The sequence below is a fragment of the Pseudomonas sp. TE50-2 genome (assembly GCF_040813665.1).
In the GTDB taxonomy this organism is placed as follows: domain Bacteria; phylum Pseudomonadota; class Gammaproteobacteria; order Pseudomonadales; family Pseudomonadaceae; genus Aquipseudomonas; species Aquipseudomonas soli.
The window spans coordinates 344,082-1,266,827 of the sequence record NZ_JBFNXN010000001.1; the positions used below are offsets into that span (position 1 = coordinate 344,082).

809 protein-coding genes, 8 tRNA genes, 1 other RNA gene, 18 pseudogenes and 1 riboswitch (1 of these 837 cut by a window edge) are annotated in these 922,746 nt (G+C 63.4%); of the genes and pseudogenes, 455 read left to right on the plus strand and 381 right to left on the minus strand.

The window, feature by feature from the left end; genetic code table 11:
* The 4 genes from AAHK21_RS01455 to AAHK21_RS01470 form a co-directional block, all read left to right on the plus strand.
* A protein-coding gene (locus AAHK21_RS01455; RefSeq protein ID WP_367856132.1) for a catalase family peroxidase crosses the window boundary here: on the plus strand, positions 1-316 show its 3' end. The gene continues 731 nt to the left of window position 1, outside the view; only the last 316 of its 1,047 coding nucleotides appear in the window; the start codon falls outside the window, past its left edge; it ends in the stop codon at positions 314-316.
* Entirely contained in the window at positions 313-846 is a 534-nt protein-coding gene (locus AAHK21_RS01460) for a cytochrome b (RefSeq protein WP_367856133.1), read from the plus strand. Before AAHK21_RS01455 ends, AAHK21_RS01460 begins: the two co-directional genes overlap by 4 nt.
* A gap of 79 nt (positions 847-925) precedes the next feature.
* Positions 926-2,143 (plus strand): MFS transporter, encoded by a 1,218-nt coding sequence (locus tag AAHK21_RS01465; RefSeq protein WP_110605079.1) that lies wholly within the window; start codon positions 926-928, stop codon positions 2,141-2,143.
* 79 nt (positions 2,144-2,222) lie between these two features.
* Positions 2,223-2,768 (plus strand): cupin domain-containing protein, encoded by a 546-nt coding sequence (locus AAHK21_RS01470; RefSeq protein ID WP_023631327.1) that lies wholly within the window; start codon positions 2,223-2,225, stop codon positions 2,766-2,768.
* Between the two features lie 377 nt (positions 2,769-3,145).
* On the opposite strand, the gene AAHK21_RS01475 is transcribed toward AAHK21_RS01470, so the two are convergent.
* On the minus strand, positions 3,146-3,745 hold the full coding sequence (locus tag AAHK21_RS01475; RefSeq protein WP_367856134.1) for a 2-hydroxychromene-2-carboxylate isomerase: 600 nt from the start codon (positions 3,743-3,745) through the stop codon (positions 3,146-3,148).
* A gap of 27 nt (positions 3,746-3,772) precedes the next feature.
* Positions 3,773-4,504 carry an SDR family oxidoreductase gene (locus tag AAHK21_RS01480; protein WP_046855892.1) on the minus strand — a complete coding sequence of 244 codons (732 nt, stop codon included), beginning with the start codon at positions 4,502-4,504 and terminating at the stop codon, positions 3,773-3,775.
* Positions 4,505-4,593: 89 nt separating this feature from the next.
* Between AAHK21_RS01480 and AAHK21_RS01485 the strand changes: the two genes are divergently transcribed.
* From AAHK21_RS01485 to AAHK21_RS01505, 5 genes are all read left to right on the plus strand, one after another.
* Positions 4,594-5,157 (plus strand): TetR/AcrR family transcriptional regulator, encoded by a 564-nt coding sequence (locus AAHK21_RS01485; RefSeq protein ID WP_367856135.1) that lies wholly within the window; start codon positions 4,594-4,596, stop codon positions 5,155-5,157.
* Positions 5,144-5,737, plus strand: coding sequence for a DUF4157 domain-containing protein (locus tag AAHK21_RS01490; RefSeq protein WP_367856136.1), 594 nt, complete (start codon positions 5,144-5,146; stop codon positions 5,735-5,737). Before AAHK21_RS01485 ends, AAHK21_RS01490 begins: the two co-directional genes overlap by 14 nt.
* Before the next feature lie 153 nt (positions 5,738-5,890).
* The gene (gene mexE, locus AAHK21_RS01495; RefSeq protein ID WP_038705949.1) at positions 5,891-7,132 is read left to right on the plus strand and encodes a multidrug efflux RND transporter periplasmic adaptor subunit MexE; all 1,242 of its coding nucleotides are present in this window, start codon (positions 5,891-5,893) and stop codon (positions 7,130-7,132) included.
* A gap of 12 nt (positions 7,133-7,144) precedes the next feature.
* On the plus strand, positions 7,145-10,324 hold the full coding sequence (locus tag AAHK21_RS01500) for an efflux RND transporter permease subunit (RefSeq protein ID WP_367856137.1): 3,180 nt from the start codon (positions 7,145-7,147) through the stop codon (positions 10,322-10,324).
* On the plus strand, positions 10,321-11,736 hold the full coding sequence (locus tag AAHK21_RS01505; RefSeq protein WP_367856138.1) for an efflux transporter outer membrane subunit: 1,416 nt from the start codon (positions 10,321-10,323) through the stop codon (positions 11,734-11,736). Before AAHK21_RS01500 ends, AAHK21_RS01505 begins: the two co-directional genes overlap by 4 nt.
* An 80-nt stretch (positions 11,737-11,816) precedes the next feature.
* Here the strand turns inward: AAHK21_RS01505 and AAHK21_RS01510 are convergent, their stop codons facing one another.
* A complete protein-coding gene (locus AAHK21_RS01510) occupies positions 11,817-12,083 on the minus strand; it encodes a Pathogenicity locus (RefSeq protein ID WP_046855896.1) in 267 nt (88 codons plus the stop codon).
* A 92-nt stretch (positions 12,084-12,175) separates the two neighbouring features.
* Here AAHK21_RS01510 and AAHK21_RS01515 point away from each other — a divergent pair, with 92 nt between their 5' ends.
* On the plus strand, positions 12,176-12,793 hold the full coding sequence (locus AAHK21_RS01515; protein ID WP_038705946.1) for a LysE family transporter: 618 nt from the start codon (positions 12,176-12,178) through the stop codon (positions 12,791-12,793).
* A gap of 3 nt (positions 12,794-12,796) precedes the next feature.
* Here the strand turns inward: AAHK21_RS01515 and AAHK21_RS01520 are convergent, their stop codons facing one another.
* Positions 12,797-13,192: a hypothetical protein gene (locus AAHK21_RS01520; RefSeq protein ID WP_046855898.1), complete on the minus strand. Its 396-nt coding sequence runs from the start codon at positions 13,190-13,192 to the stop codon at positions 12,797-12,799.
* Between the two features lie 68 nt (positions 13,193-13,260).
* Entirely contained in the window at positions 13,261-13,962 is a 702-nt protein-coding gene (locus AAHK21_RS01525) for an NUDIX hydrolase (RefSeq protein WP_046855899.1), read from the minus strand.
* A gap of 143 nt (positions 13,963-14,105) precedes the next feature.
* Between AAHK21_RS01525 and AAHK21_RS01530 the strand changes: the two genes are divergently transcribed.
* The 5 genes from AAHK21_RS01530 to AAHK21_RS01550 all read left to right on the plus strand — a co-directional run bounded on the left by AAHK21_RS01530 (position 14,106) and on the right by AAHK21_RS01550 (position 19,477).
* On the plus strand, positions 14,106-14,756 hold the full coding sequence (locus AAHK21_RS01530) for a nicotinamidase (protein ID WP_367856139.1): 651 nt from the start codon (positions 14,106-14,108) through the stop codon (positions 14,754-14,756).
* Positions 14,753-15,952, plus strand: coding sequence for a nicotinate phosphoribosyltransferase (pncB, locus tag AAHK21_RS01535; protein WP_367856140.1), 1,200 nt, complete (start codon positions 14,753-14,755; stop codon positions 15,950-15,952). The genes AAHK21_RS01530 and pncB overlap by 4 nt, the downstream gene beginning before the upstream one ends.
* A 155-nt stretch (positions 15,953-16,107) precedes the next feature.
* Positions 16,108-17,481, plus strand: coding sequence for a nucleotide 5'-monophosphate nucleosidase PpnN (ppnN, locus tag AAHK21_RS01540; RefSeq protein WP_367856141.1), 1,374 nt, complete (start codon positions 16,108-16,110; stop codon positions 17,479-17,481).
* Positions 17,482-17,697: 216 nt separating this feature from the next.
* Positions 17,698-18,348, plus strand: a complete 651-nt coding sequence (locus tag AAHK21_RS01545) for a TIGR04211 family SH3 domain-containing protein (RefSeq protein ID WP_367856142.1) — start codon at positions 17,698-17,700, stop codon at positions 18,346-18,348.
* A 118-nt stretch (positions 18,349-18,466) separates the two neighbouring features.
* A complete protein-coding gene (locus AAHK21_RS01550; RefSeq protein WP_367856143.1) occupies positions 18,467-19,477 on the plus strand; it encodes a zinc-binding alcohol dehydrogenase family protein in 1,011 nt (336 codons plus the stop codon).
* Between the two features lie 51 nt (positions 19,478-19,528).
* Here AAHK21_RS01550 and AAHK21_RS01555 read toward each other — a convergent pair whose 3' ends face one another.
* Positions 19,529-20,434, minus strand: a complete 906-nt coding sequence (locus AAHK21_RS01555; RefSeq protein ID WP_367856144.1) for a LysR family transcriptional regulator — start codon at positions 20,432-20,434, stop codon at positions 19,529-19,531.
* Positions 20,431-21,393, minus strand: coding sequence for a GlxA family transcriptional regulator (locus tag AAHK21_RS01560; protein WP_139670826.1), 963 nt, complete (start codon positions 21,391-21,393; stop codon positions 20,431-20,433). Before AAHK21_RS01560 ends, AAHK21_RS01555 begins: the two co-directional genes overlap by 4 nt.
* 103 nt (positions 21,394-21,496) lie before the next feature.
* Between AAHK21_RS01560 and AAHK21_RS01565 the strand changes: the two genes are divergently transcribed.
* The 7 genes from AAHK21_RS01565 to AAHK21_RS01595 all read left to right on the plus strand — a co-directional run bounded on the left by AAHK21_RS01565 (position 21,497) and on the right by AAHK21_RS01595 (position 29,558).
* Positions 21,497-22,285: an SDR family NAD(P)-dependent oxidoreductase gene (locus tag AAHK21_RS01565; protein ID WP_367856145.1), complete on the plus strand. Its 789-nt coding sequence runs from the start codon at positions 21,497-21,499 to the stop codon at positions 22,283-22,285.
* 72 nt (positions 22,286-22,357) lie between these two features.
* On the plus strand, positions 22,358-23,578 hold the full coding sequence (locus tag AAHK21_RS01570) for a M20/M25/M40 family metallo-hydrolase (protein ID WP_367856146.1): 1,221 nt from the start codon (positions 22,358-22,360) through the stop codon (positions 23,576-23,578).
* Between the two features lie 20 nt (positions 23,579-23,598).
* On the plus strand, positions 23,599-25,098 hold the full coding sequence (gene glcD, locus AAHK21_RS01575) for a glycolate oxidase subunit GlcD (RefSeq protein WP_367856147.1): 1,500 nt from the start codon (positions 23,599-23,601) through the stop codon (positions 25,096-25,098).
* Positions 25,098-26,144, plus strand: a complete 1,047-nt coding sequence (glcE, locus tag AAHK21_RS01580; protein ID WP_367856148.1) for a glycolate oxidase subunit GlcE — start codon at positions 25,098-25,100, stop codon at positions 26,142-26,144. The genes glcD and glcE overlap by 1 nt, the downstream gene beginning before the upstream one ends.
* A gap of 9 nt (positions 26,145-26,153) precedes the next feature.
* Positions 26,154-27,392, plus strand: a complete 1,239-nt coding sequence (gene glcF / locus AAHK21_RS01585) for a glycolate oxidase subunit GlcF (protein WP_367856149.1) — start codon at positions 26,154-26,156, stop codon at positions 27,390-27,392.
* A gap of 213 nt (positions 27,393-27,605) precedes the next feature.
* Positions 27,606-27,944, plus strand: a complete 339-nt coding sequence (locus tag AAHK21_RS01590; protein ID WP_046855914.1) for a hypothetical protein — start codon at positions 27,606-27,608, stop codon at positions 27,942-27,944.
* Positions 27,945-28,124: 180 nt separating this feature from the next.
* On the plus strand, positions 28,125-29,558 hold the full coding sequence (locus tag AAHK21_RS01595; protein ID WP_367856150.1) for a PLP-dependent aminotransferase family protein: 1,434 nt from the start codon (positions 28,125-28,127) through the stop codon (positions 29,556-29,558).
* Here AAHK21_RS01595 and AAHK21_RS01600 read toward each other — a convergent pair.
* A complete protein-coding gene (locus AAHK21_RS01600) occupies positions 29,551-30,744 on the minus strand; it encodes a cyanate transporter (RefSeq protein ID WP_367856151.1) in 1,194 nt (397 codons plus the stop codon). The two genes, AAHK21_RS01595 and AAHK21_RS01600, sit on opposite strands and share 8 nt — an antisense overlap.
* Positions 30,741-31,199: a nucleoside deaminase gene (locus AAHK21_RS01605; RefSeq protein WP_367856152.1), complete on the minus strand. Its 459-nt coding sequence runs from the start codon at positions 31,197-31,199 to the stop codon at positions 30,741-30,743. Before AAHK21_RS01605 ends, AAHK21_RS01600 begins: the two co-directional genes overlap by 4 nt.
* Before the next feature lie 198 nt (positions 31,200-31,397).
* On the opposite strand from AAHK21_RS01605, the gene AAHK21_RS01610 reads away from it, so the two are divergent.
* Positions 31,398-31,835: a carboxymuconolactone decarboxylase family protein gene (locus AAHK21_RS01610; protein WP_038705936.1), complete on the plus strand. Its 438-nt coding sequence runs from the start codon at positions 31,398-31,400 to the stop codon at positions 31,833-31,835.
* 50 nt (positions 31,836-31,885) lie between these two features.
* Here AAHK21_RS01610 and argE read toward each other — a convergent pair whose 3' ends face one another.
* Positions 31,886-33,046: an acetylornithine deacetylase gene (argE, locus tag AAHK21_RS01615; RefSeq protein ID WP_367856153.1), complete on the minus strand. Its 1,161-nt coding sequence runs from the start codon at positions 33,044-33,046 to the stop codon at positions 31,886-31,888.
* Positions 33,039-33,716 (minus strand): DUF1028 domain-containing protein, encoded by a 678-nt coding sequence (locus AAHK21_RS01620; RefSeq protein ID WP_046855919.1) that lies wholly within the window; start codon positions 33,714-33,716, stop codon positions 33,039-33,041. Before AAHK21_RS01620 ends, argE begins: the two co-directional genes overlap by 8 nt.
* 256 nt (positions 33,717-33,972) lie before the next feature.
* Here AAHK21_RS01620 and AAHK21_RS01625 point away from each other — a divergent pair, with 256 nt between their 5' ends.
* Together AAHK21_RS01625 and AAHK21_RS01630 are read left to right on the plus strand one after the other, a co-directional pair.
* On the plus strand, positions 33,973-35,289 hold the full coding sequence (locus tag AAHK21_RS01625) for a flavin-containing monooxygenase (protein WP_367856154.1): 1,317 nt from the start codon (positions 33,973-33,975) through the stop codon (positions 35,287-35,289).
* Positions 35,289-35,705 carry a RidA family protein gene (locus AAHK21_RS01630; protein WP_023632135.1) on the plus strand — a complete coding sequence of 139 codons (417 nt, stop codon included), beginning with the start codon at positions 35,289-35,291 and terminating at the stop codon, positions 35,703-35,705. The genes AAHK21_RS01625 and AAHK21_RS01630 overlap by 1 nt, the downstream gene beginning before the upstream one ends.
* 95 nt (positions 35,706-35,800) lie before the next feature.
* On the opposite strand, the gene AAHK21_RS01635 is transcribed toward AAHK21_RS01630, so the two are convergent.
* From AAHK21_RS01635 to AAHK21_RS01660, 6 genes are all read right to left on the minus strand, one after another.
* Complete coding sequence (locus AAHK21_RS01635) at positions 35,801-36,688, minus strand: pirin family protein (protein ID WP_367856155.1); 888 nt, start codon at positions 36,686-36,688, stop codon at positions 35,801-35,803.
* 183 nt (positions 36,689-36,871) lie between these two features.
* The gene (gene pgm, locus AAHK21_RS01640) at positions 36,872-38,509 is read right to left on the minus strand and encodes a phosphoglucomutase (alpha-D-glucose-1,6-bisphosphate-dependent) (RefSeq protein ID WP_367856156.1); all 1,638 of its coding nucleotides are present in this window, start codon (positions 38,507-38,509) and stop codon (positions 36,872-36,874) included.
* A 79-nt stretch (positions 38,510-38,588) separates the two neighbouring features.
* On the minus strand, positions 38,589-40,844 hold the full coding sequence (locus AAHK21_RS01645) for a helicase C-terminal domain-containing protein (protein WP_367856157.1): 2,256 nt from the start codon (positions 40,842-40,844) through the stop codon (positions 38,589-38,591).
* Complete coding sequence (locus tag AAHK21_RS01650) at positions 40,841-42,493, minus strand: VRR-NUC domain-containing protein (protein WP_367856158.1); 1,653 nt, start codon at positions 42,491-42,493, stop codon at positions 40,841-40,843. The genes AAHK21_RS01645 and AAHK21_RS01650 overlap by 4 nt, the downstream gene beginning before the upstream one ends.
* A 79-nt stretch (positions 42,494-42,572) precedes the next feature.
* Positions 42,573-43,952: a hypothetical protein gene (locus tag AAHK21_RS01655; protein ID WP_367856159.1), complete on the minus strand. Its 1,380-nt coding sequence runs from the start codon at positions 43,950-43,952 to the stop codon at positions 42,573-42,575.
* Positions 43,953-44,162: 210 nt separating this feature from the next.
* The gene (locus AAHK21_RS01660) at positions 44,163-45,188 is read right to left on the minus strand and encodes a zinc-dependent alcohol dehydrogenase family protein (RefSeq protein WP_367856160.1); all 1,026 of its coding nucleotides are present in this window, start codon (positions 45,186-45,188) and stop codon (positions 44,163-44,165) included.
* A 207-nt stretch (positions 45,189-45,395) separates the two neighbouring features.
* Here AAHK21_RS01660 and AAHK21_RS01665 point away from each other — a divergent pair, with 207 nt between their 5' ends.
* Together AAHK21_RS01665 and AAHK21_RS01670 are read left to right on the plus strand one after the other, a co-directional pair.
* Positions 45,396-46,310 (plus strand): LysR family transcriptional regulator, encoded by a 915-nt coding sequence (locus AAHK21_RS01665; protein ID WP_046855927.1) that lies wholly within the window; start codon positions 45,396-45,398, stop codon positions 46,308-46,310.
* Between the two features lie 154 nt (positions 46,311-46,464).
* On the plus strand, positions 46,465-47,748 hold the full coding sequence (locus AAHK21_RS01670; RefSeq protein WP_367856161.1) for a tyrosine-type recombinase/integrase: 1,284 nt from the start codon (positions 46,465-46,467) through the stop codon (positions 47,746-47,748).
* Between the two features lie 193 nt (positions 47,749-47,941).
* On the opposite strand, the gene AAHK21_RS01675 is transcribed toward AAHK21_RS01670, so the two are convergent.
* From AAHK21_RS01675 to AAHK21_RS01715, 9 genes are all read right to left on the minus strand, one after another.
* Positions 47,942-48,718: an APH(3') family aminoglycoside O-phosphotransferase gene (locus AAHK21_RS01675; protein ID WP_367856162.1), complete on the minus strand. Its 777-nt coding sequence runs from the start codon at positions 48,716-48,718 to the stop codon at positions 47,942-47,944.
* A 259-nt stretch (positions 48,719-48,977) separates the two neighbouring features.
* Positions 48,978-49,799: an aspartyl/asparaginyl beta-hydroxylase domain-containing protein gene (locus tag AAHK21_RS01680; RefSeq protein ID WP_367856163.1), complete on the minus strand. Its 822-nt coding sequence runs from the start codon at positions 49,797-49,799 to the stop codon at positions 48,978-48,980.
* 1,218 nt (positions 49,800-51,017) lie between these two features.
* Complete coding sequence (locus AAHK21_RS01685; RefSeq protein ID WP_367856164.1) at positions 51,018-51,467, minus strand: GNAT family N-acetyltransferase; 450 nt, start codon at positions 51,465-51,467, stop codon at positions 51,018-51,020.
* A gap of 134 nt (positions 51,468-51,601) precedes the next feature.
* Positions 51,602-52,117, minus strand: a complete 516-nt coding sequence (locus AAHK21_RS01690) for a hypothetical protein (protein WP_367856165.1) — start codon at positions 52,115-52,117, stop codon at positions 51,602-51,604.
* 214 nt (positions 52,118-52,331) lie between these two features.
* Positions 52,332-53,279 carry an alpha/beta hydrolase family protein gene (locus tag AAHK21_RS01695; protein WP_367856166.1) on the minus strand — a complete coding sequence of 316 codons (948 nt, stop codon included), beginning with the start codon at positions 53,277-53,279 and terminating at the stop codon, positions 52,332-52,334.
* Between the two features lie 644 nt (positions 53,280-53,923).
* Positions 53,924-55,117 carry an aromatic amino acid transport family protein gene (locus AAHK21_RS01700; RefSeq protein ID WP_367856167.1) on the minus strand — a complete coding sequence of 398 codons (1,194 nt, stop codon included), beginning with the start codon at positions 55,115-55,117 and terminating at the stop codon, positions 53,924-53,926.
* 272 nt (positions 55,118-55,389) lie between these two features.
* Positions 55,390-55,761, minus strand: a complete 372-nt coding sequence (locus AAHK21_RS01705) for a RidA family protein (protein ID WP_367856168.1) — start codon at positions 55,759-55,761, stop codon at positions 55,390-55,392.
* A gap of 103 nt (positions 55,762-55,864) precedes the next feature.
* Positions 55,865-56,803, minus strand: coding sequence for a DMT family transporter (locus AAHK21_RS01710; RefSeq protein ID WP_367856169.1), 939 nt, complete (start codon positions 56,801-56,803; stop codon positions 55,865-55,867).
* Between the two features lie 74 nt (positions 56,804-56,877).
* Entirely contained in the window at positions 56,878-58,029 is a 1,152-nt protein-coding gene (locus AAHK21_RS01715; RefSeq protein WP_367856170.1) for an aminotransferase class V-fold PLP-dependent enzyme, read from the minus strand.
* Between the two features lie 114 nt (positions 58,030-58,143).
* Between AAHK21_RS01715 and AAHK21_RS01720 the strand changes: the two genes are divergently transcribed.
* On the plus strand, positions 58,144-59,100 hold the full coding sequence (locus AAHK21_RS01720) for a LysR family transcriptional regulator (protein WP_367856171.1): 957 nt from the start codon (positions 58,144-58,146) through the stop codon (positions 59,098-59,100).
* A 91-nt stretch (positions 59,101-59,191) separates the two neighbouring features.
* Here the strand turns inward: AAHK21_RS01720 and AAHK21_RS01725 are convergent, their stop codons facing one another.
* Both AAHK21_RS01725 and AAHK21_RS01730 read right to left on the minus strand, forming a co-directional pair.
* Complete coding sequence (locus AAHK21_RS01725) at positions 59,192-59,608, minus strand: DUF2000 domain-containing protein (protein ID WP_367856172.1); 417 nt, start codon at positions 59,606-59,608, stop codon at positions 59,192-59,194.
* A gap of 122 nt (positions 59,609-59,730) precedes the next feature.
* Entirely contained in the window at positions 59,731-60,309 is a 579-nt protein-coding gene (locus AAHK21_RS01730) for a hypothetical protein (protein WP_367856173.1), read from the minus strand.
* A 1,172-nt stretch (positions 60,310-61,481) separates the two neighbouring features.
* Between AAHK21_RS01730 and AAHK21_RS01735 the strand changes: the two genes are divergently transcribed.
* Positions 61,482-62,273, plus strand: a complete 792-nt coding sequence (locus AAHK21_RS01735) for a MipA/OmpV family protein (protein WP_367856174.1) — start codon at positions 61,482-61,484, stop codon at positions 62,271-62,273.
* Positions 62,274-62,831: 558 nt separating this feature from the next.
* Positions 62,832-63,473 carry a TetR/AcrR family transcriptional regulator C-terminal domain-containing protein gene (locus AAHK21_RS01740; RefSeq protein ID WP_367856175.1) on the plus strand — a complete coding sequence of 214 codons (642 nt, stop codon included), beginning with the start codon at positions 62,832-62,834 and terminating at the stop codon, positions 63,471-63,473.
* Positions 63,474-63,615: 142 nt separating this feature from the next.
* On the opposite strand, the gene AAHK21_RS01745 is transcribed toward AAHK21_RS01740, so the two are convergent.
* On the minus strand, positions 63,616-64,452 hold the full coding sequence (locus tag AAHK21_RS01745) for an alpha/beta fold hydrolase (RefSeq protein ID WP_367856176.1): 837 nt from the start codon (positions 64,450-64,452) through the stop codon (positions 63,616-63,618).
* Between the two features lie 80 nt (positions 64,453-64,532).
* Complete coding sequence (locus AAHK21_RS01750) at positions 64,533-64,991, minus strand: N-acetyltransferase family protein (protein ID WP_367856177.1); 459 nt, start codon at positions 64,989-64,991, stop codon at positions 64,533-64,535.
* Positions 64,992-65,639: 648 nt separating this feature from the next.
* On the opposite strand from AAHK21_RS01750, the gene AAHK21_RS01755 reads away from it, so the two are divergent.
* The 21 genes from AAHK21_RS01755 (at position 65,640) to AAHK21_RS01855 (ending at position 84,472) form a co-directional block, all read left to right on the plus strand.
* Positions 65,640-66,143 (plus strand): hypothetical protein, encoded by a 504-nt coding sequence (locus AAHK21_RS01755; protein ID WP_367856178.1) that lies wholly within the window; start codon positions 65,640-65,642, stop codon positions 66,141-66,143.
* An 894-nt stretch (positions 66,144-67,037) separates the two neighbouring features.
* Complete coding sequence (locus tag AAHK21_RS01760) at positions 67,038-67,775, plus strand: hypothetical protein (RefSeq protein WP_367856179.1); 738 nt, start codon at positions 67,038-67,040, stop codon at positions 67,773-67,775.
* Between the two features lie 113 nt (positions 67,776-67,888).
* Positions 67,889-68,104 carry an AlpA family transcriptional regulator gene (locus tag AAHK21_RS01765; RefSeq protein ID WP_367856180.1) on the plus strand — a complete coding sequence of 72 codons (216 nt, stop codon included), beginning with the start codon at positions 67,889-67,891 and terminating at the stop codon, positions 68,102-68,104.
* A gap of 4 nt (positions 68,105-68,108) precedes the next feature.
* The gene (locus AAHK21_RS01770) at positions 68,109-68,987 is read left to right on the plus strand and encodes a ParA family protein (protein WP_367856181.1); all 879 of its coding nucleotides are present in this window, start codon (positions 68,109-68,111) and stop codon (positions 68,985-68,987) included.
* A 14-nt stretch (positions 68,988-69,001) separates the two neighbouring features.
* Complete coding sequence (locus AAHK21_RS01775; protein WP_367856182.1) at positions 69,002-70,537, plus strand: ParB family protein; 1,536 nt, start codon at positions 69,002-69,004, stop codon at positions 70,535-70,537.
* Between the two features lie 16 nt (positions 70,538-70,553).
* Positions 70,554-71,105: a DUF2857 domain-containing protein gene (locus AAHK21_RS01780; RefSeq protein WP_367856183.1), complete on the plus strand. Its 552-nt coding sequence runs from the start codon at positions 70,554-70,556 to the stop codon at positions 71,103-71,105.
* Entirely contained in the window at positions 71,099-72,319 is a 1,221-nt protein-coding gene (locus AAHK21_RS01785; protein ID WP_367856184.1) for an STY4528 family pathogenicity island replication protein, read from the plus strand. The genes AAHK21_RS01780 and AAHK21_RS01785 overlap by 7 nt, the downstream gene beginning before the upstream one ends.
* A gap of 151 nt (positions 72,320-72,470) precedes the next feature.
* On the plus strand, positions 72,471-73,226 hold the full coding sequence (locus AAHK21_RS01790) for a PFL_4669 family integrating conjugative element protein (protein WP_367856185.1): 756 nt from the start codon (positions 72,471-72,473) through the stop codon (positions 73,224-73,226).
* A complete protein-coding gene (locus tag AAHK21_RS01795) occupies positions 73,223-73,732 on the plus strand; it encodes a DUF3158 family protein (RefSeq protein ID WP_367856186.1) in 510 nt (169 codons plus the stop codon). The genes AAHK21_RS01790 and AAHK21_RS01795 overlap by 4 nt, the downstream gene beginning before the upstream one ends.
* Positions 73,729-74,166, plus strand: a complete 438-nt coding sequence (locus AAHK21_RS01800) for a single-stranded DNA-binding protein (RefSeq protein WP_367856187.1) — start codon at positions 73,729-73,731, stop codon at positions 74,164-74,166. Before AAHK21_RS01795 ends, AAHK21_RS01800 begins: the two co-directional genes overlap by 4 nt.
* 56 nt (positions 74,167-74,222) lie before the next feature.
* On the plus strand, positions 74,223-76,196 hold the full coding sequence (locus tag AAHK21_RS01805; protein ID WP_367856188.1) for a DNA topoisomerase III: 1,974 nt from the start codon (positions 74,223-74,225) through the stop codon (positions 76,194-76,196).
* 756 nt (positions 76,197-76,952) lie between these two features.
* On the plus strand, positions 76,953-77,480 hold the full coding sequence (locus tag AAHK21_RS01810) for an STY4534 family ICE replication protein (protein WP_367856189.1): 528 nt from the start codon (positions 76,953-76,955) through the stop codon (positions 77,478-77,480).
* Positions 77,481-77,547: 67 nt separating this feature from the next.
* The gene (locus AAHK21_RS01815; protein ID WP_367856190.1) at positions 77,548-77,805 is read left to right on the plus strand and encodes a hypothetical protein; all 258 of its coding nucleotides are present in this window, start codon (positions 77,548-77,550) and stop codon (positions 77,803-77,805) included.
* A 68-nt stretch (positions 77,806-77,873) separates the two neighbouring features.
* Positions 77,874-78,368, plus strand: coding sequence for a JAB domain-containing protein (locus tag AAHK21_RS01820; RefSeq protein ID WP_367856191.1), 495 nt, complete (start codon positions 77,874-77,876; stop codon positions 78,366-78,368).
* A gap of 344 nt (positions 78,369-78,712) precedes the next feature.
* Positions 78,713-79,222 carry a PilL N-terminal domain-containing protein gene (locus AAHK21_RS01825; RefSeq protein WP_367856192.1) on the plus strand — a complete coding sequence of 170 codons (510 nt, stop codon included), beginning with the start codon at positions 78,713-78,715 and terminating at the stop codon, positions 79,220-79,222.
* Positions 79,219-79,887, plus strand: coding sequence for a hypothetical protein (locus tag AAHK21_RS01830; protein WP_367856193.1), 669 nt, complete (start codon positions 79,219-79,221; stop codon positions 79,885-79,887). The genes AAHK21_RS01825 and AAHK21_RS01830 overlap by 4 nt, the downstream gene beginning before the upstream one ends.
* 10 nt (positions 79,888-79,897) lie before the next feature.
* Complete coding sequence (locus tag AAHK21_RS01835; RefSeq protein WP_367856194.1) at positions 79,898-80,617, plus strand: TIGR03759 family integrating conjugative element protein; 720 nt, start codon at positions 79,898-79,900, stop codon at positions 80,615-80,617.
* The gene (locus AAHK21_RS01840; RefSeq protein ID WP_367856195.1) at positions 80,599-81,153 is read left to right on the plus strand and encodes a transglycosylase; all 555 of its coding nucleotides are present in this window, start codon (positions 80,599-80,601) and stop codon (positions 81,151-81,153) included. Before AAHK21_RS01835 ends, AAHK21_RS01840 begins: the two co-directional genes overlap by 19 nt.
* Positions 81,150-81,569, plus strand: a complete 420-nt coding sequence (locus tag AAHK21_RS01845) for an integrating conjugative element protein (protein ID WP_367856196.1) — start codon at positions 81,150-81,152, stop codon at positions 81,567-81,569. Before AAHK21_RS01840 ends, AAHK21_RS01845 begins: the two co-directional genes overlap by 4 nt.
* A gap of 9 nt (positions 81,570-81,578) precedes the next feature.
* Positions 81,579-83,705, plus strand: a complete 2,127-nt coding sequence (traD, locus tag AAHK21_RS01850; RefSeq protein WP_367856197.1) for a type IV conjugative transfer system coupling protein TraD — start codon at positions 81,579-81,581, stop codon at positions 83,703-83,705.
* A gap of 38 nt (positions 83,706-83,743) precedes the next feature.
* On the plus strand, positions 83,744-84,472 hold the full coding sequence (locus AAHK21_RS01855; protein WP_367856198.1) for a TIGR03747 family integrating conjugative element membrane protein: 729 nt from the start codon (positions 83,744-83,746) through the stop codon (positions 84,470-84,472).
* A 77-nt stretch (positions 84,473-84,549) separates the two neighbouring features.
* On the opposite strand, the gene AAHK21_RS01860 is transcribed toward AAHK21_RS01855, so the two are convergent.
* On the minus strand, positions 84,550-85,620 hold the full coding sequence (locus AAHK21_RS01860) for an NAD(P)/FAD-dependent oxidoreductase (protein ID WP_367856199.1): 1,071 nt from the start codon (positions 85,618-85,620) through the stop codon (positions 84,550-84,552).
* A 204-nt stretch (positions 85,621-85,824) separates the two neighbouring features.
* Positions 85,825-86,034, minus strand: coding sequence for a hypothetical protein (locus AAHK21_RS01865; RefSeq protein ID WP_367858929.1), 210 nt, complete (start codon positions 86,032-86,034; stop codon positions 85,825-85,827).
* Positions 86,035-86,242: 208 nt separating this feature from the next.
* Here AAHK21_RS01865 and AAHK21_RS01870 point away from each other — a divergent pair, with 208 nt between their 5' ends.
* From AAHK21_RS01870 to AAHK21_RS01930, 13 genes are all read left to right on the plus strand, one after another.
* Positions 86,243-86,578, plus strand: coding sequence for an RAQPRD family integrative conjugative element protein (locus tag AAHK21_RS01870; protein ID WP_367856200.1), 336 nt, complete (start codon positions 86,243-86,245; stop codon positions 86,576-86,578).
* Entirely contained in the window at positions 86,565-86,804 is a 240-nt protein-coding gene (locus tag AAHK21_RS01875; RefSeq protein WP_367856201.1) for a TIGR03758 family integrating conjugative element protein, read from the plus strand. The genes AAHK21_RS01870 and AAHK21_RS01875 overlap by 14 nt, the downstream gene beginning before the upstream one ends.
* A gap of 14 nt (positions 86,805-86,818) precedes the next feature.
* Complete coding sequence (locus AAHK21_RS01880) at positions 86,819-87,196, plus strand: TIGR03745 family integrating conjugative element membrane protein (protein WP_367856202.1); 378 nt, start codon at positions 86,819-86,821, stop codon at positions 87,194-87,196.
* 7 nt (positions 87,197-87,203) lie between these two features.
* Positions 87,204-87,605, plus strand: a complete 402-nt coding sequence (locus AAHK21_RS01885; protein ID WP_367856203.1) for a TIGR03750 family conjugal transfer protein — start codon at positions 87,204-87,206, stop codon at positions 87,603-87,605.
* Positions 87,602-88,240, plus strand: coding sequence for a PFL_4703 family integrating conjugative element protein (locus AAHK21_RS01890; RefSeq protein ID WP_367856204.1), 639 nt, complete (start codon positions 87,602-87,604; stop codon positions 88,238-88,240). The genes AAHK21_RS01885 and AAHK21_RS01890 overlap by 4 nt, the downstream gene beginning before the upstream one ends.
* On the plus strand, positions 88,240-89,046 hold the full coding sequence (locus AAHK21_RS01895; protein ID WP_367856205.1) for a TIGR03749 family integrating conjugative element protein: 807 nt from the start codon (positions 88,240-88,242) through the stop codon (positions 89,044-89,046). The genes AAHK21_RS01890 and AAHK21_RS01895 overlap by 1 nt, the downstream gene beginning before the upstream one ends.
* Positions 89,036-90,544: a TIGR03752 family integrating conjugative element protein gene (locus AAHK21_RS01900; protein WP_367856206.1), complete on the plus strand. Its 1,509-nt coding sequence runs from the start codon at positions 89,036-89,038 to the stop codon at positions 90,542-90,544. The genes AAHK21_RS01895 and AAHK21_RS01900 overlap by 11 nt, the downstream gene beginning before the upstream one ends.
* Complete coding sequence (locus AAHK21_RS01905; protein ID WP_367856207.1) at positions 90,507-90,926, plus strand: TIGR03751 family conjugal transfer lipoprotein; 420 nt, start codon at positions 90,507-90,509, stop codon at positions 90,924-90,926. The genes AAHK21_RS01900 and AAHK21_RS01905 overlap by 38 nt, the downstream gene beginning before the upstream one ends.
* The gene (locus AAHK21_RS01910) at positions 90,926-93,667 is read left to right on the plus strand and encodes a conjugative transfer ATPase (RefSeq protein ID WP_367856208.1); all 2,742 of its coding nucleotides are present in this window, start codon (positions 90,926-90,928) and stop codon (positions 93,665-93,667) included. Before AAHK21_RS01905 ends, AAHK21_RS01910 begins: the two co-directional genes overlap by 1 nt.
* 222 nt (positions 93,668-93,889) lie before the next feature.
* A complete protein-coding gene (locus AAHK21_RS01915; RefSeq protein ID WP_367856209.1) occupies positions 93,890-94,867 on the plus strand; it encodes a TIGR03756 family integrating conjugative element protein in 978 nt (325 codons plus the stop codon).
* On the plus strand, positions 94,867-96,222 hold the full coding sequence (locus AAHK21_RS01920; protein WP_367858930.1) for an integrating conjugative element protein: 1,356 nt from the start codon (positions 94,867-94,869) through the stop codon (positions 96,220-96,222). The genes AAHK21_RS01915 and AAHK21_RS01920 overlap by 1 nt, the downstream gene beginning before the upstream one ends.
* On the plus strand, positions 96,219-96,524 hold the full coding sequence (locus AAHK21_RS01925) for a hypothetical protein (RefSeq protein ID WP_367856210.1): 306 nt from the start codon (positions 96,219-96,221) through the stop codon (positions 96,522-96,524). The genes AAHK21_RS01920 and AAHK21_RS01925 overlap by 4 nt, the downstream gene beginning before the upstream one ends.
* Positions 96,525-96,533: 9 nt before the next feature.
* Entirely contained in the window at positions 96,534-98,072 is a 1,539-nt protein-coding gene (locus AAHK21_RS01930; RefSeq protein WP_367856211.1) for a conjugal transfer protein TraG N-terminal domain-containing protein, read from the plus strand.
* 7 nt (positions 98,073-98,079) lie between these two features.
* Here AAHK21_RS01930 and AAHK21_RS01935 read toward each other — a convergent pair whose 3' ends face one another.
* Entirely contained in the window at positions 98,080-98,439 is a 360-nt protein-coding gene (locus AAHK21_RS01935) for a hypothetical protein (RefSeq protein WP_367856212.1), read from the minus strand.
* 452 nt (positions 98,440-98,891) lie between these two features.
* On the opposite strand from AAHK21_RS01935, the gene AAHK21_RS01940 reads away from it, so the two are divergent.
* The 3 genes from AAHK21_RS01940 (at position 98,892) to AAHK21_RS01950 (ending at position 100,899) form a co-directional block, all read left to right on the plus strand.
* On the plus strand, positions 98,892-99,257 hold the full coding sequence (locus tag AAHK21_RS01940; RefSeq protein ID WP_367856213.1) for a DUF3085 domain-containing protein: 366 nt from the start codon (positions 98,892-98,894) through the stop codon (positions 99,255-99,257).
* Positions 99,258-99,553: 296 nt separating this feature from the next.
* Complete coding sequence (locus tag AAHK21_RS01945; RefSeq protein ID WP_367856214.1) at positions 99,554-99,874, plus strand: hypothetical protein; 321 nt, start codon at positions 99,554-99,556, stop codon at positions 99,872-99,874.
* Between the two features lie 86 nt (positions 99,875-99,960).
* Positions 99,961-100,899 carry an ArdC family protein gene (locus tag AAHK21_RS01950; protein ID WP_367856215.1) on the plus strand — a complete coding sequence of 313 codons (939 nt, stop codon included), beginning with the start codon at positions 99,961-99,963 and terminating at the stop codon, positions 100,897-100,899.
* Between the two features lie 85 nt (positions 100,900-100,984).
* On the opposite strand, the gene AAHK21_RS01955 is transcribed toward AAHK21_RS01950, so the two are convergent.
* A complete protein-coding gene (locus tag AAHK21_RS01955; protein WP_367856216.1) occupies positions 100,985-101,350 on the minus strand; it encodes a histone-like nucleoid-structuring protein, MvaT/MvaU family in 366 nt (121 codons plus the stop codon).
* A 126-nt stretch (positions 101,351-101,476) separates the two neighbouring features.
* Positions 101,477-101,671, minus strand: a complete 195-nt coding sequence (locus AAHK21_RS01960; RefSeq protein WP_367858931.1) for a hypothetical protein — start codon at positions 101,669-101,671, stop codon at positions 101,477-101,479.
* 223 nt (positions 101,672-101,894) lie between these two features.
* Between AAHK21_RS01960 and mobH the strand changes: the two genes are divergently transcribed.
* Positions 101,895-103,628 carry a MobH family relaxase gene (gene mobH, locus AAHK21_RS01965; protein ID WP_367856217.1) on the plus strand — a complete coding sequence of 578 codons (1,734 nt, stop codon included), beginning with the start codon at positions 101,895-101,897 and terminating at the stop codon, positions 103,626-103,628.
* Between the two features lie 249 nt (positions 103,629-103,877).
* Here the strand turns inward: mobH and AAHK21_RS01970 are convergent, their stop codons facing one another.
* The 4 genes from AAHK21_RS01970 to AAHK21_RS01985 form a co-directional block, all read right to left on the minus strand.
* Positions 103,878-104,183 (minus strand): hypothetical protein, encoded by a 306-nt coding sequence (locus tag AAHK21_RS01970; RefSeq protein WP_367856218.1) that lies wholly within the window; start codon positions 104,181-104,183, stop codon positions 103,878-103,880.
* Positions 104,184-104,241: 58 nt separating this feature from the next.
* A complete protein-coding gene (locus tag AAHK21_RS01975; protein ID WP_367856219.1) occupies positions 104,242-106,083 on the minus strand; it encodes a right-handed parallel beta-helix repeat-containing protein in 1,842 nt (613 codons plus the stop codon).
* 38 nt (positions 106,084-106,121) lie between these two features.
* Entirely contained in the window at positions 106,122-107,069 is a 948-nt protein-coding gene (locus AAHK21_RS01980) for an alpha/beta hydrolase family protein (RefSeq protein ID WP_367856220.1), read from the minus strand.
* Positions 107,070-107,985: 916 nt separating this feature from the next.
* Positions 107,986-109,197 carry an MFS transporter gene (locus AAHK21_RS01985; RefSeq protein ID WP_367856221.1) on the minus strand — a complete coding sequence of 404 codons (1,212 nt, stop codon included), beginning with the start codon at positions 109,195-109,197 and terminating at the stop codon, positions 107,986-107,988.
* 133 nt (positions 109,198-109,330) lie between these two features.
* Here AAHK21_RS01985 and AAHK21_RS01990 point away from each other — a divergent pair, with 133 nt between their 5' ends.
* Entirely contained in the window at positions 109,331-110,218 is an 888-nt protein-coding gene (locus AAHK21_RS01990; protein ID WP_367856222.1) for a LysR family transcriptional regulator, read from the plus strand.
* A gap of 60 nt (positions 110,219-110,278) precedes the next feature.
* Here AAHK21_RS01990 and AAHK21_RS01995 read toward each other — a convergent pair whose 3' ends face one another.
* On the minus strand, positions 110,279-110,647 hold the full coding sequence (locus AAHK21_RS01995; protein ID WP_367856223.1) for a winged helix-turn-helix transcriptional regulator: 369 nt from the start codon (positions 110,645-110,647) through the stop codon (positions 110,279-110,281).
* 76 nt (positions 110,648-110,723) lie between these two features.
* On the opposite strand from AAHK21_RS01995, the gene AAHK21_RS02000 reads away from it, so the two are divergent.
* Complete coding sequence (locus AAHK21_RS02000) at positions 110,724-111,491, plus strand: NAD(P)H-dependent oxidoreductase (protein WP_367856224.1); 768 nt, start codon at positions 110,724-110,726, stop codon at positions 111,489-111,491.
* A 103-nt stretch (positions 111,492-111,594) separates the two neighbouring features.
* Here AAHK21_RS02000 and AAHK21_RS02005 read toward each other — a convergent pair.
* Positions 111,595-111,788: pseudogene (locus AAHK21_RS02005) on the minus strand (transposase); the annotation flags it as partial.
* A 500-nt stretch (positions 111,789-112,288) separates the two neighbouring features.
* Here AAHK21_RS02005 and AAHK21_RS02010 point away from each other — a divergent pair.
* Both AAHK21_RS02010 and AAHK21_RS02015 read left to right on the plus strand, forming a co-directional pair.
* A complete protein-coding gene (locus AAHK21_RS02010; RefSeq protein ID WP_367856225.1) occupies positions 112,289-113,512 on the plus strand; it encodes an MFS transporter in 1,224 nt (407 codons plus the stop codon).
* A 211-nt stretch (positions 113,513-113,723) separates the two neighbouring features.
* On the plus strand, positions 113,724-114,464 hold the full coding sequence (locus AAHK21_RS02015; RefSeq protein ID WP_367858932.1) for an aminoglycoside phosphotransferase family protein: 741 nt from the start codon (positions 113,724-113,726) through the stop codon (positions 114,462-114,464).
* A gap of 191 nt (positions 114,465-114,655) precedes the next feature.
* Here the strand turns inward: AAHK21_RS02015 and speB are convergent, their stop codons facing one another.
* Positions 114,656-115,615 (minus strand): agmatinase, encoded by a 960-nt coding sequence (gene speB, locus AAHK21_RS02020; protein WP_367858933.1) that lies wholly within the window; start codon positions 115,613-115,615, stop codon positions 114,656-114,658.
* A 463-nt stretch (positions 115,616-116,078) separates the two neighbouring features.
* Here speB and AAHK21_RS02025 point away from each other — a divergent pair, with 463 nt between their 5' ends.
* The gene (locus AAHK21_RS02025) at positions 116,079-117,005 is read left to right on the plus strand and encodes a LysR family transcriptional regulator (RefSeq protein ID WP_367856226.1); all 927 of its coding nucleotides are present in this window, start codon (positions 116,079-116,081) and stop codon (positions 117,003-117,005) included.
* A 204-nt stretch (positions 117,006-117,209) separates the two neighbouring features.
* On the opposite strand, the gene AAHK21_RS02030 is transcribed toward AAHK21_RS02025, so the two are convergent.
* The 4 genes from AAHK21_RS02030 to AAHK21_RS02045 all read right to left on the minus strand — a co-directional run bounded on the left by AAHK21_RS02030 (position 117,210) and on the right by AAHK21_RS02045 (position 120,002).
* Entirely contained in the window at positions 117,210-117,944 is a 735-nt protein-coding gene (locus tag AAHK21_RS02030) for a class I SAM-dependent methyltransferase (protein WP_367856227.1), read from the minus strand.
* Between the two features lie 289 nt (positions 117,945-118,233).
* The gene (locus AAHK21_RS02035; protein ID WP_367856228.1) at positions 118,234-118,635 is read right to left on the minus strand and encodes an NUDIX domain-containing protein; all 402 of its coding nucleotides are present in this window, start codon (positions 118,633-118,635) and stop codon (positions 118,234-118,236) included.
* A 61-nt stretch (positions 118,636-118,696) separates the two neighbouring features.
* Positions 118,697-119,314 (minus strand): TetR/AcrR family transcriptional regulator C-terminal ligand-binding domain-containing protein, encoded by a 618-nt coding sequence (locus tag AAHK21_RS02040; RefSeq protein ID WP_367856229.1) that lies wholly within the window; start codon positions 119,312-119,314, stop codon positions 118,697-118,699.
* Positions 119,315-119,573: 259 nt separating this feature from the next.
* Positions 119,574-120,002: a hypothetical protein gene (locus tag AAHK21_RS02045; protein ID WP_367856230.1), complete on the minus strand. Its 429-nt coding sequence runs from the start codon at positions 120,000-120,002 to the stop codon at positions 119,574-119,576.
* A 497-nt stretch (positions 120,003-120,499) separates the two neighbouring features.
* Between AAHK21_RS02045 and AAHK21_RS02050 the strand changes: the two genes are divergently transcribed.
* Together AAHK21_RS02050 and AAHK21_RS02055 are read left to right on the plus strand one after the other, a co-directional pair.
* A complete protein-coding gene (locus tag AAHK21_RS02050; RefSeq protein WP_367856231.1) occupies positions 120,500-122,872 on the plus strand; it encodes a hypothetical protein in 2,373 nt (790 codons plus the stop codon).
* Positions 122,873-122,961: 89 nt separating this feature from the next.
* Positions 122,962-123,093 carry a hypothetical protein gene (locus AAHK21_RS02055; protein WP_367856232.1) on the plus strand — a complete coding sequence of 44 codons (132 nt, stop codon included), beginning with the start codon at positions 122,962-122,964 and terminating at the stop codon, positions 123,091-123,093.
* A 78-nt stretch (positions 123,094-123,171) separates the two neighbouring features.
* On the opposite strand, the gene AAHK21_RS02060 is transcribed toward AAHK21_RS02055, so the two are convergent.
* The 3 genes from AAHK21_RS02060 to AAHK21_RS02070 all read right to left on the minus strand — a co-directional run bounded on the left by AAHK21_RS02060 (position 123,172) and on the right by AAHK21_RS02070 (position 125,118).
* A complete protein-coding gene (locus AAHK21_RS02060) occupies positions 123,172-123,672 on the minus strand; it encodes a hypothetical protein (protein ID WP_367856233.1) in 501 nt (166 codons plus the stop codon).
* 74 nt (positions 123,673-123,746) lie between these two features.
* Positions 123,747-124,454, minus strand: a complete 708-nt coding sequence (locus AAHK21_RS02065; RefSeq protein ID WP_367856234.1) for an RES family NAD+ phosphorylase — start codon at positions 124,452-124,454, stop codon at positions 123,747-123,749.
* Positions 124,447-125,118: a hypothetical protein gene (locus AAHK21_RS02070; protein ID WP_367856235.1), complete on the minus strand. Its 672-nt coding sequence runs from the start codon at positions 125,116-125,118 to the stop codon at positions 124,447-124,449. Before AAHK21_RS02070 ends, AAHK21_RS02065 begins: the two co-directional genes overlap by 8 nt.
* A gap of 350 nt (positions 125,119-125,468) precedes the next feature.
* Here AAHK21_RS02070 and AAHK21_RS02075 point away from each other — a divergent pair, with 350 nt between their 5' ends.
* The 9 genes from AAHK21_RS02075 to AAHK21_RS02115 are packed head-to-tail and all read left to right on the plus strand — an operon-like array spanning position 125,469 to position 139,649.
* Positions 125,469-127,301: an AAA family ATPase gene (locus tag AAHK21_RS02075; RefSeq protein WP_367856236.1), complete on the plus strand. Its 1,833-nt coding sequence runs from the start codon at positions 125,469-125,471 to the stop codon at positions 127,299-127,301.
* Positions 127,302-127,303: 2 nt separating this feature from the next.
* The gene (locus AAHK21_RS02080) at positions 127,304-127,948 is read left to right on the plus strand and encodes a 4Fe-4S single cluster domain-containing protein (protein WP_367856237.1); all 645 of its coding nucleotides are present in this window, start codon (positions 127,304-127,306) and stop codon (positions 127,946-127,948) included.
* A 14-nt stretch (positions 127,949-127,962) separates the two neighbouring features.
* Positions 127,963-134,271 carry an AAA domain-containing protein gene (locus tag AAHK21_RS02085; RefSeq protein ID WP_367856238.1) on the plus strand — a complete coding sequence of 2,103 codons (6,309 nt, stop codon included), beginning with the start codon at positions 127,963-127,965 and terminating at the stop codon, positions 134,269-134,271.
* A complete protein-coding gene (locus AAHK21_RS02090; RefSeq protein WP_367856239.1) occupies positions 134,268-135,626 on the plus strand; it encodes a hypothetical protein in 1,359 nt (452 codons plus the stop codon). The genes AAHK21_RS02085 and AAHK21_RS02090 overlap by 4 nt, the downstream gene beginning before the upstream one ends.
* Positions 135,627-135,662: 36 nt before the next feature.
* Positions 135,663-136,187: a hypothetical protein gene (locus AAHK21_RS02095; RefSeq protein ID WP_367856240.1), complete on the plus strand. Its 525-nt coding sequence runs from the start codon at positions 135,663-135,665 to the stop codon at positions 136,185-136,187.
* A gap of 51 nt (positions 136,188-136,238) precedes the next feature.
* Positions 136,239-137,672, plus strand: coding sequence for a hypothetical protein (locus AAHK21_RS02100; protein ID WP_367856241.1), 1,434 nt, complete (start codon positions 136,239-136,241; stop codon positions 137,670-137,672).
* Between the two features lie 9 nt (positions 137,673-137,681).
* The gene (locus tag AAHK21_RS02105; RefSeq protein WP_367856242.1) at positions 137,682-138,605 is read left to right on the plus strand and encodes a phage exclusion protein Lit family protein; all 924 of its coding nucleotides are present in this window, start codon (positions 137,682-137,684) and stop codon (positions 138,603-138,605) included.
* Positions 138,606-138,623: 18 nt separating this feature from the next.
* Entirely contained in the window at positions 138,624-139,127 is a 504-nt protein-coding gene (locus AAHK21_RS02110; RefSeq protein WP_226524857.1) for a GIY-YIG nuclease family protein, read from the plus strand.
* A 3-nt stretch (positions 139,128-139,130) separates the two neighbouring features.
* Positions 139,131-139,649 (plus strand): hypothetical protein, encoded by a 519-nt coding sequence (locus AAHK21_RS02115; RefSeq protein WP_367856243.1) that lies wholly within the window; start codon positions 139,131-139,133, stop codon positions 139,647-139,649.
* A 122-nt stretch (positions 139,650-139,771) separates the two neighbouring features.
* Here AAHK21_RS02115 and AAHK21_RS02120 read toward each other — a convergent pair whose 3' ends face one another.
* Both AAHK21_RS02120 and AAHK21_RS02125 read right to left on the minus strand, forming a co-directional pair.
* A complete protein-coding gene (locus tag AAHK21_RS02120) occupies positions 139,772-139,993 on the minus strand; it encodes a DUF2274 domain-containing protein (RefSeq protein WP_367858934.1) in 222 nt (73 codons plus the stop codon).
* A gap of 9 nt (positions 139,994-140,002) precedes the next feature.
* Positions 140,003-140,398 (minus strand): annotated as a pseudogene (locus AAHK21_RS02125) (TrbI/VirB10 family protein); the annotation flags it as partial.
* Positions 140,399-140,909: 511 nt separating this feature from the next.
* Between AAHK21_RS02125 and AAHK21_RS02130 the strand changes: the two are divergent.
* Positions 140,910-141,014 (plus strand): annotated as a pseudogene (locus AAHK21_RS02130) (LysR family transcriptional regulator); the annotation flags it as partial.
* Positions 141,015-141,067: 53 nt separating this feature from the next.
* Here the strand turns inward: AAHK21_RS02130 and AAHK21_RS02135 are convergent.
* From AAHK21_RS02135 to AAHK21_RS02150, 4 genes are read right to left on the minus strand one after another with little or no spacing between them, the layout of a single operon-like run.
* Positions 141,068-144,499, minus strand: a complete 3,432-nt coding sequence (locus AAHK21_RS02135) for an AAA domain-containing protein (RefSeq protein ID WP_367856244.1) — start codon at positions 144,497-144,499, stop codon at positions 141,068-141,070.
* Positions 144,500-144,511: 12 nt separating this feature from the next.
* Positions 144,512-144,952 carry a hypothetical protein gene (locus tag AAHK21_RS02140; RefSeq protein WP_367856245.1) on the minus strand — a complete coding sequence of 147 codons (441 nt, stop codon included), beginning with the start codon at positions 144,950-144,952 and terminating at the stop codon, positions 144,512-144,514.
* 9 nt (positions 144,953-144,961) lie between these two features.
* Positions 144,962-145,501 (minus strand): hypothetical protein, encoded by a 540-nt coding sequence (locus AAHK21_RS02145; RefSeq protein WP_367856246.1) that lies wholly within the window; start codon positions 145,499-145,501, stop codon positions 144,962-144,964.
* A complete protein-coding gene (locus tag AAHK21_RS02150; RefSeq protein ID WP_367856247.1) occupies positions 145,498-146,598 on the minus strand; it encodes a hypothetical protein in 1,101 nt (366 codons plus the stop codon). The genes AAHK21_RS02145 and AAHK21_RS02150 overlap by 4 nt, the downstream gene beginning before the upstream one ends.
* 241 nt (positions 146,599-146,839) lie before the next feature.
* On the opposite strand from AAHK21_RS02150, the gene AAHK21_RS02155 reads away from it, so the two are divergent.
* From AAHK21_RS02155 to AAHK21_RS02165, 3 genes are all read left to right on the plus strand, one after another.
* Positions 146,840-149,188, plus strand: a complete 2,349-nt coding sequence (locus AAHK21_RS02155) for an AAA family ATPase (RefSeq protein WP_367856248.1) — start codon at positions 146,840-146,842, stop codon at positions 149,186-149,188.
* 27 nt (positions 149,189-149,215) lie between these two features.
* Complete coding sequence (locus tag AAHK21_RS02160; protein WP_367856249.1) at positions 149,216-150,292, plus strand: endonuclease; 1,077 nt, start codon at positions 149,216-149,218, stop codon at positions 150,290-150,292.
* 117 nt (positions 150,293-150,409) lie between these two features.
* Positions 150,410-150,535, plus strand: a complete 126-nt coding sequence (locus tag AAHK21_RS02165) for an AAA family ATPase (protein WP_367858935.1) — start codon at positions 150,410-150,412, stop codon at positions 150,533-150,535.
* A 342-nt stretch (positions 150,536-150,877) separates the two neighbouring features.
* On the opposite strand, the pseudogene AAHK21_RS02170 reads toward AAHK21_RS02165, so the two are convergent.
* A pseudogene (locus tag AAHK21_RS02170) lies at positions 150,878-150,973 on the minus strand (DUF1329 domain-containing protein); the annotation flags it as partial.
* 89 nt (positions 150,974-151,062) lie between these two features.
* On the opposite strand from AAHK21_RS02170, the gene AAHK21_RS02175 reads away from it, so the two are divergent.
* Entirely contained in the window at positions 151,063-151,380 is a 318-nt protein-coding gene (locus tag AAHK21_RS02175; protein ID WP_367856250.1) for a type II toxin-antitoxin system PrlF family antitoxin, read from the plus strand.
* Entirely contained in the window at positions 151,380-151,841 is a 462-nt protein-coding gene (locus tag AAHK21_RS02180) for a type II toxin-antitoxin system YhaV family toxin (RefSeq protein ID WP_367856251.1), read from the plus strand. The genes AAHK21_RS02175 and AAHK21_RS02180 overlap by 1 nt, the downstream gene beginning before the upstream one ends.
* Positions 151,842-152,098: 257 nt before the next feature.
* On the opposite strand, the gene AAHK21_RS02185 is transcribed toward AAHK21_RS02180, so the two are convergent.
* Positions 152,099-153,157, minus strand: coding sequence for a sigma-54-dependent Fis family transcriptional regulator (locus AAHK21_RS02185; protein WP_102684954.1), 1,059 nt, complete (start codon positions 153,155-153,157; stop codon positions 152,099-152,101).
* Positions 153,158-153,450: 293 nt separating this feature from the next.
* On the opposite strand from AAHK21_RS02185, the gene AAHK21_RS02190 reads away from it, so the two are divergent.
* The 5 genes from AAHK21_RS02190 (at position 153,451) to AAHK21_RS02210 (ending at position 161,315) form a co-directional block, all read left to right on the plus strand.
* Entirely contained in the window at positions 153,451-154,524 is a 1,074-nt protein-coding gene (locus AAHK21_RS02190; RefSeq protein WP_367856252.1) for an ABC transporter substrate-binding protein, read from the plus strand.
* An 11-nt stretch (positions 154,525-154,535) separates the two neighbouring features.
* Positions 154,536-155,759 carry a lipase family protein gene (locus AAHK21_RS02195; RefSeq protein WP_367856253.1) on the plus strand — a complete coding sequence of 408 codons (1,224 nt, stop codon included), beginning with the start codon at positions 154,536-154,538 and terminating at the stop codon, positions 155,757-155,759.
* A gap of 12 nt (positions 155,760-155,771) precedes the next feature.
* On the plus strand, positions 155,772-156,971 hold the full coding sequence (locus AAHK21_RS02200; protein WP_367856254.1) for an LLM class flavin-dependent oxidoreductase: 1,200 nt from the start codon (positions 155,772-155,774) through the stop codon (positions 156,969-156,971).
* A gap of 4 nt (positions 156,972-156,975) precedes the next feature.
* The gene (locus AAHK21_RS02205) at positions 156,976-158,529 is read left to right on the plus strand and encodes an ABC transporter substrate-binding protein (RefSeq protein ID WP_367856255.1); all 1,554 of its coding nucleotides are present in this window, start codon (positions 156,976-156,978) and stop codon (positions 158,527-158,529) included.
* Between the two features lie 209 nt (positions 158,530-158,738).
* Positions 158,739-161,315 carry a TonB-dependent receptor plug domain-containing protein gene (locus tag AAHK21_RS02210; RefSeq protein ID WP_367856256.1) on the plus strand — a complete coding sequence of 859 codons (2,577 nt, stop codon included), beginning with the start codon at positions 158,739-158,741 and terminating at the stop codon, positions 161,313-161,315.
* Between the two features lie 6 nt (positions 161,316-161,321).
* Here the strand turns inward: AAHK21_RS02210 and AAHK21_RS02215 are convergent, their stop codons facing one another.
* The 7 genes from AAHK21_RS02215 to AAHK21_RS02245 are packed head-to-tail and all read right to left on the minus strand — an operon-like array spanning position 161,322 to position 169,615.
* Positions 161,322-163,100, minus strand: coding sequence for a dipeptide ABC transporter ATP-binding protein (locus tag AAHK21_RS02215; RefSeq protein ID WP_367856257.1), 1,779 nt, complete (start codon positions 163,098-163,100; stop codon positions 161,322-161,324).
* Positions 163,097-163,924, minus strand: a complete 828-nt coding sequence (locus AAHK21_RS02220) for an ABC transporter permease (protein WP_102683984.1) — start codon at positions 163,922-163,924, stop codon at positions 163,097-163,099. Before AAHK21_RS02220 ends, AAHK21_RS02215 begins: the two co-directional genes overlap by 4 nt.
* A complete protein-coding gene (locus AAHK21_RS02225) occupies positions 163,917-164,993 on the minus strand; it encodes an ABC transporter permease (protein WP_367856258.1) in 1,077 nt (358 codons plus the stop codon). The genes AAHK21_RS02220 and AAHK21_RS02225 overlap by 8 nt, the downstream gene beginning before the upstream one ends.
* The gene (locus tag AAHK21_RS02230; RefSeq protein WP_367856259.1) at positions 164,986-166,560 is read right to left on the minus strand and encodes an ABC transporter substrate-binding protein; all 1,575 of its coding nucleotides are present in this window, start codon (positions 166,558-166,560) and stop codon (positions 164,986-164,988) included. The genes AAHK21_RS02225 and AAHK21_RS02230 overlap by 8 nt, the downstream gene beginning before the upstream one ends.
* Positions 166,561-166,570: 10 nt before the next feature.
* Positions 166,571-167,758: an LLM class flavin-dependent oxidoreductase gene (locus AAHK21_RS02235; RefSeq protein ID WP_367856260.1), complete on the minus strand. Its 1,188-nt coding sequence runs from the start codon at positions 167,756-167,758 to the stop codon at positions 166,571-166,573.
* Positions 167,759-167,808: 50 nt separating this feature from the next.
* Positions 167,809-168,540 carry a class II aldolase/adducin family protein gene (locus AAHK21_RS02240; RefSeq protein WP_102683988.1) on the minus strand — a complete coding sequence of 244 codons (732 nt, stop codon included), beginning with the start codon at positions 168,538-168,540 and terminating at the stop codon, positions 167,809-167,811.
* Between the two features lie 13 nt (positions 168,541-168,553).
* A complete protein-coding gene (locus tag AAHK21_RS02245; protein WP_367856261.1) occupies positions 168,554-169,615 on the minus strand; it encodes an ABC transporter substrate-binding protein in 1,062 nt (353 codons plus the stop codon).
* 317 nt (positions 169,616-169,932) lie between these two features.
* Here AAHK21_RS02245 and AAHK21_RS02250 point away from each other — a divergent pair, with 317 nt between their 5' ends.
* The 11 genes from AAHK21_RS02250 (at position 169,933) to AAHK21_RS02300 (ending at position 185,826) form a co-directional block, all read left to right on the plus strand.
* The gene (locus AAHK21_RS02250; protein ID WP_367856262.1) at positions 169,933-171,165 is read left to right on the plus strand and encodes an acyl-CoA dehydrogenase family protein; all 1,233 of its coding nucleotides are present in this window, start codon (positions 169,933-169,935) and stop codon (positions 171,163-171,165) included.
* A 92-nt stretch (positions 171,166-171,257) separates the two neighbouring features.
* The gene (locus AAHK21_RS02255; RefSeq protein WP_367856263.1) at positions 171,258-173,033 is read left to right on the plus strand and encodes an ABC transporter ATP-binding protein; all 1,776 of its coding nucleotides are present in this window, start codon (positions 171,258-171,260) and stop codon (positions 173,031-173,033) included.
* Positions 173,026-174,876 carry an ABC transporter ATP-binding protein gene (locus AAHK21_RS02260; RefSeq protein ID WP_367856264.1) on the plus strand — a complete coding sequence of 617 codons (1,851 nt, stop codon included), beginning with the start codon at positions 173,026-173,028 and terminating at the stop codon, positions 174,874-174,876. Before AAHK21_RS02255 ends, AAHK21_RS02260 begins: the two co-directional genes overlap by 8 nt.
* 185 nt (positions 174,877-175,061) lie before the next feature.
* Positions 175,062-176,210, plus strand: a complete 1,149-nt coding sequence (locus AAHK21_RS02265) for an LLM class flavin-dependent oxidoreductase (protein WP_367856265.1) — start codon at positions 175,062-175,064, stop codon at positions 176,208-176,210.
* Between the two features lie 19 nt (positions 176,211-176,229).
* Positions 176,230-177,294: an ABC transporter substrate-binding protein gene (locus AAHK21_RS02270; protein ID WP_367856266.1), complete on the plus strand. Its 1,065-nt coding sequence runs from the start codon at positions 176,230-176,232 to the stop codon at positions 177,292-177,294.
* Positions 177,291-178,349 (plus strand): ABC transporter substrate-binding protein, encoded by a 1,059-nt coding sequence (locus tag AAHK21_RS02275; protein ID WP_102683995.1) that lies wholly within the window; start codon positions 177,291-177,293, stop codon positions 178,347-178,349. Before AAHK21_RS02270 ends, AAHK21_RS02275 begins: the two co-directional genes overlap by 4 nt.
* Before the next feature lie 207 nt (positions 178,350-178,556).
* Complete coding sequence (locus AAHK21_RS02280) at positions 178,557-180,800, plus strand: TonB-dependent receptor (protein WP_367856267.1); 2,244 nt, start codon at positions 178,557-178,559, stop codon at positions 180,798-180,800.
* Between the two features lie 65 nt (positions 180,801-180,865).
* The gene (locus AAHK21_RS02285; protein WP_367856268.1) at positions 180,866-183,313 is read left to right on the plus strand and encodes a TonB-dependent receptor plug domain-containing protein; all 2,448 of its coding nucleotides are present in this window, start codon (positions 180,866-180,868) and stop codon (positions 183,311-183,313) included.
* A 197-nt stretch (positions 183,314-183,510) separates the two neighbouring features.
* The gene (locus AAHK21_RS02290) at positions 183,511-184,263 is read left to right on the plus strand and encodes an ABC transporter permease (protein WP_102683998.1); all 753 of its coding nucleotides are present in this window, start codon (positions 183,511-183,513) and stop codon (positions 184,261-184,263) included.
* Between the two features lie 10 nt (positions 184,264-184,273).
* Positions 184,274-185,029, plus strand: coding sequence for an ABC transporter permease (locus AAHK21_RS02295; protein WP_110699582.1), 756 nt, complete (start codon positions 184,274-184,276; stop codon positions 185,027-185,029).
* Between the two features lie 11 nt (positions 185,030-185,040).
* Entirely contained in the window at positions 185,041-185,826 is a 786-nt protein-coding gene (locus AAHK21_RS02300) for an ABC transporter ATP-binding protein (protein WP_367856269.1), read from the plus strand.
* A gap of 136 nt (positions 185,827-185,962) precedes the next feature.
* On the opposite strand, the gene AAHK21_RS02305 is transcribed toward AAHK21_RS02300, so the two are convergent.
* Genes AAHK21_RS02305 through AAHK21_RS02315 form a run of 3 tightly spaced genes read right to left on the minus strand, consistent with a single transcriptional unit; the run spans position 185,963 to position 187,714 of the window.
* Entirely contained in the window at positions 185,963-186,517 is a 555-nt protein-coding gene (locus AAHK21_RS02305) for a hypothetical protein (RefSeq protein WP_367856270.1), read from the minus strand.
* Positions 186,514-187,038 carry a hypothetical protein gene (locus AAHK21_RS02310; protein ID WP_367856271.1) on the minus strand — a complete coding sequence of 175 codons (525 nt, stop codon included), beginning with the start codon at positions 187,036-187,038 and terminating at the stop codon, positions 186,514-186,516. The genes AAHK21_RS02305 and AAHK21_RS02310 overlap by 4 nt, the downstream gene beginning before the upstream one ends.
* A gap of 22 nt (positions 187,039-187,060) precedes the next feature.
* Positions 187,061-187,714: a hypothetical protein gene (locus AAHK21_RS02315; protein WP_104444015.1), complete on the minus strand. Its 654-nt coding sequence runs from the start codon at positions 187,712-187,714 to the stop codon at positions 187,061-187,063.
* Positions 187,715-187,987: 273 nt separating this feature from the next.
* Here AAHK21_RS02315 and AAHK21_RS02320 point away from each other — a divergent pair, with 273 nt between their 5' ends.
* Positions 187,988-188,710 carry a tellurite resistance TerB family protein gene (locus tag AAHK21_RS02320; protein ID WP_367856272.1) on the plus strand — a complete coding sequence of 241 codons (723 nt, stop codon included), beginning with the start codon at positions 187,988-187,990 and terminating at the stop codon, positions 188,708-188,710.
* 173 nt (positions 188,711-188,883) lie between these two features.
* Entirely contained in the window at positions 188,884-189,327 is a 444-nt protein-coding gene (locus tag AAHK21_RS02325) for a GFA family protein (protein ID WP_367856273.1), read from the plus strand.
* Between the two features lie 165 nt (positions 189,328-189,492).
* Here the strand turns inward: AAHK21_RS02325 and AAHK21_RS02330 are convergent.
* A pseudogene (locus AAHK21_RS02330) lies at positions 189,493-189,708 on the minus strand (cupin domain-containing protein); the annotation flags it as partial.
* Between the two features lie 176 nt (positions 189,709-189,884).
* Here AAHK21_RS02330 and dapF point away from each other — a divergent pair.
* Together dapF and AAHK21_RS02340 are read left to right on the plus strand one after the other, a co-directional pair.
* Positions 189,885-190,691 (plus strand): diaminopimelate epimerase, encoded by an 807-nt coding sequence (gene dapF / locus AAHK21_RS02335; protein WP_367856274.1) that lies wholly within the window; start codon positions 189,885-189,887, stop codon positions 190,689-190,691.
* A complete protein-coding gene (locus AAHK21_RS02340; RefSeq protein ID WP_367856275.1) occupies positions 190,670-190,909 on the plus strand; it encodes a VOC family protein in 240 nt (79 codons plus the stop codon). Before dapF ends, AAHK21_RS02340 begins: the two co-directional genes overlap by 22 nt.
* 9 nt (positions 190,910-190,918) lie before the next feature.
* Here AAHK21_RS02340 and arsH read toward each other — a convergent pair whose 3' ends face one another.
* The 4 genes from arsH to AAHK21_RS02360 are packed head-to-tail and all read right to left on the minus strand — an operon-like array spanning position 190,919 to position 193,783.
* Positions 190,919-191,620 (minus strand): arsenical resistance protein ArsH, encoded by a 702-nt coding sequence (arsH, locus tag AAHK21_RS02345; RefSeq protein WP_217866279.1) that lies wholly within the window; start codon positions 191,618-191,620, stop codon positions 190,919-190,921.
* A 12-nt stretch (positions 191,621-191,632) separates the two neighbouring features.
* Positions 191,633-192,103 carry an arsenate reductase ArsC gene (locus AAHK21_RS02350; RefSeq protein WP_367856276.1) on the minus strand — a complete coding sequence of 157 codons (471 nt, stop codon included), beginning with the start codon at positions 192,101-192,103 and terminating at the stop codon, positions 191,633-191,635.
* 27 nt (positions 192,104-192,130) lie between these two features.
* Positions 192,131-193,414, minus strand: coding sequence for an arsenic transporter (locus AAHK21_RS02355; RefSeq protein ID WP_313650926.1), 1,284 nt, complete (start codon positions 193,412-193,414; stop codon positions 192,131-192,133).
* A gap of 21 nt (positions 193,415-193,435) precedes the next feature.
* Complete coding sequence (locus tag AAHK21_RS02360) at positions 193,436-193,783, minus strand: metalloregulator ArsR/SmtB family transcription factor (protein WP_094011131.1); 348 nt, start codon at positions 193,781-193,783, stop codon at positions 193,436-193,438.
* Between the two features lie 232 nt (positions 193,784-194,015).
* On the opposite strand from AAHK21_RS02360, the gene AAHK21_RS02365 reads away from it, so the two are divergent.
* Positions 194,016-195,242: an MFS transporter gene (locus tag AAHK21_RS02365; protein WP_367858936.1), complete on the plus strand. Its 1,227-nt coding sequence runs from the start codon at positions 194,016-194,018 to the stop codon at positions 195,240-195,242.
* Positions 195,243-195,379: 137 nt separating this feature from the next.
* Positions 195,380-197,230, plus strand: a complete 1,851-nt coding sequence (locus AAHK21_RS02370) for an ABC transporter ATP-binding protein (RefSeq protein WP_367856277.1) — start codon at positions 195,380-195,382, stop codon at positions 197,228-197,230.
* 57 nt (positions 197,231-197,287) lie between these two features.
* Here the strand turns inward: AAHK21_RS02370 and AAHK21_RS02375 are convergent, their stop codons facing one another.
* Positions 197,288-198,175, minus strand: coding sequence for a LysR substrate-binding domain-containing protein (locus AAHK21_RS02375; RefSeq protein WP_367856278.1), 888 nt, complete (start codon positions 198,173-198,175; stop codon positions 197,288-197,290).
* Between the two features lie 126 nt (positions 198,176-198,301).
* On the opposite strand from AAHK21_RS02375, the gene AAHK21_RS02380 reads away from it, so the two are divergent.
* Both AAHK21_RS02380 and AAHK21_RS02385 read left to right on the plus strand, forming a co-directional pair.
* The gene (locus AAHK21_RS02380) at positions 198,302-198,937 is read left to right on the plus strand and encodes a glutathione S-transferase family protein (protein ID WP_367856279.1); all 636 of its coding nucleotides are present in this window, start codon (positions 198,302-198,304) and stop codon (positions 198,935-198,937) included.
* A 23-nt stretch (positions 198,938-198,960) separates the two neighbouring features.
* Positions 198,961-199,989: an LLM class oxidoreductase gene (locus AAHK21_RS02385; protein WP_367856280.1), complete on the plus strand. Its 1,029-nt coding sequence runs from the start codon at positions 198,961-198,963 to the stop codon at positions 199,987-199,989.
* An 82-nt stretch (positions 199,990-200,071) separates the two neighbouring features.
* Here the strand turns inward: AAHK21_RS02385 and AAHK21_RS02390 are convergent, their stop codons facing one another.
* From AAHK21_RS02390 to AAHK21_RS02400, 3 genes are all read right to left on the minus strand, one after another.
* Positions 200,072-202,483 (minus strand): TonB-dependent siderophore receptor, encoded by a 2,412-nt coding sequence (locus tag AAHK21_RS02390; RefSeq protein ID WP_367856281.1) that lies wholly within the window; start codon positions 202,481-202,483, stop codon positions 200,072-200,074.
* A gap of 171 nt (positions 202,484-202,654) precedes the next feature.
* On the minus strand, positions 202,655-203,575 hold the full coding sequence (locus tag AAHK21_RS02395) for a FecR domain-containing protein (RefSeq protein WP_367856282.1): 921 nt from the start codon (positions 203,573-203,575) through the stop codon (positions 202,655-202,657).
* The gene (locus AAHK21_RS02400; protein WP_367856283.1) at positions 203,572-204,087 is read right to left on the minus strand and encodes a sigma-70 family RNA polymerase sigma factor; all 516 of its coding nucleotides are present in this window, start codon (positions 204,085-204,087) and stop codon (positions 203,572-203,574) included. Before AAHK21_RS02400 ends, AAHK21_RS02395 begins: the two co-directional genes overlap by 4 nt.
* A 474-nt stretch (positions 204,088-204,561) precedes the next feature.
* Here AAHK21_RS02400 and AAHK21_RS02405 point away from each other — a divergent pair, with 474 nt between their 5' ends.
* Complete coding sequence (locus tag AAHK21_RS02405; protein ID WP_367858937.1) at positions 204,562-205,116, plus strand: EamA family transporter; 555 nt, start codon at positions 204,562-204,564, stop codon at positions 205,114-205,116.
* 390 nt (positions 205,117-205,506) lie between these two features.
* Here the strand turns inward: AAHK21_RS02405 and AAHK21_RS02410 are convergent, their stop codons facing one another.
* The 8 genes and pseudogenes from AAHK21_RS02410 to AAHK21_RS02445 all read right to left on the minus strand — a co-directional run bounded on the left by AAHK21_RS02410 (position 205,507) and on the right by AAHK21_RS02445 (position 215,208).
* Positions 205,507-207,930: a TonB-dependent siderophore receptor gene (locus AAHK21_RS02410; protein WP_367856284.1), complete on the minus strand. Its 2,424-nt coding sequence runs from the start codon at positions 207,928-207,930 to the stop codon at positions 205,507-205,509.
* 89 nt (positions 207,931-208,019) lie between these two features.
* Positions 208,020-208,853: a FecR family protein gene (locus AAHK21_RS02415; protein ID WP_046855965.1), complete on the minus strand. Its 834-nt coding sequence runs from the start codon at positions 208,851-208,853 to the stop codon at positions 208,020-208,022.
* A 3-nt stretch (positions 208,854-208,856) separates the two neighbouring features.
* Positions 208,857-209,366, minus strand: a complete 510-nt coding sequence (locus AAHK21_RS02420) for an RNA polymerase sigma factor (RefSeq protein WP_367856285.1) — start codon at positions 209,364-209,366, stop codon at positions 208,857-208,859.
* Between the two features lie 163 nt (positions 209,367-209,529).
* A complete protein-coding gene (locus tag AAHK21_RS02425) occupies positions 209,530-210,456 on the minus strand; it encodes a DNA-3-methyladenine glycosylase (RefSeq protein WP_367856286.1) in 927 nt (308 codons plus the stop codon).
* Positions 210,457-210,818: 362 nt separating this feature from the next.
* Positions 210,819-211,826: pseudogene (locus tag AAHK21_RS02430) on the minus strand (chitinase); the annotation flags it as partial.
* Between the two features lie 37 nt (positions 211,827-211,863).
* A complete protein-coding gene (locus AAHK21_RS02435; protein WP_046855967.1) occupies positions 211,864-212,499 on the minus strand; it encodes a lytic polysaccharide monooxygenase auxiliary activity family 9 protein in 636 nt (211 codons plus the stop codon).
* A gap of 227 nt (positions 212,500-212,726) precedes the next feature.
* Positions 212,727-214,415, minus strand: coding sequence for a phospholipase D-like domain-containing protein (locus AAHK21_RS02440; RefSeq protein WP_367856287.1), 1,689 nt, complete (start codon positions 214,413-214,415; stop codon positions 212,727-212,729).
* 22 nt (positions 214,416-214,437) lie between these two features.
* The gene (locus AAHK21_RS02445) at positions 214,438-215,208 is read right to left on the minus strand and encodes a ribonuclease (protein ID WP_367856288.1); all 771 of its coding nucleotides are present in this window, start codon (positions 215,206-215,208) and stop codon (positions 214,438-214,440) included.
* Between the two features lie 153 nt (positions 215,209-215,361).
* Between AAHK21_RS02445 and AAHK21_RS02450 the strand changes: the two genes are divergently transcribed.
* Positions 215,362-215,541, plus strand: coding sequence for a DUF2986 domain-containing protein (locus AAHK21_RS02450; protein ID WP_367856289.1), 180 nt, complete (start codon positions 215,362-215,364; stop codon positions 215,539-215,541).
* Between the two features lie 25 nt (positions 215,542-215,566).
* Positions 215,567-216,040, plus strand: a complete 474-nt coding sequence (locus AAHK21_RS02455; RefSeq protein ID WP_367856290.1) for a VOC family protein — start codon at positions 215,567-215,569, stop codon at positions 216,038-216,040.
* A 12-nt stretch (positions 216,041-216,052) separates the two neighbouring features.
* Here the strand turns inward: AAHK21_RS02455 and AAHK21_RS02460 are convergent, their stop codons facing one another.
* Positions 216,053-216,925, minus strand: coding sequence for a LysR family transcriptional regulator (locus tag AAHK21_RS02460; RefSeq protein WP_367856291.1), 873 nt, complete (start codon positions 216,923-216,925; stop codon positions 216,053-216,055).
* A gap of 175 nt (positions 216,926-217,100) precedes the next feature.
* Here AAHK21_RS02460 and AAHK21_RS02465 point away from each other — a divergent pair, with 175 nt between their 5' ends.
* Positions 217,101-218,093: an NAD(P)H-quinone oxidoreductase gene (locus AAHK21_RS02465; protein ID WP_367858938.1), complete on the plus strand. Its 993-nt coding sequence runs from the start codon at positions 217,101-217,103 to the stop codon at positions 218,091-218,093.
* A 1-nt stretch (position 218,094) separates the two neighbouring features.
* Here the strand turns inward: AAHK21_RS02465 and AAHK21_RS02470 are convergent, their stop codons facing one another.
* The 9 genes from AAHK21_RS02470 to AAHK21_RS02510 all read right to left on the minus strand — a co-directional run bounded on the left by AAHK21_RS02470 (position 218,095) and on the right by AAHK21_RS02510 (position 229,901).
* On the minus strand, positions 218,095-218,805 hold the full coding sequence (locus AAHK21_RS02470; protein WP_367856292.1) for a PA1136 family autoinducer-binding transcriptional regulator: 711 nt from the start codon (positions 218,803-218,805) through the stop codon (positions 218,095-218,097).
* Positions 218,802-219,656 carry a glyoxalase III HchA gene (hchA, locus tag AAHK21_RS02475; RefSeq protein WP_367856293.1) on the minus strand — a complete coding sequence of 285 codons (855 nt, stop codon included), beginning with the start codon at positions 219,654-219,656 and terminating at the stop codon, positions 218,802-218,804. Before hchA ends, AAHK21_RS02470 begins: the two co-directional genes overlap by 4 nt.
* A gap of 287 nt (positions 219,657-219,943) precedes the next feature.
* The gene (locus AAHK21_RS02480) at positions 219,944-222,598 is read right to left on the minus strand and encodes a hypothetical protein (protein ID WP_367856294.1); all 2,655 of its coding nucleotides are present in this window, start codon (positions 222,596-222,598) and stop codon (positions 219,944-219,946) included.
* 88 nt (positions 222,599-222,686) lie between these two features.
* Positions 222,687-223,277 (minus strand): NTP transferase domain-containing protein, encoded by a 591-nt coding sequence (locus AAHK21_RS02485; RefSeq protein ID WP_367856295.1) that lies wholly within the window; start codon positions 223,275-223,277, stop codon positions 222,687-222,689.
* The gene (locus tag AAHK21_RS02490) at positions 223,274-224,245 is read right to left on the minus strand and encodes an XdhC family protein (protein ID WP_367856296.1); all 972 of its coding nucleotides are present in this window, start codon (positions 224,243-224,245) and stop codon (positions 223,274-223,276) included. The genes AAHK21_RS02485 and AAHK21_RS02490 overlap by 4 nt, the downstream gene beginning before the upstream one ends.
* Positions 224,246-224,248: 3 nt before the next feature.
* On the minus strand, positions 224,249-225,460 hold the full coding sequence (locus tag AAHK21_RS02495; protein WP_367856297.1) for a c-type cytochrome: 1,212 nt from the start codon (positions 225,458-225,460) through the stop codon (positions 224,249-224,251).
* A 2-nt stretch (positions 225,461-225,462) separates the two neighbouring features.
* Positions 225,463-226,002, minus strand: coding sequence for a (2Fe-2S)-binding protein (locus AAHK21_RS02500; RefSeq protein ID WP_023632847.1), 540 nt, complete (start codon positions 226,000-226,002; stop codon positions 225,463-225,465).
* Positions 225,995-228,826 carry a xanthine dehydrogenase family protein molybdopterin-binding subunit gene (locus AAHK21_RS02505; RefSeq protein ID WP_367856298.1) on the minus strand — a complete coding sequence of 944 codons (2,832 nt, stop codon included), beginning with the start codon at positions 228,824-228,826 and terminating at the stop codon, positions 225,995-225,997. The genes AAHK21_RS02500 and AAHK21_RS02505 overlap by 8 nt, the downstream gene beginning before the upstream one ends.
* A gap of 163 nt (positions 228,827-228,989) precedes the next feature.
* The gene (locus AAHK21_RS02510) at positions 228,990-229,901 is read right to left on the minus strand and encodes a LysR substrate-binding domain-containing protein (protein ID WP_046855980.1); all 912 of its coding nucleotides are present in this window, start codon (positions 229,899-229,901) and stop codon (positions 228,990-228,992) included.
* A gap of 95 nt (positions 229,902-229,996) precedes the next feature.
* Here AAHK21_RS02510 and AAHK21_RS02515 point away from each other — a divergent pair, with 95 nt between their 5' ends.
* The 9 genes and pseudogenes from AAHK21_RS02515 to AAHK21_RS02555 all read left to right on the plus strand — a co-directional run bounded on the left by AAHK21_RS02515 (position 229,997) and on the right by AAHK21_RS02555 (position 241,199).
* Positions 229,997-231,088: a tartrate dehydrogenase gene (locus AAHK21_RS02515; RefSeq protein WP_367856299.1), complete on the plus strand. Its 1,092-nt coding sequence runs from the start codon at positions 229,997-229,999 to the stop codon at positions 231,086-231,088.
* A 234-nt stretch (positions 231,089-231,322) separates the two neighbouring features.
* Positions 231,323-232,921 carry a BCCT family transporter gene (locus tag AAHK21_RS02520; RefSeq protein WP_367856300.1) on the plus strand — a complete coding sequence of 533 codons (1,599 nt, stop codon included), beginning with the start codon at positions 231,323-231,325 and terminating at the stop codon, positions 232,919-232,921.
* Positions 232,922-233,025: 104 nt separating this feature from the next.
* Complete coding sequence (locus tag AAHK21_RS02525) at positions 233,026-234,147, plus strand: aromatic ring-hydroxylating dioxygenase subunit alpha (protein ID WP_367856301.1); 1,122 nt, start codon at positions 233,026-233,028, stop codon at positions 234,145-234,147.
* 63 nt (positions 234,148-234,210) lie between these two features.
* Positions 234,211-235,185 carry a 2Fe-2S iron-sulfur cluster-binding protein gene (locus AAHK21_RS02530; RefSeq protein WP_367856302.1) on the plus strand — a complete coding sequence of 325 codons (975 nt, stop codon included), beginning with the start codon at positions 234,211-234,213 and terminating at the stop codon, positions 235,183-235,185.
* A 447-nt stretch (positions 235,186-235,632) separates the two neighbouring features.
* Positions 235,633-236,370 (plus strand): annotated as a pseudogene (locus AAHK21_RS02535) (T6SS effector BTH_I2691 family protein); the annotation flags it as partial.
* A 516-nt stretch (positions 236,371-236,886) separates the two neighbouring features.
* Positions 236,887-238,056 (plus strand): DUF1624 domain-containing protein, encoded by a 1,170-nt coding sequence (locus AAHK21_RS02540; RefSeq protein ID WP_367856303.1) that lies wholly within the window; start codon positions 236,887-236,889, stop codon positions 238,054-238,056.
* 27 nt (positions 238,057-238,083) lie between these two features.
* Positions 238,084-238,282, plus strand: a riboswitch (cobalamin riboswitch).
* 108 nt (positions 238,283-238,390) lie between these two features.
* A complete protein-coding gene (locus AAHK21_RS02545) occupies positions 238,391-239,404 on the plus strand; it encodes an ABC transporter substrate-binding protein (protein ID WP_367856304.1) in 1,014 nt (337 codons plus the stop codon).
* The gene (locus tag AAHK21_RS02550) at positions 239,401-240,417 is read left to right on the plus strand and encodes an iron ABC transporter permease (RefSeq protein ID WP_046855986.1); all 1,017 of its coding nucleotides are present in this window, start codon (positions 239,401-239,403) and stop codon (positions 240,415-240,417) included. The genes AAHK21_RS02545 and AAHK21_RS02550 overlap by 4 nt, the downstream gene beginning before the upstream one ends.
* Complete coding sequence (locus tag AAHK21_RS02555; RefSeq protein WP_367856305.1) at positions 240,414-241,199, plus strand: ABC transporter ATP-binding protein; 786 nt, start codon at positions 240,414-240,416, stop codon at positions 241,197-241,199. The genes AAHK21_RS02550 and AAHK21_RS02555 overlap by 4 nt, the downstream gene beginning before the upstream one ends.
* Before the next feature lie 111 nt (positions 241,200-241,310).
* Here AAHK21_RS02555 and AAHK21_RS02560 read toward each other — a convergent pair whose 3' ends face one another.
* The 3 genes from AAHK21_RS02560 to AAHK21_RS02570 all read right to left on the minus strand — a co-directional run bounded on the left by AAHK21_RS02560 (position 241,311) and on the right by AAHK21_RS02570 (position 242,622).
* Positions 241,311-241,631 carry a hypothetical protein gene (locus AAHK21_RS02560; RefSeq protein ID WP_367856306.1) on the minus strand — a complete coding sequence of 107 codons (321 nt, stop codon included), beginning with the start codon at positions 241,629-241,631 and terminating at the stop codon, positions 241,311-241,313.
* Positions 241,632-241,768: 137 nt separating this feature from the next.
* A complete protein-coding gene (locus AAHK21_RS02565) occupies positions 241,769-242,203 on the minus strand; it encodes a bleomycin resistance protein (protein ID WP_367856307.1) in 435 nt (144 codons plus the stop codon).
* A 47-nt stretch (positions 242,204-242,250) separates the two neighbouring features.
* The gene (locus AAHK21_RS02570; RefSeq protein WP_023631227.1) at positions 242,251-242,622 is read right to left on the minus strand and encodes a GFA family protein; all 372 of its coding nucleotides are present in this window, start codon (positions 242,620-242,622) and stop codon (positions 242,251-242,253) included.
* Between the two features lie 166 nt (positions 242,623-242,788).
* Here AAHK21_RS02570 and AAHK21_RS02575 point away from each other — a divergent pair, with 166 nt between their 5' ends.
* From AAHK21_RS02575 to AAHK21_RS02595, 5 genes are all read left to right on the plus strand, one after another.
* The gene (locus AAHK21_RS02575) at positions 242,789-242,944 is read left to right on the plus strand and encodes a hypothetical protein (RefSeq protein WP_367856308.1); all 156 of its coding nucleotides are present in this window, start codon (positions 242,789-242,791) and stop codon (positions 242,942-242,944) included.
* A 56-nt stretch (positions 242,945-243,000) separates the two neighbouring features.
* Positions 243,001-243,480: a hypothetical protein gene (locus tag AAHK21_RS02580; RefSeq protein ID WP_367856309.1), complete on the plus strand. Its 480-nt coding sequence runs from the start codon at positions 243,001-243,003 to the stop codon at positions 243,478-243,480.
* Between the two features lie 168 nt (positions 243,481-243,648).
* The gene (locus tag AAHK21_RS02585) at positions 243,649-245,223 is read left to right on the plus strand and encodes a diguanylate cyclase (protein WP_367856310.1); all 1,575 of its coding nucleotides are present in this window, start codon (positions 243,649-243,651) and stop codon (positions 245,221-245,223) included.
* Between the two features lie 177 nt (positions 245,224-245,400).
* On the plus strand, positions 245,401-245,847 hold the full coding sequence (locus tag AAHK21_RS02590) for a hypothetical protein (RefSeq protein ID WP_367856311.1): 447 nt from the start codon (positions 245,401-245,403) through the stop codon (positions 245,845-245,847).
* A gap of 149 nt (positions 245,848-245,996) precedes the next feature.
* Complete coding sequence (locus AAHK21_RS02595) at positions 245,997-247,331, plus strand: MFS transporter (RefSeq protein ID WP_367856312.1); 1,335 nt, start codon at positions 245,997-245,999, stop codon at positions 247,329-247,331.
* 69 nt (positions 247,332-247,400) lie between these two features.
* Here the strand turns inward: AAHK21_RS02595 and katG are convergent, their stop codons facing one another.
* Entirely contained in the window at positions 247,401-249,635 is a 2,235-nt protein-coding gene (gene katG / locus AAHK21_RS02600; protein ID WP_367856313.1) for a catalase/peroxidase HPI, read from the minus strand.
* Between the two features lie 480 nt (positions 249,636-250,115).
* Here katG and AAHK21_RS02605 point away from each other — a divergent pair, with 480 nt between their 5' ends.
* Both AAHK21_RS02605 and AAHK21_RS02610 read left to right on the plus strand, forming a co-directional pair.
* Positions 250,116-251,213: a carboxynorspermidine decarboxylase gene (locus tag AAHK21_RS02605; protein WP_046855995.1), complete on the plus strand. Its 1,098-nt coding sequence runs from the start codon at positions 250,116-250,118 to the stop codon at positions 251,211-251,213.
* Positions 251,214-251,243: 30 nt separating this feature from the next.
* Entirely contained in the window at positions 251,244-252,488 is a 1,245-nt protein-coding gene (locus AAHK21_RS02610) for a saccharopine dehydrogenase family protein (protein WP_038705903.1), read from the plus strand.
* An 87-nt stretch (positions 252,489-252,575) separates the two neighbouring features.
* On the opposite strand, the gene AAHK21_RS02615 is transcribed toward AAHK21_RS02610, so the two are convergent.
* A complete protein-coding gene (locus tag AAHK21_RS02615) occupies positions 252,576-253,622 on the minus strand; it encodes a class I SAM-dependent methyltransferase (RefSeq protein WP_367856314.1) in 1,047 nt (348 codons plus the stop codon).
* A gap of 196 nt (positions 253,623-253,818) precedes the next feature.
* Between AAHK21_RS02615 and AAHK21_RS02620 the strand changes: the two genes are divergently transcribed.
* The 3 genes from AAHK21_RS02620 (at position 253,819) to AAHK21_RS02630 (ending at position 255,226) form a co-directional block, all read left to right on the plus strand.
* Complete coding sequence (locus tag AAHK21_RS02620) at positions 253,819-254,307, plus strand: signal peptidase II (protein ID WP_367856315.1); 489 nt, start codon at positions 253,819-253,821, stop codon at positions 254,305-254,307.
* 171 nt (positions 254,308-254,478) lie between these two features.
* The gene (locus AAHK21_RS02625; protein ID WP_367856316.1) at positions 254,479-255,045 is read left to right on the plus strand and encodes a hypothetical protein; all 567 of its coding nucleotides are present in this window, start codon (positions 254,479-254,481) and stop codon (positions 255,043-255,045) included.
* Entirely contained in the window at positions 255,029-255,226 is a 198-nt protein-coding gene (locus AAHK21_RS02630; RefSeq protein ID WP_367856317.1) for a hypothetical protein, read from the plus strand. Before AAHK21_RS02625 ends, AAHK21_RS02630 begins: the two co-directional genes overlap by 17 nt.
* 46 nt (positions 255,227-255,272) lie before the next feature.
* Here AAHK21_RS02630 and AAHK21_RS02635 read toward each other — a convergent pair whose 3' ends face one another.
* A complete protein-coding gene (locus tag AAHK21_RS02635) occupies positions 255,273-256,127 on the minus strand; it encodes a type 1 glutamine amidotransferase domain-containing protein (protein WP_367856318.1) in 855 nt (284 codons plus the stop codon).
* 13 nt (positions 256,128-256,140) lie between these two features.
* Complete coding sequence (locus tag AAHK21_RS02640; RefSeq protein WP_367856319.1) at positions 256,141-256,446, minus strand: putative quinol monooxygenase; 306 nt, start codon at positions 256,444-256,446, stop codon at positions 256,141-256,143.
* Between the two features lie 88 nt (positions 256,447-256,534).
* Between AAHK21_RS02640 and AAHK21_RS02645 the strand changes: the two genes are divergently transcribed.
* Positions 256,535-257,461, plus strand: a complete 927-nt coding sequence (locus tag AAHK21_RS02645) for a LysR family transcriptional regulator (RefSeq protein WP_367856320.1) — start codon at positions 256,535-256,537, stop codon at positions 257,459-257,461.
* Positions 257,462-257,587: 126 nt separating this feature from the next.
* The gene (locus AAHK21_RS02650; RefSeq protein ID WP_367856321.1) at positions 257,588-258,640 is read left to right on the plus strand and encodes a cytochrome D1 domain-containing protein; all 1,053 of its coding nucleotides are present in this window, start codon (positions 257,588-257,590) and stop codon (positions 258,638-258,640) included.
* 155 nt (positions 258,641-258,795) lie between these two features.
* Here the strand turns inward: AAHK21_RS02650 and gspF are convergent, their stop codons facing one another.
* Genes gspF through gspG form a run of 7 tightly spaced genes read right to left on the minus strand, consistent with a single transcriptional unit; the run spans position 258,796 to position 266,607 of the window.
* Positions 258,796-260,001, minus strand: coding sequence for a type II secretion system inner membrane protein GspF (gene gspF / locus AAHK21_RS02655; protein ID WP_367856322.1), 1,206 nt, complete (start codon positions 259,999-260,001; stop codon positions 258,796-258,798).
* The gene (gene gspE / locus AAHK21_RS02660; RefSeq protein ID WP_367856323.1) at positions 260,001-261,422 is read right to left on the minus strand and encodes a type II secretion system ATPase GspE; all 1,422 of its coding nucleotides are present in this window, start codon (positions 261,420-261,422) and stop codon (positions 260,001-260,003) included. Before gspE ends, gspF begins: the two co-directional genes overlap by 1 nt.
* Positions 261,419-263,782: a type II secretion system secretin GspD gene (gene gspD, locus AAHK21_RS02665; protein ID WP_367856324.1), complete on the minus strand. Its 2,364-nt coding sequence runs from the start codon at positions 263,780-263,782 to the stop codon at positions 261,419-261,421. Before gspD ends, gspE begins: the two co-directional genes overlap by 4 nt.
* The gene (gspM, locus tag AAHK21_RS02670; RefSeq protein ID WP_367856325.1) at positions 263,779-264,297 is read right to left on the minus strand and encodes a type II secretion system protein GspM; all 519 of its coding nucleotides are present in this window, start codon (positions 264,295-264,297) and stop codon (positions 263,779-263,781) included. The genes gspD and gspM overlap by 4 nt, the downstream gene beginning before the upstream one ends.
* Entirely contained in the window at positions 264,287-265,207 is a 921-nt protein-coding gene (gene gspL / locus AAHK21_RS02675) for a type II secretion system protein GspL (protein WP_367856326.1), read from the minus strand. The genes gspM and gspL overlap by 11 nt, the downstream gene beginning before the upstream one ends.
* Positions 265,204-266,154, minus strand: coding sequence for a type II secretion system minor pseudopilin GspK (gene gspK, locus AAHK21_RS02680; protein WP_367856327.1), 951 nt, complete (start codon positions 266,152-266,154; stop codon positions 265,204-265,206). Before gspK ends, gspL begins: the two co-directional genes overlap by 4 nt.
* Positions 266,155-266,160: 6 nt before the next feature.
* Entirely contained in the window at positions 266,161-266,607 is a 447-nt protein-coding gene (gene gspG / locus AAHK21_RS02685; protein ID WP_038705895.1) for a type II secretion system major pseudopilin GspG, read from the minus strand.
* A gap of 147 nt (positions 266,608-266,754) precedes the next feature.
* On the opposite strand from gspG, the gene gspI reads away from it, so the two are divergent.
* Positions 266,755-267,135, plus strand: coding sequence for a type II secretion system minor pseudopilin GspI (gene gspI, locus AAHK21_RS02690; protein WP_367856328.1), 381 nt, complete (start codon positions 266,755-266,757; stop codon positions 267,133-267,135).
* A gap of 36 nt (positions 267,136-267,171) precedes the next feature.
* Here gspI and AAHK21_RS02695 read toward each other — a convergent pair whose 3' ends face one another.
* Positions 267,172-269,406, minus strand: coding sequence for a TonB-dependent siderophore receptor (locus tag AAHK21_RS02695; RefSeq protein ID WP_367856329.1), 2,235 nt, complete (start codon positions 269,404-269,406; stop codon positions 267,172-267,174).
* Between the two features lie 303 nt (positions 269,407-269,709).
* Between AAHK21_RS02695 and AAHK21_RS02700 the strand changes: the two genes are divergently transcribed.
* A complete protein-coding gene (locus AAHK21_RS02700; RefSeq protein ID WP_367856330.1) occupies positions 269,710-270,798 on the plus strand; it encodes a TerC family protein in 1,089 nt (362 codons plus the stop codon).
* On the opposite strand, the gene AAHK21_RS02705 is transcribed toward AAHK21_RS02700, so the two are convergent.
* Complete coding sequence (locus AAHK21_RS02705) at positions 270,799-271,092, minus strand: DUF1330 domain-containing protein (protein WP_038705893.1); 294 nt, start codon at positions 271,090-271,092, stop codon at positions 270,799-270,801.
* A 78-nt stretch (positions 271,093-271,170) separates the two neighbouring features.
* On the opposite strand from AAHK21_RS02705, the gene ribBA reads away from it, so the two are divergent.
* The 5 genes from ribBA to AAHK21_RS02730 all read left to right on the plus strand — a co-directional run bounded on the left by ribBA (position 271,171) and on the right by AAHK21_RS02730 (position 276,531).
* Positions 271,171-272,283 carry a bifunctional 3,4-dihydroxy-2-butanone-4-phosphate synthase/GTP cyclohydrolase II gene (gene ribBA, locus AAHK21_RS02710; protein WP_367856331.1) on the plus strand — a complete coding sequence of 371 codons (1,113 nt, stop codon included), beginning with the start codon at positions 271,171-271,173 and terminating at the stop codon, positions 272,281-272,283.
* Between the two features lie 327 nt (positions 272,284-272,610).
* A complete protein-coding gene (locus AAHK21_RS02715) occupies positions 272,611-273,636 on the plus strand; it encodes a polyamine ABC transporter substrate-binding protein (protein ID WP_046856010.1) in 1,026 nt (341 codons plus the stop codon).
* Positions 273,633-274,550: an ABC transporter permease gene (locus tag AAHK21_RS02720; protein WP_367856332.1), complete on the plus strand. Its 918-nt coding sequence runs from the start codon at positions 273,633-273,635 to the stop codon at positions 274,548-274,550. Before AAHK21_RS02715 ends, AAHK21_RS02720 begins: the two co-directional genes overlap by 4 nt.
* A 6-nt stretch (positions 274,551-274,556) precedes the next feature.
* A complete protein-coding gene (locus tag AAHK21_RS02725; RefSeq protein WP_046856011.1) occupies positions 274,557-275,363 on the plus strand; it encodes an ABC transporter permease in 807 nt (268 codons plus the stop codon).
* Between the two features lie 19 nt (positions 275,364-275,382).
* A complete protein-coding gene (locus AAHK21_RS02730) occupies positions 275,383-276,531 on the plus strand; it encodes an ABC transporter ATP-binding protein (RefSeq protein ID WP_367856333.1) in 1,149 nt (382 codons plus the stop codon).
* A 27-nt stretch (positions 276,532-276,558) separates the two neighbouring features.
* On the opposite strand, the gene AAHK21_RS02735 is transcribed toward AAHK21_RS02730, so the two are convergent.
* From AAHK21_RS02735 to mqo (AAHK21_RS02745), 3 genes are all read right to left on the minus strand, one after another.
* Positions 276,559-289,047, minus strand: coding sequence for a filamentous haemagglutinin family protein (locus AAHK21_RS02735; RefSeq protein ID WP_367856334.1), 12,489 nt, complete (start codon positions 289,045-289,047; stop codon positions 276,559-276,561).
* A gap of 207 nt (positions 289,048-289,254) precedes the next feature.
* A complete protein-coding gene (locus AAHK21_RS02740; RefSeq protein WP_367856335.1) occupies positions 289,255-290,403 on the minus strand; it encodes a substrate-binding domain-containing protein in 1,149 nt (382 codons plus the stop codon).
* Positions 290,404-290,870: 467 nt separating this feature from the next.
* A complete protein-coding gene (mqo, locus tag AAHK21_RS02745) occupies positions 290,871-292,445 on the minus strand; it encodes a malate dehydrogenase (quinone) (RefSeq protein ID WP_367856336.1) in 1,575 nt (524 codons plus the stop codon).
* Positions 292,446-292,661: 216 nt separating this feature from the next.
* On the opposite strand from mqo (AAHK21_RS02745), the gene aroQ reads away from it, so the two are divergent.
* Positions 292,662-293,111, plus strand: coding sequence for a type II 3-dehydroquinate dehydratase (aroQ, locus tag AAHK21_RS02750; RefSeq protein WP_367856337.1), 450 nt, complete (start codon positions 292,662-292,664; stop codon positions 293,109-293,111).
* Positions 293,108-293,953 carry a shikimate dehydrogenase gene (locus AAHK21_RS02755; protein WP_367856338.1) on the plus strand — a complete coding sequence of 282 codons (846 nt, stop codon included), beginning with the start codon at positions 293,108-293,110 and terminating at the stop codon, positions 293,951-293,953. Before aroQ ends, AAHK21_RS02755 begins: the two co-directional genes overlap by 4 nt.
* Positions 293,954-294,024: 71 nt before the next feature.
* On the opposite strand, the gene AAHK21_RS02760 is transcribed toward AAHK21_RS02755, so the two are convergent.
* Entirely contained in the window at positions 294,025-294,687 is a 663-nt protein-coding gene (locus AAHK21_RS02760; RefSeq protein ID WP_038705885.1) for a TetR/AcrR family transcriptional regulator, read from the minus strand.
* A 126-nt stretch (positions 294,688-294,813) separates the two neighbouring features.
* Positions 294,814-296,721, minus strand: a complete 1,908-nt coding sequence (quiC, locus tag AAHK21_RS02765) for a 3-dehydroshikimate dehydratase QuiC (RefSeq protein WP_367856339.1) — start codon at positions 296,719-296,721, stop codon at positions 294,814-294,816.
* A gap of 393 nt (positions 296,722-297,114) precedes the next feature.
* On the opposite strand from quiC, the gene AAHK21_RS02770 reads away from it, so the two are divergent.
* Entirely contained in the window at positions 297,115-298,488 is a 1,374-nt protein-coding gene (locus tag AAHK21_RS02770) for an MFS transporter (protein WP_046856019.1), read from the plus strand.
* Between the two features lie 99 nt (positions 298,489-298,587).
* Here the strand turns inward: AAHK21_RS02770 and AAHK21_RS02775 are convergent, their stop codons facing one another.
* Positions 298,588-299,931: an OprD family porin gene (locus tag AAHK21_RS02775; protein WP_367856340.1), complete on the minus strand. Its 1,344-nt coding sequence runs from the start codon at positions 299,929-299,931 to the stop codon at positions 298,588-298,590.
* A gap of 278 nt (positions 299,932-300,209) precedes the next feature.
* Here AAHK21_RS02775 and AAHK21_RS02780 point away from each other — a divergent pair, with 278 nt between their 5' ends.
* Positions 300,210-300,533, plus strand: coding sequence for a DUF2790 domain-containing protein (locus tag AAHK21_RS02780; RefSeq protein ID WP_023631816.1), 324 nt, complete (start codon positions 300,210-300,212; stop codon positions 300,531-300,533).
* 1 nt (position 300,534) lies between these two features.
* Here AAHK21_RS02780 and AAHK21_RS02785 read toward each other — a convergent pair whose 3' ends face one another.
* A complete protein-coding gene (locus AAHK21_RS02785; protein ID WP_046856022.1) occupies positions 300,535-301,689 on the minus strand; it encodes a GGDEF domain-containing protein in 1,155 nt (384 codons plus the stop codon).
* A 144-nt stretch (positions 301,690-301,833) separates the two neighbouring features.
* Entirely contained in the window at positions 301,834-302,718 is an 885-nt protein-coding gene (locus tag AAHK21_RS02790; protein ID WP_367856341.1) for a LysR substrate-binding domain-containing protein, read from the minus strand.
* Between the two features lie 104 nt (positions 302,719-302,822).
* On the opposite strand from AAHK21_RS02790, the gene AAHK21_RS02795 reads away from it, so the two are divergent.
* The 9 genes from AAHK21_RS02795 (at position 302,823) to AAHK21_RS02835 (ending at position 311,204) form a co-directional block, all read left to right on the plus strand.
* A complete protein-coding gene (locus AAHK21_RS02795) occupies positions 302,823-303,788 on the plus strand; it encodes a DMT family transporter (RefSeq protein ID WP_094011070.1) in 966 nt (321 codons plus the stop codon).
* Between the two features lie 135 nt (positions 303,789-303,923).
* Positions 303,924-304,763 carry a glutathione-dependent disulfide-bond oxidoreductase gene (yghU, locus tag AAHK21_RS02800; RefSeq protein ID WP_367856342.1) on the plus strand — a complete coding sequence of 280 codons (840 nt, stop codon included), beginning with the start codon at positions 303,924-303,926 and terminating at the stop codon, positions 304,761-304,763.
* 165 nt (positions 304,764-304,928) lie between these two features.
* Positions 304,929-305,492 (plus strand): hypothetical protein, encoded by a 564-nt coding sequence (locus AAHK21_RS02805; RefSeq protein WP_367858939.1) that lies wholly within the window; start codon positions 304,929-304,931, stop codon positions 305,490-305,492.
* Between the two features lie 16 nt (positions 305,493-305,508).
* The gene (locus AAHK21_RS02810; protein WP_046856024.1) at positions 305,509-306,093 is read left to right on the plus strand and encodes a hypothetical protein; all 585 of its coding nucleotides are present in this window, start codon (positions 305,509-305,511) and stop codon (positions 306,091-306,093) included.
* A gap of 208 nt (positions 306,094-306,301) precedes the next feature.
* A complete protein-coding gene (locus AAHK21_RS02815) occupies positions 306,302-308,005 on the plus strand; it encodes an amidase (RefSeq protein WP_367856343.1) in 1,704 nt (567 codons plus the stop codon).
* A 140-nt stretch (positions 308,006-308,145) separates the two neighbouring features.
* Positions 308,146-308,841: a transcriptional regulator gene (locus AAHK21_RS02820; RefSeq protein WP_367856344.1), complete on the plus strand. Its 696-nt coding sequence runs from the start codon at positions 308,146-308,148 to the stop codon at positions 308,839-308,841.
* Between the two features lie 15 nt (positions 308,842-308,856).
* Positions 308,857-309,771, plus strand: coding sequence for a pyridoxal-phosphate dependent enzyme (locus AAHK21_RS02825; RefSeq protein ID WP_367856345.1), 915 nt, complete (start codon positions 308,857-308,859; stop codon positions 309,769-309,771).
* Between the two features lie 100 nt (positions 309,772-309,871).
* Positions 309,872-310,486 (plus strand): TetR family transcriptional regulator C-terminal domain-containing protein, encoded by a 615-nt coding sequence (locus AAHK21_RS02830; protein WP_367856346.1) that lies wholly within the window; start codon positions 309,872-309,874, stop codon positions 310,484-310,486.
* Between the two features lie 52 nt (positions 310,487-310,538).
* Entirely contained in the window at positions 310,539-311,204 is a 666-nt protein-coding gene (locus AAHK21_RS02835) for a M24 family metallopeptidase (RefSeq protein WP_367856347.1), read from the plus strand.
* An 8-nt stretch (positions 311,205-311,212) separates the two neighbouring features.
* On the opposite strand, the gene AAHK21_RS02840 is transcribed toward AAHK21_RS02835, so the two are convergent.
* The 5 genes and pseudogenes from AAHK21_RS02840 to AAHK21_RS02860 form a co-directional block, all read right to left on the minus strand.
* Entirely contained in the window at positions 311,213-312,625 is a 1,413-nt protein-coding gene (locus AAHK21_RS02840; protein WP_367856348.1) for a DOPA decarboxylase, read from the minus strand.
* Between the two features lie 79 nt (positions 312,626-312,704).
* On the minus strand, positions 312,705-313,649 hold the full coding sequence (locus tag AAHK21_RS02845; RefSeq protein ID WP_139670148.1) for a LysR family transcriptional regulator: 945 nt from the start codon (positions 313,647-313,649) through the stop codon (positions 312,705-312,707).
* 126 nt (positions 313,650-313,775) lie between these two features.
* Entirely contained in the window at positions 313,776-314,486 is a 711-nt protein-coding gene (locus AAHK21_RS02850; RefSeq protein ID WP_023631852.1) for a YebC/PmpR family DNA-binding transcriptional regulator, read from the minus strand.
* Between the two features lie 105 nt (positions 314,487-314,591).
* Complete coding sequence (locus AAHK21_RS02855) at positions 314,592-315,983, minus strand: FAD-dependent oxidoreductase (RefSeq protein ID WP_367856349.1); 1,392 nt, start codon at positions 315,981-315,983, stop codon at positions 314,592-314,594.
* An 83-nt stretch (positions 315,984-316,066) separates the two neighbouring features.
* Positions 316,067-317,314, minus strand: a pseudogene (locus AAHK21_RS02860) (MFS transporter); the annotation flags it as partial.
* Between the two features lie 246 nt (positions 317,315-317,560).
* On the opposite strand from AAHK21_RS02860, the gene AAHK21_RS02865 reads away from it, so the two are divergent.
* A complete protein-coding gene (locus tag AAHK21_RS02865; protein WP_367856350.1) occupies positions 317,561-318,424 on the plus strand; it encodes a LysR substrate-binding domain-containing protein in 864 nt (287 codons plus the stop codon).
* Between the two features lie 783 nt (positions 318,425-319,207).
* The gene (locus AAHK21_RS02870) at positions 319,208-319,582 is read left to right on the plus strand and encodes a DUF2784 domain-containing protein (RefSeq protein WP_367856351.1); all 375 of its coding nucleotides are present in this window, start codon (positions 319,208-319,210) and stop codon (positions 319,580-319,582) included.
* Here AAHK21_RS02870 and tam read toward each other — a convergent pair.
* Positions 319,559-320,335, minus strand: a complete 777-nt coding sequence (tam, locus tag AAHK21_RS02875; RefSeq protein ID WP_367856352.1) for a trans-aconitate 2-methyltransferase — start codon at positions 320,333-320,335, stop codon at positions 319,559-319,561. The genes AAHK21_RS02870 and tam overlap by 24 nt on opposite strands.
* A 144-nt stretch (positions 320,336-320,479) precedes the next feature.
* Entirely contained in the window at positions 320,480-321,889 is a 1,410-nt protein-coding gene (locus AAHK21_RS02880) for an amino acid permease (protein WP_046856038.1), read from the minus strand.
* Between the two features lie 438 nt (positions 321,890-322,327).
* Between AAHK21_RS02880 and AAHK21_RS02885 the strand changes: the two genes are divergently transcribed.
* Positions 322,328-323,749 carry a PLP-dependent aminotransferase family protein gene (locus AAHK21_RS02885; RefSeq protein WP_367856353.1) on the plus strand — a complete coding sequence of 474 codons (1,422 nt, stop codon included), beginning with the start codon at positions 322,328-322,330 and terminating at the stop codon, positions 323,747-323,749.
* 155 nt (positions 323,750-323,904) lie between these two features.
* Here AAHK21_RS02885 and AAHK21_RS02890 read toward each other — a convergent pair whose 3' ends face one another.
* From AAHK21_RS02890 to AAHK21_RS02905, 4 genes are all read right to left on the minus strand, one after another.
* The gene (locus AAHK21_RS02890) at positions 323,905-324,156 is read right to left on the minus strand and encodes a hypothetical protein (protein WP_367856354.1); all 252 of its coding nucleotides are present in this window, start codon (positions 324,154-324,156) and stop codon (positions 323,905-323,907) included.
* 194 nt (positions 324,157-324,350) lie between these two features.
* The gene (locus AAHK21_RS02895; protein WP_367856355.1) at positions 324,351-325,376 is read right to left on the minus strand and encodes a histone deacetylase family protein; all 1,026 of its coding nucleotides are present in this window, start codon (positions 325,374-325,376) and stop codon (positions 324,351-324,353) included.
* Positions 325,376-326,617 carry a Zn-dependent hydrolase gene (locus AAHK21_RS02900; RefSeq protein WP_367856356.1) on the minus strand — a complete coding sequence of 414 codons (1,242 nt, stop codon included), beginning with the start codon at positions 326,615-326,617 and terminating at the stop codon, positions 325,376-325,378. The genes AAHK21_RS02895 and AAHK21_RS02900 overlap by 1 nt, the downstream gene beginning before the upstream one ends.
* 16 nt (positions 326,618-326,633) lie before the next feature.
* The gene (locus AAHK21_RS02905; protein ID WP_367856357.1) at positions 326,634-327,938 is read right to left on the minus strand and encodes an MFS transporter; all 1,305 of its coding nucleotides are present in this window, start codon (positions 327,936-327,938) and stop codon (positions 326,634-326,636) included.
* A gap of 182 nt (positions 327,939-328,120) precedes the next feature.
* Here AAHK21_RS02905 and AAHK21_RS02910 point away from each other — a divergent pair, with 182 nt between their 5' ends.
* A complete protein-coding gene (locus tag AAHK21_RS02910) occupies positions 328,121-329,038 on the plus strand; it encodes a LysR family transcriptional regulator (RefSeq protein ID WP_367856358.1) in 918 nt (305 codons plus the stop codon).
* Positions 329,039-329,046: 8 nt separating this feature from the next.
* On the opposite strand, the gene AAHK21_RS02915 is transcribed toward AAHK21_RS02910, so the two are convergent.
* From AAHK21_RS02915 to AAHK21_RS02925, 3 genes are all read right to left on the minus strand, one after another.
* Complete coding sequence (locus tag AAHK21_RS02915) at positions 329,047-329,331, minus strand: type II toxin-antitoxin system RelE/ParE family toxin (protein ID WP_367856359.1); 285 nt, start codon at positions 329,329-329,331, stop codon at positions 329,047-329,049.
* On the minus strand, positions 329,321-329,566 hold the full coding sequence (locus AAHK21_RS02920; RefSeq protein WP_046857823.1) for a type II toxin-antitoxin system Phd/YefM family antitoxin: 246 nt from the start codon (positions 329,564-329,566) through the stop codon (positions 329,321-329,323). Before AAHK21_RS02920 ends, AAHK21_RS02915 begins: the two co-directional genes overlap by 11 nt.
* A gap of 79 nt (positions 329,567-329,645) precedes the next feature.
* Positions 329,646-330,386: a hypothetical protein gene (locus AAHK21_RS02925; protein ID WP_367856360.1), complete on the minus strand. Its 741-nt coding sequence runs from the start codon at positions 330,384-330,386 to the stop codon at positions 329,646-329,648.
* 364 nt (positions 330,387-330,750) lie between these two features.
* On the opposite strand from AAHK21_RS02925, the gene AAHK21_RS02930 reads away from it, so the two are divergent.
* From AAHK21_RS02930 to AAHK21_RS02960, 7 genes are all read left to right on the plus strand, one after another.
* Entirely contained in the window at positions 330,751-334,146 is a 3,396-nt protein-coding gene (locus tag AAHK21_RS02930; protein ID WP_367856361.1) for an Ig-like domain-containing protein, read from the plus strand.
* 170 nt (positions 334,147-334,316) lie between these two features.
* Positions 334,317-335,276 carry an SCO family protein gene (locus AAHK21_RS02935; RefSeq protein ID WP_367856362.1) on the plus strand — a complete coding sequence of 320 codons (960 nt, stop codon included), beginning with the start codon at positions 334,317-334,319 and terminating at the stop codon, positions 335,274-335,276.
* Positions 335,277-335,416: 140 nt separating this feature from the next.
* Positions 335,417-335,839, plus strand: a complete 423-nt coding sequence (locus AAHK21_RS02940; RefSeq protein WP_139671491.1) for a hypothetical protein — start codon at positions 335,417-335,419, stop codon at positions 335,837-335,839.
* A 107-nt stretch (positions 335,840-335,946) separates the two neighbouring features.
* Positions 335,947-339,168 carry an AAA domain-containing protein gene (locus AAHK21_RS02945; protein WP_367856363.1) on the plus strand — a complete coding sequence of 1,074 codons (3,222 nt, stop codon included), beginning with the start codon at positions 335,947-335,949 and terminating at the stop codon, positions 339,166-339,168.
* A 125-nt stretch (positions 339,169-339,293) separates the two neighbouring features.
* The gene (locus AAHK21_RS02950; protein ID WP_367856364.1) at positions 339,294-340,571 is read left to right on the plus strand and encodes a bifunctional O-acetylhomoserine aminocarboxypropyltransferase/cysteine synthase; all 1,278 of its coding nucleotides are present in this window, start codon (positions 339,294-339,296) and stop codon (positions 340,569-340,571) included.
* A 63-nt stretch (positions 340,572-340,634) separates the two neighbouring features.
* Complete coding sequence (locus AAHK21_RS02955; RefSeq protein ID WP_367856365.1) at positions 340,635-341,402, plus strand: hypothetical protein; 768 nt, start codon at positions 340,635-340,637, stop codon at positions 341,400-341,402.
* A gap of 75 nt (positions 341,403-341,477) precedes the next feature.
* A complete protein-coding gene (locus AAHK21_RS02960) occupies positions 341,478-342,539 on the plus strand; it encodes a PD-(D/E)XK nuclease family protein (RefSeq protein ID WP_367856366.1) in 1,062 nt (353 codons plus the stop codon).
* Between the two features lie 60 nt (positions 342,540-342,599).
* On the opposite strand, the gene AAHK21_RS02965 is transcribed toward AAHK21_RS02960, so the two are convergent.
* Positions 342,600-344,027: a hypothetical protein gene (locus AAHK21_RS02965; RefSeq protein WP_367856367.1), complete on the minus strand. Its 1,428-nt coding sequence runs from the start codon at positions 344,025-344,027 to the stop codon at positions 342,600-342,602.
* A gap of 257 nt (positions 344,028-344,284) precedes the next feature.
* Between AAHK21_RS02965 and AAHK21_RS02970 the strand changes: the two genes are divergently transcribed.
* Both AAHK21_RS02970 and AAHK21_RS02975 read left to right on the plus strand, forming a co-directional pair.
* Positions 344,285-346,039, plus strand: a complete 1,755-nt coding sequence (locus tag AAHK21_RS02970; protein WP_367856368.1) for a flavin monoamine oxidase family protein — start codon at positions 344,285-344,287, stop codon at positions 346,037-346,039.
* On the plus strand, positions 346,036-347,715 hold the full coding sequence (locus AAHK21_RS02975) for an alpha-keto acid decarboxylase family protein (RefSeq protein WP_367856369.1): 1,680 nt from the start codon (positions 346,036-346,038) through the stop codon (positions 347,713-347,715). Before AAHK21_RS02970 ends, AAHK21_RS02975 begins: the two co-directional genes overlap by 4 nt.
* Before the next feature lie 82 nt (positions 347,716-347,797).
* Here the strand turns inward: AAHK21_RS02975 and AAHK21_RS02980 are convergent, their stop codons facing one another.
* A complete protein-coding gene (locus AAHK21_RS02980) occupies positions 347,798-348,094 on the minus strand; it encodes a DUF3077 domain-containing protein (RefSeq protein ID WP_367856370.1) in 297 nt (98 codons plus the stop codon).
* 367 nt (positions 348,095-348,461) lie between these two features.
* On the opposite strand from AAHK21_RS02980, the gene AAHK21_RS02985 reads away from it, so the two are divergent.
* The 8 genes from AAHK21_RS02985 to AAHK21_RS03020 all read left to right on the plus strand — a co-directional run bounded on the left by AAHK21_RS02985 (position 348,462) and on the right by AAHK21_RS03020 (position 357,967).
* Positions 348,462-349,367 carry a helix-turn-helix domain-containing protein gene (locus tag AAHK21_RS02985; protein ID WP_367856371.1) on the plus strand — a complete coding sequence of 302 codons (906 nt, stop codon included), beginning with the start codon at positions 348,462-348,464 and terminating at the stop codon, positions 349,365-349,367.
* 236 nt (positions 349,368-349,603) lie between these two features.
* A complete protein-coding gene (locus AAHK21_RS02990; protein WP_367856372.1) occupies positions 349,604-350,914 on the plus strand; it encodes a sugar ABC transporter substrate-binding protein in 1,311 nt (436 codons plus the stop codon).
* A gap of 71 nt (positions 350,915-350,985) precedes the next feature.
* Positions 350,986-351,909: a carbohydrate ABC transporter permease gene (locus AAHK21_RS02995; protein WP_367856373.1), complete on the plus strand. Its 924-nt coding sequence runs from the start codon at positions 350,986-350,988 to the stop codon at positions 351,907-351,909.
* Positions 351,910-351,919: 10 nt separating this feature from the next.
* Entirely contained in the window at positions 351,920-352,753 is an 834-nt protein-coding gene (locus AAHK21_RS03000; protein ID WP_046856056.1) for a carbohydrate ABC transporter permease, read from the plus strand.
* Between the two features lie 127 nt (positions 352,754-352,880).
* Positions 352,881-353,993, plus strand: coding sequence for an ABC transporter ATP-binding protein (locus AAHK21_RS03005; protein WP_367856374.1), 1,113 nt, complete (start codon positions 352,881-352,883; stop codon positions 353,991-353,993).
* 11 nt (positions 353,994-354,004) lie between these two features.
* A complete protein-coding gene (locus AAHK21_RS03010) occupies positions 354,005-355,474 on the plus strand; it encodes a mannitol dehydrogenase family protein (RefSeq protein ID WP_367856375.1) in 1,470 nt (489 codons plus the stop codon).
* 16 nt (positions 355,475-355,490) lie between these two features.
* Positions 355,491-356,981 (plus strand): xylulokinase, encoded by a 1,491-nt coding sequence (gene xylB / locus AAHK21_RS03015; protein ID WP_367856376.1) that lies wholly within the window; start codon positions 355,491-355,493, stop codon positions 356,979-356,981.
* Positions 356,982-357,022: 41 nt separating this feature from the next.
* Positions 357,023-357,967, plus strand: coding sequence for a carbohydrate kinase (locus AAHK21_RS03020; protein ID WP_367856377.1), 945 nt, complete (start codon positions 357,023-357,025; stop codon positions 357,965-357,967).
* Positions 357,968-358,207: 240 nt separating this feature from the next.
* Here AAHK21_RS03020 and AAHK21_RS03025 read toward each other — a convergent pair whose 3' ends face one another.
* Positions 358,208-359,215 (minus strand): hypothetical protein, encoded by a 1,008-nt coding sequence (locus tag AAHK21_RS03025; protein ID WP_367856378.1) that lies wholly within the window; start codon positions 359,213-359,215, stop codon positions 358,208-358,210.
* Between the two features lie 563 nt (positions 359,216-359,778).
* On the opposite strand from AAHK21_RS03025, the gene AAHK21_RS03030 reads away from it, so the two are divergent.
* A complete protein-coding gene (locus tag AAHK21_RS03030; protein ID WP_367856379.1) occupies positions 359,779-360,342 on the plus strand; it encodes a hypothetical protein in 564 nt (187 codons plus the stop codon).
* A complete protein-coding gene (locus AAHK21_RS03035) occupies positions 360,339-360,728 on the plus strand; it encodes a hypothetical protein (protein ID WP_367856380.1) in 390 nt (129 codons plus the stop codon). Before AAHK21_RS03030 ends, AAHK21_RS03035 begins: the two co-directional genes overlap by 4 nt.
* A 122-nt stretch (positions 360,729-360,850) precedes the next feature.
* Here AAHK21_RS03035 and AAHK21_RS03040 read toward each other — a convergent pair whose 3' ends face one another.
* On the minus strand, positions 360,851-361,501 hold the full coding sequence (locus tag AAHK21_RS03040) for a BRCT domain-containing protein (RefSeq protein ID WP_367856381.1): 651 nt from the start codon (positions 361,499-361,501) through the stop codon (positions 360,851-360,853).
* A 191-nt stretch (positions 361,502-361,692) separates the two neighbouring features.
* Positions 361,693-362,049, minus strand: a complete 357-nt coding sequence (locus AAHK21_RS03045) for a very short patch repair endonuclease (RefSeq protein ID WP_367856382.1) — start codon at positions 362,047-362,049, stop codon at positions 361,693-361,695.
* A 105-nt stretch (positions 362,050-362,154) separates the two neighbouring features.
* Between AAHK21_RS03045 and AAHK21_RS03050 the strand changes: the two genes are divergently transcribed.
* The 5 genes and pseudogenes from AAHK21_RS03050 to AAHK21_RS03070 all read left to right on the plus strand — a co-directional run.
* Positions 362,155-363,360, plus strand: a complete 1,206-nt coding sequence (locus tag AAHK21_RS03050; RefSeq protein ID WP_367858940.1) for a DNA cytosine methyltransferase — start codon at positions 362,155-362,157, stop codon at positions 363,358-363,360.
* Positions 363,357-365,912, plus strand: a complete 2,556-nt coding sequence (locus AAHK21_RS03055) for a hypothetical protein (protein WP_367856383.1) — start codon at positions 363,357-363,359, stop codon at positions 365,910-365,912. The genes AAHK21_RS03050 and AAHK21_RS03055 overlap by 4 nt, the downstream gene beginning before the upstream one ends.
* 65 nt (positions 365,913-365,977) lie before the next feature.
* Positions 365,978-368,044, plus strand: a complete 2,067-nt coding sequence (locus AAHK21_RS03060) for a hypothetical protein (RefSeq protein ID WP_367856384.1) — start codon at positions 365,978-365,980, stop codon at positions 368,042-368,044.
* A gap of 12 nt (positions 368,045-368,056) precedes the next feature.
* Complete coding sequence (locus AAHK21_RS03065) at positions 368,057-373,897, plus strand: DEAD/DEAH box helicase (protein ID WP_367856385.1); 5,841 nt, start codon at positions 368,057-368,059, stop codon at positions 373,895-373,897.
* Between the two features lie 176 nt (positions 373,898-374,073).
* A pseudogene (locus AAHK21_RS03070) lies at positions 374,074-374,283 on the plus strand (transposase); the annotation flags it as partial.
* 238 nt (positions 374,284-374,521) lie between these two features.
* Here AAHK21_RS03070 and AAHK21_RS03075 read toward each other — a convergent pair.
* The 9 genes from AAHK21_RS03075 to thrS form a co-directional block, all read right to left on the minus strand.
* A tRNA-Pro gene (locus AAHK21_RS03075) sits at positions 374,522-374,598 on the minus strand.
* A gap of 102 nt (positions 374,599-374,700) precedes the next feature.
* Positions 374,701-375,057, minus strand: coding sequence for a MerR family transcriptional regulator (locus AAHK21_RS03080; RefSeq protein ID WP_023629031.1), 357 nt, complete (start codon positions 375,055-375,057; stop codon positions 374,701-374,703).
* A complete protein-coding gene (gene ihfA / locus AAHK21_RS03085) occupies positions 375,038-375,340 on the minus strand; it encodes an integration host factor subunit alpha (protein ID WP_009394049.1) in 303 nt (100 codons plus the stop codon). The genes AAHK21_RS03080 and ihfA overlap by 20 nt, the downstream gene beginning before the upstream one ends.
* Positions 375,341-375,344: 4 nt before the next feature.
* Positions 375,345-377,726 carry a phenylalanine--tRNA ligase subunit beta gene (pheT, locus tag AAHK21_RS03090; protein ID WP_367856386.1) on the minus strand — a complete coding sequence of 794 codons (2,382 nt, stop codon included), beginning with the start codon at positions 377,724-377,726 and terminating at the stop codon, positions 375,345-375,347.
* A 31-nt stretch (positions 377,727-377,757) separates the two neighbouring features.
* Positions 377,758-378,774: a phenylalanine--tRNA ligase subunit alpha gene (gene pheS, locus AAHK21_RS03095; protein ID WP_023629191.1), complete on the minus strand. Its 1,017-nt coding sequence runs from the start codon at positions 378,772-378,774 to the stop codon at positions 377,758-377,760.
* A 111-nt stretch (positions 378,775-378,885) separates the two neighbouring features.
* Positions 378,886-379,242, minus strand: coding sequence for a 50S ribosomal protein L20 (gene rplT / locus AAHK21_RS03100; protein WP_003250671.1), 357 nt, complete (start codon positions 379,240-379,242; stop codon positions 378,886-378,888).
* A 27-nt stretch (positions 379,243-379,269) separates the two neighbouring features.
* A complete protein-coding gene (rpmI, locus tag AAHK21_RS03105; protein ID WP_003250667.1) occupies positions 379,270-379,464 on the minus strand; it encodes a 50S ribosomal protein L35 in 195 nt (64 codons plus the stop codon).
* A 63-nt stretch (positions 379,465-379,527) separates the two neighbouring features.
* Positions 379,528-380,079 (minus strand): translation initiation factor IF-3, encoded by a 552-nt coding sequence (infC, locus tag AAHK21_RS03110; protein ID WP_172670897.1) that lies wholly within the window; start codon positions 380,077-380,079, stop codon positions 379,528-379,530.
* Positions 380,079-382,001: a threonine--tRNA ligase gene (gene thrS / locus AAHK21_RS03115; protein WP_046856069.1), complete on the minus strand. Its 1,923-nt coding sequence runs from the start codon at positions 381,999-382,001 to the stop codon at positions 380,079-380,081. The genes infC and thrS overlap by 1 nt, the downstream gene beginning before the upstream one ends.
* A gap of 336 nt (positions 382,002-382,337) precedes the next feature.
* Here thrS and AAHK21_RS03120 point away from each other — a divergent pair, with 336 nt between their 5' ends.
* From AAHK21_RS03120 to AAHK21_RS03130, 3 genes are all read left to right on the plus strand, one after another.
* Positions 382,338-382,640: a hypothetical protein gene (locus tag AAHK21_RS03120; RefSeq protein ID WP_046856070.1), complete on the plus strand. Its 303-nt coding sequence runs from the start codon at positions 382,338-382,340 to the stop codon at positions 382,638-382,640.
* A 163-nt stretch (positions 382,641-382,803) separates the two neighbouring features.
* Positions 382,804-383,016 (plus strand): cold-shock protein, encoded by a 213-nt coding sequence (locus tag AAHK21_RS03125; RefSeq protein WP_007956027.1) that lies wholly within the window; start codon positions 382,804-382,806, stop codon positions 383,014-383,016.
* Positions 383,017-383,140: 124 nt separating this feature from the next.
* Positions 383,141-384,568 carry an ATP-binding cassette domain-containing protein gene (locus AAHK21_RS03130; protein WP_367856387.1) on the plus strand — a complete coding sequence of 476 codons (1,428 nt, stop codon included), beginning with the start codon at positions 383,141-383,143 and terminating at the stop codon, positions 384,566-384,568.
* On the opposite strand, the gene thpR is transcribed toward AAHK21_RS03130, so the two are convergent.
* Positions 384,532-385,077: an RNA 2',3'-cyclic phosphodiesterase gene (gene thpR / locus AAHK21_RS03135; protein WP_367856388.1), complete on the minus strand. Its 546-nt coding sequence runs from the start codon at positions 385,075-385,077 to the stop codon at positions 384,532-384,534. The genes AAHK21_RS03130 and thpR overlap by 37 nt on opposite strands.
* A gap of 216 nt (positions 385,078-385,293) precedes the next feature.
* Here thpR and lpxO point away from each other — a divergent pair, with 216 nt between their 5' ends.
* The 5 genes from lpxO (at position 385,294) to AAHK21_RS03160 (ending at position 390,843) form a co-directional block, all read left to right on the plus strand.
* Positions 385,294-386,193 (plus strand): lipid A hydroxylase LpxO, encoded by a 900-nt coding sequence (gene lpxO, locus AAHK21_RS03140; protein WP_023632669.1) that lies wholly within the window; start codon positions 385,294-385,296, stop codon positions 386,191-386,193.
* 139 nt (positions 386,194-386,332) lie between these two features.
* Entirely contained in the window at positions 386,333-386,677 is a 345-nt protein-coding gene (locus AAHK21_RS03145) for a carboxymuconolactone decarboxylase family protein (RefSeq protein WP_046856072.1), read from the plus strand.
* Positions 386,678-386,755: 78 nt separating this feature from the next.
* Complete coding sequence (locus AAHK21_RS03150; protein WP_023633214.1) at positions 386,756-387,325, plus strand: GNAT family N-acetyltransferase; 570 nt, start codon at positions 386,756-386,758, stop codon at positions 387,323-387,325.
* Between the two features lie 154 nt (positions 387,326-387,479).
* Entirely contained in the window at positions 387,480-389,309 is a 1,830-nt protein-coding gene (locus AAHK21_RS03155) for an SLC13 family permease (protein ID WP_367856389.1), read from the plus strand.
* 115 nt (positions 389,310-389,424) lie between these two features.
* Complete coding sequence (locus AAHK21_RS03160) at positions 389,425-390,843, plus strand: diguanylate cyclase (RefSeq protein ID WP_367856390.1); 1,419 nt, start codon at positions 389,425-389,427, stop codon at positions 390,841-390,843.
* A 1-nt stretch (position 390,844) separates the two neighbouring features.
* Here AAHK21_RS03160 and AAHK21_RS03165 read toward each other — a convergent pair whose 3' ends face one another.
* On the minus strand, positions 390,845-391,606 hold the full coding sequence (locus AAHK21_RS03165; RefSeq protein WP_277503450.1) for a TSUP family transporter: 762 nt from the start codon (positions 391,604-391,606) through the stop codon (positions 390,845-390,847).
* A gap of 101 nt (positions 391,607-391,707) precedes the next feature.
* Between AAHK21_RS03165 and AAHK21_RS03170 the strand changes: the two genes are divergently transcribed.
* Positions 391,708-392,625, plus strand: a complete 918-nt coding sequence (locus AAHK21_RS03170) for a LysR substrate-binding domain-containing protein (RefSeq protein ID WP_367856391.1) — start codon at positions 391,708-391,710, stop codon at positions 392,623-392,625.
* Between the two features lie 121 nt (positions 392,626-392,746).
* Here AAHK21_RS03170 and AAHK21_RS03175 read toward each other — a convergent pair whose 3' ends face one another.
* The gene (locus tag AAHK21_RS03175; protein ID WP_031315428.1) at positions 392,747-392,938 is read right to left on the minus strand and encodes a hypothetical protein; all 192 of its coding nucleotides are present in this window, start codon (positions 392,936-392,938) and stop codon (positions 392,747-392,749) included.
* Between the two features lie 553 nt (positions 392,939-393,491).
* Here AAHK21_RS03175 and AAHK21_RS03180 point away from each other — a divergent pair.
* A complete protein-coding gene (locus tag AAHK21_RS03180; protein ID WP_367856392.1) occupies positions 393,492-394,052 on the plus strand; it encodes a cysteine hydrolase family protein in 561 nt (186 codons plus the stop codon).
* On the opposite strand, the gene AAHK21_RS03185 is transcribed toward AAHK21_RS03180, so the two are convergent.
* The 3 genes from AAHK21_RS03185 to AAHK21_RS03195 all read right to left on the minus strand — a co-directional run bounded on the left by AAHK21_RS03185 (position 394,053) and on the right by AAHK21_RS03195 (position 395,728).
* Positions 394,053-394,406 carry an SH3 domain-containing protein gene (locus tag AAHK21_RS03185; protein ID WP_367856393.1) on the minus strand — a complete coding sequence of 118 codons (354 nt, stop codon included), beginning with the start codon at positions 394,404-394,406 and terminating at the stop codon, positions 394,053-394,055.
* A 47-nt stretch (positions 394,407-394,453) separates the two neighbouring features.
* Positions 394,454-394,945 carry a GNAT family N-acetyltransferase gene (locus AAHK21_RS03190; RefSeq protein ID WP_367856394.1) on the minus strand — a complete coding sequence of 164 codons (492 nt, stop codon included), beginning with the start codon at positions 394,943-394,945 and terminating at the stop codon, positions 394,454-394,456.
* A 78-nt stretch (positions 394,946-395,023) separates the two neighbouring features.
* A complete protein-coding gene (locus AAHK21_RS03195) occupies positions 395,024-395,728 on the minus strand; it encodes an SDR family oxidoreductase (protein WP_367856395.1) in 705 nt (234 codons plus the stop codon).
* 103 nt (positions 395,729-395,831) lie between these two features.
* On the opposite strand from AAHK21_RS03195, the gene AAHK21_RS03200 reads away from it, so the two are divergent.
* The 3 genes from AAHK21_RS03200 to AAHK21_RS03210 all read left to right on the plus strand — a co-directional run bounded on the left by AAHK21_RS03200 (position 395,832) and on the right by AAHK21_RS03210 (position 398,584).
* Positions 395,832-396,743 carry a LysR substrate-binding domain-containing protein gene (locus AAHK21_RS03200; RefSeq protein WP_367856396.1) on the plus strand — a complete coding sequence of 304 codons (912 nt, stop codon included), beginning with the start codon at positions 395,832-395,834 and terminating at the stop codon, positions 396,741-396,743.
* A 329-nt stretch (positions 396,744-397,072) separates the two neighbouring features.
* Positions 397,073-398,101 carry an alpha/beta fold hydrolase gene (locus AAHK21_RS03205; RefSeq protein WP_367856397.1) on the plus strand — a complete coding sequence of 343 codons (1,029 nt, stop codon included), beginning with the start codon at positions 397,073-397,075 and terminating at the stop codon, positions 398,099-398,101.
* Between the two features lie 297 nt (positions 398,102-398,398).
* A complete protein-coding gene (locus tag AAHK21_RS03210; protein ID WP_046856083.1) occupies positions 398,399-398,584 on the plus strand; it encodes a hypothetical protein in 186 nt (61 codons plus the stop codon).
* Positions 398,585-398,654: 70 nt separating this feature from the next.
* Here the strand turns inward: AAHK21_RS03210 and AAHK21_RS03215 are convergent, their stop codons facing one another.
* On the minus strand, positions 398,655-400,274 hold the full coding sequence (locus tag AAHK21_RS03215; RefSeq protein WP_367856398.1) for a carboxylesterase/lipase family protein: 1,620 nt from the start codon (positions 400,272-400,274) through the stop codon (positions 398,655-398,657).
* Positions 400,275-400,775: 501 nt separating this feature from the next.
* Between AAHK21_RS03215 and AAHK21_RS03220 the strand changes: the two genes are divergently transcribed.
* The 5 genes from AAHK21_RS03220 (at position 400,776) to AAHK21_RS03240 (ending at position 404,019) form a co-directional block, all read left to right on the plus strand.
* Positions 400,776-401,732, plus strand: coding sequence for a nucleoside-specific channel-forming protein Tsx (locus tag AAHK21_RS03220; protein ID WP_367856399.1), 957 nt, complete (start codon positions 400,776-400,778; stop codon positions 401,730-401,732).
* Positions 401,733-401,831: 99 nt separating this feature from the next.
* Positions 401,832-402,647, plus strand: coding sequence for an alpha/beta fold hydrolase (locus AAHK21_RS03225; RefSeq protein WP_367856400.1), 816 nt, complete (start codon positions 401,832-401,834; stop codon positions 402,645-402,647).
* A gap of 108 nt (positions 402,648-402,755) precedes the next feature.
* Positions 402,756-403,085, plus strand: a complete 330-nt coding sequence (locus AAHK21_RS03230; protein WP_367856401.1) for a DHCW motif cupin fold protein — start codon at positions 402,756-402,758, stop codon at positions 403,083-403,085.
* A 4-nt stretch (positions 403,086-403,089) separates the two neighbouring features.
* Positions 403,090-403,524 (plus strand): HIT family protein, encoded by a 435-nt coding sequence (locus AAHK21_RS03235; protein WP_367856402.1) that lies wholly within the window; start codon positions 403,090-403,092, stop codon positions 403,522-403,524.
* Between the two features lie 297 nt (positions 403,525-403,821).
* Positions 403,822-404,019: a hypothetical protein gene (locus tag AAHK21_RS03240; protein WP_367856403.1), complete on the plus strand. Its 198-nt coding sequence runs from the start codon at positions 403,822-403,824 to the stop codon at positions 404,017-404,019.
* 303 nt (positions 404,020-404,322) lie between these two features.
* Here AAHK21_RS03240 and AAHK21_RS03245 read toward each other — a convergent pair.
* Positions 404,323-404,594, minus strand: a pseudogene (locus AAHK21_RS03245) (hypothetical protein); the annotation flags it as partial.
* Position 404,595: 1 nt separating this feature from the next.
* Positions 404,596-404,889, minus strand: coding sequence for a hypothetical protein (locus AAHK21_RS03250; protein ID WP_367856404.1), 294 nt, complete (start codon positions 404,887-404,889; stop codon positions 404,596-404,598).
* A 107-nt stretch (positions 404,890-404,996) separates the two neighbouring features.
* Here AAHK21_RS03250 and AAHK21_RS03255 point away from each other — a divergent pair, with 107 nt between their 5' ends.
* The gene (locus tag AAHK21_RS03255; RefSeq protein ID WP_367856405.1) at positions 404,997-405,662 is read left to right on the plus strand and encodes an SOS response-associated peptidase; all 666 of its coding nucleotides are present in this window, start codon (positions 404,997-404,999) and stop codon (positions 405,660-405,662) included.
* Here the strand turns inward: AAHK21_RS03255 and AAHK21_RS03260 are convergent.
* Genes AAHK21_RS03260 through AAHK21_RS03270 form a run of 3 tightly spaced genes read right to left on the minus strand, consistent with a single transcriptional unit; the run spans position 405,656 to position 406,804 of the window.
* Positions 405,656-405,868, minus strand: coding sequence for a hypothetical protein (locus AAHK21_RS03260; RefSeq protein ID WP_367858941.1), 213 nt, complete (start codon positions 405,866-405,868; stop codon positions 405,656-405,658). The genes AAHK21_RS03255 and AAHK21_RS03260 overlap by 7 nt on opposite strands.
* 1 nt (position 405,869) lies before the next feature.
* A complete protein-coding gene (locus AAHK21_RS03265) occupies positions 405,870-406,346 on the minus strand; it encodes a DUF2514 domain-containing protein (protein WP_367856406.1) in 477 nt (158 codons plus the stop codon).
* A 26-nt stretch (positions 406,347-406,372) separates the two neighbouring features.
* Positions 406,373-406,804 (minus strand): lysozyme, encoded by a 432-nt coding sequence (locus tag AAHK21_RS03270; protein ID WP_367856407.1) that lies wholly within the window; start codon positions 406,802-406,804, stop codon positions 406,373-406,375.
* Between the two features lie 375 nt (positions 406,805-407,179).
* Here AAHK21_RS03270 and AAHK21_RS03275 point away from each other — a divergent pair, with 375 nt between their 5' ends.
* Together AAHK21_RS03275 and AAHK21_RS03280 are read left to right on the plus strand one after the other, a co-directional pair.
* Positions 407,180-407,641 carry a hypothetical protein gene (locus AAHK21_RS03275; RefSeq protein WP_367856408.1) on the plus strand — a complete coding sequence of 154 codons (462 nt, stop codon included), beginning with the start codon at positions 407,180-407,182 and terminating at the stop codon, positions 407,639-407,641.
* Between the two features lie 110 nt (positions 407,642-407,751).
* A complete protein-coding gene (locus tag AAHK21_RS03280) occupies positions 407,752-408,129 on the plus strand; it encodes a hypothetical protein (protein WP_367856409.1) in 378 nt (125 codons plus the stop codon).
* 68 nt (positions 408,130-408,197) lie between these two features.
* Here AAHK21_RS03280 and AAHK21_RS03285 read toward each other — a convergent pair whose 3' ends face one another.
* The 33 genes from AAHK21_RS03285 to AAHK21_RS03445 form a co-directional block, all read right to left on the minus strand.
* A complete protein-coding gene (locus AAHK21_RS03285; RefSeq protein ID WP_367856410.1) occupies positions 408,198-408,593 on the minus strand; it encodes a hypothetical protein in 396 nt (131 codons plus the stop codon).
* Positions 408,590-410,278: a hypothetical protein gene (locus AAHK21_RS03290; protein WP_367856411.1), complete on the minus strand. Its 1,689-nt coding sequence runs from the start codon at positions 410,276-410,278 to the stop codon at positions 408,590-408,592. Before AAHK21_RS03290 ends, AAHK21_RS03285 begins: the two co-directional genes overlap by 4 nt.
* Before the next feature lie 6 nt (positions 410,279-410,284).
* Positions 410,285-410,881: a YmfQ family protein gene (locus AAHK21_RS03295; protein WP_367856412.1), complete on the minus strand. Its 597-nt coding sequence runs from the start codon at positions 410,879-410,881 to the stop codon at positions 410,285-410,287.
* On the minus strand, positions 410,872-411,912 hold the full coding sequence (locus AAHK21_RS03300; RefSeq protein ID WP_367856413.1) for a baseplate J/gp47 family protein: 1,041 nt from the start codon (positions 411,910-411,912) through the stop codon (positions 410,872-410,874). Before AAHK21_RS03300 ends, AAHK21_RS03295 begins: the two co-directional genes overlap by 10 nt.
* Positions 411,902-412,300 (minus strand): phage GP46 family protein, encoded by a 399-nt coding sequence (locus tag AAHK21_RS03305; protein WP_241412641.1) that lies wholly within the window; start codon positions 412,298-412,300, stop codon positions 411,902-411,904. Before AAHK21_RS03305 ends, AAHK21_RS03300 begins: the two co-directional genes overlap by 11 nt.
* The gene (locus tag AAHK21_RS03310) at positions 412,297-412,797 is read right to left on the minus strand and encodes a phage baseplate assembly protein V (protein ID WP_367856414.1); all 501 of its coding nucleotides are present in this window, start codon (positions 412,795-412,797) and stop codon (positions 412,297-412,299) included. The genes AAHK21_RS03305 and AAHK21_RS03310 overlap by 4 nt, the downstream gene beginning before the upstream one ends.
* A gap of 5 nt (positions 412,798-412,802) precedes the next feature.
* The gene (locus AAHK21_RS03315; protein ID WP_367856415.1) at positions 412,803-413,915 is read right to left on the minus strand and encodes a phage baseplate assembly protein; all 1,113 of its coding nucleotides are present in this window, start codon (positions 413,913-413,915) and stop codon (positions 412,803-412,805) included.
* A gap of 4 nt (positions 413,916-413,919) precedes the next feature.
* Complete coding sequence (locus AAHK21_RS03320; RefSeq protein ID WP_367856416.1) at positions 413,920-415,269, minus strand: DNA circularization protein; 1,350 nt, start codon at positions 415,267-415,269, stop codon at positions 413,920-413,922.
* Complete coding sequence (locus tag AAHK21_RS03325; protein WP_367856417.1) at positions 415,266-417,470, minus strand: phage tail tape measure protein; 2,205 nt, start codon at positions 417,468-417,470, stop codon at positions 415,266-415,268. The genes AAHK21_RS03320 and AAHK21_RS03325 overlap by 4 nt, the downstream gene beginning before the upstream one ends.
* 129 nt (positions 417,471-417,599) lie before the next feature.
* Entirely contained in the window at positions 417,600-417,899 is a 300-nt protein-coding gene (locus tag AAHK21_RS03330; protein ID WP_367856418.1) for a phage tail assembly protein, read from the minus strand.
* Complete coding sequence (locus AAHK21_RS03335) at positions 417,899-418,246, minus strand: phage tail tube protein (protein ID WP_186733650.1); 348 nt, start codon at positions 418,244-418,246, stop codon at positions 417,899-417,901. Before AAHK21_RS03335 ends, AAHK21_RS03330 begins: the two co-directional genes overlap by 1 nt.
* Before the next feature lie 57 nt (positions 418,247-418,303).
* Entirely contained in the window at positions 418,304-419,800 is a 1,497-nt protein-coding gene (locus AAHK21_RS03340) for a phage tail sheath subtilisin-like domain-containing protein (protein WP_367856419.1), read from the minus strand.
* Positions 419,797-419,976: a DUF2635 domain-containing protein gene (locus AAHK21_RS03345; protein ID WP_367856420.1), complete on the minus strand. Its 180-nt coding sequence runs from the start codon at positions 419,974-419,976 to the stop codon at positions 419,797-419,799. The genes AAHK21_RS03340 and AAHK21_RS03345 overlap by 4 nt, the downstream gene beginning before the upstream one ends.
* Positions 419,973-420,572: a hypothetical protein gene (locus tag AAHK21_RS03350; RefSeq protein ID WP_367856421.1), complete on the minus strand. Its 600-nt coding sequence runs from the start codon at positions 420,570-420,572 to the stop codon at positions 419,973-419,975. The genes AAHK21_RS03345 and AAHK21_RS03350 overlap by 4 nt, the downstream gene beginning before the upstream one ends.
* A 9-nt stretch (positions 420,573-420,581) precedes the next feature.
* Positions 420,582-421,016 carry a hypothetical protein gene (locus tag AAHK21_RS03355; protein WP_367856422.1) on the minus strand — a complete coding sequence of 145 codons (435 nt, stop codon included), beginning with the start codon at positions 421,014-421,016 and terminating at the stop codon, positions 420,582-420,584.
* Entirely contained in the window at positions 420,994-421,365 is a 372-nt protein-coding gene (locus tag AAHK21_RS03360; protein WP_181427686.1) for a head-tail adaptor protein, read from the minus strand. Before AAHK21_RS03360 ends, AAHK21_RS03355 begins: the two co-directional genes overlap by 23 nt.
* Positions 421,362-421,745: a head-tail connector protein gene (locus tag AAHK21_RS03365; protein ID WP_367856423.1), complete on the minus strand. Its 384-nt coding sequence runs from the start codon at positions 421,743-421,745 to the stop codon at positions 421,362-421,364. Before AAHK21_RS03365 ends, AAHK21_RS03360 begins: the two co-directional genes overlap by 4 nt.
* Before the next feature lie 14 nt (positions 421,746-421,759).
* The gene (locus AAHK21_RS03370; protein ID WP_367856424.1) at positions 421,760-422,983 is read right to left on the minus strand and encodes a phage major capsid protein; all 1,224 of its coding nucleotides are present in this window, start codon (positions 422,981-422,983) and stop codon (positions 421,760-421,762) included.
* A 15-nt stretch (positions 422,984-422,998) separates the two neighbouring features.
* Positions 422,999-423,616, minus strand: coding sequence for an HK97 family phage prohead protease (locus tag AAHK21_RS03375; protein ID WP_367856425.1), 618 nt, complete (start codon positions 423,614-423,616; stop codon positions 422,999-423,001).
* Between the two features lie 3 nt (positions 423,617-423,619).
* Positions 423,620-424,846: a phage portal protein gene (locus tag AAHK21_RS03380; RefSeq protein ID WP_104444110.1), complete on the minus strand. Its 1,227-nt coding sequence runs from the start codon at positions 424,844-424,846 to the stop codon at positions 423,620-423,622.
* Between the two features lie 149 nt (positions 424,847-424,995).
* Positions 424,996-426,732, minus strand: coding sequence for a terminase large subunit (locus AAHK21_RS03385; protein WP_367856426.1), 1,737 nt, complete (start codon positions 426,730-426,732; stop codon positions 424,996-424,998).
* A gap of 8 nt (positions 426,733-426,740) precedes the next feature.
* Positions 426,741-427,217, minus strand: coding sequence for a phage terminase small subunit P27 family (locus AAHK21_RS03390; protein ID WP_367856427.1), 477 nt, complete (start codon positions 427,215-427,217; stop codon positions 426,741-426,743).
* A 115-nt stretch (positions 427,218-427,332) separates the two neighbouring features.
* Positions 427,333-427,722 (minus strand): hypothetical protein, encoded by a 390-nt coding sequence (locus AAHK21_RS03395; protein WP_367859040.1) that lies wholly within the window; start codon positions 427,720-427,722, stop codon positions 427,333-427,335.
* Complete coding sequence (locus tag AAHK21_RS03400) at positions 427,622-428,002, minus strand: HNH endonuclease (RefSeq protein WP_367856428.1); 381 nt, start codon at positions 428,000-428,002, stop codon at positions 427,622-427,624. Before AAHK21_RS03400 ends, AAHK21_RS03395 begins: the two co-directional genes overlap by 101 nt.
* A gap of 3 nt (positions 428,003-428,005) precedes the next feature.
* Positions 428,006-428,329, minus strand: a complete 324-nt coding sequence (locus AAHK21_RS03405) for a phage holin, lambda family (protein ID WP_367856429.1) — start codon at positions 428,327-428,329, stop codon at positions 428,006-428,008.
* Positions 428,330-428,417: 88 nt separating this feature from the next.
* Positions 428,418-429,077, minus strand: a complete 660-nt coding sequence (locus AAHK21_RS03410; RefSeq protein WP_367856430.1) for a hypothetical protein — start codon at positions 429,075-429,077, stop codon at positions 428,418-428,420.
* On the minus strand, positions 429,074-429,652 hold the full coding sequence (locus tag AAHK21_RS03415) for a hypothetical protein (RefSeq protein WP_367856431.1): 579 nt from the start codon (positions 429,650-429,652) through the stop codon (positions 429,074-429,076). Before AAHK21_RS03415 ends, AAHK21_RS03410 begins: the two co-directional genes overlap by 4 nt.
* 10 nt (positions 429,653-429,662) lie before the next feature.
* Positions 429,663-429,980, minus strand: coding sequence for a hypothetical protein (locus tag AAHK21_RS03420; RefSeq protein WP_367856432.1), 318 nt, complete (start codon positions 429,978-429,980; stop codon positions 429,663-429,665).
* Positions 429,977-431,278 (minus strand): tyrosine-type recombinase/integrase, encoded by a 1,302-nt coding sequence (locus tag AAHK21_RS03425; protein WP_367856433.1) that lies wholly within the window; start codon positions 431,276-431,278, stop codon positions 429,977-429,979. Before AAHK21_RS03425 ends, AAHK21_RS03420 begins: the two co-directional genes overlap by 4 nt.
* Positions 431,275-431,571 carry a DUF1364 domain-containing protein gene (locus tag AAHK21_RS03430; RefSeq protein ID WP_367856434.1) on the minus strand — a complete coding sequence of 99 codons (297 nt, stop codon included), beginning with the start codon at positions 431,569-431,571 and terminating at the stop codon, positions 431,275-431,277. The genes AAHK21_RS03425 and AAHK21_RS03430 overlap by 4 nt, the downstream gene beginning before the upstream one ends.
* Complete coding sequence (locus AAHK21_RS03435) at positions 431,553-431,765, minus strand: hypothetical protein (RefSeq protein WP_367856435.1); 213 nt, start codon at positions 431,763-431,765, stop codon at positions 431,553-431,555. The genes AAHK21_RS03430 and AAHK21_RS03435 overlap by 19 nt, the downstream gene beginning before the upstream one ends.
* A complete protein-coding gene (locus AAHK21_RS03440) occupies positions 431,762-432,445 on the minus strand; it encodes a replication protein P (RefSeq protein WP_367856436.1) in 684 nt (227 codons plus the stop codon). Before AAHK21_RS03440 ends, AAHK21_RS03435 begins: the two co-directional genes overlap by 4 nt.
* Positions 432,442-433,170: a DnaT-like ssDNA-binding domain-containing protein gene (locus AAHK21_RS03445; protein ID WP_367858942.1), complete on the minus strand. Its 729-nt coding sequence runs from the start codon at positions 433,168-433,170 to the stop codon at positions 432,442-432,444. Before AAHK21_RS03445 ends, AAHK21_RS03440 begins: the two co-directional genes overlap by 4 nt.
* Before the next feature lie 97 nt (positions 433,171-433,267).
* Between AAHK21_RS03445 and AAHK21_RS03450 the strand changes: the two genes are divergently transcribed.
* Complete coding sequence (locus AAHK21_RS03450) at positions 433,268-433,912, plus strand: hypothetical protein (RefSeq protein WP_367856437.1); 645 nt, start codon at positions 433,268-433,270, stop codon at positions 433,910-433,912.
* Between the two features lie 238 nt (positions 433,913-434,150).
* Here AAHK21_RS03450 and AAHK21_RS03455 read toward each other — a convergent pair whose 3' ends face one another.
* Positions 434,151-434,390 (minus strand): hypothetical protein, encoded by a 240-nt coding sequence (locus AAHK21_RS03455; RefSeq protein WP_367856438.1) that lies wholly within the window; start codon positions 434,388-434,390, stop codon positions 434,151-434,153.
* 83 nt (positions 434,391-434,473) lie between these two features.
* On the opposite strand from AAHK21_RS03455, the gene AAHK21_RS03460 reads away from it, so the two are divergent.
* The 5 genes from AAHK21_RS03460 (at position 434,474) to AAHK21_RS03480 (ending at position 437,044) form a co-directional block, all read left to right on the plus strand.
* The gene (locus AAHK21_RS03460) at positions 434,474-435,175 is read left to right on the plus strand and encodes a S24 family peptidase (RefSeq protein WP_280092682.1); all 702 of its coding nucleotides are present in this window, start codon (positions 434,474-434,476) and stop codon (positions 435,173-435,175) included.
* A 317-nt stretch (positions 435,176-435,492) separates the two neighbouring features.
* A complete protein-coding gene (locus AAHK21_RS03465) occupies positions 435,493-435,675 on the plus strand; it encodes a hypothetical protein (protein WP_367856439.1) in 183 nt (60 codons plus the stop codon).
* 154 nt (positions 435,676-435,829) lie between these two features.
* Complete coding sequence (locus tag AAHK21_RS03470; RefSeq protein WP_367856440.1) at positions 435,830-436,213, plus strand: helix-turn-helix transcriptional regulator; 384 nt, start codon at positions 435,830-435,832, stop codon at positions 436,211-436,213.
* Positions 436,214-436,234: 21 nt separating this feature from the next.
* Positions 436,235-436,507 carry a hypothetical protein gene (locus AAHK21_RS03475; RefSeq protein WP_367856441.1) on the plus strand — a complete coding sequence of 91 codons (273 nt, stop codon included), beginning with the start codon at positions 436,235-436,237 and terminating at the stop codon, positions 436,505-436,507.
* Positions 436,508-436,519: 12 nt separating this feature from the next.
* Positions 436,520-437,044: a hypothetical protein gene (locus tag AAHK21_RS03480; RefSeq protein WP_367856442.1), complete on the plus strand. Its 525-nt coding sequence runs from the start codon at positions 436,520-436,522 to the stop codon at positions 437,042-437,044.
* Here AAHK21_RS03480 and AAHK21_RS03485 read toward each other — a convergent pair.
* Positions 437,029-437,343: a hypothetical protein gene (locus AAHK21_RS03485; RefSeq protein ID WP_367856443.1), complete on the minus strand. Its 315-nt coding sequence runs from the start codon at positions 437,341-437,343 to the stop codon at positions 437,029-437,031. The two genes, AAHK21_RS03480 and AAHK21_RS03485, sit on opposite strands and share 16 nt — an antisense overlap.
* Positions 437,344-437,457: 114 nt before the next feature.
* On the opposite strand from AAHK21_RS03485, the gene AAHK21_RS03490 reads away from it, so the two are divergent.
* On the plus strand, positions 437,458-438,003 hold the full coding sequence (locus AAHK21_RS03490; RefSeq protein WP_367856444.1) for a hypothetical protein: 546 nt from the start codon (positions 437,458-437,460) through the stop codon (positions 438,001-438,003).
* A gap of 25 nt (positions 438,004-438,028) precedes the next feature.
* On the opposite strand, the gene AAHK21_RS03495 is transcribed toward AAHK21_RS03490, so the two are convergent.
* Positions 438,029-438,226: a hypothetical protein gene (locus AAHK21_RS03495; protein WP_367856445.1), complete on the minus strand. Its 198-nt coding sequence runs from the start codon at positions 438,224-438,226 to the stop codon at positions 438,029-438,031.
* Positions 438,227-438,355: 129 nt separating this feature from the next.
* Positions 438,356-439,255 carry a hypothetical protein gene (locus AAHK21_RS03500; RefSeq protein WP_367856446.1) on the minus strand — a complete coding sequence of 300 codons (900 nt, stop codon included), beginning with the start codon at positions 439,253-439,255 and terminating at the stop codon, positions 438,356-438,358.
* A gap of 93 nt (positions 439,256-439,348) precedes the next feature.
* Here AAHK21_RS03500 and AAHK21_RS03505 point away from each other — a divergent pair, with 93 nt between their 5' ends.
* Entirely contained in the window at positions 439,349-440,128 is a 780-nt protein-coding gene (locus AAHK21_RS03505) for a DUF2786 domain-containing protein (protein ID WP_367856447.1), read from the plus strand.
* 40 nt (positions 440,129-440,168) lie between these two features.
* Here AAHK21_RS03505 and AAHK21_RS03510 read toward each other — a convergent pair whose 3' ends face one another.
* Positions 440,169-440,411, minus strand: coding sequence for a hypothetical protein (locus tag AAHK21_RS03510; RefSeq protein ID WP_367856448.1), 243 nt, complete (start codon positions 440,409-440,411; stop codon positions 440,169-440,171).
* A 99-nt stretch (positions 440,412-440,510) separates the two neighbouring features.
* Between AAHK21_RS03510 and AAHK21_RS03515 the strand changes: the two genes are divergently transcribed.
* Complete coding sequence (locus AAHK21_RS03515) at positions 440,511-440,975, plus strand: hypothetical protein (RefSeq protein ID WP_367856449.1); 465 nt, start codon at positions 440,511-440,513, stop codon at positions 440,973-440,975.
* 54 nt (positions 440,976-441,029) lie between these two features.
* Here AAHK21_RS03515 and AAHK21_RS03520 read toward each other — a convergent pair whose 3' ends face one another.
* On the minus strand, positions 441,030-441,329 hold the full coding sequence (locus AAHK21_RS03520; protein ID WP_367856450.1) for a hypothetical protein: 300 nt from the start codon (positions 441,327-441,329) through the stop codon (positions 441,030-441,032).
* A gap of 451 nt (positions 441,330-441,780) precedes the next feature.
* Between AAHK21_RS03520 and AAHK21_RS03525 the strand changes: the two genes are divergently transcribed.
* Positions 441,781-442,047: a hypothetical protein gene (locus tag AAHK21_RS03525; protein ID WP_367856451.1), complete on the plus strand. Its 267-nt coding sequence runs from the start codon at positions 441,781-441,783 to the stop codon at positions 442,045-442,047.
* Between the two features lie 115 nt (positions 442,048-442,162).
* Here the strand turns inward: AAHK21_RS03525 and AAHK21_RS03530 are convergent, their stop codons facing one another.
* Positions 442,163-442,345 carry a hypothetical protein gene (locus AAHK21_RS03530; RefSeq protein ID WP_258598438.1) on the minus strand — a complete coding sequence of 61 codons (183 nt, stop codon included), beginning with the start codon at positions 442,343-442,345 and terminating at the stop codon, positions 442,163-442,165.
* A 67-nt stretch (positions 442,346-442,412) separates the two neighbouring features.
* On the opposite strand from AAHK21_RS03530, the gene AAHK21_RS03535 reads away from it, so the two are divergent.
* Together AAHK21_RS03535 and AAHK21_RS03540 are read left to right on the plus strand one after the other, a co-directional pair.
* Positions 442,413-442,655, plus strand: a complete 243-nt coding sequence (locus AAHK21_RS03535; protein WP_217847475.1) for a DUF4224 domain-containing protein — start codon at positions 442,413-442,415, stop codon at positions 442,653-442,655.
* A gap of 1 nt (position 442,656) precedes the next feature.
* Positions 442,657-443,718 carry a tyrosine-type recombinase/integrase gene (locus tag AAHK21_RS03540; protein ID WP_367856452.1) on the plus strand — a complete coding sequence of 354 codons (1,062 nt, stop codon included), beginning with the start codon at positions 442,657-442,659 and terminating at the stop codon, positions 443,716-443,718.
* A gap of 111 nt (positions 443,719-443,829) precedes the next feature.
* Here the strand turns inward: AAHK21_RS03540 and AAHK21_RS03545 are convergent.
* Positions 443,830-443,917, minus strand: a tRNA-Ser gene (locus AAHK21_RS03545).
* Between the two features lie 146 nt (positions 443,918-444,063).
* Here AAHK21_RS03545 and AAHK21_RS03550 point away from each other — a divergent pair.
* From AAHK21_RS03550 to AAHK21_RS03585, 8 genes are all read left to right on the plus strand, one after another.
* Positions 444,064-444,735 (plus strand): Bax inhibitor-1/YccA family protein, encoded by a 672-nt coding sequence (locus tag AAHK21_RS03550; RefSeq protein ID WP_028692373.1) that lies wholly within the window; start codon positions 444,064-444,066, stop codon positions 444,733-444,735.
* A 212-nt stretch (positions 444,736-444,947) separates the two neighbouring features.
* Positions 444,948-446,327: a nucleobase:cation symporter-2 family protein gene (locus tag AAHK21_RS03555; protein WP_038705848.1), complete on the plus strand. Its 1,380-nt coding sequence runs from the start codon at positions 444,948-444,950 to the stop codon at positions 446,325-446,327.
* 85 nt (positions 446,328-446,412) lie between these two features.
* Positions 446,413-446,805: a sulfurtransferase complex subunit TusD gene (gene tusD, locus AAHK21_RS03560; RefSeq protein WP_028692375.1), complete on the plus strand. Its 393-nt coding sequence runs from the start codon at positions 446,413-446,415 to the stop codon at positions 446,803-446,805.
* A gap of 1 nt (position 446,806) precedes the next feature.
* Positions 446,807-447,166: a sulfurtransferase complex subunit TusC gene (gene tusC, locus AAHK21_RS03565; protein ID WP_367856453.1), complete on the plus strand. Its 360-nt coding sequence runs from the start codon at positions 446,807-446,809 to the stop codon at positions 447,164-447,166.
* A complete protein-coding gene (gene tusB / locus AAHK21_RS03570) occupies positions 447,166-447,462 on the plus strand; it encodes a sulfurtransferase complex subunit TusB (protein WP_102682636.1) in 297 nt (98 codons plus the stop codon). The genes tusC and tusB overlap by 1 nt, the downstream gene beginning before the upstream one ends.
* On the plus strand, positions 447,459-447,794 hold the full coding sequence (locus tag AAHK21_RS03575) for a TusE/DsrC/DsvC family sulfur relay protein (protein ID WP_330126498.1): 336 nt from the start codon (positions 447,459-447,461) through the stop codon (positions 447,792-447,794). Before tusB ends, AAHK21_RS03575 begins: the two co-directional genes overlap by 4 nt.
* A 29-nt stretch (positions 447,795-447,823) precedes the next feature.
* Positions 447,824-448,807, plus strand: a complete 984-nt coding sequence (locus AAHK21_RS03580; protein WP_367858943.1) for a glycosyl transferase family protein — start codon at positions 447,824-447,826, stop codon at positions 448,805-448,807.
* Positions 448,808-448,904: 97 nt separating this feature from the next.
* Positions 448,905-449,864 (plus strand): glutathione S-transferase family protein, encoded by a 960-nt coding sequence (locus AAHK21_RS03585; protein ID WP_367856454.1) that lies wholly within the window; start codon positions 448,905-448,907, stop codon positions 449,862-449,864.
* A 33-nt stretch (positions 449,865-449,897) separates the two neighbouring features.
* On the opposite strand, the gene cysG is transcribed toward AAHK21_RS03585, so the two are convergent.
* From cysG to AAHK21_RS03615, 6 genes are all read right to left on the minus strand, one after another.
* On the minus strand, positions 449,898-451,289 hold the full coding sequence (cysG, locus tag AAHK21_RS03590; protein WP_110698414.1) for a siroheme synthase CysG: 1,392 nt from the start codon (positions 451,287-451,289) through the stop codon (positions 449,898-449,900).
* Positions 451,290-452,570, minus strand: coding sequence for a serine--tRNA ligase (gene serS / locus AAHK21_RS03595; RefSeq protein WP_038705845.1), 1,281 nt, complete (start codon positions 452,568-452,570; stop codon positions 451,290-451,292).
* A gap of 30 nt (positions 452,571-452,600) precedes the next feature.
* Positions 452,601-452,975, minus strand: a complete 375-nt coding sequence (crcB, locus tag AAHK21_RS03600) for a fluoride efflux transporter CrcB (RefSeq protein ID WP_023630958.1) — start codon at positions 452,973-452,975, stop codon at positions 452,601-452,603.
* Positions 452,972-454,297 (minus strand): replication-associated recombination protein A, encoded by a 1,326-nt coding sequence (locus tag AAHK21_RS03605; protein ID WP_038705844.1) that lies wholly within the window; start codon positions 454,295-454,297, stop codon positions 452,972-452,974. The genes crcB and AAHK21_RS03605 overlap by 4 nt, the downstream gene beginning before the upstream one ends.
* A 12-nt stretch (positions 454,298-454,309) precedes the next feature.
* Complete coding sequence (lolA, locus tag AAHK21_RS03610; RefSeq protein WP_031315274.1) at positions 454,310-454,933, minus strand: outer membrane lipoprotein chaperone LolA; 624 nt, start codon at positions 454,931-454,933, stop codon at positions 454,310-454,312.
* A gap of 62 nt (positions 454,934-454,995) precedes the next feature.
* On the minus strand, positions 454,996-457,473 hold the full coding sequence (locus AAHK21_RS03615; RefSeq protein ID WP_367856455.1) for a DNA translocase FtsK: 2,478 nt from the start codon (positions 457,471-457,473) through the stop codon (positions 454,996-454,998).
* Between the two features lie 401 nt (positions 457,474-457,874).
* Between AAHK21_RS03615 and aat the strand changes: the two genes are divergently transcribed.
* From aat to infA, 3 genes are all read left to right on the plus strand, one after another.
* On the plus strand, positions 457,875-458,555 hold the full coding sequence (aat, locus tag AAHK21_RS03620) for a leucyl/phenylalanyl-tRNA--protein transferase (RefSeq protein ID WP_367856456.1): 681 nt from the start codon (positions 457,875-457,877) through the stop codon (positions 458,553-458,555).
* A gap of 57 nt (positions 458,556-458,612) precedes the next feature.
* The gene (locus AAHK21_RS03625; protein ID WP_023630955.1) at positions 458,613-459,320 is read left to right on the plus strand and encodes an arginyltransferase; all 708 of its coding nucleotides are present in this window, start codon (positions 458,613-458,615) and stop codon (positions 459,318-459,320) included.
* Positions 459,321-459,423: 103 nt separating this feature from the next.
* The gene (gene infA, locus AAHK21_RS03630; protein ID WP_002553999.1) at positions 459,424-459,642 is read left to right on the plus strand and encodes a translation initiation factor IF-1; all 219 of its coding nucleotides are present in this window, start codon (positions 459,424-459,426) and stop codon (positions 459,640-459,642) included.
* Between the two features lie 142 nt (positions 459,643-459,784).
* On the opposite strand, the gene clpA is transcribed toward infA, so the two are convergent.
* On the minus strand, positions 459,785-462,055 hold the full coding sequence (clpA, locus tag AAHK21_RS03635) for an ATP-dependent Clp protease ATP-binding subunit ClpA (protein ID WP_038705843.1): 2,271 nt from the start codon (positions 462,053-462,055) through the stop codon (positions 459,785-459,787).
* 30 nt (positions 462,056-462,085) lie between these two features.
* Positions 462,086-462,460: an ATP-dependent Clp protease adapter ClpS gene (gene clpS / locus AAHK21_RS03640; protein ID WP_046856171.1), complete on the minus strand. Its 375-nt coding sequence runs from the start codon at positions 462,458-462,460 to the stop codon at positions 462,086-462,088.
* A 231-nt stretch (positions 462,461-462,691) separates the two neighbouring features.
* Between clpS and cspD the strand changes: the two genes are divergently transcribed.
* Entirely contained in the window at positions 462,692-462,946 is a 255-nt protein-coding gene (gene cspD / locus AAHK21_RS03645; protein WP_217869270.1) for a cold shock domain-containing protein CspD, read from the plus strand.
* A 76-nt stretch (positions 462,947-463,022) separates the two neighbouring features.
* Here the strand turns inward: cspD and icd are convergent, their stop codons facing one another.
* A complete protein-coding gene (gene icd, locus AAHK21_RS03650) occupies positions 463,023-464,279 on the minus strand; it encodes an NADP-dependent isocitrate dehydrogenase (RefSeq protein WP_367856457.1) in 1,257 nt (418 codons plus the stop codon).
* A gap of 450 nt (positions 464,280-464,729) precedes the next feature.
* Between icd and AAHK21_RS03655 the strand changes: the two genes are divergently transcribed.
* The 7 genes from AAHK21_RS03655 (at position 464,730) to AAHK21_RS03685 (ending at position 472,497) form a co-directional block, all read left to right on the plus strand.
* Positions 464,730-466,955, plus strand: a complete 2,226-nt coding sequence (locus AAHK21_RS03655; RefSeq protein ID WP_046856175.1) for an NADP-dependent isocitrate dehydrogenase — start codon at positions 464,730-464,732, stop codon at positions 466,953-466,955.
* Between the two features lie 104 nt (positions 466,956-467,059).
* Complete coding sequence (locus tag AAHK21_RS03660; protein ID WP_367856458.1) at positions 467,060-467,500, plus strand: NUDIX hydrolase; 441 nt, start codon at positions 467,060-467,062, stop codon at positions 467,498-467,500.
* Positions 467,501-467,551: 51 nt separating this feature from the next.
* Positions 467,552-468,676 carry a tRNA 2-thiouridine(34) synthase MnmA gene (mnmA, locus tag AAHK21_RS03665; protein WP_046856177.1) on the plus strand — a complete coding sequence of 375 codons (1,125 nt, stop codon included), beginning with the start codon at positions 467,552-467,554 and terminating at the stop codon, positions 468,674-468,676.
* Positions 468,673-469,299 (plus strand): high frequency lysogenization protein HflD, encoded by a 627-nt coding sequence (gene hflD, locus AAHK21_RS03670; RefSeq protein WP_038705842.1) that lies wholly within the window; start codon positions 468,673-468,675, stop codon positions 469,297-469,299. Before mnmA ends, hflD begins: the two co-directional genes overlap by 4 nt.
* Before the next feature lie 152 nt (positions 469,300-469,451).
* Positions 469,452-470,822, plus strand: a complete 1,371-nt coding sequence (gene purB / locus AAHK21_RS03675) for an adenylosuccinate lyase (RefSeq protein ID WP_046856178.1) — start codon at positions 469,452-469,454, stop codon at positions 470,820-470,822.
* An 81-nt stretch (positions 470,823-470,903) separates the two neighbouring features.
* Positions 470,904-472,070 (plus strand): cupin domain-containing protein, encoded by a 1,167-nt coding sequence (locus AAHK21_RS03680; protein ID WP_046856179.1) that lies wholly within the window; start codon positions 470,904-470,906, stop codon positions 472,068-472,070.
* Positions 472,063-472,497 carry a GNAT family N-acetyltransferase gene (locus AAHK21_RS03685; protein ID WP_046856180.1) on the plus strand — a complete coding sequence of 145 codons (435 nt, stop codon included), beginning with the start codon at positions 472,063-472,065 and terminating at the stop codon, positions 472,495-472,497. Before AAHK21_RS03680 ends, AAHK21_RS03685 begins: the two co-directional genes overlap by 8 nt.
* 93 nt (positions 472,498-472,590) lie before the next feature.
* Here AAHK21_RS03685 and AAHK21_RS03690 read toward each other — a convergent pair whose 3' ends face one another.
* Together AAHK21_RS03690 and AAHK21_RS03695 are read right to left on the minus strand one after the other, a co-directional pair.
* Positions 472,591-473,553 (minus strand): IS110 family transposase, encoded by a 963-nt coding sequence (locus AAHK21_RS03690; RefSeq protein WP_367856008.1) that lies wholly within the window; start codon positions 473,551-473,553, stop codon positions 472,591-472,593.
* Positions 473,554-473,870: 317 nt separating this feature from the next.
* Entirely contained in the window at positions 473,871-475,721 is a 1,851-nt protein-coding gene (locus AAHK21_RS03695; RefSeq protein ID WP_367856459.1) for a polyurethanase, read from the minus strand.
* Positions 475,722-475,958: 237 nt separating this feature from the next.
* Between AAHK21_RS03695 and AAHK21_RS03700 the strand changes: the two genes are divergently transcribed.
* The 7 genes from AAHK21_RS03700 (at position 475,959) to AAHK21_RS03730 (ending at position 485,028) form a co-directional block, all read left to right on the plus strand.
* Positions 475,959-477,905: a DNA topoisomerase III gene (locus AAHK21_RS03700; protein WP_367856460.1), complete on the plus strand. Its 1,947-nt coding sequence runs from the start codon at positions 475,959-475,961 to the stop codon at positions 477,903-477,905.
* An 86-nt stretch (positions 477,906-477,991) separates the two neighbouring features.
* Positions 477,992-479,281, plus strand: a complete 1,290-nt coding sequence (locus tag AAHK21_RS03705; protein WP_367856461.1) for an NAD(P)/FAD-dependent oxidoreductase — start codon at positions 477,992-477,994, stop codon at positions 479,279-479,281.
* Positions 479,274-479,825, plus strand: a complete 552-nt coding sequence (locus AAHK21_RS03710; protein WP_046856183.1) for a helix-turn-helix domain-containing protein — start codon at positions 479,274-479,276, stop codon at positions 479,823-479,825. The genes AAHK21_RS03705 and AAHK21_RS03710 overlap by 8 nt, the downstream gene beginning before the upstream one ends.
* Positions 479,826-479,835: 10 nt before the next feature.
* On the plus strand, positions 479,836-481,188 hold the full coding sequence (locus AAHK21_RS03715; RefSeq protein ID WP_367856462.1) for a glutamine synthetase family protein: 1,353 nt from the start codon (positions 479,836-479,838) through the stop codon (positions 481,186-481,188).
* A 163-nt stretch (positions 481,189-481,351) separates the two neighbouring features.
* On the plus strand, positions 481,352-482,125 hold the full coding sequence (locus tag AAHK21_RS03720; RefSeq protein ID WP_046856185.1) for a TSUP family transporter: 774 nt from the start codon (positions 481,352-481,354) through the stop codon (positions 482,123-482,125).
* A 190-nt stretch (positions 482,126-482,315) separates the two neighbouring features.
* Positions 482,316-483,679 (plus strand): IS3 family transposase gene (locus tag AAHK21_RS03725; RefSeq protein WP_367856463.1). Its coding sequence is split into 2 segments (ribosomal slippage): positions 482,316-482,781 and positions 482,781-483,679, totalling 1,365 coding nucleotides; the frame shifts between segments, so codons are not numbered across the junction.
* Positions 483,680-483,849: 170 nt separating this feature from the next.
* On the plus strand, positions 483,850-485,028 hold the full coding sequence (locus AAHK21_RS03730) for an integrase core domain-containing protein (RefSeq protein WP_367856464.1): 1,179 nt from the start codon (positions 483,850-483,852) through the stop codon (positions 485,026-485,028).
* A 782-nt stretch (positions 485,029-485,810) separates the two neighbouring features.
* On the opposite strand, the gene nudC is transcribed toward AAHK21_RS03730, so the two are convergent.
* Positions 485,811-486,641, minus strand: a complete 831-nt coding sequence (gene nudC / locus AAHK21_RS03735) for an NAD(+) diphosphatase (protein ID WP_367856465.1) — start codon at positions 486,639-486,641, stop codon at positions 485,811-485,813.
* A gap of 35 nt (positions 486,642-486,676) precedes the next feature.
* Positions 486,677-487,489, minus strand: coding sequence for a crotonase/enoyl-CoA hydratase family protein (locus AAHK21_RS03740; protein WP_023630716.1), 813 nt, complete (start codon positions 487,487-487,489; stop codon positions 486,677-486,679).
* A 151-nt stretch (positions 487,490-487,640) separates the two neighbouring features.
* Here AAHK21_RS03740 and nhaB point away from each other — a divergent pair, with 151 nt between their 5' ends.
* Together nhaB and AAHK21_RS03750 are read left to right on the plus strand one after the other, a co-directional pair.
* Complete coding sequence (gene nhaB, locus AAHK21_RS03745) at positions 487,641-489,143, plus strand: sodium/proton antiporter NhaB (protein WP_367856466.1); 1,503 nt, start codon at positions 487,641-487,643, stop codon at positions 489,141-489,143.
* 232 nt (positions 489,144-489,375) lie between these two features.
* The gene (locus tag AAHK21_RS03750) at positions 489,376-489,990 is read left to right on the plus strand and encodes a dihydrofolate reductase family protein (RefSeq protein WP_367856467.1); all 615 of its coding nucleotides are present in this window, start codon (positions 489,376-489,378) and stop codon (positions 489,988-489,990) included.
* Positions 489,991-489,996: 6 nt separating this feature from the next.
* On the opposite strand, the gene AAHK21_RS03755 is transcribed toward AAHK21_RS03750, so the two are convergent.
* Complete coding sequence (locus tag AAHK21_RS03755; RefSeq protein WP_367858944.1) at positions 489,997-490,713, minus strand: alpha/beta fold hydrolase; 717 nt, start codon at positions 490,711-490,713, stop codon at positions 489,997-489,999.
* A gap of 162 nt (positions 490,714-490,875) precedes the next feature.
* Between AAHK21_RS03755 and AAHK21_RS03760 the strand changes: the two genes are divergently transcribed.
* From AAHK21_RS03760 to AAHK21_RS03770, 3 genes are all read left to right on the plus strand, one after another.
* Positions 490,876-491,349, plus strand: coding sequence for a GNAT family N-acetyltransferase (locus tag AAHK21_RS03760; protein ID WP_367856468.1), 474 nt, complete (start codon positions 490,876-490,878; stop codon positions 491,347-491,349).
* Positions 491,350-491,383: 34 nt separating this feature from the next.
* The gene (locus tag AAHK21_RS03765; protein WP_038705833.1) at positions 491,384-492,085 is read left to right on the plus strand and encodes a YoaK family protein; all 702 of its coding nucleotides are present in this window, start codon (positions 491,384-491,386) and stop codon (positions 492,083-492,085) included.
* Positions 492,086-492,216: 131 nt separating this feature from the next.
* Positions 492,217-492,459, plus strand: a complete 243-nt coding sequence (locus tag AAHK21_RS03770; RefSeq protein ID WP_367856469.1) for a hypothetical protein — start codon at positions 492,217-492,219, stop codon at positions 492,457-492,459.
* Here the strand turns inward: AAHK21_RS03770 and AAHK21_RS03775 are convergent.
* Together AAHK21_RS03775 and AAHK21_RS03780 are read right to left on the minus strand one after the other, a co-directional pair.
* Positions 492,449-493,333, minus strand: coding sequence for an alpha/beta fold hydrolase (locus AAHK21_RS03775; RefSeq protein ID WP_367856470.1), 885 nt, complete (start codon positions 493,331-493,333; stop codon positions 492,449-492,451). The genes AAHK21_RS03770 and AAHK21_RS03775 overlap by 11 nt on opposite strands.
* On the minus strand, positions 493,330-494,400 hold the full coding sequence (locus tag AAHK21_RS03780; protein ID WP_367856471.1) for a sugar phosphate isomerase/epimerase family protein: 1,071 nt from the start codon (positions 494,398-494,400) through the stop codon (positions 493,330-493,332). The genes AAHK21_RS03775 and AAHK21_RS03780 overlap by 4 nt, the downstream gene beginning before the upstream one ends.
* Before the next feature lie 108 nt (positions 494,401-494,508).
* Between AAHK21_RS03780 and AAHK21_RS03785 the strand changes: the two genes are divergently transcribed.
* Together AAHK21_RS03785 and AAHK21_RS03790 are read left to right on the plus strand one after the other, a co-directional pair.
* Positions 494,509-495,102, plus strand: a complete 594-nt coding sequence (locus tag AAHK21_RS03785; RefSeq protein ID WP_367856472.1) for a TetR/AcrR family transcriptional regulator — start codon at positions 494,509-494,511, stop codon at positions 495,100-495,102.
* A gap of 61 nt (positions 495,103-495,163) precedes the next feature.
* Positions 495,164-495,784: a TetR/AcrR family transcriptional regulator gene (locus AAHK21_RS03790; RefSeq protein WP_023631488.1), complete on the plus strand. Its 621-nt coding sequence runs from the start codon at positions 495,164-495,166 to the stop codon at positions 495,782-495,784.
* Between the two features lie 9 nt (positions 495,785-495,793).
* Here the strand turns inward: AAHK21_RS03790 and AAHK21_RS03795 are convergent, their stop codons facing one another.
* Positions 495,794-496,696, minus strand: a complete 903-nt coding sequence (locus AAHK21_RS03795; RefSeq protein ID WP_367856473.1) for a LysR family transcriptional regulator — start codon at positions 496,694-496,696, stop codon at positions 495,794-495,796.
* 89 nt (positions 496,697-496,785) lie between these two features.
* On the opposite strand from AAHK21_RS03795, the gene AAHK21_RS03800 reads away from it, so the two are divergent.
* Both AAHK21_RS03800 and AAHK21_RS03805 read left to right on the plus strand, forming a co-directional pair.
* Positions 496,786-498,141 (plus strand): MFS transporter, encoded by a 1,356-nt coding sequence (locus tag AAHK21_RS03800; protein ID WP_367856474.1) that lies wholly within the window; start codon positions 496,786-496,788, stop codon positions 498,139-498,141.
* Complete coding sequence (locus AAHK21_RS03805; RefSeq protein WP_046856198.1) at positions 498,134-498,535, plus strand: DUF4440 domain-containing protein; 402 nt, start codon at positions 498,134-498,136, stop codon at positions 498,533-498,535. Before AAHK21_RS03800 ends, AAHK21_RS03805 begins: the two co-directional genes overlap by 8 nt.
* 54 nt (positions 498,536-498,589) lie before the next feature.
* Here AAHK21_RS03805 and preA read toward each other — a convergent pair whose 3' ends face one another.
* The 3 genes from preA to hydA all read right to left on the minus strand — a co-directional run bounded on the left by preA (position 498,590) and on the right by hydA (position 502,893).
* On the minus strand, positions 498,590-499,864 hold the full coding sequence (gene preA / locus AAHK21_RS03810; RefSeq protein WP_367856475.1) for an NAD-dependent dihydropyrimidine dehydrogenase subunit PreA: 1,275 nt from the start codon (positions 499,862-499,864) through the stop codon (positions 498,590-498,592).
* Positions 499,865-501,232: an NAD(P)-dependent oxidoreductase gene (locus tag AAHK21_RS03815; RefSeq protein ID WP_367856476.1), complete on the minus strand. Its 1,368-nt coding sequence runs from the start codon at positions 501,230-501,232 to the stop codon at positions 499,865-499,867.
* 221 nt (positions 501,233-501,453) lie between these two features.
* On the minus strand, positions 501,454-502,893 hold the full coding sequence (hydA, locus tag AAHK21_RS03820) for a dihydropyrimidinase (RefSeq protein ID WP_367856477.1): 1,440 nt from the start codon (positions 502,891-502,893) through the stop codon (positions 501,454-501,456).
* 614 nt (positions 502,894-503,507) lie between these two features.
* Between hydA and AAHK21_RS03825 the strand changes: the two genes are divergently transcribed.
* The 7 genes from AAHK21_RS03825 (at position 503,508) to csrA (ending at position 510,590) form a co-directional block, all read left to right on the plus strand.
* Entirely contained in the window at positions 503,508-504,998 is a 1,491-nt protein-coding gene (locus tag AAHK21_RS03825) for an NCS1 family nucleobase:cation symporter-1 (protein WP_367856478.1), read from the plus strand.
* Between the two features lie 67 nt (positions 504,999-505,065).
* Complete coding sequence (locus tag AAHK21_RS03830; protein WP_367856479.1) at positions 505,066-506,352, plus strand: Zn-dependent hydrolase; 1,287 nt, start codon at positions 505,066-505,068, stop codon at positions 506,350-506,352.
* Between the two features lie 179 nt (positions 506,353-506,531).
* Entirely contained in the window at positions 506,532-507,290 is a 759-nt protein-coding gene (modA, locus tag AAHK21_RS03835) for a molybdate ABC transporter substrate-binding protein (RefSeq protein WP_367856480.1), read from the plus strand.
* Positions 507,290-507,970, plus strand: coding sequence for a molybdate ABC transporter permease subunit (gene modB, locus AAHK21_RS03840; protein ID WP_367856481.1), 681 nt, complete (start codon positions 507,290-507,292; stop codon positions 507,968-507,970). The genes modA and modB overlap by 1 nt, the downstream gene beginning before the upstream one ends.
* Before the next feature lies 1 nt (position 507,971).
* Positions 507,972-509,063: a molybdenum ABC transporter ATP-binding protein gene (gene modC, locus AAHK21_RS03845; RefSeq protein ID WP_367856482.1), complete on the plus strand. Its 1,092-nt coding sequence runs from the start codon at positions 507,972-507,974 to the stop codon at positions 509,061-509,063.
* Between the two features lie 58 nt (positions 509,064-509,121).
* Complete coding sequence (locus AAHK21_RS03850; protein WP_367856483.1) at positions 509,122-510,144, plus strand: DNA topoisomerase IB; 1,023 nt, start codon at positions 509,122-509,124, stop codon at positions 510,142-510,144.
* A gap of 251 nt (positions 510,145-510,395) precedes the next feature.
* The gene (gene csrA, locus AAHK21_RS03855) at positions 510,396-510,590 is read left to right on the plus strand and encodes a carbon storage regulator CsrA (protein WP_023628788.1); all 195 of its coding nucleotides are present in this window, start codon (positions 510,396-510,398) and stop codon (positions 510,588-510,590) included.
* Positions 510,591-510,667: 77 nt separating this feature from the next.
* Here the strand turns inward: csrA and AAHK21_RS03860 are convergent, their stop codons facing one another.
* From AAHK21_RS03860 to AAHK21_RS03875, 4 genes are all read right to left on the minus strand, one after another.
* The gene (locus AAHK21_RS03860) at positions 510,668-511,027 is read right to left on the minus strand and encodes a response regulator (RefSeq protein ID WP_046856207.1); all 360 of its coding nucleotides are present in this window, start codon (positions 511,025-511,027) and stop codon (positions 510,668-510,670) included.
* Positions 511,028-511,031: 4 nt separating this feature from the next.
* A complete protein-coding gene (locus AAHK21_RS03865; RefSeq protein WP_367856484.1) occupies positions 511,032-512,477 on the minus strand; it encodes an ATPase domain-containing protein in 1,446 nt (481 codons plus the stop codon).
* Between the two features lie 6 nt (positions 512,478-512,483).
* A complete protein-coding gene (locus AAHK21_RS03870; RefSeq protein ID WP_367856485.1) occupies positions 512,484-513,644 on the minus strand; it encodes a nitrogen regulation protein NR(II) in 1,161 nt (386 codons plus the stop codon).
* An 80-nt stretch (positions 513,645-513,724) separates the two neighbouring features.
* The gene (locus AAHK21_RS03875) at positions 513,725-514,009 is read right to left on the minus strand and encodes a hypothetical protein (RefSeq protein ID WP_367856486.1); all 285 of its coding nucleotides are present in this window, start codon (positions 514,007-514,009) and stop codon (positions 513,725-513,727) included.
* A 101-nt stretch (positions 514,010-514,110) separates the two neighbouring features.
* Between AAHK21_RS03875 and AAHK21_RS03880 the strand changes: the two genes are divergently transcribed.
* The 3 genes from AAHK21_RS03880 (at position 514,111) to AAHK21_RS03890 (ending at position 515,018) form a co-directional block, all read left to right on the plus strand.
* Entirely contained in the window at positions 514,111-514,323 is a 213-nt protein-coding gene (locus AAHK21_RS03880) for a hypothetical protein (protein ID WP_367856487.1), read from the plus strand.
* Positions 514,324-514,414: 91 nt separating this feature from the next.
* A tRNA-Leu gene (locus AAHK21_RS03885) sits at positions 514,415-514,499 on the plus strand.
* A gap of 105 nt (positions 514,500-514,604) precedes the next feature.
* Complete coding sequence (locus AAHK21_RS03890; RefSeq protein ID WP_102683315.1) at positions 514,605-515,018, plus strand: DoxX family protein; 414 nt, start codon at positions 514,605-514,607, stop codon at positions 515,016-515,018.
* Between the two features lie 15 nt (positions 515,019-515,033).
* On the opposite strand, the gene AAHK21_RS03895 is transcribed toward AAHK21_RS03890, so the two are convergent.
* The gene (locus AAHK21_RS03895; protein ID WP_046857840.1) at positions 515,034-515,222 is read right to left on the minus strand and encodes a hypothetical protein; all 189 of its coding nucleotides are present in this window, start codon (positions 515,220-515,222) and stop codon (positions 515,034-515,036) included.
* Between the two features lie 240 nt (positions 515,223-515,462).
* On the opposite strand from AAHK21_RS03895, the gene AAHK21_RS03900 reads away from it, so the two are divergent.
* Positions 515,463-516,137 carry a polysaccharide lyase family 7 protein gene (locus AAHK21_RS03900; protein ID WP_367856488.1) on the plus strand — a complete coding sequence of 225 codons (675 nt, stop codon included), beginning with the start codon at positions 515,463-515,465 and terminating at the stop codon, positions 516,135-516,137.
* Between the two features lie 298 nt (positions 516,138-516,435).
* Here AAHK21_RS03900 and AAHK21_RS03905 read toward each other — a convergent pair whose 3' ends face one another.
* On the minus strand, positions 516,436-516,873 hold the full coding sequence (locus AAHK21_RS03905) for an anti-virulence regulator CigR family protein (protein ID WP_046856214.1): 438 nt from the start codon (positions 516,871-516,873) through the stop codon (positions 516,436-516,438).
* A 184-nt stretch (positions 516,874-517,057) separates the two neighbouring features.
* Here AAHK21_RS03905 and AAHK21_RS03910 point away from each other — a divergent pair, with 184 nt between their 5' ends.
* Together AAHK21_RS03910 and AAHK21_RS03915 are read left to right on the plus strand one after the other, a co-directional pair.
* A complete protein-coding gene (locus AAHK21_RS03910) occupies positions 517,058-517,348 on the plus strand; it encodes a hypothetical protein (RefSeq protein WP_367856489.1) in 291 nt (96 codons plus the stop codon).
* 399 nt (positions 517,349-517,747) lie between these two features.
* Positions 517,748-518,467, plus strand: a complete 720-nt coding sequence (locus tag AAHK21_RS03915; RefSeq protein ID WP_367856490.1) for a DUF4377 domain-containing protein — start codon at positions 517,748-517,750, stop codon at positions 518,465-518,467.
* A gap of 66 nt (positions 518,468-518,533) precedes the next feature.
* Here AAHK21_RS03915 and AAHK21_RS03920 read toward each other — a convergent pair whose 3' ends face one another.
* A complete protein-coding gene (locus AAHK21_RS03920; protein WP_367856491.1) occupies positions 518,534-518,926 on the minus strand; it encodes a nuclear transport factor 2 family protein in 393 nt (130 codons plus the stop codon).
* Positions 518,923-519,573: a DsbA family protein gene (locus tag AAHK21_RS03925; protein WP_367856492.1), complete on the minus strand. Its 651-nt coding sequence runs from the start codon at positions 519,571-519,573 to the stop codon at positions 518,923-518,925. The genes AAHK21_RS03920 and AAHK21_RS03925 overlap by 4 nt, the downstream gene beginning before the upstream one ends.
* A gap of 111 nt (positions 519,574-519,684) precedes the next feature.
* On the opposite strand from AAHK21_RS03925, the gene AAHK21_RS03930 reads away from it, so the two are divergent.
* On the plus strand, positions 519,685-520,578 hold the full coding sequence (locus AAHK21_RS03930; RefSeq protein WP_367856493.1) for a LysR family transcriptional regulator: 894 nt from the start codon (positions 519,685-519,687) through the stop codon (positions 520,576-520,578).
* A gap of 328 nt (positions 520,579-520,906) precedes the next feature.
* Here the strand turns inward: AAHK21_RS03930 and AAHK21_RS03935 are convergent, their stop codons facing one another.
* The 4 genes and pseudogenes from AAHK21_RS03935 to AAHK21_RS03950 all read right to left on the minus strand — a co-directional run.
* Positions 520,907-521,344, minus strand: a complete 438-nt coding sequence (locus tag AAHK21_RS03935; RefSeq protein ID WP_156177633.1) for a hypothetical protein — start codon at positions 521,342-521,344, stop codon at positions 520,907-520,909.
* 196 nt (positions 521,345-521,540) lie between these two features.
* Positions 521,541-522,503 carry a hypothetical protein gene (locus AAHK21_RS03940; RefSeq protein WP_367856494.1) on the minus strand — a complete coding sequence of 321 codons (963 nt, stop codon included), beginning with the start codon at positions 522,501-522,503 and terminating at the stop codon, positions 521,541-521,543.
* 334 nt (positions 522,504-522,837) lie between these two features.
* Positions 522,838-523,446, minus strand: a pseudogene (locus AAHK21_RS03945) (IS3 family transposase); the annotation flags it as partial.
* Between the two features lie 135 nt (positions 523,447-523,581).
* Positions 523,582-523,758 (minus strand): annotated as a pseudogene (locus AAHK21_RS03950) (phage holin family protein); the annotation flags it as partial.
* A gap of 209 nt (positions 523,759-523,967) precedes the next feature.
* On the opposite strand from AAHK21_RS03950, the gene AAHK21_RS03955 reads away from it, so the two are divergent.
* Positions 523,968-524,654, plus strand: a complete 687-nt coding sequence (locus AAHK21_RS03955; protein ID WP_367856495.1) for a hypothetical protein — start codon at positions 523,968-523,970, stop codon at positions 524,652-524,654.
* Between the two features lie 55 nt (positions 524,655-524,709).
* Here AAHK21_RS03955 and AAHK21_RS03960 read toward each other — a convergent pair whose 3' ends face one another.
* Positions 524,710-525,051 carry an antitermination protein Q gene (locus AAHK21_RS03960; RefSeq protein WP_367858945.1) on the minus strand — a complete coding sequence of 114 codons (342 nt, stop codon included), beginning with the start codon at positions 525,049-525,051 and terminating at the stop codon, positions 524,710-524,712.
* Here AAHK21_RS03960 and AAHK21_RS03965 point away from each other — a divergent pair.
* Positions 525,019-525,531: pseudogene (locus AAHK21_RS03965) on the plus strand (tyrosine-type recombinase/integrase); the annotation flags it as partial. The gene AAHK21_RS03960 and the pseudogene AAHK21_RS03965 sit on opposite strands and share 33 nt — an antisense overlap.
* Positions 525,532-525,627: 96 nt before the next feature.
* Here the strand turns inward: AAHK21_RS03965 and AAHK21_RS03970 are convergent.
* Together AAHK21_RS03970 and sohB are read right to left on the minus strand one after the other, a co-directional pair.
* Positions 525,628-525,701, minus strand: a tRNA-Cys gene (locus AAHK21_RS03970).
* Between the two features lie 144 nt (positions 525,702-525,845).
* Positions 525,846-526,862 (minus strand): protease SohB, encoded by a 1,017-nt coding sequence (gene sohB / locus AAHK21_RS03975; protein WP_367856496.1) that lies wholly within the window; start codon positions 526,860-526,862, stop codon positions 525,846-525,848.
* Between the two features lie 199 nt (positions 526,863-527,061).
* On the opposite strand from sohB, the gene AAHK21_RS03980 reads away from it, so the two are divergent.
* The 4 genes from AAHK21_RS03980 to AAHK21_RS03995 all read left to right on the plus strand — a co-directional run bounded on the left by AAHK21_RS03980 (position 527,062) and on the right by AAHK21_RS03995 (position 530,206).
* A complete protein-coding gene (locus AAHK21_RS03980) occupies positions 527,062-527,775 on the plus strand; it encodes a histidine phosphatase family protein (protein ID WP_367856497.1) in 714 nt (237 codons plus the stop codon).
* Between the two features lie 54 nt (positions 527,776-527,829).
* Positions 527,830-528,147, plus strand: a complete 318-nt coding sequence (locus tag AAHK21_RS03985) for an SCP2 sterol-binding domain-containing protein (protein WP_023630010.1) — start codon at positions 527,830-527,832, stop codon at positions 528,145-528,147.
* Between the two features lie 197 nt (positions 528,148-528,344).
* Positions 528,345-529,412: a phosphotransferase family protein gene (locus tag AAHK21_RS03990; RefSeq protein ID WP_367856498.1), complete on the plus strand. Its 1,068-nt coding sequence runs from the start codon at positions 528,345-528,347 to the stop codon at positions 529,410-529,412.
* 26 nt (positions 529,413-529,438) lie between these two features.
* Complete coding sequence (locus AAHK21_RS03995; RefSeq protein WP_046856224.1) at positions 529,439-530,206, plus strand: SDR family oxidoreductase; 768 nt, start codon at positions 529,439-529,441, stop codon at positions 530,204-530,206.
* Positions 530,207-530,264: 58 nt separating this feature from the next.
* Here the strand turns inward: AAHK21_RS03995 and AAHK21_RS04000 are convergent, their stop codons facing one another.
* On the minus strand, positions 530,265-531,086 hold the full coding sequence (locus tag AAHK21_RS04000; protein WP_367856499.1) for a class I SAM-dependent methyltransferase: 822 nt from the start codon (positions 531,084-531,086) through the stop codon (positions 530,265-530,267).
* A 134-nt stretch (positions 531,087-531,220) separates the two neighbouring features.
* Here AAHK21_RS04000 and AAHK21_RS04005 point away from each other — a divergent pair, with 134 nt between their 5' ends.
* Complete coding sequence (locus AAHK21_RS04005; RefSeq protein ID WP_046856225.1) at positions 531,221-532,261, plus strand: helix-turn-helix transcriptional regulator; 1,041 nt, start codon at positions 531,221-531,223, stop codon at positions 532,259-532,261.
* Positions 532,262-532,300: 39 nt separating this feature from the next.
* Here the strand turns inward: AAHK21_RS04005 and AAHK21_RS04010 are convergent, their stop codons facing one another.
* From AAHK21_RS04010 to AAHK21_RS04020, 3 genes are all read right to left on the minus strand, one after another.
* The gene (locus AAHK21_RS04010) at positions 532,301-532,870 is read right to left on the minus strand and encodes an SPOR domain-containing protein (protein ID WP_367856500.1); all 570 of its coding nucleotides are present in this window, start codon (positions 532,868-532,870) and stop codon (positions 532,301-532,303) included.
* A gap of 155 nt (positions 532,871-533,025) precedes the next feature.
* Positions 533,026-533,102 (minus strand) — tRNA-Val (locus AAHK21_RS04015).
* Positions 533,103-533,304: 202 nt separating this feature from the next.
* Positions 533,305-533,381 (minus strand) — tRNA-Val (locus tag AAHK21_RS04020).
* A 202-nt stretch (positions 533,382-533,583) separates the two neighbouring features.
* On the opposite strand from AAHK21_RS04020, the gene AAHK21_RS04025 reads away from it, so the two are divergent.
* Positions 533,584-534,867, plus strand: a complete 1,284-nt coding sequence (locus tag AAHK21_RS04025) for an FAD-binding oxidoreductase (protein WP_046856227.1) — start codon at positions 533,584-533,586, stop codon at positions 534,865-534,867.
* 79 nt (positions 534,868-534,946) lie between these two features.
* On the opposite strand, the gene AAHK21_RS04030 is transcribed toward AAHK21_RS04025, so the two are convergent.
* Entirely contained in the window at positions 534,947-535,690 is a 744-nt protein-coding gene (locus AAHK21_RS04030) for a peptidase C39 family protein (protein WP_367856501.1), read from the minus strand.
* 154 nt (positions 535,691-535,844) lie between these two features.
* Here AAHK21_RS04030 and AAHK21_RS04035 point away from each other — a divergent pair, with 154 nt between their 5' ends.
* Entirely contained in the window at positions 535,845-536,024 is a 180-nt protein-coding gene (locus tag AAHK21_RS04035) for a hypothetical protein (RefSeq protein WP_081941225.1), read from the plus strand.
* A 96-nt stretch (positions 536,025-536,120) separates the two neighbouring features.
* Here the strand turns inward: AAHK21_RS04035 and AAHK21_RS04040 are convergent, their stop codons facing one another.
* Together AAHK21_RS04040 and AAHK21_RS04045 are read right to left on the minus strand one after the other, a co-directional pair.
* On the minus strand, positions 536,121-536,873 hold the full coding sequence (locus AAHK21_RS04040; protein ID WP_367856502.1) for a TerC family protein: 753 nt from the start codon (positions 536,871-536,873) through the stop codon (positions 536,121-536,123).
* 15 nt (positions 536,874-536,888) lie between these two features.
* The gene (locus tag AAHK21_RS04045; RefSeq protein ID WP_046856230.1) at positions 536,889-537,128 is read right to left on the minus strand and encodes a hypothetical protein; all 240 of its coding nucleotides are present in this window, start codon (positions 537,126-537,128) and stop codon (positions 536,889-536,891) included.
* 131 nt (positions 537,129-537,259) lie between these two features.
* Here AAHK21_RS04045 and nhaR point away from each other — a divergent pair, with 131 nt between their 5' ends.
* From nhaR to AAHK21_RS04060, 3 genes are all read left to right on the plus strand, one after another.
* On the plus strand, positions 537,260-538,153 hold the full coding sequence (gene nhaR / locus AAHK21_RS04050; protein ID WP_367856503.1) for a transcriptional activator NhaR: 894 nt from the start codon (positions 537,260-537,262) through the stop codon (positions 538,151-538,153).
* Positions 538,154-538,225: 72 nt separating this feature from the next.
* Positions 538,226-539,437 carry a serine/threonine transporter SstT gene (sstT, locus tag AAHK21_RS04055; protein ID WP_367856504.1) on the plus strand — a complete coding sequence of 404 codons (1,212 nt, stop codon included), beginning with the start codon at positions 538,226-538,228 and terminating at the stop codon, positions 539,435-539,437.
* A 124-nt stretch (positions 539,438-539,561) separates the two neighbouring features.
* Entirely contained in the window at positions 539,562-540,200 is a 639-nt protein-coding gene (locus tag AAHK21_RS04060) for a YceH family protein (protein ID WP_046856233.1), read from the plus strand.
* A gap of 1 nt (position 540,201) precedes the next feature.
* Here AAHK21_RS04060 and AAHK21_RS04065 read toward each other — a convergent pair whose 3' ends face one another.
* The gene (locus AAHK21_RS04065; RefSeq protein WP_023631521.1) at positions 540,202-540,393 is read right to left on the minus strand and encodes a hypothetical protein; all 192 of its coding nucleotides are present in this window, start codon (positions 540,391-540,393) and stop codon (positions 540,202-540,204) included.
* Positions 540,394-540,572: 179 nt separating this feature from the next.
* On the opposite strand from AAHK21_RS04065, the gene AAHK21_RS04070 reads away from it, so the two are divergent.
* The 3 genes from AAHK21_RS04070 (at position 540,573) to AAHK21_RS04080 (ending at position 542,268) form a co-directional block, all read left to right on the plus strand.
* Positions 540,573-541,037 carry a DUF1348 family protein gene (locus AAHK21_RS04070; RefSeq protein WP_046856235.1) on the plus strand — a complete coding sequence of 155 codons (465 nt, stop codon included), beginning with the start codon at positions 540,573-540,575 and terminating at the stop codon, positions 541,035-541,037.
* 222 nt (positions 541,038-541,259) lie between these two features.
* Positions 541,260-541,538 carry a hypothetical protein gene (locus tag AAHK21_RS04075; protein WP_046856236.1) on the plus strand — a complete coding sequence of 93 codons (279 nt, stop codon included), beginning with the start codon at positions 541,260-541,262 and terminating at the stop codon, positions 541,536-541,538.
* Entirely contained in the window at positions 541,510-542,268 is a 759-nt protein-coding gene (locus AAHK21_RS04080) for a zeta toxin family protein (protein ID WP_046856237.1), read from the plus strand. The genes AAHK21_RS04075 and AAHK21_RS04080 overlap by 29 nt, the downstream gene beginning before the upstream one ends.
* 175 nt (positions 542,269-542,443) lie before the next feature.
* On the opposite strand, the gene AAHK21_RS04085 is transcribed toward AAHK21_RS04080, so the two are convergent.
* The gene (locus AAHK21_RS04085; protein WP_367856505.1) at positions 542,444-553,270 is read right to left on the minus strand and encodes a peroxidase family protein; all 10,827 of its coding nucleotides are present in this window, start codon (positions 553,268-553,270) and stop codon (positions 542,444-542,446) included.
* A 653-nt stretch (positions 553,271-553,923) separates the two neighbouring features.
* Between AAHK21_RS04085 and AAHK21_RS04090 the strand changes: the two genes are divergently transcribed.
* The 8 genes from AAHK21_RS04090 (at position 553,924) to AAHK21_RS04125 (ending at position 562,620) form a co-directional block, all read left to right on the plus strand.
* Positions 553,924-555,660, plus strand: a complete 1,737-nt coding sequence (locus AAHK21_RS04090) for a type I secretion system permease/ATPase (RefSeq protein WP_367856506.1) — start codon at positions 553,924-553,926, stop codon at positions 555,658-555,660.
* 6 nt (positions 555,661-555,666) lie between these two features.
* On the plus strand, positions 555,667-557,004 hold the full coding sequence (locus AAHK21_RS04095; protein ID WP_367856507.1) for an HlyD family type I secretion periplasmic adaptor subunit: 1,338 nt from the start codon (positions 555,667-555,669) through the stop codon (positions 557,002-557,004).
* Between the two features lies 1 nt (position 557,005).
* On the plus strand, positions 557,006-558,334 hold the full coding sequence (locus AAHK21_RS04100) for a TolC family outer membrane protein (RefSeq protein WP_367856508.1): 1,329 nt from the start codon (positions 557,006-557,008) through the stop codon (positions 558,332-558,334).
* A 78-nt stretch (positions 558,335-558,412) separates the two neighbouring features.
* Positions 558,413-559,018: a hypothetical protein gene (locus AAHK21_RS04105; protein WP_367856509.1), complete on the plus strand. Its 606-nt coding sequence runs from the start codon at positions 558,413-558,415 to the stop codon at positions 559,016-559,018.
* A 180-nt stretch (positions 559,019-559,198) separates the two neighbouring features.
* The gene (locus tag AAHK21_RS04110) at positions 559,199-559,579 is read left to right on the plus strand and encodes a hypothetical protein (protein ID WP_367856510.1); all 381 of its coding nucleotides are present in this window, start codon (positions 559,199-559,201) and stop codon (positions 559,577-559,579) included.
* A gap of 167 nt (positions 559,580-559,746) precedes the next feature.
* Positions 559,747-560,562 (plus strand): isocitrate lyase/phosphoenolpyruvate mutase family protein, encoded by an 816-nt coding sequence (locus tag AAHK21_RS04115; protein ID WP_367856511.1) that lies wholly within the window; start codon positions 559,747-559,749, stop codon positions 560,560-560,562.
* A 115-nt stretch (positions 560,563-560,677) separates the two neighbouring features.
* Positions 560,678-561,595, plus strand: coding sequence for an arginase family protein (locus AAHK21_RS04120; RefSeq protein ID WP_367856512.1), 918 nt, complete (start codon positions 560,678-560,680; stop codon positions 561,593-561,595).
* 161 nt (positions 561,596-561,756) lie between these two features.
* Positions 561,757-562,620 (plus strand): diguanylate cyclase, encoded by an 864-nt coding sequence (locus AAHK21_RS04125; RefSeq protein WP_367856513.1) that lies wholly within the window; start codon positions 561,757-561,759, stop codon positions 562,618-562,620.
* Positions 562,621-562,681: 61 nt separating this feature from the next.
* On the opposite strand, the gene bla is transcribed toward AAHK21_RS04125, so the two are convergent.
* Positions 562,682-563,656 carry a class A beta-lactamase gene (gene bla / locus AAHK21_RS04130; protein ID WP_367856514.1) on the minus strand — a complete coding sequence of 325 codons (975 nt, stop codon included), beginning with the start codon at positions 563,654-563,656 and terminating at the stop codon, positions 562,682-562,684.
* Between the two features lie 127 nt (positions 563,657-563,783).
* Between bla and AAHK21_RS04135 the strand changes: the two genes are divergently transcribed.
* From AAHK21_RS04135 to AAHK21_RS04145, 3 genes are all read left to right on the plus strand, one after another.
* Complete coding sequence (locus AAHK21_RS04135; RefSeq protein WP_046856247.1) at positions 563,784-564,101, plus strand: hypothetical protein; 318 nt, start codon at positions 563,784-563,786, stop codon at positions 564,099-564,101.
* Between the two features lie 96 nt (positions 564,102-564,197).
* Positions 564,198-564,581: a tautomerase family protein gene (locus AAHK21_RS04140; RefSeq protein ID WP_367856515.1), complete on the plus strand. Its 384-nt coding sequence runs from the start codon at positions 564,198-564,200 to the stop codon at positions 564,579-564,581.
* 76 nt (positions 564,582-564,657) lie between these two features.
* Entirely contained in the window at positions 564,658-565,713 is a 1,056-nt protein-coding gene (locus tag AAHK21_RS04145; protein WP_367856516.1) for an alpha/beta hydrolase family protein, read from the plus strand.
* A 27-nt stretch (positions 565,714-565,740) separates the two neighbouring features.
* On the opposite strand, the gene AAHK21_RS04150 is transcribed toward AAHK21_RS04145, so the two are convergent.
* A complete protein-coding gene (locus AAHK21_RS04150) occupies positions 565,741-566,532 on the minus strand; it encodes a response regulator transcription factor (RefSeq protein ID WP_046856249.1) in 792 nt (263 codons plus the stop codon).
* A 138-nt stretch (positions 566,533-566,670) separates the two neighbouring features.
* On the opposite strand from AAHK21_RS04150, the gene AAHK21_RS04155 reads away from it, so the two are divergent.
* The 3 genes from AAHK21_RS04155 (at position 566,671) to AAHK21_RS04165 (ending at position 569,796) form a co-directional block, all read left to right on the plus strand.
* Positions 566,671-567,774, plus strand: coding sequence for a polyamine ABC transporter substrate-binding protein (locus AAHK21_RS04155; protein WP_367856517.1), 1,104 nt, complete (start codon positions 566,671-566,673; stop codon positions 567,772-567,774).
* Positions 567,775-567,895: 121 nt separating this feature from the next.
* Entirely contained in the window at positions 567,896-569,050 is a 1,155-nt protein-coding gene (gene tssI, locus AAHK21_RS04160) for a type VI secretion system tip protein TssI/VgrG (protein WP_367856518.1), read from the plus strand.
* 92 nt (positions 569,051-569,142) lie between these two features.
* Complete coding sequence (locus AAHK21_RS04165; protein WP_367856519.1) at positions 569,143-569,796, plus strand: HD domain-containing protein; 654 nt, start codon at positions 569,143-569,145, stop codon at positions 569,794-569,796.
* A 2-nt stretch (positions 569,797-569,798) separates the two neighbouring features.
* Here the strand turns inward: AAHK21_RS04165 and AAHK21_RS04170 are convergent, their stop codons facing one another.
* The gene (locus tag AAHK21_RS04170) at positions 569,799-570,260 is read right to left on the minus strand and encodes an Lrp/AsnC family transcriptional regulator (RefSeq protein ID WP_023632458.1); all 462 of its coding nucleotides are present in this window, start codon (positions 570,258-570,260) and stop codon (positions 569,799-569,801) included.
* Between the two features lie 131 nt (positions 570,261-570,391).
* Here AAHK21_RS04170 and AAHK21_RS04175 point away from each other — a divergent pair, with 131 nt between their 5' ends.
* The 6 genes and pseudogenes from AAHK21_RS04175 to glsB all read left to right on the plus strand — a co-directional run bounded on the left by AAHK21_RS04175 (position 570,392) and on the right by glsB (position 576,287).
* On the plus strand, positions 570,392-571,627 hold the full coding sequence (locus AAHK21_RS04175) for a Zn-dependent hydrolase (protein ID WP_367856520.1): 1,236 nt from the start codon (positions 570,392-570,394) through the stop codon (positions 571,625-571,627).
* Positions 571,628-571,661: 34 nt separating this feature from the next.
* Positions 571,662-572,867: a diaminopropionate ammonia-lyase gene (locus AAHK21_RS04180; protein ID WP_367856521.1), complete on the plus strand. Its 1,206-nt coding sequence runs from the start codon at positions 571,662-571,664 to the stop codon at positions 572,865-572,867.
* An 84-nt stretch (positions 572,868-572,951) separates the two neighbouring features.
* The gene (locus tag AAHK21_RS04185) at positions 572,952-574,121 is read left to right on the plus strand and encodes a MerR family transcriptional regulator (RefSeq protein WP_367856522.1); all 1,170 of its coding nucleotides are present in this window, start codon (positions 572,952-572,954) and stop codon (positions 574,119-574,121) included.
* Between the two features lie 25 nt (positions 574,122-574,146).
* Positions 574,147-574,707 (plus strand): annotated as a pseudogene (locus AAHK21_RS04190) (HD family hydrolase); the annotation flags it as partial.
* Positions 574,708-574,713: 6 nt separating this feature from the next.
* Positions 574,714-575,220, plus strand: a complete 507-nt coding sequence (locus tag AAHK21_RS04195) for a GNAT family N-acetyltransferase (RefSeq protein ID WP_367858946.1) — start codon at positions 574,714-574,716, stop codon at positions 575,218-575,220.
* Positions 575,221-575,369: 149 nt separating this feature from the next.
* A complete protein-coding gene (glsB, locus tag AAHK21_RS04200; RefSeq protein ID WP_038705799.1) occupies positions 575,370-576,287 on the plus strand; it encodes a glutaminase B in 918 nt (305 codons plus the stop codon).
* Between the two features lie 13 nt (positions 576,288-576,300).
* On the opposite strand, the gene AAHK21_RS04205 is transcribed toward glsB, so the two are convergent.
* Positions 576,301-577,332: an AraC family transcriptional regulator gene (locus AAHK21_RS04205; protein ID WP_367856523.1), complete on the minus strand. Its 1,032-nt coding sequence runs from the start codon at positions 577,330-577,332 to the stop codon at positions 576,301-576,303.
* A gap of 277 nt (positions 577,333-577,609) precedes the next feature.
* Between AAHK21_RS04205 and AAHK21_RS04210 the strand changes: the two genes are divergently transcribed.
* Positions 577,610-578,512 carry a transporter gene (locus AAHK21_RS04210; protein WP_367858947.1) on the plus strand — a complete coding sequence of 301 codons (903 nt, stop codon included), beginning with the start codon at positions 577,610-577,612 and terminating at the stop codon, positions 578,510-578,512.
* 173 nt (positions 578,513-578,685) lie between these two features.
* On the opposite strand, the gene AAHK21_RS04215 is transcribed toward AAHK21_RS04210, so the two are convergent.
* The 6 genes from AAHK21_RS04215 to AAHK21_RS04240 form a co-directional block, all read right to left on the minus strand.
* Positions 578,686-579,894 carry a DSD1 family PLP-dependent enzyme gene (locus AAHK21_RS04215; RefSeq protein WP_367858948.1) on the minus strand — a complete coding sequence of 403 codons (1,209 nt, stop codon included), beginning with the start codon at positions 579,892-579,894 and terminating at the stop codon, positions 578,686-578,688.
* A 78-nt stretch (positions 579,895-579,972) separates the two neighbouring features.
* Positions 579,973-581,304 carry a D-arabinono-1,4-lactone oxidase gene (locus tag AAHK21_RS04220; RefSeq protein ID WP_367858949.1) on the minus strand — a complete coding sequence of 444 codons (1,332 nt, stop codon included), beginning with the start codon at positions 581,302-581,304 and terminating at the stop codon, positions 579,973-579,975.
* Positions 581,305-581,385: 81 nt separating this feature from the next.
* Positions 581,386-581,742, minus strand: coding sequence for a cytochrome c5 family protein (locus AAHK21_RS04225; RefSeq protein ID WP_367856524.1), 357 nt, complete (start codon positions 581,740-581,742; stop codon positions 581,386-581,388).
* Positions 581,743-581,932: 190 nt separating this feature from the next.
* Positions 581,933-582,895, minus strand: coding sequence for an IS110 family transposase (locus tag AAHK21_RS04230; protein WP_367856008.1), 963 nt, complete (start codon positions 582,893-582,895; stop codon positions 581,933-581,935).
* A 265-nt stretch (positions 582,896-583,160) separates the two neighbouring features.
* Positions 583,161-587,396, minus strand: coding sequence for a hemagglutinin repeat-containing protein (locus AAHK21_RS04235; RefSeq protein WP_367856525.1), 4,236 nt, complete (start codon positions 587,394-587,396; stop codon positions 583,161-583,163).
* Positions 587,397-587,434: 38 nt separating this feature from the next.
* On the minus strand, positions 587,435-589,144 hold the full coding sequence (locus AAHK21_RS04240; protein WP_367856526.1) for a ShlB/FhaC/HecB family hemolysin secretion/activation protein: 1,710 nt from the start codon (positions 589,142-589,144) through the stop codon (positions 587,435-587,437).
* Positions 589,145-589,690: 546 nt separating this feature from the next.
* Between AAHK21_RS04240 and AAHK21_RS04245 the strand changes: the two genes are divergently transcribed.
* From AAHK21_RS04245 to glpT, 10 genes and pseudogenes are all read left to right on the plus strand, one after another.
* The gene (locus AAHK21_RS04245) at positions 589,691-590,149 is read left to right on the plus strand and encodes a GNAT family N-acetyltransferase (RefSeq protein ID WP_367856527.1); all 459 of its coding nucleotides are present in this window, start codon (positions 589,691-589,693) and stop codon (positions 590,147-590,149) included.
* A 168-nt stretch (positions 590,150-590,317) separates the two neighbouring features.
* Positions 590,318-591,820 carry a glycine betaine/L-proline transporter ProP gene (gene proP / locus AAHK21_RS04250; RefSeq protein WP_367856528.1) on the plus strand — a complete coding sequence of 501 codons (1,503 nt, stop codon included), beginning with the start codon at positions 590,318-590,320 and terminating at the stop codon, positions 591,818-591,820.
* A 148-nt stretch (positions 591,821-591,968) separates the two neighbouring features.
* The gene (locus tag AAHK21_RS04255; RefSeq protein WP_023631311.1) at positions 591,969-592,424 is read left to right on the plus strand and encodes a (2Fe-2S)-binding protein; all 456 of its coding nucleotides are present in this window, start codon (positions 591,969-591,971) and stop codon (positions 592,422-592,424) included.
* Positions 592,424-594,670, plus strand: a complete 2,247-nt coding sequence (locus AAHK21_RS04260; protein ID WP_367856529.1) for a molybdopterin cofactor-binding domain-containing protein — start codon at positions 592,424-592,426, stop codon at positions 594,668-594,670. The genes AAHK21_RS04255 and AAHK21_RS04260 overlap by 1 nt, the downstream gene beginning before the upstream one ends.
* Positions 594,671-594,687: 17 nt before the next feature.
* Entirely contained in the window at positions 594,688-596,022 is a 1,335-nt protein-coding gene (locus AAHK21_RS04265; protein ID WP_367856530.1) for a cytochrome c, read from the plus strand.
* A 41-nt stretch (positions 596,023-596,063) separates the two neighbouring features.
* Positions 596,064-597,076, plus strand: a pseudogene (locus tag AAHK21_RS04270) (XdhC family protein).
* An 83-nt stretch (positions 597,077-597,159) separates the two neighbouring features.
* A complete protein-coding gene (locus AAHK21_RS04275) occupies positions 597,160-597,741 on the plus strand; it encodes a hypothetical protein (protein WP_367856531.1) in 582 nt (193 codons plus the stop codon).
* 63 nt (positions 597,742-597,804) lie between these two features.
* Entirely contained in the window at positions 597,805-598,359 is a 555-nt protein-coding gene (locus tag AAHK21_RS04280) for a lipocalin family protein (protein ID WP_367856532.1), read from the plus strand.
* A 59-nt stretch (positions 598,360-598,418) separates the two neighbouring features.
* The gene (locus tag AAHK21_RS04285) at positions 598,419-598,724 is read left to right on the plus strand and encodes an NIPSNAP family protein (RefSeq protein ID WP_110698570.1); all 306 of its coding nucleotides are present in this window, start codon (positions 598,419-598,421) and stop codon (positions 598,722-598,724) included.
* A 316-nt stretch (positions 598,725-599,040) separates the two neighbouring features.
* Positions 599,041-600,393: a glycerol-3-phosphate transporter gene (gene glpT, locus AAHK21_RS04290; RefSeq protein WP_367856533.1), complete on the plus strand. Its 1,353-nt coding sequence runs from the start codon at positions 599,041-599,043 to the stop codon at positions 600,391-600,393.
* A 53-nt stretch (positions 600,394-600,446) separates the two neighbouring features.
* Here the strand turns inward: glpT and AAHK21_RS04295 are convergent, their stop codons facing one another.
* Both AAHK21_RS04295 and AAHK21_RS04300 read right to left on the minus strand, forming a co-directional pair.
* Positions 600,447-600,734 (minus strand): HigA family addiction module antitoxin, encoded by a 288-nt coding sequence (locus AAHK21_RS04295; RefSeq protein WP_046856273.1) that lies wholly within the window; start codon positions 600,732-600,734, stop codon positions 600,447-600,449.
* 507 nt (positions 600,735-601,241) lie between these two features.
* A complete protein-coding gene (locus tag AAHK21_RS04300) occupies positions 601,242-601,496 on the minus strand; it encodes a hypothetical protein (RefSeq protein ID WP_367856534.1) in 255 nt (84 codons plus the stop codon).
* Between the two features lie 492 nt (positions 601,497-601,988).
* Here AAHK21_RS04300 and AAHK21_RS04305 point away from each other — a divergent pair, with 492 nt between their 5' ends.
* Positions 601,989-603,065 carry a type I restriction endonuclease gene (locus AAHK21_RS04305; protein WP_367856535.1) on the plus strand — a complete coding sequence of 359 codons (1,077 nt, stop codon included), beginning with the start codon at positions 601,989-601,991 and terminating at the stop codon, positions 603,063-603,065.
* Positions 603,066-603,127: 62 nt separating this feature from the next.
* On the opposite strand, the gene AAHK21_RS04310 is transcribed toward AAHK21_RS04305, so the two are convergent.
* Positions 603,128-604,924 carry a glycoside hydrolase family 15 protein gene (locus AAHK21_RS04310; protein WP_367856536.1) on the minus strand — a complete coding sequence of 599 codons (1,797 nt, stop codon included), beginning with the start codon at positions 604,922-604,924 and terminating at the stop codon, positions 603,128-603,130.
* 243 nt (positions 604,925-605,167) lie between these two features.
* Between AAHK21_RS04310 and AAHK21_RS04315 the strand changes: the two genes are divergently transcribed.
* On the plus strand, positions 605,168-606,217 hold the full coding sequence (locus AAHK21_RS04315) for a 3-oxoacyl-[acyl-carrier-protein] synthase III C-terminal domain-containing protein (RefSeq protein ID WP_367856537.1): 1,050 nt from the start codon (positions 605,168-605,170) through the stop codon (positions 606,215-606,217).
* Positions 606,218-606,263: 46 nt separating this feature from the next.
* Here AAHK21_RS04315 and zwf read toward each other — a convergent pair whose 3' ends face one another.
* On the minus strand, positions 606,264-607,772 hold the full coding sequence (gene zwf, locus AAHK21_RS04320) for a glucose-6-phosphate dehydrogenase (protein ID WP_367856538.1): 1,509 nt from the start codon (positions 607,770-607,772) through the stop codon (positions 606,264-606,266).
* The gene (gene gnd / locus AAHK21_RS04325) at positions 607,773-608,792 is read right to left on the minus strand and encodes a phosphogluconate dehydrogenase (NAD(+)-dependent, decarboxylating) (RefSeq protein ID WP_256591471.1); all 1,020 of its coding nucleotides are present in this window, start codon (positions 608,790-608,792) and stop codon (positions 607,773-607,775) included. It lies immediately after the preceding gene.
* Between the two features lie 161 nt (positions 608,793-608,953).
* Here gnd and AAHK21_RS04330 point away from each other — a divergent pair, with 161 nt between their 5' ends.
* The 9 genes from AAHK21_RS04330 (at position 608,954) to AAHK21_RS04370 (ending at position 622,776) form a co-directional block, all read left to right on the plus strand.
* A complete protein-coding gene (locus tag AAHK21_RS04330; protein ID WP_220036851.1) occupies positions 608,954-609,121 on the plus strand; it encodes a DUF6026 family protein in 168 nt (55 codons plus the stop codon).
* A gap of 489 nt (positions 609,122-609,610) precedes the next feature.
* Positions 609,611-611,170: a glycogen synthase GlgA gene (glgA, locus tag AAHK21_RS04335; protein ID WP_367856539.1), complete on the plus strand. Its 1,560-nt coding sequence runs from the start codon at positions 609,611-609,613 to the stop codon at positions 611,168-611,170.
* 14 nt (positions 611,171-611,184) lie between these two features.
* Positions 611,185-612,927, plus strand: coding sequence for a malto-oligosyltrehalose trehalohydrolase (gene treZ, locus AAHK21_RS04340; protein WP_367856540.1), 1,743 nt, complete (start codon positions 611,185-611,187; stop codon positions 612,925-612,927).
* The gene (malQ, locus tag AAHK21_RS04345; protein WP_367856541.1) at positions 612,924-614,993 is read left to right on the plus strand and encodes a 4-alpha-glucanotransferase; all 2,070 of its coding nucleotides are present in this window, start codon (positions 612,924-612,926) and stop codon (positions 614,991-614,993) included. Before treZ ends, malQ begins: the two co-directional genes overlap by 4 nt.
* Positions 614,990-617,764 carry a malto-oligosyltrehalose synthase gene (locus AAHK21_RS04350; protein WP_367856542.1) on the plus strand — a complete coding sequence of 925 codons (2,775 nt, stop codon included), beginning with the start codon at positions 614,990-614,992 and terminating at the stop codon, positions 617,762-617,764. Before malQ ends, AAHK21_RS04350 begins: the two co-directional genes overlap by 4 nt.
* A 17-nt stretch (positions 617,765-617,781) precedes the next feature.
* The gene (locus tag AAHK21_RS04355) at positions 617,782-618,051 is read left to right on the plus strand and encodes a DUF2934 domain-containing protein (protein ID WP_038705784.1); all 270 of its coding nucleotides are present in this window, start codon (positions 617,782-617,784) and stop codon (positions 618,049-618,051) included.
* Positions 618,052-618,174: 123 nt separating this feature from the next.
* Positions 618,175-620,328, plus strand: coding sequence for a glycogen debranching protein GlgX (glgX, locus tag AAHK21_RS04360; RefSeq protein ID WP_367856543.1), 2,154 nt, complete (start codon positions 618,175-618,177; stop codon positions 620,326-620,328).
* A 256-nt stretch (positions 620,329-620,584) separates the two neighbouring features.
* A complete protein-coding gene (locus tag AAHK21_RS04365; protein WP_367856544.1) occupies positions 620,585-621,379 on the plus strand; it encodes an endonuclease/exonuclease/phosphatase family protein in 795 nt (264 codons plus the stop codon).
* Positions 621,380-621,699: 320 nt separating this feature from the next.
* Positions 621,700-622,776: an autotransporter outer membrane beta-barrel domain-containing protein gene (locus AAHK21_RS04370; protein WP_110698622.1), complete on the plus strand. Its 1,077-nt coding sequence runs from the start codon at positions 621,700-621,702 to the stop codon at positions 622,774-622,776.
* Between the two features lie 95 nt (positions 622,777-622,871).
* Here AAHK21_RS04370 and glgB read toward each other — a convergent pair whose 3' ends face one another.
* Genes glgB through AAHK21_RS04385 form a run of 3 tightly spaced genes read right to left on the minus strand, consistent with a single transcriptional unit; the run spans position 622,872 to position 630,467 of the window.
* On the minus strand, positions 622,872-625,082 hold the full coding sequence (glgB, locus tag AAHK21_RS04375; RefSeq protein WP_367856545.1) for a 1,4-alpha-glucan branching protein GlgB: 2,211 nt from the start codon (positions 625,080-625,082) through the stop codon (positions 622,872-622,874).
* Complete coding sequence (treS, locus tag AAHK21_RS04380) at positions 625,083-628,400, minus strand: maltose alpha-D-glucosyltransferase (protein ID WP_367856546.1); 3,318 nt, start codon at positions 628,398-628,400, stop codon at positions 625,083-625,085. It lies immediately after the preceding gene.
* A gap of 48 nt (positions 628,401-628,448) precedes the next feature.
* Entirely contained in the window at positions 628,449-630,467 is a 2,019-nt protein-coding gene (locus AAHK21_RS04385) for an alpha-1,4-glucan--maltose-1-phosphate maltosyltransferase (RefSeq protein ID WP_367856547.1), read from the minus strand.
* Positions 630,468-630,606: 139 nt separating this feature from the next.
* Between AAHK21_RS04385 and AAHK21_RS04390 the strand changes: the two genes are divergently transcribed.
* The 5 genes from AAHK21_RS04390 to AAHK21_RS04410 all read left to right on the plus strand — a co-directional run bounded on the left by AAHK21_RS04390 (position 630,607) and on the right by AAHK21_RS04410 (position 638,302).
* Complete coding sequence (locus AAHK21_RS04390) at positions 630,607-630,768, plus strand: hypothetical protein (RefSeq protein WP_167388392.1); 162 nt, start codon at positions 630,607-630,609, stop codon at positions 630,766-630,768.
* A 161-nt stretch (positions 630,769-630,929) separates the two neighbouring features.
* Complete coding sequence (locus AAHK21_RS04395) at positions 630,930-631,196, plus strand: acyl carrier protein (protein WP_367856548.1); 267 nt, start codon at positions 630,930-630,932, stop codon at positions 631,194-631,196.
* Entirely contained in the window at positions 631,193-635,293 is a 4,101-nt protein-coding gene (locus AAHK21_RS04400; protein WP_367856549.1) for a hypothetical protein, read from the plus strand. The genes AAHK21_RS04395 and AAHK21_RS04400 overlap by 4 nt, the downstream gene beginning before the upstream one ends.
* Positions 635,294-636,864: 1,571 nt before the next feature.
* Positions 636,865-638,001, plus strand: coding sequence for an RHS repeat-associated core domain-containing protein (locus AAHK21_RS04405; protein ID WP_367858950.1), 1,137 nt, complete (start codon positions 636,865-636,867; stop codon positions 637,999-638,001).
* Between the two features lie 97 nt (positions 638,002-638,098).
* On the plus strand, positions 638,099-638,302 hold the full coding sequence (locus AAHK21_RS04410; protein WP_367856550.1) for a hypothetical protein: 204 nt from the start codon (positions 638,099-638,101) through the stop codon (positions 638,300-638,302).
* 85 nt (positions 638,303-638,387) lie between these two features.
* Here the strand turns inward: AAHK21_RS04410 and AAHK21_RS04415 are convergent, their stop codons facing one another.
* Positions 638,388-640,061 (minus strand): AMP-binding protein, encoded by a 1,674-nt coding sequence (locus AAHK21_RS04415; protein WP_367856551.1) that lies wholly within the window; start codon positions 640,059-640,061, stop codon positions 638,388-638,390.
* A 279-nt stretch (positions 640,062-640,340) separates the two neighbouring features.
* On the opposite strand from AAHK21_RS04415, the gene AAHK21_RS04420 reads away from it, so the two are divergent.
* The 4 genes from AAHK21_RS04420 to AAHK21_RS04435 are packed head-to-tail and all read left to right on the plus strand — an operon-like array spanning position 640,341 to position 645,896.
* Complete coding sequence (locus tag AAHK21_RS04420) at positions 640,341-641,504, plus strand: isovaleryl-CoA dehydrogenase (RefSeq protein ID WP_367856552.1); 1,164 nt, start codon at positions 640,341-640,343, stop codon at positions 641,502-641,504.
* Between the two features lie 19 nt (positions 641,505-641,523).
* Complete coding sequence (locus tag AAHK21_RS04425) at positions 641,524-643,131, plus strand: carboxyl transferase domain-containing protein (RefSeq protein ID WP_367856553.1); 1,608 nt, start codon at positions 641,524-641,526, stop codon at positions 643,129-643,131.
* 3 nt (positions 643,132-643,134) lie between these two features.
* Positions 643,135-643,944 (plus strand): gamma-carboxygeranoyl-CoA hydratase, encoded by an 810-nt coding sequence (locus AAHK21_RS04430; protein WP_094010509.1) that lies wholly within the window; start codon positions 643,135-643,137, stop codon positions 643,942-643,944.
* Positions 643,941-645,896, plus strand: coding sequence for a biotin carboxylase N-terminal domain-containing protein (locus AAHK21_RS04435; RefSeq protein WP_367856554.1), 1,956 nt, complete (start codon positions 643,941-643,943; stop codon positions 645,894-645,896). Before AAHK21_RS04430 ends, AAHK21_RS04435 begins: the two co-directional genes overlap by 4 nt.
* A 133-nt stretch (positions 645,897-646,029) precedes the next feature.
* On the opposite strand, the gene AAHK21_RS04440 is transcribed toward AAHK21_RS04435, so the two are convergent.
* On the minus strand, positions 646,030-646,686 hold the full coding sequence (locus AAHK21_RS04440; protein WP_367858951.1) for a LexA family protein: 657 nt from the start codon (positions 646,684-646,686) through the stop codon (positions 646,030-646,032).
* Positions 646,687-646,815: 129 nt separating this feature from the next.
* Here AAHK21_RS04440 and AAHK21_RS04445 point away from each other — a divergent pair, with 129 nt between their 5' ends.
* The 3 genes from AAHK21_RS04445 (at position 646,816) to AAHK21_RS04455 (ending at position 649,329) form a co-directional block, all read left to right on the plus strand.
* Positions 646,816-647,130, plus strand: coding sequence for a hypothetical protein (locus tag AAHK21_RS04445; RefSeq protein ID WP_110698643.1), 315 nt, complete (start codon positions 646,816-646,818; stop codon positions 647,128-647,130).
* 431 nt (positions 647,131-647,561) lie between these two features.
* On the plus strand, positions 647,562-648,077 hold the full coding sequence (locus AAHK21_RS04450; RefSeq protein ID WP_367856555.1) for a DUF4880 domain-containing protein: 516 nt from the start codon (positions 647,562-647,564) through the stop codon (positions 648,075-648,077).
* 103 nt (positions 648,078-648,180) lie between these two features.
* Positions 648,181-649,329: a M14-type cytosolic carboxypeptidase gene (locus AAHK21_RS04455; protein ID WP_367856556.1), complete on the plus strand. Its 1,149-nt coding sequence runs from the start codon at positions 648,181-648,183 to the stop codon at positions 649,327-649,329.
* A 13-nt stretch (positions 649,330-649,342) separates the two neighbouring features.
* Here the strand turns inward: AAHK21_RS04455 and AAHK21_RS04460 are convergent, their stop codons facing one another.
* From AAHK21_RS04460 to AAHK21_RS04490, 7 genes are all read right to left on the minus strand, one after another.
* Positions 649,343-650,311, minus strand: a complete 969-nt coding sequence (locus AAHK21_RS04460; RefSeq protein ID WP_367856557.1) for a spore coat protein U domain-containing protein — start codon at positions 650,309-650,311, stop codon at positions 649,343-649,345.
* On the minus strand, positions 650,308-652,641 hold the full coding sequence (locus tag AAHK21_RS04465) for a fimbria/pilus outer membrane usher protein (RefSeq protein ID WP_367858952.1): 2,334 nt from the start codon (positions 652,639-652,641) through the stop codon (positions 650,308-650,310). The genes AAHK21_RS04460 and AAHK21_RS04465 overlap by 4 nt, the downstream gene beginning before the upstream one ends.
* A gap of 68 nt (positions 652,642-652,709) precedes the next feature.
* Positions 652,710-653,486, minus strand: coding sequence for a molecular chaperone (locus tag AAHK21_RS04470; protein ID WP_046856302.1), 777 nt, complete (start codon positions 653,484-653,486; stop codon positions 652,710-652,712).
* Between the two features lie 34 nt (positions 653,487-653,520).
* Complete coding sequence (locus AAHK21_RS04475; protein WP_082120453.1) at positions 653,521-654,024, minus strand: spore coat U domain-containing protein; 504 nt, start codon at positions 654,022-654,024, stop codon at positions 653,521-653,523.
* Positions 654,025-654,027: 3 nt separating this feature from the next.
* Positions 654,028-654,561 (minus strand): spore coat U domain-containing protein, encoded by a 534-nt coding sequence (locus AAHK21_RS04480; RefSeq protein ID WP_102684532.1) that lies wholly within the window; start codon positions 654,559-654,561, stop codon positions 654,028-654,030.
* A gap of 17 nt (positions 654,562-654,578) precedes the next feature.
* Positions 654,579-655,112 (minus strand): spore coat U domain-containing protein, encoded by a 534-nt coding sequence (locus AAHK21_RS04485; protein ID WP_046857848.1) that lies wholly within the window; start codon positions 655,110-655,112, stop codon positions 654,579-654,581.
* Between the two features lie 24 nt (positions 655,113-655,136).
* Positions 655,137-655,664 carry a spore coat U domain-containing protein gene (locus tag AAHK21_RS04490; protein ID WP_367856558.1) on the minus strand — a complete coding sequence of 176 codons (528 nt, stop codon included), beginning with the start codon at positions 655,662-655,664 and terminating at the stop codon, positions 655,137-655,139.
* 271 nt (positions 655,665-655,935) lie between these two features.
* Here AAHK21_RS04490 and AAHK21_RS04495 point away from each other — a divergent pair, with 271 nt between their 5' ends.
* From AAHK21_RS04495 to AAHK21_RS04505, 3 genes are read left to right on the plus strand one after another with little or no spacing between them, the layout of a single operon-like run.
* Positions 655,936-658,218 (plus strand): ATP-binding protein, encoded by a 2,283-nt coding sequence (locus AAHK21_RS04495; RefSeq protein ID WP_367856559.1) that lies wholly within the window; start codon positions 655,936-655,938, stop codon positions 658,216-658,218.
* Positions 658,219-658,229: 11 nt separating this feature from the next.
* Complete coding sequence (locus AAHK21_RS04500) at positions 658,230-658,691, plus strand: response regulator (protein ID WP_367856560.1); 462 nt, start codon at positions 658,230-658,232, stop codon at positions 658,689-658,691.
* A gap of 10 nt (positions 658,692-658,701) precedes the next feature.
* Complete coding sequence (locus AAHK21_RS04505) at positions 658,702-661,086, plus strand: response regulator (protein WP_367856561.1); 2,385 nt, start codon at positions 658,702-658,704, stop codon at positions 661,084-661,086.
* Between the two features lie 54 nt (positions 661,087-661,140).
* On the opposite strand, the gene AAHK21_RS04510 is transcribed toward AAHK21_RS04505, so the two are convergent.
* Positions 661,141-661,215: transfer RNA gene (locus AAHK21_RS04510), tRNA-Gln, on the minus strand.
* 292 nt (positions 661,216-661,507) lie between these two features.
* Between AAHK21_RS04510 and AAHK21_RS04515 the strand changes: the two genes are divergently transcribed.
* Positions 661,508-661,750 (plus strand): hypothetical protein, encoded by a 243-nt coding sequence (locus AAHK21_RS04515; protein WP_367856562.1) that lies wholly within the window; start codon positions 661,508-661,510, stop codon positions 661,748-661,750.
* Between the two features lie 180 nt (positions 661,751-661,930).
* The gene (locus tag AAHK21_RS04520; protein ID WP_367856563.1) at positions 661,931-663,127 is read left to right on the plus strand and encodes an MFS transporter; all 1,197 of its coding nucleotides are present in this window, start codon (positions 661,931-661,933) and stop codon (positions 663,125-663,127) included.
* 77 nt (positions 663,128-663,204) lie between these two features.
* Here AAHK21_RS04520 and AAHK21_RS04525 read toward each other — a convergent pair whose 3' ends face one another.
* Positions 663,205-665,019 carry an ABC transporter ATP-binding protein/permease gene (locus AAHK21_RS04525; protein WP_367856564.1) on the minus strand — a complete coding sequence of 605 codons (1,815 nt, stop codon included), beginning with the start codon at positions 665,017-665,019 and terminating at the stop codon, positions 663,205-663,207.
* A gap of 160 nt (positions 665,020-665,179) precedes the next feature.
* Here AAHK21_RS04525 and AAHK21_RS04530 point away from each other — a divergent pair, with 160 nt between their 5' ends.
* Entirely contained in the window at positions 665,180-665,635 is a 456-nt protein-coding gene (locus tag AAHK21_RS04530; RefSeq protein ID WP_367856565.1) for an N-acetyltransferase family protein, read from the plus strand.
* An 81-nt stretch (positions 665,636-665,716) separates the two neighbouring features.
* On the opposite strand, the gene AAHK21_RS04535 is transcribed toward AAHK21_RS04530, so the two are convergent.
* The 13 genes from AAHK21_RS04535 to AAHK21_RS04595 form a co-directional block, all read right to left on the minus strand.
* Complete coding sequence (locus AAHK21_RS04535) at positions 665,717-665,920, minus strand: formate dehydrogenase subunit delta (RefSeq protein ID WP_367856566.1); 204 nt, start codon at positions 665,918-665,920, stop codon at positions 665,717-665,719.
* Positions 665,917-668,793, minus strand: a complete 2,877-nt coding sequence (fdhF, locus tag AAHK21_RS04540; RefSeq protein WP_367856567.1) for a formate dehydrogenase subunit alpha — start codon at positions 668,791-668,793, stop codon at positions 665,917-665,919. Before fdhF ends, AAHK21_RS04535 begins: the two co-directional genes overlap by 4 nt.
* Positions 668,790-670,334, minus strand: a complete 1,545-nt coding sequence (locus tag AAHK21_RS04545; RefSeq protein ID WP_367856568.1) for a formate dehydrogenase beta subunit — start codon at positions 670,332-670,334, stop codon at positions 668,790-668,792. The genes fdhF and AAHK21_RS04545 overlap by 4 nt, the downstream gene beginning before the upstream one ends.
* Entirely contained in the window at positions 670,328-670,813 is a 486-nt protein-coding gene (locus AAHK21_RS04550) for a formate dehydrogenase subunit gamma (protein ID WP_046856314.1), read from the minus strand. Before AAHK21_RS04550 ends, AAHK21_RS04545 begins: the two co-directional genes overlap by 7 nt.
* A gap of 265 nt (positions 670,814-671,078) precedes the next feature.
* Positions 671,079-672,236 (minus strand): glutathionylspermidine synthase family protein, encoded by a 1,158-nt coding sequence (locus AAHK21_RS04555; RefSeq protein WP_367856569.1) that lies wholly within the window; start codon positions 672,234-672,236, stop codon positions 671,079-671,081.
* A gap of 2 nt (positions 672,237-672,238) precedes the next feature.
* The gene (locus AAHK21_RS04560; protein ID WP_367856570.1) at positions 672,239-672,991 is read right to left on the minus strand and encodes a DUF1190 domain-containing protein; all 753 of its coding nucleotides are present in this window, start codon (positions 672,989-672,991) and stop codon (positions 672,239-672,241) included.
* Between the two features lie 25 nt (positions 672,992-673,016).
* Positions 673,017-673,442 carry a DUF350 domain-containing protein gene (locus AAHK21_RS04565; protein ID WP_046856317.1) on the minus strand — a complete coding sequence of 142 codons (426 nt, stop codon included), beginning with the start codon at positions 673,440-673,442 and terminating at the stop codon, positions 673,017-673,019.
* Positions 673,443-673,454: 12 nt separating this feature from the next.
* Complete coding sequence (locus AAHK21_RS04570) at positions 673,455-674,111, minus strand: DUF2491 family protein (RefSeq protein ID WP_046856318.1); 657 nt, start codon at positions 674,109-674,111, stop codon at positions 673,455-673,457.
* Between the two features lie 256 nt (positions 674,112-674,367).
* Positions 674,368-675,069, minus strand: a complete 702-nt coding sequence (locus tag AAHK21_RS04575; RefSeq protein ID WP_277503353.1) for a PspA/IM30 family protein — start codon at positions 675,067-675,069, stop codon at positions 674,368-674,370.
* Between the two features lie 16 nt (positions 675,070-675,085).
* A complete protein-coding gene (locus AAHK21_RS04580) occupies positions 675,086-675,700 on the minus strand; it encodes a YjfI family protein (RefSeq protein WP_046856320.1) in 615 nt (204 codons plus the stop codon).
* Between the two features lie 107 nt (positions 675,701-675,807).
* Positions 675,808-676,440 (minus strand): hypothetical protein, encoded by a 633-nt coding sequence (locus AAHK21_RS04585; RefSeq protein ID WP_367856571.1) that lies wholly within the window; start codon positions 676,438-676,440, stop codon positions 675,808-675,810.
* An 11-nt stretch (positions 676,441-676,451) separates the two neighbouring features.
* Positions 676,452-676,742: a hypothetical protein gene (locus AAHK21_RS04590; RefSeq protein WP_277503351.1), complete on the minus strand. Its 291-nt coding sequence runs from the start codon at positions 676,740-676,742 to the stop codon at positions 676,452-676,454.
* Positions 676,743-677,013: 271 nt separating this feature from the next.
* The gene (locus AAHK21_RS04595) at positions 677,014-677,943 is read right to left on the minus strand and encodes a LysR substrate-binding domain-containing protein (RefSeq protein WP_367856572.1); all 930 of its coding nucleotides are present in this window, start codon (positions 677,941-677,943) and stop codon (positions 677,014-677,016) included.
* A gap of 176 nt (positions 677,944-678,119) precedes the next feature.
* Here AAHK21_RS04595 and AAHK21_RS04600 point away from each other — a divergent pair, with 176 nt between their 5' ends.
* From AAHK21_RS04600 to AAHK21_RS04610, 3 genes are all read left to right on the plus strand, one after another.
* Positions 678,120-679,103 carry a DUF1852 domain-containing protein gene (locus tag AAHK21_RS04600; protein ID WP_046856324.1) on the plus strand — a complete coding sequence of 328 codons (984 nt, stop codon included), beginning with the start codon at positions 678,120-678,122 and terminating at the stop codon, positions 679,101-679,103.
* 26 nt (positions 679,104-679,129) lie between these two features.
* Positions 679,130-680,164 carry a methionine synthase gene (locus AAHK21_RS04605; protein WP_046856325.1) on the plus strand — a complete coding sequence of 345 codons (1,035 nt, stop codon included), beginning with the start codon at positions 679,130-679,132 and terminating at the stop codon, positions 680,162-680,164.
* A gap of 85 nt (positions 680,165-680,249) precedes the next feature.
* Entirely contained in the window at positions 680,250-680,756 is a 507-nt protein-coding gene (locus AAHK21_RS04610) for a flavin reductase family protein (RefSeq protein ID WP_023630563.1), read from the plus strand.
* Between the two features lie 25 nt (positions 680,757-680,781).
* On the opposite strand, the gene AAHK21_RS04615 is transcribed toward AAHK21_RS04610, so the two are convergent.
* Positions 680,782-681,357 carry a hypothetical protein gene (locus tag AAHK21_RS04615; protein ID WP_367856573.1) on the minus strand — a complete coding sequence of 192 codons (576 nt, stop codon included), beginning with the start codon at positions 681,355-681,357 and terminating at the stop codon, positions 680,782-680,784.
* A 258-nt stretch (positions 681,358-681,615) separates the two neighbouring features.
* Between AAHK21_RS04615 and AAHK21_RS04620 the strand changes: the two genes are divergently transcribed.
* Both AAHK21_RS04620 and AAHK21_RS04625 read left to right on the plus strand, forming a co-directional pair.
* Entirely contained in the window at positions 681,616-682,653 is a 1,038-nt protein-coding gene (locus AAHK21_RS04620; protein WP_367856574.1) for a diguanylate cyclase, read from the plus strand.
* A gap of 151 nt (positions 682,654-682,804) precedes the next feature.
* On the plus strand, positions 682,805-683,341 hold the full coding sequence (locus AAHK21_RS04625) for a hypothetical protein (RefSeq protein WP_367856575.1): 537 nt from the start codon (positions 682,805-682,807) through the stop codon (positions 683,339-683,341).
* 281 nt (positions 683,342-683,622) lie between these two features.
* On the opposite strand, the gene AAHK21_RS04630 is transcribed toward AAHK21_RS04625, so the two are convergent.
* Entirely contained in the window at positions 683,623-684,435 is an 813-nt protein-coding gene (locus tag AAHK21_RS04630; RefSeq protein ID WP_367858953.1) for an aminoglycoside phosphotransferase family protein, read from the minus strand.
* 110 nt (positions 684,436-684,545) lie between these two features.
* Here AAHK21_RS04630 and AAHK21_RS04635 point away from each other — a divergent pair, with 110 nt between their 5' ends.
* Positions 684,546-685,610 (plus strand): NAD(P)/FAD-dependent oxidoreductase, encoded by a 1,065-nt coding sequence (locus tag AAHK21_RS04635; RefSeq protein ID WP_367856576.1) that lies wholly within the window; start codon positions 684,546-684,548, stop codon positions 685,608-685,610.
* Between the two features lie 19 nt (positions 685,611-685,629).
* Here the strand turns inward: AAHK21_RS04635 and AAHK21_RS04640 are convergent, their stop codons facing one another.
* Positions 685,630-686,706, minus strand: coding sequence for a hypothetical protein (locus AAHK21_RS04640; RefSeq protein ID WP_367856577.1), 1,077 nt, complete (start codon positions 686,704-686,706; stop codon positions 685,630-685,632).
* A 496-nt stretch (positions 686,707-687,202) separates the two neighbouring features.
* A complete protein-coding gene (locus AAHK21_RS04645) occupies positions 687,203-687,934 on the minus strand; it encodes a hypothetical protein (protein WP_367856578.1) in 732 nt (243 codons plus the stop codon).
* 873 nt (positions 687,935-688,807) lie between these two features.
* Between AAHK21_RS04645 and AAHK21_RS04650 the strand changes: the two are divergent.
* Both AAHK21_RS04650 and AAHK21_RS04655 read left to right on the plus strand, forming a co-directional pair.
* Positions 688,808-689,053: pseudogene (locus AAHK21_RS04650) on the plus strand (hypothetical protein).
* A 639-nt stretch (positions 689,054-689,692) separates the two neighbouring features.
* Positions 689,693-690,193 carry a transcriptional regulator gene (locus tag AAHK21_RS04655; protein WP_367856579.1) on the plus strand — a complete coding sequence of 167 codons (501 nt, stop codon included), beginning with the start codon at positions 689,693-689,695 and terminating at the stop codon, positions 690,191-690,193.
* Between the two features lie 343 nt (positions 690,194-690,536).
* Here the strand turns inward: AAHK21_RS04655 and AAHK21_RS04660 are convergent, their stop codons facing one another.
* Both AAHK21_RS04660 and AAHK21_RS04665 read right to left on the minus strand, forming a co-directional pair.
* Complete coding sequence (locus AAHK21_RS04660; protein WP_367856580.1) at positions 690,537-690,692, minus strand: hypothetical protein; 156 nt, start codon at positions 690,690-690,692, stop codon at positions 690,537-690,539.
* 55 nt (positions 690,693-690,747) lie between these two features.
* Positions 690,748-691,074: a hypothetical protein gene (locus tag AAHK21_RS04665; RefSeq protein ID WP_367856581.1), complete on the minus strand. Its 327-nt coding sequence runs from the start codon at positions 691,072-691,074 to the stop codon at positions 690,748-690,750.
* 54 nt (positions 691,075-691,128) lie between these two features.
* Here AAHK21_RS04665 and AAHK21_RS04670 point away from each other — a divergent pair, with 54 nt between their 5' ends.
* The 4 genes from AAHK21_RS04670 to AAHK21_RS04685 all read left to right on the plus strand — a co-directional run bounded on the left by AAHK21_RS04670 (position 691,129) and on the right by AAHK21_RS04685 (position 695,771).
* Positions 691,129-691,614, plus strand: coding sequence for a hypothetical protein (locus AAHK21_RS04670; RefSeq protein WP_367856582.1), 486 nt, complete (start codon positions 691,129-691,131; stop codon positions 691,612-691,614).
* A gap of 17 nt (positions 691,615-691,631) precedes the next feature.
* Entirely contained in the window at positions 691,632-692,639 is a 1,008-nt protein-coding gene (gene dusA / locus AAHK21_RS04675; RefSeq protein ID WP_367856583.1) for a tRNA dihydrouridine(20/20a) synthase DusA, read from the plus strand.
* 213 nt (positions 692,640-692,852) lie between these two features.
* Positions 692,853-693,773, plus strand: coding sequence for a transaldolase (tal, locus tag AAHK21_RS04680; protein ID WP_046856381.1), 921 nt, complete (start codon positions 692,853-692,855; stop codon positions 693,771-693,773).
* A 144-nt stretch (positions 693,774-693,917) separates the two neighbouring features.
* Positions 693,918-695,771 carry an alkaline phosphatase D family protein gene (locus AAHK21_RS04685; protein WP_367856584.1) on the plus strand — a complete coding sequence of 618 codons (1,854 nt, stop codon included), beginning with the start codon at positions 693,918-693,920 and terminating at the stop codon, positions 695,769-695,771.
* A gap of 43 nt (positions 695,772-695,814) precedes the next feature.
* Here AAHK21_RS04685 and rssC read toward each other — a convergent pair whose 3' ends face one another.
* Both rssC and rssB read right to left on the minus strand, forming a co-directional pair.
* A complete protein-coding gene (gene rssC / locus AAHK21_RS04690; RefSeq protein ID WP_023631332.1) occupies positions 695,815-696,297 on the minus strand; it encodes an anti-sigma factor antagonist RssC in 483 nt (160 codons plus the stop codon).
* Positions 696,294-697,478, minus strand: a complete 1,185-nt coding sequence (gene rssB, locus AAHK21_RS04695) for a two-component system response regulator RssB (RefSeq protein WP_367856585.1) — start codon at positions 697,476-697,478, stop codon at positions 696,294-696,296. The genes rssC and rssB overlap by 4 nt, the downstream gene beginning before the upstream one ends.
* A gap of 269 nt (positions 697,479-697,747) precedes the next feature.
* On the opposite strand from rssB, the gene AAHK21_RS04700 reads away from it, so the two are divergent.
* A complete protein-coding gene (locus AAHK21_RS04700; protein ID WP_102684498.1) occupies positions 697,748-698,047 on the plus strand; it encodes a PilZ domain-containing protein in 300 nt (99 codons plus the stop codon).
* A 51-nt stretch (positions 698,048-698,098) separates the two neighbouring features.
* Here the strand turns inward: AAHK21_RS04700 and AAHK21_RS04705 are convergent, their stop codons facing one another.
* Positions 698,099-698,806, minus strand: coding sequence for a VacJ family lipoprotein (locus AAHK21_RS04705; RefSeq protein WP_046856385.1), 708 nt, complete (start codon positions 698,804-698,806; stop codon positions 698,099-698,101).
* A 330-nt stretch (positions 698,807-699,136) separates the two neighbouring features.
* On the opposite strand from AAHK21_RS04705, the gene AAHK21_RS04710 reads away from it, so the two are divergent.
* Together AAHK21_RS04710 and AAHK21_RS04715 are read left to right on the plus strand one after the other, a co-directional pair.
* Complete coding sequence (locus AAHK21_RS04710; RefSeq protein ID WP_367856586.1) at positions 699,137-699,688, plus strand: phosphonoacetaldehyde phosphonohydrolase-related protein; 552 nt, start codon at positions 699,137-699,139, stop codon at positions 699,686-699,688.
* Positions 699,689-699,811: 123 nt separating this feature from the next.
* Positions 699,812-700,075, plus strand: a complete 264-nt coding sequence (locus tag AAHK21_RS04715; protein ID WP_031315272.1) for a DUF4404 family protein — start codon at positions 699,812-699,814, stop codon at positions 700,073-700,075.
* A 119-nt stretch (positions 700,076-700,194) separates the two neighbouring features.
* On the opposite strand, the gene queF is transcribed toward AAHK21_RS04715, so the two are convergent.
* Together queF and AAHK21_RS04725 are read right to left on the minus strand one after the other, a co-directional pair.
* Positions 700,195-701,025: an NADPH-dependent 7-cyano-7-deazaguanine reductase QueF gene (queF, locus tag AAHK21_RS04720; RefSeq protein ID WP_367856587.1), complete on the minus strand. Its 831-nt coding sequence runs from the start codon at positions 701,023-701,025 to the stop codon at positions 700,195-700,197.
* Positions 701,026-701,093: 68 nt separating this feature from the next.
* Positions 701,094-701,612, minus strand: coding sequence for a plastocyanin/azurin family copper-binding protein (locus AAHK21_RS04725; protein ID WP_367856588.1), 519 nt, complete (start codon positions 701,610-701,612; stop codon positions 701,094-701,096).
* Between the two features lie 158 nt (positions 701,613-701,770).
* Between AAHK21_RS04725 and AAHK21_RS04730 the strand changes: the two genes are divergently transcribed.
* Both AAHK21_RS04730 and AAHK21_RS04735 read left to right on the plus strand, forming a co-directional pair.
* Positions 701,771-702,451, plus strand: a complete 681-nt coding sequence (locus AAHK21_RS04730; RefSeq protein ID WP_038705756.1) for a heavy metal response regulator transcription factor — start codon at positions 701,771-701,773, stop codon at positions 702,449-702,451.
* Positions 702,448-703,794, plus strand: coding sequence for a heavy metal sensor histidine kinase (locus tag AAHK21_RS04735; protein WP_367858954.1), 1,347 nt, complete (start codon positions 702,448-702,450; stop codon positions 703,792-703,794). Before AAHK21_RS04730 ends, AAHK21_RS04735 begins: the two co-directional genes overlap by 4 nt.
* Before the next feature lie 32 nt (positions 703,795-703,826).
* On the opposite strand, the gene AAHK21_RS04740 is transcribed toward AAHK21_RS04735, so the two are convergent.
* The 3 genes from AAHK21_RS04740 to AAHK21_RS04750 form a co-directional block, all read right to left on the minus strand.
* On the minus strand, positions 703,827-705,071 hold the full coding sequence (locus tag AAHK21_RS04740) for a lipoprotein-releasing ABC transporter permease subunit (RefSeq protein ID WP_367856589.1): 1,245 nt from the start codon (positions 705,069-705,071) through the stop codon (positions 703,827-703,829).
* A gap of 62 nt (positions 705,072-705,133) precedes the next feature.
* The gene (lolD, locus tag AAHK21_RS04745; protein WP_367856590.1) at positions 705,134-705,817 is read right to left on the minus strand and encodes a lipoprotein-releasing ABC transporter ATP-binding protein LolD; all 684 of its coding nucleotides are present in this window, start codon (positions 705,815-705,817) and stop codon (positions 705,134-705,136) included.
* A 7-nt stretch (positions 705,818-705,824) separates the two neighbouring features.
* The gene (locus tag AAHK21_RS04750; protein ID WP_367856591.1) at positions 705,825-707,075 is read right to left on the minus strand and encodes a lipoprotein-releasing ABC transporter permease subunit; all 1,251 of its coding nucleotides are present in this window, start codon (positions 707,073-707,075) and stop codon (positions 705,825-705,827) included.
* A gap of 93 nt (positions 707,076-707,168) precedes the next feature.
* Between AAHK21_RS04750 and AAHK21_RS04755 the strand changes: the two genes are divergently transcribed.
* Entirely contained in the window at positions 707,169-707,753 is a 585-nt protein-coding gene (locus AAHK21_RS04755) for a PilZ domain-containing protein (protein ID WP_046856391.1), read from the plus strand.
* Between the two features lie 30 nt (positions 707,754-707,783).
* On the plus strand, positions 707,784-708,500 hold the full coding sequence (locus AAHK21_RS04760) for a glycerophosphodiester phosphodiesterase family protein (protein WP_038705752.1): 717 nt from the start codon (positions 707,784-707,786) through the stop codon (positions 708,498-708,500).
* 48 nt (positions 708,501-708,548) lie between these two features.
* Here AAHK21_RS04760 and sthA read toward each other — a convergent pair whose 3' ends face one another.
* From sthA to AAHK21_RS04775, 3 genes are all read right to left on the minus strand, one after another.
* Positions 708,549-709,943, minus strand: a complete 1,395-nt coding sequence (sthA, locus tag AAHK21_RS04765) for a Si-specific NAD(P)(+) transhydrogenase (protein WP_023631920.1) — start codon at positions 709,941-709,943, stop codon at positions 708,549-708,551.
* Positions 709,944-710,146: 203 nt separating this feature from the next.
* Positions 710,147-711,148: an FAD:protein FMN transferase gene (locus tag AAHK21_RS04770; protein ID WP_367856592.1), complete on the minus strand. Its 1,002-nt coding sequence runs from the start codon at positions 711,146-711,148 to the stop codon at positions 710,147-710,149.
* A gap of 184 nt (positions 711,149-711,332) precedes the next feature.
* Positions 711,333-712,796, minus strand: a complete 1,464-nt coding sequence (locus tag AAHK21_RS04775) for a glyceraldehyde-3-phosphate dehydrogenase (protein ID WP_046856393.1) — start codon at positions 712,794-712,796, stop codon at positions 711,333-711,335.
* Positions 712,797-712,963: 167 nt separating this feature from the next.
* Here AAHK21_RS04775 and mfd point away from each other — a divergent pair, with 167 nt between their 5' ends.
* Genes mfd through AAHK21_RS04790 form a run of 3 tightly spaced genes read left to right on the plus strand, consistent with a single transcriptional unit; the run spans position 712,964 to position 720,299 of the window.
* Positions 712,964-716,413, plus strand: coding sequence for a transcription-repair coupling factor (gene mfd, locus AAHK21_RS04780; protein ID WP_367856593.1), 3,450 nt, complete (start codon positions 712,964-712,966; stop codon positions 716,411-716,413).
* A 9-nt stretch (positions 716,414-716,422) separates the two neighbouring features.
* Positions 716,423-716,983, plus strand: coding sequence for a CsiV family protein (locus tag AAHK21_RS04785; protein WP_046856395.1), 561 nt, complete (start codon positions 716,423-716,425; stop codon positions 716,981-716,983).
* A 4-nt stretch (positions 716,984-716,987) separates the two neighbouring features.
* Positions 716,988-720,299, plus strand: coding sequence for an SNF2-related protein (locus AAHK21_RS04790; RefSeq protein WP_367856594.1), 3,312 nt, complete (start codon positions 716,988-716,990; stop codon positions 720,297-720,299).
* A gap of 65 nt (positions 720,300-720,364) precedes the next feature.
* On the opposite strand, the gene nagZ is transcribed toward AAHK21_RS04790, so the two are convergent.
* Both nagZ and AAHK21_RS04800 read right to left on the minus strand, forming a co-directional pair.
* A complete protein-coding gene (gene nagZ, locus AAHK21_RS04795; RefSeq protein ID WP_367858955.1) occupies positions 720,365-721,363 on the minus strand; it encodes a beta-N-acetylhexosaminidase in 999 nt (332 codons plus the stop codon).
* 180 nt (positions 721,364-721,543) lie between these two features.
* On the minus strand, positions 721,544-722,248 hold the full coding sequence (locus tag AAHK21_RS04800) for a TetR/AcrR family transcriptional regulator (RefSeq protein WP_046856397.1): 705 nt from the start codon (positions 722,246-722,248) through the stop codon (positions 721,544-721,546).
* Between the two features lie 209 nt (positions 722,249-722,457).
* On the opposite strand from AAHK21_RS04800, the gene lexA reads away from it, so the two are divergent.
* Positions 722,458-723,066 carry a transcriptional repressor LexA gene (gene lexA, locus AAHK21_RS04805; RefSeq protein ID WP_023632613.1) on the plus strand — a complete coding sequence of 203 codons (609 nt, stop codon included), beginning with the start codon at positions 722,458-722,460 and terminating at the stop codon, positions 723,064-723,066.
* Between the two features lie 13 nt (positions 723,067-723,079).
* Positions 723,080-723,556, plus strand: a complete 477-nt coding sequence (sulA, locus tag AAHK21_RS04810) for an SOS-induced cell division inhibitor SulA (RefSeq protein ID WP_038705746.1) — start codon at positions 723,080-723,082, stop codon at positions 723,554-723,556.
* 51 nt (positions 723,557-723,607) lie between these two features.
* Here the strand turns inward: sulA and AAHK21_RS04815 are convergent, their stop codons facing one another.
* From AAHK21_RS04815 to AAHK21_RS04845, 7 genes are all read right to left on the minus strand, one after another.
* The gene (locus tag AAHK21_RS04815; RefSeq protein ID WP_023630868.1) at positions 723,608-723,841 is read right to left on the minus strand and encodes a hypothetical protein; all 234 of its coding nucleotides are present in this window, start codon (positions 723,839-723,841) and stop codon (positions 723,608-723,610) included.
* A 51-nt stretch (positions 723,842-723,892) separates the two neighbouring features.
* Positions 723,893-724,414, minus strand: coding sequence for a DUF6586 family protein (locus AAHK21_RS04820; RefSeq protein ID WP_023630869.1), 522 nt, complete (start codon positions 724,412-724,414; stop codon positions 723,893-723,895).
* 109 nt (positions 724,415-724,523) lie between these two features.
* A complete protein-coding gene (topA, locus tag AAHK21_RS04825) occupies positions 724,524-727,133 on the minus strand; it encodes a type I DNA topoisomerase (protein ID WP_367856595.1) in 2,610 nt (869 codons plus the stop codon).
* Positions 727,134-727,233: 100 nt separating this feature from the next.
* Positions 727,234-727,485, minus strand: coding sequence for a DUF1653 domain-containing protein (locus tag AAHK21_RS04830; RefSeq protein WP_367856596.1), 252 nt, complete (start codon positions 727,483-727,485; stop codon positions 727,234-727,236).
* 78 nt (positions 727,486-727,563) lie between these two features.
* Positions 727,564-728,739 carry an acetyl-CoA C-acyltransferase FadA gene (fadA, locus tag AAHK21_RS04835; RefSeq protein WP_023629457.1) on the minus strand — a complete coding sequence of 392 codons (1,176 nt, stop codon included), beginning with the start codon at positions 728,737-728,739 and terminating at the stop codon, positions 727,564-727,566.
* A 30-nt stretch (positions 728,740-728,769) separates the two neighbouring features.
* Positions 728,770-730,917 carry a fatty acid oxidation complex subunit alpha FadB gene (gene fadB / locus AAHK21_RS04840; RefSeq protein WP_046856399.1) on the minus strand — a complete coding sequence of 716 codons (2,148 nt, stop codon included), beginning with the start codon at positions 730,915-730,917 and terminating at the stop codon, positions 728,770-728,772.
* 475 nt (positions 730,918-731,392) lie between these two features.
* Positions 731,393-731,830 carry a hypothetical protein gene (locus tag AAHK21_RS04845; protein ID WP_046856400.1) on the minus strand — a complete coding sequence of 146 codons (438 nt, stop codon included), beginning with the start codon at positions 731,828-731,830 and terminating at the stop codon, positions 731,393-731,395.
* A gap of 110 nt (positions 731,831-731,940) precedes the next feature.
* Between AAHK21_RS04845 and AAHK21_RS04850 the strand changes: the two genes are divergently transcribed.
* On the plus strand, positions 731,941-732,384 hold the full coding sequence (locus AAHK21_RS04850; RefSeq protein WP_367856597.1) for a universal stress protein: 444 nt from the start codon (positions 731,941-731,943) through the stop codon (positions 732,382-732,384).
* 81 nt (positions 732,385-732,465) lie between these two features.
* Here AAHK21_RS04850 and AAHK21_RS04855 read toward each other — a convergent pair whose 3' ends face one another.
* A complete protein-coding gene (locus tag AAHK21_RS04855) occupies positions 732,466-734,397 on the minus strand; it encodes an ATP-binding cassette domain-containing protein (protein WP_367856598.1) in 1,932 nt (643 codons plus the stop codon).
* A gap of 206 nt (positions 734,398-734,603) precedes the next feature.
* Here AAHK21_RS04855 and AAHK21_RS04860 point away from each other — a divergent pair, with 206 nt between their 5' ends.
* Positions 734,604-736,532, plus strand: a complete 1,929-nt coding sequence (locus AAHK21_RS04860) for a transglycosylase SLT domain-containing protein (protein ID WP_046856403.1) — start codon at positions 734,604-734,606, stop codon at positions 736,530-736,532.
* A gap of 75 nt (positions 736,533-736,607) precedes the next feature.
* On the opposite strand, the gene AAHK21_RS04865 is transcribed toward AAHK21_RS04860, so the two are convergent.
* The gene (locus AAHK21_RS04865; RefSeq protein WP_367856599.1) at positions 736,608-737,411 is read right to left on the minus strand and encodes an MOSC domain-containing protein; all 804 of its coding nucleotides are present in this window, start codon (positions 737,409-737,411) and stop codon (positions 736,608-736,610) included.
* A 55-nt stretch (positions 737,412-737,466) separates the two neighbouring features.
* Positions 737,467-738,402: a chemotaxis protein CheV gene (locus tag AAHK21_RS04870; RefSeq protein WP_367856600.1), complete on the minus strand. Its 936-nt coding sequence runs from the start codon at positions 738,400-738,402 to the stop codon at positions 737,467-737,469.
* A 338-nt stretch (positions 738,403-738,740) separates the two neighbouring features.
* Between AAHK21_RS04870 and AAHK21_RS04875 the strand changes: the two genes are divergently transcribed.
* The 3 genes from AAHK21_RS04875 to AAHK21_RS04885 all read left to right on the plus strand — a co-directional run bounded on the left by AAHK21_RS04875 (position 738,741) and on the right by AAHK21_RS04885 (position 741,177).
* Positions 738,741-739,253 carry a histidine kinase gene (locus tag AAHK21_RS04875; protein ID WP_367858956.1) on the plus strand — a complete coding sequence of 171 codons (513 nt, stop codon included), beginning with the start codon at positions 738,741-738,743 and terminating at the stop codon, positions 739,251-739,253.
* A 375-nt stretch (positions 739,254-739,628) separates the two neighbouring features.
* Entirely contained in the window at positions 739,629-740,525 is an 897-nt protein-coding gene (locus tag AAHK21_RS04880; RefSeq protein WP_367856601.1) for a sensor histidine kinase, read from the plus strand.
* Positions 740,515-741,177, plus strand: a complete 663-nt coding sequence (locus AAHK21_RS04885; protein WP_046856407.1) for a response regulator transcription factor — start codon at positions 740,515-740,517, stop codon at positions 741,175-741,177. Before AAHK21_RS04880 ends, AAHK21_RS04885 begins: the two co-directional genes overlap by 11 nt.
* On the opposite strand, the gene yegS is transcribed toward AAHK21_RS04885, so the two are convergent.
* Positions 741,161-742,048 (minus strand): lipid kinase YegS, encoded by an 888-nt coding sequence (yegS, locus tag AAHK21_RS04890; RefSeq protein WP_367856602.1) that lies wholly within the window; start codon positions 742,046-742,048, stop codon positions 741,161-741,163. The two genes, AAHK21_RS04885 and yegS, sit on opposite strands and share 17 nt — an antisense overlap.
* Positions 742,049-742,321: 273 nt before the next feature.
* Between yegS and AAHK21_RS04895 the strand changes: the two genes are divergently transcribed.
* Entirely contained in the window at positions 742,322-743,779 is a 1,458-nt protein-coding gene (locus AAHK21_RS04895) for a mannose-1-phosphate guanylyltransferase/mannose-6-phosphate isomerase (protein WP_367856603.1), read from the plus strand.
* 63 nt (positions 743,780-743,842) lie between these two features.
* Complete coding sequence (locus AAHK21_RS04900) at positions 743,843-745,078, plus strand: glycosyltransferase family 4 protein (RefSeq protein WP_046856410.1); 1,236 nt, start codon at positions 743,843-743,845, stop codon at positions 745,076-745,078.
* Here the strand turns inward: AAHK21_RS04900 and glp are convergent.
* Together glp and moaB are read right to left on the minus strand one after the other, a co-directional pair.
* Positions 745,067-746,287 (minus strand): gephyrin-like molybdotransferase Glp, encoded by a 1,221-nt coding sequence (glp, locus tag AAHK21_RS04905; RefSeq protein ID WP_367856604.1) that lies wholly within the window; start codon positions 746,285-746,287, stop codon positions 745,067-745,069. The two genes, AAHK21_RS04900 and glp, sit on opposite strands and share 12 nt — an antisense overlap.
* Entirely contained in the window at positions 746,271-746,810 is a 540-nt protein-coding gene (gene moaB / locus AAHK21_RS04910; RefSeq protein WP_046856412.1) for a molybdenum cofactor biosynthesis protein B, read from the minus strand. Before moaB ends, glp begins: the two co-directional genes overlap by 17 nt.
* Before the next feature lie 180 nt (positions 746,811-746,990).
* Between moaB and AAHK21_RS04915 the strand changes: the two genes are divergently transcribed.
* Both AAHK21_RS04915 and AAHK21_RS04920 read left to right on the plus strand, forming a co-directional pair.
* The gene (locus AAHK21_RS04915) at positions 746,991-747,212 is read left to right on the plus strand and encodes a YgdI/YgdR family lipoprotein (protein ID WP_023632528.1); all 222 of its coding nucleotides are present in this window, start codon (positions 746,991-746,993) and stop codon (positions 747,210-747,212) included.
* Positions 747,213-747,294: 82 nt separating this feature from the next.
* A tRNA-Pro gene (locus AAHK21_RS04920) sits at positions 747,295-747,371 on the plus strand.
* Between the two features lie 97 nt (positions 747,372-747,468).
* Here AAHK21_RS04920 and mqo (AAHK21_RS04925) read toward each other — a convergent pair.
* The 3 genes from mqo (AAHK21_RS04925) to AAHK21_RS04935 all read right to left on the minus strand — a co-directional run bounded on the left by mqo (AAHK21_RS04925) (position 747,469) and on the right by AAHK21_RS04935 (position 752,922).
* Complete coding sequence (gene mqo / locus AAHK21_RS04925; protein ID WP_367856605.1) at positions 747,469-749,034, minus strand: malate dehydrogenase (quinone); 1,566 nt, start codon at positions 749,032-749,034, stop codon at positions 747,469-747,471.
* 311 nt (positions 749,035-749,345) lie between these two features.
* Positions 749,346-750,962, minus strand: coding sequence for a methyl-accepting chemotaxis protein (locus tag AAHK21_RS04930; protein ID WP_367858957.1), 1,617 nt, complete (start codon positions 750,960-750,962; stop codon positions 749,346-749,348).
* Between the two features lie 196 nt (positions 750,963-751,158).
* A complete protein-coding gene (locus AAHK21_RS04935; RefSeq protein ID WP_367856606.1) occupies positions 751,159-752,922 on the minus strand; it encodes an ABC transporter transmembrane domain-containing protein in 1,764 nt (587 codons plus the stop codon).
* A gap of 246 nt (positions 752,923-753,168) precedes the next feature.
* Between AAHK21_RS04935 and AAHK21_RS04940 the strand changes: the two genes are divergently transcribed.
* Positions 753,169-753,339, plus strand: a complete 171-nt coding sequence (locus tag AAHK21_RS04940) for a PA1571 family protein (protein ID WP_367856607.1) — start codon at positions 753,169-753,171, stop codon at positions 753,337-753,339.
* A 63-nt stretch (positions 753,340-753,402) separates the two neighbouring features.
* Here AAHK21_RS04940 and pdxB read toward each other — a convergent pair whose 3' ends face one another.
* From pdxB to rlmM, 3 genes are all read right to left on the minus strand, one after another.
* Complete coding sequence (gene pdxB / locus AAHK21_RS04945) at positions 753,403-754,545, minus strand: 4-phosphoerythronate dehydrogenase PdxB (RefSeq protein ID WP_367856608.1); 1,143 nt, start codon at positions 754,543-754,545, stop codon at positions 753,403-753,405.
* Positions 754,546-754,592: 47 nt separating this feature from the next.
* Entirely contained in the window at positions 754,593-754,835 is a 243-nt protein-coding gene (tusA, locus tag AAHK21_RS04950; protein WP_023632607.1) for a sulfurtransferase TusA, read from the minus strand.
* A gap of 107 nt (positions 754,836-754,942) precedes the next feature.
* A complete protein-coding gene (rlmM, locus tag AAHK21_RS04955) occupies positions 754,943-756,007 on the minus strand; it encodes a 23S rRNA (cytidine(2498)-2'-O)-methyltransferase RlmM (protein WP_038705734.1) in 1,065 nt (354 codons plus the stop codon).
* Between the two features lie 219 nt (positions 756,008-756,226).
* Between rlmM and acnA the strand changes: the two genes are divergently transcribed.
* The 3 genes from acnA to AAHK21_RS04970 all read left to right on the plus strand — a co-directional run bounded on the left by acnA (position 756,227) and on the right by AAHK21_RS04970 (position 761,675).
* Positions 756,227-758,968, plus strand: a complete 2,742-nt coding sequence (gene acnA, locus AAHK21_RS04960; protein ID WP_367856609.1) for an aconitate hydratase AcnA — start codon at positions 756,227-756,229, stop codon at positions 758,966-758,968.
* A gap of 164 nt (positions 758,969-759,132) precedes the next feature.
* The gene (locus AAHK21_RS04965) at positions 759,133-759,909 is read left to right on the plus strand and encodes a CPBP family glutamic-type intramembrane protease (protein WP_367856610.1); all 777 of its coding nucleotides are present in this window, start codon (positions 759,133-759,135) and stop codon (positions 759,907-759,909) included.
* 200 nt (positions 759,910-760,109) lie between these two features.
* The gene (locus AAHK21_RS04970; protein WP_046856419.1) at positions 760,110-761,675 is read left to right on the plus strand and encodes a PAS domain-containing methyl-accepting chemotaxis protein; all 1,566 of its coding nucleotides are present in this window, start codon (positions 760,110-760,112) and stop codon (positions 761,673-761,675) included.
* A gap of 113 nt (positions 761,676-761,788) precedes the next feature.
* On the opposite strand, the gene AAHK21_RS04975 is transcribed toward AAHK21_RS04970, so the two are convergent.
* The 4 genes from AAHK21_RS04975 to AAHK21_RS04990 all read right to left on the minus strand — a co-directional run bounded on the left by AAHK21_RS04975 (position 761,789) and on the right by AAHK21_RS04990 (position 764,619).
* The gene (locus AAHK21_RS04975; RefSeq protein WP_046856420.1) at positions 761,789-762,673 is read right to left on the minus strand and encodes a pseudouridine synthase; all 885 of its coding nucleotides are present in this window, start codon (positions 762,671-762,673) and stop codon (positions 761,789-761,791) included.
* A 51-nt stretch (positions 762,674-762,724) separates the two neighbouring features.
* Positions 762,725-763,033 (minus strand): hypothetical protein, encoded by a 309-nt coding sequence (locus AAHK21_RS04980; RefSeq protein WP_046856421.1) that lies wholly within the window; start codon positions 763,031-763,033, stop codon positions 762,725-762,727.
* 67 nt (positions 763,034-763,100) lie between these two features.
* Entirely contained in the window at positions 763,101-763,337 is a 237-nt protein-coding gene (locus AAHK21_RS04985; protein WP_046856422.1) for a glutaredoxin family protein, read from the minus strand.
* 73 nt (positions 763,338-763,410) lie between these two features.
* On the minus strand, positions 763,411-764,619 hold the full coding sequence (locus AAHK21_RS04990; protein ID WP_367856611.1) for an ammonium transporter: 1,209 nt from the start codon (positions 764,617-764,619) through the stop codon (positions 763,411-763,413).
* 303 nt (positions 764,620-764,922) lie between these two features.
* Here AAHK21_RS04990 and AAHK21_RS04995 point away from each other — a divergent pair, with 303 nt between their 5' ends.
* The 6 genes from AAHK21_RS04995 (at position 764,923) to AAHK21_RS05020 (ending at position 771,885) form a co-directional block, all read left to right on the plus strand.
* Entirely contained in the window at positions 764,923-765,234 is a 312-nt protein-coding gene (locus tag AAHK21_RS04995; protein WP_367856612.1) for a YqjD family protein, read from the plus strand.
* 9 nt (positions 765,235-765,243) lie between these two features.
* The gene (locus AAHK21_RS05000; RefSeq protein WP_102683128.1) at positions 765,244-765,618 is read left to right on the plus strand and encodes a phage holin family protein; all 375 of its coding nucleotides are present in this window, start codon (positions 765,244-765,246) and stop codon (positions 765,616-765,618) included.
* The gene (locus AAHK21_RS05005) at positions 765,615-765,941 is read left to right on the plus strand and encodes a hypothetical protein (protein WP_102683127.1); all 327 of its coding nucleotides are present in this window, start codon (positions 765,615-765,617) and stop codon (positions 765,939-765,941) included. The genes AAHK21_RS05000 and AAHK21_RS05005 overlap by 4 nt, the downstream gene beginning before the upstream one ends.
* A 78-nt stretch (positions 765,942-766,019) precedes the next feature.
* On the plus strand, positions 766,020-767,351 hold the full coding sequence (locus AAHK21_RS05010; protein WP_367856613.1) for a deoxyguanosinetriphosphate triphosphohydrolase: 1,332 nt from the start codon (positions 766,020-766,022) through the stop codon (positions 767,349-767,351).
* Between the two features lie 279 nt (positions 767,352-767,630).
* Complete coding sequence (locus AAHK21_RS05015) at positions 767,631-768,251, plus strand: response regulator transcription factor (RefSeq protein ID WP_031315749.1); 621 nt, start codon at positions 767,631-767,633, stop codon at positions 768,249-768,251.
* A gap of 1 nt (position 768,252) precedes the next feature.
* Complete coding sequence (locus AAHK21_RS05020) at positions 768,253-771,885, plus strand: transporter substrate-binding domain-containing protein (protein ID WP_367856614.1); 3,633 nt, start codon at positions 768,253-768,255, stop codon at positions 771,883-771,885.
* 30 nt (positions 771,886-771,915) lie between these two features.
* Here AAHK21_RS05020 and AAHK21_RS05025 read toward each other — a convergent pair whose 3' ends face one another.
* Positions 771,916-772,260 carry a YggL family protein gene (locus AAHK21_RS05025; RefSeq protein WP_046856427.1) on the minus strand — a complete coding sequence of 115 codons (345 nt, stop codon included), beginning with the start codon at positions 772,258-772,260 and terminating at the stop codon, positions 771,916-771,918.
* Positions 772,261-772,445: 185 nt separating this feature from the next.
* Between AAHK21_RS05025 and dacB the strand changes: the two genes are divergently transcribed.
* Both dacB and AAHK21_RS05035 read left to right on the plus strand, forming a co-directional pair.
* On the plus strand, positions 772,446-773,909 hold the full coding sequence (dacB, locus tag AAHK21_RS05030) for a D-alanyl-D-alanine carboxypeptidase/D-alanyl-D-alanine-endopeptidase (protein WP_367856615.1): 1,464 nt from the start codon (positions 772,446-772,448) through the stop codon (positions 773,907-773,909).
* 203 nt (positions 773,910-774,112) lie between these two features.
* On the plus strand, positions 774,113-775,240 hold the full coding sequence (locus AAHK21_RS05035) for an IS481 family transposase (RefSeq protein ID WP_367856616.1): 1,128 nt from the start codon (positions 774,113-774,115) through the stop codon (positions 775,238-775,240).
* Positions 775,241-775,619: 379 nt separating this feature from the next.
* Here AAHK21_RS05035 and AAHK21_RS05040 read toward each other — a convergent pair whose 3' ends face one another.
* The 5 genes from AAHK21_RS05040 to AAHK21_RS05060 all read right to left on the minus strand — a co-directional run bounded on the left by AAHK21_RS05040 (position 775,620) and on the right by AAHK21_RS05060 (position 779,376).
* Positions 775,620-776,429, minus strand: coding sequence for an OmpA family protein (locus tag AAHK21_RS05040; protein WP_367856617.1), 810 nt, complete (start codon positions 776,427-776,429; stop codon positions 775,620-775,622).
* Complete coding sequence (locus tag AAHK21_RS05045; protein ID WP_367856618.1) at positions 776,426-776,779, minus strand: DUF4398 domain-containing protein; 354 nt, start codon at positions 776,777-776,779, stop codon at positions 776,426-776,428. The genes AAHK21_RS05040 and AAHK21_RS05045 overlap by 4 nt, the downstream gene beginning before the upstream one ends.
* A 9-nt stretch (positions 776,780-776,788) precedes the next feature.
* On the minus strand, positions 776,789-777,610 hold the full coding sequence (locus AAHK21_RS05050; RefSeq protein WP_023631442.1) for an ABC transporter substrate-binding protein: 822 nt from the start codon (positions 777,608-777,610) through the stop codon (positions 776,789-776,791).
* A gap of 86 nt (positions 777,611-777,696) precedes the next feature.
* On the minus strand, positions 777,697-778,626 hold the full coding sequence (locus tag AAHK21_RS05055) for an electron transfer flavoprotein subunit alpha/FixB family protein (protein WP_038705728.1): 930 nt from the start codon (positions 778,624-778,626) through the stop codon (positions 777,697-777,699).
* Positions 778,627-779,376 (minus strand): electron transfer flavoprotein subunit beta/FixA family protein, encoded by a 750-nt coding sequence (locus tag AAHK21_RS05060; protein WP_367856619.1) that lies wholly within the window; start codon positions 779,374-779,376, stop codon positions 778,627-778,629.
* Positions 779,377-779,919: 543 nt separating this feature from the next.
* On the opposite strand from AAHK21_RS05060, the gene AAHK21_RS05065 reads away from it, so the two are divergent.
* A complete protein-coding gene (locus AAHK21_RS05065) occupies positions 779,920-781,584 on the plus strand; it encodes an electron transfer flavoprotein-ubiquinone oxidoreductase (protein ID WP_367856620.1) in 1,665 nt (554 codons plus the stop codon).
* A gap of 60 nt (positions 781,585-781,644) precedes the next feature.
* Here the strand turns inward: AAHK21_RS05065 and AAHK21_RS05070 are convergent, their stop codons facing one another.
* The 5 genes from AAHK21_RS05070 to AAHK21_RS05090 form a co-directional block, all read right to left on the minus strand.
* Positions 781,645-782,046: a type II toxin-antitoxin system MqsA family antitoxin gene (locus tag AAHK21_RS05070; RefSeq protein WP_367856621.1), complete on the minus strand. Its 402-nt coding sequence runs from the start codon at positions 782,044-782,046 to the stop codon at positions 781,645-781,647.
* A gap of 1 nt (position 782,047) precedes the next feature.
* The gene (locus AAHK21_RS05075) at positions 782,048-782,344 is read right to left on the minus strand and encodes a type II toxin-antitoxin system MqsR family toxin (protein WP_367856622.1); all 297 of its coding nucleotides are present in this window, start codon (positions 782,342-782,344) and stop codon (positions 782,048-782,050) included.
* A 93-nt stretch (positions 782,345-782,437) separates the two neighbouring features.
* Complete coding sequence (locus tag AAHK21_RS05080) at positions 782,438-783,763, minus strand: MFS transporter (RefSeq protein ID WP_367856623.1); 1,326 nt, start codon at positions 783,761-783,763, stop codon at positions 782,438-782,440.
* A 69-nt stretch (positions 783,764-783,832) separates the two neighbouring features.
* A complete protein-coding gene (locus tag AAHK21_RS05085) occupies positions 783,833-784,318 on the minus strand; it encodes a response regulator (RefSeq protein ID WP_046856445.1) in 486 nt (161 codons plus the stop codon).
* Positions 784,319-784,489: 171 nt separating this feature from the next.
* Positions 784,490-785,029 (minus strand): sigma-70 family RNA polymerase sigma factor, encoded by a 540-nt coding sequence (locus AAHK21_RS05090; RefSeq protein ID WP_367858958.1) that lies wholly within the window; start codon positions 785,027-785,029, stop codon positions 784,490-784,492.
* 153 nt (positions 785,030-785,182) lie between these two features.
* Between AAHK21_RS05090 and AAHK21_RS05095 the strand changes: the two genes are divergently transcribed.
* Genes AAHK21_RS05095 through AAHK21_RS05105 form a run of 3 tightly spaced genes read left to right on the plus strand, consistent with a single transcriptional unit; the run spans position 785,183 to position 789,731 of the window.
* Positions 785,183-786,361, plus strand: coding sequence for an efflux RND transporter periplasmic adaptor subunit (locus AAHK21_RS05095; RefSeq protein WP_046856447.1), 1,179 nt, complete (start codon positions 785,183-785,185; stop codon positions 786,359-786,361).
* 1 nt (position 786,362) lies between these two features.
* Positions 786,363-788,321 carry a MacB family efflux pump subunit gene (locus tag AAHK21_RS05100; RefSeq protein WP_367856624.1) on the plus strand — a complete coding sequence of 653 codons (1,959 nt, stop codon included), beginning with the start codon at positions 786,363-786,365 and terminating at the stop codon, positions 788,319-788,321.
* Positions 788,322-788,324: 3 nt separating this feature from the next.
* Positions 788,325-789,731, plus strand: coding sequence for an efflux transporter outer membrane subunit (locus AAHK21_RS05105; RefSeq protein ID WP_367856625.1), 1,407 nt, complete (start codon positions 788,325-788,327; stop codon positions 789,729-789,731).
* Between the two features lie 60 nt (positions 789,732-789,791).
* On the opposite strand, the gene AAHK21_RS05110 is transcribed toward AAHK21_RS05105, so the two are convergent.
* Complete coding sequence (locus tag AAHK21_RS05110; protein WP_367856626.1) at positions 789,792-791,414, minus strand: twin-arginine translocation signal domain-containing protein; 1,623 nt, start codon at positions 791,412-791,414, stop codon at positions 789,792-789,794.
* Positions 791,415-791,561: 147 nt separating this feature from the next.
* Here AAHK21_RS05110 and AAHK21_RS05115 point away from each other — a divergent pair, with 147 nt between their 5' ends.
* Complete coding sequence (locus AAHK21_RS05115) at positions 791,562-792,494, plus strand: siderophore-interacting protein (RefSeq protein ID WP_367856627.1); 933 nt, start codon at positions 791,562-791,564, stop codon at positions 792,492-792,494.
* Positions 792,495-792,588: 94 nt separating this feature from the next.
* On the opposite strand, the gene AAHK21_RS05120 is transcribed toward AAHK21_RS05115, so the two are convergent.
* The 3 genes from AAHK21_RS05120 to AAHK21_RS05130 all read right to left on the minus strand — a co-directional run bounded on the left by AAHK21_RS05120 (position 792,589) and on the right by AAHK21_RS05130 (position 796,124).
* Entirely contained in the window at positions 792,589-793,989 is a 1,401-nt protein-coding gene (locus AAHK21_RS05120; RefSeq protein WP_102683108.1) for an aspartate aminotransferase family protein, read from the minus strand.
* A gap of 132 nt (positions 793,990-794,121) precedes the next feature.
* Positions 794,122-795,444 carry an ATP-binding protein gene (locus AAHK21_RS05125; protein WP_367856628.1) on the minus strand — a complete coding sequence of 441 codons (1,323 nt, stop codon included), beginning with the start codon at positions 795,442-795,444 and terminating at the stop codon, positions 794,122-794,124.
* Positions 795,441-796,124: a response regulator transcription factor gene (locus AAHK21_RS05130; protein WP_046856453.1), complete on the minus strand. Its 684-nt coding sequence runs from the start codon at positions 796,122-796,124 to the stop codon at positions 795,441-795,443. The genes AAHK21_RS05125 and AAHK21_RS05130 overlap by 4 nt, the downstream gene beginning before the upstream one ends.
* A gap of 200 nt (positions 796,125-796,324) precedes the next feature.
* On the opposite strand from AAHK21_RS05130, the gene dsbD reads away from it, so the two are divergent.
* Genes dsbD through dsbG form a run of 3 tightly spaced genes read left to right on the plus strand, consistent with a single transcriptional unit; the run spans position 796,325 to position 799,633 of the window.
* Positions 796,325-798,043, plus strand: a complete 1,719-nt coding sequence (gene dsbD, locus AAHK21_RS05135) for a protein-disulfide reductase DsbD (RefSeq protein WP_367856629.1) — start codon at positions 796,325-796,327, stop codon at positions 798,041-798,043.
* On the plus strand, positions 798,043-798,873 hold the full coding sequence (locus tag AAHK21_RS05140) for a TlpA disulfide reductase family protein (protein WP_094010582.1): 831 nt from the start codon (positions 798,043-798,045) through the stop codon (positions 798,871-798,873). Before dsbD ends, AAHK21_RS05140 begins: the two co-directional genes overlap by 1 nt.
* Position 798,874: 1 nt before the next feature.
* A complete protein-coding gene (gene dsbG, locus AAHK21_RS05145) occupies positions 798,875-799,633 on the plus strand; it encodes a thiol:disulfide interchange protein DsbG (protein ID WP_367856630.1) in 759 nt (252 codons plus the stop codon).
* A 55-nt stretch (positions 799,634-799,688) separates the two neighbouring features.
* Here dsbG and AAHK21_RS05150 read toward each other — a convergent pair whose 3' ends face one another.
* A complete protein-coding gene (locus AAHK21_RS05150) occupies positions 799,689-812,636 on the minus strand; it encodes a non-ribosomal peptide synthetase (protein ID WP_367856631.1) in 12,948 nt (4,315 codons plus the stop codon).
* Positions 812,637-812,955: 319 nt separating this feature from the next.
* On the opposite strand from AAHK21_RS05150, the gene AAHK21_RS05155 reads away from it, so the two are divergent.
* Entirely contained in the window at positions 812,956-813,483 is a 528-nt protein-coding gene (locus AAHK21_RS05155; protein ID WP_046856458.1) for an RNA polymerase factor sigma-70, read from the plus strand.
* A 126-nt stretch (positions 813,484-813,609) separates the two neighbouring features.
* Here the strand turns inward: AAHK21_RS05155 and AAHK21_RS05160 are convergent, their stop codons facing one another.
* Entirely contained in the window at positions 813,610-814,410 is an 801-nt protein-coding gene (locus AAHK21_RS05160) for a substrate-binding periplasmic protein (RefSeq protein ID WP_367856632.1), read from the minus strand.
* Positions 814,411-814,594: 184 nt separating this feature from the next.
* Between AAHK21_RS05160 and AAHK21_RS05165 the strand changes: the two genes are divergently transcribed.
* Positions 814,595-815,146, plus strand: coding sequence for an exonuclease domain-containing protein (locus tag AAHK21_RS05165; protein WP_046856460.1), 552 nt, complete (start codon positions 814,595-814,597; stop codon positions 815,144-815,146).
* A gap of 72 nt (positions 815,147-815,218) precedes the next feature.
* On the plus strand, positions 815,219-815,503 hold the full coding sequence (locus AAHK21_RS05170) for a pyrimidine/purine nucleoside phosphorylase (protein ID WP_038705716.1): 285 nt from the start codon (positions 815,219-815,221) through the stop codon (positions 815,501-815,503).
* A gap of 65 nt (positions 815,504-815,568) precedes the next feature.
* On the opposite strand, the gene AAHK21_RS05175 is transcribed toward AAHK21_RS05170, so the two are convergent.
* Positions 815,569-816,258, minus strand: a complete 690-nt coding sequence (locus tag AAHK21_RS05175) for an alpha/beta family hydrolase (protein ID WP_367856633.1) — start codon at positions 816,256-816,258, stop codon at positions 815,569-815,571.
* Between the two features lie 49 nt (positions 816,259-816,307).
* On the opposite strand from AAHK21_RS05175, the gene ccoN (AAHK21_RS05180) reads away from it, so the two are divergent.
* The 16 genes from ccoN (AAHK21_RS05180) (at position 816,308) to AAHK21_RS05255 (ending at position 831,843) form a co-directional block, all read left to right on the plus strand.
* Positions 816,308-817,732, plus strand: a complete 1,425-nt coding sequence (gene ccoN, locus AAHK21_RS05180; RefSeq protein ID WP_367856634.1) for a cytochrome-c oxidase, cbb3-type subunit I — start codon at positions 816,308-816,310, stop codon at positions 817,730-817,732.
* A 13-nt stretch (positions 817,733-817,745) separates the two neighbouring features.
* Positions 817,746-818,354 (plus strand): cytochrome-c oxidase, cbb3-type subunit II, encoded by a 609-nt coding sequence (gene ccoO / locus AAHK21_RS05185; RefSeq protein ID WP_046856462.1) that lies wholly within the window; start codon positions 817,746-817,748, stop codon positions 818,352-818,354.
* Positions 818,355-818,359: 5 nt separating this feature from the next.
* Positions 818,360-818,554, plus strand: coding sequence for a cbb3-type cytochrome c oxidase subunit 3 (locus tag AAHK21_RS05190; protein WP_046856463.1), 195 nt, complete (start codon positions 818,360-818,362; stop codon positions 818,552-818,554).
* Entirely contained in the window at positions 818,551-819,492 is a 942-nt protein-coding gene (gene ccoP / locus AAHK21_RS05195; RefSeq protein ID WP_038705713.1) for a cytochrome-c oxidase, cbb3-type subunit III, read from the plus strand. The genes AAHK21_RS05190 and ccoP (AAHK21_RS05195) overlap by 4 nt, the downstream gene beginning before the upstream one ends.
* Positions 819,493-819,925: 433 nt before the next feature.
* On the plus strand, positions 819,926-821,368 hold the full coding sequence (gene ccoN / locus AAHK21_RS05200; RefSeq protein WP_367856635.1) for a cytochrome-c oxidase, cbb3-type subunit I: 1,443 nt from the start codon (positions 819,926-819,928) through the stop codon (positions 821,366-821,368).
* Positions 821,368-821,976 carry a cytochrome-c oxidase, cbb3-type subunit II gene (ccoO, locus tag AAHK21_RS05205; RefSeq protein WP_023631369.1) on the plus strand — a complete coding sequence of 203 codons (609 nt, stop codon included), beginning with the start codon at positions 821,368-821,370 and terminating at the stop codon, positions 821,974-821,976. Before ccoN (AAHK21_RS05200) ends, ccoO (AAHK21_RS05205) begins: the two co-directional genes overlap by 1 nt.
* 5 nt (positions 821,977-821,981) lie before the next feature.
* On the plus strand, positions 821,982-822,173 hold the full coding sequence (locus tag AAHK21_RS05210) for a CcoQ/FixQ family Cbb3-type cytochrome c oxidase assembly chaperone (protein ID WP_031315534.1): 192 nt from the start codon (positions 821,982-821,984) through the stop codon (positions 822,171-822,173).
* Positions 822,170-823,147 (plus strand): cytochrome-c oxidase, cbb3-type subunit III, encoded by a 978-nt coding sequence (ccoP, locus tag AAHK21_RS05215; protein ID WP_367856636.1) that lies wholly within the window; start codon positions 822,170-822,172, stop codon positions 823,145-823,147. Before AAHK21_RS05210 ends, ccoP (AAHK21_RS05215) begins: the two co-directional genes overlap by 4 nt.
* Before the next feature lie 281 nt (positions 823,148-823,428).
* Entirely contained in the window at positions 823,429-824,844 is a 1,416-nt protein-coding gene (gene ccoG / locus AAHK21_RS05220; protein WP_367856637.1) for a cytochrome c oxidase accessory protein CcoG, read from the plus strand.
* Between the two features lie 15 nt (positions 824,845-824,859).
* Entirely contained in the window at positions 824,860-825,387 is a 528-nt protein-coding gene (locus AAHK21_RS05225) for a FixH family protein (protein WP_102684959.1), read from the plus strand.
* A 106-nt stretch (positions 825,388-825,493) separates the two neighbouring features.
* Positions 825,494-827,965, plus strand: a complete 2,472-nt coding sequence (locus AAHK21_RS05230) for a heavy metal translocating P-type ATPase (RefSeq protein ID WP_367856638.1) — start codon at positions 825,494-825,496, stop codon at positions 827,963-827,965.
* A complete protein-coding gene (gene ccoS / locus AAHK21_RS05235) occupies positions 827,947-828,159 on the plus strand; it encodes a cbb3-type cytochrome oxidase assembly protein CcoS (protein WP_046856470.1) in 213 nt (70 codons plus the stop codon). The genes AAHK21_RS05230 and ccoS overlap by 19 nt, the downstream gene beginning before the upstream one ends.
* Positions 828,152-828,835, plus strand: coding sequence for a sulfite exporter TauE/SafE family protein (locus AAHK21_RS05240; RefSeq protein ID WP_046856471.1), 684 nt, complete (start codon positions 828,152-828,154; stop codon positions 828,833-828,835). The genes ccoS and AAHK21_RS05240 overlap by 8 nt, the downstream gene beginning before the upstream one ends.
* Before the next feature lie 101 nt (positions 828,836-828,936).
* Positions 828,937-830,319, plus strand: a complete 1,383-nt coding sequence (gene hemN / locus AAHK21_RS05245; RefSeq protein WP_367856639.1) for an oxygen-independent coproporphyrinogen III oxidase — start codon at positions 828,937-828,939, stop codon at positions 830,317-830,319.
* 187 nt (positions 830,320-830,506) lie between these two features.
* The gene (fnrA, locus tag AAHK21_RS05250) at positions 830,507-831,241 is read left to right on the plus strand and encodes a Crp/Fnr family transcriptional regulator FnrA (protein WP_023630845.1); all 735 of its coding nucleotides are present in this window, start codon (positions 830,507-830,509) and stop codon (positions 831,239-831,241) included.
* Positions 831,242-831,294: 53 nt separating this feature from the next.
* Positions 831,295-831,843, plus strand: a complete 549-nt coding sequence (locus AAHK21_RS05255; RefSeq protein WP_038705708.1) for an adenine phosphoribosyltransferase — start codon at positions 831,295-831,297, stop codon at positions 831,841-831,843.
* A gap of 61 nt (positions 831,844-831,904) precedes the next feature.
* Here AAHK21_RS05255 and recR read toward each other — a convergent pair whose 3' ends face one another.
* The 8 genes from recR to dnaX form a co-directional block, all read right to left on the minus strand.
* Complete coding sequence (gene recR, locus AAHK21_RS05260; protein WP_023632784.1) at positions 831,905-832,507, minus strand: recombination mediator RecR; 603 nt, start codon at positions 832,505-832,507, stop codon at positions 831,905-831,907.
* A gap of 242 nt (positions 832,508-832,749) precedes the next feature.
* Positions 832,750-842,790 carry a calcium-binding protein gene (locus AAHK21_RS05265; RefSeq protein ID WP_367856640.1) on the minus strand — a complete coding sequence of 3,347 codons (10,041 nt, stop codon included), beginning with the start codon at positions 842,788-842,790 and terminating at the stop codon, positions 832,750-832,752.
* Between the two features lie 52 nt (positions 842,791-842,842).
* Positions 842,843-843,226, minus strand: a complete 384-nt coding sequence (locus AAHK21_RS05270; RefSeq protein WP_277503293.1) for a hypothetical protein — start codon at positions 843,224-843,226, stop codon at positions 842,843-842,845.
* Positions 843,227-843,273: 47 nt separating this feature from the next.
* Positions 843,274-844,698 carry an HlyD family type I secretion periplasmic adaptor subunit gene (locus tag AAHK21_RS05275; protein ID WP_367856641.1) on the minus strand — a complete coding sequence of 475 codons (1,425 nt, stop codon included), beginning with the start codon at positions 844,696-844,698 and terminating at the stop codon, positions 843,274-843,276.
* 5 nt (positions 844,699-844,703) lie between these two features.
* On the minus strand, positions 844,704-846,848 hold the full coding sequence (locus AAHK21_RS05280) for a type I secretion system permease/ATPase (RefSeq protein WP_367856642.1): 2,145 nt from the start codon (positions 846,846-846,848) through the stop codon (positions 844,704-844,706).
* Positions 846,849-846,973: 125 nt separating this feature from the next.
* Positions 846,974-848,398, minus strand: a complete 1,425-nt coding sequence (locus AAHK21_RS05285) for a TolC family outer membrane protein (protein ID WP_367856643.1) — start codon at positions 848,396-848,398, stop codon at positions 846,974-846,976.
* A 294-nt stretch (positions 848,399-848,692) separates the two neighbouring features.
* The gene (locus tag AAHK21_RS05290; RefSeq protein WP_023632783.1) at positions 848,693-849,028 is read right to left on the minus strand and encodes a YbaB/EbfC family nucleoid-associated protein; all 336 of its coding nucleotides are present in this window, start codon (positions 849,026-849,028) and stop codon (positions 848,693-848,695) included.
* A gap of 64 nt (positions 849,029-849,092) precedes the next feature.
* On the minus strand, positions 849,093-851,159 hold the full coding sequence (dnaX, locus tag AAHK21_RS05295) for a DNA polymerase III subunit gamma/tau (RefSeq protein ID WP_367856644.1): 2,067 nt from the start codon (positions 851,157-851,159) through the stop codon (positions 849,093-849,095).
* 131 nt (positions 851,160-851,290) lie between these two features.
* Between dnaX and AAHK21_RS05300 the strand changes: the two genes are divergently transcribed.
* Positions 851,291-852,100, plus strand: a complete 810-nt coding sequence (locus AAHK21_RS05300; RefSeq protein ID WP_367856645.1) for a substrate-binding periplasmic protein — start codon at positions 851,291-851,293, stop codon at positions 852,098-852,100.
* On the opposite strand, the gene AAHK21_RS05305 is transcribed toward AAHK21_RS05300, so the two are convergent.
* Positions 852,061-852,555, minus strand: a complete 495-nt coding sequence (locus AAHK21_RS05305) for a DUF2938 domain-containing protein (RefSeq protein ID WP_367856646.1) — start codon at positions 852,553-852,555, stop codon at positions 852,061-852,063. The genes AAHK21_RS05300 and AAHK21_RS05305 overlap by 40 nt on opposite strands.
* Before the next feature lie 85 nt (positions 852,556-852,640).
* Between AAHK21_RS05305 and AAHK21_RS05310 the strand changes: the two genes are divergently transcribed.
* The gene (locus AAHK21_RS05310; RefSeq protein ID WP_367858959.1) at positions 852,641-853,075 is read left to right on the plus strand and encodes a helix-turn-helix domain-containing protein; all 435 of its coding nucleotides are present in this window, start codon (positions 852,641-852,643) and stop codon (positions 853,073-853,075) included.
* Here the strand turns inward: AAHK21_RS05310 and AAHK21_RS05315 are convergent.
* From AAHK21_RS05315 to AAHK21_RS05345, 7 genes are all read right to left on the minus strand, one after another.
* A complete protein-coding gene (locus AAHK21_RS05315; protein WP_367858960.1) occupies positions 853,029-854,975 on the minus strand; it encodes a hypothetical protein in 1,947 nt (648 codons plus the stop codon). The two genes, AAHK21_RS05310 and AAHK21_RS05315, sit on opposite strands and share 47 nt — an antisense overlap.
* A gap of 23 nt (positions 854,976-854,998) precedes the next feature.
* Entirely contained in the window at positions 854,999-855,388 is a 390-nt protein-coding gene (locus AAHK21_RS05320) for a hypothetical protein (protein ID WP_367856647.1), read from the minus strand.
* 163 nt (positions 855,389-855,551) lie between these two features.
* Positions 855,552-855,648, minus strand: an RNA gene (gene ffs, locus AAHK21_RS05325) — signal recognition particle sRNA small type.
* Positions 855,649-855,836: 188 nt separating this feature from the next.
* The gene (ligA, locus tag AAHK21_RS05330; RefSeq protein WP_367856648.1) at positions 855,837-858,179 is read right to left on the minus strand and encodes an NAD-dependent DNA ligase LigA; all 2,343 of its coding nucleotides are present in this window, start codon (positions 858,177-858,179) and stop codon (positions 855,837-855,839) included.
* A gap of 100 nt (positions 858,180-858,279) precedes the next feature.
* Positions 858,280-859,170 carry a cell division protein ZipA gene (gene zipA, locus AAHK21_RS05335; protein WP_046856479.1) on the minus strand — a complete coding sequence of 297 codons (891 nt, stop codon included), beginning with the start codon at positions 859,168-859,170 and terminating at the stop codon, positions 858,280-858,282.
* Between the two features lie 205 nt (positions 859,171-859,375).
* On the minus strand, positions 859,376-862,864 hold the full coding sequence (smc, locus tag AAHK21_RS05340) for a chromosome segregation protein SMC (protein WP_367856649.1): 3,489 nt from the start codon (positions 862,862-862,864) through the stop codon (positions 859,376-859,378).
* A 3-nt stretch (positions 862,865-862,867) separates the two neighbouring features.
* Positions 862,868-863,527, minus strand: a complete 660-nt coding sequence (locus AAHK21_RS05345; RefSeq protein ID WP_023631392.1) for a GntR family transcriptional regulator — start codon at positions 863,525-863,527, stop codon at positions 862,868-862,870.
* A 272-nt stretch (positions 863,528-863,799) separates the two neighbouring features.
* Here AAHK21_RS05345 and xdhA point away from each other — a divergent pair, with 272 nt between their 5' ends.
* From xdhA to guaD, 4 genes are all read left to right on the plus strand, one after another.
* Positions 863,800-865,254: a xanthine dehydrogenase small subunit gene (xdhA, locus tag AAHK21_RS05350; protein WP_367856650.1), complete on the plus strand. Its 1,455-nt coding sequence runs from the start codon at positions 863,800-863,802 to the stop codon at positions 865,252-865,254.
* Positions 865,247-867,646 (plus strand): xanthine dehydrogenase molybdopterin binding subunit, encoded by a 2,400-nt coding sequence (gene xdhB, locus AAHK21_RS05355; RefSeq protein WP_367856651.1) that lies wholly within the window; start codon positions 865,247-865,249, stop codon positions 867,644-867,646. The genes xdhA and xdhB overlap by 8 nt, the downstream gene beginning before the upstream one ends.
* A 64-nt stretch (positions 867,647-867,710) precedes the next feature.
* Complete coding sequence (gene xdhC / locus AAHK21_RS05360) at positions 867,711-868,556, plus strand: xanthine dehydrogenase accessory protein XdhC (RefSeq protein WP_312659067.1); 846 nt, start codon at positions 867,711-867,713, stop codon at positions 868,554-868,556.
* A 10-nt stretch (positions 868,557-868,566) separates the two neighbouring features.
* Positions 868,567-869,871 carry a guanine deaminase gene (guaD, locus tag AAHK21_RS05365; RefSeq protein ID WP_367856652.1) on the plus strand — a complete coding sequence of 435 codons (1,305 nt, stop codon included), beginning with the start codon at positions 868,567-868,569 and terminating at the stop codon, positions 869,869-869,871.
* Here the strand turns inward: guaD and aqpZ are convergent.
* Complete coding sequence (gene aqpZ / locus AAHK21_RS05370; protein WP_046856484.1) at positions 869,868-870,566, minus strand: aquaporin Z; 699 nt, start codon at positions 870,564-870,566, stop codon at positions 869,868-869,870. The two genes, guaD and aqpZ, sit on opposite strands and share 4 nt — an antisense overlap.
* A gap of 145 nt (positions 870,567-870,711) precedes the next feature.
* Positions 870,712-871,467, minus strand: coding sequence for a GntR family transcriptional regulator (locus AAHK21_RS05375; RefSeq protein ID WP_038705701.1), 756 nt, complete (start codon positions 871,465-871,467; stop codon positions 870,712-870,714).
* A gap of 355 nt (positions 871,468-871,822) precedes the next feature.
* On the opposite strand from AAHK21_RS05375, the gene AAHK21_RS05380 reads away from it, so the two are divergent.
* Positions 871,823-873,172, plus strand: coding sequence for an NCS2 family permease (locus tag AAHK21_RS05380; protein ID WP_312659068.1), 1,350 nt, complete (start codon positions 871,823-871,825; stop codon positions 873,170-873,172).
* Positions 873,173-873,647: 475 nt separating this feature from the next.
* Here the strand turns inward: AAHK21_RS05380 and AAHK21_RS05385 are convergent.
* Positions 873,648-873,881 (minus strand): annotated as a pseudogene (locus tag AAHK21_RS05385) (RHS repeat-associated core domain-containing protein); the annotation flags it as partial.
* Between the two features lie 289 nt (positions 873,882-874,170).
* Here AAHK21_RS05385 and AAHK21_RS05390 point away from each other — a divergent pair.
* Positions 874,171-874,557: pseudogene (locus tag AAHK21_RS05390) on the plus strand (RHS repeat-associated core domain-containing protein); the annotation flags it as partial.
* Positions 874,558-874,599: 42 nt separating this feature from the next.
* Positions 874,600-874,950, plus strand: coding sequence for a hypothetical protein (locus AAHK21_RS05395; protein WP_367859041.1), 351 nt, complete (start codon positions 874,600-874,602; stop codon positions 874,948-874,950).
* Positions 874,951-875,072: 122 nt separating this feature from the next.
* Here AAHK21_RS05395 and uraH read toward each other — a convergent pair whose 3' ends face one another.
* Positions 875,073-875,426, minus strand: a complete 354-nt coding sequence (gene uraH / locus AAHK21_RS05400; protein WP_028692847.1) for a hydroxyisourate hydrolase — start codon at positions 875,424-875,426, stop codon at positions 875,073-875,075.
* A gap of 366 nt (positions 875,427-875,792) precedes the next feature.
* Between uraH and puuE the strand changes: the two genes are divergently transcribed.
* From puuE to AAHK21_RS05435, 7 genes are all read left to right on the plus strand, one after another.
* Positions 875,793-876,719, plus strand: a complete 927-nt coding sequence (gene puuE, locus AAHK21_RS05405; RefSeq protein WP_367856653.1) for an allantoinase PuuE — start codon at positions 875,793-875,795, stop codon at positions 876,717-876,719.
* Positions 876,719-877,234: a 2-oxo-4-hydroxy-4-carboxy-5-ureidoimidazoline decarboxylase gene (gene uraD / locus AAHK21_RS05410; protein WP_046856487.1), complete on the plus strand. Its 516-nt coding sequence runs from the start codon at positions 876,719-876,721 to the stop codon at positions 877,232-877,234. Before puuE ends, uraD begins: the two co-directional genes overlap by 1 nt.
* A 103-nt stretch (positions 877,235-877,337) precedes the next feature.
* The gene (locus AAHK21_RS05415; protein ID WP_046856488.1) at positions 877,338-877,841 is read left to right on the plus strand and encodes an ureidoglycolate lyase; all 504 of its coding nucleotides are present in this window, start codon (positions 877,338-877,340) and stop codon (positions 877,839-877,841) included.
* A 55-nt stretch (positions 877,842-877,896) separates the two neighbouring features.
* Positions 877,897-879,213, plus strand: coding sequence for a urate hydroxylase PuuD (locus AAHK21_RS05420; protein ID WP_367856654.1), 1,317 nt, complete (start codon positions 877,897-877,899; stop codon positions 879,211-879,213).
* A 195-nt stretch (positions 879,214-879,408) separates the two neighbouring features.
* Positions 879,409-880,764, plus strand: coding sequence for a nucleobase:cation symporter-2 family protein (locus AAHK21_RS05425; RefSeq protein WP_367856655.1), 1,356 nt, complete (start codon positions 879,409-879,411; stop codon positions 880,762-880,764).
* Between the two features lie 141 nt (positions 880,765-880,905).
* Positions 880,906-881,691, plus strand: coding sequence for an outer membrane protein OmpK (locus tag AAHK21_RS05430; protein WP_046856490.1), 786 nt, complete (start codon positions 880,906-880,908; stop codon positions 881,689-881,691).
* Between the two features lie 492 nt (positions 881,692-882,183).
* Entirely contained in the window at positions 882,184-882,966 is a 783-nt protein-coding gene (locus AAHK21_RS05435) for an outer membrane protein OmpK (RefSeq protein ID WP_046856491.1), read from the plus strand.
* Between the two features lie 67 nt (positions 882,967-883,033).
* Here the strand turns inward: AAHK21_RS05435 and AAHK21_RS05440 are convergent, their stop codons facing one another.
* The gene (locus AAHK21_RS05440; RefSeq protein ID WP_367856656.1) at positions 883,034-883,948 is read right to left on the minus strand and encodes a DUF808 domain-containing protein; all 915 of its coding nucleotides are present in this window, start codon (positions 883,946-883,948) and stop codon (positions 883,034-883,036) included.
* A 132-nt stretch (positions 883,949-884,080) separates the two neighbouring features.
* On the opposite strand from AAHK21_RS05440, the gene AAHK21_RS05445 reads away from it, so the two are divergent.
* Complete coding sequence (locus tag AAHK21_RS05445; protein ID WP_028692838.1) at positions 884,081-884,692, plus strand: TetR/AcrR family transcriptional regulator; 612 nt, start codon at positions 884,081-884,083, stop codon at positions 884,690-884,692.
* Positions 884,693-884,833: 141 nt separating this feature from the next.
* Here AAHK21_RS05445 and AAHK21_RS05450 read toward each other — a convergent pair whose 3' ends face one another.
* The gene (locus tag AAHK21_RS05450; protein ID WP_046856493.1) at positions 884,834-885,274 is read right to left on the minus strand and encodes a heme-binding protein; all 441 of its coding nucleotides are present in this window, start codon (positions 885,272-885,274) and stop codon (positions 884,834-884,836) included.
* A gap of 257 nt (positions 885,275-885,531) precedes the next feature.
* Here AAHK21_RS05450 and gcl point away from each other — a divergent pair, with 257 nt between their 5' ends.
* From gcl to AAHK21_RS05490, 8 genes are all read left to right on the plus strand, one after another.
* Positions 885,532-887,307 carry a glyoxylate carboligase gene (gene gcl, locus AAHK21_RS05455; RefSeq protein WP_023631170.1) on the plus strand — a complete coding sequence of 592 codons (1,776 nt, stop codon included), beginning with the start codon at positions 885,532-885,534 and terminating at the stop codon, positions 887,305-887,307.
* 54 nt (positions 887,308-887,361) lie between these two features.
* Positions 887,362-888,144, plus strand: a complete 783-nt coding sequence (gene hyi, locus AAHK21_RS05460) for a hydroxypyruvate isomerase (RefSeq protein WP_046856495.1) — start codon at positions 887,362-887,364, stop codon at positions 888,142-888,144.
* An 81-nt stretch (positions 888,145-888,225) separates the two neighbouring features.
* Positions 888,226-889,119 (plus strand): 2-hydroxy-3-oxopropionate reductase, encoded by an 894-nt coding sequence (locus tag AAHK21_RS05465; protein WP_023631172.1) that lies wholly within the window; start codon positions 888,226-888,228, stop codon positions 889,117-889,119.
* A gap of 247 nt (positions 889,120-889,366) precedes the next feature.
* Positions 889,367-890,647: a glycerate kinase gene (locus AAHK21_RS05470; protein WP_038705697.1), complete on the plus strand. Its 1,281-nt coding sequence runs from the start codon at positions 889,367-889,369 to the stop codon at positions 890,645-890,647.
* Entirely contained in the window at positions 890,637-892,052 is a 1,416-nt protein-coding gene (gene pyk / locus AAHK21_RS05475; protein ID WP_367856657.1) for a pyruvate kinase, read from the plus strand. Before AAHK21_RS05470 ends, pyk begins: the two co-directional genes overlap by 11 nt.
* Before the next feature lie 198 nt (positions 892,053-892,250).
* A complete protein-coding gene (locus AAHK21_RS05480; RefSeq protein ID WP_367856658.1) occupies positions 892,251-893,126 on the plus strand; it encodes an urea transporter in 876 nt (291 codons plus the stop codon).
* 45 nt (positions 893,127-893,171) lie between these two features.
* A complete protein-coding gene (locus tag AAHK21_RS05485; protein ID WP_102683547.1) occupies positions 893,172-893,993 on the plus strand; it encodes an ion transporter in 822 nt (273 codons plus the stop codon).
* Positions 893,994-894,117: 124 nt separating this feature from the next.
* Positions 894,118-895,116 (plus strand): sulfate ABC transporter substrate-binding protein, encoded by a 999-nt coding sequence (locus tag AAHK21_RS05490; RefSeq protein ID WP_102683548.1) that lies wholly within the window; start codon positions 894,118-894,120, stop codon positions 895,114-895,116.
* Positions 895,117-895,315: 199 nt separating this feature from the next.
* On the opposite strand, the gene AAHK21_RS05495 is transcribed toward AAHK21_RS05490, so the two are convergent.
* Positions 895,316-896,242, minus strand: coding sequence for a class I SAM-dependent methyltransferase (locus tag AAHK21_RS05495; RefSeq protein ID WP_102683602.1), 927 nt, complete (start codon positions 896,240-896,242; stop codon positions 895,316-895,318).
* A 161-nt stretch (positions 896,243-896,403) separates the two neighbouring features.
* Here AAHK21_RS05495 and AAHK21_RS05500 point away from each other — a divergent pair, with 161 nt between their 5' ends.
* The 4 genes from AAHK21_RS05500 (at position 896,404) to AAHK21_RS05515 (ending at position 902,717) form a co-directional block, all read left to right on the plus strand.
* The gene (locus tag AAHK21_RS05500) at positions 896,404-897,057 is read left to right on the plus strand and encodes a DsbA family protein (protein WP_367856659.1); all 654 of its coding nucleotides are present in this window, start codon (positions 896,404-896,406) and stop codon (positions 897,055-897,057) included.
* Positions 897,054-898,157: an efflux RND transporter periplasmic adaptor subunit gene (locus AAHK21_RS05505; protein ID WP_052752633.1), complete on the plus strand. Its 1,104-nt coding sequence runs from the start codon at positions 897,054-897,056 to the stop codon at positions 898,155-898,157. The genes AAHK21_RS05500 and AAHK21_RS05505 overlap by 4 nt, the downstream gene beginning before the upstream one ends.
* Before the next feature lie 36 nt (positions 898,158-898,193).
* Positions 898,194-901,271: a MexW/MexI family multidrug efflux RND transporter permease subunit gene (locus AAHK21_RS05510; RefSeq protein ID WP_367856660.1), complete on the plus strand. Its 3,078-nt coding sequence runs from the start codon at positions 898,194-898,196 to the stop codon at positions 901,269-901,271.
* Positions 901,272-901,349: 78 nt separating this feature from the next.
* Positions 901,350-902,717, plus strand: coding sequence for a TolC family outer membrane protein (locus AAHK21_RS05515; RefSeq protein WP_367856661.1), 1,368 nt, complete (start codon positions 901,350-901,352; stop codon positions 902,715-902,717).
* A gap of 480 nt (positions 902,718-903,197) precedes the next feature.
* Here AAHK21_RS05515 and AAHK21_RS05520 read toward each other — a convergent pair whose 3' ends face one another.
* From AAHK21_RS05520 to AAHK21_RS05530, 3 genes are all read right to left on the minus strand, one after another.
* Complete coding sequence (locus AAHK21_RS05520; protein WP_367856662.1) at positions 903,198-903,437, minus strand: DUF3077 domain-containing protein; 240 nt, start codon at positions 903,435-903,437, stop codon at positions 903,198-903,200.
* Complete coding sequence (locus AAHK21_RS05525) at positions 903,434-903,673, minus strand: hypothetical protein (RefSeq protein WP_139672580.1); 240 nt, start codon at positions 903,671-903,673, stop codon at positions 903,434-903,436. Before AAHK21_RS05525 ends, AAHK21_RS05520 begins: the two co-directional genes overlap by 4 nt.
* A 485-nt stretch (positions 903,674-904,158) precedes the next feature.
* Positions 904,159-905,055: a LysR family transcriptional regulator gene (locus tag AAHK21_RS05530; protein WP_046856506.1), complete on the minus strand. Its 897-nt coding sequence runs from the start codon at positions 905,053-905,055 to the stop codon at positions 904,159-904,161.
* 583 nt (positions 905,056-905,638) lie between these two features.
* Between AAHK21_RS05530 and AAHK21_RS05535 the strand changes: the two genes are divergently transcribed.
* From AAHK21_RS05535 to AAHK21_RS05570, 8 genes are all read left to right on the plus strand, one after another.
* The gene (locus AAHK21_RS05535; RefSeq protein ID WP_367856663.1) at positions 905,639-906,826 is read left to right on the plus strand and encodes a hydroxymethylglutaryl-CoA synthase; all 1,188 of its coding nucleotides are present in this window, start codon (positions 905,639-905,641) and stop codon (positions 906,824-906,826) included.
* A gap of 5 nt (positions 906,827-906,831) precedes the next feature.
* Entirely contained in the window at positions 906,832-907,614 is a 783-nt protein-coding gene (locus AAHK21_RS05540; RefSeq protein WP_367856664.1) for an enoyl-CoA hydratase-related protein, read from the plus strand.
* Between the two features lie 80 nt (positions 907,615-907,694).
* Positions 907,695-909,638, plus strand: a complete 1,944-nt coding sequence (gene asnB, locus AAHK21_RS05545; protein ID WP_367856665.1) for an asparagine synthase (glutamine-hydrolyzing) — start codon at positions 907,695-907,697, stop codon at positions 909,636-909,638.
* Entirely contained in the window at positions 909,635-910,759 is a 1,125-nt protein-coding gene (locus AAHK21_RS05550) for an FAD-dependent oxidoreductase (RefSeq protein ID WP_367856666.1), read from the plus strand. Before asnB ends, AAHK21_RS05550 begins: the two co-directional genes overlap by 4 nt.
* Before the next feature lie 10 nt (positions 910,760-910,769).
* The gene (locus tag AAHK21_RS05555) at positions 910,770-911,846 is read left to right on the plus strand and encodes an acyl-CoA dehydrogenase family protein (protein ID WP_367856667.1); all 1,077 of its coding nucleotides are present in this window, start codon (positions 910,770-910,772) and stop codon (positions 911,844-911,846) included.
* 11 nt (positions 911,847-911,857) lie between these two features.
* Positions 911,858-912,295 (plus strand): PaaI family thioesterase, encoded by a 438-nt coding sequence (locus tag AAHK21_RS05560; RefSeq protein ID WP_046856512.1) that lies wholly within the window; start codon positions 911,858-911,860, stop codon positions 912,293-912,295.
* A gap of 206 nt (positions 912,296-912,501) precedes the next feature.
* Entirely contained in the window at positions 912,502-913,149 is a 648-nt protein-coding gene (locus tag AAHK21_RS05565; RefSeq protein ID WP_023629104.1) for an FMN-dependent NADH-azoreductase, read from the plus strand.
* 1 nt (position 913,150) lies between these two features.
* Complete coding sequence (locus AAHK21_RS05570) at positions 913,151-914,011, plus strand: glutathione S-transferase C-terminal domain-containing protein (RefSeq protein WP_046856513.1); 861 nt, start codon at positions 913,151-913,153, stop codon at positions 914,009-914,011.
* A gap of 119 nt (positions 914,012-914,130) precedes the next feature.
* Here AAHK21_RS05570 and AAHK21_RS05575 read toward each other — a convergent pair whose 3' ends face one another.
* The 4 genes from AAHK21_RS05575 to AAHK21_RS05590 form a co-directional block, all read right to left on the minus strand.
* Positions 914,131-914,523 carry a DUF2846 domain-containing protein gene (locus AAHK21_RS05575; RefSeq protein ID WP_031314530.1) on the minus strand — a complete coding sequence of 131 codons (393 nt, stop codon included), beginning with the start codon at positions 914,521-914,523 and terminating at the stop codon, positions 914,131-914,133.
* 221 nt (positions 914,524-914,744) lie between these two features.
* The gene (locus AAHK21_RS05580) at positions 914,745-915,248 is read right to left on the minus strand and encodes a hypothetical protein (protein WP_102683563.1); all 504 of its coding nucleotides are present in this window, start codon (positions 915,246-915,248) and stop codon (positions 914,745-914,747) included.
* Between the two features lie 87 nt (positions 915,249-915,335).
* Positions 915,336-915,683, minus strand: coding sequence for a DUF3969 family protein (locus AAHK21_RS05585; RefSeq protein WP_367856668.1), 348 nt, complete (start codon positions 915,681-915,683; stop codon positions 915,336-915,338).
* A gap of 22 nt (positions 915,684-915,705) precedes the next feature.
* Entirely contained in the window at positions 915,706-916,266 is a 561-nt protein-coding gene (locus AAHK21_RS05590; protein ID WP_367856669.1) for a hypothetical protein, read from the minus strand.
* A gap of 138 nt (positions 916,267-916,404) precedes the next feature.
* Between AAHK21_RS05590 and AAHK21_RS05595 the strand changes: the two genes are divergently transcribed.
* The gene (locus tag AAHK21_RS05595) at positions 916,405-917,583 is read left to right on the plus strand and encodes an integrase core domain-containing protein (protein WP_367856670.1); all 1,179 of its coding nucleotides are present in this window, start codon (positions 916,405-916,407) and stop codon (positions 917,581-917,583) included.
* Between the two features lie 147 nt (positions 917,584-917,730).
* Here AAHK21_RS05595 and AAHK21_RS05600 read toward each other — a convergent pair whose 3' ends face one another.
* From AAHK21_RS05600 to AAHK21_RS05610, 3 genes are all read right to left on the minus strand, one after another.
* Positions 917,731-918,363 (minus strand): hypothetical protein, encoded by a 633-nt coding sequence (locus AAHK21_RS05600; protein WP_367856671.1) that lies wholly within the window; start codon positions 918,361-918,363, stop codon positions 917,731-917,733.
* Positions 918,364-918,651: 288 nt separating this feature from the next.
* Positions 918,652-919,146 (minus strand): SMI1/KNR4 family protein, encoded by a 495-nt coding sequence (locus tag AAHK21_RS05605; RefSeq protein WP_367856672.1) that lies wholly within the window; start codon positions 919,144-919,146, stop codon positions 918,652-918,654.
* A 98-nt stretch (positions 919,147-919,244) separates the two neighbouring features.
* Positions 919,245-919,679 carry a hypothetical protein gene (locus tag AAHK21_RS05610; protein WP_367856673.1) on the minus strand — a complete coding sequence of 145 codons (435 nt, stop codon included), beginning with the start codon at positions 919,677-919,679 and terminating at the stop codon, positions 919,245-919,247.
* A gap of 539 nt (positions 919,680-920,218) precedes the next feature.
* Here AAHK21_RS05610 and nfi point away from each other — a divergent pair.
* Positions 920,219-920,932 (plus strand): deoxyribonuclease V, encoded by a 714-nt coding sequence (nfi, locus tag AAHK21_RS05615; RefSeq protein WP_367856674.1) that lies wholly within the window; start codon positions 920,219-920,221, stop codon positions 920,930-920,932.
* Here the strand turns inward: nfi and AAHK21_RS05620 are convergent.
* From AAHK21_RS05620 to AAHK21_RS05630, 3 genes are all read right to left on the minus strand, one after another.
* Positions 920,901-921,767: a hypothetical protein gene (locus tag AAHK21_RS05620; protein ID WP_367856675.1), complete on the minus strand. Its 867-nt coding sequence runs from the start codon at positions 921,765-921,767 to the stop codon at positions 920,901-920,903. The genes nfi and AAHK21_RS05620 overlap by 32 nt on opposite strands.
* Before the next feature lie 265 nt (positions 921,768-922,032).
* Entirely contained in the window at positions 922,033-922,431 is a 399-nt protein-coding gene (locus AAHK21_RS05625; RefSeq protein ID WP_367856676.1) for a hypothetical protein, read from the minus strand.
* Positions 922,432-922,434: 3 nt separating this feature from the next.
* The gene (locus AAHK21_RS05630; protein ID WP_367858961.1) at positions 922,435-922,605 is read right to left on the minus strand and encodes a ParB N-terminal domain-containing protein; all 171 of its coding nucleotides are present in this window, start codon (positions 922,603-922,605) and stop codon (positions 922,435-922,437) included.
* Positions 922,606-922,746: the final 141 nt, after the last annotated feature.

Consider the following 922,746-nt stretch of genomic DNA (forward strand, 5'->3'; position numbering starts at 1 on the left):
CCTGCAGCAACGCCTGGCGCAGGGCCCGCTGCGCTGGACCCTGCGCCTGACCCTGGCCGAACCCGGCGACCCGGTGGACGACCCTGCCCGGCCCTGGCCCGCCGAACGCCGCAGCCTGGATGCCGGCACCCTGGTCCTGGAGCAGGTCGACGGCCCCGAGCAAGGCGCCTGCCGCGACCTGAACTTCGACCCGCTGATCCTGCCCCACGGCATCGAACCCTCCGCCGACCCGATCCTCGCCGCCCGCTCGGCCGCCTATTCGGTGTCGTTCAACCGCCGCAGCCACGAGTCGCTGACCGAAGGAGCCCGCCCATGAGCGCCACTGCCTTTCACCCCCTGGCCCGGCTGCTGCACTGGCTTATGGCCGTGCTGATCCTGGCCATGCTGTTCATCGGCGTGAGCATGGTCGCCGACCTGTCGCCCCGCCACCCTTGGCTGGTCGAGCTGCACAAGGCCACCGGCCTGGCCCTGCTGGTGCTGGTGATCCTGCGCATTATCCTGCGCCTGAGCCTGGCGCACCCGCCGCTGCCTCGCGACCTACCTGCCCTGCAGCGCCTGGCCGCCGGCGCCTCGCACCTGCTGTTGTATGGGCTGATGCTGGCCATGCCGCTGCTCGGCTGGGCGATGCTCTCGGCAGGCGGCTACCCCCGCCCGCTGCAACTGCCCGCCATCGCCCCTCACGACCTGCAGCTCTACGCCGTGCTGCGTCAGGCTCATGGCTGGGCCGGCTACCTGCTGTTCGCCACGGTGCTGGTGCACCTGGGCGCAGCCTTGGTGCATGGCCTGGTGCGTCGCGACGGCGTCTTGCGTAGCATGTGGCCAGGCCCGTTGCGTCGCGGTGAGTGAGCACTGCCAGGGCTCGACAAATGTAAATAATAATTACTAACATCGACGCTCATTTCGTCGAACTGCCCTGGACTGCCTTATGAACGTTGCAAAGGACCCTGCCACGCTTGCCCCGGTGAGCAGCCCGCCCAGCACCCTGGACCTGCGCCCGCTGATGCTGGCCAACATGGCCTGCACCATGTCGATGATGGCTTTCGTCGCCCTGATCGGCCCGATCGCCCGCTTGCTGGGCATGGCCACCTGGCAGGCCGGTGCGGCGGTGACGGTGGCCGGCGTGGTCTGGGTGCTGCTCGCCCGGCCCTGGGGGCGCCTGGCCGATCGGCTTGGCCGGCGCCGGGTACTGCTGCTGGGCAGCGGCGGCTTCACCCTGGCCTATTGGGTGCTGTGCCTGTTCATCGACGGTGCGTTGCGCTGGCTGCCGGGCGCGACCCTGGCCTTCTTCGGCCTGATGCTGGCGCGGGGCATGATCGGCGCCTTCTATGCCGCGCTGCCGGTGGGCGGCAACGCGCTGATCGCCGATCACGTCGAGCCGCAACGCCGGGCGCGGGCCATGGCCTCGCTGGGTGCGGCCAACGCGGTCGGCCTGGTGCTGGGCCCGGCCCTGGCCGCGCTGCTGTCGCGCTACAGCCTGAGCATGCCGTTCTATGTGCTCTCGCTGCTGCCGGCCACGGCGTTCGTCGTGCTGCTGTTCAAACTCAAGCCACAGCCGTTGGCCCAGACCCATGCGCCCAACCCGGTGCGACTGTCCGACCCGCGCCTGCGCAGGCCTCTGCTGGTGGCCTTCAGCGCCATGCTGAGCATCACCGTGTCGCAGATCGCCGTCGGTTTCTTCGCCCTCGACCGCCTGCAGCTCGAGGCCGGCGCCGCCGCCCAGGCCGCGGGCATCGCCTTGACCAGCGTGGGCGTGGCGCTGATGCTGGCCCAGGTGTTCCTGCGCCAGTTGGAATGGCCACCTCTGAAGATGATCAAGGTCGGCGCCTGCGTATCCGGGCTTGGTTTCGCCGCCGCGGCCCTGGCCACCAGCGCGCCGTGGCTGTGGGGCGCGTTCTTCGTCGCCGCGTTCGGCATGGGCTTCGTGTTCCCGGCCTTCTCGGCCCTGGCGGCCAATGCCATGCACGCCAGCGAACAGGGCGCGACGGCCGGCTCGATCGGCGCCGCCCAAGGCATGGGCGCGGTAATCGGACCGCTGGCCGGCGCCCTGGTCTACGCCCTTGATCCGCGCCTGCCGTTCCTGGCCGTGGGCGCCCTGCTGCTGCTGGTCGGGCTGTGGCCGGCAGCGTCTGACCAGCGCCACTGATGCGCACAGCGCGCAAGCGTGCAGAGTGTGTTTTAATGCCTCGCCCATTATTTTTGACACCTCTGCAAACAAGGCGGCTATGGACACGGGGACACGACTCAAACTGGTGCGTGAACGCAACAACCTCTCCCAACGGGAGCTGGCCCGCCGCAGCGGCCTGACCAACTCGACCATCTCGCAGATCGAGCAGAACCGGGTCAGCCCTTCGGTCAGCTCCCTGAAGAAACTGCTCGAAGGGATCCCCATGTCCCTGGCCGAGTTCTTCAGTTTCGATGAGCCTGTGCGCGAGGAGCGCTATGTGTTCCGTGGCGGCGAACAGCCCGACCTGGGCCGCAACGGCCTGCGCATGCTGCTGGTCGGCGCCAGCGTCGAAGGCCGGCAGATGCGCATGCTGCGTGAGCTGTACGCACCGGGCGCCGACTCCGGCGAGCCGATCGTGCATGCCGAAGGCGAAGAATGCGGCCTGGTCACCCGTGGCACCCTGGAACTGTGGGTCGATGGTCAGGTGAGCATTCTCAATGCCGGCGATGGCTACTACATCCCCACCACCCTGCCCCACAGCTTCAAGAACATCGGCCCCGACGAGGCCGAGATCATCAGCGCCAACACCCCGGCGAACTTCTGATTCGCCAAAAGGGTTTCAGCGCCTGTGAGATCGAGCGCCGCCCGCGCGGCGCATCGCTGGCAAGCCAGCTCCCACATCTGTTTCGGGCCAATCTGTCCTGTGAAGTCGTCGCTGTCCGCCTTGGTGCAGGTCTTGAGACTGGTAGAGCGGCAGTCATGCCCACGCTGAAACCGCGTCGTACCGACAAGGCGTACAGCCGCGGCGGCGCAGACATAACTGGCCCGAAATAAATGTGGGAGCTGGCTTGCCAGCGATGCGCCGCGCGGGCGGCGCTCGATCTCACAAGCGCTACAACCCTGACGACATACACCTGACAGCCATCAGTCAATAGCACCCAAGTCCTTTAAAAGCGCTGCCTGCAAGAACGTGGCTGTACTTCATGCCTGCCTGACCAAGGCCTGCTCGACGAAATCCAGGCGGTCCTGGCCGAAGAACATCTGCCCGTCGACAAAGCACGTCGGCGCCCCGAACAAACCGCGCTCGACCGCCTCCTCGGTGGCTTTGCGCAAGGCGTCCTTGACCTCGGGCCGGGCGGCCAGTTCATGGAACATCTCGGCCTCGAAGCCGCCGGCGGCCAGGGTTTCATCCAGTACCGCGGGATCTGCCAGATTAAGCCCGTGCACGAACAGCCCTTCGAACAACACCTTCAACAGCGCCTCGAAACGCTCTTCGGCAAACAACTGGACGCCGATCAGCCCGCGCATCAGGTTCAGGGTATTGACCGGGAACCCCGGCGGCAGGGTCAGCGGCACGCCATAGCGATCGGCATAGCGCTTGAGGTCGATGCGCATATAGCGCCCCTTGGCCGGTACCATCACCGGCGAGGCATTGCCGGTGGCCTGGAACACCCCACCCAATAGAATCGGCTTGTACACCAACCGCGCCCCATGACGGGCGCACAGGGCGGGTAGCTGGGTGAAAGCCAGGTAGGTGGCCGGGCTGCCCAGGTCCAGGAAGAACTCGACGGTCTTGCTCATGATTCAATCCTTGTATGAGGGTGGGATTTACCAGCGCTCCATCCACGGGCGCAGGTCCAGCTCGAAGGTCCAGGCATCACGCGGTTGCGCATGCAGGAACCAGTAACTGTCGGCGATGTGCGCAGGATCGAGGATGCCGTCCTGGTCCTTGAGCGCGTAGCGTTCAGGGAAGCTGTCGCGGATGAAGGCGGTGTCGATGGCACCATCGACCACCACATGGCCGACATGGATGTTCCTTGGCCCCAGTTCCCGCGCCATGCTCTGGGCCAGGGCGCGCAGGCCATGCTTGGCGCCGGCGAAGGCGGCGAAACCGGCCGCGCCGCGGGTGCCAGCGGTGGCACCGGTAAAGAGGATGGTGCCGCGCTCTCGGGTGACCATGCGCCGGGCGACCGCCTGGGCGGTGAGAAAGCCGGCGAAGCAGGCCATTTCCCAGATCTTGAAGTACTTGCGCGGGGTTTCCTCGAGGATGCTGCACGGCACATTGGCACCGATGTTGAAGACGAACGCCTCGATCGGGCCGATATCGCGCTCGATGGTCTCCACCAGCTCGGCGACCTCCTCTTCCTTGCGCGCATCCGAGCCAAAGCCATGGGCCTGGCCGCCCTCGGCGCGAATCTCGGCGAGCAGCGGCTGCAGCTTCTGCGCCTCGCGCCGGGTCACGCAGGCGATGTAGCCCTCGCGGGCGAAACGCTTGGCAATCTCGCCGCCGGTGGCATCACCCGCGCCGATCACCAACACGACCTTTTGTTGTTCTGCCATGGACCGCTCCATTGATGAATGATCGTTTAGTAAACGAACGCTATGCTACGATCAGCTCATCGTCAAGCCCACACCACGAGGTTGCGCGCATGCGCTACGCCACCGACCACAAGCAACAGACCCGCGAAAAACTGCTGTCCAGCAGCGGCGCCCTGGCCAAGCGCGGCGGTTTCGCCGCCACTGGCGTGGCCGGGCTGATGAAGGCCATCGGCCTGACCGGCGGCGCCTTCTACAACCACTTCCCGTCCAAGGACGACCTGTTCAGCGAGATCGTCCGCCGCGAGCTGGCCAACAGCCCGCTGGCGCGCCTGGTCGAACGTGGCACCGACCGTGCGCGGCTCAAGCGCCTGCTCGACCAGTACCTGAGCCTGGCGCACCTGCACAATGCCGAAGGCGGCTGCCCGTTGCCGCCACTGGGGGTGGAGATCGCCCGCGCCGAACGGCCGGTGCGCGAACAGGCCGAAAACTGGCTGCTGGAATTGCACCAGGCCTGGAGCGAAACCCTGGATGATCCCGATCTGGCCTGGGCCTTGCTCAGCCAGTGTGTCGGCGCGCTGGTGGTGGGTCGCATGCTGGCCAGCGAACCGGTACAGACACAGGTGCTGGACGCCAGCCGCAAGCTGGTCGAGCAGGTCTTCGATGAAGTTCGCTAGCACGCTGCTGGGGTTGCTGATGACCCTGCCCGCCTTCGCCCAGGACAGCTGCCCGACCGGGCAGTACCAGGTCTGCCTGGTGGTGTGCTTCTGCGCGCCCATCGACCCCAACCAAGGAGGCCAGGTGCTGCAGGATGTCGAGCGCATGGCCACCGGCAGCCTGGTGTTCGCCCTGCGCCAGGCCCGCGACGAAGCCACTGCCAACGGCACGCAGCCGATTCCCCTGCATATCCGCGCCCAGCTCGAACCCTGGTACGACTTCGCCGTGCTCGACGCGGCACGTTACCGGGTCGGCAACGAACAGCAGATCAGCGCCGCCAATGCGCTACTGCAGAACCCGGACGTCAACGCCGTGACCCTGATCGACACGGTCATCTTCCGCCGCCCCGGCGATGCCGAGGACAACGTGGCGTTGTGGGCCCATGAGCTCAAACACGTGCAGCAGTATCAGGAGCTGGGCGTCGAGGGCTTCGCCCAGCAGTACACCCGTGACTACCAGGCGCTGGAGGGCCCCGCCTACGAGATTGAGGCCAAGGTGGCCAAGGCATTGCGTGAAAAGGCCGCTGGCGGGCCGCGCTGACTGCGCAATTCTGATGGGTGCCCATGCGTCATGATTGATGATGGCACCCGACATATCATTGCCCGTGATAATAACCTTCGCTCCATTTGATTCGTGCGTCACGCGCAAGACACTCAAACTCCGCCCACTACTAATATCTCGGCGGAGTTCTCCATGGATCACTCACTCAAACCCTTGCGCTTCCCCCTCGCTGCCCTGGCAGTGGTGGTGCTCAGCGCTTGTGGTCGCACCCCCGACGCCGTGCAGGCTCCCGCCGCGCCCAAAGTCAGCGTAGCCAAGGTGATCGAACAGCCGATCAACGAATGGGACGAGTTCACCGGCCGCCTCGAAGCACCGGAAACCGTCGAGGTACGCCCACGGGTGTCCGGCCAGGTCGACCTGGTGGCCTTCACCGAAGGCGCCCAGGTGAAGAAAGGCGACCTGCTGTTCCAGATCGACCCGCGCCCGTTCCAGGCTGAAGTCCGCCGCCTCGAAGCCCAGCTGCAACAAGCCAAGGCCACCGCCATCCGCAGCGCCAACGAAGCCCGCCGTGGCGAGCGCCTGCGTGACAGCAACGCCATCTCCGCGGAACTGGCCGAGTCGCGCACCAGCGCCGCCGCCGAAGCCCGCGCCGGGGTCGACGCAATCCAGGCCCAGCTCGACCTGGCCCGCCTGAACCTGAGCTTCACCCGCGTCACCGCGCCGATCAGCGGCCGGGTCAGCCGCGCCCAGTTCACCGCCGGCAACATCGTCACGGCCGACGTCACCCCGCTGACCAGCGTGGTCTCCACCGACAAGGTCTACGCCTACTTCGACGCCGACGAGCGCGTGTACCTCAAGTACAGCCAGCTGGCCCGCGACGGCCAGCGCGGCCAGAGCACCCCGGTGTACCTGGGCCTGACCAACGAGACCGGCAACCCGCACCTGGGCCAGATGAACTTCGTCGACAACCAGGTCAACCCGCGCACCGGCACCATCCGTGGCCGCGCCGTGTTCGACAACCGTGACGGCCAGTTCACCCCCGGCCTGTACGCGCGCCTGAAGCTGGTCGGCAGCGCCCAGTACGACGCTGTGCTGATCAACGACGAAGCGGTCGGCACCGACCTTGGCAAGAAGTTCGTGCTGGTCATGGACAAGGACAACAAGGCCGCCTACCGCGCCGTGGAACTGGGGCCCAAGCTCGAAGGCCTGCGTATCGTGCGCAGCGGCCTGGGCAAGGACGACCGCATCGTGGTCAAGGGCCTGCAGCGCGTGCGCCCTGGCTCGCCGGTCACCCCGGAGGAAACGCCGATGGCCAGCGAGCAGACCCTCGCCGCCCTCGCCCAGCAGCGTCAGGCCCTGGAAGCCAGCAACCCGGCACCGAAGGTTGCCGGCGCCAATGTCAAAGTCGCCAGCGCCCAAGCGCCGCGCGGTTAAGGGACAATACCGATGAACTTTTCGAAATTCTTCATTACCCGGCCGATCTTCGCCGCGGTGCTGTCGCTGGTGCTGCTGATCGCGGGTTCGATCTCGCTGTTCCAGCTGCCGATCAGCGAATACCCCGAAGTGGTGCCGCCCACCGTGGTGGTGCGCGCCAACTTCCCCGGCGCCAACCCCAAGGTGATCGGCGAGACCGTCGCCGCGCCGCTTGAGCAAGCCATCACCGGTGTCGAGAACATGCTGTACATGTCCTCGCAATCCACCGCCGACGGCAAGCTGACCCTGACCATCACCTTCGCCCTGGGCACCGACCTGGACAACGCCCAGGTGCAGGTGCAGAACCGCGTCACCCGCACCCAGCCCAAGCTGCCGGAAGAAGTGACCCGTATCGGTATCACCGTCGACAAGGCCTCGCCCGACCTGACCATGGTCGTGCACCTGACCTCGCCGGACAACCGCTACGACATGCTCTACCTGTCCAACTACGCCATCCTCAACATCAAGGATGAGCTGGCGCGCCTGGGCGGCGTGGGCGACGTGCAGCTGTTCGGCATGGGCGACTACTCGCTGCGCGTGTGGCTCGATCCGAACAAGACCGCCTCGCGCAACCTGACCGCCAGCGACGTGGTGGCCGCCATTCGCGAGCAGAACCGCCAGGTCGCCGCCGGCCAGCTCGGCGCCCCGCCCGCCCCCGGTTCGACCAGCTTCCAGCTGTCGATCAACACCCAGGGCCGCTTGGTCAACGAGGAAGAGTTCGAGAACATCATCATCCGTGCCGGTGCCAACGGCGAGATCACCCGCCTGAAGGACATCGCCCGGGTCGAACTCGGCTCCAGCCAGTACGCCCTGCGCTCGCTGCTGAACAACCAGCCGGCCGTGGCCATCCCGATCTTCCAGCGCCCGGGCTCCAACGCCATCGAGATCTCCGACGAAGTGCGGGCAAAGATGGCCGAGCTGAAGAAGGACTTCCCCGAAGGCATGGACTACAGCATCGTCTATGACCCGACCGTGTTCGTCCGTGGTTCCATCGAGGCGGTGGTGCACACCCTGTTCGAAGCGCTGGTGCTGGTGGTGCTGGTCGTCATCCTGTTCCTGCAGACCTGGCGCGCCTCGATCATCCCGCTGCTGGCCGTGCCGGTGTCGCTGATCGGTACCTTTGCGGTCATGCACCTGTTCGGTTTCTCGCTCAACGCGCTATCGCTTTTCGGCCTGGTGCTGGCCATCGGTATCGTCGTGGACGACGCCATCGTCGTGGTGGAAAACGTCGAACGCAACATCGGGCTGGGCCTGAAACCGCTGGAAGCCACGCAAAAGGCCATGAGCGAAGTGACCGGGCCGATCATCGCCACGGCACTGGTGCTGTGCGCCGTGTTCGTGCCGGCGGCGTTCATCTCGGGCCTTACCGGGCAGTTCTACAAACAGTTCGCCCTGACCATCGCCATCTCCACCGTGATCTCGGCGTTCAACTCACTGACCCTGTCGCCGGCCCTGGCCGCCGTGCTGCTCAAGGACCACCACGCGCCCAAGGACCGTTTCTCGCGGTTCCTGGAAAAACTGCTGGGCAGCTGGCTGTTCGCACCGTTCAACCGCTTCTTCGACCGCGCCAGCCATGGCTACGTCGGTGGCGTGCGCCGGGTCATCCGTTCCAGTGGTATCGCCCTGTTCGTGTATGCCGGCCTGATGGGCCTGACCTACCTGGGCTTCTCGTCCACCCCGACCGGCTTCGTGCCGTCCCAGGACAAGCAGTATCTGGTGGCCTTCGCCCAGTTGCCTGACGCCGCCAGCCTCGACCGCACCGAGGCGGTGATCAAGAAGATGAGCGAGATCGCCCTCAAGCAGCCAGGCGTGGCCGACTCGGTGGCCTTCCCGGGCCTGTCGATCAACGGTTTCACCAACAGCCCGAACAGCGGCATCGTGTTCACCCCGCTCAAGCCGTTCGACGAGCGCAAGGACCCGAGCCAGTCGGCGGCAGCCATCGCGGCAGCCCTGAACGCCCAGTTCGCCGATATCCAGGACGCCTACATCGCGATCTTCCCGCCTCCGCCGGTACAAGGCCTGGGCACCATCGGCGGCTTCCGCCTGCAGATCGAGGACCGCGGCAACCTGGGCTACGAAGCGCTGTACAAGGAAACCCAGAACATCATCGCCAAGAGCCACAACGTGCCGGAACTGGCGGGCCTGTTCACCAGCTACCAGGTCAACGTGCCGCAGGTCGATGCCGCCATCGACCGGGAAAAGGCCAAGACCCATGGCGCGGCGATCAACGACATCTTCGACACCCTGCAGGTCTACCTGGGCTCGCTGTACACCAACGACTTCAACCGCTTTGGCCGTACCTACCAGGTCAACGTCCAGGCCGAGCAGCAGTTCCGCCTCGACGCCGAACAGATCGGCCAGCTGAAGGTGCGCAACAACCTGGGCGAGATGATCCCGCTGGCGACCTTCCTCAAGGTCAGCGACACCTCGGGGCCTGACCGCGTGATGCACTACAACGGCTTCATCACCGCCGAGATCAACGGTGCCGCAGCCCCCGGCTACAGCTCCGGCCAGGCCGAGGCTGCGATCGAGAAGCTGCTCAAGGAGGAGCTGCCCAACGGCATGACCTTCGAGTGGACCGACCTGACCTACCAGCAGATCCTCTCGGGCAATACCGCACTGTTCGTGTTCCCGCTGTGCGTGCTGCTGGCCTTCCTGGTGCTGGCCGCCCAGTACGAAAGCTGGAGCCTGCCGCTGGCGGTGATCCTGATCGTGCCGATGACTCTGCTGTCGGCCATCACCGGGGTGATCATCTCCGGTGGCGACAACAACATCTTCACCCAGATCGGCCTGATCGTACTGGTGGGCCTGGCGTGCAAGAACGCGATCCTGATCGTCGAGTTCGCCAAGGATGAACAGGCCAAGGGCCTCGACCCGCTGGCTGCGGTACTGGAAGCCTGCCGCCTGCGTCTGCGGCCGATCCTGATGACCTCGATCGCCTTCATCATGGGTGTGGTGCCGCTGGTGTTCTCCTCCGGCGCCGGTGCCGAGATGCGTCACGCCATGGGTGTGGCGGTGTTCTCGGGGATGATCGGGGTGACCGTGTTCGGCCTGTTCCTGACCCCGGTGTTCTTCTTCCTGATCCGCCGTTTCGTCGAGCGTCGCCAGGCCCGCAAGGCCGAGCACGCCGTGGCACTGGAGAACCATGCATGAAGTTGCTCAAACCCCTGACCCCGAGCCTGCTGGCACTAGCCCTGGCGGCCTGCGCGGTGGGCCCGGACTACCAGGCCCCGCTGACCGAACCGGCAAAGCTGGACGCCGGCCTTGAAGCCAAAGCCTATGACCGCAGCCGCTTCGAGAGCGTGTGGTGGAAACAGTTCGACGACCCGGTGCTGAACCAGCTGGTGCAGGCATCGCTGGACGGCAACCGCGACCTGCGCGTGGCCTTCGCCCGCCTGAAAGCGGCGCGGTCGATTCGCGAGGACGTGTCCAACGACCAGATCCCCGTGGTCACCAGCCGCGCCAGCAGCGACCTGGGCAAGGGCCAGGTCCCTGGCCAGACCGAGCGCCGGGTCAACAGCGAACGCTATGACCTGGGCCTGGACATGGCCTGGGAGCTTGACCTGTTCGGCCGCATCCAGCGCCAGATCGAGGCCAGCGAAGCCCAGGAAGCGGCGGCAGAGGCCGACCTGCAGCAACTGCAGGTCAGCCTGATCGCCGAGCTGGTCGACGCCTACGGTCAATTGCGTGGCGCGCAACTGCGCGAGCAGATCGCCGTGGCCAACCTGAAGACCCAGCAGCAGTCGCGGGACATCACCGTGACCCTGCGCGACACCGGGGTCGGCAACGAGCTCGACGTGGTCCGTGCCGACGCCCGCCTGGCGGGTGTCGAAGCCACCGTGCCGCAATTGCAGGCCGAACAGGTGCGGGCGAAGAACCGCATCGCCACCCTGCTCGGCCAGCGCCCTGACGCGATGACCGTGGACCTGTCGCCCAAGGCCCTGCCGGCCATCGCCAAGGCCTTGCCGGTGGGCGACCCCGGCGAGCTGCTGCGCCGCCGCCCGGACATCCGCAGCGCCGAGCGCCAGCTGGCCGCGGCCACGGCCAACGTCGGCGTGGCCACCGCCGACCTGTTCCCGCGGGTCAGCCTCAGTGGTTTCCTCGGCTTCACCGCCGCCCGCGGTTCGCAGATCGGCTCCTCGGCGGCCAATGCCTGGGCGCTGGGCCCGAGCATCACCTGGGCGGCGTTCGACCTGGGCAGCGTGCGCGCCCGCCTGCGCGGCGCAAAGGCCGATGCCGAAGGGGCGCTGGCCAACTACGAACAGCAAGTGCTGCTGGCCCTCGAAGAGTCCTCCAACGCCTTCAGCGACTACGGCAAGCGCCAGCAGCGCCTGCTGGCGCTGATGCGCCAGAGCGACGCCAGCCGCAAGGCGGCGGACCTGGCCTCGGTGCGCTACCGCGAAGGCACGGTGGATTACCTGGTGCTGCTCGACGCCGAGCGCGAGCGCCTGAGCGCCGAAGACGCCCAGGCCCAGGGCGAGGTCGAGCTGTACAGCGGCATCGTCGCGATCTACAAGGCGCTTGGCGGCGGCTGGCAACCCGAAGTGGTGGCCAGCTCGCGCTGACCGCCCCCTGATGTGAAGGCTCCTTTGGTTGGTTCCTCCCCCAACCGTTTGCCCCGAAGGCCTTGGTCTTCGGGGCTTTTTTATGCGCCGCTGGCGGGGCACGCGCCCTGCGGGACATGCTCCCTGGCCCGGGCAATCGCCGCCTGTATCGCCCCTCGTGCCTGGGGGCTGTTCTTCCAGCAACTGCTGCCCACCAACCCGGCAGCCTCGGTGACGATCTGCAAGGCATCGGCTTCGGCCAGCCGGGCCAACGAGCCATACCCCAGTTGTTCAAGGCGCTGCACCACGGTCGGGCCCACGCCCTTGACCGCCAGCAGCACCGCCCGCTCATCCGCACTGAACGCCATCTTCACCTCCCTGTAACGTCGTGGCTTTGCAAACGCGGCGAATGATGGCATATATCGAAGTCCGCCTGCCCACCCCCCCCAGGAGAATCCCCATGCTCGGCGTGACCGACTACGGCGCTTTCGTGATCGCGTTCCTCATCCTCCTGGCGATCCCCGGGCCCGGCAACTTCGCCCTGATCACCGCCACCGGCAAGGGCGGCATCAAGGGCGGGCTGGCCGCCACCTTCGGGGTGATCCTCGGCGACCAGGTGCTGATGTGGCTGGCGGTGGCCGGCGTGGCCACCTTGCTGGCCACCTACCCCACCGCCTTCCACGTGGTGCAGTGGGCCGGCGCCGCCTACCTGGCCTGGCTCGGCCTGCGCATGGTGCTGAGCAAGCCCGGCGGCGCCCCGCGCGAGAGCCGCATGGCCAGCGGCCGCTACCTGCGCCAGACCATGATGATCACCCTGCTCAACCCCAAGGCGATCATGTTCTACATGGCGTTCTTCCCGTTGTTCATCGACCCGGTGCGCCACCAGGGCGTGGTCACCTTCGCCTTCATGGCGCTGACCGTGGCCGGGCTTACCTTGCTCTACGGCCTGATCGCGGTGTTCCTTACCCACCGACTGGCCGAGCGCATGCGCGCCAGCCCGCGCATCGCCAACCTGCTCGAACGCCTGGCCGGCGCCTGCCTGGTCGGCTTCGGCATCAAGCTGGCGGCGATGCGCTGAGGCTCAGGCGTCGCGCAGCAGGTCGTGGGCGTCGAGCAGGCGGAAGGCTACTTGCGGGTTGCGCTCGAGGCCCCGGCGGATCGCCGCGGGGATGGCTTGACGCGTCTTGCGGCACAGGCCCAACTGCGCCTCCAGTTCGATGACGATACCGCGCATGGTGCGCACTTCGTTGAAGCCCGGGGCGATGTGCACGCGGATGCCGAGCTGCTCGTAGAGGCGTGACTGCAGGCGCTGCAGGTCTTCAAGATCCCTGAGGTTCTCCAGGCGCTCGACCAGGCGCTTTTCCTCCTCGCGGGTGAGCAGCAGGATGCGCCGCTCGGGGCCGTCGGCCAGGCGTTCGCGGCCGCAGTCGCAGGCGCCTGGCGGACATGGGTGGCGCAAGGGAGGCAGGTTGGTCATGGGGGCAAGGATAGTCGCTACTCGACAACAGCAGGAAGTGGCCGTGACGCGATTGCGGCCTGTCCTGACTATCCTCCCGCCAGCAGGCTCCGGTCGAACATGAACGCCCCGCTCCCCTGCGGGGTATGCCGGTACAGTTGCTGTGGCCGTCCCAACCTGGGCTGGTTCTTCTCTCCGGTGTCTTGCACCCAACCTTCGCTCCGCATGCGCTCCAGGCGTTTGCGCAGCGAGGTGTTGTTCACCGGTTGCCCCAGGCACGCCTGAACTGCTGCCAGGGCTTCCAGCACGGTGAACCGCTCGGGTGCCAGATACAACGGCAGGTTGGTGTACACGGTCTTGGCCGCCAGCCGCTCATACGCGCGCTCGACCAGCAGGCGATGGTCGAACGGCAATGGTGGCTCATTGTCCAGGACGCCTTGCAGATCGAAAAAGGCAATCTGCGGATCCGCCACCACGACCGCAGGATCGAGCAACGCCAGATAGTAGGTGCTCAAGGTCCACCCCCGAGGATCGCGGGTCCCATTGCCCTCGGTGCCGACCTGCTCCAGGTGGCGTGGGTACACCTTGGCCTTTTCCGCAAGGGCCCGGCAGGCGGCAGCATCCAGGTTGTTGTCCGCAGTACTGCCATTGACGATGACGCCCGGCAAGGCCCACTGGCCCTTGTAGGGCATGCGTTGGCGCTGGTGCAGCAAGACCTGCAGGCGCTGACTTTCAGGCGTCAGGCGCAGGGCGACGATATCCACGCTGGCCAGGACTTCTGCGCTGCTCAAGATGGCACTCCATTTTCAAATACGCAAATATTCCACCAGGTCAATTAAGTTGGTCAAGCATAAATTTTTGTGGAGGATATGGCTTGACATACTTAATTCACCAGATGAAATATATAGCCACCCAAGCGAGAGGAGGCCTCCAAATGAACATTGCCAGCTTCGACGTCGATGCGCAGAACGGCTTCACCCCCAATGCCCCGCATGAGCTGCCCGTTCCCGACGGCCACCTGATCGCCCCCGCGCTCAACGCCATGGCCCGACGCGCCTCACTGCGTCTGGGCAGCAAGGACGCCCACCCGGCAAACGCCGCCTGGGTGGTCGCCGAATCCGCAAAGATGCTGCAACCCCTGGCCCTGGCCAACGCCGACCTGACCTGGGTCAGCCACTGCGTCCCCGGCACGCCCGGCTTCGAACTGCTCCCCGGCCTGCCCGCTCCCATCGACTACGACTACTTTGTCTGGAAAGGTGTCGAACCCGACCTGCACCCCTACGGCGCTTGCTACCACGACCTGGCCGAACGCCGCTCCACCGGTGTCATCGAGTTCCTCAAGGTGCAACAGGTACAGGCGATCATCGTTGGCGGCCTGGCGCTGGACTACTGCGTGCGCACCACCGCCCTGCAACTGCGCCGCGCCGGTTTCGAGGTGTTGTTGTACCTGCCGGCCTGCCGCGCACTGAGCGCTGAGGGCGCACAGGCTGCCTGCACTGCAATGGCCAATGCCGGCATCCACTTGTGCGGCGACGAACAGGCTCTAGACGACCAGCTCACCGCCCTCAAGGAGGCTCGCCCATGAGCGACAGCGTTTTCGGCCCACGGATCATCCAGAACCTGCTGGACACCGACTTCTACAAGATCACCATGATGCAGGCGGTGCTGCACAACTACCCCAACGCCGAGGTGGAATGGGAGTTCCGCTGCCGCAACAACGAGGACCTGGCGCCCTACCTCGCCGAGATCCGCTACCAGGTCGAGCAGTTGGCCGACGTGTCGATCACCCACGACCAGTTGGCCTACCTGGAAAAGATTCCGTTCATCAAGCCAGACTTCATCCGCTTCCTCAGCCTGTTCCGCTTCAACCTGCGTTATGTGCAGATGGGCCTGGACGACGCCGGGCAGCTGGCGATCCGCCTGCGCGGCCCCTGGTTGCACGTGATCCTGTTCGAGATCCCGCTGCTGGCGATCATCAGTGAAGTACGCAACCGCTATCGCTACCGCGAGGTGGTGATCGAACAGGTCGGCGAGCGCCTCTACCAGAAGCTCGACTGGCTCAAGGCCGAAGCCAGCGGCGACGAGCTGGCCGGCCTGCAGCTGGCCGACTTCGGCACCCGCCGGCGTTTCTCCTACCGGGTGCAGGAAGAGGTGGTGCACATCCTCAAGCGCGACTTCCCCGGGCGCTTCGTCGGCACCAGCAACGTGCACCTGGCTCGCGAGTACCAGGTCAAACCCATCGGCACCATGGCCCACGAATGGTTCATGGCCCACCAGCAGCTCGGCCCGCGCCTGGTCGACAGCCAGGCCGCCGCCCTCGAGTGCTGGGTGCGCGAGTACCGTGGCCAGCTTGGCATCGCCCTGACCGATTGCATCGGCATGGACGCGTTCATGAAGGACTTCGACCTGTACTTCGCCAAGCTCTTCGATGGCCTGCGCCATGACTCGGGCGAACCGCTGGCCTGGGCCGAAAAAGCCATTGCCCACTACCAGCGGCTGGGCATCGACCCACAGGGCAAGACCCTGATTTTCTCCGACGGGCTGGACTTCGAGAAGATGCTGACGCTCTACCGCGCCCTGCACGGGCGAATCAACGTCAGCTTCGGTATCGGCACCAATCTGACCTGCGACATTCCCGGCGTCACGCCGATGAACATGGTGATCAAGATGACCGCCTGCAACGGCGCGCCAGTGGCGAAGATTTCCGACAGCCCGGGCAAGACCCAGTGCCGGGACGAGAACTTCGTGGCGTACCTGCGGCATGTGTTCAACGTCCAATAACCCCGGGGCTGCCATGCAGCCCTTTCGCCGGCAAGCCGGCTCCCACAGGCTAGGCACTGCGGTCCAAGGTTTTTCACCAAGGCCCTCGTTGCCACGCACATTTGCTTGTATGGTGTTGTCAAAGAAGGATGTTTTACCCGCACAGGAAAGACCAGATGCCCCAACGCAATGTCATCAACGCCTCCGTCAGCCCCAAGGGCAGCCTGGAGACGCTGTCGCAACGTGAAGTCCAGCAACTGAGCGAAGTCGGTACCGGCAGCCTCTACACCCTGTTCCGCCAGTGCGCCCTGGCCATCCTCAACACCGGCGCCCATGTCGACAATGCCAAGACCATCCTCGAGGCCTACAAGGACTTCGAGGTGCGCATCCACCAGCAGGACCGCGGCGTGCGCCTGGAGCTGCTCAACGCCCCGGCCGACGCCTTCGTCGATGGCGAGATGATCGCCAGTACCCGAGAGATGCTGTTCAGCGCCCTGCGCGACATCGTCTACACCGAGAGTGAACTGGCCAGCCAGCGCATCGACCTGGAAAGCTCGCAAGGCATCACCGACTACGTCTTCCACCTGCTGCGCAACGCCCGCACCCTGCGCCCCGGTGTCGAGCCGAAGATGGTGGTGTGCTGGGGCGGCCACTCGATCAGCACCGAGGAATACCAGTACACCAAGAAGGTCGGCCACGAGCTGGGCCTGCGCAAGCTGGACGTCTGCACCGGCTGCGGCCCGGGCGTGATGAAAGGGCCGATGAAGGGCGCCACCATCGCCCATGCCAAGCAGCGCATGCACGGCAGCCGCTACCTGGGCCTGACCGAGCCGGGCATCATCGCCGCCGAGGCGCCCAACCCGATCGTCAACGAGCTGGTGATCCTGCCGGACATCGAGAAGCGTCTTGAAGCCTTCGTGCGTGTCGGCCACGGCATCATCATCTTCCCCGGCGGCGCCGGTACCGCCGAGGAGTTCCTCTACCTGCTCGGCATCCTCATGCACCCAGACAACGAGGGCCTGCCGTTCCCGGTGGTGCTCACCGGGCCGCGCAGCGCCGAGCCGTTCCTGCTGCAGTTGCATGCCTTCGTCGGCGCCACCCTCGGCGAGGCGGCGCAGCGCCACTACCAGATCATCATCGACGACCCGGCCGAAGTGGCGCGGCAGATGGTCGAGGGGCTGAAGGCAGTCAAGCAGTTCCGCCGCGAGCGCAACGACGCCTTCCACTTCAACTGGCTGCTGAAGATCGACGAAGGCTTCCAGCGCCCGTTCGACCCGACCCACGAGAACATGGCCAACCTGGCCCTGCGCCGCGACTTGCCGCCCCATGAGCTGGCGGCCAACCTGCGCCGGGCGTTCTCGGGGGTGGTTGCCGGCAACGTCAAGGACAAGGGCATCCGCCTGATCGAGGAGCACGGGCCTTACCAGATCCGCGGCGATGCAGCGATCCTCGACCCGCTCGGGCGCCTGCTGCAGGCGTTCGTCGACCAGCACCGCATGAAGTTGCCCGGTGGGGCGGCGTATGTGCCGTGCTATGAAGTAGTGGCCTGAGGGCACTGGGGGCCGCTTTGCGGCCCTTTCGCCGGCGAACTGGCGCCCACAGCAGCCAATAACTCCTGGTTTTTCGCAATATTTTGCAGATATTTCCTGCGGCAGGTGGTGAACCTGCCCACAAAAAAACGGTCTTTCGCTGACGGTCAATCCACCCGACCGGATCGCCGGCCCAGTCATCGGGCCTTCATTCGTCCTGTTTCAGCGAAGACCAGCATGCCAGACATCCAGCCCGCTTCCCCTGCCCTCACCGCCCTGCGCGGTGGCCTGATCGCCGCCCTGATCGCCCTCGCCGCCCCGGCCCACGCCGAAGAGCCGGCCACTGATGCGCGTTGGGTCAGTGACAGCCTGGCCACTTACGTACGCAGCGGCCCCACCGATGGCCACCGCATCGTCGGCACGCTCAAGTCCGGGCAAAAGGTCACTTTGGTCACAAGCCAGGGCAACTACAGCCAGGTACGCGGGCAGAGCGGCGACCTGGTGTGGATCCTCACCAGCGACCTGCAGGCGGTGCCCGGCCAGAGCGAGCGCCTGCCGCAGCTCGACGCCCAGGTGGCCGAACTGTCCGGCCAGCTCAAGACCATCGACGACAGCTGGAAGAACCGCGTGCAGGGCATGCAGGAGACCCTCGACTCGCGCAAGGCGCTGATCGACGAGCTGGAAACCCGCAACAAGGCACTCAACGAGCAGCTCGAACAGAGCCAGTCGAGCCTGCGCGACACCCAGGCGCGCCTGGGTGACGAGAACAAGCAGGTGATGATGCGCTACATGGTGTATGGCGGCAGCATCGCCGGTGCCGGGCTGCTGGCGGGGCTGATCCTGCCGGCGCTGACCCGTGGGCGCAAACGCAACGATCGCTGGTTCTGACCAGCATGGCCGCTACATTTTCAAGAGAATGCTGAAACTGTTCCCGTGATTACGATGTTTTTGCGATAAATCTTGCAGGCTAAGGTTGCCCTACCTACCACTCAGGGACCCTGATGCCATGAAAGCCATCGTCTTCACCCAACACGGCCTGCCACTGACCGACCCGGCCTCGCTCTACGACAGCGACCTGCCCGCGCCTGTCCCCGGCCCACGCGATCTGCTGGTGGAAGTCCGCGCCATCGCGGTCAACCCGGTCGACACCAAGGTCCGCGCCGGCAGCGGCAGCACCGGCCAACCCAAGGTGCTGGGCTGGGACGCGGTCGGCGTGGTGCGCGCCATCGGTGAACAGGTGACCCTGTTCCAGCCCGGCGACGAGGTCTTCTATGCCGGCGCCATCGACCGCCCCGGCAGCTACAGCGAACTGCACCTGGTCGATGAACGTATCGTCGGCCACAAGCCACGCAGCCTGGACAATGCCAGCGCCGCTGCCCTGCCGCTGACCTCGATCACCGCCTGGGAGCTGCTGTTCGACCGCCTGGGCGTGCGCGAAGGCGGCGGCGAAGGGCAAAGCCTGCTGATCGTCGGCGCCGGCGGTGGCGTGGGTTCGATCCTCACCCAGCTGGCGCGCCGGCTCACCAACCTTACCGTGATCGGCACCGCCTCGCGCCCTGAAACCCAGGCCTGGGTACGCCAACTCGGCGCCCACCAGGTGATCGATCACAACCAGCCGCTGGCCCCCCAGCTGGAGGCCGTGGGCATTGGCCAGGTGGACCTGGTGATCAGCCTGACCCACACCGACCGCCACTTCGCGCAGTTGGTCGAGGTGCTGCGCCCACAAGGCCGCCTGGCACTGATCGACGACCCGGCCAGCCTCGATGTGGTGCCGCTCAAGCGCAAGTCGCTGTCGTTGCATTGGGAGCTGATGTTCACCCGTTCGCTGTACCAGACCGCCGACATGATCAAGCAGCACGAACTGCTGGAGCGAATCGCCGGGCTGGTCGATGAAGGCGTGATCAAGACCACGCTGGGCGAGCATTTCGGTGCGATCAACGCGGCCAACCTGCGCCGCGCCCACGAGCTGATCGAAAGCGGCAAGGCAAAGGGCAAGGTTGTACTGGAAGGTTTCTAGATTTCCGAGGGGCCAGGCAGCGGCACTACGCCGCTCCTGCAGATTACTCACCTAACCCAACTCGGCAAACCTCTCCCGCAGGAAGCCCCGCAACCGCTGGATCGCCGGCGACACTGCCTGGCGGTGCACGCACACCAGTTGCAGCGGCGCCGCCTGGCCGCATTCCGATGGGAACAGCTCCACCAGCCGCCCGGCCCGCACATCGGCCAGCACATCCAGCCGCGACTTGTAGACGATCCCCAGCCCCGCCACCGCCCAGCGGCGGACCACATCGGCATCGTCACTGGTGCGATCACCCGAAACGCTCACCGTCCTCATCCCTTCCGGCAGGTGGAAGCCCCAGCGTTCGTGGGTCTGCTCGCCCATCACGTAGCGCAGGCAGTTGTGCCCGGCCAGTTCCTCCGGGGTGCGCGGCGCGCCATGGCGGGCGATGTAGCTCGGCGCGGCGCACAGCGTGCGGCGGTTATCCGGGGCCAGGGGCAGCGCCACCAGACCCGAATCGGCCAACTGGCCATAGCGGATACTGGCATCCAGGCGATCCCCCACCATGTCCGCCACCTGATCGCTCAGGCGCAGTTGCAGGCTGATGCTTGGGTGCTGCAACTGGAACTCGTCGAGCCAGGGCAGCAGCACATTTCGCCCCAGGTCCGAGGGCATCGACAGACGCAGCACCCCGCCGATCTCTTCGCGCCCTTGCTCCAGGGCCATTTCGCCCTCCACCAGTGCCTCGAGCACCTGGCGCGCATGGGGCAGGTAGCGTTGGCCTTCATCCGACAGACGCAGGCGCCGGGTCGAACGCACCAGCAGGCGGAACCCCAGGCTGCGCTCCAGGCGTTGCACCGCACCGCTGGCCAGGGCCGGCGAGATGTCCAGCTGGCGCGCCGCCGCAGAGAAACTGCCGGTTGCCACGGTACTGACGAACACCTGCAGGTCGTCCATGCGCACGAGTTTCTTCATGCCGGCACCTCGCTGTCCAGGCGCCGCGCATCGCGGCGCACGGCCTGCGGCGGGATGCCGAAGCCGCGCAGGAACGCCTCGCGCAGATGCCGACGATCGCGAAAACCGGTCTCGCGAGCTACCACATCAAGGCTGTGGCGGCTCTGTTCGATCAGCAGCCGCGCCGCCTCCAGGCGCAGACGCTCGATGGCCTTGGCCGGCGATTCACCGGTCTCGGCGCTGAACACGCGACTGAACTGACGCGGGCTCAGGTGTGCCACCTCGGCCAGCGTTTCGACGGTCAGGGGCTGCCCCAGGTGCCCGCGCACATGCTCCAGCGCCGCCTGGATACGGTCCGAGCGCGGCGCCATGGCCAACAGCTGCGAATGTTGCGATTGCCCGCCCGAACGGCGCTGGTGCATCACCAGGCGATGGGCCACGCCCCGGGCGATCTCGGCGCCCAGGTCCTGCTCGACCATGCCCAGGGCCATGTCGATGCAGGCGGTCATGCCGGCCGAGGTCCACAGGTTGCCATCGGCGATGAAGATGCGGTCTTCCTCCAGCTGGATGCGCGGGAACATCTCGCGGAACTCACGGGCAAAGGCCCAGTGGGTGGTGGCGCGGCGCCCGTCGAGCAGGCCGGCCTGCGCCAGTATGAAAGCCCCGGTGCAGATGCCCGCCGTGCGCCGGGCCTGGCCGCCGAGGCGCCGCACCAGCGCAACCGACTCGGGTGTAGGCGGTAAGTCGACCGGCGACAAGGTGCCCGCCACCAGCCAGGTATCGGCATGGCTCGGCGACCCTACCGCCTGGGTGTCGAGCACCAGGCCCAGAGACGAACGCAGCGGGCCGCCAGCGACACTGAAGTTGCCCAAGGCGTAGACCGGCCGCCCGGCCAGCAGGTTGGCGAATTCGAACACCGACTGCGAAGCCAGCGCCATCACCTGGAAACCTTCGCACAACAGATAACCGACCCGATGCATGGGTACACTCCGGAGCATGTCTCGAATACGTACTATATGCGTCATTTGCGCCAACGGCAAAGCCTAGCATCATGGCCTCACCCCAACCCACGGAGTCACAACCATGAGCTCGAAAGGCACCGCACTCATCACTGGCGCATCCACCGGCATCGGTGCTGTGTACGCCGAACAGCTGGCCCGCCGTGGCCACGACCTGATCCTGGTGGCGCGCAACCGCGAACGCCTCAACGCGCAGGCTGAGCGCCTCACCACCCTGACCGGCCGCAGCGTCGAGGTACTGCCGGCGGACCTGGCCGATGCCCGGGACCTGGCATCCATCGAAGCGCGCCTGCGCGAGGATGCCAGCATCGACCTGCTGGTCAACAATGCCGGGGTCGGCACCCACACCCCGCTGCTGGACAGCGACGTGGAGCAGATGAGCCGGATGATCGCCCTCAACGTCACCGCCCTCACCCGCCTGACCTACGCGGCGGTACCCGGTTTCGTCACCCGCGGGCGCGGCGCGGTGATCAACATCTCGTCGGTGGTGAGCCTGGCGCCCGAACTGCTGAATGGCGTGTATGGCGCGAGCAAGGCCTATGTCACCGCCTTCAGCCAGTCGCTGCACAAGGAGCTGGCCGGCAGCGGCGTGCAGGTCCAGGCCGTGCTGCCCGGCGCCACCGCCACGGACTTCTGGGCCATCGGCGGGCTGCCGGTGGAAAACCTCGACCCGGCTATCGTGATGACGGCGCAGGACCTGGTCGAGGCAGCGCTGCAGGACTTCGATGCGCAGCGGTTGATCTCGATCCCGTCACTGCATGAGTTCGAGCGCTACGAAGCCTTTGAAAATGCCCGCCTGGGCCTGGCCGGGCAGTTGTCAAACCAGCGCCTGGCGCATCGTTACGGTCTGTAGACACCACGGCTCGGGCGGCCATTCATCGGGTAGGGTCTACGCTGAAGGGTTCATGACAACGAGACCCTGCCCATGCATCTGCGACTTTGCACTCTGGCCCTCGCCCTCACCTGCGCCACCGCCCAGGCCGCCGAGCCCACGCCCCAGGAGCTGTACAGCCAGGCCCAGGCCGAACAGCCGCACTACCTGGAAACCCTCAAGTCCCTGGTTTCGGTAGACACCGGCACCGGTACCGAGGCGGGCCTGAAACAGGTCGGCGCCGAGCTGGTGAAACGCCTTGAGGCCCTCGGCGCCAAGGTCACCACGCAACCGGCCACGCCGTCGGTGGGCGACAACATCGTCGGCACCTTCAAGGGCACCGGCGACAAGGACTTCCTGCTGATGGTCCACTACGACACGGTGTTCGGCCCCGGTACCGTGGCCAAGCGCCCGTTCCGTATCGAAGGCGAGCGCGCCTATGGCCCTGGCGTGGCCGATGCCAAGGGCGGCGTGGCGATGATCCTGCATGCGCTGAAGCTGCTGCAGGACCAACAGTACAAGGGCTATCGCACCCTCACCGTGCTGTTCAACCCGGATGAGGAAATGGGCTCGGCAGGCTCCAGGCAGCTTATCGCCGAGCTGGCGCGCAAGCATGACTTCGTCTTTTCCTACGAGCCACCGGACAAGGACGCGGTGACCGTGGCCACCAACGGCATCAACCGCCTGAAACTCACTGTGAACGGCCGCGCCTCCCACGCCGGCTCCGCGCCCGAGGCCGGGCGCAACGCGCTGATCGAGCTGGCGCACCAGTTGCTGCAATTGAATGCCCTCGGCGACAAGGACAAAGGCACCACCGTCAACTGGACCCTGGCCAAGGCCGGAGAGAAGGCCAACATCATCCCTGCCCTGGCCAGCGCCGAGGCCGACATGCGTTATTCCGACCTGAGCGAGACCGAGCGGGTGCAGGAGGATGCCTTGCGGATCATCAAGAAGCAGTTGGTCGCCGATACCCAGGTCGAGCTGGTCATGGAAAAAGGCCGTCCGCCTCTGGCGAAGAACGACGCCTCCACGCAGCTTGCACAAACTGCGCGGCAGCTCTACAGCAAGATCGACCGGCAACTGCAGCCCATCGCCATGCGCTTCGGCACCGACGCCGGCTATGCCTACGTGCCCGACAGCGACAAGCCTGCGGTGCTGGAGACCCTGGGCGTGGTCGGCGCCGGCCTGCATGGCGACGACGAGTACATGGAGATCGCCAGCGTGGCGCCGCGCCTGTACCTGACGGTGGCAATGATCAGGCAACTGGCGCAGTAGGCCACTGCGCAGGAGCGCCCATGAACATCCTCTACGACGAACGTGTCGACGGCCCGCTGCCGCTCGTGGACAAGCCGGCGCTGCTGGCCGCCCTGCGCGAGGCCCTCCCCGACCTGGATATCCTGCACCGCAGTGAAGACCTCAAGCCCTATGAATGCGACGGCCTCTCGGCCTACCGCACCCTGCCCCTGCTGGTGGCACTGCCCGAGCGGCTGGAGCAGGTGCAGGCGCTGCTGCGGCTCTGCCATCAGCGCGGCGTGCCGGTGGTAGCACGGGGCGCCGGCACCGGCCTGTCGGGCGGCGCGTTGCCGCTGAACCAGGGCATCCTGCTGGTGATGGCGCGCTTCAACCGCATCCTCGAAGTCAACCCGCAAGGCCGCTTCGCCAGGGTCCAGCCCGGCGTGCGCAACCTGGCGATTTCCCAGGCGGCGGCCCCCCACGGCTTGTACTACGCGCCGGACCCTTCCTCGCAGATCGCCTGCTCGATCGGCGGCAATGTCGCCGAGAACGCCGGCGGCGTGCATTGCCTGAAGTACGGGCTGACCGTGCACAACCTCCTGAAAGTGGAGATCCTCACCGTCGAGGGCGAGCGCCTGACCCTCGGAAGTGACGCCCTGGACAGCCCCGGCTTCGACCTGCTGGCGCTGTTCACCGGCTCCGAGGGTATGCTCGGCATCGTCACCGAGGTCACCGTCAAGCTGCTGCCCAGGCCACAGGTAGCGCGGGTGCTGCTTGCCAGCTTCGCCAGCGTCGAGGACGCCGGGCGCGCGGTGGCCGATATCATCGCCGCCGGGATCATCCCGGCAGGCCTCGAGATGATGGACAACCTGGCGATCCGCGCCGCCGAGGCCTTCATTCACGCCGGCTACCCGGTGGACGCGGCGGCGATCCTGCTGTGCGAACTGGACGGGGTCGAGGCCGATGTGCACGACGACTGCGCCCGCGTCGATGCCGTGTTGCGCCAGGCCGGTGCCCGCGAGGTGCGCCTGGCCTGCGACGAAGCCGAGCGCGTGCGCTTCTGGGCCGGGCGCAAGAACGCCTTCCCGGCGGTGGGGCGTATTTCGCCGGACTACTACTGCATGGACGGCACCATCCCGCGGCGCGAGCTGCCGCGGGTGCTCGCTGGCATCAGCCAACTGTCCGAGACATACGGCCTGCGGGTCGCCAACGTGTTCCATGCCGGCGACGGCAACATGCACCCGCTGATCCTGTTCGACGCCAACCTGCCCGGCGAGCTGGAACGCGCCGAAGCCCTCGGTGGCCGGATCCTCGAGCTGTGCGTGGCGGTGGGCGGCAGCATCACCGGCGAGCACGGCGTGGGCCGGGAGAAGATCAACCAGATGTGCGCCCAGTTCAACAGCGACGAGATCACCCTGTTCCACGCGGTCAAGGCCGCCTTCGACCCACGGGGTCTGCTCAACCCGGGCAAGAACATCCCCACCCTGCAGCGCTGCGCCGAGTTCGGCGCGCTGCATGTGCACCATGGGCAGTTGCCCTTCCCCGACCTGGAGCGCTTCTGATGGGCACGGATCTCAGCCAGCAGCTGCTGGAGCAGGTCAGCCAGGCGTTGCGCCAGGGCACCGCGCTGCGCATCCAGGGCGGCAACAGCAAGGCCATGCTTGGCCGCCCGGTGACCGGCGAGCTGGTCGATACCCGTGGGCACCGCGGTATCGTCAGCTATGACCCCACCGAACTGGTGCTCACCGCCCGCGCCGGCACGCCACTGCGCGAGATCGAGGCGACGCTGGGCGAGGCCGGGCAGATGCTGCCTTGCGAGCCGCCGCACCTGGGGCCCGAGGCGACGCTGGGCGGCATGGTCGCCGCCGGGCTTTCGGGGCCGCGCCGGCCCTGGGCAGGCGCGGTGCGCGACTATGTGCTGGGCACCCGACTGATCACCGGCCACGGCAAGCACCTGCGCTTTGGCGGCGAGGTGATGAAGAATGTCGCCGGCTTCGACGTATCGCGGCTGATGGCGGGCAGCTTCGGCTGCCTGGGGCTGCTCACCGAGGTTTCGTTGAAGGTGCTGCCCAGGCCGCGCCAGTGCCTGGGCCTGCGCCTGGAAATGGATGCCCGCCAGGCACTGGCCAGGTTGGCCGAATGGGGCCAGCAGCCATTGCCGATCAGCGCCGCCAGCCACGATGGCGAGGCGCTGCACCTGCGCCTGGAGGGCGGCGAAGGCTCGGTGCGCTCGGCCCGCGAGCGCCTGGGCGGCGAGGTATTCGACCCGCGCTACTGGAGCGACCTGCGCGAGCAACGCCTGGCGTTCTTCAGCGCGCCGGCCACGCTCTGGCGGCTGTCCCTGCCCATCACCTGCGGCGTGCTCGACCTGCCCGGGCAGCAACTGATCGACTGGGGCGGCGCCCAACGCTGGCTCAAGTCCGAGGCGCCGGCGGCCACCCTGCGCGCCCTGGTGGCCGAAGCCGGCGGCCATGCCACCGCCTACGCGCCCGGCGACGACAGCAGCGCGCCACTGGACCCGATGACGCTGCGCTACCACCAGGCGCTGAAGCGCCAACTCGACCCCCAGGGCATCTTCAACCCTGGCCGCCTGTACGTACACTTGTGAGGCCGCGGCATGCAAACCCGACTGAGTGACTCCGCCCGCCAGCTGGCCCGCGCCGACGAGGCCGAGCGTATCCTGCGGTCTTGCGTGCACTGCGGCTTCTGCACCGCCACCTGCCCAACTTACCAGTTGCTCGGCGACGAGCTGGACGGCCCACGCGGGCGCATCTACCTGATCAAGCAGGTACTCGAAGGCGAACCGGTCAGCGCCAGCACCCAGACGCATCTGGACCGTTGCCTGAGCTGTCGCAATTGCGAGACCAGCTGTCCCTCCGGGGTGCAGTACCATAACCTGCTCGACATCGGTCGCGCCGTGGTCGACCGCCAGGTGCCGCGGCCTTTGGCCCAGCGCCTGCTACGCAGTGGCTTGCGTGCGGTAGTGCCGAGGCCGGCGCTGTTCAGGGCCCTGCTGCACAGCGGCCTTGCCTTGCGCCCCCTGCTTGCGGCCAACCTCAAGGCCAAGCTGCCGCCGCGGATCGCCGCCGCCGGCCAGCGCCCGTCAGCGGGGCACGCTCGCCGCGTGTTGCTGCTTGAAGGTTGCGTGCAGCAGGCGCTCTCACCCAATACCAACGCCGCCACCGCACGCCTGCTCGACCGCCTCGGCATCAGTGTCGAACCGATAGCCGAGGCCGGTTGCTGCGGCGCCGTGGACTATCACCTGAATGCCCAGGCGCGCGGCCTGGAGCGTGCCCGACACAACATCGACGCCTGGTGGCCGGCCATCGAGGCCGGCGCCGAGGCCATCGTGCAGACCGCCAGCGGCTGCGGCGCATTCGTGCACGACTATGGCCACCTGCTCGAAGACGACCCGCGTTACGCCGCCAAGGCCGCCAAGGTCAGCGCACTGTCCCGTGACCTGGTGCAGGTGCTGCAGGCCGAGCCGCTCGAACACCTGGGGCTGTGCGCCGAGCAGCGCCTGGCCTTCCACTGCCCCTGCACCCTGCAGCACGCCCTCAAGCTCGGCGGCGCGGTGGAAGGCCTGCTGACGCGCCTGGGCTTTCACCTCACCCCGGTGCCCGATGGCCACCTGTGCTGCGGCTCGGCCGGCACCTACTCGCTGACCCAGCCGACGCTGGCGCGGCAACTGCGCGATGAGCGTATCCATGCCCTGGAAAGCGGCAGCCCACAGGTCATTGCCACGGCCAACATCGGTTGCCAGGTGCACCTTGCAAGCGCCGGGCGAACACCGGTGCGGCACTGGGTCGAGATCGTCGAGGCGGCGCTCGATGCCAAGCGCACCGCAACGCTGTAGCCCGTCTGACTGGGCATGAACGGCCTCGGCAACAGGTGCTGGAGCTGACGCGGATCAAAGCGATGTTCAACCTCCTGCCTGTATTTTCGGAACCCTCCTACCGAAAGCAAGGACGCTTCTTGATTGTTGCCACATCCGCGGCGAAACATCATCCGACCTGGAGACGTTACGGCCGCCCCGGCGCGGCCAACCCCATCCAGACGAGGCCATGCCATGCCCACACACGACCGCCCTACCCGCGAACTGCGCCATACCCTGCGCCAGTTGCTGGCCCATGAAGTCAGCAACCCCGACGACAACCCACACCTGTCCGGTGTGCGCTTCTTCTGCGCCACCGACGAGCACACCCGCCAACTGATCGAGCGCGTCGAACTGCTCGCCAGCGAGGCCTTCTTCGACGCCAAGGGCCGCGCCATCCCCGCCCGCATGCGCGAGGCCACGGTGGATGGCGTATGCATCAAGCAGAAACGCAAGGCCTGCGACGACGAAACGGTGATCCGCATCGCGCTGCCCGCAAAAGGCTACATCACCATCAGTACCGCCCGACTTTGATCGCCTGTATGCGCCTCATCGCTGGCAAGCCAGCTCCCACAAGGAAGGCACCGGGCTCGAGGTCGGCGCGGTCGGTGTGGGAGCCGGCTTGCCGGCGATGGGCCGCAAAGCGACCCTACTTGCAGCCACCGCAATAAACCCCGAAGCTTCTACATCCCTGCGCTTCGGACCCTTCCCACGATGGAACTGCACATCCGCCTCGAAGGCCGCAAAGGCCTTGCCGAGCAGCTCTACCGGCAACTGCGCGCCGGCATCGACAGCGGCCACCTCGCCGCCGGCACGCAACTGCCGCCCACCCGCCTGCTGGCCGAACAGCTGGGGGTCTCGCGCAAGACCGTGGCCGAAGCCTATTCACGCCTGACCTACGACAACCTGCTCAACGGCGTGGTTGGCCGCGGCACCTTCATCAGCCCACGCCACACCTTGCGCCAGGGCGACAGCGAGCACATCCCGCTGGCCGCCGCCGACACCCTCGAAGGCTGGCGCCAGCGCGCCACGGTACTGGCCCAGCGGGCGCTGGACGCGCCTTCGCGCTATGACTTCATCGGCGGCGCCTCGAACAAGTCGCAGTTTCCCTACGATCAGTGGCGCAGTTGCATGAACTACGCCCTGCGCCGCAGCCAGCGGCACCCCGAGCGGCAGTTTTCCGCCCAGGGGCTGCCCGAACTGCGCGAGGCCATCACCCATCACATCGCCTTCACCCGCGGCATCCAGTGCGCGCCCAGCGATGTGCTGGTGTGCAACGGCGCCCAGCAGGCCCTGGACCTGATCGCCCGGGTGCTGGTCGAGCCCGGCTGCAAGGTGGCCATGGAAGACCCGGGCTACCCACCGGCCCGGCAGTTGTTCCAGGCGTTGGGTGCGCGCCTGCAGTCAGTGCCAGTGGACAACCAGGGATTGTGCGTGGAGCAGATCGAGGATGGCACCCGGCTGATCTACGTGACCCCCTCGCACCAGTTCCCGCTGGGCATGCCCATGGCCGCGCCACGGCGCGAGGCGCTGCTGGCGCGGGCCGCCGAGCTTGGCGCGCTGATCATCGAGGATGACTACGACTGCGAGTTCCGCTACCAGGGGCCGGCCGCCGAGGCCCTGCAACGCATGGACCGGCATGGCCTGGTGGCGTATGTCGGGACGTTCTCCAAGACCCTGCTGTCCGAGCTGCGCCTGGGCTACGCGGTGCTGCCGCCCGCCGTGCTGCAGGCCGCCTGCGTGGCCAAGCACCTGAGCGACTGGCACAGCCCGACCCTGCAGCAATGGGCGCTGGCGCGGTTCCTCGCCGAAGGCCACCTGAACAAGCACATCCGCCGTTGCCACGAGGTGTACAGCGCACGCCGCGAGCGGATCCTGGCGCGGCTTGGCGGCGACCTGGCGCCGTGGTTCGACGCGGTACCGACCAGCGCCGGCTTCCACCTGAGCGCACTGGCCAAGCCGGGGGTGAATGTCGAATTGCTGATCAGCCTGGCGCGCAAGGTGGAGGTGGGCCTCTATTCCCTGGCGCCGTTCTTCAGCGAAGCCCCGGTGCGGCCGGGGCTGCTGCTGGGCTTCGGCGCCATCGAGCTGCTGGATATCGACCCGGCGCTGGACCGCGTCGCCGACACCCTGCAGCGCCTCAGTTGACCAGCGCTTCAGCGGGCTGCCGGCCACGCGCAATCGCCCTGGCGTAGCCCTGCGGCGCAAAGCACGCGGTCACCAGCAACATCGCCAGCACGGTGCAGGCCAGCAGGGTCCAGGAGGCCTGGAAGTCGCCGCTGACATCGCGCAGCCAGCCGGTGATGTACGGCACGATGCCGGTGACGATGAAGCCCACGCCTTGGACGAACGCCGCCAGGCTGCCGGCTTCGCCGGGGCTGCGCAGGTGCTCCAGGGTCAGCGTCAGGCTGAGGCTGAAACAGGCCCCCAGGCCCAGGCCGATCATCGCCACCCACAGGCCCATGGCGCTGGCCGGCGCCAGCAGCAGGCCGAGGAAGCCCCCGAGCTGGATCAGCAAGGCCAGCCACAGGCCGGGCCGGCGATCGACCAGGCGCCGCAGCAGCAATGGCAGGCCCAGGGCACCGCAGACCTGGAAGATGGTCATCAGGCCGACCAACTCGCCGCCCCCCTGGGCCGTGCCGCCGTGCTCCAGGTGATAGGCCGGCAGCCACGCCACCATGCTGGTATAGCCGCCATTGATCAGCCCGAAGTACAACGCCAGCAGCCAGGCCCGGCGGTTGCCGAACCAGTGCCCGCCACTGCCGGCGGCCAGGCTTGGCGTGTTCTGGCGCGGACGCAGCAGTACCCAGGCTGCCATTGCCAGCAGCGCCGGCAGCGCCCAGAGGCCCAGGCCGAACTGCCAATGGCCGAAGTGTGCGGCAATCCCAGGGCCGAGCACCGCGGCCAAACCACCACCGCTCATCAATGCCGCCGAATAAAGCCCCATGCTCGCCGCCAGGCGGCTGGGGAACCAGCGGTTGACCAGCCCCGGCATCATGCCCTGCACCACGGCAACGCCCAAGCCGGCGACCACGGCGCTGGCGATCAACGCCCAGGCGCTGTCCAGCTGCAGGCGCCACAGGCACGCCAGGGCAATGGCCGCAAGCCCCGCGAGCATGCCGCCATGCTCACTCAGCCAGCGGCGCAGCCAGGGTTGCAACAACGGGATCAGGCCCATGCACAGCACCGGCAGCGCGGTCAGCAACGCCGCCTGCTGGTAACCCAGGCCGGTGCCCTGGCGCATGGGTTCGAGCAAAGGGCCGATGCTGGTGAGGATCGGCCGCAGGTTCAGCGCCAGCAGCACCACCAGCAACAGGTTCAGCGCGCCCCTCATCCTTGGCTGGCCTGCTGCCATTCATGGTACAGGCCACTCTCACCCGTGGGTTTCAGCAGGCGCAGGGGCAGGCTCTGCTGCTGCGGCGGGCGGGCCATCTGCGCATACACCGCGGCGGTGGACAGGCCATAGGGCTCGCCTTCGTCGTTGTCGTAGGCGAACCAGGCACGCTCGATGCCACACAGGTGCATGGCTGCCAGGCACATCGGGCACGGGTGGCCGCTGGCGTAGATCTCGGCGCCCTCCAGGCGTGGCCGGCCAAGGACCTGGGCGGCCTGGCGGATGGCCTGCATCTCGGCGTGGCTGGTCGGGTCCTGGGTACTGTGGATCTCGTTGACGGCGCGGGCGATCACCTGCCCCTGGTAGACCAGCACGGCGCCGAACGGGCGGCCGCCGGCCTGGATATTGGCGCGGGCCAGCTCGAGGGCCTCGCGCATGTAGCGATCTGCGGACATGAAACGGTTCTCCGGTATTGACCCGGCCATTATCCCGGCTGCGACGTCCCGACAGAAATGAAGAGATTGGATGCCTGTCAGTGGCCATCCAAATGCGCGATTGGCCTCCTGGCAAAGCGCGGGATTGGCTATTCGGCACGACGCGGCCGGGCGCTAAGGTAGTGCCACTTGCCACCTGTACATCTTTGGAGCCTCACCATGCATGACCGTATCGAATGGGCCAAGCACTCGCCGGAAGCCTACAAGGCCATGATCGGCCTCGAACAGGCGCTGGTCGCCTCGGGCCTGGAACACTCGCTGCTGGAGCTGATCCGCCTGCGCGCCTCGCAGGTCAATGGCTGCGCCTACTGCGTCAACATGCACGCCAACGATGCGCGCAAGGCCGGTGAAACCGAGGCGCGCCTGCAGACCCTGAGCGTCTGGCGCGAGACCCGCTACTTCACCCCACGCGAACGTGCCGCCCTGGCCTGGGTCGAGAGCCTGACCCGCCTCCCGGAGCGCGGCGCGCCGCAAGACGAGTACCAGGCGTTGCTCGAGCACTTCAGCGCCAAGGAAATCGCCAACCTGACCCTGGCCATCGCCACCATCAATGCCTGGAACCGCTTCGGCGTGGGCTTTGCGATGGTGCCGGCGTAACCGTCAACAGGGTCCCCGCCCCGGCTGGGGCGGGTGTGCACCGCGATCCATCATGCCTGCGCCAGGTACTCGGCCAAGCGCCGCAGCATCGTGTCACAGCCACGCAACTGTTCGACGCTGACGAACTCGTCGGGCTTGTGCCCCTGCTCCATGCTCCCCGGGCCACAAACCACGGTGGGAATCCCCGCCTGGTCGAACAACCCGCCCTCGGTGCCGAACGCCACCGTGCCGAAGTCATCCGAGCCACTGAGCAACGCCACAAGTTGCGCGGCCTCGCTGGCGGCAGGCGTGGCCAGCCCCGGGTAAGCGCTCAATGGCCGCAAGCGAATCGCGCTGGCCGCATTGACGGCGCGCATGCGCGGCAGCAGCTCGGCCTCGGCGTAGGTCTGCAGCTGGTCTGCCACCACTTGGGCCTCGAAGCCCGGCAAGGCGCGTACTTCGAAATCGAATTCGCATTCCTCGGGGACGATGTTCAACGCCCTCCCGCCCTTGATCACCCCGGTCTGCACCGTGGAGAACGGTGGGTCGAAGCGCCCGTCGTGATGCTCGGGATGCGCCAGCTCATCACCGATCTCGCCCAGTTTGCCGATCAACCGCGCCGCGTACTCGATGGCATTGACGCCATAGGGGGCATAGGCCGAATGGCAGGCGGCACCGTGCACCTCGCAGCGCATGGCCAGCTTGCCCTTGTGCCCGAGCACCGGCTTGAGCTCGGTGGGCTCGCCGATCAGGCACAGGCGCGGCTTGTGCGGGCGCCGCGCCAACGCCGCCAACATCGAACGCACGCCCAGGCAGCCGACTTCCTCGTCGTAGGAGAACGCCAGGTGCACCGGCATCTTCAGGGGTTGGGCGAGAAACGCCGGTACCGCCGCCAGCACCGAGGCGATGAAGCCCTTCATGTCGGCCGTGCCGCGGCCATACAGGCGCCCGTCGCGCTCGCTCAGGCGAAACGGCTCGACGCTCCAGGCCTGGCCGTCGACCGGCACCACATCGGTGTGCCCGGACAGCACCACGCCGCCCCGGTCAAGCGGGCCTATCGTGGCGAACAGGTTGGCCTTGGTGCCTTCGTCGTTGTGGAACAGCTCGCTGTGAACGCCAAACCCGGCTAGATAATCGCGAATGAAGGCGATCAGCTCCAGGTTGGAATCACGGCTCACGGTGGCGAAACCGACCAGCCGCTCCAGCAGCTCGCGGCTGCTGGCCTCACTCATCCCCAGGCACTCCGTAGCTGGGCGCGGCAGTCGGATTCAGGGCGCGGGTCACATAGTCCTGCATCTGCGGGCGATAGGCTTGCCACAGGGTGTCCAGTTCAGCGATCGGATCCTGCTCGGTCCAGTCCACCCGCAGGTCCACCAGCGGCCAGGTCAGCTCGCCGGCGATCTTCAGCGCCGCCGAGTGCACCGGCCCCGCCTCGCCCCCAGCCGCCATCGCCGCGTGCATGGCCGCCAGCAGGCGGTCGGCCAGGTGGCCGCCGGCCTGCTCGAATGCCGTGACCATGGCCGCGATCACCGCCTGCGACGACAGCAGGTTGCCGGCCGCCGCGCATTGCTCACCGGCCACCGCATTGTGCGTGCCCAGCGCTTCCTTGCCGGTGAACAGCGCCACCTGCCCGTGACTGTCGATCACCGTGACCTGGCGGTACTCGCTCCAGCCATTGGCACTCAGCACCCGGTCCAGCGCCGCGGCAGGCGGCAGCTGGCCTTGTTCCAGGGCATCGAGGATCTGCGGGCCGAGGGCCGGCAGGGTGATGTTCTGCGTGGCCACGGCACCGACCCCGGCGCGCACCCACGGGCAACGGGCGCCGACGGCGATGCTCGATGAACTGATGGCGATGCCGACCTGGCCGGTTTCCTGGCAGCGGCCGATGATGGAGAAGGTCATGGTGCAGCTCCTGTGGTGAGTTACCGGCATTCTCGGCGGGCCAAGGCAGCGGCGAAACCAACATTTTCCTCGGCACAGGGCAGGAAAAAACTATGGCGGCTCGGCGCGCAGCGGTGCCCATCCACCCTTCGCCAATTTATCGGCAAGCCCCAGCTAAATACTATTTTCGCGATTGCCCCCCCATCCCTAGTCTGGCCCCAGGCAAAGGCGGTCCCCACCGACCTGAACAAGAACGCCGCTGAAGAAGGGCTGGGACATGACACTGAACAACATCGAAATCGACACCCTCGTAGTCGGCGCCGGCCAGGCCGGCGTGGCCATGAGCGAACACCTGAGCAAGCTCGGCGTGCCGCACCTGGTGCTGGAGCGCAAGCGCATCGCCGAGGCCTGGCGCACCGGCCGCTGGGATTCGCTGGTGGCCAACGGGCCGACCTGGCACGACCGCTTCCCGGGCCTGGAATTCGACCTCGACGCCGACGCCTTCGCCGGCAAGGACCAGGTCGCCGACTACTTCGAGCAGTACGTGCGCAAGTACAACCTCCCGGTGCGCACCGGCGTCGAGGTCAGGCAGGTGGTACGCAACGCCGACCGCCCGGGCTTCACCATCGAAACCAACCAGGGCGTGATTCGCGCCAACCGCGTGGTGGCCGCCACCGGCCCGTTCCAGCGCCCGGTGATCCCGGCCATCGCGCCAAAGGACGACGGTCTGCACCAGATCCACTCGGCCGCCTACTACAACCCCGAGCAACTGCCTGAAGGCGCGGTGCTGGTGGTGGGCGCCGGCTCCTCCGGCGTGCAGATCGCCGAGGAGCTGATGCGCGCCGGGCGCCAGGTGTACCTGTCGGTGGGCGCCCACGACCGCCCGCCACGCAGCTACCGCAACCGTGACTTCTGCTGGTGGCTGGGCGTGCTCGGCGAATGGGATGCCGAGATCGCCAAGCCTGGCCGCGAGCACGTGACCATCGCCGTGTCCGGTGCCCGTGGCGGCCATACCGTGGACTTCCGCGCCCTCGCCCACCAGGGCATGACCCTGGTCGGCCTGACCCAGTCGTTCGAGGGCGGCGTGGCGCGCTTCCAGGACAACCTGGCCGAGAACATCAACCGTGGCGACGAGAACTACCTGGCCCTGCTGGACGCCGCCGACGCCTATGTCGAACGCAACGGCCTGGACCTGCCACCAGAGCCTGAAGCGCGCAAGCGCCTGCCCGACCCGGCCTGCGTCAGCAACCCGCTGCGCGAGCTGGACCTGGCCCAGGCCAACGTCACCACCATCATCTGGGCCACCGGTTACGGTGTGGATTTCAGCTGGCTGCAGGTGGACGCCTTCGACGCCAACGGCAAGCCGCAGCACCAGCGTGGCGTGTCGAAAGAGCCAGGCGTGTATTTCCTCGGCCTGCCCTGGCTGTCACGCCGTGGCTCGTCGTTCATCTGGGGCGTTTGGCACGACGCCAAGCACGTCGCCGGTCACATCGCCACCCAGCGCACCTACCTGGCCTACCGCGACCGCGAACAGCGCACGGCGGATGAGCAGCAACCCTCGATCAGCAACGTCAGCACCTTCGGAGCCCACTGATGCCTACTCACACTCGCATCCGCATGTTCAACACCAAGGCCACCTACCCCAACCAGACCCTGGACAACGACCTGTGCCAGGCGGTGCGCGCCGGCAACACCATCTACGTACGTGGGCAGGTCGGCACTGATTTCGAAGGCCGCCTGGTCGGCCTGGGCGACCCGCAGGCGCAGGCCGAACAGGCGATGAAGAACGTCAAGCAGTTGCTTGAGGAGGCAGGCTCGGACCTGTCGCATATCGTCAAGACCACCACCTACATCACCGACCCGCGCTTCCGCGAGCCGGTGTACAAGGAAGTGGGCAAGTGGCTCAAGGGCGTGTTCCCGATTTCCACCGGGTTGGTGGTGGCAGGGTTGGCGCAGGCCGAGTGGCTGATGGAGATCGATGTGATCGCGGTGGTGCCGGATCAGCTGTGATCCTCTGAAAAAGCAATCGCCGGCAAGCCGGCTCCCACAGGGATAGCACAGATCCTGTGGGAGCCGGCTTGCCGGCGATTGGAGTCAACGCTTTGTCATTGTCGGACGTCGCGCTCGGTACCTCCCATCTGCCCAAACCGCCCGGCCTGGAAATCATCGAACGATTCGGCGATCTCGGCCTGGCTGTTCATCACGAACGGGCCATACCCGACGATGGGCTCGTCGATCGGCTCGCCGCTGAGCAGCAGCACGCTGACGTCCTCCAGTGCCTCGAGGCGCACACCGTCGCCGTCGCGCTCCAGCAATACCAGGCTGGCCGCACCGGCTTCGCGCTCATCGTTGACCCGCAACATGCCGCGCAGCACCACCAGCGCGGCATTGCGCCCGGCGGCCACCGGCAGTTGCAGCGTGGCGCCCGCCTTCAGGCGCAGGTCCCAGACGTCCATCTCGGTAAAGGTGCGCGCCGGCCCCTGCTGGTCAAGGTAACGCCCGGCGATCACCCGCAGGCTGCCCGCCTCGCCTTCCAGCGTTACCACGGGAATGTCGTTGGCCAACAGCGTCTGGTAGCCGGCGGCGGCGCGCTTGTCCCTGGCCGGCAGGTTGACCCACAGCTGCACCATCTCCAGCGTGCCGCCGCTACGGGCAAAGGCCGGGGAATGGAACTCCTCGTGGATGATGCCGCCCGCAGCGGTCATCCATTGCACATCGCCCGGGCCGATCAGGCCGCCCGCGCCGGTGGAGTCGCGGTGCTCCAGTTCGCCCTGGTAGACGATGGTGACGGTCTCGAAACCGCGGTGCGGGTGCTGGCCGACGCCACGCCGGGCAGTGGTCGGGGCGAAGTCATGCGGGCCGGCATAATCCAGCAGCAGGAACGGGCTGATATGCCGCGCCAGATGGTCGTAGGTGAACAGGCTGCGCACCGGGAAGCCGTCGCCCACCCAGTGGGCGTTGGGGCTGCGGTGGATACCCTGGATCTTTTTCATGAGAAGCCTCCTGTTGATGGGTTACACCTTACAGATGAGGCCAATACGGCGGTAGATAGCTGAAATGGCATGGATCGTTCCATCAGTGGAACAACCAAACGCATCGCGGGGCAAGCCCGCTACCACGCCTGAACGAAGCAGGCAGTGGCAGCAGGCTTGCCCCGCGATGCGTATCAGCGTCGATCAGGCGATCGCCGCGTCCACCAGCACTTGGGCTTCGGCCACCAGGCGCTTGAGGTGCGCCTCGTCGATGAAGCTTTCGGCGTAGATCTTGTAGATATCCTCGGTACCGGACGGCCGCGCGGCGAACCAGCCGTTCGCGGTCATCACCTTCAGGCCGCCGATAGCCTGGTTGTTACCCGGCGCATGGCTGAGGATCTGCTGGATCGGCTCGCCGGCAAGCTCGGTGGACTTGACCTGCTCCGGCGCCAGCTTGCTCAGCAGCGCCTTCTGCCGTGCGTCGGCCTTGGCCTCGACGCGGGTGGCGTACGGCTTGCCCAGCTTGGCGGTCAGGTCGGCGTAGATCTGGCTCGGGTTGCGCCCGGTGCGGGCGGTCATCTCGGCCGCCAGCAGCGCCGGAATCAGGCCGTCCTTGTCGGTGGCCCAGACCGAGCCGTCCTTGCGCAGGAACGAGGCGCCGGCGCTTTCTTCGCCACCGAAGCCCAGCGAACCGTCGAACAGGCCTTGGGCGAAGAACTTGAAGCCCACCGGCACTTCATACAGCTCACGGCCCAGGCCTGCGGTGACGCGGTCGATCAGGCCGCTGGAAACCACGGTCTTGCCCACGGCGGCATCACTGCGCCATTGCGGGCGGTTGCGGTACAGGTAGTCGATGGCCACGGCCAGGTAGTTGTTCGGCTGCAGCAGGCCGTCGGCGGTGACGATACCGTGACGGTCGTGGTCCGGGTCGCAGGCGAAGGCCACGTCGAACCGCTCGCGCAGGCCGATCAGGCCCTGCATGGCGTAAGGCGAGGACGGGTCCATGCGGATCTGCCCGTCCCAGTCGACGGTCATGAAACGGAAGGTCGGGTCGACCTCGGTGTTCACCACTTCCAGGTTCAGCTGGTAGTGCTCGGCGATGGCCGACCAGTAGCGCACGCCGGCACCGCCCAACGGGTCGACGCCCAGGCGCAGGTTGGCGCTGCGGATCACGTCGAAGTCGATGACGTTTTCCAGGTCGGCGACATAGCTGCTCACGTAGTCGTGGCGCTGGGTGGTCGGCGCCGCCAGCGCCTGCTGGTAGTCCATGCGCTTGACGCCAGCCAGGTTCGCCGCCAGCAGCTCGTTGGCCTTGGCCTCGATCCACTTGGTCACGTCGCTGTCGGCCGGGCCGCCGTTGGGCGGGTTGTACTTGAAGCCGCCGCTCTGCGGCGGGTTGTGCGACGGGGTGATGACGATGCCGTCGGCCAGGCCCTGCTGGCGGCCACGGTTGTAGCAGAGGATGGCATGGGACACCGCCGGGGTCGGGGTGTACTCGTCGTCCTTGCTCAACATCACCTGCACGCCATTGGCGGCCAGCATTTCCAGGGCGCTGGCGGCGGCCGGGGCGGACAACGCGTGGGTGTCGGCACCGATGAACAACGGGCCGTCGATGCCTTTCTCCTGGCGATACAGGCAGATGGCCTGGGTGATCGCCAGCACGTGGTATTCGTTGAAGCTCAGCTCGAACGAAGTGCCGCGGTGGCCCGAGGTGCCGAAGGCCACGCGCTGGGCCGCCACCGCGGCGTCGGGACGGCCGGTGTAGTAAGCGGTCAACAGGCGGGGGATATCGACCAGCACGCTGGCCGGAGCCGGCTTGCCTGCCAAAGGACTGAGCGTCATGCGGAACCTCGAAATCAACGGATGTTGGTGTTGGAACGCGCAGTGTACTGGGAGTTTCAGCGCCAGGCGATGGCGGCGTTCACGCCAGTTGCCACCAGCCGGGGAACATCTGCCGCACCCGCGGTTCGGCAAAGCGCTCGTCGATCAGTACCAGCACGCCGCGGTCGTGGTCGCCGCGGATGACCCGGCCGGCGGCCTGGATCACCTTGCGCACCCCCGGATAGAGATACGCATAGTCGAAACCGGCGCCGAACTGCCGGCCCAGGCGCTGTTTGAACTGCTCGTTGACAGGATTGACCTGGGGCAGGCCGAGGGTGGCGACGAAGGCGCCGATCAGGCGAGTGCCCGGCAGGTCGACGCCCTCGCCGAAGGCGCCACCGAGCACGGCGAAGCCCACCCCCTTTCCGTGCTCCACGAAGCGCGCCAGGAAGGCCTCGCGGCTGGCCTCGTCCATGCCGGGGGACTGGCGCCAGATGGGTAGCGCCGGGTAGCGTTCGGCCAGCAGCCGCGCCACCTGCTCGAGGTACTCGAAGCTGCTGAAGAAAGCCAGGTAGTTGCCCGGCTGGCCGGCGAACTGGGCGGCAATCAGTTCAACGATCGGCGCCAGTGAGGCCTGGCGCTGCTGGTAGCGGGTAGACACCTCGCTGACGATGCGCACCTGCAACTGCTCGGCGCGAAACGGCGCTGCGACCTCCAGCCAGGCAGTGTCGGCCGGCATACCCAGCAGGTCGCTGTAGAAGTGCCGGGGATTGAGCGTGGCGGAAAACAGCGTGACGCTGCGCGCCGCGCTCATGCGGGGGGCCAACAGCCGGGCAGGCACCACGTTGCGCAGGCACAACGTGGCCAGGCGCCGCCCACGGGGGCCGTTGCGCGGGCTGATATCGAACAGGAAGTGCTCGTCGAACAGCTCGGCGATACGGCTGAACTGCAAGGCCTGGAAGTAGAACTCCAGCACCTTGGGCTCGACCTCGACAGGGGCCTGGTTCATGCGTTCCTGGATCAGCCCGATACATTGCTGCAGGGCACGCAGGAAGGCGTCAGGTAACTGTTCGCTGGCCTGGTACGGTGCGACCTGCGCCTTGTACAACGCATTCCATTGTCGATTCAGCCGGTCGAGGGCGCTGCCCAGCCCGGCCGGCTTGCCTTGGCGCAGTGCCAGCAACTGGCCCTGGTCGAGGCTGGCGCTGTACATCTGCCGCCCGCGCTCGACCAGGTTGTGCGCCTCGTCCACCAGCACCGCCGTGCGCCACTGGTTGGCCTGAGCCAGGCCGAACAGCAATGCATGGGCGTCGAAGTAGTAGTTGTAGTCGGCCACCAGCAGGTCGACCCAGCGCGCCATCTCCTGCGCCAGGTAATAGGGGCAGACCTGGTGCGCCAGGGCCACCTCGCGCAGGCTGGGGCGGTCGAGCAGCGGCACCTGCGCGGCCGCTTCACGGGCGGCGGGCAGGCGGTCGTAGAAGCCCCGCGCCAAGGGGCAGGACTCGCCATGGCAGGCGTTTTGCGGAAACTCGCAAGCTTTGTCGCGGGCGATCAGCTCCAGGCTGCGCAGGGCCGGCTGCGGCGACGCCTGTGTAATCTGGCGCAGCGCATCGAGGGCCAGGGCCCGGCCCGGGGTCTTGGCCGTGAGGAAGTAGAGCTTGTCCAAGTGCTGCGGCACCACGGCCTTGAGCAGCGGAAACAGCGTGCCGAGGGTCTTGCCAATGCCGGTGCTGGCCTGGGCCATCAGGCACCGGCCGGTGCTCACCGCCTTGTACAGGGTCTCGGCCAGTTGCCGCTGGCCTTGACGGAACGCAGGGTAAGGAAAGCTCAGGGCCAGCAGGCCCCGGTCACGTTCAACCAGGCGTCGCTCCTGCGCCTGCGCCCAGGCCAGGAAGCGCTGGCATTGGGCCTCGAAAAAGCGCCTGAGGTCGTCGGCGCCGTAATGCTCGTTGATCACGGTCTGGCCATCGCTGTCGACGTCCAGGTAGACCAGCGCCACGTCGATCGCCGGCAATTGCCGCGCCTGGCACAGCAGCCAGGCGTAGACCTTGGCCTGGGCCCAGTGCAGTTGGCGATGATTGTCGGGCTGGCGGGCGAGGTCGCCGCGATGGGTCTTGATCTCTTCCAGTCGGTTGCGTGCCGGGTCGTAGCCATCGGCACGGCCGCGCACCCTCAAGCCTTGGTATTCGCCCTCCAGCGCCACCTCCGACTCATAGCCGGCGCCGCGCTTGGCCACCACCCGGCGATGCCCGGCGATACCTTCCTGGGCACTGGGCGACGGCGTGAAGCGCAGGTCGAGGTCGCCGACCTTGGCGCTGAATTCGCACAGGGCGCGCACGGCCACGGTGTAGCTCATGCCGGCGTGGCCTGCCAGCGCACATGGCAGACCGCCACCGGCAGCCCGTGGGTATGGCAGAACTCGAGCCAGCGCAGCTGGTTGTCCTGCAGGCGGTCGCCCGGCCCTTTGACCTCGACCATGCGATAGCCGCCCTGCCCCGGCCAGAACTGGATAAGGTCGGGCATGCCGGCGCGGTTGGCGCGGATGTCCTGCAGCAAACGCAGGAAGCAGGCTTTCAAATGCTCGGGCGGCAAGTGCTCGAGTGCCTGTTCGAGCAGGGGCTCGTCGAGCATCTGCCAGAACACGAACGGCGACTGCAGGCCTTGCTTGGCCGCATGGCATTCGCGGATGGCCTGACGGTAGCTGCCATCGTCCAGGCGCCCCAGGCAGGTGTCGAACAGTGCGCCGCGACGCTGCTGGAAATCGCTGTCGTGCAGGTCTTGCGGCCCGGCCTGGAATGGATTGAAGAAAGCGCCTGGTACGGGTGCGAAGATCGCCTCCCAGCACAGCAGGCCGAACAGGCTGTTGAACAGGGTGTTCTCGACATAGTGGGCAGCCCCGCCCTGCTGTTCCAGGTGCTGGCGCACCGCCTCCTCCACCCCCAGTGACGCCATCGCGACCGGCAGTTCCAGCTCGATGAGCGTGACCGCGCTCGTGCGCCGACGCGGTTGTGGCGGGCCGCCGAGTTTGCGCGCCAGGCGCGGCAGCATGCGCTCCAGTGCCTGGCGCTCCAAGGCGTTGGCAGGCGCCTGGGCCATGGCCTGGGCCAATGCGAGTGCCGGCAGCCACTGCTCGCTGCGCTCATAGACCCGGACCTGGCGGATGCGCGCCTCAGGGTGGGCGCAGTCGGCATAGACCTGCAACGCCAGCTCCCAGTCGCCAGCACGCTCGCATTGCTGGCCGATGCTGAACAGCAGCCGCGCCCGACGTCGGACCAGCCAGGGGTTGCTGTAGTCCAGGCCCGCGAGTGCCGCAAGCAGTTCGGCGGGCGCGACGCCCTGCTCCAGGCGCTCGGCGCACTGGTGCAGGGCCATGGCCAGGTCAACCTCGGTCCGCTGGCGCAAGGCTCGCGAATCGGCGCTGAACGCCACCTGTTCGTAACGGAACACGCCCAGGTCGGCGAGCACGAAATCGGACCAGCTCTGGTACAGGTTGCCAAAGAACAACAGCCGCAACCGGTCGCATAACGGCTGCCGGCTCCAGTGCAGGATCAGCGTCGGGAAATCGGGGCACCACTGTGCCAGGGGCCTGGGCGACAGCTCGAGTGCCTGCAGCTGTTCCAGCAATTCGGCCTTGCTCGCCCGAGGCCGGGGAATTTTCCCGGCAAAAAGCCCGGCCAGCTCGTCCTTGCGCAGCAAAGCCCACAATTGCTCGACGGCCAACGGTGCGTCGGTCGCTACCCAGCCCAACACCAGCAACGGCGCCAGGGCCATGTCGGCATCGCCGATCTCGGCGTAGTCGAGCTTGTCCCTGCGAAACCACTCGCCCTTGCGCATGACCATCCGTACCAGCAAGGCCTGCGCGGATACCGGCAGCTTGCCGAACGCCTCGATGAAAGCGTGCTCGTCGTGGTCCAGCAGGTCGGCGTAGCGTTGCCCCACCCAGCTCAGGACCTGACGGAAGTTATACAGGTAGTACAAGGGATCATCGACGGAATGGGCGATCACGGTGCAGGTCGGGCGCGGGGGAACAAGCACTGGTTATACATACAGATCGCCCTCTGAAGCAAGCGCGCTGGATCAACGGTCAGGCGCTGCTCCACGCACCGGCCGGCAGCGGCCGCAGCCACAGGTCACGCCGCCCCAGCAACTGGTACAGGCGCCGTGCCTGGCTGCCGAGCGTGCCGGCGTACAGCGCCCGCAACTGCGCAAGCTGCAGGCCGCTGGTGTCCACCAGCCACTGGCTGACAGGCTCCGGGCAAGTCCGGCCCTGCAAGGCACGGTGCAGGTACGGCAACGCCACGCGCATACCGGGATGGCAGCGCAGCACGAAGGCTTCAAGGTTGTGCCCCTGCGCGTCGAAGGGGGTGAACAGTTGACAGACCATCTGCGCTTCATTGACGCCGTATGCCGCAAGCAGCCGAGCCTTCGCCTCGTCGCGCAACGCCCGCCCCTGCGGCCAGGCCACCGACGGCTGGCGCAAGCGCTGGTAGAACGCCTGCGCGCCCTCACGATAGGTACGCTGCTCAAGGTACTGCGCCTTGAGGCCGTGCAGGTGGGCCAGCGGCAAGGGGTCGAACAACCCGGCCGGCCCCTGGGCATGCCAGGCCTGCGCCTCCTCCCGCCCAAGCATGCGGTCAAGGTGACCGCCGTCATCGGGATGGCGCAGCAGATCCTCCACCGTCATCAGGTGGGTATCGCTCCAGGGCTGATCATGCTTGGGCGCTGTTACCGGCTGCCAAGGGTCGGACAGCACCTGGTGCAACTGTTCGACACCGGCGGCCAGGACGCTGTGGGGTGTCACGGTGTGCGCGACCTCCCCGCTATGGCGCAGGCAACGCCGCCCACAGGCCAGCAGGCGGTGGCGCTGGGCAAGCGGCGCGGCGCTGACCAGGAGTTGCTCGCCGTCTTGCCCACCCAGCACCTGCCCAAGGCTGGCCCCCACATCCAGATACCCCCTGGCCCCGAGCAAAGCCCCGGGCTGCCCGCCGGCGAGGTGCCCGAACAGCAGCCAGGCGTTACCCGCGGCGGCCAACTGTTCGGCCGAACAGGCCTGTCGGGCACCAAACGGGCCGAGCTGCCCGCCATCGGCGCGCAACAGCTCCACCCGCGGATCATCGTGCAGGAACAGTGCGCTGAAGCAACGGTCGTGAAGGGCCAGGGCGGTGTCATCAAGGGTGGGCAGGCGGGCCGCCAGCACCCGCAGGCGGAAGGTCGCGGCGTGGCGAATGGCGATACTCAGTTGCGCGGCGCGCAGGCAGGCCAGCAGATGCGCGCTGCGTCGGTCCACGCCGTGCAGGGCCAGGACCTGCAGGTTGCCGATGCAGTCCTGGCCACCGGCGATGACCAGCAGGCGCTGGATCAGCAACTGCACCGAGGCGCGCTGGGCCTGGCTCATGTGCTCCAGCAGGCGCTGCAGGACCTGCTGGTAGATATAGTGCATGGCTTGGTCGTGGGTCTCGGTCATGCTATCGCTCCATCTCCCTGACGGCTTCGAATTGAAGTCCGATTCTGGCAGATGAATAGCTGACCGGGCTTGAAGGAAACTTCCCAAAACCGGGTAGGAAAATTAGCTATGTTTGCTGGCAAGGCCACAAGGCAAAGCCCGCCCCTGCAGGGCGGGCCTCATGTCACGGAGGGATATAAGCAGGCTTACCCGGCGCAGGCGTCGGCAGCGTCAGCCCTGCCCGCCCATGTCCAGCACCACCCGGCCACCGCAAGGGCAGGCGTCCATATGCCGGTGCGCCTCGACCACCTGCTCGAACGGGTACACCTTGATGATCTGCGGTGTCAGCAGCTGGTCGGCGGTGAACTGGTTGATGTCGCGCAAGGCCCGCTGCAACGCCACTTGGTCCTGGGTGATGCCCAGCTCCGGCTTGCCGGTGAAGTTGCCGATGCAATGCACATGGAACTGGATGTTCTTCTGGAACGCCGCGCAGGCCGGGAACGGCGTCTGGTTACCGCCCTGCAGACCATACAGCACCAGGTTGCCGCGCGGTGCCAGGACATCGCCGAGCAGCGACATCTGCGGGCCGCCCATGCCGTCGAGGACCATGTCCACGCCACGGCCATCGGTGTACTTGCCGATCTGCATCAGCAGGTCCTGCTCCTCGGTGACGATCACCTTGTCCGCGCCCAGGCCCAGCAGGTATTCACGCTGCTCGGGTTCCTTGGTGGCAGCGAACACCTTCAACCCCAGGGCCTTGCCCAGCTGCACGAAGGCCGGCCCGGCGCAGTGGCTGGCGTCGGTGACCAGCGCGGTCTGCCCGGCCTTGGCCCGGGCCAGGTCGACATAGGCGAAGTAGGCGATCAGCAGCGGGGTGTAGTGCACGCTGGCCTCGATCGGGGTCAGCACGTCAGGGTAACGGGTGATGGCGCTGCGCGGCAGCACGATCACGTCACCGTAGACCGGATGGTCGTTGGGGCTGGTGGCCGGAAAGCTGGCGACCCGGTCGCCCACCGCGATATCGTCCACGCCCTCGCCGACCGCGGTGACCACGCCGGCCATTTCATGGCCGATACCCGCCGGCAGCCGCGCCTGGGACGGCGCCAAGTTCTGCCGCCAGAGCACGTCGTACCAGCTGATGCCGATCGCCTCGACGCGGATCTGTACCTCGCCGGTGGTCGGGGACGGTTCGGCCTGCTCCTCGCAACGGAGCACATCGGCCTGGCCGAACTTGTGGAAACGGATCATGCGGGACATCGCATACCTCGCCTTTGTGAATCTCGTATTACCACGGACTTTATCCGGGCTTTCACGGTTGGACCATCAGTGGCTGTTAATAGTCGACATGCCTGTCATTGATTGGGCCCCTGACAAATCTGTGCATTGGCACCCGGAAATCGGTGCAGGGTACCAGCCTTTGGCCTTAAGATTCACCCCTGCCCCACTTCAGGCGAGCCGCATCGAATGAATCGTAACGACTTGCGTCGCGTAGACCTCAACCTGCTGATCGTGTTCGAGACGCTGATGCACGAACGCAGCGTGACCCGCGCCGCCGAGAAACTGTTCCTCGGCCAGCCGGCGATCAGCGCCGCGCTGTCGCGCCTGCGCAACCTGTTCGACGACCCGCTGTTCGTGCGTACCGGCCGCAGCATGGAGCCGTCGGCGCGCGCCCACGAGATCTTCGCCCTGCTGTCCCCGGCGCTGGACTCGATCTCCACCGCCGTCAGCCGCGCCGCCGAGTTCGACCCGGCCACCAGCAACGCGGTGTTCCGCATCGGCCTGTCGGACGACGCCGAATTCGCCCTGCTGCCCCAACTGCTCAAACGCATCCGCGCCGAGGCGCCCGGCATCGTGCTGGTGGTGCGCCGGGTCAACTACCTGCTGATGCCCACTCTGCTGGCCTCCGGCGAAATCTCGGTGGGCGTGAGCTACACCAGCGACCTGCCGGCCAACGCCAAGCGCAAGGTGCTACGCCGCAGCATGCCCAAGCTGCTGCGCGCCGACAGCATGCCCGGCAACATCACCCTGGACGACTTCTGCGCCCGACCCCACGCGTTGGTGTCGTTCGCCGGCGACCTGTCCGGGTTCATCGACGAGGCGCTGGAGGAGATCGGCCGCAAGCGCCACGTGGTGCTGGCCGTGCCGCAGTTCAACGGATTGGGGAGCTTGCTGGCGGGAACCGATATTGTTGCCACGGTGCCGGACTACACCGCCGATGCGCTCACCGCTGCAGGCGGCCTGCGGGCCGAGGACCTGCCGCTGGAGGTGCGCAGCTTCGAGCTGCACATGGCTTGGCGCGGGGCGCAGGACAATGATCCGGCGGAGCGGTGGTTGAGGTCGCGAATACAGATGTTCTTCGGGGATCCGGATAGCCTTTAAGCAAATTCCAGAGAAATCCAAAAAAACCCCTTAAATCATCGAGTTAAAGCCAATATCAATCCATTACCGTCCGTCTTGTTCCACTGGATTCCGCTACCATTGGGGGCATAATTGGGGGCAAATTACAAATTACTAAAAGCGATGCCCCCAATCGATGCCCCCTAATAATGCCCCTGCTGTCAGACGAAAACTCAGCGATGCCTTTATTCGCTCTCTGGCCGAACCAGGCAAGTACGCCGACGGCGAAGTGCCTGGCCTCTACCTTGAGGTGCGGCCGTCCCGCAGGGTCGGGAAGGCCTCCTCCAAGTGTTGGCGGTTGAAGTATCGGCTGCAAGGCAAGGAGAATCGATTTTCCATCGGCACTTACCCGGAAATCGGCTTGAAGGAGGCGCGTGACATTGCCCGCGGTGCACGGCGCGATGTGGCTAATCAGACCGCCCCTCTTAAAGCTAAGACTGCCAAGATCGAGGCACAGGTGCTCAACGACGCACGCACCTTCGAGTACGTGGCTGAGCAATGGCTGACGTTCAAATCCGCGGAGCTAGTGAGCAAGTCCATCTCAGGATTTCGAGGGGCGCTTACCAATCACATTCTCCCTGCTATTGGCAAGAAGCCAGTCAGCGATATCAAGCTGGACCACATCACCACAATCATTACCGAGCTGCGCCGTAAGCGCACTATGGCCATGGCGCGTCGCGTTCGCACTCTAATTCGCTCCATCCTGGGGTTCGCCGAGGGGCGTGGCTGGGTGGAGCGCAATGTGGCGCTGAGTAACATCGAAGAGCTCAAGATCAGGCATGTGGTGACCAGCAACCCTGCGATCGAAAAACCAGCTGATCTCGGCAGGTTTCTACTTCGCCTGGATAACTGCAGCACCGGGAGTGTTTCTACGGCAATGCGCCTGCTGGTCATGCTGCCAGTCCGTCCTGGCGAATTGGCGGCAATGCGCTGGGAGGACGTCGATCTGGTCGGTGCGGATTGGCGCTATGTAGTTGGCAAGACCAAGCATCTGGATAAGAGCAAGCATATAGTCCCCTTGCCTGAGCAAGCGCTAAGCCTGCTGCTCGAGCTTCGGAAAACAAGTGTGGTGAACAACCAAGGCGAGGGCTGGGTGTTCGCCTCTCCGGTCTACCCCAACCGGCCGATCAATCCGACTTCGATGCTCAAGTCATTTCAGCGTATTTGGCCGGAGTACGAAATCACCGCCCATGGATTTCGAGCTACATATCGGACCATAGCGCATGAACACTTGGGCATCGACCCGATCGTGCTGGAACTATCGTTATCGCACCGGATGCCAGGCTCATTGGGCGCTGTGTACGCGCGCGCCCAGCTCCTCAATCAGCGTCGGGAGGCTGCGCAATTGTGGGCAAACTACCTAGATAAATTGCGCAATAACGCGAGGAGTGATTTAGGTGCTTACGAATCACCTTTCTGACTGTTACCTGCAGCAGGACCTATTGACACACTCGTGCAGGTAGATATGGCGAAGAAATGGACAAGTGGACGGTGGGCTTAGAGCATACTCCGGTATGAATTGCTGAGGTTGTATAACAAAGCCATCAGTTGCTTCTGGCGCTGATGGCTGCAATCTTACCCGTTTCGACCTTTCAAAAGGTTTCGTTCAGAACCTAGAACAACTCATCCAACTGCTCAAAAAATACACGCTTTTCTGATTGGTCAGGCTCCCCAAGCCCCCGGAGAAAGCTGATTGCTGCATTGTCCGAAAAATCTTCGCTTAGATATCGATGAGTAAACGCAATGTCCAGCCAGCGATCCGCGATGCCGCCACGCCCCAGATCGATGAAATGTAACTGGTCATGGGCATCGACGAACACATTGGTGTCACAGAGATCGCCATGACTGAACGCCTTTTCTTCGGTCGGCCGAGTTGCGTGGAGGTGGGCTAATAACCTGTGCGGCGTGCCAAGGTTCGGCCATTGCTCCAGATCAACGTCATCAGCACACAGATCCTGCGAGATCAGATATTCCAGTTCAATCAGGCGCACCGAAATACTCGAGTCAAATGGGCAGTTGGTGATCGGAACAGCCTGCAGCAGCTGTAGTGCTTCGCGTAACAACGCCACCATTGCGTTCTCATCATCGCATCGTGTTTGTATCGGTTGACCGGGCACACAACGGGTGATCATGAACTCCCCGGCATTGCTTTGTGCAACGACTGCAACCTCGGGAACGTTCAGTCGACCATCCAACCATCGCAGCACGCGGGCTTCACGCAAGACGCTGTAGGTCGTGGGTGCGTAGACTGAGGCGCAAGCTTTAAGGAAGAAGCGCTCATTGCCTCGGGTGAAGCTATAAACGCTGGCAGGAGACTCTCCCACTTTGTCGACTACAAGTTGATTATCGCCAATAAACTGGGAAATGGCTCTAGGTAGTTCGAAACGCATCCGCAATAACATCCTTTGTGAAATTTATTATCTACCCAGTCGCGCATTTCCCGACGAATCATCTAATGAAATTAACTAGTTTCTCATCGCCTAAGCCGGCGGCTAAACTAGACACCGCTGAGACATCTCCGTCGAGGAGTTGTACTACCCCGGGCCATGCGACTGGGCCTTTGATACAGTCTTGGCTAGCAAAAAAACAGCCTACTATAATTTCAAATTCATACCATAATTGCAGAATCAAAAAACACAAAAACAAACTTTACTCGATGGACTTCCAGTTCTTGTAAAAAGCCCGGCGAAGACCATACACCAATCTCGAAAACCCCATTACTATTCCATTCAATATCCCGTACGCGTAAGTAGGACGGATAATATCCACAAAAAGACAGTAACGTTTACCCCCTCCTTTATTGAAAGAGGCGTGCAACAACGTATCATCAAAAATAAACAACGGGTGATCGTGCCAATAGTGCTTATGATCTTTTACCTGAATATAAACACCATCGTTATTCCGGGGCGGACTTATATTGTACAACACCCTCAGCATCATACGCAGCGGCCCAAAATGAAATGATGTCGACTGATTATCATTGAACACCGAAACACCAACTGTCTTGATGTACTTGAATCGCTGCCGTAACTCCGGGATATCGAGGCCATTGATAGTCTGACGACCATACCATTGAAAGAACAGCATGCCGCGCTTGTTACTGTGCAAGCGAGTTTCCAGGTAACTTATAATTTCACTTTTATATTTCATCGACAGATCGATCACCTGCCGAACTTCGCGACTGCATTCATCAGGCAGTTCGTGTAATTTATAGATGTGTTTATTTGGCTTAGAAATCAAGTCCATCAAGGTATTCAAAGGGGAAAGTATCCAGGTGTTACGCCCACCCCCAAGAAAATACTTCTTAATAATTGCGGCATCGTTAACTCCGCTCCGAGCAAAGTCATACAGTCCGCATACGGCATACAGCGCAACAACCACCCCTACTAGCGCGGTGTGAGAATAGGCAGCGAATACGACGACAACAAAAACTGCCAAAGAAGTAACGGTCTTACGAGTCTTTTTGCTCATACTGTTTACCTAAAATAGGTCATTTATGCCGTTATGTCGGCATAGGGGAGATGATTTCGTGTAGTCAATAATTACTGTCTGCCGGACACCATCCTTCCGTCCTTGAGGGTATGGATCCTCAATTCAGAATTTCTCTGCATTAATTTTTGGGAATCTATCCCAAAGCTCTAAGGCTGCTGGCACAGTCTAGGATTCTTAGTCGTCCAGCATTTTAGATCCAGCATTCCTCCTTACGCTCGGGCGCTGCTTCCGATAGGTGACGCAGCAACTGTGGGGTGGTGATAGGTGATCTGTAAATCACTAAACTAACACTGTTAGTCTGCTCCTGAAAAGACCCACACGCATTCCGCGGTCCGCTGGTGAGTCGCTGAAACGACTTGTTCGACAGCGCCGTCAGCACTCACCACTACCCTTGCCGTGCAGACCATGAAGAATGATTGCTACTGGTCACAGAAGATCAAAGCCTCGTCATGCGCGATGTGCCGCACAGCGAAGAGCCAGATTCAGGAGCCACTTCGGTCTGCTCTGACTTGACTGTTTTCACGACACGGTTATTGACGAACACTGCCTAAACTACCGGATCGGTTTTGTATTAGCTGCCAAGGGTGGGATCATATGGGTCTGGCATGAGCGATGGTCTATCGCGACTGTGGGAGCGTGTGACCAGGCAGCATGGGGGCCAGTGGCGGTTGGCTATAGTACGTCCAATCAGCTAAAGCCGATTAGGCACTACGATAAGAGCATGTACTCACGGATAACGTGAATCTTAACAACCTGGCTATTTCGACTCTTTGGGTTATCGCAGCATGGAACCGGAAGCAACGGGACCTGCAAAGACAGGAAATTCTTCAGCATCACCTGTCTGCTCCCCATCGCCCCTGTCCTTACTGACAAACGGTAATGGCAAGTAGCTAGTCAAGCACCGCCATCTTCACCGCTAGCAGCAGGAGGTTGTCTTGAAAGTGACCTTCGGCTAAGGAAATTCTCCAAAATAGCCGCTCGCGCTCCCTTCTTGGGAACACGAGCAATCGACAACATTAATTACTTCTATATTTTCGCGCTAAAAGCCCACCATAAAAATGCTATTACATTGCGACTTAAACGATACCTCTCACCTCCATCAACAGCACATTCCAATCCACGCAAAACATGGAGCAAACTAGTTCTTGCCTAGAAGTAGAAATTCGTCTTGCCGTCAGGACGCCCGAAAATAGCTAATTAGTTCAGTTCAAGCCGCATAATTGTCTCTTCAAATTCATGCTGATCTACCACTTTAAACCCGAACCTTTCAAAGAAGCCCCTCATTACATCATGCCCTTCTACATAGCATATGGAAACACTTTTAATGCATTCCATTTGCCTAATTTCATCAAGAACTAGCGCAACAGCTTTAGTGCCAACCCCTTTAACTTGGTGGTTAATATCAACCATAAGCTGATCAATGAATATTTCGTCGGGCCTACCATTCGCGTGATTAGAGTAGTACTGAATAAACCCTACTGCCTCACCCGCAAGATAGATGCCTCTATTAACGTAATATTCATAAAATTTGGAAGCAGCCAAGGATTCCGAATTGAGCGCAACATAATTCTCCTGCTCCTCAGTTATTTCGAGGCTAATAATATCCAGCCAATTATCCTTTGTTACATCCTTTAAAACGATTTCCATAAAAACCTCATAAAAGCTACGCACCCGCTACAGATACCTCGCACCAGACACCAACTAGCGCGCTACACTTCGACGATGGAAAATATTCGCCCTTCATCTCTGTCTATATCTTGAGTAACTAGACGCCAATTAGGCTAGAACGAAATATTGGCCATATCTTTGTATCTCTTAGGCAGTGTAGAATCAAAATCTATAATTTTCTCAAGAATTTCCGCTGCTGGGGTACCCGCATCTCTCCCCGCCCGAAGTATATCTAACCTACTCGTTACAGCATATTTGCTAACTGCTGTATAGTAAGCTTTCGATTCGTCCGTAACCAGTTCACCCGACACAGAATATGTAATAATCGGATCACGCGAAATATCGATAAGCCCTGAGTTAAATACAACCCCCTCATCAATATTATATCCAAGCAGCTCTTCTGCAACCGCATCGCTTTCTCGAGCTCTCTTAAGCAATAACTCCTTGTAACTCAACTTAGAATCACCTTCCTCTTTGCCATAACCAAAACCCGACTGACGAGCTTCCAGTGCAGAAATAGCTTTTTCAGCCTCCTGCATGAAATTACTATCGCCTGCCGCCCCTCCCGCTGGAGATCTCATCTTTGAAACAGATTGAGACCACTGATAACTATCGACGTCTACTTTCATACCGCCTCCAAATTATAAAATAACACCGCCGCAGTAACCGTATAATCCCCACACAAAATAATAAGCAACACAACCCTCAGCCTAGTTGAAAACTTTTTTTCAAAGCGCATAAAATCATCAATTTCAGCTCTGATTTAAATTGCCCCAATTTTTAAAATGGTTTTCTTGCACCACCTCCTTGTGGATCAGCTATCCTCACCTACAAATAGCAAAGTCAAGGGAGAAATTGCTTATAGTCCAATTCCAACCATTTTGCGATATCCGCAACTACAACAGCCATTCTACTGGTTGCATCTGGGGATTTAAGATTGTGATCTAGATTTGGATAGGCACGAAAATCGATACTCTCTTTACCTGATCTAACAAGTTGCTCGATCATGTGCAGAGCTTTGGTCGGCGACACCGACTTATCTTCCCCACTTTGGACAATAAGAAAAGGGATCGTGATGCGTTTAAGAACAGCTAGCTGGTCAAGTTCCAGCGTTTGTTTCCACCACCCATAACCATGGTTGCTATCTGTCACCTCCAGCGATGTTCCTATCTTGATATGCTCAGCGAACTCGCGCATGGCTTGAACAGATGCGGTCGTTTCCTCAATCGGCGCACTGGAAGTCTTAATGTTGTGCAGCACATCGTCGACAAACCAACGTCCTCCTCCATTGATTGCAACTGCGGAGTCTACGTATTGCCTGTCGCTGGCAAGTAATCCCACCACCACGGCACCTTCACTACCACCTAGTGCAACCACTCGCTGGTAACCATTTTGCTTTCGCAAGTGCGCAATAACCGAGCGGTAATCCTGCAATCGTTGATTCGGATTGTCCTTAAGCAGATAGATACCAGGACAATCCAAGCGGTCGGCATCCACGCTGTACGGTAACGAGGCATCAATGCCGTATTTTTCGACCGTCAGCAAGTCGGCGAACGGGAGAGCTTTGCTAAGGTGGTCAGAAATGGAGGGGATATTCCTCACACTATTGCAATCCGAGCCCTGTAAAATCACCAGCAATTGGGGGGCTGTTTTCCTTGAACCCCGTTGCTGTAGGTAGTAATCAATGGCTGATCCATCTGCACGAGCCAGCTGGTAAGTCGAGACTGGCTCCAGCGCCCAAGTTGATTGCGCCACAGAGAGTGCGGAAGCAGCCAGAACGAATCTGAGCATAACGTGGTCTCGTTGAATGGAAGGCGTGACCTATGTGTCAACCAACAGACTAACACTGTTAGTCTGTGCTTGGGAAGACTCCCGACCGGCAGCTAGGCCTTGATCCAGAGTGCAGAGAAGCAGCTCCATAGGTCGATGAGTGCACTCCCCTGGCTCTACTTGACCGCCTTGTAGACAACGAAACCCAGCTACTTTTTCGGTTCCGGGACCCGGGATCGAGCTTACGCTCGCCGGCATCGTCAAGCTAAGCGTGCATGCATTTTGGTCAAGCTAGACCTGCTCAGTCTGTAGACTTCGTGCTGGGCAGGTTCGTCAGAGGACTTTCTCGAGGTATCGCAACTCAGACAGACACTTATCACAGAATTTGCGAAACAAGACCATAAGTAGGATTTGATGATATTACCTGCTGTGCCTTCAACTCCAACACAAAACCTTAATTTTTGAAGGTCTTGCAAGCACGGCTCGACCGTCTTCACAGTCGTCCGCCTCTTTCACAGAGGCGGCTTTAACTACAGTGCAGGTCGCTCCTAGACGTATTGATGGGTTTCTACTTACACAACGTTTCTATTTGCATAGCAATCAAATTTTCGCACAAGCAAAATGTAGATTCGTCGTTCCGCACAGGCACCCGAGGTGCCTCAACTCTAGAGTTTTAATACAGCAACCACACCATTTATAAGCACAATCGTGCCCACAATCATAACGAACCAACCTGTAGCTTTACCGCGATACTGATGCAGCGCAGGAATTCTATAACATGCATACTGCGGTAAAAAATACGCCATAAACACGCTAGCCGGCACCATGATTATTTGTATAAGGTTCAACACATTCCAGTTCAAAATAGCAGGGAGCGTAGTGACCACAAATATAAACAGCGTTAGTACGCGCTGCAGCCCTTTGCCGTGAATCACTGCTGGCGAGCAATTGAGGCACGTAGATGCAAAACCCTTGGCACTTTCCTTAGTAGCAATGAAGTGCGCGAGAAATGCTTTAATAGTAGCCAAGAAAACAATAAGTTGAGAAGCGGTTGCCAGCAAAGGATTATCGAACTTTCGAGCCAGATAGGAAAGTGCGGTCAGGTTATTCGCCTTAGCCTCCGCCAACTCCTGCGGCGACAGTGCAAAAATGCAGCTCCACGCAAAGAACACTACAGTCACAAATATCAGGATAACTGCAACCAGCAGAATACTCGAGACTTTTTTACTCGCAACCTCGCCATACACACGCTTCTGAGCCACCACCATGCTTGATACAACAGTAGTAAAACCCATCGCATAAATCGCGACTGGCAGCGACACCCAAACCGAGCTCATCAGCCCTGTTACCCCTCCAAAATTACTGGCAGTTTGAAGCACTGACAGATTCCAGCTTGGAGCAGCCATGGCCCCGAAAAATACCAGCGAAGCAATGAAGGGGACTACAATAAATCCCATTACCTTAACGGTAACAGTTGTATTGAACTGAACCACCGCCAGCAACATCACAACAACCAATGGCGCCACAACAACTCGTGGCAGTATACCAAGATGCAACTGCGTATTAAAAAAATCAATAAGCGTATTGGTGATCGTAATGGTATAAACCATCATCGCTGGAAATACAGTGATAAAATAGACAAATGTCAACCACTTCGCCCAGCGAACTCCCAGATGCTCCTCGGCAGCATCAATTAAATTACCTTCCTTGCCAGTCGTCGCCGTTGCGGTTTGTACAAAGCGCGCGTAGGCTTGATGACTAAAAAAAGTGATAGGCAAGACCAATACGGTAAGGATCACCATAGCCCAAAAGCCTGCGAGCCCTAAGCTGATTGGCCAAAATAGTGCGCCGCTACTCACGGCACAACCATACAACCCGAACACCCACATGGTGTCTTGTCGACTCCACCTGTTGCTTCGCGTTGGAGCTTGTGTCAAAGGCATTGTTGTTTGCATCATTATCTCCGATAATTGTTATTAGACGGCGAATCGCTTAGCACTAAGAGCTATCAGGCCACCTGCGTTCGACTGGGCAGAGATCACTATCATATTGAGGGGGGGGGCCGTACGCCCACCCTGTTCACCAAGCACGCATCAAGGGAGCGGATAAGGCCCATTTTCGGGACATATTCTTATGCCCGGGCGATAACTTCTATTTCAATCAAGGCGTCTTTGGGCAAACGCGAAACTTCAACTGTGGACCGTGCCGGCCGAGCGCCTTGAAAATAGTCTGCATATACGGCATTAACTACGGGAAAGTTTTCCATGCTCGCCAGGAACAATGTGGTCTTGACTACCCGATCCAGGCTTGAGCCGGCCGCCAGCAAAACAGCTTTTACATTTTCAAGCGACTGTTGCACTTGTGATCGGATATCCTCAGGTATCTGGCCACTTATAGGATCAATTGGTAGTTGCCCGGATACGAATATCCATGAGTCTACCTGTATGCCTTGTGAATAAGGTCCGATGGCTTCCGGCGCATGAACCGTGTTCAAGTAACGCATAATCAAACTCCTCTCAAGGTGCTGGCTTCATAAGGCCGGCATATGGTGTTTACATTCTTGAGCACGGCGATTGCTTTTACCGCGCCCGTCATGGACTGCTCGTTCAGTCTTTGCTGCAGGCCAGGGGGCGTTCTGCGTCTGAGTCGCCGGACCTGCCTCCACCTGACAGTGGCCGTGATTGAACCAACCGTGTTCCCACAAGCACCAACACGAAGGCGAGAAGATCGGTTCGGTACACAGGTTCATTCAGGAACAATGCCCCTACCGCCAAGCCCACTACGGGGATCAGATAGTTGGCGGAGGAGACGAAACCGGCGCCCGCTCGCTCAGCAAGTTTCAGCATCACCAGCAACGCAATCGCGGTACATACAACCCCTAGCGCCACACTCGCAGTGATCGTTTGGGCGGACGCCGCCATGATATCGGGACCAATATCAATGAACGGCAATGCCAGAACCGTTGCCACCAACAAGCTGAGCGCTGAGGTCCCAATGGGAGACTGCGGTGACCACTTGCGCGAAAAAACTGTTTGCAGGGCGAAACATAGAGCTGCCGCAGTGAGTGCCAGCAGCCCAGGCAACATGGACTCATTAACCTGCGGGCCGCCACGCGCCATGACGATGGTGAGCACTCCGGAAAAACCTGTGGCCAAGCCAAGCAGCGCTTTGCCAGTGAGCTTCTCATCAGGCAGCAGCACATGTGCGAGCAGTGCGGTAAACAGTGGCGTCAACGCCATCAATACCGCCGCAAGCCCGCTCGGCACCGATTGCTGCCCCACAGTAATAAGGGCAATTGGCAGGAGATTTCCGATCAACGCATGAACCAACCCTCCGCGCCAGTCTGATGCGATCCAATCAATCCTCCTGAGGGTAATCACTGTCCAGATCGACAATAGAGCAGCGCCGAAGAACAAACGCAGAAGTACGATCTGACCAGGTGACAGCCCATGCAGAGCAAGCTTTGTGAAGCCATAGGCAGAGCCCCTGCACAAGGCCAACACTATCAACAATGCTCCAGCGCCTCGAAAAGCGTCGTTTATCATGAGTTGGCGTCCTGTTCACACCTAAGCAATGGCTGGCCGGATGCACAGCGATGACAACACCACTGCGCCCCAAATCATCCAGCCTTTACGGACTGGAGGGTGGCCACGATGTTTTCGATTTCTATGTGCGTATTGAAGTAATGCGGGGAGAGACGAATCGCGCCATTGCGCAGACTCGCGCAGATGCGCTGCGCTTCCAGAGCATCGAGAAGCGCCTCGGCGCTTACTCCAGGCTTACGGACCAGGCAGATGCCTGAACGTTCGTGCCGCGCAAAAGGGTGGACGACCTCTAATCCCGCGTCCTGGCATCGGAACAGCAATCTCTGATTGAGGTCGAGCACTCGATCCTCAATGCGTTGAGCGCCCAGTCCGTCGATCTGGCGCAAGCGCTCTGCCAGGCCTATTATTCCCGCTCCATTTTCCGTCCCCGCCTCGAACCTTCGGGCGTCCGGCAACAGTGTAAGTGTTCGCTTGAATGCGAAGGGCTCTTCGACACTCAACCAACCCACGATCCTCGGAGTGATTCGGGCGAAGGCACGCTCGGAGAAACTCATGAATCCGATGCCGCGTGGCCCCATCAACCACTTATGTGCACTCACCACCAGGACGTCCACGCCAGAAGCGGTAACGTCAAGGGTCATGGCGCCAATGGACTGGGTCCCATCCACCACCAGCAACGCATCGAAGGCGGCGCAGGTAACAGCGATACCGGCCAAGTCTACTTTGTAGCCGCTGTAGTACTGAACATGGCTAACCGCTACGAGACGCGTGCGACTGTCAATGTGACGGGCAAAGTCCTCTGCCTGCACCCGCCCTTCTACAGCGTCGACCTTGCGTATCTCGACGCCTTTTTCAGCAAGCTGCATCCAGCAGAGATAATTTGAAGGGAACTCCAGCGCCGCTACGACCAGATTGTCACCCTTGTTCCAGTCAATACCCAGGGCAACCAGCGACATGCCATGTGAGGTGTTCTGGATATAAGCAATACGCTCGGGTACTGATCCCACCAGCTTCGCAGCCAGCCTCCGCCCCTCTTCATAAGACTCCGCTGAACGCTCACCCGTCATTCGAACATCTTCGACGAGGCTGCCCAAATGTGCGTTCATAGCGTTCTGGATCGAGCGCGGGAGCGGGGTTACCGCTGCGCTGTCCACGTAGGTGGATTGTGTGAGACAAGGAAGATCCAGGCGATCCTTTTCTATTTTTAGCTCTGTCAATGACTGCATGTTTCCCTCGGCCTAATGAACCTTAAGCGTTTCGGGACAAGCCTAAAGACCGCATTGCCATGAATCAAACTCGCTGCTTAAATACAGATTATGAATGTGAATCATGGTGATGACATGAATTTCAACAACCTCGACCTGAACCTTTTGCGCGTATTTGATGTATTGATGCATGAACGGAATGTAACCCGCGCAGCAGAGCGGCTGGGCAAAACCCAATCGGCGATCAGCCATTCGCTTGGAAAGCTCAGGACGCTTTTCAATGATGAGCTATTCAGGCGCGATAACGGCGTGATGAACCCCTCGCCGCGTGCGATCGAGTTGGCAGCAGACATCTCGAATGCACTGAATGACATACGCAGCACGATTGATAGACACCAGAGCTTTACACCTGGGGACACCCATAGGAACTTTCGCATTGGCTTGACCGACTACCGCTCGATTGGCTTCATCCCGGCATTGATCAGGGACTTTTCAGAGCAGGCGCCCAATGCTCGCTTGAACATCATCCCTGCTACCAAAACCGAAATTGGGCCGCTGATTCATTCACGTCAGCTCGATTGCGCGATTATCGGAAACTTCGATAATGACCAACCCAATCTGCAGAGGATCGAACTGGCCCAGGACCGTCTCGTCTGCGCTCTGTGGAGTGGAAGCACCCTGCTTGACCAACCGTTAACGTTGGAACGCTACTTGGCAGCAACCCACTTGCAGGTTTCTGCTGACGGTCGTTCTGAAAGCCTTGCTGATCACGCCCTCAAGGCACAGGGCCTAAGTCGCAAGGTGGCGGCAACCATTCCAAACTATCTTGCCATTCCATGGGTGCTAAGACGGACCGACCTGATCACACATTGCGGGGACAGCATGGTGCTCATGCTCGATAGCAGCAGCGAAGTCATATTGACCCCTGCCCCGCTCCCCCTGCCCGATGTAGTCATCTCCTTGGTACTTCATCAGCAAATGATGAGCGACCCTGCGACTGTCTGGTTACGCTCGCTGATTGAACAAATATCTATTCAGTGGCAGAACAGAAAGGCGGAAGCGTGGAAGGTCAGCGAGTTCGTCCATCTGTGACGGCAGGGAGGATCATCATTGAATTTTGAGTGTTGAGCCTTGAGGCCCGTCTGGTTCAGGGAGTTTGTTTCAACGCCCCTCGGGTGCAGACTTATCGAAGAAGCTTGAGCGACCCGGTTAGCGACCTTACCCATTTCGAAGGTCCCGCCAGCCCCAGCCCATCAATCGATTCTGCAACCAAGTCGCAGTTCGGGAAGGCTGTTTCGTAATCTGCGAATACATGTAGCGAGCGTGCAAAGGCTGGAAACGGTACGACTGCTCGCCCTTCAGCATCTGACATTGCTTTAAGCATGAGAAGTCGAATTGTAGCCTCGTCAGCCTGAAGGACCGGTACCGGCCTATCAGCGCTGATATCAACTGTAAGACCCTGGCGATCAGTGAGCTGTCTGCCAGCGAGGCCTGGGAATTTTGCGCCAATTCCGATCGAGAGCGCGCCGACTGTGTTGGCCAGCACACCCAAGGGTAGGTTAGGGTTCACGACAATAGCGAGGCGAAGGTCTTGAATCATTGATGGCTCCGAGCTTGAATATTTTTGAGTGAATGAGCGTTTGCGGGGACGTGGCACGGTGACGCGATTTTCCGCTTCGTTACCACCGCACTACGAGGACTGACTCCATGAGTTCGCATTCATTATCCTTGTGCAACCGCACTCCAGTTCAAAACCACGGAGTGTGTAACGGCAGATCCATCGGACACACGGGCGGATGCGGTGAACCCAGATTTGGTGGCCTTACTGTATTGGGCAACGAGCGGCTGCCCGGTGTCTTCCGCTGTCACGATCACTATCGGCGCACTCGAAAAGGAATCATCCGGGAACGCGATGGATGCCGAGGCAAAATCGGACGAAGTAAGTTCCAGCTTGACGGAACCTGTAATGGATTCCGCCTGCCAGGCGTTGCGCGCAGCAAGGGTGCCTGAGTCGATCGATCCCGGCGCGCCGACGTCAATCATATTGTTCTGTAAACGGCATCCACAGTTTTCCTCAGAGTCAACCGAATACGTCGTTCGGGCAATGCTATTTCCGGCGATGTAAAGATCAATGCACCTGCGCCAGTGTATGCCGTAACCTTTTATCGCATCCCTAACGGTGTTATTGCGTATCGATCCATCTTGGACGCACTCGAATCGGATAAGCGAGTCGGTCACTACATCGACACAAACGTTGCTTACATAATTGGAGTACACGACCACGCCTTCAGCCTGCGCCACAGATATACCTATTCCAGTCCTCGCGACCCCGAAGCCGACCACACGATTTCCCTAGATCGAAATCCCACGACTTTTCCTCGTTTCGAGCAATTGTTGCCGCTCATAGTTAGCAGCTTTGGTGCGACTAAACCGCCGAACATGGATCGGCTTCCGCTTTATTGAACGAAGCTTCAATAGACCACCCCTGTACTGGATTCTTGGAGTCGTCCAAGACTAACACCGTTAGTCTTGGATTGAAAAGCCTGCTCTCCACCCTCGGCTAAAGGTAGTTGCACCGAGCTTGCTGAAGCCTGAGCGGCTCTTCAGAGCACCTGAAATAGACAGGGAGCCTGGCTCGCAACGCTGCAAATCGCTTTACAGATACGGGAACAGGACATGCATAACCAAGTTGAAAGGAGGCGCGAACTTCAATGCTGCGCGAGCTTTATGTGAAGAATTGTGAATATTTGTGAAAAATAGTGAAATCTGTGTCCGCTAAAACGGCACAGGAACTCTGTTTGAGTCAAGCCAGCCAGGATCCTGGCTGGCCATGTACACATCCAAGGGAGACTGACGAAGCCCGCCCTGGTAAACCCTGGGACGTTGACAGACTAACAGTGTTAGTCTTAGGCTAATCTTCTCAGCTTCTGCCTAGGTAAGCTTGAAGACCGCTATGAATCCGGAACCCACCAATCCGACAAAGCTCTACACCCACGGCCGAACCTGTATTTTCCTGTCGCATGGAGTACGGAAGATTAACATAAGCAATAAGTACACTTTACTATTAACTGTTTGTTTTAACAGGTGCGGGCACCGCGCTGACTGTAACCCTGGAAAGGGTGGCAGCTCAGCACCTCAAAAGACCGAAAACCACTGCGAGTCTATCCCTAAGCCTTACAGTGGGATGACCTTATGATTTCTGCAAGTTACACGCACCCGAAGGAACGATGCAAATCATGGACGTGCAATTCGACGCGTAATTCTTATAATTCGACATGGTAATTTCATGGACTCTGCACACCGTTTTCTTCACTACACGATTTACCAGCAACACACTCACGCCACATCCGTATTTATAGCCCCTATACAATCTTATTGCCGCCACATCTATCGATAAACCGCGACACCCCGCCCCCACTGCGCGTGCAACAACTGACTGGAAAAATTAGCGCAAAACTAAGGAAAAAACCACTATGCACTTAACGAAACTCTGTGTTGCTCTTGTTTCCTTGTCCGTACTCGCTAGCGCCAATAACGTGTTGGCAGAGGACTGGGAATACAGCCTAAGTGCCGGCATGGCAAACATGCCTCGCTACAGCGGTAGTAATGAGCGGGTTACCACCCCGGTACTGGGAGGCGAAATCATCAGTCCGTGGGGGATATTCCTCAACACCGAGCAAGGCCTAGGTTGGCGGCATGAGTGGGATAAGGCCAGCTTCAGCGCCTATGTCGGCCCCAGCGACGAACGCAAAGACAAGAAGAGCAGTAGTCATGCGGGCTCGAACAGGCTAAAAGGCATGGGTGATATCAAGTCCCGGGCTCAGTTCGGCATTACTGGCAGCTATGACCTGGGCCCACTTGTCCTAGGCGCCACCTTGGAACACGCACTAGAAGAAGACGATCACAACGACGCTGGAAAGGCGTTTACCTCCCTGGAGCTGAATGTGGGCACAAACCTGTATGAAGGTCACTATGGTACGCTCGACCTCAGCCTCAACACCTTATTTGGCGACAACAACTATATGCAGACTTGGTATGGCGTCACCCCAGGTCAGGCATCGCAAAGCCGCTTCCAGGCGTATGACACTAAGGGTGGATTGGTGAGTACTGGCTTAAACCTGACGTGGGCCGTGCCAATTAGCGAAAACACCAAATTCTCAACCCTGCTGGACGTACAGTACTTATCCAAGGAGGCGGGAGATAGCCCCATTGTCGAACGGCGCCTGCAAAGCGCCGTCGTAGGTAAACTAGAATATACCTTCTGAGCGCGCCCACTACTCACACATTAGCCAAACTCAGTAGCGTGAACGCATGGCACGCCCTGTTATCCCCCTTGCGCGAATTTGGCGTAACGGCCTTTTGAAGAAGGCATGGGAAAACGGCAAGGTCCTCTGTAGTGTCAGTACCGGCGCCGGCGCCGCTTGCTGGATTGCGTACGGGCACTCTGATTCAGGAACCCTGGCAGCCCGTCAGGCGTCGTGCGCCTGTGCTACTCCTGCAGACCGCACTTATTCGAACTTCAAAATAGCACCTCCCCCTTCCCCTCCAACGGCCGGTTTGGGTTTCAGCTCCGCATACGTAAATACCGTTAGCCCCCTCCCATGCAAAAGGTGCAACGCGCCCCTCAGAGGGCGGTTACACCTCTTCCAAGGCAGGCATTATCAGAAAGCAAGCATACCCATCCTCAACGCAGCCACCAAAGGCTGACCATCTGTTGCAGAGCGACGGCCGCCGCGATGACTGAATCGCGACCGGTGAACGGACCCGTGCCTCGCGCTAGGGAAGGCTGCTAGACTGCACCATTTGCTCAAGATCAACTTGCCATGCGTATTGTAAAGGAACACGTTATAGACACCGCGCTTTCGTTGCTCGATTCGGCGGGGATAGAGGGCTTGACCCTACGCAAGCTGGCGACTGCGCTGGGGATTCAAGTCCCTTCTCTTTATTGGCATTACAAGAACAAGGAAAGCCTCTTTGAGGACGTTGCAGATGCGCTTCTGCGTAACGTCGCCCTTCAGGTAACCGATGCCCCCTGGAATGTGAAGTTGCTGGGTATTGCTAAGGAAATACGCCTAGCCTTGCTTTCAAGGCGAGATGCAGCACGCTTTCTGTCAGTTACCTGCCCCGTGTCAGACAACGTACTGCGCGTTAGCTCAATGATGATCGAATGCCTGACTGGGGCTGGCCTGGATGATCGCACCGCCCAACGAGGAGCGTTCACCATCATGCACTATGTGCTCGGCTTTACGGTTGAGGAGCAGACCTTAAGTGGCAGACGCAACGATCAGTTGAAAATGGATGAACTCAAGGATCTTTTCGAGACCTATCCGATGGGGCGTTCATTATTCATGGATATTGCCGAAGGAAGCCCTGACGAGCGCTTCGAGTTTGGTGTCGAACTGACGCTTGAAGGATTACGACGCCATGTGGAACAGGTAAAAGGAAGGCCGTCAAACCGCCCGTGAGTTCTAACAGAAGGTGTCAGACCGTCACGAAGCCTTTGACTACTGCTTGGCTGGCCCCTTCTGCGCTTTAACCATACGAATTGGGGCCGCAACGCTGCCTACTCCACTCAAATACTTCGCATACAAAACCAGCCGTCAGCTTTCATCGCAATCGACTAAAATAATCAATTAACTCGCACTGCAGCGCTCGGTCCCTAAAAAAGCCGAAATGCCCTACAGCCCCCTCATGAACCCTCTTATATCTCACATCTATACTTGCAACCTTGTAAGCCTGGTGCATTATCTGCGCAGCACGCCAAGGTACATATGTATCGTCTTCAAATACAAAACTAATAATCGGAATCCCCAAAGAACCATACCTCTCTTTCCCTAGCAAACCGAACTTTTCGGAAAGCAAATATTTCTCATCGCACACCCAACGCGACCACTCGAGCAGAATAGAGCTAGGAATACTGAAGCTTCCCAGCCCGAACAGCCGAGCGGGAAAACTGCGAGACAAGCTTGAAATAAACGGGATAATAACTTTGAAGAACAAAAACATCTTTATTCTGTCCTTGCCTGACCACCTATTCCAGTGAGGGAATGAGCCGCCGACAAAAGCAGCGGCCTTCAGGTTTCCAGCTTCGGCCGAGAGCCCAAGCAGTTGAGCGCCAATGCTGTGTCCTACAAAATAAATTGGAAGTAACGGACGAGCTCTTTTACAGTATTGGATAGCCGAACCGATATCTTTTTCCCCCCAATCAGAAAGTCTATATCTCTCGCACCTCCCCGCCCTCCTTTCAATGCCACGATAACTATAGACCATGACGTCATAACCCGCGCCAGCAGCCATCGTAGCAAATTTACTATAAAAATTACGCCTCACCCCAAGCGCGCCAGAGACGACCACTACTCCTACAGCAGAAGTATCGGCCTCGAAGTATTCGCCCCTTAGCATTACTCCATCAGGGCAAGAGAACTCGATGTTTCTGATCACCATTTCTTACCTCTCTTGAGAACTCTCTGGCGAACTTAGCGAGACCGCGGAACACGATAAAGCTGGTTTCCAAGTGCGGTTAGCTATTTAGCAACCCAGCACTCGAGGATTTCGTCACCCGCATCATCGCATTCTCCTGTCCACGTCCAGCCCAAGTGCCGATAGAAGCCATACGAGCGCACCTTTGGATCGCTGGCGCAGGCCAAAAACAAACGCTCAAAGCCTGCGAGGCGTAGCTCTTCGGTGATTTGTTTAAGCAAGGATTTTCCTATGCCTTGCCCTTCGTACTCAGGCAGGAGGGCGAGCACTGTGATCTCGCCGGTCTCCCGATCACCAAAGCAGTACCCAACCATCCTGCCCCCTACGCAGGCGACAACTCCCGAAGAACTTCCTTCAACAATGCCAGCACTCCATGACTCGACAGTTATTCCCAGAGAGCGCAGATCTTCTTCTGAAAATGCATTCTCTCTTGTCAACCCCCGGATTCTGATGCACAGCGAAACGTCATCAGGTGTGGCCGAGCGATAGGTAATTTTTTCCATACGACGATTTCCTTTTAGTGGAAGTTATTCCGTAGCACAAAATCTGTGGGACCAGCTGCCAGGCCCATCCCATTTTGACGAGATATGAGCTGAAAAAGTAGTCTTCTCAAGCCAGACTAACAGTGTTAGTCTAGCGATTTTTACCCGGTCAGCCATTGCTGCTTGAACAGTCAAATGGCGTGGAGGTTGCGCCCATCACCGCTGACGGAGGTTGGATGAGCGAGGTAAGCAGCACCATTGACGGGCATGAAAACGGGAGTCTATTTGACGCATCCGGACACATAAATGTCATCCGCCGAACCTATCTGAGAGAAAACCAGCGGCTGGCCAACCAAGATACAAGAGTCCATACCGCTTCAGTCAAATATTGTATAAGCGAAAACTTGGTCTTAGAAATTTAGCGCAGGGTCACAGAGAACCACTATTCATGCACATCACTTAGCAAGTTAGCGCACGATACCGCAATCGCTGAAATAGTATTGCTTTAGGCGAGCAGTGCTTGTGATCATCTAAACCAAAAGACTTTGCTGGAAGATGAGTTGCGCTCTGTACGCCGCCATAAGTCTCATGCCTGCTGGCGAAAAATAAACCGTCAGTGTTGTTTAGTTATTCTGTACTTGAAAGCCTATAAAAGGAGACATTGCCAATATGAGCAACGAAACTTCAATTGTTATCAGCCGGAAGGTGATTTGTTTCAACGTGGTCGGGTTCGCTGGGTTGGTTCTGATCTTTGTTATGCTCGGCCGTATTTTCGGAAGTTCTGGCAGCGCCTCGTTGGCCTCGTGGATCGCAACAGTAATACTGGCGGTGCTTGCGGCAGTCCTAGGCTGGCAAATGGGATGGAATCGGGCAACGATCCACGAGGGCGAATTGTCACTGCGGGCAGGCTTCTATCATCATCGATGGCCGGCGAAAATACTTGAGATGCCGTGGAAGACGCATAAGCTCAGCGAGTTTCACAGGGATAACGGGGTACATATTTATGGCTATGCAGCCGGATACTATTCGCGCGGAGCCTCCAAGCGTCAGTTCATGTTAGTAATCAATACGGATCAGGTGCGCTGTCTTACGATGGAGGGATATTCTTCACTATGTTTGGATGCGGCCACCCATGATCGAATCCTTGCAAAGTGGCAAGCCTCTGTTCGCTGAGAACTTTTAGACTGCCAGCATTAGATATCATCAAAGGTGGCTCATATGGCAAAAAGCGAGCTTCAAGGTGAGAATGAATATTTTGAAGCAACCCTCGAGGCGGTGGGGTGGACGCAATCCCCACCTCACTAGTAAGCCCAAACTTTAATAGCTAATGTATTCTTTCAGGTACAACCGCCTCGGTATGGCGGAAGCAGGCCACTAAAAGCTTGCACGCTTAAACTCAAACCTATGACACTTAGACGCTACAGGCATTCAGAGCCACTCCATACCCCTTCCTCAAAACTGAGCTTACATAGTGTTGCGTCCACCCTGATGCGCAGTCGACTGGGAAATAGAAGCCTGTGACCTTCTGCCACCGCACAGCTGTACATCGCTGAGTTAACGCTGGCACCTAGCGACTCAATGTTTAAGCCAAGTAAGAATGGACAATCTTAAGATAATGATTCGCACAATTACGCAACGGAATGACCAATCTGTTCAGCGGGAAAAAGTGTAATCCAGTCTTAGGTTTACGCTCCCCTGGCACTTCAACCCGCAGCATTTACCTCGACAACGGCGCCTGGCTGTGAAGGACCACGAGCGTGCATCCGTTTGATGCCTACTAGGACGGGGGGGCAAAAGTCGAAACGAATTTTCAAAAAGCACCTAACAGTGCTAGGCTTTCCAGCCATGAGATCACTGCCGTTCCAAGTAACGAAGTACGTCCGGGGTAGCATGGAATTTCAGTGATTTCATTCACAACTTATCTTGCAGTCTTCTACCTAAACCTTTGTAAAAGCAAACAAACAAATCCTAAAAACCTTTTTTATTCTCCAACTATCCGCCAAGTAAGAAAGAACGTGTATTTCCCCTTAATGTGCGGATCATGGACGATATCGAGGAGGCTGTTACATGGTCTCGATTAGAAACTTCTACCACCCATTAGATGCTGCGATTTTGTGGTCTGGCCTGACCTCTTTCGAAGCTGAGATCAGACAGGTCGATGTGTCTAGCCCCGATAAACTCCTGCATTGTTTCCCTCAGTGGCCAATCCTCCATGCCTACACCGAACGCATCTATGACGCGATTGTATGTAGGGAACTACCAGCGACCTTCCTTGGGCAGCCCGTTGCTTCCGAGGGCAGCGTTGAATGGGCCTTTCTCACAATCCGCCATTCTGATCTACGCATGTGGATTGCCAGATACTACCCCGATGACAAACCGAGCTTCCTTTTTGGGTCAGCCAACGCCCACTCCCACTGCATTAGCCTCGGCGCCTACCTCGCCCAGAGCGCTGAGTTACAGGCCCAGCAACGTGAGCTCGAGAAACTTCGGCAAGAGCTCATCACCCTTTCCAGTGACTTGGAGGCTTTACTGAGTGAACGTCAGGCCCAGTCAAACCAGCTGGATGGTTATGATGTACCGTCGGAGCTTTCCAATATGGTGTTCCACATGATTATCGGCTCGCTTCTTGAGGTCACACTCGGCAAGTCAAGAGATGGGCAGGTACAGTCTATTTATAAGAACCAAGCAGCGATTGTTCAGGCCATTATCACTCGATGTCCCACTATACCTGGGTTAAGTAAACGCACCCTTGATCGGAAATTTGCCGAAGCCCGACGCCGTTTCGCCCAAGCCGAACAAGCATGAGCCGCGATTGCCAGGCAATTGGAGCAATTGCCTGGCAATGACTTTCAGGGATTCCAGTTGTTGACTGAGTGTCACATCCCACCACGCGCCATTCGGTGCTAAGGAGTGACATCATGCAACCGACAGCCCCTAGCTCCACTGCCGCCGACCGCCACATCATGCGACGAGATGAGGTAGAACAGAAAACCGGCTTCAAACGCTCACACATATACAACCTGATGAAAGCTGGCCAGTTCCCCCTGTGCCGTCGCATAGGCACGCGCGCTGTCGGGTGGGATTCGCTCGAGATCGAGCAGTGGGTCCAAGATCGCCTCTCCACCGGGGATTGAGATCATGAAAGTCTTCTCGTTGATCTCGACCAAGGGCGGCGCTGGCAAGACCACGGTCGCCGCCAACCTTAGCGGCCTGCTCGCCGATGCGGGGCTCCGGGTGTTGATGTTGGACCTCGACAGCCAGCCAACCCTGTCCAGCTACTACGCCTTGACCCTACCGTGTGAAGTCGGGTGCTACGAGCTGATCACCGAAGGGCTCACGGTCACAGAGCAGATCATCACGGCAACGGTCATTCCCCGCCTGTCGCTGATTGTTTCCAACGACCGGGCGGGCCACTTGAGCACCCTGTTGCTGCATGCCGCCGATGGCCGCCTGCGCCTGCGCAATCTGCTGCCGGCGTTCGCCGATCAGTTCGATGTGATGATCGTGGATACGCAAGGTGCCCGGAGTGTGGTGGTGGAAATGGCAGTCCTCGCCTCGGATTGCGCCCTGTGTCCTCTCCCCCCGGAGATGCTCGCCGCGCGCGAACTTCGTCGTGGCACGCTGGGGCTGCTCGAAGAGCTGGAGCCCTATCGGCATCTGGGGGTGGCGCTACCGTCGGTGAAGCTGCTGCTCAACCAAGTCAATGCCAACCGCCGCGACACTCGTCTGATCATGCAGAGCCTGCAGACGACCTTTGAAGGTGATCCGCATGTCAGCGTCTGCGACACCATAATCCCGGACCGGGTAGCGTACCTCAACGCAGCGTCGCAGGGCCTGCCGGTGCATCGTGTCGAAGCCACACCAGCACCTGGTAGCCGGGGCCGCTGCGCAGCGGCCGTAATGACTAGCCTGGCGGTCGAGTTGTTTCCAGAGTGGGCGGACAAGCTCTGCCTGGCGACCGTGAATGGTCGCCGGCTAGCGGATACCAATCGCAGTCGGCTGGCTGGGCAAAATTGATCGGAGGATGCGAGATGAAACCGCCAACCTCCGAAGAGGTCACCCGGCAACTGCAGCGAGCACACTTCCCGCAGAAGAGCCGAGAACAGCTGGCCAGTCCGGTCGGTGAAACGGCTATGGTCGTGACGCTGGAGCAATTGCGCCCCTACGAACTGAATCCTCGTGTGGTGCGTAACCCGCTGTACGACGAGCTCAAAGCCTCCATTCGTGAACGGGGTCTGGACCACCCACCTTCCATCACACGCCGGCCCAACGAGCACCACTTCATCATCCGCAATGGCGGCAACACTCGCCTGAGCATCCTCGGCGAGCTGTGGCAGGAAACCCGTGAGGAGCGATTCTTCCGTCTTAACTGCCTGTTCCGCCCCTGGCAATCCGAGTCGCATGCCTTGCTCGGGCACTTGGCAGAGAGTGATCTGCATGGGCAACTGACGTTCATCGAGCGGGCGCTGGCAGTCGCGAAACTGCTGGACATGCTCCAGGAGCCCGGCGAGGCCCTGAGTCAGCGTGAGCTCGCAACACGTTTGAGCAAGGGTGGGTATCCCGTCTCGCAATCGCACATCAGCCGCATGTTCGACGCACTCGAATTCCTGCTGCCCTCCATTCCCCAAGTGCTCTATGCAGGCCTCGGCAAACCCAACATCGAGCGCGTGATTACCCTGCGACGCCGAGCGGAATCGACCTGGAATAAGTATTTCGGTGATCCCCAGCAGTTCGCGCTGCTCTGGATGGAGGTGCTGTCCGTGTTCGATGACGAGAAACCCGTATTGGATGTCAGCGATCTGCAGGATGAGCTCATCGCCAAGATGGCTGTGTACCTGAACCAATCGCCGCGAGTCCTGGCGCTGGACATCCACCAGGATTGCCCCGCGCTGCCGAACCTGGCATCGCCAATGCCGAGCCTATCGCAATATGACGCACACCCCAGCCCAGGACCATCAGCGAATCAGGTTATCAACTCAGCGCAAATTCCTGAGACGCCGAATGTTGATCCGGGCGTGGCCAGTTTTGAAGACACTCCCCCCCCGGAACCTCGGCTACCGCATATCCTGCAAGCGCTCGGAAACGAATCGTCCGGGATCGGGCCATCTGAGGTCGATGATTCAGACCGAAGCACTACGGATTCGGCGAACTCCAGATTTGGAGCTACCGATGACATCGACGGCCTGCGGGAACTCTGTGCCGAGCTGGCGAAAGACCTCGCGGTTTACGCCGATGCCGACGACTTGGTGCTTCGGCAATCAGAGGGCCTCGGTTTCATCCTCGCTCTGGACCAGGACGCCACCCTCACCCCTCGACGCACGGGCATCCAACTGCTGCTCTCGGCGCTGTTGCGCCTGCAGGATGACGTGGCCTGGTCGCAACGCCAACAGTTGCCAGCCGCCCTGTTTGGGCAATTGCTGATTGGCGCTTACGACCTGCCGTTTGCCGAGCGCCCCGCCCTTACCATTGGCCTGGAGCGCTTGCCAGACGAGCAACTGGAGCAATTGTTTGCCCTGATTCGCCATGCACGGCAGCTGATCAATACCACGCTGTCGACCCTCCGTTAACGTGAGGAGCCACCTCATGACCACAACTTTCAACCTGCTGAACCATGCCATGTTGAACCAGGTTCTGCATGAGCTGCGCCACGGGCGTTTGCAACGCTGCAAAGCGCTCGGACTGGCAGATGAGGACATTGAGGTGCTGCAGTCGCTGCCGCCGACCACGCTGTCGCAGCTGGCGCATTCGACGATCAGCTGGGTGGAGATCAAGGTCGATACCACCGTACTGCGACGGCTCATTGCCCAGGCGGAGCGGGATGAGCTGAACGAGCGGTTGATCAATCGGGCACTGAAGCTCGGCGCCAGCTCGAGCATCATGTACCGCTGCTTCGGCATGGACCATTCAGAAACCGCCCTGCGCCGCCGGGTCCTAAAAATCGAAACTCACCGTGGTCGACCGGTACAGCTCACCGAGGCCCAGGAGCATGCGGTGTGGAACCGCTGGAGTCAGTTGCGTGAGGAAGACCCGGAGAATGATCCACTCGACGCGATGATGATGCTCGCCGAAGAGCAGCACATCAGCCTGACGCTGATCTGGCAACAGATCGAATTGTACGGAGGTGCCCCATGCTGAGCTTTTACGAGGTCGACTGGCAGGACGTGGTGCGACAGTGCTACGACGCACTTCGGCGGCGTTTGGAATGGCAGGCCGCCCAGGCAAAATTGGCAGAGGCCGCTGCTGCGGAAGCACCGGTACGCACGATCTACTATGGCGACAACGATCCACTGCCGATGAAGCTGTTGCTCGACCGTCGCCTCACGCCGCTGGAGCGCAACACCTGGCAGATCCTGCGCTGGTTGATCACCGAGCGCAAGGTGCAGACACCGCGGTATCAGGACCTTCAGCCCTACCTGGCCACCAGCCCCTGCGGCACCCAGGCCTCCCGTGAAACGATCGCCCGGGCGCTCAATGTCTTACGCACCACCCGCTGGCTCAGCCTGGTCGAGCGCTCGCGGGATGCACAGGGCTGTCTGCGCGGCTGCGTCTTTGTCCTCCACGGAGATCCGTTGACGGCGGCCGAGCAGCTGGAGCTCGACAGTGGCTACCGATCACTGCTGCTGCAGAATCTGACCCATGCCACCAAGGGTGTCAGGGATGTCGCCAAGCATGTGATCGCGGAAATTCAAGCCGACCCGAAGGTCGTTACCGCCGACAAAGCCCTGCTTGCAACACTCCCGGCCGTGGCGGAGCAACACTCGCTGCAACTGACCAACGACGAGGCGGCGGATTCCGAACGCGGCGAAGGTCACCCGGTTCAGAATCTCACGGCCCCGAGGCCGGATTCCGAATCCTGCGGCAGAACCCCTGTTTCCGCTGCCGTTCGGAATGCCGACGACGGCCGTACAGTACAGAAAGACAAAAACAAAAAAAGTACAGTACTGGCGCAAGTGGAGTTTGGACGAGCGCGCTGGCCAGAGGATCTCAAACTGAGCCCTGCCGAGCGGCGCATGGCCTTTCAGGCGATGCGCCCGCTTGAGCCGGAACAGCAACAAGCGGTAATCAACGAAGCGGCGGTGCGCTGCGCCCGTGGCGAGATCCGTAAACCGGTCGCCTATCTGATGGGGTTGATCAAGCGGGCGTGCAGCGGCGAGTTCAACCTGTGGGCCGCACGCAGCGATACGACTGCTCCAGAGCACAAACTTAGTCACACGCCGACTGCGGTGCCGAAACCTGAAACACCTTGCGAGCGTCGGCAGCCCGGCGAGCAGCGCACCGCCTCACCGCTTGCCCTCGCCTGCCTGGAAGAACTCAAACTGCGTTGCCGTGTCCCCAGTGCATCGACCTAGCACCGGAACACAGTGGATTTGATGCCTAGTGTGATCAAATCCAGGGACGTCCACTGTTTGAAAATGCGAGCCCAGCACCTTCGCGTTGATCCACGCCGAGGGCGATGACACAGCTCATCGTCTGACTCACTTCAATGGCGAGGATCCGGCGATGGTCGATCACTACCAGCTCAACCTGGGCTCATTGCGCAGCAGCATCACGCTCACCCTGCACACCCACCATGCCGCGCGACTGTGGCAAGGACGGGCCGCTCGCGAGGGCGTCCATGGCATCCTCGGCATGGCTGGCTACATCAGCGTGACCAACCTGCTCAAGCAAGCCTGCAGTCAGGACGATCCCTTCGCCGACTGGTTCATGCTGCAACTCGAAGACAAGCTGCTGCAGGCAAAGGCTGATCTGCAGACGTTGACCGAACAAGTCAGCTTGGTGGAACGCGACCTGCCCACTCAAGTTGATGTCGGCGAAAACCTCAATATCCATCCCGTAACCCTGCCGCTGTTCATCGGCAGTCAGCTCGGCTTTCTCGCCGTGTACCTGCTGACCGATTACGACACCTTAGTGCGGCGGGTACTGCTGGCGCATCACACCGCGCTGATTGGCCGGGGCGACATGGAGATCTGGATCGACCGCGGCGCGCACCTGCTGCGCAGCGTGTTCGGCCTGGCCCAGCGCTACCGCCTGGCCGGCGTCAGCCGCGACGACGTGGCGGCCAACAACGCCCGCGCGAGGGAGGCCGTGGACAAGTTCGGCTTACCCCCGCAGGACGTCCTCGAGGGCACGCGCCGCTCCCGCTTTGCTCCACCCATTCTGCGCCAAGCGATGGACGCAAGTCTGGCCACAGCGCCGGCTGAAATCGTCGACGAGCCCCTGATCCCGCCGCCCGCGGCGGAAGGCGGTGACGCATGACCCTGGCCGAAGCCATCGCACGGCGCGTTTCAACGGATGCTTATCGTCAGCTCGAACAGGGTGCCTCCCTAAAAGGCCTTTTAAAGCCTTTTAAGGGTAAGGGGGAGCTGCAGCAGTTCGCCGAATCGCTCCTGCGCCTGCGTACCCAGGTCGCGGGGCTGATGGCAGGCATGCTGGCGATGGTGGCGCAGCCGCCCTTCTCGCTGCTGGACCTGCGGTTGGTGGTGCAGCACAGCGCGGCTGGGACGGACTTTTTGCGCTGGCGCAGCCGGGATTTCAGCCGCATGGGTGCCGAGGTGTGGAAGCAGGCGATGGAGCAGCCGCGCCTGACACCTGCCGTGCGCGAGGCGCTGCACCAGCTGGAGGTCAACCGCGTGGTGCTGAACCTGCAAATGAGCAGCCTGCACTCACTGCACCGCCAGGCCTCGGCGTCCGCCAACCAGCTACTCGACGCCGAGGTCGCCCTCGGCAGTTCCGTTTCCCCCCACCCGGAGTCAATCCCATGAGCACGTTATTTGTTGGCGAAGGCAACATCGGCAGCGTCCCCGAGTTTCTGGAGTTCAACACCAACCCCGAAGAGCCGCGCCGCCTGCTGCGACTCAATGTGTATTTTGACAACCCGGTACCGCGTGACGGCAACTACGAGGATCGCGGTGGTTACTGGGCCCCGGTTGAACTCTGGCATCGCGATGCCGAGCACTGGTGCACGCTGTTCCAAAAGGGCATGCGCATCCTGGTCGAGGGCCGTACGGTCAAAGAGGAGTGGGAGGACAGCGAGGACAACGCGCGAGTGACGTTCAAGGTCGAGGCCCGGCGCATTGGCATTCTGCCCCACCGTCTGGCGTCGGTGACCATGCGCGAGAAGAACCAGGACGGCGGCAAAGGCGACGGCGCCAGCACTAGCCGTAAACCCGCGAGCAAGAAGACCCCGCGCAAGTAGGGTGATTTGTGGCACTCGGTGGACTGGCCGAGCGAACCGACTGGGAGTGTCTGCTCATGCGTCTGTTCATCTGTGAAAAGCCTTCGCAAGCCCGCGATGTCGCTCGCGTCCTCCAAGCCACGCGGCGCAGCGACGGCTGCCTGGCGGGGTCCGGAGTGTCGGTGACCTGGTGCGTGGGCCATATGCTGGAGACCGCACCACCGGAAAGCTATGGCGAGCGCTACAAGCGCTGGACCCTGGAGGATCTGCCCATCATCCCCGAACGGTGGCAGGTCGTAGTAAAGCCGAAGGTGGCCAAGCAGCTGAAGGTTATCCAAGGTCTGCTGCAGTCATGCTCCGAGGTGGTAATCGCCACCGACGCCGATCGCGAGGGCGAGATGATCGCTCGCGAAATCATTGAGCGTTGCCAGTACCGCGGTCCGATCCAGCGTCTGTGGTTGTCTGCCCTGGATGAGGCATCGATTCGCCGGGCTTTGGCCGCCCTGCGTCCGGGCGAGCAGACCCTGCCGCTGTATCACTGCGCACTGGCGCGATCGCGAGCCGACTGGCTGATCGGCATCAACCTCAGCCGCCTGTTTACACTGCTGGGCCGGCGTGCCGGTTTTGACGGGATACTACCGGTGGGAAGGGTGCAGACACCAACGTTGCGCTTGGTGGTCGAGCGCGATCGCGCCATCGCCAGCTTTGTCGCCACTCCGTTCTGGACCGTTGAAGCCACGTTGGAGGCCGACGGGACGTGCTTTCGCGCACGCTGGCAACCCCCGGTGCCAGCGTGCGATGACAGTGGAAGGTGTCTCACCGAGACCGCTGCGCAGGAGGCCGCTGCACGACTTGAGCGTCGAGCCTTGGTGCAGGTCGGCAGCGTCGAGATCGAAGCCGTTCGCGAAGGCCCGCCCCTTCTTTTTGACTTGGGTACCCTGCAGGAAGTCTGTTCCGCCATGCTGGGACTCGGCGTTCAAGAAACGCTGGCCGCTGCGCAGGCGTTGTACGAGAACCATAAGGCCACGACCTACCCGCGGACCGACTGCGGCTTCCTGCCCGAGAGCATGCTGGATGACGTGCCCAAGGTACTGCGAGCGCTCGCCGCCGCGTCGCCGTCCCTAGCACAGTGCTTGAAATTGGCTGACCCAGCGCGACGGTCGCGCGCCTGGAACACGGCCAAGATCACCGCGCACCACGGCATCATCCCCACCGCAGTGGTCATCGACCTGGCGAAGTTGTCCGAGCAGGAGCGCGCCGTCTACTCGCTGATCCGCGCCCGCTACCTGGCCCAATTCCTCCCTGATCATGAATATCTGAAGAGCCAGGTGCTGCTGCAGGAGGGTCAAGACCGCCTGATCGCCCGCGGCAAGCAGATCCAGGTGCGCGGCTGGAAAGCCGTGATCGACGAGCTCGGTGACAGCGACCGGCCAGAACCTAGCCAACCGCTGCCCACGTTGCGCGAAGGCGCTGACATCACGCTGCTGAACGCCATGGTCTCCGCTCAGCGGACCCAACCGCCGAAAGCCTTTACCGAAGGCACCCTGGTCAAAGCGATGAAGACCATTGCCAACCAGGTGGACGATCCGCGGCTCAAGCAAAAGCTCAAGGACAGTATCGGCATTGGTACCGAGGCCACCCGCGCGGCGATCATCCAGGGCTTGATTAATCACGGGTACTTGCAGAAAAAAAGGCGCAGCCTCGCGGCATCGGCCGCCGCGCACACGCTGATCGAAGCCGTACCACGGGAGGTCGCCGATCCTGTACTGACCGCTCTTTGGGAGCAGGCGCTGGACCGTATCGAGTCAGGCCAGCTCAGTGTCGATACCTTCCTCGCCAAGCAGGCGGCATGGCTGACTCAGCTGGTACAAAACCACCGCTCGCTCACGCTTCCGCTACCAGCCCCCAAGAGACCAAGTTGCCCGGTGTGTCGCAGTGCAATGCGCCAGCGCAAGGGCCGCACCGGAGACTTCTGGTCGTGTACGCGCTACCCGGAGTGCAAGGGCACGAAGCCCGTGAAGACGAGCAAGCGCCCGGTCAGATCCAAATAGCGGTGACGCCAACGCTTGACGTCGACCGGCGGCGCTGCTGTAGTGGGACGGCCCATCGCCCCTGGCGATCCCAGACCGATTCGCTCCGGGCAGCTCGGTCAGACTCAGTGAGTTCGGAGCCCTCTTCTCCACCGCTCCCAGCGACCACCTTATGTAATCAGCGTCTGACTGAGGCGGATGACCCGCGCGGCTTGTGTCAGGCCGCAGGGGTCATCCGCTTCGGCGGCCATGCTCAGCCCCGGTGCCCGCCGGCGAAAGACTGGGCACCTTTTGTGCGCGGATGCGTGCCAGTTGGTTCCGACCCAGGCCACGACAAGGGTCGGTTGATTGCGCTGAACGACAGCTTGAAGTTTGCGATGACTTGGCTGTCCGGATACGAGTCAAAGGTGGTCCCTCTCCTCCTAGCCTGATGACCGTCGGGCTATTTTTTCGCCGCCCTGAATCCACTGAAAGCCACCCGATTCCCCTCGCTCAGACCGCCTGCAATCCTTGGTTGACGCGCCTTTGGCGGCGTCTTATAGATGAGCTGCACACCGCTGTCGTTGACAGCACCCAGGCAGCCAGGACCTTCAAGGCTGTGCCCGCTTCGGGTGGTTCTACCCAAGTGCGACTCGCGCTCGGCAGCTCGCACGGTCATCGATCCCTCGGTGATGAGCGCCCTCCACACCGATCACGTTTTTGCACCTCTCCCTTGCGGACCTTACCAGCCGCCAGGGCCGGTGAATGTCCGCGTTTCTGCTGAACAGGAGCTTCACCATGACTACTGCAAGCAATAACGCCCCCACCACCTACTTCAACCTGCACACCCAAGGCATCGGTTACCTGAACCGTGTTCGCGAAGTCCCTGTCCGCCGTGGACAAGCGTTCATGGCCTGTGACATCGCGGCCTTGCACGGTGCCTCGGACGAGGTCGAGTACACCCGCTTCGATTGCAAGGTCGCCAGCGGCGAAGCCGACCGGCTGATCCGTGAGCACCTGGAAGACGTCCGCGCGGAACGCAAGGTACTCATCGCGTTTCGCATCGGCGACCTCTGGGTCGATCCGTTCCTGTACGAGAAAGGTGAGCGCAAGGGGCAACCCGGCGCCAGCCTCAAAGGCCGACTGATCTTCATCGAGTGGATCAAGGTCGATGGCCAGTTCAGCTACCGAGCACCTGCTCGCACCGAGTCTGCTGCGGCCCCTGAGGCTGAAGCGGAAGTGGACGAGACAGACACTGACGCCGAACAGCGTCAGCCTGCCCCGGCCGCTGCACGCAAATCCACCGCAGCTCGCCAGTCTGCCTAAGGCAGCTTGACCGGCAACCACAGGCGTTTTCACGAACGCCTGTGGTTCATCTACGTCGGAGGCCGCCATGGAAAGCTTCTGGCTATGCGAGGACTGCTTGCAGGCAGTCGCGTATGACGACTTCAGTGCACTGTCGCTGTACTACAGCGATGCTGAGGTCGACCAACGCATCGCCCATATGCGCAGCGAACTGCAAAACTTGTTGCCACTGAGTGCTGATTTCGATCCCTGGACTGGCACTGGCATCGAGGTCTTTTCCACCCGACCGTGCGAGGGCTGCCACAGCCCACTGCACGGTGTTCGACATCGCTTTACGCGCCTGTGACTCACCACTCTCTTACCAGCCTGGGGCACTCCCCCCGGGAGCGCTCCGTCTCCCACGAGGAATTGCCCTTGAACATTGCCCAGAACCGAGTCGAGCGTCTCGACCCTGCGTTGGCCCAGCGTGCCCGCGAGGATGCGCTGCTGACCGAAGCGTTGGAATTGCTGGATCAACGTTACTTTCAGCGCGGCGAACAACTGATCACGCCTTGCGATGCAGCGTCCTATCTGAAATTGCAGCTCGCACCCTATCACCATGAGGTGTTTGCCCTGCTCTGCCTAGACTCGCGCCACCGCGTGCTGAGCTTCGACATCCTCTTCACCGGCAGCATCGACGGTGCCTCCGTGTACCCGCGCCAAGTCGTCGTCAAGGCACTCGAGCACAACGCCGCCGCGGTGATCTTCAGCCACAACCACCCCTCTGGCTGCTCGGAACCGAGCGGTGCCGATCGGGTGCTCACCAACCGCCTGATCGAAGCCTTGGCCCTGGTTGAGGTACGTGTGCTGGACCACATCATCGTGGGTGAAGGCACGCCGCTGTCGCTGGCCGATTACGGCTGGATCTGACCATCCCGCCACTTGGAGGGTCACTGCCTGTACGGGGTGACCTTCGCCTTCTTGGAGCGCTCTCATGTCCACTCCCATTCATAATCCCTTCCTCCGCGGCGTTCAGGGTCTGAGCTACGAACGCGTGATGCAGATCACCTATGCCGACGATTGCTGATCTTCGACCCTGATGCGCGGCCCCTCCCCGAACTGCCGTTGTTCACCGAAGATTGACCTCAAGGCGCCCTCCGGGCGCCTTTTTCATGGTTACGCCAGCGTAATTCGGCCGGCGAGATTCGATTTTTCAGTGGGGGCGCACTCTGGCTTTTCGACAAGGTGTCGGCATCTTTTGTCGAGACCTGGTCATGCATACCCCCACCTTCTTCACGCTTGGACTGATGCTCACGTTGCTGGGCTGCAGAACGCCGCCACCGGCGCCCACCCCTGCACCACCTGCACCGGCCCCGACCGCAGCGGCCAAGCCAAAATCCCCGGTACCCGCCTGGGTCCGCCAGGACCGCTACACCTTGGCCAGCACCCGGCCAACGCTAGAACAGCGCCAACCGCTGTATCAGTTGGTCAACCTCCAGATCGCCCCCGCGCTGCACGCGACGGTCGGTGAAGCACTGCGCCACGTGCTGCAGCACTCGGGCTACTCCCTCTGTCCCGACAGCCCTGCCGTGGCGCGGTTGTTCGGCCGCCCCTTGCCCGCCGTCCATCACGACCTCGGACCGATCTCGCTACTGGATGCCTTGACCGTCATCGGCGGCCCCGCTTGGCGACTGGACATTGACCCGGTCGAGCGGACCGTGTGCCACGTCCTGCGTCTGCCCACGCCCGAACCACCCTTCTCGACACTGGAGACCGCGCCATGAAGGTTCACCATTTTCAGGCCTTGGTGATCGGCGCCCTGTGCCTGGGTGCCGCCGTCCTCGCTGCCGAAAGCTACAACCAGCACCAGCAACTGGCTGAACTGCAGACCGCCGCACGCAATACGCCGGCTGATCCCAGCCCGTCATTGCGCCGCGATATCGGTGAATTGCGCAGCACGCTCGCCACGCTGCCACCACAAGTCGCGGCACTGGAAGTCTCACAACACCAGCACACCAGTGCACAGGCAACGCTCGGCCAGCAACTCGACGAGTTGGCGGCGTCCGTCAGGGCCCTGCAAGCGGTACCGCCAGGACCGAGCGGCGCCGATCTGACCGCCTTGGCGCAACGCATGGGCGCGGCAGAAGTGCTACTCGAGAATCTCTCGACCGCCCCTAAAGTGCCGGCCGCCCCTTCCTCCCCAACATCCCCCATCAGCAATCAATCAAAAGCCAAAGCGCCGCAGCCGCCCTTCACCCTGCAGGGTATCGAGACGCGCGGCAGCCTCAGGTTCGTGGCCGCCCTGCCTGCCGGCGCCCAAGCACTGTCGACCGTGCACCTGCTCCAGCCCGGTGACAGCTTGAACGGCTGGCAACTACGGGCCATTCGCGAGGGCCAGGCCGTGTTCCACGTCCCGGGCCATGGTGATCGCACACTGCCCATCCCGTGAGGAGGTGAACGTGCATAGGTTTTCCGCGGTTGCGCTCCTCCTACTGCCGGCTTACGTGTTCGCCGATCAGGGCTTGAGCGTCGCCAAACATGTCGACGCTCAGGTGGAGTTCAGTGAGCAGTTGCCGCTGGCACGGCAGACGTCTGCAGCAGACCAGGCCAAGGCCTGGGGCCTGACGGATGACGAATGGGCCACCTTTGAGCGCCTGCAGACCGGCCCCCGCCATTTCTGGTCGCCGCAACTTGATCCGCTCACCACCCTGGGTGTCGAGGCCAACTCGGATCAGGAGCGGCAGCGCTACGCCGAGCTGCAGGTCCGCCTGGAAGCCAGGCGTGCCGAGCGCGAACTGGCCTACCAGAAAGCCTACACCGCTGCCTGGGCGCGGCTGTTTCCGGGTCTGCAGCCCGTGCAGGGAATGAACGACGAGGCCGGCCCCTCGAGCAGCAGCCGCACGGCCCTTTTCGTGGAGGACCACTGCGCCCTCTGCGTGACCAACCTCCAACAATGGCTGAAGGCCGGTGCGCGGCTGGATGTGTACCTGGTCGGCAGCCAAGGCAACGATGCGCAACTGCGCAAATGGGCGCAACGCGCAGGCATCACTGCCGCCCAAGTCCGCGGCGGCCAGGTCACCTTGAACCATGACCGCGGCCGCTGGTTTGCCCTGGGCGCCAGCCGGCCCCTGCCAGCCCGCTATCAGCAGGTGGACGGAAAATGGCAACACATCGACTGATTCTCACCCTGGCGATGGTCAGCGCCGCCGCCATTCATGCAGGTAATTTGCCGCCGCCGGCGTATCAATTGGCGGCCGCGCGCGCCGGTATCCCCGCCTCGGTGCTGTTCGCCATTGCCCTGCAGGAAAGTGGTACGCCGCTGCGCGGTCGCCTCATGCCCTGGCCCTGGACCTTGAATGTCGCCGGATCACCGCTGCGGTTTGCCCGGCGCGACGAGGCGTGTGTTGCGCTGAGGGGGGCCCTCAGCCATCACGACCCGAAGCGCATTGATGTGGGGCTGGGCCAAACCAACCTGGGTTATCACCCCAACCGCTATGCCAGCGCCTGCGATGCCCTCGATCCCCGCATGAACCTCGCCGTCACCGCCGAACTATTGCGTGCGCACTATGTCGACACCGGTGACTGGGTTGTCGCCGCCGGCCGCTATCACCGGCCTGCTGGTGGTCCCCCAGCGGCGCGCTATCGCCGTCAGTTCAACCGTCACTGGCAACGCGTCCAGCCAATCGCGACTGCACTAGGGCGGACCCTGCCATGAGCTGTTTGCGCTTGGTGGCCCTGGCCCTCTGCCCTTGGCTGTCGCTTGCCGTGAGCGCTGAGACCAACAGTCCACCCGCCCCCACCACGCTGAACTGGGTGCTACCGGTGCGCAGCGCTCGCCTCTCGCCAGGCGCCGTGCCATCTAGGGCGTTGAGCCTGCCCGGCATGACGCCGCTGTTCCTGGTTGGGCAGGACACTACTTCCCTGGAGTGGCTGTCGCGGCACGCCCAAGCACTACAAGAGTTGGGCGCCAACGGGTTGGCGGTCGAGGTCGACGACGCGCGGGCACTGCGGCGCATCCAGATGACAGCGCCCAAGCTGAGTATCTGGCCGGTCAGCGGTGACGACATCGCCGAGCGGTTGGAGCTGGAGCACTACCCGGTGCTGATCACGCCCACCGGTCTGGAACAGTGAGGGCACCTCATGGGCGAGCACGCGATGGAATCCCTGCTGCGCCCGGCGGTGGAACTGTACACCGTGGGCATCTGCGCTGGCGCCGGAGCCCTATGCCTGCACTCGCCCTGGGCCGTGGCACTGTCGCCTGAGGTAGGGACAGGCATGGCGCTGGCGTATACCGCGTTCGGCCTGAAGCGGCTCAACGAGGCGCGGATCGTCCTACGCTACCGGCGCAATATCCGCCGCCTGCCGCGCTATTCGCTGACCAGCCGGCAGATTCCGGTGAGTAGCAAGCGCCTGTTCATGGGCCGTGGCTTTCGCTGGACCCGCCTGCATACGCAGCGCCTGCTCGAAGCTCAGGACCCGGCGCTGGCCCACTATGTCAACCAGTCGGCTGCCCACCAGTGGGCGCGACGGATGGAACAGCTGCTGGAGAAAGCCCCGACGGGGCTTTCGCTGCTGCCTCGCCTGACCGCTTGGGACAGCCCGTTCAATCCGGTGCGTCCATTACCGCCGGTGGGTGGCTCGCCATTGCTGCACGGCGTCGAACCGAAGGAACAGGAAGCCAGCCTGCCGCTCGGCGAACGGGTCGGACATACCTTGGTGCTGGGCACCACCCGGGTAGGCAAAACGCGCCTGGCCGAGGTGTATATCACCCAGGACATCCACCGCCCAAGCCGGGAAGTGGTCATTGTCTTCGACCCCAAGGGCGACGCCGATCTGCTCAAGCGCATGTATGTCGAGGCGCGGCGCGCTGGCCGTGAACACGAGTTCTATGTGTTCCACCTGGGCTGGCCGGAGATCTCCGCACGCTACAACGCCATCGGCCGCTTCGGCCGCATTTCGGAAGTCGCCACCCGGATCGCCGGCCAGTTGAGTGGCGAGGGCAACTCGGCGGCATTCCGCGAGTTCGCCTGGCGCTTCGTCAACATCATCGCCCGAGCCCTGATTGAACTCGGCCGCCGCCCGGACTACCTCCAGATCCAGCGCCATGTGGTCAACATCGATGCGCTGTTCATCGAGTATGCCCAACACTTCTTCGCCCGCCATGATCCGCTGGCCTGGGAAGCGATTGTGCAGATTGAGGGCCGCTTGAACGAGAAGAACATCCCGCGTCACATGGTTGGCCGGGAAAAACGCGTGGTCGCCATCGAGCAATACCTGACCGCCAAGCGCATCTTCGACCCCGTCATGGACGGCCTGCGCTCGGCCGTGCGCTACGACCGCACTTACTTCGACAAGATTGTGGCTTCTCTGCTACCGCTGCTGGAAAAACTCACCAGCGGCAAGACCGCGCAACTGCTCGCGCCAAACTACACCGACCTCGACGACCCACGGCCGATCTTCGACTGGCTGCAGGTCATTCGCAAGCGCGGCATCGTCTACGTCGGCCTGGATGCGTTGTCCGATGCCGAAGTCGCCGGTGCCGTCGGTAACTCGATGTTTGCCGATCTGGTCTCCGTCGCCGGCCACATCTATAAGCACGGCATTGATCACGGTTTGCCAGGTTCCTCCAGCGCATCTGACAAGGTGCCCATCAACCTGCACGCAGACGAATTCAACGAATTGATGGGCGACGAGTTCATTCCGCTTATCAACAAGGGCGGCGGTGCCGGTATCCAAGTCACTGCCTATACCCAGACCTTGAGCGATATAGAGGCACGTATCGGCAGCCGAGCCAAGGCCGGCCAGGTCATCGGCAATTTCAACACTCTGCAGATGCTGCGTGTGCGGGAAACCGCGACCGCAGAACTGCTCACCAATCAATTGCCCAAGGTCAACGTGCAGACACGTACCCTAGTCTCAGGTGCGACGGACACCGCGGATCCGGATGCCCGCACGGATTTTACCTCCTCCTCGCAAGACCGGATCACTACCACGGGGGTAACGTTGATTGAGCCGGCACACATCATCGCTCTGCCCAAGGGGCAGATGTTCTCGTTCCAGGAAGGCGGGCAACTGTGGAAGGTGCGTATGCCGCTGCCGAAGCCGGCCAGCGACGATGTGATGCCGACGGATCTGCAGGCCCTGGCCGCGCGCATGCGCGAGTCCTACAACGCCAATGCGGAAAATTGGTGGAGCAGCGCCGGCGGTGCTCCGACGATCGATTTCGATCCCGAGATGCCTCTACCAGGGCGCAAGCTCTCCTCGTGAACGCACCGTGAGCAAATGAGCACTGTGTGGAGCTCTATATGCCTACCACCCCAGCCAGTCCACCTGCTGTGCAACGACGTTCCGGGCTCATCTTCGGTATGCTCGAACTTTGTCTGCGGCTCCTCGGTCTGCTGTTCGCTTCGCTGATCTTCTCCATCGTGCTGGAGTTCGTGGGCATTTCTTGGTTCTGGCCAGAACAGGGATGGCATCACAGCTATGCCATGTGGCTGAGTGAGCTGGGCTGGCTCAGTAGTCACTTCAAGAGTTCGCTGCTCGTGCAAGAACCGGAGCAAGCTACCGCTAAGGTGATCGAACACCTGCACGACTGGTTCGTAGTGCGCTCCGGATGGGCACAATCCGACACCCACCTAAAATTGCTAAGTCGAGAAGCTTCATTACCGGGGCAGATCGCACAGGCCTACATTGTGATTCAGGACTACCTGTTGGCAACCCTATTCACCGTTTTCACCTTTGTGGTACGCCTGACCGTCCTCGTGCTCGCTATGCCTCTGTTCCTGCTTGCTGTAGTTACCGGAACCGTCGATGGCTTGATGCGGCGTGACCTGCGCAAATTCGGAGCCGGCCGGGAAAGCAGCTTTATCTACCACCGAGCGAAGCGGACATTGTTGCCATTGATGTTGAGCCCCTGGGTAATTTACCTCTCCCTCCCCTTCTCGGTTAATCCTATTTGGGTGTTACTGCCATGCGCTGCATTGCTTGGATGGATGGTGGCAATCACCGCTGCAACGTTTAAAAAATATCTTTGACTGTCCGCTATTGAAAGCTGTTCGAGTGGGCTGCAGGAGTCTGCCATAGGTCCATGGTGGCATCACAACCAGAACCACTATCTTGGAAAGAAACGATCTGGTCGACATGGCCCCAGAGCACTGGATATTTCGCCATTGATGATTTCCTCGCTGGCGAGCCGCCCCACTAACGCCGCCAATGTGATACCAGGGTGCACTGCACATACATAGACACCGGCAACTTTGGGTAGGTAACCGATGATAGGAATGCCATCTGCAGGCATGGGTCTGAGCCCGACACCAACCCACTCCGGCTCTATTGAAGTAACTCCATGGAGCTCGTTTTGAATAGCCTTGGCTGTTCGTAGCGCAATCGCTTTCGGCTGATTTTCTACGGCGTCGTCCAGGTAATCTTCTGCTGCTAGCAAGACTCCATCCGCTGTTTGCCTCACTTCCATTGCCGGACTGGAGATGAGGGTACGCACCAGGTTGGGTTGTGTCTTATAGCGGATGAGAAGGGCAGGTGAGGCCTCTATTGGAAGCGATACTTCCAGCCTGTCCGTCAGCTTTTTTATACCTGTCCCGGCTGCCACGACGACGATATCAGCATCGATGATGCCCCTTTCAGTTTCAACGCCGCTCACCTTTGCGCGCTGGAATGCAAGACCTAGCGCAGGCGTTCGAGTGAGCACTTTCGCGCCATGAGCCTCGGCACCTGCGATGAACGCATGCGTAGCGGCCACGGGGTCCAGCGCACCTTCTGCCGGTGCATATGATGCAGACTCTGGTGGGTGCCTGAGATTGGGCTCAAGGTCTAGAATCTGTGATCGAGAGAGCCTGTCAGCCACAGGCGCGCTACTTTCACCCGTCGACGCCACGCTCGACATCTCGCTGTAGGACAAGGCGCCAGCCCATCGCACCGTCAAGCCCGGTAGTTCAGTTTCGAGTTGGTGGTAAGCTTCGATTGCGGCACCACGCAGTTGCGCGATGGGGTCGGATTCGGAGGGTGAGGTGTTGATCCATGCGAATGAACGACTAGTCACGCCCGACGCTATATCTTCAGCATCGACCACGGTGACATTCGCGCCTTTACGCGCCAGGTGATACGCCAGGGATGCGCCCATGATGCCCGCGCCAATGACAACGATCCGCTTGATCTGACTAGTCACCGATTAACCTCCGTTCTGTCGATGTGCCGATGGTACGACAGCGGTGAGCTTTGGTCACATGAGAACTCTTTTCGTGGCACATCACCGGCGCATGCGGCCGAAATAATCAACTGCGATACCATGCAACAGCTGATTTCCGCTGGTACCTAGTCGGCATCATCGTCGGGAACGTCCGTAACCGAGGGGGTAATCTGATTGAGCCTGTCAGTGAGAATGACCAGCATATCCGCCTGACGCTTTGAGCTGGTAATCATTAACCGCCTGAAACTGCGCCTCGGCGAACAGGCGCAGACGCTTAATTTGCTCCGCAGCCTTGCACATTGCCTGCACCTCGTGGAACAGCTTCATTGCATCTACCGCATCCATGTACATGGGATGACCAAAAATGGGGAACTGTGGCGTTTTTCTCATCATCTGCGTTTCGATCAAAGACTAGCAGTCATAACAGTGAACTGCCGGTGCTAATGGCGGCAGTCCGCTTGGAGCCCGAGCTACAGATGGTGCACGGTGCTCTCGCTGCATCCTTCTGTTTTAAAGCGAAAGCTCGCAGATCCCTTTAACCCATGCCAAATGCTCTCTAACCACTCAGGGTAAACGCCAGTTACTACGGCTGGATTTCGCCATGAAGAACACCTCGCCCTCCCTGCTGCTTGTCTGTCTGGTATCGCTCGGTGCTGCCGCTCATGACGTGCGCGAGCGCTTGGATCTGAGCCTGGTGCAGCGGCAGATCGCCGCCATCGAACAGTTGGCGAACCGCGCGAGCAGCGACTCAGTCGATATCGCTGGCGCCCGCTATCGCTTCGATTATCCGAGGTTCACTGCGGACCTAGAGCGTATGCGTCAAGGAGTCCACAAATACCTGTCCCCCTCACGCGCGCAGCCAACTGATTTGGTCGAGCTAACCGGTGATTACCGTGCTGAAGTCCCCCACTGGGTCCCCTCCGATGAGCATGACTGATGCCCAACTCAATGCGTTTTTGGTCGGGGCCGGATTTACACCTCAGCTCAGTTCGGTGCTGTGGCGCTCATCGGTACTGGCGCTCGCGTTGCTCTGGTGCGCCTGGGCGCTGTGGACCGGCTACCGCGGCTGGGCGGCCGGCAACATCACGTTCGGTGCGCTCGGCGGCAGCACGCTGCGCTTGGTCCTCGCCCTGATCGTGCTGATGTTTTTCATGCTGTCGTAACCAGGAGACCTGCCATGAACACTTCACGCCGTTGCCATCGCCCGCTTCTCAAACTGCGGGCTAGCTGTTCGAAAGCCCTGTTCGCCGGCCTGGTGCTGCTGAGTTCGACGCTCGCCTGGGCTGACCTGCCGACCATGGAAGCGCCCTCTCGCGGCGAAGGTTCAGGCCTGATCGACACCATCAAGAACTACGCTTACGACGGCGGCATTCTGCTCGGCCTGCTGATCGCCACCCTCGCGTTTCTCGGTGTGGCTTGGCATTCGCTGACGGTCTACGCCGACGTTCAGAACCAGCGCAAGACCTGGAAGGACCTCGGTGCCGTAGTAGGCGTGGGCGCACTGCTGGTGGTGGTGATCCTGTGGTTCCTCACCAAAGCCGCGACGATTCTGTGAGGTCACCATGTCCGACGTCCCCGCCACGCTGCCTGACGGCACGCTGACCTTCCTACCGGAGCGTCTCAACCGTGATCCGGCCGTCCTGCGCGGCCTCACCAATGACGAGATGTGGGTCGCCCTGATCGTCGGTGCCGCGCTGGGTGTGATCCTCGGTGCGCCGCTGGCGGTGGCCACCGCCTCCATCGCCACCCTCCCCACCTGCATGTTCGTGTGCATGGCGTTGGTGTTACTCGGCGGCGGCAAACTGCTGCGCCGGGCCAAGCGTGCCCGCCCCGAAACCTGGTTGTACCGGCGGCTGCAGTGGCACATGGCGGTGCACTGGGGCATCGGTTCGCACCAACTGATCCTGCATTCGGGACCGTGGACCGTGCGCCGGACTCGCCGGCATAGGAGGGCCAACCCATGAGCCGCTTCCGCAACAAGGTGGATGCCCAGCAGGCGCACATTTTTAGTCTGCGGCTGGCCGTGGCAATCCTGGCGCTGCTGTGCGGCGGTCTGTGGTACGGCTGGCAGGCCGCGCCCTCCGAACTCACCATCCACGTACCGCCTGATCTGCGCTCAGGCAGCACCCGTAAGTGGTGGGATGTGCCGCCGGAAAACATCTACGCCTTCGCCCTGTACATCTTCGGCCAACTCAACCGCTGGCCCACCGACGGTGAGGTCGACTATCACCGTGCCATCTTTGCCCTGCAGCCCTACCTGACGCCCGCGTGCAAGACGTTCTTCGACGGCGACTTCGAATATCGCAAGGCCGCCGGCGAGCTGCGTGGCCGGGTGCGCGGGGTATATGAGGTGCTGGGCCGCGGGTACAGCGACGACCCCGACCTGCGGGTGAAGCAGCTGGATAAGCACAGCTGGCTGGTCAAGCTCGACCTCAACGCCGACGAATACTACGCTGCCGAGCCGGTAAAGCGGGTAGTGGTGCGTTATCCGCTGCGAGTGGTGCGCTTTGACGTCGACCCTGAACGCAACAAGTGGGGCCTGGCCCTGGACTGCTACGAAGGCACACCGCAGAAGCTGACGCTGCCGGGAGGTGCGTAATGATGCGTGTCTTGATCCTGATTCTGGTGATGGCCAGCGGCTGGTGTTCAGCGGTCGGAGCCGTCGAGGTCAAATACTGGGACCGCTTGCCCTTGGCCGTTCCGCTTACGGTGGGACAGGAGCGGGTGCTAATGCTGGATGAAGATGTTCGCGTCGGACTGCCCAGCGCGATCGCCAGCAAGCTTCGCGTGCAGTCGGTCGGCGGGACGGTATACCTGCGAGCTGCGGAAGCGATTCCCCCTACTCGGTTGCAGCTGCAGTCCGTGAAGTCCGGCGACATCATCCTGATCGACATAGAAGCGCTTGATGGCAGCGAGTCTCTGGAGCCGGTCAAAATCGTGGCCCAGGCTCAGTCGCCGGACATGGAAGTCGCGAAGGATGCCGCACCCGCGGCGACGCCGGTGCCGGTGATGCTTACCCGCTATGCCGCACAGAACCTCTATGCACCTCTGCGTACTGTGGCGCCATTGCCCGGTGTGCGGCGGGTACCACTGAGCGACTCCGCCGCGCTCAGGACCTTGCTGCCGACCGCACGAGTGTCGATCAAGGCGCTTGCAGCGTGGCGGCTGGGCAACTACTGGGTAACGGCGGTAAAGATCGTGAATCGCGGGCCCGGCAAGGTCGCGCTGGACCCGCGTCACCTGCACGCGACGCTGTACGCCGCAACGTTTCAGCACGCAGACCTCGGCCTCGCCGGCACGCCTGAGGACACCACCGTGGCCTACCTCGTCACCCGCGGCGGTGACCTGAAGCACGCACTGCTGTTGCCCGCGCCCACACCGGAGGCTGCCGATCATGAAAGCTAACGGCCTGCTGAAGTGGCTGGTACCCGGGGTCCTGCTGGGCATCGTGCTGATCATCGGCAAGTCCTGGATTGCCACGCCGGAAGGCCAGACCGCGCACGATCCGGACAAAACCACACTTAGCGCAGAACAAGTCAAGGCCTTGGGCATCGCGGGTGACACTCCGCGCGATACGGTGGCCACCCTGATCGGCCAGGTCAAAGCGATGCGCAGCGAGATGCAGACGCTGAAGAAAGGCAACGATGCCCTGCAGACCGAGAACAAGCGGCTGCGCTCGCGCGAAGGCAATATCGACACGCGCATCCAGACCACCTTGAGCAGCGTCACCCAGCAGGTCACCGAGCAGCGCCAGCAGGCCAACGATGCCCGGCAGAAGGCTGAGCAGCAGCACCGCGAAACTCAGGGCCTGCTGTCCAGGCTCAAGGACCAACTCACCAGCAAGCCGGCCGCGACGTCGGATGTGCCCGCAGGCTTTGGTCTTGATCCCGGCGATGAACAACAGTTTTCTCGTGCGCAATCAGCGCCTGACGCAGTGCAGTGGATCGAGCCGTCAAATGCCCGCACCGGCCAGGACGACGCCAGCAAAGCTGACGGTCCGCTGTCATCGCTGACGTCGACGTTCAAAGACCTGCACGGCCTGGACAACAACGCCATTGATCGAGGGCAGGACCGTTTGCGGGCGGTCGCCAAAGACGAGCGTGACCTGGAGAACGCTCAGGACCGCGCCGAGGGCGCCAAGCCCGTTTACACCCTCCCTGAAAACTCGACCCTGATGGGCTCGATCGCCATGACCGCGCTGATTGGCCGTGTCCCGGTGGACGGCACCGTGAATGACCCCTATCCGTTCAAGGTGCTGGTGGGCCCGGACAACCTCACCGCCAACGGCATCGACCTACCGGACGTGGTCGGCGCGGTCATGAGCGGCACCGCTGCCGGCGACTGGACGTTGTCCTGCGTGCGCGGCCAGGTTGAGTCCATCACCTTTACCTTCAGCGACGGGACCGTTCGCACGGTGCCACAGCCGCAGAAGGTCGTCAGCCGCAATCGCAGCAGCGCCCAGACCTCGGACACCGAGAAGATCCGTGGCGGGCTGGGGTACATCTCCGATCCCTACGGCATTCCCTGCATTTCTGGGGAGCGCCGCTCCAACGCCCAGCAATACCTGGGTAGCCAGAGCCTGATCACGGCGGCCGGCGCGGGCTTCGCCGCGGCCCTGGGCAGCGAGCAGACCAACACCTCATTCATCAACTCGGCCGGCGGCAGCCTGGGCTTGACCCAGAACAGTGGCAACAGCGCGCTGAACTCGGTGATCAGCGGTGGAATCGGCGACATCCGTGAGTGGATCAACAAGCTCTATGGTGAAGCCTTTGCCGCCATCTACGTACCGCCGGGGGCCAAGGTGGCGCTTCACCTAGATCACGAGATCAGCATCGACTACGAGCCGAAAGGCCGGAGAGTGAACCATGAAAGCCCATCCGTTTCGGTACTGGATCTGGATTAGTCTGCTGCTCGCCCTGCACCTGGGCGGCTGCTCCACCAGCAAGGAGGAAATGCTGCCCCATGGCGATCAAACCATGCTGGACATCTGGAACGGCGGTGGCTCCGTCGGATCCCAGCAACAGCTGCAGGAAGCGCGTGGCGAACTGCGCCGTCCGGTGCTCGACCCTGAGCGCCTGATAGGCGACCAAAGCGCGTACACGCGCACCGCGGCCAACGAGATCCGCGCCCAGTTCCCGCGCCTGCCCAACCCGGACCTGGTCATGTACGTGTACCCGCACCTGGCCGGTACCCAGCAGACCCCGGTACCAGGCTACTCGACCGTCTTCCCGCTGTACGAGAAGGTCCAGTACGCGCTGCCCGGCGAACGCCTGGACGATCTGTGATGGCCGATGACGCAAGTAGCAACGCGCCACGCTGGAAGCCCTGGCGCGCTGCGCAGCGCCGGCGCGCGACGCTTGCCGACGAGGCCGCCCAGTATGCTCACAATCCCAGCTTTGCCGATCACCTGCCCTGGGTCGAATACCTCGAGGACGAGCAGTGCTTTCTGCTCGACGACAACCGCTCGGTGGGTGCGGTGTTCGAGCTGCAGCCGATCGGTACCGAGGGCCGTGAGCCCGAGTGGTTGATGGCGGCTCGTGACGCCCTGGAGGATGCGCTCCAGGACAGCTTCGACGAACTGGAGCAGGCGCCCTGGGTGGTGCAGTTCTTCTGCCAGGACGACAGTGACTTTGCCCCGTACCTCGAGCGGCTGGAGCGCTATATCGCGCCAAGGGCTCGCGGCACACCGTTTACCCAAGCCTTCCTCACTTCGATGCAGCGTCACCTCGACGCCATCGCCAAGCCGGGCGGGCTGTTCGACGACCATGTCGTGTCCCGCCTGCCTTGGCGCGGCAGCAATCGGCGGATTCGCCTAGTTGTGTACCGCTGGCTCGGGGACCAGGGTGACGATGACGGGCAGAGCCCGACTCAACTGCTGAGCCGCACCTGCGACCGCCTGGTGGCTTCGCTGCAGGCCTGCGGGGTCAGCCCTCACCGGTTGACCGGACGCGACTTCTACGCCTGGTTGCTTCCCTGGTTCAACCCGTGCCCTGCCCTCACCGACGAATCCCCCGCGGCATTCTATCGACGTGTGCCCTATCCGGAGATGGACGACGGCGAGGACCTGCCGCTGCCATTCGACCACGATTTTGCCGAGCGGCTGTTCTTCCAGGAACCGCGCTCCGATAGCGAACAGGGCCTCTGGTACTTCGATCAACAGCCCCACGCGGTGATGGTGGTTGACAAGCTGCGAAGGCCGCCGCATATAGGCCAGCTGACCGGCGAAACGCGCAAAGGCGAGGCGTTGAACGCCTTGTTCGATCAGTTGCCTGAACAGGCGCTGATGAGCCTGACCCTGGTGATCACGCCCCAGGATGTGCTTGAGGAGCAGCTCAACCGACTGGCGCGCAAAGCCATCGGTGAGAACCTCGCTTCAACCCAGACCCGCCAGGACGTGGAAGAAGCCCGTGCGCTGATTGGTCGCCAGCACAAGCTGTACCGCGGCACGTTGGCGCTGTACCTGCGTGGTGCCGATGAACAGCAGCTGCGCCAACGTTCGGTCCAGGCTGCCAACGTGCTGCTCGGTGCCGGCCTGCAGCCGGTGCGTGAGGGCAATGAAGTGGCCGCCTGCAACAGCTACCTGCGCTGGTTGCCGATGGTCTACAACCCCGCCCGAGATACGCGCAACTGGTACACCCGACTGCTGTTTGCCCAGCATGTCGCCAACCTATTGCCGCTTTGGGGACGCAGCATCGGTACCGGCAACCCGGGCATCACCTTTTTCAATCGTGGGGGTGCACCGCTGTCGTTCGACCCGCTGTCGCGCTTCGACCGCTCGATGAATGGCCACCTGCTGTTGTTCGGGCCGACCGGCGCCGGCAAATCGGCCACCCTGGTCTCGATCCTGATGCAGGTCATGGCCGTATACCGGCCGCGGCTATTCATCGTCGAAGCGGGCAACTCCTTTGGCCTGCAGGGCGACTACTTCGCCACGCTCGGGTTGTCCGTCAACAAGGTGCAGCTCAAACCCGGCAGTGGCTTAAGCCTGGCACCTTTCGCCGATGCGCGGCGGCTGATCGAGCACCCGGACCAGGTGGCCAGCCTGTCGACCGAAGACCTAGATGAAACCGCACCGGACAGTGATGAGCAGCGCGACGTGCTGGGCGAACTGGAGATTACCGCGCGGTTGATGATCACAGGGGGTGAAGCGAAGGAAGAGGCACGCCTGACCCGCGCGGACCGCAGCCTGATCCGCGAGTGCATCCTCGATGCCGCTCAGCACTGCGCCGCGACCGCACAACAAGTGCTGACCCGTCATGTGCGCGATGCCCTGCGCCAGGTCGCCAGCGACGCTCATTTGCCTGACAAACGCCGGGAGCGAGCCCTGGAGATGGCCGAGTCCATCGACCTGTTCTGCCAGGGGTTCGAAGGCGTCCTATTCGACCGGCCCGGCACGCCCTGGCCGGAAAGCGATGTAACGATCGTCGACCTCGCCACCTACGCCCGCGAGGGTTACGAAGCGCAGATGTCGATCAGCTACATCAGCATGATGAACACGGTGAACAACATTGCCGAGCGTGATCAGTATCTCGGCCGGCCAATCATCATGGTTACCGATGAGGGCCACATCATCACCAAGAACCCGCTGCTCGCCCCCTTTGTGGTCAAGGGTACGAAGATGTGGCGCAAGCTCGGCGCCTGGTTCTGGCTGGCAACGCAAAACATGGCCGACTTGCCCGATGCGGCGCAGACCATGCTCAACATGATCGAATGGTGGATCTGCCTGAACATGCCGCCGGCGGAGATTGAGGAAATCGCCCGTTTCAAGAAGCTCACGCCGGCGCAGAAGGCGCTGCTGCTCTCCGCGAGCAAGGCCTCGGGCAAGTACACCGAGGCCGTAGTTCTGTCGAAGAACCTGGAGACGCTGTTCCGTGCAGTGCCGCCGAGCCTGTACCTCGCCTTGGCCATGACCGAGCCCGAGGAAAAAGCCCAGCGCTGGCGATTGATGGAAGAGCACCAGCAGTCCGAGCTGGAAGCCGCGCTGCAGGTCGCGGCGGAGATTGATCGCCTGCGCGGTATGTCGTGAACGATACCGCCTGAGCCATTCGTGGCCCTTCGAATTAGCAAATATCGACCAAGAGCACATTTGTGCTCTTTCGCTATTTTGCCTAACTCGCGCGACTGAATCAGGCGCCATCCGAAACCGATCACGCCGGACTCAGTTTGTCCCCCCTCCTCCAGTGCCGGATCCGGGATGCTGGAACTTGGCGCACGGATGCACACCGCTGCCACCTGCCGAGCGTTGCCCATGAACATAACCGCCTCTACCGTCTGCAGATCACCGATGCCCAAGAAGACTGGCCGAAGTCGTGCGGTCACTGCAGCAGTTCTGCTCATCGCCACCGAGCAGTGCCTGGCACTGACCACCCCGACCATCATCGCCTCCGTCACTTCGCTGCAGTGCCTGGAATACCGGGTCGTCGGGATCTGCTACTGGCTGCTGTGCACCCCGTTCGGCTGCACGGTACGAACCTCACCGAAGATCCGTCACTTCATTCCTGAACTGGTGGTGTCGAGCTACGCGGACACCGGCGGTAATCCCTGGAGTGAAATGTCTGCACTGTCGCCGCCGACGCCAGGGTCACAAGGGGGTGGCAACCTGATCACGCCTTCGCCGCAGCGCGATAACCTGCCTCGGTTCAAGAATGTCGACGGCATCGGGCACCCCGGCGGGGCTGCCTTGACGGCCTTAGCGCACACGTTCGGCTATGCGTGCCCAAGCAGTGCCGTGCCGTTTGCGCCCTACTACCTCAGTACGCTCGACCCGCTGGCGTGGCGCCAGGCCATTCCCGAATCCGTCTACCCGCAAGCACTCGTTCCGGGAATGCGCGAGATCGGCAACCAGGCACTCGGGGACATGTGGGGTAGCGTCTACCCACGCCACGGTTTTCTGGTGCAGCCCGACGATTTCAAGGCGGCTGCTGTGATGGCCCAGCGCGCCAGCGACTTCATCACCCGCGCTGGCCAGCCGCATGTCTACCTACCGTTGCAGCCGATGCCTGCGCCTGGCTACTGGCCGCCGCAGCCGGTACTAGAGAACAACGTCAACAACCATCGCTGGCAATTACTCACGCCGGTGACCCAAAGCACCTGCGCCATCTTCCCCAGTCCAGCGATCCAGAGCGCCGAGGGTGCCTATGCCTGGTCGCTGTGGCGGCCGTACCGCTGCTGCCAGCGCATGGGTCAGACCTTCCTGTTCAGCGTCGATTTTGACGGAGGCCAATGATGAAGACCCTCTCGCTAGGACTGGTGTGCTTTCTCGTGTGTGCCGCGGGCCATGCCGCCGATAATGGCTACCACCTTGGTGACCAGGCAACGGTCCTGGACGACCGGGTGATGTACACCATCGGCGGTGGTTCGGCGGCAGGAGCGCCCTCCTCGCTCTACCGGCCCAATGGCCTGGGCGTAGGCATGTCCTGGCGCGCCAACATGATGTGCGGAAACATGAACCTCTCCGACACACTGCAGAACCAGCTCAATGGCGCCACCCAGGGCTTCCAGCAGATCATGGGCAACGTCATCCAGAACGCCACGCAGGCGGTGATGTCGCTGCCGGCAATGATCATTCAACGCGCCAACCCCGGGCTGTATGAGCTGCTCAGTAATGGGGTGCTGCAGGGGAGGATCGATTTTGACCGATCCAAGCTCACCTGCCAGGCCATGGCGGCGAAAATGGCCGACAAAGTCGACCAGGCCGGCTGGGGTGCGCTTGCGCAGAACCAGGAGATGCAGCACAACCTCGAGCAGTCCGGCGGTGATGCCGTAATGGCAATAAAGGAGACGGAATCGAACAACGGCAACAACGGCGTCAGTTGGGTCGGCGGCCAAAAAGCCGGAGGCAACGGCCAGCAACCCATCCGGGTGACGTCGGACGTGGTCAAAGCCGGCTACAACCTGCTGCACAACCGGGCAGTCGAGGATACCTCAGCTGTTGGTTCGGGTTGCCAGAATGGCGCCATCTGCCGAGCCTGGTCGAGTCCCGAGGAGGCTTCCGAGTGGGCGACGCAGGTGCTCGGGGAAACCGAGGTGGAGACCTGCGACGACTGCGAGACGCTGCGTGTAACCGCCGGTACCGGCCTGTCGCCGCTGATCCAGGAAATCTACATGGAAAACCTGGAAGACTTGCAACGCATGCTCTCAGGTGCCGAGCAGCCGACACCGGAGAACTTGGGCAAGGTCTCCAGCCCGTTGCTGCAGGTCTCCCGCGGTGTCATCGAAGGGCTACGCGACGATCCCGACCAGAACTTGCTCGCTCGACGTCTGGCCAGCGAGACAGCACTCTCCAGTGTCATTTACAAAGCGATGCTTCTGCAGCGCACGCTGTTCGCCGGCAGCCACGAGCCCAACGTGGCCTCGGCCCAGCCTGCCATCAGCGCCCTCAACAGCAACGTCGAAACCCTAGAGCGCGAGATCCGCCTGCTGCAAACCGAGCTGCAGGTACGCCAGGCGCTGGCCACCAATACCGCTAGCCTGGTCCTCGACCGCCACGCCGGCGGCGCCGATGCCTCGCGTAGCATCGATCAGCGCGATCCGGAGCCGGACCGACTGCGCCGAGCCGAACAGGAGAGGAGCACGCCATGATCTCGTTTTCGGTGAGGTCCACGCTCGGGCGTGTACTGATGATGCTCGGCGCCATGCTGGGCATGTTGTTGATTGCTTGGATGGCGCTGCATCTGTCCGTGACCCAGTTGTATTGGCTCGAACCAGCGCGAGGGACAGCGCACTACTTCGCGTGCTGGCGCGCGCTCTTGTACACCCTGATTTTTGCCGGTTGGGCCGCAACGTTGCGCAAGCGGCCCACGCCTGCGGATCAGCAACGGCTGACGCGCCTGGGTTTGATCGGCTTCAGCTCGATCATCCTGTTCGAGCTGTCTCGCGTGTGAGGTGCAGACATGAACATGAGCACCAACAGCTATCTCGAGTACTACCTGTCGCTGCTGGCCTGGATCATCAACAACGGCATCTGGAACACATTGGCTGACACCGGGCTGTTCGCCGCGCCCTTCGGTGCGATCATCCTGCAGGAATGGTTGTCGGCCCGCCAGCAAGGTGCCGATGAGGGCAACAAGGGGCTGTTGTCGATCCCTCGCGTCGAAAACCGGCTGTGGATGAGCTACGTGGTCATTCTGTTTGGTTGCATGCCGTTCTTCCCGCTTAACTTGTCCTCCCTAACCTTCGACGATGCGGCGAGCCAGCGTTGTGGAGTCTCAATGGCCAAGCCCGCCGACACCGCCTGGGGCAGCACTTTTAATACCATCGGCGAGAAGTCAGCGAACGTGCCGGTGTGGTGGTTCCTGGTGCATGCCATGAGCAAAGGCATCACCGCCGCCGCGACCGCGTCGATCCCCTGCGCACCCGACATCCGTGCAATGCGCATGGAGATCGACAGCTCGCGAATCAACGACCAGGTGCTGTTGCAGGAGGTCGCGGACTTCACCCGAGACTGCTACGGCTTTTCGCGCTCGCGGTTGTTTACCAATCGGCCCGATTTGGACCAATCCCAAAGCTATGACGCGTCCTGGATTGGCTCGACGTACTTGCTCAATACACCGGGCTACTACGATACCGATCGCTCCCGAAGGCCCAGGATTGAGTGGCCATATGACGAAACCCGGGATACCTCGCTGCCTCAGCTCGACAACGGCGCCGGCTACCCCACCTGCAAGCAGTGGTGGAGTGATGGCACGATTGGGTTGCGAGACCGCTTGATAGCCGCGGTCGACCCATCGCTGATGTCGCAGCTGCGGGGTTGGCTGACCGGGCGCACTTCGACAGAGATCGAGGACGCCACTTTGCGCGAATTGGTGAGCCCACGGCAGCAATCGTTGAGCATGGCACCTGGGCAGATCTTCCAGGACTACGGCAGCAGTGCCCGGGGCGGCTCGCTGACGCAAGGGCTCAACAACCTGGCCACCAACACCGGGCTGGCCCTGGGCTCGTTCAGCAATTTCCCGGCGATGAATGCTTTGCGTGCGGCCTTACCGATGGTTCAGGCCTTCCTGATCATGGGCACAATCATCAGTTTGCCGCTGGTGCTGCTGATCAGCACCCATCAGCTCAAGGCGCTCATGACGATCACGTTCGCGCTATTCACTCTCCACATGCTGACGTTCTGGTGGGAGCTTGCGCGCTGGGTCGACTCCAGCATGCTGGAGACGCTTTACAACCAAGTCTCTGGCACAGACCAAGCGCTGTTGTCGTTGCCGACGGCCGGATTCATGGACGGGACAGTAACCGCTCAAGTTATCGAGTACGTGATGGGCGCAATGTTTCTGGTATTGCCCATGCTGTTTCTCGGCACAATGAGCTGGGCAGGATACAACGTCGGTAACAACGTTCAGAGCTTGCTCACGCAGGGGGCGGAGACTGCCAAACTCCAAGCCGGCAAAGGATCCTCTCACATCGCTGGAGGGGTCCAGAAACTTAAATGATCCGAGGTCAACGAAGTGATCCGTGGTCATCGTACATTTCTGGATACTTGAAACGATGCTGAGGATGGCTCACCTCAAATACGTCAGGCTCGTCAGCAGATGCCGCTACAGGTAGGGCTGCAATCGTCCATATCGCAATCAACCCGATTGCCAAAAACAAAGCGACTGACGCTACGGCGAATAGCAGAGTCAACTTGAAAAGCTGAATACCGATTTTACGATTTTGGACAGGCACAGAGGCCAACATCGACGAGCTCAAAATGCGTTTTTCAAGCTTATTCACCAAGCGCCCCGTTCGGACAGCGGCTCGAATTAAATGCTTGCCGAAAGTGGTGCGCCCGGTAATCGAAGGAACTTGAATAGCCATTTCAACACCCCCTTCTCTACTCAAGGCATGAGAGCAAAAAGAATTTGGATCCAAGCCAAAGCTTACTCCCCTTCCTTCGTTTTCAGTGACCGCTGATCACCTCGTTTGGCGCTGGCGATCACTGGTGGTATTCCTAGGACTCACTTAGCTCTGACTCACATAAAACGCCCTTGACGCTCCGCTGAGCCGCTTGTTAAACCAGCTATGCAATCGCTGGTTTCCCAGCACCCAGGTAGCCATTACCTTCGAGGCTAAGTCACACATGTGATGGTTGTCCCAAATGCGATTCGCGTTCGGCAGCTCGCATGGTCACTGTTCTCGCGGTGATGAACGCCCTCTAAATCCCCAGGCTTCCAAAGCCTTCACCCTCGACGCGCCTACTCAAACCATTCCAGTGCTGGGAATTCTCCCGCACGGGTGGAATTCCTCCGCACCTCTTGGAGGATTTCATCATGCTGCGCTTCACAGGCTCTGAACTTCACGCAGTGTTGGCCGAAGCCGGTATCAATGGCTGCAAAGTGATGCTGGTCAAGGATCACGGCGTTTACTTGATGGCCGAGATCGGCGAGAGCAAACCCGATGGAAGCGGCCGCAAGCGAGTGGCCTATGCCATTGGCTGCAACCCGGCGATCGACGACTTTGATACCTGCTGGAATCGCGCTAACGACGAGTTCGGCGGTGACGATTTCGCTGAGCACTTCGACATCGAAGATCCTGTCCTGAACAGTCTTCGCGGCACAGCAGGATCTTTGGTGGTTGAAGCCACCTCCACTCACCTGTGCTTGGCCGCCGAAGTCGAGCCGACGGCAAAATCTTAACCACCGATCTAAGCCACAGGCGCTTCCAGAGGGCTCGCTGTCGGGACCTCAGGAAGCGCCTTTCCGGCTGCCTTCTGTTCTATCTAAGGTCGCCATTTATCAGAAAGCTAAAGCGTCCAGCCTTCCTTGGAACGCTCTGGATAGGCGTATTTGCGATGTTCCTGAGTGGCCATTGACCACCGCTGAGCACAGGTTTTTTACTGCTTAGGCAGTCCCAGCTCGCTGCAATATTTACAGCGACTAAGCCCCGCAACACCTCGACTGAGGTGCTCGCGCGATCTACTCCGGAGGTACTCATGTCAAGCGACCGCAGCCTCCCCATGGCCGTCGTGCTCAGCCTTGGCGTATGGCAGCAACTCATGAAGTCTGGCCCAGGAAACTTCTCCACAGATCAGATAACCCAACGTCTGGCCATCCTGCTCACTAGTGCTCTGGCGGCTGCGACTCATTCGTCACCCTGCTCAATTGATCTGCACATTCAGCTGCCACAGGACGGCGCGCCTGCAACCGAACAGCTTTCGCTGTTGCAGTTGGCCCACATCACGCCACGTAGCTCCCCTTCTTTCCTACACATCCGCTTGCCAGCTGAGCATTCGGTGGATCTCACAGCCCTCTGAGTTGACCAGTATGTCCTATGCCCCTACCCCCACCGGGAACACCTCCCGGATGGGGTGGCGTTCCCCCTTCACAATCGGAGAACGCCATGTCTGACATCTACCTGGACGTCACCAATAAGATCGTCAACGCCCTGAGCCAAGGCGTGATCCCCTGGATCAAGCCCTGGACCACCACAGGTTCAAGCGCTGACGGCCCTTTTCCCATCAACGCCATTACCCGGCGTCCCTATGCCGGCATCAATGTTCTGCTGCTGTGGGCGGAAGCGCGACTTCGAGGCTTCACCCAAGATCGCTGGCTCACCTACAACCAGGCGCGCAAAGCCGGAGGCCATGTGCGCAAGGGCGAACAGTCCACCCTCGCGGTACTGTACAAACCGATGAGCAAGGAGGCGCATGACGAGGAAGGCCAAGTCGTTCGTGATGAACAGGGCAACATCAAATTGGTGCAGTTCGCACTCCTGCGCACGCACTGCCTGTTCAACGTCGAGCAGACCGAAGGCTTGCCTGATGTGGAGCCAGCCTCCGCTGAGCACGCCGAGCCCGCGACCTTCATCGATCATGAACCGGCCGAGCAACTGCTGGTCGCCAGCGGAGCGCGCATAGAGCATCGCTACGGCGATGACGCGTTCTATCAGCCAATTCGTGATCTGATCCGACTGCCTACGAAGGCGCAGTTCGAAGACGTCGGCAGCTACTACGCAACGGCACTGCATGAGCTTACGCACTGGTCGGGCCATCGTACTCGTCTGAACCGTGAAGGCATCACCGGCGGGCATGCATTCGGCTCCACGCTGTATGCCTTCGAGGAATTGGTCGCAGAAATGGGCGCCGCGTTCCTCTGCGCTCTCACCGGTACTGCGGGTGAGTTGCGTCACGAGGAATACTTGGCGTCCTGGCTGAAGATACTCAAGGAAGACAAACGAGCCATTTTCCGCGCCAGTGGTCAGGCCCGAGAAGCTTCTGAGTACCTGTTGGCCTTGCAGTCTGATCAAGCCACAGATACGCCAGCTGGTCTCACCGCGTGACTCCACTCATCCAGCAAAAAGGCCCCTATCCGGGGCCTTTGTTTTATCTGCTGCGCGGCAGCCGCCGCCGTAAGGAAGCCGGTGATTACTGCAGCCAGCTCTCGACGGTGTCCGAGCCATGCTCCTGCTTCCACTGCTTGAGGATCTTGTGGTTGCCGCCCTTGGTTTCCACAACCTCACCGCTCTGTGGATGCTTGTAGCGTTTCACCTCGCGAGGCTTGCGCTGGCTGCTGCTGGACGCACTCGCGGTCGGTACGCTCAGGCCCTTGGCCGGATCCAGAATGCTAATTACCTGGCGCAGGCCCATGCCGTATTCTTCCAGCAACGCTTTGAGTTTCTGTTCAAACTCGATTTCCTGCTTCAAACCGGAGTCGTTTTTCATGGCATCCAGCTGTTGCAGCTGCGCGGCCAGTTGCGCTTCCAGTGCTTTGAACTCGGCAAGTTTGGACATGAATAATATTCCTAGGCGTGGGACAAGTGCAGGGATAATGACTGAGACCGCGACTTTAGCCGAGGGTTTACTTAAAGCACAAACGTCTCTTGCACAGCGCCGGTTAAAACGACCTCGCCTGGTCGCTCAAACAGACAAGTGCTGACACAGGTGCGCCACAAGTTGCCGTGGGTTTGCGCTGTTCCCGATCTTAAACACGATATCGCGCTGGCTGCGGGGCAGTATTTTCACACAGCGCTTGGCCGCAGATCGGATGGCCGCATCCGTGCCATGAATCCGATCAGCCAACAACACGACCAATACCGCATCACTCAACGTCATCCGCGCCCCTGCACAAGAAATCATGCCGGGCATGTCTACGCCCTGAACAAAGGGGCCGCTATTCCGATCGGCCACCGATCCCGATGCGCCTGGCTTCAAATTATCACTCCCGTGAAAAAGGCCAAGGCGGTAAAGGGTAACGGCGGCAATGGAAGGGGGCGCAAGGGTAAGAGGCTTATCCGAAAAGGCAAAAGGACCTCCCGAACTAACAGCAGGTCATCCGATGCAACGCTGGTGGTTGAAATTTCGAAAAGGTGAGGCGGCAGAGCTCACTCCCACTCCCTTCGTCGAAGGCTTCATGCTTCCCCAGTCGGCCGAATCTCTACTCGCCGCCGATCACCGGAGAAAGCTGCTCGAACGCATCTGGCAGTATACGGCCCTCTCCGAAGCGCAGTTTGATCGGCTCTACCTCGAGTCCATCCGCCGCTACGCCAGCTTCGTACAGCAACTCCCGGCCAGCGAAAGCCATCATCACGCCTATCCTGGGGGCATGCTCGATCACGGGTTGGAGCTGGTGGCCTGCAGCTTGAAGCTACGCCAGTCCTACCTCCTCCCCAACGGCGCTGCACCGGAAGACCAGGCGGCACAAGCCGATGCCTGGAGCGCCGCGATTGCTTACGGTGCCCTGCTCCATGACATCGGCAAAATCGCCGTAGACTTGCAGGTGGAGTATCAGAATGCCGAACGCTGGCACCCCTGGCACGGCCCGTTAAACCAGCCCTACCGTTTTCGCTACCACCCCGACCGCGATTACAAGCTTCACGGCGCAGCGGCAGGGCTGCTCTACATCCAGATCCTATCGCCCACGCTGCTCGACTGGCTCAGCGATTACCCCGAATTGTGGAGCCAATTGCTGTTCCTGCTAGCCGACCACTACGAGCATGCTGGGATCCTGGGGGAACTGATACTAAAAGCTGACCGAGTGTCCACCGCACAGAACATCGGTGGCAATCCCGCGAAGGCCTTACAGGCGCCCAAGCACTCGCTGCAGCATCATCTGCTGACGGGGCTGCGCCACTTGGTCAAGAACGAGTTCAAGCTCAACCAGCCCGGCGCGGCCGGCTGGCTCACCGAAGACCGCCTATGGCTGGTCAGCAAGACCACAACCGACAAGCTGCGGGCGCATCTGCTGGCTCAAGCCGTAGACGGTATCCCCACCTCTAACATCGCCTTGTTCGATGAGCTGCAGTCCCATGGATTGGTGGAAGCGACACCGGAAGGTAAAGCAGTGTGGAACGCCACTATCACGGACGGTGACTGGCAGCATCGCTTCACGTTCCTTTGCCTGCAGCCAAGTCTGATCTGGGCCGACGAGCTACGACCCGAATACTTCAATGGCACCGTTGAACCGACGATTGCCCCACCCCTGCCGACCGGGGGAGGGAGAGAATCAGTTGCGGATCTGGCGCAAACAGCCACTGGTGAACGAAAGCAACAGGCAATGCCGCAACATCAGGAGTTCAACTACCTCGACGAATTGATGGACATGTTGAAAGAGTCAAATTCCGAGAATGGAACGACAATGGAAGGACTGGAATCAGAAACTGATTCCTCCAGCGCTACCGTGGGGAAAAATTTCATTGAGTGGCTGTGTAAAGGAATCCACAGGCACCGATTATTGATCAACGAAAGCAATGCCAAGATTCACACCGTGGCGGGCACCTTATTCCTTGTCACTCCGGGTATTTTCCAACGCTACGTGAGCGAGCAAACTGAATACGTAAGAGGAGACAACACCCCCAATATGTGGCGGAGTGTTCAACGTAGCTTTGAGAAGTTGAACTTACATCAAAAAACATCCAACGGCCTGAACATATGGACGTGCAAAGTACAAGGCCCTCGCAAAACCAGTTCGCTTAAAGGTTACCTGCTACGCGAAGTCACAGAAGTGACCGGCTTTTCTACGGTTGATAATCCATTCCTATCGTTGACCCAATCAACCGTTAAAAAGTCTTGAAATCGACCAGTGATAGCGATACATCTGTATAGCTTAAGATCCCCTGTGGAGCGTTTTGCTTCTCCACACGTACGTCATAAACGTTGCAGCCTCACCAAAGAAGCCCAGGTTCAGGAGCGCTGCTGCGTGTCGGCGGAGGAATTACATTTAGCGCTGTCGGGCTGCCTATACTGCTCAGACAACCACTGGCTGGTTTGCTTTAGGACCTGCCCTATTCTGCTCTGCCCATTGACGTCCATCATGGCATGGTCATATCCCGGAAACTCCCAATAGGTCAGGTTGGGGCGCTACGCCATATTTTTCCACCGTCAATGCCGCATAGCCGGGAAAATAGGCACGTACGCCAGCGAGGTTCGTATTCTTTGCCTCGGATAAACATCCCGACCCTTGTGCCAGTACCACTAGGCCGACCTTACCCCCACCCGTCGGCCTGTCAAGCCGCCAATCAATGGCGCTACCATCTGGACGTGGCGAAACCATTCCTTCCGCGACCGCATCAGTGGCAACTGAAAGGTTCACGACACTCATAAACGCCAACATGCCGATTGTTTTCATAAACTTCTGATTCCTGCCGGACTTTTCTCAGCACTCACCACCCATCAGGTTTGAACCGTCATGCAGACAGGTGGGCAAGCGCATTCCAGTTCACATTCACAACCTGCGTAACGGCCCCACCATTGGCCACATGCACCGAAACGGTGAAGCCTGTCTTGGATACGTTGCTGTATTGGGCTATGAACGGGTGCTCGGTAGACTCCGCACTGACTATCACCACCGGAGTGCCCGTAAAGGCATCCTTCGGGAACAGCACGGCCATTGAGGCGAAACTGGATTCTAGAAACGCGACTTCCACGGAACCCGCAATGGGCTCTGCCTGCCAGGAGTTATGCAAAACGAGGGTGCCACTGTCGATCTCACCGGGTGGGCGAGCATCGATCATGTTGCTCTCCAGCCGGCACCGGCTATTGCCGACGGCTTCGAATGGACGCAGCACACCGGCAATATCGTTGCCGCTGATATGCACGCCGGTAGACTCGTACCAGCGAATGCCGACACCTTTGATTGCATCTCTCAGGATGTTGTTACGCACAACACCATCGTTGACAGTATTGAACCAGATCAATGCATTGGTCGCTGCCCCCGGCAAATTGTTGCTGACGACGTTAGAGTCAACAAACGCCCCCTCAACATGATGAATATAGATACCTGCGCCACCGCTGGTGAAGCCGAACCCTTCTACGCGATTGTTATGAATCCAAATGCGATGGCTGCTTCTTTCTTTAGCGTTCGCGACCGAAATGCCATTGACACCAGAATTCAAAATACGATTGCTGGCGATGGTTACATTATCATCGGCCGCGGTATTTTCTGAAAAGGAAACGGCAATGCCCTGATTGCAGCCCTCTATGTAGTTACCAACAATGTCAATGTGACTACTTCCGGAGCCATGCGTATTCACTGCGGTATCAGCAGCCCCCTGGACAACGTTGAAGGCGAACCTGGAGTATCCGGCATTGTTCTGGAATGCATTTTGATTGATGTTAATGAAGCGATTGTTCTCCACCGTTACCAAGCTGCTGCCTTGGTTGACGTCAACGCCCTGGCCGAACCAACCGCCGGTCTGCGCGTTTTGACCGTCGTACACTTCGTTACCCTTCAGAGTAATCAACGTTGAGCGACTGACGCGAAACGCCGGCATGGAGTCCGGGTAGCGCACGGTGTTTTCGGAAAAGTCACAGCCGATGGCAAGGTCAATGGCAAAACCGCCACCGTCAAATTTTTCAGTGCGTTGCAGAACGATTTCGGCGCCGGACATCGACGCGCCGATCAACGGTTTCACATTCACCAATTCGGCTTTGGCTTCGACCGCGTACCCACGATGCAACCGCACGTTCAGCTCAATCGTGTTACCCGATACCGACTTGATGTAAACAAGTTCCTGATTACGCCCGTTTTCCTTGTTGATATGCACGTTGTCGCGAACAAGGACCCAGGTTTGTTCACGAAAAAGCGAGCCATTTTCCACCTCAATGCAGCTAACAGCACGGCTGGCGTTTCGCACCAACGGCGACGCATCGCCCTCATCACCCGTGGCCGATACTGCACATGACCGTTTAGCACTGTCGGTTTTGACAAACGTTGCTCCGTTGCACTCTAGATGAACAAAGGAGCAAAGTTTCAGCGTAGTGATCGCATATTCACCTGGAGTAACCGAAATCGTCCCACGACCGACATCCGCCATCGCCTTGTTGAAAAGCTCCGTACTGTCCACAAGCAATTGGTCAGGGCGTATGCCCCATTCCGCCGCATCGATGCGCGCCCGGTTCTTTTCACGTTGGGTCAGGTTCACAGCTTGCGCGTAGCGCTTCCTCATCCCGACCAGTGCATCGCCTCCATTTTCATCAAAACCCGCGAGCCGTGCGGCGTAAGCAATCAGATCTTCATCGGCACTCATAACGTCTTCCTGACTTGACGTTGCATTGAGGTTGACAATCAACCCGCTTTTACCTGGTCGAGGCTTTTCAGCCATGAGCGGATATCATCAGCCACCTCGCCCATCCGGCTCTTTTTATCCGCCCCCCGAAAGCCGTGGTCCAGCAAGGGATAACGCCTGACCTGGATGTTATCTTTGCCAGCGGCTACAAGCCGTTCGGCCATGTTGTTGAACTTGGCAGGCGACACCGAGTGGTCCGCGCCGCCTTGCATGACCAACATTGGCACCGTCGCGCGTTTAAGGATCGCCAACTGATCAATTTCCAGCATCTGCTTCCACCAGATGTACCCATGATTACTGGCTGTCAGGCTAGTGGCCGGCCCGGATCGGACATGTTCGGCAAATTCACGAAATTCTTTCACGCCCTCTGCTTTCTGCGCAGCGGATTCAGAAGACATTTCGATGTTGTGCAACACATCGTCGATAAACCAGCGTCCGCCGCCGTTCAGCCAGACCACTGCATCCACCTGCGTCGGCCAGTTGGCCAGCGACGCAGCAACTACCGCACCCTCACTCCCGCCCAGCACGACCACACGCTGGTAGGCGTTCTGTTTCCGCACCTGGGTAATGACCGAGCGGTAGTCCTTCAATCGCTGCTTGAGGTTATCGTTTTGCAGATAAGCAGTGGGGCAATCGGCGCGTTCAGGGTCGAGTTCGTAGGGCAACGATGCATCAATCCCGTACTTCTCAACGGTCAGTAAATCCGCCTCGGGCAAAACGTTACCCAGGTGCTCGGCAATGGAAGAAATATGCTGCACGCTGTTGCAATCGGAACCCTGAATAACCACCAGTAACTCGCGCGAGACTGCCCCAGCGGAACGCAGCTGCAGGTAATAGTGAATGGTCGAACCGTCCGCCCTCGTCAGTTCATGGGCAGCGACAGCCGGCGCGGCGTGTGCCGACTGCGCCAACAACAGGGCGAAAGCACCCTGCAATAATCTGTTCATTAAATGACTCGTTGATTCGGGTTAGACAGAAATACCAATACACCACAAGACTAACACCATTAGTTTGCGCTTGATGCGCACCTTTGTAAAAGACTGTGAAATTCTGTGACCATTACTGCGCAACCGACTTTTACCGGGGATACAGCGCGCCAGGAAAATTGCAAACAGCGTCTGCCACACCAGGCTTAGCGTACATGTCTAGTGGATTGCTGCTTGCTGTTCATCGCGCGCTGCAGGCTTGATCGGGGCCAACGACTGCCCAAAGTGCTTACCGATCGATTATCGGCCGAATCTCAGGCTTTCCCGAGGGCAATCAATCCGGTTCAAGCCGCATAATCGTTTCTTCAAATTCATCCTGCTCCACCACCTTGAAACCAAGCCGTGCAAAGAACGTGCACATCACGTCATGACCTTCCAGATAGCAAATTGAAACGCTTGTGTAACTTTTCAGCGACCTGATTTGGGGCGAGCTTCACCGCCTGGGCACCGTACCCTTTGTGCTGATGATGGGTATCAATCATCAGTTGATCGATGAATATCTCATCCGGTCTGCCGTCCCGTGATTTGGGTAATACTGTATAAACCCTACAGCCTCATCATCTGCGTACACAGCCCTATTGACATAGCGATGTTGACCATCATTGCCTCGATGCGGGCTCGCGCAAAGCACATGGGTATTGGAAGTCAACTTGTGCTGAATAAAACCCGATGAATGATCCTCCCCCACCCGGATACTCTGATCAAACCCGTGAGCCATCGGATCTCGATATTCATCCTGCAAATAACTCTTTCCTTAAATTGAACTCTTAGCCCCGGGCTATGAGATGCCGCTGGCTTGCCTTGATGCTGATTTTTGTTTCGAACACAAGCAGGTCGCTTGCTTCTTTGCTCTACATCTTCTTCGTGGGCGTAATTTCTAAACTAGCCTAGCAGCCTCCCCTTGCTCGGTGCTCTGCGTCGCTAGACGTTTATTCATCACTAAAACTGTACAAAGTAATGAAACGACAAGAATACCCATAGCAGCCCATGCCATTGAGCCTGTACCCGCTCTATCGAGCAGGACGCCCCCAACGACGCCACCGGTCGTAACCGCGGCATTCCAGCATGTTGTGTACATGGATTGCGCAATGTCGATGGATCCTTTTGCGAAGCGGGACAGCGCCGTTTGGGTGATCGTAGCAAATCCACCGAAGGACATACCCCAGAGGAAAGTCGAGAGCAGAACGATCTGAGGTACGCCCCCCCAAATGCCCATTAACAGCGAAGCGAGGATAAATGTCGATATGCTAGTTACGGTGAGTCGCTGCAGTTGGCGATCAACCTGTGCACCAACAATTCCAAGACCGATGATAGAGCCGGCTCCAAATATGAACAGTACAACATCCACCACGCCGGCCAGTTCGGCATGCTGAAGAAAGGGTTCGATGTATATGTAAATGACATTGTGCGCAACAACAACTGCGAAAACCACGAATAACACTGAACGAATTCCGCTCATTAGGAAGACACCAGCAATTGTTTGCCTTTGTTCTTTGCTGGAGCCTGGAATGTTTGGAACTATGACCACAATCCAGATGTTGAGGACCAGCGCAAGCGCACTCATTAGCGCGAAAGATCCTTGCCAACCAATAGTCCGACCTATAAGGGAGCCGATTGGCACTCCGAGTACCAGCGCTATCGTTGCACCGGCACCGGCGATAGCAATCGCGCGGCCGCTAAGATGCGATGGCGAAATGCGCACCGCATATCCAGCCAGCAAAGACCACACGATGCCTCCAAAAACGCCGGCGAAAAAACGAGCGATCAAGGCAATCACATAGCTGTCAGTCACCGCGACGACTAGATTGACCACGCTAAACCCCGTTATCGCAAACAATAGCAATGGGCGGCGTTGTAGTCCTTGCGTCAGGGTTGTCATTGGAACAGCTGAGACCAGAGCGCCTGCTGCGTAAGCGGTTATGAATTGTCCCGCAAAACTCTGTGTTACCCCCAACCCCTCTGCAATGGGTAAGAGTAAACCCGCGGGCATGATCTCGGTCAGCAGCGTGATAAAGGCGGCCATCGCCAAGGCCAATAAGGCACCTATCGGTAGTGTTCCCGTGGTTCCACTTGTGGTATTTGTTGCCACCTTCGCCCCCCTTGATGTCGGGCGCGCCGTTAGCGCGCAGAAGATGTCGACAGTGTGCGACACGCACGCACAGGTAAAAAACGGGCTACCGTTCAAAAGACTTATGACTCACTAGTCATCAATTGGGATCTGTATGGAAAATCTTGGCGCACTGGGCGTGTTCGTTCGCGCGGGTGAAGCTCGTAGTTTTACCGCTGCGGGCAAACAACTTGGCATCTCGGCATCCGCTGTCAGCAAAGCCATCGTGCGCTTGGAAGCCCGATTAGGCGTGCGGCTGTTTCACCGTTCCACTCGCACAGTCAACTTGACTCCGGAGGGTCAGCTTTTTCTGGACCGTTGCCGCCGCATCCTCTGCGAAGTGGAGTCGGCCGAAGCAGAGCTACTGCAAACCCAGGCCGCCCCAACGGGCAAGCTGCGCATCAGCCTTCCTTCAGTAGGTACGGTGTTCATGCCTAAGCTAGCTGAATTCAAGCGGCGCTATCGCGATGTCGAGCTCGACATCGACTACACGGATCGCGTGGTGGACCTCATCGAGGAAGGCTTTGACGCAGTGATCCGAACCGGCGAACCGGCAGATTCACGTCTGATGGCGCGGAGACTTGGCGCTTGCCGCAAAGTGATCGTAGGCTCACCAGCATACTTTGACCAGTCCGGCACCCCAAGTAAACCGGACGATCTGACCAATCATGAATGCCTGTTCTACCGCTTCCCCAGCACTGGTAAATTAGATGTTTGGCCGTTGTGGAATGCGGGAGAAGTACCACATAACGATTTATCTGCGAGCATGGTAACCAATACCCTCGACCCACAAGTGTGTTTCGCCGAACAAGGCCTGGGAATCGCTTGCCTTCCGGAGATTGCCGTGCGCAAGCAGCTGCAGATGGGCAGCTTGGTTACTGTCCTGGAGGACCACAACCGCGACAACATGGTTTTTCACGTATTGTGGCCTTCAAGCCGCCATCTCTCATCGAAAATCCGAGCCTTCGTTGACTTCAGTGTAGAAAACCTATTTCCACTATAGGTTCCGCAGTTTCACTGGTACAGGGCGCTACGAACAGGGTCTCGAACCCTGAGCTTCGCTTTAGGACGAATTCGCACCGTCATACCGAGCACGAGCGGCATCCAGTTCTGGGAAGTGATACTCAGCCCAGCGATCGAGGGAAGCGAGGGTGTCGACCAGTGATAATGCCAGGGTGGTAAGCCGATATTCGACGTGGAGCATCTTTCCAGAGTGCTCCAATCGCTCAATCAAGCCGTTGCGCTCAAGTTGCCTTAACGATTGAGTAAGAACCTTCTGCGAAACGCCTTCGATACGCCGTAGGAGCTCGCCATTTCGCATCGGCCGATGAGCAAGCGCCGGAAGGATGAGCATCACCCACTTCCCTGAGATCAGCTCAAGCGCATCGCGAGCTGAGCATTTTTTGGAGTAGACATCACCGGGGAAAGCCACTGTAGTTACCTCAAGGTACGTAGTTGTTTAAGAAAAAAATCGGGTACACCATCACGGCATTTGGAGGGCCCGAGCCATGCGCGCATTGATCGTTTTAGCACATCCTGAGAAACAATCGTTTAACGCCCACCTTGCCGAAAAGGCGCGGCAAGCTTGGTTGGAGCGAGGACATCAGGCCGTTATCATCGACCTGTATGAGGAAAACTTCGACCCTCGCGAAGGTAGCTGGCATTACCAAGCGAGAAAAGACTTTGGCAAGTTCGACCCCATGCAAGAGCAGCGCCATCACTGGCAACTTAATCAACTACCTACGGAAATAGAACGACATGTTCAACTACTTTTCCAAGCGGACGCGTTAATTATTCAATTCCCGTTCTGGTGGTTTAGTGCCCCAGCGATCCTCAAGGGCTGGATGGATCGCGTATTTGTATATGGAGGCCTGTACAAGAGTGCAATGCGCCATGCAAACGGCGCGATGCAGGGTAAAAGAGCATTGCTTGCCTCTACGGCTGGGTCATCGATGCAAGCCTGCGCACCAAATGGGCGAGATGGCGATATGCGTCTTATGCTATGGCCTATCATGTATGCACTTCACTATGTTGGCTTTGATGTCCTAGAGCCCCATCTAATCCATGGTGTCCGGGGCGGGCTGGCGGCAGACGAAGCACTTCAACAGCAGGACCAATTAATACAACGGGTGCTTGAATATCAAAAGAAGCTAGCATGCTGGCAAGATTGGCCCCTGGTGAGGTTTAACCAAGACGAGGATTTTACGGAGGAGCAAGTCCTGAGACAGGGTGCACCAGTCTATAGTCCGTTTGTTCGGCACACTGATTGGACTTAAGTTACGTTAGCTATCTCGATGCTTACCTATCTCCCGCGACATTAGTCGCCTTGAACCGCCGGGGCAATCTGTTGCCCCGGCCCAACCTGTGTAGGAGGCCCTGATCGCTCAGCGAATACCAGTTCTGCAGCAAGTGAATGCGTAGCATGGTTTCCAATGGATAAGGTTTACGACCACCACCGGCCTTTGGATAGTGAGTCTCGATCAACGCGACCCGACCTGCTCCATCTCGGCCAAGAAACGCTCACGACAGGTTTGCTTGGGCTTAGCGGCGTACTCAAACTCGGAAAAGCTCAGCTGACTCTTGGGCAAGGCTTGTCAGGGGCTGGTTGAACGGTGGTGCTATTTCAGCACAGGTCGGGCGACCGACGCTGACTTGATCGGAGAATCCTAAACGGGGTTTTAAACAAAAACTAACAGTGTTAGTCTTCCAGCTCCCTGCACCCCCTTAGCTTAGGAATACCATCCAGTTCTCCCATTTATGGTCTTGTCAATTACCGACAGATATCAGTCCTGTGTTCAGGTCTACAAGCAAAACGATGAGGGGGCCCAACACCGAAATCCGCGCTCGCAGCCACCGGCCTGGCGCTCGCCAGCGCCAATCTTGCCCAGGCTGCACAGATCTTCGGTGCCGTTGGGCTACAGCTCAAAAGAGATGACATACCGTGCATTGATCACGCTGATTACTTTCTAGTGGCGCACATGCTTAGTTGGTAAAAACCGTTTCATGTAATCGTCACTAGATTTTTACGCTCTCCCGCCTGACTCAGGCGACGCTCTCCTTGGACCCTCCCACAATGCCAAGCATCAGTCAGAACCCTCACAGCCTGCCGGAACATATTCAACAGAGCGTCAAACAGCAGTGGCTGGCGATTCTCTCGGTCGCCGTGGGTGCCTTCGCCTTGGTTACCAGTGAGTTTCTCCCGGTGGGCGTCCTCAACGATGTCGCCAGCGACCTCGGCATCAGTGCAGGCCAAGCCGGCCTAATGGTTACCCTGCCCGGCATCATGGCCGCCATCGCCGCCCCTTTGTTGTCTGTGGGGATTGGCGCTTTGGATCGTCGCTATCTGCTTATCGGCCTCACGCTGGTCATGATCATCGCCAACTCGGTGGTCGCCTACGCGGCCGACCTCAGCTTGCTGCTGTTCGGACGCGTGCTGCTGGGCATCAGCATCGGCGGGTTCTGGGCCACTGCCATTGCTCTCAGCGGTCGCCTGGCACCTGATGGCATGGGGGCCGCCAAGGCCAACTCAATCATCATGGCCGGTGTAACCCTGGCCACCATTCTCGGCGTGCCCGTAGGTGCTTGGCTGAGTAGCCTGATGGGGTGGCGCATGACCTTCGTGGTGACCGCACTAGTAGGTGTGCCGGTGCTGCTGGCGCAGATATTCCTACTGCCGCGGCTGCTCCCGGAAAAGGCCATTCGCATCACCGACCTGCCGGCATTATTTATCAACCCACTAGCTCGGGTTGGATTGATCGCAGTGCTGCTGATTGGCCTGGCACATTTTGCCGCGTACACCTATGTCACACCGTTCTTCAAACAAAGCGTCGGCTTCGATGGGCCAACGATTGGCTCACTCCTGCTGCTCTATGGGGTGGCCGGATTCATTGGCAACATTTTTGCCGGCTTCGCCGCCAACCGAAGCGTACGTCACACCTTGCTGCTGGTGACGTTGATGATTGCTGTCAGCACCGCCCTGTTTCCCCACTTCGCCACCGGCAAGATCGGTGCGGCGATGTTGATCGTGCTGTGGGGCTTCGCCTTTGGCGCGTTCCCGGCTTGCGCCAATATCTGGATGTTCGTGGTGGCACCCAATGATGTCGAACGTGGTATGCCACTGCTCGTCGCCATGTTCCAGGTGATTATTGCTTTGGGCTCGTTCTTCGGCGGACAGATCGTCGACCAGCTAGGCAGCTCGGTGCTATTGACTTTAGCCACAGCCCTGCTGTGCTGCGGTTTTGCCACGGTGCTTGTGCTGGGGCGCAACGTCGGTAATAGCCTGGTGGTTCAGCGCTGACAGCTAACCAAAATTACCTAGGGCATGCTTGAATTGCCCAAAGTGGCGCGGATGCCATCGAAAGGCTGACTGGATGCAACCGGCCAAAAGCGCACATTTAGCCCTATGTCCCACTCATCAATAATGTTTGTTCTAGTAAAGCGAAAATTAATGCGTTTATGTTTGATCAATACTTGACCGATGGGAACTGACTATCGACGGTGATGCTTTCATCTCGCCCAATGGCAAACTACTGCCTGTTCGGCACCACGGCTTGCCCGCCATGCTGAAAATCTCCCAAGCGCTAGAAGAGCAAGCAGGCAATAGGCTCATGGAACGGTGGAACGGTGAGGGAGCGGCGCCCGTGCTGGCTCATGACGGCGAGGTCTTGCTCATGGAGCGCGCGAGCGGCGCGGACTCGCTTACGCACATGGTGAGCAGCGGCCAGGACGACGAGGCTACTCGCATTCTCTGTGCTGTGGCTGGCCGCTTACACATACCACGCGAAAAACCGGCTCCTGATTTAGTACCACTGGTGCAACGATTCGAAGCCCTGTGGAGCATAGCAGCAACACACCGAGGGATCTTTGGACAATGCGCAAAAACCGCTCGCGAACTCTTGAGCGCGCCACGCGATGTCAGAGTACTGCATGGTGACATCCACCACGGCAATGTGTTGGACTTCGGACCTAAGGGATGGCTCGCTATCGATCCTAAGGGACTGTATGGTGATCGCGGCTTCGATTACGCGAATATTTTCTGCAATCCGGATAGCAAAAGCGCTTTGGCGCCAGGATGTTTCGCGCGCCGGATTGGCATCGTGACACAGGTCTCCGACATCGATTGCCACCGATTATTGCGATGGGTGCTCGCGTGGGCCGGGTTGTCAGCAGCCTGGATGGTCGAGGACGACATTGAGCCGGCCACCCCCCTCGGGGTGGCGAAGCTTGCAGCGTTGGCGCTTGGGTTGTAAGTCTTACGGTAGGGCAAGGCCAAAATTTTTTCTTTCAGCTTCGGGCAGTTGGTTTCTTTGGTGACAGGCAGCTACCGGCCGAGTAGCGACCACAGCGCATTAAGCCTGCTCCGCCCCTTGCCTTCCTACGCTGTGGGGACAGCGCCATGAATCATTAATGTGGAGTTATTTCCATGTGAGGACACGAACAGTCAAACGGTTTTAGAGCGCGCTTCGGAAAGAATGCACAACATCTCAAACATTAATGTTGCAGCATTGAGCGCGGTGATACCCGATGGATCGAGATCGGGTGCAACTTCTACTACGTCGCCACCGATAAGATTAAGTCCACGCATACCTCTAATCAGACGAAGAGCCTCACGCATCGAGATCCCTCCCGCTTCGGGCGTTCCAGTCCCAGGTGCATACGCTGGATCCAGACCGTCAACATCAAATGATATGTAGGTTTTACCATATCCCACAACTCGCCTAATTTCTTTCAATACACCGTCAACACCCAGCTCATCAAATTCATCAATAAAAATAACCCGCATGCCACATTCCAAACTGAAGTTCGGGGTACCAGAATGCTCCGATCCACGAATGCCGATTTGAATTGTACGCAGCGGATCTAGTAATCCATCCTCAACTGCACGTCGAAATGGCGCGCCATGGAAAAATCTTGATCCGTAGAGGCTGTCCCAAGTGTCGGTATGGGCATCGAAATGCACCATGCCTACTGGACCATCTTTTGCCAAGGCTTTGAAAATCGGATAAGTAATCGAATGATCGCCGCCAACAGTAAGGGGCATGATATTGCGCGCACAAATCTCTTGATAATAACGTTCAATGCAAGCATGAGCATCTTCGATATCATACATTCTATCGATGAAAACGTCACCAAGATCGCGAACCTTGCATAGATCAAAAGGAGCTATTCCAGAGAAATGACTTTTAGTACGCATCAGACATGACTGCTGCCTAACGCCTCGAGGTCCGAGTCGTGCACCAGGTCTAAAAGATGTACCGCCATCGAAGGGCACACCAATTAAGCCAATATGTACATCATCCAGAGACTCAGCCATGGGAGCCCGCATGAAGGATGCGATTTCATTAAATCGCGGTCGCTTTTGTGGGTCGTATAGTTCACCGCTAACTATGTCATTTTTCATCTTAAAGTCAGACATGTTTCCCTCTGGCGCAATCTAGAAGCGATTGTTTAATTAATAATCTCACGTATTTGATCCTTGCCACCCATTTACGCTCAGCAAATAGGGTACGGCTGCACCACCGCGACTTTAGCGCGCGTCTTTTTGGCTACGACAACCCTTTCGAGAAAGATTCAAGCCTAAAGTGGCGCAAGTTAACATCTCCCCATTTCGATTTGATTGTTCAGAAAATCTTGAACTATCCATCTTGGTGCTCGACGCCAAGCCTCCTGAAGGCTCGTACCCTGCCGAGATCAATTCGCATGCTCCCAACCTGCGATTGCCCATGGTAGTGACGCACACGCACGCCTACCCCACTTCACAGTTTTTACCTGCCAAGAGCTATGTCGTATATAATTTCATCACCCTACGCCAAGCTGAAATTCGGCTAATGGGGTAACTTTTCCAAATCGTTATGGGGAAACTCATGAAAGAGTCGCTATATAATCTCCGTCTTGTCAGAATTTTTCTAACGGTTGTTGACAACCGGGGATTTTCGGCATCCCAGCAAGACCTAAACATGTCCACATCCGCAATAAGCACCTATATGAACCAGCTAGAGTTACAGTTGGGCATGCAATTATGCAACCGTGGAAGAGCTGGTTTCAGCCTTACCAGCAAAGGGCAACTTGTATATGAAGAGGCTAAGAAGCTCGTCGGTCAGATCGACAACTTCGAGAATTATGTGACAGAACTCAAAGGTGAGTTGCGCGGCACTATCACTGTAGGGATTCTGGACTCAATGCTAACAGAGAACCAGCTCGACATACCTAAGCTTATCGGGAATTTTAGCCTTAAGAGCGATAAGATTCATGTTAACCTAAAGATATTAAGTCCGTTTGAGCTTCAGAAAGAAGTTCTTGAAGGCAAGATCGACCTTGCAATTGGATCGTTGCCAACAAAAATGAGCGGACTAAAGTACGCGCCACTTTACATTGAGCAACACTGGCTTTATTGCAGCGACCGCCACCCGCTCTACTCATTGAAGAACACTTCGACCGAAGACATAACAGAGTACGCCCTAATAAAGCGTGGATATTGGGCTAACTCTGAGGGCATACGCCATGGATTTACCCGTTATTCTGCTACCATCGACACAATGGAAGCCGAGCTCATCCTGATTTTATCTGGAAACTTCATAGGTTATCTTCCAGATCATTTAGCAAAACGCTGGGAAGATGAAGGCCGCCTACTTCGCATAATGCCTGAGAAGTTCGGATACACAGCAGAATTCTCACTAATAATCAAAAATGGTCGCTCAGGAGAGCCTCTAGTCCAAGCTTTCAAGGAAGAAATATACGACGCGTTTGGATTCTCCGAAAGACTCATCAAATCAAGGAGGCCGGCTCATTGAACCGCCGGTGCCGGTCAACCTACTGAGCGCAAGGCACGCTGCGCAACCAGGAACTGGCGCATGCCGTCACGGTTTGCGGCGGCGGGGCATTGTAGGAGATTGGATGGAAAGGGAGCATCGCTATTAGTTAGTTGGATCTGTTCGCATCGCTTCATTTTATCGGTGGTGCGCATGAGTGTCCGCGAGATCCAACGCACAGGTGGACTACCCGGGCTTGTCCGCTGCCAACAAGAGAATTGGAGGTCGGCGCAGATGCCCTTGCAGTTCAGGTCTGCTGGCCGCTAGCTCCGGTTCGGGAGCGGGCTCACCTAAATGCAGTAGCTGAAACCCAGCTTGGAGTAAGGTATTCACATACGTGGCCACTGTTCGATGATATTTGAATACGCCATCGACAAACCAGCGCGTAGAGCGTATTGATTCGTCGCCGTAGCGATCAATCGGCCAATGGCCTAAATTTCCGCTCTCATCCGTGATCCACCCGATTGGGGCAGCGGTGCAAATAGGATGTTCAACAGAGAACACCAGGCGGCCGCCAGGCTTCAGCGCGCGATAGATCCGGTCAATAACCTGCACGTAATCAGCCACATAATGCAGTGCCATCGAAGACACCACCAGATTGAAAGAATCTTCGACTGGCACGAAATCTTCGATCGCAGCTTGGTGGTAACTGATCCAAGGGTCGTCCGTCAGTGCTCGGGCTTCTTTGATCATTCGAGCGGAAACGTCGACACCTGTGACAGTCGCCGCTCCGCGGCTACGGGCCAAGCGCGCGAAGTCTCCGAAGCCACAACCGATATCTAGCACGTGCAGATCGGAAAGTTGGGGCAGTTGTGCCTGCATTGCAGGTATCTCCAGGGCACCATTGAGCCCCGTATCGTTTTGTCGGAGTGCTTTGTATCCTTGGAAGAAGGTTTCGTTATCGTAGATGTTTTGTTTCATATATGTATCTGCGCGGCTTTAGCCTCAATTGAGATTGAGCGTAGGAACGCAGAAAGCATTCAAAATGCATCAGGTAAACATCCCTACGGTATGTTATCAATAATTTTTGCTTGATATTCTGAGGACTTCGTCTCCGAATGTGCCCTTGCGCGATTCTCCTTTTCTGAAAATGCGTTTTCTCTCGTCAGTCATCGAATCGTGATGCATACGGATGCGTAGTTATGTATGACTGGACGAAAGGTAAGTTTAATCATGAAATGATTTCCCTCAACGTGATGCCACTGCGAATTTATGCACCCAAGAGCGCGGGAAGAATGCCCTTTGTGGCCAAGGTGAGCGGAGCCGGGAGGTTGCGAAGATCGAACCACCCCATCTCACTGTGCTTTTCAGGCTCCAACAGTCGCGCAACCCCTGTGAACGCACTGGCGGTGTATACGGGCGCAATCCAATGCTCATTTTCGCTCTGGTCAATCTGATCTACTATGCCAACCAGGGCGATTTCTTTGAGCGCAAGCCCAACTTCTTCCAATATTTCTCGGCGTACTGCGTGCTCGATAGGCTCCATCCAATCCACTTTGCCGCCCGGCATACCCCAGTGTCCGGCTTCTGGAGCGCGCCGCCGCTGAAGTAGCAGAATCTTGCCATTTTCAATGATGGCTGCGCCGCAGCCAATGCGTGTCGTTTTACCCATATTCTCCCCCAGGAAAAATGTAGTGATTGAAACGGCCGAAATACGTTCTCTGCTGGAAGTCTCACGGAGATGATGTAATCAAAATCCCCGAGAAAATCATGTCAACAAGATCACTTGAATACCTCTCTTCCACAGGGGAGTGTGCAATCGACATTCGGTAGTAGATCGCCCCATAAATTGTATCAATCAGTATGTCAGGATCGACGTCTCGCCGAATTTCGCCGCGTTGCTTTGCTCTTTCAATGATCCCCTTTGCAGCAACTCGTCTCGGGTTGATCCATTTCTCCAGAAAAGCACGTTGCAAGCTGGCATCCATCTGCGCTGCTGCAAGGAGCTTCGACAACAGAACTCCCTTCGGGCCATGCATTTCGCTGATTAGATTTCCAGTCACCATCTTGAACGCATTGGTAATTCTGATTTCACGGTCATATTCCAACGAAGGCGCCAGATCTTTGAAAAATGCCTCCATAACGATTGCCCATGCATTGGGCCAGCGTCGATAGAGCGCAGCCTTTGAAACTCCACTTTTTTGAGCGATACGCTCAATAGTTGCCTTGCTGAGGTCATCCTCATAGGCAATTGTCAAGGCGGCTTTCAGAGCGGCAGCAGAAGCCTCCTCGCTACGTGGACGTCCAGCAGGTACCTTGCTGGATTGCGGGAATACCTGATTGTGCTGCATGTGTCTTATTCCCAAGTGAGCATAGCGGCAATATACGATACGACCCGTATCGTATCGTATACTATTTGTAAAACCTATGGAAGGCATCCCCAATGCCCAGCTGTCCCAGCCATTTGGTCGCCGAGCGCGGTGAAATCTATATCAAATGCTCCCTACAGCGCGGCGCCGATGCTGCGTAGCGAACGATGTCTCGCCTCATCGAGATCGTCAGCCCAACCAATGATCTTGCAGGCGAAATCCGGATCTCGTGCGAATGCGACTAACGCCTGGCGAATAGGTAGCTCATATTAAGTTCTGGCGTGTAGCGACGACCGAGAGCGGCACTGCTGATCGAAAACCGGTCTTTAAACCACTCGCACCCAAAATGAGGGAGATCGAACCAATAGGTAGGACGTCCCACATACAGCGGATCATTCCGCGAGAGTCGTTCTGTAAGCTGGAAGCCGCCCCAGAGTTGGATCTCAACTTTACGAGGCGCGATGTAAGCTTGACGTGCAATCACCCAGTCATCCCAGCGATCGCGCTCAGACTTACGGCGTTCAACACGGCCGTCAGACAAGTCGAAAGGTATGCATACGATGAAAGTGGTGAGTGCGGGATGTTTGGTTACGGCGTTTTCAAAGGAGTCCTTGAGCTGCCCTGCCTCGCTTCGCCGCTGCCAAGCTCGAAGAAATACCTGGCCTGCCATCCAGTTTCAGATCCACTGGGCTCGAATCGATAACATTCAAGTCCTGCGTCGGCTCCCGCGCCCTTGCGGTGGAACGGTACGCCTCCCTGAGACTCGAGCGAGGCAAATTGGCAGACGAGCTCTTCGAAACCGGCGTGCTGACTGCCGTGATGTGGTCGGATGGCTCGGAAATCGATCATTGATGCTACCATCGGCGGCCCTCAAATCAATTACGGAGCTTTACTAAGCTGCGGTAGTTGCTGCCACACAGGTGGCATCCGGCTTAATCATGTAAGGCGGGTTGGCTGGACTCTTGTCTTCCCATCCCCCTCAAATAGTTTCATGGGGGCACGTTGACATGCCGCCAGAGCTAAGGCGGAGATCGTCCCCTCCTCACGCATGGCCATTATTTGAGGCCCAACTCTCCAATTTACATTTTGTTGTCAAGCCTCCAACCAAATACTGGCCAAGAGCCATTCTCCACCTACGCTCACAGATTTAGCCGTGAGGTAGGAAGAATGTCGACGATTGAACAAGAGCCGGTAGTGATGGATGACTTTGAATCTTGGCTAAATGGTCGCCCAAAGTGGTTGCAGACTGCTGCACGCATGATGATTGATGCGAAGCGCCAGCTGAACGAAGGGGAAATCAAGGAGCTGTCTAGGCTCTGCCAGCTTGAGGCCAAAGGTCAACCTGACCCAGGCTTTCTGGGCATAGTGCCTGGCACACTGTCTCAAGCCGCAACCAGACCTCCAGTTAGGATTGACGAAATCCTCGATATACATGGTCTGAACGCCATCAAGGCTGGAGCCAATCTTCCGTTCGGCAGCTCGAACCTCGCCGTCATCTACGGCCAAAATGGCACTGGAAAGAGCGGGTTTGCACGGCTGCTGAAGCAGGTTTGCGGATCTCGTTCCAAGGACGAGATACGGAGCAATGTCTTCGATCCTATCCCCACGGAATGCCGTGCTCACTTCAAAGTCTCAGTGGACGGAAATTCTGTCGATGTCCACTGGGACATTCCAAGTGGCCCTCATAAGGCATTGAGGCAGGCTCAAGTCTTCGACAGTAAAGCCGCTCAGCAGTACATGGGACGGACTGAAGCTTGCTACGAGCCAAGCCGCATGAAGTTTGTGTCGGCGCTCATCACCACCGCAGACGCGGTAAACGCGGAGTTAACCAGGGAGAAGGAACGACTGAACGGAGCCCTCCCTGCCGTGCCTGGCTCCCTCTCCTCCACTGCCGAAGCTAAATGGTTGCAGACACTCAAAAGCACGACTACAGCGTCGAGCATAGACAAAGAGTGCCTTTACACCGTGGAGCTTGATCGTGAGCGAATCGAGAAAGAAGCACTTCTCGCCGAGAAGGATATTTCTGGCCGACTCCAGGCTATAGGCAAAGAAAAAACTGCACTGAGAAGCATCGAAATGACGATGTCGACCCTCCAGCTAGGATCGAACGATACAGCTGCGCTCGAGCTAGTCGACTTGAACGACAAAGCCGTGAAAGCACGAAAAGTCAGTGAAGAGGCTGCGACAGCTATTTTTGGGAAAGCAGAGCTTGAGGGTGTCGGCTCAGCAACCTGGCAGCAAATGTGGGAGCACGCTCGCGCGTATTCCACCGCCGCGGCTTATCCTGAGTCGGCTTTCCCAAATGTGTCACCTGAGTCACGCTGCGTGCTTTGCCATCAAGACCTCGACGATGCGGCAAAGGCACGGCTGGCTGGATTTGAAAAGTTTGTAACCGACGGCCTGGAAACAGCCGCAAAGAAAGCTGAAACAGCGCTAACCGAACGTAAGCGCCGTATCCCTGCCCTTCCTGCTCAAGCGGATTGGCTCCTCCATATGTCCACCCTGGGCTTTGAGAAGGCGGAAGCAGAATCTTGGCTCAGCTCGCTGAAGACACGATTGGAGCGGCTTGCGCAAGGTACTCCCCTTGTCGACCAGCAGCCTTTTGATTGGTTGAACATCAACGATGCGGTGAAGAAGAAATCCGTCACCTTGACTACTGAAGAAGCAAGTTTGGTCGCACTGCAGAATGATGAGCACCGTCAAGTCATGCATCAGCGAGTGCTGACGCTTCAGGCGAAACAATGGCTTTCGCAGAACAAGTCTTCTATCGTCGCCGAGAAGGACCGACTCACCGCAGTGGCATCCCTAGACAAAGCATCACGCTCGGCAGCGACGAATTCCCTGACAACTAAAAAGAATGAGCTAGCCAAGACCGAATTGGATGCAGGCTATCAGACTCGGTTTGTGAGCGAGCTGAAGCTCTTGGGAGGTCATCGTATTCCCGTATCACCGCAAAGCAAATCCGGGGGCAAGGGAAAAATCACCTTCGGCTTGAATCTCGTAGGTGCTCATGGCACTCATGGCCCAGAGTACATCCTGAGCGAGGGCGAGACACGAATAGCTGCACTCGCTGCATTCCTGGCTGATACAACGGGTTCCAATCAGTTGGCCCCTTTCATTTTCGACGACCCGATCTCATCACTTGACCAAGATTTCGAAGAAAAAGTCGTGGAGCGCCTGGTACAGCTATCACATACAAGACAGGTCATTATTTTTACCCACCGACTTTCGCTGGTTTCCCTAATAGATTCCGTCACAGACAAATTGTCCAAGACTCCCGGCATGCCTGCCGTAAAACCATCGCTCACCTCGCTTCGTAGGATGGATAAAACCGCCGGCATCGTGGCTACTCAAAGTGCCCGCGACGCAAAACCAGCCAACGCACTGAAAGGCCTGATCGACCACACGATCAAGCACCTGAAAAAGCATCAGGAAAACGCCGAAGTCGATAGCTATGAGGTACTCGCCAAGAGTGCTTGCAGCGATTTCAGAATCATCGTAGAGAAACAATCGAGTTCATTCTGCTGGCAGATGTCGTAGGGCGCTTCCGCCGCGCGATCAATACCCAGGGCAAGCTACATAAAGTTGCCAAGGTAACCACTGATGACTGCTCATTCATTGACGATTTGATGACCCGCTACTCCGTATTCGAGCATGCTCAATCAGAAGAACTGCCGAGCAGCGCGCTTGAGCTGGTGGTGTTTGAGGCTGATGTTACCGCGTTGCACAACTGGATAGCTGAGTTTTCGGCGCGTAAGTAAAAACGCTCATAGTCTGGCCAGAATCGGGCGTGCGAGCTGAGTCTGGTCAGGCTCTAGCATGACCGCATAATGCGGAGGCTATTTAATGGCTGCTGCTTGCTTTGGATCTTTCAAAGTCTCTTCACCCAACGCCAGCATCACACTAAGTAAAGTGAGACTGAATACCATGACAAGCGTACGAATTGCATGCTCAGCGTTCAACGAGTTCGGTTCGACCCAGTGCCAGACCATTAAAAATCCCAGTATAGCTCCTAAACCCGTTCTGCCTGCTGTCAAAAAACTCCCACCAATGTCACCTAAAAAAAGATGCACAGCGTCGAGCCAACGCTGATACCGAGCGGACATGAACCTCCACTTGTATTTAACAATTGCAGCCACCGCGAATGCTAAACATAGCCACGCGTAGTAGCCCATCAAAAAAGGTGCGGCGAGTAAAAGGTCCAGCATTGCCTTGAACTGTGCTGACGACTCTGAATTTAACAGAACTGGCACTCCTCCCAATGCGAAGGCGAGTGCCAGCTCCCGGGATGCCCTCGCAACAACGTGCAATTTTGGACGTATTTTTTTAACCTTGAACATGTCAATCCTCATCGTGCGTACTCGTTGGATCTGCGCTGGCTTTGCTCGGAGCAGCAACGATTAATGAACACCACTCAGCTTTTTCCCGCGACGATGACGACCCCAATCCGGTCTGCTAGATCTAGCACCGAGTCAAACACAGTCGAGTCTTCGATCAAGCTGCGCGACGCCCCTTGCGAATTAAGCGCACCGCCCGGAATCCTGTCACCGAACAGCACCACCGCGCGTCCCGAATCATCCTGTCGCGATACCCAAGACAGCCCTTGTACATCCGGGTATTGACGGTGAATCGCCTCAGCCCATTTGCGCGTTGCGGGGTATTGATCTTTCTCAGTGTCGATCAATTGCTTGCGAGTGACGCCCAATTTACGCAGGGGGACACTGGACAGATCAACCAGGTGCAGCGGCTGGCTAACCTGGACAGCTGAATGCACCTGCCCAACCAGCTTGACTTTGTCGAAACTCTTGAAGCCAGCGGTGTGGGGTACGTCATGAAAGACGGTCTCCATCAAGGCGCACTCAACTGTCGTGCCACCATACAAGGTAGGAATCGCCCGCCCCTGATCATCCTGAATGGGGCTGAAGCGTGCATTTCCATGCACGCCGGGATTGAATTGATCCGGCTGATATTTTTCCTGATGCACACGATGGAGAACGTCGCCCTTGGCAAGCACCGTGAGAGTCACGTGCAGCGTAGCCGCAGGCACCGGGGTGACGGACTCCGCCAAATCCGTGGCCGGTGTCGCCACACCCTCGCTGGACTCGGTACGCTGTTTAGCCATGGACAATGCCTTGGATCTCATCCAGTGCGGCAGCAATCACCCGCTCAGGCGCCGATGCCAGCAGGTCCTGGGGCCTTTTACCACCCAGAAAACTGTTATCTGACCGGAACCAGTAAGCCAGACCCCAGCCGTCCTTGTGGCCGCCGAAAGCCTCAATGACTTTGGCTAGTGCCTTGAACGGCCGATAGCCTGCGTCCGGATCCAAGCCGTAACCAGGGAAATAGTCGACCCCTCCGTGATTGATGGCAAAGATCTGCCCCTGCTTTTTCCATTTGTTGGGCTGGGCACTCGGGTTACGGGTACTCAACTGGGCCACCTGCGCAATATCTGCTGCGGTCAACCAATCACCGCTCTCCAACACGGCTTTGCGGGCTTGTACCAGCATCGCCGCTTCCTTGAGCAGGCGAGGAGAAGGCGGCTTGCGCGTCACAAACACCTCGGCCAGACGCTCCAGCGCCTTCGGGTCCTGGCGCTCCTGCAGCACCTCATACATCGAGGAGGCCACATGGGCAAAGTTTTCCGCCAACGCTTCAAATACGCCGAGCTTGATACGATCGAAAGACACGACCAGCACTCGATCCGCATGCGAGCGGCTCAAGCTAGCCCGAGCCTCCTTAGGTGTACCTACCAAGGTTGAGACGCCCGATTGCTCTGTAACGCTCATGGAAAATCTCCTCACCGGTTATCTGCATTATCCAATAGTAGCATATCCTTGATAACTCTAGCGCTGAGCTAACCGCATTCCTCATGGATGCATAGATAGGTTTGAGCTGAGCACGCCGTGTCGTTGATCAGCGCAATGACTCGGGAGCAAGAAGCTTCGCGGGGATCGATACCCTTCGCGTCCAGCTCGTACGCCGACGGATCCTCGATCAAGTTGCGTAACGCCTCCCTATGAAACGAGCGCCCCCCTTAGAAGCGCTCTCTCAACACCACTTTTCGTAGCAGCACACTGGCAAATGGGCGCATTGAGCAATACCCTGCCCGTACCGACCCAACGTTACGAGCTGAAACATGTCAGGGATTGCCATATTTGAAAGCCCACGTTGGCTACGAGATCTTCTTCGCTTCTTGCCGCTGAAGAGCCAATTCGTCCTCTCAGGCAACATTCGCGACCTGCAGGCGAGTGAAGTGGCGCCCGGCACAGTGACTGCGCAGAGCTTCAACCAAACCCTCTGTAATGCCCTGCTCGATGCCGGCTACACGCAGGTCATCGCCTGGGATCCCGTGTCCGGTTTCCGGGCAATCGACAAACCCGGTTCCGCCCCTGAAGCTGGCCAGACGTTGCTTCAGGAACTTGGCCTAACTCCGGTAAATGGCGCAGCCCCCGCAGGTATCGATCTGCTGGGCGCCACCTTGCCACGGCTGGTGGGCCGTGCTGGCGAACCTATCGCGCTGATCATCGATTTCGCCTCACGCCTGGTGGTTCGCAACGATTCCCTCAGCGCGGCTGAACACCAACTCTTCACCCAGGCCCTGGTGCAATCCCATCAGGCTCGCAGCCGTCCGGCCACGGAGCTGCGCAAACCGTTCTTCAATACCCTGCTCTGGCTGGTGGAAAAAGAAGGCGATTTGCCCGACTGGTTGCTGGTCGACAACCCGCGCCTGCGCCACATTCCCGTGTCCAAACCCGATCAATTGTCCCGCCGTGCATTGGCACCGGCCTTGCTCAGGGGGCTCAGTGGCAGCCAGGGCACCAGCGAAGTGGTCATGCATCAGGCTGTGGAAGCCTTAGTTCAGAACACCGAGGGGTTGCTACTGCTCGATCTCAGTGCCATTGCGCAACTGGCGCGGGTCGAGGGTGTAGCCATGGAGCAGATTGCCGATGCGGTGCGCCGCTATAAGATCGGTGTCACCGAGGACCCGTGGCTGAAGATCGACCGTCAGCGTATCCGGCATGCGGATGCGCTCGTCCACCAGCGAGTCAAAGGCCAGGAGCATGCGGTGACGCACATGCTCGACATCGTCAAGCGTGCGATGACAGGCGTCGGCGCCAGTCGCAAGGGCAACCGTCCACGGGGCGTAGCCTTTCTCGCGGGGCCGACCGGCGTGGGCAAGACCGAACTTGCCAAAACGATTACCAGCCTGCTGTTCGGCGACGAAAGTGCATATATCCGCTTCGACATGTCGGAATTCAGCGCCGAACATGCCGATCAACGCCTTATCGGCGCACCGCCCGGCTACGTCGGCTATGACGTCGGCGGTGAACTGACCAATGCTATCCGCGAGAAGCCGTTCAGCGTGGTGTTATTCGATGAAATCGAAAAAGCTCACCCAAGGATTCTCGACAAGTTCCTGCAGATCCTCGACGACGGAGTGCTGACTTCAGGCCGCGGTGATCGGGTGTACTTTTCGGAGGCCCTGATCGTGTTCACTTCCAACCTGGGGATCTATCGCCAGGGGGACAATGGCGAACGCGTTGCCAACGTCCTGCCGGGCGAAGCCTTCGAACAAGTCCAGGACAAGGTGCACAGCGAAATCGACCGATATTTCAAGCTGGTGCTCAACCGACCGGAAATCCTCAATCGAATCGGCGAGAACATCATCGTCTTCGACTTCATTCGCGAAGGTGTTGCAGTGCAGATCTTCGAACAGATGGTCAACGCCACCTTCGACGACCTGCAGGGACAGAACCTGTTTATCGAATTGGCCCCCCAGGCACGCCAGACACTGCACAACCTCTGTCTGCAGGACCTGTCCAACGGTGGCCGGGGCATCCGCAACCAGTTAGAGGCACGCCTGCTCAATCCCCTGTCGCGGGCACTGTTCGATCAGGACGCGCAATCGGGCGAGCACTTCACGATCACCGAGTTGGACATCACCGGACTGAAGATGGAACGTCGCTGAACATGGACCTTAGTCTGTCGCGCATGCATTTTCCGGTCACTACCCTCGGCCCAGGGCGGCGTATCGGTATCTGGTTCCAGGGCTGTAGCATCCGCTGTCCAGGCTGCATCTCTGCTGATACTTGGGGCCCCGGGCACCGACGCTTGTCGCTGGAACAACTGCTTGAACAGATAACCCCCTGGCTGCACGAGGCCGAAGGAATCACCATTTCCGGAGGGGAACCGTTCGACCAGCTCGACGCCCTGCGATCACTGCTCGAAGGCCTGCGTCGGCTCAGCAAGCTCGACATCCTGGTCTACAGTGGCTACTCCCTAGAGCAACTCGATAAGTCGTTGCTCCAGACCAACGGCTTGATAGATGCCTTGATCAGCGACCCCTATATCGAAGCTCTCAGTCAGACCATGGCTTTGCGCGGCAGTGACAATCAACGCCTGAGCCTGCTCACACCACTGGGCCGGGCACGCCTGGGTCATTACGAACGCCTGCTCGAACCCACCGACAAGGCGCTCGACCTGATGTTTGACGAAAGTGGCAGCGTCTGGATGGCCGGCATACCACGACGTGACGACCTATTGCGCTTACGCGATCTGCTGCATGAACAAGGCCATCATTTACAGATCAGCGCACACACGTCGCGACGCCGCTGAGTGGAGTACACCCCATGATACGTTTCTGCCCCAACTGCAAAACCGAACGCGCCCTCGAGGAAATGTTCTGCGAAGGGCTCATTCAGGAACGCCCCTGCGGCTGGGACCTCGCTGGCGAACCCATTCATTCCGCCGGATGGCGGCCGCAAGCAATCGCCACTGAGGAAACCCTCCCGCCGGTCAGTACGACTCAGGGGAATGCTCCTGACCTGCTCTGCGAAAATGGGCACCCGATGGTCGATGGCGACCTGATGTGCCTTGAATGTGGTAGCTCACCTGCGCAAGCAACGTCCTACGACGCCCGGCCAGACGCCAGCGAACCAGAGGGTATCCCCCAAACCCTGATCGATGGTTGGCGCCTGATCCGTCAGATCAGCAGCACCGACGGTGTGCGAGAACGATACCTCGCCGAGTACGAGGAAGCCGCGCAGCAGGCGGTCCTGACCCTGTATCGACCCGGCGCCGAACCGGACCCAGCGATCTATGATGTGATCCGCCGACTTCCACGCGAGCACGTACCCGAAATCATTGCCACCGGCCGCTGGGATAACCGTGCCTACGAGGTCATTGAAGAACTCACCGGCGGGACCCTGGCAGACCTCGGCAGCGTGATCCGCGACAGCGACAGCGTGCACCATGTGGTCAATGAACTGGGCCTGGCGCTGCATGCTTTCAACGAGGCTGGCCTGCGCCATCGTGACCTGCGCCCAGCCAGCCTGCTGGTACGTTCCCGCGAACCGCTGGATTTGGTCATCAGCGGCTTCGGCTCGGCACGCCTATCCGAGTTCGACCTGGACATCGTGTCGCCACTGGAAACCAGCCGCTACATGGCACCCGAAGCCATCGCAGGCGGCGTTGCGGCTGCCTCGGACTGGTGGAGCCTGGGCATGATCCTGCTCGAGCAACTGACTCAGGGCGCCTGCTTCCACGGCATCAATGCCAATGCATTTCTTATTCACGTGCTGGCCAACGGAGTACCGATCCCCGACGACCTCGAGCCGCGTCTGAACCTTCTGCTGCGAGGTCTGCTGGCACGCGACCGTCATCAGCGCTGGCAATGGCCGCAGGTCGAAGCCTGGCTCAACGGTATTACGGTCGAGGCTCCTGCATCTTCCGTCCAGCAAACGGACGAAGGTGAAGGCGCCACTCTAATGCTGGGCGAGCGCCGCTTCCACAAACCCGGCGTATTCGCCCTGGCGGCGGCCCAGGCGGATAACTGGCAACAGGCCCTGGACCATTTGCTACGCGGTGTGATCGTGACGTGGGCCGAGCAGGTCGGGCTCCCGACTTCCCTGGTCGCTGGCTTGCGCCAGGTCGTTCAGCACGAAGGGATTGAGGACGACTTCCGTCTAATGCTGGCACTGAGAATCCTCAATCCGGAAATCCCGTTGATTTATCGTGGCGACATCGTCACACCAGGATGGCTACTGAAGCACCCACTGGAAGGCTATCGCCTGATCAGCGGGTCGGTTCCGGACCTGCTTGAACAATTGCAGACCGAAAACTGGCTCTCGCGTCTCAAGTCCCGCGCCGAAAACGTACGCCAGCGTGCCCTGCACCAACACATCGAGTTGGTCGAAGAGCAACTGCGGATATTCTTGCTATCGACCTCACGAGCGACGCTGTCCACGCAATGGCAAGAGCGCCAACGCCTGTTTCCAGACACCGACCATCCGGGATTGACCTCACTGTCGGAGCGCAGGGTGATCGCCGAAGAAGATCTGATCGTGCTGCTCAGCGCTGCGATCAGTCAGTTCCGTTCGGCGGCCTCGATTGTAGAGGCTGCCGCCGAGCTGGCCAGGGCTGCCGATGTCGGTTGGTTCGAATCCGAAGCGGCGATCCAACTGCTGTTGCATTCGCGACTTGAGCTGTACCGCAGTGTCGATGAGCGCATCCAAGGCTTTGCCCGTTGTGGCGTGTCGCTAGTGGATGAGTGGGCCGAGCAGTTCCGTCTGGAGCGACGTATGCCGTTGGCCCAGGCGCTGGTGTTGCTGGCAATTCCGTCCAGTCATTGGCTGGAACCACAGAAACAGCAGTACGTCTCACAGATTCTCGACTTCTTCGAGAAGAAGGTGGTGACCGCAGTGATGCGCGGGCCACTGGTACGTATGAGCATTGGCAAGACCACTGCACGGATCGACATCAATGAACTGAACAGCGAGCGCAGTCCGGCCGCGGCGTTGCTCGATCACCTGCTGCAACGTAATGCTCGGGCAGTGAACCTCGACCCAGAGAGTTTTCAGCTCAACGGCCAACTGGAATCGCGCCTGCATGCCCTGTACCGGCAAAGCGCGCTGTACAAACGCGACACCGGCATCGACGGCCTGTACCTGGGCTTCCCCTTCCTGCTCAATCGCGACCCTCGAGGCACCACGCGTACGCGGATCATCCCGCTCCTGCTGTGGCCAGTGAAACTACTGCTTGAGCTGGGCTCCCGTGGTCACGCCGCTTTGGCGTTCGACAGTGAGCGCGAGGAGGTGCGGCTCAACCCCGCGCTTGAAAGCGTGCTCGGCGCGGAAACCTGCAAACGCTGGCGCAAGACCGCAGATGAACTGCTGGGACGCTCGTCAATTCGCGCGACGGATGTGATGGACGCCTTCGGCATGCTCGCCTCCATTCGCTCACGCGCCCTTGACAACCTACCCGCCAGTACCGTGGAAGTCGCGCCCTACCAGGACCAGCTGGATTGCGCGGCAGTGTTGTTTCACGTGACCTTCATGGGGCAAGCCATTGGTGAAGACCTACGCCAACTGAAAACCCTGTCGTCCGCAGGTACCGGCCTTGAAACGGCGTTGCGCCTCAAGACCGCCGACGAAACCGCGCATGAGGCACCGCCAGGCGAGCTGCAACGTTACTTCACCGTGGCCAGCGACCCCTCCCAGGAAGCGGCCGTGATCCAGGCCCGACAAAGCCCGGGGCTGCTGGTCGAGGGGCCACCCGGAACCGGCAAGAGCCAGACCATCGTCAACATGGTCGCCGACGCCATCGGCCGTCAGCGCAACTTGCTCATCGTCTGCCAGAAGCATGCGGCGCTGGAGGTAGTGTACAAACGCCTGGTTGCCGAAGGCCTCGGCCAACGCATCGTCATGGTCAATGACGTGAACCGAGACCGGGAGCCCGTCATACGCGGTATCCGCGAACAACTGGAAAGTCTGTTCACGAACGGCAGCCAGGTGCAGGGCTGGCAGCGCCAGCGTGAACAGATCGCGGCCCGCATCGAGGCCCTGGAGGGTGAGCTCGACCGCTTCCACCAAAGCCTGCATCGCCTGGATGAAAATACCGGCCTCAGTTATCGCAGGCTGCTCGGCGAGTTGATTGAATTGGAATCCGGCCCAGCCCCGCTCGAGTTTCCAGCCCTGCGCCAACGCCTGGCATCCCTGGACCTCGCTAGCCTGACCCACTTGGAGGAAAGCTGCGCCCCTCTGATTCGCCTATGGTTGCCCGCACGCTACGAAGGCAGTCCATTGGCCCAGTTGCAGTCGTTCGCCGCCGACCGCGCGACTTTGCAGGCTTTCACCGACAATCTGCACAGTTTCACCCAAGCCGAACACAACCGTCAGGCCACGTTGCAAGCACACCCTGCCAGCTTTGAAATCGATGACCCGGCGCCATACCGAAACTGGATAGCGGCCCATGTCGCAGCCCTGCTCGACCTGAAGCAAGAGCAACGTCTGCGCCTTGCCCGATGGCTCCCGCTGTTCCGCAGCCGTGAAGCGGGCCACCCCCCTCGGGGCGAGTCGATTCTCGGCGAACTGCAGCAACTGGATCAGCAACTCGGCCAACTGGATCAGGAACACTACGCCCCCGCCTTATCAGCGGCCCTCTGCCTGCTCGAAAACAAGGCCCTCAGGCATCTGGATCAAGACTGCACCAAGGTCATGGCAGCCCGGTCCTGGTTGGCGAACATCAACCCGCTACATCTGCTGCGGCGCAAGCGGCTGCGCAACTTCCTTCAGGGCCAGGGGGAAAGCCGTGTTATTGAAGCACTACCAACCCTACAGCTAGCCATCCGCCTTGAAAGCCAGTGGCGACCATTGCGCAGCGAGCTGAGTACCCTGCACCAGGCGTTGGAACTGGAAGCTGTGGGTCAGCAAGCCTGCCTGGAATTGATCAGCTTCGTGAAGAGCGATATCCGCCACCTGCTGGAAATCCAGGCACTTGCCATGGCGTTGGCGCAATCGCCTCGCGCCCGGCAGGCCGACGAGGCCGCCCTCGCTGGAGACAAACAACATCTCGAGGCGCTGCTCAGCGATCTCGATGCTTCGTTGATGCGTCATGGCGCTCGCCAATCTAGCCTCGAACAACTCAAGGTGCTCGGCGACTGGCTGGGCGACGAACTGGCGCAACAACTGCAGCACTCCATTGTACACAATCTGAGCAATCAACTGTCTCTTGATCGGCTGCATGAAGCTCTGCCTTTCCTGGCCGCGTACCAGACCTTCCGCGGGCGCGCCGCTCAGTTGACAGCAGCCGACCTCCAACTGCTCGCATTGCTGCGCCAACGCCAGGGAGAGTTGGACAACATTGCGCCCGAGCAGCTTGAAGCCGCGGTGCGGCGCCTGCTTAACCGCGAAGCTCGACTGGGTTGGAAACACCGCTTCGAGCAAGCCAATCCCGAACTGCTGTTCAGCCAGGAGGAAGCCCGCGCCAAAGTCGCTAGCCTCGCGCAAGCCGATGCTCAGATGCGGTTGCTCAATCGCGAGCTGCTGGCCAAAGCCATCAACCTTGATCACCTGGGTAATCGCAAACAATGGGAGGATGTTACTCGCCTGACTGGCAAACGCTCACGGCGCCTGCGCGAATTCATCGAACTGGGCAGTCACTTAGGCCTGATGAGCGTGCGCCCTGTGTGGTTGATGAACCCGGACGTCGCCAGCCGTGTACTGCCGCTCAAGGCAGGCCTGTTCGATACTGTCATCTACGACGAAGCCTCACAGATGCCGGTTGAGTTCGCCCTGCCGACCCTGTTCCGCGGCCAGGTCACCGTTGTAAGCGGCGATGAGAAGCAAATGCCGCCGACGGCATTCTTTTCCAGTCGCATCGAAAGCGACGAAGCCGAAGTGTTCGACGGCGACGAACCTGATGAAGACGCCGATGAGGAGCAGCGCGAAGCGTTCGAAGACACTTGGAACCGTCGTGAGATCAAGGATTGCCCCGACCTGCTACAACTGGCGCGCAACGTCCTGCCCAGCACCACATTGCAGATCCACTACCGTTCGGCTTACCGTGAACTGATCGGCTTTTCCAACGCCTCGTTCTATGGCAATCGCCTGAACGTTCCGGTCCGTCACCCGCAGGCGAGCATCCAGCGCATCAAGCCGTTGGAGCTGATCCAGGTTGGCGGGCTGTATCAGAACCAGAGTAATACCCAGGAAGCCGAACGGGTCGTCGAGTACTTGAGCCAATTGTGGCAGACCCCCTATGACCAGCGCCCCTCGGTGGGTGTCGTCACCTTCAACCGCAAACAGGCCGACCTCATCGAGGAGCACTTGGAGCAGCGTGCAGAGCAGGATGAACTGTTCCGCGCCGCCTACGCCCAGGAGCGTGAGCGCAGCGAAGACGGCGAGGATATGTCGGTGTTCGTCAAGAACGTGGAGAACGTGCAGGGGGATGAGCGCGACATCATCGTCTTCTCCTCCACCTTCGGTCGAAACAGCCAGGGCACATTCCGCCGTAGCTTCGGCGTACTGGGGCAGACGGGGGGCGAACGACGCCTGAACGTGGCGGTGACCCGCGCCCGGCGCAAGGTGGTTATGATCACGTCGATGCCGATCGCCGATATCTCCGACATGCTCAACACACACCGTGCCCCCAACAGCCCGCGGGACTATCTGCAAGGCTATCTGGAATATGCTCGCGCGCTCTCCTCGGGCGAGTTCAGCAACAGCACCAAGTTGCTGGAGCGCCTGCAGACCGACCGCAGCAGTCAGCAACGTGACCAAGGTCAGCAACGTGATGGTTTTGTCAGGCTGGTCGGTGAATTCATTCATTCCCTGGGATGGCAGGCCGCTCCCGCGAGTGAAGGCGACGCTTTCGGTCTCGACTTCGCCATCGAGAATCCAGGCACGGGCCTGTACGCAATCGGCATCGAATGCGATGCGCCTTGCCACAATCTGCTGGAACGTGCCCGCGCCCGGGAAATTTGGCGCCCGTCCGTGCTGCACCGCGCCATCCCGCATATCCATCGTGTGTCATCGCAAGCCTGGTATCACAGCGGCGACAGCGAACGCTTACGGCTGCGTGAAGCAATCGAACACGCCATGCAAGTCGAGCAGCCGCTACAACCCAGCCCTACATCAGTCGATACGGAAATCTGCCAATGAGTGGTCCCAAGGTCGTTCGCATTGTCACCCGCGAAGAAATCATTGCCATTTGTGAAGGCCACCTGCAACGCCTGGAGCGCGCCGTGGATCGCTGGCAAACACAGGCCACAAGGCTTGGTGAGCTCAGTGAACTGGAGCGCTCCGCCTCACTGGAGCGACACGCTCGCCTTCGCGCTCTGCTGGCAGAAGACCGATTGGCGGAACTGCAGAAGGCCGTGCCAGTAGAGATCGAGCACCTGCGCCGTGACTTGGAGGACCGCGAAGAACGCGCGATCATACGTGCCGCCGAGCGACGCCAACGCGACCGACGCGTTCGGGAAAACGCAGAAACCCTGCTTGGCGCTTTGCAAGCCAACCCCGATAGCGCCGATCAGGCCTTGCTGGAGTCTCTTTCGCAAATGGCCAGCGGTGCCAGTCGCGAAGATGCCGAACGTCTGCTGGCCGAGGGTTTCGCCCACTTGAGCAACGCAGACGAGGAGCCAACCTTGAGCGATACCCAACGCGCCCTGGCGCAGCAACTCAAGGTCGACGAACCCGAGGTTTCACTGCGCGAATGGATTGCGGCCCGGGAACCGGATGCAACGCGTGACGTACGGCTGCTACGCATTGACCGACACATCATGGAGCTGCAACTGTTGCAAGACGCTGAACGTGCCGCGCCGTTCCTCCTGATACTGGAAAGAGCTGAAACGGAAACCGATGCCAAGCGGCGCAACTTGCTGCTCGATAGCCTGGTACTCGACCTCGCCGCGTCCACGCGAAACTTCCGACGCCGACGCGAATGTCTTGAACAACTGCAGGATCTGGCCAGCGAAGCCAAAACCTACGCAGGCATCGAACACGCGACCTTGCTCGATCAAGTTAGCGCTTGTACAACCGACACCGACCTCTCGGTAACCACCGGACTGATCGAGCAGTGTAAAACGCTTATCGCTTCCCACTTACAGGGCCGCGCCGCCCTCTCCCGCCGCGAAGCCGTGCTCGGCGGCTTGGCCAGCCTCGGCTACGAAGTGCGTGAAGGCATGGCGACTGCCTGGGCAGAAACCGGCAAGGTCGTGCTGCGCAAGGCCGCTACCCCCGGCTACGGAGTGGAAGTGGGTGGCAAAGCCGATAATGGCCGTCTGCAGGTTCGCGCCATAGCCCTCAGCAGTGATCGCGACAAGGCGCGGGATCGCGACATTGAAACCATCTGGTGCGGCGAATTCCAACGGCTGCAAGCGTTATTGAAAGAAAAGGGCAGCGAGTTACTCATCGAACGTGCGCTTTCGGTAGGTGAGGTTCCACTCAAAGAAACGAATGTCTCCGAGCCGGGCGTAGAAACAATCGCTGGTCAGCAAAAGACACTTCATAAATGACCCGCTAACTCCATACCACCGAAAGCGATTGCTAACATGTTCTGCCGCCTGGAACTCAGAGACGCGACCTCCGGGGCATTCTGGACCAAAGCAAGGAAGATCAGCCGCTATATCGAACAGGGCGTTATCGCCCAGGAAGACGCTCGCATCGTCGCGATCAGCGCCAGCCGCTTCGGCATCTATGTCCCCGAACATCCCTTACCACTTATCATGACGACGCTGTTCTCCATCGGCGATGCTTTCCTCACTATCGATCGCGATACAGGCGATGTCATCGAAGAAGGCTTTCACGTCTCTCCCTTGATCCACCGAGAACGGAATCCGATCCCGCGCTCGGCATTTCTTGACGAGCGCTTCGCAGATATCTCTGGCGTGATCTGGTCACGGGTTGGCCTTGGCAATCTCTCGCGTCAGGTTCGGCCAATCACCTATGTTCACAATCCTCTGGCACAGGCACCATTGACCGTGAATTTGGGCGTCTGGGACCGTGAGTTCGTGACCATCCGCCAGATCGACAGCTGGGAGTCCACCGACATCCTTGCCGCAATGGAGTCCTTGTGAAGAGGAACTTGAATTCGCGCACCTGCTACATACAGGGCTAAGAGGCCGACCATGTCCGCAACCGGCGAAACTCGACTTTTCACCTTAATCAGCCAGCGCCAATTCGAGCTCTATGCCCTGTCGCTCGAACACGGTCCCAATTTCGACCCCGCACATATTTTCAGTGCCTATCAGGCCGGAACTGGTGGCGTAACCGGCTGCATTCTGCTTGATCCAACGAAAGGGGCTTTCACCACTCTGGCCATGCGTCGGCGCATCGACCACTGTTGGATCAAAGTAGATGAAAGCGGGCCCTACTCCACACCCGAGGCTGCACTAGACCGACTCACCGTCGCTATGCGTGCCAGTGATCCACCGGAAGCATTGCTGCCAGGAGTCCGGCGTCGCCCGCATTTGCTGAAACCGGGGCCGCGTGGTACGTCTCCAGAGTTCCAGCTACTGACAACCACGATCAACCATCTGCCGGCGCTCATGGCGGTCGGCGAATGCTACCTCTCGCTTCCCAACCCCGACGCCAATTTCGTCTCGGATTTTCAAACCAACAACTTCGCGTCCCGTCTGTTCGAGCTCTACCTTTTCAGCTGCTTTCGTGAGCAGGGTTTGAACGTCCGACAAGACCATGTCTCTCCCGACTTCTTGATCGAGAAGGAAGGTAACGCATGCTGGATTGAGGCAGTTACAGCAAACTCCGAGCTTTCACGCGCCGGCGGCATCGGAAAATGGGTTCATGCCCCAAAGGATCGCATTGAACGGCTGACAGGCAACCCGGCGGAACGATTCGCAAAGACGCTGCGCGGCAAGCTCCAGCGCAACTATCATGAACTGGACCATGTAAAAGGACAGCCGTTCGCCTTAGCGATCGCCGACTTCCATGATTTCGGCTCCATGGTTTGGAGCCGCGAGGCTCTTCCCACCTACCTTTACGGCTTACGCGCGGAAGTCACTGGAGATGGCACTGATCGTCGCGCGATTGGAGTGCCGATCGCAAATCTGACGGGCCAACACAGCATTCCTGCTGGGCTCTTCCGCGACCCAAATTTCGCACACCTCTCGGCAGTCATCTTCAGTAATTCTGCAACGCTCGCCAAATTCAACCGCATGGGTTTCTTGGCAGGATGGCGACCGCCCGGGCTGACGATTATCAGACGCGGCATTCTCTTCGACCGAACTCCGGGCGCATTAGAGCCTATCGATTTCAACCTTGCCGTCGACAGTGCCGAATACCAAGCACTCTGGCCGTGGGGCGAAGCATGGTGTCAGGAACTTGAAGTGTTTCACAACCCATTGGCAACACATCCCATCCCGTTTGATCTCATCCCCGGCGCGACCCACTGGTTTGAACGCGATGGCGACATCGAATGCAGCACGATTTGGGCAAACTCAGTCATCTCATCGATCACTCATCTACAGATGGACGGCAAACCCGCTGTGACGAGCAAGCCGCGTGACCGTCGCCAACCACCTGCCCCCACGAGCACAGAATAGACAACGACAATGACGAATGAACCATCTGATCGGACGATCATCCTACATCTCCTCCGCGGCGCCGTGCCCGAGCGAGCCGATGAAATCAGCGGTCTTTGGAGCCAATACGGCCATGCCGTCGAGGTCGCGCCAAGTAGAAAGGGCGTGACAATGAATGCCAACGGGAAACGTATCCAGTTCGACACTAAGACGATCGACTTGTTCTGGCTGCTTGGCTTCAGCTCGTGGCGGGCGATCGAAGTGTACGCACCAGCCTTAGTTGTCGCGACATCCAGTGGGTTACCTCTCGACCAAGCCCTCAGCGTCGATGAAGAACGCGGCCAATATGAATTCGACTACAAGCAGCGCATCGCCGCCGCCCAGTCGCTCATCACAGCCGAACAGACCTCAGACGTATCCTGGCCGGTGGACATCCCCCTGCCGAGCGCCGACCGTGATGGCCTGGGCAACATTCAGCACATGGCGGCATTCGACCTTGTTGCGCTCGCCTTGGCCTTCGCCCTGCTACACGAATTCCAGCACGTCATGTTCTGCGCCGATAACCGCGCGCCCTCTACGCGACCTGAAGAGGAAATCGCCTGCGACACATATGCCCGAACTTTCATGACAAGCGAGCTCGCCGCCTATGCGAAGGCACACGGACACGATTTCGCCCAGGTCCAGAACAAGCGTGCGATGGGCATCACGCTCGCCGCCGTCATCGTTCATGCGATGACGCCGCCCTATGCACGTTGGGGCAATAGCGAATATCCACCGATCACCGAGCGGCTGACAGCAATGATCCGTGGCTACACTCTACCAGCCGATTCATCATTCTGGGCCTTCACGGCCTGTGTCCTAATCGCGCTTATGCGGCAGGAAAATCTTCCGCTCGACATTGTCGCCTACTCGAACAAAGAAATGGTCGAAATGCTGCTCGACCGGCTCGGTTGAAGGCCTAGGGGAAATAACTTGCCGGTCTATTTCATTGGCGAAGATGAAAACGGATGCTCTCCTATCAAGATCGGGGTGGCGAAGAACATCGAGGAGCGTAAGCGCAATCTCCAGACCGGTAACCCTCTTGACCTGAAACTGCTCGGATGGATCGAAGTAGCCGATGCCTTTCAGCTTGAACGCCAGCTTCATCAGCACTTCGAGTCGACCCATGTGCGCGGCGAGTGGTTCGCAATAGAGCCTGCAGAGATCTTGCCCATTCTCATGCGCGCTGGCCTAGACGGATTTGTCGCCAAGAATGCTGATGCGTTCCAAGTCATTGGCTATGACCGTGACGCTGTGCCGGAGTATCTTGGGGTATGGGAATGGGGCGACCTTGAGATCTATGAATGCTGCCCCTACTGCGGCTGCCTGTGCGGCATGCACTTTCAAGATGCATCACAGATGTACCACTGTCTGAACTGCGACACGCTAACGGACTTTTCGGACTTGGACCCACGCAACGAAGACTTGGACGACTGAGCCATGACTGACAAGGAACTTAGTGCAAGTGAACAATGGCTTGAAGCCCGAGCCCCCGGCTTTCGGCGCCTACCAGATCTTGATCGCCGCGTCATATTCGACTTCGCCTTTCTTTGGAGTCTTTTCGAGGCACAGATCATGGAGAACCACGCCCGGACTGATCGCATCCGCGATCGAATAGATGCCTGGACTTTGGACGGAACGCTAGAAGCTGAGCTCTACGAGGGGGAGCTTGCCTATTTTCGGAATCGTTACTATGCCGATGGTGAATTGACTCACCATTTCCCTCACCTGAAACTCCGGCCCTCAGACCACCTTAGTCTCGTTCAGGAGGTTGTTGAAGGGGTGAACGACACCCCACGCGACCGAATGTTAGCTCTCCTGATGATCGTCTGGCGCCTACGCAACAATCTCTTCCACGGTGAAAAATGGGCCTATGAGCTTCGCGATCAGCGCGAGAACTTCAGTCATGCGAACAGCGTTTTGATGCGAATACTCGAACGCCATGGCCGGCTCGGCTAACAGTCCAGCCGCCCTTGAAGACCGTTCCCTAGCCAAGTTGAACCGGTCCCCCGCGCTCGATCCAGGCTTCAGAATCCCCGAATGCGCAATGGGGAACCGTAAGCCTAGTGTGTCCTACGCGGCTATTTCGGGTCGCCCTTCTTAAACCCCCTGTCCCCTACCATAAAGGTCTCCAGCATGTACGGAATGAGAGTCGCCGCATCGACGGTCTCGCCATACGCTTGACCGTGTAATACCGCATAGCGGTCCAAGTCGGCTTTCAATCTCGCTGGGCACATGATGGTCAGCTTGACGCTCTCGGTCTTGGGGAGCGGCCCCAGCCGCAGCTTGCGCGACGTGGTCATCTTGATATCCCCCCGATCGAAGAACAGAAGCTGATACGGCCTCAGAATCAGATCGCGATTGACGATGACGCGGACCGGCAATCCGGGACGCTCAGTAAGCGTTGGCTGGATGCTGAGGTTGCGTCGGGTCATCTCCTGCCCGACCTCATTCACGCTGTACTGCATGCTGTCACGCCCTGCGACGATGACGCGATCACCGTTTTGGCGATTCTCCAGTGCGGCCAACTCCGCGCCAACACCCGGCAATGTCGTCAACGCGGCACCTGCAAAGATACGATCCCAGTGGCAATCGACACCATCCTCAAGGCCAGCGTAACCAGCCGGATCAGTGCCCGCTAGGTTGTCAAGCGCGAGCGAAGAAGTGTCCGGCAAAATGATGCGACTCCATACCATCTGCACGCGGCTCGACCAACTCGGAATGTAGCAAGTCAGAAGGCACGATCACCAAGGCCGTGGCCATCCGCGTGACGAGCCGGAGTCCGAGCATGGCCTGATTCATTCCCACCAACCGGCATGACTGTCGGGGCATTCGTAGCCGGTGCTATCACTGTCACGAGCGCGACGCACAGCGCGCCTAGCTACGGCTCACGCAGACCAGCCGCCTGGGTTTGCCGAGCAGCGATCAAGTTGAAAATGATAGATGCGCAAGGACGCTGTACGGTCCTAAAGTGCGCTTGATGCCCTGCCCTGGGCAACCAATCATCAGGCATGCTCAGAACAAGCCGACTGGCGTACACTGAAAACCGTGGAAGTCCACCCTGCTCCGCGTCAGAAATCGCCAAGCCAAATCGCCCGCTCACTCGCGGCGACTGGGGGCAAAATTGGGGGCATAGCTTAAACATTTCTCTGCAAAACCAGCGTACTAGAGCCAAGTCAAAATGTTCTTTGGGGATCCGGACAGTCTCTAGGCGTCGCTACTCATACCGTCCGCAATCTGGACAGTCGGCTCAGGGTTCGGCTGTTGAATCGGACAAGCAGGACGGTGTCGCCGACCGACGCAGGGGCCGCTTTTGCCAAGCGACCGGAGCAACCCGAAAGCAGGTCCGTCCAGTCCAGCTACTGCATCAGGAAACTCTAACTACTCAATGGCACCTTGCTCTTGTTAGTATTCGCCTGAAAAGGATTCGAAGCCGTGGCTCGAGCGCTGCGTTTGATGATCAGGCTAAACAGTGCATTCTTGCCGCGCTCCTGCCTGAGCAGAAATTGGGCGTGTCCAAAGAATGTGAGGTTTTCCCGCGCTCGTGAGCACGCCACATTCAAACGCTGACGGTCGAGCAAAAAGCGGATGCCACCCTGAGTACGAACAGTTGAATACAAAACGATATCCGCTTCGCTTCCCTGGAAACTGTCCACCGTATCGATCTTTACCTCAAACACGTCGTCGATAAGCGGCAAGCTCTTTCTAAGCGCTGCGAAATCTTTATTGATTACGCGTTTCTGGGCTCCATAGGGTGTGATGATCGCCACGGATTTAGTCGTAAGGCTATGGGTGCCTTCCGCTCGGCGCGATGCCAGTTTATGCGCCGACGCTTTCAGGAAATCGACTATCGCTTTGGACTCCGCCTCATTAAACAGGCTGGTGCCTTCGTTTTCTTCCTTGCCATGAGGGACGTCCACCCAGCGCATGCAGTGTTCTCCGTCGAGAAAATCCTTACGTTCGTGCACCTTGCCGTTGTGCAGCCCCCTTACGTCATTGGCGGTGTAGAACAGGTCCGCTACCAGATCGCCGATGGGTTCGACCATGCGAAACTGTTCCACAAGTCTGCCGGAACAGGCCGCTGGCAGGTTTTCATAAAGCTGCTCGAAAAAGCTGGTCTTGAGAAATGTTTCCTCAAGAAACGGCAAGACCGTCTTTGCCTCGGCCTCTTGCAATGCGCGGCCGATACTCGGGGGGAGCTGGAAATGATCCCCGATAATGATTGCTTTACGGCTGCGCATAAGTGGAATCAAGAGTTCGGGAACCGTTGCCCTGCCTCCTTCGTCGACGATGCAGATGTCGAATGCAAGTCGATCCATACCGTAACGTCGCGATGACAATCCTACGCAGGTAGCACCGATGAGGCCGTGGTCCTGGACAATAAGCTCAGCCAGTTCATCATCGAACTGTGAACGTCCCTGGTCTGAAGGATGATAGATAAGGTCCATCCAGGCTTCGATCCAATCGGCTTTTTCGGGGTTCTCGAGGCTCGCCAAACTGTAATCCTGCTGACGCTCGCGTAGGTACTCCATCAAAACGTTTTCGGTCATGCGTGGCCGAACTTCCACTTGCACCTTTTCTACATCGTTGCCAATGCGCAATACGTTAGAGCTGAAACCCGGGAACTGCTCAAGGAAGCGATCGAGAGCGTTATCCACCGCAGTGTTCTGTTGCGAAACTACCAGAACCCTGGAGTCTGGTCTGGCGCAGAACAACTGGTGCAACAACTCGACGATGCAGGTGGTCTTGCCTGTACCCGGAGGCCCTTGTATCAGATACAAATTGGATTCAACGAGCGCCGCCTCGATTACCTTTTTTGCGGCCTTCGCTCTGTCAGCCCCCTGCCAATTGGGATCCCGCCAGTTCAGGCCACTATTGACCCGTTCATTCCAGAATGGGTCGGGTTGTGGAACATATCGGGCAGGCATCAGCAGAATTTGCTGCAGGTTTCGATTAATCAGGCGCCCACCCAGGAACCCCTGAAGCGCGATCTTCTGCCGACCCAGATTCGCCAGCTCGCCCCGGTTGGGAAAACGTATTCTGTATTGCGACGGCTGCACATCAACGTAACCGCTATCGGGGCCTGGGCGCTTCATTCCTTTATGGAAGATTTCGTAACGTTTTGCAACTCGGGCCTCTGGCACCCCATGCAACTCGGCGACCTGCAACCAGCGTTCTTCACCATCGGCACTCAGACACAGCTGCTCCACGAACAACCGCGGCGTACTACGAGCCTTTTCAATCAATTTCTGCAGGCCATCGACAAGATTCGAACTGCAGGAACACTCCAGCGTTCGCTCTTCCATTTCAGTGACATCACTCAACTTAAATACAGCATGCCCTGTTTCAGCCAACAGATAATCTGTAACTGCATTCCAACGCTCGAAGAACTGCCCAGCCTGCTTGCGTGCCTGACTGTCGCCGGCGAAAAATGACTGCTGACGACAAAAGGTCACGAAGGCTTCGAACTGCAGGACGTCGCAGAAGACGCTGTCTTTGAATCTCACGTCAATCAACCGCACCGGGCAAGGCAAAGCGTCCAGCTCAACGCTATCGAAACCGGTGCGCGTCACATTCACAATGTGCAACTGAGAGTCCTTGAAGCTGGCTTTGGCCTCGATCAGCCATGCCCCAAGTTGCAGGGAGACGATGAGTTCGCCATCAATCTCAACCGTGCCCCGCAACTGCCACTGTGCACCGCCACTTTCGCGTTCCAGCCCCTCAAAATCATACGCAGCGCGATCAGCGTGGATAAACACCGGCGCTGCACTCTGTTCGCCGTAGCGAAGCGACTCCGGGTGCTGAGTGACCGTCACTTGGCCTTTGCTCAGCAGTAAGTCGTAGTAATGAACGTACACTTCAATACGATCACCACGCGGGTAATTCTTTCCGGGGAAGCTCGACTCGCTGCGTGGCAAGAATGCGACGACACCGCCGTTTGCAGACTGCTGCTTGTCGACAGAACAGAAACCTGGATAACAACGCACGAGGTAGCCGTCGCCATATTGTGGCGATGTCTGCGCTCTTTCAATGAAAGCCGTGCACGGCACACTGTCCAGTATGTGTTCCGCGTGCAATGCCCCCCGAAAAACGCAGGCTTTGAAGAAATTCGGCCGTTTGAAGTTCCCTGACATCTGCACCGGCACCGCATCCTGATCGGGGTACTGCATCATCAGTGCGCGCTGTTGCGTATCGGTCCAAACGTTGGCCTGCTTCTCCGCGCGCAGTTCGAGCTTTTGCCCATAGGCGTTGAATGCATTATCAATCTCTGAGATCGATGCCAGAACGACCTTGCCGCCGTAAAACCAGTCGTCAGGTAATCGGGATTGTGGCTGTGCCATGTTCATCAGTTCAGTGAACTGTTGCTTTTGAGCGAGTTTGTCTAATGTCTGCAGATACCATTCGCAGTATGCGAAAAAGCCCGCCAGACGATTCTGCGTATCTTGCAGGCGCCCATTGAGCAGGCGCAGTGCGTTGCGTCTGTAGGGGCTGATTGATACGTCCGACAAATCCTTGGCCAGCCGTTGCGCCAGAATGTCGAACTCCTGGGCCGTGCCTTGCAGACGCGCCCGAAACTTTTTGCAATAATCCTGGTTCTCGGCCTTGTACCGCAGCGCAGCACTTTCGTGGGCGCGAGCTTGCTCCATGGCGTTTGCCCAGCTGGTGGCCTGAAAATCACTTCGCGTCCGGGCATTGCGCTGCTTCAGTTCTTCATGGAGCTCACGTTCTTCATCGGTTTCACGATCCAGAAACCAGGCAACGGCACTCGCACCCAGAACGAACAACCCCGCAGCAACAAATTGGTACATAGGTCGCAGATCTCAAGGCTTGAGCGGAATGAGCGCTCGGTAGCTGTGCGCCAGTTGGTCCAGGGAGGCTGGCTCTTCAAGAATTTTGTCGAGAACACGCTCCCGTTCACGGTCGAGCGTCATCATCTGTTCATGCTCCATCTGGAGCCGGGCCATTGCCTGATCGTGCTCGTTGGCGTCTTTCTGACGCAGGCGGTCAGTTTCAGACATCTTTTGTACGGCGTTCCAGGTCACCTGCTTGGTCTTCTCTTCGGCAGCCCTGACGCGCGCCTTGCTAGCTTCAATGGAAGCTTTGGTTATCGAGGTCTGTTTGCCCCAATCGGCGAGTTTGCCGGTCACAGAAATGGCGGCTTTGGCGATATCGGCCATCTGGTCGAGTTTTTTCATTGTGACCTTCTCGCTATCGCCTGCCTTTTCGGCAGTGTTCGTCTTTTGCGGTTTTGCCTTTTTCATGATGGATCCTCACTCGTCCAACAGCGAAAGCGCTGCACTGAGCTGCGCATCAACCAACTGATAATAGGTGCGCTCCAGCTTCAACAATGGCACGCAATTGGGTGTCACCGCCAAACGCTCCCGAGACACGTGATCACCCAGACGCTTGATATGCCGTCCCAGGTTCTCCAGGTTCGTCACTCCGATGTGCAGCGCTACGTCACGACCCTCCAACTGGTTGCGCAACGCGCTCATTTGCGCACTGAACTTCAGGTCACGCTCCTTGGCCTGTAAGCGAAATTGCTTCTCAAGTTCCTTGAGCTCACGGCGAAGAGCTTCACCTTCGGCCTCCAGTGCCTGTGTTTTGCTTTTGGCTTGGCGATAATCAGCGTAAGCCCCCAAAGCATCCAGAAATGCCAGCCCCGCCTCGACGAAAATCAACGGACTGGCGGCTTTACCCGTGCGCGCCATTGTATACAGGGTGCGGCTGACGCCACTGGTACGTTTGACCCGTTCCGTGGTTTTGTCGTCCCAGTCAAACAAGGTCGCGAACACGTTGACAGTAATCACGCTAATTCCGCCGCTTCTTGGGTCATGAGGTTGTGGGACAGAGTGAACGCGTCAGGGGTGCGCTGTAGATGACGAGCCAACTGCACCTCATCCACTGAGCACAAAAGCTGCAGGATTCTGGCGTTGGTTTCTACGCAGAGTCCAGGCGCAACGGTCAATGAATCAAGTTCACTTGGCAGGCCGTCACCAAGACACATGGGTAGCCTGGCATGTCTGGCGTCCTCGCTCTCCACAACGGCAGCCGTGGTGAAATGGTTCAAGGTGCCCGAACTGACCAATTCAAGCCGCTGAACCCGCGTGGACGGTAGCTCGACCGTCCACGGGAAATTCGCTATTGGCTTGAACACATGAGCAATTTCGACCACGGGCAAGGTCAGCGACGGCAGTGCATCCGACGTGCCATGATGATTGGATGTCTTCAGGCGCAATTGCAGTTCCCCGGCCGCGTACTCGATCGGCACCAGCAGCTCGGCTTGCTCACCTTCATCCATGCCCAGCTCGAACGCCCAGTGTTCGAGCTCGCTCGTTATCAACTCGCAATCGGCTCCCCAGCAATACTCGAGCAACTGCTTCAGACCGTCTTGCTCCAACAGCCCTCTGAGGCGGTTGGCATCATCAAAAAGCCTTGAGCGTCCTGCCCGACCTGTTCGACGGGGTACATGAGTGACAACGGTCGATGGGGCGTCATTCGCAGGTAATGTCTGTGGGGGTGTCGTGCCGTAGTCGAACATTACAAAGTGCGCCGCGTGACGCGAAAGGGTGAAAGCGTCCAGCCAGACTGTGACGCTGAAATCCTCAAGCAAGTGCTCCACTTGCACGATAGAGCTGCCCCGCGACGTCAGCCACAGCAACGGGCCATTTTCACCCTCATCTATTTGCACATACCGGTGGGCCTGCAGGTATGCCAGCTGATTAAGCAGCACGCTCCCACTAAGCGCCGTTACCTCTATCAGTGCGGCGAGCGACAGCCCCTGTTCGATGGCTCTGAGCAAAAAACGCGATACACCGCCCATGCTGTCCAGCAGCCGGTGTGAGAGCGTCAGCCTGTACCGATCAAATGGCAGCAGAAAGGTTACGGGTTTGTCGATTTGAATCAAGGTCACAGTCCATTGAAGTCAAGATTCTCCAAAAGCCCAACGGCTCGGCACGAGCGGGCTCCAGGTTATTGCTTGAAACAAGCCATTCCTGAAGCCGTGGACATCAGGTATGCCCCAATGACGCGTGACAGCCTTCGCGGACCATCGCAGGCTTCTCGATGGTGGCCCCATGCTATATCGTACACCCTGTGTTTGGCGATGATCTGTGGCGTTTTTTTCACCGTGTCAGGGAAGATGAGCAATGCAACGTTTTTTACGCAACAAAGTACCTCCCTCCATTTTCCGCGAAACGCAATTCAGGAGGTCCAGAGAGCAACTGCTGGAGTTCTTCAGCCTGGACACTCAGGAGCGCTCTCAAAGCCGTGTGCCCATGGAAGACCTGGAACTGAATCTGAACCAAATCCGCCCTGTTTATGATGCGCTGTTTCAAATGTTTCGAGGGAAATGTGCATTTTGCGAAAGCGAGGATCATCCACTTCCCTACCGATTCCGACCAACGTCGTCCGCAACCTCTACGATGGGAGGGATTGACTCCCATCTCTACTATGTCTGGCTCGCCAATGCTTGGGAAAATATCTATCCCATCTGTCTGAAGTGTATTCCGCGTCAACCTTCGTTCTTTCCGGTCAAGGGCAAGCGCGCTCCGATTCCGACCCTTGAGCAATTGCGGCAATATGCCAATGACAATCTCGGTTCATGGCGCTTCCCCACATACCGCGAGTCAGCAATTTTGCTTGATCCGTGCGTTGATCAGCGTTTTGAAAAGCACCTTTTCCCCTCCGTTAATGGCGAGCTGCTGCCACTATCTGAAGAGGGCGATATCACAATCGCCAATTTTCACCTGGACCGTCCAGAATTGAATGAACTGCGGGAAGCCAAGCTTCGGCAGTACCGTGAAAAACTATTGGAGTCTGGTGAATACCTGCCGCGATTACGCCAGGCTACCTTTCAAACCTATTTTGACTTTACCAAACTTGAGTTCGGTGGCCTGTGGTACCTGCAATGCCGTCGAATGGCACTGTACTTGTCACAAAGAGCTGGCGTGACAATGCCTACCGGCCGCTCCAGGGTGGCAAAGACACTGAAAACACTGCTTTCAATCGGGGACTATCAGCAAACGCGTGAACAATTGCAGGGGTGGATTGAAGAAACTGACTTCGGCCGTAAGGAATTGAACATACCGCCAACGCACTATGACGTTCTGGGTACTGAGCCAAACCAGCAGAAGACATCTATGCCGCTGGTTTACCCGTCCTTGCATTCCATCGAACTTCAGCATTTCAAGGCGATCGAGCGCCTTGAATTGAATCTCGGCACACTCAGCGCCGAATCGCAGTTGAGCAATGAAAATCTACAGCCAGCACTGCTGATACTGGGTGAAAACGCCACCGGAAAAAGCTCGATTCTAGAAGCGATTGCGCTTTCTCTGAGCCATTCAGATACACCTGCCACCTTGAACCTGACACCTGCCTCCTTCGTACTTTCTCCAGCCCAACTGGGCTCGGATGACGTGGCCTCTAAAACCCAGGCACAGGTACGTTTGAGTTTCGGCAACGGGCAAGCCAAAGTCTTGAGGATTGATGACAACGTCTTTCGACCGGATGGACTGGATAATGTTCCGCCGGTGTTCGCGTATGGCGCCTTTCGCCAATATCAGAAAAGATCTCCTCAGGCTCATGAAACCGATCACGCGATCATCAACCTCTTCGAAACGGATCGCCTGCTGGCCAATCCGGAGCAATGGCTCCTTAAGCTGGAAGGCGAAGACTTCAATGACGTGGCTCGTGCATTGAAAATCATCATGTCAGTGGACGGCGACATAAAAGTCATCGAGAAAGCGCCCGACGGTAAATCCTGTCTGATCGTGACGGTCCCCGCAGGTGTAGTGACCAGGACACCGCTCAATGATGTGTCCTCAGGCTACAGAACCATACTGGCAATGGTGTGCGACATCATGCAACGGCTCATGGACCGTCGCGTCCATCCCCGTTTTCAAGGACTTGAACATGCCCAGGCTGTGGTGTTAATTGACGAAGTCGAAGCGCACCTGCACCCGCGCTGGAAAATTCAGATCATGCATGTGTTGCGCAAGGCCTTGCCCAAGGTCACGTTCATCGCCACCAGCCATGACCCCCTGTGTCTGCGCGGCATGCAGAAAGGAGAAGTCGTGGTTGTTCAACGGCGGTCCAAGGCTGGCGGGGCTAAGACTCAGTACGCCACTTGCATTGAGCAGTTGAGTGATCTACCGGACTTCTCCCGGTTGACGATTGAGCAATTGCTGACTTCCGATTTTTTCAATTTGATGTCAACTGATGAGCCGGAAATGGAGAAAAAATTGGCCAGTGTGGCCGATCTATTGGGCAGGCGCAAAAACAGAGAAGAGTTGACCGCCCAAGAACAGCGGGTCATGGCCTATTTCGAAGATGAGGTCAACGACGCGCTTCCCGTTGGCACCAGTGAGGCCCAGCGTGTCGTTCAGGAGGCTGTCGCCGAATTTCTTCAGCGGCGAAAGAAGGAACCTTCCAGTGAGTGGGAAACGATACGTGTGGAAACCAAGACCAAAATACTGAATATCCTCAAGGACTTTTGAACCGTGCGCTTCGTGGACCGATCCCTCGTGAAAAAGCCCCTGGCGATGTTGCCGAGAAAGACCAAAGTCAGTGCCGCGGATCAGGAACTCACTGACTTAACCGCCTATTTCAAAGAAAAAACGGCTGCACTTGAGGCCTTGGCGCGCGCCAGAGCCACGCTGGCGGCCGATGATCCGCTTGTGATTGAAGCCGCAAAGGCAGTGGACTCCTTGAAAAAACCACCTTTCAAGACCTACCGCAAAGACTCGGTCAAAACTCAGTTGTTTGCGCTGTTTCATGGCAAGTGCGCGTATTGCGAAACGTTCTACCCTGCCGTAGCCCCGGTTGACGTAGAGCATTACAGGCCGAAGGGCGGAGTAAAAGATACTGACCATACGGGCTATTGGTGGCTGGCGATGGACTGGGAAAACCTGCTTCCCAGCTGTATCCATTGCAACCGACTGAACGAACACATCACACCGGTGCTCTCGACCCAATTGGTTGAACTGCGCAGTGACCATTCAGGCTTCAGCAAGCAACGCAGGGTCACTACGGGCAAAGGCAATCATTTTCCAATCCTGGGGCCGCGCGCGACACAGGACTCGAGGGACTGTTCAACGGAATACGCGTTGTTACTCAATCCCTGCCGGGATGATCCACAAGAGCATTTAGCCTTCCATGTCGACTGCGAAAAGCTCATTGGGTTGGTGTTACCGAAAACACACGATGGCGCTGGGCTACCTGAAGTCATTCCAACCCAAGATCTACTCCCGGAATTCAAAAGTGAAATTGATAAGGCGCTTGAAGAGAAGCTCAGCCTACGTGGCGCGGTATCGATCCATACCTACGGACTGAACCGTTTGGGATTGGTCCAGGATCGCACGCGAGTACTGCGCCAACTCGCCTTTATGGAGGAGTCAGTAAAGGATCTTTGCGCGATAATTCTGAAGCTCGAAGTGTGCAGGAATGCTCCGTGCGCGGATGAAAACAAACGAATCATCAAACGAATGGAGGCATTGATAGATCGTACGGTGCGACATATGAAAGAGATGGCTGAGCCTCAAGCACCCTACTCGACGATGGTTCGCGAATATCTGGCTGGTTTCGAGAAGCGCCTTGTCTGATCAGAGCATTCGCTTCCAACGCAGGTGTTCGATCCTTACTGGCGACGCAACACGGCTTTGTCATCAAACCAATTGATAGTCCCCTTAACTAAAGGTGCATGCTAGGAGAAGGTTAGGATCGAGGGATTTCGACTCCTCCATGATGTTGAGATCATGCTGGAAGGAAATTCCACAGTAATCGTAGGGCGCAACAATAGCGGGAAGACATCGTTTACCGACATTTTTGATCGCTTCATCGGGTAGACGCGACTCGCCGTGCTGTCCACACAGATCATGCCGGATACAGCTGTCGCTGCGGTGAATCGTCTTTTTGGAGGCGACAACGTAGCGGAACTTGCCATCCCAACCTGAAGCTGTGTGACACTCCCCCAACAGCTCAACCTAGTCAGCGGGGCGATTCGAAGTGGCCTACTGCTGAGGAGCAAGATCGTCTGTCAGCGTGGGCTTCTCGGCTGATCGGAACAGCTCCTGTTTGCGAACTAGGCCTGTGCGTAGCGACTCCGCAGCCCCCCCAATCTTCTACCATGAACGCCTCCAGCATAGACTCAGAGCGTCAACTCTCTCACCACAGGCCTCTGCATGCAGCGCTGCGTAGACAGGCAGCCGATAGGTTTCCGGATAGCGGCGCAGCATTGCCATTTGTCCCTCGCTCAGATACGCCCGGTACTGCTCGGCATTCTGCCCTACTAGTACATGGATCAGCAAAAACCTAGATTGACCAAGTAAGGATTATTCCTTACCATTCAGCTTGTACATCCGGGAGAACACTCATGCCTGCCATCCACGAAATCGCCACATTGACCTCGAAGGGGCAGATCACACTCCCCAAATCCGTTCGCCAGCTACTGGGCATTGACACAGGTGGCAAGATTGCATTCGACGTACGCGACGGTGAAATCGTGGTCAGCCGCGTAGAAACCACCCACGAAGACCCTGCCATCGGCGCATTCCTGGGTTTGCTGGAAGCTGATATCCGAAACGGACGCAACCTCACCACCCTGCCGGAAGACTTGGCGCAAACCATGCTCGCCAACGCAAACGTCTCGGTAAACCTGGACGAAGATATCGATGGTGAGGTCGCGATCTGATGCTTCGACATGGCTGGACACTGTTGTTCCATGAAGGTGTGACCTTACAGCTACGCAAATTGCAAGAAGCCGCCGCCCGAGCCAAGCAGAACGATCCGCAAGGTTTTGAGAGCAACGCCAACGTCAAGCTGTTTCGGGCATTGAGCCATTTGATCATGGAGGCTGTGCCTGCCGACCCAGGCCGTGATGAGTTCCGCCAAGGCAACATGCTGGGCACCGCCTACAGACATTGGCGCCGCGCAAAAATCGGCAGGCGCTTTCGGCTGTTCTTTCGCTACGACTCAAAGTCCAAGGTCATCGTCTATGCATGGGTCAACGACGAAAATACTCTGCGGTCCGCAGGCAGCAAATCCGATCCCTACGCCGTATTCGAGAAGATGCTGGGCCGCGGTAACCCTCCTGATGACTGGGATGCGCTGACTGCTGCGACGCGTAGCGACTGGGACGAGCTCAAAACATAAGTTGCGCAAATGAGTGAGCGGTTGCACGTTCTGCGCCAGTCCCGCCCTCGGCGCGTCCACTGTAATCCACTCGTAGCTGCTGTAAAAAGGGGTACATCTGGGGGTACAAAACCAATTCCCCATTCATAACCATTTGATTTATATGAATGCCCAAATGTTCTTTGGCGATCCCGATAGTCTCTGATCAAGTTCCACCAAGCAAAATATGGCCTCTAGATACATCTACCATTTGGAGATAACAAAGACCTGTCCAACCATCATGCCTTAGACAGCTCGCCAATCTTCTCCAGCCGCGCCCGCACGATATTGCGGCTGATGCTCAGCAAGCGCCCGGTCTGCAGCTGATTACCGTGGCAATACCGATACGCCGCCCTGAACACAGTCTCCTCGATATGCTCATACAAGTTCGGGACATTCTGCTCGAATAGCGCCAGCAAAGCGCTTTCCAATTCCGGCGGTGCCGCGCTGGCTGCCGGCAAGTAAGCCTGTGCAACAGGCGCCGCCACCTGTGGCCGGATATCGACCAAGTGCAGGTCCGCCGGTGCCACCACCTGATACCGGCACACCAGCAACGCATGGTGAATGGCATTTTCCAGCTCGCGGATGTTGCCCGGCCAGCTATGCGCCAGCAACTTGCGCTCGGCATCCGGGCTCAGCGATGCCCGTTCGTAACCCAGCCGTCGGCAATGTTCTTCAATGAAGAATTCCGCCAGCGGCAGGATGTCTCCTGGCCGCTCACGCAAGGGCGGCAGGCGTATCGTTGCGACGTGCAGGCGGTAGAACAAATCCTCTCGAAAATGCCCTGCCACCACCGCGTCAGCCAGGTTGACGTTGGTTGCCGCCACCAGCCGCACGTTGATCGGTATCGGCGTACGTGAGCCCAGGCGCACCACCTCACGTTCCTGCAGCACGCGCAACAACTTCACCTGCATGTTCAACGGCAGGTCGCCGATTTCGTCGAGGAACAGCGTGCCGCCATTGGCCGCCTCGAACCAGCCGGCCTTGTTGCTGGTAGCGCCCGTGAAAGCGCCTTTCTCGTGGCCGAACAACTCGCTCTCCACCAGGGTTTCGGCAAAGGCGCCGCAGTTCACCGCCACGAATGGCTCACGCCCACGGCGGCTAAGGTGGTGGATATGACGGGCGACGAGCTCCTTGCCGGTGCCGGTTTCGCCGATGATCAGGGTATTGGCCTCGCTGGGCGCCAGGCGCTCGATACGGCTGAGCAGCTCCTGGGAGCGCGGGTCCTTGAACACGAGCACAGTGGCGCGTACCGACTTGGTCAGCTCGCGGGCATTTGGGTGGGTGATCAGCGACATGGGGGCATTCCTGGCAGTTGACGCGCAGGCCCATAGTGCATGAAACAAATTAGATCAAAAAATTATTAATTAGCATTTGAATATTCGAATTGGAAATATTCGATTTTTCAACAATTGACTGCTGCTACAGCAGCAATCCGCCAGCACTGCCCTGCCCGCCGATCAGCAGCCCCTGCCCTTCACGACCACTTCCTTTGGCCGGAGGCCCTGTAGATAAAGGGCTGTAGCCACCTAACAGCATGCTGGCATGCATTTCGCTCCTGGCCTGTAGAAACCTTTGCCTGGAGCTACACATGAACAATCCCTGGCGTCACGCCCTCACCCTGCTGGGCGGTCTGTTCCTCAGCCTGGCTGCGCTGGCAGCCGAGCCACCGGCGGCGGTGCGCATCGCCATCGTCGCCTTCACCCAGGGCGGCGCGCCGGTGTTCGGTGGCATCCCTGGGCGGGTGATCGAAGAAGGCTGGCTGGAACAGCAACTGGCCGCCCGCGGCGTGAAACTGCAATGGACCGCCCTGCCCCATGCCGGCGCCGGGCCGCAGATCAACGAAGGTTTCAGCAACGACAGCCTGGACTTTGCCGTGCGCGGCGACCTGCCCTCGGTCATCGCCGGTGCCGGCCAGGTGCCGGGCAAGCTGGTGGTGCCGGGCGGCAGCGGCAACAACATCTACCTGGTGGTGCCGAGCAATTCCACGGTACGCAGCATCCAGGACCTCAAGGGCAAGCGCCTGGCGCTGCACCGCGGCCGGCCATGGGAATTCGCCTTCAGCAATTTCCTGCAGAGCCAGGGCCTGCAACTGAGCGATTTCAAGATCGCCAACCTCAACCCGCAGGTCGGTGCCGCTGCGGTGTCTGCCGGTAAAGTCGATGCCGCCGTACTGCTCAACGAAGCCTACGCCCTGGAAGACAAAGGCGTGGCGCGCATCCTCTGGTCGACCAAACAAGGCGCCAACGACTGGCGGCTGGTCTCCGACCTCTGGGGCACTGACCGCTTCGTGCAGCAGCACGCCGACCTGACGCAATTGGTGGCCACCGCCTGGGTGCGCGCGGCCTGGTGGATCTCCCAGGAGCACAACCGCGACGCCTACTACGCGCTGTCTTCGCGCGCCGGCGTCAGCGAAAGCGTGCTGCGCCGTGACGACCAGGACGACCCGGTGGCCTGGAAGGCGCGCTGGGCACCGAAAAGCGATGCCCAGCTCAAGGCCCACTACGACGCCCTTGGCCAGTACGCCTTGGCCAACCGGCTGATCCGCACCCCCTACGACATTACCAGCGACCTGGCCACGGGCTTTACCCGCCAGGCGTTGATCGACCTGCAACTGACCCACTACTGGCCATCCATCGACACCCAGATCAGCCAACAACCTTGAGAGAATTCCCCATGAAACTGCCTGCTTCGCTCATCTTCGGTCTCAGCGCCCTGGCCCTGTCCATCGGCGCCATGGCCGCCGAAACCTACGCCCCCAAGCCAGACCCGCAACAGGGCGATGGTCGTGTGTCGGCCTTCTACACCTGGACCAAGGCCATCCCCGCTACCCCCGGCAAGCTGCTGCGCAGCGAACCGCTGGAGCAGGCGCTCAGCCTGCCCAATGCCGCCAGCGCGCAACGCCTCCTTTACACCTCGCTAGATGGTATCGACGGCAAGACCCCAATCGTGGTTTCCGGTGCGCTGTTCATCCCCAAAGGCAAGGCACCAGCGGGCGGCTGGCCGGTCGCCAGCTGGGGCCATGGCACCGTCGGCGTGGCGGATATCTGCGCGCCGTCCTGGGCAGGCCGCAGCTACCGCGACGTGCAATACCTCAATCGCTGGCTCGATGAAGGCTATGCCATTGTCGCCACTGACTACCAGGGCCTGGGTGTGCCGGGCGGCCACCCGCTGCTGAACAACCGCATGGCCGCCTACGGCATTCTCGATGCGGCCAAGGCCGTGGTCGCAGGCGTGCCGGGGCTGGCCGACAAGGTGTTGATCATTGGCCAGTCGCAAGGGGGGGCCGGAGCCTTTGCCGCCGGGGCCTATGCGGCGACTTACGCGCCCAAGCTGGGCGTCAAGGGCAGTATCGGCACGGGTGTGATCTACACCGTGGGCGCGAAGAATGTGGGCGAACAGGACCAGGACAAGGTCGACCCAGCCCTGGCCTACGGCTTCTATACCCTGCTGGCCGCACAGCAGTATGACCCGAGCATCGACCCGCGCGACTTCTACACCGACAAGGCCCTGCCGCTGTTCGAGCAAGCGCGCACCAGTTGCCTGTCAGCATTGGTCAGCGACGTGGTCGGTACCGGCCTTACCCCGGCCAACGCCAAGAAAGACTACAAGGGCGACCAGCTCAAGCCATGGCTGGCGCAGGTGTCGTACCCGACCCTGAAGCTTGCCCAGCCGATCTTCATTGGCACCGGCGCCGAGGACAAGACCCCCGCTGCCACCACTCAGGTCGCGCTGATGCAGGATGCCTGCAAAGCCGGCTCGGTGGTGCAGGGCCACCTCTACAAGGGCCTGGGCCATAGCGAAACGGTGAATGCGTCACTGAAGGACTCCATCCCGTTCGCGCGCCAGGTCATCAGCGACCAGCCGGTCACCCCCAATTGCAGCCCAAGCGTCCAGTAAGGAGGCCAACCCATGAGCATCGAATTCTTTACCCGCCTGCCCCTGCATGGCGAAACCCAGTTTCTCCCCGGCGACCCGCGCAACCGCGGCGACTGGCATGCGGGCGGGCCCAGCACCGGTGCGGTGTCGGGGTTTGCCGTGGGTGACCACTTCACCTATATCGACTACCTCGGCCAGATCGCCCGTGCCGCAGAAATAAACGGCTTTGGCGGCGCGCTGATGGTCAATGCCCCCACTGGCGAAGAGCCGTGGACGGTGTGCTCGCTACTGGCCCGGGAAACCCGCTCGCTGAAGTTCGTCACCGCGTTCCAACCCTATCACTACACCCCCTGGGTGGCCGTGCAGCAGGCCGCGACCTACCAGCGCGCCACCGGCAACCGCCTGGTGTGGAACATCATCAACGGCGGCTCGGATGCCATCCAGCGCCAGGTCGGCGACTTCGAAGACCATGACCAGCGCTATGCCCGCGCCACCGAGTTCATGGACGTGGTGCGCGGCTACTGGCACCACGAGCAGTTCCATTACCAAGGCACCTACTACCGTGCCGAAGGCGGTGGCCTGCGCGGGCCGCTGAAAAAGGCCGAGCTGCCGCTGATCTGCACGGCCGGCTCGTCGGTGGCAGCACGGGAGTTCGCCGCCAAGCACGCCGACTTCTACCTGATGCGCGCTGAACACCCGGACGAGATTGCCGCGCTGATCGCAGATATCCGCGCCCGCGCGTTGAAGTGGGGCCGCACCGATATTCGCTTCGGCCTGTCCATCGATGTGATCGCCCGCGAAACCGAAGACGCAGCACTGGCCGAGGCCAAGCGGTTCTTCGACGAAGGCGTGGCCAAGGGCACGGTCAAGGCGCGCGCCGCCCACGCCGGCCTGCGCACGGCGCGCAAGCTAAGCTACGAGCATGACTACAACGACAAGGACGAGCAACAGGCCTTCGACGACTTCTTCATCCACCCCAACGTGTGGACTGGCTTCGGCTACATCGGCATCCCGCCGGGCTGCGCGCTGGTGGGCAGCTACGCCAACGTGGTGGCGCGTATCCGCGAGTACCACGGCATCGGTGTCGATCTGTTCTTCCTTGCCGGCTACCCGCACCTGGAAGAAGCCTACCGTATCGGTGAGCACATCCTGCCGCACTTTCGTGAGCAGCGTGCAGCCCTTGCCCGCCCGGTAGCCGAACCCGTGCCACTGCACGCCAGCAACGGAGCCTGACGCCATGGCCAGGGACGGTTACCCACTGAGCCGGCGCAGCTTTCTTGGCCACGCCGGCGTACTGGCCGGCGGGCTGCTGGCCGGCTGCGGCCCCGCCGACAGCCCGAACCCTGCCGTGGCCGACGAGCCCCGCCATGGCGGGCGCCTGCGCCTGGGTATCATCGACGGCAGCCAGAGCGGCAACCTCGACGCCCACAAGCCTGTCGGCAGCGGCATCGTGCGTGGCTTTGCCTTGTACAGCAAGCTCTGGGAGTGGGACGAGCAGATGCAGCCGCGCCTGGCCTTGGCCGAGTTCGCCGAGCCCAATGCCAACGCCAGCAGCTGGACCTTGCGCCTGAAGCCGGGGCTGGAGTTCCACCACGGCAAGACCATCGACGCCGACGATTTGATCTTCTCCATCCGCCGCCTCACCGACCCGCAGCTGGCCTCGCCCTATGCGGCGCTGCTGCACTGGGTGGACCGCGACAACCTGGTCAAGCTGGATGAGCGTACCGTGCGCCTGGGCTTTCGCGAGGGGCGCAGCTACCTGCCACTGCCGGAAACCTGGGTCAACTTCGGCGGCATCGTGCCGGTGGACTACCACCCGGTGACCAACCCGGTCGGCGCCGGGCCTTACAAACTGAAAAGCTTCACCCCAGGCCAGCGCTCGTTGTTCACCCGCTTCGACAATTACTACAAGCCTGGCAAACCGTATGCCGATGAACTGGAAATCATCGACTTCAAGGACCAGACCGGCCGCCTGGCGGCGTTGCGCGCGGGGCAGATCGACATGGCCAACGTCATGTCCACCGAACACCTGCAGGTGCTGCAGGCCGACCCACGGTTACGGTTGCTGAAATCGGTGAGCGGCAACTGGCTGTCGTTCGACATGAACACCGCCAAGGCGCCGTTCGACGATCCGCGTGTGCGCGAGGCGTTCCGCCTGCTGGCCGACCGTGAGGAGCTGGTACGCCGTGCGCTGAATGGCCAAGGCCGGGTGGCCAATGACCTGTATGCACCGTTCGACCCAACCTTCGACCACAGCATCGGCCCGCGCCCCTATGACCCACAGCGCGCAGTGCAATTGCTACGCGAAGCCGGCCATGAACAGTTGCAGGTGGAACTGGTGACCACCCCTGGCCCGGGGTTGGCTTCGGCCCTGGTGCTGGCCGAACAGGCCCGGCGCGTCGGCGTGACACTCAACGTGCGCCAGGTCGACCTGGCCACCTTCCAGGGACCGCAGCGCGACGACTGGACCTTGAGTACCGGCGGCAGCATCGGTGCGCCGTTCCTGGCCAGCGCCATCCACACCGATGCGCCGTTCGCGGTGGCCAACAAGACCCACTTTCACGACCGCGAATTCAGCGAGGCCTTCCTTGGCGCCATGGCCCAGCCGGACCTTGCGCAACGCAAGGCGCTGGTGCACCGGGCGCAACGTATCCAGTACGAGCGCGGCGGCATGCTGATCTGGGGCTTCGCCGACCTGCTCGATGGCGTCAGCACCCGTGTGGGTGGCGCGCAGGCCGAGCAGTCGCTGTTCAGCACCTGGCGGTTCGAGAGCCTGTGGCTCAGAAGTTGACCTGCAGGCCCTCTACCGCCTGTCCTGGCCCTATCGCCGGCAAGCCAGCTCCCACAGGGATAGCGCCAGCCTTCAAGCCCATGCAGTCCCTGTGGGAGCTGGCTTGCCGGCGATAGGGCCGGGACAGGCAACACAAAAAACAAACCAACCGCAGGCGCGGCTGCGCCCTCGTTTCTCCCACATTCTTACTATTGAACGAGGCCCAGCCAATGTCCCGCGTTACCTTGCTGCACCCCAAATTCCAGCCCAGCGCCCTGGCGCTGGCCATTCTGGCCGGCAGCCTGCCGCCAGCCCACGCCGAAGATACCCAGCTGCAAACCGTCACCGTGCAGGCCGAACAGGCCGACGACGACGCCCTGCCCACCCGCCCACCGGCCTCGATCTACGGCGGCCTGGAAGCCAAGGTGCTGGACACCCCGCGCTCGGTCACCCAGATCAATGCCGAACAACTGGCCAACGACCCGATCCGCAGTTCCGACGACCTGGTCAAGTACGCCCCCGGCATCACCCGCGGCGGTGGCCAGAACGCCGGCATCGCCCCGCAGATGCGCGGGCAGAACACCGAGGTGTTCCAGGATGGCCAGCGCGCCTACGGCGTGCGCCACCCGGCCAACTTCAATGCCTACGAAGGCGCCGACATCGTCGCCGGGCCGTCGTCGGTGACCTACGGTTCGGTCAGCGGCAGCGGTGGCTACGTCAATTACCTGAGCAAGAAACCCGACTTCAACCGTTTCCGTACCAAGCTCAGCGGCGAAATCGGCAGCTGGATCCCCGATGGCGAATCGCGCGATGCCACCAAGTTCAGCATCGACAACACCGGCCCGCTGACGGACAACCTGGCCTACCGGGTGAGCATCACCCGCCAGCGCCAGGAAGACTTCTACGACAACGTCGAGAACAACTTCGACGCCTTCTATGGCGCGCTGGCCTGGCGCAACGACAACCTGCGCGTTGACTGGAACGCAGCCTACGACGACTACTACGACTACAACATCACCCACGGCTGGAACCGCGCCACCCAGGACCTGGTCGACCACGGCAAGTACTACGCCGGTCGCGCCACGCCAATCGTCCAGAACGGCAACAACTTATGGTCGCCGGTGCTCTCCTCCGGCGCCGCCGACGCCCAGGTGCTTGGCTGGGTCCAGCGCCAGCGCAATGCTCAGGGCCAGTATCAGGTAGTCGATGGCAGCTTCCAGAATGCCTCGCCCAATACCCAGGCCAACCCCGGCAGCCTGCGTGGCTGGGTCTACGACCCGTCGCTGGCAGGCAACGGTCTGACTTCGTTGTCGTCACAGACCGGCCAGCGCGCGCAGGATGAAAACCGCTCGCGGCGCTTTACCACGCAACTGCGCGTCGAAGGCGACCTGACCCCGTCGATAACCCTGGCCAACAGCACCTTCTACCAGCACTCCACCGACACCACCGATGCCGTCGGGGCGTTCCAGGTGCAGGGCAAGGACGACATCTTCGACAACCGCTTCGAATTTCGCGCCCGTGGTCAGTGGCAGCTGGGCGACCTGACCCTGGTCGACGACAGCAACACAGGGCTGATCTACCGCCGCGAGCGCAACGAGTCGATCGCCGCCAACAACAGCTTCGGCAGCACCATCAACGCCTATGACCTGACCCTCGACCCGACCTTGAAGAACCCCGGCGACCTGCTCGGCCTGAGCGGCCGCAACCCCGCCGGTGGCAACGCGGCCTGGATCGGCCAACCTGGCGTTCCGCAGTTTTCCAGCTACTACGGCTGGCTCAACCTGCCCGCCATGTACCCAGCCGGGCACGGCCTGTATGCAGAATCGGTGGCGCCCTACACCGCCGACAGCACCTGGACCACCAAGACCCTGTTCAGCCAGCACAACCTGCGCCTGGGCGAACGTGTGGGCCTGAACATCGGCGCCAGCCGCAGCTGGATCGACGCCCGTATCGAAAACCCCTTCGTGCTGCCCGGCGGCAACCCGCGCAAAGACTCGGACAACTACCGGCTGTTCGCGGTGCAGGTAAGCCCCTACGTAAAACCTACAGAAAACAGCACCCTGTACTACACCTTCGACCGCTCGCTGGCGGTGAATACCGGCTTCTTCACCAACGGCCTGGGTTGGGGCAGCGGCACGGGGGCCAATCAGCTCAACCCGCTGGCCTTCGAAAGCCTGAGCGTGCTGCATGAGCTCGGGTTGAAAGTGGAAGCGGTGCCTGACCAGCTGTTCCTTACCCTGGCCGCCTACAAACAGGCCCGCGACCAGTCGCCGGACAGCAACAACAACATCGCCCGGCTGATCGTCAAAGGCTGGGAAGCGACCCTGCGCTACCAGGACCAGCACCTGCGCGGCGGCCTCAACCTCAGCCGTATCAGCGCCTACAACGAGTTCACCAGCCAGGCCGGGTTCGCCTCGGCCGGATTCATGCCCGATAACGGCACCGTATTCGGCGACAACAACAGCCTGAATCAGCGCCCGTCCGGCAAGTTCGATGCGGTGCAGATCCCCGAATACAACGCCGGCGGGTATGTCGACTACCGCTTCGACTCGGGGTTTGGCGTCGAGCTTTCCGGCTGGTGGACCAGCAGCTGGTACCTGAACCTGAGCAAGACGGTGAAAGTGCCGGACGAATACAACCTCGACCTTGCCGTGTACTACCGCCAGCCGCAATGGGGCGTGACGGTGCGCATGCTCAACGTCACCGACGAGCTGAATTTCGTCAGTGGCCTGGCCGGTTCGACCAACACATTCCTGCAACCGATGCCGGGCCGCACGCTGCTGGCCCAGGTCGATTACCAGTTCTGATCACCCTCAACCTGAAAGGCTAGGCGAATGCTCCACCAGCGTCCGGGTATAAGCGTCAACCGGACGCCCAAGAACCTGATCAGCAGCCCCCTGCTCCACCACCCGTCCCTGGCGCAACACCAGCACCCGGTCGGCAATCGCCCGCACCACCCCAAGGTCATGGGTCACGAACAACACCGTCAGCCCCTCCCCCTGCAGTCGCTTCAGCAAGGCCAGAATCGACGCCTGCACCGACACATCCAGCGCCGAGGTAATCTCGTCACACACCAGCAACTTCGGCTCGCAGATCAACGCCCGGGCAATCGCCACCCGCTGGCGTTCACCACCGGACAAGCCATGCGGGAACATGTCCGCCACGCGCGCCGGTAGCGACACCCGCTCCAGCACGGCCTCGACCCGCTGACGCGCATCACCGCCACGGACCCCGAAAAAGTGCGCCAAAGGGGCGCCGAGGGTTTGCCCTATCGTGTGCCTTGGGTTCAAGGCCCGATAGGGGTTCTGGAACACATACTGGATCTGGTGACGCAACCCGGCATCCCGTTCACGCGCTGCAAACGCCAAGGGTTTGCCGGCGTAGCTGAGTTGCCCCTGGACGTTTTCGCCCAGCCCGGCAATCGCCCTGGCCAGGCTGGTCTTCCCCGAACCCGACTCACCCACCAGCGCCAGGCACTCCCCTTGCCCCACCCGCAGGGAAACATCGAACAGCACCTGGCGATCGTAGGCGACATCCAGCCCCCGGACCTCCAGCAACACTGCTGCGCCCGGCGTAGCAGCAGCCTCGACAGCCGCCTCACCGAGGGCCAGCGGCTCTCTGTGCGGCACCAGGCACGCCACTCGATGCCCGCTGTCGTGCGCCAACAACGACGGCTCGATTACACAACACTCTGCACGACGTCTGCCGCAGCGCGGCGCAAACGCACAGCCATGCGGGCGCTGCCCCGGTGCCGGTGCGTGCCCGGCAATCGCCTGCAACGGCTGGCGCCGGGCAATGTCGGGAATGGCCGCGAGCAAGGCGCGGGTGTAGGGATGCAGGGGTGCGCCGAACAACGCCTCGCGCCCGGCCACTTCCACCAGTCGGCCCGCGTACATCACCATCACCCGGTCGACCAGGTCACGCACCACTGCCAGGTCATGGGTGACATAAAGGGCCGCCACACCCTGGTCACGGCACAGCCGCTTGAGGGTCTGCAGCACATGGGCCTGGGTGGTCACGTCCAGTGCGGTGGTGGGTTCGTCGAGTACGATCAGGCGGGGCCGCAAGACAAACGCCAGCGCCAGCATCACCCGCTGTTGCTGCCCGCCAGACAGTTGATGCGGGAACCGCCGCAGGAACGCGTCGTCATCCGGCAGGCCTACATCCAGCAGGGTTTCGCCTATGCGCTGGCGTGCTGCCTCACGCGACAGCGCAGGCTGGTGCGCCAACAGGGTTTCACGCAGCAAGGCCCCCAGGCGCAACGCCGGGTTCAGTGCCGTGGCCGGGTCCTGGGCCACGTAGCCGACCAGCCCGCCACGGGCCAGGCGCAGGGCCTCGCCTTCGAGTTCGAGCAGCGATTGCCCGGCCACCACCACTTGCCCGCCAACAATGCGTGCGCCCTGTCGGGCATGGCGCAACAACGCCGTGGCCAAGGTGGTCTTGCCCGAGCCAGACTCGCCGACCAGGCCAACAATCTCCCCTGCCGCAAGGCTGAAGGACACCTCGGCCAGTACATCAATCTGCCCGGCCAGCTCTACCCGCAGGTCGCTGACCTGCAACACTTCACTCGCCACATGCAACAGCGCGCTCATGGCTGCTTCTCCCCAATCCGTGCACTGGCCCGGCCAATGCCTTCGGCAAGGATGTTGGTGCCATAGGCAAACACCCCGATCAGCAATGCAGGGGCCAGTACGGCCCAGGGCTGCACCAGCAGGCCGGCCTGGTTTTCGTTGATCATCAAGCCCCAGTCCGCAGCGGGGGGTGCCACTCCATAGCCCAGAAAACTCAAGCCGGACAGCATCCCCACTGCCCAGGTCAGCATGTTGCCGAAGTGCACCAACAGCGGCGTGAGGATGTTCGGCAGGATTTCATGAAAGAGGATGCGCCAACGCGGGTAACCCATCATCTGCGCCGCCTCGACATACTCCTGCCCGGCCACCGCCACGGCACTGCCCCGGGCCAGACGGACAACCCCAGGGATAAAGGCGATCGCCACGGTCAAAACGATCAGCCAAGGCGCCCGACCGAGCATGGACACGATCAACAGCACCAGAATCAGGTCCGGGAACGCCAGCGATACATCCGCCGCCCAGCTGATTAGCTGATCCAGGCGCCTGCGCGAGAAGCCGGCCAACAGGCCCAGGCTGCCGCCCACCAGCAATGCGAGGGTGGCTGCAGCCACCGACATCCACAGCACCGACAGGCCGCCGCTGAGCAAGCGTGAAAGCAAATCATGGCCCAGAAAATCGTGCCCCAGCGGTGCCCCGGCAGCCGGGGGGCCGTACACCGGCCCGACCATCGCCGTGGGCGCGTGGGGTGCCAGCCAGGGGCCGAAAGCGGCCAGCAGCGCCACCAGCAAGGTGATCACGGCGCCGCGGCGTATCTGCGGGTCGGCCAGCCAACGGGAATCAGTCATGGGTGGCCTCCTGGGCAGGGGTGCTGCGCGCACGCCGCCACCATGGCCGAATGCCACGGCGGATACGGCGGATCATCCGCACCCGACGTGCGGTGCGCAGTTTGGGGGTAAGCAGCACGGTCAGCAGGTCGGCCAGCAGGTTGATCAACACCACCGCCAAAGTGATGACCAGCACCACCGCCTGGATCATCGGCAGGTCGCGCATCTGGGTCGCGGCGTTCAACGCCGTACCGATGCCCGGGTAGCTGAAGATCACTTCGGCCAGCAGCGCACCGCCGACCAGTGTGCGCAACGTCAGCGCCACGCCCTGGATCGCCGGGGTCAAGGCATTGGGCAAGGTATGCCGCCAAACGATTCGCCGCTCGGGGATGCCACGCAGGCGCGCGGCGATCACATACTCGGACTCCAGTGCCTCGATCATTGAAGCCCGTACCATGCGCGTGAGGTACGGCAGCGCAGACAGGCTCAGCGCCACGACCGGCAACACCAACGACGGCCACTGCCGCCACAACGACAGTTGCGGGTCGAGGATCGACACCGCCGGCAGCCAGCCCATGCCCGGCATGGAAAACAGCAGCACCAAACCGATGGCCAACAGAAAACCCGGCGTGGCCTTGAGCAGGATCAACGCCGACAACCCCCAGCGGTCGAGCCGGCTGTCACGGCGCAGGGCCAGGCTCACCCCCAGCAGCAACGCCAGCGGCACCACCAGCGCCAGCACCCCGGCCAGCAAGACCAGGGTGTGGCCGAGGCGGCCGAACAGCAGCTGCGCCACCGGTACCTGGGAGTCCAGCGAAATGCCCAAGTCCCCGCGTAACAAGGCGCCGAGCCAACGCAGGTACTGCAGCAGAATCGGCTGGTCGAGGCCCAGTTGCCGCTGCAGGGTGAGGATGCTTTCCAGTGGCGCATCCGGGCCGAGAATCACCCGCGCCGGGTCCGAGGGCAGTGCCTGGGTGGCGATGAACACCACCAGGCTGATCACCCAGGCGGTCAGCAGCCCATAACCGAGGCGGCCGATGAACCAAACCAGCCAGGCCGGCGTGCGGGGGGTGTGGTGAGCGTCAGGCATTGGGGTTCAACCAGAGTTCATCGAAGCGCCAGGAGGCGAAGGTGGTCTGTTCCGGGGTAAGCCCACCGACCTTGGCCGACGCGGCATCCAGCACATCGGCAAAGCCCCAGATCAGCAACCCGCCACGTTCGTGCTGGATGACCTGGGCTTCATGCACCAAGGCCGTGCGCCGCGCCAGGTCGGGCTGGGCCAGGGCCTGCTGGAACAGCTCGCTAAAGCGTGGGTCGTGGAAGTTGCTGCGGTTATAGATGGCCTGCGGCGCATCGTTGTGCAGCGCCGAGGCGAGAAAACCGCGGGCTGGGGTCGAGCCCGGCGACAGTTGCCATTGCTCGCGTTGCGGGCCATTGAACACCGAGCCATCGACTTGGTTGACCTTCACCTGCACCCCAGCCTTCAGGGCCTGCTGGGCAAACACCAGCGCGGCGTTGACGCCAGGCCCAGATGTGGTGGTCAGCTCGACGCGCAGGTCACTTTGCCCGGCCTGGCGCAGCAGCGAACGGGCTTGGTCCAGGTCGTAGGGGCGCTGGGCAATGGCGTGGTTGTAGGTAGGGTCGTGAGGCGAATACAGGTCGTTGGCCACCCGGCCAAAACCATTCAAGCCACGCGCCACCAGCTCCTGGCGGCCGGCCAGCAGGCGGAACGCCTGGCGCACGCGCACATCCTGGAACGGCGCCTTGGCCAGGTTCAGGTTGAAACCGGTGAACGAGGTGGTTGGCGAGGCATACAGGCGCAGCCGTGGGTCAGCCTTGAGCAACGCACTGTGCTCGGCCTGCACACCGCTCGCCACATCGATCTGCCCGGCGCGCAGCGCTGCGGCGCGCGACATCTGGTCCTTGAATTCGATGATTTCCAACTCGTCCGCATAGGGGCGATTGGGTTTGTAGTAATTTTCAAAGCGGGTGTAGAGCGAGCGCTGGCCGGGAATGAAGCTTTTCAGGCGGTACGGCCCGGCGCCGACCGGGTTGGTCACCGGATGGTAATCGGTAGGCACAATGCCGCCGAAACTGATCAGCGTCTCATCCAGTGGGTAGAAGCTTTGCCCCTGCTTGAAACGTATTTCGATGGTGCGCTCGTCCAGCTTGCGCAACGCCTGCCGGTCGATGGCGCCGACCAGCCCGGCGAATGGCGAGGCCAGTTGCGGGTCGGTCAGGCGCAGGATCGAGAACAGCATGTCGTCGGCAGTGATACTTTTGCCGTGGTGGAACTCCAGCCCAGGCTTCAGGCGGATGGTCCAGGCACTGGCATCGGCATTCGGCTCGGCGAACTCGGCCAGCGCCAGGCGCGTGCTGACATCGGCGTTCCATTCCCAGAACTTGGCGTACAGCGCCCAGCCACGGATGATGCCGCCGCCTACCGGCTTGTGTGCATCGAGGTTACCGGCCTGGTCACCATCGATAATGCCCACCCGCAAGCGCCCGCCACGCACCGGCGTACCCGGTAGCAGCGCCGTGGCGGCTGCCGGCGCGCCGCTGTCGCAGCCGCTGAGCAGCCCGCCGCCGAGCAGCAGGCCGCCACCGACGGCCAGGCTGTTGCCGAGAAACACCCGGCGCGAAAACAGCTCGCTCATCACCCTCTCCTCACGCCGGTTGCGCCACGCCGGGCTTGCTGGCTGCGCCCAGGCGCGGCACTTCAAAGCCATGGTCCAGGTCCAGCAGCGGGAACAGCAGATCAGCCACCCGGTGCGCCTCATCAATCAGCGGGAAGCCGGACAGGATGAACGCCGAGGTGCCCTGCGCTTCGTACTCGCGGATGCGTTCGGCAACCTGTTCGGCGCTGCCGACCAGGTAAGTGCCGGCTGCAGGGCCAAGGATGTTGAAACCGAACAGGCTGGGGCCCAGCCAGACGTTGGGGTAGATCTCCAGCTCACGGGCAGTGGGCAGGCGCCCGGCGCGGATGCTGTCGAGGTTGTGCTGGATACGCGGGTCGTCGCTGACGTAGCTGTCGAAGGTTTGCCCGGGAGGCAACTGCCGTTCGATGGCCGCGCGCGCGGTGGCCAGCGAGGTCCGTTGCAAAAGGCGTTCTGCATGGGCCCAGGCTTCTTCCTCGGTCTCGCGCACGATCACTTGCAGGCGGGTGCCGTAGGTCAGTTCACGGCCGATCTTCGCCGCCTCGGCTGCCACCCGGCGGAACTTGTCGCCGAGCTTTTGCGGGGTGTCGGCGAAGCTCAGGTAAACATCGAGCAGTTGCACGGAGTGGGCCACACCCGGTGCCGAGGTGCCAGCCCCCCACAGCGGGATGCCGGGCTTTTGCTTCGGTGGGTGCCAACCGCCCAGTGGGTGATGGGCAGCGCCTGGCGAACGGGGTGAAAGCTTGACGTAGCGGCCATCGTAACCGGCGGTTTCGCCGGCGTAGAAGCTTTGGAAGGCGCGCCAGTATTCCAGGCTGAAGTCGTAGCGTTCATCGTGCGGGTAATGCACGCCCAGGGTGGCCAGGCCAGCGTCGTTGCCGTTGACCACGTTGAACAGCAGGCGGCCGTTGGAGAACTGGTCGAAGGTGAGCGCCCATTTGGCCAACACGGCTGGCGACAGCTCGCCCGGGTGTTGGGCGACCAGGAAGCGCAGGCGCTTGGTCGCGTCGATCAGCGCTGCCGACACGGCCAGGCTTTCATTGGGGCTGGAGCCGAGCAGCGAGCCGTAGAAGCCCAGGCGGTCAGCGGCGATGGCCAGTTGCTTGAGGTGCTCGAAGTCGGTGTGCCAGCGCCCTTCTGGCTCCCAGGGGTGCGGGCCGTCCGGCGTGGTGAGGTACCAGAGTATTTTTACTGCCATGGGGTGAATCCTTTTCTGGAAGGGGGGCGCGCCGCGCCCCAGCGGTCACATCAGCTACGCCGGTCAATACCCGGCACCAGGCCCAGCTCGGTAGCCCGCTCATACAACCCGCTCATCTTCCACTGCTGGGTCAGCACCCCCGGCCCATACGGCCGCGACCCACCCAAGGCATCGGCCAACAGTTGAATCTGCGCGCCCTCCTCCAGCAACAGGATGAACTCCGCCGTGGCCCGCAGCCCCTGCTTGCCCCATACCGTGGCGCCGCCATTGGCTTCCAGGATCGCCAGGTTGAACGGGTTTTCGGCGATCTTGTCGAGAATGAAGTCGACCTCGGCCTGGCGCCGGTCGATGTACACCGGCAGCTCGCGGGCCAGCTGGTAGCGCTGCACCGGCACATAGTGGAACGGCAAGGTACGGTGGGTTTGCGCCCAGGCCCCCAGGTACGGGCTGTGCACGTGAGACACGGTGGTGATGTCGGCGTGGGTCTGGAACAGCTTGGTGTAACGGCCCAGGCCACCTTTGCCCTTGCCGACGATGACGTTGCCGGAAAAGTCGGTCACCGTGGCCTGCAGCGGCTTGCGGTGGTTCCACGGGCCGCCGTAGTTGACCGCTACCAGCAGTTCTTCGCCGGGCACGCGTTCGATAAAACCGACCGTGCCATTGGCCGTGATGGTGTTGGTTTCGCGGAATACGCTGAAGGCCGCTTCGGCTTCGGCCACCACCTGGTCGATGAAGGCTTGTAGTTCGGCAGTGACGGGGCGTTCGTTGATCAGTACGGTCATGTTCAATCTCCAGTCAGGCGCGGCGCTGGGCCAGCAGTTCTTGGGCAGCTTGCAGGGGCCGCGGGTCGACCCAGTCGGCGATGGCGAAGTCGGCCTCGAGGAAGCCGTGCAGGTACAGGAAGTCCTTTTGTGTGCCAAGGAAGGCCAGGCGCTGCTCGGACAGGTCTGGCGCCAGGGTGGTGTGGAAGTCACCCCGGTAGGCCTGCGCCACGCCTTGGCTGCCGGCGCGGGTTTCTTCTTCGAGGATGCGGTTGAGCGCGTCGCGGTTGTTGGCCGCCCAATCTGCGGCACGCAAGGTCTGGGCAAGGAAGCGCACCACCAGCTCGAAATGGTCGTCGAGCAAGCGCTGGTGCACGGTGATCGGTCGTGGCGTGCCGTTGTTGATGCGGTGGCGGGGGTCGGCCAGCAGGTCGAGGTCGACGCCGACCACCAGGCCCAGCCGACGTGCCGCATCAGCCGCTGCCGCACCCTTCACGTACACCGCATCGACTTCACCGCGCGCCAGGTACTCCAGCCCCGACCACAGCCGTTGCAGGCCCAGCTGCGGGGTTGCAGCGTTGGCCTGGTCGAGCAGGGCCACTTCCACCAGTTGCACATCACCCAGCTGCAGGCCAGCCGACGCCAGGGCGCCTTTGTAGCCGTGCAGGCTCATGGCCCGGGCGATGCTGCCGGGGCGGCTGTCGCCCCAGGCCGGCAGGGCCAGGCGCTTGCCGCGCAGGTCGGCGGCGCTGCGGATGCCGGAGTCCGGGCGGACCAGAATGGTTTGCCATTCTTCGATCCAGGTCAGGCCGATCAGCCGGCTGGGCGAGCCTGCAGCGCGTGCGGCCAACGCCGGTACGTTGCCGCCTTCGCGGAACAGCCCGGGCAGTTGGTGATCGTAGTGGTGATGGCCAAGCTGGCGGGCCTCCTGCAGGGTCGAGACCGGCAGGCCGTCGAGGGCGAATTCCTGCTCCAGCCAGCCAAGCTTGTAAGCGATGCCAGAGGCGGTGGGCACCGGGCAGCGGGTGAACCAGATGCGCTCCAGGGCAGACAGGTCGTGCGCGGGGCGTATTGCGGTGGGGCTTGCGAGGGTCATGGGGTGGCTCCTTGGGCGTCGTGCAAGCACCATTGCAGTGTGCGTGCCAACCGCTGGAGGCCTTGATTTCATTGGCGTTGGATGTTTTGACAGGGCGCTTGTTGCTGGAGTGGGAGCAGGATTGCGGGTGGGGTGCTGCCAGATCAGCAGGGCGGCTGCTGCCCTGGCAACAAAAAGTTGCGCAAGCCGCGCAGCACGGGGCCTGAACAGGGGTGGCAAAGATATTGCTCGAGGGCTTGATGCCGCGCTGTGGCCAATTGCCGGTTCACCCGCGAGACAGGCCCACTGGCCCCTTCAGACATAGCCGAGACCTCTCCATGAGTGCCATAGAACCCTCCCCCGCCCGCCGCCTCACCAGCGCAGCCGAAGCCCTCGAAACCGCCCACCAGGTCGCTGCAAACATCGCCGAGCTGGCCGCCGACCCACGCAACAACGGCCAGCTCCCCCGCCGCCAGGCCGAACTGTTGTCCAGCAGCGGCCTGACCGCCATCGCCGTGCCGGCCGAATTCGGCGGCCTGGGTGCCTCGGTACAGACCGTGGTCGAAACCGTGCGCCTGGTGTCCACCGCCGATGGCGGCGTCGGCCAGTTACTGCAGATTCACAACGTGATGCTGCGCGGTATCTTTACCGGCTACCCGGATGAAGTACGCGACCGGCTGATCGCCGACGTGCTGGCCGGCAAGCGTTTCGGCAATGCCCTGGCCGAAGTCGGCGGCAAGAACAAGTTCGCCCTCAAGACCCGCGTCGAACGCAACGCCGATGGCCAGTGGGTGCTCAACGGCAGCAAGTTCTACTCCACCGGATCCTACCTGGCCGAGTGGATCTCGCTCACCGCCGCCAGCGAAGACGGCGGTGTTGGCGTGTTGCTGCACCGTGACACCCCCGGGCTGACCCTGGTCGATGACTGGCAAGCCTTCGGCCAGCAGAACTCGGTGAGCGGTACGGTGAATTTCGACAATATCGTGCTCGACGAGCGCTACCTGACCCGTCGCAGCGGGCCGATGAAGCGCACCGGCCTGACCTTCCCGCAGATCCTTCACGCGGCCATCGACACCGGCATCGCCGCTGGCGCCTTGCAGGCTGCCATCGCGTACCTGCGCGAGCATGCCCGCGCCTGGGTGGAGAGCGGCGTCGAGCGCGCCAGTGACGAGCCCCATGTGATCCGCCAGGTTGGCGAATATGCCGTGGCCCTGCGCGGTGCCGAGTCGGTGCTGCGCGAGGCCGCGCGGGTGTTTGACGATCACGAGCGCGACCCGGAAAACAAGGCCTTGCAGGATGAGCTGATTCTTTCGGTGGCCACCGCCCGCGCGCATTCCGATGCGGCGTCACTGAAGATTTCCAGCGACCTGTTCTCGCTGCTGGGAGCCAGCGCGTCGCTGAGCAAGTGGAACCTTGATCGCTTCTGGCGCAATGCCCGGGTACACACCACCCACGACCCGATCCGTTGGCGGCTGCACAACGTCGGCAACTACTACCTCAACGGGGCGGACCCAGGAGAGTACACCGCGGTGCTCAACGCCAAGGAAAACCAGGGCGCTACCCGCCGTTGAAACCAGGTTTGGGCGGGGGGTGCCTTGCGCCCCTGTCGCGACACAAGGCCGCTCCTGCAGGGGGCGGCGTCGCATTCTGATCGAGCATTTACATGAACCACCCTCTACTTCGGGCCTTGGCCATCTATCGCGAAATGCCTTGGCGCTTCGCCCTGGTCACAGCCTTGTACATGGCCGGCAATCTCGGCCTGGCCTGGCAACAGTGGCTGATCGGCCACGCGGTCGACGATGTCAGCGCCGGTCGCGCCGTGTCGCGCCTGGCTGATGGCAGCCTGGACGCCAGTATCGCCTGGCACTGGCTGTGGCTGCTGTTGGCCATCGCCTTGGGCCGCGGCCTGCTGCAGTACGCCGCCGCCGTGCTGTCGCTGGTGCTCAGCCAGGCCCTGCTCACGCGCCTGCGCGAACGCATCCTCAACCAGGTGCAGCGCCTGCACCTTGGCTACCACTGGGGCCACGGCATGGGTGAACTGGTCACCCGCACCACCCGCGATGCCGACAAGGTGCGCGATGCATTGATCACCTTCTGGCGGCAGATTATCGAAACACCGCTGGTGGTGATCGCCGCCGTCGGCCTGTTGAGCTGGTACGACCCGCTGTTGGGCCTGGTGCCCTTGCTGCTGACCGGCGCCGGGCTGTGGCTGTTCGTGGTACAGACCGATCGCCTGGTAACCCTGGACCGTGCCGTGGGCGCCGCCTATGACCAGGTCAGCCAGGACCTGGCCGAAGGCATCGGCGGCGTGCGGGTGATCAAGGCTTTCGGCCTGGAGCGCCAGCGTATCGCCCGGTTCGCCAGCCAGGTCGAGGTGTTCACCCATCACGCCCGCGCTGCCCTCGCCTACGCCAGTTCGCGCATTCCGCTACCGCAGGCAGTGGTGGCGCTGGGGCATGTGTGGATCCTGGTCTACGGCGCCCATCGCGTGGCGGCTGGTGCTCTGGGCATCGGCGAACTGGTCACCTCGCTGCTGGTGGCGACCACGCTGGTGTTCCGTATCGAAGGCATCGGCCGGGTGATGCAGACCTTCGCCGATGCCCGCGCCAGCGCCGAGCGCATCTGGCAGTTGCTGGACGAGCGCCCGGCCATCCTCGGCGGCCATGCCACGCTGCCTGCCGGGCCGCTGGGGCTGAAGCTGAACCAGGTGCAGGCCAGTGCAGCAGAGGCTGGTCGGCCTGTCTTGCAGGACTGCTCGCTGACCCTGCTACCCGGTGAGGTGGTGGCGCTGGTCGGCGCCACCGGTACCGGCAAGAGCCTGCTGGCCAGCCTGCTGCCGCGCCTGACCGACGTAGAGCACGGCAGCGTGCAGGTCGGCAGTGATGCCGGCGGTTGGCATGACGTGCGCAACCTGGACCTGATTGACCTGCGCCGCCGCGTTCACGTACTGCCGCAGGAAAGCTTCCTGTTCTCCGACAGCCTGGCCGCCAACCTGCGCCTGGCCGCGCCGCAAGCCAGCAACGCCCAGTTGCGCGAAGCCTTGCGCCTGGCCGCCGCCGAGGATGTGCTGGCGCGCCTGCCCCACGGCCTGGATACGCCGCTGGGTGACCGTGGCGTTACCTTGTCTGGCGGCCAGCGCCAGCGCCTGTGCCTGGCCCGGGCGCTGCTTGGCGCACCCGATATCCTCTGCCTGGACGACGCCACCAGCGCCCTGGATGCCCTGGGCGAACGCCAGGTGCTGCACAACATCCGCCACCTGCACAGTGCCCACGGCCAAGGCCCGACCCTGCTCCTGATCACCAGCCGCCTCTCCACCCTGCTGCAGGCCGACCGCGTGCTGATGCTGGAAAACGGCCGTATCAGCGCCAGCGGCAGCCATGCCGAACTGAGCGCGAACAATGCCCATTACCGCGATTTGCTGGGGGTCGACCATGACTGATATGCAACACGCGCCCGCCAGCGATATCGACATCGAGCAGCGCCTGGCCCGCCAAACACTGGACCGGGGTATGTTCCACCGCCTGCTGCCTCTGTTGCGGCCCATTCGTGGGCAGATCCTGGCGGTGATCGGCATCGAGCTTCTGCTGGTGTTTACCGTGTTCCTGCGCCCGTGGTTCGTGCGCGAACTGCTGGACAAGGGCTTGGTACACAGTGCCGACCACTGGCTGCTCGACGAACGCCTGGTGCTGTGGCTGGGCCTTGGCCTGGCGGCGAGCTGGCTGGGACGCTTTCTGCTGGCCGGAGTATCGCAGTTCATTGCCGGGCGCGCGGCGATCGGCGTGCTCAACAACCTGCGGGTCAAGGTGTTCGCCCATGTGCAGGTATTGTCGGTGAACTACTTCGACCAGACCCGTGCCGGGCGGATCATTTCCCGCGTTGACCGTGATGTCGATGCACTGGAGCCACTGCTGGTGCAAGGCCCGCCAGAACTGCTGGGCGCCCTGCTGCGCTGCGGGTTGGCTGCGCTGATGCTGTGGCGCATAGAGCCCAGTTTCTTCTACAGCCTGGCCGCCACTGTACCGTTGCTGGCCGTGGCCACCTGGCGCTTCAAGCGGGTGTCGCAGCGCAACTGGGCCAAGGTGGCGGAGCAACGCAGCCGCTTCACCGCGCATCTGGTGGAAAGCGTAAGCGGGGTGCGGCTGATCCAGCAATGCGGGCAAGCGCAGATCAACCAGGCGCGCTACCGCAGGCTGCTGGAAGACTTCAACCAGGCGCTGATCCGGGGCAGCCTGCGCGCTGGCTGGTTCGCCCCGTTCACCGCGTTGCTCAGCACCGCCGGCATGGCCGTGCTGTTGCTGGTCGGCGCCCATGGCCTGGCCGAGGGCAAGGTCAGCGTTGGCCAAGTGGCAGAGAGCCTGTTCTACGTGTTTCTGTTCCTCGGCCCGCTGCAGGAGTTGTCGGACCTGTTCGAGCGCTATGCCACCGGTAGTGCCTCGGCCCAGCGCATCTTCCTGTTGCTCGACACACGCCCGCAGGTACTCGACCCACCTGCGCCACAAGCGCTGGCCAGGGCACATGGCCAGGTGGACTTCGAAGAGGTCGGTTTTGCCTATCTGCCAAACAGCCCACGGCCAGTGATTGACCGGCTCGACCTGCATATTCGCGCTGGTGAAGTGATAGCCATCGTCGGCCCCTCGGGGCATGGCAAAAGCACCTTGGTACAGCTGCTGACGCGCTTCTACGAAGTGCAGGACGGCGCCGTCAAGCTGGATGGCATCGACCTGCGTGCCCTGGCCCAGCATGACGTGCGGCGCAACGTGGGCGTGGTGCTGCAGGACAACGTGCTGTTCAGCGGTAGCATCCTCGACAACCTGCGCCTGGCCTCGCCAGCTGCCAGTGATGCGCAGCTGATTGCCGCGGCCCGCGAGCTGGGCGCCGACGAAGTGCTGGAGCGACTGCCGCAGCGCTACCATACCGAAGTCGGCCCGCTGGGCACGCACCTGAGCCATGGCCAGCGCCAGTTGGTGTGCCTGGTGCGGGCTTACCTCGCCGACCCGGCGGTGCTGGTGCTGGACGAAGCCACCTCGGCGGTGGACGTGCACACCGAACGGCGCATCCAGCGCGCCCTGCGCCGTCTGTGCCAGGGGCGCACGGCGATCATCATTGCCCACCGGTTGGCGACGATTCGTGATGCTGACCGGATTGCCGTGGTGAAGCATGGGCGGGTGGTGGAGCAAGGGCCGCATGCCGAACTGATCGGGCGCGGGGGTGCCTATGCGGCGCTCCATGACGCGTATCTGCGCAGTGCCGGGGAGGTTGTAGCCGAGAAAATCGAGGCCTGACTTGCCCCGCGAAGAGGCCGGACCTGTTCATGCTGCTGTCCCAGCATCCACTGCTGCCCGATTGCTGCCACAGCAGCACCCCTCTCCCCGTCTACTCCACAAATCCCCGCCCCACAGGCCCTGCGCCACGCATGGCACAGCCGTTGCACCACCCACTCGCACACCCTCCCCCTTCAGGAGTCCCCATGACCACCGAATTCTTCTGGCGCCTGCCCTTGGGTACCGACGGCCCGCAGCTGTCCACCGACCGCCACAACCGTGGCAACCCTGTACACCGCGCTGGCAACATCGCCCCCGGCCGCCTGCCCGATGGCCAGGCCGACGGTTTTACCTACATCGACTACATCGCCCAGGTGGCCAAGGCCGCCGAGCTGGCCGGCTTCGAGGGCGCGCTGCTGCCCACCGGCCCGGAGCCTTGGATCGCCGCCGCCGCGCTCGCCCGCGAAACTCGGCGCATCCGCTTCCTGATCGCTTTCCAGGCGACCTGGACCCTGCCCGCCTATGCCGCCCAGCAGGCGGCAATCCTGCAGAACCTCAGCGGTGGCCGACTGGACTGGAACATCATCACCGGCGGTAACCCGGCCAGCCAACGCGCCAATGGCGATTTCCTGGAACATGACCTGCGCTACAAGCGCACTGGCGAATTCCTCGACGTGATCCAAGGCCTGTGGGCGCAGGACAAGTTCTCCTACGATGGCGACATCTACCGCCTGGAAAACGGCAGCCTGCCGCCAGGCCTGCAGCACGAACGCAAACCGGGCGTTTATTTCTCCGGATTTTCCGATGCCGCGCTGGAGGTGGCCGCGCGCCATGCCGACGTATACCTGAACTGGGCCGAGCCGATCGACAAGCTCAAGCCGCATCTCGAACGGGTGCGCGAGCTGGCCGACAAGCAAGGGCGCACGGTGCGCTTCGGTCTGCGCGTCGACCTGTTCGCCCGCGAAACCGAGGAGCAGGCGTGGCGCGAGCTGCGCCAGCAGTTCGAACGCCTGGAAGGCAAAGCCAGCGCCAGCGCCAAGGGTTTCGTGACCGGTTCGGACTCTGTGGGCGGCGCACGGCAGGCGGCCTATCACCAAGGCTTGCAGGGCTTCGACGAGCTGGTGCTGGCGCGCAACCTGTGGGCCGGCTTTGCCAAGGCCAAGCCTGGCCCTACCGTGGGCCTGGTGGGCAGCCACCAGCACATCGCCGAACGCCTGGCCGAATACCGCGATGCCGGTTTCAGCACCTTCATTCTCGCCGCCAACCCGCACCTGGAAGAGGCCCTGCGCATCGGCCAGGAAGTGCTGCCGCTGGTGCAACAGGCGACCACTCCCCCTTTGCAGGCCAGCGCCTGATCCCGACCGGAGCCCGAACATGAGCCAACCCCTCGAAACCCTGTGGTACACCCGCTGTCCGGTGCCCACCGGCCTGGGCATTGCCGTGCAGCAAGGCTGGCTGCAAGACGACCTGGCCAGCCTGGGCACCCAGGTGCAATCGCTGCGCGAGGCCGACCAGCAGGCGGAGCGCGAATCGCACTTCGACCACAGCCTGCTCAACTCGGTGCGTCATGGCGGCAGCATCCCGGCCATCTGGGCCCGCGCCCAGGGCCGTGAAACCCGCGTGATCGGCCTGTCGTGGGCCGATGAGGCGCAGTTGATCCTGACCCGGCCAGACAGCGGCATCCACAGCGTGAAAGACCTCAAGGGCCGACGCTTCGGGCTGCCTGACTGGGCTGCCGCGCAGATCGACTTCACCCGTGCCCAGGCCCTGCGCGGGCTGGAGAACGCCTTGAAGCTCGAAGGGCTGCAAGTGGGCGACGTGGCGCTGGTCAACTACCGATACGACGGCACCTTCAGCGACCGCCCAGTGCGCAACGTGGCCGGCACACCGGTGTCCAGTACCCAGAGCGAAGGCCGCAACCTGGAACTGGCTGGCCTGCTGCGCGGCGAAGTGGACGCCATCTTCCTCAAGGGTGCCAGCGCCGTGCAACTGGCCCACGCCTTTGCCCTGCACACGGTGATCGATACCGGCAGCCACCCCGACCCACTGATCCGCAGCAACAACGGCACGCCGCGCACCCTGGCGGTGGACAGCCACCTGCTGACGCAGCACCCGCACGTGGTACGCACCCTGCTCGGTTCGGTGCTGCGCGCCGAGCGCTGGGCGCACCAGCACCCGGATGAAACCCGCCGCTACCTAGCGCGAGAAACCAACAGCAGCGAGTACTGGGTGCAAGTGGCCTACGGCAATGACGCCTACCTGCGCCTGAGCACCCGCCTGGACGAGCAGGCCATCGTGGCCTTGCAGGATTTTGTCGAGTTCCTCGCACGCTGGCGCTTCATTCCGGCGCGCTTCGAGGTGCGCGACTGGATCGCCCGCCAACCCCTGGATCAGTTGCTGGCCCCCACTCCCATGGACAGGAAACCCGTTACCCCATGACTAAGCCCCTGGAAACCCTCTGGTACACCCACAGCCCGGTGCCCACCGGTCTCGGCATTGCCGTGCAGTCGGGGCGCCTGGCCAAGGCCTTTGCGCCATTCGGCACCAATATCCAGTCGCTGCGCGAGTCCAGCGAACGCGAGGTGCGCGAGGCCCACTACGACCACCACCTGCAGAACTCGGTGCGCCACGGCGGCAACATCCCGGCGATCTGGGCCTACGCCAGCGGCGTCGAGACCCGCGTGCTGGGGCTGTCGTGGAGCGATGAGGTGCAGTTGATCCTCACCACCGAAGAAAGCGGTGTACGCAGCATCCGCGACTTGAAGAACCGCCGCTTCGGCTTGCCCAAGTGGGCCAATGTGCAGATCGACTTCACCCGTGCCCAAGCCCTGCGCGGGCTGGAAAACGCCCTGAAGCTCGAAGGCCTGGCGGTGGCCGATGTGGAGCTGGTCGACTACCCCTACGGCGGCACCTACAGCGACGATGCCAAGCAGCACCTGTATGGCGCCGAAGTGAGCCTGGACACCAGCCGCTTCAGCCGCCGCAACAACGAGCTGATCGGCCTGCTGCGTGGCGACATCGACGCCATCTTCCTCAAGGGCGCCCATGCGGTACACCTGGCCCATGAGTTCGGCCTGCGCGTGGTGGTGGATACCGGCAGCCACCCCGACCCACTGATCCGCAGCAACAACGGCACGCCGCGCACGCTGACCGTCGACCGGCACTTGCTGGAGAACCACTTCGAGGCCAGCCGCACGCTGGTCGACACGGTGCTGCGCACCGAGCAATGGGCCTGGGCCAACCCCGAAGAGACTCGGCGCTTTCTGGCGCGTGAACTGAACACCAGCGAGTACTGGGTAGCGGCGGCCTATGGCGACGATGCGCACCGGCGGTTGCGTACGACGCTGGACAGCCGCTCGATCGAGGCGCTGCAGGACTTTACCGAATTCCTGTTCAGGTGGGGGTTCATACCTCGGCGCTTCGATGTGCGGGAGTGGATTGATTTTCGCGTGCTGGAGAATGTGATCGGCTCGACTTCGCGCTTGGCCGTTTAAGACGCTGGGGCTGCTGCGCAGCAGCCCCAGGCATTTCTGCCATGCCATTGCTGCCCCAGCAGCACCCGCCCAGCACCCCACTGCTGCCCAACCTGCAAGACCCTCCAAGCACAGGCATTAAATTCATATAAATCAATTATTTAACAATGTGGCACAGTCCCTGCTCTAGCTCTCCCCAACAACGTTTTACATACGGGGAGATCCACCATGCACCAACGTCAACCACTCGCCCGCCAGGTCAGCCTTGCGCTGCTGCTGGCCGGCACCGGCACCCAGGCCATCGCCGCCAACGAAGACAAAAAGAACGAACCGGCCCTGGAAACCGTCACCGTCACCGCCCAGCACCGCGAACAGACTTTGCAGGAAGTCCCGGTCGCCGTGTCGGCCATCAAGGGCACCAGCATCACTGCCGACGGCGTGCGCGCGATGGGCGACATCACCACCTTCGTGCCCAACGCCTCGGCCAAGAACCCCGACGGCGACGGTCGCCCGCGTTGGTACATCCGCGGCCTGGGCACCGGCGACACTGGCGCGGCGACGGTCTACCCGGTGGGCATCTACGCCGATGACGTGTACCTCAACGCGCCCATCGCCGGTGGTGGGCCGCTGTTCGACCTGGAACGCATCGAAATCCTGCGTGGCCCGCAAGGCACCCTGTATGGCAAGAACACCACGGCCGGCGCGGTCAACGTGATCTCGAAAAAGCCGACCTTCGACACCGACGGCTACGGCACGGTCGGCTTCGGTACCAAGAACGAGCGCATTGTCACCGGTGCCATCGGCGGTGCGCTTGTGGATGAAAAACTGGCTGGGCGGGTAGCGCTGTACTCCGAGGAGCGCGACGGTTTCCAGAACAACGACTTCGATGGCAACACTTACGGCGATGTGAACAAGAAGGCCATCCGCATGCAGTTCCTGGCCCAGCTCAACCCCGACCTGGACGCCCTGCTCAAGCTGCACAGCCGCCAGTTCAAGGGCGACGGCAGCAACGGCTCGCTGCCGGTGGGCCGCTATTACAACGTCGGCTACGAACGCCCGCACGGGCGCGACATCTCGTTGAACGTCAATGAAGACTATCGCCTGGACCACGACGGCGCCTCGCTGACCCTCAACTGGTACCTGGGCGACTACACCCTGACCTCGATCAGTGCCTACGACTACATCCGCAACCGCTCCACCAGCGATGCCGACTACACCCCCTACGAGGTCAACGGCGCGGCCATCACCGACAACAGCTACCGCCAGTGGTCGCAGGAGCTGCGCCTGGCCTCGCCGGAAGACCGCCCACTGCACTGGCTGGTGGGCACCCACTACTTCCATGAAGACCTGGACAGCTCTGCGCAGCGTATCGTCACCCCGGGGCCGACCCCCAACGGTAGCGGCTCAAACCAGGTGGGCACCACCGCGTTCCGCGACCTGGGTTACGATCACCGCACCGACAGCTACGCCCTGTTCGGCAACCTGACCTACGACTTCACCGATGACTTCAGCGTCACCGGCGGCCTGCGCTGGACCCAGGAGAAAAAGGACATCGACCTGGACCTGGTGCAGCAGACCCGTGCCACGGCCAGTGGCCCGCTGATCCCATTGGCTGGAGCAGGCACCAACGGCAACCGCCAGGAAGACAAGACCTGGGAAGCCTGGACTTACGACCTGACGCCTGAATACCGCATCAACGACAACCTGCGGGTGTTCTTCCGCTACGCCCATGGCTTCCGTTCGGGCGGCTTCAACACCGGGCTGTCGACCAGCCTGGCGCAGTTGACCACGGTCGACCCGGAAAAGCTGGACGCCTACGAACTGGGGCTGAAGTCGGAGTGGTTCGACCGCCGCCTCACGGTCAACGCGAACATCTTCTACTACGACTACTCCGACATCCAGGTGAACCTGCTGACGGTGAACAACGGCGTGCTCACCACCGCTCTGACCAACGGCGCCAAGGGCAAGGTCAAGGGCGCGGAACTTGAGATCGAGGGCCAGCCGACCGAACGCCTGCACCTGCGCGCGGCGTTATCGTTCCTGGATACCGAGTACACCGACTTCAAGAACACCAACCCCACCACCGGCGCAGTGACCGGCGACTACAGCGGCAACAGCTTCGTGCGTTCGCCGCGCAACGTGGTGTCGCTGGGGGCGGACTACACCATCCCGCTGGAAGTGGGCGGCAAGCTGGTGGCCGGCGGCGACGTGAGCTTCCGTGACAAGGAGTACTTCCTGGCCGACCGGCAGAGCAGCGCCGACGCCACCCTCAGCCAACCCCACTACACCCTGGCCAACGCACGCCTGAGCTGGTTCAGCCATGACGACAAGCTGAGCGTGACTGGCTTCGTCAACAACCTCACCGACCGCCGCTACCAGGTGCACGGCCGGCCCAACGGCACCGCCGGGCAGTACGTGATCACCTACGGTGACCCGCGCACCGTCGGGCTCAGCGTTACCAGCCGGTTCTGATCATCAAGCCATTGGGCTGCTGTGCAGCAGCCCCAATGCATCACGCTGCATAAAAGGATTACTCCATGCCCCATCCAACCGCCTTGGCCAGCGCCATCGCCCTGGCCATCGCCGGCCTTGCCGTGCCCGCATTCGCCGCCGAACCCTCCGCACGCCTCGACACCGTTGTCGTGGTCGGCACCCATCGCAGCGACGTCACCGCCCTGCAAAGCGCCGCCCCGGTCGATGTGCTGAGCGGCGAAAAACTCCAGCAAACCGGTGCCAGCGACTTGTCCGCCGCGCTCACCGCGCTGTCGCCCTCATTCAGCTTCCCACAGTCGCCGCAAGGTGCGTTTGCCGGCTCCATCGCCCAGGGCGCCTCGCTGCGCGGCCTGGCTTCGGACCAGGTCCTGGTGCTGGTCAACGGCAAACGCCGCCATACCAGCGCCAACGTCACCCGCCAGGGCCTGGTCAACGCCCGGGGCGCGGCAGCGGTGGATCTTAGCCTGATCCCGCTGTCGGCCATCGAACGGGTGGAAATCCTGCGCGATGGCGCCGCCGCTCAGTACGGCTCGGATGCCATCGCCGGGGTGATCAACATCGTACTCAAGGAGCGCGACGAAGGCGGCAACGCCGGCTACCGCTTCGGCGGCTACAAGAAAGGCGACGGCCTGCAGCGCAAACTCAGCGGCTGGAAGGGCTTTGCCCTGCCCAACGACGGCTTCCTGACCCTGGCCTTCGACGCCGGCAGCCAGGACCCCGCCAGCGATACCCGTGACGACAACCGCCTCTTCTACCCCGGCTCCACCAGCATCGACACACCGCGCGAGCAGAACAACCGCTACCGCAACTGGCGCTGGGGCTCGGGCAATGTCTCGGACCAGTACAACTTCACCGCCAATGCCGAAATGGGCTTGAGCGAGGGCCTGAGCGCCTATGGTTTCGCGACCTACGCGCACAAGAACACCGACGCCGAGAACTTCTTCGACCCACCGACCACCCTGCGCAGCAACTATGGCAGCGTAGCCCTGGCGCGCTACCCAGACGGCCGCCTGCCAGTCACCCGCTACGGCCTGGAAGACTATGCCGTCACCGGTGGCCTGCGCCTTGAAAACGACACCCTGGACAACTTCGACCTGGCACTGAACTACGGTAACAACCGCGTCGACTCCACCGACCGCAACGCCATCAATCCCAGCTGGGGCACCACCAGCCCGTCGACCATCAATACCGGCCGCCGCGAAGCAGACCAGACCAACCTGACCCTGGACTGGACCCGCGACTTCGCCAACGACTGGCTGTTCAAGCCATTGACCGTGTCCGCCGGGCTGGCCTGGCGCCAGGAAAACTACGACCTCAGCGAGGGCGATGCTGCCGGCTGGTCCAACGGGCCGCTATTCAACACGATCGACCCGATTACGGGCCGACGCATTCCTGGTTACTACTCGGGGATCACCCAGGTCGATGCGGTGTCGCTGGACCGCCGCGTGATCGGTGCCTACTTCGATGTCGAAGCCCAGCTGACCGAGAAATTCCAGGCCGGCGTGGCGGTGCGCAGCGAACATTACTCGGACTTTGGCGACACCACCAACGGCAAGCTGTCGCTGCGTTACGACTTCACCCCGCAAATTGCCGCGCGGGCCAGTGCCAGCACCGGTTACCGCGCGCCCTCGCTGGTGCAGAGCGGGTTGTCGTCGTTCAGCGTGCAGGTGGTGGAGCAGCCGCCGGGCAGTGGCAACTGGGTCGAGGTGCAGCAGCGCACCCTGCGCGCCGACAGCCCGGAAGCAGCCTTGCTGGGTGGCAAGGCACTGAAGCCGGAAGAGTCGACCAACTTCTCCGTGGGCCTGGTCTGGCAGCCACTGCCTAACGCCTCGGTCACACTCGATGCCTACCGCATCGACATCGACAACCGCATCACCCTGTCCGACCAGTTGCCCGCGTCGGTGGTCGGCCCGATCTTCGCCGGCACGCCCTACGCCAACATCCAGAGCGCGGCGTTCTACACCAACATCGCCGACACCCGCACCGACGGCTTCGAGCTGGCCGGGCATTACCAGCTGGACGTGGGCCGCTGGGGGCGTGTGGACTTCAATGGTGGCTATGCACGCAACAACACCCGCATCACCGGCCTGGGCGACGTGGGCAACATCCCCGGCAACCAGATCATCGGCCGCAACACCCAGGGCCTGATCGAAGACGGCACGCCCAAGGACAAGCTGACCCTCAGCGCCAACTGGCTGTATGACGGCTGGAGCGTCACCGTGGCCCAGCGCCGGTATGGCCAGTGGCAGAACCGCAACGCCGCCAACCCCGCCCTGGACCAGACCTTCAGCCCGCAGTGGGTAACCGACCTGGACGTGTCGTACCACTTCGACCTGGGCCTGACCTTGTCGGCGGGCGCGATCAACCTGTTCGACAGCCACCCGGACAAGCTTGAGGGCGCGCAGTTGTATGGCGTGCCGAAATACTCGATTACCAGCCCGGAGGGGGCGCAGGGGGCGTTCTACTACACCAGTGTGAGTTACGATTTCTGATCTGAAACCGAGTGGGCGGCTTCTCGGGCAAACCCGCGAAGCGCCAACGCCGATGCTGCTGACCGACTGCTGCTGCAGCAACACCGCGCTGCTTCCCCAGCACCATCCCCCTCCCTGCAGCCCTGTAATCCAGGGCCTGCGCCGCCTGGCACAGCTCTTGCGATAAGCCGTTACCCCCAGCTCTCCCAAGGCCAGCCATGCGCGTGCTCTCGTCCCTTACCTGGTTCATCTCACCCCTGGCCCTGCTCACCCTCTGGGCCGTGGTGGCCAATGCCGGACTGTTTCCGGCCAACCTGCTGATCTCGCCGCTGGACGTGTGGCGCAGCCTCACCGACCTGCTGGCCAGCGGCGAGCTGCAGGAGCACCTGGCCGGCAGCCTGTCGCGGCTGGCCCTGGGCTTTACCGGTGGCGCACTGGCCGGCCTGGCCTTTGGCGCGGCACTGGCGCTGTCGAAAACCGTGGAGGCTTACTGCGCCCCTCTGTTCCATACCCTGCGCCAGGTGCCGAGCATCGCGCTGATCCCGATGTTCGTGCTGCTGTTCGGCGTCGACGAAACCTTCAAGGTGGTCATCGTCGCCAAGACCGCGTTCTTCCCGGTGGCGCTGGCCACCTGCGAAGGCATCCGCGCGATCCCGCGCAGTCATTTCGAAGTGGCAGCGGTGTACCGCCTGCGCTGGCCCACGCTGGTAGGCCGGATTGCCCTACCCGCCGCGGTCCCGGCCATTGTCACCGGTATCCGCGTGGCCCTCACCCGTGCCTGGGTGGTGCTGGTGGCCTGCGAACTGCTGGCGGCCGACAGCGGCCTGGGGCAGATGATCGAGATGGGCCGGCAGATGCTGCGCATCGATGTAGTGATGGTCGGCGTGGTGCTGACCGGGCTGATCGGTTTCTGCCTGGATTTCACCCTGCGCCGTGTGCAGCGGCGCCTGTCTGCCTGGCAAAGCCGCTGAGGAGGATGCGATGAAACTGCAGAATGTGCGTGGCCTGGTGTTACCGCTATTGCTGCTCGGTGCCTGGGAATATGCCTCGCGCCAGGGCGCGACTGGCGCCTATGCCTTCGTACCGCTGGCACAGGTAGGTAGCGCACTGGCCGAACTGCTGGCCAGTGGCGAGTTGCTGGTCAACCTGTGGGCGAGCCTGTTGCGCACCTGCAGCGGCCTTGCCATCGGCATCGTCGGCGGTGTCGGCCTGGGGGCGCTGATGGCCCTGTCCGTGCCGGCCAACCGTCTGATCGCGCCGCTGTTCCATGCCCTGCGCCAGGTGCCGATGCTGGGCTGGATCCCGTTGATTGCCCTGTGGCTGGGTAACGGTGAAGGCGCCAAGCTGCTGATCGTCAGCCTGGCGGCGTTGTACCCGATGGTGCTGAACACCTTTGAAAGCCTGCGCCAGGTCGCCGGCCCGCACCGTGAGGCCGCGCGAGTATTGATGCTCGGCCGTTGGCAGCAACTGTGGCTGATCCTGCTGCCGGCGGCATTGCCAGGCATTGCCGCCGGCGTCTTGCAAGCCCTGGCCTTCGCCTGGGTCACCTCGGTGGGCAGCGAGTTGTTCCTGTCCGCCGGGGCTGGCCTTGGCAGCCTGATGATGAACGCCGAGGCTGCGGCGCGCATGGAGATCATCGTGGTCTGCGTGTTGTGTATCGGCCTGTGCGGCTACCTGATGTCCTGGCTGTGTTCCCTGCTTACCCGCCGCCTGCTGCGCTGGCAGCCCACCCGTTGAAAGGCCCGATCATGAACGCTATCGCCCATGCCTTACCCACCAGCGTCAGCCCTGGCGCCCTGACCATCCGCGCCCTGAGCAAGGCCTACCCGCTCAAGGGCAAGCCAGTGCCGGTACTCGAAGACATCGACCTGGACATCCGCCCCGGCGAGTTCGTCAGCATTCTCGGCGCCAGCGGCTGCGGCAAGTCGACCTTGCTGCGACTGATCGTCGGCCTTGATCAGGATTACCAGGGGCAGATCCTGCTGGACCAGCAGGCGGTGCGCGGGCCGGGCCTTGAGCGCGGCATCGTGTTCCAGGACCACCGCCTGTTCCCGTGGATGACCCTGCAGCAGAACATTGCCCTGGCCTTGAAGAACCATAGGTTACCGGTGGCTGAAAAGAGCCGGCTGGTGGCCGAGCACATCGAACTGGTGGGCCTGGGCGGTTACGAGCAGGCCTACCCGCACCAGCTGTCTGGCGGCATGGCCCAGCGCGCGGCGATTGCCCGGGCACTGGTGAACAAACCCAAGGTGCTGTTGCTGGACGAACCGCTCGGCGCACTGGATGCCTTGACCCGGGTGCGTTTGCAACAGGAGCTGCAACGCATCTGGGTGCAGGAGCGCTGCACCGTGATCATGGTGACCCATGACGTCGAAGAGGCTCTGTACCTGGGTGACCGGGTGATCGTGATGGATGCGCGGCCTGGCAGGATAAAGGAAGACATCAGCATCTCCCTGCCCCATCCACGCCGACGAGACAGCGCACGCCTGCACGATCTCAAACAGCGTCTGTTGCAAGAACTGGCCGGCGCTTGAGCTCAGCGTTACGCATCATGCCGAACAGCACCCTGTTCGAACACGTGGGCGGTGGCAAGTCACATTCAGAACAACGCAGGTTCTGGATCAATCATCCTCGGATGTGCGATGGAGATCTCATTGTGCTGCCCACGACTTACCGTTGATCAACCAACCCAACCTGCCCCGCATCGTCAACATGGGGAATCAGCGCACTGGCCTCCAGGTCGCGCATCAGTTCAGTCAGCATCTGCCGCTGGTTCTCGGTGATCGGCGGCGGCACATACCAGGCGCCCACGCTCATGCCCTCACGCTTGTAGCTGAAGGTGCGCAGCAGCTCGCCGTCCTTGTAGACCTTGCCGGTCAGGTTGTGCACGTAGCTGTAGGGCATCGGGAACGTCAGCAGCGTCAGGGCGTTGAGCGCGACCAGAAAACCAGCCCCTTCGCCTGGTGGTTGGCTGATGACCAGGGCGTAACCCTTGCGCGGCAGTCCGTGATCGACGAAAGAGAATGCGCCGGACGACCTGACTGCGCTGGTCAGTTCGTCACGCTCCTGGACGTCGAAGCGGGTGTAGCCATCCGGCAGCACCAACAGGCTCATCGGCACGTAGGGCTTTTGCGCGTGATAGCCCAGCGGCTTCATCGACGGGTTACAGCCACCGAGCAATACCAGCCCGGCCGCCATCAGCGCCACCTTGACCAGGTTGTTCATCGCTGCGCCTCCAGCGGCTTGCTGACCAGGTTGGCGGCCTGCATGTCACGGGCGAAAGCGCGGGCGACACGACGGATGTTTTCCTCGCGCTCAGGAATACCGAGGTCGAGCAGCCAGGCGTACTTGGCCATGTAGTTCTCATAGTGATAGCGCTTCAGCACCTTGCCATCACGCATCACGGTGAAGTCGGCCTTGGTGTCCAGGTCACTCTGCAAGGGCAACAGAAACAGAGTGGCGGCACTGAGGAACAGCAACGGTGCAGGCGCAACCTTGCGCTGGGCATCCAGCTTGACCATCACCTGGGTCTGCCCTTCGCCTGCGGCACCGTTCTCGACCTTGCTGAACACGCCGCTCTCGCGCAGGTAATTGCGTAGCTCGGTGCCGTGCTCGAGCGAATCGACCATTACCGCGATCGGCGGCAGGTAATCCTGGCCTGCCTCGATGCGCGGATCGGGCATGGTCTGGGTACCTGCGCAGCCGGCCAGCAGCAGGCTGGCGCTGAGGAACAGAATCTTTTTCATTGCGGGTTTTCCTGGGTACGGGTCACTTCGCCGGCTGGGCGGCTTGGGGCAGTGGCATGACGAAGGGGAATGCCGGCGCCATGTTCAAGTTCAGGGCCTGCAGGGGCGGCAACCCGGGGGTGTAGCGCCGGGCGATCACTTCATCGCGCGGCTGTTGGTCGCCATGGAAGAACAGGCACGCGGAAAGCCCGAGGCAACGCGAACGGAATTCGCCGATGTAGTACGCCTTGCCTGCTTCCAGGTGCATAGGCACAAGAAACTGTTCCCGTGCCCGGATGGAGCTGTAGCCACCGTTGTAGCCGTTCCAGAAGAACTGGAAGTCATAGAACTCGTAGTCGCCAGGCTTGAGGGGCATGACGAACACGCTGGCCTCGCCGGGCAACGCCTGCTTGTCGGGGCCGCGCACCTCTTCGATGTCCTTCGGGGTGTGGGCCACCTCGGCGAAACCCCACCATGCCGCCGCGCCGTCCTGCGCGCCACGTTTGCGCAGGAGGATGCGTTGGTTGGTGTAGGCACTATCGCGGCCAAGGGGGCCGATGCTGCCTACCAGGTACGTTACTGGACCACCGGCGGCAGGTTGCAGGGCCTCGCTGACCAGGGCGGGGGATTTGGCGGCGCAGCCGGTGAGTAGGGCAAGCGGTAACAGACGTGCGAACGCACGGAGCAATCCAGGCATGAAAAATCCTTGGGGCGGGTCTCGATCCATCGGCAGCTGCAATCAGCAAGCACCTCAGCTGCGGGGGCGCAATGATATAGCGCGGCAAGGGATCAGGCGAGCAGGAATACGGCCTTTTGCCACCACCCTTGCGCAGGCACTATTGCCCTCCCTCAATCCGAGCAACGACAACGCATTGAGCCGAGCGCCCCATTGGTCAGGCGGTCATGGCGGATCGCCTTCAGGGGGCTATCGTTGCTTGTCTGGGCGACCACGACCGACGAGGGCGGTGCCATGAATACCAGTGATCTACTCGAACAGCTGCTGCGGGCCGGACAAGCTTCGCAGATGCAACAAGGGAGCGGCGGCAGGTCATCGCAAGACAGCCTGGGTGACTTGGGTGGTTTGCTTGGCGGCCTGCTTGGCGGTGGCGGTACAACGGCTGGTGGTGGTGGCCTTGGTGGTTTGCTGGGCGGTCTGTTGGGCGGCGGTGGCAGCAACACTGGCGGCTCTCCCCAGGGGCGTTCCGCGGGCGGCGTCAACTACGCGGCCCTGGCGTCGCTGGGAATGATGGCATTCAAGGCCTATCAAAGCTGGCAGCGCAGCCAGGCGGCAGCCCCACAGCAGGCGGTCCGCACGGTGGATCAACTGTCCGGCCCCGAGGCCGAGGATCACAGCCATGCGATCCTGCGCGCGCTGATTGCGGCGGCCAAGGCCGATGGGCGCATCGACCAGCAGGAAGAACAGTTGATCTACGCCGAAATCAAACGCCAGACCAGCGACCCGCAACTGCAGCAATGGCTGGATGAAGAAGTCAGCAAGCCACTCGATGCTGCCGAGGTGGCGCAGTCGGCGCGGGACCCGGCCATGGCCGCGGAAATGTACCTGGCCAGCGTGATGCTGGTGGATGACCAGCAGGAAGCAGAGCGGGCCTACCTGGATGAGCTGGCCGGCGCACTGCAACTCGATCCGGCATTGCAGGTGCATCTGGAGCAGCAGGCCAAGGGCGCCGCCTGACTTGGATGCGATGCCTGCGCTCGCCATTGATCCGCGGCCAGAGTGGGCAAGGCTTTCGCGACGACAGCCTTGGGGCGATCGCTACCATCTGCGAGTGATCGCTTACGACTCAAAATACTCGCCCCAACCTGTCGGACCGGCCATCCGTTCCCAGACTCAAGTAGAGGAATGCCATGCTCAATGAAACAAACGATAACCGCACTGTCTACCAAGCAGCCTGCCATTGTGGGACGGTGCAATTCTCATTGCGCTTGACCGACGGCACGCGTACAGCGCGTAGGTGCAACTGCTCTCTGTGCCGTATGCGTGGTGCCGTGGCGGTATCAGCTAACCTGGGCGACATCACTGTTACCAAAGGGGAAGAGGCGCTGACTCTTTATCAGTTCAACACACGCGAAGCAAAGCACTACTTCTGCTCGAAGTGTGGCATCTACACCTTCCACCAGCGCCGTTCTGCGCCCAATCAGTACGGAGTTAATGTGGCCTGCATTGAGGGCATGAGCCCATTTGACTTCCCAGAGGTGCCTGTCTGTGAAGGTCGGACTCATCCTAAAGACCGTGTAGTCGGGGGCTCCGAGGTTGCAGGATGGGTGCGATATGAAAGCACCGCAGAGTGACTGCACAGCCTGCCTGGCGACAGCGCTGCGAGAGCGGGTGGCTCTCGCTGCAAAGAGCGCATCCACTGTGCACGCCACTGGTTCACCAGTATGAGCCATGAAGTCTAAAGGAAGCCAATTCGAAGTTGAGACCGAGGCTATGGCCTCATCACCTGCAACGTCAATTCATATCCAGACGCCATTCACCGCAGTTCGCTCCCCGCCTTCATGGCCGGTGTTCAAAACGCCTCGCGGCTCGATCATCATCAGTTTCGTTTCCGCCTGCGCCGCCGCTCTGTGCTCCACACCACGCGGCACGACATACAGCTCACCCGGCTGCACATACACGCTGCCCTCTGGCAGATCGATACGCAAGGTGCCTTCAAGCACCAGGAACGCTTTCAGTCCAGGCGCCGCAGCGTGACAAAACGGTATGGGCTGGTGCCGTAAAGGGCTCGAAAGTCCCGTGACTATGGTCGTTATCTGTGAAACACCACACTAGAACCTCAGCGGCCGTGTGCTATGTTTCTGACTCCACTCATTATTCCCCGCCCCTAAGCGCTTTGGTGCCACGACTCATGCAGTTCGTAAAATATCACGCGGCTGGCAATGACTATCTCGTCTACCACGACAATACCCCCTTCGAATGCTGTAACCGGGCTATTTCGGTGATATGCGACCGGCATAGAGGACTGGGCAGTGACGGCATCCTGGTTCCTGTCGTCCAGCCAGGCAAGATGCTCTCAGTGCAGATTTTCAACACCGATGGCTCCGAGGCGGAAAAGAGTGGCAATGGCTTGCGAATCCTGTGTCGCTACCTTTGGGATCAGGGCATCGTTTCGCACGAACCGTTCGAGTTGATCACCAAAGGGGGTAAGGTTTATTGCCAGGTACTCGACTCCGGCCGACGCATTTCCATCGCCATGGGCATGGCGACATTCCCCGAGACCGAACGACACTCAATGGAAGTCGATGGCATGCGCCTGCAGCTGAACCTTGTGTCGATGGGCAATCCCCATTGCGTAGTGTTTGTCGATCAGACGACTGAGGCACTTGCACGCAAGCTCGGGCCAACCATTGAGCGGTTGTCTCTGTTCCCAAACAGAACCAATGTTCAATTCGTGCAGGTTGTCGATCGCCGAAACCTGATGGTGCAGATCTGGGAGCGTGGCGTGGGCTACACCCTATCTTCAGGCACCAGCAGCTGTGCCGCTGCGGCAGTCTCACGACGACTTGGGTTCGTTGAGGATCAGGTGACAGTGCACATGCCTGGCGGTCAAATCACCATCGAACTTGATGAGGAGAACAACGTACTCATGCAGGGCCCGGTGTGCAAAGTCGGGCGGTACTGGTTGGATCAGGAATGTCTGAGCCAGATCGGCTGAATACGCTTGCCCTCAGACGATCCACCGTGGATCATCTGGTCATTGTGTCACCGCCCCTTCCATTGGGAGCGCAATTCGTTGAGCGTCAGCTTGGAGTACGATTGCAGCCAGGTGGTGCGCATACGCGCATGAGTAGAAAGCCAGCTCGAATCTATTCGCTTACGACCCAAGCGGGCTATCCCCCTATGGGACGCCCTCGGCCAATAGCGGATATTTGAGGCATCGCCTCAGATCGAGCGCTGGTTCACGCGGGCAGAGAGTTGCTCGGCGTTTTCCTTGCGTTCCGAATAGCGATCCACCAAGAACGCCTGGCGGTCGCGCAACAGAACGGTGAACTTCACCAGCTCCTCCATGACGTCCACCACACGATCGTAGTACGGCGAGGGTTTCATCCGCCCGGCGTCATCAAACTCAAGGTAGGCTTTGGGCAGCGAAGACTGGTTGGGAATGGTGAACATGCGCATCCAGCGGCCAAGCACGCGCAACTGGTTGACCACGTTGAATGACTGCGAGCCGCCACACACCTGCATGACCGCCAGAGTCTTGCCTTGAGTGGGGCGAACCGCACCCAGTGCCAGAGGAATCCAGTCGATCTGCGCCTTGAACACTGCTGACATTGCACCGTGGCGCTCTGGCGAGCACCAGACCTGGCCTTCCGACCACTGCACCAGATCACGCAGCTCCTGCACCTTGGGGTGCTCGACAGGCACATCGTCAGGTAGCGGCAGGCCCGACGGATTGAAGACCCTGGTCTCGGCACCGAAGTGCTCCAGCAGGCGTGCAGCTTCTTCCACCAGCAGGCGACTGAAGGAACGTTCGCGGGTCGATCCATACAGCAACAGGATGCGCGGTTTGTGCTCGCTGGAGCGGGTTGCCGCTGGCGGTAGATCGAACAGCGAGAGATCGAGATTAGGCAGTTGCTCGGACATGTTTCCTCCTGCTCAAAGCGTAGCGATGCGATCCAGCTCGTTTTTGAGCTGCTCACGGTCCAGATTTTCGAATGGCAGGGCGAAGAAGGCCTGGCAGCGAGACTGGATCCGGGCCAGCGTGGCGCGGAATGCAGCATCGACCGACGCTTCGTCAGCCACGACAGCGGACGGATCCTCCAGCCCCCAGTGCGTCTTCAGCGCAGGGCCGAAATACACCGGGCAGGCTTCGCCGGCAGCGTTGTCGCAAACGGTGATGACGATGTCAGGAGGGCAGCTCTCGAAAGCGTCATTGCCCTTGCTGCTCAGCCCCTCGATCGAGATGCCGGCATGCTGCAAGGTGGTCAGGCTGCGAGGCAACACTTGGCCTTTCGGGAAACTGCCGGAACTGACGGCTTCAAATCCGTGAGGCGCCAGGTGATTGAACATGGCCTCGGAAAGGATGCTGCGGCAGCTGTTGGCCGTACACATGAATAGGACTCGCATGAAAGCTCCTGCGCTTCGTGGCGGGTTTCAGAGGCTGAGGCGCAATGCCAGAGCCGAAAGGGTGATCAGTAGAACTGGCAGCGTCAGCAGGATGCCGACTTTGAAGTAGTAACCCCAGGTGATGCGCATGCCTTTGCGCTCCAGCACGTGCAGCCAGAGCAGCGTGGCGAGGCTGCCGATGGGGGTGATTTTCGGGCCGAGGTCGCAGCCGATGATGTTGGCGTAGATCATCGCCTCGCGTACCAGCCCTTGCGCCTCGCTGGCCTGGATCGACAAAGCGCCGATCAGCACGCTGGGCATGTTGTTCATGACCGAGGACAGCAATGCAGCGATCAGCCCGGTGCCGATGGCGGCACTCCACAGCCCTTGCTGCGCAAGGCGGTCGAACAGGTGGGTGAGCATGTCGGTAAGGCCGGCGTTCTTCAGCCCGTATACCACCAGGTACATACCGAGGGAAAAGATCACCACCTGCCAGGGTGCCTCGCGCAGCACACGACGGGTCGAGATGCGGTGGCCACGGGCGGCGACGGCAAACAGGATCGCTGCACAAGTTGCTGCTACCGCACTGATCGGGATACCCAGTGGTTCCAGTGCGAACAAGCCGATCAGCAACACCAGCAACACCCAGCCACCAACCTTGAAGGTTGCGCGGTCATGGATTGCCTCGTTTGGCATCTTCAGGGCCGCGACCGCGTACTGTCTCGGAATATCACGGCGGAAGAACAGGAACAGCACCAGCAGGGTTGCCGACACGCTGGCGAAATTCACTGGCACCATCACCGAAGCGTATTCGCTGAAGCCCAACCTGAAGTAGTCGGCCGAGACGATGTTCACCAGATTGGAGACCACCAATGGCAGGCTCGCCGTGTCGGCGATGAAGCCGGCGGCCATGACGAAGGCCAGTGTCGCGGCGGGCGAGAAACGCAGCGCGAGCAGCATCGACATGACGATAGGTGTGAGGATCAGCGCCGCACCATCGTTGGCAAACAGCGCCGACATGGCGGCGCCGAGCAGCACACAGAAGGCGAACAGGCGATAGCCGCTGCCGTTTGCCCAGCGCGCCACGTGTAGCGCGGCCCACTCGAAGAAACCGGCCTCATCCAGCAGCAGGCTGATGATGATGACGGCGATGAAGGTGACGGTGGCGTTCCAGACGATGGCCCACACCGTCGGGATGTCGTGCAGCGAAACGGCGCCTGCCGCCAGGGCGATGAGGGCACCGAGCGCTGCGCTCCAGCCAACGCCAAGCCCCTTCGGCTGCCAGATGACCAGGATGAGGGTGAAAACGAAGACTGCAATCGCTACCAGCATGATGACCTCGTACAGTGATGATCAGCAGCAGGCAGCGTCACGAACGGGGCGACCATCCATGTTCTGCAGGCGCAGGGTGTTTTCTGCCAACCATTGCGTGTTGGCCTGCAGTGTCGCCTGCAAGATCTCGTGTACCCAGGCGGGCAGATCCGGGTTGAGGCGGTAATACACCCATTGCCCTTGGCGGCGGTCCAGCAGCATGCCACTGCTGCGCAGCTGCGCCAGGTGGCGACTGATCTTCGGCTGGCTGTCGTTCAGCGCGCACATCAGCTCGCAGACACACAGCTCACCGAGACTGGCGATCAGCAGGCTGGCGCGAGCACGAGTTTCGTCAGACAGGCTCTTGAACACATCGGGCGGGGTTATCATGGCTGCACCAATACATATGGAAATACGAATATACGGATTTCCACATGTATATTGCAAGCGCGTTCAGGCGCGCCAGGGGTGGTCAGTTTTCGCGGTACAACAATCGATCAGGCTGATGATTACTATCGAGCGCCCCGCCTGTCGGCTCGGCAAAATCGTCTCTTATAATCGCCAACCATTTTTCCCGCTCCCCGGTCCGCCCCAGGCGGCATCCCCCATGGAATCCAACACCATGTCCAGCGTCACTCCGCCGTCTCACGGCCGTCCCGAACACAGTCAACAAAGCGTCAGCCAACAGTGGCTGGCGATTCTCTCGGTCGCCGTGGGCGCCTTCGCCCTGGTCACCAGTGAGTTTCTCCCGGTGGGCGTACTCAACGATGTCGCCAGCGACCTGGGCATCAGCGCCGGGCAGGCCGGCCTGATGGTCACCCTGCCCGGCATCATGGCCGCCCTCGCCGCGCCCTTGCTGTCGGTGGGCATCGGCGCCCTGGACCGTCGCTACCTGCTGATCGGCCTGACGATGATCATGATCCTCGCCAACGCCGTCGTGGCCTACGCCAGCGACTTCAGCCTGCTGCTGTTCGGCCGCGTGCTGCTGGGCATCAGCATCGGCGGTTTCTGGGCCACCGCCATTGCCCTCAGTGGCCGGCTGGCACCCAAGGGCGTGGGCGTGGCCCAGGCCACCTCGATCATCATGGTCGGCGTGACCCTGGCCACCGTGCTGGGCGTGCCGGTCGGCACCTGGCTGAGTGGCCTGATGGGCTGGCGCATGACCTTCCTGGCCACCGCGCTGGTAGGCGTGCCGGTGCTGCTGGCGCAGGTCTTCCTGCTGCCACGGCTCACCCCCGACAAAGCCATTCGCATCAGCGACCTGCCGGCGCTGTTCGTCAATCCGCAAGCGCGGGTCGGGTTGATCGCGGTATTGCTGATCGGCCTGGCGCATTTTGCCGCCTATACCTATGTCGCACCGTTCTTCAAGCAGAGCGCCGGTTTCGATGGGCCGACCATTGGTTCGCTGCTGTTGCTGTATGGCGTGGCCGGGGTGATCGGCAACATCTTCGCCGGTTTCGCCGCCAACCGCAGCGTGCGCCACACCTTGTTGCTGGTCGCCCTGATGATCGGTATCAGCACCGCTCTGTTCCCCTACTTCGCCACCGGCATGACCGGCGCCGCGATGCTGATCGCGCTGTGGGGCTTCGCCTTCGGCGCCTTCCCCGCCTGCGCCAGTATCTGGATGTTCGTGGTGGCGCCCAAGGATGTCGAACGCGGCATGCCGCTGTTCGTCGCCATGTTCCAGGTGATCATCGCCTTGGGCTCGTTCTTCGGCGGGCGCATTGTCGACCAGCTCGGTACCGCGGTGCTGTTGAGCCTGGCCACGGCCCTGGTGGGCTGCGGTTTTGTCGCGGTACTGGTGCTCGGACGCAACGTCTCCAATCGGATGGCGGCGCAGCCTTGCTGACCGATCGCGGTAGATGACACTGGGCAGCAGCTGGCCTCAGGAGGACACGAGCGGCAAGGCGAACACCTCGATGTGCGGTATGGTTGCACGATCGCTACGGCGTTGCCGATCAACGCCGCGCCCTTCCGGAGACCAGCATGCTGCGTGTTTTTGAACGATGGCTCGACCCCTTCCCCCCTGACGAAATACCACCGCCACCGCTAGGCCTGCTGCGCTTCTTGTGGGCCTGCACGCAGGGCGCGCGCGGTTACATCCTGGCCCTCGCGCTGTTCAGTGCCGGCGTGTCGATCTATGAAGCCTGGCTGTTTTCCTTCCTCGGCCAGGTGGTCGACCTGCTTCCCGCCTGGCAGGCAGGCGGCGCAAGTGAACAGGAAAGCCGCGTGCTCTGGAGCATCGGCAGCGTGCTGCTGGGCAGTATCGTGCTGGTGGCCCTGCGCACCCTGATGCAGCACCAGGTGCTGGCGATCAACCTGCCGCTGCGCCTGCGCTGGGATTTCCATCGGCTGATGCTGCGCCAGAGCCTGTCGTTCTTCTCCGACGAGTTTTCCGGCCGGGTCACCACCAAGGTGATGCAGACCGCGCTGGCCGTGCGCGAGGTGCTGTTCACCCTGATCGAGGTCCTGCCCGGCATCGGCGTGTACTTCATCGCCATCATCGCCCTGGCCGGCGGTTTCGCCCTGCAGCTGATGCTGCCGTTCCTGGCCTGGGGCGCCCTGTTCGGGCTGGCCATGCTGTACTTCGTGCCGCGCCTGGGCAAGGTCGGCCAGGAGCAGGCCCATGCGCGGTCATCGATGACCGGGCGCATCTCCGATGCCTACACCAACATCACCACGGTGAAACTGTTCTCCCACTCCAAACGCGAAGCGCACTTTGCGCGGGCGGCGATGGAAGACTTCAAGCTCACCGGTTTTCGTCAAATGCGCCTGGTCAGCCAGTTCGAGATCGTCAACCAGGCGCTGGTGGTCGGCTTGATCCTGGGCGCTGGCGGCTATGCCCTGTGGCTCTGGCACCAGGGCCAGGTCGGCGCGGGCGCCGTGGCGGCGGTCACGGCCATGGCCCTGCGGATCAACGGCATGTCGCACTGGATCATGTGGCAGATGACCTCCCTGTTCGAAAACATCGGCACCGTGCAGGACGGCATGGCCACCCTGACCCGCGGCCCCAAGGTGCAGGATGCGCCCGACGCCGGCACGCTGGTGACCCGTGGTGGCGCGGTGACCTTCGACAAGGTGAGTTTCAACTACAACGGCGAACGCCAGGTGCTCGATGACCTGAGCCTGCACATCCGCCCCGGCGAAAAAGTCGGCCTGGTGGGCCGCTCCGGCGCCGGCAAGTCCACGCTGATCAACCTGCTGCTGCGCTTCTACGACGTCAACGACGGCGAGATCCGCATCGACGGGCAGAACATCGCCCAGGTCACCCAGGACAGCCTGCGCAGCGCCATCGGCATGGTCACCCAGGACACGTCGTTGCTGCACCGCTCCATCCGCGACAACATCGCCTATGGCCGCCCCGAAGCGACCGATGCGCAGATCCGCAGCGCCGCGGCCAACGCCCAGGCCGATGGTTTCATCAGCCAGCTGAGCGATCGGCAAGGCCACAGCGGTTACGACACCCTGGTGGGCGAGCGTGGCATCAAGCTGTCCGGTGGCCAGCGCCAGCGCATTGCCATTGCCCGGGTGATGCTCAAGAACGCGCCGATCCTGTTGCTCGACGAAGCCACCAGCGCCCTGGACTCGGAGGTCGAAGTCGCGATCCAGGAAAGCCTCGACGACATGATGCAGGGCAAGACCGTCATCGCCATCGCCCACCGCTTGTCCACGATCGCCGCCATGGACCGGCTCATCGTCATGGACGAAGGAAGCATCATCGAACAAGGCAGCCATGCCGAACTGCTCGAAAGGAACGGCACCTATGCACGGCTGTGGCGGCATCAAAGCGGTGGGTTCCTGGGGGAGGACCAGGGGCTGGCGGAGGCTGTGGAGTAGCGTAAAGCAGGGAAACGTCGTGAAAGTCGCGGCTCGGAAAATACCGCCCCCTGCCCTCTAGTCGCCGGCAAGCTGCCCACCCAGCCAGTCGATGAACGCCCGCACCGGCGGTCGTTCGAGCTTCTCCCTGCGGGCGACCACGTAGTAGGCGAAGCGCGATGGCCAGGGACGGTCCAAAGCCACCACCAGTCGACCCTCGCGCAGGTCTTCCTCGGCATGCTGCGCCTGCACCAGCGCGATGCCCTGGCCACCGACGGCCGCACGCAACAGCAGCAAGTCCTCGTCGAAGCTCGGCCCGCGCCGGCTGCGGCTGTCCGGCACCACGCCGTGGGCCTGCAACCACAGCGCCCAGTCGGCGCGCTCGGCCTCCTGCAGCAGCGGGTATTGCAGGCAGTCCTGCGGCTCGCGCAGCAGCGGCCCGCCGGCGAGCAGGGCCGGGCTGCAGACGGGCAGCAGCACCGGTGCCAGGAAGGGGATCGATTCAAGCCCCGGATAGTCGCCCAAGCCATGGCGCAATGCGATATCAACACGCCCGCGCTGCAGGTCGACCAGTTGCGCGGTAGCCTCCACGCGCACCTCGATATGCGGATGCAGCGCATTGAAAGCGGCCAGGCGCGGCACCAGCCAGCTGGAGGCGAACGAGGGCTGGGTACTGATGGTCAAGGTGCTGGCGCCCACCAACGCGTCCAGGTCCAGCAGCGCGTTCTCGATCTCGCCGAAGCCACGCAAGAGGCCCGGGTACAGCGCCGCTCCCGCCTCGGTGAGCTGCACACCATGGCGGCTGCGGGTCAGCAAGCTGACGCCAAGGCGGTCCTCCAGCTGGCGGATCTGCTGGCTGATCGCCCCAGGCGTCACCCCCATGCGCTCGGCCGCAGCCTTGAGGCTGCCCAGGCGAGTGGTTTCGGTAAAAGCACGCAAGGCGAGCAATGGCAGGACAGCGCCCATAGGGATTCCTTAGTTTAGAAAATCTAATCCTGGTGACAGAAGCTATCGTTTTAAATGTGCATACAGCATGCATAGGATAGCGCTCAGGCCAAACAACTTACGTTAGTTTCCCTGAGGTTATCCAGCATGCAAGCCCCCTCCCTTGTTCTCTACACTGACAGTTCCCCCAACGGCTTCAAAATCACCATCGCACTGGAAGAGATGGGCCTGCCCTATCGCCTGGAGCATGTCCGCATCGAGCACGGCGCGCACATGCAACCAGACTTTCTCGCGCTCAACCCGGCAGGCCGCATACCGGTGCTGGTCGACCGTGATGCCGACATCGTGCTGTTCGAGTCCGCCGCCATCCTGCTTTACCTGGCTCAGCTCAGCGGCCAGTTGCTCGATCAGGCAGCGCAGCCCCGCTGGGCCGCGATCACCTGGCTGATGTACCACAGCGCCAGCATGGGGCCCCTGCTCGGCCAGCGCGTGCACTTCGAGTGCTTCGAGACCGTGCCCAACCCGGCGGCGCTGCAGCGCTACCGCAGCCTGACCGAAAGCACCTACGAAACGCTCGACCAGCACCTGGCCAGCCGCTCGTGGCTGGCTGGGGACGCTTATTCGATTGCCGACATCGCCACCTTCGCCTGGCTGCATATCGCAGCCCTGGTGGGCTTTGATTTCAGCGCCCACCGCCACCTGACGCGCTGGTACCGGCAGGTCGAACGACGCCCGGCCGTGCAACGCGGTATCCGCCTACCCGCCCCGGCCACCGGCCCGTGAACACGCTGACCCAAGGAGCAGTCATGAACACCACCCCGAACACCTGTGGCGCCAACGCCGACGCCTTCCGCGAGCATCCTGGCTACCGGCGCATGTTCGCCCCCGACACGCTGACGCTGGGCATCTTCATGCCACTGCGCTTCTATGACGGCGATATGCGCGTGCTGTCCGGCCAGGCGCGCCTGGTCAGCAAGATCGACCAGTTGGGCTTCGCAGCGGTCTGGGTGCGTGACGTACCGTTGTTCGACCCGCACTTTGGCGATGCCGGGCAGGTCTTCGACCCATTTGCCTACCTCGCCTATCTGGCCGCCCATACCGAACGCATCGCCCTGGTGACCGGCAGTAGCGTCTTCCCCCTGCGCCACCCCATCGACCTGGCCAAGGCCGCGGCCACCCTCGACAACCTGTCGGGCGGGCGCCTGGTGCTGGGCATCGCTTCGGGGGACCGGCCCGTGGAGTTCCCGGCCTACGGTCTGGACCACGATAGCCGTGGCGAGCGCTTTGCCCAGGGCGTGGACTACTTCCGTCGGCTGCTGGCCCAGCAACCTGGGCCGATCGACTCACCGCTGGGGCAACTGCACGGCGCCCGCCTGCTGCCCGCGCCTGTCTGCGGGCGCATCCCGTTGGTGATGACCGGCTCTTCGCGGCAAAGCCTGCAGTGGCTCGGCGAGCATGCCGACGGCTGGCTCACCTACCCGCACGCCACCCACGACAGGCACGGGCCGCTGCGCCTGGCGGCAAAAGTCCGCGCCTGGCGCGAAGCGATACCGGGTGGTGGTTTCCGCCCACACATGACCAATGAATGGATCGACCTGGACGAAGACCCGCACTTTCCCCGAACGCCCCTGCAGGGCGGTTATGTGCTGCGCACAGGGCGCCATGGGCTGGTCGAACTGCTGGAGGAATGGCGCGAGGCCGGGGTGAACCACGCCGCGCTGGGATTGCAGATGGCCAGGCGTCCGGCGCAGGAGATCATCCAGGAGCTGGCCGAGGAGGTGTTGCCGTTGTTTCCGACGCTGCCAGGGCCGCAGCCTCATTCACAAAGCTGGTAGCACCAGGCAGCCGCAGAGCCTGTCCATCGCGGTATGTCGGGTGGCCCCAGCCATGGGCGCCACCCGACCTGCCCGACGTGGATCAGAATGCGTAGACCAACGTTGCCGTGGCACTGCGCGGGGTGCCGTACCACCCGCGCCCACCGATCGCCGAGTAGTACTTCTCATCCAGCACGTTGTTGAGGTTCAAGGCGACGCTGGTCTGCGGCGTGAACGCGTACTGCGCCATCAGGTCGACCACACTGTAGGCGCCCTGGGTGAACGTCTCCTTGTTCGGGCCGGCGTTCTTCTTGTACTCCATGCCCTGCCAGCGCACGCCGCCGCCAATCTTCAACTGTGGCAAGGACTGCAGTTGGTAACTGGTGAACAGCTTGAAGGTATCGCGCGGCACCTCAGTGAGCAGGCGCTTGCCATCGGAATCTTCGGCCTGGGCGTAGGTGTAGCTGGCGGAAACCTGCCAGTCAGGCAGGATCTGCCCCGCCATCTCCATCTCGAAACCACGGGTCTTGGTGCCGGATTCGGCGCGGTAGGCCTGGTCGCCGTTCGGTGCCAGCTTGTCGCCGTCAGCCACGGCCAGGTTGTCCTGCTGCACCTCGAAGACACTGAAGGCAGTGGTCAGGCGCTTGTCCCAGAACTCGCTCTTGATACCCAACTCGTAGTTCACACCCTCCAGCGGCTCGATGTAGCCGCCACTGGCATCCTGCCTGCTCTGCGGCTTGAAGATCGCGGTATAGCTGGCGTAGGCCGACCAGTTCTCGGCGAAGTCGTAGACCAGCCCCACGTAAGGCGTGACAACCCCGGTTTCGCTGCGCGAAGTGCGCTTGGTCTTGCCGGTCGCCAGGGTGGTGGCGCTTTCGTCGCGCTTCCAGTCGATCACCCGCGCGCCGGTAATCAACGACAGATCATCGGCCAGGCTCCAGCGTACCGAGGCCACCAGGCCATCCTGGGTTTCATCCAGCGCATCTTCCGAAGACTTGGTGTGGATGGCATCCGGGATCGCCAGCGAACCGTCCCAGGTATGGATGTTGTCAATGGACTGGATCGTCCACAACGGATAACCGTTGTTGCGGTAGTAGGCCCGGTAGTGGCTGGCGCCGAGGTACGCTTGATGCTCGCGGGAAAGCAGCTCGAACGGGCCGCTGGCGGACAGGTCGAACGACGTCTGCCGGGGCTCGCCCGCCCAACGCCCGGTCCAGGTACTGATACCGCTGCCATCGGGCTTGACGCTACCGGCGGCGGCAGTGGCGAAGGTGTCGTCATAGCTGCGGCGACTGTGCTCGGCATTCAGTTTCAACTGCCAGCCGTTGTCCAGCTGGTGTTCCAGCGTGGTGAACAGCGTTTTCGTGCGGCGCTTGTGGTAGCTCCAGTCCGAAGCCGAGTTGAACGAACGCGACGGATTGAAATGGCTGCCATCGGAGTTGTACATCGGGAAGCCGTGGTTGCCCGCGCCGTCGTTGTCCATCTCCTGGTACTCGGCGCCCACGGTCAGCATCGTGTTGTCGGTGACGTCCCACTCCACCACGCCGTAGGCGACCTGGCGCTCCAGCGACTGCCGGTCGATATGACTCTGGCTGTCGGTGGTCGAGGCAACGAAGCGTCCACGCACATGGCCGCTCTCCGACAGCTTGCCGGACAGGTCCAGTTCGGTGCGGTAGCTGTCCCAGGAGCCGGCCTTGAGGGTCAACTTGCGCTGCGTCTCGAGGGTCGGCTTCTTGCGCACCAGGTTGATGGTGGCACCGGGATCGCCAGTCCCCGACATCAGGCCTGTGGCGCCGCGCACCACCTCGACCCGGTCGTACGACACCATGTCGGCCAGGTCGTCGCGAAAGCCGAAGGTATCGGGGCGGTTGACGCCATCGACCTGGATGCTGCCGACCTGGAAGCCGCGCACATAGATATGGTTGGCGTCGCTACCGGCCGGCCCCATGCTGTCGACGACCACGCCCGGCGTCTGCTCGAGCACCTGAGTGACGTCTGTCAGGTTCTGGTCCTCGATCTGCTGACGGGTCACCACACTGACCGACTGCGGTGTCTCGCGTGCCGACAGGCGCAGGCCGGTCGCGGTGCTGGCAGAACCTGTGGTGTAGCTGCCGGTGCCTTCGGTGGTGCTGCCCAGGCCCAGGGCGTCGACGCTGGTCGCGCCAAGCTCGACGGCGCCGTCGTTGTACACCTTGCTCAGCACATAGCGCTTGTCGCCCACCTGCTGCACGCGCAGCCCCGATCCCTGCAGCAACGCGGAGAAACCTTGCTCCAGCTCGAAGCTGCCGTGCAGCCCCGAGGAGTGCAGCCCGCTGGTTTCGTCATTGCTGAAACTGATGGTCACGCCGCTGGCGGCGGCGAACTGGCTGATCGCGGAAGCCAGGCTGCCGGCCGGGATATCGTAGCGCTGCGCGGCGGCCCAGGCGGTCGAGGTCGCCAGCGCGGCGCCGCAAAGGCTCAGTGCGAGGGTCGCCTGGCGAATACTGCAGGCTAGCGAGGTACGGCGTGCGGACATGAAAAAGGGTTCCTGTTTCGGGTTGGCTTGGGCACGCTTGATGCGCGCGCCCTCAAGAGCCGAAGCAGCGAAGGAAATCTGCTACCCCAAATGCGAAAAATTCTCGAATGTTTGATAGCGGATGAGATTTCACCCACTCTTCTCGGTTCGGGCCTCCACGATTGTGGGCCCCTACCCCTTGCCGATTGGCTCCAGGCGCACCCAGTAGCGCGTCATGCGCCGTGCGCGAACCGGCAACGCGTCTTCCAGGCTGGCCAGGGCGACGTCGGTGTCGTCCAGGTTGAATGCGCCAGACAGGCGCAAGCCCGCGACCTCACCGGCGCAGCCGAGATAACCGGGGCGGTAGCGCGCCAGCTCATAGACCACCTCGTCCAAGCGCCAGTCAACGCTGACCAGCATGCCCTCGGCCCAGGCCTGGCCACCGGGGGCCAAGGGTTGCAGGGGGCCGATGTGGTCGGCGGCAAAACTCAGGCTGTACCCGCTGTCGATACGTACCACCTGCGACGCCCGGCTGGGCCGCACCTCCACGGCATGGGCGGCCACCGCCACATGGCTCACGTCGTTGTCCTGACGCACGCTGAAGCGGGTACCCAGGGCCAGGATGTCGCCTGCCACGGTGCGCACGCTGAGTGGCCGCGCATCCTTGGCGGTTTCCACCAGGATCTCGCCGCGCTGCAGCTGGATCAGGCGTTGGCCCGCGTCGTAGCGAACATCGACACGGCTGTCGGTGTTGAGGTCCAGGCGTGTGCCATCAGCCAGGGTCAGTCGGCGGCGCTCGCCGATCCGTGTCGCATAGTCGGCACTCCAGGGCGAAGCCCGGTACCCCTGCCAACCAACGGCCCCGGCGCCGAGCAACAGCGCCAGTGCCTTCACGGCATGGCGCCGGTCGCGCCGGGCGTTTTCCAGGGTCTGCGCGGCACCGCGGGGGGCGCTGCCCAGGCGGCCTTGCAGTTGCTCCAGGCGCGCCCAGGCTGCGGCGTGGCGAGGGTCGGCCATGCACCAGGCTTGCCAAGCGGCGCGGGTGGCGTCATCGACACTGCTGTCATGCAGGCGCACGTACCAGTCCACCGCCGTGCTGAGAATGGCCTTCATGCGTCCTCGACCAGCAGGCAATGCATCAGCGCGCGGGCCAGGTGCTTGCGCACGGTGCTTACCGAAACACCCAGGCGTTCGCTGGTCTTCTCGTAGCTCAGGCCATCCAGTTGCACGGCGAGAAACACAGCCCGCGTGCGCGGGCCCAGCCCATCGAGCATACGGTCGATGGCCATCAGGGTATCGAGGATCGCGGCGTGGGTTTCGGCCGAAGGCGCATAACGCTCCGGCTGCTGCGCCAAGGCTTCAAGGTAGGCGCTTTCCAGGCTGCGGCGACGGTACAGGTCGATGGTCAGCCCGCGCGCGATGGTCGCCAGGTAGTGCCGCGGCTCCTTGAGGGTACCGGCGGTGCGCGCCAACAGCACCCGGATGAAGGTGTCCTGGGCCAGGTCCGCGGCATCGGCGGAGTTGTTCAGACGCTGGCGCAACCAGCCGTGCAGCCAGCCGCTGTGCTCACGGTACAGTGTTTCCAGGCCGGTGTGCGCAGTGCCATCGGGAACAACGGTGGACATCACGCCTCCCTAAAAAAGATTACCAGGTGCAAATAAGAACTTATCTCAAGTGTACTCAGTGAGGGAGGGATTGGGAATGCTGGCATGTGAAAGGGGTCGCAGGGATTGAAGTCCGCCATAGGCCCTGCTGGGGTCTGGGCATAGCTGGATATTTGGGCGAGCGCAAAGCGAGGCAACGAGGACTTTGCCGAAGCTACCGTTGGCGGGGGGCAGGTACCGGGCATCAGTCGACAATGATTGACCTGCGTCGTGGAGCCATTTGCCGAAATGTTTGCTCACGGCCTCGTGATCGAACTTGTCCTTTCCACGCCAGCACGCAGCCGCTTCCGACCAGTCGTTTCTGCTGTGAATGGGCCGTTCGAATGACGTTGGCTTGCACGGCTGAGTGCGACGACCTGTGCATTGGTGTTTTCAACAATGCCCCTTTTCACTATGGGATGGTCAATCGCAGCCCGTAGAGAGACATTTCGAGCAATGAAGCTTGCCGGAGTTTTGCTGGCAGTTTCGGGGGTCGGGTTGTTGCTTGGAATGCCTAAGACGGGGCTGGAAAGCAGTAGCGGCGTACTTGGATTCGGAGCATTGATCACAGCCACGGTGATTGGTGCTGTAACCAGCGTCATGTATAGCCCGTACCTGGCTCGTTACTCCGCACTTCACACTAGCGGATTGGCGATGGTGGCCGCAGTCATGTTCTTGATCTTGTACTGCTTGCTGACTTCACAGCCCCTACTGCCCTCTGCCTCGGCGGTTCAATGGGCAAACGTCTGCTTCATCGGGCTTTCAAGTGGCTTGGGCTACTTTTGCTGGCTTTGGGCATTAGCGAGATTAGAACCGAGTCGCGTGGTCGCGTTTCAGGCTCTGGGGCCCATCACCGCTGCTGGAATAGAGATCGTCTTGGGGAGCCGCATGCTGACGCTTGAGCTGATCATCTCACTGGTAATGGTGATCACTGGGCTTTCATTAGCAATGCGGATGCAACTGGGGAAGCCGAAATTGTCGGTACGCAATCCATCAAACGACCATAGCTGAGCGATCAATGCTAAACCTTGTAATTCGAAGTACTCACACGCGAAGCGACTACTGCTTTCTAGCACTCGCAAGCGCTGTCGGAACCGCAGCTGGATATGTCGTGGCGCAATTTGCACCATTGATTGCCGTCCCTTTTAGCCTCGCGGCGACCACGTTACTGCATTTTACGTGGCGTACGCCTGTCGATAGCTGAGCGCCCGAGAGCACGCTTTTGGCTAATAGCTGTCCTCCAACGAAGGGCAGCAATGGGTCGAAAACAGCCGGTCGCGACTCGCTGCTATCGACCCAGAGCAGACATTGATCCAAGCCTTTGTGTTGTCCACGACCGACATTCGCTCGCGCCATGAGCCCTGTGCCAATCACAACAGGCCCTCGCGCACTACAGCCAAACTAGAGTTCCGGCGTGTATTTCACGCTGAACATGACATTGCGCGGGTCGCCGTAGTAGTTGTTGTAGTCGATGGTGTTGTAGGCCGGCTGGTAGTACTTCTTGTCCAGCAGGTTGTTGAGGTTCGCCGCCACGGTCACCTCGTCGCTGACCTTGTACGCGACCCGAGCATCCCAGATGGCATAACCGGGCAGGTCGAAGACGTGGTCATAGGAAGTGGTGCCGGTGACCGCCGTGGTGCCCAGCCCCACCGAGGCACGGCTCCAGTTACCGGGCAAGGTGTAGTCGGCCCACAGCTTGAACTGATGCTTGGGCGTCCAGGTGCTGTAGACCTTGTCCTTGTAGTTGGCGTCTTCCAGGTAGCGCGTGGTGTTGTAGACGTAGCCGGCCATCACTTGCAGGCCACTGAGGACTTCACCGCTGACCTGCGCCTCCAGGCCCTGGCTGCGCACCTTGCCTGACGCCTTCGAGCAGTACCAGCCATTGCAGTCCATCGGCCCGCTGCGGTCGAGCACCGCGTGGTGCTCCTGGTCGTAGCGGAACAGCGCGACCGAGGTGTTCAGCGCCCCGTCGAACAACTCGCCCTTGAGCCCCAGTTCGTAGTTGCTGCCAATGATCGGCTCGACCACCGAACCGCTGCTGGTGCGTGCACTCTGCGGCTGGAAGACGTCGGTGTAGCTGGTGTAGACCGACCACTGTTTGTTCAGCGCATACACCAGGCCCGCATAGGGCGAAACCTTGCCGTTGCTGCTGGTTGTCGATTCGCTGTAGCCGGTGCGGGCGAAGGACTGGGAGGCGTAGCTGTAGTCGTACCAGCTGGTGCGGGCACCGACGATCAGCTTCAGCGGCTCGGTCAGGTTGATCGACCAGCGCGAATACAAGCCTTTCTGGGTGATCTGGTACTCGGTCAACTCGCCACGGCCCCGGCTTGCCAGGCCGTAGATGTCTGGCATCGGGCGGTGGTGGTCGACGTTACTGGAGTCTGCGCCGAAAGTGGGAGCCCTGGCCCAGCGGTCGTCGGTATTGATGCGCGAGTAGTTGGCGCCGAGCAGGAAGGTCTGCTCGAAACCGAAGCCGGTGAACTGGCCGTCCAGGTACAGGTCCAGGCCCTTGCTGTGGGTGGTGAAATCGGTGCTCCAGTCGATGTAGGTGTTGCTGGTGGAGCCGTTGGCCGGGAGGGCATCCCACAACGCCTGGTAGGTCGCGCCGTTGTGTTCGCTCATGTACACGCCGGCAGCCTTCAGCCGCCAGTCGTCGTTGAGCCGGTAGCTGGCGTCGAGGAACACGCTGGTCTGGTCGTTGTTGGCACGGTTCCAGTCCGCGCCGACATAGGTCGAGCGCGACCAGTCGGGGTTGCCGCCGTCGGCATAGCGCGGCAGGCCAAGCATGGCCGGGCGGGCGTGGCCCTTCTGGTTGGCAACGCCAAGACCCATCGTGAAGTCCGGGGTGAAGTCATAGTCCACGGCAGCGTAGACGGTCTGGTTCCAGCCACGCACATAGTCGATGAACGAGCCGTTGTCGTTCTGGCTGACCACCGTGCGGGCCCGCAGGGTGCCCTCGGCGTTCAGCGGGCCGCCAGCATCCAGTTGCAGGCCATAGCGGTCCCAGGAACCCGCCTTGCCGGTCAGGCTGACCACCGCCTTGTCCTGCCCGCGCTTGCGTACCAGGTTCATCGCCCCGCCCGGGCTGTCACCGCCTTGCAGCAGCGCGGCCGGGCCACGCAGCACTTCGACACGGTCATAGAAGCTCAGGTCTTCGGTGAGGTAGCTGCCGAGCGAGTAGGTATTGCGCGGAATCGGCACGCCATCGTACTGCAGCGTGTCGATGCTGAAACCGCGCGAATAGATGAACAGCCCCGACCCCGGCGAACGGCTGGCGGTGAGGCCGGGCGTGCGGTTGACCAGGTCGCTGATGGTCTGGGTGTTCTGGTCGTCCATCTGCTGGCGGGTCATCACCGTGACCGACTGCGGGATGTCCTTGAGGGTCTGTACGCCCTTGCCCAGAGTGACCGCGCCGGAGGTGTAGGAATGGCTGCCCTCGGTGGTGGTGACCGGCTGGCGGCCGATGACGCTGGAAGCGTCCAGTTCCAGCGCACCGTTGCTGGATTCGCTGGGCAGCGCGATCAGATACTGGCCATCGGCTGCCTGGGTGAGGCTCAGGTGGCTGCCGGCGAGCAAATGGCGCAGCGCCTGTTCGACGCTCAGTTGCTGGTGCAATGCCGGCGCTTGTACCGCGTGCGCGGCGTCAGTGTTGAACAGAATGCGGCTACCGGTCTGGCGGGCAAGGGCATTGATCGACTGATCCAGCGGTTGGGCCGGCAGGTCGATGCGGTAGTGCGTCTGTTCGGCCTGCACGGGCCCGGCAAGCAGAAATCCGAATGTCGCCAGGCCCATGGCCTGACGCAGCGGGTGGATAAAGAGCGTCATGGAATCCCCATCGGAGCAAGTGAGAATGCGTTTCATAGGGATTGGCGTTTGTGCTCACCCGCACATTGATGCAGCGCTGAAATTTTTTCTCAGCGCTGCACATCCACCTGCACAGCACCGCTCTTGTCGCGGCTGACTGTTACCGGCGCCAGCTGCGGCAGGCTGTCGAGCAACTGTTCGACATTGCCGGTGGGGAACTCTCCGCTGAGCCGGTGTTGCCTGGCGGTCGCGCCCTGCAGGCGAATCGGCGCGTCGCGATGGCGGCGCAGTTGCGCCAGGACCGACTCGAGCGGGGTGCCGTCGAAATGGAACAGGTCATGCCGCCAGGCGTCTCGTTCGCCGGGGTTGCTGGCGTGCACCGGCCCCAGGCGCTGAGGGTTGGCAAGCAGTTGCTGGTTGGCCGTCAGCCGTTGACGCGCCATGCCGTTGTCCACCTCCACTTCTCCCTCCAGAACAGCCACCCGCACGCCGTCCAGGTCGCTGCGTACATCGAACACCGTGCCGATATCGCGCACAGCCACGCCCTGGCTACGCACGATGAAGGGTTTGGCTTGATGAGCCACGCTGAACAAGCCTTCGCCATCGAGCAGCTCGAACTGCCGACTGCGCAGGCGATACTCGATGCGCAGCACGCTGCCCGCGTCCAGTTCGACCACGCTGCCGTCGTCCAGGTGCAACGTTTCGCGACCGCTGCTGGCCACCTCGACCTGGCGGTAGCCCAGCGCCGGGTCGGCCAGCCAGGCCCAACCGGCCAGGGCCAGCAGCAAGGCCGTGCCGGCGGCCTTGCGCCGACGATTGGCATTGCGTGCGCTCTGCGCCTTGGCTTCCTGCAAAAGCGCCTCACGGCTGGGCACCAGCGCACGCAGGGATTCAGCGTAAGGCTCGAGGGCATCGCGCGCGCCGGGCGCGCTACGGCGTTGCATCGATCAGGCCTCCGGCTGCCAGCGTTGTGCGAGGGTGCGCATGGCCCGCATGAAATGCTGGGCAACCATGTTCACGGAAATCTCCAGCTCCTGCGCGATGTCCTTTTGTGGCATGCCGTGGATACGGTGGAGCAGGAACACCTGGCGCTGACGCGCCGGCAATGCGTCGATCACCGCCAGCAAGGCACGCAGGCGCTGTTCGAATTCGAGCGCCATCGCACCATCCAGCGGGTCGCAGTGCTGCTCGACCACGGCGATCTGGCTCTGCGCGTACAGCGTGCGGGTGCTTTCCGAACGGCGCCGGTCTATTGCACGGTTGAGCGTGGCACGCCGCAAAAAGGCCATGGGCATGCTGATGGCGTTGAGCGGCGGCTTTTCCAGGATCTGCACGCAGACATCATGGACCACGTCGCGGGCAAAATGCTGGTTGGAAAAACGTCGGCGAATGTGCTCGACCAAATCGTCGTAGTGCAAGGCCAGGGCTCGCAGGAGATCGTTGTCGGTCGAAGCCATGATGGCAACCAATTGATAGTGAATCTCATTTATATCATGCGCTTTTCAGGTCGGGCAACTTGAGCTGCCATGGCAGACACGTCAGCTGTGTTCGGCGCCCAGAGCTTAGACCCCCGATACTGTCTAGTCCTGAAATTGGTTTACACCAGTTCAGGCTGGCGTGTCAGTGCAAGCTTTGCCAGGCGCGCAGCACTGCATAGCCGCGCCAGGGTCGCCAGCCCTGCGCGGCTTGCGTCGCCGCCTGTGCGCTGCTCACCCCCAGGGCTTTTTGCAGCGCCACATCGCCCGCCGGGAAGGCATCGGGCCAGCGCAACGCACGCAAGGCGATATATTGCGCGGTCCAGTCGCCGATCCCCGGCAGTGCGCGCAAGCGGGCACAGGTGGCCGCGACATCCACCCCGGGGCTCAGGATCAGGCCGCCCTCCAGCACCGCCTCGGCCAGCGCCTTGAGCGCCGCCTGGCGCTGGCGCGTGATGCCCAGCCGGCCCAGTTGATCACCGCTGGCCGCGATCAGCGCGGCGGGCGTGGGGAACAGACGGTCCATGCCAGGCAGCGGCGTTGTGATGGGTTGTCCGAAGGCCGCGACCAGGCGTGCGCCCAATGTGCGCGCAGCGGCCACGGTGATCTGCTGGCCCAGCACGGCACGCACGGCCAGCTCGAAACCATCCACCGTTCCCGGAACGCGCAGGCCCACACCCGAAGGGAACGCACTGTGCAGCACGGCGTCGATGGCGAGCGGGTCGGCATCCAGGTCGAACGCGGCGCGCACGCGGTTGATCACCGTGGGCAGGACGCCCGCCAGGGAATCACTGATCGTCACCCGCACCTGGGCGCGCGCCTCGTCAAAGGCCACGCTCAACCAGCCGCAATGTTCCTGACCGTCCTGCATGAGGCGCAGCGTACGGGTGTACGTCCCCTCCTCCACACGCTCCACGCCGGGTATCGCCCGCAGGCGCAGAAAGCCGAGCATTGCCGAAGTGTCATAGGGCGGACGCCAGCCCAGGAAAAAACAACCATCCAAGCGCGCATCGTGCGCTTCCGGTTCCAGGTAGCAGGCGTCGTTTTCGGTCGTGTCGTTGATATTGGCCATGGGTGACATGGTAGCCCCTGTGCATAGCGGTGACTCGCCATTTTCGTACCTGCGCCCTAGTGTGGTGTTTTGCAAATACGACCAATAAATCGCGAGCGATTTTTGCGCTCAGGCAAGGCGTCGCGACGAGTCGTAGCCCAGCTACGGCGAGGAGCGACAACGCTGCATGAGCGCAAAAAGCGCCGCGAGTTATGGTCGTTATTTGTGAAACACCACACTAGCGACCAGGCACAAAAAATCCGATGCCTTGCGGCATCGGATCTTCATGCGGTGATCAAGCCGACAGGCCTCGACTGTCGGGCATCAGGCACGTCTGCCGGATGCTAGCTCGATCAGGCGTCGGTGGACGCTGTGGCCTTGTTGCCACTGTTGATCAGCGGTCCGTAGCGCCGGCTGAACTCCTGGTTGTAGGGCACGTGGTTCTTGTTGAACCCGCTGTCCCAGTTGACCGACCAGGTCATCAGGCCCTTGATCGACACGCCCTTGGCATAGAGACGCTTGAACGCGTTGGTCACTGCCGTCGGGTTGATCACATAGCCGGTGGCGGCGGCGTCGACGTTGGCCGGCAGGCCGATGACGAACTTGTCGGCCGGGATCCGGGTGAAGCCGCGGGTGCCACTGACCAGGCTCTCGGTCAGGTAGAACAGGAAGTCCTCCTTCATGGCATCGTTGTTCTGCGCGATCCAGGCGCCGTTGCCATTGTTGGCCTCCTGCACCCAGAGCCCGTCACCCCCCTGGTTGTAGAACTGCGGGGCGATGAAATCGTAGTACCCCTCCAGTGCCTTGAGGTAGTCGACGTAGCGCCCGGCGCTGGTCAGGTAGGGGAACTCCGGTGCCATGCTGATGATGAAATGCTTGCCCTCGGCGGCGTAGTGATCCTTCACCAGTTTCAGCGCGGCAGGCAGGACCGTCTTGTTGGCGGCGAAATCGATCGCGCTCTGTTCAAGGTCGATGTCCAGCCCGTCGAAACCGTAGGTTTCCACCAGGCGAATGATTTCATTGGCCAGCGGTTGTTCATGGCCCGGGTTCAGGGCGATATGCGCATCGGCGCCGCCCAGGGACATCAGCACCGCCCGGCCCTGGCTGTTGAGCACGCCCACCTGGCGCCGGAACTCGGCATCGGACAGGTTGTAAGGCTTGAAGGTCGGTATGCCGCTGCCCTTCATGAAGGCCACCGCCACCACGTTGTAGTCGCGTGGCACCTCCTCCAGGCTCATGTTGGCGAACTGCCCGCGCTGGTAACCATCCGCCGGGCCGGCCGGCCAGTTGTGCCAGTAGCCCATGAGGATCTTCTTGCCCGCCAGGCTGGGCATTCGCGATGCAGCGTCATCCTGCGCTGCCTTGAGTTGGGTAAAGTCAATCGTTGCCATGTTCTAATCCTTCAGAACGTGTGTAGATCCCGCAGACTTACTGGAAGTCGACGTCGAATGCCTGGTAGAAGGCGTTGCCGGTATTGGCGACGATCCACATCAGCACGATCACGTGACGGCCTTTCTTGTTGGCCGGCAGCTTCACTTCGTGATCGACCTTGGCCTTCAGCTCGCCGGCGTGGCTGTAGTACGGCACCTGAGGGTAGAAGTCCTCGGCAAACGGCTTGTCTTCCAGTTGCGCACGGGTGATGCGTTGTTTCGGGTCCCAGCCGTCCTTGGTGATCAGCCAGCGATAGCCGCGGGTGGTATGCGGCGCGGTGTAGCGCCAGGTCACCTTGAACACTTGCCCGGCGTCGACATTGATCAGCGGCCAGGTGAAGGCGCGGTTGAGCTTCTTGCCCATCTCCTCGTCGGTGAAGTTGACGCAGTCACGAGCGTCGGTCTTGCCACCGCTGAGGATGTAGCCATCGGCGGGCGGCGCGACGCTCGGGTTGTCCGACTGGAACGGCGCGGGGAACGGACCGGCGGCCAGGGCCGGGAAGTTCTTGCCGCCTTCCATTTCATCGACCTGCCAGCCGCTCAGCACGCCGAGGTCGATGGCGACGGCGCCACGCGAGGCTGGGGTGGTGACACGACCGTGGCGAAGCGGGTTCTGGTTTTCTGGTTGGTTCATCGTTGTAACTCCATGTGGTTTGAGAACTCTCCCTTTCCGAAGGAGAGGCCTTCAAACTAACGGAGCTGGATTTATTGTCCACGCAGCCATTTTTGCTCCTGGCGTGCTCAGGCATTGGAATCGCCAATGAATACTGGACAAATATACAGTACCGCTTGAGTTCTCCTACCCGCCCTGAAGCAAAACACCTACACGCCAGCGCGACGTCTGGCCAGTGCCCGAGCCTGTCAGCCAATGAAGTACTGCCGGCGCTTCGAGCGGTAGTTCGACGGATCCAGGTGCACGGGCAGCCATTGCCCGGCCGTCTCCTTCAGATAATTGCCCTGGCTGCCGGGTCGGGCCTGGTACCTTGCCGCCAGGTAGCGGGCGTAGTGATGGTCGAACAGGCGCATGAATTCGCCGAAGTAGATGTCCGCCACCCGGGTGTCGCCGTGGATCACCAGCATGTTCTCGTCGTTCTTCACCTGGGAGGCGCTGCTGAAGTTCGCCGAGCCCGTCACCACCGTGGGCTGCTCGCCCAAGGGATCGACCAGCATGTACTTGGTATGGATGTAATCGTTGCTGTTGAGCGGGTTGTCGCGTTCCTTCAGCGCGTTGGCCAGCGTGTTGTCCTCGCTCAGATGGCTACCGGCCGCGAAGATCACATCACCGTCGGTACCGATGTTCTCGGTCGCGCTGAGCGGATCGTCCTTGATCACGTAGCGCAGCACATCGTTCTGTGCCTGGAACACCGTCTGGAACTCGGCGGCGATATCGAAAGCAGCGGTGAAGCACACCAGTTGACTGGCCGCGCTGGCCAGGTTTGCGTACCACTGCAAGGTCTTGCGCGCCTGGGGCTCGTCCTTTACTTCGCGCGGGCTGAACACGGGATAGGTGCCCGGCTGCAATGGCAAGGGCGGCAGCGGGCTGGCCAGGGCATTGGGCGTGCGCAACTTGCCCGGCGTCAGGTTGCGTTGCAGGCGGGTCCAGTAGTCGAGGTATTGCCGGGCGATTTCGGGGTCGTGGACGACGTGCCCCACGTTCGAATGGCCGAAGATCCCACCGGCCGAGATATTGGTCGAGCCGGTCCAGACACTGACCGGCTGGCCATGCTCGAGCAGCACGATGAACTTGTTGTGGCGGATACCCTCGCTGACCGTGCGCGGATGAGCGTGGGCGCCCAGGCCGGCCTGGGCGATGGTGGCCTGGTTCTCGGCCTTGTACTTGCTGGCCGCGTCAAAGACGACCTGCACGTCACCTGCTTGCGCGGCATCGCTTAGCGCCTGGGCGACCGGCAGGTAGTGAAATTCATAGAACGCCGCGCGCAACCCCATGCCCGGCCTGGCACCGCGTTCGATGAAGGCAAGCAGGGCCTCGTACAAGCCTCGCGAAAGCCATCGCATCGGCTTGGATTGCGGCGCGTCGGGGTCGGGGGCAACGTTGTCGAACTCCCGGGCATAGGCCTGGGAGCCGATCACGCCACGGTTGAAGTGCACGTCGTGGCGCACGCCCGTGCCCGGCGCCGCCGTGCTTTCGCAGCGCACACGCACGGCAACACCCAGGGCCTCATCCACACGCAGGTTCTTCGGCTCGCCGAACACCGGTTGCACCGCGTACTCGTAGTCGCCTTCGGCAGAGGCGGTGTAGTCCGCCCATAGGAAGCTCTGGATGGGGTGTTCGCTGGTCGGCACCCGCGTGCCCGGGGGCAGCCCCTTGTCCTTGTCTGCGAAGCGTTTCAAACCACGCAGGTAGTAGCGGGTACGCACCTGGCCGGCCGCGTCGAACTGCTTGCGCTGCACGGCAAAGCCCAGCAGGTTCTGCTCGCCGACCAGCGTCGCAAGGTTCGGTGGCGTGACGAAGTCCCAGGCCAGCACCACGACATGGGTGCCAGCGATAGCGCGTACGCGCAGGTAGTCGCCAGTGGCGGATGCTCGCATGGGGGCGCTCCTTGCAGGAAGGTTACTGGTAGGGTGTGCGGACCTTGATCTGCTGGTTGTCGGGGGTCCCGCCGGCCGGGCACGGCATTGGGCCGAGCTGCTTGTCCAGGCAGACCCAGAGCTCTTTCAGGCGGTTGCCCGAACCCACCGATACCCGCAGGCTCTGCGCAGGCAGCGCCGGGTTATGGGCCAGGAACGCCTGCTTGATGTCGCTCACCTTGGCGTCCACCAATTGGTTGGGACCTGCTTCGCTGCCGAGCATTTCCTGCAGGGAGGGCCGCTGCAGCGAGTCGTAGACCCGCTGGATATCGGCAAAGTAGCGCTCCGGCGACGACCAGCCGCAGGTGCCGTGGGCCTGCCATTCGTTCTGCATCAGGTCCGGCCCGGGCATCATGCACAGGTGCTGCCTGACCAAGGGCGCCGGTAGCGAACCGACTGTCTGGCAGTTGCGCGGATGGTCCTGGTTGGACCTGGCGTAGCCATTCTGCGGCCACAGGCCGTGCACCACCCATTCGAAACGATTGCCCGAGAAGCACTGGAAGGCATGCTTTTCGCGTTGCGCCTTGGGCTTGTTGCGCTGCGCTTCACAGTGCTCCGGCGACCAGGACAGCACCAGGGCCAGGTAATCGGTGGGCAGGTCCTTGTTGACGTAGTCCACCGGGCGGGCCGGCGCAGGCTCGACGTTGTCGGGCAACGCGCAGATCTGCTCGGCGAAAGTGGGCGAGGCGGCGGCTGCCAGGCAGCCAAAGAGCAGCGCTTTCAGGCAGGTTGCAGATTGTGGCGTCCATTGCATGATGACCTCCTTGTCGGGTGCGACAGGCTCCGTGCCTGTCGCTCGGTTAAACCCGTCAGGTGATGGTGTAGCGCGAATATGACGATTCGTCAGTGGCGGTTTGCTGTATCGTTCGCCCTGCGGCAGCACCCAGCGTCAATGAAGTGGAATAACATGAACCGTCGTAAAAAGATCAACCAGCTGTTGAAAGCCCACGCCAAGAAGGCCAGCGCCAAGTTGGCGCCGAAAAACAGGAACCCCTACATCTCCAAGGCCGACCGGTTGAAACTGGCGGTCGAGGCCGGCCAGCCCGAAGCAGACTCGGTGAGCGACGTCGCGCCGGCACAGCCCTGAACCTTCTGCATGAGCGAGCAATGCAATGGACCTCAAGTTCAGCCACGTGGATGTACTGGTCGCCGATCTGGGCGCAGCCTGTAGCTATTACGCGCAGGTGCTGCGCGCCGACATTTCCCGCACGCTGGTCTGGGAACGCGGCGGCCTGCACGTCCACTATGCGATCGCCCGGGTCGGCCAGGAGCGTTTCATGCTGGTCCAGCCGCTGGCGGGCAACCTCAAGGACCTGCTCGATACCCACGGCGAAGGGATGATCTACCGCCACTGCTACTCCACGCCTGACATCGAGCAAGCCTATGACCAGCTGACGGCCAATGGCATCCAGCCCGAGGACGAGAACGGCAAGCCACTGGCTCGCGAGCACCTGCAGTCGCCTGCCGGAGCCCGCATCATCTGGTTGCCCAAGCGTTTCGGGCATTTCTCGATCGAGATCATCGAGGCCCAGGCGCTCGAAGCCTTCATCGCAGACGCGTTCAGCCCTTTGGCCGTTGCAGGCTGACTGCGGCGCCTGTCACTCGCCAGGCCCTGCAAACGCCCGCACCAACTGGTCGATCACCGCGCGCACCCGCGCCGTGTGGCGCAGGTCCTGGTGGGTGACCATCCACACCTCGTAGGGCTGGCTGCGCGTACGCTGCGGCCAGACTCGCCGCAAGCCGTCACACTGCCCAAGCTCCACCGGGATCTCCCCTAGGCCCAGGCCTTCGGCGATGCCGCGGCGCAGCATCATGCTGGCGTTGGCCGCCATCACCACCCGCCCTTCGCCCATGGGCACGTCCACCAGGGTCGGTTCGGCGCGATCGCGCCAATACGGCTCATACACCACCAGGTCGTGGCCGGCAAAGCTGCCCTCCTCCGGCACGCCCCGCCGCGCCAGGTAATCCGCCGAGGCGAACAGGCCCATCTGCCAGCTGGCCAGCTTGCGCAGCACCAGGTCGGGGCTGTCCGGGCGCTGGTTGCGAATGGCGATGTCGGTTTCGCGTTGCGACAGGTTGACGATCTCCGAACTGCCACTGAGCACCACGCGCACCTCGGGATGGGTCTCATGTACTTGCCGCAGTGCCGGGATGACGAACTCCAGGGCCAGGGAGTCGGTAGTGGCTATGCGCACCTCGCCGGCCTCCTCGTTATCCGCGCCTCGGGTTCGGCGGGCAAGTTCCAGGGCCGCCTGTTCCATCTTCTGCGCCATTTCCACGGCCACTTCACCGATGGCGGTCAACTGATAACCGGCCGGCGTGCGCAGGAACAGGGTCGAGCCCAGGTCCGCCTCCAGCGCCGCCACCCGCCGGCCCACCGTGGCCTGGTCGACCCGCAGCACCCGGGCGGCGCGGCGCAGGGTCTGTTCGCGGCTCAAGGCCAGCAGCATGCGGGCATCATCCCAGTTCATTGGTCCACTCCTGATTCAGCGCAGTCATTGCCGGCTGAAGAAAATCTGCAAAGGTGCGTCGCAAAATCGCCGCGCGACCGGACAACCCGGCTTGCATACCCTGTGACGCAACGGGCCGACACGGCCTTTCTTCAGAATGACAGAGGTCTTCATGCGTCACATCATCCCCAGCCAAATGAGCGCCATCGACATCACCCGGCCAGGCGGCCCCGAGGTCCTGCAGGTCGCCAGCCATGCCACGCCCCAGCCAGGCCCGCGCGAGGTGCTGGTGCAGGTGCATGCCGCTGGCGTCAACGGCCCCGACCTGCTGCAGCGCAAGGGCCTGTACGATCCACCCGCCGGCGCGCCGGCCATCCCGGGCCTGGAGATCGCCGGCAAGGTGGTGGCCATCGGCGAGCAGGTCCGTCACTTTGCCCTCGGCGATGCCGTGATCGCCCTGGTCCAGGGCGGTGGTTATGCCGAGTACGCCGTGGCCGACGAACGCACCACCGCGCACCTGCCGGAAAACCTGTCGATGGTCGAGGGCGCGGCGCTGCCGGAAACCTTCATGACCGTGTGGGTCAACCTGTTCCAGCGCGGCGGCTTCAAGGCCGGTGAAAGCGTGCTGATCCATGGTGGCGCGTCGGGCATCGGCACTACCGCGACGCAACTGGCCCGGGCCTTCGGCGCGGCGAAGATCTTCACCACGGTCAATGGCGCCGGGCAACAGGCCGCAAGCCTCGAACTTGGCGCCGACGTGGCCATCGACTACACCCGCGAGGACTTCGTCGAGCAAGTCATGGCGCACACCGACGGCAAGGGCGTGGATGTGATCGTCGACATCATCGCCGGCGACTACGTGGCGCGGAACTTCAGGGCCGCCGCCATGGACGGGCGCATCGTGCAGATCGGCGTGGTCAAGGGCCCGGCCACCGAGGTCGACCTGTTCCCGCTGCTGACCAAGCGCCTGACCCATATCGGCTCGACCCTGCGCGCGCGCAGCGCCGACGACAAGGCGGCGATCCTCAGCGAGCTGCAGGCCAAGGCCTGGCCCCATGTACGCAGCGGCGCGGTCAAGCCGCTGATCCACGCCACCTTCCCGCTAGCCGCGGCCAGCCAGGCCCATGAACTGATGGAGTCGGGCCGGCATATCGGCAAGGTGGTGCTGAACGTCGCGCACAAGGGCTGAGTCAGTCGAGCGCACCGCTGCCCAGGGCGATCCTGATCGCCTGGGCGGTGGTGCTCACCCCCAGGCGCCGGCGGGCGGCGCGCAGGTGGTTTTCCACCGTGCGCAGCGACAGTCCGAGGGTGGCGGCAATATCGGCCTGGCGCTGCCCGGCGGCGGTCCAGGCCAGGACCTGGCGCTCACGCTCGGACAACCGCCCCTGGCCGCTGGGTGCTTCCAGCAGCCGCCGAGCGCCCGCGAACGCGGCCTGGGCCAGCAGCGTCAGGGCCAGCCGTGCGGCAGGTGTCGCCACGACCTGCGCGCCACCGAAACTCATGGCGCCTTCCAGGCCTGCGGGACCGAACACCGGCACCTGCAAGCCGTGGATGCCAGGCCCGCTCGGCGCCCGCACCACCCGGTAGCGCTCGTTGCCATCGTCCAGCCGCTTGCTCCAGAAGAACGGCTCGCGTGCCGCCAGCAGGTGACGGGTCACCGGACAGTGGCGCACGTAGGTCTGGGCGTCGACCGCCTGGCCATCGCCAAACCAGTCGCCCTCCACCCAATGGATACGCTCGACCACCTCGTCCCGCGCAGCGCTGGCACTGAACAGCACGAAACGGTCATAGCCCAGAGGCCGGGCGACATTGCGCACGGCCGACTGGATATCCGCGAGGTCAGTGGCCTGCGCGATCCGCTGGACGGCTTGCACCACCTGATCGAATGGCAGGTCCCTCATCCGCCGTTGACTGCCTTGAGCAACGCCGAGGCGGCCAGCTTGCCCAGGGCATTGCCGGCCAACGGACTGTCACCGGTGAGCAGCTTGCGGTCCTGGTGGACGGCACCGGAGATACCCTCGTTGATGATCTCGACGCCCTGGCCCTGCAGGCGTTCGCCGAACTTCCAGGTCAGGTGGCCGGGCATGTAGCCGATGTCCGGGGTCTTGGCATCCAGATCGTCAGGGAAGGCGCAGATCTTGTAGCCGTCGTAGAGCTTGCCGCCGGCCAACAGCGCCGCCGGGCCGTGGCACAGGGTGATGACGAACTTGTCGTGGTCCGCCGCCCATTTCAGCACTCGCCCGACTTCCTCGCTTTCCGGCAGGCCGATCAGCGCGCCGTGGCCGCCCGGGATGAACACACCGATATAGTCCGAGTTCTCACCCAGGGCCTGTTCCAGCACATCGGCGAGCTTGCGCGGCTGCTTGAACGCTGGCTTGTAGCGATCGAACAGGCCCAGCACCTCGGTGTCCTCGCCCGGCATGGCCCAGTACTCGAACTTGACCGGGTTGCCCGACAAGGTCGCGACGTCGAAGGCAAAACCGGCCTTGTCCAGGTGGTACATCGGCAGCAGGGTTTCCACCGGGTGGTTGCCGGTGGAGAACAGCGTGCCGTTGTCGGTGAGCAGGTAGCGCTCGTCGGCGCCGATCAGCAGGACCTTCCAGCGTCCGCCGCGGTAGGCGTCGGGATAGTCGGCGCCGCTGAGGTCGGACTTGCGCGAGGTGAACTGGCTGAGGGAATACGGCGAAGGGAAGAAGGCATTGTCCTCGGCCGGGTCGGGCGTTGGGCGTTTGTCGTCGTTGGGGCTGGTCATGGTAGTGCTCCTGTGGCCTGGGGTAGGTAACCGGATCCATGCTAGGAGGCCGCCGGATGAGCGGCAATGAGGGTTTTCCCTCAGTTCAGCGGCCCTGTCCAAAGATAGGCCGCTGCCAGTGCGGGTCAAGCTCAACTCATCATTTACGCGAAAAACCCAGGTATAAAAAAAGCCCACCGGTAGGTGGGCACAAGAAAGCTCCAGTTCGTACAGCGTGTTAGAAACGCTCTCCATGCAACCTGCTCTACTAGAGCTTAAGACCGTTTGATAAGTATGTTTTTAGGCATTCAGAATGCAGTATATCGAATATTATCGATATAAGTATCCCCCCCGCCGTCATAGAACCGGAAAGACGCGATGGCTGCATTGGGTGTTGTAAACGTTACGCGCGTGGAGTACCAGGTATATCCGGCGGGGGTAACACTAAAATCAGGCGTAGTGATGACAGGTTGGATCTCCGTACCGGCTGCCGTATAAAAGCGTACGACACTGCGGACCCTGCTGGCGTCAGCGATATCGAAACTGACACTCCTGGCGAGGCTTCGCAGCTCGAACCTGACTTGGGCTGAACGATGCGCAAAAATCACGTTACCATAAGTTGGATACCACGCCGCGCAGTAACTCGGCGTAATATAGGCAGTGCCATGATCCACGGTAACACGTACACCCAGAAAATCGACTGAGGTACCCTTTGCCAAATACCGTGGCGCTTGCTGCTCGAAATATTCGAAAGGCAGCCCACCGCTCAATTTGACAGTATCGACATCAGAGTAAAAGACCTGTTTCGCCCCGTTATGGATAACTTGATAGAACACTGACAGCGGGGCAGCTGTCGAGTTTATGACCGCCTGAATATTTGGCTGTAGCACTCCCGCCAGATTCAGGGTGATATCCTGAACGCCGACTTTCGAGACGAAGGTTGTGCGCGTCGAATAATTTCCAATCTTGACAATTATTTCATCACCCACTGCCTGCCCGGGATAGTGCGGAATTTGTACAAGCAACTGATTGTCACTTCGCGCGGCCAAGTTCAGATTGCCACCGCTGACTTGTGGCAACACAGGCGCTGGGTAGGTGCTTTTCATCATGGCAGCGGTCGCCACCCTGAAGATACTGTCATCGGAGGCTTGTGTCGGCTTGCCCGGCCATTCGATGGTGTAATACACCGTTACTTCGGCTGGTGCGTTTCCTTTGAGCTGCAGTTCGGAGGCAGGCACAGTGAAATGGCTGGCCGTATCTCCCGCTTGAAGCACCTGCTCGTCTTCGTAATAGCCACCGTCGTCGGACTCCCAGAACAAGGTGATCGTGCACGGCGAAGGCTGCTCGACACCCGCCGGGATGGCGAAGTCCAAACCAAACTGGTAGGTACTGTCGGTCGGGTCGAGCAGATTGTTCGCCAACTGCGGGTCTGCATAAGGCGCGGGCAGTGACGCGGAGAGGTAGCCGAGATGATAGACAATTGCTTGGGACGCCAGGGTACGTTTGCCCCGTTTGACTTCATATGAGACCTCGACGTAGCCACCATCGAACGGTTTGAGGTAGTGAGGCCCATCGAGCTTGATATAGATGACTTTGTTGACCCATTGACTGCTCACACGGAACATTTTTGCGCGCAGCACTTGTACGGAGCCATCAGACTGGGTGGCATGCCAGGTCACCGTGACTTCATCTTCCTCAAGCAGGTTGGCGCTCAGCGGGATTTGCACATGAGCAACCTTTCCGTCCGCGTCCAGCCAATCATTGACCGCTTCGTGTACGTTCACCACCGGCATCAGTGCCGGCACACCTTTGACGTTGATGAAACCCTTTTGCGAAGGAGTGGTGCTGTTCTGCGAGGTCACGGTGTAACTGAACTGCGCACCGCCGCCACCCAGCTTGGCCCACTCGTCGAAAGGCACTTCAAAATCCAGGGGGCTGCAGGGATTGACGACCACAAGCGGCCCGAAATCGAGGGTGATGGCCTGCCCCTGTTGTGACGTCCCGACCCAGTGCAGCAGCACACTGTCATTGACCTTGAGTTTCTCGTTGACCCGCACGACCGCATGGTCGCCTTGGATGTTTGCAAGATCAAGGTCACCGGTCGTGATAACCGCCCCATCAGGGTCCAGTACCACGGGCGCGCCCAGCGTGCTGTTGGTCAGTTTGACTTCGACGAACGCGTCGCTTGACCATTCCGATTCGTTACCCACCACATCCATGACGAAGTAGTAGACCGGCAGCGCCTTGCTGTCGCCCGCCGCCTGAATCGTGCTTTCATCCACTTCGATTACGATAGGCTTGTTCAATTGAGCAAGCGTCACCACGTGCACGATCTCCTCATCGCCCCAGTACAGGTTGAGCTCATCGTGTTCGTTCATGCTCAGCCATGGCTGGATCGTGACCTTGACCTTCGCCTTGGCCTCGGTAGGGCCAATGACACCGGATGCTGGTTTGGTGATCTCCGGCGCTGGCAGGTCCAAGCCGACGCCCTGCACGCCCTTCACACCCGGCTGGCCCTTTCGATACAGCGTTTTCACCGTTCCTGATGCACTGCCAGGATAGAGGTTGTACGACAGCTCCGCCTCACCCTCAGGTATATCATTACCTTTGACTTTGATGCTGGTGTAAGGGCCCGACTGAATTGAGCCCCAGATGGTCTTGTTGCCCCACTTCAACCCCACGCCGGAGTTCGGTTTGAATGAAGAATGTGCGGCAATCAGGACCGTGACCTCATCGCCTTGATCGGCAACCAGTTCGTCGCTGATACCGAAGTCGATACCCGCCGCAGGGTGCACCGCATCATAGACAAATGGGCGTGGTAGATCGCTAGCCTTGGGTTGGCCATATTTTCCTGCCACGTACTTCTGGAAATCATTCAGTTCATCCTGAATGGTTTGTGTGCCGTTAGTAGATGAAGAAATAACGTTGCCAGGGTCGACGCCTGGAATACTCGAAGCAGCCATGGATCCATCCTCGGAAGTTGAATTGCAACCTCAAAATAAGGTGGATGGTGGTTCCCAACAACTGGCAGAAATATCAGTTGGTCTGTCGCTAGACACCGTCGTTACCCGATGGCCCAGGCGCGATAACTGCAGGCGTATCGACGTCGCGCAGCACACCGCTGTCCTGCAATTCCAGGAGCAAAACGCTGTTCGCATGCCGCCGCAGCACCGAGCGCGCGCCTTCATCACCAGCCAACAGCGTCAGCTCGGCCCAGTAATCCCGGCCGAACACCACCGGGTGGCCGTTCTGCCCCTGATGACGTGGCACCACGATGACCGAGGGCGCCGCCGAGGCGAGCAGACGACGGAAGGTCTCCGCCCCGATCCACGGCATGTCGCCGAGCAGGATCGCCACCGCCTGCGCCTCGCTGTCATCCAGCGACGCCGCGCCGGCCGCCAGGCTATGGCCCATGCCCATGCCCGCCTCGGGGCTGTGGACGACCCGGCAGGCTGGCGGCAGCCCAAGATCCTCGGCCCGCTCGCCTGCGCGCAGCACCACGCGCACCTCGTCAAACACCGCCAGGGCGCGCTCGACGCTGTGCTGCAGCAGGCTGCGCCCATCGGCCATCAGGGCCTGGCGCTTGTCCGCGCCGAAGCGCGCGCCCTGCCCGGCCGCGAGCACCAGGGCGACGACCTTCACAAGGCCTCGCGGGCGATGCCGCTGCGGGTCCGCAGGATATCGGCGAGCACCGCCAGGGCGATTTCCGCCGGCGTCTTGCTGCCCAGGTTCAGGCCGATCGGCGCATGAATGCGCGCCATGTCGGCATCACCCAGCTCGCCGATACGGCGCAGGCGCTCACGACGCTTCGCCGACGTGGCCTGTGAACCCATCACACCGATGTAGAACGCTTCGGTACGCACTGCTTCGAGCATGGCCAGGTCGTCGATCTTGGGGTCGTGGGTGAGCGCCACCACCGCGGTGTCGCGATGGCAGCCGCCGTTGGCGATGAACAGCGAAGGCAGTTCACGACGGATTTCTATCCCGTCCAGCGCCACGTTGTCCATCACCTCGTCGCGAGGGTCGCACAGCACCACCTCGAAGCCCAGGCCCTTGCCGAATTCGGCGCAGAAATGCGCGACGCTCGAATACCCCGCCAGCAACAGGCGCTGGGCGGCGCCGATGCGCAGGCGCACGCAATGCTCGCCACGCTCCACCCGTGGCCCCTGGCCGAGGTCATCGCTCAGCCGCCGTTCACCGCTGCGCAGGTCAACCTCGCGCAACAGCCGCCGACGCCCGAGCAAGGCGCTTTCCAGCTCGGCAAGATGCGCCTGGGTGGCGCAGTCGCTAGGCAGGTTCTCCACCAGCACGTCGAGAATCCCGCCGCACGGCAGGCGGATGTTGCCGCGAATGTCGCTGCCGTCGCCATAGCGCACCACGGCAACCGCCGTGGCGAACTCGCCGGCGGCGACCCGCTCGAGGAAGTCATCCTCGACACAGCCGCCCGACAGCGATCCCACCCAGTGCCCGCCCTCGCTCACCGCCAGCAGCGAGCCCGGCGCGCGCGGCGCCGAGCCATAGGTGCACAGCACGCTGCACAGCCACACGCGCAGACCGTCGCGCGACCATTGCGCCGCCTGGCGCACCACCTGCAGGTCGAGATGCTGCACGGGTCAATCCGCCTTCAGCTGGGCCAGCTGCTGGGTGGTCAGGTCGCCCGGCAGGCCGCCCCAGGCTTCGCGCAGGTAGTTGACCATGTCGTTCAACTGCTGATCGTCGAGCTTGTCGGCAAAGCCCGGCATCGGCTGCATGCGCTCGAAGCCGGTGAACTGCTGTTCGCGGATGCCGTCGACGATGGCCTTGACCAGGTTGCGCGAGTCGGCCTGGCGCAGCACGGTGTTGCCCTGCATGGCCACGGCAATGTGCGGCTTGCCCTCACCATCACCGCCGTGGCAACCGGCGCAGACATTGAGGTACTGCTGGCGGCCGCGCTTGGCGCTCTCGCCCAGGGTTTCATGGGCCACCGCCTGCACCACCTTGGCCGCCGGCGGCTGGTCGCCCAGCAGGTAGGTGGCCATGGCCGACAGGTCGCTGTCTTCAAGGTGCTGGGTGCTGTGGTGCACCACCGGGTACATCTCGTTGAACATGCTGCCCTGGGCGCTGATACCGTGCTTGAGGAAGGTTGCCAGGTCGGCCTGGTTCCAGCCGCGATCGGCCAGGTCCTGGGCCAGCAGGCTAGGCGCCAGGTAGCCCAGCAGCAGGCCGCCGGTCAGGCGCTTGTCCTGCTGCAGCGCGCCGATGGGATTGCGCGGGGTGTGGCATTCGCCGCAATGGCCGAGCACCTCGACCATGTACTGGCCGCGCTTCCATGCCTCGCTGTTGCCCTTGCCTTCCTCCAGCTGCACGCTCTTGCCGTACAGCAGGTTCCAGCCCATCAGGCCGGTGCGCACGTTGAACGGGAAGCTCAGGCTGGTTTCCGGCGCCGGCCGGTTGATTGGCGCCACGCTCATCAGATAGGCGTGGATCGCATCGGAATCCTCGCGCTTGATCAGGTGGTACGAGGTGTATGGCATGGCCGGATAGAGGTTGGCGCCGTCCTTGCGCTTGCCCTCGGTGAGGGCGGCGAAGAACTCGTCACTGCTGTAGTTGCCGATGCCGTGCTGCTTGTCCGGGGTGATGTTGGTGCCGTAGATGGTGCCGAACGGCGAATGGATCGGCAGACCGCCGGCGTAGGGCGCGCCGCCTTCGGCGGTGTGGCAGGCCATGCAGTCGGCGGCGCGGGCGAGGTATTCGCCGCGCTTGATCAATGCCTCGTCGGTCGCCTGGACGTTGCAGGCGACCAGCGCGCCAATGGCCAGGGCCAGGCTGCTCAGAACTCGCGTCATGCTCAACCCTCCTTGACCAGGCCGAGGTCGCCCAGCACGTCGCGGGTCGCCTCGTAGTAGCGCACATAGCCGGTGCAGCGGCACACATGGTGGCCGAGGCTGGCTTCGATGGCCTGCTCCAGCTCGCTCTTTTTCAGCGGCTTGCGCTGGGCCTTCTCCACCAGCACCGTGGCGGCGTTGACGAAGCCCGGGGCGCAGTAGCTGCACTGGAAGGCGAAGCGGTCGACGAACTTCTGCTGGATCGGGTTCAACTCGGTGGGGTTGCCCGCTTCGTCGCGTTTGGCATGGCCTTCGATGGTGCGCACTTGCTTACCCTCGAAATAGTGCGCGCCGGTGATGCAGGTGCGCACTTCCTCGCTGGTGCCGTCGGGGTTGTCGACGATCACCACGCAGGCATGGCAGATGCCCTGCCCGCAGCCCAGGCGCGAGCCTGTGAGGTTCTGGTACTCGTGCAGGTAGTCGATCATCGCCAGGTCATCAGGGACCACCTCGGTGACGACAGATTGACCGTTGAGGGTCAGTTGTAGCTTGCGGTCAGCCATTGAGGGCCTCCTTGACGCGGGCGGGGGTGATGGGCAGGTCGCGGACACGCTTGCCGATGGCATGGGCCACGGCGTTGCCGATGGCGCCGACCACCGGGATCATCACCACCTCGGCGATGCCCTTGGACGGGTCGGTCGGCGACAGCGGCGGCAGGATCTCGGACGTCTGTTTCCACACCGCCACATGCCGGGCCATCGGCAGGCGGTAACGGTTGAAGTTCCAGTCGCCCTCGCCCGGGCCACCCTCGTACAGCGGCATCTCCTCCAGCAGCGCATGGCCGATACCCATGGCGATACCGCCCTCGAGCTGGCCCTTGACCAGCTCGGGCACCAGCACCCGGCCACACTCGACCCAGCTGTGGTGGTTGAGCACGCTGACCTCGCCGCTGCCCTTGTTCACCTTGACCTCGACGATGGTCGCCACCGGGCTGTAGTAGGTGACCATGGCGTTGTTCAGCTGGGTGGCCGGGTACTCGACGTTCTGCCGGTCGAGCAGGTGGAAGCCGGCGCTGTTCATCTGCGCCTTCTTCGCGTTCAGCGCACCGTCGCCGTACTTCACCGCCAGGGCATCGAGCGGCAGGCGCTCGCGCACGCCGTCGATGACGAAGTCGGCCTCGGCCCAGCTCCAGCGGTTGAAGCCATGCACGCTGACGCCGGTGATCAGGCCCATCTCGTGGGCCTTCTTCGCAAGCTCCGCGAACGGGATCGGCTCCAGGCCGTTGCCGGTCAGCGCGCCGTTGACCCACACCGCGTTCTCGCGGCGCACCACCAACGGGTTGGCCTGGCCGCCGAACGGGCCCTGGCTCCACAAGGCCATGGCCGCCGGCCACAGGCCGTGGTTGAACAGCACCCGGGCCGCCTCGCGGGTGGCGTGGCTGAAGTAGAACGCCGAGTTGGTCGCCGACGACGGCGAAGCCAGCTTGGCGACCCAGCGCGGGTTGCGCAGCGCGGCGTCCTGCTCGGCCTGGCTGATCAGGTAGGGGTTGCCGCTGGTGCTCAGTTGCAGCTCAGGCCATTCGGTCTGGGCGGTCTGCACGTGATCGGCGACGCGGCCGAGGAAGTCGCTGACCACCAGGGCCTGGGAGGTCGACATGCCGGTGCCCAGTTCGGTGCCGATATGGCGCAGAGTAATCTGGCCATCGGCAGTGAACTCGACCGCCGCCATCGGCGCTTCGGCGCCGGTGCCGAAGTCCTTCTGGGTGATGGCGAAGCCCACGCCGTACCAGTTGTCGTGGTCCTTGGCGTCTTCGGCCTGCTTGCGCGCATGGCGGTTCTTCCACCAGTCGTGCTCCGCGGCCTTGTCGAGGATCTCGTGCAGGCGCAGGGCACCGGCGGGTACCGCGCCCTGGGTGTTCTTCATGCCCGACTTGAGCGTGTTCTTGCGGCGCAGCTCGATGGCATCCACGCCCAGGCGATCGGCGATCTCGTCGACCATCATCTCGGTGGCGGCCATGCTCTGCAGGGTGCCGTAGCCGCGCATGGAGCCGGCCTCGACGCCGCGCGAGTGGTAGGCGGTGACCGACAGGTCGTTCTGCGGCATGTAGTAGATCGACTGCGCGGCGGTGGCGCCTACTGAAGCCACCGACGGGCTGTAGTTGATGCGCCCGCCGCCGTCGACGGTCATGTCGGCGCGGAAGATCTTGAAGCTCATGTCCTTCTTGTCGACGGCCAGCTGGTAGCGGATGTCGAACGGGTGGCGCTTGATGCCGCTCTGGAACTGCTCGTAGCGGTCGTTGGCCAGGCGGATCGGCACGCCCGCGCCGTACAGGGCGGCGACGGCGGCGTAGAACACGAAGATGTTGTTGTCCTTGGAGCCGTAGCCGACGGTGTAACCCGGGTGCATGTTCAGGTGCTTCAGGCCGAAACGCGACGGCTTGATCATGTGCACGCATTCCTGCGCCACTTCGAACGGGCACTGGGTGGCGACGACGAAATGCAGGGTGCCGGTGGCCGGGTCGAACCAGCCGTTGCCGTTGTCCGGCTCAAGCGCTGCGGGCTCGATCGACGGGGTCTTGTAGCGCTCGTCGAACAGCAGCCAGTCTTCCGGCGGTTGCTTGAGCTGCTCGTCGATACGCTGGGCGTAGAACATCCCCTGCTCGGTGAGGGTGCCGTGCTGCTTGGGCTCGGCGGTCCATACCGGCTTGCGCGCCAGGATGGTGGGGAACAGCATGGTGTTCTTCAGGCTCGAGTATTCGTCCTCGTCGAACGGCGTCTTGCCGGCCACGCGCACGAAACGGAAGCTGCCGTAAGGATCGCGCTGGTACAGCGGGGCCTGGGCGCCGTAGCGGATCGCCTGGTCGTTGAACTGCAGCTTGAGCTTGGCCTTGCGGAAGCGCTCGAAGTCGTTCCAGATCAGGATCGCCACCGGGTGGCCGATGAACATCGGTACCTGGCCGGGCGGCAGCAATGGATCTGGCGAGTGGGCCTCGGGCCAGGCGATGCCGTCCTTCTTCAGGTCATCGGCGCTGACGACGCGGTCCGGCTGCAGCTCGGCGCCCAGCAGCGACAGGTCGTAGCCCGCGTAGATGCGGTCGGCCTTGGTCGCCTTGAGCAGCATGGCGTGGCCTTGCTGCTGTGGCCAGCCAGGCATGTCCTTGGCACGGATGTCGCGGGCGAACACCTTGTTGCCGCAGACCTTGGACAGCGCGTCGTTTCGCGAAAGCGCCTTGCCGTCGTGGTTCATCCACTTCTGCGGCGAGGTGGTGACCTTGCTCTCCATCAGGGCGGCGAACGCCTGGCTGCCGAGCGGCGCCATGGTCACGCCGACACCGGCGATCAGCCCGCCTTGCAGGAACGAACGCCGGGAAATATCACGGTTGGACATGGTTGATCCTCTGGGCAGCTCTTGGGTTGCCCATGCTTTTTCTGGTGCTTGAGAAACTGAAAGGGCGCGCACGATCACAAAAACTGACTACGAAGTCAAGTTAACGATCGTAGGGTGCCTCTGCAAGTCAAGCAGACAACTTGTCGCGGGGCGGCGCGAAGGGTCAATCCGGCAAGCGATAGCGCTCGGCGAAATACTGGCGGAAGAACTCCACCGCCACCCGCACCTTGGCTGAACCTGCCAACGGCGCCGTATACACCGCCCAGATATCCGCCGCCTGCTGGTACTCGGGCAGCACCTGCACCAGGCGCCCATCGGCGATGCTGTCATGCACGTCCCACCAGGAGCGCAGCAGGATCCCTCGCCCGTCCAGGCACCACTGGTGCGCCACCTCGCCGTGGTTGCTGGAAAGCCCGCCGGTGACGCGCACGCTTTCCTCGCCCTGGGGGCCTTCCAGGTGCCACAGGCCGAACGGGTGGTCGCGTTCCTTGATCACCAGACAGTCATGGCTGGCCAGGTCGGCCAGCACCCGCGGCGTGCCATGCGCGGCCAGGTAGCCAGGGGCGGCGCACAGTACCCGACGGTTGCGTGCCAGGGGCTTGGCGATCAGGTGCGGGGCGATGACGTTGCCGACGCGAATGTCCAGGTCCACCCCTTCGGCGATCAGGTCCACCAGGCGGTCATGCACATCCAGGCGGATGTCCAGCCCTGGGTAGCGCGCCGCCAGCTCCGACAGCGCCGGCGCCACGAAGCGCCGCCCCAGCCCCAGGCTGCTGGCGATGCGCAGTTGCCCCGCCGGCTCGCGCTGGCCGGCGTTAAGGTCGTCGTCCATGCGCCGCAGGGTCTCGAAGATCTGCTGCGCCCACTGGTACACGCGCTCGCCCTCCTCGCTCACCGTCACCCGCCGGGTGGTGCGGTGCAGCAGGCGTACGCCGAGGCTTTCCTCCAGCAGGCGAATTCGCTTGCTGATGAATGCCGCCGACATGCCACGCTCGTCCGCCACTGCGGCGAAGCTGGCGCGGCGGGCCACCTGCAGGAAGATGTCGAGGTCATCCAGGTTCGGCAGATTATTCACGTTTCGTGCACCAAGAATTGATGGATTGCCGGATTATCTCCGAAGCACAGCCTTATAGCATGGCCTGCATCTTCCCTGGACACGAGATGCGCCCCATGACCAAGACCTTCAAGATTGCCGCCATCCCCGGTGACGGCATCGGCAACGAAGTCCTCCCCGAAGGCCTGCGCGTGGTCGAGGCCGCCGCCCGCAAGCACGGCCTGGACCTGCAGTTCGAGTTCTTCGAATGGGCCAGCTGCGACTACTACCTGGCCCACGGCAAGATGATGCCCGACGACTGGTTCGACCAGCTCAAGGGCTTCGACGCCCTGTACTTCGGCGCCGTCGGCTGGCCCGACAAGGTCCCGGACCACATCTCGCTGTGGGGCTCCCTGCTCAAGTTCCGCCGCGACTTCGACCAGTACGTGAACATCCGCCCGGTGCGCCTGTTCCCCGGCGTGCCCTGCCCGCTGGCGAACAAGCAGCCCGGCGACATCGACTTCGTGGTGATCCGCGAGAACACCGAGGGCGAATACTCCTCCCTGGGCGGGCGCATGTTCGAAGGCACCGACAATGAGTTCGTACTGCAGGAGTCGGTGTTCACCCGTCGCGGCGTCGACCGCATCCTCAAGTACGCCTTCGACGTGGCGCAGACCCGCGAGCGCAAGCACGTGACCTCGGCGACCAAGTCCAACGGCATGGCCGTGAGCATGCCCTACTGGGACGAGCGCACCGCCGCCATGGCCGCGCACTACCCCGAGATCAGCTGGGACAAGCAGCACATCGACATCCTCTGCGCCCGTTTCGTGTTGCAGCCGGAGCGTTTCGACGTGGTGGTGGCCTCCAACCTGTTCGGCGACATCCTCTCCGACCTCGGCCCGGCGTGCGCCGGCACCATCGGCATCGCGCCGTCGGCCAACCTCAACCCCGAGCGCAAGTTCCCCTCGCTGTTCGAGCCGGTGCATGGCTCGGCGCCGGACATCTACGGCAAGAACATCGCCAACCCGATCGCGATGATCTGGTCCGGCGCGCTGATGCTCGAGTTCCTCGGCCAGGAGAACAGCGATGCCCGCTACCAGGCGGCCCACGACGACATCCTCAAGGCCATCGAGACGGTGATCGCCAACGGCGACACCACCCGTGACATGGGCGGCAGCCGTTCGACCCAGGAAGTGGGCAAGGCCATTGCCGAGCTGCTTGGCGCCTGATTCGGCATCAGGTTATCGCGGGGCCGATGCGACTTGCCCCGCGATATCGCCAGCCCAGCCCAATCATCCGGATTGTCCGACGATCCTATTGCCACCCACTTCGATTCAATGCAGAATCTGTAAACCAAAAGATACTTGTTATCTATTAGTTAACAGAAAGGAAACACAGAACCTCGATACGGACTTCCCAACGCCTGACGCCTACTACAAAAAAAATGCTCCAGGAGACAATTGATGTCCCCCAATAACAAAAAGATCGACGTGTTCCTGATCGCCGTGAGCCTGTTGGCCGTGCTGCTCACCGTGATCGGCCTTGCCGCCTTCCCTGCCCAGGCCGAAAACCTGGCCAACCAGCTGTTCGAAGTGGCCACCCGCACCTTCGGCACCAGCGTCCAGGTACTGGTGTTCGGCAGCTCCCTGGCCGTGCTGTACCTGGCCTTCAGCAAATACGGCAACATCCGCCTGGGTGCCGGCAAGCCCGAGTATTCCACCGCTACCTGGGTGTTCATGTTCATATGCGCCGGCATGGGTTCCTCGACCCTGTACTGGGGCGTGATGGAATGGGCCTACTACTACCAGACCCCAGGCCTGAACATCGCGCCGATGTCGGCCAAGGCCCTGGAATACAGCGTCAGCTACTCGTTCTTCCACTGGGGCATCAGCGCCTGGTCGATCTACGCCCTGGCCTCGCTGGCCATGGCCTATCACTTCCATGTGCGCAAGAAGAGCGGCCTCAACCTGGCCTCGATCATCGAAGCAGTCACCGGCTTCAAGGCCACCGGCCCGGTCGGCCGCGCCGTCGACCTGATCTTCCTGCTGACCATGATGGGCGCGCTGACCGTGTCGCTGGCGCTCACCGCCTCGACCCTGACCCGCGGCCTTGCCGACCTGGCGGGCACCCCCAACACCTTCACCGTGCAGTTGCTGGTGATCGGCGCGGTGGCACTGTTGTTCTCGCTTAGCTCGTACATCGGCATCGACGGCGGCCTGCAGCGCCTGTCGAAGATGGTCTGCATCGGCGCCCTGGTATTCGCCGCCATCGTCCTGCTGGTCGGGCCGACCCAGTTCACCCTGAACAACACCGCCAATTCCATCGGCCTGATGCTGCAGCACTACGTGCAGATGAGCCTGTTCACCGACCCCGCCGGCGACGGCGCCTTCACCCGCAACTGGACGGTGTTCTACTGGCTGTGGTGGGTGTCCTACGCCCCTGGCGTGGCGATGTTCGTCGCCCGCGTGTCGCGTGGCCGGCTGATCAAGGAAGTGGTGTTCGCCTTGCTGCTGGGCGGCAGCTTCGGTTGCTGGTTCTTCTTCGGCGCGCTGGAAAGCTACAGCATGCACCAGTTCATCAACGGCCAGATCGACGTGCCCAAGCTGCTCGGCACGCTGGGCGGCGAAGCCGCGGTGACCGACCTGTTGCTGGCCCTGCCCTGGGGCACGCTGTTCCTCGCCGCGTACCTGTTCATCATGGCGGTGTTCTGCGCCTCGCACATGGACGCCGCCGCCTACGCCGTGGCCGCCACCAGCACCCGCAACCTGCGCGAAGGTGAAGACCCAAGCCCCACCCTGCGCCTGTTCTGGTGCGTGGTGCTGACCCTGGTGCCACTGGCCATGCTCTTCGCCAAGGCCTCGCTGTCGACCATGAAGACCGCCGTGGTGCTCACCGCGATCCCGTTCATGGTGATCCTGCTGGTGAAGATCTACGGGTTCTTCAAGTGGCTGGCGGCCGACTACGGCCAGGTGCCGGCCTACCGCATCGAGGAAGAGGCCACCCGCCTGGCGGGTGAGGAACCGCAGCCGCAGGCACCGCGTAGCGCTGCCGTGGTGCACTGAAATACAACGTGGGGCGGGCTTGCCCGTCCCTGATCAGGCAAATTTTTTTGCCCAGCTTGTTAACCAATAGATACGCGTTAACCAATAAGAACCGAGATAGAGCCATGAACGATTTCAAACGCCTGCCCGCCGACTTCTGCGCCAACCCCGAGGAGGCCTTCACCCTCCCGGCCAAGTTCTACACCCAGGCCGCCGTGTTCGAACACGAGAAGGAAGCGATCTTCGCCCGCAGCTGGATCTGCGTCGGCCACCGCAGCGAAGTCGCCGAGAAGAACGCCTACATCACCCGCCAGGTGATCGGCGAGAGCATCATCGTCGTGCGTGGCCGCGACGACGTGCTGCGGGCCTTCTACAACGTCTGCCCGCACCGTGGCCACCAACTGTTCGAGGGCAGCGGCAAGGCCAAGAACGTGATCACCTGCCCGTACCACGCCTGGACCTTCAAGCTCGACGGCGAGCTGGCCCATGCGCGCAACTGCGAGAACGTGGCCAACTTCGACAAGGACAATTCCACCCTGGTGCAGTTGCGCGTTGAGGAATACGCCGGCTTCATCTTCATCAACATGGACAACGACGCAGGCTCCGTCGAAGACCAACTGCCGGGCATGCAGAAGCGCATGCGCGAAGCCTGCGCGGTGATCGACGACCTGCACCTGGCCGCGCGCTTCGTCAGCGACACTCCGGCCAACTGGAAATCCATCGTCGACAACTACCTGGAGTGCTACCACTGCGCCCCGGCCCACCCCGGCTTTTCCGATTCGGTGGACGTCGGCCAGTACAGCCACAGCCTGCACGGCAACTGGACCCTGCAATACGGCCTGGCCAAACCGTCGGAGCAGTCATTCACCTTCGACGAGTCGGTGAAAGACCCGTCCTTCGCCGGCTTCTGGGCCTGGCCGTGCACCATGTTCAACGTACCGCCAGGAGCCAACTTCATGACCGTGATCTACGAGTTCCCGGTCGATGCCGAGACCACCCTGCAGCACTACGACATCTACTTCCTCAACAAGGAACTCAGCGAAGAGCAGCACAAGCTGATCGACTGGTACCGCGAGGTGTTCCGCCCCGAGGACTTGCGGCTGGTGGAGAGCGTGCAGAAAGGCCTGAAGTCCCGCGGTTACCGTGGCCAGGGCCGGATCATGGTCGACGCCCAGCGCAGCGGCGTCAGCGAGCACGGCATCGCCCACTTCCACAACCTGATCGCGGTCGCCCACCTGGACGACTGAACACACGCCAGCTCCCCGCCCCGCGCCAGGGCCTGGCGCGGGGCTTTGTTGTCGAGGTACGCCATGGCCAAGCAATACGAGATGTTCAAGGTGCGCGTGACCGGTGTGGAACAGGCCACGCCGCAGATCAAGCGCTTCACCCTGGCCCGCGCCGACGGCGCCCCCCTGCCCGCCTTCAGCGGCGGCAGCCACGTGATCGTGCAGATGCAGTCGCCCTGCGGCAGCCAGTTCAGCAATGCCTACTCGCTGATGAGCGACCCGCGTCAATTGCACAGCTACCAGATCGGCGTGCGGCTCGAGGAGCAGTCCAAGGGCGGCTCGGCGTTCATGCACAACCAGGTCGCGGTGGGCAGCGAGCTGACCATCTCCACCCCCAACAACCTGTTTGCCCTGGACGCCGATGCCGGGCGCCATGTGCTGATCGCCGGCGGCATCGGCATTACCCCGTTCCTGGCGCAGTTGCACGAGCTGGAAGGTGGCGCCACTCCCTACGAGCTGCACTACGCCTTCCGCGCCCCGGAACACGGCGCCTTCCAGGACGACCTGGAACAAGGCCCGCATGCTGGCAACACGCGGTTCTACATCGACAGCCTGGACCGCAAGCTCGACCTCGCCGCGCTGTGCGCGGGCCTGGCCGATGACGCCCACCTCTATGTGTGCGGGCCCAAGCCGCTGATCGACGCGGTGATCGCCACCGCCGCCGCCGCTGGCATCGCCGAATCGCGGGTGCACTGGGAACAGTTCGCCGCCGCCGCGCCGGCCACAGGCGCGGCCTTCACCGTGGTGCTGGCCCGCTCGGGCACCGAACTGCAAGTCGAGGAAGGCATGACCATCCTCCAGGCCATTGAGAAGTCCAAGGCCGCGAAGGTCGAGTGCCTGTGCCGCGAAGGCGTGTGCGGCACCTGCGAGACGGCGATCCTCGAAGGCGAGGCCGAGCATTTCGACCAATACCTCAGCGACGAGGAAAAGGCCGCGCAGCAGAGCATGATGCTGTGCGTGTCGCGGGCGCGCTCGGCGCGGTTGGTGCTGGATCTCTAAAGCTCGGCCGCGAATCGCATGCCCGTGCGGACTCGCCTGTGAGATGTAACTGAATACCGCCAAAAAGTGCTGAAAAGGATAATCAGAGAAACGTCCTACGCAGATTTGGGAAGCCCTGTTACTCACCCACAATCCATTCCTCGCTAGTGTTCCTGGTCTGCGTCACCGTCGCCCGTGGCTGGCTGCAACAGCCATCCACGGGCCTGCACGACGGTACGGCCATTGCCAGCCAGCGAGGACCTTATGCGAACGTTCCCCGGAACACGTCAGCACCAAAAAACCCCGCCCCCCAATCGAGGCGCTCTACGCCGTCATGCTGCGATAGCTGACAGGCCACTCCCAAGATGCCAGGCAACGACGAGCACCGTCTCGTTCAAGGACAGCCGTATCCGAAGGACCTCTCATGTCCAGCCAATCAAACACTGGCCTCACGCGAGGAGCTAAACCATGACTGACGCCACCGTCAGCAGTGCCACCTCCGGCCCCGCCTGCAGCCCACGCGTGCCCATCCTGCCGGTGCGCTATGCCATCGTCCCGCGTACGGGCGATGCCCCTGCCTGTCGCTACGCAGGCGCAGGCTTCAATCTAGAACAAGGCTTCGCCCCGCTGCAGCACTCGTCCTACACCCTGCGCACGCTGCGCCCAGGCTACATCTACGTGTTCATGAAAGGCCCCCAGGGCGAAAAGCTGGTCATTCATGAGTACGACGGCGAAGGACGCTACCAGGAGCTGCACTATCAAGGGCTGGAGCGCTATCACCAACGTGACCGCTACCTATCCGGTCAGAGCATGGGCTGGGTCTGGGCCGATACCTGTCAGGACACTGCCAAGGAAGTGTGGATCGGCTACAGCCCGCACCTGTGGACCAACGCCACGACTGCCCGCATCACCGCATCAGCAGCCCTGCGCAAACGGCATATGCGCCAGCTGGACATGGCCGAGCTGATTGCCGGCAACCCGGCCCCCTCCACCCAGCCCCATGTACTGCCGCTCAGTGCGTTGCAAGACTGGGTCGAAGACTACAAACCGGCAAGCCGGCGTATGTCCCTGACCTGGAGCAGCCACGCGTCCACAACCACCTTGTCCGTCGGTAGGCTCAACGCCATTGCCCGGGACTATCCCAGCACCCAGCCGAAAATACCGGTGGTGGTGGCGCTGGCTGATGCTGAAGGCATGGCCCTGGAGCCCGGAGAACTGCAGGGCAAGAAGAACTGGCAACTACCGTTCTGGGCCGTGTTGTTCCCTTACAACTTCGGCCTCGCCCTCTGCTGGTATGGCGTCTGCCGACTCTTCAATGTCCGGGCAGCACCGCCTCCGCCGGAGGCCTTCGAGCAAGCCCCTGTCCAGCCAAGGCACGCCCTGATCGAATGTGACCCCGCTTGGCTGATTGCATAAGGCCGACACGGTGTCACTTAGAAGATGCCCGGTTCACAGTCAGTGTCACCGGGCTGCCGCGCCCCAACGAGGACGACTTCAATTATGGGTTGGAGCAAGTCGTGATTGCCGGAAGAGAAGATAGATCCTGATCAACGTCTGCCTTAGACATGTTGAGTTCCTGAGTCGCCGCGCTGTGTCTAACAGAACGACGCATTACTTGCGATGACGTTGGCTACTCCAGCGCATTTCAGTACCCAGGCCCCATTAAAATGAAATAAGATAACGTTTCATTCGAACACCCTTCCAACCTGCGATCCCTCCTCGATGACCAGCTCTCCAACCGCCCTCCCCACCCAACGCCTGCAAAGCATCGACGCCCTGCGCGGCCTGGTGATCCTGTTCATGCTGCTTGACCACGTGCGCGAAACCTTCTTCCTGCACCGCCAGGTCAGCGACCCGATGACCATCGATGCGATCGACGCCACCGAACCCAGCCTGTTCGCCAGCCGCACCCTGGCGCACCTGTGCGCGCCGGTGTTCGTGCTGCTTACCGGGCTATCGGCCTGGTTGTATGGCGAGAAGCACCAGGGCCGTGGCGATGTCTCGGTGTTCCTGTTCAAACGCGGTCTGTTCCTGGTACTGCTGGAATTCTCCCTGGTCAACTTCGCCTGGACCTTCGAGTTGCCTCCGAGCGTGATCTACCTGCAGGTGATCTGGGCCATCGGCCTGAGCATGCTCGCCCTGTCGCTGCTGGTGTGGCTGCCGCGCCCGGCGCTGCTCGCCCTCGGCGCGCTGATCGTCGCCGGTCACAACCTGCTCGATGGCCTGCACTTCGGGCCGGAATCGGCGCTGCATGTACCATGGGCGATCCTGCATGAGCGCAGTTGGCTGGAGGTGGGCGAACATCTGCGCCTGCGCACGTCCTACCCGCTGTTGCCGTGGATCGGCGTGATCGCTCTGGGTTATGGGCTCGGGCCGTGGTTTGCCCGGGGCAGCGACGCCGGCAAGCGCCAGCAGCGCCTGCTATGGGCCGGCGCCACCTTGCTGCTGGGGTTCGGCGCGCTGCGCCTGCTCAATGGCTACGGCGAAGCCCCCTGGAGCCTCTACGCCAGCCTCGGGCAGACGCTGATGAGCTTCTTCAATATCACCAAATATCCACCGTCGTTGCTGTTCCTGGCCCTGACCCTCGGCGTCGGCCTGCTCCTGCTGCGCGGCTTCGAGCGTGCCGGCGACGCCCGCTGGATCGGCCCGCTTGCGGTGTTCGGCGCAGCGCCGATGTTCTTCTACCTGCTGCACCTGTATGCGCTCAAGCTGCTGTACGTGGCCTGCGTGGCGCTGTTCGGCCTGAACCAGGGCCGCTATTTCGGTTTCGATGGCATCGGGGCGGTATGGCTGACCGCCGTGCTGCTGCCACTTGCCCTGTACCTGCCGGTGCGCTGGTTCGCCCGGCTGAAAGCGCGCCGGCGCGATATCGCCTGGCTCAAGTACCTGTAAAAGCGTTTTCACCCGACAGCCCGATGGTCTACCATGCCGCCCGCCGGTTTCCACACGGAATCAAAAGGGAATCCCGGGCTCGCCACTGGCGATCCAAAGGGAACTGCCCCCGCAACTGTAGGTGCCGAGCCTGCGCCATCGATGCCACTGGGTCTGCCGACCCGGGAAGGCTGGCGCCGGCCTGGACGCACCAGTCAGGAGACCTGCCGGCACGCATTCACCAACCGGCGGGGTGTCCGGGATGGTCATCCGCCCTGGCCGCGTGCTTGCGCAGGCTGCCGGGCGATGCCTGTCCGTGGGCCATTCCGTGCACCACCCAGGAGATCGCCCCACCATGCCGCACCGCCTCGCCGCCCTCCTCGCCGGCCTGTCCCTGTCGGGCCTAGCCCATGCCAGCGCCACCCAGTACCCGCTGACCGTCGACAACTGCGGCATGCCGCAGACCTTCACCCAGGCCCCGCAACGGGCGGTGACCGTCGGCCAGGCCGGCACCGAGCTGCTCTATGCCCTGGGCCTGGGTGAGCGGCTGGCGGGCACCTCGCTGTGGTTCAACAACGTGCTGCCGGAATTCAAGGCGCAGAACGACAAGGTCCCGCGCCTGGCCGACAACGAACCGAGCTTCGAGGCGGTGGTCGGCAAACGTCCGCAACTGGTGACGGCGCAGTTCGAATGGATGATCGGCGCCCAGGGCGCGGTCGGCACCCGCGAGCAGTTCCAGGAGCTGGGCATCCCCACCTACCTGCTGCCCTCGGACTGCGAGGGCAAGGACAACCTGGTGGGCGCCGACGGCACCCGCCTGCAGCCATTCAAGGTGCAGAGCATCTACAAGAGCGTCAGCCAGCTGGCCGAGATCTTCGACGTGCAGGAGCGTGGCGCACGCCTGAATGCCGAGCTCCAGGGCCAGCTGGAACAGGCCAGGCAGCGCCTGGCCGGCCAGGACCTGGCGGACACCAGCGCGCTGTTCTGGTTCTCCAGCGCCGACCTCAAGACCGACCCCTATGTCGCCGGCCGCCAGGGCGTGGCCGACTACATGCTGCAGACCCTTGGCGTGCGCAACGTGGTCGAGTCGAGCGAAGAATGGCCTACCGTGGGCTGGGAAACCCTGGTCAAAGCCAACCCCACCTGGCTGATCGTCGCGCGCATGGACCGCCGCCGCTACCCGGCCGACGACTACCAGAAAAAACTCGACTTCCTGCGCAGCGACCCGGTCACGCGCAATATGGACGCGGTCAAGCACGGCCGCATCATCGTCCTCGATGCCGACGCCATGCAGGCCGGCATCCGCCTGTTCCGCGGCCTGGACGTGCTGTCCAGCGCCTTCGCCAGCGGTAAAGCCCCCCAGCCATGAGCCGCCTGCTGCCCATCAGCCTCTTTGCTTTGCTCGCCCTGTGCCTGGCCATGCTTGCCGGGATTGCCATCGGCGAGACCCGTGTCGGCGCCGAGGCGATCTGGCAGGTACTGGCCAACCAGCTGTGGCAGGCCGGCCATGCCGTCGACCCGATCGACGCTGGCATCGTCTGGAACTACCGCCTGCCGCGCACCCTGGTCGCCGCCGCCTGCGGTGCAGGGCTGGCAACCTGTGGGGTGATCCTCCAGGCGCTGCTGCGCAACCCGTTGGCCGAGCCGTACCTGCTGGGCCTGTCTGCTGGCGCCTCGACTGGCGCCGTGGCGGTGGGGCTGTTCGGCCTGGGCGGCGCGGTGCTGTCGCTGTCGGCCGGTGCCTTCATCGGCGCGCTGGCCGCGTTCGCCCTGGTGTTGCTGCTGTCGCGCGCCAGTGGCAGCCGCCATGACAACGCCCAGGTGATCCTCGCCGGCATCGCCGGATCGCAGCTGTTCAACGCCCTCACCGCCTTCCTCATCACCAAGTCGGCCACCGCCGAGCAGGCCCGCGGCATCCTGTTCTGGCTGCTGGGCAACCTCAGCGGCGTGCGCTGGCCGTCGGTGTGGCTGGCGGTGCCGGTCGCCCTGTTCGGCCTTGCGATATGCCTGTGGCAGCGCCGGGCACTGGACGCCTTTACCTTCGGCGCCGACTCGGCGGCCTCGCTGGGCGTACCGGTGCGCCGTACACAGCTGCTGCTGATCAGTTGCGCGGCGCTGGTCACCGCGGTGATGGTGTCCATCGTCGGCGCCATCGGCTTCGTCGGCCTGGTCATCCCCCATGCCCTGCGCCTGCTGCTCGGCCCCGGACATAGCCGCCTGCTGCCGGCCAGCGCCCTGGGCGGTGCGCTGTTCCTGATCATCGCCGACATCCTCTCGCGCACCCTGATCACCGGCCAGGTGATCCCGGTGGGCGTGGTCACGGCCTTGATCGGCGCACCGGTGTTCGCGCTGATCCTGATCAGCCGCCGGGGGCGCCCATGAGCGTGATGACCACCATCGCCGACGCGCCGCTCACCTGCCAAGGGCTCGGCCTGCGCCTGGGCGGACGCGACGTGCTGCACGGGGTCGACCTGAGCGTGATGCCCGGCGAAACCCTCGGCGTGGTCGGCCCCAACGGCTCGGGCAAGTCCACCCTGCTCAAGCTGCTCGCCGGCCTGCGCACGCCCAGCAGTGGCAGCGTGCGCCTGCTCGGCGAAGCGCTGGAGCGCATGCCACGCCGGCATGTCGCCCAGCGCCTGGCCCTGGTCGAGCAACAGGCCGACACCCTGGACGCCATCAGTGTCTACGACGCCGTCGCCCTGGGCCGCACGCCCTGGCTCTCGGCCCTGGCACCGTTCGGCAACGATGACCGCGCCATCGTTGAACAGGCGCTGGCCGACGCCGACGCCAGCCACCTGCGCCGACGGCTATGGGGCGAGCTGTCCGGCGGCGAGCGCCAGCGCGTGCATATCGCCCGGGCCCTGGCGCAACGGCCGCAGGTGCTGTTGCTGGACGAGCCGACCAACCATCTCGATATCCAGCATCAGCTCGGCTTGCTGCGCCAGGTGCAGGCGCTGCCGGTGACGACGCTGGTGGCGCTGCATGATCTCAACCAGGCACTGACTTGCGACCGATTGGCCGTACTCGATCAGGGGCGGTTGGTTGCGCTAGGCAAGCCGGAGGCGGTGTTGACGCCGGAGCGGTTGCTGGGGACGTTTGGGGTGCGGGGGCACTACCTGGTCGATCCGTATGATGGGGCGCGGGTTTTGCGGTTTCGTGCCTGAGCCGGCATGGAAAGCGCCGCTGACGCGGTGCATCGCCGGCAAGCCGGCTCCCACTCCGGACGCGCCAGCCTGAAGCCATGCGCCGTCCTGTGGGAGTCGACTTGGCGGCGATCAGGCCGGCTGGTTTACCTGCGGCAGCTTCCAGACCTGCATCTCCTGCGGCGTCAGGCTGGCCAGCACCTGCATGAAGGTTTCGGTCAGCTCGCTGCTGACATTACCGTGGGCGCGGTAGTTGCTCAGCAGATAGCGCTTTACCGTATTCGGCCAGTTGTTCGCCAGATGGGCGGCTTTGATGATGCCCTTGGCGTCCTGATAGTTGGCGGCGGGCTTGACCTGGGTCAGCCGGCGCTCGAAGTGGCCGAAGCTCCAGTCGTCCTCGCGAGCCTCGAATTCGTCCAGCAGTTTCACCTTGTACAACGCAAGCTCGGGCATGCGTGATCTCCTTGTGATGGGGTGGAAGGAGACGGTAGGCGAATACGCCGGGAATGGAAATGAACACGGTGTTGAGCATGGCGGGTGTCGGTTGGGACGGCCTGTCAGACGCCGGCTGCAGGCGCCGGTAGCAAGGGCTACCGCGCGGATAAAGCAACCGGGCGCTCGCCCAGTTTCTGCGCCAGCCGCAACAGGTAGCCATCCGGGTCCTGGACCAGGAACTGGCGCAACCCCACTTCGACGGCATCTGCGCGATACCAGACCTCCTCGCACGCCTGGAACAACGGCCAGCGATGGCGCTCCAGCCGTTCGAGCAGCGGCGCGACCGCAGCGACATCGATCTGCAGGTTGATTCCCCGCCCGAAGGGCTTTTCCAGCGGCCCGGTGAGCCAGTGATCATCGGCATCGAGCTGCTCGAGCATCACCTGCGCGCCGTGCAGGTCGAGGTAGGCGAAACGCTGCTCCGGGCGTTGGTGGGCAATCTCGAAGCCCAGCAGCGATACCCAGAAATCCAGGCTGCTGTCGAGGTCGCTGACGATCAGTTCGGGCACCATTGTGTTGCGCTGTAGCATGCGGGTCGTCCTTGAGGGGTATGGGCAAGCGGACGACATGATAACGCTTACCCCAACTTCCACCAGCGTGGCCGGCAAGCACGAAACGAATGCGATGTGGGCCGCAAGGCCTGGGCGCCTTTGGCATCAAAGCAGCCCAGCAGCAAGGCCACCGTGGGGGCGTCATCCACCGCGCCAAGGGAACTGCCGCAGGTGGCGCAGAACGCGCGGCTGGAAGCATCGGAGGAACGGTACAGCGCCGGAGCCCCGCCCTCCCCGGTCCAGGCGACCGCCGCCTTGTCGAATTCGACCCAGCACAGGGTCAGGCTGCCGGAGTGGCGCTGGCACTGTCCGCACGAGCACGTATGCGGAAAGCGCGGCTCGCCCGTGGCGCTGAAACGGATGCGGCCGCACAGGCAGCCGCCTTTGTAGGTAGTCATCGGGTCGCCTTCCTTGGGGGCCAGGATTGCCGCACAATAGCCAACTTCGCGCGCATGAACCGCCGTAAAAGTGTTACGCCGTATGGCATCCTGGCCTGCGCGCCCGCGCCACTGCTAAAGTGCGCGCCGCGGCCCTCCCGGCCCCAGCAATGATGGAAACCTGCCGATGGAAAGAATGATCCAGTTCGTGGCGGTGGTGGTGGTCTGCACCAGCATCGGCATCGCCTGCGAGCACTACGAAGTGAACCGCTACCTGAAATGGCTGCTGATGGCCCTGCCGGCGATTATCTGGGTGCGCCTGCGCAATCCGTTGCAACGCTGAATTTGCGCATGGGTTTGCAGTAAACTCGCAGGCCTTACCGTGCTCAAGGCTGCCCCATGTCCCGCCTGACCCGATTGCTGTTGCCCGTGCTCCTGCTCGGCGCCCTCGCCGCCTGCGACCAGAAGCCCAGCCGCGAGGAACAGATCCTCGCCAACCTGCCCTTGCAGGAAGCCTACGACCACAACATCGAGCGCATGGCCGGGCTGCTGGCCATGACCCACGCGCAGGTGCCCCAGGACAAGATCAAGGAGGTACTGCGCAAGCACCTCACCGTCGAGGATCAGCGCCAGGACCTGTTCAAGCTGTACAGCGAGGAGCACTTCGACGACGCCGAGTTCGCCAGCATCGTCCAGGCCACCCGCGACCCGGCCAAGGCCAGGGAACTGGGCCAGAGCGACGAGGGCAAGCGCCTGAGCGAAAAGCTCACCCGACTGATGCGCGAGAGCGCCAGCGATCCCCAGGTCCAGGCCCTGGCGCAGGCGCGTATGCAGCAGGTCGAGGATGACCTGCGGGCACTGGAGCAGGCCGCCCCCTGATACCTGAAGGGATCTGGAAACAGCTGCGGCAAAGTCTGTAATTGTTGTGAGAAGCCGGAGCGCCCTCCGTCATCCAACCCTGCAATTGCCTGCCTGCATGGTTCACCTCGCGCCTAGCGCGTAAGGTGAGATACCTGCTGCATCCCATGAGGCCAAGGATTGCAATACATGCCACCCCACGCTCGGCGCCCCGACCTGCGCACCCTCATACTCGTGCTCTGCGCCATCACCGCGCTGGTGATGCTGCTGGCCAGTTACTTCGCCAGCTACCGGGTGCAACGCCAACTGCTCATCGACAGCGCCCTGGAAGCCAACCGGGCCTACGCCGCCAAAGTGGCCGCCGTGACCGAGACCACCCTGGGCAACGCCCTGCAGCAACTGGCCTACAGTGCCAGCCAATGTGCCCGGCACCCCGATGACGATAGCCTGGTACAGGCTGAGATCGACCGCCTGCAACAGCAAAGCAACCTGTTCAACTCCACCTTGCGGGTCAGCGCCCAAGGTGTGGTGCGTACACTTGCGCCAGCGCCACTGCAACACCTGGCCGGTACCCAGGCCAGCTCGGCCGCGGCCCAGGAAGCCTTGCGCGAACGCCGCACGCTGGTATCCACGCCCTTCCTGTCGGCGGCCGGCAACCTGCTGGTGATCATGTCGCAGCCAATCTTCGACGCCGACGGGCGCTACCAGGGCTATATCGGCGGCAGCCTGTACCTGCGCGAACGCAACCTGCTCAACAGCCTGCTGGGCACACACTTCTACCAGAACGGCGCCTACCTCTACGTGATCGATCGCAACCGTCGACTGCTGTTCCACCCCGACAGCCAGCGGGTCGGCACCCTGGTGGGCGACAACCCCTTGGTCGACGACCTGCCTGGACTGGACCAAGGTACCCGGCGGCTGATCAACAGCCAGGGCGTGGAGATGCTTGCCGGTTTCGCCACGGTGCCCAGCACCGGCTGGGCCATCGTTTCCCAGCAACCACTGCAACAGACCGTGGCACCGCTGCGTCACCTGATCCTCAATGTCATCGCCATTTCCGCGCCATTGGCCCTGCTCGGCTGCCTGCTGCTGTGCTGGCTGACGCAAGTCATTGCCCACCCGCTCAGGCAACTGGCCACGGTCGCCCGGGGCCCGGGCGAGCAGCGGACCACCGAGCGCATCCACCAGGTCCGCGCCTGGTACGCCGAGGCCGCAGAGCTCAAGCGCGCCCTGCTGTTCGGCCTGAACCTGTTGCAGGAGCGCATCGGCCGGCTCAACCATGACGCCCAGACCGACCCACTCACCGGACTGTTGAACCGTCGCGGGCTGCAGCAGGCACTGCGCTTGCTGCAGGCCGAGAAACGCGGCTTCGCCGTGGTGGTGCTGGACATCGACCATTTCAAGCGGATCAACGACAGCCACGGCCACGACATCGGTGACCTGGTCCTGCAGCGGCTCGCAAGCCTGATGCGTGGCACCTGCCGTGAGGGCGATCTGCTGTGCCGCACCGGCGGCGAGGAGTTCCTGATGCTCCTGCCGGGCGCAGGGCTGGAAGTGGCGACCGCCATCGCCGGCCACCTGCGCCTGACCGTGGAACAGACTGCTATCGAGCCTATCGGTGGGATCACGCTGTCACTGGGCGTGGCCAGCTGGCAGTCCCAGGCAGGTGAAGAACCCGCGGATACCCTGCGCAAGGCTGACCAGGCGCTGTACAGGGCCAAGCAGAAAGGGCGCAACCGCGTGTGTATCGACAGTCCGGCCTGATGTCGAGGCGAAAAACGCCCTCAGGCGACAGGCTGGAGTAATGTCCCGCACTTTTGCTCAAGGTGGAGTGAGGGTAAGCCTTCCCCCCTGAAGAATGAAGCGCCAGCCACGTTAAGCTTTTGTCCCTTTTCAAACCGGTACACGCAGGTACCGGTGTTTACCTCCAAGGATGTTCCCGTGTCGAAGATTCAGCGTTTCACCCTCCTCTCCCTGGCAGCGCTTGGCATGCTCAGCCTCGCAGCCTGCAGCGCCAACCCCGAGGCCAGGGCAAAAGTCGACGCCGCCGCCCTGGCCGGTTTCACGGCGGCCATGCAGAGCGCGCTCATCAACCGCATCGATGCCGCCAACCAAGGCACTCTGGTCGGCGTGGTCACGCTCAAGCTCACCCTGGACCGAAACAATCGCCCCATCGCCTGCAAGGCCGTGCGCAGTCCGATTGCCCATGAACGGCTGTTGCCATTGGGAGTCACGGCATCTCCCCTGAGCCAATTGAAGCAATTGGTCGAGCACGAATGCTGGAGAACCACCTACCCGCCTGTGCCTGAAGGCCTGTTCGAGAACGACCAGGTGGAAGTGATCGCCCCCCTTGTGCTGATCTCTCGCCTGCCGATGCAGCGACCCTGAACCCGGCATCCGGTGCTAACAGGCATCCGGATGTCGCCCCCGACAAAGCACCCTCGCCCTGCCGCTTGTCTACTGGCCCGAGAACAACGACGCCGCGCCCCGAGCGCGGCGCATCCGTCCAGGCTGCCAAGACCACCGGAGAGCACCCCATGTCCATCGCCCACGAGGTCCCACCCGCCACCTTGCGGCGGGTGATCGCCGCCTCGGCCATCGGCAATTTCGTCGAATGGTTCGACTTCGCCGTCTACGGTTTCCTCGCCACCCTGATCGCCAGCCAGTTCTTCGCCAGCGAGGATGCCAGTGTCGCCCTGCTCAAGACCTTCGCCGTGTTTGCCGTGGCCTTCGCCTTGCGCCCGCTGGGCGGCATCGTGTTCGGCGCGCTGGGCGACCGTCTCGGGCGCAAGCGCATCCTGTCGCTGACCATCCTGCTGATGGCCGGCTCCACCACGCTGATCGGCCTGCTGCCGACCTATGCCAGCATCGGCGTGCTGGCCCCGGCGCTGCTCACCCTTGCCCGTTGCCTGCAGGGGTTTTCCGCAGGGGGTGAATATGCCGGCGCTTGCGCCTACCTGATGGAGCACGCGCCACGGGGCCGGCGCGCGTTCTACGGCAGCTTCGTGCCGGTCTCGACCTTCTCCGCCTTCGCCTGTGCGGCGGTCATCGCCTATGGCCTGGAAGCGAGCCTCACACCCGAGGCGATGAACGCCTGGGGTTGGCGTATTCCGTTCCTGGTCGCCGCCCCCTTGGGCCTGGTCGGCCTTTACCTGCGCTGGCGCATGGAGGAAACCCCGGCGTTTCGCCAGGCAATCGCCGAAGGCAAGGCGCACAGCCATTCGCCGCTGGGCGACACCCTGCGCCACCATGGCCGCACCATCCGCAACCTTGGCGCGTTCATATCGCTGACGGCGCTGTCGTTCTACATGTTCACCACCTACTTCGCCACCTACCTGCAGACGGTCGGCCACCTGAGCCGCGCCCAGGCGCTACTGGTCTCGACCGTGGCGCTGCTGTTCGCCGCGGCCGGCTGCCCACTGGCAGGCGCCTTTTCCGATCGTGTCGGACGGCGTCGGACCATCGGCTTCACTTGCCTCTGGGTGATGATCGCGGTGTTCCCGGCTTACTGGCTGGCCAGTTCGGGGTCGCTGGCGGGGGCATTGCTGGGGGTGGTCCTGCTGGCCATCGGCGCGCTGATGAGTGGCGTGGTCACCGCCGCGCTGCTGTCGGAGTGCTTCCCCACGCGCAGCCGCTACACCGCCTCGGCGATCACCTACAACGTCGCCTACACCCTGTTCGGCGGCACCGCGCCGCTGGTGGCGACCTGGTTGATCGAACAGAGTGGCAGCCGCCTGGCCCCGGCGTTCTACCTGGTGGTGATTGCCTTGCTGGCGTTGATCGGCGGGCTGGCGTTGCCGGAGACCGCGCAGGTTTCGCTGCACGAGGAAAACCCGGGCACCGACCCGTTGCAGGCATCCCAGGGGCTTTAAGACGGGGATAGCCAACATCGCGGGGCATGTCGCATCGAAGCGTCGATGCGACATGCCCCGCGATCGGCGTTATGCCAGGTCGAACCTGTCCAGCTCCATGACTTTCACCCAAGCCGCCACGAAGTCCTTGACGAACTTCTCCTTGGCATCGCTGCTGCCATACACCTCGCTCAAGGCACGCAGCTGCGCATGGGAGCCGAACACCAGGTCGACCCGGCTGGCGGTCCATTTCACCTGGCCGGTCTTGCGGTCACGGCCCTCGAACGCTTCGTTGTCCGCCCCGGTCGGTTTCCACTCCACGCCCATGTCCAGCAGGTTGCGGAAGAAGTCATTGCTGAGCACGCCGACCTTGTCGGTGAACACACCCTCCTTGCTGCCGCCATGGTTGGCGCCTAGCACCCGCAGGCCACCGACCAGCACGGCCAGTTCCGGTGCGGTGAGCGTCAGCAACTGGGCCTTGTCCAGCAGCAATTTCTCGGCCTTGACGCTGTAGCGCGCCTTGCTGAAGTTGCGGAAACCGTCGGCCAGGGGCTCGAGCACGGCGAACGACTCGACATCGGTCTGTTCCTGCGAGGCGTCCACGCGCCCCGGGTGGAACGGCACGCTGATGTTGTGCCCGGCATCTTTAGCGGCTTTTTCCACCGCCGCGCTGCCGGCCAGCACGATCAGGTCGGCCAGGGAGATCTTGTTGCCGCCCTCGCTGCGGATCTTCTCCAGCGCTGTCAGCACCTTGTCCAGCCCCTGGTTCGCCGTCCAACCGTTCTGCGGCGCCAGGCGCAGGCGGCCGCCGTTGGCGCCGCCGCGCTTGTCGGAACCGCGGAAGGTCGAGGCCGAGGCCCAGGCGGCGGACACCAGTTCACCGACACTCAGCCCCGAAGCCAGCACCTTGGCCTTGAGCGCGGCGATATCGGCGTCGCTAGGTTGAGGTCCGGCCTTGGGCAGCGGGTCCTGCCACAGCAGCTCCTCGTTGGGCATTTCCGGCCCGAGATAGCGCGCCAGCGGGCCCATGTCGCGGTGGATCAGCTTGTACCAGGCACGGGCGAAGGCATCGGCGAGCTGGTCGGGGTTGTCCTTGAAGCGCCGGGCAATGGGCTCGTAGATCGGGTCGAAGCGCAGCGCCAGGTCAGAGGTGAGCATCGACGGCGCGTGCTTCTTGCCGGGATCATGGGCATCAGGCACGCTCCCCACGCCCTTGCCGTCCTTCGGCCGCCACTGGTGGGCACCAGCCGGGCTCTTGGTCAGTTCCCACTCGAAGTTGAACAGGTTGTTCAGGTACTCGTTGCTCCACTTCGTCGGGGTCGAGGTCCAGGTCACTTCCAGGCCGCTGGTGATGGTGTCGCCACCCTTGCCGGTACCGAACTTGTTGCTCCAGCCCAGGCCCTGCAGCTCGAGGCCCGCCGCTTCTGGCTCGGCACCGACATTGTCGGCGGGGCCGGCGCCGTGGGTCTTGCCGAAGGCATGGCCGCCGGCGATCAGCGCCACGGTCTCTTCATCGTTCATGGCCATGCGACCGAAGGTCTCGCGGATATCCTTGCCGGAGGCGACCGGATCGGGGTTGCCCTCCGGGCCTTCGGGGTTCACGTAGATCAGCCCCATCTGCACGGCGCCCAGCGGGTTTTCCAGGTTGCGCTCGCCGCCCAGGTCACGCCCCTGCTCTTCCGGGCGCTTGGCCGGTTCGGCGACCAGGTCGCCCTTGCCCGGCGGCTCGGCCTTGCCGTAGCGAGTGTCGCCACCCAGCCAGACCTTCTCCGAGCCCCAGTACACGTCCTCGTCCGGCTCCCACACGTCGGCGCGGCCACCAGAGAAGCCGAAGGTCTTGAAGCCCATGGACTCCAGGGCGACGTTGCCGGTAAGCACGATCAGATCGGCCCAGGAGATCTTGTTGCCGTACTTCTGCTTGATCGGCCACAGCAGGCGCCGGGCCTTGTCCAGGCTGACGTTGTCCGGCCAGCTGTTGAGCGGGGCGAAGCGTTGCTGGCCGGAGCCGGCGCCGCCCCGGCCATCGCCGATGCGATAGGTGCCGGCGCTGTGCCAGGCCATGCGGATGAACAGCGGGCCGTAATGGCCGAAGTCGGCCGGCCACCAGTCCTGGGAATCGGTCATCAAGGCGCGCAGGTCTGCTTTCAATGCCTGGAAGTCGAGGCTCTTGAACGCCTTGGCGTAGTCGAAGTCCGGGTCCATGGGGTCGGACTTGCTGGAGTGCTGGTGGAGGATCTTCAGGTTGAGCTGGTCAGGCCACCAGTCACGGTTGCTGGTGCCGCCACCGGCGGTCTGGTGGAACGGGCATTTCGATTCGTTCGCCATCTGCTTCTACCTTTTGGGTCGGTTCAATTCAGATTTCCGGGCGTTCTTGTAATTGCGCTGCCAGGTGTTGGATCAGGCGTTCGCCAAGCGCGCCTGCCCCTCATCGGTTATGGCCGGGCACACCTGTGCGCCGGCTTTTCACGGAACCAGCAGAAAGACTAGCCGAGCTTGGGCAGAGGTCTAATAGAGGCGATATTGGGGGGTGATAGCCTGGCTCTGTCAGCCTGTGGCGCCGGCAGATCAGGATCGTCACATTGATCTGTTCAACTGGGCTCGCCCCGATGCAAAAGCATATTCGGCCGTCCTTCGCGAGAGTGGCCGACCCAGCGCCAGGGACGGCGCAGTCACGGGCTTGATGGCACTTGCATAGCCAAGTGCATGTACAACTCGGACGAAATGCGCCTCGCGCCCTTTCGTACCGCGGCAAGTGAAGGCACAATGCGTGTCCTTTTTTTGGCCGGCCTGGCCGGGGGCCTTTAAATGATCAAGACGCCGTACTACCTCATCGACAAAACCAAGCTGCTGAGCAACATGGAGAAGATCGCCTACGTGCGCGAACACTCCGGTGCCAAGGCACTGCTTGCCCTCAAGTGCTTCGCTACCTGGTCGGTATTCGACCTGATGCAGCAGTACATGGACGGCACCACCTCGTCTTCGCTGTTCGAGCTCAAGCTCGGCCGCCAGAAGTTCGCCGGCGAAACCCATGCCTACAGCGTGGCCTGGGCCGACGACGAAGTCGAAGAGATGCTCGACAACTGCGACAAGATCATCTTCAACTCCATCGGCCAGCTCGAGCGCTTCGCCGAGCAGTCCGAAGGCAAGGTGCGTGGCCTGCGCGTCAACCCGCAGGTGAGCAGCTCCGACTACCTGCTGGCCGACCCGGCGCGCCCGTTCAGCCGCCTCGGCGAGTGGGACCCGGAAAAGATCGAGAAGGTGATCGAGAAGATCTCCGGCTTCATGTTCCACAACAACTGCGAGAACGGCGACTTCGGCCTGTTCGACAAGATGCTCACGCACATTGAGGAACGTTTCGGCCACCTGCTGCACAAGGTCGAATGGGTCAGCCTCGGCGGCGGCATCCACTTCACCGGCGAAGACTATGCCGTGGACGCCTTCTGCGCGCGCCTGAAGCAGTTCGCCGAAACCTACGGCGTGCAGGTCTACCTGGAGCCGGGCGAAGCGGCCATCACCAACAGCGCCTCGCTGGAAGTGACCGTGCTCGACACCCTGTACAACGGCAAGCACCTGGCCGTGGTCGATAGCTCGATCGAAGCGCACCTGCTCGACCTGCTGATCTACCGCCTCAACGCCAAGATGGCCCCCAACGACGGCGCGCACACCTACATGGTCTGCGGCAAGTCGTGCCTGGCCGGCGACATCTTCGGCGAGTACCAATTCGACAAGCCACTGGCCATCGGTGATCGGCTGTCGTTCGTCGACACGGCGGGCTACACCATGGTCAAGAAAAACTGGTTCAACGGTCTGAAAATGCCATCCATCGCGGTCAAGCAACTCGACGGCAGCGTCGAAGTGGTGCGCGAGTTCGGTTTCGAAGACTACGTTTCGAGCCTGTCGTAAGACAGGCTTTCATGAAGGAGAGCAGCTGAATTGAAGAAGAACGTTCTTATCATTGGTGCAGGAGGTGTCGCCAAGGTGGTGGCCCACAAGTGCGCACAGCATAACGACGAACTGGGTCGTATTGCGATTGCGTCACGGAACATCTCCAAATGCCAGGCCATCATCGACAGCGTCAAGGCCAAGGGTAGCCTCAAGGTACCCGCCGACATCCAGGCCTTCTCGCTCAACGCCCTCGATGTCGAGGCGACCAAGGCACTGATCCGCGAGACCGAATCGCAGATCGTGATCAACGTTGGCTCCGCCTTCCTCAACATGTCGGTGCTGCGTGCCTGCATCGATACCGGTGTCGCTTATCTTGACACCGCCATCCACGAAGAGCCGGGCAAGATCTGCGAGACCCCGCCGTGGTACGGCAACTACGAGTGGAAACACCTCGAAGAGTGCCAACAAAAGAACATTACCGCCATTCTCGGCGTCGGCTTCGACCCGGGTGTGGTGAACAGCTACGCGAAACTCGCGCAGCAGCAGTACTTCGACCAGATCGACTCGATCGACATCCTGGACGTGAATGCCGGTTCCCACGGCAAGTACTTCGCCACCAACTTCGACCCGGAAATCAACTTCCGCGAGTTCACCGGGCAAGTCTGGAGCTGGCAGAACAGCCAGTGGACCAGCAACACCATGTTCGAGGTCAAGCGCACCGACGATCTGCCGGTAGTGGGTTCGCAGAACCTGTACCTGACCGGCCACGACGAAGTGCACTCGATCTCGAAGAACCTGAACGTGCCGAACGTGCGTTTCTGGATGAGCTTCGGCGAGCACTACATCAATGTGTTCACCGTGCTGAAGAACCTCGGCCTGCTCAGCGAGCAACCGGTGAAGACCGCCGAAGGCCTGGAAGTGGTGCCGCTGAAAGTGGTCAAGGCCGTGCTGCCGGATCCGGCCTCGCTGGCCCCGGGCTACACCGGCAAGACCTGCATCGGTGACCTGGTCAAGGGCACCAAGGACGGCCAGCCGCGCGAGGTGTTCATCTACAACGTGGCCGACCACGAAGAAGCCTACGCCGAGACCGACAGCCAAGGTATTTCCTACACCGCAGGCGTGCCTCCGGTAGCCGCCGCGCTGCTGGTTGCCCGTGGCCAGTGGGATGCCGGGCGCATGGTCAACGTCGAGGAGCTGCCGGCCGAGCCGTTCCTCAAGGCGCTGGACGTCATGGGCCTGCCGACCCGCGTCAAGGATGAAAAAGGCGATCGTCCGTGGGACGCTGAAGCCTAAGCTGCACGATGAAGGGGCGCCAGATGGCGCCCCTTCTGTTTGTAGGAGCTGTCTGTGGCTGCGGGCTTGCCCCGCACCGGCAGATCGCTACTTCCTGGCCTCCAGTATCAAGTTGAACGGCGTCTGCGTCGCCCGCCGGAAGCGCCTGAACCCCGCCTCCTCGAACACTGCCCGCAACCGAGCCTCCCCAGCCTGCGCCCCCAACCCCAGACCCACTTCCTGCGACAGTGAGTTCGGCGTGCAGATGAACGTCGAAGCCGCGTAGAACAAGCGCCCCACCGGGTTGATATTGGCATCCAGGGTATCCTCGGCGAACGGTTCCACCAGCATCACCGTGCCGTCGTCCTTGAGCGCCTGATAGGCGTGTCGTGCCGCGCCCACCGGGTCACCCATATCGTGTAAACAATCGAAGAAACACACCAGGTCCAGATCGTGGCCGGGATAGTCCTTGGCCGACGCTTGCTGGAAGCTGGCGCGCTCGGCCACGCCTGCGTCACGTGCGCGCTCGCTGGCGGTGAGCACCGAAGGCGCATGGTAGTCGTAGCCGATGAAGCGCGAGGCGGGAAACGCCTCGGCCATGACGATGGTCGAGGCGCCATGGCCACAGCCGACATCGGCCACCTGGGCGCCGGCCCGCAGCTTTTCCACCACTCCGTCCAGTGCCGGCAGCCAATCAGCCACCAGGAACGTTCGGTAGCCGGGTCGGAAGAAGCGCTCGGTGCCACTGAACATGCACGGATGATGTTCGCCCCAGGCCAGGGCGCCATCGCCGCGCATGGCCGCCACCAGCTTGTCCTTGTCATGGAACAGTGCCGCCAGCACCGAGGCGCCGCCGGCCATGTAGGCGGGCGAATCTTCCAGCGCCAACGTCATGGCCTGCTCCTCGGGCAAGGTGAACTGTCCATCGTGATGCACCAGGTAGCCCGCCGCAGCCTGGCCATTGAGCCACTCGCGTACCAGCCGCGGCTGGCAGCCGGTGCGTTCGGCCAGGGCCTCGGGCGTGACGGGCTGACTGTCGGCCATGGCCCGATACAGCCCCAGCTCATCCCCAAGGATGACATTGGCCAGCGTTGCCGCCGCCCCCATGTCGCCCACCAGCTTGCCCATGAACTCGTGAAGCCTTGCCTCGTCCATGACCTGCCCTCCTCTGCCAGAAGGCCACCGTCGGCGACGTCCGGTCCGGGAGGCGGTGGTCGGATGAATGATCGGGTCGCATCTGCAGCCGACCCGGGCTTTAAGTCTAGACCCGCCTGCGCTATCTTCGCCGCGCCGCAAGCTTGCCCGCCGACGGCGGACGACCGCATTCGCGATGCCTAAAGGAACTGTCAGCATGTTTTCCAGCCGTACCCTCGTCCTCACCCTGGGCGTTGCCTTCGTCATTCTCGACCAGTGGGTAAAACTGATCGCCCTGGTCGCCCTGAACAATCACAGCTATGTCTATGGCAACCAGAGCGTCTGGCTGGACCTGGCCCTGAGCCTCAACCCCGGAGCGTTCCTCAGCCTCGGCGCAGGGCTGGCTCCGTGGCTCAAGCAACTGGTGTTCGTGGTCGCCGTCGGCGTGGTGTGCGCCTGGGCCATGGTCTGGGCCTGGCGCCACTGGCAATCGGCACCGGTCAAGGCCAGCGCGGCCTGGTTCATCGCCGTGGGCGGGCTATCCAACTTGATCGACCGGGTTTTTCGCGACGGCCACGTGGTCGATTACCTCGTCCTCAACATCGGCACCCTGCACACCGGCGTGTTCAACCTGGCCGACATCGCCATCATGGCCGGCGCCACGGTGCTGGTGGTGGACGGCATTACCCGGCCGAGCAAACGCTGATCCCGCCTCGCCAATGGGCCGTGCTGCGCAAGGCGGTCGGCCCTGCGAAACTGGCCTTCGGAGCTTTACTACACAATTGTGGGAAGTCACCCACTGCCTTTCCACCATCATCGGAGCAGCAGACACGTTAGCCTTTTCGCACCTCAGTTCCAATGCATTCGAGGGTGCGACATGGACGAACGTAGACTGGCCGAACTTGCCGGTTTCAAACAGGCTGCACGCGGGCAGATTGCCCTGGAGATTGGCCAGCGCAACAACCATCTCGCCCAGTGGCTGGCCATCGAAGAAATCGACGAGCGCGCCATCACCGCGCATGAGCACTGGCATCCGCAGCAATATGATTTCGGCTGGGAGCGTGTACTGAAATGGAAGGCTCGGCGTGCCCATGCCCGCGCCCTCGACATCGCCCTGTGGCATCACGACCAGTTGGCAGGCTTGTGCTGGGCCTCACCGCAGGGCAGCAAGGAGAAGATCATGGTGCTGTACCTGCAGCGCAACCCTGATGATCGCCTGCTGACCAAAGGCCATGTCGCGCCCCTGTGCCTGAGCGGCGTACGCTTTTATGCCAGCATGCTGGGTCTGAAATGGGTCGTGGTGCGAGATCCCTTGCCTCAGGCCCGGGCAGCCTACGAGCGAGATGGTTTCACCCAGGTCAAGGGAGTTGGCCTTGCCTACAACTTGGACGCGGACTACGCTGCATTCACTCGGGAGGACGCATCGCATGACGGCAACACCTAGTGATTTTGAAGCAACCGTCGCCTACTTCAAGGCCGTTGCCGACGAGAAACTCGCGCGGCTACGCGCATCGCCCCACTACGACAGCTTTATCAGCGAAGCAGCCGTGGAGGCGTTTGCCAAAGTCGAAGGTTCCGCCTACGCGGGTCGCCCCAAGCCAGGCAAAGCCCGCGCACCAAAATGATCGAGGCCCTGTCAGCATCCGCAAGGCCTCAATCACCTGCACTCGCTCAGTTCTTGCGACTACCGACACTCTCCAACTGCTCAAGCAACGCCTTGGCCAATGCCTTGTCGGAAAACGGATTCTGCCCGGTGATCAACTCGCGATCGACCACTACATGGGGCTGCCAGGCCTGGACATAATTCATGTCGCCTCCTGCGCCGGCCATGGCCTTGGCGGGATAGAACTGCAGACGCTGCTCCTTGAGTGAGCCCTCGAACACCTGCTCCTCAGGGTCAGAGAAAATGGTCATGCGATAGCCCCGGTACGTCCAGTCGCTGGCCGCCGGGGTTTCGCCACGGGCGAGCGCGGCGCGGTAGGCGGCCGGGTCCTGCTGCGCCGACAGCAACGTGATCGGGCCGTGGCAAATGGCGGCCGTGGGCTTGCCGGCCTGGTGGAAATGACGCAACAGGGCACCGACGTCGGGGTTGTTGGCCAGGTCGATCAGCGGTGCATGGCCACCCGGGATGAAGATCCCGGCATAGCGGCCCATATCGCCCGCCAATACCTCCTTCACCGACAGCGTGTCGTCGATATCCGGCAGGCTGTCGACCACCTGGCGGATACGCTGCATCTCGCGGGCATCGCCGCCGAAGTACATCGGGTCGATCGAGCGCTCATCGACACTCGGCGCATTGCCTTTGGGAGTCACCAGCACCAGCTTGTAGCCGGCCTTGAGCAACTGGTCGGCAGGCACGCCGAATTCGTTGAGGTAGTAACCGGTGGGGTACGGTTTGCCGTCCTTGAGCTGCAGCTGGTTCTCGCTGGACAACAGCACCAGTACCTCACCCTTCGCAGCGGCGGCGGCCTGGCCGGCCAGCAAAGTACCAGCCAGTGCCAGCGCGACGGGAGCAATCATGTTCATGGTGTCTTCCTGATCAGTTGAATGGCGCGATATCCAGCCCGTGGGCAAGCTGGACTTGAGTCGGTGCGGCCAACCAGCCGGCGCTGGCGGCGCGATAGGCCTGGTAATGGGCACTGTTGCGATGGGCTTCGACGGCGGCGGCATCGACATACAACTCGAACAGCTCGAACGCCAATACCTCGCCCTCGCGGACGAACAGGTCATAGCGCAGGTTGCCGGGCTCGGCGCGGGTCTGCTCCACCATCCGGCGCAAGGCCTGTTCTGTGACCTCACGGTGTTCAGGATGCGGCTGGATAGTGGCGAAGATGGCAATGGTCACGGGGCGTCTCCCTCAACAAGTTGGGCCCATCCTAACCATCGCGTTATGATTCGATAATTCGAAAGCACTTATTCCTGTGATTCATTTTATGAATATCAGCAACAAGGATCTCAACCTGCTGCACCTGTTCCAGGTGCTCTATGAAGAGCGCAATGCCTCCCATGCGGCGCAACGGCTGGCCCTCAGCCAGCCCGCCCTGAGCCACAAGCTCAACAAGCTGCGCCAGCAGTTCGGCGACCCCTTGTTCGTGCGTGCGCCGCGTGGCCTCACGCCAACGCCCAGGGCCCATGAGCTGGCGCCCCGGATACAGCAGCTGGTTGCACAGCTACAGGACTTCTACAGGGATTGCGACGGCGATGATTTCCTCTCCCGCCCGACCCAGGTGCACCTTTACAGCACCGACTACCTGGAGCAGACCCTGCTGCCCAGGCTGCTGCCGATCCTGCGCACCCAGGCACCGAACCTGACCCTGATCACCCACAACACCCAGGGCGACCTGCCACGCGAGGCGCTGGAAAAAGGCACCTGCGACCTGGCCATCGCCGGTTTCTACAACGGCTTGCCGGACACCTTCCATCAACAGCGCCTGCTCAGTGAGGACTTCGTGGTACTGGCCGCCGCCGACAACCCACACCTGACCGAGGGCATGAGCCTTGAGGCGTTCCTGGCCTGCGAGCACCTGCTGACCACACTCACCGGCGACCTCGATGGCCGGGTCGATCACGCCCTGCGGGCTGTTGGTCGGCAACGTCGGGTGGTGGCCGGCCTGTCCAGCTTCATTGCCCCTACGCGCCTGGTGCGCGGCACCGACCTGCTGCTGACCTGCCTGCGCTCGCTGGCCATCGAAGCGGTCGAGCGCGACCCCGGCCTGCGCCTGCACACCCTGCCCCTGGCGCTGCCCCGGGTCGAAGTGATGCAGATCTGGCACGCGCGCACCCACGCCGACCCCTTGCGTCGCTGGTTCCGCCAACAGGTGTGGGAGGTGGCGCAGCAGGTCACTGCACCAGCTGGTTGATCTCGATGATCAGCATCAGCACCGCCAGCCACCGTCGGCGTGCACATGTCCACTGAAACTCTCGGGCGGCCCGACGGGTCACAGCCAGTGCATGCAACAAGGATCACACCTTCAAGGAGACTGGACATGCCCTACCCCATGACATTCACACCCCCCTTCCGCCTGCTGGCCCTGGCCGGTGCCCTGCTGGCCTGCGCCACTTTGGCCAATGCCGACGATGTGCTGCTGGTCGGCAACAAGGCCGACGCCAGCGTATCGGCCCTGGACACTGGCAGTGGCCAGGAAATGATCCGCCTGCCGGTAGGCACCGGCCCCCACGAAGTGGTGGTCAGTGGCAATGGCCTGCTGGCCGTGGTCGGCAATTACGGCGCGCAAGGCACGGCGAACAACAGCCTGAGCGTGATCGACTGGCCAACCCGGACGGTCGTGCGCACCATCGACCTGGGCGAAGACGCCCGCCCCCATGGCATTCGCTTCCTGCCCGACAGCCAGCGGGTGGTGGTCACCACCGAAGCCAGCGAACGTCTGCTGGTGGTCGACCTGGCCCAAGGTAAAGTGCTCGACCGGATCGACGTCGGTGGCGGCAAACCGCACATGGTCGCGCTGTCACCCGGTGCCGACCGCGCCTACGTCAGCCATGTCGAGAGCGGCACGCTGTCGGTGGTCGACCTGCTGCACAAGAAGAAAATCGCCGAGATCCCCACGGGCGCCGGCAGCGAAGGCGTGGTGGTAACCCCCAGCGGCACCCAGGTATGGGTCAGCAACCGCGACGGCAACGAAGTGGTCATCGTCGATAGCAAGCGCCTGGAAGTCACCGACCGTATCCGCACCGGCCTGTTCCCGATCCGCGTCGCGATGACCCCGGATGGCAAGTATGCACTCGTCACCTGCGCCAAGTCGGCGGAACTGGCGGTGATCGATGTGGTGGCCAAGAAAGAGATCAAGCGCATCGGCCTGGCGCGCGAAGGCGCCGAATACCGCCGTACGATGCTCGGCGAAGAGGCGCTGCCGATTGGCGCGGTGGTCTCGCCGGATGGCAAGCGGGTCTATGTGGCGATCAGCGGCGGCGATGAGGTCGCGGTGATCAGCACCGCCAACTGGACCGAGAAGGCTCGCTGGAAAGCCGGCCCCGAGCCGGACGCCCTGGCGATCGTGGTGCAACCGAAGGAAGACAGCTGAGCACCGCAAAGGCGCCTCGCGGGAGGCGCCTTTGCACCACTGGCCTTGGCTGAATGGAAGAAACCGGCCAGGATCCGCCCCCTCTTGCGTTCACAGCTCAACCCTCCGTCTTGATACTGGTTCCGCCAACAAGGTGTGGGAAGTGGCGCAGCAGATCACTGCACCAGCTGGTTGATCTCGATGATCGGCATCAGCACCGCCATGACGATCAGCAGCACCACCGCCCCCATGATCACGATCATCAACGGCTCGAGCAGCGCGGTCATGCCCATGGCGCGACGCTCGATGTCCTTGGCCAGGCTGTCGGCGGCGCGGTCGAGCATCGGCGGCAGGTTGCCGGTCTTCTCGCCGCTGGCGATCAGGTGGATGAGCAGCGGCGGAAAGACCTTTTCCACCGCCAGCGCCGAGGCCAGCCCGGCGCCCTCGCGCACCCGCGCGGTGGCCTCGCTGACACACTGGTCGAGGCGATCGTTGCCCAAGGTCTGGCGCGCCGCCTCCAGCGCACGCAGCAGCGGCACCCCGGCGCTGCCGAGGATCGCCAGCGTGGAAGCAAAGCGCGCCGTGTTCAGGCCCAGCACGAAACGGCCGAACAACGGCAGCCGCAGGATCCGCGCGTGCCAGGCCAGGCGCGCCGCCGGGGCGCGCAAGTAGACACGCCAGGCCCAGAACGCCCCGGCCATCAGGGCGAAGCACAGCACGCCCCATTCGCGCACGAAGTCACTGGCCGTCAGCATCGCCAGAGTCAGCCCGGGCAGGTCCTGGCGTGCCTGGGTGAAGGCGCTGACCACCTGCGGCACCACGTAGCTGAGCAGGAAGATGACAATGCCCACCGACACCAACCCGACCACGCCGGGGTAGATGAACGCGGTGAGTATCTTGCCGCGCAAGGTGTTGCGCTCCTCGATGTAGTCAGCCAGGCGCTCCATCACCTGGGCCAGGTCGCCGGACTCCTCGCCCGCCGCCACCAGCGCCCGGTAGATCTCGGGGAAGTCCCGCGGCCGTTCGGCCAGTGCGTCGGCCAGGCGCATGCCACTGCGCACATCGCCGCGCACCGCCGCCAGCAACTGCGCCACATGCTTGCGCTCGGCCTGCTCCAGGGTCGCGCCCAGCGCCGCCTCCAGCGGCAGGCCGGCGGCCAGCAGGCTGGCCAGCTGACGCGTGGCCCAGGCCAGGTCGCCATCGCTCAGCCTGGCGCTGAACAGGCCCGCGCCCTGCCCGGCAGCGGCCTGGGCCTCGACCTCCAGCGCGGTCAGCCCCAGGCCGCGCAATTGCGCCATCGCGGCGCCCGGGCTGTCGGCTTCGAGCAGCCCTTTGACGATATGCCCCTGGGCGTCGGCGGCTTCATAGCGATAACGATTCATCAGGCATCCCGTGTCACGCGCAGGATCTCTTCCAAGCAGGTGCTGCCGCTGTCGACCCAGCGTTGGCCGTCTTCGCGCATGCTGCGCATGCCGTTGCTCCGGGCCGCGGCGCGCAGGGCCTGTTCATCGGCGCCCTGGTGCACCAGGGCGCGCACTGCGTCGTCCACGCAGAACAGCTCATGGATGCCGGTACGCCCGCTGTAGCCACAGTGATTGCAGTGCGCGCAGCCCACCGCCCGGTACTGCCCGGGCGTGGCCGGCTCGGGCTCGCGGCAGTGCGGGCACAGGCGCCGCACCAGGCGCTGGGCCAGCACGCCGAGCAGCGCCGAGGCCAGCAGGAACGGCTCGACGCCCATGTCGACCAGGCGGTTGACCGCCGACACCGCATCGTTGGTGTGCAGCGTGGCCAGCACCAGGTGCCCGGTCAGCGAGGCCTGCACGGCGATCTGCGCGGTCTCCAGATCGCGGATCTCGCCGATCATGATCACGTCCGGGTCCTGGCGCAAAATGGCGCGCAGGGCCACGGCGAAGCTCATGTCGATACGCGCGTTGACCTGGATCTGGCTGATCCCCGGCAAGTCATATTCCACCGGATCCTCGACGGTGAGGATGTTGCTGACACTGGCATCCAGCCGCGCCAACGCGGCGTACAGGCTGGTGGTCTTGCCCGAGCCGGTGGGGCCGGTGACCAGCACAATGCCATGGGGCTGGCGGATCAACTGGTCCAGCCGTGCCAGCACCGCGGCGTCCATGCCCAGCGCCTCCAGGCGCAGGCGCCCGGCCTGTTTGTCCAGCAGGCGCATGACCACGCGCTCGCCATGACCGGTGGGCACGGTGGACACGCGGATATCGATGGGCCGCCCGGCCACGCGCAGGGCGATGCGGCCGTCCTGGGGCAGGCGCTTCTCGGCGATGTCCAGCTGCGCCATGATCTTGATCCGCGACACCAGCGCGCCGTGCAACGCCTTGCGCGGCGAGACCACGTCGCGCAGGGTGCCGTCGACCCGGTAGCGCACCAGGCAGTGGCTCTCGAACGGCTCGATATGAATGTCGCTGGCCTGGTCGCGGGCCGCCTGGGTGAGCAAGGCGTTGATCATGCGGATCACCGGCGCGTCGTCCTGGGCCTCGAGCAGGTCGGTGACTTCCGGGATGTCCTGCAGCAGGCGGTCGAGGTCCACCTCGTTCTCCGCCGCGCCCACCACCGCCGCGGCGCTGCCGGTATCGGCGTAGGCGCTGACCAGCAACGCATCCATGTTCGCGTCGGTCACCGCTTCGACAGCCACCGGGCCAAAGCGCCGACGCACCTCTGCCACCGCCCAGCCCGGGCTCGAAGGGCAGCACGAGAGTACCGCCCTCGCCTCGCCATCGGCCTGCAGCACCACCCGCTGGGCCTTGGCCCAGGCATACGGCAGGCGGCTCAACGGGCCACCTCGTCCACCGGCACGGCACGGATCGAGGCCCGTGGCGCCTGCGATGACACCGGCCGCGCGCGGCCCTGGTCGGGCACGCCCTGCTCCACCGGCGGCAACAGCGGCATGTCCATGTCCGGCAGCGCCCAGGAGTGCTCGGGCTTGAGGTTGCCCTGGGTACGGCGGATGAAGTCGTAGCGGTTCAGGGTGATGCTGCGCCCGGCCGCGGCGTCACGCACGATGTACGGGCGCAGGAACACCATCAGGTTGGTCTTGGTGCTGGCCCGGCGCTCGCTGCGAAACAGCGCGCCGACCCCCGGCAACCCGGACAGCCACGGGATGCCTTCGTTGCTCTGGGTGTAGCCGTCCTGCAGCAGCCCGCCGAGGACCATGATCTGGCCATCGTCGAGCAGGATGCTGGTGTCGATGGCGCGCTTGTTGGTCACCGTACCGGCGGCACTGGAGGCGCGCTGGTCGACGCTGCTGACCTCTTGGTAGACGTCGAGCTTGACCGTGCCGCCCTCGGAGATCTGTGGCCGCACGTTCAGGCGCAGGCCCACTTCCTCGCGCTGGATGGTCTGGAACGGGTTGTTGCTGTTGCCGCCGCCATCGGTGACGTACTGGCCGCTGACGAAGGGGATGGTCTGGCCGACGAAGATGCTCGCCGCCTCGTTGTCCAGAGTCAGCAGGTTGGGTGTCGACAGCACATTGCTGCCACCCTTGCTGGTCAATGCACGGGCCAGCACCTTGAGGTCGAGCACCTCGCCGATGCCGGGGATCTTCACCGTGCCATCGACCACGCCCACCGACAGCCCCTTCGGCAGCACATCGATGCTGCTCGGCCCCTTGACCAACCCGCTGCCACCGAGGTTGGCACCACCGAACACGCCATTCTTGCCAAGGTTGCCGGCCTGCCACTGGATGCCGAACTCATTGGCGTCGTCCTCGCCGACCTCGACGATCAGGCTTTCCACCACCACCTGGGCGCGGCGCTGGTCAAGCTGGTCGATGACCTCGCGCAGGCTGCGATACAGCGGCTCGGGGGCGGAAATCAGCAGGGTGTTGGTGGTCTTGTCGGCCTGAATGGTCGCGCCACCGGCGGAGAATGCGGTGCCTTGGTCGCTCTGCTGCGCGCTGGCGCCGTAGCCGTTCGGCGTGCTGCCGGCGCCCAGGCCGTTGCCGCGGTTCTGGCTGCCAGTGGCACTGTTGTTCTGCGTGGCGCTGTTGTTGCCGGTGCTGGCGCTATTGCTGTTGCCACTGCCGCCGGTGAGCATGCCGCCACCGCTGAGCAGCGCACGCGTGCCGTCGGCAGTGGCGCTTTCGCTCTCGCCGGTCAGCAGCCCGCGCAGGCTCTGCGCCAGCTTGTCGGCCTGGGCATTGCGCAGGTACACCACGTGCAGGTTGCCGGCGCTGTTCTGCGCATTGTCGAGCTTGTAGACCAGGTCACGGGCCAGCTGGGTACGCTCGGGGCTGCCGGAGCGGATCACCACGCTGTTCGAACGCGGATCGCCCAGCACGCTGATCTTCTGCGTCGGGTCGCCGCCCTGGCTGTCGAGCAGTTCGTTGACCATGCTGGCGATGTCGCTGGCGATACCGTTGTTGATCGCCACCACATCGGTGTCGATGGCGCTGGGGATATCGACCCGGTCGAGGATCTGCGCGACCCGCTCGAGGTTTTCGGCGTAATCGGTGACGACCAGGGTGTTGTTGCCCGGGTAGGCGTTGATCGGGTTGTCCGGCGAGACGATCGGGCGCAGCACCGGGATCAGGTTGACGGCGTTCTCGTACTGCAGACGGAAGGTCCGGGTGACCATGCCGTTGCCGGCGTCGCGGTCGCCGCTCACCAGCGCGCCGCCGAGCAGCTTGGCGTTGGCCTGGGGCACCACCTGGGCCACGCCGCCGACATCGACCACGCTGAAGCCCTGCATGCGCAGGGCCGACAGCAGCATCGAATAAGCCTTGGCGGCAGGCACCTCGCCTTCGGAAACCAGGGTCAGCTGGCCCTTGACCCGTGGATCGACCAGGAACTGGCGACCGGTGGCGCGGGACAGGCCGCGCACCACTGCCTGGATATCGGCATCGACGAAGTTAAGCTGTACCGGCTGGTCGCCGAGTGGATTGGCCGGCGCGGGTGCGGCCACGGCGCGGCTGTGGCGCTGGCCGACCCGGGGCGGCGACTGGCGCTGCAGCGGGCGGCTCTGCGGTTCGCGGTGATCCAGGGTGCCCGCCGTGGCACCGGCTTCGGCCAGCGGGCGGCCCAGCTCGCTGCTGGCCAGGGGTCGTTGCACGCTCGGCGCGCTGGCGCAGGCGCTGAGTGCCAGGGCCAGGAGCAAGGGCGCGAACGGCAGTCGCGGTGAACGGAGGCACGTCATGAAGGGTCCTTAGCGCCATGCGCCTGAGTCATGCGAAGGGTTCCGGAAAAGGTCACCGGGCTGCCGGGCTCACCGGGGTCCCGGCGCAATGTCAGCTGACCAACACCGAGCCCGAGGCGCGGCGGCACAGACTGTAGCCAGGCCATGGCCGCCTCTGCGGGGGCCCGCTGCCAGCCCAGGTGCAAGGTATCGCCCTCGCCGTCGAGCTGTGACTGCGCCAGCAGGCCAGCCTGCTCCAGGCTCTGGCGCAAAGCCTGGGCGGTATCCGCAGGCCGTTTTGCCAGGCGCTCGCCGAGCAAGGCATCGAGCGCCTGCGCCTGGCTGTGCAGCTTGGGTGTTTCGGCCTGCCAGTGGTCGATGCGGGCCAGGGCCGGCTGCACCAGTACCTGCCAGCAGAACAGCGCGCCGAGCAAGCCGCCTGCCAGGGCAACCGCACGACGCTCCCTCGCGGCCAGGGCTTGCCAGCGTTGCCGGCCCTGCCCGCGCAGCAGGCCCAGGCGGGCCTTAATCGACATGGGCCAGCTCCTCACCGGATGGGTTGGCCGCACGCAGGGTCCAGCCTTGCCCACTGGCCTGGCCTTCGATGCCGCGTGCGGCGAGGTCGGCCTGCCAGGCGCTGTCCGCCGGGGCCTTGCCGCCATCGTCCAGGGGAGTGAGGCGCAGCACGCCATCCTGATAATCCAGCGCCTCGACATTACCCGCGAGGAACGGCATGACCTGGCCGGCGCCGTCGAGCAAGGCCGCCAGCCCCGAGCCGGCGCCACCCTGCCCGGCCTGCAGCTGCTGACGTGCCTGCTGTAACGGGTTGAGCACTACCGGCAACTGCGGGAAGGCCATGCGCACCTGGGCGACCATGTGCGCACGCAACTGCTCACCCTCGTCGGCCAGGTGCGCGGCATAGAGGTTCAAGCCCAGGCACCAGATCACTGCCGCCGCGCCCCAGATCGCCAGGGTGCGCCCCAACGCTGGCGATTTCACAGGCCCGGCAAGCCCGCCGGCCAAATCGACCGACGACGCGGTATCGTCCTGCCGGGCAAACAGCCCGGCCACGCGGATACCATCGGCCTGCAGCCATGCCTGCAAACGCGCTATCTGCGCAAGGCCCAGCCAGGCCACGGCGACGTTCCCATCTGCCTGGCGCGGCCCGTGCGCCACATGGACCTGCCCGGCATCGCCGAGCACCAGCCCCTGGACCGCGCAGCCCACCGCCGCGCTCAGCCGCTTGCCCGTCAGCGGTGGCAAGGCCAGGACCAGGGCCAGGCTATCGTGCGCATGCAGGTGCAGGCGCCAGGATGCACCCTTGATCTCGCGCTGCAATTGCCCGCGTGTGGCCTGGCCGCCACGCTCGGCCTGGCGGTAATCCAGCAGCGAGACATCCTCCAGCTCCGCCAACGGCGGTAGCTGCACATCAACCAGCGTACTCATGCGCCCACCCGGCTCCAGATGACATCCGGCAACTGCCCCTCGCGCTGGCGCAGCAGCGCCTGCAGGGGTAGTTCGCGGCTGCCCAGGCGCGCCTGGCCGCGCAGGCGGAACCAGTCGCTGTTGATCCCCACCCGCACATTGGCCATGGCCAACTGCGGCATGCGCAAACGGTTGACGAAATCGCCCCGGTTGATGAACCAGCGCCCACTGTCGCGCTCGGCCACCAGCGCCATGGCCTGCTGCAGCGACAGCCCCGGCACCTGCGCGGCGAGCACTTCGGCAGTGGCGGTGTTGCCATTGATCCAGGTCAGCGCCGGCAGCACCGTGACGAATCGGCGCAGGCGTTGCAGGGCCTCGGCGTCCATGCCCTTGAGCCCGGCCAGGGCATCGACGCTGCGCAGCATCGGGCGCCTGGCCGGCAACGGCTCGGCGGCAACGGCTGGCGAGGTCGCACGGCCGCCTTGCAGGCCTTGGCCGGCACTGCCGGGGGATACCGGCGGACGCTGTGGGTAGCTGTCGATCACCTGCCCGGCGATGGCCGTGGCCAGCCGCTCGCCGATACCGATCAGCGCGCACAGGCGCTGGAAGGTCGCCAGCGCCTCGCTGTCCACCTGGCCATCGACCACCAGGTTGCGCAGGTTGAACTTGCCCTGCTCATCCTCCAGTTGCCCATCGAAGCGCACGCTGCCGGACGGCACATCGCGCATCGGTCGCGTCCAGGGTTGGCCGCCACGTACCAGCGGGTCGCGCAGGCGTTGTTCGAACAACACCCTGCGGCTAAGTTGCAGGCCACCCTCCAGGGCCCATTGCCCCTGCAGCGCCATCTGGCGGTTCTCCACCTGACGGGTCTGCAGCCCCTGGCGTTCGATCATGCCTGCGGCGATCACCGCCACCACCGCGGCAATCAACAGCGCACTGATCACGGCCATGCCTTCCTGGCGCGCCATGGCCGGTCACAACTGCCAGGAGCCGAGGTCGGCGTTCACCCCATCGCCCCCGGCCTGGCCGTCGGCGCCCAGGGAAAACACATCGATCTCGCCGTTGGCGCCCGGGTTCAGGTACTGGTAAGGGCGGCCCCAGGGGTCGTTGGGCAGGCGGTCGAGGTAGGCACGCCATTGGCCATCCTTGGCCTGCGCCGGCTTCTCCACCAACACCTTCAGGCCCTGGTTCTGGTTCGGGTAGGCGCCGTTGTCCAGTCGGTACAACTTCAGTGCCTGCATCAGCCCGCCGATGTCCTGGCGCGCCGCCGTGGCGCGGGCCTGGTCGGGGCGGTCGAGCACCTTGGGCACCACCATCGCCGCGAGGATCCCGAGGATCACCACCACCACCATGATCTCGATCAGGGTGAAGCCCTGCTGGCGCAAGCGGCGGGCGGGAAGGTTGCGGCGGGCGATCTGCATCTCGGCATTCCTTGCGTGAGTTCGAATCGGGGGCCGATTGTGGCAAGGAGGTATGTCACGGATATTGAAAAAGCTCGGGAGTCGGCGTCGTCAAAGCGTCATCGGGCCGCTCTACAGTGCCGCTTTGCCTTGCGCGGAAGGTGCCCTGTGCGTGCCACCGAGGATGGTTTCACCCTGATCGAAGTGCTGGTGGCGTTGACCATCGTGGCGGTGGCCATGGCCGCCGCCGTGCGCGCCAGCGGCTTGATGACCCAAGGGAACGGGCTGTTGCGCGACAAGGCGCTGGCCTTGCTCGCCGCCCAGGGACGCCTGGCCGAACTGCGCCTGGAAGGCAGCGCCAGGCCGGGCGTCAGGCAGTTCGAATGCGACCAGGGCCGCCTGCGCTTGCGCTGCGAGCAGCGCGTGTCGCGCTCGCCACAAGGGCTGCTGGAGGTGTCGCTGCAGGTGTTCGACCGCCAGCATGAAGGGCCGGCGCTGGCGCGATTGCAGACGTTGCTCGGGGGCGCCGAGGCTGCGCCCGCCACGTAAGAAGCGGGCGTGCCCGCTCCCCCGTGGCGGGTACCCTCAGAACGCGTAGCGCGTGGTCAGCATGAAGTTGCGTGGGTCACCGTAGTAACCGCCGTTGTAGAAGCCCAGGTTGTTGAAGTACTTCTTGTCGGTGAGGTTGTTGCCGTTGAGGGTCACCGACAACTGCTCGGTCACCTGGTACCGCGCCAGCGCATCGAGGGTCAGGTAGTTCGACTGGGTGTAGCGGATGGTCTCGCCCGCCGCCACCGGGCTGTCCAGGTCCTTCCAGATCTTGCTCTGCCAGTTGGCCGAGCCGCCCACGGTGAGCTTGTTCCACACCCCCGGCAGGCGGTAGGTGGTGGACAGGCGCAGCAGGTTCTCCGGCTCGATGGTGGAGATCTTGTCGCCCTCGCCATCGCGGGTGATGCGGTGGGTAAAGCCACCCTGCACATGCCAGTCCGGGGTCAGCTCGCCCGCCACTTCCAGCTCGAAGCCACGGGTCTTGGCACCCTGGATCGCCCGGTAGATGCCACGGTTGGTGGCCGGGTCGGTGCGGTCGAGTTCAGCGAGATTGTCCTGGCGAACCTCGAACAGCGCCAGGCTGGCGTTGAGACGCCCGTCGTAGAACTCGCCCTTCAGGCCCAGCTCATAGGCGTCGCCCTCCTCCGGCTCGATCATCTTGCCGTTGGCGTCCTGCTCGGCCTCGTGCGGCTTGAAGATGCTGGTGTAGCTGCCATACACCGACCAGCTGTCGTCCAGGTCATAGACCACCCCGGCATAGGGTACGACCACGCCGTTCTCTTCCAGGTCCTGGGTCTTGCTGCGCTGGCCGCTGGTGGTGTCCAGGCGGGTGCTGTCGAGCTGCCAGTTGGACAGGCGCCCACCGAGGATCACCGACAGTTTGTCGGTGGGCTTGAAGCGGCCGGTCAGGTAGGCCGCGTCTTCCTGCACACGGGTATCGACCTTCGACAGCGGACGCCCCCAGTCGGGTTCGCTGAACTCGCCGCGCCACTGGTAGATGTTGGCGCCCCCGAACAGGAACGGCCAGTTGCTTTCATGGGCGCGCACGTCGCGGTGGGAAATACCCGCTACCAGTTCGTGCTCACGCCCCAGCAACTGGAACGGGCCACTGGCATACAGGTCGTAGGCGTTCTGGTCGGTCTGGTAGCGATAGCGCCCCAGCCACACGCCCATGCCCGCCCCGGTGGCGGCATCGGGGTAGCCGTTGGCCGCCGACCCCAGGCGCATCGGCGCGTCTGTTTCGCTGCGAGTGGCCGAGGCCTTGAGCGTCCAGTCGTTGGCCAGGCGCTGCTCGAGGGTGACGAACAGGTTGTCGGCGGTGTTGTCCCAGGCACTCCACTTGGCCCCGGGGTTGAACGAGCGCGACATGCCAAAGCGGTTGCCCTGGCTGTCCAGCAAAGGTGTCGACGGCCCCCAGGACGAACCTTCCGGGCGGTTGCTCTGGCGGCTCAGGCCGACGCTGAGCAAGGTGTCATCGCTGAGGTCGGCCTCGACGATGCCGTACATCACCTGTTTCTTCTCGGACAGGTTGTCCATGAACGACTGGCCGTCCTCGTAGGCTGTGACCAGGCGCCCGCGCACGTTGCCGTCCGGCGTCAGCGCGCCGCCGACGTCGAACTCGCCACGGTAGGTATCCCAGCTGCCGGCACCGAGCGATACATAGCCGGACAACTCGCGGGTCGGCCGCTTGCGCACCAGATTGACGGTCGCCGACGGGCTGCCGAAGCCACTGAGCAGGCCCGTGGCGCCACGCAGCACCTCGACCCGGTCGTAGATCACCAGGTCGGTCTGGTCGATGCCATTGCCGAAGCGGAAGGCCGCCGGGATGCCATCGACCTGGAAGTTGTCGATGTCGAAGCCACGGGCCTTGAAACTGGCGCGGTTGCTGTCGAGCTTGGTGACGGTGACGCCAGGCGTCTTGCCCAGCACATCGCTGATGCTGGTGAGGTTCTGGTCATCCATCTGCTGGCGGGTGATGACCGTGACCGACTGCGGCGTCTGCCGTGGCGACAAGGCCATGCGCGTGGCGGTGCGGCTGGCGCCGGTGGTGTAGGACCCGCTGCCTTCGGTGGTCTCGCCCAGCGCGGTATCGGTGATGGCGGTGGCGCCCAGCTCCAGGGTGCCCTTGCCGCTGGCGGTTTCGGCCCAGGCCGGGCCGGCCGGCGCGGCAAGGCTTGCCGCGAGGATGGCCAGTGCCAGCGGATGGCGCTGGCGGACGGTGGTGGCGTTCCCTGCCCTTTGAACCGTGTTCAGAGAGTGCTGTCGTTGCACGCTTGTCGACCCCTAGTTGTTGTGTCTGCTTGATGCAGGTGGGGCTAATCACTGGCGATTGTTGTGGTTGTGCGCCTGTTCTGCGACGGCTGCGGCGCATCCTAGGGTTTTTACGAATTTTTTACAATTGCGAATATTTCGCATTAATTGGATCCAGGCAAAGAAATGTAACAGCCTGCCATTCGGCAACCCCGGCGAACGCGACTAGGCTCAATCGCATGTGATGCCGGGCCCCTCTGACGGTTTGCGCCGCCATGTCGGAATCACTGTTGCCATGCAACGTCGACAATCAAGGAGGGGCTCATGACGGCTCTGCACGCATTCCTTTTCACGCCTTTTCTTGGCACCAGCACCTGGTTGTGGCTGGTCTTCATCACCATCGTCATCGCCTTGCTGGTCCTCGACCTCGGTGTGCTGCACCGCCAGGATCGCGAGATCGAGATGCGCGAAAGCCTGCTGCTGTATTCGGGCTACTTCAGCGTCGGCGTGCTGTTCGGCGTATGGGTCTGGTATGAACTCGGGGCACAGCCGGCGCTGGAGTTCTATACGGGTTTCCTGGTCGAGCAGTCGTTGTCGATGGACAACGTGTTCGTCATGGCGATGATCTTCAGCTTCTTCGCCATCCCCCGCCGCTATCAGCACCGCGTGCTGTTCTGGGGCATCCTCGGGGTGGTGGTGCTGCGGGCGATCATGATCGGCGTGGGCGCCGCGCTGGTGCAGCACTTCGCCTGGGTGCTGTATATCTTCGGCGCCTTCCTGCTGTTCACCGGGGTGAAGATGGCCCTGTCCAAGGATGACGCCCACCCGGACCTGGCCAACAACCCGGTGCTGCGCTTCGTGCGTCGGCACATGCGGGTAACCGACCAGCTGCATGGCCGGCACTTCTTCGTCCATCTCACGCCGCCCGGAACCGACCGCGCCATCCGCTATGCCACGCCGCTGTTCCTGGCCCTGGTGCTGATCGAGCTGGCCGACCTGGTGTTCGCCGTCGACAGCGTGCCGGCGATCTTCGCCATCACCCAGGACCCGTTCATCGTCTACACCTCGAACATCTTCGCCATCCTCGGCCTGCGCTCGCTGTACTTCGCCCTGGCGGCGCTGATGCACCGCTTCGTCTACCTCAAGTACGCGCTGGCGTTGGTGCTGATCTTCATCGGCTGCAAGATCTTCTGGCACGGGCTGGTGGGCAAGGTACCGGCCGGGATTTCGCTGGGGGTCACGTTCGGGCTGTTGCTCGGCGGCGTGCTGCTGTCGTTGCTGCGCACGCGCAATCAGCAGCAACCGGCCGAACAACAACCCGTGCAGGACGAACCACTGCCCACAGTGGACAAGCCGACAGCCATTGCCACCGACAGCAATCCCGAGAAGAAAGGCCCGCACCTGCGGGTCTGATCAGGGCGCGAGCCCCTCGACGATGATCACCTGCGCCATCGCCGCGCCCTGGCGATGGCGGCAGGCCTCCTGGTACAGGTCCGAGCGATAGCAGGCCACGGCCTGCTCATAGGAATCGAACTCGATCACCACGCTGCGCTGCGGCGTCGCCCGCCCCTCCAGCGCCTCGCTACGCCCGCCCCGGGCCAGGAAGCGCCCGCCGAAGGCGACGAACGCCGCCGGGGCGCGCTGGGTGTATTGCAGGTATTGCTCGGGGTCGGTGACGTCCACGTGGGCGATCCAGTAGGCCTTCATTCGTCGCGCTCCTGTTGCATGGTCATTTTCGTATTATGGTATACCATAAAACTTTCTTGACCAGCATGAGCGTGCAACATGGCCTTCAACAGCATCGAAGAACTTCTCGAGGACTATCGCCAGGGCCGGATGGTCCTGCTGGTGGACGACGAGGACCGGGAAAACGAAGGCGACCTGCTGATCGCCGCCGAGCGCTGCGACGCCCAGGCCATCAACTTCATGGCCCGCGAGGCGCGTGGCCTGATCTGCCTGACGCTGACCGACGAACACTGCCAGCGCCTGGGCCTGGAACAGATGGTGCCAAGCAACGCCAGCGTGTTCGGCACCGCCTTCACCGTGTCGATCGAGGCCGCCAGCGGTGTGACCACCGGCATTTCCGCCGCCGACCGGGCGCACACCGTCGCCGCGGCCATGGCCGCCGATGCTCGCCCCGAAGACCTGGTGCAGCCCGGTCACATCTTCCCCCTGCGCGCCCGTGAAGGCGGTGTGCTGACCCGCGCCGGGCACACCGAGGCCGGTTGCGACCTGGCCCGCCTGGCAGGCTTCAGCCCGGCCTCGGTGATCGTCGAGGTGCTCAATGACGACGGCAGCATGGCCCGCCGGCCGGACCTGGAAGTGTTCGCCGCCCGGCATGGCATCAAGATCGGCACCATCGCCGACCTGATCCACTACCGGCTGAGCACCGAGCAGACCATCAAGCGCATCGGTGAACGCGCATTGCCCACGGTGCACGGCACGTTCCGCCTGGTCACCTACGAAGACCGCATCGAAGGCGGCGTGCACATGGCCATGGTCATGGGCGAGATCCGCCGCGAGCAGCCCACCCTGGTGCGCGTGCATGTGATCGACCCGCTGCGCGACCTGGTCGGCGCCGAGTACGCAGGCCCCGCCAACTGGACGCTGTGGGCGGCGCTGCAGAAGGTCGCCGAAGAAGGTGCCGGAGTGGTGGTGATCCTGGCCAACCATGAATCCTCCCAGGCTCTGCTCGAACGCGTGCCGCAATTGACGCAGCCGGTACGGCCCTACCAGCGTGGCCAGTCGAAGGTCTACTCGGAGGTTGGCACCGGCGCACAGATTCTCCAGGACCTGGGCGTGGGCAAGCTGCGCCACCTGGGGCCGCCGCTCAAATACGCCGGGCTGGCAGGGTACGAGCTGGAGGTGGTGCAGAGCATTCCGTTCGAGGGCAATTGATTTCACGTGGCTGCAAGCACTGCCTGTCAGCTGGCTCCCACAGGGACCTCGCAATTCCTGAGACCCGCGCCGTATCTGTGGGAGCCGGCTTGCCGGCGATGGGCCGCAAAGCGGCCCTGTCGCCACGCGGAGTGATGGCCGGTCAGCGCCGACCTCTTGCGAAAAGTTTGGAATACCATAATATGACATTCCGTAGACCTTGAATTCTGCCGGCCGCACCTACACTGACATGACGGCCACGCTCCACCCGTTTGACGCTGCTCCCCGAACATGATTGGCGGGCGACAGAAGCCCGCCTCGAATAACAAAAGCAACGAGGGCGTAACCATGCTGTTGAGCAAACGAGTAACCGCAGTGCTGTCCGCCAGCCTGCTGACCCTGGCCTGCCAGGCCACCCAGGCGGCCGACAGCCTGAACTTCGTCAGCTGGGGCGGGACCACCCAGGATGCGCAGAAGGCCGCATGGGCCGAACCCTTCAGCAAGGCGTCCGGCATCAAGGTGGTGCAGGACGGCCCCACCGACTACGGCAAGCTCAAGGCCATGGTCGAAAGCGGCAACGTGCAGTGGGACGTGGTCGATGTCGAAGCCGACTTCGCCCTGCGCGCCGCCAGCGAAGGCCTGCTCGAACCCCTCGACTTCAAGCAGATCCAGCGCGACAAGATCGACCCGCGCTTCGTCTCCGACCATGGCGTCGGCTCGTTCTTCTTCTCCTTCGTGCTCGGCTTCAACGAGGGCAAGCTCGGCGCCAACAAGCCAGTGGACTGGTCCGCCCTGTTCGACACCAAGACCTACCCCGGCAAGCGCGCCCTGTACAAGTGGCCCAGCCCCGGCGTGCTCGAACTGGCCCTGCTGGCCGACGGCGTGGCGCCAGACAAGCTCTACCCACTGGACCTGGACCGCGCCTTCAAGAAGCTCGACACCATCAAGAAAGACATCGTCTGGTGGGGCGGCGGCGCCCAGTCGCAGCAACTGCTGGCCTCGGGTGAAGCCTCGCTCGGGCAGTTCTGGAACGGCCGCGTGTATGCCTTGCAGCAGGACGGCGCGCCGGTCGGCGTGAGCTGGAAGCAGAACCTGGTCATGGCCGATTTCCTGGTCATCCCCAAGGGCGCGAAGAACAAGGACGCAGCCATGAAGTTCCTGGCCAACGCCAGCAGCGCCGAAGGCCAGGCCGAGTTCGCCAACAAGACCGCCTATGCCCCGGTCAACGTCGACAGCGTGGCCAAGCTCGACAAAGACCTGGCGCCGAACCTGCCGACCGCCTACGCCCAGGACCAGGTGACCCTGGACTTCGCCTACTGGGCGAAGAACGGCCAGGCCATCGCCGCCCGCTGGAATGAGTGGCTGGTCAAATGAAAGTCGCCATCAATGCCCTGCACAACGCCCAAGGTGTCCCCAGCGGCACCGGTGCTCCCGGGGCGGCCGAGCGTCGCCCGCCCATCAGCCAACGCTGGCGCGGCAGCCGCAACCTGCTGCCGGCGCTGCTGTTCCTTGGCCTGTTCTTCTTCGCCCCGCTGGTCGGCCTGCTGCTGCGCGGGGTGCTGGAGCCCGAGCCGGGCCTTGGCAACTATGCGCAGCTGTTCGCCAACTCGGCCTATGCCCGGGTGCTGTTCAACACCTTCTCGGTGGCCGGCCTGGTCACCCTGATCAGCGTGCTGCTGGGCTTCCCGCTGGCCTGGGCAATCACCCTGGTGCCCAAGGGCTGGGGCCGCTGGCTGCTGAACATCGTGCTGCTGTCGATGTGGACCAGCCTGCTGGCGCGCACCTACTCGTGGCTGGTGCTGCTGCAAAGCTCGGGGGTGATCAACAAGGCGTTGATGGCCATGGGCATCATCGACGCCCCGCTGGAGATGGTGCACAACCTCACCGGCGTGGTGATCGGCATGAGCTACATCATGATCCCGTTCATCGTCCTGCCGTTGCAGGCGACCATGCACGCCATCGACCCGATGGTGCTGCAGGCCGGCTCGATCTGCGGCGCCAGCCCCTGGACCAACTTCTGGAAGGTGTTCCTGCCGCTGTGCCGCTCGGGGCTGTTCTCCGGCGCGCTGATGGTGTTCGTGATGTCGCTCGGTTACTACGTCACCCCGGCCCTGCTCGGCGGCGCGCAGAACATGATGCTGCCCGAGTTCATCATCCAGCAGGTGCAGTCGTTCCTCAACTGGGGCCTGGCCAGCGCCGCCGCCGCGCTGCTGGTGGTGATCACCCTGGTGCTCTTCTACCTGTACCTGAAGCTGCAGCCGGAGTCTCCGGTCGGCAACGCGAGGTAAACCGCCATGCTGCTTTCCCCCAATGCCATGGGTCGCCCGCTGCGCACCGGGCTGTATCTGACCACCGGGCTGATCGCCGCCTTCCTGCTGCTGCCGGTGGTGTTCATCATCCTGCTGTCGTTCGGCTCGTCACAGTGGCTGGTGTTCCCGCCACCGGGCTGGACCTTCAAGTGGTACGCGCAGTTCTTCGCCAACCCCGAGTGGATGGACGCGGCGCTGGCCAGCCTCAAGGTGGCGCTGCTCACCACCTTCGCCGCCGTGGCGCTCGGCCTGCCCACCGCCTTTGCCCTGGTGCGCGGTCGCTTCCCGGGCCGCGAGCTGCTGTACGGGTTGTTCACCATGCCGATGATCGTGCCCCTGGTGATCATCGCCGTGGCGGTGTACGCGCTGTTCCTCAAGCTGGGCTACACCGGCACCTTGTTCGCCTTCGTGGTGAGCCATGTGATCGTCGCCCTGCCCTTCACCATCATCTCGATCATCAACTCGCTCAAGCTGTTCGACCAGTCCATCGAGGACGCCGCGGTGATCTGCGGCGCCTCGCGCCTGCAGGCGATCGTCAAGGTGACCTTCCCGGCGATCCGCCCGGGGATGATCGCCGGTGGCCTGTTCGCCTTCCTGGTGTCGTGGGACGAGGTGGTGCTGAGCGTGATGATGGCCAGCCCCGACCTGCAGACCCTGCCGGTGAAGATGTGGACCACCCTGCGCCAGGACCTGAGCCCGGTGATCGCGGTGGCCTCGACGCTGCTGATCGGCCTGTCCCTGCTTGTGATGTTCATTGCCGCCGCCCTGCGCCGGCGCGCCGAAAACGCCTGACTGCCCGGAGACAATGACAATGAGTGCAGTGATCAAAGACGATACGCGCAACCAGACCCTGGTCAGCCTGCGCGGCCTGAACAAGCACTACGGCGACTTCACCGCCGTGGACAACCTCGACCTTGAGATCCAGGACGGCGAGTTCCTCACCTTCCTCGGCTCCAGCGGCTCGGGCAAGTCCACCACCTTGTCGATGCTGGCCGGCTTCGAAACGCCCAGCAGCGGCGAGATCCTCGTCGACGGCCAGTCGCTGGTCAACGTGCCGCCGCACAAGCGCGACATCGGCATGGTGTTCCAGCGCTACTCGCTGTTCCCGCACCTGAACGTGCGCGACAACATCGGCTTCCCCCTGGCCATCCGCAAGCTCGGCGCCGACGAGACCCGCAAGCGCGTGGAGGCGATGCTCAAGCTGGTACGCCTGGAAGCCTTCGCCCACCGCAAGCCTTCGCAGATGTCCGGCGGCCAGCAGCAGCGCGTGGCGATCGCCAGGGCGCTGGTGTACGAGCCGCGCATCCTGCTGATGGACGAGCCGCTCGGCGCGCTGGACAAGAAACTGCGCGAAGACCTGCAGGACGAATTGCGCCAGTTGCACCGGCGCCTGGGCATCACCATCGTCTACGTGACCCACGACCAGGAAGAGGCGATGCGCCTGTCCCAGCGCATCGCCATCTTCAGCCATGGCCGTATCGTCGGCCTGGGCACCGGTTACGACCTCTACCAGAACCCGCCGAATGCCTTCGTCGCCTCGTTCCTGGGCAACTCCAACTTCCTGCGCTTCACTGCCAGCGGCAACGGCGCCGGGCACTTCGAGGGCCAGCCGGTAACGGTACGCCTGACCCCGGGCCTGGCCAACGGCCAGGAAGCGCTGATCATGGTGCGCCCGGAGAAAGCCCTGGCGCTGACCGTCGAACAGGCGGCGCGTGAACCCTTGCCGGCAGGCTGGAACGAAGTCACCGCCACGGTCGCCGAGCTGCTGTTCCTCGGCGAAAGCCAGACTTGCCACGTGGTCACCCAGGGCGGCACGGCGCTGACGGTCAAGGCGCTGTCCGCCGCGGGCATGCCCATGCAGCCGGGCGACCAGGTCAGGGTGCGCTGGGCCGTGGCGGATGCGTGCATCTACACCGACTGGGCCGAGAGCGACCTGAGCAAGGGCGCCGGGGCGCATTGAGCCAACCAGGGGCCGTAGCGCGGCCCCTCACAGCAACAGATTGCCCCGCTCCTCCTCGGTCAATTGCGCCTTGGCCCGCTCATCCAGCGCCCCCGCGCCCAGCACCTGCACCGGGCTCTGACGGTTGTACTGCGGGTTGAGGCTCGCCCCGTCCTGCCCCGGCACCAGCCGCTCGCCACCGAAGCCCAGCACCTGCACGGTGATCACCGATGGCTGGCGCTGGCGCGACGCGGCCTGTTGCTGGCGGCCCGCCTCCTCGGCCGCCTGGCTCGCCGACGACGCTGCGGCGCTGGCCGAAGCGATCGCCCCGGTATTCACCGAGGCCACCACCGGCATGCCCTTGGCATCGCCCTGCACCTGGATGTTGGCGGCGTTGACCACCTGCAGCGCGGCGATGTTGACGTTGCCCGACACGCGGATCCCCGCCTCGCCGGCATCGATGGTGCCCAATGGCGCGATCAGGTCGATATCCCCCGGCGCCACCTCGGCGATCGGGTTGAGCGTGGCAATACCGGCACCGGTGCTCGGCACGCTCGGCGCCAGGCCGACGTTGCCCCACAGGTCGTAGGTGCGCTTGGGCGGCGTGTACACCACGGTGGTCTTCGAGCCGCGACCGGCGTTGATGTCGCCCTGGGCCGACCAGCCGAGGATCGAGCCGCCGAAGGTGGTCATGATCCGGCTCTGGCCGAGCAGGATGCTGCCCTGGGAGTACAGCTGGATGTCGCCGCTGCCCTGGGTGATCACCCCGGCGGTGGACGGCGGCGCTTCGCCCTCGATGCCAAATACCTGCTGGCCACCCGGGGTCAGCACCTGGATGCCGCCGCCGAAATCGGTGTGGATGCCCGCTCCGCCGTAGAAGGTGGCGCTGCCGGCGTAGCGGATCGGATTGCCGGCCACGTCCTTGTCGGGGAACAGTGCGGCGATCGCCTGGCGACCGCGCAGGTAGCTGCCGGTACGCGGGCCGTTGACGTCGTTGTACTCGCGCCCGCCTTCGCGCAGCTCGCTGAAGTAGACCTGCCGGGCAAAGATGCGCTGCTGCTCGGCGGGCAAGGCGGCGAAATAGGCACGGCTTGCGGCGTTGTCGCCGGTGAAGCCGAAGCGTTCGCGCAGCCAGGCCTGCAGCTCCTGATCGTAGACCTTGAACGGCTGGTCCGTCGGGGTCTGCTCCGGGCCCAGGTAACGCTTGAGCAGGCGGGTATAGTCCGGCCCGGTCTTGCCGGCGCCGACAACGATGGCGATGGCCGCGCCGTCGTTACCGCCACCGCTGCCATCGACCCGACCGACACTGTTGATCGCCGCCTCCTGATAAGCCGAGCCCACGCCCTGACCGGACTGGAACAGGTTGCCCCCGGCGATCACCTCCAGCTGACCGGGGCCAGCGACATTGAAGGTACTCAAGCGAATGTCGCGGCCGGCGCTGATCAGCGAGACATCCAACGCGTCACCATGGATGATGAGGTTGCCTGAAGAATGGATGTTGCCCTGATCCCCCGCCACCATGGCCGTCGCCCCGAAACGCTCAGTCCCCAGCGCCTTGCCGGCATTGACGATATCGCGCCCGGCCATCACCCGCACCGGCCCAGCGCCCTGGTACAGCTTGAGCCCGGTCCGCTGGTATTCAATGATCTCGCCGGTGTTCAAGCCGAGGATGTCCCCCGTCAAGGCGTAGAAGCGCGCAGGCGCCTGCGGTCGCTGTCCGGCCCTGTAGGTGTTCACCCCATAGGTGAACAACGGCGCCGTATCCAGGCTGGCGGCAACGTCCCCGCTCAGGTTGCCGGCCCGGTACACGAACGAGAAGTCCTGGCCCAACATGGCTGGTCGCTGCGGCGTGGCGATGGCTGACGTGTCGGTGCCGGTCTGGCTGATCACATAGCCACCGGCATAGATCGAATCACCCGCGATCAGTTGCAGGGCGCTGCGCGCAGACGGGGCGGTCATCAGCGAGTACGCTGATGTCGCGACGCCCCGCTCACTGGCCGAACTGCCGTAGTACAGGCTGCCATTGGCCGCCGACACACGCAGCGCCGTCGGGTAGAACAGCCGCCCGCCGTAGAGCGGCAGGTTGCGCCCTGGCCGGGCGTCGTCGATGTTGACCGGCGTGATATTGCCGCCCAAGGCCAGCAGGTCCACGGCGGTGGTCTCGCGCCACAGCGAGAACCAACTGCTGCCCTGCCCGGTATAGCGCACACCGTTGTCGCCGAGGAAGCCGGTCATGTTGAACTGCGGCACCCGGCCCGGATCACCGACACCCTGCACGACCAGGTCGCCCCGACTGTCCAGGCGCACGGCGGCATCGCCGGGCATGAGCGTCAGGCCACCCAGCGCCGCGGCCTTGGTCGAGGTATACGGGTCGTAGGCGCGCGACTCGCTGCTGTCATTGAAGGCGAAGCTGCTGCCATACACCTGCCTGACCACCCCGACGCTGCCCGCCTGGACATTCAGGGCACCGCGCAGGTTGACCAGCGTACCGCCCAGGTCGGGGGTGACCCGCGCCATATCCAGGGCCGCGGATGCCGGGTTGATGCCGCCGGCCACCCGCAGGTTCAGGTCGCCGCCGCCGGTCTGCACCAGGCGACCATCCTCGGTGATGCGGCCGCTGCCGCCGACCACCAGGTTCAAGCCCTGACTGCGCTCGGCCTCCACGCCCGCGCTGTTGCTGGCCTGCAGCAAGCCTGCCGAGCCACCCACGCCGACGTCCAGGTTGCCACCGCCCAGGGTGCCGATGCCGGTGAAACCCACCAGCCAAGGTTCGGCCACCGTGGCCTGGGGCTGCTGGGCGAAGGTACCGAAATTGACCCACCAGGCCGCCGGGGTATCGGCGCTGGGCTGTCCCTGGCGCCATAGCCAGTTGCCCACCGCGGCCGATGCCACTTGCGGCCTGGCGACGGCGCTGCCGGTCCTGGTCGCCACCAGGTTGCCCGTCAGGTCGCCTCCGGCGGCGATCCGCAGGTTGCCGCCCTGCTCCGGATACCAGGCGCGGTACAGGCTGGCAGTCAACGCTTCATAGGCCGTGCCGGCGCCGCCGAGCAGGCTGCCGTCGGCCAGCCGGCCACGGGCGACCTGGTAAGGATCGCTGCCGCCACGCAGCAACGACGGGGCCTGGGTGCCGGCGGTGTAGACGCCGAACAGCGAATCCATGCGCCAGTCACCGGCGCTGAGCAGGTCCAGATCGCCGGTTCCGGTACGCAGCACGCTGAACATCAGGGTCTGCGGCGTGACCTCGATACGCTCGGGCTCGGTCGGCGCGTCGATCTCCACGCACCAGCCGGGGATCGAGCACAACTCCATGTCGGCGTCGGCCACCGGGGTGCCGGGCTCCATGCCATAGGTGTTGTCCGGCCCCCAGACCCAGATTTTCTTGCCCCCCAGCGTCTGGTCCACGCACCAGCCGGCGATGTCGCACATCACGAGGTCCTCGGGCGCCACCGGCGTGCCCGGTTCCATGCCGTAGGTGTTGTCGGGGCCCCACACCTTGATGGTCTTCACCGCCGGCTCGCACCAACCGGCGATGTCGCACAGCGCCAGGTCCTCGGGGGCCACCGGGGTACCGGGCTCCATGCCATAGGTGTTGTCCGGCCCCCAGAGCATGCCGGTGCCGCCAGCTCCACCACCGCTGCGCTTCTGCTGCGCAATGTAGTGCAGGTCGGCCAGGCGCAGCACCCCGGCGTCGGTATCGGCGCGGGTGATGCGGCTGTCGGCGGCATCCAGGTCGGCGCCGGCCACCAGGCGCATCGACCACGACTGCGAGCCTTCCGGCAACATCTGCGCCAGCGCCCAGTTGCGCCCCTGCTGGCCATTGCTTGCGGGGCGCAGCTCGATCAGGTCGACCCCTGCGGCGAGCTTGACATCGGTGCCCGCCGGCAGCCGCGAGCCCACGGCCAGGGTAAGCGCGCTGCCTTGGGTGAGGCCACCACTGGGCAGGGCAATGCCCTTGCTCCAGATACCACCCTGCACAGCCACGCTGACTGGCAGGCGGCTGCCAGCGTCCAGGCGCGTGCCCGAACCCAGGGTGAGCGGCTCGCGCAGCAGCGTGCCGGCGGCGTACAACAGGTTGCCGCCAGCGTCGCGTACCGCAGCCTCGAGTACCGTGCCCGCGGGCAGGGTCAGCGGCGCCGACAGTCTCATGGCACTAGGCAGGCGCAGGTTGGCCGGCAAGGTGGTGGCGGCGAACGGCAGGTCGAAATTGAGCAGGCTGCCTTCGGGGAACTGCGTGCCCTCGGCAAGCTCCACGCCGCTGCGCGGGATCACCAGGTCGCTGTCGAACGGCTGCTTGCCGGGCAGCAGCAACCAGCCCTTGCCGTCCATGCGCGCTTCGTCGCTGGCCAGGTCCACCGGCATGAAGCCATCGCTGATGCTGCCATACACCTCCAGGTTGCCGCCGGCGCGCAACACCAGGTTGCCCACCTCGCCCGAACCGTGGACGGCAGTCTTCGGCGTCAGCGGGTTGAAGCTGGCGTAGCGATGGCCGGACAGGTCCAGGTCGCCCTGCACCACCAGATCGGTGCCGGCATCGACCGTGGCGATCTCCACGCCCGGTCGCAGGTGCAGGGCCTGGGCGTAGCGGGCGTTGTTCAGCCCGGCCAGGCGCACATCGAGCAGGTCGCGGTTGCGCAGTAGATTGTCGATGAACAGCACACTCAGGTCGTGCTTGCGGTTCAGGTAATCCTGGTCGATGACCTGGATCGGCCGGCCACTGGCCGAGGTGCCGCCAGGGTCCGCGTCGGTGTAGCGCTGGTTGCCGATCACGGCGATGGAGCGCGCGCCGAGAATGTCCACCGGACCACGCACGTCGATGGCGATGTCGCCCGCCGTATCGCTGCCCAGGCGCGGGGCGATCAGCTCCAGGGTGCCCCGTGGCCGACCATCGCCCTGCCAGGAAGCAGTGCCGTGACGCAGGTCGATGCGCGCGCCGCTGGCCAGGGTCAACTGGCCCTGGCCGCTGTTGAGCTCGACCACGGCACGGTTCGGCGCATCGATGATCGCGCCGTAGCTGTCGACCCGCAGCACACTGCCGTGGGCGTCGAGCAAGGCTCCGGCGCCCAGGGTCAGGCCTCGATTGGCGGCCAGGCGGATGCTGCCGACCTGCTCGCCGCTGGCATCGACATGGCCGTTGACCGTGAGCTGCCCGTTGTCCAGCGAGACGTTGATCTGCTGGGCCTTGAGCTCGTCGCCGATCACCAGGTCGCCCTGCTTGATCTGGAAGCTGCGCGCACCGAACACCTGGTCCCGGTTCAGGCGCTGGTTGAGGCCGGCAAAGTCGTCCAGCTGCCGGGCGCGGATATCGCCCCCCCCTCCCGCGTACGGGACCAGAGTGCCGGCGGCATCATACTGGCCGCTGGCCGCACCAAGAATCCGGCCGAGCAACTCGACGCCCCCGCCCTGCTCACCCAGGGCGATGGCGCTCAGGCGACCGGCGCGGTTGTTGCGGGCGCTGAGGTCGATCAGCGCGCCGGCGGCCTGGTGAATGTTGCCGAACTGGCTGCCGAGCACCAGCTCGCCGCCCCAGCTGTACTGGGTCACATCATTGAAGGTCAGGGTGCGCCCGGCCAGGTCCACCCGCGCGGCGTCGCCCAGACGCAGGTCGTCCACGGCCTGCAAGGTCAGGCGGCCGCTGGGCAGGCTGAAAGTGCCATCGACCAGAAGTTGTCGCGCCTTGAGACTCAACTCGGCCCCCAACGCCTCACGACCGCTGGCCAGCGTACCCGCACCGCCCTGCACACGCAGGGTGCCACCGGCCTCGATGCGGTTGAGCGAACCGGCGGTGCCGGTCCACAACGGCGTGTCCACCAGCAGGTCGCCACCGCTGTAGGCAAAGCCGCCGCCGGCCTGGTAGTCGCCACGGCGGTGATGAATCAGCAGGCTGCCTTTGTGGTTGGCCGTCACCTGGTGGCTGGCGTGCAGTTCCACGCGGCTGAAGCCCAGGATCTGGCGCGCCATCTCGACGCTGCCGTCGGGCTGGCTGTTGGCGCCATAGCCGAATTCCAGGTCTTTGACGCGGATGGCCAACACGCCATCGCCACTGCCGGCCCCACCCGCGATCGGCGCCCCTGCGGTGTTGCGGGCACCGCTCCAGATCAGACGCTCGGTACGGATGGTCGCCTGGTCGCCGGCCAGACCACTGCCATGGATGGCCGGCACCCCGAGGACCAGGGCCTGCAGGCGGTTCTTGCCGGTTACCGGGTCGTAGGTGTCGAGCGCCGTGGTGCCGAAGAAGTTCAGCGAATCAGACGCCGCCAGCGTCAGGGTCTCCAGCGCCGGCACGCCATCGGACGGGCTGCCCTGCAGCAGGCGGTCGAGCACCTGCTGGTTGAGGGTCAGGCCCTGACCCAGGACCCCGTTGGCCAGGGCCTGGGCCAGCGCCTCGGCGCTACCGACGTTGATGCGCCCGACCGACAGGCCCAGGTGGCGGGTACCGAAGGCCACGCCATCACCGAGACTGAAGGTCTTGTCGGTAGCGGCGAACAACGAGCCTTCCGAGTACAGCCGGGTGGTGCCCTGGCAACCGCCGGCACTGCAGCCGCCAATGACAATCGAGCCCGGTGCCCCGCTGGTGGTTAGCGGCGAGGACACCACTTCCAGTCGGCCATTGGACACCGCCAGCAAGGCACGGCCGTTGCTGTTGATGAAGTAGCCGTCATCGGCATCGAACGGCACCGCGCCACGGCCAAGGGTAACGATACCGGCCCCCTGCTCGACGACGATGCCACCGCGCGGATCGTTGGTGGTCAGGAACACCTCGCCGACCCGCAGCTCGGCGCCCGAACGCACCCAGATATCGCTGGTGCCTTCAAGGAAGGTCATCTGGTTGCCGCCTTGGCCGTAGAGCACATTGGCGCGGCCGCCCAAGGTCAGCCGGGGTGCCTGCAGGGCATTGAGCTCGCGGGCCGACAGCACCGCGATGTTCTCACCAATGGCCTGGCCGGCGCCACCATCGGCCACCACCTCAAGGCCGCGGGCACCGAACACCGCCGCACTGCCGGCATGACCGCCTTCGGCGGCGGCGAAGTTCACCCGACCGGCGACACGCAAGGTACTGGCGGCCTCGTTGTTGCCCTGCACCCGCAGGTTCAGCCACTTGCCATCGGCCTCGATCGCCGCGCGCGGCACGCCTTTGGCAACGGCATCGGTACGGGCGAAGGCGGCGTAGGAGGTTTCGTTGTACTGCGAATAGCGCCGCAGCACGTCGCCCGAGGTCACGATCACCTGGCTCGACAGCGGCTGGCGGATACCGGTGTTGGCCACCGACAGGCTGCCCGTGGTAGTCCAGGAGCCGTTGCGCATCGCCAGGCTGGCAGCGCTGCCCCCGGCCATGGCCAGGCCATTGAGCTCGACCCGGAACGCCCCCGGCAGCAGCGCAAAGCTGGCCGGCAGCAAGGTGTAGGTGCCCGCCGCCAGGCCAGGAACGCTGCCATCCAGGGTGATCTGCTGGCCGATCCCCGGCGCCGTCACGCCGGCCTCGCCGGTCACAGGCGCATAAGGGCCGGTGAAGCTCGGCACAATGGCGTAGACCGGGTTGCTGCCCAGCGTGGGCAGGACCAGGCGGCCCTCGCCATCGAGTTGCATCAGCGGATGGTAGCGGGCGTCGGTGGAGCCGCCACGCCCGGAGACGAAGCCGGCGCCGGTCAGCGTGCCGCCTCCGGACAGATCGATCAGCGCGTCCTGGCGGATGTCGATGGACTTGCCGTTGAGCGATACCCCATACAGGCTGTCGCCCGCCGCGCCCAGCAGCTTCACCGCCTGGCCACCGAACAGGTAGCTCAGGCCATCCACCGTCCCGCCGTAGGGCATGACCAGCCCTGCCGCGCTGACCGAGGTGATGCTGCCCGGCAGCAGGGTGACGGACTTGGTGCCCCCCGTTTCCTGCCCCAGTGACAGCCCGCCCAGGGGCGCGCGCAGCACACCGCCCTGCTCGACCTTGCCGGCGACCAGCGCCAGCCGGCCGAACACCGAGAATGGCTGGTCGGGTGTGCCTTGCCCGGCCCTGCCGATGCGCAAGGTGGCGTCGCTGCCCGTCTCGATCTGGCCGAAGGCGCCGGTGGTCGGGTAGATCTGCGCAGCGAGCAGTTCCAGGTCGGCATTGCTGCGCAGCAAGGTCCTGTCGGTGCCTTCGCCGACCTTGCCCAGTACCCGCAGGTCGCCTTGACTGCGCAGGCTGCCAAGGGCAAAACCACGGCGGTCGAAGTCCAATACGCCACCGGCGGCCAGCGCCAGGCTGCCATGGGCGCCGAGGGTCACGGCGTCACGCAGGTCCAGCAGGTGGGCGTCGACCTGCAACAGCGCCGCGCTGCCTTGCGTCGACAGCCCGCCCTTGAGGGTCGGCCGGGTCGCCTGGTCGGCGCTGCGATGGTTGCTGCCGGCAAGCAGCACGTAGGGCGCTTGCAGGTGGACGCGGGCGTCGCCGGCGCTCCCTTGGGCCAGCACCAGCGAGCCGGTGTACAGCTGCAGGCTGCGGGCCATGCGCAGGTCGAGGTCACCGTCGAACGCCACCACGCCGTCGCTGAGCAGCGAGAGGCTGTCGAAACCCCCTGCGTTGATCCTGGCGACGTCTAGCCTTCCCTGGCCATAGCGCAGCGTGCCGTCCTCGACGTTGGCCGCGCCCTGGGCAAGGACCAGCTCGCGGGGAGCCTTGACTCCGTCGACCAGGCTACCGTTGAGGTAGAGACCGCTATCCAGCGCCACCTCCAGACTTCCGCCTGCGGCGCCGAGACCACCGGAAGCGGCGCTGAAGCTGCCGTTCAGGCGTAGCCCGTGGCTCGATGCCAGGCTGATGCGCCCACCGTTGCTGGCCATGGCCAACGGCCCCTGGCCACGGATATCCAGCGTGGCCTGAGCACCATCGGCGCGCAGGCGAGCGCCATCGGCCATGTCCAGGAACAGGTAGGCGCCGTTGCTGGTGCCCTGGTCATGGTCGATCTGCCCGCCGATGACGATGCTGCCGCCAGCGTCAACCCGCCCATAACGGCGACCTTGCGCATCCAGGGCGGTGACCGCCCGCCCGGACACATCGATCAGGGCCTGGTCACCCAGGCGGATCGAGCGCTGGTGCGCCCCTTCCGTCACGCCGGAGTCCATGGTCGGCAACCATTGCTGCAGCAGGCTGACACTGCCGCCCCAGGCATTGAGGGTACCGTTCAGGTTCAACTGCGCGGTGCTGGTCAAGCTGATGGACTGCAAGGGGTCGACGCTGATCGTCGCGCCGCGCCCGACCTCGAGCACCGCCGCTTCACGGCTCGCCTGGTCGAAGCGGCTATCACCCGCCGCCAGGGCCAGGCTCGCGCCAGCACGCGGCTCCAGCTTGCCGGCCACCGCGTTCTGCGCCAACAGCGGCGCCAACACGATCAGCGCCGGATCGCCGAGCGGCCGGCTGGCGTCGAGCTGCTCCACCGGCCGGGTGACGTCGATACGGCTGCCGGCGGCCACACTCAGGCCATGGTTGCCGGTGATGGCGTAATGCGCGAAACCACGGTTGAAGAAATCCTCGGCCAGGTGCACGCCGGTCTCGCCCTGTGCGCTGCCCCCCACGCTCACCCGCTCGGCGGCCACGGTCAGGGTGCCTGCGCCACTGCTGCCGTAACCGCGCAGTTCGCCGTCGAGGCGCATCCGGCCGGTCCCGGCGCTGTTCAACGCGCTGCTCTGCAAGGTCAGGTTGCCGCCACTGCCACCGAGCAGGCGGTTGGCTTCGCGGCGTACCACACCGCCGGACACGTCCAGCACGCTGCCGCTGTCCAACAACACATCACCGCTGCTGCGCAGGCTCAGGCTGCCACCGTTGCGCCAGGCGTGCTCACCCGGGTCCATGCCCTCGCTGCGCAGACCGCTGACATCCAGGCGCACCCCGGCGGCCACGCCGACCTGCGCGCGCAGCCCTGCCGGGGTGGCCAGCGCCTGGTCCTGCAGGCTGGCGAGAACACGCTGGCGTAGCACATCGCCCAGGACCATCTGCCCGCCCCTGGCGGTCAGGTCGGCATTGACCTGGACCTGCGGGGCATAGAGGGTCAGGCTGCCGCCATCGGCCAGACGCACGGCATCATCGACCTCGATGCGCCGCTGGGCGGCAACGCTCAAACCACCCAGTTCCAATCCGTTGAGCCAGTCGCTGTCGAGTGCCAGCTGGCCACGGCGCCGCTCGTCCAAAGGTGCCTGCAGGCCGACGTCGGCGCTCTGCCCCCCGGTGCCCTGGCGTATCAGCACCTGCTGCATGACCGGGGTCAGGCTGAAGCCCAGCTCCTTGGCGTCGCTGAGGTAGCCGGGCAGCTGTTGGCCGATCACCAGTTGCGCGCCCTGGGCCCGGGCGGTGTGCACCTGGCGATAGCCGTCGCGCCCGCGTACCGGTGCCTGCACCTGGCGCTCGTCCTGCCAGGTCTGGCCGATCAGCTGGCCGTCGAGCAGCGCGCTCTGGGTCGCCACCACCAGGCTGCCGGCGTCGCGGCCCACGGTATAACCCTGCTCGTAACGCTGGCCGGGGGCAATCAGCGGGTTGTAGAAGGTGCGGGTCTGGTCCCAGCGCGCGCTGTGCGCCTCGTAGCCGTTGTACAGGCCGGTGTAGAGCAGGTCGCCCGGGGCCTTCGACAGCTCGTAAAGGCGGCCGTCCTCACCGCGCAGCCAGCTCTGGCGGATGTAGCCGTCCTGCACCGCCAGGGTGCCGCCGGACAGGTTGATCTCGGCGCCAGCGCGGGTCACCAGGTCCTGGCCGGTGAAGGTCACCGTGCCGCCCTGGGCCATCCACTCGCCGACGCTGTGGTTGCGCGTGCCCAGGTAACCGCCCACCTCGAGCAGGCCACCGGCGGTGTACCAGCGCTCGCTGGCATAGCCGTTGATGCCTTTCTCGACATGCACCAGCTCACGCACGTCCACCCACACATCGCGGTTGATCAGGCCGCCCTTGTCACGGTTGCCGGCCGCATCGCGCTGTTCGTTACCCTGCACGTTGATCTTGATGACATTGCTTTCCATCGCCACCTTGACCCCGAGGGCCCCGGCCACGTCGATGCGCGCGCCATCGTCCACCAGGCTGCGCAGCCCGGCACTGACGGCCACCTGGCCGCCGGTGGCCAGGGTCAGGGCGCCTTCCTGGAAATGCACGGTGCCGCCGCTGACCACCTCCACCCGCGACTGCTCGGGGCGGTCGATGACCTTGCTCAGGTTGTCGAAACGGCCCGTGGCATTGTTGCCGCTGACCCCATCCACACTCTGCCGCGAGGCCTCGCGCTGGCTGTCCAGGGCCTGACTGTCGTCGAGCAGTACGGCAGTGACGCTGCCCTTGCCGAAACTGACCGTGCCGCTGGCGTCACTGGCCGAGTTGAGCAGGTGAATGCTACCGCGCCGATCCACCGTGGTGCTGGCCAGGGCCACGCCGTCCTGGCGCACGGCATGGCCGGTCAGGGTGATATCACCGCCCGCCGACTGGATCAGTCCGTTGTTGACCACGCTGCCGGCGCTGCTGCCGAGCTTCAGGCTGCTGGCGACCTCGTTGCCACGGGTGGTGGAGAAGGCATTGGCCTGGGTGCCCCTGCCCCGGCGGATGTAGAAGTCGTCACCAGCGGCAAGCGTTGCCTGGCCCTGAGGTGTGATGATCTGGCCTTCGTTGTTCACCTCGCTGCCCAACAGCAGCACATAGCCGCCGCCCTCGGTGGAGGTGGCTGGGGCGCGGGTCTGCAGTTGCGCGCCCCGTTGCACCACGACCTTGCCGCCGGCTTGGGTGAAGGTGGCCTGGCTGCCGTTGCTGTCGACATACAGCCCGCGTTCGCGGAACTGCTCGTCGCTGACCTGCGCCGCCGCCGCCACCAGGTTGCGCACGTTGACCTGGCTGCTGCCGTTGAATACCACGCCATTGCGGTTGACCAGCATCACCGTGCCCTGGGCCTCGATCTGGCCGTGGATCTGGCTCGGCCGGGCGTTGGGGTCGTTGACCCGGTTGAGCACTGCCCACTGCGCCTGCTGGTCGAACTTGACCGTGGTATCGCGGCCGACGTTGAAGGTCTCCCAGTTGAGGATCGCCTTGTCGGCGGTCTGTTCGATCAGCACCTGGGTCTTGCCGCCCACCTGGCTCTGCTGCGGCGCCTTGGCGTTCTGCCAGCCCTTGGTCAGCGGGTTCTCGTCGACCTTCAGGCCGCCCTCGCCCAGGCCGTTGGGCACGGTCTGCGGCTGCACCTGCGCCAGGGTGCGGCCAGCGGCCTGCGCCGCCTGCTGCGCGGCGATGGCGGCCACGGTGTTGTCGAGGTTGCCCAGGGAGCGCTGGAACCGTTGCTGCAGGCGCTGCTGCTGGGCCAGCGGTGGCGGCGCGCCGGGCAGCTGTACTTGGCCACCTGCAGCGCCGCCACCGCTCGCAGGCGCGGCGCCCTTGGCCGCGAACCAGGCCGAGCTGAACGGCTGCGCGGCCTGGGCCGTGCCTGACAGCAACAGCAACGCGATGGCCTGGGCCAGGGGCTTGAGCAGCATCGGCGCGTGGCCTGCAGGCTGGCGACGCCGGTGGGCGACGGTGGCTGGTAGGTCTGGCTGGTGCTGGCCGCGCGACATTGCAGGGTTCCTTGTGCAGGGTCATGGAAGGCAGGTCGGTGCGGCGGTGATGCCGCTTTGCCATAAGGCAGTCGGCCCGGGCGCGGACCGAAGCTTTGTCATGCAAAGTTCATCTGCCTGGGGTACGCGCACACGCGAAAACCGACGGTGCCGTGCCGGCCACCGTCGGTTGTCAGCCCGTTGCGGGCCTGGCGCTTCGCGTGACGCTTACAGACGGCCGATACCGTTGCAGACCGAAGCGTTGGCGATGTTGGTGCCTTCGTTGTAGCCGTTGTCCAGGAACACCTTCTTGATCTCGGCGGCGTAGGCGGCCGGCAGGCTGACGAAGGAGTGCTGGGCGATGGTGGCGGCCTTGGCACCGGTGTACAGATCATTCAGGAAGCTGCGGATGGCGGTGGCATCAGCCGCGGTCTGGTAGCACTGGCCGACCAGCAGGTTGGTGTAGCCGACGATCGGGTAGCCCGAAGTCGGTACCACGCCACCGGCGTTGAAGATCGGCACCCACTTGCTTGGGTCGGCGCGGTCGGCGGCGGTGCTCGGGGCGACAGCGGTACCCAGGGCGGTGCGGGCGTTGGCGGCGGTTGGCAGCGGCGCGGTGCCGGCGGCCATGGCGTTCTTGCTGACACGGGCGACCACGGCGTTGTTGCCGGTGGCGACAAAGTCAGGGCTGACGTAGCCGATGGTGCCATCGGTGGCGTTGACCGCGTTGACCACGTCGGCGCTGCCGGCGACGGCTTGCCAGGTGGCCGGTTCGCTGCCGACGTTGGCGGTGGTGAAGGTGCTGCTGACCACGAAGGACGATGGGCAGGAGTCAGCCAGGAAGCGCGACAACAGCTCGGTGGTGCCGCTGCTGCCGGAACGGTAGATGACCTTGATCGGCGTGGCGTCGGCGGTACCCAGCAGCTGGCCCCAGGTGGTGGTAGTACCGGAGAACACGCCACACAGCTGGGCGCCGGTCAGTTGCAGGTTGGTCACGCCCGACTTCTTGTAGGGAATGGCAACGGAGGTGCCCACCGATGGGATCTGCACCAGCTTGCCCCAGGTGGCGGCCTTGCTGCTGTTGTAGGTCGACAGCTCCGAAGCGCTCAGGACCGAGTCGCTGCCGGCGAAGTCGACGTTGGTGCCGGCTGGCTGGTTGATCGAGGCCGCTGCGTTGGTCAGGAACGCCGTCTTGCCGCCACCGCTGCCGACACCGGTGTAGCTGAAGTCGGCCGGCAGCAGGCGCGGCAGGCTCGAGGTGCCGTTGTAGAGGTTTTCCGGCAGGGTGGCGCCGCCACCGACAACAGCAGCCATGGATTGGGCCGAAGCCAGGGTAGCAGCCACCAGGGAGGCGGCGATCACAGTACGCTTAAACATGAAGCAATCTCCTATCGTCGTGTTCATACGTTGAGTGGGTCGCGCATTGCCGTGGCCACAGGCCGTATACCCCGATCCAGAGGGGCTGAGGCCTGTCCACGGGGCCAACATTCGCAGCTTGTGGTGACAGGCAAAGGAAAAAACATCGGGAGTTCGGCGGGGAAAGACTCGGGTGTCGGGAGGCGTTTTTTCAGGCTTACGCGCAGGCGATGGAGGCGGGGCCAGACGCTACGGGTGGGAGCAGTCCGGAGGTTGAGCAGTGGCACACTCGGGTGTTTACGGTGAGGGTGAAAAAAGATGCAACCGCTGTAGACCGGTTCAAACTGGCAGGTTGGCTATCGTTCCTGGCAAACCCAAGCGCCGCTGACGCGACGCATCGCCGGCAAGCCGGCTCCCACACCGACCGCGCCGCCCTGCAGTCTGGTGCCGTCCTGTGGGAGCCGGCTTGCCGGCGAGCGGGCAGCCGCTCAGGGCGCGGCCACCTCGCTGGGCGATGCCAGTTGCAGGAGTTCGCTGGTGTAGCTCCACTCTTCCTGGACCTTGTCCGGATGCTCGTTCAGGCGGATGCCGTAGGACGGGATGATCTGCTTGATCTTCGCCTGCCACTCAGGCGTGGCCACCTTGTCCTTGAACACCTTGTTCAGCAGATCGAGCATGATCGGCGGCGCGGTCGAGGCGCCCGGCGAGGCGCCGAGCAACCCGGCGATGCTGCCGTCCTTGGCGGTGACCACCTCGGTGCCCAGCTTCAGCACCCCGCCCAGGTTGTCGTCTTTCTTGATGATCTGCACCCGCTGCCCGGCCTGCCACAGGCGCCAGTCTTCCTTCTTCGCTTCGGGGAAGTAGGTCTGCAAGGCGGCGAAGCGGTCATCATCGGACTGCATCAACTGGCCGATCAGGTATTGCACCAGGTCGAACTCGCGCACCCCGACCCGCACCATCGGCCAGGTGTTGTGCAGCGACATGCTGGCGAACAGGTCAAGCAGCGAGCCCTCCTTGAGGAACTTGGTGGAGAAGGTGGCGAACGGCCCGAACAGGATCATGCGCTTGCCATCAAGCACCCGGGTGTCCAGGTGCGGCACCGACATGGGCGGCGCGCCGGTGGCGGCGATGCCGTAGGCCTTGGCCATGTGGCGCTGGGCGATGGCCGGGTTGTCGGTGACCAGGAACGAGCCGCCCACCGGGAAGCCGGCGTAGTCCTTGGCCTCGTCGATGCCCGACTTCTGCAGCAGGTGCAACGCGGCGCCGCCGGCACCGATGAACAGGAACTTGGCGTCGGTGGTCGCGGTGCCGCCATCCTTGAGGTTCTTGTACTCGACGTGCCAGCTGCCGTCGTCGTTGCGGGTAATGTCCTGCACCTCGCTGGACAGCTTGAGGTCGAAGTTCGGTCGGGTCTGCAGGTAGCCCACATACTGGCGGGTGATCTCGCCGAAATTGACATCGGTGCCGATCGGCGTCCAGGTGACGGCGAGCTTCTGATTGGGGTCGCGCCCTTGCATCATCAGCGGCACCCATTTGGCAATCTGCGCGTGGTCCTCGGAATACTGCATCGGCTTGAACAGCGGGCTGGCCTGCAACGCCTCGTAGCGCTTCTTGAGGAAGCGGATGTTGTCGTCGCCCCAGACGAAACTCATGTGCGGGGTGGTGTTGATGAACGAACGCGGGTTCTTCAGCACCCCCTGCTTGACCTGCCAGGCGAGGAACTGACGGGTGACCTGGAACGACTCGTTGATCTCCACCGCCTTGCTGATGTCGATCTTGCCGTCCTTCTCCGGCGTGTAGTTGAGTTCGGCCAGCGCCGAGTGGCCGGTGCCGGCGTTGTTCCAGCCGTTGGAGCTTTCCTCGGCCACCTTGTCCAGGCGCTCGACCATCTGCATCGACCAACCCGGCTCCAGCTCGTTGAGCCACACCGCCAGGGTGGAACTCATGATGCCGCCGCCCACCAGCAGCACATCGACGCGCTTGCTGTCGGCGGCGTGGGCATGCAGCCCCAGGGCCAGGGTGAGGGCCGCCAATGCCCATCTGGGCGTTTTTTGGATGTTCATGTGCTCTCCCGTTTTGGTCATTCCGTGCGCCTGGAGGACAAGCTTAGCCGAGTGTTTTGCTCGGGCATGGTCGCAGTGTTTTCTGGCCCCTTGCCCCGCGACAAGGCCAGCAGCGCGAGTTCGATAATCGCCCGTTTTCAACCCTCCGGGATTTGACGAAACTAACCAGATAGTACAAATATCGAGCTATTCAAAAACAACAAAGCGATACCCGCCATGACACCCCGAATCCTCGTGCTCAACGGCCCCAACCTCAACCTGCTGGGCACCCGCGAACCCGCTCAGTACGGCCATGAAACCCTCGCCGACCTGGCCAGCCTGTGCGCCGGCAGCGCTCGCGAGCTGGGCCTGGAACTGGAGTTCCGCCAGACCAACCACGAAGGCGAGCTGCTCGACTGGATTCACGCCGCCCGTGGCCGCTGCCACGGCATCGTGATCAACCCCGCCGCCTGGACCCACACCTCGGTGGCCATCCGCGATGCCCTGGTGGCCTGCGAGCTGCCGGTGATCGAGGTGCACCTGTCCAACGTGCACAAGCGCGAGCCGTTCCGCCACCTGTCGTTCGTCTCCAGCATCGCCGTGGGAGTCATTTGCGGCCTTGGCAGCCAGGGCTACCGCATGGCCCTGAGCTACTTCAGCGAACAGCTGCGCGAGCACGCGGCATGAGCGCCCAAGGTATCCTTGCCGGCCTCATCGGCCGTGGCATCCAGGCTTCGCGCACGCCGGCGCTGCACGAACACGAAGGCGACGCCCAGGCGCTGCGCTACCTGTACCGGCTGATCGACGCCGACCAGCTGGGCCTGGACGACAGCGCCCTGCCGGCGTTGCTCGACGCGGCCCAATGCACCGGGTTCAGCGGGCTCAACATCACCTACCCGTTCAAGCAGGCGATCCTGCCGTTGCTCGACGAACTGTCGGACGAGGCCCGTGGTATCGGCGCGGTGAACACCGTGGTGCTGCGCGATGGCAGGCGGATCGGCCACAACACCGACTGTCTGGGCTTCGCCGAAGGTCTGCGCCGGGGCCTGCCCGGGGTGGCCAGACGGCGCGTGGTGCAGTTGGGCGCGGGAGGCGCGGGTGCGGCGGTGGCTCATGCGCTGTTGGCCGAAGGCGTCGAACAACTGCACTTGTTCGAGGTGGACCCGGCCCGTGCCCAGGCGCTGGTGGACAATCTCACGCAGCGCTTCGGCGCTGGCCGTGCCATGCTCGGTAGCGATCTGGGCGAGACCCTGGCCGGCGCCGATGGCCTGGTCAACACCACGCCGGTGGGCATGGCCAAGCTGCCGGGCACCCCCTTGCCGCCGGCGTTGCTGCACCCACGGCTTTGGGTGGCGGAGATCATCTATTTCCCGCTGGAGACCGAGTTGTTGCGCCAGGCCCGGGCCCTGGGCTGCCGCACCCTCGATGGCGGCACCATGGCGGTGTTCCAGGCGGTCAAGGCGTTCGAGTTGTTCAGTGGGCGCCCGGCGGATGCCGCGCGAATGCAGGCGCATTTCGCCAGGTTCTAGCCGCCAGACAGCTCATCGCGGGGCATGCCCGCTCCCACGAATGAGGGAGCAAGGCTGCCCCGCGCCTGCATTCAGGCCTTGATGTAACGCATCACCGCCTCGCAGATCACCTGCTTGTGGCGTTGCTTGATCTGCTCGTCGGACAGGTCGATCTGGAAGATATCGCCAAAGGTATGGCGGTTGGACACCCGGTAGAAGCAGAACGAGCTCATCAGCATATGCAGGTCGATCACTTCGATGCCGGGGCGGAACACGCCCTGGGCAACGCCACGGGCGAGGATCTTGCCCAGCGCGTCGAGCACCATGCTGCTCATCTCGCGGATCACCGGCGACTGCTTGACGTACTCGCCGTAGTGGATGTTCTCGGTGCAGACGATGCGCACGAAATCGACGTTATTGGCGTGGTGGTCGAAGGTGAACTCCACCAGGCGCTGGATCGCCTGCTCGGGCGCCAGCGAGTCGAGGTCCAGGCTGTGCTCGGTCTTGCGGATGTCGCCGTAGAGCTTGACCAGGCACTCGACGTACAACTGCTCCTTGCTGCCGAAGTAGTAGTAGATCATGCGCTTGGAGGTAGCGGTGCGCTCGGCGATGGCATCGACCCGGGCACCCGCCAGGCCCTGCTGGACGAACTCGGTGATGGCGGCCTGGAGAATGTTCTCGCGGGTCTTTTCCGGATTGTTCTTGCGCGTCTTGCGCAGGCCTTCGACTTCAGGCTTGACGACCGAATCACTCATACCGACTCACAGGCTCGTTGTAGTAATCCGGGCGATTATCCGTGAGCCGGGCGATGCTGGGAAGCGCGGTGTTGGTCGGCTGCGCAGGTTTGACCTAGGGGCCCCGTCGCCGGGCAAGGGCCTGGCTCACAACACCACCTTGCGCCCTGCCCCGCTGCGCGCCTTGGCCATCGCTGCCAGGCGCACCGCCACGTTGGCCGCGCCATAGCCGGCATAGCCGCCCTTGCGCTGCAGGACCTCGAAGAAGAAGCGCCCTTCGAACGGCTCGGTGTACACGTGGAACAGCTCGCCGCCCTGGGCATCACGGTCGTACAGCACGTTGTAGTACGCCAGCTCGCTGAGGAACTCGTCGTCGAAGTCGAAGCGCGCCGCCAGGTCGTCGTAGTAGTTCAGCGGGATCTCCAGCAACGGCACGCCGGCCTCCTTGGCCCTGGCCACCTCGCGGAAGATGTCGTCGCAGTCGAAGGCGACGTGGTGCACGCCGGAGCCGCGATAGCTGTCCAGGGCATGGGCGATGGCGGTGTTGCGGTTCTCCGAGATGTTCAGTGGCAGCCGCAGGGTGCCGCAGTGGCTGCGCAGGGCACGGCTCTTTACCAGGCCATAGGGGTCGGGCAACACCACCTCGTCGTCGGCGGTGAAGTCGAACAGGCTCTTGTAGAACAGCACCCAACTGTCCAGGGCCTCGGCCGGCAACGCCAGGGCCATGTGGTCGATACGCTTGAGGCCACCACTGGCGCGGGCTGTCGGGTCCAGGCGGAAATCGGTGTCGTAGAGGGTCTGGCCGTTGCCATCGGTCTGCACCAGGTACAACAGGCTGCCATCTGGTGCGCGCACCGCCGGGATCTCGCGCTCGTTGGGGCCGACCAGGCCGCGGAACGGCTGGCCACGGTAGGCCATGGCGCGCTGCAGGGCGTCCTGGCCAGCGTTGACCCGCAACGCCATGGCGCACAGCGACGGGCCATGGGCTTCGAAGAAGTTGTGGGCAAACGAATAAGGTTCGCCGTTGAGGACGATGTTGATATCGCCCTGGCGCAGCAGACGCACGGCCTTGCTGCGGTGCTCGCCGGCCTCGGCGAAGCCCAGGCGCTTGAGCCATGTGCCCAGGCGTGCGCCGACCGCCTCGTCGACGGCGAACTCGAGAAACTCCACGCCGTCGTAGCGGCTGGCGGCCGGCGGCGCGAACAGCACGCCCGGCTCGACCGCCCGCGCCTCGCGCTCGAGCTGGCGGCGGGTCTTTTCCTCCAGGTACAGCAGCGAGCGCAGGCCATCGGCGGCGTTCTGCCGGGGTGGCGCTGCGCGGAAACCGTCATTGAAGATCTCCAGCGACAGCGGGCCGCGATAGCCGCTGGCCAGGACCGGCGCGAGGAAGCCCGCCAGGTCCATTTCCCCCTGCCCGGGGAAGCAACGGAAGTGCCGGCTCCACTCCAGCACGTCCATGGCCAGGATCGGCGCGTCGGCCATCTGCACGAAGAAAATCCTCTCGCCGGGGATATCGCGGATGCCGCTGGGATCGCCCTTGAGCGACAGCGTATGGAAGCTGTCGAGGATCACCCCCAGCGCCGGGTGGTCGGCCTGGCGCACCAGGTTCCACACCTGTTGCCAGGTATTGATGTGGCGGCCCCAGGCCAGGGCCTCGTAGCCGATGCGCAGGCCCCGCGCGCCGGCATGCTCGGCGAGCAGGCGCAGGTCGTCCACCAGCAACTGTTCGTCGCCCAGGGCGTCGGGCTGGACATTGCTGCACACCAGCACCAGGTCGGTGCCCAGTTCCTGCATCAGGTCGAACTTGCGCTCGGCGCGGTCGAGGTTCTTGCGCAGGCGGTCACGGCGGCAGCCCTCGAAATCGCGGAACGGCTGGAACAGGGTGATGGCCAGCCCCAGGTCGGCGCACAACTGGCGCACCTCGCGGGGGCTGCCGGCGTAGTACAGCAGGTCGTTCTCGAAGATCTCGACGCCGTCGAAACCGGCGGCGGCGATGGCTTCGAGTTTTTCCGGCAGGGTGCCGCTCAAGGAAACGGTGGCGATCGAACGGTGCATGGCGGGTGTTCCTTGTTATTGAGTGAGGCCTGGCACGATCGATTATTCGCAGGTAAAGTCGCCCCGGCAACGAACTTTGTACGGAACAGTTAGTTTTTGTTCGATTACCGAACAAAACCCGTTCCAGCGAATTGCTTCACCCACCCCCGTGAACAACCATGAACACCAGTCGCAGGCCCGCCAGCCCTTCTCGCCGCCACGCCGGTCGTTCGGCGGAACCTGCGCTGCACTACCCAACGTCACCACATAATAAGTTCAAGAAAACGGGTACCGAACTATGCACACCTTGCTCGCCCTGCGATCCGCGCCGCCTCGTTCGTCTTCTCCACACAGCCCCTGCCCGCGCCTCAAGCGCTGACCAATCCGGCCCCTGACAAGAACAACGGAGACAACATGGCCCGCTCAAGCTCCCAAGCCAAGAAAGCCACCGCCAGCGGATGGATCGGCTCTGCCCTCGAGTACTACGACTTCTTCATCTACGCCCAGGCCGCGGCGCTGATCTTCCCGCAGATCTTCTTCCCGTCCGCCGACCCGAAGATGGCCATCATCGCCTCGCTGGCCACCTACGGCGTGGGTTACCTGGCGCGCCCGGTCGGTGCCTTCGTGCTTGGCCACTGGGGCGACACCCGCGGGCGCAAGAACGTGCTGCTGCTGTGCATGTTCCTCATGGGCCTGTCGACCATGGCCGTGGGCCTGCTGCCGACCTACCACGATGTCGGCCTGCTGGCCCCGGCGCTGCTGGTGCTGCTGCGCCTGGTCCAGGGCTTCGCCGTGGCCGGCGAGATCTCCGGCGCCAGCTCGATGATCATGGAACACGCGCCGTTCGGCCGCCGTGGCTACTACGCCAGCTACACCCTGCAAGGGGTGCAGGCCGGCCAGGTGATGGCCGCCGCGGTGTTCCTGCCGCTGGCCTACTTCATGCCCAGCGAGGCCTTCAACGACTGGGGCTGGCGCATTCCGTTCCTGATGAGCGCGCTGGTGCTGGTGGCTGGCTTCATCATCCGCAAGGAGGTCCACGAGACCCCGGCCTTCGTCCAGGAAGAGCAACAGGACAAGGTGGCCAAGTCGCCGATCAGCGAAGCCTTCCGCCACAGCTGGAAGCACATGGTGCTGGTGATGTTCATGGCGCTGATGAACGTGATCCCGGTGGTCGCCACCATCTTCGGCGCCGCCTACGCGGTGCAGCCGGCCTACGGTATCGGCTTTGACAAGAGCGTGTACCTGTGGATCCCGGTGGTGGGCAACATCGTCGCGGTGCTGGTGATCCCCTTCGTCGGCAACCTCAGCGACAGGATCGGCCGGCGCCCGACCATGATCGCCGGTTGCCTGGGCTCGGGCCTGCTGGCGTTCGTCTACCTGTATGCGATCAGCATCCAGAACGTGCCGCTGGCCTTCGCCGCCTCGATCGTCATGTGGGGCATGGTCTACCAGGGCTACAACGCGGTGTTCCCGAGCTTCTATCCGGAGCTGTTCCACACCCGCTACCGGGTCTCGGCCATGGCCATCGCGCAGAACCTCGGCACCATGATCACCGCCATGCTGCCGGCGTTGTTCGCCGCGGTCGCGCCGCCGGGCTCGGACAATATCCCGCTGGTGGTCGGCGGGCTGGCGTTTCTCATTACCTGCGTGTGCGCGCTGGCCGCCTACCTGGCACCGGAAACCCACCGGCTGGCAATGGAAGACCTGGGCAACCCGCAGGCACAACCCATGGCGCGGGAAGCCTATGAAGCGAGCCGCAAGGGCAGCCTGAAAGCGTTCGGCCACTGACATCGGCAGTGCCGAAAAAAAGACGCCTCGTCAGAGGCGTCAAGACATTCACCAGCAACCAAAGGAGCACAGGGGCTTCTCAAGGTGAATCCGGGTGGTTCAGAGAATCGACAACGGGTACTCGACGATCACCCTCACCTCGTCCAGGTCCGACTCGAAGGCCGTCGCCCGGGTGGTGGCCTGGCGCACGCGCAGTGCCAGGTCCTTGGCCGCGCCGGTCTGCACCACGTACTTGACCTCGATGTCGCGCTCCCAGCGCTTCTGCTCGGTGAGCGGGTCGCCGTTGCCGTCGCGGCGCATGTAGTAGGCGTTGGCATGGCTGTAGTCGGCATCGCTGCCACGGCCATAGCGGGTCATGAACGACAGCCCCGGCACACCGTAGGCGGCCATGTTCAGGTCATAGCGCAGCATCCATGAGCGCTCTTTCGGCGAGTTGAAGTCGCTGTACTGGATGGAGTTGTCGAGGAAGATCGAATCGGACTGGCGCAGGTAGTCGAAGTCGTCGTCGCCGTTGTTGCGCTGGTGGGTCAGCGCCAGGGTATGGGCGCCGTAGCGCACGCCGAGCTTGGCGCTCCAGATGTCGTTGTCGAACTGGCCCAGGCGCTGACGCCCTTCGTCCCTGGCGTTGTAGAAATTGAACCCGCCGATCAGCGCCAGCTCGTCGGACAACGGCCAGGTCACGCTGGTGCCGGCGTAGTACTGGTTCCACACATCCTTCAAGCGACTGCCGAACAGGCTGACGCTGACGTTTTCGTTGATCGCGTAGTCGCCACCGCCGTAGGCGATCCACGGCGAATCCACCGGGCCGCCGTAGAACGTCACGAAGTTGTCGCGCAAGTCGCTGGACACCGGCTGGCTCATGGCGTGCAGGCGCCCGCCCTGCAGCGTCAGGCCTTGCACACTGGTGTTCTCCAGGGTCACGCCGCGAAAGCTTTCCGGCAACAGCCGCGAGTCGCCGGCCGCCACCACCGGGTTGACCGGGAACACATCGCCCACCCGCAGCACGGTGTCGAACAGGCGCACCTTGGCCGCGCCGCCGAGCTTGCTGTATTCGTCGCGGGCCTGGCCATCGCGGTCCACCGGCAGCACGTCGAACGAGCTGCGCCCACCGTTGCGCCCGCCACCGGTGTCGAGCTTGAGCCCGAGCATGGCGAAGGCGTCCACCCCGACGCCCACCGTGCCTTGGGTGAAACCGGACTCGAAGCGGGTGATCACGGCATGGGCCCAGGCCTCGGAGTAGCCATTGCCGCTGTCCTTGCCGCTGTTGTAGGTGGGGGCCGGGCCATCGCGATGGTCGCGATTGAAATAGTAATTGCGGTTGAGCACGCTCAGGCGGCTGCCTTCGATGAACCCTTCCTTCTGCTCTTCTGCGGCCCAGGCCGCCGGGCCGAAGCCGGCCAGCGCCACCAGGGCGGCCAGGGAAAGTGTCGGATTGCTCTTCATCCACTGCTCCTTCGATTGCGGCTGTTCTTGTTGTCAGGCCCTGGCGCTGGAGCATCCCTGGTCTGGCCAGATGCGCACGCACCCAGCCCCATTGGCCGAGCCTGATGCTCGCCGCTGGCGGATAACGGGAAGGTGATGGGGGCATTACAATCGTGTCATGCGCAGCCGGGGGACCTGCGTACACGCCCAGCTTTCATATCTGTAACCCGGCCGTCATGCCCCTGTTGGCCGGGCATCGCTAGCGTGGTCTGCGAAACGAACCTTTCGGAGGCACGACCATGCTACGACCGACCCTGACCGCCGCCCTGCTGGCGCTTTCCCTCTCGACCCAGGCCAGCGGCTTTTCCAGGCTGGACAGCGAACAGCTGCTGGCGGACCACCAGCAGGCCGTGGCGGCCTATGCGGCCAAACAGGCGAAGCCCATGCCAGAGATCGTCGACTACCGCTACGGCATGAAGCTCGACGTTGCCCGCCTCGTGCGCCAATCGGGCGACCCGCGCACCTGCGAGGTGGTGCCGCGACTGATGACCTTCGAAGACAGCCAGGGCACCTTGCGCACCGTGCGCTACGCGGTGCAGTCGCAGTGCATCAACAACAAGTAGTTCAGCCGCGCAGCCCGTCCACCAGCTGCAGGCTGTTGCGCCCGCTGCGTTTGGAGGCGTATAGCAGCACGTCGCCTTGCTCGATCAACGCCGCCAGGCTGGCCGGTGGGCGGTCGAACAGGTTGGCGCCAATGCTCAGGGTCACCGCCTCGGGGGTGCGGAACGACTGTTCGGCGGTGGCCTGGAACTGCTGGCGCAAGGCTTCGGCCAGGCGCTGGATGGCGTCGCGCGAAGCTCCGGTCAGGAGGATGACGAACTCGTCGCCACCCAGCCGTGCGGCGATCGCACGCTCCGGCAGCATGGCCCGGATCATCTCGCTCAAGGCCACCAGCAGACGGTCGCCAGCGGCATGCCCATGCAGGTCGTTGACCAGCTTGAAATGGTCGATGTCGATCAGCAGCAAGGCCCCTGGGTTTGCCGGGGAAACCTCGTTGAACAGGCTCGCCGCGCGCATTTCCAGGGCGCGGCGGTTGTACAGCGCGGTCAGCGGATCGCGCGCGGCCAGGCGCTCGATGCGTTCCTCGCGGCGGTAGCGCACGGTACCGGTCATCGACAGGGCGATCAGCATGATCGCCATGGCCCCCTCCACCAGCGACACCTGGATGATCTGCCCGCGAAACGCGGTCAGGTCGATCAGCGTTCCCGGCAGCAGCGCCGGCAGCGTCTTGGCCAGGTAGAACAGCCCGTGCAGCAGCAGGATGCAGCGCAACTGCACCGCGCCGACGCTGAACGACTTGCCATGCGGGCGCAGCAACGCGCTGGCGTACAGGGTGAACGCGGCGACCAGCAGCGAGTTGGCCACCAGGAAGGTCTTCGACCAGGTGGGCCACTGCGGCAGCAGCAACAGGCTCAGCCAGGCCAGCGGGGCCAGGTAGCAGAGCCGTGACAGACGGGTTTCGGTAAAGCGTGACACCCCCAGCAGGAACAGCCAGTGAGCGGCCACCAGCATGCCGTTGGCGAACCAGATGCCGATGAACAGGTAACCGCTGCCACGCAGCAAGGCGAGCGAGGAACCGACGCTGATGGTGGCGAAGCTGGCGCTCCAGCACAGCAGCGAAGACTCGCGCACGCTGCGCCACTCCACGGCCAGATAAAGCGCGGCGGCCGCGGCCAGGGCGATGGTGAGGGTCAGCATGGTGGAAGCGTCGAACGCCATGGGTGGAAGTGGCCTGTATCTGGGTTACCGTTCAGAACGGTGATTGTATGCGTTCAAGGGTCAATGCACAGGCATAAATGATATCCAAATGATGGCATTCGGACGGACAGCCCATTCATTTGCCTACCAGACGACAGTCACCTGTCATTGCCCGGAGAGGAAGCTCACCAACTGTCGCCCATGCGAGCTGAGCGCTTCCCAACTGCGGAAGCAGATACGCAACTCCAGGGTCGCCCAACGCTCCTCCAGCGCCACCCGGCGCACCGCCAGTTCCTGTTCGGCGCGCACCGCCGCCGTTTCCGGCAGCATGGTGATACCCGCGTGCTGGGCCACCAGCTGGGCGATGGCTTCGAAGCTCGGTGCCCGTACCCGCACCTTCAGCGGCATGGCCAGGTTCATCGCCAGCTCCTCGACGAAGCGCTGCATGGCGCGCTCGGCGGGCAGGCAGACGAAGGGAAAGCCCAGCGCGTCCGCCAGGCGCAGCTGGCCGCGCCCGGCCAACGGGTGATCGAGCGGCACCAGCAGCACCAGGCGCTCGGTACGAAACGGCAACGACACCACGCCCTCGTTGACCAGGTTGCCGTCGTACACGCCGATCTCGCACTCCCCGGCCAGCACCACCCGCAGCACATCGATGCTCTTGTGCTCGACCAGTTGCAGGTCGACCTCCGGGTAGTCGGCCAGGAACGGCCCGAGCACGGCCGGCAACAGGGTGCTGTTGGTCACAGTGGACGCCGCCAGGTGCAGGGTGATGCGCCGCTGGCCGGCGAGTTCGCGCAGCGTGTCCTGCAGTTTCTGCGCCTCGCCCAGCACGCCCCGCGCCGACTCCAGCACCAGGCGCCCGGCCGGGGTCAGCTGCATGCCGTCGGCCTTGCGCAGGAACAGGGTCAACCCGCTGCGCGCCTCGAACAGGCGCAGGCGGGTGCTGGCGGCCGATACCGCCACCGGGAAGGTGGCCGCCGCCTTGCTCAGGCTACCGGTGGCGGCAATGGCGGCGAGCAGCCGCAGGTCGGCCAGGTCGAAGTGCATCAAGGCTTCTCCAAATCAGAACGCCATGTTCGAGAAAAAGCGATTCTAGCGCGGTTGCGTTCTGCGCAGAATAAACCGCACTTCTTCTGTGCCACGGACCCGCCATGACCCGCCTGCCCGCCCCGCTCCAGCGCGCCCTTGCCAACGGCAGCCTGTACGCCGTACTCGCCGCCCTGGGCTTCAGTTTCAAGGCCATCTTCGTCAAGCTCGCTTATGCCGCAGGCCCGGTGGACGCCATCAGCCTGCTGGCACTGCGCATGGCCCTGTCGCTGCCGTTGTTCGCCTGGCTGGTGTGGGCCAGCCGTGGCCAGGGCGGTGCGCCGCTGAGCGCCGGCGACGGCCTGCGCGTGGCCTTGCTCGGCCTGTTCGGCTACTACCTGGCCAGCCTGTTCGACTTCTACGGCCTGCAATACATCAGTGCCGGGCTCGAGCGGCTGATCCTGTTCACCTACCCGACCCTGGTGCTGGTGATCCAGGCCATCGTCCAGCGCGAACGCCCGACCCTGCGCACCCTGGCGGCCATGGGCTTGTGCTACCTCGGGCTGGGCATCGCCTTCGTCCACGACATCGGCGCCGCGGGCGGCGGCAATGCGGTACTGGTCGGCTCGCTGTGGGTGTTCGCCAGCGCGGTCACCTATGCCCTGTACTACTCGGGCACCGGCATGATGCTCAAGCGCATGAATTCGATGCGCCTGGCCGGGTTGTGCGGCACCGCCTCCTCGCTGATGGTGCTGGCCCACTACCTGCTGGTGGCCGATGTCGCGCCGCTGCTGCAGCTGCCCGGCACGGTGTGGCTCAACGCGGCATTGATGGCGCTGTTCTCCACGGTGCTGCCGATCTACTGGGTGGCGCTGGCGATCCAGCGCCTCGGGCCCACGCACACGGCGGCGGTGGGCAACCTGGGGCCGGTGCTGACGATGCTGGCCTCATGGCTGATCCTCAGCGAGGCGATCAGCGTGTACCAGGTAGCCGGGTTGGTCCTGGTGCTGTTCGGGGTATCGCGGCTGAAACCGGCGAAAAAGCCTGAGGCGCCAACCGCGCCGACCCCGGCCTCGGCGCGGCCACTGTAGCTATAGCGGTGCGCCTGCAAGGCGCCATGCATGCGCTGCGGGCACGCATTGCATTTGCCCTGCACGGCGAACCCATGGCATAGAAAGGCTGTCCACGTCCTTACCCGGCCACATCGCGCCCTCCAGGAGATTCCCATGAGCAAGCCCCCTTATGTTCCGCCCAAGGTCTGGACCTTCGAGGCCCCTTCCGGCGGCCAGTTCGCCAGCATCAACCGCCCGGTGGCCGGTCCCACTCACGACAAGCCGCTGCCCACCGGCAAGCATCCGCTGCAACTCTACTCGCTGGCCACGCCCAACGGAGTCAAGGTCACCATCCTCCTCGAGGAGCTGCTGGCCCTCGGTCACGGCGGCGCCGAGTACGACGCGTGGCTGATCCGTATCGGTGAAGGCGACCAGTTCAGTAGCGGCTTCGTGCAGGTCAACCCCAACTCGAAGATCCCCGCCCTGCTCGACCGCAGCGTCGAACCGCCGGTACGGGTGTTCGAGTCCGGCGCGATCCTGCTGTACCTGGCGGAAAAATTCGGCGCCTTCCTGCCCCAGGACCTGGCCGCGCGCACCGAGACCCTCAACTGGCTGTTCTGGCAGATGGGCTCTGCACCTTACCTGGGCGGTGGTTTCGGCCACTTCTATGTCTATGCGCCGGAAAAGTTCGAATACGCGATCAACCGCTTCACCATGGAAGCCAAGCGCCAGCTCGACGTGCTCGACCGGCGCCTGGGCGAAAGCGCCTACCTGGGCGGCGATACGTACAGCATCGCCGACATCGCCGTATGGCCCTGGTATGGCCAGCTGGTACGCGGCAACCTGTACGGCGCGGCCGAGTTCCTGGCGGTACACGAGTACGCCAATGTGCAGCGCTGGGCAGAGGCCATCGCCCAGCGCCCGGCGGTACAGCGCGGCACCCGGGTCAACCGCACCTGGGGCGAGGAAGCCAGCCAGGTGGCGGAGCGCCACGCGGCCAGCGACCTGGCCTGAAGGGTTCCAGTTCGCGCGGCCGAGCATGGCCGGCACAAATAGTGGCATTGTGCCCTAAAGCTGCCGGCCCCTCGGCCGTAAACCTTGATCAGGTTCAACTCCGATCAAGGATGGCATCACTTGAAGAAACTGTTCCAGGCCAGCGCCGTCGTCGCCTTGCTGACGATGAGCGGCTGCGTCTCCTACAACGTCATCGGCCCGGTGGGCACGCCGCCCCACGCCTCTGCCGTCGCCAGCCCACGCAGCGCCCAGGTCGCCGATGTGCAGGTCAACGCCCCCGGCATTGACAACGCCACCGGCCAGGCCATCAGCCGCGCCCTGACTCCGCAGCTCAGCCAATACGTGCAGCGCGCCGGCTACTTCAAGGCCGTCACCGAATACCCCACGCGCCTGGACGAACAGGACGTGATGCTCAAGTTCGACATGACTTCGCTCAAGGGCCATCGCGCCCCGCACCCGGCGTACTTCCCCGGCGCCCTGCTGACCCTGACGTTCTGGATCTGGTTCAACGGCCCGATCTACGTCGACAGCTTCGACGTGGCCGGCAACCTGGTGATCGTCGACCGCGACGGCGTCGAATTGGCCAGGGCCAAGGAACAACTGCGCTTCGAACACAACGTCGGCCTCTACGGCGGCGAGTACTGGGCGCCTTCGATGGGCGGCAAGCAACTGACCAAGCTGGTCGGCGAGCTGCTCGACGACGCCACCGTGAAACTGGCAAAACGCTGATAACAGGAACACTTCGATGAACATCTGCAAACACGCCCTGCTGCTCGGCGCCCTGCTGCTCGGCGGCTGCGTCTCCTATTCCACCGGCGACCTGGCACCGGTCGGCACCTGGCCGCCGGCGGCGAGCACCGCCGCGGCCAAGCCCAACGCCTACCTGCGCAGCACCGCGCTGTACCAGGTCAATGACGGCGCGGCCGTGGCCGCCGCCGGTGCCCACGCCGACATGTGGGAGAAGACCATCAGCGAGACCTACCAGCAATCCGGCCGCTTCACCCAGGTCAGCACGCAGAAGGGCGAAGCAGACCTGTACGCCGAATCGACCCTGACCAACCACGAGGAGTTCGTGACCGCGTCGGCGTTCATCACCGGTTTCACCCTGTTCCTCATCCCCTCCACCGCCAAGAACACCTTCACCCTGCAGACCGTGTTCAAGGACAAGGACGGCAAGGAGCTCGGTCGCGTCAGCAAGAGCGAGTCGATCCGTACCTGGATGCAACTGGTGCTGATCGTCGGCCTGCCATTCCAGGCCGACACCCGCGACGTAGTGCGCGAACTGGCCCGCAGCACCCTGGACGAGGCGGTACAGCGCAAGCTGCTCTGATCGTCACCACCGTTCGAAACGGCGGGCTTGGCCCGCGATCGGCGCCAACCGGTCGCGGGCCAAGCCCGCTGCCGTTTCAGCCCCGCCATCCGGCGCTCAGCGTGCCGCGCTGCAACGAACCATTTCCCCGCTGCATGCCTGCGCCCACCGAGACCTTCTTGCTACACTCGCCGCCATGATTTTCCACCTGCACAACTGTGGTGACAGCATGATCGAGGTAACCGAGGTTTCCATTGCCGAGCTGCGCGACGCGCTCGAGTCCGGCCGCACGACGGCCGTCGAGCTGGTCAAGGCGTACCTGGCCCGCATCGACGCCTACGACGGTGCCGACACCGCCACACGGCTCAATGCCGTGGTGGTGCGCAACCCCGAGGCCCTGAAAGAGGCCGAAGCCTCCGATGCCCGCCGTGCCCGTGGCGAAACCCTCGGCCCGCTGGATGGCATCCCCTACACCGCCAAGGACAGCTACCTGGTCAAGGGCCTGACCGCCGCCTCCGGCAGCCCGGCGTTCAAGGACCTGGTCGCCCAGCGCGACGCCTTCACCGTCGAGCGCCTGCGCGCTGGCGGCGCCATCTGCCTGGGCAAGACCAACATGCCGCCGATGGCCAATGGCGGCATGCAGCGTGGCGTGTATGGCCGCGCCGAAAGCCCGTACAACGCCGCCTACCTCACCGCCCCCTTCGCCTCCGGCTCCTCCAACGGTGCCGGCACCGCCACCGCTGCCAGCTTCAGCGCCTTCGGCCTGGCCGAGGAAACCTGGTCCAGTGGCCGCGGCCCGGCCTCGAACAACGGCCTGTGCGCCTACACCCCGTCGCGCGGGGTGATCTCGGTGCGCGGCAACTGGCCGCTGACGCCGACCATGGACGTGGTCGTGCCTTATGCGCGGACCATGGCCGACCTGCTGGAGATCCTCGACGTGGTGGTGGCCGACGACGCCGACAAACGCGGCGACCTGTGGCGCCTGCAACCCTGGGTACCGATCCCGGCCGCCTCGAGCGTGCGCCCCGCCTCGTACCTGGACCTGGCCGTGGGCGCCGAGTCGCTCAAGGGCAAGCGCTTCGCCGTGCCACGCATGTACATCAATGCCGACGCCGAAGCCGGCACTGCCGAGAAACCCGGCATCGGCGGCCCGACCGGCCAGCGCATCAATACCCGCGCCAGCGTGATCGAGCTGTGGCAGCAAGCCCGCCAAGCTCTGGAAGCGGCCGGCGCCGAAGTGGTCGAGACCGACTTCCCGCTGGTCTCCAACTGCGAGGGCGACCGCCCCGGCGCGCCGACCGTGTTCACCCGCGGCATCGTCAGCAAGGAGTTCCTCCACGACGAACTGTGGGAACTGTCCGGCTGGGCCTTCGACGACTTCCTGCGCGCCAACGACGATCCCAAGCTCAACCGCCTGGCCGATGTCGATGGCCCGCAGATCTTCCCCCACGACCCCGGCACCCTGCCCAACCGTGAAGACGACCTCGCCGCCGGCATGGACGAGTACGTCAACATGGCCAAGCGCGGCCTGAAGACCTGGGACCAGATCGCCACCGTGCCCGACGGCCTGCGCGGCCTGGAAGCCACCCGCAAGCTCGACCTGGAAGACTGGATGGACGCCCAGGGCCTGGACGCGGTGCTGTTCCCCACCGTGGCCGATGTCGGCCCGGCGGACGCCGATGTGAACCCCGAATCGGCGGACATCGCCTGGAGCAACGGCATCTGGGTGGCCAACGGCAACCTGGCGATCCGTCACCTGGGGGTGCCGACCGTGACTGTGCCGATGGGCGTCATGGCCGACATCGGCATGCCAGTGGGCCTGACCTTCGCGGGCAAGGCGTACAGCGACAACAATCTGTTGAAATTCGCCGCCGCCTTCGAGTCTACCGGCTCGCGCCGCATCGTCCCGCCGCTTACGCCGAAACTGGGCTGACGCACCTGATCGCGGGGCCCTTCCGCTCCTGCCCTGGGTAGGAACGGGAGGGCCCCGCGATTGCTTTTGAGCGTTCGACACCATCGCCAAATTCAACTTTTTGTGTAATATTCAACACAATATTGAATCTGGTGCCGACCATGCTCACCCTCGCCCACGAACGCCAGCTCACCCTGAACGTGCTCAAGACCGCCCTGCAGGCCTTGGGCAGCGTCGTCCCGCGCAATGTGGAAATTCTTCTGCACGACCTTGAACACCCGGAACGCTCGGTGGTGGCGATCGTCAATGGCGAGCTCTCTGGCCGCCAGGTCGGCAGCCCGATACTCGCCGCCCCCGAACAGGACCAAGGGTTCAAGGCGCTGATGCAGGCCGCCGCCGATCAGCAGGGCTGCGACCCTGTGGTGCTGCCCGACTACCCCACCACCCTCAAGGGGCGCAGCCTGCGCAGCGCCACGGCGATCTACCGTGACAGCACCGGCCAGCCCTTCGCCAGCCTGTGCGTGAACACCGACGTCACCGGCCTGGACGCTGCCATGGCGTTCCTGCGGCACTTGCAGCCGCTGGGCGCCACGCCAGCCACGGTACCCGGCGACGAGCCCGCCGACATGACTGCATTGATGGCCGGGATCATCCAGGACGCGCTGCAGCGCAGCGGCCAGGGGCGGATGACCAAGCAGGCCAAGGTCGAGGCCGTGCGCGTGATGCAGGAGCGCGGCCTGTTCATCGTCAAGGGCGGCGTCGAGAAAGCCGCCGAGGCCCTCGGCGTGACCCGCTACACCGTCTACAACTACCTGGAGCAGCTGCGCGGCGAGCCCGCCGCGGCTGCCCGCGACTGAGCCACGGAGCCCACCATGCCCTTGCATATCCCAACCCCGCTGATCGAATCCCGTCCGCTGTCGCTGAGTGCCGGCCGCCCGGTGTGGCTCAAGCTCGAAGCCCTGCAACCCTGTGGCTCGTTCAAGCTGCGCGGCGTCGGCCACGCTTGCGAGACGCACCATGCTCGCGGCGCCCGTCACTTCGTCTCCTCGTCCGGCGGCAATGCCGGGCTGGCGGTGGCCTACGCCGGCCGCAAGCTCGGTGTGCCGGTGACGGTGGTGGTACCCGAGACCACCACCGAACGGGCCAAGGAACTGCTGCGCCTGGAAGACGCCCGCGTGGTGGTGCACGGCAGCTCCTGGCAGGAAGCCAACGAGCACGCGCAGACCCTGCTGGGGGCCGGCGACGCCTTCATCCACCCGTTCGACGACCCGCTGCTGTGGACCGGCCACGCCAGCATGATCGATGAAGTGGCCCAGGCCGGCTGCAAGCCGGATGCCGTGGTGCTGTCGGTCGGCGGCGGCGGCCTGCTGCGCGGCGTGGTCGAAGGCTTGCAGCGCAATGGCTGGCAGGACGTGCCGGTACTGGCAGTGGAAACCGCAGGCGCTGCGTCGCTGCACGCGGCCATGGCTGCCGGGCACAGCGTGGAACTGCCGGGGATCACCTCGGTAGCCACTTCACTGGGGGCCAAGCGGGTGGCCGAACAGGCGCTGGCCTGCACCCGCCAGCACCCGGTGGTCAGCCACCTGGTGAGTGATCGCGAGGCGCTCGACGCCTGCGAACGCCTGCTGCGCGACCACCGTCTGCTGGTGGAGCCGGCCTGCGGCGCGGCGCTGGCCTTGCTCGAACACCCCGAGGCAGTGGCGGCCTTCGGCAATGTCCTGGTGATCGTCTGCGGTGGCGCCACCGCAACGCTGGAGCAGATCCGCGCCTGGCGCGAAGCCTGCTGATCCGACACAGGCTCGCTTGAACACGAGCCTGGGCAGCTGTCGGCGAACACGCTAGCGCTATATACTTTTGAACATATCGATTCAGAAGTACGTGTTTGCCATGCCCAGTATCCGTGATCGCAACCTGCAACTGATCCTCGCCGCCGCCAGCGAGGAATTCGCCCACCATGGTTTCGCCGCCGCCCGGGTCGACGCTATCGCCGCCCGCGCCGGGCTGCCCAGGGCCAACGTGTTCTATTACTTTCGCAACAAGCGCCTGCTCTACACCGCAGTGCTCGACCTGGTGATGGAACCCTTGCTGCGCGCCTCGCGCAGCCTGGTGCCGGAGGCTCACCCCGAACAGGCCCTGCCCCGCTACTTCAAGGCCAAGGCCGAGGTGGCGCGCCAACACCCTGGCGCGGTGCGGGTCTGGCTCAAGGAAATGCTGCATGGTGCCCGGCAACTGCCCGGTGAACGCGCCGAGCTGCTGCGCAGCAGTGCCAGGCAGACCCTGGCCTGCCTGGCACAGTGGATGGAGCGCGGGCTGATCGTGCGCACCACGCCCGAGCACCTGCTGCTGTACCTGTGGTCCACGTCCCTGGCGACCTTCCGCTTCGGCATGGCCCCCGGCAGCTCAGGGCAGATCAAGCCATCCCGCGCCTCGACCCTGGCCCAGGCCGAGCTACTCTTGCGCGGCCTGCGTCCGGAGCCCTGCGCACTGGGCAGGAGCGCATGACCGATATATAACTAAAAATACAACGACTGACCTATCGACAAGGAGCACCGTCATGACCCCGGTCAACGCCGCCAAGGAAGCCGTAGGCGCCCCCTACCAGCTGGAACTGATGAAGCATGCCCAGCGCATGACCTGGGAGGCCGTCGAGCGGATCGCCCAGGGCATCCACCCCGGCATGCGCGAGTCACAGGCCCGGGCGCTGGGCCAACAGGTGCTGGTCGAGCTGGGCATGCAGCGCATCTGGCATCCCACCCACATCCGCTTCGGCAGCAATACGCTGAAAACCTTCAAGCAGCGCTCCGACGGCGATCCCGTGCTGGGCGATAACGACATCTTCTTCATCGACATGGGCGTGGTCTGGCAAGGCCATGAAGGCGATGCCGGCACCACTTTCGTCAGCGGGAACGACCCGCAGATGGCCGCCTGCGCAGCGGCGGCCCGCACCCTGTTCGATGAGGTGCAGGCCCAGTGGCGCGGCCAGGGGGTCAGCGGCGTCGAGCTCTATCACTTCGCCGCCGAGCGGGCACGGCAGCTGGGCTGGAAGCTGAACATGGACATCAAAGGGCACCGCGTCAGCGACTTCCCCCACGCCATCTATCGTGCGGGTGACCTGGGTGATTTCGAAGGCGCCCCCGGCGCCGGGCTGTGGATCCTCGAGATCCAGATCGCTCATCCCGAGCTCGCCTACGGCGCCTTCCACGAGGACCTGCTGGCCTGAACAGGGTCCTATTCGGCCACCACTCCCTGCAACCGCGCCCACAGCCGCTCGACATGCTCGCGCTCGGTGGGCAGCGCCCCCACCGAGACCCGCACCATCCAGCGCCCGCCCAGGGTCGCCGGGGTCACGTAGGCATCACCCGAGGCGTTGAGGCGCTCGGCCCAGGCGCGGGTGTGGGCATCCAGCGCCTCGCCCTCGAGACCCGTCGGGCGATGGCGGATGCACAAGGTCTGCAACTGCACCGGCGCCAATACCTCCCACGCGGGAGCCGCCTGCACCTGCGCGGCCAGCCACTGCGCGTTTTCCAGGTCGCGGCGCAGGCGTTGCTGCAGGGCCTCGACACCTTCGCTGCGCAGCATGAACCACAGTTTCAAGGCGCGGAACCGGCGCCCCAGGGGGATGCCCCAGTCGCGCAGGTTCTTCACCTCGCCATCGACCGCCGACTGCAGGTAGCTGGGGTTGGTGCTCATCACCCGGATCAGGTGCTGCGGGTCGCGCACATAGTAGATCGAGCAGTCGAAGGCCACGCCCAGCCACTTGTGGGCATTGACCACCACCGAGTCGGCCAGCTCGATGCCGTCCCACATCCAGCGGCACTCCGGGAGGATCATCGCCGAACCGGCCATGGCCGAGTCCACGTGCAGCCACAGCTGGTTGGCCTGGGCGATCTCGCCGATCGGGCGCAGCGGGTCCAGCGCGGTGGTGGTAGTGGTGCCGGTGGTGGCGACCACGGCGCAGGGCTGGTTGCCGGCGGCGAGGTCCTGGGCGATGGCTTCGCGCAGCGCCTCCGGGCGCATGGCGTAGTGCGCGTCAGTAGGGATCAGGCGAATGTTTTCACGGCCGAATCCGGCCAGCAGCGCGGCCTTGTCCACCGAGCTGTGGGCATGGGCGCTGACGTAGACCACCAGGGGCTTGCCCTGGGCCTGCAGGCCGCCGCGCACCTGGGCATGGTCGGTGGCACGCTCGCGGGCGCAGATCAGCGCCACCAGGGTGCTGGTCGAGGCGGTGTCCTGGATCACCCCGCTCCATTGCCCGCTAAGGCCGAGCAGCTGGCGCAGCCAGTCGAGGGTGGTTTCCTCCAGTTCGCTGAGGGCCGGGCTGGACTGCCACGACAGGCCGAGCACGCCCAGGCCCGTGCTGAGGAAGTCGCCGAGCACTGATGACAGAGTGCCGTTGGAGGGGAAGTAGCCGTAGAAGTCCGGGTGCTGCCAGTGGGACAGGCCGGGCATCACCAGCTTGTCGACGTCGGCGAGGATGGCCTCGAACGGCTCGCCTTGCTGCGGCGCGCCCTGGGGCAGCGCGGCCTTGAGGTAGCCGGGCTCGACCTGGGCCATGACCGGGCGTTCGCCGACGGTCTGGCGGTAGTCGGCGATCAGGTCGATCAGTTGGTGGCCGTATTGGCGGAATTGTTCGGGGGTCATGAGTGGTCTCCTGGCTGCACAATGCCTCGCAGTCTAGGCCTCCATCACCCGCCGAATAACCCCGCTTCGCGCATAGCTGCTATGGCAAAGGCGCATGCCCACCCTGCACGCCGAACTGCGACTGGCGCCACACCTCGAACACCCGGTTGCGCAACCAGCGATGTTCGGCCGAGGCCTGCAGACGCTGATGCCATACCACCCAGTAACGCTGGGTATGCTCGACAAAGCCCATGGGCCGCCAGCTCAGCCCATGCAACCGCGCCAGTTGCCGGGCGATATGCTCGGGCACCGTGGCCAGCGCCTGGCCGTTGCCGACCACCTGGACCATCGCGCTGAAGAACGGCACCTCCAGGCTGACGCGCCGTTGCAGCCCCTGGGCGCGCAGATGGCGGTCGATGAAGCTGTCCTTGTCGCCGCCACCGGACACTCGCACATGCTTGAAAGCCAGGTAGTCGTCCTGGCTCAGTTCGGCGCGGGCGCTCAGCGGATGGTCATGGCGCATCAGACACACCGCCCGGTCCTCACCCAGCAGCCGGCCGTGCAGGTTGGGTGGCGACTCGTCGAACAGCGTGGTGGCCAGGTCGATCTCGCCGCTGGCGAGCAAGGCGTACTGCCCGGCCTGCCAGGTGCGGTACTCCAGCGACACCCCCGGCGCCTCCTGCTCCAATGCTTTCACCAGCTGCGGCAGCATATGTTCGGCCACGTAGTCCGAGGCCGCCAGGCAGAAGCGCCGCTCGCAGCGCGCCGGGTCGAACGCTGCGGGCTGGCGCAGGGCGTTGAGCTCGTCCAGTACCTGGCGCAATGGCTCGACCAGCGTTTCGGCATGTTCGCTGAGCACATAGCCACGCCCCTGGCGCACCAGCAGCGGGTCGTCGAAGGCCTCGCGCAGGCTGGCCAGCTGGCGGCTCAGCGCCGATTGGCTGCAGCCCAGGCGCTCGGCGGCATGGCTGAGGTTCTTCAGCTGCAGGAGGCAGTCGAGGGTGCGCAGGTGGGCGAGACTGAGGGAGGCGAAGGTGGGGTTCATACAAGCTCCCCTTGGGTGAGTCTAAAGGCCTCATCGCCGGCAAGCCGGCTCCCACAGGCATCTGCGCAACCCTGTGGGAGCCGGCTTGCCGGCGATTGGGCCGCAGAGCGGCCCCTGAAGCACCAATCAGTCAGTCAGGCCGACATAGACGTTCTGCACGTCTTCGTTCTCGTCGATAGCCTCGAGGAAGGCCTCGACCTCGGCCAGGGCTTCGGCGCTCAGGCTGGCAGCACTCACCGGGTTCTTCGGGGTATAGCCGATCTTCGCCGAAGTCACGGTGAAACCATGCTCCGGCAGGGCTTTCTGCACGGCATCGAGGTCGGTGGTGTCGGTGATGAACAGGGTCGAACCCTCTTCCTCGCCGTCCTCGAAGTCCTGGGCACCGGCTTCGATGGCTGCCATTTCCGGGTCGGCGTCGCCTTCCGGGGTCGCCTCGATCAGGCCGACGTGGTTGAAGTCCCAGGCCACCGAACCGCTGGCACCCAGCTGGCCCTTGCGGAACAGCACGCGGATCTGCGCCACGGTGCGGTTGACGTTATCGGTCAGGCACTCGACGATCAGCGGCACCTGGTGCGGGGCGAAGCCTTCGTAGCTGACCGCATGGTATTGCACGGCCTCGCCGTCCAGGCCGGCGCCTTTCTTGATCGCGCGTTCCAGGGTCTCACGGGTCATCGAGGCTTTCTTGGCCTGGACGATGGCCAGGCGCAGGCGCGGGTTCATGTCCGGGTCGGCGCCGGACTTGGCGGCGATCTGGATCTCCTTGGCCAGCTTGCCCATGATCTTGCCCTTGGCGTTGGCCGCCGTTTCTCTATGCTTGGCTTTCCACTGTGCGCCCATATCGACTCTCTTTGTTTCAGCGGCCGGTTCAGGAAGCGACCGGCCAAAAAGTGGGGAGAGTTTATACGCCCTGCGCACCGGGTTCGACAAGAAATCGCATCAGCTTCAGCCCTTGTCGGCCTTCCCCGCCGCCGCCGCGAACTTCGCCAGGCGCACATCCAGCCCACGCGGACGCACGCCGCGGTCTTCGGCGCGCTCCTTGCGGCGAATGGCGTTGCGCACCATCAGCGACCCCAGGTAGCGCACCGGCTCCGGCGGGAAACGCCCCAGCGGGCCCTTGACCAGCGGCGAGCGGGTCCAGGCGTTGTCCAGCCCCAAGGCCAGCGACGAGAGGATCTGCCCGCCCATGTGACACGGCCCCACCCCGCTGCCCGAATAGCCGAAGCCATAGAACACGTTGCCCTGCCCATCGAGCCGGCCAAAGAACGGCAGGCCGGTCACCGAGCGGTCCGACGGCCCGTTCCAGCTCGCCGCCAGCGGCACCTCGGCCAGCGCCGGGAAGAACTCGGCCAGGCTGTCACGCAGCAACGGCTGATACGGCGATGGCTGGTCGAACACCGGCAGCATGCGCCCGCCGTAGGCGAAGGTATTGCCGCCCTTGCCGAGCATCAGCCGGCCATCGGACGTGTTGTGGTAGTAGTGCACGAAGATCCGCGAGTCGAGCACGCTGACGCCGCTGTCCAGGCCGATCTGGCGCAGCAGTTCGGGGCATGGCTCGGTGATCACCATGTCGCTGGAGACGATCGCCACGCTGCGCTCGAACTGCGGGAAGGCCCGCGCCATCCAGGCATTGAGGCCGAGGACCACGCGGTCGGCGCGGATGGTGCCGGTAGCGGTGCGCACCTGCGCCGGCGCGCCATGCTCCAGGCCGGTCATCGCCGTGCCTTCGTGGATGCGCACGCCACGCTGCAAGGCCACCCGGCGCAAGCCGCGCACCAGCCGCCCCGGCTGCACCGTGGCCGCGGCCGGCGAGTACCAGCCCTCCAGGTGCCGCTGGGAGCCGGCCAGGCGCTGCACCTGCTCCAAAGCCAGGCGCTGGAACGAGTTGATGCCGTGGCGCTCCAGCGCAGCGATCACCGCATCGGTGCCGCCGAGCTGGGCCCGGTTGGTGGCGGTGTAGAGCGTGCCGTCCATGCGGAAGTCGCAGCGGATGCCATTGGCCGCGCAGAACTCGCCGATGGCGCCGATACTGCGTTCGGACTCGCGCACCAGGCGTACCGCCTCGGCCACCCCGAACAACCGTTCGAGGGTGAAGTACTTGGCCGACCAGGACAGTGCACAGCCTCCATTGCGCCCGCTGGCCCCGGCGCCACAGATGTCGGCCTCGATCAGCAGCACCTCCAGCTGCGGCGCCTGCTCCTTGATCATCAAGGCAGTCCACAACCCGGTGTAGCCACCGCCGACGATGCACACGTCGCAGCGCGCATCGCCGGCGAGCGGCGGGCACGGGGCCTCGTCTTCCTGGTCCAGGGCCTGTTGCAGCCAGAAGGGTCTCATCTGCTCGCTTTCCTCTAGGTACGCAGTGGCTTGATCGCCATGCCTGTATTGGGGGCCACGTCGGTGGCCTGGGGTGCCGTTGCCGGACGGCTGTTCCAGTGCGGCAGCAGCACCAGGGCGGAGAACAATGCAGTGCCGGCGAAGACGATGAATACCGTGACGCTGTCGAAGTAGCCTGGCAGCAAGCCGCCAAGCACTGCGCCCACCGAGCCGCAGCCGTTGACGAAACCGGCTGCGGTGGCGCCAGCCTTGGCCGTGCCGAAATCGATGGCCGCGGCGCCGCTGATCATCGAGTCCGGGCCATACAGGGTCAGGCCCATGACGAACAGCAGGGCCACCACCAGCACCACGCTGCCGCTGTGCATCGCCGCCATGAAGCCGGCCAGGGTCAGGGTCAGCAGCACCAGGCTGATCACGCAGGCCGGCATGCGCCGGGCGCCGAACAGCTTGTCCGAAGCCAGGCCGATGAGGATCGGGCCAAGCAGCCCGGCCAGCTCGAAGGCCGTGGGGATGATCGCCGCGCCGACCTTGCCCACCGAGGGCATCTGCTCGAAGACGATCACCGGCCCCCACAGCAGGATGGCGTAGCGCGCCGGCTTGAGCATGAAGTAGGCAAGGCCCAGGGTCAGCACCGTGCGGTTGCGCAGGATCTCGCGCAGCGGTGCCCAGACACTGCACAGGTTCGCCCCCGGGGCCATGCTCTGCGGTTCGGGCTCCACCGCCGGCAGGCCGACGTCCTCGGGTTTGTTGCGCTGGAAGATGAAGAACAGCACCGCCACCGCGGCCACCACCACGGCACTTGAGAAGAATGCCGCGTGCCAGGTGCCGACCAGGGTGTAGGCCCACCAGCCGGCGAACGGCGAGGCCACCAGGCCGCCGAAGGCGTAGCACGAGCTCCAAAGCCCGAGCACCCGTCCGCGCTGGGACGCCGGGAAGAAACTGCCGATGTTCTTGCACAGCCCGGCCCAGCCGGTGGATTGCGCCAGCCCCTGGACCAGCATGCAGGTGGCGAAGATCGGGAAGGTCGCGTAACTGCCCATCACCACCGCCGCCGCCGCCGAGATCAGCAGCCCACCAAGCACCACCACGCGCGGCCCGAAGCGGTCGGCGAGCATGCCCCAGGTGAACTGCCCCACGGCGTAGGCGGCCAGGTAGATGGCGTCGAGGTTGGCCATGGCGGCCTTGTCGAGCATGAACGAGGGGTCTTCGCCGATGCCGAGCTTGGCCACCGAGAAGGCTTTGCGAGTGAAGTAGAAGGCGGCGTAGGCCAGCCAGGTGATCGCGAAGATTTGCACGCGCCAGCGCTTGATGGCGCCCAGGGATTGGTTCATTTGACTCTGACCTCTTGTTTGAGTGTGCCGGCAGAATGTGAAGAAACGCCTGTCTTGTTGTTGTGTTGCGCACTGCGTGACGGAGGGACGTCACCTGGTCAGATGGCGGTGGTGCCGCCATGGCCGACATGCCGCTACTCGTGGCAGAGGCGTCGGGTTGAAACACATGGAAACAGCTGCTGACTGATAAATAAAATCGATTTATCGTATTTCACACATAAGCCCAGCTTTTAAGTGGAGTGTTCGATGTCGGTCTCCCATGCTCAACTCAAGGCCTTCCACGCGGTTGCCGAACAGGGCAGCTTCACCCGCGCGGCGCAGAAGCTGTTTCTCACCCAGCCGGCGGTGTCCGACCAGGTGCGCAAGCTCGAGGAGCGCTTTGGCGTGCTGCTTTTTCACCGCAACAAGCGCTCGGTGCAGTTGACCGACCTGGGCGAGCGCCTGCTCGGCGTCACCCAGCGTCTGTTCGCCTGCGAGGCCGAGGCCCTGGAGCTATTGCAGGACTCACGCGCCCTGCACACCGGCAGCCTGACCCTGGCGGTGGACGCGCCGGTGCACGTGCTGCCGCAGATCGCCCGGTTCTGCCAGCGCTATCCGGGGATCCAGGTGAAGATCGAGACCGGCAACACCGATGAGTCGCTGGCGCGGCTGTTCAGCTACCAGGCCGACCTGGCCCTGCTCGGGCGCGATGTCGATGACGAGCGGCTGTTCTGCGTGCCGATGCGGCGTGACCCGATGGTGGCGTTCGTTTCGCACCAGCATCCTTGGGCCAGCCGGGGGCAGATCAGCCTGGCGGACCTGGACGATACGCCGCTGGTGCTGCGTGAGCCGGGGTCGGTGACGCGGCAGACGCTTGAGGAGGAAATGCAGCGGGCGGGGTTGCGGATTCGGTCGGCGATCCAGGTCGAAGGGCGGGAGGCGGCGCGGGAGGCTGTGGTGGTGGGGATTGGCGTGGGGGTGGTGTCCGCGGCTGAATTCGGGGCCGATGCGAGGGTTTGTGCTTTGCCGATTGTGGATTGTCAGCGGCATTTGACGGAGACGTTGGTTTGTTTGCAGGAACAGCGGATGCGGCGGGTGGTGGCTACGTTTTTGGAGATGGTTTTGGAGTAGGTTCTTTGGTTATTGTTTTGGTTTTTGTATGCACATTCGTAGGTGATGTCGACTTTTAGTCACCTTTCCGCCCTTACGGCGGCCTACTTTGGTCTTGGCCAAAGTAGGCAAAACCGTTCGGCTCCGTTCATACGGCCCCTGCGCTTCGCTCCGGGGTTCCCTCGCTCCGTTCTTGCTCCCGGGAGTACCGCGCTGAACGCCCCATCCTGGGGCGCAGCGCTTGACGGCCATCCATGGCCGTCACCTCCCTTCGCAAGAACTCCGCTCGGCCTCCTGAAGTCGCAATTTGTGGCGCCTGAACTATCGCGCGCTTAGAAGCAAGATCAAGAGCAGATATTTTGGTTTATTAGTGGATGAAGTGTTGTTCTTCATTACGCCATCGCGGGTCAAGCCCGCTCCCATGATAGTTTAACTATTTCATTTAACGTGGGAGCGGGCTTGACCCGCGATGGTGATCTAGAGTTCCCGCGATGGCAACTAGCGACTAGCTGCGTTAGTGCAGGCGCCGCCCGTAACTTCGCGACTTCAGGAGGCCGGAGTGAGGGAACCCGGAGCGAAGCGGAGGGCCGGATGAATGGAGCGCCACGGCTTTGCTTACTTTGGCCAAGACCAAAGTAAGCCGCCGTAAGGGCGGAAAGGTGAATAAGCGTCGACATAGCAAATGAATGCGCATACAACTATCAAAACAATCACCCCAAACTCAAGAACGAAAAAACGAAAAAACGAAAAAACGAAAAAACCATGACAAACTAACCCATCTCCCCCAGCAAGGCCCCACCCACCATGTTCCACCGCCTGGCCGCCGACACCCTGGTCCTGTTCCACCTCTCGTTCATCCTGCTCGTCCTGTTCGGCGGCCTGCTGGTGCTCTGGCGCCGCCGCGCCCTGCTGATCCACCTCCCCGCCCTCGCCTGGGGCCTGGCCGTGGAAGGCCTGCACCTGGAATGCCCCCTGACCGACTGGGAAAACCACCTGCGTAAAGCCGCCGGCGACGCCGGCTACCACGGCGGTTTCGTCGAACACTACATCTGGCCCGTGATCTACCCCGCCGGCCTGACCCCACAGATCCAGCTGTGGCTGGGCACCATCGTGCTGGCGCTCAACCTCGGCATCTACACCTATGTGCTCTGGCGCCTATCGCGTGGCCACCACAAATAGCCGCGGGAACGGCAACAACACCCGACCGTCGCTGGCCGCCGGGTAGTCATGTTGCATGGCCTGCAGATACAACTGCAGAAAACCCGCCTGCTCCTGCTCATCCAGCCGCGCCAGGTAAGGCCGTAACGCAGAGCCCTTGAACCACTCCACCACCGCCTCGGCGCCACCGATCAAGGGGTGGTGATAGGTGGTGCGCCACACATCCACCCGCGCGCACAAAGGGCTGAGCAAATCGTAATAGAACCCCGCGTTGTGCCGCGGCGGCAGGCTGAAGTCAGCGAACTTGTCGGCCCAAGGTCCTTGGCTGGCAATCTCGCGCAAGCGGCGATGAGCCGGCTGGTCGAGGTTGTCCGGCGTCTGCACGGCCAGGCTCGCACCCTCGTTCAGCTGCCGCACCAGATGCGGATAGAGGCTGGCATGGTCCGGCACCCACTGCAGCGAAGCGTTGGCGAGAATCAGGTCCTGGGGCACCTGGGCCGCCCAGCCGGCGATCTCGCCAATCTCGCAACGCACCCGTGGAATGCTCAAGCGTGGTCGCTGCCGAGCCTTGTCGACCATGTCAGGATCGCTGTCCAGGGCGACGACCTGCGCATCGGGGCAACGTTGCAGCAACACCTCGGTGGAGTTGCCCGGACCGCAGCCAAGGTCGGTGGCGTGGCGCACCGGGCGCGTCGGCACGGCGGCAAGCAAGTCACGTACGGCGCGAGTGCGTTCGTCTTCGAACAGCGAATACTGGGTGGCGGACCAGGACATGGGACGACTCCTTGTAGGGCAATTGCGTGCAGCATAAGCCATGTCGGCACCACAAATCGTAGGGATGATCCGATTGGCGCAGGCGAAAACGAAAACGGCCGGTCCCTTGACGGGGACCGGCCGTTGCGCGAGGCGCTACCACAGTCAGTGACGCTTGGCGGTACGCATCTGATGCACCACACCCATGGCCACCACGATGGCCGCAGCGATGCCGGTGGAGATCACCAGGATCTGGTAGTCAGGCATGAAGGCCATGGTCACCAGCGCCGCCACGATGAACACGATCACCAGGTAGGTCAGCCACGGGAACAACCACATCTTCAGACGCACTTCCTTGCCCTCGGCCACCAGCTTGCGGCGCATGCGCAGCTGCGAGAAGGCAATCACCAGGTACACCAGCAGGGCGATCATGCCGGTGGTGTTCATCAGGGTTTCCAGCACGTCTTTCGGGCGCAGGGTGTCGCTGAAGTTGATCAGCGCGCAGAACACCGCCACCAGGCACGAGCCGATGATCGCGTTCACCGGTACGCCAGTGCCGGTGCGGGTGAACTTGAACAGGCGCGGCGCGTCGCCACGCTGGGCCAGGGAGAACAGCATGCGCGAGGCGGTGTAGTGGCCGGAGATCAGGCAACTGCTCACCGAGGTCAGCACCACGAAGTTCATCAGCAGCTCGGCATACGGCACGCCCAGCAGCTCCAGGGTGCGACGGTAGGCGCCATAACCGGAGACGCCCAGGTGCGGGTCGTTCCACGGCACCAGGCAGACGATCAGGAAGATCGAGCCGACATAGAACAGGCACACCCGCCAGACCACCGAGTTGGTCGCCTTGACGATCTGGGTGGCCGGGTCCTTCGCTTCGGAGGCGGCGATGGTGACGATCTCGGCGCCGAGGAAGGCGAACATCACCCCCAGCAAGGCGCCAATCACCGTGGTGATGCCGTTGGGCATGAAGCCTTCGGCGGTCAGGTGGCTGATACCGCGCACCTCGCCGAACTGCCAGACGTTCATCACCGCGGCGGTACACACCACCAGGAAGCAGACGATCGCCACCACCTTGATCAGCGCGAACCAGAACTCGAACTCGCCGTAGTGCTTGACGTTGAAGAAGTTGACGGTGATCAGCAGCAGGGTCGTGGCCAGCACGAACACGTTGACGCTCACGTCGGGGAAGAAGCCGTGCAGGATCTTGCCCGCCACGTAGGCCTCCCAGGCCATGAGGATCACCCAGTACCACCAGTACAGCCAGCCGATGGTGAAACCGGCCCAGCGGCCAATGGCGCGGTCGGCGTAGGTAGAGAACGAGCCGGTGTCCGGCGAGGAAGTCGCCATTTCACCCAGCATGCGCATGATCAGCACCACCAGGATGCCGCCGGCCAGGTAAGCCAGGACAGCAGCCGGGCCGGCGCTGTGGATCACGCTGCCGGAACCGACGAACAAGGCGCCGCCGATCACCCCGGCGATGGACATCATCGTCAGGTGGCGCGACTTGAGCGAGGCACTGAGCTTGCTCTCGTGCCCATCCTTCGCGGTGGTGGATGTGGATGTTGCGTCCATCAGTTATTTACCCCGTGCTTCTTTTTATCCAAGGAAAAACTGTGAAACCCCGATGGTTATCGGTCTCACCTGTACATCAGTGCTACTGCGGGCAGGGAGGTGTGCACGAGCACACGCAGGCCATCCGTGGCGGCCTGCTTACGCGGCCAGAGGCGACCCTCTGGACGAACTGAACCATGCTGGGGACGGACGAGCAGCGTCCGGCCACGCGGGAAGAAGGTGCGAGGCGGACCTCGACGGTAAAGCAGCGATGTTGTGATTATTCATGGCGCTGTCATGTGCTGTGTTGGCTATATCTGACACGTAATGTAAAAATGTCGAACACATTGAGCCATGCACAGCGGCATGAAAAACGCACTGCACTGTACAGGCCGCCGATGCAATACACCCGCTGTGCCCCGCAGGCGCCTGGCGTCCCGCACACCTGAAGGCCCCCGAATGCTCCAGCTACATCCGGACTCCTCCACCCCGCTGGTCAACCAGATCATCGACGGCTTGCGCGCGCTGATCGACGACCAGACCCTCAAGCCCGGGGCGAAGGTCCCGTCGATCCGGGCGTTCGCTTCGACCTACTCGGTGAGCACCTTCACCGTGGTCGAGGCCTACGACCGCCTGGTGGCCCAGGGGTTGCTGGTGAGCAAGGGCAATGCGGGGTTCTTCGTCAATCGTGCGGCGAACGAGCTGCTGGACAAGCACAGCGTCGAGGCCGATACCAGCCGCCCAACGTTCAACTCGGAGTGGTACCTGCAGCAGATCTTCGAGATCCGTCAGCTGCCGTTCAAACCGGGTTGCGGCTGGCTGCCCAACGACTGGATGTACGAGGAAGGTCTGCGCCGAGGCCTGCGCCAGGTCGCCGGTAGCCCGCTGGAGCTGTCCGGCTACGGCGACCCCATGGGCCTGCCGGAATTGCGCGCATTGACTGCGCAGAACCTGCAGCAGGAGCTGTCGATCGTTGCCAACCCGGCGCAGTTGATGCTCACCCACGGCGCCAGCCAGGCCCTGGACCTGGCCGTGCGTACCCTGGTGCGCCCCGGCGACGTGGTGCTGGTGGACGACCCCGGCTACCCCAACCTGATGAGCATCCTGCGCACCCAGGGCGCCACCCTGGTGGGCGTGCCGCGCACCCCGGCCGGCTATGACCTCGACCAGCTCGAGCGCCTGCTGGCCCACCACCGCCCCACGGCCTTCTTCACCCAGCCGCACCTGCACAGCCCGACCTGCTCGCGCACTCCACTGGCACAGCTGCACCGCCTGCTGCAGTTGGCCAGCCAGCATGGCTTCCGCCTGGTGGAGAACAACCTCTACGCCGACATGATCGCCGACCCTCTGCCCTGCCTGGCGAGCCTCGACCACCTGCAGCAGGTGGTGTACGTGGGCAGCTATTCGAAAAGCATCTCGCCCAACGTGCGCGTCGGCTACCTGCTGGCCAACCCCGAGCTGACCCAGCAACTGCTGCACCTGAAGATGCGCTCGGGCCTGACCACCTCGCAGGTGATGGAGCGGGTGGTGTACGCCGCGATCATCGACGGCCGCTGGCGCAAGCACCTCAAGCGCCTGCGCCAGCGCCTGGCCGAGGCGCACCAGGAAGTGGGCCGGCACCTGCATCGGCTGGGTTTCGAGCTGTTCATCGAATCGGATGAGGGGATGTACATCTGGACCCGCCATCCGGCCATCCCCGACAGCGCCGCGCTACTCGACGATGCGCTGGAGAAAGGCATCATGCTCGGGCCCGGGCAGTTGTTCATGGTCGATGCCAAGGCTACCGGGTGGATGCGCTTCAACGTGGCGTTCAGTACCGACCCGGCGATGTGGGAGTTGCTGGAGAAGGTGTTGGTGAAGCATGTGCGCCGGGGCGCTTGATGCACCAAGTGACACTGGGAGGCGCTGCCGGACCTGGGGCTAAGCAACATACGGCTGCTCGATGTCCGGCGCCCGTTTACTACGCCAAAACGAGCACTGTTCATGCGGAGGGTTTCGGACAGTGCACGCCTGGTTTGAAGTCTTCTTGCGGAAAATCACCTCGCTTGAAGGGCTAGACGAGCCTTTTCATAGACTTCATATGTGATTGCATCCCCGCTAACTCCAAGGGCATCCTTGAAACCCTTGAAGTCTGCTTTTGCCTGCTCTTCAGGGGACGGCATTCCTGGCTGCGCCGCAACGAACCCCTCAGAGTAGAAACTTTGATATGTGATGGTGCTTTTACCTTTAGCCTGCTTATCAAAATCCATTTTGATCGACATCTTGGCGAAATCATTTGCTGTTGTCATGGCGTAATCTCCATTACACGAATTGGGCTTCAGCTCATGCATCTTCCGGCCAACAGGTACTGCCCACAACTGGCAGAAATGATAGGACTACGGCTGCGGTGAACTGATAGGGTGAAGCGATTCCTCACAACAAGGAACTGCACTTATCGATCAGCCCGTAGCCGGCAAAGTCATACCAGAAATGGCGCATTGTTTTATGTGCACCAGTACGCATGGTTGCAAAAGAATGCCCGCGCATTCGCCTCCAGGCTCTCCAGGTGGTACCCGCCCTCCTGCACGATCAGGCACGGCAAACGCAACCCACGAATCTGTTCACCAAGGCGGGCGAACCCTTCGGTAGTCACCGCCACCTTGCTCTGCGGGTCCAGCTCGTAGATATCGAAGCCCAGCGAAAGCACCAGCACCTCGGCGCCGAAGTCCTTCACCGCTTGCAACGCAACCTCCAGTTGCGCCATGAAGTCCGCTTCACTCGCCCCGTGGGCCATCGGCAGGTTGAGATTGCAGCCCTCTCCTGCTCCACTACCGCGCTCGTCGGCAAAGCCCGCTACCCCAGGATAGAAATTGGTCGGGTCACCATGCACAGAGACGTACAGCACGTCGTCCCGCTCGTAGAAAATCTCCTGGATGCCCTGCCCGTGGTGCATGTCGGTATCCAGGATCGCCACGCGCTGATAGCGGCCGCGCAACACCTGGGCCGCGACAGCGGCGTTGTTGAGGTAGCAGAAGCCACCAGCGGCATCGTACCGGGCATGGTGCCCCGGCGGACGACACAGGGCATAGGCGGCGGGTTCGCCGTCAAGGATGGCCTGGGCCCCGGCGACGGCGCTCTGTGCCGACCAGTAGGCCGAACGCCAGGTATGCTCGCCCACCGGGCAACTGCCATCGGCCAGGTAGCGCCCGGCCTGGGCAAGGATGCCGCGCAGGGCGTTGGGTTCGCGAACGAAGATGTTGGACATCACCTCGTCGCCCCAGTCCTCGGGCACTTCTTTCCAACGCGCATGAGCTTCTTCGAGGAACGCCAGGTAGGCCTCGCCATGCACCGCCTTGAGCGGTGCAAGGCCGGCATCCTCGGGTTTGCGGATATCGAAGCCAAGGTCCTTGGCGGCCTGCAGCAGGCGCTGGGCGCGCTCGGGGACTTCCTGCGGGGTGCGCATGGCGCCGCGCGAATAGTAGCTGCGCGGGTGGTGGAGCAGTTGTTCAGGGTGGAAATAGCAGCGCATCAGGCTTCTCCTTCGGCAACCTGGCCGGCACGGGCCAGCACGGCGTTGAGCAATACATCGGCGCCCTGGCGGGCATCCTCGGGCAGCACATCCTCGGCCTCGTTGTGACTCAGCCCACCGACGCAGGGGATGAACACCATCGCCGTGGGGCAGTAGCGCGCCAGCAGGATCGCGTCATGGCCGGCGCCGCTGACGATGGACTGCTGGCTGTAGCCCAGGCCATCCACCGCCTGCTGCACGGCGGCCACGCAGTCGGCGTCGAACGGGGTGGAGGGGCTGACCCAGTGGCGCTCGATGCGCACCGCCAGGCCACGCTGGCCGGCGATGGCCTGCAATTGCAGGCTGATATCGCGCTCCATGGCGTCGATGGCCTCGTCGCGGTGATGGCGCAGGTCAAGGGTGAAGCGCACCAGGCCGGGAATGGTGTTGCGCGACGACTTGGCGATGCTCAGCTCACCCACCGTGGTCAGGCCCTCGGGGGTGAAGTCGCAGGCCAGCTGTTCGATGGCCTGGATCATCCGTGCCACGCCGTACAAGGCGTCCTTGCGCAGCTTCATCGGCGTGGTGCCGGCATGCGCGGCCATGCCCTCGACGGTCACGTCGAGCCAGCGGATCGCCTGGCCGCCGCTGACCACACCGATGCTCCTGGCGTTGTCCTCAAGGATCGGACCCTGCTCGATATGCGCCTCAAAATAGGCGTCAACCTTGCCGCCCAGCGGGCGTTGGCCGGCATAGCCGGTACGTGCCAGTTCATCGGCGACGCTGATACCGTCGGCATCACGGATCGCCAGGGCCTGGGCCAGCGGCAAGGTGCCGGTGAACACCGCCGAACCGAACATGGCCGGGGTGAAGCGGGCGCCCTCCTCGTTGGTCCACACCGCGATTTCCAGCGGCTTGCGGGTACGGATACCCAGGTCGTTCAGGCGGCGCACCACTTCCAGCCCGGCCAGCACGCCGTAGACGCCGTCGAAACGCCCGCCCTCGGGCTGGGTGTCGAGGTGGCTGCCCATCATCACCGGCGCGGCATGCGGGTCGCTGCCCTCACGGCGGGCGAACAGGTTGCCGATGGCATCCACGCTCAGGCTCAGCCCGGCCTCGCGGCACCAGTGGCCGAACAGTTCACGCCCGGCCTTGTCCTCGTCGCTCAGGGCCAGGCGGCAGCTGCCGCCGCGGGCGGTGGCGCCGATTTCGGCCATGGCCATCAGGCTCGCCCACAGGCGATCGCCATTGCTTTTCAACATTGCGGATACTCCAGATTCAGGCCAGCTCGAGCTGCCGGCCAAGGGCGTAGCGGCGCGCCAGCGCCAGCACGCAGACCAGGGAAGTGCAGGCGATCAGGCTGTAGAAGACCGCCATCGGCCACCATTGGCCGCTGAAACTGTGGGCCAGCCAGGTACCGATGAGCGGGGTCAGGCCACCAGCAATGGCGCCGCACACCTGATAGGCCAGGGAGATGGCGGTGTAGCGCACACGGGTGTCGAACATGCCGCTGACGTAGCCTGCGATCACTGCGTAGAACGACGCCATGCACGCCGCCGCCAGGGCGATGCCGAGCACGATCAGCGGGCCTTCGCCGCTGCTCACCAGCACGAACATCGGGTACGGCGAGGCCATCGCCAGCAGCGCCATCAGGGCCAGGAAGCGCGTTGCGCCAAGCCGCTCCGACAGCCATGCCGCCAACGGTTGCACGCAGAACTGGATGATCGCCACGAAGAACAGGCATTCGAGGATCAGTGAGCGCTTCAGGTGCAACTGCTGGGTGGTGTAGCTGATCATGAAGGTATTGGTGAAATAGACCCCGGCGATGCCCAGGGTGTTGGCGCCGATGCACAGCAGCAGCGGCCGCCAGGCGCTGCGCAACACTTCCAGCACTGGTGCCTGCTCCTTGCGCCGGGCCTGTTCGGCCTGCTCACGGCTGGCGAGGAACTCGGGCGACTCGTTGACCCCCAGGCGGATTGCCAGGCCCACCAGCAGCAACAGCGCGCTGGCCAGGAACGGCACGCGCCAGCCCCAGCTCATCAGGTCTTCTTCCGGCAGGCGGGTGACCGCGCTGAAAGCCAGCAGCGACAGGATCAGGCCTGCCGGGCTACCCAACTGGGCGAACGAGGCGAAGAAGTTGCGCCGGCCCTTGGGCGCATGCTCCCCGGCCATCAGCACCGCCCCACCCCACTCGCCACCCACGGCGATGCCCTGGACCACGCGCAACAGGATCAGCAGCACCGGCGCGCTGGCGCCGATCTGCGCGTAGGTCGGCAGCAGGCCGATGGCGACGGTGACCACGCCCATCATCAGCAAGGTGATGATCAGCGATTTCTTGCGCCCGATACGGTCGCCGATATGGCCGAAGATGATGCCGCCCAAGGGCCGGGCGAAGAAACCCACGGCAAAGGTGCCGAAGGCAGCCATGGTGCTGAACAGGCTGTTGTCGGAGGGGAAGAACAAGGCACCGAACACCAGCGCGGCGGCGGTGGCGTAGATGTAGAAGTCGTACCACTCGATCATGGTGCCGATGAACGCGGCGGCGGCGGCACGGCGCGGTTGGGGCGAAGCGGCGGGCTTCATGGGTGGCTCCTTTGGTTGTTTTTCTGGCAGGAGTTGTCGGGTCACGGTGGCGCTCTGGCGGCGCCTGGGTCGGGCTCCGCGAAGAGGCCCGCACTGCTGGAGATCATTCATCGCGGGCGCCTATAATTCAATTTTCTATTTATTATTCGAACTATTAATCACGCTTATCATCGAGCCCGACCATGCCCGACCGCCTGCTCAACGACCGCCTCGACTGGAACCTGCTGCGCACCTTCCGCGTCATCGGCCAGGAACTGTCGATCAGCCGCGCCGCTGCCCGCCTGCACCTCACCCAGCCCGCCGTGAGCCAGGCGCTCAAGCGCCTTGAAGAGCAACTCGGGCGCCAGCTCATCGCCCGCCGAGGGCCACGCTTCGTGCTGACCGAGGTGGGCGAGCAACTGTTCCAGCTGGCGGGCGAGGTGTACGGGCAGATGTCGCAGATCGGCGGCCTGCTGGAGCAGCCGGCGGACGAACTGGTGGGCAAGGTGCGCCTGTTGATGATCAGCCGTATCGTCAGCGAACGCTTCGACGACTTCCTCGCCGACTTCCACCGCCACCACCCGCGGGTAGAGCTGGAGATCGACGTGATGCGCAGTTCCGACATCGTCGCCGCCCTGCAGGAAAAAACCGCCACCGCCGGCCTCAGCCTCAACCGCCGGCCCCAGCCACGGCTGGAGCAGCGCTTGTTCCTGCGCCAGCGCTACGCGTTCTTCTGCGGCAAGCACCACGCGCTGTTCGGCCAGGCCGAAGGCGACCTGCAGCGGGAGAATTTCGTCAGTTTCACCAGCGACCAGATCGGCGGCATGCTCTCGCCGCTGACCATCTTCCGCGACCAGCAGGGCTTCGCCGGGCGCATCGTCGCCTCGTCGCCGAGCCTGGAAGAGGTGCGCCGCCTGGTGATCGCCGGCTTCGGCATCGGCTGCCTGCCCGAGCATGTGGTGGCGCCGGATGTGGACGCAGGGTTGTTGTGGAAACTGCCGCCGCAGGAGGGTATCGCCGACGTCGACATCCACCTGCTGTGGAACAAGGACCAGCGCATGAGCCGCGCTGAAAGCCTGTTCGTCGAGGCCTTGCTGTCGGCCGCCACACCTGTGATCTAGCGGCAATCCTATAGGCGATCAGCGGCCGAGCGGTAGGCTTGCCCACGTTCGCGCTTACCTATCGCCACGACCACGACAACTACCCGATCATCCTCGACGCGGTAGACCACCCGATAGCCGCTGGCCTTGAGCTTGATCTTGAAATGGTCAGGCAAATCACGCATTGCATCCGCCCCAACCCTGGGGGAGAGCAGACGCTCCTTGAGCTTTCTCCTGGCTTGCTCGCGCACGGTGTGCCCCAGCTTCTTCCATTCTTTCAGGGCCGAAGGCAGAAACTCGACCTTATAAGTCATCCAGTTCGACCGGGATGCCTTTCTCTCCCGCACGCGCCTTTACCAATGCCGCAAGTTCCATGTCTTCCAGTCGCTCCATCATCGCCTCGTAGAGTTCAGCGGGCACCATGTAACCCATGACGCGATTATGGTTGAGAACGGCCACCGGTTTCCCCTGCGCATCGGCCATCACCGCCGTAGGATTCTTCTTTAGTTCCGAGACGCTGACGGTCACGTCGGCAAAGATGTTCTGCATATCGATCGCCCTCATTCAAGAGCCATAGATTGGTCTGAATTCAGGTCTTTTTCAAGCCGGCGTGCCATAGGCCTATCGCCTACAGGCTATGTGATACCCCGGCAACCCGTGCCCGCCCCAACCAGATATACGCCAGCGCCAGCAACCCCAGCCCCAGCGCGGCGAACACCGCCACCACCACCTGACTGTAACGCGCCAGCAGCGCCGGGAACCCCGTCACTTCACGAACCACCTGGATATCGGCACTGCCATCGGCATCGCGAATACTGATCCCACCCTGGCGGATCTGCGAATAGTCAGCGTCGAAGTACACCCAGACCTTGCTCTCGCTCACCCCGTCGATGGCCGGCAGGTCGATGCTGCTGGTCGGCGTCGGCACCAGCGTGTCGTTGCCGGCCGCATCGCGCACCTGCACCAGCCCCTTGGCCGGCAGGCGAATGTGCACGGCCTTGAGTGGTATACGGGCGGGGTTGGACAGCTCGATGAGCAGACCGGTGCGGTGGTCTACAAGGCCGGCCTCGAAGGGCCTGGCGAACAGGTGCAGATATGGCGCCTGGGTTAGGTCGACCAGCTTGTCGATCTGCGGGTGGCTGAGGGCGCCTGCGCCGATCTCGCTGATCTGGGCATGCAGCCGCTCGTACTTGAGCAGGTCGTTGGCCTGGCTGATGCGCTCGTTGAACTGGCCCGGGTAGGTGAGATGGGCGTAGGTCAGGCGCGCCTGCAGGCGGTCGTCGTCGCGCAACGTCATATAGAGCGTGGCGGCGACGGCAACCAGGGCCAGCAGGCCCACCAGGGATTTACCGACTTTTTCCCAACTCACCTTGAAGGTTCCTTGTTTGATGGGCGTGACGAGACGCAAGGCAGGCAAGGGTGCCAAGAACACCGGTTGCGGGCAAGGCCTGGCTGCCTGTGGCGACACTGTCGCGGGGCAAGCCCGCGACAGGAGCCTAGCCCACCTGGTGTTCGCAAAGTGGGGAGCATTCCCCACCCAGCCCTGGGTGTCTATCCCCATATTTGTGGCAACTGCCCGAGCGTGTCTCATTTGCATCTTTGCAACATCTTGAAACACGTGGCGTTTAGCCATTTGCCGATTGGCACAGCGGTTGCTGACCCCTGTTCAAGGCACATCGCCACTGATCGCAGTGGCAACAGATGCCAACCTGCACAACACGGGGCACACGGCAATGAAGAAACCAGCTGCAACATCGACCCAGGTGTTCAGGTTGTCCTCCGTCACGGCGTTGCTGCTCAGCCTCGGGCTGGCCAGCGCGTTCGCCGGGTCGCTGGACGACGTGAGCCAACCACCGCCCACCGACCCTTCGGCCTTCAGCGACCCGGCCGCCGACCCAGTGGCCCAGGCCGCCGCCCTGGAAGCCTTGAAGTCGATGCCCGAGGCCAACGAAGGGTCGCTGGAACTGAGCAACGGTGCCTACGGCACCCGCGCCACGGTGACCAGCAACAACGTGCTGCCCCCCACCCTGCAGACTTCACGCAAGTACCCCACCAACGGCAAGCCCAGCCCGTTGTTCGGCGCCGAGCCGTTCACCCAGCAACTGCTGCTGTTCGAAGAATTCGGCCCGGAGAAACTCGACCCGGCCACCCCGCCCTACAGCCTGACCTTCCCGCCCCCCGTGATCGGTGCCGCACCCGCGCAGGACCCGGACTACGCCGCGCGCAGCAGCCCCAACGGCAATGCCCTGGAGGCGTTCCTCACCCAGCCGGGGCTGACACCGTTCCCGTCGCAGTACGCCAACGTGCTCGACCGCAACCCGTGGAAGGCGCAGATCGAGATGTTCCTCAACCGCAGCGGGGTCGGCTCGCCCGCCGAGGGCCGCCCGCCAGGAAAAGGCTGGTCGCACCAGCGCTGGAACGAGTTCTACCCACAGGCCGCCTTCAAGACCGCGCAGGCCGGCGCGCGCATCAACCAGGGCCTGCGCGACCGCAAGCAACTGCACAACTACGCCAAGGGCGAATTCGCCCCGGGCGGGCTGTACTACCAGACCTCCGACATTCCCACGACCCTGGGCACCACCAAGGGCATCGATACCCGCTTCCATCCGAAGATGCCCTTGCAGGGCCACAAGGCGCTGTGGACCTTCGACGGCACCTTCCCGGTCAAGCTGCTGATGGTGCGCTATGGCCAGCCGGTGCTGATGCGCCACTACAACGCCCTGCCGATCGACCCCTCGGCCAACAACGGCTTCGGCCTGCACACCATCTCCACCCACGAGCACAACGGCCACTCGCCGGCCGAGAGCGACGGCTTCGCCAACGCCTACTTCTTCCCCGGCCAGTACTATGACTACCGCTGGCCGATCCAGCTGGCCGGCTACGACACCATCAACACCCGCGCCCAGGACCCGCGCGCCGCCTTCCCCTGCGCGCCGGGCGAAACCCTGTACGTCAACGATGCCTCCCCGGGCCTCAAGACCTGCGAGAACGGCAGCATCAAGATCCGCGGCGACTGGCGCGAGACCATGAGCACCCACTGGTTCCACGACCACATGCTCGATTTCACCGCGCAGAACGTCTACAAGGGCAACGCGGTGATGATGAACTACTACTCGGCCATCGACCGTGGCAACGAGGCCCTGCAGGACGGCGTCAACCTGCGCTTCCCCAGCGGCGCGGCGATGCCGTGGGGCAACCGCGACTATGACGTCAACCTGGTGATCGCCGACAAGGCGTGGGACGCCAACGGCCAGTTGTGGTTCAACCCGTTCAACACCGACGGCTTCCTCGGCGACCAGATCCTGGTCAACTGGCAGTACCAACCCAAGCTCAAGGTGCGCGCGCGCAGCTATCGTTTCCGCATTCTCAACGGCTCGGTGTCGCGCTACTTCAAGTTTGCCGTGGTGCGTGAAATCGCCGGCAACAGCGGCGAGTTCAAAGGCCCGAGCGGCTCCAACGTCTCCTATGCCCGCGTGCCGTTCCACATGATCGCCAACGACGGCAATATCATGGAACACGCCGTGCCGTTCGACGGCACCCTCGACCTCAACGGCGACGGCAACCTGCAGGACAACAACGCCATCCTGCCGCTGCAGGGCATCGCCGAGCGCTACGACATCATCATCAATTTCGCCAAAAATGGGATCAAGGTCGGCGACAAGCTGTACTTCGTCAACCTCATGGAACACGAGACCGGCAAGGGCCCGAAACAGCCCATATCCCTGGCCGACGTGTTGTCGGAGAAATACAAGGCGGTGATCAAGCAGACCAGCAAAGGCCCGGAATGGGATGGCGGCGACCCGGTGGTCGGCAAGTTCATGCAGTTGATCGTGCAGCCCTATACCGGCCAGGACCTCAGCATGGACCCGAGCCTGTATGAGCCGGCCAAGCCCGGCAAAGCTGCCGGATTGGTGATGATCCCCCTGTCGATCGACCGCAACAGCGCCAGCGACCAGACCAAGATCAAGGCCGCTCGCCACCGCGAGTTCATCTTCGGCCGCTCCGACGGCACCGACAGCACCCCCTGGACCATCAAGACCGACGGCGGCTTCGGCTACACCATGGACCCCCGGCGCATCAGCGCCGCCCCGCAACTGGCCAACGAGGCCACCGACGGCGGTTTCAGCGGCGACGGCACCCTGGAAGTGTGGAAGATCAAGAACGGCGGCAACGGCTGGAGCCACCCGGTGCACGTACACTTCGAGGAAGGGGTGATCCTCAGCCGCGACGGCAAGGCCCCGCCGGAATGGGAAAAATGGGCGCGCAAGGACGTCTACCGCATCGGCCCGGACAGCGACTCTTCGGAAGAAGTGGAAATGGCCATCCGCTTCCGTGAGTTCGCCGGCACCTACATGGAGCACTGCCACAACACCCAGCACGAAGACACCTCGATGCTGCTGCGCTGGGACCTCGAGCACCCCGGCCAGTTCCAGATGATGCCGACGCCATTGCCTGGCTGGGATGGCGTGGAGTATGTCAACTCCGCAGCCCTGCCGACCTTCCGCACCTCGAGCAGCGGCCCGGGCAACGACAGCAACAAGCCGCCGGTGGCGGTCAACGACAGCGCCGCGACCATGGCCGGCAGGCCGATCGTGCTCAACGTGCTGGCCAACGACACCGACCCCGACGGTAACCTGCCGCTGAGCGTCAGCAGCCTGGCCCAGCCCGACTCCGGCCAGGGCACGGTCAGCAGCAACGGCACCCAGGTCACCTACACCCCACCGGCCACCGTCGCCACGGCGTTCACCGCCAGCTTCACCTACGCCGCGCGTGACGCCAAAGGCCTCGAATCCGTGGCCCCGGCCACGGTGAGCATCGCGGTTTCGCCCGCAGTGCCGATGGACGAGATCCAGGTCAGCAGCGCTTCGGTGCAGTTGCGCAGCAACAGCCGCTGGACCTGGGAGATCTCCGGCACCACCTCGGTAGCCGCCGGCAACAGCATCCGGGTGACCACCAACACCACCAGCGGGCCGCTCGACCTGGGCCTGGCGACGTTGAGTGCCAGCGGTTCCGGGGCGCGCTGGAAACTGTCGGTGACCACCACCGGCAGCGGCCCGGCCTCGCCACCGGCGGTAACGGTCAAGTCGGCGCTGGGGCAGAGTGTGACGGTGCCGTTGAGTATCAAGTGACGTCGTGCAAGGGGCCGCTGCGCGGCCCTTTCGCCGCGGTTCGTCGCCACGGCAAGCCGGCTCCCACGGTTGCTGCGCATGCCTTGTGATCGGCGCTGTACATGTGGGAGCTGGCTTGCCAGCGATGGCCTGCATCGCAGGCCCCATCAGATATCCAAGAGGGTAAGACCATGCCCCACACCTGGCGCCTGCTGCTCCCCCTGCTGATCATCCTCAGCCTGCCCTGCGCCCTGCCCCCGACCAGCGCCAGCGCTGACCCCGACACCCCCTGGGGCGCCAACTACTTCCCCAACATCCCCCTGCTCACCCAGGACGGCCGCCAGGTCCATTTCTTCGACGACCTGATCAAGGACAAGGTGGTTGCCATCAATTTCATCTTCACCGGCTGCGGCGACTCCTGCCCGGTGGAGACCGCCCGCCTGCGCCAGGTACAGAAGCTGCTGGGCGAACGCGTCGGCCAGGACATCTTCATCTACTCGATCAGCATCGATCCCTACAACGACACGCCCGCCACCCTCAAGCGCTACGCGGAAAAATTCGCCATCGGCCCCGGCTGGACCCTGCTCACCGGCGAGGCCGCCGACATCGAACAGCTGCGCCGCAGCCTGGGCCTGTACATCGAAGGCCTGGAGAATGGCCGCAGCAAGGACCACAACCTCAGCCTGATCATCGGCAACCAGGCCACCGGCCGCTGGATGAAGGCCTCGCCCTTCGAAAGCCCGTACATCCTCGCCGACCGCCTGGCCAACAGCCTGCACAACTGGAAAACCGCCAGCGCCCAGCCCCGCGACTACACCCAGGCCCCCGACATCCGCCCGCCGAGCAAAGGCGAGCAACTATTCAGGACCCGCTGCTCGTCGTGCCACACCTTGGGCGACGCGGAGCCAGGCGCCACCCACGGCATCGGCCCGGATCTGCTGGGGGTGACCCGGCAACGGGACGAACTGTGGTTGAAGCGCTGGCTGATGGAGCCCGATCGCATGCTCGCGGAGAAAGACCCGTTGGCGATGCTGCTGTTCACGCAGTACAACCAGTTGGCGATGCCCAACATGCGCTTGGGGGAAACGGAGGTGGCTGCGCTGGTCGGCTATCTCGAAGAGGAAACGACGCGCTTGCAAGCACCGCATTGAGCGACCGCTGGGAAACGCCGCGGGGCAGCTGGCGATATCATGAAGCCATCAAATCGCGTTAAGCTCGCGGCATACACTCAGCCATCGCACCATTGGGTCCGATGCACGCACTGCTCGCCGAGATCACAAGGAGTCTTCTCATGCCATACATCACCCAGGTCGACAGCACCCTTTGGGCACTGATCACTCGCCTGCAGGGTCAGGAGCTGCAAACACCCCATACGCCGAGCAACGCCCGCTTCCAGGTCGATGCGGTCGGTGCCGACAACCTGACGATCACCACCGGCGCCCAGGCCAGTAGCCTGACCATCAGTCGTGGAGCGTTCCAGCAAACACTGGACTATCTCGCAGCCAACGGGCACTTTGGCGTTTCCAACGCGGTCCCGGTCGCCTCCAACAAAGACCCGGCACTGGCCGGTCCGGTCTGTCTGGCGGCGCGTCTTCAGCCCAACGGCAACCCTGGGCGCATGGTCATCACCTACATCCTGCCGATTCTCGAGCACTGCCAGGCGGTCGGCATACAGCGCGCCACCACCCCGACCACGACCTGGCTTCTACCCTGAAGCCCATCTTGTCAGCGCGGCAGGACGCCAACGCGCCGCAGTTCCCATGCCGCATTTTTGCCTAGAGCGACCGCCCGGATCCCGAGGCCCCGTTTTCAAGGATGTCGATGAACCCGTCAAGCATCGTGCGCTACTGGCACGCCATCGAATTGTTGCAACCTCAACCCGTCCCCAAGCTGAACATCCGTGACGAGGACGATATTTATCTGCCGTTCTTCCACGACATCCGCAACCAGGAAGACCCGCTGCCCTGGATGCCCGGCAGCCTGGTGGGCAAGCAGAAACTGCCGGAAAAACGCGTGTGGAGCCACAGCCTGTTCGCCCACCTTTACGACAGCCTGGCGGTGACCACAGCGCTGGGAGAGCGGTTTGGCGCAGACCAGGGCTACAGCGAGCCACAGTCGCGGGAAACGGCCCTGTTCGCGCTGCGCTTCAGCGCGGAAGGCATGCTGGTACCGGACAGCCTGGTGCTGTCCAGCGAAGCATGGTTTCTGGGTTGCGTGCTTGCCGAGCGCGAGTGGGAGCATGGCTTCGCCAGCGCCCAGGACGACGCCCGCCAACTGGCCTGCCAGCTGCTTGGCACAGCCGTCACCTGCGATGCGTTGCACGAACTTACCCAGGCGATTGTTCAAGCGTTGGGGCTGGAGGCATTCTTCGGCGATGCCCCCCGACGCCACAGGGTGCGCTCCACCCCGATCGATCCAGAGAAGCCGGCGCCTCAGGACGATCCACTCAACAGCTTCCTGCTCGATGACCTCACCCATGTCGCCTCGGCGCTGGATCGTGGCGTGTCCAGCACCGCGCTCGCCCAGTACCTGCGTGAACATGCCCCAGGCCAACGGCTGCACCTGGACCAGCCGCATGCCTCGCTGCCGATCATCGAACGTCTCTATCCCCATCGCCATGCACCGGGCTGCTGGCCGAGCGACAAGCATCTTGGCCTGGTGCACTCGCAACAACTGGCGGTCAACAGCCTGTTGGCCGAACTCGGTGAAAGTGCCGGAATAATGGGAGTCAACGGTCCGCCAGGAACGGGCAAGACCACCTTGTTGCGCGACCTGATCGCCGCCGTGGTGACCCGCCGAGCCGATGTGCTCGCCTCGTTCGACCGGGCTTCCCAAGCCTTCCTCAACAATGGTTGCGAGGAGCTCAACGACGGTGGGCGGCCGCAGAAAGGCTACCGCCTGAACCCCGAGTTGTTCGGTTTCGAAGTCGTGGTAGCCTCGAGCAACAATGGCGCGGTGGAAAACATCACCCTGGAGCTGCCGCAGGCCGGAAAGGTCGACCCATCCTGGCTTGGCGAAATCGATTACTTCGCTGACATCGCCACATTGCTGATCGATCAGCCGGCCTGGGGATTGATCTCTGCGGCATTGGGCAGCAAGACCAAGCGCAAGCAGTTCGTCAGCCAGTTTTTCTACGGCGAAGCACCACCCAAGAAGAAAAAGGCACGAACGAGCGAAGCCGCAAACGACCTGCAGACCGCCGACGTGCTCGCTGAGCACGAGGACAGCTACACCGCGGATATCGAGGTATCCGACAAACCGACCGGCCCTCGGGGGTTCATCGGCTGGCTGAGCAACCCAGCCAACAGCATCCCCGAGAGCGAGCGCCAGGCACGCTGGAAAGCGGCAAAGCGTCGCTACACCGCCAGCAAGGATGCAGCCGATGCGCTGTGTGAACAAATCGCGGCGATCAATCAACGAATCGATGCCGTTCGTGAACGCCGAACGGCGTTTACCCTTCAACAGGCCAAGCACGACGATCACTGGCGCGCCCATGAGCGACTCAAGGCCGGCCAGCTAGACCACGAGAACGCGAATCTGCTGCCGGCCCGGAATGAACTGAGAAATGCGCTGGATGCCCTGGACAGCCAGGTTGGCCAACGGCCCGGCATGTGGCTCAATCTTTTCACCCTCGGGGGAGCGGGCCGCACATGGCGTGCGCAACGTGCCCACCTGCAGCAACGCCACCAGCTTTGCAGCGACAACTACGCCACCGCCATGAAACAGGATGCGCGCCTTGCCGAGCAGCTACAGACGCATCAACTGCAGCTCGAAGCCGCCAGGCAGCAGCTTGGGCTTGCAGAGGCAGCGCTGCACACCGACGTCGAAACAGCTCGGCAACTTGCCATTGCGGGGGGCGCCGAACATCTGCTGCCCTGGCTGACGCAGGGGGACATTGGCCGTGGGGAGGCCATCGAGAAACTCGAGCCCTGGCAATTGAAAGGCTGGCGCCAGGCACGGGCCCGGGTGTTCATCGAGGCACTCGGCCTGCACAAGACCCTGTTCCAGATCGAGGCGAAGCGCTTGAGCGCCAACCTCTACTGCATCACCCGTCAACTGACAGGCAGCCAGTATCTGGGCATTTCCCAAGAACTGAGCCGGTCGATCTGGGCATCACTGTTCATGGTGGTTCCGGTCCTGAGCAGCACCTTTGCCTCGTTTGCCCGTTCATTCGGCAGCTTTGGCTGTGAAGAAATTGGCTGGCTGCTGGTGGACGAGGCCGGCCAGGCCACGCCACAGGCTGCCGTAGGCGCCCTGTGGCGTGCACGCCGCGCCGTGCTGGTCGGCGATCCGCTGCAGTTGCCGCCCATCGTGCCGGTATGTGATGCCGTGCTCGAGCACATGCGAAACCACTACCAGGTCGATCCGCACTGGATCTGCAATCGCCAGTCTGCCCAATCCCTTGCCGACCTTGCCACGCGATGGGGCAAGATGCTGGGCCCAAAGGAGGCGCAAACCTGGGTAGGCCTGCCACTGGTGGTCCATCGCCGCTGCGACCTTCCAATGTTCAAGATGGCCAACCGCATCGCCTATGACGGTGCCATGGTCTATGGCACGGGCGCGCCTGAACCCGCGAAAGCTACCAAGGCCAGCCTGCCCTCCGGCTGGCTGCATGCTCCAGGACCATCGTCAGGCAACTGGGTCCGCCAGGAAGGCATCATGCTCAAACGTCTGCTGGAACGCCTTGAGGCCGATGGCGTGACGAAGGACGCGATTACCGTCATTACGCCGTTTCAGGACGTGCGAAGCAAACTCTCGACATTCCTGCCCAGCCAGATCGTCTACGGCACCATACATACCATGCAGGGCAAGGAGGCACAGATCATCGTCCTGGTGCTCGGTGGCAGCGCCGACAACCGAGGAGCACGCGACTGGGCGGTCGAAACGCCGAACCTGCTCAACGTTGCGGTCACCCGCGCCCGCGAGCGGCTGTACGTCATCGGTGACTACGATGACTGGAGCACGCGCCAGCAATTCGAACAGATCATGCATCTGCTGCCGAAACAGTCCCTGCTGGCACCCAGCAACACAACCACAGCGTAAGCCCCTGTGCCGAGCGTGGCCCGCCCTGACAACGGGGTTGGCCATGCACGTCGCGGGGCACTTGACCCACACCCACGGCCCGCCCATGCTCGACCGCTTCCACACCACGCTCAAGGAATGACCGCATGAAGCTGGAAACACTCGCCATCCACGCGGGCTTCAGCCCCGACCCGACCACCAAGGCGGTGGCCGTGCCGATCTACCAGACCACCTCGTTCGCCTTCGATGACACCCAGCACGGCGCCGACCTGTTCGACCTCAAGGTCGCCGGCAATATCTACTCGCGCATCATGAACCCCACCAACGATGTGCTCGAGCAGCGCATGGCCGCCCTCGAAGGCGGGGTTGGCGCGCTTGCAGTGGCCTCGGGCATGGCCGCCATCACCTATGCCATCCAGACCGTCGCCGAGGCCGGCGACAATATCGTCTCGGTGGCCAAGCTGTACGGCGGTACCTACAACCTGCTGGCCCACACCCTGCCGCGCCAGGGCATCACCACCCGCTTCGCCGCCCACGACGACATCGCCGCCCTCGAGGCACTGATCGACGATCGCACCAAGGCAGTGTTCTGCGAGTCCATCGGCAACCCTGCCGGCAACATCGTCGATATCGCCGCGCTGGCCGAGGCCGCCCACCGCCACGGCGTGCCGCTGATCGTCGACAACACCGTGGCCACGCCGATTCTCTGCCGCCCGTTCGAACACGGCGCCGATATCGTCGTGCACTCGCTGACCAAGTACATCGGCGGCCACGGCACCAGCATCGGCGGCATCGTCATCGACTCTGGCAAATTCCCCTGGGCCGATCACAAGCAACGTTTCGCCCTGCTCAACACCCCAGACCCGTCCTACCACGGCGTCACCTACACCGAGGCCTTCGGTCCCGCCGCCTTCATCGGCCGCTGCCGCGTGGTGCCGCTGCGCAATACCGGTGCCGCACTGTCGCCGTTCAATGCCTTCCTGATCCTGCAAGGCCTGGAGACCCTGGCCCTGCGCATGGAGCGGCATACTGAAAACGCGTTCAAGGTTGCCCGCTACCTGCAGGAACACGACCAGGTGGCCTGGGTGAAATACGCAGGCCTGCCCGATCACCCCGAGCACCAACTGGCCCAGCGCTATACCGGCGGCAAGCCGGCCTCGATCCTGTCGTTCGGCATCAAGGGCGGCCAGGCTGCCGGGGCGCGCTTCATCGATGCACTGCAACTGGTGGTGCGCCTGGTGAACATCGGTGACGCCAAGTCGCTGGCCTGCCACCCCGCCTCCACCACCCATCGCCAGCTCAACGACGAAGAGCTGGAAAAGGCCGGCGTGCCGCGAGACATGGTGCGCCTGTCGATCGGTATCGAGCACAGCGACGACATCATCGCTGACCTCACCCAGGCCCTGGAGGCCAGCCGCGGCTGATCCACTCGCGCCCCACCCAATGCCGACGGCGGGCGCCTCCTTGCGGAACCGGAACTGCGTGCAATGACCCTCTTCTACCTGAAACTCCTCGTCACCCCGCTGCTGATGTGGGCCATCTCCCTCGCCTCACGGCGCTGGGGAGGCCTGCTCGGCGGCTTGCTGTCCGGCCTGCCGATCACCTCGGCACTGGTGATGACCTTCCTGTGCCTGGAACAGGGCAGCGCCTTCGCCCTGGACGCGGTGCCGGGCGCGTTGGGCGGCCTGGCCGCGGTGCAGGCCACCTATACCTTCTACCTGTTCGCCACGCGCAAGCTCGGCATCGCTGCGGCGGTATCGCTGGCAGTCCTGTTCTATGGCCTGGCGGCCTATGCGTTCACCCACTGGGGTGGGCTGTACCTGTCGGTCGGCGTGGCGCTGCTGCTGATCGGCGTGCTGATCCGCGCCAGTGGCCGCGAGCCCAGGCCCGATACGCTTGCCCGGCCTCGGCACCGATATTGGGAGATCCCCCTGCGCATGGTGTCCGCCACCGCGCTGCTGATGCTCACCACCAGCCTGGCCAGTTGGCTGGGGCCGGCAACCAGCGGGATGCTGGCGCCGATCCCGGTGATTGCCTGGCCGTTGGTGGTGTTTGCCCATGTGCAGGGCGGCCGCGCCGGGATGGCAGCAATGGTGCGGGGCAATGCGATCGGCGCAGTGGGGGTGATTGCGTTCTATCTGGCGATGGCGGGGTTGCTCGAACACACGGGCGTCGCCATTACCATGCTGGTTGCGATGGCGACCGCCGTTGGCCTGACCGTCGCCCTGGCAACCTTGTTGAAAGGGCGTACCTGAAGCTGGCGCAATTGACGGCACATCGGTATCGCCGACATTGATATCCCCCGCAAGGGCAACACACGGAGAAACACCATGGATCTGGATCAGGCACGCACCCTGCTTGCCGAGGCTGAACGACATCGCCAGCCGGCATATGAGCCAAGCATTTTTGCCCTCGGAGGGCGCGGTTACTACGAAAACCCCACCACTGACCTGCTCGCATTCTTTCTCGACCCCGACCAGGTCCATGGTTTTGGTGATTGCTTCCTCAGCGCCCTGCTGCGCTGCATCTGCAAGGAGTCGCCTCCCGAGCCAATCCTGCGCCTGCCCCCGCAACGTGAAGTAACCACTACCAATGGCAAGCGCATCGACCTGCTGCTGCAGGGCGAGGATTGGCTGCTGATTCTCGAGAACAAGATCTTCCACGCCCAGGTCAACCCGTTCGCCGACTATGAACTCTACGCCGAAACATTGGTGGGTGGCCGCGACAAACGCGTGTTGTTCGCGGTGCTGTCACCGACGGGCAGCAACGTCGCCGATGGTTGGACAGGGCTCAGCTATGCCGACCTGCTCGGCGCCCTGCGCAGAGCATTGTCGCAAAACGTCGAGCACAGCCGCCTGAACAAATGGCGTGTGCTGGCCGACGAGTTCCTGCTGCATCTGGAAAACATCACCGTGGAGCGTGACATGAACCCTGAGAGCATTGATTTCATCTTCGAACACCTGCCGCAGATCAATGCCCTGAACAAGCTGCGCGACCAGGCACTTGAGGCGCTGGATAGCAAGATCATCGCCCACCTGCAGGCCGGGATCGACGGCTTCGAAACCTACACTCGCCGGCAACCCTGGGCGGACGGGCCGGCGCTACGTTACGCCTGCAACGACTGGGTCGAGTGGTCGGATGTGGTGCTCTACCTGGATGGCAGCCAGGCGCCACTGCGACCGACCATCCGCGTGTACCTGATCAATGTCGACACACGTCAGATGGAGTTCGGCCGCCATCTGTTCGTGGATACCACAAGACAGCCGTGGACCGAAGGCCGGCGCGTGATCGGTTTTGAATGGAAGTTGGAAAGCTTCGACGAACGCGTGGTAATCGACACGATCCTGGAGAAAATGCGGCTGTTGATGCAATTCGAAGCCGAAATGCGCTGACATCAAACCACAATGGGCAGGTCGCCCCGCACTTGCGCAAGCGCGGGGCACTCCTGGTTTTCAGCGTTTCTTGCTGGCCGACACCCGTGGCCGTGCGTCGATATAGACAATATCGGATGCCCTGTCGCCCTTGGCCGCTTGCAACGAGAGGACCCGCTCAAGCTTTCCACCCAGTTCCCCAACATCCACCAGCACGAAAATCCCATGCTCGGTGTTTTCCGAATCCTTGTAGCGCTCCAACTGACACTCATAACCATGCACCACACTGGTGTTGGTCGACAGCTTGAACTCGACCACGACCTTGTCGTGCCAGCCACCGGATATCTTGAAATCAACCGGTCCGCTTCCACCGTCCGATTCAGGCGAAATATCCAGGTCGTAAGCCCGGCAAAAGCTCACGGCACTGCTGAAGAACAGCTTCTGCACGGTGCGCTCGTGCTTGGGCTGGTCTCGATCCCAAAGCTCAGTCCACAATCCGTGCACTTCGATCTGCGCCTTGAATACTTCAAGAATCTCCAGCACCACATCACCCATCGTGCGTATGCAGGGGTCGTCCCTGAACTGCTCCGCCACCTCGTCAAGCAAGCGACGCTGCTCCCTGCCAAGCCGTTTCCAGAACAGCGGATCACTCAAGTCTTCGGTGAGTTGATCGATGCGGCCAAGAACTGCGAGTTTCAGTTCATCCATGCGCTGGAGGAGATCTTCGGAAGACGATGACCTACCGATTCTCTGCAGATAATCCAGAATCTGGTCAGGCTGCGGGCTTATGCCGGCCTCCATGAGCAGGGCAATAGCTCGCGTCTGCCCCTCATGCCCGGCCTCCCGTTCGAACCTGCGGGAAAGGCACACATCCCACAGCTCTCGCCTAGACCATTGGGAAAAGTCGGAGAGGATGTCGACATCCGGCGGGACAATCACATACTCCAGGCAGTAATCGATGATGAATGTCCTGCGCAGGTTTGTGATCATCTTGATCAACCCGAGGCCAATACGGGCTTCAGGCAGGAACGTCGGGAAATGTCTGCTGATCATCTCGAAGAGATCCGCGACCGGTTCAACAGTGCGTAGCGTGGGGACATGAAAATCGTGGGGGGCATCCAAGAGTTCGTTGCTCAGCGAGAAACCTAGGTCATCGATCGTGCAACGTGGGGTGAGCGTGCAGACCTCACCTGATTCGAATAGATAGACCCGAAGCCCTTTGCTTTTGTAGATATAGGATTTCCTGCCGAACGCAGCCCCCGTCAGGCCATCGAACAGCAGGACCGCCCTGGAGGGGTGAAACTCTTCCATTGAATGGGTACGGGGGGAGCCCGGCTCGCAATCTTCTATTGGAATGACTTCAACAGCCATACGCTCAGGCAACGCCTCGAACAACTCGCGCTCATCGAGTACGCAGGACAGCACATTCCGGGTAACGCCAACAAAGTCGACTTGCTCTCCCCAGCATTCCCTTACCGCTGCCAACAACAGCGTTTCCAGCACGTCCATACCCTTCCTCATCAAAACCGCATGCCATGGCAGGCTTCTGGCAACAAATAATGCCAAAACGATACCACGCCACCATGGTGCCTACGCCAACGACAGCTATGCCAAGATGACCATCGCCTGGGTACTCGTACCCTTAGGTGTGGCGCGCCGGGACCACGTTGAAAATTCGATGATGGCAAACTGGCATTCCGCCAAACCTCGACAATACTGGCTCGTCACATGGATTCCTTGCCCACAACAACAAAAGGGATTTTGCGATGAGCCAGCCCCAACCCTTGGACGTCGCCATCATCGGCGGCGGTGTCTCCGGTACCTACAGCGCCTGGCGCCTGCAACAGGCCCACGGCGACAGCCTGCGTATCCAGTTGTTCGAATATGGCGACCGCATCGGCGGGCGGCTGTTCAGCGTCAAGCTGCCCGGCCTGCCCAATGTGGTCGCCGAGGTGGGCGGCATGCGCTACATGCCCGGCGCCGACGGCCATGTGATGGTCGATACTCTGGTGCAGCACCTGGGCCTGCCGAGCAAGGACTTTCCCATGGGCAACGAACTGCCCAAGGACGCGCCCATCGGCGCCCAGGACAACCTGTTCTACCTGCGCGGCCAGCGCTTCCGCTTCCGCGACTTCGTCGAGGCGCCGCACAAGATTCCCTACGACCTGGGCTGGACCGAGCGCGGCTACAACCCCGAAGACCTCCAGGTCAACGTGATGAACAGCATCTACCCCGGCTTCGACAAGCTGAGCCTGGCCGAGCAGATGCAGGTGCAGGTGTTCGGCAAGCCGATCTGGCGCTATGGCTTCTGGGATCTGCTCTACCGCGTGCTGAGCAACGAGGGCTACCAGTTCATGAAGGACGCCGGCGGCTACGAGGCCAACGTCGCCAACGCCAGCGCCGTGACCCAGCTGCCCGCCACCGAATACAGCGACGCCACCGTGTTCCGCACGCTCAAGGATGGCTTCCAGAGCCTGCCGCTGACCCTGGCCCAGCGCTTCAGCGAACAGGCCGGCGGCCGGGTGCCCGCCGACCAGCGCATCCAGATGAACCGTCGCCTGGCCGCCCTGAGCTACAGCGACGACACCGAGTACCCCTACCGCCTGCACCTGCGCCACACCGAGACCGTCAACGGCAAGACCCACGACCTCGAAGGCGAGGACATCGTCCACGCCCGCCAGGTGATCCTCGCCCTGCCGCGCCGCGCGCTGGAGCTTATCGACTCGCCGCTGTTCGACGACCCGTGGCTCAAGGACAACCTCGGCTCGGTGCTGGTGCAGTCGGCGTTCAAGCTGTTCCTGGCCTATGAGCAACCCTGGTGGCGCAATCTGGGCCTGGTGGCCGGGCGTTCGGTCACCGACCTGCCGATCCGCCAGTGCTACTACATGGGCACGGAGTGCGATCAGGCAGGAGGCGAGAACACCTTCAACTCGCTGCTGATGGCCTCCTACAACGACATCGGCACCGTGCCGTTCTGGAAAGGCCTGGAAGACGGCCCCGAATTCATCGGCTACACCCCGCGCAGCCTCGAAGGGCGCATCGCCAATGACGCGGTGGTGCCGCGCACGCAGTTCCAGATCAGCGACGAGATGGTGCGCATCGCCCAGCGCCAGGTCACCCAGCTGCACGCCCAGGTCGAGCTGCCGGCGCCCTACAGCGCCGTGTACCACGCCTGGGACGCCGACCCCTACGGTGGAGGCTGGCACGAGTGGAAGGCCAACTACCGCCTGGACCTGATCATCCAGAAGATGCGCCACCCGGTTAAGGACCAGCAGGTGTTCATCGTCGGCGAGGCGTATTCCTATGGCCAGGGTTGGGTCGAGGGCGCGCTGACCACCGCCGAGTCCGCCTTGCAGGAGTTCTTCGAACTGCCGCGCCCCAACTGGCTGCCGGCCAGCTACCAGCTGCTACCGACCCCGGCACCGGAAGAAATCGACTACGCCACCCCGCCCATGCCCGGCCACGCGCCGCAGGTGCTCGAAACCATCACCCAGGCCATCTGCGCGGGGGTCAAGCCATGAGCACCTTTACCGTGGCCGACTACCTGCTGACGCGGCTCAAGGAGCTGGGCCTGGACAAGGTATTCCAGGTGCCGGGGGATTACTGCTCCAGGTTCATGAGCGCGCTGGACGCCTTCGATGGCATCGATGCCGTGGGCGAAGTCTACGAAATGGGCGCCGCCTACAGCGCTGACGGCTACGCCCGGGTGCACGGCCTGGGCGCAGTGTCGCTGCAGTACGGGGTGGGCACCTTCAGCGCGGTGAACGCCATCGCCGGCGCCTACGTGGAGCGCAACCCGGTGGTGGTGATCTCCGCCAGCCCCTCGACCAGCGACCGCCTGAAGGCCAATGCCCAGAACGTGCTGTTCCATCACTCCACCGGCAACTTCGAGGCCGACCGCAACGTGCTGGAACAGGTGACCGTGGCTTGCGAGATTCTGTCCGACCCGCACCGCGCGCCGTGGCAGATCGACAACGCGCTGATCGCCGCCCTCACCCACCGCCAGCCCATCTACCTGGAGGCCTACCAGGACATCTGGGGCGCCGAGGTCAGCCGCCCCCACGGCCAGCTGACCCCAGCCCCGCGCCCGTCCAACCCCCAAGCCCTGCAAAGCCTGGTCGAGGCCAGCGTGCAACGCCTGGCCACGGCGCGCCAGCCGCTGGTGCTGCTGGGCGTGGAGATCATCCGCTACGGTTTGCAGGACGCCGTGCAACGCCTGATCGACAGTTGCGGCCTGCCCTTCTCCACCACCCTCGACGCCAAGACCGTGCTCGACGAAAGCCAGGCGCCGTTCATCGGCACCTATGCCGGGCCCGCTTCGCGCCCGGAAACCTCGGCCCGGGTGGATGCCTGCGACTGCATCCTGGCCATCGGCGTGATCTTCACCGATGACTACCTCGACCTGCTCAAGGCCCGCTATGGCGAAATCGTCCAGGTGAACTGCGAGCTGGCCCGCGCCGGCGCCGACTACTACCCCAACGTGCGCCTGCCCGACTATGTCGAGGCGCTGCTCAAGGCCCTGAAGGTGGACACCCACTTCCCCCGCCCGGGCACCGCCCTGGCCGCCTCGCGCCCGCTGCTGGGCAGCGGCGCGGTGCCCAGCGCGCTGAGCTATGCGAGCTTCTTCGACAGCCTGGTGAACTTCGCCCAGGAGCATCGCCTGTGGCAGACCAGCACGCTGATCCTCGGCGAAAGCTCGTCGCTGTACGTGGCCAGCAACATCAACGGCATGCCCCGCGGCAGCTTCATCTCCGATGCCATCTGGGGCTCGCTCGGCCACGAGACCGGCTGCGCCCTGGGCGTGGCGCTGGGCAGTGGCCGGCGCCCGGTGGTGGTGGCCGGCGATGGCGGGTTCATGATGGTCAGCCAGTCGCTGGCGGCGCTGGCGCGCAACAAGGTCAATGCCGTAGTGTTCGTGATGAGCAACCAGGTGTATGCGATCGAGCAGGCCTTCGTCGACCCTGATGCGTTCACGCCCGAGGGTGAGTTCGCGCCGTTCGACACCCTGCCCGCGCTGGACTATACGGCGCTGGCCAGCGGCTATGGCGCGCTGGGGTATCGGGTGGAAACGGTGGACGAGCTGGAACGCTTGCTGCCGCAGTTGCTGATGGTGGTGCAGCGGCCAGTACTGGTGGAGGTAAAGATTGCCGAGAAGGACTTCGCCGAGCAGATCAAGCGGCTGGCCGGGGTAAGTTGATTGCACGGGTGATCGCTTGCCTGCAGCAAACAAAAAGCCGCTTTCGATTGCTCGAAAGCGGCTCTTGCGCTTGCAGCCCTGCTCAACTGTCACCCTGTTCCTTGCTTGCCGGCAACTGCCCGTCGATCATCGCCTTGGCCATCCCGCTGAGGTAGTACGTTGCGCGCATCAGCGTCTGTGCCTCTTTCGGCTGGCTCAACGCCTGGTACGTGAGCGCGGTGATGCAGCCCAGGATGATCGACGTTTCCTGCAGCACCTCGGCCGTCGGCAACCCCGGTATCGCCTGCACCCAGTCGCGTACCGAACGGCGCCGGGTACGGCCGACCAGGCTGACGATTTTCAGTTCGCCGCTGCGCTTTGCTTGTTCGTCCTTGTCCATGACCCCACCCCCTGAAAAAAGAAAGAGCCCGCCGCGTCTCACCGCCCGGGGCCAGCGGGCCAAACCGCGCGATCCCTGCGCGGTGCTCTGCCCAAAGGCCCGGCCAACCCCGGACGGCGAAACACGACGAGCAGGGCGAGACTAAAGGGCCTACCCACTCGCTACAACGGGCCGGCAGGTGGAAAAGCCACCTTTAGGAAAAGGACTACATGAACTACGGAAGAATGGCTGTAGGACCTACAGAATTTGCCTGAGCAACCGCCTGAACAGGCCCATGGCAAAGCACGCGGCTACAAAAATGTGCGCTGCCCTGCTCCGCAACTTCAGGCTACGATGACACCTCGCCCCTCCAGGCCCAGCCACCGCCATGCCCAGAACGAGCAAAGTCACCGACCCGTCCTACGAGCTGATGGACGACCACGAAGGCGCCTCGCTGATCTACCGCCAGCACGGTTTCCCCAGCCCGCTGGTGCGTTGGCACTTCCACAAGGAGTACGAGCTGCACCTGATCGTCGCCAGCGCCGGCAAGGTGTTCATCGGCGACTACATCGGCAACTTCGCCCCCGATACGCTGTTCCTCACCGGCCCCAACCTGCCGCACAACTGGATCAGCCAGGTCGGCCCCGACGAAGTGGTGGGCAAGCGAGACATGCTGGTCAACTTTACCGACGAGGTACTCGAGGATGGCAGCCAGGTGTTCGCCGAGCTCACCCAGCTAGCACCGCTGCTGGCCCGGGCGCGCTATGGCATCGAGTTCCGCGACCCGGCACTGATCAAGGAGAGCCGCCAACTGCTGCAACGCATCGCCGACAGTCGCGGCATCACCCGCCTGGGATACTTTTTTATCCTCATGGAACAGCTCGCCGCCTGCGATGACTACCAACTGCTGTCCACCGTCACCTCTTCGCAGCTGGCCGACGAACACAACGTCGAGCGCATCAACCGGGCGGTGGACTACATCTTCCAGCACTACGCCCAGGACCTGAGCCAGAACGAAGTGGCCGAGCACCTGGGCATGACGCCGACCTACTTCTCACGGTTTTTCAAGCAGGCCGCCGGGCGCGGCTTCGTCGAGTTCGTCAACCGGCTGCGGGTGAGCAAGTCGTGCGAGCTGCTGGCCAAGGGCGAACTGCCGGTGACCGAGGTGTGCTTCGAGTCGGGCTTCAGCAACCTGTCGAACTTCAACCGGCGCTTCCTGCAACTCAAGGGCATGACCCCTTCCGACTACCGCAGCCTGGTGACCCAGCGGCTGACCGAGCAGAACCGCGCCTGAGCCTCGGGGCTGCGTTGCAGCCCATCGCCGGCAAGCCGGCTCCCACCCCGACCGCAGCGCCTTCAAGCCAGCGCCATCCCTGTGGGAGCCGGCTTGCCGGCGATGGGGCGCGCAGCGGCCCTTGTTCAAGCACTGCAAAAAAGTATCAGCCAAGGTGCAGGCGAGGCTTTGTCGGCATCGCCGTGCACGGGTGTAATCAGCGCCGAGCGATACAAAAACAATAAGGGAGTTCACTGATGAACGACTCGATCAAGGCCTGCCTGGCCGCCGCCTGCCTCGGCCTGCCGCTGCATGCCCAGGCCGCCGACACCCTGACCATCGCCACGGTCAACAACAACGACATGATCCGCATGCAGCGCCTGGCCAAGGTGTTCGAGCAGCAGCACCCGGACATCCAGCTCAAGTGGGTGGTGCTTGAAGAGAACGTGCTGCGCCAGCGCCTGACCACCGATATCGCCACCCAGGGCGGCCAGTTCGACGTGCTGACCATCGGCATGTACGAAGCCGCGCTGTGGGGTGCCAAGGGCTGGCTGGCGCCGATGACCGACCTGCCCGCCGACTACAACCTCGACGATGTGTTCCCCTCGGTACGCAACGGCCTGTCGGCCAATGGCACGCTGTACGCCCTGCCCTTCTACGCCGAAGCCTCGATCACCTACTACCGCAAGGACCTGTTCGAGCAAGCCGGGCTGAGCATGCCCGCGCAACCCACCTGGACCCAGCTCGGCGAGTTCGCCGCCAAGCTCAACCACCCCGATCAGGGTCAGTACGGCATCTGCCTGCGCGGCAAGGCCGGCTGGGGCGAGAACATGGCGCTGATCGGCACCGTGGCCAATGCCTTCGGCGCACGCTGGTTCGATGAGCAATGGAAACCCGAGTTCAGCGGCAGCGAATGGAAGAACGCGCTGAATTTCTATGTGAACACCCTCAAGCAATACGGCCCGCCCGGCGCCTCCAGCAACGGTTTCAACGAAAACCTCGCGCTTTTCAACAGCGGCAAGTGCGCGATGTGGGTCGACGCCAGCGTCGCCGGCTCGTTCGTCACCGACAAGACCCAGAGCAAGGTCGCCGACCAGGTCGGCTTCACCTTTGCGCCCAAGGAAGTCACCGACAAGGGCGCCACCTGGTTGTATTCGTGGGCGCTGGCGATCCCCACCAGTTCCAAATCCAAGGACGCGGCCAGGACGTTCGCCACCTGGGCCACTTCCGAGGCCTACGGCAAGCTGGTGGCCGAGAAAGAAGGCGTGGCCAACGTGCCGCCCGGCACCCGCGCCTCGACCTACAACGACGCATACCTGGCCGCCGCGCCATTCGCCAAGGTCACCCTCGAATCACTCAAGCGCGTCGACCCCAACCACCCCACCCTCAAGCCCGTGCCCTACGTCGGTATCCAGCTGGTGACCATCCCCGAGTTCCAGGCCATCGGCACCCAGGTCGGCAAGCTGTTCGCCGCAGCCCTCACCGGGCAGATGAAAGTGGACCAGGTGCTGGCCTCGGCCCAGCAATCCACCGAACGCGAGATGAAGCGCGCCGGTTACCCCAAGTAACCCGCCGCGCCCCCCGACCGCGCCGAACCCCGGCGCGGTGACCGCCCCTTTTTGCTGCACACGGAGTCGCCATGAACACATCGGCCCTCGACACCCCGAGCCTCGCCACCGCGCGCCCCGGCAAACGCCGCGTCGGCCCCGGCTGGTTCCTGGTCAGCCCTTCTGTGGCGCTGCTGCTGTTGTGGATGATCGTGCCCCTGGGCATGACCCTGTATTTCTCGCTGATCCGCTACAACCTGCTGTACCCCGGCGAAAACCAGTTCGTGGGCCTGGAGAACTTCGCCTTCTTCGTCACCGACGCCGGCTTCATGCCCGGCGCCCTCAACACCCTGACCCTTGTCGGCAGCGTGCTGGCGATCAGCGTGGTGCTCGGCGTGCTGATTGCCGCGCTGCTGGAGGCCGGCGAGTTCTGGGGCCGCGGCGTGGTGCGGGTGCTGCTGATCTCGCCGTTCTTCATCATGCCCACGGTCAGCGCGCTGCTGTGGAAGAACCTGATCTTCCACCCGGTGTCGGGCATCCTCGCCGCCGTGTGGCGCCTGTTCGGCACGCAACCGGTGGACTGGCTGGCGCACTACCCGCTGCTGTCGATCATCCTGATCGTCTCCTGGCAGTGGCTGCCGTTCGCCATCCTGATCCTGATGACCGCCATGCAGTCGCTGGACCAGGAGCAGAAGGAAGCCGCGCGCCTTGATGGCGCAGGCCCCTTGGCGATCTTCTGGCACCTGACCCTGCCGCACCTGGCGCGGCCCATCGCCGTGGTGGTGATGATCGAGACCATCTTCCTGCTGTCGGTGTTCGCCGAGATCTTCACCACCACCAGCGGCGGCCCCGGATACGAGTCCACCAACCTCGCCTACCTGATCTACAACCAGGCGCTGCTGCAGTTCGACGTCGGCATGGCCTCGGCCGGTGGCCTGATCGCCGTGCTGATCGCCAATATCGCCGCCATCGTGCTGGTCCGCATGATCGGCAAGAACCTCACCGCGCGCAGCTGAGGAGCCCGCCATGCTGACACTCAAGCAAACCCGCACCCTGAAGAACGCCCTGCTCGGCCTGCTGTGCTGGGCCATCGCCCTGGTGATCTTCTTCCCGATTTTCTGGATGCTGCTGACCAGCTTCAAGACCGAGCTGGACGCCTTCGCCACGCCGCCGCAGTTCATCTTCGCGCCGACGCTGGAGAACTACCTGCACATCAACGAGCGCAGCGACTACTTCGCCTACGCCTGGAACTCGGTACTGATTTCCTTCTCGGCGACCCTTCTGTGCATGCTTATCGCCGTGCCGGCCGCCTACTCCATGGCCTTCTTCGAAACCCGCCACACCAAGCGCACGCTGCTGTGGATGCTGTCGACCAAGATGCTGCCGCCGGTGGGCGTGCTGATGCCGATCTACCTGCTGGCCAAGCAGTTTGGCCTGCTCGATTCGCGCCTGGCGCTGGTCATCGTCTACACCCTGATCAACCTGCCGATCGTGGTGTGGATGGTGTACACCTACTTCAAGGACATCCCCGTGGACATCCTCGAAGCGGCGCGCCTGGATGGTGCCGGCACCTGGCAGGAGATCGTCCGCGTGCTGCTGCCGATCGCCCGCGGCGGACTGGCCTCGACCCTGCTGCTGTCGTTGATCCTGTGCTGGAACGAGGCGTTCTGGTCGCTCAACCTGACCTCGTCCGCCGCCGCCCCGCTGACCGCGCTGGTGGCCTCCTACTCGAGCCCCGAAGGGCTGTTCTGGGCCAAGCTCTCGGCCGTCTCGACCCTGGCCTGCGCGCCGATCCTGATCTTTGGCTGGATCAGCCAGAAGCAGCTGGTGCGCGGGCTCTCCTTCGGTGCCGTGAAATGACCTGGCTTCGCAATTCCCTTGTGGGAGCTGGCTTGCCAGCGATGGGCCGCAAAGCGGCCCCTTTGCAAGCCAGTGCTCCCCACAAAACCCTCATTCAATCAACCGGCCACCACAGAGGTGACTAGCCATGGCTGACCTGAAAATCCGCAACCTGCACAAAGGCTTCGATGGCCACGCCATCATCAAGGGCATCGACCTGGACGTGCGCGACCGCGAGTTCGTGGTGTTCGTCGGCCCCTCCGGCTGCGGCAAGTCCACCCTGCTGCGCCTGATCGCCGGCCTCGAGGAGGTCAGCAGCGGCAGCATCACCCTCGACGGCGCCGACATCACCGACACCGCCCCGGCCAAGCGCGACCTGGCCATGGTGTTCCAGACCTACGCCCTGTACCCGCACATGACCGTGCGCAAGAACCTGTCGTTCGCCCTGGACCTGGCCGGCGTCGCCAAGCACGAGGTCACCGCCAAGGTCGACAACGCCGCGCGCATCCTCGAGCTGCAACCGCTGCTCGAACGCAAGCCGCGCCAGCTGTCCGGCGGTCAGCGCCAACGGGTGGCGATCGGCCGCGCCATCGTGCGCAACCCGAAGATCTTCCTGTTCGACGAGCCGCTGTCCAACCTCGACGCCGCCCTGCGCGTGCAGATGCGCCTGGAGCTGGCGCGCCTGCACCAGGAGCTGGCCGCGACGATGATCTACGTGACCCACGACCAGGTCGAAGCCATGACCCTGGCCGACAAGGTGGTGGTACTCAACGGCGGGCGCGTCGAGCAAGTGGGCTCGCCGCTGGAGCTGTACCACCATCCGGCCAACCTGTTCGTCGCAGGGTTTCTCGGCACGCCGAAGATGGGCTTCCTGCGTGGGCACCTGAGCCGTAACCAGGGCAACCAGTGCGAGGTAGCCCTCGAATGTGGTGCGCGCATCGCCCTGCCGCTGTGCGCGGGCGAGCTGCATACCGGCAGCCAGGTGACCCTGGGGATCAGGCCCGAGCACCTGAGCATCAGCCCGGTGTGCCAGGGCACGCCGGGGTCGCTGCAGGTGACGGCCGATGTCAGCGAGCGGCTGGGCAGCGACAGCTACTGCCATGTGCGCGCCGCGTCCGGCGAGATGCTCACCGTGCGCGTGCGCGGGGACTTCGCGCCGACCTTCGGCGAGGCCCTGGAGCTGACCTTCGACCCCACCCACTGCCACCTGTTCGACAGCAACGGCCAAGCCCTCGACAAGCGCCTGCAGCAGGCGGCCTAAGGACCTTCAGGATGAAACTCAACCAACACAACCTCCCCCGCCTGGCGGTCGCCCGCCCCAGCTACGACCCAAGCCAATTGCGCCAGGGCATCGTGCACATCGGCGTCGGCGGCTTCCACCGCGCCCACCAGGCCGCCTACACCGACGCCCTGATGAACCTGGGCGAAGGCCTCGACTGGGCCATCTGCGGCGCCGGCCTGCGCCACGAAGACCGCGCCATGCGCGATGCCCTGGCCGCGCAAGACCACCTCTACACCCTGTTCGAACTGGGCGACCAACCCGACACCCAGGTCCGCGTGATCGCCGCGATCAACGGCATGCTGCTGGCCGAGGACGGCGCCGAAGCGCTGCTGGCCAAACTGGCCGAACCCAACATCCGCATCGTCTCGCTGACCATCACCGAAGGCGGCTACTGCATCGACGACAGCACCGGCGAATTCCGCGCCGACCTGCCGCAGATCCAGCACGACCTGGCCAACCCACAAGCCCCACAGAGCGTGTTCGGCTTCCTCTGCGAAGCCCTGCGCCGCCGCCGCGAGGCCGGCAGCGGGCCGTTCACGGTGATGTCCTGCGACAACCTCCCGCACAACGGCGACGTCGCCCGCAAGGCCCTGCTGGCCTTCGCCCACCTGCAGAACCACGACCTGGCCCGCTGGATCGACGGCCACGTCAGCTTCCCCAATGCCATGGTCGACCGCATCACCCCGATGACCAGCCCCGCCCACCGCCAGCAGCTGCTCGAGCGCCACGGCGTCGACGATGCCTGGCCGGTGGTGTGCGAGCCGTTTTTGCAATGGGTGGTGGAAGACAAGTTCGTCGCCGGCCGCCCTGCCTGGGAGCAGGTCGGCGTGCAGTTCACCGACGACGTCACGCCCTATGAAGAAATGAAGATCAAGCTGCTCAACGGCAGCCACCTGGCCCTCACCTACCTGGGCTTTCTAAAAGGCTACCGCTTCGTCCACGAAGCCCTCGCCGACCCGCTGCTGCAGCGCTACATGCGCACCTTCATGGACCAGGACGTCACCCCGCAACTGGCCCCGGTACCGGGCATCGACCTGACGCGCTACAAGCACAGCCTCACCGAGCGCTTCGCCAACCGCGCCATCGCCGACCAGCTGGAGCGCGTGTGCTCCGACGGCTCGTCGAAATTCCCCAAGTTCATCGTGCCCACCGCCAACCGCCTGATCGCCGACGGCAAGCCCCTGGAGCGCGTGGCCCTGGTGGTAGCCGCCTGGGCCCTGTACCTGCGCGGCGAGGACGAACGGGGCACGCGCTACAGCATCCCCGACCCCCGCGCCGCCGACTGCCAGGCCCGGGTGGCGCAGCGCGACGGCCTGGCCGCCCGGGTGCTCGGCGACGAGGCGATCTTCGGCACGGCGATCCCCGCCTCCAAAGCCTTCGTCAGCGCCTTCGAGCGCCTGTACGACAGCTTGCGCGAAGTCGGCGTGAGTGAAACCCTGCGCCAGGTCCTCGGCGACTGACACGGAGGCTTTCGAAATGGACGGACTGTTCCTCGGCATCGACTGCGGCACCCAGGGCACCAAAGCCCTGGTGCTGGACGCCGGCAGCGGCCAGGTGCTGGGCCTGGGCAGCGCCGCCCATGCACCGCCCCAAGGTCGCGATGGCCGGCGCGAACAGGACCCGGCCGACTGGCTGCAAGCCCTGCGCACGGCGGTGTCCGCAGCGTTGCGCGATGCCGGCGTGGATGGCCAGGCCATTCGCGCATTGGCGGTGTCCGGCCAGCAACACGGCCTGGTGCTGCTCGACGCCCAAGGCCAGGTTCTGCGCCCGGCCAAGCTCTGGTGCGACACCGAAAGCGCGCCTGAGAACGCGGAGTTGCTCGATGCCCTCAGCGGCGCCCAGGGCTCGCTTGAACGCCTCGGGCTGGTGATCGCGCCGGGCTATACCCTGTCCAAGCTGCTGTGGACCCAGCGCCAACATCCCGAACTGTTCGCCCGCCTCGCCCATATCCTGCTGCCCCACGACTACCTGAATTACTGGCTGAGCGGTCGCGTCTGCACTGAGCCCGGCGATGCCTCCGGCACCGGCTACTACGATGTGCGCCGCAGGACCTGGGCGCCTGATGTCCTTCAGCACATCGAGCCCGGCGAGCGTCTTTTGGCTGCGCTGCCTGAGCTGGTCGAATCCGGCGATTGCATCGGCACCCTGCGCGCACAGGCCGCCACTGCCCTCGGCCTGAGCCCACAGACTTTGGTAGCCACTGGCGGCGGCGACAACATGCTCGGCGCCATCGGCACCGGCAATATCGCCCCCGGCATGATCACCCTGAGCCTCGGCACCTCCGGCACCCTGGCCGCCCATGCCGACCAGCCCCACGTCAGCGCCCAGGGCGAAGTGGCGACCTTCTGCGCCTCCAGCGGCGGCTGGCTGCCGTTGATCTGCACCATGAATCTCACCAGCGCCTGCGCCCTGGTCCGCGACCTGCTGGAACTCGACCTCAACCGCTTCACTGAGCTCGCCGCCCAAGCCCCGATCGGCGCCGACGGCCTGCTGATGCTGCCCTTCTTCGACGGCGAACGCGTGCCCGCGTTGCCCGAAGCCAGCGCCAGCCTGCACGGCATGACCAGCGCCAACCTGACCCGCGCCAACCTCTGCCGCGCCGTGCTCGAAGGCACCTGCTTCAGCCTGCGTTACGGCCTCGACCTACTGCGCGCCAGCGGCCTGCCAGGCAGCGAAATCCGCCTGGTCGGCGGCGCGGCGAAAAGCCCGTTGTGGCGGCAGGTGCTGGCCGACCTGCTCGGCCTGCCGGTGGTATGCCCCCAACAGACCGAAGCCGCCGCCCTGGGCGCCGCGATCCAAGCCGCCTGGAGCCTCAGCCGCCAGCTGGGCCAGGGCGACAGCCTCGAAACCCTATGCCACCGCTGCGTCGCCCTCGACGAAAGCACCCGCACCCTGCCCCGCCCGGCGCAACAGGCCGAGTACGAGGTCGCCTATCAACGCTACCGGGATCAACTGCCTGCGCACTGAGCACAGGTATCCTGCCCTTATCTATCGTTCTGGAGAACTGCATGTACCTGGTGTGTGGCGAGGCCCTGTTCGATGTCTTCAGCCTGGAAAACAGCACCCGCAGCAGCGAGCTGGGGTTTACCGCAATTGCCGGCGGGTCGCCGTTCAACGTCGCCGTCGGCCTGCGCCGGTTGGGCGCGGAATCGGCGTTGTTTGGCGGGTTGTCCAGCGACTACCTCGGCGCCCGGCTGCGCCGGGCGCTGGAAGAGGAACGGGTGGACTGCCGCTATGTGGTAACCAGCGATGCGCCGACCACCCTGGCCATGGTCGGGCTGGATGCCAATGGCTCGGCGCAGTATCAGTTTCGCGGTGAAGGGTGTGCGGATCGGCAGGTGATGCTGGAGCATCTGCCGGTGCTGGATGAGCGTGTGCGGGGGTTGCATGTGGGCTCGTATACCCTGGTGGTGGAGCCCGTGGCCGATACGCTGATGGCGCTGGTGGAGCGCGAACGGGACCGGCGCTTGATCAGCCTTGATCCGAATGTGCGGCTTAATCCGCAGCCGGATGTGGCGCTGTGGCGACGGCAGGTGGAGGCGTTTGCCGGGCATGCGCATGTGATCAAGGCCAGTGAGGAAGACATCGGCATCCTCTATCCAGGTCGAGAGACGCGTGACGTGGCCCGAGGCTGGTTGAACGAACGGTGCCGACTCGTTTTCATCACCCATGGAGCAGACGGAGCCAGCGTGCATTGCGCACATGGTTCATGGCAGCGCCCAGCGGATACCTCATTGCCAGTATGCGACACCGTGGGTGCTGGTGATACCTTCCAAGCCGCGGTCCTCGCCTGCCTGGCCAGGCTCGGCGCGGACAGCCCCACAGGCGTGGCGCTGCTGGGACCCGACACCCTCGACGCGATACTTCACTATGCGATGCGTGCTGCGGTGATCACCTGCTCCCGGGTCGGACCGGAACTGCCCTTCGATCATGAGCTTGCTCCGATACTCTGAACGAAGGTAGATCGAACTTGCGAGCCGTCATTACCTGCCTACTCGACAGGCCAGGCAACCACCGGGCAAGGCTGAAGGAACATCCACTCCTCCCAGCCTTCCACAACGAAGCAGAACGAAAGACACGCTGCCGACTACCGCTTGGAGGCCCCAAGCGCGTGCACAAGATCCTCGACCAACTCGGCGGCACCAACAAGAAGACCGGCCTCTGCTGGAGGAATTCGGGCGATCAAGCGCGCATCACCCAAACGCAAAGCTCAGCAAACTTAGAAGCAGCACGATAAAAATCCACACATACCCCAAGATCGCTGAAAGCACTGATAAAGGTTGTTCCTCCACCTTCGTCACGCTCCATAAGCGTGGAGATAATTTGTCAAGCCGCACGCTGACATAAGCGATGGCATAAGCCAGCAAATACCCCCACAACCAGATCGACGTCAAAATACTGGTGAAGAAAAAAATCCCCTCAGGGAATGCATAAACGATTTCGGTTTCCAACGGTGGATCCATTACAAAGCGCCCGTCGCCTATAGGTTTGACGGCGCTGAAATCGAAGTCTTTTACAACCTGCATCAGCGTCGTCAAATGGCTGGGAACGATCCACACCTGCAAGGACTCGGTGAGAGACATGACCGTGGATCGATTCATCAGCAGTTTGGCTGCCGACAAGCCAAGATAGTAAAGGCCTACCGAACCTAGGATATCCAGTACAAGTCCCCAAGCAAAAATTCTCTTCCCCTTCGACAGCACTGCTCTATAGATCTTTCGACTTAAGCTAATAGATAGGAAGTCTACAATCAGCACCGCCACATAGATGCCAAGCGCATACCATCGCAATGAATTGAGCTCAACGATATTCAGGAACCACTCCCGAAATTGCGGATACAGCAAACAAAAAACGGCTATAAACGTGGCTGCCCAGAGGTTGGTCAGCAGCACACTGACGCCCGCCGCCCGCCAAGAAATAAGCTTCTGCCCAAACACCCTATTGTTGACGTGGACCCACAGCGCAATCACCTTGCGCGCACCGCTAGAAAATTTGAAGCTGACGATTCCGTCGCTGATCGCTTTAAGCTTGTCCTTGCGCAAAACTTTTTCGTGAAGCTCGAAAAACTTGAAAATCGCTAGAAGCCCACCAAACGCTACACCTGCGGCAGCCAGGATTCCTTGTAAATAGTCGACCACTCCGTTACCTCTGATATCTGTCGTACGTAGATCAAATTGCTCGCTGTAGTCATTGCCGAGCATTGCGATGTTACATGGCTGAAAGGCCACAGTCGCTACCACTCTCCCCATTTGGTGAGACCGAGAACGAGACGGTGATCCGTATGTGCCTGGTCTCTACAGCTCAGGAAAAATGACCAAACAGGGTGGAAGCCTCATGTGTGGGTCGGATTCAGTGTGAGCATCCCGGATGATTCGGACCGAATTGTTGGTAGACAACTGGGCCGTGTCGCAAAATAACACTACCTAGGCCAGGCAGCATCACCTTAGTCACTCACTTAACCCGCAGCTCAATCCTCAACCCAGGTTTGCATTCAGGGTGGTCGAAATCAGTCTCTGCCGCTGGCGGTTGAAAATAATTTAACCGTCAAAGGTTATGAGCTGCGCCCTCTGTAGACAAGAGTGCCTACGAAAACAACGACAAGGCGTACACCAGGCGCTTTCCAAATATCCGCCGTTTGCGGAACGCTTTGTTTACGCACCTTAGCGCAACAGGCCTTTGGCCATTAGCACAAGCGTGCTAATCGACCCTTCTCCCCCACGCCTCGTATAGTCCATCTTGGATTACAAAATTGGGAACGGACTCCATGGGCCACAAACTTCCACCCCTCTACCAACGGCTGGCCATCCTGGCCCTCACCTGCAGCACCCCGGCCCTGGCCGCACCCGCCTCGGGCGACTACTGGATCATCTACGGCAAAGGCGAACGCCTGCACAACGAGGTCTACGTCGCCGATGCCGCCGGCATCCTGCAAAAGCCCGGTGGCGTGCAATCTGCCCAGGTCATGCAGCTGTTTGAAGACCCGGCCTTCCCGACCCTCGCCGCCTACGAGGTTCAGGTCAAATGCAAACAGCGCCAGATCCGTCTGGACAGCGCCCGGGCGATACGCCGCTTCGACGGTGCCGTGAGGGATGTGAAAACCAACGCCAAAGACTGGGTCGCACCAAAGGACTACTGGTTGCAGCGCACCTTCGCCTTCGTCTGCGCCCCCGATAACCGCGCGCGCAACCAGATGCTGTCGATCGGCAAGATGCCGGCGGCGAAGATGGTCGCCACCATCCAGGCCATGTTCATCCAGTTGATTGGCGTGCAGGCCAACAGCCAGGCGGTGCAGGAGCTGGACGACATGCTGGCGAACACCCCACGATGAGCATGCGCCCTCTGCTGGTCCTTGGCCTGTTGCTGCCTGCGCTGGCCGGCTGCATCCCGACCCTGCCGGAGCTGATGGCGGGCAACCAATGGCAAGGCCGCGACGCCAAGCAGGCCATCGACTTCTTCGGCCCGCCCATGCGCATGGAGCCGTTGCCCGGCGGCGCTGGGGTGCAGTTGGGCTGGTACCGCGATACCACCTACGTGCAAAAGGAGGTGGTCGGCAGCACCGCCGAGATGCAAGGCAACGTGATGGTCCATACCAATTACTGGGACGACGTGACCCACCCTGGCGGCTGCACGATCCTGATGTCGGTGAACAAGGCGCGGCAGATCAACGACTTTTCCACCAAGGGCCGCTGTAACGGTGTGGACCTGGCGCCATAACGGGAGCCGAAACGTGACAGCAGAGCCGTGGTGCTGACTGGTAGGAGCAGGCCTGTAGAAACGGGCTCGTTGGGATGCACAACGCTACTACGCAGCATTGTTGGACAGGCTAGAGAAGCGGATTAGCCGAAGACGGCTTGCTGCCAATGATCCTCTGAAACGATGGCTATTGCTGCTCCGGCTTCACGAAGTTCTACAGCCTTGAGAATTTTCGTTCCATATGACGCATGGCGCCACTGCTCGTTGCCTATGCTGCCAACGATTAGATAGTCCACCTTCTTGCTAACCGCACCGCCAAGAATTCCGCCTCGATCAGTAACTAGCTGCTGGCAGTCCTTGCGCGGGCCGAAGGCCATGATCCCTGTGAAAACGAAGTTTTTGCCTTCAAAGCAGAGCGAGGGCGGAGGCGCGCAGAAAGGTAGATCAGTCGGCCGCGAGACGACTGGGGAAGAAGTAGCGGACGAGATCACTTGAGGGGAAACTCCACCGAGCCTCTTGAGCATACCCAGCAGGTCAGCAGACTCCTCTGCATCAAGCTTGCCGTCAGCCAGCATGTTGCTCAATCGACGGTAGAGAAGGTTTATCACCGGGTCGTCGATATGAGCTAGGTTTCGCTCGATCCAGTCTTTGAGAAATACCGCCTCTTCCTGAGTGACCACATTATCAGCCACGAGCCCGGCCGCTAGGCCGGCCAACGCGTCGGCACTGCGCCTGTCGATTCTTTCGGCGTTGAAGTATCGGCTTGCTGCAAACTCGTTGTGAAGATCTGTCATTGATAGGGCTCCATGCTCATTCGGCAGAAGGCACAACGCTACTACGGTACGCCCCTGGCCGCGTACTGGCTTTCCATCCAGCTCAGACGGTTGGTCTCGCTGGTCGACGCGATCACGTTGCTGATCGCGCTATCGAGCGGGAGCCCCAGCAAAGGCGCGTTAGTCCTCCAAAAAACTCTCCAAGCGGTGCGCTAGCGCCGCGCGGTCCTTGAATTCACACTCCAAACAATATGGGTGCACCAGCCAAGTGCAGCCAGCCGAGCGGCATTTTCTATGTCACGCTCACGGTTGCGGGCGATCTTAGAATGCCAGTACTCTGTATTGGTTTTCGGCTCACCAGGTCCTCTTGGACAATCATGTCCATGCCAAAAGCAGCCATGGACGAATATTACTTTGCGATGTCTAATGAACACTAGATCAGGCTTTCCAGGGAGGTCTCGCCGATGCAGCCTAAAGCGACAGCCGAGAGCGTATATGATCCGCTTCACTACGAGCTCGGGGGAAGTGTCCTTCGCCTTGACTACTCTCATAATTTCCGCGCACCCCATACACCCTCCCTATATGCACCAATAATTTTCCCGCCCCCTTTACTTAGGCAATAAACTTACCATTTATAATTTTAGATAATTGAAATCAATTTGAGACACACTGTTATGCTAGATGGCGATGCGGAAATAGTCGAAAAATTTAGTTTTTGCGAGTTTTTCGCAGGCGGAGGCATGGCCAGAGCCGGTCTTGGCAATGGATGGAAGTGCTTGTTCGCCAATGACATGGATCGCATAAAGATTTCAACCTATATAAATAACTGGAATTGCAATCACTTCGATAAACGCAATATAAAAGAAGTGAAAACAGCAGACCTGAAGGGTTTTTGCGATTTAGCTTGGGCGTCGTTTCCATGCCAAGACTTGTCTGTCGCCGGCAATGGTTTAGGGATAGGGGCGTCCAGTTCTGATGAGTTCACAAGATCAGGCGCCCTTTGGCCATTTCTTGACCTGATTAACACGTTGCGCCAGGAGGGGCGGCAGCCGCCGCTACTTGTTCTAGAAAATGTAGTGGGACTGCTTACTCTAGAGCAAGGTCGTGATTTTACCGCGATTTGCACCAGGCTCGGAGAAATCGGGTATCGCTATGGTGCAGTTATTATTGATGCTAAGCACTTTCTCCCACAATCTCGACCACGAGTATTCATTATCGCCATACAGCGTGATATTGATATACCATCGGAACTATCTCATGGGATGGCGACTGCATCTTGGCATACCCCGACACTGCTTCGTGCGTATAAATCACTCCCCCTCCAGTCTCATGCAGACTGGATTTGGTGGGACCTAGGATTCACGCCCACACTAGAAGAAGATGCCCTTACGAATATTATTCAGCTCGAAGGAGTTGAGTGGCACCCCCCCGAAGAAACAAACCGCATTATCAACATGATGGCGCCTACCCATCTGGCTCGACTTGAGAACGCAAAGTCTTCAGAAACTGTTGCGATTGGCAGCTTATATTTTCGTATGCGTCGAGAGGGAGGTGTCAACAAGCAGCGCGCGGAGATAACGTTCTCCCCTGTGCTGGGATGTCTAAGAACGCCAAGAGGGGGGGCGTCCCGCCCAAGAATTATTGTGGTAGGGAACGGTCAGGTCAGAACTCGCCTTCTTTCCGTTCATGAAGCGGCAGCGTTAATGGGCCTAGAAAGCACCTATATCTTGCCTGAAATATATCAACATGCCTTTAAAGTTATAGGGGATGGGGTTGCGGTTCCCGCCGTGCGTTTCCTTGCTGATCGCCTGCTTGAACCGCTAGCCATGGCTGCTCGGAAAAAAACCGCTGTTCATAGCGAAAAGGTCTGCACCGCATGACTTGGAGTCCGCCAAAAACTTTTGCCGACTGGGAAGAACGGTTGGTCCGGCATTTTCTAGCGATAGGTCCGGACGGAGATGCCAGCGATATTCGCTCATTTGAAGTCACACCGAATACGCTTGCCCAAGCATGCGGGGCGGACAGCGACGAGGAGGCCACCGTCGAGGAAGCCTTCCGAAGTTTCATGGCTCATATGCCGAACCTATCTCATCGGCTAAATATCGGCATGTCAAAAGCGGCGACCCGCGAATGGCCTAACTTCTTTATCTACTTGCTCATGACGCTGCTCATCGACAGTCAGTTGGAAGGACACGAGGGGGACAACGAATTTCGTAGAAAACTGCGCAAATGGCTCGGCACAGAGCAAGGCTTCCAGCAGTTGCCCGGCGTCAACCTGATGTGGGAGGCGCTGGTACGCTGGCTTGATCTGCGAGTCAACGAAGGGCAGCACTTCAGACGGCTGATCCTGCCTGAGATCCCCAAAAATTGGAGCCACATCGGTTATACCCTGCGCCTGACCTTTCCTAACAAGACAGACCTGCGCCTGATGGAAGACTTTCTCGCCAAATGTCCGCAGGCCTACGACACCCCCCAACTGATAGTCAGGAAATTTCCAGTCGTGCTGCTCGACGACAAGGCTTCCGAAGCGCTGAAACTGGCCTTTACAGAGTTTCGCGATGCCTATGATCTGGGGCGACGCGCACTGGCGGATCTGCGTTTCTGGCGTCTGCTCCAGCGCGCATACGCGCACATGGGTCGGTCCGCACGGCACAGCGTGATAGTTGACATGATGTTTGACGTTGACGGTAGCCGCGGCTATTTCTCACATACAGAGCAGGCGCTTGAGGCGGAACTTCATCCCAACCTGTTGATGGCGCTGAACAGCGTGTCAGCGCATGCCAGCTTGAATTTGGGCAGAGCTGTGCAGTCCGGCCTCCTGTTCTTCCGGCAGGTCGGCGTCGGCCGCTGGCGCGCGGAGGCCCGCCCCTGCACTGCTCCGCAAGGCCTGCATGTAGCGCTGACGCGTCGGCATGAGAAATGCGTTGGCGATCGATTGGGCAGACTCGTAAAGGAAGGCGAATGGCTTCTGACGAGTGAGTCCCGCAGCTACCACAACGTGTACGAGACCCTACGTCTCACGAATTTACTTCCTCAATCCTCCGATGAGCCAATCGTTCGCCCGCGCCTGTCCAGCGGAGTGCGCATGCCTTATGGATGGTTAGGGCGACCGGCATTTTTGCCCCTCATTGAATCCGATGCGACGGATTACGTGATCCGTCCGGTGGTAGCGAGTGCTGGGGACTGCCCAATCACGATGGAGGGCGGGCAACTGATTGCATCCGCACCAGTCGAAGGGGCCTTTGTCATCGAACCGGTGCGTGAGTTTCGCGAAAAAGTTGCGCCTTGGAGGAGTCATGTACAGCTCTTTCAGGATGCGCTGCCTCATTCTGATCTGGGCTCGAGTGCACGATACCGGCTGGAGCGACTCTATGACTGGTCGCGCGTGTCGCCTGCCCTCGTCAATTTCGAAGGACAAGACGCCTTGGCTTGGGAGACTGGCCACTCCGACGGTGAGCACTTGCTCGAAGCGCTTTACGCCAGCGGGGTGAGCGGGTGGGAGGAAGCGGAGCTTGTCGCGCTTCTAGCTCGCACCAATGTTAGCCCATGGCTCCTGCTTCGCTGCCTTCAGGACGGAGGGATCATCGAACCGCGCCTGCGTAGCGGCTGGAAAGGTCGCGCCTGGACGCTGGCCGAGCCTAAGCTAGTTCGCATATCACGCCCCGGACAGGATCTCATAGTGGTCGAAGGGGGGATCTGCGCCCAGCTCGCGAAGGAATTTCAGCAGGCCGTCATCGGGCTAGGCGGTCAGTGTTTCAGACGGCTCGGCGTGGGCCCCTGGTCGCCTCCCTTGATCGGAGCGAAAGTCGCGGCTATGGAGGATCTGGCGAAAAAACTAGGTTGGCCGCTCGTGATGCTGCCGCCGATGCCCGACGCAGTACCATTGGCGTTTGCCGGAACTGAGCGTATGACCGACCTGCATGAGGTCGCTTCGACGTGGGACTGGGTCCATGGGAGATTCAAGGAAGGCTCTGCTCGCGAAGATACCGTCACGCTGACGCGTCGCGTTCACCCTGGTGGTCGGGATCATGACCTGTATTGCCTGACCAGCCGAAAGGGCACAACGACCTGGCTATCGCGCACTGCCGCCATTGCCGCCGCGCACTCTATGACCCGCTCACCTCTATTCGAGCAACGCGGTGACGGGCTGCTGGTGAGCATTACCCGCGACTGCGGCCTTCCCGACGCGCTGGCAGCCGGACTCAGACGCCGACTGCTTAGGACTGCAGGCCCAATAGGGGATGAATACATCTATCCGGTCACCCCGCAAACCCTAAAATGGCTAGGTTCGCTACTGTCAGGATGCTTGGTCGGGCAGGCCCAGACAAACGAACGATCCATCAGCTGCCTTGTTTCTGAGACCCGCCGTTCCGGTGGACAACAACGACTGCAATGGCGAAATGGACAATTGACGCTTACACGTCATGACTAAGGAGCAATAGGGCTATGGCAGCAGTCACCCCATGGTATGCAGGCCGATGCGTCAGACGAAACAACATGATCGTCCATATCGAGGTCGTGGTGCATAAGACGGATGCTGGTTGGGAGCCGCTAGACAATCCGCGCAGATTGTTCCCAAAAATGGGGGAGGTCGAGATGCGTAGCCTCGATTCCATGCCCCTTCGCCAAGGTGAATGGGCGGCTTTTCAGGTGGTGCCAAGCGATCGTAGGGGCCAATGGAGAGCAGCAAGCCCCCGCCGCCTCTATGCCTATCAGGACCTATCTCAGGCCCAATCGCTTGAGGAGGTGCGCCGAATCCTAACGATAGAGGGGCTGCCTGCGAACAATGTACCTGGAATATGGATGGTTCGTACACCTGACGAACAGGTCATCCAGGTGGAGCTAGTTCGGTCGAGTGAAAGCACACTGGTGCTTTCCAAAAACACGATACTACCGGCATACGGCTTTGATGTGGATGCCGTCGAGTCGATACCAACCGGGACAGCCGAGGAGATACGCTACGAACTGGAGCCAGATACGCCCCCCTGCCACACCTATGACTGGACGCCGGAGAAGGGTTACATAGAGCGTGTTGCCCGCTGGATTTCTGGAGCCAACTCCCCGCAAATGACTCAGGTTGCGACGTGGCTGCAGCAGCATGCTGATGAGAAAACTGGCCATGTGGCGGCTAACCCAAGTGACGCGCTGGCTTTTCAGCATGCACTCCGCTCCGGTGAGCTTGCAAAGCGACTAGCAACTGACCAGACCATGCTGCGTAACCTCGCCAACGCCTTGGCATCCGACTCGAAAATCGCTGGCCTTATCGAACGAGAGATGAAGGCCATCGCTGAGGAGGAGCGCAAAACCATCCGAGCACAGCTCGAAACGCAGCTCACTGAGGAAGGTAAAAGCCGGAGAAAGCTTCGCACCGCAGAGATCGACACCGAGCTAAAGGCATATGAAGCAAGCCAGCTGGCTGAGGTGGCACAGCGGTTGGAGCGCGGGCGGAGGGAGGGGGAAGAAGCACTGACGGCGTACCAATCGGCCCAAAAGGCGGAAGCTGAACGGGTTCTTGGCGAGCAGCTGGCCTCCCTAGAACAGAAGAAAACAGTGCTGGAGCAGGCCTGCTCCGACCTCTCGCAATCTCGAAACGAACTTTGTTCGGAACTCGAGGCGCTTGAGGCGCAAGCTGCGGATCTGAAGACGCTGGTTGCGGACCTGGAGGCGCATAAGGCGAAGTGGACGCTGGAGCTCGAAGGCCTGAATGCAGCTGTGGCTGCAGCTTCAGAACGACTTGAATTTGCGTCGACGTCCGTCGTGCCCTTGCGCCGCCCGGACACCGCCAAGGTGTGGTCTAGCCCAGAAGCTGGCCAGATTATCAAGGACTGCCCGCTACTAACCGGTAACGGACAACGGTTGATGGAGCAGTTTCTGGCGCTAGTCCTGGCAGGCGAAACACCTTTGCTCGTCGGTCCCGACGTCGAGGACTTTCTGTTGATTGCCGAGTCGCTGATAGCGTCCGGACGGTCCGCGCGCCTAAAAGCAGACCCGACGATCCTCACTTTTGAGGACCTTTGGATACGGGCAGGTACAGGGCTACGCACCCCCCTCGCACAAGGGCTGGCACTGGCCACCGCCGCGGAGCCCTGTTCTATCCTAGCAGTCGTCGAGCATGTCGAGCGTTCTGGTGCTCGGTTCTGGCTGCCAGCACTGACTGATCGCGCCCGCCGAGGCGACCTACCCCGACGACTTTTCCTCTGCGCAACGGTGGAGGACGCAGACTGCGAAGAAGCGGAGGCTCTACGAGCGGGGCAGATCTGGCTGCCGATCAAAGATGCTATCGCCAAGGAAGCCATAACGATAGCTCCCTTGTGGCTCTCCTCCGTCCATCGCGGTGAACTGGATCCAGGCAAACGCCCGGACGAGAGCATTGAAAGCGATCTGAACGTCGCCCATCAACTGGCTAACCGCCTAGGTCTCATCAACACACTTAGGGGGGTGCGCGCTGCAGCGGAAGTAGCCACTTTCCATACTGGCAAGGGTGCTACAGAAGCCATCGCTCGCATGGTTACACTGTTTCTTCATACCGCGGGCGCGAATCAGTCCGCAGGATCGACTCACTAGGGAAGGTTAGTAATGCTAGATCCTATCGGCGGCTTTCGCCGCATCCAAGACTTCTTCATCTCATACGTCGAAACTAGCTTTCGCATCTCTAATCCAGCAGCAGCAGCGGCACGACGGACGCTGCTGGAGACCGCTGGCGTCCTGGCCACAGAGCCCTTTATCGAGCCAGTACTGCGCTACGAGTCTTCAGACAAATACCTTGAGGATCTTATCGAGGAGAAAGAAGGTCCGCTCAAGCCACTGTCTATGGAGGGCCGCAAAGCGTTCGTTGAGCTAGCCCTATCCGGGCTGTTCGATGGAGAGCCCAGCACCGGACCCTTGAGCCGCAAATCCACCTACGCTCCCTATCGCCACCAGATCTCAATGCTGGAGCGGGGCGTACGCACGGGCCAGCCCGGCATCGTCACGTCCGGTACTGGCTCCGGCAAGACCGAAAGCTTCATGCTTCCGATTCTGGCCGCCCTAGCGAACGAAGCTGTCACCTGGCCAGCTCCGAGCATCAACTACCTGCAGGAGCAGTGGTGGCAAACACCGAAGTCTAAATGGTCTCACCGGCGCGCGGGGGAAAGACGGCCGAGCGCTATCAGGGCGCTAGTACTCTATCCAATGAACGCACTGGTCGAAGATCAGATGGTGCGCTTGCGCAAGACACTCGACTCGGACGAAGCGCATGAGGTGATGGATAAGCGGTTCGCAGGAAACCGCCTATTCTTTGGCCAGTATACGAGCGCGACCCCAGTTACCGGTTACGAACAACATCCGCGCCTCTCCAGCGACAAACAGGAAGCGAAACGCCGAGCTCGTCGTATCACTCGCCTGCGCAAGGCGATGAAGGATTTCCAGCGCGACCAAGATGCTGCCCGCAAGTTCGATGAGGAAAGCGGGAACCTAGACAATAAAACGCGCTACATATTTCCGTCGGTCGATGGCGGTGAAATGGTCTCTCGGTGGGACATGCATGCAGCGCCGCCGGACATCTTGGTGACTAACGCCTCCATGCTGGGCGCCATGTTGTCGCGTGAAGTCGAAGATATAATTTTCGAGAAAACACGCGAATGGCTGATGAATAATGAAAATGCGTATTTCTATCTCATTTTCGACGAACTCCATCTAATTCGCGGATCAGCGGGCACTGAAGTTGCTTTTCTGATTAAGTCGTTGATCAAGCGCTTGGGGCTGGATCAGCCTGAACACCGCTACAAGCTTCGTCTATTAGCTTCCTCTGCATCTCTGCCGATGGAGGGGGATGGGGGCGTACAGTCACGGACCTATCTACGTGATCTCTTTGCGCCGTTCGGTACCAGCTGCGAACCGAACGACGAGGGCTCCGACAAAACAGACTTCTGGAGCACTTGCGTGGTCCAGGGCGTTCCACATGTCCCGCTCGCACATCCAGGCGGCATTCCTGCAGAGCCGTTCACTCGCCTGATGCAGGCTGCACTCGAGGGGAAAGACGGCTTTGTCGGCCAATTGGATAGGACGCCCGCGCTGGACACAGCCATTGACGAAGCTGCTCAGGTACTAGGCATCACAGCAGTGGAGCACAGTCTACTCGTGAAGCTGCTCGCCGAAGCGGCGGCGAATCTGCTGACGCACGCCTGCATGGACGACGGAGTGATTCGGGCCACCACGCCCAAGTCAATAGCTGCCCAAGTCTTTGCGCCTGGGTCTAGCGACATGGAGCTGGCTCTGCGCGGACTGTTGCTGGCACGGGCACTGCCGGAGTCCAAGGGCTCAACTATGAAAGTAAGCCCAGCGACCCCCGCCTTCCGGGTGCATACGTTTATCCGCAACCTTGAAGGTCTCTTCGCCTCGGTTACCCCCTCCGATCAGGGTGTAGCCTTCGGCGACTTTTCTGTGGAACGCGGCACCTCTCACGCTCCACCTGCTAAAGGGCAAAAGCGTGGGCGCCGTCTCTTCGAGCTTTTGTACTGCGAAGCCTGCGGGGATCTGCTGATTGGCGGACAGCGAGGACAGCGCAGCGGCTCAATGCGCGCAACCGAGCTGTTACCGTCCGCCTCGAATCTAGAGAATCTACCGGAGCGCCCTGGAGCCGAATACTACGATGACATGGCGCTGGATGAGTTTGCAGTGTTCTGGCCACGTCGCGGTGACTGGATTGGATCAGAGAAGGGATACGACAAATGGGAGCTGGCTCACCTGAACCCCGAAACTGGCATAGTGGAGGCAGGCCAGCTCTCGCAGGAAGGCAACATTGCAGGGTATCTTTATCACCAGAATGAGGCAGCTGCTAAAACGGAGAAAGGCAAACCCGACCGCAAGCTCTCTGCCCAACCCTTCTGCTGCCCCAAGTGCGGCACTGACTACTCGAACCGACCGAGCTCGAACCGTTCACTCTCGCCTATTCGCGCCTTCCGCACTGGTGTGACGAAATCTTCGCAATTAGTGGCGACGGAGCTCTTTGAGTTGTTGCACGCAATCGGCGCCGAATCTCCCAAAGGCATCGTTTTCTCGGACAGCCGGCAGGATGCGGCGGCGTTGGCTATGGAGATCGAACGGCTGCATTTACGCGATCTGCGCCGCGAAGTGCTCGTGACGGCAGCGCGCGCGTATGTGAAAGAACTTTCGCAAGAAGTCATGACGCCAGCTGAAATCATTGAACGCCTAGCCAAGTCCCAAGTCACAGGCGACAAAGACGAAGTCAAAAGACTGACAGATCTATTGATAAAACAAACGGGAGGAGATACACCTGGAAGGAAAATGGTCCAGTTGGATAAGCTCCTGCAATTTAACCATGACGACTCCATCGGCCGAATCACAGCGGAGCTAGTGCGTTTGGGCATTTCTCCTTATAAAAATTCTGATTCCAATGGAACCAAGGAGCGTCCCTGGCATCGAGAGTTCAAGAAAGATGGCGACCTCATCACCTATGACCATGCGCTTTCATATACGCAGACGGCAGAACTCAATAAGGAGATTGTCGAAGATCAATACGAATTGATAGACGATGTCATTTTTGCCAACACATTTTTTGCCCTAGAGGAAACAGGTCTTGCCTACCCATGCGTGTCGAGGGATGGGACGGATCAAGTGCTGGATGCTTGGCTGCGTGTTTTTGCGAGCGCCTATCGGGTAAAGGACAACAAATACTTCGATAAGAGCAAGGTCCGACAGTGGCAGAGAGGATCAGACATCACCAATAGCCGGATCAAAAAGGTCGCCTACGCACTGTATAGCGAAGCCCGGTATACGGAGGAGCTGACGAGCGTCCTGGCTAAATTCGAGCAGTTAGGCCATCCAGGAGGCCTGTTCAACATCGGCAAGCTGTCGCTCAAGGTAGCCGAACCGGACGATGATTTCTGGCGCTGCAACAACTGCGAACGCATCCACCTGCATCGGAGCCTTGGGATCTGCACTCGCTGCGCAGCCCCGTTGGGAGAGCAACCTGACGGTAAGGTCAAGGAGCTTTGGGAGAGCAACTTCCTCGGCCGACGCATCGTACGCGGTGAGCGGGATGGCGTAGGGCGCTTTCGCTTGCGCGTGGAGGAGTTGACAGGCCAGACGGACGATTTCTCCGACCGCCTGCGTAAGTTCAAGGGTATTTTTGTCGATGATGTGAGCGAGCTGGAGAGGCTCGCCTCGGAAATCGATATGCTGGCCGTCACTACAACCATGGAAGTCGGCATCGACATCGGCGCTCTGCAAAGCGTCTACCAAGCGAACATGCCACCGCAGAGGTTCAACTACCAGCAGCGCGTGGGCCGCGCAGGTCGTCGCGGACAGGCGTTTTCCTTCGTTGTCACCTTCTGTCGCGGGCGAAGCCACGACGCCTACTACTTCGCACATCCGCACGCCATTACCGGCGACCCGCCGCCACCGCCTTTCCTAGCGATCCGCCACGACGCCATTCCCTTGCGCCTCCTGCGCAAGACTTGGCTGCGCGCCGCATTCAAGCAGCTGCGCGATCAGTGCGCCCAGAAGGGGGAAATATTCCCTGGCGACCTGCTCATGCCGCCGGATGTACACGGTGAGTATGTTACGACGAAGGATTATTACCACGAACAAGATATTGACTGGCCAGCCCGTCTGCGTGAGGCGCTGAAGCAGACGCAGGCAGTGCGCAACCGATTCATCGAGGTAGCTGTCTTCGATCCAGAGCAGCGCCTGCGCCTTCACTCTCAATCGAGCATCGACCAGTTGCTGAAGGAGCTTGATGATCAGCGCGCTCATGCGCCCTGCGCCGACTTCGGCCTTGCTCGCTTCCTAGCCGAGCGGGGCTTGTTGCCTATGTACGGTATGCCGACGCGAGTTCGTAATCTCTACTTAGGACTGCGCGAGAGCAAAGTACAGGATGATCGCACCGAATACGAATGGTCGACGATGGACCGCGACCTCGACTTGGCAGTTTTTGAGTACGCGCCTGGCGCTGTATTGGTCAAGGATAAAAAGAAGCATCGGGTTATCGGCTTTACCGGGAATCTGACCGACCCGCAGACTCAGGGTCTAAAAGTTGAGGGATTGCGTACGGTGACCGACTGGTGCGAGTCGCAAACCTATGTGGCGATTTGTCCTGCTTGTGGCTCAGCCCGGCAAAGTAAGCAGGCTCCTGAAGATCCCTTAGACTGCGACGACTGCCATGCATCGATCCCGCAGGAAGATTTCCTCCGCTACGTCACGCCTGCAGCCTTCCGCACAGATTTTGTGCCGAAGGATGAACTGGATGAGTTTCAACGGATGTCCCTGCGCACGATGGCTACCGTGCTGCACGAGGGCGATCGCGTCGAATGCGGAACCCTGGCCGTGCGCCGCGGTGCCGGCGTAACTATCATGCAGCTCAATGACGGGCCGATTGACAGCGAGAACGACGGGCAGCGGTTCACCGTAGAGCTGGCACAGGACCAGAAAGTGCCAGTGCCGTTCTCATTTCAGAAACCAACGATTGAAGGCATTCAGGCGATCGAGTCAGGCTGGCGGCGGTCACATGTCGGGCTACACGGGAGCCAACTGCTGGGTGAGCAAACGTTCGGTCTAATCTCCACAAAAGAAACGGACTCTGTTCATCTCGAGCTGACGCACTTCGATCAGCGCCTTACCCTAGACATGGTTGCCAGGGACGGTGAGTCCCTACACTTACCGACGCGCGCAGCAGCGATTAGCGCCACCCAGATTTTGGTGCATAAAGCCGCGCTTGCGCTGGACGTTGCCCCCGATGAGTTCGAAGCGCTGGAGCCGCGACTCCGTGCCGGGCAGCCGATGCTGCAAATAGCCGATGCGCTGATCAACGGTTCGGGTTTGTGCCGGCGTCTGGGCGAGCCGGCCGCAGATGGATCCACACCACTGATTGTCGACCTGCTGCATGAGGTTTTGGAAAAAGCCAATGCATGGCCTCTTCAGGATTTCGTCGGGACCAGCGCGGAAGCCCCGCATGCGGCTCAATGCCAGACCTCTTGCTACCGCTGCATCCAGCGCTACGGCAACCGACGATATCATGGCTTGTTGGACTGGCGCTTGGGGTTGGCCTACCTACGCGCGATGGTCGAGCCGAACTACGCCTGCGGGCTAAATCATCCTAGCGATGATCAGTACCCTGAGATGCAAGGATGGCGAGAACATGCTCACCAGCTAGCGGAAGATGCCGAGGCCATGCGCCCAGGCACAATCCGCAAAGGGAATCTGCCGCATTCCGGCCTGCCATATCTCCTTGAACAGAAGGATGGTGTCGAGCTGTGGCGCGCTGTTGTCATTCATCCCTTGTGGCGATGTTCTGATCCCAGTGTAATGAGTGACCTACTTGGTAGCGACTGGTCGTCCTCTCTGCACTTCCTCGACACGTTCGAGCTGGAGCGGAGACCGTTACGTGCCTTGGCTAAGCTCAGGCAAAAAGTTTGTTAAAGCAAAGCCCCCCGGTTTTACCGGGGGGCTTCAGCTGCTTTGATGCTCGCCCTCAAGCCCCAGTACTTGCCGCGATGGAGGGCTAGGTTCTGCATGAAAACCTTTGAAAACTCACCGGAGCCTCTGGAAGCCTGATTTTCCGTAGAATTCTCGCTTTTTAGGCGAAGAATTTTGCCATATCCAGGCGATACGAACTTTCCGATGCAGAATGGGAAACAGTCGCGGACCTCTTCACCGCACCTTGACGTACCGGGCGTCCAAGAGTCGACGATCGCTTGATGCTCAACGGCGTGTTGTGGGTGCTTTGCTCCGATGCGACTTGGCGGGACATGCCTGAACGATTCGGGCCTTGGTCGACGGTCTATCAACAATTTCGAGACTGGCGAAGCCAAGTAACAGCAATCGTTCGCGCTGCATGTGAAACGTAGTTATTTTTACTCATAAAACTCGTAATTGACTGGTTTTCTCGCACCGAGAGCGTAATTTCTATAAAAACCTTTCAAATAAATGCTGTTAATACAATAAACTTATACATATAAGAGTAGTGAGCGCTTATATTTATTTTCCGTATAGCACAAACGAAAAAGCCCAGTCGTTACCGACTGGGCTTTTTCGTTTCAATAATGGTCGGGACGGAGTGATTCGAACACTCGACCCCTTGCACCCCATGCAAGTGCGCTACCGGGCTGCGCTACGCCCCGACAAGGCGGCTCTCAATGTTGCCGAGAACGAGAAGAAATGTACCCTAACCTTTTGATTAATGGAAGCTTTTTTTCAAAAAACTTTCCACTCGTCGGCTTTGGTCACTTCTTGAGCACCACCAACACATCCTCCAACTCCGCAATCATCTGCCGAATCAGCTGCTTGTACTGGCTGGACTCATCTTTGACCTCATCACTGGAGAGCCGTAACCGCGCCCCGCCAATGGTAAAGCCCTGGTCATACAGCAAAGCGCGGATCTGGCGGATCATCAGCACGTCCTGGCGCTGGTAATACCGCCGGTTGCCACGGCGCTTCACCGGGTTGAGCTGCGTGAACTCCTGCTCCCAGTAGCGCAGCACGTGCGGTTTTACCGCACAGAGCTCGCTGACTTCACCGATGGTGAAGTAGCGTTTGCCCGGGATGGGGGGCAGCTCGTCGTTATGGCTTGGTTCCAGCATAGGCCTCTACCCGGGCTTTCAGCTTCTGCCCTGGACGAAAGGTGACGACGCGGCGCGCGGTGATCGGGATCTCTTCCCCTGTTTTAGGGTTGCGGCCCGGCCGCTGGCGTTTGTCGCGAAGGTCGAAGTTGCCGAAACCGGACAACTTGACCTGCTCGTTGTCTTCAAGCGCGTGCCGAATTTCTTCGAAAAACAGCTCGACCAGCTCCTTGGCCTCACGCTTGTTAAGCCCCAGCTCCTCGTACAGCCTTTCGGCCATCTCAGCTTTCGTCAGAGCACCCATGCCGTTATTTCCTTAACGTGGTGTTCAACCTTTGTTCAAGCGAGGTGAGGATGGTTTGCAGGGTTTCATTCACCTCATCGTCGTTAAGAGTGCGCGATGGATGTTGCCAGGTCAAGCCGACCGCCAGGCTTTTTCTATCAGGATCAATGCCTTTACCCTGGTAGACGTCAAACAGCCTGAGGTCTGTGAGCCATTCGCCCGCATTGTCACGAATTACTTCAAGCACCGAGCTAGAAGCTACATCACGACCTGCGATCAAAGCCAGGTCACGACGGGTTTCCGGGAACTTGGACAGTTCGCTGAACTTCGGCAGGCGGCCTTCGACTACATCGCCGAGCACCAGCTCGAAGACGAACACCGGGCGGTCGAGGCCGAGGGTCTTGGCCAGCTCGGGGTGGATGGCGCCGAGGTAGCCGACTTCCTTGCCGTCGCGCTCGATGCGGGCGGTCTGGCCGGGGTGCAGGGCCGGGTGTTTGCCGGCGGCGAAGGTGAAGTCGCTCAGGGCACCGGAGTAACCCAGCAGGGCTTCCACGTCGGCTTTGACGTCGAAGAAGTCGATGCTGTCGCGGCCGTTGGCCCAGCCTTCCGGCAGGCGGCTACCGGTGACGACGCCAGCGATCATCGGTTGCTGCTTGAGGTCACCGAGCTGGCCGACGAAGCGCAGGCCGCTTTCGAACAGGCGCACGCGGTCTTGCTGGCGGTTGAGGTTGTGCTGCATGGCCTTGACCAGGCCCGGCCACAACGAGGCGCGCATGGCGGCCATGTCGTTGGAGATCGGGTTGGCCAGCAGCAGCGGCTCGACGCCTGGGGTGAACAGCTCGAACAGTTTCGGGTCGATGAAGCTGTAGGTGATGGCTTCCTGGTAGCCGCGGGCAACCAGCAGGCGACGCAGGTTCGGCAGCTCGCCACGGGTTTCCGGGCGGGCTTGCGGGGCCAGGCGGGCCTGCGGGTAACGGACCGGCAGGTTGTTGTAGCCGTACAGACGGGCCAGCTCTTCGATCAGGTCGACTTCCAGGCTGACGTCGAAGCGGTGGCTTGGGACCGTAACGGTCCACTCCCCTGCCCCGTTGGCGCTGGTGTTCAGCTCCAAAGCGTTGAGCAGTTGCTCGACCTGGGCGGCTTGCATTTGCATGCCGAGCATCTGGGTGATGCGTTCGTCGCGCAGGGTGATCGGCGCGATGTTGGGCAGGTGCTGCTCGCTCACGGCTTCGACCACGGGGCCGGCTTCGCCGCCGACGATCTGCAGCACCAGGGCGGTGGCGCGCTCCATGGCCTCACGGGCCAGTTGCGAATCGACGCCGCGCTCGTAGCGGTGCGAGGCGTCGGTGTGCAGGCCGTAGGAACGGGCCTTGCCGGCGACGGAGATCGGCTCGAAGAAGGCGCTCTCGAGGAACAGGTCGCGGGTCTTCTCGGTGTTGACGCCGCTGTGCTCGCCACCCATCACGCCGGCAATGGCCAGGGCGCGGGTGTGGTCGGCGATCACCAGGGTGTCGGCGCGCAGGGCAACTTCCTGGCCGTCCAGCAGGACGAGTTTCTCGCCCTCCTCGGCCATGCGCACGCGGATGCCGCCGTTGATTTCGGCGAGGTCGAAGGCGTGCATCGGCTGGCCGAGTTCGAGCATCACGTAGTTGGTGATGTCGACGGCGGCGTCGATGCTGCGCACGTCGCTGCGGCGCAGGCGCTCGACCATCCACAGCGGGGTCGGCTTGCTCAGGTCGACGTTGCGGATCACGCGGCCCAGGTAGCGCGGGCAGGCGGCCGGGGCGCTGACTTCGACCGGGCGCACTTCGTCGTGGGCAGCCGGTACGGCTGGCACCACTGGGCGGGTGACCGGCACGTCGTACAGGGCACTGACGTCACGAGCCAGGCCGGCGATGGACAGGCAGTCGCCGCGGTTCGGGGTCAGGCCGATCTCGATGCTGGCGTCGTCCAGGTTCAGGTACTGACGGATGTCCTGGCCAACCGGGGCGTCGGCGGCCAGTTCCAGCAGGCCGTCGTTCTCGTCGCTGATCTGCAGCTCGGAAGCCGAGCAGAGCATGCCGAAGGATTCGACGCCGCGCAGCTTGGCCTTCTTGATCTTGAAGTCGCCCGGCAGTTCGGCGCCGATCATGGCGAACGGGATCTTGATGCCTGGGCGGGCATTCGGGGCGCCGCAGACCACCTGGAAGGTCTCTGCGCCGTTGCTTACCTGGCACACGCGCAGCTTGTCGGCGTCCGGGTGTTGTTCGGTGGTGAGGATCTCGCCCACCACGATGCCGCTGAACTGGCCGGCAGCGGGGGTCACGCTGTCGACTTCGAGGCCGGCCATGGACAGGCGGGCGACCAGTTCGTCACGGGAGACTTGCGGGTTTACCCAACCGCGCAGCCACTGTTCACTGAATTTCATGCTGTTCTCCTGAAAGTTGCGTCGATTGGGCCTAGCGGAATTGAGCCAAGAACCGCAGGTCGTTGTCGAAGAACAGACGCAAATCGTTGACGCCATAGCGCAGCATGGCCAGGCGCTCGGCGCCCATGCCGAAGGCGAAGCCCTGGTACTCTTCCGGGTCGATGCCGGACATGCGCAGCACGTTCGGGTGGACCATGCCGCAGCCCATCACTTCCAGCCAGCCGGTCTGCTTGCACACGCGGCAGCCCTTGCCGGAACACATCACGCACTGGATGTCGACTTCGGCGCTCGGCTCGGTGAAGGGGAAGAACGACGGGCGGAAGCGCACGGCCAGTTCTTTCTCGAAGAACACCCGCAGGAACTCTTCGATGGTGCCCTTGAGGTCGGCGAAGTTGATGCCGCGATCGACCAGCAGGCCTTCGACCTGGTGGAACATCGGCGAGTGGGTGATATCCGAGTCGCAACGGTACACACGGCCTGGGCAGACGATGCGGATCGGCGGTTGGGTGCTTTCCATGGTGCGCACCTGGACCGGCGAGGTGTGGGTGCGCAGCAGCATGTTGGCGTTGAAGTAGAAGGTGTCGTGCATCGCCCGGGCCGGGTGGTGGCCGGGGATGTTGAGCGCTTCGAAGTTGTGGTAGTCGTCTTCGACCTCAGGGCCTTCGGCGATGCCGTAGCCGATGTGGGTGAAGAACTGCTCGATGCGCTCGAGAGTACGGGTGATCGGGTGCAGCCCGCCGGTGGTCTGGCCACGGCCTGGCAGGGTCACGTCGATGCATTCGGCGGCCAGGCGAGCGTTCAGCTCGGCCTCTTCAAAGGCGGCCTTGCGTGCGTTGAGCACGTCGGTGACGCGTTCCTTGGCGTCGTTGATCAGCGCGCCGACCTTGGGGCGCTCTTCGGCTGGCAGGTTGCCCAGGGTCTTCATCACCTGGGTCAGCTCGCCTTTCTTGCCGAGATATTGGACCCGGATCTGTTCCAGGGTAGTGATGTCTTCAGCGCGTTCCACGGCCTCGAGGGCTTGGGCGACCAGCGCGTCCAGGTTTTCCATGTACAGACTCCAGATACGAAAATAGGGGAAGAGCTTTTGAAGGCTCTTCCCCTATCCGATGACGTTTTACACCCGACGGCGCAGGCGCCGCCGGATGATTGTCGTGGGTACTTAAGCCAGTACGGCTTTAGCCTTCTCGACAATCGCAGCAAACGCCGCTTTTTCGTTCACTGCCAGATCAGCCAGAACCTTGCGGTCGATTTCGATCGACGCTTTTTTCAGGCCAGCAATCAGACGGCTGTACGACAGACCGTTGGTGCGGGCACCGGCGTTGATACGAGCGATCCACAGTGCGCGGAACTGACGCTTCTTCTGGCGACGGTCGCGGTAGGCGTATTGGCCTGCCTTGATGACCGCTTGCTTGGCAACGCGGAATACGCGCGAGCGTGCACCGTAGTAGCCTTTAGCCAGTTTCAGAATTTTTTTGTGACGCTTACGAGCGATAACGCCGCGCTTAACACGAGCCATGAGTAACTTCCTCTATCTTAACCAGAATTAACGAACGCGCAGCATGCGCTCGACTTTTGCCACGTCAGACGGGTGCAGCAAGCTGGCACCGCGCAGTTGACGCTTACGCTTGGTCGACATTTTGGTCAGGATGTGGCTCTTGAAAGCGTGCTTGTGCTTGAAGCCGGAAGCCGTCTTCAGGAAGCGCTTCGCAGCACCGCTCTTGGTTTTCATTTTTGGCATGTTGGAACTCCGCATTCGAATAAAAATTACACAATAATCATCAGGCCTGCCGTGCCCGGGAGATTACTTCTTCTTTTTGGGGGCGATGACCATCATAAGCTGGCGTCCTTCCATCTTCGGATGCTGCTCAACGGTGCCGTATTCCACGAGGTCAGCTTCGACCCGCTTCAACAGCTCCATGCCCAGCTCCTGGTGGGCCATCTCACGGCCGCGGAATCTCAGAGAGATCTTGGCCTTGTCCCCATCGCTAAGGAAACGTACCAGGTTGCGTAGTTTTACCTGGTAATCCCCTTCTTCCGTCCCTGGACGAAACTTGATTTCTTTGATCTGGATCTGCTTCTGGTTCTTCTTGGCTTCGTTGGCCTGCTTCTTCTTCTCGAAGAGGTGCTTGCCGTAGTCCATCACCTTGCAGACGGGCGGTACCGCGTCTGCAGAGATTTCCACCAGATCCAGCTTCGCTTCATCAGCGATACGCAGCGCTTCATCAATCGAGACGATGCCAATCTGCTCGCCGTCAGCACCAATTAACCGAACCTCGCGTGCCGAGATATTCTCGTTGATCGGGGCTTTCGGTGCAGTTCGTTTATCGTTTCTCATTTCACGCTTAATAGTCATTACTCCGATTCTTGGCGACCACGCCGGGAAACCGCTTGCGACAGCAGCTCAGCGAACTGCGCGACGGGCATCGAGCCCAGGTCTGCGCCTTCGCGGGTGCGCACAGCGACGGTTTGCGTTTCGACTTCGCGATCCCCTATAACCAAAAGATAAGGGACCCGCAGCAACGTATGCTCGCGGATTTTAAAGCCGATCTTCTCATTTCTCAAGTCCGACTTGGCACGGAATCCGCTACCGTTCAGGGCTTTTTCCACCTCGAGGGCGAAATCGGCCTGTTTGTCGGTGATGTTCATGATTACGGCTTGGGTCGGGGCGAGCCAGGCTGGGAACACGCCGGCGTAGTGCTCGATGAGCATGCCGATGAAGCGTTCGAACGAACCGAGGATGGCGCGGTGCAGCATCACCGGGCGCACGCGGCTGTTGTCTTCGGCGATGTAGCTGGCGTCCAGGCGCTCGGGCAGGTTCGGGTCGTACTGCAGGGTGCCGCACTGCCAGTTACGGCCGAGGCAGTCGCGCAGGGTGAACTCGATCTTCGGACCGTAGAAGGCGCCCTCGCCCGGCTGGTATTCCCACTCCAGGCCCGACTCGTTCAGGGCGTCGGCCAGTGCGCCTTCGGCACGGTCCCACAGCTCTTCGGAGCCCACGCGCTTGGCCGGACGGGTCGACAGCTTCATGGCGACGTCGGTGAAACCGAAGTCCTTGTACACGTCCAGGGTCAGTTTGATGAAGTCGGCGGCTTCCTTCTTCACCTGTTCTTCGGTGCAGAAGATATGCGCATCGTCCTGCACGAAGCCGCGCACGCGCATGATGCCGTGCAGCGCGCCGGACGGCTCGTTGCGGTGGCAGGCGCCGAACTCGGCCAGGCGCAGCGGCAGGTCGCGGTAGGACTTCAGGCCCTGGTTGAACACCTGCACGTGGCACGGGCAGTTCATCGGTTTTACCGCGTAGTCGCGGTTTTCCGACGAAGTGGTGAACATGTTCTCGGCGTAGTTGGACCAGTGGCCGGAACGCTCCCACAGAATGCGGTCGACAACCTGCGGGGTCTTGATTTCCTGGTAGCCGTTTTCGCGCTGGACCTGGCGCATGTACTGCTCGAGCACCTGGTACACGGTCCAGCCGTTGGCGTGCCAGAACACCATGCCCGGGGCTTCTTCCTGCAGGTGGAACAGGTCGAGCTGCTTGCCGATCTTGCGGTGGTCGCGTTTTTCGGCTTCTTCGATGCGCTGGATATAGGCGGCCAGCTGCTTCTTGTCGGCCCAGGCGGTGCCGTACACGCGTTGCAGCTGCTCGTTCTTGGCATCGCCGCGCCAGTAGGCGCCGCTCAGCTTGGTCAGCTTGAACGCTTTCAGGAAGCGGGTGTTCGGCACGTGCGGGCCACGGCACATGTCGACGTATTCTTCGTGGTAGTACAGGCCCATGGCCTGTTCATCCGGCATGTCCTCGACCAGGCGCAGCTTGTAGTCTTCGCCACGCTGGGTGAACACGTCGATGACTTCGGCGCGCGGGGTCATCTTCTTGACGACGTCGTAGTCCGTGTCGATCAGCTGCTGCATGCGCTTTTCGATGGCGGCGAGGTCGTCCGGGGTGAAGGGACGCTCGTAGGCGATGTCGTAATAGAAGCCTTCGTCGATCACCGGGCCGATCACCATGCGGGCGGTCGGGTACAGCTGCTTCACTGCGTGGCCGATCAGGTGGGCGCACGAGTGACGGATGATCTCCAGTCCCTCTTCATCTTTAGGGGTGATGATCTGCAGGGTGGCGTCGTGGTCGATCTTGTCGCAGGCATCGACGAGCTTGCCGTCGACCTTGCCGGCCAGGGTGGCCTTGGCCAGGCCTGCGCCGATCGAGGCGGCGACTTCGGCTACGGATACCGGCTGGTCGAACGTGCGTTGACTGCCATCGGGAAGAGTAATAACGGGCATGGCGCCTCCTCTCCTAGTGGTGACCCCTACCAAAGGTCACGTGGGTTGGGATGAGCCAGTACAAGATCCGCCCTGCCTTTCCCGCGGGAAAGCCTGCCTCACAGTGGCAGAGACCTTTCGGCCTGCCAGGGACGAACCAGAGTGACTGGAAGGTATAAAAAGAAATGCGCCCGCACAGGGCGTGGCGCAAGGGAGGCATGCTAGCACGGGGCTAGAGCGGCCGGCAGAAATATTTGGAATTTACGCCGTGGCGGTGAACTCTTGCGGAAAATTTCCTATCAGACTTTCTGAAGCAACCTACTCTTGATGAGACCATTAACCAAGGAGTGTCCGGTTATGCGACTTCAGTCCCTTCTGGCTGCCTGCGCCGCGAGCGCCCTGCTGCTGCCCCTGGCTGCCAACGCAGGCAATTTTCCCGCCGGCAAGGAAGCGTCCTATATGGCGCAGTGCCAACAAGTGGCGAGCGGCCAAGGCGTGGATGCGGCGACAGCCAAGAAGCACTGCGAGTGTGGTGCCCAAGCCATCAAGAAGAATTTCAACGACAAGGAGATCGAGGACCTCGACAGCCAGGACGGCGTAGACGCCAAGCTGATGCAGAAGGCCCAGCAGGTGGTTCAGGCCAGCTGCAAGCCGAAATAGGCCGGATTTTCCGGCGATCCGTCGCATCTTTTGCCCTGGATCAACATCCTGCGAAGGTAATAGGGGCTAGATGCGAAGAATTAGACTATAGTGTCGTCGGTGCCACTGAAGCTTAGGCGACACTGCACCCCGATAAAAAATCATGTTTCTGGAGATTCACCCCATGTCCAATCGCCAAACCGGCACCGTCAAGTGGTTCAACGATGAAAAAGGCTTCGGCTTCATCACTCCTCAAGGCGGCGGCGACGACCTGTTCGTACACTTCAAGGCCATCGAAACCGACGGTTTCAAAAGCCTGAAAGAAGGCCAAACTGTTTCCTTCGTAGCCGAAAAAGGCCAGAAGGGCATGCAGGCTGCGCAGGTTCGTCCGGAGTAATTTTCGGATAGCTGCAAAAAAACCCGCCCTCGTGGCGGGTTTTTTATTGGGCGCTTGCCAAGGCAGGCCGCGCCCATGTGCGCTGCCGATCAAGCGCGAACGTGGCCAGGAGGGCCACCATCCCATGGCAATGATCGAACTACACGGCGTGGGCATGCACCATGGCCGCAAACACCTCTTCAGCGAACTCGACGCGCGCATCGAGTGGGGGCAGCGCATCGCCATCATCGGCGACAACGGCAGCGGCAAGTCCTCACTGCTGCGCCTGCTGTTGGGCAGCCTGGCGCCCAGCGAGGGGCACATCGAGCGCCACGGTGGCTTGCGTGTCGGCCATGTGGCCCAGGTACTGGACGGCGAGTCGTCGCTCAGCGGCGGCCAGCGTGTCAACCAGGCATTGAGCCAGGCACTGGCCCTGGGCCCCGACCTGCTGCTGCTGGACGAGCCGACCAATCACCTGGACGCCGCCAACCGCCGCTCGCTGTCACGCATGCTCGAGCATTTCCATGGCACCCTGGTGCTGGTGACCCACGACGTGGCGCTGATGAACCAGACCTGCGACACGCTCTGGCACTTGCACCACGGGCGCCTGGACGTGTTCAACGGCAGCTACGCCGACTACATGGCCGAGCGCGACCTGCAACGGGGCGTGCTCGACAAGCGCATCGCCGAGGTGCGCCGCGCCCGCGACGATGCCCACGACTCGCTGATGCAGGAGCAGGCCCGCGCCGCCGGCGCCCGCAAGCGCGGGGTCAAGGCGATCCAGAACAGCAAGTGGGCGACCGTGCGCTCGCCGACCAAGCTGGGCCGCGGCAACACCACGGCCGGGCGCAAGCAGGCGCAGATCCTGCAGCAGCAGCGCGAGCTCGGCGAACAGCTGGCCGAGCTGCGCCCGGAGCCGGTGATCGTGCCACGCTTCCACCTGCCGGCGACGGGCCAGTCCTCGCGGGTGCTGATCCAGGTGCGTGGCGGCAGCGTCGGCTACGCCGACGCGCCGGTGCTCAGTGGTATCGATCTGCAGCTGGACGGCGGCGAACGCCTGGCCCTGACCGGCAACAACGGCAGCGGCAAGTCCACCCTGGCGCGGGCGATCCTTGGCGATCCGCGGGTCTGGCGCCGTGGTGACTGGCTGCTGCCGGCGCCCGAACAGATCGGCTACATCGACCAGCACTACGACACCCTGCCTGCCGATACCAATGTGCAAGAGGCCCTGGCGCGACTAGTGCCGGACTGGCCACAGGAACAGTTACGTGCGCACCTGGCGGACTTCCTGTTCCGCCAGGCCGATGCGGTGCAGGCGCCGGTGACGGGCCTGTCCGGCGGCGAGAAGGCGCGCCTGTCCCTGGCCTGCATCGCCGCCCGGCCCCCGCAGCTACTGATCCTCGACGAGCCGACCAACAACCTCGACCTGCGCATGCGCACCCACCTGCTGGAAGTGCTGGTGGATTACCCCAACGCGCTGCTGGTGATTTCCCACGACCAGGACTTCCTCGACGGTCTGGGCATCGACCGTCACTTTCACTGCGCCAGGGACCACTCGGCCAAAGGCCAGTAGCGACCCTTGCGTGACTCGTACAGGGTGAAGTGGCGGGCGATGAGGTGGAACGTCGGCGCCTCGCCCGCCTCCGGCAATGGCTCGCGAAAATCCCGGGACAGGGTCAGGTGCGGCCGGTACTCACGCACCGACGGCTCGATGCCCAGCGGCAGCAGCGCCTGCTGCAAGTCGTACACCAGCTGGCGCAGGGCCAACGGCGCCTGCGCGGGCGCCAGCACCAACGCCGAAGCCCGTGGCCACACCTGCAACTGGTCGAGGACCAGGCGCAGCTTGGCTTCAGGAAGCCGCAGCGCATCCACTGCGGCGCACACCGCCGGCACCTGGGCGGCATCGACATCGCCCAGGAACAGCAAGGTCACATGGAAGTTCTCGCTCGGTACCGGCTTGCCGCTGCGCAGGCCCAGGCCACGCCGCCACTGGCTGATGCCACGGCGCTGTTCGTCGCCCAGCGCCAGGGCGAAGAACAGCCGCTTGAAGGGGGCCCCGCTGGGGCGTGCGTCCTGGATCATCGGGAGTTCCTTGCTGGATGGACGGCCACCCGAGTGTAAACGCCGGATCGTCAAAAAATCCCCACTCATGCACATGAATCGTTTGCGCAAGCTGTAGGCCATGCCACCTAAGTCGGGCGGTTTCGTCGTAACAATAAGTACAAACCCACGCCACGATTGTTTATGCTGGCTGGCTTACGCCATGGCGCATGGCCATTTTTCGACAAGTAAACGTCCATGAAAATTGCACTCGTACTAATCTTCGTCCTCTCGATCGCCTATGTTCACCTGCGCGGTCGGGTGCGTCACAAGCTGACCCGCCAGCTGGGCGACCACTCCAGTTTCCTGGCCCCGGTCAACGCCTTCCTGTACCTGTTCTCCAAGCACCCGGCCAAGCCTTACCTGCCGGTCAGTGCCTTCCCCGAGCTGCAGGTGCTGCAGGACCACTGGCAGGAGATCCGCAAGGAAGGCCAGCAACTGCTGCAGGCCGGCGAGATCAAGAAGTCCGACAACTATGACGATGTCGGCTTCAACTCGTTCTTCAAGACCGGCTGGAAGCGCTTCTACCTGAAGTGGTACGGCGAGAGCCACCCCTCGGCGATGACCCTGTGCCCACGCACCACCGAGCTGCTGCAAGGCATCGGCACGGTCAAGGCAGCGATGTTCGCCACCCTGCCGCCGGGCGCCAAGCTGGTGCGCCACCGCGACCCCTACGCCGGCTCGTACCGCTACCACCTGGGCCTGGACACGCCCAACGACGATGGCTGCTACATCGACGTGGACGGCGAGAAGTACTCCTGGCGCGACGGTGAGGGCGTGGTGTTCGACGAGACCTACATCCACTACGCCGCCAACACCACCGAGCACAACCGCATCATCCTGTTCTGCGACGTCGAGCGCCCGCTCAAGTACCGCTGGGCAGCCGCGTTCAACCGCTGGTTCAGCCGCAACGTGATGGCCGCCGCTGCCGCGCCCAACGACGCCAATGACAAGACCGGCGGCATCAACCGTCTGTTCACGCGCATCTACAAGATCCGTGAACGCGGCAAGGCCATGAAAAAGCGCAACCGCACCCGCTACTACCTGGAGAAGTGGGCAGTGGTCGCGGCGCTGGTGCTGGTGTTCATCTACATCTGATCCGGTCGTCATCCTCGCGGGGCAAACCCGCTCCTGCCAACAGTGGGAGCGGGCTTGCCCGGCGAGTGTTTTCCCCGCTGCAAATCCCGTCTTCGACTAGCCTGAAAGCTCCTGTTGCCAACCTGACAAGGTGAAGACGATGAGCATGATGGACTGGGACGCCTACCGTAAGCAGTTGATGGCCGGCATCGGCGATCTCAAGCAACTGTCCCCCGATACCGTGGCCGGCTACATGACCGCCAGTGGCGCCGGGGCCAAGACCAACCACCTGGACGCCAAGACCCGCGAACTGATCTCCCTGGCCGTGGCCGTCACCACCCGCTGCGACGGCTGCATCGCCGTGCATTCGCAACAGGCGGTCAAGCATGGCGCCACCCGCGAGGAGATCGCCGAGGCCCTGGGTGTGGCGGTGGCGATGAACGCCGGCGCGGCACTGGTCTACTCGGCCCGGGCCCTGGACGCGGTGGGCAAGGCCGGCGCCTGACACACCAAGGCGTCGCCGCTCTTGCGCGACGACGCCCTGACACCCAGACTTGGCGGCTAAGCCCGTGCAGGAACCGCCATGATCCAGATCCGCCCCATGACCCCGGAAGACTTCGAGCGCTTCTGGCCGACCTTCCAGGCCATTGTCCAGGCTCGCCAGACCTACGCCTTCGACCCCGCCCTGAATATCGACCAGGCCCGCACGCTGTGGCTGGAGAACCCGTTGCGCACCCTGGTGGCCGAGGCAGACGGCGAACTGCTCGGTTCCTACTTCCTCAAGGCCAATGCCGCCGGCCCTGGCGGGCATGTGGGCAACTGCGGCTACATGGTGTGCGAAAACGCCCGTGGCCGCGGCGTGGCCAGGCTGATGTGCGAGCATTCGCAGAAGCTCGCCCGCCAGGAAGGCTTCCTTGCCCTGCAGTTCAATTCGGTGGTGGCGACCAACGAAGTGGCCGTGGCGCTGTGGCACAAGCTCGGCTTCGAGACCGTCGGCCGCCTGCCCAAGGCCTACCGCCATGGCGAGCTGGGCCTGGTCGATTGCCTGGTGATGTACAAATGGCTGGCCGACGAGCCGGTGGTGGAGAAACCGCCGCTGTTGATCGGGCGCAAGAACATCGAGGCGCGGGTGTCGCGGCGGCGCGGTCGCTAGCGACTGCTCCAGCGGGCCGCCGACCGGCCCGCCCCTGCCCCTTGCCCGGTCATCACCCGGCAAAACACTGCAGCACGTCAACGACGCGGTCGCGTCAAGCTGCCACACTAGAGCCATTGTCTTTCGTGCCTGTGTGAAGGAACACCCCCTCCCCATGAACCATGAGCTGCTCTGGGTCCTTGGCCTGCTGGCCGTCGTCGTCGTCCTGTTCATCCTCAACCGCCCGCGCATGGACGTGGTCGCCCTGCTGGTGATCGTCGCCCTCCCCCTGTCGGGCATCCTCACCGTGGAGCAGGCCATGGCCGGCTTCAGCGACCCCAACGTGGTGCTGATCGCCGCGCTGTTCGTGATCGGCGAAGGGCTGGTGCGCACCGGCATCGCCTACCGCATCGGCGAATGGATGAGCGAGCGCGCCGGCAACAGCGAGGCGCGCCTGCTGGTGCTGCTGATGGTGGCCGTGGCCGGCCTGGGTTCGGTGATGAGCTCCACCGGCGTGGTGGCGATCTTCATACCAGTGGTGCTGAGCATTGCCGCGCGCCAGCAGCTTTCGCCCAGCCGGCTGATGATGCCGCTGAGCTTCGCCGGCCTGATCAGCGGCATGCTGAGCCTGGTGGCGACGCCGCCAAACGTGGTGGTGCACAGCGAACTGGTGCGCCACGGCGAACAGGGCTTCGGTTTCTTCAGCTTCACCCCTTTCGGCCTGGTGGTGCTGGTGCTCGGGATTGGCTACATGCTGCTGACCCGCCACTGGCTCAACGGCGAGGTGCGCAAGGACGGCCGGGTCGAAAGCCGCCGCACCCTGCTCGACCTGGTGCTGGACTACAAGCTCAACGGTCGCGAACGGCGCCTGCGCATCCGCCCCCATTCGCCGCTGATCGGCCACACCCTCGGCGAGCTGGAGCTGCGCACCCGCCACGGTGCCAACGTGATCGGCATCGAGCGCCAACACAAGTTCACCACCCGGGTGATCAGCGCCGACTCCGGCACCCTGCTGCAGCAGGGCGACGTGCTGTTGCTGGACCTGTTCGCCAACCGCGACGACCTGCGCAGCCTGTGCCAGACCATGCTGCTCGAGCCCCTGCACTTCAAGGCCGCCTACTTCATCGACCAGTCCCAGGAGCTGGGCATGGCGGAGGTCTCGCTGCCGCCCGGCTCGCAACTGATCGGCAAGAGCATCCTCGAACTGACCTTCCGTACCCGCTACGACCTCAACGTGGTCGGCCTGCGCCGTGACCAGCAAGCCATCGAAGGGCAACTGGTGGAAGAAAAGCTGCGCCTGGGCGACACCCTGCTGGTGGTCGGCCCGTGGAAGGCGGTACGCCAACTGCAGGGCAAACCGCGCGATTTCCTGGTGCTGAGCCTGCCGGCGGAAATCGACCAGGTCGCGCCGGCGCGCGCCCGGGCGCCCTATGCGCTGATCAGCCTGGCGGTGATGGTCGGGCTGATGGTCAGCGGCCTGGTGCCCAACGTCATCGCCGCGCTGATCGGCTGCCTGCTGATGGGCGCCGGGCGCTGCATCGACATGAACAGCGCCTACCGTGCGATCCACTGGCAGAGCCTGGTATTGATCGTCGGTATGCTGCCCTTTGCCCTGGCTCTGCAGAAGACCGGTGGCATCGACCTGGCCGTCGGAGCGCTGGTCGGTGCGCTCGGCGGCGCCGGACCCAGCGTGATCCTCGCCTGCCTGTTCGCCGTGACGGCGCTGATCGGGCTGTTCATCTCCAATACCGCAACTGCGGTGCTGATGGCCCCGGTGGCGGTGAGCACCGCGCAGCAGCTGGGCATGTCGCCCTACCCGTTCGCCATGACCGTGGCCCTGGCGGCGTCGGCGGCGTTCATGACACCGGTGTCGTCGCCGGTCAACACCCTGGTGCTGGGGCCTGGCCAGTATCGCTTCGCCGACTTCGTCAAGGTTGGCGTGCCGTTCACCCTGCTGGTGATGCTGGTGACCGTGCTGATGGTGCCGTGGGTGTTCGGGCTGTAGTCGTCGGCACGATCCGGGCCGATCGCGGCGAATTGACATCAATTGACCAGTTGAAAGACACTGGCATGACATCGTCCCAGGTGCCTACAGCCGTTTTCCTGGATTCTGTCTTCGCTTGCCGGTCGAGCCCATGGTGTTTCCAGTTCCGTCGCGCCTGCTGCCCCCGCTGATCCTGTTCGGCTTGACCCTGGCGCTGACCCTGGGCGGCATCCTCGCCCGCCCGATCGAATCACTGTCGCTGTTCTGGCCGGTGAACGCGGTGCTCGCCGGCGTGCTGCTGCGCAACCCGCGCCAGGCCACCCCCGCCGGCTTCGTCCTGGTCTACCTGGCCATGGTCGCTGCCGACCTGGCTTGCGGCAGCGCTTGGCGCCCGGCCCTGTGGTTCAACCTGTGCAACCTCGGCGCCATCGCCACCATCTGGTACCTGATGGCCCGCCTGCCACGCGTGCATCGTCGCCTGCGCACCCCGCATGGCACCTTGTACTTGTTCGGCGCCTGCGCCGTCGGCGCGATGGTCGCCGCGAGCCTGGCCTGCGTGATGGCCGCGCCGTGGTTCGAGCAATCGCTGCGCGCCACCTGGCTGGCCTGGTTCAGCGAACAGTTCTCCACCAGCGTGCTGGTCCTGCCGGTGCTGCTTACCGCGCCATCGCCCAGGGCCCTGACCCGCCCCGGCAGTACCGGGCAAACGGTGCGGCTGGCGCCGTTGCTGGTGCTGCTGGCCTCGCTGAGCGTCAGTATCGTCTTCGGCGGGCCCGGCGCCATCGCCTTCCCGATTGCCGCGCTGCTGTGGTGCGCGCTGAGCTATTCGCCCTTCCTCGTCTCGCTGCTGGCCCTTACCGCGGGCAGCACGTTGATCGTCGCCGTGGCGCAGAACCTCATGCACTTCAACATCCCGCAGAGCGAGTCGGGGGTCACCACCTTGATGTCTGCGCGCCTGGGCATCGCCATGCTGGTGCTCGGCCCGCTGGTGCTGGCCTGCGTCAGCAGCGCCAACCGCAGCCTGATGGCGCGCCTGGCGCACCAGGCGACCATTGACCACCTGACCGGCACCCTCAGCCGCAGCGCCTTCATCCGCCGTGCCCACGCCCTGCTCGACAACCGCCAGCAAGCGCCGCTGACCTTGATGATGCTCGACATCGACCACTTCAAGACCATCAACGACCAGCATGGCCACGCTGTCGGCGACCAGGTGCTGCGCCAGTTCGCCACGACCCTGCAAGACCAGTTGCACGACGGTGAGCTGTTCGCCCGCCTGGGCGGCGAGGAGTTCGTCATCGTCGTGCCGGGGCTGGCGCCGGAGCTGGCCAGGTTCACCGCCGAGCGCCTGCGCCGGGCGGTGCAGGACCAGCACATCGCGCAGCCCGGGCAGCCGCTGCGGATCACCGTGAGCATCGGTGTGAGCGGCTGCGCCGCCGACACCCCGGCACCCAGCCTCGACGAGCTGCTGGCCAGCGCCGACCAGGCGCTCTACCGGGCCAAGGCCCAGGGCCGCAACCGCGTCGAACAGGCCGACGGGCAGCGCCAGGTGGTGTGAGTCAACCTGCCAGCAGGTCCCAGCTCAGCTTGGCGATCAGCACGCACAGCAGCACCAGGAACAGCCCCCGCACGAACCCCGCGCCCTTGCGCACCGCCAGCCAGGTACCGGTCAGCGCGCCAAGGACATTGAACAGCGCCATCGGCAGCGCGATGGCCCACAGCACATTGCCCGACGGAATGAAGAACACCAGCGCGGCCAGGTTGGTGGCGATGTTGACCAGCTTCGCCGAGGCCGAGGCATGCAGGAAATCCAGGGCGAAGAAACGGATGAACAGGAAGATCAGGAAACTGCCGGTGCCCGGCCCGAACAGCCCGTCATAAAAGCCGATGGCGCCACCGATCAGCACCGCCAGGCACTGTTCCTTGCGGCCGATGGCCATGGGTTTGTGCAGGGTGCCGAAATCCTTCTTGCAAAAGGTGTAGATGGCCATCAGCACGATCAGCACCAGCACCATCGGCCGCATCACGCTTGCCGGCACCAGGGACACGGTGGCCGCGCCGAAGAACGACATCACGAAGGCGCTCAGCGCCGCTGGCACGATCAACCCCCAATCCAGTTTGACCTTGCGGATGAACGAGCGCGCCGCGAACGTGGTACCGCACACCGAGGCCAGCTTGTTGCTGCCCAGCAGCGCCGCCGGCTGGGCGTTAGGCAGCACGTTGAACAGCGCGGGAATCTGGATCAGCCCGCCGCCACCGACGGCAGCGTCGATCAGGCCAGCGGCGAAGGCAAACAGCGAAAGCAGGGCAATATCCATCATCTCGAAGGTCCAGGCGGCACAAAACAGGCTGCCAGACTAATCAAAGCGCCGCGCTTGTGTTGAAATGCCATATTGCGAAAACTGCAACGAGGAATCCCTCCATGGCGCTAGACATGCTGCGTGAAATACAAGCGTTCGTCAGCGTTGCGCACAAGCGCAGCTTTGTCAGCGCCGCCCGTGCCCTGGGCCGCTCGCCCAGCGCGGTAACACGTGCCGTGCAGGCGCTGGAGGACAACAGCGGCGCCAAGCTGTTCAACCGCAGCGCCAGCGCCGTGTCATTGACCGAGGCCGGCGAGCGTCTGCTGCCCCACGCCGAACGCTTGCTGGATGTGCAACGGGATGCCGCCGACGAGTTGGCCGCGCTGACCGGCAACGCCAAGGGCTGGATCCGCCTGGCCGCGCCCGAGGTACTGGCCCAGCAGATATTACCGGGAGTGCTGGCCGAGTTCTCTCGTCGCCACCCCCATGTCACCCTGGACGTGCAGTACAGCGACCAGGCTCTGGATCCGCTGCAAGGCAAGCTGGACTTCGTGATCCGCGGAGCCTTCCCACAGTCCAGCGAACTGATCGGCTACCCGCTATGGCATTACCGCCGCCACCTGTACGCCAGTCCCGAGTACCTGGTGCAGGCCGGCACGCCCCAGGGGCTGGAAGACCTGGAACGGCATGCACTGATCCTGCACACCGCGCCGCGCATCCTCAAGGCCTGGCATTTCAGCAAGGACGGGCGCATCTCCAGCCTGCGCCCACGGCCGCGGCTGCGCCTGGGTTCGGGGGTGGCGGTACTGCAAAGCACCCTGGCGGGTGCCGGCATCGCGCGGCTGGCTGATTGGCTGGGGGAACCGGAGGTACGCGCCGGACGGCTGGTGCGGGTCTGCCCCGATTTTCACCTGACGTCCAGCACCGGGCACGACCCGCAGATGCATGCCGTATACCCCGCCGGCGACCTACCGGCGCGGGCTCGCGAGCTGCTGCAGGCCCTGCGCGATGCCCATCCGCGCCTGTGGGAACAGCCCTGAACAGGGCTGCTCAATTTCTGCTCAATCTAACAGAGTGCCTGCCAATACTGGCCTGTAGCGTTTTATCCACAGACCTACCCACGATTTTTGTGGACAGTTTCCGCAAGGCTTGAAGGAAAAATTACAAACGCAGCAAGGCCACGTTGGCCAGCTTGACCAACTCGATCCATTCGCTTGCGCTGATCACACCGGAACGCTCCAACTCTTCGGCACGGCGCAGTGCCTGATCGTAGTCCTCTTCGTGGAGGATGCCCTCGCCGAGAAAACGACCGCGCCACTCCAGCATCGCTGCAGTGCCTTTCTTGCATTCCATAGTGTGTATTGTCTCCAAGGCAAGTGAATGGCCCGTGTGCCCGGGCCCTGGGATTGGGGGCGGGAGATTACACGAGCGACTTGCACTTGAGAACGACTTGCAGCTACCGCTTGTCTAGACGACTGCGGCATTCGGCGGGGAAACCGGGAGGAAAGAGTCTGGCCCGCCATTGCGCCAGGCGGGCCGGGACAGGAAAAAGTTGCGGCTCAGCTTGGCGGAATGGTGCCCAGCAGGCCAATCATGATAGTCAGCAGCAGAAAACCACCCAGAAACAGCGCGAGCTTGCCCATCGGAACCTCTACAGTGTGATGACGTAACGGCGGGGCTGGCCGCTGCGGTAGTGCAGCGGGGCAGCCTGCCCAGCGCACACCGGATTGGAAGGCTGGGCCTGGGCGTATTGTCCGGCAATGGCTGATACGGTTACAGATTCAGGTTCGTGGAAAAAAAGCGGATCAGATGGTAATCGACCATCAAGGGGCAAGCCCGCCATACATCCGCGCAGGCAGCACATTTGTGCTACGGTCCAAAGCCCAGACAAGGAGAACCACCGCAGATGACCGCGCTCGCCAGCAATACCGCCCTGCTGATCATCGACATGCAGAACGGCATCAACCAACCTCGCCTGGGCCGTCGCAACAACCCCGAAGCCGAACAGCGCATCAGCGAACTGCTCGCCTTTTGGCGCGCGAGCACGCGCCCGGTGGTGCACGTGCGCCATATTTCCCGCGATCCGAATTCGGTGTTCCGGCCAGGTCAGCCCGGCTGCGAGTTCCAGCCCGCCTTCACCCCGCAGGCGCACGAGGCCGTGTTTGAAAAACACCTGCCCGACGCTTTCTGCAACAGCGGCCTGGAACACTGGCTGCACCAGCGCGGCATCCAGCAACTGGTCATCACCGGCGTGATCACCAACAACTCGGTGGAGTCGAGCGCACGCTCGGCGGGCAACCTGGGGTTCGCAACGGTGGTGGTGGGCGACGCCTGCTACACCTTCGACCAGCATGATCTGCAAGGCCGGCTGTGGCCGGCGGAGGATGTCCATGCCCTGGCCCTGAGCAACCTGGCCATGGACTATGCGCGCGTTCTGGACAGTGCGGCGGTGCTGGCCGCAGGCTGATCACGCCAGCGCGCGCAGCTTGGCCAGCGGCACCCAGCCGAGCTCGCCATTGCTCACCCGGCGGCACCAGGCCCAGCCATTCAAGGGGCGCAGGCTATCGAGCTGCTGGCCGGGGTCGACGTCCAGTTCATGGGCCGAATAGGCTTCCAGCGCCCTGCCCCGGCCCACGCCCAGCCGTTCGATGAACTGGGCTGGCACCCACCCTGCTGCCTGGCCCTGGCAACTGCACAGGTACCAGTCCTGCCACTGCTCGTCGCCCTCGTAGCGCTGGCCGATCTCCAGCAGCGTGCCACGGGCGAAAGTGATGGGCGCAGGGTACTCACTGCGGTGTGTCTCGATCACGACGTACTTCACAAGCCTCTCCCTGGCTGCGAAAAGCGTCGATGCTAGTCGAAGGGCCTCTACAGCACCATGACCATTTCATGCCAGGCCATGCCGCCATGGTCGGAAGCCGACGGGCGTACATAGGCGTAGCCCATCTTCTCGTACAACCCGACATGGCGCTCCTTGCACATCAGGTGGATGGTGGCCTTGCCGCGCTCGCGCATCTGCGCGACGAAGCGCGCCATCAACCGGCTGGCATGGCCCTGGCCCTGGTACGCAGGGTCAAGCACCACCGACATGATCACCACATTGGGCGCCAGGGGATCATGCCCGACCAGTTCCTTGAAAGCCTCGTCCGACATCACCACCTGGTCGGCGCAACCGCTGTTGATGAAGCCGATCACCTGGCCCTCGGCTTCCAGCACGAGAAAGCCTTCCGGGTACTGGACGATGCGCGTGGCGATCTTTTCCCGGGTGGCGGCTTCGTCGCCTTCGTAGGCGCTGGTCTCGATCTGGTAGCAACGATCCACGTCGCTGTAGGTGGCCTGGCGGAATGTCGGTGTGCTCATGGGCGGAATCCGGATAGCGGGAAACAGGGGCGACATCCTAACGGAAGTCGCCGCCCTGCTACAGGCTCGCCATACCCCTTACACCGAACGGGTAATACCCCCATCGACCCGCAGGTTCTGACCGGTGATGTAACCCGCGCCCTCGGAGGCAAGGAAGCTGACAGTGGCCGCGATTTCCTCGGCCTTGCCGTACCGCTCCATGGGAATCCGGCTACGGAATTCCTCCTTCTCCGGCAGGCTGTCGATAAAGCCTGGCAGCACGTTGTTCATGCGGATGTTCTCGGCCGCGTAACGGTCGGCGAACAGTTTGGTGAAGGCCGCGAGCCCGGCACGGAACACGCCGGAAGTCGGGAACGCCGGATCTGGCTCGAAGGTGGCGAAGGTCGAGATATTGATGATGGTCCCGCCTTTTTGCCGCTGCATGATCGGGGTCACCAGGCGGGTCGGTCGCACCACGTTGAGGAAATACACCTCCATGCCCCGGTGCCAGTCCTCGTCGCTGAGCTCGAGCACCGGCGCACGCGGGCCATGCCCGGCGCTGTTGACCAGCACATCGATACGCTCCCATTGCTGCATCACGGTATCGACCAGACGCTGCAGGTCCTCTGCCGACTGGTTGGAACCGGTCACACCGATGCCGCCCAGCTCGGCCGCCAGGGCCTCGCCCTTGCCCGAGGACGACAGGATCGCCACCCTGAAACCGTCGGCAGCCAGCCGCCGCGCAGCCTCCGCGCCCATGCCACTGCCACCTGCGGTGATGATTGCCACTTTCTGAGAAGACATATGCCGCTCCTTCCGGGAGTTGATCAAGTGGGCCCATGAAGCCAGAATCCGGCTCAACGCACCAATCACGAATACTGGCAGCAGCCTGCAGGAAATCTACTGGATGAGCGCGCCCAAGCGACGCAACGCCCCCGCCATCGTCAATCACCTGGTGGCCTTCGAGGCCGCCGCCCGCCTGGGCAGCTTCCGCGCCGCCGCCGACGAGTTGCATGTCACGCCGGGCGCGGTCGCCCAGCAGGTACGCACCTTGGAAGACAAGCTCGGCCGCCCCTTGTTCGAGCGCCTGCCCCGCGGCCTGCGGCCCAACCGGGACGGCGCCGACTACCTGGCCCGCGTGCGCCTGGCCCTGGAGATCATCGAGGACGCCACCGGCGAACTGCTGGAGCGCGACAACCAGCGCGATCCGCAGCAGGTCCTGCTCAGCACCACCCCCGCCTTCGCCAGCCGCTGGCTGATCCCGCGCCTGGGGCGCCTGGCCGAGGCGCATCCGCAGGTGGCCCTGATGATCGACGCCTCCGACAGTACCCGCCCCCTGAGCGGCAAGGGTGCGGTGGACCTGGCCGTGCGCTGGGGAGCGCCGCCCTTCGCCGAGGCCTACGCCCTGCCCCTGCTGCCCGGCATGGCGGTGCCGGTGTGCGCGCCGGGGTTGCGCGGCGAGCACCCTTGGCGGCAAGCCGCGGAGCTTGCGCAACACCCGCTGATCTCCGACAGCCACAACAACTGGAAGCGCTGGTTCGACCACTACGCCTTGCCCGGCGCACGCTTCAACGGCCCGGTGTTCTCGCAGACCATCCTCGCCATCGAGGCCGCCGAGCAAGGCATGGGCATCGCCCTGGTGCCCCGCCTGCTGGTGGAGAACGCGCTCAAAGCCGGGACCTTGGTGCTGGCCCTGGAAGGCCATGAATTGCACAGCGACGCCGGCTTCCATTTGCTGGCCAGCCATGCACCGCTGGCAGGCTCGGCCGCCGAGCAGGTGGTGCAGTGGTTGCAGATGCAAGCGAACAAGCAAGACTGAGCCTGTATCGCCCCACTCGACGGCACTTGGCCTGAGGGCGGCGCGGTCTATGGGAGCAGCTGTCTTGAGTTGCTTGTAATGGCCTCATCGCTGGCAAGCCAGCTCCCACAGGGATGGCGCTTGGGCTGAGGGCGGCGCGGTCGGTGTGGGAGCCGGCTTGCCGGCGATGGGCCGCAACGCGGCCCCGGCTTTGTAGCTTTCTGTGTACCAGTCGCCCCTCGATACACACGAACGCCTACTGCACCCGTACCCGACACACCCCGGACACAGCCATCTCCTTAACTACACGCCATCCAGCCCACACCGATGGCCCGCCAAGGAGATGCACCATGTTCGCCACCGCCAACCGCCTCAACCGCCCAGCCCTGCTTGCCTGCGCCCTGCTGCCACTGGCCCTGCTGGCCGCCGCTCCAGGCCAGGCCGAGGAAACCAGCACGCCTGCGACATCCCGCCAGGCCTCCACCTTCGGCCCGCTCAAGCATGTCCAGTCTGGCGATCTGGACGTGGCCTACGTCGAACAGGGCCCTGCCAATGGTCCAGTGGTGATCCTCCTGCACGGCTGGCCCTACGACATTCACAGCTACGAGCAGGTGGCGCCGAAACTCGCCGCCCAGGGCTACCGCGTACTGGTGCCCTACGCCCGTGGCTACGGCGACACCCGCTTCCTCTCCGAGAAAACCCCGCGCAACGGTCAGCCGGCCGCCCTGGCCAGCGACGTGATTGCCTTCATGGACGCGTTGCAGATCAAGCGTGCCGTGCTCGGCGGTTTCGACTGGGGCGCGCGCACCGCCGATATCGTCTCGGCGCTGTGGCCCGAGCGGGTCAAGGCGCTGGTGACGGTCAGCGGCTACCTGATCAGCAGCCAGGAAGCCGCCAAGGCCCCGCTGCCGCCCAGTGCCGAGTTGCAGTGGTGGTACCAGTACTATTTCGCCACCGAACGCGGCCGCGCCGGCTACGACAGTAATCGCCACGCCTTCGCCCGCCTGATCTGGCAGACCGCCTCACCGCAGTGGGCGTTCGACGACACCACTTTCGAACGCAGCGCCAAGGCGCTGGACAACCCCGACCAGGTCGCCATCACCGTGCACAACTACCGTTGGCGGCTTGGTCTGGCTCAAGGCGAGACCCGCTACGACCCGCTGGAGGCCAGGCTGGCCAAGTTCCCCAGCATAGGCGTGCCAACCATTGCCCTCGAAGGCGATGCCAACGGTGCGCCGCATCCTCCGGCCGAGGCCTATGCCAAGCGCTTCACCGGCAAGTATGCCTATCGCCTGGTGAGCGGTGGGATCGGCCACAACCTGCCGCAGGAAGCGCCTGAGGCGTTCGTCAAGGCGGTGGTGGATGCGGACCATCTGTAACGGCAATTGCAACATATCGTTTCAGTGGCGCGTGTCGGGTGCCGGGATGCACGGATTATCGCTACGACCGGTCTTTTGCGCGGCAGGCCTTGTATTTCGGGGCCTGCCGCAGAATGAACGGAAGCATCCCGAAACAGTCACCCAAGCCATCCTGTAAGACGCCTCTTTTGTCGCTGTAGGACGTATCCACGGGATTGTGAGCCGGTGTATGAATAATCAGTATTGGCCGGAGAATTGACCTGATACCGTCGAGCCTTTCTTACAACGGCACGGATGCCCACGACCAACGAGTACAGCATGGACAACTACGACAGCTCGGCACTTGGACTGCAAAAATGCCTGTTGAACCTGCGAAAGGATCATGCCCGGATGAAGGCGTCAGGAGAGCTGGAAAGAGCGGCGATACTGGCGCAGGTAATCGGGCGGATGGAACAGGGATTGAAGGAGGCTTCCCAGGGGAGGAAGCCCGAGACGTTGCAGTGAAGTGATGCCCGGCAAATGGCGATGGGTATGCGGTGCTCCGCGCTCCCCATCGCCCAGCCCCGAAGCAGGGTCAACAGCCAGGCGGCATTGCCGAAGGCGCTCGCAGACCAACGTTCCAGTTCCAGGGTACGCCGCCCTCATTGAAGCGACGGCACACCACCTCATCGTTCAACTCGAACATGCCCTGCGCCAGATGTCGGCCTGCTCGCGGAACGTCTTCAAAAGCAAGGTAGTTGCGGTCTTGCCCATAGGGCAGCCAGTGCGCCTGCCCCTCGGCCCGCGGCTGGCCCGTGCGGATGAACGAGCCCCAGTATTGGCTCATGGCTTCGCTGAAGCGCGCTTCGCCAAGGGTTAGCGGAGGGCGCGGCCAAGCGGCCGGCGTACGGTCGAAGGTAGCGAAAATGTAGGGGATTTCCGCCGCATGGAACGCGTGAAGCTTGGCTTCGTTGGTCGCGCGGTAAGCGTGATCGAAGTAATAGAAGTAGGCAGGCTGGCCGAGTTCGGTCTGTTTGCGCACCAGCTTCTCGGCCGTCCAGCCGTACATGGCGTCCCGAACGGCGGTCTGGACACTTTCTGTCATCGCGGATGACGGATGCTGACGCAGGAACGCATCGGCAAGGTCCCCATAGCGTGCTCGAATGGTGGCTTCATACGCCTGCGCAGTAGCCGGAGCCGACGGCGCCAGGAACGGCAACGAGCGGATTTCGCCGTCATTGAAGCCCGCCAGCAGCGGTACCGGTGCCTGCTCGCCGCGGTTGAAGGTATCGACCAGTTGGCGCGGCAGAATCTTGCCATCGACAGTCCCCGACGGCATGAAGCGGATCGCCTCGGCAGCCCTGACCAGCGCCATTGCCTCCATCTTGCGCAGGCCCGCGATATCCAGCTTCAGGCGCTGCGCCAATCGCCGGCCGCTCTCCTGCGCCGGTACATCGCCATGGCTGGAGCGTTGCAACTCAGGCGTGGAGATCATGTAGGCGCTCTGCGCCACAGCCTTGTCAAACAGCCCTCGCGCCTGGGGCGAAGCCATCAGGTAGAGCACGCTGAGACCACCTGCGGATTCCCCCGCGATGCTTACATTGGATGGATCGCCGCCAAACGCCGCGATGTTGTCACGCACCCATTTCAGCGCCTGGACCTGATCCAGCAAGCCATAGTTGCCCGAAATACCCTCAAGGTTCTCGGCGCTCAATTCAGGGTGGGCCAGGTAGCCCAACACGCCGAGACGGTAGTTGATCGTCACCACAACCACGCCCTGGGCAGCCAGCGCCGCACCATCAAAGCGGCCGTCGCTGCCGGCACCCGTCATCAGGCTGCCGCCATGGATCCAGACCATGACCGGCGCCTTCTCGACCTTCGCCGGCGTCCAGATGTTGAGATACAGGCAGTCCTCGGACATCTCGGGCAGCTCTGAGCTGTAGATGCCCGGGGAGGCCTGCCTTGGCTGGGGGCAAGCGGCGGCGAAATCGTCCGCGACACGCGTCTGCGTCCAGGCCGCCAGCGCAACCGGCGCCCGCCAGCGCAGCAGACCGACCGGCGCCTGGGCGTAGGGCAAGCCCTTGTAGGCGGTCACGTTGTCGATGACGACACCCTGGACCGGTCCTGCCGGTGCCTGGACAACCGTCTGCGCGACGGACTCTGTCGAGACCGCCAATAGAACACTCAGTGCCCCCAGGTGCAGCCTCTTGATCATGGTCGATCTCATCCTGCGTTCTCCTTGCGAGACTCAAATGGTGCAACACACCAGCGGCCCGGCCAGGGCTCGGACGGTTCGGGAAACTGCCCCACAGCCGAAACCGTGGGGCATCCCTGTCATGGATACCCTCCCTGGCGGCAAGCGAGGCCCAGCGCGGCCTCGGCCTACTCGTTTCGTCCTTGGGCACACATACCCTCCATGGGCGGCGGCCATCCTAGAACCCATTTTTTGCTGGATTATTTCAATCGAACGGATTGTTGCGACGCCGGGAGATCAGGCCCCTCCATTCGCTCATGCGCACGCGCCATGCCCGATTTCAGGGCGTTTTTCTAACCCAATGATCAGCTCAAACGCCGAATCGGCTTTTATTTCAACGACCTCGGGTGATTTGGTACAGACTATGCAAACGTTTGCTTCGAGCCATTGAGCGAACAATCACTGCAGCTCTCGACACATCGCCCCACCAGGGGCTTACCACTGCATGAACAAGGATTTTCAATGCACCGACCGTCTTTACCCGCAACGGCCCGCTTCTGCCTGCCTGCCAAACTGCTACTGGGCGCTGTTACGGGACTACTCAGCGTCACCACCCAGGCCCAGGATATTTCCCCCAGCGAGTCGGCCCAGGGCGAGACCTTGAGCCCGGCCGCCGCTCCGGCCAAATCGGGCCCCTACCTGTCGGACTGGTACAACCAGAACTTCACCCTGATCGGCACCAAGGACATCAGTTTCGGCCCTCGCCCTGTCGACGATATCTACCTCGAATACGAGTACTTCGGCCGCAAGGGGCCGTTCGAGCTGTACGGCTACATCGACATCCCGAAGATCCTCGACATCGGCAACAGCCATGACAAAGGCGCGTGGGACCACGGTTCACCGCTGTTCATGGAGCATGAGCCGCGGATCTCCATCGACTACCTGGCCGGACGCAGCCTGGCCGTCGGCCCGTTCAAGGAGTGGTACGTAGCCTTCGACTGGATCTACGACCACGGCAGCAACAGCGCCAACCGTGCCAATACCCTCTTCAGCGGCCTGGGCACCGACATCGACACCCATTCGCGGGTCAACCTGTCGGCCAACTTCTACGGCCGCTATCAGTGGGAAAACTATGGCGCCAGCAACGAGTATTCGTGGGACGGTTACCGGGCCCAGCTCAAGTACATCGTGCCCCTCGGCAAGTTCGACAACGGCGCCTCGCTGACCTATATCGGTTTCACCAACTTCGATTTCGGCTCGGACCTGCACAAGGACAACCCCAACCGCACGGCCAATGCCACGGTATCCACCAACGTGTTGCTGTACGCCTTCACCCACCTGCGCTTCACCCTGGTGGGCCGTCATTTCCACAATGGCGGCAACTGGCAGGACGGCAGCCAGCTGAATTTCGGCGACGGCGATTTCCGCGGTCGGTCCGATGGCTGGGGGTATTACGCTGGAGTTGGCTACCAGTTCTGATTACTTGGGCCATGGAGGCCTACCCTGCTACACGGAGCGATGCCGAGCAGGGTGGGTTTGCACGGGCGTTGGAGAATCTTTGATTAGATGAGGCGAGCCATGTTGGATTTACCCTACGCATCGAGCATCGAAGGCAACACCGTCAGATGGGGGAAAATGGGCACAGGCGCGCCGCTGGTCGCGATCCATGGCACCCCTTTCTCTTCGCAGGTCTGGAGGCGCGTCATACCGCACCTCACTGACCGCAGAACCGTGTATTACTTCGACCTGGTTGGCTATGGGCTGTCTGAAATGCGGGAAGGCCAGGACGTTTCACTGGCGATTCAGAACAACGTCATGGCTGCGCTTTTCGAGGAATGGGGCATCGAGCGCCCTGACATCCTGGCCCATGATTTTGGCGGTGCAACAGCGCTGCGAGCGTATTACCTGAACGGTCTGCGCTTTGCGTCCCTCACCCTTTTCGATGCGGTAGCCCTGGCACCCTGGGGCTCTGCGTTTGTCCAGCATGTTCGTCAACATGAGGCCGCTTTTTCCGGGATGCCTGACTACATGCACCGCGCACTGCTGGCCGCTTATCTGCAAACCTCTGCGGCCAATCCCCTCAGTGACGAAGCCCTGCAGGTTTACAGCGCACCATGGCTGGGGCCGATTGGCCAGGCGGCCTTTTACCGACAGATCGCACAGATGGATCAGGTCTATACCGAGGAAATTGAACCGCTCTACGGGAAGCTGGATTGCCCCGTGTCGGTACTCTGGGGCGCGGAGGACGCCTGGGTTCCCTATTCCCAAGGGGAACGTCTTGCTGGGCTTATTTCCCAAGAGCCCTGCGCCCGAGTGGAGAACTCGGGCCACCTGATGCAGGAAGACAGGCCGGAAGCGATTGTGGCGGCGGTTTTGAAGCAGATTGGCCTCTGAGACTGGTTCGCTGGGCTGTCTGTATGTGCAAATTCCCAGCGGTCTGTGCCTATCGGCAGAGCGATTTCATCGGTACGGTTCAGGCCTCACTGTTTCTACGAGGTTGTCATGGAACTGACAGCAATCCCGTTTGGCACCACGGACTGGTCAAAAATCGATCCTGTCGCTTATCCAGGCGAGACCGGGACCGCGTACTGGCGTACCTGTCTGTTTGGGGAAGTTCGGGTTCGATGGGTTGAGTACACCCCAGGATATGTGGCCGATCATTGGTGCCGGAAGGGGCATATTCTGTTCTGCCTGGAAGGTCGGCTGGACACTGAACTGGAGGATGGTCGGACTTTCACCCTGCAGCCGGGCATGAGCTATCAAGTGGGGGACAATGCGGAGGCGCACCGGTCATCGACGTCTACCGGAGCCAAACTCTTTATTGTGGACTGAACAAATGTCTCTGATCACACAACGTGTGGAACTGGCGAGTAACGGCGCTAACGACAAAGTAATCTGCAGAATGCAATCAGGCTGGGCGGTGATGGGCGATGTGCAGTTTCTTGAAGGCTATTGCCTCTTGCTGCCTGACCCTGTGGTACCCAGCCTGAACGATCTGGACTCAGAATCCAGGGCGGCTTACCTCCTCGACATGGCACGACTTGGAGATGCGCTGCTGCAGGTCACTGGAGCCCTGCGGATCAACTATGAAATCCTTGGAAACTCCGAGCCCGAGCTGCACTGCCACCTATTTCCTCGCTATGCGAATGAGCCGGATGAAAAACGCAGAATGCCCGCATGGTTTTACGACTGGGAATCGGCTCCCCTCTACGCAGAAGAGAAGCATGGAAAAATTCGGCGCGAACTGGCTCTGGTGCTTCAAGGAAAGTGACTGGCTAGCAGATTAGGCACTAAACGAAAAGCAGTGTCCTAGAACCTGACACTGCGGGCATACGGCCCCCTCCTTTGTACCTGCTGTAGATCCAGCCGTAAGAGAGCCTTCAGAAATAACTAGCCGAAACGGGCGTGGGAACGGTGGTGCGACTCGTACCGTGATACGCCGCGCCAGCGTCGCTGAATCTCGCGAACTTTCGCTAATGCATCGCCATATCTACTGCTCACTGATAACGGCAAACGTGTTACGGCACCGATGTTGCGCCATCGATGGGACGATGCTCGGGAGGAAGCTGTGAAGGAAGCAGCTGCCGCTGGTGACCAAGTACTGGCCGGCCGGATCAGCCAATTCCAGTTCCGCGACATTCGCCCGAAGGCAGCCTCGGAAATCACCGATGTTGACCACGCCAATCTGCTGCTCGGCCATACCAAGGGCGACATCACAGAGCGGGTTTATCGCCGAGTTGGAGCCCTGGCGAAAACCACCAAATGAGGAAAGTTTCGGAAGCGCTTCCACAACAAACCATTCCCAAGGGTGTACCCATGGGTGGTCTTCCTATGCCCCAAAAACGCAAAAAGCCCTGAAAAATCAGGGCTTTGAATGTGGCGGAAGCGTAGAGATTCGAACTCTAGGATAGTTGCCCATCGACGGTTTTCAAGACCGTACCATAAGCGCCCATTTATCTAGGCGTCAACGCAATAATCGATTCCAAAACGAACACAAGATGGCTCGGCTACAAGCCGCATAGCGCAAGGGCCGCACTTTCGGTTTTGGAATCGATTTTCCCCTCCACAGCGTTCTGCTGAGCACGATCCGTTCTGGCTCGTCCGCCCCTTCCCCCACCTTGTCCAGCCGACGTGAACGGCCTATTCGCGCTCAAGTAACGCCCACACTCTGGCCGCTTCGGCTAGCTCAAGCATGTCTGAAAGTACACCGGGATCAATCTCGTGGCGCCAGCGGGCGGCATAGGCCATTTCTTCCAGCACAGCGGCGCGACCATCCGGATCTGTGACTAAGGCTGGCTGGTCGCTTAGCTCATCCAGCCAGGGCTGAGGGATCCCAATCAGGCTACTCAAGACGACACCACCAAGACTGTGAATACAGAACGCCGTCAATTTCTTCGAAGCCAGTGATGTTCATACCGAGCTGGGCCATGCCGTTGACGCAGGCGTCATGCAAGCGCGGGATGATGTCGCCGCTTGGCGTCGGGTTGAACACCCAGGCCTCAATGCACGGCCGACCAAGCACCTTGCTGTGCCCGTACTCGATGTGAACGTCTCCCCGTAATGGCTTGATCTTCCTGAGCTGGTCATTGGGAATGGCAACGCCGCGCTCTCGACGGCGAACTAGTAGGAAGTACATGCGGCACCAAAACTGTATATTTATACAGCATTTGATCATCCAAACGGATGTCCAGGCCAGTACCGCTCGGCGGGCTATGCTTTTGGCTCAAGCCGGAGGGATGGGAAATGTGTGGAAGGCTGACCCAGTACCGCGGGATACACGACTTCGTTGACACCCTGAGCATGCCAAATGTGTGGCGGAACAATGTCGGTGACCAGCCCTTGAGCCGGTACAACGTCGCGCCGACGACCAGCGTGGCGGTGCTTCGGATGGATATTACAGGCCCCCGCGCGGACCTGGTGAGGTGGGGGTGGCGGCCGCACTGGGCAACCGACCGCGCTGCTCCGATCAACGCCAGGGTAGAAAAGGTGGCGCATGGCCCATTCTTCAGGGCGATCTGGCCGCACCGGGCAATCACTCCAGTGGACGGCTGGTACGAATGGGTTGATGGAGGCGGCTCGAAAAAGCAGCCCTACTACATCCGCCGGCGCGATGGGCGCCCTGCTCTCTGCGCAACCATAGGCCAGTTCGAAGGCACCGATCACGACGGCTTCGTAATCATCACCGCCGATGCCCAGGGCGGCCTGGTCGACGTCCATGACCGGCGACCAGTAGTGCTGTCGCCTGATCTGGCGGTCGAGTGGATCGCGGCCGGCATGCCCAGCGAGCATGCCGAGCAGATGGTGCTGAACCTGGGTGAGCCGGCCGAGGCGTTTGAGTGGTACCGCGTTGGAACGGCCGTGGGCAATGTGCGGAACCAGGGTCCAGAGTTGATACTTCCCGCTCAGTGACGAACCAACGGCTGATGACCTAGCGCATACAGCTGGTAGTCAGTCACAGCCTGGTAAGCGGACTCGGCGATTACGCGAAGGCGTTCGACCTCCTCTGCCGGAACCTCAGCGGCCAGCGCGTTGTGGTAGAGGCGCAATGCTTCAATAGCTTCGCTAATCAGCGGTTCGCCCGCTTCTATCACTCCCTCTATGGTTCGCTTCACGATTCTATCCCGGTGGCTTGACCAACGAATTATACGACGCCTCGCACGCCAATCCAGCTACTCGGGCGCGATCAAACGCTGCCGCCAACTCTCCCGCTCGAGCATCAGCCCGTGCGAGCAAGTCGGAGAGCACCATTGCGGCGCGTCGGGCTGCCTCGCTTCGAGTGGCAACGGCAGGATCCGGGCCGGGGCAACCGACGGCGGCAGCGCGCTTGCTGGCTTCGTCACGCAGCCGCTGACCAGCAGCATCAGCCCCAACAGCAGCACCTTCAGCAATAGTTCGTTGTTCCTGAGCATGCGCCCTAACCTCTTCATGTGCCGCGGCGCGGCGCTGTTCCTCTCTCCGGGCTCCCCGCTCGCCCAGCACCTCAGCCAAGCGATCGCCGCTGTCCCGGAACGCTGACGCGGCTTCAGCTTCGGCGCGCTCAACTGATCGCCCATGCTGGTAGACGAGCCAGTACGAACCGACCACGGCTAGCATCGCGATCGCCCGCACGCCCCAGCCGTTCACGCATCCCCCAGAAACAGATCACGTTCAGCGGCGCGCCGACGCACCAGCCCCGGAAGCACCTTACCGCCGGCCTTGTTCCAACGCGGGAACTGCTCTGCGGCGCCGGCGTAATCGCCAGTATTGAGCAGCCGGCGAAGCCTGGACGACTTGAGGTTCGCCGAGCCCAGGTTGTAGGTGAAGCTGATCAGGGCGTCCCACTGGTTTTGATTCAGCTGCGCCGTGACCAGGCGCCGCATTTCTGGCTCGAACCGTTGCACGTCTTTCAGCAGCATGCGCTCGGCTTGCTCCTTGCTGATAGACATGCCGGCCGTTACGCCCTGGGTGGTGCCGTAACCGATGGTCCAGACGCCCACGGCATCCTGATAGGCCTGCAGGCGCAAGCCTTCGTAAAACTTAATTAAAGTCAAACCACGTTGAGATGTACGCAATTAATCTCTCCCCAATAAAAAATGTTGCCTGACAGCGGTAGCTCAGCTGGGCATATAAAACCTGAACGAGTGCTGACCTTTGAAAATGAGCCGACCTTTCAAACCGGCCTCACCTACAACACATATTGCTAGCCAAACCTAAATTCAAATCATTGAATCATAAACAGTCTCACCTCACACAGCTCAACACTCGTTCACATGCCGCGCAGCACCAATCAAAAAAGCACACTCCCACCCCAACAAATTGCTATATGCAATATCCCAAAAAATTATCCAGATAGGCCACGAAAATTAGAATTACGTTCTAGCCTTATCGAAAGCAAACACCTAGATCAATTGAGAACACCACTTGCGCCATGTAACCCTGGAGACCTTATGCCGCGAACAAAAAACCCAGCCCACTTGACAAAAAATTTTTCAACCCAAGTACTTTCAGCTTTCGTAATAGACCTAGGAAAGTGTATAGACACGGGCCTCACTGACGAGCAATGCAGCGCCAACAAGGACTGGCTAAGAGATCTGTCAGGCTATTATGCGGCCATTGGTGATGACATTTTTGGAAGAAAAATATTTGAGCGTTGCGACGACATTGCCAAGGAGTATCACGAGTGGAACTCACCAAACGGGACACCAAAAATCCGCGCAGCACAACACACGCGCATAAAAAACAAAGTAAATAAGTTAGCAGGATCATATCGGCGCCGTATTGGAATCATAGAGCAAAGCGCCGACATGAAGCTCTATCTAGCTATTTACAGCGCTACAGAGCGTTTGATTTTAGCGTTCCCAGGTTTACTAAAATCAGTTGCGGAGACCAGCTTAAGATTCCCTAAGTAGCCCCAAAGCTCTACCCACTAAAAAATCTTAAACAAGGCCAGCGCATCTACTTGCGCCATCTTGTTGCAAAGTGCTTCACCAGAAAACCAATAAGCCAAACGGAGAACATCATGTTCACTACACAGCAGATTGACCTACTCAATACCACTTTCAGTCAGAGCATCGCATCAGCGAGCAACCCTGAAGAAGCTGCCCGGCTTTTCGCCAAATTAGCGACAGCAGCAATTGGTCAAGCACTGGCTAATGCTTTACAAGATGTAGTGTCCCAGGTTAGTAGCGTACAATCGCTTTCTGCACCATCAGCAAACATACAAGGCTGGGAAAGTTTCATAACCGGAGCAGCACTATGCATCGAGTGGCCTTCACCCAATCTTCAACCATGTTCTGTACTACCTGTTCTTCATTTTGTCCCGACCTCCCCTGCTGGCACATTACACCCTGCGGGCGTAGACGTTAGCATCGGCATATCAATATCCGGCCGATTCTGAGCAACCTTACGAATTAAGCCATTTGATCGCAACAAGACTCAGATGGCTTAATTTTCAGCTCCCTATAATTATCGTTTAGCATAACCTTTGTGCTCGGCAACCCAACCCGGTGGGGTCGGCCTGTGTACAACTTCCGGGAAGGTTCTAGACTGCGGCCAGTCTCGCAACGACTGCAGATAATCCAGCAGTTCCGCGAATTGAGTTTCCGAAAGGGTAAGACTTCGACGCAGATCCTGTTCGTCACGATGGCGCTCGCGCAGCCACAGAACGTTATTTACCGCAGCATCGCGCCATGCACGCTCAGCAGTCTCGATCTGCTCTCGCGTCCTCGGGGGGCTCAAATAGGCCTGCAGCTCGGCGTCAGTCATCAGCACCAGGTCCTTGACCTTGAATGCGTCCTCAGAACCGTCCGCCGCGTAGGCATAGACCTGGTTCGTTCCCTTCTGTCGATAGTGCTTGTTCATCGGTATTCACTCCATTTCATAATCAGGTCATTGCCGTCTTCACGGAACATCCCGGCAGTTCCACCTGGCGGCACCGGACCTTCAAGCGTCGTCTCACTCCCCCCTGTCATGAACGCTTTGGCCCAAGAACTTCCGTTGATGTGGAGACTGGCAGACAGGTTCCCACCGCCTGGGTCGCGAACATGGACGGAGACCCAGATCGTCTTGTTCGTGGTGTTGGGATAATTGACCCCCCAGTTTCGGTTGGCAGTCATGTCCTGCGGCGACTGATTCATGCCAAACGCAACATCCGCGAACCGTCGCGGCGAAACGTAGGTGTTGTACGAACTCTTGTTCACCATGTCGGTGAGTGTGGCCTCCAGCTGGTAGCTGAACGCATCGAACCAGCCACTCCACGCAGAGCCATCCCAGACCCGCCAGGCCTTACGTCCGTTGTTCGCCCCGATGCCGTTCAGAGTCTGCTCGCAATAAGCATCTCCCCCGCTGACATCGATAACGTGGCGGCCTTGCGCCCAGCCTTGCGGCAGACCTGCAAGGCCCGAGGCCGGGGTGATGAACTTGCCGCCGGTTTTGTACTTGTTTAAGTCCGTTTCGGTCGAGGTCGCTTGCCCGCCGATGCCGTATGCCATCAGCGCAGCCGAGGACAGCAGCGGCGAGCCGTTCCACTTGAGGGCGCCGGTATAGTCCATGCTGAGCTTCCCCGAGGCCTTGCCCTGCCAGCTGAAGCCGATCGCAGGCGCGTAGTCATCACGCACTTCTACGGGGTTGGATACGCCAATTTCCCCCGCCTCGCGGATCAACGTCGCGCCGGCCGAGTAATCAGAGCCGTTAACCGGCGAGGCCAGCACGGGCTGTTGGCGGCTGACAGCGCCCACGAGCAATCTGCTTACGACTTCGTTCTGCACAAACTCTGTCGTGGCCAGCTGGGTGGTTTTGGTGCCCTTCGTTGCCGTAACGGCCGTTGGCACGCCGGTAAAGGCAGGACTGGCAAGCGGGGCTTTCTGAACCAGCGCCGCGTCTACCTGCTGCCTGTTGTAGGCATCAGTGATGCCGTAATCGCCCAGCGTCGTAGGGTTGCTGCCGCCGGTGACCCTGCCCAGCGCATCGACCGTAACCTGTCGGTAGCTGCCGGCGACTACGCCCGTCTTGCCGAACAGCTGGACAAAGATCAGCGCCGTGGTACCGACCTGCGGCGGCGTGGTGTTGGTCATCTGCCACATCGACCCTGCGTAAGTCGCGCCGGCCTGCACGATGATCAGGTGGCCCGGTGTGCACTCTGCGTTGTCGTTGGCATCGAGCGCCCGCCCCCAGGCCCCGCCGGCGGCGTTGTAGATCCAGTTCTGCGAGGCGTTGGCCTGGTCCTTCACTAGCACCCGGTCACCGGCCGCCAGGGCCACGCCGTCAATGCTCTGCAAGCCAGACAAAGCAATGGGGCCGGTGGTAGCCACCCGCACAGCGCGCTTGACGTCACTGGCGGCGAGCCCCTGAATGGCCTGCAGCAGCTGGGCGTTGTCGTCCTCGCTCGGGGTGAGGCCGGCAGCCTTGATCACGGCCAACAGTTCGTCGGTGACGGCGTTTCCCCAGGCCGAAGGTATCAGCGAGCCCGGCAGGCCCGTGCTGACGTTCTCGTCGACAAACTTGCCGCCAACCAGGCCGACATTAGGAATGCGTTTCGGGTAGTCCATATCGCGTTATCCGTAGGTAATGGTTTCAAGGGTGTGTGCCGGCGCGGCGCGGCCTACAAGGCACTCAAGGGCGCCATTGGCGGCGCCGCCAAAGGTCTGCCCCCAGTGGCTGAAGCCGAAGCGGCTGCCCTGGGCCAGGCGCGGCCCCGTCTCCAGGGCCCACATGAACTGTGCGCCCCAGGTGCCGAAGCGGGCCGAGCCGAAGCGCGACCGACCGAAGCGCGGCGCCCGGTGCTCGACCACGCGGGCATTGCGGTAGCCCAGCGAAAAGGCCAGCTCCACGAAGTACGCCGGCGTCTGCCCGCCCACCTCCAGCAGGCGGCGGCGCACGGCCAGTTGCCGGTCAGCGAACGCCGGCGTATAGCCCATACAGGGGTCGGGTAACTGCATGACCCGCTCCCAATCAGGAACCAGCTCGCGCACGGTGGCGGGGTCGCTCTCGGCCAGCAGGTCGGCGGCGCGGCGATCCTCGGTGGCCAGCTCCTGGGCCGCGGCCTGCAGCAACTGGTCGACACCTGGGTTGAACTCGCGATCCCAGGCCGGCCCAGGCGGCAGCAGCGCGCACAACTGCGCGTAGTAGTCCTGCTCCGTCCTCACGACCACAGCACACCCCCATAGGTCAGTAGCTCATTAGCGGCCGCCTGCACGTCGCCGACGGGGCTGATGACCTTGTGATCGCGCTCGCCCGTGGCGCCGCTAATGGCCTCGGCAATGTGGGTGGCCAGCAGCGTGGCGCCCAGCTCCGATTCACGGTTGTGCAGGTCGACCAGGGCGGCTTCGACGGCGCGGCGTACCGCGCTACTGTCGGGGGTGACTGACAGCTGGTACTGCACCGGTTTCTCGGCCGGCGGCAGCACGTACACCTCGGCCGTGACCGGCCGCTCCTGCTCGATGTAGGCGGCCACTACGGCGATGGCTTCGGCGCTGGGGATGATGTCGATATCGCCATCGCGCACGAAGAACAGCCCCACCGTGCCCGGCCCCACCCAGCGCCGCACCACCCAAGCCCGGGTTACCCCGGCGACCTCCAGCGCCCAAGTCTCGTAATCGCTCTTGCTACCGCCGTGGGCAATGACCCGGTACGAACGAATCACCCGAGCGCGCAGCGCCTCAATACTCTCCTGCTCGGTGCCGCCGGTCAGGCCCGGCGCCGTCACAGTAAACGTGTCATTGACGCCCAGCACCGGCGACACCAGACGCAGCTGCGTACCGGCAGGCGTGTTGCCCAGCTCGCCCGGCTCCAGGGCCTCGACCTGGGCGACGCCTTCGGTGCTACTCAGCTTGACCGAGGCCCGTACCCTGAACAGCACTTGGTCATCGCGCTGCAGCAGCGTGCCGGCATCGAGCAGCGCCGAGGCGGCGCCGGTGAAGGTAGCGGCTCCGGTGGCCTTCACGGCCTCCAGGCGGCCGCGCTTAAGCCGTGCCTGGGCCATGCGCAGCAGGGTTTCGTCGTCGGCCGTGTCCGGCAGGATCTGGTCGGCAATGTAGCGCTGGTGGCCGTAGCGGCCAGACGAGGCCGCGCCCAGCACGCGGGCCAGCACCTCGGCATCGGAGCGGACCAGGGCGCTACCGCCGGCCAAATCGGCCTGTGCCCTGGCCACCAGGGCGGGCAATGTTGGGATTTCAAACGGCATTGATCACCTGCCACAGGTTGTCTAGTTGAACGTCGATCACCGGGCCATCGCGCAGGCCGACCCGCACCTGCATGTCGAGGCGGTCGACCTTGCGCGATGCCGTTACCGTAACGGCGCTCACCCGGTCGTCATCCACCGCCCACTGCAGGGCCTCGCGGGCGAACGCCTCGGCGGTGCGCACCGTGTCGTCGGTCAGCGTGCGCCGGCGTAGCTGCCACAGGCGTGACCCGATGCGGTCATTGGCCAGGGTCGGGAACGTGTCGCCCCACCAGCCGTAACGCTGGTCGTCGTCCAGCAGGTCGCCGTCGTCGGCGCGGCGCCAGGTCAACAGGCTGATCACCACGGCGCGCTGCCAGGCGCGTTCGGACTCGGCATCGAGCAGCGTCATGCCGTCACCACCGGCTTACCGCTCTGCTGGTTACCCTTCGCCACTCCCTCATGCGGGTGGTTGACCTGGCTGACGCCGGCGGCGATCTGGTCGCCCTGCGACACGATCTGGCCCGTGGTGCGGATCACCGGTGTATCGAACTCCACGGCCGTCTCGGCCTTGACCTTGAGCGTCAGCGTCTCGATCTCGATCACGCGGCCGCGCTTGAAGTGCAGGCGGTCGCCCTCGTCGGTGTAAATAGCCACCTCACCGCTCTTGAGCGCCTGCAGGCGAAAGCGCCGGTCGGCGACGCAGACGACCACCCCATGAGAGCGGTCGCCGCCCAGGAACGCCGCCAGGGCCTCGGCGCCGGGCAGCGGGTTGGACGTAAAGCCGTAGGGCTCGAAGTGCTCCATGCCGTCTTTCACTTCGTCGGCGGTCAGGCGCATCTGCAGGCCCTGCAGCTTGCGGCCGGCATCGACCAGGGCGACCACGCCCCGGGCGAGAAAATTTCTCATGGGTTTCATTGGCCAGGCTTCCAGTCAGCGGGGATCAGGTATTCGAAGTTGTCGGCCTTGCCGCCCTTCTTGAGCTTGCGCGACTTGTGCGGATCTTTCGGCTCGGGGTCGAAGCCATCCGGCGGGCCGACCACGATGTTGGCCACGGTACCGGCGTCATCGAGCACGTACTCGATTTCGCTGATGAGCATGTCGCGGTCGATGCCGATCAGCAGGTCGACCACGCGCACGATCATGTTCGGCACCCACAGGGCGCCGGTGGACTGCCGCCATCCCTGGATCTTGTAACGCAAGGTCAGCGCCTTACCCATCCGGCTGCCGCGCTCCCAGTTGGCCCGCGCCTGGGCCAGCTCCGGGGTCATCTGGCCACTTTCGTGGATCAGCAGCACCCGGCGCCGGGTGGCGCGCGGATCGGTGACGCCGGCCTTCACTTCGCTGGCCGCCGCGCCGTAGTCAGTGTCGGTGCCCGAGCGCTGGCCGGTGACGCGGTACTCGGAAAACAACCCCGAGAAATCCAGCTCGGCGCTGCCGGTCAACAGGTTCTGCCCCAGTTCCAGGCGGTCTACGGCGCGGCCGGCGCTGCCCGGCTTGATGATCACTACCCGCCCCCGGGCGTCATCGGTCGACAGCAGCCGCGACAGCGTCAGCAGGCGGTCGATGGACTCGAAGGCGGTTTCGCCGGGCTCGATCTGGTGGTCGGCCAGCTTGGTGGTTTCCGCCACCTCGCTCAGCACCCGCACTCCGTATGGCTCAGCCAGCGCCTGCACGATCTTCTGCACGCTCTGCCCGCGCCACTGGCCGGGCTTGTTCACCGCCGAGCAGTCCACCAGGTCGGCAGTCAGCGAACGGCCGGCGACCGACCGTTCGACGCTGCGGGCGTCGTAGCTGATCGGCGTTCCGAACACCCAGCCCGTCAGCACCAGGTCGGCACCGATGCGCACTTCGCAGCGGTCGCCCTGGCGCACCGGGATTTCCTGCACCTGGCCCGGCCAGCTCCACGTCACACCCAGGCGAAAATCCCGGGCCTGGCGTTCGATGCCGGCACTGATGCTGACTTTCTTCCAGCCGCGATAGTCCAGGCCGTTCACGCTCAACGTGACAGCATTTTGGTTGTCCATGGATTCACTCTCGAGCGATGGTCAGCGCGCCGACAGGCAGAAAGCCCGGGTGCTGCACCTTGTTACGCGTAACGATTTCTTCGGCGCGGGTGGCGTCGCCATAGCGCTGGTACGCCAGCACCACCGCCGGCAGGCTTTCCCGCGTGGTGACCTCGGCCAGCCGCACACCGGCGCGGGCCACTTCGGTCAGGTGCGCCCGCACCTGGCTGCGCACGACCTCCAGCCGCTCGACGTGCTCGACCGGCGACGCCAGGGCGGCCAGCCACAGGGCGTCGCTGATGGCATCACGCAGCGCGACCACATCGGCAGTGACCGGCACCTCGGGGCGCTGGATCGGGGCCACCACCTGCTGCTCCAAGGTGGCGAAGCCGGTCAACGGCTCGGGCGCCTGCACCACCGGCATGGCCACCGCCTCGCGCACGGCCAGCACGATCAGCGCATCGCGCACCAGCTCGCGGGCAGCAGCGACCACGGCGGCGGTGTCGGTTCCTCCGGCCGGTGGCGGCGCGTTGGCCAACTGGCGGGCCTGCTCCACCTGGCCGGTGATGGCCCGACCGGACTCGGCGAAGCTGGAAAACTCCGGCGTCGCCTCGGGCAGCGCCGCGACGGTGCGGGCAAACTCCGGATCGGCCTCTAGGCTGGCCGAGTCGCGGCCGCTGGACGGCCCCCAGCGATAGCCCGACGACCGTGAACTGCCGCCGACACTGGCGAACTGCCCCCGGATCATCGCCGCGAAGTTGCCCGGGGCGTTAATCAGCATGTCGGCCAGCGCCTCCACCGAGCTGACCAGGCCCGTAAGTTGGCGAAGCTCCGAGGCAATGGCCATCTGCACCCCGGCCACACCGTTCTGCAGCGCGACCACGGCCAGGCGCGCCCGGTTGACCACCGCCATGGCGGCCTTGTACCGGGCAATCGCCGACTCAAGCAGGCTTTCAGATGAGTCCTCCAGCTGCCGCGCCGTGTTCGGCACGCCGGCAGGAAAACCCTTCTCGCCGTCCTCCACGAACACCAGGTCAAAGCGGACCATGCCGCCTTCACGGCGCTCATGACTGACGCTACAGACCGTCGCGGTGGCCGTCAGCCGGCCATACCAGGGATGGACCAGCTCGCCCGCCCCGGGCTTGTCCAGGGCGTTGAGCAGGTTGTCACGCTGAAAATAGCAGTCCTCCCCGATCACGAAGGCGGCCAGCTTGATTTCCCGCGTGACGCGGCCCAGGTCTTCCACCAGCGGCTTGTCCCGCTGCGGATACTCATGCGTCTGTGTGCGCCGTCCCGCCGGCATGCTGTCGTTGTCGACGTGGAACGGCACCCCCCGGAATGAGGCCGGGTGCAGCTGATCCCGCCAGGTACTCATGACGCCCTCCCCAAGGATCGGTAGCCCACTTGTGGGCTGACCTGCAGCCCGGGTTGGTTGGTGTCGGCCTGCTCCACCCGCATGCCGGGCGGGGCATTGTCGAAGCGCACGACCATTTGCCCTTCCAGCTGGGCTTTATTGGCCTGGGCGGCCTGCTGCACCAGGGAGCCCCGCGACGCGGCCAGGGCACCGGGTGCCGGCGCCGACAGGCTGGTTTGCCCAGGACGCGACAGGAGGCCCATTTCAGCGCGTTTCGCCGCCTCCTGCGGGGTCAGCCCTTTGGCCAGGCTTTCCTGCGCATGCTCGGCCATCTGCGAGGCCGACAGCGGCATCGCCGCCCATGGCCCTGGCAGGTCCGGCGCCCGCATCAGGCCGGCCACACTGGTGGCCTCCGGCATCAGCTGCACCGGTTGCGCCATCGGCTTGACCAGCGCCCCAGGTACCGGCTCGCCGGCGGCGTTGCGCGCCTTCTGCTGCTCGGCCCAGTCGTTGACCTTGGCCGTCGCCGCGCTGATCACACCGTCACCGCTCGACTCGCTGTCGAAGCCCAGGAATTTCATCATCGGCTCAATGATGGGCCGAAGCTTGTCCCAGATCCCTTTGAAAAAGCCGGTGATGGGCTCCCAGTGCTTGATGATCAAACCCAGCGGCGACCAGTCAAAGACCGACTTGAGGAAGTCGAAGAACGGCACCGACAGGGCCTTGACCAGCTCCCACAGCGCACCGAAGAACGCCGTCAGCGGCTCCCAGTTGGCCACAATCTGGCCCAATGGCGACCAGGCGAAAGCGGTTTTCATCCACTCCCACACGGCCATCGCCGGGGCCTTGATCTTGTCCCACACCGCTTGGAAGTATGGCGCCACGGTCGACCAGTTGGCGATCAGGATGCCGGCGGCGATGGCAATGCCGCGAACGATCATGCCCACCGGGCTCATGCTCGCCACAGCGTTGACCAGCGTAAGCTTGGCTGCCGCACCTGCAGCAGCCAGGCGCAGCACGGTGAACCCCACGGCCGCGCCCAGCACGCCCTTGATCAGCCACGGGTGCGCCCCGGCCAAGGTGGCCACGCTGCTGATGATCGGCCCCACGGCCGCCATGAAATCGTTGAGCGGCGGCAACAGCATGCTGCCGACCGTGATACCCAGGCGGGTCACCCGGTTCTGCAGCAGCTGCATGGCGTTCTGCGTGGTCGCGGCCCGTGCGGCGTACTCATTGTTCATCGAACCGGCATACTGACTTTCGTCGCCGACCGATTTGAAGTTCTTCTGCAGCGTGCCCAGGCTGGTCAGCAACGGCGCGATAGCCCCTACCGATTCCTTGCCAAACAGGTTAGTCAGCACCGCCGCCTGCTTACTTTTCTCGACCTTGGCCAGCGTCTCCAGGACGCGGTTAATCGTCCCTTCGCTGTCCGTCTGCATGCCTTTCGCCAGCTCGTTGGCATCCAGGCGCAAGGCCTTGTAAGCCTCCTTCTGCGACTTGGTGGCCGCCGTGCCGGCGGTCAGGGTCAGCATGAAGTTCTTGATGCCGGTGGCGGCCACGTCCTGGGCAATGCCCACGCCGGCCAGGGTCGAGCCCATGGCCGCCAGTTGCGCCGCGCTGACGCCCGCGACCTCGCCCAGCGGGCCGATGGCGGTCAGGATATTGGAGATTTGCCCGGTGCTGGCCGCGCCGGTGTTGCCCAGGTAGTTGATCTGGTCGGCCAGCGTGACCACTTCGGTCTGGTTCATCTTGAAGGCCGTGCGCCACTTGGCCATCATCGAGCCCGATTCTTCGGCCGTCTGGTCGAAGGCGACGCCCATTTTCACGGCGTCTTCCGCGAAGCGGTTCAGCTCTTCCCGGGCAATACCCGACTGGCCGCCGGCGGCGACAATCTGCGCGATGCCCTCGGCCGCCATGGGCAGGCGCTCGGACAGGCCCAGCACGTCGTCACTCATCGCCTTGAACTGCGCCGGCGACTCGAAGTTGACCACCTTCTTCACGTCGGCCATGGCGCTTTCAAAGCCCATGGCCGCCTTCACGCCCATGACGAACGGGGCCGCAATCGCCCCACCCTGCAGGGCTTCGCCGAACGTGATCTTGCCCAGGCCCGAGCTGTTCAGCTGCTTGCGCAGCACCGCGGCGTTCTTGCGCACCCCGTTCAGCACCGGCGACAGCTTGTCGACGCCGGTGATCAGCGCCTTGAGTTGGAATTTATCCGCCACCGCCTCCCCCATTCAGCGCGTTGATGCGCCACGCGTTTTCCTCACTCTCGAACAACGTGTCGAGGGTCCAGCCCAGCACCTCGCCCGGGGTGGTTTTCCACCACCAGGCAAGGTCGTAGGCCAGCTCGGTCAGGCCGCCGACTGCTTCGAATCTTGGGGCATGAAAAAACCCACGATCAGCCAGCCGATGGTGTTCAGGTCAGCCAGGTCCAGCTGGTTCACCGAACTGGCCGGGATGGCAGCGCAGATCGCGATGTACTTGCCGACTGCTTCGACCTCCATGATCGGGTGGCCGCTCTCACCAACGACGTAGGGCAACGCCTTGATTGCGCGGCACTCCTGCACGGTCGGGCGGCGCAGGGTCAGTTCGGTGACCTCTTCGTTATGGGCCTGGATTGGAGTAGCGAGGGTGTGAGTTACGGTGGTCATTACTGCCAGTCTCCTTGGATGCCTTCGAATTTGAGCGAGACCTTGGCGTCATCGCCGGTCACTTTGGACTCATCCACTTGGTACGCGCCGCTCAGCACATACACCGAGCCGTCTGCCAGCTCGGCGGTGATGGTCATATTGGTCCCGTTGGCCAGCTTGGCCCGGGGGAAGTTGGCGGTTTTCACCGCGTCGACCACCACATAGGGGATCAGGTCTTCTTCCTTGAAGTAGCCCCGCGTGATCGTTTCGCGTTTTGTGTCCGACAGCGGGCATTCCACGCCGCCGGTGATCACCAGCTGATCGCCGTCGACCTTCACAAAGCAGGTGCCCGCGACTTTCTGACCCATAAAGGGCACTCCCATAAAAAAGCCCGCACAGGGCGGGCTGGGGTTGAACGATGAGGGTTACGTCGCGTCCGGGTACTGCAGACGGAACTGGTACAGCAGCGCGAACACACGCAGCTGGTTCACAAGGTCCGGCGGGAACAGCACACTCAGGCGGTTGGGGTTCTTCGGATCGCGCTCGACGATCAGATACTGATTGAACGCCTCGGCGTTCTCGACAATGCCCTCACGCTCCAGCGCGCCATAGGCCGCGATCAGCTCGCCGCGAATCACCTTCGGGGTGACGATGGCCTGGCCGGGGCCAAAGCGCGTACCGTCGTTGGCCAGCTTGTGACGGCCGTACTTGCTGGTGATGATGCTGCGCAGGTAGCGGATCACGTAGGCCGACTGGTGCAGCGTCTCGCTGTCCAGATAGGAGTCATCCGGCTGGCCATAGGCGTTACGCTGGTAGGTCGTAACGGCCCGCTCGATGCGGTAGCTGCCGCCGTTGTAGACAGCGGTGGCCATGCCACTGGTCAGCAGCGACTGCCGCTCGGTCAGGGTGAAACGGTCACTCGCCTGTGCCGGGTCGATGCCCGTCAGCGCGCCGGTCTGCGTCGGTCGCGCCGGGTCGGCGCTGATGAACACGGCAGTGCGCGCCGCCCAGGCCGCAGCCACCTCCCACGCCGGCTGCGGCACGCCGCGCTCGAAGCCATGGACGGAGACGTGCGGGTCGTTACGCAGGCGCCCGGCAGCGACCAGCTGGCCCAGCGTGCCGCGCTGTGCGCTGTACACATGGCCGTAGAGCTGCTTCGCCCAGGACCAGCGGCCGGCGCTGTCGTCCATGGCGGTTTTCCAGGCGCCCAGCGTGTCGGCATCGGTCCAGGGCTGGGCGATGAACTCGAATTCTTCGTCGCCCAGTGCAGCCAGCGCCGCCGATACAGCCGGGGTGCCGGCGCCGTTGGTCATGGCCGTGGCCACCACCGTCAGGCCGGCCGGCGTGGTTTCGCCATTGGCGCGCCCCAGGCGGTTCAGCTGGACTTGGATATCGTTGCCCAGCTCGCCCTTGAACTTGGCCTGCAGGGTGACCACACCGGCGGCGGCCGTGGCCGTCACCGGCAGGTCAATGGCGGCATTGATGGCCGCCGCCAAGCTGGCTGCCACGGCCTCGGCCGAGGCGCCGACCACCGCATCGGCGCGCACACGCTGGCCAGCCACGTACAGATTGACCAGGCCGGCGGTGGCGACGCTGCCCGTTACGGTAACGGTGCCGGTCGCGGCCGCGCCGGTGGCCACCTTGAGCGGCAGGCACCAGACCTCGCCGGCCACGTCGATGGCCCGCCAGCGCGCATGCATGGCGGCCAGCATTGAGCCGGTGCCGCCAATGTCCTTGGCGTCGCTGGTCTTCGACACCAGCACCAGGCGGCCGATTTCGTCGCTCTCGGCATCGTCGTTGACCTGGCCAACGATCAGCCGGCGCAGGCTGGAACCGCCGCTGTTGGCCATGGAGTTGTCGACTTCGGCATAGAACAGCGGCACGCGAATGTCGCTCGGGATGTTGCTGAAACTGATGCTCATCGCGCTTTGCTCCCCCGGGTGGTGTTCTTCTGCTCCAGGGCGTCGCCGGCGATGATGCGGCGCTCCCAGTAGGCGTCACGGGGCACCGCGGCGCCCTCGGCGGGCAGGTACTGGCCCGGCTGGCTTGGCATCGGGCAATCGCGCCCCGGGGCCGGTTTGAGGTGAATGGTGGTCATGGGTTCAAGTCCTCGCGGGTAATGAATTCGACCCGGCCGTCTGGCCCCGAGGCCGTGACGTTGGGGTCTTTCAGGGGGTTGAGGAAGTCGAGGCGGGTGTCGATGCCTTCCAGGGCCGGCAGGCCGGCCAGCTGCCATTCCTGCCAGGTCTGCGGTTTGCCCTCGCCGGTTTGCTCCCAGCGGCCGAGCTGGAAATCGGCATAGAACCGATAGCGGTAGACCATGCGGTCGCGGTCGAGCAGCAGCAGCTGACCACCGTCGTACAACAGCGGCCCCGATTCGTCGTCCGGCTCGAAGCCCACCAGGGCGCGCCACAGCTGGGCGCGCACGTCGTGCAGCACGTCGGCTACCGACTGCCCGCGCTCATCGTCGGTCGGCAGCACAACGCATACGTCGATGACGTCGCGCACGACCTGGGTGTAAACGTTCTGCGCTTGCGGCTCGTCGGCCGAGTCGCCAACCGCGATCACATAGGCCGCCGGCGGGGGCATCTTGGCGCTGTCGGCGGTCGGGTCCCAATCCAGACCGCCGGCCACGCGCCCTTCGAAGCCAGGCGCATAGGCGCGCAGCTGCTCGATCACAGGCGTGATTTTCATGTCAGGTACTCAGTTGAGCAGCGCGGCGGCAAAGGCCTGCTGCAGGATGCGTTGCACCTCGGTGCGGCTGTCGGTCAGCGCATCGGTCATGTAGTTGTCGCGGGGCCTGATCCGCCACCCGCCGCCCGTCTTGCGGCGAACGCCGTAGTGCAGGTAAGCCGGGTAATACTCCTTCATGCTCGCGGTCTTGTTGGGCGCAACCCGCACCAAAAAGCCCGACCTGGACAGCTTGAAGTTGATCGACTCGGTGGTGGCCCCGGTCCGGTTGACGGGGTAGCCCTCCTGGCCACCGCCGAGCGCCAAATTCATCTGCGCTCGGCCGGCGATCAGCTGGCCAACCTTGCGCATGCCGGCGCGGATCTTCCGCTTGTTGAAGGCCTCTTGGTCGAACTGGTCGAAGCCCTCGACATGCAAATAGCCGTCAATCGAAACGGAGTTGGCCACGACCACCTCCCGCCGGCACATTCACCGCCTGCAGTTCCTCGACCTCGATCACCGACCACACTTGCCGCCCACGCATCCCGGTAGCCCGCTTGACGCGGAACACCCGGCCACCGGCGACCAGCTCATGCCGGGTGTCCAGGTCACGCACGAACCGACAGTAGATCCGATGCGTGATGGTCGTACCGGTCTGCACCGACCCGGTGTAGGTGGCCGTGCCTAACGGCTCGATCTTGCACCAGCGCTTGGCCACTTCTTCAAAATGCGAGTCCAGGCCGGGCCCGCTGGGCGTGTCGTTGCGGATGCGCACCACCGCCCGGGTGCGCAGTTCGCCCGCTTCCGGCTCCCTCACAGCGTGAACCAGCGGTACGGCTGCACCAGGGCGTCATAGGCCAGCGGTAGCGACTTGGTGCCGTTGCTGGTCGACTCGGTGACCGGCTCGCGGTTGCGGTGCCAGTGAGCGACCAACAGCAGCATGGCCAGCGCCACGTCATCCGTTACAGGTAACGCGTTTTCTGGCGCATCGATCGGCAGCAGCCCACGCAGGTAGGCTTCATCACCGGTCGCATCTGCCGGCGCGTCGGCCGGCAGCGTCACCCAGTACAACCGCCGGCCGCTGTCCTTCTCGACCTGGCGACGCGCTGCGCGGGCGTAGGCGTGCAGCAGCGTGTCTTCCTCGGTTTCGTCCAGCTCCAGCTTGCAATGGCTCTTGATCTGTTCAAGCGACAGCATGGGCAGCCCTCCCGTCAGGCGCTCTTGCCCACCAGGTGCTTGATGGCGGCCGTGTCCTGCAGCACCAGGCCGAAGCGCACGAACGCCAGGAAGCCGACCTGGCCGTACTCGGCGTAACGCTCCACCAGACGCTTGAGGGTCAGGCTACGGACAGCGCGCAGCACCAGTTCGTTGAAGTCGCCGGCATACATGAATTTCTTGCCGGCGCCGATATCGGCAACAGCCTGATCGATCACGTACTGATGCTTGAGGATGGTGGCCGGACGGTCGCTGTCGATGCCGGGCAGCCATAGCGGGCGGTTATTGGCATCCACCATTTCTTCCATCGCCTGCAGCGTCTTGTCGTTGAACGCCAAGCGGAACTTGGCCGCCGCACGATACGCCGGGTCAATGGAGTGAATCAGGTTGTTGACCTCCTGCCAGGTGAAAGCGGTGGCCTTGGCGGTCATAGCACCTTGAGGGGTCGAGTACTCCAAGCCCTTCGGCTGCGCCGGCGCATCGGCGGTTTCGCCGGTACCGGTGCCCTGGACGATCAGGCGGTTACGGGTACGCGACACGCGCTTACCGATGCGGCCGGCCAGGTAGCCTTCCATGTCAATGCCCGAGTCCTGCAGCAGCTGTTCAGAGACGCGGATGATCTTCGAGCTGATGGTGTGCGACCCCATGGTGCCCATCCCGAACTCGACATCCTTTTCGCCGGCTGCCTTGTTCTCGCCGATCAGCTCGCCTTCTTCCTCACCGCCGTTACTGGTGGCCCAGGCGATAGGCGCGCCGTTGTCGGTCTGCAGCAGTTGGCACACCGAAGCAATACCGCCGTAGGTCACCAGCGATTCGATCACCTTGGCCTGCAGGGTGGTCGGTACAGTGAAGCCGCCCGCCTCGTTCGGGTTGGTGCCCTGAGCGCGCATTTCCAGTACCACGGAACGCTGCTCGGGGGTCAGATACTCCAGGCCGCGACGCACCCAGTTATCCCAGGCGCTGCGCTGCTCGGCCTCCGCCTCGTTCTTGGGCGCGCCGGCCGGACACTCACGGTCCAGACCTTCGACAAAGCTTTGATCCTGGGCGCGCAGTTCTTCCTCGCGCTCGATCTTCTCGCGCAGCCCCTTGAGGTCGGCTTTCATGCCTTCCCACTTACTGCGAACTTCACCGGTCCAGCCATCGTCCGGGGTGGTTTCGTGCAGCGAGCGCATTTCGGCCGACAGCTTGTTATAGGCTTCTTTCATTTGTTGCAGGGTCATAGCTCCCCCTTGGGATCACAGTTCAGTTAGGTCAAGCAGGCGCTCGCGGGCCTCGCGCTCGAAATGTGCGCGGGCTTCGTCGCCTTCGGTTTGCGCCTGCTTCCAGGCAGTCAGGGAGCGCTGGGCAGCGCTGGAGTCGGGGTAAGCCGGGAACGCCACCGGCCCTACGTCGCGTAACTCGGCGATCTTGAAGATCGTGCGCACGATCAGGCCGTCTTTCTCCTCGTGCCAGGTATCGCCGCCCTTGGCCACGCGCATGGCGAAGCTGCTGCCGCTCATGTCGCCACGGCGCAGCGGCTCGACCACCAGGTCGCGGATGGTCTGCGTATTGGGCGTATCGATTTCGTAGGCCAGGCCGCGTTCATCCACGGTCAGGCGCAACGTGCCGCTGGCCGTACGGCCCAGCAGATAGGTCGGGTCGTGGTTGAACAGCGCCCGGGTGTCCTGATTCAGCACGTCATCGAACGCACCCGGGGCGATGATCTCCACGAAGGTGCCACCCAGCAGGTCGCTACGCTGGTTGAAGACAGCGGCATAGCCGGCGATCTTCGGCGTGCTGCCCTGCTCATCCGGCTGGACAGCACGAAGCTCGCAATGCTGCGCTTGCAGCATGCGTTGTTCGAATTCACTCATGGGTTATTCCTGCTTCGTTACGGGTAACGGCTTGCCGTCGGCGCCGAGCAACTGCGTGTTGACGTTGAGCAACATCGAGTCGAGGCCTTCCAGCTGGTTGAGGTCTTCCAGCACACGCACTTCGTTGCGGCTCATCCAGCCGTCTTGAATGGCGATGCGGTAGAACTCGGCACGCTCTTTCGGAGTGCCGCGCAACAGGCCGGCCAGGTTGAACTTGACGTAGTAGCCGGCCATGCGCTCGGCGCGGGTGAAGACGCGGCGGTTTACTTCTTCCTCCCAGTTCTTCACCCACGGCATGACCGTGTGGCGCACGAACTGGATGGCCTGTTCGCTGATGTTCGAGAACGTGGCCTTTTCCAGGTCGTTGATCATGTGCGCCGGCACGTTGAAGATGCTGGCAATCTCGCTGCGGGTCAGCTTGCGAGTCTCGAGAAATTGCGCATCCTCGGGCGCGATGGTCAGCGCCTTGTAATCGAGGTCGGCGGGCAACAGCAGCGTCTTGTTGTCCGAACGTTTGAGCCGCTCCACAGCGGCTCGCCAGACCGTTTTCAGGCGCTCCCAGCTGGTGTTATCCAGCTTCCCGTCCTTGACGGTGACCAGGCCCGTAGGCCGGCCGCCGCCCTCGAAAAACTCCTTGCCGTAGCGCACCGTGGCCATACCCAGGCCGATGGTGTCGGCGTTCTGCCGAATGGGGCTGATACCCATGCGCCGGTGCGAGCCGATAGCGCGCAGGTGAATCATGTCCTCAGGCGACACCGCAAGCGGCGCGCCGTCTTCATCCTGGGTCGAGTACACCCAGCGATTACCGTTCTTCACCAGCTCGGTGTGTTGCGGCTCATGCATTTCCAGCGACAGCAATTCACCGCGGCGACTGCGCACCGTGCGCGTGTAGCCATTACCCCAGCCGAGCACATGGGCTTGCTTGGTTTCCCGCCAGCGGTAGGAGGTTTGCCAGGTGTTCGGCTCATCGTGCAGCAGGTAATGGGCCGGATGGTCGGTGGCTACCTCGATCCGCCCGTTGACCTTGCGCAGCACGCTCAGCGGCAGCTGGGCCATGGAGCTGGACAGCACGTAGATGCACGCATACACCGCCGTCAGACGCATGGCCGAAGCCGGGCTGACGCTGATGCCCTGCCCTTCGAACAGGTACTCTGTCAGCTCCTTACTGTTCATCGGCGTGCTGGGCACTTCCAAGCTGCTGCGCTGCTCGAACATCGCACCCAGGATCATCGCCACACCGCCTTGGCGGCGCCGGCCAACATCAGCCCGCCACCGGCCATCAGGGCCACACCCGCCCCAAACTGGACGTAGAGGCCCGCGACGAACAGGCAAAAGCCTGCCGTCCCGATAGATTCAGGAAGCCATTTCATTGTAGGGGCTCACATAGCTAATAGGTCGTCTTCGGTCAGGCTAGCCAACAGCCCTTCCGGCTCAAATTCGCTGACCATGGCGCGGTTCATCGCCATCAGCGCGGCGACAATGCCGTCGATTTTGCGCATGTCGGTCTTGCCTTCGTCGGCCTTCATCGGCGTGATGCAGCCCTTGAACGGACGCACCACGACGTTGCCGGCCTGCCAGGCCAATACCGGATCGCTGCAGTGGCGCACGCGACCGGACAGCAGCGCCGCTTCCAGCTCGCGCATGGGCAGGTTCATGCTGGCCACGCCGCCGCCCATTTCGACTACCTCGGCACCGTCCTTTTGCAGCTGGTGGGCCAGCTGGGTGGCGCGCCATTTGTCGTAGGCCACCTCCTGCACATCGAACATGCCGGCGAATTCGCCCACCATGTCGCGCACCAGGTCGAAGTCCATTTCTTCGCCGTCGCAGACCTCCAGCAACCCGGCGTTGGCCCAGGCCTCGTAAGCGGCCTTGTTGGGGCCGCCCCGCTCTATCGCGCCTTCGGGCAAGAACGACTTGCAGAAGATGGTCCAGCGGTTGACCCACTTGCCGTTCCCCGGGACCAGCTCCACCTTGTCCAGGAACACCAGCGATACCGCACCAATATCCGACTTGCTGGCCAGGTCAATCCCGATCCAACAGCGCTGGCCCAGGAACTGGTCCAGGGTCAGCATGGGGTCGCCGCACGCCTCCCAGTCAGCCATGTTCAGCCAGGCTTCTTTGGCGCTAACCCAGATGTTGAGGTGCTTGGTCTTGAACGCGTTTTGCCGTGACGGGTAACGCGTTGCGTCGGCCTGGCGTTTCAGCAGGTACTCAGCCCCGACCGAGACGCCATAGTTGGGGTTGGCCTTGCGCAGGACCGCCGGGTCTTTCCAGTCGTCGTCCTCGTCAATCGTGTAGATGATCCCGAACAACTCGTCGTTCGGCACCGTCCCTTCCAGCTTGTCGATCACCTGGGCGCGCTGCAGGTAGCAAGGCCCGGCGATGTTGTAGCCCGCCGTGGTGATGGCGAACATCATCGGCTGATCGCGGGCGCCCATGCCGGTCAGCATGGTTTCGTAGAGCGCGGCAGAGGTGTGTTCGTGGAACTCGTCCACGATGGCGCAGCTCGGTGACTGGCCATCGCCGGGGTCGCCGATCAGGGGTTCGAACTTGCTTTCGTCGCCGATCACCGACAGGTTCTTCGCCGCGACTTGGATGCCAAAGGCCTCGACCAGCTCGGGCGTGCGCCGCACCATCTGCCGCGCCGGCTTGAACACCTCCCAGGCCTGCCGCTCGGTGGTCGCGCCGCAATACACTTCGGCGCCGAATTCGCCATCCATGACCAGCATGTACAGGCCGACGCCGGCGGCCAGCACGCTCTTGCCGTTCTTGCGCGGCACCTCGATGTAAACCTCGCGGTACCGCCGGCGGCGAGTCTTCTTATCGACCCAACCGAAGATGCTGCAGAAGATGAACAGCTGCCACGGCTCAAGCTTGATCAGCTCGCGCAGCGCCGCCCATTTGCCTTTGGCGTGCGGCAGCAGCTGGATGAACACCGCCACCTGCTCGGCCGTGTCGCGGTCGAAGGTCCAGCGAAAGCCGCGCCTCTTCGATTTGGCCAGGTCATCCAGGTGCAGTTGACAGGCCCGGCGCACGTACTTGCATGCTGCGATCTTGCCGGCCACCACGTCGCGGGCGTACTTGTTCGCCGCGTTTACGTTCGGGTAGCTGGCCATGTCCTAACTCACTTCGAGGCCCGCCCTCCTTTGAGCACGATGAACGGGTTTTCTGGTTTCTCCGGCCCACCGCTGCCCATCAGGCGCGCACGGCTGGCCGGGTCCAGCCCGAGGGCTGCCCCGAAGCTAGCCACCTGGCGTAGCGCCTCGTTGATCACGGTGCAGGCTGGGTTCTTCTTGAGCACGCCTTTGGCGTCCACTACGGTGATGCCCTTGCTGGCCACTTCTTCCTCGGCCAACCGCCACCGCTCGTAAGCGGCGCAGAAGACCGTCAGGTTGTGGGTATCGGTGCGGGTCATGATCCCGGTCTGGGTCAACCAGGGCGCAATGGTGTCCCACATCTCGATGGCCCACTCCCCCAGCCACTCCGGGGCGTCCGGGGTTTCCGCCAGCGGCGCCGGCGCGGGGCCGTCCTTCTTGAGTTTTCGCTTGCCAGGGTTGCCCTGCAGCAGCTTGAGGGCGGTAGGTTTCGCGGGTCGCCCCATCGTTCAGGCCTCCCGATTTTCTGGAATGCGATTTTTTTTAATTTCGCGGGTGTGTGAAAAAGGCTGGGCGATCGGTGGAGAGAGACGAAAGCTGTAGAGATTTTGCCCCACCCCCTCACTTGGCCGATTTTTGACCATTTTTCGCTAATTTTGTCCGCAGACTCCCGCCATCGATCAAGGCAGCCAGATGCGTAAACGGACGCTCTGGCACTCCGTCAGCGGCATGCATGTATGCGTCAATTGCAGCCACTAACTCATGTAGAACACGCGAAATCAGCTCTGGAAATCCGAGCTTATGAATGTTTTTCCAGCAGTACAGCGCTCGATCCAGGTGCCAGTCACCATGGCGGATCAGCTCGGCACTTCGATTGCGCCTGATCGCTTTTTCGCGCAACCGCATTGCCTCACGCGCCAGGCGGACAGCCTGACCGCGCCCGTGCCGACTCTGCCGCCGTTTTGAACTTGTGGCAGTTTTCATTAATGGCAAACAGGTTGGATGGGTCATTCGTTCCCCCTTCAAACTTTGGTATGCGGTGGTCAACCTCTGTTGCCGGCAGTCGTCGACCATTGCAGTCATGGCACTGGCACAGATAGCGATCACGTTTGAGCACTGCCTTGGCAAGCTTGCGCCATGCCCAGTCATAGCCACGCTGCTCAGCAGTGCCGCGGCATGGGTTGTTCCAACCAATTGCGAGCGAGGCATGCGCGCTGCAGTAACCATGGCTGTCACTTGTCTTGCCGGGACACATAGGTACTCGACAAGGGCGCTTAGCCTTGGGCGGCATAGATCAGCCCTCCACCTTCTTTCCCATGAAGCGGTCGGAATACTCACGAAGCTTGTCCACTCCCATGAAGCCAACCATGCAGCCTGCGAAGACGGATAGGTTGGCAGGTAGAGCGAAGTACTCCAGCACTGGCAGCAGGCTTACTGCTATAAGGCCGCAGATGGCGCCTTCGAGCAGAACCTTTCGGCCTCGGCCACCGCCATAAATGACTCGAAACATGGCCACTGCGGCGGCAATGCCGCCCGTGGAAAGCTGGGGTTGGTGCGCTACCAGCCAAGCGAGCACTGCGGCCCAAAGGCCTGGATCCTTCTCGGGCATTTGTGGCATCTCAATGTCTCCCTTTAGAGGGGAGTAAGTGGTTCAATCATAAAAAAGCCCAGGTCATCGCCTGGGCTCGCTTACATCGTAATCAGTATTAATCGAAAACGCTGGGGTCCAACTTATCAATTATTTCCAATGCAATGGCCTCATAGAGGGGCACAGCATCAGCAGCCATGGTTGCTTTGGCCATCTGGAACGATATCGGACCCTCAGCCGTCAGCAGCTCAGCAACGTAGCCATCCTGATTTTTACCCAACTTCAGGTTAATCAGGAACCGTCTCTTCTGTAGCTCATCAGGCGCTTCGTCAACAACTAAACTTACGCAAAAGTCAACCTTAAGGCCATCGGCCTTGAAGTCAGCCCCAAGGGAACGCTTGAACTTGCCGCCCTCTACTACTCCAACTTGGAGATATGGTTCATTGGTCTGATTCGCGCCCTTGTAGCGCTGATCTTTCAAGCCCAGATAGCCCTCAAACCCCCGTCCGAGATTAAAGGCTCTCTGCTGCAAATCAGACCAGTAAGCCTGCTGAGCGTTTCTGTAAGCCGTGTATTTCGAGCGAATGTCAGCAAATGTCGTCACGATGCATTCCTTTAGCAAAAAACGAAAAGGCATCCTAGGACAGCGCTTGGATAACTGGAAGAAGATAAAAACAAAAAACCCGACTTTTAAGCCGGGCTTTTGGTGCCAATCCTCAGCAACGCGCAGGAATGACAGGATGGGGAAATAATCGGCCATGCGGCCATTAGATGTCAAGCGGCATTTTCCATCGAAAGACCTTCGTAGCTCAGGATGTCGGCCGCAGCCTCCAGTGCTTCTTCGGCCATCTGCTTCAGCACGTCCTCGATATCCTTCCTCCAGCGGCGGCGAGTTCGCTCAGGCCGAGCATCCGGGTCCCACCGGTTGATATCGTAGAACTGAGCCGGCAACACGATCATGTCGCTCGACCGCTTACCCTCGGCGCCCTTTATCTTCGGGATCGCCCAAGCCGTCACTGCACTGGTGATGAATAGCTTCGGAGCATGGGAGGCAACCATGGGGATCAGGCGGCTGATCGACTGAACCTTTCGCCCCTTGTGCGTGCTAAACCTCGCCACCAGGACATCCCAGTGCCGCGGCTTCAGCTGGCTGTGCAGCCTGGCGAAAACCCAGCAGTCAGCATCCATACGGCTGATTTCGCCGCGCTCCACCGACCTGCTCAAGGCCGCCATGTCGTGGCCGTCTTCGCTGCCGGGCTCGTATAGTTTCTGCCAGGCCTGCTTGCTGGTGTTGTCGATCGCTTCTGCAGCCAGGGCCGAGACGACCGCCGCGAGTACGCTGCTGTAAATCATGTCCTTCTCCCTAATCCCCGGTGTAGTTGGTGCCGCCGGCGCCGAGCCGGTTGCTTCCCTGATATCCAGCCTCTGGCCCGCCAGCCTGAGGTCTTCTCAACTGCTCGATCTGCCGACGTGCGGCATGCAGGACCATGCTGAGCTGGGTCACCAGTTCATCCAGGGCCAGGGCCTCGCCAGTCGCAGCCGCTACCCAGCCAGAGGCGTTGCAGTGGTCGCATGGCAGTTCGTAAAACACGCCCTGAGTGACCGCTCTCCCACGGCACAGAGGGCACTGAGCCAGCTCGATCGACGCCTTCTTGAAGGTCAGTCCGTAGCTCTTTTTCATGCTTTCGAATCCTCGCTAGTAACAAATTCGGTAAGGTCGCTCGAAGCCGCGCCGTTAGCGGGCTGCGCGCCGTTATGAGAAATCTCGGATAAGGCCTCTGTAAGGCCGTGAATGGCACCGAAACCGATGCCGTCTAACCAGGCATGCCACTTCTCCAGGGCTGCCCGGCGCTGCTGCATGGCCTGGGTGTGGATGTAGGTGCTGGCGATCTTGCCCAGCGAGTGATTCAGCAGCATCTCGCCAATGTGGCCGTCAATGCCGAGGTCGGTCCAAGTGCTGCGAGACACTTTGCGTAGGTCGTGACTGGTCCAGGCGCCCTGCCCCAACCGGGTGAAGACGGCACTAGCCTGCGTCTCGCTGAGCGGCAGCCCGCGTCGACTCGGGAACAGGTAGGCACCCTGGTAACCTTGAGCCTGCTGAATCGCCCAGTACCGGGTCAGCAGTGCTTGCAGTTGGGCGGTCAGAGGCAAGCGGTGCTCGGTGCGAGTCTTGGTGTTCGCCGCTGGGATGAACCACTCGGCCGCCGCCAACGAGACATCAGCCCACCGCGCCATGCGGGTCTCGCCGATTCGGGTGCCGTGGGCCAGCATCATCAAGGCCAGCATCGCGTCGCCAGGGGTCGCATCGAAGGCGTGAGCCAGTTGCTGCATCAGCTCGGGTAGCTGCACGTCACGCAGGCGCGCCGCCTTCGGCAGGATCTTGGCCTTGGTGAAGTCATTGAAGCGCATCCCGGCCATGGGGTTCCCGTCGATCAGGCCCAGCTTCAAGGCCTGGCGGAAGGCGGTCAGCAACAGGGCGAACATCTGCCGCAGATAGGAGAGCGACACATCGGCCTGAGCCGGCCACATCAGTTGTTTGTCGAGAGAGTCGGCACTCACGTCCGTCAGGGCTAGATCGGCCAGTCGCGGCTTCAGGTGCTGAGCGATGGCAGACCGTGCGCCTGCCTTGCGCTTCGCCGACAACGAGCGATCGCGGGCCATCCGGTCGCCGTACCAGTCCAGCAGCTGGCCCACGGTACCCATGCCGGACACCACGGGCGCGGTGGCCGGATCTCGCAGCAGGCGCCGACGCAGCGCGGGCAGTTCGGCAATCACCGCTGCAACACCCAGGTCAGGCCAACGTGCGACCGGCACCCACTTCTTGCCACGCACCAGGTGCCACGTGCCGCGCTCGCGGGTTATCCAGAACCGCAGGTACAGGCCTGGGTGACGAGGGTCGCGCAGGTCGCGTACGGCCTTGTCGGCAGCCTGCCGGCGAACTTCGGCCTCGCTGAACTTCACTTCCCGAGTCGCACTCATGCGGTCAGCACCCCCTCATGGAGCAAGGCGGCTTGGGTGCGCATCACTCCCTCGGCGTGGTACTGCCGCGCTGTATCGCGGTCGACATCGCGGCGACGGCCATCACAGGCGTCATGGCAGGCGCTGCACGCCCAAGCGCCTTGCATGTCGTGGGGTTTCATACCAACACCGCACGTGCCCGCCATGCGGTAATGCGCAAGCACGGTAGTTTCTGGATTGCCGTTACACACCCCGGGAATGCGCACTTGGCACTCCCGACTGCGTGCGGCCTTGGTCAGTTTCGATTGCCGCATGGGCTGTCGTCTCCATGAAGGTCAATGACGGTGTAAGCGCTCGGCCACATGAGTTGGCCATGCGCGACGGCCGATGCTTCGTCGCGGTAGAGCGCAATGGGTGGGTGCGAGGTACTGGAGAGCCCCAACAGGTCGGAGCGGCAGTACAGCGCGTATCGGTATTCGGTGAGGTCAGGCGCGGGAAACTCGATCATCGACCGAGCATCCTGGCTCGGATCGCCGCCAGGGCTTCATTGCCCACTTTTGGCGTGCGCTGGCCTGGCACCTCTGCAGGGAGGGCCAACGGCATTTTCTGCAACGGTTCACCTGCGACCAATCGCCGAACAGCAATCGTGTAGTTGCGCTCGAACAGCTTGGCGCTCACGTCGGTGGCCAGCTTGTTCAGGTTCTCGAAACCACTTTCCTTGGCGGCGTGCCAGACCGCGTCGTGGGTCCACTTGCCCTTCCCGGCCATGGCAGGATGGGCATTACGGCAGGCCTCACGAAACGCAGCTGCCAGTGTGGGAAGGCCCAGCATTTCCGGCGATGGCTGGCACCACTGGATGAACTCGCCGGGAGGGGGGATGAACGGGTCGCTCGACTGCCTGCACCGCATGATTCCGAACTGCAGCTGCTCGGGGCTGCTGATGCCCGCCTCAAGGAAAGCGGTCAGCCATTGCTGCTTGGACGCGGCGTAGGTCGCCTTATCAGGCCAAGCCTGCTTCCAAGCGGTGCAGATCGAACGCAGATCGCGGAACAGATCGTTAATCACCACCGCAGTCTTGCGGTTGAGTTCGGCCTTCACATCAGCAGGCAGCGAGTAATCCGAGGGCACGTACTGGCCAGCCTGGACCTTTGCCCACAAGCCATGGGCCACGGTTGCAACCTGATTCATTGGCCGCCCCCTTCCCCGATCCACGACGTGTCATCGTCATCGAAGCTGGCGCGCTGCGATCCGCCGGTACGGACAACGGGCGAGCGCGCAGCACGGGCGAGATCGGACTTCACCCAACTGACGAGAGCGGCCAGCCACTGCTTTTCGGTTTGGGCCAGGCCCTTGGCATCGTGGTGGAGCACAAAGCCGGAAATGGCAACCGCGTTGAACTGGTCCAGGGTCAGGCCTGCACGACGGGCATAGGCTTTCAGCAGTTCCCGATTCGGTTCCCAGTCAAGGGACATTGCGAACGGCTCGCGCTGAGAGAGAGTAGATTGGTTCAATGACGGATTGGGTGCAGCTCCTGCACCCCGTTCGGTCGTGAGCTGCACCCCGTTCTGCTGTGAGCTGCACCCCGTGCCTTGAGCTGCACCCCGTTCGGAACGAGGTGCATTAGTTTCACCCCGTTTGATTTGAAGGTCGTACACAACTGGACGACGGTCACGTCGATCAATGTGGGCGGCCGCAATGGCTTGGTTGCCTTCCACGATCAGGCCGGCTTTTGCCAACTCGCCAAGCTTGGTACGTACGGTACGCTCAGACAGCCCTGTGTGTTCGGCGAGAGTAGCGGCAGACGGAAATGCGCCCTTGCCACTTACGCCTGCATAGTTCGCAAGACAAAGCAATACATGCCGTGCCGGCGCATCTTTGAGCACAGACTTGGGCAGTTCCAGCGCCCACCCCATAGCTTGGACGCTCACATAAACCTCCGCGCCGGGACTTGATGAAAAATTTGTAGAGCAGCAGGCGTAGAGTTGCTTGCACCGGACGTAGGATGCATACTTGTCCCCGTTAAAAGCTGTTGAAGAAGCCGGGCTGCCACCCGGTTTTTTTATGCCTGAGTTTCAGGTGTTTGGGGCGCCCGGCTCATCCGTGGTAGCTTTTTGCTTCCACACGAAAAGGCCATCGGAGGCCGGACATATGAGTCTTGATAGAGATCTGCAGCGACAAATTCTGGAGCGCCTTTCTGCGGCTTATCCCCAGTGCTTGTCCGGGGAGGAATACGACGAGCAGGCAGATGCTGTCGGTGAGAAAATTCTTGATGCCAACCTTTACTATTTGAGCCAACACGGGCTTATCGAAGACTGCATTCGGTTCAGTGCTGACGGGCAAACTATGGTCAACATGAACTACCTGAAATGCACTGCCAGGGGCATGGATTTCTTGGCTGATGACGGTGGGCTTGGCTCCATTCTCGACACGGTTACGATCAAGCTTCACGAGGAAACACTCCGCCAGCTGATCGAGGCAAAGATCCACGCTGCGGACCTTCCTGAGGAAAAGAAGAACGGGATTCTGAAAGCACTGAGAGAAGCTCCCGCCGAGACCACAAAACAGCTGATAACGAAACTAGTTGATCTGGGCATGGAGAATGTGCCGAAAGCACTTCCACTACTCCAAACGTTGCTACAAGGCGCCCACCCCTGAACTCATCGGCAAACGGCTCGCGCTTCAGGCGTAAATAGCCGATTACTTCCTCTTTACTGCACAGCTCGATAAAGCATTCCTCCAAGCTGCTTTCGGCCTGGAGGTAGAGCTCGGTCGAAAACCGAGACCGTCGATTCGCAAGTGCCAAGATAGTGACTGGCTTCATCGATGCATCCTTACTGGTTAAATCAACAGGTGGATTGATCATCTACTGACGCAAAACCACGTCACGCATAATTCACGGAGCCGCCTTCGCTGGTGCGATATCAACCAGCAACTGCTTGGCCTTGAAGGGCTTGCCGTTGGCTTTCGCTAGCTCAGCGATTTTTTCCGCGTAGCAGGTCTCTCCCGTGTACTCGGTTCGGGGAAGGCAGCCACAAGCCAGCCACTTGTAAACGGCCCGCGGTGTCTTCTTACAGGCAGTCGATACGGCAAACACCCCGCCTGCATCGTCGACTGCCTTCTTGAGCGCCTTCATGAGGCCTCCAGGTTTAATGTGAACTGTAAGTACATATTATGTCGGAACTGAAAGTACATGCAAGCGCATGCGATAGTGAACCCATGGTTCAGATCGAAGAAATCAGGGCAGCCTTTGCGGCACGCCTCAAGAAAGCGCTTGCAGCCAGCGACATCCCTACATGGGGTGCAGGCGCTCGTCTTGCCACTATTGCAAGCGTCACACCCAAGGCAGCCAGCAAGTGGTTGAATGGGGAAACCATGCCCGGCGGCGTGAAGATGCTCGCACTCGCAACCGCCTTAGGCGTCCGGCTCGAATGGCTTGAGTACGGCAAAGGTGAAATGATCGATGCTCAATCGGAGTTTGACGCCAACGTCGAGCCATCAGCAGGGCCGGTCCGCTACTACGAATACCCTGAAATCAGCTGGGTTCAGGCCGGAATGCCGATGGAAGCAATTGAACTATCAAACATTTCTGCCTACGAACTCCACCCATCAGACGCCTGGGCTGGCCCCAACGGATTTTGGCTCAAGGTGAAGGGGCCATCTATGACTTCACCAAATGGCATGTCATTTTCCGAAGGAATGGTGATTCTGGTAGCACCTGGATTCGACGTGGAGCATGGCCAGTACGTTGTCGCCAAACTGATCGATTCCAATGAGGCAACGTTCAAGCAGTTCATTTGGGATTCGGGAAAAGCTTTCCTCAAGCCCCTCAACCCAGCCTTCCCCACCGTCGAGATGAATGGGAGCTGGGAACTGGTCGGTCGCGTCATAGACGCTAAATGGCCTCGCTCAGTGCTTTAAGCATTGCCCCCCGCAAAAACAGCCCGCGATGCGCGGGCTTTTTTTCGCCCTCAAGAAATTTATGTACTTTTGGTACTTGACCTATATGAACCTTAGGTACATATTTATTGCATACCGGATCGACACCGGCCAGCAACGAAGGCAGCGATGAACAGGCCTCAACTGTTCAGAGGGGTGGCAACTGCCCTAGGCGTGCAGCGTAAAGCGCCGATGCAGTTTTCCAGCGGGTGAGCACCGCGGCTGGAGCAAAACAGATTTCACTGGCTGGCCTTGGAAACAGGGCCAGACGGGAAATCAACCGTCCTGAGAGCAAGACGATGACCAAGGCCGAACAGCTCCTGAACGCAACTGGCGAGGAAATCAAAGCCGCCGCACTCCGCCGCAAAATCCTGGACCACGCCACGCAGTTCACTTTCGACGACGGTAGCTCGATCCAGTGCCGAAAACTTTCTGGTAGATCTGCCTTCGCTCGTAGTGGCTGGCACCTGAAATCCAACTGAGCATCCGGTACCACGTCCGCCTGACGTTAACTGCCCGATCACCTGGTCTTCCCCAGCACCAGGCTGCATCGGAGAGCCCTTCCCGACCCTACATCAACATGTTCAGGGAGACAGGCGGGATAGGCTCTCCAATGCAGCCCACCAAGGACCACTCATGGAAACGATCACTTGCGGCACATGGACAGGCCACCTTGGCAAAGGGCTGGCTCCCCGCGAGCTGGAGGCGCTGCTTGGCGTCGCCCAGGGCATGACCGCCAAACAGATTGCACAGCAGATGCAGATCACACCTGGCACCGTGGCCAACCGCATCGAGAACGCCATGTTCAAGCTTGGCGTAGCGCGTCGAGCAGCTGCCGTGGCCGAAGCGATGCGCCGCCAGATCATCAGCCCACTATGCATCGCCCTTGCCGGCCTGATCGCTATGCATGCGGTCATCGATGACGGCGACCCACTGCGTCGCGACCGCAGAGCGCCCGAGCGCCGCACTGCCCAGATTCGAATCGTTCGCAAGGCCGAGACCTTCGAACACTACGCCTGAATCCCAACAGAGGATCATCCTATGCACCACTCCATGCAACAGCGCGTGGACGGCCTGGCCGCCCTACGTGCACGCTCCCTCATGGCTACCGCCGAGTTCTACGAGATGATTGGCCGCCCTGCCCCAGCGCCCGAAGCTCTGTTTCAGGCAGTCGCCAAGGGCAAGGCTTGGCACATCATCGAAATTGCCACCGGCAAGACCAAAAGATTCTGCTTTAGCCACCGTGCGGCCATGCGTTTTATTGAGGCAATGGAAGCAGGCAAGCGAACCAGCATTTCTCGCCCTACAGATTAAGGGAGGTGCCGTATGGCGATAGACCAGGCAGAGCGCGACCGGCGCCGTCGCGAAAAGGCCGAGCGACTGCAGGAAGAAGATCTGCGCTTGAAGGTTCGACCAGGGACTAAGCAGGCCCTGCTTGAGCTGATGGAGTGGGCCGGGATCGAGGAACAGGGCGAGGCGATGACGCTGATGATTCATCACATCGAAGCGCTCGGGCATCATGCCTTGTTCCGGATCGCGCGCCACGAAATCGAAGCTCACCGAGTTGTGGCGCGAACTGAGTCGCTGCGGTTGTCAGCCAGGAAGCGAACCGGCCAGCACCTGCGATCGATCTGCGGCTGGGCTGACGCCTCGGCCAGCCAGATGATCGAGGCGCTGATCCACGGCATTCACGCCCTTGGCAGGCTGCACGCGGCGAAGTTTCTCACCCCGCCGCGGCACGAGATCCGCATCTCACCGCGCCTGGCCCTGGCCTTCGATCGCAAGAGCATGCTGATGATTCAGCAGGATCCCGGTGACGAGCTGATTGCACCGGCTCATAGACCAATGTGAGGAAGCTCCTTGGCAAGAATAGCCTCAGCATTTCGCATTGAGTCTGTAGCGTAGCGGTAGTAGATATGCAAATCGTCGTCAGTGACGCGGTCGTCTTCGAGGTGCCATTGCTTGCACCGGGCAAGCGCGAAACCAATACGACCGCGGTCCATAATCCGATTGGCAACTTCAAGACCTTCAGCTTTAGAGATTGCAGCAGTCAAGAGGGCAACTTCTTCAAGCTTTTGATCAACTGCAATGCGCCCTATGTAGTCTCTATCCTGAATCTTGACCCACGTATGGTCAGTAATCTCCCTCATTCCCTAACTCCTCCATTCGGCGTTATTGCTGGAACCCCGTAATACCCCATCCCACCCCAAATTGCCACCATGCCGCCACCAGCACGGAGGGCGGCGCATGCATGGAGTACCGTAATGCAAGTCGAGACCTCGACAGTCACCAAGCTGCTGATCACTGAGGTGCCGAACCTCGACCGGATCAGCGTGTACCTCGAAGACCTGGCGCCCTGCAAAGGCAAGATCACCGTCAGCTGCTACGACAAGACCTGGCACGCGTACTGGGGCGGCATGTGGGATGGCCTGAATGTGGCCCAGTTCTTCTGCAAGCTGCACGACGCCTACATCATCGGCTACTTCGACCGGTCGCTGAGCTCTCGCCGGTTCAGTGCTGAGGCCCTGGCCGACAAAGCGCGGAGAGTGATCATGCAAATGCGGCGTGACCGAGATCTGGACGCAGAAGATGCCCGGAGCCTGCTCGACGAAGCCGAGGATGTTCGCCACACCAGCTCGCTCGATGCGTGCGGCGGCGCCCACCGCGAGTTCATGCATCGCGTGTTCGGTGACGACTGGTGGAATCTGCCGGCCGATGCCATGGAGCCAAATCCAGATTGGACCTACCTCTGCCGCATCATCGCGACAGTGCAGCAGGCCCTGGCCAAGCAGTACCCGATCGCCGCCTGACCCTCCGGCGCCGCCCGCCAGCGAATCAGCCCTTCCGGTATACCTCAGGTGACCAGGCGCTGCTGAAAACGATGACGCCAAAGATCAGCAGATAAAGCCAGTGTTGGCTCGGGTACGAGAAAGACCCTATCTGGGCGACCACAAAAGCAGCGCCGCCCGCAACCAGACGCTGCCGACGGGTGATTCTCTGCTGCAGCGCTACCAGCTTTCTCTTCCATCCCATTACCACTCTCCTTGTTTGGTAAGCGGCGAAGCATATCACTCGGCGCTGCCCGCCAGCGCCTTCCCCTATTAATCGACAACCCCTGCCTGGCGCGGGGCGCACCTGAAGCCACTAGATCTTGAAAGGACTTCAATCCAACTCCCTTAGGTTTCTTGGCATAAATACATCTTCACCAAACATGTCGAAGTCGTGCCGCAAGGCAGCTATTGTCTGTGAGGCAGCAGCTCGACCTGGGTCTTTCAGAAGTGTCTTTTCAATCATGGCGTGCTGGGAGCTATTCATAGCTCTGTATAGCTCAGAGATCTCGCGAGCCTTACCAAACATGTAGTTAGCAAAACCAGTCGGCCAATAATAATTTCGAGGTTTGATCACACCTTCCCTGATCGAAACACGACTTTCGCGCATCAGCCTTGACTCTCTATGCCCTGTAAGCCCCAACACCATAAATTTAGGCAGCTTGGTGTAAATGATGACCTCACCCTGATCATTGCCTAGAACATCCATCTGCATATTCCGCAAGAAATACCTATTGATATTTGTAGGAACTTCGGCATTGGTTGAATCTATAGGTTCAAGTGGGAATAAGTGCTGCTCATATTTTCCAGGATTGGATGAGTTGCCGAGCAAAAAAGATGCCAGTGCCTCTAACGCAGCCTCTTCTACTTCATTTTGCCTACCATCTGCCCTTGGGTTAACACTGCGCATGTAGCCAAGTGTTCGCCAGCTTAGAGATGCGCAAAATTTTGCAAGCCAGTCACCATAGGCCACTTTATCAATTTCGTCTCTTACGAACGGATAGAAGACTTTATTGGCGAACTCACGCTCCCAACCCGAGAACAGCTGCTCACAAGAGCCACACAGCCAGTACTCTTTCTCTATGTCCTGCGCACGCTTATTTACGTTGGTATTCTTACGAATAAACCCAGTAGCGGACGTCTCTTTCACCCACTTACCAACAAACTTTGGAATAAAGTGACTAAGCTTTAACTCACCATGGGTTAAGCAAAGTTTACACTGCCCTGTATTCATCCCAAATCTCCAATTTTTACCTCTAACTTTTAACCCAAAATACAAGCTTCCGCCACCCCGACGAGGATGGCGCTTGCACGCGAGGACCACAACATGACCGAACAACAGCACGACGAAAGCAAGCTCGAACGAGTCATCCGAAAAATCAAACGCTGCCTGGCGCTTTCGAAAAGCTCGAATGAAACCGAAGCGGCCACAGCGATGCGCCAAGCTCAAGCATTGATGCGCGAGTACCGCCTCACCGAGATCGATGTGCGCCTCAGCGACGTAGGCGAGGTCGAATCGGACAGTTCAAGAGCCAAACGCCGCCCGTCCTGGGCTCGAGACTTAGGTTCGATTGTTGGGGACGCCTTCGGGGTTAGATCATTCTCCCGACGCCAGTGGTGTGCGTCGACGCGTAGAGTCATCGAACGAGAGCTGTACGTGGGCGTGAATCCGGCTCCCCAGATCGCGATGTATGCCTATGAGGCGCTACTGACCAAGCTGACGATTGCCAGGCGCGAGTACGTGTCCCAAGTGCGGGCAGGAAAGCAGCGCAGCGATTATTCGCCAGAAACTGCAGGAGACCATTTTGCGCTGGCCTGGGTGTCGGCGGTGCATCACAAGATCCACGAACTTGTGCCGCGTGGCGAAGAGGATCCTGCCATCGGTCAGCATTCCAGCGGGCAAGACTTGATAGCGGTTGAAGCGCAGGACAAGGCGTTAATCGAGCAGTTCTTGGCGGGCCGTGAGATAGGAAAAGCTCGAAAGGCGCGAGCGGTGGAACTCGACCTCGATGCCCAAATCGCCGGCATGCTGGCCGGCCGGCGCGTAGAGTTGAACCCCGGACTTGCTACGGGCAGCGAGAACCAACTTCAACTGGCAAGCGCTTGAGACATCCCATTCCTACAAAAACGATCAGGCGACGCCGCCCCTAACTGGGGATGTAAGGGTCAAAATCCCCGAGTAGTTCACGGGCCGCAGGCACTGCGTACTCAAGCAGCTCTAGAGGTACGTCACGCTCAAATAGCGTTACCTCGAACCTGAGCGTCTCGTCGTTACGGAAAATTTCGAAAATTATTTGGTCGTCGCGGAGGCACTCAAGACCCAACCCATCGTGGCCAAGGGTGACGCTTGAGGCTCTGCAGAAGCTGTATTCGATTCCATGAACTATCACGTCGGGCTCTCCTGAAAAGCGGAAAAGTACCCCGAAACACTGCTGCTGTAACCCCTCTTCCCTCTAATCAATGCCGCGATATGGCGACGAGGTACAACCATGCCCACAGGAAACCGATCCAGCACCAAAGAGATGGTCAACCTGCCGCGTGAACTGGCACAAATGGCTGCCGATGCAATTGATGACCTCTTGGCTGATGGCGTGTCGGCCGTTTCAGCTGCTGCATGGCTCGATATCCCGGAGACGCTGCGCGCCCTACTGGCTAAGCCAGCCGAGCAGCACCAGCGGGAGCCGGCCGTATCGATCCCCGACGGCTACTGCCTGATGCCCAGGCGGCTCACTGCCGAGAACGGCGCCAAAGCCCTTTTGCTTGGTGAGTTCAAGCTGAATGTCGTGCGCGAATGCCCGGAGTGCCGCGATCTTGAAGAGCCGGTGGAAGGCTGCGATGTATGCGATGGAGAGGGGGAGTTCGCGCAAAGCCACACGATCCCTTGGGATCAGATCAAGTTCATCTACAGCGTGGCCGTCAAGGGTCTCGCTCTCCAGCCGAACACCGGCAGGTAGCGAAATCCCGCCTGGAGCACATTTGTACTCCATCAAGCTGTAACCACTCCGCCTCTATTTCGAAGCAGCGAGCATGTCGGTGGTAGTAGAGCCGTCGGCGGCGATTCGGCGCGCCCGACCAACCCCCCAAGCCATCGCCCGGGTCATCGACTCGCCGGGACGCGAATCGAACGCCACCTCATGAATTACTTCACCGCTTGGAGCGTATACCCCAATGAACATTTGGGTTGCTCCGGTACGCGACAGCCGGACTTGCACGTCGATGAAACTGCCATCGCTTAGCGTTTCCTCATGGGTACGTTGGTGCAGCGTCGGGTCGGCCCACGACCAGAAAACATCGCCACGGATCCGCATGTCGCACTCCTACGGCCTTCGTCACTTTGAGAGGGTGTAAGTACCACCATATCGGAAGCGAAGCGGTTATCAACCGCAGAGCGAGACGTTAGAGCTGCATCGGACAAGCGGAGTATCACTTTGCGTCCGGCTGCTCTGGGACGTGCATCGTAGCAGCGAACGTCATCCATTCTTCAAAGGCGCGTCGATGCTGGTCGCAATTCGATTGCCAAGTGGCGGACGACGTTGCGCCGTACACAACCTGACTCATAGTTTGAGCAGTGAAGGCATCGAGCTTTCGAAGCAGTTCGTATGCACGAAACTGTTGATCCCTACTGATTAAGCTCATTTGATCCACCACTGCTAATGAGTAGCGAAATGCTCCTCGTGACCGGTGGACACCCCGCCACCAACTAAAGTCACCCGAATCTATTTTTTTTTGCTGCCGCGATATGGCGGCCAAGGAATCGTCATGCCTGAAATACTCAAACTGGAGCGCGGCCGCACCTATCGCGGCAAGAAGCCCGCGTGCGTGCGCAGCTGCGGCCTGGTCAATGATCGAACCGTAATCTATGTCGGCGTGGATGAGGTCCAGTACGACGGTCCATCGGTGGCACCTGGGCGGCACTACCCGCACTTACCGATCGGCAAGTTTCTTGAGTGGGCTGGTCATGACGTGACCGACGAGCTGCCACCGGGAGAATACGCATCTTGGCCACCCGGCAAGCGCACGACTTAGGTAGAGCCGCCCAGCCAGGTTTACGTCGGTCTTGGACCCAAGACGACTGACTGAGCGACCAAACGAATCATGACGAACGCGCTGGGCAGGGTCTGTAGGAAAAGGCTGATCCCCACTAAACCCGCTGGCGACTCGACCTATAGCCCGCACCGAGCAACAACAAGCCAGGCACCAGTAGCCCAACTGCGGTGTAGCCGAAGGCTTCCTGCCCCGACGCACCTACAGCGGCAAAGGCGGCACCAATCGCAACGAGCGGTGCGCCTGCGAAGTAGAACGGCTTATTGGCTGTCTTGCCCATATCGATCCTCCTGATTGAGGCCCCATTTAATCACACCTGCCGCGACCAGCGGCGTGGAGACCATCACATGCAAACCGAGATTCTTTCGGACGAAGAGCTAGCCGAGCTGACTGGCTATAAGGCCAGGGGATATCAGCGCCGCTGGCTAGAGGAACGTGGTTGGGTATTCGTTGAAACCCGAAGCGGGCGCCCACTGGTTGGCCGCCATTACGTCCGCATGAAGCTGGGCGTGAGCCTTGGAATAGTGCCAACGGCGTCGCCACCACCTGTAGTCCCTGCGTGGACACCTGACATTTCGAAGGTGAGGTGAAATGCGCCCACGGAAGACTGAGAACCGTGACCTGCCGCCCGGCATGTATCGGCGCAAGCGCACTAGTAAAAGCAAGAAAAACCCTGGCAAGGAGTGGATCAGCTACTTCTACTTGGATAAGTCTGGGAAGCCGGTACCGCTGGGCACTGACCTAAATCTGGCAAGGCTGAAATGGGCCGAGCTGGAAGCGAAGGAAAAACCCAAGGACCTGGTCACCATGGGGGCGATATTTGACCGATACGAGCGCGACATCATCCCGAAGAAGGCGCCGCGCACTCAGAAAGACAACCTGGCCGAAATACGCCAGTTGCGCAGCTACTTCGAGAAGGCTCCAATCGACGGCATTACGCCCGCTCACGTAGCGAAGTACCGCGACGCCAGGACGGCGCCGGTCCGTGCAAACCGAGAGCTCGCCACCCTGTCGCACATCTTCAACATCGCCCGTGAATGGGGCCTTACCAACCGGGAGAACCCCTGCCAGGGTGTACGCAAGAATAAGGAGGTGCCGCGGGACTTCTACGCGAACGACGCAATCTGGAGCGCGGTTTACGCGAAAGCGGTGGGCGAATTGAAGGATGCCATGGACTTGGCATATTTGACGGGCCAGCGTCCGGCGGACGTGCTGGCAATGAGGAAGGATGACATCGAGGGCAAGGCCCTAGGCGTAAAGCAGAAGAAGACCCAGAAGAAGTTGCGGATCATGCTTGAGGTGGACGGAGTAGAAAGCAGCTTGGGCGCGTTGATCAGAAAGATTCTGGAGCGGAACGCACCCCATGGATCGCCCTACCTGTTGCTGACCGATTCAGGCAAACGTGTCTCGGCGGCCATGCTTCGCCATCGATGGGACGATGCCAGGGAGGAAGCTGTGAAGGAAGCTGTCGCAGCCGGCGACCAGGTCCTGGCCGGCCGGATCAGCCAGTTCCAGTTCCGAGACATCCGCCCAAAAGCTGCATCGGAAATCACTGACGTCGACCACGCCAGCCTGCTGCTCGGGCACACCAAGGGCGACATCACCGAACGGGTTTACCGCCGCGTTGGAGCTCTGGCAAAACCCACCAAATAGAGAAAGTTTTGCCAGCGCTGACAAATAAAACCATTCCCAAGGGTGTTCCCATGGGTAGTTTTACTATGCCCCAAAAACGCAAAAAGCCCTGAAAAATCAGGGCTTTGAATGTGGCGGAAGCGTAGAGATTCGAACTCTAGGATAGTTGCCCATCGACGGTTTTCAAGACCGTTGCCTTAAACCACTCGGCCACGCTTCCAGCTGTTTTGCGGCGGCAATAATACCTTAATGTAACAAGCTGTCAAACTCTCTGTGTCGCGGCTTGCGACAGCTCTGATATGCTCTGCCCCATACGTTCCACTACCGCAGGTCCCGGACCGCGGTCTCACCCCAAAGGAGTGCGCCATGCGCGAACAGGATTACGCCGTCCAACACGGCCAGCAGGTCGAGCAGCAGGAGGTCAGCAAGGTCCTGCGCAACACGTACAGTCTGCTGGCCCTCACTCTCGCCTTCAGCGGCATCATGGCCTTCGTCGCCCAGCAGATGCGTGTCGGCTACCCGAACATCTTCGTGGTGCTGATCGGCTTCTACGGCCTGTTCTTCCTCACCAACAAGCTGCGTGACTCGGCCTGGGGCCTGGTATCCACCTTCGCCCTCACCGGCTTCATGGGCTTCATCCTCGGCCCGATCCTCAACCGCTACCTGGGCATGGCCGGTGGCGCCGAAGTGGTCAGCTCAGCCTTCGCCATGACCGCTCTGGTGTTCGGCGGCCTGTCGGCCTACGTGCTGATCACCCGCAAGGACATGAGCTTCCTCAGCGGCTTCATCACCGCCGGCTTCTTCGTCCTGCTGGGTGCCGTGGTGGCCAGCTTCTTCTTCCAGATCAGCGGCCTGCAACTGGCGATCAGCGCTGGCTTCGTACTGTTCTCGTCGGTCTGCATCCTGTTCCAGACCAGCGCCATCATCCATGGCGGCGAGCGCAACTACATCATGGCTACCATCAGCCTGTACGTGTCGATCTACAACCTGTTCGTCAGCCTGCTGCAGCTGTTCGGCATCATGGGCCGCGACGACTGATCAAATCGGTTGCCAGCGCCACAGGAAAAGCCCGCTTCGGCGGGCTTTTTCGTGCCCGTTGAACAGCGGCGGGCACCTCACAAACATTGACTTAAAAGTCAGCTTGTTAGCGCCTTCCTCCGCGATTATGCGCCCATCGTGCTTGCCTCTACCGCAATGGCCGTTCTGCCCGTAGAATGCGCTCCTTTTTTCTTCCGGGGCGGCATTTTCCCATGAGTTCACACGAACACGGCCCAGGCGCGGCGGCGCCTGCCAATGAACTGGTCCTTGGCCTCGAGGACAAGCCTCGCCTGCTGATCGGCCTGCTGGCGGCACTGCAGCACTTGCTGGCGATCATCGTGCCGATCGTCACGCCGGGTTTGCTGATCTGCCAGGCACTGGGCGTGTCGGCGCGTGATACCAACCTGATCGTGTCGATGTCGCTGGTGATCTCGGGCATCGCCACCTTTGTCCAGTGCAAGCGCTTTGGGCCGTTCGGCGCCGGGCTGCTGATCGTGCAGGGCACCAGCTTCAACTTCGTCGGCCCGCTGATCGCCGGCGGCGCGCTGATGGTCAAGCAGGGCACGCCAGTTGAAGGCGTGATGGCGGCGATCTTCGGCGTGGTCATCGCTGGTTCGTTCGTGGAAATGGGCGTGTCGCGCATCCTGCCCTTCGTCAAGCGCCTGATCACGCCGCTGGTGACCGGGATCGTCGTGCTGATGATCGGCCTGACCTTGATCAAGGTCGGCCTGATCAGCATGGGCGGCGGCTTTGGCGCCATGGCCAACGGCACCTTCGCCGATGGCGAGAACCTGCTGCTGTCGGGCGTGGTGCTGGCGATCATCGTCATCCTCAACCGTGTCCCGGTGGTATGGATGCGCAGCTGCGCCATCGTCATCGCCCTGGCTGTGGGCTACGCCCTGGCCGGCTACCTGGGCCGCCTGGACTTCACTGGCATGCACCAGGCCGCGCTGTTCCAGGTGCCGACGCCGTTGCACTTCGGCCTGGGCTTCTCCTGGTCGCTGTTCATCCCGATGCTGGTGATCTACCTGGTCACCTCGCTGGAGGCCATCGGTGACGTGACTGCGACCAGCAAGGTTTCGCGCCAGCCAGTCGAAGGCCCGGTGTGGATGCAGCGGATCAAGGGCGGGGTACTGGTCAACGGTGCCAACTCGCTGCTGGCGGGCCTGTTCAACACCTTCCCAAGCTCGATCTTTGCCCAGAACAACGGCGTGATTCAGCTGACCGGCATCGCCAGCCGCCATATCGGCATCTGGATCGCCGCCATGCTGATCCTGCTGGGCCTGTTCCCGTCGGTTGCCGGGGTGATCCAGGCAGTGCCGGAGCCAGTGCTCGGCGGCGCGGCCATGGTTATGTTCGGCGCCGTGGCGGCCTCGGGCATCAATATCCTCGCCAGCACTCGCCTTGACCGCCGCGCCCTGCTGATCATCGCCGTGTCGCTGTCGCTGGGCCTGGGCGTGGCCCAGGTGCCGGAGTTCCTCGCGCATATGCCGGCGGCGCTGCGCAACGTACTGGAGTCGGGTGTCGCCACCGGCGGTATCTGTGCCCTGGTGCTCAACTGGTTCCTGCCGGAAAGCAAAGACCAGGCCTGAGCCCCGCCAGCCAGAGCATAAGCCCGCGCCCACCTGCGCGGGCTTTTTGCTTTATCATGGCCGCATTCATTTGCTCGAGCGTTCCATGAAATTCGCCATCGCGGTCTTTTCCCCGGCCCATGCGCCCTCCTCGCGCCGCGCCTTGCGCTTTGCCGAGGCGGTGCTGGCCGGCGGGCATGAAATTGCCCGGCTGTTCTTCTACCAGGACGGGGTACACAGTGCTTCGGCCAATATCGTCACGCCCCAGGACGAACTGGATGTTGCCGCGCAGTGGCGTGCTTTCGTCAGCGATCACCGGCTCGACGCCGTGGTGTGCATTGCCGCCGCCCTGCGCCGGGGTGTGCTCGACGACACCGAGGCCAACCGCTACCAGCGCCCGGCGGTGAACCTGCCGATGCCGTGGGAGCTGTCCGGCCTGGGCCAGCTGCACGAAGCCGCGCAACTGGCCGACCGCCTGGTCTGCTTCGGAGGTGATTGAAATGGCCAAGTCCTTGCTGATCATCAGCCGCCAGGCGCCATGGAGCGGCTCGTCCGCTCGCGAAGCCCTGGACATCGCCCTGGCCGGTGGCGCCTTCGATTTGCCGCTGGGCATGCTGTTCCTCGATGACGGGGTGTTCCAGCTCGCCGCCGCACAGCAGCCGGACGCCGTGCAACAGAAGAACCTGGCCGCCAACCTCCAGGCCCTGCCGATGTTCGGTGTGGAGGAATTATTCGCCTGTGGTCACAGCCTCGCCCGCCGAGGGCTGGACAACGATGCCCTGTCACTGCCGGTGGAAGTGCTCGATGACGCCACGCTGACTGCACTGATTGCCCGTTTCGACCAGGTGGTGACGCTCTGATGACGACCCTGCATGTAATCACCCATTCGCCCTTCGGTGACGAGCGCCTGGCCAGTTGCCTGCGTCTACTCGGCCCGCAGGACGCGCTGCTGCTGTGCGGTGACGCCACCTACGCGCTCAAGGCCGGCACCGAGCCCTTCGCTGCCCTGCAGGCCGCCAATCTCGGCGAGCGCCTGTTCGCACTTACCGAAGACCTGCAAGCCCGCGCCCTCGACAGCCAATTGGCCAAGGCAGTGGACTACCCTGCGTTCGTCGAGCTCACCCTGCACCACGACAAGGTCAACAGCTGGTTATGAGTACCCTGACTGTCGGCGAGCGCAGCATCGCCTTGGACAAGGACGGCTTCCTGGTCGAGCTGCAGGATTGGTCCCGCGAAGTCGCCGAGGCCCTAGCCACGCGCGAAAGCATCGTCCTGACCGCAGATCACTGGGAAATCCTCGAACTGCTGCGCCAGTTCTACCAGGAGTACCAGCTGTCGCCGGCCACCCGCCCGCTGATCAAGTACACCGCGCTCAAGCTCGGCGCCGAGAAAGGCAACAGCCCACACCTCAATCGCCTGTTCAACGGCACCCCCGCCAAACTTGCCGCCAAGCTGGCGGGCCTGCCCAAGCCGACCAACTGCATATGACCGAGCCACAGCTGAACGAAGCACGCCCTTTGACCCTGGAAACCCCGGCCGAACACCCGTTCGCCGAATTCGTGCGCATCCTCGGCAAGGGCAAGCGTGGCGCCCGTGGCCTGACCCGCGAGGAAGCCCGCGCCGCGATGACCCTGCTGCTCGAGGGCAAGGTCGAGGACACCCAGCTGGGCGCCTTCCTGATGCTGCTGCGGCACAAGGAAGAAAGCGCCGAGGAGCTGGCCGGCTTCACCGAGGCCCTGCGCGCCCATCTGCACGCGCCCCAGATCAGCGTCGACCTCGACTGGCCCAGCTACGCCGGCAAGAAGCGCCATCTGCCATGGTACCTGCTGGCGGCCAAGTGCCTGGCGGGCAATGGCGTGCGTATCCTGATGCACGGCGGCGGCGCCCATACGGCAGGCAGGCTTTACACCGAGCAACTGCTCGACCTGCTGGACATTCCGCTGTGTCGCAACTGGACGGCCGTGGAACAAGCCCTGGACAGCCATCGGCTGGCCTTCTTCCCGTTGCAGGACTGGGCGCCACAGCTTCAGCGCATGATCGACCTGCGCAACACCCTGGGCCTGCGCTCGCCCATCCACTCCCTGGCCCGGGTGCTCAACCCTCTCGGCGCCCGCTGCGGCCTGCAGAGCATCTTCCACCCCGGCTACCAGGCGGTGCACCGCGAGGCCAGCCGCCTGCTCGGCGACCACGCCGTGGTGATCAAAGGTGACGGCGGCGAGATCGAGGTCAACCCGGATGTCATCAGCCACCTGTATGGCACCTCGGCCGGCGAGGCCTGGGACGAGGAGTGGCCGGCCCTCAGCGCCCAGCGCCATGTGAAGCCGGCCAGCCTGCAGCCCGAGCACCTGCTGGCGGTATGGCGTGGCGAGGCACAGGACAGCTATGGCGAGCTGGCCGTGGTCGCCACCATGGCCCTCGCCCTGCGCGGGCTGGGCCAGGACCGCGAGCAGGCGTTCAGCCGCGCTCGCGACTACTGGGCCAACCGCAGAAGCATCGAATAAGCCGATAGATAGGGCGCAGTCTTTGCGCTATTTATTCGAACGCTTTTCACTAGACTGAGCTCCAACGACAAACGACTTTGTTCCGAGGAGCTTTGCAATGGGCCTTTTGATCGATGGCCGCTGGCATGACCAGTGGTACCAGACCAGCCAGGATGGCGCGTTCAAGCGCGAGAACGCCCAGCGCCGCAATCAACTGCCCGCCGCCGAGGCCGGCCGTTATCACCTGTACGTGTCACTGGCCTGCCCCTGGGCGCATCGCACCCTGATCTTCCGCGCCATCAAGGGCCTGGAACCGCTGATCGACGTCTCCGTGGTCAGCTGGCTGATGGGCGAGCACGGCTGGACCTTCGACCAGCAGCAGGGCTCCAGCGGTGATCATCTGGACGCATTGCAGTACCTGCACCAGCGCTACACCCAGGACGACCCGCACTACACCGGGCGCGTAACCGTGCCGGTGCTGTGGGACAAGCAGGAGAAGCGCATCGTCAACAACGAGTCGGCCGAGATCATCCGCATCTTCAACAGCGCATTCAACGAACTGACCGGCAACACCCTGGACCTGTACCCCGAGCCGCTGCGCGCGACCATCGATGCGCTCAACGAGCGTATCTACCCGGCCGTGAACAACGGCGTGTACCGCGCAGGCTTCGCCACCTCGCAGGAAGCTTACGAGGCCGCCTTCGACGATGTCTTCAATGAACTGGATCACCTGGAAGCGCTACTGGGCCGCCAGCGTTACCTGGCCAGTGAGTACCTGACCGAAGCCGATGTGCGCTTGTTCACCACGCTGGTGCGTTTCGATGCGGTGTACCACGGGCACTTCAAGTGCAACCTGCGCCGCCTGAGCGACTACCCGAACCTGTCCAACTGGCTGCGCGAGCTGTACCAGTGGCCGGGCGTGGCGGGCACGGTGAACATGGAGCATATCCAGAAGCACTATTACATGAGCCACAAGACCATCAACCCGAACGGGATTGTGCCCAAGGGGCCGTTGCAGGATTTCGGCTTGCCGCATGACCGGGAGCGGTTAATGGGCAAAGGGATCTGGAAGGCTTGATAAAGCTGGGGCTGCTTTGCAGCCCCAGTCATTTCAGACGTCTTGCGAGCCTTCGAACCACGCCAGCTTCTCGCGCAACTGCACCACTTCCCCGACGATCACCAGGGTCGGCGCATGCACTTCGTGGCGTGCCACCAACGCCGGCAGGTCGGCCAGGGTGCCAGTGAACACCCGCTGGTTGCGGGTGGTGCCCTGCTGCACCAGCGCAGCCGGCGTACTCGCCGCACGGCCATGGCGGATCAACTCGGCGCAGATGGTCGGCAAACCAACCAGGCCCATGTAGAACACCAGGGTCTGGGCCGGAGCCACCAGGTCATTCCAGGGCAGGTTGCTGGTGCCATCCTTCAGGTGGCCGGTAACGAAGCGCACCGACTGGGCGTAGTCGCGGTGGGTCAGCGGAATCCCGCCATAGGCCGAACAACCACTGGCTGCCGTGATGCCCGGTACCACCTGGAACGGAATACCCTCGTCGGCCAGCTCTTCGATCTCCTCGCCTCCCCGGCCAAAGATGAACGGATCGCCACCTTTGAGCCGCAGCACGCGCTTGCCCTGGCGAGCCAGGTCGACCAGCAGGCGGTTGATCTTATCCTGCGGCACGGCATGATCGGCGCGGCGCTTGCCGACATAGATGCGTTCGGCGTCACGCCGGCACATCTCGATGATGGCCGGGGCCACCAGACGGTCGTAAAGCACCACATCGGCTTGCTGCATCAGGCGCAGGGCGCGGAAGGTCAGCAGGTCCGGATCGCCCGGCCCCGCGCCCACCAGGTACACCTCGCCGCCTTGCTGCACTGGCGCGCCGTCGACCATCGCCTGCAACAGGCGCTCGGCCTCGGCGCCCTGCCCGGCCAGCTGACGCTCGGCGATCGGGCCCTGGAACACGGTTTCCCAGAAGCCGCGACGCTGGTTGACGTCCGGGTACAAGGCCTTGACCCGCTCACGGAAACGCGCGGCCAGGCCGGCGAGTTCGCCATAGGCGGATGGGATCCAGGCTTCCAGCTTGGCGCGGATCAACCGCGCCAGCACCGGGGCGTCGCCACCGCTGGAAACCGCCACCACCAACGGTGAACGGTCGACGATGGCCGGGAAGATCACCGTGCACAGGGCCGGCGCGTCCACCACGTTGACCGGCAGGCTGCGTGCCTGGGCCTCGGCCGAGACCTGGGCGTTGAGCGCCGAGTCGTCGGTCGCCGCGATCACCAGCCGGCAGCCGTCCAGGTCCGAGGCCTGGTAGCCACGCACCAGGACCTCGCCCCCGCCCTCACGGGCCAGCGTGGCGAGCTGGCCGTCGACCTCAGGCGCCACCACCCGCAGCGCGGCGCCGGCGTCGGCCAGCAGGCGCGCCTTGCGCAAGGCGATCTCGCCGCCGCCGACGACCAGCACACGGCCACCCTGCAGCTTGTGGAACAGCGGCAGGTAGTCCATTCAGCGAATGACCTCGACGCCACCCATGTACGGCTTGAGCACTTCAGGCACGCGGATCGAACCGTCGGCCTGCTGGTAGTTCTCCAGCACGGCAACCAAGGTACGGCCGACAGCCAGGCCCGAACCGTTGAGGGTGTGCACCAGCTCCGGCTTGCCGGTTTCCGGGTTGCGCCAGCGGGCCTGCATGCGGCGCGCCTGGAAGTCGCCACAGTTGGAGCAGGAGCTGATCTCGCGGTACTTGTCCTGGCTTGGCACCCAGACTTCCAGGTCGTAGGTCTTCACCGCGCCGAAGCCCATGTCGCCGGTGCACAGCGCCAGTACGCGGTACGGCAGTTCCAGCAGCTGGAGTACGCGTTCGGCGTTGGCGGTCAGGCCTTCCAGCGCTTCCATCGACTTGGACGGCTCGACCACCTGGACCATCTCGACCTTGTCGAACTGGTGCTGGCGGATCATGCCGCGGGTATCCCGGCCCGAGGCACCGGCTTCGCTGCGGAAGCACGGGGTGTGGGCGACCAGCTTCAGCGGCAACTGCTTGGCGTCGAGGATTTCACCCGCCACCAGGTTGGTCAGCGACACTTCGGCGGTCGGGATCAGGTAGAAGTCAGCCTCGCCTTCGCGGGTGATCTTGAACAGGTCTTCCTCGAACTTCGGCAGCTGGCCGGTGCCCTGCAGGGCCGGGGCCTGCACCAGGTACGGGGTGTAGTGCTCCTCGTAGCCGTGCTCGCCGGTGTGCAGGTTGATCATGAACTGCGCCAGGGCGCGGTGCAGGCGGGCCACCGGGCCACGCAACACGGCAAAGCGGGCGCCGGATAGTTTGGCTGCGGCCTCGAAGTCCAGGCCACCGCTGACTTCGCCCAGGGCAACGTGGTCCTTGATCTCGAAGTCGAAGGCCTTCGGCGTGCCCCAGCGGCGCACTTCGACGTTGTCGTCTTCGCTGGCGCCGACCGGCACGCTGGCGTCCGGCAGGTTGGGGATGGTCAGCAGGATGCCGTCCAGTTCCGCCTGGATGCCGTCCAGCTCGGTCTTGCCGGCGGCCAGCTCGTTGGCCATGCGCTCGACATCGGCCATCAGCGGGGCGATGTCCTCGCCCTTGGCCTTGGCCTGGCCGATGGACTTGGAGCGGGCGTTACGTTCGGCCTGCAACTGCTCGGTGCGGGTCTGCACGGCCTTGCGGCGCTCTTCCAGCGATTCGATGCGCGCGACATCCAGGCTGAAGCCACGGGAGGCCAGGCGGTCAGCCACTTCCTGAAGTTGGCCGCGTAACAGTTTGGAATCGAGCATATCGTTCTCTCGTTATAAGTAGGTGTTGGTTCAGAATCGGGTCAGGGACAGGCCGGCCCAGGTCGCGAGCAGGCCGCCCACCACGCTGATAATGGTATAGCCCAAGGCCAGCGGGACCTGCCCGCTTTCCATCAGGCGCACGGTATCGAGCGAGAAGGAGGAAAAGGTGGTCAGGCCGCCGAGAAAGCCGACGATCAGCCCGGCGCGCAGCTCGACCGGCACCAGCGGCTTGTGCAGGAACAGCCCGTACAACAGGCCGATCAGCAGGCAGCCAACCAGGTTGACCGCCAGCGTACCGGCATAGAAGTGTCGCGGCCAGTGGGCCGTGACCCAGTTGGCGGTGGCGAAACGCAACAGCGTGCCGGCGATGCCGCCGGCGCTGACTGCGGCAATCAGTGCAATCACGGTTTTCTCCGCTGGCGGGGGCTGGCGCGATCGAGCTCGGCCAGGTGCTTGAGTTTCTCGCCGATCTTCAGTTCCAGGCCACGGGGCACTGGTTGATAGTACTGGCGCGGTTCGAGCTGCTCGGGGAAATAGTCCTCGCCGGCGGCATAGGCGTCCGGCTCGTCGTGGGCATAGCGGTACTCCTCGCCATAGCCCAGTTGTTTCATCAGTTTGGTCGGCGCGTTGCGCAGGTGCAGCGGCACCTCCAGCGAGCCGTGCTCGGCCGCCTCGCGCATTGCCGCCTTGAAGCCCATGTACACAGCGTTGCTCTTCGGCGCGCAGGCGATGTAGGTGATGGCCTGGGCCACCGCCAGCTCGCCCTCGGGGCTGCCCAGGCGCTCCTGCACGTCCCAGGCTGCCAGGCACAGGCTCAGGGCGCGGGGGTCGGCGTTGCCGATATCCTCGCTGGCCATGCGCACCACCCGACGGGCGATGTACAGCGGGTCGCAGCCGCCGTCGAGCATGCGCGCGTACCAATACAGCGCGCCGTCGGGGTTGGAGCCGCGCACCGACTTGTGCAGTGCCGAGATCTGGTCATAGAACGCCTCGCCGCCCTTGTCGAAGCGGCGGCGGCTGTCACCAAGCAGGCTCTGCAGCAGCTCGACGCCGATCTCGCCGCCATCTTCGGCCAGGTCCGAGGCGTTCTCGAGGAAGTTGAGCATGCGCCGGCCATCGCCGTCGGCGGCGGCCATGAGCATCTTGAAGGCTTCGTCTCCCACCCGCAGGTTGCGCTTGCCCAGGCCGCGCTCCTCGCTCAGGGCGCGATCGACCAGCTTGCGCAGCGCGGCCTCGTCCAGGCTCTTGAGCACATAGACCCGCGCCCGCGACAGCAGCGCGTTGTTCAGTTCGAAGGACGGGTTTTCGGTGGTCGCGCCGATGAAGATCAGCGTGCCGTCCTCCACGTAGGGCAGGAAGGCGTCCTGTTGCGACTTGTTGAAACGGTGCACTTCATCGACGAACAGGATGGTGCGCCGGCCATACTGGCCGGCCTGCTGCTTGGCCACCTCGACGGCCTGGCGGATCTCCTTGACCCCGGCCAGCACCGCCGACACCGTTTCGAAGTGGGCGTCGCAAAACTGCGCCAGCAGCCGCGCCAGGGTGGTCTTGCCCACCCCGGGCGGGCCCCAGAAGATCATCGAGTGCAGCGCACCCTGCTCCAGCGCCTCGCGCAGCGGCTTGCCGCGCGCCAGCAGGTGCTCCTGGCCGACGTACTCGTCCAGGTTCGACGGGCGCAGGCGGGCGGCCAGGGGCTGGGCGACGGGTTCGCTTCGAAACAGGTCCATCACGGGCTCCGCTTACTCCTTGATGACGTCCGCGCCCTTGGGGATGTCGAACTGGAACTTGCTGTCCGGCACCGCCTGGTTGGCCTTGACGCCATTGAACAGGATGTTGGTGCGCTGGCCGACGCTGTCGATCAGCTGCATGTCATTGATCAGGCCCCGGCGGAACGACACGCGCAGCGAGTCGAACAGGGTGTCCTTGGTCTTGGGCTTCAAGGTGAAGTCCATGACCTCGCCCTGCTCCTTGGAGGTGATGTCGAAGCTCTGGCTGATCTTCGAGACATCACCGGACAGCAGCAGCGCAGGGGTCTGGTTCAAGCGCACGTCGAGCTTCTTGACGGTGGCCTGCTCCAGGTCCGGGTCCCACAGGGTGACGTTCTTGCCGTCCGACACCACCACTTGCTCCTGGGGCGCGTCGGTGTGCCAGTAGAACAGGCCCGGGCGCTTGACGGTCATCTTGCCGTTGGTCTCCTGCAGGCTGGTGCCGCTGGCATCCAGGGTCAGCTGGGAGAAATTGGCCTCGATGGTCTGCGACTTCTCCAGCAATTGCGTCAGGCGCTGGACGTCCTGTTCGCCGGCGTGGGCCGACAGGCTGGCCGCGGCCAGGGCAGAAACCAACAGCATGCGAATCGCGCGCATGGAAATCCTCATTGCACAGTGAAGGGGCCGGGCGCCGTCTATGGCGCCCGGCAGGTTGTTCATCAATCGCGTGGGCCGCCCGGGGCAATCACTTCCCGCGAGCCGTTGCTGTTCATCGGCGTGACCACACCGGCCATTTCCATCGCCTCGATCATGCGCGCGGCGCGGTTGTAGCCGATCTTGAGCTTGCGCTGCACCGCCGAGATCGACGCCCGGCGGCTTTCCAGCACAAACTGCACGGCTTCGTCGTACAGGGCATCGCTTTCCGAGTCGTCGCCATCGCCGCCACCACCGCCGCCGTCGAAGCCGCTGCCAGCCTCTTCGACACCATTGAGGATGTCGTCGTTGTAGTCCGGCGCGCCACGCAGCTTCCACGCTTCGACGGTGCGGTGCACTTCGTCGTCGGAGACGAAGGCGCCATGCACGCGGATCGGCAGGCTGGTGCCCGGCGGCATGTAGAGCATGTCACCGTGGCCGAGCAGCTGTTCGGCGCCGCCCTGGTCGATGATGGTCCGCGAGTCGATCTTGCTCGACACCTGGAACGCCATGCGGGTCGGGATGTTGGCCTTGATCAGGCCGGTGATCACGTCCACCGACGGGCGCTGGGTGGCGAGGATCAGGTGGATACCGGCGGCACGGGCCTTCTGGGCGATACGCGCGATCAGTTCCTCGACCTTCTTGCCGACGATCATCATCATGTCGGCGAATTCGTCGACCACCACCACGATGGTCGGCAGGGTCTTCAGCGTCGGCGGCTCGTCGTCCATGCTCTCGCGACGGTACAGCGGGTCGTGGATGACTTCGCCGGCTTCCTGGGCATCCTTGATCTTGCGGTTGAAGCCCGCCAGGTTGCGCACGCCCATGGCCGCCATCAGCTTGTAGCGCCGCTCCATTTCGGCGACGCTCCAGCGCAGGGCGTTGGCGGCATCCTTCATGTCGGTGACCACCGGGCACAGCAGGTGCGGGATGCCTTCGTAGATCGACAGTTCGAGCATCTTCGGGTCGATCATGATCAGCCGCGCGTCTTCCGGGCCGGACTTGAACAGGATCGACAGGATCATCGCGTTCACCCCCACCGACTTACCGGAGCCGGTGGTACCGGCCACCAGCAGGTGGGGCATCTTGGCCAGGTCGGTGATCACCGGCTTGCCGCCGATGTCGTGGCCCAGGGCCAGGGTGACCGGCGACTTGTTCTCGTCGAACTGCGGCGACGACAACACCTCGGAGAAGCGCACCATCTGGCGATTCTCGTTGGGGATCTCGATGCCCACGGTGGTCTTGCCGGGGATCACCTCGACCACGCGCACGCTGGTCACCGCCAGCGAACGCGCCAGGTCCTTGGCCAGGTTGGCGATGCGGCTGACCTTCACGCCCGCGGCCGGCTGGATTTCGTAACGGGTGATCACCGGCCCCGGGTGGATCGAGTCCACCGCGACTTCCACGCCGAATTCCTTGAGCTTGATCTCCAGCAACTGGCCGACACCGGCCAGGGACTCAGGCGAGTACTCGATCTTCTTCTGCTCGGCCGGGTCGAGGATGGAAATGGACGGCAAGGTACCTTCCACCGCACTGTCGATGAACAGCGGTGCCTGTTTTTCCTTCATGACCCGCTTGCTCGGTTCCGGCGCCTTGTCCGCGGTCGGCGGAATGATCACCGGAGCCGCAGGCTGCGCGCGAGCTACCACGGTTTCGCGCGGCGCGACCGACTCGCGGGCCACGGCCGCTTCGCGCGGCACCACCGGGCGGACCGGCGGCTCGTCGCGCGTCATCACAGGCTCGGCGCGCTCGCGCAGCTGCGCCTTGGCCGGCTCGCGCCTGTCGCCTTTGCCGCCCAGGTCAAAGACCGGGTCGTCGACTTCACGCAGCTGGGCTTCCAGGCGCTTGCGCTCGTTGCGCGCCTCCCACCAGCGGCTGGCTGCGCCTTGCACCAGTTCGAACAGGTCGAGGGTGATCTTGCCCGTCAGGTCCATGACCTTGAACCAGGACAGATCGGTGAACACCGTCAGGCCGAACAGGAACAGGGCAATGAACATCAGCGTGCTGCCCTGCACGTTCAGCAGGTTGCGCGCCAGATCGCCCAGGCTTTCGCCCAGGGCACCGCCTGCGGAGAACGGGATGTTCGCCGAGGGGTGGAAGTGGATATGCGCCAGTGCAGCGCCCGACAGCACCAGGAACACCAGGCCGATCAGCCGCCAGGAGAACAGCCAGCCGCTCCACTGCCAGGGCTGGTGGCGCTCGCGGAAGATCTGCCAGGTCTTGATCGCTAGCAGCAGCGGGAAGATGTAGGCGAAGTAGCCGAGCACCATGAACAGGATGTCGGCGAAATAGGCCCCGGCGCGGCCGGCGGCGTTCTGCACCTGCTCGGCGTTGCTGGTGTGGCTGAAGCCCGGGTCGGCGGTGTCGTAGGTGACCAGTGCCATCCACAGGTACAGGCACAGGGCGCCGACGGCAATCAGCGCACCTTCCTTCAGGCGGTAGTGCAGCTGCTGCCGCCACAGGGGCACTGGCAAGGGGGCTGGGGTTGCGGTGGATTTCTTCAAAACGCGTCTATTCCTGCGCGTGCTGCGCGTCCAATAGTGATTGGCCGCTCACCGGCCAATGAACCACTACTTTTAACATTACTGCCCACCCGCCGCCATGGCGGCACGCTGTATGGCGCGTGAACGGGGGCGACTTTCATATTGATGCAATTTGAGCATGCATTTTCTTTTGTGACAAAGGCTTATGCTGTGTTTTTGCACAGGTGTGACAGCAAATGTGCCAGATGGTGCCGGTGGCGGCATGAATGGGTGGTTGATTGGCGGTCGATTCTGCCAGGTCCGGCCCTGTCGCGGGGCAAGCCCGATCCCACCCAGACCGCGCCCGCGACGCGGGTCGTTGACCTCATCCACAAGCCACGCCATGCTGGACGCCCTCCCCTCCCCCGCCGCTCAAGAACCCCATGCTCACCTGGCTGACCCGCGACTCGCTGACTTTCCCGCCCCTGGAAAAGGCCCTGCACGACCCCAACGGCCTGCTGGCCGCCGGCGGCGACCTGACCCCGGAGCGCCTGGTCGCGGCCTACCGCCACGGCTGCTTCCCCTGGTACCAGGACGGCCAGCCGATCCTCTGGTGGTCGCCCGACCCGCGTACCGTGCTGTTTCCGGACGAACTGCATGTCTCGCGCTCGCTGGCCAAGCTGATCCGCCAGGGTCGCTACCAGGTGAGCTTCGACAGCGACTTCGCGGCGGTGATTGCTGCCTGCGCCGCGCCCCGGGACTACGCCGATGGCACCTGGATCACCGACACCATGCGCGCCGCCTACTGCGAGCTGCATCGGCGCGGCATCGCCCATTCGGTCGAGGTACGCCGGGAGGGTGAACTGGTCGGCGGCCTGTATGGCCTGGCCATGGGCCGGCTGTTCTTTGGCGAATCGATGTTCAGCCGCGCCGACAATGCCTCCAAGGTGGGATTCGTGACACTGGTCGAGCACCTGAAGCAGGCAGGCTTCGTGCTGATCGACTGCCAGATGCCCACCGACCACCTGCACAGCCTGGGCGCCCGCGCCATCAGCCGGGCCAGTTTCGCCGATTACCTGGCGCAACACCTGGACCAGCCGAATGCAGCCCGCTGGGTTGCCTAGGCGAGTTCCCGGAGCTGGCTTACACTTAGATACAACGTCTCACCTAAGGGGTTGATCATGACAGAGCTGGCGCGGTTGAAGTTCTATGCCACTCAACCCCACTCCTGCAGCTACCTGCCGGATGAGCAGGCAACCACACTGTTCCTCGACCCTAGCCAGCCGATGGATGTGCACGTCTATGCAGACCTGTCGGAAATGGGCTTTCGTCGCAGCGGTGACCACCTCTATCGCCCGCATTGCCAGCAGTGCAACGCCTGCGTGCCGGCGCGCATCCCTGCCGCGCGCTTCATCCCCAACCGCCAGCAGCGACGTATCCTCAAACGCAACGCCGACCTGACCGTCACCGCCGCCCGTCCGGCCTACAAGGAAGAGTACTTCGACCTGTACCGGCGCTATATCGAGCAGCGCCACGCCGACGGTGACATGTACCCGCCAAGCCGCGACCAGTTCTCCACCTTCCTGGTGCGCGACCTGCCGTTCTGCTGGTTCTACGAGTTCCGCCTGGAAGGCCGATTGCTGGCCGTGGCGGTGTGCGACCTGCTGCCCAACGGTCTGTCGGCGGTCTACACCTTCTACGAGCCCGAGGAAGAGCGCCGCAGCCTCGGCCGCTACGCGATCCTCTGGCAGATCACCGAAGCCTTGCGCCAGAACCTCGAGGCCGTTTACCTAGGCTATTGGATCAAGAACTGCAAGAAGATGAACTACAAGACCCAGTATCGCCCCATCGAACTGCTGATCAACCAGCGCTGGGTCACCCTCAACTGAAAGGCATTGGCTTGAAACACAATTTTCGGGCATAATCCACGCCACTTTTTTGCCCGGTGCAGTCGTGCGTCGGGCCATCACTGGATACCGAGGGCTTTACTGCATGTCGAAAGAAGACAGCTTCGAAATGGAAGGCACTGTCGTCGACACCCTGCCCAACACCATGTTCCGCGTGGAGTTGGAAAACGGGCACGTCGTTACCGCGCACATCTCTGGCAAGATGCGCAAGAACTACATCCGTATTCTCACTGGCGACAAGGTCCGCGTCGAACTGACGCCGTACGACCTGAGCAAGGGCCGCATCACCTACCGTGCGCGCTAAGCTCAAGCCATGAAAAAGCCCGGCCATTGTGCCGGGCTTTTTTGTGGACGCTGAAAAGCATCGCGGGGCCGCCCCCCCCCCCCCCCCCCCCCCCCGGGGGGGGGGGGGGGGGGGGCCCCCCCCCCCCCCCCCGCGATGGTCGTTACGCAACCTCAGCCGTGGTCTCGTAATCGAACACCAGCTCATCATCGCGCAGGTCGATGTGCACCACACCGCCATGCTCGGCCAGCTCACCAAACAGGATCTCTTCGGCCAACGGCCGCTTGATCTTGTCCTGGATCAGCCGCGCCATTGGCCGCGCCCCCATCTGCACGTCGTAGCCCGAGGCCGCCAGCCAGCCGCGCGCGGCGTCGGTGACCTCCAGCAGCACACGCTTGTCTTCCAGCTGCGCCTGCAGTTCGATAAGGAACTTGTCGACGATGCTCTTGATCGTCTCGTGGGACAGGCGACCGAACTGGATGATGGTGTCCAGGCGGTTGCGGAACTCCGGCGTAAAGCTCTTGCGAATGACCTCCATGGCATCGGAGGAGTGGTCCTGGTGGGTGAAGCCGATCGAGGCCCGCGCGGCGGTTTCGGCACCGGCGTTGGTGGTCATGATCAGGATCACGTTGCGGAAGTCCGCCTTGCGCCCGTTGTTGTCGGTCAAGGTACCGTGGTCCATCACCTGCAGCAGCAGGTTGAAGACTTCCGGGTGGGCCTTCTCGATCTCATCGAGCAGCAGCACGCAGTGCGGCTGCTTGGTGATGGCCTCGGTCAGCAGGCCACCCTGGTCGAACCCGACGTAGCCGGGCGGCGCACCGATCAGCCGCGACACGGTGTGCCGCTCCATGTACTCGGACATGTCGAAGCGCACCAGCTCGACACCCAGGGCCTTGGCCAGCTGGCGAGCAGCCTCGGTCTTGCCCACGCCGGTGGGGCCGGCGAACAGGAACGAGCCCACCGGCTTGTCCGGCGCCTTGAGGCCGGCACGGGACAGCTTGATGGCAGTGGCCAGCGAGTCGATCGCCGCATCCTGGCCGAACACGGTCAGCTTCAGGTCACGCTCTAGGTTGCGCAGCAGCTCCTTGTCGGAACTGGTGACATGCTTTGGCGGAATCCGCGCGATCTTGGCGACGATATCCTCGACCTGCGGCACGTCGATGCGCTTGACCCGGTTGGCTTCCGGCTGCAGACGCTGATAGGCGCCGGCTTCATCGATCACGTCGATAGCCTTGTCCGGCATGTGCCGGTCATTGATGTAGCGCGAAGCCAGTTCGGCGGCGGCGCGCAGGGCCTCGTCGCTGTACTCGATGTTGTGGTGGCTTTCGAAGCGGCCTTTCAGGCCACGCAGGATGCCCACGGTATCTTCCACCGACGGTTCGGTGACATCGACCTTCTGGAAGCGACGCGCCAGGGCACGGTCCTTCTCGAAGATGCCGCGGAACTCCTGGAACGTGGTGGAGCCGATGCAACGGATCTCGCCGGACGACAGCAACGGCTTGAGCAGGTTGGACGCATCCATCACGCCACCGGAAGCCGCGCCGGCACCGATGATGGTGTGGATCTCGTCGATGAACAGGATCGCCTGCGGCCGTTTGCGCAGCTCGCCAAGCAGCGCCTTGAAGCGCTTCTCGAAGTCGCCACGGTACTTGGTGCCGGCCAGCAGCGCGCCGAGGTCCAGGGAATAGACCACGCTCTGGGCCAGCAGGTCAGGCACCTGGCCATCGACGATGCGCTTGGCCAGGCCTTCGGCGATGGCGGTCTTGCCGACACCGGCCTCGCCGACCAGCAACGGGTTGTTCTTGCGCCGACGAGCAAGGATCTGCGCGACGCGCTCGACCTCCTGCTCACGGCCAACCAGCGGATCGATACGACCGGCACGCGCCAGTTCGTTCAGGTTGCTGGCGTAGGCGTCCAGCGGGTTGCTGGAAGAGGAAGCCTCGCCGCCCTCCTCATCCTGCATGTCCTGGTCGCTGTCGGTGTTCGGACCATGGCCCGGCACCTTGCTGATGCCATGGGCGATGTAGTTGACGACGTCGATACGCGCCACGCTCTGCTGCTTGAGCAGGAACACCGCCTGGCTTTCCTGTTCGCTGAAGATCGCCACCAGCACGTTGGCGCCGGTCACTTCGCGCTTGCCGGAGCTCTGTACGTGGAACACGGCACGCTGCAGCACGCGCTGGAAGCCCAGCGTCGGTTGCGTCTCGCGGTCCTCGTCATGCACGGGGATCAGCGGGGTGGTGGAATCGATGAACTCCTGCAGGTCGTGCTTGAGCTTGTCGAGATTGGCGCCACAGGCGCGCAGAACGGTCGCGGCAGCCTCATTGTCAAGGAGTGCCAGCAGCAAGTGTTCGACGGTCATGAACTCATGACGTTTCGAACGGGCCTCCTTGAAGGCCAGATTGAGGGTGACTTCGAGCTCGCGGTTTAACATAGCTTCACCTCATACCCAAGTGGTCGGCGATTAACCGTCCTTCTCGATTTCACAGAGTAGCGGATGCTGGCTTTCCCTGGCGTATTGGTTGACCTGCATGGCCTTTGTTTCGGCGATGTCACGGGTAAACAATCCGCACACTGCCCGCCCTTCGGTATGGACGGTCAGCATGATCTTGGTCGCCAGCTCGCGGTTCAGATTGAAGAACGTCTCGAGCACTTCGACGACGAAATCCATTGGCGTGTAGTCATCGTTGAACAAAACCACCTTGTACATCGGTGGCGCCTGCAGGATCGGCTTGGCCTCCTGGACGGCAAGGCCCGCGCCATCGTCCTCGTGCCCGTCCTCATGCGGCTGCGGGTGATCCTGATTGAATGTTAGTCGAATCTCACTGAGTACATGCATGGAAAGAATTTCATCATGATCGACAGGTTAAGGTTGTGGGTTGACCGCGCAGGCCCCTCCCGGCGCGGGCGCCGGCTGACCTTGACTATCGGCAAAACGGTGTTACAACCAATAAGAACCCACCGTGGTCGATAAAGATCCGCGCAGTCAACCAGATTTTCTCGCAAGGTTCGTATGCGGATGAAGTGGATGATACTCCAGTGATGGAGTCCTTTGCAGAGGGACATAGGGATGGCAAGCGGTAAAGTCAAGTGGTTCAACAATGCCAAGGGCTACGGATTCATCAACGAGGACGGTAAGACCGATGATCTATTCGCCCACTATTCAGCGATCCAGATGGACGGTTACAAGACGCTGAAAGCCGGCCAATCCGTGAACTTCGAGATCATCCAAGGCCCCAAAGGGCTGCACGCGACCGACATCAGAAGCGCCACCAGCCACATCCAGGCCAGCGCCACGAACCCAGGCAGCACCGTCGAAGTCTGATCTCTGAACTGTCTGCCGGTAAACGAAAAAACCGGTCGCCCCTTTAATAAAGAGGCGACCGGTTTTTTTGCCGCGCTTACATGTGCTTGATCAGCGCCTCGCCAAAGCCCGAGCTGCCGACCAGGGTCGCGCCATCCATCAGGCGTTCGAAGTCGTAGGTCACGGTCTTGGCCGCAATGGCGCCATTGGTGCCCTTGATGATCAGGTCCGCCGCCTCGGTCCAGCCCATGTGCCGCAGCATCATCTCGGCTGACAGAATCACCGACCCCGGGTTGACCTGGTCCTTGCCGGCGTACTTCGGCGCGGTGCCGTGGGTGGCCTCGAACATGGCCACGGTGTCCGACAGGTTGGCCCCCGGCGCGATGCCGATACCGCCCACCTCCGCCGCCAGGGCGTCGGACAGGTAGTCGCCATTGAGGTTGAGGGTGGCAATCACATCGTACTCGGCCGGGCGCAGCAGGATCTGCTGGAGCATGGCGTCGGCGATGGCATCCTTGACGATCACCTCGCGGCCGGTCCGCAGGTTCTTGAACTTCATCCACGGGCCGCCATCGAGCAGTTCGGCGCCGAACTCGTCACGGGCCACCTCATAGCCCCAATCCTTGAAGGCACCTTCGGTGAACTTCATGATGTTGCCCTTGTGCACCAGGGTCAGCGACTTGCGGTCGTTATCAACAACATATTGCAGGGCCTTGCGCACCAGGCGCTTGGTGCCTTCCTTCGACACCGGCTTGACGCCGATGCCGCAGTCCTGGTCGAAGCGGATCTTGGTGACGCCCATCTCCTCCTTGAGGAACTTGATCACCTTGTTCGCCTCAGGCGAGCCGGCCTTCCACTCGATACCGGCATAGATGTCCTCGGAGTTCTCGCGGAAGATCACCATGTCGACGTCGCCTGGCTTTTTCACCGGGCTCGGCACGCCCTGGAACCACACCACCGGACGCAGGCACACATACAGGTCGAGTTGTTGGCGCAACGCCACGTTGAGCGAACGGATGCCGCCACCGACCGGCGTGGTCAGCGGCCCCTTGATCGACACCACGTAGTCTTTCACCGCATCCAGGGTTTCCTGGGGCAGCCAGGTGTCCTGGTCATAGACCTGGGTAGCCTTCTCGCCGGCATACACCTCCATCCAGGCGATCTTGCGCTTGCCGCCATAGGCCTTCTGCACGGCGGCATCGACCACCTTGATCATCACCGGCGAGACGTCCACGCCGATGCCGTCGCCTTCGATGTAGGGAATGATGGGGTTGTCGGGAACATTAAGCGAATGGTCTGCATTGACGGTGATCTTGGCACCATCGGTCGGAACCTTGATTTTCTGGTATCCCATGCTGCACTACTCCGCTTTTCCTGGGTGATTGGAAATCGTGCGATCCACTGAGCCTAAACCACATCCGCCGACCTGCAAGGCAGGACCCCGCCAACACCGGCAAACAGGTGGCAAATGCCTGCGGCAACACGCCACATTGCTCCTACGTCTTTGGTCTTATAAATGCGCTGATACCACTTCGCCTTGCTGATTAGCCCAAAGGGTTTGATATACTCCGGCGCGACCATAGGGTCATCGGGGCGAACCCTAGGAAAATGCGGCTCGCCCTTGGTCATGAATGACCACAAAGCCTGGGTCGTTACCGCGGCCCAGCACTTGACGCTCGACTGATGCATCCACCATCACCGCTCGCAGCCTCTCGACTTTCCGCTCATGGCGTCGCCAGGGCGAAGCGCCTACCCTGCGCACCTCGAGACTCGAGTACGCTCAGCACATAGAGAGTTAACCCGCATGCCCACCCGTTCCAAGATCATCTACACCTTCACCGACGAAGCCCCCGCCCTCGCCACCTACTCGCTGCTGCCGATCGTCGAGGCCTTCACTGCCTCCGCCGACATCGCCGTCGAAACCCGCGACATCTCCCTGGCCGGCCGTATCCTCGCCGCCTTCCCGGAGCAACTGGGCGCCGAGAAGCAGGTAGGCGATCACCTGGCGGAACTGGGCCAGCTGGCCACCACCCCTGAAGCCAACATCATCAAGCTGCCGAACATTTCCGCTTCGGTTCCACAGCTGAAGGCCGCGATCAAGGAGCTGCAAGCCAAGGGCTTCAACATCCCCGACTACGCCGACGAGCCGGCCAGCGCCGAAGAGAAAGAATCGCGCGCCCGCTACGACCGCATCAAGGGCAGTGCCGTGAACCCGGTCCTGCGCGAAGGCAACTCCGACCGCCGCGCACCGCTGTCGGTCAAGAACTACGCCCGCAAGCACCCGCACAAGATGGGCGCCTGGGCCGCCGACTCCAAGTCGCACGTTGCCCACATGACCCAGGGCGACTTCTACGGCAGCGAGAAGGCCGCGCTGATCGAGGCTGACGACAGCCTGCGCATCGAGCTGGTCGGCAAGGACGGCAGCACCACCGTGCTGAAAGAAAAGACCGCCGTCAAAGCCGCCGAAGTGATCGACTGCGCCACCATGAGCCGCAAGGCCCTGAAAGCCTTCATCGCCGAGCAGATCGCCGATGCCAAGGCCTCCGGCGTGCTGCTGTCGGTGCACCTGAAAGCCACCATGATGAAGGTTTCCGACCCGATCATGTTCGGCGTGATCGTCGAAGAGTTCTACAACGACGTGCTCGCCAAGCACGCCGCCGCGCTGGCCGAAGTGGGCTTCAACGCCAACAACGGCATCGGCGACCTGTACGCCCGCATCAAGGACCTGCCTGCTGAAAAGCAAGCCGAGATCGAAGCCGACATCCAGGCCCTGTACGCCGTTCGCCCGGCCCTGGCCATGGTCAACTCGGACAAGGGCATCACCAACCTGCACGTACCGAGCGACGTCATCGTCGACGCCTCGATGCCGGCGATGATTCGCGACTCGGGCAAGATGTGGAACACCGCAGGTGAGCTGCAGGACGCCAAGGCCGTGATCCCGGACCGCTGCTACGCCGGCATCTACCAGGCCACCATCGAAGACTGCAAGGCCAACGGCGCCTTCGACCCGACCACCATGGGCAGCGTGCCGAACGTTGGCCTGATGGCGCAGAAAGCCGAAGAGTACGGTTCCCACGACAAGACCTTCCAGATCAAGGCCGACGGCGTCGTGCGCGTGGTCGACGGCAAGGGCAAGGTCGTCCTGGAGCAGAACGTCGAAGCCGGTGACATCTTCCGCATGTGCCAGACCAAGGACGCGCCGATCCAGGACTGGGTCAAGCTGGCCGTCAACCGTGCCCGCCTGAGCAACACCCCGGCGGTGTTCTGGCTGGACCCGGCCCGCGCCCACGACGGCGTGATGATCGAGAAGGTGCAGCAGTACCTGAAGGATCACGACACCGCCGGCCTGGATATCCGCATCCTGGCCCCGGTCGACGCCATCAAGTTCTCCCTGGCCCGCATCCGCGAAGGCAAGGACACCATCTCGGTGACCGGCAACGTGCTGCGCGACTACCTGACCGACCTGTTCCCGATCATGGAGCTGGGCACCAGCGCCAAGATGCTGTCGATCGTGCCGCTGATGAACGGCGGTGGCCTGTTCGAGACCGGCGCCGGTGGTTCGGCACCGAAGCACGTACAGCAGCTGGTTGAAGAGAACTTCCTGCGTTGGGACTCGCTAGGTGAATTCCTGGCCCTGGCCGCTTCCCTGGAGCACCTGGGCAACACCTACGACAACCCGCGCGCCAAGGTCCTGGCCAATACCCTGGACCAGGCCACCGGCAAGTTCCTCGACACCAACAAGTCGCCTTCGCGCAAGGTTGGCGGTATCGACAACCGCGGCAGCCACTTCTACCTGACCCTGTACTGGGCAGAAGCACTGGCCGCCCAGTCCGACGACGCCGCCCTGCAGGCGCGCTTCGCCCCGCTGGCCAAGACCCTGAGCGAGAATGAAGCGACCATCGTCGCCGAGCTCAACGCCGTCCAGGGCAAGCCGGCCGACATCGGTGGCTACTACGCCCCGGATGCCGAGCTGACCGCCAAGGTGATGCGCCCAAGCCAGACCCTGAACAGCGCCATCGCCGCACTGTAAGGCTCGCTTGACGTAACAACACAAACCCCGGCCACGCACCGGGGTTTGTGCTTTCTGGGACTGGGACTGCTGCGCAGCCCCCAGCATGCAAAAGGACAACCCCAATGACCTGGCAACCCCACATCACTGTCGCCACCGTCGTCGAACACGAAGGCAAGTTCCTCTTCGTCGAGGAATTCAAGGCCGGCCAGCATGTCTTCAACCAGCCCGCCGGCCACCTCGAAGCCAATGAAACCATCACCCAGGCCGCCCTGCGCGAAACCCTCGAGGAAACCGCCTGGGAAGTCGAGCTCACCGGCGTGGTCGGGATCTACCTGTACACCGCCCCCAGCAACGGCGTCACCTACCAGCGCATCTGCTTCGCCGCCCGCCCCGTGCGCCACCACCAGGACCGCGCCCTGGACAGCGACATCGTCCGCGCCGTATGGCTGACCCGCGACGAACTGCTGGTCGAGCCGTCGCGCTGGCGCAGCGAGCTGGTGCCACGCTGCCTCGACGACTACCTCAAAGGCCCGCTGCACAGCCTTGACCTGCTGCGCGACTGACGCCGGTTTGATAGAATCGGCGTTTTTCCCCTCTGATACACATCGGTAGCCATGACCAGCCCAGCACTCAAAGACCCCGCCAAGACCCGCGTCATCGTCGGCATGTCCGGCGGCGTGGACTCTTCCGTCTCCGCCCTTCTGCTCATGGAGCAGGGCTACCAGGTGGAAGGTCTGTTCATGAAGAACTGGGAAGAGGACGACGGCACCGAATACTGCACCGCCCGCGAAGACCTGGCCGACGCCCAGGCCGTGTGCGACCGCATCGGCATCAAGCTGCACACCGCCAACTTCGCCGCCGAGTACTGGGACAACGTGTTCGAGCACTTCCTCGAGGAGTACAAGGCCGGCCGCACGCCGAACCCGGACATCCTCTGCAACCGCGAAATCAAGTTCAAGGCCTTCCTCGACTACGCCCTGTCCCTGGGCGCCGACCTGATAGCCACCGGCCACTATGTGCGCCGCCGCGACACTGGCGAGCTGACCGAGCTACTCAAGGGCCTGGACCCGAACAAGGACCAGAGCTACTTCCTGCACGCCGTCGGCGGCAAGGAGATCGCCCGCACCCTGTTCCCGGTGGGCGAACTGGAAAAACCCGAGGTACGCGCCATCGCCGAGAAACACGGCCTGGCCACCGCCAAGAAGAAGGACTCCACTGGTATCTGCTTCATCGGCGAGCGCCGCTTCAGCGACTTCCTCAAGCAGTACCTGCCGGCCCAGCCGGGCGAGATCCAGACCACCGAGGGTGAAGTGATCGGCCAGCACCACGGCCTGATGTACCACACCATCGGCCAGCGCCAGGGCCTGGGCATCGGCGGCCTGAAGGACGCCAGCGACGAGCCGTGGTACGTGCTGGAAAAAGACCTCTCGCGCAACGTGCTGGTGGTCGGCCAGGGCAACGAGCACCCGTGGCTGTTCTCCCGCGCCCTGCTGGCCTCGGAAATCTTCTGGGTAAACCCGATCGACCTGTCCAGCCCGCGCAAGCTTACCGCCAAGGTGCGCTACCGCCAGGGCGACCAGCAGTGCACGCTGGAGCAGACCGCCAGCGGCTACCGCGCAGTGTTCGACGAGCCGCAGCGCGCCGTCACCCCGGGCCAGTCGGTGGTGTTCTATGACGGCGAGGTATGCCTGGGCGGCGGCGTGATCGAAGTCGCCGAGCCTTGGAGCCCGCGCCCATGAACAACCTCCAGGAGCAACTGATTGCCCTGGGCGGCGTGTTCCAGGCCGCCGTGCTGGTGGACCGCATCGCCCGCACCGGCCAGGCCAGTGAAGCCAATATCGGCTGCATGCTCGGCAGCCTGCTGGTGGTCGACCCCAAGGACACCCTGGAAGTGTTCGGCGGCGACGACATCAACCTGCGCGACGGCTACCGGGCGCTGGTCGGCGCCCTGGAGCGCGACCCCAGCAGCCTGCAACGCGAGCCGCTGCGCTACGCCCTGTCGATGCTGGGCCTTGAGCGCCAGCTGAACAAGCGTGGCGACATGCTCGACACCATCGGCAACCGCCTGCCGCAGATCCAGTCCCAGGCCGAGCATTTCGGCCTGGTTCATGAAAACGTCATCGCCTCCAGCGGAGCCTTGTACCAGGACACCCTGAGCACCCTGCGCCAGCGCATCCAGGTGCATGGCGACATGCGCTTCCTGCAGCAGGCCAGCAACGCTTCGAAGATCCGCGCCCTGCTGCTGGCCGGCATCCGCGCCGCGCGCCTGTGGCGCCAGCTGGGCGGGCACCGCTGGCAGCTGGTGTTCAGCCGGCGCAAGCTGCTCAACGAGCTGTACGGGATGATGCGTACCGCTGATTGAAATGAACCGTGGGAGCGGCGGTGCGCCGCCGCTTCCGCGCCAGACACCACACGCTTCGAAATGGCCCGACCTTTGGTCAGCCACCCGACCCGGGCGCATTTTTCATGTATGATATGCGCCCTTCCAAAAGCCTGACTGTCCGAGAACACCCCATGCAGCTCTCCTCGCTCACTGCGGTTTCCCCTGTAGACGGCCGTTATGCCGGCAAAACCCAGGCCCTGCGCCCCATTTTCAGCGAATTCGGCCTGATCCGTTTCCGCGCCCTGGTCGAAGTGCGCTGGCTGCAGCGCCTGGCCGCCCACCCGCAGATCGGCGAAGTGCCGGCGTTCAGCGCCGAAGCCAACGCCGTGCTGGACAGCCTGGCCACCGACTTCAAGCTCGAGCACGCCGAACGCGTCAAGGAAATCGAGCGCACCACCAACCACGACGTCAAGGCCATCGAGTACCTGCTCAAGGAGCAGGCCGCGCAATTGCCTGAGCTGGCCAAGGTCAGCGAGTTCATCCACTTCGCCTGCACCAGCGAGGACATCAACAACCTGTCCCACGCCCTGATGCTGCGCGCCGGCCGTGACGAAGTGCTGCTGCCACTGATGCGTCAGATCGCCGAAGCGATCCGCACCCTGGCGCACACCCACGCCGCCGTGCCGATGCTGTCGCGTACCCACGGCCAACCAGCCTCGCCGACCACCCTGGGCAAGGAGCTGGCCAACGTCGTCTACCGCCTGGAGCGCCAGATCGCGCAAGTGGCCGCCGTGCCGCTGCTGGGCAAGATCAACGGCGCCGTGGGCAACTACAACGCTCACCTGTCGGCCTACTCGCAGATCGACTGGGAAGCCAACGCCCGCGCCTTCATCGAAGACGAGCTGGGCCTGGTGTTCAACCCCTACACCACCCAGATCGAGCCGCACGACTACATCGCCGAGCTGTTCGACGCCATCGCCCGCTTCAACACCATCCTCATCGACTTCGACCGCGACGTCTGGGGCTACATCTCGCTGGGCTACTTCAAGCAGAAGACCGTTGCCGGCGAAATCGGCTCCTCGACCATGCCGCACAAGGTCAACCCGATCGACTTCGAGAACTCCGAAGGCAACCTGGGTATCGCCAACGCGCTGTTCCAGCACCTGGCCAGCAAGCTGCCGATCTCGCGCTGGCAGCGTGACCTGACCGACTCCACCGTGCTGCGCAATCTGGGCGTGGGCTTCGCCCACAGCGTCATCGCCTACGAGGCCAGCCTCAAGGGCATCGGCAAGCTGGAAGTCAACGAAGCCCGTATCGCCGCCGACCTGGACGCCTGCTGGGAAGTCCTGGCCGAGCCGATCCAGACCGTGATGCGCCGCTTCAATATCGAGAACCCCTACGAGAAGCTCAAGGAGCTGACTCGTGGCAAGGGCATCACCCCTGACGCGCTGCTGACCTTCATCGACGGCTTGGACATGCCGGCCGAAGCCAAGGCCGAGCTCAAGCAGCTGACCCCGGCGACCTACATCGGCAACGCGGTGGCCCAGGCCAAACGCATCTAAGCTGACCGTCGCGTGCAACGCCCGGCCTGGCCGGGCGTTTTTATTCCCGTACGAAAATTACGTTTTTTCAATAGGTTGAACATGAATTCTGATACTCCACTGCAACTGTTGGGCGGCCTCACGGCCCGTGAATTCCTGCGCGACTACTGGCAGAAGAAGCCACTGCTGGTACGTCAGGCCTTCCCTGACTTCGTCAGCCCCATCGATGCCGACGAGCTGGCTGGCCTGGCCCTGGAAGAAGAAGTCGAGTCGCGCCTGGTGCTCGAGCACGGCGAGCGCCCGTGGGAGCTGCGCCGCGGCCCGTTCGCCGAGGACGCCTTCAGCGACCTGCCCGAGCGTGACTGGACCCTGCTGGTACAGGCCGTGGACCAGTTCGTCCCGGAAGTGGCCGAGCTGCTGGAAGAATTCCGCTTCCTGCCGAGCTGGCGTATCGACGACGTGATGATCAGCTACGCCGCGCCGGGCGGCAGCGTCGGCCCGCACTTCGACAACTACGATGTGTTCCTGCTGCAAGGCGACGGCACGCGCAACTGGAAAGTCGGCCAGATGTGCAACAGCGACAGCGCCCTGATCGACCACGCCGACCTGCGCATCCTCGCTGATTTCGAGCAGAGCGACGAGTGGACCCTGGAACCCGGCGACATGCTCTACCTGCCGCCGCGCCTGGCCCATTACGGCGTCGCCGAGAGCGAGTGCCTGACCTACTCAGTCGGTTTCCGCGCCCCGAGCGCCGCCGAAGTGCTGACCCACTTCACCGATTTCCTCGGCCAGTTCCTGCCGGATGAAGAGCGCTACAGCGATGCCGACGCCCAGCCGGTCAGCGACCCGCACCAGATCCAGCACGATGCCCTCGACCGCCTCAAGGCCCTGATCGACAAGCATATGTCCGACAAGGACCTGCTGCTGACCTGGTTCGGCCAGTTCATGACCGAGCCGCGCTACCCTGAGCAGGTTGTCGGTGAAGAGCTGAGCGAGCAGGACCTGATCAACTACCTCGAACAGGGCGCCGTGCTGATCCGCAACCCAAGCGCACGCATGGCCTGGTCCGAGCTCAACGACGACCTGATGCTGTTCGCCAGCGGGCGCAGCTGCCCACTGCCGGCCAAACTGCGCGAACTGCTCAAGCTGGTGTGCGCCGCCGATGCCCTGCACATCGACAACCTTGGCCAGTGGCTGCAGGACGAAGACGGCCTGATGCTGGTACAACAACTGGTCATGCAAGGCAGCCTGGGATTCGCCGATGAATAAGATCAGTGTTCGACTGGCCGACTGGCACAAGGACAATGCCGACATCCACCGCATCCGCAGCGCCGTGTTCGTCGCCGAGCAGCACGTACCGCCGGAGCTGGAATTCGACGCAGAAGACCCGACCGCCGTGCACTTCCTGGCCCTGGAGGGCGACTACCCGATCGGTACTGCCCGCCTGCTGCCTGACGGCACCATCGGCCGGGTTTCGGTGCTCAAGGACTGGCGCGGCCTGAACGTGGGCGACGCGCTGATGCGCGCGGTGATCATCGAGGCGCAGAACCGCGACCTCAGCCAGCAGATGCTCAGCGCCCAGGTGCACGCAACGCCGTTCTACGAGCGCCTGGGGTTCCGCGTGGTCAGCGAGGAGTTCCTCGAGGCCGGCATCCCGCATGTGGACATGGTTCGGGATTCGCGCGAGATCGCCTGAGCAACGGGCCGGCTAGCGCCAGCCATCGCCGGCAAGCCGGCTCCCACACCGACCGCGCCGCTCTCAAGCCAAGCGCGGCCCCTGTGGGAGATTCTATGGTTTGCAGCAAGCCAGTTTTCCGCCTTTAGTGACATATTCGTCCTGGTTTTTCATCAGGGCGAATGCCACTCGTGCAAGCTTTCTAGCCAGGATTACCAGCGCCTGTGTCGTTGCTTTACCCGCTTTCCGATATTGTTCGTAGACGTCTTTCCAAGCAGCCGATCGGCTCGCCGCCATGGCGGCGTTATGCAATAGACGCCTGATCTCCGAGCAGCCTCTTTTCGTCAGGCGGCGGCGTCCATTTTTCTGTCCTGAATCACTGACTCGTAGATCCATTCCCAGGAATGCAATGTACGAGTCACTGCTTTTGAACTCGCCCCGCATAAAGGCCATCACCAATGCCGTAGCGGTGAGAAAACCAATGCCCTCTATCGCTTGGCAGCGGGCAACTTGTTCGTGCAGGCCAGCTTCTCGCAGCACTTCCTTAATCTTTTTTTGGATCAGTAGATCCAGCCTGTCTATGGATTTTACAAAGGTTTTGAAGGCGACTTTCAACAAGGCTTCATTAGCCCAGCTCTGCATCATTGCAGTGCGAGCAGTCACCAAGGCCGATCTGCGTCGAAGAAGGCTCTGTAGCTTGCCGTAGACGGCGGGAGGAGGAGTCCAAGGGCGAAGGTCTTCCCCCTCGTTTTTCAAAAACCGGGACAGCAGCCGAGCATCAGAAGGATCCGTTTTCACTCGTCCACCCACGCTTTTCCGGTAGTTGCTCAGCTGGAACCCATCAATGACATACACCTCGAAGCCTAGGCTGTGAGCCAGTTCAACCAGATCGAGGTGATAAACATTAGTCGCCTCAACAGCAATAGCCGTGTTGAGAGGCTGCTGTTTCAGCCATCTTTTGATTTCGAGTTTGGCGTTTTTCAGCCTGATGACCTCATCGCGATCATCGTGATGAATCACCAGTTCAGCTTTCGCGACATCCGCACCCACGATCAGCTTGCCAACCTGCATTGCCATGGGCGCTTCCTCACGTTATGGTTTTTTGGCTTGAAGGGGTTTCACCAAGAGGCGCTGGCTTGCTTCTATCGTCGCTTGCAAACGATGCATTCTTTATCGGCGCTTTGGTGGAAGGGGTGGGGCGATGTCTCCCACGGTCTGTACTGATGCGAACAGTCAGAATCGGGCATTTAGTCCCACCACCCCTTCAAGTCTAACCATACAAGCTGGCTTGCCAGCGATGAGGCCCTTACAAACAGCACAAGACAATTGCTCCCACAAACAGCGCTTTGCCTGTGGGAGCCAGCTTGTCGTGCCGACGAACCGCAGCCCCAGGATCAGGCAATCACGATCTGCCCATCCCCAACGCCCTGCCCCGCAATCCCCACCAGCGTCACGCTGTCCCCGCCGAACTTCAGCACCAGGTCATCCCCCACCTGGCTGGCATGGGCACGCCAGTCCGGCGCGGCGGTGCCACCTTCCACGCCAATGAACACCAGTCGATCCTGGCCGGTGAAGTCCAGCACCCGGTCCTGGCCAAAATGGCCGCTGAACAGGAAGGTGTCGCGCCCCCCGCCACCCAGCAGCACATCGTTGCCCGCACCGCCGACCAGCACGTCATTGCCGGCGCCGCCCTGCAGCCGGTCGTCACCGCCCAGGCCGAACAGCCACTGCCCCTGATTGCCCGCCACCAACTGGTCGCCTGCCTGGGTGCCGTTGAGCGAGGACGCGTAGGGGGTGATCTTGCCGCTTTCGAACAACCCCTGCGCCGCCACCCCGTGACTGACTTCCTTGCTGAAGATCAGCAGGCTCGACTCTTTGCTCACCAAGCTCTCGACATTGCGCACCAGGCTGATGCCGCCCTCGGCGTCACGCACGTACAGCGTGCCTTCGCCATCCCGGGCGATGCTCAGGTTGGCCAAGGCATCCTGCAGCTTCAGGGTGTCATGGCCGGCGCCGCCATCGATCAGGTTGAAACCGCCGTCATCGCGGAAGGTATCGTTGCCGGCCCGGCCTTCGAGGTAGTCGTTGCCGCGCCCGCCATGGATCAGGTCGTCCTTGTCCGAGCCGATGATGAACGTGCTGCCCTTGTGCGGCTCGGCATTGCGGTTGAGGTCCTCGACCCAGGTCGAGCCACGGGTCACGTCCGACAGGTTGCTGACCAGGATGGTCGAGTCGCGGCTGGTCCACTGGTAGAAGGAGGAGTCCAGCACACGCCCAAGGCCATCGGTGTAGGCCGTCGGCAGGTGCGACAGCCAGGTGGCGATGTTGCCGATGGAGAACGGCAGCAGGTTCCAGGCGTCGGACGCGTAGTGGTCATTGAAGTTGACGATGTTGTTGGTGGCCGAGGCCTTGACGCCATCGTGCACGCCCAGGGTGCCCCAGGTCGCCGAGGTGCCGTCGAGCACACGGAACACCGGGTCGTTCTCATAGCCGATATTGAGCACCTTGCTGGCGTCGGCGGCCTGGGTCGGCGAGGCGAAGGCGACGTAGCGCGCATCCTGGTAGAAACCACCCCAGCGCGAGCCGCTCAGGTCGGCCAGGCTGTTGACCGCCAGGCCGCCGAGGCTGTGACCGCTGACAGTGATGTCCGCGCCGCTCAGGCCATTGGCCTTGGCAAAGGCCGCCACGTCGGCGAGCAGTTGCCCGAATGCGTTGCCGGCGTAATCACGGGCATAGCCTGCCGGGCCGATCGCCGCCAGCAGGTCGTTGATGGCGTCACCGATGGTGTCGCCCAGCAGGTTCTCGCGCGGGCCGCTGGTGCCGCGAAAAGCGATGCCGATGCCGCTGAGCTGGCCGGCGGCATCGTAGCGGCCGAGGATCTCCACCTGCGCCGACGTGTAGCCCGGCGCTTCGCCGTGGAAGGTACCGCGGGCGTCGCTCTTGCCCTGGTAGCCCAGTTGCGCCGCGCTGATCGGCGACCAGCCGGCGGCCTTGACCTGGGCCAGGGCCCTGGCTTCGGAGTCGGGGTTCCAGGGGATACCGGGGATCACCCCCTGGCTGTCGGTGCCGCCGATCAGCGCCTTGACCAGCGTGGCCGGCAGGCCAAGGCCGAAGCCGTACTTCTGGTAGCCGGCGCTGAAGCCATCGTCGATGCCATGGTAGGCGTAGGTGGCCAGCGCCATGGCGTCCTTGTACAGCGCAGAGGAGGCAGTGCTGTCGAGCTGTCGGTAATCGAATACGGGCATTGGTTTACATCCCTGTTGTTCTTGTAGGAAGGACACCCCAGCGACATCGTCCGGTGACACGACTGACGGGCGAAAGGCAAAGCTGGCACGCATTTGCCACCTCGTCCAACCCGAAGGGATGACGTCCCTGCCAAAGATGCGGGCAAAAAACCTGTACATGCATACAGATAAAACTTGCCTGCGCGCCCTGGCTTGCGCATCCTAGTGACCAACTTTCACGATGAAGCGTTTTCGGCCATGCGCCTCTTTCTCTGCGAAAAGCCCTCCCAGGCAAAAGACATCGCCAAGGTTCTCGGCGCCCAGCGCCGCGGCGATGGCTGCTGGCAAGGCACCGATGTCTGCGTGACCTGGTGCATCGGCCACCTGCTGGAGACCGCCCCGCCGGACAGCTACGACGAGCGCTACAAACGCTGGACCCTCGAAGACCTGCCGATCATCCCGCAAAAGTGGAAGATGACGGTCAAGCCCAAGACCGCCAGCCAGTACAAGGCGGTCAAGCGCCTGCTGGGCGAGGCCCGGGAACTGGTGATCGCCACCGATGCCGACCGCGAGGGCGAGATGATTGCCCGCGAGCTGGTCGAGCACTGCCGCTACCGCGGGCCGATCCAGCGCCTGTGGCTGTCGGCGCTGGACGATGCCTCGATCCGCAAGGCCCTCTGCCGCCTGCTGCCCGGCCAGGAGACCTTCAGCCTCTACCATTCGGCCCTGGGCCGCTCGCGGGCCGACTGGCTGATCGGCATGAACATGAGCCGCCTGTTCACCCTGCTCGGCCGCCAGTCCGGCTACCAAGGCGTGCTGCCGGTGGGCCGGGTGCAGACTCCGACACTGCGCCTGGTGGTGGACCGCGACCGCAGCATCGCCGATTTCGTACCCGTGCCGTTCTGGGCCATCGACGTACAACTGGAAAGTGCGGGCGCCGTGTTCAACGCCCAGTGGCGCGCCCCCGAGGACGCCTGCGACGATCAGGGCCGCTGCCTGAAGCAGGACCTGGCGCAACAAGCCGCTGCCGACATGCAGGCTGCCGGCAGCGCCCGGGTGCTGAAGATCGCCACCGAACGGGTGCGCGAAGCCGCGCCGCTGCCCTTCGACCTCGGCACCCTGCAGGAGCTGTGTTCGAAGAAGCTCGGCCTCGGCGCCCAGGAGACCCTGGACATCGCCCAGGCCCTGTACGAGACCCACAAGCTCATCACCTACCCGCGCAGCGACAGTGGTTACCTGCCCCTCAGCCAGCATGGCGAGGCCGCCGCCATCCTCGCCGCCTTGCAGCGCGCCGACAGCAGCTTGGCGCCGCTGCGGGACTACCTGGACCCACAGCGCCGTTCGCGGGCGTGGAACGACCAGAAGGTCAGCGCCCACCACGGCATCATCCCCACCGCCGCCGCCAGTGACCCGGCGCGCCTGCCACCCAAGTACAAGGCGGTGTACACCCTGATCCGCGCCCGCTATTTGGCGCAGTTCCTGCCAAACCATGAGTACGACCGCACCCAGGCCGAGTTCGATTGCGCCGGCCATGCGTTGCGGGCGGTGGGCAAGCAGATCGTCGAACCGGGCTGGCGCCGGGCATTGCCCGAGGCGCTGACCCCGGCCAAGGGTCGCGAAGCGCCACCGGCCCAAGTGCTGCCGGCGTTGCGCGAAGGCCAGGACTGTTCAGTGCGGGACCTGCAACTGAAGGACCTGTGGACCCAGCCCCCCAAGCCTTTCACCGAAGGCGACCTGATCAAGGCGATGAAGAACGTCGCCAAGCTGGTGGACGACCCCAGGCTCAAGCAGAAGCTCAAGGAAACCACCGGCATCGGCACCGAGGCGACGCGCGCCAGCATCATCCAGGGCCTGCTCGACCGTGGCTACCTGGTCAAGAACGGCAAGGCCCTGTCGGCCACGCCTGCCGCCTTCAGCCTGATCGACGCCGTGCCCCGGGCCATCGCCGATCCTGGCACCACGGCGATCTGGGAGCAGGCGCTGGACATGGTGCAAAGCGGGGAAATGAGCTTGGAAGAGTTCGTCGCCCGGCAATCGGCGTGGATGGGCAAGCTGGTGCAACGCTGCAGCGGCATGCGCCTGACCATCAGCGGGCCAGCGGCGGGCAAAGCCGCGGCACCTTGGAAGAAGAAGCGCAAAAGCGCTGGCAAGGGCAAGACAACCGCCGGCAAGCCCCGACAGCCGCGGCGCAAGGCAGCGACCTAGCTCGATGACGCCATCTACTGGCGCAATGAAAATCCTCTGCTATTTTTTCATGAAAATAATCAGAAAAAATTTCACAAGGCCCCGACATGTTCAAGCAATCCGCCCAGCACGTCGCCAGCTACTACGCCCGCACCTACCCCACCACCATCCCCTTGCGCCCCACCCTGCAGGGCGACCACGACACCGACATCCTCATCGTCGGTGCCGGCTTCAGCGGCCTGCATACGGCCCTGCGCCTGACATTGGCCGGCCAGCGCGTGACCCTGCTGGAAGCCAGTCGGGTGGCCTGGGCCGCCTCGGGCCGCAACGGTGGCCAGGCATTGTTGGGCTGGTCGTGCGACATGCCCCCGCTGGAGCGAGCCCTGGGCCTGGAGCGCAGCCGGCGCCTGTGGGACAGCATGTGCTGGGCCGCCCGCGAGCTGCGCGAACTGCCCCAGCGCCATGGCTTCGACGTCGATTACCGCCTGGGCAGTCTGTGGACCGCCGTGTTGCCGCGCCGGGTAAAACTGCTGGAGGATGCCCGGCGTGAAGCACAGGAGAAGTTCGACTACGACTGCCTGCGCCTGATCGACCGCGAGGAACTGCCCGAATGGATCGACAGCCCCCGCTACCAGGCCGCGCTGTACGATCCCAATGGCGCCCACCTCAACCCGCTGAAGCTGGCCCAGGGCCTGGCCGACGTGATCGAAGCGCATGGCGGGCGGATCTACGAGCAGAGCCAGGTGATCGGTTACCAGGAACACGCCGACGGCTTCGCCGCCCGCACCGATCAGGGCGAGGTGCGCAGTCGTGTAATGGTGCTGGCCTGTAACGCCTATATCGACCGCCTCGACCGCACGCTCTCGCGTCGTCTGCTGCCGGTGGGCTCCTACCAGGTGGCCACGGCGCCGCTGGACGCCGACTTCGCCGCCTCGCTGCTGCCACGCAACAGCTGCGTGATCGACAACCAGTTCGTCCCCGACTATTTCCGCCTGACACCCGACCACCGCTTGCTGTTCGGCGGTGGCTGCACGTACCTCGGCGGCATCCCCAAGGACGTCGCCGGCGCCACCCGGCCGTACCTGGAGCGGGTGTTCCCACAGTTGCAAGGGGTCGCCATCGAGCATGCCTGGGGCGGCCACATCGATTGCAGCATCCAGCGCACGCCGGATATCGGGCGCCAGGGTCAGCGCTACTGGCTGCAGGGTTTTTCCGGCCATGGCGTACTACCGACCCTGGCCGGTGCACGCGCGGTCAGCGACGCGATCCTCGGCGACGACGACCTGCTGAAGCTTTACCAGGGCATCGACAACGGCCGCTTCCCTGGTGGCGACCTGCTGGCCGCGCCACTGGAGGCGGCGGCCAAGGCCTGGTACAGGATGCGCGACCATGTCTGACGATATCCAAGCCCTCGCCCGCCAGGTACGCGACCTGCGCAAGCATCGGGGGTTGACCCTCGACGAGCTGGCAACTCGCGTCAACCGCTCGCTGGGCTTCCTCTCCCAGGTCGAACGCGGCCTGTCGCGGCCCACGGTGGCCGACCTGACTGCCATCAGCGAAGCGCTGCGCGTACCTACCACCTATTTCTATCAGGCCGTGCCGCCCCGCGAGATCGACTGGGTGACCCGCCCCGGCGAGCGCCGCACCCTGTACTACGCCGCCGGGGTCACCGACGTGCTGGTCTCGCCGACCCTCAATGGCCGCTTCGCCATGCTCGAAAGCCACCTGGCACCCGGCGCCAGCAGTGGCGAGGGGCATCTGGACGACAGCTCGGAACAAGGCGGTTTCGTCCTCGAGGGCGAACTGACCCTATGGCTCGAGGGCCGCGACGACGCCGTCACCCTCAGCCCCAACGACAGCTTCCAGCTGCCACCCCACAGCCAGTTCCGCTACGCCAACCTGACCGCCCGAACGACCCGGGTTCTCTGGGTCTTCCGTTGAGAGCATGCCAATGACAAGTACAACAGGCTTCCCCGATCTGCTCAGCGAAGTGCGCGCCTTCCGCGCCCGACACCCCGACGTGCGTTACGTCGACCTGATCAGCCTGGACATCCCCGGGCATTTCTACGGCAAGCGCTACCCCATCGACATGCTGGAAAAAGTCGCCGCCGGCAGCCCGCTCAAGCTGCCGCAGAACTGCGTACTGCTCGGCGTGCAGGGCGGGCTGTTCCCGATCGGCGACTACTGCTTCAACGATGGCGACCCGGACGCCCCGCGCCGCCTGGTGCCCGGCACGCTCAAGCCGGTGAACTGGGAGCGAGAGCCGCTGGGGCAGATGCTGATCACCTCGGACGGCACTGCGGCGCCCATCGAATTCGAACCCCGCGAGGTGCTGGCCCGCGTCCTGCAACGCCTCGAACGCCGAGGCATCCGCCCGGTGGTGGCGTTCGAACTGGAGTTCTACCTGTTCGACAAGACGCTGAAGGAGGGCCTGCCGCAGTTCCCCCGCGACCCGGCCAGTGGCGATGCGGACGACCAGCCGAACATGCATATCGAGCGCCTGTCGCGGTTTTCCGACGTACTGCGCGAAATGGTCGAGACCGCCAACGCCCAAGGGGTGGACGCCAACGTCATTACCGCGGAGCTGGGTCCCGGCCAGTTCGAGATCAACTTCGGCCATTGCGACGATGGCCTGCGCGCCGCCGACTGGGCGGCGCTGTTCTGCCGCAGCACCCGAGGCGTGGCGCTCAAGCACGGGCTGCGCGCCTCGTTCATGAGTAAACCCTATCTGCACGCGCCGGGCAGCGGCATGCATGTGCATGTCAGCCTGTACGACCCGGCGGGCAACAACCTGTTGTCTGCCGATAACCAACGGCCGCTGCGCCACGCCGTAGCTGGTTGCCTGGCGCTGCTGCCACATTGCATGCCGATCTTCGCCGCCAACCACAATGCGTTTCGTCGCTACGGGGCCATGGTCAACGCCGCCAGCCGCGCCAGCTGGGGCTTCGAGGATCGCGACGCCTGTATCCGCATCCCGGAGTCGGATACACGCAACCTGCGAATCGAACATCGGCTGGCCGGGGCGGATGCCAATCCGTACCTGGTGCTGGCGGCGATCCTGTGCGGCATGGAGCACGGGCTGGATGCCGCGCAGGAGCCCATCGCGCCGCTGAACGAGGACCGTGGCAGCGGGATCGACTTTCCCAAGGACATGCTCGGCGCGGTGGCAGCGATGCGTGGGCATCCGGCGGTCAACGAGGGATTGGGCGCGGAGTTCGTGATGGTCTATTGCGAGAACAAGCGCCAGGACCACCTGGCGTTTCTCCAGGAAGTCAGTGCGCGGGAGTATCGCTGGTTCCTGTGACATCCCTCGCGGGGCAAGCCCGCCCCACGCGCTACGAACAGACGTGGGGGCGGACTTGCCCCGCGATGAGGCGGCACTGGCAACCCCTACCATCCGGGATTACCATGTGCCCCTCTAGCGCGGCCGTTTGCCGCACCCCGCCGTCCAGCCTGCCCGTGCCCTCATGCCCTTCGAACTCACCGTAGAACCGCTCACCCTGCTGATCCTCGCCCTGGTCGCCTTTGTCGCCGGCTTCATCGATGCCATCGCCGGTGGCGGCGGCCTGCTGACCACCCCGGCGCTGCTCACCGCCGGCATGCCGCCGCACTTGGTGCTGGGCACCAACAAGCTCAGCTCGACCTTCGGCGCGGCCACGGCCAGTATCACCTACTACCGGCGCAAGCTGTTCCACCCGGCGCAATGGCGCCTGGCGATCGTCGGCACCCTGGTGGGCGCGTTGATCGGTGCGGTGGTGGCTCACTACATGCCGGCCGAGTGGCTGAACAAGATGCTGCCGGTGATCGTGTTCGCTTGTGGCGTCTACCTGCTGTTCGGCGGTACACCGAAGGCGCCGGTGGACGCCGATGCGCCGATCAAAAGGAAGTGGCAGTTTCCGCAGGGCTTCACCCTGGGCTTCTACGACGGCGTTGCCGGGCCGGGTACCGGTGCTTTCTGGACCGTGAGCACGTTGCTGCTCTATCCCATCGACCTGGTTCGGGCCAGTGGTGTGGCGCGCAGCATGAACTTTGTCAGCAACATTGCGGCGCTGACGGTGTTTGTCATTTCCGGGCAGGTGGATTACATCGTTGGGTTGTGCATGGGGGTGTCGGTGATGGTCGGGGCGTTTTTCGGGGCGCGGACGGCGATCAGCGGGGGTAGCAAGTTCATTCGGCCGGTGTTTATTACTGTGGTGCTGGCGTTGACTGTGCGGTTGGCTTGGCAGCATTGGTTTGGGTAGGGATCTGGATTTGTCTCTGGCTCTGGCTCTGGCTCTGGCTCTGGCTCTGGCTCTGGCTCTGGCTCTGGCTCGATTGTTTTGATTTTTGCATACATATTCTTGAAATGTGTCGACATCTAGTCACCTTTTCGCCTTTACGTGAACTGACCCCCGAAAGTTGGACACCTTATCCCCAACCGGAGGGTGTTCCATGACGAAATACAACCTGGCACTCAAGCAGGCACTCATCGAAGAGTGCCTTTCTGCCCGCAGTGTTCATGAGGTGGCGCTCAAGCATGACCTGAGTCCATCGCTGTTACGCCGCTGGGTAAAGGGCTACGAGCAACACGGTGCAGCCGGTTTGATTGCCAAGTACAGCCACTACGACGCGCAGTTCAAATTGAAGGTTTTGCAGTGCATTGAGCAAGACGGACTGTCCGCCCAGCAAGCTTGCGTGCAGTTTGATATCCGCGGCCCGAGTAGCATCAGGCAATGGAAAAGGTTGTACGATAAAGGCGGAGTAGAAGCCCTTCACCCGCGCCGTACCCGAGAGTTCAGCATGCCCCGCAAGCCATCAAAACAGTCCAGCACAAGCCCGCCCACCCCAGCGGACAGCGAGCTGACACCAAAGCAAATGCTCGAAGAGCTGGAATACCTGCGCGCGGAGAATGCTTATCTAAAAAAGCTCGATGCCTTGATCCAAGCGGACCCTCGAACTGCGCAGGCAAGAAAACGCAGGCTATCCAAGGATTGAGGCGCGGGCATCGACTTGCTCTGCTGCTACGTGCTGCAGGGCTGGCACGCAGTACCTTTTATTACCAAAGCAAAGTGCTGGTGGCTGACAAGCATGCTGCTCTCAAAGAGCGCATCAACAGCCTCTATCACGGACATAAGGGGCGGTACGGCTATCGTCGTATCACTGCGGTCCTCGGGCACAATGGCGAGGTGGTCAACCACAAGAAGGTGCAGCGACTGATGCAGTTGATGGACCTCAAATCTCTGGTCAAAGTTAAGAAATATCGCTCGTACCGAGGCTCCGAGGGGGTTGTTGCATCTGATCTACTCAAACGCAAATTCAAGGCAGAAGCCCCCAATCAGAAATGGGCAACCGACGTGACAGAGTTCAAGGTAAAGGGGCAGAAGCTGTTTCTCTCGCCTGTGATGGACCTGTACAACGGCGAGATCCTTGCTTATCAGATCAACCGGCGTCCTGAGTTCAAGATGGTTTCGACAATGCTGGAGCAAGCCTTCGAGCGGCTGAATCCAGGTGACAAACCGATACTGCATTCCGATCAAGGCTGGCAATATCAACAGCCAACTTACCGGCATATGCTGGCTGGGAAGAATATCGAGCAGAGCATGTCACGTAAGGGCAATTGCCTGGACAACGCCGCCATGGAAAGCTTTTTCGGCACGCTCAAGAGCGAGTTTTTTTACCTGGAATCGTTTGAAAGTGTTGAGCAACTGGCATCAGGGCTAGAGGATTACATCGCCTACTACAACCAAGAACGCATCAGTCTCAGACTGAATGGCTTGAGTCCGGTAGAATTCCGAACCCAAGCGCTGGCCGCATAGCGCTACCTGTCCAACTTTCGGGGGTCAGTTCAACGGCGACCTACTTTTGCTCTTGGGCAAAAGTAGGCAAAAACCGCTGGCGGTATGACTCACCCACATGGGTTACAAATCAGTTCACGCACATAGGTAACAGTCTTTAACTGGCAGGGTCGGTTTTCGAGGATCTGACCATGCCTTGGCGAGAGCTGAAACCTATGGACCTTAAAATGCTTTTCATCGCGGATTACCTGCAGGGGCCGCCCAGCTTCAGCGCCCTGTGCCAGGCCTACGAGATCAGCCGAAAGACCGGCTACAAATGGGTCGAGCGATATGAGAAAGAGGGGCCTTCGGGGCTGGAAGAACGCAGCCGCCGCCGGTTGAACCAGGATTGGGTCGTACCCGCCGCAGTTCGCGAAGCCATCATCGAATTGCGCAGTCGAGGCGAAACGGAACCGGGGCCGAAAAAGATCCAGGCTGCGCTGCAGGAGCGTTTCCCTGATCAGGCGCCGCCCTCGAAGACAGCGATCTACAACATCCTCAAGAAAGCCGAATTGGTCAAACCACGCCGCTTACGTCAGCGTGTAGCGGTCTATCCCAAGCCCCTGGAGAAGGCCGAGTCGCCTAACCAGCTGTTCAGTGCGGACTACAAAGGTCAATTCCTGACAGGTGCAGGCGTCTGGTGCTATCCGCTGACGATCATGGATCACGCCAGTCGTTTCCTGCTCGCCTGTCACAGCATGCCCAATACCAACCTGCTGGAAACCCAGGCCGTTTTCACCCAAGTGTTCCGAGAGAATGGCTTGCCTGAGCGGATTCGTACCGATAACGGTGTGCCGTTTGCCAGTAAGGGGCGTGCGGGACTTTCTCAGCTGTCGATCTGGTGGCTGCGTCTAGGCATCATTCCCGAGCGTATTGCGCCTGGTCGGCCTGAACAAAATGGCCGCCACGAGCGCATGCATCGAACGCTCAAAAGCACGCTCCCATCGCCGCCGGCAGTGGCCTGGGAGGCTCAACAACGGCACTTTGATCGCTTTCGGCAGCACTACAATCATGAGCGCTTGCATGAAGCGCTGAAGCAGAAAACACCGGCGTCTTGCTACCAGCCATCTCCACGCCCATTCCCTGAAAAGCTCCCCGAAATGACCTATCCCAGTCATATCGAGAGCTTGCCGGCTGATAGCTCCGGCATCATCAATCGCCGGGGCTTGAGGATCTACGTAGGTTATGTGCTCAAGCACCAGACCATTGGACTGGAGCAGGTTGGGGATGGCATCTGGGATGTTATTTTCGGCCCCATCATCCTTGGCAGGGTCGATGTGCGGGATGCCACTGATGGTTATGTAACACTCAAGGTGTTGTCACCTATGTGAGTGAACTTTTGTGTAACCCATGTGGGTGATCCGTACATGGCTCCATTCATACGGCCCCTACGCTGCGCTCCGGGGTTCCCTCGCTCCGTTCTTGCTCCCGTGGGTACCGCGCTGTACGCCCCATCCTGGGGCGCAGCGCTCGACGGCCATCCATGGCCGTCGCCCCACTACGCAAGAACTCCACTCGGCCTCCTGAAGTCGCAATTGGCGGCGCCTGAACTATCGCGCACTTAGAAGCAAGATCAAGAGCAGATCAAGAGCAGATCAAGAGCAGAACTTGTGGTTTTTTAGTGAATGTTATGTTGTTTTTCATTACGCCATCGCGGGGCAAGCCCGCTCCCACGTTGAATCACGTAGTCAAACTTTGGTGGGAGCGGGCTTCCCCCGCGGTGTTGATCTAGAGTTCCCACAATGGCAACTAGCGACTAGCTGCGTTAGTGCAGGCGCCGCCCGTAACTCCGCGACTTCAGGAGGCCGAACGCAGGTCTTGCGGAGGGAGGTGACGGGCATGGATGCCCGTCAAGCGCTGCGCCCCAGGATGGGGCGTTCAGCGCGGTCCTCCCGGGAGCAAGGCCGGAGTGAGGGGACCCGGAGCGAAGCGGAGGGCCGGATGAATGGAGCGAGGATTTTTTGGTCCCTTTTTGATCCTTCAAAAAGGGACCCGCCGTAAGGGCGGAAAGGTGAATAAGCGTCACCATCGCAAATGAATGCGCATACAACTTTCAAAACCAACCAACCCAACTAAAACCAGAAACCAGCAACCAGCAACCAGCAACCAGCAATCAGACAGGCAAAACCGGTTCAGGCATCCCCAACCGCCGCGCCACATACAAATCAATCAAATACCGCGCAATCGACCGCCCCGCCGGCAAAGGCGGCAACTCATGCACATTGAACCACTGCGCATCCTCGATCTCATCCGCCTGCATGACAATCTCCCCCCCAGCATACTCAGCATGAAACCCGAGCATCATCGAATGCGGAAACGGCCAGCACTGGCTCCCCACGTACTGGATGTTCTTCACCTCGACCGCCACCTCCTCCCGCACCTCGCGCACCAGGCAGTCCTCGGCCGACTCCCCCGGCTCGGCGAACCCGGCCAGGGTGCTGTAGACCCCGGTGACAAAGCGTGGCGAACGGGCCAAAAGCACCTCATCGCCGCGAGTAATCAACACGATCATGCTCGGTGAAATCCGCGGATAGCTGCGCAAATCGCACGGCTGGCAATACATCGCCCGCTCCCAGTGGATCTGCGTCATCGGCTGGCCACAGCTGCCACAGAAACGGTGCTCGCGGGCCCAGGTGCCAATCTGCGCGGCATAACCGAGCACCTTATACGTATCGAAGTCCCCCTCGAGCATGAACCGCCGCAGCCCCTGCCAGCCGCAACCCGACACTTCGCTGGCACTGCGCAGCTCCAGCAGGAACACCGGCTCGCCGTCCAGGTGACCGATGCCATGCTCGCACAACACGTCCAGGTCCTGGCGCTTGAGCCAGTCACGGGGGAACAGCGCGCCGTTGGCGTCCATCAGGAACCCATCCGGGCTGCGGGCGACGGCCAGCCCCCCGGTGGTCTGCGGGTCGAGTACTACGGTTGTCCAGCGTGCTGACATGGTTCGGGTCCCTAGATGGCGCCCGCCACTGTCAGTCAGTCGGCGAACGTCGGTTGCTGTTTGCTCATGTGGGCGGCCATGGCCACGCGCAGGTCTTCGGACTGCAGCATGGCGGCGTTCCAGGTGGCGATGTACTCCAGGCCATCGTCGATGCGATGGTCACGCATGTAGCTGATCATTTCCTTGGTGCCGGCCACGGCGATCGGTGATTTTGCGGCAATCTCGCGGGCAATGGCAAAGACCCCGTCGAGCAGCGCCGCCTGGTCATCATAGACGCGGTTGACCAGGCCGATGCGCAGCGCTTCCTGGGCATCGACCATACGGCCGGTGTAGGCCAGCTCACGCATGATGCCGTCACCGATGATACGCGGCAAACGTTGCAGGGTGCCGACATCGGCGGCCATGCCCATGTCGATCTCCTTGATCGAGAACTGCGCGTCGCTGGCGCAGTAGCGCATGTCGCAGGCCGAGACCAGGTCGATGGCGCCACCGATGCAGTAGCCCTGGATCGCCGCCAGCACCGGCTTGCGGCAGTTGTCCACGGCGTTGAACGAACCCTGCAGGCGCAGGATGGTGCGACGCATCACCCGGGCGTTGCGGCCGACATCCTTGCCCAGCTGTTGGGCCAATGCGGCCAGCATCATCAGGTCGATGCCGGAGGAAAAATGCTTGCCGGCACCGCTGAGTACCACCACCCGCACCGCGTCGGTATCGTCGATCCACTGGAAGATCTGGACCAGCTCCTCCCAGAAGGCGGCGTTCATCGCGTTGATCTTTTCCGGGCGGTTGATCTGCACGTGGGCGATGTTGTCGGTCAGTTCGACCTTGAACGCGGTGTATTCGGTCACGGACGGCACTCCTGTGGGGAAAGGATTCACAACGCCGGATCTTAGCGCACCCGCAAGGCGGTGCATGTGCCAAAAGCCGGACTGGACAACTTGCACGCTGACGCACGATCCGGCACCGTGCGCCACTGCTGAATCAAAAGGATACAAATTCATGTCCCGTTCCCTGACCGGCGCCCTCGCCCACAGCTTCCTGGGCCAGTCGCCGCGTTGGTACAAGGCCGTCATCTGCCTGTTCCTGCTGCTCAATCCCTTGCTGCTGGCGACCCTCGGCCCGGTGGTCACCGGCTGGGTGCTGGTGATCCAGTTCATCTTCACCTTAGGCATGGCACTCAAGTGCTACCCGCTGATGCCCGGCGGCCTGCTGCTGGTCGAGGCACTGCTGCTGCGCCTGACCACACCCGAAGCTCTGTACGAGGAGTTGCAGCACAACTTCCCGGTGATCCTGCTGCTGATGTTCATGGTCGCCGGCATCCATTTCATGAAGGAGCTGCTGCTGTTCCTGTTCTCGCGGATCCTGCTCGGCGTGCGCTCCAAGGCGATGCTGAGCCTGCTGTTCTGCGTGTTGTCGGCGTTTCTCTCGGCGTTCCTCGATGCCCTGACCGTGACTGCGGTGATCATCAGCGCCGCGGTGGGCTTCTATGCCGTCTACCACCGGGTCGCCTCGGGCGCCAATCCTCGGGAGGAGTCGGCGCTGGACAGCGACCATCAGGTCGAACAGTTGCACCGCGAAGACCTCGAGCAGTTCCGCGCATTCCTGCGCAGCCTGCTGATGCATGGCGCGGTGGGCACCGCGCTGGGCGGCGTCTGCACTTTGGTGGGCGAGCCGCAAAACCTGCTGATCGGCCATGAAATGGGTTGGCACTTCGCCGACTTCTTCCGCAAGGTCGCGCCGGTGTCGATGCCGGTGCTGGCGGCAGGCCTGGTGACCTGCGTACTGCTGGAGAAACTGCGGCTGTTCGGCTACGGCACGCTGATGCCCGAGCGCGTGCGCCAGGTACTGGCCACCTACGCCGCCGAGGACGATGCCGCGCGCACCCAGGCGCAACGGGTGGCGCTGGTGGTACAGGGCCTGGCCGCACTGATCCTGATCGTCTGCCTTGGCCTGCACATCGCCGAAGTGGGCCTGATCGGCCTGCTGGTCATCGTGTTGATCACCGCCTTCACCGGCATCACCGACGAGCATCGCCTGGGCCGTGCGTTCCAGGACGCCATGCCGTTCACCTCGCTGCTGGTGGTGTTCTTCGCCGTGGTCGCGGTGATCCACCAGCAGCAACTGTTCAGCCCGCTGATCGCCTGGGTGCTGGCGCTGCCCAGCGAGCAGCAGCCGGGCATGCTGTACCTGGCCAATGGGCTGCTGTCGGCGATCAGCGACAACGTGTTCGTCGCCACCATCTACATCACCGAGGTCAAGCAGGCGTTCGTCAATGGCGCGATGAGCCGCGAGCACTTCGAGACCCTGGCGGTGGCGATCAACACCGGCACCAACCTGCCCAGCGTGGCCACGCCCAATGGCCAGGCGGCGTTCCTGTTCCTGTTGACCTCGGCGATCGCACCGCTGATTCGCCTGTCGTATGGGCGCATGGTGTGGATGGCGCTGCCCTATACCGTGGTCATGGGCGGCCTGGGCTGGTGGGCGGTAACCTACTGGCTGTAACCGGACCATCTGTAGGAGCGGCTTCAGCCGCGATCACCCGCAAAGCAGGTGCCAGATACCGTGGTGCCTGCATCGCGGCTGAAGCCGCTCCTACAGATGACCGCGTATCCCGCACCTGCTTTCTCTGCTTCCGTGCCCCCCATCTGTCGAACCCTGACTATCGTTCAGCACTGCTGTCGATTCTCGCCACCCCCGTTCGACTATCCAGCACATCCACGAGGAGGTTCACCCCATGCGCAAGCTCATCGTCGCCGCCTTCGTCACCCTCGACGGCGTCATGCAGGCCCCCGGCGGGCCGGAGGAAGACACCAGCGGCGGCTTCACCTTTGGTGGCTGGATCCCGCCCCTGGCCGACGAGGCCTTTGGCCAGGCCATGCAGACCTTGTTCAGCCAACCGTTCGAACTGCTGCTGGGGCGGCGCACCTACGATATCTTCGCCGGGTTCTGGCCAAAGGTCGGGCCCGAGGCGCCGGACCGGCCCTTGGCCGATCTGTTCAATGGCGTGGCCAAGCATGTCGCCACGCACCATCCCGAATCCATCGACTGGCAAAACAGTCACCCGTTGGGCGCTGACGTGCCGGACGCTGTCCGCGCCCTCAAACAAAAGGATGGCCCGACGCTGCTGACCCAAGGCAGCGGCGAACTGGTACGCCAACTGCTGGCGGCCGGCCTGGTGGATGAGCTGCGGTTGCTGATCCACCCCTTGCTGCTTGGGCGTGGCAAGCGCCTGTTCGGTGAGGATGCCCAGGCCGCGGCCTTCACTCTGGTGGAGTCGAGCAGCACGCCCAAGGGCGTATTGCTCGCCCACTACGCACGCAGCGGCGAGGTGCAAACGGGATCGTTCTGAACCCAGTCAGTCGAGCAGGCGGGCGATGGCACTGGCGAAGCCTTGCGGGTCTTCGAGCATCATCAGGTGCCCCACCCGCGGCAACACCGTGAAGCTGGCCGTCTGTTCCTCGGCCCATGACGGCACGTCCCAGCCAGCCCGAGAATGCTCGCCGGCAAACAGATGCACGGGCTTAGTGGCGAACAACCGACGCAAGCCCTCCAGATAACCTGGCACGCCGGTCACCGCCACCACTGAACGCGCCATGGCCTGCAATGTACTCGCCGGTTGATGGGCCAACCACTGACCAGCCAGCGTCAGGCGTGCGGCATTGGCCATGATGCCGGAGCGTGCCAGCCAGGCGCCGGCGTCGGCACGATAGCCTTGAAGCATGGCCTCTGCCTCGGCAGAGGCCATGCGCGCCACCGAGGCCGACCAGAACGCATCCTTCAGGGTGAAATTACCTTCGACACTGATCACGCTCGCCACATTGGCCGGGTAGCGCTGGGCAAACAGCATCGCAACCACTCCACCCACGGAATGGCCGAGCAGATGCACATAAGGCAGATTGTGAGCCTCCAGGCTCCGTCGCAGGTGCTCGACCTGGGCGTCGATGTCGATCAGCGTCGACGGCATGTCGTCCAGGCGACCATAGCCGAGCAGGTCCGGGGCGATCACCCGCCTTGGACCCAGAACGTGATGAAACGCTGGATGGTCCAGGCAGCCGATCAGGCCATTGATCATTACCACGGGCGTATCCATTGCCTGCCTCACCAGAGTGTTCGCGGGAAAGGCGCAGCATGCTGCCTGTCAGGTCGGTTGAAAAGCGCTATCCCATTGCGCCGCGCCAATCACCGTTTGCCCCGGCGCCCTTGTTATCATCCAGGCTCAACCGGGAGGGAACCCATGCTCGACATACGCCACGCCAGCCGTCACGACGCGCTGCAAACCTACGCCATTCGCCGCCAGGCGATCCTGTGGCAGTGCACCGAAGCCTACGATGTCGCCCTGGCCCAGGCCTGGGCCGACGTACCGTTCACCGAAGGCTATGCGGCCCTGGTCGCCGAGCATTTCCACCTCGCCTGCATGGGCGACACGATCGTCGCCACCGGCATGCTCGACCTGCACAGCGGTGAGCTGGGCGCCCTGTTCGTGCTGCCGGGGTTCATGGGCCGTGGCATCGCCCGGGCGATGGTCGAGCACCTCGAAGGCATCGCCAGGGCCGAAGGTCTGGAGGCGGTCAACCTGGACTCGACCTTGAACGCAGCGGCGTTCTATCGCCGCTGCGGCTACACCGGCGATGCGCTGTCGGTCTACCAATCCCCATTCGGCCTCGAACTGTCCTGTATCCCCATGCGCAAGGTGCTTGTCGGGGTATAAGATCAGGGCCCCCTGCGCCCCGGAGACTCGCCCCATGCTGCCCACCGCCACCTCCCAGCACAGTGCCCGTCGGGTCCGCTTGCAGGCCCTGCGCGGGCGGGTCGGCCTAGGGCTGGTGGCCGGATTGTCGGTGCTGGCCGGCATGACTGACGCCATCGGCCTGCTGGCGCTGGGCGACTTCGTGTCGTTCATGAGCGGCAACACCACGCGCCTGGCGGTGGCCATCAGCCAGGCGGACTTTTCGCTGATGCTGCGCCTGGCCCTGGCGATCCTCAGTTTCGTGCTGGGCAATACCCTGGGCGTATTGCTGGCCCGCCGCTTGCGCCGCCGCGCCGCGCCCTTGCTGCTGATCGTCGCCAGCCTGCTGGCGTTTGCCACGGCCTGGCCTGCGGCCACCACGTTCCCTGCACTGATCGCGGCCACCCTGGCCATGGGCATGCTCAATGCCGTGGTCGAACAGGTGAACGGCCTGCCGATCGGCCTGACCTACGTCACCGGCGCGCTGTCGCGTTTCGGCCGTGGCCTGGGGCGTTGGTTGCTGGGTGAGCGGCGCCATGGCTGGCGGGTACAGCTGGTGCCCTGGAGCGGCATGCTGCTAGGTGCCGCGCTCGGGGCTTGGCTGCAGCAACGGCTGGGCTTGCAAGCGCTGGCGGCCAGTTGCGCCCTGGCCTGCGTGCTGGCGCTGGTGACGCTGTTCATTCCGCGAGCCTGGCAACTGGGCTACATGCCGCGCTGAGGGCCTCGAACGTGCGTTGAACAGCAGGCGCGCGGGCGTCGATAGTCACTATCGAGCACAGCGATTTCCATCGTGCCACCGTGGTCAATAACCTGGGTTCATCGATCCGACAGCCCCACGGAATCATCCCGATGAACACCACCGCCCGCCTCCTCCTCGCCGCCCTGGCCATCGCCGTGCTGAGCGGTTGCGCCAGCCATCCTGAGCTACGCCCCTACAGCGCCGAGGAAACCCGTCAGCTGCAACTCGAGGCACTGCAACGCCAGGGCCTGAGCCAGGAAGAGTACGAACGGCGCAAACTGGCCGTGGTGCGCGCCGATCAACAGCAAGCCGTGACCGACGCTGCCAGGGCCAAGACCGCGATCAGCGGTTGACCTCGACCTCCTCCAGGAACGCCAGCAGGTGCTCGTTGAACGACACCGGCGCTTCCTCCATGACGAAATGCCCGCAACCCGGCAGGATCACCCCGCGCACCGAATCGGCATGCCCCTGCAGCGTTCGCAGCGGCGCATCGCCCGTGGCGTGCTCGGCACCGATCGCCAGCACCGGCATGGGCAGCGGACGCCTGGCACGCTCGCGGTTCTGCCTGATGGTCTCGGGGATCGCCCGGTAATAGGCGAAGCCCGCCCGCATCCCGCCCGGCGAGGCGTAGGCACGGATATAGACATCCGCCGCCACCGCATGCCGATGGATCGCCCAACGGTCGAACATGAAGTTGAGGTAGCCCTCCTCGCGCCCGGCGATCAGGAACTCCGGCAGATCGCGCACCTGGTTGAAGAGGAAGTGCCAGAGGAAGATGTTGTCCTGCGGCGCCACGAAGATCGACGGCGCCTCGGCAAGCCCGGGGATCACCGCTTCGGCCACCGTCAACGAACGCACCGCCTGTGGTCGATCACTGGCCAGGGCATAAGCCACCCACATGCCCACATCGTGACCGACCAGGTGATAGCGCTCATGCCCCAGCTGGCTCATCGCAGCATGCAGCACGCCGGCAACATTACCGGTGTCGTAGCCTTCCTCGGGGCGGTCCGAATCCCCCAGGCCTGGCGGATCGATGGCGATGGCACGGAACCCGCGCGCGGCCAGGATCGGCAGTACATGGCGCCAGGCGTACCAGGTCTGTGGCCAGCCCGGCACCAGCAGCACCGGTTCGCCGGCACCGGCCACGACACAGTGGATGCGCTGTCCCTGCACCTGCACATAGACATGCTCGAAGGCGTCAGCCAAAGACTCGATGGCCAGGTTCATACCCGAGCCCCCGTGTCGATGCCCAGCATGCGCTGGATCTGATGGGCGTCGATCGGTGCGCCGGCGAAATCGTCGAACACCTGATCCGTGACCCGGATGATATGGCGGTTGATGAACTCGACGCCTTCACGGGCGCCGTCCTCCTGATGCTTCAGGCAGCATTCCCACTCCAGGGTTGCCCACCCCGCGAAGTCGTACTGCGCCAGCCGCGAGAAGATGGCCTTGAAGTCCACTTGCCCGTCACCCAGCGAACGGAAGCGCCCGGCACGTTCGGTCCAGTCGCTGTAGCCGCCATACACGCCCTGTCGACCGCTTGGATTGAACTCGGCGTCCTTGACGTGAAACATGCGGATCAATGGGTGATAGAGATCCAGATAGGCCAGGTAGTCGAGTTGCTGCAGCACGAAATGGCTGGGGTCGAAGAGAATGCGGCAACGCACGTGCTCCCCCACCAGGGCATGGAAACGCTCGAAGCTGGTGCCGTCGTGCAGGTCCTCGGCAGGGTGGATCTCGAAGCACAGGTTGACGCCCTGTTCGTCACAGCAGTCGAGTATCGGCCGCCAGCGCCGCGCCAGCTCTTCGAAGGCAGCCTCGACCAGGCCCTGGGGACGCTGCGGGAACGGGAACAGGTAGGGCCAGGCCAGCGCGCCGGAAAAGGTCCCCATGTCTTCCAGGCCCAGGTTGCGGCTGGCCCGAGCCGCCAGTGTCATCTGCTCGGTCGCCCAGGCGGTGCGTTCTGCCGGCCGCCCAGCCAGCGCGGCCGGGGCGAAGGCGTCGCACATCGAGTCGTAGGCGGGATGGACCGCGACCAGTTGGCCGATCATGTGGGTGGTCAGCTCGCTGACCTGCAAGCCGCGCTCGGCCAGTCGCCCCTTGATTTCATCGCAGTACCCCTTGCTTTGCGCGGCCAGTTCCAGGTCGAACAACCGGGCGTCCCAGGCCGGGATCTGCAGCCCCTTGAAGCCCAACCGCCCCGCCCAGTCGGCAATGCTGTCCAGGCTGTCGAACGGCGCCGTGTCGCTGCTGAACTGCGCGAGGTGAAGGCTGGGGCCTTTGAGTGTTCGCATGATGTCATCCCATTGTTTGTTGATCGACAAACAATAGGATCGAATGGCGCTGCCCGTCAATCGCAAATTGGCTAGAATGCGCGTTTCACGTAATCAGGCAGGCGAGCGATGGCAGGGCGACCTCGGGAATTCGACAAGCAACTGGCGCTGCGCAAGGCGATGCGGCTGTTCTGGGAACATGGCTACGAGGGCACTTCGATGTCGGCCCTGGTGTCCACCCTGGGCATCGCCTCCGCGCGCATCTACGCGGCCTTTGGCAGCAAGCAGCAGCTGTTCGAGGAGGCCGTGGCCCTGTACGAATCGGCCGAGGGCGGTTTCGCCGACCACGCCCTGGCCCTGCCGGACATCCACCAAGCCATGGCGCAGATGCTCGAGGCCGCCATCAGCACCTACACCCGCGTCGACGAACCCCGCGGCTGCCTGGTGGTCAGCGCCGCCAGCGGCGTGGCGCCGGATAACCTGGGGGTCCAGCAATGGTTGGCCGGACACCGTCGGCAGCGTACCGAGTCGATCATCAGCCGCCTGCGCGAAGCCCGTGACCAGGGGCAGTTGCCAGCCGAGACGCAGGTCGAGGCTCTCGGCCACTTCTATGCCACCTTCCTCCACGGCATCTCCGTGCAAGCCCGCGATGGCGTGCCGGGCGAGGACCTGCGCGGCGCCAGCCGCCAGGCATTGGCCCTGCTTCCAAACAGGCAGCCTTGACCTTATCGCCGCTCCGCCAAAGCTGTTAGCCTTGCCCTGTTCAGGTCACCACGGACAGCCCATGGCCAACCACAAGATCGAAATCCGCCGGCGCAACGTCGAAAAGATCCTGCAAGCCGCCGAGCAGGTGTTCGCCGACAAGGGCTACGCCGCCACCTCCATGGGCGATATCGCCGAACGGGCGCAGTTGCCGCGCTCCAACCTGCACTACTACTTCAGCACCAAGGACGACCTGTACCGCGCCGTGCTGCAGGACCTGCTGGATGTCTGGAAGCAGGATGCCCTGTGCTTCGAGCACTTCGACGACCCGCGGGTGGTACTGACCAGCTACATCCGCGCCAAGATGGGCCACTCGCGCTCGCGGCCGCTGGGCTCGAAGATCTGGGCCGAGGAGATTCTCCACGGCGCCCCGCTGCTGAGCCCCAGCCTGGACGAGATCCTGGTGCCATGGGCGCAGCTCAAGCAGGCGAAGATCCGCAGCTGGGTCGAAGACGGACGCATCCTGCCGGTGGAGCCGTCGGCGCTGCTGTACATGATCTGGGCGGCGACCCAGCACTACGCCGACTTCGGTTTCCAGGTCACCCTGCTCAATGACGGTGAGCCGCTGTCGGACATGGCATTCGAGCAAGCGGTGCAGACGGTGACCGGCGTCATCCTGCGCGGCATTGGCCTGGAGCCCTGAGCGGCACCCTCAGCGCCCGAGGTGCTCGCACAAGAAATCGATGAACACCCGGGTCTTGTGCGGCACATGGCTGCTGTTCGGGTACACCACGCTGATCGGCTGCCTCGGCAGGCTGTAGTCCGGCAGTACCCGCCGCAGGGTGCCGTCAGCCAGGTCCTGCTCGACCAGCCAGGCCGGCAGCACCGCTACGCCCAGGGCGGCGCGGGCCATCGCCCGGATGGCGTGGGACGCATTGGACTGGTAGGCCGCCCGGCCGACAACGCTTGCACTCCCCGCCTGCGCGCTGTGCAAGGTCCAGGCGGTCGGGCCCTGCAGGTTGCTGTTGGCAATCCAGGGTGTGTCCGTCAGTTCCTCGGGCCGTTCGATGGCATGGCGCGCGAGAAAGGCCGGGGCAGCCACCAGCACAATGTCGTACTCGGCCAACTGGCGACTGCGCAGGTTCGAGTCCGGCAACGCGCCAAGGCGCACCACCAGGTCGAGCCGCTCGGCAATCAGGTCGCTCAGCGACGAGTCGGTATCGTAGCTGAGCGACAACGCCGGGTAGCGCTCGGCGAACAGCGGGATCAGCGGCAGGATGAAGCGCTCGCCGTACTCCCCGGTGGTGCTGATGCGCAGCTTGCCCGATAGGCCGTTGTGCCGGCGCAGCACACTGTCGAAGGCACCTTCGACATCGCTGACGATCACCTTGAAGTCTTCATAGAAACTTTGGCCGGTTTCGGTCGGGGCGATGGCGCGGGTGCTGCGCGCCAGCAGCGTCACCCCCAGGGCCTGCTCCAGCGCCTTGACGTGCTGGCTGGCCATGGCTTTGCTGATGCCGAGAAAGTCCGCCGCCTTGGTGAAGGAGCCGAAGTCGACCACCGCCAGAAACGTCTGCACCCGGTTGAGCTGGGTGTGGAGGGTCGTACGCAGCATTGTTCATTTCCATCAAACAGAGTTTCAAGGGTAGCGACATCGACAGGGCCAGTCCACGCACCTAGTCTGCGCCCCGAAAAGGAGTGGCAATGACGTACCGGTATCGCGTGGCAACGATTTTCCTGATGGGTTTTTTCATCGACTGCATCAACCTGTTCATGCCGACCGTGGCGTTGCCACGGATCGCGGCCGAGTTCGCCATTGGCAACGCCAGCAGCGCGTGGGTCGGCAATGCCTATATGCTCGGGCTGACCCTGGCCGTGCCGGTGAGCACCTGGCTGGCCAATCGCTGGGGCGCGCGGCGGCTGTTGAGTGCCGCCATGCTGGCATTCAGCGTGGCGGTGTGGGGCTGCGGCGAGGCGCAGAGCTTTGCCGCGTTGATTGCCTGGCGCCTGGTCCAGGGCATGGCCGGTGGCTTGCTGATCCCCGTGGGGCAGGCGCTGACCTTCGAACGCTTCCAGGGCCCGGAGCGCGCCCGTGTGTCCACTCTGGTGATGGCCGTTGCGCTGCTGGCGCCGGCGCTGTCACCCACCCTTGGCGGGTTGATCGTCGACCATGGCCGCTGGCCGTGGGTCTTCCACAGCAATATTCCGCTGGCCCTGCTGACGGCGGCGCTGGCCTGGGCCTGGCTTGACCAGGCACCGGGCCCGACAGCGCCACGCCCGGACTTCAAGGGATTGCTGCTGGTCAGCGCCACCCTCGCCTGCCTGCTGCTGGGCCTGTCGCTGTATGGTGCCGGCCATGGCGCCCTGCTGGCCATCGCCTGCCTGCTGGCAGGTGTGTCCTGCGCCCTGCTGTACCGCGCCCATTACCAACGCGCGGCGGCTGGCATCGTCGAGCTGAAGCTGCTCGCCAGTCCGCGCCTGCGGGTCTCGATGCAGGTCTACCATGCGATCCCCGGCGTGTTTACCGGGGTCAACCTGTTGAACATCTTCTATCTGCAGGATGTGCTGCAACTGAGCGCCCAGGCCACCGGCCTGTTCATGCTGCTCTACGCCGCCGGGGCCTTCGCCGCCATGTTGCTGGCCGGCCGCCTGTACAACCGCGTCGGTGCCGCCCGCCTGTTGCTGCTCGGCATGCTCCTGCACAGCCTGGGTATCTGCCTGCTGGTCATGGTCGACACCCCGACGGACAACGCCGTACTGATGGCGGCCTACGGCCTCATGGGCATCGGCGGCGGCATCGGCGCCAACACCGCCCAGACCACCGCGCTGCTCGACTTCAGCGGCGAGCGGATGCAGCAGGCCAGCGTGCTGTGGAACCTCAATCGACAGATGGCCTTCAGCATCGGCGCCGCCTTGCTGCTGATGATCTTCAACCTGTTGCTGGTGGGCCTGAGCACGCCGGACGCCTATCACCTGACCTTCAGCCTGGCCGCGCTGCTCGGGCTGACGCCCCTGATGACACTGCACACACTACCCCCGGAGAACCCTCGCCATGCCTGACCACGCGATTGCCCGCGCCGAACGCAGCATTCATCACGTCCATGAGCTGATCCACAGAATCTTCACCCGCCCAGCGGCCGAGACCCAGGCAGTGCTCGGCGGGCTGATGGCGGTGTTCGCCGATGATTTCAGCATGGTCGGCACGGCGGGCACGGTGGTGACCCGCGCACAGGTGGAGCAACTGTTCAGCCGGGCGGCCGGCGCACGGCCAGGGCTGGAAATCGTCGTCAGCGACGTCCAGGTGGTATGGCAGGCCGGGGTGAACGTGGCAGTACGCTACAAGGAAACCCATCGATTACAAGGTGGGGTGCAGGCACGCTGGTCACTGGCACTGCTGGAGTGCAGCAACCGCGGCGTGGTGTGGCGCTGCCTGCACGAGACCGCAATCAGCTGACGCGGAGCTCGAGCAGGCGTCACCGCTGCCGAGGCGTGTTTATCGCCCTCCTCCTCAACTCGCCTCGCGATAGGGGTTGCGCGGATCCTGGGTCCAGTTCATGTACGGCTTGCCGGTGTCCTGCGCCTGCATGTCGATGCAACCTTCCACCGGGCAGGTGATCTGGCACAGGTTGCAGCCCACGCACTCGGCCTCGATCACACTGTAGGCGTGGGTGCCGTCGGCCTTCAGGGTGCTGGCGATGGCCTGGTGCGAGGTGTCCTCGCAGGCGATGTGGCAGCGCCCGCAGCCGATGCAGGCGTCCTGGTCGATCTGCGCCACCGACTTGTAGTTGATATCCAGGTACTTCCAGTCGGTGGTATGCCCCACGGCCTGGCCACGAAACGCCTCGAGGCTGCGGTGGCCATGCTGGTCCATCCAGCGCGCCAGGCCGTCCTGCATGTCTTCGACGATGCGAAAGCCATGCAGCATCGCTGCGGTGCACACCTGCACCGCGCCACTGCCCAGGGCGATGAACTCGGCGGCGTCGCGCCAGGTGCCGATACCGCCGATGCCGCAGATCGGCAGCCCGCGAGTCTCGGGGTCGCGGGCGATCTCGGCGACCATGTTCAGGGCGATCGGCTTGACCGCCGACCCGCAGTAGCCGCCATGGGTGCTCTGGTCGCCGACGATGGGGTGGGCAACCATGCGGTCCAGGTCGACACTGGTGATCGAGTTGATGGTGTTGATCAGCGACACCGCGTCCGCCCCGCCCCGGTGCGCGGCGCGCGCCGACTGGCGGATGTCGGTGATATTGGGGGTGAGCTTGACGATCACCGGCAGCGTGCAATGGGTCTTGCACCAGCGGGTGACCATTTCCACATACTCGGGCACCTGGCCGACGGCGGCGCCCATGCCACGCTCGGGCATGCCGTGGGGGCAGCCGAAGTTGAGCTCGATGCCGTCGGCGCCGGTGGCTTCCACCAGCGGCAGGATGAACTTCCAGGATTCTTCGACGCACGGCACCATCAGCGACACGATCAGCGCACGGTCGGGCCAGTCCTTCTTCACCTGGGTGATCTCGCGCAGGTTGATCTCCAGCGAGCGGTCGGTGATCAGCTCGATGTTGTTGATGCCCTGCACCTGGCGGTTGGCGCCGTAATGCGCCGAGTAGCGCGACGACACGTTGACCGCCGCCGGGTCCTCGCCCAGGGTCTTCCACACCACCCCGCCCCAGCCGGCCTCGAAGGCGCGGACCACGTTATAGGCCTTGTCGGTAGGGGGCGCGGAGGCCAACCAGAATGGATTGGGTGCCTTGATGCCGGCGAATACGATGGATAAGTCGGCCATTTACGCAGCCTCCACGTTGAGCATGAGTTGGGCATGGATGGCTTCGGCGGCCAGCTTGCCATGTTGCACGGCCTGGACGGTGAGGTCCTGGCCCAGCGCGGTGCAGTCGCCACCGGCATAGATGCCGGGGATGGAGGTGCGCATGTGCGCGTCCACCTGGATGCGCTCACCGTCGCGGTCCAGTTGCGCCGCCAGCGGATCGCAGAGGCTTTGCTCATCGAAGCGCTGGCCGATGGCCTTGAAGATCGCGTCGGCGGCCAGCTCGAAGGTTTCGCCGGTATCGCCCAGGCGTCCGTCGATCAATTGCGTGCGCGCGAAGCGCATGCCGCGCACGCGCCCGGCATCATTCAGCAGCACGGCATCTGGCCGGGCCCAGGTGTGCAGGCGTACCTGGTTGTGCTTGGCAATTTCCTGCTCATGGCCGGTGGCGCCCATGTCGGCTTCGCCCCGGCGATACACCAGGTTGACGTCGCGGGCGCCCAGGCGGCTCATCTGCACGGCCATGTCGATGGCGGTGTTGCCAGCGCCGAGCACCAGGCAGCGGTCAGCCAGCGGCAGCTGGGTGAGGTCGTCAGCCTGGCGCAGTTCACGGATATAGTCGGTGGCGGCAAGCAAGCCCGGCGCGTCTTCGTCCGCCAAGCCCAGCTGGCGCACGGCCCCCAGGCCCAGGCCGAGGAACACCGCGTCGTACTGGCCATGCAGCTCGGCCAGCGACAGGTTGCCGCCCAGGCGCTGGCCATGGCGGATCTCGATTCCGCCGATGCCCAGCAGGAACTCCACTTCACGCTGGGCGTAGTCGTCCACCAGCTTGTAGCGGGCGATGCCGTATTCGTTGAGGCCACCGGCCTTTTCCCGCGCCTCGAAGACCACCACGTCATGGCCGTGCATGGCCAGCCGGTGCGCGCACGACAACCCGGCGGGGCCGGCGCCGACCACGGCGATGCGCTTGCCGCTGGCCGGCGAACGCTGGAACGGATGCTCGGTGAAGTTTGCATGGTCCAGGGCGTAGCGCTGCAATTGGCCGATCAGCACCGGGGCGCACTCCTGGGCGTTGTTGCGCACGCAGGCTTGCTGGCAAAGGATCTCCGTGGGGCAAACCCGGGCACAGCTGCCACCGAGGATGTTGGCCGAGAGAATGCGTTCGGCGGCTCCCTGCAGGTTCTCGTCGCTGATGCGGTGGATGAACGAAGGGATGTCGATTTCACTGGGGCACGCATTGACGCACGGCGCGTCGTAGCAGTACAGGCAGCGCGCGCTCTCGACTGCGGCCTGGCGGGCGGTGAGCGGGGGCGCGAGGTCGCTGAAGGCCTCGGCCAGCTGGTCGGCGCCGGCGCGGGGGCGCGGCAAGTGGTTCAGGGCATCGATCACGGTTGTAGCCTCTCTCGTTTTTATTGGAGGCGGCGGTGGTCAGGCGCCGGTCCGTTCTGGGGGATGGCAGTCAACAGGAGCATGTGTGTTGTTATCAGGGGGCGCCTTGCGCCCTATCGCCGGCAAGCCGGCTCCCACAGGTTGTGCATTCAGCAGCCACGACGCGCTGTCTGTGGGAGCCGGCTTGCCGGCGATAGGGCTGTGCGGCAGCCCCAACTGCTTCAGCGCTGAACCGGCGTCGGTTTCTGCCGTTCGGCACGCCGCTCCAGCACCTCGTACACCGACGGATAGGCCGGGCGCTCCACGTAACGCCCCGCGCCCGGCTCGGCGCGCAGGTCGCCATCGGCCCAGAGCACCTTGCCCTGGCTGATGGTGTGGCTGGGGATGCCACGCACGGTGCGGCCTTCGAAGATGTTGAAATCGACCCGCTGGTGGTGGGTCTGGGCGCTGATGGTGCGGCTGCCCTGCGGGTCCCACAGCACCAGATCGGCGTCGGCGCCGACACGGATCGCGCCCTTGCGCGGGAACAGGTTGAAGATCTTCGCGGTGTTGGTGGAGGTCAGCGCGACGAACTCGTGCATCGACAGGCGCCCGCTGTTCACCCCGGCGTCCCACAGCACCGCCATGCGGTCCTCGATGCCGGCGGTGCCATTGGGGATCCGGCTGAAGTCGTTGCGGCCCATGGCCTTCTGCTCGGCGCAGAAGCAGCAATGATCAGTGGCCGTGGTGTGCAGGTTGCCCGACTGCAGGCCACCCCACAGCGCCTCCTGGTGCTCGCGCGGGCGGAATGGCGGGCTCATCACATAGCCCGCGGCGGTGGCCCAGTCCGGATCACGGTAAACGCTGTCGTCGAGCAGCAGGTGCCCCGGCAGCACCTCACCGTACACCGGCTGGCCCTTGGCCCGGGCATAGGTGATCTCGTCCAGCGCCTCGCGGCTGGAGACATGCACCAGATACAGCGGCGTGCCCAGGGTTTCGGCGATACGGATGGCGCGGCTGGCGGCCTCCCCTTCGACCTGGGACGGACGCGACAGCGGGTGTGCCTCGGGGCCGGTCAGGCCCTGGGCGAGCAATTTTTGCTGCAGGTGATAGACCAGCTCGCCGTTTTCGGCGTGCACCGTGGGCACCGCGCCCAGTTGCAGGCAGCGTTCGAAGCTGGCCACCAGGGTGTCGTCGGCGGCCATGATCGCGTTCTTGTAGGCCATGAAATGCTTGAAGCTGTTCACCCCATGCTGGGCGACCAGCTCGCCCATCTCCTCGGCGACCTGCTCGCTCCACCAGGTGATGGCGACGTGGAAGCCATAATCGCTGGCACTCTTCTGCGCCCAGCCGCGCCAGGTGTGGAAGGCCTCGAGCAGCGACTGCTGCGGATTGGGGATGACGAAGTCGATGATCGAGGTGGTGCCCCCGGCCAGGCCAGCGGCAGTGCCGCTGAAGAAGTCCTCGCTGGCCACCGTGCCCATGAACGGCAGCTGCATGTGGGTGTGCGGGTCGATGCCGCCGGGCATCAGGTACTGGCCACTGCCGTCGAGGATCTCGCAGTCGGTGGGGGCTTCGAGGTCTTTGCCGATGGCGCGGATCAGGCCATCGGCACACAGGACATCGGCGGGGTAGCTCTCTTCATGGGTAACCACGGTGGCGCCACGGATCAACAGGGACATGCCGTCTTCCTCGCAGGCTGACCGGTCTTCTGGCCGGTTCTTGGAATTGTGTTGGCCGGGCGCTGGAGGTGATTTCATCAATCCTGTCAGGCCTGACAAGAATCGAGGCTAGTATCTGATCGGATATTGATCAAGAAAAAATATAAGCAACCATTAAAAACACTAAATCATTGATTTTTAATGATTTATTTAACAGTTCACCAAAAAGTTACACCCCCTCACCATTTTGACGCACTTGACAGGAAGCCAAATTGGTCAAGATTTTCTACGCAAAATCAGGTGTTTGTTTCCTGGCTGGATGGCGCAGGCCGCGCCGGTGGTTTTCCAGGTTGCACCCGTTTGAATCACGCGGGTGATGGACCGGCCAGACAGACGGCATGCGCGGGCGCTCCCGCTTCGCCTGCCGTGTTGATGAATGCCTTTGCAGGTCAGTGAGTTACCTCCGGTCGGCGGCGGCCCGCCGGGAAGGCGCGGGCTTTCCCGGCACGTTTGTTGAAAACGCAGGCCACAACCGCCTGGCCGGGCCGGAGGTGCAGTACTGGTGGTGTGTGTACTCCGGCCATCGCGTCAGCCCGATGAGCGACAACTACAAGAAAAAAGACCTGGAGAACCCCATGCAACAGAGCAGATCGCAAGTGGTCGAGCAGCATGGCCTGTACGAGCTCGACGCCGGCAGCGACGTCCTCGACAGCCCTCGCTACAACCACGACATCGCCCCGACCAAGGTGCACCAGCGCACCTGGAACAAGTGGCACATCACCGCGTTGTGGGTGGGCATGTCCATCTGCGTGCCCACCTACACCCTCGGTGGCGTGCTCACCGCCTACTTCGGCCTGAGTGTGGGCGAGGCGCTGCTGGCGATCCTGCTGGCCAACCTCATCGTGCTCATCCCGCTGACCCTCAACGCCTTCCCCGGCACCAAGTACGGCATCCCATTCCCGGTGCTGCTGCGCGCCTCGTTCGGCATCTTCGGCTCCAACGTGCCGTGCCTGATCCGCGCCGTGGTGGCCTGCGGCTGGTTCGGTATCCAGACGATGTTCGGCGGGCTGGCCATCCACCTGTTCCTGGGTTCGCTATTTCCCGAGTGGAAGGCACTGGGCGGCACTGGCGAGGTGATCGGCTTCATGCTGTTCTGGTCGCTGAACCTGTGGGTGGTGCTGCGCGGCGCCGAGTCGATCAAGTGGCTGGAGACACTCTCTGCCCCCCTGCTGGTGGCGGTCGGTGTCGGCCTGTTGTTCTGGGCGCTGCCGCACATGTCGATGAGCGAGCTGCTGGCGCAGCCGCCCAAACGCCCCGAAGGCGCCAGCGTGGTCAGCTACTTCTGCGCCGGGCTCACCGCCATGGTCGGTTTCTGGGCCACGCTGTCGCTGAACATCCCCGATTTCAGCCGCTATGCGAAAAGCCAGAAGGACCAGATTCTCGGGCAGATCTTCGGCCTGCCGCTGACCATGTTCCTGTTCGCCGCCCTGGGCGTGATCATGACCGCCGCCTCCGCCTCGCTGGTGGGCCAGACGGTGTCCGACCCGGTGAGCCTGATCGGCCATATCCAGAGCCCCGGCTGGGTGGCCCTGGCCATGGCGCTGATCATCATCGCGACGCTGTCGACCAACACCGCGGCCAACATCGTCTCGCCCACCAACGACTTCCAGAACATCGCCCCGCGCCTGATCGGGCGCAGCCGCGCGGTCTGGCTGACCGGCTTCATCGGCCTGGCGCTGATGGGCCACGAGCTGCTCAAGAAGCTTGGCTGGATCGTCTCCGACCTGAGCCTGGAGAGCGTGTACTCCAATTGGCTACTGGGCTATTCCAGCCTGCTCGGGCCGATCGCCGGGATCATGGTGGTGGACTACTTCCTGGTCCGCCGCCAGCAGCTGGACCTCGCCGGGCTGTACCGCGACGACGTGTATCCGGCGTGGAACTGGGCCGGGTTCATCGCCTTCGGCGTACCGGTGGCGCTGACCGTGATGGCCATCGGCAACAGCAGTTTCAGCTGGTTCTACGACTACGGCTGGTTCACCGGTTCGCTGCTCGGCGGCGGGCTCTACTACGCCCTCGGCGGCATCGCGGTGCGCGGCCCGGCGCGGCTGGCCAAGCCGATGCCCTGATGCGCCGCATCGCGGGGCAAGCCCGCTCCCACGTGATGGTAAAAATAACAGCCTGAGGAGACACCCCATGACCACTCCCGCCAAGGAAATCCTGCAATCCAGCCAACGCCACATCGACAGTAACCGCCTGTGGCAATCGCTGATGGAGCTGGCCCGCCTCGGCGCCACGCCCAAGGGTGGCGTATGCCGCCTGGCGCTGACCGATCTCGATCGCCAGGCCCGCGACTTGTTCGTGCAGTGGTGCGAAGCAGCCGGTTGCACGGTGAGCATCGACGCGGTCGGCAACATCTTCGCCCGCCGCCCCGGGCGCAACGCCAAGCTGCCGCCAGTGATGACCGGCAGCCATATCGACACCCAGCCCACCGGCGGCAAGTTCGACGGCTGCTTCGGCGTGATGGCCGGGCTGGAGGTGATCCGCACCCTCAATGATCTCGGCGTGGAAACCGACGCGCCGCTGGAGGTGGTGGTGTGGACCAACGAGGAAGGCTCGCGCTTCGCCCCGTGCATGATGGGTTCGGGGGTGTTCGCCAACAAGTTCACCCTCGAGCAGACCCTGGCCAAGCGCGACGCCCAGGGCGTGAGCGTCGGCGAGGCATTGAACGCCATCGGCTACGCCGGCAGCCGCGCCGTGTCCGGCCACCCGGTCGGCGCCTACTTCGAGGCGCATATCGAACAGGGCCCGATCCTCGAAGACCAGCACAAGACCATCGGCGTGGTGCTCGGCGCCCTCGGCCAGAAGTGGTTCGACCTGACCCTGCGCGGCGTCGAAGCCCACGCCGGCCCCACCCCGATGCACCTGCGCAAGGACGCCCTGGTCGGTGCCGCCGCCGTGGTCGAGGCGGTCAACCGCACCGCCCTCGCCCACCAGCCCCATGCCTGCGGCACCGTCGGTTGCCTGCAGGCCTACCCCGGCTCGCGCAACGTGATCCCCGGCGAAGTGCGCATGACCCTGGACTTCCGTCACCTGGAAGGCCAGCGGCTGGAGTCGATGATCGCCGAGGTGCGCCAGGTGATCGAGGCCACCACGGCCAAGCACGGGCTGGAGTACGACCTGGTGCCCACCGCCGACTTCCCGGCCCTGTACTTCGACAAAGGCTGCGTCGAGGCGGTGCGTGATTCGGCGCGCAACCTGGGCCTGGCGCACATGGACATCGTCAGCGGCGCCGGGCACGACGCAATCTTCCTCGCCGAACTGGGCCCGGCCGGGATGATCTTCGTGCCGTGCGAGGGCGGGATCAGTCACAACGAAATCGAGAACGCCGCCCCCGAGGACCTCGCGGCCGGCTGCGCGGTGCTGCTGCGGGCGATGCTGGCCGCGTCGGAGGCGATTGCCAGCGGGCGGTTGGCGGCGTAGCGATGATCTGCGGGAAACCGCCCAGCCCTTGGGCTGGGCAAGCATCACCTGCGTGGGAGCGGCCGGGCGCCGCTCTCGCAAGGCCACCACCGACGGCAAATCACAACAGCCCCTTCCCGACAGACGGCTTATCGCTATATATTCCGCACCATAACGATAATCCCTCAGGAGCCGTCTTCATGCGTATTCGCTTGCCCTATCTGGCCGCCAGCACCCTTGCCAGCCTGATCTGCCTCAACAATGCCTGGGCCGATGAAGTCCAGGTCGCCGTCGCGGCCAACTTCACAGCGCCCATCCAGGCCATCGCCAAGGATTTCGAGAAGGACACCGGCCACAAGCTGGTCGCTGCCTACGGCGCCACCGGCCAGTTCTACGCACAGATCAAGAACGGCGCGCCATTCGAAGTATTCCTCGCCGCCGACGACAGCACCCCGGCCAAGCTGGAACAGGAAAAGGAAATCGTTGCAGGCTCGCGCTTCACCTACGCCATCGGCACCCTGGCGCTGTGGTCGGCCAAGCCAGGCTATGTCGACGCCAAGGGTGATGTGCTGAAGAAGAACGAGTACAAGCACCTGTCCATCGCCAACCCCAAGGCCGCGCCCTATGGCCTGGCAGCCACCCAGGTGCTGGACAAGCTGAAGCTGACCGAAGCGACCAAGGCCAAGATCGTCGAGGGCCAGAACATCACCCAGGCCTTCCAGTTCGTCTCCACCGGCAATGCCGAGCTGGGCTTCGTCGCGCTGTCGCAGATCTACAAGGACGGCAAGGTCAGCGAAGGCTCGGCCTGGATCGTGCCCGCCGAGCTGCATGACCCGATCCGCCAGGATGCGGTGATCCTCAACAAAGGCAAGGACAATCCGGCCGCCAAGGCCCTGGTCGATTACCTCAAGGGCCCGAAGGCCGCCGCAGTAATCAAGTCCTACGGCTATGAGCTCTGATGCCCCTCGACGCCAGTGACCTGGGTGCCATCTGGCTGACCATCAAGCTGGCCAGTCTCACCACCGCCATCCTCCTGGTGCTGGGCACGCCCATCGCCTGGTGGCTGGCGCGCACCCGCTCCTGGCTGCGCGGGCCGATCGGCGCGGTGGTGGCCCTGCCCCTGGTGCTGCCGCCGACGGTGATCGGCTTCTACCTGCTGCTGGCCCTCGGCCCCCATGGCTGGATCGGCCAGGCCACCCAGGCCCTCGGCCTGGGCAGCGTGGTGTTCAGCTTCACCGGGCTGGTGATCGGCTCGGTGGTGTATTCGATGCCCTTCGTGGTGCAGCCACTGCAGAACGCCTTCGGCGCCATCGGCCAGCGCCCCCTGGAAGTGGCCGCGACGCTGCGCGCCAGCCCATGGGACACCTTCGTCCACGTGGTGCTGCCCCTGGCTCGCCCCGGTTTCATTACCGCCAGCATCCTCGGCTTCGCCCATACCGTCGGCGAGTTCGGCGTGGTGCTGATGATCGGTGGCAACATTCCTGACAAGACCCGCGTGGTCTCGGTGCAGATCTTCGATCACGTCGAGGCCATGGAATACAGCCAGGCCCACTGGCTGGCCGGAGCCATGCTGGTGTTCTCGTTCCTGGTGCTGCTGATGCTCTATGCCGGCCGCCGTGGCAAGACAGGCTGGAGCTGAAATGAGCGCATCGATACAGGCGCGCCTGAAACTGGCGCGTGACGACTTCACCCTGGACGTCGACCTTGATCTGCCCGGTCGCGGCATCAGCGCCTTGTTCGGCCACTCCGGCTCAGGCAAGACCTCCTGCCTGCGCTGCCTGGCCGGCCTGGAACGAGCCGCCAGCGCCTACATCGAAATCAATGGCGAGGTGTGGGAAGACAGCGCCCGCGGACACTTCATCCCCCCGCACCAGCGCCCGGTCGGCTACGTGTTCCAGGAGGCCAGCCTGTTCCCGCACCTGTCGGTGCAAGGCAACCTGGATTTCGGCTGGCGCCGTATTGCCCGCCAGGCCCGCAAGATCAGCCAGGAGCAGGCCTGCCAATTGCTGGGCATCGGCCACCTGCTGGCGCGCAAGCCGGCAACGCTGTCCGGCGGCGAGGCACAACGGGTCGGCATCGCCCGAGCCTTGCTCAGCAGCCCGCGACTGTTGCTGATGGACGAACCCCTGGCGGCCCTCGACAGCGCGCGCAAACGTGAAATCCTCCCGTACCTGGAGCGCCTGCACGACGAACTGGATATCCCGCTGATCTACGTCAGCCATGCCCAGGACGAAGTGGCGCGCCTGGCCGACCACCTGGTCCTGCTCGAACAAGGCAAGGCGGTGGCCAGCGGGCCGATCGGCCAGACCCTGGCCCGCCTGGACCTGCCGTTGGCCCAGGGCGAGGATGCGGGGGTGGTGCTCGAAGGCGTGGTGGTAGGCCACGACCCGCATTATGGGCTGTTCGACCTGCGCCTGCCCGGCACGGAGGGGCAACTGCTGCGGATCGCCCACCCCGCCTTGCAGGTGGGCAGCACCCTGCGCCTGAAGGTCCAGGCCCGGGACGTCAGCCTGGCATTGGCCGCCGACGGCGCGTCGAGCATTCTCAACCGCCTGCCGGTGCGGGTTCGCGAATGCCGCCCGGCGGACAACCCGGCCCATGTGCTGGTCAGCCTGGATGCCGCCGGCAGTGCGCTGCTGGCACGCATCACACGCTATTCGGCGGACCAGCTCGACGTGCGCCCGGGCCAGTTGCTGTGGGCGCAGATCAAGTCGGTGGCGCTATTGGGCTGAGCAATGACGCGGCGGCGGCTGTCCATTGCAGCAAGAGTGCCCTCGATGGACTACGCCGATGCCCGACTGCCCGTTGCCTGCCGCCCTGCATTATGTCGATGACAGCCAGCCCGGCCTGACCCGCCGGCGCTGGCGCGACCGCTTCCACTATTTCGACGCCGGCAACCAGCGGGTGCGCGATAAAGATACCCTGGCACGCATCGCCGCCCTGGTGATCCCGCCGGCGTACACCGACGTGTGGATCTGCGCCGACCCGCAAGGGCACCTGCAGGCCACCGGGCGCGACGCCCGAGGGCGCAAGCAGTACCGCTACCACACGCAATGGCGCGAGCTGCGCGACCAGCACAAGTACGCACGCATGCTGGCCTTCGCCGAGGTGCTGCCGAGGCTGCGCAAGCAACTGGATACGCACCTGGCCTGCCCCGGGCTTGGCCGGGAGAAGGTCATGGCGCTGGTGATCAGCCTGCTCGACACCACGCTGATCCGCATCGGCAACCGCCAGTACCTGCGCGACAACCGCTCCTACGGGCTGACCACCCTCGATACCCGCCATGTGCAGGTCAAGGGCAGCCGTATCCGCTTCCAGTTCCGCGGCAAGCGCGGCATCGAACACAACGTCACCCTGACCGACCGGCGCCTGGCCGGCCTGGTCAAGCGCTGCATGGAACTGCCCGGCCAGGCCTTGTTCCAGTACCTGGACGAACAGGGGCAACGCCATGGCATCGGCTCGACCGAGGTCAACCAGTTCCTCCAGCAGCTGACCGGCGCCGACTTCACCGCCAAGGACTACCGCACCTGGGCCGGCAGCAGCCTGGCGCTGAGCCTGCTCAGGCCGCAGGCCTGGGAGCCCGACAGCGAGGCGCGCCGGCAGGTCGCCGCCATCGTCCGCCAGGTGGCGACGCGCCTGGGCAACACACCGGCGGTGTGCCGACGCTGCTACATCCATCCCGCTGTGCTCGAGCACTTCCACCTTGGCCGGCTTTCGGCATTGCCCCGTGCACGTCCGCGCAAGGGCCTGGAAACCGAGGAAGTGGCATTGCTGCGTTTCCTGCAGATGCTGGAGCGCCAAGACGATCATTGACGGTCACTATTTACTTCATCGAGCAGAGAAATTTCCCATATGGCGCCAAGCACCCTATCCTTGCCACCGAGCACCTTGCCGTGGGGTTGCCCCGCAGCCCTGCCGGCGCCTGCAACTAAAGATCGACAACAGAATTTGTCTGTCGGGGAATTACTATCCGCCGAAAGCGTCTTTAATGAGAAGGAAGAGGGACAGGCTCCCACCGCAGAGCACCTGGCTCGGCGGTTTTCTACATCACCAAGGAGAACTACATGCTGATACTCACCCGCAAGGTTGGCGAAAGCATCGTCATCGACGATGACATCAAAGTCACCATTCTGGGCGTCAAGGGGATGCAAGTGAGGATCGGTATCGATGCACCGAAAGATGTCCAGGTGCACCGTGAAGAGATCTACAAGCGGATCCAGGCCGGCAGCCCCGCGCCCGAAAAAAGCAACGACGAGTAACCCGCAAGCCAACCGCATCATGCCGCACGGATGCGCCTGATCGATTGCCCGCCCATGCGGGGAGCCTCTCCTGAACCTCAGGTGCCCAGCAATTCGCGCACCGTGGCGATCATCCGGTCCATGTCGAATGGCTTGTCGAACACCGCCGCGAACTTCCCGGGGCAGGCCCGGCCCTGGCTGGCCTGGGCGCCGCTCATGAGAATGACCGGCAGGTCCGCCAGTTGCAGCTCTTCGCGTATGGCCTGCAGCAGTTCCTCGCCGTTGAGCACCGGCATCATGTAGTCGGTGATCACCAGGTCCACGCGCTTTTCCTTCAAGGCCTCCAGGGCCTTGCGCCCGTTGCTCGCCTTTTCAACCAGGTAGCCTTCGTCCTCCAGGGCAAAACCGAGGATATCGGCAATCAGGTACTCGTCGTCGACGATCAGGATGCTGTTCATCCCATCAGCGATCTCCCGGCGGTGTCGCCGAGCCACTGAGCACGCCACTGGCACCGTCGAACGCCCGCGCCAGGCTGATGCCATGAGGCCCCAGATTCAGTGCCTGCAAAGCAGGGTCGTGGTCGCTGTCGCGCACCTTGATCACCGACAGGGCACGGTGCAGTTGCGCGTCGAGCTCGGCGAAGCGCATCAGTATCAGGTTGTCGACGATGCTCGACAGGTCGGGGGCCGGCGCGGTGATTTCCGAGCCGAAGATGTCACGCATCTCCCAGGTCAGCAGCACCGTCACGCCACGGGCGCGCAGCTCACCGGTCAGCGCGCGGAAGAAGGCATTCAGGCGGGCAGGCTCCAGTGCCAGGCGGCCGAAGGCTCCAAGGCTGTCGATTACCACGCGCCTGGCACCGAGCGCCTCGACCTGCGCCAACAGCTGGGCGCCGAGTTGGTCCAGCAGGCCTTCGGTGGTCGATTGCCAAATCAGTTGCACGCTGCCTTCACGCTCGAGTGGCGGCAGGTCGAAGCCCAGCGCGCAAGCCTTCAAGCGCAACCGCGCCGGCGTCTCGTAGAAACCGAAGTGCAGGCCCGGCGCAGCCTTGGTCGAAGCGGCCAGGAACGCGATGCCCAGCGCTGTCTTGCCCACGCCCGATGGCCCCATCAGCAGGGTCACCGACGCCTCGGCCAGTCCGCCGCCGAGCATGGTATCGAGGTCGGCAACACCCGTGGCGACCCGGCTCAGGGTTTGCGCCCCTGCCTGGCTGGGGCGACTGTACAGCGACTCCAGGCGCGGGTAGACCTGCAACCCCGCCTCCGTGATCAGGCATTCGTGGCGCCCGGACAACGCGCCGCTGCCACGCGTCTTGCGCAACTGGACATGGCGCACCGCCGTGCTGCCAACCAGGTGCTCGCCAAGTTCGATAACGCCATCGACCATGGTGTGCTCGGGGCTCCCCTCGTCCAGCCGCGCACTGGTCAGCAGCAGCAGCGTGCAGCCGGCGAACGCCGCATGCCCCTGCAGTTCAGAGACGAATTTCTTGGTGTCGAGGCTGGTTTCCGCCCTGGAGCGGGCGTTGAGCAGCCCGTCGACGATCAGCAGGGTGGCCTGCTGCCGGGCAATTTCCTGGCGCAACAGCCTGACCACCGCGTCCAGGCCGTCCTGCTCGAGGGTGTCGAATGCGCTGACGAACTGGATGGTGTCGCCCACCAGCGCCGCGTCGAAGAAGCTCAGGGTCGACAGGTACTGGAACAACCGTTCATGGGACTCACTGAGCAAGGTCGCCACCAGGACCCGCCCACCCTCACGCACATGGTTGCACGCCAGCTGGTTGGCCAGGATGGTCTTGCCCGAGCCGGGATGCCCCTGAACGATATAAGAGGCGCCGACCACCAGCCCACCCTTGAGCAGCGCATCGAGCCCCTCGATGCCCGTGGCCAGTCGCTTCAGTTGCTCTACCATGGCTGTCTATCCGTCGGTCGAAAGCGAATCGGGGCCCGTCCGGGCTGGCAGGTACAAGCTCATGCAGGTGCCCTCGCCAAGCCGGCTGGACACCTCGATCATGCCATTGCTCTGCCGGGCGAAGCCATAGGCCTGACTCAGGCCAAGGCCAGTGCCCTTGCCGAAGGCCTTGGTGGTGAAGAATGGCTCGAAGATCCGAGGCAGCACCTGCGGGTCGATGCCCTGGCCGTCATCACGTACATCGAAGCGCACGAACTGCCCGTACAACCCATCCACCTCCCCGGACAACTGCACACTTTCGACCACCAGACGGATCTGCCCGGTGGCGGCAATCGCGTCGCGGGCGTTGAACACCAGGTTCAGCAAGACCATCTGCAACTGCCCAGCGTCCACCTCGATCAGCGGCAAGTCAGGCTGTACCTGGGGTAGCAATTCGATTTCCCGGGGCAATGCGTGCTCCGCCAGCCCACAAATGATATCGATCGCTTCCGCCGGCACGATGCGCGTGATGCTCAGTTGCCGATGCCGGGCAAAGCTGAGCAGTTGCTGAGTCAGCTGGGTGCCGCGCTGGCCGGCATCGAGAATATGCTCGAGCAAGCGCCTCACGCGCGCCGGATCCTGGCTGCTGCTGGCCAGCCGCGCAGAGCTGAGGATGATGGTCAGCAGGTTGTTGAAGTCATGGGCCAGGCCCCCAGTGAGTTGTCCCAGGGCCTCGAGCTTTTGCGCCTGGAACAGTTGCGCACGCATGGCATCGAGCTGCAGGGCCGACTCGCGGCGATCAGTGATATCGCGGGTGACCTTGGCCAGGCCGATGATCTCGCCTTGTGCGTCGCGGATCACATCCAGCGCCGCCAGCGCCCAGAACTGCGTGCCGTCCTTGCGCACGCGCCAGCCTTCGTCCTGTGCCTTGCCTTCCTCGAGTGCCTGGCGCAACAAGCGTTGCGGGCGGCCGTCGGCACAATCCTGGGCGGTGAAGAACAGCGAGAAATGCTGGCCGATGATCTCATCGGCATCGTAGCCCTTGATCCGCTGCGCGCCAGCGTTCCAGGACACCACATGGCCGGTTGGGTCGAGCATATAGATGGCGTAGTCCACCACCGCCTGGACCAACTGCTCGTAGCGTGCCTCTGGCATCACCGAATGGGTGGGGCGGTCTGTCGAAACCATGCGAGCTCCACAAGCACCGCGAAAGGACATATTGAGCGTAGTCAAAAGTCCAGCCTGCACCGCACCTTATACGACGATCGTCAGCGCTCGCGCTCCTCTACGGTCGGCACCAGCTTGCGCGGCATCGCCACCTTGAGCAGCCACACCCCCACCAGCAGGATCAGCGCTGCGCCTGCAAAGGCGAGCAAGCGCCTGGGCTGCGCAGCCTCCTGCTCGAAGCCGAGCATCAGCAGGTAACCACCCAGGCTGATGAAGCCCGCATACAGGAACGCCGCCAGCAGGCAGACCAGCAGGAACAGCAGACGCCAGAACAACTTCGGGCGGATACGCCGCGATGCGTCCGGACCAGGGGGAAGCGATGACATGGCAACAGGCCTGGTTGGATCCAATGCGCGACAGTGGCGCAATGGCAGCATCCTGTCAATTGAACTATAGTGCCCGCGCCCCGGATCCCACAGGAACCATCATGACCTCCAACCTTCGCATGCAAGGGCTGCAGGACGACCTGATGCGCACCGCCAGCGAACTCGATGAACTGAGCCAGGCGCTGGACGGCCATGTCCGTTACCTGCGTCATTCGATTCATCAAGCCGATGCGCACGCCATGGGTGGGCACGTCGATGACCTGCGCCATAGCGCCTGTGAGATGCGCGATATCGCGCGTGCTATCGAACCTTGAACCTTAGGATGGTTGACGCTTCTATAACGATGGGTTATAAAGCGCGCCTGATTGCCTGGGCCTTGCTACCATGAAGCGCGCCAGCAATCGTGCGAGTGTGGTGGAATTGGTATACACAGCAGACTTAAAATCTGTCGGCGTGAGCCTTGCGGGTTCGAGTCCCGCCACTCGCACCATCTTCTGTCGATGAAGGCGCCCTTGCGGCGCCTTTTTCGTACCCGCCGGAAATCCGCCGCGCAGCTGCTAGAGTGGAACCTGTCCCTGTTCACTGGAGCGCCGCCATGCGCTATAGCCTGCTCGACGGTCAACGCGACTTCATTCTGCTACTCGCCCGCATCCTGCTGATGATCCTGTTCGTGCTCTCCGGCTGGAGCAAGCTGACCGGGTTCGAAGGCACGGTCGGCTACATGACCTCCCTGGGCGCCCCCGCCCCGATGCTGGCTGCGGCCATCGCCGTGATCATGGAGCTGCTGGTCGGCATCCTGTTGATCCTGGGGTTCTACACCCGCCCGCTGGCCTTGCTGTTCGCCCTGTTCGTGCTCGGCACCGCGCTGATCGGGCATCCGTTCTGGAACATGGTCGAACCCGAGCGCAGCGCCAACATGACCCAGTTCCTGAAGAACCTCAGCATTATTGGCGGCTTGCTGCTGCTGGCTGTCAGCGGTGCTGGGCGGTTCTCCCTCGACCGCCGCTGAGCACCCGCGCCGACGTCAGTCGTCGCAGTCGTCGTGCCAGGCCGGGTGGTCCTCTTCGTCATCGAAGTCGTCGAGTGACTCTTCGTCCTCCTCGACTTCGTCAAGAGCCCCGTAGGCATCCGCCTCGGGGTCGTAGCCCTCGTGGAATTCTGGGTCGAGCAGATGGTCGTGCTCAGGTTCGTGCAGATCGTCTTCGTCGTGCATCACGGGCTCCGGTAACAAAGGCAGGCCTGTATAGGCGTATCGGCGCATGGGGTCAATCCTCATGGCAGTTAACCCCGGCTTAACCGACCAGGCGCACAGTGCAGGCTCTCCCTTCAAAAACGTTCTTTGCCCGCCGCCCTGGCGGGCTTTTTTTGCCCGGCCCTCCCCCGCGCCATTGAACCGCTCGCCTTTTCATCGCTCGCATGGGTGCAGGATCTTTTTCATCAAGGAGCTTTCCCCATGGCGGTGAACATCGACCAACTGATCATTACTACCCCGGTGCCCAAATCCGCTACCAACCCTGTGGCTCTGGAGGTCACCGGCGCCCAGGCCCTCGCCAGCCTGCCCCTGGTTGTAAGCCGGCTGAGCAGTGGCGCAGTGCGCATGACCGCGCCGACCAGGGGCGCGTCGAGCAAGAGTACCCATCGAACCCGCTGCGAGTGGAAGGAAGCCACCTATTGGGCCATGAGCAGCGCCAGCCGACATTTCAGCCACCAGCGCATGGTGCTGGAGCAGGTCAACTCGGCGCAGAAGGTGGTGATCGCGCAACTGCATGTGAAAGACGACGACAGCCCGGCGATCAAAGTGTTCTGGAACAAGGGCAAGATCACCCTCGGCTTTCGCCGGGACTTCAACCAGGCGACGCCGGCCAACAGCACCCTCCTCGTCGATGTGCCTCTAGGCACACCCTTCGACATTACCCTCGAAGTCACTGCGGCCAGGGCCGCGACGGTGACCGCTGCCTGCAACGGCCGCAGCGGCGACTCAGGGCTGCTGCAAATGACCTCGGGCTGGAAGGACCACACCTTCAACTTCCATGGTGGCGTCTACAACCAGGTGGACTTCAGCGATGACACCCCGTCCACGGACGCGTCTGTCTGCGTGATCAGCCAGCTGGAGCTGCTGCACCGTTAGATGCTCGGGAGCCGTTGCCGGGGAACGTTCGCCGGACTTATGAAAAACTCAGTAACGTTTACTGCACGATTACCCGGGTGGCCTTCACGAAATTCTGACAAACGCCTAGGCAGACTGACCTGGCTTCGATACGTTCTGTTCAACCCGCCTGATTGGCGGGTTTTCTTTTTTGTGCTCCCCGCTTACGCGAAAGCAGCGCCAATTGACAACATTTTCACGTCTGCCGTGCCAAGGTGATGACTCATCCGTGAAACACTTGGCCCGCCCTCCCCAGCGGGCCTTTTCTTTGCCCACGGTTTTAGTCGAAGGCGCCATTGAGCACTTCGTAGATCACGCCCGTGGCCACCGCAACCAGGATCAGGTCCACACCCGCCTGCATCCATTCATAACCGTCATAACGCGGCAGCTGGCCCAGCAACCGGCCATCGAGCTTCTTGGCGATGCCTGGGGGCAATGGCTTGCCACGCGCCAGGTTCTTCTGGATGCCGGGAGGCAATGCAGGCCCCGGGCTCCAGTAGTCGCGGTGCCCACCCAGGATGCCGAGCACATCGCCACGGTCGATCACGGGACCGCCATGACCGCCATCGTGCTTACCCGCCCCTTGGTTGCCGTGGTTCTGCTGGGATTGCCCCTTGCCGTGCCCCTTGCCATTACCCGGGTCGGCGAAGGATATGCAGGGTGCCAGTACCAGTGCGATGGATGTCAGTGTGGCAATGACTGTGCGGCGTTTGCTCATTGCAGCTTGCCTCTGAAGATTGGGCTCTGTGCAATCCTAGACCATGACAATGACATGGGGCTTCGCCATGAGCCTGCTTGAGCAATCAGGCCTATCGGCACCACGGCGGGCGCGCATATTACCGTTGCGACTTGGTAAAGTGACATCCAGCCGGTATTGAAGGACCACAGGTCAAAGGAACGACATGCTGAAACTGCTCACCGACATAGCCTTCCTGTGCGCGGGGCTATTGCTACTGATCGCCCTCTTCTGGGCATGCACCTATGAACGCAATCGCTGGCGCGCAGCCTTCGAAGCAGACTTCACGACCAAGCTGGGTAACCTGGGTATCGACGGCTATGAACTGGTGGTCGACAAAGTCACGTTGCCGACCCCCATAGAGCTGCCGATGTGTACCGGATCTTCCACGATCTGCAAGGCAACTATTTTCTTTACATCAAGAACGGCTACGCAGCGGGAGCACTCAAGCCCTTGACCAGCGAGCGGGCGCTGCAGGCCGCGAAAATGAGTGGATATCCCTGCAAAGGTCCGCAGGTCTAGAAGGCGCTGGCTGTCCTGCAAAATCTGGCAACACTTGCCGGCCACCCCGTCGATGAAACTCAATGGGATCGATGCTGTCCCATTGCCATCGGTTACCGCCGAGGCCGTCCGATAGCGCTCACAGACGTGGCAAGGTCCACGTCGCGAAGCGATCCTGAAACGGCCTCGATATCCCGGTTTACCGGTGCGCGCATCCCACCTGTCGCGGATGCCGCCCCATTTTTCAAGGCTGAAAGAGCGAACCATGAAACAGAACATTCTCCTCGTTGCCGTCTGCGCCGCCCTGCTCCAGGCATGTGCCCCGGCTTCCACCTCCCATGAAGGGACGCCTTCCATGCCCACCACTGCCGCATCCAGCGCACCCCAGCCCAAACTCTCGGCCTACTACTGGAACCTGGTAGCGGCGAACGATGCGTCGGGCAAGCCCATCACTGCCATGGCCCCTGGCATCGAAGGCAAACTGCGGTTGAACTTCGCCGAACGTAACCTGAACATCAATGGCGGCTGCAACAACCAGTTCGGCGGCTATTCCTACCAGGACGGCGTACTGAAGGTGCAATCACTGGCCTCGACCCTCAAGGCCTGCGACAAGCCCCTGATGGAACTGGACGCCCAGGTCGGGCGCCTGTTCAAGGGCGACCTGCGTACCACCCTCTCCGACGATGCCGGGGAGCTGGTGCTGCAACTGACCACCCAGGACGGCTCGGTGCTGAAATTCCAGGGTGAAGCCACCCCGGAAACCCGCTATGGCAGCAAGGGCGAGATCAAGTTCCTGGAAGTGGCCGCCAAGACCGTCAAGTGCAGCCATCCACTGATCCCCAACTACCAGTGCCTGCAAGTGCGCGAGCGTCGCTATGACGACGCCGGCCTGCAGCTGGCGACCCAGGACAGCTGGCACCCGCTGTACCAGTCCATCGAGGGCTTCGAGCACCGTGACGGCGTGCGCACCGTGCTGCGCGTGAAGCAATACGAATGGAAGAACCCGCCGGCCGACGCCTCGTCGCAGGTCTATGTGCTGGACCTGGTGGTCGAGCAGGACGCTTCGGGCAAGTAATTGCCAGTCGGCGCAGGCCGCCCTGCGGCGGCCTGTGCCTGGAACCGACGGCGACCGTGAAACGGCTCAGGTAAGCGCCGCGTTGACCTGCGCACTGTCGACGTATTGCTCCATGCTGACGATCTTGCCGTTGTTCAGCCGGTACAGATGGGCAAAGGTAGCGGTCATCGCCTTCCCGGTCTTGCGATAGGTGCCCGAATAGACGCCAAAGGCGGCAACCCGGTCGTGCTCGGCCACATAGGTATGCACCTTGGCCTGGTAGCCATCCCATTCGCTGGCCAGGCGATGAAACACACCCTCCATGATCGCCTGGGGGCCGACATAGGTACCGGCATACGGGAAGCCGGCCGCCTCGGTCCAGATCACATCCGCAGCCAGCGCCGCCAGCAGATTCCGGCCATTCTGTTCGGCTGAGCCTTCGTACGAGGCTCGGATAATGTCCAGGTTGCTCCTGCTCATGGTTTTACCCCCACATTCAGCTCGCGAATGAAGGCCTGAGGATCCGAAAAGATAGCGCTGGCAGGTAATAACTGCATGGCGTCGTCCGATTGTTGCAGAACGAATGTCGGCACGCCTTGACCGCCCACGCGACGCAACAAGGCACGCCCCTGCCCCACACGATCATCGTTGGCCTGCAGCAAGGCCGAATCCGGACGCGTCAGCCGCTGCGCGGCAGCATCCAGGCCGAGGTCCGCCAGCACTGCTGTCAACGTCTCCAGTCGAGTCACGTCCAGGCCATCGACATAGCGCGCCGCCTGAATCGCCTTGAGCGCTTCGAACTCGTGCTCTGGCGAAGTCAGGTTCACTGCGCTGAGCGCCAGGGTAGACGGACCACTGTCGAACGCCTGGAGACGGTCGGCGAGTACCTGGTCGCGATAGCGTTCAGTGAAGGTTTGCCCGGTCAGGCGCTCGATACGCTGGTCGTTGCTCCAGGCGTAGGCGGCAAAGTCATCATCCATGGCGCGAGCACCGCTGCCGGAAAACAGCCCCGTCGGTATCAGGCGCAACGCAAGGCCCGTGGATTCGAGAACCTGAGGCAGCGGTCCCCCTGCACCGTAGCACCAGCCGCACAGTGGATCGTAGAGGTAAACCAGGGTCTTGTTCATAGTGACGCGCCTTGAATGGAATGCCTCGAATCTTATAGCGCGCGAATTGACATTTAAACGCATACAAAATAAACACACTGTATGTTATTGGCATACATAAAGGGTAAATCAATGACCGGCGCTTCCAGCCTGAACAGGCTTGCGTACTTCACCGCGGTGGTCGAAACCGGCTCCTTCACCGCCGCTGCCGAGCGCCTCGGCATCACCAAGGCCGTGGTCAGCCAGCAGGTGGCGCGACTGGAAAGCGACTGTCGCACCACACTGCTGGTTCGCAGCACGCGGAAAGTCCGCACCACCGAGGCGGGCCAGCAGTTCTATCACCGCTGTGCCTTGATCCTCAAAGAGGCTGAAGAGGCTTTCGAAGAATTGTCCGAAGCGGCCAGCGAGCCGACGGGCACCTTACGCCTGACCGCCCCTTTCGATTACGGTATCGGAGTCGTGGTACCGGCCATCACCGCATTCTCGCAGCGATATCCGCAGTGCAAGGTCGAGGCACACTTCAGCGACCAGACCCTGGATCTGGGCGCCAACGATCTGGACCTTTCCATTCGCGTTGGCTGGATTACCGAGCAACATCTGCAGGCCCGGCGAATCGGCGAGTTTGCGCAACGGTTGGTGGCCGGCCCTCAGTGGCAAGCGCGAGTGGACAAACTGCAAGCCCCAACGGAGCTGGCCGAGTTGCCAATCGTGGCGAACCTGGCGTTGCGAGAACCGACCCGTTGGCTATTTGCCAAGGGGGCCTCGCAGCGCGAAACAGTGGAGATGAAAGCCAGCCTGTCGCTCAACGCCACCTTGGCAGTGCGCGAAGCCACGCTGCTCGGGGCCGGGCTATCGGTCCTTCCGGACTATGTGGCGGAACCTGACCTGCAAGCAGGCCGGCTGATCGAAGTGCTGCCGCAATGGTCGCTGCCCCGAGGCGAGATTCATGCGGTCTTTCCAACGGCCCGCTTTCGCCCGGTCAAGGTGCGTGCATTCATCGAGCTTCTGGCAAGCCGCCTGGCTTAGGGTCTGTACGGAGTGTGTCTGTGTGAAGGCCAGACAAGGCAAAACGGGGGGAGGAAGCGCAGTGTACTGGAGTACATGAGCATTGCGAGCCACGTTTCAACGCAGTATGGGCAAGTGCAGATACATTTCGTACAGAGCCTAATTAGACGGCGCAGACCATCAGCTCAACGAGCAATTCACAAGCATTAAAAAACCGCAGACCTGGATCTGCGGGTTTTGAATGGTGGAGACCGAGACCGGAATCCAACCGACGTAGACGGACTTTGCTTTTAATGGCTCGAAGAGATCAAGTTTTCAAAGAGTCTGCGAAGGTGCCTTTCCAGGTTGCTCAAGGCTGGAATCGCGTGGCGCACGCGTGGCATAGCCATGTGCGGCGCCATTCTTCCAGCTTGTCGTACTGCGCAACGTTGAACTTCCAGTGGCGCACGAATCCGATCACACCGATGGTGGCGAGCGTGGCTCCGATGAAGAACCTGGTCCAATCGACACCCCAGTAAGTGTTAATCAGCTTGAGACCATCGTAGAGGATGATGATACCTACTCCGGTCATGATCACAGGACCCAACAGGCGTTTGCCCGGGGGCGGACCTACGCTAGCAGCCAAATCGGTCTGATGCCGACCAGTCGTTTCGACCGTGACTGGACCATAGCTGGAGTTGGTCTGGTGAGTTGCTTGAATGCGAGTGGTACCAGCAGCGTGAATCACGGATAGCAGCTGGACATTTTGGCCTTGGCAATGCGGGCAGCAGATGGCGTTGTTGCTCACCACGTAATCATTCCTTTGAGGGGTGAAAAGCGGCCATTCTAAGGCAATTGCATACAGCAGGGCACTCAAAAAAGGGATCACCGAGCGCGTTTACCGTCGCGTCGGCGCAATCGCCACCCTGGCTGTGGCGAGCCTGAATCAGAAATGAAAAAGCCCAGCGCGACGGCTGGGCTCTATTACGCAAGGAGGTAGAAGATCATGGAGTCCAGTAAGCAATCTTGCCGGCTGCACCAACAGCTACAAAATTGCCGTTGCCGTAGGCGACGCTCCGGATATCGGTTCCTGCGAAAGTGTTGGCTTGCTGAACCCAGCCGATCCCATCTTCGGAAACGGCTGTCTTGCCGCCGTCGCCGACAGCTACATACTTGCCATTACCGTAAGCAATGTCGCGGATGATGGTTCCACCGAAACTGGTATCTTCAACAGCAGTCCAGGTAAGCCCATCGGATGAATATGCCATCTTGCCATCCGCACCAACGATAAACATTTTCCCGTTGCAAAGCTTCATGGAAAGGATGGTGCTAGTGCCGAAGGTGCTGGTTCTGGTCGCGAATGATTGCGGATTACCCGTTGGCATCTTCACAGCGCTAAGCAGCTTCCCATTCGATCCCGCAATCAACACAAAAACGCCAATGACGTTGACGCAGTACACAGTCTCGCTAGAAGTGAAGGTCGTAGTGCGCTCCACCGTGCCTGACCAATCCTCATAACGGGAAAAGACTTTACCGTTAGACCCAACCAGTATCCAGGTCGCGATGTCGCCGTAAATTGGCTGATAATACACAATGCCTTGCAAGTCTACATACGCGCGAACAGTTGCCGTAAGGTCTGTCCAATCCCTTAGAGGGCGTGCTGTGCTGCCGTAGAGCACATTGCCGGATTGAGAAAGGGCTTGAAGCGATGTCCCAATACCGTTCCAGTACACCTCGTTGAGGACCTTTCCGCTATCAGAGGTAACGGCGCCCTTAAGCTTGGTCCACGCTGTACCAGTTGCGTCTCCAGTGACAAGCTGAGTGGTTGTGGGAAGACCGTTGCCACCAGCCGCATAAAACTTGCCTTCCGCAAAAACCACGCGCCTAAGCATGCCGGTGTTCTCCACCGGGTCTACTTGAGTCCAAAGATCTTGCAAGGTTTGAGACGCCGAGTTTGCGTTATCCATTTTAAACTCCGTTACTGAGCTGATTTAAGTTCAGGCCTCTGTATTGGGCGTATGGCGCTCATGGGCGATGGTTCGAGACTCGAGGTCTTCTGGCGAAGATCAGGGGTGACGAGGTTTCACCAACCTCAGACCTGTCGCTGATGTGGGAAATTATGCCACACGAGCACTGTATATTCAACCAGTATTTTGAAGTTTTTATTCAGTGAACTTCGGCGCATCCACCGCGTTTGAGTGGATTCGCTGGTCGACATGCTCCGGTGATGCCCGGCTTTGTGGGACGCGAAATTTCCTTCGGTGTCCCAAATTTGTCCCAAATAGGACGTCCCTGTAGTGGTCAACTCATCCCGGACACGGTTTTGAGTTTTTCTTCAGCTTTTGCCGGAGCCAGTCCATCGTTGAATTGATGGGGTCGGATCCAGTTGTAGTGGCTCATCAGATACTGGCTAATGTCTCGTTGAGCTTGCTGCCCGGTCAGGTAGCCCGTGGTCGGTATCCATTCTGATTTCAAGCTGCGAAATACTCGCTCCATCGGCGCATTATCCCAGCAGTTGCCTCGGCGGCTCATGCTCTGGCGCATGCGGTAGCGCCACAGTCTCTGGCGGAACTGACGGCTGCCATATTGCGATCCCTGGTCGGAGTGGAACAGCAGCCCTTGAGGCTTTCCGCGTTGTTCGTAAGCCACGTCCAGCGCTTTGACCACGAGGTCTGCGTCCGGTTTTTCTGATAAGGCCCAGCCCACCACTCTGCGTGCATAGAGATCCAGGACAACTGCCAGATAGTGCCATTTGCCCTGCGCCCAAACGTAAGTGATGTCGCCACACCAGACCTGATTTGGCGCTTCGACATCAAATGCTCGGTTCAAGATGTTCGGAATATCTGGCCGCTCCACTGTGGCCTTTTTGTACGCATGTGATCCTGGCTGCTTGCTGACCAACGCCAGTTCAAGCGGCTTCGCGCTTGAACTCAGGGGTAAAGGTACGACGTTGCTTGGTCATCAGACACCTCTCTGTGGCGAGCATTCTCGCCTAAATGGGTGTCCGGGGTTAGTAGACCACTACATGAGGATCACAGGCCTTGGTAGGCCGCACAATGCGCCCTCCAAGATCATCTGACGTCGCGTCCCACCGCCGTACACCACTCGAAGAGCAGCGATCGCGACCGACAGGCCAGCGGCATACAACTGGGGTTGGTGGGCCAACACCCAGACGAGCACAGCGGCCCACAGGCCAGGATCCTTCTCAGGCATTTTGGGCATCTCGGTTCCTCCCGTTTCTGGGAGCAGACATGAAAAAGCCCAGCGCGATGGCTGGGCTTTCGTAATGTGGGTTAGCAGGCGTCTCGCTGCATTCACAGCAATTCACGCTGCTATGAAAACACAACTATTCCGCGCGGAAAAGCGGCATAATGCGTTTCTGCCAAACCGAGACGGACATCGAGGGACGGTATTTAACCATTGGAGTGGCAATGAGCGAAAAAGAAGCCCAACAAGAAAACAATGTGACTGACTTCCCTTCTGGAGAAACAAGCAAGTCAAGTAGCGCAGCTCAACCTCAAGCAGCTCAAGAGCTGAATGCTGATGCGAAAGAGGAAGCATTTCAGTTAATGATGCGAGAGTACCGAGAGAAACAAAAAATTGATGAGGAGTATCAATTAAGGCGGACAGATAGACTCCGAAGATCAATGTATACCACCCTGACCATCTTCGCTGCGCTCATGATATTGTTATTTTTATCAATAAAAAACCCGTCGATCTACGGCATTGACGCAACCACGCTCACGATAGTCAATCAAGCGTTAAATGCGTTGATTTTGTTGTTCGTTCCTTTCTTGCTAGGAATGATAGGCGCGGCAGCGAGAATAATGATCGCAACGGTGAATCCCGAGCAAAAGGGCAATCTACTGATTTCCTCTGGACTGATGGCTACATTTTCTTGGATCGGCATTAAAAGCGGAGTTTTGATCTCGATCATAGCTCCTCACCTAGAAAAATCCAACATATCCACCGAGCAACTTACCGGCTCAGACCACAACTTTTATACAATGGCTCTAGTTGCTGTTCTGGTGGGTATGTTCTCAACAAACCTCTATCTGCTTGTGGCAGAGAAAGTCGAACAAATCACCCGCCAAAATAAAAACAATGGCGCAGACTAGAATCCGTCAAGGAGCGCACCTAATGCTGCCGACCGAAAGTCGGCAGCATCGTTAACTAGCAGGCCTCCTGGATTCTGCTCAAGTAGCAATCAATCCAAGCAGTACCGGCCCTAGCTAGCTCGCGGGCTTTCCCTTCGCTAATTCCATAATGCTTACCTACCCGGGCCATGGGCCACTTCGCGCCATAATAGAGCCAAATAATATCGCCCATCTGCTGATCTCGCTTACAGAGCCTAGCCAAAGCTGCGTCTACAGCACCTGCAAGTTCGTCAGTAATGCTATAGGGCTTGGTGACAGCAGGCATTACATCTCGCATTACTGCCAACATCGGGCGCCGCGATGAACGACGCCAGCCTTTTATGCGGAGGCCCCATCGGAGCTGAAGGACGCGATGGATCTAGCCTATTTGACGGGCCAGCGGCCGTCGGACGTGCTGTCCATGCGGAAGGATGACATGCAAGGGGGGTATTTGCTGGTAAGCCAAGGCAAAACCGGCAAGCGACTGCGGATCGTGCTTGAAACGGACGAGGTGAAGAACAGCCTGGGCCTGCTGCTCGACCGGATCATGCGAAGCACAAGCCGGCACCTCTCGCCGTTCTTCATCCTGAACGAGCACGGGAAGCGCATGAGCTGGGGGATGCTTCGCAACCGATGGGCCGAAGCAAGAGAGGCAGCCAGAGTGAACGCTGAACTGGAGAAGAAGCCCGACCTGGCCAACCGGATAGCGCAGTTCCAGTTCAGGGGCATCCGACCAAAGGCGGCGTCGGAGATCAACGATCTGAGCGATGCAAGTGTGCTGTTGGGCCACTCGAAAGAGGGAATCACCGAGCGCGTTTATCGTCGAGTCGGAGCGATCGCCAAGCCTTCAAAAGGCTGAAGTTTCGGAACTCCATGCCTTTTGTTTCGGAACTCTTGGCGATTCTTGCGCACAAAGAAAAACCCCGCAGACCTTAATCTGCGGGGTTTCGAATGGTGGAGGCCGAGGTCGGAATCGAACCGGCGTAGACGGATTTGCAATCCGGAGCATAACCACTTTGCTACTCGGCCTCAAAGTCGGAGTCAGCTTTCGCTATCTCCTTGAAACCGCTGGGCTTTTTCAAGTCAGCTGCGTTTCGATGGAGGCCATTATGTCGGCATTCGATGGACCTTGCAACCCCCTTGAAGAAAAAAATCTTCAAGGGGTTCAAGGTGTTAGCGCAGACGCCCGAGTTTGCTCCACAAGCCAACCAGGGTGTTCTCCACTGCCCCGCTGGCAGCCACGCCGATGCGCTCCTGCAGGCTCTTGCGCTCTGCGAAGCGCAGGTGGAACACGTTGGCCTCACGGGCGCTGCGGCTCAGGTATTCGTCGCTGGTGCCCAGCTCGTCGACCAGCTGGCGATTGAGCGCGGCGATGCCGAGCCAGACCTCGCCGGTCGCCACTTCGTCTATATGAAGCTGCGGGCGGTAGCGGGCGACGAAATCCTTGAACAGCTGGTGGGTGATGTCCAGGTCTTCCTGGAATTTCTCCCGGCCCTTGTCGGTGTTCTCGCCGAACACGGTCAGGGTGCGCTTGTATTCGCCAGCGGTCAGCACTTCGAAATCGATGTCATGCTTCTTCAACAGACGATTGAGGTTGGGCATCTGCGCCACCACGCCAATCGAACCGAGCACGGCAAACGGCGCGCTGACGATTTTCTCGCCAATGCACGCCATCATGTAACCGCCGCTGGCGGCGACCTTGTCGATACAGATGGTCAGCGGGATGCCGGCCTCACGGATGCGCGCGAGCTGCGAGGCCGCCAAGCCATAGCTGTGCACCATGCCACCGCCGCTCTCCAGGCGCAGCACCACCTCGTCACGCGGGGTGGCCAGGGTCAGCAGCGCGGTGATCTCGTTGCGCAGGCTCTCGGTGGCCGAGGCCTTGATGTCGCCGTCGAAATCGAGGACGAACACCCGGCGCTTGTCCTCAGGCTTTTTCTTCTGCTGTTTTTCCGTCTTGGCCTGCTGCTTGCGCACAGCCTTGAGCTGGGCCTTGTCGAGCAGGCCCGACTCCAGGCGCTCGCGCAGCTCCTTGTAGAACTCGTTGAGGCGGGTGACCTGCAGTTGCCCGCCCGGCTTGCGCCGCCCTTTGCCACGCAGGCCGGCGATGGCCGACAGCACCACCAGGATGGCGATCACCAGGGTGGCGGTTTTGGCGAGAAAGCTTGCGTATTCGGCAAGAAACTCCACATTGACTCCTTGATAAACCAGCGCCGCAAGGGCGCGAACTGGATGCAAGCATACCGGGGCGCCAGAGCCGCTGCCAGCGGGTGAAAATGCTGGCAACACAGTTCAAACGACCTTTTCAAACGCTTGTATGTTTTTTCGTTGACAGCCCGCCTGGGGCAACCTAACCTCGCAGCAACCTCCAACCGGGCCGGACTTCAACGTGGGCAATCTCTACCTGATCCGACATGGCCAAGCCTCCTTTGGTGCCGCCGACTACGACGTGCTGTCGCCCGTGGGCGAACGTCAGAGCCAGGCGCTGGGTGAACACCTCGCCCAACTGGGCCTGCGCCTGGACCGCTGTGTGGCCGGTACCTTGCGTCGCCAGCAGGACACCGCCCGCCTGGCCCTGGACGCACTGCATGCCCATGGCAACCCGGTGCCGGCCATTGAGACCGACGCGGCCTTCAACGAGTTCGACGCCGATGGCGTGATCCGCACCCTGCTCCCGCGCCTGCTGCCTGAAGAGCCTGAAGCCCTGCATGTACTGCGCAACGGTGCCCAGCACCGCAGCGAGTTCCAGCGCCTGTTCGCCCTGATGGTGCAGCGCTGGCACGACGGCGACCACGATCACGACGACCGCCTGGAAACCTGGCAGTCTTTCACCGGCCGGGTCGGCGACGGCCTGGAGCGCCTGCTCGACAGCGCCGCCAGCGGCGACAACATCGCCCTGTTCACCTCCGGCGGCACCATCGCCGCCCTGCTCCACCTGGTAAGCGGAATCACGCCGGCTCAGGCATTCACCCTGAACTGGCAGATTATCAACACGTCGCTCAGCCACCTGAAGTTCCGTGGCCGCGACGTCACCCTGGCTTCCTTCAACAGCCAAGCCCATGTGCGGCTGTTGCGGTTGCCGGAGCTCGTCACCTACCGATGAGCCCGGTCTGTTGTGTCCTTGCGGACGCGAATATCACTTAACAAGGAATACACCATGAGCGATGTAGCTAAAGCCGTCGAGGCGATGAAGGCAAAATTCAACCCTGCAGCTGCCGCCGGCCTGGACCTGGTGTTCGGCTTCAACATCACCGACGAAGACAAGCACTACGCCCTGCTGGTCAAGGACGGCACCTGCGAGATCCAGGAAGGCGAGAACGCCGACGCCAACTGCACCCTGGTAATGGACAGCGAAACCCTCAAGGGCATCGTCAGCGGTGACACCGACGGCATGCAGGCCTTCATGGGCGGCAAGCTGCGCGTCGAAGGCGACATGATGCTGTCGATGAAGCTCAGCGAGCTGTTCCCGGCCTGATTGGCGCGGTAGATCGCCAATGAAAAAGACCGAAGCCTGATGCGCTTCGGTTTTTTTTCGCCCGCGCAAAGCCGGTCCATCAGGGCCATTGATCGGCCGGCAACACCCAGGCCAATAAGCGTCTGGCACGCTTGTACCAGCTTCGACAGGAAATTAGATTAGCCAATAGTCCTTGCTATCGATCATAAGGAAATCGCATGACGCTCACCGACCAGTCCACCCAGGTACGCCCCGGCGAAGAACTCGACGCGGCCGTCATCGATCCTTACCTCAAGGGTCATATACCTGGCCTGCAGGGCAGCCCGACCATCAGCCAGTTTCCAGGTGGCGCCTCGAACCTGACCTACCTGCTGGCCTACCCAGGCAAGGAATTCGTCCTGCGCCGCCCGCCCTTCGGCCACAAGGCCAAGTCGGCCCACGACATGGGTCGCGAGTTCCGTATCCTCAACCAGCTCAATGCCGGTTTCCCCTATTGCCCCAAGGCCTACGTGCACTGCACCGATGAAGCGCTGATCGGCGGCGAGTTCTACGTGATGGAGCGGGTCAACGGCATCATCCTGCGCTCGGACATCCCCGCCGAACTCGACCTGGACGCCGGTCGCACCGAGGCGCTGTGCAAAAGCTTCATCGATCGCCTGGTCGAGCTGCACCAGGTGGACTACCAGGCATGCGGCCTGGCCGACCTGGGCAAACCGGAAGGTTATGTGCAGCGCCAGATCGAAGGCTGGGCCAGCCGCTATGAAAAAGCCCTGACCCCCGACGCACCGCGCTGGGAGCAGGTGATCGCCTGGCTGCGCGAGAAGATGCCCGCCGACCACCCGCGCCCGGGCATTGTGCATAACGACTACCGCTTCGACAATGTCATCCTCGACAGCACCAACCCGATGCGCATCATCGGCGTGCTGGACTGGGAAATGGCCACCATCGGCGATCCGCTGATGGACCTGGGCAACAGCCTGGCCTACTGGATCGAGGCCGGTGACCCTGCCCCAGTACAATTGATGCGTCGCCAGCCGAGCAATGCGCCGGGCATGCTGACCCGCCAGCAGTTTGTCGACTACTACGCCGAGCGCGCCGGCATTCGCATCGACAATTTCGACTTCTATTACTGCTACGGCCTGTTCCGCCTGGCCGGCATCGTCCAGCAGATCTACTACCGCTTCTTCCACGGCCAGACCCAGGACAAACGCTTCGCCCAGTTCATCCACATGAACAAGCTGCTGGAGCACATGAGCCTGCAACTGATCGGCAAATCCAGCCTGTAACCCGGCCCACAACAAGGAATACCCGAATGTCCAAGACCCACCTGTTCGACCTCGACGGCAAGATCGCCTTCGTTTCCGGTGCCAGCCGTGGCATCGGTGAAGCCATCGCCCACCTGCTGGCCCAGCAGGGCGCCCATGTGATCGTCTCCAGCCGCAAGCTCGACGGCTGCCAGCAGGTGGCCGAGGCGATCGTAGCCGCTGGCGGCAAGGCCACCGCGGTGGCCTGCCATATCGGCGAGATGGAGCAGATCCAGCAGGTGTTCGCCGGCATCCGCGAACAGTTCGGGCGCCTCGACATCCTGGTCAACAACGCCGCCACCAACCCGCAGTTCTGCAACGTGCTGGATACCGACCTGGGTGCTTTCCAGAAGACCGTCGACGTCAATATCCGCGGTTACTTCTTCATGTCGGTGGAAGCCGGCAAGCTGATGCGCGAGCACGGCGGTGGCAGCATCATCAACGTGGCCTCGATCAACGGGGTGTCACCGGGGCTGTTCCAGGGCATCTACTCGGTGACCAAGGCGGCCGTGATCAACATGACCAAGGTCTTTGCCAAGGAGTGCGCGCAGTTCGGCATCCGCTGCAACGCCCTGCTGCCAGGGCTGACCGACACCAAGTTCGCCTCGGCGCTGGTGAAGAACGACAGTATCCGCAATGCCGCGCTGCAGCAGATCCCGCTCAAGCGCGTGGCCGACCCGAGCGAGATGGCCGGGGCGGTGCTGTACCTGGCCAGTGACGCCTCCAGCTATACCACCGGCACCGCGCTCAATGTGGACGGTGGGTTCCTGTCCTGACGGTGCCCCAGGCCTGACTGGCTTGTGGGAGCGGACTTGCTCCCACAAAGCCCGCTGTCTAGACCTTTATCGCCTGCAACGTGTAGCTCAGCGGTAGCCGCCATGGCGCCTCGATCAGGCGCCACTCGCCGTCATCACCCAACGCCATCTGCCCAGGCAAGGCCTCCCAGGGAATGCTCTGGTGCTCCTCCAGGGCGGTGATGCGCAGGCCGTTGCGCAACAGCGCGGTGATCACCTCGCCGAGGCCATGGTTCCACTCATGGGTTTCGGTCTGCGTCAGGGCCTGCTCGGTGTCGACGTAGGTCTGGTCGCTGATCCACACGGTCGGCGCCTCGCGCTCGAAGTACGGATACTCCAGCTGCAAACGGTCCTCATGGTCTTCGTTGACCGCCATCAGCATCGGGTGGCCATCACGCAGGAACAGGCGTCCGCCCGGCTTGAGCAATGCAGCCACTGCCTGCGCCCAGCGCTCGATACTCGGCAGCCAGCACAACGCGCCGATGCCGGTGTAGACCAGATCGAAACTACCGGCAGGCAGCACTTGTGCCGCCTGGTAGACATCCGCTTCGACATAGGCGATCCCAGCGCCGCAACGTTCGGCCAGGTCACGCGCCTGGGCCAGCGAGGCGGCAGAGAAGTCCAGGCCACAGACCTCCGCCCCCAGGCGCGCCAGCGACAAGGTGTCGGTACCAATATGGCATTGCAGGTGCACCGCGCGCAGGCCATGGATATCGCCCAGGCGCGGCAGGTCGAAACGCACCACCTCGGACAGATGGCCGGGTTCGGCGACAAAGCGTTCGACCTCGTAGTCCTTCGAGGCAGCGTGCAGTGGCGCCCGTTCATTCCAACTGGCGCGGTTGAGTTCCAGTGATCGGCTCATCGGTGCATCCCTGTCCTGAATGGGTCAGGCGCTACGTTAACCGGCGCCATCGAGCGCGGCAACCGCGCTGTCAACCTGAAGTTGACAGCTCAGGTATACTGACCGCCTCGTCCACGCCCAAGGATCCAGCACCCATGACGGAAAACAGCTTCGCCTTTCGCCTCAAGGAACTGCTCGAACACCACAAGCTGACCCTGCAGGCAGTGGGCACGGCCTTGGGGATCTCGCGCACGGCGGTGCACAAGTGGACCCGCGGTGGCGAGATCGACTACGCCAACCTGCGCAAGCTGGCCGACCTGCTCAAGGTCAACTGGATCTGGCTGCGCTATGGCGAAGAGGCCCTGCACAGCGTGCAGCAGGCCGAGGTGGTCGAGCTGCCGATGACCGACGTGCGCCGCCGCTACACCGCCGAGATCATGGAGAGCGAGACGCGCATGAAGCTGGCCCAGGAGGGTGCGCGCATCGTCACCTGGGAATGGAACCTGGTCACCGACGAAGTGACCTACTCGCCCAACGTCGAGGCGGTGTATGGCTGGCCACTACGGCGCAACGAGGACTTCTGGGAACACATCCACCCCGAGGACGCCAGCCACATGCAGGGCATGTATGCCCAGGCCGTGGCCGACGGCACCGGCTGCGAGTGCGATTTTCGCATCACCCGCCCCGACGGCGACCAACGCTGGATCGCCTCGCGCGCCACGGTACTCAGCGACAGTGCCGGGCGCCCGGTGAAGATGCTCGGCATCAGCATGGACAACACCGAGCGCAAGGTGGCCGAAGAGGAATTGCGCCAGAGCGAGGCGCGCTTTCGCACCATCTTCGAACTGGCCTGGGGCGCGCTGGCCTACATCGACCCGGATGGCAGCTGGCAGCGGGTCAACGGCAGCCTTTGCGAACTGCTGGGTTACCGTGAGGACGAGCTGTACGGCACGACGTTCCAGCAGCTCACCCACCCCGACGACCTGCCGGACAACCTGGCGCTGCTGCGGCGCATGCTGGCCGGCGAGATTGAACGATACGAAGTGCAGAAGCGTGTGCGCCACAAGGACGGGCACTACCTCTGGGTGCGGGCACGCACCTCGCTGGAGCGCCGCGCCGACGGGCAACCGGAACATCTGATCAGCGTGTTCGAGGACATCGGCGCCGAACGCGAGGCAAGCCCGCGTTCTATCTGATACCTGCCCAGCGCCGAGCCTGGCAGGTGCGGGTGAAGGTCAGCGCTTGACGCCGTGCTGGATGACAATCGAGTCGGTGCCCAGCTTGGCCATCACCTCGGCCTTGCGCGCATCGGCCTCGACCTTGGCCGGGAACGGCCCCATCAGCACCACCGGCTTGCCGTCGCGGTACTCGACCCAGGACGGGATGCCCTTTTCGATCAGGCGTGCGGTCATGTCGGTCAGGGCGCCCATGTTCGGCCCCTGGATCACTTCCACGTCCCAACCTTCCGGCGCCGGCTGGTCGGCCAGCGCCTCGGCGCGGCGCTGCAGGTCGGCGCCACCGCAGACTTCGCGGATACGCAGGTTGTTGCCGGTCTCGTCGATGAGGATCTCGTACTGACCGTCGTGCTTGATCGCCACGTAGCTGCGATAAGCCTCGTACTGACCGGCGTCATCCTTGCCACGCACCTGGCCGCAGATGGAGCCCTGGGTGTCGAAGCGCACGTTGGCGAACTTGGCCGTCTTGGGGTTGTTCAGGTGTTCGGCCACCTGCTTGTGCACGCCTTCGACCTCGTTGTTACAGCCCGCCAGGGCCAACACCGCCATTACCACCGCCAGTTTGCGCACGCCTGTACCTCCAGATTCGAAGGGGCGGATTCTAGCATGAGCGAACCGCTCGGCCGCAGGGATGAGGCGAAGGTGGAAAGTTGCAGCGTGTGTCAGCGCCCATGGAACGGCGGAAAGCAAAAAGGGCGATCCTTTCGGATCGCCCTCTTCTGATTTGGTAGGCACAATTGGACTCGAACCAACGACCCCCACCATGTCAAGGTGGTGCTCTAACCAACTGAGCTATGTGCCTGTCGTGTGGTGCGCATATTAGTGATCGACTGCGCACCTGTAAAGCGTTTTTTTCAAAAAAATCAAAAACTTTGCGAAATTCATCCGAGCCGCCCCGGCGACCTGCGGGCAAGGCTTTTACCGGCCGATCTCGCATGCGGCTCGCCCGCTGGAAGCGACCAAAAGCAAAAAGGGCGATCCTTGCGGATCGCCCTCTTCTGATTTGGTAGGCACAATTGGACTCGAACCAACGACCCCCACCATGTCAAGGTGGTGCTCTAACCAACTGAGCTATGTGCCTGTCGTGTGGGGCGCATTCTACGCGATCCAGATACCCTGTCAACTGTTTTTTTCACGCTAAGCTACTGAATCTTAAACTATTTATAGAAAGGCCGAGGTTCAGGGGGGCGTAAAGGATTTTCACCGGACGACTAGCGGGTGTTTATTATTATTGATAGCATCGGTACATTCGTTAAAAATATAAAACACGAGGTTCCTCGAGCATGGCAAACACCCCCTACCCCCAGTCCTACTACGCCGCCTCGGCCAACCCGGTGCCGCCACGTCCGGCGCTGCAGGGTGAGGTGGAAACCGATGTGTGCATCATCGGTGCCGGCTACACCGGCCTGTCCAGCGCCCTGTTCCTGCTGGAGAACGGCTTCAAGGTGAGCATCGTCGAGGCCGCCAAGGTCGGTTTCGGCGCCTCGGGCCGCAACGGTGGCCAGATCGTCAACAGCTATAGCCGCGACATCGATGTCATCGAGCGCACCGTCGGCCCCAAGCAGGCGCAACTGCTCGGCCAGATGGCCTTCGAGGGCGGGCGCATCATCCGTGAGCGCGTGGCCAAGTACGACATCCAGTGCGACCTGAAGGACGGCGGCGTATTTGCAGCGCTGACCAGCAAGCAGATGGGCCACCTGGAATCGCAAAAACGCCTGTGGGAACGCTTCGGCCACAACCAGCTGGAGCTGATGGACCAGAAGCGCATCCGTGAAGTAGTGGCCTGCGACAGCTATATAGGCGGCATGCTCGACATGAGCGGCGGCCATATCCACCCGCTGAACCTGGCCCTGGGCGAAGCCGCCGCGGTCGAGTCGCTGGGTGGCATCATCTATGAGCAGACCCCGGCCGTGCGCATCGAGCGTGGCGCCAACCCGGTAGTGCATACCCCGCAGGGCAAGGTGCGCGCCAAGTTCATCATCGTCGCCGGCAACGCCTACCTGGGCAACCTGGTACCGGAGCTGGCTGCCAAGTCGATGCCCTGCGGCACCCAGGTGATCACCACCGAGCCGCTGGGCGAGGAACTGGCCCGCACCCTGCTGCCGCAGGACTACTGCGTCGAGGACTGCAACTACCTGCTCGACTACTATCGCCTGACCAGCGACAAGCGCCTGATCTTCGGCGGTGGCGTGGTATACGGTGCGCGTGACCCGGCGAACATCGAGGCGATCATCCGCCCGAAGATGCTCAAGGCCTTCCCGCAGCTCAAGGACGTCAAGATCGACTACGCCTGGACCGGCAACTTCCTGCTGACCCTGTCGCGCCTGCCGCAGGTCGGCCGCATCGGCGACAACATCTACTACTCGCAGGGTTGCTCGGGCCACGGCGTCACCTACACCCACCTGGCGGGCAAGGTGCTGGCCGAAGCCCTGCGCGGCCAGGCCGAGCGCTTCGACGCGTTCGCCGGCCTGCCGCACTACCCGTTCCCGGGCGGCCAGATGCTGCGTGTGCCGTTCAGCGCCATCGGTGCCTGGTACTACAGCCTGCGCGATCGCCTGGGCTTCTGATGTGAAGCCATCGCGGGGCAAGCCCGCTCCCACAAGGCCAATCTTGTGGGAGCGGGCTTGCCCCGCGATCATTTCAGCCTCACCGTCCCAGGCTGGTGACAGCCTGCTTCGCCGCGATCTCCTGCCCCGAACGGGCCAGTTCATCCGCCGCCTGCAGCCAGCGCTGGCGATCCACCTGGGCCGGCAATTGCCGTGGCGATTGCACCAGCACCGCCCAACGCCCTTCCTTGCTCCACGCCGACTCGAAATCATCGAAAGCCATCAACTGGCGCCGATGCATGCCCGAGCGCAGCAATACCCGCTGCTTGTAGCGGTCATAGCCAATCAGCACCGCATAGCGCGGCTCGCTCCACCACGCCGAACCTTCCTGATAACGCAGCAACACCGGGTAGCCGGCCGCCACCTGGGCGAGCAAGGCATCCAGGTGTTTGTCCAGCGGGTAGACGACCCGGCCGTATTCACGGGCAACCCGAGGGATGCCGGTTTCCAGGGACTCGGCGGCGGCAGGCAGGCCCAACGACTTGTCGAGCAGGCCCGGCGTGATCGGCGCGCCCTGCTGCGACAACACGGCGGCCAGGGCCATCGAGCCACTGTGGTTGGCGTTGCCGCCGTAGAAGGGAACGCTGCTGATCTCGACCCGCTGCGGCAGGCCCTTGAGCGCGGCCGGTGGCGCGCTGGCGCAACCCGACAACGTGGCCGCCACCAGGCAGGCGGCCAACAGGCGACGTGGGCCCAGGGCCCGGGACGTGATGAGTTTTTGCAACATGGACACTCGCATGATCCAGCGCCAGGCAGGCGGTGCCCGGCCATGAGTGCCGATCATAGGGCGCGGGCGGCTTCGGGTATAGCCCGATGCGGGCTTGGAACGAAACGGCCCAAGTACTAGACCTTCGGTCAATGGAACGTCATAGGGGAGAGGCTAGACTAAAGCAGTGTCTGGATGGCGGGCCTGACTCGCCAGAGAGAAGGAGGCACACATGAGCCTGACAATGGCGATTCTAATGCTGGTTGGCATGTGGCTGAGCGTCGCAGCCGCCATGCTCTGGGGTGTACTGCGCATCGTGCGCCGGCATGCACACCCACATCACCTGCCCCCTCAAGCCCTGGTCAAACCACAACCTGTGCGCCGTGCGCGTCGGCATGCCGGGGCGCATTGAGCTGAAGCGTTCCTGAAACGCATCGCGGGGCCATCCCGCCGCCACAAGCTACATGTCTTGTGGCGGCGGGATGGCCCCGCGATGGTTCACGCCAGGTCAGCCCTCGGTCGCCTCACGTTTCAAGCGCGCCCGGCGAGCCATGATGTTGAGGATCTCGATCGCGGTCGAGAACGCCATGGCAGCGTATACGTAGCCTTTCGGCACATGGGCACCGAAGCCTTCGGCGATCAGGGTCATACCGATCATGATCAGGAAGCCCAGGGCCAGCATCACCACGGTCGGGTTGTCGTTGATGAACTTGGCCAGCGGGTCGGCGGCCACCAGCATCACGATCACGGCACTGATCACGGCGATGATCATGATCGGCAGGTGCTCGGTCATGCCCACGGCGGTGATGATGCTGTCGATCGAGAAGACGATGTCCAGCAGCAGGATCTGGAAGATCGCCGCAGTGAAGCCGATGGTCACGACGTTGCCGGCCTTGGACTCTTCCTTGGCGCCATGTGGGTCGACGCTTTCATGGATCTCCTTGGTCGCCTTCCACAGCAGGAACAGGCCACCGGCAATGAGGATCATGTCCTTCCACGAGAACGTGTGGCCGAACACCTCGACCACAGGCTCGGTCAGCTGGACGATCCAGGCCACGGTGCTGAGCAGCGCCAGGCGCATGACCAGGGCCATGCTGATACCGATGCGCCGCGCCTTGGAACGATAGGCCTCGGGCAGCTTGTTGGTGAGGATGGAGATGAAGATCAGGTTGTCGATGCCGAGCACGACCTCCATGGCCACCAGGGTGGCGAGGGCTACCCAGGCGGTGGGGCTTGCGGCGAGTTCCAGCAAATATTCCATTGGTCAGTCCTGCTCTCAGATGTCCTGGGTGTCTTTCTTGTCGTCTTCGGCCTTGGCTTTCTCGCCATCGCTGCCGATGGCGTCGCTCAAGGCCTGCTGGGCGGCGTCATTGGTCTTGTCGATGGCCTGCTTGGCCGTTTCAGCGGCCTGGTCAAGCATCTGCTGGGCGGATTTCTCGGCCTGGTCGCAGCCAGACATGGCGAACAGGGCCAGGGCCAGCACCAGCGGTGTGCCAATGGATTTGAGTTGTAGCATGAAGTCCTCGCTTGTCGAATGCCGGGCGGCGCTTCATGCGCCTGATGGGGTGGCATTCTAGTGGGGCTGAAACATCCGGAAAATTCGTATTTTCAGCGTGTATACTTCGGTTTTTCCGAATCGAGGCGAACATGCTCAACTATCGCCAGCTCCACTATTTCTGGGCGGTGGCCAAGACCGGCAGCATCGCCCGCGCCAGCGAACAGCTCAACCTCACTCCGCAGACCATCAGCGGCCAGATCAGCCTGTTCGAGCAGACCTGGAACCTGGAGCTGTTCCAGCGCGTCGGGCGCCAGCTGGAACTGACCGAGACCGGGCGCCAGGCCTTGGCCTACGCCGAGCAGATGTTTCAGATCGGCGGCGAACTGGAGGCCATGCTGCGCGCCGGGCCGCAGGAGCAGATCCTGTTCCGCGTGGGCGTGGCCGACGTGGTGCCCAAGTCTATCGTCTACCGCCTGCTGGCACCGACCATGGAGCTGGAGGAGGTAATGCGCATCAATTGCCGCGAGGACAAACTCGAACGCCTGCTGGCGGACCTGGCGATCCAGCGTCTGGACCTGGTGATTTCCGACAGCCCCATGCCCAGCCACCTGGACATCAAGGGCTACAGCCAGAAGCTCGGCGAATGCGGCCTGAGCTTCTTCGCCACCCCTGCGCTGGCCGAGCGCCTGAAGCTGCCCTTCCCCGCCTGCCTGGACGACGCGCCGCTGTTGATCCCAGGCCAGGAAACCGTGCTGCGCAGCCGCCTGCTGCGCTGGCTGGCCGAGCAGCAGGTGCAACCGCGGATCGTCGGCGAATTCGACGACAGCGCGCTGATGCAGGCCTTCGGCCAGTCGGGCAGCGGCATCTTCGTCGCCCCCAGCGTGATCGCCGAAGAGGTCTGCCGCCAGTACGGCGTGCGCCTGATCGGCCAGACCGAGGCGGTGAACGAATCGTTCTATGCCATTTCGGTGGAGCGCAAGGTCAAGCACCCGGGGATCCTGGCGATCACCGAGGGCGCGCGGCGCGAGCTGTTTCACTGGTAGGCCCGCGCCTACAGGAGCCAGCGCGGTCTGTGGTAAAGTCGCGCGCTTTCACGTAACTGGATTGCGCTGCACATGACCCCCATCCTCCGCCTCATCAACCGCACCGGCCTGGTGACGCAGATCTGCATCGGCCTGGTGGCCGGCATCGCCCTGGCCCTGCTCGCCCCCGACGTGGCCCGCGACCTGGGGTTCCTCGGCAAGGTCTTCGTCAGCGCCCTGAAGGCCGTGGCGCCGATCCTGGTGTTCATTTTGGTGATGGCCTCGATCGCCAACCACCGCCATGGCCAGGAAACCCACATCCGCCCGATCCTCTGGCTGTACCTGCTGGGCACCTTCGCCGCCGCGGTGGTGGCCGTGGTGGCCAGCATGCTGTTTCCCTCGAACCTGGTGCTGAGCACCGGCGAGGCCACGCTGAGCGCCCCCGGCGGCATCACCGAGGTGATGCAGAACCTGTTGCTCAGCGCCGTGGACAACCCGGTCAACGCATTGCTCAATGCCAACTTCATCGGCGTGCTGACCTGGGCCATCGGCCTGGGCGTGGCCCTGCGCCATGCCGGTGACACCACCCGCACCGTGGTCGAGGACCTGTCCAACGGCGTGACCCTGATCGTGCGCATGGTGATCCGCTTCGCCCCGCTGGGCATCTTCGGCCTGGTCAGCGCCACCCTGGCGCAGTCGGGGCTGGATGCACTGCTCGGCTACCTGCACCTGCTGGCCGTGCTGATGGGCTGCATGCTGTTCGTGGCCCTGGTGATGAACCCGTTGATCGTTTACTGGAAAATCCGCCGCAATCCCTACCCGCTGACCCTGCTGTGCCTGCGCGAGAGCGGCATTACCGCGTTCTTCACCCGCAGCTCGGCGGCCAACATCCCGGTCAACCTGGCGCTGTCGGAGAAGCTTGGCCTGCACGAGGACACCTATTCGGTGTCGATCCCGCTGGGCGCGACCATCAACATGGCGGGCGCTGCAATCACCATCACCGTGCTGACCCTGGCCGCCGTGCACACCCTGGACATCCCGGTCGACCTGCCGACCGCGGTGCTGCTCAGCGTGGTGGCGGCGGTCTGCGCCTGCGGCGCCTCGGGCGTGGCCGGTGGCTCGCTGCTGCTGATCCCGCTGGCCTGCAGCCTGTTCGGCATCCCCAGCGAGATCGCCATGCAGGTAGTGGCGGTCGGCTTCATCATCGGCGTGCTGCAGGATTCGGCCGAGACCGCGCTGAACTCCTCGACCGACGTGCTGTTCACCGCCGCGGCCTGCCAGGCCATGGAGCGGCCCAGCACCTGAAGCCCCAGCCGTGCCAGCTCCCACGCCTCAGGGGAGCTGGCTTGGCCGGCGACGCCAGCAGTGATTGCTTAAGCCTGGCGCTTTACCTAGGCTAGTGGCCTTTTCCTCGCAATGAGACAGGGCCATGTCAGAACACGAAAGCACCCGCGAAGGCCGTTTCAACAGCATCGAGATCCGCGTGCTCGGTTCACTGATCGAGAAACAGGCCACCAGCCCGGAAACCTACCCCCTGACCCTCAATGCCCTGGTCCTGGCCTGCAACCAGAAGACCAGCCGTGAACCGGTGATGAACCTCTCCCCCGGCCAGGTCGGCCAGGCCCTGCGTGCCCTGGAGAACCAGGAGATGGCCCGCCTGCAGATGGGCAGCCGCGCCGACCGTTGGGAACAGCGAGTGGACAAGGGCCTGGAGCTGGTGCCGGCGCAGCTGGTGCTGATGGGTTTGATGTTCCTGCGCGGCCCACAGACCCTCAGCGAACTGCTGACGCGCAGCAACCGCCTGCATGAGTTCGAGGATGTCGATCAGGTCCAGCACCAGCTCGAGCGCCTGGTCTCGCGTGGCCTGGCCTTGCACCTGCCGCGCCAGGCCGGCCAGCGCGAAGACCGCTACACCCACGCCCTGGGCGACCCGGCCGAGATCGAGGCGATTCTCGCCGCCCGCCAGCAGGAAGGCGGCACGCGCGCCAGCGCGGCGGACGAACGCATCGAGGCGCTGGAAGCACGGGTCGCAGCGCTGGAGGCGCGCCTGGCCCAGCTCGAAGGTTGACTCAGGGCTTTTCGGCGTCGGGGAAGTTACGGCAACTCTTGCGTTCGGCCAGCTCCCGCTCACTGGGGCGCTGGTCGACGAACACAGTGCGGCCGTCGGCATAGATTTCCAGGTAGCCCCAATGCAGGTCCTGCTCGGTCTGCCCGGGCTTGGGCGGAACGAGCCACCAGGGTTCGCGGCTGATCAGGGTCATGGCGGGCTCCAGCGAATGTCTGGGGTAACTATAGAAGACCGGCGGGCCAGTCGAACCAGGCGGGGATTGTTCCGCAAAGAGCAATTATGAAGTGCCGGGAGCACCGATTCTCCCCACCTACCGAACGGACTAATCTCGATCCTGCAAACCAAGCCCACCGACCTTGAGGATTGACCACGATGTCTCGCCCACCACTGCCCCCCTTCACCCGTGAAACCGCCATCGAGAAAGTCCGCCTTGCCGAAGACGGCTGGAACAGCCGCGACGCCGCCAAGGTGGCCCTGGCCTACACCACCGACACCCACTGGCGCAATCGCGCCGAGTTCTGCAGCAGCCGCGAAGAGGCCCAGGCCTTCCTCACCCGCAAGTGGAACCGCGAGCTTGAATACCGCCTGATCAAGGAGCTCTGGGCCTTCACCGACAACCGCATTGCCGTGCGCTACGCCTATGAGTACCGCGACGACAGCGGCCAGTGGTACCGCGCCTACGGCAACGAGAACTGGGAGTTCGCCGAGGACGGCCTGATGCGCAATCGCCACGCCAGCATCAACGAACAACCCATCAGCGAAGCCGAGCGCAAGTTCCGCTGGCCACTGGGGCGCCGTCCGGACGATCACCCGGGCCTGAGCGACTTCGGCTTCTGAAGACCGACACCGGATCAGCGGGGCCGCTCGACGGCCCCGTTTCAGGTTTGGGAAACGGACTACGCGGCCTGGGGAAACAGTGAGCCCAGCGCTGTGCCAGACTTTGCGGCGAATCCACTTCAGGACAGCCCGATGACCCTCCTTGATGCCTTTTTACAGCGTCGACGCTATGATGCCTCCCATGTGCGCAAGCGGTTTCGCATTGCGCGGAGGTGTCCAGCGATGGCAGCAAAAGCGAAGAAGGTCTCCGAACGGGACCTCGATACCCTTGAACAACAGATTCCCCTGCACGCTAGCGAGGCTACGCATTCGGCCTACCTGCGTGCCCTGCAGGCCAGCCAGCGCGGCGTGCTGTGTGTCGATGACGGTGAACTGGTGCGCGTCGGTGCCGATGGTGCCCGGACCGTGCTGGGCAAGGCCAGCCCCAGGCGCAAGGTCCGGGTCGGCGAAATGATCAGTGTACGCAGGGTCGATGACCAGACGGCCGGCGGGCGTGCCTAGGCTGCGTGTTTTTGCGGGCCCCAACGGCTCGGGCAAGAGCACCATCAAGGCCAGCCTGCCTGCGGCGCTGACACGCCTTTTCGTCAATGCCGACGAACTCGAGCAAGAGGCAAAGGACAGCGGCTTCGTCGACCTCGCCCCGTTTGGTATTCAGGCCACTCAGGCCGAATTGCTGACGTTCCATCTCGATCATCATCTGATTGCATCCCGGCAACTGGCCATGCACGCCAGGCAACTGCAACTGCTCGACAACCGGATCGACTACCGTGCAGTGCCAGTGGACTCGTACTTCGCCTCGGTGATCGCCGATTTCATTCGCCAGCGCCTGCTGGAGGCGAAGCAGAGTTTCACCTTCGAAAGCGTCATGTCGCACCCGAGCAAGATCGAATTCATGCGCCTGGCACAAACCCAGGGCTATCGCACCTACCTCTATTTCGTCTCGACCGAAAACCCGCGGATCAATATCGAGCGGGTCGCCATTCGCGTGCGCGCGGGCGGCCATCCCGTCAGGGACGATCTGGTGCGCAGCCGCTACGAGCGCTCCCTCGACCTGCTCCCGGAGGCCATCGCCGCCAGCCATCGTGCCTATGTGTTCGACAACTCCGGGCAGAGCGCGGTGTGGCTGGCGGAAATCACCGATGGCGTGCAACTGGAGTACCGCAACGAAGAGATACCCGACTGGTTTTTCGAAGCCTACGTGGATGAAGTGGAGCAGCAAGCAGAGACCTAGGGGTCTGTACGAAATGTGTCTGCGCGAAGGCCAGACAAGGCGAAACGGGGGGAGGAAGCGCAGTGTACTGGAGTACATGAGCATTCCGCGCCCCGTGTCAACGCAGTATGGGCGTGCAGATACATTTCGTAGAGAGCCTGGCGCAGCGCCGCTGACGCGACGCTGCGCCATTGCCTCAGGACGCCAGGATAAAGTCCGCCGCCGTCACGCTGGTCGCATCCCCCACCCCGACCAGGCGAATGGAGTCTGGCCCACCGAAACTCACCAGCGTATCGGCGCCCACATCGGCAATGCTGACACTGACGGCAAAGGTCGCTGCGGTAATGCTCAGCGCCGTGATATCCAGCCGGTCCTGACCGCCTGCCGGGGCGGCGTCGAAACCGAACACCTGGTCGGTGCCGAAGTCCGCCGCGAACTGGAAGATATCGTTGCCGTCGTTGGCGACCAGCGTGTCGTTGCCAGCCCCGCCACTGACGATGTCGTCACCGGCACCGCCATCGACGAAGTCATTGCCGTTGCCACCCTGCACCACATCGTTGCCGCCCCCGCCCAGCACCGTGTCGTCGCCATCGCCACCGGCCACCACATCGATGCCGACGCCACCATCGAGGTTGTCGTTGCCGGCCCCGGCCTGCAGCGTATCGTTGCCGACGCCGCCATTGAGCGTGTCGTTGCCGTCACCGCCGTCGAGGCTGTCATCGCCACCACCACCGTTGAGGCTGTCCGCGCCAAGGCCACCGATCAACTGGTCGTTGCCGGCATCGCCATTGAGCGTGTCGTTGCCCGCGTTGCCGATAAGGGTGTCGTTGCCGCCGTCGCCGGTGAGCGTGTCGTTGCCGACACCACCGGTGATGACGTTGTTCAGCCCGTTGCCGGTGCCGACGAAATTGCCGACGCCGGTGTAGGTCAGGTTCTCGACGTTGGCAGTCAGGCTGTAGCTGGCCAGCGCGGTCAGCACGGTGTCGATGCCACCACCGCCCACCTCGACCACCACATCCGAGGCTGAGTCGACAATGTAGGTGTCGTTGCCGGCACCGCCCACCATTCGGTCACCACCTGCCCCGCCATCGAGCCGGTCGTTGCCGGCAGCACCCGTGAGGGTGTTGGCCAGTGCGTTGCCGGTGCCGGTAAAGTTGCCGCTACCGGTGTAGGTGAGGTTCTCGACATTGGCGCCCAGTTGGTAGCTGAGCAGGCTGGTCTGCACCAGGTCGGTGCCGCCACCGGCCACCTCGATGACACTGTCGCCGGCATTGTCGACCACGAAGGTGTCGTTGCCGAGGCCGCCGTCCATGGCGTCCGCGCCAAGGCCACCGTTGAGGGTGTCGTTGCCGTCCTCGCCGAACAGGAAGTCACCGTCGTCGCCGCCGTTGAGGATGTCGTTGCCCGCCCCGCCGAACAGCTGGTCGACAGCGCCCAGCCCATTGAGCGTGTCATTGCCGCCCAGGCCGCGCAGCACATCGTTGCCGGCGCCGCCGGTGAGGGTGTTCGCCGCATTGGTGCCCACCAGCGTGACGCCGCTCAGCAGCCGCACCGCGGTGGTCGCCGCGGAGGTCACCGTCTCCTGGGCGCCGAAGCCGTCGGTGTAGCGCACGATCACCCGTAGTTGCTGGTTGCCCTGGGCGAAGCCCGGGGTGTAGCTCGCTGCGGTGGCGCCGGCGATGTCGACAAAGTTGCCGCCCACGCCCTGCTGCCACTGGAAGCTGAATGCGCCCAGCCCGTCGAGGTCGGCGATGCCGGCGGTCGAGGCAGTCAGCAACTGCCCCTGGTCCGGCGTGGTGTCGCTGATCAGCACCGAGCCGGTCGGCGCGTCGTTGACGTTGGCCACCGGGCCGAGAATGTCGCTGGCGGCGCGCTCGGCCACGCCAAAGGTGTCCACGTAGCCCACCTGCACCCGCACATGCTGGCCAACCTGGGGCTGGCCAAGGGTGAAGGTGCTGGCGGTGGCTCCGGCGATATCCACCCAACCCCCACCGTTGTTCATCTGCCACTGGAAGGTGAACGGCGCGCCGCCGATGCCGTCGGCGTCGACGATGGTCGCCGGGTTGGCGCTCAGCACCTGGTTCTGCACCAGCAGCCCGGCCACGGCGGGCCCACTGCTGGGCGCGCTGTTGGTCGAGGAGTCGACGATTTCCAAGGTGCCCTTGGCGTCCTGGTACACCGCCCGCACACGGATGTTGAGGCCGGCGACATCGTCCGCCACTCGATAGGTGCTGCCGGTCGCCCGCGAGGCTTCACCGGCGGCGACGACGGTGATGTCCTCATAGACGCCCGTGCCGGGGATACTCTCGACCTGCCAGTAGTAAGCCACCGGCCCGTTCAGCGCGCCGCTCGGGTTGGCCGCGCCCTGGTTGTCGGCATCGTGCACCGCCAGGTTGCTGACCCGCAGCAACTGCCCGGCCACGGGCGTGTCGTCGCGTAGACCGCTGGCATCGTCGACAATCGCCAGGTGACCGGTCGGGCCGTTGTTGACGGCGCTGCCCACGCCCGAGGCCTGGGCACCGTCGGCGAACTGCAGGCGCTCGATGCCGGTCAGGCGATCGACGCCGTCGCGTCCGACCACCGTGTCGGTGACGATCACGGTGTTGCCCTCGACGACGATGCGGTAGTCGGTGGCGATGCCGGAGAACAGCGCGGTGTCGTACTGGTCGGTACCGCTGAGGATCTCCCGCACGATCACCAGCTGTCCGGGGTTGTAGGTGCCCTTGAGCATCAGCGGCACCATCGGCTCCATGCTGTCGAACGAGGCGATTTCCGCCCCGCTGCCGTCGTTGTTGGCACGCACGCTGATGCGCACGTTCAACCACTTGTCGCCATCGAGGATGTCGTCGCCGCCACGTCCTTCGATCAGGTCGCTGCCACTGCCGCCGAGGATGATGTTGCCGCCATCGTAGAAGGTCGCGCCGGCGGGCAGCAGCCCGGCAAGGCCGTTGATCAGGCTGATGTTGGTGAGCACGCTACCGGTGGCCCCGGCAGTCGGCAGCGAGGTGGCGTCCTCGTTGTCGCCGCGCAGGAAGTCGCCATGCGCCGAGCCCGACAGGCCTTCCATGATGTCGAAGCGCACCAGCGCCGAAGCCCCCGAGCCCGGAACCGGCGGCACATCGAAGAAGCGGTCGCTGTAGTCGATGCTCACGCCTTGGGCCAGGCCCTTGAAGGTTGCCCAGTCATAGCCCGAGCCGCCGATATAGCGGTCGCCAAAGCCGAGGCTGCCGACCATGATGTCGTCGCCGCCCTCGCCGTTGAACTTGTCGTTCTCGTTGCCGCCGACGAACACGTCGTTGCCGATCACCGGGTCGTTGCCGAGGGGGTCGAAGTTGTCGCCGGGGGCGCCGTCCGAGGTGCCCTTCTCGATCCAGTCGTCGCCTTCGTTGCCCATGTCCTGCTCGTTGGCCTTGCTGCCGAGGATGAAGTCGTTGCCCTGGCCGCCGATGGCTTCGGAGGCATCCTCGCCGGTGACGATGAAGTCGTTGCCGAAGCCGCCGATGATCAGGTTGACGCCATTGCCGCCATGCAGCACATCGTTGCCGTCGCCGCCCTGGATGTTATCGTCGCCGCCCATGTCGCTGATGATGTCGTCGCCAGCGCCACCGCGCAGCTGGTCGTTGCCATAGCCCCCTTCGATACGGTCGTTGCCGCCATCGCCCCAGACCGTGTCATCGCCTTCGCTGGAGACGAGGATGTCGTCGCCCTGGGTGCCGCCCAGCACGATGTGCTGGTCACCGGCATAGCGGATGTAGTTGCTGTCGGGGCCATCGGTCAGCGGGCTGTCGCGGAACACCACCTGCTGGCCGTTTTCACCCAGTGGGTCGGCGTTGCCCAAGCCATCGTTGTACTGCTTGCCGCGGTCCAGTTCCAGGTAGAAACCAGGGTCGGAGAACACCAGCCCCGGCAGGTGGGTGGCCGAGGTGTTGGCCATGATCAGCTTGGCGAACGAGTTGCTCTCAAGCTCCGCGTTCATCGACAAGCCGGCGGTGCGCTCCAGGTAGTAGAAGCGGTCGCCATCCTGCAGTTTCTCCAGCTGGTTCTCGAACACGAAGTTGAAGGTGCTGCCGAGCATGCCGCCGAACGGCGTCTTGGCCTCGGCCAGGCCGCCGATCCACAGGTCGATGGCATCGACACCGGTCACCGTCACGCCCTTGAGGTCATCGGCGGTGCCCATCACCCCATCCTTGCCCGCCAGGGTCACGTTGGCCCAGGTACCGCTGCCGTTGAGGAAGTCCAGGCGGTCGCTCGGCGCGCCGGGGCCGCCGAGCACCAGGGCCAGCGCCGCGGCACGCTTGTCGTCCAGGGTATGGGCCGAAGTGATGCTGCCGTGGGTGCCATAGGCCGCGATGAAGTTGATCAACGATTCCGGATGCTTCAAGTGCTGCACCAGGTCGACCCAGCTGGTATAGGGTTTGAGCTGGGTGTCGCCGGTCTGCCCGAAGATGTCGCGGCGCACGGCGTTGAGCGAGGGGATGCCGACATCGCGACCCCGGGCGATGTTGATCGCCGGCAGGTCCAGTGGCAGGCCGAGCAGGTTGTTGCGTAGCGCCTCAGTGACGAACTCGTCGATCTCGTTGCCAGCCTGGCGGGTCACCCCACGTACGATGGCGCTGGTCGCCTCCTCTGGTGTCACGCCGCTGGCGGCATACGCCAACGGGTTGAGGAACGCCGCGATCAGGCCCATCTGCTGCTCGGGGTTGGCGCTGGCCGGGTCACCGACGACCTTGAAGTCGATGTCGAAACGGTCGACGGTTTCTGTCAGCATCGAGTGACCGAAGCGGTACACGGTGTGCGCGAACTCGGCGACGATCGAGGCATCGAGGTCGACGTCGTAGACCTGGGTCGGGGCGAAGAACAGGTCGACGCGCGGCTGGATGGTGCGGGCGAACTCCTCGAACACCAGGTGCTGGTACTGCATCTCGGTGCCGAACTTGGCCGCCTGGAACAACCGCTCGCCGTTCCACACCAGCGCATCGACCTCTGCCTGGCTGACGGGCAAGGCGCTGACCGGGGTCAGCAGCCACTCGTTGAGGAAGGCCAGGTCGCCCGCGTCGAGCACGGTGTCCTGGGTCTGCGCCACCAGCCGGTTGTGCTCGGCGTGGAAGATCGCATGCACGGCGGTCAGACCGATGTTCTCGTTGACCCGGCCATCGCCGGCGATGTAGTGCGCGTCCAGCAGTTCGTTGTCGTAGGCCAGGTTGGCGCCGGTATGCGGGTTGACCGGGACGGCGTTGCCGGTGGCAGCGTCGGCGTCGGGGGCCAGCACTCCACCGGTGAACACTGGCACGGCATTGTGGGCGATATCGGCAAGGAACTGGTGGCCGGTGCGCACGGCGTTGGTCAGGTCGATCGGCGCCAGCGGGTTGCCTTCGACCAGCACGTCGTCAGCAGTGCCGCCCAGGCCGTCGGCGCCCTTCATCACCACCATCGGATAGCCATGCGGCCCTTTGATGAAGTTGCCATAGGCGTCGGTGGCCAACAGCGGCACATTGTCGACGTCGGCGTCGGTCAGGCGGATGCCGAGAACATCGTTGGCCTGGGCCTTGACCACCTTCCAGGTGGCCATGCCACCGATCTCGCTGTCGTCGCCGGTACCGAACTTGCCGTCGCTACCCAGGTCGCGGTTGGTGATCAGCCGGCCGGTGGCGATAGGGCCACTGGCGGTGAGCTGGTAGCCGCGCAGGAACACCTGGTGCGAGGGGTGCGAGCTGTAGGTCTGGTTCTGGTCCACGAACGGCGTGGTGGTGTTGCTGTGCTCATGGATGTCATCGGCGGTGCCGAGGATGCCGTCCGGCCCTGGCAGGTTGGTGGCTCGGGTCAGCACCATGAAGTTGGCGGCGCCGCCTGGCACGTACAACGGATCGTCCGGCTGCAGGGGGATGAAGATGGTCCCCGAACCGCCCTTGGTGACCAGGTCCAGGCCATGGTCGAAGAACTGGCCGAAGAAGGTCATCCAGGCGTTGAACGGCGCCGACAGCCCGGCATCCGCCGAGGTGTTCTCGAACAGGAAGACATCATGGTCGTCGCTGGTGCCGAACTGGCCGTCCATGCCCGGGCTGGCGACCACCCGCACACCGTCCTTGAGCTGATCGTCATTGCCGGGGGTGCCGAAGTCCAGCACGCCGTTGGCGCCGGGGTCGTAGGCACTGGCGTAGGCCGCCGGGTTGTTCGAGGTCTGGTCGACGATCAGGTTGCTGATGGTGCGTGGCTGCGAGTCGAACACGTAGCCGCTGGTCTGCTGGTAGGACGAGCCGGGAATGGCCGGCGAACCCGGACCGAAGAACCCGGCGGGCGCGCCCTCGGCAGCGTTGAAGACGGGGTCGGTCAGGCGCGGGAAGACATGGTCGGCGGCGCCGTAGCCAGTGTGGTCGTGGCCATTGAGGTTCATCAGGTTGTTGTTCGAGCCATCGACCGCACGCAGGCCCAGGGGCGCGCGGATGTTGGGGATCAACGAGAGGATGTCCTGCCCGGCGGCGTCCGCCTCGGCGATCTTGATCTGGGCCAGGATGAAGTTGAGGTCGGAGCGGACCATGTGCAGGCCATCGCCCCCCGCACTGGCATCGACCACCCGCGTCGGAGTGGTCGGCACCACGGGAGCGCCGGCCTCGACCACGCTGGTGGGCGCGCTGAACAGCACCTCGGTGGTGCCATGGCCGTCCTGGTAGATCGCCTTGACCCGCAGCGACAGCCCGGCCAGGTCCGGCGACACCTTGAACGCGGTGCCATCGGCGCTCTGGAACGCCAGGTCGCCGGCCGGCAGCAGGATGATGTCCTGGAACACGCCGCTGCCGGGATCGGCCTCGAACTGCCAGTAGTAGGACACCGAGGCATTGGCCAGGGTGCCCAGCGGGTTGCCCGCCGTGACATTGTCGCCATCACGCACGCCAGCCATGCTCACGCTGAGGATATCGCCGACGGTGATCGCACCACCGTTGCCGTCGCTGAGGCTCGGGCTGCCGGTCGGCTGCGCGTTCAGCCCCGGCACCAGCACGCGCTGGGTATCGGCGAACTGCAGGCGCTCGATATGCAGCAGGGTATCGGTGCCGTCTCGCCCGGCCACGGTGTCGGCCACGGTCCACACATCATCTGCCAGGTCGGCGGTGCCACGGGTGTCCTGGGTCACCACATACTCAGCCTGCACCCCGGAGAAGACCGCAGTGTCGAAGGCCGAGCCGCCGGTCGAGGTGCCGGGCAGGATCTCGCGGATGGCCTTGAGCTGGCCCGGGTTGTAGGTGCGATCGAGCATGAACGGGATCATCTCGACCATGCTGTCGAAGCTGGCGATCTCGGGGCCGGTGTGGTTGACGTCGTCCGGGGCATACACCGCGATGCGCACGTTGAGCCACTTGTCGCCGTCGATCAGGTCGTCACCGCCACGGCCTTCGATCAGGTCGCTGCCATTACCGCCCAGCAGGATGTTGCCGGTGGCGAAGCCGGTAGTCGGCAGCCCGGCGTCGGCAAGGAACTGCGCCAACCCGCGGATCAGCGCAACATTGCTCAGAGCACTGCCCGTCGCACCGCCATGGTTGAGGATGGTCACCGCATCGACGTCATCGCCCTTGAGCACGTCGGCGAAGCGCGAACCGGACAGGCCCTCGACCTCGGCGAAGCGGTCGAGGATCGACGCCGGCGAGGCGCCGACCGGGTTGAACACCCCGGTGTTCTGGTTCGGCGCGTTGCCATGGGGCTGCGCCAGCGCGGCCAGGCTCAGGTCGGCGGTGACGCCGACCTGGTCGTTCTTGTAGGTGACCCAGTCGAAGCCGGACATGCCGTCCATCTTGTCCTGGGCATCGCTGCCGACGAAGATATCGTCGCCGCCCTCACCGATCATTTCATCGAAGCCGCCGCCACCGACAAAGATGTCGTTGCCCACCACTTCATCGGTGAGCAGCGGCGCGAAGTTGTCGCCCGGCGCGCCGTCCTGGGTACCCTTCTCGATCCAGTCGTCGCCCTCGTTGCCGGTGGGCGGCAGGTTGGTCTTGGCACCAAGGATGAAGTCGTCGCCCTGGCCGCCGAAGGTGGTGCTGATGTCTTCGGTGGTGATGATGAAGTCCTGGCCATCGCCCCCCAGGATCAGGTTGCCGGCCGCGAGCATGCTGCCGGCCACGATCACGTCGTTGCCGGCGTTGCCCTCCAGGCGGTTGTCGCCGAACGCATCGGTGATGATGTCGTCGCCTGCGCCACCGAGCACGGCATCGTTGCCGGCGCCACCTTCGAGGTAGTCGTTGCCGCCATCGCCATACAGCGTGTCGTCGCCCTCGCCGGAGATGATGATGTCGTCGCCCGCAGTGCCGCCGAGCACCACATGGTCCTCGCCGGTGTAGTGCAGGTAGTTGCCATCCGGCCCCACGGTATCGGGGTTGTCGCGAATGACCAGCGGCACGACCTCCACGCCGTTGATCTCGATTCCTCCGGTGGGGTCGGCGCGACCGTTGCCGCCCAGCCCGGTGAACTGGTTGGCCTGGTTGACCTCGAGGGTGAAGGTCGGCGTCAGGAACACGGTGTTGGACAGGTGGGTGACATCCGAGTTGGCCATGATCAGCTTGGCGAACGAGTTGTTTTCCAGCTCCGCGCCGAAGTTCAGCCCGGCGGTGCGCGCCAGGTAGTAGAAGCGGTCGCCGTTCTGCAGGGCCTCCAGCTGGGTCTCGAAGACGAAGTTGAAGGACGAGCCGAGCATGCCGCCGAAAGGCATCTTCTGTTCGGCCAGGCCGCCGACCCAGAAGTCGATGGCGTCGACCCCGGTCACCGTCACCCCGGTCAGGTCGTCCGCGGTGCCCAGCACGCCGTCCTTGCCTGCCTTGGTCACGTTGGCCCAGGCACCGGTACCGTTGAGGAAGTCCAGGCGGTCGGAAGGCGCGCCGCTGCCGCCCAGCACCAGGGCCAGCGCTGCGGCGCGCTTGTCGACCAGGGTGGTCGCCGAGGTGATCGAGGCATGAGTGCCATAGGCGGCGATGAAGTTGACCAGCGACGCCGGGTGCTTGAGGTGATCGGCGAAGTCGGCCCAGCTGATGTAGGGCTTGAGCTGGCTGTCGCCGGTCATCGCATAGAACTCGCGCCGCGCCTCGTTGAGCGAGGGGATGCCGGTATCACGGCCACGCGCCAGGTTCAGTGCCGGTAGGTCCAGGGGCAGGCCGAGCAGGTTGTTGCGCAGTGCCTCGGTGACGAACTCGTCGATCTCGTTGCCAAGCTGGCGGGTCACGCCGCGGATGATCGCCCCGGCCGCTTCATCAGCGGTGGCACCACTGCCGGCGAAGGCCAGCGGGTTGAGGAAGGCGGCGATCAGGCCCAGTTGCTGGTCCGGGTTGTCCGGGTCGCTGAGAATCGGGTTGAACGCCGGATCGAAGCGGTCGACGGTCTCGGTCAGCATCGAGTGGCCGAAGCGGTACACCACATGGGCGAACTCGGCGAGAATCGCCGGGTTGATCGAGGTGTCGTAGCCGTTGGGCGCGAGGAACTCGTCGATCTGCGGCTGGATGGTACGGGCGAACTCCTCGAACACCAGGTGCTGGTACTGCATCTCGGTACCGAACTTGGCGGCCTGGAACAGGCGCTCGCCGTTCCACACCAACGCGGCCACCTCGGCGGGCGTAGCGGGCAGTGCGACCACGTCGATGGCCAGCCACTCGTTGAGAAACGCCAGGTCGCCGGAGGCAAGCACAGTGTCCTTGGTCTGCTGGACCAGGCGGTTGTGCTCGGAGTGGAACACGTGGTGCACGGCGGTCAGGCCGATGTTCTCGTTGACCCGGCCGTCACCGGCGATGTAGTGGGCGTCGAGCAGCTCGTTGTCGTAGCTCAGGTTGTTGCCACCCGGGCCCATGGGCTGGGCATTGCCCACGGTAGTATCGGCGTCGGCCTGCAGCACCCCGCCGACCAGCACCGGCTCGGCGTTGTGGGCGATGTCGTCGAGGAAGCCGTGGCCGGTGCTCACGGCATTGGCCAGGCTGATGGGCGCGGCGCGGTTGCCTTCGACCAGCTGGGTGACGTCGTCGGCGGTCCCGGCAATGCCGTCGGCACCATTGCCCACGCGGATCACCACCTGCGGCATGCCGTTGGGCCCGCGCAGGAAGTTGCCGTAGGCGTCGGTGGCCAGCAGCGGCACCCGGTGCACGTCGGCGTCGGTCAGGTTGATGCCGAGGATGTCGCGGGCCTGGGCCTTGACCACGGCCCAGGTAGCCATGCCGCCGTTCTCGCCGTTGCCATCGTCGCTGGTGCCGAACTTGCCATCGGCGCCCAGGTCGCGATTGGTGATCAAACGCCCGGTCGCCACCGGATGGCCGCTCGCGTCGAGGGCGTACTCGCGCAGGAACACCTGGTGCGAGGGGTGCGAACTGTAGGTCTGGCTCTGGTCGACAAAGGGCGAGGTGGTGTTGGGCTGGCCATCGTCGGCGGTACCGAGCACGCCATCGGCACCAGCCGTGCGCACGGCGCGCGGCAGCACCATGAAGTTGGTCGGGCTGTTGGCCACGTACAGCGGGTCGTCCGGTTGCAGCGGGATGAACACCATCTGGCTGCTGCTCTTGGTGACCAGGTCCAGGCCGTGGTCGAAGAACTGGCCGAAGAAGGTCATCCAGGCGTTGAAGCCGGCGGTCAGGCCAGCGTCCGGCGACTGGTTGGGGATGAAGAACACCGCTTTGTCGTCCGCGGTGCCGAACACCCCGTCGATGCCGGGGCTGAGTACCGGGGCGGCGCCGCCGTTGGCATCGACCGCGGCCGGGTTGTTGCCGGTCTGGTCAACGATCAGGTTGCTGATGGTACGCGGCTGGCTATCGCTCACCGTGCCGGTGCCGGCATAGGCCGCCCGGTACTGGGCATCCATCAGGCGCAGGAAGGCATTGTCGGCGGCGCCGAACTCGCTTTGCCCGGCCACCAGGTTGTTGTAGCTGCCGTCGACGGTACGCAGGCCGAACGGCACCTGGCTGTTGGGCAGCAGGTCAATGAGGCTGGCGCCGTTGGCATGGGCCTCGGCGATGAAGATCTGCTGGAGGATGAATTGCAGGTCGGACTTGCTGAAATTGGCCATGTTGGCTGACCTCGATCTGTCGGGCGGCGGGCAGGCGCAGGCGCTCGCCACGCCCGGTCATTGGCGTGCACGGTTATGCGGTTCGATTGTTAGTGGCGAACACGGGCGCAGCCCGCCGAGCGGGATGCGAACCTGGAATTCGCGGGGTTCAGGGCTCGCCGACGATCAGGCGCGGCGCGCCCGGACCCTGGGGTGGGCCATGGTTTCGCGAGTGGGAGGGGAACTTCCTGTAGAGCCCATTCACTCGGTACAAGAACAGGAAACGAGTCATGTTCTGCTCCTACAGGAATGTCGACGGAGGATTCGCGGAGGGGTCGGGGCGACAGCAGGCCTGCGGCGAAAGTTCCCACGAACTGATTAAGACTAAAGTTGCGCCGCAAAATCTTGTCAATATTTCGTCAGCAAAAAAACCTTGCCACCGATAATGGTTATCAACCCACTGTTTTTAATAGGAACTTGAAGGAATCCATAGAGCAAAAAGATATTACAAGATGTTTCTGAGACACCTACTCTGCTGCTTGTGGGCTGCTTGCACTGTATTCGGAAAACGCGCCAAAAGAGCGACCAACCTTTCTGCAAACCAGCAACCACGAGGCTTCTAGCCCGCCCGCCGCAACGGCGGGCGGCTTTTGCGCAGAGGGAGGCTCCCCCCGATGACCAGGCATCCAGGTACCCGCTCCGAGCTGGCCGAGGCACTGTTTCATTTGCGACGCAGTTTCTATGCCCTGGCGGTGTTCAGTGGGGTGATAAACGTCATGATGTTGACACCTGCGGTGTACATGCTGCAGGTGTACGACCGCGCGCTGGTCAGCCGCAACCTCACCACCCTGGGCATGCTGACGGTGCTGGTGACGGGCCTGTTCCTGCTGATGACCGCCCTGGAGTTGCTGCGCAGCCGGGTACTGGTGCGGGTTGGCAACCGCCTGGACATGGCGCTGAACCGGCGCCTGTTCAGCGCCGCCTTCGAGCGCAACCTCAGCCGTGCCGGTGGCAGCCCCGGCCAGGCTCTGCAGGACCTGGCACAGGTGCGCCAGTTCCTCACCGGCAATGGCCTGTTCGCCTTCTTCGACGCCCCCTGGACGCCGATCTACCTGCTGGTCGCCTACCTGATCCACCCGTTGCTGGGGCTGGTCACGCTGATTGGATCGCTGATCCTCGCGGCCCTGGCCTGGCTCACCGAGAAAGCCACCAAGCAGCCGCTGTCCGAGGCCAACCACGCCGCCCTCGCCTGCGCCCACTACGCCAACAACAACCTGCGTAATGCCGAAGTGATCGAGGCCATGGGCATGCTGCCGTCGATCAGCCAGCGCTGGTTCCAGAGCCACCTGCGCATCCTGCAGATGCAGACCCTGGCCTCCGACCGCGCCGCTGTCATCGGCAGCATCGGGCGCTTCGTGCGTATCACCTTGCAGTCGTTGATCCTCGGCACCGGCGCCCTGCTGGCCATCGAAGGCAAGATCACCCCCGGCATGATGATCGCCTGCTCGATCCTCACCGGCCGTGCGCTGGGGCCGGTGGAACAGGTGATCGCCGCGTGGAAACCGCTACTCGGCTGCCGTCTGGCCTGGAGCCGCCTCAACGGCCTGCTGCAAGACTACCCGCAGCGCCCGCCGAGCATGTCACTGCAACGGCCCGTGGGCATGCTCGCCGTGGAAAACGTCTACGCCGGGGCGCCCGGCACCAGCAACACCATCCTGCGCGGGGTCAGCCTGAGCCTGTTGCCGGGCGAAAGCCTCGGCGTCATCGGCCCCTCGGCGTCCGGGAAGTCGACCCTGGCCCGGCTGCTGGTCGGGGTATGGCCGGCCCAGGCCGGCAAGGTGCGCCTGGACGGCGCCGACATCTTCACCTGGAACAAGCGCGAACTGGGCCCCTGGCTCGGCTACCTGCCCCAGGACGTGGAGCTGTTCGAAGGCAGCATCGCCGACAACATCGCCCGCTTTGGCGAGGTGGACAGCGACGCGGTGATCCGCGCCGCCAGGAGCGCCGGCGTGCACGACATGATCCTGCGCTTCGCGCAGGGCTACGACACCCGCCTGGACAGCGACGGCAGTCCGCTGTCCGGTGGCCAGAAGCAGCGCATCGCCCTGGCCCGCGCCTTGTACGGCGAACCCAACCTGATCGTGCTGGATGAACCGAACGCCAACCTTGACGACGTCGGCGAAAAAGCCCTGGTCGATGCCCTGGCCGAGCTCAAGGGCCGCGGCGCCACCGTGGTGCTGATCTCGCACCGCCCCAACGTGCTCTGCGCCGTCGACAAGGTACTGATGCTGCGCGATGGCGGCGTGCAGATGTTCGGCAGCCGCGACGAAGTGTTCGCCGCCCTGCGCACGGCCAGCGTCATCCCCGCTGGCACCGCGACCCCACTGGCCGCCGTCAAGGCAAGGGAGTGACCGATCATGTCCACCACCGCGCATACCGAACTGCTTGCCGCCAACACCGAGCTGCTCGACCTGGACGTTGGCAAACCCGTGCGCTGGGGCCTGTGGCTGGTGCTCGCCGGCTTCGGCGGCTTTCTCCTGTGGGCCTGGCTGGCGCCGCTGGACGCCGGCGTGGTCGCCACCGGCACGGTCAAGGTCACCAGCAACCGCAAGGCCGTGCAGCACCTGAGCGGCGGCACCGTGGAGGCGATTCTCGTGCACGAAGGCGAGCGGGTCGGCAAAGGCCAGCCGCTGGTGCGCCTGGATACCTTGCATGCGATGGCCGAACATGGCGCGGTCAGCGCCCAGTACATCGTCAGCAAGACCGTGGAGAACCGCCTGGAGGCCGAGCGTGATGGGCGCGACACGGTCATCTTCGCCCCCGAACTGCTCAGGCAATACGCAGGTGACCCGCGCCTGCTGGCGGCCATGGACCTGCAACAGCGCCTGCTCGATACGCGCCGCGCAGGGCTCAGCGGGGAGATCAGCATCCTCGAGGAAAACCTCGCCGCTTCGGCGGTGCAGCTCAAGGGCCTGCAGCAGGTGTACGGCGCCCGCGCCTCGCAGATCGGCTTCCTCGGCCAGGAGCTGCAAGGCACGCGCATGCTCGCGGCCGAAGGCTACGTGCCGCGCAACCGCCTGCTGGAGCTCGAGCGCAGCAATGCCGACCTCTCCGCCGGCCAGGCGGAGAACCTCAACAACATCGCCCGGGTGCGCAGCCAGGTCACCGAGCTCAAGCTGCGCGTCCTGCAACGTCGCCACGACTACCTCAAGGAAGTGCAGTCGCAGCTGACCGACACCGCCAAGGAGAGCACCACCCTGGCCGACCGCTTGCGCGCCCTGGACGACGAGGTGACTCACACGGTCATCCGCGCGCCCATCGACGGCATGGTCCAGGCCCTGGGCATCGCCACCGTTGGCGGGGTGGTGCAGCCCGGCGCGCGGATCATGGAGGTGGTCCCGCTCGACGAGCCGCTGCAGGTCGATGCGATGATCCCGGTGCAGGCCATCGACAAGATGACGCCGGGGCTGGCCGTGGACATCGCCTTCCCCGCCTTCAACCACGCCAGCACGCCGAACATTCCCGGGCGCGTGCTGACCGTCTCCGCCGACCGCCTGCTCGACGAGGAGAGCAAGCAGCCGTTCTACCTGGCCCAGGTGGAGGTCACGGCCGATGGCATGGCCATGCTCGGCAGCAACCATATCCGGCCCGGCATGCCCGCCACCGTTACCATCAAGACTGGCGAGCGCAACCTGCTGAGCTACCTGCTCAAACCCCTGCTCGAACGCGTCGACGCCGCGTTCAAGGAGCAATGAGATGAACCGCCACTGCCTTGGCCTGTGCCTGCTGGCGCTGGCGTTGCCGGCCGGCGCCATGGACCTCAGGCAAGCCTGGGACCTGTTGCAGTACCAGGGGCCGATCTACCGCGCCGCGGTGCATGAACAACAGGCTGGCCTGGAAAACCGCGCCATCGGCCAGGCCGGCCTGTTGCCGCAGGTCAACGCCTCGGCCTACGCCAACCGCATCGACGGCAGCCAGCGCCAGCACGGCATCGACAATGACCTCGACTACGACTCCACCGGCGCCAACCTGCGCCTGCGTCAGCCGCTGTTCAACAAGCAGAAGATGGCCGAGTACCGCCAGGGCCAACAACGCGCCGACTACAGCGTCGCTGTGTTCGATGCCAAGAGCCAGGACGCCGCCGTGCGCCTGGCCGACAGCTACTTTGACGTGCTCCTGGCCAGCGAGACCATCACCCTGGCCCGCGCCAAGCTCGCCTCCTTCGAGGAACAGCTCACCTCGGCCCGGCGGCGCATGCAGCTGGGTGCCGGCACCGTCACCGATATCGACGAGTCCCTGGCCCGCCGCGACCTTGCCGAAGCCCAGCTGATCGAGGCCCAGGACGACCTGGCCAATGCCAGCCGCAAGCTGGCCGAATACATCGGCGAGACACCGGCGTCGCTGACCACCCTGCAAACAGACTTCGCCACCCCGCCGCTGCTGCCGGACAACCTGCGCGACTGGCTGGCACGGGCCCAGGCCGACAGCCCATTGATCCATGCCCGCCAGCACAGCTACGCACTGGCCGAGGAAGAGTTCAAGCGTGCCAAGGCCGGTCACTGGCCGACCCTGGACTTCGTCGCCGGCTACACCGCCGGCAAGAGCCAGTCGATATCCGAGCTCAACCAGCGCAACCACTACAGCTCGATCGGCCTGGAGCTGAACATCCCGCTGTACAGCGGTGGCGGTGTCAGCGCGCTGAGCCGGCAGGCCAGCGCCAACAGCGCCAAGGCCCTGGACGAGCTCGACGCCACACGCCAGGAAGTCATCACCGGCACCACACGCGAGTTCCGCGGCGTGCAGAGCGGTGCCTTGCGCGTGCACGCGCTGGAGCGAGCGGTCGCCTCCAACGAACGCTCGCTGCTCTCGGCGCGCAAGGGCTTCAGCGCGGGCGGCACCAGCACCAATGCCGATGTGCTCAACGCCGAGGAGCTGCTGTTCGTGGCACGGCATGACCTGTTCGAGGCCAAGCTGCATTACCTGATGTCACGGCTGCGCCTGGCGTCTTCGGTGGGCAGCCTGGGGGATGACGACATCGATCAGATCAACCGCTACCTGGGGCCGGAGTTGTTGGTGAACAACTAGGTTGGGATAGAGCCACGCGACATCTGCCCACAGTTTGGCGATACTGCGCAGCCCTCATCCATGAAAAGGACTTCGCTGATGAAGCGACTGCTTACCCTCGCCCTCCTCACCCTGGCCATCGCCGGCTGCGACAAGGCCGAACAGACCGCCGCAGTGTCTGGCCAATGCGCCAAGGACACCGACTGCAAGGGTGAGCGCATCTGTGAAAGTGGACAGTGCATCAACCCCCAGCCGCAACCCGCGCTGCTGGCCAAACCGGCCACCGCGCCGCTGGCGCCGAGCATCGCCTACGAGCCGCTGCCAGTCGGCGACGAAGGCGCCGGGCCGTTCACCGTGCAAGGCATGGAGCTGGGCACTGCACTGAACTACCAGTCCCGGGCGGGCGTGATGAACGTCATGGAGGCCGTCGTCGCCGATGCCGAAAGCACCGGCTACGTCGCCATCGAAAAGGCCTATACGTTCGGCCCCAACCGCTATGTACTCGTGGTCTCCACGGGCGAAGGCGGCAATGCCTGCCCGGCGTCGACCTATGTCTTCAGCTTCGATACCAGCGGTGAGTACGTGGACGGCAAGGCCGAAGTGGACGGCTGTTCGGAAATGGTCGAAAGCATGGCCGAGGGCAACAAGCTGACCATCAAGAAGGACGGCGCCGCGACCGTGGTGTACAACGGCCAGGTGAAGTGATCAAGGGCGGTCAGGTGGCCCGGCTTGCGCCAGGCGCAACGCACTGAAGTCGTTGATGATTCCGCCATGGGCCCGGCAGAACTTTTTCCGTTTTGCCGGTCTATTGGGTGAGTGCGCCACGCGGCTGTCCTGGCATCCGCTGGCCACATGCTCAATTGCCCACAGAGGTTGTCTTCACTGATGAAAATCCCTGCCCCATGCATGCTGCTCGTTGGCCTGTTCGCACTCGCGGCCGCAGGCTCGGCATCCGCCGCACCGATGAAGACTGTTGCACCTTCCGCCCAAGTCCTCGACGCGGCGAGCCATCCCGCAGCCGAAAACCCCTGGCCAATCCTGGCAAGCGCGCCATCGGCACCGCTGCTGGCCCATGACGACCGCTACCGCCACGACGAGCGCTGGCATGACCACCGCGACGACTGGCGCCGGGAGCAGTGGCGCCGCGAACAATGGCGCCGGGAGCAGCACCGCCGGGCAATGGAGCGGCAACGCTACTGGGACCGCCACCATGATCGCGCCCTGCACCATCGCTATGACGACGACCGCCGCTACTATCGCCGCTGATCAGCACTCCGTGTATTCAGCCCCGCGCTGAAGTTTCACTGGGGGCTGGAGGCCACCGCAGCGCTTCGCTGGAACATCTTGAAAAATCGTGCAGGCCCGACCGGTTGAATGGCAATCTAGGGCGCGCAGCAAACCCTCTTCAGGATATTCAAGGGAGTCATGCACTCATGGCAGCAATGGATCGCGTTTTTCATGACCTTCACCAGCAAGGGCTGTTGCTGCTGGCCAATGTGGCGGACGCAGGCGGTGCACGCCTGGTCGAACGCCAGGGCAGCAAGGCAGTCGCCACCAGCAGTGCCGCCGTGGCCTGGTCCCATGGTTACCAGGATGGCGACAAGCTGCCCCTGGCGCTGCTGGCCAGCACCGTCGAGTCGATGGCAAGGGTACTCAACGTGCCGCTGACCGTGGATATCGAAGGCGGCTACTCGGACGCTCCCGAACAGGTCGCCAAGGTCGTCGACACCGTCATCGCCGCCGGCGCGGTGGGCATCAACATCGAGGACGGCACTCAGCCCCCCGAACAGCTCCTGCGCAAGCTCGACGCCGCCAGAAACGCCGCCAGCCGGCGCGGGGTCGACCTGTTCATCAACGTGCGCAGCGATGTCTACCTGAAGAACCTGCTGCCCGCCGAGCAACGCCTCGAAGAGCTCCTGCGTCGCGCCACGCAGTATGCTGCCGGTGGCGCGAACGGGCTGTTCGCCGCCGGCGTGGTCGAGCACGGCGAGATCGCCACGCTGTGCCGGGAGGTGACGCTGCCGGTCAACCTGCTCTGGCGCGCAGGCTTGCCCGGCCCTGCCGAACTGCAACGGCTTGGCGTTCGCCGCCTGAGCGCCGGTTCGAGCATCGCCGAGTTTCTCTACGGTGCCATGAGCGGCCTCACCCAGTGCTTCCTGGAAAACGGACAGCTCGACACCAGTGGGTTGAAGGCCCACAGCTATGCAGAACTCAACGCACTGATGGCCAGCCAGGCTGATCGTACCTGAACGCGATTGGGGCGACACAGGTGATCCCGCACTGCTGCACGCGCCTGTACGACACTAGCGTCGTACAGGCGCCTCTCTTCAACCTCCGCGCCTTCGCATTCGCGAGAACCATGCCATGCAAGTGATCGCCGCCCCCTCGAACCTCGGCCTCAGCCCCCTGAGGCCCGGCCACCAACCCGGTACCTGGCGAGCCCCCTCAGCCCTGCTTGCAGGTGGCCTGCTACGGGCGATCAAGGCCAGTACCGTGAGGCATCTGCCGCGCCCAGCCTACTCAGCCGAGGCGCAGCCCGGCACCCGCCTGCGCAATGGCCACGCCCTGCGCGCATTCAACCTCGCCCTGGCGGACATGGTGCGCGCCGCCACGCTGCAGGATGAGTTCGCATTGGTCCTCGGCGGAGACTGCTCCATCCTGCTCGGCGCACTGGCCGGTGCGCGCCACGCAGGCCCGCTGTCGCTCCTTCACATCGACGGGCACAGCGACTTCCGCCACCCCGGCAACTACGACCCGGCACAGAGCCTGGGCGCAGTCGCAGGCATGGACCTGGCCCTGGCAACCGGCCGTGGCGAGGCGCTGGCGACCGACTGGCCCGGCATAACCAGCCCGCTCGTCGCCGATGCCCAGGTTATCCAGCTGGGCGAGCGCGAGAACCGTGACCATGACTTTGCCTGGCCTGATATAAACCATACGGCCATCAACCGGATCGACGTGTTCGAGGCGCTTGCCATCGGCCCGGACGCAGTCATCGCACGGATCCGCGACACGCTCGCTCAGGTGCCTGACCAAGGGCTCTGGATACACCTCGACGTCGATGTGCTGGACCAGGCGATCATGCCCGCGGTCGACAGCCCCGGCTCACCGGGCATCGCACCCGACGACCTGGCAAAAATCCTCATCCCGTTCGTGGCGGATCGACGCTGCCGGGGCATGACGGTGACCGTCTTCGACCCTGACCTGGACCCCGACGGGCGCTGCGCGGCGACGATCGTCGAGCTGCTGGGGCGATTGCCGTTCCCACCGAGCACGACCGATTGAAGCAGCCGCCTTTTTGCTTGCGTACCGGTAGTGCCCCGCCCCCGACCCTGTGTATGCTGCTCGGGCGCGGCAAGCGGCCCATGGCGGCTTGCAGGACATCGCGCGGCCGCCCTGCGTGATCGGACCATGACCGGGCTACCCGTATCGGACACCCCCGCCCTATGCCCGTCGACCTGCAAGCGCTCTACCCCAGGCTGATCCACCTGATGCTGGACACCGTGTTCGTGGTCGACCGGGACGACACCATCGTGTTCGTGAGCGATGCCTGCGAAACCTTGCTCGGCTACCGCGCCGACGAGCTGACCGGCACCCCGATCACCCGCTACATGCACCCGGATGACCTGGAGGCCACCCGCGCCTCGATCGTGCGGGTGATGAACGGCAACGCCCACTGTGACTTTCGCAACCGCTATGTGCGCAAGGATGGCGAGATCGTGCACATTCTCTGGGCGGCCTCCTGGTCCGATGAAGTAGGCGCGCGGATCGGTGTGGCCCGCAACATCACCGCCCTCACCCAGGCCGAGCAGGAGCTGCGCTTCCTCGCCCATCACGACCCGCTGACCAAGCTGACCAACCGCTCGCTGTTCAACGACCGCCTCGCCGCGGCCCTGCGCATGGCTCGCCAGCAGCGCCGGCGGCTGGCCTTGCTGTTTCTCGACGTCAATGATTTCAAGGGCATCAACGATGTACATGGCCACGCTGCCGGCGACCGCGTGCTGTGCACCATCGCCCGCCGGCTGCAGGACAGCGTGCAGGCGGCGGACACCGTGGCGCGGATCGGCGGCGACGAGTTCATCGTGCTGCTGACCGACGTGCCCTCGGAGGATGCCGTGTACGAGATGGTCGAGCAGATCGCCAGGGTCATGGAGCAACCGCTCGGCGCCGAGTTCGGCGAGATCAGGATGCCCTCCTGCAGCATCGGCGTGGCCTGCTACCCCAGCGATGGCGAGGATGCCGACACCTTGCTCAGCCACGCCGATGGCCAGATGTACCTCAAGAAACGGCGGCGCGTACGCGTGGGGTGAGTCGACCTCATCGCGGGGCAAGCCCGCTCCCACGCGTTCGGGTAATGATCCAAGCGATTGCTCAGCTCTTCCAGGCCTCCACCACCACCCGCGTGGCTGCCGCGATCGTCTCGCTGTTCCAGGGCGCATCCGCCTTGGCTCCACGGCTGAACACCACCACGATCCACGGCGCCCGGCCTTTGGGCCAGATGACCGCGACATCGTTGGCCACACCGTAGTCACCCGACCCGGTCTTGTCGCCCACCACCCAATCCTTCGGCACGCCGGCGCGGATACGGGCATCGCCCGTGGTGTTGCCCTTGAGCCAATCCTGCAGCTGTTGACGCTCGGCAGCAGCCAGGCCGTCGCCCAGCAACAGGCGCTGCAGAGTCACGCCCATGGCCAGGGGCGTGGTGGTGTCACGCGGGTCGCCCGGCAAGGCGGTGTTGAGGGTCGGTTCGTTGCGGTCGAGGCGGAACGTCGGGTCACCCAGGCTCCGGGCAAACGCCGTAAGCCCCGGTGGGCCACCGACCAGCTCGAGCAACAGGTTGCCGGCGGTGTTGTCGCTGTACTGCACCGCGGCGGCGCAGAGCCCGGCGACGGTCATGCCGGCGCCGACGTGCTTTTCGGTGACCGGGGAATACACCACCAGCTGTTCGGCGCCGTAGGCGATACGCCGCTCCAGCAAGCCCGGCTCGGCCTGGCTGCGGTGCAGGATGGCGCCGGCGAGGACGGCCTTGAAGGTGCTGCAGAACGCGAAGCGCTCCTCGGCGCGCCAGACCAGTTGCTGGCCGCTGCCGGTGTCCAGGGCCCACAGCCCGATCGTGCTGCCGGTTGTGGCCTCCAGCTGCTGCAATGCTTTGCGCAGCGGGTCATCCGCCCAGGTTGGCAGGGCCAGCAGGGCCGAGCAGCCGAGCGCGCCCTGGAGCACGCGACGGCGGCTGAGGGTGGAAGTCATGCGGGTATTCCTTACGGCAATGAGCAAAACGCGAAGGCTAGAACGTTTTAGCATGCGCGCCAAGCAGAGGATGCGCCCAGGGCTGCCTGCGCGGCGCATGGCACGCGCTTCTCCTGTGACCGCGCCAGGGCAATTCTTTTCGCGCCACCGCCCTGGCCACCCTTGCGCTGACCGGCAAAAGGCAGGACAGTAACCGGGTATTCCCGCAAAGAAACGGAGATTCGCCTTGACTACCGATCGCCTGAGCCTGCTCCAGTTCGAGCACCTCAGCCTGAAACCCGCCGCCGCCAGCCAGTTCGCCCTCTCGTTGAAGGAGCTTGAACAGCTGACCCTCCCCGAGCGCTACGCCTTCCGCGCTGCCCACTACCTGGGCGACCTGGCCGAAGCGGAGAACAGCCAGCAACTGGCGGTTGCCAAGGACCAGGGCATCGGCTTCACCCAGGGCCTGCTCACCGCCGCGGCAATCGAAGACGCACTGGCGAAAAGACTGATCGAGGTCTTCAATAACGCCAGCGAACGCGCCCACAAGCTGTTGCCTCAGTAATGCCTTCAAGAGCCCGGCGCCATGCCGGGCTCTGCCCTGCCCCGATCCTGTCCTACCAGCTTCTGCGTCTCGCCTGGCATAGCCCAAGGAGTCCACATGCCCCTGGTACGCATCGACATCAAGCGCCACCCCGACCCGACTCACCTGCGCACGCTTGGCCAGATCGTCTACGCCTGCCTGCGGCGCACGATCAATGTCCCCGAGCACGACAACTTCCAGGTCCTGACCGAGCACGACGGTGATCGCCTGGTGTTCGACCCTCAGTACCTGGGCATCCAGCGCTCCGACGGCCAGGTGTTCATCCAGATCACCCTCAGCGAAGGCCGCACCCTGGAGCAGAAGAAAGCGCTGTACCAGGCGATCGCCGAAGACTTCGAACGCGAGGCCGGGGTCCGCCCGCAGGACGTGTTCATCAACCTGGTCGAAGTGCGCAAGGAGAACTGGTCGTTCGGCAACGGTATCGCCCAGTACGCACTCTGAGGTAAAACGACTACCTGTCGCAGAGGACCTGCGTCCACCCCGGCATGACACGCACTCATTCAAGGAAGAAAAGAGATTGAAAACAGTTTTTGGCGCACTGTTGTCGGCTTGCCTGACGACGCTTGCCTTTGCCGATGAGAACGCCATCGGCTTCCAATCCTCCACACTGCAGGACTCGCACACTGGCCGCCCACTGCAGATGGTTGTCTGGTACCCGACCGCAGCGACCTCCACCGCGCAACTGATCGCCGACAATGCGCTGTTTGCCGGTGTCGCTGCCATTCCTGACGCACCGCCATCCAGCGGCGAACACCCCTTGGTGATGCTCTCTCACGGCTATCGGGGCAACTGGAGCAACCAGGCATGGCTCGCCAGTGCCCTGGCCCACAAGGGCTACATCGTCGCCGCAGTCAATCATCCTGGCAGCACGACCCATGACCGCAGCCCAGAAGCTGCTGCGCAGTTATGGCAGCGGCCGGTTGATCTGCGCCGCGCCATCGATCGGGTCACGGCTCAACCGGATAAATTCGGCAGAGTCGCCGCTGGCCGCATTGCCGTGGTGGGTCACTCACTCGGTGGCTGGACCGCCCTGGAAATCGCCGGTGCGCGTTTCGATCCAGATCGCTTTGCCCACGACTGCAAGGCCCACCCGCAGCTGTCCAGCTGCTCCGTTTATGGCCAGATGAAGCCGGCAGGCACGCCAGACGCGAAGGCCGCGCTCGGCGCCAATCTGCGCGATGAACGCGTCAGCGCTGTGGTGAGCCTGGATCTTGGCCTTTCACGGGGCCTCACCGATGAAAGCCTGGCCACGTTGCCCGTACCTGCGCTGGTGATCGCCGCCGGCGTCCCCTCGCGGGAACTTCCCGCCGAGCTTGAGTCCGCCAACCTGGCCAAACGCCTGCCCGAGGCGTCAAGCCGCTACGTCGAGATCGGCGACGCAAGCCATTTCACCTTCATGGCTGTGTGCAAGCCTGGCGCACAGTCATTGCTCGAAGCAGAAGTGTCCGGCGATGGCATCATTTGCCTGGACGGCGATAACGGCCGCGCCCGCGAGGTGATCCAGCAGCAGGTCACTTCACTGATAACAGCATTTCTCGCCCAGCCAGCCGGCGAAACAACAGGCAGTCTTTGAACGTGCGGTCAATACCGACAACTGACCTCACCGCGCAGCAAGGGCGTCCTGCTTTGGCATGAGAAACCGGGCGAACAATTCGGATTGTGACCGGACATTCAACTTGGCGTAGAGGTTACGCCGATGCACCTTGATGGTTTCCACCGAGAGCGCCAGCTTGCCGGCCACTTCCTTGTTGGAGAAGCCACTCAGCAGCAACCTGAGCACATCGCTCTCGCGCGCGGTGATCTGCGTGGCCAGCTGCGCAACCGTTTCCGGCCATGACAGTGGCTCGGCGAGGTGTTCGTTCGCGTCGACTTCAAAGGCCATGCGCTGGTGCATGAGCGCAGTCACCCAGGGCTTGATGATATCGAGCAGGGTAATTTGTTCCTGGCTGAAACGAACCTTGCTGCCGATGGACATGCACAATGTTCTATCGGGGTCGAGCTGCACATTGTATTGGACTTCATCCGCCGAAATATAATGAGCGAAATACTGCTGATAGTATTCAGTCTCGACAAAGTATTCCGGTGCTATGTCCAGCAGATGAAAGAAGCCACTCTGCGGGTTTTCCCGATTGGCGATATAAAACGGGTCCAGCAGGTAAAGCCCCTTCACATAGCGATGAATGAACGCATCGACCTCCTGCGCATCGGCCACTTCAGGAAGAGCCACCACGTCCACCTGCTGCTGGCTGAAGATCAGCACCACCCAGTTGTCGATCTGCACATACTCATTCAACACCCGCACCAACGAACTCCAGAACGCGGGGCGGTCCAGCTGCATGATCAGCTTGCCGATCGAACGGTGCCACGCCAGGCCATGAAGGTCGAACGGCATTTTCTACCCCTTTTGGGTTAGGAATTAGCAGGTCAGCGCTACGTAATCGGAGGTATTTACTATCCGGGCCTGCCCGGTATAGTCGCTGTCTGGGCCCAGGACGGGCCAGAAGATACATCGTTTCGATAAGGATGTTGCATGAGAACGTCACGTTTGCGAACCCTTTTTGCCGCCTCGCTGCTCAGTGCGGCAATCAGCACCTCGGTGGCCGCGGCCCAGCCCGGCATGCACCTGTACAACTGGTTCGGGCTGCTCGCGCCAGAGACTCCCAAGGCCTTCGAACAGGCAACCGGCACGCGGATGCGCATGGATGCATTCGACAGCGCCGACATCATGCAGAGCAAGGTAATGGCCGGGCGCACGGGGTATGACGTGGTCGTGGCCACCTCCAACGTATTGCCCAGCCTGATCCAGGCGGGCGTGCTGCAGCCCCTGGACCGTGAGCAACTGAGCAACCTGGCGCATATCGACCCTGCGCTGCTGGCCCAGGTCGCGGTCAATGACCCTGGTAATCGTTACGCGGTGCCCTACCTGTGGGGCACCACCGGCATCGGCTATGACGTCGACAAGGTCAAAGCGGCATTGGGTGAACAGGCGCCGGTGGACAGCTGGGACCTGATCTTCAAGGAAGAGAACATCAGCAAGCTGCAATCCTGCGGCGTGGCGATGCTCGATTCCCCGAGCGAGATCATCTCGATTGCCTTGCATTACCTGGGACTGCCCAGCAACAGCAAGAACCCGGACGACTACCAGAAAGCCCAGGCGCTGCTGTTGAAGATACGCCCCTACGTCCTCTACTTCGACTCCTCGCGAATCGACACCGACCTGGCTGACGGCAATATCTGCGCGGTTGTCGGTTGGGCCAATGGTGCCCTTGCGGCACAGGCCCTGAACGAGAAGACCAACACCGGGCGCCGGATTTCCTACAGCCTGCCGCGCGAGGGCGCGCTGGTCTGGTCGGAGAACCTGGTACTGCTCAAAGACGCCCCTCACCCCAAGGAAGGCATGGCGTTCATCAACTACATGCTGCGGCCAGAAGTCATTGCCAAGACCTCGAACCACACGCTGTACCCCAACGCCAACAAGGACGCCACCGAGTTTGTCGAGCAGAAACTGCGCGACAATCCCTGGATCTACCCGGACGCCACGACGATATCCACGCTGATTCCACTTGAGCCACTGCCGTTGAAACTGGAGCGGATCCGCACCCGGGTCTGGACCAAAGTGAAAAGCGGTGTGTGATCTGAAGTAATGGGGTGTCTGCTACCCCATGCCAGCCCTTGATCGTGTCCATTGGCGTGCAGCGCGCTGCACGCCAATGCCTGTTGCTCAATTGAGTCCGACCTTGAAAAGAGAACAGTGGATGTTCAGCCCAGCCCAAAAAACTCACTTCGGTTTGACGATCGACGGTATCGATCGCGCTTTCCACGTGCTCGCATTCAATGGGGAGGAAGCGCTCGGCAGGCCGTACTTCTTCAATGTAGAGCTTGTCGGTGAGCGGGCTGACATGGATCTCGAATGCCTTTTCGACCGTGAGGCTTTCCTGTCCTTCGACAACAATGGCAACGGCATTCATGGGCGGGTCTACCACATCGCTCAAAGCGGTAATACACAAGGTTCGAAGCGCTACAGCATGACCCTGGTACCGCACCTTTCCTACTTGCGCCACCGCATCAACCAGAGAATCTATGAACAGTTCTCGGTACCGAACATCGTTGCCTTGATCCTGGAAGAGCACGGGATCGTCGGCGACGCTTATCGGTTTCATCTAGGCTCGACTTACCCCGAGCGCGACTACTGCACCCAATACGACGAAACGGATTTGCACTTCATTCAGCGCCTGTGCGAGGAAGAAGGCATCCACTTCCATTTCCAGCACAGTGCCCAGGGCCATGTGCTGGTGTTCGGTGATGACCAGGCGGTGTTCCCCAGGTTGGGGCAACCTGCCGCCTGCAACCAGGACGGCGACAATCCGCTCGATTTTCGTGGCCTGGCGGATCATCAAGCTGAAGGGCAAAGTGACCAGACCCATTTGGCCAGTGGCCATGTGCTGGACATTTGCGGGCACCCGCGCCAGGCGTGGAACGCCCCGTGGCTCCTGACGCGGGTCATTCACCAGGGCAGGCAACAACGGATAGCCGCTGAGCCCGGCGCCACTGACCAGGTGGATGACGTTGCTCAGGGATACCGCAACCACTTCATGGCTGTTCCCTGGGATACGTCGTACCGTCAGCCGTTGACTCACCGCAAACCTGAGCTACCCGGCAACCAGACCGCTGTCGTCATCGCGGTGGAAGACGAGATGTCCCAGCGTGACCGGCGCCTGGCAAAGATACAGGTCAAGTTCCCTTGGGACCGCGAAGACTGGTTCGACGACAAGAGCAGTTGCTGGCTGAGCGCGTCCTCCAGTTGGTGCTGTGCGAGCACACCGCCGCACACGGGCATGGAAGTCATGGTCACCTTCGTGGAAAACGACCCCGATCAACCGCTGATCAGCGGTTGCCTGTGTTGCCGCTGACCGCACGCCCTGCCCGGGCCAGCGACGATTGGTGTACCGTTGCCGCGCCGAACCGATGTTCAGCCCCTACCCTGATCGATGGAGCCCGCTCGATGGCCAACACGCCGTTCTTTCCCCTGCAGCCCCTGGCGGACGAACTGCTGCCCTGCCTGCCCAGCGCCTGTACCGATGGCTCCCACGACCTCGCCCATGTGCAACGGGTGTGGAGCAACGTCCGGCGCATCCAGGCCAAGGAAGGTGGCGACCTCGAAGTGCTGCTCGCCGCCACCGTGCTGCACGACTGCGTGGCGGTGGAGAAGAACTCGCCTCTGCGCAGCCAGGCCTCGACGCTCTCGGCCGAGCGGGCCGCCGCGATCCTCACCAACATGGGCTGGCCATCGGCACGCGTCGAACAAGCGGCCCATGCGGTGCAGACCCACAGTTTCTCGGCGGGCATCGCGCCGCTGAGCCTGGAGGCGAAGATCCTCCAGGACAGCGACCGCCTCGATGCCCTCGGCGCGGTGGGCGTCGCCCGTTGTTTCTATGTCGCAGGCCGCATGGGCTCGTCACTGTACGACTTCGAGAATCCCACTGCCGAAGGGCGGGACCACCAGGACAACCGGTACGCCATCGAGCATTTCCACACCAAGCTGCTAAAGCTCGCCTCGGGGTTCCAGACAACCGAGGGGGCTCGCCTGGCCATGCTGCGACATGAACGGCTGGCGTCGTTCCTGGACGATTTCATGGATGAGGTCGGCGCGGCCTGAGCTCAGGTCGCCGGCACCTGCAACCCAGTCTTCACATTGCTCATCGACACAAGCGTCTTGAAGCGCTTCACATTGTTGCTCTGGAAGAACAGCTCCCGCGTCAACTGGGTGTACTGCGCCATGTCCCGCACCAGCATGATCAGCACGAAGTCGCATGCCCCCGCCACGTAATAGCACTGCTGCACCTGCGGGCAGGCCATGAAGGTGCGTTTCATGGCGTCGAGCAGGTCAAGACGCTCATTCTCCACCTCCACTTCGGTGATCACCGTCAGCGTGTAACCCAGCGCCAGCGGGTCGACCTGGGCCACGGTGCGCTGGATCACGCCGTCTTGGGTGAGTTTCTTCAGCCGACGGTTAACCGCAGCCGACGACAGGTTCACCTGCACGCCAAGGTCGATCTGGGAAGTGCTGGCATCACGCTGCACGGCGTCGAGCAGTGCGCGATCGAAGGGGTCAAGGCTCATGTAGGTTGGGTCCTGTCAGGCGTATGCAACTGCAATGAGATTACGCTTTTTGCCTGAAAATCAAACTTTCAGTTCACCACAAGCAAATATCATTTCGCCCACACCGCATGAACGAGGCCCTGGAGAAGCGCATGAGCAAACTGCACCTGAACGGCCCGAAACTGCTGGAACAGATCCATGCACTGGGCGAGATCGGCGCCGATGCGCAGAACGGAGGCCGCACGCGTATCGCCCTCACCGACGCCGACAAGGCCGGCCGCGACCAACTGGTTGCCTGGATGCGCGAGCTCGAACTGGAAGTCGCTATCGACCGCATCGGCAATATCTTCGGCACGCTGCGCGCCCCCGACGATGCCGCACCGCTGATGATCGGCTCGCATATCGACAGTGTCACCAATGCCGGTGCCCTGGACGGCTGCTACGGCGTACTGGCCGGGCTGGCGGTACAGCGGGCCTACCGCGAGGCCGGCGTGACGCCCGCACGCTCGATTACCGTGGCGGCCTTCAGCAACGAGGAAGGCGTGCGCTACCAGCCGGACATGATGGGCTCGCTGGTGCATGCCGGCGGGCTCGCGCTGCTGGCGGCGCTGGACACCCTCGGCACCGATGGCACACGCCTGGGTGACGAGCTGCAACGCATCGGCTACGCCGGCGACATGGAGCCTGGCGCCATCATGCCCCACGAGTACCTTGAGCTGCATATCGAACAGGGGCCGCTACTGGAAGCCGAGCAAACGCAGATCGGGGTGGTCGAGAACCTGCAAGGGATCTCCTGGCAGCAGGTGACGGTAACAGGCAACGCCAACCACGCCGGCACCACCCCGACCCGCTTGCGCCACGACGCAGGCTTCGTCGCTTGCGCCGCGGTCACCGAGCTGCGGCGCCTGGCCCAGGACAGCGGCACGACACTGGCTACCACCGGCTGCATGCGTTTCGAGCCCGACGTGATCAACGTGATCCCACGCCGCGCCACCTTTACTGTCGACCTGCGCGACCCGGACGAACAGCGCCTGCAACAGGCAGAGGCGCACCTGGCGCGGATACTCCGAGCGCTTGCCGAAGCCGAAGGGGTCACCCTCGAAACCGAACAGTTGGTGCGTTTCCAGCCGGTGACATTCGACGCCGCGCTGGCCAACGCCATCGAGGCCAGCGCTCGGCGCCTGGGCCTGAGCCATCGGCGCATGACCTCCGGCGCCGGGCACGACGCGCAGATGATCGCGCGCATCGCCCCGGCGGCGATGATCTTCGTGCCCAGCCAGGGCGGTATCAGCCACAACCCCCGCGAGCATACCGACGACGCCCAGTTGCTCGACGGCGCGCGAGTGTTGCTGGACGTGGTCACCACACGGCTGAATCCCACACGCTGATCCCGCCCTGTTGCTCTGCCTATTGGAGAATCACATGCTTTTCGCCAACCCCAACGCCACCCGCACGCCCTACCCTCGTGCCCTGCAAGCCCTGATGAACATCCGCCAGGCAAACGAGAGCCGCCAATGGCTGGCGCACTGGCCGCAACTGCGTGCCACCGGCACGCCACTCTACGACCTGCCTGACCTGGCAGCCGAACTGGGTGTCGGCCAGGTGCGGGTCAAGGACGAATCGGTGCGCTCACCCCTGGGCAGTTTCAAGGCATTGGGGGCGCCCATCGCCCTGGTGCGCCTGATCCTGCGCACCTTCCCCGGGCACGGTTTCATCGCCGCCGACCTGTTCACCGGCCGGCACGCCAGCCAGCTGGCCGGTTTCAGCGTGGTCAGCGCCACCGACGGCAACCATGGCCGCGCCCTGGCCGCCGCCGCGCAGAGCGTGGGATGTCGCTGCGTCATCGTCCTGCACGCCCACGTCAGCGTGGAGCGCGAGCAGGCCATTGCCGCCTACGGCGCGCAGATCGTAAGGGTCGAGGGCAACTACGACGCCTCGGTGGCGCACGCCGCGGCCTTGGCCCAGGCCCACGGCTGGCAGGTGGTTTCAGACACGTCCTACGATGGCTACGAACAGATCCCCGGCGATGTGATGCAGGGTTACGGAACCCTCGTCGCCGAGCTGGTCGAGGCCAGTGGACAAGATCCGGCCTTCACCCATGTGTTCCTGCAAGGAGGCGTGGGTGGCTTGGCGGCGGGCATCGTCAGCTACCTCTGGGAGCTGATGGGTGAACAACGTCCGACTTTCATCGTGGTCGAACCGAAGCAGGCCGACTGCCTGCTGCAAAGCGCCATGGCCGGCCAGCCCCGTGCCGCCAGCGGCTCGGTGGACTCGTTGATGGCCGGGCTGGCCTGCGGGGAAACCTCACCGCTGGCATGGCGGTTCCTGCAGCCGAGCGTCGACTTCTTCATGACCCTGGATGACAGCGATGCAGTCGCGGCGATGCGCCGCCTGGCGCAAGGCAGTGCCCGGGATATTCCGTTGCTGGCGGGTGAGTCGGCGGTTGCCGGGCTGGCAGGGTTGGCGCGGTTGATGGCGGTGCCTGCACTGGCGGCCCAGGTGGGCCTCGGACGCGATTCGAAGGTATTGCTGATCAGCACCGAAGGGGCCACCGCGCCAGCCCTGTATACCGAGTTGGTGGGGGAAACGCCGGCATCGGTGCTGGCACGGCAACGGGCGTGGCGCTGAATCAGGATACCCTCTGTGGAAATTCGCTTTACCTGTCTATAACTTCAGGGTTCATCATCGCCCCATTGCATGAGGGGAAGACAGGTGTATCGCATTTCCGAACTGGCGGCGAAGGTGGGACTCAGCCGCTCCACGCTGCTCTACTACGAAAAACTCGGGCTGGTCACCTCACGGCGCCAGGCCAATGGTTATCGCCTCTACCATGAGCAGGACCTGCAGCAGTTGCGCCTGTTGCAACAGCTGCAGGCCGGCGGCCTGAGCCTGAAGGAGTGCCAGGCGTGTCTGGAGGCGCGACTCGACCGGCCGGCCCTGCTCGAACGCCTGCGCAGCCTCGACGAGGAGATCGCCGCCCGCCAGCGCTCGCGTGAACTGCTCGCGGCCATGCTTGGGTTGTCGTCCATGCGCCCCTGGCACCAGGCCCTCGAGCAGCAGGCGCCCGGCGCCCACCTGGCGTGGTTGCGCAGGCAAGGTTTCAGTGAAAAACAGGCCCTGCGCCTGAAATGGCTATCGCGCGACATGAACCAGCACGAACACTACATGGCCGACTTCGAACGCATTGTCGAAGGCCTGAAGCACCTTGGGCCAGGCTCGGCGCAGGATTCGCTGAAAGCGTTGCGCGCCCTGCCCCGCCCGCCCGCGACATTGCTGGACATCGGCTGCGGCCGTGGCGCCACCAGCGTGCTGTTGGCCGAACATAGTGCGGCGCAGATCACCGCGCTGGACAACGACGAACACAGCCTCGGCTGCCTGCGGGAAACCCTGACCGCCAGAGGCCTGCAGGAGCGCGTCACGCCGCTGTGCGCAAGCATGACCCACCTGCCATTCGCCCCCCAGCGCTTCGACACGATCTGGGCCGAGGGCTGCGCCTACATCATGGGCTTCGACAACGCCCTGGCGTACTGGCGCACCTTCATCGAGCCCCAGGGTTGCCTGGTGGTCAGCGACCTGGTGCGAGTGGCCGACAGGCTAGCGCCAACGGCCGAGGCCTTCTGGCAAGCCGCCTACCCGGACCTGCAAAGCGTCGACACCCGCCTGGCCGCCATCACCCGCCAAGGCTATCGCTGCCTGCTGCACTTCCCTCTGAGCGCGCAGGCCTGGGCCAACTATCTGGAGCCGCTGCGCGAACGCGTGGCCGCCCTGGCAAACGACACGTTCGCCTCCCAGGCCCTGGCCGACATCCGGCGCGAACTCGAGATCCATCAAAACCACCTGGGCGAGTACGGGTATCATCTGTTCATCATGCAGACACGCTGAACCCGCCCCAGGACATGGAGTCACCATGAACATCGAAAAACTGCAGAACCGCCTGGACTTCCTGCGCCAAGCCGAACAACTCAAGAGCGTGCTGCGCAGCGCCCATACCTCCAGCGGCCGTGCCGAAAGCACCGCCGAGCACACCTGGCGGCTGTGCCTGATGGCCATCACCTTCGCCGACGAACTGGGCGACCTCGACCTGCTCAAGGTCCTGAAGATGTGCCTGGTCCACGACCTCGGCGAGGCCATCAGCGGCGACGTGCCCGCCGTCAGCAAGCAGGGTTTCCCCGACAAGAGCCAGCAGGAACGCGATGACCTGCTGCAACTGATGGCGAGCCTGGATGCGCCCCTGCGCGAGGAGATCATGGGGCTGTGGGAAGACTATGAAGCCGCGACGTCCGCCGAAGCCCAGGCGGTCAAGGCCCTCGACAAGCTGGAGACCCTGCTGCAGCACAACCAGGGCCGCAACCCACCGGGATTCGACTACGCCTTCAACCTCAACTACGGCAAGCGCTACACCGCCGCCACACCGCTGTTCGAGGCCCTGCGCGGCCTGATCGACGCCGACACGCGCAGGCACCTGGACAATGGCATCGCCCTGCGCGACGAACGCCCCGAAGACATCGATGCCATCGGCCAACTGACCGAAGCCGCCTTCGCCAACGCCGAGCACAGCAGCCACACCGAACAGTTCATCGTCACGGCGCTGCGTCGGGCGGGGCAGCTCACTGTCTCGCTGGTGGCCGTGGAAGCCGGCGCTGTCGTCGGCCATGTGGCGATTTCCCCGGTCACCCTGACGTCGGGCGCCAGCGGCTGGTTCGGCCTCGGGCCGGTGTCGGTGTCGCCGGCGCGCCAGGGGCAAGGCATCGGCTCGGCGCTGATCAATGCCGCGCTGGCCCGGCTGCATGGGCTGGGCGGCCAGGGCTGCGTGGTGCTGGGCGACCCGCGCTACTATGCCCGCTTCGGCTTCAAGGCCCAGCCGGGCTTGACCTTGCCGGGGGTGCCTGCCGAGTACTTCCAGGCCCTGGCCTTCAGCGGTGATGTGCCGCAGGGCAGTGTGCAGTACGCCACGGCGTTCGAGGCAACCTCCAACGCGTAAAGCGCGGTCGCTGCAGGCGCGGGGCAAGCCTGCGCCTGCAGGTTACGCATCATCACAAGAGTCGACGCGGGCAGATGTGCTCCGCAGCCAGCGACCATCGTCTACCTGAACGTCTTCGACCGCGTCTTTCCTCCGCACCAGGTTTTCCGATGCAAGCACTCCTGCAAGAGATCCTCGACCACGTCCGCCCCCTGCTCGTCCAGGGCCAGGTGGCGCAGTACATTCCCGCCCTCGCCCAGGTCGACCCCAACCAGCTGGGCATCGCCGTACAGAGCCTGGACGGCCAGCTGCACTGCGCCGGGGATGCGCGCACGCCGTTCTCGATCCAGAGCATCTCCAAGGTGTTCAGCCTGGTGCAGGCGATCAATCACAGCGGCGAGGACATCTGGTCGCGGCTGGGCTACGAGCCTTCGGGGCAGGCGTTCAACTCGCTGGTGCAGCTGGAGGTGGAAAAGGGCCGCCCGCGCAACCCGTTCATCAATGCCGGGGCGCTGGTGATCTGCGACATCAACCAGTCGCGCTATGCCACGCCTACCCTGTCGATGCGCGACTTCGTCCGCCGCCTGGCGGCCAACCCGCGTATCGTCAGCGACACGGTGGTGGCCGAGTCGGAGTACCAGCACCGCGCGCGCAATGCGGCCATGGCCTACCTGATGCAGGCCTTCGGCAACTTCCACAACGATGTCGACGCAGTGCTGCGCAGCTACTTCCACCACTGCGCGCTGTCGATGAGCTGCGCCGACGTGGCCCGTGGCTTCGCCTTCCTGGCCAACAGCGGCTACTGCCCGCACAGCGGTGAACAAGTGCTCAGCCCACGTCAGGCACAGCAGGTGAACGCGATCATGGCCACCAGCGGGCTGTATGACGAGGCCGGCAATTTCGCCTACCGGGTCGGCCTGCCGGGCAAGAGCGGCGTGGGCGGCGGCATCGTCGCGGTGGTGCCGGGGCGCTACAGCATCTGCGTGTGGTCGCCGGCGCTGAACGCCTCGGGCAACTCGCTGGCGGGGTTGCGCGTTCTGGAGCTGTTGAGCGAGCGGATTACCGGGTCGGTGTTTTCGGCGGTCTGAGCGAAGTCGTCGCCTAAGGAGGGCTTTCGCGCCAGGCCGACGGGCTCAGCCCGGTCCAGCGCTTGAACGCCCGGCGAAAACCGCGCACATCGCTGTAGCCCAGCGTCTCGGCGATGCGCTCGATGGCCATCCGCGGGTTGCCCAGCAGGCTCATCGCCCGCGCCTGGCGCACCTGCTCCTGCAAGCCGTCAAAGGTCATGCCGTGCTCGTTCAGATGCCGGCGCAGGGTGCGGCTGCTCATGTTCAGGTCAGCGGCGACGCTATCGATACGGCAGCCCTGGGGCAGGTCGCGGGCGATGGCGCGCTCCACGGTCTGCAGCAGGCTGGCCTTTTGCTGCAGCGGCGCGCATTCCATCTCCAGCAGGGTGAGTGCCTGGCGCAAGGCCACGGGTTGATGGCCTGGCAAGGGCTGGTCCAGCCAGTGGCTGGCGATCACCATGCGGTTGTGCAGGCAACCGAACGCCACCTCAGGGCCCAACAGGCAAGCGTAGGCCTCCAGGTAGGCCGGCGCGGCATGGGTGAACTCGAAGCGCAGCGGCGCGAAGCCGGTGCCGATCAGCGCCCGGCTGTAGACCATCAGGCTGGCGAAGAACTCTTCCACCGCGAACACCTGGATATCGGCATAGGGCAACCGGCATTCGACCTCGACGAAGGTCTCCCGCTCGCCCTCATGCAGGCTGTATACCGCGATGCCGCCGCTGGTGTGCTGGTAGCGCGCGCCCACCTCGAAGGCATCGCGCAGGGTCCGGCACAGCGACAGCACATGCCCCAGCAGGCCCAGGGTACCCAGCACGTTGCGATGCCCGACCCATAACCCCAGCCCCTGACCAGGCAGCGCCTCCAGGGTGCGACGGATCAGCGTCACCGCCTGGCGGCAGGCGATGCGCTGGGCCGGGTCCTGCAGCTCGCCGGGGGTGAAGCCCAGGCCGCGACACAGCCGCTCGCCGTCAAGGCCACGGTCGCTGGCGAGCTGGATCAGCGTCTGCAACATGAAAGGCGAGGCCAGCGCCTGGTCCAGCTGCGGGTCGAGGGGGGTATGGGGCATGGCGACGACTCCCGAACCGAGACGCCTGGATTCTTGTTGTCGGGGCTGCGCTCGGCGCCGTCATCATATCGCGCAGGGGAAGGCCCTGGCGGCGAGAGTAACAAAATATTGCAGAGTGTCCGGCAAAGCCCCCCTGCCTGGCCGGTACGGCCCTGCATCCCCGGGCGGCCAGCGCTTATTTGTATAGGGCGGCCGACGCCGCTCGCCCACAACAACAAGAACGAGCCCGACCATGACCCCGACCCGCCGCCCCTGGCTGCCCCCGGCAGCCGCCTGCATGCTCAGCGCCAGCCTCGCACTCTCGGCCCACGCCACCGAGAACGGTGTCGACAACATCGGCCCCGGCACCGACGGTTTCTTCGTCCTGCCGCTGAACGTCGATCAACTGCCGGAGCACATGTTTGCTTTCAACCTGTACTACAACCACTACCAGGCGCGGGAGCTGGATATCAGTTCGCTCGGTGGCAAGGTCCCGCAGGTGAAGATCACCTCCGACGCGATCATCCCGCGGCTGGACTATCTCAGCCCGCTGCGCGTGTTCGGCGGTCGGCTCGGCGGCTACGTGGCGCAGCCCTACATGCGCCAGCAAGTGGCGATGTTCGGCCAGCGCAGCCGCCACGAAAGCCAGGGCGACGTTACGGTCGCACCCATCATCCTCTGGGACCTCGGCCCACGCCTGACCCTGGGCGCGGCGCTGGAGATCACCCTGCCCACCGGGGATTACGAAGCCACGCGCCTGGCCAACACCAGCAACAACTTCTACACCTACAAGCCTCTGTTGTCGGCGACCTGGCTGCCCAGCGAACGCAGCGAGCTGTCGGTCAAGGCTACCTACAGCTTCAATGAAGAGAATCACGACACCGACTACCGCTCGGGCCAGCTGTTCCATTTCGACTATTCAGCCAGCTACCGGGTGACCGACAACCTGCGCCTGGGGGTCAATGGCTACTACGTGAAGCAGACCACCGACGACAAGCAGTTCGGCCGAACCGTGAGTTTCATGGGCGAGGATGTCGATGACGGTGTGCGTGGCCAGGTGTTCGCCATCGGCCCGGCGCTGCATTACACCTTCCTCGAGTACGCCAGCATCGAGGCGCGCTGGGCCAAGGAGTTCTCGGTGCGGAACAGGCCGGAGGGCGAGATGCTGTGGGTCAAGCTGAGCTTGCCGTTCAGTTTGTGATGCTCGCTTCTGAAGCTATCAATGACCCTTTATTGAACGTGACCCTGTGGGAGCGACGGTCTTGTGTTGTTTGTAAGGGCCTCATCGCTGGCAAGCCAGCTCCCACAAGGACGACGCTTGGCTTGAGGGCCGCGCGGTCGGTGTGGGAGCCGGCAACGCCGGTGCCCGACAACTCACGCATACACCGGCCACCTCTCGACAATCCGTCCGTCGCGCACCGCCAGCAGGTCGCCGAACTGCAGCAGGATCGCCTCGGACTGGGTCGGTCGCAGGAACACCTGGTCGTCGACCTGCAGCCCGACCGCTGCCGAGCCATTGAGCATTTCCTGGTTGGAACTGCGCCCGTACAGGCCGTTGAAACGCAGGCCCCGGGGCGACTCCGGCTCGGCCAGCCAGTTGCCGCCGTAGATGAAGAAGGTCTCGCGCTGATTCGGGTCCCACCAGGCGAACAACGCCGACTTGCCGTCCAGCGCCGGGATCTGCACCGCCCCCGTGCGCTTGATCACCGGCGTGGCGATGTAGGCCGCAGGCATGTGGTCCTGCAGCGACGGCAGGTCATAGTGGCTGGGTTTGAGCAATGCCGAGCCCACCGACACCTCGCTGCTGGTGCGCTCGTGCTCGTGCATGCGATAGCTCGGGCTGCCGGCAGTGTTGAGCGTCAAGTCCGTGCGCCACAGCCCGGGATAGCGGCTACGGGCATGCTCGACGAAACCGTCGTACGCGCCCATGACCTTGGCGAACAGCGCCTCGGGTGAACCCAGGATGCCCGGCACACCCATGCCGACAAAGGGGTCGTAGCCCATGAAGCCGGCGAAGGTCAGGTGCCGGGGGTTGGCGGCGATGATGGCGAGCATCCGCTCCAGCTCCGCCACATCCTTTACCCCGCCACGGTGCAGGCCGACATCCAGCTCGATATTGATCCGCAGCCGTGTGCCCAGCCCCTGGGCCAGTGCCAGGTACTGTTGCAGGCGCTCGGGGGTGTCGAGCAGCCATTGCAGTTGCCTGGCCGGATCGAAAGCGCCGCGGTGCGCTTCGTAGAACAACTGCGCCGAACGCACCGGCAACGGTTTGCCGAGCAGGATGTCGGCATCGGCAAAGCGCACGGCGTCATGGTTGAGGAACGGCTGGTGGAAGGACATCAAACGGCCGGTGCCGGCGCGCCGTGCGATGTAGTCGAGCAACTGCGGCGAAGGCAGCGACTTTTCCACCAGGCGCAGGTGCTTGCCGGCGCGGCGCACCGACTGGGTCACCACGTCGATGTTGTGGTCCAGGCGGTCGAGGTCGATCAGCATCACCGGGCGCATCGGCCCGTGCTCGCGCAGTTCGCGCTGCAGCCTGGCGAAATAGTCGCTGTGCGGCGCGCCCTGTGCGCCGGGGCGCAGCCAGGCGCCGGCGGCGGCCAGCAGCACGCCGGCACCGGCGGCGCCGACCAGGAATCTGCGTCTGTTCATCTACACCTCCTAGTGGGCCACGCCCAGGATCGAGGCCAGGTGGGCATTGAGGAACTTGCCGGTCGGGTCCAGCGCCTGGCGCACCTCGGTAAACTCCTTCCAGCGCGGATACAACGGTTGCAGGGTGCGCGCATTGAGGGTGTGCAGCTTGCCCCAGTGCGGGCGCCCGGCGTACTTCCAGAAGATCGGCTCGATGGCGGCGAAGAAGTTGTGGTGGTCCATGCTGTAGTGCTGGTGCACCGAGATCGAGCAGCTGTCGCGCCCTTCGAACATGCTCAGCGGGATATCGTCGGCCTTGACGTAGCGGTACTCGATGGGGAACCAGGTGCGCAGGTCGCGCTCGCGAATCAGCGCGAGGATCTCCCGCAGGCATGCCGGCCCCTGCTCGGCGGGCACCGAGTACTCCATCTCGTTGAAGCGCACGTTGCGCACGTTGGCGAAGATCGCGTACGAGTCATCGACCCGCTCGTCGAAGCTGGCGACATGCCGCAGGCTGTTGAGCAACGCCCGCCGCGCGGCGGGAAAGTCACTGCCGTACTTGTCGAGCTTCTCGATCAGGCTGACGAACTCATTGCCGCCTTCACTCGCCGGGTCCCGGGCGGCGGTCGGTGCATCCTCGGTTTCGTTGAGGGCGATGGACAGCGCGTAGTCGGAGTGGGTGATCACCAGCATTTCCCAGTGCTGGTTTTCGCGGGTGTTCTTTTCCACCTCCTCCAGCAATTCGTCGGTACGGGCGATCCACTGCCGCTCGCGCAAGCGGAAGGCCTCGCGGTTCTGCAGGCGGATGCGCGTGGCCACACCCAATGCGCCGAGGGACACCCGCGCCGCGGCGAACACTTCAGGGTGCCGGCGGCTGTCGCAGTCGAGCACTTCACCGCTGGCCGTGACCAGTTGCAGGCCGCTGACCCGTGAAGAATACGAACCGAAGCCGACGCCGGTGCCATGGGTCGAGGTGGCGATCGCACCAGCCAGGGTCTGGTAATCGATGTCGGCCATGTTCGGCAGTGCCTGGCCGACCGCCTTGAGCGCCGCGCCCATCGACGCCATCGGCGTGCCGGCGGCGAACTCGGCCTGCAGCGTGGCGGGGTCGTGATCGAGCAGGCCGCTGAAGTGACCGAGCGACACCAGGGTGCCGTCGGTTGGCACCAGGGCACTGAAGGAATGCGCCGAGCCGACCGGGCGCACTTTGCCGGTGGCCTGGCCGATGACCTGGACCAGCTCGTCCAGACTCTGCGGCGCCAGCCGCGCCTCGGGCAGGCAGCTCTGCGCGCCGGACCAGTTGCGCCAGGGAATCAGCCGTGGCGCGCGCAACAGCTGCGCCAGCGCCGGGTTGCCGGACAGCGCCAGCAAGGCGCAGGCCGCGCCCGCCTGTTGCAGCCAGCGGCGTCGAGAGAGGTGGATCGCCATGGGGATACCTTGCGTTCAGTGAAGGGTCTGGCCGGCCATGTAGCCGATCAGGGCCAGGAACTGTGCCTCGGAGCACTGCATGCACAGGCCCATGGGTGGCATGCCCTGGTAGCCGTTGATGCTGTGGTCGAGCAGGCGATCCGTGCCCTGGGCAAGACGTGGCGCCCAGGCCGCCGTGTCGCCGGCCAGGGGGGCACCGGAAGCCGGGTTGGCGTGGCAGGTCTTGCAGGTGCTGGCATAGAGCGCGGCCAACGCCGGGTCGGTGGGGGCGGCCTGGGTGGCGGCGGGTTTGCTGTCGTCCCGGCAACCGCCGAGCAGCAATGCCAGGGTGGTCAGGGCGGCTGCGCGCAGCAGCGGTGGAAAAAGCGGCATGGTGCTCCCCTCTTCTACCGTGCCTGGGCACGGCGTTTTCTTGTGGTGGGTAGGGGCAACAGTAAGGCGGGAACAGGCTGGCGGTTCAGGGCATTGGCGGCCAGCAAGGGGGGTGGGATCGGACAATCCTGCAAGGCGGGACTGGCCCGCTTGCAGGGAGCAGAAGATGACGAGCGCTACGTGGGAGATTCTATGGTTTGCAGCAAGCCAGTTTTCCGCCTTTAGTGACATATTCGTCCTGGTTTTTCATCAGGGCGAATGCCACTCGTGCAAGCTTTCTAGCCAGGATTACCAGCGCCTGTGTCGTTGCTTTACCCGCTTTCCGATATTGTTCGTAGACGTCTTTCCAAGCAGCCGATCGGCTCGCCGCCATGGCGGCGTTATGCAATAGACGCCTGATCTCCGAGCAGCCTCTTTTCGTCAGGCGGCGGCGTCCATTTTTCTGTCCTGAATCACTGACTCGTAGATCCATTCCCAGGAATGCAATGTACGAGTCACTGCTTTTGAACTCGCCCCGCATAAAGGCCATCACCAATGCCGTAGCGGTGAGAAAACCAATGCCCTCTATCGCTTGGCAGCGGGCAACTTGTTCGTGCAGGCCAGCTTCTCGCAGCACTTCCTTAATCTTTTTTTGGATCAGTAGATCCAGCCTGTCTATGGATTTTACAAAGGTTTTGAAGGCGACTTTCAACAAGGCTTCATTAGCCCAGCTCTGCATCATTGCAGTGCGAGCAGTCACCAAGGCCGATCTGCGTCGAAGAAGGCTCTGTAGCTTGCCGTAGACGGCGGGAGGAGGAGTCCAAGGGCGAAGGTCTTCCCCCTCGTTTTTCAAAAACCGGGACAGCAGCCGAGCATCAGAAGGATCCGTTTTCACTCGTCCACCCACGCTTTTCCGGTAGTTGCTCAGCTGGAACCCATCAATGACATACACCTCGAAGCCTAGGCTGTGAGCCAGTTCAACCAGATCGAGGTGATAAACATTAGTCGCCTCAACAGCAATAGCCGTGTTGAGAGGCTGCTGTTTCAGCCATCTTTTGATTTCGAGTTTGGCGTTTTTCAGCCTGATGACCTCATCGCGATCATCGTGATGAATCACCAGTTCAGCTTTCGCGACATCCGCACCCACGATCAGCTTGCCAACCTGCATTGCCATGGGCGCTTCCTCACGTTATGGTTTTTTGGCTTGAAGGGGTTTCACCAAGAGGCGCTGGCTTGCTTCTATCGTCGCTTGCAAACGATGCATTCTTTATCGGCGCTTTGGTGGAAGGGGTGGGGCGATGTCTCCCACGGTCTGTACTGATGCGAACAGTCAGAATCGGGCATTTAGTCCCACCACCCCTTCAAGTCTAACCATACAAGCGGGCTAGCCCGCTCCCACGTAGTCTCTCTTCAGGCTTGGGGGCACGAGGCGTGCCCCGTCAGCCCTTGTTGGTCAGGCCGTCAAGCTGACCTTCGACCGTCACCGGCCCGACCTTCAGCTTGCCATCATCCAGCGACACGCTGGGCAGGCCGGCTTCAGGCAGCTTGGGCAGGTCGAGGGTGGCCTTGACCTGGTAACCGAGCGGTTTCACCTCGGCCCCGACCGTGTTCCCGCCCTGCTCCACGCCCTTGACCTGCAGCCCCAGCTCGCGCTGCGCCGCGATCTGCGACGTTTCCTGGACCCCGGCCTTGCGCACGAACTCGCCCTGGGCACTGAACGACGGCGTGTAGCCGAAGGCGGGCTTGGCTTCGCCCTCCTTGGCCTCGCCCGGCTTGCCGACAAGGCCGGCGCCCAGGTCAAGACGCACCGAGGTGGTGGTGTCCTGACGCTCCTGGATGCTGAGCCCGCCGTCGAGCTTGCCGCCGATGTGCTGGCCTTCGACACGCGCGCCGCTCAGTTGCGCCGCGCCCGTGCTGTTCAACGCCACCGTGTCGGCGGCGATCCGGCTGTTCTCCTGGGTGGTGCCCTGCAGATGATCCACGTGCACCTTGCCGCCGAGGTCGAAATCATGGGACGCAGTGGCCTGCTTGTCGGCGTCGGCCGGGGTATTGCGGCTCAGGTTGCCGCCGGCCTTCAGCTCGACGCCCCAGTTGTTGCGGCTCTGGGTGGACTGCGCCGACTCCAGCGCCAAGCCACCCTCGCCTGCGCCGACGTTGACGCCCCTAGCTGCGACCTGCGTGCCCTGCAGATGCACCGACTGGCCGGCCAGGTCCACATTGGCGCGGCTGGTCAGCTGGCCGCCGCTCAGGGTCTGCGAGCGTTCGTTGGTCTGGCCCACATTGAAGTTGCCGCCCAGCTTGCCGCTCAGGTCGCGGCCCTGCTCACCGGTGGCTGCCTTGCCGCCGAGATTGAGGCCGCCGCCCAGGTGGCTGCCGCTGACGGTCCGGGTGTCGCTGGCGGCCTGCAGGTCGAGAGCGCCACCGGCCTTGAGTTCGACCGGGCCCGCCGCGTCGATGCGCGTACCTTGCAAGGTCTGGTCGCCAGCGCTGCCCAGCCGCACCGGGCCGCTGCCGCTGATGCTCGCCACCTGGGCCTTGCTGTCGGCACTGTGTTCGCCGGCATGATCGAGTTGCAACCCTGCGCCCAGGTCGACCTTGTCACCCACCGGCAAGGTGCCCACGGTCAGCGAAGCGCTGCCACCGAGGCTGCTGGTGTCGCGACGCTCATGGTTGCTGGCCTGCTCCAGGGCCAGCTTGCCGCCAGTGTTGACGGCCACCGCGCCCTGGCCACCGTCGAGGCGGCTGCCTTCGAAGCGGGCATCGCCGCCGACCTGGATGTTCAGGCCCTGATTGCCACTGAAGGTGCCGACCACGGCAGTGGAACGGTCTTCGGCCAGGCTCTTGCTCCCCCCCGAACCACTGGCGGTCACATTCAGGTCCTCGCCGGTCTTGGTGTAGACCCGGGCGGATACATCGGCATTCACCTGCTGCTCGCTGCGGCTGTGGGTGTTGCTGGCCGCGTCGGCCTGCAACGTGCCAGCCTTGACGTTCAGCGCGCCGCCGTTGGCGTTGTACTGGGTGCCCTGATCCTTCAGTGCACCGGCCACGTCCAGCAGGACGCCCTGGCCGTTGAACTGGCTGACCACCGCGGTGCCGGTCTGCTCGCCCTGCTGCTGGCTGGCATGGCCCACGGCCAGGTCGACGCCCAGGTTCGGCGTGCCGAGCTTGCCCAGGGCATCGCTCAGCGAGGTCTTGCCGGCAAGCACGTCCTTGACATCGCCCAGCGGCAACTTGCCGTCGAGCGCGTCCTTCACCGACACCTTGCCGTCCACCACATCCTTGACCACCCCGGCGATCGGCCGGGCGATGTCCTTGTACTCGACATTGACACCGACATCCGCCGTCCAGTTGCTCTGCTGGTGGCTGCTGCTGCTGGTGTCGCGAGCCGCGCGGTTGTCCACCTGGTTGGCGCTGACGCTCAGGGTGCCGGCGCTGTTGACCTGCGCGCCTTCGCTGGCCAGGGTGTCGGCCTTGATGGTCAAGCTGCCGGCGCTGTCGATGCCGGTGGTCTTGGCAGTGCTGCTGCTCGAGGTGTCCTGCTGGGTACCATGGGCGAAGTCGACCCCGGCGCCGGCACGGTCGAGGCCGGCGGTGAGGTAGACACCACCCTCGGTGTGGCTGCTGTCGCGGGACTCGCTGCGGCTGTCCTGCTCAGCCAGCAAGGACACCTGCTTGCCGGTCAGGGTGGTATCGCCTGCGGTGGACTTTACCGCTGCGCCCTTGACGGTCAGGTCAGCGCCGGCGGTCAGCTGAACCTCGCTGCCGCTGAGGCTGGAACCCTGCTGGCTGACCTGGCTGCCAGTGGCGCTCTGGCGATCGCTCGCATAGCCGACGCCGGCGCGATACTGCCCCGAGCCCGGCGCGGTCTCCTTGGCCGAGGCCACGAAACCACGGCTGCTGCTGGCGCTGCCGTGCTCACGGGTATCCTGGGCCGAGGCGACCTTCAGGTCGCCCGCCGCGTCGGCGTTCAACGCGCCGGTGGCCTTGACCGTAGAGCCGACCACCTCGATGCTTTCGGCGCTGTTCAGGCCGACACTGCCACCGGCCACCAGCTCGCTGCGCACGGCGGTGCTTTCCCGGCTGTTCTGCTTGGCTTCGTTGTGGCTGACGCCGAAGAACTTGCTCTGCTGGTTCTGGCTGTCGCGCTGGTCGGTGCGCGAGGCGTTGCTGATCTGCACCTGCTTGCCGGCGATGCGGATGTCCTGGCCGCTGGTCAGCTGGGCACCTTCGGCCAGCACCGAAGCCTTGGCCCGCAGTTCGATATCGCCGCCCTTGAGCTGGCTGGTGACGCTGCGCTGGGTTTCGCTGCGGTTGTCCCAGTCGGCCTTCCAGAAGCCCTTGGTGTGCTTGCCCTGGTCGCTGTTGACCTGGCGTTCGGTGGCAGCGGTCAGGCGCAGGTCGCCACCGCTGTTCAGGCTCAGTTGGCCGGGCGCCTCGATGCTGGCGGCATTGGCGGTGAGATCCTGGCCGGCATTCGCCCGAGCATCACGCTGGGCCACGACCTGCACCCCATGCTCGCGGGTATCGCTGTCGATCTGGGTACGCTGGTAGGTTTCCCAATCGATGCCCAGTGCACCGCTGCGCCAGTTCTCGCGTTTTTCCTGGAGCTTGCGGCTTTGCACGGTGCTCAGGGTGAGGTTGCGCCCGGCGTCGAGCTTGACGTCGCGCCCGGCCACGTCGGCGGCGGCCAGAGTCAGGTCCTGGGCACCACGCAGTTGCACATCGCCCTGGCTGCTGCGCACGCCCGCGCGGGTCGCTTGCAGCGAGTCGGCCACGGCGGCGCCGCTGATGTTCAGGTCACCCGCCGAGTCGATGCGCACGCCGTCGCGGCCTTCGATCTGCCCCGGCCCGACCCGCACCCCGGCACCCTGTGCGGTGCTGACGATATTGATGCGCCCGGCCTGCATCGCGCCGAACAGGCTGGCGTCGATACGCTGCTCGCCGCTGGCCGCGCCACCGTCAAGCACCTTGACCTGGCCGCTGGCGTAATCCACCTGGTTGCGGCCCACGGTGAGGTTGAGCTGGTCCCGGGCATCCAGGCGGCCCTGGCTGTCGATGCGCGGGGCGATCAGGTTGACCGAACCGCCGTCGTTGCGCAGGCCGGCGCCCTGCACCTGCAACTGGCCGCTGGCGTCCTGGGTGCCCAGGGCCTTGAGCCGGCCCGCGTCCAGCTCGGGGCGGCCCACCACCAGGCTCGCGTTGGGCGCGTTGATGAAGCTGGCGCCGTTGACCGAGATGCCGTTGGGGTTGGCCAGCACATAGTCGGCGGCACGGCCGAAGATTTCCTGGGCGCCATTTATGGCGGAGGCATTGCGGCTGACCACTTCATTGAGGATCACGCTCGCCGCCTGGCCCTGGAACTGCGGGTTGGCCGCCAGCTCGCCGGCCAGCTGCGAGTGCCCGGCCTGCAGGGCGTTGTTCAGTACCAGGCCCTGGCGGTCGACGTTGTAGTCGAGGAACTGGTTATGCGACAGGCCCGCGCCGTTGGGGGCGACGATATTGACGATGGGCACGCCGCCCTGGGTCTGCAGTTGCGCCGTGCCCCCGGGCCCGGGGGCGACCACTACGCCGCCGGCCAGCGCCTGGGGCAGGCTGGTGGCCAGCAGCAGGCTGGCGATCGCCCAGCGCAGCTTGCCTTGCGGGGACAAATTGAAGGTAAAGGGGGTCTTGGGCATAGGTCACTCTCCATGTAGGTACTGCTGAATCGGTGCGCTCAAATCTGCACGGCGGCCCGCAACAGCCAGACTTCGGGCTCGCGCTGGTAACCGCGGGGCGTGTTGAGGCTGCGCTGGTAGTCGATGTCCAGTTGCAGCGCCTTCCAGCCCAGGTTCACGCCCAGGCTCGCGCCGCTCAGGCGCTGGCTGGCGGCACCGTGGTCGGCCTTGATCCAGCCGTGGTCCAGGCCCAGCCGTGGGGTGACGCTCAACAGCCCCTGCGCCCGCAACGGCAGGCGCAGGGTGTTGCGCCATACCGCCCCACTGGCGCCGGACAGGCTGCTGATGCGGTAGCCGCGCACGGCCGAATCGTCGGTGCCGAGCAACTGCTCGATGGCCGGCAGCGGGTCGGGGCTGTACTGCAGGTTGAGCTGGCTCTGCCACTGCCAGGCCTGGCCCAGCAGCTGGCCATTGCGCCACTGGCTGAGCCCGGCGCGGTACTTGTGGAACTGCGCCCTGGGCAGGTCGGGCACCGGGCGATCGGCATCGTCGTCGGCACCGAACCAATGCAGCCCCTGGGCATAGTTGAGGTCGAGGTTCCACACCGCGTGGTCGAGCCAGAACAGGTTCAGCCCGGCCTCGGCCACGGTCAGCGTCGGGCTCTGCACGTCCAGGCGCACCTTGGCGAACTCGCTGTCGACATCCTTGTGCGCCAGTTGCAGGCTGGCGCTCAGTTGATGGCGCTGGTCGCGCCACAGCACGCGCTCGCCGCGCAGGCTGAGCTGGTCGGTGATGCCGCGGCTATGCAGGGTCAGCGTGCTGAGCTTGACCGGCGAGCGGTACTCGGCATGGCTGGCGAACAGGCTGAAGGTCCAGTAGCCATAGGGGATCGCGTAGTACAGGCTGGCGTTGCGGCTGTAACGATCGCCCTGGTTGAGGGTATCGCTGGCCGACAGGCTGAGCAGGTCGTTGAGTGCCAGCGGGTTGTCCAGGCCCAGGCTGAACACGCGACGGTCGCGCCCGGTGCTGGCGCTGCCGAGGTTGTCCAGGCCCAGGCCCACGGCCACCCGTGGCTGGCCGGCGCTGCGCGGGCGCAGGATGATCCGCGAGGCGCCCGGCTGGCTGCCGGGGGCGATGTCGGCGGTCAGGTCGACCGAGCGCAGGCGGTTGAGCTGGTCCAGGCCCTGCTCCAGGTCACGCAGGTTCAGCGGCTCGCCGAGCATACCGGGGAAGGCCCCGGCCAGGGACACCGGCAGGCGCTGGTCGGCCAGTTCGATGGCCTCCAGGTAGCCCTCGTCCACCAGGATGTCCAGCGACTGCCCGGCTGCCGGCGCGCTGCTCAGGTAGGGCCGGCTGGCGATATAGCCCTTTTCCAGGTACAGCGCGGTGATACTCGCCAGCAGCTGGTTGATCTGCCCCACGCCCATGCACGCCGCCACCAGCGGGTCGATGCGCGCATCGAGGGTGGCACGGTCGATCAGGGTAACGCCGCCCACCCGCACTCCGGCCAGCGGCCAGCAATGCGTATCCGGGGCCGAGGCCTGGGGGATCTGTGCGGAAGTATCGGGCCCGGTGAACGCACCGCGCTGCAGTTGACGGCGGCGTTGTTCCAGTTGCAGTTGCTGCAGGTCCTGTTGTTGCTGTTGCTGTTGGCGCAACACTTCCTGGCCGGGCACGAACGTCTCGGCACGCACGTTGCCCAGGGACAGGCAAGCCAATACGACACACAGCGATACGCGACGGCAATCAATAGCAGACAGGTACGACATACAACACCCATTCGCAGGCAAAGGCACAGCGAGAATCGCAGCACTTGGAACTTCCCGGCACGGTTACCGAGAGTTATCGGCACACGTGCAATAACTTTAGAAAGTTGAGCGTTATTCACTGGAACGCTCACGGAAAAGTTAATGACTGCCAATTACCACCCGAAGCCTGGCATGACCAACTGGTCACCCGACACCCCGTATTTCAGAGGCTAGAGGGACTGACGCGCTAGATTGTCCAACAATCAAACTTGCCGACTGTTTGAGCCAACGGTACTTCTAGACACGAGCGGGAGACACCGGACTTTAGTCGCATGCCGCCTGCGCACAGCAACTTGGAAACACCCAAGGGGATTCTACTTCGGTGAAACGCGCCGAAACTAAGCCGAATAATTGGCCCGTGCGGCGACGATTCGTGCTGAACTTTCGACTCTATTGAAGCGACTGTCCTCGAATTTACTTGCAACTCGAGTACGCGTTAGATGCCTGGTGTATGCTCGCGACATCACAGCCCACCGCACTGAAATGCCCCTCGACAAGGACAACAGCATGCCCCGCCTGGACTGGCTTGAACACCACATGGCCCACAGCGATACCCTCGCCCAGTGGCTGCACCAACAGTTCCACTACGAGTACGCGGACGTGCCGCTTGCCGACTGGCAACGCGAGTTCGCCGAAGGCCAGCGCAACGGCCAATGGCGATGCCTGGTCGCCCTCGACGGTGACCGCCTGCTGGGCAGCGCCGCCCTGGCCAGCGACGACCTGCCCGGGCGCAGCGACCTTGGTCCGTGGCTGGCCTGCGTGTTCGTCACCCCGCAAGCACGAGGGCAAGGCCTGGCGGAACAACTGATCGCAGGCATCTGCGCCCATGCACGCAGCAGCGGGGTCAGCACGCTCTACCTGCACACCCACGACCAGAGCGCCTACTACGCCAAGCGTGGCTGGGTGCCGCTGGAACCCTTCGAGGCCTGGGGGCAGCAGCACTGGCTGATGTCACGCGCGCTCTGATCGCGTGCCTGTTGGCCTCTGTAGAAGCGGGCTTGCCCCGCGCCAGGGCCATCCGTGTCGCACACAAATGATCCAGCAGGGAATTATTTAGCGCGCCGTTGTATCTGACCCTAGGTACAAGGCTGGCCAAACCATGGCCATGCCCCAAGCCTTCAAGGACAACGGCCCATGAAATCACGCAGAAAACCCGTCAAGCCCATCGGCTTGAAGGACATCACCATCGTCGACGACGCCAAGATGCGCAAGGCCATCACCGCCGCCGCCCTGGGCAACGCGATGGAATGGTTCGACTTTGGCGTCTACGGCTTCGTCGCCTATGCCCTGGGCAAGGTGTTCTTCCCCAACGCCAGCCCCGGCGTGCAGATGATCGCGGCACTGGCCACCTTCTCCGTGCCCTTCCTTATTCGCCCACTGGGCGGGCTGTTCTTCGGCGCCCTGGGCGACCGCTACGGGCGCCAGAAAGTGCTGGCCGCGACCATTGTGATCATGTCCCTGAGCACCTTCGCCATCGGCCTGATCCCCTCCTACGCCAGCATCGGCATCTGGGCGCCGATCCTGCTGTTGCTGGCGAAGATGGCCCAGGGCTTCTCGGTGGGTGGTGAATACACCGGTGCCTCGATCTTCGTCGCCGAATACGCCCCGGACCGCAAGCGCGGCTTCCTCGGCAGCTGGCTGGACTTCGGCTCGATCGCCGGCTTCGTCCTCGGCGCCGGCGTGGTGGTGCTTATCTCGACGCTCCTCGGCGAGGAACAGTTCCTCGAATGGGGCTGGCGCCTGCCGTTCTTCCTGGCCCTGCCGCTGGGCCTGATCGGCCTGTACCTGCGCCACGCGCTGGAAGAAACCCCGGCCTTCCAGCAACACGTCGAAAAACTCGAGCAAGGTGACCGCGAAGGCCTGGCCAGCGGCCCGAAAGTGTCGTTCAAGGAGGTGGCGACCCAGCACTGGCGCAGCCTGCTGACGTGCATCGGCGTGGTGATCGCCACCAACGTCACCTACTACATGCTGCTCACCTACATGCCCAGCTACCTCTCGCACAACCTGCACTACAGCGAAGACCACGGCGTGCTGATCATCATCGCGATCATGGTCGGCATGCTGTTCGTGCAGCCGATCATCGGCCTGCTCAGCGACAAGTGGGGGCGCAAGCCATTCATCATCATCGGCAGCGTCGGGCTGTTCGCCCTGGCGGTCCCGGCGTTCATGCTGATCACCAGCGGCAAGCTGGCGGTGATCTTCGCCGGCCTGTTGATCCTCGCCGTGCTGCTGAACTTCTTCATCGGCGTGATGGCCTCGACCCTGCCGGCGATGTTCCCCACGCATATCCGCTACAGCGCCCTGGCCAGCGCCTTCAACATCTCGGTGCTGATCGCCGGCCTGACCCCGACCCTCGCCGCCTGGCTGGTGGAAACCACCGACAACCTGTACATGCCGGCCTATTACCTGATGGTGATCGCCGTGATCGGCCTGCTCACTGGCCTGACCATGAAGGAGACCGCCAACCGTCCGTTGCGCGGCGCCGCCCCGGCCGCCTCGGATATCGACGAAGCCCGCGAACTGCTGCAGGAGCACCACGACAACATCGAACAGAAGATCGAGGACATCGACGCGCAGATCGCCGAGCTGGAGGCCAAGCGCAAGACCCTGGCCCAGCAGCACCCGCGCATCGATTGAGGAGGCTTGCGCATTCCGCCGGATTGCTTGCCTGATCCTCTGAACCTGCGGGGTGCATCGATTGCGCAACGGGGCCATGTGCTAGCGTTTCTGGATTGGGGAACAGCGTATTCCCCGCTTCCAGAACCGATGATCAGCAGGTGAGCCCATGGAACTAAGAATCAACCAGCAGACCTACCAGGTCGAGGCTGACGCCGACACGCCCTTGCTCTGGGTGATCCGCGACGACCTGGGCCTGACCGGCACCAAGTACGGTTGCGGCCTGGCCCAATGCGGCGCCTGCTCGGTGCTGGTGGACGGCAATGTGGTGCGCGCCTGCGTCACTCCGGTGGCCGGCGTGGTCGGTCGTGAAGTCACCACCATCGAGGCCATCGAAGCCGACGCCGTGGGCAAGCGCGTGGTCGCCGCCTGGGTCGAGCACCAGGTGGCCCAGTGCGGCTACTGCCAGTCCGGCCAGGTGATGGCGGCCACCGCGCTGCTCAAGCACACCCCCAAGCCCAGCACCGAACAGATCGACGCGGCCATGGTCAACCTGTGCCGCTGCGGTACCTACAACGCCATCCATGCCGCCGTGCACGAACTGGCCCAAGGGGAGAACGCCTGATGAACGCGCGTATCGACACCCCTGACGACCTGGCACGGCTGCGCAGCGGCGAAACGGTCAACCTGTCGCGCCGGCGTTTTCTCGCCGGCAGCGCCATCGGCGCCCTGGTGCTGGGCTTCGGCCTGCCGCTGGGCTCGGCGCGGGTGCAGGCCGCCGCCGCGTCCCCCGAGCGTGGCACCCAGGTGCCGGCCTTCCTGGAAATCCGCGCGGACGGCAGCGTGCACCTGCTCAGCCCGTTCATGGAGGGCGGGCAAGGCGTCAACACGGCCATGGCGCAGATCATCGGCGAGGAACTGGACGCCGACCCGGCCACCTTCGTGGTCGAAAGCGCGCCAGCGGGCGAGGCCTACGTGGTGATGGAGAACGGCCTGCGCATCACCGGCGGCAGCATGTCGGTGCGCATGAGCTACCCGACCATGCGCCGCCTCGGCGCCCTGGCTCGCGCCATGCTGCTGCAGGCCGGCGCCGAGCAGTTGGGGGTGCCAGTTGGTGAACTGAGCACCGAGCCTGGCAAGGTGGTGCACGCGGCCTCGGGCCGTGCGCTGGGCTACGGCGAACTGGCTACCAAGGCCATGGACCTGCCGGTGCCGGACCCGGCCAGCGTCAAGCTGCGCGACCCCAGCCAGTTCCGCTGGATCGGCAAGCCGGTGCAGCGCCTCGACGCCTACGACAAGTCCACCGGCAAGGCCGTCTACAGCATCGACGTCAAGGTCGACGGCATGCTCCACGCCGCAGTGCAGCATGCGCCGCGCCTGGGCATGACCGTAGGCAACCTGCGCAACGAGGAACAGGTCAAGGCCATGAAGGGCGTGCACTCGGTGCATCAACTGCCCGGTGCGGTCGCCGTGGTCGCCGAACGCTGGTGGCACGCCAAGCGTGCGGTGGAAGCGCTGCAGGTGGACTGGAAGGAAGTGGCCGCCGACAGCCAGGTGCGGCCTATGCCTGCCGACTTTTCCAGCGATGGCTGGCGCGAACACCTGGCCGCCCAGACCGGGCCGAGCCGCGACGAGGAAAACCACGGCGATGTCGCCGGTGCCCTGGCCGCGGCCAAGACCAAGGTCGAGGCCACCTACCACAACCAGTTCCTCAACCACGCGCAGTTGGAACCGCCCTCCGCCACCGCCCGTTTCAACCCCGACGGCTCGCTGGAAGTGTGGCTGCCCAACCAGGCCCAGGACATGTTCCGCGACGACATCGCCAAGCGCACCGGCCTGGACCCGGCGCGGATCACCCTGCATTCGCCACTGCTCGGCGGTTTCTTCGGTCGGCACTTCCTGTACGACTCGGCCACCCCCTACCCGCAGGCCATCGCCCTGGCCAAGGCGGTCGGCAGGCCGGTGAAACTGATCTGGAGCCGCGAGGAGGAGTTCCTGCGCGATGCCATGCGCCCCATGGCCGTGGTCAAGTTCCGCGCCGCGCTGGACGAGAAAGGCCTGCCGGTGGCCATCGAGGCAATCAGCGCCACCGAAGGCCCGACCGAGGCCATTGCCGGCAAGCAGGGCGACACGGTCGACCCCACCGCCCTCGAAGGGCTGTCGGGCAAGGCCTACGCCATCGCCAACAAGCGTATCGCGCAGATCTATGTCAAAGGCCCGGCCATGCTCGGCTACTGGCGCTCGGTGGGCAATTCGCTGAACGACTTCTTCTACGAGTCGTTCCTCGACGAGCTGGCCGACAAGGGCGGCCACGATCCCTTCGAGCTGCGCCTGCAACTGCTGCGGGACAACCCGCGCCTGACCACCCTGCTGCAGGCGGTGGGCGAATTGTCCGGCGGCTGGAAGCGCGGCCCGTTCACCGCCGAGGACGGCAGCAAGCGCGCCCGCGGCGTGGCCATGGCCTCGCCGTTCGGCTCGGAGGCGGCGGTCATCGCCGAAGTGTCGCTGGAGGGCGGCCAGGTCAAGGTGCACGACATCTGGCAGGCCATCGACCCGGGCAGCATCGTCAACCCGGCGATCATCGAGGCCCAGGTCAACGGCGCGGTATCCCTGGGCCTGTCCCAGGTGCTGCTGGAAGAATCGGTGTGGCTGAACGGCATGCCACGGGCGCGCAACTACGACCTCTACCCGGTGCTGCCGCCGTCGCGCATGGCCCGGGTGCATGTGCGCATCGTCGAGAGCGGGGCGAAGATGGGCGGCATCGGTGAACCGCCGCTGCCGGCGGTGGCGCCTGCGGTGGCCAACGCCGTGGCGCAGCTCACCGGCCAGCGCGTGCGCAGCATGCCCCTGAGCCGCCATACCTTCAGCTGACACGACAAGGACAGCCCATGAACAACAGCCGATTCGCAAGAACCGCAGGCTGGCTGGCCTTGCCGTGCCTGGTCGCGGCAGGCCTGCTGGCCTGGTACGTCACCCGCGAGCCCGCCTCGCCCTTCAGCGCCTCGGACAGCGCCGACGCCGCCCTGGTCAGCCGCGGCGAATACGTCGCCCGCCTCAGCGACTGCGTGGCCTGCCACAGCCTGCCGGGCAAGGCGCCCTTTGCCGGAGGCCTGGAAATGGCCACACCGCTGGGGGCGATCCATGCCACCAACATCACCGCGGACCGCGAGCACGGCATCGGCGCCTACAGCCTGGCCGACTTCGACCGCGCCGTGCGCCAGGGCGTGGCGCCGGGAGGGCGAAGGCTGTACCCGGCCATGCCCTACCCGTCCTATGCCAAGCTCAGCGACGACGATGTGCGGGCGCTCTACGCGTTCTTCATGAAGGGCGTGCAACCGGCAGCCGAAGCCAATATTCCCAGCAGCATTCCCTGGCCATTGAACCTGCGCTGGCCCATCGCCCTGTGGAACGGCCTCTTCGCACCGACCACCGCCTATGCGCAGAAACCCGACCAGGATCCGCTGTGGAATCGCGGCGCCTACATCGTCCAGGGCCCCGGCCACTGCGGCAGTTGCCATACGCCTCGGGGCCTGGCCTTCAACGAGAAAGCCCTGGACGAAAGCGGCGCGCCGTTCCTCGCCGGGGCCCTGCTCGATGGCTGGTACGCGCCGAGCCTGCGCCAGGACCACAACACCGGGCTCGGGCGCTGGAGCGAAGCCGAGATCGTGCAGTTCCTCAAGACCGGGCGCAATCGCCATGCGGTGGTGTACGGCTCGATGACCGAGGCGTTCAACAACTCCACGCAGTTCATGAGCGACGACGACCTGGGCGCGATCGCCCGCTACCTCAAGGCATTGCCCGGTGACCCTCGGCGTGATGGTGCGCCCTGGCAGTACCAGGCGACGGCCGCCGCGCCTGATGCGCCCGGCGCGCACACCTACGCGACCCGTTGCGCCAGCTGCCATGGCGCCGATGGCAAGGGCCAGGCCGAGTGGATGCCGCCGCTGGCGGGGGCCACCTCGATGCTGGCCGCAGAGAATGCCTCGGCGATCAACATCACCCTCAACGGCTCGCAGCGCATCGTCGCCGCCGGGGTGCCGGACGCCTACCGTATGCCGGCGTTCCGCGAGCAGCTGTCGGACCGGGAGATCGCCGAGGTGCTGAGTTTCGCCCGCAGTGCCTGGGGCAATCAGGGAGGCGCGGTGCAGGCCAAGGCGGTGGGCGAGCTGCGCGGGCATACCGACCCTGCCAGCAGCAGTCCGATCATTCTGCATATGCGCTGATACAACATTCTCAGCGTGGGCCACAGACAACCGAGGACACCATGGAAAGCATCGACCTGCTGGTCCTGCGCACCACCCACGACTGGCTCCAGGCCGGGCACCGCGTGCTGCTCGCCACTGTCGCCCGCACCTGGGGCTCCTCCCCTCGCCCGGTCGGCTCGATGATGGCGCTGCGCAACGATGCCGGGTGGTCGGCAGCGTGTCCGGCGGCTGTATCGAGGACGACCTGATCCATCGCTACACCACCGCCTATGGCGGCCCCGGCCTGCCCCTGGGCAGGCCCGAGGTGATCCGCTATGGCGTCAGCGCCGACGAGGCCCACCGCTTCGGCCTGCCCTGCGGTGGCACCCTGGAACTGATCCTGGAATTCGAACCGGCAGTATTGCCGCTGCAGCAACTGCTGGAGCACCTCGACCAGGGCCGGCTGATGCGCCGCCGACTGGCCCTGCAAAGCGGCGCGGTGAGCCTGGCCGCCACCGCCACGCCCGAGCAGTTCAGCTTCGATGGCCAGCACATGGTCAACACCCTCGGCCCCGGCTACCGCATGCTGCTGATCGGCGCCGGGGCCCTGGCCGAATACCTGGCGACCATGGCCTTGTTCAATGGTTTTCGCGTGGCGGTGTGCGACCCTCGCCCCGAACACATGGCGACCTGGGCGGTGGCCGGCGTCGAGCACCTCAAGGGCATGCCGGACGATGCGGTGCGCGCCTTCAACGCAGACCTGCGTACCTGCATCATCGCCGTCAGCCACGACCCCAAGCTCGACGACCTGGCGCTGCTCGAGGCCCTGCACAGCCCGGCGTTCTACATTGGCGCCATCGGCTCGCGGCGCAACAGCCAGCTGCGCCGCGAGCGCTTGATCGAGCATTTCGGCGAGAGCGAGGCCTCGTTGCAACGACTGCATGGCCCCATCGGCATCTACATCGGCAGCAAGACCCCGGCGGAGATCGCGGTGAGCGTGATGGCCGAAGTGCTGGCCGCCAAGAATGCCGTGACACTGCCCGGAGCTGTGAGCGTGTCCGCCGCCAAGGCCCTGGAACAGCCAGCCTTGTGAGCGGGCCACACACCGGCCAACTACTGTCTATGCTTGCTCAACGCGAACCACCCCTCGGTATCGACCACAAGGAAGACAGGCCAATGAAATCGACTCTCGCCCGCGCCATCGCTTTCACCTCGCTCATCGGTGCGGCCAGCCTCGCCGCCCACGCCGCCGAACTGCCCATCGCCAGCGAGGCGCTGGAAAGCCATATCACCACCGAAGTGACCAAGATCGACCTGCCCAACCGCCAGGTCACGGTCAAAGGGCCCCACGACAAGGACGTGACCTTCCAGCTCACCGAACAGGCCAAGGCCCTGCCCAACCTCAAGGTCGGCGACCAGGTCGACATCAAAGTCACCCGCGCCATCGCCTATGTACTGAACACCAATGTCGGCGGCGCGCCCAAGGCCTCCGAGGAATCGGGCACCATCCGCGCCACCGCGGCCAACCCCAACCCTGGTGGCGAGGCTTTCCGCCAGGTCAAGGTCACCTCGCAGATCAAGAAGATCGATCTGAAAACTCATGAAGTCACCCTGCTGCCACCCGAAGGCAAACTGCAGGTGGTCAAGGTCGAGAATCCCGAGCTGCAGGCACGGATGAAAAACCTCAAGGTCGACCAGACCGTCGAAGCCATCTTTACCGAAGTACTGAGCGTGGAAACTTCCCGCCCAGCCCAGTAAAACCTTTGGCCGGCCCGCGCATCGAAAGCCATGTGAGCCTTTCCCCCCTTCAGGAGGTTTCCCATGGCGATGCGCCTGGCCGTGCCGTTTTGCTGCTGCCTCACCCTCGCGCTCTTGGGCTGCACCAGCGCCCGCGACGAGCAGCCACCGCCCACCACGCAACAGGTCGAGCTCCAGCGCTACCAGGGCACCTGGTACGAACTGGCGCGCCTGCCGATGTTCTTCCAGCGCAACTGCGTGCAGTCCGAGGCCCGTTATGGCCTGCGCGAGGACGGGCGCATCGACGTCACCAACCGCTGCCTGGAAAACGACGGCCAATGGAACCAGGCCAATGGCATCGCCGAGGCCCAAGTGCCCGGCCGCACCGACAAGCTCTGGGTGCGCTTCGACAACTGGTTCAGCCGCCTGGCACCGGACCTGACCAAGGGCGAATACTGGGTGCTGTATCACGACGCGGATTACCGCGTGGCCGTAGTCGGCCACCCGAACCGCGAATACCTGTGGCTGCTGTCGCGCACCCCCACCGTCAGTGACCAGACCCGTGACCAGCTACTGGCGCTGGCGCGCAAGCAGGGTTATCCCACCGAGCAATTGATCTGGCGCCAGGCCACGCCCTAGCTGCCTACGTTCACGCCCTGTAAGGTGAGCCACCCGGCTCACCCAACGGATTGCGTGCAATGATCACCTGCCACCTCAAGTACATCATCGACCCCTACCAGGTCCCCGCCTTCGAAGCCTACGGCAAGCTGTGGATCGGCCTGGTCAACCGCATGGGCGGCAGCCATCACGGCTACTTCCTGCCCAGCGAAGGCGCCAATAATGTCGCCTATGCCCTGTTCAGCTTCCCCAGCCTGGCGGCCTACGAGCAGTACCGCAAAGCCTCGGAAACCGACCCGGAGTGCATCGCCGCCTTCGCCCTGGCCACCGAGCAGCGTTTCATCCTCAGCTATGAACGCAGCTTCCTGCGGCCCGTGCTCGACTGAATTTCCCAGGCAAGACCCAGGTTCCTGCAGGCGCCGGTAAAGCCAACGGCGAACGCCACTGAACTATTGCACCTCGATCACGATCCTCACCTAAGCACCCTCGACCCAGGATCGTCGATCGACAAGGAGCCTAGCCAATGTCGCCCCCCCCGTAGCAGCCCCTCTTGCGCGCAAGTCGCGCGGGAGAGGGCTCGGCTGCGGATAGCGCTGGCCAAGGTTCACAAAACAACAGTATTTCCCAGCAGAACCGGTATTTTTTCTGTAACGAAAATGTAAAATTCGTTTTCGCATACCTATAACAAGCTGGGAGCTTCACATGTTTGCCTTCTTCCGCCCTGCCGCGCACCAGGCGCCGCTGCCCGACGAGCACGTCGACAGCACCTATCGCCGCCTGCGCTGGCAAATCTTCGCCGGGATCTTCTTCGGCTATGCCGGCTACTACCTGCTGCGCAAGAACTTCTCCCTGGCCATGCCCTACCTCATCGAGGAAGAGGGCTACACCCGCGGCCAGCTGGGCCTGGCGATCTCCGCGATCGCCATCGCCTACGGTTTGTCCAAGTTCCTCATGGGCCTGGTCTCGGACCGCTCCAACCCACGCTACTTCCTGCCCTTCGGCCTGCTGATCTCGGCCGGGGTGATGTTCATTTTCGGTTTCGCGCATTGGGCCACGTCCAGCGTGACGATCATGTTCGTGCTGCTGTTCATCAATGGCTGGGCCCAGGGTATGGGCTGGCCGCCAAGCGGGCGGACCATGGTGCACTGGTGGTCGCAGAAAGAGCGCGGCAGCGTGGTGTCGGTGTGGAACGTCGCCCATAACGTCGGCGGCGGCCTGATCGGCCCGCTGTTCCTGCTGGGCCTGGCCTGGACCAACGACTGGCATGCGGCCTTCTACGTGCCTGCCACGGTTGCCGTGCTGGTGGCCGTGTTCGCTTTCGCCACCATGCGCGACACCCCGCAATCGGTCGGCCTGCCGCCGGTCGAGCAGTACAAGAACGACTACCCCGAAGGCTACGATGAAAGCCACGAGCAGGAGTTCAGTGCCAAGCAGATCTTCGTCCAGTACGTGCTGTGCAACAAACTGCTGTGGTACATCGCCCTGGCCAACGTGTTCGTCTACCTGCTGCGCTACGGCGTGCTGGACTGGGCGCCGACCTACCTGAAGGAAGCCAAGCACTTCAGCGTCGACACCACCTCGTGGGCCTACTTCTTCTACGAGTGGGCCGGCATCCCCGGCACCCTGCTGTGCGGCTGGATGTCCGACAAGATCTTCCGCGGCAACCGTGGCCTGACCGGCATCGTGTTCATGGCCCTGGTGACCGTGGCCACCCTGGTGTACTGGCTCAACCCACCGGGCAACCCGACCATCGACATGATCGCGTTGTTCGCCATCGGCTTCCTGATCTACGGACCAGTGATGCTGATCGGCCTGCAGGCGCTGGAACTGGCGCCGAAGAAAGCCGCCGGTACCGCGGCCGGCTTCACCGGGTTGTTCGGCTACCTGGGCGGCTCGGTCGCGGCCAGCGCGGCGATGGGCTACACCGTCGACCACTTCGGCTGGGACGGTGGCTTCGTGATGCTGGTCAGCGCTTGCGTGCTGGCCATCGCGTTCCTGATACCGACCTTGCGCCATACCAAGGTGGCCAGTGCCGGTCGTGAGGCAGTGGCCTGACAGCCTCGGCTGACGCTCAAGTAAAAGCCCGGGGCCTGCACCTCGGGCTTTTTTCAAGCGGCTTGATGCAACCGCGTGATCACCGGTTGCTGGCGCTGGCGCGCCTGCCAGATGTCGTAGTCCACCTGGATCGTCAGCCACAGCCGCGCCGTGCTGATGCCGGCCATTTCCAGGCGTACCGCCAGGTCCGGAGAAACCGCCGCTCGGCCATGAAGGACCCGCGACAGCGCCTCACGCGAGAAACCCAGATGCTCGGCGAACGCCTTGACCGTAAGGCCCAAGGTCGGGAGGACATCTTCACGCAGGGTTTCGCCGGGGTGAGGCGGGTTGTGCATAGCCATGATCCAGACCTCCCGTTTCAGAGCGAGAAAGTGTCACCCGGTGAGTCAGGACCCACCAACTGCTAACTGTGACTTGATACTTCAACTTCGTGGTACATCACCCTTGCTACCAGCCGTTTAAGGGTCTTTTGGGCGCAAAGGTTGTTGACCGCATCAGGGCCTCCAAGTGTCCGCCGCAAGCCTTGCAGCGCCTATCAGATCGAGCGCCGCCCGCGCGGCGCATCGCTGGCAAGCCAGCTCCCACATTTATTTCGGGCCAGTTATGCCTGCGCCGCCGCGGCTGTACGCCTTGTCGGTACGACGCGGTTTCAGCGTGTGCACCACTGGCGTCCTACCTGTCTCAAGACATGCACCAAGGCGGACAGCGATAACCTCACAGGACAGACTGGCCCGAAACAGATGTGGGAGCTGGCTTGCCAGCGATGCGCCGCGCGGGCGGCGCTCGATATCCCAGGCACTGCAAAGCTTGCGCCGGACACCTGGTGGCTGCCCGCAGGATGCGCCACGTCAATGCCGTGTCTGCGGCTCACCTGGTACCTGTACCTGCGCCAACGCCGAGTCCAGCAGTGTGCGTACGGTTTCCATCTCGTGCACCGCCGTCAGCGCCAGTGTTGCTCCGAGCGAATGCGGATGCGAGACCAATACCGACTGATGGGCCACGATCAGGGCGCAGCGCACGTATTCCGCCGCCTGAATCAGGGTGTCTTCGAGGTGATGAGGGGAAGGATTGGATGGGGGTGGATCGGGGACGATCTTCAACATGGCAGTGCTCCCTTTGCTTGAAAGATACCGCCATTCACTACCTTGCAAGTAATGGTGGCGGTCGTGTGCAGGGCTGCAAGACCGGGGCAATAGGAGAAAACCCGGCTGGCCCGAGGGCCACCCACACACAACCGCCATAAATCAGCCACAGACAAACGTCAGCAGCATAGCGGTTAGCGCTAGGCTTCCTATCACACACAGGCTTGCAGACCTGGTCGCTGAATTGGCAACGACCGAAGGAGCCTAGATTGATGAGAAAACCGTAGCAATGGCTGAGGACGAGCAAAAGGATGATTCGGAAATGGACTACAAGCAATGAGGAAAATCTGATCGTTCTGCAGATGTGGGATTAACGTTCATGCAGCTACATTGTGCTTTCGCCTGCCTGTTCGGGTATCCAGCATGGATGAAACGACAGTAGCGGCAAGCAGATCCCCCATAGTAGCGTCTTGCCTCTACCGCCCGGATGGGCGAGCACGCACTGGAGTTCAAATGGAATTTGTAGAACGTCTCAACGCGATGGCGGCCAAGGTCAACCAACTGGCTTCGAGTATTCAAACTGAAGAAGCTACTAAAACGGCATTCATCATGCCTTTTATCCACTCCGTCTTGGGCTACGACGTTTTTGACCCCTCCCAGGTTGTACCAGAATATATTTGCGACGTAGGCACTAAAAAAGGCGAGAAAATTGATTACGCCATCTTGAAAGATGGTGAAATCCAGATACTCATCGAAACAAAGAAAATTGGCGAGCCCCTCAACATCAACCACGCCAGTCAATTATTCCGCTACTTCCACGTCACAACGGCCAGAATTTCAATACTGACAAATGGGCGGCATTACCGCTTCTTCACAGACCTTGACGCACCGAACAAAATGGATGAAAAGCCATTTTTGGAAATCGACCTTCTCGATATTGATGAGCACGTTATCCCGGAGCTGCAGAAGCTTACAAAATCAGCCTTCGACGTTGACTCAATAATCAATGCGGCAGGAGAGCTCAAGTACGTCGGGCAGATCAAACGAGTCATCGCGTCGCAGTTCAGCCAACCTGACGATGACTTCATAAAATTCTTCGCCTCACGTGTCTACGATGGTGTCATTACTCAGAAAGTAAGAGAGCAGTTCAGTTTACTGACTCGCAAGGCAGCATCTCAATTTTTGAATGACCAAATCAACGATCGCCTGAAGTCAGCCATGAGTGGTGTTTCTTACCCGACCCCTGCTGAAACGGTGGTTAGCGAAACGCAGAGTGAGTCCTCGGATAACGCAGAAGATCGCATTCAAACCACAATGGATGAGTTGGAAGGCTTCCACATAGTCAAAGCTATTGTCCGTACCACTGTGGACTCCAAACGTGTCATCCACCGAGATACGCAGAGCTATTTCGGGATTCTGCTAGACGACAACAACCGAAAACCGATCACCCGGCTTCACTTCAACCGCGCACAAAAATATATCGGTATTTTCGACAAAGATAAAAATGAGACACGCCACCCCATTAACTCATTAGACGACATCTACGAATTCGCTGACCAATTAAGGGACACCGTGGGCTATTACGAGTAAAGAAAAAGACGCCCTCGCCACTGGAGTGCAGCCAGGGCGAAGGCAACCCTACCGTCTCACCATCAACTGCCTCCCGCCCGATCCCGCACCGGACACTGCGCCCGGTGCAGGTTCAACGCGGTATTGATGATGCCGATATGGCTGAACGCCTGCGGGAAATTCCCCAGCATCCGTTTGCCCACCGGATCGTACTGCTCGGCCAGCAATCCCACGTCATTGCACAAGGCCGTGAGCCGCTCGTAAAGCGCCTGCGCCTCCTCCTGCCGCCCCAGCAGCACGTAGACATCCGCCAACCAGAACGAACACACCAGGAACGTCCCCTCCCCTGGCGTCAGGCCGTCGCTGCAACTGTCGCTGTCGTAGCGCAGCAGCAGGCCGTTGCGCAGCAGGCGCGTTTCGATCTGTTCGAGGGTGCGCAGGAAACGTGGATCGTCGGCCGGCAGAAAACCGGTCAGGGCGATCTGCAGCAGGCTCGCGTCCAGCTCGGTCGAACCGTAGGCCTGGACGAAGTGACGCCCGTCGGCATCCAGCCCGCGGCGGCAGACCTCGTCACGGATCTGGTCCGCCACCTGGCGGTAATGTCGCCCCCGTTCACGCCCTTCCTCGGTGGTGTCGGCCAGGCTCGCCGAGCGGTCGAAGGCGACCCAGGCCATGACCTTGGAGTGCACGAAGTGCTGGCGACCGCCGCGCACCTCCCACAGCCCCTCGTCCGGCTCGCGCCAGATGCTTTCGAGGTACGGCAGGATCGAGCGGGCAATGGCGGCGCTGCGTGGATGACGCGGCAGCCCGCCCTTGATGGCCTGGGTCATGGCGTCGGCCAGTTCGCCGTAGATATCCAGCTGCAACTGCTCGGACGCGGCATTGCCGACCCGCACTGGCTGCGAATGCTCGTAACCGGGCAACCAGGGCAGGCTGAACTCCGGCAGGTCGCGCTCACCCGCCAGCCCATACATGATCTGCATCTGCTCGGGGTTGCCCGCCACCGAGCGCAGCAGCCACTCGCGCCAGGCCTGGGCTTCGTCGAAGTAGCCGAGGTTCATCAGCGCCAGCAAGGTCATGGTCGCGTCGCGCAGCCAGCAGTAGCGGTAGTCCCAGTTGCGCTCGCCACCGACGCGTTCGGGCAGCGAGGTGGTGACGGCGGCGACCATGCCCCCGGTGGGCGCGTAGGTCATGGCCTTGAGGGTCAACAGCGAACGGCGTATCCGCTCGGTGTATGGGCCGACGTCGGGGCAGCGGGCGGCGAAGGCCTGCCATTGGGCGATGGTCTGCTCGAGGTCGTGGTCGACATCGCAGCCGGGCTGCACAGGCAGGTGCGAGGGCTGGTGGCAAAGGCTGAACACCTGGCGCTCACCGGCGCGCACGCGAAACCGGGCAACGCTGTGGTGGTCTTGGCCATGGGTCTCGGTGCTGCTGCGCAGGATCAGGCGATCGGGGCCGGCAACCGCGCTCAGGGTCAGCGGGTCGAGCTTCTCCACCCAGGGCACGCTGCGGCCGTAGTCGAAGCGCAGCACCAGGTCCATCTCGAACGCCGTCTCGCCGGCCAGGCCCTCGACAATGCGCAGCACTGCGTTGGCCTCGCCCAGGGGCATGCAGTCGAGCACGCGGGCACGGCCGCTGGCAGTGGTCCAGGTGGTTTCCAGTACCAGGGTGTCATCGAGGTAGCGGCGCGCGCTGTGCTCGACCGGGTCGCTGGGGGCGATGCGCCAACGGCCGTTTTCCTCGTTGCCCAGCAGCGCGGCGAACACCGCGGGGGCGTCGAAGCGTGGCAGGCACAACCAGTCGAGGGCGCCGTCGCGGTTGATCAGGGCGGCGCTGCGGCAGTTGCCGATGAGGGCGTAGTCTTCGATCAGGGCGGGCATCTCGGATCCTCAGGCGGTGGGCGTGAGTTTGGATGCCGAAGCGCGATTGCCGGTTCCGTTGAAATGCACTCGGCGCAGGTTGCCGAGGCGTTGGAATCGATGCGCAGGAACATTGATCCACGGCACTGATTCACTGTTGCGCTGTGTTAGAAATACCGGGCCAGTGGTTGCTTATCAGGATGAATAAGCTTCTGCCCGTGCGCAACCATTGCGCTGAGTCACTACTTTCAACAAGGACGTTTTATGAAGATTGTCGGTTTATCCGGAATACTGCCCTCACGCTGCGTCAGCAACCAGGACGTTATCAACCTGGTGGAAGAACACTCCCGCAACACCTTCCAGGAAGACTTGCCGAAAACACTGAAGACCATCGGCAAGTTGCTGGAAAAAAGCGGCAGCGACACCCGCCATTGGCTGGCGGCTGACGAGACGCCGATGCAATTGATGGAGGCGGCGTTCGATGCGGCGCTGGCCCAGGCCAATATCAGCAAGGCCGACCTGGACCTGCTGATCTATCCCAATGTCACCCGTGGCTTCATCGAACCGGCCAACAGTACCTTCATCGCCAAGGCACTGGGCCTGAACTGCCGCAACTTCGACGTGGTCGACGCCTGCAACGGCTGGGTGACGGCCATGGACGTCATCAACAGCAAGATGCAAGCGGGTGAAATCCGCTACGCCGCCATCGTCAACATGGAGTTCGGCATGTCGGAGGGCGGCCCGGTGATGCCCAAGAACTTCTCGCTGCAGTCGCCGGCCGAACTGGCCTACAAGTTCCCGAGCTTTACCATCGGTGAAGCCGCCGTTGTCACCATCCTCAGTAACGAAGCAGCGGACAACTTCAAGTTCTCGTACATCAACCGACCCGACCTGAGTGACTTGTCGACGATCTCGTTGCCGGACTGGAAACTGTTCTGCAACGAGGCGGATATCGCCAAGATCGAACCCACCGGTGGCCAGTATCAATTCAACTCCTATGCCGCCGCCCTGCACGAAGATGGTCGCAACGAAGCGATAAAAGTCTTCAACCTGCAGAAGCTCACCGCGGACGACGTGCACAAAGTGTTCATCCATACCGGCTCGCCAAAGATGTGGGAACATATTGGCCAGATGATCGGCGTCGATCACAAGTTGCATCACGTCGGGCACAAGACCGGCAACATCATTACCGCGTCGATTCCCTTCGGCATCTTTGATGCGATGAGCCGGGGCGAAGCCGAGCAAGGTCAGTTCTGCATGGGCTGGGCGGGCAGTGGCGGGATGGTGTTCTCGGCCCTGTCGTTCACTTTGTAGGGCATATTTGCGCACCTACCGCCAACGGCGGTAGGTCGCTGCAGGCTCACCCCAGCGTATGCCACTCGCGTTTGTCCCGCGCCAGCAACTCATCGCCGGCCTCGGGGCCATCCTCTCCCGCCGCATACCCATGCACCTCGCCACCCTCGGCCGCCCAGGCATCGAGGAACGGCTGCACGGCACGCCAACCGTTCTCGATATTGTCGGCGCGCTGGAACAAGGTCTGGTCACCGGTAAGGCAGTCGTAGATCAACGTCTCGTAGCCGGTCGCCGGGGTCATCTTGAAGAAGTCCTTGTAGGCGAAACCCAGCTCGACATTCTCCATCACCAGCTCCGGCCCCGGGCGCTTGGCCTGGAGGTCGAACCACATGCCTTCGTTGGGCTGGATCTGGATCTTCAGGTAGTTGGGCTTGGGCCGCTCCAGTTCGCTTTCACGGAACTGCGCGTAGGGCGCCGGTTTGAAGCAGATGGCGATCTCGGTGTCGCGCACGCTCATGCGCTTGCCGGTGCGCAGGTAGAACGGCACCCCCGCCCAGCGCCAGTTGTCGATCATCACCTTGAGCGCGACATAGGTCTCGGTCTGGCTGTGCGGGGCGACATTGGCCTCCTCGCGGTAGCCGGGCAGTTTCTTGCGGCCCTGCTTGCCGGCACTGTACTGGCCACGCACGGAATTGCGCAGGGCCATCTTCTGCGACCAAGGGCGAATGGCGCCGATCACCTTGGCCTTTTCACCGCGCACCGCATCGGCGCCGAAGGCCGCCGGCGGCTCCATGGCGACCATCGCCAGCAGCTGGAACAGGTGGTTGGGCACCATGTCGCGCAGGGCGCCGGTATTGTCGTAGAACGCCCCGCGCGTCTCGACGCCGACGGTTTCGGCGGCGGTGATCTGCACGTGGTCGATGTAATGATTGTTCCAGAACGATTCGAACAGGCCGTTGGAGAAACGGCTGACCAGGATGTTCTGCACGGTTTCCTTGCCCAGGTAATGGTCGATGCGGTAGATCTGCCGCTCGTTCATCACCTTGAGCAGGCAAGCGTTGAGCGCTTCGGCGCTGGCAAGGTCAGTGCCGAAAGGTTTCTCCACCACCACCCGGCGAAAGCCGCCGCCTGACTCGTCGAGCAGGCCGGCGTCGCCCAGGCGCTGGGCCACCTCGGGGAAGAAGCGTGGCGAGGTGGCCAGGTAGAAAATGGCATTGCCATGGCCGGTTTTAGCGATGCGCCGAGCCAGGGCCTGGTAAGTCTCGGGGTCGAGGAAGTCGCCGGTCTGATAGTCCAGGCGCTTGGCCAGGCGCGCCCAGAGCTTTTCGTCCAAGCACTTGGCACTCCCTTCCGCGCCCTTGTCCCGCGCCTGCATGAAAGCATGCAGGCGCGCGGCAAAGTCCTCGGCCGTGGCCGGGTTGTGGTCGACCCCGACGATACGCAGGTTGCGGTCGAGCAGGCCGTCACGGCTGAGGTTGTACAGCGCCGGCATCAGCAGGCGCTTGACCAGGTCGCCGTTGGCGCCGAACAGGAACAAGGTGCATGGCGGCGCCGCGGGGATGGTCGGTTTAGTCATTTAGTCCTTCTTTTTCTCGACGTGGCCGCCGAAGCCCAGGCGCATGGCGGAGAGGATCTTGTCACCGTAGGTGCCCTGCTGCTGGCGCGAGCGGAAACGGGCGAACAGCGCGCTGGACAGCACCGGCACCGGCACGGCCTGTTCGACGGCGGCGTCGATGGTCCAGCGCCCTTCGCCGCTGTCGGACACCGAGCCACTGAATTCGGTCAGTTGCGGGTCGGCGACCAGCGCGTCGGCGGTCAGGTCCAGCAGCCAGGAAGTGACCACGCTGCCGCGGCGCCACACTTCGGCGATCTCGGCCACATTGAGGTCGAAGCGCTGCTCTTCCGGCAGTTCCGGGCCACCCTTGCTGCGCAGCAGGTCGAAGCCTTCGGCGTAGGCCTGCATCAGGCCGTACTCGATGCCGTTGTGCACCATCTTCACGTAGTGACCGGCGCCGGGCGGGCCGGCGTGGATGTAGCCATGCTCGGCGCGCTCGTGCTCGCCGCTGCGGCCCTGGGTGCGCGGAATGTCGCCGACGCCCGGGGCGAGGGCCTTGAACAGCGGTTCCAGGCGCTCGAACACCGCCTTCTCGCCACCGATCATCATGCAGTAGCCACGGTCCAGGCCCCACACGCCGCCAGAGGTGCCGACGTCGAGGTAGTGCAGGCCACGCTTGCCCAGCTCGGCGGCGCGGCGCACGTCGTCCTTGTAGAAGGTGTTGCCACCATCGATGATGGCGTCGCCCGGCTCGAGCAGGTCGGCCAGTTGCGCGATGGTCTGCTCGGTGATTTCGCCGGCGGGCAGCATGACCCACACCGCGCGCGGCGCCTTGAGTTTCTGCACCAGCGCCCCGAGGTCGTGGGCGCCGACGGCCCCCTCGCCTTCCAGGGTGGTGATGGCTTCGCGGTTGCGATCGTGGACCACAGTGCTGTGACCTGCGCGCATCAGGCGCCTTGCGATATTGCCGCCCATGCGGCCAAGCCCGATGATTCCCAGTTGCATGTGCCGACGCTCCCGTTGGTTTTGCTTTACAACAATTGAAGATTTCAGATTAGTCCAGCGTTCTGGCGTAGGGTTCACCGACGAACGGGGCGACAACGATAAACAAAAAAGTTCCCAAGGGCCTGCAAAGAATTCAGAATGCGCGCCGCGTGAAGCGTCTACGCTTCAAAATGTCACCAGCCATGCGAGGTGTGCCCATGGGAACCCTGATGCCTGCCACTCCCACCCAGACCCTCTATGTCACCGTGCGCCGCGACGAGCTGCGCCAGTTGAAGGATGAGCGCGATCACCTGCGCCAGCAGGTCGCCCAGCTGAACCTGCTGCTCGAGCAGGCCCGCGTGCAAGGCAAGGCCGCCGGCCTCTGATTCACCGCCCCTCTGCGTGGGAGCTGCCAGGCTCCCACCTCGTCACAGCTTCCCTTCCTGATTGCGTTGTGCCGCGTCTGTCGCGAATTCGCTGCGCCTACGCTGGCTAGCCTCATATTTTGCAACAACTCGCCAACGTTTGCGCGGGTAAACCGTCGCGACAAAAATGACCAACGGGTCACTTTCTTTGCGTTTCGTCCCCTACACTCCAGATTCGGCCCGCGTTTTGCTCGGAAAAAGTGACGTAAAAAAGTCGAACTTTCCAAAACACGGGCAGGTCAGGACTTAAGTAGGGCCGACGCAAAAGGACTTCCTCACGCCAGGCCCGCACACCCCAACCAGTCCATACGTCTTTCGGCGGGAATGCCGAGCGTGCCGTGCCTGCGCGCACGAATCTGGGGCAAGGACGCACTACGAAGATGCAACAACGATCAGAGAGCAGACCCACGAGCCAACGCCAAGCAAACAGAACAAGGGACGGAGAGAAGTATGATCAGTGCCGCTGTCGAACCTCACGTAGAGTCATTCAACCCGGATAACCGCGAGCCGCTGCCTGCGTCCCTCGCCCCGACAGTCAAGGCACCCGGCGCGCAGCGCCAGCACAACCCGAACAAGCGCAAGATCCTGTTCGTCACCTCGGAGATTGCCGACCTGGTCAAGACCGGCGGCCTGGGCGACGTGTCCGCTGCCCTGCCCCGTGCCCTGGCGCACCTGCACGATGTGCGCGTGCTGATCCCCGGCTACCGCCAGGTGGTCGAGAGCGACAACCCCATTCACATCGTCGGCGAACTGGGCGGCCACGCCGCGCTGCCGCCGTGCAAGATCGGCCGCATGGATCTGGCCGACGGCCTGGTGATCTATGTGCTGATCTGCCCCGAGCTGTACCAGCGCGACGGCACGCCCTACGGCGCCAACAATGGTCGCGACTGGCCCGACAATCACATCCGTTTCGCCCGCCTGGGCCTGGCCGCCGCAGAGATTGCCGCTGGCGAAGGCATGGCCCACTGGCGCCCCGACCTGGTGCACGCCCACGACTGGCCGGCCGGGCTGGCCCCGGCCTACATGCACTGGCGCGGCCTGAGCACCCCGACCCTGTTCACCATCCACAACCTGGCCTACCAGGGCGTGTACAGCCGTGGCTGCAGCCCGGAACTGGCGATCCCCGACCACGCCATGCAGCAGGAAGGCATGGAGTTCTACGGCAAGCTGTCGTTCCTCAAGGCGGGGCTTGCCTACGCCAGCCACATCACCACGGTCAGCGCCACCTACGCCCGGGAAATCACCACCCCCGAGTTCGGCTGCGGCCTGGACGGTTTCCTCGCCAGCAAGGCCCAGCAAGGGCTGCTCGGCGGCATCCCCAACGGTATCGACGAAAGCTGGGACTCGGCCACCGACCAGCACCTGGACCACAACTTCAGCATCAACGACTGGGACGGCAAGGCTCGCAACGCCGAGCAGGTGCGCGCGCTGTTCGGCCTGGAAGCGAGCGAGGGGCCGCTGTTCGCCGTGGTTTCGCGGCTGGTCTTCCAGAAAGGCTTGGACCTGACCCTGGGCGTTGCCGACTACATCGTCGAACAAGGCGGACAGATCGCCATCATCGGCCGTGGCGAACCTGAGGAAGAACAGGCCATGCGCGAACTGGCCCTGCGTCACCCGGGCCGCATCGGCGTGCGCATCGGCTTCAACGAAACCGACGCCCGGCGCATGTTCGCCGGCAGCGACTTCCTGCTGATGCCGTCGCGCTACGAGCCCTGCGGCCTGAGCCAGATGTACGCCCAGCGCTTCGGCTCGCTGCCGGTGGCGCGCAACACCGGCGGGCTGGCCGACACCATCGAGAACGGCGTGACCGGTTTCCTGTTCGACGACTCCAGCGTGGACAGCTACCGCGAAGCCCTGGGCCGCGCCTTCTATGTGTACGGCAAGAAGCACCTGCTCAATGCCATGCGCTGCCTGTCGATGACACAGCCGTTCAACTGGTGCCAGGCGGTGGAACCCTATGCGCGCCTGTACGAAGACCTGGTGAAGCAGACGCAGCACGCCCATTACTGAGCGGAGAGCCGACGATGCACAAGCATGGCGCACAGTTGCTGGACGCCACGTCGGCGCGCTTCGCCCTGTGGGCGCCGGATGCGCGCAGCGTGAGCGTGGCGATCGGCCAGCAGCCGCCCGTGGCACTGCTGCCCGACGACGATGGCTGGTACACCGGCGTCGCCCCCTGCCAGGCGGGCGAGCGCTACCAGTTCGTGATCGACAATGAACTGCGGGTGGCCGACCCGGCCTCGCGCTGCCAGCCCGAGGGCGTGCAGGGCCCCAGCGAACTGGTCGACCTGGGCGGCTACCCGTGGCGCCATCCCTGGCAGGGGCGGCCCTGGCACGAGGCGGTGATCCAGGAGCTGCACGTCGGCCTGCTCGACGGCTACGCCGGCGTGGCCAAGGTGCTGCCGCGCCTGGCCGAACTGGGGGTCAGCGCCATCGAGCTGATGCCGCTGGGGCAGTTCCCTGGCGCACGCAACTGGGGCTACGACGGCGTGCTGCCGTTCGCCCCGCAGCACAGCTATGGCCGCCCGCAGGACCTGTGCGCGCTGGTCGACGCCGCCCATGGCCAGCGCTTGATGGTGCTGGTGGACGTGGTCTACAACCACTTCGGCCCGGACGGCAATTACCTGCACCGCTACGCCAGCCCGTTCTTCCGCGAAGACCGCCAGACACCGTGGGGCGCGGCCATCGACTTCCGCCGCGCCGAGGTGCGCGAGTTCTTCATCCAGAACGCCCTGATGTGGCTGTGCGACTACCGTTGCGACGGCCTGCGCCTGGACGCGGTGCACGCCATCGACCAGCCGGACTTTCTCGTCGAACTGGCCCAGCGGGTACGCGCCACGGTCGAGCCCGGGCGGCAGGTCTGGCTGGTACTGGAGAACGAGCACAACCAGGCGACGCTGCTCGAGCAAGGCTTCGATGCGCAGTGGAACGACGACGGCCACAACGCCCTGCACGTACTGCTGACCGGCGAAACCGAAGGCTACTACGCCGATTACAAGGACCGGCCGATCGAGCAGTTGGCGCGCTGCCTGGCCGAGGGCTTCGTGTTCCAGGGCCAGCCCGACCGCCACGGCAGGCCGCGCGGCGAACCCAGCGGGCACCTGCCGCCCAGCGCGTTCGTGCTGTTCCTGCAAAACCACGACCAGGTCGGCAATCGCGCCCTGGGCGAACGGCTTTCCCGGCTCTGTCCGCCGCAGGCGCTGAAGGCCGCCACCACCCTGCTGCTGCTGGCACCGATGATCCCGCTGCTGTTCATGGGCGACGACGACGGCAGCCGCAAGCCGTTCCTGTTCTTCACCGACTTCCACGACGCGCTGGCCGATGCCGTGCGGGAAGGCCGGCGTGGTGAGTTCGCTCATTTCGAAGCCTTCGCCGACCCGCAGAAGCGCGAGCAGATACCCGACCCCAACGCCGAGGCCACCTTCGAGACCTCACGACCGCGGCAACAGGAGGTGCTGGCCGGCTGGCACGGCCTGTACCAGCAGTTGCTCGAACTGCGCAGGCGCCATGTAATCCCGCACCTGCCCGGCACCCGCGCCGAGGGCTGCGAGGTACTCGGCGCCAAGGCGCTGACCGCCTGCTGGCGCCTGGGCGACGGCCAGCAGCTGCGCATCGACCTGAACCTCGATGCCCAGCCCCAGCCGGTCACCTTGCCGGCCCTGCCCCGCCGCCTGTTCGACAGCAGCGACAACGCCCACCCCGACTCGACGCTCGCCGCGCACAGCTGCGTGGTGAGCCTGCTGCCCCCCGACCAGGAGACGCCATGAGCGCAGAGCCCCTTCACCGCCTGACCACCCGGGTGGGCCTGGCCCGCGACTGGATCGACGCCAACAACCGCCCGCAGCAGGTCAGCGATGACGTGCTGCGCCAGGTGCTCGCCGGCCTTGGCCACCCGGCCGGCAACGCTGCCGAGATCGACGCCAGCCTGCGCGCCGTGGAGCAGGCCGAAGACAGCGAGCACCTGCCACCGCTGCTGACCGTCGACATCGACCAGCCCCTCGACCTGCAGCGTTACTTCAGCGCCGCCAGCCAGGTGCGCTGCACCCTGGAAGACGGCAGCCAGCGCAGCCTGACCCTGGACGCCCAGGCACGCCTGCCGGCCGGCTTGCCCCTGGGCTATCACCGCCTGGATATCGATGGCCGGACCTGCACCGTGGCCGTGGCACCGGCGCGTTGCCATGCCCTGCAAGACTGCGTGGAGCAACCCCCACCCCGTTGCTGGGGCCTTGCCGTGCAGCTGTACAGCCTGCGGCGCCCCGGCGATGGCGGCTTTGGCGACTGCCTGGCGCTGGAACAACTGGCGCGCCACGCCGCCGAGCGCGGCGCCGATGCCCTGGCGATCAGCCCGATCCACACCCTGTCGGCCTTCGACCAGCACCACTACAGCCCCTATTCGCCGTCCAGCCGCCTGCTGCTGAATGTGCTCTATGCCAGCCCCGGCGTGGTCTTCGGCGAACGCGAAGTGCGCATGGCCGCCGAGGCCTGTGAACTGCAGGCCACCCTCGAAGCGCTGGAGCAGCAAACGCTGGTGGACTGGCCCAGGGCCGCCGAGGCCCGGCTGCGCCTGCTCGAAGCGCTCTACCGGCACTTCAGCCAGGGCGAGCACCCCTTGCGCGCAGACTTCGACAGTTTCCGCGCCAGCGCCGGCGAGCAACTGGAACACCACTGCCGCTTCGAAGTGCTGCAGGCCGAGGCGGTGAGCAGCGGCCTGGGCGCGGACTGGCGCAACTGGCCCAAGGCCTGGCACGACCCCTACGACCCCGAGGTCGAGGCCTTCGCCAATGCCTATCCGGCGCGGGTCGAGTTCCATGCCTTCTGCCAGTGGCTGGCCGAGCGCAGCCTGCAACGGGCCCAGGATGCGGCGCGCGGCAACGGCATGGCCGTGGGCCTGATCGCCGACCTGGCAGTGGGCGCCGACGGAGCCGGCAGCCAGGCCTGGAGCCGCCAGGACGAACTGCTGGCCGAACTCAACGTCGGCGCCCCGCCCGATATCCTCAACCGCGCCGGGCAAGACTGGGGCATCTGCGCATTCTCCCCCGAAGGCCTGCGGCGCAACGGCTACCGCGCCTTCATCGAAATGCTGCGGGCCAACCTGGCCCATGCCGGCGGCCTGCGCATCGACCATGTGATGGGCCTGCGCCGCCTGTGGCTGATCCCCCGTGGCGCCAAGCCCAGCGAAGGGGCCTACCTGGAGTATCCGCTGGACGACCTGCTGCGCCTGCTGGCACTGGAGTCGGTGCGACACCAGGCGATCATCCTCGGCGAGGACCTGGGCACCGTGCCCGAGGGCCTGCGCGAACGCCTGGCCGACAAGGCCGTGCTGGGCATGCGCGTGCTGCCGTTCGAGCAGCAGCCGCCGGGCCGGTTCACGCCGATCCTCGACTGGCCGGACAACGCCCTGGCCACCACCGGCACCCATGACCTGGCTCCGCTCGCCGGCTGGCTGACCAGCCGGGACATCGACTGGAGCCATCGCCTGCAATTGATCGACGCCGCCACCGAACTGCACTGGCGCCATACCCGGGCCCTGGAGCGCGACGGCCTGCGCCGCACCCTGGAGCAGAACTACGGGCCGCTGCGCGACGATTCCGCGCTGATCGACGCGGCGATCCGCTACGTCGGCCATACCCGCGCACCGCTGGTGCTGGTGCCGCTGGAAGACCTGCTGGGCAGCGACGAGCAACCCAACCTGCCCGGCACCACCACCGGCCATCCCAACTGGCGTCGCCGCTTCAAGGCGCCGGTACGCGAACTGCTGGACGACGAGGACGCCGCCCGGCGCCTGGAACTGCTGGCCCAGGCCCGCGAACAAGCCTGGGAGCGTGACCGATGAAACCCTTGACCGCGACCCTGCGCCTGCAACTGCACAGCGACTTCACCCTCGACCATGCGGTACCGCTGGTGCCCTATTTCGCCCGGCTGGGTATCAGCCACCTGTACGCCTCGCCGATCCTCACCGCCCGCGCAGGCTCACGCCATGGCTATGACGTGGTCGATCCGACCCGGGTCAATCCCGAACTCGGCGGCGAGGCGGCGCTCGAACGCCTGGTGGCCGCCCTGCGCCAGCATGGCATGGGGCTGATCGTCGACACCGTGTCCAACCACATGGCCGTGGGCGGCGCCGACAACCCCTGGTGGCAGAGCCTGCTGGCCTGGGGCCGGCGTAGCCCCTACGCGGAATTCTTCGATATCCAGTGGCATTCCAGCGACCCGTTGCTGGCCGGCCAGCTGTTGCTGCCGTTCCTCGGCAGCGACTATGGCGCCGCCCTGCACAACGGCGAGATCCCGCTGACCTTCGACGCACAACACGGGCGCTTCGAAGTCGCCCACCATGAGCACCGTTTCCCGATCTGCCCACTGGACTATCCACGCATCCTCGGCCAGGCCGAGGACCCGCGCCTGCAAGCGCTGGCCGCGCATTTCAGCGCCCTTGGCGAGGCGGCCGAGCCGCTGGCCGAGGCCCAGCCGCTACACCGCGAACTGGCGCGCCTGGCCGCCGCCGGCGCGGATCCGCAAGCGGCCCTCGCCGCCTTCGACAGCCGCGACGAAGCAGGCTTCAAGCGCCTGCACCTGCTGCTCGAGCGCCAGACCTATCGTCTGGCCAGCTGGCGCACCGCCGCCGACGACATCAACTGGCGGCGCTTCTTCGACATCAACGAACTCGGCGGCCTGCGCGTGGAGCGTGCCGTGGTGTTCGAGGCCACCCACGCCAAGCTGTTCGAGCTGATCGAGCGCGGCCTGGTCGATGGCCTGCGCATCGACCATATCGATGGCCTCGCCGATCCGCGCCGCTACTGCCGCAACCTGCGCCGCCGGGTCGATTCGCTGCTGGCGCGACGCCCCGTCGATGCCGCGCTGGCACACTTCCCGATCTACGTGGAAAAGATCCTCGGCACCGGCGAACACCTGCACCGCGACTGGCTCACCGACGGCACCACCGGCTACGAGTTCATGAACCAGGTGTCGCTGCTGCAGCACGACCCTGTGGGCGAGCCCACCCTGGACGAACTATGGCGCAGCACCAGCGAGCGTCCCGAGTTCCCCGAGGAGGTGCGCATCGCCCGGCACCTGGTGCTCAACGCCAGCCTGGCCGGCGACTGCGAGTCGGTGGCCCAGGCCCTGCTCCAGGTGGCCCGCGACGACCTGATGACCCGCGACCTCACCCTCGGCGCCATTCGCCGGGCGCTGCAGGCGCTGGTCGAGCACTACCCGGTGTACCGCACCTACATCAACGCCTGCGGCCGGCCCGCCGAGGACGAGGCGTTCTTCCAGCAGGCGCTCACCGGCGCGCGCCAGTCGCTGGGAGAAGCCGACTGGCCGCTGCTCGATCAGCTCGAACGCTGGCTTGGCGGCCAACCCTGGCGGCACCTGCCGCCAGGCCGCCCGCGCAAGCACCTGCGCCACGCCTGCGTGCGTTTCCAGCAACTGACCGCCCCCAGCGCCGCCAAGGCCGTGGAGGACACCGCCTTCTATCGATCCGCCCGGCTGCTGTCGCGTAACGACGTGGGCTTCGATGCCGAGCGTTTCAGCGCCGATGCGGCCTGGTTCCACAACGAAGCCCAGCGCCGCCTGCGCGACTTTCCCGACAACCTGCTGGCCACCGCCACCCACGACCACAAGCGCGGCGAAGACTGCCGCGCGCGGCTGGCCGTGCTCAGCGAACGCGCGCCCTGGCTGGCCAGCCGTGTCGAGCACTGGCGCGAGCTGGCCGCGCCGTTGCGCGAAGCACTGGACGATGGGCAGGCGCCAAGCCCCGGCGACGAGCTGCTGCTGTTGCAGACGCTGCTCGGCAGTTGGCCGCTGGACCTCGACCTGCATGCCCCGCAAGCCCTGAAGCGCTACGCCGCACGCCTTCGCCAATGGCAATGCAAGGCGCTGCGCGAAGCCAAGCTGCGCAGTAGCTGGGCGGCGCCCAACGAACGCTACGAGGCGGCTTGCGCGGCCTATGTCGACGGCCTGCTGCTGGACGAGGAAAACCAGCAGCTGCGCCAGTCCCTGCATGAGGCCGCGCAGCGCCTGGCCTGCCCTGGCTCCTTGAACGGCCTGGTACAGTGCCTGCTGCGCATGACCACCCCCGGCGTGCCGGACCTGTACCAGGGCAACGAATACTGGGACCTCTCGCTGGTCGACCCGGACAACCGCCGCCCGGTGGACTACCCGGCCAGGCGCGCCAGCCTCGACGACGGCACGCCCCTGGCCGAACTGCTCGCCCACTGGCGCGATGGCCGCATCAAGCAGGCCCTGGTGGCCCGCGTGCTGGACGCCCGTCAGGCCCATCCCGAGCTGTTCCAGCGCGGCGCCTACCTGCCACTGAGCGTGCAGGGCCGCCACGCCGACCAGGTGCTGGCCTTTGCCCGCCTCGGCCAGGGCGAGCGCGCCATCATTGTCGTGCCACGGCTGGCCAGCGCCCTGTTGGGCGCGGCCACCACCCCGTTGATCCCGGCTCAGAACTGGGACGATACCCGGCTTGTACTGCCGTTTGCCTTGTCGCCTGCCAACTGTTCGGGACTTTTCGGCGGCGGTGCTGTCACCCCTTCAAGGGAGCTGATGTTGAGCACCGTGCTGGCAGAGTTTCCGGTCAATGTGTTGATTGATCATGCCTAACTGTATTCAGGAGCGTCGTGATGAGTGTCGATGAAAAACGTATTCGCGAGTTCGCCTATCAGATCTGGGAGTCGGAGGGTAAGCCCGAGGGGCGCGAGGAGGAACATTGGGACAAGGCGCGCAAGCTGGCCGAAGCCGAGGCGCTGGCCCCCAAGGCGCCGCCACGCAAGAAGGCAGCGGCCAAGCCCAAGCCACCGGCAGACCCCAAGGTGGCGGCGTTGCCGGGCGTGAAGCCGGCTGCGGCGGCTAAAAAACCGCGAGCGGCGAAGAAACCTGCCGCTGGTTGAGCCTTTTGCAGCACCGCCCTCATCGCGGGGCAAGCCTGCTCCCACGCCTCAGTCACTGAGTGCTTGTGTGTGTGAGCGAGCTTGCCTCGCGATGGCCCCTCCCCCCGGACCATGAGGACCGCCATGAGCCCCCGCACCCCGAAGAAAACCCGCTCCGTCGCCCCGTCGCGCATCCGCGAAGGCCTGCCCTTCCCCCTCGGCGCCACCTGGGACGGCCTTGGGGTCAACTTCGCCCTGTTCTCGGCCAACGCCACCAAGGTCGAGCTGTGCCTGTTCGACGCCACGGGCGAAAACGAAATTGAGCGCATCGAGCTGCCCGAGTACACCGATGAGATCTACCACGGCTACCTGCCCGACGCCCACCCGGGCCTGGTCTACGGCTACCGGGTGCACGGCCCCTACGAACCGGAGAACGGCCACCGCTTCAACCCCAACAAGCTGCTGATCGACCCCTATGCCAAGCAATTGGTGGGCACGCTGAAATGGTCCGAGGCGCTGTTCGGCTACACCATCGGCCACCCCGACAGCGACCTGTCGTTCGACGAGCGCGACAGCGCGGCGTTCGTGCCCAAGTGCAAGGTCATCGACCCGGCCTTCACCTGGGGCCGCGACCAGCGCGTGTCGATCCCGTGGGAACGCACCATCATCTACGAGGCCCACACCCGCGGCATCAGCATGCGCCACCCGGCGGTGCCCGAGCACCTGCGCGGCACTTTCGCGGGCCTGGCCAACGACGAGCTGCTGGGCCATATCAAGGAGCTGGGCGTGTCGAGCATCGAGCTGCTGCCGATCCACGCCTTCGTCAACGACCAGCACCTGCTCGACAAGGGCCTGAACAACTACTGGGGCTACAACAGCATCGCCTTCTTCGCCCCCCACCCGCGCTACCTGGCCAGCGGCAAGATCGCCGAGTTCAAGGAGATGGTCGCCCACCTGCACGACGCAGGCCTGGAGGTGATCCTCGACGTGGTCTACAACCACACCGCCGAAGGCAACGAACGCGGCCCAACCCTGTCGATGCGCGGTATCGACAACGCCTCGTACTACCGCCTGATACCCGACGACCGGCGCTTCTACATCAACGATTCCGGCACCGGCAATACCCTCGACATGAGCCATCCACGGGTCCTGCAACTGGTCACCGATTCGCTGCGCTACTGGGCCGGCGAGATGCACGTGGATGGTTTTCGCTTCGACCTGGCGACCATCCTCGGCCGCTATCACGACGGCTATAGCGAGCGCCACGGCTTCCTCGTCGCCTGTCGCCAGGACCCGATGCTCAGCCAGACCAAGCTGATCGCCGAACCCTGGGACTGCGGCCCGGGCGGCTACCAGGTGGGCAACTTCGCCCCGGGCTGGGCGGAATGGAACGACCGCTTCCGCGACACCGTGCGCAGCTTCTGGAAAGGCGACGAAGGCATGCTCGCCGACTTTGCCGCGCGTATCACCGCCTCGGGCGATCTGTTCAACAACCGCGGCCGGCGCCCCTACGCCTCGGTCAACTTCGTCACCGCCCACGACGGTTTCACCTTGCGCGACCTGGTGTCGTACAACGACAAGCACAACGAGGACAACGACGAGAACAACCAGGACGGCACCGACAACAACCTGTCATGGAACTGCGGCGTCGAAGGCCCCACCGACGACCCGGCGATCAACGCCCTGCGCATGCGCCAGATGCGCAACTACTTCGCCACCCTGCTGCTGGCCCAGGGCACGCCGATGATCGTTGCCGGCGACGAGTTCAGCCGCACCCAGCACGGCAACAACAACGCCTACTGCCAGGACAGCGAGATCGGCTGGGTGAACTGGGACCTGGACGAAGACGGCCAGGCGCTGATGGCCTTCGTCAAGCGCCTGACCCGGCTGCGCCTGGCCTATCCGATCCTGCGGCGCTCGCGCTTCCTGGTCGGCGACTACAACGAGGCGATCGGCGTCAAGGACGTCACCTGGCTGGCCCCGGACGCCAGCGAGATGGCCGTCGAGCAGTGGGAAGACCCGCACGGGCGTTGCCTGGGCATGCTGATGGATGGCCGCGCCCAGGTCAGCGGCATCGCCCGGCCCGGCGCCGAGGCGACCATGCTGTTGATCGTCAACGCCTACCACGACGTGGTGCCGTTCACCCTGCCGGCGGTGCCGGAGGGCGACTACTGGAGCTGCCTGGTCGACACCGACCGGCCCGAGCTGCGCAAGGCGCAGCACCTGGCGTTCGACACGGTGTTCGAGGTCAAGGGGCGGTCGTTGCTGCTGATGGTGTTGCAGCGAGAAGAGGACTGAACCCGAAACAGGAAGTCCTGTCCTAGACTGTGTCGAGCCAGTTGAACCAGGGGATGTTGCGGTTCGTCGCCACGACAAGCCGGCTCCCACAAGCCCAGCGCCGAGCAGCAACTGGCTTGTGTAACTTGTAATGGCCTCATCGCTGGCAAGCCAGCTCCCACAGGGATGGCACTTGGCTTGAGGGCGGCGCGGTCGGGGTGGGAGCCGGCTTGCCGGCGATGGGCCGCAAAGCGGCCCCCATAGAACAGGAGTGACCGTGAACCTCGAAGCCGGCAGTCCAGGTTTCGCCAGCGTCAGCCAGGCCCCGGCCGTGCACCGGGTCAAGGTGCTGACGGTCAACACCCACAAGGGCTTCACCGCCTTCAACCGGCGCTTCATCCTGCCGGAGCTGCGCGAGGCGGTGCGCAGCACCGGGGCTGACATCGTGTTCCTCCAGGAGGTGCTCGGCAGCCACGACCGCCACGCCGCGCGCTACCCCGGCTGGCCCCAGACCTCGCAGTACGAATTCCTCGCCGACAGCATGTGGAGCGACTTCGCCTACGGCCGCAACGCGGTCTACCCCGACGGCCACCACGGCAACGCGCTGCTGTCCAAGTACCCGATCATCGAGCACCGCAACCTCGACGTGTCGATCACCGGCCCCGAGCGCCGCGGCCTGTTGCACTGCGTGCTGGACGTACCCGGCCAGCGCCAGGTGCATGCGATCTGCGTGCACCTGTCGTTGCTCGAACGGCACCGGCAGAAGCAACTGCACCTGCTGCGCCAACTGCTCGACGCCCTGCCCGCCGACGCTCCGGTGATCATCGCCGGCGACTTCAACGACTGGCAGCTGCGCGGCAACCGCACCCTGCGCCTGCACCGCGACCTGCACGAGGCGTTCGAGCGCCATCATGGCCTGCTCGCCCGCACCTACCCCGCCCGCCTGCCCCTGCTGCGCCTGGACCGCGTGTACCTGCGCAATGCCGACAGCCACGCGCCGAGAATCCTCGGCAACAAGCCCTGGACCCACCTGTCCGATCACCTGCCGCTGGCGGTGGAAGTGCGGTTGTAGCAACGATTCGGCATAGCCACGCGGCGGGAAATCACCATTGTCGATATACCGGCTTGAAACTTGTCATTATTCAAGAGGTTAAATAGTCAAACAGGCATTTCGCGATCATTTCACGCTTTCTTGACGCAAGCGCCGTCCTCTCCTTAGCTGAACAGTAATCACCAGATGGAAAATCTCGTGCCGGGCCTCTAGCTCGCGCCCTCGTGCGCGTTCCAAGAAGCTGGCGCGCTGGTTTGGGTCGCCCCTGTTCTTGTCGTACAGCTCGTGACATCAGGCCAGGTATCGGGCTGTTTACTTCACACAACAACAGGAGATCCGCCATGAAAAGCACCTCGAATCCCTCGCGCTTCGACGCTTTTTTCTGTGCGGTTTCCACGTCGCTGCTCCTGGCAACCCCGGTGGAAACCTTCGCGTTCGAACTGCAGGAGGGCGAGCCCTTCGCCCCCTTCCTGGCGCAGCCCGAGGTGCCGCGACTATCGCTCGATCCGGTCAGCGCCAGCGGCCTGAGCCAGGGCATGCTCAACGCCTTTTCCGAACGCATGGGCGAGCGCCACGGCCAACTCGACAACGAACACATCGCCAGCCAGTGGGCGCAGTTCTTCCCCGGCACGCCGCGCCAGGGCGCCCAGCCACCGGCACAGGTGGAGGCACCCAGCCAGCAGATGGTGATCGGCCCGGACCTGTTCGTGCGTGAAACCAACGCGGGCAATGTGCACCGCGCGGGCATCTTCGTCGGCCACAACAACCTGCAGAGCACCTTCAACGGCATGCGCCCGCTGCTTGGCGACAAGCAGCGCAACGCGGTCAACCTCAGTGGCGAAAGCCTCGGCGTGTACTGGAGCATGACCCACGAGCAGGGCTGGCATGTGGACGCCGTGGCCATGGGCACGCGCATCGACGTCAATGGCCGCTCCCAGGCCGGCCAGCGCCTCGACGACAGCGGCCACGCGATGACCTTCTCGGTGGAGGGCGGCTACCCCATCGGCCTGGGCGCCGGCTGGGTGATCGAGCCGCAGGCGCAGTTGATCAACCAGCAGTTCTTCCCCGGCAGCCAGGTGCAGGAAGAGACCTTGCAGGCCTTTGACAGCCAACCCAGCTGGAGCGGCCGGGTCGGTGCCAAGCTGTCGGCGCGCTACGAGGTGCGTGGCATGCCCATCGAACCCTATGTGCGCACCAACGTCTGGTACGACTTCAGCAACGCCGACCCGGTGAAGCTGGACCAGGTGGACAAGATCTCCAGCTCGCGCAGCGCCGCCACGGTGGAACTGGGGTTGGGTCTGGTGGCCCGGGTGACGCCGAACGTGGCGCTGTTCGTCAGCGCCGACTACAGCTCCGATGTGGATGACAATGACCTCAATGGGCTGATCGGCAGCCTTGGCGTGCGGATGCGCTGGTAGGCAGGCTCGGCCTCATCGCCGGCAAGCCGGCTCCCACAGGGATAGCATTCTGTGGCAGCCGGCTTGCCGGCGATGAGGCCAGGACAGTCGACACATCAGGCCGGCTTCATCACCAATACCCCCAACGGCGGCAGGTTCAGCGCCAGCGACAATGGCTGGCCATGGCTGGGGAGCTCATCGGCCACCACCGCCCCGAGATTGCCCACGTTCGACCCTGCATACAGCTCGGCATCGCTGTTGAGCAGTTCCACCCAGTGCTCGCCAAACGGCACGCCGATGCGGTAGCCCTCGCGCGGCACCGGGGTGAAGTTGGCCACCACCAGCAACGGCTCGCCCTGGCTGCTCCAGCGCAACCAGGCATACACACTGTTGTGCGCATCGTCGCCGATCAGCCACTGGAAACCCTGGGGCTGGCAGTCCTGCTCGTGCAACGCGGGCAGGTCGCGGTACAGGCGGTTGAGGTCGGCCACCAGCTTCTGCACGCCTTGGTGCTCGGAGTACTGCAGCAGGTACCAGTCCAGCTGCTGGTCGTGGTTCCATTCGCGCCACTGGCCGAACTCGCAGCCCATGAACAGCAGCTTCTTGCCCGGGTGGGTCCACATGAACGTCAGGTACGCCCGCAGGTTGGCGAATTTCTGCCAGCGGTCGCCGGGCATCTTGTCGATCAGCGAATGCTTGCCGTGCACCACTTCGTCGTGGGAAATGGGCAGGATGAAGTGCTCGGAATAGGCGTAGATCAGCCCGAAGCTCATCTCGTTGTGATGATAGGTGCGGTGGATCGGGTCGTTCTGGATGTAGTGCAAGGTGTCGTGCATCCAGCCCATGTTCCACTTGTAGGCGAAGCCCAGGCCGCCCTGCTGCACCGGCTGGCTCACACCGGGCCAGGCGGTGGATTCCTCGGCGATGATCAGCGCGCCTGGCGCTTCATGGGCGGCGACGCTGTTGAGGTGGCGAATGAAGTCGATGGCCTCGAGGTTCTCGCGCCCGCCGTGGCGGTTGGGCACCCATTCGCCGGCCTTGCGCGAATAGTCGCGGTAGAGCATCGAGGCCACCGCGTCCACGCGCAGGCCGTCGATATGGAAGTGCTTGAGCCAGTGCAGTGCCGAGGCCAGCATGAAACCGCGCACCTCGTTGCGGCCGAGGTTGTAGATCAGCGTGTTCCAGTCCTGGTGAAAGCCCTCCAGGGGGTTGTCATATTCGTACAGGGCGGTGCCGTCGAAACGCGCCAGGCCATGCTCGTCGGTGGGGAAATGCGCCGGCACCCAGTCGAGGATCACGCCGATGCCGCCCTGGTGGCAGGCGTCAACGAAGAAGGCGAAGTCCTCGGCGCTGCCATAGCGCGAGGTCGGGGCGAACAGCGACAGCGGCTGATAGCCCCAGGAGCCGCCGAAGGGGTGCTCCATGATCGGCATCAGCTCGATATGGGTAAAGCCCAGTTCCTGCACATAAGGCACCAGGCGCTCGGCCAGTTCACGCCAGTTGTAGTAGCGGGCGACCTCGCCGGCGTCGTCCAGCTCGCAGCGCCAGGAGCCGGCGTGCAGCTCGTAGATCGACAGCGGCGCGCTGTAGGCGTGGCGCTGGGCCCTGTGTTCCAGCCACTGGCCATCGCGCCACTCGTGGGCCAGGGCGCCGGCCACCTTGGATGCGGTGCTCGGCGGCAGTTCGGTGGCGCGGGCCAGGGGGTCGGCCTTGAGGGGCAGCACGCCGTCCTGGCCGAGCACTTCGAACTTGTAGGTCTCGCCCACGCCGAGGCGCGGCACGAACAGCTCCCACACCCCGGCGCCATGGCGCAGGCGCATGGGGTGGCGGCGGCCATCCCAGTTGTTGAATTCGCCCACCACCGACACCCGCCGGGCATTCGGCGCCCAGACCGAGAAGCACACCCCGGTAACCCCATCCACCTCGGTCGGCTGGGCGCCGAAGCGCCCGGACAGGTCGCGGTGGTTGCCCTCGGCGAACAGGTACATGTCCATCTCGCCCAACTGCGGGCCGAAACTGTAAGGGTCCTCGGTGACCTGCTCGCCGCCGGCCCAGCCGATCTGGAGCAGGTAGGGCGCCGCCTGGTCCAGGTGCGCGGTGAACAGCCCGGGCACGCCACCCTGGCGCATCTCGGCGAGTACCCGGCCGTCGTCGCGGGCCAGCACGCGCACGCTCAGGGCACTGGGCAGGAAGGCCCGGATGAACTGGCCGCCTGCACCATCGGGGTGCGGGCCGAGTACGGCGAACGGGTCGGCGTGCTCGGCGCGGGCCAGGGCATCGAGGTCCCGTTGCCGAAGGCCGCCGTTGTCACGCGTGGTTGCATTCATCTATGACTCTCCCCAGGTACTGATCAGTCCATGCAGGCCATGCAAAGGCACGGCCAGCCAACTTGGCCGGTTCTCGGCTTCATAGGTAATTTCGTAGGCGGCTTTCTCCAGGCAGAACAGCTCCAGCGCGGCGCGCTCGCCCTCGGCCTGTTGCCAGGCGTGGGGCATGGCGGCGGTGGCCAACCCGTAGGCTTCGACGAAGGCATGGCGCGACTGGTGCAGGTACTGCCGGGCGACCCGCTGCCGGGCCTGGCGCGCCGCCTCGGAGAGGTCTACCGCCGAGGCGCTGCGCAGGATCATCGCAGCAGCATAGTCGAAGGATCGCAGCACACCGCTGACATCCTTGTACGGGCTGTGTTTGGCCCGGCGTTCGTCCAGCGGCCGCGCCGGCTCACCCTCGAAATCGATCAGGTAGGCGTCGCCCTGTACCACCAGTACCTGGCCCAGGTGCAGGTCGCCGTGCACCCGCATCAGCAGCCCGCCCTGGGCTTGGCGGGCGAGATTGTCGACATGCTGTTGCAGGCCTTCGCGCTGTTGCTGCAGGTCGTCGACCAGAGCCTGGCTGTCACTGTCGAGGGTGTCACGGTGCTGGGCGAGCAGGTCGAGGGCATGGCTCAGCTCGGCACTGATCTGGCGGCTCCAACGCTCGCTGTCGCGGGCGTCGCTCGGGCGTGAACGGAATGCTTCGTCGTCGCTCGGCGCGGCCAGCAACAGGTGCATCTCGCCCAGGCGCTGGCCGAGCAAGGCGGCAAAACCGGTCAGCTCGGCCAGGGCATCGGGGTGCGTCTCCTGCTCGACGCTGGCGGGCTCCATCTGGTCGCGGATCGCCCGTTCCAGGGTGTTCTGCGTCCAGTCCCAGGCATCGCCCTGGTTGCTCAGGTAGCCCTGGGCAATCATCAGCAAGTGCGGCTGCTCGCTGTCGTCCACGCGGCTGACCCAGGCCAGCAACGGGGAGATATTGGCAAAGCCGGCGGCGGTCAGGTAGGCGCTCATTTCCAGCTCCGGGTGAATGCCCGGATTGACCCGGCGAATCAATTTGAGCACCAGGCTGCCACCGACCACCACCGAGCTGTTGGACTGCTCGGCGCTCAGGTAGCGCACCTCGCTCTGCTCATCGAGCTGCAGCGCGGCCAACTGCTCGGTGCTGTGGAAGCGCAACTCGCCCAGGCCATCGCCACAGGCCAGCCGCAGGCCGTCCTGGCAGCCCTGGAGCACGGCGCGAATGAAGGGTTCGAGCACGAACGCATCGGTGATCAGCCCCACCTGGCGGCCACGGCGTACCCGCGACAGCGCCAGCTGCTGGGGCAGCGCGGCATTGATCTGCTCCTCCGGCAGCAGGCCGAAGGGCAGCTGGTAGTGGGTGACCACGCCCTCGCTGTGCACTTCCAGCTCGCCAAGCAGCACCGGCAACGCCGGGGTGGTCATGCGCACGCCATAGCACAGGCGGACCTGGTCGATCGGCCGTTCCTTGCCGGCGAACCAGCGGCGCTTGGGCAGGTACTGCGGCAGGATCGCTGCCTGCAGCGTCTCGCGCGCAGGGGATTCGAGCAGTTCCTCCATGCGCTTGCGCAACACCAGGGTGGTCAGCTCGGGCAGGCCCTCGCTGGGCTGGATATGCCAGCTGGGCATGCGGTCGTGGCTGGCCAGCAGGAACCAGTAGAAACCGTAGGGTGGCAACGTCAGCAGGAACGGCAGCTGGCCGATGGGCGGGAAGGCGCTACCGCCAAGCATCTCCACCGGCACCTTGTCGGCGTACTGCGACAGCTCCAGCTCGGCGGCCTGGGCGGCCCGCGAGACGTTGGCCACGCACAGCACGATCTCGACGTTGCCCTCGGCATCGGTGTATTCGCGGATATAGGCCAGCACCCGCCGGTTGCTCGGCGTGAGCATCTTCAGGCTGCCGCGACCGAAGGCCTTCTGCTGCTTGCGCACCGCCAGCAGCCGGCGATTCCAGTTGAGCAGCGAATGCGGGTCGTGGGCCTGGGCCTCGACGTTGATCGTCTGGTAGCCGTACAGCGGATCCATGATCGGCGGCAGCACCAGGCGCTGCGGGTCGGCGCGGGAGAAGCCGCCATTGCGGTCCGGCGACCACTGCATGGGGGTGCGCACGCCATCGCGGTCGCCCAGGTAGATGTTGTCGCCCATGCCCAGTTCATCACCGTAGTACAGCGTCGGCGTGCCGGGCATCGACAGCAGCAGGCTGGTGAGCAGCTCGATACGCCGCCGGTCGCGTTGCAGCAGCGGCGCCAGGCGCCGGCGAATCCCCAGGTTGATGCGGGCGCGGCGGTCCTCGGCGTAGTAGTTCCACAGGTAGTCGCGCTCACGGTCGGTGACCATTTCCAGGGTCAGCTCATCGTGGTTGCGCAGGAAGATCGCCCACTGGCAGTTGGCCGGGATCTCCGGGGTCTGGCGCAGGATGTCGGTGATCGGGAAGCGGTCTTCCATGGCCAGGGCCATGTACATGCGCGGCATCAGCGGGAAGTGGAAGGCCATGTGGCATTCGTCGCCATCGCCCTCGCCGAAGTACGGGCGGGTGTCCTCGGGCCACTGGTTGGCCTCGGCCAGGAGCATGCGGTCGGGGTAGTTGGCGTCGATTTCGGCGCGGATCGCCTTGAGCACCACATGGGTCTCAGGGAGGTTCTCGTTGTTGGTGCCGTCGCGCTCGATCAGGTAGGGGATGGCGTCCAGGCGCAGGCCGTCGACGCCGATGTCGAGCCAGAAGCGCATCACCCCGATCACCGCCTTGAGCACCTGCGGGTTGTCGAAATTGAGGTCGGGCTGGTGCGAGTAGAAGCGGTGCCAGAAGTACTGGCCGGCCACCGGGTCCCAGGTCCAGTTGGACTTCTCGGTATCGAGGAAGATGATCCGCGTGCCGTCGTACTTCTGGTCATCGTCCGACCACACGTAGAAGTCCCGGGCCTTGCTGCCAGGCTTGGCATGCCGGGCGCGCTGGAACCAGGGGTGCTGGTCGGAGGTGTGATTGATGACCAGCTCGGTGATCACCCGCAGGCCGCGCTTGTGCGCCTCGGCGATGAAACGCCTGGCGTCGGCCATGTTGCCGTAGTCCGGGTGCACGGCCTTGTACTCGGCAATGTCGTAGCCGTCATCGCGCCGTGGCGAGGGGTAGAACGGCAGCAGCCAGAGGGTGTTGACGCCCAGTTCGGCGATGTAGTCGAGCTTGCCGATCAGGCCTGCAAAATCGCCGATGCCGTCGTTGTTCGCGTCGAAGAACGATTTCACGTGCAGTTGGTAGATCACCGCGTCCTTGTACCACAGCGGATCGTCGATGAAGGCTGCCGGGCGGGAACGCTTGGCCATTGGGGACTCCTTTGTGTCCGAGGGTTCAGCTTGAAGCCCATCGCGGGGCTAGCGCGATTTCTCGATGCGCCAGATACCGAACGGCTGGTGCCACGGTTCGATGCGCATCCACTGGGTCTTGCCATGCCAGGTCCAGCGCTGGCCGTTCATCAGGTCCTCGCCTTGCGTATCGGCGCTGTCGTCCAGCCCCAGCTCCCATAGCGGCAACTCGAAGCTGGCCTCCTGAGCGTTGTGCGGGTCGAGGCTGATGGCCACGAGGATGAAGTTGTCGCGCTCGGGCGTGCGCTTGGCGAAGTAGAGAATGTTGTCGTTCCAGCAGTTGAGGAACACCCCCCCCAGGTGAGTCTGCAGGGCGCGGTTCTGTCGGCGGATGCGGTTGAGCTGGGCGATCTCGGCAACGATGTTGCCGGGCTGGGTGAAGTCCCGGGGGCGGATCTCGTACTTCTCCGAGTCCAGGTACTCCTCCTTGCCCGGCAGCGGCGTGCCCTCGCACAGTTCGAAGCCCGAATACATGCCCCACAATCCCGAACCCATGGTCGCCAGCGCCGCACGAATGAGAAAGCCCGCCCGCCCGGAGGTCTGCAGGAAGAAGGGGTTGATGTCCGGAGTATTGACGAAGAAATTGGGTCGGTAGCACTGGCTCCACGGCGGCTGGTTGAGCTCCTCGAAGTATTCGCGCAGCTCCTGCTTGCTGTTGCGCCAAGTGAAGTAGGTGTAGCTCTGCGCGTAGCCGACCTTGCCCAAGCGCGCCATCATCGCCGGGCGGGTGAAGGCTTCGGCGAGGAAGATCACCTCGGGGTGCTGGCTGCGCACATTGGCGATCAGCCATTGCCAGAACGGCAGCGGCTTGGTGTGCGGGTTGTCGACGCGGAAGGTCTTCACCCCCTCCTCGACCCAGCCGACCACCACGTCGCGCAACGCCAGCCACAGGCTCGGCACCGCCTCGGGGGCGTAGAAGTCGACGTTGACGATGTCCTGGTATTTCTTCGGCGGGTTTTCCGCGTAGCGGATGGTGCCGTCGGGGCGCCAGCTGAACCAGCCGGGGTGCTCCTGCAGCCAGGGGTGGTCCTGGGAGCACTGGATGGCGAAGTCCAGGGCGATTTCCAGGCCGTGCTCGGCGGCGGCGGCGACCAGGCGGCGGAAGTCCTCGCGGCTGCCCAGCTGCGGGTGGATGGCGTCGTGCCCACCGTCGGGGCTGCCGATGGCATAAGGGCTGCCGGGGTCGCCGGGCTCGGCCTGCAAGGCATTGTTGCGGCCCTTGCGGTGCTTCATGCCGATGGGGTGGATCGGCGGGAAATACAGCACGTCGAAGCCCATGTCGCGGATCATCGGCAGGCGCTGGTGCACATCATCGAAGGTGCCGTGGCGTTCGGGGTCGTCGGTGACCGACCGGGGGAACAGCTCATACCAGCTGGCAAACTGGGCCGCCTCGCGGTCCACATCCAGCGGGAATTCGCGGCTGCGGGTGAGGTAGCTGCGGTGCTCGGCCTCCCCCATCAGGCGTGCGGCGTCGGGGTGCAGCAACAATTTCACCTGTTCATCCACCGCCAAGCCCGGCAAGCGCTGTTGCAACTGTGCCAGTTGCTCGCGCAGCAGGCCGTCGCTGCGTTCGATGCCCTTGCCCAGCAGCAGGCGGCCCTCCTCCAGCTCCAGCTTCACCTCCACGCCAGCGGCATACTTCTTCTCCAGGTCGTGGCAATAGGTGGCCCAGGGGTCGATCCAGGCCTCGATGCTGAACAGGTGCAGGCCCAGCTCGACAGGCGTGAAGTCGGCCAGCCACAGGTCGTTGCCCGGCGAATGCATGGCCACGCAGTGCCAACGCCGGCTATGGGCCTGGCGCCAGTGCAGGGTCACGGCCAGGCGATCGTGGCCGTCGGTGTAGACCTTGGCGCCCACTTCGACCTTGTGACCGCGCACGGCCTTGGCGGCGAAGGTGCCGCCGTCGAGCACCGGGCTTGCGTCCTCGATGACGATACGCGGCGCCAGCAGGGCCTGGGACAGGCTGATGGCCTGGTCCGGGTGATCACCTGCCATCGGCACGCTTTCGAACGGCTCGTTACCAGACATCGACCTTGCTCCCCTGGGCTGGTGGCGGTAAGGGTTCAGAGCCGTGCGCAAGCGCGAGGGTTCAAAAAAAATGAGCGCAGGGCGCAGGCCCGGGTCAAAGCCTGCGACACCTCTTCATTCATCCCGCGAGGCCAGGCCCATGAACATTCCCATTCCACCGGAGACACCCGACCCGAACATCGACGACCCGACCTTGCCGCCGCCGGTGCCCGAAGAGGACCCGGACGAGCTGCCGATCAAGCCGACCGTGCCGCCGACGGTGGGCGACCCGCCGAGCCAGGAGCCGCCGGTGAAAGCTTGAGGATAGACAAGGCTGCGCAAATCTGACCGCCTTGGCCGGCCTCGTCGCGGGGCCGGCGTTCACAGCACAAACCTGGCTCAACCGCACCTGGCATTTCTACCAGTAGCACCTGCCCGCAAAGCCACGTACAGAGAAGCACCACCCTCTGACGATCCTCTGGCATGCGCTCACGCCTCTATATCGCCTTCCACCTGCAATGGCTCCTTGCCTGCTTTCTGGAACAGAGCCTGCACAACATCCGCCCCGGCATCGCTTTGGACGAGCTGGGCGCCGACAGCTTCGACGTGGTCGAACTGCAGGCTATCGTCGAAGAGACGTTCGACATCCTCATTCCTCAGCAAATTCGCACCTACACCACCTTCGCCGAGCTGGTGGAGCTGGTGTACCGCTTGCTGCCGCCCCAGGGTAAGGCCCCATCGACTACATGAACCGCACCTGCCGTACCTGGCATTTCTGCCAGTTGTGGGCGCTGGCGGCACGTTATAAAAAATTGCTTCAAAGCCCTTGCCGCATGGAGCACTACCTAATGACTACCGACACCTTCCCAGTGCCCTACCTGATCAGCACCCAACCCGACGGCAGCCTGCCCGACATGCAGGGCTTCGGCCTGGAACGGGTAGGCAGCGTCGAAGGGGGCTGGTACAGCCTGTGCCCGATCAAGGCCGGTCGCGCCTTGGCCAAGGGCGAAACCATCAGCGCGTGCCTGGTGCACCGTCGCACGGGCGAACTGACTCGGGTCGACTACATAGCGAAAGCCGGCAAGCTGGACGCCACAAAGTGGCTCGAAGACTTCGCCGAACAGGTCGCCAAAGCCGGCAAGCCCATCACGGCAGGGGGCTGGGGCGACGATAATGGGTTCTCCAGCAGCCACGAGGCGCCGCGCCTGTGGTGCCAGGCTGACTATCGGGCGTTCAGCACTGCGCCGTTCAGCAGCAACATCATCCAGGTGCTGGCTTGTGACGACAGTTTCTCGCTGGCCAAGGGCAAGACCCTGAGCCTGCAAGTGCGCGACCTCAAGACTCAGGCCCTGCACGAACAGCACCTGTTTACCGCCGAAAAGGACAGTGGCTGGAGCAAGGCCCTGTGCGAGCAGATCAACCGCGACAGCCACCTGTTACGGGCCGGTGTGCTCGACGCGGCAACCTGCACGGTGGCACCGGGCGGCAAAGGCAACGCCTTCTGGGGGCCGCAGCACGGCGAGCTGTGCGTGACCTTGACCGAGGTAGACTGGTGGGCCAGCGATACGCTCGATGGCAGCGCGGTACCCAGTGGCGGCGCGCTGCATGCGTGGGTATACGACGCGTTCTCACAGTGCCTGCTTGGCCACCATGCCTGGACACCGACCAAGGCGCAGCGCGCCAGTGGCAAATGGCTAGAACCCTGGGCCGCTGCGCTGGCAGAATCGAACGTGACCCCCTACCTGCGCATCGACAAGACCACGGCGCTGCTCGAACAGCGCGGCGATGGCCTGCGCATTTTCGCCACGCTGCCCGATGATGAGCACGCGGTCGAAGGCCCGCTGCTGAAGACCGCCTTCAAGACGCCTGAGGATGCCGTACTGGTGACCGTGCGCCATCCCGGCAACCAGGCGTTGCTGCACCACGCGCTGTTCAGGCCCCAGGACTGCGAAAAGATGCCCACCAACCAGGCAACCTGGTTGAAGGCGTTGGCCAGCTTCATCGAAGCACGAAAATGGCCGGAGCTGTCTGTCAAGGATGACAAGCAGCTCTGGCTACCTCGGCACGCTGAACTGCTGGTCGCGCTGGAGAACGTCGGCGACGGTGACGGCTGGAGCACCGAAGATTATGGGGTGCATCTGCTGAACACCGATGAATGGCCAAGCGACGAGACAATTGATCCCGTACAGATCACGGTCGAGCCAGGCCAAGGTGTGACAGGGGTGACACTCTGTTCGCCGGGCGCAGAACTAGCGTTTCGCCTTGACGAGGCAGCACGCAAGAAAGGCTACCGGGTGATGGCGTGCGTGCCCAGACAGCGTGCGGCCGAGCAACTCAGAGAGACCTACAACGCCTACGTGGACGCGGCTATCAAGGCGAAGAAGCCTGTCGCCATCTCGTTCGCCGAAACCGGCAACCCGGATGCTGTCACCGCGTTTGTCCAGGAAGCGGGGACCGTAGCCAAGGTATACGAAAGTATGCTTTACCTACCCTTCAGCAACATTATTAGTGGCGTGAAGGCCGTCTACGAGAACATCTCGCGAACCACCGCCGACGAGGACGTCTATAAGGCGTTCTACGAGCTCCCCCCTGAGGTCGCCGATAAGGCCACCTTTGAGGCCGCCTTTAAAACCGCCGGAGCCGCTTACGCGGCGTCCAAGAAAGCCATGGAAGCATATCGAGACGCCGAGGTCGCCGCCCGGAAAGTCGCCGATGTCGCCTTTGACGCCACGCTCAAGCCCGACCACAAGATCGCCCGCAAGGCCCTCGCAAACGCCGAGTTTGCCCTTATCAGCCTGGCCGCAAACCGGAGTTTCTACGTAGCGTTTTTCGCGCCATACTACGAGGCCTTCAAGTCACACTACGAAGAAGTCTACAAGTGCGCGTTAAAAGCCGCGCAAATAGCCATCTACGATACCAGTCAACAGGCTGTTTATAGTAAGGCCTTGAGAGCTGCCCATGAGGCCTGCGAAAGATACAAATTCGAGAACGCAGACAACCTAATATTACAAGAACTGAAATTAATGGATGAAACGCCACGCAAATCGTCTGCTGAGAACTTTTTAAGCTATTACCAAGAGCTCATTTGCAAACATGAGCTCCTTCACTCGCAATCACATTTGACGCCCTTCTTTTCTATCATCCAAGACGCGAATTATGTCAACGCTGGATCTGATTTAATCTTCGGCCAAGCCTCCCACCAAGCCGTCTGTGACGTCGCCTACAAGTCAAAGGGCGTCGCCGGTTGTGTCGCGCTCATGGCCGAATCCCTGGCCTACATCACACCCGTGTGGGAGTCACCGGACGACGCCGACCATTTTCATTATTCTCTCACCGCCATGAAGCTCGCCCTCTTCATCGCCAACAAAGACCCTGCCCCGCTGTGGCCAGTATCGGTCACCGGCGACACCATCACTTGGCAAGGACCGCTGATCGACCAGGCATATGACATTTATCTGGACTTCCCTGAATCCGAACGCGGCAATGCCGCATTGACCGTTGGCCATATCGGTGCAGTGCAAGCCGCCCAATTATGGCACACGCCCAGGCCCGTCAGTTTCACCCCGGAGAAGAAACTCAAGGAGTGGAACGAGATCAGTTTCCTCTGCGAGGACTACGCCAACACCAGCCGTTCTGAACTGTTCGATACCACCGGCCATAGCGAATCAGGGGTGGACCCGCGCACCGGGCTATTCCACGCCCATTACCCGGTGGCCAGCCTGCAGGGCTTGCAGGGCCAGGGGCCGGCGTGCGACCTGACCTTGCACTACTCGGCGCTGCGCGCCAACGAAGCCGGGCTCGGCGATGGCTGGGCCTGGCGCTTTTCCAGCGTGCAGGTGCGCGACAGGCTGCTGACCTTGGCCGATGGCACCCAGGTCAAGTTCAGCGACAAGCAATGGTCCACTCTGGGCGAGGAGAAGCCGGTCACGCTGGCCTCCTGTGTGGTGCGCAGCAACAAGGATTACAGCACGTTCATTCTCGACCTGCCCAGCGGCCGCCAAGAGACACTTGCAAAGCCTGCCGCCAAAGACAGCGATGAGGAAGAGCCAAACAAGACGTTTCATGACCTGGTAGTGAAAACGTTAAAAGCCATCAGGGACAAATCCAAACCGGACTTTCCAACGACACCGGACAACTGGCAACAATGGGTGTTGATGTGCGTGCCCTGGGCCTATTACGCCGCAGCGGCCATCGATTATGACGAAGCGGTCAAGGCATGGGAGGGTGACGCGAACATCATCGAGCTGAAAAAGCGCATCGCCGAACTAGAGGCGCCGTTCACGCTGCTACTGCCGTCGACCATCGAGTCACCCTACGGCGAACAACTGACGCTGGAATGGAAGCGCCAGAAAGGCCAGTTCCTGCTGCTGGCCGTCAACAGTGGCAAGGAACCGCTGTTCAAGGCCGAGTACGTCACGCCGCAGGAGAAAAAGGGCTCGCAAGTGAAGATGCAGGTCTGGCCAGACAGCAAGACCGAGGGGTACCAGGTCAATGCAACCTGCAAGGCTTGGATGCATCGCCGCTGCTGGCCAGTTGCACCTGGGACTACCTGCCAGGCGGCCAGGCCGTGGTGGAGATGGCCCCGGCGGTGCTGGGCGTGGGGCCGCAAGCCTGGAGCAGGGAACAAGGCGGCCTGGATGGGCCAGGCATGCGCAGCATGCTGCAAGCCCAGGCCAAGGACAAGGCCGCCGCTGCTGAAGGCATATTCGTGTTCGAAGCGCCTGCAACGCAGGACATCACCAGCCAGCGCCTGGTCGAACAGGGCCTCGACGGGGAGTGCCTGTTCCAAAGCAGCACCGATTACACCTACCGCAAGGATGGCACCTTCGTGCAGGTGGAGCGGCTGACCGACACCGCCGGCCAAACGCAGATGCAGTTGCTCAGGCACTTCGACAGTTCGGGCCACGTCATCAAATATGAACGCACCCTGGGCAAGCAAACCCGTACCTATGGCCTGGAGCGCGACGCCCTGGGCAGGGTGACCCGGCTCACACGCCCCGACAAGTCCACCGTCGAGTACAGCTACCATGGCCTGAGCAACCACGCCACCGAGCTCAAGGTGGACAGCAAGGTGGTGGCCACGCAGAAGGTGAAAAAAGCCAGCACGCTCACCTCACGTACCGTAGGCAAGCGCGCATACAGCTTCACAGACACGACTGTGACCTTGCCCGACAAGACCATCCTCACCACTGTCCAAAATGCCGAGGGCATGAGTTTCAACGCGCAGGACCAGGCTCTCTCCAGCCTCACCCAGAATGACGACGCGCTGACCCTCGCCGCGGCCGCCAGTGACACCGCGATGTCCAGCGGCTGGACGCTGACCTACCGCGACGTAAACCTGCCTGGGCGGCAGCGGGTCGAGCAAACCTCGCCCCGCACCACGCGCCAGGGCTACCGCTGGCAGAGCCTGCGAGGCCAGACACTGGCTTCGCTGCGCGCGGACGGCCACTGGCAACGGGTGTTCACTGACCGCCAGGGGCGCGTGCTACGCACTTGTCAGGACCACGAGGAACTGGTGCACCGCTACGACGCACAAGGCCGCTTGCAGTCGCGTCACGCCCAGGCACTCAAGGCCGGCAGCCGCTGGCAGGTGCTCAGCGAGTACGATGGTTTTGGCCAGGAAGTGACCCGGCGCTTCCTGAGCAATGGCAACGAATGCTTCAAGCAATGCCTGACCTGGCGCGGCGATGGCCGCCTGGCCAGCAAGACCAGCTACGAGAAAGGCACCCAACTGCGTGCCGAGCGCTTCACCTACGACGCCCTCGACCGCCTGCAAAAGTATGAATGCGAGGCCAGCGCCGCCAAGCATTGCCCGCAGGATGCCCAGGGCACGCCGGTCAAGGCTCAGGACTTCAGTTGGGATGCCCTGAGCAACCTGACCCAGTGCGTCACCACCGGCTTTGACGGCAAGACGCACACCGAAGACCTGGCCTATGCCAAGACCGACCCGACCCAGCTGACCGGGATCACCCGCGGCACGGACACCCAGGAGTTGGGCTGGAACAACAATGGCTACCTGACCGACGCCGCCGGCCAGCACCGCTTCAGCTACAACGCCGCCGGCCAGCTCGACAAGGTCAAAGACAGCGCCGGCAAGCTCCTGGCCCGCTACGAGTACGACGGCAGCCAGCGCCTGGCGGCGCAGTACCTCGAGGGCGACAAGAGCACCTGCGAGCTGTGTTACGAGGGCGATCAACTGATTGGCGAGCTGCGCTACGACAAGGCCAGCAAAGTCAGCCAACGCACAAGCCTGACCGGCGGCCTGGCCCAGTACGATGAAAACGAGGTGCGCTGGCTGATCGACGACCCACAGGTAGGGGTTGCCGGGCAAGTCAGGAACGGTACGCTGGAGCTGGCACCACTGCTGCCATTCGGCGAGGGCATACCACTGGATGGTCTGGTAAACGGCTACAACGGCATGCGCCGCGACCCCCTCACCGGGCACTACCACGCCGGCAATGGCTACCGCAGCTACGATCCGACCCTGCGCCGCTATGCCCAGCCGGATTGGCTCAGCCCGTTCGGCGAAGGAGGCATAAACGACTACGCCCACTGCCCGGACCCGGTCAACCTGCACGACCCCAGCGGGGCCATCATGCTCAGCCGCTGGGACCAGAGCAACCAACTGGCCACTTATCAACAGGCGCTGCAGGACACCCAGAAAATGCCTGTCGGAGGTCGCTGGCGAGGCCTGGCATTCTCTGCCTTGGTGGCAGTGGTGGGGGGGGTGCTGACCGGCTTAACGGGAGGCATGTCGGCGATCATGCTGGGGTTCGTCACGGCGATGAGTGTGTTCTCGTTCGCGTTCGAAGTGGCAGCGGTGTTCACAGCGGACACCAACCCTGAGTTATCCAGGAAACTGAGCATCGCCTCGGTCGCCACAGGAGTACTGAGCACCTTGGGCTTCTCCGGGTTGCTCAAGCTTGGCTTGAAAGGGCTAAACCTCATAGCGACGGGGGCCAAGCTGCTCGGGAAAGGCGCCAAGGTGGTGTGGAACGGTGCGAAGACCGTATGGCGCACCGGGTATAAAGGGTTGTCAGATGCCTGGCGCGCAGCCCGGACGGGCGGTCGACTCACCAAGATTGCAAACAACGCACTGGGGGGCCTTGGCACCCCTGACAAGCTAGGCAGCCCATGGCAGCGGCTGATGTATCACCTGACAGAGCCTGTTGAAATCTACACCAAAACCAACTTTGCAAACTCAGGTTGGATTGGAAAAATTGGCAGTTTCATGCAATCCAAAGGATTGCACTTGCCACTCGTCAGCCGCCGCCTGCCGACGCACATGTCGCAGGGTGCCGCATACGCATCCAACGTTGCCGGCAATGTACTCGACGGCAGTCTCCTGCTAGGCACGATCCTATCCAGCATAGGCCTGGAAGAACAGAGCCTGGCGCTCCAGGCCGAGGAGCAACCCGAGCGGGCGGCGAGCGTCACGATCAGCGTAAGGAACGCGGGCGATTCCGCAGCCACGCAGGTACCCAAGCTTCCCTCCACACGCACAGTACAGCACAAGTTGCCACCGGCCACGCACAGCGTGAGGTTCTGGTGGTGAGCTTGCCGGCGGCTTGGCAGTAGGCCGCGCAACAGCGCCTTCCCAGCCCCGCGCTGGGGAGGCGCATCTATAGGCAATGACAATGAAGGTGGCAATCATGAGCGATACAAAGGGCAAGACCGGAAAAGTGGTGGAGTTCGATGACGAAGAGTGCTACGGCTACATCGACTACAAACATCAAGGAACACGAGTGTACCTGCCCAAGGATCAGGCCGCGGGCCTGGAGGATGACGTCGAGGTGATGTTCGACATCAAGCTGGTGGGAAACAAGCCGCACGCCACCAATGTGAAGCGCAAGTAGACCCTGGTGTACTGTAGTGCGTCCCGCGTCAAGGCGCGGGGCGCGGTCACTCGATGGCTTCGACCGAGTGTCCTCGGACTCCAGATCATCTGCCTCCGATTTCCGCCACACTGATCTCGCGCATGCGAAACTTCTGCACCTTCCCCGTCACCGTCATCGGGAATTCATCGACAAAGCGGAAATGCCTTGGCGCCTTGAAATGCGCCAGCCTAGCCTTGCACCACTGCTGCAGCTCATCCGCCGTGGCGCTGTGTCCCGGGTGCAGGCGAATCCACGCCACCACCTCCTCGCCGTACTTGCTGCACGGAATCCCCACCACCTGCGCCTCGGCCACCGCCGGGTGGGTGTGAAAGAACTCCTCCAGCTCGCGCGGATAGATGTTCTCGCCGCCGCGAATGATCATGTCCTTGTTGCGCCCGACAATCCGTACATAACCGTCGTCATCCATCACCGCCAGGTCGCCGCTGTGCATCCAGCCGGCCGGGTCGATGGCGTCATGGGTGGCCTGCAGGTTGTCCCAATAGCCGAGCATCACGCTGTAGCCGCGGGTGCACAGCTCGCCGATCTCGCCTTGTGCGACGATGCGGCCGTCGGCGTCCACCAGCTTGGTCTCCAGGTGCGGCTGGGTGCGGCCCACGGTGGTCACGCGCAGCTCCAGGCCATCGTCGGGGCCGGTCTGCAGCGACACCGGGCTGGTCTCGGTCATGCCGTAGGCGATCTGCACCTCGGCCATATGCAACTGGTCGATCACCTTGCGCATCACCTCGATCGGGCAGGTGGCACCGGCCATGATGCCGCTGCGCAGGCTGGAAAGGTCCATGGCCTGGCGTGACGGATGGTCGAGCATGGCGATGAACATGGTCGGCACGCCATAGAGGATGCTGGCATGCTCCTCGGCCACGGCGCGCAGGGTCAGCTCCGGGTCGAAGGCGTCGTTGGGGTAGATCATGGTGCTGCCGTGGGTGATGCAGCCGAGGTTGGCCATGACCATGCCGAAGCAGTGGTACAACGGCACCGGGATCACCATGCGGTCACGCTCGGTCAGGCCCAGGCTCTGGCCGACCATGTAACCGTTGTTGAGGATGTTGTAGTGGCTCAGGGTCGCGCCCTTCGGCGCTCCGGTGGTGCCGGAGGTATACTGGATGTTCACCGGCTGGTCGAACTGCAGGCCCTGTTGCCGCGCCTGATAGGCGTCAACATCGACCGCCCCTGCCCGCCCGGCCAGCGCGGCCCAGGGCAGGAAACCCGAGGGCGGCTCGGCGGCCAGGCTGATCACGCCACGCAGGTCGGGCAGGCGTTCGCTGGCCAGTTCGCCCAATGCGTGGATGGCCAGTTCAGGCACCAGTTCCTGCACCATCGCGTGGTAGTCGGAAGTCTTGAAGGCACCGGCGCACACCAGCCAGCGGCAACCGGACTGACGCAGCACGTATTCCAGCTCACCCACCCGGTAGGCCGGGTTGATATTGACCAGAATCGCGCCGACCTTGGCGGTGGCCAGCTGCAGGATGCACCACTGGGCGCAGTTGGGCGCCCAGATGCCGACCCGCTCGCCCACCTCCACCCCAAGCGCCATCAGCGCCCGGGCCTGCACATCGACCTCGGCGGCCAGCTCGCGCCAGCTGTAGCGCAGGCCCTGGTGGCGCACCACCAGCGCCTCGCGCTCGCCGTGGCGGGCGACGGTGGCATCGAAGGCCTGGCCGATGGTCAGGGTCAGCAAGGGGTGGTCCTGACGGCCGCGGGTATAGCTTGGTTGAGGCATGGTGATCCCTTCTTGTGGTTGTTCTGGGCATGACTGAAGCAGGCGGCAAATACTCTGGCGCAGATTTACGTTTACGTAAAGGTGATGATCCGATTGACAGCCCCGGAAGGCAGGTTTACGTTAACGTCAACCACGAGCACCGACCCTGTGGGAGCGGGCTTGCCCGCGATGAGGCCGGACCAGACAACATCGCTGGCCGTTCTGACGGGCATCGCGGGCAAGCCCGCTCCCACAGGGTCGGTGCAGTACCTCGAATTTCAAGAACAAGAAGGTGCCCCCATGCATTACCCCAGCCTGAACTTCGCCCTGGGCGAGACCATCGACATGCTCCGCGACCAGGTGCGCACCTTCGTTGCCGCCGAGCTGGCGCCGCGCGCCGCGCAGATCGACCATGACAACCTGTTCCCCGCCGACATGTGGCGCAAGTTCGGCGACATGGGCCTGCTGGGCATCACCGTGCCGGAGGAATACGGCGGCGCCGGCCTGGGCTACCTGGCCCACGTGGTGTCGATGGAAGAGATCAGCCGGGGTTCGGCATCGGTAGCCCTGTCCTATGGCGCCCACTCCAACCTCTGCGTCAACCAGATCAACCGCAACGGCAGCCACGAGCAGAAGCTCAAGTACCTGCCCAAGCTGATCAGCGGCGAGCACATCGGCGCCCTGGCCATGAGCGAGCCCAACGCCGGTTCCGACGTGGTATCGATGAAGCTGCGCGCCGAAAAACGCGGCGACCACTACGTGCTCAACGGCAGCAAGACCTGGATCACCAACGGCCCCGATGCCAACACCTACGTGATCTACGCCAAGACCGACCTGGACAAGGGCGCCCACGGCATCACCGCGTTCATCGTCGAGCGCGACTGGAAAGGCTTCAGCCGCAGCAACAAGTTCGACAAGCTCGGCATGCGCGGCTCCAACACCTGCGAGCTGTTCTTCGATGACGTCGAAGTGCCGCAAGAAAACATCCTCGGCCAGCTCAACGGCGGCGTGCGCGTGCTGATGAGCGGCCTGGACTACGAGCGCGTGGTGCTGTCGGGCGGCCCGACCGGCATCATGCAGAGCTGCATGGACCTCGTCGTGCCGTACATCCACGACCGCAAGCAGTTCGGCCAGAGCATCGGCGAGTTCCAGCTGATCCAGGGCAAGATCGCCGACATGTACACCCAGCTCAATGCCAGCCGCGCCTACCTGTACGCCGTGGCCCAGGCCTGCGACCGTGCCGAGACCACTCGCAAGGACGCCGCCGGGGTCATCCTCTACACCGCCGAGCGCGCCACGCAGATGGCCCTGGAAGCGATCCAGATCCTCGGCGGCAACGGCTACATCAATGAATTCCCGGCTGGCCGCCTGTTGCGCGACGCCAAGCTGTACGAGATTGGCGCCGGCACCAGCGAGATCCGCCGGATGCTGATCGGCCGCGAACTGTTCAACGAAACCCGCTGAGCATAAGGAACGGGCGCACATGGCTACCCTGCACACCCAGATCAACCCGCGCTCGGCGGAATTCGCCGCCAACAGCGCGGCCATGCTCGAACAGGTCCAGGCCCTGCGCGGCCTGCTCGCCCAGGTCAGTCAGGGCGGCGGGCCGAAGGCCCAGGAGCGGCATACCTCGCGGGGCAAGCTGCTGCCTCGCGAGCGTATCGACCGCCTGCTCGACCCGGGCTCGGCGTTCCTCGAGATCGGCCAGCTGGCCGCCCATGAGGTCTATGGCGAAGACGTGCCGGCCGCCGGCGTGATCGCCGGCATCGGCCGCGTCGAAGGCGTGGAATGCATGATCGTGGCCAACGACGCCACGGTCAAAGGCGGCTCTTACTACCCGCTGACCGTGAAGAAACACCTGCGCGCCCAGACCATCGCCCTGCAGAACCGTCTGCCATGCATCTACCTGGTGGACTCCGGCGGCGCCAACCTGCCACGCCAGGACGAGGTGTTCCCCGACCGCGAGCACTTCGGGCGGATCTTCTTCAACCAGGCCAACATGAGTGCCTTGGGCATCCCGCAGATCGCCGTGGTGATGGGCTCGTGCACCGCCGGTGGCGCCTACGTGCCGGCCATGGCCGACGAAGCGATCATGGTGCGCCAGCAGGCGACCATCTTCCTCGCAGGCCCGCCCCTGGTGAAGGCCGCAACCGGTGAAGTGGTCAGCGCCGAGGACCTCGGCGGCGCCGACGTGCACTGCCGCACCAGCGGCGTGGCCGACCACTATGCCGACAACGACGAACACGCCCTGGCCATCGCCCGGCGCAGCGTCGCCAACCTCAACTGGCACAAGCAGGGCAAGCTGCAATGCCAGGCGCCGATTGCACCGTTGTATGGCGCAGAAGAGCTGTACGGCGTGGTTCCGGCAGACGCCAAGCAACCGTTCGACGTGCGCGAGGTGATCGCCCGTCTGGTCGATGGCTCGGTGTTCGATGAGTTCAAGGCGCTGTTCGGCACCACCCTGGTGTGCGGCTTCGCCCACCTGCACGGCTACCCGGTGGCAATCCTGGCCAACAACGGCATCCTCTTTGCCGAAGCCGCGCAAAAAGGCGCGCACTTCATCGAGCTGGCCTGCCAACGCGGCATCCCGCTGCTGTTCCTGCAGAACATCACCGGTTTCATGGTCGGCAAGAAGTACGAGGAAGGCGGCATCGCCAAGCACGGCGCCAAGCTGGTGACCGCGGTGGCCTGCGCCCAGGTGCCGAAGTTCACGGTGATCATCGGTGGCAGCTTCGGCGCCGGCAACTACGGCATGTGCGGCCGCGCCTACGACCCGCGCTTCCTGTGGATGTGGCCCAACGCCCGCATTGGCGTGATGGGCGCCGAGCAGGCCGCTGGCGTGCTGGCCCAGGTCAAGCGCGAGCAGAGCGAGCGCAGTGGCGAGGTGTTCAGCAGCGATGACGAGAAGAAGCTCAAGCAGCCGATCCTCGACCAGTACGAGCGCCAGGGCCACCCCTACTACTCCAGCGCCCGGCTGTGGGACGACGGTGTCATCGACCCGGCGCAGACCCGCGACGTGCTCGGCCTGGCGTTGTCCGCCGCGCTGAACGCCCCGATCGAACAGAGCCGCTTCGGCATTTTCCGGATGTGACCCATGAGCGAATTCGCCACCCTTGAACTGGTCAAGGACCCTCGCGGCTTCGCCACCCTGTGGCTGAGCCGGGAAGACAAGAACAACGCCTTCAACGCGCAGATGATCCGCGAGCTGATCGTCGCCATCGACCAGCTGGGCGAGGACGCCAGCCTGCGTTTCGTGGTGCTGCGCGGCCGTGGCCGGCACTTCAGCGCCGGCGCCGACCTTGCCTGGATGCAGCAGTCGGCGCAGTTGGACTTCAACACCAACCTGGACGACGCCCATGAGCTGGGCGAGCTGATGTACGCCCTGCACCGCCTCAAGGCGCCGACCCTGGCCGTGGTCCAGGGCGCGGCCTTCGGCGGCGCCCTGGGGCTGATCAGTTGCTGCGACATGGCCATCGGTGCCGAAGACGCGCAGCTGTGCCTGTCGGAGGTGCGCATCGGCCTGGCGCCGGCGGTAATCAGCCCGTTCGTGGTCAAGGCCATCGGCGAGCGCGCCGCCCGCCGCTACGCCCTCACCGCCGAGCGTTTCAGCGGCGTGCGCGCCCGCGACCTGGGCCTGCTGGCCGAGGTGTATCCGGCCGCCGAACTGGATGCCCAGGTCGAGGCCTGGGTCGACAACCTGCTGCACAACAGCCCGCAGGCGCTGCGCGCCACCAAGGACCTGTTGCGCGAAGTGGATGACGGCGAGCTGAGCCCTGCACTGCGCCGCTACTGCGAGAACACCATCGCCCGCATCCGCGTCAGCGCCGAAGGCCAGGAGGGCCTGCGCGCCTTCCTGGAAAAACGCCGCCCTGCCTGGCAAGACAACAAGGAACCGCGCCCATGAGCCGACCCACGCTGACCACCCTGCTGGTCGCCAACCGCGGCGAGATCGCCTGCCGGGTGATGCGCACCGCCAAGGCCATGGGCCTGACCACCGTGGCCGTGCACAGCGCCACCGACCGCGACGCGCGCCACAGCCGCGAGGCTGATATCCGCGTCGACCTCGGTGGCAGCAAGGCCGCCGACAGCTACCTGGTGATCGACAAGCTGCTCGCCGCCGCCAAGGCCAGCGGCGCCCAGGCGATCCACCCGGGCTATGGCTTTCTGTCCGAAAACGCCGGTTTTGCCCGCGCCATCGAACAGGCCGGGCTGATCTTCCTCGGCCCGCCGGCCAGCGCCATCGACGCCATGGGCAGCAAGTCGGCGGCCAAGGCGCTGATGGAAGCCGCCGGGGTGCCGTTGGTACCGGGCTACCACGGTGAAGCCCAGGACCTGGAGACCTTCCGCGCCGCCGCCGAGCGCATCGGCTACCCGGTGCTGCTCAAGGCCAGCGCCGGCGGTGGCGGCAAGGGCATGAAGGTGGTCGAGGAGGAAAGCCAGCTGGCCGACGCCCTGGCCTCGGCGCAACGTGAAGCGCAGTCGTCGTTCGGCGATGCGCGGATGCTGGTCGAGAAGTACGTGCTCAAGCCGCGTCATGTGGAGATCCAGGTGTTCGCCGACCAGCACGGCCACTGCCTGTACCTCAACGAGCGTGACTGCTCGATCCAGCGCCGCCACCAGAAAGTGGTCGAGGAGGCCCCGGCGCCGGGCCTGTCCCCCGAGCTGCGCAAGGCCATGGGCGAGGCTGCGGTACGCGCCGCCCAGGCCATCGGCTATGTGGGCGCCGGCACCGTCGAGTTCCTGCTCGATGCCCGCGGCGAATTCTTCTTCATGGAGATGAACACCCGGCTGCAGGTTGAGCATCCGGTCACCGAGGCCATCACCGGGCTCGACCTGGTGGCCTGGCAGATCCGCGTGGCCTGCGGCGAGCCGCTGCCTTTGACTCAAGAACAGGTGCCGCTGATCGGCCACGCCATCGAAGTGCGGCTGTACGCGGAGGACCCGGCCAACGAATTCCTGCCGGCCACCGGCACCCTGGCGCTGTACCGCGAGTCGGCGCCGGGCGAAGGTCGTCGAGTGGACAGCGGCGTCAGCGAGGGCGACGTGGTATCGCCGTTCTACGACCCGATGCTGGGCAAGCTGATTGCCTGGGGGCAGGACCGCGAGCAAGCGCGCCTGCGACTGCTGGCGATGCTCGATGAGTTCGCCATTGGCGGGCTGAAGACCAACATTGCCTTCCTGCGCCGCATCCTCGCGCACCCGGCGTTTGCCGAGGCCGAGCTGGACACTGGCTTCATCCCGCGCCATCAGGACGTGCTGCTACCCCCGCCACAAGCGCTGCCGGCGCAGTTCTGGGAAGCCGCCGCCGAAGCCTGGCTGCAAGGTGAGCCAGCGCAACTGCGCCAGGACGACCCTGCCTCGCCCTGGACCTTGCGCGATGGCCTGCGCCTGGGGCTGCCGGCACGCAGCAGCCTGCACCTGCAATGCGACGGGCATGAGCAGGCGGTGGCGCTGGATCGTAGTGCGCCTTCGACTTATCGCCTGGAGGGTGAGCAACTGTGCCATGAGCAGGACGGCTTGCGCCGTCGTTATCTGGCGGTTCGCCGGGGCGGCACGCTGTACCTGCAGTGGCAGGGCGAATTGCACGCCGTCAGTGCCCATGACCCGATCGCTGCGGCGGAAGCCAGCCACAGCCACCAGGGCGGCCTGGGCGCGCCCATGAACGGTAGCATCGTGCGGGTGCTGGTCGAGCCGGGGCAGGTGGTCGAGGCCGGCACCGCGCTGGTGGTGCTGGAGGCGATGAAGATGGAGCACAGCATCCGGGCGCCCCATGATGGGACGGTGAAGGCGCTGTTCTGCCAGGAGGGGGATATGGTCAGCGAGGGGACAGTGCTGGTCGAGCTGGAGGAGGCGTAACGGCGACAATGTGTTCGCCGAAAGGGTTGTTTCGCCTATGAAATCGAGCGCCGCCCGCGCGGCGCTCGATCTAGAGAGCGCTGCAAGACCCCCGCCTGGCACCTCGCTGCCCCAACACGGTCTGCGCGGGAACCTAGAGCACCCCGTGCATCCGCACCACAACACCAAGAAACTCGCACCCCTCCTCGCACAACACAGTCGGATACAAGGTATTGAGCGGCCTGAGCATCCTCTGCCCGCCCTCCTCAATCAACTCACGCAGCACCGCCGGCTTACCGGGCTGCCGAGCCACCACCAGCCTGCCCGGCGTCACCTCGATCCCCGCATCCACCAGCACCCGCATACCCTGCGGCACGCTCCTGCCACTGGCAGCATTCATCGAATCGTTCTCGACCGGCAACCAGAATGCGTTGCCTGCAGGCATATAGTCGGTCAGCTCGTGGATTTCACTGGTTGCCGGCAGAGCCCCGTCCAGGTCGGCCCAGCTCAGCACTGGCAAGCGAAAACTGGCATGGCGCAAGGCATTGACCGAAAGCGGTCGCTCCACGGCATAGACACCCCTGGTTTCGCGAACCGTGGTGTCACGCTCGACCACCATCACTCGTGCTTCGAGGTACACCAGCCCGAGCTTTTCCAGCTTCTCGTTGACTGTCACCAGGGTGGGCCTGCGCGTGCCACGCAGCCAATGGCCGACACCGCCTTGGGTCATGCCCAGGCGTTCGGCCAGTTGGTGCTGCTTGAGGTTGTGCTCGCGCTGATAACGCGACAGAAATTCGATCCAGTTTTCCATGGCTGTGAACGATACGGACTGGATGAACGGCATCAATACACATCCTGAATTATCTCAGAACTCAAAAATAATACAAATTGACCTAACATCAACGCTCATTGTCCTCGAAGGGATTTCACAGGAGCAGTCATGAGTAATTCGACAAAAGAAGAAACAGATCTCGACGAAGAAGCAGCCCGCCGCGCCCTCGATTTCTACCTCAACCCCACCCCCACGCCCCGCGACCTGGAGCGTTCGCTATGGACCCTGCGCGAAGGCGTCAGCGACGCCCAGGCCAGCGAGCACGCCATGGCCCTGCTACGCTGCGCCTCGGCCACGGCTCAGGAAACCGGCAACCATCTGCAGGGCACGACACGGGAAGTGGTGTTTGCGCTGATGCACATGATCAACATGGCCCGCGCCCTGCTTGAGCAGTGCCACGCCACGGAAAAGGCATCGATCTGAAGGGAGAACGTGATAGCCGACGAACGGCAAAAGCCCCGATTGCCGGGGACGAGGAGTGCGTCAGGAATATTTTTTTAGCCGATCGCTGAAAAATCATTTGACTGGCAAATGATAACGATTATTATTGCACTCAGCAGGTCGCGAGACCCGCTGGATAACCTGCAACGTCCTCAGGTCGGACGCTCAGATTATCTCCTCATCAGGCTAATCACGGTTTTTGACCCGGCTTTTTGCTGGGTCATTTTTTTTGGCTCTTCAGGCTAATGAAGATCGTTTAATGGCCGCGATGATAGCAAAAGTGTGTCAGCACGTGAATGCTCATTACAAATCTTTGCGGAATCAGCACTTGAGAATCAATCTCGTTTAACCTAAGCTGGCTCCGCATCAAGGAAGATGCCCCCACCCCTTTCCTTATGAGCAAGGAGCTGTCCATGACCCGCCTGCTGCTGCCTCTCGAGCACGACCCGCGCCCTGCCGAACTGCACGCTGAAGACGCGCTGCTGCATGCACTCAAGCGCCTGCCGCGCCGGGTCCAGCAAGTCTTCCTGCTCAACCGCCTCGACCAGCAGAGCTTCGCCGCCATCGCCGAGCGCCTGGACCTGCCACTGATCAGCATCGAGCGCCACATGAACCAGGTCCTGCAGACCGCCCGGGCGCCCGGCGACGCGCTGGCCAGCATCGCCGGCCAATGGTACGTGCGCCTGCAAAGCCCGCAGGTGACCGCCAGCGAACGCATCGACTTCCGCCGCTGGCTGGATGCCGACCCCGACCACCTGCGTGCCTTCCACGAAACCGAACTGCGCTGGCGCAGCCTGCTCGCTCCGGCACGGCAATTGGGCCATGACGGCTGGTACCGGCAAGGGCGCGCGGCGCTGTCGCTGGGTGGCTGTTCGATTGCCGTCGGGCTTGGTGTTGCTGCGCTTGTGGCGCTGGGGCTGCTGACCTGATTCGCAGGGGCGGACTCATCCACGACTGCGTCAATTAACCTGCGCACCCGCACCACCAGGCGGTGTAGAGTACGGTCACAACAACGCCAACAGGAGGCTGGCAATGACCGTGACGCTCTCCCCGCTGCACATCGACTGCGATTTCGACTCCGGCAACATCCTGGTCCTGGACGCCAGCGACCCTGCCCACGTCCACCTGAACATCCGCAAGGACAGTCACAGCGACCACTTCCAGTGGTTCCATTTCAAGGCCAGCGGCCTGACTCCGGGCCAGGTCCATCGCTTCAGCCTGGACAACGCCCACCAGTCCTCCTACAAGAACGCATGGACCGGCTACCACGCCGTGGCCTCGTACGACCAGCAGACCTGGTTCCGCGTGCCCAGCCAGTTCGACGGCAAGGCCCTGAACTTCGACTTCAAGGCCGAACAGCCACAAGCCTGGTTCGCCTACTTCGAGCCCTACCCCCGTGCGCGCCACAACCAGTTGATCGAGCGTGCCAAACAGATCCGCGGCGTCGAACTGCTGGCCAGCGGGCGCAGCGTGCAGGGTCGTGACATTCCGCTGCTGCGCGCAGGCAACGGCACGGATGGCAAGCGCAAGCTGTGGATCATTGCCCAGCAGCACCCGGGCGAGCACATGGCCGAATGGTTCATGGAAGGTGTGATCGACGCCCTCGAAGCCAATGGTCCGGTCATCCAGCAACTGCTGGCCAAGGCCGACCTGTACCTGATCCCCAACATGAACCCGGACGGCGCCTTCCTCGGCCACCTGCGCACCAACTTCAAGGGCAAGGACCTCAACCGCGCCTGGCAGGACGCCAGCGTCGAACTGAGCCCCGAGGTGTTCTTCGCCCAGAGCCAGATGAAGCTGCATGGCGTGGACGCGTTCATCGATGCCCATGGCGACGAGGAGATCCCCCATGTGTTCACCGCGGCCTGCGAGGGCAACCCCGGCTACACGCCGCGCATCGCCAAGCTGGAAGAGCAGTTCCGCAGCACCCTGTGCAGCCTGACACCGGACTTCCAGACGAAGTACGGCTATACCCGCGACGAACCGGGCCAGGCCAACATGACCCTGGCCTGCAATGCCGTGGGCCAGGCCCATGACTGCCTGTCGCTGACCCTGGAGATGCCGTTCAAGGACCACGACGATGCGCCGAATCCGCGCACCGGCTGGTCGGGTGAGCGCTCCAAGGCGCTGGCCGGGGCGGTGCTTGAGACGTTGCTGAAGATGGTCGACGATTTGCGCTGAGCTACGCCAGCACTCAGAACTGCACATCCAGAATCACGCTGTCGGTGTAGGTCGCCGCCGGCGGTGTGGCCTGGTCGGTGTACACCTTGGCGTTGTAGTTGAACACCTGGCTGCCCGTGCCGGTCCCCGCCCCGGGGTTCACCTCGGCATCGCTGCTCGAACGCCGCGCCGCGCCCACCGAGCCCCAGCGCACCACGCCGGCACTCTTGAAGATGTCGTAGGCCAGGTAGTTGTTGGCACTGGATTTCATCCGTCGCCGCCCGCCCGACACATTCTGCCCGTCGTCCAGGCCCACCGTATAGTTGCTGCCCTTGGTGCACGACACGCTCAGGCTCTGGTTCACCGTGCCGAACCCGGCCACCACCGGTGCGCTGGCGAAGCTGATATTGGGTGTGGTGATCTGGCAGTCATTGCTTACCGTCAGGCTGACGTTGAGCGTTTTGCTGCCACTGCCGATATCGCGCCCCAGGCAGATGGCACCTATGCCGATACCGGAACAGTAGTTCCAGCTCCAGGCAACGGTCAGGGTTTCCTGATACAGGCCAGCAGCGACGTTGCTACCGACCTGTGTACGCAGATAGATCGGTACCGCCTTGGGCGTCGGACCATTGAGCAGGCCCAGCAAGTCGATGATGCCATTGCGGGCAAAGTCGAAGGCAACGCCCCGGGTGATCGGGTAGTTGACGCTGTTGTCGGCGTACAGGGTGTAGTTGATGACATCGCCGGTCGGGCCGACCAGGCCACCGGAGGCGGGCGTGATAGTTGCGTAGAAGTGGTCGTTGCTGGTCAGCAGGCTGAGCAGCGAGCCGGTGCACTGCAAGCCGGAATTGGTGCTCGAGGCAGTCTGCACGGTAGTACGTACCAGCGTCGAATTGACGGTGCCGAACGCCGCCGGCGTGGTGGCCACCGACGAACACAGCGCCCAGGCCGGGCATGGCGCCAGCAACAGGCCAAACAGCAGGCCGTACCGTCGAACATTCACTGGCACACCAGCGGACCGATCAACGGGATCGGCCCCTCCCCTTCAGGCAGGTCGAACGCCACCTGGCACTGCCCGCCGTCGGCCTTGTCCACCAGCAGGCGATTGTGCGGCGCCAGGTTTTCCAGGTAGACCAGCCCATCCCAGCCCACCACGGCCTCGGCGCCGCTTTCCTGATGGCGTACCCGGCTGCCCAGCTTGAGCTCTTGCTGATTGCCATCGACCAGCACCAGGCTCGCAGCCAGCACACGCTTGAGCGGGAACTCCAGCAGGTAGCCGCTGCCACGGCGCACGGCAACGCGCTGCTCCACCTGCGGTGCCAGCACATCGGCGGGCAGGTCCATGGGGTCGATCTCGTATTTACCGCGGTAATAGCCGCTGCTGTAGGGCACCAGCAAGTGGCCATTGCGGTCGGTGCGACCGATCTGCTGGTTCTCGTAGCGCACCGGCACGTCGGCGTAGCCGCTGGTGCTGACCACCACAAAGGCGTCGTCGATGCGGTTGGCGGCGAACAGCCCCGCATCCATCAGCACCAGCGAACCGCTGGCGTCGGCCCAGCGGGTCATCTCGCCGCTGCTGCCGTAGGCGCCCACCTGCAACTGCACCGATTGCAGGCGCCAGGTCAGGTCGGCCTGGCGGTAGTCGTCGCGGTTGCCGCCAGTGGCGTAGCCCAGGTTGTAGCCCACACCACCGCCCACCGGCACCGCCTGGCTATAGTTGACCCTCTGCAGGTCCTGGCCGTCCTTGCTGCGCTCGGCGCTGAAAGCCAGGGTGCCGCGCAGGTCGAAGGGGATCACCAGTTGCGCCTGCACCGCCCACTGGCTGTCACCGACCTCGCGGTTGGCCGACAGGTACAGGCTGCTGTTGCGCCACAGCGGCTTGCTCCAGCTGAGGTTGATCAGCCGCGTGCGCGTGCCGTCACCGGCGCGCACATCGAAGTAGCCGGCACCGAGGCTGCCGTAACTGTCCAGGTTCAGGCTCAGGGTCGCCTGCTCGCTGCGCTGGCTCAGGCGCGTGTAAGGGCTGTCGACCCGCGAGAGGTCGGCGTAATCGCCATGGCGCTGCACACGCTGGTAGTTGAAGCCGATGCGCCGGCTGTTGTACTGGTAGCCCAGCGCCAGCTGCTGGCCTGTATCGCCTTCGAAGCGACTCTGGGTCACGGCCGCGTTGAGCACGCCGAAGGTTGCCAGACGCAGGTTGCCGCCCAGGCCGCCGAGCATCAGCGACTCGGCGCTCTCGGCATGGGTTTCAATGGTGAAGTAGTCGGATACACCATGGCGCAAGGTCGCCGAGGCCACACCCGGGCCATAGGCGAAATCGCGCACGGCGTAGTCGCGGCGCAGGCTGCCGGCGGCCACCGAGAAGTCCGACAGGCCCTTGGCCAACAGGCTGCTGGTGACATAGAACGGCAAGGTCGTCGACACCTGCCGACCCAGGGCATCGGTGGTGACCACCACCGCTTCGCCGGCGCCATTGATGAACGGCACGTTGGTCAGGGTGTAGGGACCGGGTTGCAATTCGGTACTGCTGCTCTTGTAGCCGTTGATGAACAGGTCCAGTGAAGTCGGCACGGCGGCTTCGCCGGCAAAGGCCGGCAGCGGATAGGTGACCAGGTCGGGACGGGCGCCGAAGTCGCGGGACAGTTGCAGGCCGCCCACGCGCACCGAGGTGGTCCAGGGCAGCGCGCCGGTCACCAGGTCGCCGGCCTCATAGGTGAGCAGGCGCTGCTCGTCGGTGTAGCGGAAGGTGGTGTCGTAGCGCAGGAAGCCCTGCCGGCCCTGGGCAGTGGCGCCATTGAACGACTGGCGCCACTGCCCGGTGGTGGAAAAGGTGCCCCAGTCGTCGAACAGGCGCAGCTCGTTCCAGGCGGCCAGGTAGCTGCCGCCCTCATCGGTGTCGTTGAGGTAGGCGTCATAGTTGAGCAAGGCGCCGAAGCTGCTGCGCGCGTCGCTGGCCGGGTACAGGTTGCGCTCACCGACCTGTTGGTCGGGCAGCCAGGCCGGCGGCACCTGCAGCAGCAGGCGCTGGTTCTGGCTGTCGTAGTCGCTGTGCAGGCCAGAGATATCGTCCAGGGCCACCTCGCCTTGAGGCTCGCCCGGCAGCCTGACGCCCGCCTCGCGCAGCACCTCGCTGGCCAGGTACAGCCGCCCGGCGCGCTGCTGCACCGGCACCAGCTCAGCCTTGGCCACCTGGTTCACCAGCAGGTCGAGGTACAACGTGGCGTCGGCGATGGCGGCATGTTCCGAGGGCGGCGGCGGCAGCTCGTCGGCCACGCCCAGGCCGGGCCCCAGCACCGCCAGGCCCAGCCACAACCGGTGCGTTGCCACCCGCACCCAGCTCACACACGATTTCCAACCATTGCCGGGTCCTCCCTGGCCCCTGTGATCCGTTCAAGCGTGGGTCATTGCCCCTGTTTGATGGCCTGCGCCACCTCCTGGCCGTTGACCCGCCCTTTCAGCACGCTGGCAGCACCCGGCGTGGCAGGTGCCGGCCAGCGCATGCTGGCGCCGGGCAACACATAGCCGAGCAGCCCTTCGACCAATGGCCTGTCCTGGCCAGCCTGCTGCAGCACCACATCGGTCAGGCGCGCATGCACCGGCCCCGTGTTGCGCAGCTCGACATAGGGCTTGCCCTGTACCGTCACCGCGCGCCAGCTCAACTGCGGCTTGCCCACGCCTTCGGCGCTGCGCTTGCCCTCTGGGTCGGGCTTGCCCCACAGCCCTTCGCCGTAGACGAACAGCGGTACCGAATAGCGCATCTGCAGGCGGATCGCCGCCTTCGGCCCTTCGCTGGCGGCATCAGCCGGCAGTGGTGACGGTATTTCGTCGATGATGATGCGGTACGCCTGCTCCTGGCCCGCAGGCGAACTGCCCGTGCGGGTCAGGCGGATAAGTTGCTTCTGGCCCGCCGGGATATTCGCCACCGGCGGGCTGCCAATGATCTCGCGCTGGGCCTGGAACTGCTCCTGGTACTCGCCCTGGCGCCAGGCGAACACCCGTACCTGCAGGCTGGCCGGCGCCGTGCCACGGTTTTCCAGCCACAGCGCGCCGGCCTTCTGGTCGGCCTCCAGCACCGGATCGATCGGCCAGATCAACACCGAAGTGGCCGCGAAAGCCGGTGCACTGGCCAACAGCAGCAGCCCGATGATCCCACGCGCCCAGTTAGCGCCTGCCCCCATGCCCCTCTCCTTCTCTGTTATCCGCAGTGGCCTTTCACCAGGTCACCGTCACTTGCACGACATCGGTGTAGGTCCCTGCCGGCAAGGTGCCGGTCAGGGTGGTACGGCCATAGACCGGCAGTTTGATTGCGGTCGGGTCGCTGTAGCTCACCGCCACGCTGCTGCCGATGCCGAGGCTCTGGCTGAAACCGGCGTCGCGGTAAAGCTGGTAGGCCAGCAATTGTGTACCGCCCGAGCGCTTGAGATTGCGGGTGCCGCTGGCGCTGTTCTGGCCACCGTCCAGGCTCATGCTCAAGGCCACGCCGGGGGTGCACTGGAAAGTCACCGTGCTGCCGCCGAGCGAGGTGCTCAGGGTGGCCGTGGACAGTGCCGAGCTGGTGCCGTAGTCGAGCACGCCATAGGCCGTCACGCCGCCCACCACCAGGCAGCCGGCGACGATCTGCGCCGTCACCTGGAAGGTGCTGGTGGTGACCGCGTGGGCGCCCTGGGTCAACGCTAGGCACAAGCCGACCGCCAGTAGCCGCGCAGTGCCTGGCATGGCTCAGAAACTCAACTCGACCGCCACCGTGTCGGTGTACACCCCGGCCGGCAGGCCGGCTTTACCCCGGGCCTGGCCATACAGGTTGACGGTCTGCGCCACGCCGGTGCTGGTCGGCAGGGTGATGGTGCCGTCGATCGCCAACAGCTGGGTGTGCCCGGCATCGGTGTAGAAGTCGTAGGGCACGAAATTGCCCGCGCCATCGGCCAAGGCCCGGGTCCCGCCGGCGGACTGCGAGTCATGGGCGCCGGCACGCACCTTGATCGTCGGCACCGTGCCTGCCGAGCAGAGAATGCTCATGGCCCCGCCGCCACCGCCGAGCACCTGGCCATTGGCGGTGGTGAACAGTGAATCCTGGGTGCCGAAGTTGAGGCTGCCGAAATTCAGCCCGGAGGTGCCGCCGCTGCCGTTGACCTGGCAGGCGGCGGTCAGGGTCAGGGTCGAGCTGATGGTGCCGGTCACGGTGGCGGCCTGGGCCTGGGCCGCCAGGGCGAGGCCAAGGCCGGCGAGGATGCAGCGGGTGAGGTGCTTGGGCATCGGAATCTCCTTGCGTGTTACCAGTCCAGGGTCACCCTGAGGGTGTCGCGATACAGCCCGGCGGGCAGCGCGCGCGGTTGCGCGACCACCACGCCGTAGATGGGCACGGGCACTTGCTGAGTACTGCTGATGGTGAAGGTACGGGCCTGGCCGATGCCGTAGCGGCTGTTGCCGCCTGGGTCGATGGCCAGCTGGTAGGGAATGAGTTCGCGGCCGTTGCTCAGGCGGCGCACGCCGTCGCTGCCGTTCTGCCCGCCATTGATGCGCACGCTGAAGGCGCGTACCTGGGGCGAGCAGCTGATCTGCAGGCTGCCCTCGCCGCCGGCCTCGTCGACCCGGCTGGTCAGGGGTTGGTCCCAGGTCGGCCCCCGCGCACCGAAGTCCATCAACCCCGGGTTGCCCAGGGTGGCCGGTTGCGGGTCGCTGCTGATCTGGCAGGCGGCGCTGATCACCAGGCGCGCCTGGATGAAACCGGTGGTGGTGCCGTGGGCCGCGCCACTGGGCAACAGCAGCGGGCCAAGGGTGAGCAGCAGGATCGAACCACGGTGCAGCGCGTCCATGAGCATGAAGCCTCCCTACCAGGTGACCGTGACTTTGAGCAGATCGGCATACAGGCCAGCGCGGGGCACCCAGGCCAGCTTGTCGATCCGTGCGTAGAGGGGAAGCTCCACCGAGCCGCTGTCCGGCACCCGCGCCGATTGCGCAACGTCCACCGCCAGCGGCTGGCGCCAGGCGGCGTCGCGGTAGAGGCGATAGGGAATCGGCCGGGCCTGGACATCGCGGCTTGCCAGGTAGCGCAGTTCGCCGATGCCACCGTGCTGGCCGCCATCGACACGCACCTGGTACGGGGTGTCCGGGTTGCACTCCAGCCTTGGCGGACGTTGGGCCAGCAGCACGCCACTCAACGGCGCACCAGGGCCATCCAGGCGCGCCGCGCTGCCCAGGTCGATGCGCCCCAGCGCCTGCGGGCCGGCATCGCGTTGCTGGTTGACCAGCATGCACCCGCGCTGCACGCGCACCTGCACTTCGACGAGAAAATCCGCTGCCATGGCGTTGCCACTCAACCACAGGCCCAACAGCATGGCCACAAAGCGCTCCGTCACCTGTCAGTCCTTCCTGTATAGGTTGAACTTGAGCGTAGCAGCGCGATTGGATCCGGGCCGGGCAAGCCCTACCCCTCTTTGGCATTAATGAAAATGGTGGGACCGAGGGCTGTGCAGCCCTTTACGAGCCCGACAAGCGCGACACGATAGAATTTTCTTGCCTGGCAACGAAACCCCAGCACCTGGCGCCTTTCAAAACAAGCAGATCCGGCAAAGTAGCCGGCATTCTGATACCGTTCACCAGCAACATCCTGTGCAATACGCATGCGCCATGCGTGGACGGACCCTACAGGAGAGTCCCGTGACGACCGAACAGACCTCGCTCGAGCAGGCCATCGAGCGCTGTGCCCAGGAACCGATCCAGGTTCCGGGCAGCATTCAGCCACAGGGTTTCCTGTTGGTACTGGACGAGACCGACCTGCGTATTCTCCAGGCCAGCGAGAATGCCGAGCGCTGGCTGGGCGTACCTGCCCGCGCGCTGGCGGGCCAGGCCTTCGCCGAGCTGGTCAGCGCCAGCTTCGACCTGCGCGCCCGCCTGGCCAGCCTGCCCGACGACGAGATCTTCCCGTTTCACATCGGCGACACACACCTGCACCATGGTGCGCCTTGGCAAGCGCCGCTGCGGGTCCTGGCCCACCGCCACGACCAGGTGCTGATCCTCGAACTGGAACCGCACCGCGGTACTGCGCAGGGTAGCGAAAAGGACAACTACTACCCGCTGGTCCGCGCCTTCGTCAGCACCCTGCACCAGGTCACCAGCATCGACGAGTTGCTGCTGCAGTCCGTGCGCCAGATCAAACGCATCACCGGCTTTGGCCGGGTCAAGGCCTACCGCTTCGACAGCGAGGGCACCGGCACGGTCCTGGCCGAGGACGCCGACCCCGGCTACCCGAGCTACCTGGGGCTGTGCTTCCCGGCTTCGGACATCCCGCGCCAGGCCCGCGAGCTGTATCGGATCAACCGCATCCGGGTGATCGAGGACGCCAACTACCAGCCTTCGCCCCTGGTGCCGGCCAACAATCCGCGTACCGGCAAGGCCTTGGACATGAGTTTCGCCTCGCTGCGCAGCGTGTCGCCGGTGCACCTGCAGTACATGCGCAACATGGGCACCCTGGCGTCGATGTCGTTGTCCATCGTGGTCGATGACCAGCTATGGGGCCTGGTGTCCTGTCACCATGACCAGCCAAGGCCGGTGGATTTCCAGACCCGCACCGCCTGCGAACTGCTGGCCAATGTGCTGTCGTTGCAGATCGAGGCTATCGAGTCCCACGACAGCACACGCCAGCTGCTCGACTTGCGCCAGCGCATCGTGCGCATGCTCGGCTCGATGGCCGACCACGACAGTGTCAGCGATGGCCTGCTCGCCCAACCCGAAGTGATGCTGCAGTTCGCCGGGGCCTCGGGGGCGGCGATCATCAGCGCCGAGCGCTGCGACCTGATCGGCGCCACGCCGCCGGCGGCGCTGGTCAATGCCCTCGCGCACTGGCTGGCGCGGCGTGACGGCGAGGCGGTGTTCCATACCGACAACGTTCATCGTGACATCGAAGAGCTGCCCGAGCTGGCCCGGCATGCCGCCGGGGTAATGGCAGTCGCGATCTCGCAGATCCATTCGCACTATCTTGTATGGTTCCGGCCCGAGCAGGCCCACACGGTGAACTGGGCGGGCCGGCCGGAGAAGTCCGTAGGTTTGCAAGGCAATCTCAATCCACGGCACAGCTTCGAGCGCTGGCAGCAGGAAGTGCGTGGTTTCAGCGCGCCTTGGCACCCGCTGATCGTCGAAGGCGTATTGGAGCTGCGCGGCGCGGTGCTCGGCATCGTCTTGCGCAAGGCCGAAGAACTGGCACAGCTGGCCGGCGAGCTGAAGCGCTCGAACAAGGAACTCGAAGCCTTTTCCTACAGCGTGTCCCACGACCTGCGTGCTCCGCTGCGGCACATCGCCGGCTACAGCGAACTGCTCGGCGAAATAGAGGGGGAGCAGCTCTCCGAGCGCGGCAAGCGCTTCCTCGGCCATATCGAGGATGCCGCGCAGTTCGCCGGCACCTTGGTGGACAACCTGCTCAACTTCTCGCAGATGGGCCGTTCGGCGCTGCGCCTGTCCGACGTCGACCTCAATACCCTGGCCGACACCATCCGCACGGAGCTGGTACCGGACTATGCCGGGCGCGACATCGTCTGGGAAATCGCCGACCTGCCCAAGGTGATCGCCGACCCGGCCTTCATCAACATGGTCCTGCACAACCTGATCGCCAATGCCATCAAGTACACCCGTGGCCGCTCGCCCGCGCGCATCGAGATCGGCGCGGTGCGCCACCGGCACGAGCTCGAGTTCTATGTGCGCGACAATGGCGTGGGCTTCGACATGGCCTATGTCGACAAGCTGTTCGGCGTGTTCCAGCGCCTGCACCGCATGGAAGAGTTCGAAGGCACCGGGATCGGCCTGGCCAGCGTGCGCCGCATCATCGAGCGCCACGATGGCCGGGTGTGGGCCGAGGGCCGCATCAACCAGGGCGCCAGCTTCCACTTCACCCTGCCACTCAACCCAAAGTCTGCCTGAGGCCGGACATCATGCTCAAACCTATCCTGCTGGTCGAAGACAACCCCAGAGACCTCGAACTGACCCTGCTCGCCCTTGAGCGCAGCCAACTGGCCAACGAGGTGGTCGTGGTGCGCGACGGCGCCGATGCGCTGGACTACCTGCTGCGGCGCAACACCTTTGCCGGACGCGACGGCGGCAACCCGGCAGTGATGCTGCTGGACCTGAAGCTGCCCAAGGTCGATGGCCTGGAAGTACTCAAGGTGGTGCGCGAAACCGCCGAGTTGCGCAGCATCCCCATCGTCATGCTGACGTCCTCGCGCGAGGGGCCGGACCTGAGCCGGGCCTATGAGCTCGGGGTCAATGCCTATGTGGTCAAGCCTGTGGAGTTCAAGGAGTTCGTCACCGCCATCTCCGACCTGGGCATGTTCTGGGCGGTGCTCAACGAGCCACCACCCGGTTCGCTGCGCCTGAACCGTCGCGGCAGCAACTGAGGCGGACACGATGCAGCTTACTCCGCTGAAACTGCTGATGGTCGAAGACAGCGCCATGGATGCCGAGCTGATCCTGGTGCGCCTCGAGCGCAGCGGGTTTCAGGTGCAATCACGGCTGGTGTTCGACCATGTCGGTGCCAAGCACGCCCTGGGCGAGTCCTCGTACGACCTGATCCTGTGCGATTGCGTGCTGCCGAGCTCCTCCGGCGCCGATGTGCTGGCCATCGCCCAACGCCTGGCGCCACACATTCCGTTCATCTTCCTCTCCGGCATCTACGGCGAAGAGCACGCGGTGGAGATGATCCGCCTCGGCGCCACCGACTACGTCCTGAAGAAGAACCTGCCACTGCTGCCCAAGGCCGTGCGCCGGGCGCTGACCGAAGTGCAGGAACGCCAGCGTCGACGCCGCGCCGAAGAGGCCCTGGCCGAAGCGGAGGCGCGTGCCCGCATCGCCATCGATGCCGCCGGCATGGGCACCTGGGACTACCGCCCGCAGGACGGGCAGCTGGTCTGGGACGACCGCTGCAAGATGCTGTTCGGCCTGCCCAGCGACACCCGGATGACGATCGAGGTGTTCTACGCCGGCATCCACCCCGACGACCAATCCCGTGTGCGTAACGCCGTCGAGCAGGCCATGCGGTCTGACAGCGATGGCCATTACCGGGCAGAGTTCCGTATCGCGCAACCCGGCGCACTGGAACCGCGCTGGCTGCTCTCCACCGGCCAGACCCAACTCGTCGACGGCCTGTGCGTGCGCTTTTCCGGGGTGCTGCAGGACATCCACCAGCAGCGCCAGGCCACGCGGGCGCTGGAGCAACTCAACGAGATGCTCGGCGAGCGGGTCGAGCGCCGCACCCGCGAGCGCGACCGCGCCTGGGAACTGTCCCAGGACCTGCTGGCGGTACTCAACAAGGACCTGACCCCGGTAGCCCTCAACCCGGCCTGGGAAGCCGCGCTGGGCTTTCCCCGTGAGCGGTTGGCGCAGATCTCGCTGCTGCAGCTGCTGCCAGAAGCCGACCAGGAAACCTTCCTCACCGAGCTGGCCGCGCTCTCCCAGGGGCGCACCAGCGCCCGCTTCGTCGGTCGCATCCTGCATGCCGAAGGCCAGCAGCGCTGGCTGTCGTGGGTGGTGGTGCCGGACGACAACCTGCTGCATGTGGTTGCCCGCGACATCTCCAGCGAACGCGAGGCGGTGCTGGACCTGGCCGAGGCCAACGAACGCCTGCGTGAACAGATCGCCGAGCGCGAACGCATCGAGGCCGCGCTGCAGCAGATGCAGCGCCTGGAAGCGGTGGGCCAGCTCACCGCCGGAGTGGCGCACGACTTCAACAACCTGCTGACGGTGATCCTCACCGGAGCCAGCTTCCTGCAGAACGACCTGGACAAAGGCCTGCTGGACAAGGCCCACAAGCGCCTGCAGCACATTCGCGAGGCGGGCGAGCGCGGGGCCAAGCTGACCAGCCAGTTGCTGGCGTTTTCGCGCAAGCAACGCCTGGAGCCGGTGCCGTTGAACCTCAATCGCACGCTGGCGGGGCTGGAGGAACTGCTGCGCCGCACTCTGGGTGGCAGCGTCGCAGTGCGCCTGGAGCTCGATGCTGGGCTATGGCAAGCCCTGACCGACCCGACCCAGACCGAGATGATCATCCTCAACCTGGCAATCAATGCCCGCGACGCCATGCCCGAGGGTGGCCAACTGACCCTGGCCACGCGCAACACCCGGGTCAACACCCGTCCACAACGCCCGGAGGACCCGGAGCCCGGCGAGTACGTGGTACTGAGCATCCGCGACAGTGGCTGCGGCATGAGCGAGGAAGTGCTGGCCAAAGCCTTCGAGCCGTTCTTCACCACCAAGGACATCGGCAAGGGTTCGGGCCTGGGGCTGGCGCAGGTGTTCGGCTTCGCCAAACAGATCGGGGGGGGCGTGCGCATTGATACAACGCCAGGTCACGGCACGTTGGTCAGTGTCTACCTGCCAGCGGTGAAGGTGCGTGCCGATGCGCTCACGGCAGGCGAGGACGATGTGCGCCCGCTTTTCGCCCGAGGGACCGAGCGTCACATCCTGCTGGTTGACGACGACCATCTGGTGCGCGAGATGATCGGTGACCTGCTGCAGCGCCAGGGCTACGAGGTACACCAGGCGCACAACGGTACACAGGCCATGGCCCTGCTCGATGAACGCATTGACCTGCTGCTCACCGACTTCGCCATGCCGGAGTTCAATGGTGCTCAACTGGCGCTGGCGGCCCGCGAGCGCTTTCCGCACCTGCCCGTGGTGTTCCTCACCGGTTACGCCCAGTTGCAAGGGCTGGAGTTGCCGGGATGCCAGGTGGTGCAGAAACCGGTGCACGAACACATCCTCGCCCAGGTGCTGGCCGAGTCGCTGGAAAACAGGTAGGCAGAAACGAAAAAATCGCCGAAAGGCGATTGAGGAGAGAATACAGCTTGGAAATGGCAGGGGCGGCTGGATTCGAACCAACGCATGGCAGGATCAAAACCTGCTGCCTTACCGCTTGGCGACGCCCCTGTATCGGATCTGGCGAATGACTGATCATCGCCTCACTGACAACCCTTGGCAGCTCCGTGTGTTGCTGCTCGGGAATGGCCGGCACTTTAACAACCTTTTTTCGAGGTGGGAAGCTTTTTTTTTAAAAAAAACGCAGGAAAACAGCAAGTTAGTTGTATCAGCCTGCTTTCGAGAGGGTTCTCGCGGCGCATCCGACAACCGCTCGTCGCAATTCCACCGCCTCGCTTCAACACAATCGCATTCCTCCATTCCAATCAGATAGAGCCCATCGGCGCATCACAAGGAGGACGCCATGCCCGTTTCCCATGACCTCTACCAGGACCTGCACTACCCACGCGAAATCGTCCAGCAGCGCCGCCAGCAAGACCCGCAGCTCGACCGCCTGCTGGACGAGTACATGGACATCGACAACCAGGTGCTGGCCGCCGAATCGATCTCGGCAGGCAACTTTGTGGACGAAGACCTGCGCCATCTCAAGGAGCGCCGTCTGGCGGTCAAGTACATGATCGAGCGCCAGCTCGAGCACAGGACCTGACCTATCGCTTTTCACGATCAGTGCCCGGCAGATGCGGCCCTGGGCAAGAGCCTGGACGGCGCCATCGCCTATCTGATGCGTACGCCCAGCCGGGCAGTTGCATCAGCAGGGGGCAGCCTGAGCCCGCTCGATGAGGCCACTATTGTCTAGAGTGAAATCGGAGCAACGCCGAGATCACCCATGAACAGTGTTCCGCACTCGCGCCGCCGCCACAGCCTCGCCCTCATCCCCCGCAGCGTCTGGGCCCTGGGTTTTGTCTCGCTACTGATGGACATCTCTTCGGAGATGATCCACGCCCTCCTCCCGCTGTACATGGTTAGCGTGCTCGGCACATCGGTGCTGGCCGTCGGCCTGATCGAAGGTATCGCCGAGGCGACGGCGGCGTTTACCAAGGTGTTCTCCGGGGCCCTCAGCGACCGCCTGGGCAAGCGCAAGCTGCTGACGGTGATCGGCTACGGCCTGGCTGCCGTGACCAAGCCGGTGTTCCCGCTATCCCCTGGGCTGGAATGGCTGACCGCTGCGCGTTTTCTCGACCGTGTCGGCAAGGGCATCCGTGGCGCGCCGAGGGATGCGCTGATTGCCGATGTCACTCCCGCCGAACTGCGCGGCGCAGCATTCGGCCTGCGCCAGGCGCTGGATACGGTCGGGGCCTTTTTCGGGCCATTGCTGGCGATCCTGTTGATGTGGTTGACCGCGAGCCACTTCCAGACGGTGTTCTGGGTGGCGGTAATCCCCGCATTTATGGCGCTCTATGTGTTGATCGCCTTCGTTCGCGAGCCCGACAAGCCCGCAGCGACAAGTGCGCGCGCCGCTCCCCTGGCATTGCGTGAGCTGGCCCGGCTGGGCAACCGTTACTGGCGCCTGGTCATGTTGGCCACGCTGTTCACCCTGGCACGCTTCAGCGAGGCCTTTCTGCTGCTGCGCGGTCAGGCGCTAGGCCTTGCGGCACTGTGGGCGCCAGCCGTGCTGGTGCTGATGGCGCTGGCATATGCACTGTCGGCCTACCCCGCCGGCGCACTCTCCGACCGGATCGGGAGGCAGGGTGTGCTGATGGCCGGGCTGGCCCTGCTGGTAATGGCCGATCTGCTGCTGGCCTGGTTGCCGGGCCTACCCGGCCTGGTGCTGGGCGTTACCCTGTGGGGATTGCACATGGGCTTTACCCAGGGCGTGTTCAGCGCCCTGATCGCCGACAGCGCGCCCGAGGCGCTGCGCGGGACTGCGTTCGGCGTGTTCTACCTGGTGACCGGGGTGGCGTTGCTGGTAGCCAGTGTGCTGGCCGGTGGTTTGTGGGACTGGGCGGGGTACCGGGCGACGTTCATGGTGGGGGGCGGGTTCGCTCTGATCACGCTGGCCGGGCTGTGGTTTACCCGACGCTAAAACTGGCAGGACCAATCTCATTGCCTGGACTGCGCCATAGCGGGGCAAGCCCGCTCAAGGATGCGGGCGTCCTGGAATCACGGGGTCATGGCTGACGGCTGCGGCTCCAGGAGCGACCAGCCCCCCTGCCCGTCCACCTCCAGGCGATGGGAATGGAACGCCGCCAGGGTGCTGCGGTGCCCGACGCTGACCAGCAGCGTCGCCGGCAACGCCTCACGCAACAGCGAATACAAGGCATGCTCCAACCCTTCGTCCATGGCCGAAGTCGACTCGTCGAGGAACACCACCTGCGGCCGGTTGAACAGCACTCGGGAAAACGCCAGACGCTGCTGTTCGCCCAGCGACAGGATGCGCGACCAGTCACGCGGCTCGTCCAGTCGCTCGGCCAGGTGGGCAAGATTGACCTGGCGCAGGGCCTGTTGCATGCGCGCATCGTCCCCAGGCTCGCCCTGCGCCGGATAGGCGATGGCAGTACGCAGGTCACCCAACGGCAAGTACGGACGTTGCGAGAGGAACAGCGCCTGGGTCCCCAACGGCCGCCTGACCTCACCGTCGGCATGGGGCCACAGGCCCGCCAGGGCGCGCAGCAAGGTGGTCTTGCCGCTGCCCGAAGGTCCCTTGATCAACAGCGCCTGGCCGCTGTGCAGGTTCAGGTCGAGATCGGTGATCAGCGCGTGGCCGTCGGGCCGACGCACCTGCAAGCCATGGATGCCCAGCGCATGCGCCTGGTCCACGGTGGTCACCCGTGGCAACTCACTGGCCTGCTGGTTGGCATCGAGAAACCCGGTCAGACGGTCGAGGGTGGCACGATACCGGGCGAAGGTGTCGTAGGACTCACGGAAGAACGACAGTGAATCTTGCACCTGGCCGAAGGCCTGGGCCGTCTGCATCACGTCGCCGAGCTTGATCGCGCCACTGAAAAAGCGCGGCGCCTGGAGGATGAACGGGAACACCACCGCCACCTGGCTTACACCCAGGTTGAACCCGCTGAACTTGAGGTTCCGGAATACCAGGGCCCAGGCGTTGCCGATCAAGGCGAAGAAACGCCCGAGCAAGGTGCCGCGCTCCACCTGCGCGCCCTGATAGAAGGCGATGTTCTCGGCGTTCTCGCGCAAGCGCATGAGCGCGTAGCGGAAGTTGGCGGTGAGTTTCTCGTTGAGGAAATTCAGACGGATCAGCGGCTGGCCGAGGCGAAAGGCGATCCAGGTGGCGATCAGCACATAGATGTAGACAGCAAACACCATCGCCCGGGGAATTTCGACGCCGGCCACGGCCAGTGGTGCCGACAGGCTCCAGAGAATGCCGGTGAACGCCACCAGCGACACCACCGCGCCAACCGCCCCCAGCGCCAGGGAAAGGGAACCGGTGACGAAGTTGTTCACGTCAAGCTCGATACGCTGGTCGGGGTTGTCCACGGGTTCTGCGAGAAACTGTCCACGGTAGTAGGCATCGCCGTGCATCCAGTCGGCGGTCAGGCGCTCGGTGAGCCACACCCGCCAGCGGATGTTGAATGCCTGGGTCACATAGAAGGTGACCAGCGAACGCAGTACATGGATGGTCGCCAGCACCGCGAACACCCCGAGCATGTACCAGAACGCCGTCTGGTCCAGGGCCTGCAAGGCGCTATAGAAACCGTTGTACCAGAACGAGAACAGCACGTTCAGGCGCACCGCGAACAACGTCAGCACCAGCAGCAGGGCGAAGGCCAGCAGCGGGCGCCAGCTGCGGCGCCAACTGAAATAAGGCCCGGCCAGGTGCCAGAACTGAGCGCCCCAGCGAGTGCAGCGCACCGCCAGGAAGGCGGCAGCGATGAAGCAGCCAAGGGTGACCAACGAGACGATCGCCAGCCAGCTCAGGCTCGCTTGCAGGGCCTGGTGCCAGTTCATGTCCATGGTGGGCTTCCGTCAGGGTGTTTTTGCGAGCGTAGCACTGGCTATTCGTTAACCCTGCGAACATGACGGACATTTCATCCAGGCCATGCGCTGCGCCAACATCTGTGCAGGACGTATCCGGGCGCGGATAATCCCGGCACCTTCATCGTAGAGCCCCACCATGCATATTCGCCTTGCTGGACTACAGGACCTGCCGGCACTGATCGCCATCGACAGCGTTGCCCGCCAAGACCCGCAGCGTGCCGAGCAAATTGCCGACTGGCTCGCGCAGTACCGTTGCCTGGTGGCCGAGGTACAAGGCAAGGTGGCCGCCTATGCGGTGATGCACCGGCACTTCTTCGGTTGTGCGTTCATCGAGATGCTGATGGTTGGCGAAAACCATCGGCGCGCTGGGCTGGGGGCCGCGCTACTGGCCTGCATACAAGCCGATTGCCGTGGGCAGAAGCTGTTCACCTCGACCAATCGTTCCAATGAGCCGATGCGCCGGTTGCTGAAGCGCCAGGGCTTCGTCGCAAGCGGCGTAGTCGAAAACCTCGACGAAGGGGATCCGGAGCAGATCTATTGCTGCCGATCGGATCAAGGCGGGCGCCCGCCGGCGGCCACAGGGCACCGCTGACGCGGCGCATCGCCGGCAAGCCGGCTCCCACAACGACCGCATCAGCCTCAAGCCATGCGCCATCCTGCGGGAGCAGGCGAGCTACGCCAAAGCCTCCCGCACCTTGGGGTCGAGCCCCTCGCCTGCATGGGCCTCGATCCACGCCAGCAACTGCCGGCGCATGGCCGGCGTCCAGAAGCTCTGCAGATGCTGCTTCACCCCCTGCACCGCCTTGGCATGATCCGGCTCACTGTCGAAGTAATGGGCGATCTGGTTGGCCATCTTCACCAGGTTGTCGCTGCTCATCGGCGCACCTCCGCCTTTTCCGCCTGACGCCGCTCCTTGAGCAAGCGCCGCTGCTCGTCGCTGAAGCTCTGGTAGCGCTTCTGCCATTCCGACGGCTGGAACACCTTCACCACCTCCACTGCGGTGACCTTGTATTCCGGGCAGTTGGTGGCCCAGTCGGAGTTGTCGGTGGTGATCACGTTGGCCCCCGACTCGGGGAAGTGGAAGGTGGTGTACACCACCCCCGGCGCCACCCGGCTGCTGACCCTGGCGCGCAGCACGCTCTGCCCGGAGCGGCTCCCTACGCCCACCCAATCGCCGTCAGCGATGCCGCGGCTCTCGGCATCGCTGGGGTGGATCTCCAGCCGGTCCTCGTCGTGCCAGGCGACATTGCTGGTGCGCCGGGTCTGCGCGCCGACGTTGTACTGGCTGAGGATGCGCCCGGTGGTCAACAACAGCGGATAACGGCTGTTGACCTTCTCGTCGGTAGGCACGTAGCCGGTGAGCATGAAGCGCCCCTTGCCGCGCACGAACTGCTCGATGTGCATGGTAGGCGTGCCGTCGGGGGCGGCGTCGTTGCATGGCCACTGCAGGCTGCCGTGGCGGTCGAGCTCGGCATAGCTGACCCGGCGGAAGGTCGGGGTCAGGCGGGCGATTTCGTCCATGATCTGCGACGGATGCTGGTAGTCCATGTGATAGCCCAGGGCGTCGGCCAAGGCCAGGGTCGCCTCCCAGTCGGCCTTGCCGGCCAGCGGTTCCATCACCTTGCGCACCCGCGAGATGCGCCGCTCGGCATTGGTGAAGGTGCCATCCTTTTCAAGGAACGAGCTGCCCGGCAGGAACACATGGGCGAACTTGGCTGTCTCGTTGAGGAAGATGTCCTGCACCACCACGCATTCCATCGCCAACAGCGCGGCGGTGACGTGCTGGGTGTTGGGGTCGCTCTGGGCAATATCCTCACCCTGGCAGTACAGCGCCTTGAAGCTGCCGTCCAGCGCAGCTTCGAACATGTTGGGTATGCGCAGGCCCGGGTCGGGCTGCAGGGTCACGCCCCAGGCCTGCTCGAACTCGGCGCGCACGCTTTCGTTGGAGATATGCCGGTAGCCGGGCAACTCGTGGGGGAACGAGCCCATGTCGCACGAGCCCTGCACGTTGTTCTGCCCGCGCAGCGGGTTCACCCCCACCCCTTCGCGGCCGATGTTGCCGGTGGCCATGGCCAGGTTGGCGATGCCCATTACCGCGGTGCTGCCCTGGCTGTGCTCGGTCACGCCCAGGCCATAGTAGATCGCCGCATTGCCGCCGGTGGCGTACAGCCGGGCGGCAGCGCGGATCTGCTCGGCGGGCACGCCGCACACCGGGCCAAGCACTTCAGGTGCGTTGTCGGGCTGGGCGACGAAGTCGCGCCAGCGCGCGAAGTCCTCGGTTTCGCAGCGGGCATCGATGAAGCGCTGATCGAGCAGGCCCTCGCTGACGATCACATGGGCCAGGGCGTTGAGCATGGCCACGTTGGTACCCGGACGCAGTTGCAGGTGCAGTTCGGCGCGGGCATGCGGCGCATCGACCAGGTCAATACGCCGCGGGTCGATGACGATCAATCGCGCGCCCTGGCGCAGGCGGCGCTTGAGCTGCGAGCCAAACACCGGGTGCGCGTCGGTGGGGTTGGCACCGATCACCAGCACCACGTCGGCCTGCATCACCGAGTCGAAGCTCTGGGTGCCGGCGGACTCACCCAGGGTCTGCTTGAGGCCGTAACCGGTTGGCGAATGGCAGACCCGCGCGCAGGTGTCGACGTTGTTGTTGCCGAAGGCCGTGCGCACCAGTTTCTGCACCAGGTACGCCTCTTCGTTGGTGCAGCGGCTGGAGGTGATCCCACCGATCGAATCTCGTCCGTACTTGAGCTGGATGCGCCGCAACTCGCTGGCGGCATAGGTGACCGCCTCGTCCCAGCTGACCTCTTGCCACGGGTCCTCCAGGCGCTTGCGAATCATCGGCTTGGTGATGCGGTCCGGGTGCGTGGCGTAGCCCCAGGCGAAGCGGCCCTTGACGCAGGCATGGCCGTGGTTGGCGCCGCCATTCTTGTCCGGGACCATGCGCACTAGCTGGTCGCCCTTCATCTCGGCGCGGAACGAGCAGCCCACGCCGCAATAGGCACAGGTGGTGATCACCGCGCGCTCGGGCTGGCCGAGCTGGATCAGGCTTTTCTCGCTCAGGGTCGCCGTCGGGCAGGCCTGCACGCAGGCGCCGCAGGACACGCATTCGGAGCTGAGGAAATCGTCACCGCCGGCCGCCGCCACGCGCGAGTCGAAACCGCGCCCGGTGATGGTCAGGGCGAAGGTGCCCTGGATGTCTTCGCAGGCACGCACGCAGCGGCTGCAGACGATGCACTTGCTCGGCTCGTAGTCGAAGTACGGGTTGGAAACGTCCTTGTGTTCGTCCAGGTGATTGGCGCCGTCATAGCCATAACGCACCTCGCGCAGGCCGACCTGGCCGGCGACGGTCTGCAGTTCGCAGTTGCCGTTGGCCGAACAGGTCAGGCAGTCCAGCGGATGGTCAGAGATATATAGTTCCATCACGTTGCGGCGCAGATCGGCCAGGCGTGGCGTCTGCGTGCGTACCACCATGCCCTCGCCTACCGGGGTGGTGCAGGACGCCGGGTAGCCGCGCATGCCATCGATCTCGACCAGGCACATGCGGCACGAGCCGAAGGCCTCGAGGCTGTCTGTGGCGCACAGTTTGGGGATGCTGGTGCCGAGCATGGCCGCGGCGCGCATCACCGAGGTGCCGGCAGGCACGCTGATCGAACGGCCGTCGATGACCAGGCTGACCTGCACCTCGCTGATGCGTTGCGGGGTACCCAGGTCGAGGTCGCTGCTGGGGTCGAAGTAATTGATCATTGCGCGGCCTCCAGGCCGAAATCGGCGGGGAAGTGCTTGAGGGCGCTGACCACCGGGTACGGGGTCATCCCGCCCATGGCGCACAGCGAGCCGTACTGCATCGTGTCGCACAGGTCGCGCAGCAACCCCGCCTGGCTTTCGCGGTAGGCCGGGTCGGTGCTGGCGATCAGCCGGTCGACCACTTCCACGCCGCGGGTCGAACCGATCCGGCACGGCGTGCACTTGCCGCAGGATTCTTCGGCGCAGAACTGCAGGGCGAAGCGGGCCATGCCGGCCATGTTGAGGGTGTCGTCGGCCAGCACCACACCGCCGTGGCCGAGCATCGCGCCAATGGCGGCGAATGCCTCGTAGTCCAGCGGCGTGTCGAACTGTTCAGGCGGCACCCAGGCACCCAGCGGGCCGCCGACTTGCGCCGCCTTGATCGGCCTGCCACTGGCGGTGCCGCCACCGTAGCCTTCCACCAACTCACGCAGGGTCAGGCCGAAAGCGCGCTCCACCAGGCCACCCTGGCGGATATTGCCGGCCAACTGGAACGGCAAGGTGCCGAGCGAGCGGCCCATGCCGAAGTCGCGGTAATAGGCCGCGCCTTTGGCCAGGATGATCGGTACCGAGGCCAGGGTGAGCACGTTGTGCACCAGCGTCGGTTGGCCGAACAGGCCCTCCAGCGCCGGCAACGGCGGCTTGGCGCGGACGATGCCGCGCTTGCCCTCCAGGGACTCAAGCAGCGCGGTTTCCTCGCCACAGATATAGGCACCCGCGCCGACCCGCACCTCCAGGTCGAAGGCCACGCCGCTGCCGGCGACATCCAGGTAACCGGCCTCGCGAGCCAGCAGGACCGCCTCGTTGAGTGCGCGCACCGCATCGGGGTACTCCGAGCGCACATAGATGTAGCCCTTGCTCGCCCCCACGGCGAGGCCGGCGATGATCATGCCCTCGATCAACAGGAACGGGTCGCCCTCCATCAGCATACGGTCGGCGAAGGTACCGGAGTCGCCCTCGTCGGCATTGCACACCACGTACTTCTGCACAGCCGGCGCCTGGCGCACGGTGCGCCACTTGATGCCCGCCGGGAAGGCCGCGCCACCTCGGCCACGCAGGCCCGAATCGAGCACCGCCGCGACCACTTCGTCGCCGTCCAGCAGGGTGGCCTGGCGCAGCCCCTCGAAGCCACCGTTGGCGTGGTAGTCATCCAGCGACAGCGGCCGGGTGATGCCGGCGCGGGCGAACAACAGGCGCTGCTGGGTTTTCAGGTAGGGAATGTCCTCGACCGGCCCCAGCGCCAGCGCATGGCCGGCGTGGTCGCCCGCCAGGGCATCGAGCAAACCGGGGACATCCTCGGGCGCTACCGGCCCGAAGCCCAGCCGGCCTTGCGCAGTGTCCAGCTCTACCAGCGGCTCCAGCCAATACAGGCCACGGGAGCTGGTGCGCTTGATGCGTATCGGCAGGTTGCGCTGCGCCGCCTCGCGGGCCACCGCATCGGCCACTTGGTCGGCACCGACTGCACGGGCCAGCGAATCACAGGAGATGCACAGGTTCAACATGCCTTCACCTCCTCTCGGCAGCTCGCTACCAGCGCCCGCAGGCGTTCCGGAGTGACGCGGGCGTGGAGCTGGCCATCGAGCTCCAACGCCGGCGAGCAGGCACAGGCACCCAGGCAGTACACCGGGCGCAGGTCGAGCGCACCGTCTTCGCTGCGGCCATGATCATCCAGCCCGAGCTGCTCGCGCAATTGCGCGGCCAGCGCCTCGGCGCCACGGCTCTGGCAGGACTCGGCGCGGCACAGGCGCAGGGTATGGCGGGCCGGCGGTGTGGTACGGAAATCGTGGTAGAAGCTGAGCACCCCGCGCACCTCGGCCTGGCTGAGATTGAGGGCATGGGCGATCTCGGCGACGGCGATGCCGGGGATGTAGCCGGCGCCGGCCTGGATGGCGTGGAGGATCGGCAACAAGGCGCCGGGGGTGTCCTTTTCACGGGCCAGGACACGCTGGATCAGTGGCAGGTGGTTCAACTCATCAGGCATACAGCGGACCTCGGCAACCCGGCCCGGCCCTGATCGCGGGCCAGTGTCCGGCGGTGTTCAGCTGCGGTGCGCCGGCCGCGTCACGGTGGCGGCAGGCCAGGCACCCTCCTTGCCTGTGGCCATGCGTCTTGCTGCGCGCGGTCCACGGGCATCCTCAGAGCATGGCAGCTATTGCGCGAAGAGGTTGTGCGCGGGCGACCCGGCGCGTCCTGAAACCGACCATTGATGGGGCGCGGAGCGGCCCCCGCATAGACAGCCCTGACACTCAGTCCACGACCACATGCGGCACGAACCGCGAGCTGTCCTTGGTGATCAGGGTGTCGTCTTCACGAATGCCGATCCCCGAGGCCAGATCACCGACCACCCAAGAACCGATCAGGGTGTAGCTGTCACCGAACTTCGGCAAAGGCGCGAAACCTTGCAGGATATACGGCGCATCATCGTAGGGCCCGTCCTCGAATACCCGCTGGTCATCGGTGGTGCGAATGTCCACATTGGCCCCCTCGCGGGAGAAATACGGCTTGCGCACCCAGCCCTTGGGCACTGGCCGCCGGGGGTCTTCGTCGAGGAAGGCCGGCAACAGGTTCGGGTGGCCCTCATGCCATTCCCACAACAACGGCAGGATGCCCTTGTTGGAGATCAGCGACTTCCACGCTGGCTCGACGAACTGGGTATCGCAACCGGCGATGGCCTGGCCGAAGTCCTCGTGGAAGATATGCTCCCAGGCGTGCAGCTTGAACAGGCGCGGGATCGGTCGGCCTTCGAGGTCGACAAAACGCCCCTCGTCGTTCAGACCGATATCCTCCAGGTCGATATGCCGGGTGCTGATACCCACGTGCCCGGCCATCTTGCGCAGGAAATCCGTGGTGCCGCGGTCCTCGATCGAGCCGCCGATGGCCGAGAAGTAGAACGGGCTTTCACGTTCGAAGGCGGCAAAGGCCCGCACCAGGTCTTCAGCCAGGGTGTTGAACTGGCTGGCATGGGCCGGCAGCACGCCGCGCTCGATCTGCTGCTCAAGCCAGATCAGCTGGAACGCCGCGGCTTCGTACAGCGAGGTCGGCGTGTCGTAGTTGGCCTCGATCAGCTTGGCCGGGCCCGTGCCGTCGTAGCTGAAGTCGAAACGCCCGTAGAGGTGCGGATGCCCCTCCTTCCACGAACGGCGCACCAGGTCGAAGAACGCCGGCGGAATCGCCAGGCGGGTCATCAGCGCTTCGCTGTCGACGATGCGCGCCACTGCGTCCAGGCACATCGCATGCAGCTCCTGGGTCGGCGCCTCCAGGTCACGGCTGACCTGGGCCTCACTGAACTGGTAGTAACCGCGCTCGTCCCAGTAGCGTTCGCCATCGATGGTGTGGAAGGCGAAGCCCTCACGCTCGGCGGTGGCGCGCCAGTCCGGGCGCTCGTCGATGCTGACCTTGCGCATGTTCAACCGCCGAAGCTGAAGCCGCCGCTGCTCTTGCCGCCCCAGCCGCTGCGCGCAGTGGCCTGGCTGCCGAAGCCGCCACGGGAGATCGACGAGGACACGCTGGAGCGGGTCGAGGTGCTGGACTTGTAGCTGCGGCCGCTGGAACTACCGGAGTAGTAGCTGGAGTAGCTGCCACCGCTCTGCTGGGCCTGGTCGGAGCGCTCGAAGCGCTTGCCTTGGTCGATCTGCTGGCCGAGTGTGGTGCTGCGGTAGCCACCGCTACTGTCACGGTACTGGTAGACCGGCTGCGAGTAGTACTGGCGATTGCCGCCGCTGAGCACCTGGCCGAGCAGCAGGCCGGTAAGCAGGCCGTTGAAATTGCTGCCGCCGCTGCTGGCCTGGCCGCTGTTCTCGACCTGGGCGCGGGCCGCATCGACCTGGGACTGGCTGACCTCGCCCGACACCGCCAGCTCGAAACCACCGAGGCGCGGCATGTAGCGGTTGTCGCTGGTGACCTGGCAGTAGTCCGGCACGAAATCGGCCTCGCACGCCGCCTTGTCGCCATAGGTCGGCGCGACCCGACGGTGATCGGCCAACGCCTCCATATAGGCATCGGAACACACGTCCACCGGCATCTTGTCATCGACACAGGCCTGGACGGTGGTGTAGTTGCTGCGCTTGCTGACCGTGTAGGTCTCCTCGGGCGCGCTGCACGCGGTGAGCGCCAGCGGCAGGGAACTGGCCAGCACCAGCTTGACGGAACTGCGTCTCATGTATGGCTCCTTGCGCGCAAACGGCTCAGACCGACGGGGTCATGCAGGCCGAATTGAGGAAGCCCACGCTGATCGCCACGGCGGCGGCGTAGATCGCGGCGGCCATCTCGCCCTTGGCGATGCGGCTGGCCAGCCCCTTGAGCACCAGGCTGGTGATGGCGAAGGCCAGCAGTTGCACCACGGCGGCGATCACCACCCAGACCACGAAGTCGAGCAGGCTGACGCTGTAGGCGATGATGTTGCTGGCCGGCAGCGAGAAGCCGATCAGCGCGCCGCCCAGGGCGATGGCCGCAGCGCTGTTGTTGTCGCGGATCAGGGCGAATTCGCGGTGCGGGGTGAGGTGCGTGTAGATGAACTGGAACAGCCAGAACAGCACCAGCGCCACGCTGATGTAGAGAATGAAGCCGATCACTGCCTGGGCGTTGAGCGACATGCGAAGTGCGTCGAGCATGGTGAATCCTTGTCAGATGACGTTGAAGTCCGTTGATTGCAGGGTGACACCCACCGAAGTGGTCAGGCTGACATTGCCGTCCTCGTCTTCCTCCACCGACAGCAGGAGGAATTCGCGGCGATCGGTCAGGCCGGTTTCGCGGGCATACAGCATCGACAGGTGCTGGATGCGGTAGCTGGTCTCGGGGCTGGTGACCCACTCGCTGATCGGCGTGAGCTCGGTCTGCCCCTCTTCGCTGCCCCACTGGCGAACGAACTCGTAGCCTTCGTGCTCGTAGTACGGCAGGCCGATGTTCGACTCGGGGCCGACCAGGCGCTTGAGCTCCGCGTCGCTGGTGACTGGCACCACGCTGTAGTAGCCGAACAGGATGATGTCACGGACATCGTCAGCGGACGCGCCGTTCATCACCACCTGCAGCCAGTAGTCCTCGTCTTCCATATAGAAGCGCGCCAGGCGCACCGACTGGCCGAGGTCGACTTCACCGACCGCCCAGACCACTTCCTGCTCGGGGACCTCCAGCTCGGAATGCCCGTCGAGCAGCAGTTTGAGCGAGCGATCGAGCTTGAGCATGCGCCCACTGCCCAGGCCGAATGGCAGGTTGCCTTGGGCCTGACTGCCGGCGGCAGGTTTGGGGGCTTCGAAGCCCATGAAGCGTTTCAACCAACCCACGGGGCATCTCCTGGGTGAGAGGGTGACGGAACAGGAGCCAGTACTGGAGCTGTAGCGAACAGGCTGGGCCTGTTGGAAGAAGGCGACATTGAAAATCCCTTGGGTCGCGGCAGTCCTTTGGCGGGGGCGACACGATACTGCTTTTCGTGTGCCTCGCCAACGGGTCTGCAGCAGGGTTTTGCGCCAGCCGGGCCGGCTCCATCGCGGGGCAAGCTCGCTCCCACGGAGCCCACGATGGGCCGGCCCACTCAACGAATCACTCCGCCGGCTTGGCCGCCTTGGCCTTCAAGCGTGCCAGCACATCGTCAGCACCACTGTTGCTGGCGCCGATCCCGGCCGACTTCAGACGTGCTTCCAGATCGCTGCCATCGGCCTTGCCCGCCAGCTCCGCCGCCGCTTCCAGCTCGGCGGCACGCTCGATCTGGCGCTTTTTGATACGGTCCAGCGAGCCGACCGCCGTTTCCAGGCTGCCATTGGCGCCGCCGGTGGCCGACGCCGCACTCACCTGGGCACGCTGCACGCTTTCGCGAGCCTTGACCAGGTCTACCTGCTGCTTGAGGCCCTTGATCTGCGCCTCGGTCTTGCTAACGGTGGCGGTCAGGGTCGTCACCGACGTACCGAACTGGTCGGCCAGCGCCTGCTCGCTGTCACGCTGGTTGGTCAGGTCGGCGATACGCGCCGCGCATTCGTGGGCCAGGCCCTCCTCACCCTTGTCCAGCGCGGCAATGGCTTTCTGCTCCCAGTCGCCGATGGTCTTGTCGAACTCGGTGATGCGCTGCTGCGCGGTCTTGTGCTTGGCCATGATCTTGACCAACTGGTTGCGCGCATCGATCAGGTTGTTGTCCGCATCGCGGATCTCCTGGTCGAGGATGCGCAGGGCCTGGGAGTCGACGATCGCCTCACCGACTTCCGAAGCGCCGCCACGCAGGGCGGTGACGATCTTTCTCAACAAACTCATGGTGCAATCTCCGGAATCAGTGGGTGAAGTAGTCTTCGAAATCTTCGGCGGCGGTGATGACGTTGTCGGCCAGGGTGTGGATCTCCTGGACGATGTTGTCCAGCGACGAGGCCGCGCTCAGGGCGCCGAACATGGTGTACACCGACTCGCCCGACGGCAGTGTGTGCAGGCCGATGGACGACAGCGGGAACACGTCGCGGGTGCGCAGCACCGCATCGTTGAATGCAGCGCGGTCTTTCACCTGGCTGGCTTCCACCAGCAGCGTGTCGACCAGGATCTGCTCACCGGCCACGGCGATGTACAGCGGCAGGCCGTCCAGTTCGTTCATCACCAGCTTGAGGCTGGGCTCGGCGCCCTGTTGCAGGGACAGGCCGATCGAGCCGTCGCGCACCTCGTCCAGGCCTTGCAGGGCGCCGTGCAGCGTTTCGATCGTCCAATGGGTGTGCTCGGTCATGAAATCCTCCGTTCTGACCTGTTTGCCCGCGTGGGGCTGACGTAAAGCCTTCTCGATACCGCGCAGGGCGGCGGCGTGCTCGGGCAGGATCCACAGCTCACGCTTGACCAGGCCTGCGGCCTTGAGCCGGGCGCGCATGTCACGCATGTAGTCGGTGGAGCTTTTCTTGCCTGCCATCGAAGGGGGTGTCCTTGTCTCACATGTGATGCACGTTACGCCTGGATCATGAGCTGCGCAAGCCTCACACGTGAGGAGCAATGTCCACACGGTGCGCCCGCCCCGACCTACCCCGCCACTCGCGTCAGCCGCTGCAGCGTCTCGATCACCTGCGGATCACGCGCCTCGAGCACATCCATCTGGATTCTTGCGATCACCGCCTTGAGCAGCTCGGTCTGACTCATCTTGGTTTGCCCCAGCAGCGTCAGGAAATCCTCGGCCATGTGCGCGTTGACCTTCATCGACAACCGCCGCGTGGCTCCGGACGCCGGCAACCCCCTCTGACGCCGCTGCGCGTCGAGTGCCTGGACGAAGGCCTCGTGGCCGGGTTGCAGACCCGCCCCCTGGCGGGCCTGCACCAGCCAATGGAAATAATGGGCGAGGAACAGCTTGCGCAGGTGTGCCCCCGCCTCGCTGCTGACCGCTTGCATCGCCGCGTCGAGCACATCGAGATACACCGCCGGAAGCCTCGCCTCGATGGACTTGAGCTGCTGCTTGCGCGCCTCGCGGATTGCCGGAGTGGACTGCGGCGGGATGGCCACCACCGTATCGCAGCCATCGCACACGCCCACCAGGATATCCCGCGCCACGCCCAGGCCGTCACTGAAAGGCACGTCGCGCCGGGTGTAATGCATGGCGACCAATGCCTGGCAACGCTCGCACAGGGCCTGGCCGGTGTCGCCCTCGAACAGGATATTCATGCTGGGGTTACTCATTGGTGAACACTGATGAACCACGTCTGCGGCTCGATGAAATAGAACTTGATGTACCAGCCGGAGCGCCTGAGCACATGGACTTCGATGGCTGGCACGGCATGGTGTGGGCTGCAGCTGTAGTGAGTGCCATTGCAAGCACGGATGACCTCGATGACATCGCCCGCACTGACCGCGCCAAGGGCCAACAGGTTCTTTACCTCGATATCGCCCCGCGCTGCATGCAGGTACCTCCCTGATTCGAGCGCGGCAATCACCGCGCTCCTGGCTGCCTTGAAGCCTTTTGGCATGACCCCTCCCTGGCATTACGAAAATCATCGTACATTTTTCTGGCCGAATCCAGCTTGCGCTTCGACTCAGCTGACCAACGGCGCTGTCGCGCACCGATGAAGCCTGGGCATGAACTATGGCCGCGGGCACGCAAGTGTGTGGCCTGGATGTGTAACCAGCGCTTTCGGGGATTTACAGCGTGTTTCGCGCGATCCTTGCCAACTCGATGATGACCCGCTGATCCGTGCGCCTCGATTGCCAGGTAATGCGCTGCGATAGCTGGGTTGGCTGTCAGGTAGCGATCCCGGAAACAGCATTGACGCCCTCCAGCGTCGCGAAGGACATATCCTTTGCCGTGAGCAGGAAGTCGCCTACATAAGGCACTTCGAGCATGTCGCTGCGGACCGCCGCATACAGTTTTGCCTGCAGCCCCTTCTCCCCCAGTCGCTTGGTGGTCACGTATCCGCGCGAGCTGTATTCATGCACAGCCCAGTTAGGCAGGCAGCACACACCGCGGCCGCTGGCCACCAGCTGCATCATCATGATCGTCAGCTCCGAGGTGCGTACTTGCGCCGGCTCGATGTCGGCCGGGTCAAGGAAGCGGGTGAAGATGTCCAGTCTGTTGCGCTCGATCGGGTAGGTGATCAGCGTCTGGCTGGCAATATCGGCGGGTTCGAGGTACGGCTTTGCGGACAAGGCGTGATGATTGTCGATGGCCAGCAGTGCTTCATAGCCGAACAGTGGCACGTAGCTGATCCCCGGCAGCTTCATCGGGTCGGACGTCACCACCAAGTCCAGATCGCCCCGCTCCAACGCTGGCAGTGGCGCGAATGAAAACCCCGACGCCAGGTCCAACTCGACCTCCGGCCAGGCACCGCGAAATTCGTCCACCGACGGCATCAGCCATTGATAGCAGCTGTGGCACTCGATCGCGATATGCAGCCGCCCGGCCGTACCGCCAGCCAGCTTGCCCAGGTCCCGCTCGGTGGCGCGGATCTGCGGCAGCACCTGCTCGGCCAGCTCCAGCAGCTTGAGACCGGCGCTGGTGAAACGTACCGGCTTGGACTTGCGCACGAACAGCGGCATGCCAATACGATCTTCCAGCTCGCGGAACTGGTGCGACAGCGCCGATTGGGTCAGGTGCAGCCGCTCGGCGGCTTCGTACAGGCTGTCGGTTTCGCGCAAGGCATGGATGGTGCGCAGGTGCCTCAGATCGATCATGAGAAAAACTACACTTGTATGCAAAAAAAATGAGTTTGTCTCATGACGAGCCAATCTTTGACAATCCCCTCATCGAATTTGCGTGAGCGAGAAAGGCAGCCTGGCTTGGCGCGGCCGCCATGATCTCAACCCTGGCCTTTCTTGCCTCGCTCCAGACATCAGGGCACACGACCACCATGAACAACGAGTTTGCATTCACCCTCAAGCGTATTTGTTTCGATGAGCACTACCAGCCTTCGGACAAGACCCGCACCACCACCAACTTTGCCAACCTGGCCAGGGGCAACAGCCGCCAGGAGAACCTGCGCAATACCTTGAGGATGATCGACAACCGCTTCAATGCCCTGGCGCACTGGGATAACCCCAAGGGCGATCGCTACACGGTCGAACTCGACATCATTTCAGTGGAAATGGATATCGGCCTCTCGGGCGCCGCCCCTGCACTGCCCTTGATTGAAATTTTGAAAACGACGGTGGTCGATCGGGAAACCAACGAGCGTATCGACGGCATGGTCGGCAATAATTTTTCGTCGTATGTGCGCGATTACGATTTCAGTGTGCTGCTGCTGGGGCACAACAAGGATCGGCAAACCTTCAGCACACCCGATGATTTCGGAGACCTGCACGGAAAACTGTTCAAGTGCTTCGTGAATTCGAGCGCCTACAAGGAGCATTTCAGCAAGCCCCCGGTCATCTGCCTGAGCGTTTCGAGCAGCAAGGTTTATCACCGCACGGAAAACCGGCACCCGGTCCTGGGCGTGGAATACCTGCAGGCTGAATACTCACTGACCGATGAGTACTTCAAGAAGATGGGTTTGAAGGTGCGCTACTTCATGCCGCCCAACAGCGCCGCGCCGCTGGCGTTCTATTTTGCCGGCGATCTGCTGGGCGACTACAGCAACCTGGAACTGATCAGCACCATCAGCACGATGGACACCTTCCAGAAAATCTACCGGCCTGAAATCTACAACGCGAACTCCGCCGCCGGCAAAACCTACCAACCCAGTTTGCAGCACCAGGACTACTCGTTGACGCGCATCGTTTACGACCGCGAAGAGCGCGGCCGCCTGGCTGTCGAACAGGGGAAGTTTGCGCAAGAACATTTCATCAAACCCTACCAGGCCATTCTCGAGCAGTGGTCCGCCCGTTGCGCGCTTTGACTCAACCAGACACAAGGTTTTCCAGTATGAAAAAGCTGTTACCCACCTCCACTGCCGGCAGCCTGCCCAAACCCGCCTGGCTCGCCGAGCCTGAGAAGCTCTGGTCGCCATGGAAGCTGGAGGGTGATGAACTGACCGAGGGCAAGCAAGACGCGCTGCGCTTGTCCTTGCAAGAGCAGCAGCACGCCGGTATCGATATCGTCAGCGATGGCGAACAGACACGTCAGCATTTCGTCACGACCTTTATCGAACACCTCGACGGTGTCGATTTCGAGAAGCGCGAGACCGTCAGAATCCGCGATCGCTACGATGCGAGCGTGCCGACGGTCGTAGGCGCTGTTGCTCGCCGCAAGCCTGTCTTCGTCGATGACGCCAGGTTCTTGCGTCAACAAACCTCGCAACCCATCAAGTGGGCGCTGCCAGGCCCCATGACGATGATCGACACACTGTATGACGCTCACTACAAAAGCCGCGAAAAACTGGCCTGGGAATTCGCCAAGATCCTCAACCAGGAAGCCCGCGAACTCGAAGCGGCGGGTGTCGACATCATCCAGTTCGACGAACCCGCCTTCAACGTGTTCTTCGACGAGGTCAATGACTGGGGTGTGGCCACCCTGGAGCGCGCCATCGAAGGGCTCAAGTGCGAAACCGCCGTGCACATCTGCTACGGCTACGGCATCAAGGCCAACACCGACTGGAAAAAGACCCTGGGCTCGGAATGGCGGCAATACGAAGAAGCCTTCCCCAAGCTGCAGAAATCCAGCATCGACATCGTCTCGCTGGAGTGCCACAACTCCCACGTGCCGATGGACCTGATCGAGCTTATCCGTGGCAAGAAAGTGATGGTTGGCGCCATCGATGTCGCCAACCACGCCATTGAAACCCCCGAGGAAGTTGCCAATACCCTGCGCAAGGCCCTGCAGTTCGTCGACGCCGACAAGCTCTACCCTTGCACCAACTGCGGGATGGCGCCCCTGCCGCGCCAGGTGGCAAGAGGCAAGCTCAATGCGTTGAGTGCGGGCGCGGAGATTGTTCGCAGAGAACTGGCAAACAAGCGCTGAGCCCAGATCGGAGGCAACAGGTGGAGGCCCGGACAGATACGGGCCTTCCCACCCCTTCGAGCGGTACACATACCCAGGATCTACTATGTCACTCCCTATCGAGCCATCGAGCTTTCGCGAAGCGCTCGGGCACTACGCCTCCGGTATCACGGTCATTACATCGCACACCGATGACGAGCCGATCGGCTTCACTTGCCAGTCGTTCTACAGCGTGTCGATGAACCCGCCACTGGTGTCATTCAGCGTGATGTCCAGTTCGGCCAGCTACCCAAGGATTCGCCAGGCCGGTCGCTTCGCGGTCAACATCCTGGCGGGTGAACAGGTCGAGATTTCCAACCAGTTCGCGCGGCGCGGCACGGACAAGTGGCACAAGGTGCAATGGCAACCGTCACCGTTGGGCAACCCGATCATTGCCGGCAGCCTGCACTGGATCGATTGCGAGATTCACGCTGAACACGCCGCGGGCGATCACCTGATCGTCATCGGTGAAGTGAAGGCGTTGAACCTGCAGCAAACCACGTCCTCGCAGCCCTTGCTGTATTTCAAGGGGCAGTATTGCAACCTCGCGGCGCCGGGAGCCGTGGGCGCCTGACGCTGTCGAGTGCACGCCCTGGCCATCAGTACAGCCCGCCCAAGGTCAACGCCAGGCCACCGCCCGCCTGCACGCCGATGTTGAACCCGGCGGAGAGGATCACGCCCTTGGCCGAGCGCAGCAGGCGCGGAAAAGTATCCTGCGGCAGGAACGCGCCACCCGCCCCTATCGCGGCGGTACCCAAGGCCAACAGCTTGGGATCCAGGCCGAACAGCACGCCCGAGCCGCTGCCACCGCCAACCAGGCCCAGCCCGCCTTCGAGGAACACGCACCCGCCCCTGAAGTCATCGCGCACCAGGCCCCGGGACGCGACCGAGTCAGTCACCAGTACCGTGCCGATCGCCGGAAGGTCTGCGTTGGTGCCCGCCGCGCCGACGCTTTTGCCGCGCACCAGCAGATTGATCTTGCCTACCCGTGGCAAACGCGCGCCTGCGCCAACACCGACCCCGAGCGAACCGTAGCGGAACTGCTGCTCGGCCTTGTTCGGATCGGTCAGGGTCAGCAAGCCTCCGCTGGCGGCGGCAAACATCACCGTCAACCCACCCCCGCTGGCACTCTTGTATTCCCAGTCGCTGACACTCAGCGGCAATGTGATCTGCATGTGAACCTCCGTGTCGTGGCTGCGCCATTCGACGCTGGCCAATCCTTGTGTCCAGATCGATAGCAGCATAGCAACCGGCACCTGGCCAGCCCCATAGCCCCAATGAGCTATTGCCAAACCGCCACAAGGCGCCAGCCCATGCCGATGACGAGCCGATCGGCGTCACTCGCCAGCAGTGCAGCAGGTTGCCCATGTGCGCCTTGCATTGTCTAAAGTAGTTCCCATCACAGACCCTGCCCATGGAATGGAGAAGCAAAGATGCCGGCTTGCCCGATCCCCTCCGACGAAGCGCTGCGCCAGCACGCCCTCGATGAGATGAACCTGGTCGATACGCCCGCCGAGCATTACCTCGATACCCTGGTGCGGCTCACCCAGGACCTGGCGCGCGTGGACACGGTGCTGATCAGCCTGATCGACCAGGACCGCCAGTGGTTCAAGGCCAGGATCGGGCTGGACGCCAGCGAGACCCCGCGCGACGTGTCCTTCTGCGGGTACGCCATTCTCGATGACGGCACCTTGCTGGTGCCGGACGCCACGCGCGACCCGCGATTCGTTGACAATCCGCTGGTGCTGAATCCGCCCTATATCCGCTTCTACGCCGGACATCCACTGCGCGCCGGAAACGGCAAGGCCATCGGTACGTTGTGCATGTTCGACCCGCAACCGCGCCTGCTGAACGAGATCCAGCAGGCGAATTTCAAGGACCTGGCCACACTTGCGGAGGGCTATCTGCAACTGCGCAGCCTGATCCAGACCAACCGCGACCTGCGCCTGGAGATGGACCGCGAACAACGCAAAGCGCTGCTCGACCCCTTGACCCAGCTGTGGAACCGCGGGGCGTTGGCCGCGTTCCATGACCGTGAGCGGCGCCTGGCCCACGAACGCGGTTTGCAGTTGGGGGCGATTTATGCGGACCTGGACCACTTCAAGGCCGTCAACGACCAGCATGGCCACGCAGCCGGCGACCAGGTGCTGTGCGAGTGCGCCCGCCGCCTGCGTGCCGCGCTTCGCCCCGATGACCTGCTGGTGCGCCAGGGTGGCGAGGAGTTCGTCGCCTTGCTGCCGGTCAAGGACAGCGCGGAACTGAACGGGATCGCGCAACGGGTACGTCAGCTGATCGGCACCCAACCGGTGCAGTTGGCCAGCGGCGCGCTGCGGGTAAGCCTCAGCGCAGGGTGCACCCTGTTCGCCGAGGGGGAAGCGCTCGAAGACGCGCTGAGTCGCGCCGACAGCGGGCTGTACGCCGCGAAGCAAGGGGGGCGGGATCAGGTGGTCTATGTGCCGGGCGCGTTTTGAGCGGGGTGGATTGTGCATTCCAATCGACTGATACTTCTCATCCAGAAGCGATCGTTTGATCAGGCAAGGAGAAAACAGGCGAGAAGCGTTAGGAGTCGCGCCTGGCCTTGCTGATTGCGCAGGAAAATTCCGAACTTGTTTTCACCGCCGCATGACCGTCGTGCAGGCACTTTCGTACAAAGACCTCGCCTGGCCTTCGGATATCCTTTCCATACCTTGGACACGGCTGGCCTCATGCCTGCTAGCTTTCCGTACAGGTCAAGGATCGGGCAATACGGAGGACATCATTGTGTCGAACAGATCTAAAGCGGGGCTTGCCCGTCGTGCCGCGACCAGAAAAAAGCAACTCCTGCTGAAAGGCGGGAGAATGGAAGCGTTGCGCATCACGGCTGACGATCTCCTTGAAGATCTCGCAACGAAGCCCCTATCTGGCGGTACTTGGGTTAACGTCAAGATTCACGGCAGAAATCACCCCGCAAGAGCGCCGCATCTCTCCGATGTAGAACGAGACCTTTCAGAACAGAAAAAGCTTGTAGCCGCCCTGGCTATCCGTTCCGTTGCGCATGGCGAAGTCACTAGTGTTGATACCACAAGCATGACGGTTCTCGACGCTGAAACAGCCGAACAGATGCTCGATAGCCCCCCTGAACCCACCAAGGCGCTCTGTAACTTATTCGTATTGCGCTAGGGTCTGTAGGAAATGTGTCTGCGTGAAGGCCAGACAAAGCAAAACGGGGGGAGTAAGCAGAATGAACTGGAGTACTTGAGCATTCCGATGCTGTTCTCAACGCAGCATGTACAAGTATCAAGGCTTTTCGTACGGAGCCTAACGGCGGGAAATACACATGCGTGCACATGTGGGGCCAGTATGCACGCGGGCAACGCCTGGGGCTTGAAGTGCTGCATGCGCGAACTGACCATCAGCGCAATCCCGGCGTCACCCGTTATCGCCGGCTAACATGCAATGCCTCAGCCAGAAACCCGAGCACCGCCATCAAGCGCCGTAGCCGCCAGCTTCGCCAACGCCAACCTGCCCTCCGGCTCAGCGCCGTCCTCAATCATCCAGGTTGCCGACAACCCTGCCCACGCCAGCACCCACTGCAACATCCTGTGACGCTCAATGCCGGCTGCCTGCGAAATGATCGCTATACGCCGTGGGAAGCGCCCCGGCGCCTGCGCGCTGGCTTCATCCGGATTACAGAGGATGTTGGCAAAATCGAAGCCCCGCTCGCCGTACAACCCCTTGGGATCGATGGCGAGCCAACCGGCCGGCCCGAAATCCAGCACATTGCCGTGATGGATGTCGCCATGCAGCACCGCAGCGTCCTGGGGAGCTGCGAAAAGCGCCCTCGCCGCCTTTGCGCTGTGCTCCAGCACCCCACCGTGCGTCGCCGCCGCGCTCCACAATGCGTCGAACCAGTGCTCCAGTGGCACCAGCGCAGGCCTCGGCGTCGACCGTGGCGCATGCAGGCGCGCCGCCACGGCACAGAGAATGCGCGTGGCCTCGTCATCCCTGCCATCTGCGACCATCTGCGCAAGTGACGCCGAACCTTGCGCCCGCTTCATCAGCAATGCCTCGCCCGCGTGGGCCAGTAAAGGGGCTGCACCGTCGCCTGCCCACCAGGCCATCAGCTGGCTGCCGGCCTGCTCCTCCGGCGCCTGCGAGACTTTCAGCATCGCCGGTGTATCACCTTGGCGAACGGGCAATAGATGGCCATTGAGTGAAACGAAAGCCTCCCCGTCGATGGTCAGCCCCCACTGCTTCAGGTATTGGTCGAACATAGGCTCGCTGGTACTCACGCTTTCCATTTACTATCGCCGTTCGCCCCTGTGGACCCAGGGTTGCCAGGTACGGCCAGTGAAACATAGTCCCAAGTCGGTGACGGAGCACGATGAATAATATCCCGGGAATGAATGTGGTAGTGGTGGGGGCAGGTATCGTGGGGGCCTCCGTTGCCTACCACCTTTCCTGCCAAGGCGCGCAGGTGACCATCGTGGAGGCTGGCCATGTAGCGTCTGGTGTGACCTCCACTTCCTTTGCATGGATCAATACCACCTACAGTGACGCAGATCCCGCCGCCGCACTGCGGGCCGCAGCCGTATCGGACTATCGTCGCCTCGAAGCGCAACTGCCAGACTTACACATTCAATGGACCGGTTCGCTGACCTATGGCCTCCCGGAAGTACCGGCCGCCCCTGCGACGGGTACAGGGATATCAACGGTATCCCGCGCTCAGATCCTCACCCTGGAACCTAATCTGAAACACCCTCCTGTCCAGGCCAACCATGCTCCAGAGGAAGGCGCGCTGAACGCAGTAGCGGCCACCCGGGCCTTGATCAAAGGCGCTCAAGCCCGAGGCGCCAGGTTGCTGGAGCAGACACAGGTGGAAGGGTTCACAGGTAGCGCAGATAAAGTCTCAGGTGTGAAAACCACCCACGGGGTAATCGACGCGGACCTGGTGGTGCTTGCGGCGGGGACGGGTACCACGCTATTGACGGGCGTGTTGGGCTACCCACTTGCGCTCGAAGCCTCTCCTGCCATCTATATCCGCTACCACTCGCCGCTCCACCTTGTCCGAGGGATCATTTCCAACGCAGCCATGGAGGTGCGACATGATGATGACGGCAGCCTGTTGGCGGCAGAGGATTATCTGGACGATGCCGCAGATAACCAACCAGGCGCGATTGCGCTGAGAACCGCAGAGGCCATCAGAGCAGAGTTGCATGGCGTCGTGTCACTCGACATTGAAAAGGCGTGCATGGGTTTCAGGCCGATACCCAGCGATGGTGCACCGCTTGTTGGTTATCTGCCGGGTATCAGCGGCGTCTACGTCTGTGTCATGCATCCTGGTGTCACCCTGGCCGCGACCGTAGGCCGCCTCGTGAGCATGGAAATCGTCAGTGGCAAGCCATCCCCCGATTTGGAGCCGTGCAGGCTTGGTCGCTTCAGCCAGTGAATGGGGGCCTGTCCCCTGCCTATTGCAACTTGATACCCAGGCTCACTAATGCGGCCAACTCCAGTGGATCAAACTGGTCGAGATTAGTGCTACGATCCATGATGCTACGATTACTGGTGACTTTGAACTGCATATTAATATCGGGCATATCAAGCTTCGCGCGAAGCAAACCGATCAGCTTGTCAGCCACGACCTCAGCGCGGGCCAGACGGCACAGGAGTTCATTGTCATCATCGGCCTCTCCCACCAGCATGGTAGCCGCCCCCATGACCTCATGCGCGCGCTGACCGAAATCACCTTCTAGTTGCTCAAGAATCTTGTGTGCCTCTTCAGCAGATAGTTGATCTATACGCTCCTGAAACCCTTCGATTATGAAGCAACTCTGCGCTTCGGCATCCATCACTACCTTGGAATTACTGGCTTTTTCGAACCAAAGGCTTTCCTGTTCGTGTATGAATGCCACCAATCCACCCAGAAAAACGCTTGTATTTGGACGCTGGCTGGCCAAGTTCGCCAGTGCTGCCTTGATTGAAGGCTGATGGGAGTCCGTATCATGAGTCAAGCTCAACGCGAGGGTTCGCACCAACTGCAAGTCCCCACGGGTCTTCACCATCATCTCAATTTCTTTAAAATTTGCACTACCCTTGATAATGGCAGCTTGCAAGTTATTAACCTGCTCAGCTTTCAGGGTTACATCGAAGCGGTTGTGATCAACTTGTGAGGCAGTAGTGAGCAGACTTACTGCATCCAGCACCGTCTTGAAGCCATTGCCAAAACCACGAGCGAAATGTGCTGCGTGGCCAGTCGGTTCGGCGTGCTGCATGCGGCGATCCTCCGACAGGCCCTGAGCATCACCATCTCGGCCGAGACGAATGAGCAACCATTGGAGTAACTCCTTCAGCGGCTCTGTTATGGATACATTCAGGTGGTGGAGCAATCCACTACCTGAGCTGTATTCGATTCGCTTGGCCAAACGATTGGCCTCTGGCGAGGTAGTGACCAATCGCACCTGCGCCTCGGCAACAGTACCGGAACGAGTCTGCTCGCTGATTTGGCTGGGCAGGTACTGGAAGCTCTGATAACCATTGATCAGCATAGGTAACTCCTTGGTTTAACCTAGCCATCACTGTATGACCCTGGGCAACGCACAGGCTATCAATGCTGATCGGTTTGTTTTAGGCGGCGCCTGTCCCCAACACCCTGTTCCCGAAATGCGTCGATGTAGATCATCAACAATCAGATTTTACCCCTTCCTTGTAGTTCATTTCCCAAACATACTGCTGCCGCCCGTTTTCCGTTGCGGCTGCTCTGTGGGCACTCTAGTCTCGGCCTGTCGTTGCACATCAACGACACAGCTTTGACAGGCTGTAACGGTAGAATCACGCAGGCAGTCCCCGTTCAATGGTGGCTGTACGTGTGGGCACGCTTGCGTGCGCCGGAACTTTTGCGTGGTTTACCGCCGGTCTGTCAACCCACGTACAGCTGCCGCCTTTCTGTTTGACAGCAGGCTGGTGGTGGCACCAGGAAAGTTACCGCCTAATAATAAAAGAGCCGCGCGGTGCGCGACTCTTTCATTTTAACTGATCGCCCTTTTAAAGTGACTGCAGAGAAATACTGGCGCTCGTAGAGTCTTGCTGACTATCAGCATCCATCCAGACCCACTGCGTGCCGTCGCCTTGCAAGTTATTACTAACACTTTGAATCTGAGTCGCAACAATGGTGACAGCGCCTTGTTCCGAAGCCGTAGGCCCAATATTGGTGACTTGACCAGACAGCAGGCCATTGGAGGTTTCATTAACAACAAACACAGTAGCAGCCGCTTCTCGGAACTGGCACGAAATAAACTGAGTAATTTTGCTAACGATGGTCAAATTCATCCATTTTGACGGAGGCACCGAATAATAGCGATTATATTTGTTAAACGGATACTGCTCACCATTAGCCTGCAGCTGATTATTGTTCAGCCCGCTTGTATTGGTCGGCATGCTGGTACTGCCCAGCCACAGCTCGACCTGTGCGATGCCACTGCTGCTGGGCAGCGAAACCGAAATGGTCTGGGTATCGGTACCCGAAACAAAGCCCAGTGAGGCCAAGCCGGCATTGGCAGTGGTACCTGGAACAGTAATGCGTGCAGGGGGTTGGCTATTGCTCCATACCACATTGACAGTGGCATTGTTGTCACTACCTGCAGAGTTATAGATGAAAATCCCGTAAATCTGGCCAGGGCGCAACGTCGTACAGGTAGCCGTATCACCCGGAGTCAAAGTAATCCGTTGGCCACCGTTCCAGTTTATTTGTGAGGCTGCGATAGCGAAGCTTTCCATGGGATAGTCCTTTAGTAGATGCAGCATGATAGACGCGCGTACGTCCCTAACATCCGTTGCGCGTCTACGAGCTTAGTCATCACAAAAAAATATGCTACGGAGCAATTAGAATCATTGGCGATTAGTGAATAGTGGCTAAAAGCTATTTATCTTTCAGCACAAACCTGAACACCACTTATACTAAAGTGAGTACTGGAATAGCACTTTCTACAACAGGCTGACACCCATTACTTTTCAGCGCTCGTTGAAACACTCGACCATGGCTTTCACGATAGAAATATATGCGATAACGGTTGATTGTTTTATTCAGACTATCGTCCCGCCATAGATATCGCTTGGCGCTGTACGAAATCCCGAGAACGCCAATCGTCGTCCCTCGGCCGCTGAGATACTGTCAATTCCGTGCACGCCCTCACCTGGGCTGATAATTTTTGAAGGAAAACGGGGACAGACTTGTTTTTCTGCTATGCGCTTCAAACCTACAAGCGCAGGCACAACCAACGGTTGCCTACCCCCAAGAGTCAAGCTCTCCTGCAAAGCGAACAGCCTGAAAAAGAGTCGATGAAGGTCATCAACAATCAGATTTTACCCCTTCCTTGTAGTCCATTTCCCAAACATACTGCTGCCGCCTGTTTTCCGTTGCGGCTGCTCTGTGGGCACTCTAGTCTCGGCCTGTCGTTGCACATCAACGACACAGCTTTGACAGGCTGTGACGAAAAATCGTGTATGGCTTGCCGTTTATGGCGGCTGTACGTGCGGGCACGCTTGCGTGCGCCGGAATTTTACGATTTTCGCCGGTCTGTCAACCCACGTACAGCTGCCACCCTTCTGTTTGACAGCAGGCAGGTGACCGCATCATGGAGAAAAATCGTAATGTTGAAGATCGTCCCCGACCCACCCCATAACCACCACTCTCTCGAAGACACCCTTATCCAAGCCACCGAGTACGCCCTGTGCGCGCAGAGCGTGGCGCATCAGGCTGCTCTGCTGTAGCCCAAGTCACCCGCCTCGATTCTGATGCTGGCCTCCATGCATGAGATGGAGGCACTGCGCGTGCTGCTTGAGTCGGCATTGATTCAGGTGCAGATGCCGAACGCGCAGCCGCGTACGTTGCACTAGACCACAAGGTATGCGGCGCCTGGTCTGGCGCTATCGCGGAGCAAGCCATTGATGGACGATGCGGAGTTGGGGATGAGCCGCTAGGCAAAACGGCTGATCGGCCGGTGCCAGAAGCCAAGGCACCGGCTGCCAGCAAGCCAGTTCCCACGGTTGCCGGGAATGGTTTGCGCAGGATGTTTGGTCTGGCGGACAAGCCCGCCTTGCCTTGCTGGCTAGACCAGTTCCTGGCGCACGTAGCGGGCAATGGCCCCCACGGTCGGGTGGATCCATATGAGCGCAGGCGGGGGGTGTTTTGCGTTGCTCAGCAGTAGCGCCGTGCATGCGTCGCTCGATCCCTTCCGGCGGCCTTCTCACAGCACACAGTACTCGCCTCACCTCTAGATAAGCCCGACACGTGCTGGATTTGCGACTCAACGCCACGGCGAGTATCGCGCGCCACGGCTTGCAGAGGTCCGTGCAGCAAACGCACAGCCAAACAATCAAATGAGTCATATTTGTCTCATTTGATTGATTTTAGATTCTTCGCCTTTTATCCTTGCGCCCCGACGCTGTTAACGCATGCCAGGCTGCGCGCTCCAAGCCGCCGCACTGCCTGCTGAAGTCCTTGACACCCACAATACCCGCTCCGAGGAAATGGATATGCTGTTGCGCACCGTTGTCGCACTTCTGGCTTTTTGCAGCTTGCCGCTGATCGCCGCTGAAAGTGAAATGCCCACGGGCAAGGAGGTCATGAAACAGAACCAGGCGCTGATTCAAAACAATCTGGACGACGCTGACTACAAGCGTAAACAGATCGTCAAGGCCCACATGGACCTGGCGGGCGCGGAGAACGAAAAGTTCTGGCCGATCTACAACACCTATCGCGCCGAAGCGCTGAAGATCAACAAAGGCATTCTCGAAACCATGATCGACTACGGTCAGGCCTACAGCAAAGGCTATGTCACCGACGCCCTGGCAACCGACCTGCTCAATCGCATTTACACCCTTCAGGAAGACCACATCCAACTGCGGGAAAAATACACGCGTCGCCTCGCCGATGAGATCTCCCCTAAGCGCGCCATGCGCTTCCTGCAGATCGAAACACAATTGGATGCCATGCTGGAAATAGATATCAGCCGGCAGGTCCCGCTGGCGGAATAACCCCTCTCCTGGGCTCGGCCCATGGCCAGAAAGACTCGCGCAACGCGCGCCCAGCCCTCATAGTTCCGACCGGTTCGCCCGCACTGACATCGACTTGTACGACGGTGTGCCGCTGTCGACGTCGATATGGTCCAGCGGCACCAGCTGGTTGGCTTAAGGGGTAGTAAGCACCGACCGAACCGGGCGAGCGCTTGTACTCGATGGCGCTGATCCGCTCGTAGCGCATCTTGCGCCCTTGGGTAACCTCTCGATGTCCACCAGGTCGCCATGGGCCGAGTGGATACCCGATCCTGCGGACAGATCAAAAGCCCAGCACGCAGCTGGGCTAGGCCTGACAACCCGCTCACTCAGGCCTGCGCGCCGGGTCGTCTGGATTGCGCTGCTGCCCCATGCCCTCGCCATCCTCTTCCTCATCCATGAGCGGATCGTCTTCCACTGGGTCAGGCGTCGTGGGATCGTCTGGGTTGGTGCCGCCCTGCTCTCTCGGATCGGTGCTCATCGCTGCATACCTCGGAAGGAATTGCTGGATACCACACCTGATTTGAGAAAGAGGCTCACGGGCTCGTTCGATTTTCCGTCGCGCCGCCGGTCGCCTTGGCGTCAGGCCCTGGCGCCGCATAGGACGCCCCCATGTCGCGTGCCAGCGCGACGCCCCAGAGCATCGCGGTGGTCATGGATTGGCCTGGCCTCGCCTTGTGCGCCTCCTCATGGAGGCAAGCGCCGTCCGCCCCATAGATTCCAATGAACATTTGAGTGGCACCCACACGGGATAGTCGGACCTGAACATCAATGGTCAACCCGGACTCGAGCACTTCGGTATGTGAACGACTGTGCAGCTGGGCGTCCGCCCAATCCCAGTAGGTCTGGCCTCTCGATCTCATCGCATCCTCCGTCAGCAGGAGATCTAAGTAAGGCACAGATAGCGAAGCGGCTCTATGCCGGCTATCCAGTTATTGGAAAACCTGACTCATTCGACCAATTTACTCCGCAAAAACCCGCATGGCCTGTTGGAGCTCATTGATCGTGGCGCCAACGTGCGCTTCATCAATCCACTTCCATCGAGCACCGGTAAGCAGCCCTCCAATGGCATGAAGACGCAGATCATTTGGAGGGATGCCCCGGACAGCGCCAGCAGCCAGCAACGCGAAAAGCGCCTGCTCCAGCGCGATTATTCGTTGCGCCTCGTCAGTCATGATGCAATCCCCTGTTTTGCTTTGCCCTACCCATTGGTCATCATTGGCAAGAGGAAGAGCTGCCCATGCGACCGGTGGCGCGAAATACCGGTGTACACGTTCAGCGTAAGGCACCGGCCAGCACCTGATCGCCGATCAAACCGGACGAATCTCGCCATGCTTGGTAAACTGACAGCCATTCATTCTTCACATTGCCTGCCAGCGCACCCCGCCGCCTGGCTTCGCTGAGTTCGTGCCCCACACTTATGCATTCTCAAGCCGCTACCCCCACTGCCCCGCGCCTCGAGCCATCCCGCCGCTTCTCCGTGGCACCGATGATGGATTGGACAGACCGCCACTGCCGCTTCTTCCTGCGCCTGCTCTCCCAGCACGCCCTGCTCTACACCGAAATGGTCACCACCGGCGCCCTGCTGCACAACGACGCCCAGCGTTTCCTGCGCCATGACGATTCCGAGCACCCGCTGGCCCTGCAACTGGGTGGCAGCGTGCCGGCGGACCTGGCCGCCTGCGCGCGCCTGGCCGAGGACGCCGGCTATGACGAGGTCAACCTCAACGTCGGCTGCCCCAGCGACCGGGTGCAGAACAACATGATCGGCGCCTGCCTGATGGGCTACCCGGCGCTGGTGGCCGATTGCGTCAAGGCCATGCAGGACGCGGTCAGCATTCCGGTCACGGTCAAGCATCGCATCGGCATCAATGGCCGCGACAGCTACACCGAGCTGTGCGACTTCGTCGGCCAGGTACGCGACGCCGGGTGCCGCAGCTTCACCGTGCATGCGCGCATCGCCATCCTCGAAGGCCTGTCGCCCAAGGAAAACCGCGAGATCCCACCGCTGCGCTATGACGTGGCGGCGCAACTGAAGGCCGACTTCCCGGACCTGGAACTGGTGCTCAATGGCGGCATCAAGACCCTCGACGAGTGCCGCACCCACCTGCAGACCTTCGATGGCGTGATGCTGGGACGCGAGGCGTACCACAACCCGTACCTGCTGGCCGAGGTCGACCAGCAGCTGTTCGGCAGCGCGGCGCCGGTGGTCAGCCGGGCCGAGGCCATGGAAAAGCTGCGCCCGTACATCGTCGCGCATATGCAAAGCGGCGGTGCGATGCACCATATCACCCGGCATATCCTCGGGCTGGGCCAGGGCTTCCCGGGGGCGCGGCGCTTCCGCCAGCTGCTGTCGGCGGACATTCACAAGGCCAGCGAGCCGCTGAAGGTGCTGGACCAGGCCGCCGAGCTGCTGCAGGGGCGCTGAGGGAACCTGCGGCGGGGTTGGCACTCGAAGGCAATGCCTTTTGCCGCAGGCCCGGTGTGAGCCGGGGCTGCTTTGCAGCCTGATGCGGGCAAGCGCGCGCCTACTGAAGGATCGCGTTGCCTGCGAGGGCTTTCCCGATACGCCTGCGACGGGCCTTGAGTGGCTGTCGGGGCTCGGGTAATGTCGAGTCATTGCACAGGACAGAGCACGCCCATGACCTCCAAGCTGGAACAACTCAAGCAGTTCACCACCGTGGTCGCCGACACCGGCGACCTGGACGCCATCACCCGCCTCAAGCCGGTCGACGCCACCACCAACCCGTCGCTGCTGCTCAAGGCCGCGGCCATCCCGGGCTACGCCGACCTGCTCAAGCAGGTCAAGGCCGACGCCAAGGGCAATGTCGACCTGGCTTGCGACAAGTTCGCCGTGTCGGTGGGCTCGGGCATTCTCAAGGTCATTCCAGGGCGCATCTCCACCGAGGTAGACGCGCGACTGTCGTTCGACGAGCCGGCGCTGCTGAAAAAGGCCCGTCAGCTGATAGAGCTGTATGAAGCGGCCGGTGTGCCGAAAGACCGCGTGCTGATCAAGCTGGCCTCCACCTGGGAAGGCATCCGCGCCGCCGAGAAACTGGAGAAGGAAGGCATCCAGACCAACCTCACCCTGCTGTTCTCCTTCGCCCAGGCCCAGGCCTGCGCCGATGCCGGGGTGTTCCTGATCTCGCCGTTCGTGGGGCGCATCTACGACTGGTACAAGAAGAGCACCGGCAAGGAGTACGTCGGCGCCGAGGACCCGGGCGTGGTATCGGTCACGCGCATCTACGACTACTACAAGACCAATGGCTACAACACCGTGGTCATGGGCGCGAGCTTCCGCAATATCGGCCAGATCGAACAGCTGGCCGGCTGCGATCGCCTGACCATCAGCCCCGAGCTGCTGCAGCAGCTGTCGGACGATCAAGGCGATCTGCCGCGCATCCTCAAGCCGGGCAATGCCGGCGAGGCCAGGCAGCAGTTGAACGAGAGCCAGTTCCGCTGGGCAATGAACGAAGACGCCATGGCCACCGAGAAGCTGGCCGAAGGCATCCGCCAGTTCGCCCGCGACCAGGAGAAGCTGGAAGCGCTGATGGCTGGCTGACAAAGCCTGATACATCTTCGGCTTGATCGACGGGCGGTTAATGCAGAGCATTGCCGCCCGTTTTCGTTGGGGCCGCATTCCCCATAACCTGTGGGCGCGGGCTTGCCCCGCGATAGCGTCATAGCAGACAAAGCCGAGCCTTAGATGATCCCCAGCACCACCCTCCCCCTCGTCCTTGCCGGCCCGGTACTGCGCCGCCTGGAGCCGCAGCGCCTGGCGATCTGGCTGGTCGGTTCGCAACCGCTGCAAGCCGAATTTGTCCTGGAGCAGGCCGGCATCAGCGCCACTGCGCATTGCGAGGTGATCGCGGTCGGTACGCACGCCTTCATCCACCTGCTGGATATCCACTTCGATCAGCCGCTACCCAGCGACGTGGCGCTCGAGTACGACCTGCGCCTGGCCAACGGCCAGGGCATCGCCGACTGGGCCCCGCACCTGCTCTACCCCGGCGCCAGCCGCCCCAGCTTCGTGCTGCGCGAGCGCCTCGACCAGGTGCTCCACGGCTCGTGCCGCAAGCCCCATCATCCGGCTGCCGACGGCCTGCTGTGCGCCGACCGCCTGCTGGCCGCCGGCCCGCGCCCCGAGGAACGCCCCGCAGTGTTGCTGATGAGCGGCGACCAGGTCTATGCCGACGATGTCGCCGGCCCCATGCTGCGCGCCATCCACGGGTTGATCGAGCGTCTGGGCCTGTTCGACGAGGCACTGGACGGCGCCCTGGTCGACAGCGGCGCCGCGCTCTACCAGCACCCAGCCTGCTATTACCACCGCGCCGACCTGCTGCCGGCCCAGGAAGGCAACGAAACCCTGCGTGAGCGCTTCTTCGGCGGCAAGCGCAAGCCGATCTTCTCCTCCAGCAACGCCGACAACCACCTGGTGACCTTCGCCGAAGTCATGGCCATGTACCTGCTGGTCTGGTCGCCGCTGCCGTGGTCGCTGGTGGGCATGCAGATGCCATCCGGCCTCACCGACAAGCGCCAGGCCCGCTACCGCCACGAGCTGCCGCTGATCGAGGCCTTCCGCGACGGCCTCGGCCAGGTGGCGCGGGTCATGGCCCACCTGCCCTGCCTGATGATCTTCGACGACCACGACATCACCGACGACTGGAACCTGTCGGCGCAGTGGGAACAGACCGCCTACGGCCATCCGTTCTCGCGGCGGATCATCGGCAACGCGCTGCTCGGCTACCTGCTGTGCCAGGGCTGGGGCAACGACCCGGACGGCTGCGCGGCGCTGGTCCGGCAATGCCGCCAGTTGCACGAGGCGCGGGATGAACTGATCGGCGAACTGCTGCGCTTCCAGGGCTGGCAATACGCGCTGCCGAGCAACCCGCCGCTGCTGGTGCTGGACACCCGCACCCGGCGCTGGCGCAGCGAAAACAACCTGGCCAAGCCTTCGGGCCTGCTCGATTGGGAGGCGCTGAGTGAACTGCAGCAGGCGCTGCTCGACCACCCCTCGGCGATCATCGTGTCGCCGGCGCCGATCTTCGGGGTCAAGCTGATCGAGACCGTGCAACGGGTGTTCAGCGCCCTGGGCTACCCGTTGCTGGTCGATGCCGAGAACTGGATGGCGCACCGCGGCGCGGCGCAGGTGGTGCTCAATATCTTCCGCCACTCACGCACGCCGGGGCATTACGTGGTGCTGTCGGGCGACGTGCACTACTCATTCGTCTACGAAGTGCTGATCCGCCATCGCCAGCGCAGCCCGCACTTGTGGCAGGTGACCAGCAGCGGGATCAAGAACGAGTTTCCCCGGCGCCTGCTGGATGTGCTCGACCGGCTCAACCGCTGGCTGTATTCGCCACGCTCACCGCTTAACTGGTTTACCAAGCGTCGGCAGATGGAAGTGGTGCCGCGCACGCCCAGCCGGAGCAAGGCCGGGGAACGGCTGTGGAACAGCGCGGGGCTGGGGCAGGTGTTCTTCGATGACCAGGGGCGGCCGGCGCGGGTGTATCAGTTGAATGCCGATGGCTCGCCAGCCACGGCGTTCATCAAGGACTGAAGCCATCGCGGGGCAAGTCGCATCGGCGCACCGCCGCGATAGGTCAGGATCTTTCCAGCGCGCTCACCAGGTCATGGAACGCTTCGCGGTTGGAGTCGTTCAAGCCCATGAGGATCTTGTGTGCCTCCAACACCTTGGAGCGCACCACGCTTTCGTCCTGGTCCTGGGACGGCAGGTCGGTCAGGCATTCCGGGCACGGCACCGGGCGGTCGACGATGTTGAACACCTGGTCGAAGCCCATGGACTGCAGCAGCCGGGAAATGTCCGGGTTGGTGGTGACCACGGTCGGCAGCAGGCCGACCTTTTGCCGGGACAGGATCGACAGCTTGGCCAGCAGGCCCAGGGTGGTGCTGTCGATGCTTTCGGTTTCGGTCAGGTCGATGACGATGGCCGAGAAGTTCAGCGCGGTGAAGATCTTCTCGATCGTCGCATCCAGTGCCGAACACAGGGTCAGGCGCACTTCACCGACAAATTTCAGAACGAAGGTCCCGCTTTGCTCGGCGAACTGGATTCTACCAGTACTCATTCAAGGTTCCTGCTCAACACCAATAGGGCGATATCATCCGGCATCTCCCCAAGCGTAGCCAATTCGAATCGTTGGCGCAGCCCCTCCAGGCTACCACCCGCCGCCTTGACGATTTCCGGCAAGGCAGCTTCCTTATCTTTGAGTGTGTCCCCGGGCAAAAGGTCCAGAATGCCATCGGACATCAGGGTGAGGCTGAACTGCTCTGGCAGCTCCAGTACCAGGTCCTGGTAGCTGGCCTCGTCGAACAACCCCACCGGCAGGCCACGGCCTTCGAGGTAGCGGGCCTGCCCTGGGGTATACAGCACCGGCAGCGGCAAGTGGCCGCCGACGCTGTAGGTGAGCAGGCCGGTGTCCTCGTCGATGACCCCACCAACCATGGTCACATGCTTGCCCAGCTTGCAGTTGATCAGGCCACGGTTGATGTGGCTGAGCACCTGCGAAGGCTTGAACTCGCGCATCTTGCCGCCACGCTTGAATTCGAACAGCAGGCGCGTGGTCATGAACTTGAGCAGCACCGTGACGAACGCCGACGAGGCGCCGTGGCCGGATACGTCCGCCAGGTAGAAGGCAATGCGCCGGTCGTCCACGCGGAAGTAGTCGGCGAAATCACCCGACAGGTACAGTGACGGGATGATCTGGTGCTCGAACGCGAAATCACCGGCCACCCAGGGGTTTTCCGGCAGCATGTTCATCTGCACCTGGCGCCCGGCGGTCTGGTCCTCCTGCAGCAGGTGCAGGCTGGCCTCCAGTTCGCGGTTGGCGGCTTCGAGCTTCTCGCGGTAGCGCTGGTTCTCCAGCACCAGGCGCGAGCGGTCGAGCGCGCGGCGCACCGAGTGCTCGAGCACGGCCAGGTCTTCCAGGGGCTTGATCAGGTAATCCGCCGCGCCCAGGCGCAAGGCTTCGACCGCGTCGCTCATCACGCCGGCACCGGACACCACGATCACCGGTAACTGCGGCGCGCGCTCGCTGATCCGGCGGATCAGTTCGAGGCCGCCCATCTGCGGCATGCGCAGATCGCAGATCACGAGGTCGGGCTGGTGTGCTTCGAAGACCTGGAGGCCCTGCTGGCCGTTGCCGGCCTGGAGGACGCTGAAGCCGCTGTCTTCCAGATAGGCGGCGAGGCTGGCACGGACCACCTCGTCGTCATCGATGATCAGCAGCGTTGCACTGGGTTTCTGCATGTGGGCGAACGGCGCCAGATTTGGGTTGGCGTAGCGACTGTGGAGAACCGACAGACGGCTACTGGAATGCTCTCTAGCCACTCTCTACTTGAGTTGTAGGACAAGAAGACTGGTCCGGCAAATAGCGAGGTGCCCTGTAAGGCGCTGACGGTACTCCCATCCGCCTGGCGTTTCAAGCATGGGCAGGTAGACTTCCCTGCACTTTACAGGGCAAATCACCCAGCGTTATAAGAATGTGGAGCAGCGCAACCTGACGAAAGGATGCAAGCATGTCCCAGCACCCCGTGGATTACAGCGAAAAACGCGATTTCATTCGCATGCGTATCGATGCCGAGGTCCAGCTGCTGCAGGCCGACCAGGTGATCAGTGCTGTGTGCATCGACCTCTCCAGCACCGGCATGCAGGTACAGGCGCCGCAGCGTTTCCAGGTGGGTGACCGCCTCGAGGTGCGCATCGACTCCGACCACACCGCCCTCGCCGGGCTGCATGCCAGCACCGAAGTGGTATGGATCGCCGACCAGCCAGGCGGTGCGCAGCGCTTCGGCTTGCGCATCCTGGCGATGCATTGAACTGTTACGAAAAAGGCGACCCGAAGGTCGCCTTTTGCGTAAGCCGGCAGATCAGAAGTCGTCTTCGACCTGCCCGTCCTTGACCTTGAACTCGCGGTTCTGCAGGTAGGCGTTGCGCAGGAAGATGTACTTGTCGCCCTGCATCAGTTTCTCCGCCGACAGCAGGCTGGCGCGGGTGTCGATCACGTCCAGGGCGAAGATCGAGTTGCGCGTCGGCACATGGTCGATGTAGCGGTAGGGTTCGGTGTAGGTGTCCGGGTACTTGGCCAGGCCGTCACGCACGGTGCTTGGGCCAAGGAACGGGATGACCACGTACGGCCCGCTGGGCACGCCCCAGTAGCCGAGGGTCTGGCCGAAGTCTTCGTCGTTGCGCTGCAGGCCCATCTTGGTGCCGACGTCGAAGAAGCCGCCCAGGCCGAAGGTGGTGTTGACGATCAGCCGCGCCGTGTCGACGCCCGCCGCACGGGGCTTGAGCTGCAACACGTTGTTGGCCAGGTTGGTGACGTCGCCCAGGTTGCGGAAGACGTTGTGGATGCCATCTTCGAGGAACTGTGGGGTGACGAACTGATAACCCTGCGCCAACGGCTTGAGGGCATAGGTGTCGAGGACGTCGTTGAACCGGAAGATCGGCCGGTTCACCGCCTCCCAGGGATCCTCCTCGGTGGCCGCCTGGGTGGCCGCCACGGGCGCCAGCAGCAAGCTGGCACAGACACAGGCCTGGGTGACTCGCTCGATCACTCCGGCACCGATCCTACGCATAGATGTTTCTCCATCGGATTTCACGGCGGCAACGGCCTTTGGCACGCTGCTCGATAGGGCGCAAGTATACTGGCTTGCTGGCCGAACGATAGTTTTACATATCAGCGTCAAGAATTTGTGAACAACTGTAGGCTCTGTACGAAATGTATCTGCACTCGCCCATACTGCGTTGAAACGGGGTTCGGAATGCTCATGTACTCCAGTACACTGCGCTTCCTCCCCCCGTTTCGCCTTGTCTGGCCTTCGCGCAGACACATTTCGTACAGACCCTAGCCGTCATCCGTCGGTAACAATCGCTGGATAGCCTGCGGGTTATTTAGGGACGTTGCCATGCAAGACGCACCCGCCTTCACCGCTGTGCTGTTCGGCCTGCGCGGCTGCCTGGTCCAGGCGACCGACGGCAGCCCCCTGCCCGCCCCCGGTGCCCTGGATTCCCTGCTTCGCCTGCGCTCGCAGCAGGTGCCGTGCATCTGGCTCGACGAACTCAGCGCCGCCCTGGGCAAACGCCTGAGCAGCGTGCTGCCCGACTGGCTGCCGGGCCACTGCGCCAATGGCAGCAAATGGCCGACCCCCAACGCCTGCTGGCAGGCGCTGATGAACTTGCAAAGCCAGCGCCTGGACGGCTGTGTGCTGGTCAGTGGCGAGCCGCTGCTGTTGCAGTCGGGGCTCAACGCCGGCCTGTGGACGGTGGGGCTGGCGGCCTGCGATCAGGGCTCGGCGCAATGGCAGGCGCTGAGCCGGCAGGAACAGGAGTTGGCCCGCGGCAAGGCCACCCTGGCGCTGTTCGGCCTGGGCGTGCACTCGGTGATCGACCACCTCGAATCCCTCGATGCCTGCCTCGCGGATATCGCCCAGCGCCGGCACAAAGGCGAGAAACCCTGATACATCCCCGTTGATACGGGTCATGCAAAGCGCCGGCAGGTGGATTACGCTAGAGGACAGGCGCGAACCTTTGCCGCTTCGCTGAGGTCCATGCCTTGCCAAGTCATTGATGGAGTAAGAACAATGCCTGCCCGCGAACTGCAAGAGCGCCTGAATAGCCTGCGCGAGCAACTGGATCGCAATGTGCCGCTTTCGGAAGAGGAGCTGGCCAGCCTGCATGAAGAAGCCAGGCAGATCGAGGCCCAGCTGAAGCTTGAGGAAGCCACCCCGGACAACAACCTCGTCGACGGCGTGAACCTCGCCATCGAACGCTTCGAGGCCGAACATCCCGACCTTACCGCCACCCTGCGCAGCATTGCCAACTCGCTGCACAGCATGGGGATCTGAACCCAACGGGGCTGCGTTGCAGTCCATCGCCGGCAAGCCGGCTCCCACAGGGATTGCGCCAATCTGCTCTCTGTGGGAGCCGGCTTGCCGGTGATGGGCCGCTTCGCGGCCCCGTTACATTATTGCCGTACCAACCGCAGGTTCTGCGGGTTGATCACCCCGGTGCTGCGGTACGGGTTGATATCCAGCCCACCCCGGCGCACATACCGTGCATACACCGTCAGGTGCTCAGGCTTGAGCAGGTTCTTCAGGTCCAGGTAGATCCGCTCCACGCACTGTTCGTGGAAGTCGGCATGCTGGCGGAAGGTGATCAGGTAGGTCAGCAGGCTGGCATGGTCCAGCGCCCGCCCCTTGTATTCCACCACCACGCTGCCCCAGTCCGGCTGGCCGGTAACCGGGCAGTTGGATTTGAGCAGGTGGCTGTGCACGGTCTCTTCCACCACGCGATCCGCCGCGCAGCGCAGCAATTCAGGCTGCGGCTGCTCGTAATTGCTGATGCTCACATCCAGCGCATCGATACACTGGCCCGGCAAGGCAGTCACACCTTGGCCTTCGACCTCGGCCAGGGTACTGACCTTGACCGCGACCGGCTTGCCCGCGGCGGCGGACAGGTCTTTCACCAGGCAGGCCTGCAACTCGGCCACCGAGGCGAACACGGTCTGGTTCAACGAGTTGAGGTACAGCTTGAAGGACTTGGACTCGATGATGTTCGGCGAGTCGCAAGGGATGGCGAACTCGCCGATGGCCACCACCGGCTTGCCTGAAGGCAGCAGCCAGGACAGCTCGAAGCAGTTCCAGAAATCCACGCCCTGCCACGGCAGCGCGTCGCCACTGACACCCAGCTCGGCCCACTTGGCCAGGCGCGGGATGGGGAACAGCAGCGAGGGGGTGTAGGTGGCGACGTATTCGCTGGACTTGCCCAGCGGGGAGTGTTCGGCGGCGGGATGCATGGAAACTGACCTGAAGGTTCGAAATTGCCCCTAGTCTACCGGTTTTGCACCCCGCCTTGGAGCCGATGTCACTCGATGGTCAACGGCCCGACCATGCCGGCCTGGTAATGGCCCGGCACGTTGCAGGCGAACTCGATGGGCGCCGATTTGCGGAAGGTCCAGGTCAGCTCCGCGCGCTGGCCAGGCTGCACCAGCACGGTGTTGCCGGTGTCGTGGCCATGGCCGCCGCCCATCATCTGGCTGTGGTCCATCTGCCCATGCTCCATGCCTTCGTGATTCATGCCAGCGGTAAAGATCTTGCCTTGCATGGCGATCATTTCCTTTTGATGCTCGGCGTGCATGGCCTTGTCGCCCAGGTTGAACTCGTGGGGCAGCTTGCCTTCGTTGACCAGCACGAAACGTACGGTTTCGCCGGCCTTGACCTTGATGCTCTTGGGTTCGAAGGCGATGTCCTTGAGCACCACCTCGACAGTGCGGGTGGCCTTGGCTGCCGGCGCCGGCTCGCCAAAGGCGAAGGGTTTGGCTTCGCCAGCGAAGGTGGGCAGGCTGGTCAGGGCAAGCGCGGCGGTGAGGAACAGGTGTTTCATGGGTGACTCCAGATCAATGCAGCGAAGATGGCGCCATTCTCGAAAAGGCTGGCTGGCAGCTGGCTGACGGGAAGATTACAACTTTGTCAGCTTGGGCAGGCCGCCAGATCGTCACGTATCATTTCGGCATCACGTTGGCCCGAACCGTTGGTAAACACATGAAACTGCTGATCGTCGAAGACCAGGCCAAGACCGGCCAGTACCTCAGCCAGGGCCTGAGCGAGGCCGGCTTCGCCACCGAACTGGCCAGCGACGGCGACACCGGCCAGCACCTGGCCCTGAGCGGCGACCACGACCTGCTGATCCTCGACGTGATGCTGCCGGGGCGCAACGGCTGGCAGATCCTCCAGGCGGTGCGCCAGGCCGGGCTGGACACCCCGGTGCTGTTCCTCACCGCCCGTGACGCCGTCGAGGACCGCGTGCACGGCCTGGAGCTGGGCGCCGACGACTACCTGGTCAAACCCTTCGCCTTCTCCGAACTGCTGGCCCGCGTGCGCAGCCTGCTGCGCCGTGGCGCCAGTGCCAGCCAGGATACCTGCCTGGCCCTGGCCGACCTGCGCCTGGACCTGATCCGCCGCCGCGCCGAGCGCGCCGGCCAACGCATCGACCTGACCGCCAAGGAGTTCGCCCTGCTCGAACTGCTGCTGCGCCGCCAGGGCGAGGTGCTGCCCAAGTCGCTGATCGCCTCGCAGGTTTGGGACATGAATTTCGACAGCGACACCAACGTCATCGAGGTGGCCATCCGCCGCCTGCGCCTGAAGATCGACGACAGCCATGCCACCAAGCTGATCCACACCGTGCGCGGCATGGGCTACGTGCTCGAAGAGCGCCACGACTGATGCGCCGCCTGTCCCTGGGCAGCCGCCTGGCGCTGCTGTTCGCCGCCTGCACCGCCGCCGTGTCGCTGGGCGCCGGCCTGCTGTTCAGCCGCGCCAGCGAGCAGCATTTCGTCGAGCTCGACCAGCAATTGCTCAGCGGCCGGCTTTCGCTGATGAGCAGCCTGCTCGCCGGCGTCGCTACCCAGGAGCAACTGGCCATGCGCCTGCCGGCGCTGCTCAACGAGCTGAGTCACCAGTCCGACCTGGCTTTGCGTGTGCGCGGCGCCGACGGCTCGCTCTGGTTCGCCAGCCGCGGCGAGCTGCCGCAAGCCCCCGCCCCCACCGGCCTGGCCACCCTGCACAGCCACGGGGTCGATTACCGCAGCCTCAGCGCGCCACTGATCGACGGCCAGCCCGCTGTGCCACAACTGACCCTGTTCCTCGACATCACCCACCACCAGCACTTTCTGCAAGGCATGCAGCGGCTGATCTGGTTCACCGTCGGCCTGTCGGCGCTGGCCACCGCGCTGCTCGGCGCCTGGGCCGTACGCCGTGGCCTGAAACCGCTGCGGCAGATGGGCAAGGTGGCCGCCAGCGTCACCGCCGGCTCGCTGACCACGCGCTTGCCGGCCGCCGAGATGCCCGAGGAACTGGCCGAGCTGGCCGGCACCGTCAACGCCATGCTGCAGCGCCTGGACGATGCCTTCCAGCGCCTGTCGGCGTTCTCCGCCGACATCGCCCACGAGCTGCGCACGCCGCTGTCCAACCTGCTGACCCACACCCAGGTCACCCTCACCCGTCCGCGCAGCCTGGAGGAGTATCGCGAGGCCCTGCACGGCAACCTCGAGGAGCTGCAATGGATGGCCCAGCTGGTCAACGACATGCTCTACCTGGCCAAGGCCGACCACGGCCTGCTGATGCCCAGCCGCCAGCCGCTGGACCTGGCGACGGAGGTCGATGCGCTGCTGGAGTACTACGCGCCGCTGGCCGAGGACGCCGAGGTGCGCTTGCTGCGTGAGGGTCAGGCCCACACCGAAGGCGACCGGCACATGTTGCGCCGGGCGCTCTCCAACTTGCTGGACAACGCCCTGCGCTTCACCTCTGCCGGAGGGAAGATTCGAGTAAGCCTGGAGCCTGGGCTGCGCATCGTGGTGGCCAACACCGGGCCGGCGATTGCGCCGCAACTGCTTGAGCGATTGTTCGACCGCTTCTACCGGGCGGATCCGGCGCGCCAGGAAGGCAGCAGCGAGCATGCGGGGTTGGGACTGGCGATCACCCGCTCGATCGTGCAGGCACACGGTGGGAAAATTCGGGCGGAGTGTGAAGATGGATGGACGCGGTTCGTGATCGAGTTGCCCGCGTAGGGGCGCAAAGCGCCCCCCGGTGTTGCAATGTCTTACTCGTAACGCAACGCCATCGCCGGCTCGATCTGCGAGGCGCGGTAGGCCGGGTAGATCGTCGCCAGGAAGCTCATCACCAACCCCGCCACGCAGATGATCGCCACATCGCCCCATTGCAGCTCCGACGGCAGGCTGCTGATGAAGTAGATGTCGGAGGTGAAGATATGCTGTCCGCTGACTCGCTCGAGCCAACCGACCACCGCGCTGACGTTCAGCGCCAGGATCACCCCCAGCACTCCGCCAAGCAAGGTGCCGACGATACCGATCAAGCTGCCCTGGACCATGAAGGTGCCCATGATCTGCGCCGGCGTGGCGCCGATGGTACGCAGGATGGCGATGTCCGCGCCCTTGTCGTTCACCACCATCACCAGGGTGGCGATGATGTTGAACGCGGCCACGGCGATGATCATCATCAGCAGCAGGCCGATCATGGTCTTTTCCATCTTCATCGCGCTGAACAGGCTGCCCTGGGTGTGCGACCAGTCATCGGCGCGGTAGCCTTCGCCCAGGTCTGCGGCGATGGCCTTGGACACTTGCGGCGCGGCATACAGGTCATGCAGTTTCAGGCGCACGCCCTGCACCTGCCCCGGTGCCCAGCGCTGCATCTCGCCGGCATCGGCGACGTGGATGTAGGCCTGCGAGCCATCCAGCTCGGCACCTACCTTGAAGATGCCGACCACGGTCAGGCGCTGCATGCGCGGGGTGATGCCGCCCGGCTCCTTGCTGATCTCCGGGACGATCAGGGTCAGCTTGTCGCCGGTGTTCAGGCGAAAACGCCGCGCGGTCAATTCACCGATGACCACGCCATACTCGCCCGGCACCAGGTCCTGCAGGCTGCCCTGGACGATGTGCTGGGTGACGATTGAGACCTTGCCCTCCTCGGCCGGCTCGATGCCAGCGACCTGGATCGGCTGCATCGCCCCCTTGTACGAGAGCATGCCCTCCATTTCGGTGATCGGCGCGGCGGCCATCACCGCCGGGTTGCCTTCGGCAGCGGCGGCGACCTTGCGCCAGTCATCCAGAGGTTGCGCGCCGAGGATGGCGGCATGAGGCACCAGGCCAAGCACCCGCGAACTCATTTCGCGCTGGAAGCCGTTCATTACCGACAACACCGTGATCATGGCCAGCACGCCGAGCGACAGGCCGATCATCGAGGTCATCGAGATGAACGAGATGAAGTGATTGCGGCGCTTGGCACGGGTGTAGCGGGCACCGATGAACAAGGACAAGGGTCTGAACATGAACGGGAACACCCAAGTAGAAAAAGAACCGGGGCCGCCTCACGGGGCCCCGCGCAAGCGACTCAGATCGCCACCAGGTGCCCGTCTTCCAGGCTCAGCACACGGTCCATCTGGCGCGCCAGGTTGAGGTCGTGGGTCACCACCAGGAAGGCGGTCTGCGAGTGGGTAGACAACTCGCGCATCAGCTCCTGGATGCCCTGGGCGGTATGGTGGTCGAGGTTGCCGGTGGGCTCGTCGAGCATCACCAGGCCCGGGCGGTTGACCAGGGCGCGGGCAATCGCCACGCGCTGGCGCTCACCACCGGACAGCTCGGCCGGCTTGTGATTGAGGCGGTGGCCCAGGCCGACGCGCTTGAGCAGCGTCTCGGCGCGCTCGCGGGCCTCGCTGATCGGGGTCTTGCCGATCAGCAGCGGCATGCAGGCGTTCTCCAGGGCGGTGAACTCTGCCAGCAGGTGGTGGAACTGGTAGACGAAGCCCAGCGCGCGATTGCGCAGCAGGCCGCGGGCCCGCTCGCCCAGTGCCGACAGCTCTTCGCCGGCCAGCCACACACTGCCCTGCGTCGGCGTGTCGAGGCCGCCCAACAGGTTGAGCAGGGTACTCTTGCCCGAACCCGAGCTGCCGACGATGGCCACCCGCTCGCCTGGGTGCAGCTCGAGGTTCAACCCCGACAACACCTGCACCGACTCCGGGCCTTCCTCGTAGCTCTTGCCCAGGTTGCGGCAGCTCAACACGGCTTTATCACTCATGCGCGACTCACTCATAACGTAGCGCCTCTGCAGGCTGGGTGCGCGAGGCGCGCCAGGCCGGGTACAGGGTGGCGAAGAAACTCAGGACCAGCGCCGCACCGCAGACCATGTACACGTCCTGGGCCTGGATCTGCGACGGCAGGTAATCGATGAAGTACACGTCGGCATTGAGGAACTTGTGCCCGATCAGGGCTTCGATGCCGGCGATGGCCGCGCTCACGTTGAGCGCGCCGAGGATGCCCAGCACCGCGCCGATCAGCGTGCCGACCACGCCGATCACCGTGCCCTGGACCATGAAGATGGCCATGATCTGCCCGGGTGTGGCGCCCAGGGTGCGCAGGATGGCGATGTCGCCGCGCTTGTCGTTGACCACCATCACCAGAGTGGAAATGATGTTGAACGCCGCCACCGCGACGATCAGCAACAGCAGCAGGCCGATCATGGATTTCTCCATGCGGATCGCCTGGTACAGGTTGCCGTGGGTGCGGGTCCAGTCCCGCGGGTAGTACTCCTGCTCGCCCAGCTGCTGGGCGATGGCCCAGGTGGCACGCGGCGCCTGGAACAGGTCGTCGAACTTCAGACGCACGCCCTGGACCTGGTCGGCCTTCCAGCGATGCAGGCGCGACAGGTCGGCGATGTTGGTCAGGCCCAGGTAGCCGTCGATCTCGCCGGCGCCGACATGGAAGGTGCCGACCACGGTGAAGCGCTTCATGCGCGGGAACATGCCCGCCGGGGTCACGCTGACCTCGGGGGCGACGAAGGTCAGCTTGTCGCCGATGGTCACGCCCAGCTTCTGCGCGGCCTTGTCGCCGATCATGATGCCCCACTCGCCCGGCGCCAGCTTGTCGAGGCTGCCGTCGAGGACGAACTTGTCGATGATCGACACCTCGCGCTCGCGGGCCGGGTCGATGCCGTTGAGCAGCACCTTCTGCACCTTGCCCTCATGGGTCAGCAGGCCCTGCATCTGGGTGAAGGGCGCGACCGCCAGCACCTGCGGATTCTGCTTTACTTTAGAGGCGAGGGCCTGCCAGTCGTCGATCGGCTGGCCGGTCTCCAGCGTGGCGTGGGGGATCATCCCCAGCACGCGGGTACGCATCTCGTGGTCGAACCCGTTCATCACCGACAGCACCACGATCATCACCACCACGCCCAGGGCGAGGCCGATCATCGAGGTGAGCGAAATGAACGAGACGAAGTGATTGCGGCGCTTGGCACGGGTGTAGCGCGTACCAATGAATACGAATAGAGGTCTGAACATGTCGGGGCTTGTTCGGATGAAAGGGAACGTCCTTGTGGCGAGGCGCCTACGGCGGCTTTACACTCGGACCACCGCCGTAACCTTGGGTTCGCCATGACGACATTAGACGAAGAAGATCGCCGCGAATACTACCGCATCGAAGATCGGATCGCACTTCAAATCAGCCCCCTCAGCGCGGCCGAAGCCCTTGAGACAGAACTGTTGCAGGATGATTCTGAGCTGTTCAACCTGCTCAGCGAACTGCACCTGTCGGACTTCGAGTCGCAACACCTGCTGCGCCAGTTGAGCGAGAAGGACCGCACCCTGGCCGCCTTCCTGCGCGCCCAGAACAAACGCCTGGACCTGCTCAGCGCCGTGGTCGCGCAAACCCTGATCGGCGAAATCGGCCAGCCGACGCCGGTGATCATTTCCGAAGGCGGCATCGAGTTCGCCCAGGCGCAGAAGATCGCGCCCGGCACCCGGGTCAAGGTGAAGATGGTGCTGATGCCCCGAGCCCATGGCCTGCTGCTGCGCGGCCGCGTCACCCATTGCGACCCGCGCCCGGACGGCGACTTCGAGGTCGGCACCGAATTCATCGACATGACCGACGCCCAGCGCCAGCTCCTGGCCCGCTACATCCTGCAGCGCCAGCAACAGCAACGGCGCCAGGCGCTGGAGCAGAACGAGCCGGACGCATAAGCCCTTTTTCCCTGATTTGAAGGAACGAACGTGACCCTGATCTATGGCCACCGCGGCGCCAAGGGCGAAGCACCCGAGAACACCCTGCAGAGTTTCCGCCAGTGCCTGTCCCATGGCGTGGACCGCTGCGAACTCGACCTGCACCTGTCGGCCGACAACGAGCTGATGGTGATCCACGACCCGACCCTCAAGCGCACCACCGGCCGGCGCGGCAAGGTGGTCGAGCACACCGCCGCCGAGCTGGTGACCTACGATGCCCGCAAAGGCGGGCCGGGCCATGTGCAGCCCTGCCCCATCCCACGGCTCGAGGAACTGTTCGCGAAGTGCCCGTTCGAGCATTGGCAGCTGGAGGTCAAGAGCGCCTCGCGCACCCGCGCCGCCAGCACGGTGCTGGCGATCCGCGAGCTGGCCCTGCAGCACGGCCTGCTGGACAAGGTGACCATCACCTCGAGCTCACGGGAAGTGCTCGGCGCCGCCCAGGAGCTAGTGCCGGACGTGAAGCGCGGGCTGGTCGCCGAGTATGCCTGGCTCGACCCGTTGAAGGTCGCGCAGAACTACGGCTGCGAGATGCTGGCGTTGAACTGGACGCTGTGCACCCCCGAGCGCCTGATCAAGGCGCAGCGCCAGGGTTTGCACGTGTCGGTGTGGACGGTCAACGAACCGGCACTGATGCGCCGGCTCGCTGACTTTGGCGTGGACAGCCTGATTACAGACTTTCCCGGTTTGGCCAGGACCACCCTCGGGTAGGGCTGAAATCGGTCTCCCCGACCGGCTCAGGCCACCGGTCGGAGCCGCTCAAAAAAGCCGGTTCAGACCATCATAGGCGGCTACCCGATAGGCCTCGGCCATGGTCGGGTAGTTGAACGTGGTGTTGACGAAGTACTTCAGGTTGTTCTGTTCGCCCGGCTGGTTCATCACCGCCTGGCCGATGTGGACGATCTCCGAGGCCTGGTAGCCGAAGCAGTGCACGCCCAGGACCTCCAGGGTCTCGCGGTGGAACAGGATCTTCAGCATGCCTTGCGGCTCGCCGGCGATCTGCGCGCGGGCCATGCTCTTGAAGAAGGCCTTGCCCACTTCGTAGGGCACCTTGGCCTGGGTCAGTTCCTGCTCGTTCTTGCCGATCGAGCTGATCTCCGGAATGGTGTAGATGCCGGTCGGCACGTCGTTGACGAAGCGCCAGCTGCCGTTGTCGACGATGCTGCCGGCCGCCGAGCGACCCTGGTCGTGGGCGGCGCTGGCCAGGCTCGGCCAGCCGATCACGTCACCGGCACCGTAGATGTTCGGCACGCTGGTGCGGTAGGTCTCGTCGACCTCGATCTGGCCACGGCTGTTGACCTTGATACCGATGTTCTCCAGGCCCAGCTTGTCGGTGTTGCCGGTACGCCCGTTGCACCACAGCAAGGCGTCGGCCTTGATCTTCTTGCCCGACTTCAGGTGCAGGATCACCCCGTTGTCCAGGCCTTCGACACGGTCGTACTCCTCGTTGTGGCGCACGGTGATGTTGTTGTTGCTGAAGTGGTAGCTCAGCGCCTGGGAAATCTCCGAATCCAGGAAGCTCAGCAACTGGCCGCGGTTGTCGACCAGTTCCACCAGCACACCCAGGCCGCTGAAGATCGAGGCGTATTCGCAACCGATCACCCCGGCGCCGTAGACGATCAGCTTGCGCGGGGTATGGCTGAGGCTGAGGATGGTATCGCTGTCATAGACACGCGGGTGGTGGAAGTCGATGTCGGCCGGACGGTACGGGCGCGAGCCGGTGGCGATGATGATGTGCTTGGCGTTGAGCTTCTCGACCACGCCGTTGGGGCAGACCACTTCGACGGTCTGCTCGTCGGCGAAGCTGCCGGTGCCGACGAACACATCGACGCGGTTACGCGCGTAGTAGCCGGTGCGCGAGGCGACCTGCTTGCTGATGACTTTCTCGGCGCTCTTGAGCACGTCGGGGAAGGAGAACCAGCGCGGCTCGCCGATGGCGCGGAACATCGGGTTGGTGTTGAACTGCATGATCTGCCGCACGGAGTGACGCAGTGCCTTGGACGGGATGGTGCCCAGGTGGGTGCAGTTGCCACCGACCTGGCGACGGCTGTCGACCATGGCCACCTTGCGCCCTGCTTTGGCGGCGTTCATTGCCGCGCCCTCACCGGCCGGGCCGGAACCCAGCACCACTACGTCGTAGTTGTAGACAGCCATGCGTACTCCTTCAGAACTGGCCCGCCGGCCGGATGGCCGCGGGGCGCGATCATGTCGCCGGGGCGCCATGAGAAAATTCGGGTGCAGTCTAATCAAGCGTGATCGCCGCGCACATTAACCCTTGGTCGCGTCGTAGGCCATTATTGCCTGCACTACATGTCGTTTCACCGTTTCCCTGGCTTCGATCATCCGTGGCTTGCCTTTCACTCGCCTTTCACCCGCCGCTCGAAGGCCGGCGTGGAACGGGAGACGAAACCACCCTCGACCCGGGTCACCAGCACCGCGGCGATACCGTGGGCGATGGCGAAATCCCAGCCTTGCTGCGGCCCGAGGATCAACAGCAGGGTCGAGTAGCCGTCGGCCAGCAGCGCCGAGGCGTCGAGCACCGTCACCGCCGCCAGGTCGTGGGCGACCGGGCGCCCGAGGCGGGCATCGAAGGTGTGCGAATAGCGCCGGCCATTGTCCTCGAAATAATGCCGATAGTCACCCGAGGTCGATACGGCCAGGTCCTGCACGTCGATGACCTGGCGGGCGATCTGGCGATCCTCGCGCGGCAGCTCCAGCGCCACCCGCCAGGCACTGCCGTCGGGCTTGCGGCCCACGGCCTTGAGTTCACCGGTGGCCTCGGCGAGGAAGTCGTCGATACCCATGGCGCGCAGGCGCTGGGCGATCAGGTCGACGGCGTGGCCGGCGGCGATGCTGTTGAAATCCAGTTCGATGGCGGCGTCCTTGCACAGGGCCTCGCCCTCGAGGCGCAGGTGGCGGTAACCCACACGCAGGCGCGCCCTGGCCAGCGCCTGCGGCTCCGGCACTTGCATTTCGCGGGCCTGCGGGCCGAAGCCCCAAAGGTCGAGTAGCGGTTCGACGGTAAGGTCAAAGGCACCCTGGCTCTGTTCGGCCAGGTGCTGGCCGAAAGTAACCAGCTCCAGCATGTCGGCATCGATGGGCTGGCACTGGTTGGCCGGCAACTGGTTGAAACGGCTGACGGTGGAGTCGCCGCGGTAGGTGGAGTAATGCGCGTCGATGGCCTGCAGGATGCCTTCGACCGCCGCCTGCACCTGCTCCGGCGCCGGGCCGCCTGGCTGGCGAACGTACTGGATGCTGTAGCTGCTGCCCATGGTCGGGCCGCCAAAGCGCTCGAGGGTCGGGGTTGGCTCGCAGGCTGAAAGCAGCGAAAGGATGGACAACAGTAGTATCGCGCGCAAACGAGAGCTCTCAGGAGACTGCACTGGCCTCATCGCCGGCAAGCCGGCTCCCACAAAAGGCTCGGCGCCAGCGCCTCTGTGGGAGCCGGCTTGCCGGCGATGAGGCCGGTACAGGCACAGCAGTTATCAGGCAAAAAAAACGGGAACCCGAAGGTTCCCGTTTTCTCAACGCATTACAAGCGGATCAGCGTGGAAACGCTGGCGGGTTCACACCGGCCATGTCTTCCATCACGCGCACCACCTGGCAGCTGTAACCGAATTCGTTGTCGTACCAGACGTACAGGACAACACGGTTGTCATTGCAGATGGTCGCCTCGGCGTCGACCACACCAGCGTGGCGCGAGCCGACGAAGTCGGTCGATACCACTTCCTGGGAGCTGACGTAGTCGATCTGCTTGTGCAGCTCGGAGTGCATGGCGGTCTGGCGCAGGTACTCGTTCAGCTCTTCGCGGTTGGTGGCCTTCTCGAGGTTCAGGTTGAGAATGGCCATCGACACGTTCGGCGTCGGAACACGGATCGCGTTACCGGTCAGCTTGCCCTTGAGCACTGGCAGCGCCTTGGCGGCGGCAGTGGCGGCACCGGTCTCGGTGATGACCATGTTCAGCGGCGCGGCGCGGCCACGGCGGCTGCCCTTGTGGAAGTTGTCGATCAGGTTCTGGTCGTTGGTGAACGAGTGAACGGTTTCGACGTGGCCGTTGACGATGCCGTACTGGTCGTTGATGGCCTTGAGCACCGGCACGATGGCGTTGGTGGTGCAGGACGCCGCCGAGATGATCTTGTCGTCGGCGCTGATGTCGCCGTGGTTGATGCCGTGCACGATGTTCTTCAGCGCGCCCTTGCCAGGTGCGGTGAGGATCACGCGGGCGGCGCCCGGGCAGGCCAGGTGCTGGCCGAGGCCGTCGGCGTCACGCCAGACACCGGTGTTGTCGACGATCAGCGCATCGTTGATGCCGTACTGGGTGTAGTCGACTTCGCTCGGGCTCTTGGCGTAGATCACCTGGATCAGGTTGCCGTTGGCGGTGATGGTGTTGTTGGCTTCATCGATGACGATGGTGCCGTCGAACGGACCGTGCACCGAGTCGCGACGCAGCAGGCTGGCGCGCTTGACCAGGTCGTTCTCGGCGCCCTTGCGCACGACGATGGCGCGCAGGCGCAGGCCGTCGCCGCCACCGGTCTTCTCGATCAGGATGCGCGCCAGCAGGCGGCCGATGCGGCCGAAGCCGTACAGCACGACGTCGGTGCCCTTGCGTGCGGAAGCGTTCTGCTGACCCACGACGTCGGCCAGTTCGTCACGGACGAACTGCTCGGCGCTGCGGCCATTGCCTTCAACCTTGAACTTGTTGGCCAGCTTGCCCAGGTCCACCGAGGCGGCGCCCAGCTTCAGCTCGCTCATGGCCTTGAGCAGGGGGAATGTCTCGTGGACGGACAGCTCGGTCTCGTCGGTCTGACGGTGACGGGCAAAGCGGTGGGCTTTGAGGATCGAGATAACCGAACGGTTGATCAGGCTGCGGCCATAGATCGAGCTCACCACGTTGTTGTTGCGGTAGAGCTGACCGATAAGCGGGATCATCGCTTCAGCCAGGGCTTCACGATCGATCCACTCACCAAGACACTGGTCGGGCTTCTGAGTCACGGTAACCTTCCACATGTAGGGGAACAAAAAAGGGGCTACATTATGACGCCCCGCGGCGTATCGGGCAATGAGCGCCTGTCGCCGGCGCCAACCCCCGTCGCCAAGCCCTTTCGAACCTGACAGCGCGCCTCGTCACCGGTACAATCGACCTCTTTGCCGCAACGCTTGGAGTCCGATCTCCCGTGTCAGTTCTGCGCCTACCGCAAATGTCGGCCACGGCCGGCAAACAAACCTGGGGCAACCTGCCCGGCGCGGCCTTGAGCCTGGCCGTCGCCGAGGCTGCCAGTACCGCCGGTCGCTTCACCTTGCTGCTGACCGCCGACAGCCAGGCGGCCGACCGCCTGGAGCAGGAGCTGCGCTTCTTCGCGCCGGATCTGCCGGTACTGCCTTTCCCCGACTGGGAAACCCTGCCCTACGACCTGTTCTCGCCGCACCAGGACATCATCTCCCAGCGTATCGCCAGCCTCTACCGGCTGCCGGAGCTGGACCACGGCATCCTCGTCGTGCCGATCACCACCGCCCTGCACCGCCTGGCCCCCACGCGCTTCCTGCTGGGCAGCAGCCTGGTGCTGGACGTGGGCCAGAAGATCGACGTCGAGCAGATGCGCGCGCGCCTGGAAGCCAGCGGCTACCGCTGCGTCGACACGGTCTACGAGCACGGCGAGTTCGCCGTGCGCGGCGCGCTGATCGACCTGTTCCCCATGGGCAGCAAGCAGCCGTACCGCATCGACCTGTTCGACGACGAGATCGAGACCCTGCGCACCTTCGACCCGGAGAGCCAGCGCTCGATCGACAAGGTCGACTCGATCCGCCTGCTGCCGGCGCGCGAGTTCCCCATGCAGAAGGACGAGGTGACGCGCTTCAAGGCGCGCTTCCGTGAACGCTTCGACGTCGACTTCCGCCGCAGCGCGATCTTCCAGGACCTCACCAGCGGCATCATCCCCGCCGGCATCGAGTACTACCTGCCGCTGTTCTTCGAAGAAACCGCCACCCTGTTCGACTACCTGCCGGCCGACACCCAGGTGTTCTCGCTACCGGGCGTGGAACAGGCCGCCGAACACTTCTGGAACGATGTGCGCGGGCGCTATGAAGAGCGCCGCGGCGACATGACCCGGCCACTGCTGCCGCCGGCGGAACTGTTCCTGCCGGTGGAGGATTGCTTCGCCCGCCTCAAGCAATGGCCACGGGTGGTGGTCAGCGCCGAGGACCTCGACGCCGGCGCGGGGCGCGAGCGCTTCCCCGCCCGCGCACTGCCCAACCTGGCCATCGAGGCCAAGGCCCACCAGCCGCTGGCGGAGCTGGCCAACTTCCTCGACCAGTTCAGCGGCCGCGTGCTGTTCACCGCCGAGTCCGCGGGCCGGCGCGAAGTGCTGCTGGAGCTGCTCGAACGCCTCAAGCTGCGCCCGCAGACCGTCGACGGCTGGGCCGACTTCGTCACTGGCGGCGAGCGCCTGGCGATCACCATCGCCCCCCTGGACGACGGCCTGTTGCTGGACGACCCGGCCATTGCCCTGGTAGCGGAAAGCCCGCTGTTCGGCCAGCGCGTGATGCAGCGCAGGCGCCGCGAGAAACGCGGCGAGGCGGCCAACGACGCGGTGATCAAGAACCTCACCGAGCTGCGCGAAGGCGCGCCGGTGGTGCACATCGACCATGGCGTGGGCCGCTACCTGGGCCTGGCCACCCTGGAAATCGACGGCCAGGCCGCCGAGTTCCTCACCCTCGAATACGCCGAGGGCGCCAAGCTCTACGTGCCGGTGGCCAACCTGCACCTGATCGCCCGCTACACCGGCAGCGACGACGCCCTGGCCCCACTGCACCGGCTGGGCTCCGAGGCCTGGCAGAAAGCCAAGCGCAAGGCCGCCGAGCAGGTGCGCGACGTCGCCGCCGAGCTGCTCGACATCTATGCCCGCCGCGCCGCGCGCAAAGGCTATGCCTTCGCCGACCCGGCCGCCGACTACGCCACCTTCAGCGCCGGCTTCCCGTTCGAGGAAACCCCCGACCAGCAGACCGCCATCGAGGCCGTGCGTGCCGACATGCTCGCCGGCCAGCCCATGGACCGCCTGGTGTGCGGCGACGTTGGCTTCGGCAAGACCGAGGTGGCCATGCGCGCCGCCTTCATCGCCGTGCACAGCGGCCGCCAGGTGGCGGTGCTGGTGCCCACCACCCTGCTCGCCCAGCAGCACTACAATAGCTTCCGCGACCGCTTCGCCGACTGGCCGGTGAAGGTCGAGGTGATGAGCCGCTTCAAGTCGGCCAAGGAAGTCGCCAGCGCCGCGGCGGAGCTGGCCGAAGGCAAGATCGACATTCTCATCGGCACCCACAAGCTGCTGCAGGACGATGTGCGCTTCAAGGACCTGGGCCTGGCCATCATCGACGAAGAGCACCGCTTCGGCGTGCGCCAAAAGGAACAGCTCAAGGCGCTGCGCAGCGAGGTGGACATCCTCACCCTGACCGCAACGCCGATTCCGCGCACGCTTAACATGGCGGTGTCGGGCATGCGCGACCTGTCGATCATCGCCACGCCCCCGGCGCGACGCCTGTCGGTGCGCACCTTCGTCATGGAGCAGAACAAGAGCACGGTGAAGGAAGCGCTGCTGCGCGAACTGCTGCGCGGCGGCCAGGTGTACTACCTGCACAACGATGTGAAGAGCATCGAGAAATGCGCCGCCGAGCTGGCCGAGCTGGTGCCCGAGGCACGCATCGGCATCGGCCACGGGCAGATGCGCGAACGCGAGCTCGAGCAGGTGATGAGCGACTTCTATCACAAGCGTTTCAACGTGCTGATCGCCTCGACCATCATCGAGACCGGTATCGACGTGCCGAGCGCCAACACCATCGTCATCGAGCGCGCCGACAAGTTCGGCCTGGCGCAATTGCACCAGTTGCGTGGCCGGGTCGGGCGCAGCCACCACCAGGCCTATGCCTACCTGCTGACGCCACCGCGCCAGCAGATCAGCGCCGACGCCGAGAAACGCCTGGAGGCCATCGCCAACACCCAGGACCTCGGCGCGGGCTTCGTCCTGGCCACCAACGACCTGGAGATCCGCGGCGCCGGCGAACTGCTCGGCGAAGGCCAGAGCGGGCAGATCCAGGCGGTCGGCTTCACCCTGTACATGGAGATGCTCGAACGCGCGGTCAAGGCCATCCGCAAGGGCGCCCAGCCGAATCTCGAACAGCCGCTGGGTGGCGGCCCGGAGATCAACCTGCGCCTGCCGGCGCTGATCCCCGAGGACTACCTGCCCGACGTGCATGCGCGCCTGATCCTCTACAAGCGCATCGCCTCGGCGGCCGACGAAGAGGGCCTCAAGGACCTGCAGGTGGAGATGATCGACCGCTTCGGCCTGCTGCCGGAGCCGACCAAGAACCTGATGCGCCTGACCCTGCTCAAGCTGCAGGCGGAAAAGCTCGGCATCAAGAAAGTCGATGCCGGCCCCAACGGCGGCAAGCTCGAGTTCGAGGCCGAAACCCCGGTCGACCCGCTGACCCTGATCAAGCTGATCCAGGGCCAGCCCAAACGCTACAAGTTCGAAGGCGCGACCCAGTTCCGCTTCCTGGTGCCGATGGAACGCCCCGAAGAACGTTTCAACACCCTGGAAGCGCTGTTCGAGCGCCTCACCCCACAAAATCCATAAGGAAGCTTCATGCGTGCCATCCGTTGCCTGACCCTGCTGCTGGCCCTGCTCGCGCCAGCTGCCTTCGCCGCAGGCCCCTACCAGGTGGAAATGATCCTGGTGCGGCAGAACGCCGTGCCGGCGATCACCAGCCCGTTCGCCCCGGAAGACTGGAGCGCCGGCGCGCCGCGCCTGGAAAAAGGCGCCGAACGCCCGACCGGCCTGGGTGACGAAGTCACCCGCCTGCAGGCCACCGCCGACTACACCGTGCTGCTGCACAAGGCCTGGCAGCAGGATGGCGAAACCGTTGCCCTGAGTGCCGGTGACGAACAGTTCGGCCACTTCCCGATCGAGGGCAACCTGAGCATCCAGGAAAGCCGCTTCATCGCCGTGGACGCCAACCTCTGGGTCAACCAGCTCGACAGCAATGGCAGCGTGCTGCGCAGCGAGCAGTTCAAGCAGAGCAACAGCAACATGAAGGCCGGCCAGCTGACCTTCCTCGATGGCGGGCACCTGGCCGTGCTGCTCAAGGTCTCACCGGCCGGCATGCGCAAGATGCCGCTGCCCGATCCGGAAATGATGGAGCAGTGAAACCGTGAACGCCGATGTGCAGAAGCTGGCAGCCGAGAATCCGAGCTGGAAGCGCGATTTTTCCGCGGCCACCCTGCAACGTGGCGAGCGCTACGCCGAACAGGGCCTGGTGCAGATCCAGTCCCACGGCGATTCACGCATCGAGTCCACCTGCCGCGGCAGCGGCGGCAATGTCTACCGCCAGCGGATCATCATCACCGCGGGGCCATCCGGGCAATGCCACGTGCGCGGCAACTGCTCCTGCCCGGTCGGCGAAAACTGCAAGCACTGCGCCGCCGCGCTCTACACCCTGGCCAGCAGCTACGGGCGCGGCGCGGCCAGCGGCGAGCAACTGCCTCATCACCTGCAGCATTGGCTGCAAGGCCTGGAGCAGCCCACCCCCAGGCAAGACGGCGCTGAAGACCGGCGCGGGCGCATGGTCTGCTACCAACTCATGCTCAAGGACGACAAGAGCTGCGCCCTGCGCGTGCGCAAAGGCACCCGCGAAGAGCATGGCATTCGCTACAGCCGCATCCATTCGCTGTACGAACTGCTCTACGAGCCGCCGAAATACGTCAAGGAAGAAGACCTGCGCATCCTGCGCCAACTGTCGGCGCAGAACGCGCCCTTCGGCCAGGAGCGCGGTTTCGCGCTGAAGGGGCACGAGGGCGGCGAACTGCTGCAGCGGGCGCTGGACACCGGGCGTCTGATGTTCATCGAAGAATTTCCCTTGCTGGTTCAGGGCGCCCCGCGCCAGGCGCAATTCCGCTGGGTACGCCTGAACAGCGGTGACTATCGGGGCATGTGGTACAACGGCGAGGAACCGCTCAATTGCGTGCTGCCGCTGGTACCGCTGTTCTACTTCGATGTCGACAACCAAGAAGTCGGCACCGTCACCCACACCCTCGACCCGCACACCGCCCTGCAGCTGTCCCTTGCCCCCGATGTACCGGAACACCTTATCGTGCCCCTCAGCCACAAGCTCAACGCGCTCAACCATGGCCTGCCGACCCCCACCGCCGTGCAGGAAGAACAGCTCGACGGCATCGAGCCAACCCCGCACCTGACCCTCGGCAGCCTCGAATTCAGCGCCTACACGCCCAAGACCGGCCGCATGCAACGCCAGATGCAGCACCGCGCCGCGCTGGCGTTCGACTACGACGGCCTGCGCGCCAGCAGCAGCGACGACAAGTCACTCAGCCGCCTGGTGGGCACCACCAGCCAGCGCATCCAGCGCCAGCCACAGGTCGAGCAGGCCCTGCGCAAGGCCCTGCGCGACCACGGCTTCAAGGTGGCCACCCGCCAGAGCAAGGCCCTGCCCGACAGCGCCGGCGAAATGTACCAGCTGCCCGACGACGAAGCCTGGCTGCGCTTCGCCCGCGAGGGCCTGCCGCGCCTGCGCGAGGCGGGCTGGGTGATCGACGTGCACCGCGACTTCGCCTTCAACCTGCACGAGGTCGACGACTGGTATGCGACCATCGAGGAAGCGCCAGGCCACGAATGGTTCGACCTCGAACTGGGTATCGTGGTCGACGGCCAGCGCCACAGCCTGCTGCCGATTGTCCTGCAGTTGCTGCGCGCCAGCCCGGAACTGCTGCGGCCCAGCGAACTGGCGCGGCGCAATGATGACGAGCACCTGCTGATCGACCTCAACCGCGCCCGCCATGACGGCCCGGCGTTGCGGGTCGCCCTGCCCTACGGGCGCATCAAGGCGGTGATGGGCACCCTGGGCGAGCTGTACCTGCACGACGACGCCGTGGGCCCGAGCCTGCGTCTGAACCGCACCGATGCCGCGCGCCTCAACGACATCGACCACTTGCCGCTGCAATGGGAAGGTGGCAGCCATGTGCGCGACCTGGGCCGGCGCCTGCGCGACGCCCGTGACCTACAGGTGGCGCCGCCCGAAGGCCTGAACGCCACATTGCGCCCCTACCAGCAGCAAGGCCTGAACTGGCTGCAAGCCCTGCGCGAAATGGGCACCGGCGGCATCCTCGGCGACGACATGGGCCTGGGCAAGACCCTGCAGACCCTGGCCCACCTGCTGCTGGAGAAGGAAAGCGGGCGACTGGTACATCCGGCGCTGGCAGTGATGCCCACCAGCCTGGTGCCCAACTGGCTCGACGAAGCCCGGCGCTTCGCCCCCGGCCTGCGCGTGCTGGCCTTGCATGGCCCGGGCCGCAACAAGCACTTCGCCAACCTGGCCGACCATGACCTGGTGCTGACCACCTACGCCCTCGTCCCCCGCGACCTGGAGCCACTCAAGGCGCAGCCCTGGCACCTGCTGGTGCTGGACGAGGCGCAGAACATCAAGAGCAGCACCAGCAAGGCCGCCCAGGCCGTGCGCGAGCTGCAGGCCAACCAGCGCCTGTGCCTGACCGGCACGCCGATGGAGAACAACCTCGGCGAGCTATGGTCGATCTTCCACTTCCTGATGCCCGGCTGGCTGGGCGACAGCAAGCGCTTCACCCAGGACTACCGTACCCCGATCGAGCGTCACGGCGACGCCGAGCGCATGGCCCACCTGGCCAGCCGCATCCGCCCGTTCCTGCTGCGCCGCACCAAGGAACAGGTGGCCACCGAGCTGCCGGCCAAGACCGAGATGATCCACTGGGTCGAACTCAGCGACGCCCAACGCGACACCTACGAGGCGCTGCGGGTGGCAATGGACAAGAAGGTCCGCGACGAGATCGCCCGCAACGGCGCCGCGCGCAGCCAGATCGTCATCCTCGATGCACTGCTCAAGTTGCGCCAGGTGTGCTGCGACCTGCGCCTGGTCAAGGGCACCGAGGCCAAGGGTTCGTTCGCCGACAAGGGCAAGCTGGGCAGCCTGCTGGAGATGCTCGAGGAGTTGCTCAGCGAAGGGCGCAAGGTGCTGCTGTTCTCGCAGTTCACCTCGATGCTGGCACTGATCGAGTTCGAGCTGGAGAAGCGCGGCATCCGCTACAGCCTGCTGACCGGCGACACCCGCGACCGTCGCGCCCCCGTGCAGCAGTTCCAGAATGGCGACAGCGAGGTATTCCTGATCAGCCTCAAGGCCGGCGGCACGGGGCTTAACCTGACCGCCGCCGACACCGTGATCCACTACGACCCGTGGTGGAACCCGGCCAGTGAAAACCAGGCCACCGACCGCGCCTACCGCATCGGCCAGGACAAGCCGGTGTTCGTGTTCAAGCTGATCACCCGGGGAACGGTGGAAGAGAAGATCCAGCAATTGCAGCAAGAGAAGGCGGCACTGGCAGCCGGGCTGCTCGATGGCGGGCAGGCCGGGCAATGGCGGTTGGGGGATGAAGAGATCGAGGCGCTGTTCGCGCCGCTGCCGGGCAAACGAAGCAAGTAAAAGCCCGCTGCCACGAACCCTCAGGGGGCGTGGCAGCGGGCTTGCCCGGGACGAGGCCAGCGAGGTCAGTCGACCAGCTGAGCTTCCTTCAACGCCCCCAGCGCCTCCAGCCAACGCGGCTGCTGGCGGTAATCGGTACGCGCAAAGCCCTGCCCGCGCATCCGTGCAATCCGCGGCGACGGCTTGACCTTCATGCGCTGCGCCGCGCTCAGCGCCAGCTCGGCCGAAGCCCGGTCATTGCACACCAGGCCCATGTCGCAGCCCGCGCTCAATGCGGCCTCGATGCGGCTGGCGGCATCGCCCACCACGTGGGCGCCAGCCATGGACAGGTCGTCGCTGAAGATCACCCCGTCGAAGCCCAGCTCGCCGCGCAGGATCTCCTGCAGCCAGCGCCGGGAGAAGCCGGCCGGCTGGTTGTCGACCTGCGGGTAGATCACGTGGGCCGGCATCACCGCCGCCAACTGGCCGCTCAGGCGAGTGAACGGCACCAGGTCGGCCGCGCGCAGCTGTTCCAGGCTGCGCTCATCGACCGGGATCGCCACATGGGAATCGGCCTCGGCCCAGCCGTGACCGGGGAAGTGCTTGCCACAGGCGGCCATGCCCGCGGCATTCATGCCACGGATGAAGGCGCCGGCCAGTTCGGTAGCCCGCTGCGGATTGCCTTCGAAGGCGCGGCTGCCGACCACCGCACTGCGCTGATGGTCGAGGTCCAGCACCGGAGCAAAGCTCAGGTCCAGGCCTACCGCCAGCACCTCGGTGGCCATCAGCCAGCCGCACTGCTCGGCCAGGTATTCGGCATTGGCGTTGTCGGCGATGGCGCGCATGGCCGGCAGGCGCACGAAGCCCTGGCGCAGGCGCTGGACCCGCCCGCCTTCCTGGTCCACGGCGAGGATCAGCTCGGGACGGATGGCACGGATCGAGGCGCACAACTCGCGCACCTGGCGCGGGCTGTCGATGTTGCGGGCAAAGATGATCAGGCCGGCCACTTCGGGCTGGCGCAGCAGATGGCGGTCTTCGGCGGTCAGCCATTTACCGGCGATGTCCACCATCAGGGAGCCTTGCAGGCTGGCAGTCATTGGGAATCCTTCATTGGAGATCCGGAGGTCGCGCAGACGCACGCACACATCGGACAACGCGGTGTCCGATGGTTCAGTGGCGAAGCTGCCGTGCTGACGGGAATTGCGGCGGGGGCGAGTTCAGGCATGGGCGCTAGCTTAGCGCAAGCGCCCTGCCCCGCCCAGTGCTCAGGCCTTGGCGGGCGCGCCGGACTTGCTGCGTGGGCGCAACTGCGCCGCGGCCATGGCCTGGTCGGTGACACCGCTGTCGGCACGCATGCCGGCGGCGAGGAACGGCACCATCAGGCGCATCACCTGCTCGATCGAGGTGTTGATGCCGAAGTCGGTTTCGGCGATGGCGCGCAGGGCCTTGATACCCGACATGCTGAACGCCGCGGCGCCGAGCATGAAGTGCACGCGCCAGAACAGCTCCAGTGGCGGAATGCGCGGCGCGGCCTCGTTGACCAGCAGCATGTAGCGGCGGAACACCTTGCCGTACATGTCTTCCAGGTAACGGCGCAGGTGCCCCTGGCTCTGGCTGAAGGCCAGGCCCAGCAGGCGCATGAAGATCGACAGGTCGTTGTTGCTGCGTGGTTGCACGACCAGGGCCTGCTCCACCAGCATTTCCAGCAGTTCCTCGAGCGAGGCCTTCTGCTCGGGACGCGCCTGGTGGCGGTCGAGCTCACGCTCCAGGCTGGCGCAGAACGGGCCCAGGAAGCGGGAAAAGACCGCCTGGATCAGGGCCTTCTTCGAACCGAAATGGTAGTTCACCGCCGCCAGGTTGACCCCGGCCTTGCTGGTGATCAGCCGCAATGAGGTTTCCGCGAACCCGCGCTCCGCGAACAGCTGCTCCGCCGCATCGAGGATGCGCTCAACGGTTTCCGATTGGGCCATGACTACTCCGCCTGACAAACAGTTGTTTGAAACATAAGTTTCAAGCCTGATTATGTCAAGGCTCAGTGACTGGGTGGTCGCTCATTTAAACACAGCCACAAGGCATTGAATGCGCACGCTTTGCAGCGGTTGTGCGGCAAGGGTGCTTGCAGCTTGCCAGCCACTGTATATAATTCCAGTCACTGTATATAAAGACAGAGCCCTCGCCCATGCTGAAACTGACGCCACGCCAAGCCGAGATTCTGGCTTTCATCAAACGCTGCCTCGAAGACAACGGCTTCCCGCCGACCCGCGCCGAAATCGCGCAGGAGCTGGGCTTCAAGTCGCCCAACGCCGCCGAGGAGCACCTGAAAGCCCTGGCCCGCAAGGGCGCCATCGAGATGACCCCTGGCGCTTCCCGCGGCATTCGCATCCCCGGCCTCGAGCCCAAGCAGGAGGACAGCGGCCTGCCCATCATCGGCCGCGTCGCCGCCGGTGCACCGATCCTCGCCGAGCAGCACATCGAGGATTCCTGCAGCATCAACCCGGCCTTCTTCCATCCGCGCGCCGATTACCTGCTGCGGGTGCACGGCATGAGCATGAAGGACATCGGCATCTTCGACGGCGACCTGCTCGCCGTGCACACCACCCGCGAAGCCCGCAACGGCCAGGTGGTGGTAGCCCGTATCGGCGACGAAGTGACCGTCAAGCGCTTCAAGCGCGAAGGCAGCAAGGTCTGGCTGATCGCCGAGAACCCCGAATTCGCCCCCATCGAAGTCGACCTGAAGGAACAGGAGCTGGTGATCGAGGGCTTGAGCGTCGGCGTCCTGCGCCGCTGAACCAGGAGGCGTCATGCAGCCGTTCACCCATGCACCCCAGCAAGCCCAGTTGCCGCTGTTCGAGGCCTTCCTTGCCCAGCCAGTGCTGCCAGGCCTCAAGCCCAGCGAGGCGCCGCGCAAGAGCAGCCAGCCAGAGCTGTTCAGCGAGCTGGCCCTGCGCGGCGCGCCAGGGCACTGCCAGAGCCTGCTGGCGCCGATCCTGCGCGAACTCAGCGAAGAAGACGACAGCCGTTGGCTGACGCTCATCGCCCCACCCGGCAGCCTCACCCAGGCCTGGTTGCGTGATGCCGGCCTGAACCGCGAACGCATCCTGTTGCTGCAACCCGGCGGCAGGCAGACGGCCCTGCAACTGGCCTGCGAGGCGCTACGCCTGGGGCACAGCCATACCGTGGTCAGCTGGCTGGGCACCATCAACAGCAACGCCCGCCAACAGCTGCAGCGCGCAGCGGCCAGCGGAAACGCACAAAGCCTGAACATCCGCCTCGGCTGATGTTCAGGCTTTGCCTGTCAAACGCTTGAAACCCTGGGCCGCTACCGTGGCTCAGTGAAGGACGCGCGGCCCCTCTTCTCGCTCGAAGTCGCCTTCAACCAGGCGGCCGGCCATTTGCACGCCAACGCTGAGCATGGCCTTGGCCACTTCCACATGCTGTCCTTGCAGGAATGCCTTGGCATCCTCGGAGAAATCCAAGGTTACCAGGGAGCCTTCATCTTCGGCGCGGCGCAGCTCGATCCGGCCATCAGGCAACTCGACAATTTCTAGAAAGGACGTTGACATAAAGGGCCTGCTTTTCACGAAAGGCTATTAGTGTATCAGCCATGGAAGCGCTCAGCACTCACTCAGCGCATCGCGGAATCGTCTCACCAGGCTTTTCAGGTTCTGCCGCCAGGCCTCCAGCTCCTCCCGGGAAAGCTCGGCCGGCTCAGGCTCGTCCAGATTGACGGCCTGGATCAGCGGCTGGGTAACGTCACCCTTCACGGTTTTCTTCGCGACCGGTGGTCGGAACAAATCGGCATAAGCCGCCAGCAGACGCGCCAGCCAGGTTTCCGGCTGGCGGGCCAGCTCCAGCAGCTCGGCCATTTCCGGGATCGCCACGCTCTGCAGCACCTCGTCGCTGAACAGCAATTCCGCCCGTGCCGCCGAGGCCTGGGGCAGGCGGTAGAAGCCGGCGATCTCGTGGCACAGCCCAAGCAGCGCGCCATACAGGTGGAACAGCGCCGACTCGCGCTCGGCCTGGAGCAGCCCCTGGGCATTCAGCGCCTGGCTGTCCGCGGCCTTGGCCATGGACTCCAGCGCGAGGCCGGCGAAGAACAGTTTCTGGTTGGTGCGGGTGTAGAGTTCCTGGGCCATTTCGACTGACTCCTGAAGGCTGCAAGGCGATTGCCTGCAGTTTCAGGGATTGCGCTTTGCTTGTCATCAAATGACTGGGGCCGCTTCGCGCCCCAGTCACGCCTTCAGATCAGCGCTTGTCTTCGACCTTCCACGCCTTGCCGTCGTAGAACGCCTTCCAGCCGGTAGGCTTGCCGTCAACCTCGGACTGCACGTACTGCTCCTTGGTCTTGCGGCTGTAGCGGATCACCGTCGGGCGCCCTTCCGGGTCCTTCTGTGGCGCTTCGCAGAGGAAGTGATACTTCGGATCGATCTCGTGCTTGTGCGGGACGATCTCCAGCACCAGCGGCGCACGGGTTTCGCGGTTTTTCGGGAACTGGCTGGCAGCCAGGAACAAGCCCGAAGCACCGTCACGCAGCACGTAGGTATCGTCGACCTTCTCGCACTTGAGCTCTGGCATTTCCACCTTGTCCATCTTCGGTGGTGCCGCCTCGCCGCTCTTGAGCAGCTTGCGGGTGTTCTTGCAGCTTGGGTTGGTGCAGCCGAAGAACTTGCCGAAACGGCCGGTCTTGAGCTGCATTTCGCTGCCGCACTTGTCGCATTCCAGGCTCGGGCCTTCGTAGCCCTTGATGCGGTAGTTGCCTTCCTCGATTTCGTAGCCAGCGCAATCCGGGTTGTTACCGCAGATGTGCAGCTTGCGCTTCTCGTCGAGCAGGTAGGCATCCATCGCCGTCGAACAGATCGGGCAGCGGTGCTTGCCGCGCAGCACCAGCGACTCGGACTCGCCCTCGTCGTCGGCGGCGATTTCGTCGCCCGGCACCAGGTTGACCGTCGCCTTGCAACGCTCCTTCGGCGGCAGGCTGTAACCCGAGCAGCCGAGGAACACGCCGGTGGACGCGGTACGGATCATCATCGGCCGGCCACATTCCTTGCACGGAATGTTGGTCAGGGTCGGCTGGTTGGCGCGCATGCCGTGCTCGCTGGACTCGGCGGTCTGCAACTTCTTGTTGAAGTCGCCATAAAACTCGTCGAGGACGTTCTTCCAGTCACGCTCGCCCTGGGCCACGTCGTCGAGGTTCTCCTCCATGCCGGCGGTGAAGCCGTAGTCCATCAGGTTGGCGAAGCTCTCGGACAGGCGCTCGGTGACGATGTCGCCCATCTTCTCGGAATAGAAGCGGCGGTTGTGCAGCGTGACGTAGCCGCGATCCTGGATGGTGGAAATGATCGCCGCGTAGGTGGATGGGCGGCCGATACCGCGCTTTTCCATTTCCTTGACCAGGCTGGCTTCGGTGAAGCGCGCCGGCGGCTTGGTGAAGTGCTGGCTGGGATCGAGCTGGATCAGCTTGAGCGCCTCACCCTGGGCCATTTCCGGCAGCACGTCGTCTTCGCCCGGCTTGCTCTGCTGCGGCAGGACACGGGTGTAACCATCGAACTTGAGGATACGGCCCTTGGCGCGCAGCTCGAACTCGCCCGCCACCACGGTGACGCTGGTGGACAGGTACTGCGCCGGCGGCATCTGGCAAGCCAGGAACTGGCGCCAGATCAGCTCGTACAGGCGCTCGGCGTCACGCTCCATGCCACTGAGCTTGGTCGGATGGGTGCTGACGTCGGACGGGCGGATCGCTTCGTGCGCCTCCTGGGCCCCTTCCTTGCTGCCATAGACGATGGGCGCGGCAGGCAGGTACTGCTTGCCGAACTCCTTCTCGATGTAGCTGCGGGCCATCTCGACGGCGTCGGTCGACAGGTTGGTCGAGTCGGTACGCATGTAGGTGATGTAGCCGGCTTCGTACAGACGCTGGGCCATCATCATGGTCTTCTTCACCCCGAAGCCCAGGCGGTTGCTTGCGGCCTGCTGCAGGGTGGAGGTAATGAACGGTGCCGAAGGCTTGCTGCTGGTCGGCCGGTCCTCGCGCTTGCTCACGCTGTAGCTGGAGGCCTTGAGCTTCTCCAGCGCGGCCATGGCCTGGGCTTCGTTGAGCGGCTTGAACGCCTCGCCCTTCTCGCGGGCCACTTCGAAGCGCACCTTGGCGGTCTTGGCAGTGCCCAGGTCGGCGTGGACTTCCCAGTATTCTTCCGGGTTGAAGGCACGGATCTCGCGCTCGCGCTCGACCACCAGCTTCACCGCCACCGACTGTACGCGGCCGGCGGACAGGCCGCGGGCGATCTTCGCCCACAGCAGCGGCGAGACCATGTAGCCGACCACGCGGTCGAGGAAACGCCGCGCCTGCTGGGCATTGACCCGATCGATATCGAGCTCGCCCGGCTGGGAGAAGGCTTCCTGGATGGCTTTTTTGGTGATCTCGTTGAACACCACGCGCTTGTAGCGGCTGTCATCGCCGCCAATGGCCTCGCGCAGGTGCCAGGCGATGGCTTCCCCCTCGCGATCCAAGTCGGTTGCGAGATAGATGGTGTCGGCATCCTTGGCCAGGCGGCGCAGTTCCTCGATGACCTTCTCCTTGCCGGGAAGGATCTCGTACTTGGCCTTCCAGCCCGCCTCGGGGTCGACGCCCATGCGTGCAACCAGGGTGCGGCGCGCCTTCTCCTTCGGCGACAAGGCCGGAGCCTCGGCCGCGGCCTTGCCGCGCTTGGCCGCCGGTTCCTTGCTCGCACTGGCGGAACCGCTGGTGGGAAGGTCACGGATGTGGCCGATACTCGACTTCACCACGTACTGGCTGCCCAGGTACTTGTTGATGGTCTTGGCCTTGGCCGGGGATTCCACAATGACCAGCGATTTGCCCATGGATCGGAGTATTCCTGAATCTGAAGATGAAAAACGCGTCAGGTGCCGGACGCGGCACCGCTATATATAGTGGCAAAAGAGTGAGGTCAAGCGCGGTCTATCACTCGTGCGCCTTGCCCAGCTGCTCACCAAGGCCCTCTTCGGCCTTGACCAAAGCAAAGCGTGGCACCTGCTCGCCGTCAACCTCGACGGACTCCTGGAACATCGAAAGTGGCCTGACCCAGAAGCTGTAGTCACCATACAGGCACTGGTAGAACACCATCCACTCCTCGCTCTCGGAGTGTCGCGCAGTGCTGAAAACACGGTACTCAGGGCCTTTGTAATGCCGGTACACACCAGGTTGTATCTGCATGTCGCTCGCCCTCTTGAACAAATCCTGTAAAAAACAAAAGCCGGGGCACATGGCCCCGGCTGCTGTCCTGCGCCGCGATCAGACGCGTTCGAAGACAGTGGTGATGCCTTGGCCCAGGCCGACACACATGGTGGCGACGCCCAGGGTACCGCCATTCTGCTTCATGACGTTGAGCAGGGTGCCGGAAATCCGCGCCCCCGAGCAACCGAACGGGTGACCCAGGGCGATAGCGCCGCCGTGCAGGTTAACCTTCTCATTCATCTTGTCGAGCACTTTCAGATCTTTCAGCACCGGCAGGGCCTGTGCGGCGAAAGCTTCGTTGAGCTCGAAGAAGTCGATGTCGGCGATGGTCAGACCAGCGCGCTTGAGAGCTTTCTGCGTCGACGGGACCGGGCCGTAGCCCATGATCGCCGGATCCACACCGGCGACCGCCATCGAACGGATGACCGCCAGTGGCTGGATCCCCAGGTCCATGGCGCGCTGGCCGGACATGACGATCATGCACGAAGCACCGTCGGTGATCTGCGACGAGGTGCCCGCGGTGACGGTGCCACCTTTCGGGTTGAACGCCGGTTTGAGCGACGCCAGGCCTTCGAGGGTGGTTTCCGGGCGAATGGTCTCGTCGTAGTCGAAGACCTTCAGGAAGCCGTTCTCGTCGTAACCCTGCATCGGGATGATCTCGTCCTTGAACTTGCCTTCGACCGTCGCCTTGTGGGCGAGCTGGTGCGAACGCACACCGAACAGATCTTGTTGCTCACGGGTGATGCCGTGCATCTTGCCCAGCATCTCGGCGGTCAGGCCCATCATCCCGGAAGCCTTGGCAGCGTGCAAGGACAGGTGCGGGTTGGGGTCGACGCCATGCATCATGCTGACGTGGCCCATGTGCTCGACACCACCGATGACGAACACGTCGCCGTTGCCGGTCATGATCGCCTGGGCGGCGGTGTGCAGCGCGCTCATCGACGAGCCGCACAGGCGGCTGACGGTTTGCGCGGCGGAGGTGTGCGGGATCTGGGTCATCAGCGACGCCATGCGGGCGATGTTCCAGCCCTGCTCCAGGGTCTGGTTGACGCAGCCCCAGATCACGTCCTCGACTTCCTTCGGGTCGACCTTGTCGTTGCGCTCCAGCAGCTTGCTGATCAGGTGCGCGGACATGTCTTCGGCACGGGTGTTGCGGTGCATGCCACCCTTGGAGCGGCCCATCGGCGTGCGACCGAAGTCGACAATCACCACGTCTCTTGGATTCAGGCTCATATCAATATTCTCGCTCTAGCTCGTGGGCGCTCAGTTGAAGAAGCGCTGGCCGTTCTTGGCCATTTCGCGCAGCTTCGCAGTGGGGTGGTACAGCGGCCCCAGGTCGGCGTACTTGTCGGCCAGTGCAACGAACTCGGCGACCCCGATCGAATCGATGTAGCGCAGCGCGCCACCGCGGAACGGAGGGAAACCGATGCCGTAGACCAGGCCCATGTCGGCTTCGGCGGCGGTGGCGACGATGCCGTCTTCCAGGCAGCGCACGGTTTCCAGGCACAGCGGCACCATCATCCAGTTGATGATGTCTTCGTCGGTGACTTCACGCTGCTCGAAGATGACCGGCTTGAGCACGTCGAGCACGCTGGCATCGGCGACCTTCTTCGGCTTGCCGCGCTTGTCGGTCTCGTAGGCGTAGAAGCCCTTGCCGTTCTTCTGGCCCAGGCGGTTGGCTTCGTACAGGGCGTCGACGGCGGAGCGACGATCGTCCTTCATGCGGTCCGGGAAGCCTTCAGCCATCACGTCGCGGCCATGGTGGCCGGTGTCGATGCCGACCACGTCCATCAGGTAGGCCGGGCCCATCGGCCAGCCGAACTTCTCCATCACCTTGTCGATGCGCACGAAGTCGACGCCAGCGCTGACCAGTTTGGCGAAGCCACCGAAGTACGGGAACAGCACGCGGTTGACCAGGAAGCCTGGGCAGTCGTTGACCACGATCGGGTTCTTGCCCATCTTCTTGGCGTAGGCCACGGTGGTGGCCACGGCCACGTCGCTGGACTTCTCGCCACGGATGACTTCCACCAGCGGCATCATGTGCACCGGGTTGAAGAAGTGCATGCCGACGAAGTTTTCCGGACGCTTGAGCGCCTTGGCCAGCAGGTTGATGGAGATGGTCGAGGTGTTGGAGGCGAGGATCGCATCCTCTTTCACCTGGCCTTCCACTTCAGCCAGCACGGCTTGCTTGACCTTCGGGTTCTCGACCACGGCCTCGACGATGATGTCGACGTTGCCGAAGTCACCGTAGGACAGGGTCGGGCGAATGGCGTTGAGGGCCTCGGCCATCTTGGCCGGGGTCAGGCGCCCCTTCTCGACGCGCTTGCCGAGCAGCTTGGAGGCCTCGTTCAGGCCGAGCTGGATGGCTTCCTCGCGGATATCCTTCATCAGGATCGGGGTGCCTTTGACCGCCGACTGGTAGGCGATGCCGCCACCCATGATACCGGCGCCGAGCACGGCGGCCTGTTTCACGTCGTGAGCGATCTCGTCGTGGGCCTTGGCCTTGCGCTTGAGCTCCTGGTCGTTCAGGAACAGGCCGATCAGGCTCTCGGCGACCGAGGTCTTGGCCAGCTTGGCGAAGCCTGCGGCCTCGACTTCCAGTGCCTTGTCACGGCCGAAGTTGGCGGCTTTCTGGATGGTCTTGATGGCCTCGACCGGCGCCGGGTAGTTCGGGCCGGCCTGGCCGGCAACGAAGCCCTTGGCGGTCTCGAAGGCCATCATCTGCTCGATGGCGTTGAGCTTGAGCTTTTCCAGCTTGGGCTGGCGCTTGGCCTTGTAGTCCAGCTCGCCGCTGATGGCGCGCTTGACCAGGTCCAGGGCACCGGCCTGCAGCAGCTCAGGGGCCACCACGGCATCGACGGCGCCGACTTTCAGGGCGTCCTCGGCACGGTTTTCCTTGCCGGAGGCGATCCACTCGATGGCGTTGTCCGAGCCGATCAGGCGCGGCAGGCGCACGGTGCCGCCAAAGCCTGGGTAGATGCCCAGCTTGACTTCCGGCAGGCCGATCTTGGCGCTGCTGGCCATGACCCGGTAGTCGGCGGCCAGGCACATCTCCAGGCCGCCACCCAGGGCGATGCCGTTGATGGCGACCACGGTCGGCACCTGCAGGTCTTCGAAGTCACTGAAAATGCGGTTGGCTTCCAGGTTGCCGGCGACCAGTTCGGCCTCGGGCAGCTTGAAGTTGTCGACGAACTCGGTGATGTCGGCGCCGACGATGAACACGTCCTTGCCACTGCTGACGATCACGCCCTTGACCGAGGCATCGGCCTTGATCACGTCCACGGCCTGACGCAGCTCGTTCAGAGTGAGACGGTTGAACTTGTTGACGGACTCACCCTTGAGGTCGAACTTCAGTTCGACGATGCCGCTTTCAAGAGCCTTAACCGTGATGGCTTTACCTTCGTAAATCATCAACTGATCTCCACGATATGGAAGCTGAACAGTACACGTCGATCGCTGGCAGCGAGAGCCGGTCTACCGGTCCCTCGCCCCAGGCACACCCGTCGACGCGCTAATCGGGATTCTGTAAGAGCCGTCTGACATACAAACGCTCAATTCATACGCCCGTTTGACTTGGGTGTGCACACATTCCCCGAAAAGAACCGCGTTGTCAAATACTCGCGAAGGCCGTGAAAACGCGACTTTCCAGTCATCTTCTACCCTCCGGGTACGAAACATGATGACAGTGATCGCCCTCCATTCATGTCAGCGATAGGCCACCCCCGACGGCACACGTGCTTTTTTCTAAACGCATCCGGCCAGGATGGCTACACTGCGACTGATTGAAAGTATTTCCGGCCTGCCTGGCCCTGTGCTTGCACGCACAAACGCAAAACGGCGCACAGGAGCATGTTTGCTCCTGTGCGCCGTTTTGCGTCACACGGGCTCAGGCGAGGGTTTCGAGGGTCTGGGCAATATCCTGCAAAACAGATTTGTCGCCCCGCTCGCTCCAGTACAGAGCAATCATGCGACTGTCGGCCTCGACCTTGTAGACCGTTGCCGGCAGGCGGGCAAAGGCCTCGGCCAGGCGCTGATCCTCGCAGGGCTCGCGCCACTGGTTCCACCACACGCCCGGGGTGATCTGCCAGTAGCACCAGCTGTCCGCGCGCCCTTTGCGCCGCGCCCGATGGTACTGCGGACAGGGGCTTGGCGGCTCGTTTACCAGCCAGTGCGGCCACTGCTGCGGCGCCAGTTGCATGGCCAGCCCCATGCGCCGCCCCTCCAGGCGCAGGCTCATCTGCTCGCTCTGTTTGCGCGAGGGGCGCAACCAGGCCAACGGGCTGAGAATCAGCGCAAGGATTGACACCACCAGCCATACCGTCATATCTGTAGACCTTATAAAGCGTTGCAAATGAGCGGGTTAGTCAGGTTTCACGGAAGATCCGCGCGAAAGCGACCATACTTCTACTATCGCGATTGTCAGGAGTACTGCACATGTCCTATGAACATCTTCTGGTCGCTGTCGACCTGACCGAAGAATGCGACCCGGTGATCAAGCGGGCCAAGGCCATCGCCCTGGCCAGCGGCGCCAAGGTCTCCCTGGTGCATATCGTCGAGCCCATGGCCATGGCCTTCGGCGGCGACGTGCCGATGGACCTGTCGCAGTTGCAGCAGCAGCAGTTCGACCAGGCCAAGGAACGCATGGAGCGCCTGTACAACAAGTACCCGGATATCAATCGCGGCGACTCGCACCTGGTCTACGGCCAGCCGCGCCAGGAAATCCACCAGTTGGCCAAGGATCAGAAGTGCGACCTGATCGTGGTCGGCAGCCATGGCCGCCACGGCCTGGCCCTGCTGCTGGGCTCCACCGCCAACGACGTGCTGCACGGCGCGCCGTGCGATGTATTGGCGGTGCGGTTGCAGAAGAAGTCCGAGTAATACTTTCATTGCGGGGCAAGCCCCCTCCCACAAAGCCCGTCAAACAGGGCTGCGTGGGGGCGGGCTTGCCCCGCGATGGCTTCAGCCTTCCAGCTCGGCCCAGCGCTCCACCAGCACGTCCAGCTCGCCCTGCAGCTTCTCGATCTTGGCCAGCACCGCCGCAGTCTCGGCAATCGGCCGCTGATAGAAGCCCGCCGCACTCACTTCTTCCTGCGCCTCGGCCATCCGCTGCTCCAGCGCATCGATCTGCCCCGGCAGCATCTCCAGCTCACGCTGCAGCTTGTAGCTGAGCTTCTTCTTGCTGGCATCGGCCGCAGGCGCAGCGGCGGCAACAGGCGCCACCTCCTCCACCGGCGCCTGCACCACGGCGCTGTTGAGCTCGGACTTGCCGCCCTTGCTTTCGGTCACGCCGAGCAGCTTCGGCGAACCGCCCTGGCGGATCCAGTCCTCGTAGCCGCCGACGTACTCGCGCACGCGCCCCTCACCTTCGAACACCAGGGTGCTGGTCACCACGTTGTCGAGGAAGGCCCGGTCGTGGCTGACCATCAGCACCGTACCTTTGTAGTTGGACAGCACCTCTTCGAGCAGCTCGAGGGTCTCGACGTCGAGGTCGTTGGTCGGTTCGTCCAGCACCAGCAGGTTGGCCGGCTTGCTGAACAGCTTGGCCAGCAGCAGGCGCGCGCGCTCGCCCCCGGACAGCGCCTTGACCGGCGTGCGCGCACGCTGCGGGCTGAACAGGAAGTCGCCGAGGTAGCTGAGCACATGGCGGTTCTGGCCATCGATCTCGATGAAATCGCGGCCTTCGGCCAGGTTGTCGATGACGGTCTTTTCCAGGTCCAGCTGATGGCGCATCTGGTCGAAGTAAGCCACTTCCAGCTTGGTGCCACGCTCGACCTTGCCACTGGTGGGCTCCAGGTCGCCCAGCATCAGCTTGAGCAGGGTCGTCTTGCCGGTGCCGTTGGCACCCAGCAGGCCGATACGGTCCTGGCGCTGCAGCACCATGGAGAAGTCCTTGACCAGATTCGGTCCATTCTGGTGGGCGAAGCTGACATCCTCCAGCACCATCACCTGCTTGCCGGACTTGTCCGCCACCTCGATCTGGATATTGGCCTTGCCCTGGCGTTCGCGGCGCTCACCGCGTTCCACGCGCAGCGCCTTGAGCGCGCGCACACGGCCTTCGTTGCGGGTACGTCGGGCCTTGATGCCCTGGCGGATCCACACTTCTTCCTGGGCCAGGCGCTTGTCGAACAGTGCGTTGGCAGTGGCCTCGGCGGCCAGCTCGGCCTCCTTGTGCACCAGGAAGCTGGCGTAGTCGCCGTTCCAGTCGATCAGCCCGCCACGGTCCAGCTCGAGGATGCGCGTGGCCAGGTTCTGCAGGAAGGAACGGTCGTGGGTGATGAACAGCACCGCGCCGCCGAAGCCTTTGAGCGCTTCTTCCAGCCAGGCGATGGCGCCGATGTCCAGGTGGTTGGTCGGTTCGTCCAGCAGCAGCAGGTCGGGCTCGGACACCAGCGCCTGGGCCAGCAGCACGCGCCGGCGCCAGCCGCCGGACAGCTCGGCCAGGGTCTTGTCGGCCGGCAACTGCAGGCGGCTCAGGGTACTTTCGACCACCTGCTGCAGGCGCCAGCCGTCACGGGCTTCGAGCTCGTGCTGGACGTGCATGAGCTTTTCCAGATCCTCGTCGCCGTGGATGTTCTGGCTCAGGTGATGGAACTGCGCCAGCAGCTCGCCGACGCCGTCAAGGCCAGCGGCTACCACATCGAATACGCTACGCTCGTCGGCCACCGGCAGCTCTTGCGGCAGCTCGCCAATCTTCAGGCCGGGGGCGCGCCAGATATCACCGTCATCGCCCTTCTGCTCGCCCTTGACCAGGCGCAGCATGCTCGACTTGCCCGTGCCGTTGCGGCCGATGATGCACACCCGCTCGCCACGGGCGATCTGCCAGGACACTTTGTCCAACAGCGGCATGGCGCCGAACGCGAGGGACACATCGCTGAATTTGAGCAGGGTCATGATCATCTCCAAAAACCGGGCGCGCATTCTACCTGACTTACCCCTTCAGGGCATCAAAAGCCCATCGCCGCTGCAGGGCGTCGGATAACAACTCGATACAAGCACAGTGCTTTCGCCGGCCACCGGCAAACGGCTAAGCTAAGCAGTAATACCCAACAGTGCTGGCTCCGCCGTCACTTTCCATGGTTCCACTGCCCGGACGTATCATGCGCAGCCGCCTGTTACAAATTGCTTCCTGTCTGTTGCTGACCACCCTCGCCGCGAGCGTCGCACAGGCCGCCGACATCACCCAGCAACGTCAATACTACGACGAGGCCAAGCGCGCCCTGGCCAAGGGCGACAAGGGCCCCTACCTGCGCTACGCGCAGGCGCTGCGCGATTACCCGCTCACGCCCTACCTCACCTACGACGAGCTGACCGCCCGCCTCAAGAGCGCCAGCAACGAAGAGATCGAGGGCTTCCTCAAGGCCCATGGCGACCTGCCCCAGGCCAACTGGATGAAACTGCGCTGGTTGCGCTGGCTGGCCGAGCGCGGTGAATGGAACACCTTCACCCGCTATTACGACCCCAAGCTGAACTTCACCGAACTGGACTGCCTCAACGGCCAGTACCAGCTCTCCCACGGCCAGCGCGCCGAAGGCTTCGCCAGCGCCGAAAAATTGTGGAACGTCGGCAAATCCCAGCCCACTGCCTGCGACACCCTGTTCGCCATGTGGGCCGCCGAAGGCCAGCTGACCGAGGCCAAGCGCTGGCAGCGCGCCAAGCTGGCGGCACAGGCGCGCAACTATGGCCTGGCCAACAACCTGGTGAAAACCCTCACCACCCTCGCCCCCCAGGGCAAGCTGCTGATCGACGTGGCGCAGAAGCCCGAGCTGCTCAACCAGCCTTCGCGCTTCACACCGGTCAACGAGGCCATGTCCGACGTGGTCAGCCTGGGCCTTCGTCGCCTGGCCCGGCAAAATCCGGAGCAGGCCATGGCGTTGCTCGACGATTATGCCCAGCGCATGCACTTCTCCCGCGACGAGAAGGTCGCCATCGCCCGCGAGATCGGCCTGACCCTGGCCCGCCGCTACGACCCGCGCGCCCTCGACCTGATGACCCGCTACGACCCGGAACTGCGCGACAACACCGTCAGCGAATGGCGCCTGCGCCTGCTGTTGCGCCTGGCCCGTTGGGAGGAAGCCTACGAACTGACCAAGCGCCTGCCCCAGGACCTGGCCAGCAGCAACCGCTGGAAGTACTGGCAGGCGCGCAGCCTGGAGCTGGCCCAGCCGAACAACCCACAGGTCCCGCTGCTGTACAAGACCGTCGCCCGCGAGCGTGATTTCTATGGCTTCCTCGCCGCTGACCGGGCGCAGACGCCCTATCAGCTGAACAACAAGCCGCTGGCGCTGAGCCAGGCGGTGACCAACAAGGTCCGCAACACCCCCGGCATCCGTCGCGCACTGGAGTTCCACGCCCGTGGCCAGATCGTCGAAGGGCGCCGCGAGTGGTACCACGTCAGCCGCCACTTCAACCGTGACGAAATGGTCGCCCAGGCCCGCCTGGCCTACGACATGCGCTGGTACTTCCCGGCCATCCGCACCATCAGCCAGGCCCAGTACTGGGACGACCTGGACATCCGCTTCCCCATGGCCCACCGCGACACTCTGGTGCGCGAAGCCAAGGTTCGCGGCCTGCATTCGAGCTGGGTGTTCGCCATCACCCGCCAGGAGAGCGCCTTCATGGAAGACGCCCGCTCCAGCGTCGGCGCCAGCGGCCTGATGCAGCTGATGCCGGGCACCGCCAAGGAAACCGCGCGCAAGTTCAGCATCCCGCTGGCTTCGCCGGCCCAGGTATTCAACCCGGACAAGAACATCCAGCTCGGTGCTGCCTACCTGAGCCAGGTGCACAGTCAGTTCAACGGCAACCGCGTACTGGCCTCGGCCGCCTACAACGCCGGCCCCGGGCGTGTACGCCAGTGGCTCAAGGGCGCCAAGCACCTGAGTTTCGATGTGTGGGTCGAATCGATTCCGTTCGATGAGACGCGCCAGTACGTGCAGAACGTGCTGTCGTATTCGGTCATCTACGGGCAGAAGCTCAATTCACCGCAACCGCTGGTGGATTGGCATGAGCGGTATTTCGACGATATGTGATCGGAATGCCATCAGCCCGCTCCCACGCTAACGTGGGAGCGGCGATGCGCCGATGCGACTTGCCCCGCGATGGCGCTATTCGAGGACCTCAACGGCCATCCCTACCTTTAGCTCTCCCTCGCCATCCACCGCCAGGTTCTGGCCAAACAGCACATCCCCTTCCTTCTCGCGGAACGTCTTGAGCGTGGTCAACGGCTCACGGTCCGGGCTGCGCTCGCCTGTGGCGGGATCGAGAGTGGTGAGGATGCAGCGCACGCTCGGCTTGAGCACGCGGAAGGTCATGTCGCCGATACGGATGCGCTTCCAGCGGTCTTCGGCAAAGGCCTCGGCGCCTTCGACCACCAGGTTCGGGCGAAAGCGCAACATCTCCATGGGGCGCCCCACACGGCTGCTCAGCTCATCCAGCGAAGCCTGGCCGATCAACAACAAGGGGAAACCATCGGGAAAGGCCGCTCGATCGCTGTTCAAGCCATAACCGCTGGGCAGGTAACGGGCCCTCTGCTCGGGGCAATGCACCAAGCGTACCGCCTTGCCCAGCAGTGTACTGAGCCATGCCGCAGCCTCATCGCCGGCATCGGGTACCCGAAGAGTGTCCCGCCAGATGGTGACACCGCGCAGATCGTCGTCAGCCGGGGGCACCGGCACCGTTAGCGAGGTCTGGCCCGGCGCCTCGAGCAGCAACTGACCCTGCTCGCCGTACATGGCACTGACCTGCCCCAGCCGGGGCCAGGCGCGCTGGGTCAGGAAGCGGCCGTTCTCCTGCTCCACCACCAGCCAGCGCCGGTCACCGTCCAGGCCCAGATGGCCGACAGCCGACGCCTGCAGGCACTGGGCCTGGGCCGATTTCACCGGGTACCGATACAACGCACTCAGAAACATCCCTGCCACCTTGCGCCAGTCGAAACACCAAGCTTATACCGGACCGGTACCGCCGTTACACCGTGGCGTTGTCCAGGCTCAGGCGTTGACGCACCACATCGACCAGGCGATCGGGCTGGAACTTGGAAAGGAAGTTGTCGCAACCGACCTTCTTGACCATGGATTCGTTGAAACTGCCCGACAGCGAGGTGTGCAGTACCACGTAGAGGCCGCGCAGGCGCGGGTCGTTGCGGATTTCAGTGGTCAGCCGGTAACCATCCATCTCGGGCATCTCGGCATCGGTGAAGACCATCAGCAACTTCTCGCAGACGTTCTCCCCTGCGTCCGCCCAGCCCTTGAGCAGGCGCAGGGCCTTGAGGCCGTCGCTGGCCACGTGCAGCTTCACTCCCAGCTGCGAGAGGGTATCGCGCAATTGCGCCAGGGCCACGGTGGAGTCGTCCACCAGCAGCACCTCGCGGCCACGGGCGCGGGCCAGCACCGGGTCTTCGAGCTTGTCGCGGGAGACCTTGGCGTTGTAGGGGACGATCTCGGCCAGCACTTTCTCCACATCGATGACCTCCACCAACTGCTCGTCGACCTTGGTGATCGCCGTGAGGTAGTGTTGGCGGCCAGCGCTGGCCGGCGGCGGCATGATGGCTTCCCAGTTCATGTTGACGATACGATCCACGCCACCCACCAGGAACGCCTGCACCGAGCGGTTGTACTCGGTGACGATGATGGTGCTGTTCGGCCCCGGCTGCAGCGGACGCATGCCGATCGCCTGGGACAAGTCGATGACCGGCAGCGTCTGGCCGCGCAGGTTGACCACGCCACAGACGAAGGAATGGCGTTGCGGCATGAGGGTCAGCTTGGGCAGCTGCAGCACCTCCTGGACCTTGAACACGTTGATGGCGAACAACTGCCGGCCGGCCAGCCGGAACATGAGGATTTCCAGGCGGTTCTCACCCACCAGTTGCGTGCGTTGGTCTACCGTGTCGAGAATGCCAGCCATTGGAAGCCCCCAGGCGTGAGTCGGGAAAAAGTGAATGCATCCCCCTGTATCGGCGGACACGGGCACAGCTTGACCCCTGATGGAAAAAGCCATGCGGGGTGATTGATATCACTTTACCATCATGCTTTACTGCTGCCACATCCCGCCACGTCCGTCGCTCGCAACGAACGACCCGCCTGAAACCGCATCAGGGAAACCCCTAGTAGCAATCGGGTGCAACCTGATGTTCGCAATATCCATTAGCCATTAATGTGACGCCATTCTCACTGCATGAACGGAGTCAGGCTTTTGCGAGCAATCATCTTGGTACGGCCAATCCCTGAAGACGGGGCGCCATGATGGATAGCACTCCACTGCACAACGCCGCCGTGGCGGCCTTTTTGCAGGATGCGCAGGTCCTGCTGGCCAGGTCCCAGGAATGTCTGCAGCACCTGGAGCTGATCACCAACGATCCGGATGCCTGCCATAGCCTCAATGCCGCGCTCGACACCCTCGCCCGGCGAGCGGTCGCGCTCGACCTGCTCGAAGTGGCCCACCATGCCCTGGCCCTGCAACGACTGCTCGCACCCGCGTGCGCCCAGCAGCACCTGCACGGCACCAGCCTGCCCGCGCTTGCGGCCTGCCTGACCCTGCTGGACTGGCAACTGGAGCTGCTCGACCCGCAGACCGGCCGCCTGGACATGGACACCGAGGAGCAACGACGACTGCTGGCCGAGCTTGCCACCACCCTGGGCCAACCGACAGCGCAACTGTGCGCCGATTGCCAGGAAGCCGACACGTTCTGCGCCCATCCTCACGCCCAGGATGCACTTGCGGAGCAAAGCCTCGGCGCAGCCGACCGCCAACATTAACCTGACTAATTGCGCGGCAACTAAACCCACTCAAGGTTTAACTTGCAAAGTTTGGCAAATTTTTCCAAATGTTTTTGCCCGCTGATTTTTTAGTTGATCGAGGTGTACTGGAAACATCTTTTAATAATGGCACTCTGCTAGCCATCGCCTCGCCCGCCAGACCCGCCACAGCCCGGAAAATCCGAGGTTTCAAGCAGTTATCCCCCCGCGACCAAATTCAATCAAAGTGATAACATGCGCACATTCGAACATGCGCACCCAGATTATCGGGTGATTGGATACGTGCCCGGTGCTTGATTGAATGCACGGCACCAGCACCTCTGGCCAGGCATGTGCGATGCCCTCAACTGCAATAACTCAGTGGCTTCCCTATCTATGCTCCCACGCTTGAAGTTCCTCCAGCGTTGCCGCTCCAGAGTTGCCCTGCTCCGCTGGACGACCACGCTGCTGTGCATTGCATCGCTGGTGGCAAACCTGGTGGTGTACCTGCGCACCCTGCCATTGTCGGCCAGCCTGCTGTTACTCCAGTTGCTGGCGATGATCGGCGTCGGCTGGCACCTGCGCCACTGGGCGCGCTCGATCAACCTGCGCCCGGCGGAACTGGCCACGCGCATGCTCAAGGTGCAAGAGAGCGAGCGTCAGCGCCTGAGCCGTGAACTGCATGACGATATCGGCCAACTGCTGACCGCCGCCAAGCTGCAGGTCGACTGGCTGCAACGCCGAGTGCCGGCGGACCTGCAGGAGCACTGCGCTACCTTGCGCAGCACCCTGGACCATACACTGGGCAACGTGCGCGACGTTTCCACCATTCTCAACCCTCGACAACTGGCCAGCCTGGGCCTGGAGGCGAGCCTGCGCGCGCATTTGCTGCGAACCTTGGAAAACACCGAGGTGCACTGGAGTCTTGAATGCAACCAACGCCTGGGCGGCATCAGCGAAGAGGTGACCATGGCAGCCTTTCGCATCACCCAGGAGGCGGTCACCAACATGCTCCGCCACGCACACGCACGCAACCTGGTGGTCCGCCTTCAGCGCACCTCGGCCGGCCTGGCGCTGTCGATCCAGGATGACGGCGGCGGCTTCGTGCCGGCGCAAACGCCAGCAGAAAGCGGCCTGCGTGGCATGGCTGGCATGCAGGAACGGGTGACGGCGCTGCAGGGCAGCCTGAGCATCACCAGCCAGCCCGGCCAGGGCACCCGCATCGACGCCCTCTTCCCATGGCCACCCCGCAACCAAGAACGTGCCAGGACTCCCGCTCCCGATGACCTGTAGATTATTGCTGGTGGACGACCATTCCCTGATTCGCGCTGGCGTCAGGGCACTGGTAACGGATATTCCCGGCTATACCGTGATTGGCGAAGCCGACGATGGCAGCCAGCTGCTGGAGCAGGTCCGGCGTCTCGCGCCGGACATCGTCCTGCTGGATATTTCCATGCGCTCGACCAGCGGCCTGGATGCCCTCACGCAGCTGCGCGCAAGCGGCTGCACCTGCAAGGTGCTGATCCTGTCGATGCACACCGACCCGGAGCTGATCATGCGCGCCCTGGAGAGCGGCGCCCATGGCTACCTGCTCAAGGACACCACGGCCACCGAACTGGAGCAGGCACTGACCGCCCTGCGCAACGACGAACGCTACCTCAGCCCGGCCATCGCCCACACCGTGATCAACCAGGCGTTGTTGCGCGCCCAGAGCGGCCGCCAAGCGAACAACGAAGGCCATCACAACCTGACCGCCCGCCAGCTGGAGATCCTGCGCCTGATCGTGCGCGGCAAATCCACCCGGGAGATCGCCGGCGGCCTGGGCCTGTCGATCAAGACCGTGGAAACCCACCGCTCGCAGATCATGAAGCGCCTGCAGATCTACGATGTCGCGGGCCTGGTGCTGTTCGCCGTGCGCGAGAAAATCATCAGCCTGGACGACTGAGCAACGGCGAATCCGCCGGCAGGTGCACGCGCAGCGCCTTGGGTACGGCCTCGAACCGCAGGCTGGCCGCTTGCAGGGGCTCGCCGTCGAGATTCATGTCCAACCCCTGGGCGCTCTTGATCTCCACCCACGGCAAGCGGGCGCGCACGAACAGCCCCTCACCGGCCAACAGATCGCGCAAGGCCCCGGCCATCTCCTGGGGCGCCGGCAGGATGCCGACGTCCAGCAGGCCATCGTCCACGCTCGCCTCTGGGCATAGCACGTGCCCGCCGCCGGCCTGACGACCATTGCCGATGCCCAGCGCCAGCAACTCGCCCTGCCACTGGAACCCCGGACCCTGCAGCTCGACCGAGGCCGCCTGCAGCTCACTGAAGCGCGACAGCCCGGTGAACAGGTAGGCCGCGGCGCCCAGCACTTTCTTCAGGTCTTCAGAGGTATTGGCGGTGACCTGGGTGCCGAATCCGCCGGTAGCCATGTTCAGGAACAGCTGGTCACCCACCCGGCCCAGATCGATCGGCCGTGCCGGTACGTCCAGCAGGTCGAGGGCCGCTTGCGGCTCGAGCGGCACACCGGCCGCCTTGGCAAAGTCGTTGGCCGTTCCCAGCGGCAGCAGCGCCAGGCTGGCCTGGGTAGCCGCCAGGCCCATGGCCTCGGCCACGTCGCGCAACGTTCCATCACCGCCGCCGGCCACCACGTGAGCGTAGCCCGCCGCCAGTGCTTCCCCGACCAAGCGCTGGGCATCACCGCCCTCCCAGGTCAGGCGCACGTCCAACTCCCAGCCACGCTCACGCAGCTGGCCTACCGCGGCCCGCACGTCTTCGTTGGTGGCCTGCTTGCCATGCAGGATCAGCAATGCCTTGCGCTCGCTCATGTCGCCCTCCCGGAAAAATGCACAGAAATGCCCTACTGCAATCTCGACCATGAACGCGCCCGGATTGCTGCATGCCCCGCCCAAAAACCGCCGTTTCCCGCAATTGCCATTGAAAGCCGCTCGCGACAGGCGCATCATTCGACAAATATTTGGCCTTCATGGAAGATGCCGCCCGAAAAAGTCATTTTATTGACTTTGCGCCGCCAGACGCCTGACAGGTCGTGATTCCCTTGTATTGCGCTGCCCGCAGCGCACCGATTCGAGGCTGTGACTATGAGCGTTCTGATCCCTTGCATCATCGCTGGCGGCGCCGGCACCCGATTGTGGCCGGTCTCGCGCGAAGCGATGCCCAAGCCCTTCATGCGCCTGCCCGACGGCATGAGCCTGCTGCAGAAGACCTTCAGCCGCGCCAGCAGCCTGCCCGGGGTCGAGCGGGTGCTCACGGTGACCAACCGCGAAGTGGTGTTCCGCACCCAGGACGAATATCGCCAGGTCGGCGCTGCACGGGTAGCCCTCGATTTCATTCTCGAACCCCTGGGCCGCAACACCGCACCCGCCATCGCCGCTGCGGCGCTGCACTGCGCCCGCCTGCACGGCGAGGACAGCCTGCTGCTGGTGCTTCCCGCCGACCACTTGATCCAGGACCAGGGCGCTTTCGAGGCGGCCGTCCGGCAGGCCATGGCGCTGGCCGGGCAAGGCTGGCTGACCACCTTCGGCCTGCAACCGACCCGTGCCGAAACGGGGTTCGGCTATATCGAGCAGGGCCAGCCGATCGCTGACGGCGGCTACCAGGTCGCCCGCTTCGTCGAAAAGCCCGACGCCGACACCGCCCAGGCCTACCTCGACGGTGGCCGACACCTGTGGAACGCCGGCATGTTCTGCCTGCGCGTCGGCACCGTGCTACAGGAGCTGCAGGCCCATGCCCCTGAGGTCCTGCGCAGCGTGGCCGACTGCCTGGAACAGAGCCAGGTCAAGGAAGGCGCGGGCGGCCTGCAGGTGGAACTCGACCCCGAACGCTTCGCCCTGGTGCCGGATATCTCCATCGACTATGCCCTCATGGAACCCTCCGCCCAGGTGGCCGTGGTGCCATGCGACATCGGCTGGAGCGACATCGGCTGCTGGGAAGCGGTACGTGAGCTGCGCCCGGCCGACGGCCAGGGCAACCACTGCAACGGCGAAACCGTGCTGCTAGACGTGCGCAACTGCTACATCGACTCGCCTCGGCGCCTGGTCGGCGCGGTCGGCCTGGACAACCTGATCGTCATCGACACCCCCGACGCCCTGCTGATCGCCGATGCCGCGCGCAGCCAGGACGTCAAAGTGATCGCCCAGCAGCTCAAGCGCGAGGGCCATGACGCCTACCGCCTGCACCGCACCGTGACCCGCCCCTGGGGCCTGTACACGGTGCTCGAGGAAGGGCCGCGGTTCAAGATCAAGCGCATCATGGTCCGCCCCGGCGAATCGCTGTCGCTGCAGATGCACCATCATCGCAGCGAGCACTGGATCGTGGTCAGCGGCATGGCCTGCGTGACCAATGGCCAGGAAGAGTTCCTGCTCGACACCAACGAGTCCACCTTCATCAAGCCCGGGCGCAGCCACCGCCTGACCAACCCCGGGGTCATCGACCTGGTGATGATCGAGGTGCAGAGCGGCGAATACCTGGGCGAAGACGACATCGTACGCTTTACTGATATCTATGGACGCGCCCCGGCGGCAGCAGCACCTGCCTGACTGCCAGAGGGCGCGTTTTTTCATCCAGGGCCGACACCCGGCCAACTGCGAGGATTCGGGCTCATGCGCATACTCTGGACCCTGCCCTACCTGCCCTGGCCCACCACCAGCGGCAGCAAGACCCGGCAATACCACCTGCTGCGCGCCCTGGCGCAGCATGGCCACCGGATCACCTTGCTGGTGCAGTCGAAGGTCCCCTTGAGCGACACCGCGCGCGAAGCCCTGGAGCCCCTGGTGGAGCGCCTGATCGTACTGCCCAGGCGAGCACTGAACAGCCCGCTCAACCTGCTCGCCTCACCCATCATCGACTATCCCATGCGGGCCATCATCAATGGTCTGGCACCTTGCCTGCGGCATCGCTTCGAGCAACTGCTGGACGAACCCTGGGATGTGATCCAGATCGAGCACAGCTACAGCTTCCAGCCGTTCGAGCGGGCCCTGCAGGCCCGGGGCTTGCCCTACATGCTCAGCGAGCATTACCTGGAGTCGGTGATGGGCGCCGCCTGCCATGACCGCCTGCCCTTGTGGCTGCGCCCGCTGAACGCCTTCGACCGCTGGCGCTATCGGCGCTGGGAACAACGGGTGCTGCGCCAGCCCACCGAGGTGGTGGCGGTCAGCGCCCAGGATGCCGAGCTGATCGGTCAGATCAGCGGCCGCCCGGTGAATGTGGTGGTCAATGGCGTGGACTGCGACCACTACCAGGACGTGCGCCCTACCGCGCACAGCCAACGCCTGCTTTTTGTCGGCAACTTCGAGTACGGCGCCAACCTGGAGGCCATCGAGTGGGCGCTGGAGGAAATCCTGCCGCAGGTATGGATGAGCAATCCGGCGGTGCGCCTGGCCATTGCCGGGCACGCGTTGCCGGCCAGCTGGAAGCTGCACTGGAACGACCCACGCATCGAGTGGGTAGGTTACCGCCCCGACCTGCGCGAGCTGCAGCGCCGCTCGGCGCTGTTCTTCGCGCCGCTGCGCCATGCCGGTGGCTCCAAGGTGAAGATCCTCGAGGCCATGGCCGCCGGGCTACCGGTCATCACCACCAGCAAGGGCGCCTCGGGCCTGGCCATGAACAACGGCGAACACTACCTGGGCAGCGACGACAGCGGCCAGCTGGCGCTGTTGGTCACGCAACTGCTCAACCAGCCGTGGCGCATGTGCCAGCTCAGCGAGGCCGGGCGCCAGTTCGCCCGCCAGCGTCATGACTGGAGCGTTGCCGCCCAGCAACTGGAGAACGTGCACATGCGCCTGACCCAACTGGCACCGGCAGGCGCAGGCGCCCCCGGCGGCGTGCTAGCCAAGTAGCTCGCTGAACGGAATGAATGCCACCGGGTCGCCCTGCCGTGGCGTGCTGCCTTCAAGCACCTCCACCACCCCATCGGCCCAGGCCGCGCTGCGCAGCACACCGGAGCTCTGGTTCTTGTAGATGCGCACCCGGCCATCCTCGATGCGCGCGCGCAGGAATTCGCGCCGCGTCCCGGCCTTGGGCCAATCGAAACCCGCCGGCACGCTGAAACGCAGTGGCGCGACATTGTGTACACCCAACCGGCGCAGCAGGTAGGGCCGCGCCAGCAGGCCGAAAGTGACCAATGTCGAGGCCGGGTTGCCCGGCAGGCCGATCACCGGCACACCTTGGTAATGGCCGAAGGTCAGCGGCTTGCCCGGCTTGATCGCCAGCTTCCACAGCGCCAGCTCGCCCGCTTCGCGCAGGGCCAGGCCAAGAAAATCGGCCTCGCCCACCGACACGCCACCGGTGGACAGGATCAGGTCGACATCGCCCAGCCCGGCCAGGCACTGGCGGGTGCGCTCGAGGTCGTCGGGCAGGATCCCGGCATCCACCACCTCGCAGCCCAGGCGTTGCAGCCAGCTGACCAGCAGGCGTCGGTTGCTGTTGTAGATCTGCCCGGGCCCCAGCGGCAATCCCGGCTCGACCAGTTCGTCACCGGTCGACAGTACCGCCACCCGTGGCCGGCGCCGCACTTGCAGGGTGCCGAAACCCAGGGTCGCGGCCAGCCCGAGCTGGATCGGGCCCAACCGCGTGCCAGCGCTCATCACCTGTTCGCCGACACGGGTTTCCTGGCCTTTGGGGCGAACGTTCTGTGACAGTGCCAGGGGTTCGAGGAACCGTACCAGGCCATCCTCGAGCACTTCGGTGTTTTCCTGCATCTCGACGCAATCGGCGCCTTCGGGCAGCGGCGCGCCGGTAAAGATCCGTGCGCAGGTGCCAGGCTCCAGGGGTTGTGGCGCATGGCCGGCGAAGATGCGCTGGGTTACCCGCAGCGGTTCACCCTGCCAGTCGGCCAGGCGCAGGGCGTAGCCGTCCATGGCGCTGTTGGGCCACGGCGGCAGGTCGAGGCCGGCCACCAGTTCATGGGCCAGGACGCGCCCTTCGGCTTCGGCCAGCGCGACGTGTTCGGTCTCGGCGATGGGCGCCTTCTCGGCCAGCGCCAGCAGGCGCTCCAAGGCCTCTTCCACCGGCATCAACGGCCGGGCCACCTCAACCACGGCTGTCACAGGCCGCTGCCTGCTTCAGGTGCGGCACGAAGTTGCACGGCCGGTGACGGGCATCCAGCTGCTCGGCGAGGATGCCGTCCCAACCGGTGCGCACGGCATTGGTCGAGCCCGGCAGGCAGCAGACCAGGGTGCCGTTGGCAAGGCCTGCCAGGGCGCGGGACTGCACGGTGGAGGTGCCGATATCGGCCACCGAGATCTGCCGGAACAGCTCGCCAAAACCCTCGACCTGCTTGTCCAGCAGGCACGCCACGGCCTCCGGGGTGCTGTCGCGCCCGGTAAAGCCGGTGCCACCGGTAATCAGCACCACCTGCACCTGGTCATCGGCGATCCAGGTCGCGACCTGCGCGCGGATCTTGTACAGGTCGTCCTTGAGCAGCACGCGCTCGGCCAGGCGGTGGCCGGCGGCGCTCAGGCGATCGACGAACAGCTGGCCGGAGGTATCAGTGTCGAAGGTACGGGTATCGCTGACCGTCAGCACGGCGATGTTCAGCGCTACAAAAGGGGTATCTGCCTTGGCTTTCATGGGAGTCCGTCGCAGGGAAACAGGGAATGTGCGCTGTTATATCACAGGCCACGGCGCCCAGACCGCGACGTTGTTCTTGGTCAATGCCGGTGCGATGGCGCTATGCTGCACTGTGCAAGGAACTTGCGTGGACGCCCTGCGTCTTAATGACATCTAGCACCATCGCACTGGAGAAACACGATGATCCAACGGACCCTTCCCGCCTTCCTGCTTGCCCTGGGCCTGGGCGCCCTCGCCGGCTGCGCCTCGCCAACCGTCATCACCCTGAACGACGGCCGCGAGATCCAGGCGGTGGACACCCCGTCGTATGACGACGACTCCGGCTTCTACGAATTCGAACAGCTCGACGGCAAGCGCACGCGCATCAACAAAGACCAGATCCGTACCGTCAAGGAGCTGTGATCCAGCCCTGCGTTTTTGGCGCAACTCCTTTTTGCAACAAGGGGTTGCGTTGAAAAAATCGATGCAGTAGCATTTCGGACATCGGAGTGTAGCGCAGCCAGGTAGCGCGTCTCGTTCGGGACGAGAAGGCCGCAGGTTCGAATCCTGTCTCTCCGACCAAATCCTGCAAAAAACCCGCCTTGCGCGGGTTTTTTGTTGCCTGCGAAAAGGCCAGTCACCGGTGGGAGCAGGCCAGCCTACTCCCACGCTTGTGCGCTTACTCCGGCAACACCGGCACATGCAGCAGTTGCAAGCGCGCACTGCTCCATTCGCGGGTCTTGTTGGTCAACTCAAGGTCGTTGTTCAGCTTCTGGCCGTAGGTCGGCACGATTTCCTTGAGCTTGGCCTGCCACTCGGCGCTCTTGATCCGATCCTTGAAGGTCTTCTCGAGCACGGTCAGCATGATCGGCGCGGCGGTCGAGGCACCAGGGGAGGCACCCAGCAGCGCGGCGATGCTGCCATCCTCGGCGGCCACCACTTCGGTGCCGAACTGCAGCACGCCACCGTGCACGGGGTCCTTCTTGATCACCTGCACGCGCTGGCCGGCCTGAAGCAGCTGCCAGTCTTCGTTCTTGGCGTTGGGGAAGTATTCGCGCAGGGCCGCCATGCGGTCGTCGAAGCTGAGCATCAGCTGACCCATCAGGTAGGTGCTCAGGTCGATGTTGTCGATGCCAGCATGCATCATCGGGCTGATGTTGTGGGTGGTCAGCGAACTGAGCATGTCCAGCAACGAGCCGTGCTTGAGGTACTTGGTGGAGAAGGTCGCGAACGGACCGAACAATAGCACCTCCTTGCCATCGATCACCCGGGTGTCCAGATGCGGCACCGACATGGGCGGTGCGCCGACCGAGGCCTTGCCGTACAGCTTGGCCTTGTGGCGGGCGACCAGGTCGGCGTTGTCGGTCATCAGGAACTGGCCACCGACCGGGAAGCCGGCATAGCCCTCGGCCTCTGGGATGCCGGACTTCTGCAGCAGCTTGAGCGCGCCGCCACCGGCGCCGATGAAGACGAACTTGGCTTTGACCGCAGTCTCGTTGCCACCTTTGGCCAGGTCGGCCACCACCACGTTCCAGCTGCCGTCGTCGTTGCGCACGATGTCGCGCACTTCATGGCCCAGGTGCAGTTGCACGTTCGGGTTACGGGTCATGGCGGCGAACAGCTGCCGGGTGATCTCGCCGAAGTTCACGTCGGTACCGATGGCCATGCGGGTCGCGGCCACCTTCTGCCCGGGGTCACGGCCTTCCATCACCAGCGGCACCCACTGGCGGATCTGCTCGTGGTCCTCGGTGATCTCCATGCCGCGGAACAGCGAGCTGTGCCGCAGGGCCTCGACGCGCTTATGCAGGAAGGCGACGTTATCGTCACCCCAGACGAAGCTCATGTGCGCCACGTTGTTGATGAACGAACGCGGGTTGCTCAGCACGCCCTGCTCGACCTGGTAAGCCCAGAACTGCTTGGACACCTCGAACTGTTCGTTGACGTTGACCGCCTTGCTGATGTCGATGCTGCCGTCCTTGCCGACGCTGGTGTAGTTCAGCTCGCAGAATGCAGAGTGGCCTGTACCGGCATTGTTCCAGGCATTGGAACTCTCTTCGGCGACCTGGTCCATGCGCTCGTAGACGTCGACTTTCCAGTTCGGTTCCAGTTCGGTGAGGTAGGTCCCGAGGCTTGCGCTCATGATGCCACCGCCGATCAGCAGGACATCGACGGACTTTTGTGGCTCCGCGGGCTTGGAGCAGCCGATGACGCTCAGGCACAGGAGCGTCAGCAGGATTTTTTTCATTAGCTCAATCCAATTGAAGTGAAGGATTGGCAGTCGTTGCCCCCGGTGTGCACGCCCGGTTGTTGTTGTGGTTGGCAGGAGTTTCGCGAAATCGGGGCACGATCGCCTCGGGCCTTGGCCCGGGGCGCCGTAAAGCAGGGAGTGTGCCAGCATGGCCTGGGTCAGGGTTGATGCCGCCCACAGCGCCCTCGGCCACCCAATGGATGGCGACAATCCGCCACAGGTAACTGATGCGACATGCGAATATGGCGGATTTCCCCACCCTCAAAAGCATCGCGGTGCGAGTCGCATCGGCGCACCGCGATGGCGATTCAAGCGGTCAATCGGGAAGTCACTTCGCCCAACTGACCCGACAGTCCGTGCAGGCGCTGTCCGGCCTGCTCGGTGTGCTGCACCGCCTGCTGGTTGGCGGTGGCGATGCGGGTGATCTCGACCAGGTTGCGCGAGATATCTTCGGCGACGCTGGTCTGCTCCTCCGCGGCGGTGGCGATCTGGCGGTTCATGTCGCGGATCGCCTCCACCGCCGTGGTGATGCGCTGCAGCATCTGCCCGGCCTGCTGCACCTGCTCGGCGCCCTCCTCGCTGCGCTGCTGGCCACTCTCGATGGCCTTGACCGCCTCCACCGCGCCCGACTGCACCGCCTCGATGATCTGGTGGATCTCGGCGATCGATGCCGCGGTGCGCTGGGCCAGGCTGCGCACCTCATCGGCCACCACCGCGAAACCCCGCCCGGCCTCGCCGGCACGGGCGGCTTCGATGGCGGCGTTGAGCGCCAGCAGGTTGGTCTGTTCGGCGATGCCGCGAATCACTTCAAGCACCTTGCCGATGCGCGTGCTGTCGTTTTCCAGGTGCCGAATCACCGCTGCGGTGCCGGCGATCTCGCGGTTGACCACGGCAATGGTGTCGATGGTGCGCTGCATGACCTGCTCGCCCGCCTGGGCGCTGTGGTCGGCCTCGTCCGCCGCGCGGGCGGCATCGGCGGCATGGCGGGCCACTTCCTGGGCAGTGGCGGACATCTCGTGCATGGCCGTGGCGACCTGGTCGGTACGCTGGAACTGATCATGGGTGCCGTGGGCCATGTCGCCGGCGATACGGCTGAGCTGGCCGCTGGCGCTCTCCAGCTCCTCGGCGTTGTCCTTGAGTCGGCCGACGGTATCGGCAAGAAAATCACGCAGGGTGTTGGCCGCCAGCGCCAGGCGCCCGAGTTCATCCTCGCGACGGCTGTCGACCCGGGCGGCGAAACGCCCCTGGCTGAGCTGGGCGACGTAGTCGATCAACTGGCGGATCGGCTCGACCAGGCTGCGGTTGACCAACCACAGGCTGAACAGCCCGACCAGCACGGCCGAGGCCAGCATCACCAGCACGCCCAACCACACCGTGCGCTCGGCGCTGGCGCTGATGGCGTCGGCACGCCCGTGGGCATCGGCGCGCAGTTGCTCCACCAGTGCACTCATCTGGTCGCTGGTGGCGCGGTCCACGCCCTTGACCGCCAGGTCGCCGGCCACCGGGTCGCCACCGGCGGCCAGGAATGCCTGGCGCCCTTGCTCGTAGGCCGAACCCAGCTGGCGGTGGCTGGCCTTGAGTTGCTCCAGGCGCGCCTTGAGCGCCGGATCGCTGCTGTCGATCAATTGCCCCAGCAATTGCTGCACCTGCTGCTCGCGGGCCTGGAACTGCTGCCAGTATTTGTCCAGCTCCGCGGGCTGGCGACCACGCAGCAGCACGTTCTTCCATTCCTGCACCTGGATCTTGAACTGCAGGTTGGCTTCGTCGATCAGCTGCGAGGCACGCAACGGTCCGTCCACCAGTTCGGCGTAGCCGCGCACACTGGAGGACAGGAACTGGAAGCACACCAGGGCGATCAACAGGATCGCCACCAGGCTGCCACCGAGCAGGGAGAGAATTTGCACTCTGAGGGATTTACGCAAGATTGCGGATCTCGGAACAAGGAAGAGGGAAACGGCGCACGCCGGCACCGCCGACAGAGGCGTCCCTGTCCTCGTTCGCTGCCCCATCAACGCCGCCATCGGGCGATGGCAACCAGGGCAAGCACCTGCGCAACAGCCGAGGCAGATAGTCTCAGGCAATTGCTACAGAATTGTTACAAAACAGCGACAGCAAAGACACTCAGCCCGAGTTGAATTGCAGTGCTGCAAGGCGTGCGTAGAGTGGGCTTTGCTCGATCAATTGTCGATGGGTCCCGACTGCCGCCAGTCGGCCTTTGTCGATCACCGCGATACGGTCGGCATGCTGCACCGTCGCCAGGCGGTGGGCGATGACCAGTGTGGTGCGCCCGGCCATCAGTTGTGGCAATGCCTGCTGGATCAGATACTCGCTTTGCGCGTCCAGCGCGCTGGTGGCTTCATCCAGCAGCAGGATCGGCGCATCCACCAGCAGCGCTCGGGCAATCGCCAGGCGCTGGCGCTGGCCACCGGACAAGCCCACGCCACCCTCGCCCAAGGGTGTCAGGTAACCCTGAGGCAGCTGGATGATGAATTCATGGGCATGGGCACCGCGCGCCGCCGCCTCGACCTCGGCCAGGCTGGCCTCGGGCCGACCGTAGCGGATATTGGCCTCGACCGTGCCGCGAAACAGCGCCGGCTGCTGGGCTACCAGGGCAAACTGGCGACGCAGGTCTACCGGTGCCAGCCCGGTGATCGGCTGGCCATCGAGCAGAATCGCTCCAGGTTGCGGGTCGTAGAACCGCAGCAGCAGGTCGAACAGGGTCGACTTGCCGGCCCCCGACGGCCCGACCAGCGCCACGGTCTCGCCGGGGCGAATATGCAGGCTGAGGCCGTCGACGGCCGCCACCGCGGGCCGTGACGGGTAGGCGAAGCGCACCTCGCGCAGTTCGATGTCGCCACTGGCGCGCCCGTCCACCAACCCCGCCGGCTGTGTCGGCGCCAGGATCGCCGTCTGCGCCGCCAGCAGCTCGGCGATGCGCTCGGCGGCACCGGCGGCCCGTTGCAATTCGCCGATCACCTCGCTCAGGGTGCCGAAGGCGCTGCCGACGATCAGGCTGTAGAACACGAACGCGGCGAGCTCGCCGCCGGAGATGCGCCCGGCGATCACATCCATGCCGCCGACCCAGAGCATCACCCCGACCGCGCCAAGCACCAGCACGATCACCAGGGTAATCAGCCAGGCACGCTGGGCGATGCGCCGCCGCGCCACGTCGAACGCCGCCTCCACGGTGTCGCCGAACAGTGCCTGGTCACGCGCCTGGTGGTTATAGGCCTGCACCGTCTTGATCTGGCCAAGGGTCTCGGCGACATAGCTGCCCACATCGGCCACCCGGTCCTGGCTCTGCCGCGACAGGCTGCGCACGCGCCGGCCGAACAGCAGGATCGGCGCCAGCACCAGGGGCAGGGCCAGCACCACGATACTGGTCAGCTTGGAGTTGGTGACGAACAGCAGGATCACCCCGCCGACCACCATCAGCGCATTGCGCAGGAACAGCGACAGCGACGAGCCAATGACGGACTGCAGCAAGGTGGTGTCGGCGGTCAGCCGCGACTGGATCTCCGAACTGCGGTTGTCCTCGAAGAACCCCGGATGCAGCCAGACCAGGTGGTCGAACACTGCCCGGCGGATGTCGGCCACGCAGCGCTCGCCGATCCACGACACCAGGTAGAAACGGGCGAAGGTCCCCACCGCCAGCGCTACCACCAGCAGCATGAAAAGGCCGATGGTCTGGTTGAGCTGGTGCGCCGAGCCGGTCATGAAACCCTGGTCGACCAGCAGGCGGATGCCCTGCCCCATGGACAGGGTAATGGCGGCGGTGACCACCAGCGCCAGCAAGGCCAGCAGCGCCTGGCGGCGATAGGGGCGCACGAACTGCCAGCCCAGGTGCAGGGCGCGGCGCTGGCGGGGAGAGATCGGATCGGGCATGGCAAAGGTCGTTCCACAGGGGATTGATAGCAGACTACCACTCGTCGGCGCTGTGCAACGCTCGGGAATGCGAGGTCGTCCCATGCTCGGACGGAGCGGCAGTGCCTATGCCCATTCGTTCTAAAGCGTGACTGGAGCTTTGCCGCGCTTTCTGGTGGACTGATCCAGCATGAAGCCGAAAAGCTGTCACAGACCAGTCACGGCGAAGCGATACCTTGAGCTTGAACCTGAAAGAGGAGACAGGACATGAGCTTGCAGCACACCGATACGCCCAAGACCCAGCCCCCTGCGCAACATCAGGTCTGCGGCTCGATCATCGATGCCCAGGGCCGCGAGGTGCCCATCACCGAGCAGATGATCCAGAAGGCCTGCAAGGACCTGGAAGAGAGCCGGGTCAAGAAGATCGGCAAGGCCTGATCCCCGAATCGCGTGCAACCCGGCGCTCGCGCCGGGTTTTTATTGTCCTGCCTTTGCGCACCCTCAGGCCAGCACCGCCCCCAATGCACTGACCACCTGCGCCAACTGGGGCATTTCCCCACGGACGCGCACCGGCAATCCCTCGATCTCACGCCGTACCGGGTAGTGCTTGCGCAGCAGATCAAATGCCGCACGCTGTTCGGCCGGATCTTCGCTCAGGCTGCGACGGAAATCGGCATCGTCACGACGCGGGTCGTAGACCGCCCGGCACAGGGTGGCCAATGCCCACGCCGGATCCGCGCTCGCGTCAAACTCGATCTGCGCAAGGCCTGGTGCCGGCAGCAGGTCGGCCAGTCGCACCTGCTCGGGCAAACCCTGCCAGCGGCAGAACGCCTGGTAGATCTGCGCCGTGCCACGCTGCTTGCCATCCAGGCTATAGCCGGCGATATGCGGCGTGGCCAGGGTGCACAGGTCGGCCAACGCGAGGTCCACCTGCGGCTCGCCTTCCCACACGTCGAGCACCGCATGCACGTCCTCTCGGTCCAGCAGCAGTTCACGCAGGGCAGCGTTGTCCACCACAGGCCCACGGCTGGCGTTGATCAGCCAGGCGCCTGCGCGCAAGCGGGCCAGGCGCGGCTGGTCGAGCAGGTGCCAGGTCGGGTGCTCGCCGCCACGCTGCAGCGGCGTGTGCAGGCTGATCACATCGCATTGCTCGAGGACGCTGTCGAGATCGACAAACTCGCCGCCCTCGCTGGCCTGGCGCACCGGGTCGCACACCAGCACCTTCCAGTCGAGGCCGCGCAGCACCCGCACCAGCCGCCCGCCGACCTCACCCGCGCCGACCACGCCATAGACGCGCTTGCCCAGGTCGGCACCCTCGAGTTCGGCCAGGGTCAGCAGGCTGCCCAGCACGTAGTCCACCACGCCACGGGCGTTGCAGCCCGGCGCGCTGCTCCAGTGGATACCGGCTTCGGCGAAGTGTTCGAGGTCGAGGTGATCGGTGCCGATGGTGCAGGTGCCGACGAAGCGTACCCGACTGCCCTCGAGCAGTTGCCGATCGACGCGAGTCACCGAGCGTACCAGCAGCACGTCGGCGTCCTTGACGCTGGCGGCGTCGATGGCCCGGCCCGGATAACGGCGGATTTCACCGAAACCGGCAAAGAAGGCATCGAGCAGCGGGATATTCTCGTCGGCAACTATCAGCATGGCGCTCTCCTGTCAGGGGAGCGCAGTGTAGCGCGATCGCGGCGGGCTCAGTCGGCCTTCTTGCGGATCCAGTACAGGTAGGTTCCGGCGTCTTCTTCCTGGCCGAGCAGCTCGTGGCCGAGGAAGATGCAGAACTTGGGGATGTCGCGGCGGGTCGACGGGTCGGTGGCGATGACCTTGAGCACGCCGCCGGATACCAGCTCGCGTACATGCTTGTGCAGCATCATCACCGGCTCCGGGCAGTTCAGGCCGGTGGCGTCGAGGATCGCGTCGTGGGTGAAATCGGTCATGAAAGGCTCCGCAAAATGCTCGTCATTGTGGCGTATCGGCCGAAGGGCGCCAAGCCCACTCCCACAAGGGCCAGGTACCGTGGGAGCGGGCTTGCCCCGCGATGGGCTCAGCGCGGCTTCAGGTCCAGCCGGCGCAGATGGCAGGTGACTTCCTCACGGTCGTGATACAGCTGCTTGCAGGCGATCGACACCTTCACCTTGCGCGCCTTGAACCCAGCCTCGATACGGTCCAGCAGCTTGCGAACCTCGGCATGGCGTTGCTTCATCGGCAGCTTCAGGTTGACCACCGCCTCGCGGCACAAGCCCTCGCCCAGCCAGGTCTCGATCAGCGAAGCGGTGCGCGCCGGCTTCTCGACGATATCGCAGACCATCCAGTCCACCGTCTGCTTCGGCTGCCAGGTGAAACCGTCGGCCATCAGATGGGTGACCAGGCCGGTATCCATCAGGCTCTCGGCCATCGGCCCGTTGTCGATGGCGGTCACCAGCATGCCACGCTTGACCAGCTGGTAGGTCCAGCCGCCGGGCGAGGCGCCCAGGTCGACACCCGTCATGTCGTCGTTCAGGCGCGCGTCCCATTGCTCGCGCGGGATGAACTGGTGCCAGGCTTCCTCGAGCTTGAGGGTCGAGCGGCTCGGGGCCTCGCGGGGGAACTTCAGGCGTGGGATACCCATCGGCCACAGCGCCGAATTGTCGGCCTCGGCCAGGCCGAGGAACACCCGACGGCCGCTGATGAAGGTCAGCAGCAGGCGCGGACGGCGGGCATCGTCGACCAGGCGGCCGGCCTTCTCCAGGGCCTTGCGCAGCGGCACCTCGAACTTGCGGCAGAAGGTCGACAGCTCCTTGCCCTCGTTGCTGTCGAGTACCTCCAACCACAGGCTGCCGCACACCGGCAGCGCGGCCAGGTGCTCGAGCAGCACGCTGATGCGGTCGGTCTCCGGCAGCTCGACGTACGTGCCGCGGGCCCACTGGCGCGGGAAGATCAGCTGCGAAAAGCGCAGCGCCTGCATCATGCGTTCGGCGCCACCGGGCTCGGTGCAGACGAACTCGGCGCAGGCACTCTGCGGCTTGCCCTTGGCATAGCCGGGCACGCCCAGGTGGGCGGCGTGTTCGCTGATTTCGGCGCAGACCTCGCCCTCGAAGCCGGGCCGGCAATGCATGAACAGGGTATTCATTTCTCACTCCACATCACTGGCGCAGACGGCGCCAGGGCGGCGAATGATAAAGGAAGTCGGGAACCAGCGACACGCCCCATCGGTCCAGAAAAGGGTCGGGACCGGCAAACCGGTCTAACCTGACTGTTCAGCCAGGTCCGTGCCGTGCGGACTGGTCCAGAGCGGTGACACCGGCGAGCGACCCGCAGTCGCCGGGCACCGGAGCACAAGGAGTTGTAAATGCCCTCGCTCGATAGCCTGAAAACCCTCAAGACCCTCCAGGTGGCCGACCGCGCCTACCACTATTTCAGCTTGCCCGACGCCGCCCGCCAGCTCGGCAACCTGCAGCGCCTGCCCATGTCGCTCAAGGTGCTGCTGGAGAACCTGCTGCGCTGGGAAGACGGCAAGACCGTCACCGGCGACGACCTCAAGGCCCTGGCCGCCTGGCTGCAGGAGCGCCGCTCCGACCGCGAGATCCAGTACCGCCCGGCGCGAGTGCTGATGCAGGACTTCACCGGCGTGCCGGCGGTGGTCGACCTGGCCGCCATGCGCGCGGCCATGGCCAAGGCCGGCGGCGATCCGCAGCGGATCAACCCGTTGTCGCCGGTGGACCTGGTGATCGACCACTCGGTGATGGTCGACCGTTATGCCACCCCAGCCGCGTTCGCCCAGAACGTCGATATCGAAATGCAGCGCAACGGCGAACGCTACGCCTTCCTGCGCTGGGGCCAGAGCGCCTTCGACAACTTCCGGGTGGTGCCGCCGGGCACCGGCATCTGCCACCAGGTCAACCTCGAATACCTGGGCCGCACGGTATGGACCCGCGAGGAGGAAGGCCGCACCTATGCCTTCCCCGACACCTTGGTCGGTACTGACTCGCACACGACCATGATCAATGGCCTCGGCGTGCTCGGCTGGGGCGTGGGTGGCATCGAGGCCGAGGCGGCCATGCTCGGCCAGCCGGTATCGATGCTGATCCCCGAGGTGATCGGCTTCAAGCTTACCGGCAAGCTGCGCGAAGGCATCACCGCCACCGACCTGGTCCTGACGGTCACGCAGATGCTGCGCAAGAAGGGCGTGGTGGGCAAGTTCGTCGAGTTCTATGGCGACGGCCTGGCCGACCTGCCACTGGCCGATCGCGCCACCATCGCCAACATGGCCCCCGAGTACGGCGCCACCTGTGGCTTCTTCCCGGTCGACCAGGTGACCCTCGACTACCTGCGCCTGTCCGGCCGCCCCGAGGACACCGTGCAACTGGTCGAGGCCTACTGCAAGGCCCAGGGCCTGTGGCGCCTGCCCGGCCAGGAGCCGCTGTTCAGCGACACCCTGGCCTTGGACATGAACGACGTGGAAGCCAGCCTGGCCGGGCCCAAGCGCCCGCAGGACCGCGTCGCCCTGGGCCAGGTGCGCCAGGCCTTCGACCACTTCATCGAGTTGCAGCCCAAACCGCTGGCCAAGGAAGTCGGCCGCCTGGAAAGCGAAGGCGGCGGTGGCGTGGCGGTGGGCAATGCCGACCAGGCTGGCGAGATCGACTACACCCACGAAAATCAGACGCACACCCTGCGCGACGGCGCGGTGGTGATTGCCGCCATTACCTCCTGCACCAACACCTCCAACCCCAGCGTGATGATGGCCGCCGGGCTGGTGGCGAAGAAAGCCGTGGAGAAAGGCCTGCAGCGCAAGCCCTGGGTGAAGAGTTCGCTCGCTCCCGGCTCCAAAGTGGTCACCGACTACTACAAGGCCGCAGGCCTGACACCCTACCTCGACCAGCTCGGTTTCGACCTGGTCGGCTATGGCTGCACCACCTGCATCGGCAACTCGGGCCCCCTGGACGAGGCCATCGAGCAAGCCATCGGCAGCGCCGACCTCACCGTCGCCTCGGTGCTGTCGGGCAACCGCAACTTCGAAGGCCGGGTACACCCGCTGGTCAAGACCAACTGGCTGGCTTCGCCGCCACTGGTGGTGGCCTACGCCCTGGCCGGCAGCGTGCGCGTCGACCTCAGCCAGGACCCGCTCGGCACCGGCAAGGACGGCAAGCCCGTGTACCTGCGCGACATCTGGCCAAGCCAGCAGGAAATCGCCGAGGCGGTCAGCAATGTCGACACCCGCATGTTCCACAAGGAATATGCCGAGGTGTTCGCCGGCGACGCCCAATGGCAGGCGATCGAAGTGCCCCAGGCCGCGACCTATGTCTGGCAGGACGCTTCCACCTATATCCAGCACCCACCCTTCTTCGATGACATCGGCGGCCCGCTGCCGGAGATCGGTGATGTGCGCGACGCACGCATCCTCGCCCTGCTCGGCGACTCGGTGACCACCGACCACATTTCCCCGGCCGGCAACATCAAGGCCGACAGCCCGGCCGGGCGCTACCTGCGCGGCAAGGGCGTGGAACCGCGCGACTTCAACTCCTACGGCTCACGGCGCGGTAACCACGAAGTAATGATGCGCGGCACCTTCGCCAACATCCGCATCCGCAACGAAATGCTCGGTGGCGAGGAAGGCGGCAACACCCTGTATGTACCCACGGGCGAGAAACTGTCGATCTACGACGCCGCCATGCGCTACCAGCAGGATGGCACGCCGCTGGTGGTGGTCGCCGGGCAGGAATACGGCACCGGCTCCAGCCGCGACTGGGCGGCCAAGGGCACCAACCTGCTGGGGGTCAAGGCGGTGCTGGCGGAGAGTTTCGAACGCATCCACCGCTCCAACCTGGTGGGCATGGGCGTGCTGCCGCTGCAGTTCAAGGCGGGAGACGACCGCAAGCGCCTGGGGCTGACCGGCAGCGAGCGCATCGATGTGCTTGGGCTGACCGATGCGCAGATCCGCCCGGGCATGAGCCTGCCGCTGCGCATTACCCGCGAGGATGGGCGCCAGGAGCAGATCGAGGTGCTGTGCCGGATCGATACGCTCAATGAAGTGGAATACTTCAAATCGGGGGGGATCCTGCATTATGTGCTGCGGCAATTGATCGCAGGGTAGGCATTCACTGCTCGCGCCCGCGCCTTTGGTGCGGGCTGTCGTGGGAGCGGGCAAGCCCGCTCCCACGCGTGCGCCTTCATACCGTTGTTCCTGCAAAGCATGGTGTCCTGAAGCCGCTTGGCTGAGTCCTACCCTCCATGGACCCACCGGCACAAGGAAACCCAATGCCCCGTCTCCACTGGATCGCCCTGCTCCTGCTCGGCCTCGGCTACACCCTCGCACTGACCCACGGCAGTATCGGCCTGATCGCCCTGCCCGCCTTGCTCGCCCTGTTCTGCAGCGGCCTGCTGGCGCGCCGCCAGATCCGCTGGCAACAGACCCTCGGCCACCTGCTCTTCGTCGTTCTCGCCGTCGCCTTGGCGCTGCACTGGCTGCCCGGCTTCCATGGCGCCCGCGTCATCGACAAGGCCGTCCTCAGCGAAGGCGCGGTGCCCTTCTCCATGTACCTGAACCTCGACAAACCGCTGATCGGCCTATGGCTGCTGCTGGCCTGCCCTTGGCTGGTAATGCTGCGCGCTCGCGGCCTGGCCATGAGCCTGGCGCTGATCCTGCCCCTTACCCTGCTCGCCTGCCTGGGCGGCGCCTGGACTCTGGGCCTGGTGGCGTGGGCACCGAAATGGCCAGACCAGGCCTGGCTATGGCTGGCCAACAACCTGCTGCTGGTGAGCCTGACCGAGGAACTGCTGTTCCGTGGCTACATCCAGGGCGGCCTGCAACGTCTGTTCAAGCATGAGGGGCTGGCGCTGCTGGTGGCCGCCCTATTGTTCGGCCTTGCGCACCTGGCCGGTGGTTGGCAGTGGTTCTACCTGGCCACCCTGGCCGGGGTGGGATATGGTCTGGCCTATCGTCACGGCGGGTTGGCAGCGGCGGTGCTGTGCCACACCTGCGTCAACCTGGCGCACTTCGCCCTGTTCAGCTACCCGATGCTGGCCCCGAGTTGAACAATCGGTCATGATCAGACCTATTCGTCATCATTTATAAAGAAAACTGCAATATTGGCGGCAATGGCTGCGATCAGGTCGGCTGCGATAGCTCAACCACACTGATGGCACCTTGCCCCAGATCAAGGCAGTCAAATATTCATTCAATAAAACCAGAGGCTTGCCGATACCCGTCGAAAGCCTTGCGGATTGAACAGCCAATGCGTAACAACCAGCCGATTACCCAGAGAGAACGGACTTTCCCTGCCCAGCAGCGGTTGATCTCCACCACCAACGCCAAAGGCGTGATCACTTACTGCAACGATGCCTTCATCGAAATCAGCGGATTCTCCCGCGATGAGCTGATGGGCGCGCCGCACAACCTGGTGCGCCACCCCGACGTCCCGCCAGCCGTGTTCGCCCATATGTGGCAAACCCTGAAGCAGGGCCTGCCGTGGATGGGCATCGTCAAGAACCGCTGCAAGTCGGGCGACCACTACTGGGTCAATGCCTACGTCACGCCGATCTTCGACAGCAACCAGGTGGTCGGCTACGAGTCGGTGCGGGTCAAGCCCACCGCCGAGCAGATCCGCCGCGCCGAGGCGCTGTACCAGCGCATCAACCAGGGCAGGTCGGCCATCCCGAAACGTGACAAGTGGCTGCCGGTGCTGCAGGACTGGCTGCCGTTCATCCTGGTCAGCCAGGTCGGCTTCCTGATCGGCAACTGGCTCGGCCACTCCTGGGGCTTCGCCCTGGCCGCCGGTCTGTCGGTGCCGCTCGGCCTGCTCGGCCTGAGCTGGCAGCAACGCGGCCTCAAGCGCCTGCTGCGCCTGGCCGAACAGACCACTTCCGACCCGCTGATCGCGCAGATGTACACCGACAGCCGCGGTGTCCAGGCACGCCTGGAAATGGCCATGCTCAGCCAGGACGCACGGATGAAGACCTGCCTGACCCGCCTGCAAGACAGCGCCGAGCAGCTCAGCGACCAGGCCCGCCAGTCTGACACCCTCGCCCACCAGAGCTCCTCGGGCCTGGAGCGCCAGCGCGTGGAGACCGAGCAGGTGGCCGCCGCCGTCAACCAGATGGCCGCCACCACCCAGGAAGTGGCCAACCATGTCCAGCGCACCGCCGACGCGACGCAGGAGGCCAATCGCCTGACCAGCCAGGGCCGCAACATCGCCGGCGAGACCCGTGACGCCATCGAGCGGCTGTCGGCTGCCGTGGGCGAGACCGGGCTGACCGTCACCCAGCTGGCCAAGGACAGCGACGAGATCGGCGGCGTGGTCGATGTGATCAAGGGCATCGCCGACCAGACCAACCTGCTGGCGCTCAACGCCGCCATCGAAGCGGCGCGTGCCGGTGAGATGGGCCGCGGCTTTGCCGTGGTCGCCGATGAGGTCCGCCAGCTGGCCCAGCGCACCGCCGAATCCACCGGGCAGATCCACACCCTGATCGCCAAGCTGCAACAGACCGCCAACAACGCGGTGCAGACCATGGAGACCGGCCATCGCCAGGCCCAGGAAGGTGTCGAGCGGGTCATGCAGGCCGACGAGGCATTGGTGGGCATCAGCGAGGCCGTGGCCAACATCACCGACATGGCGACGCAGATCGCCGCGGCCACCGAAGAGCAGAGCGCGGTAGCCGAGGAGATCAGCCGCAACATCAGCACCATCGCCGACCTGGCCGACCAGACCGCCGGCCAGGCCCAGCGCTCGGCGCTGCTCAGCGAAGAGCTGACCAGCACGGCGGGTACCCAGTACTCGCTGGTGGAACGTTTCAACCGCTGATGACAAAAGGCGCCGCTTAAGCGGCGCATCGCCGGCAAGCCAGCTCCCACACTGACCGCGACGCCCTCAGGCCAAGCGCCATTTCTGTGGTAGCCGACTTGCCGGCGATGTTTTTACCAGTCGAGCGCCAGCCGGCTCTCGAAGTAACGCACCTCACCCGTCAACGGATCCTCGAAGCGCAGGCTATGGGCCAGCAGCTTCAGTGGCCGTGCGTAATCATCCTGCTCGTTGACCAGTTGCGGATAGAACGGATCGTTGCAGATCCCCGCACCCAGCGCCGCCATATGCACGCGCAGCTGGTGGGTCTTGCCGGTGACCGGTGACAGGCCATAGCGCCACAGATCGCCATTTTTCTCCAGCACACAGGCGTGGGTTTCACTGTTGTCGACCCCTTCCACCTCATGCATGCGAAAGAACGGCTCGCCGTGCACCAGACGGCTGCGGTGCACCAGCGGGTAATCATGCTGCGGCATGGCCGCGGCGATGGCCTGGTAGTGCTTGTCGATACGCCGCTCGGGGAACAGACGCTGATAGGCGCCACGGCTCTGCGGGTTGGCAGAGAACAGCACCAGCCCGGCAGTGTGTCGGTCGATGCGATGCAGCGGCACCAGATGCGGGTTGTCCAGGCGCCGGATCAGCCGACGCAGCAGCGTCTGCTCGACGTACTCGCCGGTGGGCGTCACAGGCAGGAAATGCGGCTTGTCCGCTACCACCAGGTGCTCATCCACATGCAGGATTTCTTCCTGCACCGGGATCACCTTTTCATTGGGTACTTCACGAAAATAGTGCAGGCGCATGCCCCGACGATAGCGGGTGTCCGCTGCAATGGGCTGGCCTTCGGCATTCAACACCCGCCCTCGGGCGAAGCGGTCGAGCCATTGCTCACGGCTGATGCCCTTGAAATGCTCGCACAGGCAATCGAGCACCGTAGCCCAGGGCCCTGGAGGCAGACAGACAGTGCTGGCTTGTTGCTGGGCGGGGTCGAAAGGCGTGGTCATCATCAGGCTCGGTCAAGCAGGGGGCGGGCATTATCCCCTACCCGGCGTACGTCAACCAGCCTCGCAGGCCGGCTCGCAGCGCGCCTTGAGCCAGCGTAGCACCTGCACCGCGTCCCAGCGCCCTGGATCGTAGAGGGCATAGCTCAGCCCCTGGTAGCCCACGACATCCAGCGGGCGGTGAAAGCCGGCGCGCTGGAACAGCGCCTCGATCTCGGCGAAGCAGGTATTGAAATGGACCTTGCCGAACGGTGTGCGCTCGTCGGTGACGATGCCATCGAGGCGCAGTTCCAGCACCGCCTCGCACACACGCTCGGGGGCCATGTGATTGATGCTGTACTTGAGTTGCTCGACATTGAGCATGGCTTACCTCGGGATACTGTATTTATATACAGCATACGAAGCGAAGCCTGGGCCGTCAATGCACGACTCAGCCGAGGAAGGCCACTACCTGCTCGGCATCGAACGGCCAGCCCAGCTCGGCACCGGTATCGCAGCGGCGCAGCACCGGAATGATCAGCCCGTAACGCTCGAACAACGCCTCACTATCGGCGATATCGACCAGCTCGACCAGCAAGCCGTGCTCGACGAACGGCATCAGCACGGCTTCGGCCACTTCGCACAGATGGCACCCGAGGGTGCCGAACAATTGGGTTTCAGGCAGCATGCGTCTATCCGCAAAATCGCAGGAAGGGATGCTCATTCTAGGTCCGCCTGCGCCTGCGTGCACCTGACCTGCCTCAATCCTGGCTGGTGGCGCCGATTCGATGCACCGCCAGGTCCGCACCCTGGAACTCCTGTTCATGGTTCAAGCGCAAGCCATGCAGCGCCTTGAGCAGACCGTACACGGCAAAGCCGCCGACCAGTGCCACCAGTACACCCGCCAGGCTGCCCAGCAATTGGCTGACCAGGCTGACACCGCCGAGGCCACCCAAGGCCACCTGCCCGAACACACCGCAAGCGATGCCGCCCCACACGCCGCACAGGCCATGCAGCGGCCATACCCCCAGCACGTCGTCGATCTTCCAGCGGTTCTGCGCGGCAGTAAAGCACCAGACGAACAGCCCGCCTGCCACCAGGCCGGTGGCCAGCGCCCCCACCGGGTGCATCAGGTCGGAACCCGCGCATACCGCCACCAGGCCGGCCAGCGGGCCGTTGTGCAGGAAACCGGGATCGTTGCGCCCGGCCAGCAAGGCCGACAGGGTGCCACCAACCATGGCCATCAGCGAGTTGATCGCCACCAGCCCGCTCACCCCTTGCAGGGTCTGCGCGCTCATGACGTTGAAGCCGAACCAGCCGATGATCAGGATCCACGACCCCAGCGCCAGGAACGGAATGCTCGAGGGGGCAAACGCCACCAGCCGGCCATCGCGATAACGGCCGCGGCGCGCGCCCAGCAGCAGCACCGCCGCCAGCGCCAGCCAGCCCCCCATGGCGTGCACCACCACGGAGCCGGCGAAGTCGTGGAACGGCGCACCGAAGCGCGCGTGCAACCAGGCCTGCAAACCGAAGTTGCCGTTCCACACAAGGCCTTCGAAAAACGGGTAGATGAACGCCACGATCAACGCCGTTGCGCACAGTTGCGGCGCAAAGCGCGCCCGTTCGGCGATGCCGCCGGAAATGATTGCCGGAATCGCCGCGGCGAAGGTCAGCAGGAAGAAACATTTGACCAGCGCGTAGCCATGGTCGCTGGCCAGCACCGCCGCCGGCTGCAGGAAGCTCACGCCATAGGCGATCCAGTAACCGACGAAGAAGTAAACCAGCGCCGAGATGGCGAAGTCGCTGAGGATCTTCGACAAAGCGTTGACCTGATTCTTGTACCGCACTGTGCCGACTTCGAGAAAGGCGAACCCCGCATGCATGGCCAGGACCAGTATCGCGCCCATGAGGATAAACAAAGTGTTGGAGCCGTGGACCAGGGAGTCCATCGCGCTGTGGGTGTTTTCCATGTAGTGGCAGACCTGCAAAAAGGCACCAGGACAGTTCAAGAACCGGCATCCATGCACCGCATCGGTGCCAGGCCCCTGCCCCGTTTCGGTGACCCGGGCGGTGCCTGCGTGGTTTTTTCTTGGGTTTGTCGTGGATTGGGTTAAGGTTTAGCGGTATCCGCATCAAGCGCGCATGATTTCGGCGCAGGCCTCGACGGACACGCACCGCTTTTTAGCAAGCGCTGTACCAACACATCCCGCTGAACCTTCCGCGCCACCGATCACTCGAAATAGCCACATACATCCACAGGGAGAGGCCCACTCATGGCCAGCAAATCGGCAAAGACTGCACAAGACATACTGATGGCTGACTTCCAGGCCCTGGTCCGCGACACCGAAAAACTGCTGGCCGACACGGCCAACCTGGCCGGCGACCAGGCCGATGAACTGCGCGAGCAGATCCACGATCGCCTGGTCCAGGCTCGTGAAACCCTGCAACTGACCCAGGACTCGGTGCGCGCCCGTGGCCAGGCGGCCCTGGGCAACGCCGAGCAGTACGTGCAGGAGAACCCGTGGCAGGCTATTGGCATCGCCGCCGGCGTCGGCCTGCTGATCGGCCTGCTGGCCAAGCGCTGAGGAACCTTCATGGACAACGAAGCCATCGGCACGGGCGCCTCCGGCAGGCGCCTGGGCGCGGCAGTGCTGGGCTTGCTGCACAGCCATATCGAGCTGTTCGGGATTGAGTTGCAGGAGCAGAAGGCCCGTACCTTGAGCCTGCTGTTGTTCGCCGGCCTGGCGCTGGTGTTCGCCCTGCTGCTGCTGACCGCCCTGTCGGGGCTGGTGCTGGTGCTGCTGTGGGACAGCTACCGCTTGGCCGGGATCATCGGCCTGTGCGTGTTCTACGGGGTCGCCGCGCTGTACTGCGGCCTGCGCCTGAAGGCCGCGGTGTTCGACGAGTCCTCGCCGTTCAATGCCACCCTCGAGGAGTTGGCCAAGGATCGGGAGCGCCTGCTGCCATGAGCCTGCCAGAACTACCCAACACCCGTAACCCGCGGGAACTGCGCAAGGCGCTGCTGCGCCTGCGCATGGAAATGCACCGCCAGGAAATCCGCCACGAATCCGGGCAACTGCTCGAACCGGTCCGCCGCCTGCGCGGCATGGGCGGCTCGTTCGGTGAAGGCCTGGGGGTCAAGCACGGTTCGCTGTGGGGCATTGGCGCCGTGGTCGCCCTGGGCTTTCTCACCGGCAAGGGCGTACGCAGCGGCAACCTGACCCGCCTGGTACGCCTGGGCGCCAGCCTGGCCCCCTTGATCCGCCTGTTCCTCGGCAGCCGCCGCCGCTGAAGCCCGAGCGCGCCCGGCCCTTGCGCGGGCGCGCCGGACACAGGAAGCTATCCCGACTCTACGATGGGAGAACACGCCTTGGACTGGCAAACCCTGCTGACCCGCGAACGACTGGGCAAGGCCCTCTACAGCCCCGAGGAGCTCGGGCGCAGCCCTTTCCACAAGGATCACGACCGCATCATCTTCTCCGGCGCCTTCCGCCGCCTGGGGCGCAAGACCCAGGTGCATCCGGTGTCCAGCAACGACCATATCCACACCCGCCTCACCCACTCCCTGGAAGTCAGCTGCGTCGGCCGCTCGCTGGGCATGCGTGTCGGCGAGACCCTGCGCGACCAACTGCCGGACTGGTGCGAACCCAGCGACCTGGGAATGATCGTGCAGTCGGCCTGCCTGGCCCACGACATCGGCAACCCGCCGTTCGGCCACTCGGGCGAGGACGCCATTCGCCACTGGTTCCAGCAGGCTGCCGGGCGTGGCTGGCTGGACGACATGAGCGACGAGCAGCGCGGCGACTTCCTCAATTTCGAAGGCAACGCCCAGGGGTTTCGCGTGCTCACGCAACTCGAATACCACCAGTTCGACGGTGGCATGCGCCTGACCTACGCGACCCTCGGCGCCTACCTCAAGTACCCGTGGGCCGCGCGCCACGCCGATGCCCTGGGCTACAAGAAGCACAAGTTCGGCTGCTACCAGAGCGAACTGGGGCTGCTCGAGCAGATCGCCGGCAAACTCGGCCTGCCCCAGCTCGAACACCAGCGCTGGGCGCGCCATCCCCTGGTGTACCTGATGGAGGCCGCGGACGACATCTGCTACGCCTTGATCGACCTCGAGGACGGGCTGGAGATGGACCTGCTGCAGTACGCCGAGGTCGAGGCGCTGCTGCTGGACCTGGTGGGTGACGACTTGCCGGAAACCTACCGCCTGCTGGGCCCGGGCGAGTCACGCCGGCGCAAGCTGGCGATCCTGCGCGGCAAGGCCATCGAGCACCTGACCAATGCCGCCGCCCAGGCCTTCGTCGAGCAACAGCAAGCCCTGCTTGCCGGCCGCCTGGCCGGTGACCTGGTGGAGCACATGCACGGCCCCGCGCAACGCTGCGTGCTCCAGGCCAAGGACATGGCACGCAAGAAGATCTTCCAGGACAAGCGCAAGACCCTGCACGAGATCGGCGCCTACACGACCTTGGAGATCCTGCTCAACACCTTCTGTGGCGCGGCCCTTGAGCAGCACGGTGGGCGCACGCCGTCGTTCAAGAGCCGGCGTGTGCTGGACCTGATCGGTAACAATGCCCCCGACCCGCATGGCTCGCTGCATGGCGCATTCCTGCGCATGATCGACTTCATCGCCGGCATGACCGACAGCTACGCCAGTGAAATGGCCCAGGAAATGACCGGGCGATCCAGCCCGAAGTAGAAAAACCATGGGTGGCAGACGAATGTTTGCCACCCATGTTTAATTTGTATGAAATTTCCTATGCTATTTTTTTGTAAATAAACTTGCCAGCCTCATCCCCCTGCAAAAGTTATCAACTCCTGATAAAACCCTGCCAACATCTACATCTCTCGTAGCAAAGTTTCGCGGGCGCTGTAAGTTAATTCCTATATCCCGCATTTGGCACCTACTTCCCTGCCCGTCGCCATGCAACTGAGCTAATGTGCCGGCTGCCTTCACCTGCAGCCTGGAATGTTGAATATGCACTCAGTCTTTATTGTTGATGACCATCCCGTTATACGCCTGGCGATACGGATGTTGCTGGAAAACCAGGGATACCGGGTGGTCGGTGAATCGGACAATGGCGTTGACGCCATGCAGCTTATCCGTGAAACCCCACCGGACCTGGTCATACTGGACATCAGCATCCCCAAGCTCGATGGCCTGGAAATGCTCTCACGCCTGCAGGCCATGGCCATCCCGCTGAAGGTCCTGGTGCTGACCGCGCAATCGCCGGCACTGTTTGCCGTGCGCTGCATGCACTCCGGCGCGGCCGGGTATGTGTGCAAGCAGGAAGACCTCAGTGAGCTGCTCAGCGCCATCAAGGCCGTACTGTCCGGCTACAACTACTTCCCCAGCCAGGCACTCAATCCACCGCCGACAGGCAGCAACCAGGAGCTGGAACTGTTCCGCCAGGTCAACGACCGGGAACTGATGGTCCTGCAACTTTTTGCCCAGGGTCGCAGCAACAAGGAAATTGCCAAGGGCATGTTCCTCAGCAACAAGACCGTCAGCACCTACAAGAAGCGTCTCATGCACAAGTTGCGCGCCAGTACATTGGTAGAGCTGATCGACGTCGCCAAGCGCAACGCACTGGTCTGAAATGATGACGTGGAGGTACATCGCTGTATTGCTGCTCTGCCTGGGCACGCCGCTGCAAGGTGGCGGCGTGACCGTCGACCTGGGCCGCACCTACACCTTGCTCAGCCGCTCGGCACCGACGTCGGTCCGGCCGCCCCTGACAGCAGCCCAGCGCGACTGGCTCGCAGAACGCAAGGAGCTGGTGCTGGGCACCTCGGCGCCCGACTACCCCCCTTTCGACATCGCCACGGGCGGGCGCGAATACCAAGGGCTGACCGCCGACTACGCCGGCTTGATCGGCAGCGCCCTGGGCCTGCCTGTCCGCGTGCAGCGCTTTCCCAGCCGCCCAGCGGCGGTCGCGGCGCTCAAGAGCGGCCATATCGACCTGCTGGGCAGCGCCAACGGTTATGAAGCCGTCACCCAGGGCCTGGCGCTGTCACGCCCCTATGCCATTGACCAACCCGTGCTGGTGACCCGCGAGGACGAGAGCCGCGCGCTGGACACCGGCCTGCCGGGCATGCGTCTGAGCATGCTGTATCACTACCTGCCGCCCGGGGAAATCCACGCCAACTACCCCAAGGCCGAGCTGCTGACCTTCGAGTCGTCCACCCAGGCCCTGAATGCGGTGGCCTTCGAACAGGCCGACGTGTTCATTGGCGACACCATCTCCACTCACTACCTGATCAGCCAGGGTCACCTGCCGCATGTGCGCATGGCCAACTTCGGCAAGCACGAGGCCGTGGGCTTCAGCTTTGCCATGCGCGAGGGCGAGCCTACCCTCCAGTCCCTGGTGGATGCCGCGCTTGACGCGCAGTCCAGCGCCACCCGCAACGATATCTTCAAACGCTGGAGCGCCAGCAGCGGCAGCTTGCTGACCGACCGCAAGCTGCAGTTGTCGACACGCGAGGAGCAGTGGCTGAGCCAACATCCGATCATGCGCGTGGTGGTCAACGACACGGCGGCGCCACTGACGTTCTTCGACAGCAATGATCGCCTGCGAGGGATAGTCGCCGACCTGCTCGAGCTCATTCGCCTGCGCACCGGCCTGCGCTTCGAGATCCGCCGCGCCAGTGGCGACGGCGACATGATCGACCAGCTCGAGTCCGGGCGTGCCGACATCATCGCCAGCCTGTCCACCGAGGCCCGCCGGGGCAACCCGCTGCAGGTCAGCCGCCCCTATCTGGAGAGCGCCTATGTGCTGGTCACCCATACCGGCACCGACCAACCCAACAGCCTCAAGCAACTCAAGGGCAAGCGGGTCGCGGTGCCCCGCGACAGCACCGTGGCCACCCTGCTTGCCACTCGCCACCCGCGGATCCACCAGGTCGCCACCGAAAGCACCTACTACTCCATGGTGCTGCTCGGTAGTGGCGCGGTGGATGCGGCGATCGCCACCCTGATCGACGCCAACCACATGCTCGCCACCAGCTACAACCTGGTCATCCGCAGTACCGTCGGCACGGAACCCGCTGCCTTTTCCATGGCCACCGCCCCCGACGCCAGCGAATTGGGCTCGATCCTCGACAAGGCGTTGCTGAGCATCTCGCCGGAGGAACTGGGGGTGATCAACAGCCGCTGGCGCGACCACGGCCTGCGTGACGACGCCTACTGGCGCAGCTATCGCCGGGTGATCCTGCAGGTGGTCGGGGTGATCGCCGTCCTGCTGGTGCTCGCACTGGTATGGAATGCCCGGCTGCGTCGTCAGATCAAGCAACGTCAGCGGGCCGAACGGGCGCTGAACGACCAGCTGGAATTCATGGGCGCCCTGCTCAATGGCACGCCCCACCCCATGTATGTGCGCGACCGCGAGGGACGCCTGCAAAGCTGCAACGACAGCTACCTACAAGCCGTCGGCGCCAGCCGTGAACAGGTGCTGGGCAAACGCCTGGAAGACGCTCCCTACAGCGACTGTGACTATACCCAGCAGGTGCAGGACGACTACCAGCGGGTGATGGCGCAGGGAACACCCTTGATTCTCGATCGCCCCTTGCACCTGAAGGACCGCGACCTGACGATCTATCACTGGATCCTGCCCTACCGCGATTCGGTAGGCGAAATGCAAGGAATCATCGGCGGCTGGATCGACATCAGCGAACGCCGCAACCTGGTCCAGGACCTGCGCCTGGCCAAGCAGCAGGCCGATGACGCCAACCGCGCCAAGAGCACGTTCCTGGCGACTATCAGCCATGAAATCCGCACGCCGATGAACGCCCTCATCGGCATGCTGGAGCTGGCCTTGAAGCGCGCCGAGCAGGGCAAACTGGACCGTCCCGCGCTGGAAGTCGCCCACCATTCGGCCAACGACCTGCTGGGCTTGATCGGCGACATCCTGGATATCGCCCGGATCGAATCCGGGCAGATGTCCCTGGCCCCCGAACCCGTCGACCTCGCGGCGCTGGTCGAGTCGGTCGGGCGGGTTTTCGACGGCCTGGCCCGGCACAAGGGCCTGGTGCTGGATGTGGTGATTGCCCGCGAGGCACGCTGCCATGCGCTGCTTGACCCGCTGCGCTTCAAGCAGGTCCTGTCGAACCTGGTCAGCAATGCGATCAAGTTCACCGAACAGGGGCAGGTGCGCATCACCGTCAAGCTGCGCAACGACGGCGAATCGGCGTTGCCGGCGCTCGACCTGGAGGTCCGCGACAGCGGTATCGGGATTCACGAGCAGGACCTGCAGCGCCTGTTCTCCCCGTTCGTGCAGGCCAACCCCTACAGCGACGGCGCCCGGGCCGGCACCGGGCTGGGGCTGGTGATCAGCCGCGACCTGTGCGCGATGATGGGCGGCGAGCTGAGCCTGCAAAGCCTGCAAGGTGTCGGCACCCGCGTGCGCCTGGTGATGCCGCTGCAGTGCGTCGAGCCGGTCGCGGCCCTGCCGCGACCCATGACACAAATCCTGCCCCCGGACGAGCAACTGAGGATTCTGGTGATCGACGACCACCCGGCAAACCTGCTGCTGATGGCCCAGCAGTTGAACTACCTGGGGCTGAAACAGGAAAGCGCCGAGGAAGGTGGTGAAGGACTGCGCATATGGCGCGAGGGCTGTTTCGATGTGCTGATCGTCGACTGCAACATGCCACAGATGAATGGCTACCAGCTGGCGCGGACCGTACGCACGGAGGAACGCCTGCATGACCGGCCGCGCTGCACCATTCTTGGCTATACCGCCAACGCCCAGCCCGAGGTTCGCCAGCAGTGCCTCGATGCCGGCATGGATGACTGCCTGCTCAAGCCCATCGGCCTGCAGGTGCTGGGGCAACGCCTGAGGGCCATCACACCTATTGCCCGGCAGTGCGGCGACCACCCTGGCCCGGCACCACGCTTCGATCTCAAAGGCCTGTCGACGATCGTCGGCGACAACCTTGCCGACCGCGACCGTATCCTCGAAACCCTGCTTCTGAGCCTGCGCCAGGACCTGAAGATCCTGATGGCCATCGATCCGCGGCATGAAGGTGACGAGCTGGCGCTGCAGGCACACAAGATCCTCAGCGCGGGAAGGATGCTGAATGCACGGTCGTTGATCGAGGCTTGCCAGGCACTGGAGGGAACGGACGTACCCCAGGCCGAACTGCTAAGGCGCCGTCAGGCGTTGGCGCGGCACATGCGCCGCGTGGAGAAAGCCCTGGCCAGGCAGCTGGAGCACCTGGCCGAGGCGGGATGAGAGCGGTACAGGGCGTACCGCCGACATCGATCAGGAAGCCGGGTTGATCGGCTTTTCCGGATACCAGGCATCCAGCAGCGGGCTGACTTCGATGCTGGTCAGTTCGCTACGGCCCTTGAGCCAGGCCTCGACAGCGGCGCGCTGTTCTTCGCTGACCGAGCCACGCTTGACGGAGCAGACCAGACCGAAGTCATCGCCGCCGACATAGTCCAGGCCGTTGGCATCCATGGCATCAGCCAGGAAAGCATCGAGGAAGGCATCGATGGCTTCATCGGACAGGTCTTCCTTGAAGCCCAGGTTCAGTTCGAAACCCAGCTCCTGGAATTCATCCACGCACAGTTTCTTGCGCAGGCGACGGGAACGGTTGGTAGCCATGAAACAATCCTCTCAATTAATTACGCGCGGCACTTTACCAGTTTCCGGCGCACAACGGCGCTTTTCCGTCGAACGAGGCCCATGCCGGGCACGCTTGGGGCATAATGCGCACTATATTCGTCTTGGGGCCATCACTTCATACAGCCCCAGTGTCTTTTCCCCTCGCCTGCAGGGTTTGTCCATTTATGATCAAGACGCTCCGCCCACTGCTGTTCGCCGGCCTGTTCCTGCCCTTGTCGCTGTCCGTGCAGGCCGCCACCGTAAACACCAATCTGCCACCGAAAGTGCAACAGGCGCTCAAGACCAACAAGCTGCAGGACTCGGCCCTGTCGCTGGTCATGCTGCCGCTGGACGGACCGGGCGCGGCGACCGTATTCAACGCCGACGTGTCGGTCAACCCGGCCTCGACCATGAAGCTGGTCACCACCTATGCCGCGCTAGAGCTGCTGGGCCCCACCTTCCAGTGGAAAACCGAGTTCTACACCGACGGCACCCTGAGCAACGGCGTGCTCAATGGCAACCTGTACCTCAAAGGCGGTGGCGACCCCAAGCTGAACATGGAAAAGCTCTGGTTGCTGATGCGCGACCTGCGCGCCAATGGTGTGCGTACCGTGACCGGCGACCTGATCCTGGATCGCAGCCACTTCGTGCAACCCAACCTGCCGCAGTTCAACGACGACGGCGGCGACGACAACAAACCGTTCCTGGTAAAGCCGGACTCGCTGCTGGTCAATCTCAAGGCTTTGCGCTTCGTCGCCCGTAACGACGGCGGCAAGGTCAACGTGTCGGTCGAACCACCGATCGCCAGCATCCGCATCGACAACCAGGTCAAGGCAGTGGCGGGCAAGCAGTGCACTGGCGAAGTGCGCTACAACCCGGTAGTGCAGCCCGATGGTGTCAGCGTCACGGTCAGTGGCCAGCTCGCCGATGGCTGCAACTCGCAGACCTACCTGGCGCTGCTGGATCACCCGACCTACGCCGCCGGTGCGGTGCGGGCCATCTGGAACGAGCTGGGCGGCAACATCCAGGGCCGCGACCGCATCGAGAACGTGCCCAAGAGCGCACGCCTGCTGGCTCGGGCCTTCTCGCCAGACCTCGTGGAAGTGATCCGCGACATCAACAAATACAGCAACAACACCATGGCCCAGCAGTTGTTCCTCAGCCTTGGCGCGCAGTTCCGCACCGACGCTGACGGCGACGACGCCCGCGCCGCTCAACGTGTGGTGCGTCAGTGGATGGCCAAGAAAGGCATCACCGCGCCGCACCTGGTGATGGAGAACGGCTCGGGCCTGTCCCGTGCCGAGCGGGTCAGCACCCGCGAGATGGCCGCGCTGCTGCAGGCGGCCTGGAAGAGCCCGTACGCGGCCGAGTTCATCAGTTCGATGCCGCTGGTGGGCATGGACGGCACCATGCGCAAGCGGCTCAAGCGCACCGCCATGACGGGCGAAGGGCATATAAAGACCGGGACCCTGAATACCGTGCGGGCGATTGCCGGGTTCAGCCGGGACAGCAACGGGCACACCTGGGCGGTGGCGGCCATTCTCAATGATCCCAAGCCTTGGGGGGCTTCGCAGGTGCTGGATCAGGTGTTGCTGGATCTTTATCGGCAGCCGAAGGTGGGGAATGGGACTGCTGGGGTGATGCCTTGATTTGAATGGGTTGGGCTTTCAGGCTTTCAGGGTGTGGGTTTTGAGGGCTGTAAACACATGCATTGGCGAGGGCGACGCATAGTCACCTTTTCGCCTTTACGGCGACCTTCTTTTGCGCGGGTGTATGGACCGGACACATGGTGGACACGTGTGCGGGGACATGGTTGACACTTTTCGGCAAGCAATCTGCCGGGAATACGACCATGCCTTGGAACGCGAGAGACGCCATGAGCTTAAGAGAAGAGTTCGTTAGCCTGGCCAATCACCCGGACGCCAACATGAGGGAGCTATGCCGTCGGTTCGGCATTAGCCCTCAGACGGGTTACAAATGGCTCAATCGATTTCGACAGGACGGCTTGCTCGGCTTGCAGGAGCGCTCTCGAAAGCCGGCCGTCAGCCCTCGCAAGACTCAGCCTGGGCTAGAAGAGGAAGTGATTGCCATCCGTAAGGAGCACTCCACGTGGGGTGGTCGAAAGATTAGTCACCTGCTTGATCAGCGCATCTGTGCCAGTACCGTAACCAATGTCCTGCATCGGCATGGATTGATCACCGCGGAGGCTTCCGAGGCTGCTAAACCATGGACACGCTTTGAGCGCGAAGCCCCGAATGATCTGTGGCAGATCGATTTTAAAGGTTTCTTCCAAACGGCTCAGGGACCTTGTTATCCGCTGACGCTGATTGATGACCACTCACGCTTTAACCTTGTGATACAGGCCTGCGCACATCAGCGCACAGGGTTGGTCATGGAGCACCTGACCGATCTGTTCAGCCGGTATGGGCTGCCCGTGCAGATCAACGCGGATAATGGCTCGCCCTGGGGGGCGCCAAGAAATCCCGGAGAACTCACACCGCTAGGTATCTGGTTGGTTCGCCTGGGAATTCGACTGACTTTCAGCAGGCCAGGCCACCCACAAACCAATGGTAAGGATGAGCGATTCCACCGGACGCTCAAGGCCGAGGTACTAACCGGGCGCAGTTTTCGGGATCTGCGAGAAGCGCAGGAAGCTTTCGACCTCTGGCGGGGCATTTACAACTACAAGCGTCCTCATCAGCAACTGGGCTACAAAGTACCGGCAGATCGCTATCAGATGAGCAGGCGGGCTTTCCCAAGCCGTCTACCGTCCGTTGAATACGGTCCCGATGATATTTTGGTGAAACCCTACAGCAGTCAGTTCCGCTTCAAGAAACGCTCATTTCGGATAGCCAAGGCGCTAGCAGGCTATGTGTTGGCGCTCCGCCGCAGCGATCAAGGGCCTGACCATTTTGATGTTTACTTCTGCCAGCACAAGCTGCGAACCATCGACTTCAACAACCCCGACGGTAAGCGATAATGTGTCCACCATGTCCCCGCACATGTGTCAGCGATGTCTCAAGTCCATACAGCGGGCAAAAGAAGGCAAAAACCGCTGGCTCCATTCATCCGGCCCCTACGCTTCGCTTCGGGGTCCCCTCACTCCGGGCTCGCTCCGGGAGGACGCGCCGACGGGCCATCCATGGCCTGATCGGCGCTTGACGGGCATCCATGCCCGTCACCTCCCTGCGCAAACCCTGCGTTCGGCCTCCTGAAGTCGCAATTGGCGGCGCCTGGACTATTGCGCGCTTAGAAGCAGAGCAAGACGAAAAAGCACAAATGCTTGTTTGGCAGTTGATCATTGATTGGCTGTCGCATCGGTGCGCCGATGCGACTTGCCGTGATCTCGTAGGCGGGGCTCAGCGTGCGGGGGCGAGCTTGCCCTTGTCGTCGGAGAAGACGATCTCCACTCGACGATTCTGCGCCCTGCCCCGCTCCGAGGCATTGGCTTCCACCGGGTACTGGTCACCATAGCCCTCGACCTGGATGCGCTTTTCATCCACGCCCAGGTCAACCAGCATGTCGGCAACCGACTGGGCACGATCACGGGACAGCTTCAGGTTCTCTTCCGCCGCGCCGGTGCTGTCGGTATAGCCCTCGATCCGCACCACTCGACGCGGATTGAGCTGGAGGAACTGCACCAGCTTGAGCACGGTGCGGCTGGCCGAGTTCTTGAGGTCGGCCTGGCCTGTGTCGAACAGCACGTCACCCAGGGTCATCACCAGGCCGCGGTCAGTCTGCTCGGACGCCAGCGCGACAATCTGCGCCTCGACGAACTTGCCTTGCTGCTGCACGCTCGCCAGCTTGGCCTCGCGCAGGGCCAGCTGCAGGCGCTGGCGCTCCAGGTCGAGCTTGGTCAGTCGCTCCTGATTCAGCGCCAGCTTGGCATGCTCACTGGCGATCTCGCTGTAACGCTGGCTGAGGTAGGCGTAATGGCGAACATCGCTGCCGGTGCCGACATAACCGGCCAGGCGCTCCGCGCGCCCCAGCGACTCGCCGGCCCGGATCACGTCACGGGGCGCGCTGCGCAGCACGTCGGAATTGTCCTTGACCTTCTGGAACGCGGCGCTGGCGTCGTCCAGCGCCGACTCGCTGCGCTGGCTGGCGCAGCCCTGCAACCCCACCACGGCCAGCAAGGCCAACGCGGCCATGGGCTTGAAGCGGCTCATGGCTGCACCTCCAGCTGTTTACGCAGACGCTTGATACGCGATTGCAACACCTGCAACTGCTCCTCGCTTTTCTGGTTCAGCACCAGCGCCTCGGCCAGGCGGGCATCAAGCTCGGCCTGCTCGGCGCGCATGCGTGCGTCGCGATAGCTTTCACCGAGCATGTTGCTCTTGGCGCGGGCCAGTTTGTCTTCGGCCAACTTGAACTCCGGCACCTGCTCGGTGGCACCGACCGCCTTGGCCTGCTCGAGCGCCTGCTCAGACAAGCGCAGCTGTTCATTGGGTGCCGGGTCATTGGCACAGCCGGCCAGGCCAAGCACGGCCAGGGCGAGCATCAAGGGTTGGATTCTCACACACGCTTCCTACTGTTTGGGGGCACCCTGCGACGCCTGCATCTGCGCCTTCCAACGCTCGACATTGCGCTGCAGCACAGCTTCGCTCGCCCCGGAGATCGGCAATTCTGTCAGCTTTTTCGCCAGTTGTCCGCGCAACCAGCTGTCGTTGCAGGCCGAGTTGTGCGACACCGTCAGGTACAACCCTGGCCGGTCCACCGGCAAGCCCCGCGCGATAAGGTCGTTACCCACGCCCAAGCTCTGGGCCATGGCCATACCCGAGTAACGCCCGGCCAGCACATAGTCGACCTGGCCAAGCACCAGTTTCTGGAAGGCCTGCGTCAGGTTCTGCGCCGGTTCCAGCTTGAGCTGGGCCTTGGCGAACGCCTCGAAGGCCGGTGTCAGGCGGGCCTTCTCCGACAGGGCGCCCTGGTAGCGGGCAAGGTCGGCCGGGCCGTCGAACACCAGGGGCGCGTCGTGACGGGTCCAGACCAGGTATTCATTGAGCTGCAAGGCCGGGTGGATATAGTCCAGGCTGGTCAGCTGGGTGACCTGCATCGGCGTATCGAGCAGCAGGTCCATGCGCCCGCTGCGCACTTCCTCCAGCGCCTGTTCGCGCTTGCCGGCGTGCAGCACCTCGACCTTCACCCCAAGCTCGGCGGCCACTTGGCGAAGCAGGTCGACATTGGCGCCGATCAGGTGCTTGGGGTCCTGCGGATCTTGCCAGGAATACGGTGGCGCATCCGGGCTGCCGGTGGCCACCAGGCGCTCGCATTTACCCACCGCCAAGGCCTGAGTCGACAGCAACGCCAGCACACAGGCCAGCCCTCCCTTGCTCCAGCGAAACGCCATGCACCCTCTCCCGCCCCTGAAAAAAATCATGAAAAAACCCGGACCGCCAGGGGCGGTCCGGGTTCTTTATAAGTGAAGCAGTCGGATCAGACCAGCTTTTCCAGCTCTGGAACCGCTTCGAACAGGTCAGCGACCAGGCCGTAGTCGGCCACCTGGAAGATCGGCGCCTCTTCGTCCTTGTTGATCGCGACGATCACCTTGGAGTCCTTCATGCCGGCCAGGTGCTGGATCGCGCCGGAGATACCGACGGCGATGTACAGCTGTGGTGCAACGATCTTGCCGGTCTGGCCGACCTGCATGTCGTTCGGCACGAAGCCGGCGTCGACCGCGGCGCGCGAGGCGCCCACGGCGGCACCGAGCTTGTCGGCCAGGGCGTACAGGTGCTTGAAGTTGTCACCGTTGCCCATGCCACGGCCGCCGGAGACGACGATCTTGGCAGCAGTCAGCTCTGGGCGGTCGGACTTGGCCAGCTCTTCGCCGACGAAGGCCGACTTGCCAGCGTCGTGGGCGGCGGCAACGGCTTCGACGGCAGCCGAACCACCTTCGGCGGCCACGGCGTCAAAGCCGGTGGTACGCACGGTGATGACCTTCACGGCAGCGCTCGACTGCACAGTGGCAATGGCGTTACCCGCGTAGATCGGGCGCTTGAAGGTGTCGGCCGATTCCACCGAGATGATCTCGGAGATCTGGTCGACGTCCAGCAGCGCGGCGACGCGTGGCAGGATGTTCTTGCCGTTGGTGGTGGCCGGGGCCAACACATGGCTGTAACCCTTGGCCAGCTCGACTACCAGCGGCGCGACGTTTTCCGGCAGGGCGTGGGCGTAGGCGGCGTTATCCGCGACCAGCACCTTGGCGACACCTGCGATCTTGGCGGCGGACTCGGCGACGCCACCGACGTTCTGGCCGGCGACCAGTACGTGGATATCACCACCGATCTTGGCGGCGGCAGCGACAGTGTTCAGGGTGGCCGGAGCTACGGCACCGTTTTCGTGTTCAGCGACAACCAGGATAGTCATTTAGATTACCTTCGCTTCGTTCTTCAGCTTCTCGACCAGTTCGGCCACCGACTTGACCTTGATACCCGCGCTGCGGGCGGCAGGCGCTTCGACCTTGAGGGTCTTGTTGGTGGAGGCGATGGACACGCCCAGCGCGTCTGGAGTAACGGTCTCCAGCGGCTTTTTCTTGGCCTTCATGATGTTCGGCAGCGACGCGTAGCGCGGCTCGTTCAGGCGCAGGTCGGTGGTGACGATGGCTGGCAGGTTCAGCGCAACGGTCTGCAGGCCACCGTCGATTTCACGGGTGACGTTGACCTTGTCGCCGGCAACTTCGACCTTGGAGGCGAAGGTACCTTGGGCGAAGCCGGTCAGCGCGGCCAGCATCTGGCCGGTCTGGTTGTTGTCGCTGTCGATCGCCTGCTTGCCGAGGATGACCAGCTGCGGCTGCTCTTTATCGACTACGGCTTTCAGTGCCTTGGCCACGGCCAGGGAGTTCAGCTCGTCGGCGGCTTCGACCAGGATGGCGCGATCGGCACCCAGGGCCAGGGCAGTACGCAGTTGCTCCTGGGCGGTGGCCGGGCCTACGGAAACAACCACGATCTCGCTCGCCACGCCTTTCTCTTTCAGGCGCACGGCTTCTTCCACGGCGATTTCGCAGAAGGGGTTCATGGACATCTTGACGTTTGCAAGGTCGACGCCGGAGTTGTCCGCCTTGACGCGAACCTTGACGTTGTAGTCGACCACTCGTTTGACAGCTACAAGAACCTTCATGGATTCCTCGTTACTCTCCGGTGAAAAGAATGTCGCCTGGGGGCTGCCCGGCGAATGCGCGTGGGTACAAGGGCACCTCTAAAAACGTGTCGACGGCAGTAAAGTTCAGTTGACCGATCAGTCCTGTTACGACCTTAAGGGTCCAAAACCCGCGGGTCATTTCCTGTGGTGCCGTGTAGACTCCACTACAACACCTGATTCGGCCCGCAAACCCTGCTCTACGCCCGGTCTTTAGGGGTGCACCTGCGCCCGACGGTCAGCCTACGGCGAACGCGAAAGCGCTCGTATCTTGACCGTAACACCCAATCCGGTCAATACGGCAAATTGGCCAGCCCTCAGCCGCCTACCTGTGATTTTACGGGCCTCCGGCAAATTCAAACAAACGTTTGTATTGGACCCGCCAAGTGGTGTAGATATAATGCGCGGCCAAGACAAAACGGTGTAGTCCATCACCTGCGAAGCTACAGCACCTGAACGCCGCACGTGACCGTGAACACCCATAAAAGACAAGCAACGCGATGAGCCTTGAGTAGGAGAGAACCTGTGGAACGCGAATACATGGAATTCGACGTGGTCATCGTCGGCGCAGGCCCGGCGGGCCTGTCCGCCGCCTGCCGCCTGAAGCAGAAGGCCGCCGAAGCCGGTAGCGAGATCAGCGTCTGCGTGGTCGAGAAAGGCTCCGAAGTCGGCGCCCATATTCTCTCCGGCGCGGTGTTCGAACCGCGCGCCCTGAACGAACTGTTCCCCGACTGGAAAGAACTGGGCGCGCCGCTGAACACCGAAGTGAAGCGTGACGACATCTATGTGCTCAAGGATGCCGGCAGCTCGACAAAAGTGCCTGACCTGTTCGTGCCCAAGACCATGCACAACCAGGGCAACTACATCATCTCGCTGGGCAACCTGTGCCGCTGGCTGGCCCAGCAGGCCGAGAACCTCGGCGTCGAGATCTATCCGGGCTTCGCCGCCCAGGAAGCGCTGTTCGACGAAAACGGCGTGGTCCGCGGCATCATTACCGGCGACCTCGGTGTCGACCGCGAAGGCAACCCGAAGGACGGCCTGTACACCCCTGGCATGGAACTGCGCGCCAAGTACACCCTGTTCGCCGAAGGCTGCCGTGGCCACATCGGCAAGCAACTGATCAAGCGCTTCGACCTGGACAACGAGTCCGACGTCCAGCACTACGGCATCGGCCTCAAGGAAATCTGGGAGATCGACCCGGCCAAGCACGAACAGGGCCTGGTGGTGCACACCGCCGGCTGGCCGCTGGACGTGATGGCCAAGGACAATACCGGTGGTTCGTTCCTCTATCACCTGGAAAACAACCAGGTGGTGGTCGGCCTGATCGTCGACCTGTCCTACGCCAACCCGTACCTGTCGCCGTTCGACGAGTTCCAGCGCCTCAAGCACCACCCGGTGATCAGCCAGTACCTCGAAGGCGGCAAGCGCATCAGCTACGGCGCCCGCGCCATCTGCAAGGGCGGCTTCAACTCGCTGCCGAAGATGGTGTTCAACGGCGGCGCGCTGATCGGCTGCGACCTCGGCACCCTGAACTTCGCCAAGATCAAGGGCAGCCACACCGCGATGAAGTCCGGCATGCTCGCCGCCGAAGCGGTGGCCGACGCACTGATCGCCGGCAGCGAGGGCGGTGACCAGCTCAACAGCTACGTCAGCGCGTTCAAGGCCAGCTGGCTGCATGAAGAGCTGTTCGCCAGCCGCAACTTCGGCCCGGCCATGCACAAGTTCGGCCCGATCCTGGGCGCTGCGTTCAACTACGTCGACCAGAACTGGTTCGGCGGCAAGCTGCCGTTCACCCTGCACGACACCAAGCCGGACTATGCCTGCCTGAAGCTCGCGGCGGATTCGAAAAAGATCGACTACCCGAAACCCGACGGCAAGCTCAGCTTCGACAAGCTCAGCTCGGTATTCCTCTCCAGCACCAACCATGAAGAGGAACAACCCTGCCACCTGAAGCTGGCCGACCCGAACATCCCGATCGCCAGCAACCTGCCACTGTACGACGAACCGGCGCAGCGCTACTGCCCGGCGGGCGTTTATGAAGTGATCACCCAGGAAGACGGCAACAAGCGCTTCCAGATCAACGCGCAGAACTGCGTGCACTGCAAGACCTGCGACATCAAGGACCCGGCCCAGAACATTACCTGGGTCACCCCTGAAGGCGCCGGCGGGCCAACCTACCCGAACATGTAGGCCCTGCCACTGGCAACAAGCAAAAGCCCCCTGGCCATGAGGCCTGGGGGCTTTTGCTTGTCAGGCACTGCGCACTTCCTCAAACAGCTCAGGATGGCGGTCAAGTAGCTTGAAGAGCTTGATCAATGATACTGGCGGGCGAGTCTTGCCATTTTCATAACGGGAGAAGGCGTTGACGCCGCCGCCAAAGATCTCGCCGGCCTCACGCTGATCAAGGTCGAATTTGCGGCGAACGGCGGCGATGAAGCCTGGGTCGACAGCGGCGGCATTGACCTGCCGGTCGAAAGCTCGCATCAGATCACTCAGACGCTCGGCTTCTTCCATGGCCAGCACCGCATCGCCACAGACCGGGCAGTAATCCCCGAATATATCGGGGATCAACGTATCTTGGCCTTTGTAGCGATAGGGCATGTCCTGAGCCTGGGCAACCAGCTCTGCGCCTCCACACATGGGACATTTCATTTCAAAGCTCCTTGAAAGACACGACCAGTACGTCGTCCACCACCACCAGCTTGAGATAGACCCAGCCGAATGGAGTGTGAACGTGATAGACGTCCTGCCAATACCTATGATCGTGATAAGTCGTCATGCTTTTGTAGAAATCAGAACACGAAAGCCCTCGAACGGCATCAAAGATATGCCTAGGTTGCAGACCAAGCGCATGGGCGCCCTGGGTCGCGGCTCGCGTCGATCGGATCTTGCCTTGACTCATCAGCAGTCGCACGCGCTCCAAAGGGCAATGCGGCGTTCTCTTCTCCATGAGAAATTAACCTTCCAGGTTATTTTTAGCTAATAGGTTATTCCAATAACCTCACCTGGAAGTCTGCCCCACCATGGCCAGCGCCCTACCGCCTCATTTGTCACCACACATGAGCGGCATCGCCTCGACACCGAATACCAAGGGCTCGCGACGCCCGAAATACAACGCCGTCAACAGCCCGACCACCCCCATGATCAGACAAAAGCCGACACACACCCACGGGCTCCATGGCATCAGCGCGATCAGCGCAAGCGGTGTGGTGCTGGCCCACAGGGCATAGGCGATGTTGTAGGTGAAGGAGATGCCCGACACGCGGATATCGGCCGGGAACAGCCCGACCATCACGGACGGCACCACCCCCACCACGCCACAGCACAGGCCGGCCAGGGCATAGGCCAGCCAGGTCATGCCCCACTGCCCCACCAGGCTGGCGTACAACGCGCCGATGCCCAGTGGCAGCAGCAGGCTGTAGATCATCAATGCCCGCCACGCCCCCATACGGTCCACCAGCAGACCGGCCAGCACACAGCCGATATTGAGGAAGACGATACCCACGCTGCTCAGCGCGAAGGTATGCCCGGCGCTCATGCCGAAGCGCTGCTGCATCACCGTCGGGGTGATCACCACCAGTACCACCACCGCCGAGGTCAGCACGCAGGTCAGCAGTGCCGCCGGAATCAACGCTCGACGGTGTCGGCTCAGCACACTGCGCAGCGGAAATGCCACAGGTTGCTCGCGCTGCTCGCGCAACGCCAGGAATACCGGCGTTTCACTCAACCAGCGGCGCAACCAGACCCCGATCACCCCGAACACCCCACCCAACAGGAAGGGATAGCGCCAGGCGTAGTCGAGAATTTCCTGGGGCGTGAACAGCTGCGCCAGCAAGGTCGCGGTCAGCGCCCCGAGCAGATAGCCGAAGGTCAGCCCGGCCTGCAGGAAGCCCAGCGCATAGCCACGACGCCCGACTGGCGCGTGCTCGGCAACGAACGTCCAGGCACTGGGCACCTCACCGCCCACCGCCGCCCCTTGCAGTATGCGCAGCGCCAGCAGGATCAGCGGCGCGGCGTAGCCGATGTCGGCGTAGGTCGGCATCACCCCGATCAGCAGGCACGGCAGTGCCATCATCAGGATGCTCAGGCTGAACACCCGCTTGCGCCCCAGGTGATCGGCGAAATGGGCCATGAGGATGCCGCCCAGCGGCCTGGCCAGGTAACCGGTGACGAAGATCCCGAAGCTCTGCAGCAGGCGCAGCCACTCCGGCATCTCGGGCGGGAAGAACAGCTGGCTGAGCGTCAGGGCAAAGAACACGAAGATGATGAAATCGTAGATTTCCAGGGCACCACCCAGCGCGGCCAGCCCCAGGGTCCGGTGGTCGCTACGGCTGAACCGTGGCGGGCGGGTGGTATCGAGCGCAGTCATGGCAGCTTCCGCAACGTGGCAAAAGGCCAAGAGGATAGCAAAAGCCTTGGGCCTGTGGCCGCCCGTGCTTCAGGAGTTGCGGCAGAACACCGTCTGCGCGAGGTTGGTGCGCCGCCGGGAATAGTTCGAAGCCCCTGCCAGCCCCGGTGGCAGTGGCAACTGCCCGACCAGCACCGGCAGGTCGATGATCGCCATGAAAGACTCCAGCGCCTCGCTGTCGGGTGCATGGGGCAGGCTGATGCTGACCGCATGCCGATCACTCGGCGGCACTGCCGGCACTTTCAGGTGCGGCGAGTGGTACAGCAGCGCGTGCTGAATCTGCGAACTGACCCGGCAGAAGCGCGCCAGGTCGACCCCCGCATGGCTGGCCAGCTCGATGTTGCCCACCAGCAGGTTGAACGGTTGCAAGGCACTGTGCACCAGGCGCTGCAGGTCATCGAAGCTCTCGACAGGGGCGATCCGGTAATAACCCAGGCCATTGAGCATCCTTTCCAGCTGCAGGCGCTGGGCGGGATGCTCGTCGGCGATGAGGATGCGCATGGATTTGTTAGGCATCGTCCGGACCTGGGCAGTGGGGTAATGACGGTGGCTCCATGACCATACTGCGCCGGGAACGGCAACGTCAGGCGCAACGCCTGGACGGGGGGTCTTTATTGATAGTTGTCGTGAACCCGTGAGAAATCAAGTCGCCGGCTCACGGAATTTTCACATCCGCCAGCAGCCCGCTCAGGACTCCCACTGGCGCATGCGCACGCGACAGTGCTTCATCGCGTTGACGATGTGCTTTTCCACGACGCTGCGGGAAATGTCCAGGCGCTCGGCGATCTGCTGGTGCGACAGGCCCTCGAGCTTGCGCAGCAGGAAACTGTCACGACAAGGCGCGCTCAGCTCGCCCAAGGCCTGCTGCATCAGCGCCAGACGCTGGTCGAGCTGCATGCTGTGGGTCGGGGCGGGGCTGTGCCAGCGTTCGTCGCTGTCGAGCACCTCGAGCGGCTCGGCCTGACGCACCTGGTGGCGCCGGTGATGATCGACCACCAGGTTCATCGCCGTGCGATAAAGAAACGCGCGCGGGTGTTCGATACGCTCGCCTTCCGTGCGCTCCAGCACCCGGATATAGGCATCATGGGCGACGTCTTCGGCCGCCTGGCGATTGCCAAGCCGGGCGGACAGAAAGCTCACCAACTCGCGATAATAATGTTCCACGACGGCACCTGTCGTCTCCCTGCTCGAGCGCTGGTAGGCAGGCGCAGCGGGTCTGGATAATATCAGTGTGCGATCTTACAAATTATAATTATTCGCAGCAACACACAGACCACCCCCTTCCCGCGTTAAATCGCCAACTATCACATTCGTTTAACTGGGACCCCCGAGCGCATGCCCCGTGCGGCACTCGGCCACTACCTCCGGCTGGAAGCCCGCATGACACGCACATCCAATACCCGCCGCCGAGTGTTGTTCGGCGCCCTGGGCCTGGCCGGCCTCGGCAGCCTGGTAGCCTGGCAGGTCCTGCCGCTCGGTGGCGCACCGGTCAGCACCGTGCCGGTGCTGCGCGCCGACATCGAAAGCAGCGTCACAGCGCTGGGCACCCTGCAACCGCGACGCTACGTCGACGTCGGCGCCCAGGCCTCGGGGCAGATTCGCAAGCTGCATGTGGAGGCCGGTGACGAAGTGCGCCAGGGCCAGTTGCTGGTGGAAATCGACCCGTCCACGCAACAGGCCAAGCTCGATGCCGGCCGTTACTCGATCGAGAACCTCAAGGCCCAGCTGGCCGAACAGCGTGCGCAATACCAGCTTGCCCAGCAGCAGTACCAGCGTCAGAACGGCCTGGCCGCCGCCGGCGCCACCCGCCAGGAAGACCTGCAGACGGCACAGGCGCAACTGAAGGTGACCCAGGCCCGCATCGACATGTACCTGGCGCAGATCCGCCAGGCCCAGGCCAGCCTGCGCAGCGACGAGGCAGAACTGGGCTACACGCGCATCTACGCCCCCATGAGCGGTACCGTGGTGGCGGTGGATGCCCGCGAAGGCCAGACCCTCAATGCCCAGCAGCAGACCCCGCTGATACTGCGGATCGCCAAGCTCTCGCCGATGACCGTCTGGGCCCAGGTGTCCGAAGCCGACATCGGCAAGGTCAAACCGGGCATGACCGCCTATTTCAACACCCTGGCCGGCGGCAAGCGCCGCTGGACCAGCACCGTGCGCCAGATCCTGCCGGTACCGCCCAAGCCGCTGGACCAGACCAGCCAGGGCGGTGGCAGCCCGGCCAGCGCCACCGCCGGCACTACCGGCAGCAAGGTGGTGCAATACACCGTGCTGCTGGACGTGGACAACCCCGACGGCGCCCTGATGGCGGAGATGACCACCCAGGTGTTCTTCGTCGCCGGGCAAGCCAGCCAGGTGCTCAGCGTGCCCCTGGCCGCGCTGGACGACACCCCCGGCGACGGCGTGCGCCTGGCCCAGGTGCTGAACAGCAAGGGTCAGGTCGAGGCACGCCAGGTGCGCACCGGTTTGAGCGACCGCCTGCGGGTGCAGGTGCTCGAAGGCCTGAACGAAGGCGAGCGCCTGGTCATCGGCCTGCCTGCCGCCAGTGGGGGTTGAGATGGCCACGCCCCTGATCGAGCTGTGCGACATCCGCAAGGTCTACGGCGGTGTCGATTCGCCCAGGGTCGAGGTGTTGCGCGGCATCAGCCTGAGCATCCACCCCGGCGAGTTCGTCGCCATCGTCGGCGCCTCGGGCTCCGGCAAATCGACCTTGATGAACATCCTCGGCTGCCTCGACCGCCCCACCTCGGGCAGCTACCGCTTCGCAGGCCGGGACGTGGCCGAACTGGACAGCGACGAGCTGGCCTGGCTGCGTCGCGAAGCCTTCGGCTTCGTGTTCCAGGGCTATCACCTGATCCCTTCGGGCTCGGCCCAGGAGAACGTCGAGATGCCGGCCATCTACGCCGGCACCCCGCCCGCCGAGCGCCATGCCCGCGCCCACGCCCTGCTCGAGCGCCTGGGCCTGGCCAGCCGCACCGGCAACCGCCCGCACCAGTTGTCCGGCGGCCAGCAGCAGCGGGTGTCGATCGCCCGGGCGCTGATGAACGGCGGGCACATCATCCTCGCCGACGAGCCCACCGGCGCCCTCGACAGCCACAGCGGCGCCGAGGTGATGACCCTGCTCGACGAACTGGCCAGCCAGGGCCATGTGATCATCCTCATCACCCACGACCGCGAAGTCGCGGCCCGCGCCCAGCGCATCATCGAAGTGCGCGACGGCGAAGTGGTCAGCGACTCGCCCAGCCAGCCATCGGCCAACATCCCCCGGCAATTGCAGGCCGACGACCTGCGCCAGCGCCTGGACCGCGGCGCCACCCAGCGCGGCGCCTGGAAAGGCGAACTGGTCGAGTCCCTGCAGGCTGCCTGGCGGGTAATGTGGATCAACCGCTTCCGCACCGCGCTGACCCTGCTCGGCATCATCATCGGGGTCGCCTCGGTGGTGGTCATGCTCGCGGTCGGCGAAGGCAGCAAGCGCCAGGTCATGGCGCAGATGGCCGCATTCGGCTCGAACATCCTCTACCTCAACGGCAAGCACTCCTCCGAGGAACTGATGGGCATCGTCACCCTCGACGATGTCGATGCCATCGGCGAACTGCCCCAGGTCAAACGGGTCATGCCGGTGATCGGCGACAAGCTCATGGTGCGCCACGGCAACAAGGGCGAGCAGTTCTACGTTGGCGGCAACAACACCTGGTTCCCCGAGATATTCAACTGGCCCGTGGTCGAGGGCAGCTTCTACAGCGAGGCCGACGAAGCCAACGGCGCCGCCGTGGCCGTGATCGGGCAGAAGGTGCGTGACAAGATGTTCGGCCCGGGCAGCAATCCGCTCGGGCAGTACCTGCTGATCGGCAACGTGCCGTTCCAGGTGATCGGCGTGCTCCAGGGCAAAGGCGCCAGCTCCGGCAGCGAGGACAGCGACGAACGCGTGGTGGTGCCCTACTCCGCCGCCTCCATCCGCCTGTTCGGCAGCCGCGACCCGGAGTACGTCACCATCGCCGCCCTGGACTCCAGCCGGGTGAAGGAGACCGAGCAGGCGATCGAGCGCCTGATGCTGCAGCGTCACCAGGGCAAGAATGACTTCGTCCTGACCAACGACGCCGCGCTGATCCAGGCCGAGGCCCGCACGCAGAACAGCCTGTCGCTGATGCTCGGCGCGATTGCCGCGATCTCCCTGCTGGTGGGTGGCATCGGCGTGATGAACATCATGCTCATGACCGTGCGCGAACGCACCCGCGAGATCGGCATCCGCATGGCCACCGGCGCGCGCCAGCGCGACATCCTGCGCCAGTTCCTCACCGAGGCGGTGATGCTGTCGATGGTCGGCGGCGTGACCGGCATCGTCCTGGCCCTGGCCATCGGCGGCAGCCTGTTGCTGGCCGACATCGCCGTGGCCTTCGCCCTGCCCGCCATCCTCGGCGCCTTTGCCTGCGCCGTGATCACTGGCGTGGTGTTCGGTTTCATGCCGGCCCGCAAGGCCGCCCGCCTCGACCCGGTCAAGGCCCTTACCAGCGAATAACCCATGACGATCCCCTGCCGTATCAGCTTGCTGGCCCTGAGCCTTGGCCTGGCCGCCTGCAGCACCCCGCCGCCACCTGCGGCGAACATCGACGCCCCGCCGGCCTGGCAAGGGCCGACCAGCGCCAACCAGGCCCTGCCGGACAACCAGTGGTGGCGCGCCTTTGCCAGCCAGGAACTGGACCGGCTGGTCGAACGCGCGCGCTCGAACAGCCACGATCTGGCGGCGGCGGCGGCGCGGGTGCGCAAGGCCCAGGCCCTCGCGGTGATCGCCGGCGCGCCATTACTGCCAGAAGTACAGCTCGGCCTGGATGGCAGCCGCCAGCGCCTGTTGCGCGGTGAAGGCAACAGCCAGCTCGACGCCAGCAGCAGCGAGCGCACCAGCACCTCGTTCGGCACCCGCCTGAGCGCCAGCTACGAGATCGATTTCTGGGGCGGCCTGCGCGCCACCCGTGACAGCGCGCTGCGCAGCCTGGATGCCAGCCGTTTCGATCGCCAGACCGTCGAGCTGACCCTGGTCAGCGCCGTGGCCGACAGCTACCTGCAAGGCCTGGCACTCGACGAGCAACTGCGCATCGCCCGGCTCAACCTGGACAATGCCCGCGACGTGCTGGGCCTGGTCGAAGCCCGCGAACGTTCTGGCTCGGCCACCCGCCTGGAACTGGCCCAGCAGCGCAGCCTGGTGGCGGCCCAGGAACGCCAGCTGCCGTTGCTCGAACAGCGTCGCCAGGACAACCGCATCGTCCTCGCCACCCTGCTGGGCGACCCGGTGCAGGCCCTGCCCGACAATCGCGAAATGATCGGCAACGTACAGTGGCCGAGCATTGGCAGCGGCGTGCCCAGCGAACTGCTCGGCCGGCGGCCGGACATCGCCGCAGCGGAGGCGCGCCTGGCGGCCGCCAGCGCCAACATCCAGGTGGCCCGGGCGGCCATGCTGCCTCGCCTGATACTCGGTGCGAACCTGGGCAGCGGTGCGCGCACCCTGCCCAATGTCTTCGACAGCCCCTACTACACCCTGACTGCCGGCCTCGCCGCGCCGATCTTCAACAACGGTCGCCTCAGCGCCGCACGGGACCAGGCCAGCGCCGAACAGGAGGAATTGCTGGAGCTGTACCGCGGCAGCATCCTGGCGGGCTTCGCGGATGTGGAAAAAGCCTTGAACGCCATCGCCGGTGTTGAGCGCCAGCGCCGCTGGCAGGACCAGGAGGTGGAGCAGGCACGCATCGCCTTCGACCTGGCCCAGCAACGTTACGCCGCTGGCGCCGAGACCCTGCTGACGGTGCTCGAAACCCAGCGCACGCTGTATCTGGCCCAGGACCAGCAGGCGCAGCTGCGCCTGGAGCAGTTGCAGGGCAGCGTGGCGCTGTACAAGGCATTGGGTGGGGGCTGGCAGGCGCCGGTCAAGCTGTAGGGCACGCGACAAATCCCTGCAGGCGCGGGTTTGCCCGCGCTTGCAGGGGCATGGGGTGCATCAGGGCACGATGTTCTTCAGTGACAGGTGGCGCGCGTACCAGGGGCGTTGCGGCACCTTGCGCAGCAGGCTATCCAGCTTTTCTTCGTTACCGAACGTGATACGCAGGGCCAGCTTCATGGTCTCCACGTCCATCTCCACCGACTTGCCCAGGCGCATGCCTGGCTGCGTGCTGCAGCCATGGGTGTCCGGGCCCAGCCACGGGTCGCCGGCTTCGACCCAGCGGCCCGGGGCGAACCAGGGCACGCCATTGACCTCCAGGCGCCGTACCTGGCCGGGGTGATAGCGTTCATGGGCACGGAACCAGTCGTCGATGCGGTCGTCGATCCAACCATGGAAACCCCAGAACACCGGATTGACATGGGACGAGAACGGGTCGCCGAGAAAATCGTTCTCGGGCTCGAACCAGCGCGCGGCAAAGTCGGCCTGGTCACGGGCGAACGGCACCGGCGCGCCATTGTTCGGATCACGCGGCACCGACGCCCAGCACATGTGCAGCCAGTCGTGCAGGTTCATCTCCAGTTCCGAACCGAAGGCCCCAAGGGTCAGCTTCGACAGGTACAACGGGTCCTGGTACTGCGACTCCCACACCTGGAAGTTACTGCAATAGGTTTCGCCGGCCTTGATCGCCCCGACCCACTGGCCATAGGCCTCGTCGCCCGGCGCCTGCCAGGTCGGCGGCACACAGTAGCCGTCGTGGTTGTCGAAATAACGGGCAAAACCTGCGCGGTCGAACTCGACGCTCGGCTGCGGCAGCGGGAAGCGCTGCCAGGAGGGCAAGTCCTGCAAGGTGCGCGCATACATCAGCATATGCCGGTGCATGAACAGGAAATCGATACCCGAGCCATTGCGGTGCTTGCGCGGGCCACGGGCATCGCGCTCATGGTCCCTTGGCCCGGGCTGCCAGCCCAGGCCACGCAGGGCGTCCTGCTTGTTCTGCGGCAACTTGTGCCACTGGTCACGGGTGGCATGCCAGAGCTGATGGAACAAGCGGTGTTCGGCACCGACCACCCAGGCCAGCATCTCGGGGGTGTACGGCAGGCGCTCACGGGCCTCGGGGAACAACCGCTTGACCGCGACGAAGCGGCTGTCGGGCACCGGCAGGGTCAGCGGCCGATCCAGACGCTGCACGCGCCCGGTCAGGGTGCCGCTGCCGGCATTGGCGAACTCGGCCCAGACTTCGTCCAGACTGGCCACGCACTCATAGCCCGGCCCGCCATGCTGGTTGACCAGGCGCCAGCGCACCTGCGCGCTGCTGGCGCCGACCAGGTCGCCCAGCACCCGGTAGGCCGGCTCGCCAGCCCCACGCAAGCGCTCGCCGGTATCGACGAAACCGCGCAGGCCACGCCCCTTGGTGGCGACGTCGAGGAACATCTCGACACCTTGCTCGGGCAGCCCATCCAGGCCGCGCTCGGCACCCTCGAAGCGGATTTCCCAGACGCCGCGCAGTTGGTCCGCGAGCATCTGGCCTGCGTAGTCGGCCAGCTCGACGCTGGCTTCCCCAGGCGTGACGATGTCGTCCTCGGGATCATGGGTCAGTTGCTTGTGCGCGTAATAGGCCGCCGTGCCTGTGGCGCCCGCCACAGCCAGGCCGGCGATGAATCCTCGTCGGGAAATTGTCATTGCGCCTCAATCCGTCTTCGCGTGCCGCGACTGCTATCCAAGCTAGAACGTAGGCGGGCCAGGGAAATTTAGGCGCGGCACACCCCGGCTAATTAACCGCGCAGTGCGCTCGTCTGATGGGTATCTCCCGCTGACAGAGGCATGCCCATGACCTCCCCGCTTGCCCGCCTGGCACCTGCTGCCCAGGCCACGCCCTACCGGCTCTTCGACCTCGACCTCAAGGCCATCGAACCCCTGAGCCCCTCACTGACGCGCTTCGTCTTCACCGGCGAGGACGTCGCGCAGATGACCACTTTGGCCCCCGACCAGCGTGTGAAGTTGCTGTTCCCGACACCCGCCGGCGCGCCATCCAACCTGCCCAAGCACGCGCAATGGCAGCAGGCGCGGCGCGAACTGCCGGCGCAAGACATGCCGCCCATGCGCACCTACACCATCCGCGCCCTGCGCCGCGAGGCGCTGGAGGTGGATGTGGACTTTGTCCTGCACGGCGTCAATGGCCCCGCCTCGGCCTGGGCCACCCATGCCCGCGTCGGCGACCGCCTGCAGATGGTCGCACCCAACCTGGCGTATGCCGACGACCCCGGCGGCTATGAATGGAAGCCGCCACGCAGCGCCCGGCGCATTCTGCTGATCGGCGACGAAACCGCCCTGCCGGCGATTGCCGGCATCCTCGAACAACTGGCCACGACCGCGCCGGAGCTGGCAGTGGAAGCCTTCATCGAAGTCCCGTTGGAAGCCGACTGTCTCGACCTGCGCCAGAGCCCGGCCACCCGCCTGCACTGGCTGCCACGCGACCTGCTGCGCAGCGAGCACGGCCAAGGCATGCAGCACGCCGTGCGCGAGCTGGCCAGCCTGCCAGCGCTGCGTGGCGCGTCGACGGTCGAGCTGGAAGACGTGGATATCGACGAAAGCATCCTGTGGGAACAGGCCTGCGGCGAACACGGCGACTTCCATGCCTGGATCGCCGGAGAATCGGGGACTGTCATGGATATCCGCCGCTACCTGATCAAGGAGCGCGGACTGCCGCGAGAAAGCCTGACGCTGATGGGCTACTGGCGCGCCGGGCGCGTGTTCGACTGAACATGAACAGGGGCGCTTGCGCCCCATCGCCGGCTTGCCGGCGATGGGGCGCTGACCAGCAATAGACGAAGGGGCTGAACGCAGCCCCGGAACATCAACCGGCCTTGACCGCCGCCGCGACGGCTTCGGCAAATCTGGCGGCCACTTCATCGATCTGCTCGGCACTGATGATCAACGGCGGCAGGAAGCGCACCACAGCACCATGGCGGCCGCCCAGCTCGAGAATCAGGCCGCGGCGCAGGCACTCGCGCTGTACCTTCGGCGCCAGGCTGCGGCATGCCGGCGGATGCCCCTGCGCGTCGCGCTTGCCCGCCGGGTCCACCAGCTCCACGCCCAGCATCAAGCCACGGCCACGAATGTCGCCGAGTTGCGGATAGTCCTGCTGCAACCGCTGCAGGTGCCCGCGCAGGCGCTGGCCCATGGCCTCGGCGTGCTCGCACAGGCGGTGCTCGACCAGGTACTTCATCACCGCAGAGCCCGCCGCCATGGCCATCTGATTGCCACGGAAGGTGCCGGCATGGGCGCCCGGCGACCACTGGTCGAGCCAGTCGCGGTAGACCATCACCGCCAGCGGCAGGCTGCCGCCGATGGCCTTGGACAGGGTGACCACGTCAGGCACGATGCCGGCGTGCTCGAAGGCGAACATCTTGCCGGTGCGGGCGAAGCCGCTCTGGATCTCGTCGACGATCAGCGCCACCCCAGCCTGCTCGGTGATCCGGCGCAGCCCGCGCAGCCACTCGATATCGGCAGGGATCACACCGCCCTCGCCCTGCACCACCTCGACGATCACCGCCGCCGGCAGCGCCACCCCGGCTTCGGGGTCGTTCAGCAGGTTTTCCAGGTAGTGCAGGTTGGCGCGCACGCCCGCCTCGCCACCCAGGCCGAACGGGCAACGGTAGTCATAGGGGTAAGGCAGGAACTGCACGCCATTGTTCAGCAGCGCGCCAAGTGGCTTTTTCGGCCCCAGGCTGCCCATGAGGCTCAGGGCGCCCTGGGTCATGCCATGGTAGGCGCCCTGGAACGCCAGCACGGTGCTGCGCCCGGTCACGGTACGCACCAGCTTGAGCGCGGCCTCCACCGCATCGGTACCGGTCGGGCCGCAGAACTGGATCTTGGCTTCGCCGCGCAGGCCCTCGGGCAACAGGCCGAACAGGTCCTGGACGAACTGGTCCTTGACCGGCGTGGTCAGGTCCAGGGTATGCAGTGGCAGCTCGTCGGCCAGCACGCGCTGGATGGCGTCGATCACCACCGGATGGTTGTGGCCCAAAGCCAGCGTACCGGCACCGGCCAGGCAGTCGATGAACTGGCGGCCCTCGACGTCCTCGACGTACAGGCCACGGGCGCGCTTGAGCGCCAGCGGGATGCGCCGCGGGTAGCTGCGGGCGTTGGACTCCTGCTGTTGCTGGCGCAGCAGCAGGGGTGAGTCCTCGAATTCGTACAGCGGGCGCGGCGCGGTGGCCGGCAGCACCTGGGCAAGGCTGGAAGCGGTCGACATCGGAAAATCCCTCGCAAGCAAGCGAATGTGCCCGCCACGCGCCCTGTAACCGGATGTGTGTCGGGTTCTTATCGCTTGAAAAACGCTTCAGCGAGGTGCGGATTTAGCGGTTGCCGTCGGATTTGTTGCGGATCAACTCCCTGAGCGCGCCGGCACCTGCAGGCGCACCCGCAAGCCATCGGCCTGGCTGTCGAAACGCAGGCTGCCGGCACAGCGCTGGACGATGGCCTGGACGATCGCCAGCCCCAGGCCGCAGCCACCGCTCTGGCCGTTGCGCCAGAAGCGCTCGGTCAAGTGTTCGAGATCGCCCTGCGCGATACCCGGGCCATGGTCGCGGACGAGGAAATCCACCTGGCCGTCCTGTGCCTGCACATCCAGCTCCACGGCGGCATCGCCGCCATGGCGCAGGGCGTTGTCCAGCAGGTTGCGCAGTGCCGCCACCGCCAGCGGCGCCGGCATGCTCAGGTAGACCTTGGCCGCCTCCTCGGGCAGATGCAGGTGAATGCGCCGGTTGTCGCCGCCACCGGCATCCTCGATGGCCTGCCGGGCAACCTGGGCGGCACTGCACTGCACGCCGTCATCGAACGACAGGCTGCCCTCGACCCGCGCCAGCATCAGCAACTGCTCCAACGTGCGGTGCATGCGGTCGGTACCCTGCTCGGCGTGCTCCAGGGCTTGTTCGCGCACCGCGCCGTCGGTCATGCGCGCCACCTGCAGGTGGGTCTTGATCGCGGTCAACGGGCTGCGCAGTTCGTGGGCGGCGTCGTCGGTCAGGCGGCGTTCGCGCTCGAGGGTCTGGGCGATGCGCAGGAACAGCTGGTTCTGGGTATCGAGCAACGGTTGCAGCTCGCTGGGCAACCCGGCCACCTGCAAGGGTTCGACACTGTCGGCGCGGCGCCTGCGCAAGGCATCGCGCATGCGATTGAGCGGTTCCAGGCCTTTGCCCAGGCCGATCCACAACAACCCCAGGCTGCCCAGCAGGGCCATGAGCACCGGTGCCGAGGCCGCCAGCAGGATCGACTGGTTCAGCGCCTCGCGCTCCTGGTGACGATCGGCGGTGGTGATACGCACGTCGCCATGGTTGTAGGTGAAGGTACGCCATGAGGCGCCATCGATGGTCTGGTCACGGAACCCGCTGCGCTCGTCGTCCATGGCGCCATCGTGCTTGTGGTTGCTGGCGAGGATCTCGCCGCGCAACGAGCTGACCTGGCAGGCCATGCCATCCGGCACGCTGAACTGGTCGGCGGAGAAATGCGCATCCTGGCCCTTGGCGGTCAGCGGCTGCGGCAATTGGTCGATCAGCCCCGCGACCATGCGTGCCGAGGCCACCAGCCGCTGGTCGAGGGAGAACATCATCTGCTGGCGCAGGTCACGCAGCATCCACGCTGCCGCCAGCACCCAGATGACGATGAACACGCTGCCGAGGATCAGCGACAGGCGTACCCGCAGGCTCATGATGCGGCCTCCTCCGGCGCCTGGGCCGGGCCCAGGCGGTAACCCAGGCCGCGCACGGTCTCGACGATGCTGTTGCCCAGCTTGCGCCGCAGATGGTGGATGTGCACGTTCAGCGCATTGCTCTCGACTTCGTCGCCGAAGCCATAGACGCAGTCCTTGAGCTGCTCGCTGGAGAGCACGCGCCCCGGGTTCTGCAGCAACGCCTGGAGCAGCGCCTGCTCGCGCCGCGACAGGTCCAGTGGCCGGCCAGCCAGGCTCGCCTCGCAACTGCTGGGGTCGTAGCGCAGCGGGCCATGCTCGATCACGTTCACTGCCCGCCCGGCCACCCGGCGCAGCAGGGTGTGCAGGCGGGCGGCCAGTTCGCGCAGGTCGAAGGGTTTGAGCAGGTAATCGTCGGCACCGGCCTGCAGGCCATCGACCCGGTCGGTGACCGCGTCACGGGCGGTGAGCACCAGCACTGGCAGGATCTCGCCCTGCTGGCGCAGGCGGCGCAGCAGCTTCAGGCCGTCTTCGTCGGGCAGGCCCAGGTCAAGGATCATCACGTCGAACTTGGCGGTCTGCAGCATCTGTCGTGCCTGCGAGGCGCTGGCCACCCGGTCCACGGTCAGGCCTTGGGCCGAGAGGCCGGCGCAGATGCCGCTGGCGATCAGGTCGTCGTCCTCGCAGAGCAGAACGTGCATGGGGGAGCTCCTGGGTAGGGAAGATGGCATTGCACAGGTTGATCATTAAGGGGGGATTATGAACCGGTTTGGCGACGTTCGTCGGGCTGATAGCATCGGGCGCTGCAACGCTCCCAACGACGATCCCAGGATCAGCTTAACCTTCAGTTAATAACCCAAGGCCAGCATGGCCTTCTTCAAAGTTCTGCCAAGGCGTCGACATGCGTGTTCTCCTGCTTTTCCTGACATTCCTGCTCGCCGGCCCCCTACAGGCCAACCCGTTCGCGGTCAAACCGGACTTCCTGCCGGTGAACGAAGCCTTCGTGCTGACCCACGACCGTCTGGAAAACGGCCAGATGCGCCTGCATTTCCAGATCAAGGACGGCTACTACCTTTATCAGAAACGCCTGAAGTTCGACGGCCTGCCCCCCGAGCAGCACCCACCCCTGCCCCAGGCCGAGAACCACCACGACGAGTTCTTCGGTGACAGCGCGGTCTACCGCACCGAACTCGAGCTGCTGCTGCCGGCCAGCGCCAGCGGTGAACTGCGCCTGGGCTGGCAAGGCTGTGCGGACGCAGGGCTATGTTATCCGCCGCAGACCACCCCGATCGCCCTTGGCGGGGCGGCTGCGGCAACGCCGGCTGCCGACCAGGCCAGCGACCAGGCCCTGGCCGGCACCCTGCAGCAGGACAGCCTGGCCTGGAGCCTGCTGGCCTTCTTCGGCCTGGGCCTGCTGCTGGCCTTCACCCCCTGCTCGCTGCCGATGCTGCCGATCCTCGCCGGGCTGGTCCTGGGCAATGGCGCCAGCGCTCGGCGTGGCTGGTGGCTGGCCGGCGTCTATGTGTTGAGCATGGCCCTGGTGTACGCCGCACTCGGCGTGATCGCCGCGCTGCTGGGCGCCAGCCTGCAGGCCTGGCTGCAACAACCCTGGCTGCTGGGTAGCCTGGCGGGGCTGTTCGTGCTGCTCGCCCTGCCGATGTTCGGCGCTTTCGAACTGCAACTGCCAGCCGCCCTGCGTGACCGCCTGGACCGCGCCGGCCAAGGCACCCGTGGCGGCAACCTGTATGGCGCGGCGCTGCTGGGCGCCCTGTCGGGCTTGCTGCTGGGCCCCTGCATGACCGCGCCACTGGCCGGCGCGCTGCTGTTCATCGCCCAGAGCGGCGACGTGCTGCAAGGGGCACTGGTGCTGTTCGCCCTCGGCCTGGGCATGGGTGTCCCGCTGTTGCTGCTAGTCACCCTGGGCAATCGCTACCTGCCACGCCCGGGCGCCTGGATGAACCTGGTCAAGGGCTTGTTTGGCTTCGTGTTCCTGGCCATGGCCCTGTACACCGTGCGCGGCCTGTTGCCGGAAACGCTGGTACTGGCCCTGGCTGGCGCCTGGTTGATTGCCCTGGGCTGGGCCGCCTGGCCTGCCCTGCAGCGTTTGCCCGCCTTGCGTGCGATCCCCCTGCTGGGCGCGCTGTGGGGTGGCCTGCTGCTGGTGGGCGCCGCAGCCGGTGGCAACGATGTGTGGCAGCCTTTGCAGCCTTTTGCCGGCAAGAGCACGGCCGCGGCCCCCGCCAGCGGCCACGACGCCTTTGTCACCGTCAGCGCACCGGCCGAGCTGCAACGTGAACTCGATGCCGCCAAAGCCCGTGGCCAATGGGTGCTGGTGGACTATTACGCCGACTGGTGCGTGTCGTGCAAAGTCATGGAGAAGCAGGTGTTCGCCCGTGCCGATGTCCAGGCCAGCCTTGACGATGTGCACCTGCTGCGCCTGGATGTGACCGCCGACTCCCCGGCCAGCCGCGAGCTGCTGCAACGCTACCAGGTCCCGGGCCCGCCCAGCCTGATCTGGGTCGGCCCGGAGGGCGAGGAACGTCGCGCCCGCCGCATCACCGGTGAAATCGACGCCGCCGGGTTCCTCCAGCACTGGGCCCAGACCAGGAGCCAAGGCTGATGCTCACCATCACCCTCGGGCCGCTGACCATGGCCCTCAACCACCTGCTGCTGCTTGCCGCACTGGGCATCGCCAGCCTGGTCGGCTGGCGGGTCGCAAGGCGCGGCGGCGAAAACCCCGAGTCGGCGCTGTTCAACCTGTTCCTGCTGGGCTTGCTGTTCGCCCGCCTGGGTTTTGTCCTCGCCTACTGGCCGATGTACCGTGACGACCCGCTGCAGATCATCGATATCCGCGACGGCGGCTTCCTGCTCTGGGGCGGGCTGCTGGGCATCGTCCTCGGCACCCTGTGGCAAGGCTGGCGCCGCCCAGGCCTGCGCCGCCCGCTGGGCTGGGCGCTGTTCAGCGGCGCCCTGTTCTGGGGGCTCGCCAGCCTGGCCAGCCACCTCTACAGCAAGGGCACCGAGCTGCCCGACATGAGCCTGCGCGACAGCCGTGGCCAGGCAGTGGCCCTGCACGACTACCGCGGCCGGCCGCTGGTGATCAACATCTGGGCCACCTGGTGCCCACCCTGCCGCCGCGAGATGCCGGTGCTGCAACAGGCCGAGGACGACTATCCCCACGTGACCTTCCTGTTCGTCAACCAGGGTGAGACCCCCGAGAACGTCAGCACCTTCATGGCCACCACCGGCCTGACCCTCTCCAACGTGCTGTTCGACGGCACCGGCGAGCTGGCCCGCAAGGTCGGCTCCATGGCCCTGCCCACCACCCTGTTCTACAACGCCGAAGGGCGGCTGGTCGGCAGCCACCTGGGCGAACTGTCGCGCGCCAGCCTGCGCCACGCCCTGGAACCCTTCGAACGCGCCAATGCGCCCGCCCCACAAGGAAACTGACATGCGATTGAATGCGCTGCTGCCCCTGACCCTCGCCCTGCTCGCCACACCCACGCTGCAAGCCGAGGAGCTGCCCAAGGCGATCCAGCAACTGCAGGCCAAGGGCGCCGTGATCAAGGGCAGCTTCGACGCCCCCAACGGGCTGCGCGGCTATGCCGCCGAGTATCACAACAACGGCATCGCCCTGTACCTCACCCCCGACGGCAAGCACGTCCTGGTCGGCAGCCTGTTCGACGAGCAAGGCAAGGACCTCAGTGCCGAGCCGCTGGAAAAACTGGTGTACGCACCGATGAGCAAGGCCGTGTGGGCGAAAATGGAAAAGACCGCCTGGATCCAGGACGGCAAGGTCGACGCGCCGCGTACCGTCTACCTGTTCAGCGACCCCAACTGCCCCTACTGCAACATGTTCTGGCAACAGGCCCGGCCTTGGGTCGAATCGGGCAAGGTGCAGCTGCGCCACATCATGGTCGGCATCATCCGCGAGGACAGCCCGGGCAAGTCCGCCGCGCTGCTCGCGGCCAAGGACCCGGCCAAGGCCTTGCAGGAACACGAGAAGGCCGGCAAGGCCAGCACGCTCAAGGCACTGGACAAGGTGCCGGAGGCGGTGCAGAAGAAGCTCGAGGCGAACCTGGCGCTGATGGAAGAACTGGGCCTGGCGGCAACCCCGGCGATCTTCTATCAGGACGAGCAGGGGCAGCTGCAGAGCCAGCAAGGCGCGCCGCGGCCGGAGATGCTCGGGAAGATCCTCGGCAAACGCTGAAAACCATCGCGGGGCAAGCGGCACAGAGCCGATGCGACTTGCCCCGCGATGACCGTTACAACGCCTCCAGCTCGGCCATCAGGTCGCTCAGCCGATCGACCTTGGCGTCATCCAGCGCGCTGTCCTGCAGCCCGCGCACATAGTCCGCCAGCTCTTCCACCGTGCTGCACTCGAACATCGCCCGCAGCGGCACGTTCAACTGCAGGGCCTTCTGCACCCGCGAGGCGATCTGCGTTGCCAGCAGCGAATGCCCGCCCAGCTCGAAGAAGTTGTCGCGCACACCCACCCGCTCGGCCTTGAGCACATCGGCCCAGATCCCGGCGAGGGTCTCTTCAAGCTCGTTGCGCGGTGCCAGGTAGGCCTGGCTGTGCTGGCCACCGATATCGATGGCCGGCAGCGCCTTGCGGTCAAGCTTGCCGTTGGCGTTGTGCGGCAGGCTGTCGAACCAGCCCCAGTGCAGCGGCACCATGTACTCCGGCAACTCGGCGCGCAGGCGCTGCTTGAGCTGGTCGAGCAGCGCGGCGTCGGCACTGACGCCCTGGTGCGCCACCAGGTAGCCGACCAGGTGCTTGCCGTTGACGCCCTCCTGCACGCCCACCGCGGCATCGCGCAGCTCCGGCTGTTCGTGCAGGCGCGCCTCGATCTCGCCCAGTTCGATGCGGTAGCCGCGGATCTTCACCTGATGGTCGATGCGCCCAACGTACTCCAGCACGCCATCCGGACGGCGCCGCGCCAGGTCGCCGGTGCGGTACAGGCGCTCACCGGGCGCACCGTACGGATGCGGAATGAAGGCCTGGGCGGTGCGCAGCGGATCGCCGACATAGCCACGGCCCACACCGGTACCAGCGACGCACAGCTCGCCCACTGCGCCCAGCGGCACCAGGGTCTGGTCCTCGCCGAGCAGGTACAGACGGTTGTTGTCGGTCGGCGTGCCGATCGGCAGGTAGCTGCCCTGGGTCGAGGCGGCATCGACGCGGAAGAACGCCACGTCGTCCGAGCACTCCGCCGGGCCGTAGGCGTTGACCAGGCCGATGGCCGGGTAGCGCTGCAGCCACTGGCCGGCCAGCTCGGGCGGCATGGCCTCGCCGGTCGGCAGCATCCAGCGCAGGCCATCTAGGGCCTGGTGATCGTTGGCCAGCATGCCCTGGATCAGCGACGGCACACTCTCCAGCACGGTGATGCCGGTGGCCTGCACATGGCTCAGCAGGCCTTGCGGATCATGGGCGATGGCGTTCGGCACGATCTCCACGCGGGCCCCGAACAGCGGCGCGGCGAGGAACTGCCACACCGAGATGTCAAAGCTCTGCGAGGCGGTCTGGGCAATCACGTCCTGCTCGTCCAGGGCCAGGTACGGCACCTTGCTCAGCTGGTTGTTGAGCATGCCGCGCTGCTCGACCATCACGCCCTTGGGCAAGCCGGTGGAGCCGGAGGTGTAGATCACGTAGGCAAGGTTGTCCGGCGCGCTGTGGATGCCAAGGTTATGGCTGGCCACGTTGCTTGCCTGCACGTCTTCCCAGACCAGCAGCTTCGGCCGCGCCGCGCCCGCCACTTCATCGAGCAGCTGGCGCGCCTGCTCGGCGCAGGCCGCGCTGCACACCAGTACCGGCGTGCGGCTCAGCTCGACGATGCGTTGCAGGCGCGCCGCCGGCAGGCCCGGATCCAGCGGCAGGTAGCCGGCGCCGGCCTTGAAGCTGCCGACGATCATGCCCAGCAGCGCCAGGCCGCGCTCGGCCAGCAGCGCCACCGGTTGGTCGATGGCCACGCCAGCCGCAACCAAAGCATGACCCAGCCGGTTGGCCGCCACGTTCAGGCCCGCATAGTCGTAAGCGGCCGTCTCGCAACGGGCGACGGTGCGCTGCAGATGCGCGGCCACCCGCGCCTCGAACAGCTCGACGTAGCTCTGCTCCAGCGCATAGGCATGCTCGGTGCGGTTGCAGTCCTCGAGCAGGAAACGTTGTTCGTCGGCCCCCAGCAGCGGCAGCTCGCCGACCTCGCCCTCAAAGCCCTCGACCAGCGCCAGCAGCAGGCGCTTGAATTCGGCGAGCAGGCGCTCGACGGTCGGGTAGTCGAAGTAGCGCTGGTCGAACGACAGGTGCAGGCCCAGGTCATCGCCCGGGTAGCACACCGCGGTCAGCGGGAAGTTGGTGTGGGTCCGGCCCGAGTCGGAGCTGGCGTCCAGGTGCTGGGCGTGGTCGAGCACCGCCGTTTCCACCGGGGCGTTCTCGAACACGAACAGACTGTCGAACAGCGGCTGGCCCTTGGGCAGTTCGCTGCATTCCTGGATCGCCACCAGCGGCAGGTACTCGTATTCACGCAACTGCATGTTGCGATCGAGCAAGCCCTGCAGCCACTGGCGCACGCTGCTGCGCTCGCCCGGCTGCGGCAACTGCACGCGCAGGGCGATGCTGTTGATGAACAGGCCGACCGTGCGCTGCATCTGCGGCATGCTCACCGGACGCCCGGCCACGGTGACGCCGAATACCACGTCGCGATCGCCGCTGTAGCGCGCCAGGGTCAGGGCCCAGGCCGCCTGGGCGAAGGTGTTGACCGTCAGCTGGTGAGCCTGGGCCAGTTCACGCAGGCGGGCGCCCTCGCTCACTTGCAGGCGGGTGTAGCAGTCGCCCACGACCATACCGTCACCGGCATGGTCATGGCGCAGCGGACGGTCGCTGGGGATCGCCGTGGCGCGCTCGAAGCCGGCCAGGTTGGCCTGCCACCACTGGCGCGCCTCGTCCAGATCCTGGCGCTGCAGCCAGCCGATGTAGTCGCGGTAGCGCGGCGGCACCGGCAACTGGGCCTGGCGCCCTTCGCCCAGGGCCTGGTAGATCTCGAAGAAGTCGTTCATCAGCAGCGAGCGGCACCAGGCATCGATGAGGATGTGGTGGTTGCTCATCATGAACCAGTAACGCGCATCGTCCACACGCACCAGGCGCAGGTGGAACGGTGCTTCGCGCAACAGCTCGAAGCCGGCCTCGCGCTCCTCCTTGTGCAGCGCTTGCAGGCGCGCTTCCTGGGCATGCTCGTCAAGGCCGCGCCAGTCCTGGTAGTCCACCGCGGTCTTGCCGGGTTTGTGGATGATCTGCAGCATCGCTTCGCCGGCGTTCCAGCTGAACGAGGCGCGCAATGCCTCGTGGCGCGCCACCACTGCCTGCCAGGCCTGGGCGAAGCGCTCGGGGTCGAGGGCGCTGTTGATGCGGTAGCGGTCCTGCATGTAGTAGATGCCGGTGCCCGGCTCGAGCAGGGTGTGCAGCAGCAGGCCTTCCTGCATCGGCGTCAGCGGGTAGACGTCCTCGATCTCGGCGGCCGGGATCGGCAGCGTGTCGATCTGCTCCTGGGTCAGTTGCGCCAGGGGGAAGTCCGAAGGGGTGAAGCTGCCGTTGCCGTCCGCCAGGCAGTGGGCGACCAACGCCAGCAGCTCCTGGCGATAGGCCTCGGCCAAGCGGGCGATGGTCGCCTCGTCATAGCGCTCGGCACTGAAGCTCCAGCGCAGTTGCAGCGCGCCGCCATAGACCTGGCCATCGACGCTCAGCCAGTTCGGCAGCGGCGCATCCAGGTCATGGGCCAGGCCCGCCGGTGCATCCAGCGGCTGGAACAGTGCCGCCTGGTCGAACTGCTGGTCGAACTGGCCGAGGTAGTTGAAGGTGATCCGGGCCTGGGGCAAGGCGGCCATGCGCTCACGCCCGGCCTCGTCGGCCAGGTAGCGCAGCACACCGTAGCCCTGGCCTTTGTGCGGCACCTGGCGCAGTTGTTCCTTGATGTGCTTGATCGACGCGGCGCGGCCAACTTCGCCCTCGGCCATTACGGGGCTCAGGCTCAGTGGGTAGGCGTTGGTGAACCAGCCGACGCTGCGGGTCAGGTCCATGTCCTCGAACAGACCATCGCGGCCATGGCCTTCCAGCTGCACCAGCACCTGCTCGTCGCCGCTCCAGTGGCACAGCGTGCGCGCCAGGGCGGTCAGCAGCAGGTCGTTGACCTGGGTGTGGTAGGCCGCCGGCGCCTGTTGCAGCAGCTGGCGGGTCTGTTCCACGTTCAGGTCGATGGCAAGGCTGCGGGCATGGCGGTGCAGGTTGCCGCCCTGGGGATGATCGCAGGGCAGTTCGCGACGGGCGTTGCCCAGTTGCGCTTCCCACCAGTCCAGCTCGTCGCGCAGCGAATCACTGCCGGCGTAGCTGGCCAGGCGCGCCGCCCAGTCGCCCATGGCGTGGGTCTTGGCGGCCAGGGTTTCACCGCGGTACAGCGCCTGCAGGTCTTCCAGCAGGACGCGCCAGGACACGCCATCGACCACCAGGTGATGGATCGCCAGCAGCAGGCGCTGGACGCCCTGGTCATCGCTGACCAGCAAGGCGCGCAGCAGCGGCCCCTCGGCAAGGTCGAGGCTGCGCTGCACATCGGTATACAGCGCCTGACAGTCCTCGAAATCGCTCACGGTCGCGGTCCACAGCAACGGCTGGGTGCTCGGCTGGGCGTACTCGGCCTGCCAGCGGCCGTTGGCCTGGCCAAAGCGCAGGCGCAGGCTGTCGTGGTGTTGCACCAGCGCGGCCAAAGCCCGCTCCAGCGCCTCGGCCTGCAACGGCTGGCGCGCCTGCAGCAGCACCGCCTGGTTCCAGTGCTGCGGCTGCGGCACTTCGCTGTCGAAGAACCAGTGCTGGATCGGCGTCAGGCCGGCGCTGCCCTGACGTGCGCCCTGCTCGATCGCGCTCGGCGCCTCGCTGCGGGTCACCACTGCCGCCAGGGTCTGGATGGTCTGGTGCTGGAACAGGTCACGCGGGGTGAACTGCAGCCCCAGCTGACGGGCACGGCTGACCACCTGGATCGACAGGATCGAGTCGCCGCCCAGTTCGAAGAAGTTGTCCTGCACGCCGATGCGCGGCAGGTTGAGCACCTCGCGCCAGATCTGCGCCAGCTGGCTTTCCAGCTCGTTGGCTGGGGCCTGGTAGTGCTGACGCGCCTGCTCCAGATCCGGGGCCGGCAATGCGCGGCGGTCGAGCTTACCGTTGCCCATCAGCGGCAAGCTGTCGAGCAGCACCAGGTGCGCCGGCACCATGTAGTCGGGCAGGTGCTGGCGGGCATCGGCCTTGACCGCCTCGCGCAGCAGGGCCTGGGCCTCGCCGTCGGCGCTCGCCTGTGGGCACACCAGGTAACCCACCAGTTGCTTGCCACCCGGCAGGTCGAGGGCCAGGACCACCGCCTCCTCGACGTCGGCGTGCTCCTGCAGGCGACTCTCGATCTCGCCCAGCTCGATACGGAAGCCACGGATCTTCACCTGCTGGTCTGCCCGCCCGACATACTCCACCAGGCCATCGGCGCGCAGGCGCACCAGATCGCCGGTACGGTACAGGCGACCGCCAGCATGGCTGAACGGGTCGGCGACGAAACGCTCGGCGCTCAGGCCCGGACGGTCGTGGTAGCCCTGGGCCAGGCCGGCACCGCCGACGTACAGTTCACCGATGCCGCCTTGCGGCAGCAGCGCCAGGTCCTCGTCAAGGATATAGGCGGTGCGGGCACCGATGACCCGGCCGATCGGCACGCTGCCGGCATCGACAGGTATCTGCTCCGGCGCCAGGCAGGCCAGTGGCATCACCACCGTTTCGGTCGGGCCGTAGGCGTTGAAGAACTGTTGCGGCGCAAAGGCCTGGCGGATGCGTTGCAGGTGCTCGCCGGTCAAGGCCTCGCCACCGGTGATCACCAGGCGCACCGGCAATTGCTCGCCCTGCCCGGCAAGGTACTGGGCCAGCTGGCTGCCGTAGCTCGGGGTGAAACCGAGCACGCTGACTTGCTGCTCACGCACCAGTTGGCAGATCTCCTCGGCGCCCCACTGGCCCTGGGCACGCAGCACGACGCGGGCACCGCACAGCAGCGGCACCAGCAGGCGCTCGCTGGCGGCGTCGAAGTTGATCGAATAGAAGTGCAGCTCGCAGTCGTCGCTGCGCATGCCGAACTCGGCGATCACCGCCTTGCAGTGCATGGCGATTTCACCGTGGCTGACCACCACGCCCTTGGGCTTGCCGGTGGAGCCGGAGGTGTAGATCAGGTAGGCCTGGTGCTGCGGCAGGTTGAGGTTGTCCAGGGCGGCGTCGCTGTAGGCGGACAGGCTCGCGGCATCGTCCTCCAGGCTCCAGCGGGCAACGCCCGGCGGCAGTTCGCCTAGGGTGTCGAGCAACGCCCGCTGGCCGATCAGCAGGCCGAGGCGACTGTCCTCGATCATGTAGCGCAGGCGGTCGAGCGGGTATTCCGGGTCCAGCGGCACGTAGGCGCCACCGGCCTTGAGGATGGCCAGCAGGCCGACCACCATCTCCAGCGATCGCTCCAGCGCGAGGCCCACCCGCACCTGCGGGCCGACGCCGCGCTCGCGCAGGGCGCGGGCCAGGCGGTTGGCCTGCTGGTCGAGCTCGGCGTAGCTCAGGTGCTGGCCGGCGAAGGTCAGGGCCAGGGCCTGCGGGGTCCGCTCAGCCTGGGCAGCGAACAGCCCATGCAGCGTCTGGTCCAGCGCGAAGTCCTGCTCGCCCTGCAGCTGGCCGATCAGCACCTGCTGCTCGGCGTCAGCCAGCATCGGCAGTTCGCACAGGCGCTGCTGCGGATCGTCGATCAGCGCCACCAGCAGCTGCTGCCAGTGCTCGGCCATGCGCGCGATGCGCGGCTCATCGAACAGGTCGCGGCTGTAGGTGAAGCAGCAGCCCAGGCGGCCGTCGAGGTCGGTGACCTCCAGGTACAGGTCGAACTTGGTGGCGCTGGCGTCGTTGACCAGGTAATCCACCTGCATGCCCACCAGTTCACGGCTCTGCTGGAAGGCCCAGCGCTGCACGTTGCACATCACCTGGAACAGCGGGTTGTAGGCGCTCGAGCGCGGCGGCTGCAGGGCTTCGACCAGTTGCTCGAACGGCAGGTCCTGGTGCGACTGGCCATCGATGATGGTCTGGCGCACCTGGTCGAGCAACGCGCCGGCGCTCATTTGCCCGTCCAGTTCGCAACGCAGCACCTGGGTGTTGAGGAAGGCGCCGATCAGCCCCTCGCTTTCCGGGCGAATGCGGTTGGCCACCGGCGCGCCGATGCGCAGGTCGCGCTGGCCGCTGTAGCGGTGCAGCAACGCGGCCAGGGTGGCGGTCATGGTCATGAACAGGGTCAGGCCGCGCTGGCTGTTGAAGGCGTGCACGCGCTTGACCAGCGCCGGATCCAGGTCGAAGCGGTACAGCTCGCCGCGGTGGCTCTGCACCGCCGGGCGTGGGCGATCGGCGGGCAGCGCCAGCACCGGATGCTCATCGCCCAGGCGGTCCTTCCAGTAAGCCAGCTGGCGATCGCCCTCGCCGCTTTCCAGCCACTGGCGCTGCCACACGCTGTAATCGAGGTACTGCACCGGCAGCGGCGCCAGCGGCGACTCGCGCTCGTCGACGAAGGCCTCGTACAGCTCGCCCAGTTCACGGGCGAAGATGTCCATGGCCCAGCCTTCGGTGACGATATGGTGCAGGGTCAGGACGAAGTAGTGCTCGCGCTCGCCGGCCTTGACCAGACAGGCGCGCAACAGCGGGCCGCGCTCCAGGTCGAACGGCTGGTGCGCCTGGTCATCGGCCAGTTGTTGCAGGCGTTGCTGGCGGGCCTCGTCGGCCAGGGTGCTGAAGTCATGCCAGTGCAGTTGCACGTGGCTGTCATCGGCCACGCACTGGTAAGGCTTGCCGTCGATGCTGGGGAAGGTGGTGCGCAGGGTTTCGTGACGCACGATCAACGCCTGCAGTGCGCGCTCGAAGGCGTCCACATGCAGCAGGCCCTGGAAACGCGCCATGCCGCCGACGTTGTAGGCGGGGCTGTGCGGATCCATCTGCCAGAGGAACCACATGCGCTGCTGCGAGTACGACAGCGGCACCGCCTGGCGGCGGTCGACACGGGCGATGGCGCCTTGCAGGTTGCGTGCGCCGCTGTCCTGCAGACGGGCAATCTCGGCGCAGAACGCGCCCAGCTCGCTGGCCTCGAACAAGGCCTTGAGCGGCAACTCGACATCCAGCGCCTGGCGGGTGCGCGAGACGATCTGGGTGGCCAGCAAGGAGTGGCCACCAAGGGCGAAGAAGTCATCCTGCAAGCCAACCTGCGGCCGGCCCAGCACCTCGCGCCAGATCGCCGCGACCTGTTGTTGCAACGCGCTTTGCGGCTCGACATGTTCACGTTGCTGCCAGACCGGGGCCGGCAGCGCCTTGCGATCGACCTTGCCGCTCGGCCCCAGGGGCAGCTGCGCAAGATGGATGAGCTGTGCCGGCACCATGTAGGCCGGCAGGCGCTCGGCCAAAGCAGCCAGCAGCGCCTCGGTCTGCTCGACACCGCTGTAATAGCCCACCAGCTGGGCACCGACAGCATCCTTGTGAATCAGCACCAGTGCCTGGGCGACACCCAGCTCGGCCAGCAGCACCGCCTGCACCTCCTCCGGCTCGACGCGGAAGCCACGCACCTTGACCTGCTGGTCGAGGCGCCCCAGGTAATCCAGGGCTTGGCTCTGCACATGCCAGCGGGCGCGGTCGCCGCTGCGGTACAGCCGTGCGCCGTCGCCATCGGGCTGCGGCACGAAGCGCTCGGCGGTCAGCCCCGGGCGGCCGAGGTAGCCGCGAGCCAGGCCCGCGCCCCCCAGGCACAGCTCGCCGGGCACGCCCGGCGCGGTCAACTCGAACTCATCGTCCAGCACCCGGCACAGCACGTTGCCCAGCGGGCGGCCGATGGGCGAGCGCTCGCCATCATTCGCCTGGCAGTGCCAGTGGGTGACGTTGATCGCGGTTTCGGTCGGGCCGTAGCGGTTGTGCAGTTGTACCTGTGGCAGCAGTTGCAGCACGCGGTCACGCAAGGCGGCGGACAACGCCTCGCCACCGGAGAACAACCGGCGCAGGCTGGTGCAGCCGACGGCCAACGGTTCCTGGACGAACACCTGCAGCAACGGTGGCACGAAGTGCAGCGTGGTCACCGCGTGTTGCTGGATCAGTTGGGCGATGCGCTGCGGATCGCGATGTTCGCCGGGGCCGGCCAGGACCAGCTTGCAACCGGTGACCAGCGGCCAGAAGCACTCCCACACCGACACGTCGAAACTGATCGGCGCCTTCTGCATCAGCACGTCGCTGTCATCCAGCGCATAGCTGGCCTGCATCCACTGCAGGCGCTCGGCCAGTGCGGCATGGGTGTTGCCCACGCCCTTGGGCTGGCCGGTGGAACCGGAGGTGTAGATCACATAGGCGAGGTTGTCGCCATGCAGGTGCAGGCCGGGGGCCTGGCTTGGCCAGCTGTCCAGGTGCAACTGGTCGAGGGCGATGGCGCTCACGCCTTCGACCTGCGGCAGTTTGTCGAGCAGGCTGCTGTGGCTGAGCAACAGGCCGGCCTGGCAATCACCGAGCATGTAGGCCAGGCGCTCGGCCGGGTAGTCGGTGTCCAGCGGCACGTAGGCGCCACCGGCCTTGAGAATGGCCAGCAGGCCGACCAGCAGCTGCGGCGAACGCTCCAGGGCAATCGCCACGCAAGTGTCGGGACCGACGCCCTTGTCGCGCAGGTAGTGCGCCAGGCGGTTGGCCTGCTGGTGCAGCTCGGCATAGCCAAGCTGACCGCCCTCCCACACCAGCGCGGTGCGCTCGGGGCTCAGGCGCGCCTGTTCGTTGAGTTGCTCGACCAGCAGGCGCGGCGCGCTCGCCATGGGCGCCTGGCCCCACTCGAGCAGTTGCGCCTGGCTGTGCTCGTCGAGCAGGCGCACCTCGCCAATGGCCAGCTGCGGTTCGGCGCAGACCTGCTCGAGCAAGGCCAGCAGATGGCTGGCCAGGCGCTTGACGGTGGCCGCCTCGAACAACCCGGCGGCGTAGTCGAAGGCCAGCGTCAGGCGGCCCTGGTGGTCTTCCTCGCTGTGCAACTGCAGGTCGAACTTGGCTTCACGGCTGTGCCACGGCAGCTCTTCGGCCAGCAGGCCGGGCAGGCGGCGCAAGGCCGACAGGTCGCGTTGCTGGTGGTTGAACATGACCTGGAACAGGCCTTGTTCACGTGCCTGCGGCAGCGCCTCGAGCAGTTGCTCGAAGGGCAGGTCCTGATGGGCCTGGGCCTCCAGGGTGGCCTGGCGCGCCTGGGCCAGCAGCCCGGCGAACGGCAGGCGGCCGTCGAGCTCGGCGCGCAGCACCTGGGTGTTGATGAAGAAGCCGACCATGCCCTGGGTTTCCAGGCGCGGGCGGTTGGCGTTGGGCACGCCGACGCGAATGTCACCCTGGCCGCTGTAGCGATGCAGCACGGCCTGCCAGCCGGCCAGCAGGACCATGAACAGGCTGGCCTGCTGCTCGCGGGCCAGGTCCTTGAGGGCGCCGGTCAGTGCCGCAGGTACCTTGAGGCTGTGGCGCGCAGCGCGGGTGTGCTGCTGGCTGGCGCGGGGCTGGTCGGTGCACAGGTCGAGCACCGGCAGTTCGTCATCCAGCTTGTTCTTCCAGTAATCGAGCTGGCGGGCGCTTTCGCCATCGGCCAGCCACTGGCGCTGCCACTGGCCGTAGTCGGCGTAGCCCAGCGTCAGTTCGGGCAGTTGCGCGGCCTGGTCCTGGGCGGCGTACAGGCGAGCGAACTCATCCAGCAGGATGTTCAGCGACCAGCCGTCGGCGACGATGTGGTGCAGGGTCACCCACAGCTGGTGCTCTTCGTCGTCCAGACGGGCCAGGGTCACCCGCAGGAGCGGGCCCTGGCGCAGATCGAACGGCTGCTGCGCCTCATCCTCGCGGCGCGCGGCCACCTCGGCGGGAGACTGCCCTTCGAGGTCCAGATGACGCAGGGTGAACGCCTGGCTCGGCAGGATGCGTTGCACGGCCTGGCCGTCGACTTCGTCGAACAGCGTGCGCAGGGATTCATGGCGTGCCACCAGGGCCTGGAAGCTGGCCTGCAGCGCCGCGACATCCAGCTCGCCGCGCAGGTGCAGGCCGGCGGGGATGTTGTAGGCGGCGGACTGCGGCTCCAGCTGCCACAACAGCCACAGGCGGTTCTGTGCCAGTGACTGCGGCAGGGCCTGGTCGCGAGCCTGGGTTTCGATGGCGCCGGCGGCGCTGCCACCTTCGGCGAGGACGGCCGCCACGGCGGCGCTGTATTCGGCCAGGGTCGGTGCTTCGAACAGGGTGCGCAGGCTGAGCTGAATGCCCAGTTCGTCGCCCAGGCGCGCGGTCACCTGGGTGGCCGCGATGGAGTTGCCGCCCAGCAGCAGGAAGTGGTCGTCCGCCGCCACCGCCTCGACCTTGAGCAGTTCACGCCAGATACCCGCGATCCGTGCCTGCAGGTCGTCACCGGCCACGCCATTGCCCTGCGCCGTTTGCGCCGTCGGGAACCGCGCATAGATATCCAGGCTGCCGTCGTTCATGCGCAGGCGACAGGCCGAGCGCTGCAGCTTGCCGCTGGAGGTCTTGGGCAAGGCGCCTGGGTTGAGCAGCAACACCACGGCCGGCGCCTGGCGACAGGCATCGGCAATGACCCGGCGCAGGGTATTGATCAGCGCCTCGGGCGTGTGCGCCTTCTGCACATTGCGGCTGATCTCCACCGCCACGCCGATGCCCTCCTCGCCCTGGTCGTCGACGGCGAACACCGCCACCCGGCCCTTGCGCAGCACATCGACCTCACGCTCCAGGGTCTTTTCCAGGTCCTGCGGGTAGATATTCTGGCCACGGACGATAAGCATGTCCTTCAGGCGCCCGGTGACGAACACTTCGCCATCGCGCATGAAGCCGAGATCGCCGGTACGCAGCCAGGTCTGGCCATCACGCTCGACAAAGGTCCGGGCGCTGGCCTCGGGGTTGCGCCAGTAACCCAGGGCGATGCTCGGGCCGCCGGCCCAGATCTCGCCGACCCGGTTGTCCTCCAGCACCTCCAGGCGCTGCGGGTCGACGATGCACACCGCGTGGCCCGGCTGCGGGTAGCCGCAGCTCATCAGCACGCTACCCTGGCCGGGCTCGGCGCGGTTGGCGGCAAAGGCCTCGGCATCCAGTTCCAGCGCGCCGATACCCTGGCCACGGCGGCTGCCGCTGACGAACAGGGTGGCCTCGGCCAGGCCATAGCTGGCGAAGAAGCTGCTGGCGGTGAAGCCGCAGGCGGCAAACTTTTCAGCGAAGGTATCGAGACTGTCCTGGCGGATCGGCTCGGAGCCCGAATAGGCCACGCGCCAGCGGCTCAGGTCCAGGCCGGCGAGCGCGGCCTCGCTGACCCGCTCGCTGCACAGCCGGTAGGCGAAGTCCGGGCCGCCACTGATGGTGCCGCCGTACTCGCTGATCGCCTGCAGCCAGCGCAATGGCCGGGCGAGGAAATAGCCCGGCGACATCAGCACGCAGGGTACGCCACTGAAGATCGGCTGCAGCAGGCCACCGATCAGGCCCATGTCGTGGTACAGCGGCAGCCAACTGACGATCACGTCGTCCGGGTTCAGGTCGATGCCGAAACCGTGGCGGATCAGCTGTTCGTTGGCCACCAGGTTGCCGTGGCTGACCTGCACGCCCTTGGGCAGCGCGGTGGAGCCTGAGGTGTATTGCAGGAAGGCGATGTCGCTGCCTTCCAGCACCGGCTCGCGCCACTGCGCGGCCAGCTGCGGATCCAGGCGGTCCACCGCCAGCAGGCCCGGGGCGTTGGCACCAGCCAGGGCTTCGAGGCCCTGCAAACTGTCACACAGCGCCTCTACCGTCAGCAGCAGGCGCGGCTCGGCGTCGTCGATGATCGACAGCAGGCGTTCCTGATGGTGCTGGCGCGAAGACTCCGGCGGGTAGGCCGGCACGGCAATCACCCCGGCGTACAGGCAACCGAAGAAAGCCGCGACATAGTCCGGCCCACTGGGAAACAACAGGATGGCACGCTCGCCAAACCCGGCCCTGGCCTGCAACGCCGCGGCAATGGTCCGGGCGCGCTGGTCGAGGTCTCGGTAACTGAGCACCGCCTGCTCGCCGGGCGCATCGGCGAGGAAGCGCAAGGCGATGCGCTCCGGGGTCTGGGCGGCGCGTTGCGCCAGGGCCTGGACCAGCGAGTGCGGGAGTTCGAAGGCGTCCGTCATGGAATGTTCCTGCCAGTGTCTGGGTGAGTCGCGCCTGACTGGCCCGCGCACGACAGGCGGGCAGTGTTCGGCAGCCGAGATGTACACAGGGGAACGGATGGGCGGGGGAAGAAATTAGGTCCGGCGGGAAGGCCGCAAAGGCCTGACGCAGAGGCAAATGTTGAAGCGTTTCACAGGCTGAAGCTTAGAACCAAAATGGATAGAAACTCATTAACTTTCGTATTTGACAATCATTATCATTACGAATAGTTTGTCGCACGTCGTAGGAAGCCTCCTTAAGAGGTGCGCTCCCTCTCCTCTCTGAGACAAGGTGATTTCCATGGCGGAACAACTATCCACAAGTAAGTGCGATTCACCATTACTCCAGGCATTCGTCGACAACCGCAGCATCCTGGTCAAGATCGCAGCCCGCATCACCGGCTGCCGCTCACGCGCCGAGGATGTGGTGCAGGATGCCTTCTTCAGGCTCAGCGCCGCCCCGCAGATCACCTCATCGTTCAAGGCTCAGCTCAGCTACCTGTTCCAGATCGTGCGCAACCTGGCCATCGATCACTACCGCAAGCAGGCCATGGAACTCAGGTACTCCGGCAGCGAGGAGGAAGGGATGAACGTGGTCATCCAGAACGCCTCGCCCGAGGCCACCCATATCAACCTCGCCACCCTTGAACACATCGCCGACGCCCTCGACGAACTGCCCAAACGCACCCGCTACGCCTTCGAGATGTACCGCCTGCATGGCGTGCCGCAGAAGGACATCGCCAAGGAGCTCGGGGTCTCGCCGACGCTGGTCAACTTCATGATCCGCGATGCGCTGATCCATTGCCGCAAGAGCAGCCGCCTGGGCTGAGGCCGTCATCGCGAGGCAAGCCCGCTCCAACAGGGGCGCGTTTGCCTTGGGCACTGCAACAGCCTGCCCACTCCATACTGAATACGCGACGGCCTTGCCGAAATTTAGGCTCTGTATGAACTGACCCTAGTCGTGCGGCGCTTCGACGGTGATCTGGTAAGGCTGGAAGATCCGCAGCAGTTCGCCGTTTTCCCGCAGCTGGCGCAACAGGCTGGCGAACGCCTCGGGGCTGATGGACGCCCCTGGGCGCAGTAGCGCGTAGTGATGGTAGACCTGGTCGACCCGTTGCGAGGCCAGCAACTGGCCGGCACTGTCCGGGTTGCGCTTGAGGAAATCGCTGAGGTACGAACGGGTGACCAGGGCGATGTCCGCACGCCCACGCTCGACCATGTTCAGGTTGCTGTCGTGGGAATAGGTCAGGGTCGCCCTGTAGCGTTTCTTCAACCAGGCCGGGTCCGGATTGAAATCGGCGAAGGCGTAGTGGTAGCCATTGAACAGCGCCAGGCGCTTGCCTTCGAGGTCATCGAAGTAGTGCTGGTCACGCCCGGCCTGCTGACGGCTGACGAACACCTCGGCATCCTCCAGCCCCATGTCCACGGTCTTGTGGGCAATCTCCTGCCAGCCCCATTGCGGGTTCTCGAAGATCGCCATGTCGGTGCGGCCTTGCTGGAAGTCGCCAAAGCGCCGGGGAATCGAGGTGGGCACCAGGACGAAACGGTGCCGGGACTGCAAACGGTTCAACGCCTCGACCAATTGCGGCAGCAAACCGGTATCGGCGCCCTGCTCGGGGCGCACGGTATACGGAGGAAAGTGCGCCGCCCCGATCTTCACTTCCAGCACCTCGTCGGCCCGCGCCGCACCACCCAGCGCTACCGCAACGAACAACAGCAGGGAAGAGGAAATCTTGACGCTGGGCAGTGGGATCAAGTCGAGACACTCATCACGGGTAGGGGCCTGAATGCGCCTAAACTAGGCGTTTTCCCACATGGGCACAACCGCCGAATATGCCAAAGTGCCAGGGGATGCCGTGGCTCTCGACTTTGGCTACGCTCTACCGGCCGGCCCGCTGAGATCAGCGCGCCGGCCTTTGTGCATTGAAGGGGAGCCTGGCATGGGCCACTGGTTGGTGATCGACCTGGAAGCCACCACCGACGACGGCGGCTGGCCGGTCACGGAGATGGAAATCATTGAAATCGGCGCAAGCCTGGTCACCCGCGAAGGGCGCGAGGTCGATCACTTCCAGCGTTTCGTGCGCCCCAGGCGCCGGCCGCAATTGACGCCTTTCTGCTGCGAACTGACCCACATCACCCAGGCCGACGTCGATGGCGCGGAGAAATTCGACCTGGTCTGGCGCCAGTTCGAACAATGGCTGCAGCCGCACCAGGCGCAGTTGCAGGCGTGGGTCAGCTGGGGCGACTACGACCGCAAGCAACTGCTGCAGGAGTGGCAACTGCACCATGTGCGCAGCCTGCTGGAGCAACTGCCGCATATCAACCTCAAGCAACGTTTCGCCAAGGCCCGCCACCTGCAGCGCCCGGCGGGGCTGAACAGTGCCCTGCAACTGGCCGGCCTGCAGTTTTCCGGGCAGCAGCACCGAGCCCTGGAAGATGCCCGCAACACCGCCCGCCTGCTGCCCTTGAGCCTGCCGCCGGGCACGGCCTGAAACAGATGACGCTGGGGCGGGCCTTGGGCATACTGGCCAGCCTTTTTTCATTGCTTTTTCAGGAGTCGCCCGATGTTCAAGGTCAATGAGTACTTCGATGGCACCGTCAAGTCGATCGCCTTCGAAGGCAAGGAAGGTCCGGCCACCGTGGGCGTGATGGCCCCGGGCGAGTACGAGTTCGGCACCGCCAAGCGCGAGATCATGCATGTGGTTTCCGGCGCCCTGAGCGTGAAGCTGCCAGGTAGCGACAACTGGGAAACCTTCAACGCTGGCGACAAGTTCAACGTGGCCGCCGACAGCAAGTTCCAACTGAAGGTGGCCGTGGACACTGCCTACCTGTGCGAGTACCGCGACTAAGCAAACCGGCCCCTACGCCATTTCCGGGTAGGAGCGGCTTTAGCCGCTCCTACAGGGGTTTCTCTTCATGAGAGAAACCTGGCCACCCGCTCCGCCGCCGCCTGCATATGCTGCTCGTGGCTGAACCCCGACGCCTTCAGCGGCTTCAGATCATGGTCCGCCGCCACCAGCCAGCTCACCTCGATCGCCGGCGATAGCGCATACCCCTCGACCGCCTCGCGATTGCCCAGGGCATCCCGCTCGCCCTGCACGATCAGCGTGCGTGTGCGCAGGCCTGCAAGATGCTCCACGCGAGGTTTCTCCGGCTTGCCAACGGCATAGAACGGATACCCCAGGCACACCAGCGCATCGGCGCCCAGTTCATCAGCCAACAGGCTGGCCATGCGCCCTCCCATGGACTTGCCACCTATGGCCAACGGCCCTGCGACTAAACGCCGCACCTGTTCGTATACAGTCCGCCAGGACTCCAGCAACACCTTCTGCGGATTGGGCGGCCGCTTGCCGCCATTCAACCGCCGTTCGGCCATGTAGGGAAACTCGAAGCGCACCACCCCTACCCCTTGCCCCGCCAGCCTTTGCGCCATGTCCTCCATGAACCCGCTGTCCATCGGCGCACCGGCGCCGTGGGCCAGGATCAGGCAGCCGCAAACGCCGCGATCCGCCGGAATTTGCGGAGGATCGCAGCGCAAGCCTGGGACATTTCCGATCTTCGCCCATTGATCCCCGTCAATACCGGCACTTTGCCCATTAATCATGCTTGCCTCGCTGTCTAGCCTGCCTATAACCGTGGATGGGAACCCATACATGAACACAACCAGCAGTACCGCCTACAACTACCAGGTGGTCCGCCAATTCGCCATCATGACGGTGGTGTGGGGCATCGTCGGGATGGGGCTCGGCGTCTTCATTGCCGCCCAGCTCGCCTGGCCCACCTTCAACCTTGACCTGCCGTGGACCAGCTTCGGCCGCCTGCGACCCTTGCACACCAACGCGGTGATCTTCGCCTTCGGCGGCTGTGCCCTGTTCGCCACCTCGTATTATTCGGTGCAACGCACCTGCCAGACCACCCTGTTCGCGCCGCGCCTGGCCGCGTTCACCTTCTGGGGCTGGCAACTGGTGATCCTGCTGGCGGCCATCAGCCTGCCGCTGGGCTACACCAGCACCAAGGAATACGCTGAACTGGAGTGGCCGATCGACATCCTGATCACCATCGTCTGGGTCGCCTATGCCGTGGTGTTCTTCGGTACGCTGATGAAGCGCAACACCAAGCACATCTATGTCGGCAACTGGTTCTTCGGCGCCTTCATCCTGACTGTGGCGATCCTGCATATCGTCAACAACCTGGAAGTGCCGGTCAGCCTGACCAAGTCCTACTCGCTGTACGCCGGCGCCACCGATGCCATGGTGCAGTGGTGGTACGGCCACAACGCCGTGGGCTTCTTCCTGACCGCCGGCTTCCTGGGAATGATGTACTACTACGTGCCCAAGCAGGCCGAACGTCCGGTGTATTCGTATCGCCTGTCGATCGTGCACTTCTGGGCGCTGATCACCCTGTACATCTGGGCAGGCCCGCACCACCTGCACTACACCGCCCTGCCGGACTGGGCGCAGTCGCTGGGCATGATCATGTCACTGATCCTCCTGGCCCCGAGCTGGGGCGGCATGATCAACGGCATGATGACCCTCTCGGGTGCCTGGCATAAGCTGCGCAGCGACCCGATCCTGCGCTTCCTGGTCGTCTCGCTGGCGTTCTACGGCATGTCCACCTTCGAAGGCCCGATGATGGCCATCAAGACGGTCAACGCCCTGTCCCACTACACCGACTGGACCATCGGCCACGTCCACGCCGGCGCGCTCGGCTGGGTGGCGATGATCTCCATCGGCGCGCTGTACCACACCATTCCGAAAGTGTTCGGCAAGGAACGCATGTACAGCCTCGGGCTGATCAACGCGCACTTCTGGCTGGCAACCATCGGCACCGTGCTCTACATCGCCTCGATGTGGGTCAACGGCATCGCCCAGGGCCTGATGTGGCGCGCGGTCAACAGCGACGGCACGCTGACCTACTCGTTCGTCGAAACCCTGGTGGCCAGCCACCCAGGCTTCGTCGTGCGCTTCGTCGGCGGCGTGATCTTCCTCAGCGGCATGTTCCTGATGGCCTGGAACACCTGGCGCACCGTGCGTGCCCCGGCTGTCGAGCAAGCCACCGCCAATGCCCAGCTGGCTTGAGGAGTAGAGCCTGATGAAACACGAAGTCGTTGAGAAAAACATAGGCCTGATGGCCCTGCTGATGGTGTTCGCCGTCAGCATCGGCGGCCTGACCCAGATCGTCCCGCTGTTCTTCCAGGACGTCACCAACAAGCCGGTCGAAGGCATGAAGCCCTACACCGCCCTGCAGCTCGAAGGCCGCGACATCTACATCCGCGAAGGCTGCGTCGGCTGCCACTCGCAGATGGTGCGGCCGTTCCGCGCCGAAACCGAGCGCTACGGCCACTACTCGGTGGCCGGCGAAAGCGTCTGGGACCACCCGTTCCTGTGGGGCTCCAAGCGTACCGGCCCGGACCTGGCCCGGGTCGGCGGGCGCTACTCGGACGACTGGCACCGCGCGCATCTGTACAACCCGCGCAACGTGGTGCCTGAGTCGAAGATGCCGTCCTACCCGTGGCTGGTGTCCTCGCAGGTCGACAACAGCCACACCGACGTCAAGATGCGCGTGCTGCGCAACCTGGGCGTGCCGTACACCGACGATGACATCGCCGGGGCCAAGGACGCCGTCAAGGGCAAGACCGAGATGGACGCGCTGGTCGCCTACCTGCAGGTGCTCGGCACCGCGATCAAGAACAAGAGGTGAGTGCGATGGAAATGGACATCGGCATGATCCGCGGCCTGGGCACCCTGTTGGTGATGATCGCCTTCATCGGCTTGTCGCTCTGGGTGTTCAACCGCCGCCGCGACCGTGATTTCGCCGAAGCGCGCCTGCTGCCCTTCGTCGACGACCGCCTGCCCCCTGCCGGGCAGGAACCTGCTGCAATGAGGAGTACCCGGCAATGACCACCTTCTGGAGTACGTACATCAGCGTACTGACCATCGGCAGCCTGATCGGCCTGACCTGGCTGCTGCTCGGCACCCGCAAGGGCCAGAGCAGCGACACCACCGACCAGACCATGGGCCACAGCTTCGATGGCATCGAGGAGTACGACAACCCGCTGCCGAAATGGTGGTTCTGGCTGTTCGTGGGCACCCTGGTGTTCTCGGTCGGTTACCTGATCCTCTACCCGGGCCTTGGCAACTGGAAAGGCATCCTGCCCGGCTACGAGAACGGCTGGACCCAGGTGGACGAGTGGCAGAAAGAAATGGACAAGGCTGACGCCAAGTTCGGCCCGATCTTCGCCAAATACGCCGCCATGCCGGTGGAGGAAGTGGCCAAGGATCCGCAGGCGCTGAAAATGGGTAGCCGGCTGTTCGCCTCCAACTGCTCGGTGTGCCACGGCTCCGATGCCAAGGGCTCGTACGGCTTCCCCAACCTGACCGACAAGGACTGGCGCTGGGGCGGCGAGCCGGAGACCATCAAGGCCTCGATCATGAACGGCCGCCACGGCGTCATGCCGGGCTGGGCCACGGTGATCGGCGAGCAGGGCGTGGCGGATGTCGCCGCGTTCGTGCTGACCAACCTCGATGGCCGCAGCCTGCCGGAAGGCGTCAAGGCCGACCCGGCCAAGGGCCAGGAGATCTTCGCCAGCAACTGCGTGGCCTGCCACGGCCCCACCGGCAAGGGCACTCCAGCCATGGGCGCACCCGACCTGACCCACCCGCAGGCGTTCATCTACGGCTCGAGCTTCGCCCAGCTGCAGCAGACCATCCGTTACGGCCGCCAGGGCCAGATGCCGGCGCAGCAGGATATCCAGGGCAATGACAAGGTCCACCTGCTGGCGGCCTATGTCTACAGCCTGTCGCAGGATGAAGTGCCGGAAACCGTAACCGCCAAGTAACAAGCGCAAAACCCCTGTGGGAGCCAGACCGCTCCCACAGGCCCGCTCCACCCTCCCCGCCTTGCACCCCCTCCGAACACAACTAAGCTTGTTGCCACAGTGGCTCCGCTCGCAGCGACCGGAACAGACGTGGTGCACAGCCTGACATCACGCACCGATCCTGGACGCTCGAGCCTGCGGCTTTGGGATGTGCCTTGCGTGCCCGTCCCAGAAACAAAAGCTTGACCGATCGATCAGAAAAACATGGAAAACGGTACACATTACAAATATTTATTTGTGTACAATCGTTCAGCCCCCAACGCCACGGGACGGTGGCGAAAAGGGTCCGGACACGGGTCGGCGTACATGACTTGCGTTGCCATAACCCTGGTGGTTATCAATACTGGCGCCGATTTACCAACCAACAAGAACACCCAAACCGTGGAACCTTAGAATGAGCACTGCAATCAGTCCGACTGCTTATAACTATAAGGTCGTCCGCCAGTTCGCCATCATGACGGTGGTCTGGGGGATCCTTGGCATGGGGCTCGGCGTCTTCATCGCCTCGCAACTGGTATGGCCCCAGCTCAACCTGGACCTGCCATGGACGAGCTTCGGCCGCCTGCGCCCGCTGCACACCAACCTGGTGATCTTCGCCTTCGGTGGCTGTGCCCTGTTCGGCACCAGCTACTACGTGGTGCAGCGCACCTGCCAGACCCGCCTGATCTCCGACAGCATGGCCGCCTTCACCTTCTGGGGCTGGCAGGCGGTGATCGTCGGCGCGCTGATCACCCTGCCGATGGGCTTCACCACCACCAAGGAATACGCCGAGCTCGAATGGCCGCTGGCGATCCTGCTGGCCATCGTCTGGGTCACCTACGCCCTGGTGTTCTTCGGCACCATCGTCAAGCGCAAGACCAAGCACATCTACGTCGGCAACTGGTTCTACGGCGCCTTCATCGTGGTCACCACGATGCTGCACATCGTCAACCACATCTCGCTGCCGGTGAGCCTGTTCAAGTCCTACTCGGCCTACGCCGGGGCCACCGACGCGATGATCCAGTGGTGGTACGGCCACAACGCCGTGGGCTTCTTCCTCACCACCGGCTTCCTGGGGATGATGTACTACTTCGTGCCCAAGCAGGCCGAACGCCCGATCTACTCCTATCGCCTGTCGATCGTGCACTTCTGGGCACTGATCACCCTGTACATCTGGGCCGGCCCCCACCACCTGCACTACACCGCGCTGCCGGACTGGGCGCAGTCGCTGGGCATGGTGATGTCGATCATCCTCCTGGCGCCGAGCTGGGGTGGCATGATCAACGGCATGATGACCCTGTCCGGCGCCTGGCATAAGCTGCGCACCGACCCGATCCTGCGCTTCCTGGTGGTGTCGCTGGCGTTCTACGGCATGTCCACCTTCGAAGGCCCGATGATGGCCATCAAGACGGTCAACTCGCTGTCGCACTACACCGACTGGACCATCGGCCACGTCCATGCCGGCGCCCTCGGCTGGGTGGCGATGATCTCGATCGGCGCGGTCTACCACATGATCCCGAAACTCTACGGCCGCCAGCAGATGCACAGTGTCGGGCTGATCAATGCGCACTTCTGGCTGGCGACCATCGGCACCGTGCTGTACATCGCCTCGATGTGGGTCAACGGCATCACCCAGGGCCTGATGTGGCGCGCCATCAACGACGACGGCACCCTCACCTACTCCTTCGTCGAAGCCCTGCAGGCCAGCCACCCGGGCTTCATCGTTCGCGCCCTGGGCGGTGCGTTCTTCGCCTCCGGCATGCTGCTGATGGCCTACAACGTGTACCGCACCGTGCGCGCCGCCAACCCGGTGGAGGCTGAGGAAGCCACCAAGATCGTCGTCGTGGGAGCCCACTGATGAAGCATGAAGCAGTCGAGAAGAACATTGGCCTGATGGCCTTCTTCATGGTCATCGCCGTCAGCGTCGGCGGCCTGACCCAGATCGTCCCGCTGTTCTTCCAGGACGTCACCAACAAGCCGGTCGAAGGCATGAAGCCACGCACCGCGCTGGAGCTCGAAGGCCGCGACATCTACATCCGCGAAGGCTGCGTCGGTTGCCACTCGCAGATGATCCGCCCGTTCCGCGCCGAGACCGAGCGCTACGGCCACTACTCGGTGGCCGGCGAAAGCGTCTGGGACCACCCGTTCCTGTGGGGCTCCAAGCGCACCGGCCCGGACCTGGCCCGGGTCGGCGGACGCTACTCGGACGACTGGCACCGCGCGCACCTGTACAACCCGCGCAACGTGGTGCCTGAGTCGAAGATGCCGTCGTACCCGTGGCTGGTCGAGCACAAGCTCGACGGCAAGGACACCGCCAAGAAGATGGAAGTGCTGCGCACCCTGGGCACCCCCTACACCGATGAAGACATCGCCGGCGCCGCCGACGCGGTCAAGGGCAAGACCGAGATGGACGCCCTGGTCGCGTACCTGCAAGGCCTTGGCACCCTCATCAAGAGCAAACGGTGACCGTGATGGATATCGGGATGATTCGCGGCCTGGGCACCGTCGTGGTGCTGGTGGCCTTCGTGGGCCTGGCGCTGTGGGTGTTCAGCCCACGGCGCAAGCGGGAATTCGACGAGGCAACGCAATTGCCGTTCGCGGACGACCCCGAAGCCACCCGTCACGTCGAGCAAGCACAAGCTTCTAGGAGCAAAAAACAATGACAACCTTCTGGAGTCTGTACGTCACCGTCCTGACCCTGGGCACCATCTTCGCCTTGACCTGGCTGCTGCTGTCGACCCGCCGGGGCCAGCGCGAGGAGATCACCGACGAAGTCGTCGGCCACGCCTTCGACGGCATCGAGGAGTACGACAACCCCCTGCCGAAATGGTGGTTCTGGCTGTTCGTCGGCACCGTCGTCTTCGCCCTCGGCTACCTGGTGCTCTACCCGGGCCTGGGCAACTGGAAAGGCATCCTGCCGGGCTACGCATACGTCGACAACGAAAAGAAGACCGAGTTTTCCAACGGCCAGGCCGGCTGGACCGGCGTGCACGAATGGGAAAAGGAGATGGCCAAGGCCGACGCCCGCTTCGGGCCGATCTTCGCCAGGTTCGCCGCCATGCCGGTGGAGGAAGTGGCCAAGGATCCGCAGGCACTGAAGATGGGCGCGCGCCTGTTCGCCTCCAACTGCTCGGTGTGCCACGGCTCCGATGCCCGCGGCGCCTACGGTTTCCCCAACCTGACCGACAACGACTGGCGCTGGGGCGGTGAGCCGGAGACCATCAAGACCACCATCATGAACGGTCGCCATGGCGTGATGCCAGGCTGGGCCACGGTGATCGGCGAACAGGGCGTGGCCGATGTGGCGGCCTTCGTGCTGACCAACCTCGACGGCCGCAAGCTGCCCGAGGACGCCAAGGCCGACCCGGCCAAGGGCAAGGAAATCTTCGCCACCAACTGCGTGGCCTGCCACGGTCCCGAAGGCAAGGGCACCCCGGCGATGGGCGCGCCCAACCTGACCCACCCGCAAGCGTTCATCTACGGTTCGAGCTTCGCCCAGTTGCAACAGACCATCCGCTATGGTCGCCAGGGCCAGATGCCGGCCCAGGCGCAGATGCAAGGCAATGACAAGGTGCACCTGCTGGCGGCGTACGTGTACAGCCTGTCGCATCAGGCGGAACCGGCCGCAACCGAGTAGGACAGGCCCGACCCCTGGCGGATGAATCCGCTCCTACGCGCCCCCTGTAGGAGCGGATTCATCCGCGATGAGGCCCGCAAACTCAGCACAAGCTGACCTGAATCAATTGACACCCGCCATAACACGATTCACACCACGAACCCAACGCGACTAAGTGTCGCAGTGCTCCCCGCATGCGCCATCACAGGCGTATCATGGGCCGCAGAGCGCTAGCAGAACGCGCGAGACTGCGGCCGGCACGCACTGGCCGCGGCATTTCTCCACTGCCGTGGGACTTGATGATGAGCAAGCAAATTCCGGTACATGACGTCACCCCGCCTGCCAGCAAAGGGAAGGATTCCGTCGACCTCTACGCCTCGCGCGAAAAAATCTACACCCGCGCCTTCACCGGCATTTTCCGCAGGCTGCGGATGGTCGGTGGCGCGATGTTGTTCCTGCTGTATTTCGGCACCGTCTGGCTGAACTGGGGCGGTCACCAGGCCGTGTGGTGGAACCTGCCCGAGCGCAAGTTCTACATCTTCGGCGCCACCATCTGGCCCCAGGACTTCATCCTGCTCTCGGGCATCCTCATCGTCGCCGCCTTCGGCCTGTTCTTCATCACCGTGTACGCCGGTCGGGTCTGGTGCGGCTACACCTGCCCGCAGAGCGTGTGGACCTGGGTGTTCATGTGGTGCGAAAAAGTCACCGAGGGCGACCGCAACCAGCGCATGAAGCTCGACAAGGCGCCCATGAGCGCCAACAAGTTCCTGCGCAAGCTGGCCAAGCACAGCCTCTGGCTGCTGATCGGCTTCGTCACCGGCATGACCTTCGTCGGCTACTTCGCGCCGATCCGCGAACTGGCCATCGAGTTCTTTACCGGCCAGGCCGATGGCTGGGCCTACTTCTGGGTCGGTTTCTTCACCCTGGCCACCTACGGCAACGCCGGCTGGCTGCGCGAGCAGGTGTGCATCTACATGTGCCCGTACGCGCGCTTCCAGAGCGTGATGTTCGACAAGGACACCCTGATCGTTTCCTACGACCCGCGCCGCGGTGAAACCCGCGGTCCGCGCAAGAAGGACATCGACTACAAGGCCAAGGGTTTGGGCGACTGCATCGACTGCACCATGTGCGTGCAGGTCTGCCCCACCGGCATCGACATCCGTGACGGTCTGCAGATCGAGTGCATCGGCTGCGCCGCCTGCATCGACGCCTGCGACAGCATCATGGACAAGATGAACTACCCCAAGGGCCTTATCAGCTACACCACCGAACACAACCTGTCCGGGCAGAAGACCCACATGCTGCGCCCGCGCCTGATCGGCTATGCCCTGGTGCTGCTGGTGATGATCGGCGCCCTGGTCACCGCCTTCGCCACCCGTTCGCTGGTGGGCTTCGACGTGGCCAAGGACCGCGTGCTGTATCGCGAGAACGCGCAAGGACGAATCGAGAACGTCTACAGCCTCAAGGTGATGAACAAGGACCAGCGCGACCACGTCTACGTGCTCGACGCCGCCGGCCTGCCCGACCTCAAGCTCGAAGGCCAGCGCGAAATCCGCGTAGCCGCCGGCGATATCGTCAACCTGCCGGTGCAGTTGTCGGTCGCACCGGAACAGCTGCCCTCGACCACCAACGAAATCACCTTCATCCTCAAGGACGCCGACGACAGCGCCAGCCAGGTTGAAGCCAAGAGCCGCTTCATCGGCCCACAGATCCGCTGAGAGAGAACCTAGACAATGCCTGCCGCCACCGCCGCCAGCCCCTGGTACAAGCACCTCTGGCCCTGGATCATCATCGGCATCCTGGCCACCTCGGTGTGCCTGAGCCTGACCATGGTCAGCATCGCCGTGCGCAACCCGGACAACCTGGTCAACGACAACTACTACGAGGCCGGCAAGGGCATCAACCGCTCGCTGGACCGCGAGCTGCTGGCCCAGACCCTCAACCTCAAGGCCAGCGTGCACCTGGACGAGCTGACCGGCGAGGTCGAAGTGCGCCTGACCGGCAACAGCGACCCGCAGGCGCTGGAGCTGAACCTGATCTCGCCGACCCAGCCGGCCAAGGACCGCAAGGTGCAGCTGGCACGCACCGAGCCAGGCCGCTATGTCGGCCAGCTGGACGACAAGGTCGACGGCCGGCGCTTCGTCGAGCTGCTCGGCAGCCAGGACGACCATGTGTGGCGGTTGTTCGAGGAGGAGAAGGTCGAGCATGGGGTGACCTTGCAGCTGGGCGATGAAGCCATTCAAGGGGCCGAGCACCAGTAATAGCGACACACCACACCTCGTGGGGGCGGGCCTGACAACCAGCATTCCAGGCCCATCGCGGGGCAAGCCCGCTGCCACGAACCCGCTGCAGCAAGAAGAGATGTCGATGAGCCAACCCACCCCCTGCTACCACTGCGCCCTGCCCGTCCCCGCCGGCAGCCGCTTCACCGCCGTGGTGCTTGGCGAGCCCCGGGCATTCTGCTGCCCCGGCTGCCAGGCAGTGGCAGAGTCCATCGTCGCCGGGGGCCTGGAGCACTACTACCAGCACCGCAGCGACACCAGCGCCAACCCCGAGGCCCTGCCCCGTCAACTCCAGGACGAGCTGGCCCTGTACGACCGCAGCGACGTGCAGCAAACGTTCGTGCGCCATGAGGGCCAACTGGCCGAGGCCACCCTGCTGGTCGAGGGCATCAGTTGCGCCGCCTGTGGCTGGCTGATCGAAAAGCACCTGCGCACCCTGCCCGGCGTCGCCGATGCCCGGCTGAACCTGTCCAACCATCGCCTGCTGGTCAACTGGGACGACCAGCAACTGCCACTGTCGCAGTTGCTGGCCGGGCTGCGCCGCATCGGCTATGCCGCCCACCCCTACCAGCCCGACCAGGCCGCCGAACAGCTGGCCCGGGAGAATCGCAGCGCGCTGCGCCGCCTGGGCGTGGCCGGGCTGCTGTGGTTCCAGGCGATGATGGCGACCATGGCCACCTGGCCGGAATTCAACATCGACCTGTCGCCCGAGCTGCACACCATCCTGCGCTGGGTCGCGTTGTTCCTCACCACGCCCATCGTGTTCTACAGCTGCGCACCGTTCTTCAAGGGCGCGGCCCGCGACCTGCGCACCCGCCACCTGACCATGGACCTGTCGGTGTCGCTGGCCATCGCCCTGGCCTACTGCGCCGGGATCTGGACCGCCATCACCGGCCACGGCGAGCTGTATTTCGACACCGTGGGCATGTTCGCCCTGTTCCTGCTCACCGGCCGCTACCTGGAGCGCCGCGCCCGCGAACGCACCGCGGCGGCCACCGCGCAGCTGGTCAACCTGCTGCCAGCGTCGTGCCTGCGCCTGGACGCCAACGGCCAGGGCGAGCGCATCCTGCTCGGCGAACTGCAGTGCGGCGACCGTGTGCAGGTGCTGCCGGGGGCGGTGATCCCGGCCGACGGGCTCATCGTCGACGGTCGCTCCAGCGTCGACGAATCACTGCTGACCGGTGAATACCTGCCCCTGGCGCGCCGCGTCGGCGACCGGGTGACCGGTGGCACCCTCAACGTCGAAAGCACGCTGACGGTCGAGGTCCAGGCCCTGGGCCAGGATTCGCGCCTGTCGGCCATCGTCCGTCTGCTGGAGCGCGCCCAGTCGGAGAAACCGCGCCTGGCGGAGATCGCCGACCGCGCCTCGCAATGGTTCCTGCTGTTCACCCTGGTCGCCGCCGCGGTGATCGGTGTCGTCTGGTGGCAGCTCGATGCGCCCCGGGCGTTCTGGATCGTCCTGGCCATGCTGGTCGCCACCTGCCCCTGCGCCCTGTCGCTGGCCACCCCCACCGCCCTCACCGCCGCCACCGGCAGCCTGCACAAGCTCGGCCTGCTGGTGACCCGCGGGCATGTGCTCGAAGGCCTCAACCAGATCGACACGGTGATCTTCGACAAGACCGGCACCCTCACCGAAGGCCGCCTGGCCCTGCGCAGTATCCGCCCGCTGGGCCGACTAGACGCTGACCAGTGCCTGGCACTGGCGGCGGCACTGGAGAACCGCTCCGAACACCCCATTGCCCGTGCCTTCGGTCGCGCCGCGCAGGCGGCCGAAACCGTCACCGCCGTGCCGGGGCTGGGCCTGGAAGGCATGCTGGCAAGCCAGCGCCTGCGTATCGGCCAGGCCACCTTCGTCTGCGCACTCAGCGGCGCCGAGGTACCCACCGTGCCGGAGCCACACGGACAATGGCTGCTGCTCGGGGACCGGCAAGGGCCACTGGCCTGGTTCGGCCTGGATGACCGCCTGCGCGACGACGCCCAGGACCTGGTGACGGCCTGCAAGGCACGCGGCTGGAACACGCTGCTGCTGTCCGGCGACAGTTCGCCGATGGTGGCGCAGGTGGCCGCGCAACTGGGCATCGACCAGGCCGTCGGCGGCCTGCGTCCGGACGACAAGCTCGCCCGCCTGAAAGCGCTGCAAGCCGAAGGGCGCAAGGTGCTGATGCTTGGCGACGGCGTCAACGATGTACCGGTACTGGCCGCCGCCGACATCAGCATCGCCATGGGCAGCGCCACGGACCTGGCCAAAACCAGCGCCGACGCAGTGCTGCTGTCCAACCGCCTGCAGGCGCTGGTGCAGGCCTTCGACCTGGCCCGCCGGACCCGCCGCAACATTATCGAGAACCTGCTTTGGGCGACGCTGTACAATGGCCTCATGCTGCCGTTCGCCGCGCTCGGCTGGATCACCCCGGTGTGGGCGGCGATCGGCATGTCGGTCAGCTCGCTGATCGTGGTGCTCAACGCCCTGCGCCTGACCCGGCTGCCCAGCAGCGTGACGCCGCCCGGGCGCGAGCCCGCGTCGCTCGAAAGGAAACCGCTATGCCCGCCCTCTACGTGATGATCCCCGCCGCCCTGCTGCTGGTCGGTGTCGCCGTGTACATTTTCTTCTGGGCGGTGGACAGCGGCCAGTACGACGATCTGGAAGGCCCGGCCCACAGCATCCTGTTCGATGACCAGGACCCTTGCCATCAGGCGGCCGTGAAGCCTGAGGGCGAAAAGCCCAAAGACCAGGACACGACCCCGCGTGCCTGAACTGATCCCCCTGCTGGGCTCGGCGCTGGTCCTGGGCCTGCTCGGTGGCGGCCATTGCCTGGGCATGTGCGGCGGCCTGATGGGCGCGCTGACCCTGGCCATCCCTCCCGAGCAGCGCAGCCGGCGCCTGCGCCTGCTGCTGGCCTACAACCTCGGGCGTATCCTCAGCTATGCCGCCGCCGGCTTGCTGCTGGGCCTGGCTGGCGTGGCCCTGGCCAGCAGCCCGCTGGCGACCGGTTTGCGGGTCGCGGCCGCGTTGCTGCTGATCGCCATGGGCCTGTACCTGGCGGGCTGGTGGAGCGGCCTGACCCGTATCGAGGCACTTGGGCGCGGGCTTTGGCGCCATGTGCAGCCGCTGGCCACGCGCCTGCTGCCGGTATCCAGCCTGCCCCGGGCCTTGCTGCTGGGCGCCTTGTGGGGCTGGTTGCCGTGTGGCCTGGTGTACAGCACCCTGCTGTGGGCGGCGAGCCAGGGCGATGCACTGCACAGCGCGGCGCTGATGCTGGCGTTCGGCCTGGGTACCTGGCCGGTGCTGCTGGCCACGGGGCTCGCCGCGGAGCGCGTCGGTGCCCTGTTGCGCAACCGCGGGGTACGCATGGCCGGTGGCGTGCTGGTGATCCTCTTTGGCCTGTGGACCCTGCCCGGGCCTCACCAGCACTGGCTCATGGGGCATTGAGAGGCTGCTGCGACCGCCAGATCTCCTGATACAAATCAACACGACTTCTTACATCCGCCCCTAGACTCCGGACACTGCAGCTCTATCCGGGGACTACCCACATGCTCGACGACCTACACTGGGACGCCGACCTGATTCGTCGCTACGATCTGGCCGGACCACGCTACACCTCCTATCCGACCGCTGTGCAACTGCACGGCGAAGTGGGCTCGTTCGACCTGCTCCACGCCCTGCGCGAGAGCCGCCGCGCCGCCCGCCCACTGTCGCTGTACGTGCATGTGCCGTTCTGCGCCAACATCTGCTACTACTGCGCCTGCAACAAGGTCATCACCAAGGACCGCGGTCGCGCCGCGCCCTACCTGCAACGCCTGGAACAGGAAATCCAGCTGATCGCCTGCCACCTCGACCCCAAGCAAGTCGTCGAGCAGCTGCATTTCGGTGGCGGCACGCCGACCTTCCTCAGCCATGTGGAACTGCGCCAGCTGATGGCAACCCTGCGCCAGCACTTCCACCTGCTGGACGACGACTCTGGCGACTACGGCATCGAGATCGACCCGCGCGAGGCCGACTGGTCGACCATGGGCCTGCTGCGCGAGCTGGGCTTCAACCGTGTCAGCCTCGGCGTGCAGGATCTGGACCCCGCCGTGCAGCGCGCGGTCAACCGCCTGCAGAGCCTGGAGCAGACCCGCACCCTGATCGAAGCGGCGCGCACCCTGCAGTTCCGTTCGATCAACCTGGACCTGATCTACGGCCTGCCCAAGCAGACACCGGAAGGTTTCGCCCGCACCGTCGAAGAAGTGATCCGCCTGCAGCCCGACCGTCTGTCGGTGTTCAACTACGCGCACCTGCCCGAACGCTTCATGCCCCAGCGGCGCATCGACAGCAGTGACCTGCCGGCCCCAGCGGCGAAGCTGGAGATGCTGCACGCCACCATCGACCAACTGACCGCTGCCGGCTACCGCTACATCGGCATGGACCACTTCGCCCTGCCCGACGACGAGCTGGCCATCGCCCAGGAAGAAGGCACCCTGCAACGCAACTTCCAGGGCTACACCACCCACGGCCACTGCGACCTGATCGGCCTGGGCGTGTCGGCGATCAGCCAGATCGGCGACCTCTACTGCCAGAACAGCAGCGACCTCAACACTTACCAGGACACCCTCTCCACCGCGCAGCTGGCGACCCAGCGCGGCCTGATGTGCAACCAGGACGATCGCCTGCGCCGGGCGGTGATCCAGCAATTGATCTGCCACTTCGAACTGGATTTCGAAGCGATCGAACAGGCCTTCACCATCGATTTTCGCGGCTACTTCAAGGAGCAGTGGCCGCAACTGCAGGCCATGCAACGCGACGGCCTGATCAGCCTGGACGCCAAGGGCATCCGCATCCTGCCGGCCGGCCGCCTGCTGGCGCGCTCGGTATGCATGGTGTTCGACGCTTACCTCGCGCAGCAGAATCGCCAGCGTTTCTCGCGAGTGATCTGAGGCGATTGAGGCGTTTCACCGCATGGACAGCACGCCTTTCGAGGCACACTATGGACAGTTGAACGGTGTCGGGACACACCTTCCACACCGCTGCTAGCGTGCACCAAAAATGCGCACACTGGCCTACAGCCCATGCCGCGGGTTATCCTTACGGCTTATGTGTGCTTTCCCACAAGGATCGAAAGAAATGTCCGAGCCAGTAAAACTGCGCCCACACAACCAGGCCCACTGCAAGGATTGCAGCCTGGCCCCCCTGTGCCTGCCCCTGTCCCTGAACCTGGAAGACATGGACGCACTGGATGAAATCGTCAAACGCGGCCGCCCGCTGAAGAAAGGCGAGTTCCTGTTCCGCCAGGGTGACAATTTCGGCTCGGTCTACGCAGTACGTTCCGGCGCCCTCAAGACCTTCAGCCTCAGCGACAGCGGCGAGGAGCAGATCACCGGCTTCCACCTGCCCAGCGAGCTGGTCGGCCTGTCCGGCATGGACACCGAGGCCTACCCGGTATCGGCCCAGGCCCAGGAAACCACCTCGGTGTGCGAGATCCCCTTCGAGCGCCTCGATGAACTCTCGGTACAGCTGCCGCAGCTGCGCCGCCAGCTGATGCGGGTGATGAGCCGCGAGATCCGCGACGACCAGCAGATGATGCTGCTGTTGTCGAAGAAGACCGCCGACGAGCGCATCGCCACCTTCCTGGTCAACCTGTCGGCGCGCTTCCGCGCCCGTGGTTACTCGGCCAACCAGTTCCGCCTGAGCATGTCGCGCAACGAGATCGGCAACTACCTGGGCCTGGCAGTGGAAACCGTGTCGCGCGTGTTCACCCGCTTCCAGCAGAACGGCCTGCTCAAGGCCGAGGGCAAGGAAGTGCACATTCTCGACCCGATCCAGTTGTGCGCGCTGGCCGGCGGTGCACTCGAGGTCTGATCGCCGCGCTAACAGGGTATACTGACGCCGAGTTTTTCCAGGATACCCGCCCCATGCACAGCGACACCTTCGACCTCAAAGCCCTGATCCGCCCGGTAGTGGACTTCCCCAAGCCGGGCGTGATCTTCCGCGACATCACCCCGCTGTTCCAGTCGCCGCGCGGGCTGCGTTATGTCGCCGACCAGTTCATCGAGCGCTATGTCGAGGCCGAGTTCAGCCATATCGGCGCCATGGACGCGCGAGGCTTCCTGATCGGCTCGATCATTGCCCACCAGTTGAACAAGCCGCTGATCCTGTTCCGCAAGCAGGGCAAGCTGCCAGCCGACGTGCTGTCTGAAGGCTATCAGACCGAATACGGCGAGGCTTTCCTGGAAGTGCATGCCGACAGTCTCTGCGATGGCGACTCGGTATTGATCTTCGATGACCTGATTGCCACCGGCGGCACCCTTCTGGCCGCGGCGAACCTGGTGCGCCGCACTGGCGCCCAGGTCTTCGAGGCGGCGGCGATCATCGACCTGCCAGAGCTGGAAGGCTCGCGTCGCCTGCAGGCGGCCGGCGTGCCGACCTTCTGCCTGACCGAGTTTTCCCTGAGCGAATACTGAGTTCGCCTTCAAAACGATCGCGGTGCGCCGATGCGACTGGCCCCGCGATGCGTTTACAGGTTTACAACGTGATCGGCCTGCGCCCGGCAAATGCATGGGCCAGCGTCCCGCCATCCACCAATTCCAGCTCGCCACCCAACGGCACGCCATGGGCGATGCGCGTGGCAGTCAGGCCCTTCTCGGCCAGCAGCTGGGCGATGTAGTGCGCCGTCGCCTCCCCTTCCACCGTGGGGTTGGTGGCCAGGATCACCTCACTGAAGGTGCCCTGCTCCTCGATCCGCGCCATCAGCTGTGGAATGCCGATGGCATCCGGCCCCAGCCCGTCCAGCGGCGAGAGATGCCCCTTGAGCACGAAGTAGCGACCTCGATAGCCGGTCTGCTCCACTGCGTACACATCCACCGGCCCCTCGACCACGCACAGTTGCGTGTCGTCACGGCGCGGGTCGGCGCACTGCGGGCAGAGTTCCTGCTCGGTCAGCGTGCGGCATTGGCGGCAGTGACCGACACCCTCCATGGCCTGGCTCAGGGCCTGGGCCAGGCGCGTGCCGCCACTGCGGTCACGCTCCAGCAGCTGCAGGGCCATGCGCTGGGCGGTTTTCTGGCCGACGCCGGGCAAGATGCGCAAGGCGTCGATCAGTTGGCGGATCAGGGGGCTGAAGCTCATGGGAATGGCCTGACAGATCAATAAGACGCGGTTTATACCGAGCAAGGTGGGCAGCGTCAAATCAAAGGCGAACGATGACCAACCGTTGCGGTTGACCCTTGAACAGGCCCTGCGTTCACAAGGCGCATGATGATGAGCTGAGGGGATGCATCAAGACGTCCCGACCGCTTCCACACCTTGCGGGTGTACAAGCGGTCGGCCTGCACAGGTACGTGCCCTTCAGGCCACGTACCTGTCCGCCCTTACTGCCAGTTGCTGGCAATAACGGAGTCGAGTGCCTCCTTGTAGTTCTGCGGCAATGTCATCTGCCCTGCCGCGGGCGGCGCGAACGCTGCCATCGCCGAAACCAGCTGGTCGACCTGGCCATCGAGCAAGACCTTGCCATCACTGGTGCGGAACTGCTCGACATGCTGCGCCTTCTCCCAGTTGCCCGCGCCCCAGAACGACCATTTGGAGACCGTCACCTGGTCGTCTGTGCCAATCACACTGACCTCGAGATCCCAGCCATTCTTGCGGAACCACAGCTGTTCGGCCGAAATTCCCGGGCCAAACTGCAGCACATCGATGTTGGTGTCGCTGTCGAAGTCGTTGATGACGTCCCGGCCTCCTCCACGTTCGAACTTGTAGAGGTCGTCACCGGTTCCCCCTTCGAGGCGATCGTTGCCGGCCCCACCATCAAGTGTGTCGGCGCCACTGTCACCATACAGCTCGTCGGCGCCCTTGCCGCCCAGCAACGTGTCGTTGCCGGCGAACCCGTAGAGCTTGTCGTCACCGTCAAGCCCACTGAGCACATCAGCCTGGGTTTCGTCACCGAACAGCTGGTCGTTACCCTGGGTTGCGGAGCCCCTGGCCATTGCCTTGATCGTGTCGACGTCCCAGCGTGTGCCATCGGCGAAGCGGATCTGCTCGACCTGGTTCGAGGCGTTGGAGAACCAGCTGTTCACCTTCAGCGTGTCGGTGCTGCCCTTGATACCGATGTACAGGTTGGACAGATCCCGGCTCAGGCTGAGGTCGGACGGCGCGATACCCGCTGCGACTTCGATCACATCGAGGTTGCCGGCCTGATAGTCGTAGTCGCTGATCTCGTCCTGCCCGGCACCCCGGTAGAACAGGTACGTGTCATTGCCAGCATCCCCCTGAAGCTTGTCATTGCCAGCACCGCCGTCGAGGATGTCCGCCCCAGGCCCACCATAGAGCATGTCGTTGCCGGCACCGCCGTTGAGGGTGTCGTTGCCCGAGAGCCCGTAGAGCTTGTCGTTCCCCCCCAGGCCGTTGAGGGTGTCGTCGACCGCCTCCGCGCCTTGCAGCACATCATCGCCCTGGGTGGCCATGCCCTTGACCAGGGCCTGCATGGTAGCCACATCCCATGACGTGCCATCGGCGAACTGAACCTGTTCGACCTGGTTATCCTTGGCGAAGAACCAGTTGCTGACGGTCACCTTGTCGGTCGAGCCGCTGATTGCCAGTTCCAGATTGTCGCCTTGGCGCGATGCCTTGACGTCGGCCGCGACAATGCCTGGGCCGAACTTGATCACATCGACATTGCCTGCGGTCCAGTCGCGGTCGGAGATCGTGTCCTGCCCACCACCGCGCTGGAACAGATAGGTATCGTTACCTGCCCCACCCGACAGCGTGTCATTGCCGATGCCTCCGTCGAGGGTATCGTTGCCGTTGCCACCATCGAGCTGGTCGTTGCCAGCCCCACCGATGAGCACGTCGTCACCGGACAAGCCATAGAGCTTGTCGTCGCCCGCCAGGCCATCGATCCGCTCGTTGCTGTCGTCGCCATAGACGGTGTCGGCGGCTTCGCTCGGCGCCACCCGCGACAGACGCCGCAGGTCGTCGACTGTCCAGACGCTACCGTCGGCGAAGGCCACACGCTCCACCTGGTAATTGGCGTCGGTGTAGCTGCGGATGGTCATCCGGTCCGTGGTGCCTTTGATGCCCAGCTGCAAGTCCCAGAGATCGCGGGTCAGGGTGATATCCGCCGCGCTGATCCCCGCGGCAACCCTGATCGTGTCGTTGTTGCCGACGCTCATGTCGAACTCGCTGATGCTGTCCTGCCCCATCCCTCGGTAGAACAGGTAGACATCATCGCCCTGACCACCACTGAGGCTGTCATCACCGGCCCCGCCATCCAGGATGTCATTGCCAGCATCTCCGTTGAGCGAGTCGTTGCCGTCGCCACCCTCGAGGGTGTCATTGCCCGCCTCACCGTACAGGTTGTCGTTACCGGCCCCACCGATGAGCCGGTCATCGCCGGCACCGCCATAGATCCGATCGTTACCCGCCAGCCCGTCGAGCACATCGGCGCCGCTATCCCCGTACAGCATATCGGCCCCTTGGCTGGGCGTGCCGCGCGTCATGTTCTTCAGCGCCTCCAGGTCCCAGGTCGTGCCGTCGGCGAACAGCACACGCTCGAAGCTGTAGTTGACATCGTTGAAGAAGGTGATCGTCACTTTGTCGGACGTGCCCTTGATCGCCAGGGTGAGATAACCGCCATCTCGGCTGACCAGTACATCGGCCGGCGTGATGTCGGCGGCAACCTGAAGGGTGTCGACATTGCCCACGGTCGGATCGAAGTCGACGATCGTGTCCTGCCCCATGCCACGGTAGAAACGGTAGGTGTCGTTGCCCGTGTCCCCCGACAGCCGATCATTGCCTGCCCCGCCATCGAGGATGTCGTTGCCGATATCCCCGTAAAGCGAGTCATTGCCATCACCGCCGTTGAGCACATCGTCCCCGGCGCCACCGTAGAGGTAATCGTCGCCGGCCAACCCATTGAGCGTGTTGGCCTGGGCATCCCCACGCAGGTTGTCGGCACCCGCCGTGCCATTGATCACGGTCGTGGCAGGGCTCACGACGATGTCGAATACATCACTGGCCTCGGCCGCCGACTGGTCCACCGCCGTGACCTTGATCGATAGCGTGCCGCCCTCGACCGGCGTGCCACTGAAGGTACGGCTGGCTGCATCGAACACCAACCAGCCCGGCAGGGCCGCCCCGCTGGCGAGAGTTGCCCGATAGCTCAGCCGGTCACCTGCGTCGACGTCGCTGAAGGTGTTGGCCGGCAGCGCGTATTGCAGTGCCTGGCCACTCTTGAGGTTCAGGTCGACGATGGCATTGGCCAACTGCGGCGCGTCATTGACGTTGGCGATGTTCAGGCTGAAAGCATCGGACACCGCGGCACCCGCCTTGTCGGTCGCCGTGACCAGGATGTCCAGGCGGCCGACCTGGGCATTGCCCGACGTCCCGCTGAAGGTACGGGTTGGCGCATCGAAGCTGAGCCAGCCCGGCAACGGCTTGCCATCGGTCAAGGTAGCGCGCAGCGTCAGGGTATCTCCGGCATCGGCGTCGTTGAACGTGTTCGTGCCCAGGGTCAGGACAAATCGACTGTCCTCGGCCACGTTCTGGTCGGTGATCGCGGAAGCTACCGTGGGCACGCGGTTGGCCAGCGTGGCCAGGGTCGCGGTGTTCCAGACCTTGCCGTTGGCGAATTCGATGCGCTCGATAGCATGACCGCCAGCGGCGGTCCAACCCGAGACGATCTGCTGACCGTCGTTCAGGCGCAGGACCATGCCTTGGGCCGAGTGTTCGACCGCCACGTCGCGCTCCTCGATACCCGCCTCGAAGACGATGCTGTCGGTACCGCCTGCGACACCAAGCGCCTCGCTGATGACGTCCTGGCCGTGCCCCGCACCAAATACATAGCGGTCGTTGCCGCTGCCACCTTGCAGGAAGTCGTTGCCCGCGCCACCGTACAAGCGGTTGTCCAGCGTATTGCCGATCAGTTCGTTGTCCGCGCTGTTGCCCGTTGCATTCAAGGCCGGCCCGACCAGTTCCAGGCGCTCGACGTTTGCCCCGAGGGAGAAGTCCACACTGGCGAAGACTCGGTCGAAGCCACTGTCGGGCGCCTCGATCGCCTGGTCACCCAGATGATCGACGAAGTAACTGTCGTTGCCCCCGCCGCCATGCATCTGGTCAGCGCCCTGGGCGCCATCCAGCCGGTTGTCCCCACGGTTGCCACGCAGGATGTTGTCGACCGCGTTGCCGGTACCGTTGATGTCAGCATCGCCGGTCAGCTCGAGGTTCTCGAGATGAGTGGCCAGGGTGAAGGAGACCGAGGTGCGGACGGTGTCCGTGCCCTCGTCGGCCGACTCGACGATGCGGTCGGCGCCGTCATCGACCACATAGATGTCGTCGCCCAGGCCGCCCACCATCACATCCGCGCCCCCGGCGCCATCGAGCACATTGTTGCCCGCGTTGCCAACCAGCCGGTTGGACAAGCCATTGCCCGTTCCGTTGATGGCCGCCGAACCTTGCAACTGCAGGACTTCCACTTCATCGGCGAGGACATGGCTAACGCTGGACTTGACCACATCGTAGCCACCACCGACCACTTCCTTAACGACATCGCCAGGGTGGTCGACGATATAGGTGTCATCACCCAGCCGCCCCTCCATCACATCGGCACCGACGCCACCGTCCAGGGTATTGCCCCCGGCATCCCCCACCAGCAGGTCGTTACCCGCCGTTCCAGTCAACAGCACCTTGGGTTGCGCGCCGCCCTGACCAAAGGTGAAGTGGCTGGCGGACAGTTGGCCCGCAGTCACGCCCTTGAGCGTCAGGTATTGGGTGCCACTGGCCATGGTCCCGAGCCAAACCCGCAGGTACTGCTGGCCATCGACGGTGACGCTGCTGAAATTGAGATCGGCAAAGCCGCGTACCGCATGAATCTGCGACAGGTCGATCGTTTCCTTGGGGTTGCCCACCTCGAAGTCGTCGATCAGGTTGGCCATGACACCTTGCGAGGCGCTGGCGCGCAGGTCTTCGACCAGCACGAAGCGATCGTTGCCGGCACCGCCGGCCACCGAGGCGCCGGTGTGGGTCGCCGCACCACTGAGGTTGATGTTCGCAGACAGCAACGTGGTGGTGGCATGGTCGCTGATCGCCTGGTCACCCTCCAGGTACAAGGTATCGTCGCCGGCATCGCCCCCCAGGTAATCCAGCCCCGCGCCACCGTACAGCACATCGTCGCCTGCCCCCCCACGCACGACATCGTTGCCTTCGCCGCCGTTGATCAGGTCATTGCCACCGACGGCTGAGTCGGTGGAGGTCTCACCGACCAGCACATCGTTCCCCAGGCCACCCTGGATCGTATCGCTCCCCGTGCCACCAAACACCCGCTCGCCCGCATCGTTGGTCCAGTACCGGAAACCACCACTGGTGTTCGGCAGGTTGCGCTCGGTGGCCGTGCCATCCAGGCCGAAACCGTAGCCCGACGCTTGCGTTAGCTGATTCACACGCAGGGCCTGCGGCGTGTGAATGAAACTGCTCAATGTCAGGCCTGCGGCCTGTACATTCCGGAGCACCAGCACCTGCCCATCGCCGAGGTCCAGACGCGCATCGGCACCTTGCTGGGAAATGGCCATCGTCGCATAGGTGTCGGCGGTAAAGCCGGAGAGCACGATCCGGTCGGTACCGATCACGAAATCGGTCAGGGTGTCGGTGTCCCCGGCAGCCTTGTCGATGATGAAGTAATCGGTATCGGCACCACCGCTCAGGGTATCGTTGCCCTGCCCGCCGATCAGCGTGTCGATGCCGGCCCCGCCGGCCAGCACATCATTGCCGCGTCCACCCACGAGGGTGTTGTTGGCCGCGTTGCCGGTCAGCGTATCGGCGAACTCCCCACCGATCAGGTGCTCGATCTGGCCTGGGTTGGCAATGGTCAGGCGCGCACCGGCCAAAGTAGCCTCGCCCTTGGCCAGGTCGATGGTACTGGCACTGGTAATGGCCGCCACATTGATCGTGTCCTGGCCGCCATCGGTGTCGTTGAGCACATTGCGCACGCCCGTCCCGGCGAGTTGCGCGAACTCGTTGGTGTACACGTACTGGTCGTCGGCACTGGCGCCCCTACCAAAGACATTCAGGCTCCAGTTGTTCAGCGTGCCGATATCGCCCGTCACGCTGTCGATCACGTGCAGCGTCCAGTTGCCCTGCACCGCTTCGCCCCGCAGCAACGCGGTGCTGAAGACATAGTCCAGGCTCTGCGCGCCGTCGAAGCTGGCATTGCCACGATCACTGGCATCACTGCCAGGCGCCTTGCCAGGGCGATTCATCAGGATCGACTCAGTGCCCGAGGGCGAGATCAGCTTGAGGATCAAGTCACCGGGTCGGGCATGGGTCAGGCTCACCTTGACCTCGACATGCTCGGCCAGCAAGTCGACATTGCCCATGCTGAGCGAATGGCTGATCCCAGTGCCTTGCCCGTCGCTGATTGGCCGATTGAGCACGCCCGAATCCAACGGTGTGGCCAGGCTGAGTTCGTTGGTCAGGATTTGCTGGCTGTTCCAGGTTTCTGCCAGGCGCACCGCCGCGCGGGCGTCGACCTCACCGTAGCCGTAGTCATGGCTGACGTGCATACCGCCGCCGTTCCAGTTCTGGCCACCATTGGTCTGCCAGGTGGTGGCGCTGTCATTCACCTTGCGGGCGGAGATCGCAAGGATCTGCTGAACGTCGCGATAGCCCAGCGTGGGGTTGGCTTCCAACATCAACGCGACGATGCCCGAGACGATCGGTGCCGCGAAGCTGGTGCCCTGGGAGACGCTGGTGTCACTACCAAAGGTCGAGCCGTTGTCGTTCTGAACCAGGCGCGAGGTCGACGTCACATTTGAACCCGGTGCACTGACCAGGATACTGGCCCCTGGGCTGGAGAACGGCTTGCCGCCCAGCTGCAAGGCCCCCAGGTCGGTGGTCGCGTTGATCGCGCCCACGATGACGCTGCTGCGGCTGTTGGTGAGGTTCGAGTAGTTGGTGTTGCCGCCTTTCTCACGATCGTTGCCGCCGGCCGTGACGATCACCGTGCCCAGGCCATCACGCCCTTGGCCAATAGCCTGCTTGAACGGCGTGGGCATCAATCCCAGTTCGGTCGGCGTGAACTTCAGGTCGAAGTGGTTGCTGCTGCCCCAGCTGTGGTTCACCACATCGTACTCGCGCATATGCGACAGGTTGGTGAAGTCATGCTTGTCGACCCAGTAGCCGGCGATGCTGGCGTCGTAGGCCACGCCGACACTGCCTTCACCGTTGCGCGAGGCGACCATGACACCGGCGACGAGCGTCGCATGGTCGCTGAACTTGCCGCCGCTGCCCTCGCCTGCCATCTGCCCTGGGGTCGCGTTGGCCAGCCACTGCGGGTCGAGGTTATCCTTGAGGTCGGCGTGGCGGTAATCGAGGATTTCCCGCGTGGTGCCGAACGGGCTCTGGATTTCGACCTGGGCGATCCGTACGCCTTTGCCGGTGTAATCCTTCCAGACCGGCAGGATATTGGCCTGGGACAGGTACCACTGGTCGGTCACCAGCGGATCGGCCGGCAGGTCAGCGGTGCGCAGGTAGACGGCAGCGCGCATCGTTGCGCTCTCGCCAGTCCCCATGTTGACGACCGTGGTCGCCGCATGGCCCTTGGCGTCGGCCACGGTGTACTTGAAACCCATCACGCCCGTGAAGGTCGCATCCGGGGTGAACAGCACGTCCCCCGCCTGGGTCAGGCTGGCGCTACCCCCCACTACCTCGAACAGGCCGGTGATGTGCAGGGCGTCGTGCTGCCAATCGATATCGTTCTGCAGCAACTGCTCCTTGCCGATCAGGTGCGCGCTGGTGCGCTCGAAGGCGACACCCGCCCGATCCTTGCCCAGGACATCCTTGACCAGCAGAGGGTTCTCGCTGCCAGCGCTGGTGGCGCTCGGAATCTCCACCTGCTTGAGGTTGCGGAAGTTGGCGCTCTCGACGTTCTTCAAGAAGTCTGTGCCATCGCGGCCCGCCACCGTGTCGCTGATCCAGACACCTTCGGCGGTACGAGTCAGACGGTAGTCGGCAAAATCACCCGACAGTTCCACGACGTCCAGGCCATCGCCACCGTCGATCACATCGTCGCCAGCACCACCGATCAGTACGTCGTCCCCGGCGCCGCCGTTGAGGCTGTCGTCATCGAGGCCACCTTCGATCAAATCGTTGCCTTCGCCACCGAACAACTGATCACGCCCACGGTGACCACGCAGCACGTCATTGCCAGCATTGCCGTTGATGAAGTCATCGCCATCCTCGCCAGAGAGGGCATCGTTGGCCGAACCGCCGACCAGCACGTCGTCGCCATCGCCACCACGCAGGTAGACCGTGCTGCTGCCCCCACCGATGAACACGTCATCACCGCGTCCGCCCTGGGCGATCTCCACGCCGGCCTCGGCCAGGTTCAGGCGCACGCCCTTGTCACCGAGCACCTGCACGATATCGGTGCCGTCACCACCGTGAATGTTGCCGGGCAGGTCGTCACCGTCGATCAGCAGGACATCGTCACCGGCCCCACCATTGAAGCTGTCACTGCCTTGGCCACCGGCCAGCCAGTTGCTCTGGGCATCACCCAACAGCACATCGTTGCCTGAACCACCGGTGGCATTATTGACCCCTTTGAGCGCCACATCGATGCGCTCTCCCGTGGTCGAAGCGGAAACGTAGCCCTTGACTGGCGCCACCTGCCCGGCCCCCTGGGTGGAAACGATCGTGCCGTTGCCACTGGCGCTGAACACGTGTCCGTTCGGGTTGGCCACGAAGTTTGCGGCGATGGCTTCCTTGGTCGCGCCGTTCTGCACAAAGGTGCCGCGCGCCAGGACTTCGTTGCCGTCACGCACTTCGCCGCTCTGTGCCTGGTTACCCAGGTTGATCCGGGTGATGCCCAGTTCGGTCAGCGACTTGAGCTCGCTGGTTTCACCCGTCTCGATGCTGCCATTGCCGTTGAGGTCCAGCCAGCTCTTGCCATCGTGATTGCCATCGACCCAGACCTTGACGCTCGACCAGGCCGCATCCTGGCTGTCGAACACCCCATCGGCATTGCTGTCGAGACTGGCCAACGCGGCGAAACCGTTGGCGAAACGCTTCTGGCCGGCATCGCCATTGCTGCCGGCCGCCCCGCCAAAGTATTCGGAAAGGGTCTCGCTGATGTTGTCGATCTTGCCATTGGCATTGGTGTCGACCACGACAATGCCATCCTCGGCACTGACCCAGCCGGTTTCCTCGAGGCTGCCGCCATCGTTGTCAGCGTCGAAGAACACCGGGGCCGTCAGGTAATCGGTCAAGCGCACGCCATCGCCATTCAGGTCCAGGACCAACGGGTCGGTAGGCAGGGTCAGACGTGCGCGGGCATCGCCTGAGTTCAGCAATGCACCCAAGGTACTGCCATAGGACAGCCCCTGGCTGGAGCCACGCAGACTGAAGTCGAATACATCACTGGCGGTGTTGATGTTGCCTGGGCGATAACCGTCGGCAAGGATCTGAGTCGCGGCGGCGGTAAAGGTGTTGTTGACCCAGTTGCCCTGCATCTGGTTGATATTGAGCTTGTTGGGGTCGTAGGTAATCGTCCAGCCACCACCGCTGCGCACCAGGCCATCGGCCACCTGGGCGGCATTGCGCTCGTGATCGGTGGCGCCCTTCTCGGTCACGCTGCCCGCATTGTTGATATCGAGCTTGAAGTAATTGTCACTGACCGACGCAATGGGGGTAGAAGGAATGCCCACGTATTTCTTGATCTGCGCGGCATTCTCAAGGTAGACCTCGCCACCGCTTACGCCGCCACCCGGCTTGGGCGCGTACTGGCCACCGGGGTTGTCGGAGGCAAACTTGTCCGCCCGGGCGGTCGCCCACTCCTTGCCATTGTTGTAGTAGGTGATCAGTACCGCATCCTGGGTGTCCTGATCATAAGAGGCCCAGGCGGCACCCGCTCGCTCCGCATAGAAGGCGCGACCTTCCTGCAACATCAATGCGGCGAACTTCAGGCTGGCACTGTTTTTTTCATCAGAGAGGTCACTGACCAGCGACTTGTAGTCCCCGTTGTAACCTTTCAGGCCCAACGGATCCTGCTCGGGGTTGGCGGTATTGTACTTTGCCAGCAGATCGATCGCGGTCAGGATCTTGATGTTGCCTGGCCCGACATCATTGAGTACCGGGTTGTCCCATTTGATCAGCCCTTTCTTGATCGATCCGGCCGAGACCACATCACTCAGGATCTGCTTATCCTTCACCACGCTGTCGTAGTTGCTTTTGATCTCTTCATGACTGAAGGCGGACACCCGCGCCGTCTGGATCTTGTCGACGGTACCCAGCGACTCATACTCTTCACCAATCGCCCCGAGTATGCCCTGAGCGGTGACATCCGCCGCGCCAAGCTCGTTGGCAATCGCCTTGGCCCGTTCAGCCTGGCTCTTTATGTACTCGAATGTGGATTCTTTAAACGCCATCGCTCAATTCCTTCTGACTAGATAACTTGACCAACCTTTGCGAAGGACCGGGTCATGAAGAGCCATACCCAAACATCAAGATCCCCCCCAGAAAAACGCCATGTCCCACAACGGAGACCATGGAAACGACCAGGCCAGCCCTGTTCAAGGCGCGCCAGCGGCCCATGCGCCCCAACAAGGCACACACGCCGCCCAACCAACCCAATTGCGCCAGCGCCAGAAGCTGGATGACCAGCATCGGCAGCGTCCAGTGATCGCCGCCACTGCCCTGTATCCAGACCAGATAGGAGAAAACGCTCAGCGGCAGACTACAGCCCCAGATGAACCAGGACGCCGCGTGCGCGGGCCTGAATGTCAACAGCCCCAGGCTCGCCAGCAACACACAGAGATAAGCAGGGCCGATCACGGCCCCCAGCAACGCCTTCAGTTCCAACATCCAAGACTCCCCAAAACGACCATTACACCAATCAGCAGGTCGTGGCCTCAGCGCTCGCGCAAGCTTTCATTCGCATACTGCTGCAAGGGGCTGAGGAAGTAATCGATGACCTTGCGTCGGTCGGTCTTGATCTCGACCGTGACCGACATGCCTGGCGAAAGCGCCACCTTCTGGTCGCGCACCCAGATGGAATCCTGCAACAAGCGCACGCGGCTGCTGTAGATCAGCCCGCGCTTTTCATCCTCGATGGCGTCGTTGGAGACACTGACGACTTCGCCCGCCACTGTGCCGTATTTGGTGAACGTGAAGGTTTCCACTTTCACGCTGGCCTGCTGCCCCTCTCGGACAAACCCCACGTCCTTGTTCTCCAGCATTGCCTCGACCTCCACTGGCTGGTCGCTGGGCACGATGACCAGCAACGGTTGCGCGGCAGTCACCACGCCACCGACGGTGTGGATCGCCAGTTGCTGCACGGTGCCGTCCACAGGCGCGGTGAGACTCATCAGATGGTCACGCTGCTCGGCTTTTTTCAGCTCCTGGGTCAACGAGGCAACTTGCTGTTCTGCTTGCTGCTGCAGGTCAAGCATGCTGCGACGGGTCTGCGCCAGGGTACCCTCGCGGCGGCGCTCGGCCTCCTTGCGGCTGGCCGTGAATTCGATCACCCGCGCTTGCTGCACGGCCAGGTCGCGCTCCTGGTCGAACAACGCCTGCTGTTTTTCCAGGTAGGCGTGACGCGGCACATACTGCTGCTCAAGCAAGGCGCGATAGTCCTCGGCCAGGCGGCGAGTAATCGGCAGCGTCTGCTGCAAGGAGGCGACAATGGCCTTGGCTGACTGGATTTCCGCCGAACGCTGCTCGATCTCCGCGCTCACCTGGTCCAACGCATTGCGCATTTCCAGGTACTGCCCCTGCAACCAGCGTTGTGCCGCTTGCACCTGCTCGGCCCCGGCCTCTGGCAGGTAACCCGCCAGAGAGCCTGGCGCCTGGTTGCCCTGGATCGACTCGAGCAAGGCGCTGGCTCGCGCACGATCGACCTGCGCAGCCAGCAACTCGCTTTGCAAGCGCTTGACGTCGGCGCCGGAAGCGCTCGTGTCGAGCTCCACCAGCACGTCACCCGCCCTCACCACCTGGCCATCGAAGACCCGAATCGCCTTGACCACCGCCACTTCGCTCGGTTGGATGATCTTGCTCTTGCCACTGGCCACCACCTTGCCACGGGCCGTCGCCACGACTTCGATCTCGCCCAAGCATGCCCAAGCCAGCGCCAGTGCGGCAAACAGCATGATGACCCACTGGATGTAGCGTGGAGCCGGGTGCGTGGGCTGCTCCTGCAAGGCCAGCGCGGCCGGCAGGAACTGCACCTCGTGCGCCAGGCGCGGCGGTGCGTCCAACTGTTTGCGTCGGCGCCAGGCCTGGCTCCAGGCACGCCGGTAGCGCTGCCAAAGTTCACGTTTGGCGGAAGGTTCACGCATGGCCACTATCCTTGTTGCAAACGGTGCAGGCGCGAGTAGTGCCCCGCCTGGTGTTCCAGCAGTCGCGCATGAGTGCCCTGCTCGACGATCTGCCCACGATCCATCACCACGATCCGGTGGGCATCGCGCACCGCCGACAACCGGTGCGCAATGATGATGACCGTGCGGCCCTTGCAGATGGTCTGCATGTTCTGCTGGACGATGCGCTCGGACTCATAGTCCAGCGCACTGGTCGCCTCGTCGAAGATCAGGATCCGCGGGTTGCCGATGAGCGCCCGGGCAATCGCCACGCGCTGGCGTTGACCACCGGACAACGAAGCACCATGTTCACCGACGATGGTGTCGTAACCTTCCGCCAGCTCCAGGATGAAGTCATGCGCACCGGCCATCCTGGCGGCATGCATCACCGCCTCCAACGGCGCGCCGGGATCGCTGAGGGCAATGTTCTCGCGGATGCTGCGGTTGAACAGCATGTTGTCCTGCAGCACCACGCCGATCTGTCGGCGCAACGACGAGACATCGGCCAGTGCCAGGTCCATGCCGTCGACCAGCACCCGACCTCGCTCGGGTACATAGAGGCGCTGCAACAACCGGGTCAGTGTGCTTTTGCCCGACCCTGAGCGCCCAACTACACCAATCACCTCACCGGCCTTGATGTCCAGGCTGACGCCACGCAATACCTCGGAGCCGTCGGGCCGGTAGCGGAAATGCACCTGGTCGAACTCGATGCGCCCCTTGAGTGTGGGCAACGCGCTGCGGGTCGCCTGCGACAGCTCGGTCTGGGTGTTGAGAATATCGCCCAGGCGCTCGACCGAAACGCCCGTCTGCTGGAAATTGGTCCACAACTGAGCCAGGCGCATGATCGGCTGGCTCACCCGCCCCGCGAGCATGTTGAACGCAATCAGCTGGCCGACGGAAAGCTGCCCATCGATCACCAGGCGCGCACCGAGCCAGAGTGTTGCCACGGTCACCAGCTTGCCAATCAGGGAAACACTTTCATTGGCGATGGTGGACAGGGTCTGGGTCTTGAACCCGGCACTGACATACGCTGCCAGCTGGTTGTCCCACTTGCGCGTCACCTGTGGCTCGACCGCCATCGACTTGAGCGTGTCGATGCCATTGACCGTCTCCACCAGAAACGCCTGGTTCTCCGCACCGCGGGCAAAGCTCTCATTCAGCCGCGCGCGCAGCATCGGGGTGATCACCAGCGAGACAACGAAGTAAAGCGGCAGCGACAACAGCACCACCAGTGTCAACCAACCGCTGTAGAAGAACATCACGGCGATGAACACCACCGAGAACAGCACATCCAGCAACAGCGTGATGGCATTGCCGGTCAGGAAACTCCGGATATTCTCCAGCTCACGTACCCTGGCGACCGAGTCACCGACGCGCCGGGCCTGGAAGTACGACAGCGGCAGCGTCACCAGGTGCCGAAACAACCTGGAACCCAACTCGACGTCGATACGGCTGGCCGTGTGGGCAAAGACATAGCTGCGCAAACCACTCAGGATGGTTTCGAAGAGCATGATGCCCAGCAGGCCGGTGGCGATCACATCCAGCGTGGTCAAACCGTGGTGCACCAGCACCTTGTCCATGACCACCTGGAAGAACAACGGCGTCAGCAACGCGAAGATCTGCAGCACGAACGATACCAGCAAGACTTCGCCAAGCAGCTTGCGGTACTTCACGATGGCAGGAATGAACCAGGTGAAATCAAATCGGGACAACTCGGCCGCCAACGATGCCTGGGAGCGCAGCAGAATCATTTCGCCACCCCAGCGTGCATGCAGTTGCTCGGCATCGAGCAGTTCCGGGCGCTGGGACAGGGGATCGTGGATCAGCACCTTGCCCTGATCGATACGAGCAATGATGAAAAAGCCCCCGTCGCTGTCGCAGGCAATGGCGGGCAATGGCGTTCGCGCCAGCCGCTCGAAGGTGGTGCGGATCGCCTTGGCTTTCAGGTCGAGCTGACGGGCCGCCAGCAGGATCTCGGCCCTGCCGAAGGCCTGACCCTGAGCGAGATACTCATGGGCCAGTTGTTCGGGTGAAACCGCGAGATTGTGAAAGCGCGCCAACATGGCAAGGCAGGCCAAACCTGTGTCGAGTGCGCCTTTGGGTTGGGCCGCGTCGGCCCTGGGTCCTTGCATAAGTGCTTCCATGCTGGTGAATCGTCGAATACACAGGAGGATATTGCCGACGGCGTGCCCCGAACACGGGTGGGCACACGCCCTCTCATACCTGAACAAGGTCAGGCATGGCGGCGAGGTTCTGGCTAATGTCGGGATAATCCCGCAACGGAGGCAGACATCAGCTCCGGCGGTAGAAAGTCGCGTTGTGGCTCGTAGTCAGCTTTCAGATAGTCGGCGAGCGACTGCAGATCATCGGCGGCCAGCATGCCGGCCGCCTGTTTCAATCTCAGGTTATTGAGGATGAAATCGTACCGGGCGTTGTTGTAGTCGCGCACGGCCTTGAACAACTGGCGTTGGGCATTGAGCACATCGACGGTGTTACGCGTACCGATATCGGCCCCGACTTTCGAGGCCTTCAACGATTCCTGGCTCGACTGTATCGTCTGCCTGCGCGCGTGGATCTGCTCGATGTCCGAATTGACTGCACGAAAGAAGTTGCGCGCATCGAGGACCACTTCCCGGCGTTGACCCTCTCGCTGCTCTTCACTCTGCATCAGGCGTTGATAAGCCTCGCGCGACTGTGAGCTGGTGCGCCCACCGTTGAAGAGCGGAAGGTTCATTTCCAGGGCGACGCTGCTCTGGGCGACATTGCCGCGATAGCCGTCGAGCCCGAAATCGCTTGGGTTGTTATAGCCAAAACTGTCATTGTCGCCACGTCGATAGGACACCACCGCATCGACGGTCGGGGCGTGGCCGGCGCGCCGCTGGCTAAGATTTTCCTCTGCGGCCCGCACGGCATAGTTGTTGGCCAGCAGCGTCAGGTTCTGCCCCAACGCCGCATCGACCCAGGCTTGGGTGTCATCGGGAACCGGGGCATGGATGGGCATCTGGTGGCGCATGCCTTCAATGCTCGCGTAAGATTTGTTCGTCAGACGAATCAACTGCTCAAAGGCATCGTCCACCTGTCGTTGCGCCAGTTTGCGATTGGCCATCGCATTGTCGTAGGCCGATTGTGCGTCCAACACATCGGTAATGCTCGACAAACCGCCCTTGAGCCGAGCCTGCGCCTGGTCGCGCTGCTGCTTGAGCGCGTACTCTTCGGCACGCGAGGTGGCGTGCTCATCGGTGGCGCGCAACGTCTCGAAATAGACCTCGGCGGTCTTCAAGATCAGTTCCTGCTCCTTCGCCGACAACTCCAATGCCGCTTGCGCAATGCTAGTCTTGGCCGCTTTGAGCTCAAACCAGAAAGCGGCGTTAAAAAGCGGTTGCTTGAGGTTGGCCTGAACCGTCGTGCCGCTACGCGCCCGGGTCAGCTCGGGTTCGTCGCGGGTCAGGCGGGTTGATTCGACAGTCGAGCCGACACTGATGGCGGGCAGCAGATTGGCCCGAGCCTGGGGCAAGGCCTCCTGGCGGGCGGCAAAATCGGCACGGGCAGCGGCGATTTCAGTGTTGTGCTCGACAGCTTGCCGATAGACAGCCATCAATTCGGCGCGGTCCGAGCCAGACGCGGCCAGGGTACACGAGGAGAACAGCCAGGCTAGAACGACGACCTGTTGAGCGCGAAACATGAACACATCCTTTTGAGCACACCCAGCATCCTGCTTACCCGCAAACCTGCGTCTTTGGATAGTTGGCACCGAACGACTCGGCATACAACTGGACAGTTTCGAGAAATGGCACATTGCCATTTGAGGGGTGCGGCATACTATGCGATCACCGCGGGCAAAATCAATTACGAACCATTGCTGTTTTTCGCGCTTCGATGTCTTTTTCGAGAGGCAACAAAAACCCGATGCGAGCATCGGGTCTTCGAGGGCCCAACGCCTATCAGACGGGGCACATGGCGTTGCCTGAACAACGACTCAGAACGGCATCTTGAAACCAGGCGGCAGCTGCATGCCAGCGGTCATGCCACCCATCTTTTCCTGGCTGCTCTGCTCGATCTTGCGCACGGCGTCGTTCAGCGCGGCGGCGATCAGGTCCTCGAGCACTTCCTTGTCGTCAGCGTCGGTCGACATCAGGCTCTGGTCGATGCTGACGCGCTTGACGTCGTGGCGACCGGTCATCACCACACTGACCAGACCGCCACCGGACTGGCCGGTGACTTCCGCATTGGCCAGCTCTTCCTGCATCTTCTGCATCTTTTCCTGCATCTGCTGAGCCTGCTTCATCAGGCCGGCCATGCCACCTTTCATCATGGGGTATACCTCGATTGGGTCATGTGATGCGGCCCGGCACAAGGCCGGCCGCATGGTTATCCGTTCATTGGCCCTGGCTGGCCAGGGCGTCTACAGGCTCAATAGTATCCTGCCTGACCGTCGCGCCGAACTGCCGGATCATCTGCTGGATGAGCGGGTCCTGTTCGATCGACACCACGGCGTCATGCTGGCGTTCGGCGCGCTTGCGCGAGGCGGCCTGGGCCGGGGTTTCCTGCTCGGGGCGGATCAGCTCGATCTTCAGGCGGATCTCGCGGCCCAGTTGCTGGTTCAGTGCGTCGTTCAGCCTGCGCTGCTGCGTCGAGTTGAACAGCGCACCCTGCCCCGGGTCCAGGTGCAACAGCCAGTCATCACCCTCGGCGGCGATCAGCGTACAGTTTGCGGCGATGTTGCCTGTCATACCGGAGACAGGCAACTGTGGGAATAATTCCAGCCATTGCAGGGCCAGGCCGGTCGCGGGCATGGCCGCCGGCAGTGGCTCCGACGCCTGGGCAGGCGCCTCTTCCTGCACGTGCTCGGCCAGCTCGTCCAGGTAGCTGAAGCCAACCGGGTCGCTGTCGGGCGCGTAGTAGTCCTCGTCCGCCGGCGGCTCGTCGTCGCGCTCCATGCCCGCCGGGCTGTAGGCCGACGGATCGAACGGCGGCTCGTCATCGTCCGGCTGCTGGCTGGCGGCCTCGACCGCGGGTGCCGGCTCGGGCAACTGCTCGGGCACATCCGGCGCCGGAGTGGCGACCGGCTCCTCCCACGGCAGGTCGATGACCTCCTCGACGGGCTGCGGCTCGGGCTCTGGCTCCGCTGGCGCTTGCGGCGCCTCGACAACCTCGGCAACGGCCGGCACCTCGACGACTGGCGGCTCGGCCTGTATGGATGGCTCAGCCACGGGCTGCGGCGCGACCACTTCAGCCACAGGACTGGCGGCAACGGACGGCGCCACGGCCACAGCCGCTGCCGCCACCGGTTGGGTCGGATCAGCTGTGGCCTGGCTGATCCCCGTCGGCTTTAGTACCGGCCTCGGTGCGTCGTCGGTATCGGCCGGGCGGAACGCCAGCATCCGCAGCAGGACCATCTCGAAACCGCCGCGTGGGTCCGGCGCCAATGGCAGGTCACGGCGGCCGATCAAGCCCATCTGGTAGTAGAACTGCACGTCTTCGGCCGGCAGGGCCTGGGCCAACGCCAGCACGCGGTCACGGTCGCCCTGGCCGTTGTCCACCGCTTCCGGCAGGGCCTGGGCGATGGCGACGCGGTGCAGCACATTGAGCATTTCCGACAGCACGCCGTTCCAGTCCGGGCCTTGCTCGGCCAGGTCACGCACCGCGGCCAGCAGCGCCCGGGCATCGCCTTCGAGCAGGGCCTGGAGCACGCCATACACCTGGCCGTGGTCGAGAGTGCCGAGCATCGCACGCACGTCGGCGGCCAGCACCCGCCCCTCGCCAAAGGCGATGGCCTGGTCGGTCAGGCTCATGGCGTCGCGCATGGAGCCGTCGGCGGCGCGGCCGAGCAACCACAGGGCATCCTCCTCGAACGGCACGTTCTCGGCGCCCAGCACGTGGGTCAGGTGCTCGACCACGCGCTCCGGGCTCATGTTCTTCAACGAGAACTGCAAGCAGCGCGACAGGATGGTCGCTGGCAGTTTCTGCGGGTCGGTGGTGGCGAGGATGAACTTGACGTAGGGCGGCGGCTCTTCCAGCGTCTTCAACAGGGCGTTGAACGAGTGGGTGGAGAGCATGTGCACTTCGTCGATCAGGTAGACCTTGAAGCGCCCGCGGCTCGGCGCGTACTGCACGTTGTCGAGCAGCTCGCGGGTGTCCTCGACCTTGGTGCGGCTGGCGGCGTCGATCTCGATCAGGTCGACGAAACGGCCCTCGTCGATCTCCCGGCACACCGAACAGGTACCGCACGGCGTCGAGGTGATGCCGGTCTCGCAGTTCAGGCACTTGGCGATGATCCGCGCAATGGTGGTCTTGCCCACGCCCCGGGTCCCGGTGAACAGGTAGGCATGGTGCAGGCGCTGGTTGTCCAGGGCGTTGATCAAAGCCTTGAGCACATGGGTCTGGCCGACCATTTCGCGGAACGAGCGCGGACGCCATTTACGTGCAAGAACCTGATAACTCATCAAAAAACCATCGTGACCGGAGCGGGCGGAAAGAGCGCTAATGCTAGCGGAGCGGGGCCGAAATTGCACCCTGCCGATCTCGTCTAAGCTCAGTGACGGGCACACGGACGACGGATCAGGGAGGATGAGGCGTGCGGCGAGTCCTGGCCATCCTGTTGTTGTGGGTATTGTTGTGGGCCACCCACGGCCTGGCGCAACCGCCGGTGTTGCGCTTCTCCATCGCCGAAAGCTGGAGCATGCCGCTGATGCGCATCGAGGACCAGCAGCCAGCGGAAGGCATCCTGCTGGAGCTGATGCAGGCCATCGCCAGGGAGGTCGATGCCCGCCCCCAGTACCATGTGCTGGCGCGCCTGCGCCTGCAGGAGGCGATGCAGGCCGGCGAAATCGACGTACGCTGCTACGTTTCCACGCAATGGCTGACCGATCGGCCCGGCGACTATCTCTGGAGCATCCCGCTCATCGAGCAGCGCGACCTGCTGGTCGGCCGCCCCGGCGACAGCGGCCCCGTCAGCCCGGACGCACTGCCACCCCAGGCCATCGGCACCGTGCTCGGCTACACCTACCCCACGCTCGAGCCGCTGTTCAGCCAGGCCCGCCTGCAGCGCGAAGATAGCCGCAATCAGTTGCTGGTCCTGCAGAAACTCCAGGTCGGGCGCTTGCACCATGCCGTGAGCAACCAGCTGTCGCTGCAGTGGTACAACCGCTCCCTGCCCCCGGCTCAACACCTGCAGCCCCTCGCCGTGCTTGAAGAACAGGCGCTGGGCTGCATGGTGCGCAACGACCCCCAACTGCCGACCCAGGCGGTGCTCAGGGCGTTGGTGCGGATCAAGCAGTCCGGGGAAATGCAGCGGATCGTCGAGCGTTATACCGAGCCCCATCCGTTCGCAGGTGACGACAGCCCTCAAGTACCCGCAGCCGCGACACCCAGTGCCGCCAGGTAGAGGCCCAAACCGAACACGCAGTGCGTCGCCAGGCTGCGCAGGCAGCTCTTCAAGGGCGCGGGTGTGTTCGTCGCAAAGTACCCTGCCCCCAACGCAGGCTGCACCACGCACAACGGCACGAGCACCGAGACCACCCCGAACAGCAAGGCTGGCCACAGTGTCGGCCCGCGCAACCACCCCTCCCCTGCAATAGCCGCCAGCAGCGCCGCGAACACCAACCCTGTGGCGTAGTGGAGCAACCAGCCCCACGCCAGCTCCCCCCTGACCGGCGCAGCCTTGCCAATCGCCGCATGCCGCCAGCGCCCCGCGAACAGGTGGCCCGCCCAGCGCCCGACCATCGCGTAGTTCAGGGTGGTGACACCCAGGCGCCTGAGCAGCAAGGTCCACAGGTCCATGACCAGGGTGGCGCCGATGCCGATGAACAGGATGGAAAGCGCAAGCGAGGAGATGGTCATGACGAGAGCCCTTGGCAGATTGACGGAAAGATCGATGCCAAGCAGCATGCAAGTTGAAGTCGACTTCAAGTCAAGAGGGGTTGCAATGGACATTACCGATGTCGCCAGGCGCACCGGAGTGCCGGCGTCGACATTGCGTTACTACGCGAACAAGGGGTTGCTCAGATCACTGGCCAGCCATGGGCAACGCCGCCAGTTCCCACCAGACACCCCCGAGCGCCTGGCGCTGATCGCGCTGGGACAGGCGGCTGGCTTTTCGCTGGACGAAGTAGGCGCCATGCTTGACGAGCAAATGGTCGACCGCGAGTTGCTGCTGGCCAAGGCCGACGAGATCGACCGCCGGATCAAGCGACTGCAGGCGATGAGCAAGGGGTTGCGCCATGCGGCGCAGTGCCCCGAAGAGAGCCATCTGCAATGCCCGACCTTTCAGCGGCTGATGCAGGTGTCGGCTAATCAGGGCAGGCGTGGAGGCCTCAGTAGCCGTGCAACTCGCGGAACGGCTGGCCCTTGTGGTAGTTGATCCACTCTTCCACGTCATACGGCAGGTACAGCTGCCGACGCGCCCGCGACAGGGCGATGTACACGGCGCAGATCCGCGCATCGAAGGCGTAGGCGTCCTTGAAGCGGTCGGTGGTCATCAGTTCCGGTGTCAGCAGCACCTGATCGAACTCCAGGCCGCCGGCCTCCTCGGCCATCAGCAGCGTCAGGCTGTCGGGCCGCGCAGCGATGCGCGCGTCCAGCAGCGTCAGGTCCGCAAGCTTGAAACCCGCCTCAAGGCGCGCCTCGACCCAGAGGAACGCGGCATCGAAACGCTCGGACTCACGCACCTGCTGCCAGTCGAGCAGGTGCGCGAAGTACGGATGCGGCCCTTCGGCATCCTGCCCCGGCGCATAGAACGCGGCCCTGAACAGGCCGATCGCCGTGACCATGAAGCGGCGCATCTGCGGCCAATCGGGGAAATTCAACAAGCAGTTGGACTCGGCCAACTCCATGGCCCAGCGCATCGTGTCCCAGCGCGAGGCGGTCAGCACAACGCAGCCCTCGGGCGGGACGAACCCTTCGGGGAAGTGCTCGATGCCGACATCGACATGGCGCGCAGCCTCGAAGGCAACCTTGGACTTCTTCGAATGCACCCCGATCAACGGGTTGATCAGGCGTTCCACCTTGGGCCCGCTACGCACGGCAAAGGCCATGTCCTTCTGGCGCACCTGACGCTCGCGCCTGACCACCTCGCCGGAGGCCTTCTGATATTCATCGCCCAGGGTGATCAGCACCTGGCGGCCTCGCTCGATAACCTGCAGCAGCGAGGCCGGCACGTCCTGGCTCTCGTCGATGATCACGTGGCTGAAACGCCCCGGCACGCTGCAACCAGCCAGGCTCGCTCGTTTGAGCAGCAGCAACGCCTCGAACCCGGTCTGCGCGCCCCAGGCCGGTTGCGCCTCCAGGTAGCGCCATAGCCGGCTGGCGTACTCGAGCAGGACCTGGGCATCGACGGCGGAGAGCGCTTGGCGAAAATACGGCAGATGACGATTCGACAGGCTGTAATCCCGAGAATCGCAGTAGTTGCGCAGCACTTCCAGGCAGATATCCAGGGCATGCTCGGCGTCGTACTGGCGCAAGCCGACGATCCCCAGTTCCTCGGCCAGCCTGCGCTTGCCGGGACCGCGCTGCGCCGTCCGGGCGGAAACTGACCGGGTATCCTTGAGCAGGGCGCGGGCGAACTGGCCGAAGGTCATACCGACCTTGGCCTGCTCATCCAGCCCCATGCGTCGACGCAAGGTGCCGAGCTTGGCCGGCGTGCGTGCCAGGGCCAGCACCCGGCCACGGGGCAGGCAGTCCATCAGCGCGCCAAGCAGGTAGCTCTTGCCGATCCCGGCATAGCCCTGCACGTGGATGTCTTCGTCGAGGTTGGCCTGGATGACCTTGAGCAGCTTGTCCTGCTCGACGGTCAGCCAGCGCTCGCTGTCGAAGCCAGTTGTCACCCGCTGGCTGAACGGGTTGTCACTGTGATGCAGGCGAATGCGGTAGTCGAAATCCCACTTGCCATCGGCCAGCAGGTATTCCCGCGCCTGGACCTGCTCCGCGTCGAGCAGACGCAGCTTCGAAGCCTTGATCACCTCAAGGCCGAAATAGAGCTTGCGCGCATCGAACAGCCTACGGGCCTCGGACAACAACCCCACGCCAGGCGAATGCGCGCCATCTACCGCCCATGCCAACAGCTTGCCCAGCACCTTTTCCGCCGCTCGCGCATCGACCTGGCCCTGTGCCTGGGCCAGGTTCTGGATCACCAGCACTGCCGCCAACTCCGGCTCGCCCAGGGTGTCGAGCGCCAGCGCGCCGTCGGCCAGCAAAGCCTGGCACACCTCTGCGGTGACCGGCAGGTACACCGGATGGGAAAAGTCGAAGTGCTCGGGCTGCATGTCGGTACGGGTCCGGGGATCACTCAAGGTTTGTCGGATTCAGCGGCCTGCCCCACCACCAGGTCGAAGCGGTAGGCACCCAACGACCCAGACATGTCGCCGGGATGGCTGACACCCGCCTGCGGTGCGTCGAGCACGCCATCGAGCTCATGCAGGGCCAGCTCCAGCAGCTTGCGCAAGTCACGCACCGAGCGCGCCGACACCTGCAGCTCCAAGGCCACCGCGTCAGCCTTCACCGCCACTGGCGCAGCCGCTTCCTCGAGGATGCGCTCATGCTCTTCTTCCATCTGGTCGAGCACCTGGGACAACTCCAGCACGCGCTCGGGACTGGCGGCCATCTGGTCCTTGATTTCCAGGCGGCGCATTTGCCACTCGCGGATCTGTTGGCGGGTGAGGTCGTCGACATGTTCCACGGTCGCTATCTCCTGGCCGAATGGGCCGACACGATGGGATGCATGATAAGGCGCTGCGCGGGATCGTGCAGGCGGAAAACAGTGCGAGGGTGTAAAGAAACGCGTCTGATGTGCGACGCCTGACAGGTACGCCGGAAAAATCCTGCGCCCAAAATGGAGGCGGCCCCACCAGCCACACCCCGGCACTCGATGTTCCCGCTATGGCTGCTCCCTTCCGGGCCTGACCAGGTTAACGGGTAATCAATGCGGGGGGACCGATGGGGCCACCACGACGGCTCGCCAGCTGACGAGCCGCGCCATTGTACAACGCCAGGGCGAAGTTACAACCTTTGATCGTGAAAAAACCATCATTTCTCAAGGACTTGTGGCAAATCCATCGCGGGGCGAGCCCGCCCCCACGTGCGATCACCCGTGGGAGCAGGCTTGCCTCGCGACAAGGCCACCGGCCTCAGACGTCGATTCCGCGCTCCGTAAGGAAGCCCACGAAGGCATCCTCGTCCATCACCGACACGCCCAGCTCGCTGGCCTTGGCAAGCTTCGAGCCCGCGCCGGGCCCGGCCACCACGCAATGGGTCTTGCCGGACACTGAACCCGCCACCTTGGCTCCCAGGCTTTCCAGCTTTTCCTTGGCAACATCGCGGCTCATGCGCTCCAGGGTACCGGTCAGCACCCAGGTCTGGCCGGCCAGCGGCAAACCCTCGGCGGATTTCTTCTCGCACGACCAGTGCATGCCGAAGTCCAGCAACTGGGCTTCGATGGCACGGGCCAACTGCTGGTTGGCCTCGACCTTGAAGAACTCGCGCACCCCGTCGGCGGCCTTGGTATTCAGGGCCTGGCGCAAGTCGATGCCATCGGCGGCGATGATCTTGTCCAGGGTGCCCAGCTTGTCTACCAGCTTCTCGGCACCGGTCGGGCCGACCGACGGGATATCGAGCTTGGCGAGCATCCCGGCGAGGGTGGTGCTGGCGGCGAACTCGGCGCCCAGCTCACCTTCATCCTGCAGTTGCATACCGCTGTCCAGCAGCTGCTTGATCACCGCACGGTTGTGCTCGTCCTCGAAAAAGTTATGGATCTCGTAGGCGACTTCCAGGCCGATGTCCGGCAGGTAGGTCAGCACCTGCGGCAGCGCCACTTGCACCCGCGCCAGGCTGCCCAGGGAGCGGGCCAGGACCTTGGCGGTCTCCTCGCCGACATCGGGGATGCCGAGGGCGTAGATGAAACGCGCCAGGCTCGGGCGCTTGCTAGCCTCGATGGCTTCGAGCAGCTTGCGGCTGGAGACCTCGGCAAAGCCTTCAAGGGCGACCACTTGCTCGAATTCCAGCTTGTAAAGGTCGGCCGGCGAGCGGATCAGGTTTTCATCAACCAGTTGCTCGACGCTCTTTTCGCCCAGGCCATCAATGTCCATGGCCCGACGCGACACATAATGAATGATCGCCTGCTTGAGCTGGGCGGCGCAGCTCAGGCGCCCCACGCAGCGGTACACCGCGCCTTCGCTGGTGGTTTCCTTGCCCTTGCTGCGCTTGACCAGCTGGGTGCGCTCGACCTGCGAGCCACACACCGGGCATTGGCTCGGCACCTGCACCGCGCGAGCGCCCTCCGGGCGGCGCTCGAGCACCACCTGCATGACTTGCGGGATCACGTCGCCGGCACGGCGGATGATCACCGTGTCGCCAATGCGCAGGCCCAGGCGTGCGATCTCGTCCATGTTGTGCAGGGTGGCGTTGGAGACGGTCACACCGGCCACCTTGACCGGCTTGAGACGGGCCACTGGAGTCACCGCGCCAGTTCGCCCGACCTGGAACTCGACATCAAGCACCTCGGTGAGCTCTTCCATGGCCGGGAACTTGTGGGCGATCGCCCAGCGCGGTTCACGGGCACGGAAACCCAGCTCACGCTGGGAGGCCAGGGCATTGACCTTGAACACCACTCCATCGATCTCGTAAGGCAGGCTGTTGCGGCGCGTACCGATGTCCCGGTAATAGGCCAGGCACTCGTCGATACCGGCGGCGTGCCTGAGCTCGCGGCTGATCGGCAGCCCCCAGGTCTTGAGTTTCTCCAGGATACCGATATGGCTGTCGCCAAACGGCTCGGACACCTGGCCGACGCCATAGCAGCAGAATTCCAGCGGGCGGCTGGCGGTGATCTTCGAGTCCAGTTGGCGCAAGCTGCCGGCGGCGGCGTTGCGCGGGTTGGCGAAGGTCTTGCCGCCGGCCTCGGCCTGGACCGCATTGAGCCGGTCGAATCCGGCCTTGCTCATGTACACCTCGCCGCGCACTTCCAGCACCGCCGGCCAGCCCTCGCCCTGCAGCTTGAGCGGGATGTTGCGCACGGTGCGCACGTTGGCGCTGATGTCCTCACCGGTAGTGCCGTCGCCGCGGGTGGCGCCCTGCACCAGCTGGCCGTCGCGGTACAGCAGGCTCACCGCCAGGCCGTCGAGCTTGGGCTCGCAGCTGTAGTCGACGGCCGCCTGATCGCCGCCCGGCAAATCCAGGCCTTCGACCACGCGGCGACCGAAGTCGCGCAAGTCGTCTTCCTCGAAGGCGTTGCCCAGGCTGAGCATCGGTATCTCGTGACGCACCTGGCTGAAGGCCGCCAACGCCGCGCCGCCGACGCGCTGGGTCGGCGAATCCGGTGTCACCAGGTGCGGGTGCTCGGCTTCCAGCGCCTTGAGCTCATTGAACAGGCGGTCGTATTCGGCATCGGGCACACTGGGTTCGTCGAGCACGTAGTAGCGGTAGTTGTGCTGGTCGAGTTCGGCGCGCAGTTCGTGGATTCGGGATTCGGCGTTCATTTCTGGTCTTCTCTTGCAAAGCAAAAGAGCAGCCCCTGGCTGCTCTTTCGTTTCAATCATCGCGGCGCGGACCGAGGCAGGGTCCGCCCGCTCGGGTGTATCAGCGTTTCTGCGTCAGGGCGCGGCGCTCGAACTCGACGATGCGCTGGCGGTAGTGCTCGATGGTCTGGGCGGTCAGCACGCTGCGCTGGTCATCCTTGAGCTCGCCATTGAGCTCGTGGGCCAACTTGCGGGCGGCGGCGACCATCACGTCGAAGGCCTGCTTGGGGTGACGCGGGCCTGGCAGGCCGAGGAAGAAGCTCACCGCACGGGTGCTGAAATGGTCGATGTCGTCCAGATCGAACACGCCGGGCTTGACCGCATTGGCCATGGAGAACAGCACTTCGCCGTGGCCGGCCATGCTCTCGTGGCGATGGAAGATGTCCATCTCGCCGAAGCGCAGGCCGCTTTCCAGGATGTTCTGCAACAGCGCCGGGCCCTTGAAACCGCCTTCGTCGCGGGAGATGACGCTGATCACCAGCACTTCTTCGGCCGGCGGCAGCTCCTTGGCCGGCGTGGACGCGGCAGTAAAACCACTGTTGCGGGTGTTGTCGGCGGCGAAGTCGTCGTCGCCAGTATCGAACAGGTCCGGTTCACGCGGCTCGGCGGCCAGCTTCAGGTCGCCCTGTTGCTGCTCGCTGTTGTTGCGCTTGCCGCGCTTGGCCTTGGCCGGTTTGGCTTCACGCTCGCGTTCGCGCTCCCGCACCGGGGCGCTGACCGATGGCAGGTCGCTCTCATCCAGCTCGGGCTCTTTATGGGTTTCCAGCACACGCGAAGGGCCGAGCACCTCGGCGCCGCCGCTGTCGTCGTCCGGGGCGTTGGCGTAGCTACGGTCCAGACGGAACTTCAACTTGCCCTTGCCGCCGCGCATGCGGCGCCAGCCGTCGAAAAGAATACCGGCGATGACAATGATGCCGATGACGATCAGCCACTCGCGCAGACCGATTTCCATGTAATCCCGTGCCTCTATAAAAAATATGCTTGAAAACAAAGGCTTCAAAGGCCTTTAACACGTGGCGCCAACTCTATGTTCTGACAGGCGTTTTACCCACGCAAAAAACAAGTGACATTAAGCTAGCACGACCAAAGGCAACTTTACACCGTCTGTCGCGTCTGCTGAGGCTTTTGCCTACATGTTCACACCCTTTCTTTACCCCTTACGCATCGACCATGGCCATAGCCTCTTCCACATCAACTGCTACAAGACGTGAACAACCCGGCTCGTGCATGGTCACCCCCATCAGCTGGTCGGCCATTTCCATGGCGATCTTGTTGTGGGTGATGTAGATGAATTGCACGGTCTCGCTCATTTCCTTGACCAGGCGCGCATAGCGCCCGACGTTGGCATCGTCCAAAGGCGCGTCGACCTCGTCGAGCATGCAGAACGGCGCCGGGTTCAGCTTGAAGATGGCGAACACCAGGGCCAGGGCCGTCAGTGCCTTCTCGCCGCCGGACAGCAGATGGATGGTGCTGTTCTTCTTGCCCGGCGGGCGCGCCATGATCGTCACCCCTGTATCGAGTAGATCTTCGCCCGTCAGTTCCAGATAAGCGCTGCCGCCACCGAAAACTTTTGGGAAAAGTGCCTGTAATCCGGCATTTATCTGATCAAAGGTATCTTTGAAGCGATTGCGGGTTTCCTTGTCGATCTTGCGGATGACGTTTTCCAGGGTCTCCAGTGCCTCGACCAGGTCGGCGTCCTGGGCATCCAGGTAGCGCTTGCGCTCGGACTGCTGCTCGTACTCTTCGATGGCCGCCAGGTTGATCGCGCCCAGGCGCTGGATACGCGCCTCGACCTGCTCCAGGGCCTGTTCGGTCCCCTGCTCGCTGGCCTCGGCCTCGAGCGTGGCGAGCACGCCCTGCAGATCGTAGCCGTCGGCGAGCAGTTGCTCCTGCAAGGTCTTGCGCCGCACGTCCAGCCCCTGGGACTCCAGGCGCTGCTGCTCCAGCTGGCCGCGCAGCAACTGGGCCTGCTGCTCGGCCTGGGTGCGGCGGCGCTCAGCATCGCGCAGTTCGCGGTCCGCCTCGTCCATGTGCAGCCGCGCCTGGCGCATTTCTTCGTCGACACTCATGCGGCGCTCGAGCAGTTCCTCGAGTTTCAGGCGCAACTCTTCGAGCGGCGCCTCGCCCTCCTCGAGATTCAGGTTCAGTTGCTCCTGACGCTCGTTCAGGCGCGCGGCCTGCTGCTCCAGGCGCTCGAGCGCCTGGCGGGTCGAGTCGTGCTGGGCGCGCAACGAGCCCAGGCGCACGGCCAGTTGATGGGCATGATCCTTGTGCTGGCGGGCCTCCTGGCGGACCCGGTCGAGGCCTTCGCGCAGGGTGTCGCGGCGCGCCATCAGTTGCTCGCGCTGCTCGGTGTCCTGGGCCATCAGGTCGAGGGATTCCTGCAACAGCAGGCGTGCCTCGCCCAACTGCTCGTGCTCCAGGGCGCGCTGTTCCTGGAGCTCGGCCAACTCTTCGTGCAAGCGTCGGCGGCGCAGTTCGAGTTGTTCGGCGCGGGCCCGGCCAGCGGACAGGCGCGCCTTGAGTTCACCGTGCTGGCGGCTCTCGTCCTGGCTACGACGGCGCAATTGCTCGCGCTGCTCCTCCAGGTCGAGCTGTTGTTCACGCAGACGCTGCAGTTGCTCGTCAAGCTGTTCGAGCGACGCCTCCTGCTCCAGTTGCTCCTGGGCCAGGCGTTCAATTTCCTGGCCCCTGGCCAGCACGCCGCCCTGGGATTCACCACCGCGGCTGACCCGCAGGAAATGCCGCCCGACCCAGTATCCGTCGCGGCTGACCAGGCTCTGCCCAGCAGCCAGCGACGCTCGCTGCGCCAACGCCTGCTCCAGCGTTTCAACCGGCCTGACCTGCCCCAACCAGGCCGACAGATCGGCCCGCCCCTCGACCTTGTCGAGCAGGCTGCCGGGAACACGCGGGCCCTCGCCCCCGGCCAGCAGCAGGCGCAAATCGCCCTGCTCCAGCGCGGCAAAGTCCAGGCCGGCGAAGTCGTCCAGCAGCACTGCCTGCAGGTCGGCGCCAAGCACGGTTTCCACCGCCAGCTCCCAGCCGGGCTCGACCCGCAGCCCCTCGGCCAGGCGCGGGCGCTGCTCCAGACCCTGGGCGCGCAGCCAGTCGGAGGCACCCACACCGGGCTCCAGCGCAGCCTGCTGCAAGGCCTCCAGCGAGGCCAGGCGCCCGCCCAGGCGCTGCAGATCACCCTGCTGTTGCTGTTGCGCCTGGCTGGTCTGCTGCAATTGTTCGCGCAACCCTTCCAGGCGCTCGACCACCTGCTGCTCTTGCAGGTGCAGCTCTTCGAGCAGCAACTCGCTGCTGGCCACTTGCTCGCCCAGATCGGACGTCTCGGTGTCCTGGGTATCACCACCTAGCTGCTCGCCCTCCTCGCCCAGCTTGCGCTGGCGCTCGGCCAGGCGCTCCAGGCTGGATTCGAGCTGCGCCAGGCGCGCCTGCTGCACCTCGGCCTGACGGCGCGGCTCGGCGGAGCGGGTGTTGAAGCCGTCCCACTGCTCCTGCCAGCCATGCATGCCAAGCTCAGCTTCCTCCAGGGTCGCGGCGGCTTCCTCGGCCGCGGCCAGGGTCAGCTCCTGCTCCGGTTCGAGCATCGCCAATTCTTCGCCGAGGGTCGCCAGCAAGGTGCGGTCGTGCCCCAGGTGCGATTCGGTTTCCAGGCAGCTGCGTTCGGCTTCCTTGAGGTCGTCCTGCAACTGGCGCAGACGCTGCTGGCCATGCTGGATGCTCTGCTCGACGCGAGCGATATCGCCGGCCACCGAATAGAAGCGGCCCTGCACCTGGTTGAAGCGTTCGGACAACTCATGGTGACCGTCGCGCAGTCGCTCGATGCTGGCGTCGGCGTTGCGCTGTTCGGCCACCAGCGCCTCGAAGGCGACCTCCTGGTCGCCGATCACCGTCTCGCGCTGGCGCACCCGATCATCCAGGTCGCGCCAGCGCAGGGCTGCCAGGCGTGCCTTGAGCTGCCGCTCCTCGGCCTTGTACTCGCGGTATTTCTCGGCAGCCTGGGCCTGGCGGTGCAGGCGCTCGATCTGGCGTTCCAGCTCTTCGCGCAGGTCGGTCAGGCGCGCGAGGTTTTCCTGGGTGCGGCGGATGCGGCTCTCGGTCTCGCGGCGACGCTCCTTGTACTTGGAGATGCCCGCCGCTTCCTCAATGAAGTTGCGCAGCTCCTCGGGCTTGGCCTCGATCAGCTTGCTGATCATGCCCTGCTCGATGATCGAATAGCTGCGCGGCCCCAGGCCGGTGCCGAGGAAGATATCGGTGATATCGCGGCGCCGGCACTTGGTGCCGTTCAGGTAATAGGTGTTCTGCCCGTCGCGGGTGACCTTGCGGCGGATCGAGATCTCGGCGTAGGCGGCGTACTCGCCCACCAGGCTGTTGTCGCTGTTGTCGAACACCAGCTCGATGCTGGCCTGGCTGACCGGCTTGCGGCTGGTGGAGCCGTTGAAGATGACATCGGTCATCGACTCGCCACGCAGGTTCTTCGCCGAACTCTCGCCCATCACCCAGCGCACCGCGTCGATGATGTTGGATTTACCGCAGCCGTTGGGGCCGACCACGGCGGCCATGTTGCTGGGGAAGTTGACCGTGGTCGGGTCGACGAACGACTTGAACCCGGCCAGGCGGATGCACTTCAGGCGCACCGGTCAGACTCGCGCCAGCGCCGCCAGCACCAGTTCGCAACTGCGCTGGCAATAGGCGGTGAGCACCTCGCGGATGCGCGGCAGGTCGCGGGCGACCACGGCTTCGAGCAGGCGGGCGAACAGCTCCAGGTAATCGACCATGTTGGCCTGGCGCTGGTCCAGGGCCAGGTAGTAGGCGCGGCTCATGGCCGGCTGCAGGTTCTCGACGGTTTCCTGCAGGTACGGGTTGTTGGCGAACGGATAGGCGGCGCGCATCACCGCGAAGCTGTCGCCGACGAAGGCCTTGATGTCCTTGCCGGCATGGGCCTGCTTGAGGCGCTGCTGAATGTCCAGGAACGGGCGCAGGTCGCCCTCGGTGCGCCAATGCTGGGCGACGGCGTTGCCCAGCAGGATGTAGAACTCGCCCATCAGGGCGCACAGGCTGCGCACGCTGTTCTCGTCGAGTTCGGTCACATGGGCGCCACGGCGCGGCAGGATGGCCACCAGGTGCCGGCGCTCGAGGATGAGCAGCGCCTCGCGCACCGAACCGCGGCTGACGTTGAGGGCCTGGGTGACCTTCTGCTCCTGGATGCGCTCGCCGGGTGCGAGTTCGCCGCGGATGATCCGCTCGGCCAGGTAGTGGGCAATTTGCTCGGAGAGGCTGTCCGGCGCCTTGAACGTCATGGTTTTCCTTCGCAATCTGGGTAGCTGTGCACAAGGGCGCGATTGTAGCGCACTTGCCAGGCGCTCGCGCAGCGGGACTGCGTGCTTTCTGCGACTGGCGGGTCAACTTTCCTACACGGCGCGAACTATGCTTTGGAAAAGGCTCGATGAGGCGGTCCGGAAGGCCTTCGTGCAAATTCTTGACCTTTGAGTCAGAAAATTATTGACCCAGAGGTCAGCCCTTGCTTAGAGTCCGCCGGAACAACAATAAAACCATTGCGAGGCCCTCCCCCGTGATCCAGTTTCTCGTCAACCAGGAGCTGCGCAGCGAGCACGCCCTGGACCCGAACATGACGGTGCTGCAGTACCTGCGCGAGCACCTGGGCAAACCCGGCACCAAGGAAGGCTGCGCCAGTGGCGACTGCGGTGCCTGCACCGTGGCTGTCGGCGAACTTGTGCAGGACGACAAGGGCGGCGACAACATCCGCTACCGCAGCCTCAACTCGTGCCTGACGTTTGTCTCTTCCCTGCATGGCAAGCAACTGATCAGCGTCGAGGGTCTCAAGCACCAGGGCGAACTGCACAGCGTGCAAAAGGCCATGGCCGACTGCCACGGTTCGCAATGCGGTTTCTGCACGCCCGGTTTCGTCATGTCGCTGTTCGCCCTGCAGAAGAACAGCCAAGGCCACGACCTGCACCAGGCCCAGGAGGCCCTGGCCGGCAACCTGTGCCGCTGCACCGGCTACCGGCCGATCCTCGAGGCCGCCGAGCAGAGCTGCGCACGCCCCTGCCGCGACCAGTTCGACGCCCAGCAGGCGCAGACCATCGCCCGCCTCAAGGCCATCGCCCCGCAACAGACCGGCGAGCTCAACAGCGGCGACAAGCGCTGCCTGGTGCCGCTGACCGTGGCCGACCTGGCCGACCTGTACAGCTCGCACCCCGAGGCGCGCCTGCTGGCCGGCGGTACCGACCTGGCGCTGGAAGTCACCCAGTTCCACCGCACCCTGCCGGTGATGATCTATGTCGGCCACGTCGCCGAGCTCAAGCGCATCGACAAGACCGCCAGCCACCTGGAAATCGGCGCCGCGACCCCGCTGACCGACTGCTACACCGCGCTCAACGAGGAATACCCCGACTTCGGCGACCTGCTGCACCGCTTCGCCTCGCTGCAGATCCGCAACCAGGGCACCTTGGGCGGCAATATCGGCAACGCCTCGCCGATCGGTGACTCGCCACCTCTGTTGATCGCCCTCGACGCGCAGATCGTCCTGCGCCAGGGCGAGCGCCAGCGCACCCTGGCGCTGGAAGACTACTTCATCGACTACCGCATCACTGCACGCCAGGACAGCGAGTTCATCGAGAAGATCATCGTGCCGCGCGCCAGCAACGACTGGGCCTTCCGCGCCTACAAGGTGTCCAAGCGCCTGGACGATGATATTTCCGCGGTGTGCGCGGCGTTCAACCTGAGCATCGAGAACGGTGTGGTCAGCGGCGTGCGCATCGCCTTTGGCGGCATGGCGGCAATCCCGAAACGCGCCCGCGCCTGCGAAGCCGCGCTGCGCGGCAAGCCCTGGAACCAGGCCAGCGTCGAACGCGCCTGCCAGGCCCTGGCCGAGGACTTCACCCCGCTCAGCGACTTCCGCGCCAGCCGCGAGTACCGCCTGCTGACCGCGCAGAACCTGCTGCGCAAGTACTTCATCGAACTGCAAACGCCGCATATCGAAACCCGGGTGACCGCTTATGTCTAACCATCACGCCGTCAAGAGCCAGGCCGAGATGGCCGCATTGTTCAGCCAGGACCTGACCACCGGGGTCGGCCGCAGCCTCAAGCACGACAGCGCCGACAAGCACGTGGCCGGCGAGGCGGTGTACATCGACGACCGCCTGGAATTCCCCAACCAGCTGCACGTCTATGCACGCACCGCCGACCGCGCCCATGCGCGCATCCTGCGCATCGACACCACGCCCTGCTACCAGTTCGAAGGCGTGCGCATCGCCATCACCCATGAGGACATCCCGGGGCTCAAGGATATCGGCCCAGTGGTGGCTGGCGACCCGTTGCTGGCCATCGACAAGGTCGAGTTCTTCGGCCAGCCGGTGCTCGCCGTGGCCGCCTGCGATCTCGAGACTGCAAGACGCGCCGCCATGGCGGCAATCGTCGAGTACGAAGACCTGGAGCCGGTGCTCGATGTGGTCGAAGCCCTGCGCAAGAAGCATTTCGTGCTCGACAGCCACACCCACCAGCGCGGCGACTCGGCTGCTGCATTGGCCAGTGCCCCGCACCGCATCCAGGGCACCCTGCACATCGGCGGCCAGGAACACTTCTACCTGGAGACCCAGATCAGCTCGGTGATGCCCGGCGAAGATGGCGGCATGATCGTCTACTGCTCGACGCAGAACCCCACCGAGGTGCAGAAGCTGGTGGCCGAGGTGCTCGACGTGCCGATGCACAAGATCGTCGTCGACATGCGCCGCATGGGTGGCGGTTTCGGCGGCAAGGAAACCCAGGCCGCCAGCCCCGCGTGCCTGTGCGCGGTGATCGCCCGCCTGACCGGCCAGCCGACCAAGATGCGCCTGCCGCGGGTCGAAGACATGACCATGACCGGCAAGCGTCACCCGTTCTACGTGGAATACGACGTCGGCTTCGACGACAGCGGCCGCCTGCACGGGATCAATTTCGACCTGGCCGGTAACTGCGGCTACTCGCCGGACCTGTCCGGCTCGATCGTCGACCGCGCCATGTTCCACTCCGACAACGCCTACTACCTGGGCGATGCCACGGTGCACGGCCACCGCTGCAAGACCAACACTGCGTCCAACACCGCCTACCGCGGCTTCGGCGGCCCGCAAGGGATGGTCGCCATCGAGCAGGTGATGGACCATATCGCCCGTCACCTGGCCCTCGACCCGCTGGCGGTGCGCAAGGCCAACTACTACGGCAAGACCGAACGCAACGTCACCCACTACTACCAGACCGTCGAGCACAACATGCTCGAGGAGATGACCGCAGAGCTCGAGGCCAGCAGCGACTACCATGAGCGCCGCGAGTCGATCCGCCGCTTCAACGCCAACAGCCCGGTGCTGAAGAAGGGCCTGGCGCTGACCCCGGTGAAGTTCGGCATCTCGTTCACCGCCACCTTCCTCAACCAGGCAGGTGCCTTGATCCACATCTATACCGACGGCAGCATCCACCTCAACCACGGTGGCACCGAGATGGGCCAGGGCCTGAACACCAAGGTCGCGCAGGTGGTGGCGCAGGTGTTCCAGGTCGACTTCAACCGTATTCAGATCACCGCCACCAATACCGACAAGGTGCCCAACACCTCGCCCACCGCCGCCTCCAGCGGCGCCGACCTGAACGGCAAGGCAGCGCAGAACGCCGCCGAGATCCTCAAGAAGCGCCTGACCGAGTTCGCCGCCCGGCACTACAACGTCACCGAGGAAGACGTCGAGTTCCGCAACGGCCATGTGCGCGTGCGCGAGCAGATCGTCAGCTTCGAGCAGTTGGTGCAGCAGGCTTACTTCGCCCAGGTATCGCTGTCGACCACCGGTTTCTACCGTACGCCGAAGATTTTCTACGACCGCAACCAGGCCCGTGGCCGCCCGTTCTACTACTTCGCCTTCGGCGCCGCCTGCGTGGAGGTGATAGTCGATACCCTCACCGGCGAGTACAAGATGCTGCGCGCCGACATCCTGCATGACGTGGGCGACTCGCTGAACCCGGCCATCGACATCGGCCAGGTGGAGGGTGGCTTCGTCCAGGGCATGGGCTGGCTGACCACCGAGGAGCTGGTGTGGAACGCCAAGGGCAAGCTGATGACCAACGGCCCGGCCAGCTACAAGATCCCGGCAGTGGCCGACATGCCGATCGACATGCGCGTCAAGTTGGTGGAGAACCGCAAGAACCCCGAGGACACCGTGTTCCATTCCAAGGCCGTGGGCGAGCCGCCATTCATGCTCGGCATTGCCGCCTGGTGCGCGATCAAGGACGCGGTGGCGAGCATCGCCGACTACCGCGTACAACCGAACATCGACGCGCCATCGACGCCGGAGCGGGTGTTGTGGGGTTGCGAGCAGATGCGCAAGGCGGTAACGGCGGCGCAACCTGCCGAACAGCAACTGGAACCTGTGACGCACTGACGCCACGCTCCCTGTAGGTGCGACCTTGCGTTGCGCCTACAGGGGACCGAGGAGGACTGAAGACATGCACCAATGGATCAACGCCCTCGCCGACCACCAAGCCCGTGGCGAACCCTGCGTGTTGGTGACCATCATCGAGGAGCGCGGCTCCACTCCGCGCAACGCCGGCTCGAAAATGGTGGTCAGCGCCAGCGCGCTGTACGACACCATCGGCGGCGGTCACCTGGAGTTCAAGGCCCTGCACATCGCCCGGCAGATGCTCGCGGAACACCGCAGCACCCCGCATCTGGAGCGCTTCAGCCTCGGCGCCAGCCTCGGCCAGTGCTGCGGCGGCGCCACCGTGCTGCTGTTCGAGCCGATGAGTGGCGTGCAGGCCGAGATCGCCGTGTTCGGCGCGGGCCATGTCGGCCGCGCTCTGGTACCCTTGCTCGCCGCGCTGCCCTGCCGGGTGCGCTGGATCGATTCGCGCGAGCAGGAGTTCCCCGCGCTCATCCCCGACGGGGTGAGCAAGATCGTCAGCGAAGAGCCGGTCGACGAAGTCGCCGACCTGCCCGCCGGCAGCTACTGCATCGTCATGACCCATAACCACCAGCTGGACCTGGAGCTGACCGCCGCGATCCTCAAGCGCAACGACTTCACCTGGTTCGGCCTGATCGGTTCGAAGACCAAGCGTGTCAAGTTCGAGCACCGCCTGCGCGAGCGCGGCTTCGAAGACGCGCTGATGGCGCGCATGCGCTGCCCGATGGGCCTGGCCGAGGTCAAGGGCAAGCTGCCGATCGAGATCGCCGTGTCCATCGCCGCCGAAATCATTGCCACCTACAACGCCTGCTTCGGCCAGCACGACGCTGCCGCCAATTCAGGCCCCATCGCCCAGTTGCTGCCGTCCTCGCGACGCAGCCAGACCCTTTGACGAGAGCCCCATGAGCGCAACCCGCAAAGCCTACCGAGCCGCCATCCTGCACAGCATCGCCGACCCCGCCGAGGTCGGCCTGGAGGCGTCCTGCGAATACTATGAAGACGGCCTGCTGGTAGTCGATGACGGCCGCATCAGTGCCCTGGGTCATGCCAGCGAGCTGCTGCCGACCCTCGACGCCGACATCCCGGTGCAACACTACCAGGACGCCCTGATCACCCCGGGCTTCATCGACACCCATATCCACTTCCCGCAGACCGGCATGATCGGTTCCTACGGCGAGCAGCTGCTGGACTGGCTGAACACCTACACCTTCCCCTGCGAAAAGCAGTTCGCCGACAAGGCCCATGCCGACCAGGTGGCGAAGATCTTCCTCACCGAACTGCTGCGCAACGGCACCACCACCGCGCTGGTGTTCGGCAGCGTGCACCCCGAGTCGGTCAACGCCCTGTTCGAGGAGGCCGAGCGCCTGGACCTGCGCATGATCGCCGGCAAGGTGATGATGGACCGCAACGCCCCGGATTACCTGACCGATACCGCCGAGTCCAGCTACCGCGACAGCAAGATGCTGATCGAGCGCTGGCACGGCAAGGGCCGCCTGCACTACGCGGTCACCCCGCGCTTCGCGCCGACCAGCACGCCGGAACAGTTGAGCGTGGCCGGCCAGTTGCTCAAGGAGCACCCGGGCGTGTACATGCACACCCACCTGTCGGAAAACCTCAAGGAAATCGACTGGGTCAAGGAACTGTTCCCCGAGCAGAAAGGCTACCTGGACGTCTATGACCACTTCGAGCTGCTCGGCGAGCGCTCGGTGTTCGCCCACGGCGTGCACCTGTGCGACGACGAGTGCCAGCGCCTGGCCGAAACCGGTTCGGCCATCGCCTTCTGCCCGACCTCCAACCTGTTCCTCGGCAGCGGCCTGTTCAACCTGCCCCAGGCCGAGCGCTTCAAGGTCAACGTCGGCCTGGGCACCGATGTCGGCGCCGGCACCAGTTTCTCGCTGCTCAACACCCTGAACGAGGCGTACAAGGTGATGCAGCTGCAAGGCGCGCGCCTGCACCCGTACAAGTCGCTGTACCTGGCCACCCTCGGCGGTGCCCGCGCCCTGCGCCTGGACGACCGCATCGGCAGCCTGCGCCCGGGCAACGACGCCGACTTCGTGGTGCTCGACTACAAGGCCACCCCGTTGCTGGACTACCGCCTGCAGCAGTCCAGGAGCATCGAGGAGACCTTGTTCGTGCTCACCACCCTGGGCGACGACCGCACCGTGCGCGAGACCTACGCCGCCGGGCGTTGCGTGCACCAGCGCTAAGGCTGTTTCGCCAGGCCTCGATAAAGCGCACCGCCGATCGCCGCGCCGATCAGCGGTGCCAGCCAGAACAGCCAGAGTTGCTGCAGCGCCCAGCCACCGACGAACAGCGCAGGCCCGGTGCTGCGCGCCGGGTTCACCGAGGTGTTGGTGACCGGGATCGAGATCAGGTGGATCAAGGTCAGCGCCAGGCCAATGGCGATCGGCGCGAACCCGGCCGGTGCCCGGGCGTCCGTGGCGCCCATGATGATCATCAGGAACATCGCGGTCATCACCACTTCGCTGACGAAGCCTGCGGCCAGGGTGTAGCCGCCGGGCGAGTGTTCGCCATAACCATTCGACGCCATGCCGTTACCCACCTCGAAACCGGCCTTGCCAGTGGCGATGAAGTAGATCACCGCCGCGGCGAGGATCGCGCCGACCACCTGGGCAATCACGTAGGGCAGCAACTCTTTTGCCGGGAATCGTCCCCCCACCACCAGCCCGAACGACACGGCGGGATTGAGGTGGCAACCGGAGATATGGCCGATGGCGAATGCCATGGTCAGGACGGTAAGGCCGAAAGCGAAGGCGACACCCAGGACACCGATGCCGACAGGCGAGCTGGCGGCCAGCACCGCACTGCCGCAACCACCCAGGACCAACCAGAAGGTGCCGACCAGCTCGGCACCCATGCGCACACCCAGGGATGAACTCATGGACCATTCCTCAAGTAATTGGACGCAACGACTGCGCAAGCCCAACTGCTTGATGAAGGTTTGCTGAGGAAAATCTAGCAGAGCTTTGGCCAGTAGCCAGTAACGACAAAGGGCCGCAAAGCGGCCCTTTCATACAAGCAAACGATCAACCCTTGGCGGTAGCCTTGGGCTTTTTCAGCAGGTGGGAGAACACCGCGTGCAGGTCGTCCGAGGCGCTCTCCTCGTCGAGGTTGAGCTTGCTGTCGATATGGTCCATGTGATGCATCATCAGGCTTACCGCCTGCTCGGCATCACGGGCCTCGATTGCGTCGATCAGCTGCATGTGCTCATCGTACGAGCAGTGCGAACGGTTGCCGCTTTCGTACTGGGCGATGATCAGCGAAGTCTGCGACACCAGGCTGCGCTGGAAGCTCACCAGTGGCGCATTGCCGGCGGCTTCGGCCAGCTTGAGGTGGAACTCGCCGGACAGGCGGATACCGGCGCCACGGTCACCACGGGAGAAGCTGTCACGCTCCTCGCGGACCATCTGGCGCAGTTCGTTGAGCTGTTCGAGGGTGGCGTGCTGCACGGCCAGCTCGGTGATGGCGCGCTCGACCATGCGCCGCGAGAAGAACACCTGCCGCGCCTCCTCGACCGTGGGGCTGGCCACCACCGCACCACGGTTGGGCCGCAACAGCACCACGCTTTCATGGGCCAGGCGCGACAGGGCGCGGCGGATGATGGTGCGGCTGACGCCGAAGATCTCGCCCAGTGCTTCCTCGCTCAACTTGGTGCCCGGTGCCAGACGCTGCTCGAGGATCGCCTCGAAGATATGCGCGTAGACGATGTCGTCCTGGGTACCGCTGCGGCCGGCCTTGCCAGTGCGCACAGGTTTTTTCAGAGGTTGCAGCTGTTCGTTCATGGGCTCTCGAGCACAAAGGATCTGCCAGTCGGACCGTGACTGTAATACCGGTCAGCGGGGGGATGGCAAGTCCTGGAAGAAGAAAAGGGGCCAAGGTATGGCGCCATTGTACACAGGCTGACCCGTTTCTGCAGGTGGCCTTTTACCTATATAGCCGTTGTACGGCAGTTTGTGAGCACAAAAGATAAAACATTATTTGCATTCTTTGTACACAAACGCATAATCCTGCGAGCAACTTCCTGACCCAAAAGTCAACAAAATGGTCGGACGTCTGCCACACCCCCTCGCGAAGCCCCCCAGTGCATGGCTCAGGACCAGGCTTCGAACAACAAGAAAGACTTGAGGAGTACTCGCTGTGGAAAGCCGCAAATCCGAAGCACCTACGCTGGATCTCGCCCCACCGCTCGAAACGGGCTGGCTGGAGCGGATTTTCAAACTCAAGCAGCATGGCAGCACTGTCCGCACCGAGCTGATCGCCGGGGTGACCACCTTCATCACCATGGCCTACATCATCTTCGTCAACCCCAACATCATGGCCGACGCCGGCATCGACCACGGCGCGGCGTTCGTCGCCACCTGCATCGCCGCCGCCCTCGGCTGCCTGCTGATGGGCCTGTACGCCAACTGGCCGGTCGGCCTGGCACCGGGCATGGGGCTCAATGCCTTCTTCACCTACACCGTGGTCGGCACCATGGGCTACAACTGGGAAACGGCGCTGGGGGCGGTGTTCGTCTCGGGCGTGCTGTTCATGTTCCTGACCGTTTCGCGCGTGCGTGAGTGGCTGCTCAACAGCATCCCGCTGAGCCTGCGCCATGCCATGGGGGCCGGCGTCGGCTTGTTCCTCGGGCTGATCGGCTTGAAGACCGCCGGCATCATCGTCGACAGCCCGGCAACCCTGGTCAAGCTGGGCTCGCTGCATGAGCCCGGCCCGCTGCTGGCGGCCGTGTGCTTCCTGCTGATCGCGATCCTCAGCTACAAGCGCGTGTTCGGCGCGATCCTGATCAGCATCATCGGCGTCACCCTGGCCGGCTGGGGCCTGGGCCTGGTCAAGTTCGGCGGGGTGGTGTCGATGCCGCCGAGCCTGGCACCGACCTGGATGGCCATGGACGTGGTCGGCGTGTTCAACGTCAGCATGATCAGCGTGGTGCTGGCGTTCCTGTTCGTGCACATGTTCGACACCGCTGGCACGCTGATGGGCGTGGCCCAGCGGGCCAACCTGGTGGCACCGGACGGGCGCATCGAGAACCTGTCGCGAGCGCTGAAGGCCGACAGCACCTCCAGCGTGTTCGGCGCGGTGGTCGGCGTGCCGCCGGTGACCAGCTACGTGGAAAGTGCCGCAGGTGTCGCTGCAGGTGGACGTACCGGCCTGACCGCCGTGGTGGTGGGGATCCTGTTCATCGCCGCGATGTTCTTCGCCCCGCTGGCCGGGATGATTCCAGCCTATGCCACCGCCGGCGCGCTGATCTACGTGGCGATGCTGATGATGGGCAGCATGGCGCATATCGAGTGGGACGAAGCCACCGACAGCATTCCGGCGATCGTCACGGTGATCATGATGCCGCTGACCTTCTCGGTGGCTGATGGCATCGCCCTTGGCTTCATCAGCTACGTGGCGCTGAAGGCGGGTACCGGCAAGTTCAAGGAGATCTCGGCCAGCCTGTGGGTGCTGTGCGCGATCTTTATCGCTAAGTTTGTGTTTCTCTAATCTTCACAGCCTCAACAAAGGGCGCTTCGGCGCCCTTTGTTGGTGATTGGTTTGATTTCGTTTTTTTTGGTGCAAATATTCCCGTTAGAGGGAGCTTGATGAGTTCCGCCCCTGACGGAACCTCTTTAACCATTTTGATGACGTCATAGGCCGCCGGCAGAATCGCTATTACCCCATTCGGATCCGCTTTATAGCCTATACCCGGGACCAGACTGACATCGTCTTGCACCATCCCCACCAAGGTCACACCATCAATAGCCTGTTTTTCGTAATATTTAACTTTCTCGCGGGTTGTACCAAAATACGTTGCTTTACCTAGAGATTGTCGACCTTCGCGCGAATACCCAGGCTCCAGTCCGCGCAATAATGAGTGTACATTCCAACCATCTGTCGCATGAAACCCAACAGAATACTTAATAAAGGTAGGACTTTTAATAACGACCTGTACTCGCCCCAGCAGCCTATCCAAGACACCATGGCCGCTTGGGTCCTGGTTGTTCACTGGATCCCCCAGGCAGTAGGCATAAGAATTTAAACCACCTCGCGCAAACGGGCTCAAGCTGTCCGGACTTATGAAGCGCATAAAGACTGGATCATACGCTCTATAACCATTACCCAAATGGTAACACCCAGTGACCGAGTCCGGTCGTTCCCCATTGAATGCTAGAGTGCCCTGACTAGGCAGATGATAGCCATAGGGCGAATAAGCTTTTTTGGTGTCCATTCGGCCAGCTTTTCGAATTCAGCATAAAGCCCGAGTCTATCAAGCGCCCTCGTGGGCGAGTACTAGTAAAAATGTCAGTCCCGCAAGTGACTACACTCGAAATGTATAAAACAACAGACGAAAAAAACCGCCAGAGCGGGGCAAGGACCTACAACGATTCTTCTAGCGACCAACTAGCTTACACGATAGGTCTAATAGCTGTACGGCGAGGTCACCAGCGGCGCGTCAACCCGGTCATCGCCGTTGGCGCGGAGTCCACTACTGCGGGTGAAACGTGCCATTGCTTGTCGGCTCTTGTTCAATCTGCCCGAAAAACAGAAGCGCACGCCAAAAACCGTGCCAAACTGCCATTTTTATCAGGTGCAGCGAGCATCCAGGCTTGATAAAACACCTACGAGGCCGGAGGGAGTTAACATGCACACACAAAAAAAAAACCGCGTATACCTACACCCCTTTCGGGTATAGGAATACCTGCAACAGCCTACTGGGATTTACGGGTTGCCTTCAAGACCAAGTGTCAGACCTATACCCACTCGGAAATGGGCACAGAATGTACAATCCCATATTGATGCGATTCAACAGCTCTGATGCTCTCAGTCCTTTTGCGCAAGGCGGTATAAATAGCTATATGTACTGTTCTGGCGACCCCATAAATCGAACCGACCATTCGGGTCGATCTTTTTTCTTTGACATGTTCTTAGCCATGTTCAAGGGCGCCAACCGCGCCCCGGCAAGACTGCTGCGCAAAGGAATCAAAGGGGCACTCAAGAAGCAGGACCAAATCCAGGATTCCAGAACACGCAATAACTCACCAGATCCATCACTGCTGGACGACAAGCGGGAACGGAGACCAGAGCACCCCAGAAAAGACAATATTTACGACTATGATTCTTATCCTAGCATAACCATCCAGGTGCTAAGAAATGGCCTGCAAGAGCCAGCATTGACTCAGATCGACCAAGCGAAGAAGGCTTTTTTCGAAGTCAAACATCTTAAAGTCGCCAATGGGCCTTTAACTGAGCCCGTGTCCGATATACGCAGTACGTCAACCTAACAATCTGGCCACACAGCGCAAGCTCACCCCTCCCTGGTCGACGCCTCCTTTAGTACAGACGAAAAAAAGCCCGCCAGTGTGAGAGCGGGCCAAGGACCTACGAAGATTCTTCTAGCGACCAACTAGCTTCCACGATAGGTCGAATAGCTGTACGGCGAGATCAGCAGCGGCACGTGATAGTGCTCCTGCTGCTCGTCGATGCCGAAGCGCAGCACGACCACGTCGAGGAACGCGGTGTCCGGCAGCTTCACACCCTTGGCGCGGTAGTAGTCACCGGCGCTGAACTGCAATTGATAGACGCCGGTACGGTAATCGTCGCCCTGCAGCAGCGGCGCATCGACGCGGCCATCGCTGTTGGTCAGGGCGGTGTTCACCAGTTCCAGCTGCTGGCCTTCGACGCGGTACAGCTCGACCTTGATCGAGCTGCCCGGGCAGCCATGCGCGGCGTCCAGTACGTGTGTGGTCAAACGTCCCATTTGCTTGTCGCCTCTTGTCGTCTACGTGGGCAAAAAATACACGGCAACAGGCTGGCACCGTGCGGGAATGCAGCCATTAAGACAGTTTAGCGATAGATTGTACACAATTTTTTGTGCATCCCAGGTCAAGACTCCTCGAACACTCCATCAGTCGCAAAGACACGCCCGATGCCGACCCTCACGGCATTAGCTGACCAATCAGGCAGGTTTCTTGCAAGCCATTCTCAGGCGACAAATGGGAAGAAATGCGGAAAAACAGGCTTACAAAGTATTTAAGAAGTTGTATACAATCAGTCCATCCGGTGGTGCGACATCCCGACGCGGCCCGCCCACCACCCGCACATACGTACAAGAAGGAAGACTGCAGTGAGCGCTGACTACCCTCGCGACCTGATCGGTTACGGCAACAACCCACCTCATCCGCAATGGCCGGGGAATGCCCGCATTGCACTGTCCTTCGTGCTCAACTACGAAGAAGGTGGCGAGCGCAACATCCTGCATGGCGACAAAGAGTCCGAAGCGTTCCTCTCCGAGATGGTCGCCGCCCAGCCGCTGCAAGGCGCGCGCAACATGAGCATGGAGTCGCTCTACGAATACGGCAGCCGCGCTGGCGTATGGCGCCTGCTCAAGCTGTTCAAGGACAGCGGCGTGCCGCTGACCATCTTCGCCGTGGCCATGGCCGCCCAGCGCCACCCCAACGTGATCCGCGCCATGGTCGAGGCCGGCCACGAGATCTGCAGCCACGGCTACCGCTGGATCGACTACCAGTACATGGATGAAGCGCAAGAGCGCGAGCACATGCTCGAAGCCATCCGCATCCTCACCGAGCTTACCGGCGAACGCCCGCAAGGCTGGTACACCGGCCGCACCGGTCCGAACACCCGGCGCCTGGTTATGGAGGAAGGCGGCTTCCTCTACGACAGCGACACCTACGACGACGACCTGCCCTACTGGGAGCCGAACAACCCGACCGGCAAGCCGCACCTGGTGATCCCCTACACCCTCGACACCAACGACATGCGCTTCACCCAGGTGCAGGGCTTCAACTGCGGCGAGCAGTTCTTCCAGTACCTGAAGGACGCCTTCGACGTGCTCTACGAGGAAGGCGCCGAGGCACCGAAGATGCTCTCCATCGGCCTGCACTGCCGCCTGGTCGGCCGCCCGGCGCGCCTGGCCGCGCTCAAGCGCTTCGTCGACTACGCCAAGAGCCACGAGCAGGTCTGGTTCGCCCGTCGCGTGGACATCGCCCGCCACTGGCACGCCACCCACCCGTACAAGAAAGAGAACGCCTGATGACTGCCTTCAAGACCCTCAAGCCCTCCACCCTGGACCGCGCCGCCTTCGTCGCGGCCTTCGCCGACATCTACGAGCACTCGCCGTGGGTCGCCGAGAAAGCCTACGACCTGGGGCAACTGGCCGAGCTGGACGAGATCGAGGCGCTGCATCAACGCATGAGCGACATCCTGCTCAGCGCCAGCCATGCCGAGCAGCTGGCACTGATCAACGCTCACCCGGACCTGGCCGGCAAGGCCGCCATCCAGGGCGAGCTGACCGAGTCGAGCACCAACGAACAGGCCGGCGCTGGTATCCACCAGTGCACCGCTGAAGAGTTCGCCCGTTTCACCGAGCTCAACGACGCCTACAAGGCCAAGTTCCAGTTCCCGTTCATCATGGCGGTCAAGGGCAGCAACCGCCACCAGATCCTCGCCGCCTTCGAAAAGCGCATCCACAACGACACGGATGCCGAGTTCAAGGAAGCCCTGGCGCAGATCAACCTGATCGCCCTGTTCCGCCTGCTGCAGCTGTAAGGCACTGGCAGCGCCCTGGCCCGAGTGCGTGACGCGTCCGCACCCAGGGCCCCGGCCCGCCAGGCCACCAAAATCCAGAACAACGAATAGAAGAGATAACCGCATGCGCACCCTGATGATCGAGCCCCTGACCAAAGAAGCCTTCGCCCCCTTCGGTGACGTGATCGAAACCGACGGCAGCGACCACTTCATGATCAACAACGGCTCGACCATGCGCTTCCACAAGCTCGCCACGGTCGAGACCGCCGAGCCCGAAGACAAGGCGATCATCAGCATCTTCCGCGCCGACGCGCTGGAAATGCCGCTGACCGTGCGCATGCTGGAACGCCATCCGCTGGGCAGCCAGGCTTTCATCCCGCTGCTCGGCAACCCCTTTCTGATCGTGGTCGCGCCAGTTGGCGATGCACCTGTATCAGGCTTGGTCCGCGCCTTCCGCAGTAATGGCAGGCAGGGCATCAATTACCATCGCGGCGTTTGGCACCACCCGGTGCTGACGATCGAAAAGCGGGATGACTTCCTGGTGGTTGATCGCAGTGGTTCCGGCAACAACTGCGATGAGCATTACTTCCCCGAGGAACAGATGTTGATCCTCAATCCCCACCAATAAGAAAAGGTCGGTCACCCAGGTCCGCCTGAACCGTGACCGGCGAGAGGTACATACTGTGGAAGCACACCTTCACGAATGGCTGAACCTGAGCATTCGCTGGGTTCACATGATCACCGGCGTGGCCTGGATCGGTGCATCGTTCTACTTTGTCTGGCTGGAGAACCACCTGAACCGAAGCAACCCGCGCGATGGGTTGTCGGGTGACCTCTGGGCCATCCACGGTGGTGGTATCTACCACCTGGAAAAATACAAGCTGGCCCCGCCGAAGATGCCCGAGAACCTGCACTGGTTCAAATGGGAAGCCTACTTCACCTGGATGTCCGGGATCGCTCTGCTGTGCGTGGTGTTCTACTGGAACCCGACCCTGTACCTGCTGGCACCCGGCAGCACCCTCAGCGGTGCCGAAGGCGTGGCCATCGGTATTGGCTCGCTGATCGCCGGCTGGTTCATCTACGACTTTCTCTGCGACTCGCCCCTGGGCAAGAAGCCGGCGCTGCTCGGCGCCGTGCTGTTCGTGCTGATCATCGCGGCCTGCTGGGGCTTCAGCCTGGTGTTCAGCGGCCGCGGCGCGTACCTGCACACCGGCGCGATCATCGGCACCATCATGGTCGGTAACGTGTTCCGCATCATCATGCCGGCGCAGCGCCAGCTGGTGGCGGCCATCGAGAACAACCAGACCCCCGACCCGGTGCTGCCGGCCAAGGGCCTGCTGCGCTCGCGCCACAACAACTACTTCACCCTGCCGGTGCTGTTCATCATGATCAGCAACCACTTCCCGAGCACCTACGGCAGCCAGTACAACTGGCTGATCCTGGCCGGGATCGCGGTGGCCGCGGTATTGATCCGTCACTACTTCAACACCCGCCACGACAGCAACAAATACGCCTGGACCCTGCCTGTCGGCGCCCTGGCGATGATCTGCCTGGCGTACGTGACCGGCCCGAAACCACTGCCGAGCGCACCTGAGCAGGCCGCCGCCAAGGTCGAGTACCAACCGCTGCCGGCCACCGCCGTGGGCGGCAAGACCGCCGCCGAACTGCGCGCCGAGGAAGCCGCCAAACCTGCGGCCCCCGCCGAGACTCCGGCCCAGGCCACAGCCCAGGCTGGCGGTGAAACCTTCGACAAGATCCACACCGTCATCCAGGAACGCTGCACCGTGTGCCACTCGGCCAAGCCGACCAGCCCGCTGTTCAGCACCGCACCTGGCGGCGTGATGTTCGACACCCCGCAGCAGATCCAGGCCCAGGCCGCGCGCATTCAGGCGCAGGCCGTCGCCAGCCAGATCATGCCGCTGGGCAACATCACCCAGATGACCGTCGAGGAACGCAAGCTGGTCGGCGACTGGATCGCCAAAGGCGCGCAGGTCAACTGAGACACCCCACGACTGCGTGGGAGCGGGCTTGCCCCGCGATGAGGCCGGTACTCCCGGCCTCGCTTCCAAGCTCTACGTAACAAGCAAGCATCGAGCGTTCGGCTTCACGCGGAAACCCCAGCCTCCTTTACCGGAGCCTGCCACGTGAAGCCGCCCGCTTGGATCCGAGAATAAAAACAAAACTCGAGGTGCTGCATGTCCGAGTCACCCAAGGCGTACATCCCTGTTGCGCCGCCACGACAGCCCCTGCCCTTGTTCCAGCTGATCCTGGTGGGTCTGCAACACGTTCTGCTGATGTACGGCGGCGCCATCGCGGTGCCACTGATCATCGGCCAGGCGGCGGGCCTGTCCCGCGAAGAAGTCGCCTTCCTGATCAACGCCGACCTGCTGGTCGCCGGCGTTGCCACCATCATCCAATCCTTTGGTATCGGCCCGGTCGGCATTCGCATGCCGGTCATGATGGGCGCCAGCTTCGCCGCCGTCGGCAGCATGGTGGCCATGGCCGGCATGCCCGGTGTCGGCCTGCAGGGGATCTTCGGCGCGACCATCGCCGCCGGGTTCTTCGGCATGCTGATCGCGCCGTTCATGTCCAAGGTCGTGCGCTTCTTCCCGCCGCTGGTGACCGGCACGGTCATCACCTCCATCGGCCTGTCGCTGTTCCCGGTGGCGGTCAACTGGGCCGGCGGCGGCCATGACGCCGAAGCCTTCGGCGCGCCGATCTACCTGATGGTCGCCGGCCTGGTGCTGGCGGTGATCCTGCTGATCAACCGCTTCATGCGCGGGTTCTGGGTCAACGTGTCGGTACTGGTGGGCATGGGCCTGGGCTACGTGCTCGCCGGATCCATCGGCATGGTCGACCTGTCGGGCCTGAACGAGGCGCCGTGGCTGCAGGTGGTCACCCCCCTGCACTTCGGCATGCCGACCTTCAGCCTGGCGCCGATCCTGTCGATGTGCCTGGTGGTGGTGATCATCTTCGTCGAGTCCACGGGCATGTTCCTCGCCCTGGGCAAGGTGACCGACCGTGAAGTAACGCCGGGCATGCTGCGGCGCGGCCTGCTGTGCGATGCCGGCGCGTCGTTCATCGCCGGCTTCTTCAACACCTTCACCCACTCCTCGTTCGCCCAGAACATCGGCCTGGTGCAGATGACCGGGGTACGCTGCCGCTACGTCACGGTAATGGCCGGCGCGCTGCTGATCCTGCTCAGCCTGCTGCCCAAGGCGGCGTTCCTGATTGCTTCGATCCCGCCCGCGGTACTGGGCGGCGCGTCCATCGCCATGTTCGGCATGGTCACCGCCACCGGGATCAAGATCCTCCAGGAAGCGGACATCTCCGACCGACGCAACCAGTTGCTGGTCGCGGTCAGCGTCGGCTTTGGCCTGATCCCGGTGGTGCGGCCGGAGTTCTTCGCGCAGATGCCGCAGTGGATGGAACCCATCACCCACAGTGGCATTGCCATGGCCACCCTCAGCGCCCTGGTGCTGAACCTGCTGTTCAACATCCTCGGCGGCGCCGACCGCGCCGCGCACAACGATGCCTGTCACCAGCATTGAGTGACCAGGGGCGGCGCCGTCCTGGCCGCCCCGCTTCAACCCTGTGGTAACGCAGTACCGTCGGCCCGCCGGAATGGGCCGTCCGGGGCGCCTGCGCGCCGAAAAAGCCCTTACAAAAACAATAAGTCCGGGAATCACAACATGAAGCGCATCACCACCTCCGTCCTGCTGGGCAGCAGCCTGCTGGCCACCCTCCCCGCCCATGCCGGCGAATGGCTGCAGTGGCACGGCGAAAGCCTGTCTTACCTCTACGGCAAGGACTTCAAGGTCAACCCCGATATCCAGCAGACCATCACCTTCGAGCACGCCAACAAGTGGAAGTACGGCGACACCTTCCTGTTCGTCGACAAGATCTTCTACAACGGCAAGGCCGACCCCGGCAAAGGCGTGACCACCTACTACGGTGAGTTCAGCCCGCGCCTGTCGTTCGGCAAGATCTTCGAGCGCAACCTGGCCTTCGGCCCGGTCAAGGACGTGCTGCTGGCCATGACCTACGAACGTGGCGAGGGCGACAACGAGGCCTACCTGATCGGCCCCGGCTTCGACCTGAACGTGCCCGGCTTCAACTACTTCACCCTGAACTTCTACCTGCGCAACACCGAAGGCAGCCGCCCCGGCGACAACGTCTGGCAGATCACCCCGGCCTGGTCCTACACCATCCCCGTGGGCAAGTCCGACATCCTGATCGACGGCTACATCGACTGGGTGGTCGACAACGACCAGACCCGTCGCGGCACCTACCACGCCAACCTGCAGTTCAACCCACAGGTCAAATACGACCTGGGCAAGGCCCTGAACCTGGGCGCCAAGCAGCTCTACGTCGGCTTCGAATACAGCTACTGGAAGGACAAGTACGGCATCGACAGCCACGGCAACGTGGACAGCAACCAGAGCGTCGCCAGCGCCTTGGTGAAGGTGCATTTCTAGGCTCTGTACGAAAAGTCTTGAGACGCAGGTCAGGCAAGGCGAAAACAGCCAAGGAAGCGCAGTGTACTGGAGTACATGAGCATTCCGAGGCTGTTTTCAACGCAGCATGAACAAGTATCAAGGCTTTACGTATAGAGCCTAAGCGAAGGGGCGTACGCCCCGCAGTGTGACAGCGTGCTCCAGGACGGAGCACTTGAGGCCCGGCGCGCAAGTGAGTAATCTGCGCGCCCCCTCGATCGGGGCGGGAAGGATCCCGCCCGCGTTTGCTGACCGCCCAGTCAATGTTTCCGGGCGGTTGGCCAACGTGTTGCCAGCGTGAAATACCTATTTCATCCGTTCAGAAAGACGTCGAGCAGGATGGTTGTGCCCAACGTGGAAAAGTTGGCGCAGCTCTTGCCAAACAGCTGTGGCCAATTGAAAAAAGCTGACCCAAAAGACAAGAACAGCGCCCGAGCGCTGACAACAGATCCAATAAAGGGAGCGACACACGCAATGCGTACCATCAATAGCCTGATCCTCGCCGGCGGCCTGCTGGCCTGCGGCGCCAGCCAAGCCGGTGACCTGCTGCAATGGCAGAACAACAGCCTGACCTACCTGTGGGGCAAGAACTTCAAGGTCAACCCCGAGATCCAGCAGACCGTAACCTTCGAGCACGCCGATGCGTGGAAGTACGGCGACAACTTCTTCTTCTTCGACAAGATCTTCTACCAGGGCAAGAAGGACGCCAGCAACGGTCCGAACACCTACTACGGTGAGTTCAGCCCACGCCTGTCGTTCGGCAAGATCTTCGACCAGAAGCTCGAGTTCGGCCCGGTCAAGGACGTGCTGCTGGCCATGACCTACGAGTTCGGCGAGGGTGACACCGAGTCCTACCTGATCGGCCCCGGCTTCGACCTGGCGATCCCAGGCTTCGACTACTTCCAGCTGAACTTCTACCAGCGCACCACCGACGGCAGCCGCCCAGGCGACAACGTCTGGCAGATCACCCCGGTCTGGTCCTACACCATCCCCGTGGGTTCGTCCGACATTCTCATCGACGGCTTCATGGACTGGGTGGTGGACAACGACGAGAACCGTCGCGGCACCTACCAGGCGAACCTGCACTTCAACCCGCAGGTCAAGTACGACCTGGGCAAAGCGCTGCACCTGGGCGAGAAGCAGTTGTACGTGGGTATCGAGTACGACTACTGGAAGAACAAGTACGGCATCAAGGACAGCGATGCCTTCACTACCGATCAGAACACCATGAGCTTCCTGGTGAAAGTGCACTTCTGATCACTCAGCGCTCAGGCGCTGTCTGACGTGGGAGCGGGCTTGCCCCGCCCCCACGTCCCCGCGCTACTCAGTGAGCAGGGCGCAGCGCCTGCCACAGCTTGCCGACGACGCTCACCACCGCCAGCACCACAGCCCCCGCAATCACCCCCGCCACACCATTGAGCAGTGCCCCGGTCAACGCCCCGCCCCGTCCTTCGCTGAACGCCTCGATGGCGTGATGCAGCGGCGCGATGCCGTGCACCAGGATGCCGCCACCGACCAGGAACATCGCCGCGGTGCCGATCACCGACAGGCTTTTCATCATGTACGGCGCGGCGCGCAGGATGCCGTTGCCCACCGCCTGGCTCAGCGCCGAGGCTTTCTTGGTCATCCACAGCCCCAGGTCATCGAGCTTGACGATGCCTGCCACCAGGCCATACACCCCCAGGGTCATGACGATGGCGATCCCCGACAGCACGATGATCTGCTGGCTCAGCGGCGCATCGGCCACGGTGCCCAGGGTGATGGCGATGATCTCGGCGGAGAGGATGAAGTCGGTGCGCACCGCGCCCTTGATCTTGCTCTTCTCAAAGGCCACCAGGTCGACCTGCTCGTCGGCCACGGCCGCCTTGCGCGCCTCGTGCTGCGCGTCGTCCTCGGCCTTGCTGTGCAGGAACTTGTGCGCCAGCTTCTCGAAGCCCTCGAAGCACAAGTACGCGCCACCGACCATCAGCAGCGGAATCACCGCCCAGGGAATGAACGCGCTGATCAGCAGCGCCGCCGGCACCAGGATCGCCTTGTTCAGCAGCGAGCCCTTGGCCACCGCCCACACCACCGGGATCTCGCGTTCGGCGCGCACACCGGTGACCTGCTGGGCATTGAGCGCCAGGTCGTCGCCCAGCACCCCGGCGGTCTTCTTCGCCGCGACCTTGGTCATCAACGAGACATCGTCGAGGACCGTGGCGATATCGTCGATCAGTACCAGTAAGCTGCTTCCTGCCATGTCAAAATGTTTCCAGTAGGTTCGAATGGCCGGGATTCTAGCCCAAAGACGCTGCCTTGAGCGCCCGTCCGAGCGGGTGCTACCATGCCGGACCCCTCTTGGAGGGGCCAGACCCGAGGAAGATTCCCGACAATGAGCACCATTCGCGAGCGCAACAAGGAATTGATCCTGCGCGCAGCCAGTGAAGAATTCGCCGACAAGGGCTTCGCCGCCACCAAGACCAGCGATATCGCGGCCAAGGCCGGCCTGCCCAAGCCGAACGTGTACTACTACTTCAAGTCGAAGGAAAACCTCTACCGCGAGGTGCTCGAGAGCATCATCGCGCCGATCATGCAGGCCTCGACACCGTTCAACGCCGACGGCGATCCGAAGGAAGTGCTCAGCGCGTACATCCGCTCGAAGATCCGCATCTCCCGCGACCTGCCCCACGCCTCCAAGGTGTTCGCCAGCGAGATCATGCATGGCGCGCCGCACCTGTCACCGCGCCAGGTGGAGCAGCTCAACGAGCAGGCGCGCCACAACATCGAGTGCATCCAGCGCTGGATCGAGCGCGGCCAGATCGCCCACGTCGACCCGCACCACCTGATGTTCAGCATCTGGGCGGCGACGCAAACCTACGCGGATTTCGACTGGCAGATCGCCGTGGTGACCGGCAAGGCCAAGCTGGCCGACAGCGATTATGACGCGGCAGCGGAGACCATCATCCGCCTGGTGCTGAAGGGCTGCGAGCCCGAGGCAGCCTGACAGGGCCAATGGGGCTGCTGCGCAGCCCTTATCGCCGGCAAGCTGGCTCCTACAGGCCCTGCACAATTCCTGTGGGAGCCGGCTTGTCGTGGCGACGAACCGCGGCGATGGGCCGCACAGCGGCCCCAGAGAAGCTGAACCTTAAGCCGCCACCCCGGCATCCGCCGTCAGCCCGACTTCTTCGATCGCACTGATCGCGCACTGCTCGTCGATATCCGACGTATCGCCGCTGATTCCCACCGCCCCCAGCACCTTGCCCTCCTGATCGCGGATCAGCACGCCCCCTGGCACCGGCACCACCGGTCGCTCGCCGAGCCCGTTCAAAGCCGCATAAAAGGCGGGGCGCTGCTGCGAGTCCAGCGCCAGCAGGCGCGAACCCTTGCCCAGCGCTACCGCGCCCCAGGCCTTGCCGATGGCCACCTCGGGGCGCAGCAGGCTGGCGCCATCCTCGCGCTGCAACGCCAGCAGATGCCCGCCGGCGTCGAGCACCGCCACGGTCAAGGGCGCGGCGTTGATCTTGCGGCCTGCGGCCAACGCGGCATTTACCACGCCCACGGCCTGTTTGAGGGTCAATGCGTTCATGAAAAGGTCCTCTTCTTGTTGTGAGAAGCCCTGAGGGCAGTTGAAAACCAATAGACACGATAGAACACAACAAAGACACTATTTGTATACAATTTTCTAATCCAATGTGTCTCACTGCGACGAAATGCCGCCCTTTTTCGCCATGACCAGCAAGTCAAAGCCGCCGACGAAAATGGATTGACCTTTTGCGCCGACCATGAATACACTCTGCCGCAACGCAAGTTGTATACAATTACAAAATCGATGAGGCACAAACCATGAGCAAAATGAGAGCAATCGATGCAGCCGTTCTGGTCATGCGCCGTGAAGGTGTAGATACCGCGTTCGGCATCCCCGGCGCCGCGATCAACCCGCTGTACTCGGCCCTGAAAAAAGTCGGTGGCATCGATCACGTCCTCGCTCGCCACGTCGAAGGCGCCTCGCACATGGCCGAGGGCTACACCCGCGCCAACCCGGGCAACATCGGCGTGTGCATCGGCACCTCCGGCCCTGCCGGCACCGACATGGTCACCGGCCTGTACAGCGCCTCGGCCGACTCCATCCCGATTCTCTGCATCACCGGCCAGGCCCCGCGTGCCCGCCTGCACAAGGAAGACTTCCAGGCCGTCGACATCACCAGCATCGTCAAGCCGGTGACCAAGTGGGCGACCACCGTGCTGGAGCCGGGCCAAGTACCCTACGCGTTCCAGAAGGCCTTCTTTGAGATGCGCACCGGCCGCCCAGGCCCGGTGCTGATCGACCTGCCGTTCGACGTGCAGATGGCCGAGATCGAGTTCGACATCGATGCCTACGAGCCACTGGCGATCAGCAAGCCAGCCGCCACTCGCGTCCAGGCCGAGAAAGCCCTGGCCCTGCTCAATGACGCCGAACGCCCGCTGCTGGTAGCCGGCGGCGGCATCATCAACGCCGACGCCAGCGACAAGCTGGTCGAGTTCGCCGAACTGACCGGCGTACCGGTAGTGCCAACCCTGATGGGCTGGGGCACCATCCCGGACGATCACGAATTGATGGTCGGCATGGTCGGCCTGCAGACCTCGCACCGCTACGGCAACGCGACCATGCTCAAGTCCGACCTGGTGTTCGGTATCGGCAACCGCTGGGCCAACCGCCACACCGGCTCCGTCGACGTCTACACCGAAGGCCGCAAGTTCGTGCACGTGGACATCGAACCGACCCAGATCGGCCGCGTGTTTACCCCAGACCTGGGTATCGTTTCCGACGCCGGCAAGGCCCTGGACGTGTTCCTCGAAGTGGCCCGCGAATGGAAAGCCGCAGGCAAGCTCAAGTGCCGCAAGGCCTGGCTGGAAGACTGCCAGGAACGCAAGGCTACCCTGCAGCGCAAGACCAACTTCGACAACGTCCCGGTCAAGCCGCAGCGCGTGTACCAGGAAATGAACGAAGTGTTCGGCAAGGACACCACCTACGTCAGCACCATCGGCCTGTCGCAGATCGCCGGCGCGCAGTTCCTGCACGTGTACAAGCCACGCCACTGGATCAACTGCGGCCAGGCCGGCCCGCTGGGCTGGACCATCCCTGCCGCCCTCGGTGTGGTCAAGGCCGACCCGAAACGCAAGGTGGTCGCGCTGTCCGGTGACTACGACTTCCAGTTCATGATCGAAGAGCTGGCGGTGGGCGCGCAGTTCAACCTGCCCTACGTCCACGTGCTGGTGAACAACGCCTACCTCGGCCTGATCCGCCAGGCGCAGCGTGGTTTCGACATGGATTACTGTGTACAACTGGCGTTCGAGAACATCAATTCCACCGACGCCGCCACCTACGGTGTCGACCACGTCGCCGTGGTCGAGGGCCTGGGCTGCAAGGCCATCCGCGTGTTCCAACCGGCCGAGATCGCCCCTGCCCTGCTCAAGGCGCAGAAGATGGCCGAAGAGTTCCGCGTGCCGGTGGTGGTCGAAGTGATTCTCGAGCGTGTGACCAACATTTCCATGGGCACCGAGATCAACGCGGTCAACGAGTTCGAAGACCTCGCCCTGGTCGGCAACGACGCGCCGACCGCCATCTCGCTGCTGGACTGATCGCCTGACGCCCCCGCGCCGCGCGCGGGGGCAATCAACGCAAGGAGACGACTTATGCCTCGCTTCGCCGCCAACCTGTCCATGCTGTTCACCGAACAGGACTTCCTGGCTCGCTTCAAGGCCGCCGCCGACGCTGGTTTCAGCGGTGTCGAATACCTCTTCCCGTACGATTTCAGCGCCGCCGAGATCAAGCAGCAGCTCGACGCCCATGGCCTGACCCAGGTGCTGTTCAACCTGCCGGCCGGCGACTGGTCGAAAGGTGAGCGCGGCATCACCTGCCACCCCGACCGCGTCGAAGAGTTCCGCGCCGGTGTCGACAAGGCCATCGAGTACGCCAAGGTGCTGGGCAACACCCAGGTCAACGCCCTGGCCGGCATCCGCCCGCAAGGCCCGGACTGCGCCACCGTGCGCAAGACCTTCGTGGAAAACCTGCGCTACGCCGCCGACAAGCTCAAGGCCGCCGGCATCCGCCTGGTCATGGAAATGATCAACACCCGCGACATCCCGGGCTTCTACCTGAACACCACGAAACAGGCCCTGGAAATCCAGGCCGAGGTGGGCAGCGACAACCTGTTCCTGCAGTACGACATCTACCACATGCAGATCATGGAAGGTGACCTGGCGCGCACCCTGGAAACCAACCTCAAGCTGATCAACCACGTGCAGCTGGCCGACAACCCGGGTCGCCACGAGCCGGGCACCGGCGAGATCAACTACCGCTTCCTGTTCGAGCACCTGGACCGCATCGGCTATCAGGGCTGGGTGGGCGCGGAGTACAAGCCCAAGACCACCACCGAGGCTGGCCTGGGCTGGCTGAAGACGCATAACGCAATCTGAAGGCCGAGCGCAGGCCCGCTCCTGAAAGGCCTGCTCCGCCTGCTCCATCGAGATTCAACAATTACAACGAGGTAATCTCTCATGGCTAAAATCGGTTTCATCGGCACCGGCATCATGGGCAACCCCATGGCCCAGAACCTGCAAAAAGCAGGTCACAGCATCTTCGTTTCGACCCACCACGACGCAGCGCCGGCCAACCTGATCGCCGCTGGCGGCGTGGCCCTGGCCAATCCGAAGGAAGTGGCCCAGGAAGCTGAATTCATCATCGTCATGGTGCCCGACACCCCACAGGTCGAAAGCGTGCTGTTCGGTGAAAACGGCGTCGCCGAAGGCGTGGGCCCGAACAAGGTGGTGATCGACATGAGCTCGATCTCGCCTACCGCCACCAAAGCCTTCGCCGAGAAGATCAAGGCCACCGGCGCCGCCTACCTGGACGCCCCGGTGTCCGGCGGCGAAGTCGGTGCCAAGGCCGCGACCCTGAGCATCATGGTCGGCGGTTGCCCTAAAGCCTTCGAGCGCGCCCTGCCGCTGTTCGAAGCCATGGGCAAGAACATCACCCGCGTCGGTGGCAACGGCGACGGCCAGACCGCCAAGGTGGCCAACCAGATCATCGTCGCCCTGAACATCCAGGCCGTTGCCGAAGCCCTGCTGTTCGCCGCCAAGAACGGCGCCGACCCGGCCAAGGTGCGTGAAGCCCTGATGGGCGGCTTCGCTTCCTCGAAGATCCTCGAAGTGCATGCCGAGCGCATGATCAAGGGCACCTTCGACCCAGGCTTCCGCATCAACCTGCACCAGAAGGACCTGAACCTGGCCCTGCAAGGCGCCAAGGAGCTGGGCATCAACCTGCCCAACACCTCCAATGCCCAGCAAGTGTTCAACACCTGCCAGGCCCTGGGCGGCGGCAACTGGGACCACTCGGCGCTGATCAAGGGCCTGGAGCACATGGCCAACTTCTCGATCCGCGACGACAAGTGATTTGAATCCGGGGGCTGCTGCGCAGCCCTTTCGCCGGCAAGCCGGCTCCCACAGGGACCGCACCGTCCCATGATCCAGCGCTGTACCTGTGGGAGCCGGCTTGCCGGCGATGAATCCAACACCGTTCTCCTGCAACCACAGGTCGAAGGGTGACCCCGAGCAACACCCGCCCCTGGTTCGGCCTGCACGGAGGCAGTTCCAGGGGCGTTTTCGATTTTGCAGAACAACAAGAATCTGGGAGCCTGCCATGTCGGTCGATCCACAAAAATTCCTGCGCGAACTGTTCGACACAGCCATCGCCGCCGCCCACCCCCGCCAGGTCCTCGAACCCCACCTGCCCGCCGACCGTAGTGGCCGGGTCATCGTCATCGGCGCCGGCAAGGCCGCCGCCGCCATGGCCGAAGTGGTCGAGAAAAGCTGGCAAGGCGAGGTCTCGGGCCTGGTCGTGACTCGCTACGGCCACGGCGCCAGCTGCCAGAAGATCGAGGTGGTCGAAGCCGCCCACCCGGTCCCCGATGCCGCCGGCCTGGCCGTGGCCAAGCGCGTGCTCGCGCTGGTCAGCAACCTCAGCGAAGACGACCGCGTCATCTTCCTGCTCTCCGGCGGCGGTTCCGCACTGCTGGCCCTACCCGCCGAAGGCCTGACCCTGGCCGACAAACAGCAGATCAACAAGGCCCTGCTGAAGTCCGGCGCCACCATCGGCGAGATGAACTGCGTGCGCAAGCACCTCTCGGCGATCAAGGGCGGGCGCCTGGCCAAGGCCTGCTGGCCGGCCACTGTGTACACCTACGCGATTTCCGATGTACCCGGCGACCTGGCCACGGTCATCGCCTCCGGCCCCACCGTGGCCGACCCCAGCACCTCGGCCGACGCCCTGGCGATCCTCAAGCGCTACAACATCGAAGCGCCCAAGGCCGTCATCGACTGGCTCAATAATCCGGCATCGGAAACCGTCAAGGCCGACGACCCCGCCCTTTCGCGCAGCCACTTCCAGCTGATCGCCCGGCCCCAGCAATCGCTCGAGGCCGCCGCGGTGAAAGCCCGCCAGGCCGGCTTCAGCCCGCTGATCCTCGGTGACCTGGAAGGCGAGTCGCGCGAGGTGGCCAAGGTGCATGCCGGCATCGCTCGCCAGGTCGTCCTGCACGGCCAGCCGCTGAAGGCGCCCTGCGTGATCCTCTCCGGCGGCGAGACCACCGTCACCGTGCGCGGCAATGGCCGTGGCGGGCGCAACGCCGAGTTCCTGCTCAGCCTTACCGAAAGCCTCAAGGGCCTGCCGGGGGTGTACGCATTGGCCGGTGATACCGACGGCATCGACGGTTCCGAGGACAACGCCGGCGCCTTCATGACCCCGGACAGCCACGCCCGCGCCGAAGCCCTGGGCCTGTCGGCCAGCGATGAGCTGGACAACAACAACGGCTACGGCTACTTCGCCGCGCTCGACGCGCTGATCGTCACCGAGCCGACCCGCACCAACGTCAACGACTTCCGCGCCATCCTGATCCTCGAGACCGACCCTCATGACGCCTGATAAAAAAGTAAAAATCCTCGCCACCCTCGGGCCTGCGATCAAGGGCATCGATGACATCCGCCAGCTGGTCGAGGCCGGGGTGAACATCTTCCGCCTCAACTTCAGCCACGGCGAACACGCCGACCACGCCCTGCGCTACCAGTGGATCCGCGAAGTCGAGCAGCAGCTCAACTACCCGCTGGGCATCCTCATGGACCTGCAGGGTCCGAAGCTGCGCGTCGGTCGCTTCGCCGACGGCAAGGTGCAACTGCAACGCGGCCAGGCCCTGCGCCTGGACCTGGACAAGACCCCGGGCGACAACCGCCGCGTGAACCTGCCACACCCGGAGATCATCGCCGCGCTGGAGCCCGGCATGGACCTGCTGCTCGATGACGGCAAGCTGCGCCTGCGGGTGACCGCCAAGCACAGCGACGCCATCGACACTGAAGTGCTGGCCGGCGGCGAGCTGTCCGACCGCAAGGGCGTCAACGTGCCGCAAGCGGTGCTCGAGCTCTCCCCGCTCACCGAAAAGGACCGCCGCGACCTCACCTTCGGCCTCGAGCTGGGCGTGGACTGGGTGGCCCTGTCGTTCGTGCAGCGCCCGCAGGACATCCTCGAAGCACGCGAGCTGATCGGCGACCGCGCCTACCTGATGGCCAAGATCGAGAAGCCCTCGGCGGTCGAGCAACTGCAGGCCATCGCCGAGCTGTCCGACGCGATCATGGTCGCCCGTGGCGACCTGGGCGTGGAAGTGCCGGCCGAGAGCGTGCCGCAGATCCAGAAGGGCATCATCAATACCTGCCGCCAGCTGGGCAAGCCGGTGGTGGTGGCCACGCAGATGCTCGAATCCATGCGCTTCTCCCCGGCCCCGACCCGCGCCGAGGTCACCGATGTGGCCAACGCCGTGGCCGAAGGCGCCGACGCGGTGATGCTGTCGGCCGAGACCGCCTCGGGCGACTACCCGCTGGAAGCGGTGCAGATGATGAGCAAGATCATCCGCCAGGTGGAGAACGGCCCGGACTACCAGGCCCAGCTCGACGTTGGCCGGCCCAAGGCCGAAGCCACCGTGTCGGACGCCATCAGCTGCGCGATCCGCCGCATCAGCGGCATCCTGCCGGTGGCGGTGCTGGTCAACTACAGCGAGTCGGGGAACTCCACCCTGCGCGCCGCCCGCGAGCGGCCACGGGCGCCGATCCTCAACCTGACGCCGAACCTGAACACCGCCCGCCGCCTGAGCGTGGCCTGGGGCGTGCACTCGGTGGTCAACGACCGCCTGCGCCAGGTCGACGAAGTGGTCTCGACGGCGCTGGAAATCGCCCAGGCCCAAGGCATGGCCAGCCGTGGCGACACGCTGTTGATCACCGCCGGTGTGCCTTTCGGCAAGCCGGGTTCGACTAATACGCTGCGGATCGAGACCCTAGTCTGAGATCGCCGGGGGCGCTGTGCGCCCCTTTTCGCCGGCAAGCCGGCTCCCACAGGAATCATGCATGCCTTTGTGGGAGCCGGCTTGTCGTGGCGACGAACCGCGGCGAAAGGAGGGCAAAGCCCTCCCGATACACCGAACCTGCGGAAAACCGAGGCCCGAAGAGGCCCACCGCTCCCCCACTCACCTTACCGACTGCCCATGTACACCAAGAATTTCGTCAACCCGTGCCCCGACTGGGCCACGGCTTTGCTCAACGGCTTCAGCCAGGTGCTGCTGCTGCGCAATCCCCTGTGCGGCCTGTGCTGCCTGCTGGCCATCCTGCTGACCGCGCCGAACCTGGTCGGCGGCGCCCTGCTCGGCGCCCTGGCCGGCCTGCTCACCGCCCAGCGCCGCGGCTACGACCGCGCCGACCGCCAGGCCGGGCTGTACTGCTACAACGGCGTGCTGATCGGCATCCTGATCAGCGCCGTATTGCCCTGGTCGGCAATCCTGCCACCGCTGATCATCGCCGCCGGTGGCCTGTCGAGCATGCTCACCCACCAATGGCGCAAGCGCGGCGGCAAGCTGCTGATCGCCTACACCGCGCCATTCGTGCTGCTGGGCTGGGCCGCGTTGCTGCTGACCGAGCCGTCGGCCAACGGCTATGTCGAAGCCGATCCTGTGTATGCCCTGCTGCGCGGCGTGGGGCAGATCTTTTTGCTCGACAAGCCCATGGCCGGCCTGCTGATCGTCATCGGCATGTACTTCGCCAACCCCTATGCCGCCACCTGGGCGCTGATCGGCTCGGCCATCGGCGGCGGTATCGCGCTGCTGGCTGGAGAAACGCAGGCCGCGTGGCTGGGGCTGTATGGCTTCAACGCCGCCCTGGCGGCCCTGGCCTTCAGTCGCCAGGGCGAGAAACCCTGGGTGACCTTGCTCGCCATCGCCTGCGCTCTGCTGCTGCAGCCGCTGTTCAACCTGCTGCCGATCGCCGGGCTGACCGCGCCGTTCGTGACCGCGTGCTGGCTGATGCACCTGGGCAACCACCTGGGCCAGCTCAACCAGCGCCGCAACGCGCCTCGCTTGCACAGCTGATACCCAGCCCCTAGGCTCTGCCCATCCACACAATGGAACGAGCCCATGGACAACCCTGCGAGCCTGCGCGAGCGGCTCTACGTCATCGTCTTCCAGACCGACACCACGGCTGGCAGACGCTTCGACAAGATTCTCCTGTTGATCATCCTCGCCAGCCTGGTGACGGTGATCCTCGACAGCATCGACGACGTTCACCAGAACTACGCCGGCCTGCTGGCCGGGATCGAGTGGGGCTTCACGGCGATCTTCCTCGCCGAATACATCACCCGCCTGTACTGCTCGCCCAAGCCACTGCGCTATGCCTTCAGCTTCTACGGGCTGGTCGACCTGCTGGCGATCGTGCCGGGGATCATCGCCCTGTACTACAGCGACGCCCAGTACCTGCTGATCATCCGCGTGGTGCGCATGCTGCGGATCTTCCGTGTGCTCAAGCTCAGCCCCTACCTCAAGCAGGCCCACTACCTGCTGGCGGCGCTGCAGGGCAGCAAGCAGAAGATCATCGTGTTCCTGGTCAGCGTGTCGACCCTGGTGACCGTGTTCGGCACATTGATGTACGTGATCGAAGGGCCGGAGCATGGCTTCACCAGCATCCCCAAGGGCATCTACTGGGCCATCGTCACCCTCACCACCGTGGGCTTCGGCGATATCGTGCCGACCACGCCGCTGGGGCAGGTGCTGTCGTCGCTGGTGATGATCACCGGTTACTCGATCATCGCCGTGCCCACCGGCATCTTCACCGCCGAACTGGCCAATGCCATGCGCGGCGAACAGTTGCAGCATGACTGCCCGACCTGTGCCAAACACCACCACGAGCATGGCGCGGCGTTCTGTTCGCGCTGTGGCAATGCGTTGTTTCCCAAGCAATAGGCAGCGTTCCCAATGCAGGGCAAGCATAAGCAAAGAGCCATTTGGTCTTTAGCCACCCTAGCGCCAAACGCTATAGTCGCTGGCATATCGCCAACCCTTTGAATCAGAACAAGGAATGCCCCCAGTGAAAAAACTCTTCAGCGCCTCGCTGCTCGCCGCGGGCCTGGCCCTGGGCAACCTCGCCCAGGCCGCCCCTACCCTGCTCAACGTGTCCTACGACGTGATGCGCGACTTCTACAAGGACTACAACCCGGCGTTCCAGAAGCACTGGGAAAAGGAGCACAACGAGAAGGTCAACCTGCAGATGTCCTTCGGCGGCTCGAGCAAGCAGGCGCGCGCGGTGATCGATGGCCTGCCGGCCGACGTGATCACCATGAACATGGCCACCGACATCAATGCCCTGGCCGACAACGGCAAGCTGGTGCCGGACAACTGGGTAACGCGCCTGCCGAACAACAGCGCGCCGTTCACCTCGGCCACCGTGTTCATCGTGCGCAAGGGCAACCCCAAGGCGCTGAAGGACTGGCCGGACCTGCTCAAGGACGGCGTGCAGGTAATCGTGCCCAACCCGAAAACCTCGGGTAACGGCCGCTACACCTACCTTTCGGCCTGGGGCTACGTACTCAAGCAGGGCGGTGACGAAAGCAAGGCCCGCGACTTCGTCGGCAAGCTGTTCAAGCAAGCGCCGGTGCTCGATACCGGTGGCCGCGCCGCCACCACCACCTTCATGACCAACCAGATCGGCGATGTGCTGGTGACCTTCGAGAACGAGGCCGAGATGATTGCCCGCGAGTTCGGCCGCGACCAGTTCGAAGTGGTCTACCCGAGCGTTTCGGCCGAGGCCGAGCCGCCGGTGAGCGTGGTCGACAAGGTGGTGGCCAAGAAAGGTACCCAGGCCGTGGCCGAGGAATACCTGAAGTACCTGTGGTCGCCGGAGGCCCAGGAGATCGCCGCGAACAACTACCTGCGTCCGCGTGACGCCACCGTGCTGGCCAAGTACACCGACCGTTTCCCGAAAGTCGACTTCCTGTCGGTGGAGAAGACCTTCGGCGACTGGCGCACCGTGCAGAAGACCCACTTCAATGACGGTGGCGTGTTCGACCAGATCTATACCAGCCATTGATCACTGACCTGTACCGGCCTATCGCCGGCAAGCCGGCTCCCACACCGACCGCGCAAACCTCAAGCCTTGCGCTATCCCTGTGGGAGCTGGCTTGCCAGCGATGAGGCCACTACAAGCAACACAAGACAGTTGCTCCGACGGGGAACGCGATCTCCTGTGGGAGCCGGCTTGCCGGCGATAGGCCGGTAAGGGCTACTGATCACCCCTGGCGAAACACCAGCGCCTTCAGCCCCCCCTCCGGATCCGCATCCGGAAACTCCGGCGGATTCTCCAGCCGCTCGACGAACGCCAGCCCCGGCGCCTGCTCGGCCATCCCCTCGATGAGAAACTGCGGCCCGATCCCCGGATCGTTGACGCAAGCCAATACCGTGCCGCCTTCAGTCAACAGCTCCGGCAAACGCCGAAGGATCTTGGCGTAGTCCTGGGTCAGCACGAAGCTGCCGCGCTGGAAGGTCGGCGGATCGATGATGATCAGGTCGTACGGCCCGTACTTGCGCACCTTGCCCCACGACTTGAACAGCTCATGCCCCAGGTACGCGACCCGCGAAGCGTCATGGCCATTGAGCCGGTGATTGTCGCGGCCCCGGGACAGCGCCGACTTGGCCATGTCCAGGTTGACCACCTGCTCGGCGCCGCCGGCGATCGCCGCCACCGAGAAACCACAGGTGTAGGCGAACAGGTTGAGCACGCGCTTGCCGCCCGCCTGCTCGCGCACCCAGCGCCGGCCGTAGCGCATGTCGAGGAACAGGCCGTTGTTCTGTCGCACGCCCAGGTCGAGCAGGTATTTCAGGCCATCCTCGACCACCTCGCGCTGCTGGCACGGCGCGCCCCACAGCCACTGCCCAGGGCTGTCGGGCAGGTAGCGGTGCTGCAGTAGGATGGCCTGGCCGCTCCACTGCGGGCGCTCGGCCAGCGCCATCAGCATTGCTTCAAGCTCGGCCAGCTGGCCCTCGGGCGGTTCGCGGAACAGCGCCACCAGCAACACGCCGTCGAGCCAGTCGACGGTGATCTGTTCAAGCCCCGGCCAGCAGCGGCCACGGCCATGGAACAGGCGGCGAGTCTCCTGGGGGGCGGGGTCGAGGGCGGCGAGCAGGTGCTGCTCGAGGGTGGCAATGGCTGGGCTCATGTCGGCTACGGTCAGGCAAAAGGGCCATTCTACCCGCTCGCGGCCGGGCCGGGCGGCCATCGATGAAGGGGATGAGAGGGTTTGCGGCACTTTTGTCGCTTTTTTCTTGCCGGGGCGCTGTGGATAGTGCGGCCATCCCTCCCTGAAACCGGATCACTGCCATGTCACCCCTGAAAGTCGAATTCTTCCACGATGTCGTCTGCGGCTGGTGCTTCGTCCTCGCCCCGCGCCTGAAGCAGTTGCAGGACGAACTGAACCTGGACGTGCAGCACCGCAGCTTCATCCTGCAGACCAGCCGCGAGGCGATGGTCGAGCGCTTCGGCTCGATGCCCAAGGCCAAGGAAACCATCCTCAGCCACTGGCTGTCGTGCTCGCGCGCCGAGGACGTCAAGCGCATCAACATCGAAGCCATGCGCCAGCAGGACTTCGAGTACCCCACCGGCCTGCTCGCGGGCCTGGCCTGCCAGACCGCCAAGGCCCTGGGCGGCAACGAAGGCCACGAGCGCATGTTCGACCGCCTGCAGGAAGCCCACCTGGTGCAGGCCCACAACATCGGTGACCGCGCCACCGTGCTGGCGGTGGCCGCCGAAGCCGGTTTCGACCCGCAGGCCTTCGCCACGGCATTCGACCAGCAGGCCCCGCAGATGCTCGAGGAAGAACTGGCCCAGGGCCGGCGCCTGGGCATCAGTTCGGTGCCCAGCCTGGTGATCGACGGCCGCTACCTGGTCCCCGGCGCGCTGAGCCTCGAGCAACTGCGCCAGACCTTCATCCAGGTCCGTGCCAACCAGAACCAGGCACAAGGAGCCGCCCAATGAAAAACCGTTACTGGATCGCCGCCGGCACTTCCCTGTCGCTGCTGGCCATGGCCCTGCTGCCCGCCCCGGCGGTAGTGGCCAACGACGCCCCCGCCGCCCAGGCCAACGCCACCCCGGTGGCAATCGCCCGCGTGCAGTCGGGCCCGATGCCGCAGGTGCTCAGCGCCGTCGGCACCCTGGAGGCGGTACACCAGGTCAATGTCTCGCCCGAGGTCGGCGGGCGCATCACCGCGTTGGAGTTCACCGCCGGCAAGGCCGTGGCCGCAGGCCAGGTGCTGGTCAAGCTCAACGACGCGCCCGAGCGCGGCGAGCTGGCCAAGCTGCAGGCCCAGGCCAAGAACGCCAAGCTGGCCCTGGAGCGCACGCGCAAGGTGCTGCCGCTGGCCTCCACCCAGGCCCAGCTGGACCAGGCCCAGGCCAACTACGACCAGCTGCTCGGCGAGATCGCCCAGGTCCAGGCGCAGATCGCGCAGAAGACCATCCGCGCCCCGTTCGCCGGCGTACTGGGTATTCGCAAGGTCAACCTCGGCCAGTACGTCAGCCCCGGCGACAGCCTGGTGACCCTCACCGAGCTGTCGCGCCTGCACGTCAACTTCCCGCTGCCCGAGCAGTCCGCCGCCGCCCTGCAGGCGGGCCAGGCCATCACCCTCAAGGTCGACGCCTGGCCGCAGCAGCGCTTTGTCGCCGCGGTTACCACCCTCGAGCCGCAGATCGACCCGGGCGCCCGCTCCATGCTGGTGCAGGCAACCCTGGACAACCCCGGCCAGCAACTCAAGCCAGGCATGTTCGCCAACGTCAGCATCGAGCTGCCGAGCCACGCCGATGTGCTGAGCGTGCCGGAGACGGCGATCAGCTACAGCGCCTACGGCAACTCGCTGTACGTGCTGCGCGAGAAGGACGGCGCCCTGCGCGTGGAGCAGGTGTTCGTCAAGCTCGGCGCGCGCCGCGACGACCGCGTGGTGGTGCTCGACGCGCTGACCCCGGGCGACCGCGTGGTGGTCTCGGGGCAGATCCGCCTGAGCAACGGCATGCCGGTGCGGGTCACCGACGACACCCTGGCCGCCAGCACCACGCGCAAGCCGGACCTGGCCCAGCAGTAATGGGTTTGCGTGCCACTGAAAAGGACCTGTAGCACCATGAAATTCACCGACCTGTTCATCCGCCGCCCGGTACTGACCCTGGTGGTCTGCGCGATGATCGTCATGCTTGGCCTGTTGGCGCTGCTGAACCTGCCGATCCGCCAGTACCCGCAGCTGGAAAGCGCGACCATCACCATCACCACCGAATACCCCGGCGCCCGCTCGCAGCTGATGCAGGGCTTCGTCACCCAGCCCATTTCGCAGGCCGTGGCCTCGGTCGACGGCGTCGACTACCTGAGCTCGACCTCGACCCAGGGCAAGAGCGTCATCACCGTGCGCCTGAAGCTCAACGCCGACTCCAACAAGGCCCTCACCGAGATCATGGCCGCCGTCAACCAGGTCAAGTACCGCCTGCCCGAAGGCGCCTACGACTCGGTGGTGGCCAAGTCTTCCGGCGAAGGCACGGCGGTGATCTACGTCGGCTTCTCGAGCAAGGACATCGGCCTGCCGGCGATCACCGACTACATCTCCCGCGTGGTGCAGCCGCGCCTGGCGGCCATCGACGGCGTGGCCGAGGCGCAGATCCTCGGCGGCCAGAAACTGGCCATGCGCCTGTGGCTGGACCCGGCGCGCATGGCCGCGCGCAACCTGTCGGCCAGCGACGTGGCCGAGGCCATCCGCCAGAACAACTTCCAGGCCGCCCCCGGGCAGACCAAGGGCCAGTACGTCTCGGCCAACATCAACATCAACACCGACCTGACCAGCGTCGACCAGTTCCGCCAGATGGTGGTGCGCCGCGACGGCGACACGCTGATCCGCCTGAGCGACATCGGCACCGCCGAGCTCGGCGCCACCTCCTACGACACCAGCGGCATCATGGACGGCGAGCCTGCGGTGTTCATCGGCCTGCACGCCACCCCCGCCGGCAACCCGCTGACCATCGTCGGTTCAGTGCAGGAAATGATGCCGCAGATCCGCGAGACCATGCCGCCGGGCATGACCGCCAATATCGTGTTCGAGGTGGCGCGCTTCATCCAGGCGTCCATCGATGAAGTGGTCAAGACCCTGGTCGAGGCCGTGGTGATCGTCGCCGTGGTGATCTTCCTGTTCCTCGGCTCGCTGCGCAGCGTGCTGATCCCGCTGGTGACCATCCCGCTGTCGCTGATCGGCGCGGCGGCGATCATGAGCCTGTTCGGCTTCAGCATCAACCTGCTGACCCTGCTGTCGATGGTCCTGGCCATCGGCCTGGTGGTGGACGACGCCATCGTCGTGGTGGAGAACGTCCACCGGCATATCGAGGAAGGCAAGTCGCCGTTGCAGGCGGCCTTGGTCGGCGCCCGCGAGATCGCGGGCCCGGTGATCGCCATGACCCTGACCCTGGCCGCGGTGTACGCCCCCATCGGCCTGATGGGCGGGCTGACCGGCGCGCTGTTCAAGGAGTTCGCCTTCACCCTCGCCGGCGCCGTGGTGGTGTCCGGTGTGGTGGCGCTGACCCTGTCGCCGGTGATGAGCGCCTTCCTGCTCAACCGCCAGGCCAGCGAAGGCCCGATGGCGCGTGGCGCCGAGCGCTTCTTCCAGTGGCTGGGCAAGGGCTATGGCCGTTTGCTTGACGTGTCCCTGCACCATCGCTGGCTGACCCTGGCAATTGCCGCGGCGGTGTTCGTCAGCCTGCCGATCCTCTACCTCGGCGCCCAGCGCGAACTGGCGCCGGTCGAGGACCAGGCCCAGGTGCTGGCGGTGGCCAAGGCGCCGCAGTACGCCAACATCGATTACACCCAGATGTACGCGCACCGCATGGACCGCCTGTTCGCCACCTTCCCGGAAACCGACATCACCTGGGTGGTCAACGGCAACGACGGCCCGCGCACCGCGTTCGGCGGCGCCAACCTGAGCACCTGGGAAAAGCGCCAGCGCAGCGCCGACCAGTTGCAGGCCGAGATCCAGAAAGCCGTGGGCGAGATCGAGGGCGTGGCCATCTTCGCCTTCCAGCTGCCGCCGCTGCCCGGCTCCACCGGCGGTCTGCCGGTGCAGATGGTGATCCAGAGCTCCCAGGACCACCGCGTGGTGTTCGATGCCATGGACAAGATCAAGCAGGCGGCCATGGCCAGCGGCTTGTTCGCCGTGGTCGACAGCGACCTGGACTTCAACAGCCCGCTGGTCAACATCAACATCGACCGCAGCAAGGCCAACGACCTGGGCATCAGCATGCAGGCCATCGGCGATGCCCTGGCGGTGCTGGTGGGCGAGAACTACGTCAACCGCTTCGCCCTCGACGGCCGCTCCTACGACGTGATCCCGCAGGTGGCACGGGCCCAGCGCCTGTCTGCCGAGATGCTGGTCGGCCAGTACGTCAAGGCCGCCAACGGCGCCCAGGTGCCGCTGTCGACCCTGGTCAGCTTCGACATGTCGATCGAGCCGAACAAGCTGACCCAGTTCAACCAGCTCAACTCGGCCACCCTGCAGGCGGTGCCGGCGCCGGGCGTGAGCATCGGCGACGCGGTGCAGTTCCTTGCCGCCCAGGCCAATGCCCTGCCCACCGGCTTCAGCCATGACTGGCTGTCCGATGCCCGCCAGTTCGTTCAGGAAGGCAGCGCCCTGGTGGTGACGTTCATCTTCGCCATCCTGGTCATCTACCTGGTGCTGGCCGCGCAGTTCGAAAGCCTGCGCGACCCGCTGGTGATCCTGGTCAGCGTGCCGATGTCGGTGTGCGGCGCGCTGATCCCACTGTACCTGGGCTATGCCACGGTGAACATCTACACGCAGATCGGCCTGGTGACCCTGGTCGGCCTGATCAGCAAGCACGGCATCCTCATGGTCGAGTTCGCCAACGAACTGCAGCAGGCCGACCAGCTCGACCGCCGCACGGCCATCGAACGCGCCGCGCAGATCCGCCTGCGGCCGATCCTGATGACCACCGCGGCCATGGTCGTGGGCCTGGTGCCATTGCTGCTGGCCAGCGGCGCCGGCGCCCACAGCCGCTTCAGCCTGGGCCTGGTGATCGTCATCGGCATGCTGGTCGGCACCCTGTTCACCCTGTTCATCCTGCCCACCGTGTACTCGCTGCTGGCCAAGGACCACCGTGCCAGCGAAGACCCACGCCTGCAGGAACTGGCCGCCTACACCCAGCCGGCCTGACCCCTTAGCCCGCCCTCCCCTGTGGCAGCCATGACCGGCTGCCCCTGGGAGCGGCCGGCCCGAATAAAGAGAAACGACATGCTACGTAAGACCCTTCTGCCCCTGCTGCTGCTGGCGCCCCTGGCCCAGGCCGTTGCCGCCGACCGTGCGACGCTGATGTCGGTGTACGCCCAGGTGGTCGAGCACAACAGCGACATGGCCGCCGCCCGCGAGAACTACCTGGCCCGCCGCGAGGCCGTGCCCCTGGCCCGCGCCCGCCTGCTGCCGCAGGTGGCCCTGGATGCCGAGGCCGGCGATGTGCGCAGCGACCGCCGCCAGGTCGAGCAGCGCAGCGGCAGCCTGTACCGCCTGAGCCTCGACCAGCCGCTGTTCGACCTCAGCCGCTGGTTCGACTACAAGGCCGCGCAGTCCGAAAACGAACAGGCCGAACTGGACTTCTCGGCATTCCAGCAGCAGTTGATCCTCGACACCGCCAGCAGCTACTTCGACACCCTGCTGGCCGAGGACAACCTGGCCACCGCCAAGGCCGAGCTGCGCGCCTTCGACCGCCAACTGCAGCAGACCCGACTGAGCTACGACGCCGGCCTGTCCGACCAGAACGACATGCTCTCGGCCCAGGCCAGCTTCGACCGCGCCAGCGCCAACCTGATCGACAGTCAGCGCCGCAGCGAGGACGCCTACCAGGCACTGATGCGCCTGACCGGCCAAGCCCAGCCGGCATTGGCCGGGATCCGCCACAGCCTGCCGGTGCAGGCGCCGGTGCCCGAGCGCGCCGAGGCCTGGGTCGAACAGGCCATGGCGCAGAACCTGCGCCTGCGCGCCAGCCAGGCCGCCGTCAGCCAGGCCGGCCAGACCCTGCGCAGCAGCAAGGCCGATCACCTGCCGACCTTCAACCTGGCCATGGGCTACACCGAGGGCGACAGCGACCTGATGGACTCCAGCGCGCACTTTGGCCAGCGCTCGGGCAACCAGCGCGACAGCTCGGTGATGGTGCAGATGAAGCTGCCGCTGTTCAGCGGCGGCGGCACCAGCGCGCGGGTGCGCCAGGCCACCCATGAGCTGGCGCGTACCGAGTACGGCCGCACCAGTCTCGAACGCGAGGTGCTGGAAGGGTCGCGCAACGCCTTCCGCGCGGTGGTCAGCGATGTCGAGCAGGTGCGGGCGCGGCGCCAGAGCATCATCTCCAGCCAGGGCTCGTTGCGGGCCACCGAGGCGGGGTATGAGGTGGGCAGCCGCAACATCGTCGATATCCTCGATGCCCAGCGCGACCTGTACAACGCGGTGCGTGACTACAACGTCTCGCGCTATGCGTACATCGTCGACAGCCTGCGGCTCAAGCAGCAGGCCGGCAGCCTGAGCCCGGAGGACCTGCGCGAATTGGCGGGGTATCTGAAGCTGGATTACGAGCCGGAGCGGGATTTCCTGCCGAGTGATCTGCGGGGGTGAGGTATTGGTAATCGCGGGGCCCGCTCACACGACAGGGTGTTTAGCGTCAGGCCTTTCAAGGTGTTCGCCGCAGCTCTTGCAGCGCCTGTGAGATCGAGCGCCGCCCGCGCGGCGCATCGCTGGCAAGCCAGCTCCCACATCTGTTTCGGGCCAGTTATGCCTGCGCCGCCGCGGCTGTACGCCTTGTTGGTACGACGCGGTTTCAGCGTGGGCACCACTGGCGCCCCACCAGTCCCAAGGCATGCACCAAGGCGGACAGTGATAACCCCACAGGATAGACTGGCCCGAAACAAATGTGGGAGCTGGCTTGCCAGCGATGCGCCGCGCGGGCGGCGCTCGATCTGATAGGCGCTGCAGGAGCTAAGGCGAACACCTGGTAGCCCTGCTGCGGTCAATTGCCCTCGCGCCAAAAGACCTTGAACGGGATGGTGTTTGGCATGGGAGCGCCACTGCGACTGGCCCCGCAATAGGGCCATCGGATCAACCGGACCGGTTCAACCCCAACTCCATATCATCAATCAACGCCTTGGCCATGGCGCTCAACATGCGCGCTGCGCTGCCCGCCATCAGGTCGCCTTCCATCTCGGCCTCGCAGGTGAGGTGGCGAATGCAGCCAAGCAGCACCGACAACTCGCTGAAGGCATCCGCGAAGGGAATGCCCGGTTCGACCTTGAACAGGTCCATGTAACGGGTCCGGCCTGCGGTGCGTGCGTTGGTCATGGCTGCACCTGCGGCTTGTGTTCGAGCAAGGCACAGGCAAGCTGGCCAAGGTAGTCGCTGGCGGTGAACAGACGGTCCTGGGTTTCGCCAGGTTCGGTCTTGAAGTAGATATCGAGGACATCGGAAATGGCCGTGGCCACTTCGACGGCGGCGGTCATGGCTTCTTCGCGGGTGAGGGTCGGGCGGATAGCGATGAAGGGAGCTAGACGCGGTGGGTCTGGGACGATCTTTTTCATGATGAAACTCCAGTGCGTGACAGGAGCGGCCATCTCGATCTTTCTCACGGACAAAGGTGGCAGCCGTACGCGGGGTGAGAAACCGGTGCACTGAAGCCGGCCAGACCGAAGTCTGCCCGCGCATGACTGCCATGAAGCAATAGCCTTGGCAGTGCAAGTCGGGTTCTCACACCCGGTCACCTGATGTGGCGACCCGGTGAAGTTATCCGTGGGGTATTTCCCCGACAATGCAGCAGCTTCCGGCAAGCGCGTAGGATAGTTCCCAAGCTTTGCTGGCTGAAGCATTTAGTTTCAGGTTCGGAAAAATCTGACAGATCGCCGGGGCTGCTGCGCAGCCCTTTCGCTGGCAAGCCAGCTCCCACAGGAACGGCGCTTGGCTTGAGGGCGGCGCGGTCGGAGTGGGAGCCGGCTTGCCGGCGATGCGCCGCGTCAGCGGCGCTCGATCACTCAGGCGCTACGACAATGACGCCAAGCACCTGGCCCCATCACCCCGGCCGATACTCCCGGCACCGCTCCCGCAGTATCTGCGCCAGCAAGCGCACCTCGGGACTGTGCCGGTACTCCTCGGGATACCCCATGTACATCGGCACCTCCCGCTCCCGCTGATGCTGCAGGTTGACCCGCACCAACCGCCCTTGCGCCAGCCCCTGCTGCACCCGGTGCTCCGGCAGCCAGGCAAAGCCCATCCCCCGCTCGACGAAGCTCTCGGCCGCCGCCAGGCTGCTCACCGTCCAGCGCTGCGAGGTCCCCAGCCAGCCGCTGTTCTGCGAATTGCGCGTGCCGGAATCGCGGATCACCACCTGCCGGTGGTTCTTCATGTCGTCCAGGCTCAACTCGCCCTGCGCCTCGCTGAGCGGATGGCTGGCCCCCACCACACAGATCAACGAGACATTGAGCAGGAACTCCTGCAGATACCCCGAGGGCAGGCTGCTGGCGATGCCCAGCTCGACCTTGCCGTCCTCAAGCAACTCGCGAGCCCCGGACAACGCCGTCTCGTACAGACGGATACGGTGATCCTTGTACTCAAGGGCAAACTCCTGCAATGCCTGCTGCAGCAATTCAATGGGGAACAGCACATCCACCGCCAGCGCCTGTTCGGTGAACAACCCGGGCTGGTACTGGTTGGCCAGGTGCTCGAGCTTCTGCGCCGCGCCCAGCAGGTGCTTGGCCTGGGGCAACAGCGCCTTGCCCAGCGAGGTGAGCACGGCCTTGCGCCCTTCGATGATGAACAGCTCCTGGCCCAGGAGCATTTCCATGCGGTTGACCGAATGGCTGATCGCCGACTGCGACTTGTACATGTGCTCGCCGGCCTGCTGGAAACCGCCGCACTCGACCGTGCAGACGAACGCGCGCCACTGATCGAGACTGATCTTGGAAAACACCACTACCTCCTTGTGTGCCCGAAAACCGGGCGACGAATCCTTTGTCCTGCGGCGTTGTACCACAGCTGCCGCCAACACATGAAGACCGTGCCGCGATGCACGCACTTTTTGTCACTATTCGCCCAGCCCGCTACGTGCGACAACAACGTCCCGCACAGTGCCTGGCACTATTGGATGAATAATGGACAAGGAAGTCCCGACCATGCAGATATGCACAAGCGATACGGCATAAATATATAGCCAAAACAACAGGTCAATCTGGCGATAACACCGCCATAAAATTTTCATATTAAGACAATTGAAAATTTTAATTGACCTATTGTTCGACAATCCGCTCATCACCCTTTTGCACAAGCCGCGTGGAATCACGGGGCGCACGCCTGCGCGCGATAAATAAAACGCAAACTTTCCGCCCCCGGAAAACCATGAACAGGCGTCATCAATCCCATCGGAATTATTCGCTTTTTTTGGCAAAAGCTTCAGCCGCAATAATTAAATGGCCAGCAGGGACTGGCACCGGAACAACAAGACCGGTTGTGTATTTTGGGATTTTTTCAACAGTGAAAAATAATTGGGCATACACATGAAAATCGGCATTGATGATATTGGGCTGTCTGTACCGCAACACTTTTTCGCACTGGAAGAACTTGCCGAACGGCACGGTATCGACCCGCAGAAATACCTGGTCGGCATCGGCCAGGAGTTCATGGCCGTACCGGCCCCGGACGAAGACATCGTGACCCTGGCGGCCAACGCTGCCCTGCCGCTGCTCGATGACGCCAGCCGCGCCTCGATCGCCACGGTGATCCTCGCCACCGAGAGCGGCATCGACCAGTCCAAGGCCGCCGGCCTGTTCGTCCACAGCCTGCTCGGCCTGCGTGCCGACTGCCGCGTGGTGGAGTTCAAGCAGGCCTGCTACGGCGCCACCGCCGGCTTGCAGATGGCCCGCGCACTGGTCGCCCAGCGCCCCCACGAGAAGGTGCTGGTAATCGCCACCGACATCGCCCGCTACGAGCAGAACTCCGAGGGCGAATGCACCCAGGGCGCCGGCGCCGTGGCCATGATCGTGGCCGAGAACCCGCGCCTGCTGGAGCTGCACCCGCACCAGGGCCGCTACAGCCTGGACGTCTCGGACTTCTGGCGGCCAAACCTGCGCAGCACCGCGCTGGTCGATGGCAAGCTGTCGATCGAGGTCTACCTGGAGTCGCTGCGCAACGCCTGGCAGAGCTACCGCGCCGACGGCGGCCTGGGTCTGGAAGACATGAGCTTCCTGTGCTTCCACCAGCCGTTCACCAAGATGGCGAAGAAGGCCTTCTCGGTGTTCGAGGCGATCGAACCCGAAGCGGCCAAGGCCCTGGGCGAGCAGGCCTACGCCACCAGCCAGCTGTACGGCAAGGCCATCGGCAACTGCTACACCGCCTCGCTGTACATCGCCCTGCTGTCGCTGCTGGACAACAGCGACGAGGACCTGACCGGGCGCAACATCGGCCTGTTCAGCTACGGTTCGGGCAGCGTCGGCGAGTTCTTCAGCGCCACCGTGGTGCCGGGCTACCAGGCTCATTCGCGGCGCAAGGCGCATGCGCGCATGCTGGCCAGCCGCACCCGCCTGGGCCATGAGCAGTACAGCAGCTGGTTCTACGGCGACAACCACCCGGCCGCGGCCGACTACAGCACGCCGTACGTCACCGGCGGCGCCTTCCGCTACGGCGGTTGCGAGGGCTACCGCCGTCAGTACGAGAGCACCGCCCTGTCCCTGAAGATGGCGAGCTGACGACCATGAGCGACGTGCTGCTGAGCTGGCCGCAACCTGCGGTCGCCTGCCTGACCCTGAACCGTCCGCATGCCGGCAACGCCCTCGACGAGGCCCTGCTCGGGGCCTTGCACGAGCAGTTGCAGGCCCTCGCCGAGCACCCCGGGCTGCGCGCCCTGGTGCTCGACGGCGCCGGCGAGCACCTGTGCACCGGGGCGGACCTGGAGTGGATGCGCCGCAGCCGCGAGTTCGACCATGCGCGCAACCTGGAGGACGCCAGCCTGCTGGCCAACGTCCTGCAGCGCCTGGACGACTTCCCGGTGCCGGTGCTGATGCTGGCCCGCGGCGCGGTGTTCGGCGGGGCCTTGGGCCTGTTGTGCTGCGCCGACCACGTGCTGGCCGCCGAGGATGCGCGTTTCTGCTTCAGCGAGGCGCGCCTGGGCCTGGCCCCGGCCTTGATCAGCCCCTACGTGGTGCGCGCCATGGGCGTGCGCCAGGCACGGCGCTACATGCTCTCGGCCGAGGTGTTCGGCACCGAGGACGCGCTGCGCCTGCAGCTGGTCCACCGCCTGGTGCCCGCCGCCGAGCTGGAGCAGGCCCGTGACCGCTGGCTGGCCACCCTGCTGCAGACCGGCCCCCAGGCCAGTCGCGAGATCAAGCAGATGCTGGCGCGCCTGGCAGGCCGCGACCACCTGCTCGACGAGCAGGGTTGCAACCTGCAGCTGATCGCCCGCCTGCGCACCTCCAGCGAGGGCCAGCACGGTCTTGCCGCCTTCTTCGAACGCAGCCGCCCCTTCTGGGCGCAATGAACCCTGGGTGCGCGGACCACGAAGCCCGCGCCGTTCCGGCGTCGCCGACGACGCCCGACCTATGAGAAAAGGATTTTGCCATGTGTGGTTTCATCGGTGTCTACCAGTCCAAACGCAACAGCATCAGCGACCAGTCGATCCTCGACGCCCTGGCCGCCATCAACCACCGCGGCCCGGACGAGCACAGCCTGTGGCGTGACCCGGGCGAGCGCGCCGTGCTTGGCCATACCCGCCTGAGCATCATCGGCCTGGACAACGGCATGCAGCCGATCGTCGCCGACGAAGGCGACCTGGCGGTGATCGTCAACGGCGAGTTCTACGACCATGAGCGCATCCGCGCCGAGCTGCAGGCCGAAGGCGCGATCTTCAAGACCGCCTCGGACAGCGAGATCGCCCTGCACCTGTACCGCCGCTCCGGCATGGCCGGGCTCAAGGAGCTGCGCGGCGAGTTCGCCATGGTCCTGTTCGACCGCCGTCGCCGCCTGATGCTGGCGGTGCGCGACCGCCTGGGCATCAAGCCGCTGTTCTACACCCAGCACGAAGGCAACTGGTACTTCGCCTCCGAGATCAAGGCCCTGCTGGCCGCCGGCGTCAACCCGACCTGGGACGAGAACGCCTATGCCAGCCGCGCCTTCTACCTGCGCGACCACACCCTGTTCGAAGGCGTGCGCAGCGTGCAGCCGGGCTGCTGGGTGATGGTCGACCACGGCGGCCTGCACAGCGGCCGTTACTGGGACATGGAATTCGCCCGCCGCGACACCCCGGCGCCGAGCGACGAGGCCGGCATGATCGAGGCCGTGCGTGCCTCCATCGAAGAAGCCGTACGCCTGCGCCTGCGCGCCGACGTGCCGATGGGCGTGTACCTGAGCGGCGGCATCGACTCCTCGGCGATGCTGGGCATGGCCACCGCCCTCAAGGGCGAGCCGCTGGATGCCTTCAACCTGTCGTTCACCGACATGGACGACTACGACGAGAACCGTTTCGCGCGCATGGCCGCCGAGCACAACGGCGCGCGCTTCCACACCATCGAGATCACCCAGGACGACCTGGCGGATAACTTCGAGCAGGCGGTATGGCACAACGAGACGCCGTTCTTCAACGCCCACGGCGTGGCCAAGTACATCCTCAGCAAGGAAGTGCGCAAGGCCGGCCTGAAGGTGGTGCTGACCGGCGAAGGCGCCGACGAAGTGTTCGCCGGCTACCCGCACTTCCGCCGCGACATGCTGCTGTACAACAACGAACAACAAGACCCGAAAGTCATCGACCTGCTGCGCCAGCGCATCCAGGCCAACGAGCAGGGCTACACCAACGCGCACATGCCCCACGACATCCACTGGATGGTCGACCAGCTCAAGCACGGCGTGTCGTGGCTGGACAACCAGGCCGGCTGGTTCAAGGCCCTGGAGAGCCTGTACCGCGGCGACTTCCGCGACCACTTCACCGGCGTCGACCCGTACCGCCAGTTCTTCGACCGCCTCGACCACAACAAGCTCGCCGACCGCGACCCGGTGCACAACTCCATGTACCTGTGGGCCAAGTCGTACCTGCCGAACTTCGTCCTCACCACCCTGGGCGACCGCATGGAAATGGCCAACAGCATCGAAGGCCGCGTGCCGCTGCTCGACCACCACGTGGTCGAACTGGCCTGCCAGCTGCCGGTGTGGATGAAGGTGCGCGGCGCCACCGAGAAGTACGTGTTCCGCGAAGCCATGCGCCCTTACCTGCCCAAGGCCCTGTACGAGCGCAAGAAGCACTACTTCCGCGCGCCGCCGGCCACCCTGCAGCAGCAAGGCCGCCTGTGGCAGCTGGTGCAGGACACCCTGCACAGCCGTGACCTGGACGCGCTGCCGTTCTTCGACGCGGCCAAGGTACGCAGCCTGCTCAAGCAACTGCCGACCCTCAGCGCCCAGGAACAAGGCCTGCTCGACCCGATGCTGATGGAGCTGACCAGCCTGTGCCTGCTGCAGCGCCGCTACCGCATGAGCGGCCAGAGCTGGAACACCTTGAGCGAGGTGGCCGCATGAAGATCGCGATCATCGGCGCTGGCCTCAATGGCCTGGCCTGCGCCCTGATTCTCAAGCGCTTCGGCCTCGAGGCCACGGTGTACGAGCGGGCCAATGGCCCGCGCGACTCGGGCACCGGCATCTACGTCTGGCCCCAGGGTGTGCAGGTGCTGCGCTTCCTGTTCAACGACACCGGTTTCATCGGCCGCGGCAAGGCCATCGAGTTCCTCGACACCCATGGCCGCGACGGTCGCCTGATCCACAGCCAGCCGGTACGCCCGGACGGCCTGGGGATCCCGGCGCCGGCGGTGATGTTCCCGCGCCCCGAGCTGTTCGGCCTGCTGCGCGAACGCCTGGCGCCGGGGCAGATCCGCTACCAGATGGGTTGCGAGAAGGTGGAGAGGGTCGGCGAACAGGCGCGGGTCACCTTCAGCAACGGCGAGCAGGAAGACTTCGACCTGGTGATCGGCAGCGATGGCGTCGGCTCCACCGTGCGCCAGTGCCTGGAGCCGGGGTTGACCCCCTATGACACGGGCCTGGTGGCCAGCCGCGGCATGGTCGAGTTCGACTCGCCGCTGCTGCTGCCCGACCGTTGCCAGATCTTCGCCTCGGAGTTCTCGCGGGTGGTCACCTACCCGCTGGCGGCCGACCGCCCGTACCGCTACTGGTTCGCCGCCTACCAGCACCGCAACCAGCCGCTGCTCGACCGCGACGGCCTGGTAAAGCTGTTCGCCGACCTGCCGCCGGATGTGGTGCGGATGATGGAAGCCACCGAGCACGAGCAGATCCTCACCCACAAGATGATGGCGCTGACCGGCGCCGGCTGCTGGCAGAACGGCCGCGTGGTGATGCTCGGCGACAGTATCCACGCCATGCTGCCGACCCTCGGCTACGGCCTGACCCTGGGCCTGGAGAACGCCTTCATGCTCGCCCAGGCCCTGGTCGGCTGCTGCGACGAGCGCCTCGACAGCGCCCTGCAGCGCTACGAGATCCGCGCCGCCGAGCGTTCGCGGGTGATGCTGGAAGTGATGCGCGACATGACCGACCTGTATTACTTCGAGGAGGACAGCGCCATGACCTCGTCGCGTATCCGGCCGATCGTCGAGCGCTTCCACGACCTGGCCCTGACCACGGTGTTCTGAGGAGGCCGCCATGACCGACGCATACCGCCAGCGCCTGCAAGCCTTTGTCCAGGCGCAGATCACGCCGAACATCGATGCCTGGGAACAGCTCGGCGCCTACCCCGCCGCGCTCAACCGCGAGGCCGGCGCCGCCGGCCTGCTGGGCCTGGGCCACGACCATCGGCAATTGCCCGACGACCCACGGGCGGTGGCCGTGCTCATCGAGGAACTGACCCGCAGCGGCGCCCAGGGCATCACCATGGGCCTGGGCTCGCATTTCGTCAGCCTCAAGGCGGTGCAGGCCACCGGCCACCCGATCGTCCACGACCTGGTGCCGGCGGTGCTCGACGGCCGCCAGAGCATCGCCCTGGCGATCACCGAGCGCCAGGCCGGCTCCGACCTGCGTGCCCTGGAGTGCCGCGCCACACGCCAGGCCGACGGCTACCGGTTGAACGGACACAAGGCGTTCATCTGCAACGCCACCCGCGCCGACTGGCTGCTGATGGTCGGTCACTGCGAGGACGGCCTGGCGCTGTTCCTGGTGGAGGGTTCGGCCGCCGGTATCCGCCATACGCCGCGCCGCGCCCTGGGCTGGCGCTGCCTGCCGCTGGCCGACCTGGAGCTGGAGAACGTGCCGGCCATCCGCCTGACCGAGAAAGGTGGCGTGGGCCGCCTGTTGCAGGCCAGCCTGCAGCAGGAGCGGCTGAACCTGGCGGTGATGGCCATCACCAGTGCCGACATGGCCCTGCAAGCCGCCATCGACTGGTGCAAGAGCCGCCAGGTCGGCGGCAAGGCGTTGTTCGACAAATCGGTGATCCGCCAGCGCCTGGCCGAGCACTACGCGCAGCTGACGGTCAGCCGCCAGTTCGTCGACACCTGCGTGGCCCGCCAAGCCGAAGGCACCCTCGACGCGCACCAGGTCGCCATCGCCAAGAACAGCGCCGTGCAGACTTTGGAAACCCTGGCCCGCGACGCCGTGCAGCTGCATGGCGCCCACGGCTGCGTCGAGCCCTCGCTGGTCGAACGCATCCACCGCGACGCCCGCCTGCTGGCCATCGGCGGCGGCACCCACGAAATCATGCTGGAAATCATTGCCCGGCACCTGTGAAGGATCACACCATGAGCACCATCAGCGACCACGCCGCCGCGCACTCGCGCGCGCTGCTCGAACACGCCTACCAGCGCTACTGCGGGCTAGAGATGCTGGAACAGTCCCCCGGCCAGTGCACCTGCCGGCTGACCGTCAACGCCGACATCGACAACCTGAGCCAGACCCTGCACGGCGGGGTGATCTACTCGATGCTCGACGTCACCAGCATGCTCGCCACCCTGCCCTTGCTGGGGCCGGACGAGTACGCCCTGACCAACAGCTTCAACACCCTGCTGCTGTCGGCCACGCCGCGCGACACCGAGGTGCTGTTCCACGCCAAGGTGATCCGCGACGGCCGCAACCTGATGTTCACCCAGGCCGAGGCCTGGCGGGTCAATGCCGACGGCAGCCAGACCCGCATCGCCAGCGCGCAGCTGAGCAAGTTCAGGCTCAAGCGGGAGTGGTGAAGGCGTAATCGCACATCACGTTCATCGCGGGGCAAGCCCACTCTCACACCCTCTGTGAGCGCGGGCTTGCCCCGCGCTCGTTTCAACGCAAAGCCCCTGCCGATACATGACAACCTTAAGGGTAAAACCCTGATTATCTGCGCTTTTCACTCCAGCCCGATTGCTCAAGACTGCATGCCACACACATCACAGAAAGGATTCGCGCAATGAATCACAAGGTCCTGGTCATCCGCTCCTCGATCAAGTCCGACGGCGGCTTCTCCGGCCAACTGGTGGACAACTTCCTCAAGCAGCTCAAAGAGGTCAACCCCGAAGCTTCGGTGGCGGTGCGCGACCTGCACGCCCAGCCCATCCCGCACCTCAATGCGGTGACCATGGACGCCCTGTTCGGCGGTGACGCCAGCAGCATCGAGGCGGCCGCGGCGCTGAAGCTGTCCAACGAGCTGATCGAAGAAATCCAGGAAGCCGACCGCGTGGTGATCGGCCTGCCGCGCTACAACTTCGGCGCACCGTCCATCCTGCACACCTGGGTCGACTACATCGTGCGTGGCGGCGTCACCTTCACCTATGTCGACGGCGCCCCGGTCGGGCTGCTCGACGACAAGCCGGTGCACGTGCTCAACGCCAGCGGCGGCGTCTACAGCCAGGGCACCGACACCCTGGCCGGCTGGCTGTCGCAGACCCTGGGCTTCGTCGGCCTGAACAGCGTCGAGTTCATCTACGCCGAAGGCCTGGGCATGGGCGAAGAGAGCCTGGCCGCGGGCCTGGCCGCCGCCAACCTGAAGATCCAGCACAGCATCGCCGCCCTCGGCGAGCGCCCATGCCCAAGCCTGGCCACCGCAGTAGGGAGGTAAGATGACCCGCAGCCAAGACAACCCGTCGGTCCAGGAGCTGTTCCTCAGCGAACTGGTGGCCGAGCCCAACCGCTACCACCTGTACATCTCCCACGCCTGCCCGTTCTCGCACCGGGTGCACCTGGTGCAGAGCCTGCTGGGCCTGGAAGACGCGCTGGACGTGACCTCGGTGGCGGCGCGCCGCCACGACCAGGGCTGGGAGTTCGACGAGCACGACCAGGACCCGCTGCACAAGGACGTCACCCTGCTGTCGAGCCTGTACGAGCGTTCGCGCCCGGGCTTTGCCGGCAACCAGTCGGTGCCGGTGCTCTGGGACCGCCAGCAGAACCGCATCGTGCACAACGATTCGGCCGAGCTGGCGCTGCAGATGGCCACCCGCCTGCTGCCCCTGGCCAAGACCCCGATCGACCTGGTGCCCGACCGCTCCAGCTGCGACATCGTCGAGCTCAACCAGTGGCTGCACACCAACATCAACCGCATGGTCTACCACATGGGCTTCGCCCCGGACCAGGCGAGCTACGACGAGGCCTATAAGCAGTTCTTCGCGGCCATGGACACCCTCGAGCACCGGCTGCGCAAGCAGCCGTACCTGGTGGGCGGCAAGCTGAGCCTGTCGGACCTGTTCCTGCTGCCCACGCTGATCCGCTACGAGGCGGTGTACTACGTGCACTTCAAGGCCAACCACAAGACTTTGGCCGAGTACCCGGCGCTGTACCAGTACCTGGTGCGCCTGACGCAGATCCCGGCGATCTACCGCACCATCGACATGGCGCATATCAAGCTGCATTACTACTACTCGCACAACCACATCAATCCGACCCGGATCGTGCCCCAGGGGCCGGCGTTGAGCTGGTTGAACTGAGCAGTTGGCGTTGCTGGGAGCGCGCTCCTTCTTCTACCTTTTTCCACGGCATGAACAACAAGGGCGACCCGAGGGTCGCCCTTGTTGTTCATGCCGATCACCACACGGATCGGCAGCGCTTACTTGCTCTCTTTGGCGATGGTGCCCAGCGCCGCGTCCTTGACCAGGTAGCGGCCTTCGAGGTCGCTCAGCACCTTGAGGCTGTTACGCGCCATGACCACGCCGATCTCGACTTCCTGCTTGAGGTAGATGACCTCGCCGGCCTTCGCATTCACGGTCATGTCGGCCCAGTTCTCGGCTTTGGAACTGATCACGTGAGTGCCCGGTGTCACGTAGAAATAGATGTACTGGTTGCCGCGGTTGTAGCCCATTTCCGAATCGGCTTCCTTGTCATCGAGGAAGACGTTGAAACGCACCATCATCCCGGCATTGCTGGGGCGGACCACATAGACCAAAGCCTTGTCGGCCACCGCAGCCTTGGGCAGCGCGTAGTTGGCGACTTCCGCCTGCATCTTGTCTGCCGAAGGGGTGGAGGCGCAGCCGTACAACAGGGCGACTGAGAGAACGGCGGCAGCTTTGAACAGGGTCTTGATCACAGGGGGCTTCCTTGCGTACGAAAAGGGTAGTCATTTACGGTGGGTGGGCAGAGCGAGGCGATATTAATTTGACATCATCTTGACGTCAATCTGCAGTCTCAGGACGTGGAGCAAAGATCGTATTCGTGGCAGGGGCACTATCCAGAGGTCATCGACATGGAGACGGTCGCACGCACTTCATGGAACGTGACCACCGGGCCATACTCCTGATCAGAGTTAATAGCCTCCACGTGGAAGCTCCTATCAGGAAATTGCGCCTTCAACACCATTCGCCAGGACATAGCCAGCACATTGGACAGTTGCTCGAAAACCACCTCGTCCACCGCAGATCCACACCCTGAAAACACATCGTACAGATGGGTGTGATTCAGCATCCTCTCGACACCGGCTTTATCGCCTGAAAAATGATCAAGCCACACACGAAATGCGGGCTCGTCAAATTTCATTTCCAGTATCACCGAATCCTCGAACACGACGAAATCCGGGAACAGCCATTTGCAAAAAATCAAACTGTCCTCTGGGCTGACGACATCTTCAATATAGGAAAACAGGTCAACAGACGCTGGTTCCTGCCAGCCGGCTCGCCAAGCCGCAAACCTTTTAAGCCCTGTCAATTTCGCGAAGGATTTGATTATTTTCATGTTCGTGCGCCAATGTGGAAAAGTGCGGTGAAGAATGGAATAGGCCCACGCCTACGCCTCTTCCTCGATACTGCCAGCAGTATATAACTATCTATATTCCACATGATCCGAATAGGCATCTAGGGGTGTCGTGGCGGCTAAATACTCCGAAAAAGCATCAATTAGCCGTACAAGCTCGCTATCAAACCTATCCGGCAAGAGACCCAGTATGTCCTCCAATTCGCAACATTCCATAACAAGATCGCAGACAACAGCAGAAATCCCTTTCCTTCTAAAAACACTTGACGCTCCGGGCGAGAACAACAAGCGTTCTGCTTCATCCAGCTCGATGACACCAGCCCTGACTGACGAAAGCAACCCAATCGAAGCCATCGCTAGAAATCGTCCAGCTTCATCACCGTCAAAAATTTTTACCTCCAGCGCTACATCGGCCACCTAATACGCCTCCCATCCCCAATCAAGGCTTTTTGGAAGTATGAGACTTATCGACCAATACTCTCCGTTTATTTTCTTGCCGATCAGCCCGGCTCATGCCCTTCATTTCCTCCACCGAAAACCCCAAACGACCACCTAGCGCTTCAAAGCGTCTATAAGATTCCTCTCCCTCGGCAAGGTATTCAACCATGAACGGCTGAGGTGGAGCCTCTTTGTTCCGAACGCCAGCCTGTAAAAAAACCATGTAGTCACTCAAAGTGGAAACAGCTTGCTCAATGGTCATTAATACCTGGGATCCCTCACTGTACTCACACTCTAGATACAGATGACCTGCCGCATATGCCATGTGGTGTGCATTGCCGAACCCCAAGTACTCAGATTGACCACGAAGCTGACAGTCCTCCAGTCGAGTGATCAGCGCTTTTGCGCTAACACTACTACTGACGTCGTCACTCAACCACCCCACAATCTCACGCAAACCGAAAGGAGGTCGTTCCTTCTGAACCTTGGCATCAGGCTCATTGGCCGAGAGGTCATAAGACCCAAAGCTCGACCAACTTGGATAAACAACAACTAAGTTCATATCTTTCTACTTTTCTAGAAAAGAAAAAAAGAAAAAAAGAAAAAAGCAAGGTATGACTCACCCACATGGGTTACAAATCAGTTCACGCACATAGGTAACAGTCTTTAACTGGCAGGGTCGGTTTTCGAGGATCTGACCATGCCTTGGCGAGAGCTGAAACCTATGGACCTTAAAATGCTTTTCATCGCGGATTACCTGCAGGGGCCGCCCAGCTTCAGCGCCCTGTGCCAGGCCTACGAGATCAGCCGAAAGACCGGCTACAAATGGGTCGAGCGATATGAGAAAAAGGGGCCTTCGGGGCTGGAAGAACGCAGCCGCCGCCGGTTGAACCAGGATTGGGTCGTACCCGCCGCAGTTCGCGAAGCCATCATCGAATTGCGCAGTCGAGGCGAAACGGAACCGGGGCCGAAAAAGATCCAGGCTGCGCTACAGGAGCGTTTCCCTGATCAGGCGCCGCCCTCGAAGACAGCGATCTACAACATCCTCAAGAAAGCCGAATTGGTCAAACCACGCCGCTTACGTCAGCGTGTAGCGGTCTATCCCAAGCCCCTGGAGAAGGCCGAGTCGCCTAACCAGCTGTTCAGTGCGGACTACAAAGGTCAATTCCTGACAGGTGCAGGCGTCTGGTGCTATCCGCTGACGATCATGGATCACGCCAGTCGTTTCCTGCTCGCCTGTCACAGCATGCCCAATACCAACCTGCTGGAAACCCAGGCCGTTTTCACCCAAGTGTTCCGAGAGAATGGCTTGCCTGAGCGGATTCGTACCGATAACGGTGTGCCGTTTGCCAGTAAGGGGCGTGCGGGACTTTCTCAGCTGTCGATCTGGTGGCTGCGTCTAGGCATCATTCCCGAGCGTATTGCGCCTGGTCGGCCTGAACAAAATGGCCGCCACGAGCGCATGCATCGAACGCTCAAAAGCACGCTCCCATCGCCGCCGGCAGTGGCCTGGGAGGCTCAACAACGGCACTTTGATCGCTTTCGGCAGCACTACAATCATGAGCGCTTGCATGAAGCGCTGAAGCAGAAAACACCGGCGTCTTGCTACCAGCCATCTCCACGCCCATTCCCTGAAAAGCTCCCCGAAATGACCTATCCCAGTCATATCGAGAGCTTGCCGGCTGATAGCTCCGGCATCATCAATCGCCGGGGCTTGAGGATCTACGTAGGTTATGTGCTCAAGCACCAGACCATTGGACTGGAGCAGGTTGGGGATGGCATCTGGGATGTTATTTTCGGTCCCATCATCCTTGGCAGGGTCGATGTGCGGGATGCCACTGATGGTTATGTAACACTCAAGGTGTTGTCACCTATGTGAGTGAACTTTTGTGTAACCCATGTGGGTGATCCGTACAGCAAAGAATAAAGGGGACAGGTTTATTTTCCCTGCTTTTTCTCCGGTGCAGTTGCAGACGTAGCCGCTACTTCAGCTGCACCAGTTGCCTTTGCACCGAGGCTATCGCCCTTATGCCACCGGCCTAAAATCATCAATCGTCTTGTTTTTCTCTTTCAATAGAGACGCAACGAAACAGGGATTAAAAACCATCAAAAACTCAATAGCATCATAAATTTTCCAGCGATGTATTTCGAGATGATCAATTATGGCGACAAGGTGCTTTTCAACAAGAGGCACATACTCTGAGTAGTTTTCACTACTCACGAAGTCAAAAATTTTGGCTATTTCAAACGGTTCACTACTCGCCAAAGCAATGATTTTCGATAGGGGGGAATAGATCTGGACTCTCGCAGCCTCGATATCTCCACGATCAGCCACGTTGGCAAAATACCGAGTCACAGCCAAGAGTATTTGGTGATAAGTGTCGTCGTATCCGTGTAGTCGATGGAAATAGACTCCTTCGATGCGCCCAGGTTTGTCCATTCTCCCCTCCAAGGCAATCAACCCTTCATGGATGCCCCAACTGGTCAGTAACTTCGCAGCCAAGAAGTGCTCCTCATCGTTATTCGCATGACGAAGCAAATCCAGCACGGCGTCAATTCTAACCGGTGGAATATCCTCTGGATCCAAATCTCCTGCACTCACGGCATAATCCGCATGTTTTGGAATGTGATTCAAAAGCTCGTATGTTTTCGGCTTCATAAAAACCTATTTTTTTACCGTTTTAATATAGTCGGCCGGCACACAGCCCTTGATCAAACACTCACCATCGCGCGTAGCGTTCCCCAAATCTCTCTCAGCAAAAAAGGGGACGGATTTATTTTCCCTGCTCTAATCTCGCCCTACCTACATGAAGGCTAGATCCGTTCGCCGCCAGGAATCGAAATTAGAGTAGGAAAAATAAATCTGTCCCCTATTCCCCTCTATTCCCCTATTCCCCTCCCCTATTCCCCTATTCCCCCTCTTTCCTCACTTCCACTTTCGTCCTACTCAAATGATCCTCAACAAATCACCACACGTGAAAACCTTGAGAACACCTCTATTCTCATCAGCCAAAAGCTTCAGAAAAGCAAATAGATCAGCATTTGTCTCTGTCACAATATCAGTATTGGAGTCATAGTGATAGACAGCATCACTTAACGAAGTCTGGAGAAAATAGTACTGCGTTTCCGAGACAAGCGAAAAAACAAAAGGGTTATTCAAGAAACCATAGTGACCTGCCTCCTGCATTTGCGAGAAGAAGTCAACCTGAAAAAGCAAATGCTCCCTCACCGTCCAAGAGGTGCGGTATAACTGAACCTGAGAGTCTCCGATAAAACCTACTGCGCATTTCCCCATCTTGCTCAAGAACAACCGCAGTTGTCCTTCAACGCGAATATCGTATAACCGGGCAATTTTATCCAGTTCGGGCTCACTATAGCCCATACACTTTACGAAGCTCCGTTCCGCTCCGCACAAATACTCTAATAACTTATCGCCACCCACGAAATCACTCCAGCAGAAAGAGGACAGATTTATTCTTCTTTAAATTAGATTAGCAAAGTAGATCTGCATCCCCTTTTTCGTTTTTAGCAGATATCTAATCATTTCAGCTCCACCAATAATTTCTTGAGCACTTCTGTAGAACTATAACCTGCTCCTCCCCCCAAATACAGGCGACCGTCATCATAAACACACTCTCCTTGCCCTTCGACAGATACACCATAGGAAACAGCCAAAGCGAGACGTCTCCCCCGTCCAGTCCCTCCCGAAACATGAGCAATAAATGGCACTCCACTCTCACTCACCTCTAGCAAAGAATCATCCGCGCTCATGAAGGTCAACCAACAGCACGCGCCACCCTCATGATCCATGATGTAAATCATATTGCCCAACAAACAATCACTATCCACCAAAGTTACATCAATGGTTATTCTCTGCGTCACAAACCCCAGACTAGACAATTCTTTCCTCAGCCTTACTTTAAGCATTTTTAGCTCAGGAACCTTACTCACTGGAACAAATAAACCAGCCGCCATCACTGCCACCCTATATACTGAGTCAGACGACCGGCCGAAATATCCAACCAACCGCCCTGGGTTCTAATATAAATATTGGACGAGAAGGGGTACAGATTTGTTTTCTATACTCTAATTTCGGCCTACTCTGCATGTCCCCTCGATCCCTTCGCCCCACAGGGGCCGAACCTACAGTAGGAAAATCAGACCTGTCCAATTTTCAGTCCCTTTCATACTTTTTTCATGCCCAAGATCAAGGACAAAAAGGGGGACAAAAAGGGGACAGATTTATTTTTCTTACTCTAACCTCGGCCTACCTAATGATAGCTTGATCCCATCGCCGCCAGAAGCCGGAATTAGAGTAGGAAAATAGATCGGTCCCTTTTCCTGCCGCCTGAACTACAGCAGGCAAACTAGATCTGTCCATTTTTCAGTCCCTTTCATGCTTTCCATGCCCCAGATCGATAGTAAAATCAGCTGGTCATTTGGCTCTTAAATGGCATAATCTGACGGTTCGTTGACAACAATCTCACCAGCTTGATTTAGCGAGAACAGTCCACATGCAGCCAGTCATACAACACCCTTGGGATATAACCCCAAGCGAAGCCATAGATCTACAGATACGACTATCTAAACTTGTGGTCAAGCAAGATCATCTTGGGTCGATCTCTAGTATCGCAGGCATTGATGTCGCCTACCACAAAGAGAACGATACACTGATCGCCTCCATTGTTGTGGTTGACGCTGAAAGCCTGGAAATCATCGAAGAGCATGCATGGTCGGGTACGACTTCGTTTCCCTATGTGCCTGGTCTTTTTTCGTTTAGAGAGCTACCTTCAATCATGAAGCTCTTATCAACTATAACCCACCGACCTGACTTGATCATCTGCGACGGGCAAGGTATAGCTCACCCTCGTCGGTTTGGCTTGGCATCGCATTTGGGGGTACTTTATGACATACCCACTATTGGATGCGGAAAAAGTCGCTTCATTGGTGAGTACGCACCTCCCCTTGATGAAAGGGGATGCCAATCAGGCCTGTTCGACGGCGACGAACTAATCGGGACCGCGCTCAGGACTCAAAAAAATGTAAAACCCGTGTTCGTTTCAATCGGCCACCGAATCTCCCTTGAAACAGCCTGCCACTGGGTACTGAACGCCACACGCCACTATCGATTACCAGAAACAACTCGACTTGCAGACCGATATGGAAGGCAGTTCTACGAACAGAACAAACCGCCCATCAAGTCCCCAAACCTACCATTCGATTATTGAAGTAAACATCACATTCCGTGTGAAGCGCCTTGAACTCCGCACACCACTTGCGCCAAAAATCACGCTTCCCCTCATCTTCGGCGACTTTCAGCTCTTTCAGTTGGTCAAGGGTTCTCAAGCGGGCCAAAGTCTCAGGCGAATCGGAGATACGATCCACACACAACTCCTTTACATAGCTTAAATTTTCACTACTTAACAAGTACTTAATAGCTGATTCATCAACACCATCCCCACTTAGCGATAACCGAGAACCGCATATAAGCTCCGAAAGCTCCTTCTTTTCTCTCAACACAGGGAATCTTATGGAGTTACTAACCGTCGACACCTTACCGAAATAATCCCCCATTAACGTTAAACGCTGCAATCTACTCATTGAAAAGCCCAAAGACATCATGAAGGCATCACGCTTATACAGCATTACATTTATTAAATCGCCGTTCTCATACCACTCATATTGTTGTATGACATCCTCACCCACCTCAAGGGAACGAAGCTGTCCCCCTGAATAATACGTAACCTCCGCAATAACCCAGCCATACTCAAACAGCTGTTCACTGACACAAACCTCACCGGCAAACTCATAAGCAAATCCATTATAGACTTCACCCCCCAGAAAAAATTGTTCACCTGTGTAATCACGTTCAGATTCAATTCCGACGCACTCTCCCTCCAAAATAAATTCGCTGCGATAATCACCTATGTAACGGCCATTGTCGTACAAGCCACCCCACATGAGATCTCCGTCCATAAACTCCAATGCCGCCCCAGAGTATGGGGCACCTCGAAAGACCCATGTACCCGCCTCTTCTGTCAACGCCGCTTTCTTTATAATCATAAGTATTCCCTCCCAGTGATTAGATCCACATCCTCTTACTTAGAAAAAAGAAAAAAGGGGACAAGAAAAAATGGGATAGATTTATTTTCCCCACTCTAATCTCGGCCTACCTACGTGACAGCTAGATCCCTTCGCTACCAGGATCTGGAATTAGAGTAGGGGAAATAAATCTGTCCCCTTTTCCGGTCCCCTTTTCCGCCGCCCCCCTTTTCCGCCTGTCCCCTTTTCCGCCTTTTCCGTCCTTTTTTCTTACAGCACTAAATTGTTAACCTACAAAAAGATACTGCCCACCACCTTGGTCAAACAAGTGCCCACCCAGGCACATCTCATTTAACAGCAGCGAAACTTTAGTCTCACCCACGCACTCTCCAGATGATTCAAAGAACTGAAGCAGCCGCCAATCATCGATTATCCTGGGATCACCAAAACACTTATGAACATCCACAACCCAGCACAACTTACCCGTCATCTTTTCAAAACGCAGACCTGAACCATGCCTAATAAATCGCCATTTATCGCCACCAACAAAAACCTCTCCAGCCTTAGGGAAGTCTAGTAGCCATGTCAAATCTTTGGCATCGGGGTGTGTCCGCATAAATTCAAGCACCAACTGACACTGAAGCTCTACAAAACGAAAAACACTATCCACATTTATTTGCCCCATGGATTAGTACCTCACTCGAGCTTCAGCAGCTTCTCGCATAAGCTGATCTGCCTGCTCTCTAGTCACACCATCCACATTGACTGGCACATTTTTAATACCAGCTTTTGCAGCAGCCTCAGCGCGATGGTGACCATCAATAATGATTAACTTCCCGTTCACGTTAGCTACATCAATTGCGAAAAAGGGGACAGATTTATTTTCCCTGCTCTAATCTCGCCCTACCTACATGAAGGCTAGATCCGTTCGCCGCCAGGAATCGAAATTAGAGTAGGAAAAATAAATCTGCCCCCTTTTCTTTCGTCTCTACTCTAATCT

Coding starts and splice junctions, on each gene's coding strand:
- AAHK21_RS01460 (WP_367856133.1), top strand. CDS start 313: ATGAGCGCCACTGCCTTTCACCCCCTGGCCCGGCTGCTGCACTGGCTT.
- AAHK21_RS01465 (WP_110605079.1), top strand. CDS start 926: ATGAACGTTGCAAAGGACCCTGCCACGCTTGCCCCGGTGAGCAGCCCG.
- AAHK21_RS01470 (WP_023631327.1), top strand. CDS start 2,223: ATGGACACGGGGACACGACTCAAACTGGTGCGTGAACGCAACAACCTC.
- AAHK21_RS01475 (WP_367856134.1), bottom strand. CDS start 3,745: ATGAGCAAGACCGTCGAGTTCTTCCTGGACCTGGGCAGCCCGGCCACC.
- AAHK21_RS01480 (WP_046855892.1), bottom strand. CDS start 4,504: ATGGCAGAACAACAAAAGGTCGTGTTGGTGATCGGCGCGGGTGATGCC.
- AAHK21_RS01485 (WP_367856135.1), top strand. CDS start 4,594: ATGCGCTACGCCACCGACCACAAGCAACAGACCCGCGAAAAACTGCTG.
- AAHK21_RS01490 (WP_367856136.1), top strand. CDS start 5,144: ATGAAGTTCGCTAGCACGCTGCTGGGGTTGCTGATGACCCTGCCCGCC.
- mexE (WP_038705949.1), top strand. CDS start 5,891: ATGGATCACTCACTCAAACCCTTGCGCTTCCCCCTCGCTGCCCTGGCA.
- AAHK21_RS01500 (WP_367856137.1), top strand. CDS start 7,145: ATGAACTTTTCGAAATTCTTCATTACCCGGCCGATCTTCGCCGCGGTG.
- AAHK21_RS01505 (WP_367856138.1), top strand. CDS start 10,321: ATGAAGTTGCTCAAACCCCTGACCCCGAGCCTGCTGGCACTAGCCCTG.
- AAHK21_RS01510 (WP_046855896.1), bottom strand. CDS start 12,083: ATGGCGTTCAGTGCGGATGAGCGGGCGGTGCTGCTGGCGGTCAAGGGC.
- AAHK21_RS01515 (WP_038705946.1), top strand. CDS start 12,176: ATGCTCGGCGTGACCGACTACGGCGCTTTCGTGATCGCGTTCCTCATC.
- AAHK21_RS01520 (WP_046855898.1), bottom strand. CDS start 13,192: ATGACCAACCTGCCTCCCTTGCGCCACCCATGTCCGCCAGGCGCCTGC.
- AAHK21_RS01530 (WP_367856139.1), top strand. CDS start 14,106: ATGAACATTGCCAGCTTCGACGTCGATGCGCAGAACGGCTTCACCCCC.
- pncB (WP_367856140.1), top strand. CDS start 14,753: ATGAGCGACAGCGTTTTCGGCCCACGGATCATCCAGAACCTGCTGGAC.
- ppnN (WP_367856141.1), top strand. CDS start 16,108: ATGCCCCAACGCAATGTCATCAACGCCTCCGTCAGCCCCAAGGGCAGC.
- AAHK21_RS01545 (WP_367856142.1), top strand. CDS start 17,698: ATGCCAGACATCCAGCCCGCTTCCCCTGCCCTCACCGCCCTGCGCGGT.
- AAHK21_RS01550 (WP_367856143.1), top strand. CDS start 18,467: ATGAAAGCCATCGTCTTCACCCAACACGGCCTGCCACTGACCGACCCG.
- AAHK21_RS01555 (WP_367856144.1), bottom strand. CDS start 20,434: ATGAAGAAACTCGTGCGCATGGACGACCTGCAGGTGTTCGTCAGTACC.
- AAHK21_RS01560 (WP_139670826.1), bottom strand. CDS start 21,393: ATGCATCGGGTCGGTTATCTGTTGTGCGAAGGTTTCCAGGTGATGGCG.
- AAHK21_RS01565 (WP_367856145.1), top strand. CDS start 21,497: ATGAGCTCGAAAGGCACCGCACTCATCACTGGCGCATCCACCGGCATC.
- AAHK21_RS01570 (WP_367856146.1), top strand. CDS start 22,358: ATGCATCTGCGACTTTGCACTCTGGCCCTCGCCCTCACCTGCGCCACC.
- glcD (WP_367856147.1), top strand. CDS start 23,599: ATGAACATCCTCTACGACGAACGTGTCGACGGCCCGCTGCCGCTCGTG.
- glcE (WP_367856148.1), top strand. CDS start 25,098: ATGGGCACGGATCTCAGCCAGCAGCTGCTGGAGCAGGTCAGCCAGGCG.
- glcF (WP_367856149.1), top strand. CDS start 26,154: ATGCAAACCCGACTGAGTGACTCCGCCCGCCAGCTGGCCCGCGCCGAC.
- AAHK21_RS01590 (WP_046855914.1), top strand. CDS start 27,606: ATGCCCACACACGACCGCCCTACCCGCGAACTGCGCCATACCCTGCGC.
- AAHK21_RS01595 (WP_367856150.1), top strand. CDS start 28,125: ATGGAACTGCACATCCGCCTCGAAGGCCGCAAAGGCCTTGCCGAGCAG.
- AAHK21_RS01600 (WP_367856151.1), bottom strand. CDS start 30,744: ATGAGGGGCGCGCTGAACCTGTTGCTGGTGGTGCTGCTGGCGCTGAAC.
- AAHK21_RS01605 (WP_367856152.1), bottom strand. CDS start 31,199: ATGTCCGCAGATCGCTACATGCGCGAGGCCCTCGAGCTGGCCCGCGCC.
- AAHK21_RS01610 (WP_038705936.1), top strand. CDS start 31,398: ATGCATGACCGTATCGAATGGGCCAAGCACTCGCCGGAAGCCTACAAG.
- argE (WP_367856153.1), bottom strand. CDS start 33,046: ATGAGTGAGGCCAGCAGCCGCGAGCTGCTGGAGCGGCTGGTCGGTTTC.
- AAHK21_RS01620 (WP_046855919.1), bottom strand. CDS start 33,716: ATGACCTTCTCCATCATCGGCCGCTGCCAGGAAACCGGCCAGGTCGGC.
- AAHK21_RS01625 (WP_367856154.1), top strand. CDS start 33,973: ATGACACTGAACAACATCGAAATCGACACCCTCGTAGTCGGCGCCGGC.
- AAHK21_RS01630 (WP_023632135.1), top strand. CDS start 35,289: ATGCCTACTCACACTCGCATCCGCATGTTCAACACCAAGGCCACCTAC.
- AAHK21_RS01635 (WP_367856155.1), bottom strand. CDS start 36,688: ATGAAAAAGATCCAGGGTATCCACCGCAGCCCCAACGCCCACTGGGTG.
- pgm (WP_367856156.1), bottom strand. CDS start 38,509: ATGACGCTCAGTCCTTTGGCAGGCAAGCCGGCTCCGGCCAGCGTGCTG.
- AAHK21_RS01645 (WP_367856157.1), bottom strand. CDS start 40,844: ATGAGCTACACCGTGGCCGTGCGCGCCCTGTGCGAATTCAGCGCCAAG.
- AAHK21_RS01655 (WP_367856159.1), bottom strand. CDS start 43,952: ATGACCGAGACCCACGACCAAGCCATGCACTATATCTACCAGCAGGTC.
- AAHK21_RS01660 (WP_367856160.1), bottom strand. CDS start 45,188: ATGTCCCGCATGATCCGTTTCCACAAGTTCGGCCAGGCCGATGTGCTC.
- AAHK21_RS01665 (WP_046855927.1), top strand. CDS start 45,396: ATGAATCGTAACGACTTGCGTCGCGTAGACCTCAACCTGCTGATCGTG.
- AAHK21_RS01670 (WP_367856161.1), top strand. CDS start 46,465: ATGCCCCCTAATAATGCCCCTGCTGTCAGACGAAAACTCAGCGATGCC.
- AAHK21_RS01675 (WP_367856162.1), bottom strand. CDS start 48,718: ATGCGTTTCGAACTACCTAGAGCCATTTCCCAGTTTATTGGCGATAAT.
- AAHK21_RS01680 (WP_367856163.1), bottom strand. CDS start 49,799: ATGAGCAAAAAGACTCGTAAGACCGTTACTTCTTTGGCAGTTTTTGTT.
- AAHK21_RS01685 (WP_367856164.1), bottom strand. CDS start 51,467: ATGGAAATCGTTTTAAAGGATGTAACAAAGGATAATTGGCTGGATATT.
- AAHK21_RS01690 (WP_367856165.1), bottom strand. CDS start 52,117: ATGAAAGTAGACGTCGATAGTTATCAGTGGTCTCAATCTGTTTCAAAG.
- AAHK21_RS01695 (WP_367856166.1), bottom strand. CDS start 53,279: ATGCTCAGATTCGTTCTGGCTGCTTCCGCACTCTCTGTGGCGCAATCA.
- AAHK21_RS01705 (WP_367856168.1), bottom strand. CDS start 55,761: ATGCGTTACTTGAACACGGTTCATGCGCCGGAAGCCATCGGACCTTAT.
- AAHK21_RS01710 (WP_367856169.1), bottom strand. CDS start 56,803: ATGATAAACGACGCTTTTCGAGGCGCTGGAGCATTGTTGATAGTGTTG.
- AAHK21_RS01715 (WP_367856170.1), bottom strand. CDS start 58,029: ATGCAGTCATTGACAGAGCTAAAAATAGAAAAGGATCGCCTGGATCTT.
- AAHK21_RS01720 (WP_367856171.1), top strand. CDS start 58,144: ATGAATTTCAACAACCTCGACCTGAACCTTTTGCGCGTATTTGATGTA.
- AAHK21_RS01725 (WP_367856172.1), bottom strand. CDS start 59,608: ATGATTCAAGACCTTCGCCTCGCTATTGTCGTGAACCCTAACCTACCC.
- AAHK21_RS01735 (WP_367856174.1), top strand. CDS start 61,482: ATGCACTTAACGAAACTCTGTGTTGCTCTTGTTTCCTTGTCCGTACTC.
- AAHK21_RS01740 (WP_367856175.1), top strand. CDS start 62,832: ATGCGTATTGTAAAGGAACACGTTATAGACACCGCGCTTTCGTTGCTC.
- AAHK21_RS01745 (WP_367856176.1), bottom strand. CDS start 64,452: ATGGTGATCAGAAACATCGAGTTCTCTTGCCCTGATGGAGTAATGCTA.
- AAHK21_RS01750 (WP_367856177.1), bottom strand. CDS start 64,991: ATGGAAAAAATTACCTATCGCTCGGCCACACCTGATGACGTTTCGCTG.
- AAHK21_RS01755 (WP_367856178.1), top strand. CDS start 65,640: ATGAGCAACGAAACTTCAATTGTTATCAGCCGGAAGGTGATTTGTTTC.
- AAHK21_RS01760 (WP_367856179.1), top strand. CDS start 67,038: ATGGTCTCGATTAGAAACTTCTACCACCCATTAGATGCTGCGATTTTG.
- AAHK21_RS01765 (WP_367856180.1), top strand. CDS start 67,889: ATGCAACCGACAGCCCCTAGCTCCACTGCCGCCGACCGCCACATCATG.
- AAHK21_RS01770 (WP_367856181.1), top strand. CDS start 68,109: ATGAAAGTCTTCTCGTTGATCTCGACCAAGGGCGGCGCTGGCAAGACC.
- AAHK21_RS01775 (WP_367856182.1), top strand. CDS start 69,002: ATGAAACCGCCAACCTCCGAAGAGGTCACCCGGCAACTGCAGCGAGCA.
- AAHK21_RS01780 (WP_367856183.1), top strand. CDS start 70,554: ATGACCACAACTTTCAACCTGCTGAACCATGCCATGTTGAACCAGGTT.
- AAHK21_RS01785 (WP_367856184.1), top strand. CDS start 71,099: ATGCTGAGCTTTTACGAGGTCGACTGGCAGGACGTGGTGCGACAGTGC.
- AAHK21_RS01790 (WP_367856185.1), top strand. CDS start 72,471: ATGGTCGATCACTACCAGCTCAACCTGGGCTCATTGCGCAGCAGCATC.
- AAHK21_RS01795 (WP_367856186.1), top strand. CDS start 73,223: ATGACCCTGGCCGAAGCCATCGCACGGCGCGTTTCAACGGATGCTTAT.
- AAHK21_RS01800 (WP_367856187.1), top strand. CDS start 73,729: ATGAGCACGTTATTTGTTGGCGAAGGCAACATCGGCAGCGTCCCCGAG.
- AAHK21_RS01805 (WP_367856188.1), top strand. CDS start 74,223: ATGCGTCTGTTCATCTGTGAAAAGCCTTCGCAAGCCCGCGATGTCGCT.
- AAHK21_RS01810 (WP_367856189.1), top strand. CDS start 76,953: ATGACTACTGCAAGCAATAACGCCCCCACCACCTACTTCAACCTGCAC.
- AAHK21_RS01815 (WP_367856190.1), top strand. CDS start 77,548: ATGGAAAGCTTCTGGCTATGCGAGGACTGCTTGCAGGCAGTCGCGTAT.
- AAHK21_RS01825 (WP_367856192.1), top strand. CDS start 78,713: ATGCATACCCCCACCTTCTTCACGCTTGGACTGATGCTCACGTTGCTG.
- AAHK21_RS01830 (WP_367856193.1), top strand. CDS start 79,219: ATGAAGGTTCACCATTTTCAGGCCTTGGTGATCGGCGCCCTGTGCCTG.
- AAHK21_RS01840 (WP_367856195.1), top strand. CDS start 80,599: ATGGCAACACATCGACTGATTCTCACCCTGGCGATGGTCAGCGCCGCC.
- AAHK21_RS01845 (WP_367856196.1), top strand. CDS start 81,150: ATGAGCTGTTTGCGCTTGGTGGCCCTGGCCCTCTGCCCTTGGCTGTCG.
- traD (WP_367856197.1), top strand. CDS start 81,579: ATGGGCGAGCACGCGATGGAATCCCTGCTGCGCCCGGCGGTGGAACTG.
- AAHK21_RS01855 (WP_367856198.1), top strand. CDS start 83,744: ATGCCTACCACCCCAGCCAGTCCACCTGCTGTGCAACGACGTTCCGGG.
- AAHK21_RS01865 (WP_367858929.1), bottom strand. CDS start 86,034: ATGATGAGAAAAACGCCACAGTTCCCCATTTTTGGTCATCCCATGTAC.
- AAHK21_RS01870 (WP_367856200.1), top strand. CDS start 86,243: ATGAAGAACACCTCGCCCTCCCTGCTGCTTGTCTGTCTGGTATCGCTC.
- AAHK21_RS01875 (WP_367856201.1), top strand. CDS start 86,565: ATGAGCATGACTGATGCCCAACTCAATGCGTTTTTGGTCGGGGCCGGA.
- AAHK21_RS01880 (WP_367856202.1), top strand. CDS start 86,819: ATGAACACTTCACGCCGTTGCCATCGCCCGCTTCTCAAACTGCGGGCT.
- AAHK21_RS01885 (WP_367856203.1), top strand. CDS start 87,204: ATGTCCGACGTCCCCGCCACGCTGCCTGACGGCACGCTGACCTTCCTA.
- AAHK21_RS01890 (WP_367856204.1), top strand. CDS start 87,602: ATGAGCCGCTTCCGCAACAAGGTGGATGCCCAGCAGGCGCACATTTTT.
- AAHK21_RS01895 (WP_367856205.1), top strand. CDS start 88,240: ATGATGCGTGTCTTGATCCTGATTCTGGTGATGGCCAGCGGCTGGTGT.
- AAHK21_RS01900 (WP_367856206.1), top strand. CDS start 89,036: ATGAAAGCTAACGGCCTGCTGAAGTGGCTGGTACCCGGGGTCCTGCTG.
- AAHK21_RS01905 (WP_367856207.1), top strand. CDS start 90,507: ATGAAAGCCCATCCGTTTCGGTACTGGATCTGGATTAGTCTGCTGCTC.
- AAHK21_RS01910 (WP_367856208.1), top strand. CDS start 90,926: ATGGCCGATGACGCAAGTAGCAACGCGCCACGCTGGAAGCCCTGGCGC.
- AAHK21_RS01915 (WP_367856209.1), top strand. CDS start 93,890: ATGAACATAACCGCCTCTACCGTCTGCAGATCACCGATGCCCAAGAAG.
- AAHK21_RS01920 (WP_367858930.1), top strand. CDS start 94,867: ATGAAGACCCTCTCGCTAGGACTGGTGTGCTTTCTCGTGTGTGCCGCG.
- AAHK21_RS01925 (WP_367856210.1), top strand. CDS start 96,219: ATGATCTCGTTTTCGGTGAGGTCCACGCTCGGGCGTGTACTGATGATG.
- AAHK21_RS01930 (WP_367856211.1), top strand. CDS start 96,534: ATGAACATGAGCACCAACAGCTATCTCGAGTACTACCTGTCGCTGCTG.
- AAHK21_RS01935 (WP_367856212.1), bottom strand. CDS start 98,439: ATGGCTATTCAAGTTCCTTCGATTACCGGGCGCACCACTTTCGGCAAG.
- AAHK21_RS01940 (WP_367856213.1), top strand. CDS start 98,892: ATGCTGCGCTTCACAGGCTCTGAACTTCACGCAGTGTTGGCCGAAGCC.
- AAHK21_RS01945 (WP_367856214.1), top strand. CDS start 99,554: ATGTCAAGCGACCGCAGCCTCCCCATGGCCGTCGTGCTCAGCCTTGGC.
- AAHK21_RS01950 (WP_367856215.1), top strand. CDS start 99,961: ATGTCTGACATCTACCTGGACGTCACCAATAAGATCGTCAACGCCCTG.
- AAHK21_RS01955 (WP_367856216.1), bottom strand. CDS start 101,350: ATGTCCAAACTTGCCGAGTTCAAAGCACTGGAAGCGCAACTGGCCGCG.
- AAHK21_RS01960 (WP_367858931.1), bottom strand. CDS start 101,671: ATGACGTTGAGTGATGCGGTATTGGTCGTGTTGTTGGCTGATCGGATT.
- mobH (WP_367856217.1), top strand. CDS start 101,895: ATGCAACGCTGGTGGTTGAAATTTCGAAAAGGTGAGGCGGCAGAGCTC.
- AAHK21_RS01970 (WP_367856218.1), bottom strand. CDS start 104,183: ATGAAAACAATCGGCATGTTGGCGTTTATGAGTGTCGTGAACCTTTCA.
- AAHK21_RS01975 (WP_367856219.1), bottom strand. CDS start 106,083: ATGAGTGCCGATGAAGATCTGATTGCTTACGCCGCACGGCTCGCGGGT.
- AAHK21_RS01980 (WP_367856220.1), bottom strand. CDS start 107,069: ATGAACAGATTATTGCAGGGTGCTTTCGCCCTGTTGTTGGCGCAGTCG.
- AAHK21_RS01990 (WP_367856222.1), top strand. CDS start 109,331: ATGGAAAATCTTGGCGCACTGGGCGTGTTCGTTCGCGCGGGTGAAGCT.
- AAHK21_RS02000 (WP_367856224.1), top strand. CDS start 110,724: ATGCGCGCATTGATCGTTTTAGCACATCCTGAGAAACAATCGTTTAAC.
- AAHK21_RS02010 (WP_367856225.1), top strand. CDS start 112,289: ATGCCAAGCATCAGTCAGAACCCTCACAGCCTGCCGGAACATATTCAA.
- speB (WP_367858933.1), bottom strand. CDS start 115,615: ATGAAAAATGACATAGTTAGCGGTGAACTATACGACCCACAAAAGCGA.
- AAHK21_RS02025 (WP_367856226.1), top strand. CDS start 116,079: ATGAAAGAGTCGCTATATAATCTCCGTCTTGTCAGAATTTTTCTAACG.
- AAHK21_RS02030 (WP_367856227.1), bottom strand. CDS start 117,944: ATGAAACAAAACATCTACGATAACGAAACCTTCTTCCAAGGATACAAA.
- AAHK21_RS02035 (WP_367856228.1), bottom strand. CDS start 118,635: ATGGGTAAAACGACACGCATTGGCTGCGGCGCAGCCATCATTGAAAAT.
- AAHK21_RS02040 (WP_367856229.1), bottom strand. CDS start 119,314: ATGCAGCACAATCAGGTATTCCCGCAATCCAGCAAGGTACCTGCTGGA.
- AAHK21_RS02045 (WP_367856230.1), bottom strand. CDS start 120,002: ATGGCAGGCCAGGTATTTCTTCGAGCTTGGCAGCGGCGAAGCGAGGCA.
- AAHK21_RS02050 (WP_367856231.1), top strand. CDS start 120,500: ATGTCGACGATTGAACAAGAGCCGGTAGTGATGGATGACTTTGAATCT.
- AAHK21_RS02055 (WP_367856232.1), top strand. CDS start 122,962: ATGACCCGCTACTCCGTATTCGAGCATGCTCAATCAGAAGAACTGCCG.
- AAHK21_RS02060 (WP_367856233.1), bottom strand. CDS start 123,672: ATGTTCAAGGTTAAAAAAATACGTCCAAAATTGCACGTTGTTGCGAGG.
- AAHK21_RS02065 (WP_367856234.1), bottom strand. CDS start 124,454: ATGGCTAAACAGCGTACCGAGTCCAGCGAGGGTGTGGCGACACCGGCC.
- AAHK21_RS02070 (WP_367856235.1), bottom strand. CDS start 125,118: ATGAGCGTTACAGAGCAATCGGGCGTCTCAACCTTGGTAGGTACACCT.
- AAHK21_RS02075 (WP_367856236.1), top strand. CDS start 125,469: ATGTCAGGGATTGCCATATTTGAAAGCCCACGTTGGCTACGAGATCTT.
- AAHK21_RS02080 (WP_367856237.1), top strand. CDS start 127,304: ATGGACCTTAGTCTGTCGCGCATGCATTTTCCGGTCACTACCCTCGGC.
- AAHK21_RS02085 (WP_367856238.1), top strand. CDS start 127,963: ATGATACGTTTCTGCCCCAACTGCAAAACCGAACGCGCCCTCGAGGAA.
- AAHK21_RS02090 (WP_367856239.1), top strand. CDS start 134,268: ATGAGTGGTCCCAAGGTCGTTCGCATTGTCACCCGCGAAGAAATCATT.
- AAHK21_RS02095 (WP_367856240.1), top strand. CDS start 135,663: ATGTTCTGCCGCCTGGAACTCAGAGACGCGACCTCCGGGGCATTCTGG.
- AAHK21_RS02100 (WP_367856241.1), top strand. CDS start 136,239: ATGTCCGCAACCGGCGAAACTCGACTTTTCACCTTAATCAGCCAGCGC.
- AAHK21_RS02105 (WP_367856242.1), top strand. CDS start 137,682: ATGACGAATGAACCATCTGATCGGACGATCATCCTACATCTCCTCCGC.
- AAHK21_RS02115 (WP_367856243.1), top strand. CDS start 139,131: ATGACTGACAAGGAACTTAGTGCAAGTGAACAATGGCTTGAAGCCCGA.
- AAHK21_RS02120 (WP_367858934.1), bottom strand. CDS start 139,993: ATGACCACGTCGCGCAAGCTGCGGCTGGGGCCGCTCCCCAAGACCGAG.
- AAHK21_RS02135 (WP_367856244.1), bottom strand. CDS start 144,499: ATGTACCAATTTGTTGCTGCGGGGTTGTTCGTTCTGGGTGCGAGTGCC.
- AAHK21_RS02140 (WP_367856245.1), bottom strand. CDS start 144,952: ATGAAAAAGGCAAAACCGCAAAAGACGAACACTGCCGAAAAGGCAGGC.
- AAHK21_RS02155 (WP_367856248.1), top strand. CDS start 146,840: ATGCAACGTTTTTTACGCAACAAAGTACCTCCCTCCATTTTCCGCGAA.
- AAHK21_RS02175 (WP_367856250.1), top strand. CDS start 151,063: ATGCCTGCCATCCACGAAATCGCCACATTGACCTCGAAGGGGCAGATC.
- AAHK21_RS02180 (WP_367856251.1), top strand. CDS start 151,380: ATGCTTCGACATGGCTGGACACTGTTGTTCCATGAAGGTGTGACCTTA.
- AAHK21_RS02185 (WP_102684954.1), bottom strand. CDS start 153,157: ATGTCGCTGATCACCCACCCAAATGCCCGCGAGCTGACCAAGTCGGTA.
- AAHK21_RS02190 (WP_367856252.1), top strand. CDS start 153,451: ATGAACAATCCCTGGCGTCACGCCCTCACCCTGCTGGGCGGTCTGTTC.
- AAHK21_RS02195 (WP_367856253.1), top strand. CDS start 154,536: ATGAAACTGCCTGCTTCGCTCATCTTCGGTCTCAGCGCCCTGGCCCTG.
- AAHK21_RS02200 (WP_367856254.1), top strand. CDS start 155,772: ATGAGCATCGAATTCTTTACCCGCCTGCCCCTGCATGGCGAAACCCAG.
- AAHK21_RS02205 (WP_367856255.1), top strand. CDS start 156,976: ATGGCCAGGGACGGTTACCCACTGAGCCGGCGCAGCTTTCTTGGCCAC.
- AAHK21_RS02210 (WP_367856256.1), top strand. CDS start 158,739: ATGTCCCGCGTTACCTTGCTGCACCCCAAATTCCAGCCCAGCGCCCTG.
- AAHK21_RS02215 (WP_367856257.1), bottom strand. CDS start 163,100: ATGAGCGCGCTGTTGCATGTGGCGAGTGAAGTGTTGCAGGTCAGCGAC.
- AAHK21_RS02220 (WP_102683984.1), bottom strand. CDS start 163,924: ATGACTGATTCCCGTTGGCTGGCCGACCCGCAGATACGCCGCGGCGCC.
- AAHK21_RS02225 (WP_367856258.1), bottom strand. CDS start 164,993: ATGCCTGACGCTCACCACACCCCCCGCACGCCGGCCTGGCTGGTTTGG.
- AAHK21_RS02230 (WP_367856259.1), bottom strand. CDS start 166,560: ATGAGCGAGCTGTTTTCGCGCCGGGTGTTTCTCGGCAACAGCCTGGCC.
- AAHK21_RS02235 (WP_367856260.1), bottom strand. CDS start 167,758: ATGGCAGTAAAAATACTCTGGTACCTCACCACGCCGGACGGCCCGCAC.
- AAHK21_RS02240 (WP_102683988.1), bottom strand. CDS start 168,540: ATGACCGTACTGATCAACGAACGCCCCGTCACTGCCGAACTACAAGCC.
- AAHK21_RS02245 (WP_367856261.1), bottom strand. CDS start 169,615: ATGACCCTCGCAAGCCCCACCGCAATACGCCCCGCGCACGACCTGTCT.
- AAHK21_RS02250 (WP_367856262.1), top strand. CDS start 169,933: ATGAGTGCCATAGAACCCTCCCCCGCCCGCCGCCTCACCAGCGCAGCC.
- AAHK21_RS02255 (WP_367856263.1), top strand. CDS start 171,258: ATGAACCACCCTCTACTTCGGGCCTTGGCCATCTATCGCGAAATGCCT.
- AAHK21_RS02260 (WP_367856264.1), top strand. CDS start 173,026: ATGACTGATATGCAACACGCGCCCGCCAGCGATATCGACATCGAGCAG.
- AAHK21_RS02265 (WP_367856265.1), top strand. CDS start 175,062: ATGACCACCGAATTCTTCTGGCGCCTGCCCTTGGGTACCGACGGCCCG.
- AAHK21_RS02270 (WP_367856266.1), top strand. CDS start 176,230: ATGAGCCAACCCCTCGAAACCCTGTGGTACACCCGCTGTCCGGTGCCC.
- AAHK21_RS02275 (WP_102683995.1), top strand. CDS start 177,291: ATGACTAAGCCCCTGGAAACCCTCTGGTACACCCACAGCCCGGTGCCC.
- AAHK21_RS02280 (WP_367856267.1), top strand. CDS start 178,557: ATGCACCAACGTCAACCACTCGCCCGCCAGGTCAGCCTTGCGCTGCTG.
- AAHK21_RS02285 (WP_367856268.1), top strand. CDS start 180,866: ATGCCCCATCCAACCGCCTTGGCCAGCGCCATCGCCCTGGCCATCGCC.
- AAHK21_RS02290 (WP_102683998.1), top strand. CDS start 183,511: ATGCGCGTGCTCTCGTCCCTTACCTGGTTCATCTCACCCCTGGCCCTG.
- AAHK21_RS02295 (WP_110699582.1), top strand. CDS start 184,274: ATGAAACTGCAGAATGTGCGTGGCCTGGTGTTACCGCTATTGCTGCTC.
- AAHK21_RS02300 (WP_367856269.1), top strand. CDS start 185,041: ATGAACGCTATCGCCCATGCCTTACCCACCAGCGTCAGCCCTGGCGCC.
- AAHK21_RS02305 (WP_367856270.1), bottom strand. CDS start 186,517: ATGAACAACCTGGTCAAGGTGGCGCTGATGGCGGCCGGGCTGGTATTG.
- AAHK21_RS02310 (WP_367856271.1), bottom strand. CDS start 187,038: ATGAAAAAGATTCTGTTCCTCAGCGCCAGCCTGCTGCTGGCCGGCTGC.
- AAHK21_RS02315 (WP_104444015.1), bottom strand. CDS start 187,714: ATGCCTGGATTGCTCCGTGCGTTCGCACGTCTGTTACCGCTTGCCCTA.
- AAHK21_RS02320 (WP_367856272.1), top strand. CDS start 187,988: ATGAATACCAGTGATCTACTCGAACAGCTGCTGCGGGCCGGACAAGCT.
- AAHK21_RS02325 (WP_367856273.1), top strand. CDS start 188,884: ATGCTCAATGAAACAAACGATAACCGCACTGTCTACCAAGCAGCCTGC.
- dapF (WP_367856274.1), top strand. CDS start 189,885: ATGCAGTTCGTAAAATATCACGCGGCTGGCAATGACTATCTCGTCTAC.
- AAHK21_RS02340 (WP_367856275.1), top strand. CDS start 190,670: ATGTCTGAGCCAGATCGGCTGAATACGCTTGCCCTCAGACGATCCACC.
- arsH (WP_217866279.1), bottom strand. CDS start 191,620: ATGTCCGAGCAACTGCCTAATCTCGATCTCTCGCTGTTCGATCTACCG.
- AAHK21_RS02350 (WP_367856276.1), bottom strand. CDS start 192,103: ATGCGAGTCCTATTCATGTGTACGGCCAACAGCTGCCGCAGCATCCTT.
- AAHK21_RS02355 (WP_313650926.1), bottom strand. CDS start 193,414: ATGCTGGTAGCGATTGCAGTCTTCGTTTTCACCCTCATCCTGGTCATC.
- AAHK21_RS02360 (WP_094011131.1), bottom strand. CDS start 193,783: ATGATAACCCCGCCCGATGTGTTCAAGAGCCTGTCTGACGAAACTCGT.
- AAHK21_RS02365 (WP_367858936.1), top strand. CDS start 194,016: ATGTCCAGCGTCACTCCGCCGTCTCACGGCCGTCCCGAACACAGTCAA.
- AAHK21_RS02370 (WP_367856277.1), top strand. CDS start 195,380: ATGCTGCGTGTTTTTGAACGATGGCTCGACCCCTTCCCCCCTGACGAA.
- AAHK21_RS02375 (WP_367856278.1), bottom strand. CDS start 198,175: ATGGGCGCTGTCCTGCCATTGCTCGCCTTGCGTGCTTTTACCGAAACC.
- AAHK21_RS02380 (WP_367856279.1), top strand. CDS start 198,302: ATGCAAGCCCCCTCCCTTGTTCTCTACACTGACAGTTCCCCCAACGGC.
- AAHK21_RS02385 (WP_367856280.1), top strand. CDS start 198,961: ATGAACACCACCCCGAACACCTGTGGCGCCAACGCCGACGCCTTCCGC.
- AAHK21_RS02390 (WP_367856281.1), bottom strand. CDS start 202,483: ATGTCCGCACGCCGTACCTCGCTAGCCTGCAGTATTCGCCAGGCGACC.
- AAHK21_RS02395 (WP_367856282.1), bottom strand. CDS start 203,575: ATGAAGGCCATTCTCAGCACGGCGGTGGACTGGTACGTGCGCCTGCAT.
- AAHK21_RS02400 (WP_367856283.1), bottom strand. CDS start 204,087: ATGTCCACCGTTGTTCCCGATGGCACTGCGCACACCGGCCTGGAAACA.
- AAHK21_RS02405 (WP_367858937.1), top strand. CDS start 204,562: ATGAAGCTTGCCGGAGTTTTGCTGGCAGTTTCGGGGGTCGGGTTGTTG.
- AAHK21_RS02410 (WP_367856284.1), bottom strand. CDS start 207,930: ATGACGCTCTTTATCCACCCGCTGCGTCAGGCCATGGGCCTGGCGACA.
- AAHK21_RS02415 (WP_046855965.1), bottom strand. CDS start 208,853: ATGCAACGCCGTAGCGCGCCCGGCGCGCGCGATGCCCTCGAGCCTTAC.
- AAHK21_RS02420 (WP_367856285.1), bottom strand. CDS start 209,366: ATGGCTTCGACCGACAACGATCTCCTGCGAGCCCTGGCCTTGCACTAC.
- AAHK21_RS02425 (WP_367856286.1), bottom strand. CDS start 210,456: ATGGCCAATATCAACGACACGACCGAAAACGACGCCTGCTACCTGGAA.
- AAHK21_RS02435 (WP_046855967.1), bottom strand. CDS start 212,499: ATGAACCAACCAGAAAACCAGAACCCGCTTCGCCACGGTCGTGTCACC.
- AAHK21_RS02440 (WP_367856287.1), bottom strand. CDS start 214,415: ATGCGAGCATCCGCCACTGGCGACTACCTGCGCGTACGCGCTATCGCT.
- AAHK21_RS02445 (WP_367856288.1), bottom strand. CDS start 215,208: ATGCAATGGACGCCACAATCTGCAACCTGCCTGAAAGCGCTGCTCTTT.
- AAHK21_RS02450 (WP_367856289.1), top strand. CDS start 215,362: ATGAACCGTCGTAAAAAGATCAACCAGCTGTTGAAAGCCCACGCCAAG.
- AAHK21_RS02455 (WP_367856290.1), top strand. CDS start 215,567: ATGGACCTCAAGTTCAGCCACGTGGATGTACTGGTCGCCGATCTGGGC.
- AAHK21_RS02460 (WP_367856291.1), bottom strand. CDS start 216,925: ATGAACTGGGATGATGCCCGCATGCTGCTGGCCTTGAGCCGCGAACAG.
- AAHK21_RS02465 (WP_367858938.1), top strand. CDS start 217,101: ATGAGCGCCATCGACATCACCCGGCCAGGCGGCCCCGAGGTCCTGCAG.
- AAHK21_RS02470 (WP_367856292.1), bottom strand. CDS start 218,805: ATGAGGGACCTGCCATTCGATCAGGTGGTGCAAGCCGTCCAGCGGATC.
- hchA (WP_367856293.1), bottom strand. CDS start 219,656: ATGACCAGCCCCAACGACGACAAACGCCCAACGCCCGACCCGGCCGAG.
- AAHK21_RS02480 (WP_367856294.1), bottom strand. CDS start 222,598: ATGGCTGCTTCGAGTATTCCAGGCGTCGACCCTGGCAACGTTATTTCT.
- AAHK21_RS02495 (WP_367856297.1), bottom strand. CDS start 225,460: ATGACGCGAGTTCTGAGCAGCCTGGCCCTGGCCATTGGCGCGCTGGTC.
- AAHK21_RS02500 (WP_023632847.1), bottom strand. CDS start 226,002: ATGGCTGACCGCAAGCTACAACTGACCCTCAACGGTCAATCTGTCGTC.
- AAHK21_RS02505 (WP_367856298.1), bottom strand. CDS start 228,826: ATGTCCAACCGTGATATTTCCCGGCGTTCGTTCCTGCAAGGCGGGCTG.
- AAHK21_RS02515 (WP_367856299.1), top strand. CDS start 229,997: ATGACCAAGACCTTCAAGATTGCCGCCATCCCCGGTGACGGCATCGGC.
- AAHK21_RS02520 (WP_367856300.1), top strand. CDS start 231,323: ATGTCCCCCAATAACAAAAAGATCGACGTGTTCCTGATCGCCGTGAGC.
- AAHK21_RS02525 (WP_367856301.1), top strand. CDS start 233,026: ATGAACGATTTCAAACGCCTGCCCGCCGACTTCTGCGCCAACCCCGAG.
- AAHK21_RS02530 (WP_367856302.1), top strand. CDS start 234,211: ATGGCCAAGCAATACGAGATGTTCAAGGTGCGCGTGACCGGTGTGGAA.
- AAHK21_RS02540 (WP_367856303.1), top strand. CDS start 236,887: ATGACCAGCTCTCCAACCGCCCTCCCCACCCAACGCCTGCAAAGCATC.
- AAHK21_RS02545 (WP_367856304.1), top strand. CDS start 238,391: ATGCCGCACCGCCTCGCCGCCCTCCTCGCCGGCCTGTCCCTGTCGGGC.
- AAHK21_RS02550 (WP_046855986.1), top strand. CDS start 239,401: ATGAGCCGCCTGCTGCCCATCAGCCTCTTTGCTTTGCTCGCCCTGTGC.
- AAHK21_RS02555 (WP_367856305.1), top strand. CDS start 240,414: ATGAGCGTGATGACCACCATCGCCGACGCGCCGCTCACCTGCCAAGGG.
- AAHK21_RS02560 (WP_367856306.1), bottom strand. CDS start 241,631: ATGCCCGAGCTTGCGTTGTACAAGGTGAAACTGCTGGACGAATTCGAG.
- AAHK21_RS02565 (WP_367856307.1), bottom strand. CDS start 242,203: ATGCTACAGCGCAACACAATGGTGCCCGAACTGATCGTCAGCGACCTC.
- AAHK21_RS02570 (WP_023631227.1), bottom strand. CDS start 242,622: ATGACTACCTACAAAGGCGGCTGCCTGTGCGGCCGCATCCGTTTCAGC.
- AAHK21_RS02575 (WP_367856308.1), top strand. CDS start 242,789: ATGGAAAGAATGATCCAGTTCGTGGCGGTGGTGGTGGTCTGCACCAGC.
- AAHK21_RS02580 (WP_367856309.1), top strand. CDS start 243,001: ATGTCCCGCCTGACCCGATTGCTGTTGCCCGTGCTCCTGCTCGGCGCC.
- AAHK21_RS02585 (WP_367856310.1), top strand. CDS start 243,649: ATGCCACCCCACGCTCGGCGCCCCGACCTGCGCACCCTCATACTCGTG.
- AAHK21_RS02595 (WP_367856312.1), top strand. CDS start 245,997: ATGTCCATCGCCCACGAGGTCCCACCCGCCACCTTGCGGCGGGTGATC.
- katG (WP_367856313.1), bottom strand. CDS start 249,635: ATGGCGAACGAATCGAAATGCCCGTTCCACCAGACCGCCGGTGGCGGC.
- AAHK21_RS02605 (WP_046855995.1), top strand. CDS start 250,116: ATGATCAAGACGCCGTACTACCTCATCGACAAAACCAAGCTGCTGAGC.
- AAHK21_RS02615 (WP_367856314.1), bottom strand. CDS start 253,622: ATGGACGAGGCAAGGCTTCACGAGTTCATGGGCAAGCTGGTGGGCGAC.
- AAHK21_RS02620 (WP_367856315.1), top strand. CDS start 253,819: ATGTTTTCCAGCCGTACCCTCGTCCTCACCCTGGGCGTTGCCTTCGTC.
- AAHK21_RS02625 (WP_367856316.1), top strand. CDS start 254,479: ATGGACGAACGTAGACTGGCCGAACTTGCCGGTTTCAAACAGGCTGCA.
- AAHK21_RS02630 (WP_367856317.1), top strand. CDS start 255,029: ATGACGGCAACACCTAGTGATTTTGAAGCAACCGTCGCCTACTTCAAG.
- AAHK21_RS02635 (WP_367856318.1), bottom strand. CDS start 256,127: ATGAACATGATTGCTCCCGTCGCGCTGGCACTGGCTGGTACTTTGCTG.
- AAHK21_RS02645 (WP_367856320.1), top strand. CDS start 256,535: ATGAATATCAGCAACAAGGATCTCAACCTGCTGCACCTGTTCCAGGTG.
- AAHK21_RS02650 (WP_367856321.1), top strand. CDS start 257,588: ATGCCCTACCCCATGACATTCACACCCCCCTTCCGCCTGCTGGCCCTG.
- gspF (WP_367856322.1), bottom strand. CDS start 260,001: ATGAATCGTTATCGCTATGAAGCCGCCGACGCCCAGGGGCATATCGTC.
- gspD (WP_367856324.1), bottom strand. CDS start 263,782: ATGACGTGCCTCCGTTCACCGCGACTGCCGTTCGCGCCCTTGCTCCTG.
- gspM (WP_367856325.1), bottom strand. CDS start 264,297: ATGTCGATTAAGGCCCGCCTGGGCCTGCTGCGCGGGCAGGGCCGGCAA.
- gspL (WP_367856326.1), bottom strand. CDS start 265,207: ATGAGTACGCTGGTTGATGTGCAGCTACCGCCGTTGGCGGAGCTGGAG.
- gspK (WP_367856327.1), bottom strand. CDS start 266,154: ATGGCGCGCCAGGAAGGCATGGCCGTGATCAGTGCGCTGTTGATTGCC.
- gspG (WP_038705895.1), bottom strand. CDS start 266,607: ATGCAGATCGCCCGCCGCAACCTTCCCGCCCGCCGCTTGCGCCAGCAG.
- AAHK21_RS02700 (WP_367856330.1), top strand. CDS start 269,710: ATGACGGCTCTGCACGCATTCCTTTTCACGCCTTTTCTTGGCACCAGC.
- AAHK21_RS02705 (WP_038705893.1), bottom strand. CDS start 271,092: ATGAAGGCCTACTGGATCGCCCACGTGGACGTCACCGACCCCGAGCAA.
- ribBA (WP_367856331.1), top strand. CDS start 271,171: ATGGCCTTCAACAGCATCGAAGAACTTCTCGAGGACTATCGCCAGGGC.
- AAHK21_RS02715 (WP_046856010.1), top strand. CDS start 272,611: ATGCTGTTGAGCAAACGAGTAACCGCAGTGCTGTCCGCCAGCCTGCTG.
- AAHK21_RS02720 (WP_367856332.1), top strand. CDS start 273,633: ATGAAAGTCGCCATCAATGCCCTGCACAACGCCCAAGGTGTCCCCAGC.
- AAHK21_RS02725 (WP_046856011.1), top strand. CDS start 274,557: ATGCTGCTTTCCCCCAATGCCATGGGTCGCCCGCTGCGCACCGGGCTG.
- AAHK21_RS02730 (WP_367856333.1), top strand. CDS start 275,383: ATGAGTGCAGTGATCAAAGACGATACGCGCAACCAGACCCTGGTCAGC.
- AAHK21_RS02735 (WP_367856334.1), bottom strand. CDS start 289,047: ATGTCGCGCGGCCAGCACCAGCCAGACCTACCAGCCACCGTCGCCCAC.
- AAHK21_RS02740 (WP_367856335.1), bottom strand. CDS start 290,403: ATGTTTAAGCGTACTGTGATCGCCGCCTCCCTGGTGGCTGCTACCCTG.
- mqo (WP_367856336.1), bottom strand. CDS start 292,445: ATGAACATCCAAAAAACGCCCAGATGGGCATTGGCGGCCCTCACCCTG.
- aroQ (WP_367856337.1), top strand. CDS start 292,662: ATGACACCCCGAATCCTCGTGCTCAACGGCCCCAACCTCAACCTGCTG.
- AAHK21_RS02755 (WP_367856338.1), top strand. CDS start 293,108: ATGAGCGCCCAAGGTATCCTTGCCGGCCTCATCGGCCGTGGCATCCAG.
- AAHK21_RS02760 (WP_038705885.1), bottom strand. CDS start 294,687: ATGAGTGATTCGGTCGTCAAGCCTGAAGTCGAAGGCCTGCGCAAGACG.
- quiC (WP_367856339.1), bottom strand. CDS start 296,721: ATGCACCGTTCGATCGCCACCGTTTCCTTGAGCGGCACCCTGCCGGAA.
- AAHK21_RS02770 (WP_046856019.1), top strand. CDS start 297,115: ATGGCCCGCTCAAGCTCCCAAGCCAAGAAAGCCACCGCCAGCGGATGG.
- AAHK21_RS02775 (WP_367856340.1), bottom strand. CDS start 299,931: ATGAAGAGCAATCCGACACTTTCCCTGGCCGCCCTGGTGGCGCTGGCC.
- AAHK21_RS02780 (WP_023631816.1), top strand. CDS start 300,210: ATGCTACGACCGACCCTGACCGCCGCCCTGCTGGCGCTTTCCCTCTCG.
- AAHK21_RS02785 (WP_046856022.1), bottom strand. CDS start 301,689: ATGGCGTTCGACGCTTCCACCATGCTGACCCTCACCATCGCCCTGGCC.
- AAHK21_RS02790 (WP_367856341.1), bottom strand. CDS start 302,718: ATGCACTTCGACCTGGCCGACCTGCGGCTGCTCGCCGCCATTGCCGCC.
- AAHK21_RS02795 (WP_094011070.1), top strand. CDS start 302,823: ATGACCCGCCTGCCCGCCCCGCTCCAGCGCGCCCTTGCCAACGGCAGC.
- yghU (WP_367856342.1), top strand. CDS start 303,924: ATGAGCAAGCCCCCTTATGTTCCGCCCAAGGTCTGGACCTTCGAGGCC.
- AAHK21_RS02805 (WP_367858939.1), top strand. CDS start 304,929: ATGAGCGGCTGCGTCTCCTACAACGTCATCGGCCCGGTGGGCACGCCG.
- AAHK21_RS02810 (WP_046856024.1), top strand. CDS start 305,509: ATGAACATCTGCAAACACGCCCTGCTGCTCGGCGCCCTGCTGCTCGGC.
- AAHK21_RS02815 (WP_367856343.1), top strand. CDS start 306,302: ATGATCGAGGTAACCGAGGTTTCCATTGCCGAGCTGCGCGACGCGCTC.
- AAHK21_RS02820 (WP_367856344.1), top strand. CDS start 308,146: ATGCTCACCCTCGCCCACGAACGCCAGCTCACCCTGAACGTGCTCAAG.
- AAHK21_RS02825 (WP_367856345.1), top strand. CDS start 308,857: ATGCCCTTGCATATCCCAACCCCGCTGATCGAATCCCGTCCGCTGTCG.
- AAHK21_RS02830 (WP_367856346.1), top strand. CDS start 309,872: ATGCCCAGTATCCGTGATCGCAACCTGCAACTGATCCTCGCCGCCGCC.
- AAHK21_RS02835 (WP_367856347.1), top strand. CDS start 310,539: ATGACCCCGGTCAACGCCGCCAAGGAAGCCGTAGGCGCCCCCTACCAG.
- AAHK21_RS02840 (WP_367856348.1), bottom strand. CDS start 312,625: ATGACCCCCGAACAATTCCGCCAATACGGCCACCAACTGATCGACCTG.
- AAHK21_RS02845 (WP_139670148.1), bottom strand. CDS start 313,649: ATGAACCCCACCTTCGCCTCCCTCAGTCTCGCCCACCTGCGCACCCTC.
- AAHK21_RS02850 (WP_023631852.1), bottom strand. CDS start 314,486: ATGGGCGCACAGTGGAAAGCCAAGCATAGAGAAACGGCGGCCAACGCC.
- AAHK21_RS02855 (WP_367856349.1), bottom strand. CDS start 315,983: ATGAGACCCTTCTGGCTGCAACAGGCCCTGGACCAGGAAGACGAGGCC.
- AAHK21_RS02865 (WP_367856350.1), top strand. CDS start 317,561: ATGTCGGTCTCCCATGCTCAACTCAAGGCCTTCCACGCGGTTGCCGAA.
- AAHK21_RS02870 (WP_367856351.1), top strand. CDS start 319,208: ATGTTCCACCGCCTGGCCGCCGACACCCTGGTCCTGTTCCACCTCTCG.
- tam (WP_367856352.1), bottom strand. CDS start 320,335: ATGTCCTGGTCCGCCACCCAGTATTCGCTGTTCGAAGACGAACGCACT.
- AAHK21_RS02880 (WP_046856038.1), bottom strand. CDS start 321,889: ATGGACGCAACATCCACATCCACCACCGCGAAGGATGGGCACGAGAGC.
- AAHK21_RS02885 (WP_367856353.1), top strand. CDS start 322,328: ATGCTCCAGCTACATCCGGACTCCTCCACCCCGCTGGTCAACCAGATC.
- AAHK21_RS02890 (WP_367856354.1), bottom strand. CDS start 324,156: ATGACAACAGCAAATGATTTCGCCAAGATGTCGATCAAAATGGATTTT.
- AAHK21_RS02895 (WP_367856355.1), bottom strand. CDS start 325,376: ATGCGCTGCTATTTCCACCCTGAACAACTGCTCCACCACCCGCGCAGC.
- AAHK21_RS02900 (WP_367856356.1), bottom strand. CDS start 326,617: ATGTTGAAAAGCAATGGCGATCGCCTGTGGGCGAGCCTGATGGCCATG.
- AAHK21_RS02905 (WP_367856357.1), bottom strand. CDS start 327,938: ATGAAGCCCGCCGCTTCGCCCCAACCGCGCCGTGCCGCCGCCGCCGCG.
- AAHK21_RS02910 (WP_367856358.1), top strand. CDS start 328,121: ATGCCCGACCGCCTGCTCAACGACCGCCTCGACTGGAACCTGCTGCGC.
- AAHK21_RS02915 (WP_367856359.1), bottom strand. CDS start 329,331: ATGACTTATAAGGTCGAGTTTCTGCCTTCGGCCCTGAAAGAATGGAAG.
- AAHK21_RS02920 (WP_046857823.1), bottom strand. CDS start 329,566: ATGCAGAACATCTTTGCCGACGTGACCGTCAGCGTCTCGGAACTAAAG.
- AAHK21_RS02930 (WP_367856361.1), top strand. CDS start 330,751: ATGAAGAAACCAGCTGCAACATCGACCCAGGTGTTCAGGTTGTCCTCC.
- AAHK21_RS02935 (WP_367856362.1), top strand. CDS start 334,317: ATGCCCCACACCTGGCGCCTGCTGCTCCCCCTGCTGATCATCCTCAGC.
- AAHK21_RS02940 (WP_139671491.1), top strand. CDS start 335,417: ATGCCATACATCACCCAGGTCGACAGCACCCTTTGGGCACTGATCACT.
- AAHK21_RS02945 (WP_367856363.1), top strand. CDS start 335,947: ATGAACCCGTCAAGCATCGTGCGCTACTGGCACGCCATCGAATTGTTG.
- AAHK21_RS02950 (WP_367856364.1), top strand. CDS start 339,294: ATGAAGCTGGAAACACTCGCCATCCACGCGGGCTTCAGCCCCGACCCG.
- AAHK21_RS02955 (WP_367856365.1), top strand. CDS start 340,635: ATGACCCTCTTCTACCTGAAACTCCTCGTCACCCCGCTGCTGATGTGG.
- AAHK21_RS02960 (WP_367856366.1), top strand. CDS start 341,478: ATGGATCTGGATCAGGCACGCACCCTGCTTGCCGAGGCTGAACGACAT.
- AAHK21_RS02965 (WP_367856367.1), bottom strand. CDS start 344,027: ATGGACGTGCTGGAAACGCTGTTGTTGGCAGCGGTAAGGGAATGCTGG.
- AAHK21_RS02970 (WP_367856368.1), top strand. CDS start 344,285: ATGAGCCAGCCCCAACCCTTGGACGTCGCCATCATCGGCGGCGGTGTC.
- AAHK21_RS02975 (WP_367856369.1), top strand. CDS start 346,036: ATGAGCACCTTTACCGTGGCCGACTACCTGCTGACGCGGCTCAAGGAG.
- AAHK21_RS02980 (WP_367856370.1), bottom strand. CDS start 348,094: ATGGACAAGGACGAACAAGCAAAGCGCAGCGGCGAACTGAAAATCGTC.
- AAHK21_RS02985 (WP_367856371.1), top strand. CDS start 348,462: ATGCCCAGAACGAGCAAAGTCACCGACCCGTCCTACGAGCTGATGGAC.
- AAHK21_RS02990 (WP_367856372.1), top strand. CDS start 349,604: ATGAACGACTCGATCAAGGCCTGCCTGGCCGCCGCCTGCCTCGGCCTG.
- AAHK21_RS02995 (WP_367856373.1), top strand. CDS start 350,986: ATGAACACATCGGCCCTCGACACCCCGAGCCTCGCCACCGCGCGCCCC.
- AAHK21_RS03000 (WP_046856056.1), top strand. CDS start 351,920: ATGCTGACACTCAAGCAAACCCGCACCCTGAAGAACGCCCTGCTCGGC.
- AAHK21_RS03005 (WP_367856374.1), top strand. CDS start 352,881: ATGGCTGACCTGAAAATCCGCAACCTGCACAAAGGCTTCGATGGCCAC.
- AAHK21_RS03010 (WP_367856375.1), top strand. CDS start 354,005: ATGAAACTCAACCAACACAACCTCCCCCGCCTGGCGGTCGCCCGCCCC.
- xylB (WP_367856376.1), top strand. CDS start 355,491: ATGGACGGACTGTTCCTCGGCATCGACTGCGGCACCCAGGGCACCAAA.
- AAHK21_RS03020 (WP_367856377.1), top strand. CDS start 357,023: ATGTACCTGGTGTGTGGCGAGGCCCTGTTCGATGTCTTCAGCCTGGAA.
- AAHK21_RS03025 (WP_367856378.1), bottom strand. CDS start 359,215: ATGCTCGGCAATGACTACAGCGAGCAATTTGATCTACGTACGACAGAT.
- AAHK21_RS03030 (WP_367856379.1), top strand. CDS start 359,779: ATGGGCCACAAACTTCCACCCCTCTACCAACGGCTGGCCATCCTGGCC.
- AAHK21_RS03035 (WP_367856380.1), top strand. CDS start 360,339: ATGAGCATGCGCCCTCTGCTGGTCCTTGGCCTGTTGCTGCCTGCGCTG.
- AAHK21_RS03040 (WP_367856381.1), bottom strand. CDS start 361,501: ATGACAGATCTTCACAACGAGTTTGCAGCAAGCCGATACTTCAACGCC.
- AAHK21_RS03045 (WP_367856382.1), bottom strand. CDS start 362,049: ATGGGGTGCGCGGAAATTATGAGAGTAGTCAAGGCGAAGGACACTTCC.
- AAHK21_RS03050 (WP_367858940.1), top strand. CDS start 362,155: ATGCTAGATGGCGATGCGGAAATAGTCGAAAAATTTAGTTTTTGCGAG.
- AAHK21_RS03055 (WP_367856383.1), top strand. CDS start 363,357: ATGACTTGGAGTCCGCCAAAAACTTTTGCCGACTGGGAAGAACGGTTG.
- AAHK21_RS03060 (WP_367856384.1), top strand. CDS start 365,978: ATGATCGTCCATATCGAGGTCGTGGTGCATAAGACGGATGCTGGTTGG.
- AAHK21_RS03065 (WP_367856385.1), top strand. CDS start 368,057: ATGCTAGATCCTATCGGCGGCTTTCGCCGCATCCAAGACTTCTTCATC.
- AAHK21_RS03080 (WP_023629031.1), bottom strand. CDS start 375,057: ATGCTGGAACCAAGCCATAACGACGAGCTGCCCCCCATCCCGGGCAAA.
- ihfA (WP_009394049.1), bottom strand. CDS start 375,340: ATGGGTGCTCTGACGAAAGCTGAGATGGCCGAAAGGCTGTACGAGGAG.
- pheT (WP_367856386.1), bottom strand. CDS start 377,726: ATGAAATTCAGTGAACAGTGGCTGCGCGGTTGGGTAAACCCGCAAGTC.
- pheS (WP_023629191.1), bottom strand. CDS start 378,774: ATGGAAAACCTGGACGCGCTGGTCGCCCAAGCCCTCGAGGCCGTGGAA.
- rplT (WP_003250671.1), bottom strand. CDS start 379,242: ATGGCTCGTGTTAAGCGCGGCGTTATCGCTCGTAAGCGTCACAAAAAA.
- rpmI (WP_003250667.1), bottom strand. CDS start 379,464: ATGCCAAAAATGAAAACCAAGAGCGGTGCTGCGAAGCGCTTCCTGAAG.
- infC (WP_172670897.1), bottom strand. CDS start 380,079: ATGACTATTAAGCGTGAAATGAGAAACGATAAACGAACTGCACCGAAA.
- thrS (WP_046856069.1), bottom strand. CDS start 382,001: ATGCCCGTTATTACTCTTCCCGATGGCAGTCAACGCACGTTCGACCAG.
- AAHK21_RS03120 (WP_046856070.1), top strand. CDS start 382,338: ATGCGACTTCAGTCCCTTCTGGCTGCCTGCGCCGCGAGCGCCCTGCTG.
- AAHK21_RS03125 (WP_007956027.1), top strand. CDS start 382,804: ATGTCCAATCGCCAAACCGGCACCGTCAAGTGGTTCAACGATGAAAAA.
- AAHK21_RS03130 (WP_367856387.1), top strand. CDS start 383,141: ATGGCAATGATCGAACTACACGGCGTGGGCATGCACCATGGCCGCAAA.
- thpR (WP_367856388.1), bottom strand. CDS start 385,077: ATGATCCAGGACGCACGCCCCAGCGGGGCCCCCTTCAAGCGGCTGTTC.
- lpxO (WP_023632669.1), top strand. CDS start 385,294: ATGAAAATTGCACTCGTACTAATCTTCGTCCTCTCGATCGCCTATGTT.
- AAHK21_RS03145 (WP_046856072.1), top strand. CDS start 386,333: ATGAGCATGATGGACTGGGACGCCTACCGTAAGCAGTTGATGGCCGGC.
- AAHK21_RS03150 (WP_023633214.1), top strand. CDS start 386,756: ATGATCCAGATCCGCCCCATGACCCCGGAAGACTTCGAGCGCTTCTGG.
- AAHK21_RS03155 (WP_367856389.1), top strand. CDS start 387,480: ATGAACCATGAGCTGCTCTGGGTCCTTGGCCTGCTGGCCGTCGTCGTC.
- AAHK21_RS03165 (WP_277503450.1), bottom strand. CDS start 391,606: ATGATGGATATTGCCCTGCTTTCGCTGTTTGCCTTCGCCGCTGGCCTG.
- AAHK21_RS03170 (WP_367856391.1), top strand. CDS start 391,708: ATGGCGCTAGACATGCTGCGTGAAATACAAGCGTTCGTCAGCGTTGCG.
- AAHK21_RS03175 (WP_031315428.1), bottom strand. CDS start 392,938: ATGGAATGCAAGAAAGGCACTGCAGCGATGCTGGAGTGGCGCGGTCGT.
- AAHK21_RS03180 (WP_367856392.1), top strand. CDS start 393,492: ATGACCGCGCTCGCCAGCAATACCGCCCTGCTGATCATCGACATGCAG.
- AAHK21_RS03190 (WP_367856394.1), bottom strand. CDS start 394,945: ATGAGCACACCGACATTCCGCCAGGCCACCTACAGCGACGTGGATCGT.
- AAHK21_RS03195 (WP_367856395.1), bottom strand. CDS start 395,728: ATGTCTTCTCAGAAAGTGGCAATCATCACCGCAGGTGGCAGTGGCATG.
- AAHK21_RS03200 (WP_367856396.1), top strand. CDS start 395,832: ATGAGCGCGCCCAAGCGACGCAACGCCCCCGCCATCGTCAATCACCTG.
- AAHK21_RS03205 (WP_367856397.1), top strand. CDS start 397,073: ATGTTCGCCACCGCCAACCGCCTCAACCGCCCAGCCCTGCTTGCCTGC.
- AAHK21_RS03210 (WP_046856083.1), top strand. CDS start 398,399: ATGGACAACTACGACAGCTCGGCACTTGGACTGCAAAAATGCCTGTTG.
- AAHK21_RS03215 (WP_367856398.1), bottom strand. CDS start 400,274: ATGATCAAGAGGCTGCACCTGGGGGCACTGAGTGTTCTATTGGCGGTC.
- AAHK21_RS03220 (WP_367856399.1), top strand. CDS start 400,776: ATGCACCGACCGTCTTTACCCGCAACGGCCCGCTTCTGCCTGCCTGCC.
- AAHK21_RS03225 (WP_367856400.1), top strand. CDS start 401,832: ATGTTGGATTTACCCTACGCATCGAGCATCGAAGGCAACACCGTCAGA.
- AAHK21_RS03230 (WP_367856401.1), top strand. CDS start 402,756: ATGGAACTGACAGCAATCCCGTTTGGCACCACGGACTGGTCAAAAATC.
- AAHK21_RS03235 (WP_367856402.1), top strand. CDS start 403,090: ATGTCTCTGATCACACAACGTGTGGAACTGGCGAGTAACGGCGCTAAC.
- AAHK21_RS03250 (WP_367856404.1), bottom strand. CDS start 404,889: ATGTACTTCCTACTAGTTCGCCGTCGAGAGCGCGGCGTTGCCATTCCC.
- AAHK21_RS03255 (WP_367856405.1), top strand. CDS start 404,997: ATGTGTGGAAGGCTGACCCAGTACCGCGGGATACACGACTTCGTTGAC.
- AAHK21_RS03265 (WP_367856406.1), bottom strand. CDS start 406,346: ATGCTAGCCGTGGTCGGTTCGTACTGGCTCGTCTACCAGCATGGGCGA.
- AAHK21_RS03275 (WP_367856408.1), top strand. CDS start 407,180: ATGCCGCGAACAAAAAACCCAGCCCACTTGACAAAAAATTTTTCAACC.
- AAHK21_RS03280 (WP_367856409.1), top strand. CDS start 407,752: ATGTTCACTACACAGCAGATTGACCTACTCAATACCACTTTCAGTCAG.
- AAHK21_RS03285 (WP_367856410.1), bottom strand. CDS start 408,593: ATGAACAAGCACTATCGACAGAAGGGAACGAACCAGGTCTATGCCTAC.
- AAHK21_RS03290 (WP_367856411.1), bottom strand. CDS start 410,278: ATGGACTACCCGAAACGCATTCCTAATGTCGGCCTGGTTGGCGGCAAG.
- AAHK21_RS03300 (WP_367856413.1), bottom strand. CDS start 411,912: ATGCCGTTTGAAATCCCAACATTGCCCGCCCTGGTGGCCAGGGCACAG.
- AAHK21_RS03305 (WP_241412641.1), bottom strand. CDS start 412,300: ATGACGCTGCTCGATGCCGAGTCCGAACGCGCCTGGCAGCGCGCCGTG.
- AAHK21_RS03310 (WP_367856414.1), bottom strand. CDS start 412,797: ATGAGAAATTTTCTCGCCCGGGGCGTGGTCGCCCTGGTCGATGCCGGC.
- AAHK21_RS03315 (WP_367856415.1), bottom strand. CDS start 413,915: ATGGACAACCAAAATGCTGTCACGTTGAGCGTGAACGGCCTGGACTAT.
- AAHK21_RS03320 (WP_367856416.1), bottom strand. CDS start 415,269: ATGAGTACCTGGCGGGATCAGCTGCACCCGGCCTCATTCCGGGGGGTG.
- AAHK21_RS03330 (WP_367856418.1), bottom strand. CDS start 417,899: ATGACCACCGTAACTCACACCCTCGCTACTCCAATCCAGGCCCATAAC.
- AAHK21_RS03335 (WP_186733650.1), bottom strand. CDS start 418,246: ATGGGTCAGAAAGTCGCGGGCACCTGCTTTGTGAAGGTCGACGGCGAT.
- AAHK21_RS03340 (WP_367856419.1), bottom strand. CDS start 419,800: ATGAGCATCAGTTTCAGCAACATCCCGAGCGACATTCGCGTGCCGCTG.
- AAHK21_RS03345 (WP_367856420.1), bottom strand. CDS start 419,976: ATGACCACCATTCACCTCAAACCGGCCCCGGGGCGCGATTGCCCGATG.
- AAHK21_RS03350 (WP_367856421.1), bottom strand. CDS start 420,572: ATGAAAATCACGCCTGTGATCGAGCAGCTGCGCGCCTATGCGCCTGGC.
- AAHK21_RS03365 (WP_367856423.1), bottom strand. CDS start 421,745: ATGCTGTCGCTTGAACAGATCAAGAGCCATTGCAAGCTGGAGCTGGAC.
- AAHK21_RS03370 (WP_367856424.1), bottom strand. CDS start 422,983: ATGACCCTGCAACAAATGAAAGAAGCCTATAACAAGCTGTCGGCCGAA.
- AAHK21_RS03375 (WP_367856425.1), bottom strand. CDS start 423,616: ATGAGTGAATTCGAACAACGCATGCTGCAAGCGCAGCATTGCGAGCTT.
- AAHK21_RS03380 (WP_104444110.1), bottom strand. CDS start 424,846: ATGATCCTGGGTGCGATGTTCGAGCAGCGCAGCAGCTTGGAAGTGCCC.
- AAHK21_RS03385 (WP_367856426.1), bottom strand. CDS start 426,732: ATGGCCAGCTACCCGAACGTAAACGCGGCGAACAAGTACGCCCGCGAC.
- AAHK21_RS03390 (WP_367856427.1), bottom strand. CDS start 427,217: ATGGGGCGACCCGCGAAACCTACCGCCCTCAAGCTGCTGCAGGGCAAC.
- AAHK21_RS03395 (WP_367859040.1), bottom strand. CDS start 427,722: ATGACCCATCCAACCTGTTTGCCATTAATGAAAACTGCCACAAGTTCA.
- AAHK21_RS03400 (WP_367856428.1), bottom strand. CDS start 428,002: ATGCCGCCCAAGGCTAAGCGCCCTTGTCGAGTACCTATGTGTCCCGGC.
- AAHK21_RS03405 (WP_367856429.1), bottom strand. CDS start 428,329: ATGCCACAAATGCCCGAGAAGGATCCAGGCCTTTGGGCCGCAGTGCTC.
- AAHK21_RS03415 (WP_367856431.1), bottom strand. CDS start 429,652: ATGATTTACAGCAGCGTACTCGCGGCGGTCGTCTCGGCCCTGGCTGCA.
- AAHK21_RS03420 (WP_367856432.1), bottom strand. CDS start 429,980: ATGAAAAAGAGCTACGGACTGACCTTCAAGAAGGCGTCGATCGAGCTG.
- AAHK21_RS03425 (WP_367856433.1), bottom strand. CDS start 431,278: ATGAGTGCGACTCGGGAAGTGAAGTTCAGCGAGGCCGAAGTTCGCCGG.
- AAHK21_RS03430 (WP_367856434.1), bottom strand. CDS start 431,571: ATGCGGCAATCGAAACTGACCAAGGCCGCACGCAGTCGGGAGTGCCAA.
- AAHK21_RS03435 (WP_367856435.1), bottom strand. CDS start 431,765: ATGATCGAGTTTCCCGCGCCTGACCTCACCGAATACCGATACGCGCTG.
- AAHK21_RS03440 (WP_367856436.1), bottom strand. CDS start 432,445: ATGAATCAGGTTGCAACCGTGGCCCATGGCTTGTGGGCAAAGGTCCAG.
- AAHK21_RS03445 (WP_367858942.1), bottom strand. CDS start 433,170: ATGGGGTGGGCGCTGGAACTGCCCAAGTCTGTGCTCAAAGATGCGCCG.
- AAHK21_RS03455 (WP_367856438.1), bottom strand. CDS start 434,390: ATGAAGGCGCTCAAGAAGGCAGTCGACGATGCAGGCGGGGTGTTTGCC.
- AAHK21_RS03460 (WP_280092682.1), top strand. CDS start 434,474: ATGGTTCAGATCGAAGAAATCAGGGCAGCCTTTGCGGCACGCCTCAAG.
- AAHK21_RS03465 (WP_367856439.1), top strand. CDS start 435,493: ATGACCAAGGCCGAACAGCTCCTGAACGCAACTGGCGAGGAAATCAAA.
- AAHK21_RS03470 (WP_367856440.1), top strand. CDS start 435,830: ATGGAAACGATCACTTGCGGCACATGGACAGGCCACCTTGGCAAAGGG.
- AAHK21_RS03475 (WP_367856441.1), top strand. CDS start 436,235: ATGCACCACTCCATGCAACAGCGCGTGGACGGCCTGGCCGCCCTACGT.
- AAHK21_RS03480 (WP_367856442.1), top strand. CDS start 436,520: ATGGCGATAGACCAGGCAGAGCGCGACCGGCGCCGTCGCGAAAAGGCC.
- AAHK21_RS03485 (WP_367856443.1), bottom strand. CDS start 437,343: ATGAGGGAGATTACTGACCATACGTGGGTCAAGATTCAGGATAGAGAC.
- AAHK21_RS03490 (WP_367856444.1), top strand. CDS start 437,458: ATGCAAGTCGAGACCTCGACAGTCACCAAGCTGCTGATCACTGAGGTG.
- AAHK21_RS03495 (WP_367856445.1), bottom strand. CDS start 438,226: ATGGGATGGAAGAGAAAGCTGGTAGCGCTGCAGCAGAGAATCACCCGT.
- AAHK21_RS03500 (WP_367856446.1), bottom strand. CDS start 439,255: ATGAATACAGGGCAGTGTAAACTTTGCTTAACCCATGGTGAGTTAAAG.
- AAHK21_RS03505 (WP_367856447.1), top strand. CDS start 439,349: ATGACCGAACAACAGCACGACGAAAGCAAGCTCGAACGAGTCATCCGA.
- AAHK21_RS03515 (WP_367856449.1), top strand. CDS start 440,511: ATGCCCACAGGAAACCGATCCAGCACCAAAGAGATGGTCAACCTGCCG.
- AAHK21_RS03520 (WP_367856450.1), bottom strand. CDS start 441,329: ATGCGGATCCGTGGCGATGTTTTCTGGTCGTGGGCCGACCCGACGCTG.
- AAHK21_RS03525 (WP_367856451.1), top strand. CDS start 441,781: ATGCCTGAAATACTCAAACTGGAGCGCGGCCGCACCTATCGCGGCAAG.
- AAHK21_RS03530 (WP_258598438.1), bottom strand. CDS start 442,345: ATGGGCAAGACAGCCAATAAGCCGTTCTACTTCGCAGGCGCACCGCTC.
- AAHK21_RS03535 (WP_217847475.1), top strand. CDS start 442,413: ATGCAAACCGAGATTCTTTCGGACGAAGAGCTAGCCGAGCTGACTGGC.
- AAHK21_RS03540 (WP_367856452.1), top strand. CDS start 442,657: ATGCGCCCACGGAAGACTGAGAACCGTGACCTGCCGCCCGGCATGTAT.
- AAHK21_RS03550 (WP_028692373.1), top strand. CDS start 444,064: ATGCGCGAACAGGATTACGCCGTCCAACACGGCCAGCAGGTCGAGCAG.
- AAHK21_RS03555 (WP_038705848.1), top strand. CDS start 444,948: ATGAGTTCACACGAACACGGCCCAGGCGCGGCGGCGCCTGCCAATGAA.
- tusD (WP_028692375.1), top strand. CDS start 446,413: ATGAAATTCGCCATCGCGGTCTTTTCCCCGGCCCATGCGCCCTCCTCG.
- tusC (WP_367856453.1), top strand. CDS start 446,807: ATGGCCAAGTCCTTGCTGATCATCAGCCGCCAGGCGCCATGGAGCGGC.
- tusB (WP_102682636.1), top strand. CDS start 447,166: ATGACGACCCTGCATGTAATCACCCATTCGCCCTTCGGTGACGAGCGC.
- AAHK21_RS03575 (WP_330126498.1), top strand. CDS start 447,459: ATGAGTACCCTGACTGTCGGCGAGCGCAGCATCGCCTTGGACAAGGAC.
- AAHK21_RS03585 (WP_367856454.1), top strand. CDS start 448,905: ATGGGCCTTTTGATCGATGGCCGCTGGCATGACCAGTGGTACCAGACC.
- cysG (WP_110698414.1), bottom strand. CDS start 451,289: ATGGACTACCTGCCGCTGTTCCACAAGCTGCAGGGTGGCCGTGTGCTG.
- serS (WP_038705845.1), bottom strand. CDS start 452,570: ATGCTCGATTCCAAACTGTTACGCGGCCAACTTCAGGAAGTGGCTGAC.
- AAHK21_RS03605 (WP_038705844.1), bottom strand. CDS start 454,297: ATGGACCTGTTTCGAAGCGAACCCGTCGCCCAGCCCCTGGCCGCCCGC.
- lolA (WP_031315274.1), bottom strand. CDS start 454,933: ATGCGCGCGATTCGCATGCTGTTGGTTTCTGCCCTGGCCGCGGCCAGC.
- aat (WP_367856456.1), top strand. CDS start 457,875: ATGCTCACCTGGCTGACCCGCGACTCGCTGACTTTCCCGCCCCTGGAA.
- AAHK21_RS03625 (WP_023630955.1), top strand. CDS start 458,613: ATGACAGAGCTGGCGCGGTTGAAGTTCTATGCCACTCAACCCCACTCC.
- infA (WP_002553999.1), top strand. CDS start 459,424: ATGTCGAAAGAAGACAGCTTCGAAATGGAAGGCACTGTCGTCGACACC.
- clpA (WP_038705843.1), bottom strand. CDS start 462,055: ATGTTAAACCGCGAGCTCGAAGTCACCCTCAATCTGGCCTTCAAGGAG.
- clpS (WP_046856171.1), bottom strand. CDS start 462,460: ATGCATGTACTCAGTGAGATTCGACTAACATTCAATCAGGATCACCCG.
- cspD (WP_217869270.1), top strand. CDS start 462,692: ATGGCAAGCGGTAAAGTCAAGTGGTTCAACAATGCCAAGGGCTACGGA.
- icd (WP_367856457.1), bottom strand. CDS start 464,279: ATGGGATACCAGAAAATCAAGGTTCCGACCGATGGTGCCAAGATCACC.
- AAHK21_RS03655 (WP_046856175.1), top strand. CDS start 464,730: ATGCCCACCCGTTCCAAGATCATCTACACCTTCACCGACGAAGCCCCC.
- AAHK21_RS03660 (WP_367856458.1), top strand. CDS start 467,060: ATGACCTGGCAACCCCACATCACTGTCGCCACCGTCGTCGAACACGAA.
- mnmA (WP_046856177.1), top strand. CDS start 467,552: ATGACCAGCCCAGCACTCAAAGACCCCGCCAAGACCCGCGTCATCGTC.
- hflD (WP_038705842.1), top strand. CDS start 468,673: ATGAACAACCTCCAGGAGCAACTGATTGCCCTGGGCGGCGTGTTCCAG.
- purB (WP_046856178.1), top strand. CDS start 469,452: ATGCAGCTCTCCTCGCTCACTGCGGTTTCCCCTGTAGACGGCCGTTAT.
- AAHK21_RS03680 (WP_046856179.1), top strand. CDS start 470,904: ATGAATTCTGATACTCCACTGCAACTGTTGGGCGGCCTCACGGCCCGT.
- AAHK21_RS03685 (WP_046856180.1), top strand. CDS start 472,063: ATGAATAAGATCAGTGTTCGACTGGCCGACTGGCACAAGGACAATGCC.
- AAHK21_RS03690 (WP_367856008.1), bottom strand. CDS start 473,553: ATGGCAATGCAGGTTGGCAAGCTGATCGTGGGTGCGGATGTCGCGAAA.
- AAHK21_RS03695 (WP_367856459.1), bottom strand. CDS start 475,721: ATGCCCGTATTCGATTACCGACAGCTCGACAGCACTGCCTCCTCTGCG.
- AAHK21_RS03700 (WP_367856460.1), top strand. CDS start 475,959: ATGCGCCTCTTTCTCTGCGAAAAGCCCTCCCAGGCAAAAGACATCGCC.
- AAHK21_RS03705 (WP_367856461.1), top strand. CDS start 477,992: ATGTTCAAGCAATCCGCCCAGCACGTCGCCAGCTACTACGCCCGCACC.
- AAHK21_RS03710 (WP_046856183.1), top strand. CDS start 479,274: ATGTCTGACGATATCCAAGCCCTCGCCCGCCAGGTACGCGACCTGCGC.
- AAHK21_RS03715 (WP_367856462.1), top strand. CDS start 479,836: ATGACAAGTACAACAGGCTTCCCCGATCTGCTCAGCGAAGTGCGCGCC.
- AAHK21_RS03720 (WP_046856185.1), top strand. CDS start 481,352: ATGCCCTTCGAACTCACCGTAGAACCGCTCACCCTGCTGATCCTCGCC.
- AAHK21_RS03730 (WP_367856464.1), top strand. CDS start 483,850: ATGCCTTGGCGAGAGCTGAAACCTATGGACCTTAAAATGCTTTTCATC.
- nudC (WP_367856465.1), bottom strand. CDS start 486,641: ATGTCAGCACGCTGGACAACCGTAGTACTCGACCCGCAGACCACCGGG.
- nhaB (WP_367856466.1), top strand. CDS start 487,641: ATGTCCCGTTCCCTGACCGGCGCCCTCGCCCACAGCTTCCTGGGCCAG.
- AAHK21_RS03750 (WP_367856467.1), top strand. CDS start 489,376: ATGCGCAAGCTCATCGTCGCCGCCTTCGTCACCCTCGACGGCGTCATG.
- AAHK21_RS03755 (WP_367858944.1), bottom strand. CDS start 490,713: ATGATCAATGGCCTGATCGGCTGCCTGGACCATCCAGCGTTTCATCAC.
- AAHK21_RS03760 (WP_367856468.1), top strand. CDS start 490,876: ATGCTCGACATACGCCACGCCAGCCGTCACGACGCGCTGCAAACCTAC.
- AAHK21_RS03765 (WP_038705833.1), top strand. CDS start 491,384: ATGCTGCCCACCGCCACCTCCCAGCACAGTGCCCGTCGGGTCCGCTTG.
- AAHK21_RS03770 (WP_367856469.1), top strand. CDS start 492,217: ATGAACACCACCGCCCGCCTCCTCCTCGCCGCCCTGGCCATCGCCGTG.
- AAHK21_RS03775 (WP_367856470.1), bottom strand. CDS start 493,333: ATGAACCTGGCCATCGAGTCTTTGGCTGACGCCTTCGAGCATGTCTAT.
- AAHK21_RS03780 (WP_367856471.1), bottom strand. CDS start 494,400: ATGCGAACACTCAAAGGCCCCAGCCTTCACCTCGCGCAGTTCAGCAGC.
- AAHK21_RS03785 (WP_367856472.1), top strand. CDS start 494,509: ATGGCAGGGCGACCTCGGGAATTCGACAAGCAACTGGCGCTGCGCAAG.
- AAHK21_RS03790 (WP_023631488.1), top strand. CDS start 495,164: ATGGCCAACCACAAGATCGAAATCCGCCGGCGCAACGTCGAAAAGATC.
- AAHK21_RS03795 (WP_367856473.1), bottom strand. CDS start 496,696: ATGCTGCGTACGACCCTCCACACCCAGCTCAACCGGGTGCAGACGTTT.
- AAHK21_RS03800 (WP_367856474.1), top strand. CDS start 496,786: ATGACGTACCGGTATCGCGTGGCAACGATTTTCCTGATGGGTTTTTTC.
- AAHK21_RS03805 (WP_046856198.1), top strand. CDS start 498,134: ATGCCTGACCACGCGATTGCCCGCGCCGAACGCAGCATTCATCACGTC.
- preA (WP_367856475.1), bottom strand. CDS start 499,864: ATGGCCGACTTATCCATCGTATTCGCCGGCATCAAGGCACCCAATCCA.
- hydA (WP_367856477.1), bottom strand. CDS start 502,893: ATGTCCCTGTTGATCCGTGGCGCCACCGTGGTTACCCATGAAGAGAGC.
- AAHK21_RS03825 (WP_367856478.1), top strand. CDS start 503,508: ATGCAACAGAGCAGATCGCAAGTGGTCGAGCAGCATGGCCTGTACGAG.
- AAHK21_RS03830 (WP_367856479.1), top strand. CDS start 505,066: ATGACCACTCCCGCCAAGGAAATCCTGCAATCCAGCCAACGCCACATC.
- modA (WP_367856480.1), top strand. CDS start 506,532: ATGCGTATTCGCTTGCCCTATCTGGCCGCCAGCACCCTTGCCAGCCTG.
- modB (WP_367856481.1), top strand. CDS start 507,290: ATGCCCCTCGACGCCAGTGACCTGGGTGCCATCTGGCTGACCATCAAG.
- modC (WP_367856482.1), top strand. CDS start 507,972: ATGAGCGCATCGATACAGGCGCGCCTGAAACTGGCGCGTGACGACTTC.
- AAHK21_RS03850 (WP_367856483.1), top strand. CDS start 509,122: ATGCCCGACTGCCCGTTGCCTGCCGCCCTGCATTATGTCGATGACAGC.
- csrA (WP_023628788.1), top strand. CDS start 510,396: ATGCTGATACTCACCCGCAAGGTTGGCGAAAGCATCGTCATCGACGAT.
- AAHK21_RS03860 (WP_046856207.1), bottom strand. CDS start 511,027: ATGAACAGCATCCTGATCGTCGACGACGAGTACCTGATTGCCGATATC.
- AAHK21_RS03865 (WP_367856484.1), bottom strand. CDS start 512,477: ATGGTAGAGCAACTGAAGCGACTGGCCACGGGCATCGAGGGGCTCGAT.
- AAHK21_RS03870 (WP_367856485.1), bottom strand. CDS start 513,644: ATGGTTTCGACAGACCGCCCCACCCATTCGGTGATGCCAGAGGCACGC.
- AAHK21_RS03875 (WP_367856486.1), bottom strand. CDS start 514,009: ATGTCATCGCTTCCCCCTGGTCCGGACGCATCGCGGCGTATCCGCCCG.
- AAHK21_RS03880 (WP_367856487.1), top strand. CDS start 514,111: ATGACCTCCAACCTTCGCATGCAAGGGCTGCAGGACGACCTGATGCGC.
- AAHK21_RS03890 (WP_102683315.1), top strand. CDS start 514,605: ATGCGCTATAGCCTGCTCGACGGTCAACGCGACTTCATTCTGCTACTC.
- AAHK21_RS03895 (WP_046857840.1), bottom strand. CDS start 515,222: ATGCACGACGAAGACGATCTGCACGAACCTGAGCACGACCATCTGCTC.
- AAHK21_RS03900 (WP_367856488.1), top strand. CDS start 515,463: ATGGCGGTGAACATCGACCAACTGATCATTACTACCCCGGTGCCCAAA.
- AAHK21_RS03905 (WP_046856214.1), bottom strand. CDS start 516,873: ATGAGCAAACGCCGCACAGTCATTGCCACACTGACATCCATCGCACTG.
- AAHK21_RS03910 (WP_367856489.1), top strand. CDS start 517,058: ATGCTGAAACTGCTCACCGACATAGCCTTCCTGTGCGCGGGGCTATTG.
- AAHK21_RS03915 (WP_367856490.1), top strand. CDS start 517,748: ATGCCCACCACTGCCGCATCCAGCGCACCCCAGCCCAAACTCTCGGCC.
- AAHK21_RS03920 (WP_367856491.1), bottom strand. CDS start 518,926: ATGAGCAGGAGCAACCTGGACATTATCCGAGCCTCGTACGAAGGCTCA.
- AAHK21_RS03925 (WP_367856492.1), bottom strand. CDS start 519,573: ATGAACAAGACCCTGGTTTACCTCTACGATCCACTGTGCGGCTGGTGC.
- AAHK21_RS03930 (WP_367856493.1), top strand. CDS start 519,685: ATGACCGGCGCTTCCAGCCTGAACAGGCTTGCGTACTTCACCGCGGTG.
- AAHK21_RS03940 (WP_367856494.1), bottom strand. CDS start 522,503: ATGGATAACGCAAACTCGGCGTCTCAAACCTTGCAAGATCTTTGGACT.
- AAHK21_RS03955 (WP_367856495.1), top strand. CDS start 523,968: ATGAGCGAAAAAGAAGCCCAACAAGAAAACAATGTGACTGACTTCCCT.
- AAHK21_RS03985 (WP_023630010.1), top strand. CDS start 527,830: ATGAGCGATGTAGCTAAAGCCGTCGAGGCGATGAAGGCAAAATTCAAC.
- AAHK21_RS03990 (WP_367856498.1), top strand. CDS start 528,345: ATGACGCTCACCGACCAGTCCACCCAGGTACGCCCCGGCGAAGAACTC.
- AAHK21_RS03995 (WP_046856224.1), top strand. CDS start 529,439: ATGTCCAAGACCCACCTGTTCGACCTCGACGGCAAGATCGCCTTCGTT.
- AAHK21_RS04000 (WP_367856499.1), bottom strand. CDS start 531,086: ATGAGCCGATCACTGGAACTCAACCGCGCCAGTTGGAATGAACGGGCG.
- AAHK21_RS04005 (WP_046856225.1), top strand. CDS start 531,221: ATGACGGAAAACAGCTTCGCCTTTCGCCTCAAGGAACTGCTCGAACAC.
- AAHK21_RS04025 (WP_046856227.1), top strand. CDS start 533,584: ATGGCAAACACCCCCTACCCCCAGTCCTACTACGCCGCCTCGGCCAAC.
- AAHK21_RS04030 (WP_367856501.1), bottom strand. CDS start 535,690: ATGATCGGCACTCATGGCCGGGCACCGCCTGCCTGGCGCTGGATCATG.
- AAHK21_RS04035 (WP_081941225.1), top strand. CDS start 535,845: ATGAGCCTGACAATGGCGATTCTAATGCTGGTTGGCATGTGGCTGAGC.
- AAHK21_RS04040 (WP_367856502.1), bottom strand. CDS start 536,873: ATGGAATATTTGCTGGAACTCGCCGCAAGCCCCACCGCCTGGGTAGCC.
- AAHK21_RS04045 (WP_046856230.1), bottom strand. CDS start 537,128: ATGCTACAACTCAAATCCATTGGCACACCGCTGGTGCTGGCCCTGGCC.
- nhaR (WP_367856503.1), top strand. CDS start 537,260: ATGCTCAACTATCGCCAGCTCCACTATTTCTGGGCGGTGGCCAAGACC.
- sstT (WP_367856504.1), top strand. CDS start 538,226: ATGACCCCCATCCTCCGCCTCATCAACCGCACCGGCCTGGTGACGCAG.
- AAHK21_RS04060 (WP_046856233.1), top strand. CDS start 539,562: ATGTCAGAACACGAAAGCACCCGCGAAGGCCGTTTCAACAGCATCGAG.
- AAHK21_RS04065 (WP_023631521.1), bottom strand. CDS start 540,393: ATGACCCTGATCAGCCGCGAACCCTGGTGGCTCGTTCCGCCCAAGCCC.
- AAHK21_RS04070 (WP_046856235.1), top strand. CDS start 540,573: ATGTCTCGCCCACCACTGCCCCCCTTCACCCGTGAAACCGCCATCGAG.
- AAHK21_RS04075 (WP_046856236.1), top strand. CDS start 541,260: ATGGCAGCAAAAGCGAAGAAGGTCTCCGAACGGGACCTCGATACCCTT.
- AAHK21_RS04080 (WP_046856237.1), top strand. CDS start 541,510: ATGACCAGACGGCCGGCGGGCGTGCCTAGGCTGCGTGTTTTTGCGGGC.
- AAHK21_RS04085 (WP_367856505.1), bottom strand. CDS start 553,270: ATGGCCAATTTCAGCAAGTCCGACCTGCAATTCATCCTCCAGCAGATC.
- AAHK21_RS04090 (WP_367856506.1), top strand. CDS start 553,924: ATGACCAGGCATCCAGGTACCCGCTCCGAGCTGGCCGAGGCACTGTTT.
- AAHK21_RS04095 (WP_367856507.1), top strand. CDS start 555,667: ATGTCCACCACCGCGCATACCGAACTGCTTGCCGCCAACACCGAGCTG.
- AAHK21_RS04100 (WP_367856508.1), top strand. CDS start 557,006: ATGAACCGCCACTGCCTTGGCCTGTGCCTGCTGGCGCTGGCGTTGCCG.
- AAHK21_RS04105 (WP_367856509.1), top strand. CDS start 558,413: ATGAAGCGACTGCTTACCCTCGCCCTCCTCACCCTGGCCATCGCCGGC.
- AAHK21_RS04110 (WP_367856510.1), top strand. CDS start 559,199: ATGAAAATCCCTGCCCCATGCATGCTGCTCGTTGGCCTGTTCGCACTC.
- AAHK21_RS04115 (WP_367856511.1), top strand. CDS start 559,747: ATGGCAGCAATGGATCGCGTTTTTCATGACCTTCACCAGCAAGGGCTG.
- AAHK21_RS04120 (WP_367856512.1), top strand. CDS start 560,678: ATGCAAGTGATCGCCGCCCCCTCGAACCTCGGCCTCAGCCCCCTGAGG.
- AAHK21_RS04125 (WP_367856513.1), top strand. CDS start 561,757: ATGCCCGTCGACCTGCAAGCGCTCTACCCCAGGCTGATCCACCTGATG.
- bla (WP_367856514.1), bottom strand. CDS start 563,656: ATGCGCCGCGCAGGCAGCCCTGGGCGCATCCTCTGCTTGGCGCGCATG.
- AAHK21_RS04140 (WP_367856515.1), top strand. CDS start 564,198: ATGCCCCTGGTACGCATCGACATCAAGCGCCACCCCGACCCGACTCAC.
- AAHK21_RS04150 (WP_046856249.1), bottom strand. CDS start 566,532: ATGCCGTTCGACCTTCATGGCCTGGCGTGGCACCGTTCGATCGGCAAG.
- AAHK21_RS04155 (WP_367856517.1), top strand. CDS start 566,671: ATGAGAACGTCACGTTTGCGAACCCTTTTTGCCGCCTCGCTGCTCAGT.
- tssI (WP_367856518.1), top strand. CDS start 567,896: ATGTTCAGCCCAGCCCAAAAAACTCACTTCGGTTTGACGATCGACGGT.
- AAHK21_RS04165 (WP_367856519.1), top strand. CDS start 569,143: ATGGCCAACACGCCGTTCTTTCCCCTGCAGCCCCTGGCGGACGAACTG.
- AAHK21_RS04170 (WP_023632458.1), bottom strand. CDS start 570,260: ATGAGCCTTGACCCCTTCGATCGCGCACTGCTCGACGCCGTGCAGCGT.
- AAHK21_RS04175 (WP_367856520.1), top strand. CDS start 570,392: ATGAGCAAACTGCACCTGAACGGCCCGAAACTGCTGGAACAGATCCAT.
- AAHK21_RS04180 (WP_367856521.1), top strand. CDS start 571,662: ATGCTTTTCGCCAACCCCAACGCCACCCGCACGCCCTACCCTCGTGCC.
- glsB (WP_038705799.1), top strand. CDS start 575,370: ATGCAAGCACTCCTGCAAGAGATCCTCGACCACGTCCGCCCCCTGCTC.
- AAHK21_RS04205 (WP_367856523.1), bottom strand. CDS start 577,332: ATGCCCCATACCCCCCTCGACCCGCAGCTGGACCAGGCGCTGGCCTCG.
- AAHK21_RS04210 (WP_367858947.1), top strand. CDS start 577,610: ATGCTCAGCGCCAGCCTCGCACTCTCGGCCCACGCCACCGAGAACGGT.
- AAHK21_RS04225 (WP_367856524.1), bottom strand. CDS start 581,742: ATGCCGCTTTTTCCACCGCTGCTGCGCGCAGCCGCCCTGACCACCCTG.
- AAHK21_RS04230 (WP_367856008.1), bottom strand. CDS start 582,895: ATGGCAATGCAGGTTGGCAAGCTGATCGTGGGTGCGGATGTCGCGAAA.
- AAHK21_RS04235 (WP_367856525.1), bottom strand. CDS start 587,396: ATGCCCAAGACCCCCTTTACCTTCAATTTGTCCCCGCAAGGCAAGCTG.
- AAHK21_RS04240 (WP_367856526.1), bottom strand. CDS start 589,144: ATGTCGTACCTGTCTGCTATTGATTGCCGTCGCGTATCGCTGTGTGTC.
- AAHK21_RS04245 (WP_367856527.1), top strand. CDS start 589,691: ATGCCCCGCCTGGACTGGCTTGAACACCACATGGCCCACAGCGATACC.
- proP (WP_367856528.1), top strand. CDS start 590,318: ATGAAATCACGCAGAAAACCCGTCAAGCCCATCGGCTTGAAGGACATC.
- AAHK21_RS04255 (WP_023631311.1), top strand. CDS start 591,969: ATGGAACTAAGAATCAACCAGCAGACCTACCAGGTCGAGGCTGACGCC.
- AAHK21_RS04260 (WP_367856529.1), top strand. CDS start 592,424: ATGAACGCGCGTATCGACACCCCTGACGACCTGGCACGGCTGCGCAGC.
- AAHK21_RS04265 (WP_367856530.1), top strand. CDS start 594,688: ATGAACAACAGCCGATTCGCAAGAACCGCAGGCTGGCTGGCCTTGCCG.
- AAHK21_RS04275 (WP_367856531.1), top strand. CDS start 597,160: ATGAAATCGACTCTCGCCCGCGCCATCGCTTTCACCTCGCTCATCGGT.
- AAHK21_RS04280 (WP_367856532.1), top strand. CDS start 597,805: ATGGCGATGCGCCTGGCCGTGCCGTTTTGCTGCTGCCTCACCCTCGCG.
- AAHK21_RS04285 (WP_110698570.1), top strand. CDS start 598,419: ATGATCACCTGCCACCTCAAGTACATCATCGACCCCTACCAGGTCCCC.
- glpT (WP_367856533.1), top strand. CDS start 599,041: ATGTTTGCCTTCTTCCGCCCTGCCGCGCACCAGGCGCCGCTGCCCGAC.
- AAHK21_RS04295 (WP_046856273.1), bottom strand. CDS start 600,734: ATGGCTATGCACAACCCGCCTCACCCCGGCGAAACCCTGCGTGAAGAT.
- AAHK21_RS04300 (WP_367856534.1), bottom strand. CDS start 601,496: ATGTTGAAGATCGTCCCCGATCCACCCCCATCCAATCCTTCCCCTCAT.
- AAHK21_RS04305 (WP_367856535.1), top strand. CDS start 601,989: ATGGAATTTGTAGAACGTCTCAACGCGATGGCGGCCAAGGTCAACCAA.
- AAHK21_RS04310 (WP_367856536.1), bottom strand. CDS start 604,924: ATGCCCGCCCTGATCGAAGACTACGCCCTCATCGGCAACTGCCGCAGC.
- AAHK21_RS04315 (WP_367856537.1), top strand. CDS start 605,168: ATGAAGATTGTCGGTTTATCCGGAATACTGCCCTCACGCTGCGTCAGC.
- zwf (WP_367856538.1), bottom strand. CDS start 607,772: ATGACTAAACCGACCATCCCCGCGGCGCCGCCATGCACCTTGTTCCTG.
- AAHK21_RS04330 (WP_220036851.1), top strand. CDS start 608,954: ATGGGAACCCTGATGCCTGCCACTCCCACCCAGACCCTCTATGTCACC.
- glgA (WP_367856539.1), top strand. CDS start 609,611: ATGATCAGTGCCGCTGTCGAACCTCACGTAGAGTCATTCAACCCGGAT.
- treZ (WP_367856540.1), top strand. CDS start 611,185: ATGCACAAGCATGGCGCACAGTTGCTGGACGCCACGTCGGCGCGCTTC.
- malQ (WP_367856541.1), top strand. CDS start 612,924: ATGAGCGCAGAGCCCCTTCACCGCCTGACCACCCGGGTGGGCCTGGCC.
- AAHK21_RS04350 (WP_367856542.1), top strand. CDS start 614,990: ATGAAACCCTTGACCGCGACCCTGCGCCTGCAACTGCACAGCGACTTC.
- glgX (WP_367856543.1), top strand. CDS start 618,175: ATGAGCCCCCGCACCCCGAAGAAAACCCGCTCCGTCGCCCCGTCGCGC.
- AAHK21_RS04370 (WP_110698622.1), top strand. CDS start 621,700: ATGAAAAGCACCTCGAATCCCTCGCGCTTCGACGCTTTTTTCTGTGCG.
- glgB (WP_367856545.1), bottom strand. CDS start 625,082: ATGAATGCAACCACGCGTGACAACGGCGGCCTTCGGCAACGGGACCTC.
- treS (WP_367856546.1), bottom strand. CDS start 628,400: ATGGCCAAGCGTTCCCGCCCGGCAGCCTTCATCGACGATCCGCTGTGG.
- AAHK21_RS04385 (WP_367856547.1), bottom strand. CDS start 630,467: ATGTCTGGTAACGAGCCGTTCGAAAGCGTGCCGATGGCAGGTGATCAC.
- AAHK21_RS04390 (WP_167388392.1), top strand. CDS start 630,607: ATGAACATTCCCATTCCACCGGAGACACCCGACCCGAACATCGACGAC.
- AAHK21_RS04395 (WP_367856548.1), top strand. CDS start 630,930: ATGCGCTCACGCCTCTATATCGCCTTCCACCTGCAATGGCTCCTTGCC.
- AAHK21_RS04400 (WP_367856549.1), top strand. CDS start 631,193: ATGAACCGCACCTGCCGTACCTGGCATTTCTGCCAGTTGTGGGCGCTG.
- AAHK21_RS04405 (WP_367858950.1), top strand. CDS start 636,865: ATGCGCCGCGACCCCCTCACCGGGCACTACCACGCCGGCAATGGCTAC.
- AAHK21_RS04410 (WP_367856550.1), top strand. CDS start 638,099: ATGAGCGATACAAAGGGCAAGACCGGAAAAGTGGTGGAGTTCGATGAC.
- AAHK21_RS04415 (WP_367856551.1), bottom strand. CDS start 640,061: ATGCCTCAACCAAGCTATACCCGCGGCCGTCAGGACCACCCCTTGCTG.
- AAHK21_RS04420 (WP_367856552.1), top strand. CDS start 640,341: ATGCATTACCCCAGCCTGAACTTCGCCCTGGGCGAGACCATCGACATG.
- AAHK21_RS04425 (WP_367856553.1), top strand. CDS start 641,524: ATGGCTACCCTGCACACCCAGATCAACCCGCGCTCGGCGGAATTCGCC.
- AAHK21_RS04430 (WP_094010509.1), top strand. CDS start 643,135: ATGAGCGAATTCGCCACCCTTGAACTGGTCAAGGACCCTCGCGGCTTC.
- AAHK21_RS04435 (WP_367856554.1), top strand. CDS start 643,941: ATGAGCCGACCCACGCTGACCACCCTGCTGGTCGCCAACCGCGGCGAG.
- AAHK21_RS04440 (WP_367858951.1), bottom strand. CDS start 646,686: ATGGAAAACTGGATCGAATTTCTGTCGCGTTATCAGCGCGAGCACAAC.
- AAHK21_RS04445 (WP_110698643.1), top strand. CDS start 646,816: ATGAGTAATTCGACAAAAGAAGAAACAGATCTCGACGAAGAAGCAGCC.
- AAHK21_RS04450 (WP_367856555.1), top strand. CDS start 647,562: ATGACCCGCCTGCTGCTGCCTCTCGAGCACGACCCGCGCCCTGCCGAA.
- AAHK21_RS04455 (WP_367856556.1), top strand. CDS start 648,181: ATGACCGTGACGCTCTCCCCGCTGCACATCGACTGCGATTTCGACTCC.
- AAHK21_RS04470 (WP_046856302.1), bottom strand. CDS start 653,486: ATGGGGGCAGGCGCTAACTGGGCGCGTGGGATCATCGGGCTGCTGCTG.
- AAHK21_RS04475 (WP_082120453.1), bottom strand. CDS start 654,024: ATGCCAGGCACTGCGCGGCTACTGGCGGTCGGCTTGTGCCTAGCGTTG.
- AAHK21_RS04480 (WP_102684532.1), bottom strand. CDS start 654,561: ATGCCCAAGCACCTCACCCGCTGCATCCTCGCCGGCCTTGGCCTCGCC.
- AAHK21_RS04495 (WP_367856559.1), top strand. CDS start 655,936: ATGCGTGGACGGACCCTACAGGAGAGTCCCGTGACGACCGAACAGACC.
- AAHK21_RS04500 (WP_367856560.1), top strand. CDS start 658,230: ATGCTCAAACCTATCCTGCTGGTCGAAGACAACCCCAGAGACCTCGAA.
- AAHK21_RS04505 (WP_367856561.1), top strand. CDS start 658,702: ATGCAGCTTACTCCGCTGAAACTGCTGATGGTCGAAGACAGCGCCATG.
- AAHK21_RS04515 (WP_367856562.1), top strand. CDS start 661,508: ATGCCCGTTTCCCATGACCTCTACCAGGACCTGCACTACCCACGCGAA.
- AAHK21_RS04520 (WP_367856563.1), top strand. CDS start 661,931: ATGAACAGTGTTCCGCACTCGCGCCGCCGCCACAGCCTCGCCCTCATC.
- AAHK21_RS04525 (WP_367856564.1), bottom strand. CDS start 665,019: ATGGACATGAACTGGCACCAGGCCCTGCAAGCGAGCCTGAGCTGGCTG.
- AAHK21_RS04530 (WP_367856565.1), top strand. CDS start 665,180: ATGCATATTCGCCTTGCTGGACTACAGGACCTGCCGGCACTGATCGCC.
- AAHK21_RS04535 (WP_367856566.1), bottom strand. CDS start 665,920: ATGAGCAGCGACAACCTGGTGAAGATGGCCAACCAGATCGCCCATTAC.
- fdhF (WP_367856567.1), bottom strand. CDS start 668,793: ATGATCAATTACTTCGACCCCAGCAGCGACCTCGACCTGGGTACCCCG.
- AAHK21_RS04545 (WP_367856568.1), bottom strand. CDS start 670,334: ATGTTGAACCTGTGCATCTCCTGTGATTCGCTGGCCCGTGCAGTCGGT.
- AAHK21_RS04550 (WP_046856314.1), bottom strand. CDS start 670,813: ATGCCTGATGAGTTGAACCACCTGCCACTGATCCAGCGTGTCCTGGCC.
- AAHK21_RS04555 (WP_367856569.1), bottom strand. CDS start 672,236: ATGCGCAAGGTCAGCATCGACGAGCGCCCGGACTGGCGCGCCACCGCC.
- AAHK21_RS04560 (WP_367856570.1), bottom strand. CDS start 672,991: ATGAGACGCAGTTCCGTCAAGCTGGTGCTGGCCAGTTCCCTGCCGCTG.
- AAHK21_RS04565 (WP_046856317.1), bottom strand. CDS start 673,442: ATGCTCGACGCACTTCGCATGTCGCTCAACGCCCAGGCAGTGATCGGC.
- AAHK21_RS04575 (WP_277503353.1), bottom strand. CDS start 675,069: ATGAGTTTGTTGAGAAAGATCGTCACCGCCCTGCGTGGCGGCGCTTCG.
- AAHK21_RS04580 (WP_046856320.1), bottom strand. CDS start 675,700: ATGGCAGGCAAGAAAAGCTCCACCGACTACATGCGTGACATGCGCGCC.
- AAHK21_RS04585 (WP_367856571.1), bottom strand. CDS start 676,440: ATGAATATCCTGTTCGAGGGCGACACCGGCCAGGCCCTGTGCGAGCGT.
- AAHK21_RS04590 (WP_277503351.1), bottom strand. CDS start 676,742: ATGCCAAAAGGCTTCAAGGCAGCCAGGAGCGCGGTGATTGCCGCGCTC.
- AAHK21_RS04595 (WP_367856572.1), bottom strand. CDS start 677,943: ATGATCGATCTGAGGCACCTGCGCACCATCCATGCCTTGCGCGAAACC.
- AAHK21_RS04600 (WP_046856324.1), top strand. CDS start 678,120: ATGAACAACGAGTTTGCATTCACCCTCAAGCGTATTTGTTTCGATGAG.
- AAHK21_RS04605 (WP_046856325.1), top strand. CDS start 679,130: ATGAAAAAGCTGTTACCCACCTCCACTGCCGGCAGCCTGCCCAAACCC.
- AAHK21_RS04610 (WP_023630563.1), top strand. CDS start 680,250: ATGTCACTCCCTATCGAGCCATCGAGCTTTCGCGAAGCGCTCGGGCAC.
- AAHK21_RS04615 (WP_367856573.1), bottom strand. CDS start 681,357: ATGCAGATCACATTGCCGCTGAGTGTCAGCGACTGGGAATACAAGAGT.
- AAHK21_RS04620 (WP_367856574.1), top strand. CDS start 681,616: ATGCCGGCTTGCCCGATCCCCTCCGACGAAGCGCTGCGCCAGCACGCC.
- AAHK21_RS04625 (WP_367856575.1), top strand. CDS start 682,805: ATGACCGTCGTGCAGGCACTTTCGTACAAAGACCTCGCCTGGCCTTCG.
- AAHK21_RS04630 (WP_367858953.1), bottom strand. CDS start 684,435: ATGTTCGACCAATACCTGAAGCAGTGGGGGCTGACCATCGACGGGGAG.
- AAHK21_RS04635 (WP_367856576.1), top strand. CDS start 684,546: ATGAATAATATCCCGGGAATGAATGTGGTAGTGGTGGGGGCAGGTATC.
- AAHK21_RS04640 (WP_367856577.1), bottom strand. CDS start 686,706: ATGCTGATCAATGGTTATCAGAGCTTCCAGTACCTGCCCAGCCAAATC.
- AAHK21_RS04645 (WP_367856578.1), bottom strand. CDS start 687,934: ATGGAAAGCTTCGCTATCGCAGCCTCACAAATAAACTGGAACGGTGGC.
- AAHK21_RS04655 (WP_367856579.1), top strand. CDS start 689,693: ATGCTGTTGCGCACCGTTGTCGCACTTCTGGCTTTTTGCAGCTTGCCG.
- AAHK21_RS04660 (WP_367856580.1), bottom strand. CDS start 690,692: ATGAGCACCGATCCGAGAGAGCAGGGCGGCACCAACCCAGACGATCCC.
- AAHK21_RS04665 (WP_367856581.1), bottom strand. CDS start 691,074: ATGAGATCGAGAGGCCAGACCTACTGGGATTGGGCGGACGCCCAGCTG.
- AAHK21_RS04670 (WP_367856582.1), top strand. CDS start 691,129: ATGCCGGCTATCCAGTTATTGGAAAACCTGACTCATTCGACCAATTTA.
- dusA (WP_367856583.1), top strand. CDS start 691,632: ATGCATTCTCAAGCCGCTACCCCCACTGCCCCGCGCCTCGAGCCATCC.
- tal (WP_046856381.1), top strand. CDS start 692,853: ATGACCTCCAAGCTGGAACAACTCAAGCAGTTCACCACCGTGGTCGCC.
- AAHK21_RS04685 (WP_367856584.1), top strand. CDS start 693,918: ATGATCCCCAGCACCACCCTCCCCCTCGTCCTTGCCGGCCCGGTACTG.
- rssC (WP_023631332.1), bottom strand. CDS start 696,297: ATGAGTACTGGTAGAATCCAGTTCGCCGAGCAAAGCGGGACCTTCGTT.
- rssB (WP_367856585.1), bottom strand. CDS start 697,478: ATGCAGAAACCCAGTGCAACGCTGCTGATCATCGATGACGACGAGGTG.
- AAHK21_RS04700 (WP_102684498.1), top strand. CDS start 697,748: ATGTCCCAGCACCCCGTGGATTACAGCGAAAAACGCGATTTCATTCGC.
- AAHK21_RS04705 (WP_046856385.1), bottom strand. CDS start 698,806: ATGCGTAGGATCGGTGCCGGAGTGATCGAGCGAGTCACCCAGGCCTGT.
- AAHK21_RS04710 (WP_367856586.1), top strand. CDS start 699,137: ATGCAAGACGCACCCGCCTTCACCGCTGTGCTGTTCGGCCTGCGCGGC.
- AAHK21_RS04715 (WP_031315272.1), top strand. CDS start 699,812: ATGCCTGCCCGCGAACTGCAAGAGCGCCTGAATAGCCTGCGCGAGCAA.
- queF (WP_367856587.1), bottom strand. CDS start 701,025: ATGCATCCCGCCGCCGAACACTCCCCGCTGGGCAAGTCCAGCGAATAC.
- AAHK21_RS04725 (WP_367856588.1), bottom strand. CDS start 701,612: ATGAAACACCTGTTCCTCACCGCCGCGCTTGCCCTGACCAGCCTGCCC.
- AAHK21_RS04730 (WP_038705756.1), top strand. CDS start 701,771: ATGAAACTGCTGATCGTCGAAGACCAGGCCAAGACCGGCCAGTACCTC.
- AAHK21_RS04740 (WP_367856589.1), bottom strand. CDS start 705,071: ATGTTCAGACCCTTGTCCTTGTTCATCGGTGCCCGCTACACCCGTGCC.
- lolD (WP_367856590.1), bottom strand. CDS start 705,817: ATGAGTGATAAAGCCGTGTTGAGCTGCCGCAACCTGGGCAAGAGCTAC.
- AAHK21_RS04750 (WP_367856591.1), bottom strand. CDS start 707,075: ATGTTCAGACCTCTATTCGTATTCATTGGTACGCGCTACACCCGTGCC.
- AAHK21_RS04755 (WP_046856391.1), top strand. CDS start 707,169: ATGACGACATTAGACGAAGAAGATCGCCGCGAATACTACCGCATCGAA.
- sthA (WP_023631920.1), bottom strand. CDS start 709,943: ATGGCTGTCTACAACTACGACGTAGTGGTGCTGGGTTCCGGCCCGGCC.
- AAHK21_RS04775 (WP_046856393.1), bottom strand. CDS start 712,796: ATGTGGAAGGTTACCGTGACTCAGAAGCCCGACCAGTGTCTTGGTGAG.
- AAHK21_RS04785 (WP_046856395.1), top strand. CDS start 716,423: ATGCGTGCCATCCGTTGCCTGACCCTGCTGCTGGCCCTGCTCGCGCCA.
- AAHK21_RS04800 (WP_046856397.1), bottom strand. CDS start 722,248: ATGGCCCAATCGGAAACCGTTGAGCGCATCCTCGATGCGGCGGAGCAG.
- lexA (WP_023632613.1), top strand. CDS start 722,458: ATGCTGAAACTGACGCCACGCCAAGCCGAGATTCTGGCTTTCATCAAA.
- sulA (WP_038705746.1), top strand. CDS start 723,080: ATGCAGCCGTTCACCCATGCACCCCAGCAAGCCCAGTTGCCGCTGTTC.
- AAHK21_RS04815 (WP_023630868.1), bottom strand. CDS start 723,841: ATGTCAACGTCCTTTCTAGAAATTGTCGAGTTGCCTGATGGCCGGATC.
- AAHK21_RS04820 (WP_023630869.1), bottom strand. CDS start 724,414: ATGGCCCAGGAACTCTACACCCGCACCAACCAGAAACTGTTCTTCGCC.
- topA (WP_367856595.1), bottom strand. CDS start 727,133: ATGGGCAAATCGCTGGTCATTGTGGAATCCCCGGCCAAGGCCAAGACC.
- AAHK21_RS04830 (WP_367856596.1), bottom strand. CDS start 727,485: ATGCAGATACAACCTGGTGTGTACCGGCATTACAAAGGCCCTGAGTAC.
- fadA (WP_023629457.1), bottom strand. CDS start 728,739: ATGAGCCTGAATCCAAGAGACGTGGTGATTGTCGACTTCGGTCGCACG.
- fadB (WP_046856399.1), bottom strand. CDS start 730,917: ATGATTTACGAAGGTAAAGCCATCACGGTTAAGGCTCTTGAAAGCGGC.
- AAHK21_RS04845 (WP_046856400.1), bottom strand. CDS start 731,830: ATGACGGTATGGCTGGTGGTGTCAATCCTTGCGCTGATTCTCAGCCCG.
- AAHK21_RS04850 (WP_367856597.1), top strand. CDS start 731,941: ATGTCCTATGAACATCTTCTGGTCGCTGTCGACCTGACCGAAGAATGC.
- AAHK21_RS04855 (WP_367856598.1), bottom strand. CDS start 734,397: ATGACCCTGCTCAAATTCAGCGATGTGTCCCTCGCGTTCGGCGCCATG.
- AAHK21_RS04860 (WP_046856403.1), top strand. CDS start 734,604: ATGCGCAGCCGCCTGTTACAAATTGCTTCCTGTCTGTTGCTGACCACC.
- AAHK21_RS04865 (WP_367856599.1), bottom strand. CDS start 737,411: ATGTTTCTGAGTGCGTTGTATCGGTACCCGGTGAAATCGGCCCAGGCC.
- AAHK21_RS04870 (WP_367856600.1), bottom strand. CDS start 738,402: ATGGCTGGCATTCTCGACACGGTAGACCAACGCACGCAACTGGTGGGT.
- AAHK21_RS04875 (WP_367858956.1), top strand. CDS start 738,741: ATGGATAGCACTCCACTGCACAACGCCGCCGTGGCGGCCTTTTTGCAG.
- AAHK21_RS04880 (WP_367856601.1), top strand. CDS start 739,629: ATGCTCCCACGCTTGAAGTTCCTCCAGCGTTGCCGCTCCAGAGTTGCC.
- AAHK21_RS04885 (WP_046856407.1), top strand. CDS start 740,515: ATGACCTGTAGATTATTGCTGGTGGACGACCATTCCCTGATTCGCGCT.
- yegS (WP_367856602.1), bottom strand. CDS start 742,048: ATGAGCGAGCGCAAGGCATTGCTGATCCTGCATGGCAAGCAGGCCACC.
- AAHK21_RS04895 (WP_367856603.1), top strand. CDS start 742,322: ATGAGCGTTCTGATCCCTTGCATCATCGCTGGCGGCGCCGGCACCCGA.
- AAHK21_RS04900 (WP_046856410.1), top strand. CDS start 743,843: ATGCGCATACTCTGGACCCTGCCCTACCTGCCCTGGCCCACCACCAGC.
- moaB (WP_046856412.1), bottom strand. CDS start 746,810: ATGAAAGCCAAGGCAGATACCCCTTTTGTAGCGCTGAACATCGCCGTG.
- AAHK21_RS04915 (WP_023632528.1), top strand. CDS start 746,991: ATGATCCAACGGACCCTTCCCGCCTTCCTGCTTGCCCTGGGCCTGGGC.
- mqo (WP_367856605.1), bottom strand. CDS start 749,034: ATGAAAAAAATCCTGCTGACGCTCCTGTGCCTGAGCGTCATCGGCTGC.
- AAHK21_RS04935 (WP_367856606.1), bottom strand. CDS start 752,922: ATGCCCGATCCGATCTCTCCCCGCCAGCGCCGCGCCCTGCACCTGGGC.
- AAHK21_RS04940 (WP_367856607.1), top strand. CDS start 753,169: ATGAGCTTGCAGCACACCGATACGCCCAAGACCCAGCCCCCTGCGCAA.
- pdxB (WP_367856608.1), bottom strand. CDS start 754,545: ATGCTGATAGTTGCCGACGAGAATATCCCGCTGCTCGATGCCTTCTTT.
- tusA (WP_023632607.1), bottom strand. CDS start 754,835: ATGACCGATTTCACCCACGACGCGATCCTCGACGCCACCGGCCTGAAC.
- rlmM (WP_038705734.1), bottom strand. CDS start 756,007: ATGAATACCCTGTTCATGCATTGCCGGCCCGGCTTCGAGGGCGAGGTC.
- acnA (WP_367856609.1), top strand. CDS start 756,227: ATGCCCTCGCTCGATAGCCTGAAAACCCTCAAGACCCTCCAGGTGGCC.
- AAHK21_RS04965 (WP_367856610.1), top strand. CDS start 759,133: ATGCCCCGTCTCCACTGGATCGCCCTGCTCCTGCTCGGCCTCGGCTAC.
- AAHK21_RS04970 (WP_046856419.1), top strand. CDS start 760,110: ATGCGTAACAACCAGCCGATTACCCAGAGAGAACGGACTTTCCCTGCC.
- AAHK21_RS04975 (WP_046856420.1), bottom strand. CDS start 762,673: ATGACCACGCCTTTCGACCCCGCCCAGCAACAAGCCAGCACTGTCTGT.
- AAHK21_RS04980 (WP_046856421.1), bottom strand. CDS start 763,033: ATGCTCAATGTCGAGCAACTCAAGTACAGCATCAATCACATGGCCCCC.
- AAHK21_RS04985 (WP_046856422.1), bottom strand. CDS start 763,337: ATGCTGCCTGAAACCCAATTGTTCGGCACCCTCGGGTGCCATCTGTGC.
- AAHK21_RS04990 (WP_367856611.1), bottom strand. CDS start 764,619: ATGGAAAACACCCACAGCGCGATGGACTCCCTGGTCCACGGCTCCAAC.
- AAHK21_RS04995 (WP_367856612.1), top strand. CDS start 764,923: ATGGCCAGCAAATCGGCAAAGACTGCACAAGACATACTGATGGCTGAC.
- AAHK21_RS05000 (WP_102683128.1), top strand. CDS start 765,244: ATGGACAACGAAGCCATCGGCACGGGCGCCTCCGGCAGGCGCCTGGGC.
- AAHK21_RS05005 (WP_102683127.1), top strand. CDS start 765,615: ATGAGCCTGCCAGAACTACCCAACACCCGTAACCCGCGGGAACTGCGC.
- AAHK21_RS05015 (WP_031315749.1), top strand. CDS start 767,631: ATGCACTCAGTCTTTATTGTTGATGACCATCCCGTTATACGCCTGGCG.
- AAHK21_RS05020 (WP_367856614.1), top strand. CDS start 768,253: ATGATGACGTGGAGGTACATCGCTGTATTGCTGCTCTGCCTGGGCACG.
- AAHK21_RS05025 (WP_046856427.1), bottom strand. CDS start 772,260: ATGGCTACCAACCGTTCCCGTCGCCTGCGCAAGAAACTGTGCGTGGAT.
- dacB (WP_367856615.1), top strand. CDS start 772,446: ATGATCAAGACGCTCCGCCCACTGCTGTTCGCCGGCCTGTTCCTGCCC.
- AAHK21_RS05035 (WP_367856616.1), top strand. CDS start 774,113: ATGCCTTGGAACGCGAGAGACGCCATGAGCTTAAGAGAAGAGTTCGTT.
- AAHK21_RS05040 (WP_367856617.1), bottom strand. CDS start 776,429: ATGAGCCGCTTCAAGCCCATGGCCGCGTTGGCCTTGCTGGCCGTGGTG.
- AAHK21_RS05050 (WP_023631442.1), bottom strand. CDS start 777,610: ATGGCGTTTCGCTGGAGCAAGGGAGGGCTGGCCTGTGTGCTGGCGTTG.
- AAHK21_RS05055 (WP_038705728.1), bottom strand. CDS start 778,626: ATGACTATCCTGGTTGTCGCTGAACACGAAAACGGTGCCGTAGCTCCG.
- AAHK21_RS05060 (WP_367856619.1), bottom strand. CDS start 779,376: ATGAAGGTTCTTGTAGCTGTCAAACGAGTGGTCGACTACAACGTCAAG.
- AAHK21_RS05070 (WP_367856621.1), bottom strand. CDS start 782,046: ATGAAATGTCCCATGTGTGGAGGCGCAGAGCTGGTTGCCCAGGCTCAG.
- AAHK21_RS05075 (WP_367856622.1), bottom strand. CDS start 782,344: ATGGAGAAGAGAACGCCGCATTGCCCTTTGGAGCGCGTGCGACTGCTG.
- AAHK21_RS05080 (WP_367856623.1), bottom strand. CDS start 783,763: ATGACTGCGCTCGATACCACCCGCCCGCCACGGTTCAGCCGTAGCGAC.
- AAHK21_RS05085 (WP_046856445.1), bottom strand. CDS start 784,318: ATGCCTAACAAATCCATGCGCATCCTCATCGCCGACGAGCATCCCGCC.
- AAHK21_RS05095 (WP_046856447.1), top strand. CDS start 785,183: ATGACACGCACATCCAATACCCGCCGCCGAGTGTTGTTCGGCGCCCTG.
- AAHK21_RS05100 (WP_367856624.1), top strand. CDS start 786,363: ATGGCCACGCCCCTGATCGAGCTGTGCGACATCCGCAAGGTCTACGGC.
- AAHK21_RS05105 (WP_367856625.1), top strand. CDS start 788,325: ATGACGATCCCCTGCCGTATCAGCTTGCTGGCCCTGAGCCTTGGCCTG.
- AAHK21_RS05110 (WP_367856626.1), bottom strand. CDS start 791,414: ATGACAATTTCCCGACGAGGATTCATCGCCGGCCTGGCTGTGGCGGGC.
- AAHK21_RS05115 (WP_367856627.1), top strand. CDS start 791,562: ATGACCTCCCCGCTTGCCCGCCTGGCACCTGCTGCCCAGGCCACGCCC.
- AAHK21_RS05120 (WP_102683108.1), bottom strand. CDS start 793,989: ATGTCGACCGCTTCCAGCCTTGCCCAGGTGCTGCCGGCCACCGCGCCG.
- AAHK21_RS05125 (WP_367856628.1), bottom strand. CDS start 795,444: ATGAGCCTGCGGGTACGCCTGTCGCTGATCCTCGGCAGCGTGTTCATC.
- AAHK21_RS05130 (WP_046856453.1), bottom strand. CDS start 796,124: ATGCACGTTCTGCTCTGCGAGGACGACGACCTGATCGCCAGCGGCATC.
- dsbD (WP_367856629.1), top strand. CDS start 796,325: ATGCGTGTTCTCCTGCTTTTCCTGACATTCCTGCTCGCCGGCCCCCTA.
- AAHK21_RS05140 (WP_094010582.1), top strand. CDS start 798,043: ATGCTCACCATCACCCTCGGGCCGCTGACCATGGCCCTCAACCACCTG.
- dsbG (WP_367856630.1), top strand. CDS start 798,875: ATGCGATTGAATGCGCTGCTGCCCCTGACCCTCGCCCTGCTCGCCACA.
- AAHK21_RS05150 (WP_367856631.1), bottom strand. CDS start 812,636: ATGACGGACGCCTTCGAACTCCCGCACTCGCTGGTCCAGGCCCTGGCG.
- AAHK21_RS05155 (WP_046856458.1), top strand. CDS start 812,956: ATGGCGGAACAACTATCCACAAGTAAGTGCGATTCACCATTACTCCAG.
- AAHK21_RS05165 (WP_046856460.1), top strand. CDS start 814,595: ATGGGCCACTGGTTGGTGATCGACCTGGAAGCCACCACCGACGACGGC.
- AAHK21_RS05170 (WP_038705716.1), top strand. CDS start 815,219: ATGTTCAAGGTCAATGAGTACTTCGATGGCACCGTCAAGTCGATCGCC.
- AAHK21_RS05175 (WP_367856633.1), bottom strand. CDS start 816,258: ATGATTAATGGGCAAAGTGCCGGTATTGACGGGGATCAATGGGCGAAG.
- ccoN (WP_367856634.1), top strand. CDS start 816,308: ATGAACACAACCAGCAGTACCGCCTACAACTACCAGGTGGTCCGCCAA.
- ccoO (WP_046856462.1), top strand. CDS start 817,746: ATGAAACACGAAGTCGTTGAGAAAAACATAGGCCTGATGGCCCTGCTG.
- AAHK21_RS05190 (WP_046856463.1), top strand. CDS start 818,360: ATGGAAATGGACATCGGCATGATCCGCGGCCTGGGCACCCTGTTGGTG.
- ccoP (WP_038705713.1), top strand. CDS start 818,551: ATGACCACCTTCTGGAGTACGTACATCAGCGTACTGACCATCGGCAGC.
- ccoN (WP_367856635.1), top strand. CDS start 819,926: ATGAGCACTGCAATCAGTCCGACTGCTTATAACTATAAGGTCGTCCGC.
- ccoO (WP_023631369.1), top strand. CDS start 821,368: ATGAAGCATGAAGCAGTCGAGAAGAACATTGGCCTGATGGCCTTCTTC.
- AAHK21_RS05210 (WP_031315534.1), top strand. CDS start 821,982: ATGGATATCGGGATGATTCGCGGCCTGGGCACCGTCGTGGTGCTGGTG.
- ccoP (WP_367856636.1), top strand. CDS start 822,170: ATGACAACCTTCTGGAGTCTGTACGTCACCGTCCTGACCCTGGGCACC.
- ccoG (WP_367856637.1), top strand. CDS start 823,429: ATGAGCAAGCAAATTCCGGTACATGACGTCACCCCGCCTGCCAGCAAA.
- AAHK21_RS05225 (WP_102684959.1), top strand. CDS start 824,860: ATGCCTGCCGCCACCGCCGCCAGCCCCTGGTACAAGCACCTCTGGCCC.
- AAHK21_RS05230 (WP_367856638.1), top strand. CDS start 825,494: ATGAGCCAACCCACCCCCTGCTACCACTGCGCCCTGCCCGTCCCCGCC.
- ccoS (WP_046856470.1), top strand. CDS start 827,947: ATGCCCGCCCTCTACGTGATGATCCCCGCCGCCCTGCTGCTGGTCGGT.
- hemN (WP_367856639.1), top strand. CDS start 828,937: ATGCTCGACGACCTACACTGGGACGCCGACCTGATTCGTCGCTACGAT.
- fnrA (WP_023630845.1), top strand. CDS start 830,507: ATGTCCGAGCCAGTAAAACTGCGCCCACACAACCAGGCCCACTGCAAG.
- AAHK21_RS05255 (WP_038705708.1), top strand. CDS start 831,295: ATGCACAGCGACACCTTCGACCTCAAAGCCCTGATCCGCCCGGTAGTG.
- recR (WP_023632784.1), bottom strand. CDS start 832,507: ATGAGCTTCAGCCCCCTGATCCGCCAACTGATCGACGCCTTGCGCATC.
- AAHK21_RS05265 (WP_367856640.1), bottom strand. CDS start 842,790: ATGGCGTTTAAAGAATCCACATTCGAGTACATAAAGAGCCAGGCTGAA.
- AAHK21_RS05270 (WP_277503293.1), bottom strand. CDS start 843,226: ATGTTGGAACTGAAGGCGTTGCTGGGGGCCGTGATCGGCCCTGCTTAT.
- AAHK21_RS05275 (WP_367856641.1), bottom strand. CDS start 844,698: ATGCGTGAACCTTCCGCCAAACGTGAACTTTGGCAGCGCTACCGGCGT.
- AAHK21_RS05280 (WP_367856642.1), bottom strand. CDS start 846,848: ATGCAAGGACCCAGGGCCGACGCGGCCCAACCCAAAGGCGCACTCGAC.
- AAHK21_RS05285 (WP_367856643.1), bottom strand. CDS start 848,398: ATGTTTCGCGCTCAACAGGTCGTCGTTCTAGCCTGGCTGTTCTCCTCG.
- AAHK21_RS05290 (WP_023632783.1), bottom strand. CDS start 849,028: ATGATGAAAGGTGGCATGGCCGGCCTGATGAAGCAGGCTCAGCAGATG.
- dnaX (WP_367856644.1), bottom strand. CDS start 851,159: ATGAGTTATCAGGTTCTTGCACGTAAATGGCGTCCGCGCTCGTTCCGC.
- AAHK21_RS05305 (WP_367856646.1), bottom strand. CDS start 852,555: ATGACCATCTCCTCGCTTGCGCTTTCCATCCTGTTCATCGGCATCGGC.
- AAHK21_RS05310 (WP_367858959.1), top strand. CDS start 852,641: ATGGACATTACCGATGTCGCCAGGCGCACCGGAGTGCCGGCGTCGACA.
- AAHK21_RS05315 (WP_367858960.1), bottom strand. CDS start 854,975: ATGCAGCCCGAGCACTTCGACTTTTCCCATCCGGTGTACCTGCCGGTC.
- ligA (WP_367856648.1), bottom strand. CDS start 858,179: ATGAACGCCGAATCCCGAATCCACGAACTGCGCGCCGAACTCGACCAG.
- zipA (WP_046856479.1), bottom strand. CDS start 859,170: ATGGAAATCGGTCTGCGCGAGTGGCTGATCGTCATCGGCATCATTGTC.
- AAHK21_RS05345 (WP_023631392.1), bottom strand. CDS start 863,527: ATGACGTTCAAGGCGCCGGACAGCCTCTCCGAGCAAATTGCCCACTAC.
- xdhB (WP_367856651.1), top strand. CDS start 865,247: ATGTCTAACCATCACGCCGTCAAGAGCCAGGCCGAGATGGCCGCATTG.
- xdhC (WP_312659067.1), top strand. CDS start 867,711: ATGCACCAATGGATCAACGCCCTCGCCGACCACCAAGCCCGTGGCGAA.
- guaD (WP_367856652.1), top strand. CDS start 868,567: ATGAGCGCAACCCGCAAAGCCTACCGAGCCGCCATCCTGCACAGCATC.
- aqpZ (WP_046856484.1), bottom strand. CDS start 870,566: ATGAGTTCATCCCTGGGTGTGCGCATGGGTGCCGAGCTGGTCGGCACC.
- AAHK21_RS05375 (WP_038705701.1), bottom strand. CDS start 871,467: ATGAACGAACAGCTGCAACCTCTGAAAAAACCTGTGCGCACTGGCAAG.
- AAHK21_RS05395 (WP_367859041.1), top strand. CDS start 874,600: ATGTTCAAGGGCGCCAACCGCGCCCCGGCAAGACTGCTGCGCAAAGGA.
- uraH (WP_028692847.1), bottom strand. CDS start 875,426: ATGGGACGTTTGACCACACACGTACTGGACGCCGCGCATGGCTGCCCG.
- uraD (WP_046856487.1), top strand. CDS start 876,719: ATGACTGCCTTCAAGACCCTCAAGCCCTCCACCCTGGACCGCGCCGCC.
- AAHK21_RS05415 (WP_046856488.1), top strand. CDS start 877,338: ATGCGCACCCTGATGATCGAGCCCCTGACCAAAGAAGCCTTCGCCCCC.
- AAHK21_RS05425 (WP_367856655.1), top strand. CDS start 879,409: ATGTCCGAGTCACCCAAGGCGTACATCCCTGTTGCGCCGCCACGACAG.
- AAHK21_RS05430 (WP_046856490.1), top strand. CDS start 880,906: ATGAAGCGCATCACCACCTCCGTCCTGCTGGGCAGCAGCCTGCTGGCC.
- AAHK21_RS05435 (WP_046856491.1), top strand. CDS start 882,184: ATGCGTACCATCAATAGCCTGATCCTCGCCGGCGGCCTGCTGGCCTGC.
- AAHK21_RS05440 (WP_367856656.1), bottom strand. CDS start 883,948: ATGGCAGGAAGCAGCTTACTGGTACTGATCGACGATATCGCCACGGTC.
- AAHK21_RS05445 (WP_028692838.1), top strand. CDS start 884,081: ATGAGCACCATTCGCGAGCGCAACAAGGAATTGATCCTGCGCGCAGCC.
- AAHK21_RS05450 (WP_046856493.1), bottom strand. CDS start 885,274: ATGAACGCATTGACCCTCAAACAGGCCGTGGGCGTGGTAAATGCCGCG.
- gcl (WP_023631170.1), top strand. CDS start 885,532: ATGAGCAAAATGAGAGCAATCGATGCAGCCGTTCTGGTCATGCGCCGT.
- hyi (WP_046856495.1), top strand. CDS start 887,362: ATGCCTCGCTTCGCCGCCAACCTGTCCATGCTGTTCACCGAACAGGAC.
- AAHK21_RS05465 (WP_023631172.1), top strand. CDS start 888,226: ATGGCTAAAATCGGTTTCATCGGCACCGGCATCATGGGCAACCCCATG.
- AAHK21_RS05470 (WP_038705697.1), top strand. CDS start 889,367: ATGTCGGTCGATCCACAAAAATTCCTGCGCGAACTGTTCGACACAGCC.
- pyk (WP_367856657.1), top strand. CDS start 890,637: ATGACGCCTGATAAAAAAGTAAAAATCCTCGCCACCCTCGGGCCTGCG.
- AAHK21_RS05480 (WP_367856658.1), top strand. CDS start 892,251: ATGTACACCAAGAATTTCGTCAACCCGTGCCCCGACTGGGCCACGGCT.
- AAHK21_RS05485 (WP_102683547.1), top strand. CDS start 893,172: ATGGACAACCCTGCGAGCCTGCGCGAGCGGCTCTACGTCATCGTCTTC.
- AAHK21_RS05495 (WP_102683602.1), bottom strand. CDS start 896,242: ATGAGCCCAGCCATTGCCACCCTCGAGCAGCACCTGCTCGCCGCCCTC.
- AAHK21_RS05500 (WP_367856659.1), top strand. CDS start 896,404: ATGTCACCCCTGAAAGTCGAATTCTTCCACGATGTCGTCTGCGGCTGG.
- AAHK21_RS05505 (WP_052752633.1), top strand. CDS start 897,054: ATGAAAAACCGTTACTGGATCGCCGCCGGCACTTCCCTGTCGCTGCTG.
- AAHK21_RS05510 (WP_367856660.1), top strand. CDS start 898,194: ATGAAATTCACCGACCTGTTCATCCGCCGCCCGGTACTGACCCTGGTG.
- AAHK21_RS05515 (WP_367856661.1), top strand. CDS start 901,350: ATGCTACGTAAGACCCTTCTGCCCCTGCTGCTGCTGGCGCCCCTGGCC.
- AAHK21_RS05520 (WP_367856662.1), bottom strand. CDS start 903,437: ATGACCAACGCACGCACCGCAGGCCGGACCCGTTACATGGACCTGTTC.
- AAHK21_RS05525 (WP_139672580.1), bottom strand. CDS start 903,673: ATGAAAAAGATCGTCCCAGACCCACCGCGTCTAGCTCCCTTCATCGCT.
- AAHK21_RS05535 (WP_367856663.1), top strand. CDS start 905,639: ATGAAAATCGGCATTGATGATATTGGGCTGTCTGTACCGCAACACTTT.
- AAHK21_RS05540 (WP_367856664.1), top strand. CDS start 906,832: ATGAGCGACGTGCTGCTGAGCTGGCCGCAACCTGCGGTCGCCTGCCTG.
- asnB (WP_367856665.1), top strand. CDS start 907,695: ATGTGTGGTTTCATCGGTGTCTACCAGTCCAAACGCAACAGCATCAGC.
- AAHK21_RS05550 (WP_367856666.1), top strand. CDS start 909,635: ATGAAGATCGCGATCATCGGCGCTGGCCTCAATGGCCTGGCCTGCGCC.
- AAHK21_RS05555 (WP_367856667.1), top strand. CDS start 910,770: ATGACCGACGCATACCGCCAGCGCCTGCAAGCCTTTGTCCAGGCGCAG.
- AAHK21_RS05560 (WP_046856512.1), top strand. CDS start 911,858: ATGAGCACCATCAGCGACCACGCCGCCGCGCACTCGCGCGCGCTGCTC.
- AAHK21_RS05565 (WP_023629104.1), top strand. CDS start 912,502: ATGAATCACAAGGTCCTGGTCATCCGCTCCTCGATCAAGTCCGACGGC.
- AAHK21_RS05570 (WP_046856513.1), top strand. CDS start 913,151: ATGACCCGCAGCCAAGACAACCCGTCGGTCCAGGAGCTGTTCCTCAGC.
- AAHK21_RS05575 (WP_031314530.1), bottom strand. CDS start 914,523: ATGCAGGCGGAAGTCGCCAACTACGCGCTGCCCAAGGCTGCGGTGGCC.
- AAHK21_RS05580 (WP_102683563.1), bottom strand. CDS start 915,248: ATGAAAATAATCAAATCCTTCGCGAAATTGACAGGGCTTAAAAGGTTT.
- AAHK21_RS05590 (WP_367856669.1), bottom strand. CDS start 916,266: ATGAACTTAGTTGTTGTTTATCCAAGTTGGTCGAGCTTTGGGTCTTAT.
- AAHK21_RS05595 (WP_367856670.1), top strand. CDS start 916,405: ATGCCTTGGCGAGAGCTGAAACCTATGGACCTTAAAATGCTTTTCATC.
- AAHK21_RS05600 (WP_367856671.1), bottom strand. CDS start 918,363: ATGAAGCCGAAAACATACGAGCTTTTGAATCACATTCCAAAACATGCG.
- AAHK21_RS05610 (WP_367856673.1), bottom strand. CDS start 919,679: ATGGCGGCTGGTTTATTTGTTCCAGTGAGTAAGGTTCCTGAGCTAAAA.
- nfi (WP_367856674.1), top strand. CDS start 920,219: ATGCAGCCAGTCATACAACACCCTTGGGATATAACCCCAAGCGAAGCC.
- AAHK21_RS05620 (WP_367856675.1), bottom strand. CDS start 921,767: ATGATTATAAAGAAAGCGGCGTTGACAGAAGAGGCGGGTACATGGGTC.
- AAHK21_RS05625 (WP_367856676.1), bottom strand. CDS start 922,431: ATGGGGCAAATAAATGTGGATAGTGTTTTTCGTTTTGTAGAGCTTCAG.